Origin of the sequence: Lysinibacillus sp. FW12 (genome assembly GCF_050817245.1) — a bacterium.
GTDB lineage: Bacteria > Bacillota > Bacilli > Bacillales_A > Planococcaceae > Lysinibacillus > Lysinibacillus irui.
This window is the reverse complement of sequence record NZ_CP139094.1, coordinates 2,189,461-3,112,206: the sequence shown is the minus strand read 5'-3', so window position 1 is coordinate 3,112,206 and position 922,746 is coordinate 2,189,461. Positions and strand designations below refer to the sequence as shown.

The 922,746-nt window shown below is 38.0% G+C and carries 992 protein-coding genes, 1 other RNA gene, 22 pseudogenes, 9 riboswitches and 4 other annotated features (1 of these 1028 only partly in view); of the genes and pseudogenes, 698 read left to right on the top strand and 317 right to left on the bottom strand.

Going from position 1 to position 922,746, the window contains the following annotated elements:
- From asnS to SJW71_RS16225, 4 genes are all read left to right on the top strand, one after another.
- Positions 1 to 325 carry the end of an asparagine--tRNA ligase gene (asnS, locus tag SJW71_RS16240; protein ID WP_312505530.1) on the top strand. The gene continues 971 nt to the left of window position 1, outside the view, so only the last 325 of its 1,296 coding nucleotides appear in the window; its start codon lies beyond the left edge, outside the window; its stop codon occupies positions 323 to 325.
- A 77-nt stretch (positions 326 to 402) separates the two neighbouring features.
- Positions 403 to 1,134: a DnaD domain-containing protein gene (locus SJW71_RS16235; RefSeq protein ID WP_312505528.1), complete on the top strand. Its 732-nt coding sequence runs from the start codon at positions 403 to 405 to the stop codon at positions 1,132 to 1,134.
- A gap of 12 nt (positions 1,135 to 1,146) precedes the next feature.
- Complete coding sequence (nth, locus tag SJW71_RS16230; protein WP_274796458.1) at positions 1,147 to 1,809, top strand: endonuclease III; 663 nt, start codon at positions 1,147 to 1,149, stop codon at positions 1,807 to 1,809.
- Positions 1,806 to 2,120, top strand: a complete 315-nt coding sequence (locus SJW71_RS16225; protein ID WP_313470258.1) for a YpoC family protein — start codon at positions 1,806 to 1,808, stop codon at positions 2,118 to 2,120. The genes nth and SJW71_RS16225 overlap by 4 nt, the downstream gene beginning before the upstream one ends.
- Positions 2,121 to 2,274: 154 nt before the next feature.
- On the opposite strand, the gene SJW71_RS16220 is transcribed toward SJW71_RS16225, so the two are convergent.
- Positions 2,275 to 4,941 carry a PBP1A family penicillin-binding protein gene (locus SJW71_RS16220; protein WP_431811203.1) on the bottom strand — a complete coding sequence of 889 codons (2,667 nt, stop codon included), beginning with the start codon at positions 4,939 to 4,941 and terminating at the stop codon, positions 2,275 to 2,277.
- Positions 4,942 to 4,943: 2 nt separating this feature from the next.
- A pseudogene (gene recU / locus SJW71_RS16215) lies at positions 4,944 to 5,587 on the bottom strand (Holliday junction resolvase RecU).
- 380 nt (positions 5,588 to 5,967) lie between these two features.
- Between recU and SJW71_RS16210 the strand changes: the two are divergent.
- From SJW71_RS16210 to SJW71_RS16055, 32 genes are all read left to right on the top strand, one after another.
- Entirely contained in the window at positions 5,968 to 6,162 is a 195-nt protein-coding gene (locus SJW71_RS16210; RefSeq protein ID WP_274796463.1) for an endonuclease, read from the top strand.
- 213 nt (positions 6,163 to 6,375) lie between these two features.
- The gene (locus SJW71_RS16205; RefSeq protein ID WP_396631736.1) at positions 6,376 to 6,753 is read left to right on the top strand and encodes a YppE family protein; all 378 of its coding nucleotides are present in this window, start codon (positions 6,376 to 6,378) and stop codon (positions 6,751 to 6,753) included.
- Positions 6,728 to 8,998, top strand: a complete 2,271-nt coding sequence (locus tag SJW71_RS16200) for a DEAD/DEAH box helicase (protein ID WP_322606672.1) — start codon at positions 6,728 to 6,730, stop codon at positions 8,996 to 8,998. The genes SJW71_RS16205 and SJW71_RS16200 overlap by 26 nt, the downstream gene beginning before the upstream one ends.
- A 440-nt stretch (positions 8,999 to 9,438) precedes the next feature.
- On the top strand, positions 9,439 to 10,686 hold the full coding sequence (locus tag SJW71_RS16195; protein WP_341385881.1) for a ribonuclease H-like domain-containing protein: 1,248 nt from the start codon (positions 9,439 to 9,441) through the stop codon (positions 10,684 to 10,686).
- Between the two features lie 121 nt (positions 10,687 to 10,807).
- Positions 10,808 to 11,104, top strand: a complete 297-nt coding sequence (gpsB, locus tag SJW71_RS16190; protein WP_274796467.1) for a cell division regulator GpsB — start codon at positions 10,808 to 10,810, stop codon at positions 11,102 to 11,104.
- 60 nt (positions 11,105 to 11,164) lie between these two features.
- Positions 11,165 to 11,544, top strand: an RNA gene (rnpB, locus tag SJW71_RS16185) — RNase P RNA component class B.
- 464 nt (positions 11,545 to 12,008) lie between these two features.
- Positions 12,009 to 13,754: a putative bifunctional diguanylate cyclase/phosphodiesterase gene (locus tag SJW71_RS16180; protein ID WP_431811202.1), complete on the top strand. Its 1,746-nt coding sequence runs from the start codon at positions 12,009 to 12,011 to the stop codon at positions 13,752 to 13,754.
- Between the two features lie 3 nt (positions 13,755 to 13,757).
- Positions 13,758 to 14,894 carry a THUMP domain-containing class I SAM-dependent RNA methyltransferase gene (locus SJW71_RS16175; RefSeq protein ID WP_274796469.1) on the top strand — a complete coding sequence of 379 codons (1,137 nt, stop codon included), beginning with the start codon at positions 13,758 to 13,760 and terminating at the stop codon, positions 14,892 to 14,894.
- An 85-nt stretch (positions 14,895 to 14,979) separates the two neighbouring features.
- Positions 14,980 to 16,887 carry an ATP-dependent DNA helicase gene (locus SJW71_RS16170; RefSeq protein WP_274796470.1) on the top strand — a complete coding sequence of 636 codons (1,908 nt, stop codon included), beginning with the start codon at positions 14,980 to 14,982 and terminating at the stop codon, positions 16,885 to 16,887.
- Between the two features lie 254 nt (positions 16,888 to 17,141).
- On the top strand, positions 17,142 to 18,572 hold the full coding sequence (locus SJW71_RS16165; protein ID WP_274796471.1) for a sensor histidine kinase: 1,431 nt from the start codon (positions 17,142 to 17,144) through the stop codon (positions 18,570 to 18,572).
- Entirely contained in the window at positions 18,565 to 19,143 is a 579-nt protein-coding gene (locus tag SJW71_RS16160; RefSeq protein ID WP_274796473.1) for an ANTAR domain-containing response regulator, read from the top strand. Before SJW71_RS16165 ends, SJW71_RS16160 begins: the two co-directional genes overlap by 8 nt.
- Before the next feature lie 80 nt (positions 19,144 to 19,223).
- Positions 19,224 to 20,468, top strand: a complete 1,245-nt coding sequence (gene eutH, locus SJW71_RS16155) for an ethanolamine utilization protein EutH (protein ID WP_274796474.1) — start codon at positions 19,224 to 19,226, stop codon at positions 20,466 to 20,468.
- Positions 20,469 to 20,495: 27 nt separating this feature from the next.
- Positions 20,496 to 20,837, top strand: coding sequence for a BMC domain-containing protein (locus SJW71_RS16150; protein WP_274796475.1), 342 nt, complete (start codon positions 20,496 to 20,498; stop codon positions 20,835 to 20,837).
- 10 nt (positions 20,838 to 20,847) lie between these two features.
- A complete protein-coding gene (locus SJW71_RS16145; RefSeq protein WP_312505516.1) occupies positions 20,848 to 21,348 on the top strand; it encodes a EutP/PduV family microcompartment system protein in 501 nt (166 codons plus the stop codon).
- A gap of 17 nt (positions 21,349 to 21,365) precedes the next feature.
- The gene (locus tag SJW71_RS16140; RefSeq protein WP_431811201.1) at positions 21,366 to 22,790 is read left to right on the top strand and encodes an ethanolamine ammonia-lyase reactivating factor EutA; all 1,425 of its coding nucleotides are present in this window, start codon (positions 21,366 to 21,368) and stop codon (positions 22,788 to 22,790) included.
- A gap of 5 nt (positions 22,791 to 22,795) precedes the next feature.
- A complete protein-coding gene (locus tag SJW71_RS16135) occupies positions 22,796 to 24,166 on the top strand; it encodes an ethanolamine ammonia-lyase subunit EutB (RefSeq protein ID WP_274796479.1) in 1,371 nt (456 codons plus the stop codon).
- Positions 24,167 to 24,175: 9 nt separating this feature from the next.
- Positions 24,176 to 25,183 (top strand): ethanolamine ammonia-lyase subunit EutC, encoded by a 1,008-nt coding sequence (gene eutC, locus SJW71_RS16130; protein ID WP_431811200.1) that lies wholly within the window; start codon positions 24,176 to 24,178, stop codon positions 25,181 to 25,183.
- 11 nt (positions 25,184 to 25,194) lie between these two features.
- On the top strand, positions 25,195 to 25,845 hold the full coding sequence (gene eutL / locus SJW71_RS16125) for an ethanolamine utilization microcompartment protein EutL (protein WP_312505513.1): 651 nt from the start codon (positions 25,195 to 25,197) through the stop codon (positions 25,843 to 25,845).
- A gap of 15 nt (positions 25,846 to 25,860) precedes the next feature.
- Positions 25,861 to 27,351 carry an aldehyde dehydrogenase family protein gene (locus SJW71_RS16120; RefSeq protein ID WP_322606677.1) on the top strand — a complete coding sequence of 497 codons (1,491 nt, stop codon included), beginning with the start codon at positions 25,861 to 25,863 and terminating at the stop codon, positions 27,349 to 27,351.
- A gap of 20 nt (positions 27,352 to 27,371) precedes the next feature.
- Complete coding sequence (locus SJW71_RS16115; RefSeq protein ID WP_004269321.1) at positions 27,372 to 27,650, top strand: BMC domain-containing protein; 279 nt, start codon at positions 27,372 to 27,374, stop codon at positions 27,648 to 27,650.
- Positions 27,651 to 27,828: 178 nt separating this feature from the next.
- Positions 27,829 to 28,419, top strand: coding sequence for a phosphate propanoyltransferase (locus SJW71_RS16110; protein ID WP_274796484.1), 591 nt, complete (start codon positions 27,829 to 27,831; stop codon positions 28,417 to 28,419).
- Between the two features lie 12 nt (positions 28,420 to 28,431).
- A complete protein-coding gene (locus SJW71_RS16105; protein ID WP_431811199.1) occupies positions 28,432 to 29,304 on the top strand; it encodes a phosphate propanoyltransferase in 873 nt (290 codons plus the stop codon).
- 36 nt (positions 29,305 to 29,340) lie between these two features.
- A complete protein-coding gene (locus SJW71_RS16100; protein WP_008176433.1) occupies positions 29,341 to 29,625 on the top strand; it encodes a EutN/CcmL family microcompartment protein in 285 nt (94 codons plus the stop codon).
- On the top strand, positions 29,618 to 29,986 hold the full coding sequence (locus SJW71_RS16095; protein WP_274796486.1) for a BMC domain-containing protein: 369 nt from the start codon (positions 29,618 to 29,620) through the stop codon (positions 29,984 to 29,986). The genes SJW71_RS16100 and SJW71_RS16095 overlap by 8 nt, the downstream gene beginning before the upstream one ends.
- Positions 29,986 to 30,933 carry a malate dehydrogenase gene (mdh, locus tag SJW71_RS16090; protein WP_274796487.1) on the top strand — a complete coding sequence of 316 codons (948 nt, stop codon included), beginning with the start codon at positions 29,986 to 29,988 and terminating at the stop codon, positions 30,931 to 30,933. The genes SJW71_RS16095 and mdh overlap by 1 nt, the downstream gene beginning before the upstream one ends.
- A gap of 269 nt (positions 30,934 to 31,202) precedes the next feature.
- Positions 31,203 to 32,285: a helix-turn-helix domain-containing protein gene (locus tag SJW71_RS16085; RefSeq protein WP_431811198.1), complete on the top strand. Its 1,083-nt coding sequence runs from the start codon at positions 31,203 to 31,205 to the stop codon at positions 32,283 to 32,285.
- Between the two features lie 89 nt (positions 32,286 to 32,374).
- Positions 32,375 to 33,871, top strand: a complete 1,497-nt coding sequence (locus tag SJW71_RS16080; protein ID WP_431811197.1) for a carboxypeptidase M32 — start codon at positions 32,375 to 32,377, stop codon at positions 33,869 to 33,871.
- A gap of 349 nt (positions 33,872 to 34,220) precedes the next feature.
- Complete coding sequence (locus tag SJW71_RS16075; protein ID WP_274796490.1) at positions 34,221 to 35,252, top strand: S66 family peptidase; 1,032 nt, start codon at positions 34,221 to 34,223, stop codon at positions 35,250 to 35,252.
- Positions 35,253 to 35,443: 191 nt separating this feature from the next.
- Positions 35,444 to 35,785, top strand: coding sequence for a PadR family transcriptional regulator (locus SJW71_RS16070; protein WP_274796491.1), 342 nt, complete (start codon positions 35,444 to 35,446; stop codon positions 35,783 to 35,785).
- Positions 35,778 to 36,260, top strand: a complete 483-nt coding sequence (locus SJW71_RS16065) for a hypothetical protein (RefSeq protein WP_431811196.1) — start codon at positions 35,778 to 35,780, stop codon at positions 36,258 to 36,260. Before SJW71_RS16070 ends, SJW71_RS16065 begins: the two co-directional genes overlap by 8 nt.
- A complete protein-coding gene (locus SJW71_RS16060; RefSeq protein ID WP_274796493.1) occupies positions 36,257 to 36,784 on the top strand; it encodes a permease in 528 nt (175 codons plus the stop codon). Before SJW71_RS16065 ends, SJW71_RS16060 begins: the two co-directional genes overlap by 4 nt.
- A 609-nt stretch (positions 36,785 to 37,393) precedes the next feature.
- Entirely contained in the window at positions 37,394 to 37,840 is a 447-nt protein-coding gene (locus tag SJW71_RS16055; protein ID WP_274796494.1) for a GNAT family N-acetyltransferase, read from the top strand.
- A 411-nt stretch (positions 37,841 to 38,251) separates the two neighbouring features.
- Here SJW71_RS16055 and SJW71_RS16050 read toward each other — a convergent pair whose 3' ends face one another.
- Positions 38,252 to 39,661 (bottom strand): VanZ family protein, encoded by a 1,410-nt coding sequence (locus tag SJW71_RS16050; RefSeq protein ID WP_312505497.1) that lies wholly within the window; start codon positions 39,659 to 39,661, stop codon positions 38,252 to 38,254.
- Between the two features lie 235 nt (positions 39,662 to 39,896).
- On the opposite strand from SJW71_RS16050, the pseudogene SJW71_RS16045 reads away from it, so the two are divergent.
- From SJW71_RS16045 to SJW71_RS16030, 4 genes and pseudogenes are all read left to right on the top strand, one after another.
- Positions 39,897 to 40,582: pseudogene (locus SJW71_RS16045) on the top strand (tyrosine-type recombinase/integrase).
- A 153-nt stretch (positions 40,583 to 40,735) separates the two neighbouring features.
- Positions 40,736 to 41,017 carry a hypothetical protein gene (locus tag SJW71_RS16040; RefSeq protein ID WP_312507635.1) on the top strand — a complete coding sequence of 94 codons (282 nt, stop codon included), beginning with the start codon at positions 40,736 to 40,738 and terminating at the stop codon, positions 41,015 to 41,017.
- Positions 41,018 to 41,316: 299 nt separating this feature from the next.
- Positions 41,317 to 41,691 (top strand): hypothetical protein, encoded by a 375-nt coding sequence (locus tag SJW71_RS16035; RefSeq protein ID WP_431811195.1) that lies wholly within the window; start codon positions 41,317 to 41,319, stop codon positions 41,689 to 41,691.
- Positions 41,692 to 42,456: 765 nt separating this feature from the next.
- Positions 42,457 to 42,735 (top strand): hypothetical protein, encoded by a 279-nt coding sequence (locus tag SJW71_RS16030; protein WP_431811194.1) that lies wholly within the window; start codon positions 42,457 to 42,459, stop codon positions 42,733 to 42,735.
- A gap of 222 nt (positions 42,736 to 42,957) precedes the next feature.
- On the opposite strand, the gene SJW71_RS16025 is transcribed toward SJW71_RS16030, so the two are convergent.
- From SJW71_RS16025 to SJW71_RS16010, 4 genes are all read right to left on the bottom strand, one after another.
- A complete protein-coding gene (locus SJW71_RS16025) occupies positions 42,958 to 44,619 on the bottom strand; it encodes a b(o/a)3-type cytochrome-c oxidase subunit 1 (RefSeq protein WP_274796502.1) in 1,662 nt (553 codons plus the stop codon).
- Positions 44,606 to 45,097, bottom strand: coding sequence for a cytochrome b5 (locus SJW71_RS16020; RefSeq protein WP_036118325.1), 492 nt, complete (start codon positions 45,095 to 45,097; stop codon positions 44,606 to 44,608). Before SJW71_RS16020 ends, SJW71_RS16025 begins: the two co-directional genes overlap by 14 nt.
- A 24-nt stretch (positions 45,098 to 45,121) precedes the next feature.
- The gene (locus SJW71_RS16015) at positions 45,122 to 45,244 is read right to left on the bottom strand and encodes a hypothetical protein (protein WP_009370491.1); all 123 of its coding nucleotides are present in this window, start codon (positions 45,242 to 45,244) and stop codon (positions 45,122 to 45,124) included.
- A gap of 326 nt (positions 45,245 to 45,570) precedes the next feature.
- Entirely contained in the window at positions 45,571 to 46,029 is a 459-nt protein-coding gene (locus SJW71_RS16010; protein ID WP_274797293.1) for a chemotaxis protein CheX, read from the bottom strand.
- A gap of 551 nt (positions 46,030 to 46,580) precedes the next feature.
- Between SJW71_RS16010 and SJW71_RS16005 the strand changes: the two genes are divergently transcribed.
- From SJW71_RS16005 to SJW71_RS15955, 11 genes are all read left to right on the top strand, one after another.
- Positions 46,581 to 47,594 carry an ABC transporter ATP-binding protein gene (locus tag SJW71_RS16005; RefSeq protein ID WP_322606307.1) on the top strand — a complete coding sequence of 338 codons (1,014 nt, stop codon included), beginning with the start codon at positions 46,581 to 46,583 and terminating at the stop codon, positions 47,592 to 47,594.
- On the top strand, positions 47,569 to 48,546 hold the full coding sequence (locus SJW71_RS16000) for an ABC transporter ATP-binding protein (RefSeq protein WP_312507642.1): 978 nt from the start codon (positions 47,569 to 47,571) through the stop codon (positions 48,544 to 48,546). The genes SJW71_RS16005 and SJW71_RS16000 overlap by 26 nt, the downstream gene beginning before the upstream one ends.
- Positions 48,543 to 49,334, top strand: a complete 792-nt coding sequence (locus SJW71_RS15995; RefSeq protein ID WP_431811193.1) for an IclR family transcriptional regulator — start codon at positions 48,543 to 48,545, stop codon at positions 49,332 to 49,334. Before SJW71_RS16000 ends, SJW71_RS15995 begins: the two co-directional genes overlap by 4 nt.
- Before the next feature lie 32 nt (positions 49,335 to 49,366).
- The gene (locus SJW71_RS15990) at positions 49,367 to 50,947 is read left to right on the top strand and encodes an ABC transporter substrate-binding protein (protein ID WP_312507644.1); all 1,581 of its coding nucleotides are present in this window, start codon (positions 49,367 to 49,369) and stop codon (positions 50,945 to 50,947) included.
- A 65-nt stretch (positions 50,948 to 51,012) separates the two neighbouring features.
- The gene (gene nikB / locus SJW71_RS15985) at positions 51,013 to 51,945 is read left to right on the top strand and encodes a nickel ABC transporter permease (RefSeq protein WP_312507645.1); all 933 of its coding nucleotides are present in this window, start codon (positions 51,013 to 51,015) and stop codon (positions 51,943 to 51,945) included.
- Positions 51,945 to 52,847, top strand: a complete 903-nt coding sequence (locus tag SJW71_RS15980) for an ABC transporter permease (protein WP_322606305.1) — start codon at positions 51,945 to 51,947, stop codon at positions 52,845 to 52,847. The genes nikB and SJW71_RS15980 overlap by 1 nt, the downstream gene beginning before the upstream one ends.
- Before the next feature lie 5 nt (positions 52,848 to 52,852).
- The gene (locus tag SJW71_RS15975) at positions 52,853 to 55,681 is read left to right on the top strand and encodes a M14 family metallopeptidase (protein ID WP_431811192.1); all 2,829 of its coding nucleotides are present in this window, start codon (positions 52,853 to 52,855) and stop codon (positions 55,679 to 55,681) included.
- 6 nt (positions 55,682 to 55,687) lie between these two features.
- Entirely contained in the window at positions 55,688 to 56,302 is a 615-nt protein-coding gene (locus SJW71_RS15970; protein WP_312507648.1) for a pyroglutamyl-peptidase I, read from the top strand.
- Positions 56,286 to 56,981, top strand: a complete 696-nt coding sequence (gene pxpB, locus SJW71_RS15965; RefSeq protein ID WP_274796505.1) for a 5-oxoprolinase subunit PxpB — start codon at positions 56,286 to 56,288, stop codon at positions 56,979 to 56,981. Before SJW71_RS15970 ends, pxpB begins: the two co-directional genes overlap by 17 nt.
- Before the next feature lie 3 nt (positions 56,982 to 56,984).
- A complete protein-coding gene (locus SJW71_RS15960; protein ID WP_322606302.1) occupies positions 56,985 to 57,845 on the top strand; it encodes a biotin-dependent carboxyltransferase family protein in 861 nt (286 codons plus the stop codon).
- Positions 57,842 to 58,585 carry a 5-oxoprolinase subunit PxpA gene (locus SJW71_RS15955; RefSeq protein ID WP_274796507.1) on the top strand — a complete coding sequence of 248 codons (744 nt, stop codon included), beginning with the start codon at positions 57,842 to 57,844 and terminating at the stop codon, positions 58,583 to 58,585. Before SJW71_RS15960 ends, SJW71_RS15955 begins: the two co-directional genes overlap by 4 nt.
- A gap of 40 nt (positions 58,586 to 58,625) precedes the next feature.
- On the opposite strand, the gene SJW71_RS15950 is transcribed toward SJW71_RS15955, so the two are convergent.
- Together SJW71_RS15950 and SJW71_RS15945 are read right to left on the bottom strand one after the other, a co-directional pair.
- Positions 58,626 to 58,946 (bottom strand): DUF4183 domain-containing protein, encoded by a 321-nt coding sequence (locus tag SJW71_RS15950; RefSeq protein ID WP_312507650.1) that lies wholly within the window; start codon positions 58,944 to 58,946, stop codon positions 58,626 to 58,628.
- A gap of 24 nt (positions 58,947 to 58,970) precedes the next feature.
- Positions 58,971 to 59,396, bottom strand: coding sequence for a DUF4183 domain-containing protein (locus tag SJW71_RS15945; RefSeq protein WP_274796509.1), 426 nt, complete (start codon positions 59,394 to 59,396; stop codon positions 58,971 to 58,973).
- A gap of 251 nt (positions 59,397 to 59,647) precedes the next feature.
- Between SJW71_RS15945 and SJW71_RS15940 the strand changes: the two genes are divergently transcribed.
- From SJW71_RS15940 to SJW71_RS15895, 10 genes are all read left to right on the top strand, one after another.
- Positions 59,648 to 63,259 (top strand): dynamin family protein, encoded by a 3,612-nt coding sequence (locus tag SJW71_RS15940; protein ID WP_431811191.1) that lies wholly within the window; start codon positions 59,648 to 59,650, stop codon positions 63,257 to 63,259.
- Positions 63,260 to 63,269: 10 nt separating this feature from the next.
- Complete coding sequence (locus SJW71_RS15935) at positions 63,270 to 64,079, top strand: sulfurtransferase (RefSeq protein WP_322606300.1); 810 nt, start codon at positions 63,270 to 63,272, stop codon at positions 64,077 to 64,079.
- Positions 64,080 to 64,216: 137 nt separating this feature from the next.
- Positions 64,217 to 64,369 carry a hypothetical protein gene (locus SJW71_RS15930; RefSeq protein WP_431811190.1) on the top strand — a complete coding sequence of 51 codons (153 nt, stop codon included), beginning with the start codon at positions 64,217 to 64,219 and terminating at the stop codon, positions 64,367 to 64,369.
- Positions 64,370 to 64,608: 239 nt separating this feature from the next.
- On the top strand, positions 64,609 to 64,740 hold the full coding sequence (locus SJW71_RS15925) for a hypothetical protein (RefSeq protein WP_431811189.1): 132 nt from the start codon (positions 64,609 to 64,611) through the stop codon (positions 64,738 to 64,740).
- Entirely contained in the window at positions 64,733 to 64,906 is a 174-nt protein-coding gene (locus tag SJW71_RS15920; RefSeq protein WP_431811188.1) for a hypothetical protein, read from the top strand. Before SJW71_RS15925 ends, SJW71_RS15920 begins: the two co-directional genes overlap by 8 nt.
- 152 nt (positions 64,907 to 65,058) lie before the next feature.
- Positions 65,059 to 65,946: a hypothetical protein gene (locus SJW71_RS15915; protein WP_431811187.1), complete on the top strand. Its 888-nt coding sequence runs from the start codon at positions 65,059 to 65,061 to the stop codon at positions 65,944 to 65,946.
- Positions 65,930 to 66,490, top strand: a complete 561-nt coding sequence (locus SJW71_RS15910; RefSeq protein WP_431811186.1) for a hypothetical protein — start codon at positions 65,930 to 65,932, stop codon at positions 66,488 to 66,490. Before SJW71_RS15915 ends, SJW71_RS15910 begins: the two co-directional genes overlap by 17 nt.
- A gap of 45 nt (positions 66,491 to 66,535) precedes the next feature.
- Positions 66,536 to 67,366 carry an MBL fold metallo-hydrolase gene (locus SJW71_RS15905; protein WP_431811185.1) on the top strand — a complete coding sequence of 277 codons (831 nt, stop codon included), beginning with the start codon at positions 66,536 to 66,538 and terminating at the stop codon, positions 67,364 to 67,366.
- 398 nt (positions 67,367 to 67,764) lie between these two features.
- Positions 67,765 to 68,967: an NAD(P)-dependent malic enzyme gene (locus tag SJW71_RS15900; RefSeq protein WP_431811184.1), complete on the top strand. Its 1,203-nt coding sequence runs from the start codon at positions 67,765 to 67,767 to the stop codon at positions 68,965 to 68,967.
- 237 nt (positions 68,968 to 69,204) lie between these two features.
- Positions 69,205 to 70,953, top strand: a complete 1,749-nt coding sequence (locus SJW71_RS15895) for a methyl-accepting chemotaxis protein (protein ID WP_312507122.1) — start codon at positions 69,205 to 69,207, stop codon at positions 70,951 to 70,953.
- 40 nt (positions 70,954 to 70,993) lie between these two features.
- On the opposite strand, the gene SJW71_RS15890 is transcribed toward SJW71_RS15895, so the two are convergent.
- The 3 genes from SJW71_RS15890 to gdhA form a co-directional block, all read right to left on the bottom strand.
- On the bottom strand, positions 70,994 to 71,647 hold the full coding sequence (locus tag SJW71_RS15890; protein ID WP_312507121.1) for a Yip1 family protein: 654 nt from the start codon (positions 71,645 to 71,647) through the stop codon (positions 70,994 to 70,996).
- Between the two features lie 143 nt (positions 71,648 to 71,790).
- Positions 71,791 to 72,477 (bottom strand): phosphoribosylaminoimidazolesuccinocarboxamide synthase, encoded by a 687-nt coding sequence (locus SJW71_RS15885; RefSeq protein WP_431811183.1) that lies wholly within the window; start codon positions 72,475 to 72,477, stop codon positions 71,791 to 71,793.
- Between the two features lie 216 nt (positions 72,478 to 72,693).
- Positions 72,694 to 74,067: an NADP-specific glutamate dehydrogenase gene (gene gdhA, locus SJW71_RS15880; RefSeq protein ID WP_274796524.1), complete on the bottom strand. Its 1,374-nt coding sequence runs from the start codon at positions 74,065 to 74,067 to the stop codon at positions 72,694 to 72,696.
- Between the two features lie 175 nt (positions 74,068 to 74,242).
- Here gdhA and SJW71_RS15875 point away from each other — a divergent pair, with 175 nt between their 5' ends.
- Positions 74,243 to 74,716, top strand: coding sequence for a YaiI/YqxD family protein (locus tag SJW71_RS15875; protein ID WP_431811182.1), 474 nt, complete (start codon positions 74,243 to 74,245; stop codon positions 74,714 to 74,716).
- A complete protein-coding gene (locus SJW71_RS15870) occupies positions 74,706 to 76,028 on the top strand; it encodes a D-serine ammonia-lyase (RefSeq protein ID WP_431811181.1) in 1,323 nt (440 codons plus the stop codon). The genes SJW71_RS15875 and SJW71_RS15870 overlap by 11 nt, the downstream gene beginning before the upstream one ends.
- A 292-nt stretch (positions 76,029 to 76,320) precedes the next feature.
- Here the strand turns inward: SJW71_RS15870 and SJW71_RS15865 are convergent, their stop codons facing one another.
- Positions 76,321 to 77,490, bottom strand: a complete 1,170-nt coding sequence (locus SJW71_RS15865) for a pyridoxal-phosphate-dependent aminotransferase family protein (RefSeq protein ID WP_431811180.1) — start codon at positions 77,488 to 77,490, stop codon at positions 76,321 to 76,323.
- A gap of 140 nt (positions 77,491 to 77,630) precedes the next feature.
- On the opposite strand from SJW71_RS15865, the gene SJW71_RS15860 reads away from it, so the two are divergent.
- A complete protein-coding gene (locus tag SJW71_RS15860; RefSeq protein ID WP_322606290.1) occupies positions 77,631 to 78,692 on the top strand; it encodes a DUF1835 domain-containing protein in 1,062 nt (353 codons plus the stop codon).
- A gap of 27 nt (positions 78,693 to 78,719) precedes the next feature.
- Here SJW71_RS15860 and SJW71_RS15855 read toward each other — a convergent pair whose 3' ends face one another.
- Together SJW71_RS15855 and SJW71_RS15850 are read right to left on the bottom strand one after the other, a co-directional pair.
- Positions 78,720 to 79,211, bottom strand: coding sequence for a hypothetical protein (locus tag SJW71_RS15855; RefSeq protein WP_322606289.1), 492 nt, complete (start codon positions 79,209 to 79,211; stop codon positions 78,720 to 78,722).
- A 340-nt stretch (positions 79,212 to 79,551) separates the two neighbouring features.
- The gene (locus tag SJW71_RS15850) at positions 79,552 to 80,178 is read right to left on the bottom strand and encodes a nitroreductase family protein (protein WP_322606288.1); all 627 of its coding nucleotides are present in this window, start codon (positions 80,176 to 80,178) and stop codon (positions 79,552 to 79,554) included.
- Between the two features lie 245 nt (positions 80,179 to 80,423).
- Between SJW71_RS15850 and SJW71_RS15845 the strand changes: the two genes are divergently transcribed.
- The gene (locus tag SJW71_RS15845) at positions 80,424 to 80,912 is read left to right on the top strand and encodes a metal-dependent hydrolase (RefSeq protein WP_312507116.1); all 489 of its coding nucleotides are present in this window, start codon (positions 80,424 to 80,426) and stop codon (positions 80,910 to 80,912) included.
- 42 nt (positions 80,913 to 80,954) lie between these two features.
- Here the strand turns inward: SJW71_RS15845 and SJW71_RS15840 are convergent, their stop codons facing one another.
- The gene (locus SJW71_RS15840) at positions 80,955 to 81,776 is read right to left on the bottom strand and encodes a squalene/phytoene synthase family protein (protein ID WP_431811179.1); all 822 of its coding nucleotides are present in this window, start codon (positions 81,774 to 81,776) and stop codon (positions 80,955 to 80,957) included.
- Between the two features lie 224 nt (positions 81,777 to 82,000).
- On the opposite strand from SJW71_RS15840, the gene SJW71_RS15835 reads away from it, so the two are divergent.
- The 5 genes from SJW71_RS15835 to SJW71_RS15815 all read left to right on the top strand — a co-directional run bounded on the left by SJW71_RS15835 (position 82,001) and on the right by SJW71_RS15815 (position 84,877).
- Positions 82,001 to 82,735, top strand: coding sequence for an SDR family NAD(P)-dependent oxidoreductase (locus tag SJW71_RS15835; RefSeq protein ID WP_429979888.1), 735 nt, complete (start codon positions 82,001 to 82,003; stop codon positions 82,733 to 82,735).
- A gap of 405 nt (positions 82,736 to 83,140) precedes the next feature.
- Positions 83,141 to 83,977: a type II pantothenate kinase gene (gene coaW / locus SJW71_RS15830; RefSeq protein ID WP_274796538.1), complete on the top strand. Its 837-nt coding sequence runs from the start codon at positions 83,141 to 83,143 to the stop codon at positions 83,975 to 83,977.
- A gap of 126 nt (positions 83,978 to 84,103) precedes the next feature.
- Positions 84,104 to 84,328, top strand: coding sequence for a hypothetical protein (locus tag SJW71_RS15825; protein ID WP_274796539.1), 225 nt, complete (start codon positions 84,104 to 84,106; stop codon positions 84,326 to 84,328).
- Positions 84,329 to 84,342: 14 nt separating this feature from the next.
- Positions 84,343 to 84,474, top strand: coding sequence for a hypothetical protein (locus SJW71_RS15820; protein WP_274796540.1), 132 nt, complete (start codon positions 84,343 to 84,345; stop codon positions 84,472 to 84,474).
- A gap of 76 nt (positions 84,475 to 84,550) precedes the next feature.
- The gene (locus SJW71_RS15815; RefSeq protein ID WP_312507114.1) at positions 84,551 to 84,877 is read left to right on the top strand and encodes a DUF3889 domain-containing protein; all 327 of its coding nucleotides are present in this window, start codon (positions 84,551 to 84,553) and stop codon (positions 84,875 to 84,877) included.
- Between the two features lie 34 nt (positions 84,878 to 84,911).
- On the opposite strand, the gene SJW71_RS15810 is transcribed toward SJW71_RS15815, so the two are convergent.
- On the bottom strand, positions 84,912 to 85,466 hold the full coding sequence (locus tag SJW71_RS15810; protein WP_274796542.1) for a DJ-1/PfpI family protein: 555 nt from the start codon (positions 85,464 to 85,466) through the stop codon (positions 84,912 to 84,914).
- A gap of 155 nt (positions 85,467 to 85,621) precedes the next feature.
- On the opposite strand from SJW71_RS15810, the gene SJW71_RS15805 reads away from it, so the two are divergent.
- Both SJW71_RS15805 and SJW71_RS15800 read left to right on the top strand, forming a co-directional pair.
- Positions 85,622 to 86,020: a MarR family winged helix-turn-helix transcriptional regulator gene (locus tag SJW71_RS15805; RefSeq protein ID WP_274796544.1), complete on the top strand. Its 399-nt coding sequence runs from the start codon at positions 85,622 to 85,624 to the stop codon at positions 86,018 to 86,020.
- Positions 86,021 to 86,025: 5 nt separating this feature from the next.
- Positions 86,026 to 87,216: an MFS transporter gene (locus SJW71_RS15800; RefSeq protein ID WP_313471437.1), complete on the top strand. Its 1,191-nt coding sequence runs from the start codon at positions 86,026 to 86,028 to the stop codon at positions 87,214 to 87,216.
- Positions 87,217 to 87,520: 304 nt separating this feature from the next.
- Here SJW71_RS15800 and SJW71_RS15795 read toward each other — a convergent pair whose 3' ends face one another.
- Positions 87,521 to 88,138, bottom strand: coding sequence for an NlpC/P60 family protein (locus tag SJW71_RS15795; RefSeq protein ID WP_431811178.1), 618 nt, complete (start codon positions 88,136 to 88,138; stop codon positions 87,521 to 87,523).
- Between the two features lie 345 nt (positions 88,139 to 88,483).
- Here SJW71_RS15795 and SJW71_RS15790 point away from each other — a divergent pair, with 345 nt between their 5' ends.
- Positions 88,484 to 88,585 (top strand): putative holin-like toxin, encoded by a 102-nt coding sequence (locus tag SJW71_RS15790; protein ID WP_396631770.1) that lies wholly within the window; start codon positions 88,484 to 88,486, stop codon positions 88,583 to 88,585.
- A gap of 298 nt (positions 88,586 to 88,883) precedes the next feature.
- Here the strand turns inward: SJW71_RS15790 and SJW71_RS15785 are convergent, their stop codons facing one another.
- The 4 genes from SJW71_RS15785 to SJW71_RS15770 all read right to left on the bottom strand — a co-directional run bounded on the left by SJW71_RS15785 (position 88,884) and on the right by SJW71_RS15770 (position 91,799).
- On the bottom strand, positions 88,884 to 89,630 hold the full coding sequence (locus SJW71_RS15785) for an amino acid ABC transporter ATP-binding protein (protein WP_274796550.1): 747 nt from the start codon (positions 89,628 to 89,630) through the stop codon (positions 88,884 to 88,886).
- An 11-nt stretch (positions 89,631 to 89,641) separates the two neighbouring features.
- Positions 89,642 to 90,298, bottom strand: coding sequence for an amino acid ABC transporter permease (locus tag SJW71_RS15780; protein ID WP_431811177.1), 657 nt, complete (start codon positions 90,296 to 90,298; stop codon positions 89,642 to 89,644).
- 67 nt (positions 90,299 to 90,365) lie between these two features.
- Positions 90,366 to 91,163, bottom strand: coding sequence for a transporter substrate-binding domain-containing protein (locus SJW71_RS15775; protein WP_431811176.1), 798 nt, complete (start codon positions 91,161 to 91,163; stop codon positions 90,366 to 90,368).
- A 243-nt stretch (positions 91,164 to 91,406) separates the two neighbouring features.
- The gene (locus SJW71_RS15770; RefSeq protein ID WP_274796553.1) at positions 91,407 to 91,799 is read right to left on the bottom strand and encodes a ribonuclease HI family protein; all 393 of its coding nucleotides are present in this window, start codon (positions 91,797 to 91,799) and stop codon (positions 91,407 to 91,409) included.
- A gap of 160 nt (positions 91,800 to 91,959) precedes the next feature.
- On the opposite strand from SJW71_RS15770, the gene SJW71_RS15765 reads away from it, so the two are divergent.
- The gene (locus SJW71_RS15765) at positions 91,960 to 92,151 is read left to right on the top strand and encodes a zinc-finger domain-containing protein (RefSeq protein WP_274796554.1); all 192 of its coding nucleotides are present in this window, start codon (positions 91,960 to 91,962) and stop codon (positions 92,149 to 92,151) included.
- Between the two features lie 72 nt (positions 92,152 to 92,223).
- On the opposite strand, the gene SJW71_RS15760 is transcribed toward SJW71_RS15765, so the two are convergent.
- Together SJW71_RS15760 and pepF are read right to left on the bottom strand one after the other, a co-directional pair.
- A complete protein-coding gene (locus SJW71_RS15760; RefSeq protein WP_431811175.1) occupies positions 92,224 to 93,207 on the bottom strand; it encodes an SEC-C domain-containing protein in 984 nt (327 codons plus the stop codon).
- Between the two features lie 226 nt (positions 93,208 to 93,433).
- Positions 93,434 to 95,251, bottom strand: coding sequence for an oligoendopeptidase F (gene pepF, locus SJW71_RS15755; protein WP_313470644.1), 1,818 nt, complete (start codon positions 95,249 to 95,251; stop codon positions 93,434 to 93,436).
- A 219-nt stretch (positions 95,252 to 95,470) separates the two neighbouring features.
- On the opposite strand from pepF, the gene SJW71_RS15750 reads away from it, so the two are divergent.
- Entirely contained in the window at positions 95,471 to 95,911 is a 441-nt protein-coding gene (locus tag SJW71_RS15750; RefSeq protein ID WP_274796558.1) for a Dps family protein, read from the top strand.
- A gap of 191 nt (positions 95,912 to 96,102) precedes the next feature.
- Positions 96,103 to 96,540: a general stress protein gene (locus SJW71_RS15745; RefSeq protein WP_274796559.1), complete on the top strand. Its 438-nt coding sequence runs from the start codon at positions 96,103 to 96,105 to the stop codon at positions 96,538 to 96,540.
- A gap of 205 nt (positions 96,541 to 96,745) precedes the next feature.
- Here the strand turns inward: SJW71_RS15745 and SJW71_RS15740 are convergent, their stop codons facing one another.
- The gene (locus SJW71_RS15740) at positions 96,746 to 97,645 is read right to left on the bottom strand and encodes a DMT family transporter (protein WP_274796560.1); all 900 of its coding nucleotides are present in this window, start codon (positions 97,643 to 97,645) and stop codon (positions 96,746 to 96,748) included.
- 134 nt (positions 97,646 to 97,779) lie between these two features.
- Here SJW71_RS15740 and SJW71_RS15735 point away from each other — a divergent pair, with 134 nt between their 5' ends.
- The 5 genes from SJW71_RS15735 to SJW71_RS15715 all read left to right on the top strand — a co-directional run bounded on the left by SJW71_RS15735 (position 97,780) and on the right by SJW71_RS15715 (position 101,684).
- Positions 97,780 to 98,664: a LysR family transcriptional regulator gene (locus SJW71_RS15735; RefSeq protein WP_274796561.1), complete on the top strand. Its 885-nt coding sequence runs from the start codon at positions 97,780 to 97,782 to the stop codon at positions 98,662 to 98,664.
- 68 nt (positions 98,665 to 98,732) lie between these two features.
- A complete protein-coding gene (locus SJW71_RS15730; RefSeq protein ID WP_431811174.1) occupies positions 98,733 to 99,407 on the top strand; it encodes a phosphopantothenoylcysteine decarboxylase in 675 nt (224 codons plus the stop codon).
- 104 nt (positions 99,408 to 99,511) lie between these two features.
- A complete protein-coding gene (locus SJW71_RS15725) occupies positions 99,512 to 100,105 on the top strand; it encodes a TetR/AcrR family transcriptional regulator (protein WP_431811173.1) in 594 nt (197 codons plus the stop codon).
- A complete protein-coding gene (locus SJW71_RS15720; RefSeq protein ID WP_322605704.1) occupies positions 100,098 to 101,192 on the top strand; it encodes a DUF418 domain-containing protein in 1,095 nt (364 codons plus the stop codon). The genes SJW71_RS15725 and SJW71_RS15720 overlap by 8 nt, the downstream gene beginning before the upstream one ends.
- A gap of 170 nt (positions 101,193 to 101,362) precedes the next feature.
- A riboswitch (SAM riboswitch) is annotated at positions 101,363 to 101,459 on the top strand.
- A gap of 69 nt (positions 101,460 to 101,528) precedes the next feature.
- Positions 101,529 to 101,684 (top strand): YezD family protein, encoded by a 156-nt coding sequence (locus SJW71_RS15715; RefSeq protein WP_004269393.1) that lies wholly within the window; start codon positions 101,529 to 101,531, stop codon positions 101,682 to 101,684.
- 90 nt (positions 101,685 to 101,774) lie between these two features.
- Here the strand turns inward: SJW71_RS15715 and SJW71_RS15710 are convergent, their stop codons facing one another.
- On the bottom strand, positions 101,775 to 102,260 hold the full coding sequence (locus SJW71_RS15710) for a flavin reductase family protein (RefSeq protein ID WP_274796565.1): 486 nt from the start codon (positions 102,258 to 102,260) through the stop codon (positions 101,775 to 101,777).
- Between the two features lie 157 nt (positions 102,261 to 102,417).
- Between SJW71_RS15710 and SJW71_RS15705 the strand changes: the two genes are divergently transcribed.
- A complete protein-coding gene (locus tag SJW71_RS15705) occupies positions 102,418 to 103,203 on the top strand; it encodes a VOC family protein (RefSeq protein WP_322605705.1) in 786 nt (261 codons plus the stop codon).
- Between the two features lie 411 nt (positions 103,204 to 103,614).
- Here the strand turns inward: SJW71_RS15705 and SJW71_RS15700 are convergent, their stop codons facing one another.
- Entirely contained in the window at positions 103,615 to 103,815 is a 201-nt protein-coding gene (locus SJW71_RS15700) for a cold-shock protein (RefSeq protein ID WP_004269397.1), read from the bottom strand.
- A 213-nt stretch (positions 103,816 to 104,028) separates the two neighbouring features.
- Between SJW71_RS15700 and SJW71_RS15695 the strand changes: the two genes are divergently transcribed.
- From SJW71_RS15695 to SJW71_RS15585, 23 genes are all read left to right on the top strand, one after another.
- Positions 104,029 to 105,708 (top strand): formate--tetrahydrofolate ligase, encoded by a 1,680-nt coding sequence (locus SJW71_RS15695; RefSeq protein ID WP_322610496.1) that lies wholly within the window; start codon positions 104,029 to 104,031, stop codon positions 105,706 to 105,708.
- Between the two features lie 162 nt (positions 105,709 to 105,870).
- Positions 105,871 to 107,886 carry an McrB family protein gene (locus SJW71_RS15690; protein ID WP_312507106.1) on the top strand — a complete coding sequence of 672 codons (2,016 nt, stop codon included), beginning with the start codon at positions 105,871 to 105,873 and terminating at the stop codon, positions 107,884 to 107,886.
- 2 nt (positions 107,887 to 107,888) lie between these two features.
- A complete protein-coding gene (locus SJW71_RS15685) occupies positions 107,889 to 109,160 on the top strand; it encodes an McrC family protein (protein WP_312507105.1) in 1,272 nt (423 codons plus the stop codon).
- 342 nt (positions 109,161 to 109,502) lie between these two features.
- Entirely contained in the window at positions 109,503 to 111,539 is a 2,037-nt protein-coding gene (locus SJW71_RS15680; protein WP_274796568.1) for a hydantoinase/oxoprolinase family protein, read from the top strand.
- A 3-nt stretch (positions 111,540 to 111,542) separates the two neighbouring features.
- Positions 111,543 to 113,222, top strand: coding sequence for a hydantoinase B/oxoprolinase family protein (locus SJW71_RS15675; RefSeq protein WP_274796569.1), 1,680 nt, complete (start codon positions 111,543 to 111,545; stop codon positions 113,220 to 113,222).
- Between the two features lie 12 nt (positions 113,223 to 113,234).
- Positions 113,235 to 113,987: an IclR family transcriptional regulator gene (locus SJW71_RS15670; protein ID WP_274796570.1), complete on the top strand. Its 753-nt coding sequence runs from the start codon at positions 113,235 to 113,237 to the stop codon at positions 113,985 to 113,987.
- 22 nt (positions 113,988 to 114,009) lie between these two features.
- Positions 114,010 to 115,584, top strand: coding sequence for an OPT/YSL family transporter (locus tag SJW71_RS15665; protein WP_274796571.1), 1,575 nt, complete (start codon positions 114,010 to 114,012; stop codon positions 115,582 to 115,584).
- A gap of 16 nt (positions 115,585 to 115,600) precedes the next feature.
- Entirely contained in the window at positions 115,601 to 116,644 is a 1,044-nt protein-coding gene (locus SJW71_RS15660) for a DUF917 family protein (protein WP_431811172.1), read from the top strand.
- A 681-nt stretch (positions 116,645 to 117,325) separates the two neighbouring features.
- Positions 117,326 to 117,940 carry an HD domain-containing protein gene (locus tag SJW71_RS15655; RefSeq protein ID WP_312507126.1) on the top strand — a complete coding sequence of 205 codons (615 nt, stop codon included), beginning with the start codon at positions 117,326 to 117,328 and terminating at the stop codon, positions 117,938 to 117,940.
- Positions 117,941 to 118,868: 928 nt separating this feature from the next.
- Positions 118,869 to 120,749: an ABC-F family ATP-binding cassette domain-containing protein gene (locus SJW71_RS15650; RefSeq protein WP_431811171.1), complete on the top strand. Its 1,881-nt coding sequence runs from the start codon at positions 118,869 to 118,871 to the stop codon at positions 120,747 to 120,749.
- A gap of 12 nt (positions 120,750 to 120,761) precedes the next feature.
- Positions 120,762 to 121,889, top strand: a complete 1,128-nt coding sequence (locus tag SJW71_RS15645; RefSeq protein WP_312507102.1) for a conserved virulence factor C family protein — start codon at positions 120,762 to 120,764, stop codon at positions 121,887 to 121,889.
- Between the two features lie 166 nt (positions 121,890 to 122,055).
- Positions 122,056 to 122,349, top strand: coding sequence for a hypothetical protein (locus tag SJW71_RS15640; RefSeq protein WP_431811170.1), 294 nt, complete (start codon positions 122,056 to 122,058; stop codon positions 122,347 to 122,349).
- 534 nt (positions 122,350 to 122,883) lie between these two features.
- The gene (locus tag SJW71_RS15635; RefSeq protein WP_431811169.1) at positions 122,884 to 123,627 is read left to right on the top strand and encodes a hypothetical protein; all 744 of its coding nucleotides are present in this window, start codon (positions 122,884 to 122,886) and stop codon (positions 123,625 to 123,627) included.
- A 212-nt stretch (positions 123,628 to 123,839) separates the two neighbouring features.
- Complete coding sequence (locus SJW71_RS15630; protein ID WP_431811168.1) at positions 123,840 to 125,072, top strand: M20 family metallopeptidase; 1,233 nt, start codon at positions 123,840 to 123,842, stop codon at positions 125,070 to 125,072.
- Positions 125,069 to 126,157, top strand: coding sequence for a tartrate dehydrogenase (locus SJW71_RS15625; protein WP_313471237.1), 1,089 nt, complete (start codon positions 125,069 to 125,071; stop codon positions 126,155 to 126,157). Before SJW71_RS15630 ends, SJW71_RS15625 begins: the two co-directional genes overlap by 4 nt.
- Before the next feature lies 1 nt (position 126,158).
- Entirely contained in the window at positions 126,159 to 126,905 is a 747-nt protein-coding gene (locus tag SJW71_RS15620; RefSeq protein ID WP_431811167.1) for an SDR family NAD(P)-dependent oxidoreductase, read from the top strand.
- 10 nt (positions 126,906 to 126,915) lie between these two features.
- Positions 126,916 to 128,364 (top strand): aldehyde dehydrogenase family protein, encoded by a 1,449-nt coding sequence (locus tag SJW71_RS15615; RefSeq protein WP_274796579.1) that lies wholly within the window; start codon positions 126,916 to 126,918, stop codon positions 128,362 to 128,364.
- 15 nt (positions 128,365 to 128,379) lie between these two features.
- Complete coding sequence (locus SJW71_RS15610) at positions 128,380 to 129,414, top strand: ABC transporter ATP-binding protein (RefSeq protein ID WP_274796580.1); 1,035 nt, start codon at positions 128,380 to 128,382, stop codon at positions 129,412 to 129,414.
- The gene (locus SJW71_RS15605) at positions 129,383 to 130,360 is read left to right on the top strand and encodes an ABC transporter ATP-binding protein (RefSeq protein ID WP_312507095.1); all 978 of its coding nucleotides are present in this window, start codon (positions 129,383 to 129,385) and stop codon (positions 130,358 to 130,360) included. The genes SJW71_RS15610 and SJW71_RS15605 overlap by 32 nt, the downstream gene beginning before the upstream one ends.
- Before the next feature lie 38 nt (positions 130,361 to 130,398).
- The gene (locus SJW71_RS15600; protein ID WP_431811166.1) at positions 130,399 to 131,370 is read left to right on the top strand and encodes a P1 family peptidase; all 972 of its coding nucleotides are present in this window, start codon (positions 130,399 to 130,401) and stop codon (positions 131,368 to 131,370) included.
- Between the two features lie 17 nt (positions 131,371 to 131,387).
- On the top strand, positions 131,388 to 132,944 hold the full coding sequence (locus SJW71_RS15595) for an ABC transporter substrate-binding protein (RefSeq protein WP_431811165.1): 1,557 nt from the start codon (positions 131,388 to 131,390) through the stop codon (positions 132,942 to 132,944).
- Between the two features lie 16 nt (positions 132,945 to 132,960).
- Positions 132,961 to 133,902, top strand: a complete 942-nt coding sequence (locus SJW71_RS15590) for an ABC transporter permease (protein ID WP_312507094.1) — start codon at positions 132,961 to 132,963, stop codon at positions 133,900 to 133,902.
- 12 nt (positions 133,903 to 133,914) lie between these two features.
- Positions 133,915 to 134,742 (top strand): ABC transporter permease, encoded by an 828-nt coding sequence (locus SJW71_RS15585; RefSeq protein ID WP_274796585.1) that lies wholly within the window; start codon positions 133,915 to 133,917, stop codon positions 134,740 to 134,742.
- Here SJW71_RS15585 and SJW71_RS15580 read toward each other — a convergent pair.
- On the bottom strand, positions 134,731 to 136,368 hold the full coding sequence (locus tag SJW71_RS15580) for a PucR family transcriptional regulator (protein WP_274796586.1): 1,638 nt from the start codon (positions 136,366 to 136,368) through the stop codon (positions 134,731 to 134,733). The genes SJW71_RS15585 and SJW71_RS15580 overlap by 12 nt on opposite strands.
- A 140-nt stretch (positions 136,369 to 136,508) precedes the next feature.
- On the opposite strand from SJW71_RS15580, the gene SJW71_RS15575 reads away from it, so the two are divergent.
- The gene (locus tag SJW71_RS15575; protein WP_274796587.1) at positions 136,509 to 137,864 is read left to right on the top strand and encodes an aspartate aminotransferase family protein; all 1,356 of its coding nucleotides are present in this window, start codon (positions 136,509 to 136,511) and stop codon (positions 137,862 to 137,864) included.
- Positions 137,865 to 137,906: 42 nt separating this feature from the next.
- On the opposite strand, the gene SJW71_RS15570 is transcribed toward SJW71_RS15575, so the two are convergent.
- Positions 137,907 to 138,359 (bottom strand): MarR family winged helix-turn-helix transcriptional regulator, encoded by a 453-nt coding sequence (locus tag SJW71_RS15570; protein ID WP_274796588.1) that lies wholly within the window; start codon positions 138,357 to 138,359, stop codon positions 137,907 to 137,909.
- Between the two features lie 126 nt (positions 138,360 to 138,485).
- Here SJW71_RS15570 and SJW71_RS15565 point away from each other — a divergent pair, with 126 nt between their 5' ends.
- From SJW71_RS15565 to SJW71_RS15555, 3 genes and pseudogenes are all read left to right on the top strand, one after another.
- Positions 138,486 to 138,917: a GNAT family N-acetyltransferase gene (locus SJW71_RS15565; RefSeq protein WP_274796589.1), complete on the top strand. Its 432-nt coding sequence runs from the start codon at positions 138,486 to 138,488 to the stop codon at positions 138,915 to 138,917.
- 374 nt (positions 138,918 to 139,291) lie between these two features.
- Positions 139,292 to 139,522, top strand: a pseudogene (locus tag SJW71_RS15560) (IS5/IS1182 family transposase); the annotation flags it as partial.
- Positions 139,510 to 139,635: pseudogene (locus SJW71_RS15555) on the top strand (transposase); the annotation flags it as partial. The pseudogenes SJW71_RS15560 and SJW71_RS15555, both read left to right, overlap by 13 nt.
- A 143-nt stretch (positions 139,636 to 139,778) precedes the next feature.
- Here SJW71_RS15555 and SJW71_RS15550 read toward each other — a convergent pair.
- The 6 genes from SJW71_RS15550 to SJW71_RS15525 all read right to left on the bottom strand — a co-directional run bounded on the left by SJW71_RS15550 (position 139,779) and on the right by SJW71_RS15525 (position 145,295).
- Positions 139,779 to 140,168, bottom strand: coding sequence for an RDD family protein (locus SJW71_RS15550; protein ID WP_312507092.1), 390 nt, complete (start codon positions 140,166 to 140,168; stop codon positions 139,779 to 139,781).
- 63 nt (positions 140,169 to 140,231) lie between these two features.
- Positions 140,232 to 141,194 carry a carbohydrate kinase family protein gene (locus SJW71_RS15545; protein WP_431811164.1) on the bottom strand — a complete coding sequence of 321 codons (963 nt, stop codon included), beginning with the start codon at positions 141,192 to 141,194 and terminating at the stop codon, positions 140,232 to 140,234.
- Positions 141,194 to 142,078, bottom strand: coding sequence for a DMT family transporter (locus SJW71_RS15540; protein WP_274796592.1), 885 nt, complete (start codon positions 142,076 to 142,078; stop codon positions 141,194 to 141,196). The genes SJW71_RS15545 and SJW71_RS15540 overlap by 1 nt, the downstream gene beginning before the upstream one ends.
- A 54-nt stretch (positions 142,079 to 142,132) precedes the next feature.
- Entirely contained in the window at positions 142,133 to 143,383 is a 1,251-nt protein-coding gene (locus tag SJW71_RS15535) for a glutamate-5-semialdehyde dehydrogenase (protein ID WP_431811163.1), read from the bottom strand.
- Positions 143,384 to 143,396: 13 nt separating this feature from the next.
- Positions 143,397 to 144,491: a glutamate 5-kinase gene (proB, locus tag SJW71_RS15530; protein ID WP_312507090.1), complete on the bottom strand. Its 1,095-nt coding sequence runs from the start codon at positions 144,489 to 144,491 to the stop codon at positions 143,397 to 143,399.
- A gap of 420 nt (positions 144,492 to 144,911) precedes the next feature.
- Positions 144,912 to 145,295: a sodium:proton antiporter gene (locus tag SJW71_RS15525; protein WP_274796595.1), complete on the bottom strand. Its 384-nt coding sequence runs from the start codon at positions 145,293 to 145,295 to the stop codon at positions 144,912 to 144,914.
- Between the two features lie 212 nt (positions 145,296 to 145,507).
- Here SJW71_RS15525 and SJW71_RS15520 point away from each other — a divergent pair, with 212 nt between their 5' ends.
- The 3 genes from SJW71_RS15520 to SJW71_RS15510 are packed head-to-tail and all read left to right on the top strand — an operon-like array spanning position 145,508 to position 146,931.
- Positions 145,508 to 146,131 carry a LysE family translocator gene (locus tag SJW71_RS15520; protein ID WP_274796596.1) on the top strand — a complete coding sequence of 208 codons (624 nt, stop codon included), beginning with the start codon at positions 145,508 to 145,510 and terminating at the stop codon, positions 146,129 to 146,131.
- Between the two features lie 12 nt (positions 146,132 to 146,143).
- Positions 146,144 to 146,698 (top strand): DUF1835 domain-containing protein, encoded by a 555-nt coding sequence (locus SJW71_RS15515; protein ID WP_431811162.1) that lies wholly within the window; start codon positions 146,144 to 146,146, stop codon positions 146,696 to 146,698.
- The gene (locus SJW71_RS15510; RefSeq protein WP_431811161.1) at positions 146,674 to 146,931 is read left to right on the top strand and encodes a DUF3658 domain-containing protein; all 258 of its coding nucleotides are present in this window, start codon (positions 146,674 to 146,676) and stop codon (positions 146,929 to 146,931) included. The genes SJW71_RS15515 and SJW71_RS15510 overlap by 25 nt, the downstream gene beginning before the upstream one ends.
- Positions 146,932 to 146,965: 34 nt before the next feature.
- On the opposite strand, the gene SJW71_RS15505 is transcribed toward SJW71_RS15510, so the two are convergent.
- Positions 146,966 to 147,847, bottom strand: coding sequence for a LysR family transcriptional regulator (locus tag SJW71_RS15505; protein ID WP_274796598.1), 882 nt, complete (start codon positions 147,845 to 147,847; stop codon positions 146,966 to 146,968).
- A gap of 285 nt (positions 147,848 to 148,132) precedes the next feature.
- Between SJW71_RS15505 and SJW71_RS15500 the strand changes: the two genes are divergently transcribed.
- Both SJW71_RS15500 and brnQ read left to right on the top strand, forming a co-directional pair.
- Positions 148,133 to 148,885 carry an alpha/beta hydrolase gene (locus SJW71_RS15500; RefSeq protein WP_274796599.1) on the top strand — a complete coding sequence of 251 codons (753 nt, stop codon included), beginning with the start codon at positions 148,133 to 148,135 and terminating at the stop codon, positions 148,883 to 148,885.
- 186 nt (positions 148,886 to 149,071) lie between these two features.
- Positions 149,072 to 150,412 (top strand): branched-chain amino acid transport system II carrier protein, encoded by a 1,341-nt coding sequence (brnQ, locus tag SJW71_RS15495; protein WP_274796600.1) that lies wholly within the window; start codon positions 149,072 to 149,074, stop codon positions 150,410 to 150,412.
- A gap of 53 nt (positions 150,413 to 150,465) precedes the next feature.
- Here brnQ and SJW71_RS15490 read toward each other — a convergent pair whose 3' ends face one another.
- Positions 150,466 to 151,224 (bottom strand): SDR family oxidoreductase, encoded by a 759-nt coding sequence (locus tag SJW71_RS15490; RefSeq protein WP_274796601.1) that lies wholly within the window; start codon positions 151,222 to 151,224, stop codon positions 150,466 to 150,468.
- 152 nt (positions 151,225 to 151,376) lie between these two features.
- Between SJW71_RS15490 and SJW71_RS15485 the strand changes: the two genes are divergently transcribed.
- Positions 151,377 to 151,958 carry a TetR/AcrR family transcriptional regulator gene (locus tag SJW71_RS15485; protein WP_431811160.1) on the top strand — a complete coding sequence of 194 codons (582 nt, stop codon included), beginning with the start codon at positions 151,377 to 151,379 and terminating at the stop codon, positions 151,956 to 151,958.
- A 505-nt stretch (positions 151,959 to 152,463) separates the two neighbouring features.
- Here the strand turns inward: SJW71_RS15485 and SJW71_RS15480 are convergent.
- Together SJW71_RS15480 and SJW71_RS15475 are read right to left on the bottom strand one after the other, a co-directional pair.
- Positions 152,464 to 153,639, bottom strand: coding sequence for a YhgE/Pip domain-containing protein (locus SJW71_RS15480; RefSeq protein ID WP_431811159.1), 1,176 nt, complete (start codon positions 153,637 to 153,639; stop codon positions 152,464 to 152,466).
- A gap of 57 nt (positions 153,640 to 153,696) precedes the next feature.
- Complete coding sequence (locus SJW71_RS15475) at positions 153,697 to 154,284, bottom strand: TetR/AcrR family transcriptional regulator (RefSeq protein WP_312507125.1); 588 nt, start codon at positions 154,282 to 154,284, stop codon at positions 153,697 to 153,699.
- 177 nt (positions 154,285 to 154,461) lie between these two features.
- Here SJW71_RS15475 and SJW71_RS15470 point away from each other — a divergent pair, with 177 nt between their 5' ends.
- The 8 genes from SJW71_RS15470 (at position 154,462) to rarD (ending at position 161,227) form a co-directional block, all read left to right on the top strand.
- A complete protein-coding gene (locus tag SJW71_RS15470) occupies positions 154,462 to 154,776 on the top strand; it encodes a PadR family transcriptional regulator (RefSeq protein WP_274796606.1) in 315 nt (104 codons plus the stop codon).
- Position 154,777: 1 nt separating this feature from the next.
- Positions 154,778 to 155,314 carry a DUF2812 domain-containing protein gene (locus SJW71_RS15465; RefSeq protein WP_322605721.1) on the top strand — a complete coding sequence of 179 codons (537 nt, stop codon included), beginning with the start codon at positions 154,778 to 154,780 and terminating at the stop codon, positions 155,312 to 155,314.
- Positions 155,315 to 155,386: 72 nt separating this feature from the next.
- Entirely contained in the window at positions 155,387 to 155,899 is a 513-nt protein-coding gene (locus SJW71_RS15460) for a DUF2812 domain-containing protein (protein ID WP_312507084.1), read from the top strand.
- 14 nt (positions 155,900 to 155,913) lie between these two features.
- Positions 155,914 to 156,819, top strand: coding sequence for an ABC transporter ATP-binding protein (locus SJW71_RS15455; protein WP_274796609.1), 906 nt, complete (start codon positions 155,914 to 155,916; stop codon positions 156,817 to 156,819).
- Complete coding sequence (locus SJW71_RS15450) at positions 156,797 to 158,047, top strand: ABC transporter permease (RefSeq protein WP_322610511.1); 1,251 nt, start codon at positions 156,797 to 156,799, stop codon at positions 158,045 to 158,047. Before SJW71_RS15455 ends, SJW71_RS15450 begins: the two co-directional genes overlap by 23 nt.
- A gap of 223 nt (positions 158,048 to 158,270) precedes the next feature.
- Entirely contained in the window at positions 158,271 to 159,440 is a 1,170-nt protein-coding gene (locus tag SJW71_RS15445; protein WP_274796611.1) for a toxic anion resistance protein, read from the top strand.
- Between the two features lie 203 nt (positions 159,441 to 159,643).
- Positions 159,644 to 160,186, top strand: coding sequence for a hypothetical protein (locus tag SJW71_RS15440; RefSeq protein WP_274796612.1), 543 nt, complete (start codon positions 159,644 to 159,646; stop codon positions 160,184 to 160,186).
- Positions 160,187 to 160,315: 129 nt separating this feature from the next.
- Positions 160,316 to 161,227: an EamA family transporter RarD gene (rarD, locus tag SJW71_RS15435; RefSeq protein ID WP_274796613.1), complete on the top strand. Its 912-nt coding sequence runs from the start codon at positions 160,316 to 160,318 to the stop codon at positions 161,225 to 161,227.
- A 65-nt stretch (positions 161,228 to 161,292) separates the two neighbouring features.
- On the opposite strand, the gene SJW71_RS15430 is transcribed toward rarD, so the two are convergent.
- Complete coding sequence (locus SJW71_RS15430) at positions 161,293 to 161,763, bottom strand: hypothetical protein (protein ID WP_274796614.1); 471 nt, start codon at positions 161,761 to 161,763, stop codon at positions 161,293 to 161,295.
- 469 nt (positions 161,764 to 162,232) lie between these two features.
- Here SJW71_RS15430 and SJW71_RS15425 point away from each other — a divergent pair, with 469 nt between their 5' ends.
- Both SJW71_RS15425 and SJW71_RS15420 read left to right on the top strand, forming a co-directional pair.
- Positions 162,233 to 164,137, top strand: coding sequence for an endonuclease MutS2 (locus tag SJW71_RS15425; protein WP_312507080.1), 1,905 nt, complete (start codon positions 162,233 to 162,235; stop codon positions 164,135 to 164,137).
- Positions 164,138 to 164,237: 100 nt separating this feature from the next.
- On the top strand, positions 164,238 to 164,978 hold the full coding sequence (locus SJW71_RS15420) for a hypothetical protein (RefSeq protein ID WP_431811158.1): 741 nt from the start codon (positions 164,238 to 164,240) through the stop codon (positions 164,976 to 164,978).
- A gap of 63 nt (positions 164,979 to 165,041) precedes the next feature.
- On the opposite strand, the gene SJW71_RS15415 is transcribed toward SJW71_RS15420, so the two are convergent.
- Positions 165,042 to 166,295 carry a helix-turn-helix domain-containing protein gene (locus SJW71_RS15415; RefSeq protein ID WP_274796619.1) on the bottom strand — a complete coding sequence of 418 codons (1,254 nt, stop codon included), beginning with the start codon at positions 166,293 to 166,295 and terminating at the stop codon, positions 165,042 to 165,044.
- 123 nt (positions 166,296 to 166,418) lie between these two features.
- Between SJW71_RS15415 and SJW71_RS15410 the strand changes: the two genes are divergently transcribed.
- On the top strand, positions 166,419 to 167,714 hold the full coding sequence (locus SJW71_RS15410; protein ID WP_274796620.1) for an MFS transporter: 1,296 nt from the start codon (positions 166,419 to 166,421) through the stop codon (positions 167,712 to 167,714).
- Positions 167,715 to 167,751: 37 nt separating this feature from the next.
- Here the strand turns inward: SJW71_RS15410 and SJW71_RS15405 are convergent, their stop codons facing one another.
- The 4 genes from SJW71_RS15405 to SJW71_RS15390 form a co-directional block, all read right to left on the bottom strand.
- Positions 167,752 to 168,468 carry a LutC/YkgG family protein gene (locus SJW71_RS15405; RefSeq protein WP_312507076.1) on the bottom strand — a complete coding sequence of 239 codons (717 nt, stop codon included), beginning with the start codon at positions 168,466 to 168,468 and terminating at the stop codon, positions 167,752 to 167,754.
- The gene (locus SJW71_RS15400; RefSeq protein ID WP_431811157.1) at positions 168,465 to 169,895 is read right to left on the bottom strand and encodes a LutB/LldF family L-lactate oxidation iron-sulfur protein; all 1,431 of its coding nucleotides are present in this window, start codon (positions 169,893 to 169,895) and stop codon (positions 168,465 to 168,467) included. The genes SJW71_RS15405 and SJW71_RS15400 overlap by 4 nt, the downstream gene beginning before the upstream one ends.
- Positions 169,896 to 169,911: 16 nt before the next feature.
- Positions 169,912 to 170,628 (bottom strand): (Fe-S)-binding protein, encoded by a 717-nt coding sequence (locus SJW71_RS15395; RefSeq protein WP_431811156.1) that lies wholly within the window; start codon positions 170,626 to 170,628, stop codon positions 169,912 to 169,914.
- Between the two features lie 140 nt (positions 170,629 to 170,768).
- Entirely contained in the window at positions 170,769 to 171,500 is a 732-nt protein-coding gene (locus SJW71_RS15390) for a FadR/GntR family transcriptional regulator (protein ID WP_274796628.1), read from the bottom strand.
- A 509-nt stretch (positions 171,501 to 172,009) separates the two neighbouring features.
- Between SJW71_RS15390 and SJW71_RS15385 the strand changes: the two genes are divergently transcribed.
- The 4 genes from SJW71_RS15385 to SJW71_RS15370 all read left to right on the top strand — a co-directional run bounded on the left by SJW71_RS15385 (position 172,010) and on the right by SJW71_RS15370 (position 173,893).
- Positions 172,010 to 172,720: a cytochrome c biogenesis CcdA family protein gene (locus SJW71_RS15385; protein ID WP_274796629.1), complete on the top strand. Its 711-nt coding sequence runs from the start codon at positions 172,010 to 172,012 to the stop codon at positions 172,718 to 172,720.
- A 52-nt stretch (positions 172,721 to 172,772) separates the two neighbouring features.
- On the top strand, positions 172,773 to 173,141 hold the full coding sequence (locus SJW71_RS15380; protein ID WP_274796630.1) for a response regulator: 369 nt from the start codon (positions 172,773 to 172,775) through the stop codon (positions 173,139 to 173,141).
- A 24-nt stretch (positions 173,142 to 173,165) separates the two neighbouring features.
- The gene (locus SJW71_RS15375) at positions 173,166 to 173,660 is read left to right on the top strand and encodes a CcdC family protein (protein ID WP_274796631.1); all 495 of its coding nucleotides are present in this window, start codon (positions 173,166 to 173,168) and stop codon (positions 173,658 to 173,660) included.
- A 62-nt stretch (positions 173,661 to 173,722) separates the two neighbouring features.
- Positions 173,723 to 173,893: a hypothetical protein gene (locus SJW71_RS15370; RefSeq protein ID WP_431811155.1), complete on the top strand. Its 171-nt coding sequence runs from the start codon at positions 173,723 to 173,725 to the stop codon at positions 173,891 to 173,893.
- A gap of 383 nt (positions 173,894 to 174,276) precedes the next feature.
- Here the strand turns inward: SJW71_RS15370 and SJW71_RS15365 are convergent, their stop codons facing one another.
- Positions 174,277 to 174,705, bottom strand: a complete 429-nt coding sequence (locus SJW71_RS15365; RefSeq protein WP_274797296.1) for a DUF2621 domain-containing protein — start codon at positions 174,703 to 174,705, stop codon at positions 174,277 to 174,279.
- Positions 174,706 to 174,828: 123 nt separating this feature from the next.
- On the opposite strand from SJW71_RS15365, the gene SJW71_RS15360 reads away from it, so the two are divergent.
- The 7 genes from SJW71_RS15360 to SJW71_RS15330 all read left to right on the top strand — a co-directional run bounded on the left by SJW71_RS15360 (position 174,829) and on the right by SJW71_RS15330 (position 178,276).
- Complete coding sequence (locus SJW71_RS15360) at positions 174,829 to 175,044, top strand: DUF1659 domain-containing protein (protein ID WP_431811154.1); 216 nt, start codon at positions 174,829 to 174,831, stop codon at positions 175,042 to 175,044.
- A gap of 14 nt (positions 175,045 to 175,058) precedes the next feature.
- Positions 175,059 to 175,283, top strand: a complete 225-nt coding sequence (locus SJW71_RS15355) for a DUF2922 domain-containing protein (protein WP_274796635.1) — start codon at positions 175,059 to 175,061, stop codon at positions 175,281 to 175,283.
- Between the two features lie 71 nt (positions 175,284 to 175,354).
- Positions 175,355 to 175,477: a YvrJ family protein gene (locus SJW71_RS15350; protein ID WP_004229459.1), complete on the top strand. Its 123-nt coding sequence runs from the start codon at positions 175,355 to 175,357 to the stop codon at positions 175,475 to 175,477.
- A 106-nt stretch (positions 175,478 to 175,583) separates the two neighbouring features.
- Positions 175,584 to 176,192: an SCO family protein gene (locus tag SJW71_RS15345; protein ID WP_274796636.1), complete on the top strand. Its 609-nt coding sequence runs from the start codon at positions 175,584 to 175,586 to the stop codon at positions 176,190 to 176,192.
- A gap of 102 nt (positions 176,193 to 176,294) precedes the next feature.
- Positions 176,295 to 176,810: a sigma-70 family RNA polymerase sigma factor gene (locus SJW71_RS15340; RefSeq protein WP_431811153.1), complete on the top strand. Its 516-nt coding sequence runs from the start codon at positions 176,295 to 176,297 to the stop codon at positions 176,808 to 176,810.
- Positions 176,803 to 177,693 carry a hypothetical protein gene (locus SJW71_RS15335; RefSeq protein WP_341385936.1) on the top strand — a complete coding sequence of 297 codons (891 nt, stop codon included), beginning with the start codon at positions 176,803 to 176,805 and terminating at the stop codon, positions 177,691 to 177,693. The genes SJW71_RS15340 and SJW71_RS15335 overlap by 8 nt, the downstream gene beginning before the upstream one ends.
- A gap of 43 nt (positions 177,694 to 177,736) precedes the next feature.
- Positions 177,737 to 178,276 (top strand): DUF1572 family protein, encoded by a 540-nt coding sequence (locus SJW71_RS15330; protein ID WP_274796640.1) that lies wholly within the window; start codon positions 177,737 to 177,739, stop codon positions 178,274 to 178,276.
- Between the two features lie 39 nt (positions 178,277 to 178,315).
- On the opposite strand, the gene SJW71_RS15325 is transcribed toward SJW71_RS15330, so the two are convergent.
- A complete protein-coding gene (locus SJW71_RS15325) occupies positions 178,316 to 178,873 on the bottom strand; it encodes a delta-aminolevulinic acid dehydratase (RefSeq protein WP_274796641.1) in 558 nt (185 codons plus the stop codon).
- 315 nt (positions 178,874 to 179,188) lie between these two features.
- Here SJW71_RS15325 and SJW71_RS15320 point away from each other — a divergent pair, with 315 nt between their 5' ends.
- Entirely contained in the window at positions 179,189 to 181,150 is a 1,962-nt protein-coding gene (locus SJW71_RS15320; RefSeq protein WP_312507017.1) for a methyl-accepting chemotaxis protein, read from the top strand.
- Between the two features lie 44 nt (positions 181,151 to 181,194).
- Here SJW71_RS15320 and SJW71_RS15315 read toward each other — a convergent pair whose 3' ends face one another.
- The gene (locus tag SJW71_RS15315) at positions 181,195 to 182,589 is read right to left on the bottom strand and encodes an alanine/glycine:cation symporter family protein (RefSeq protein WP_274796644.1); all 1,395 of its coding nucleotides are present in this window, start codon (positions 182,587 to 182,589) and stop codon (positions 181,195 to 181,197) included.
- 249 nt (positions 182,590 to 182,838) lie between these two features.
- Between SJW71_RS15315 and SJW71_RS15310 the strand changes: the two genes are divergently transcribed.
- The 4 genes from SJW71_RS15310 to SJW71_RS15295 all read left to right on the top strand — a co-directional run bounded on the left by SJW71_RS15310 (position 182,839) and on the right by SJW71_RS15295 (position 186,384).
- Positions 182,839 to 183,570 carry an aspartate/glutamate racemase family protein gene (locus SJW71_RS15310; protein WP_431811152.1) on the top strand — a complete coding sequence of 244 codons (732 nt, stop codon included), beginning with the start codon at positions 182,839 to 182,841 and terminating at the stop codon, positions 183,568 to 183,570.
- Complete coding sequence (locus SJW71_RS15305) at positions 183,539 to 184,606, top strand: P1 family peptidase (protein WP_431811151.1); 1,068 nt, start codon at positions 183,539 to 183,541, stop codon at positions 184,604 to 184,606. The genes SJW71_RS15310 and SJW71_RS15305 overlap by 32 nt, the downstream gene beginning before the upstream one ends.
- Before the next feature lie 285 nt (positions 184,607 to 184,891).
- Positions 184,892 to 185,593 (top strand): M15 family metallopeptidase, encoded by a 702-nt coding sequence (locus SJW71_RS15300; RefSeq protein WP_341385940.1) that lies wholly within the window; start codon positions 184,892 to 184,894, stop codon positions 185,591 to 185,593.
- Positions 185,590 to 186,384 (top strand): M55 family metallopeptidase, encoded by a 795-nt coding sequence (locus SJW71_RS15295; RefSeq protein ID WP_431811150.1) that lies wholly within the window; start codon positions 185,590 to 185,592, stop codon positions 186,382 to 186,384. The genes SJW71_RS15300 and SJW71_RS15295 overlap by 4 nt, the downstream gene beginning before the upstream one ends.
- A 55-nt stretch (positions 186,385 to 186,439) precedes the next feature.
- Here the strand turns inward: SJW71_RS15295 and SJW71_RS15290 are convergent, their stop codons facing one another.
- On the bottom strand, positions 186,440 to 186,820 hold the full coding sequence (locus SJW71_RS15290; protein ID WP_431811149.1) for a hypothetical protein: 381 nt from the start codon (positions 186,818 to 186,820) through the stop codon (positions 186,440 to 186,442).
- A gap of 380 nt (positions 186,821 to 187,200) precedes the next feature.
- On the opposite strand from SJW71_RS15290, the gene SJW71_RS15285 reads away from it, so the two are divergent.
- From SJW71_RS15285 to SJW71_RS15250, 8 genes are all read left to right on the top strand, one after another.
- Complete coding sequence (locus tag SJW71_RS15285) at positions 187,201 to 189,024, top strand: peptide ABC transporter substrate-binding protein (RefSeq protein WP_312507022.1); 1,824 nt, start codon at positions 187,201 to 187,203, stop codon at positions 189,022 to 189,024.
- A gap of 83 nt (positions 189,025 to 189,107) precedes the next feature.
- A complete protein-coding gene (locus SJW71_RS15280; RefSeq protein ID WP_274796653.1) occupies positions 189,108 to 190,052 on the top strand; it encodes an ABC transporter permease in 945 nt (314 codons plus the stop codon).
- Positions 190,052 to 191,026 (top strand): ABC transporter permease, encoded by a 975-nt coding sequence (locus SJW71_RS15275; RefSeq protein ID WP_274796654.1) that lies wholly within the window; start codon positions 190,052 to 190,054, stop codon positions 191,024 to 191,026. Before SJW71_RS15280 ends, SJW71_RS15275 begins: the two co-directional genes overlap by 1 nt.
- Positions 191,019 to 192,092 carry an ABC transporter ATP-binding protein gene (locus SJW71_RS15270; RefSeq protein WP_284702028.1) on the top strand — a complete coding sequence of 358 codons (1,074 nt, stop codon included), beginning with the start codon at positions 191,019 to 191,021 and terminating at the stop codon, positions 192,090 to 192,092. Before SJW71_RS15275 ends, SJW71_RS15270 begins: the two co-directional genes overlap by 8 nt.
- The gene (locus SJW71_RS15265; protein ID WP_274796656.1) at positions 192,085 to 193,032 is read left to right on the top strand and encodes an ATP-binding cassette domain-containing protein; all 948 of its coding nucleotides are present in this window, start codon (positions 192,085 to 192,087) and stop codon (positions 193,030 to 193,032) included. The genes SJW71_RS15270 and SJW71_RS15265 overlap by 8 nt, the downstream gene beginning before the upstream one ends.
- Positions 193,029 to 193,961: a S66 peptidase family protein gene (locus SJW71_RS15260; RefSeq protein ID WP_431811148.1), complete on the top strand. Its 933-nt coding sequence runs from the start codon at positions 193,029 to 193,031 to the stop codon at positions 193,959 to 193,961. The genes SJW71_RS15265 and SJW71_RS15260 overlap by 4 nt, the downstream gene beginning before the upstream one ends.
- Before the next feature lie 7 nt (positions 193,962 to 193,968).
- Positions 193,969 to 194,751, top strand: a complete 783-nt coding sequence (locus SJW71_RS15255) for a serine hydrolase (RefSeq protein ID WP_431811147.1) — start codon at positions 193,969 to 193,971, stop codon at positions 194,749 to 194,751.
- Positions 194,751 to 195,581: a C40 family peptidase gene (locus SJW71_RS15250; RefSeq protein ID WP_312507024.1), complete on the top strand. Its 831-nt coding sequence runs from the start codon at positions 194,751 to 194,753 to the stop codon at positions 195,579 to 195,581. The genes SJW71_RS15255 and SJW71_RS15250 overlap by 1 nt, the downstream gene beginning before the upstream one ends.
- A 124-nt stretch (positions 195,582 to 195,705) precedes the next feature.
- Here the strand turns inward: SJW71_RS15250 and SJW71_RS15245 are convergent, their stop codons facing one another.
- Both SJW71_RS15245 and SJW71_RS15240 read right to left on the bottom strand, forming a co-directional pair.
- Positions 195,706 to 196,131, bottom strand: a complete 426-nt coding sequence (locus SJW71_RS15245; RefSeq protein ID WP_431811146.1) for a hypothetical protein — start codon at positions 196,129 to 196,131, stop codon at positions 195,706 to 195,708.
- Between the two features lie 104 nt (positions 196,132 to 196,235).
- Positions 196,236 to 197,018 carry a glucosaminidase domain-containing protein gene (locus SJW71_RS15240; protein WP_274796661.1) on the bottom strand — a complete coding sequence of 261 codons (783 nt, stop codon included), beginning with the start codon at positions 197,016 to 197,018 and terminating at the stop codon, positions 196,236 to 196,238.
- A gap of 236 nt (positions 197,019 to 197,254) precedes the next feature.
- Here SJW71_RS15240 and SJW71_RS15235 point away from each other — a divergent pair, with 236 nt between their 5' ends.
- The 8 genes and pseudogenes from SJW71_RS15235 (at position 197,255) to SJW71_RS15200 (ending at position 205,318) form a co-directional block, all read left to right on the top strand.
- Positions 197,255 to 198,313, top strand: coding sequence for an AAA family ATPase (locus SJW71_RS15235; RefSeq protein ID WP_431811145.1), 1,059 nt, complete (start codon positions 197,255 to 197,257; stop codon positions 198,311 to 198,313).
- A 71-nt stretch (positions 198,314 to 198,384) separates the two neighbouring features.
- Positions 198,385 to 200,115: a DUF2201 family putative metallopeptidase gene (locus SJW71_RS15230; protein WP_431811144.1), complete on the top strand. Its 1,731-nt coding sequence runs from the start codon at positions 198,385 to 198,387 to the stop codon at positions 200,113 to 200,115.
- A 340-nt stretch (positions 200,116 to 200,455) separates the two neighbouring features.
- A pseudogene (locus tag SJW71_RS15225) lies at positions 200,456 to 200,569 on the top strand (helix-turn-helix domain-containing protein); the annotation flags it as partial.
- Positions 200,570 to 200,591: 22 nt separating this feature from the next.
- Entirely contained in the window at positions 200,592 to 200,915 is a 324-nt protein-coding gene (locus SJW71_RS15220; protein ID WP_322606235.1) for a DMT family transporter, read from the top strand.
- 13 nt (positions 200,916 to 200,928) lie between these two features.
- The gene (locus SJW71_RS15215; RefSeq protein ID WP_431811143.1) at positions 200,929 to 201,318 is read left to right on the top strand and encodes a DMT family transporter; all 390 of its coding nucleotides are present in this window, start codon (positions 200,929 to 200,931) and stop codon (positions 201,316 to 201,318) included.
- 487 nt (positions 201,319 to 201,805) lie between these two features.
- The gene (locus tag SJW71_RS15210) at positions 201,806 to 202,465 is read left to right on the top strand and encodes an HAD family hydrolase (protein WP_322606233.1); all 660 of its coding nucleotides are present in this window, start codon (positions 201,806 to 201,808) and stop codon (positions 202,463 to 202,465) included.
- Positions 202,466 to 202,615: 150 nt separating this feature from the next.
- Positions 202,616 to 203,047 (top strand): hypothetical protein, encoded by a 432-nt coding sequence (locus SJW71_RS15205; protein WP_431811142.1) that lies wholly within the window; start codon positions 202,616 to 202,618, stop codon positions 203,045 to 203,047.
- Between the two features lie 78 nt (positions 203,048 to 203,125).
- Positions 203,126 to 205,318 carry a YheC/YheD family protein gene (locus SJW71_RS15200; protein ID WP_322606232.1) on the top strand — a complete coding sequence of 731 codons (2,193 nt, stop codon included), beginning with the start codon at positions 203,126 to 203,128 and terminating at the stop codon, positions 205,316 to 205,318.
- Positions 205,319 to 205,387: 69 nt separating this feature from the next.
- On the opposite strand, the gene SJW71_RS15195 is transcribed toward SJW71_RS15200, so the two are convergent.
- Complete coding sequence (locus tag SJW71_RS15195) at positions 205,388 to 206,599, bottom strand: ATP-grasp domain-containing protein (protein ID WP_274796670.1); 1,212 nt, start codon at positions 206,597 to 206,599, stop codon at positions 205,388 to 205,390.
- Between the two features lie 140 nt (positions 206,600 to 206,739).
- On the opposite strand from SJW71_RS15195, the gene SJW71_RS15190 reads away from it, so the two are divergent.
- Complete coding sequence (locus SJW71_RS15190; RefSeq protein WP_322612035.1) at positions 206,740 to 208,134, top strand: UDP-N-acetylmuramoyl-tripeptide--D-alanyl-D-alanine ligase; 1,395 nt, start codon at positions 206,740 to 206,742, stop codon at positions 208,132 to 208,134.
- Positions 208,135 to 208,280: 146 nt separating this feature from the next.
- Positions 208,281 to 209,669, top strand: a complete 1,389-nt coding sequence (locus SJW71_RS15185) for a UDP-N-acetylmuramoyl-tripeptide--D-alanyl-D-alanine ligase (RefSeq protein ID WP_431811141.1) — start codon at positions 208,281 to 208,283, stop codon at positions 209,667 to 209,669.
- A gap of 244 nt (positions 209,670 to 209,913) precedes the next feature.
- On the opposite strand, the gene SJW71_RS15180 is transcribed toward SJW71_RS15185, so the two are convergent.
- Both SJW71_RS15180 and SJW71_RS15175 read right to left on the bottom strand, forming a co-directional pair.
- Entirely contained in the window at positions 209,914 to 210,855 is a 942-nt protein-coding gene (locus tag SJW71_RS15180) for a C40 family peptidase (protein WP_322606229.1), read from the bottom strand.
- Between the two features lie 242 nt (positions 210,856 to 211,097).
- Positions 211,098 to 211,463: a VOC family protein gene (locus tag SJW71_RS15175; protein ID WP_274796674.1), complete on the bottom strand. Its 366-nt coding sequence runs from the start codon at positions 211,461 to 211,463 to the stop codon at positions 211,098 to 211,100.
- A 228-nt stretch (positions 211,464 to 211,691) separates the two neighbouring features.
- On the opposite strand from SJW71_RS15175, the gene SJW71_RS15170 reads away from it, so the two are divergent.
- The 9 genes from SJW71_RS15170 (at position 211,692) to SJW71_RS15130 (ending at position 219,569) form a co-directional block, all read left to right on the top strand.
- Positions 211,692 to 211,820, top strand: a complete 129-nt coding sequence (locus SJW71_RS15170; protein ID WP_431811140.1) for a hypothetical protein — start codon at positions 211,692 to 211,694, stop codon at positions 211,818 to 211,820.
- 681 nt (positions 211,821 to 212,501) lie between these two features.
- Positions 212,502 to 212,693, top strand: a riboswitch (cobalamin riboswitch).
- A gap of 29 nt (positions 212,694 to 212,722) precedes the next feature.
- On the top strand, positions 212,723 to 212,848 hold the full coding sequence (locus tag SJW71_RS15165) for a hypothetical protein (RefSeq protein WP_274796675.1): 126 nt from the start codon (positions 212,723 to 212,725) through the stop codon (positions 212,846 to 212,848).
- A 59-nt stretch (positions 212,849 to 212,907) separates the two neighbouring features.
- A complete protein-coding gene (locus SJW71_RS15160) occupies positions 212,908 to 213,084 on the top strand; it encodes a hypothetical protein (protein ID WP_274796676.1) in 177 nt (58 codons plus the stop codon).
- Positions 213,085 to 213,185: 101 nt separating this feature from the next.
- A complete protein-coding gene (locus SJW71_RS15155; protein ID WP_274796677.1) occupies positions 213,186 to 213,818 on the top strand; it encodes a TetR/AcrR family transcriptional regulator in 633 nt (210 codons plus the stop codon).
- A 17-nt stretch (positions 213,819 to 213,835) separates the two neighbouring features.
- Positions 213,836 to 214,855 carry a 2,3-butanediol dehydrogenase gene (locus SJW71_RS15150; RefSeq protein WP_322606227.1) on the top strand — a complete coding sequence of 340 codons (1,020 nt, stop codon included), beginning with the start codon at positions 213,836 to 213,838 and terminating at the stop codon, positions 214,853 to 214,855.
- Between the two features lie 187 nt (positions 214,856 to 215,042).
- The gene (locus SJW71_RS15145; RefSeq protein ID WP_341385953.1) at positions 215,043 to 216,404 is read left to right on the top strand and encodes a PepSY-associated TM helix domain-containing protein; all 1,362 of its coding nucleotides are present in this window, start codon (positions 215,043 to 215,045) and stop codon (positions 216,402 to 216,404) included.
- 170 nt (positions 216,405 to 216,574) lie between these two features.
- Entirely contained in the window at positions 216,575 to 218,053 is a 1,479-nt protein-coding gene (locus SJW71_RS15140) for a sensor histidine kinase (protein ID WP_431811139.1), read from the top strand.
- Positions 218,031 to 218,717 (top strand): response regulator transcription factor, encoded by a 687-nt coding sequence (locus SJW71_RS15135; RefSeq protein ID WP_322606225.1) that lies wholly within the window; start codon positions 218,031 to 218,033, stop codon positions 218,715 to 218,717. Before SJW71_RS15140 ends, SJW71_RS15135 begins: the two co-directional genes overlap by 23 nt.
- A 162-nt stretch (positions 218,718 to 218,879) precedes the next feature.
- Complete coding sequence (locus tag SJW71_RS15130) at positions 218,880 to 219,569, top strand: ankyrin repeat domain-containing protein (protein WP_409264303.1); 690 nt, start codon at positions 218,880 to 218,882, stop codon at positions 219,567 to 219,569.
- Between the two features lie 125 nt (positions 219,570 to 219,694).
- On the opposite strand, the gene SJW71_RS15125 is transcribed toward SJW71_RS15130, so the two are convergent.
- Positions 219,695 to 220,471, bottom strand: coding sequence for a CPBP family intramembrane glutamic endopeptidase (locus SJW71_RS15125; RefSeq protein WP_431811138.1), 777 nt, complete (start codon positions 220,469 to 220,471; stop codon positions 219,695 to 219,697).
- A 392-nt stretch (positions 220,472 to 220,863) separates the two neighbouring features.
- On the opposite strand from SJW71_RS15125, the gene SJW71_RS15120 reads away from it, so the two are divergent.
- The gene (locus tag SJW71_RS15120) at positions 220,864 to 221,949 is read left to right on the top strand and encodes a hypothetical protein (RefSeq protein WP_431811137.1); all 1,086 of its coding nucleotides are present in this window, start codon (positions 220,864 to 220,866) and stop codon (positions 221,947 to 221,949) included.
- A gap of 122 nt (positions 221,950 to 222,071) precedes the next feature.
- Here the strand turns inward: SJW71_RS15120 and SJW71_RS15115 are convergent, their stop codons facing one another.
- The 4 genes from SJW71_RS15115 to SJW71_RS15100 all read right to left on the bottom strand — a co-directional run bounded on the left by SJW71_RS15115 (position 222,072) and on the right by SJW71_RS15100 (position 225,791).
- Positions 222,072 to 222,677, bottom strand: coding sequence for a response regulator transcription factor (locus SJW71_RS15115; RefSeq protein WP_274796685.1), 606 nt, complete (start codon positions 222,675 to 222,677; stop codon positions 222,072 to 222,074).
- Positions 222,674 to 223,789, bottom strand: coding sequence for a sensor histidine kinase (locus SJW71_RS15110; RefSeq protein WP_274796686.1), 1,116 nt, complete (start codon positions 223,787 to 223,789; stop codon positions 222,674 to 222,676). The genes SJW71_RS15115 and SJW71_RS15110 overlap by 4 nt, the downstream gene beginning before the upstream one ends.
- A gap of 13 nt (positions 223,790 to 223,802) precedes the next feature.
- On the bottom strand, positions 223,803 to 224,930 hold the full coding sequence (locus SJW71_RS15105) for a DUF418 domain-containing protein (RefSeq protein WP_274796687.1): 1,128 nt from the start codon (positions 224,928 to 224,930) through the stop codon (positions 223,803 to 223,805).
- Between the two features lie 153 nt (positions 224,931 to 225,083).
- A complete protein-coding gene (locus tag SJW71_RS15100) occupies positions 225,084 to 225,791 on the bottom strand; it encodes a class I SAM-dependent methyltransferase (RefSeq protein ID WP_341385958.1) in 708 nt (235 codons plus the stop codon).
- A gap of 159 nt (positions 225,792 to 225,950) precedes the next feature.
- On the opposite strand from SJW71_RS15100, the gene SJW71_RS15095 reads away from it, so the two are divergent.
- Positions 225,951 to 226,196 (top strand): hypothetical protein, encoded by a 246-nt coding sequence (locus SJW71_RS15095; protein WP_274796689.1) that lies wholly within the window; start codon positions 225,951 to 225,953, stop codon positions 226,194 to 226,196.
- Between the two features lie 51 nt (positions 226,197 to 226,247).
- On the opposite strand, the gene SJW71_RS15090 is transcribed toward SJW71_RS15095, so the two are convergent.
- The gene (locus SJW71_RS15090) at positions 226,248 to 227,297 is read right to left on the bottom strand and encodes an NAD(P)/FAD-dependent oxidoreductase (protein WP_274796690.1); all 1,050 of its coding nucleotides are present in this window, start codon (positions 227,295 to 227,297) and stop codon (positions 226,248 to 226,250) included.
- A 147-nt stretch (positions 227,298 to 227,444) separates the two neighbouring features.
- Here SJW71_RS15090 and SJW71_RS15085 point away from each other — a divergent pair, with 147 nt between their 5' ends.
- The 12 genes from SJW71_RS15085 (at position 227,445) to SJW71_RS15030 (ending at position 239,368) form a co-directional block, all read left to right on the top strand.
- On the top strand, positions 227,445 to 228,233 hold the full coding sequence (locus SJW71_RS15085; protein ID WP_431811136.1) for an ABC transporter ATP-binding protein: 789 nt from the start codon (positions 227,445 to 227,447) through the stop codon (positions 228,231 to 228,233).
- Between the two features lie 13 nt (positions 228,234 to 228,246).
- Positions 228,247 to 229,173 carry an iron-hydroxamate ABC transporter substrate-binding protein gene (locus tag SJW71_RS15080; protein WP_274796694.1) on the top strand — a complete coding sequence of 309 codons (927 nt, stop codon included), beginning with the start codon at positions 228,247 to 228,249 and terminating at the stop codon, positions 229,171 to 229,173.
- 24 nt (positions 229,174 to 229,197) lie between these two features.
- Positions 229,198 to 230,199: a FecCD family ABC transporter permease gene (locus SJW71_RS15075; RefSeq protein ID WP_274796695.1), complete on the top strand. Its 1,002-nt coding sequence runs from the start codon at positions 229,198 to 229,200 to the stop codon at positions 230,197 to 230,199.
- Positions 230,192 to 231,199 carry a FecCD family ABC transporter permease gene (locus tag SJW71_RS15070; RefSeq protein WP_274796696.1) on the top strand — a complete coding sequence of 336 codons (1,008 nt, stop codon included), beginning with the start codon at positions 230,192 to 230,194 and terminating at the stop codon, positions 231,197 to 231,199. The genes SJW71_RS15075 and SJW71_RS15070 overlap by 8 nt, the downstream gene beginning before the upstream one ends.
- Positions 231,200 to 231,356: 157 nt before the next feature.
- Positions 231,357 to 232,298 (top strand): NERD domain-containing protein, encoded by a 942-nt coding sequence (locus tag SJW71_RS15065; RefSeq protein ID WP_431811135.1) that lies wholly within the window; start codon positions 231,357 to 231,359, stop codon positions 232,296 to 232,298.
- Positions 232,299 to 232,919: 621 nt separating this feature from the next.
- Positions 232,920 to 233,060, top strand: a complete 141-nt coding sequence (locus SJW71_RS15060; RefSeq protein ID WP_431811134.1) for a hypothetical protein — start codon at positions 232,920 to 232,922, stop codon at positions 233,058 to 233,060.
- A gap of 185 nt (positions 233,061 to 233,245) precedes the next feature.
- The gene (locus SJW71_RS15055; protein ID WP_431811133.1) at positions 233,246 to 233,380 is read left to right on the top strand and encodes a hypothetical protein; all 135 of its coding nucleotides are present in this window, start codon (positions 233,246 to 233,248) and stop codon (positions 233,378 to 233,380) included.
- Between the two features lie 370 nt (positions 233,381 to 233,750).
- Positions 233,751 to 234,170, top strand: a complete 420-nt coding sequence (locus SJW71_RS15050; RefSeq protein ID WP_322611777.1) for a MarR family winged helix-turn-helix transcriptional regulator — start codon at positions 233,751 to 233,753, stop codon at positions 234,168 to 234,170.
- An 11-nt stretch (positions 234,171 to 234,181) separates the two neighbouring features.
- Positions 234,182 to 235,381, top strand: a complete 1,200-nt coding sequence (locus tag SJW71_RS15045) for an MFS transporter (RefSeq protein WP_274796702.1) — start codon at positions 234,182 to 234,184, stop codon at positions 235,379 to 235,381.
- A gap of 161 nt (positions 235,382 to 235,542) precedes the next feature.
- Positions 235,543 to 236,412 carry an iron uptake system protein EfeO gene (gene efeO, locus SJW71_RS15040; RefSeq protein WP_322611775.1) on the top strand — a complete coding sequence of 290 codons (870 nt, stop codon included), beginning with the start codon at positions 235,543 to 235,545 and terminating at the stop codon, positions 236,410 to 236,412.
- Positions 236,413 to 236,418: 6 nt separating this feature from the next.
- A complete protein-coding gene (efeB, locus tag SJW71_RS15035; RefSeq protein WP_274796705.1) occupies positions 236,419 to 237,678 on the top strand; it encodes an iron uptake transporter deferrochelatase/peroxidase subunit in 1,260 nt (419 codons plus the stop codon).
- Positions 237,653 to 239,368: an FTR1 family protein gene (locus SJW71_RS15030; protein ID WP_431811132.1), complete on the top strand. Its 1,716-nt coding sequence runs from the start codon at positions 237,653 to 237,655 to the stop codon at positions 239,366 to 239,368. The genes efeB and SJW71_RS15030 overlap by 26 nt, the downstream gene beginning before the upstream one ends.
- Before the next feature lie 38 nt (positions 239,369 to 239,406).
- On the opposite strand, the gene SJW71_RS15025 is transcribed toward SJW71_RS15030, so the two are convergent.
- Positions 239,407 to 240,261, bottom strand: coding sequence for a pentapeptide repeat-containing protein (locus SJW71_RS15025; RefSeq protein WP_312507036.1), 855 nt, complete (start codon positions 240,259 to 240,261; stop codon positions 239,407 to 239,409).
- A gap of 151 nt (positions 240,262 to 240,412) precedes the next feature.
- Here SJW71_RS15025 and SJW71_RS15020 point away from each other — a divergent pair, with 151 nt between their 5' ends.
- The 4 genes from SJW71_RS15020 to SJW71_RS15005 all read left to right on the top strand — a co-directional run bounded on the left by SJW71_RS15020 (position 240,413) and on the right by SJW71_RS15005 (position 246,049).
- The gene (locus tag SJW71_RS15020; protein ID WP_312507037.1) at positions 240,413 to 242,005 is read left to right on the top strand and encodes a PucR family transcriptional regulator; all 1,593 of its coding nucleotides are present in this window, start codon (positions 240,413 to 240,415) and stop codon (positions 242,003 to 242,005) included.
- Positions 242,006 to 242,137: 132 nt separating this feature from the next.
- Complete coding sequence (locus SJW71_RS15015) at positions 242,138 to 243,406, top strand: cytosine permease (protein WP_431811131.1); 1,269 nt, start codon at positions 242,138 to 242,140, stop codon at positions 243,404 to 243,406.
- Positions 243,403 to 244,506 carry a DUF917 domain-containing protein gene (locus SJW71_RS15010; protein ID WP_274796710.1) on the top strand — a complete coding sequence of 368 codons (1,104 nt, stop codon included), beginning with the start codon at positions 243,403 to 243,405 and terminating at the stop codon, positions 244,504 to 244,506. Before SJW71_RS15015 ends, SJW71_RS15010 begins: the two co-directional genes overlap by 4 nt.
- The gene (locus SJW71_RS15005; protein ID WP_431811130.1) at positions 244,499 to 246,049 is read left to right on the top strand and encodes a hydantoinase/oxoprolinase N-terminal domain-containing protein; all 1,551 of its coding nucleotides are present in this window, start codon (positions 244,499 to 244,501) and stop codon (positions 246,047 to 246,049) included. The genes SJW71_RS15010 and SJW71_RS15005 overlap by 8 nt, the downstream gene beginning before the upstream one ends.
- A 114-nt stretch (positions 246,050 to 246,163) precedes the next feature.
- Here the strand turns inward: SJW71_RS15005 and SJW71_RS15000 are convergent, their stop codons facing one another.
- Together SJW71_RS15000 and SJW71_RS14995 are read right to left on the bottom strand one after the other, a co-directional pair.
- A complete protein-coding gene (locus SJW71_RS15000; protein ID WP_431812216.1) occupies positions 246,164 to 246,814 on the bottom strand; it encodes an HAD family hydrolase in 651 nt (216 codons plus the stop codon).
- A gap of 42 nt (positions 246,815 to 246,856) precedes the next feature.
- A complete protein-coding gene (locus SJW71_RS14995; RefSeq protein ID WP_274797299.1) occupies positions 246,857 to 247,417 on the bottom strand; it encodes an AAA family ATPase in 561 nt (186 codons plus the stop codon).
- A 224-nt stretch (positions 247,418 to 247,641) separates the two neighbouring features.
- On the opposite strand from SJW71_RS14995, the gene SJW71_RS14990 reads away from it, so the two are divergent.
- From SJW71_RS14990 to ptsP, 12 genes are all read left to right on the top strand, one after another.
- Complete coding sequence (locus SJW71_RS14990) at positions 247,642 to 247,866, top strand: hypothetical protein (protein WP_431811129.1); 225 nt, start codon at positions 247,642 to 247,644, stop codon at positions 247,864 to 247,866.
- A gap of 392 nt (positions 247,867 to 248,258) precedes the next feature.
- Entirely contained in the window at positions 248,259 to 249,035 is a 777-nt protein-coding gene (locus SJW71_RS14985; RefSeq protein WP_431811128.1) for a hypothetical protein, read from the top strand.
- Positions 249,032 to 249,388 carry a GntR family transcriptional regulator gene (locus SJW71_RS14980; protein WP_274796714.1) on the top strand — a complete coding sequence of 119 codons (357 nt, stop codon included), beginning with the start codon at positions 249,032 to 249,034 and terminating at the stop codon, positions 249,386 to 249,388. Before SJW71_RS14985 ends, SJW71_RS14980 begins: the two co-directional genes overlap by 4 nt.
- A 10-nt stretch (positions 249,389 to 249,398) precedes the next feature.
- The gene (locus tag SJW71_RS14975; protein ID WP_274796715.1) at positions 249,399 to 250,100 is read left to right on the top strand and encodes an ATP-binding cassette domain-containing protein; all 702 of its coding nucleotides are present in this window, start codon (positions 249,399 to 249,401) and stop codon (positions 250,098 to 250,100) included.
- A 70-nt stretch (positions 250,101 to 250,170) separates the two neighbouring features.
- Complete coding sequence (locus tag SJW71_RS14970) at positions 250,171 to 251,091, top strand: ABC transporter ATP-binding protein (protein WP_274796716.1); 921 nt, start codon at positions 250,171 to 250,173, stop codon at positions 251,089 to 251,091.
- The gene (locus tag SJW71_RS14965; RefSeq protein WP_431811127.1) at positions 251,069 to 252,010 is read left to right on the top strand and encodes an ABC transporter permease; all 942 of its coding nucleotides are present in this window, start codon (positions 251,069 to 251,071) and stop codon (positions 252,008 to 252,010) included. The genes SJW71_RS14970 and SJW71_RS14965 overlap by 23 nt, the downstream gene beginning before the upstream one ends.
- Positions 252,011 to 252,187: 177 nt before the next feature.
- Positions 252,188 to 254,134, top strand: a complete 1,947-nt coding sequence (nagE, locus tag SJW71_RS14960) for an N-acetylglucosamine-specific PTS transporter subunit IIBC (RefSeq protein WP_431811126.1) — start codon at positions 252,188 to 252,190, stop codon at positions 254,132 to 254,134.
- Between the two features lie 98 nt (positions 254,135 to 254,232).
- The gene (gene nagA, locus SJW71_RS14955; RefSeq protein ID WP_407133609.1) at positions 254,233 to 255,399 is read left to right on the top strand and encodes an N-acetylglucosamine-6-phosphate deacetylase; all 1,167 of its coding nucleotides are present in this window, start codon (positions 254,233 to 254,235) and stop codon (positions 255,397 to 255,399) included.
- Positions 255,400 to 255,458: 59 nt separating this feature from the next.
- Complete coding sequence (locus SJW71_RS14950) at positions 255,459 to 256,169, top strand: SIS domain-containing protein (protein ID WP_274796720.1); 711 nt, start codon at positions 255,459 to 255,461, stop codon at positions 256,167 to 256,169.
- A gap of 20 nt (positions 256,170 to 256,189) precedes the next feature.
- Entirely contained in the window at positions 256,190 to 256,894 is a 705-nt protein-coding gene (locus SJW71_RS14945) for a glucosamine-6-phosphate deaminase (RefSeq protein WP_274796722.1), read from the top strand.
- On the top strand, positions 256,891 to 257,157 hold the full coding sequence (locus tag SJW71_RS14940) for an HPr family phosphocarrier protein (RefSeq protein ID WP_274796723.1): 267 nt from the start codon (positions 256,891 to 256,893) through the stop codon (positions 257,155 to 257,157). The genes SJW71_RS14945 and SJW71_RS14940 overlap by 4 nt, the downstream gene beginning before the upstream one ends.
- Positions 257,154 to 258,866, top strand: coding sequence for a phosphoenolpyruvate--protein phosphotransferase (gene ptsP, locus SJW71_RS14935; RefSeq protein WP_313470625.1), 1,713 nt, complete (start codon positions 257,154 to 257,156; stop codon positions 258,864 to 258,866). The genes SJW71_RS14940 and ptsP overlap by 4 nt, the downstream gene beginning before the upstream one ends.
- Before the next feature lie 52 nt (positions 258,867 to 258,918).
- Here the strand turns inward: ptsP and SJW71_RS14930 are convergent, their stop codons facing one another.
- Both SJW71_RS14930 and SJW71_RS14925 read right to left on the bottom strand, forming a co-directional pair.
- Positions 258,919 to 259,596: an HAD family hydrolase gene (locus SJW71_RS14930; protein WP_322606208.1), complete on the bottom strand. Its 678-nt coding sequence runs from the start codon at positions 259,594 to 259,596 to the stop codon at positions 258,919 to 258,921.
- Positions 259,597 to 259,658: 62 nt separating this feature from the next.
- On the bottom strand, positions 259,659 to 260,426 hold the full coding sequence (locus SJW71_RS14925; protein WP_431811125.1) for a sporulation protein: 768 nt from the start codon (positions 260,424 to 260,426) through the stop codon (positions 259,659 to 259,661).
- Positions 260,427 to 260,655: 229 nt separating this feature from the next.
- Here SJW71_RS14925 and SJW71_RS14920 point away from each other — a divergent pair, with 229 nt between their 5' ends.
- Positions 260,656 to 261,390: a sulfite exporter TauE/SafE family protein gene (locus SJW71_RS14920; RefSeq protein ID WP_431811124.1), complete on the top strand. Its 735-nt coding sequence runs from the start codon at positions 260,656 to 260,658 to the stop codon at positions 261,388 to 261,390.
- A gap of 70 nt (positions 261,391 to 261,460) precedes the next feature.
- Here the strand turns inward: SJW71_RS14920 and SJW71_RS14915 are convergent, their stop codons facing one another.
- The 3 genes from SJW71_RS14915 to nhaC all read right to left on the bottom strand — a co-directional run bounded on the left by SJW71_RS14915 (position 261,461) and on the right by nhaC (position 264,130).
- Positions 261,461 to 261,988, bottom strand: coding sequence for a GNAT family N-acetyltransferase (locus SJW71_RS14915; RefSeq protein WP_431811123.1), 528 nt, complete (start codon positions 261,986 to 261,988; stop codon positions 261,461 to 261,463).
- 34 nt (positions 261,989 to 262,022) lie between these two features.
- Positions 262,023 to 262,445, bottom strand: coding sequence for a hypothetical protein (locus SJW71_RS14910; protein ID WP_274796730.1), 423 nt, complete (start codon positions 262,443 to 262,445; stop codon positions 262,023 to 262,025).
- Positions 262,446 to 262,750: 305 nt separating this feature from the next.
- Positions 262,751 to 264,130: a Na+/H+ antiporter NhaC gene (gene nhaC / locus SJW71_RS14905; protein ID WP_312507052.1), complete on the bottom strand. Its 1,380-nt coding sequence runs from the start codon at positions 264,128 to 264,130 to the stop codon at positions 262,751 to 262,753.
- Between the two features lie 532 nt (positions 264,131 to 264,662).
- On the opposite strand from nhaC, the gene SJW71_RS14900 reads away from it, so the two are divergent.
- The 9 genes from SJW71_RS14900 (at position 264,663) to SJW71_RS14860 (ending at position 274,055) form a co-directional block, all read left to right on the top strand.
- The gene (locus tag SJW71_RS14900; protein ID WP_274796733.1) at positions 264,663 to 265,286 is read left to right on the top strand and encodes a DUF47 domain-containing protein; all 624 of its coding nucleotides are present in this window, start codon (positions 264,663 to 264,665) and stop codon (positions 265,284 to 265,286) included.
- 15 nt (positions 265,287 to 265,301) lie between these two features.
- Positions 265,302 to 266,318, top strand: coding sequence for an inorganic phosphate transporter (locus SJW71_RS14895; protein WP_274796734.1), 1,017 nt, complete (start codon positions 265,302 to 265,304; stop codon positions 266,316 to 266,318).
- An 807-nt stretch (positions 266,319 to 267,125) separates the two neighbouring features.
- Positions 267,126 to 267,254: a hypothetical protein gene (locus SJW71_RS14890; RefSeq protein WP_431811122.1), complete on the top strand. Its 129-nt coding sequence runs from the start codon at positions 267,126 to 267,128 to the stop codon at positions 267,252 to 267,254.
- Positions 267,255 to 267,472: 218 nt separating this feature from the next.
- A complete protein-coding gene (locus SJW71_RS14885) occupies positions 267,473 to 268,171 on the top strand; it encodes a response regulator transcription factor (protein WP_431812215.1) in 699 nt (232 codons plus the stop codon).
- A complete protein-coding gene (locus SJW71_RS14880) occupies positions 268,168 to 269,616 on the top strand; it encodes a HAMP domain-containing sensor histidine kinase (protein ID WP_274796736.1) in 1,449 nt (482 codons plus the stop codon). The genes SJW71_RS14885 and SJW71_RS14880 overlap by 4 nt, the downstream gene beginning before the upstream one ends.
- Complete coding sequence (locus SJW71_RS14875) at positions 269,613 to 270,686, top strand: LolA family protein (RefSeq protein ID WP_431811121.1); 1,074 nt, start codon at positions 269,613 to 269,615, stop codon at positions 270,684 to 270,686. The genes SJW71_RS14880 and SJW71_RS14875 overlap by 4 nt, the downstream gene beginning before the upstream one ends.
- 14 nt (positions 270,687 to 270,700) lie before the next feature.
- The gene (locus tag SJW71_RS14870; protein WP_274796738.1) at positions 270,701 to 270,922 is read left to right on the top strand and encodes a hypothetical protein; all 222 of its coding nucleotides are present in this window, start codon (positions 270,701 to 270,703) and stop codon (positions 270,920 to 270,922) included.
- 382 nt (positions 270,923 to 271,304) lie between these two features.
- Positions 271,305 to 273,080, top strand: coding sequence for a cation:proton antiporter (locus tag SJW71_RS14865; protein WP_341385981.1), 1,776 nt, complete (start codon positions 271,305 to 271,307; stop codon positions 273,078 to 273,080).
- A gap of 78 nt (positions 273,081 to 273,158) precedes the next feature.
- The gene (locus SJW71_RS14860) at positions 273,159 to 274,055 is read left to right on the top strand and encodes an RCC1 domain-containing protein (protein ID WP_431811120.1); all 897 of its coding nucleotides are present in this window, start codon (positions 273,159 to 273,161) and stop codon (positions 274,053 to 274,055) included.
- Positions 274,056 to 274,126: 71 nt separating this feature from the next.
- Here SJW71_RS14860 and SJW71_RS14855 read toward each other — a convergent pair whose 3' ends face one another.
- Entirely contained in the window at positions 274,127 to 274,483 is a 357-nt protein-coding gene (locus tag SJW71_RS14855) for a DUF4260 domain-containing protein (protein WP_431811119.1), read from the bottom strand.
- Positions 274,480 to 274,905 (bottom strand): MerR family transcriptional regulator, encoded by a 426-nt coding sequence (locus SJW71_RS14850; RefSeq protein WP_431811118.1) that lies wholly within the window; start codon positions 274,903 to 274,905, stop codon positions 274,480 to 274,482. Before SJW71_RS14850 ends, SJW71_RS14855 begins: the two co-directional genes overlap by 4 nt.
- A 124-nt stretch (positions 274,906 to 275,029) precedes the next feature.
- Between SJW71_RS14850 and SJW71_RS14845 the strand changes: the two genes are divergently transcribed.
- The 3 genes from SJW71_RS14845 (at position 275,030) to SJW71_RS14835 (ending at position 278,392) form a co-directional block, all read left to right on the top strand.
- Positions 275,030 to 275,536 (top strand): sigma-70 family RNA polymerase sigma factor, encoded by a 507-nt coding sequence (locus SJW71_RS14845; protein WP_431811117.1) that lies wholly within the window; start codon positions 275,030 to 275,032, stop codon positions 275,534 to 275,536.
- On the top strand, positions 275,529 to 276,722 hold the full coding sequence (locus tag SJW71_RS14840) for a hypothetical protein (protein ID WP_431811116.1): 1,194 nt from the start codon (positions 275,529 to 275,531) through the stop codon (positions 276,720 to 276,722). The genes SJW71_RS14845 and SJW71_RS14840 overlap by 8 nt, the downstream gene beginning before the upstream one ends.
- A 221-nt stretch (positions 276,723 to 276,943) precedes the next feature.
- Positions 276,944 to 278,392: a tetratricopeptide repeat-containing diguanylate cyclase gene (locus SJW71_RS14835; RefSeq protein ID WP_431811115.1), complete on the top strand. Its 1,449-nt coding sequence runs from the start codon at positions 276,944 to 276,946 to the stop codon at positions 278,390 to 278,392.
- Positions 278,393 to 278,443: 51 nt separating this feature from the next.
- Here the strand turns inward: SJW71_RS14835 and SJW71_RS14830 are convergent, their stop codons facing one another.
- Positions 278,444 to 278,992: a GNAT family N-acetyltransferase gene (locus SJW71_RS14830; RefSeq protein WP_431811114.1), complete on the bottom strand. Its 549-nt coding sequence runs from the start codon at positions 278,990 to 278,992 to the stop codon at positions 278,444 to 278,446.
- Between the two features lie 171 nt (positions 278,993 to 279,163).
- Between SJW71_RS14830 and SJW71_RS14825 the strand changes: the two genes are divergently transcribed.
- The 9 genes from SJW71_RS14825 to SJW71_RS14785 all read left to right on the top strand — a co-directional run bounded on the left by SJW71_RS14825 (position 279,164) and on the right by SJW71_RS14785 (position 287,349).
- Positions 279,164 to 279,634 (top strand): DUF2975 domain-containing protein, encoded by a 471-nt coding sequence (locus SJW71_RS14825; protein ID WP_274796747.1) that lies wholly within the window; start codon positions 279,164 to 279,166, stop codon positions 279,632 to 279,634.
- 10 nt (positions 279,635 to 279,644) lie between these two features.
- On the top strand, positions 279,645 to 279,866 hold the full coding sequence (locus SJW71_RS14820) for a helix-turn-helix domain-containing protein (RefSeq protein ID WP_274796748.1): 222 nt from the start codon (positions 279,645 to 279,647) through the stop codon (positions 279,864 to 279,866).
- A 119-nt stretch (positions 279,867 to 279,985) separates the two neighbouring features.
- Complete coding sequence (locus SJW71_RS14815; RefSeq protein ID WP_341385988.1) at positions 279,986 to 280,636, top strand: TetR/AcrR family transcriptional regulator; 651 nt, start codon at positions 279,986 to 279,988, stop codon at positions 280,634 to 280,636.
- A 59-nt stretch (positions 280,637 to 280,695) separates the two neighbouring features.
- Entirely contained in the window at positions 280,696 to 283,008 is a 2,313-nt protein-coding gene (locus SJW71_RS14810) for an ABC transporter permease (protein ID WP_431811113.1), read from the top strand.
- A gap of 6 nt (positions 283,009 to 283,014) precedes the next feature.
- On the top strand, positions 283,015 to 283,773 hold the full coding sequence (locus SJW71_RS14805) for an ABC transporter ATP-binding protein (protein ID WP_322611746.1): 759 nt from the start codon (positions 283,015 to 283,017) through the stop codon (positions 283,771 to 283,773).
- A gap of 122 nt (positions 283,774 to 283,895) precedes the next feature.
- Entirely contained in the window at positions 283,896 to 284,414 is a 519-nt protein-coding gene (locus SJW71_RS14800; RefSeq protein WP_312507064.1) for a sigma-70 family RNA polymerase sigma factor, read from the top strand.
- Entirely contained in the window at positions 284,401 to 285,063 is a 663-nt protein-coding gene (locus tag SJW71_RS14795; RefSeq protein ID WP_431811112.1) for a TIGR04104 family putative zinc finger protein, read from the top strand. The genes SJW71_RS14800 and SJW71_RS14795 overlap by 14 nt, the downstream gene beginning before the upstream one ends.
- Before the next feature lie 141 nt (positions 285,064 to 285,204).
- A complete protein-coding gene (locus tag SJW71_RS14790) occupies positions 285,205 to 285,756 on the top strand; it encodes a biotin transporter BioY (protein WP_274796754.1) in 552 nt (183 codons plus the stop codon).
- An 18-nt stretch (positions 285,757 to 285,774) separates the two neighbouring features.
- Positions 285,775 to 287,349 carry an amidohydrolase gene (locus SJW71_RS14785; RefSeq protein ID WP_431811111.1) on the top strand — a complete coding sequence of 525 codons (1,575 nt, stop codon included), beginning with the start codon at positions 285,775 to 285,777 and terminating at the stop codon, positions 287,347 to 287,349.
- Between the two features lie 24 nt (positions 287,350 to 287,373).
- Here SJW71_RS14785 and SJW71_RS14780 read toward each other — a convergent pair whose 3' ends face one another.
- The gene (locus tag SJW71_RS14780) at positions 287,374 to 287,583 is read right to left on the bottom strand and encodes a hypothetical protein (RefSeq protein WP_431811110.1); all 210 of its coding nucleotides are present in this window, start codon (positions 287,581 to 287,583) and stop codon (positions 287,374 to 287,376) included.
- A 267-nt stretch (positions 287,584 to 287,850) separates the two neighbouring features.
- Between SJW71_RS14780 and SJW71_RS14775 the strand changes: the two genes are divergently transcribed.
- From SJW71_RS14775 to SJW71_RS14730, 10 genes and pseudogenes are all read left to right on the top strand, one after another.
- Complete coding sequence (locus SJW71_RS14775) at positions 287,851 to 289,620, top strand: glycerophosphoryl diester phosphodiesterase membrane domain-containing protein (protein ID WP_431811109.1); 1,770 nt, start codon at positions 287,851 to 287,853, stop codon at positions 289,618 to 289,620.
- A gap of 770 nt (positions 289,621 to 290,390) precedes the next feature.
- Entirely contained in the window at positions 290,391 to 291,341 is a 951-nt protein-coding gene (locus tag SJW71_RS14770; protein WP_431811108.1) for a stalk domain-containing protein, read from the top strand.
- Between the two features lie 177 nt (positions 291,342 to 291,518).
- Positions 291,519 to 292,055: a cysteine hydrolase family protein gene (locus SJW71_RS14765; protein WP_431811107.1), complete on the top strand. Its 537-nt coding sequence runs from the start codon at positions 291,519 to 291,521 to the stop codon at positions 292,053 to 292,055.
- Positions 292,045 to 292,591 (top strand): annotated as a pseudogene (locus SJW71_RS14760) (N-acetyltransferase family protein). The gene SJW71_RS14765 and the pseudogene SJW71_RS14760 overlap by 11 nt, the downstream one beginning before the upstream one ends.
- 17 nt (positions 292,592 to 292,608) lie before the next feature.
- A pseudogene (locus tag SJW71_RS14755) lies at positions 292,609 to 293,489 on the top strand (DMT family transporter).
- Positions 293,490 to 294,659: 1,170 nt separating this feature from the next.
- Positions 294,660 to 295,277, top strand: coding sequence for a hypothetical protein (locus SJW71_RS14750; protein WP_322606192.1), 618 nt, complete (start codon positions 294,660 to 294,662; stop codon positions 295,275 to 295,277).
- 529 nt (positions 295,278 to 295,806) lie between these two features.
- Entirely contained in the window at positions 295,807 to 296,199 is a 393-nt protein-coding gene (locus tag SJW71_RS14745; protein WP_274797301.1) for a DUF1259 domain-containing protein, read from the top strand.
- A gap of 38 nt (positions 296,200 to 296,237) precedes the next feature.
- Positions 296,238 to 296,366, top strand: a complete 129-nt coding sequence (locus SJW71_RS14740) for a hypothetical protein (RefSeq protein WP_274796762.1) — start codon at positions 296,238 to 296,240, stop codon at positions 296,364 to 296,366.
- 26 nt (positions 296,367 to 296,392) lie between these two features.
- Complete coding sequence (locus SJW71_RS14735) at positions 296,393 to 296,620, top strand: hypothetical protein (protein ID WP_274796763.1); 228 nt, start codon at positions 296,393 to 296,395, stop codon at positions 296,618 to 296,620.
- A 155-nt stretch (positions 296,621 to 296,775) separates the two neighbouring features.
- Complete coding sequence (locus tag SJW71_RS14730; RefSeq protein WP_431812214.1) at positions 296,776 to 297,084, top strand: DUF2268 domain-containing putative Zn-dependent protease; 309 nt, start codon at positions 296,776 to 296,778, stop codon at positions 297,082 to 297,084.
- 258 nt (positions 297,085 to 297,342) lie between these two features.
- Here the strand turns inward: SJW71_RS14730 and SJW71_RS14725 are convergent, their stop codons facing one another.
- The 3 genes from SJW71_RS14725 to SJW71_RS14715 all read right to left on the bottom strand — a co-directional run bounded on the left by SJW71_RS14725 (position 297,343) and on the right by SJW71_RS14715 (position 300,461).
- Entirely contained in the window at positions 297,343 to 297,957 is a 615-nt protein-coding gene (locus tag SJW71_RS14725) for a hypothetical protein (RefSeq protein ID WP_431811106.1), read from the bottom strand.
- 617 nt (positions 297,958 to 298,574) lie between these two features.
- Positions 298,575 to 299,966: a class II fumarate hydratase gene (gene fumC / locus SJW71_RS14720; protein WP_431811105.1), complete on the bottom strand. Its 1,392-nt coding sequence runs from the start codon at positions 299,964 to 299,966 to the stop codon at positions 298,575 to 298,577.
- Between the two features lie 279 nt (positions 299,967 to 300,245).
- The gene (locus tag SJW71_RS14715; protein WP_274796765.1) at positions 300,246 to 300,461 is read right to left on the bottom strand and encodes a hypothetical protein; all 216 of its coding nucleotides are present in this window, start codon (positions 300,459 to 300,461) and stop codon (positions 300,246 to 300,248) included.
- Between the two features lie 248 nt (positions 300,462 to 300,709).
- Here SJW71_RS14715 and SJW71_RS14710 point away from each other — a divergent pair, with 248 nt between their 5' ends.
- The 6 genes from SJW71_RS14710 (at position 300,710) to SJW71_RS14685 (ending at position 304,899) form a co-directional block, all read left to right on the top strand.
- On the top strand, positions 300,710 to 301,033 hold the full coding sequence (locus SJW71_RS14710; RefSeq protein ID WP_431811104.1) for a hypothetical protein: 324 nt from the start codon (positions 300,710 to 300,712) through the stop codon (positions 301,031 to 301,033).
- Positions 301,034 to 301,045: 12 nt separating this feature from the next.
- Positions 301,046 to 301,342: a hypothetical protein gene (locus SJW71_RS14705; protein ID WP_431811103.1), complete on the top strand. Its 297-nt coding sequence runs from the start codon at positions 301,046 to 301,048 to the stop codon at positions 301,340 to 301,342.
- A 234-nt stretch (positions 301,343 to 301,576) separates the two neighbouring features.
- Entirely contained in the window at positions 301,577 to 301,789 is a 213-nt protein-coding gene (locus tag SJW71_RS14700) for a helix-turn-helix transcriptional regulator (RefSeq protein WP_322606285.1), read from the top strand.
- Positions 301,786 to 302,184, top strand: a complete 399-nt coding sequence (locus SJW71_RS14695) for a hypothetical protein (protein WP_322606188.1) — start codon at positions 301,786 to 301,788, stop codon at positions 302,182 to 302,184. Before SJW71_RS14700 ends, SJW71_RS14695 begins: the two co-directional genes overlap by 4 nt.
- A 763-nt stretch (positions 302,185 to 302,947) precedes the next feature.
- Positions 302,948 to 303,679, top strand: a complete 732-nt coding sequence (locus SJW71_RS14690; protein WP_431811102.1) for an AAA family ATPase — start codon at positions 302,948 to 302,950, stop codon at positions 303,677 to 303,679.
- Positions 303,676 to 304,899, top strand: a complete 1,224-nt coding sequence (locus tag SJW71_RS14685) for a GNAT family N-acetyltransferase (RefSeq protein WP_312506315.1) — start codon at positions 303,676 to 303,678, stop codon at positions 304,897 to 304,899. Before SJW71_RS14690 ends, SJW71_RS14685 begins: the two co-directional genes overlap by 4 nt.
- A gap of 39 nt (positions 304,900 to 304,938) precedes the next feature.
- Here the strand turns inward: SJW71_RS14685 and SJW71_RS14680 are convergent, their stop codons facing one another.
- Positions 304,939 to 306,321: a PLP-dependent aminotransferase family protein gene (locus SJW71_RS14680; protein WP_431811101.1), complete on the bottom strand. Its 1,383-nt coding sequence runs from the start codon at positions 306,319 to 306,321 to the stop codon at positions 304,939 to 304,941.
- Between the two features lie 112 nt (positions 306,322 to 306,433).
- On the opposite strand from SJW71_RS14680, the gene SJW71_RS14675 reads away from it, so the two are divergent.
- Genes SJW71_RS14675 through SJW71_RS14660 form a run of 4 tightly spaced genes read left to right on the top strand, consistent with a single transcriptional unit; the run spans position 306,434 to position 308,101 of the window.
- Entirely contained in the window at positions 306,434 to 306,874 is a 441-nt protein-coding gene (locus tag SJW71_RS14675) for a GNAT family N-acetyltransferase (protein ID WP_431811100.1), read from the top strand.
- Positions 306,875 to 306,913: 39 nt separating this feature from the next.
- Positions 306,914 to 307,222, top strand: a complete 309-nt coding sequence (locus SJW71_RS14670) for a hypothetical protein (RefSeq protein ID WP_431811099.1) — start codon at positions 306,914 to 306,916, stop codon at positions 307,220 to 307,222.
- A 39-nt stretch (positions 307,223 to 307,261) separates the two neighbouring features.
- On the top strand, positions 307,262 to 307,516 hold the full coding sequence (locus tag SJW71_RS14665; RefSeq protein ID WP_431811098.1) for a hypothetical protein: 255 nt from the start codon (positions 307,262 to 307,264) through the stop codon (positions 307,514 to 307,516).
- A gap of 39 nt (positions 307,517 to 307,555) precedes the next feature.
- Positions 307,556 to 308,101, top strand: coding sequence for a hypothetical protein (locus SJW71_RS14660; protein WP_431811097.1), 546 nt, complete (start codon positions 307,556 to 307,558; stop codon positions 308,099 to 308,101).
- A 133-nt stretch (positions 308,102 to 308,234) separates the two neighbouring features.
- Here SJW71_RS14660 and SJW71_RS14655 read toward each other — a convergent pair whose 3' ends face one another.
- The gene (locus SJW71_RS14655) at positions 308,235 to 308,927 is read right to left on the bottom strand and encodes a class I SAM-dependent methyltransferase (RefSeq protein WP_407133689.1); all 693 of its coding nucleotides are present in this window, start codon (positions 308,925 to 308,927) and stop codon (positions 308,235 to 308,237) included.
- Positions 308,928 to 309,110: 183 nt separating this feature from the next.
- Between SJW71_RS14655 and SJW71_RS14650 the strand changes: the two genes are divergently transcribed.
- The 6 genes from SJW71_RS14650 (at position 309,111) to SJW71_RS14625 (ending at position 312,536) form a co-directional block, all read left to right on the top strand.
- Positions 309,111 to 309,716, top strand: a complete 606-nt coding sequence (locus tag SJW71_RS14650) for a CPBP family intramembrane glutamic endopeptidase (RefSeq protein ID WP_431811096.1) — start codon at positions 309,111 to 309,113, stop codon at positions 309,714 to 309,716.
- Between the two features lie 71 nt (positions 309,717 to 309,787).
- On the top strand, positions 309,788 to 309,973 hold the full coding sequence (locus SJW71_RS14645; protein ID WP_431811095.1) for a hypothetical protein: 186 nt from the start codon (positions 309,788 to 309,790) through the stop codon (positions 309,971 to 309,973).
- Positions 309,966 to 310,133: a hypothetical protein gene (locus tag SJW71_RS14640; RefSeq protein WP_274796777.1), complete on the top strand. Its 168-nt coding sequence runs from the start codon at positions 309,966 to 309,968 to the stop codon at positions 310,131 to 310,133. The genes SJW71_RS14645 and SJW71_RS14640 overlap by 8 nt, the downstream gene beginning before the upstream one ends.
- A gap of 8 nt (positions 310,134 to 310,141) precedes the next feature.
- Complete coding sequence (locus SJW71_RS14635; RefSeq protein ID WP_431811094.1) at positions 310,142 to 310,795, top strand: hypothetical protein; 654 nt, start codon at positions 310,142 to 310,144, stop codon at positions 310,793 to 310,795.
- A 74-nt stretch (positions 310,796 to 310,869) separates the two neighbouring features.
- On the top strand, positions 310,870 to 311,856 hold the full coding sequence (locus tag SJW71_RS14630) for a helix-turn-helix transcriptional regulator (RefSeq protein ID WP_274796779.1): 987 nt from the start codon (positions 310,870 to 310,872) through the stop codon (positions 311,854 to 311,856).
- 50 nt (positions 311,857 to 311,906) lie between these two features.
- A complete protein-coding gene (locus tag SJW71_RS14625) occupies positions 311,907 to 312,536 on the top strand; it encodes a type 1 glutamine amidotransferase family protein (protein WP_431811093.1) in 630 nt (209 codons plus the stop codon).
- Positions 312,537 to 312,580: 44 nt separating this feature from the next.
- Here SJW71_RS14625 and SJW71_RS14620 read toward each other — a convergent pair whose 3' ends face one another.
- Entirely contained in the window at positions 312,581 to 313,072 is a 492-nt protein-coding gene (locus SJW71_RS14620) for a DUF1648 domain-containing protein (RefSeq protein ID WP_431811092.1), read from the bottom strand.
- A gap of 92 nt (positions 313,073 to 313,164) precedes the next feature.
- Here SJW71_RS14620 and SJW71_RS14615 point away from each other — a divergent pair, with 92 nt between their 5' ends.
- From SJW71_RS14615 to SJW71_RS14605, 3 genes are all read left to right on the top strand, one after another.
- Positions 313,165 to 313,905: a sulfite exporter TauE/SafE family protein gene (locus SJW71_RS14615; RefSeq protein ID WP_407133693.1), complete on the top strand. Its 741-nt coding sequence runs from the start codon at positions 313,165 to 313,167 to the stop codon at positions 313,903 to 313,905.
- A gap of 12 nt (positions 313,906 to 313,917) precedes the next feature.
- Positions 313,918 to 314,853, top strand: coding sequence for a PD-(D/E)XK nuclease family protein (locus SJW71_RS14610; protein ID WP_431811091.1), 936 nt, complete (start codon positions 313,918 to 313,920; stop codon positions 314,851 to 314,853).
- Between the two features lie 116 nt (positions 314,854 to 314,969).
- Positions 314,970 to 315,092 (top strand): hypothetical protein, encoded by a 123-nt coding sequence (locus SJW71_RS14605; protein WP_431811090.1) that lies wholly within the window; start codon positions 314,970 to 314,972, stop codon positions 315,090 to 315,092.
- A gap of 448 nt (positions 315,093 to 315,540) precedes the next feature.
- On the opposite strand, the gene SJW71_RS14600 is transcribed toward SJW71_RS14605, so the two are convergent.
- A complete protein-coding gene (locus SJW71_RS14600; protein WP_274796786.1) occupies positions 315,541 to 315,723 on the bottom strand; it encodes a hypothetical protein in 183 nt (60 codons plus the stop codon).
- 316 nt (positions 315,724 to 316,039) lie between these two features.
- A complete protein-coding gene (locus SJW71_RS14595) occupies positions 316,040 to 316,522 on the bottom strand; it encodes an Ltp family lipoprotein (RefSeq protein WP_396631742.1) in 483 nt (160 codons plus the stop codon).
- 529 nt (positions 316,523 to 317,051) lie between these two features.
- Between SJW71_RS14595 and SJW71_RS14590 the strand changes: the two genes are divergently transcribed.
- From SJW71_RS14590 to SJW71_RS14570, 5 genes are all read left to right on the top strand, one after another.
- Entirely contained in the window at positions 317,052 to 317,705 is a 654-nt protein-coding gene (locus SJW71_RS14590; RefSeq protein WP_322604880.1) for a hypothetical protein, read from the top strand.
- 191 nt (positions 317,706 to 317,896) lie between these two features.
- Positions 317,897 to 318,049: a hypothetical protein gene (locus SJW71_RS14585; protein ID WP_274796788.1), complete on the top strand. Its 153-nt coding sequence runs from the start codon at positions 317,897 to 317,899 to the stop codon at positions 318,047 to 318,049.
- A 72-nt stretch (positions 318,050 to 318,121) separates the two neighbouring features.
- Positions 318,122 to 318,274: a hypothetical protein gene (locus SJW71_RS14580; protein WP_274797401.1), complete on the top strand. Its 153-nt coding sequence runs from the start codon at positions 318,122 to 318,124 to the stop codon at positions 318,272 to 318,274.
- 190 nt (positions 318,275 to 318,464) lie between these two features.
- Positions 318,465 to 319,619, top strand: coding sequence for an MFS transporter (locus SJW71_RS14575; protein ID WP_322604882.1), 1,155 nt, complete (start codon positions 318,465 to 318,467; stop codon positions 319,617 to 319,619).
- Between the two features lie 143 nt (positions 319,620 to 319,762).
- Positions 319,763 to 320,422, top strand: a complete 660-nt coding sequence (locus SJW71_RS14570) for an MBL fold metallo-hydrolase (RefSeq protein ID WP_322604883.1) — start codon at positions 319,763 to 319,765, stop codon at positions 320,420 to 320,422.
- A 44-nt stretch (positions 320,423 to 320,466) separates the two neighbouring features.
- On the opposite strand, the gene SJW71_RS14565 is transcribed toward SJW71_RS14570, so the two are convergent.
- The 3 genes from SJW71_RS14565 to SJW71_RS14555 all read right to left on the bottom strand — a co-directional run bounded on the left by SJW71_RS14565 (position 320,467) and on the right by SJW71_RS14555 (position 323,104).
- Positions 320,467 to 321,633, bottom strand: a complete 1,167-nt coding sequence (locus tag SJW71_RS14565) for a Ger(x)C family spore germination protein (RefSeq protein WP_274796791.1) — start codon at positions 321,631 to 321,633, stop codon at positions 320,467 to 320,469.
- A 142-nt stretch (positions 321,634 to 321,775) separates the two neighbouring features.
- Positions 321,776 to 322,021, bottom strand: a complete 246-nt coding sequence (locus SJW71_RS14560) for a YkuS family protein (RefSeq protein ID WP_274796792.1) — start codon at positions 322,019 to 322,021, stop codon at positions 321,776 to 321,778.
- A 105-nt stretch (positions 322,022 to 322,126) separates the two neighbouring features.
- Positions 322,127 to 323,104 carry a dimethylarginine dimethylaminohydrolase family protein gene (locus SJW71_RS14555; protein ID WP_431811089.1) on the bottom strand — a complete coding sequence of 326 codons (978 nt, stop codon included), beginning with the start codon at positions 323,102 to 323,104 and terminating at the stop codon, positions 322,127 to 322,129.
- A 116-nt stretch (positions 323,105 to 323,220) separates the two neighbouring features.
- Between SJW71_RS14555 and SJW71_RS14550 the strand changes: the two genes are divergently transcribed.
- Positions 323,221 to 323,418 carry a transmembrane Fragile-X-F protein gene (locus tag SJW71_RS14550; RefSeq protein WP_274796795.1) on the top strand — a complete coding sequence of 66 codons (198 nt, stop codon included), beginning with the start codon at positions 323,221 to 323,223 and terminating at the stop codon, positions 323,416 to 323,418.
- Between the two features lie 75 nt (positions 323,419 to 323,493).
- Here the strand turns inward: SJW71_RS14550 and SJW71_RS14545 are convergent, their stop codons facing one another.
- Positions 323,494 to 324,069 (bottom strand): TIGR00730 family Rossman fold protein, encoded by a 576-nt coding sequence (locus SJW71_RS14545; RefSeq protein WP_322604885.1) that lies wholly within the window; start codon positions 324,067 to 324,069, stop codon positions 323,494 to 323,496.
- A 241-nt stretch (positions 324,070 to 324,310) separates the two neighbouring features.
- Between SJW71_RS14545 and SJW71_RS14540 the strand changes: the two genes are divergently transcribed.
- Together SJW71_RS14540 and SJW71_RS14535 are read left to right on the top strand one after the other, a co-directional pair.
- A complete protein-coding gene (locus SJW71_RS14540) occupies positions 324,311 to 324,628 on the top strand; it encodes a MazG-like family protein (RefSeq protein ID WP_274796797.1) in 318 nt (105 codons plus the stop codon).
- 10 nt (positions 324,629 to 324,638) lie between these two features.
- Positions 324,639 to 325,082 carry a GNAT family N-acetyltransferase gene (locus SJW71_RS14535; RefSeq protein ID WP_274796798.1) on the top strand — a complete coding sequence of 148 codons (444 nt, stop codon included), beginning with the start codon at positions 324,639 to 324,641 and terminating at the stop codon, positions 325,080 to 325,082.
- Positions 325,083 to 325,113: 31 nt separating this feature from the next.
- Here SJW71_RS14535 and SJW71_RS14530 read toward each other — a convergent pair whose 3' ends face one another.
- Positions 325,114 to 325,566, bottom strand: a complete 453-nt coding sequence (locus tag SJW71_RS14530; RefSeq protein WP_322604886.1) for an NUDIX domain-containing protein — start codon at positions 325,564 to 325,566, stop codon at positions 325,114 to 325,116.
- A gap of 96 nt (positions 325,567 to 325,662) precedes the next feature.
- On the opposite strand from SJW71_RS14530, the gene SJW71_RS14525 reads away from it, so the two are divergent.
- Positions 325,663 to 326,160 carry a hypothetical protein gene (locus SJW71_RS14525; RefSeq protein ID WP_312506357.1) on the top strand — a complete coding sequence of 166 codons (498 nt, stop codon included), beginning with the start codon at positions 325,663 to 325,665 and terminating at the stop codon, positions 326,158 to 326,160.
- 97 nt (positions 326,161 to 326,257) lie between these two features.
- Here SJW71_RS14525 and SJW71_RS14520 read toward each other — a convergent pair whose 3' ends face one another.
- On the bottom strand, positions 326,258 to 327,430 hold the full coding sequence (locus tag SJW71_RS14520; protein WP_313470968.1) for a multidrug effflux MFS transporter: 1,173 nt from the start codon (positions 327,428 to 327,430) through the stop codon (positions 326,258 to 326,260).
- A gap of 280 nt (positions 327,431 to 327,710) precedes the next feature.
- Between SJW71_RS14520 and SJW71_RS14515 the strand changes: the two genes are divergently transcribed.
- The 3 genes from SJW71_RS14515 (at position 327,711) to SJW71_RS14505 (ending at position 329,594) form a co-directional block, all read left to right on the top strand.
- Positions 327,711 to 328,580 (top strand): GNAT family N-acetyltransferase, encoded by an 870-nt coding sequence (locus SJW71_RS14515; protein ID WP_322604887.1) that lies wholly within the window; start codon positions 327,711 to 327,713, stop codon positions 328,578 to 328,580.
- 106 nt (positions 328,581 to 328,686) lie between these two features.
- Positions 328,687 to 329,220, top strand: coding sequence for a GNAT family N-acetyltransferase (locus tag SJW71_RS14510; RefSeq protein ID WP_322605196.1), 534 nt, complete (start codon positions 328,687 to 328,689; stop codon positions 329,218 to 329,220).
- A 65-nt stretch (positions 329,221 to 329,285) separates the two neighbouring features.
- Positions 329,286 to 329,594: a hypothetical protein gene (locus SJW71_RS14505; RefSeq protein ID WP_274796801.1), complete on the top strand. Its 309-nt coding sequence runs from the start codon at positions 329,286 to 329,288 to the stop codon at positions 329,592 to 329,594.
- 61 nt (positions 329,595 to 329,655) lie between these two features.
- On the opposite strand, the gene SJW71_RS14500 is transcribed toward SJW71_RS14505, so the two are convergent.
- Together SJW71_RS14500 and SJW71_RS14495 are read right to left on the bottom strand one after the other, a co-directional pair.
- Positions 329,656 to 330,189: a hypothetical protein gene (locus SJW71_RS14500; protein WP_431811088.1), complete on the bottom strand. Its 534-nt coding sequence runs from the start codon at positions 330,187 to 330,189 to the stop codon at positions 329,656 to 329,658.
- Between the two features lie 949 nt (positions 330,190 to 331,138).
- Positions 331,139 to 331,534 carry a glucosamine 6-phosphate synthetase gene (locus SJW71_RS14495; RefSeq protein ID WP_274796802.1) on the bottom strand — a complete coding sequence of 132 codons (396 nt, stop codon included), beginning with the start codon at positions 331,532 to 331,534 and terminating at the stop codon, positions 331,139 to 331,141.
- Positions 331,535 to 331,726: 192 nt separating this feature from the next.
- Here SJW71_RS14495 and nagZ point away from each other — a divergent pair, with 192 nt between their 5' ends.
- The 4 genes from nagZ to SJW71_RS14475 all read left to right on the top strand — a co-directional run bounded on the left by nagZ (position 331,727) and on the right by SJW71_RS14475 (position 337,119).
- On the top strand, positions 331,727 to 333,400 hold the full coding sequence (gene nagZ / locus SJW71_RS14490; protein WP_407133716.1) for a beta-N-acetylhexosaminidase: 1,674 nt from the start codon (positions 331,727 to 331,729) through the stop codon (positions 333,398 to 333,400).
- Between the two features lie 67 nt (positions 333,401 to 333,467).
- On the top strand, positions 333,468 to 334,907 hold the full coding sequence (locus SJW71_RS14485; RefSeq protein ID WP_431811087.1) for a helix-turn-helix domain-containing protein: 1,440 nt from the start codon (positions 333,468 to 333,470) through the stop codon (positions 334,905 to 334,907).
- Between the two features lie 205 nt (positions 334,908 to 335,112).
- Positions 335,113 to 335,823 carry a purine-nucleoside phosphorylase gene (deoD, locus tag SJW71_RS14480; RefSeq protein ID WP_431811086.1) on the top strand — a complete coding sequence of 237 codons (711 nt, stop codon included), beginning with the start codon at positions 335,113 to 335,115 and terminating at the stop codon, positions 335,821 to 335,823.
- A 114-nt stretch (positions 335,824 to 335,937) separates the two neighbouring features.
- Positions 335,938 to 337,119: a NupC/NupG family nucleoside CNT transporter gene (locus SJW71_RS14475; RefSeq protein ID WP_322611705.1), complete on the top strand. Its 1,182-nt coding sequence runs from the start codon at positions 335,938 to 335,940 to the stop codon at positions 337,117 to 337,119.
- Between the two features lie 192 nt (positions 337,120 to 337,311).
- Here SJW71_RS14475 and SJW71_RS14470 read toward each other — a convergent pair.
- Positions 337,312 to 337,454 (bottom strand): annotated as a pseudogene (locus SJW71_RS14470) (IS3-like element ISBsp3 family transposase); the annotation flags it as partial.
- Between the two features lie 378 nt (positions 337,455 to 337,832).
- Between SJW71_RS14470 and SJW71_RS14465 the strand changes: the two are divergent.
- The 6 genes and pseudogenes from SJW71_RS14465 to SJW71_RS14440 all read left to right on the top strand — a co-directional run bounded on the left by SJW71_RS14465 (position 337,833) and on the right by SJW71_RS14440 (position 346,765).
- Positions 337,833 to 338,513 (top strand): response regulator transcription factor, encoded by a 681-nt coding sequence (locus tag SJW71_RS14465; protein WP_322604891.1) that lies wholly within the window; start codon positions 337,833 to 337,835, stop codon positions 338,511 to 338,513.
- Positions 338,510 to 340,330: a sensor histidine kinase gene (locus SJW71_RS14460; protein WP_431811085.1), complete on the top strand. Its 1,821-nt coding sequence runs from the start codon at positions 338,510 to 338,512 to the stop codon at positions 340,328 to 340,330. Before SJW71_RS14465 ends, SJW71_RS14460 begins: the two co-directional genes overlap by 4 nt.
- 244 nt (positions 340,331 to 340,574) lie before the next feature.
- Positions 340,575 to 341,066 carry a hypothetical protein gene (locus SJW71_RS14455; protein ID WP_431811084.1) on the top strand — a complete coding sequence of 164 codons (492 nt, stop codon included), beginning with the start codon at positions 340,575 to 340,577 and terminating at the stop codon, positions 341,064 to 341,066.
- Between the two features lie 270 nt (positions 341,067 to 341,336).
- On the top strand, positions 341,337 to 343,424 hold the full coding sequence (locus tag SJW71_RS14450; RefSeq protein ID WP_431811083.1) for a serine hydrolase domain-containing protein: 2,088 nt from the start codon (positions 341,337 to 341,339) through the stop codon (positions 343,422 to 343,424).
- A gap of 280 nt (positions 343,425 to 343,704) precedes the next feature.
- Entirely contained in the window at positions 343,705 to 345,834 is a 2,130-nt protein-coding gene (gene topB, locus SJW71_RS14445; protein ID WP_431811082.1) for a DNA topoisomerase III, read from the top strand.
- A 139-nt stretch (positions 345,835 to 345,973) separates the two neighbouring features.
- Positions 345,974 to 346,765 (top strand): annotated as a pseudogene (locus SJW71_RS14440) (nucleotidyltransferase).
- A 120-nt stretch (positions 346,766 to 346,885) separates the two neighbouring features.
- On the opposite strand, the gene SJW71_RS14435 reads toward SJW71_RS14440, so the two are convergent.
- Positions 346,886 to 347,497 (bottom strand): TetR/AcrR family transcriptional regulator, encoded by a 612-nt coding sequence (locus SJW71_RS14435; RefSeq protein WP_274796808.1) that lies wholly within the window; start codon positions 347,495 to 347,497, stop codon positions 346,886 to 346,888.
- Between the two features lie 204 nt (positions 347,498 to 347,701).
- Here SJW71_RS14435 and SJW71_RS14430 point away from each other — a divergent pair, with 204 nt between their 5' ends.
- The 25 genes from SJW71_RS14430 to SJW71_RS14310 all read left to right on the top strand — a co-directional run bounded on the left by SJW71_RS14430 (position 347,702) and on the right by SJW71_RS14310 (position 370,846).
- Positions 347,702 to 348,454 carry a glucose 1-dehydrogenase gene (locus SJW71_RS14430; RefSeq protein WP_274796809.1) on the top strand — a complete coding sequence of 251 codons (753 nt, stop codon included), beginning with the start codon at positions 347,702 to 347,704 and terminating at the stop codon, positions 348,452 to 348,454.
- A 657-nt stretch (positions 348,455 to 349,111) separates the two neighbouring features.
- Complete coding sequence (locus tag SJW71_RS14425; RefSeq protein ID WP_274796810.1) at positions 349,112 to 350,470, top strand: aspartate kinase; 1,359 nt, start codon at positions 349,112 to 349,114, stop codon at positions 350,468 to 350,470.
- Positions 350,471 to 350,574: 104 nt separating this feature from the next.
- Complete coding sequence (locus SJW71_RS14420) at positions 350,575 to 350,760, top strand: hypothetical protein (RefSeq protein ID WP_016994978.1); 186 nt, start codon at positions 350,575 to 350,577, stop codon at positions 350,758 to 350,760.
- A 204-nt stretch (positions 350,761 to 350,964) separates the two neighbouring features.
- Positions 350,965 to 351,648, top strand: a complete 684-nt coding sequence (locus SJW71_RS14415) for an adenosylcobinamide amidohydrolase (RefSeq protein WP_274796811.1) — start codon at positions 350,965 to 350,967, stop codon at positions 351,646 to 351,648.
- The gene (gene cbiB, locus SJW71_RS14410) at positions 351,645 to 352,601 is read left to right on the top strand and encodes an adenosylcobinamide-phosphate synthase CbiB (protein WP_312506259.1); all 957 of its coding nucleotides are present in this window, start codon (positions 351,645 to 351,647) and stop codon (positions 352,599 to 352,601) included. The genes SJW71_RS14415 and cbiB overlap by 4 nt, the downstream gene beginning before the upstream one ends.
- Complete coding sequence (locus SJW71_RS14405) at positions 352,588 to 353,682, top strand: pyridoxal phosphate-dependent aminotransferase (RefSeq protein ID WP_431811081.1); 1,095 nt, start codon at positions 352,588 to 352,590, stop codon at positions 353,680 to 353,682. The genes cbiB and SJW71_RS14405 overlap by 14 nt, the downstream gene beginning before the upstream one ends.
- Positions 353,679 to 354,287: a histidine phosphatase family protein gene (locus SJW71_RS14400; RefSeq protein WP_274796814.1), complete on the top strand. Its 609-nt coding sequence runs from the start codon at positions 353,679 to 353,681 to the stop codon at positions 354,285 to 354,287. Before SJW71_RS14405 ends, SJW71_RS14400 begins: the two co-directional genes overlap by 4 nt.
- Positions 354,288 to 354,298: 11 nt before the next feature.
- Positions 354,299 to 354,874: a bifunctional adenosylcobinamide kinase/adenosylcobinamide-phosphate guanylyltransferase gene (locus tag SJW71_RS14395; protein ID WP_431811080.1), complete on the top strand. Its 576-nt coding sequence runs from the start codon at positions 354,299 to 354,301 to the stop codon at positions 354,872 to 354,874.
- Between the two features lie 20 nt (positions 354,875 to 354,894).
- Positions 354,895 to 355,671, top strand: a complete 777-nt coding sequence (gene cobS, locus SJW71_RS14390) for an adenosylcobinamide-GDP ribazoletransferase (protein WP_431811079.1) — start codon at positions 354,895 to 354,897, stop codon at positions 355,669 to 355,671.
- On the top strand, positions 355,644 to 356,240 hold the full coding sequence (locus tag SJW71_RS14385) for a histidine phosphatase family protein (RefSeq protein ID WP_431811078.1): 597 nt from the start codon (positions 355,644 to 355,646) through the stop codon (positions 356,238 to 356,240). Before cobS ends, SJW71_RS14385 begins: the two co-directional genes overlap by 28 nt.
- Positions 356,192 to 356,584 carry a bifunctional adenosylcobinamide kinase/adenosylcobinamide-phosphate guanylyltransferase gene (locus tag SJW71_RS14380; protein WP_274796818.1) on the top strand — a complete coding sequence of 131 codons (393 nt, stop codon included), beginning with the start codon at positions 356,192 to 356,194 and terminating at the stop codon, positions 356,582 to 356,584. The genes SJW71_RS14385 and SJW71_RS14380 overlap by 49 nt, the downstream gene beginning before the upstream one ends.
- A 31-nt stretch (positions 356,585 to 356,615) precedes the next feature.
- On the top strand, positions 356,616 to 357,110 hold the full coding sequence (locus SJW71_RS14375) for an ECF transporter S component (RefSeq protein WP_313471548.1): 495 nt from the start codon (positions 356,616 to 356,618) through the stop codon (positions 357,108 to 357,110).
- Entirely contained in the window at positions 357,107 to 357,790 is a 684-nt protein-coding gene (locus SJW71_RS14370) for a hypothetical protein (RefSeq protein WP_431811077.1), read from the top strand. The genes SJW71_RS14375 and SJW71_RS14370 overlap by 4 nt, the downstream gene beginning before the upstream one ends.
- Positions 357,791 to 357,899: 109 nt before the next feature.
- A riboswitch (cobalamin riboswitch) is annotated at positions 357,900 to 358,089 on the top strand.
- A 163-nt stretch (positions 358,090 to 358,252) separates the two neighbouring features.
- The gene (locus tag SJW71_RS14365) at positions 358,253 to 360,466 is read left to right on the top strand and encodes a ribonucleoside-diphosphate reductase subunit alpha (RefSeq protein ID WP_431811076.1); all 2,214 of its coding nucleotides are present in this window, start codon (positions 358,253 to 358,255) and stop codon (positions 360,464 to 360,466) included.
- Positions 360,467 to 360,478: 12 nt separating this feature from the next.
- Positions 360,479 to 361,519, top strand: a complete 1,041-nt coding sequence (locus SJW71_RS14360; protein WP_431811075.1) for a ribonucleotide-diphosphate reductase subunit beta — start codon at positions 360,479 to 360,481, stop codon at positions 361,517 to 361,519.
- 151 nt (positions 361,520 to 361,670) lie between these two features.
- Positions 361,671 to 361,979: a hypothetical protein gene (locus SJW71_RS14355; RefSeq protein WP_431811074.1), complete on the top strand. Its 309-nt coding sequence runs from the start codon at positions 361,671 to 361,673 to the stop codon at positions 361,977 to 361,979.
- Positions 361,966 to 362,364: a hypothetical protein gene (locus SJW71_RS14350; protein WP_431811073.1), complete on the top strand. Its 399-nt coding sequence runs from the start codon at positions 361,966 to 361,968 to the stop codon at positions 362,362 to 362,364. Before SJW71_RS14355 ends, SJW71_RS14350 begins: the two co-directional genes overlap by 14 nt.
- Positions 362,361 to 363,416 (top strand): hypothetical protein, encoded by a 1,056-nt coding sequence (locus SJW71_RS14345; RefSeq protein WP_431811072.1) that lies wholly within the window; start codon positions 362,361 to 362,363, stop codon positions 363,414 to 363,416. The genes SJW71_RS14350 and SJW71_RS14345 overlap by 4 nt, the downstream gene beginning before the upstream one ends.
- 161 nt (positions 363,417 to 363,577) lie before the next feature.
- Entirely contained in the window at positions 363,578 to 365,311 is a 1,734-nt protein-coding gene (locus SJW71_RS14340; RefSeq protein ID WP_431812213.1) for an ABC transporter ATP-binding protein, read from the top strand.
- Positions 365,308 to 367,119: an ABC transporter ATP-binding protein gene (locus SJW71_RS14335; RefSeq protein WP_312506239.1), complete on the top strand. Its 1,812-nt coding sequence runs from the start codon at positions 365,308 to 365,310 to the stop codon at positions 367,117 to 367,119. Before SJW71_RS14340 ends, SJW71_RS14335 begins: the two co-directional genes overlap by 4 nt.
- A 40-nt stretch (positions 367,120 to 367,159) precedes the next feature.
- The gene (locus SJW71_RS14330; protein ID WP_274796826.1) at positions 367,160 to 367,582 is read left to right on the top strand and encodes a DUF1801 domain-containing protein; all 423 of its coding nucleotides are present in this window, start codon (positions 367,160 to 367,162) and stop codon (positions 367,580 to 367,582) included.
- A 113-nt stretch (positions 367,583 to 367,695) separates the two neighbouring features.
- On the top strand, positions 367,696 to 368,073 hold the full coding sequence (locus tag SJW71_RS14325; protein WP_274796827.1) for a DUF3221 domain-containing protein: 378 nt from the start codon (positions 367,696 to 367,698) through the stop codon (positions 368,071 to 368,073).
- Between the two features lie 130 nt (positions 368,074 to 368,203).
- Positions 368,204 to 369,187, top strand: coding sequence for an alpha/beta hydrolase (locus tag SJW71_RS14320; RefSeq protein ID WP_274796828.1), 984 nt, complete (start codon positions 368,204 to 368,206; stop codon positions 369,185 to 369,187).
- A 1-nt stretch (position 369,188) separates the two neighbouring features.
- Positions 369,189 to 369,860 (top strand): response regulator transcription factor, encoded by a 672-nt coding sequence (locus SJW71_RS14315; protein WP_274796829.1) that lies wholly within the window; start codon positions 369,189 to 369,191, stop codon positions 369,858 to 369,860.
- Positions 369,857 to 370,846, top strand: a complete 990-nt coding sequence (locus SJW71_RS14310) for a sensor histidine kinase (RefSeq protein ID WP_274796830.1) — start codon at positions 369,857 to 369,859, stop codon at positions 370,844 to 370,846. The genes SJW71_RS14315 and SJW71_RS14310 overlap by 4 nt, the downstream gene beginning before the upstream one ends.
- Before the next feature lie 34 nt (positions 370,847 to 370,880).
- On the opposite strand, the gene SJW71_RS14305 is transcribed toward SJW71_RS14310, so the two are convergent.
- Entirely contained in the window at positions 370,881 to 371,750 is an 870-nt protein-coding gene (locus SJW71_RS14305) for a DMT family transporter (RefSeq protein WP_312506231.1), read from the bottom strand.
- Positions 371,751 to 371,859: 109 nt separating this feature from the next.
- Positions 371,860 to 372,717 carry a LysR family transcriptional regulator gene (locus SJW71_RS14300; RefSeq protein WP_431811071.1) on the bottom strand — a complete coding sequence of 286 codons (858 nt, stop codon included), beginning with the start codon at positions 372,715 to 372,717 and terminating at the stop codon, positions 371,860 to 371,862.
- A gap of 144 nt (positions 372,718 to 372,861) precedes the next feature.
- On the opposite strand from SJW71_RS14300, the gene SJW71_RS14295 reads away from it, so the two are divergent.
- The 8 genes from SJW71_RS14295 (at position 372,862) to SJW71_RS14260 (ending at position 379,554) form a co-directional block, all read left to right on the top strand.
- Positions 372,862 to 374,070, top strand: coding sequence for an MFS transporter (locus SJW71_RS14295; protein ID WP_431811070.1), 1,209 nt, complete (start codon positions 372,862 to 372,864; stop codon positions 374,068 to 374,070).
- 28 nt (positions 374,071 to 374,098) lie between these two features.
- Positions 374,099 to 374,479 (top strand): SRPBCC domain-containing protein, encoded by a 381-nt coding sequence (locus SJW71_RS14290; RefSeq protein WP_322611681.1) that lies wholly within the window; start codon positions 374,099 to 374,101, stop codon positions 374,477 to 374,479.
- Between the two features lie 109 nt (positions 374,480 to 374,588).
- The gene (locus SJW71_RS14285) at positions 374,589 to 375,308 is read left to right on the top strand and encodes a toast rack family protein (protein ID WP_431811069.1); all 720 of its coding nucleotides are present in this window, start codon (positions 374,589 to 374,591) and stop codon (positions 375,306 to 375,308) included.
- A 114-nt stretch (positions 375,309 to 375,422) separates the two neighbouring features.
- Positions 375,423 to 375,947, top strand: coding sequence for a tubby C-terminal domain-like protein (locus SJW71_RS14280; protein ID WP_274796837.1), 525 nt, complete (start codon positions 375,423 to 375,425; stop codon positions 375,945 to 375,947).
- A 225-nt stretch (positions 375,948 to 376,172) separates the two neighbouring features.
- Positions 376,173 to 376,925, top strand: a complete 753-nt coding sequence (locus SJW71_RS14275; protein WP_322604909.1) for an alpha/beta hydrolase — start codon at positions 376,173 to 376,175, stop codon at positions 376,923 to 376,925.
- Positions 376,926 to 377,095: 170 nt separating this feature from the next.
- Positions 377,096 to 378,037, top strand: a complete 942-nt coding sequence (locus SJW71_RS14270; protein ID WP_322604910.1) for a VOC family protein — start codon at positions 377,096 to 377,098, stop codon at positions 378,035 to 378,037.
- 305 nt (positions 378,038 to 378,342) lie between these two features.
- Positions 378,343 to 378,834 carry a GNAT family N-acetyltransferase gene (locus SJW71_RS14265; RefSeq protein WP_396631740.1) on the top strand — a complete coding sequence of 164 codons (492 nt, stop codon included), beginning with the start codon at positions 378,343 to 378,345 and terminating at the stop codon, positions 378,832 to 378,834.
- Positions 378,835 to 379,191: 357 nt separating this feature from the next.
- A complete protein-coding gene (locus SJW71_RS14260; RefSeq protein WP_431811068.1) occupies positions 379,192 to 379,554 on the top strand; it encodes a hypothetical protein in 363 nt (120 codons plus the stop codon).
- A gap of 76 nt (positions 379,555 to 379,630) precedes the next feature.
- On the opposite strand, the gene SJW71_RS14255 is transcribed toward SJW71_RS14260, so the two are convergent.
- From SJW71_RS14255 to SJW71_RS14245, 3 genes are read right to left on the bottom strand one after another with little or no spacing between them, the layout of a single operon-like run.
- A complete protein-coding gene (locus SJW71_RS14255; protein WP_431811067.1) occupies positions 379,631 to 382,102 on the bottom strand; it encodes an ABC transporter permease in 2,472 nt (823 codons plus the stop codon).
- The gene (locus SJW71_RS14250; RefSeq protein WP_431812212.1) at positions 382,102 to 382,830 is read right to left on the bottom strand and encodes an ABC transporter ATP-binding protein; all 729 of its coding nucleotides are present in this window, start codon (positions 382,828 to 382,830) and stop codon (positions 382,102 to 382,104) included. Before SJW71_RS14250 ends, SJW71_RS14255 begins: the two co-directional genes overlap by 1 nt.
- Positions 382,831 to 382,882: 52 nt before the next feature.
- A complete protein-coding gene (locus SJW71_RS14245) occupies positions 382,883 to 383,497 on the bottom strand; it encodes a sigma-70 family RNA polymerase sigma factor (protein ID WP_431811066.1) in 615 nt (204 codons plus the stop codon).
- A gap of 115 nt (positions 383,498 to 383,612) precedes the next feature.
- On the opposite strand from SJW71_RS14245, the gene SJW71_RS14240 reads away from it, so the two are divergent.
- The 8 genes from SJW71_RS14240 (at position 383,613) to SJW71_RS14205 (ending at position 392,437) form a co-directional block, all read left to right on the top strand.
- Positions 383,613 to 384,506, top strand: coding sequence for a DoxX-like family protein (locus SJW71_RS14240; RefSeq protein ID WP_431811065.1), 894 nt, complete (start codon positions 383,613 to 383,615; stop codon positions 384,504 to 384,506).
- A gap of 5 nt (positions 384,507 to 384,511) precedes the next feature.
- On the top strand, positions 384,512 to 385,123 hold the full coding sequence (locus SJW71_RS14235) for a DUF4166 domain-containing protein (protein WP_431811064.1): 612 nt from the start codon (positions 384,512 to 384,514) through the stop codon (positions 385,121 to 385,123).
- Positions 385,092 to 386,711: a YndJ family protein gene (locus SJW71_RS14230; protein WP_431811063.1), complete on the top strand. Its 1,620-nt coding sequence runs from the start codon at positions 385,092 to 385,094 to the stop codon at positions 386,709 to 386,711. The genes SJW71_RS14235 and SJW71_RS14230 overlap by 32 nt, the downstream gene beginning before the upstream one ends.
- 4 nt (positions 386,712 to 386,715) lie before the next feature.
- Positions 386,716 to 387,153 (top strand): hypothetical protein, encoded by a 438-nt coding sequence (locus SJW71_RS14225; protein WP_274796847.1) that lies wholly within the window; start codon positions 386,716 to 386,718, stop codon positions 387,151 to 387,153.
- Positions 387,154 to 387,314: 161 nt separating this feature from the next.
- Positions 387,315 to 388,997 (top strand): methyl-accepting chemotaxis protein, encoded by a 1,683-nt coding sequence (locus tag SJW71_RS14220; protein WP_407133749.1) that lies wholly within the window; start codon positions 387,315 to 387,317, stop codon positions 388,995 to 388,997.
- 71 nt (positions 388,998 to 389,068) lie between these two features.
- Positions 389,069 to 390,022 (top strand): hypothetical protein, encoded by a 954-nt coding sequence (locus SJW71_RS14215; protein ID WP_431811062.1) that lies wholly within the window; start codon positions 389,069 to 389,071, stop codon positions 390,020 to 390,022.
- A 210-nt stretch (positions 390,023 to 390,232) separates the two neighbouring features.
- Positions 390,233 to 391,789: a right-handed parallel beta-helix repeat-containing protein gene (locus SJW71_RS14210; protein ID WP_431811061.1), complete on the top strand. Its 1,557-nt coding sequence runs from the start codon at positions 390,233 to 390,235 to the stop codon at positions 391,787 to 391,789.
- Positions 391,790 to 392,245: 456 nt separating this feature from the next.
- Complete coding sequence (locus SJW71_RS14205) at positions 392,246 to 392,437, top strand: hypothetical protein (protein ID WP_274796851.1); 192 nt, start codon at positions 392,246 to 392,248, stop codon at positions 392,435 to 392,437.
- A 51-nt stretch (positions 392,438 to 392,488) separates the two neighbouring features.
- Here SJW71_RS14205 and aac(6') read toward each other — a convergent pair whose 3' ends face one another.
- Positions 392,489 to 392,923, bottom strand: coding sequence for an aminoglycoside 6'-N-acetyltransferase (gene aac(6'), locus SJW71_RS14200; RefSeq protein WP_312506202.1), 435 nt, complete (start codon positions 392,921 to 392,923; stop codon positions 392,489 to 392,491).
- Between the two features lie 128 nt (positions 392,924 to 393,051).
- Between aac(6') and SJW71_RS14195 the strand changes: the two genes are divergently transcribed.
- Genes SJW71_RS14195 through SJW71_RS14185 form a run of 3 tightly spaced genes read left to right on the top strand, consistent with a single transcriptional unit; the run spans position 393,052 to position 394,925 of the window.
- Positions 393,052 to 393,648 (top strand): class I SAM-dependent methyltransferase, encoded by a 597-nt coding sequence (locus tag SJW71_RS14195; protein ID WP_341386057.1) that lies wholly within the window; start codon positions 393,052 to 393,054, stop codon positions 393,646 to 393,648.
- Between the two features lie 28 nt (positions 393,649 to 393,676).
- Positions 393,677 to 394,252: a DNA-3-methyladenine glycosylase I gene (locus SJW71_RS14190; protein WP_431811060.1), complete on the top strand. Its 576-nt coding sequence runs from the start codon at positions 393,677 to 393,679 to the stop codon at positions 394,250 to 394,252.
- Entirely contained in the window at positions 394,242 to 394,925 is a 684-nt protein-coding gene (locus SJW71_RS14185; RefSeq protein ID WP_274796855.1) for a DUF1963 domain-containing protein, read from the top strand. Before SJW71_RS14190 ends, SJW71_RS14185 begins: the two co-directional genes overlap by 11 nt.
- A 3-nt stretch (positions 394,926 to 394,928) precedes the next feature.
- Here SJW71_RS14185 and SJW71_RS14180 read toward each other — a convergent pair whose 3' ends face one another.
- Positions 394,929 to 395,201, bottom strand: a complete 273-nt coding sequence (locus SJW71_RS14180; protein ID WP_312506198.1) for a transposase — start codon at positions 395,199 to 395,201, stop codon at positions 394,929 to 394,931.
- Positions 395,202 to 395,278: 77 nt separating this feature from the next.
- Here SJW71_RS14180 and SJW71_RS14175 point away from each other — a divergent pair, with 77 nt between their 5' ends.
- Both SJW71_RS14175 and SJW71_RS14170 read left to right on the top strand, forming a co-directional pair.
- Positions 395,279 to 395,479, top strand: coding sequence for a hypothetical protein (locus tag SJW71_RS14175; RefSeq protein ID WP_274796857.1), 201 nt, complete (start codon positions 395,279 to 395,281; stop codon positions 395,477 to 395,479).
- A 154-nt stretch (positions 395,480 to 395,633) separates the two neighbouring features.
- Complete coding sequence (locus tag SJW71_RS14170; RefSeq protein ID WP_274796858.1) at positions 395,634 to 395,933, top strand: hypothetical protein; 300 nt, start codon at positions 395,634 to 395,636, stop codon at positions 395,931 to 395,933.
- Positions 395,934 to 396,041: 108 nt separating this feature from the next.
- Here the strand turns inward: SJW71_RS14170 and SJW71_RS14165 are convergent, their stop codons facing one another.
- Positions 396,042 to 396,506 carry a hypothetical protein gene (locus SJW71_RS14165; RefSeq protein ID WP_274796859.1) on the bottom strand — a complete coding sequence of 155 codons (465 nt, stop codon included), beginning with the start codon at positions 396,504 to 396,506 and terminating at the stop codon, positions 396,042 to 396,044.
- Positions 396,507 to 396,741: 235 nt separating this feature from the next.
- Here SJW71_RS14165 and SJW71_RS14160 point away from each other — a divergent pair, with 235 nt between their 5' ends.
- The 4 genes from SJW71_RS14160 to SJW71_RS14145 all read left to right on the top strand — a co-directional run bounded on the left by SJW71_RS14160 (position 396,742) and on the right by SJW71_RS14145 (position 398,349).
- Positions 396,742 to 397,125, top strand: coding sequence for a hypothetical protein (locus tag SJW71_RS14160; protein WP_274796860.1), 384 nt, complete (start codon positions 396,742 to 396,744; stop codon positions 397,123 to 397,125).
- Between the two features lie 93 nt (positions 397,126 to 397,218).
- Positions 397,219 to 397,839 carry an NAD(P)-dependent oxidoreductase gene (locus SJW71_RS14155; protein ID WP_322611672.1) on the top strand — a complete coding sequence of 207 codons (621 nt, stop codon included), beginning with the start codon at positions 397,219 to 397,221 and terminating at the stop codon, positions 397,837 to 397,839.
- A 14-nt stretch (positions 397,840 to 397,853) separates the two neighbouring features.
- Complete coding sequence (locus SJW71_RS14150) at positions 397,854 to 398,030, top strand: hypothetical protein (RefSeq protein WP_274796862.1); 177 nt, start codon at positions 397,854 to 397,856, stop codon at positions 398,028 to 398,030.
- A gap of 163 nt (positions 398,031 to 398,193) precedes the next feature.
- Complete coding sequence (locus tag SJW71_RS14145; protein ID WP_274796863.1) at positions 398,194 to 398,349, top strand: hypothetical protein; 156 nt, start codon at positions 398,194 to 398,196, stop codon at positions 398,347 to 398,349.
- A 210-nt stretch (positions 398,350 to 398,559) separates the two neighbouring features.
- Here SJW71_RS14145 and SJW71_RS14140 read toward each other — a convergent pair whose 3' ends face one another.
- Positions 398,560 to 398,760, bottom strand: a complete 201-nt coding sequence (locus tag SJW71_RS14140; protein WP_274796864.1) for a hypothetical protein — start codon at positions 398,758 to 398,760, stop codon at positions 398,560 to 398,562.
- Positions 398,761 to 398,912: 152 nt separating this feature from the next.
- Here SJW71_RS14140 and SJW71_RS14135 point away from each other — a divergent pair, with 152 nt between their 5' ends.
- The 3 genes from SJW71_RS14135 (at position 398,913) to SJW71_RS14125 (ending at position 400,500) form a co-directional block, all read left to right on the top strand.
- Positions 398,913 to 399,257: a hypothetical protein gene (locus SJW71_RS14135; RefSeq protein ID WP_274796865.1), complete on the top strand. Its 345-nt coding sequence runs from the start codon at positions 398,913 to 398,915 to the stop codon at positions 399,255 to 399,257.
- Positions 399,241 to 399,879, top strand: a complete 639-nt coding sequence (locus SJW71_RS14130) for an O-methyltransferase (protein WP_431811059.1) — start codon at positions 399,241 to 399,243, stop codon at positions 399,877 to 399,879. The genes SJW71_RS14135 and SJW71_RS14130 overlap by 17 nt, the downstream gene beginning before the upstream one ends.
- A 63-nt stretch (positions 399,880 to 399,942) precedes the next feature.
- A complete protein-coding gene (locus tag SJW71_RS14125; RefSeq protein ID WP_312506192.1) occupies positions 399,943 to 400,500 on the top strand; it encodes a cysteine hydrolase family protein in 558 nt (185 codons plus the stop codon).
- A 46-nt stretch (positions 400,501 to 400,546) separates the two neighbouring features.
- Here the strand turns inward: SJW71_RS14125 and SJW71_RS14120 are convergent, their stop codons facing one another.
- Positions 400,547 to 400,768, bottom strand: coding sequence for a hypothetical protein (locus SJW71_RS14120; RefSeq protein ID WP_312506191.1), 222 nt, complete (start codon positions 400,766 to 400,768; stop codon positions 400,547 to 400,549).
- A gap of 460 nt (positions 400,769 to 401,228) precedes the next feature.
- On the opposite strand from SJW71_RS14120, the gene SJW71_RS14115 reads away from it, so the two are divergent.
- The gene (locus SJW71_RS14115; RefSeq protein ID WP_274796868.1) at positions 401,229 to 402,113 is read left to right on the top strand and encodes an AraC family transcriptional regulator; all 885 of its coding nucleotides are present in this window, start codon (positions 401,229 to 401,231) and stop codon (positions 402,111 to 402,113) included.
- 11 nt (positions 402,114 to 402,124) lie between these two features.
- On the opposite strand, the gene csaA is transcribed toward SJW71_RS14115, so the two are convergent.
- The 4 genes from csaA to SJW71_RS14095 form a co-directional block, all read right to left on the bottom strand.
- Positions 402,125 to 402,457, bottom strand: coding sequence for a chaperone CsaA (gene csaA / locus SJW71_RS14110; protein WP_274796869.1), 333 nt, complete (start codon positions 402,455 to 402,457; stop codon positions 402,125 to 402,127).
- Between the two features lie 83 nt (positions 402,458 to 402,540).
- Positions 402,541 to 402,717 (bottom strand): hypothetical protein, encoded by a 177-nt coding sequence (locus SJW71_RS14105; protein WP_036128914.1) that lies wholly within the window; start codon positions 402,715 to 402,717, stop codon positions 402,541 to 402,543.
- Positions 402,718 to 402,794: 77 nt separating this feature from the next.
- The gene (locus SJW71_RS14100) at positions 402,795 to 403,151 is read right to left on the bottom strand and encodes a DUF7668 domain-containing protein (protein ID WP_431811058.1); all 357 of its coding nucleotides are present in this window, start codon (positions 403,149 to 403,151) and stop codon (positions 402,795 to 402,797) included.
- Complete coding sequence (locus SJW71_RS14095; protein WP_431811057.1) at positions 403,151 to 403,636, bottom strand: NUDIX hydrolase; 486 nt, start codon at positions 403,634 to 403,636, stop codon at positions 403,151 to 403,153. Before SJW71_RS14095 ends, SJW71_RS14100 begins: the two co-directional genes overlap by 1 nt.
- 121 nt (positions 403,637 to 403,757) lie before the next feature.
- On the opposite strand from SJW71_RS14095, the gene SJW71_RS14090 reads away from it, so the two are divergent.
- The 4 genes from SJW71_RS14090 to SJW71_RS14075 all read left to right on the top strand — a co-directional run bounded on the left by SJW71_RS14090 (position 403,758) and on the right by SJW71_RS14075 (position 406,689).
- On the top strand, positions 403,758 to 404,042 hold the full coding sequence (locus tag SJW71_RS14090) for a DUF5316 domain-containing protein (RefSeq protein WP_431811056.1): 285 nt from the start codon (positions 403,758 to 403,760) through the stop codon (positions 404,040 to 404,042).
- Positions 404,043 to 405,540: 1,498 nt separating this feature from the next.
- Positions 405,541 to 405,750 (top strand): hypothetical protein, encoded by a 210-nt coding sequence (locus SJW71_RS14085; protein ID WP_274796873.1) that lies wholly within the window; start codon positions 405,541 to 405,543, stop codon positions 405,748 to 405,750.
- Between the two features lie 103 nt (positions 405,751 to 405,853).
- On the top strand, positions 405,854 to 406,162 hold the full coding sequence (locus SJW71_RS14080; RefSeq protein WP_274796874.1) for a hypothetical protein: 309 nt from the start codon (positions 405,854 to 405,856) through the stop codon (positions 406,160 to 406,162).
- A 107-nt stretch (positions 406,163 to 406,269) separates the two neighbouring features.
- Positions 406,270 to 406,689, top strand: a complete 420-nt coding sequence (locus SJW71_RS14075) for a hypothetical protein (RefSeq protein ID WP_274796875.1) — start codon at positions 406,270 to 406,272, stop codon at positions 406,687 to 406,689.
- Positions 406,690 to 406,726: 37 nt separating this feature from the next.
- Here SJW71_RS14075 and SJW71_RS14070 read toward each other — a convergent pair whose 3' ends face one another.
- On the bottom strand, positions 406,727 to 407,110 hold the full coding sequence (locus tag SJW71_RS14070) for a VOC family protein (protein ID WP_431811055.1): 384 nt from the start codon (positions 407,108 to 407,110) through the stop codon (positions 406,727 to 406,729).
- Positions 407,111 to 407,281: 171 nt separating this feature from the next.
- On the opposite strand from SJW71_RS14070, the gene SJW71_RS14065 reads away from it, so the two are divergent.
- Complete coding sequence (locus SJW71_RS14065) at positions 407,282 to 408,106, top strand: DnaD domain protein (RefSeq protein ID WP_407133771.1); 825 nt, start codon at positions 407,282 to 407,284, stop codon at positions 408,104 to 408,106.
- On the opposite strand, the gene SJW71_RS14060 is transcribed toward SJW71_RS14065, so the two are convergent.
- On the bottom strand, positions 408,073 to 409,011 hold the full coding sequence (locus tag SJW71_RS14060; protein ID WP_407133773.1) for an aminoglycoside phosphotransferase family protein: 939 nt from the start codon (positions 409,009 to 409,011) through the stop codon (positions 408,073 to 408,075). The genes SJW71_RS14065 and SJW71_RS14060 overlap by 34 nt on opposite strands.
- Positions 409,012 to 409,320: 309 nt before the next feature.
- On the opposite strand from SJW71_RS14060, the gene SJW71_RS14055 reads away from it, so the two are divergent.
- Both SJW71_RS14055 and SJW71_RS14050 read left to right on the top strand, forming a co-directional pair.
- On the top strand, positions 409,321 to 410,100 hold the full coding sequence (locus SJW71_RS14055; protein ID WP_312506179.1) for an N-acetylmuramoyl-L-alanine amidase: 780 nt from the start codon (positions 409,321 to 409,323) through the stop codon (positions 410,098 to 410,100).
- Positions 410,101 to 410,214: 114 nt separating this feature from the next.
- Positions 410,215 to 410,499 carry a hypothetical protein gene (locus SJW71_RS14050; protein WP_274796881.1) on the top strand — a complete coding sequence of 95 codons (285 nt, stop codon included), beginning with the start codon at positions 410,215 to 410,217 and terminating at the stop codon, positions 410,497 to 410,499.
- A 43-nt stretch (positions 410,500 to 410,542) separates the two neighbouring features.
- Here the strand turns inward: SJW71_RS14050 and SJW71_RS14045 are convergent, their stop codons facing one another.
- From SJW71_RS14045 to SJW71_RS14035, 3 genes are all read right to left on the bottom strand, one after another.
- Positions 410,543 to 411,151 (bottom strand): copper amine oxidase N-terminal domain-containing protein, encoded by a 609-nt coding sequence (locus SJW71_RS14045; protein WP_274796882.1) that lies wholly within the window; start codon positions 411,149 to 411,151, stop codon positions 410,543 to 410,545.
- Between the two features lie 216 nt (positions 411,152 to 411,367).
- Positions 411,368 to 412,075 (bottom strand): DNA alkylation repair protein, encoded by a 708-nt coding sequence (locus SJW71_RS14040; RefSeq protein ID WP_274796883.1) that lies wholly within the window; start codon positions 412,073 to 412,075, stop codon positions 411,368 to 411,370.
- Positions 412,076 to 412,169: 94 nt separating this feature from the next.
- A complete protein-coding gene (locus tag SJW71_RS14035; RefSeq protein ID WP_274796884.1) occupies positions 412,170 to 412,790 on the bottom strand; it encodes a hypothetical protein in 621 nt (206 codons plus the stop codon).
- Positions 412,791 to 413,002: 212 nt separating this feature from the next.
- Between SJW71_RS14035 and SJW71_RS14030 the strand changes: the two genes are divergently transcribed.
- From SJW71_RS14030 to SJW71_RS14010, 5 genes are all read left to right on the top strand, one after another.
- Complete coding sequence (locus SJW71_RS14030) at positions 413,003 to 413,386, top strand: KGG domain-containing protein (protein ID WP_396631739.1); 384 nt, start codon at positions 413,003 to 413,005, stop codon at positions 413,384 to 413,386.
- Between the two features lie 193 nt (positions 413,387 to 413,579).
- Positions 413,580 to 414,137 (top strand): integrase, encoded by a 558-nt coding sequence (locus SJW71_RS14025; protein WP_431811054.1) that lies wholly within the window; start codon positions 413,580 to 413,582, stop codon positions 414,135 to 414,137.
- Between the two features lie 80 nt (positions 414,138 to 414,217).
- Entirely contained in the window at positions 414,218 to 414,385 is a 168-nt protein-coding gene (locus SJW71_RS14020) for a hypothetical protein (protein ID WP_274797402.1), read from the top strand.
- Between the two features lie 1,196 nt (positions 414,386 to 415,581).
- On the top strand, positions 415,582 to 415,725 hold the full coding sequence (locus SJW71_RS14015; protein WP_431811053.1) for a hypothetical protein: 144 nt from the start codon (positions 415,582 to 415,584) through the stop codon (positions 415,723 to 415,725).
- Between the two features lie 234 nt (positions 415,726 to 415,959).
- Positions 415,960 to 416,097 carry a hypothetical protein gene (locus SJW71_RS14010; RefSeq protein ID WP_431811052.1) on the top strand — a complete coding sequence of 46 codons (138 nt, stop codon included), beginning with the start codon at positions 415,960 to 415,962 and terminating at the stop codon, positions 416,095 to 416,097.
- 499 nt (positions 416,098 to 416,596) lie between these two features.
- On the opposite strand, the gene SJW71_RS14005 is transcribed toward SJW71_RS14010, so the two are convergent.
- The gene (locus SJW71_RS14005; protein WP_322611006.1) at positions 416,597 to 416,827 is read right to left on the bottom strand and encodes a hypothetical protein; all 231 of its coding nucleotides are present in this window, start codon (positions 416,825 to 416,827) and stop codon (positions 416,597 to 416,599) included.
- A 413-nt stretch (positions 416,828 to 417,240) separates the two neighbouring features.
- On the opposite strand from SJW71_RS14005, the gene SJW71_RS14000 reads away from it, so the two are divergent.
- The 4 genes from SJW71_RS14000 (at position 417,241) to SJW71_RS13985 (ending at position 419,643) form a co-directional block, all read left to right on the top strand.
- Positions 417,241 to 417,690: an NUDIX hydrolase gene (locus tag SJW71_RS14000; RefSeq protein ID WP_407133781.1), complete on the top strand. Its 450-nt coding sequence runs from the start codon at positions 417,241 to 417,243 to the stop codon at positions 417,688 to 417,690.
- A gap of 35 nt (positions 417,691 to 417,725) precedes the next feature.
- Positions 417,726 to 418,763 (top strand): threonine aldolase family protein, encoded by a 1,038-nt coding sequence (locus SJW71_RS13995; RefSeq protein ID WP_312506169.1) that lies wholly within the window; start codon positions 417,726 to 417,728, stop codon positions 418,761 to 418,763.
- Positions 418,764 to 418,853: 90 nt separating this feature from the next.
- On the top strand, positions 418,854 to 419,405 hold the full coding sequence (locus tag SJW71_RS13990; protein ID WP_312506167.1) for a DUF1697 domain-containing protein: 552 nt from the start codon (positions 418,854 to 418,856) through the stop codon (positions 419,403 to 419,405).
- A gap of 28 nt (positions 419,406 to 419,433) precedes the next feature.
- Positions 419,434 to 419,643, top strand: a complete 210-nt coding sequence (locus SJW71_RS13985) for a hypothetical protein (protein WP_274796890.1) — start codon at positions 419,434 to 419,436, stop codon at positions 419,641 to 419,643.
- 189 nt (positions 419,644 to 419,832) lie between these two features.
- Here SJW71_RS13985 and SJW71_RS13980 read toward each other — a convergent pair whose 3' ends face one another.
- The 4 genes from SJW71_RS13980 to SJW71_RS13965 all read right to left on the bottom strand — a co-directional run bounded on the left by SJW71_RS13980 (position 419,833) and on the right by SJW71_RS13965 (position 422,682).
- The gene (locus SJW71_RS13980; protein WP_431811051.1) at positions 419,833 to 420,672 is read right to left on the bottom strand and encodes a hypothetical protein; all 840 of its coding nucleotides are present in this window, start codon (positions 420,670 to 420,672) and stop codon (positions 419,833 to 419,835) included.
- A gap of 158 nt (positions 420,673 to 420,830) precedes the next feature.
- Positions 420,831 to 421,361: a hypothetical protein gene (locus SJW71_RS13975; RefSeq protein WP_407133787.1), complete on the bottom strand. Its 531-nt coding sequence runs from the start codon at positions 421,359 to 421,361 to the stop codon at positions 420,831 to 420,833.
- Between the two features lie 727 nt (positions 421,362 to 422,088).
- The gene (locus SJW71_RS13970; RefSeq protein ID WP_431811050.1) at positions 422,089 to 422,442 is read right to left on the bottom strand and encodes a hypothetical protein; all 354 of its coding nucleotides are present in this window, start codon (positions 422,440 to 422,442) and stop codon (positions 422,089 to 422,091) included.
- A gap of 48 nt (positions 422,443 to 422,490) precedes the next feature.
- The gene (locus SJW71_RS13965; RefSeq protein WP_274796894.1) at positions 422,491 to 422,682 is read right to left on the bottom strand and encodes a hypothetical protein; all 192 of its coding nucleotides are present in this window, start codon (positions 422,680 to 422,682) and stop codon (positions 422,491 to 422,493) included.
- Positions 422,683 to 422,819: 137 nt separating this feature from the next.
- On the opposite strand from SJW71_RS13965, the gene SJW71_RS13960 reads away from it, so the two are divergent.
- Entirely contained in the window at positions 422,820 to 423,620 is an 801-nt protein-coding gene (locus tag SJW71_RS13960) for an SDR family NAD(P)-dependent oxidoreductase (RefSeq protein ID WP_274796895.1), read from the top strand.
- A 45-nt stretch (positions 423,621 to 423,665) separates the two neighbouring features.
- Here the strand turns inward: SJW71_RS13960 and SJW71_RS13955 are convergent, their stop codons facing one another.
- The 6 genes from SJW71_RS13955 to SJW71_RS13930 all read right to left on the bottom strand — a co-directional run bounded on the left by SJW71_RS13955 (position 423,666) and on the right by SJW71_RS13930 (position 427,574).
- Positions 423,666 to 424,169: a DinB family protein gene (locus SJW71_RS13955; protein WP_274796896.1), complete on the bottom strand. Its 504-nt coding sequence runs from the start codon at positions 424,167 to 424,169 to the stop codon at positions 423,666 to 423,668.
- A gap of 41 nt (positions 424,170 to 424,210) precedes the next feature.
- A complete protein-coding gene (locus tag SJW71_RS13950; RefSeq protein WP_274796897.1) occupies positions 424,211 to 424,408 on the bottom strand; it encodes a hypothetical protein in 198 nt (65 codons plus the stop codon).
- Positions 424,409 to 424,529: 121 nt separating this feature from the next.
- Positions 424,530 to 425,402: a DMT family transporter gene (locus SJW71_RS13945; protein WP_312506158.1), complete on the bottom strand. Its 873-nt coding sequence runs from the start codon at positions 425,400 to 425,402 to the stop codon at positions 424,530 to 424,532.
- Between the two features lie 209 nt (positions 425,403 to 425,611).
- Positions 425,612 to 426,061: a DinB family protein gene (locus SJW71_RS13940; RefSeq protein WP_431811049.1), complete on the bottom strand. Its 450-nt coding sequence runs from the start codon at positions 426,059 to 426,061 to the stop codon at positions 425,612 to 425,614.
- Between the two features lie 59 nt (positions 426,062 to 426,120).
- The gene (locus tag SJW71_RS13935; protein WP_322611002.1) at positions 426,121 to 426,666 is read right to left on the bottom strand and encodes a DUF7010 family protein; all 546 of its coding nucleotides are present in this window, start codon (positions 426,664 to 426,666) and stop codon (positions 426,121 to 426,123) included.
- Positions 426,667 to 427,250: 584 nt separating this feature from the next.
- On the bottom strand, positions 427,251 to 427,574 hold the full coding sequence (locus tag SJW71_RS13930; RefSeq protein ID WP_431812211.1) for a cupin domain-containing protein: 324 nt from the start codon (positions 427,572 to 427,574) through the stop codon (positions 427,251 to 427,253).
- A 603-nt stretch (positions 427,575 to 428,177) separates the two neighbouring features.
- On the opposite strand from SJW71_RS13930, the gene SJW71_RS13925 reads away from it, so the two are divergent.
- From SJW71_RS13925 to SJW71_RS13915, 3 genes are read left to right on the top strand one after another with little or no spacing between them, the layout of a single operon-like run.
- Positions 428,178 to 428,654: a sigma-70 family RNA polymerase sigma factor gene (locus SJW71_RS13925; protein WP_431811048.1), complete on the top strand. Its 477-nt coding sequence runs from the start codon at positions 428,178 to 428,180 to the stop codon at positions 428,652 to 428,654.
- A 2-nt stretch (positions 428,655 to 428,656) separates the two neighbouring features.
- Positions 428,657 to 429,634 carry an anti sigma factor C-terminal domain-containing protein gene (locus SJW71_RS13920; protein WP_431811047.1) on the top strand — a complete coding sequence of 326 codons (978 nt, stop codon included), beginning with the start codon at positions 428,657 to 428,659 and terminating at the stop codon, positions 429,632 to 429,634.
- Positions 429,616 to 429,906: a hypothetical protein gene (locus SJW71_RS13915; protein WP_431811046.1), complete on the top strand. Its 291-nt coding sequence runs from the start codon at positions 429,616 to 429,618 to the stop codon at positions 429,904 to 429,906. The genes SJW71_RS13920 and SJW71_RS13915 overlap by 19 nt, the downstream gene beginning before the upstream one ends.
- Before the next feature lie 106 nt (positions 429,907 to 430,012).
- On the opposite strand, the gene SJW71_RS13910 is transcribed toward SJW71_RS13915, so the two are convergent.
- Positions 430,013 to 430,474, bottom strand: a complete 462-nt coding sequence (locus SJW71_RS13910) for a DinB family protein (protein WP_274796901.1) — start codon at positions 430,472 to 430,474, stop codon at positions 430,013 to 430,015.
- 150 nt (positions 430,475 to 430,624) lie between these two features.
- Here SJW71_RS13910 and SJW71_RS13905 point away from each other — a divergent pair, with 150 nt between their 5' ends.
- Positions 430,625 to 431,488: a PhzF family phenazine biosynthesis protein gene (locus SJW71_RS13905; RefSeq protein WP_431811045.1), complete on the top strand. Its 864-nt coding sequence runs from the start codon at positions 430,625 to 430,627 to the stop codon at positions 431,486 to 431,488.
- Positions 431,489 to 431,595: 107 nt separating this feature from the next.
- On the opposite strand, the gene SJW71_RS13900 is transcribed toward SJW71_RS13905, so the two are convergent.
- Positions 431,596 to 433,035 (bottom strand): PLP-dependent aminotransferase family protein, encoded by a 1,440-nt coding sequence (locus SJW71_RS13900; RefSeq protein ID WP_431811044.1) that lies wholly within the window; start codon positions 433,033 to 433,035, stop codon positions 431,596 to 431,598.
- Positions 433,036 to 433,148: 113 nt separating this feature from the next.
- Here SJW71_RS13900 and SJW71_RS13895 point away from each other — a divergent pair, with 113 nt between their 5' ends.
- From SJW71_RS13895 to SJW71_RS13860, 8 genes and pseudogenes are all read left to right on the top strand, one after another.
- Positions 433,149 to 434,075: a DMT family transporter gene (locus tag SJW71_RS13895; protein WP_312506138.1), complete on the top strand. Its 927-nt coding sequence runs from the start codon at positions 433,149 to 433,151 to the stop codon at positions 434,073 to 434,075.
- 471 nt (positions 434,076 to 434,546) lie between these two features.
- On the top strand, positions 434,547 to 435,404 hold the full coding sequence (locus SJW71_RS13890) for a hypothetical protein (RefSeq protein WP_274796905.1): 858 nt from the start codon (positions 434,547 to 434,549) through the stop codon (positions 435,402 to 435,404).
- Between the two features lie 1,553 nt (positions 435,405 to 436,957).
- Positions 436,958 to 437,467 (top strand): RNA polymerase sigma factor, encoded by a 510-nt coding sequence (locus SJW71_RS13885; protein ID WP_431811043.1) that lies wholly within the window; start codon positions 436,958 to 436,960, stop codon positions 437,465 to 437,467.
- Positions 437,457 to 438,068 carry a zf-HC2 domain-containing protein gene (locus SJW71_RS13880; RefSeq protein ID WP_274796907.1) on the top strand — a complete coding sequence of 204 codons (612 nt, stop codon included), beginning with the start codon at positions 437,457 to 437,459 and terminating at the stop codon, positions 438,066 to 438,068. Before SJW71_RS13885 ends, SJW71_RS13880 begins: the two co-directional genes overlap by 11 nt.
- 833 nt (positions 438,069 to 438,901) lie before the next feature.
- Positions 438,902 to 439,087, top strand: coding sequence for a hypothetical protein (locus SJW71_RS13875; RefSeq protein WP_274796908.1), 186 nt, complete (start codon positions 438,902 to 438,904; stop codon positions 439,085 to 439,087).
- 631 nt (positions 439,088 to 439,718) lie between these two features.
- Entirely contained in the window at positions 439,719 to 443,843 is a 4,125-nt protein-coding gene (locus SJW71_RS13870) for a chitobiase/beta-hexosaminidase C-terminal domain-containing protein (protein WP_431811042.1), read from the top strand.
- Between the two features lie 297 nt (positions 443,844 to 444,140).
- The gene (locus tag SJW71_RS13865; RefSeq protein ID WP_431811041.1) at positions 444,141 to 445,100 is read left to right on the top strand and encodes a phosphotransferase enzyme family protein; all 960 of its coding nucleotides are present in this window, start codon (positions 444,141 to 444,143) and stop codon (positions 445,098 to 445,100) included.
- 46 nt (positions 445,101 to 445,146) lie between these two features.
- Positions 445,147 to 445,296, top strand: a pseudogene (locus SJW71_RS13860) (cupin); the annotation flags it as partial.
- Between the two features lie 347 nt (positions 445,297 to 445,643).
- On the opposite strand, the gene SJW71_RS13855 reads toward SJW71_RS13860, so the two are convergent.
- Entirely contained in the window at positions 445,644 to 446,081 is a 438-nt protein-coding gene (locus SJW71_RS13855; RefSeq protein WP_431811040.1) for a general stress protein, read from the bottom strand.
- A 250-nt stretch (positions 446,082 to 446,331) separates the two neighbouring features.
- On the opposite strand from SJW71_RS13855, the gene SJW71_RS13850 reads away from it, so the two are divergent.
- Positions 446,332 to 447,273: a hypothetical protein gene (locus SJW71_RS13850; RefSeq protein WP_431811039.1), complete on the top strand. Its 942-nt coding sequence runs from the start codon at positions 446,332 to 446,334 to the stop codon at positions 447,271 to 447,273.
- A gap of 207 nt (positions 447,274 to 447,480) precedes the next feature.
- On the opposite strand, the gene SJW71_RS13845 is transcribed toward SJW71_RS13850, so the two are convergent.
- From SJW71_RS13845 to SJW71_RS13835, 3 genes are all read right to left on the bottom strand, one after another.
- On the bottom strand, positions 447,481 to 448,713 hold the full coding sequence (locus SJW71_RS13845) for an MFS transporter (protein WP_312506123.1): 1,233 nt from the start codon (positions 448,711 to 448,713) through the stop codon (positions 447,481 to 447,483).
- A gap of 73 nt (positions 448,714 to 448,786) precedes the next feature.
- Complete coding sequence (locus SJW71_RS13840) at positions 448,787 to 449,416, bottom strand: LysE family translocator (protein WP_274796913.1); 630 nt, start codon at positions 449,414 to 449,416, stop codon at positions 448,787 to 448,789.
- Between the two features lie 515 nt (positions 449,417 to 449,931).
- On the bottom strand, positions 449,932 to 450,183 hold the full coding sequence (locus SJW71_RS13835; RefSeq protein ID WP_274796914.1) for a GlsB/YeaQ/YmgE family stress response membrane protein: 252 nt from the start codon (positions 450,181 to 450,183) through the stop codon (positions 449,932 to 449,934).
- Positions 450,184 to 450,541: 358 nt separating this feature from the next.
- On the opposite strand from SJW71_RS13835, the gene SJW71_RS13830 reads away from it, so the two are divergent.
- From SJW71_RS13830 to SJW71_RS13795, 8 genes and pseudogenes are all read left to right on the top strand, one after another.
- A complete protein-coding gene (locus SJW71_RS13830) occupies positions 450,542 to 451,000 on the top strand; it encodes a GNAT family N-acetyltransferase (protein ID WP_274796915.1) in 459 nt (152 codons plus the stop codon).
- 333 nt (positions 451,001 to 451,333) lie between these two features.
- Entirely contained in the window at positions 451,334 to 452,098 is a 765-nt protein-coding gene (locus tag SJW71_RS13825) for a class I SAM-dependent methyltransferase (protein WP_431811038.1), read from the top strand.
- 100 nt (positions 452,099 to 452,198) lie between these two features.
- On the top strand, positions 452,199 to 452,741 hold the full coding sequence (locus SJW71_RS13820; RefSeq protein ID WP_431811037.1) for a GNAT family N-acetyltransferase: 543 nt from the start codon (positions 452,199 to 452,201) through the stop codon (positions 452,739 to 452,741).
- Positions 452,742 to 453,251: 510 nt separating this feature from the next.
- Complete coding sequence (locus tag SJW71_RS13815) at positions 453,252 to 454,199, top strand: rhodanese-related sulfurtransferase (protein WP_431811036.1); 948 nt, start codon at positions 453,252 to 453,254, stop codon at positions 454,197 to 454,199.
- A 338-nt stretch (positions 454,200 to 454,537) separates the two neighbouring features.
- Positions 454,538 to 455,431, top strand: coding sequence for an SDR family oxidoreductase (locus SJW71_RS13810; protein WP_431811035.1), 894 nt, complete (start codon positions 454,538 to 454,540; stop codon positions 455,429 to 455,431).
- Positions 455,432 to 455,659: 228 nt separating this feature from the next.
- Positions 455,660 to 455,998, top strand: coding sequence for a cupin domain-containing protein (locus tag SJW71_RS13805; protein ID WP_431812210.1), 339 nt, complete (start codon positions 455,660 to 455,662; stop codon positions 455,996 to 455,998).
- A 169-nt stretch (positions 455,999 to 456,167) separates the two neighbouring features.
- Entirely contained in the window at positions 456,168 to 456,665 is a 498-nt protein-coding gene (locus SJW71_RS13800; protein WP_431811034.1) for an AAA family ATPase, read from the top strand.
- A 5-nt stretch (positions 456,666 to 456,670) separates the two neighbouring features.
- A pseudogene (locus SJW71_RS13795) lies at positions 456,671 to 456,775 on the top strand (GNAT family N-acetyltransferase); the annotation flags it as partial.
- Between the two features lie 86 nt (positions 456,776 to 456,861).
- Here the strand turns inward: SJW71_RS13795 and SJW71_RS13790 are convergent.
- Positions 456,862 to 457,257 carry a DUF3224 domain-containing protein gene (locus SJW71_RS13790; RefSeq protein ID WP_431811033.1) on the bottom strand — a complete coding sequence of 132 codons (396 nt, stop codon included), beginning with the start codon at positions 457,255 to 457,257 and terminating at the stop codon, positions 456,862 to 456,864.
- Positions 457,258 to 457,629: 372 nt separating this feature from the next.
- Here SJW71_RS13790 and SJW71_RS13785 point away from each other — a divergent pair, with 372 nt between their 5' ends.
- Positions 457,630 to 458,196, top strand: a complete 567-nt coding sequence (locus tag SJW71_RS13785; RefSeq protein WP_431811032.1) for a GNAT family N-acetyltransferase — start codon at positions 457,630 to 457,632, stop codon at positions 458,194 to 458,196.
- 155 nt (positions 458,197 to 458,351) lie between these two features.
- Here SJW71_RS13785 and SJW71_RS13780 read toward each other — a convergent pair whose 3' ends face one another.
- Positions 458,352 to 458,822: a DUF2975 domain-containing protein gene (locus SJW71_RS13780; RefSeq protein WP_274796924.1), complete on the bottom strand. Its 471-nt coding sequence runs from the start codon at positions 458,820 to 458,822 to the stop codon at positions 458,352 to 458,354.
- A 326-nt stretch (positions 458,823 to 459,148) separates the two neighbouring features.
- On the opposite strand from SJW71_RS13780, the gene SJW71_RS13775 reads away from it, so the two are divergent.
- The 20 genes from SJW71_RS13775 (at position 459,149) to SJW71_RS13680 (ending at position 476,260) form a co-directional block, all read left to right on the top strand.
- Complete coding sequence (locus SJW71_RS13775; protein ID WP_274796925.1) at positions 459,149 to 459,451, top strand: ArsR/SmtB family transcription factor; 303 nt, start codon at positions 459,149 to 459,151, stop codon at positions 459,449 to 459,451.
- Positions 459,452 to 459,603: 152 nt separating this feature from the next.
- Positions 459,604 to 460,779: an MFS transporter gene (locus SJW71_RS13770; RefSeq protein WP_274796926.1), complete on the top strand. Its 1,176-nt coding sequence runs from the start codon at positions 459,604 to 459,606 to the stop codon at positions 460,777 to 460,779.
- Positions 460,780 to 461,035: 256 nt separating this feature from the next.
- A complete protein-coding gene (locus SJW71_RS13765) occupies positions 461,036 to 461,635 on the top strand; it encodes a nitroreductase family protein (RefSeq protein WP_322604964.1) in 600 nt (199 codons plus the stop codon).
- A 531-nt stretch (positions 461,636 to 462,166) separates the two neighbouring features.
- A complete protein-coding gene (locus SJW71_RS13760) occupies positions 462,167 to 463,024 on the top strand; it encodes a RhaT/GlcU family sugar-proton symporter (RefSeq protein WP_274796928.1) in 858 nt (285 codons plus the stop codon).
- A 15-nt stretch (positions 463,025 to 463,039) separates the two neighbouring features.
- A complete protein-coding gene (gdh, locus tag SJW71_RS13755) occupies positions 463,040 to 463,825 on the top strand; it encodes a glucose 1-dehydrogenase (protein ID WP_274796929.1) in 786 nt (261 codons plus the stop codon).
- A gap of 165 nt (positions 463,826 to 463,990) precedes the next feature.
- Complete coding sequence (locus SJW71_RS13750; protein WP_341386098.1) at positions 463,991 to 464,950, top strand: serine hydrolase domain-containing protein; 960 nt, start codon at positions 463,991 to 463,993, stop codon at positions 464,948 to 464,950.
- A gap of 385 nt (positions 464,951 to 465,335) precedes the next feature.
- Complete coding sequence (locus SJW71_RS13745; protein ID WP_341386099.1) at positions 465,336 to 465,764, top strand: hypothetical protein; 429 nt, start codon at positions 465,336 to 465,338, stop codon at positions 465,762 to 465,764.
- A 192-nt stretch (positions 465,765 to 465,956) separates the two neighbouring features.
- Positions 465,957 to 466,412 carry a hypothetical protein gene (locus tag SJW71_RS13740; RefSeq protein WP_322604967.1) on the top strand — a complete coding sequence of 152 codons (456 nt, stop codon included), beginning with the start codon at positions 465,957 to 465,959 and terminating at the stop codon, positions 466,410 to 466,412.
- Between the two features lie 338 nt (positions 466,413 to 466,750).
- Positions 466,751 to 466,972, top strand: coding sequence for a phosphoglycerate mutase (locus SJW71_RS13735; protein ID WP_431811031.1), 222 nt, complete (start codon positions 466,751 to 466,753; stop codon positions 466,970 to 466,972).
- A gap of 153 nt (positions 466,973 to 467,125) precedes the next feature.
- Entirely contained in the window at positions 467,126 to 467,356 is a 231-nt protein-coding gene (locus SJW71_RS13730; RefSeq protein WP_431811030.1) for a hypothetical protein, read from the top strand.
- A gap of 189 nt (positions 467,357 to 467,545) precedes the next feature.
- A complete protein-coding gene (locus tag SJW71_RS13725) occupies positions 467,546 to 468,226 on the top strand; it encodes a TraR/DksA C4-type zinc finger protein (RefSeq protein ID WP_322604970.1) in 681 nt (226 codons plus the stop codon).
- Positions 468,227 to 468,507: 281 nt separating this feature from the next.
- Positions 468,508 to 469,413 (top strand): NAD(P)/FAD-dependent oxidoreductase, encoded by a 906-nt coding sequence (locus SJW71_RS13720; protein ID WP_431811029.1) that lies wholly within the window; start codon positions 468,508 to 468,510, stop codon positions 469,411 to 469,413.
- A 363-nt stretch (positions 469,414 to 469,776) separates the two neighbouring features.
- Positions 469,777 to 469,980 (top strand): helix-turn-helix transcriptional regulator, encoded by a 204-nt coding sequence (locus tag SJW71_RS13715; RefSeq protein WP_312506099.1) that lies wholly within the window; start codon positions 469,777 to 469,779, stop codon positions 469,978 to 469,980.
- Positions 469,980 to 470,474, top strand: coding sequence for a hypothetical protein (locus tag SJW71_RS13710; protein ID WP_274796938.1), 495 nt, complete (start codon positions 469,980 to 469,982; stop codon positions 470,472 to 470,474). The genes SJW71_RS13715 and SJW71_RS13710 overlap by 1 nt, the downstream gene beginning before the upstream one ends.
- Before the next feature lie 359 nt (positions 470,475 to 470,833).
- Positions 470,834 to 471,292 carry a GNAT family N-acetyltransferase gene (locus SJW71_RS13705; RefSeq protein WP_341386103.1) on the top strand — a complete coding sequence of 153 codons (459 nt, stop codon included), beginning with the start codon at positions 470,834 to 470,836 and terminating at the stop codon, positions 471,290 to 471,292.
- A gap of 357 nt (positions 471,293 to 471,649) precedes the next feature.
- Entirely contained in the window at positions 471,650 to 472,771 is a 1,122-nt protein-coding gene (locus SJW71_RS13700; protein WP_274796939.1) for an S-layer homology domain-containing protein, read from the top strand.
- A 257-nt stretch (positions 472,772 to 473,028) separates the two neighbouring features.
- Positions 473,029 to 474,255: a TolB family protein gene (locus SJW71_RS13695; protein ID WP_274796940.1), complete on the top strand. Its 1,227-nt coding sequence runs from the start codon at positions 473,029 to 473,031 to the stop codon at positions 474,253 to 474,255.
- Between the two features lie 157 nt (positions 474,256 to 474,412).
- Positions 474,413 to 474,826, top strand: a complete 414-nt coding sequence (locus tag SJW71_RS13690) for a hypothetical protein (protein WP_431811028.1) — start codon at positions 474,413 to 474,415, stop codon at positions 474,824 to 474,826.
- 317 nt (positions 474,827 to 475,143) lie between these two features.
- Entirely contained in the window at positions 475,144 to 475,389 is a 246-nt protein-coding gene (locus SJW71_RS13685; RefSeq protein ID WP_341386105.1) for a cold-shock protein, read from the top strand.
- Positions 475,390 to 475,690: 301 nt separating this feature from the next.
- Positions 475,691 to 476,260, top strand: coding sequence for a GNAT family N-acetyltransferase (locus SJW71_RS13680; protein WP_431811027.1), 570 nt, complete (start codon positions 475,691 to 475,693; stop codon positions 476,258 to 476,260).
- 73 nt (positions 476,261 to 476,333) lie between these two features.
- Here the strand turns inward: SJW71_RS13680 and aspS are convergent, their stop codons facing one another.
- Both aspS and SJW71_RS13670 read right to left on the bottom strand, forming a co-directional pair.
- Positions 476,334 to 477,626: an aspartate--tRNA(Asn) ligase gene (gene aspS / locus SJW71_RS13675; protein WP_431812209.1), complete on the bottom strand. Its 1,293-nt coding sequence runs from the start codon at positions 477,624 to 477,626 to the stop codon at positions 476,334 to 476,336.
- Positions 477,627 to 477,732: 106 nt separating this feature from the next.
- Positions 477,733 to 477,946 (bottom strand) — a binding site (T-box leader).
- Positions 477,947 to 478,093: 147 nt separating this feature from the next.
- The gene (locus tag SJW71_RS13670; protein WP_312506091.1) at positions 478,094 to 479,107 is read right to left on the bottom strand and encodes a DUF1835 domain-containing protein; all 1,014 of its coding nucleotides are present in this window, start codon (positions 479,105 to 479,107) and stop codon (positions 478,094 to 478,096) included.
- 869 nt (positions 479,108 to 479,976) lie between these two features.
- On the opposite strand from SJW71_RS13670, the gene SJW71_RS13665 reads away from it, so the two are divergent.
- The 3 genes from SJW71_RS13665 to SJW71_RS13655 all read left to right on the top strand — a co-directional run bounded on the left by SJW71_RS13665 (position 479,977) and on the right by SJW71_RS13655 (position 482,000).
- Positions 479,977 to 480,150 (top strand): hypothetical protein, encoded by a 174-nt coding sequence (locus SJW71_RS13665; RefSeq protein ID WP_322610970.1) that lies wholly within the window; start codon positions 479,977 to 479,979, stop codon positions 480,148 to 480,150.
- A gap of 403 nt (positions 480,151 to 480,553) precedes the next feature.
- A complete protein-coding gene (locus SJW71_RS13660; RefSeq protein WP_431811026.1) occupies positions 480,554 to 481,426 on the top strand; it encodes an SDR family oxidoreductase in 873 nt (290 codons plus the stop codon).
- Positions 481,427 to 481,550: 124 nt separating this feature from the next.
- The gene (locus SJW71_RS13655; protein WP_431811025.1) at positions 481,551 to 482,000 is read left to right on the top strand and encodes a DUF1569 domain-containing protein; all 450 of its coding nucleotides are present in this window, start codon (positions 481,551 to 481,553) and stop codon (positions 481,998 to 482,000) included.
- A 90-nt stretch (positions 482,001 to 482,090) separates the two neighbouring features.
- Here SJW71_RS13655 and SJW71_RS13650 read toward each other — a convergent pair whose 3' ends face one another.
- The 5 genes from SJW71_RS13650 to SJW71_RS13630 all read right to left on the bottom strand — a co-directional run bounded on the left by SJW71_RS13650 (position 482,091) and on the right by SJW71_RS13630 (position 485,311).
- Positions 482,091 to 482,582 (bottom strand): DUF2798 domain-containing protein, encoded by a 492-nt coding sequence (locus SJW71_RS13650; RefSeq protein ID WP_274796947.1) that lies wholly within the window; start codon positions 482,580 to 482,582, stop codon positions 482,091 to 482,093.
- Positions 482,583 to 482,726: 144 nt separating this feature from the next.
- On the bottom strand, positions 482,727 to 483,374 hold the full coding sequence (locus tag SJW71_RS13645) for a pentapeptide repeat-containing protein (RefSeq protein WP_274796948.1): 648 nt from the start codon (positions 483,372 to 483,374) through the stop codon (positions 482,727 to 482,729).
- A 96-nt stretch (positions 483,375 to 483,470) separates the two neighbouring features.
- Positions 483,471 to 484,418, bottom strand: coding sequence for a bile acid:sodium symporter family protein (locus SJW71_RS13640; protein ID WP_431811024.1), 948 nt, complete (start codon positions 484,416 to 484,418; stop codon positions 483,471 to 483,473).
- 127 nt (positions 484,419 to 484,545) lie between these two features.
- On the bottom strand, positions 484,546 to 484,737 hold the full coding sequence (locus tag SJW71_RS13635; RefSeq protein ID WP_274796950.1) for a hypothetical protein: 192 nt from the start codon (positions 484,735 to 484,737) through the stop codon (positions 484,546 to 484,548).
- 40 nt (positions 484,738 to 484,777) lie between these two features.
- Positions 484,778 to 485,311 (bottom strand): HXXEE domain-containing protein, encoded by a 534-nt coding sequence (locus SJW71_RS13630; RefSeq protein ID WP_341386111.1) that lies wholly within the window; start codon positions 485,309 to 485,311, stop codon positions 484,778 to 484,780.
- 660 nt (positions 485,312 to 485,971) lie between these two features.
- Between SJW71_RS13630 and SJW71_RS13625 the strand changes: the two genes are divergently transcribed.
- Positions 485,972 to 487,744 carry an oleate hydratase gene (locus SJW71_RS13625; protein WP_341386112.1) on the top strand — a complete coding sequence of 591 codons (1,773 nt, stop codon included), beginning with the start codon at positions 485,972 to 485,974 and terminating at the stop codon, positions 487,742 to 487,744.
- Between the two features lie 200 nt (positions 487,745 to 487,944).
- Here the strand turns inward: SJW71_RS13625 and SJW71_RS13620 are convergent, their stop codons facing one another.
- Complete coding sequence (locus SJW71_RS13620) at positions 487,945 to 488,406, bottom strand: GNAT family N-acetyltransferase (protein WP_274796954.1); 462 nt, start codon at positions 488,404 to 488,406, stop codon at positions 487,945 to 487,947.
- A 78-nt stretch (positions 488,407 to 488,484) separates the two neighbouring features.
- On the opposite strand from SJW71_RS13620, the gene SJW71_RS13615 reads away from it, so the two are divergent.
- Both SJW71_RS13615 and SJW71_RS13610 read left to right on the top strand, forming a co-directional pair.
- Positions 488,485 to 488,880: a pyrimidine dimer DNA glycosylase/endonuclease V gene (locus SJW71_RS13615; protein ID WP_431811023.1), complete on the top strand. Its 396-nt coding sequence runs from the start codon at positions 488,485 to 488,487 to the stop codon at positions 488,878 to 488,880.
- 15 nt (positions 488,881 to 488,895) lie between these two features.
- On the top strand, positions 488,896 to 489,513 hold the full coding sequence (locus SJW71_RS13610; RefSeq protein WP_274796956.1) for an HAD family hydrolase: 618 nt from the start codon (positions 488,896 to 488,898) through the stop codon (positions 489,511 to 489,513).
- Positions 489,514 to 489,579: 66 nt separating this feature from the next.
- On the opposite strand, the gene SJW71_RS13605 is transcribed toward SJW71_RS13610, so the two are convergent.
- The 5 genes from SJW71_RS13605 to SJW71_RS13585 all read right to left on the bottom strand — a co-directional run bounded on the left by SJW71_RS13605 (position 489,580) and on the right by SJW71_RS13585 (position 492,622).
- Complete coding sequence (locus SJW71_RS13605; RefSeq protein ID WP_431811022.1) at positions 489,580 to 490,161, bottom strand: CPBP family intramembrane glutamic endopeptidase; 582 nt, start codon at positions 490,159 to 490,161, stop codon at positions 489,580 to 489,582.
- Positions 490,162 to 490,258: 97 nt separating this feature from the next.
- Positions 490,259 to 490,855, bottom strand: coding sequence for a TetR/AcrR family transcriptional regulator (locus SJW71_RS13600; RefSeq protein WP_274796958.1), 597 nt, complete (start codon positions 490,853 to 490,855; stop codon positions 490,259 to 490,261).
- Between the two features lie 192 nt (positions 490,856 to 491,047).
- A complete protein-coding gene (locus SJW71_RS13595) occupies positions 491,048 to 491,518 on the bottom strand; it encodes a DinB family protein (protein ID WP_274797312.1) in 471 nt (156 codons plus the stop codon).
- A gap of 70 nt (positions 491,519 to 491,588) precedes the next feature.
- Positions 491,589 to 491,873, bottom strand: a complete 285-nt coding sequence (locus tag SJW71_RS13590; RefSeq protein ID WP_313469572.1) for a hypothetical protein — start codon at positions 491,871 to 491,873, stop codon at positions 491,589 to 491,591.
- A gap of 305 nt (positions 491,874 to 492,178) precedes the next feature.
- Positions 492,179 to 492,622, bottom strand: a complete 444-nt coding sequence (locus tag SJW71_RS13585; protein WP_431811021.1) for an NlpC/P60 family protein — start codon at positions 492,620 to 492,622, stop codon at positions 492,179 to 492,181.
- Between the two features lie 199 nt (positions 492,623 to 492,821).
- Between SJW71_RS13585 and SJW71_RS13580 the strand changes: the two genes are divergently transcribed.
- The gene (locus tag SJW71_RS13580; RefSeq protein WP_431811020.1) at positions 492,822 to 493,694 is read left to right on the top strand and encodes a hypothetical protein; all 873 of its coding nucleotides are present in this window, start codon (positions 492,822 to 492,824) and stop codon (positions 493,692 to 493,694) included.
- 258 nt (positions 493,695 to 493,952) lie between these two features.
- Here the strand turns inward: SJW71_RS13580 and SJW71_RS13575 are convergent, their stop codons facing one another.
- On the bottom strand, positions 493,953 to 494,102 hold the full coding sequence (locus tag SJW71_RS13575) for a YjcZ family sporulation protein (RefSeq protein WP_274796962.1): 150 nt from the start codon (positions 494,100 to 494,102) through the stop codon (positions 493,953 to 493,955).
- 201 nt (positions 494,103 to 494,303) lie between these two features.
- Between SJW71_RS13575 and SJW71_RS13570 the strand changes: the two genes are divergently transcribed.
- The 4 genes from SJW71_RS13570 to SJW71_RS13555 all read left to right on the top strand — a co-directional run bounded on the left by SJW71_RS13570 (position 494,304) and on the right by SJW71_RS13555 (position 496,059).
- A complete protein-coding gene (locus SJW71_RS13570) occupies positions 494,304 to 494,639 on the top strand; it encodes a hypothetical protein (RefSeq protein WP_274796963.1) in 336 nt (111 codons plus the stop codon).
- A 16-nt stretch (positions 494,640 to 494,655) separates the two neighbouring features.
- A complete protein-coding gene (locus SJW71_RS13565; RefSeq protein WP_431811019.1) occupies positions 494,656 to 495,066 on the top strand; it encodes a hypothetical protein in 411 nt (136 codons plus the stop codon).
- A 125-nt stretch (positions 495,067 to 495,191) separates the two neighbouring features.
- Positions 495,192 to 495,482 (top strand): RNA polymerase alpha subunit C-terminal domain-containing protein, encoded by a 291-nt coding sequence (locus tag SJW71_RS13560; protein ID WP_274796965.1) that lies wholly within the window; start codon positions 495,192 to 495,194, stop codon positions 495,480 to 495,482.
- Between the two features lie 16 nt (positions 495,483 to 495,498).
- Positions 495,499 to 496,059 (top strand): DUF4256 domain-containing protein, encoded by a 561-nt coding sequence (locus SJW71_RS13555; RefSeq protein WP_313469577.1) that lies wholly within the window; start codon positions 495,499 to 495,501, stop codon positions 496,057 to 496,059.
- A gap of 65 nt (positions 496,060 to 496,124) precedes the next feature.
- Here SJW71_RS13555 and SJW71_RS13550 read toward each other — a convergent pair whose 3' ends face one another.
- A complete protein-coding gene (locus tag SJW71_RS13550) occupies positions 496,125 to 496,601 on the bottom strand; it encodes a hypothetical protein (RefSeq protein ID WP_431811018.1) in 477 nt (158 codons plus the stop codon).
- 109 nt (positions 496,602 to 496,710) lie between these two features.
- Positions 496,711 to 497,076, bottom strand: coding sequence for a hypothetical protein (locus SJW71_RS13545; protein ID WP_274796968.1), 366 nt, complete (start codon positions 497,074 to 497,076; stop codon positions 496,711 to 496,713).
- Positions 497,077 to 497,313: 237 nt separating this feature from the next.
- On the opposite strand from SJW71_RS13545, the gene SJW71_RS13540 reads away from it, so the two are divergent.
- The 11 genes from SJW71_RS13540 (at position 497,314) to SJW71_RS13490 (ending at position 504,964) form a co-directional block, all read left to right on the top strand.
- On the top strand, positions 497,314 to 497,547 hold the full coding sequence (locus SJW71_RS13540; RefSeq protein ID WP_313469580.1) for a DUF3953 domain-containing protein: 234 nt from the start codon (positions 497,314 to 497,316) through the stop codon (positions 497,545 to 497,547).
- Positions 497,548 to 497,582: 35 nt separating this feature from the next.
- Entirely contained in the window at positions 497,583 to 498,014 is a 432-nt protein-coding gene (locus tag SJW71_RS13535; RefSeq protein ID WP_407135960.1) for a hypothetical protein, read from the top strand.
- A 101-nt stretch (positions 498,015 to 498,115) separates the two neighbouring features.
- Positions 498,116 to 498,547, top strand: a complete 432-nt coding sequence (locus SJW71_RS13530) for a BrxA/BrxB family bacilliredoxin (protein ID WP_312506059.1) — start codon at positions 498,116 to 498,118, stop codon at positions 498,545 to 498,547.
- The gene (locus tag SJW71_RS13525; protein WP_431811017.1) at positions 498,535 to 499,323 is read left to right on the top strand and encodes a class I SAM-dependent methyltransferase; all 789 of its coding nucleotides are present in this window, start codon (positions 498,535 to 498,537) and stop codon (positions 499,321 to 499,323) included. The genes SJW71_RS13530 and SJW71_RS13525 overlap by 13 nt, the downstream gene beginning before the upstream one ends.
- A 62-nt stretch (positions 499,324 to 499,385) precedes the next feature.
- The gene (locus SJW71_RS13520) at positions 499,386 to 499,946 is read left to right on the top strand and encodes a hypothetical protein (RefSeq protein WP_431811016.1); all 561 of its coding nucleotides are present in this window, start codon (positions 499,386 to 499,388) and stop codon (positions 499,944 to 499,946) included.
- Between the two features lie 4 nt (positions 499,947 to 499,950).
- Positions 499,951 to 500,442, top strand: coding sequence for an immunity 22 family protein (locus SJW71_RS13515; RefSeq protein ID WP_431811015.1), 492 nt, complete (start codon positions 499,951 to 499,953; stop codon positions 500,440 to 500,442).
- A gap of 531 nt (positions 500,443 to 500,973) precedes the next feature.
- Complete coding sequence (locus SJW71_RS13510; protein WP_431811014.1) at positions 500,974 to 501,774, top strand: nucleotidyl transferase AbiEii/AbiGii toxin family protein; 801 nt, start codon at positions 500,974 to 500,976, stop codon at positions 501,772 to 501,774.
- A 134-nt stretch (positions 501,775 to 501,908) separates the two neighbouring features.
- Positions 501,909 to 502,388 (top strand): RNA polymerase sigma factor, encoded by a 480-nt coding sequence (locus SJW71_RS13505; RefSeq protein ID WP_274797313.1) that lies wholly within the window; start codon positions 501,909 to 501,911, stop codon positions 502,386 to 502,388.
- Positions 502,385 to 502,903, top strand: coding sequence for a hypothetical protein (locus tag SJW71_RS13500; RefSeq protein WP_274796976.1), 519 nt, complete (start codon positions 502,385 to 502,387; stop codon positions 502,901 to 502,903). The genes SJW71_RS13505 and SJW71_RS13500 overlap by 4 nt, the downstream gene beginning before the upstream one ends.
- Positions 502,904 to 503,140: 237 nt before the next feature.
- Positions 503,141 to 503,917 carry a basic amino acid ABC transporter substrate-binding protein gene (locus tag SJW71_RS13495; RefSeq protein WP_313469593.1) on the top strand — a complete coding sequence of 259 codons (777 nt, stop codon included), beginning with the start codon at positions 503,141 to 503,143 and terminating at the stop codon, positions 503,915 to 503,917.
- Positions 503,918 to 504,355: 438 nt separating this feature from the next.
- A complete protein-coding gene (locus tag SJW71_RS13490) occupies positions 504,356 to 504,964 on the top strand; it encodes a YpjP family protein (protein ID WP_274796979.1) in 609 nt (202 codons plus the stop codon).
- 591 nt (positions 504,965 to 505,555) lie between these two features.
- On the opposite strand, the gene SJW71_RS13485 is transcribed toward SJW71_RS13490, so the two are convergent.
- Genes SJW71_RS13485 through SJW71_RS13475 form a run of 3 tightly spaced genes read right to left on the bottom strand, consistent with a single transcriptional unit; the run spans position 505,556 to position 506,830 of the window.
- Positions 505,556 to 506,140, bottom strand: a complete 585-nt coding sequence (locus SJW71_RS13485) for a TetR/AcrR family transcriptional regulator (protein WP_322604988.1) — start codon at positions 506,138 to 506,140, stop codon at positions 505,556 to 505,558.
- Between the two features lie 30 nt (positions 506,141 to 506,170).
- Positions 506,171 to 506,485 carry a DMT family transporter gene (locus tag SJW71_RS13480; protein WP_274796982.1) on the bottom strand — a complete coding sequence of 105 codons (315 nt, stop codon included), beginning with the start codon at positions 506,483 to 506,485 and terminating at the stop codon, positions 506,171 to 506,173.
- A gap of 3 nt (positions 506,486 to 506,488) precedes the next feature.
- Complete coding sequence (locus SJW71_RS13475) at positions 506,489 to 506,830, bottom strand: DMT family transporter (RefSeq protein ID WP_313469595.1); 342 nt, start codon at positions 506,828 to 506,830, stop codon at positions 506,489 to 506,491.
- 564 nt (positions 506,831 to 507,394) lie between these two features.
- Between SJW71_RS13475 and SJW71_RS13470 the strand changes: the two are divergent.
- Both SJW71_RS13470 and SJW71_RS13465 read left to right on the top strand, forming a co-directional pair.
- Positions 507,395 to 507,796: pseudogene (locus SJW71_RS13470) on the top strand (PAS domain-containing protein); the annotation flags it as partial.
- A gap of 60 nt (positions 507,797 to 507,856) precedes the next feature.
- Complete coding sequence (locus tag SJW71_RS13465) at positions 507,857 to 508,213, top strand: methyl-accepting chemotaxis protein (RefSeq protein WP_396631774.1); 357 nt, start codon at positions 507,857 to 507,859, stop codon at positions 508,211 to 508,213.
- 126 nt (positions 508,214 to 508,339) lie between these two features.
- Here SJW71_RS13465 and SJW71_RS13460 read toward each other — a convergent pair whose 3' ends face one another.
- Positions 508,340 to 508,885: a CBO0543 family protein gene (locus tag SJW71_RS13460; protein ID WP_431811013.1), complete on the bottom strand. Its 546-nt coding sequence runs from the start codon at positions 508,883 to 508,885 to the stop codon at positions 508,340 to 508,342.
- 908 nt (positions 508,886 to 509,793) lie between these two features.
- Between SJW71_RS13460 and SJW71_RS13455 the strand changes: the two genes are divergently transcribed.
- The 6 genes from SJW71_RS13455 to SJW71_RS13430 all read left to right on the top strand — a co-directional run bounded on the left by SJW71_RS13455 (position 509,794) and on the right by SJW71_RS13430 (position 515,010).
- Positions 509,794 to 510,036 carry a DUF2992 family protein gene (locus tag SJW71_RS13455; protein ID WP_431811012.1) on the top strand — a complete coding sequence of 81 codons (243 nt, stop codon included), beginning with the start codon at positions 509,794 to 509,796 and terminating at the stop codon, positions 510,034 to 510,036.
- Positions 510,002 to 510,208: a DUF2992 family protein gene (locus tag SJW71_RS13450; RefSeq protein WP_431812208.1), complete on the top strand. Its 207-nt coding sequence runs from the start codon at positions 510,002 to 510,004 to the stop codon at positions 510,206 to 510,208. Before SJW71_RS13455 ends, SJW71_RS13450 begins: the two co-directional genes overlap by 35 nt.
- 244 nt (positions 510,209 to 510,452) lie before the next feature.
- Positions 510,453 to 510,953: a hypothetical protein gene (locus SJW71_RS13445; RefSeq protein WP_274796987.1), complete on the top strand. Its 501-nt coding sequence runs from the start codon at positions 510,453 to 510,455 to the stop codon at positions 510,951 to 510,953.
- Positions 510,954 to 511,255: 302 nt separating this feature from the next.
- Positions 511,256 to 511,522 (top strand): DUF4190 domain-containing protein, encoded by a 267-nt coding sequence (locus tag SJW71_RS13440; RefSeq protein WP_274796988.1) that lies wholly within the window; start codon positions 511,256 to 511,258, stop codon positions 511,520 to 511,522.
- Between the two features lie 177 nt (positions 511,523 to 511,699).
- Positions 511,700 to 511,951: a binding site (T-box leader), on the top strand.
- A gap of 80 nt (positions 511,952 to 512,031) precedes the next feature.
- On the top strand, positions 512,032 to 513,393 hold the full coding sequence (locus tag SJW71_RS13435; RefSeq protein ID WP_431811011.1) for an amino acid permease: 1,362 nt from the start codon (positions 512,032 to 512,034) through the stop codon (positions 513,391 to 513,393).
- Between the two features lie 1,020 nt (positions 513,394 to 514,413).
- On the top strand, positions 514,414 to 515,010 hold the full coding sequence (locus SJW71_RS13430) for a protein kinase (RefSeq protein ID WP_431811010.1): 597 nt from the start codon (positions 514,414 to 514,416) through the stop codon (positions 515,008 to 515,010).
- Between the two features lie 190 nt (positions 515,011 to 515,200).
- Here the strand turns inward: SJW71_RS13430 and SJW71_RS13425 are convergent, their stop codons facing one another.
- From SJW71_RS13425 to SJW71_RS13415, 3 genes are all read right to left on the bottom strand, one after another.
- Complete coding sequence (locus SJW71_RS13425) at positions 515,201 to 516,124, bottom strand: GNAT family N-acetyltransferase (RefSeq protein ID WP_431811009.1); 924 nt, start codon at positions 516,122 to 516,124, stop codon at positions 515,201 to 515,203.
- 566 nt (positions 516,125 to 516,690) lie between these two features.
- Complete coding sequence (locus SJW71_RS13420) at positions 516,691 to 517,446, bottom strand: glycosyltransferase (RefSeq protein ID WP_431811008.1); 756 nt, start codon at positions 517,444 to 517,446, stop codon at positions 516,691 to 516,693.
- Positions 517,447 to 518,051: 605 nt separating this feature from the next.
- Positions 518,052 to 518,489, bottom strand: coding sequence for a carboxymuconolactone decarboxylase family protein (locus SJW71_RS13415; protein WP_431811007.1), 438 nt, complete (start codon positions 518,487 to 518,489; stop codon positions 518,052 to 518,054).
- A 364-nt stretch (positions 518,490 to 518,853) separates the two neighbouring features.
- Between SJW71_RS13415 and SJW71_RS13410 the strand changes: the two genes are divergently transcribed.
- Together SJW71_RS13410 and SJW71_RS13405 are read left to right on the top strand one after the other, a co-directional pair.
- The gene (locus SJW71_RS13410; RefSeq protein ID WP_322604994.1) at positions 518,854 to 519,357 is read left to right on the top strand and encodes an Rrf2 family transcriptional regulator; all 504 of its coding nucleotides are present in this window, start codon (positions 518,854 to 518,856) and stop codon (positions 519,355 to 519,357) included.
- 542 nt (positions 519,358 to 519,899) lie between these two features.
- Positions 519,900 to 520,571 (top strand): serine/threonine protein kinase, encoded by a 672-nt coding sequence (locus tag SJW71_RS13405; RefSeq protein ID WP_431811006.1) that lies wholly within the window; start codon positions 519,900 to 519,902, stop codon positions 520,569 to 520,571.
- Positions 520,572 to 520,945: 374 nt separating this feature from the next.
- On the opposite strand, the gene SJW71_RS13400 is transcribed toward SJW71_RS13405, so the two are convergent.
- Entirely contained in the window at positions 520,946 to 521,335 is a 390-nt protein-coding gene (locus tag SJW71_RS13400; protein WP_274796996.1) for a spore coat protein, read from the bottom strand.
- A 760-nt stretch (positions 521,336 to 522,095) separates the two neighbouring features.
- Between SJW71_RS13400 and SJW71_RS13395 the strand changes: the two genes are divergently transcribed.
- Complete coding sequence (locus SJW71_RS13395) at positions 522,096 to 522,437, top strand: hypothetical protein (protein ID WP_431811005.1); 342 nt, start codon at positions 522,096 to 522,098, stop codon at positions 522,435 to 522,437.
- A 174-nt stretch (positions 522,438 to 522,611) separates the two neighbouring features.
- Here the strand turns inward: SJW71_RS13395 and SJW71_RS13390 are convergent, their stop codons facing one another.
- On the bottom strand, positions 522,612 to 523,145 hold the full coding sequence (locus tag SJW71_RS13390; protein ID WP_431811004.1) for a gamma-type small acid-soluble spore protein: 534 nt from the start codon (positions 523,143 to 523,145) through the stop codon (positions 522,612 to 522,614).
- A gap of 457 nt (positions 523,146 to 523,602) precedes the next feature.
- Here SJW71_RS13390 and SJW71_RS13385 point away from each other — a divergent pair, with 457 nt between their 5' ends.
- Entirely contained in the window at positions 523,603 to 524,499 is an 897-nt protein-coding gene (locus SJW71_RS13385) for a TetR/AcrR family transcriptional regulator (RefSeq protein ID WP_431811003.1), read from the top strand.
- Between the two features lie 40 nt (positions 524,500 to 524,539).
- Positions 524,540 to 524,818 carry a hypothetical protein gene (locus SJW71_RS13380; RefSeq protein WP_431811002.1) on the top strand — a complete coding sequence of 93 codons (279 nt, stop codon included), beginning with the start codon at positions 524,540 to 524,542 and terminating at the stop codon, positions 524,816 to 524,818.
- Positions 524,819 to 524,822: 4 nt separating this feature from the next.
- On the opposite strand, the gene SJW71_RS13375 is transcribed toward SJW71_RS13380, so the two are convergent.
- Positions 524,823 to 525,476: a FusB/FusC family EF-G-binding protein gene (locus tag SJW71_RS13375; RefSeq protein ID WP_274796999.1), complete on the bottom strand. Its 654-nt coding sequence runs from the start codon at positions 525,474 to 525,476 to the stop codon at positions 524,823 to 524,825.
- Between the two features lie 591 nt (positions 525,477 to 526,067).
- On the opposite strand from SJW71_RS13375, the gene SJW71_RS13370 reads away from it, so the two are divergent.
- The 7 genes from SJW71_RS13370 (at position 526,068) to SJW71_RS13340 (ending at position 532,628) form a co-directional block, all read left to right on the top strand.
- A complete protein-coding gene (locus SJW71_RS13370; protein WP_274797002.1) occupies positions 526,068 to 526,601 on the top strand; it encodes a hypothetical protein in 534 nt (177 codons plus the stop codon).
- Positions 526,602 to 526,644: 43 nt separating this feature from the next.
- A complete protein-coding gene (locus SJW71_RS13365) occupies positions 526,645 to 526,794 on the top strand; it encodes a hypothetical protein (RefSeq protein ID WP_312507285.1) in 150 nt (49 codons plus the stop codon).
- Positions 526,787 to 528,136 carry an arsenic transporter gene (locus tag SJW71_RS13360; protein WP_274797315.1) on the top strand — a complete coding sequence of 450 codons (1,350 nt, stop codon included), beginning with the start codon at positions 526,787 to 526,789 and terminating at the stop codon, positions 528,134 to 528,136. The genes SJW71_RS13365 and SJW71_RS13360 overlap by 8 nt, the downstream gene beginning before the upstream one ends.
- Before the next feature lie 13 nt (positions 528,137 to 528,149).
- Entirely contained in the window at positions 528,150 to 528,827 is a 678-nt protein-coding gene (locus tag SJW71_RS13355) for a DUF2642 domain-containing protein (RefSeq protein WP_274797003.1), read from the top strand.
- Positions 528,828 to 529,213: 386 nt separating this feature from the next.
- Complete coding sequence (locus SJW71_RS13350; protein WP_274797004.1) at positions 529,214 to 530,479, top strand: S-adenosylmethionine decarboxylase related protein; 1,266 nt, start codon at positions 529,214 to 529,216, stop codon at positions 530,477 to 530,479.
- Positions 530,480 to 530,928: 449 nt separating this feature from the next.
- Positions 530,929 to 531,576 (top strand): class I SAM-dependent methyltransferase, encoded by a 648-nt coding sequence (locus SJW71_RS13345; RefSeq protein ID WP_431811001.1) that lies wholly within the window; start codon positions 530,929 to 530,931, stop codon positions 531,574 to 531,576.
- Positions 531,577 to 531,593: 17 nt separating this feature from the next.
- Positions 531,594 to 532,628: an HD domain-containing protein gene (locus tag SJW71_RS13340; RefSeq protein WP_431811000.1), complete on the top strand. Its 1,035-nt coding sequence runs from the start codon at positions 531,594 to 531,596 to the stop codon at positions 532,626 to 532,628.
- On the opposite strand, the gene SJW71_RS13335 is transcribed toward SJW71_RS13340, so the two are convergent.
- Positions 532,611 to 532,946: a hypothetical protein gene (locus SJW71_RS13335; RefSeq protein ID WP_274797006.1), complete on the bottom strand. Its 336-nt coding sequence runs from the start codon at positions 532,944 to 532,946 to the stop codon at positions 532,611 to 532,613. The genes SJW71_RS13340 and SJW71_RS13335 overlap by 18 nt on opposite strands.
- 242 nt (positions 532,947 to 533,188) lie before the next feature.
- Here SJW71_RS13335 and SJW71_RS13330 point away from each other — a divergent pair, with 242 nt between their 5' ends.
- The 6 genes from SJW71_RS13330 to SJW71_RS13305 all read left to right on the top strand — a co-directional run bounded on the left by SJW71_RS13330 (position 533,189) and on the right by SJW71_RS13305 (position 536,347).
- Positions 533,189 to 533,587: a MarR family winged helix-turn-helix transcriptional regulator gene (locus tag SJW71_RS13330; protein ID WP_274797007.1), complete on the top strand. Its 399-nt coding sequence runs from the start codon at positions 533,189 to 533,191 to the stop codon at positions 533,585 to 533,587.
- On the top strand, positions 533,587 to 533,934 hold the full coding sequence (locus tag SJW71_RS13325; RefSeq protein WP_205443261.1) for a DUF3147 family protein: 348 nt from the start codon (positions 533,587 to 533,589) through the stop codon (positions 533,932 to 533,934). The genes SJW71_RS13330 and SJW71_RS13325 overlap by 1 nt, the downstream gene beginning before the upstream one ends.
- A gap of 16 nt (positions 533,935 to 533,950) precedes the next feature.
- Positions 533,951 to 534,436, top strand: coding sequence for a GNAT family N-acetyltransferase (locus tag SJW71_RS13320; protein WP_274797008.1), 486 nt, complete (start codon positions 533,951 to 533,953; stop codon positions 534,434 to 534,436).
- 47 nt (positions 534,437 to 534,483) lie between these two features.
- Entirely contained in the window at positions 534,484 to 534,948 is a 465-nt protein-coding gene (locus SJW71_RS13315; RefSeq protein ID WP_274797009.1) for a hypothetical protein, read from the top strand.
- 134 nt (positions 534,949 to 535,082) lie between these two features.
- The gene (locus tag SJW71_RS13310; protein ID WP_429979096.1) at positions 535,083 to 535,589 is read left to right on the top strand and encodes a hypothetical protein; all 507 of its coding nucleotides are present in this window, start codon (positions 535,083 to 535,085) and stop codon (positions 535,587 to 535,589) included.
- A 314-nt stretch (positions 535,590 to 535,903) separates the two neighbouring features.
- The gene (locus SJW71_RS13305) at positions 535,904 to 536,347 is read left to right on the top strand and encodes a DUF6241 domain-containing protein (protein WP_431810999.1); all 444 of its coding nucleotides are present in this window, start codon (positions 535,904 to 535,906) and stop codon (positions 536,345 to 536,347) included.
- 65 nt (positions 536,348 to 536,412) lie between these two features.
- On the opposite strand, the gene SJW71_RS13300 is transcribed toward SJW71_RS13305, so the two are convergent.
- Positions 536,413 to 536,895, bottom strand: coding sequence for a hypothetical protein (locus SJW71_RS13300; RefSeq protein WP_431810998.1), 483 nt, complete (start codon positions 536,893 to 536,895; stop codon positions 536,413 to 536,415).
- Between the two features lie 134 nt (positions 536,896 to 537,029).
- Between SJW71_RS13300 and SJW71_RS13295 the strand changes: the two genes are divergently transcribed.
- The 3 genes from SJW71_RS13295 to thrS all read left to right on the top strand — a co-directional run bounded on the left by SJW71_RS13295 (position 537,030) and on the right by thrS (position 540,638).
- Positions 537,030 to 537,629 carry a hypothetical protein gene (locus SJW71_RS13295; RefSeq protein WP_431810997.1) on the top strand — a complete coding sequence of 200 codons (600 nt, stop codon included), beginning with the start codon at positions 537,030 to 537,032 and terminating at the stop codon, positions 537,627 to 537,629.
- A 12-nt stretch (positions 537,630 to 537,641) separates the two neighbouring features.
- Complete coding sequence (locus tag SJW71_RS13290) at positions 537,642 to 537,998, top strand: hypothetical protein (RefSeq protein WP_274797014.1); 357 nt, start codon at positions 537,642 to 537,644, stop codon at positions 537,996 to 537,998.
- A gap of 723 nt (positions 537,999 to 538,721) precedes the next feature.
- Positions 538,722 to 540,638, top strand: coding sequence for a threonine--tRNA ligase (thrS, locus tag SJW71_RS13285; protein ID WP_431810996.1), 1,917 nt, complete (start codon positions 538,722 to 538,724; stop codon positions 540,636 to 540,638).
- A 127-nt stretch (positions 540,639 to 540,765) separates the two neighbouring features.
- Here the strand turns inward: thrS and SJW71_RS13280 are convergent, their stop codons facing one another.
- Together SJW71_RS13280 and SJW71_RS13275 are read right to left on the bottom strand one after the other, a co-directional pair.
- Positions 540,766 to 541,239, bottom strand: coding sequence for a hypothetical protein (locus SJW71_RS13280; RefSeq protein WP_431810995.1), 474 nt, complete (start codon positions 541,237 to 541,239; stop codon positions 540,766 to 540,768).
- 162 nt (positions 541,240 to 541,401) lie between these two features.
- Entirely contained in the window at positions 541,402 to 541,572 is a 171-nt protein-coding gene (locus SJW71_RS13275) for an aspartyl-phosphate phosphatase Spo0E family protein (RefSeq protein WP_004230265.1), read from the bottom strand.
- A 521-nt stretch (positions 541,573 to 542,093) separates the two neighbouring features.
- Between SJW71_RS13275 and SJW71_RS13270 the strand changes: the two genes are divergently transcribed.
- Together SJW71_RS13270 and SJW71_RS13265 are read left to right on the top strand one after the other, a co-directional pair.
- Positions 542,094 to 542,618, top strand: a complete 525-nt coding sequence (locus tag SJW71_RS13270; RefSeq protein ID WP_312507288.1) for a hypothetical protein — start codon at positions 542,094 to 542,096, stop codon at positions 542,616 to 542,618.
- A 25-nt stretch (positions 542,619 to 542,643) separates the two neighbouring features.
- Positions 542,644 to 543,201, top strand: a complete 558-nt coding sequence (locus SJW71_RS13265) for a histidine phosphatase family protein (RefSeq protein ID WP_431810994.1) — start codon at positions 542,644 to 542,646, stop codon at positions 543,199 to 543,201.
- Positions 543,202 to 543,250: 49 nt separating this feature from the next.
- On the opposite strand, the gene SJW71_RS13260 is transcribed toward SJW71_RS13265, so the two are convergent.
- Positions 543,251 to 543,802: a GNAT family N-acetyltransferase gene (locus SJW71_RS13260; protein WP_341386146.1), complete on the bottom strand. Its 552-nt coding sequence runs from the start codon at positions 543,800 to 543,802 to the stop codon at positions 543,251 to 543,253.
- A 192-nt stretch (positions 543,803 to 543,994) separates the two neighbouring features.
- Here SJW71_RS13260 and SJW71_RS13255 point away from each other — a divergent pair, with 192 nt between their 5' ends.
- From SJW71_RS13255 to SJW71_RS13245, 3 genes are read left to right on the top strand one after another with little or no spacing between them, the layout of a single operon-like run.
- Positions 543,995 to 544,579 (top strand): SMI1/KNR4 family protein, encoded by a 585-nt coding sequence (locus SJW71_RS13255; protein ID WP_274797022.1) that lies wholly within the window; start codon positions 543,995 to 543,997, stop codon positions 544,577 to 544,579.
- A complete protein-coding gene (locus SJW71_RS13250) occupies positions 544,580 to 545,077 on the top strand; it encodes a GNAT family N-acetyltransferase (RefSeq protein ID WP_274797023.1) in 498 nt (165 codons plus the stop codon).
- Complete coding sequence (locus SJW71_RS13245) at positions 545,065 to 545,496, top strand: GNAT family N-acetyltransferase (protein ID WP_274797024.1); 432 nt, start codon at positions 545,065 to 545,067, stop codon at positions 545,494 to 545,496. The genes SJW71_RS13250 and SJW71_RS13245 overlap by 13 nt, the downstream gene beginning before the upstream one ends.
- 14 nt (positions 545,497 to 545,510) lie before the next feature.
- On the opposite strand, the gene SJW71_RS13240 is transcribed toward SJW71_RS13245, so the two are convergent.
- A complete protein-coding gene (locus SJW71_RS13240; protein ID WP_407136013.1) occupies positions 545,511 to 546,248 on the bottom strand; it encodes a class I SAM-dependent methyltransferase in 738 nt (245 codons plus the stop codon).
- A gap of 310 nt (positions 546,249 to 546,558) precedes the next feature.
- Here SJW71_RS13240 and ccsB point away from each other — a divergent pair, with 310 nt between their 5' ends.
- The 5 genes from ccsB to SJW71_RS13215 all read left to right on the top strand — a co-directional run bounded on the left by ccsB (position 546,559) and on the right by SJW71_RS13215 (position 548,841).
- Positions 546,559 to 547,743: a c-type cytochrome biogenesis protein CcsB gene (ccsB, locus tag SJW71_RS13235; RefSeq protein WP_274797316.1), complete on the top strand. Its 1,185-nt coding sequence runs from the start codon at positions 546,559 to 546,561 to the stop codon at positions 547,741 to 547,743.
- Positions 547,744 to 547,807: 64 nt separating this feature from the next.
- The gene (locus SJW71_RS13230; RefSeq protein WP_431810993.1) at positions 547,808 to 548,098 is read left to right on the top strand and encodes a hypothetical protein; all 291 of its coding nucleotides are present in this window, start codon (positions 547,808 to 547,810) and stop codon (positions 548,096 to 548,098) included.
- Positions 548,099 to 548,184: 86 nt separating this feature from the next.
- Positions 548,185 to 548,391, top strand: a complete 207-nt coding sequence (locus SJW71_RS13225; RefSeq protein WP_431810992.1) for a hypothetical protein — start codon at positions 548,185 to 548,187, stop codon at positions 548,389 to 548,391.
- A gap of 87 nt (positions 548,392 to 548,478) precedes the next feature.
- Positions 548,479 to 548,673 (top strand): hypothetical protein, encoded by a 195-nt coding sequence (locus tag SJW71_RS13220; protein ID WP_431810991.1) that lies wholly within the window; start codon positions 548,479 to 548,481, stop codon positions 548,671 to 548,673.
- A 3-nt stretch (positions 548,674 to 548,676) separates the two neighbouring features.
- A complete protein-coding gene (locus tag SJW71_RS13215) occupies positions 548,677 to 548,841 on the top strand; it encodes a hypothetical protein (RefSeq protein WP_431810990.1) in 165 nt (54 codons plus the stop codon).
- Positions 548,842 to 548,994: 153 nt separating this feature from the next.
- On the opposite strand, the gene SJW71_RS13210 is transcribed toward SJW71_RS13215, so the two are convergent.
- Complete coding sequence (locus SJW71_RS13210) at positions 548,995 to 550,185, bottom strand: amidohydrolase (protein ID WP_431810989.1); 1,191 nt, start codon at positions 550,183 to 550,185, stop codon at positions 548,995 to 548,997.
- 12 nt (positions 550,186 to 550,197) lie between these two features.
- The gene (locus SJW71_RS13205; protein ID WP_431810988.1) at positions 550,198 to 551,727 is read right to left on the bottom strand and encodes an AbgT family transporter; all 1,530 of its coding nucleotides are present in this window, start codon (positions 551,725 to 551,727) and stop codon (positions 550,198 to 550,200) included.
- A gap of 150 nt (positions 551,728 to 551,877) precedes the next feature.
- Here SJW71_RS13205 and SJW71_RS13200 point away from each other — a divergent pair, with 150 nt between their 5' ends.
- Positions 551,878 to 553,191 carry a hypothetical protein gene (locus SJW71_RS13200; RefSeq protein ID WP_322605016.1) on the top strand — a complete coding sequence of 438 codons (1,314 nt, stop codon included), beginning with the start codon at positions 551,878 to 551,880 and terminating at the stop codon, positions 553,189 to 553,191.
- A gap of 126 nt (positions 553,192 to 553,317) precedes the next feature.
- Here SJW71_RS13200 and SJW71_RS13195 read toward each other — a convergent pair whose 3' ends face one another.
- The 3 genes from SJW71_RS13195 to SJW71_RS13185 form a co-directional block, all read right to left on the bottom strand.
- Positions 553,318 to 553,518 (bottom strand): cold-shock protein, encoded by a 201-nt coding sequence (locus tag SJW71_RS13195; protein WP_274797030.1) that lies wholly within the window; start codon positions 553,516 to 553,518, stop codon positions 553,318 to 553,320.
- Positions 553,519 to 553,734: 216 nt separating this feature from the next.
- Positions 553,735 to 554,361, bottom strand: coding sequence for a response regulator transcription factor (locus tag SJW71_RS13190; protein WP_274797032.1), 627 nt, complete (start codon positions 554,359 to 554,361; stop codon positions 553,735 to 553,737).
- Positions 554,336 to 556,528, bottom strand: coding sequence for an ATP-binding protein (locus SJW71_RS13185; RefSeq protein ID WP_431810987.1), 2,193 nt, complete (start codon positions 556,526 to 556,528; stop codon positions 554,336 to 554,338). The genes SJW71_RS13190 and SJW71_RS13185 overlap by 26 nt, the downstream gene beginning before the upstream one ends.
- 189 nt (positions 556,529 to 556,717) lie before the next feature.
- Here SJW71_RS13185 and SJW71_RS13180 point away from each other — a divergent pair, with 189 nt between their 5' ends.
- The 22 genes and pseudogenes from SJW71_RS13180 to SJW71_RS13075 all read left to right on the top strand — a co-directional run bounded on the left by SJW71_RS13180 (position 556,718) and on the right by SJW71_RS13075 (position 575,741).
- The gene (locus SJW71_RS13180) at positions 556,718 to 557,638 is read left to right on the top strand and encodes a hypothetical protein (protein WP_312507300.1); all 921 of its coding nucleotides are present in this window, start codon (positions 556,718 to 556,720) and stop codon (positions 557,636 to 557,638) included.
- A gap of 75 nt (positions 557,639 to 557,713) precedes the next feature.
- Positions 557,714 to 558,691: a thymidylate synthase gene (locus SJW71_RS13175; RefSeq protein ID WP_431812207.1), complete on the top strand. Its 978-nt coding sequence runs from the start codon at positions 557,714 to 557,716 to the stop codon at positions 558,689 to 558,691.
- A gap of 105 nt (positions 558,692 to 558,796) precedes the next feature.
- Positions 558,797 to 559,060 carry a hypothetical protein gene (locus tag SJW71_RS13170; protein WP_274797038.1) on the top strand — a complete coding sequence of 88 codons (264 nt, stop codon included), beginning with the start codon at positions 558,797 to 558,799 and terminating at the stop codon, positions 559,058 to 559,060.
- A gap of 44 nt (positions 559,061 to 559,104) precedes the next feature.
- Entirely contained in the window at positions 559,105 to 559,311 is a 207-nt protein-coding gene (locus tag SJW71_RS13165; protein ID WP_274797039.1) for a thymidylate synthase, read from the top strand.
- Between the two features lie 104 nt (positions 559,312 to 559,415).
- Positions 559,416 to 559,829, top strand: a complete 414-nt coding sequence (locus SJW71_RS13160) for an Rrf2 family transcriptional regulator (RefSeq protein ID WP_274797040.1) — start codon at positions 559,416 to 559,418, stop codon at positions 559,827 to 559,829.
- 69 nt (positions 559,830 to 559,898) lie between these two features.
- On the top strand, positions 559,899 to 560,528 hold the full coding sequence (locus SJW71_RS13155) for an NAD(P)-dependent oxidoreductase (protein ID WP_431810986.1): 630 nt from the start codon (positions 559,899 to 559,901) through the stop codon (positions 560,526 to 560,528).
- A 277-nt stretch (positions 560,529 to 560,805) separates the two neighbouring features.
- Positions 560,806 to 562,224, top strand: coding sequence for an aspartate ammonia-lyase (gene aspA / locus SJW71_RS13150; RefSeq protein WP_274797042.1), 1,419 nt, complete (start codon positions 560,806 to 560,808; stop codon positions 562,222 to 562,224).
- A 189-nt stretch (positions 562,225 to 562,413) separates the two neighbouring features.
- Entirely contained in the window at positions 562,414 to 563,664 is a 1,251-nt protein-coding gene (locus tag SJW71_RS13145) for a methyl-accepting chemotaxis protein (protein WP_322605019.1), read from the top strand.
- 447 nt (positions 563,665 to 564,111) lie between these two features.
- The gene (ureA, locus tag SJW71_RS13140; protein ID WP_012294325.1) at positions 564,112 to 564,414 is read left to right on the top strand and encodes an urease subunit gamma; all 303 of its coding nucleotides are present in this window, start codon (positions 564,112 to 564,114) and stop codon (positions 564,412 to 564,414) included.
- A gap of 14 nt (positions 564,415 to 564,428) precedes the next feature.
- Entirely contained in the window at positions 564,429 to 564,797 is a 369-nt protein-coding gene (locus SJW71_RS13135; protein WP_274797045.1) for an urease subunit beta, read from the top strand.
- The gene (gene ureC / locus SJW71_RS13130; protein ID WP_274797046.1) at positions 564,794 to 566,509 is read left to right on the top strand and encodes an urease subunit alpha; all 1,716 of its coding nucleotides are present in this window, start codon (positions 564,794 to 564,796) and stop codon (positions 566,507 to 566,509) included. The genes SJW71_RS13135 and ureC overlap by 4 nt, the downstream gene beginning before the upstream one ends.
- Positions 566,510 to 566,560: 51 nt before the next feature.
- Complete coding sequence (locus SJW71_RS13125) at positions 566,561 to 567,007, top strand: urease accessory protein UreE (protein WP_274797047.1); 447 nt, start codon at positions 566,561 to 566,563, stop codon at positions 567,005 to 567,007.
- Entirely contained in the window at positions 566,949 to 567,689 is a 741-nt protein-coding gene (locus SJW71_RS13120; protein WP_274797048.1) for an urease accessory protein UreF, read from the top strand. The genes SJW71_RS13125 and SJW71_RS13120 overlap by 59 nt, the downstream gene beginning before the upstream one ends.
- A 17-nt stretch (positions 567,690 to 567,706) precedes the next feature.
- Complete coding sequence (ureG, locus tag SJW71_RS13115) at positions 567,707 to 568,336, top strand: urease accessory protein UreG (RefSeq protein WP_341386153.1); 630 nt, start codon at positions 567,707 to 567,709, stop codon at positions 568,334 to 568,336.
- A complete protein-coding gene (locus tag SJW71_RS13110) occupies positions 568,329 to 569,135 on the top strand; it encodes an urease accessory protein UreD (RefSeq protein WP_274797317.1) in 807 nt (268 codons plus the stop codon). The genes ureG and SJW71_RS13110 overlap by 8 nt, the downstream gene beginning before the upstream one ends.
- Positions 569,136 to 569,162: 27 nt before the next feature.
- A complete protein-coding gene (locus SJW71_RS13105) occupies positions 569,163 to 570,749 on the top strand; it encodes an ABC transporter substrate-binding protein (protein WP_431810985.1) in 1,587 nt (528 codons plus the stop codon).
- Positions 570,739 to 571,707, top strand: a complete 969-nt coding sequence (locus SJW71_RS13100; RefSeq protein WP_322610906.1) for an ABC transporter permease — start codon at positions 570,739 to 570,741, stop codon at positions 571,705 to 571,707. Before SJW71_RS13105 ends, SJW71_RS13100 begins: the two co-directional genes overlap by 11 nt.
- A complete protein-coding gene (locus tag SJW71_RS13095; RefSeq protein ID WP_274797052.1) occupies positions 571,704 to 572,522 on the top strand; it encodes an ABC transporter permease in 819 nt (272 codons plus the stop codon). Before SJW71_RS13100 ends, SJW71_RS13095 begins: the two co-directional genes overlap by 4 nt.
- Entirely contained in the window at positions 572,515 to 573,294 is a 780-nt protein-coding gene (locus SJW71_RS13090) for an ATP-binding cassette domain-containing protein (protein ID WP_431810984.1), read from the top strand. The genes SJW71_RS13095 and SJW71_RS13090 overlap by 8 nt, the downstream gene beginning before the upstream one ends.
- Positions 573,278 to 574,006 (top strand): ABC transporter ATP-binding protein, encoded by a 729-nt coding sequence (locus tag SJW71_RS13085; protein ID WP_322605025.1) that lies wholly within the window; start codon positions 573,278 to 573,280, stop codon positions 574,004 to 574,006. Before SJW71_RS13090 ends, SJW71_RS13085 begins: the two co-directional genes overlap by 17 nt.
- Positions 574,007 to 574,184: 178 nt before the next feature.
- Positions 574,185 to 574,361, top strand: a pseudogene (locus SJW71_RS13080) (amidase); the annotation flags it as partial.
- Between the two features lie 231 nt (positions 574,362 to 574,592).
- Positions 574,593 to 575,741: a copper amine oxidase N-terminal domain-containing protein gene (locus SJW71_RS13075; RefSeq protein WP_431810983.1), complete on the top strand. Its 1,149-nt coding sequence runs from the start codon at positions 574,593 to 574,595 to the stop codon at positions 575,739 to 575,741.
- 72 nt (positions 575,742 to 575,813) lie between these two features.
- Here the strand turns inward: SJW71_RS13075 and SJW71_RS13070 are convergent, their stop codons facing one another.
- Complete coding sequence (locus SJW71_RS13070; protein ID WP_431812206.1) at positions 575,814 to 576,200, bottom strand: hypothetical protein; 387 nt, start codon at positions 576,198 to 576,200, stop codon at positions 575,814 to 575,816.
- Positions 576,201 to 576,307: 107 nt separating this feature from the next.
- Between SJW71_RS13070 and SJW71_RS13065 the strand changes: the two genes are divergently transcribed.
- Positions 576,308 to 576,688: a PH domain-containing protein gene (locus SJW71_RS13065; protein ID WP_312506847.1), complete on the top strand. Its 381-nt coding sequence runs from the start codon at positions 576,308 to 576,310 to the stop codon at positions 576,686 to 576,688.
- A gap of 96 nt (positions 576,689 to 576,784) precedes the next feature.
- Positions 576,785 to 577,135 (top strand): YkgJ family cysteine cluster protein, encoded by a 351-nt coding sequence (locus tag SJW71_RS13060; protein WP_431810982.1) that lies wholly within the window; start codon positions 576,785 to 576,787, stop codon positions 577,133 to 577,135.
- 44 nt (positions 577,136 to 577,179) lie between these two features.
- Here the strand turns inward: SJW71_RS13060 and dnaN are convergent, their stop codons facing one another.
- Positions 577,180 to 578,313 carry a DNA polymerase III subunit beta gene (gene dnaN, locus SJW71_RS13055; RefSeq protein WP_431810981.1) on the bottom strand — a complete coding sequence of 378 codons (1,134 nt, stop codon included), beginning with the start codon at positions 578,311 to 578,313 and terminating at the stop codon, positions 577,180 to 577,182.
- 170 nt (positions 578,314 to 578,483) lie between these two features.
- Here dnaN and SJW71_RS13050 point away from each other — a divergent pair, with 170 nt between their 5' ends.
- From SJW71_RS13050 to SJW71_RS13040, 3 genes are all read left to right on the top strand, one after another.
- The gene (locus SJW71_RS13050) at positions 578,484 to 578,705 is read left to right on the top strand and encodes a hypothetical protein (RefSeq protein ID WP_274797062.1); all 222 of its coding nucleotides are present in this window, start codon (positions 578,484 to 578,486) and stop codon (positions 578,703 to 578,705) included.
- A gap of 358 nt (positions 578,706 to 579,063) precedes the next feature.
- Complete coding sequence (locus SJW71_RS13045) at positions 579,064 to 579,675, top strand: C39 family peptidase (protein WP_274797063.1); 612 nt, start codon at positions 579,064 to 579,066, stop codon at positions 579,673 to 579,675.
- Between the two features lie 160 nt (positions 579,676 to 579,835).
- Positions 579,836 to 580,019: riboswitch (cobalamin riboswitch) on the top strand.
- Positions 580,020 to 580,196: 177 nt separating this feature from the next.
- Complete coding sequence (locus tag SJW71_RS13040) at positions 580,197 to 581,111, top strand: tyrosine-type recombinase/integrase (protein WP_322605031.1); 915 nt, start codon at positions 580,197 to 580,199, stop codon at positions 581,109 to 581,111.
- A 605-nt stretch (positions 581,112 to 581,716) separates the two neighbouring features.
- Here the strand turns inward: SJW71_RS13040 and SJW71_RS13035 are convergent.
- From SJW71_RS13035 to SJW71_RS13025, 3 genes are all read right to left on the bottom strand, one after another.
- Positions 581,717 to 582,016, bottom strand: a complete 300-nt coding sequence (locus tag SJW71_RS13035) for a YjcQ family protein (protein WP_431810980.1) — start codon at positions 582,014 to 582,016, stop codon at positions 581,717 to 581,719.
- A 189-nt stretch (positions 582,017 to 582,205) separates the two neighbouring features.
- Complete coding sequence (locus tag SJW71_RS13030; RefSeq protein ID WP_431810979.1) at positions 582,206 to 582,466, bottom strand: glycosyltransferase; 261 nt, start codon at positions 582,464 to 582,466, stop codon at positions 582,206 to 582,208.
- 298 nt (positions 582,467 to 582,764) lie between these two features.
- Positions 582,765 to 582,989 (bottom strand): helix-turn-helix domain-containing protein, encoded by a 225-nt coding sequence (locus SJW71_RS13025; protein WP_431810978.1) that lies wholly within the window; start codon positions 582,987 to 582,989, stop codon positions 582,765 to 582,767.
- A gap of 184 nt (positions 582,990 to 583,173) precedes the next feature.
- Between SJW71_RS13025 and SJW71_RS13020 the strand changes: the two genes are divergently transcribed.
- Both SJW71_RS13020 and SJW71_RS13015 read left to right on the top strand, forming a co-directional pair.
- A complete protein-coding gene (locus tag SJW71_RS13020; protein ID WP_431810977.1) occupies positions 583,174 to 583,422 on the top strand; it encodes a hypothetical protein in 249 nt (82 codons plus the stop codon).
- 71 nt (positions 583,423 to 583,493) lie between these two features.
- On the top strand, positions 583,494 to 583,856 hold the full coding sequence (locus SJW71_RS13015) for a hypothetical protein (RefSeq protein WP_431810976.1): 363 nt from the start codon (positions 583,494 to 583,496) through the stop codon (positions 583,854 to 583,856).
- Positions 583,857 to 583,975: 119 nt separating this feature from the next.
- Here the strand turns inward: SJW71_RS13015 and SJW71_RS13010 are convergent, their stop codons facing one another.
- The gene (locus tag SJW71_RS13010) at positions 583,976 to 584,302 is read right to left on the bottom strand and encodes a hypothetical protein (RefSeq protein WP_431810975.1); all 327 of its coding nucleotides are present in this window, start codon (positions 584,300 to 584,302) and stop codon (positions 583,976 to 583,978) included.
- A 349-nt stretch (positions 584,303 to 584,651) separates the two neighbouring features.
- On the opposite strand from SJW71_RS13010, the gene SJW71_RS13005 reads away from it, so the two are divergent.
- The 16 genes from SJW71_RS13005 to SJW71_RS12930 all read left to right on the top strand — a co-directional run bounded on the left by SJW71_RS13005 (position 584,652) and on the right by SJW71_RS12930 (position 596,568).
- Entirely contained in the window at positions 584,652 to 584,834 is a 183-nt protein-coding gene (locus tag SJW71_RS13005) for a hypothetical protein (RefSeq protein WP_431810974.1), read from the top strand.
- 280 nt (positions 584,835 to 585,114) lie between these two features.
- Positions 585,115 to 585,336 carry a hypothetical protein gene (locus SJW71_RS13000; protein ID WP_431810973.1) on the top strand — a complete coding sequence of 74 codons (222 nt, stop codon included), beginning with the start codon at positions 585,115 to 585,117 and terminating at the stop codon, positions 585,334 to 585,336.
- Between the two features lie 376 nt (positions 585,337 to 585,712).
- A complete protein-coding gene (locus tag SJW71_RS12995) occupies positions 585,713 to 586,915 on the top strand; it encodes a DEAD/DEAH box helicase family protein (RefSeq protein WP_431810972.1) in 1,203 nt (400 codons plus the stop codon).
- 44 nt (positions 586,916 to 586,959) lie between these two features.
- On the top strand, positions 586,960 to 587,700 hold the full coding sequence (locus SJW71_RS12990; RefSeq protein ID WP_431810971.1) for a hypothetical protein: 741 nt from the start codon (positions 586,960 to 586,962) through the stop codon (positions 587,698 to 587,700).
- Positions 587,701 to 587,805: 105 nt separating this feature from the next.
- Positions 587,806 to 588,024 carry a helix-turn-helix domain-containing protein gene (locus SJW71_RS12985; RefSeq protein WP_216485988.1) on the top strand — a complete coding sequence of 73 codons (219 nt, stop codon included), beginning with the start codon at positions 587,806 to 587,808 and terminating at the stop codon, positions 588,022 to 588,024.
- A gap of 1 nt (position 588,025) precedes the next feature.
- Positions 588,026 to 588,568: a hypothetical protein gene (locus tag SJW71_RS12980; RefSeq protein ID WP_431810970.1), complete on the top strand. Its 543-nt coding sequence runs from the start codon at positions 588,026 to 588,028 to the stop codon at positions 588,566 to 588,568.
- Positions 588,569 to 588,710: 142 nt separating this feature from the next.
- Entirely contained in the window at positions 588,711 to 589,127 is a 417-nt protein-coding gene (locus SJW71_RS12975; RefSeq protein ID WP_101966998.1) for a hypothetical protein, read from the top strand.
- Positions 589,114 to 589,803: a hypothetical protein gene (locus SJW71_RS12970; RefSeq protein ID WP_431810969.1), complete on the top strand. Its 690-nt coding sequence runs from the start codon at positions 589,114 to 589,116 to the stop codon at positions 589,801 to 589,803. Before SJW71_RS12975 ends, SJW71_RS12970 begins: the two co-directional genes overlap by 14 nt.
- 2 nt (positions 589,804 to 589,805) lie before the next feature.
- Positions 589,806 to 590,009, top strand: coding sequence for a hypothetical protein (locus tag SJW71_RS12965; protein WP_431810968.1), 204 nt, complete (start codon positions 589,806 to 589,808; stop codon positions 590,007 to 590,009).
- An 80-nt stretch (positions 590,010 to 590,089) separates the two neighbouring features.
- Positions 590,090 to 590,404, top strand: a complete 315-nt coding sequence (locus SJW71_RS12960) for a hypothetical protein (RefSeq protein ID WP_431810967.1) — start codon at positions 590,090 to 590,092, stop codon at positions 590,402 to 590,404.
- Positions 590,405 to 590,407: 3 nt separating this feature from the next.
- Entirely contained in the window at positions 590,408 to 592,630 is a 2,223-nt protein-coding gene (locus SJW71_RS12955; RefSeq protein ID WP_431810966.1) for a phage tail protein, read from the top strand.
- A 74-nt stretch (positions 592,631 to 592,704) separates the two neighbouring features.
- Positions 592,705 to 593,184: a hypothetical protein gene (locus SJW71_RS12950; protein WP_431810965.1), complete on the top strand. Its 480-nt coding sequence runs from the start codon at positions 592,705 to 592,707 to the stop codon at positions 593,182 to 593,184.
- A gap of 98 nt (positions 593,185 to 593,282) precedes the next feature.
- Entirely contained in the window at positions 593,283 to 593,795 is a 513-nt protein-coding gene (locus SJW71_RS12945; RefSeq protein WP_431810964.1) for a hypothetical protein, read from the top strand.
- Positions 593,780 to 594,184, top strand: coding sequence for a phBC6A51 family helix-turn-helix protein (locus SJW71_RS12940; protein WP_337976382.1), 405 nt, complete (start codon positions 593,780 to 593,782; stop codon positions 594,182 to 594,184). The genes SJW71_RS12945 and SJW71_RS12940 overlap by 16 nt, the downstream gene beginning before the upstream one ends.
- Before the next feature lie 832 nt (positions 594,185 to 595,016).
- Positions 595,017 to 595,328, top strand: coding sequence for a hypothetical protein (locus tag SJW71_RS12935; protein ID WP_322605053.1), 312 nt, complete (start codon positions 595,017 to 595,019; stop codon positions 595,326 to 595,328).
- Between the two features lie 105 nt (positions 595,329 to 595,433).
- Positions 595,434 to 595,617: riboswitch (cobalamin riboswitch) on the top strand.
- Positions 595,618 to 595,845: 228 nt separating this feature from the next.
- Entirely contained in the window at positions 595,846 to 596,568 is a 723-nt protein-coding gene (locus SJW71_RS12930) for a hypothetical protein (RefSeq protein ID WP_431810963.1), read from the top strand.
- A gap of 461 nt (positions 596,569 to 597,029) precedes the next feature.
- Here the strand turns inward: SJW71_RS12930 and SJW71_RS12925 are convergent, their stop codons facing one another.
- Entirely contained in the window at positions 597,030 to 598,967 is a 1,938-nt protein-coding gene (locus tag SJW71_RS12925) for a GTP-binding protein (protein ID WP_431810962.1), read from the bottom strand.
- Between the two features lie 182 nt (positions 598,968 to 599,149).
- A riboswitch (cobalamin riboswitch) is annotated at positions 599,150 to 599,336 on the top strand.
- A 126-nt stretch (positions 599,337 to 599,462) separates the two neighbouring features.
- On the opposite strand from SJW71_RS12925, the gene SJW71_RS12920 reads away from it, so the two are divergent.
- From SJW71_RS12920 to SJW71_RS12910, 3 genes are all read left to right on the top strand, one after another.
- A complete protein-coding gene (locus SJW71_RS12920; protein WP_312506850.1) occupies positions 599,463 to 600,458 on the top strand; it encodes an ABC transporter substrate-binding protein in 996 nt (331 codons plus the stop codon).
- Between the two features lie 59 nt (positions 600,459 to 600,517).
- Positions 600,518 to 601,195, top strand: coding sequence for a precorrin-3B methylase (locus SJW71_RS12915; RefSeq protein WP_412926623.1), 678 nt, complete (start codon positions 600,518 to 600,520; stop codon positions 601,193 to 601,195).
- A gap of 72 nt (positions 601,196 to 601,267) precedes the next feature.
- On the top strand, positions 601,268 to 603,256 hold the full coding sequence (locus SJW71_RS12910; protein WP_431810961.1) for a S9 family peptidase: 1,989 nt from the start codon (positions 601,268 to 601,270) through the stop codon (positions 603,254 to 603,256).
- Positions 603,257 to 603,339: 83 nt separating this feature from the next.
- On the opposite strand, the gene SJW71_RS12905 is transcribed toward SJW71_RS12910, so the two are convergent.
- Positions 603,340 to 604,536 (bottom strand): class I SAM-dependent rRNA methyltransferase, encoded by a 1,197-nt coding sequence (locus SJW71_RS12905; protein ID WP_431810960.1) that lies wholly within the window; start codon positions 604,534 to 604,536, stop codon positions 603,340 to 603,342.
- A gap of 61 nt (positions 604,537 to 604,597) precedes the next feature.
- The gene (locus tag SJW71_RS12900; RefSeq protein ID WP_312506854.1) at positions 604,598 to 605,515 is read right to left on the bottom strand and encodes an alpha/beta hydrolase; all 918 of its coding nucleotides are present in this window, start codon (positions 605,513 to 605,515) and stop codon (positions 604,598 to 604,600) included.
- A 161-nt stretch (positions 605,516 to 605,676) separates the two neighbouring features.
- Between SJW71_RS12900 and folA the strand changes: the two genes are divergently transcribed.
- Entirely contained in the window at positions 605,677 to 606,153 is a 477-nt protein-coding gene (folA, locus tag SJW71_RS12895) for a type 3 dihydrofolate reductase (RefSeq protein WP_407136067.1), read from the top strand.
- 43 nt (positions 606,154 to 606,196) lie between these two features.
- On the opposite strand, the gene trhA is transcribed toward folA, so the two are convergent.
- On the bottom strand, positions 606,197 to 606,832 hold the full coding sequence (trhA, locus tag SJW71_RS12890) for a PAQR family membrane homeostasis protein TrhA (RefSeq protein ID WP_274797077.1): 636 nt from the start codon (positions 606,830 to 606,832) through the stop codon (positions 606,197 to 606,199).
- A 275-nt stretch (positions 606,833 to 607,107) separates the two neighbouring features.
- Here trhA and SJW71_RS12885 point away from each other — a divergent pair, with 275 nt between their 5' ends.
- From SJW71_RS12885 to msrB, 6 genes are all read left to right on the top strand, one after another.
- Positions 607,108 to 607,950: a DegV family protein gene (locus SJW71_RS12885; RefSeq protein ID WP_274797078.1), complete on the top strand. Its 843-nt coding sequence runs from the start codon at positions 607,108 to 607,110 to the stop codon at positions 607,948 to 607,950.
- A gap of 103 nt (positions 607,951 to 608,053) precedes the next feature.
- Complete coding sequence (locus SJW71_RS12880) at positions 608,054 to 608,599, top strand: hypothetical protein (protein WP_431810959.1); 546 nt, start codon at positions 608,054 to 608,056, stop codon at positions 608,597 to 608,599.
- A gap of 45 nt (positions 608,600 to 608,644) precedes the next feature.
- On the top strand, positions 608,645 to 609,574 hold the full coding sequence (locus tag SJW71_RS12875) for a GDSL-type esterase/lipase family protein (protein WP_407136068.1): 930 nt from the start codon (positions 608,645 to 608,647) through the stop codon (positions 609,572 to 609,574).
- 4 nt (positions 609,575 to 609,578) lie between these two features.
- On the top strand, positions 609,579 to 610,160 hold the full coding sequence (locus tag SJW71_RS12870; protein WP_274797080.1) for a YpmS family protein: 582 nt from the start codon (positions 609,579 to 609,581) through the stop codon (positions 610,158 to 610,160).
- Positions 610,161 to 610,172: 12 nt separating this feature from the next.
- Positions 610,173 to 610,706: a peptide-methionine (S)-S-oxide reductase MsrA gene (gene msrA / locus SJW71_RS12865; protein WP_274797081.1), complete on the top strand. Its 534-nt coding sequence runs from the start codon at positions 610,173 to 610,175 to the stop codon at positions 610,704 to 610,706.
- A complete protein-coding gene (gene msrB, locus SJW71_RS12860) occupies positions 610,699 to 611,127 on the top strand; it encodes a peptide-methionine (R)-S-oxide reductase MsrB (protein ID WP_312506856.1) in 429 nt (142 codons plus the stop codon). The genes msrA (SJW71_RS12865) and msrB overlap by 8 nt, the downstream gene beginning before the upstream one ends.
- A 1,013-nt stretch (positions 611,128 to 612,140) precedes the next feature.
- On the opposite strand, the gene SJW71_RS12855 is transcribed toward msrB, so the two are convergent.
- Positions 612,141 to 613,967, bottom strand: a complete 1,827-nt coding sequence (locus tag SJW71_RS12855) for a methyl-accepting chemotaxis protein (protein ID WP_412926619.1) — start codon at positions 613,965 to 613,967, stop codon at positions 612,141 to 612,143.
- A gap of 247 nt (positions 613,968 to 614,214) precedes the next feature.
- On the opposite strand from SJW71_RS12855, the gene SJW71_RS12850 reads away from it, so the two are divergent.
- The 3 genes from SJW71_RS12850 (at position 614,215) to SJW71_RS12840 (ending at position 615,844) form a co-directional block, all read left to right on the top strand.
- Complete coding sequence (locus tag SJW71_RS12850) at positions 614,215 to 614,433, top strand: YozE family protein (protein ID WP_274797084.1); 219 nt, start codon at positions 614,215 to 614,217, stop codon at positions 614,431 to 614,433.
- 111 nt (positions 614,434 to 614,544) lie between these two features.
- Positions 614,545 to 615,252 carry a purine-nucleoside phosphorylase gene (deoD, locus tag SJW71_RS12845; RefSeq protein WP_274797086.1) on the top strand — a complete coding sequence of 236 codons (708 nt, stop codon included), beginning with the start codon at positions 614,545 to 614,547 and terminating at the stop codon, positions 615,250 to 615,252.
- 148 nt (positions 615,253 to 615,400) lie between these two features.
- Complete coding sequence (locus SJW71_RS12840) at positions 615,401 to 615,844, top strand: GyrI-like domain-containing protein (RefSeq protein ID WP_312506858.1); 444 nt, start codon at positions 615,401 to 615,403, stop codon at positions 615,842 to 615,844.
- Between the two features lie 114 nt (positions 615,845 to 615,958).
- Here the strand turns inward: SJW71_RS12840 and SJW71_RS12835 are convergent, their stop codons facing one another.
- Both SJW71_RS12835 and SJW71_RS12830 read right to left on the bottom strand, forming a co-directional pair.
- Positions 615,959 to 616,150, bottom strand: coding sequence for a hypothetical protein (locus SJW71_RS12835; protein WP_431810958.1), 192 nt, complete (start codon positions 616,148 to 616,150; stop codon positions 615,959 to 615,961).
- A gap of 231 nt (positions 616,151 to 616,381) precedes the next feature.
- The gene (locus SJW71_RS12830) at positions 616,382 to 616,909 is read right to left on the bottom strand and encodes a GNAT family N-acetyltransferase (protein ID WP_274797089.1); all 528 of its coding nucleotides are present in this window, start codon (positions 616,907 to 616,909) and stop codon (positions 616,382 to 616,384) included.
- 135 nt (positions 616,910 to 617,044) lie between these two features.
- On the opposite strand from SJW71_RS12830, the gene SJW71_RS12825 reads away from it, so the two are divergent.
- A complete protein-coding gene (locus SJW71_RS12825) occupies positions 617,045 to 617,221 on the top strand; it encodes a hypothetical protein (RefSeq protein WP_274797091.1) in 177 nt (58 codons plus the stop codon).
- A gap of 8 nt (positions 617,222 to 617,229) precedes the next feature.
- On the opposite strand, the gene SJW71_RS12820 is transcribed toward SJW71_RS12825, so the two are convergent.
- A complete protein-coding gene (locus SJW71_RS12820) occupies positions 617,230 to 617,451 on the bottom strand; it encodes a DUF3923 family protein (protein WP_274797318.1) in 222 nt (73 codons plus the stop codon).
- Between the two features lie 106 nt (positions 617,452 to 617,557).
- Here SJW71_RS12820 and SJW71_RS12815 point away from each other — a divergent pair, with 106 nt between their 5' ends.
- Positions 617,558 to 617,941 carry a hypothetical protein gene (locus SJW71_RS12815; RefSeq protein ID WP_274797093.1) on the top strand — a complete coding sequence of 128 codons (384 nt, stop codon included), beginning with the start codon at positions 617,558 to 617,560 and terminating at the stop codon, positions 617,939 to 617,941.
- 26 nt (positions 617,942 to 617,967) lie between these two features.
- Positions 617,968 to 618,510 (top strand): hypothetical protein, encoded by a 543-nt coding sequence (locus SJW71_RS12810; RefSeq protein WP_431810957.1) that lies wholly within the window; start codon positions 617,968 to 617,970, stop codon positions 618,508 to 618,510.
- A gap of 9 nt (positions 618,511 to 618,519) precedes the next feature.
- On the opposite strand, the gene SJW71_RS12805 is transcribed toward SJW71_RS12810, so the two are convergent.
- Positions 618,520 to 618,681, bottom strand: coding sequence for a hypothetical protein (locus SJW71_RS12805; protein ID WP_274797095.1), 162 nt, complete (start codon positions 618,679 to 618,681; stop codon positions 618,520 to 618,522).
- Between the two features lie 89 nt (positions 618,682 to 618,770).
- Here SJW71_RS12805 and SJW71_RS12800 point away from each other — a divergent pair, with 89 nt between their 5' ends.
- The gene (locus tag SJW71_RS12800) at positions 618,771 to 619,337 is read left to right on the top strand and encodes a group-specific protein (protein ID WP_431810956.1); all 567 of its coding nucleotides are present in this window, start codon (positions 618,771 to 618,773) and stop codon (positions 619,335 to 619,337) included.
- Between the two features lie 17 nt (positions 619,338 to 619,354).
- On the opposite strand, the gene SJW71_RS12795 is transcribed toward SJW71_RS12800, so the two are convergent.
- Positions 619,355 to 619,603 (bottom strand): hypothetical protein, encoded by a 249-nt coding sequence (locus SJW71_RS12795; protein WP_341386174.1) that lies wholly within the window; start codon positions 619,601 to 619,603, stop codon positions 619,355 to 619,357.
- Between the two features lie 78 nt (positions 619,604 to 619,681).
- Between SJW71_RS12795 and SJW71_RS12790 the strand changes: the two genes are divergently transcribed.
- Both SJW71_RS12790 and SJW71_RS12785 read left to right on the top strand, forming a co-directional pair.
- Positions 619,682 to 620,089 (top strand): GNAT family N-acetyltransferase, encoded by a 408-nt coding sequence (locus SJW71_RS12790; RefSeq protein WP_312506862.1) that lies wholly within the window; start codon positions 619,682 to 619,684, stop codon positions 620,087 to 620,089.
- A gap of 108 nt (positions 620,090 to 620,197) precedes the next feature.
- Positions 620,198 to 620,836, top strand: a complete 639-nt coding sequence (locus tag SJW71_RS12785) for a DUF2306 domain-containing protein (protein WP_431810955.1) — start codon at positions 620,198 to 620,200, stop codon at positions 620,834 to 620,836.
- Here SJW71_RS12785 and SJW71_RS12780 read toward each other — a convergent pair.
- Positions 620,833 to 621,534 carry a DUF421 domain-containing protein gene (locus SJW71_RS12780; protein WP_341386177.1) on the bottom strand — a complete coding sequence of 234 codons (702 nt, stop codon included), beginning with the start codon at positions 621,532 to 621,534 and terminating at the stop codon, positions 620,833 to 620,835. The two genes, SJW71_RS12785 and SJW71_RS12780, sit on opposite strands and share 4 nt — an antisense overlap.
- Positions 621,535 to 621,702: 168 nt before the next feature.
- Between SJW71_RS12780 and SJW71_RS12775 the strand changes: the two genes are divergently transcribed.
- Positions 621,703 to 622,740: a serine hydrolase domain-containing protein gene (locus tag SJW71_RS12775; protein ID WP_431810954.1), complete on the top strand. Its 1,038-nt coding sequence runs from the start codon at positions 621,703 to 621,705 to the stop codon at positions 622,738 to 622,740.
- A 145-nt stretch (positions 622,741 to 622,885) separates the two neighbouring features.
- Here the strand turns inward: SJW71_RS12775 and SJW71_RS12770 are convergent, their stop codons facing one another.
- On the bottom strand, positions 622,886 to 623,086 hold the full coding sequence (locus SJW71_RS12770; RefSeq protein WP_322610878.1) for a hypothetical protein: 201 nt from the start codon (positions 623,084 to 623,086) through the stop codon (positions 622,886 to 622,888).
- A gap of 200 nt (positions 623,087 to 623,286) precedes the next feature.
- Positions 623,287 to 624,444 carry a Ger(x)C family spore germination protein gene (locus SJW71_RS12765; RefSeq protein ID WP_322610877.1) on the bottom strand — a complete coding sequence of 386 codons (1,158 nt, stop codon included), beginning with the start codon at positions 624,442 to 624,444 and terminating at the stop codon, positions 623,287 to 623,289.
- Positions 624,445 to 624,621: 177 nt separating this feature from the next.
- Between SJW71_RS12765 and SJW71_RS12760 the strand changes: the two genes are divergently transcribed.
- Positions 624,622 to 625,101: a hypothetical protein gene (locus tag SJW71_RS12760; protein ID WP_274797105.1), complete on the top strand. Its 480-nt coding sequence runs from the start codon at positions 624,622 to 624,624 to the stop codon at positions 625,099 to 625,101.
- Positions 625,102 to 625,259: 158 nt separating this feature from the next.
- Here SJW71_RS12760 and SJW71_RS12755 read toward each other — a convergent pair whose 3' ends face one another.
- Together SJW71_RS12755 and SJW71_RS12750 are read right to left on the bottom strand one after the other, a co-directional pair.
- Positions 625,260 to 626,636 carry an MATE family efflux transporter gene (locus tag SJW71_RS12755; RefSeq protein WP_312506868.1) on the bottom strand — a complete coding sequence of 459 codons (1,377 nt, stop codon included), beginning with the start codon at positions 626,634 to 626,636 and terminating at the stop codon, positions 625,260 to 625,262.
- A 20-nt stretch (positions 626,637 to 626,656) separates the two neighbouring features.
- Positions 626,657 to 627,136, bottom strand: a complete 480-nt coding sequence (locus SJW71_RS12750; RefSeq protein ID WP_274797107.1) for a DUF6530 family protein — start codon at positions 627,134 to 627,136, stop codon at positions 626,657 to 626,659.
- Between the two features lie 152 nt (positions 627,137 to 627,288).
- Between SJW71_RS12750 and SJW71_RS12745 the strand changes: the two genes are divergently transcribed.
- The 3 genes from SJW71_RS12745 to SJW71_RS12735 all read left to right on the top strand — a co-directional run bounded on the left by SJW71_RS12745 (position 627,289) and on the right by SJW71_RS12735 (position 630,248).
- Positions 627,289 to 627,720, top strand: coding sequence for a hypothetical protein (locus SJW71_RS12745; protein ID WP_431810953.1), 432 nt, complete (start codon positions 627,289 to 627,291; stop codon positions 627,718 to 627,720).
- A 474-nt stretch (positions 627,721 to 628,194) separates the two neighbouring features.
- Positions 628,195 to 629,391, top strand: coding sequence for an MFS transporter (locus tag SJW71_RS12740; protein WP_431810952.1), 1,197 nt, complete (start codon positions 628,195 to 628,197; stop codon positions 629,389 to 629,391).
- 518 nt (positions 629,392 to 629,909) lie between these two features.
- Complete coding sequence (locus SJW71_RS12735; RefSeq protein WP_431810951.1) at positions 629,910 to 630,248, top strand: hypothetical protein; 339 nt, start codon at positions 629,910 to 629,912, stop codon at positions 630,246 to 630,248.
- Between the two features lie 320 nt (positions 630,249 to 630,568).
- On the opposite strand, the gene SJW71_RS12730 is transcribed toward SJW71_RS12735, so the two are convergent.
- On the bottom strand, positions 630,569 to 631,447 hold the full coding sequence (locus tag SJW71_RS12730; protein WP_274797319.1) for a DMT family transporter: 879 nt from the start codon (positions 631,445 to 631,447) through the stop codon (positions 630,569 to 630,571).
- Between the two features lie 204 nt (positions 631,448 to 631,651).
- On the opposite strand from SJW71_RS12730, the gene SJW71_RS12725 reads away from it, so the two are divergent.
- Positions 631,652 to 632,122: an Lrp/AsnC family transcriptional regulator gene (locus SJW71_RS12725; protein WP_312506872.1), complete on the top strand. Its 471-nt coding sequence runs from the start codon at positions 631,652 to 631,654 to the stop codon at positions 632,120 to 632,122.
- 42 nt (positions 632,123 to 632,164) lie between these two features.
- On the opposite strand, the gene SJW71_RS12720 is transcribed toward SJW71_RS12725, so the two are convergent.
- Entirely contained in the window at positions 632,165 to 632,725 is a 561-nt protein-coding gene (locus tag SJW71_RS12720; protein WP_431810950.1) for a recombinase family protein, read from the bottom strand.
- A 115-nt stretch (positions 632,726 to 632,840) separates the two neighbouring features.
- Between SJW71_RS12720 and SJW71_RS12715 the strand changes: the two genes are divergently transcribed.
- The 10 genes from SJW71_RS12715 (at position 632,841) to SJW71_RS12670 (ending at position 638,333) form a co-directional block, all read left to right on the top strand.
- Positions 632,841 to 634,268: a SulP family inorganic anion transporter gene (locus SJW71_RS12715; RefSeq protein WP_312506874.1), complete on the top strand. Its 1,428-nt coding sequence runs from the start codon at positions 632,841 to 632,843 to the stop codon at positions 634,266 to 634,268.
- Positions 634,269 to 634,277: 9 nt separating this feature from the next.
- A complete protein-coding gene (locus SJW71_RS12710) occupies positions 634,278 to 634,697 on the top strand; it encodes a universal stress protein (protein ID WP_274797116.1) in 420 nt (139 codons plus the stop codon).
- Positions 634,698 to 634,850: 153 nt separating this feature from the next.
- A complete protein-coding gene (locus SJW71_RS12705; protein WP_431810949.1) occupies positions 634,851 to 635,138 on the top strand; it encodes a hypothetical protein in 288 nt (95 codons plus the stop codon).
- Entirely contained in the window at positions 635,135 to 635,287 is a 153-nt protein-coding gene (locus tag SJW71_RS12700) for a hypothetical protein (protein ID WP_431810948.1), read from the top strand. The genes SJW71_RS12705 and SJW71_RS12700 overlap by 4 nt, the downstream gene beginning before the upstream one ends.
- Positions 635,288 to 635,472: 185 nt before the next feature.
- Positions 635,473 to 635,910: a hypothetical protein gene (locus SJW71_RS12695; protein WP_322605081.1), complete on the top strand. Its 438-nt coding sequence runs from the start codon at positions 635,473 to 635,475 to the stop codon at positions 635,908 to 635,910.
- 79 nt (positions 635,911 to 635,989) lie between these two features.
- On the top strand, positions 635,990 to 636,283 hold the full coding sequence (locus SJW71_RS12690) for a 3-isopropylmalate dehydrogenase (protein ID WP_313470511.1): 294 nt from the start codon (positions 635,990 to 635,992) through the stop codon (positions 636,281 to 636,283).
- 127 nt (positions 636,284 to 636,410) lie between these two features.
- Positions 636,411 to 636,908 carry a DUF5412 family protein gene (locus tag SJW71_RS12685; RefSeq protein WP_274797120.1) on the top strand — a complete coding sequence of 166 codons (498 nt, stop codon included), beginning with the start codon at positions 636,411 to 636,413 and terminating at the stop codon, positions 636,906 to 636,908.
- 189 nt (positions 636,909 to 637,097) lie between these two features.
- Complete coding sequence (locus SJW71_RS12680) at positions 637,098 to 637,439, top strand: hypothetical protein (RefSeq protein WP_431810947.1); 342 nt, start codon at positions 637,098 to 637,100, stop codon at positions 637,437 to 637,439.
- 181 nt (positions 637,440 to 637,620) lie between these two features.
- A complete protein-coding gene (locus SJW71_RS12675; RefSeq protein WP_313470507.1) occupies positions 637,621 to 637,899 on the top strand; it encodes an ArsR/SmtB family transcription factor in 279 nt (92 codons plus the stop codon).
- Between the two features lie 50 nt (positions 637,900 to 637,949).
- Positions 637,950 to 638,333 carry a VOC family protein gene (locus SJW71_RS12670; RefSeq protein WP_322610869.1) on the top strand — a complete coding sequence of 128 codons (384 nt, stop codon included), beginning with the start codon at positions 637,950 to 637,952 and terminating at the stop codon, positions 638,331 to 638,333.
- Between the two features lie 52 nt (positions 638,334 to 638,385).
- Here SJW71_RS12670 and SJW71_RS12665 read toward each other — a convergent pair whose 3' ends face one another.
- On the bottom strand, positions 638,386 to 638,538 hold the full coding sequence (locus tag SJW71_RS12665; RefSeq protein ID WP_313470503.1) for a hypothetical protein: 153 nt from the start codon (positions 638,536 to 638,538) through the stop codon (positions 638,386 to 638,388).
- Between the two features lie 78 nt (positions 638,539 to 638,616).
- Positions 638,617 to 639,462, bottom strand: coding sequence for a copper amine oxidase N-terminal domain-containing protein (locus SJW71_RS12660; protein WP_429979054.1), 846 nt, complete (start codon positions 639,460 to 639,462; stop codon positions 638,617 to 638,619).
- 146 nt (positions 639,463 to 639,608) lie between these two features.
- On the opposite strand from SJW71_RS12660, the gene SJW71_RS12655 reads away from it, so the two are divergent.
- Positions 639,609 to 639,773 (top strand): hypothetical protein, encoded by a 165-nt coding sequence (locus SJW71_RS12655; RefSeq protein WP_274797126.1) that lies wholly within the window; start codon positions 639,609 to 639,611, stop codon positions 639,771 to 639,773.
- Between the two features lie 401 nt (positions 639,774 to 640,174).
- On the opposite strand, the gene SJW71_RS12650 is transcribed toward SJW71_RS12655, so the two are convergent.
- Together SJW71_RS12650 and SJW71_RS12645 are read right to left on the bottom strand one after the other, a co-directional pair.
- Positions 640,175 to 640,636, bottom strand: a complete 462-nt coding sequence (locus tag SJW71_RS12650) for a DinB family protein (protein ID WP_431810946.1) — start codon at positions 640,634 to 640,636, stop codon at positions 640,175 to 640,177.
- 87 nt (positions 640,637 to 640,723) lie between these two features.
- On the bottom strand, positions 640,724 to 641,341 hold the full coding sequence (locus tag SJW71_RS12645) for a LysE family translocator (protein WP_274797127.1): 618 nt from the start codon (positions 641,339 to 641,341) through the stop codon (positions 640,724 to 640,726).
- Positions 641,342 to 641,490: 149 nt separating this feature from the next.
- On the opposite strand from SJW71_RS12645, the gene SJW71_RS12640 reads away from it, so the two are divergent.
- The 6 genes from SJW71_RS12640 to SJW71_RS12615 all read left to right on the top strand — a co-directional run bounded on the left by SJW71_RS12640 (position 641,491) and on the right by SJW71_RS12615 (position 644,258).
- A complete protein-coding gene (locus SJW71_RS12640) occupies positions 641,491 to 641,730 on the top strand; it encodes a DUF3953 domain-containing protein (RefSeq protein ID WP_313470498.1) in 240 nt (79 codons plus the stop codon).
- Between the two features lie 73 nt (positions 641,731 to 641,803).
- A complete protein-coding gene (gene fabZ / locus SJW71_RS12635; RefSeq protein WP_322605085.1) occupies positions 641,804 to 642,229 on the top strand; it encodes a 3-hydroxyacyl-ACP dehydratase FabZ in 426 nt (141 codons plus the stop codon).
- A 27-nt stretch (positions 642,230 to 642,256) separates the two neighbouring features.
- Positions 642,257 to 642,436: a hypothetical protein gene (locus SJW71_RS12630; protein WP_274797130.1), complete on the top strand. Its 180-nt coding sequence runs from the start codon at positions 642,257 to 642,259 to the stop codon at positions 642,434 to 642,436.
- 169 nt (positions 642,437 to 642,605) lie between these two features.
- Positions 642,606 to 643,019 carry a hydroxymyristoyl-ACP dehydratase gene (locus SJW71_RS12625; RefSeq protein WP_431810945.1) on the top strand — a complete coding sequence of 138 codons (414 nt, stop codon included), beginning with the start codon at positions 642,606 to 642,608 and terminating at the stop codon, positions 643,017 to 643,019.
- Positions 643,003 to 643,449: a DinB family protein gene (locus SJW71_RS12620; RefSeq protein ID WP_431810944.1), complete on the top strand. Its 447-nt coding sequence runs from the start codon at positions 643,003 to 643,005 to the stop codon at positions 643,447 to 643,449. Before SJW71_RS12625 ends, SJW71_RS12620 begins: the two co-directional genes overlap by 17 nt.
- 62 nt (positions 643,450 to 643,511) lie before the next feature.
- Complete coding sequence (locus SJW71_RS12615; RefSeq protein ID WP_322605088.1) at positions 643,512 to 644,258, top strand: polysaccharide deacetylase family protein; 747 nt, start codon at positions 643,512 to 643,514, stop codon at positions 644,256 to 644,258.
- A 44-nt stretch (positions 644,259 to 644,302) separates the two neighbouring features.
- On the opposite strand, the gene SJW71_RS12610 is transcribed toward SJW71_RS12615, so the two are convergent.
- A complete protein-coding gene (locus SJW71_RS12610; protein WP_274797135.1) occupies positions 644,303 to 644,581 on the bottom strand; it encodes a translation initiation factor 2 in 279 nt (92 codons plus the stop codon).
- Positions 644,582 to 644,721: 140 nt separating this feature from the next.
- Between SJW71_RS12610 and SJW71_RS12605 the strand changes: the two genes are divergently transcribed.
- The 7 genes from SJW71_RS12605 (at position 644,722) to SJW71_RS12575 (ending at position 653,730) form a co-directional block, all read left to right on the top strand.
- The gene (locus SJW71_RS12605; protein ID WP_322610867.1) at positions 644,722 to 645,489 is read left to right on the top strand and encodes a GNAT family N-acetyltransferase; all 768 of its coding nucleotides are present in this window, start codon (positions 644,722 to 644,724) and stop codon (positions 645,487 to 645,489) included.
- Between the two features lie 289 nt (positions 645,490 to 645,778).
- Complete coding sequence (locus SJW71_RS12600) at positions 645,779 to 647,293, top strand: S41 family peptidase (protein WP_274797137.1); 1,515 nt, start codon at positions 645,779 to 645,781, stop codon at positions 647,291 to 647,293.
- A gap of 70 nt (positions 647,294 to 647,363) precedes the next feature.
- Complete coding sequence (locus SJW71_RS12595) at positions 647,364 to 648,266, top strand: CobW family GTP-binding protein (RefSeq protein WP_431810943.1); 903 nt, start codon at positions 647,364 to 647,366, stop codon at positions 648,264 to 648,266.
- 444 nt (positions 648,267 to 648,710) lie between these two features.
- Positions 648,711 to 649,397 carry a CAP domain-containing protein gene (locus SJW71_RS12590; RefSeq protein WP_274797140.1) on the top strand — a complete coding sequence of 229 codons (687 nt, stop codon included), beginning with the start codon at positions 648,711 to 648,713 and terminating at the stop codon, positions 649,395 to 649,397.
- Positions 649,398 to 650,208: 811 nt separating this feature from the next.
- Positions 650,209 to 651,642 (top strand): spore germination protein, encoded by a 1,434-nt coding sequence (locus tag SJW71_RS12585; protein WP_429979047.1) that lies wholly within the window; start codon positions 650,209 to 650,211, stop codon positions 651,640 to 651,642.
- A complete protein-coding gene (locus SJW71_RS12580; RefSeq protein WP_274797142.1) occupies positions 651,639 to 652,664 on the top strand; it encodes a GerAB/ArcD/ProY family transporter in 1,026 nt (341 codons plus the stop codon). Before SJW71_RS12585 ends, SJW71_RS12580 begins: the two co-directional genes overlap by 4 nt.
- A complete protein-coding gene (locus SJW71_RS12575; protein WP_431810942.1) occupies positions 652,654 to 653,730 on the top strand; it encodes a Ger(x)C family spore germination protein in 1,077 nt (358 codons plus the stop codon). The genes SJW71_RS12580 and SJW71_RS12575 overlap by 11 nt, the downstream gene beginning before the upstream one ends.
- 39 nt (positions 653,731 to 653,769) lie before the next feature.
- On the opposite strand, the gene SJW71_RS12570 is transcribed toward SJW71_RS12575, so the two are convergent.
- On the bottom strand, positions 653,770 to 655,116 hold the full coding sequence (locus SJW71_RS12570) for an MATE family efflux transporter (RefSeq protein ID WP_274797144.1): 1,347 nt from the start codon (positions 655,114 to 655,116) through the stop codon (positions 653,770 to 653,772).
- Between the two features lie 171 nt (positions 655,117 to 655,287).
- Between SJW71_RS12570 and SJW71_RS12565 the strand changes: the two genes are divergently transcribed.
- Positions 655,288 to 656,364: an undecaprenyldiphospho-muramoylpentapeptide beta-N-acetylglucosaminyltransferase gene (locus tag SJW71_RS12565; RefSeq protein ID WP_274797145.1), complete on the top strand. Its 1,077-nt coding sequence runs from the start codon at positions 655,288 to 655,290 to the stop codon at positions 656,362 to 656,364.
- A 68-nt stretch (positions 656,365 to 656,432) separates the two neighbouring features.
- Here the strand turns inward: SJW71_RS12565 and SJW71_RS12560 are convergent, their stop codons facing one another.
- Positions 656,433 to 656,981, bottom strand: a complete 549-nt coding sequence (locus tag SJW71_RS12560; protein ID WP_274797147.1) for a GNAT family N-acetyltransferase — start codon at positions 656,979 to 656,981, stop codon at positions 656,433 to 656,435.
- A gap of 540 nt (positions 656,982 to 657,521) precedes the next feature.
- Between SJW71_RS12560 and SJW71_RS12555 the strand changes: the two genes are divergently transcribed.
- From SJW71_RS12555 to SJW71_RS12515, 9 genes are all read left to right on the top strand, one after another.
- Positions 657,522 to 659,549: a diguanylate cyclase domain-containing protein gene (locus tag SJW71_RS12555; protein ID WP_274797149.1), complete on the top strand. Its 2,028-nt coding sequence runs from the start codon at positions 657,522 to 657,524 to the stop codon at positions 659,547 to 659,549.
- Positions 659,550 to 659,662: 113 nt separating this feature from the next.
- Positions 659,663 to 660,337 (top strand): response regulator transcription factor, encoded by a 675-nt coding sequence (locus SJW71_RS12550; protein ID WP_431810941.1) that lies wholly within the window; start codon positions 659,663 to 659,665, stop codon positions 660,335 to 660,337.
- Positions 660,334 to 661,719: a sensor histidine kinase gene (locus tag SJW71_RS12545; protein ID WP_431810940.1), complete on the top strand. Its 1,386-nt coding sequence runs from the start codon at positions 660,334 to 660,336 to the stop codon at positions 661,717 to 661,719. Before SJW71_RS12550 ends, SJW71_RS12545 begins: the two co-directional genes overlap by 4 nt.
- 232 nt (positions 661,720 to 661,951) lie before the next feature.
- Entirely contained in the window at positions 661,952 to 664,777 is a 2,826-nt protein-coding gene (locus SJW71_RS12540) for a 2-oxoglutarate dehydrogenase E1 component (RefSeq protein WP_274797152.1), read from the top strand.
- 89 nt (positions 664,778 to 664,866) lie between these two features.
- The gene (odhB, locus tag SJW71_RS12535) at positions 664,867 to 666,120 is read left to right on the top strand and encodes a 2-oxoglutarate dehydrogenase complex dihydrolipoyllysine-residue succinyltransferase (RefSeq protein ID WP_322605095.1); all 1,254 of its coding nucleotides are present in this window, start codon (positions 664,867 to 664,869) and stop codon (positions 666,118 to 666,120) included.
- 341 nt (positions 666,121 to 666,461) lie between these two features.
- Positions 666,462 to 666,648: riboswitch (Lysine riboswitch) on the top strand.
- A 119-nt stretch (positions 666,649 to 666,767) separates the two neighbouring features.
- Positions 666,768 to 667,625, top strand: a complete 858-nt coding sequence (locus tag SJW71_RS12530) for a transporter substrate-binding domain-containing protein (RefSeq protein WP_274797155.1) — start codon at positions 666,768 to 666,770, stop codon at positions 667,623 to 667,625.
- 170 nt (positions 667,626 to 667,795) lie between these two features.
- Positions 667,796 to 668,521: an amino acid ABC transporter permease gene (locus SJW71_RS12525; protein WP_274797156.1), complete on the top strand. Its 726-nt coding sequence runs from the start codon at positions 667,796 to 667,798 to the stop codon at positions 668,519 to 668,521.
- A gap of 12 nt (positions 668,522 to 668,533) precedes the next feature.
- Entirely contained in the window at positions 668,534 to 669,265 is a 732-nt protein-coding gene (locus tag SJW71_RS12520; RefSeq protein WP_274797158.1) for an amino acid ABC transporter ATP-binding protein, read from the top strand.
- Positions 669,266 to 669,528: 263 nt separating this feature from the next.
- Complete coding sequence (locus SJW71_RS12515) at positions 669,529 to 669,726, top strand: DUF6501 family protein (RefSeq protein ID WP_016994029.1); 198 nt, start codon at positions 669,529 to 669,531, stop codon at positions 669,724 to 669,726.
- Positions 669,727 to 669,770: 44 nt separating this feature from the next.
- Here SJW71_RS12515 and SJW71_RS12510 read toward each other — a convergent pair whose 3' ends face one another.
- On the bottom strand, positions 669,771 to 670,838 hold the full coding sequence (locus SJW71_RS12510; protein ID WP_431810939.1) for a toxic anion resistance protein: 1,068 nt from the start codon (positions 670,836 to 670,838) through the stop codon (positions 669,771 to 669,773).
- Positions 670,835 to 671,485 (bottom strand): 5-bromo-4-chloroindolyl phosphate hydrolysis family protein, encoded by a 651-nt coding sequence (locus SJW71_RS12505; RefSeq protein ID WP_274797160.1) that lies wholly within the window; start codon positions 671,483 to 671,485, stop codon positions 670,835 to 670,837. Before SJW71_RS12505 ends, SJW71_RS12510 begins: the two co-directional genes overlap by 4 nt.
- A gap of 612 nt (positions 671,486 to 672,097) precedes the next feature.
- Here SJW71_RS12505 and SJW71_RS12500 point away from each other — a divergent pair.
- Positions 672,098 to 672,268, top strand: a complete 171-nt coding sequence (locus tag SJW71_RS12500; RefSeq protein WP_322605097.1) for a hypothetical protein — start codon at positions 672,098 to 672,100, stop codon at positions 672,266 to 672,268.
- 458 nt (positions 672,269 to 672,726) lie between these two features.
- Here the strand turns inward: SJW71_RS12500 and SJW71_RS12495 are convergent, their stop codons facing one another.
- Both SJW71_RS12495 and SJW71_RS12490 read right to left on the bottom strand, forming a co-directional pair.
- The gene (locus SJW71_RS12495) at positions 672,727 to 673,008 is read right to left on the bottom strand and encodes an acylphosphatase (protein WP_274797163.1); all 282 of its coding nucleotides are present in this window, start codon (positions 673,006 to 673,008) and stop codon (positions 672,727 to 672,729) included.
- Positions 673,009 to 673,050: 42 nt separating this feature from the next.
- The gene (locus tag SJW71_RS12490; protein WP_322605098.1) at positions 673,051 to 674,778 is read right to left on the bottom strand and encodes a methyl-accepting chemotaxis protein; all 1,728 of its coding nucleotides are present in this window, start codon (positions 674,776 to 674,778) and stop codon (positions 673,051 to 673,053) included.
- Between the two features lie 88 nt (positions 674,779 to 674,866).
- Here SJW71_RS12490 and SJW71_RS12485 point away from each other — a divergent pair, with 88 nt between their 5' ends.
- From SJW71_RS12485 to SJW71_RS12475, 3 genes are all read left to right on the top strand, one after another.
- The gene (locus SJW71_RS12485) at positions 674,867 to 675,187 is read left to right on the top strand and encodes a DUF1033 family protein (RefSeq protein ID WP_274797165.1); all 321 of its coding nucleotides are present in this window, start codon (positions 674,867 to 674,869) and stop codon (positions 675,185 to 675,187) included.
- Positions 675,188 to 675,409: 222 nt separating this feature from the next.
- Positions 675,410 to 675,610: a cold-shock protein gene (locus SJW71_RS12480; protein ID WP_004230088.1), complete on the top strand. Its 201-nt coding sequence runs from the start codon at positions 675,410 to 675,412 to the stop codon at positions 675,608 to 675,610.
- Between the two features lie 410 nt (positions 675,611 to 676,020).
- The gene (locus SJW71_RS12475) at positions 676,021 to 676,506 is read left to right on the top strand and encodes a YkvA family protein (RefSeq protein WP_322605101.1); all 486 of its coding nucleotides are present in this window, start codon (positions 676,021 to 676,023) and stop codon (positions 676,504 to 676,506) included.
- Positions 676,507 to 676,552: 46 nt separating this feature from the next.
- Here SJW71_RS12475 and SJW71_RS12470 read toward each other — a convergent pair whose 3' ends face one another.
- Positions 676,553 to 677,374 (bottom strand): S1C family serine protease, encoded by an 822-nt coding sequence (locus tag SJW71_RS12470; protein WP_341386202.1) that lies wholly within the window; start codon positions 677,372 to 677,374, stop codon positions 676,553 to 676,555.
- Positions 677,375 to 677,431: 57 nt separating this feature from the next.
- On the bottom strand, positions 677,432 to 678,067 hold the full coding sequence (locus tag SJW71_RS12465; RefSeq protein WP_322610863.1) for a hypothetical protein: 636 nt from the start codon (positions 678,065 to 678,067) through the stop codon (positions 677,432 to 677,434).
- A gap of 168 nt (positions 678,068 to 678,235) precedes the next feature.
- Here SJW71_RS12465 and SJW71_RS12460 point away from each other — a divergent pair, with 168 nt between their 5' ends.
- The 5 genes and pseudogenes from SJW71_RS12460 to SJW71_RS12440 all read left to right on the top strand — a co-directional run bounded on the left by SJW71_RS12460 (position 678,236) and on the right by SJW71_RS12440 (position 682,333).
- Positions 678,236 to 678,706 carry a DinB family protein gene (locus SJW71_RS12460; protein ID WP_274797170.1) on the top strand — a complete coding sequence of 157 codons (471 nt, stop codon included), beginning with the start codon at positions 678,236 to 678,238 and terminating at the stop codon, positions 678,704 to 678,706.
- Positions 678,707 to 678,786: 80 nt separating this feature from the next.
- A complete protein-coding gene (locus SJW71_RS12455; protein ID WP_431810938.1) occupies positions 678,787 to 679,350 on the top strand; it encodes a TetR/AcrR family transcriptional regulator in 564 nt (187 codons plus the stop codon).
- Between the two features lie 19 nt (positions 679,351 to 679,369).
- Positions 679,370 to 680,605, top strand: a pseudogene (gene fabF / locus SJW71_RS12450) (beta-ketoacyl-ACP synthase II).
- 108 nt (positions 680,606 to 680,713) lie between these two features.
- A complete protein-coding gene (locus SJW71_RS12445) occupies positions 680,714 to 681,460 on the top strand; it encodes an alpha/beta fold hydrolase (protein ID WP_431810937.1) in 747 nt (248 codons plus the stop codon).
- A 129-nt stretch (positions 681,461 to 681,589) separates the two neighbouring features.
- The gene (locus SJW71_RS12440; protein ID WP_322605206.1) at positions 681,590 to 682,333 is read left to right on the top strand and encodes an amidohydrolase family protein; all 744 of its coding nucleotides are present in this window, start codon (positions 681,590 to 681,592) and stop codon (positions 682,331 to 682,333) included.
- 48 nt (positions 682,334 to 682,381) lie between these two features.
- Here the strand turns inward: SJW71_RS12440 and SJW71_RS12435 are convergent, their stop codons facing one another.
- Positions 682,382 to 683,986: an ABC-F family ATP-binding cassette domain-containing protein gene (locus SJW71_RS12435; RefSeq protein WP_274797175.1), complete on the bottom strand. Its 1,605-nt coding sequence runs from the start codon at positions 683,984 to 683,986 to the stop codon at positions 682,382 to 682,384.
- A gap of 636 nt (positions 683,987 to 684,622) precedes the next feature.
- Here SJW71_RS12435 and SJW71_RS12430 point away from each other — a divergent pair.
- From SJW71_RS12430 to SJW71_RS12420, 3 genes are all read left to right on the top strand, one after another.
- Positions 684,623 to 686,506, top strand: a complete 1,884-nt coding sequence (locus SJW71_RS12430; RefSeq protein ID WP_274797176.1) for an FAD-dependent oxidoreductase — start codon at positions 684,623 to 684,625, stop codon at positions 686,504 to 686,506.
- Between the two features lie 81 nt (positions 686,507 to 686,587).
- Positions 686,588 to 686,806, top strand: a binding site (T-box leader).
- Positions 686,807 to 686,850: 44 nt separating this feature from the next.
- Positions 686,851 to 688,524, top strand: coding sequence for an arginine--tRNA ligase (gene argS, locus SJW71_RS12425; protein ID WP_322605105.1), 1,674 nt, complete (start codon positions 686,851 to 686,853; stop codon positions 688,522 to 688,524).
- Between the two features lie 56 nt (positions 688,525 to 688,580).
- A complete protein-coding gene (locus tag SJW71_RS12420; protein ID WP_322605106.1) occupies positions 688,581 to 689,753 on the top strand; it encodes an MFS transporter in 1,173 nt (390 codons plus the stop codon).
- A 227-nt stretch (positions 689,754 to 689,980) separates the two neighbouring features.
- Here SJW71_RS12420 and SJW71_RS12415 read toward each other — a convergent pair whose 3' ends face one another.
- Positions 689,981 to 690,370, bottom strand: coding sequence for a hypothetical protein (locus SJW71_RS12415; RefSeq protein WP_274797179.1), 390 nt, complete (start codon positions 690,368 to 690,370; stop codon positions 689,981 to 689,983).
- Between the two features lie 485 nt (positions 690,371 to 690,855).
- On the opposite strand from SJW71_RS12415, the gene SJW71_RS12410 reads away from it, so the two are divergent.
- Together SJW71_RS12410 and recQ are read left to right on the top strand one after the other, a co-directional pair.
- A complete protein-coding gene (locus SJW71_RS12410) occupies positions 690,856 to 691,959 on the top strand; it encodes a TcaA NTF2-like domain-containing protein (RefSeq protein WP_431810936.1) in 1,104 nt (367 codons plus the stop codon).
- 7 nt (positions 691,960 to 691,966) lie between these two features.
- Positions 691,967 to 693,739, top strand: a complete 1,773-nt coding sequence (gene recQ, locus SJW71_RS12405) for a DNA helicase RecQ (protein ID WP_312507343.1) — start codon at positions 691,967 to 691,969, stop codon at positions 693,737 to 693,739.
- 62 nt (positions 693,740 to 693,801) lie between these two features.
- Here recQ and msrA (SJW71_RS12400) read toward each other — a convergent pair whose 3' ends face one another.
- A complete protein-coding gene (gene msrA / locus SJW71_RS12400; RefSeq protein WP_312507342.1) occupies positions 693,802 to 694,323 on the bottom strand; it encodes a peptide-methionine (S)-S-oxide reductase MsrA in 522 nt (173 codons plus the stop codon).
- Positions 694,324 to 694,497: 174 nt separating this feature from the next.
- Between msrA (SJW71_RS12400) and SJW71_RS12395 the strand changes: the two genes are divergently transcribed.
- The 3 genes from SJW71_RS12395 to SJW71_RS12385 all read left to right on the top strand — a co-directional run bounded on the left by SJW71_RS12395 (position 694,498) and on the right by SJW71_RS12385 (position 697,180).
- Complete coding sequence (locus tag SJW71_RS12395; RefSeq protein ID WP_312507341.1) at positions 694,498 to 695,448, top strand: LCP family protein; 951 nt, start codon at positions 694,498 to 694,500, stop codon at positions 695,446 to 695,448.
- Positions 695,449 to 695,511: 63 nt separating this feature from the next.
- Positions 695,512 to 696,711, top strand: a complete 1,200-nt coding sequence (locus SJW71_RS12390; RefSeq protein ID WP_431810935.1) for an AI-2E family transporter — start codon at positions 695,512 to 695,514, stop codon at positions 696,709 to 696,711.
- A 103-nt stretch (positions 696,712 to 696,814) separates the two neighbouring features.
- Positions 696,815 to 697,180 carry a cupin domain-containing protein gene (locus SJW71_RS12385; RefSeq protein WP_341386216.1) on the top strand — a complete coding sequence of 122 codons (366 nt, stop codon included), beginning with the start codon at positions 696,815 to 696,817 and terminating at the stop codon, positions 697,178 to 697,180.
- A gap of 67 nt (positions 697,181 to 697,247) precedes the next feature.
- Here SJW71_RS12385 and SJW71_RS12380 read toward each other — a convergent pair whose 3' ends face one another.
- Positions 697,248 to 698,423 (bottom strand): aminotransferase class I/II-fold pyridoxal phosphate-dependent enzyme, encoded by a 1,176-nt coding sequence (locus SJW71_RS12380; RefSeq protein ID WP_431810934.1) that lies wholly within the window; start codon positions 698,421 to 698,423, stop codon positions 697,248 to 697,250.
- 342 nt (positions 698,424 to 698,765) lie between these two features.
- Between SJW71_RS12380 and SJW71_RS12375 the strand changes: the two genes are divergently transcribed.
- On the top strand, positions 698,766 to 699,647 hold the full coding sequence (locus SJW71_RS12375; protein WP_431810933.1) for an aminoglycoside 6-adenylyltransferase: 882 nt from the start codon (positions 698,766 to 698,768) through the stop codon (positions 699,645 to 699,647).
- A 17-nt stretch (positions 699,648 to 699,664) separates the two neighbouring features.
- The gene (locus tag SJW71_RS12370) at positions 699,665 to 700,480 is read left to right on the top strand and encodes an ATP-binding protein (RefSeq protein ID WP_431810932.1); all 816 of its coding nucleotides are present in this window, start codon (positions 699,665 to 699,667) and stop codon (positions 700,478 to 700,480) included.
- 47 nt (positions 700,481 to 700,527) lie between these two features.
- Here the strand turns inward: SJW71_RS12370 and SJW71_RS12365 are convergent, their stop codons facing one another.
- A complete protein-coding gene (locus SJW71_RS12365) occupies positions 700,528 to 701,322 on the bottom strand; it encodes an enoyl-CoA hydratase/isomerase family protein (RefSeq protein WP_274797193.1) in 795 nt (264 codons plus the stop codon).
- 364 nt (positions 701,323 to 701,686) lie between these two features.
- On the opposite strand from SJW71_RS12365, the gene SJW71_RS12360 reads away from it, so the two are divergent.
- The gene (locus SJW71_RS12360; protein WP_431810931.1) at positions 701,687 to 702,562 is read left to right on the top strand and encodes a tyrosine-type recombinase/integrase; all 876 of its coding nucleotides are present in this window, start codon (positions 701,687 to 701,689) and stop codon (positions 702,560 to 702,562) included.
- A gap of 78 nt (positions 702,563 to 702,640) precedes the next feature.
- On the opposite strand, the gene SJW71_RS12355 is transcribed toward SJW71_RS12360, so the two are convergent.
- The 3 genes from SJW71_RS12355 to SJW71_RS12345 all read right to left on the bottom strand — a co-directional run bounded on the left by SJW71_RS12355 (position 702,641) and on the right by SJW71_RS12345 (position 705,966).
- Positions 702,641 to 703,495: a transglutaminase family protein gene (locus SJW71_RS12355; RefSeq protein ID WP_274797196.1), complete on the bottom strand. Its 855-nt coding sequence runs from the start codon at positions 703,493 to 703,495 to the stop codon at positions 702,641 to 702,643.
- Positions 703,496 to 703,556: 61 nt separating this feature from the next.
- On the bottom strand, positions 703,557 to 704,522 hold the full coding sequence (locus SJW71_RS12350) for an alpha-E domain-containing protein (RefSeq protein ID WP_274797197.1): 966 nt from the start codon (positions 704,520 to 704,522) through the stop codon (positions 703,557 to 703,559).
- Positions 704,476 to 705,966 carry a circularly permuted type 2 ATP-grasp protein gene (locus SJW71_RS12345; protein WP_322605207.1) on the bottom strand — a complete coding sequence of 497 codons (1,491 nt, stop codon included), beginning with the start codon at positions 705,964 to 705,966 and terminating at the stop codon, positions 704,476 to 704,478. Before SJW71_RS12345 ends, SJW71_RS12350 begins: the two co-directional genes overlap by 47 nt.
- Before the next feature lie 80 nt (positions 705,967 to 706,046).
- Between SJW71_RS12345 and SJW71_RS12340 the strand changes: the two genes are divergently transcribed.
- The 15 genes from SJW71_RS12340 to SJW71_RS12270 all read left to right on the top strand — a co-directional run bounded on the left by SJW71_RS12340 (position 706,047) and on the right by SJW71_RS12270 (position 720,863).
- Entirely contained in the window at positions 706,047 to 706,460 is a 414-nt protein-coding gene (locus SJW71_RS12340) for a hypothetical protein (protein WP_274797198.1), read from the top strand.
- A gap of 432 nt (positions 706,461 to 706,892) precedes the next feature.
- Positions 706,893 to 707,855: a tyrosine recombinase XerC gene (locus SJW71_RS12335; protein ID WP_431810930.1), complete on the top strand. Its 963-nt coding sequence runs from the start codon at positions 706,893 to 706,895 to the stop codon at positions 707,853 to 707,855.
- Positions 707,856 to 707,910: 55 nt separating this feature from the next.
- On the top strand, positions 707,911 to 708,411 hold the full coding sequence (locus tag SJW71_RS12330) for a DinB family protein (RefSeq protein WP_274797200.1): 501 nt from the start codon (positions 707,911 to 707,913) through the stop codon (positions 708,409 to 708,411).
- 163 nt (positions 708,412 to 708,574) lie between these two features.
- A complete protein-coding gene (locus SJW71_RS12325; RefSeq protein WP_274797201.1) occupies positions 708,575 to 708,724 on the top strand; it encodes a transcriptional regulator in 150 nt (49 codons plus the stop codon).
- Positions 708,725 to 708,950: 226 nt separating this feature from the next.
- Positions 708,951 to 709,121 carry a transcriptional regulator gene (locus SJW71_RS12320; RefSeq protein ID WP_274797202.1) on the top strand — a complete coding sequence of 57 codons (171 nt, stop codon included), beginning with the start codon at positions 708,951 to 708,953 and terminating at the stop codon, positions 709,119 to 709,121.
- A 355-nt stretch (positions 709,122 to 709,476) separates the two neighbouring features.
- Complete coding sequence (locus tag SJW71_RS12315; RefSeq protein ID WP_431810929.1) at positions 709,477 to 711,183, top strand: putative bifunctional diguanylate cyclase/phosphodiesterase; 1,707 nt, start codon at positions 709,477 to 709,479, stop codon at positions 711,181 to 711,183.
- A 339-nt stretch (positions 711,184 to 711,522) separates the two neighbouring features.
- Positions 711,523 to 712,959, top strand: a complete 1,437-nt coding sequence (gene proS / locus SJW71_RS12310; protein WP_429979027.1) for a proline--tRNA ligase — start codon at positions 711,523 to 711,525, stop codon at positions 712,957 to 712,959.
- 140 nt (positions 712,960 to 713,099) lie between these two features.
- Positions 713,100 to 714,179: a hypothetical protein gene (locus SJW71_RS12305; protein ID WP_431810928.1), complete on the top strand. Its 1,080-nt coding sequence runs from the start codon at positions 713,100 to 713,102 to the stop codon at positions 714,177 to 714,179.
- A gap of 21 nt (positions 714,180 to 714,200) precedes the next feature.
- Positions 714,201 to 714,887 (top strand): diphthine--ammonia ligase, encoded by a 687-nt coding sequence (locus SJW71_RS12300; RefSeq protein WP_431810927.1) that lies wholly within the window; start codon positions 714,201 to 714,203, stop codon positions 714,885 to 714,887.
- 102 nt (positions 714,888 to 714,989) lie between these two features.
- Positions 714,990 to 715,313, top strand: a complete 324-nt coding sequence (locus SJW71_RS12295) for an ArsR/SmtB family transcription factor (RefSeq protein ID WP_322605118.1) — start codon at positions 714,990 to 714,992, stop codon at positions 715,311 to 715,313.
- Positions 715,314 to 715,339: 26 nt separating this feature from the next.
- Positions 715,340 to 715,585 carry a hypothetical protein gene (locus SJW71_RS12290; RefSeq protein ID WP_274797210.1) on the top strand — a complete coding sequence of 82 codons (246 nt, stop codon included), beginning with the start codon at positions 715,340 to 715,342 and terminating at the stop codon, positions 715,583 to 715,585.
- 159 nt (positions 715,586 to 715,744) lie between these two features.
- On the top strand, positions 715,745 to 716,071 hold the full coding sequence (locus SJW71_RS12285; protein ID WP_431810926.1) for an ArsR/SmtB family transcription factor: 327 nt from the start codon (positions 715,745 to 715,747) through the stop codon (positions 716,069 to 716,071).
- Positions 716,068 to 716,478, top strand: coding sequence for an SRPBCC family protein (locus SJW71_RS12280; RefSeq protein WP_274797213.1), 411 nt, complete (start codon positions 716,068 to 716,070; stop codon positions 716,476 to 716,478). Before SJW71_RS12285 ends, SJW71_RS12280 begins: the two co-directional genes overlap by 4 nt.
- 103 nt (positions 716,479 to 716,581) lie before the next feature.
- Positions 716,582 to 719,752 (top strand): ATP-binding cassette domain-containing protein, encoded by a 3,171-nt coding sequence (locus SJW71_RS12275; protein WP_431810925.1) that lies wholly within the window; start codon positions 716,582 to 716,584, stop codon positions 719,750 to 719,752.
- Positions 719,753 to 719,912: 160 nt separating this feature from the next.
- The gene (locus tag SJW71_RS12270) at positions 719,913 to 720,863 is read left to right on the top strand and encodes a nucleoside hydrolase (protein ID WP_274797215.1); all 951 of its coding nucleotides are present in this window, start codon (positions 719,913 to 719,915) and stop codon (positions 720,861 to 720,863) included.
- A gap of 2 nt (positions 720,864 to 720,865) precedes the next feature.
- Here the strand turns inward: SJW71_RS12270 and SJW71_RS12265 are convergent, their stop codons facing one another.
- Genes SJW71_RS12265 through SJW71_RS12255 form a run of 3 tightly spaced genes read right to left on the bottom strand, consistent with a single transcriptional unit; the run spans position 720,866 to position 724,636 of the window.
- The gene (locus tag SJW71_RS12265; protein ID WP_312507337.1) at positions 720,866 to 721,990 is read right to left on the bottom strand and encodes a Ger(x)C family spore germination protein; all 1,125 of its coding nucleotides are present in this window, start codon (positions 721,988 to 721,990) and stop codon (positions 720,866 to 720,868) included.
- Positions 721,977 to 723,098 (bottom strand): GerAB/ArcD/ProY family transporter, encoded by a 1,122-nt coding sequence (locus SJW71_RS12260; protein ID WP_274797217.1) that lies wholly within the window; start codon positions 723,096 to 723,098, stop codon positions 721,977 to 721,979. Before SJW71_RS12260 ends, SJW71_RS12265 begins: the two co-directional genes overlap by 14 nt.
- A gap of 17 nt (positions 723,099 to 723,115) precedes the next feature.
- A complete protein-coding gene (locus SJW71_RS12255; protein WP_312507336.1) occupies positions 723,116 to 724,636 on the bottom strand; it encodes a spore germination protein in 1,521 nt (506 codons plus the stop codon).
- A 445-nt stretch (positions 724,637 to 725,081) separates the two neighbouring features.
- Here SJW71_RS12255 and SJW71_RS12250 point away from each other — a divergent pair, with 445 nt between their 5' ends.
- A complete protein-coding gene (locus SJW71_RS12250) occupies positions 725,082 to 725,963 on the top strand; it encodes a GNAT family N-acetyltransferase (protein WP_431810924.1) in 882 nt (293 codons plus the stop codon).
- Positions 725,964 to 726,070: 107 nt separating this feature from the next.
- A complete protein-coding gene (locus SJW71_RS12245) occupies positions 726,071 to 726,391 on the top strand; it encodes a hypothetical protein (protein ID WP_431810923.1) in 321 nt (106 codons plus the stop codon).
- 117 nt (positions 726,392 to 726,508) lie between these two features.
- On the opposite strand, the gene SJW71_RS12240 is transcribed toward SJW71_RS12245, so the two are convergent.
- Together SJW71_RS12240 and SJW71_RS12235 are read right to left on the bottom strand one after the other, a co-directional pair.
- Positions 726,509 to 727,021 (bottom strand): hypothetical protein, encoded by a 513-nt coding sequence (locus SJW71_RS12240; protein ID WP_431810922.1) that lies wholly within the window; start codon positions 727,019 to 727,021, stop codon positions 726,509 to 726,511.
- 63 nt (positions 727,022 to 727,084) lie between these two features.
- Positions 727,085 to 728,287, bottom strand: coding sequence for an MFS transporter (locus tag SJW71_RS12235; protein WP_322605123.1), 1,203 nt, complete (start codon positions 728,285 to 728,287; stop codon positions 727,085 to 727,087).
- A gap of 143 nt (positions 728,288 to 728,430) precedes the next feature.
- Here SJW71_RS12235 and SJW71_RS12230 point away from each other — a divergent pair, with 143 nt between their 5' ends.
- The 3 genes and pseudogenes from SJW71_RS12230 to SJW71_RS12220 all read left to right on the top strand — a co-directional run.
- Positions 728,431 to 728,985 (top strand): helix-turn-helix domain-containing protein, encoded by a 555-nt coding sequence (locus tag SJW71_RS12230; protein WP_431812205.1) that lies wholly within the window; start codon positions 728,431 to 728,433, stop codon positions 728,983 to 728,985.
- Between the two features lie 438 nt (positions 728,986 to 729,423).
- A complete protein-coding gene (locus tag SJW71_RS12225; RefSeq protein ID WP_322605124.1) occupies positions 729,424 to 730,953 on the top strand; it encodes a DHA2 family efflux MFS transporter permease subunit in 1,530 nt (509 codons plus the stop codon).
- A 58-nt stretch (positions 730,954 to 731,011) separates the two neighbouring features.
- Positions 731,012 to 731,191, top strand: a pseudogene (locus SJW71_RS12220) (MFS transporter); the annotation flags it as partial.
- Positions 731,192 to 731,281: 90 nt separating this feature from the next.
- On the opposite strand, the gene SJW71_RS12215 reads toward SJW71_RS12220, so the two are convergent.
- Entirely contained in the window at positions 731,282 to 732,196 is a 915-nt protein-coding gene (locus SJW71_RS12215; protein ID WP_274797226.1) for a C40 family peptidase, read from the bottom strand.
- Between the two features lie 295 nt (positions 732,197 to 732,491).
- On the opposite strand from SJW71_RS12215, the gene SJW71_RS12210 reads away from it, so the two are divergent.
- On the top strand, positions 732,492 to 733,034 hold the full coding sequence (locus SJW71_RS12210; RefSeq protein ID WP_431810921.1) for a GNAT family N-acetyltransferase: 543 nt from the start codon (positions 732,492 to 732,494) through the stop codon (positions 733,032 to 733,034).
- Positions 733,007 to 733,618, top strand: coding sequence for a DUF4304 domain-containing protein (locus SJW71_RS12205; protein WP_274797228.1), 612 nt, complete (start codon positions 733,007 to 733,009; stop codon positions 733,616 to 733,618). The genes SJW71_RS12210 and SJW71_RS12205 overlap by 28 nt, the downstream gene beginning before the upstream one ends.
- Before the next feature lie 48 nt (positions 733,619 to 733,666).
- Here the strand turns inward: SJW71_RS12205 and SJW71_RS12200 are convergent, their stop codons facing one another.
- Complete coding sequence (locus SJW71_RS12200) at positions 733,667 to 734,290, bottom strand: YczE/YyaS/YitT family protein (protein ID WP_431810920.1); 624 nt, start codon at positions 734,288 to 734,290, stop codon at positions 733,667 to 733,669.
- Positions 734,291 to 734,412: 122 nt separating this feature from the next.
- Between SJW71_RS12200 and SJW71_RS12195 the strand changes: the two genes are divergently transcribed.
- A complete protein-coding gene (locus SJW71_RS12195; RefSeq protein WP_274797230.1) occupies positions 734,413 to 734,931 on the top strand; it encodes a GNAT family N-acetyltransferase in 519 nt (172 codons plus the stop codon).
- A 48-nt stretch (positions 734,932 to 734,979) separates the two neighbouring features.
- Here the strand turns inward: SJW71_RS12195 and SJW71_RS12190 are convergent, their stop codons facing one another.
- Positions 734,980 to 735,597 carry an FMN-binding negative transcriptional regulator gene (locus SJW71_RS12190; protein WP_431810919.1) on the bottom strand — a complete coding sequence of 206 codons (618 nt, stop codon included), beginning with the start codon at positions 735,595 to 735,597 and terminating at the stop codon, positions 734,980 to 734,982.
- 169 nt (positions 735,598 to 735,766) lie between these two features.
- On the opposite strand from SJW71_RS12190, the gene SJW71_RS12185 reads away from it, so the two are divergent.
- The 14 genes from SJW71_RS12185 to SJW71_RS12120 all read left to right on the top strand — a co-directional run bounded on the left by SJW71_RS12185 (position 735,767) and on the right by SJW71_RS12120 (position 750,838).
- Positions 735,767 to 737,173 carry a PLP-dependent aminotransferase family protein gene (locus SJW71_RS12185; protein WP_431810918.1) on the top strand — a complete coding sequence of 469 codons (1,407 nt, stop codon included), beginning with the start codon at positions 735,767 to 735,769 and terminating at the stop codon, positions 737,171 to 737,173.
- Between the two features lie 83 nt (positions 737,174 to 737,256).
- The gene (locus tag SJW71_RS12180) at positions 737,257 to 737,688 is read left to right on the top strand and encodes a DUF2935 domain-containing protein (protein WP_274797234.1); all 432 of its coding nucleotides are present in this window, start codon (positions 737,257 to 737,259) and stop codon (positions 737,686 to 737,688) included.
- A gap of 113 nt (positions 737,689 to 737,801) precedes the next feature.
- A complete protein-coding gene (locus SJW71_RS12175; protein WP_274797236.1) occupies positions 737,802 to 738,305 on the top strand; it encodes a GNAT family N-acetyltransferase in 504 nt (167 codons plus the stop codon).
- 158 nt (positions 738,306 to 738,463) lie between these two features.
- On the top strand, positions 738,464 to 740,518 hold the full coding sequence (locus tag SJW71_RS12170) for a helix-turn-helix domain-containing protein (protein WP_341386240.1): 2,055 nt from the start codon (positions 738,464 to 738,466) through the stop codon (positions 740,516 to 740,518).
- A gap of 318 nt (positions 740,519 to 740,836) precedes the next feature.
- Positions 740,837 to 743,005 (top strand): acetate--CoA ligase family protein, encoded by a 2,169-nt coding sequence (locus tag SJW71_RS12165; protein WP_431810917.1) that lies wholly within the window; start codon positions 740,837 to 740,839, stop codon positions 743,003 to 743,005.
- 4 nt (positions 743,006 to 743,009) lie between these two features.
- Positions 743,010 to 743,465, top strand: coding sequence for a MaoC family dehydratase N-terminal domain-containing protein (locus SJW71_RS12160; RefSeq protein WP_431810916.1), 456 nt, complete (start codon positions 743,010 to 743,012; stop codon positions 743,463 to 743,465).
- 70 nt (positions 743,466 to 743,535) lie between these two features.
- On the top strand, positions 743,536 to 743,952 hold the full coding sequence (locus SJW71_RS12155) for a MaoC/PaaZ C-terminal domain-containing protein (RefSeq protein ID WP_412926572.1): 417 nt from the start codon (positions 743,536 to 743,538) through the stop codon (positions 743,950 to 743,952).
- Positions 743,953 to 743,972: 20 nt separating this feature from the next.
- Positions 743,973 to 745,136, top strand: coding sequence for a thiolase C-terminal domain-containing protein (locus tag SJW71_RS12150; protein ID WP_312507617.1), 1,164 nt, complete (start codon positions 743,973 to 743,975; stop codon positions 745,134 to 745,136).
- An 11-nt stretch (positions 745,137 to 745,147) separates the two neighbouring features.
- Positions 745,148 to 745,564 carry a Zn-ribbon domain-containing OB-fold protein gene (locus tag SJW71_RS12145; protein WP_341386245.1) on the top strand — a complete coding sequence of 139 codons (417 nt, stop codon included), beginning with the start codon at positions 745,148 to 745,150 and terminating at the stop codon, positions 745,562 to 745,564.
- Between the two features lie 29 nt (positions 745,565 to 745,593).
- Positions 745,594 to 746,790: an acyl-CoA dehydrogenase family protein gene (locus tag SJW71_RS12140; protein ID WP_312507619.1), complete on the top strand. Its 1,197-nt coding sequence runs from the start codon at positions 745,594 to 745,596 to the stop codon at positions 746,788 to 746,790.
- A gap of 18 nt (positions 746,791 to 746,808) precedes the next feature.
- A complete protein-coding gene (locus tag SJW71_RS12135; RefSeq protein WP_312507620.1) occupies positions 746,809 to 747,945 on the top strand; it encodes an acyl-CoA dehydrogenase family protein in 1,137 nt (378 codons plus the stop codon).
- 80 nt (positions 747,946 to 748,025) lie between these two features.
- Complete coding sequence (locus tag SJW71_RS12130) at positions 748,026 to 749,504, top strand: aldehyde dehydrogenase family protein (protein WP_322605131.1); 1,479 nt, start codon at positions 748,026 to 748,028, stop codon at positions 749,502 to 749,504.
- 54 nt (positions 749,505 to 749,558) lie between these two features.
- A complete protein-coding gene (locus SJW71_RS12125; protein WP_431810915.1) occupies positions 749,559 to 749,900 on the top strand; it encodes an MFS transporter in 342 nt (113 codons plus the stop codon).
- Positions 749,810 to 750,838 carry an MFS transporter gene (locus SJW71_RS12120; protein WP_431810914.1) on the top strand — a complete coding sequence of 343 codons (1,029 nt, stop codon included), beginning with the start codon at positions 749,810 to 749,812 and terminating at the stop codon, positions 750,836 to 750,838. The genes SJW71_RS12125 and SJW71_RS12120 overlap by 91 nt, the downstream gene beginning before the upstream one ends.
- 67 nt (positions 750,839 to 750,905) lie before the next feature.
- Here the strand turns inward: SJW71_RS12120 and SJW71_RS12115 are convergent, their stop codons facing one another.
- The gene (locus tag SJW71_RS12115) at positions 750,906 to 751,763 is read right to left on the bottom strand and encodes a manganese catalase family protein (protein ID WP_274797237.1); all 858 of its coding nucleotides are present in this window, start codon (positions 751,761 to 751,763) and stop codon (positions 750,906 to 750,908) included.
- Positions 751,764 to 751,792: 29 nt separating this feature from the next.
- On the bottom strand, positions 751,793 to 752,302 hold the full coding sequence (locus tag SJW71_RS12110; protein ID WP_274797238.1) for a DUF3231 family protein: 510 nt from the start codon (positions 752,300 to 752,302) through the stop codon (positions 751,793 to 751,795).
- A 294-nt stretch (positions 752,303 to 752,596) separates the two neighbouring features.
- Here SJW71_RS12110 and SJW71_RS12105 point away from each other — a divergent pair, with 294 nt between their 5' ends.
- Together SJW71_RS12105 and SJW71_RS12100 are read left to right on the top strand one after the other, a co-directional pair.
- Positions 752,597 to 752,731, top strand: coding sequence for a hypothetical protein (locus tag SJW71_RS12105; RefSeq protein ID WP_274797240.1), 135 nt, complete (start codon positions 752,597 to 752,599; stop codon positions 752,729 to 752,731).
- Positions 752,732 to 752,900: 169 nt separating this feature from the next.
- Positions 752,901 to 753,371, top strand: a complete 471-nt coding sequence (locus tag SJW71_RS12100; protein ID WP_274797241.1) for a DinB family protein — start codon at positions 752,901 to 752,903, stop codon at positions 753,369 to 753,371.
- Between the two features lie 46 nt (positions 753,372 to 753,417).
- On the opposite strand, the gene SJW71_RS12095 is transcribed toward SJW71_RS12100, so the two are convergent.
- Positions 753,418 to 754,896 carry an Lsa family ABC-F type ribosomal protection protein gene (locus SJW71_RS12095; protein ID WP_274797243.1) on the bottom strand — a complete coding sequence of 493 codons (1,479 nt, stop codon included), beginning with the start codon at positions 754,894 to 754,896 and terminating at the stop codon, positions 753,418 to 753,420.
- Positions 754,897 to 755,561: 665 nt separating this feature from the next.
- Between SJW71_RS12095 and SJW71_RS12090 the strand changes: the two genes are divergently transcribed.
- The 4 genes from SJW71_RS12090 (at position 755,562) to SJW71_RS12075 (ending at position 758,466) form a co-directional block, all read left to right on the top strand.
- Positions 755,562 to 756,032, top strand: coding sequence for a heme-degrading domain-containing protein (locus tag SJW71_RS12090; RefSeq protein ID WP_274797244.1), 471 nt, complete (start codon positions 755,562 to 755,564; stop codon positions 756,030 to 756,032).
- Between the two features lie 12 nt (positions 756,033 to 756,044).
- Positions 756,045 to 756,518 carry a tautomerase family protein gene (locus SJW71_RS12085; RefSeq protein ID WP_431810913.1) on the top strand — a complete coding sequence of 158 codons (474 nt, stop codon included), beginning with the start codon at positions 756,045 to 756,047 and terminating at the stop codon, positions 756,516 to 756,518.
- A 59-nt stretch (positions 756,519 to 756,577) separates the two neighbouring features.
- Positions 756,578 to 757,543 carry an LLM class oxidoreductase gene (locus SJW71_RS12080; protein ID WP_322605135.1) on the top strand — a complete coding sequence of 322 codons (966 nt, stop codon included), beginning with the start codon at positions 756,578 to 756,580 and terminating at the stop codon, positions 757,541 to 757,543.
- A gap of 128 nt (positions 757,544 to 757,671) precedes the next feature.
- Positions 757,672 to 758,466, top strand: coding sequence for an SDR family NAD(P)-dependent oxidoreductase (locus tag SJW71_RS12075; RefSeq protein ID WP_322605136.1), 795 nt, complete (start codon positions 757,672 to 757,674; stop codon positions 758,464 to 758,466).
- A 60-nt stretch (positions 758,467 to 758,526) separates the two neighbouring features.
- Here the strand turns inward: SJW71_RS12075 and SJW71_RS12070 are convergent, their stop codons facing one another.
- The gene (locus tag SJW71_RS12070) at positions 758,527 to 758,862 is read right to left on the bottom strand and encodes a 2Fe-2S iron-sulfur cluster-binding protein (RefSeq protein WP_274797323.1); all 336 of its coding nucleotides are present in this window, start codon (positions 758,860 to 758,862) and stop codon (positions 758,527 to 758,529) included.
- 251 nt (positions 758,863 to 759,113) lie between these two features.
- Here SJW71_RS12070 and SJW71_RS12065 point away from each other — a divergent pair, with 251 nt between their 5' ends.
- The 8 genes from SJW71_RS12065 to SJW71_RS12030 all read left to right on the top strand — a co-directional run bounded on the left by SJW71_RS12065 (position 759,114) and on the right by SJW71_RS12030 (position 763,835).
- Positions 759,114 to 759,479, top strand: coding sequence for a DUF2089 domain-containing protein (locus SJW71_RS12065; protein WP_322605137.1), 366 nt, complete (start codon positions 759,114 to 759,116; stop codon positions 759,477 to 759,479).
- A 13-nt stretch (positions 759,480 to 759,492) separates the two neighbouring features.
- Complete coding sequence (locus tag SJW71_RS12060) at positions 759,493 to 759,882, top strand: SHOCT-like domain-containing protein (RefSeq protein ID WP_322605138.1); 390 nt, start codon at positions 759,493 to 759,495, stop codon at positions 759,880 to 759,882.
- Positions 759,883 to 759,891: 9 nt separating this feature from the next.
- Entirely contained in the window at positions 759,892 to 760,173 is a 282-nt protein-coding gene (locus SJW71_RS12055) for a hypothetical protein (RefSeq protein WP_274793127.1), read from the top strand.
- A 138-nt stretch (positions 760,174 to 760,311) separates the two neighbouring features.
- Entirely contained in the window at positions 760,312 to 761,160 is an 849-nt protein-coding gene (locus SJW71_RS12050; RefSeq protein WP_431810912.1) for a copper amine oxidase N-terminal domain-containing protein, read from the top strand.
- Between the two features lie 372 nt (positions 761,161 to 761,532).
- Positions 761,533 to 762,543: an aldo/keto reductase gene (locus SJW71_RS12045; protein ID WP_274793129.1), complete on the top strand. Its 1,011-nt coding sequence runs from the start codon at positions 761,533 to 761,535 to the stop codon at positions 762,541 to 762,543.
- Positions 762,544 to 762,560: 17 nt separating this feature from the next.
- Complete coding sequence (locus SJW71_RS12040; RefSeq protein ID WP_407134593.1) at positions 762,561 to 762,971, top strand: SRPBCC family protein; 411 nt, start codon at positions 762,561 to 762,563, stop codon at positions 762,969 to 762,971.
- A 231-nt stretch (positions 762,972 to 763,202) separates the two neighbouring features.
- Positions 763,203 to 763,511, top strand: coding sequence for a MerR family transcriptional regulator (locus tag SJW71_RS12035; RefSeq protein ID WP_431810911.1), 309 nt, complete (start codon positions 763,203 to 763,205; stop codon positions 763,509 to 763,511).
- A gap of 81 nt (positions 763,512 to 763,592) precedes the next feature.
- On the top strand, positions 763,593 to 763,835 hold the full coding sequence (locus SJW71_RS12030) for an SDR family NAD(P)-dependent oxidoreductase (RefSeq protein WP_412926566.1): 243 nt from the start codon (positions 763,593 to 763,595) through the stop codon (positions 763,833 to 763,835).
- 278 nt (positions 763,836 to 764,113) lie between these two features.
- Here the strand turns inward: SJW71_RS12030 and SJW71_RS12025 are convergent, their stop codons facing one another.
- On the bottom strand, positions 764,114 to 765,112 hold the full coding sequence (locus SJW71_RS12025; RefSeq protein WP_431810910.1) for a zinc-dependent alcohol dehydrogenase family protein: 999 nt from the start codon (positions 765,110 to 765,112) through the stop codon (positions 764,114 to 764,116).
- A gap of 278 nt (positions 765,113 to 765,390) precedes the next feature.
- Here SJW71_RS12025 and SJW71_RS12020 point away from each other — a divergent pair, with 278 nt between their 5' ends.
- The 3 genes from SJW71_RS12020 (at position 765,391) to SJW71_RS12010 (ending at position 768,639) form a co-directional block, all read left to right on the top strand.
- Positions 765,391 to 766,314, top strand: a complete 924-nt coding sequence (locus SJW71_RS12020; RefSeq protein WP_274793132.1) for a LysR family transcriptional regulator — start codon at positions 765,391 to 765,393, stop codon at positions 766,312 to 766,314.
- A gap of 190 nt (positions 766,315 to 766,504) precedes the next feature.
- Positions 766,505 to 768,025, top strand: a complete 1,521-nt coding sequence (locus tag SJW71_RS12015) for a succinate CoA transferase (RefSeq protein ID WP_312506654.1) — start codon at positions 766,505 to 766,507, stop codon at positions 768,023 to 768,025.
- 104 nt (positions 768,026 to 768,129) lie between these two features.
- A complete protein-coding gene (locus SJW71_RS12010) occupies positions 768,130 to 768,639 on the top strand; it encodes a YfiT family bacillithiol transferase (protein ID WP_407134600.1) in 510 nt (169 codons plus the stop codon).
- A gap of 32 nt (positions 768,640 to 768,671) precedes the next feature.
- Here SJW71_RS12010 and SJW71_RS12005 read toward each other — a convergent pair whose 3' ends face one another.
- Positions 768,672 to 769,628, bottom strand: a complete 957-nt coding sequence (locus SJW71_RS12005) for an arsenic resistance protein (protein WP_431810909.1) — start codon at positions 769,626 to 769,628, stop codon at positions 768,672 to 768,674.
- A gap of 342 nt (positions 769,629 to 769,970) precedes the next feature.
- On the opposite strand from SJW71_RS12005, the gene SJW71_RS12000 reads away from it, so the two are divergent.
- From SJW71_RS12000 to SJW71_RS11985, 4 genes are all read left to right on the top strand, one after another.
- Positions 769,971 to 770,711, top strand: coding sequence for a glycosyltransferase (locus tag SJW71_RS12000; protein ID WP_274793136.1), 741 nt, complete (start codon positions 769,971 to 769,973; stop codon positions 770,709 to 770,711).
- Between the two features lie 188 nt (positions 770,712 to 770,899).
- On the top strand, positions 770,900 to 771,862 hold the full coding sequence (locus SJW71_RS11995) for a serine hydrolase domain-containing protein (protein ID WP_431810908.1): 963 nt from the start codon (positions 770,900 to 770,902) through the stop codon (positions 771,860 to 771,862).
- Positions 771,863 to 772,118: 256 nt separating this feature from the next.
- The gene (locus SJW71_RS11990; RefSeq protein ID WP_312506657.1) at positions 772,119 to 773,630 is read left to right on the top strand and encodes an MFS transporter; all 1,512 of its coding nucleotides are present in this window, start codon (positions 772,119 to 772,121) and stop codon (positions 773,628 to 773,630) included.
- Positions 773,631 to 773,787: 157 nt separating this feature from the next.
- Positions 773,788 to 774,285, top strand: a complete 498-nt coding sequence (locus SJW71_RS11985; RefSeq protein WP_312506719.1) for a DinB family protein — start codon at positions 773,788 to 773,790, stop codon at positions 774,283 to 774,285.
- Between the two features lie 165 nt (positions 774,286 to 774,450).
- Here the strand turns inward: SJW71_RS11985 and SJW71_RS11980 are convergent, their stop codons facing one another.
- Entirely contained in the window at positions 774,451 to 775,218 is a 768-nt protein-coding gene (locus SJW71_RS11980; protein ID WP_431810907.1) for a sulfite exporter TauE/SafE family protein, read from the bottom strand.
- A 105-nt stretch (positions 775,219 to 775,323) separates the two neighbouring features.
- Here SJW71_RS11980 and SJW71_RS11975 point away from each other — a divergent pair, with 105 nt between their 5' ends.
- Complete coding sequence (locus tag SJW71_RS11975; protein WP_431810906.1) at positions 775,324 to 776,208, top strand: LysR family transcriptional regulator; 885 nt, start codon at positions 775,324 to 775,326, stop codon at positions 776,206 to 776,208.
- Between the two features lie 152 nt (positions 776,209 to 776,360).
- Here SJW71_RS11975 and SJW71_RS11970 read toward each other — a convergent pair whose 3' ends face one another.
- Positions 776,361 to 776,870: a helix-turn-helix domain-containing protein gene (locus SJW71_RS11970; RefSeq protein WP_319023455.1), complete on the bottom strand. Its 510-nt coding sequence runs from the start codon at positions 776,868 to 776,870 to the stop codon at positions 776,361 to 776,363.
- A 164-nt stretch (positions 776,871 to 777,034) separates the two neighbouring features.
- On the opposite strand from SJW71_RS11970, the gene SJW71_RS11965 reads away from it, so the two are divergent.
- From SJW71_RS11965 to SJW71_RS11940, 6 genes are all read left to right on the top strand, one after another.
- A complete protein-coding gene (locus SJW71_RS11965) occupies positions 777,035 to 778,375 on the top strand; it encodes an MFS transporter (RefSeq protein WP_274793141.1) in 1,341 nt (446 codons plus the stop codon).
- Positions 778,376 to 778,405: 30 nt separating this feature from the next.
- A complete protein-coding gene (locus tag SJW71_RS11960; protein ID WP_431812204.1) occupies positions 778,406 to 779,389 on the top strand; it encodes an ornithine cyclodeaminase family protein in 984 nt (327 codons plus the stop codon).
- An 84-nt stretch (positions 779,390 to 779,473) separates the two neighbouring features.
- Positions 779,474 to 779,965: a DinB family protein gene (locus tag SJW71_RS11955; RefSeq protein ID WP_431810905.1), complete on the top strand. Its 492-nt coding sequence runs from the start codon at positions 779,474 to 779,476 to the stop codon at positions 779,963 to 779,965.
- Between the two features lie 157 nt (positions 779,966 to 780,122).
- On the top strand, positions 780,123 to 780,596 hold the full coding sequence (locus SJW71_RS11950; protein WP_322605150.1) for a DUF3291 domain-containing protein: 474 nt from the start codon (positions 780,123 to 780,125) through the stop codon (positions 780,594 to 780,596).
- 124 nt (positions 780,597 to 780,720) lie between these two features.
- Entirely contained in the window at positions 780,721 to 781,569 is an 849-nt protein-coding gene (locus SJW71_RS11945) for a hypothetical protein (RefSeq protein ID WP_431810904.1), read from the top strand.
- 128 nt (positions 781,570 to 781,697) lie between these two features.
- Complete coding sequence (locus tag SJW71_RS11940) at positions 781,698 to 782,453, top strand: class I SAM-dependent methyltransferase (RefSeq protein ID WP_322610819.1); 756 nt, start codon at positions 781,698 to 781,700, stop codon at positions 782,451 to 782,453.
- 70 nt (positions 782,454 to 782,523) lie between these two features.
- Here the strand turns inward: SJW71_RS11940 and SJW71_RS11935 are convergent, their stop codons facing one another.
- The gene (locus tag SJW71_RS11935; RefSeq protein WP_197278953.1) at positions 782,524 to 782,673 is read right to left on the bottom strand and encodes a hypothetical protein; all 150 of its coding nucleotides are present in this window, start codon (positions 782,671 to 782,673) and stop codon (positions 782,524 to 782,526) included.
- Between the two features lie 139 nt (positions 782,674 to 782,812).
- On the opposite strand from SJW71_RS11935, the gene SJW71_RS11930 reads away from it, so the two are divergent.
- The 6 genes from SJW71_RS11930 to SJW71_RS11905 all read left to right on the top strand — a co-directional run bounded on the left by SJW71_RS11930 (position 782,813) and on the right by SJW71_RS11905 (position 788,265).
- The gene (locus tag SJW71_RS11930; RefSeq protein WP_431810903.1) at positions 782,813 to 783,442 is read left to right on the top strand and encodes a DUF3885 domain-containing protein; all 630 of its coding nucleotides are present in this window, start codon (positions 782,813 to 782,815) and stop codon (positions 783,440 to 783,442) included.
- Positions 783,443 to 783,606: 164 nt separating this feature from the next.
- Entirely contained in the window at positions 783,607 to 784,122 is a 516-nt protein-coding gene (locus tag SJW71_RS11925) for a hypothetical protein (RefSeq protein ID WP_429979000.1), read from the top strand.
- A gap of 425 nt (positions 784,123 to 784,547) precedes the next feature.
- Positions 784,548 to 785,048: a sigma-70 family RNA polymerase sigma factor gene (locus SJW71_RS11920; RefSeq protein ID WP_274793152.1), complete on the top strand. Its 501-nt coding sequence runs from the start codon at positions 784,548 to 784,550 to the stop codon at positions 785,046 to 785,048.
- Positions 785,045 to 786,301 carry a DUF4179 domain-containing protein gene (locus SJW71_RS11915; RefSeq protein WP_322605152.1) on the top strand — a complete coding sequence of 419 codons (1,257 nt, stop codon included), beginning with the start codon at positions 785,045 to 785,047 and terminating at the stop codon, positions 786,299 to 786,301. The genes SJW71_RS11920 and SJW71_RS11915 overlap by 4 nt, the downstream gene beginning before the upstream one ends.
- A 268-nt stretch (positions 786,302 to 786,569) precedes the next feature.
- Positions 786,570 to 787,112: an RNA polymerase sigma factor gene (locus SJW71_RS11910; protein WP_312506667.1), complete on the top strand. Its 543-nt coding sequence runs from the start codon at positions 786,570 to 786,572 to the stop codon at positions 787,110 to 787,112.
- Positions 787,102 to 788,265 carry an anti-sigma factor gene (locus SJW71_RS11905; protein ID WP_431810902.1) on the top strand — a complete coding sequence of 388 codons (1,164 nt, stop codon included), beginning with the start codon at positions 787,102 to 787,104 and terminating at the stop codon, positions 788,263 to 788,265. Before SJW71_RS11910 ends, SJW71_RS11905 begins: the two co-directional genes overlap by 11 nt.
- Before the next feature lie 68 nt (positions 788,266 to 788,333).
- Here SJW71_RS11905 and SJW71_RS11900 read toward each other — a convergent pair whose 3' ends face one another.
- Complete coding sequence (locus SJW71_RS11900) at positions 788,334 to 788,825, bottom strand: PaaI family thioesterase (protein WP_274793156.1); 492 nt, start codon at positions 788,823 to 788,825, stop codon at positions 788,334 to 788,336.
- 260 nt (positions 788,826 to 789,085) lie between these two features.
- On the opposite strand from SJW71_RS11900, the gene SJW71_RS11895 reads away from it, so the two are divergent.
- Positions 789,086 to 789,571, top strand: a complete 486-nt coding sequence (locus SJW71_RS11895; RefSeq protein ID WP_274793157.1) for a GyrI-like domain-containing protein — start codon at positions 789,086 to 789,088, stop codon at positions 789,569 to 789,571.
- An 80-nt stretch (positions 789,572 to 789,651) separates the two neighbouring features.
- Here SJW71_RS11895 and SJW71_RS11890 read toward each other — a convergent pair whose 3' ends face one another.
- The gene (locus tag SJW71_RS11890; RefSeq protein WP_431810901.1) at positions 789,652 to 790,563 is read right to left on the bottom strand and encodes a DNA-3-methyladenine glycosylase family protein; all 912 of its coding nucleotides are present in this window, start codon (positions 790,561 to 790,563) and stop codon (positions 789,652 to 789,654) included.
- Positions 790,564 to 790,722: 159 nt separating this feature from the next.
- Between SJW71_RS11890 and SJW71_RS11885 the strand changes: the two genes are divergently transcribed.
- The 6 genes from SJW71_RS11885 to SJW71_RS11860 all read left to right on the top strand — a co-directional run bounded on the left by SJW71_RS11885 (position 790,723) and on the right by SJW71_RS11860 (position 794,861).
- Entirely contained in the window at positions 790,723 to 791,436 is a 714-nt protein-coding gene (locus tag SJW71_RS11885; RefSeq protein WP_431810900.1) for a 2OG-Fe(II) oxygenase, read from the top strand.
- A gap of 89 nt (positions 791,437 to 791,525) precedes the next feature.
- Positions 791,526 to 792,149 carry a bifunctional transcriptional activator/DNA repair enzyme AdaA gene (locus SJW71_RS11880; RefSeq protein ID WP_431810899.1) on the top strand — a complete coding sequence of 208 codons (624 nt, stop codon included), beginning with the start codon at positions 791,526 to 791,528 and terminating at the stop codon, positions 792,147 to 792,149.
- Positions 792,133 to 792,666, top strand: coding sequence for a methylated-DNA--[protein]-cysteine S-methyltransferase (gene adaB / locus SJW71_RS11875; RefSeq protein WP_312506672.1), 534 nt, complete (start codon positions 792,133 to 792,135; stop codon positions 792,664 to 792,666). Before SJW71_RS11880 ends, adaB begins: the two co-directional genes overlap by 17 nt.
- A 22-nt stretch (positions 792,667 to 792,688) precedes the next feature.
- Positions 792,689 to 793,507, top strand: coding sequence for an SPL family radical SAM protein (locus SJW71_RS11870; RefSeq protein WP_322610810.1), 819 nt, complete (start codon positions 792,689 to 792,691; stop codon positions 793,505 to 793,507).
- Positions 793,508 to 793,930: 423 nt separating this feature from the next.
- A complete protein-coding gene (locus SJW71_RS11865) occupies positions 793,931 to 794,257 on the top strand; it encodes a hypothetical protein (RefSeq protein ID WP_274793163.1) in 327 nt (108 codons plus the stop codon).
- A 298-nt stretch (positions 794,258 to 794,555) separates the two neighbouring features.
- Positions 794,556 to 794,861 carry a monooxygenase gene (locus SJW71_RS11860; RefSeq protein WP_274793164.1) on the top strand — a complete coding sequence of 102 codons (306 nt, stop codon included), beginning with the start codon at positions 794,556 to 794,558 and terminating at the stop codon, positions 794,859 to 794,861.
- A 650-nt stretch (positions 794,862 to 795,511) separates the two neighbouring features.
- Here SJW71_RS11860 and SJW71_RS11855 read toward each other — a convergent pair.
- From SJW71_RS11855 to SJW71_RS11845, 3 genes are all read right to left on the bottom strand, one after another.
- Positions 795,512 to 795,787: a YqhV family protein gene (locus SJW71_RS11855; protein WP_274793165.1), complete on the bottom strand. Its 276-nt coding sequence runs from the start codon at positions 795,785 to 795,787 to the stop codon at positions 795,512 to 795,514.
- 679 nt (positions 795,788 to 796,466) lie between these two features.
- Entirely contained in the window at positions 796,467 to 797,858 is a 1,392-nt protein-coding gene (locus tag SJW71_RS11850; protein WP_312506675.1) for a sensor histidine kinase, read from the bottom strand.
- The gene (locus tag SJW71_RS11845; protein WP_312506676.1) at positions 797,858 to 798,571 is read right to left on the bottom strand and encodes a response regulator transcription factor; all 714 of its coding nucleotides are present in this window, start codon (positions 798,569 to 798,571) and stop codon (positions 797,858 to 797,860) included. Before SJW71_RS11845 ends, SJW71_RS11850 begins: the two co-directional genes overlap by 1 nt.
- Before the next feature lie 165 nt (positions 798,572 to 798,736).
- Between SJW71_RS11845 and SJW71_RS11840 the strand changes: the two genes are divergently transcribed.
- The 8 genes and pseudogenes from SJW71_RS11840 to SJW71_RS11805 all read left to right on the top strand — a co-directional run bounded on the left by SJW71_RS11840 (position 798,737) and on the right by SJW71_RS11805 (position 806,610).
- Positions 798,737 to 799,648: an ABC transporter ATP-binding protein gene (locus SJW71_RS11840; protein WP_312506677.1), complete on the top strand. Its 912-nt coding sequence runs from the start codon at positions 798,737 to 798,739 to the stop codon at positions 799,646 to 799,648.
- The gene (locus tag SJW71_RS11835; RefSeq protein WP_312506678.1) at positions 799,648 to 800,403 is read left to right on the top strand and encodes an ABC transporter permease; all 756 of its coding nucleotides are present in this window, start codon (positions 799,648 to 799,650) and stop codon (positions 800,401 to 800,403) included. Before SJW71_RS11840 ends, SJW71_RS11835 begins: the two co-directional genes overlap by 1 nt.
- Positions 800,404 to 800,415: 12 nt before the next feature.
- Positions 800,416 to 801,150, top strand: a complete 735-nt coding sequence (locus tag SJW71_RS11830) for an ABC transporter permease (RefSeq protein ID WP_312506679.1) — start codon at positions 800,416 to 800,418, stop codon at positions 801,148 to 801,150.
- Complete coding sequence (locus tag SJW71_RS11825) at positions 801,143 to 801,532, top strand: YxeA family protein (protein WP_312506680.1); 390 nt, start codon at positions 801,143 to 801,145, stop codon at positions 801,530 to 801,532. Before SJW71_RS11830 ends, SJW71_RS11825 begins: the two co-directional genes overlap by 8 nt.
- Before the next feature lie 53 nt (positions 801,533 to 801,585).
- Positions 801,586 to 801,887 (top strand): annotated as a pseudogene (locus tag SJW71_RS11820) (flavoprotein); the annotation flags it as partial.
- A gap of 41 nt (positions 801,888 to 801,928) precedes the next feature.
- Positions 801,929 to 802,495 carry a TetR/AcrR family transcriptional regulator gene (locus SJW71_RS11815; RefSeq protein ID WP_048392738.1) on the top strand — a complete coding sequence of 189 codons (567 nt, stop codon included), beginning with the start codon at positions 801,929 to 801,931 and terminating at the stop codon, positions 802,493 to 802,495.
- 57 nt (positions 802,496 to 802,552) lie between these two features.
- Positions 802,553 to 804,438, top strand: a pseudogene (locus tag SJW71_RS11810) (alpha/beta fold hydrolase).
- A gap of 1,551 nt (positions 804,439 to 805,989) precedes the next feature.
- A complete protein-coding gene (locus tag SJW71_RS11805; protein WP_274793173.1) occupies positions 805,990 to 806,610 on the top strand; it encodes a class I SAM-dependent methyltransferase in 621 nt (206 codons plus the stop codon).
- 83 nt (positions 806,611 to 806,693) lie between these two features.
- Here SJW71_RS11805 and SJW71_RS11800 read toward each other — a convergent pair whose 3' ends face one another.
- The 12 genes from SJW71_RS11800 to SJW71_RS11745 form a co-directional block, all read right to left on the bottom strand.
- Positions 806,694 to 807,419: a metallophosphoesterase family protein gene (locus SJW71_RS11800; protein WP_431810898.1), complete on the bottom strand. Its 726-nt coding sequence runs from the start codon at positions 807,417 to 807,419 to the stop codon at positions 806,694 to 806,696.
- Between the two features lie 97 nt (positions 807,420 to 807,516).
- Complete coding sequence (locus tag SJW71_RS11795) at positions 807,517 to 807,990, bottom strand: flavin reductase family protein (RefSeq protein ID WP_274797328.1); 474 nt, start codon at positions 807,988 to 807,990, stop codon at positions 807,517 to 807,519.
- 81 nt (positions 807,991 to 808,071) lie between these two features.
- A complete protein-coding gene (locus SJW71_RS11790) occupies positions 808,072 to 809,400 on the bottom strand; it encodes an MFS transporter (RefSeq protein WP_431810897.1) in 1,329 nt (442 codons plus the stop codon).
- 52 nt (positions 809,401 to 809,452) lie between these two features.
- Positions 809,453 to 810,319: an adenylyltransferase/cytidyltransferase family protein gene (locus tag SJW71_RS11785; protein WP_431810896.1), complete on the bottom strand. Its 867-nt coding sequence runs from the start codon at positions 810,317 to 810,319 to the stop codon at positions 809,453 to 809,455.
- 139 nt (positions 810,320 to 810,458) lie between these two features.
- Positions 810,459 to 811,175 carry a hypothetical protein gene (locus SJW71_RS11780; protein WP_322605167.1) on the bottom strand — a complete coding sequence of 239 codons (717 nt, stop codon included), beginning with the start codon at positions 811,173 to 811,175 and terminating at the stop codon, positions 810,459 to 810,461.
- A gap of 1 nt (position 811,176) precedes the next feature.
- A complete protein-coding gene (locus tag SJW71_RS11775) occupies positions 811,177 to 811,851 on the bottom strand; it encodes a DUF2848 family protein (protein ID WP_274797329.1) in 675 nt (224 codons plus the stop codon).
- A 94-nt stretch (positions 811,852 to 811,945) separates the two neighbouring features.
- The gene (locus tag SJW71_RS11770) at positions 811,946 to 812,635 is read right to left on the bottom strand and encodes a carbon-nitrogen family hydrolase (protein ID WP_431812186.1); all 690 of its coding nucleotides are present in this window, start codon (positions 812,633 to 812,635) and stop codon (positions 811,946 to 811,948) included.
- Between the two features lie 28 nt (positions 812,636 to 812,663).
- The gene (locus SJW71_RS11765) at positions 812,664 to 814,130 is read right to left on the bottom strand and encodes a 4-hydroxyphenylacetate 3-hydroxylase family protein (RefSeq protein WP_274793179.1); all 1,467 of its coding nucleotides are present in this window, start codon (positions 814,128 to 814,130) and stop codon (positions 812,664 to 812,666) included.
- 272 nt (positions 814,131 to 814,402) lie between these two features.
- Entirely contained in the window at positions 814,403 to 815,074 is a 672-nt protein-coding gene (locus SJW71_RS11760; protein WP_274793180.1) for a GntR family transcriptional regulator, read from the bottom strand.
- A gap of 275 nt (positions 815,075 to 815,349) precedes the next feature.
- Positions 815,350 to 816,348 carry an NADP-dependent oxidoreductase gene (locus tag SJW71_RS11755; protein WP_274793181.1) on the bottom strand — a complete coding sequence of 333 codons (999 nt, stop codon included), beginning with the start codon at positions 816,346 to 816,348 and terminating at the stop codon, positions 815,350 to 815,352.
- A gap of 26 nt (positions 816,349 to 816,374) precedes the next feature.
- Entirely contained in the window at positions 816,375 to 816,710 is a 336-nt protein-coding gene (locus tag SJW71_RS11750) for an ArsR/SmtB family transcription factor (protein WP_431812185.1), read from the bottom strand.
- 197 nt (positions 816,711 to 816,907) lie between these two features.
- Positions 816,908 to 817,504, bottom strand: coding sequence for an SCO family protein (locus SJW71_RS11745; RefSeq protein WP_431812184.1), 597 nt, complete (start codon positions 817,502 to 817,504; stop codon positions 816,908 to 816,910).
- Positions 817,505 to 818,088: 584 nt separating this feature from the next.
- On the opposite strand from SJW71_RS11745, the gene SJW71_RS11740 reads away from it, so the two are divergent.
- From SJW71_RS11740 to SJW71_RS11720, 5 genes are all read left to right on the top strand, one after another.
- The gene (locus SJW71_RS11740) at positions 818,089 to 818,427 is read left to right on the top strand and encodes a DUF485 domain-containing protein (protein ID WP_274793184.1); all 339 of its coding nucleotides are present in this window, start codon (positions 818,089 to 818,091) and stop codon (positions 818,425 to 818,427) included.
- Positions 818,424 to 819,977 (top strand): solute symporter family protein, encoded by a 1,554-nt coding sequence (locus tag SJW71_RS11735; protein ID WP_322605170.1) that lies wholly within the window; start codon positions 818,424 to 818,426, stop codon positions 819,975 to 819,977. The genes SJW71_RS11740 and SJW71_RS11735 overlap by 4 nt, the downstream gene beginning before the upstream one ends.
- Positions 819,978 to 820,458: 481 nt before the next feature.
- Entirely contained in the window at positions 820,459 to 820,797 is a 339-nt protein-coding gene (locus SJW71_RS11730; protein ID WP_274793186.1) for a DUF485 domain-containing protein, read from the top strand.
- Between the two features lie 8 nt (positions 820,798 to 820,805).
- Positions 820,806 to 822,350, top strand: a complete 1,545-nt coding sequence (locus SJW71_RS11725; RefSeq protein ID WP_274797330.1) for a solute symporter family protein — start codon at positions 820,806 to 820,808, stop codon at positions 822,348 to 822,350.
- 95 nt (positions 822,351 to 822,445) lie between these two features.
- Complete coding sequence (locus tag SJW71_RS11720) at positions 822,446 to 822,622, top strand: hypothetical protein (protein ID WP_274793187.1); 177 nt, start codon at positions 822,446 to 822,448, stop codon at positions 822,620 to 822,622.
- Positions 822,623 to 822,669: 47 nt separating this feature from the next.
- Here the strand turns inward: SJW71_RS11720 and SJW71_RS11715 are convergent, their stop codons facing one another.
- The 7 genes from SJW71_RS11715 to parE all read right to left on the bottom strand — a co-directional run bounded on the left by SJW71_RS11715 (position 822,670) and on the right by parE (position 830,991).
- Positions 822,670 to 823,419: a TatD family hydrolase gene (locus tag SJW71_RS11715; RefSeq protein ID WP_431812183.1), complete on the bottom strand. Its 750-nt coding sequence runs from the start codon at positions 823,417 to 823,419 to the stop codon at positions 822,670 to 822,672.
- Positions 823,409 to 824,158: an ABC transporter ATP-binding protein gene (locus SJW71_RS11710; protein WP_274793189.1), complete on the bottom strand. Its 750-nt coding sequence runs from the start codon at positions 824,156 to 824,158 to the stop codon at positions 823,409 to 823,411. Before SJW71_RS11710 ends, SJW71_RS11715 begins: the two co-directional genes overlap by 11 nt.
- Positions 824,133 to 824,906, bottom strand: coding sequence for an ABC transporter permease (locus tag SJW71_RS11705; RefSeq protein WP_274793190.1), 774 nt, complete (start codon positions 824,904 to 824,906; stop codon positions 824,133 to 824,135). Before SJW71_RS11705 ends, SJW71_RS11710 begins: the two co-directional genes overlap by 26 nt.
- Positions 824,906 to 825,196, bottom strand: coding sequence for a thiamine-binding protein (locus SJW71_RS11700; protein WP_274793191.1), 291 nt, complete (start codon positions 825,194 to 825,196; stop codon positions 824,906 to 824,908). Before SJW71_RS11700 ends, SJW71_RS11705 begins: the two co-directional genes overlap by 1 nt.
- Complete coding sequence (locus tag SJW71_RS11695) at positions 825,197 to 826,192, bottom strand: ABC transporter substrate-binding protein (RefSeq protein WP_312506690.1); 996 nt, start codon at positions 826,190 to 826,192, stop codon at positions 825,197 to 825,199.
- A gap of 157 nt (positions 826,193 to 826,349) precedes the next feature.
- Positions 826,350 to 826,460, bottom strand: a riboswitch (TPP riboswitch).
- A gap of 128 nt (positions 826,461 to 826,588) precedes the next feature.
- The gene (parC, locus tag SJW71_RS11690; protein WP_322605173.1) at positions 826,589 to 829,018 is read right to left on the bottom strand and encodes a DNA topoisomerase IV subunit A; all 2,430 of its coding nucleotides are present in this window, start codon (positions 829,016 to 829,018) and stop codon (positions 826,589 to 826,591) included.
- Positions 829,015 to 830,991, bottom strand: a complete 1,977-nt coding sequence (gene parE, locus SJW71_RS11685; protein ID WP_274793194.1) for a DNA topoisomerase IV subunit B — start codon at positions 830,989 to 830,991, stop codon at positions 829,015 to 829,017. Before parE ends, parC begins: the two co-directional genes overlap by 4 nt.
- A gap of 548 nt (positions 830,992 to 831,539) precedes the next feature.
- Here parE and plsY point away from each other — a divergent pair.
- The 6 genes from plsY (at position 831,540) to SJW71_RS11655 (ending at position 836,852) form a co-directional block, all read left to right on the top strand.
- Positions 831,540 to 832,142, top strand: coding sequence for a glycerol-3-phosphate 1-O-acyltransferase PlsY (gene plsY / locus SJW71_RS11680; protein ID WP_274793195.1), 603 nt, complete (start codon positions 831,540 to 831,542; stop codon positions 832,140 to 832,142).
- A 19-nt stretch (positions 832,143 to 832,161) separates the two neighbouring features.
- Positions 832,162 to 832,452: a HesB/YadR/YfhF family protein gene (locus tag SJW71_RS11675; RefSeq protein WP_274793196.1), complete on the top strand. Its 291-nt coding sequence runs from the start codon at positions 832,162 to 832,164 to the stop codon at positions 832,450 to 832,452.
- A 213-nt stretch (positions 832,453 to 832,665) separates the two neighbouring features.
- Positions 832,666 to 834,207: a spore germination protein gene (locus tag SJW71_RS11670; RefSeq protein WP_274793197.1), complete on the top strand. Its 1,542-nt coding sequence runs from the start codon at positions 832,666 to 832,668 to the stop codon at positions 834,205 to 834,207.
- Positions 834,208 to 834,236: 29 nt separating this feature from the next.
- Positions 834,237 to 835,436, top strand: a complete 1,200-nt coding sequence (locus SJW71_RS11665) for a Ger(x)C family spore germination protein (protein ID WP_431812182.1) — start codon at positions 834,237 to 834,239, stop codon at positions 835,434 to 835,436.
- A gap of 4 nt (positions 835,437 to 835,440) precedes the next feature.
- Positions 835,441 to 835,674 carry a hypothetical protein gene (locus SJW71_RS11660; protein WP_274793199.1) on the top strand — a complete coding sequence of 78 codons (234 nt, stop codon included), beginning with the start codon at positions 835,441 to 835,443 and terminating at the stop codon, positions 835,672 to 835,674.
- Positions 835,675 to 835,703: 29 nt separating this feature from the next.
- Entirely contained in the window at positions 835,704 to 836,852 is a 1,149-nt protein-coding gene (locus SJW71_RS11655) for a GerAB/ArcD/ProY family transporter (protein WP_274793200.1), read from the top strand.
- Between the two features lie 40 nt (positions 836,853 to 836,892).
- On the opposite strand, the gene metA is transcribed toward SJW71_RS11655, so the two are convergent.
- Entirely contained in the window at positions 836,893 to 837,828 is a 936-nt protein-coding gene (metA, locus tag SJW71_RS11650) for a homoserine O-acetyltransferase MetA (protein ID WP_322610786.1), read from the bottom strand.
- Between the two features lie 99 nt (positions 837,829 to 837,927).
- Positions 837,928 to 838,037, bottom strand: a riboswitch (SAM riboswitch).
- Between the two features lie 204 nt (positions 838,038 to 838,241).
- Here metA and SJW71_RS11645 point away from each other — a divergent pair.
- Entirely contained in the window at positions 838,242 to 838,613 is a 372-nt protein-coding gene (locus tag SJW71_RS11645) for a nucleotide excision repair endonuclease (RefSeq protein ID WP_274797331.1), read from the top strand.
- 53 nt (positions 838,614 to 838,666) lie between these two features.
- Here the strand turns inward: SJW71_RS11645 and SJW71_RS11640 are convergent, their stop codons facing one another.
- Both SJW71_RS11640 and SJW71_RS11635 read right to left on the bottom strand, forming a co-directional pair.
- Positions 838,667 to 839,011 (bottom strand): hypothetical protein, encoded by a 345-nt coding sequence (locus tag SJW71_RS11640; RefSeq protein WP_322605179.1) that lies wholly within the window; start codon positions 839,009 to 839,011, stop codon positions 838,667 to 838,669.
- A 60-nt stretch (positions 839,012 to 839,071) separates the two neighbouring features.
- On the bottom strand, positions 839,072 to 839,854 hold the full coding sequence (locus SJW71_RS11635) for a TrmB family transcriptional regulator (protein WP_431812181.1): 783 nt from the start codon (positions 839,852 to 839,854) through the stop codon (positions 839,072 to 839,074).
- 127 nt (positions 839,855 to 839,981) lie between these two features.
- Here SJW71_RS11635 and SJW71_RS11630 point away from each other — a divergent pair, with 127 nt between their 5' ends.
- Positions 839,982 to 840,752, top strand: a complete 771-nt coding sequence (locus tag SJW71_RS11630; protein WP_274793204.1) for a TSUP family transporter — start codon at positions 839,982 to 839,984, stop codon at positions 840,750 to 840,752.
- Positions 840,753 to 840,795: 43 nt separating this feature from the next.
- On the opposite strand, the gene panF is transcribed toward SJW71_RS11630, so the two are convergent.
- From panF to SJW71_RS11570, 12 genes are all read right to left on the bottom strand, one after another.
- Positions 840,796 to 842,241, bottom strand: coding sequence for a sodium/pantothenate symporter (gene panF / locus SJW71_RS11625; RefSeq protein WP_274793205.1), 1,446 nt, complete (start codon positions 842,239 to 842,241; stop codon positions 840,796 to 840,798).
- Positions 842,241 to 842,504, bottom strand: a complete 264-nt coding sequence (locus tag SJW71_RS11620) for a YhdT family protein (protein ID WP_431812180.1) — start codon at positions 842,502 to 842,504, stop codon at positions 842,241 to 842,243. The genes panF and SJW71_RS11620 overlap by 1 nt, the downstream gene beginning before the upstream one ends.
- Positions 842,505 to 842,725: 221 nt before the next feature.
- Positions 842,726 to 843,280: a short-chain dehydrogenase gene (locus tag SJW71_RS11615; RefSeq protein ID WP_429978981.1), complete on the bottom strand. Its 555-nt coding sequence runs from the start codon at positions 843,278 to 843,280 to the stop codon at positions 842,726 to 842,728.
- Between the two features lie 59 nt (positions 843,281 to 843,339).
- Positions 843,340 to 844,818: a class I adenylate-forming enzyme family protein gene (locus SJW71_RS11610; RefSeq protein ID WP_431812179.1), complete on the bottom strand. Its 1,479-nt coding sequence runs from the start codon at positions 844,816 to 844,818 to the stop codon at positions 843,340 to 843,342.
- Between the two features lie 14 nt (positions 844,819 to 844,832).
- Complete coding sequence (gene fabG / locus SJW71_RS11605; protein ID WP_322605185.1) at positions 844,833 to 845,564, bottom strand: 3-oxoacyl-ACP reductase FabG; 732 nt, start codon at positions 845,562 to 845,564, stop codon at positions 844,833 to 844,835.
- Complete coding sequence (phaZ, locus tag SJW71_RS11600; protein ID WP_431812178.1) at positions 845,548 to 846,459, bottom strand: intracellular short-chain-length polyhydroxyalkanoate depolymerase; 912 nt, start codon at positions 846,457 to 846,459, stop codon at positions 845,548 to 845,550. The genes fabG and phaZ overlap by 17 nt, the downstream gene beginning before the upstream one ends.
- Before the next feature lie 12 nt (positions 846,460 to 846,471).
- Positions 846,472 to 847,476 (bottom strand): 3-oxoacyl-ACP synthase, encoded by a 1,005-nt coding sequence (locus SJW71_RS11595; RefSeq protein WP_431812177.1) that lies wholly within the window; start codon positions 847,474 to 847,476, stop codon positions 846,472 to 846,474.
- Positions 847,473 to 848,489, bottom strand: coding sequence for a branched-chain amino acid ABC transporter permease (locus SJW71_RS11590; protein WP_431812176.1), 1,017 nt, complete (start codon positions 848,487 to 848,489; stop codon positions 847,473 to 847,475). The genes SJW71_RS11595 and SJW71_RS11590 overlap by 4 nt, the downstream gene beginning before the upstream one ends.
- Positions 848,486 to 849,358 carry a branched-chain amino acid ABC transporter permease gene (locus SJW71_RS11585; RefSeq protein ID WP_274793213.1) on the bottom strand — a complete coding sequence of 291 codons (873 nt, stop codon included), beginning with the start codon at positions 849,356 to 849,358 and terminating at the stop codon, positions 848,486 to 848,488. The genes SJW71_RS11590 and SJW71_RS11585 overlap by 4 nt, the downstream gene beginning before the upstream one ends.
- Positions 849,359 to 849,373: 15 nt before the next feature.
- On the bottom strand, positions 849,374 to 850,081 hold the full coding sequence (locus SJW71_RS11580) for an ABC transporter ATP-binding protein (protein ID WP_322610778.1): 708 nt from the start codon (positions 850,079 to 850,081) through the stop codon (positions 849,374 to 849,376).
- On the bottom strand, positions 850,056 to 850,832 hold the full coding sequence (locus SJW71_RS11575; protein ID WP_431812175.1) for an ABC transporter ATP-binding protein: 777 nt from the start codon (positions 850,830 to 850,832) through the stop codon (positions 850,056 to 850,058). Before SJW71_RS11575 ends, SJW71_RS11580 begins: the two co-directional genes overlap by 26 nt.
- 63 nt (positions 850,833 to 850,895) lie before the next feature.
- Positions 850,896 to 852,134, bottom strand: a complete 1,239-nt coding sequence (locus tag SJW71_RS11570; protein ID WP_322605192.1) for a substrate-binding domain-containing protein — start codon at positions 852,132 to 852,134, stop codon at positions 850,896 to 850,898.
- Positions 852,135 to 852,726: 592 nt separating this feature from the next.
- Here SJW71_RS11570 and SJW71_RS11565 point away from each other — a divergent pair.
- The gene (locus SJW71_RS11565) at positions 852,727 to 853,647 is read left to right on the top strand and encodes an MBL fold metallo-hydrolase (RefSeq protein WP_429978975.1); all 921 of its coding nucleotides are present in this window, start codon (positions 852,727 to 852,729) and stop codon (positions 853,645 to 853,647) included.
- 62 nt (positions 853,648 to 853,709) lie between these two features.
- Here SJW71_RS11565 and SJW71_RS11560 read toward each other — a convergent pair whose 3' ends face one another.
- The 4 genes from SJW71_RS11560 to SJW71_RS11545 all read right to left on the bottom strand — a co-directional run bounded on the left by SJW71_RS11560 (position 853,710) and on the right by SJW71_RS11545 (position 860,183).
- Positions 853,710 to 854,123, bottom strand: coding sequence for a GNAT family N-acetyltransferase (locus SJW71_RS11560; protein WP_431812174.1), 414 nt, complete (start codon positions 854,121 to 854,123; stop codon positions 853,710 to 853,712).
- A gap of 75 nt (positions 854,124 to 854,198) precedes the next feature.
- Complete coding sequence (locus SJW71_RS11555) at positions 854,199 to 855,017, bottom strand: alpha/beta fold hydrolase (RefSeq protein WP_431812173.1); 819 nt, start codon at positions 855,015 to 855,017, stop codon at positions 854,199 to 854,201.
- 839 nt (positions 855,018 to 855,856) lie between these two features.
- Positions 855,857 to 859,045 (bottom strand): BTAD domain-containing putative transcriptional regulator, encoded by a 3,189-nt coding sequence (locus SJW71_RS11550; RefSeq protein ID WP_431812172.1) that lies wholly within the window; start codon positions 859,043 to 859,045, stop codon positions 855,857 to 855,859.
- A gap of 157 nt (positions 859,046 to 859,202) precedes the next feature.
- Positions 859,203 to 860,183, bottom strand: coding sequence for a diaminopimelate dehydrogenase (locus tag SJW71_RS11545; protein ID WP_274793221.1), 981 nt, complete (start codon positions 860,181 to 860,183; stop codon positions 859,203 to 859,205).
- A gap of 283 nt (positions 860,184 to 860,466) precedes the next feature.
- On the opposite strand from SJW71_RS11545, the gene SJW71_RS11540 reads away from it, so the two are divergent.
- A complete protein-coding gene (locus SJW71_RS11540) occupies positions 860,467 to 860,772 on the top strand; it encodes a hypothetical protein (RefSeq protein ID WP_429978390.1) in 306 nt (101 codons plus the stop codon).
- Between the two features lie 183 nt (positions 860,773 to 860,955).
- Here SJW71_RS11540 and yeiL read toward each other — a convergent pair whose 3' ends face one another.
- On the bottom strand, positions 860,956 to 861,618 hold the full coding sequence (gene yeiL / locus SJW71_RS11535) for a transcriptional regulator YeiL (protein WP_274793223.1): 663 nt from the start codon (positions 861,616 to 861,618) through the stop codon (positions 860,956 to 860,958).
- A 96-nt stretch (positions 861,619 to 861,714) separates the two neighbouring features.
- On the opposite strand from yeiL, the gene SJW71_RS11530 reads away from it, so the two are divergent.
- Positions 861,715 to 862,866: an MFS transporter gene (locus SJW71_RS11530; RefSeq protein WP_274793224.1), complete on the top strand. Its 1,152-nt coding sequence runs from the start codon at positions 861,715 to 861,717 to the stop codon at positions 862,864 to 862,866.
- 35 nt (positions 862,867 to 862,901) lie between these two features.
- Here SJW71_RS11530 and SJW71_RS11525 read toward each other — a convergent pair whose 3' ends face one another.
- From SJW71_RS11525 to SJW71_RS11505, 5 genes are all read right to left on the bottom strand, one after another.
- Positions 862,902 to 864,086 (bottom strand): oxalate decarboxylase family bicupin, encoded by a 1,185-nt coding sequence (locus SJW71_RS11525; protein ID WP_312506700.1) that lies wholly within the window; start codon positions 864,084 to 864,086, stop codon positions 862,902 to 862,904.
- Positions 864,087 to 864,384: 298 nt separating this feature from the next.
- On the bottom strand, positions 864,385 to 864,633 hold the full coding sequence (locus SJW71_RS11520) for a hypothetical protein (protein ID WP_431812171.1): 249 nt from the start codon (positions 864,631 to 864,633) through the stop codon (positions 864,385 to 864,387).
- 258 nt (positions 864,634 to 864,891) lie between these two features.
- Positions 864,892 to 865,095, bottom strand: coding sequence for a hypothetical protein (locus tag SJW71_RS11515; protein WP_431812170.1), 204 nt, complete (start codon positions 865,093 to 865,095; stop codon positions 864,892 to 864,894).
- 3 nt (positions 865,096 to 865,098) lie between these two features.
- Entirely contained in the window at positions 865,099 to 865,221 is a 123-nt protein-coding gene (locus tag SJW71_RS11510; protein ID WP_431812169.1) for a hypothetical protein, read from the bottom strand.
- A gap of 56 nt (positions 865,222 to 865,277) precedes the next feature.
- Positions 865,278 to 866,711, bottom strand: coding sequence for a PLP-dependent aminotransferase family protein (locus SJW71_RS11505; RefSeq protein ID WP_431812168.1), 1,434 nt, complete (start codon positions 866,709 to 866,711; stop codon positions 865,278 to 865,280).
- A gap of 110 nt (positions 866,712 to 866,821) precedes the next feature.
- On the opposite strand from SJW71_RS11505, the gene SJW71_RS11500 reads away from it, so the two are divergent.
- Positions 866,822 to 867,424, top strand: coding sequence for a LysE/ArgO family amino acid transporter (locus SJW71_RS11500; RefSeq protein ID WP_431812167.1), 603 nt, complete (start codon positions 866,822 to 866,824; stop codon positions 867,422 to 867,424).
- Between the two features lie 41 nt (positions 867,425 to 867,465).
- Here SJW71_RS11500 and ileS read toward each other — a convergent pair whose 3' ends face one another.
- The 6 genes from ileS to SJW71_RS11470 form a co-directional block, all read right to left on the bottom strand.
- Positions 867,466 to 870,558, bottom strand: coding sequence for an isoleucine--tRNA ligase (gene ileS / locus SJW71_RS11495; RefSeq protein WP_431812166.1), 3,093 nt, complete (start codon positions 870,556 to 870,558; stop codon positions 867,466 to 867,468).
- Positions 870,559 to 870,618: 60 nt separating this feature from the next.
- Positions 870,619 to 870,857: a binding site (T-box leader), on the bottom strand.
- Between the two features lie 58 nt (positions 870,858 to 870,915).
- The gene (locus tag SJW71_RS11490) at positions 870,916 to 871,137 is read right to left on the bottom strand and encodes a hypothetical protein (protein WP_274793229.1); all 222 of its coding nucleotides are present in this window, start codon (positions 871,135 to 871,137) and stop codon (positions 870,916 to 870,918) included.
- A gap of 78 nt (positions 871,138 to 871,215) precedes the next feature.
- Complete coding sequence (locus tag SJW71_RS11485; protein ID WP_431812165.1) at positions 871,216 to 871,863, bottom strand: hypothetical protein; 648 nt, start codon at positions 871,861 to 871,863, stop codon at positions 871,216 to 871,218.
- Between the two features lie 104 nt (positions 871,864 to 871,967).
- A complete protein-coding gene (locus SJW71_RS11480) occupies positions 871,968 to 872,918 on the bottom strand; it encodes a DUF3221 domain-containing protein (RefSeq protein WP_431812164.1) in 951 nt (316 codons plus the stop codon).
- Positions 872,911 to 873,429, bottom strand: a complete 519-nt coding sequence (locus SJW71_RS11475) for a sigma-70 family RNA polymerase sigma factor (RefSeq protein ID WP_274793232.1) — start codon at positions 873,427 to 873,429, stop codon at positions 872,911 to 872,913. The genes SJW71_RS11480 and SJW71_RS11475 overlap by 8 nt, the downstream gene beginning before the upstream one ends.
- A 61-nt stretch (positions 873,430 to 873,490) precedes the next feature.
- Complete coding sequence (locus tag SJW71_RS11470) at positions 873,491 to 873,934, bottom strand: Lrp/AsnC family transcriptional regulator (RefSeq protein ID WP_407134718.1); 444 nt, start codon at positions 873,932 to 873,934, stop codon at positions 873,491 to 873,493.
- A 141-nt stretch (positions 873,935 to 874,075) separates the two neighbouring features.
- Between SJW71_RS11470 and SJW71_RS11465 the strand changes: the two genes are divergently transcribed.
- Positions 874,076 to 874,660 (top strand): DJ-1/PfpI family protein, encoded by a 585-nt coding sequence (locus tag SJW71_RS11465; RefSeq protein WP_274793234.1) that lies wholly within the window; start codon positions 874,076 to 874,078, stop codon positions 874,658 to 874,660.
- A gap of 49 nt (positions 874,661 to 874,709) precedes the next feature.
- On the opposite strand, the gene SJW71_RS11460 is transcribed toward SJW71_RS11465, so the two are convergent.
- The 4 genes from SJW71_RS11460 to SJW71_RS11445 form a co-directional block, all read right to left on the bottom strand.
- Positions 874,710 to 876,200: a DUF6612 family protein gene (locus SJW71_RS11460; protein WP_431812163.1), complete on the bottom strand. Its 1,491-nt coding sequence runs from the start codon at positions 876,198 to 876,200 to the stop codon at positions 874,710 to 874,712.
- Positions 876,201 to 876,373: 173 nt separating this feature from the next.
- Positions 876,374 to 879,079 carry an aconitate hydratase AcnA gene (gene acnA / locus SJW71_RS11455; protein WP_274793236.1) on the bottom strand — a complete coding sequence of 902 codons (2,706 nt, stop codon included), beginning with the start codon at positions 879,077 to 879,079 and terminating at the stop codon, positions 876,374 to 876,376.
- A gap of 513 nt (positions 879,080 to 879,592) precedes the next feature.
- Positions 879,593 to 879,817 (bottom strand): hypothetical protein, encoded by a 225-nt coding sequence (locus tag SJW71_RS11450; protein WP_312506707.1) that lies wholly within the window; start codon positions 879,815 to 879,817, stop codon positions 879,593 to 879,595.
- A 270-nt stretch (positions 879,818 to 880,087) separates the two neighbouring features.
- Positions 880,088 to 880,618: a hypothetical protein gene (locus tag SJW71_RS11445; RefSeq protein ID WP_431812162.1), complete on the bottom strand. Its 531-nt coding sequence runs from the start codon at positions 880,616 to 880,618 to the stop codon at positions 880,088 to 880,090.
- Positions 880,619 to 881,460: 842 nt separating this feature from the next.
- Here SJW71_RS11445 and SJW71_RS11440 point away from each other — a divergent pair.
- The 4 genes and pseudogenes from SJW71_RS11440 to SJW71_RS11425 form a co-directional block, all read left to right on the top strand.
- Entirely contained in the window at positions 881,461 to 882,585 is a 1,125-nt protein-coding gene (locus SJW71_RS11440) for a hypothetical protein (protein ID WP_274793239.1), read from the top strand.
- Positions 882,542 to 882,931 (top strand): hypothetical protein, encoded by a 390-nt coding sequence (locus tag SJW71_RS11435; protein WP_274793240.1) that lies wholly within the window; start codon positions 882,542 to 882,544, stop codon positions 882,929 to 882,931. The genes SJW71_RS11440 and SJW71_RS11435 overlap by 44 nt, the downstream gene beginning before the upstream one ends.
- Positions 882,913 to 883,389, top strand: coding sequence for a hypothetical protein (locus tag SJW71_RS11430; RefSeq protein ID WP_322606503.1), 477 nt, complete (start codon positions 882,913 to 882,915; stop codon positions 883,387 to 883,389). The genes SJW71_RS11435 and SJW71_RS11430 overlap by 19 nt, the downstream gene beginning before the upstream one ends.
- A 318-nt stretch (positions 883,390 to 883,707) precedes the next feature.
- Positions 883,708 to 884,016: pseudogene (locus SJW71_RS11425) on the top strand (IS5/IS1182 family transposase); the annotation flags it as partial.
- An 82-nt stretch (positions 884,017 to 884,098) separates the two neighbouring features.
- On the opposite strand, the gene SJW71_RS11420 reads toward SJW71_RS11425, so the two are convergent.
- The 7 genes from SJW71_RS11420 to SJW71_RS11390 all read right to left on the bottom strand — a co-directional run bounded on the left by SJW71_RS11420 (position 884,099) and on the right by SJW71_RS11390 (position 889,602).
- Positions 884,099 to 884,548 carry a hypothetical protein gene (locus SJW71_RS11420; RefSeq protein WP_274793242.1) on the bottom strand — a complete coding sequence of 150 codons (450 nt, stop codon included), beginning with the start codon at positions 884,546 to 884,548 and terminating at the stop codon, positions 884,099 to 884,101.
- Positions 884,549 to 884,621: 73 nt separating this feature from the next.
- Positions 884,622 to 885,653, bottom strand: a complete 1,032-nt coding sequence (locus tag SJW71_RS11415; RefSeq protein ID WP_431812161.1) for a serine hydrolase domain-containing protein — start codon at positions 885,651 to 885,653, stop codon at positions 884,622 to 884,624.
- A 91-nt stretch (positions 885,654 to 885,744) separates the two neighbouring features.
- A complete protein-coding gene (locus SJW71_RS11410; RefSeq protein ID WP_274793244.1) occupies positions 885,745 to 886,494 on the bottom strand; it encodes an SDR family oxidoreductase in 750 nt (249 codons plus the stop codon).
- A gap of 108 nt (positions 886,495 to 886,602) precedes the next feature.
- Positions 886,603 to 887,256, bottom strand: coding sequence for a hypothetical protein (locus SJW71_RS11405; RefSeq protein ID WP_322606506.1), 654 nt, complete (start codon positions 887,254 to 887,256; stop codon positions 886,603 to 886,605).
- A gap of 46 nt (positions 887,257 to 887,302) precedes the next feature.
- Positions 887,303 to 887,776: a GNAT family N-acetyltransferase gene (locus SJW71_RS11400; RefSeq protein ID WP_274793247.1), complete on the bottom strand. Its 474-nt coding sequence runs from the start codon at positions 887,774 to 887,776 to the stop codon at positions 887,303 to 887,305.
- A gap of 40 nt (positions 887,777 to 887,816) precedes the next feature.
- On the bottom strand, positions 887,817 to 888,050 hold the full coding sequence (locus SJW71_RS11395; protein ID WP_322606507.1) for a hypothetical protein: 234 nt from the start codon (positions 888,048 to 888,050) through the stop codon (positions 887,817 to 887,819).
- Between the two features lie 76 nt (positions 888,051 to 888,126).
- Positions 888,127 to 889,602, bottom strand: coding sequence for a methyl-accepting chemotaxis protein (locus tag SJW71_RS11390; RefSeq protein WP_322606508.1), 1,476 nt, complete (start codon positions 889,600 to 889,602; stop codon positions 888,127 to 888,129).
- A 137-nt stretch (positions 889,603 to 889,739) separates the two neighbouring features.
- On the opposite strand from SJW71_RS11390, the gene SJW71_RS11385 reads away from it, so the two are divergent.
- Entirely contained in the window at positions 889,740 to 890,702 is a 963-nt protein-coding gene (locus SJW71_RS11385; protein WP_274793250.1) for an MBL fold metallo-hydrolase, read from the top strand.
- Between the two features lie 1,076 nt (positions 890,703 to 891,778).
- Here the strand turns inward: SJW71_RS11385 and SJW71_RS11380 are convergent.
- On the bottom strand, positions 891,779 to 893,596 hold the full coding sequence (locus SJW71_RS11380) for a DNA ligase D (RefSeq protein WP_431812160.1): 1,818 nt from the start codon (positions 893,594 to 893,596) through the stop codon (positions 891,779 to 891,781).
- Positions 893,597 to 893,702: 106 nt separating this feature from the next.
- Between SJW71_RS11380 and SJW71_RS11375 the strand changes: the two genes are divergently transcribed.
- Positions 893,703 to 894,524: a Ku protein gene (locus SJW71_RS11375; RefSeq protein ID WP_274793252.1), complete on the top strand. Its 822-nt coding sequence runs from the start codon at positions 893,703 to 893,705 to the stop codon at positions 894,522 to 894,524.
- 18 nt (positions 894,525 to 894,542) lie between these two features.
- On the opposite strand, the gene SJW71_RS11370 is transcribed toward SJW71_RS11375, so the two are convergent.
- Positions 894,543 to 895,061, bottom strand: coding sequence for an AAA family ATPase (locus SJW71_RS11370; protein WP_431812159.1), 519 nt, complete (start codon positions 895,059 to 895,061; stop codon positions 894,543 to 894,545).
- Positions 895,062 to 895,153: 92 nt separating this feature from the next.
- On the opposite strand from SJW71_RS11370, the gene SJW71_RS11365 reads away from it, so the two are divergent.
- Positions 895,154 to 895,906 carry a class I SAM-dependent methyltransferase gene (locus SJW71_RS11365; RefSeq protein WP_274793254.1) on the top strand — a complete coding sequence of 251 codons (753 nt, stop codon included), beginning with the start codon at positions 895,154 to 895,156 and terminating at the stop codon, positions 895,904 to 895,906.
- Between the two features lie 42 nt (positions 895,907 to 895,948).
- On the opposite strand, the gene SJW71_RS11360 is transcribed toward SJW71_RS11365, so the two are convergent.
- Positions 895,949 to 896,479, bottom strand: coding sequence for a dihydrofolate reductase family protein (locus tag SJW71_RS11360; RefSeq protein WP_322606512.1), 531 nt, complete (start codon positions 896,477 to 896,479; stop codon positions 895,949 to 895,951).
- Positions 896,480 to 896,580: 101 nt separating this feature from the next.
- Here SJW71_RS11360 and SJW71_RS11355 point away from each other — a divergent pair, with 101 nt between their 5' ends.
- From SJW71_RS11355 to SJW71_RS11345, 3 genes are all read left to right on the top strand, one after another.
- A complete protein-coding gene (locus SJW71_RS11355) occupies positions 896,581 to 897,531 on the top strand; it encodes a helix-turn-helix transcriptional regulator (protein WP_431812158.1) in 951 nt (316 codons plus the stop codon).
- A gap of 96 nt (positions 897,532 to 897,627) precedes the next feature.
- Positions 897,628 to 898,668, top strand: a complete 1,041-nt coding sequence (locus SJW71_RS11350; protein ID WP_274793256.1) for a DUF418 domain-containing protein — start codon at positions 897,628 to 897,630, stop codon at positions 898,666 to 898,668.
- Positions 898,669 to 898,907: 239 nt separating this feature from the next.
- The gene (locus tag SJW71_RS11345; RefSeq protein WP_274793257.1) at positions 898,908 to 899,153 is read left to right on the top strand and encodes a hypothetical protein; all 246 of its coding nucleotides are present in this window, start codon (positions 898,908 to 898,910) and stop codon (positions 899,151 to 899,153) included.
- Between the two features lie 58 nt (positions 899,154 to 899,211).
- On the opposite strand, the gene SJW71_RS11340 is transcribed toward SJW71_RS11345, so the two are convergent.
- The 3 genes and pseudogenes from SJW71_RS11340 to SJW71_RS11330 all read right to left on the bottom strand — a co-directional run bounded on the left by SJW71_RS11340 (position 899,212) and on the right by SJW71_RS11330 (position 901,450).
- Positions 899,212 to 899,604, bottom strand: coding sequence for a RidA family protein (locus SJW71_RS11340; RefSeq protein WP_274793258.1), 393 nt, complete (start codon positions 899,602 to 899,604; stop codon positions 899,212 to 899,214).
- A gap of 511 nt (positions 899,605 to 900,115) precedes the next feature.
- Positions 900,116 to 901,113 (bottom strand): annotated as a pseudogene (locus SJW71_RS11335) (HAAS signaling domain-containing protein).
- Positions 901,100 to 901,450 carry a PadR family transcriptional regulator gene (locus SJW71_RS11330; protein ID WP_274793260.1) on the bottom strand — a complete coding sequence of 117 codons (351 nt, stop codon included), beginning with the start codon at positions 901,448 to 901,450 and terminating at the stop codon, positions 901,100 to 901,102. The pseudogene SJW71_RS11335 and the gene SJW71_RS11330 overlap by 14 nt, the downstream one beginning before the upstream one ends.
- Positions 901,451 to 901,867: 417 nt before the next feature.
- On the opposite strand from SJW71_RS11330, the gene SJW71_RS11325 reads away from it, so the two are divergent.
- Positions 901,868 to 902,026, top strand: a complete 159-nt coding sequence (locus SJW71_RS11325; RefSeq protein ID WP_431812157.1) for a hypothetical protein — start codon at positions 901,868 to 901,870, stop codon at positions 902,024 to 902,026.
- A 257-nt stretch (positions 902,027 to 902,283) separates the two neighbouring features.
- On the opposite strand, the gene SJW71_RS11320 is transcribed toward SJW71_RS11325, so the two are convergent.
- From SJW71_RS11320 to SJW71_RS11310, 3 genes are all read right to left on the bottom strand, one after another.
- Complete coding sequence (locus SJW71_RS11320) at positions 902,284 to 903,219, bottom strand: EamA family transporter (RefSeq protein WP_322606640.1); 936 nt, start codon at positions 903,217 to 903,219, stop codon at positions 902,284 to 902,286.
- 373 nt (positions 903,220 to 903,592) lie between these two features.
- A complete protein-coding gene (locus tag SJW71_RS11315) occupies positions 903,593 to 903,769 on the bottom strand; it encodes a hypothetical protein (protein ID WP_322610687.1) in 177 nt (58 codons plus the stop codon).
- A 36-nt stretch (positions 903,770 to 903,805) separates the two neighbouring features.
- Positions 903,806 to 904,171, bottom strand: a complete 366-nt coding sequence (locus SJW71_RS11310) for a hypothetical protein (protein WP_274793263.1) — start codon at positions 904,169 to 904,171, stop codon at positions 903,806 to 903,808.
- Between the two features lie 493 nt (positions 904,172 to 904,664).
- On the opposite strand from SJW71_RS11310, the gene SJW71_RS11305 reads away from it, so the two are divergent.
- The 6 genes from SJW71_RS11305 to SJW71_RS11280 all read left to right on the top strand — a co-directional run bounded on the left by SJW71_RS11305 (position 904,665) and on the right by SJW71_RS11280 (position 908,628).
- Positions 904,665 to 905,255 (top strand): hypothetical protein, encoded by a 591-nt coding sequence (locus tag SJW71_RS11305; RefSeq protein ID WP_431812156.1) that lies wholly within the window; start codon positions 904,665 to 904,667, stop codon positions 905,253 to 905,255.
- 250 nt (positions 905,256 to 905,505) lie between these two features.
- Positions 905,506 to 906,048, top strand: coding sequence for a DUF402 domain-containing protein (locus SJW71_RS11300; RefSeq protein WP_431812155.1), 543 nt, complete (start codon positions 905,506 to 905,508; stop codon positions 906,046 to 906,048).
- Between the two features lie 271 nt (positions 906,049 to 906,319).
- Positions 906,320 to 906,829: a hypothetical protein gene (locus SJW71_RS11295; protein WP_431812154.1), complete on the top strand. Its 510-nt coding sequence runs from the start codon at positions 906,320 to 906,322 to the stop codon at positions 906,827 to 906,829.
- A 490-nt stretch (positions 906,830 to 907,319) separates the two neighbouring features.
- Positions 907,320 to 907,520: a hypothetical protein gene (locus tag SJW71_RS11290; protein ID WP_322606521.1), complete on the top strand. Its 201-nt coding sequence runs from the start codon at positions 907,320 to 907,322 to the stop codon at positions 907,518 to 907,520.
- Between the two features lie 181 nt (positions 907,521 to 907,701).
- Complete coding sequence (locus tag SJW71_RS11285) at positions 907,702 to 908,118, top strand: DUF3888 domain-containing protein (protein WP_341386391.1); 417 nt, start codon at positions 907,702 to 907,704, stop codon at positions 908,116 to 908,118.
- A gap of 75 nt (positions 908,119 to 908,193) precedes the next feature.
- Positions 908,194 to 908,628 carry a hypothetical protein gene (locus SJW71_RS11280; protein WP_274793269.1) on the top strand — a complete coding sequence of 145 codons (435 nt, stop codon included), beginning with the start codon at positions 908,194 to 908,196 and terminating at the stop codon, positions 908,626 to 908,628.
- A gap of 403 nt (positions 908,629 to 909,031) precedes the next feature.
- Here the strand turns inward: SJW71_RS11280 and SJW71_RS11275 are convergent, their stop codons facing one another.
- Positions 909,032 to 909,208, bottom strand: a complete 177-nt coding sequence (locus tag SJW71_RS11275; RefSeq protein ID WP_322610685.1) for a DUF1064 domain-containing protein — start codon at positions 909,206 to 909,208, stop codon at positions 909,032 to 909,034.
- Positions 909,150 to 909,350 (bottom strand): DUF1064 domain-containing protein, encoded by a 201-nt coding sequence (locus tag SJW71_RS11270; protein WP_312506715.1) that lies wholly within the window; start codon positions 909,348 to 909,350, stop codon positions 909,150 to 909,152. Before SJW71_RS11270 ends, SJW71_RS11275 begins: the two co-directional genes overlap by 59 nt.
- Between SJW71_RS11270 and SJW71_RS11265 the strand changes: the two genes are divergently transcribed.
- Together SJW71_RS11265 and SJW71_RS11260 are read left to right on the top strand one after the other, a co-directional pair.
- Positions 909,312 to 909,494, top strand: coding sequence for a tyrosine-type recombinase/integrase (locus SJW71_RS11265; protein ID WP_396631755.1), 183 nt, complete (start codon positions 909,312 to 909,314; stop codon positions 909,492 to 909,494). The genes SJW71_RS11270 and SJW71_RS11265 overlap by 39 nt on opposite strands.
- Positions 909,467 to 909,766 carry a tyrosine-type recombinase/integrase gene (locus SJW71_RS11260; protein WP_431812203.1) on the top strand — a complete coding sequence of 100 codons (300 nt, stop codon included), beginning with the start codon at positions 909,467 to 909,469 and terminating at the stop codon, positions 909,764 to 909,766. Before SJW71_RS11265 ends, SJW71_RS11260 begins: the two co-directional genes overlap by 28 nt.
- 87 nt (positions 909,767 to 909,853) lie before the next feature.
- Here SJW71_RS11260 and SJW71_RS11255 read toward each other — a convergent pair whose 3' ends face one another.
- The 10 genes and pseudogenes from SJW71_RS11255 to SJW71_RS11210 all read right to left on the bottom strand — a co-directional run bounded on the left by SJW71_RS11255 (position 909,854) and on the right by SJW71_RS11210 (position 917,569).
- Positions 909,854 to 911,059, bottom strand: coding sequence for an EAL domain-containing protein (locus SJW71_RS11255; protein ID WP_341386932.1), 1,206 nt, complete (start codon positions 911,057 to 911,059; stop codon positions 909,854 to 909,856).
- A gap of 523 nt (positions 911,060 to 911,582) precedes the next feature.
- The gene (locus SJW71_RS11250; protein WP_322606526.1) at positions 911,583 to 912,686 is read right to left on the bottom strand and encodes a hypothetical protein; all 1,104 of its coding nucleotides are present in this window, start codon (positions 912,684 to 912,686) and stop codon (positions 911,583 to 911,585) included.
- Positions 912,687 to 912,700: 14 nt separating this feature from the next.
- Positions 912,701 to 914,032, bottom strand: coding sequence for an SPFH domain-containing protein (locus tag SJW71_RS11245; RefSeq protein WP_431812153.1), 1,332 nt, complete (start codon positions 914,030 to 914,032; stop codon positions 912,701 to 912,703).
- 164 nt (positions 914,033 to 914,196) lie between these two features.
- The gene (locus tag SJW71_RS11240) at positions 914,197 to 914,571 is read right to left on the bottom strand and encodes a DUF423 domain-containing protein (protein ID WP_274793273.1); all 375 of its coding nucleotides are present in this window, start codon (positions 914,569 to 914,571) and stop codon (positions 914,197 to 914,199) included.
- 11 nt (positions 914,572 to 914,582) lie between these two features.
- Positions 914,583 to 915,008 carry an acyl-CoA thioesterase gene (locus SJW71_RS11235; RefSeq protein ID WP_004225136.1) on the bottom strand — a complete coding sequence of 142 codons (426 nt, stop codon included), beginning with the start codon at positions 915,006 to 915,008 and terminating at the stop codon, positions 914,583 to 914,585.
- Positions 915,009 to 915,757: 749 nt separating this feature from the next.
- Positions 915,758 to 916,264 (bottom strand): hypothetical protein, encoded by a 507-nt coding sequence (locus SJW71_RS11230; RefSeq protein ID WP_431812152.1) that lies wholly within the window; start codon positions 916,262 to 916,264, stop codon positions 915,758 to 915,760.
- Positions 916,265 to 916,269: 5 nt separating this feature from the next.
- Positions 916,270 to 916,377, bottom strand: a pseudogene (locus SJW71_RS11225) (excalibur calcium-binding domain-containing protein); the annotation flags it as partial.
- Positions 916,378 to 916,463: 86 nt separating this feature from the next.
- A pseudogene (locus tag SJW71_RS11220) lies at positions 916,464 to 916,661 on the bottom strand (excalibur calcium-binding domain-containing protein); the annotation flags it as partial.
- On the bottom strand, positions 916,636 to 917,109 hold the full coding sequence (locus tag SJW71_RS11215; RefSeq protein ID WP_431812151.1) for a ComEC/Rec2 family competence protein: 474 nt from the start codon (positions 917,107 to 917,109) through the stop codon (positions 916,636 to 916,638). The gene SJW71_RS11215 and the pseudogene SJW71_RS11220, both read right to left, overlap by 26 nt.
- A gap of 40 nt (positions 917,110 to 917,149) precedes the next feature.
- Positions 917,150 to 917,569 carry an MBL fold metallo-hydrolase gene (locus SJW71_RS11210; protein WP_431812150.1) on the bottom strand — a complete coding sequence of 140 codons (420 nt, stop codon included), beginning with the start codon at positions 917,567 to 917,569 and terminating at the stop codon, positions 917,150 to 917,152.
- A gap of 419 nt (positions 917,570 to 917,988) precedes the next feature.
- On the opposite strand from SJW71_RS11210, the gene SJW71_RS11205 reads away from it, so the two are divergent.
- On the top strand, positions 917,989 to 918,573 hold the full coding sequence (locus SJW71_RS11205) for an excalibur calcium-binding domain-containing protein (RefSeq protein WP_322606531.1): 585 nt from the start codon (positions 917,989 to 917,991) through the stop codon (positions 918,571 to 918,573).
- Between the two features lie 37 nt (positions 918,574 to 918,610).
- Here the strand turns inward: SJW71_RS11205 and SJW71_RS11200 are convergent, their stop codons facing one another.
- The gene (locus SJW71_RS11200) at positions 918,611 to 918,871 is read right to left on the bottom strand and encodes a DUF1827 family protein (RefSeq protein ID WP_322606532.1); all 261 of its coding nucleotides are present in this window, start codon (positions 918,869 to 918,871) and stop codon (positions 918,611 to 918,613) included.
- A 146-nt stretch (positions 918,872 to 919,017) separates the two neighbouring features.
- Between SJW71_RS11200 and SJW71_RS11195 the strand changes: the two genes are divergently transcribed.
- Both SJW71_RS11195 and SJW71_RS11190 read left to right on the top strand, forming a co-directional pair.
- Entirely contained in the window at positions 919,018 to 919,752 is a 735-nt protein-coding gene (locus SJW71_RS11195; protein ID WP_431812149.1) for a YpjP family protein, read from the top strand.
- Positions 919,749 to 920,285 carry a hypothetical protein gene (locus SJW71_RS11190; RefSeq protein ID WP_341386399.1) on the top strand — a complete coding sequence of 179 codons (537 nt, stop codon included), beginning with the start codon at positions 919,749 to 919,751 and terminating at the stop codon, positions 920,283 to 920,285. Before SJW71_RS11195 ends, SJW71_RS11190 begins: the two co-directional genes overlap by 4 nt.
- Before the next feature lie 100 nt (positions 920,286 to 920,385).
- Here SJW71_RS11190 and SJW71_RS11185 read toward each other — a convergent pair whose 3' ends face one another.
- Positions 920,386 to 921,102 carry a peptidoglycan recognition protein family protein gene (locus SJW71_RS11185; RefSeq protein ID WP_341386400.1) on the bottom strand — a complete coding sequence of 239 codons (717 nt, stop codon included), beginning with the start codon at positions 921,100 to 921,102 and terminating at the stop codon, positions 920,386 to 920,388.
- Positions 921,103 to 921,139: 37 nt separating this feature from the next.
- Between SJW71_RS11185 and SJW71_RS11180 the strand changes: the two are divergent.
- Positions 921,140 to 921,382: pseudogene (locus tag SJW71_RS11180) on the top strand (helix-turn-helix domain-containing protein); the annotation flags it as partial.
- 2 nt (positions 921,383 to 921,384) lie between these two features.
- Here SJW71_RS11180 and SJW71_RS11175 read toward each other — a convergent pair.
- Positions 921,385 to 921,699 carry a hypothetical protein gene (locus SJW71_RS11175; protein ID WP_341386401.1) on the bottom strand — a complete coding sequence of 105 codons (315 nt, stop codon included), beginning with the start codon at positions 921,697 to 921,699 and terminating at the stop codon, positions 921,385 to 921,387.
- Between the two features lie 441 nt (positions 921,700 to 922,140).
- Positions 922,141 to 922,701, bottom strand: coding sequence for a hypothetical protein (locus SJW71_RS11170; protein ID WP_274793299.1), 561 nt, complete (start codon positions 922,699 to 922,701; stop codon positions 922,141 to 922,143).
- Between the last annotated feature and the right edge of the window lie 45 nt (positions 922,702 to 922,746).

Sequence of the window (922,746 nt, the reverse complement as noted above, 5' to 3'; positions counted from 1 at the left end):
AGGTATTAAACCATTCTATATGCAACCACACCCAGACCGTGATGATGTTGTATTATGTGCTGATTTAATTGCACCAGAGGGTTACGGTGAAATTATTGGTGGTTCTGAGCGTATCCATGACTATGATTTATTAAAATCTCGCCTAGAGGAACATAACCTATCATTAGATGCCTATGCATGGTATTTAGAACTTCGTAAACAAGGTTCTGTTCCGCATTCAGGCTTTGGACTTGGATTAGAGCGAACTGTAGCATGGATTTCTGGCACAGAGCATATTCGTGAAACAATTCCATTCCCACGTTTACTGAACCGCTTATATCCATAAGCTAATCAATTTAAAAGTCGCGTAGTGAACTATCTACGCGGCTTTTCTACTTACTTAAAGAAGGAGTCTGGAGAAACATGAACGTAAATAATCATCGACTCCGTACATGGACTGAGCAGAGAATGATTCCAATTCCTCAGCTTTTTTTTCAGTTTTATAAGGAGTTAAATATGGAGGATGAGGAGGCGCTCCTTGTCATGCACTTACTAGCCTTTCATATGGAAGGGAATGATTTCCCAACACCTAATGATCTAAAGAATCGTCTCACGATGCCTGACAATGATATTACGAAGCATTTACAACGATTAATGCAAAAAGGCTTCCTCGAAATTACGAGAGATGTGGATACGAGTGGTCGATTATATGAAAAATATTCTGTATATCCACTTTGGGAGCGAATTGTGCAGATAATCGATATGAAAGAGCAGCAAACGTCTGCAGCGACACTTCGTCAGGAAGAAGGAGAGATTTTTCGTCTATTTGAAGAGGAAATGGGACGCCTTTTATCTCCTTTAGAGCTTGAAAAAATAGGATGTTGGCTTGATGAGGACAAGCATAGTCCAGCACTCATTAAAGAGGCCCTAAAGGAGGCTGTTTTTGCTGGGAAGCTGAGTATTCGTTATATTGATCGCATTTTATTAGAGTGGAAAAAGAAAAATATAACGACACCTCAAGCTGCTCAAAAGCAAAGTGAGCAGTTCCGTGAGAAGCAGACATTTAACAGAGCACCAGCTCGAACAGTACAACAAGAATCAACACAATCGACCAATAAAGTACCATTTTACAATTGGTTAGAAGAAAGAGAATAGGGGGCATCCGGTTTGTTAACGAAAAAACAGTGGGAGCATTGTCTAGATGAAATGGATCGAATGTTTCCCGATGCACATTGTGAGCTTGTACATGACAATGCCTTTGAGCTGACTATTGCGACATTATTATCTGCCCAATGTACAGATGTACTAGTCAATAAGGTGACAAAAACATTATTTCAAAAATATAAAACGCCAGAAGATTACTTAGCTGTATCGTTAGAGGAATTGCAGCAGGATATTCGCTCTATTGGTCTCTATCGCAATAAGGCGAAGAATATTCAGGCTTTATGCCAACGTTTGTTGGATGAGTATGGTGGTGAAATACCTGCAACACGAGAAGCACTGGTAACATTGCCTGGTGTAGGACGAAAAACCGCCAATGTGGTGCTTTCAGTGGCCTTTGATATTCCAGCACTTGCAGTGGATACCCATGTCGAGCGTGTGTCCAAACGTCTTGGCCTATGTCGATGGAAAGATTCAGTACTAGAAGTAGAAGAAACGATTATGAAAAAAACGCCAATGGATAAATGGTCCAAAACACATCACCAGTTAATTTTCTTTGGGCGTTACCATTGTAAGGCTCAAAATCCAGGATGCCATACCTGTCCTTTACTCAGTGATTGTCGGGAAGGGCAAAAACGTTTGAAGAAGGGCTTGGTGAAGGAAGCATGAATAGTGAGGCTATCGCAAAAGATAAAGTAGATGCATGGTTTACCAAGTGGACAACTCTGCAAACGACGATCCATACAGCTCATGATACAAGAAGCGGCATGGCTAAGCAGTTAATGGAGGAAGCAATTGAGTTGTTTGAACAACTTGTACATGCTGCAGGGGATGAAGTGTTACCGATTAATGGCGTTGAACGACTAGCCTTTATCAAAGCGAAGCCTGGTCAATATGCATGTTATCGTCAGCTAGATGAGTTATTTAAGGAGACAAAAAAGCGGACAGCACGCTTGCGAATTCAAGCTAGTAAAAGCTAGGGTTATTGATAAGTGCAGGAAGTGGATAAAAGACATGAAGTGAAGGATAGAGCGAAAAAAGTGAAGGATAGCGCGTTAAATCTGACAGATAGCCTCTATATCCGCTCATATAAAAAACCGAGAAGCAGCATCATGTGCTTCTCGGTTTTTTCGTTTATTCTGTGCTTTGATCTTCTTCAGTTGGGTTGGTAGGTTCGGTTGGAGTCGTCGGCTGTAGATTGCCATCATTATTATTGCCAGGGTCTCCTCCGTTGCCATTATTACCTTGCCCATTACCATTATTATTATGGTTATTGCCATTACCATTATTGCCATTTTCACCATTGCCATTGTTATTACCATTGTCTTCTTGCCCAGGATCTATTGGTAAATCAATTTCTGGCTCATCTGGTTCTTCCGTTTCTAAATCTTCTTCAGACGTGCTTGTGATTTGGAAAGTAGTTGTACCAGGTTCACTACGTGTGCCGTCCATAATGGCTACGACAGAGATTGTGTAATTTCCATCCTCTAGCGTATTGCCAACGGTTAACCCTTTGCTCTCAGTTGTGCCTAGAGCAAACGTTTGACCGTCATCACGTGTAGCAGTGACTTCAAATGAAGTTGGTAATGGTTCGTCCGTTTCTGGATCTACGATAGCATCATGTTCCCAAGAAATATTAATGGACTGTGCTTCTAAATCTAAGCTTGCCGAAACATTATAAGGTGTTGATAATTCTGGTGCTTCATAGACAGTCGACACCTCTTTTGGTTCAGTTCCACGTACAAATAGCTCTGTTTGACGCAATTCACTAGGAGTGTAATCACTTGCTAATTTTAGTGGTTTAGAGCCTACTTCAATCGTTGCTTCTACAACCGAATTAGGTTTTTTAAAGCTTGCTGTTTCAACATTAGCTGAAATTTCTTGCATTATCGACTTAAATAAATTTTGTGGTAATCGACGTTCTTCCCATGTTGTAATTGGATCAAAATGTTTTTCATACCCACTCCATATCGCAATGGAATAGTTTGTTGTATAACCAGCAAACCATGAATCAGGCACACTTGTATTCGGTAAATTATATTTATTGAAATCTTCTGCAGAGTAGTTTGTTGTACCTGTTTTACCTGCAATATCTAAGCCAGGTACATTGGCAGCAGTACCAGATGCATCTGGTTTATTGCCCACTACATCACGCAGCATATCCGTTACCATATAAGCAGTATAATCGCTCATAGCAACTTTAGATTCAGGTGTGTAGTTTTTAGATGTTTTGCCATCACGATAGACAATTTTTGAAATCGCATGTGGATCCGTGTAGACCCCGTTATTACCGAAAGCTGCATAAGAAGCTGCCATTTGGATAGGGGAGATTGTAATAGCTCCTCCACCAATTGCATCCGATTCATAAAGATCATCTGTTTTAATGCCTAAATTTCCTACAAATTCCTTGGCCTTTTCAGTGCCAACCTCTTGTAATGCTTTGACAGCAGGAACGTTTCGTGAAGCATATAAAGCTTTACGAGCAGTCATGGCACCCATATATCGGCCATCCCAGTTTGTGATCGTTTGTTTTGTACCTGTGTAATTCATTGGCTCATCGACAAGTGTTTGACCTGTAGACCAATTTAAATATTCGATAGCTGGACCATAGTCAACTAATGGTTTCATTGTAGAACCTGGTTGATTTTTTTTCAGGTCGTCTGCGTAGTTCCAGCCACGTTCAGCTCCGTAATGGCGACCACCACCAACGGCTTGAATCGCACCCGTTTTTGTATCGATAACCGCAACACCAGACTGAATTTCTTCAGTAGGGAAATTACTGTCATCGTTCATGACATTTTCTACAACCTTTTGGGCATCTGGATCAAGTGTTGTGTAAACTTTAATCCCTTCTGCCATCGCCGTTCCATCGCCGTTTTCTTCCAATTCATTAATCACGACATCTAGGAAGGCATCATATTTGGAACCAGCAAATGATTGACGTGTTGCATCATCAGCAAGACCTGCTTGAACTTCCACTTTCTTTGCTTCTTCCATTTCAGCTTTAGTTATTTTTCCATGTTGATACATTAATCCTAAAACTGTGTTACGACGTTTTTTTGCAAGCTCAGGATTTTTTAATGGATTATAAGCATTAGGTCGTTGTACTAACCCTGCTAATAAGGCTTCTTCATCTAATGTTAAATCTTTTAATTCTTTCCCATAGAAATATTGTGCTGCTGTTCCGAAGCCATAAATACGACCTGACATGAGCATTTTATTGAAGTACATTTCAAAAATTTCTTCTTTTGAATATTTACGCTCTAACTGAAAGGCTAGCCATGCTTCCTGTGCTTTACGCTTTAATTTTTTCTCATTTTGTAAAAAAGAGTTTTTCACAACTTGCTGTGTTAGGGTAGATGCACCTTGAGCACCGAAGCCATCACGGAAGTTGGCAAGAATAGCACCACCTAAACGATAAAAATCCATCCCGTGATGCTCGAAAAAGCGTACATCTTCCGTTGCTAGAATAGCGTTAACCATATCTTCTGGTATATCTTCATATTTTATATATTTACGGTTTTCTGCACCGATTGTTGCGAATAGTTCACCGTTTTTATCGTAGAACTCTGAAGAAACAGGGTCCTTTAATAATTCCTCATCAAGCTCTGGTGCTGTGCTAGCATAGTAGGCAAATAACCCAGCTCCTCCTATGAAGCCTGCCACACCGATAGCTAAGATCGCTAAGAAAATACGTTTAAACCATGTCTTAGCGGATGAAGTTGGTTTATTCTTTTTCTTTTTATTTTTTTCAGCGAGAGCTTTTTGATGCTCTCCACGTGTTCGACGACGTTCAGTCATTCTTATTTCTCCTCACTTTCAAACCCGCAGCATTTCGCATCGATCAATCGTTGGATGATGGGCAAATAATCGATACGTGGATAATAAGTCGTTGGAATTTCATATGCCTCTTCTTCAATCATTGAAAAGGGTATCGATTTCCGACTGCCATTCTCCATTGCTTGCCAGGCCTTTTGTAAAACTTCATATGGCACAATAAAATAACGTTCAAAAGCAGAAAAGCGAACGATTATAAAAGCCACACCATTTTGTTCCGTCACTTGCTGCATATGGGTCATTTGATGCTCATGAATATTTTTTAAGGGGAAACTCGTTTTGGAAGCAGTTTCCTTTGCATCAAAATCAATATAATGCCCATTCCAAACACCATTGTAGTCGGTTGTGGAAGGTGTTCGAAAGTATGCTTCTCGAATAACAGCAGCACTTCTCGAAGGATACTCTACTTTGACGATTTGCACAGGAACAGGTTTCTTATGAATGATAGCAAGTCGCCTTTTTATATAATAGTCGTTTGCTTCATTAATTTCATCTTCTAGCGTCTTTCCACGATTACTAAAAGACAAATCTTTGTTTCTACTTTTTTTTCTGTTTTCTGTACAGAAGCATTGGGGGTATACAATTTCCCGTTTGGATAACGAATTGTCATTAAGCTCACCCTTTACCATACTGCATTTCTAATCATTAGTTTACCATGTTTTTATAGCTATTCTCTACTTCCATTTATTATGTTACCGCTACTAGAATAGTAGATAACGAAAGATAATGAAGAACAAATTGCGTCGAAAATTCGCCAGCTCCTTTATTACTCGAATCGTCAAAATAACTGATAAAATGAAACACGAAATCGGGTTGAAATCTTTTCACATTCAGACCCTTCATTCATGACGCTTTTTTAGGTTGAAGGTTCACTATTAAAAATTTATCGAAAATCTTCTTCTTTCAGCTAACTTACGCTTATTTTGTCACCCTTGAAGGTAATTCTATACATTCGAGGAATACTAAAGTTAAAGCAAAGGAGGCGTTATTTTGAACAAGTTAAAACAATTAGTTGCGCAGTTAGATCTGGTCAATCAATTACTTTTCACAAGAGTGTCCCTGGAAAACAATGCACAGAGTTTGCACTTTTTTATGCAGCTTAAAGCGGTTAGCCAGAAAGTAAGCTTAGCAGAAAAGAACTGGCAAGTAAAGAATGCTTGTTCGCCTACTAGTAGTGAAAAATGATAGACTTTGGTACACTTATCTCATAAGCAATTGAACTATCGCTATAGCATTAAAATTGATACAATTTTTACCACAAAAGTACGGTGAATGGTGTCAATGCAGTGATATTTCCGTAGTTGATTTGATGGACAAGACATACTCACCATATATATGCAATGACTACGAAATATATTTGCTTACGTGATTGATGAGAGATGAGGTGCAAAATTGTTAGTGATTCAGCAAACAGCCCAATTAATAGATGAATGTGAACATTGTGTATCAAGGTTCTGGCAAATGCGTGAAGAAGACCGGACGCCAGATTTTTTTCAAGAGGTGAAACCACACGCTGATAAAATTCACCAGCTGTTGAAGGAATGGCAGCAAGAAGCAAATAAATGGATTGAACAAAATCGACCGAAATATATGCATACTCAACAAATTGCTTCAGCGGTAGAATCGATGGAGCAATTTGTTGTGCAGTCTTTTTATAAAGAAACAAGTAAAAAACGTTTTTTAGATGCGATTCATTCTACCTCCTATACATTAAAAATCTTTGAACGATTGGTAAGGGAGGGAGAAACGGATGCTAACGAAGAAACGAACGATTAGTGAGCTTTTACAAGAGTGGAGATATGATGAAGAATTAAAAGAGCGTATTCTTCATTGGCAAACATTGGAGGGCCGACCTGCCAAATATGCACCTTTCCCGGAAAATTTACACCCTTCATTAGTGAAGGCATTGCAGGCAAGAGGCATTGAGCAACTTTACACCCATCAAAGAGAGGCTTTTGATTTGGCGCAGTGTGGTACATCGTTTACTGCGGTTACACCAACTGCATCTGGTAAATCGTATTGCTATCATCTACCAGTGTTGCAAAAAATATTGGAAGATCCAAACGCGCGTGCCATTTATTTATTTCCGACAAAGGCATTAGCGCAAGATCAAAAAAATGACCTAAATGACCTTATCGAGCTAAGTGGTGAGGAGATATTGAGTTATACGTATGATGGAGATACGGCTCCAGGCATTCGTCAAAAGGTTCGCAAGGCAGGGCACATTGTTATGACAAACCCTGATATGCTTCATTCAGGTATATTGCCACACCATACGAAATGGGTATCCCTCTTTGAAAATTTACAATATATCGTAATTGATGAGCTGCATACCTACAAAGGGGTATTTGGTTCACATGTGGCACATGTTATTCGTAGATTAAAGCGTATTTGTGAATTTTATGGCAGTAACCCTGTGTTCATTTGTACGTCTGCTACTATAAAAAATCCTAAGGAGCTTGCAGAGCTGCTGACGAATGAACCACATACGCTCATTGCTGATTCGGGTGCACCAGTTGGCAAAAAAACCTTCCTTTTTTACAACCCACCTATTATTCATAAAACGTTTGGGGTGCGTAGGAGTGCCGTTTTAGAGGTCAGTGATTTAGCTAAAAGACTTTATGTTGCTGGCATTCAATCGATCATTTTTGCTAAAAGTCGGGTGCGTGTTGAGATGATTGTTACCTATTTAAAGGAACTTACACGAAACAAGCTGCTTGATGAATCTGTGCGTGGCTATCGAGGGGGATACTTGCCATCTGAGCGCCGCGTCATTGAAAAAGGCCTGCGTGATGGCACAATCCAAACGGTAGTTAGCACTAATGCATTAGAATTAGGCGTGGATATCGGCCAATTACAAGCGTGTATTATGACCGGATACCCGGGAAATATTGCGAGTGCTTGGCAACAAGCAGGACGTGCAGGAAGACGTCAGGATGAGGCATTGATTATTTATGTTGCCCAATCTTCCGCATTAGACCAGTATGTGGTGAATCATCCGTTGTTTTTACTAGGGAGTACGCCAGAGGAAGCGCGAATCTATCCAGAAAATATGTTGATTTTAATGGATCATTTAAAATGTGCGGCTTTCGAGCTACCTTTTTCAACAGGCGATATGTATGGAGAATATGACATCCAGGATTTATTGGATTATTTAGCGGAAGAAGGGGTTGTCTTTAAGACGAGTGATAAGTGGCATTGGATGAGTGACCGTTTCCCCGCGCACGATATAAGCTTGCGCTCAGCGTCCCAGGAAAATGTGGTCATAATTGATCTGTCCATTCCTGCCCAAACAAAGGTGATTGGTGAAATGGATCGTCATAGTGCGATGACCCTGTTACACGAAGAAGCTATATACCTGCATCAAGGTATTCAATTTCAAGTAGAGAAACTTGATTGGGAAGAAAAGAAAGCCTATGTCCGTGAAGTAGATGTAGATTATTATACAGATGCTAATTTAGCAGTTGAGATGAAGGTGCTAGAGGAGGATCGTAGTCGTCATTATGGAGGTGGTACGATTGGTTTTGGCGATGTTGGCTTAGTGGCACAGGCAACGATTTTCAAGAAAATCCGCTTCGGCACACATGACAATATTGGGTCTGGACCTATTCATCTACCGCCAGATGAAATGCATACAAGCTCGTCTTGGTTATCGTTCAGCAAAGTAGATCAATGGTCCGAAGCAGAATTAACGGACGCGATGACGGGAGCAGCCTATGCGATGAATGCCTTTATTCCAATATTTATTCAGTGCGACAGTAGCGATGTAGCTGTCGTACCACAAGTAAAAGCTTCACATAATGAATTGCCAACATTTTTCATTTATGATAAGTATCCTGGTGGTATTGGTTTAAGTGAAAAGGTTTATGACTTATGGGAAGATCTTATAATCAAAACATTAGAGCATGTTTCAAGTTGTCCTTGTGAGTCTGGCTGTCCATCGTGCATTGGTGCACAGGACAGTTTGCAAGAAGGGAAGAAGAGGGTAGTAGTACTACTTCGGCTATTAACTCAAAAGTAAAATATAGAAGGCTTAAGGGATAACAGTGTTAGTTCCCTAAGCCTTCTTCCATTTTTTTGCCGCCATGCTACGGGTTTTACTGGAGGAAAGAGTAAGAGAGGATGAGCAGAGCATATGAAAAAGGATCAGTTACATTATTTCTTTTACCCCATCATTTATTTTCTACTTAGAACAGGTTTTCAATATATTTCAAATGACGAATTGAAATGAAAGGAAAGCTTATCCATAATGATTATTAGTATGATCGTGCTGCTCTTTGCCCTATTACTTTTTAATTGGTCTAAAACTCCCTATGATTGGAAAAAGGATAAGGATGTTTAGAATCACGAGCTAACTCCTACATATGTGTTTAGAGCAAAGAATATTTTGAATGAGCTAATGAATCGTGTTACTCTTGCTAGAGAGATGTCTTAACTATAAGCAGAAAATGAGTGAAATACATGTCTTACGAAAATAAAATACTCCAAATGAAAAAAATGCTTGGTAAAAAACCAGCGGCTCAACAAAAGGTGGAAGAACCCGCTTTTCAAAAGCCTGCAAAGCCAAGCTATACAGAGCAATGGCAAAAAGCAGGACTAACGGTTGTTGAAAATGACTTTGGCATTGTGTTTAAGCGTCAAGTACACTATCCATTTTCTTATCAGCATGGCCATTATCAGCTACGGTCATTTTTTGATGCCTTGAAAAAATGGCAAGGTGCCGATTTTCATCACCCTTATGCGCTTGATATAAATGAACCTGTATTATTTTTTGATACAGAAACAACCGGCTTAAAGGGTGTGGGAACGCATATTTTTCTGCTCGGTTTTTTAGAAATGGCAGAGGAAGGTTTTGAGTTGACCCAATATATTCTTGCTGACCCTGCACACGAGGCAGCTTTTTTGTTTGAATCTAAGCTATGGCAAAAAACAGCGACCGTTATTACCTATAATGGAAAAAGCTTTGATTGGCCACAGCTTGAAACACGTTGGACGCTTCACCAAAAAACGTTACCGAAATTACGATCACAACGACAAATAGATTTGTTGCATAGTTCGAAGCGTTTATGGAAAAATGATATGGAGCGCTTAAAATTAAAATCTGTGGAGGAAGAGAAACTTGGTTTTTCTCGAAAAGGAGATATTCCAGGTCATCTCGCACCTATTATTTATTTAGATGCTGTGAAAAGCGGCATACCAGATGCCCTTATGAAGGTTTTGCTTCATAACGAGTGGGATTTACTGTCCCTTATCACACTTTATAGTCATTCTACACATTTATTGTTTGAGGAAGACCATGAAGAATCCGCAAAAACCTTCACTAATATTGGGAAATGGTATGGTGATTTAAAAGAAAGCACCCAAAGTGTTAGGGTATTAGAAAAGGTGACAACTCAATTTGATGCACTAGAAGCAGGCCATGCTCAATATTATTTAGCCTTACAGCATAAAAAGAGTAAACGCTATAGTGAAGCCATTGACTCATTTGTGGCCTCTCTCCATTTTGTAGAAGCAAGAACAAAGTTACATGTCCTTGAGCAGCTAGCCATACTTTATGAGCATCAAATAAAAGATTATGAGCAGGCCCTTTACTATACGCATGAGGGCATACGTCTAATTCGAAATAATGAGCAATGGAGAGCAGAACAAAAACAAAAATGGGAAATTTCATGGGAAAAGCGATTGCACAGACTAGGAAATAAGAAATAATTTCCTGGGTAAGCGCAAGAATCGACAACTTTATCCTTACAATTGGTGTTTTCAGACGATATAATGTGATGAAGTGTGCTATAATGTATTCGTGTATGTAGTGTGAGGAAGGGCGATGTGAATGGACATTAAATTAACGTCAAAAATGATCCTTGAAAAGGAATTTAAAAAGAATTTTAAAGGCTATAATGTAGAAGATGTAGATTCTTTTCTTGATGAAATTATTCAAGACTATGAAACGTTTGAAAAAGTGGTGGCCCAACTACGTGAAGAAAATAGACAATTAAAAGAGGAAATTGATAGTACACCAAAGAGACAACCAGTTGCTTCAGCAACAGCTGGTACAACTAACTTTGATATTTTAAAACGTCTATCTAATTTAGAAAAACATGTATTTGGTAGCAAGCTATACGAATAAATTTAGTCATTTATATTGTATTTAACATAAAACTCTAGTATAATCTTTCGTATCATCATGAAATTCTGGTAATCGCTGCGGCGCTAGACGTCGTAGAGGAAAGTCCATGCTCACACGGTTCTGAGATGGCCGTAGTGTTCGTGCTTACTGAAAAAATAAGGTAAGGCAGCTGTTCAGGCTGACGGCGGAAGGAAAACCTACGTCTTTGGATATGGTTGACACTTCCTGAAAGTGCCACAGTGACGAAGCTTGCTTGGAAACTTGCAAGGTGGAACGAGGTAAACCCCACGAGTGAGAAACCCAAATTATGGTAGGGGCACTCTCTAGAAGGAATTGAACGGATAGAGGGACAGAGTTTGCTCTGTAGATAGATGATTACCACCTGATCGTACGAGGCGCAAGCTGTTTGAGTACTCGGGAACAAAACATGGCTTATGGAATTTTTTGATGCTTATCTATGAATAACAAGCGCTCTCCAACTCGGTGGAGAGCTTTTATTTTGAGTTCATGAGGAAAAAGTAACCTTGTTAATCAAGTCTTGGTATGCGCGATACGTTTGAGAATAGCTAAATCAGTGCTCTCTCTATCGCTACCGCTTCTAAGTCACAATATCTAAACGGTTATCGTAACAATATAATGTATGTAGATCTTGAGTAGATAAATAAGTCGAGCCTCAGGTATCAATCCTAAAGGTGATAAGAATACGTACATCTTCTTTCCATTTCAGCCGGTGTCCTAAAATTTTGGAGTGGCGCTTTTCAAGGAAGCTTGAAAATCTAGATGCATTTTTATCTACGCGAAAGCGAAGCGTCAGCGAAAATTTACGCTGAGGCGTAATGGATTACATACCGATTGACGAAATGCCCTTCTTAGGGAGTATAGAGAGATAGGATGGAGCGGAAACATGAACGGAGTGAATAATTGGGAAAGTATGGATAAGTTGAATTTGATTTCAAAATATCCAACGACCTTAGTACTTAAAATCTTCGAAAATGTATCTGAAGGTATCATGATTACGGATGAATACAAAAAAATAGTAATGGTGAATCCCGCCTTTGAATTTGTGACAGGCTATACACGAGATGAAGTGGTTGGAAAAACGCCCGCCGTTTTGCAATCGGGTGTACATGAATTGCCTTTCTATTTAGAGATGTGGGAACAGATACGACAAGAAGGCATTTGGCAAGGTGAGATATGGAATCGACGTAAAACAGGAGATGTATATCCTGAATGGTTAACGATTGTAAGTGTAACCAACGATGAGGGGAAGGTTACAAATTACTGTGGTATTTTCACAGATTTGTCTGAAAGAAAAATAGTAGAACATGAATTGGAAAAGCGTTTACTTACGGATTCATTAACAGATGTATCCAATCGTTTTGCCTATATTGAAAGAATGGATAATCTCTTAGAATCGACTTCTGCTATTTCTCATTCAGTGCAGCACGCGGTTTATTTTTTAGATTTGGATCGCTTCAAACAAATTAATGATACATTAGGCCATGCTGTAGGAGATTCAATTTTAATAGAAGTAGCAAATCGTTTAAAAAAATTACTGAAAAACAAAGATATTATTGCAAGATATGGTGGGGATGAATTTGTCATCACCTTAACCAATGTGAAAAATGTCAAAGAAGCAGCAAAATTTGCTGAGCAAATCATTAGTAGTATAGAACAACCGATGATGTTAAATGGGCAGGAAGTATTTATTTCTACAAGTGTTGGGATTAGTGTTTATCCAGTAGACGGAAAAAACACAGAAGAACTGATTAATTGTGCAGATCGAGCCATGACTTATTCAAAAAAACATGAATTGAATGGCTATTCCTTTTATTTTGATGAACTACAAACTGATGCAAAACGAGTTTTATTGCTTGATTCAGAGTTAAGAAGAGCCGTAGAAAATCGCGAATTTGAGCTGTATTTTCAACCAAAAATTTCGGTGGAAAATGAGGGGATTCAAGGTTTAGAGGCACTGGTACGTTGGAATAGTGAAAGGCTTGGCTTTGTATCACCAGCGGAGTTTATACCTTATGCTGAGGATACGGGATTAATCATTCCGTTAAGTGAGGTTATTTTAGAAAAAGCATGTGAAGCAGTTATTCAAATGCAACAACAAGGTTGGAAAACACCTGTAGCCATTAATATATCGAGCATTCACTTTAAACAGCAGAATTTTTTAGATTCAATACAAACAATATTAGAACGCTATAATATGCCAGCAAACAATTTTGAAATAGAAGTAACGGAACGAACAGTTATGAATAATGCAAACGAAACTGTCAGTAAGTTAGTGCGCTTGAAACAATTAGGCTTTAAAATCTCGATCGACGATTTTGGGACGGGCTATTCGTCTTTAAGCTATTTAGTTCGTTTTCCATTAGATTGTTTAAAAATTGATCGTAGCTTTATTCAACATATTGGATCACTAGATGAGAAACAGGCAGTTGTAGATGCGATTATTCAAATGTCACATCGATTAAAAATGAAAGTTGTTGCTGAAGGTGTTGAACAGGCACAACAAGTGGATATACTACGTAAAATGAACTGTGATATTATTCAAGGCTATTATTACAGCAAACCATTACCATTAAATGAGCTCATTGAGTTTATGGAGTATTGGGAAATTGAGCATCAAGGAAGGAAATAATCTATGGCAAACTATCAATTAGTAGCTACTTCAGCAATGGGCTTAGAGGCAATAGTTGCCCAAGAAGTGAAAGCACTCGGCTATGAAACAACTGTTGACAATGGCAAAGTATATTTTGAGGGCGACGAAACAGCTATTGCACGTACCAATTTATGGCTGCGTGTAGCGGATCGAGTAAAAATTGTTGTTGGACAATTCCCAGCAAAATCGTTTGAACAATTATTTGAAAGTGTAAAAGCATTACCATGGGAGAAGTATTTACCGGTGGATGCTGCTTTTCCGGTTTCAGGGAAGTCGGTTAAATCGAAATTATTTAGTGTGCCAGATTGCCAAGCGATTACAAAAAAAGCGATTGTCGAACGCATGAAACAGCATTATAAACGACTTGGCTTTTTAGATGAATCAGGGGCGACCTACAAAATTGAGGTTTCAATTTTAAAAGATGTGGCGACACTAACGATTGATACGTCTGGCGCAGGCTTGCATAAGCGTGGCTATCGTCAGGCTCAAGGTGAGGCACCGTTAAAAGAAACATTAGCTGCAGCACTTGTACAAATTTCGAAGTGGAATCCAAATCGTCCGTTTGTTGACCCATTCTGTGGCTCGGGTACCATTGCATTAGAAGCGGCAATGTTTGGACAAAATATAGCACCGGGATATAACCGTGAATTTATTTCAGAGGATTGGCCGTGGATGAAAGCTGCCATCTGGGATACGGTTCGTGATGAAGCAGAAAGCTTAGCGAATTATGATCAGCCACTAGAAATTATTGGTTCAGATATTGATCATCGCATGGTCAGCATTGCGCAAGAAAACGCGATGGAAGCAGGTTTTGGTGAGTTAATCGCGTTTAAGCAAATGCAAGCACGTGATTTTACAACACAATTAACGGATGGTGTCATGATTGGTAACCCACCATACGGAGAACGTATCGGTGATGTGGAAGTCGTAGAGCAAGTAATCCGTGATTTAGGAAAAGTGATGAAGAATTATCCAACTTGGTCTGTATATATGCTTTCCTCCATGAAAAATTTTGAAGAATTATATGGACGCCAAGCGACGAAGAAGCGTAAGTTATTTAATGGCTTTATAGAAACAAATTATTATCAATTCTGGGGTCAAAAGTCTAAAAGAGATTAACGAATAGTAACGGAAGATAAGTTGTTTTCTTATCTTCCGTTTCGTCGCGTATAATAGCACCAGAGAGTTAGAGGGGGAACATTAATTGCGTAAATCTTTACCATTTGCATTATCAAAGGACCGTTCATTTTTTGATTCATTAGGTGATTGGATGGGTGATGTCCTTTATGATGAATTACCTGAAAAAGGCTTTGAATGCCGTGATGAGCAAATTTTTATGGCTTATCAAATAGAACAAGCACTAAAAGAAAAAAATGTTCTCTTTGCAGAGGCAGGAGTGGGAACTGGCAAAACCATTGCTTATTTACTACCAGCCATTTCCTATGCGCGTTACACTGGGAAACCAGCGCTCATTGCTTGCGCAGATGAAACATTAATCGACCAGCTCGTAAAAGAGGGGGGCGATATTTATAAGCTTCAAAAAACATTAGGACTTGAAATTGATGTTCGCTTAGCAAAATCGCGAGATCAGTATTTATGCTTAAAACGTTTTGAAGAAACGGAAAAGGTAGTAACGGATGAATGGATTGATGATATTGCCTTTTCTATTCCAGATGGTGTGTATGCACAAGGCTCAATGATCGCTGTCCATCCGTATGGTGAGCGTAGTGATTATCCGACTGTTAGTGACGAAGATTGGCAAAAGGTCAATTATAATGCCATTATGCAATGTTCGGTTTGTGAGCTTCGTAATCGCTGTGGGCAAACGTTACATCGCTCACATTATCGTAAATCAACAGATCTTGTTATCTGTTCACAGGATTTTTTAATGGAGCATTTGGCCACTAAGGAATCGCGTGAGCGTGAAGGCCAGCTAGCATTATTGCCAGAGGTATCGATGATTGTGTTGGATGAAGGACATCTATTGGAATATGCTGCTCAAAAAGCAATGACATACAAAGTACAGGCAACAACCATTGTTAAACTACTTGAGCGATTGATGGTAGATGGCGTACGTGAGCGTACACTGTACGCAATGGAAAAATTACAGGATGATCATGAGCTATTCTTTGATCAGCTTCGTGATGATATCGTTGCTTCAAATGAGGATCGTAAACGTATAAACAAATCAAAAACACTGCTTGCTTACGGGAAGCAGTTAATAAAAGATGTAGAAACGTTGATGGAAGAATTCGTCTTTGAATCAGAAATGTATATGATTCCCGAATATGAATTAAATATGGCAGAAGAATACTTAGAACAATATGAGGCTTCTTTGCGTATTTTCATAGCACAGGGCGATGCAGTAGATTGGTTAGAGGAGACAGATGGCGAAGAAACGCTTGTTATTATGCCTCGTTTAATTACAGAGGTTTTAGCTGAAAAATTATTCTCTAAAAAGCTTCCAATCGTCTTTTCTTCTGCAACCTTATCTGTTAATAAAGACTTTTCATATATTGCCTATAGTTTAGGAATTCGAGATTATCAATCATTTTCAGTACCTTCTCCATTCGACTATGAAGAAGTGATGAAAATCTATTTACATGAGCTTAGTCAAGGTGATAAAACAGCGCGAGTTCAGCAATTGCTACGTGATGGCGAGCAAACATTAATATTATTTAAATCCAAGCAAGCGATGCTAAACTTTAAAGCAGAATTACCACTAATGGAACGAATGTATGTGGCTTTCGAAGGAGATCGAGAGCTTTCAGCAATCGTCCGAGACTTCCAGCAGGGATCGGTTAAAACATTATGCTCATATCATTTATGGGAAGGCTTAGATTTACCAGAGGAAGCATTAACACGTGTTATTATTTATGATTTACCGTTTCCTCCACAAGATCCACTATTTGATGCGAAGCGCACATTTGCTGAAAACCCATTTGAAGAGGTGGAGCTACCTTTCATGCAATTACGCTTGCAGCAAGGGATGGGACGCTTAATTCGGACATCAAATGATCATGGAGACATCCACATTTTGCTGAATGAGGAAGAACAAAAACAGCGTGCAGCCTTTGAAAACATATTAGCTGTTGTCCCAGAAATAAAATAATGAAAAACGAGTTTGCCATAGAGGTAAGCTCGTTTTTTAATATATTGAAATAATATTTTTCTCGATGTTAAATAATTCAATTTTAAAAAACTGTTGAATATTTCTCTTTTAAGCTATATAGTTCTTTGTAATGCAACAATATCTGGTGAAAGAAAATATTTTTTTTATTGAAAATAATTTCACAAAAGGTTTATAATAATGACAAGAATTTTTAAGAATAATCAAATTGATTGTTGATTATTTTAGATAGGGGGTTGAACCTGTCGAACATTCAATCATTATGTAGAAAATATACAAACCTTTCGGCAACGGATATTGACAAGTTAACAGAAATAGAGGCTACACTAAAGTATTATGCTGAGTTGACTGATTGTTATATGTTCATAGATTGCATGTTGGAAAATTTACCACATGCGATTGTTGTGGCAGAGGCTTTCCCGAACAAGGAAATTGGGTTATATGAGAAATCAGTTATCGGAAAATTCGTATTTGAAAGTTTTGAACCAGCCGTATTCGCTGCGTTTAAACATAAAGAAAAATCATCCATCTCAAGAGCAATTACGCAGGAAGGTGTTACGGTAGAGCAACATGTCATTCCTATTTTTAATGAGCAACAGCAAGTAATAGCAGTGTTGATTCAGGAAAAAATGGTGAAGATGCAAACGACACCGAAAGATGATTTTCAAAATATGCCTTTCGCATTAATTGAGCATATTGTAGAACCAAACTCTCAGCCAATACCAGTTGTGTCAGATTTACTTGTAGAATCGATCATTCTGACAAATCACGAGAACAAAGTGATTTACAGTAATCCTGCTGGCTACCATTTTATTTCTGAGCTATCAGGGTTAGAAAACTTTGACAATGTTGCATTAGATAAAATATTACCGTTTTTACAGGAAGTCTATGATAAAGGCGATGATGTCTTTTTCTTAGAAATTACGATTGATCGTAAATCCTTTATTGTGAAGAAAATTCCGATTCGTAGTCATAACGAGAAAGTGACGCTACTCATTATTCATGATCTAACAGAGCTTAAACTGAAAGAAAATGAGCTAATGATGAAAACATTTGCGATACGGGAAATTCACCATCGTGTGAAAAATAATCTTCAGACAGTAACGAGCCTTCTACGTTTGCAAATGCGCAATGATTTGTCGGCTGCGAATGCAAGTGCTTTTCAGGAGGCATTAAATCGAATATATAGTATTTCATCGGTTTATGAGCTTATTTTAGAAAACGAGGATAACGCTGAGGAAAGAGTAGACGTTATCGCATTAGCTAAAAAAATAGGTCATAAAATGATTGGCACGTCCAATACAGCGACTATTCAATTAGCCTTTCATCATGATAATTTGCAACTATTTTGCCATTCAAAAAAAGCAGTATCCCTTGCACTCATTATTTGCGAGCTACTGCAAAATGCATTAAAGTATGCTTTTATCGGACGTGATGAGGGAACCATCGATATTCTATTCATGCAGGAAGATTCAACGATTTCACTTCATATTTCTGACAACGGCGTTGGAATGCAAGAGGTGAAGGCATCTTTTGGTATGGAGATTATCACAAGGCTCGTCGAATATGATTTAGCTGGCTCATTTTCAATTATCCCTAGTGAAGAAGGTACACATACTCAAGTTCAGTTCCCTGTAAGTGAGGAGGTATTTATCGTAAATGACTAGGAAAGTTATGATTGTCGAAGATGAATCACTGATTGCGATTGATTTGAAGTTTATGTTAGAAGATAATGGCTATGAAGTAGTGGCGCAGGCGAACAATGGGGAAACAGCCATTGAATTAGCCTTTTTACATAAACCACAGTTAATCTTAATGGACATCAAAATGCCTAAACTAGATGGTTTAAAGGCAAGTAAAATTATTGAACAACAGCTTGGTATACCAGTTCTTTTCATCTCGGCTTACAGTGAAAAAGAATTGTTGCTATACATGAAGCAGGATAATATATTAGGGTATGTAATGAAACCGTTTTCTGAAAAAAATGTGTTGCCTGTGTTAGAGGTTGCCTTTCATCAAATTGATAAGTTCAACCGTCTCAATGGGGAGATTTTACATAAGCAAACACAATTAGATAAGCGGAAAGTCATTGAACGAGCAAAGGGCTTGCTAATGCAGGCCGAAAATATAAGCGAGGACGAGGCTTACCGTAGGATTCGCAATGAAAGTATGCAAACCCAACAGGAAATGGTGCATATCGCCCAGCAAATTATTAATACTTTACAAGTCAATAGTTGAAGCAAAGGCGCTTTAAAGAGATTTCTTCTTTAAAGCGCCTTTTTTTCTATAAATTTATTAAAAAAGGGGTGATGAGTAAGATGGCAATGATAGGAACGATTATCGTTTATATTATTATGATTTGTGCTGTTTTAGGGGCAATCGGGGCAATCCGAGATGCTGAGTATGGAATTGGAAAAGAATTTATGAATGGTATCCATACCGTTGGACATATTTTTGTCCCAGCAGCAGGGATCATGGCAGCTATTCCTTACTTAACATGGTTTATTAGTCATTTTATTAGTCCGATTTTTGAGTTAATTGGTGCAGATCCTGCGATAGCAGCGACGACAATATTAGCTTCGGACATGGGTGGTTACCAATTAGCCAATGCATTAAAAGAGTCTTATGAAGGATGGGTCATGGCTCTAGTTGTTGGATTTATGTCTGGTGCTACTATCGTATTCTCTATTCCAATGGGGCTTGCAATGTTAGATAAGCGTGATCATAAGTATATGGCGCTAGGTATTATGGCCGGCGTATTAACGATTCCGATTGGTGCATTTATTTCTTCAATCATGATTGTGCTATTCAATACAGAAGTCCGTGAAGTCATTAGTACAACAGAGGCACCTACATATGTGTTTGCCATTTCTGTTTTACAAATATTAATTAACTTACTACCTTTATTTATTTTCGTTATTTTAATCGCACTTGGCTTAAAGCTTATTCCGAACGGTATGATTAAAGGATTTATGCTATTCGGACGTGTGATGGATGCCGGGATTAAATTAGTATTAGTGTTCTCGATTGTTGAGATTTTTACAGGTATTTTTACAAAGATTTTTGGTGCGTGGGGCTTCGATCCAATCATGGCAGATGAGATCGATCAATTCCGAGCATTAGAGACAGCCGGTTATATCGGTATTATGCTAGCGGGTGCCTTCCCAATGGTGTATTTAATTCGAAAATATGCTTCCAAGCCACTTGAAGCGGCTGGTAAAAAATTAGGCTTATCCTCTGTAGGAAGTGCGGGGATTTTAGCAACGATTGCTAATATTTTGGCGATGTTTACACTGATTCGCCATATGCCACCAAAAGATAAAGTTATTAACATTGCATTTGGTGTGTGTTCTGCATTCCTATTAGGCGATCACTTATCATTTACAGCTAATTTCCAGCCTACTATTATCTTGCCTGTTATCGCTGGTAAGTTTTTAGCGGGTGTCATTGCCATTATTTTAGCTTATAAGCTTTCCGTACCAACTGCATTAAGGTTGGAAATTGAGGATCGCAAGGCTGGCATTATCAAAGAAGGCGAATATGTAACAGAGCAAAAATCTTAATTGATTAAAAAAGTGAGGTGATGACGTGTGAGTGAAGAAAAGAAACGATTTATTCAGGAGTTTGTGCCGGGTAAACAGCTAACATTGAGTCACCTTATTGCCAATCCTGATCCAGATATGTTTCAAAAGCTAGGAATCCAAGAAGCAGGTGCGCTGGGCATCATGACTTGTACTCCGAGTGAAACAGTGATTATTGCAGGGGATTTAGCGACAAAGGCTGCCAATGTCAAACTCGGATTTTTAGATCGTTTTACAGGTAGTCTCGTTATTGTGGGAAGTGTTTCTGAAGTGGAAATGGCGATGTTAGAAATTAATCGTTTTTTATCCGAGGTATTAGGGTACACCCCATCAAAAATAACGAAATCATAGGATGTGTCATATGAAAAATCGAGTAATGATAATAGGCGGTGTGCAAGCAGGAAAGTCAACATTGATGAATACTTTGTTAGGCAAAGAAAGTACGGCTAACAAAACACAGGCACTCGTTTATGATGACTGGATTGTTGATACACCAGGTGAATATGTTGAAAATCCCATGTATTACAGAAATATTATGGCAACGTCGCTGGAAGTAACTCATGTGATTTATTTGCAGGATGCTACATCAGCAAGAAGTGTGTTCCCTCCGCAATTTAGCTTAGGGATTCCAAAAATACAAATTGGTGTTATTACAAAGATTGATGCTCCTAATGCAGATGTAGAAAGGGCTACAGCTTTATTAAAAAATGTTATGACGCATGGGCCCATCGTGAAAACCTCTTCATGGAAAAAGCTAGGAATCGAGTTTATTGAACCATTGATTCAGCTGAAGACATATGAAGACATTCAACAATTTGTTAAGGATCGCGATAGTCCGTATCTCATGTATTGCTCACAGTAGCGAGAGGGAGGTGTAGGGTGAAAACTGAAAAAATATTTAGTGCAGGCATTGATATTGGGACAAGTACCACAAAAATGGTCGTCAGTAGTTTTTTGTTAAAAAATGTGGCTGGTGTGACCCATGTGCCAAGGATTGAAATTATTGAGAAAACGGTATTGCATCAAAGTCCAATTATTAAAACACCTTTTATCAATAAAGACATCATTGATATGAAAAAGATTGAGGAATTTATTTTTCAGCAGTATCAATTGGCACAAATTGCGCCAACAGACATTTCAACGGGCGCCATTATTATAACAGGCGAATCCGCCACGAAAGAAAATGCAAGAGAGGTTGTCCATACCATTGCAGATGGCGCTGGTCATTTTTTAGTTGCTACCGCTGGTCCTGATTTAGAGGGCATCATCGCCGCCAAGGGGGCAGGTACTTTACAGCAATCAAAGAATTCATCCAAAGTAATAGCCAATATTGATATTGGTGGTGGGACAGCGAATATTGCTGTAATGCAGTTTGGGGAAGTCATTGGTACATGTACCTTACATGTTGGTGGTAGATTGATTGAATTTAAGGAAGGCAAGATTCAATCAATTTCTCCGCCACTCATGCGACTGATGGAAAACTGGTCTAATCCGTTAGCTGTCGGTGATGGGGCAGAGGATGTTCGCGTCTCACAATGTATTGAAGAGATGGTTGGAACACTTGCCATGATTCTTCATGGACAATGTACCAATAAAGAGCATCCATTATTACTAGGACATTTACCCAACTGGCATAAACCAGTTGATGCCATTGTCTTTTCAGGTGGTGTAGCCTCCTGTATTTATGAAAATGACTGTACGCAGCGTCAGTATGATGATATTGGCGAAAAACTAGCAAAAACGCTACTTAAGCATGAGCAGCTTCAATCATTTTTATGGCTGCGACCAGAGGAAACAGCACGAGCAACAGTCACGGGGGCAGGTACACAGACCACTGAAATAAGTGGCGCAACTATTCAAGTAGATGCCGACGTGTTACCACTAAAAAATGTGCCTGTCTTCAACTGCCATATGAACGATGCAATAACAGACTTTAACACTGTAGTAAAGACAGCTGTTGAGCGAGCGGATGATCTATTTTCCATACAGGATAATCGTTCACCATTTGCCCTCTATTTTAGTGAATTGCCGTATTTAAGCTTTCAGGATGTACATGCATTGTGTGAGGCTGTTTTGCAGCATTTGGCGACAAGATGCTCCAAGGACATACCAATTATCATAGTCATTCAATCAGATTATGCAAAGATTATTGGACAAACCATACAAGCAATTAATTCTACAGTACCAATTATTTGCATCGATCAAATTAAAGTGGAGACGGGTGATTATATCGACATAGGAGAGGTTCTGCCATCTGGCGTTGTTCCTGTTGTTGTAAAAACTCTTGCCTTTCACTCAAAGTAAGGAGGATGAATGTGAATTTATCGGTGATATTTGGTGGAGAAAAATATAATTTTAAATCATTAAAAGATGTCATGGCGAAGGCCAATGAAGAAAAATCAGGCGATCAGCTAGCGGGGATTGCAGCTGAAACGGTTCAACAACGAATCGCAGCAAAGGCTGTATTAAGTGAGCTGTTAGTGAAAGATATTCGAGAAAATCCATTAGTGCCACAAGAAAATGATGAAGTTTCACGCATTATTGAGGGTGACATTAATGAGCAAATATATGGAGAAATCAAAAACTGGAGCATCGAACAGCTACGCGAATACATTTTATCAAATGATACGGGTGACCGTGAGCTAAAGCGTTTAAGCAAAGGGATGAATTCCGAGATTATTGCCGCTGTTACAAAACTAATGTCCAATTTAGATCTTGTACATGCAGCCAATAAAGTTGAAATACTTTCAACGTGTAATATTACGATTGGTCAAAAAGGGACGCTGTCATCTCGTCTACAGCCAAATCATCCGACAGATAATATTGATGGCATCATCGCCTCTCTAAAAGAAGGACTGTCCTATGGTATTGGGGATGCTGTTATCGGCATTAATCCTGTAGATGATTCAGTTGAAAGTGTCAAAAAAGTGCTTACGGCTACAAAGGAATTCATCAATGATTGGTCCATTCCTACACAAAACTGTGTATTAGCTCATATTACAACACAGATGAAGGCAATTAAACAAGGTGCCCCAGCAGATATGATTTTCCAAAGTATCGCAGGGACAGAAATTGCTAACCGTTCGTTCGGTATTTCTGCTGATTTAATACGAGAAGCAGAGGAGCTCATTAAAAAACAAGGAACAGGTACTGGTCCAAATTTATTCTACTTTGAAACAGGTCAAGGCTCAGAGCTATCGGCAGAGGCACATATGGGCATTGACCAAGTAACACTGGAATCGCGAAATTATGGCTTTGCTAGACATTTTAATCCTTATATTGTCAACACAGTAGTTGGCTTTATCGGTCCAGAGTATTTATACAACAATAAACAGGTTATTCGTGCTGGTCTAGAAGATCATTTCATGGGCAAAATGCATGGAATCCCTATGGGTGTAGATATTTGTTATACGAACCATATTAAAGCGGATCAAAATGATATTGAAGATTTAAGTGTACTACTGACAGCGGCAGGCGTTAACTTTATTATCGCTGCGCCAATGGGTGATGATGTAATGCTTAACTATCAATCGATGAGCTTCCATGATGTAGCTACATTACTCCAAACATTTGGTAAAAAACCAGCACCAGCATTTTTAGCATGGTTAGAAAAAATGGGCATTTATGAAAATGGTCGACTTTCAGCAAGAGCTGGCGATTTATCCATTTTTGAAAGGTAGGTGAATCGAGTGAATGATCAATTAGTCTCTATAATTACACAGCTTGTCATGGAAAAGATGGAGAAAAATACAGGAAACCAAGCACCTGAAGTTGTAGCTCCTCCAGCAGAACAATCACTTATTAAAATATTTGATACAGTCGACAATCGTCCGACAGAAATAACAGAGTCTCAAACGACATCACAGGGACCGTTAATAAAGCTGTATCAGCACGGAGCGCCTCAGTCGGAACCGATAGCTCCTGCTACTTTAGAACAACCTTTTAATACGGCTGTGCCGATTAAGCCATTTCAGTTTGAAGCAGAATCATTAACAGAAAGTGTGCAGGCTGCAAAAAAACATACACCTGCTCGAATTGGCGTTGGTAGAGCAGGGACAAGACCAAAAACGAAAACATGGTTAAAGTTCCGACTTGATCATGCTGCTGCGGTAGATGCCGTATATGGTGAAGTTTCCGAAGAGCTTTTACAAAAACTAGATGTTTTTCAAGTAACAACGAAAGTAACTGATAAGGAAGAATACATTACAAGACCTGATTTAGGTCGTCGTTTATCAGAGGAATCAAAGGCACTGATTCAACAAAAATGTAAGCAACAGCCTAAAGTGCAGATTATTATTTCGAATGGCCTAAGTGCCAGTGCCATTGAAGAAAATGTGCAGGATGTGTACTTGGCACTTCAACAAAGTCTTAGCAATTTAAATATTGACATCGGTACTACATTTTATATTGATAAAGGCCGTGTCGCTTTGATGGATGAAATTGGAGAGCTGTTACAGGCAGAGGTAATTGTTTACTTAATTGGTGAGCGTCCTGGTCTTGTCTCCGCAGAATCGATGAGTGCGTATTTATGCTACAAGCCAAGAATCGGTACAGTCGAAGCGGAGCGTATGGTGATATCCAATATCCACAAAGGTGGTATTCCACCATTAGAAGCGGGTGCTTATTTAGGAACAGTCGTACAAAAAATCTTGCATTACCAGGCAAGTGGCGTTGAGCTTGTCGCAAAAGAAGGTTAGGGGGCTGAAACATGAATCCTCAAAAAATTATGGCGCAAATTTTGGCGATGCAAACCATTCCAAGAGTCAACAGTGAATTAGCAGAGCAGCTAGATTTAAAGCCATATCACAATAGCATTGGGCTTGTCACATTGACCATTGATGATGTTGGATATGTTGCTATTGATGAAGCAACGAAAAAGGCAGATGTTGACGTTATCTATGCGAAAAGCTTCTATGCGGGAGCAGCTCATGCATCGGGCCCATTATCAGGTGAAATGATTGGCATCATTGCAGGAAGCTCGCCTGATGAAATTCGTAGCGGACTTGATGCCATTCAACAAAAAATTGAGTTTGATACGTACTTCGAGGCGATTAATAACAATGAAAACCATGCTTTGTTTGCCCATACAGTGGCAAGCTGTGGAACGTATCTCGCCGAGCTGGCAAATGTAAACGTCGGCACACCACTTGCCTATTTAATCGCACCGCCACTAGAGGCAGTAGTTGGATTAGATGCAGCATTAAAGGCGGCAGATGTAGAGTTAAAGGTTTTCTTTGGCCCTCCGTCTGAAACCAATTTTGGTGGCGGCCTATTAAGTGGTAGTCAATCATCTTGCGAGGCTGCGGCAAATGCTTTCAGAGAAGCTATTGAAAATATAGCTAGAAATCCAGTGATCTAGAAAGGAGGCGGCTTTATGGCCACATTAGACAAAGATTTATTAGCAATTCAAGAAATGAGAGATGCCGTTAAACAGGCTAATACAGCACAGGCTGCCTACATGCAATTTTCACAGCAGCAAGTAGACAACATAGTGAAGGCTGTTGCGGATGCTGCCTTTAAGGAAGCAGACCGTTTAGCAAAAATGGCTGTGCAAGAAACAGGGATGGGTATCCCTAATCATAAAAAAATGAAAAATGAAGTGGCTTCACGAGATGTCTATGAAGATATTAAAGACTTAAAAACGGTTGGTATTGTAGGCTATGATCGGATGAAGAAAGTGGCAGAGATTGCGAGTCCTTTTGGGGTCATCGCAGGTATAGTGCCAACGACGAATCCAACATCTACAGCCATTTTTAAAACACTTATTTCTTTAAAAACAAGAAATGCATTAGTGCTAAGTCCACACCCATATGCGGTGAAATGTACAAAAGAGGCGTTAGATGTTTGTCGAGTAGCGGCGGAACAAGCTGGTGCACCTGAAGGGCTACTGCAATGCTTAACGATGTCTTCTATGGAAGCTACGCAACAGCTCATGAAGCATCCTGATATTCATTTAATTTTAGCAACAGGCGGCGGTGCTTTAGTGAAGGCAGCCTATAGCTCTGGAAAGCCAGCTTATGGTGTAGGGCCGGGGAATGTCCCAGCTTATATCGAAAAATCAGCTAATATCCAAAAGTCTGTCCGTCAACTGGTTCACAGTAAGTCGTTCGATAATGGCACCATCTGTGCAACAGAACAAGCCATCATTGTAGATAAGGCGATTGCTGAACAGGTACAGACGGAATTAAAGAAAAACGGTGCCTATCTATTAAATGCTGAAGAAAAAGCAAAAATGGAGAAATTAATTTCACCTGTTCCTGGAAAGGTAAATCCACAAATTGTCGGGAAATCAGCTACTTGCTTAGCAGATTCTGTTGGCATCACAGTCCCAGAAGATACAAAAGTTCTTGTTGGGTTAGAAACGATGATTGGTAAAAATATTCCGTTTTCGCTTGAAAAACTTTCACCAATCTTTGCCCTCTATATAGTAGAAAACAGTACAGAAGCAAAGCAAGTCATGATTGACCTATTAAATATTGGTGGTCGTGGACATACATGCTCGATTCACACTGAAAATGCAGCATTAGCTGAGCAATTCTCTGTTGAATTACCTGTCTCACGTATTGTAGTCAATACATTATCATCTATCGGTGCAGTAGGTGGAACAACAGGATTAGCACCATCCTTTACATTAGGCTGTGGTACATTTGGCGGTAATATTACGTCAGATAACATTACAGCAAGACACCTATTAAATATTAAACGTATGGCTTATGGCATTAAAGATGTCGAAGTACCAAAACCAGTATTTGAAGTACAATCCGTTGTTGAGTCGGTTGTCTCACAGGAGCCTGCTCTTGACACGACGATGGTTCAACAAATTGTTGATCAAGTATTAAAACAAATCACATTACAAAATAAATAAATTATTTGGAGGAATGACAAATGAGTACAGCATTAGGAATGGTAGAAACAAAAGGTTTAGTAGGAGCAATTGAAGCAGCAGACGCAATGGTAAAGGCAGCAAGCGTTAATTTAGTAGGAAAAGTACATGTAGGTGGCGGTATCGTAACAGTGCTTGTACGTGGCGATGTAGGTGCAGTAAAAGCAGCAACAGATGCAGGTGCAGCAGCAGCTCAACGTGTAGGAGAACTTCTATCAGTACATGTAATCCCACGTCCACATCACGAATTAGAAATGATTTTACCAAAAGCAGAAGCATAATTTTAGCTTTATTTAGGACAAGACGCCCATCTCAATTGTTGGTGAATTAAACTGTGGATACAACACCACCACAATTACGCTAGGGCATAAAGGATTAGGATGAGAGTTAATCCTACCAGAGGACAGCTCTCATCTTGTCTAATAGGTAAACAATTAATGAGATAAAGAGGTGGCTAACGTGACAACAGCTACAAAAACATTTCCAGTGGCCATTTCGGCTCGTCATATTCATCTTAGTGAAGAGGATTTGCAAGCACTTTTTGGTCCAAATGCAACGCTGACAAAGGATTTTGACTTATCACAGCCTGGGCAATTTGCTGCCAAGGAGCGTGTCTCTATCGAGGGTCCAAAAGGCATTATCCATAATGTTCGTGTACTTGGACCAGTGAGACCAGCAACACAGGTGGAAGTCAGCCGAACAGATGCCATGAAGCTTGGTGTGAAACCTCCGTTAAGACAGTCGGGTGATATTGACCATTCTGCAGGCATTAAAATCCTTCACCAAAATAAAGAATTGCATATCGAGCAGGGTGTTATCATTGCACAGGCACATATTCATATGACAGAAGAAGATGCCAAAGCATTGGAAGTGCATAATAACGAATTGGTTTCTGTGGAAGTTGAAAGTGATCGACCTGTTACTTTCCGTGGCGTAGTCGTCCGTGTTTCCAATGACTTTAGTCTGGAAATGCATATCGATACGGATGAAGCCAATGCAGGTTTTATTGAACAGCAAGCACAGGGTAAATTAGTAAAAATCTCATCGTAAGGAGGAGGCAAGATGCAAGAAAATCTGGTTCAAAAAATTGTGGAAGAAGTTCTGCAGCAAGTCTTAAAAAATCAATCTTCCCCTCCACATGACGGTAAAATTCCTATTGGTGTATCTGCCCGCCATGTCCATCTTGCACAAGCAGAGGTGGAGCAGCTTTTCGGTGAGAATTATCAGCTTACACCGAAGTTTGAGCTTTCACAGCCAGGGCAATTTGCTGCAGAGGAAACCGTAGTAATTGCTGGTCCAAAAGGATCAATTGAGAGAGTACGTATTCTTGGCCCAGCTCGATCGTTGTCTCAAGTGGAAGTAAGCTGGACAGATGCTATGAAATTAGGGTTGAAACCTCCATTAAGAATTTCCGGTGATATTCAAGGTTCTAGTCCTGTTACATTAATCGGTCCAAAGGGGAGTGTCGTGTTAAATGAAGGACTTATTATTGCACAGGCACATATTCATATGTCCCCTGCGGATAGTGCGAGATTTAATGTAGTAGATGGACAGTCTGTTCAAATCAAGTTAGAAGGAATTCGCCCGATTATTTTATCGAATGTGGTCATCCGTGTATCAGAGCGTTATCGATTAGAAATGCATATCGATACAGATGAAGCCAATGCAGGATTAATTCAGCAGGGAACACTTGCTGAAATTGTACATCACCAAGGAAGTGAACCTTCTTCTATACCAGTGAAAGTGCAGTCGCCAGTCGTAGAGAAAGTAGAGAAACCATCTGTCTATCATTATGATAAAAAGCTACTTTCACAAATAGAAGTGCTAGAAATAGAAGCACAAGAAATTGTAGTACCAAAGAAAACGATTGTGACAGCATTGGCTTATGATAAGCTACGAGAGCTAAATAAAACATTAACGGTCCGAGCTGAGTAGTAAGACAATTTGTGTCGCATAAAGAGGGTGAAGTTCATGCAAATGGGTAGAGTAATAGGCAGTGTATGGGCAACACGTAAGGAGGAAGGGCTGAATGGATTAAAGCTATTAATCATTCAACCCATTGACTCCAATCAACAGCCGATTCGCACAGAAATTGTTGCAGCTGATCGTATAGGTGCGGGGATTGGTGATGATGTACTCATTACAAGCGGTGGGTCATCACGCTATATTATGAAAGAAAATCCATTACCAATCGATGCAGTTGTTATAGGTATTATTGATTCTACTGAAGTGATGAGAGGTGAAGACAATGAGTAGCGCAATTGGAATGATTGAAACAAAAGGCTTAGTTGGTTCGTATGAAGCAGCGGATGCCATGATTAAGGCGTCAGACGTCACAATCGTTAAACAGGAATTCGTTGATGGTGGAATTGTGACGGTCGTCGTGAAGGGTGACGTAGGTTCAGTACAAGCAGCGGTAGAAGCTGGAAAGGCTGCTGCCATGCGTGTTGGTGAACTATTAGGCGCTCATGTCATTCCGAGACCTGATGAAGATGTATTCCAAATGATTAAAGGCCCAGAGGCACCAAAGAAAAAGCCTGCCTCTACACCAGCATCAGCACGTGCTAAAAAAACAACCGAAGCAACACCGACGACAGATAATCGAGGTGAAGAATAATGGCCTTTCGTAAAAATAAAATCGCTGTTATTGGAGCTGGTCACACTGGTTCTACATTGAGTTTATTTTTAGCACAAAAAGAATTAGGTGATGTGGTGCTTGTCGATATTCCAGAGGCTGAGAACCCGACAAAAGGGAAGGCATTGGATTTACTACAGACAGGCCCAATTGAAAAGTTTAATGTCTCCATTAAAGGGACGAGTGATTACGAAGATATAGCTGGTGCCGATATTGTCGTTATTACAGCTGGTATCCCTCGTAAGCCAGGCATGAGTCGTGATGATTTAGTTACTACAAATGCCAAAATTATTCAACAGGTTTCAAGACAAATTAAACACTATGCTCCAAATAGTATCGTCCTTGTGTTGAGTAATCCAGTTGATGCTATGACCTATGTGTGTCATAAGGAAACAGGCTTTGCTAAAAATCGGATTATCGGTCAGTCTGGTGTGTTAGATACAGCTCGCTTCAATACTTTTGTAGCCCAGGAGCTACAAATTGCACCAGAAGATGTCTCTGGCTTCGTGCTAGGGGGACATGGTGATGAAATGGTGCCATTAATCCGTTATTCCTATGCTGGAGGTATTCCATTAGAAAAGCTAATTCCCCAGGAACGACTTCAGCAAATCGTCGAGCGTACACGTAAAGGTGGCGGTGAAATTGTCGGTTTACTAGGAAACGGAAGTGCCTATTATGCCCCAGCTGCGGCATGTGCACAGATGGTTGAAATCATTATCAAAGATCAACGAAAAATCATACCTTCTATAGCCCTATTAGAAGGTGAATATGGATACCACAATCTGTTTTTAGGGGTACCAACTATTTTAGGTGGCAATGGGATTGAATCTGTGATTGAATTGCACCTAACCAATGAAGAACAAGCAGCCCTCCAGCATTCAGCAGAGGCTGTTAAACAAGTGATTGCCATATGCCAAAACATTGAATAGTGAAAACACAATCTATTTTTTAAATTGAAAGATAGGATCCCCAACTTTCTTTCGATCAAAACTTCATAATAGCTCTTAAAAATGTTTGATTGGAAACCGAACATAACTGAAAGCTAGTTAATATTCCCCTTATTATATATAACACTCTCATTTATGGGAGATCTGACTGTAGCAAGCTTAAATGTTTGCTACAGTTTTTTGTTATGTTCACAACCTATATCATAAAAACGATTAACACTTCTACTATAATCAAATAAGGAGGGATGTGGATGAACAACATCGTACAGGAGATGGTTGAATGGATTGAAAGTCATCTATTAGAGGGATTCTCATTAGAGCATTTAGGGAAGGATATGGGGTACTCCCCTTATTACTGTTCCTTTAAATTCCACCAGATAACTGGAATAACAATCAAAAAATATAGATCACTTCGAAAAATGTATCTTGCTTCAATGGCCTTAAAAGATCCACAAAAGAAAATCATCGACATTGCTTTTTATCATGGTTTTTCATCTCAGGAATCCTTTTCTAGAGCTTTTAAAAATACATTTGGTATAAGTCCAAACGATTACAGAAGGTCCCCACAACCTTTACAAACATTCGTGAAGCTGAATTTACTGGGGGAGAGAGGATGGTTTACGATGGATATTTCACAAAAATTAAAAATTGAGGCGTTACAAGAGAAAATCAATGCCCAATATGATCAAAAGTTATTGAATGTATTGAATGGACAAATAATGTATGAAGAGTTTGCTAAACAGCAATTAATGGGGAACTCTGATTACGTACCTTTTAATGAAGCGATGTGTACAAATCCAACGACTAGTGTGATTTTCAGTGAAGAATTTAATAAAATTCGTGCTACGGGGCATCAGGTGTCATTAGAGGATTATGAGCTGATAACAGTGAATCCGTTGAAACCATTGTTGACAAATGACTATCAATGTATTGTTTTATGGTTTGGAGACGATATGTTTTGTCAGCTGAATCTACTGACAGTTCTTGCTTTCTTAGAACAACAAGGGTATCAAGGCAAGGTCTATTATCATATGGTCAAGGAAATGACCTATGATGTGGAAGAAACGGAGATAGTACTAGGCGATTATATGGAGATCTATGAACAGGTGTTGATACAGCATCGTCTTCCAAAGGCTACAGTTTTACCAGTCATGTACCAGGGCGTTCAATTATATTTCAACTATTTAAAGGAGGAGAACGAGATTACCACGTACATAAAAAAACATCTCGATATGCCTCAAAATGATCTGATAAAGCAACTATTCTACTTATTTCCTCACTATGGATTAGGGGATCGTCAATATAGTAAACTTATCGAGAAAAGTAAAGAATGAATAGTCAGATTCATTTTACCAAAAGGTCCACAATATACAAAATTTTCGAAAATATGATAAACTTATAACGGGAAAAGGAGGATAAAAGCATGACAGTTCAACAATTTATAGACTATGTGAAGAAGATGCAACATTATGAGGAAGCACTCAATGTGATTTATTGGGATATGCGGACAGGTGCACCCAAAAAAGGGCTAGCGCAACGTTCAGAGGTTATTGGCACATTGTCAGCCTCTTTATTTGATATGCAGACAAGTGAAGAATTAGGCGAGCTTTTATCTGCTTTAGAAACACAAAAAGCGGATCTTGACTATGTAACACTTCGTTTAGTGCAAGAAGTAAGAAAGAATTACGATCAAAACAAAAAAATCCCAGCAGATGAATATAAAGAATACGTGATTCTTCAATCAAAATCGGAAACGGCTTGGGAAGAAGCAAAGGCAACTAATAATTTCGCCCTTTTCTTACCATATTTAGAAGAAATCATTCAATGGCAGAAAAGATTCATTCACTATTGGGGCATAAAAAACGGATCTCCGTACAATACATTACTCGATTTATATGAACCAGATATGACGACAGATGTCTTAGATCAAGTGTTTGGCGACTTACGTCAATCAATTGTGACACTTGTCCAGAAAATTGCCGATTCATCGAATAAGCCAAATACAGATATGTTATTTAAGCATTTCCCAAGGGAAGCACAGCGTGAGCTATCATTAGAAATGCTAACGCAGCTTGGGTACGATTTTGAGGCAGGACGCTTGGATGAAAGTGTGCACCCTTTCATGATTGGCCTTAATCATGGTGATGCTCGTATTACAACGAAATATGATGAAAATGACTTCCGTTCAGCTATTTTTGGCACTATTCATGAGTGCGGTCACGCGATGTACGAGCAAAACATTGATGAAAAACTTGCAGGTCTGCCATTAGCTACTGGGACATCGATGGGTATTCATGAATCACAATCATTATTTTATGAAAACTTTGTCGGCAGAAATGAAAAGTTCTGGGAGCATAACTACGAGCGCCTTCAACACTTCTCACCAGCCCAATTTGGCGATGTTGCATTAGACGAATTTTTACGTGCCATCAATATGGTAGAACCATCATTTATTCGCATTGAAGCAGATGAACTAACATATCCATTACATATCATGATTCGCTATGAAATTGAACGTGACTTATTCAATGGGGATTTACAGGCGAAAGATCTGCCGCAAGTGTGGAATGATAAATATGAGGAGTATTTAGGCATTCGCCCTGAGACGGATGCACAGGGTGTGCTACAAGATATGCATTGGTCAGGCGGCATGTTTGGCTATTTCCCATCCTACGCATTAGGGATGATTTATGCGGCGCAGTGGAAGCATGCGATGGACAAGGATATTCCTAATTTTGATGAATTACTAGAAAAAGGAGAGCTACTGCCAATTCGAGAGTGGCTAACTGATAAAGTTCATCAATATGGAGCATTGAAAAAGCCATTTGAATTGCTGAAAGAAGCGACAGGGGAAGGCTTAAATGCTAAGTACCTTGCAAACTATTTACAAGAAAAATATACAAAGCTATATCAGTTATAAAAAAGCAAGCGATTTCTCTACAATGAGAAATCGCTTATTGCTTTAAAAAAGCCTTTTGAGTCAGATGGGGAATTGGAAATAATTCATAAGATTGGCATTTTGCAAGCGGATGGGGTAATTCACATGTTTCATTATTATTCTTTATAAAATATGCAACATTATAACGAATTATTTTTAAGCTGAACTATTTTGTTCAACATTCGGGCCAGATTGTGGAATAAAATCATTTTGTGCAATGTTACCAAACAAGGATTTAGTAGCTTATTTCACATAAATGATAGACTGTTTAAAAAATTTCCATTAATATGTTATTTTTAATGAAATTAAATCTAATTTGAGGTGAATTTATATGTTATTAAAGCCAAATAAACTCCAGCAAGGAGATTATATCGCCACAATAAGTCCTTCTTGGGGAGGTGCTGGAGAACCAGAATTAAAATGGCGTTATGAACAAGGCGTAAAAAGACTTGAAGAGGTTTTTGGACTGAAAGTTATAGCAATGCCAAATAGCTTGAAAGGTGCAGATTATCTAGACAAAAATCCAAAAGCACGTGCAGAGGACTTAATGATGGCTTTTAAGGACCCCAAGATTAAAGCTATTATTGCAAATATTGGTGGAGATGATAGTGTTCGTTTACTCCATTACATTGATTTTGAGGTTATAACTAAAAATCCTAAAATTTTAATGGGTTACTCAGATGTAACGATTGTTCATTTATTTTGTTTGAAGGCGGGTATATCTTCATTTTATGGACCAGCAATTTTAACCGATTTTGCTGAAAACGTTGAAATGCACTCATATACCGTTCAATCTATTCAGAAAACGCTATTTTCTAATGAAGTAATAGGTGAAATTGTTCCTTCTGTAGAATGGACAAGTGAGCATTTAGAATGGATAGAATCAAATAAAAATCAAAAACGCACAATGCAGCCTAATAAAGGATACGAATTGCTGCAAGGTAAAGGTATAGTGCAGGGACGTTTAATAGGAGGGTGCATTGAAGTACTAGAGTTTGCTAAAGGTACCGTGCTATGGCCTGAAGAAAAATACTGGGAAAATTGCATCCTTTTCTTTGAAACATCTGAAGATCAACCAGAGCCTAACCTACTTAGATATTGGTTGAGAAACTACGGTGTACAAGGTATTTTACAAAAAGCAAACGGAATTATATTTGGTAAACCACAAGATGAAAAGTATTGCGAAGAATATAAAGAAGAGATTTTAAAAGTGATGAAAGAATTTAACTTGGAGGATACACCAATTCTATACAATATGAACTTTGGACATACCGAACCAAAATTCATTTTACCTCTTGGTGCATTAGCAGAAATTAATTGTAATACAAGCTCTTTTACTATTTTAGAAAACGCTGTACTGTAAGATGTTAGCGGCTTTTTGGGACAAATAAGGATATTCAATAATCGGGCGCTTTTCTTGTATAAGGAAAGTGCTTTTTCAATTTAAGGGCAAGGTTAGAACAAAGAAAAAATATTGACTTGTTACTGTTAATGACAGTATACTGTCATTAACAGTTATTTTGTATCATTAAAAAAATGAGGGGTGTATCTTTTATGAAGCATACAGGGAGACATACAGGAGCATTTCTTTTGCTGTTTTTAACAGAGGGAGATAACTATGGAGGAAAACTTCTACAAAAATGTGAGGAGGAGCTTCCCATCAACCCAATTGATAGTGCGATATTATATCGCACGCTAAAAAAATTAGAGGAAGAAGGCGCTGTTGAATCTTATTTGAATATATCTGAGCAAGACAAACCGATAAGGATGTACAAAATTACTACTATTGGTAAAAGAAAATTAGAAGAATTTCATCTAGATATTGAAGAAAAATTGAAAAATTTAGCTTTTTTCCTAGATAAATTTGAGAAATGGAAGGTTCAAGATAATGGTTAGTGGCTTAGTTCTCTATTCGATAGCCTCTATATATTTGGGAATTTCCTTCATAAAAGACAAATACAAAACAAAAACAGCATTATTTAAATCATGGACAATGTTTCGAAATGTTTTGCCAGATTTATTAGTGATTATGCTATTTATTGGTCTAGCATTATCTTTATTGACACCATCCCTTATTTCTTCCATTATTGGGGGGAATTCAGGTTTCCTAGGTATCATCTATTCCACGATTATTGGCTCAATTGCTTTAGTTCCAAGCTTTATTGTCTTTCCTCTCGGACATACATTAGTTCAGAATGGAGCTGCCCTTCCGCAAGTTGCCGTATTAATGTCGACATTGATGTCTGTAGGACTTGTTACTTTAACTATGGAGCAAAAGATTTTTGGAAGAAGTTTTGCTTATGCTCGAAATATTTCTTCCATAATAATGTCTCTTCTATTTGCATTAATTATTTGGGTAGTGATGACATGATGAAGCTAAAAAGATATCGTTTCTTTTTCATTTTATTATTAGGATTATTTCTTCTTACATTTATGAATCAAGCAATTGCTATAAAAACCGTTCAGTTAACTGGTAAAAGTATTTTGGATATGTTATTTCTGCTACCTCCTATATTTATATTAGTTGGATTATTAGATCAATGGGTAACGAAAGAAACACTTATTAGTTATATGGGTGAAAAATCAGGTATATATGGAGTCCTCTTCACTCTATTATTAGCAACGGTAGCAGCTGGCCCTCTTTATATAGCCTTTCCAATAGCAATATTATTATTGAAAAAAGGAGCTAGTGTGCGCTATATAGTATTTTTCTTAGGGGCTTGGTCGACAGTGAAATTGCCGGTTCTGTTGTATGAATTCACATCATTTGGTCTTAAATTCACACTTATTCATATTTGTTTTGGTCTCGTGTTTTACTATTTAACAGGAATTCTTTTTGAAAAATTATACAGCCAAGAAAAATTACTAAAGGATAATGCAACCATGGAGATATAGATTTAAGTCATTAAAACTTTTAACCCCTCAATTTCTAATTTATAATGTTATGAATACGTTATTCAACAATCGGGCGCTTTTATGAATCATGTTGCGAGGTGATATTTGGATTGGGGATTAATATTTTGATGTATACAGTGGTCTTTTTAGGACAATTAATTAGCGTCAGTTTAATATTAGCTATTTTTACTTCTGTTTTTGTTAAGAGCAGGAAGCAAGGTCTTGTATTTTTAACAATCTATATATTACTAAATATATACTCTCTAATTATTGGATTTAAATTTTCGTTAGTAATGGGGAGTGGTATGTTGATTATATATATTTGCTTAGGTATATTAACTTACTTTGTTATTAAAAAGAAACTTTCAAACCTCTTTTTGGATTAATCAAATATAGAGGTCTATTTTGACAGCAGGAGACAAGATAACTGTCTTGATATTCAACAATCGGGCGCGTTTCTCTAAGAAATGCGCCTTTTTTCATCAGAAACAGCATTAGCAAGATCAACTTGTTTTTCCTTTAAGTTTCGAGGTATAGTTATATTATGGGAATTTAACCCAAATTTCCTAAGTTGAATGATGAGAAAATAATTAGTTCAGGGGGAATATAATGTTCATTAGGAGAGCAAAAATAGAAGATTGCAATTTTTTAACCAACTTGGCTTATAAATCAAAAGCCTACTGGGGATATACAGAAGATTTTCTACAACAATGTAAAGATGATTTGACTGTAACTAAAGAATACATAGAAGAAAATCCCGTTTATTTAATGGAGAGTGATAACAAGATAGTAGCTTTTTATAGCTTTACAATTAGTGAACGGAAATTAGATGCATTGTTCATAGATCCTAATTATATCGGTAAAGGATTAGGGAGAATGATTTGGGACCATTTACTAAACAAAGCAGAAGAGTTAGGAATAAACGAATTTACTCTTGATAGCGAACCTAATGCCGAAGGTTTTTATTTAAAAATGGGAGCAGAGTGCATTGGCTCTACTCCTTCTTCGGTGTTCCCAAATCGTCATCTTCCTCTAATGAAAGTTAAAGTGTTTTAAAATGCATTAATTAGATTAATTACGGAATTTAAACAAGAAGTGTGTTAGATGACTATATTTATTTTTAATCATTATCACTAAATGTGTAAACGGCTTGAGTCCTTTAGAATTATGGGTACAAGCCGTTTTTTATTTCGACTGTCAACTTGATGGGGTGCAATTGTGAAATGATGATTTTAGTCCTTCAAAATCACAGGTTGAAAGTTTTCTTGAACTAAATGGGTGCTTTAGTTTAACAAGTAAAAAACAATGAACACTAACTTGATCTTCAACAATCGGGCGCGATTCTGTCTAAGGATTAGCGCTCGATCTCATTATAGGGCCATTTTAATTGAATAAGAGATGTTGAACAAAAAACCCGAATAGCTACACTTTTTTAGTGTCCACTATTTGGGCAAGTTCTTTTTTTATTTACTGAATAGCTGAGATTAAAACTTCAATTATGTAGTCTGAATCATTTACATTGCATGTAAATACATATACGGGCTGATAATAACCTTTTGTATCATAAGTATATGTTAGACGAACATTCGTTATCGTTAATGTATCACCTTTTTGTAAAGGATTGTATGTGCTAAACTCTCCGTTTTCCATTACATTATATGCTTGCTGTTGTGAAATTAATTGCTTTTTCGCAACCATTTCATTGTCACTGATGTCAAATAATATGTCGGGTACTTGCTGATTAAAAAGACTAATCATAACCAGACCTTTAGAGAAATCTTCACATGTGGATTGTAAATTCTCTGGTTCAGCTAAATCCCAACGAATTGTACGTTCATCTTGCTGCTGATAGATAGCGTTATTAGGTAATAATCCTTCACTTTTTAACCAATTTTCTAAAAGTTGCTTTTTCTGTTTAATATCAACTTTTAGGGGGTCATCATTTATATTATCGAATGATAAGGACCAAGAACCATTTGACATGAAATAAGTTAAATAATAGTTACTGCCTTCATCGTCTTGAAATGTAAATATACGATTATCCACTTCAATCCGTATGCCACCTTGTTGTTTCAAATTAAATTGTTTAGCAATGGATTGGGCGATTAATTTTCCTTTTTTTATATCATTCACATCTTTATTGTAATAAACACATGCGTTAGGTGATTTATTGGAAAGTTCAGTTTCCAGTTGCATCTGTATGTGTTCCATATTTTGTTTTTGTGCAGGTTTGAATGGCAGATTCCCAAATTCTTGAGCGTTATATACCACATTTGCTACGCCAAATAACGTAATAAAAACTACTGGAATAGAAATAGCTTTCACAATCGGTATAAATGTTAATTTTCGTTGTTCGGTCCATAAAATGAATACCATCACGATAAAGTACCCTGCTAAACTCCCAATGGTATTATGCAAAAGGTCGTCTAATTCAAAAATCCCTTTACCTGTAATCAATTGGGAAATTTCAATACAAGACGTGAAAGCAATTGATATGACGAGTACACGCCAAAATGATTTGTTTTTATGATGAATCAACGGTAATAGTACGCCTAACGGTACAAACATTAACATATTAAAGATGATTAATTGATATTCAGTCAGTGACCACTTGTTCCATGCATTTACATAACTAGTGAATAGACTGAAATTAATCTGATCTGTATATTTTGCCCCTCTACTGAGAGTAGTGATTCCAAATACTACAATGAACCAACAAATAAGTAAAGTGATGAGAACAAATTTAGAAAGACGTATTGGATATTTCCCCTGATAAAATTTTCTATATATAAAGTATCCAATTATCAAGATTGTGATGATAAAAATAGAATATTTTACATACGGTAAAAGACCCGATACTATACTAATCAAATCCATTGTAACGTAACCTCCTTAATAATTTGCCTTGTTCATTGTAGCAAGAAAATCTTAAGGTTCTTTAAGTATAAAACTTAAGATTTTATGAAGTATGTAAGTATGTTTAGTTATTAAGTATTTAATAATGACTGTTTTCAATAAGATGGTTGTTATTCGGCTAACGGGTGCTTATCTTCAATAAGGTACTCAACAATCGGGCGCTTTCCTGGAAACAAGGAAAGTACCTTTTTGATTAATTAGAGTTCGGAACTATCAATATTTTTTTAGTTTGTTGAATATCCTTGTATGTCAATACAATCTATTATTGCGATTTTTGGGGGATATTGATATGAACGAATTTAATACAGATAGATTAAAAGAATATTTAATACGATCAGGAGACCACTTAAAGCCTTCTAGTTTAGGAAAGAATTAGAGATAGAACATCTAAGGGAATCTTGTCAAACAACGATGGAGAAAGCACTATTTGAGTTTATGTATTCAACCGGCTGCCGTATTGGTGAAGTTGTAATATTAAATCGAGAAGAGATCGATTTTCAATCGAATTCAGTAATTGTACAAGGGAAAGGTGATAAAGAAAGGGGAAGTGTACTTTAATACCCGCTGTTCTATTTGGTTAAAAAGGTATTTAGATGAAAGAGAGGATAAGGAACCTCGTTTGTTTATTACGGACAGACGGCCGAAAAGGCGAATGAGCATTGATAATTTAAGATATATTATCAAGCGCATATCAAATCGTGCTAGTATAAAAGAGTATACATCCGCATCAATTACGACACAGCTATGCAACGCATATGATTAATAACGGTGCGCCAATTGATGTCATTCAAAGTTTACTAGGTCATGAAAAGAGTGAGACTACAAAGATACGCTCAGCTAAGCGGAAAGCTAAGACAGGATTTATACAGTAAATACTTTTAAAAAACTTTCATTCAATTAAGACACTCATGTAGAAATGGGTGTTTTTTTATTATAGGGCCAGGAATAACAACTTTTTATGAAAGATTACCAAACGAAGGTTTGGGAACAATTTAATTACAATTTATGTCTATATTGAAAAAGGGAGGTGTCATTATGTGGTTAATATTAGGTCTTATTGCTATAGTAGCTACTTGTATAAATCTTTTTATGTATGGGACAGGTAAAGATTATAAATTAGCAATGGCAATGGGGTTATCATTTACAGCATTGACACTCTGTGCAGAACATAGCCTTGTATCTAATTGGATAAAAGTTGAAGATTGGTCGGCTTTAAGGGAAATACCTAATATGAATAAGGCGTTTTGGTTTCTGACAATTGTTTCTATCTTACTAAATATAGCACCTATACTTTTAGAACTAAAAAATAAAAAATAATTACTTATTGAAGTTTTTACAGGCTTACAACGTTAAGTACAAACATCCCCAAGCCACGCTTTGGGAAGGTTATACTTTAACTAACTTGGCAGTTTAGTGGAATAAGGATCTGTTAAAATAACTTGTATTTTGATATGGTTGAAACAAAACAATATGCATTTGAACTTAAAGGCAAACAAGGATTTATAAGAATTGAGTTAAAGGAAATAATATCAAAATTGATGAGAGGTTTTGGTTATGTATTTTAAATTGTTCAAAAAAATCTTGCTATTATAATTGCTTTTTTGCTGCTTTTGTTAATGGGCTGTGAAATCCCCAAAAAATATGTAGAAGAAAATGTTGAAAATCATTTGGAAAACTACGGAATAAATAACTACAACATACTAAGTGCTAAAAATGATGGTGAGCGTGGTGAAAGTAAGTATGGTTATGTAGAAATCTATAAACCTTATCATGTAAATCTCACATTAGCCTTTAATCGAGAAACAAATCAATTTATTCCTAACGAAAGTGACGATGTTTATTCACAACTATTTAAAGAAGCATATATTCAACAACATCCCGAACTTATCGAGGCATCCAATCAGATTATCAAAAAATACCATTTAATGGATGAACCTTCAAAAAATTATTATCTTGATTTTAATATTGAAAATGGTCAAAAAAAAGGCTAATTGAGGACCTTAGAAAGAAAGAAAAAATAGACACCAATTCATTATTATCATCACTAACAAACGATGAAAATGAATCGTTGTATCCTTTGAACAATGAGTCAGTTATTAATTTTCATTATAAGTTCAATGTTTACGAAAATAACAATACAATCCCGAAAGCCATTGATATTTTAAACGATTTTAAAGAAAGTAAAGTGTTGTATGAAGGGAAGTATTTTATAAATATACAGGTGGTATCTTACGAACAAAATTCAGTGACTTCTTTAGATGAAGATTATCCTGAAAACAATATTCTTTTTGTAGTCGGAAAGGATGGGGAAGTTAGAGATACAAGGACATTAAAACGTACCGGATGGCTAAAGTAAACCGTAGTTCCATTCCCCTAGTATTGTAATGGCAACAGCCTCCCCGACCAGCACTATAAATAATTTTTGGACAGGATTTCTCTTCATTCAGGGAATACCACTTTTAATACTAATACTTGGAATCTTAAAATGGTTTATCATTGACAGAAGAAAAAATAAATAAGCATATAAATAGTATTAATTAATTAGTGTTAATAAAGACAAGTTTGTGAAGAAATCTCTACTTAAACTATATGTGTGCTTTTCTTGAAGATTATTGAGTTGCATAGGAGCAGCTCTTTTTTTCTTGAACTAACGAAGCCGGATAGTTAAATAACAATGTAGATATATACGGTGAATAACTATTAAATAAAAGTTTGGAGAGTGATTGTAAATGAGGATACTATTGGAGTTCATAAGAATGTTTTTTTTACTCATAATTTTTTATTTTATTTCAGGCAATATTATTGTTCGTACCTACCAAAAATTAGGGATGAAATATTCGAATACTTATGGAATAATGATGACAATCTCAATTTTAATTATATTTACTATTTTATATCGAAATAAACTACAATTTAGTGGATGGTATAAAGGTGATGTAAAAGACAAACTCTCAAAAACATTAACAAAATGGCTGATTACATTTGCACTACTATTATTGTTATCACCTCCTATCCTAAGCTTCTTATTCCACTAACGGGGTGCTTTAGTTCAATAACGATATTCAACAACTTAAACTAAAGGAACAGGTAATTTCAATAAGGGTTTGCGGATCAAAACAATAGGAAGCGACAGTGGAAGGCTTAAATGCTAAGTACCTAGCAGGCTATTTACAAGAAAAGTATACAAATTTATCTGCTTTAAGATATAAAAAGGCGATTTCTCGTTGCAGAGAAATCGCCTTTTTCATGAAAGATGTTTACCACAATTGATAGCCTTTAGAGCCAGCTGGTGAGTTTGAAATAATATCGATAATTGGTACTGTGTAAGCAAATAAAATTAAGGCTACTAAAATAACAAGCCATACTTTGAAATTTTCTAAAATGGCTGGTGTTGGACCGCTAAGTGCATGTACATCCCCTACAGGGAATTCTTCTTCACCTTTAGGCGCAAACCAAGCCAATTTCACCACAATGTATAGGATGACTAGAATGGCGATAAAGAGAATTGTTCCACCAACAGCTTGTGCGATTTGATATGGAATCCAATCATATGCCTGTGAAGCACCACCATATTCTGAGTAATCTGAGCGACGAGGCGCACCGATTAGTCCGGCAATATGCATAGCAGAAGACATAATGGTCATACCTGTAGCCCATAGGATACCAGCGAAATTACTAAGATTATTTAAAGATTTCGTTAACGTACGGCCAGTTAAATGTGGAATTAACCAGAAGGCCGCACCGAAGTAAGTTAAAACGACTGCTGTAGCAATGGTTAAATGGAAATGGCCCGTTACCCAAATGGTATTATGGATTAATTGGTTCATTTGATAGGAGGCATTGACGATCCCGCCAGCACCACCAGGAATAAACGCCACCATACCGATAAATGGCACGAAGAAACGAGCATCTTTCCACGGTAATTTTTTAAACCAGCCGAACAGTCCTTTACCACCTAATTCACGACCACGTAATTCGAACATCGCAAACATCGAGAAGGCGGTCATAAGAGAAGGAACAATGACAGCGAATGTTAAAACAACTTGAATGAATTTCCAAGTCCCATCAATACCAGGCTCTGTTAACTGATGGTGAATCCCAACAGGTACAGAGAAAATTAAGAACAGCATAAAGGAAAGTCTTGCTAGAGAATCCGAGAAAATTTTCCCGCCAATTACTTTTGGAATAACGACGTACCAAACCATATACGCTGGTAGTAGCCAGAAGTATACAAGTGCATGACCGAAATACCAGAAAAGGGTACGGGATAATGCAACATCGACACGTTCAACTAAACCTAATGACCATGGCAACAGCTGAATTAAGACAGAAGCTGCTACACCAAGCGTTGCGACAAACCACATTAAATTATTGACAACCACCATAAACGATAATAAAGGACTGCGTTGTCCACTACCTTTATTTTCTTTGCGCCACTGTGCATAACGTAAAATTTGACCCGCGCCGCCAACCCAAGAACCAACCACGACTAATGTCAGGCCTAAATAGAAAATCCAATGCGCTTTTAGTGGTGCATAGAATGTATAAAGAACCGTTGCTTTATTCAATAAAACCATTGTTGCAGCAGCAGCTGTACCGATTGTCATTAACCAGAAACCGATCCATCCAAGTCTGCGCTGTCCATTTGTGAAAGTACCAGAAGTACGACTAACACTAGCGATTTGGAAGCCATAAATAAAGAATGTAGTTAAAATAAGACCAAGTAATACGCCGTGTACTGTTAATACTTGATAATAGCCAATGCCAGCTGGTAATGTAAATTGTCCAGAACGTACAAATACTTGTAATAAACCTGCTAGACCACCTAATAATAAAGCGATGAATGCCACGTAAATATGTGCCATGGCTAGCTTTGCATCGCGTCGATCTACTTTTGTCATTGAATTAGTGTGACTCATTTGAATCCACCACCTTTAGCATAGAGTGCATCATCGTATGTCCTGTACCACAATACTCATTACATACGATTAAAAACTCGCCTACCTTATTTACTTCTGTTACATATTCCGAAATATAGCCAGGCTCAAGCATCATGTTGATATTTGTACCTGCCACCTCAAAACCGTGCATAACATCCTCACTTGTTGCAATGAATTTCACCTTAGCACCAAGTGGTACCTCAATTTGTGGAGGATTATAATTAAATGCTGAGGCTACGACTACTACCTCATAATCCCAATCCTTTCCCTCTACTTTATGGACACCTGGATTATCAAAAGGTGCTGTCTCTTTTACTTTCTCGTAATCTAGTGTTTTTTTTCCATTGTTCGGATGGGAGCCTTGGTGAAATGCCCCGATACCGAGAATGATGAGGAATGCAACTAAAGTAGCAACTCCGAACACAAGCCAATACTTCTCATACTTATGTATGTGCATATGTTTCTGTCCCTTCTTCGTAAATTAAAACCGTCCAATGAATAAATCGAAGCAGTACACCCAAAGTAAAATGATGATAATGCCTACTCCAAAAACTGCATAGAGTGAACCTTTTAAATTCTCATCTGACTTCTTTTTGTTTGCCATTTTTGCTCCTCCTACGCTTTTTATTGTGGTGTTTCTTACTGACATCATATAAAAATCCATTTGATTTTGATGTGAAAAAAATCACACATCTAGAGGGTTTATGTGAAGAAAGTGTGAAGAATTGGGAAGAGAAAAAGACAAGCCATCTCAAAAGTCATTGAGATGGCTTGTCCGTTTATTGTATTTTGCTTAATTTTAGTAAAAACTATAGATTGGAAGGATAGTGGGGGATTCCACAGACAAAAAACTAACTTGCAAATAACGAATATACATAAATGCAATAGGCTTCTGCATACAATGTCTTATTTGAAATAGATTCTAAGTTTCTATTCTTCTTCCTCAATCGTTAGTAGAACTGTTAGTGCACCAACACTTGGAACCGAGACTGGGAGAGCAAATGCTTTTTCAAAGCCGTATAATTTTGTGTTGCCCACCATCACCGTTGGCGGAGTGATATCAATTTCTAAGCTTTCTTGCCCAACAGCTGTACATAAATTTCCTGCAATCATGTTACCAAATTCCCCAGTAAAGGATTCTAGCATTTCTCCCTCCAAAGGCATACCGAACATAGTACTACCAATACCGCTAAAGACTTCAGGAGAGGAATCAATAATCACACGCCCCTTTACATCCCCAATTAAGCCAATTAAAACGCCCATTTGTTGCTGTTGAAAGGGTTCAGAAATAATACTAGGCGACTTTACTTCTATGTCCATAGGAAGAATGGATTTTAAAGCGTGAATTGTCCCATTTAAAATAGTTTGAAAGTACTTCGAATTACTCATCATTACCGCATCCTTTTTCCGACTTTTCTACATCTTACCATGTAGAAAGGGTAAGATGAAAGTATGTCTTGACGAATTAACAGGAAATTTATAATATATTATTGAGAATGATTTTCAAATTCAGTGTAATGGTCTGAAAGCCTAATGAAAAAGATATTATTTAATATGAAAAGGAGCGGTCAGCAATGACATTCGTATTGATAGGAGCAGCTGTAGTGATTTATATTGGAGTTGGAAAATACGTCATGAAACAGGCGACTGCGCATTTAAAATAAGATTTAATACTATAACAATTTTTAGCATGGTTCGAGTAATCGGAACCATGCTTTTTTATGTTTAACTAAATTTTAAGATTAGGAAACACCCTATATTTCGTAGTAATACATCATCTAGTAAAGCAAAGAACACTTTTAAACAATTTATTTTATAAGAATAATTTTACTATATCGAATTTTTAATTTTTTCTGAAAACTATTGAAATACTCTTTTATTTTCTGATAAGATTTTAAAAAATGGAATTGCGTTTCATATTTTGGAACGGAGGGGTAAAAATGGATTTAAATATTTTAGAAGTAAAAGAGTTAAAAGTAGGTATTCAACAAAATAAAAAAGATATAGCTATTGTTAATGGTATTTCTTTCCGATTGGAAAAAGGAGAAACGTTGGGTATTGTGGGGGAATCTGGTTGTGGAAAGAGTATGACATCCCTATCTTTAATGGGATTGCTACCTAATGGGGTGGATTGGCAAAGTGGAGAAATTTACATAGATCATAAACAAATTAATAAAAGATCGAAGAAGGAATGGCGAAAGATTCGTGGGAAAAAAATTTCCATGATATTTCAGGAACCGATGAGCTCTCTAAATCCAGTGTATAAAGTTGGTTCACAAATTGTTGAAATGATTCTTAGTCATGAAAATATTTCAAAGAAAGAAGCACATGAACGCGCGGTAGATATGCTTCGTCTCGTGGGTATTCCTCGTCCTGATAAAGTTGTCAATGAGTATCCACACCAATTATCAGGAGGAATGCGCCAGCGGGTTATGATCGCCATGGCATTAGCATGTGGACCAGAAATATTAATAGCAGATGAACCTACTACTGCATTAGATGTGACGATTCAAGCTCAGATTTTAGATTTGATGAAAGATATTCAAGAAAAACTTGATATGTCAATTATTTTAATAACCCATGATCTGGGGGTAGTGGCGGAAATATGTGAGAGAGTAATTGTCATGTACGCTGGTGAAATTGTGGAAGAAGCGAATGTGTTGGATTTATTTGATCATCCTCTCCACCCGTATACTAAAGGATTATTGAACTCTTTACCAGATATTGAATCGGAGCAAGAGTATCTTCCTTCTATTGTAGGTGTTGTGCCATCACCATCTGATATGCCATCCGGTTGTAGATTTTTCGATCGATGTGAATTTGCAACTGAAAAATGCAAAAAGAAACCGGGATTATTCACAACATCTATTGGTAGTACAGTTAGATGTTGGCTATATGAAAAGGATGAAGTGGAAGGAGGAAATGTCAATGAGCAGCCCGCTATTAGAAGTTAAACACTTAAAGAAGTATTTTCCAGTAAAAGGATCTCGCTCGGCAAATTTAAAAGCGGTAGATGATGTTTCTTTTTATGTTAATGAAGGAGAGGTTTTGGGGATTGTTGGTGAATCAGGATGTGGAAAGTCAACGATGGGGAAAACAATAATCCAACTTCTTTCCCCGACTGATGGAGAAATTTTGTTGAACGGTGAAAATATTTCTACTCTAAGTCCAAAAGAGGTACGTCAAAAACGCCGTGATATGCAAATAATTTTCCAAGATCCTTTTTCGTCACTTAATCCTCGAATGAAGGTTTTTAAAATAATTGAAGAACCTTTAGTTAATTTTGGGATAGGTACTAAGGAAGAGCGGAAGCAACGAGTTTATGAGGTAGCCAATCAGGTCGGACTAACAAAAAAACAATTAGAGCGTTTTCCACATGAATTTTCAGGCGGTCAAAGACAACGAATTGGAATTGCAAGAGCATTAGTATCCAATCCAAAATTAATTGTGGCAGATGAACCTGTATCAGCTCTAGATGTATCGATTCAATCACAAGTTTTGAATATAATGAAAGACTTAAAAAAAGAAATGAACCTTACCTATATCTTTATTTCCCATGATTTAAGTGTAGTGCATCATTTTTGTGATCGTATAGGAGTGATGTACTTAGGAAAGTTGGTGGAAATGGCAGACAAACATGAGTTATTTAATAATCCTAAACATCCATACACAAAAGCATTGCTTTCAGCTTTACCAAAATCACATCCTTCAAAAATAAAGGAGCGTATTGTGCTTAGTGGAGATGTTCCTAATCCTGCTAATCCACCATCGGGATGCACGTTTCATACACGATGCCCAAATTGCATGGAAATATGTAAAGTGACATCTCCAAAATTAGAAAAAGTCGGCGATAAGCATGAAGTTTCATGCTTACTTTATGAAGAACAAATGGAGCGATTATTATGAGCAAAACATTAGAAAAAGGTATCAACATTTTAACATTATTCACTGAGGAAAAACCTTCATGGCGATTAGACGAGCTAGCAATTGAAACAGATATTCCTAAACCGACTTTACATAGATTTTTAAAAACTTTTACAGATTTAGGCGTATTAAAGCGTCCCTATGTTCAGAGTGGTGGACAGTTAGTATTGAGTGATTATTATCTACTTGGTAATAAACTAATTGAATTAGGAGCGATTGCTGCAAATTCAATTGAGATTCGTTCATTGGCCATACCATATATGAAGAGGTTGCAACAAAAGTTTGACTTGGCTGTTCAACTAATCGTACTGGACGAAACAGATGGTCTATATATTGAAAAAATTGAAAGCTTAAAACCTGTTCTACTTTATACACGAGTGGGTAGAAGAGCACCACTTTATGCAGGTGCCTGCTCACGAATACTGTTATCGTTTCAATCAGAAGAAAAAATTAATGAGGTACTTCAAAAACCTCGTAAAAAATATGCTAGTGGAACACCAGTTACTGACAAAGAAATAAATGAATTAATTGAATTTGGGCAAAACAACGGCTATGCCTATAGTGTTTCAGAATTGGAAGAAGGCACTGTATCAATCGCAGTACCAATTTTCAATAGTGATAGAAAAGTAGAATACTCGATTAGTATAGCTGGTATCGAATCACTATTACCGCAAGAAAAAATTAATACATTTTTAGAAGGACTATGGGAAACTGCTGCATTAATTTCTACTGAACTAGGTTATTCGATGCCATATCCTTATGGTGTGTAAATAGCACAAAAACAGAAGGGGATGAACAAAATATGAAGAAACAAAAATGGATAGCACTAATACTTGTATGCATGATGATCTTCTTATCTGCATGTAGTGGTAGTAATTCAACTAAGGACGAAAATAAAAGTAATGGTAAATCTTCTGGTGATAACCCAGCAGTATCACGTGGTAATGAATTAGTTATTCGCGTGGCAGGAGATCCACAAAACTGGGATCCAATTGATACGTTTTTACTTAATTGGAGTACAGTCGCAACATCGGTATTTGAAGGATTAGTAAGTCGTTCTTTAGATTTAGAAATACAACCAGGGTTAGCGGAATCTTGGGAGTATAAAGATGATAAGACAATTGTATTTACACTAAGACAAGGTGTTTCCTTCCATAATGGGGAACCATTTAACGCTGAAGCAGTTAAATTTACCTTTGATCGTTTGCTAGGAGAAGAAGGTCAAAAAGGTCCACAATATTCAAACTATACTTCGATTGACAATGTTGAAGTTACTGGTGAATATGAAGTAACTATGCACTTAAATTCAATAGACCCAGTATTATTAACAAAATTATCAGGATACGGTGCTGTTATCGTACCACCTAAATATATCCAAGAACAGGGAGCTGAGAATTTTGATATGAACCCTGTAGGTACTGGTCCGTTTAAAATGACGGATTATCAGCGTGATAAACAAGTGGTGATTGAACGTTATGATGATTATTGGAATAAAGATGCTATAAAGCTAGATAAGGTTACATTCAAGGTGATCCCAGAAACAGCAACAGCACTGGCAGAATTACAAACAGGAAATATTGATATTATGACACGTTTAGAAGTATCGCAAGCTGCGACAGCAGAAGGAACTGATTTTATAGAATTAATGGATGTTTCTACTCCTACTGCTTATTCAATTCGTTTTGATACAGCACAAAAGCCAGTAGACGATGTACGTGTTCGACAAGCTATTAACTATGCTATTGATAAGGAAACAATCGTGAAGGAAATTTTAGGTGGGTATGGTAACCTAATTAGTTCTTTCCAAAGTAATCTATCCTTTGGGTATAACAAAGATTTAGAGCCTTATCCTTATGATCCTGAAAAAGCAAAAAAATTACTGGCTGATGCGAATATTCCTGAAGGCACTACATTAGAATTCTTTATCCCTGGGACTGATGGAACATTTAAAGAAATTGCGCAAGCAGTAGCGTTTTACTTGGAAGAGGTTGGATTAAAAGTTTCAATTAATAGCGTGGAAAATACTACATTCCAATCTGAATTAATACCACAAGGAAAAGCTGGCCACATGTATAAAAATGGCTGGGGTGGTTGGACTTTAGACTTTGATAATACAGCTTACTTAATGTATCACGAAGGAGAATTCTGGAACCCATCTTATAAAAATGAAAAAGTTGAACAATTATTAGCGGCTGAGCGTGCAACTATTAATAACGAGGAAAGACAAAACATCTTTAAAGAGCTAACAGAAGTTTTATATGAAGATGCAACGGAAGTAAATCTATATTCAGAGGTTGAAATATACGCAGTGAATAAACGAATAAAAGGTTTCCAACCACCACATGATGGCCGCTTTAGATTTGAAGGTGTCACTGTCGAGTAAGTAAAAATTATGAGATAGTATGCTAGCATACTATCTCTTTCATTTCACATTAGGAGGATGGAATTATGCTTTCCTATATTCTACGACGTTTGTCGCATACCGTGCTGGTAATCATTGCGGTTTCATTAATTATATTTTTCTCCATTCGTTTAACAGGTGACCCAGTAAGTATAATGTTTGGGGCTGGGGAACCTTCACAGCAGGCTGTAGAAGAACTAACAGCAAAACTCGGTTTAGATAAGCCTGTTTGGGAACAATACTTCATATTTATGAAGGATTTAGTAACACTTGATTTTGGTACTTCCTATCGTTCCAATAGCCCAGTTTTAGAGATGTTACTCGAACGAGCATGGCCGACAATTGCACTTGCTTTAGGTGGAATGGCAGTGGCATTGTTAATTGCTGTTCCGCTAGGTATTCTATCAGCCATTTATAAAGGAAAAACTATTGATGTATTTAGTCGTATTTTTTCTTTGTTAGGTATTTCTTTCCCCAATTTTTGGTTGGCGTTCATGCTAATTCTAATTTTTGCTGTTCAACTAAAATGGTTGCCAGTATCCGGATTTGATGGGGTTAGCTCATTAATTTTGCCATCGGTTGCCTTAGGGCTTATTCTATCTGGTATTCTAGTTCGATTAATTCGTACGTCTATGCTGGAAGTACTTAAAATGCAATACGTCACAACTGCACGGGCGAAAGGAATAAGAGAATGGTTAGTTATCATTCGACATGCTTTCCGCAATGCTTTATTGCCTACAGTAACATATGTTGGTTTACAGTTTGGTGGGCTATTAGGAGGTGCGGTTATTGTCGAGCAAGTCTTTTCTTGGCCTGGAATTGGAAGGCTAATTGTTGATTCAATTAATCAACGAGACTATCCAGTGGTCCAGGGAGGAATCATACTTTTAGCACTTATTATGATCATAGTAAATCTAATCGTCGATTTATGCTACTCATTGATTAACCCGAAAATTAGGACTGGAAGAGGTGAGCAATAATGACTCAAATAATGGAAACAGAAGCAATCGAAATAAAAAAAGCCAATAAAATAGTAACCGTTCTGAAATTCATGAAGAATAATTCAACAGGCATCATAGGCTTTTTATTGGTTGTCGCTACGATACTGTGTGCTATATTCGCGCCTTATATTGCTCCCTATGATCCGGGTGCGGCTAGCTTAGGACATCGGCTTGATCTACCCAAATTGCTTGATGATACTGGAAAATCGCAATACTTACTCGGAGGAGATCAAGTTGGGCGTGATTTGCTAAGCAGAATTATTTACGGAGCACGTATATCTCTATTAGTCGGCATTTGTGGCGTAATCATTTCATTAGTGCTTGGTACATTTCTAGGCATTATTTCAGGTTACTTTGGGAAATGGATGGATGATTTAATAATGCGATTAGCCGAAGTTCAAATGGGGTTACCGTTTATTTTACTAGCCATCGTAATCATGAGTGTTTTTGGAACAGGTATTGAAAAAATTATTATTATCCTAGGACTTACATATTGGGTTAGTTTTGCGAGATTAATTCGAGGAGAGATTTTGGCTTTAAAGGAACAAGAGTATATTCAAGCAGCAAAGGCAATTGGTGGGACACACTTCAAAATAATCATTAAGCATATACTTCCTAATGTTGCTTCCTCCATTTTAGTGTTAGCAACGATGTGTATTGCAGAGTTTATTTTATTGGAGGCCTCTTTAACATTTTTAGGGTTAGGTGTGGAGCCTACAGTACCTTCGTGGGGAGGAATGTTAGCGGATAGCAGAAATTACATGACCTCTGCTTGGTGGATATCTGTTTTCCCAGGGATTGCCATTATGTTAACTGTTTTAGGGTTTAATTTATTGGGAGATTGGTTGCGAGATCGCTTAGATCCAAATATGAAAGTTTAGGTGATATGATGAACTCTATAATTTTTTCTAGTTTATTTCAAAAGAACGAAACGAAAAAAAAGCCTTCTTTATTTATAGATTTACCTAAAGATTTAGTTCCATTAGGATTAATTGATTTTTGTTTACGCTTAGGCTTTGAATCAAATGAAACTGACTTTGATTTATTTCAGCCAGCCAATCAGTCCTATACAATGAAGTTTTTACAATATACTAGAACATTTATTTCACAAGATGACTCTACATTTATCATTTATTATGAGAGTGAATCAGCACTTTCTACATTGTTAAGTGCAATAGCCAGTGAAGGAATGGTCGACACCAAAACGGACAGCCCATTAACGTATTATGAGAATTTAAGTCATCTTTGGTCAGCCTATGGCACGGGTGAAAAGGATGAGGCACATCCCCAGCAACATATAAGTGTAAAAATGGATATACAAGAAGACCTAAAGACAAATGCTCTGTTAAAAGAGGTTTGCTATCTTGCATTGCGTTTAGGCTTGTATGCCACATCTATTTCATTACCAGCTATAACAACAGAAGAGCGACATGTAACCATTTCATTCAAGAACGAAAACGAAAGTTATATGAAGTTGACCGCCAAAAACGCCATTCAAATCTCTGGTATGAAAGATATCCTACCAGCCGTTGTCCATTCCATTGCAACAGCAAAGCACGTGTCGGAGGGTGGACTGCTTGGAGTTTGGGAGTTCAACGAAAAACAAGTGAATGAAGCGGCTATTTTATTGGAAGAACAATGGAGCGATAAATCTGAGGCTTCGTACATGATAAAAGCATTAGAAGAAGAAATAGATAAAGCGTTAGAGGCTGAAATTTATATGACGGCCAATAAAAAAAATCGTGATCAATTCAAGCTAGATTTATATGAAAAATTTTCAAATTTGACAACAATTAAAGTTCGCTCTGCCTTTAAAACAGGTTTATACTGGATATTAGAGGAAGTACTTCCATCTGTCGAAAGCCGCTTTCAAAAGGTAAAAATAGTTTGTAAGGATGGGGTAAGTGTAGACGGCTTAGAGCAACATAATCGCTGGATTATGGAGCTTTATCCAGTGGATGAAATGATTGAAATGCAATATGGGATACCTAAAGAGCATGTGCAATTTGAGCTTTCAAGCACTCAACAACATGTTTATAGAGTATTTGTAGATGATCAGTTAATAGCTGAGCTCAATCCACTTATTAGTGAAGTAGATTATGTTGATGGTCAGAAAAAAGCTTATCCAACTACTGCTGGGTATAGGTTATTCAACAAAACAGAGCAAGTGCAAGAGAACATCATATTTTCTGATCGTGAACGTTTCTATAAATACTATGTGAAAGAGTTATTGCCCCGAATGGTGAAAAAGTTAAAAATAGATACGAATAATATTAATCAAGGACAACTATTTCCATTATTCGATCGAATCGAAATTGACTTTACTTCTTCTGGAATCGAAGAAGAAATCGGTGTTCAGCAAGAAGCGAACTCATCGTTTGAGGCGTTATACGAGGATTTATACTTTAATACTTTAGACTATTTTCATGAGCTTGGCCGCCAGTTAGTTAATCAGCCATACAAAGCTCCAGGTGGTGTAATTCCTTATATTCATATAGAACAAGATCTGTATAAGCCTATCAAAAGTGACATAAAGGTTTACCAGTGGAATGACAAACCGATGACGGAACCCGTTACAAAGCGAATCTTGTTTAATCAAGAAGGACAGTTTGAAACTGTAGAAATGTCTATAGGTAATGAACTGAAGGTAACTGAGGCAAGAACCTTTTTAAAACACAACATGAAAAATCTAGTTTCCTTAGTAGAGCGTTTTAAACAATACTCGGAGGTCAAATTGAATTATGGAGATATATCTTATAAAGGTACTGTCATTCCATTTTTCGAAGTGACGGAACCTATTACGAGTGAATATTATTCAGGGCTAAAAAAATCAGATGAAAAACATACGATTGTTTTTGAAGCTGGCCATCATCCAAATGAAGTATCTAGCACTCCTGCTATATTAGAATTAATGGAGGATATTGTTTGCCATTATCCAGAAATCTTAAAGAAAATAAATATAATTATTATTCCATTATCCAACCCAGATGGGTATGAAATTATGGAGAGTTTGACAAAAGAACATCCTAAATGGAAGCATCATGCAGCGAGGTTTAATGCGGTTGGTTTAGAATTTGCGCATGTTAAATTCAAAAAAAGTGTTTTTGGTGAGGCAAATGTTTTACCACTCATTTTAAAAAAGTGGGCTCCTGATGTAATAATAGATGACCATGGCATACCAGCTCGTGAGTGGGTTCAACCGTTTGCAGGTTATGCATGCCCACCGATTTTCCCAGTTTCTTACACTATCCCGAGTGCCAAAATATATGGAATTGGACGTTATGCAAATAATGAAACGAAGGAAGTACAGGCTAGAAATCTTGAGCTGGTAGCTGAAAGGGTAAATAAGATATTTGAAGGATCAACATTTGCCCAAGAAAATGCATACTGGCGTAATCGATACTATAAATATGGTACAAAGTGGGACCCGGAAAAATACCCAATTGAGGAAATGGGAAATATAAATTTTTATCGTAGTATGGAAGTAACCCCAGCATATTCCTCTGTAAGTATTTTACGCTATCCGCAGTGGGTAGCTTTAGATATAATTTCTGAAGTTGCTGATGAAATTGTTTACGATGAAGAATTAATCTCGTGCGTGAAAGCACATAAATTATTTAATCAGGCGATTATAGAAGCCACACTATCTACTCCAGTAGATAAAAACAATCAATCTGGACGCTACATAAAAAAACGTCCTATAGAAATCAGGTGACGAAACATGACAAAACTATTAGTAACAGGGTTTGAGCCATTTCTTGATTATAAGATCAACCCAACAATGCAAATTGTAGAAAATTTAGATGGAGAGAAGATAGGTGACTATACGATTGTTGGACGTATTTTGTCAGTAGATTTTCAGCAATCGGCACAACAATTCAAGCAATATATAGACGAGGTAAAGCCTCAAATTATTATTTCATTAGGTTTAGCGGGGGGCAGGTTTAAAATCACGCCAGAGCGCATTGCTATTAATGTGAAAGATGGGGAGCCTGATAATAACGGCTACACACCCGTTGACGAGAGTATTCAGGAAGAGGGCGCTGATGCTTTTTTAACAAATTTACCGATTCGTAATATGGTAAATCGATTACAAGCAGAGGGATATCCAGCCGAAATCTCCAATACAGCAGGTACATATTTATGCAATAACATAATGTATGAAGGGCTTGTTTATGCAAAGTATCATCAAGGTGTTCGCGCTGGCTTTATTCATATTCCTGCCTCCTTTGATTTGGCTATACAACATGGTAAAATTCCGGGGTGGAATAGCCAGGATTTACTTGATGCTGTGAAGCTTTGTATAGAGGAGACTGTACGTGCAGACGATCATTGATTTTCCACATTCGATGTGGATTAGTCAGCAGACCATACGTTTTGCATTCCATGAGGAAATATCACACGCCAACTTTCATGCTGTACAAGCATTCAATCGTTTTCTAACTAAACAATTACGGCACAATCTAATAGAAAGCGTAGCAAGTTATCATACAGTTACAGCCTATGTCAAACAGCAAGTAGATGTGGACCTTTTAAGAAGGCAATGGCTTGAGATGCAAGTGTCCACAGCTATTGCTGATGGGACGAATAGGCTTTTAAAAATACCCGTTTGCTATGATGAGGAATTTGCCTTAGATAGACAGCGCGTTATGGATTATACAGGCTTATCATTTGAGGACATTAAACGGCTACACATGTCCAAAAGCTATTATGTTTATTTAATTGGTTTTTTGCCTGGTTTTCCTTACCTAGGAGAGCTTGATGCAAAACTGTTTGTGCCACGCTTAAAGAATCCAAGGGCATCTGTTTCTGCGAGTTCCGTTGGCGTGGGAGGTGGACAAACAGGAATCTATCCCGTTGATTCACCGGGTGGCTGGAATATTATCGGTAAAACGCCGTTCGATCTATTTGATGCGAATGGGAAGGAACCGTTTCTATTCGAACTAGGTGATGAAGTTCAATTTTATGAAATTACCAAACAACAATTTTGGGAAATGAAAAGCAAAGGAGTGTAGCGATTGAAGCCACTTCTGCTCGTAACAAAACAAGGTGTTTATGGTAGCTTACAAGACAAGGGACGGTATGGCTATCGGGCATTTGGTATTCCGTTATCTGGACCGATGGATAACGTTTCATTTCATGCAGCCCAGTTAATCTTACATCATTTTCATGACCAAACATCTTTTGAAATGTTTGTAGGTGGATTTGAATTTGAGGCACTGGCAGATAGCATCTATGTTTTAACTGGTGGATGTTGCACATGTTTGGTCAATAGTGCGCCAATCGAAATGTGGAAGACATTCCATTTAACAAAGGGTGATCGACTTGCGATTAAGAATGTGAGTCAAGGTTCCATTGTTTACCTGACACCACTCGGAGGATTTCATTCAGAATATGAGCTTGGTAGTAGCTCATACCTACCACTTGGCAACCTAGGTACAGCGATTTCGAAAGGGAGTATTTTGTATGGGCAAGTCGCATCTCCATTAAAAATGAATAGAGGCCTTTATGCCCCATATCGTCCGACTTTTGCCAGCTCCATTACAGTGAGAATGTTTAAAGGACCCCATTTCGAGTTATTTACCGAGGAGAGTCAACGCCTTTTTCTTCAAAATCCTTTTCAATTTATCGGTGGTAATCGTATGGGCTATTACATAAAGGGGCCTACCCTGCAACTTCAAAATATGCAAGATATCCTTTCAGAAGCCACCCAGTTTGGCACCATCCAAGTGCCCCAAAGTGGTAATCCCATTATTTTAATGGCAGATGCTCAAACGGTAGGAGGCTATCCTATTATTGCGACGATCCATGAAGATGATTTACATAAAGTGGCTCAAATGCGTATGTTTAACACAATCAAGTTTGTACTGGAGGAATGATGCCAATGGATTTTAATTGCGATATAGGCGAAAGTTTCGAAGCTTTTATATCAGGAAAAGATGAAGAAATAATTGACTATGTAACCTCTATCAATATTGCATGTGGCTATCATGCAGGAGATCATACAATTATGCATCAAATGATTCGCAGTGCTCTTCGTAAAAATGTCCATATTGGTGCACATCCGGGCTACCCTGATCGTGAGGGATTTGGACGCCGAAATATGGATTTAAGTCCAGCTGAAATATACGATTTGACGGTCTATCAAATTGGCGCATTGCAAGCATTTGTGCAAATTGAAAAAGGGATACTTCATCATGTGAAGCCGCATGGAGCACTTTATAATCAATGTGCAAATGATCGGGAAAAAGCAATAGCCGTTATCGATGCCGTGTACGATTTCAATCCACAACTTATTTTATATTGTTTATCTGGTAGCCAAATGGCGAAAATCGCAAGGGAAAAGGGACTATCAGTATATGAGGAAGTCTTTTCTGATCGTCGTTATAATGATGATGGTACATTAGTAAACAGACAAGAACCAAATGCCTTAATTCAAACAGAAGAAGAAATGCTGGTACATGTAAAAGGTATTTTGACGGCAAATGAAGTTTTATCAGTACAATCAAAAAAAATACAAGTGGCTGCGAATACCTTATGTATTCATGGAGATGGCCCACATGCCCTGAGCTATGCTAAAAAAATTGCTGCGCTCAGAAGGCAATTAGAACAAATGTGAAAAAAGGATGCCTTAATGTTGTTTAAGGCATCCTTTTTATTTAAATCGTTGTTACTAATTCGACTGCTTCAAGCACAATTGGTGTTCCAGCAGAAAGCGAAGCCGTAACAGTATTGAATGTTATTTCAGTTGCAGAAACTGTATACGCATCACCTTCCTGTAGAACGCCATTGATATATAAATTATAGTAACCATTCGCGACTACAGGAAATGTAGTTGCAGCTGTGCCGCTATCATCTAAAAATGTTGTAGCAGCGACTGTTGTGCCGTCTGTAATAGCTAGAGGTGCAGCTAAGACGTTAAAAAATCTTGTAGAAGTACCAGTTACATTGACATGAATATTAATGATGGAAAGTGCCACCTGATTCACCTCCTTTCGTGTTGCTTATTTTGTTGTGAAGCCTAGTGATTCAATGATGATGGGCGTTCCTCTATACAATGTAGCATTGTAGGGATCAATCGTAAGTGAGGCAGGAGTTACCGTATAAATGCCGCCTTCTTGCATAACGGCATTAATATAAAGATTGATATAACCGTTGGGCGAAAAAATTGTAAATTCAGTAATGGGGTCGGCATTGTCATTCCAAAAGAGTGTCGCTGGAAGTGTAGCCCCATTTGTTAAATCAAGATCCGCTGTGACAATATAAAAATATCGATGGATGGTCGGAATAATGGCTCCTTCTGGGACTACTTCAGAAGGAGGAACAACGGGCACTCCGTTTGTTGCTTTTATACGGGGCCAGATAAATCGATTCTCGCAGTTACAAGGACAATCTTTTTCAACGTGCTGATGATTCTTAGGATTCACCATGTGCTATCACACTCTTTTCTAAAAAATAGTCTTGCCCCGAATAGGTTCACTATAAAATATGAAGAAAATATCATTCTATCTAGTTGAGCATCTTTCATTTAACGAGTATTATTTCAGACAATCGAAGCGTACTAGCTAGGAGGAAGCGTTGGCATACATGCCTTTTACCGTAAATTAGTGTTATACTTTGCTAGTTGAATAAGGTAGAATACTAATTATGAATAATTAACGAAAAAGGGGTTACTGGTTTCATGAAAGATTTTGAACAACAATTGGAGGGGCTTTTAAAGCAAGCTTCTTTGCAATACATAATCTATCAGCATAATGGTGATACGGAGCGTATGGATAAAACATCACTTTTTGCTCGGAAGATTCAACAAAAAGAGTATGTGATTGGCTTTGCAGGCCATTTCTCTGCAGGGAAGTCAAGTATGATTAATGCGCTGTCTGGCGAAAATTTACTAGCTTCTAGTCCGATTCCTACAAGTGCTAACATCGTAAAAGTGCATAAATCTGAGGAAGACTATGCAATCGTCTATATGCGCAATGAAAAGCCTGTTAAATTTGAGGCTGGCTATGATTTTAAAACGGTAAAAGAGCTAAGTAAAAATGGAGACTTAGTGTCACAAATTGAAATTGGCCACAGTACTTCTACACTCCCTGAAGGTGTAACCGTGATGGATACGCCAGGGGTAGACTCAACAGATGATGCACACCGTATGTCAACTGAATCAGCACTCCATATTGCCGATATCGTATTTTATACAATGGACTATAACCATGTGCAGTCAGAGCTGAATTTCCAATTTACAAAGCAGTTAATGAAATATAATCCAAACGTTTATTTAATTGTCAATATGATTGATAAGCATAAAGACAATGAATTAAGCTTTGAGGACTTTAAAGCTACTGTTCATAATTCCTTTACTGCATGGGGAGTTGTACCGAAAGGTGTATTCTTCACTTCTTTAAGAGAGCCAGAACATCCACATAATGATTTTGAGGCGGTCAAGAAAATTGTTATGGATAGTATGAATGATTGGCAGGAGCAGCTTGTACAAACAGCAACGAATACATTGCGTTTATTGCAAAGTGAGCATGACAATTATTTAATGGAAGAAAAAGAGGATCGTTTAGCTATTGATGAAGACATCTTAAGTGCAGATGACTGGGCACACCATCAAGATATTTTAGAGCAATACAATAAATTAAATCGTCAGGTTGAATTATTCTCAGTAGAAGCTTGGAATGAAACGTTTGAAGAGCAGCGTAAGGAATTACTTGCGAATGCTGCTATTATGCCAGCTGATTTACGTGACCGTTTACGTCTGTATTTAGAAAGTATGCAGGAGGGCTTTAAAGTAGGGGGACTCTTTACTGCCAAGAAAAAAACAGAGGAAGAGCGTAATCGTCGTAAAGAGGATGCTTATAGTGCCTATCAAAATGTTGTTCATGCCCAAATCACAGGGCATCTAAAAGGGCTTATGAAAAAGGCCTTGAAGGATGTTGGCGCTTTAAATGAAGAACGGGCTTCAGCGATCGATGGCTATGAATTTGACTTACCTTTCTCATTGATCGAGCAGCAAGTTCAAACAGGCGCACTATTAACAGGTGATGCTGTATTAAACTTTGCTAACCGTGTCGCAGAGGCAACGAAGCGCTATTTCATCCAAGAAACAGATAGCTGGAAAAATGCCCAAGCGACAACGCTTGAAGCAGTGGCAACAGAAACGGCAGCACCTTCAAAACTAAAAATGGCTGCTATGCAGGATAAAGTGGATGCGATTAATGCTGTACTTGAAATCGAAGGCTATCAGCAATATAGTGCAAGCATTATGCATCAAGCAAGCAATGAAATCCGTAAAATTGCGAATCAACAGCTAACAAATTGGGAACATTCTTTTAAGCAAGATTTAGCCGATATTCGCTTGTTTGATGAGTCTATGCTGAAGCCGAAAGAAGTAGTGATCCAACAAGAAGAAGTTCAGCAGGCTGTTAGTGCAACGACTTTACCAATTGATGGTGTTATTCATCGTGCCCTTCATACGGCCAATGCTGTCAAAGAGGTACAAGGCTTTGCAGAAGTTGCGCACTATCTTGAAAATAAAGTGGAACGATTACAGAAAAAAGATTTTACCATTGCTTTGTTTGGGGCATTTAGTGCGGGGAAATCTTCCTTCTCGAATGCATTAATGGGCGCGAAGGTCTTACCAGTATCGCCAAACCCTACAACAGCAGCTATTAATAAAATTCGCCCTGTAACGCCTGAGCATCCACATGAAACGGCAGACGTACAGCTTAAAACAGCCGAGCAAATGTTAGAGGATATTCAAGGCTCTTATAAAGCAATCGGCTTGACAGTATCTTCATTGGAAGAAGCATTTAACCGTGCGGATGAAGGACTTGCCGTACAGTTATCGGATGAGCGTTTAAATGTTCATAAATCATTTATTCGTGCTTACAAGGAAGGCTATCCAACTTTTAAATCTGAACTGGGAACAATTATCCGTGTGGACCGTGAAGAATTTGAAAAGTTTGTTGCGCAAGAAAATAAATCTTGCTTTGTTGACAATATTGATTTCTATTATGATAGCCCACTAACACGTATGGGTGTGACGCTAGTAGACACACCAGGAGCAGACTCTATTAACGCGCGTCATACAGGGGTAGCCTTTGAATATATACGTAATGCAGATGCCATCCTATTTATTACGTATTATAACCATGCCTTTGCCAAAGCTGATCGTGAGTTTTTAATTCAGCTTGGTCGTGTAAAGGATGCATTTGAGCTTGATAAAATGTTCTTTATTGTCAATGCGATTGATTTAGCAACAACTGAAGAAGAGCAAGAAGATGTAAAAGGCTATGTTCGTTCAGAGTTACAACGCTTTGGTATTCGTTTCCCTCGCTTGTACGGGGTTTCCAGCCTATTAGCGTTAAAAGAAAAAGTAGAAGATGCTGATTTAGCATCAGGGATGCCACCGTTTGAAAACGACTTCCATACATTCTTAAATGATGAGTTGAGTGCGCTAGCCGTACAGGCACTTGCAGAGGAAGTTGATAAAACAGAGCAGCGCCTGGCAGATTTAATTGCCCAAACGGAGGAAAACTTAAAACGTAAAGATGAGCGTTTAGAGGAACTAACAACACTTGAACAACATATTCAAACGAAGTTCAGTGCGCTTAATACAAGTATGTTAGAAAGTGAAACGAAGCAAGAGCTTGATGAGCTTTTGTATTATGTTCTACAACGTGTCTATTATCGTTATCCAGAATTCTTTAAGGAAGGATACAATCCGTCGACATTTGCAGCGATGCCAGCACAGCAAGCATTGGAGCATGCATTGAAGGAAGTCATGCAAAGTTTACGTTTTGATTTCACACAGGAAATGCGTGTTACTAATTTCCGTTTATCACAGTTTATTAGTAAAAAAATGCAACAACGCTTTAAAGATGAAGTACGCGAGCTCAAAGAATTAAATCGAAGCTTCTCGTTCTTATCATTCGAATCTTCAGAGCCGAATTTATTGGATTTTGAAGGACCATTCTCGGATATCTCAAAATATGCGAGCGTAAAATCTCACTTCCGCAATCAAAAAGCATTCTTTGAAAAGAATGAAAAAATGAAGTTAAGTGAAGCGCTTGAAACATTAACAAAGCCAGATGCACAAGATTATTTAGATGCACAGAAAGTTTCCCTCATGACATGGGCGATTACGTTTATTGCAGAGGAAGCAGAAAAATTACGTTTATATATTTATCATCAAGCGCTTGAACAAATTGAAACAGAAAGATTGGCACTACAGGAAGAGAGCCGTTTAGCTTCCTGGAAAGCAATTTACGCACAATTACAATACGCATGAGGTGATTGATATGGGAAAAGTATTCAAATCAGTGGATGAAATTCAGTTTGATGGGGTTCGCTTTATAGATGCTCGTTTCGATCTTCAGAATAAAGAGGCAGGGAAAAAAGCATTTGAAGAAGGCCATGCAACAGGGGCGGTTCATATTGATTTAGAACAACAGCTATCAGATATGGACAGTATTGAAGGCCGACACCCAATGCCGAGCAAGGAAAAATTAGCGTCCGTCTTTCAAGAATTAGGCTTAAGCTATGATGATCAAATTGTTGTCTATGATCAAGGAGCAGCTCCATTTGCTCCACGTGCATGGTGGATGCTAACTTATGCAGGTTTCCCAAATGTTGTGATTGTAAACGGCGGTGCACCTGCACTCGAGTCGAAAATTCCGTTCACCAAGGATATTATTAAATACCCACCAACGATCATCGATTTTGTTTGGAAGGATGAGCTTTATGCACCACGCCAAGCCGTAAAGGCTATAGTTGATGGTGAAGTGCAGGCTACTTTGCTCGATGCACGTGCAGCGGAGCGCTACCGAGGAGAAATAGAGCCATTAGATCAAGTAGCAGGACATATTCCCACAGCCAAAAACTTCGATTGGGAGCAGCTGAAGGTAGATGGTCAATTAAAAGCGAACGACGCATTACGTCAAAAAGTTGCGCGTGACGAACAAGTGGTTGTCTACTGTGGCAGCGGTGTAACAGCATCCCCACTCTATGCTGTTTTGGCAGATGAAGGTTATGAAAACATCCAATTATACGTAGGCAGCTTTAGTGACTGGATTACACAATACGATGTGGAAAAAGGTACGAATGAATAAAAGGAAACGCTCACCTCGGTGGGCGTTTTTTTTTTATGGATAGAGAAGCTTTTGGTGAATAGCACACTCCAATTGAAGGATAAAACAGAAAAAGTGGAGGAAAGGGCGTCTGGATTAATGGGGGAAGAATAACGGAAGTGGTGGATAGAGCAGAAAAAGTGGAGGATAAGGCACCTGGAGTAATAGGAAAGAATAGAGAAATGGATAGAACATTCAAATTGAAGGATAGAAAAGAAAAAGTGGAGGATAGGGCCCTTGGAGTAATAGGAAAGAATAGAGGAAGTGGATAGAACGCTCAAGATTGAAGGATAAAAAAGAAAAAGTAGTGGATAGGATGCCCGAAGTGATGGATAGAACAGAAAAAGTGGAGGATAGGGCACCTGGAGTAATAGGAAAGAATAGAGGAAATGGATAGCCAGCACAAATTGAAGGATAGAAAAGAAAAAGTAGTGGATAGGATGCCGGAAGTGGTGGATAGAAAAGAAAAAGTGGAGGAAAGGGCACCTGGAGTAATAGGAAGAATAGAGAAATGGATAGAACATTCAAATTGAAGGATAGAAAAGAAAAAGTAGTGGATAGGATGCCGGAAGTGGTGGATAGAGAAGAAAAAGTGGAGGATAGGGCACCAGGAGTAATAGGAAAGAATAGAGGAAATGGATAGAAAGCTCAAATTGAAGGATAGAAAAGAAAAAGTAGTGGATAGCCAGCACAAATTGAAGGATAAAAAAGAAAAAGTAGTGGATAGAATGCCCGAAGTGATGGATAGAGAAGAAAAAGTGGAGGATAGTGCACCTGGAGTAATAGGAAAGAATAGAGGAAGTGGATAGAAAACTCAAATTGAAGGATAGAAAAGAAAAGTAGTGAATCACACCGCACTGAAATGAGGAATAGCAGAGAGTATTTTGTTACTAAATAAAGTAATTTTTACTATTTTAGGGTTTGATGGTATTATATAGAGTATTTCAGAGGGGGGCAATGAATGGGCTTAAATAGTATGTATTATTGCATTGCTATGCTACTTATAGCCATCACGATTTCAATGATGATAATAGCAATTCGTAAAGGTGTCAGTAAGCTAAGTGTAATAATGTTTGGCTTGATTATGGTTCTGCTGCTTAGTAATAGTGCGGTATATGTGAATAAGCAGTTGGCTAACCCTATGATTGTTCCGCTTGTTTACGATTTTTATAGTGATAATGACACGCATGATTTTGCAATACATTATATAACAAATAAAAGCGATTATCGTAAAGTTGAATATTTACAGGCTGGCGATGTTACATTATGGACAACGAGTACTGGAGACAAGAGAAAGGGTGGCTACTTTTATTATTCTAGTGATGTGGTGAATGAAACTGCCCATCAATTTATGCGTGCCGCTTATTTTAGTGCCAATACAACGGAAATCCAAAAGCTACTTCAAACGAAGAAGGTATACTTAGTCCTAAACGATGGTGAAAAATTAGCTACTTCCTTATCTTTAAAATGGGATGATTCTAATCAAAGAACGGTTCGTTCAATTCGTGTATCTGGTAGTAGCAATGGGGAACATTCGACATCATTTGAATCTCCGCAGGATACGCAAATTGATGCAGTCAATATACCTGCATGCCTAAAGAGGCATACTAAATTGCTAGAATTGAGAGTGAATGAAGTGGCCTATACAGAGAAGGATTTCCCTATTTCCGTGAAGAAAGGGCAAATTGTCTATGTTTCCTTTCAAACCGAAGATTCTGGATTAGATATTCATGCCAAAGTAAGTGTAAGTGGATCGGATGCGATATGGCCAGTATGGATCGATAAAAAAGCTGTATTAGATATTCAAAAAATAAAAGAGGAGCGCCAGCGTTATGATTGTGATGGATGAAAAGTACCGACATTTAGAGTTCTTAAAATGGCTTTCGATTGCCCTTTGCTTGAAACTGGTGCTATTGAATATCGTTCCCTTTGCTTTTTACATTCAACAATTTTTGTTTTATAGTGCGTTATTTAAAAGTTTATCTTATTTTAAAGGAAAAACATTGGCGAAAAATTTGATCTTCATCGATATCGGATTACTCTTTGTTAATCTCTTGCCAATAAATATCGTTTTAAGTACCTGGCAGTTAGTGATAATAATGATCGTTGAATTATTTATTATTTTAGAGATTGGTAAGATAGTAGCGGAAATTGAACGACAATATAAAGCACTTCAAACTACATCTCGTATTTTGACGATGTATCAGTGGCTTGTTTTAGGGGTAGCTGCAGGATGGACTTTTATCATGAATGTGGATTACTTCTCCATGATTATATTTGTAAGTATTGGTGCGATCTTGTTATTTATTGCCAATGTACGTTTACTGTTTCATATTCAACGAATCAGAAAATCCATTAAATTTATCATGAAATCTAGAATTCCCTTAAAATGACTCACCATTCATTTTATGCTACACTCTTGAAAAGGGGGAAAATGGATGTTTACACGTGAGACGAGCATTGAGATTCATCACAATGGTCATGTGCAAAGTGCGCAGGGGAAAGTAGCTATACAAGGGTTCGGGATGAGTGTTTACAGTTTTTTTGTGGATGGATTACTCATTGATACAGGCTCTAATTCATTGGCACAGGAGTTTCAATCTTTTTTTAGTCCTCTATCAATCGAGCAAATCGCATTGACACATTCTCATGAAGATCATGCGGGAAATGTTGCTTGGCTTCAGCAGCAAAAAGATGTACCAATCTATCTTCACCGTGATTCTCTTACTCGTTGTGAAACAGTGGGAGATTATCCTATGTATCGTCAAGCATTATGGGGGGAGCGTCCAGCATTTGTTGCTCAGCCGCTTGGTGCTACATTGCAAACAATGACAACAGTTTGGGATGTCATTGAAACACCTGGTCACACAACGGATCATGTAGCCTTTTATAATCGTGAAACGGGTGCAATGTTTACGGGTGATTTATATGTTCAAAGCAAAACAAAGGTTGTACTTGACGAGGAAAATATTGTACATACCTTAGCGTCCTTAAAAAAATTATTAAACTATGATTTTAAAGAGGTATTTTGCTGTCATGCAGGGTATCTGCCGAATGGTCGAGAAAAAATAATGGAGAAAATTGCGTATATTGAACAACTAGAAGATAAAGTACGACAACTTTATAAGCAAGGATATTCCGTAGAAGACATGACGAGAAGTATCTTCCCACGAGATTATCCAATTACCAAAGTATCTGGTGAGCAATGGTCGTCCAAGCATATAATCACAGCTTTTATCAATCAATTCATGCATGAGTCCTTACTATAGGGGCTCTTTTTTTGTTGCTTTATATAAAAGAATTGAAGTTATAATAAATAACATTGTGAAAAAATGTGAATAAATTGTGACAAAACCAATTGTAATGATGGATACGCTTACATAAGTTTGTGAAAAACTTCTCTTTTACACAAGAAAAATACTATGTGAAAAGTTGAACAGGCAAAAAGGCTACAGTTGTACATTCTTCAGCGATTACTCTCTAGCTATTATTATTTAAAAATAATTGATTGTGAAATGTGTAATTTGACATAAAAATGTATTCTAAGTAGATAAAACAGCATTTATTAAAGATGAAATTAAATTGACAGAAAATTCGTTGACTATATTTTCACAAAGTATTATGATACTGAAATACAATAAAAACAAAGGGAAAAGGATGGGATGGAATGGACGTAATGAAAAAGGCATTAGAAATGCATGCACATTATAGTGGGAAATTAGAGGTGACTTCAAAGGTTCCAGTACAAGATTCGTATGATCTGAGTTTGGCCTATTCACCTGGGGTGGCAGCGCCTTGTGTGGAAATTGAGAAAAATCCATCACTCGTGTATGACTATACAATGAAAGGGAATATGGTGGCAGTCGTGTCGGACGGTACGGCAGTTTTAGGGTTGGGGGATATCGGACCAAAAGCGGCATTACCAGTTATGGAAGGGAAGGCGATTTTACTAAAGCGTTTTGCCAATGTTGATGCTTTTCCAATATGTTTAGATACGAAGAATACGGATGAAATCGTCAGCATTGTGAAGGCGCTTGCTCCGACATTTGGTGCCGTGAACTTAGAGGATATCTCGGCTCCAAGATGCTTTGAAATTGAAGATCGCCTACGTCAGGAATGCGATATCCCCGTATTTCATGATGATCAGCATGGAACAGCAATCGTGGTAGGCGCAGCGATGATAAATGCGAATCGCATTGTGCAAAAGGATGTAGAAACGATGAAGGTTGTTATTAATGGAGCGGGTGCGGCAGGAATTGCTATTTTACGTATCCTTGTGCAAATGGGCTATAAAAATATTTATATGTGTGACACAAAAGGTATTATTTATGAGGGACGTACGGAAGGCATGAATCCGATAAAAGAAGCGGTTGCACATTTAACGAATCCAGATAAGCTTCATGGTACATTGGATGATGCGCTAATTGGTGCGGATGTCTTTATTGGTGTCTCTGTTGCGAATCTATTAACAGAGGCACATATTGTGTCCATGAATGCAAATCCAGTTGTTTTTGCCTTAGCTAATCCAAATCCTGAAATTACCTATGAAAATGCCAAAGCATGGGGTGTACGTGTTATGGGGACGGGACGTTCGGATTATCCGAATCAAATTAACAATGTGCTTGCATTCCCAGGTATATTCCGTGGTGCCTTAGATGTGCGAGCAACGGATATTAATGAAGCCATGAAGCTTGCGGCTGTGGAAGCAATCGCATCTCTTGTCAGTGACGAGGAGTTAACAGAGGAATACATTGTACCAAAGTCACTAGATGAACGTATTGTGGCAATCGTCTCGAGGGCTGTGAGCGGTGCAGCTGTAGAATCTGGCGTTTCGGAGCTATTCCAACAAAGTGCAGCATTATCTGTTTAATAAAATAGAATAGGGAAATAGAGCAGATAGGGAAAAGTGAAGTGCTTTTCTCTATCTGTTTTTTATCAAATATGCTCGAAATTTGTTGTTATTTGGTGTTTTATGTAATAAAATGATTAAGTAAAATGGAATGTTTTACATAGTTGATTGAAGAAGAAGAAATACTTATTGATGACAGATTTAGATTGAAAAATAAGTCTTAAGTCCATTTAAAATTGAAAGAAGTGATGAAGGAAAATGAAATCAATCGTACAATTTCGATCTATTAAAACGAAGCTAATCGCTTTTTCATTGCTACTTTTAATGATTCCGTTACTTATCTTAGGTTTTATAAGCTATCAGCAAAGTAAATCAAACCTAGAGACGGTAGGGAAAGAAAATCTAAAAAATAGTGTGGAAATGACGATAGCCATGATTGAGCAATTCAATCAAGAGGTAGAAGAAGGCAATTTATCATTAGAGGAAGCTCAGGAAAAAGTAAAGATTGCTATTTTAGGAGAAAAGGATAGTGAAGGAAAGCGACCGATTAATAAGGACATTAAACTTGGCGACAATGGTTATATTTTTGTCGTTGACCAAAAAGGGATGTCAGTTGCCCATCCAAATATAGAGGGTACGAATGTCTGGGATGAAGAGGATGATAATGGCGTTAAGTACATACAAGGAATCATTGCCAAAGGGAATGAAGGTGGTGGATTTGTTTCTTATTCGTGGCCATTACCTAATTCAGGTCAGTTAGAGGACAAAGGGGTTTATGCGGAAACGGATCCATATTGGGGTTGGGTCATTGGTGCGAGCACTTATTTAATGGACTTCAATAAACCAGCACAAAGTATTCTTAAAATAACACTTATAGTAATTGGCTTGGCCATTATTGTTGGGATATTGATCATTTGGCAATATGCGAGTAGTATGACGAAGCCTATAAACCAAGCGGCTCAAGCGATGGAGCGTTTTGCAGAGGGAGATTTATCTCAAGAAAGTATGGCTATACGTTCAAAAGATGAAATTGGTAAACTGGCAAGCGCCATGAATCAAATGCAAATAAGGTTGAAAGATATGATTCATAATATTGCTCAAGCATCTGACTTAATTAACACTTCTAGTAAAGAGCTAACGCATTCAGCAAATGAAGTTAATATGGGAGCGGAGCAAGTCGCAATTACGATGCATGAATTAGCATCAGGTGCTGAGGGACAAGCCCACCATTCTAGTGAATTAACTTCATTAATGGAGCGCTTTACAGCAGATTTACAGGAAACGAATCAGCATGGTGCACATATTCATCAATCTTCAGTAGAAGTTTTAGCATTAACGAATGAAGGAAGTCAGCTTATGACATCCTCTAATTCTCAAATGGAAAAGATTGATAGCATCGTGCAAAATGCCGTTGAGAAAGTGAAAAAATTAGATGCTCAAGCACAGGAAATTTCTAAATTGGTCGTGGTCATTAAGGATATCGCAGATCAAACGAACCTGTTAGCTTTAAATGCTGCGATTGAAGCGGCAAGAGCAGGAGAGCATGGCAAAGGATTTGCTGTTGTTGCAGATGAAGTACGTAAGCTTGCAGAACAAGTAGCCTTTTCAGTAAACGATATTACATCCATCGTCACGAATATTCAGCAAGATTTTGATGTGGTCACGAACTCTTTAGAGGATGGTTACCAAGAAGTAAAAGAAGGAACGAATCAAATAAAAGCTACTACTGAAACATTTAACACGATTAGCCACTCCATTAATGATGTAGTGGAGAGTGTCCAATTAATTTCAACGAATTTATCGAAAGTTACAGAAGATGGTCATAAAATGAACAACTCTATTCAAGAAATTGCTGCGGTAGCAGAGGAATCTGCTGCAGGTGTCGAGCAAACAACAGCTACGACAGAAGAGACAAGTAGCTCAATGGAGGATATGGCTGGAAAGTCTGCTCAACTATCGGAATTAGCATTACAATTGAAAGCACTCATTGCTCAATTCAAACTATAAAAAAAATCTCCCACTCTCTGAAATGAGAGGGGAGATTTTTTTACATCATGCCAACACCAATAATACCGATGAGGATGATAAAGAAAAGAACAAAGAACACGATGAATAAAATAACAGCTGGAATAAAGATAGTGAAGAAGGCCATCCAGTTAGAAATTTCATGTGCTTCTGCAACGGCGCCAACAGAAATAACAAAAGACCATACACTAACAACAATAGTTGCTAAAACAGTTGGCCAAAAGATCCATGGCACATCTCCGATAAAGTTCGGATCTAATAATGAATCTGGTGATGTAACTAACCAAATAATATAAAGCGGAATGAGGACAATATAAGGTACTGCTGTTAAACTTAATCCTTTAAATAAGTCAGAGTAAGTACCGGTACCTTTAAATAACTTACCAAATAACCAAGTGACCAATGCAGAAATAGCTGTCCCGATAATACCAACGATTGGAGCGAAAATGATACATAATAATGCTAAAATCCATGGTGATAAATCGGGAAATAACTCCGAATCAATTAGTCCAGACATAAGAGAGCCGATATAGCCAATAGACAAAATCAAAATTGCAAAGCCAATAGATTTTTCATTAATCATATAACGAGTCGTTTGCTTTGGATGTAGCCAAGCTGATAAAAATGGATTTAGTCTTGGCCTTTCTTCTTGCGATGTCTCATTATAGTTTTCCATCAAACTACCTCCAAAATAATAGTATAATTGCTTATTCCATATGTTAATATACGAGTGAAGTGAAGAAAAGTTTCGTAGAAAATTAAAATAACGCCCTAAATAAAAAAGAGTCGTAATGATCGACTCTTTTTTGCAATGGATTTTTATTCAGCTAACATCAATTTTTCTAGCTCAAGCGGTTCGATGTATTGCTCACCTTTGTAAGCACGCATATTACCACCAGAGATTTCATCGATTAATAAAATCTCATTTGTATTTGCATCGCGGCCAAACTCTAGTTTAATGTCATAAAGTGTTAAACCTTTTTTAGCAAGCTCGGCTGCAACAAATTTAGAAATTTCAATTGTACGTTGTTTTAAAATAGCATATTCTTCGTGAGTTAACAGGTTTAACATAGCTAAAGAATCTTCTGAAATAGGAGGATCTAGTCGATCATCATCTTTAATGGTTACTTCTACGAAGGAGTCTAAATCTTGTCCTTCTTTAACATAGGCACCGTAGCGACGTAGGAATGAACCAACAGCTTTGAAGCGGCAAATAACTTCCAAACCGTTCCCGAAAACTGTTGCAGGTTTTACTGTCATCGTTGCATCTTCAAAGTTTGCGTCTACATAATGCGTAGGAACACCTTGTTCATTTAATTTGGAATAGAAATAGGAAGTTAGGCGTAAACCTGCTAAACCAGCGCCATCAATCGTTAATCCAACAGTATTAGCACCTGGGTCAAAAACACCGTTTTCTCCTGTCACATCGTCTTTAAATTTTAATAAATAATGACCATCTTCTAGTTTGAACACATTTTTTGTTTTCCCTGTATACAATAATTCCACAAAAATACCCTCCAATATTTCATAGTACTCTAAAATTATAACACGAATGTTTTAAATATTTAATAATAAAAATGTTCGTTTTAAATGTTTATTTACATGTTTTGTAACGGAATACTTAATGAAAAATAAGGTGATAACGAATATTCGTTATCACCTTATATGAAATTAAGAATATTTTGAATTTGGATTATAGGAAACTATGACAAAGAAATACTATTAATAAACACCTTCCATAAGCATTCCATCAGCTACTTTGATAAAGCCCGCGATGTTTGCGCCCATTACTAAATTACCTGGGAAGCCATATTTTTCAGCTGCTGCTTTGCTGTCCATATAAATATTTTTCATAATTTGATGAAGTTTCGCATCTACTTCTTCAAATGACCAAAATACGCGGCTTGAATCTTGTGCCATTTCAAGAGCAGATACAGCAACACCGCCAGCATTCGCTGCTTTAGCAGGACCGAATAATACACCTGCATTTAGGAATTCATTGATTGCTTCCAGGTCTGATGGCATATTGGCACCTTCACCGATAGCTTTCACACCATTTGAAATTAATGTACGAGCCGATTCACCATTAATTTCGTTTTGAGTAGCACATGGTAGGGCAATATCACAAGGAATTGTCCAGATACCTGTACAACCTTCTGTAAAAGTAGCATTTGGTCGGTAATTAACGTAAGTTGAAATACGGTCACCTTTTACTTCTTTAATTTCTTTAATAGCTGCTAAATCTAAGCCTTCTGGGTCATAAATATAGCCTGAAGAGTCAGAGCAAGCAACCACTTTTGCACCATATTGTTGTGCTTTTTCAATGGCATAAGTAGAAACGTTACCAGAACCAGAAACAACTACTGTTTTTCCTTCGAATGAATCATTTGCATCTTTTAACATTTCGTTGACAAAATAAACTGTACCGTAGCCAGTTGCCTCTTTACGTGCTAAAGAGCCACCATAACCAGGAGTCTTACCAGTTAGTACACCAGATTCATTTGCCTTTGTTAAACGTTTGTATTGGCCCCATAAATAGCCAACTTCACGAGCACCTACACCAATATCACCAGCAGGAACATCGACATCTGGACCAATATGACGGTATAATTCAGTCATGAATGCTTGGCAGAATCGCATGATTTCTGAGTCTGACTTACCTTTCGGATCAAAGTTCGAACCACCTTTACCACCACCGATTGGTTGCCCAGTCAACGCATTTTTAAAGATTTGCTCAAAGCCTAGGAACTTAATGATGGATTCGTTCACGGAAGGGTGAAAGCGAAGGCCGCCTTTATAAGGCCCCATCACATTGCTGTATTGAACACGATAACCGCGATTTACTTGCACTTGATTGTTATCATCTTGCCAAGCTACACGGAAGGAAATAATACGATCAGGCTCAACGATTCGAGATAAAATATTGGCCTGAATATATTCAGGATGTTGTGCGAATACAGGCACTAATGAGATGAAAATTTCTTCAGCCGCTTGTAAAAATTCCGCTTGATGACAGTTCTGTTGTTTTAGCTGCTCAAATACGCCATCAACGTATTCTTTTGCTAATTGTTCATTGCTAACAGTTGTAATTGTCATAATTAAAACCCCCATTTAGTTGATAGGTGTATCGTATATCTATTTTTCAAACTATTCAATAAAATACTTTGTAAGTTTGTGAAGAAATGAGCAAGAGAGGTCTGAAAAATATTATATTAAAATAATTATGTACTAAGTAATTAATCTAATTTCGAGAAAGGAATGATGCTTTATTGTGAAGGTTCTAATAGACGCTGATGCCTGTCCAGTAGTGGATTTGGCGCTATCTATATCATCTGAATATGAGATAGAAACTATCTTATTTTGCGATACATCTCACCGTGTTGAACGTGATAATGTAATAACAATTACTGTTCCGAAAGGTCCGGATTCGGTTGATTTTACGCTTGTGAACGCGCTTTCAAAACATGATATTGTCATTACACAGGATTACGGGTTAGCAGCAATGGTTTTAGCAAGAGGTGGATATCCGATCGATCAAAATGGACGAGAAATGTCTGATGAAAATATCGAACGTTTGCTCGATATGCGTCATGTTGGTCAAAAAATTAGAAGGGCAGGTGGGCGAACAAAGGGACCTAAAAAAAGAACACAAGAAAACAATATTTCGTTTGAAAGGAAATTTCGACAAATTTGTGAACGAGCAATTTTAGCTACTAAAATGGAGGAATCTACAGGTGAAAAATGAACGTAATCACGAACTATTGGAGCAATATCCACAGCTGAAGGAACTAGCAAAGAAGGATACTGTTTTCTGGGAAAATACAAATCGGATGAAAAAACCAAAGACAATGCACTTTACTATGTCTGAAGTAGAGGATGCGGAAGAAACATTGCAGCGTTTTTCATCATATTTAAAAGTAGTCTTTCCTGAGCTTGTAAAAAGTGATGGTCTGATTGAATCCACTATTGAGGAAATGGCAGAGATGAAAAATGCCCTTGAACAACGGTATGATGTCTCAATACCTGGCCAATTACTGTTAAAATGTGATCATAATTTACCGATTTCTGGATCAATCAAAGCACGTGGAGGAATTTATGAAGTATTAAAACACGCAGAAAGGCTTGCTTTGGCAAGTGGAAAGCTTAAAGTAGAGGATGATTATGCAGTCTTAGCTACAGAGGCATTTCAATCATTTTTCCGACACTATACAATTGCAGTAGGCTCTACAGGAAATTTAGGTTTAAGTATCGGCATTATGGGCAAGAAGCTCGGCTTTAATGTCGTAGTACATATGTCGAGCGACGCCAAGAAATGGAAAAAAGACTTGCTACGAGAAAAGGGAGCGACAGTGATTGAATATGAGGCTGATTACAGTGTGGCGGTAGAACAGGGCCGACAAGAAGCTATACAAGATCCAATGTGCCATTTCATTGATGATGAAAACTCAAAGGATTTATTCGCAGGCTATGCAGTAGCCGCAAAGCGTTTAAAAGGTCAATTAGAAAAGGCTAATATAACAGTCAATTCAGCGCATCCTTTGTTTGTTTATTTACCATGTGGTGTAGGTGGAGGGCCAGGTGGGGTTGCCTATGGACTGCGAGAACTATTCGGCGAGCATGTGCATATTTTCTTTGCAGAACCCGTCGCATCTCCTTGTATGACGCTAGGCTTAATGACAGGTTTACATGATGAAATAAGTGTAGAGGATATTGGCTTAGACAATAAGACGGAAGCAGACGGTCTAGCAGTCGGCCGTGCCTCTAAATTCGTTGGAAAAGTAATGGACACGTATATTAGCGGATGTTATACGGTAAAAGATGAGGAATTATTTACTTCACTAGCATTAGCAATGGAGTCTGAGGAGCTATTTTTAGAGCCATCCGCACATGCAGGAATGTTTGGACCGATCCAGTTAATGAAAAACGGGCAAAAATATTTAGAAAAGCATCATGTAACCGACAAAATGGTGCAAGCTACTCATATTGTATGGGCGACAGGTGGAAGTATGGTGCCGAAGGAAATGCGTGAGGACTATTTAAAACAGACAACATTATAACCATTAACTATTTATAGGCATTAAAAAAGCCTAGAAATTTCTTTCTAGGCTTGATTCTCACTTACTTTAAATGCTCCATGACACACTGCCTCGCTTTCGCATTGTATCTTAAAAATAAGACAACCGTGCTTTAGCTACATTCAGTTTTGTTGGACCTTCAGAGTTTGCAATCCATCCCACTCATCGGGTTAACCCTCCTAGTCATTGGATTTGAAGTGAAATCGTTAATAGTATGGGTCAATACTTATTTTTTATACACATTTTTTTAACTTATGTGTAGAAACCTTAATAATTATCGCTGTAGCTGTTTTCGCTGAGCACTTAAAAATACTTCATGAGCTGCTCGCACACCAGCACCTGGCTCAAAATCATAGGAAAAGTCTTGAAGTGCTGCTTCCATTAATGAAACTGCCTGTAATACATCGCTAGGGAAACAATAGCCCATATGACCAAATCTGAAAATTTTCCCTTGTAAATGACCAAGCCCTCCAGCGAAATCTAAATGATAATGCTGTTTTAAATGTGTTAAGAAATCATTGAGATCAATCCCTTTTGGAGCCATGATCGCTGTAATTGTCGGGGATGCATACTCATCGTCAGTTAAAAGGTCAATGTTCAGTGCTTTCATCGCATTACGGACCATGTTTTTCATTAATTCATGTCGGGCAACAGTTGTATCAAAGCCACCTTCCTGCTCGATTAGCTTACAAACCTCATGAAGTCCATAGATAAGTGTGATAGTAGGCGTATTTGGCGTCATCCCTTTTTCTGCCCAGCTCCGATAGCTCAATAAATTTAAATAATAGGATGGGGTTTTATTTTCTTCTATGATTTGCCAAGCTCTTTCACTTATGCTAACAAGAGAAAGCCCTGGTGGCAACATCATCGCCTTTTGAGAGCCTGTAACAAGAATATCGACTCCCCAAGCATCCATCTCAGCAGTAGCACCACCAATGCAACTTACACCATCGACGATACATAATGCAGCTGTTTCTTCACGAACGACCTTTGCTAATTCAGCGATCGGGTTTAAAATACCAGTGGAAGTTTCATTGTATGTGATAAAAACAGCCTTAATATCCTTTAATGGCTGTAAGAAATCCCGTAACTCATTAGCCGTGCAAGCTTGACCCCATTCTTTTTCAAGCTTATGTACGTTGAAGCCGTATTTTTCACAAATCGAAACAAAATAGTCACCAAAAGCTCCAACTGTAACAACGACCACATGTTCACCAGCTGAAACCGTATTCACCGCAGCTGCCTCTAGAGCAGCTGTGCCACCTGATGGGAGTAGTAAAATATCTTGCTTTGTCCCAAAAATAGGTTTTACTAATTCGACTGTTTCTCGATATAATTCCACAAATTCAGCGCTTCGATGACTAAAAATATCACGATTCATCGCAAGCTGAACCTTTTTTGGAATAGGTGTTGGCCCAGGATGTCTTAAAATATTTTCATACACAAATATCAGTCCCCTTTGAAAGAAATTCTAAATTTTCTAACTATAATCATAACATAATTATTATATCTGCTAGCTATATTTTTGAAAAATGATGGAAGAGATTGTCATTATGATACAATTTCCTAAAAGGAGTCAAAGCTATGGAGACAATGAGGCATTATCCATTTATCTACTTTTTGTACGAAGCAAATCAGGTCTTGGTTTATAAAATTCAAACATTAAATTATATCACGATAGATGATGTGGTGGAGAGAGGGAAATGGGAGGCATATGAACTTCAACCATTTGAATCATTTGCTGCTTTTCGACATGAACGAAGCAGTCCAAAGGAGGGATGGACTTTGATGGTAGAGCAAGATCATCTAAATCTTTTTGTAGACATTATTAATGATACCATTCAACAACAGAAAGTTTTGACAACAACGACAGCCCCAATGGTACATATTGTCTGTTCCGAATCCGTAGCAGGCTCACTACGAGTAGCACTTGCACCGCCGAAATATGTAATTGGGTTTCCAGATGATTTGTCTATAGGTCCGTTATGGAAGCTTGATGAAAAAAGAGGACAGGCATTTCGCCATGAATGGTTAATGGAAAATATAAATGATGGTATGGATGATTTTGTGAATTATCATCATTTCATGAATACGATAAGAGAAATACAGGATATTCCGCGTCATTTACCAATTTACATATGGTATGGAGACAATATAGAAGAACAATGTGGACTTAGATTTTTCCTTTATTTATTACGTGAAAAAACGAATGAAATCTATCTTATCAATACTGGGGAAGAGCGTGTTAGCAATCGGCATTGGAATGTAGAACAGTATGACAAAATAAGCTTGTCTGCTAATGCACATCTATTATTTCAGCAGCAATGGGAACGTTTAGCGAGGACAAAAGAGGTGTTACGCCTCTGGTTGCATCAACAAATTCAGGCGGTTCCAGTGAACGCCTATGATTCATTGATAATAACAAGGCTAGAACAACTTCATCAGCAGCAAGGAACCATCGATTATATTCAAACAGGGGCACTCATTTCAGAGCTTTTAACTAAAATGGAGGCTCCTCCAAATATCTTCTTTCTTGAATATAGAATTCGTTATTTAGTGTACAGTGGTGTATTTGAATTAAAAGGCATCCCTAAATCTATGCACCATTATCAAGTAAAAATGCGCCAAAAACCTCTTCAGCATTAAGGCATGAAGAGGTTTTTGAACGGTTTATTAGGCAACAAATGGTCTGTTCATACGCATTAAACCATAAATAGCAAAGAATAAGCCGCCTGTTATAATCATTAGAATTGTATAAAGCACGGCTTTCCCTGATTCTCCACACCAACGATAAAATAATCGGTAGGAGAAGTATAATGTAAAGCCTGCTGCACCTAAAGAAGCAAGTATGCCAATAATAGGTATAAACGAAACGATGATCAAGCCCGCATAAATGAGCGTATTTTTTAAAGCTGTGGCACGTACTGTTTCTCGGCTATCGCCACTAGCTGTCAGCAGGAAAAGACTGTATACATTAATAATAGGAATCCAAGCGATATAGGCTACATCTGCAAAACCATTTGTTTTAGACGTCATAAAATAAATTAGTGCACTAATAATATAGGCGATTAAACCTAAAGCAAGAGCTGCTAAAATAAATATAATAAATAAACCACCCATGGCTGCATCAAAATCATTGTAATAATACGAATCATTATAGTTCATCAGTAAAACCTCCTTTCATAAAAAAATACCTCCTAATAATAACAATCCTAAAGTGGTAAATCTACAACAATTTTTATAAGATACTTAGTGAAAATCGCACAAATGTACTAGGACATTCGCTTTTTCTAAAATGTTGATGATGATTTTTTGAGTAGTAAATGCAAAAATGCAAAAAATATCCTTTATGGAAAGAGTATGCTAGTTTTGGAGAATTATTTTTAGCGAATTGTGTTTTTCAATGTTTCCCCTATAGAAAACATTACTATCCTATGATGGAGGGGGTTCATAAAATGCAAAAAAAATCACCTTACGTTAAAGTGAGGTGATTTTTTCGACTGAATTAAATAAATTTAGCAATATGCTCTAGCTCGATACGAGAAGAATTGTAAGCAGGAGCGGAAGCCTTGCCAATGGCGATTAAAATAATAGGTACAATATGATCGGCTAATTCAAAGCGTTTTGCGAAGGCTTCTTTATTAAATCCACCCATCGGAACGGTATCATAACCCATATCTTTTGCTAATAGCATGATTTGCATGGAAATCAGACCTGCATCGAATGTCACGATATTTTTTAAAACTTCTTGTGGAAGCTGAGAATACAAGTTTATAGAGTTATTGATCATTAAATCCCTTGTTGCTTCATTGATATAGCCTAGATCAAAATTTTTTGTATAGATAGCCTCTGCATTCTCGTACATTTTTGTATCACCTAAAACGGCAATAATAGCGGAGGAAGTTTCAACCTGTTCTTGATTGTTGGCAATAGCACGTAGCTCTTTTTTTGTTGCCTCGTCTTGAATGACTAAAAAGCGCCAAGGCTGCATGTTACTAGAGGATGGAGCAGACGTTGCTTCTGTAAGCAATTGTTCTAATTGTTCTTGAGGAATTTTATAATTTTCATCGTATTTGCGAACAGATTTACGGTCATGCATAATTTTATTTAGATAACTTTTAGTCACTGTCATAATTCCAATCTCCTTCGTTCGTGTAATGCATTTTTTACTATACGATAAAGGGATTGATTTTCCAAGTGAATTGCTTGAATTTGAGAATCTTGAATTCAATAACTCTGTGATTTCTTCCCATTGCTATAATTAGCGCTAAGGTTTAAAGTTCTCGATCGTATGTTCGGAATATATGTTCCCTTTTACGAGATAATGTGTTACATTAATAAGGAAAAATAGAGAGAGAGAAGGAGTGGAAGTAATTTATGCAAGGGAATACCCATATTGTTGGGGGCATCACTGCAAGTCTTGCCTTTGCACAGTTTTCAAATGATAACCCACTTATCTTAGTAGGTGCAGGTGTTATCGGAGCATTACTTCCAGATATATGTCATAGAGGTAGTAAAATTGGTCGAACTTTTCCTATCATAGCGAAACTTGTCAATACTGTGTTTGGGCATCGTTCCTTTACACATAGCTTACTTTTTCTATTGTTAGTGATGTTGATATTACATACGTTGATTCCTTATAGAGCCATTTCTATTGGAGTTATTGTTGGGATGGCAAGTCATATTGTGCTTGATATGTGCACTAAGAAGGGAGTTAAACTATTTTTCCCCGCGTCTGTATCCATTCGTTTTCCACTGACGACGAAAACTGGTAGTAAGGTGGAGGGGATTGTGCTTATGTTATTGTCAATGCTGTCCATCTATTTGAGCTATGAATTGATTGCAAGATTTATTTATTCTATATAAATAAGGAGAGCCCCAGTATAAATTTACTGGGGCTTCATCATATTAGTCAGCTTGAACCTCTTCCACTGTTTGCTCTACCTCGGCACGTGTCATTTTTTCACGACCTTCTTGCATAGCCTTTAAAGTTTTATGAGCTAGGGCAAGTGGTAAACGACAGAACAATAGAATTGTACGTTTATTAATATCTTTCATATATAGATCTGCTTTAGCTAAATTTTCTTCAGCATAGGCAAATAAATCCTCACGTGTCCAACCTTCGGGAACAAAGCTAACCCCACGTTCATCTAAATCCTCATGTTGATTTCGTAAGATGTTGACGGCCTGAAGCCCTCGACCATAGCCAATCGCTAACTCACGATCCGTTTGAACGTCTGCACCCCACGCCCAAAGCTCAGACAACATCGTCCCTACAAGCCCTGCCACGTAGTATGTATAGTCATCTAAATCCTCACGTGTACGTACTTGCCAATTGGCCTTAGCCCATTTCGCCATACCAAAAGCCATTTCACTTGTGGAAGCTTGGACAATTTTGCGTGATTCTTCCGGGCAAAACGTTAGCCAATCTGCTAAACGCAGTGTTACTTCAGGAAGCTGATCAGCATATGGAGCTAATAATGCTTGATAAGCCTCTTCATTAAATGAATCTTTTAATAATTCACTCGTTGTTGTTAGTAAATCAAATTTCACATCATTTGAAAGCTCTTCATGATCTTCAATTTCATCAATGGCACGCATAGCTAAATAGGCAGCAGCTACTGATACTTTTAAATCATTTTTTAAAAAAGTAATCGGTATATAAAACGTGCGGCTTGTATCTTTTAAAACCTGCATCGCTTCTTTGTAAAGTCTTTTTTGATCTTTCACTCGTATTCCTCCGTTCAAATGGTTCCACATCTATAGTATATCGTATCGTAAAAATAGGGAAAGATAAAACAGATTGTTCATTTTTAAAGCGATATTCTTTGAAAACGTTTACTAAAAATGATATAGTTTAATAGTAAACTATTTAAATCTATACCTTTTATGTGGTCAGAAAGTATAGATTTATGTTAGTACAACCACATGTCAAAGAGAGGAAGTTGAAAGAAATGGGACGTTTAAATAATAAAATTGCTATGATTACTGGTGGAGCTTCTGGTATGGGCGCAGCGATGGCTAAATTGTTTGCACAAGAGGGCGCTACAGTAATTGCAGCTGATATTAATGAAGAAAACCTAGCAAAAATTTCTGAGGTAGACAATGTAGAGGGAATGAAGTTAGATGTTTCTTCTGACGAAAACTGGGCAAAAGTAACAAAAGCGATTGTCGACAAATATGGTCGTATTGATATTTTAATTAACAATGCTGGTATTTCATCTGAAAAGGGACCCGATCAAATTACACAATCCGATTGGTCACTTATGCATAATATCAACGCTTTTGGTCCATTCCTCGGTATTAAACATGCTTCTAATTATATGAAGGAAGCGGGAAAAGGCTCCATTGTAAATACATCGTCTTACACAGCGATTATAGGCGCAGGATTCAATGCTTACACAGCTTCTAAAGGATCTTTACGTGCTATTGCTCGTGCAGCTGCGTCAGAACTAGGTGCGTTCAATGTTCGTGTCAATACTGTTTTCCCAGGCGTTATTGAGACACCAATGACGGCTAAATTATCAGAAGCAAAAGAAGCGATGGACATGCTAGTAAGAGCGACACCAATGGGTCGTTTAGGTCAACCTGAAGAAGTGGCGAATGCTATCTTATTTTTAGCATCAGATGAGGCTTCTTATATCACAGGTGCGGAGCTTGTTATTGATGGTGGTTATTCAGCTCGTTAATAAAACATGTATGATGAAAGTGGAAATGCCTGCTCAAGCAGTGCATTTTCACTTTTTTTGTTTTTCTAGTAGAATGATGATAAAGCTATAGAAATTCGTCAAAAAACAGCTGTCCATTAGAAATATTTTGATATTTTTCGTGATTTTTTCATGAAAGTTTACGAAGTTATTGCACAATCATTTCAACAGCGTTAAAGTTTAGAAAGGGCGAAAATGTCATAACACGATTTTGGGGGATTGTACTAAGCATTTAGCTTTTGAATGAACGAATGTATTGGTCAGGATTTTGGCACAAAAAACTCCTTGCAAAATCCATGACACCAAAGAGGCATTATGGTCGTAATTGCCTGAATCATCGCGTAAACCGTCATAGGAAGTTACGTAATAAACACAAAGGAGAATTGTATGCCAAAGGCTATAGGTATTGATGCAGGTGGCACATTAACGAAGGTTGCCTATTTAGATCAAAACAATGAACTTGTTTTAACAACCTTTCCGTCTAATGATTTGCAATCTGTGAAATCTTGGATTATTGATCATCCAGATATTGAGGATATTGGTGTTACGGGGGGACGTACAGAACAATTACTTGATGTCATTAAAACAATGAAATCGATTCATTATATAGTGGAATTTGAAGCAACATTAAAGGGTGTCCGATTTTTATTAAATAAAGAAGGGTACTTTTTTGAGCGTAGTATGATTACGAATATTGGAACAGGTACCTCCATTCATTACATGGAAGACAATACCCATATTCGCGTTGGAGGGACAGGCGTTGGTGGTGGGACATTAATAGGTTTGTCAGCGCTTACAACAGGCATTACAGATTATAATGAAATACGAGAAATGGCTGCCAATGGCAATCGTGAAAGTATTGATTTATTGGTGAAGGATATATATCAAGGGATGGATACACCAATTGATGGTCATTTAACTGCTAGTAATTTTGGAAAAGTGGGTATAACTCAGTCAATGAAGCATCCCGCTGAAGATATTATTGCGACCGTACAGGGACTTGTTGGTGAAGTCATCACAACACTCAGTATTCAATATGCAGAAGAGAAAAATGTTCAGCATATTGTTTATATTGGTTCAACACTTAGTAATAATGATCATCTTGCCCGAGTAATTGCCAATTATACACGCACAAAGAAACATACACCTGTCTTTATTAACGATCATGGCTTTTCAGGAGCAGTCGGAGCATTGCTTAATATAACGGAATATACAATTGTCTAGAGACAGATGAGAATGAACATGACTAACGTAGATTAGTCATGTTCATTTTTTTTACAATTAGCGAAGAAACTTACCTACATTAAAACGTCTCTAGCTGAACAAATTACATGTAGGAGGTGAAGTTACGTGGGCAAGCGTAATAATCGAAACAACAGTAAAACAATGAATATGAGAACGCATAATCCATTTGGTACCTACAAAAGCAAAGACCTCGATCGCAGTAATAGCAATAATAACAATCCGAATGACAACTTGAACGAAGAGTTTGCAGCAGAATTTGATGCGAAGGCCAAAAATAAAGATAATAAAACGAATCATGATAAAAACCAACAGTCTAATAAAACAAAATAGCGGGGGTATGGATCATGGCAAAAAAGAGTAAAACAAGCTTTAAAAAGAAAAAGAAGGAAGATACACATAAAAAGAATGATCGTGAGGAATATTCAGCAGAATTTAACCAAGTCATTCATAATAATCCTCAACAGCCAAAACAATAAATCAAGTTGCTCCAAATCATTTGGAGCACTTATTTTTTGCATTATTAGCCTCTTCATACAGTAAGGAGAGATGGAAGTGAAAAAATTTATTGTCATGCTTGGACTTCTTTTTGTAAGTCATTCTCTACCGCTTCCTATGTCGACTGCACATGCACAACAAGAAGTGCCTGCCTATGCAAAATGGGGACAACTAGCCATCAAAGAGGTAAAGTCGAAATATCCTACTGCTCAAATTGTAGATTATTTGCATGAAGGCAAAGAAGTACATGGATTGTCAACAATTGAGAAATTTAAGCTTTGGCTCAAGCAACCTGACAAGGAATTTGGTGTCCATGTAAAAATTAGCTATTTAACCGCAACGCAAGAAGTGGAGAAAATTGAATTTCAAGAAAGTTCTTCATAAAAAGAGGATGCCTAATTTTAGGCATCCTTGTACTTTATCCTTCTAGCTTATGAATAAACTCACGCATTAATCCTGGTAAATCTGGCCATGCATGCCCACTTACTAAATTGCCATCTGTATGGAGGTTGGCATCAATATAAGTTGCTCCTGCTACTTGCACCTCTGGCTTGCAGGCAATATAGGCAGTAAGCTCTCGTCCTTTTAACACTTCAGGAATGGTCGCGAAAATTTGTGCTGCGTGACAAACTGCTGCAATCGGTTTGTTCGTTTCAAAGAAGTGGCTCACTAATGCTGGCACATGCTCATTTAAGCGAATATATTCTGGCGCACGCCCACCTGGAAGTATGAGTCCATCAAATTGTGTTGGATCAACATCTGCAAAAGAAGTATGTGCCTCTAAACCATAGGCAGGACGCTCGATGTATGTATCGACGCCTTCGACGAAATCGTGTAATACAGTTTGTAATTTTTTTGCTGAAGGTGCTGCAATTGTGACATCATAGCCTGCTTCTAGACAACGATAATAAGGATAAAAAACCTCTAAAGCCTCTACTGCATCTCCTGCTAATATTAAAACTTTTTTCCCCATCATTCCATCTCCTTTACATAGTGAATCTACTAGCTTTATTCGACATATGCAAAAAATTTCCTGCTAACCTTTCGAAATGACAGACTTTACAAAGAAAAAAAGGAAGCGTATAGTATTTATTTAGCTAGGTAAATAATTTTTTAGGAGGTAGAATCATGAATCCCATATTCCATGCTTTATTTCAAAAAAGCCGGTATTTAACCAACTGCTTAAATGAAGTGTTGAAGCAGCATCAATTATATAGCTCACAATGGACTATTTTATATTGCCTACATAAAAACGGCCCTATGACGTTAACGCAAATTTGGAAATATTTAAATGTAGAAGCGCCAAGTATCACAAGAGCTATTACACGACTTGAGGCGTTAGGCTGGGTCCAACGATTAGATGGAGTGGATAAGCGAGAAAAAATTGTGACCTTAACTGCACAAGCTGTGGAACGTTTACCAGCAATCACAGCAACCATTTTAGCATTTGAGGAAGAAATGGTGGGCTCACTAACTGCCGAGGAACAGCAACAATTTATTAAGTTACTGGAAAAAATGAAAGGTTGATTAACATGCAGCAAGAAGAAAATACACAAATATGGACGAAGCGTTTCATCAGTCTCTTTTTAACAAATATCTCGGTATTTTTTGTTTTTTATGGACTGGTAACGACTTTGCCACTTTATGCCATAGGTGAGCTCCACCAGACAGATAAGGAAGCGGGACTATTATTGTCAGGCTTTTTATTATCAGCCATTATTGTACGTCCGTTTTCAGGGAAACTACTAGATGTATTTGGTAAGAAGAAATTGCTAGTCCTATCGATCGTGGGCTATTTTATTTGTACTGTCTTATATTTATTCGTACATCCATTTGGACTTTTACTAGGTCTTCGCTTTATTCAAGGGATTTTCTTTAGTATTATTACTACAGCTGCAGGGTCATTAGCAGCAGATATTGTTCCCGCTAAACGAAAAGGTGCAGGCTTAGGCTATTTTACAATGTCTACAAATCTAGCTGTCGTAATAGGGCCATTTATTGGCTTACTATTAATACAATACAGCACGTTTAATGTATTATTCATTGTCATGAGTATTTGTATTTTAGCAGGAGGTATTTTAGCATTAACGGTCAATACCGATGATTTACCGAAACCTGACCATGAAGGGAAATTAACCTTTAAATTTAATGATCTATTTGAACGGAAGGCACTCCCGGTAGCAGCAATTGCTAGCTTAGTGGCATTTTCTTATGCAAGTGTCTTATCTTTTTTATCGGTCTATGCACAGCAAAAGGATTTAATGGCTGTAGCTAGTCTCTTTTATGCTGTGTTTGCGGCAGCCATGCTTATTACACGACCATTTACAGGAAAACTCTATGATACAAAGGGACCGCAATTTGTGATTATTCCAGGTATCATTTCTTTTGCCATCGGACTGGTCATGCTCGCATTTGTAGAAGGTCCCGTGTTATTTTTATGTGCAGCCATTTTTGTAGGCTTTGGCTACGGCTCTGTGACGACAAGCTTGCAGGCATTAGCCGTGCAATCAACAGCTATTCAGCGTAGTGGATACGCAACCGCTACTTACTTTACAATGTTTGACCTTGGTATTGCCCTAGGCTCGTATATTTTAGGAATGGTAGCCGTACAAGCAGGCTATGCATCTGTCTATTTATCAGGCGCATGCTTACTTGGCGTTGTCTTTATTATTTATTTAATCCGTTTAGCTAAAATAAAACCAAAAAAAGTGATCAATCTATAAAAAAACAGTTGGGGGAGTCCCAACTGTTTTTTCATGTTGTTGCAATAAGAAATGTTACTAGCAGTAAAAGAACGTTTAGCAAGGCGAGGGGTAGATTTCCGTTCCGCCAGCGTCCTTTCCAGGGGGCGTCCGATGAGCCGCTTCACTCACTTGCGTTCGCTCCAGGGTCTCATCTGTGACGCTAATCCCCTAGGAGTGGCGCTGGCTCCACTCCAATCAACATGCAGCACAAATGTCAATTATTCTAGAAGAGTGGGCACATTTATTTTAACTGTACAACCTTTGCTAAAATTTTGACTTTTTATTATTTCAAACGTCCATATCCTACGAAATGCTTCTTCCAATACGTGCTATTAATGTTGGCTACACTCACACCACTATTACTCGCATTAATCATTTGATTATTACCAATATAAATGCCTGCGTGTGAGATGCCTGCCTTATATGTATTTGCAAAAAACACGATATCTCCGATTTGAGGGGTACTTACTTTTTTAGCTGTCTGATAAAAACCGGCAGCCGTTTTGCGTGGAGTTGAAATACCAGCCTGATTAAAGACATAGGTAATATATCCAGAACAGTCAAAGCCTGTACTTGGCTTTGCTCCACCGAAAGTATATTTAACACCGAGTTGCTGTTTAGCTACCTGTAGTACCTTGGATGTCGTGTTCGATACTGAGGATAGTTGTTTATTGATTGTTAACTTTTGTCCAACATAAATCGTGGAAGACGATAAATGGTTGGCGTTCATTAATGTTTGATAGGAAATACCGTGTTGCGTGGCAATCTTCCATAAAGAATTGCCGGACTGAACGGTATAGGTTGCAGCTGATGCTGATTCTACTGTTGAAAAAAGTACGGATGAGCTTAATGCCAATGCCGCTAACTTCATGCCCCATCTATACTTTTTAATGCTCTTCATGCTTTAATTCCTCCTACAAAGTTACAATTTGATACGAATTTGATTATAACATTGTAGTATTACAGATGGATGTCAATTAAATAACAATGTAGAGTCGTTTTTAGAGTGAGATACTGTTTTTTCTAATTCTCTAGGGCATTCGTAGGGTAGAATTATCAATTGCATGTATGTTCTATCTTGGCAATTTGAAAAATATGCTATCATCAGATGGAACATTTTTGTTGGTATGAAAAGGGAATTGGTGGTCAAATATGGTATAATAGAGAGGTAACTAGATAGAGGTTTCATGGGCGGTTGGCACAATTTTAACCTATCTCATTCAACTTATTGAAGAGAAAGGAGTTGATGCCAATGACTATTTTTGAAGCAATAATGGTTTCTATAAGTTTCTCAACACTTATAGTTTCGGTCATTGCATTGTCATTTACTTTTACACAAAAAAAGTAAACCGCCCCGGCCTCGCAAGCTGTGAGTAGGTTTACTTCTTTTCTCATTGCAAATCGCCTTTGAAGCGATTCATCTTGTTACAAAGGCCATTTGGTGCTGACACACCGAATGGTCTTATTAAATTTATATACTTCTTCACTAAGAATTATAACATGGGTATATGGTGTTTTTCAAATAGTGTAAAATTTAATTCGTTTGGACTTACATAACAAAATGTATTCTTAGACCAATAACCTAGATAGCGGAATGTTAATAGTGAGAGAAAAGGAGAGCTGCATATACAAGCTCTCCATTCAATTTAATGAAGATTCTTCTGTAAAAACGCTTTTGTGCGGTCGTTTTGTGGGTTGGTAAAGAAGTTGTCTGGGTGACCGGTTTCGATAATGTCTCCACCATCCATAAAGACAACCTTGTTGGCTACTTCTTTGGCAAAGCCCATTTCATGAGTAACGACAATCATTGTCATTTGGTCTTCTGCCAAGCTTTTCATGACTTTTAAGACTTCGCCCGTTAGTTCAGGATCTAAGGCTGAAGTTGGTTCATCAAATAATAGTAATTGAGGATTCAACATCAAGGCACGGGCAATTGCAACACGTTGTTTTTGACCACCGGAAAGATTGGCAGGGTAGGCGTTTGCTTTGTCGGAAAGCCCAATTTTTTTCAGCAAATCTAGACAACGGCTCGTAATGGCTTCAGACGACTCAGTTTTTAATAAGCGCGGGGCCATTTCGAGATTTTGCTGAACTGTTAGATGGGGGAATAGGTTAAAGTGTTGAAAGACCATGCCCATTTTAGCTGTTATCGTTTTAATGTCCTGTGGTTTAGCATATTTTCCATTTCGCACAAGATAATCACCATCAACTAAAATACTCCCTCCCTCAATTTCTTCCAAATAAATTAAGCTCCGAAGCATTGTGCTTTTCCCAGATCCCGATGGACCAATGACAGCAATGACATCGTTTTTCTCAACTGTAAATGTAATTTGTTTTAAAACCTCCACCTGATCGAAGGATTTTTTCAAGTTTGTTACTTCCATCAATGCCATTTGTGTCACCTCTATTCAAATTTAAAGCGTTTTTCTAGCCCTTTAAAGAACATTGTTAAGACAAGAGTCATAACTAAGTAAATAGTGCCAGCGATAAAGAAAGGCATAATTGTGAAATCACGATTCACGGCGGTTTGTGCAAAATGCAGTAATTCTGGAACTGCTACTGCATAGAGCAGGGCTGTATCCTTTATGAGTGTAACTGATTCGTTGGATAAAGCTGGTAAAGCAACGCGGAACATTTGTGGCAAAATGACACGTGTTGTTGTGTGCCATTTAGATAAGCCGAGTACCTGTGCTGCCTCATATTGTCCTTTATCAATAGCTAGAAGACCACCACGGAATATTTCTGCGAAGTAGGCAGCATAATTTAAAATAAAGCCGAGACAAGCGGCTACAAATCGATCGAGCACTAAATATTCACCGATTACTGGTAGCATAGGTAAACCGAAACAAATTAATAATAATTGTAGTAAAAGTGGTGTACCACGCATGATATATATATACGTATGTGCAAGCCATGCGAGTGGTTTAATGCGACTTTTTACCGCAAGAGTTAGTAAAAAGCCTAATGGAATCGATACCACAATAGCGATAATAAACAGTAAAACCGTCATTTTCGCACCTTCTAGCATCGGCCATATCATAGTTTGCCAGTAATCCGCCATAACGATGTCCCTCCAAAAAGAGTAAGAGTTTCACTAAGGAAACTCTTACAGATGTTGTATCATGTCCTTACTTTAATACTTTATCTTCACCAAACCATTTTGTTGAAATGTCAGCTGACGTACCGTCCTCATTCATTTTGTCTAATGCGGCCTGTAGTTTTTCCAACAATGCTTCATTGCCAGGCTTCACACCAATTCCGTATTGTTCAGGTGCCAGTGATTCTTCTAATAATTTGAATGTATCAGGCTCCTGTGTCATGTAATATTCTGCAACAACAGCATCAATGACAACGGCATCAATACGGCCTGTTTTTAAATCGGATAAAGCTAAAACGTTATCTGCAAACTCTGTAATTTGTTTTACTTCTTTGTGAATTGGGTGACCGTTTAATGCATCGGATGCAGAAGAAAGGGATTGAATTCCGACTTCTTGTCCAGCTAGATCACTTAGTTTAGAAATCTTTGAATCTGCTTTTGTCATAACAACTTGAGCGTTTTCGAGATAAGGCTTTGTAAATAATACTTTTTCTTTGCGCTCATCTGTAATGGTATAACCGTTCCAAATTAAATCAATACGTCCACTGAGTAATTCAGCCTCTTTTGTTTTCCAATCGATTGGTTGGAATTCTGCTTCGACACCCATATGATCAGCCGCTGCTCGTGCTAAATCAATATCGAACCCAACGATGTTATTTTTATCATCTCGGAAGCCCATAGGTGCAAATTTATCGTCAATACCAATAATAATCTTTTCTTGATCAGCAGTTGTTTCGTCTTTTCCTGCTTTGTTATCTTTCGATGAACCACATGCTGCTAAAACAATGACTGCTGTTAGCATCATGAATAAAGTTATTATACGTTTCATTCGTGTTTCCCCCTATAATCTATCACTTTCACTTGCTAAACTACTAATGTGTTAAAGGATATCACCGTGTTTAATCAATGTCAATATCGTTTTGGATTAATCAGAAAATTAGCTGCATGTTCTAGCATTTTTTATAAAAAAGTTGACATTCATAAAAAATGTGAATTGGGGGATAGTAATTATTTGAGTAAACGGGAAAAAGAAAAGGGGACTGTTCATGAAGGACAGTCCCCTGAAATGGTGTTAGCTATTTTTGCTTTGGATCGCTTTTCGTGCTAATGCATCAGCTGCTTTGTTTTGTGAATCAGGCACCCATTTGATAAAGAATAAATCAAAGTTTGTGGAGAGTGCTAAAGCTTTTTCTAAATAAGGTTTAAATTCCTCATTTTTGACATATTCTTTTTCCATAGAAGCAACTACAATTTTGGAATCGGAGCGTACGGATACAAGGGAAGAGCCTAGTTTTTGCGCTTCTTCAAGTCCGCGTACTAATGCTGTAAATTCGGCGATATGGTTGTTCGTTTCACCGATATATTCACTAATTTGGATATGATGGCCTTCCCCTTTAATAAAAAGTCCAATACCACTTGGACCAGGATTTCCTGCACTGGCAGCATCGATATAAACTTCTAACATAACATCCCTACTTTGCAATGTGTCTTCCCTCTAATTGTACAACAAGGAGGGGAATCATTGCCCGTAAAAAATGGAACAAACAAAATAGTTGCTTGTTCAAATCGAACGCTTCATAATAGTAGGAAGTGAATTTTGGACGTGGAAGGAGCGAGAGTTCAACATGGATAAAGTGACGGTTATGAAGGATATTGACGAACTGCATGATACGTATTGTGCGGATTGCTTAGTCATCAAGCAATTGCGTAAAGAACGTGGTAAACCAGGGGCTCATCGTTTCTGTATTGAGGCCTGTTCAGTTGGAGAAAAGCTACAGTTTTTAGGAGAAGAGCTTCTGAAAGTTTATAGTAAATAAGATTACATGCACATTAGAAAAAGCTACATGTTTTAGCAATACGCTAAACATGTAGCTTCTTTAATTGTACGTTTATTTCGTTTCAGCATAGCTGCTTAAATCTTGGTAATACTTTGTCAGAGAAGAAGCAGAAATATCAAATGTCGCGGCGATTTCTTTAACTGTCATCGAAAGGGACTCGAACAGCTCCTTTTCCTGACCATAGCGAATGGCACCAGCTGCAATAGCTGCTTCTTTGCGTGCAGTTGGTTGACCTTCAATTAGATAGTCCTCTAATAGCTCAAGTATCGGTGCTGTTTCACGATCATTTTGCTCTAAGAAGTCCTTCACTTGTGTTAGGACATTGCTCTCAAAGTTTGTGAATTCCTCACCTTTATAGCCATTGGATACAAGTAACTCCCAGAAGGCAAGATGCTCTTCTTTTAAGAATGTACCAACCTTCTTGTCTGATGCTTCAAATTTTTTCTTGAATTCTTCAAATACTTTCGCATGATCTTCAGGGAAGAAAATCAATGTAGACACAGCTAAATAATGTGTCGATTTATTTGTTCCGTCTGGTAAGATAAAGGCAAATACATGCATACCTTCAGGAATTGGTTTGTCATTTTCACGACGAATATATAGCTCTTCATTTGTAAGGGAATGATTAGCTTTGAAATATTTTTCTTCAACAACAGATACTGTACCGATAAATAAAGTCGGCTGAGACCAGTTTTCAAGTACTTTAACTGTAGAAGGTCTTACAGCTTTTTTCTTTGTTTTCTTTAAGTAGCTTTTCCAAATAGATGGCTCTTGATGGAAGAAAAAGTCGTCTAACGCGATAGCTTCAATCAGCTCACGCTGTAAAACGCACTCTAATTTAGGCTGCCATGTGCCCACATGCTCGATATAAGCACGAACATCTTTACGATCAGGATATTCTAAGTAAAATGTTTGTAGCACACGCTCTAGTTCTTCGATTTGTACTGTTTCCACTGTTACTTGCTGTTTGCCTTCACAACATTTTTTATATTTTTTGCCGCTACCGCATGGGCATGGATCATTACGTTTTACCATAATTAGAACACTTCCTTTAATCATTGTTAATCGTATATTGCTAAATAATTTGCGTACTATTAATAATAACGGTACTTTTGTATGAAGAAAAATGATTGTCTATTTTGAAATATCTAAAAAATGTAGAGGGACGCCCTGATTCTAGTATATGTATGGATTTTTCTACTTAGAACTAAAAAAGAAAACGATCTGCACTTTTAAAGCGCAGTATCGTTTTCTATTGAATCTATTGCTGTTGTACCGCTTCTATTTCTAGTGTGAGGCGTTCAAGCTCATCAATTAAATGACCAATATAGGCAATGGTATCACGAAGCGGTTGGTCCGTTGTGATATCAACACCTGCCATTTGTGCCAACTCTACGGGAGATTTTGTTCCACCGGCCTGTAACACAGCTAGCCATTCTTGGACTGCTGTATCTCCCTCTTTTAAAATACGTTGAGATACTTGTGTAGATATCGTTAAACCAGCACTATATGTGTATGGGTAAAGGCCCATATAATAGTGAGGCTGACGCATCCATGTAAGTTCAGCACCTTCAGTAATATCGACTGTGTCACCCCAGAAGTCTTCTAAAACTGAGCGTTTTAAGTTATTTAAAATGGTTGCATTGACAGCTTCACCAGCATCCACTAATTCATACACTTTACGTTGATATGCGGCTTCTAGTAAATGTGTAACAAAGTTATGATAATACGTTTTTGAAACAATGTTTGAAATCACCCAGCGCTTAAAGCGTAGATCATCATTATGTGTGAGTAAATAATTGGCTAACAGCATTTCATTCATAGTCGACGGTGCTTCAATAAAATAAAGGGAAGGTCGGCTGTTAAGATAAGATTGGTGTTCATACGTATTTGCGAAATGGCCAGCATGCCCTAGCTCATGAACAAGCGTAAAGACTTCGTTCATGCGTTCATTCCATGACATTAAAATATAGGGGTGGCTACCATACGGACTTGAACAGAATGCTCCTGTTGATTTTCCTTTGTTGGGCGCATAGTCAATCCAGCGCTCATTAAAGGCTCTATCCATTAATTGATTATAATCATCACCCATCACTGCTAATGCTTTATCAACATATTCTTTGGCCTCAGCCATTGATAATTTTGGGTCATAATCTGGATCAAGCGCAATTTTTAAATCCGCAAAGGTCATATGGTCGATGCCACTGGCTTTTTGAATTAATGTGGCATAACGACGCATATGCGGAGCAAGCTCTTTCGTAATCAAATCGATTTGACGATTATAAAGTGAACGGTCCACATCTTGGTCAAATAGTAAATAATCAATGACAGAGTCAAAGCCTCGCAGGTCAGCCATTGTTTTTTCTTGTTGAATATGCGTGTTATACACTTGTGCTGTTGTATGCTGGTAATCACGGAGCTTACTTGAAAAGGCCTTAAAGGCAGCACGGCGTAAATCTGTATTGGCTTCAAATTCCCAGTCATTTTCGTATAAGACAAAACTTAGTGGATGTTTTTCGCCATTTGCTTCAAATTCGCCAAAGTTCATATCCACTAATTTTGTCGTATTGTATGTTTCGTATGGAGCATCAAATGTGGCACTAAATGCTGCAAGTGCTTTTTCGACCTCTGGATGAAGCTGGTGAGGTTTATGCTTTAACAGTTCCTCTAGATAACGTTTGTAAAGAGGGCTTGATGCAGCTGCTTCCTGTAAAATTGCTTCATCCAACGCCAGTAATTCTGAGCGTACGAACGATAGGGCACTGCTGACTTTCCCGATAGCAGTACTAAATTTCGCAGCACGCATTTGTGCTACATCATTTGTACGATCTGTTTCGAGGCTTAAGCTTGCATATGTGCCAATCGGAACAAACCTCTTTTGTAGCTCTTCAAAAGCAGATAACACGTCAATTACTTTTTGTGCATCTGTAATGGTACCTTTATACTGCTGCTCAAAGTGAAGTGCATCGTCAACCAGTTGCGCTAAAGTAGGTTCAAAATCAGCATCATTTTTTAGTAAATGTGTTAAATCCCATGTTTCTTCTACTGCAACATCTTTTCTTAATGGTAAAACTTCCATTTATGAACACCCCTTTACATGTAAGTGATTTCATTATAACGAAACTATTTCGGAAAGTGAAATAATTTAATAGAATAGTTGAAATATTCTTGCGGAAGGTCAATTCTTATGAAGAATGTTTGAAATATTGTTGGGCGGGAACAATGTGTGTATAGCCAACATAAGTTGTAACGCATACTAAGGGCTAGAACAATTGACACATTGGAGGAGAAATACATTATGACACAAAACTTAAACAAACAATTAAATAAGCTAGTGGCTACATGGTCTGTCCTTTATACGAAGCTGCACAATTATCATTGGTATGTTAAAGGGCACGCGTTCTTTACACTGCATGCAAAATTTGAAGAATTGTATAATGAAACAACGCTGAATTTAGATGAAATAGCAGAACGTATTCTTTCAAAGGATGGCAAGCCTGTGGCAACATTAAAAGAACATCTAGAGCTATCCTATGTGGAGGAAGCGACAGGAAATGAGACAACAGAGGAAATGGTAGCAACGACAATTTCGGATTTCCAAAAGCTAATGAAAGCATTAAATTCCGCTATGGAGCTAGCAGCTGAAGAAGGGGACGATCGTACAGAGGATTTACTTAATGCGATGTATCAATCCCTTGAAAAGCATACTTGGATGTTAAAAGCCTTCCTAGACAAATAAATAACGTAGTAAGAAAGAGCATGTTGGAGAATTACTCTCCAGCATGCTTTTTTTGTTTTGAGCCACCACATGACAAATAAATAACAGGGTTTAAAGCATCATAACAATTATTACAGTTTGGTAAAACGTGTTTGTTTGTGTTCTGTACGGGTATTTACTTAGTAAGCCATATAAATTAGGAGGAATTGAACATGATGAATGAACAAAACCCAAAAATTGAGGTGGCCCATACGAGAAATGAAATGCTTCACATTTTAGAAAGTATGCGGTTAGAAGGTTACCAACAAGAGGATATCCATATTATTGCGAAAGATCCGCAACAGTTTGAGGACGTAAAATGGGACGCTGATGTCCAAACGCATGAAGCGGGTAATTGGGTAGACCAATTCAAATCTTGGTTTACAGGTGACTCAGCTGTTACAGAGGGCTTAAAACGATTTAATCTATCCGAGGGACAAATCGCTTATTATTCGCATCTTGTTGAGCAAGGGAGTATTGTCTTGTATGCGGAACATGATGATGATCTGGATACACTACAAACACATCCAGAGACAGCTGCTGAACAAGAGGAGCGCTTAAGAAATCAAGAGCGTATGATCGAGGCCGAGCAATATAGAAGATTTTTATAAAGTGAAAAACAGAGTGATTTCAATTGATCACTCTGTTTTTTTGTTATAGAAAAAAGAACGAAAAGAGGCGTTGATTTCCATTCGCCTGCTTTCTTTCAAGGGAGCTGATGAGCTACTATCCACTTTCCTTACATACTAGCGGTTGTAAGCAAAAATAGCTGAATGTTCTCCAAAGAAAAAAGAGTGATCACGGGGACCACTCTTTCTATTGTATAACTTTTTCTTGTGCATCCTTTTTGATATAACGCAATACGTGAAAATGCTCTAATTGGGCAACTAAATTACCGATTAGAATAAAGCTACCACCAATGACTAATTTCATCGTTAGGCCCTCACCAATAAACATCATGGCGAACATGGCTGCAAAAATAGGCTCTAAAGAAAAAATGAGACCTGTATGTGTAGCAGATGTGTACTGTTGTGCAACAGTTTGGCCGACAAAACAGAACGCACTACAAATGATTCCAAGACCTAAAATCGCAATCCAAGATGTCGTTGAATCTGGCAACGTTGGTGTTTCTAATATGAATGTTAAAATTAGTGCATAAAGTCCAGCGAAACCTAGTTGGTAAATACCATATGAAATCGATTCGACATTTCGTGTAAAGGAGCTATTTAAAAGTAAATAAATTGAATAACATAATGCTGCAATTGCTACTAATAGGTCACCCTTTTGAAAGGTGAACGAGCCATGTGCTGTTAATACTGTAATACCAATCATCGTGCAAATAACGGCAAAGCTAACCGCTCTCGATGGTAATTTTTTTTCAATGAAACTACTGAAAATCGGCACTAATACAACAGTTAGGCTTAAAATAAAGCCAGCATTTGAAGCGGAGGTAGACTGTAGACCAAATAAACTTAACGCGAACACAATGAATAATAAAAATCCTTGAATAGCCGCATATTTTAATGTTTTACCATTTACTTTGATCATCCGTTTATAAAAAATAAGTCCTGCTACGAAGAATGCGATGATACAACGTAATGCCACCACATTATAAACTGCCAATGTTTCAAGCCCCATGACCATAAAGGTATAAGATAGTCCCCAAAACATTGTGACAATAACCATCAATACATTTGCTTTTCCTTGGATACTCATTATGTTCACCTACCATCTGTGTACTAAAACAGTTTTTATACTAAAAATTACTATATATCTTGTATTGTGATTAGTAAAACGAATGTTTATAATGAATAGGATTAAAAAATTTCATGTACATAGAGGGATGGCGAATGAGCTTAGTAAAATATGAGATTTTAACAAAGGTAGCAGAAGTAGCAAGTTTTACAAAAGCAGCGGATGCACTAGGGTTAACACAGTCTGCAGTGAGTCATGCCGTATCGAGTTTAGAAAAAGAATTTGGCTTTGCCCTTATTCACCGTAGTCGTGTAGGTGTCACACTAACAAGTGAAGGACAGACAATGCTTAGGGCGATGCGACAGGTCTTGGACGCACAGGAGTTATTGCAGCAGGAAGCAGCGCATATTCTCGGCGTTACACGAGGTAAGGTACGTATTGGTGTTATTTCAAGTATTTCTTCGAATTGGATGCCTGAAATTATTCAGATTATGGATCATCAATTTCCTGGGATACAAGTGGAGTTACGTGAAGGGGATTATTACGAAATTGAACAATGGCTTCTAAGTGGTGAAGTCGAGGCAGGATTCCTGAATGGGCAAAAGTCGGAACAGTATCAATTTATGGAATTACAGCAAGACCCTTTATTATGTATTGTTTCTCATAAAAGTCCATTATTTCATAAGACAGAAATTGATATTGTGGACCTAGAGGATATGCCTTTTATCATGACTTCTTACAAAGGGACAAATGATGTAAAAGTGCTGTTAGAACAATATCATGTAAAGCCCAATATACGCTTTGAGCTTTCTGAGGAAGTAGGAATTCTATCTATGATTTCACACCATTTAGGGATTAGTATTTTACCCCAGTTGGTCATTCAAAATTTACCGCCAACATTGAAAGCGATTCCATTAAAGCAAGGTGGCTACCGAACGATTGGTATTGCCATGAAACACCATGCTTCACCCGTGACAAAGAAATTTGCTGAAATATTAAGTGCATGGTTAAAAGAGCAAAACAGCTCCCTTCCATCGTAGCTATTGAAGCAAATCGTACCATTACGTTAAAATAGTATTTGTATATATTTTAGAAACTAGGTGAGTGTATGGGGACATTACTAGGCAAAACCGTACTCATTACAAGTGGGGGAACACTTGAAAAATGGGATCGTGTACGAGGGCACACGAATTTATCGAAGGGGACAATGGGCTGTTATTTAGCAGAGGCAGCACTGGCTGCTGGTGCGTCTGTCATATACATGCATGGTTACTTTGCTCAGCTCCCAGAAAACGAAGATAAAATGACATTGGTTAAATTTGAAGGCATTGAGGATTTAGGAGAAAAAGTTCGTCATGCTGTCCAACAACAACAAGTCGATATCGTCATTATGGCTGCTGCTGGCTCCGATTGGGTCATAGACAAAGTGTATGATCAATCAGGGAATTTAATGGAGGAAGCGGGCAAAATGCCTTCTGACGAACCACCGGTTATTCATTTTAAAAAGGCACCAAAAGTTTTAGGTCAAATCAAAGGCTGGCAACCAAATGTAACGTTAGTAGGCTTTAAGCTGGAAGCGACGAATGATGAGGAATTTTTGCTTGCTCGTGCAAAACTACGCATGGAAACAGCCAATGCACAATTTATGGTAGCTAACAGCTCACAATCTTTATATGGTGGGGACGAGCCTCATTGGATTGTGCCTGCTGAAGGGCAGCCGATCAAGGTGATGGGTAAGCAACAGACAGCTCAAGCTCTAATGGACTGTTTACAGGGGGATTAAAAGGAGAACTGTGGAGAGGGTTTACTTCTGCACAGTTTTTTTGTTGTGAAAAATTGGATCTTCGTATATTATTTACTTAACGGTCGGTAAAAAAGGAGGCCCTTATGGGAAATAGAGAACAAACCTTTCAAAAAATTTTAGAAGTTGCCTATGTGATGTTTGCAGAAAAAGGATTTGAGAAAACGAGCTTAGCTATGATTGCAGCAGAGGTCGGCATATCAAAACCAGCTATTTATTACTATTTTCAATCAAAGGATCAATTAATTTCTTTTTTGTTTGAGGAACTTTATAAAGAAATTCAATATGATATCGTTGTTGATTACAAGGAGCTATCTCCAAGCAATTTCATTGAGAAATTACTGAAGATTGGCTATAAGTCAATTGATGAACAGGACAAAGATCCTTATTTTAATAAAATATTTAGTCAGTATTTGTTATTAGCCGCTCGCGACGACCACTACATGCAACAGTTATTAGTGCTTCAATCAGATTATTTAGCAAGATTTTATGATATTTTACAATACGCAGTGCAACTAGAAGTGCTAGATGAAAGTGCCAACATAGAAGCGAAAGCCCATATGTTAGCCATGCTCTATGATAATATTGGCAATTTTATGTTAACTGGTAGTCAATTGAACTATAAGGCTATTTGGAGGGAGGCAGTACATAGCGTCATTCAAGGGGGAAAAGATGAATAAGCAACTTGGTCATCGTCGTATTGAGGGCTTAGATTTTGCAAGAGCATTAGCAATGTTAGGTATGTTTATTGTAAACTTTGGCGTTATTTCAGGTTCAACTGCCAATGGTTCACAATGGCTCATTCAATTGCAAAGTCTTTTTGAGGGGCGCGCCTCTGCACTATTTGTCATTCTAGCAGGAATAGGGACTGCGCTGATGACGCGGAAAGCAAGGGAAGCAAAGGACCCAATTCTTATTCGCCAAAGTAAGTTAACTTTATGGAAGCGAGCTCTTTTTTTGTTTGTTGTTGGGATGGTTTTATATGTGGTCGGATGGACGGGAGATATTTTACATTATTACGGTGTTTATATGTTTCTTGCAGCTTTGTTGATAGCAACTTCAAAGAAAACCATGCTTTTTACAATTAGTGCGGTGATAATCGTTTCCCAATGGCTACAAATCCAATTCAATTATCTAGTTGGGTGGCATCCAAAATATATTTTATTAGAGTATATAGATTTTTGGACGGTAGAAGGTTTTATGAGAAATTTACTGTTTAATGGCTACCATCCCGTTTTTCCATGGATATCTTTTTTTCTCATTGGGATGATTGTAGGTACCTTAGATTTAACCAATAGGGCATTAAGAAAGAAATTAGTTACGGTAGGTATCTTGTTAGGAGTGATTATAGAAATTTTTTCAAAGGTGATTATTCACTTCTCGACAAAATATTTCTTAGATCATGATAGTGCGTTGTATTTATTTGATACAGGACCAATTCCACCAAATATAATGTATGTTCTATCAAATTCGGCTTCGGCTATTGTGATAATAGTAGGTTGTATGTATTTTGTAGAAACTTTCAAAAATAAAGTAATAGAAGCAATCATTAAAACGGGTCAATTGTCCTTAACACACTATGTTGGCCATGTCTTTATTGGCATCACTGTGTTAGAAGTTTTCGATTTATCGAATAATCTAACAGTCGTTTTTTCAATGCTCTATGCATGTTGTTATTTTTTAGGCTGTGTGTTTTTTTCGATATGGTGGAGGACTATCCATCAACGTGGTCCAATTGAACTCATTTTGAGAAAATGGTCCAATTAAAAAGTTTGAGAGTAGTCATCTATTTACTACTGATTTGGCATAAAATACATTCATATCGACTCATACAAACGTAGAAGATTGATATTACAGAGTATTCAGCTAGGTTTTCTAATATTTTATATTGACATTCGTATAGTAGAATTATAGAATTATTGTCAAGAAACGCAGTACTCTTATCAAGAGAGGTGGAGGGACTTGGCCCAACGAAGCCTCGGCAACCGAAAAGTTAGGTGCCAAATCCAACAGATGGTATCTGAGAGATAGGAGGGGCTATCAATCAGTTTGATGCGTTGGCCTCTTTTGTACAACAAGAATGAAAAAGAAGGGGTGTATCGTATGGCTCAATCAGTAAAGGTAGATGATAAAAAATTAGAGGCAATTGCCAAGGCAATTCAAAATCTTGAATTTGGTGAAGTGCATATTACGATCCAAGATGGTGTTATTGTGCAAATTAATAGGCTTGAAAAACAGAGATTTCCGCAGAAAAAATAACATTGATTTCAGTTGAACGATGTCAAAAGGCCACCAATAAGCATGAAGGATTTCCTTTGCTTACAAGTGGCCCTTTTTTTGTCTAAAAAATTAACTATAAAAGCTTTTTGGTATTTGCCCAATATGACGGCGATGGTATAGTAACGGTTCTTTTTGCCCGTTTGTAATGTCTTGCACATGCCCAATAAAAATGGTATGGTCGCCAGCATCTATTTGCTGAAACGTTTTACATTGTAAAATAGCTGCTGTATCATGTAAAATCGGTAGACCTAAAGATGAAGTGGACCACTGTGCCTGTGCAAAACGATCAGGGATTTTACTGGCAAATAGTGTACATAAATGTTCTTGGTCGCTTGCTAAAATATTGACCGCGAAATGAGAAGCATTCGTAAAATAAGAATGAAGCTGAGAATTTTTATCGAGTGACCACAAAATAAGGAGCGGGTCGATTGAAACAGATGCAAAGGAATTGACGGTTAAGCCTATAGGTTTTGTTTCATGACTTGTTGTGACAACTGTAACGCCTGTAGGGTAATTACCTAATGCCAATTTAAAAGCAGCTACTTGATCTGTCATTCAAATATCACCTCTTTATTAATATAAATTAGTTCACGGAGTAAGTAGGTAAAATGAACTTTTTTTTCATATCCTACTAGTAACTCCTTTTCTTGAGTAAATTTTAAACCAATTAAACATACAGGTAAAGGTAATGGGGAAAGAAAGGGGAATTGCCATGACTTTATATTTTGATCACCTGGTTCACCAAGTGGAATCACCAGAAAATATAAAGGTTTTCTTCAATAAACGAAATGTCCACACAGTGAATGGTGGGCAGCACACGATGTGGGGGACTTATAATACGTTAAGCTACTTTGGCTTAAGCTATATTGAACAAATTGCTATCTATGATCGTGATTTATTTGAGCAGGCGGCACAATACCCATATTCCTTACATTATACGTTTAAACGTGATCAAGAGCGCCAAGGATTTTCACGAATAGCCTTGCGTACCAAAAAAATTGAGGAAGAGGGTCAACGCTTACGAGCATTAGGTTATGATGTATATGGGCCGGATGCTTGCAGTCGAACAAGACCGGATGGCACTGTTGTGAAGTGGAAGCTTCTCCATTTTGGCAAACCAGATCTTCTCATTGATTTTCCATTTTTAATTGAATGGGCAGAGGAAGATGAGGAACGTCTGTCACAATTAGTGACAAGCGGTGCTATTGATACAAAACAAGCGATTACAATGGAATCAATCCAATTGTATGTCAAGGATATACGAAGAACAGTTCGTTTATGGCAGGAGGTATTGCAGCTACCAGAGCCTGTGCAACATGAGCAGTTCATCTCGTTACAGCTCCCGAATATCCGATTGGATTTTTATGAGGAAGAGGTTGCAGTAGCTATGACACTTGGTCATATAAAAGAAGGGCCATTTGGTGTGACATTAAAAGATCCTCATCGAACAAAGGAAACATTAGTATGTCCTGGCGCTTTTTATTGGATTAATCGATAATTACAATATCCACTTCATATGCTGAAATGGATTCAGACTGTAGACAAACTCGATGAATTTTGAGTTTGCCTACAGTCTTTTTTCTTTTACAATGAAATAAAGCTAAGCTATTGATTTCCACAATGGACGGACGCTTTCCGCGGGTGAGGTCGAGCTGCTTCCCTCGCTTCGCTCAGTCCAGGATCTCGACTTTTCCGCTTTTCCCGCAGGAGTGCCGCCCTTCGTTCCGCAGTTTTCTTATAGCTTTTTTGAAATTATTTCAAGTGTAATTCCCTTTTGTCATGCTATATGCTTCACATACTTAGTATCAAATTTGCAAAGGGCCACCATTGGTAATAAAAAAAGCGGATGAAGGAATATTTCATTCCTGCTCCGCTGTCCATTTGGAACTAAGCTAATAGTCCATTACCGTTATAATTTCACAACATTTGATGCTTGAGGTCCACGATTACCCTCTACCACATCAAATGATACCTTTTGACCTTCTTCAAGTGTACGGAAGCCTTCCTCCTGGATGCCCGTAAAATGTACAAATACATCTTCTCCATCATCACATTCAATAAAGCCATAACCCTTTTCATTATTGAACCACTTTACGATCCCCTGTTGCATAAGCATTCGCCTCCAATGCGCTTGAATGTAAAATAAAGTTAAATAAGTTGTGCTCTCATTGAGAAAATGTGAAAAAATTGCATTTTCTCTTAGAACATACATGAATTGAACAAAGATGTCAATTGATTGTCGAAATGCTTGCATATCTGGCTTTCTTTTTTTTCACAATTAAGACTATAATGGAAATGAACAACAAAGAAAGTAGGATGCCAAATGACAACGAAAAATCAACCATTATCAGATTTAGAAATCGCTAGTCAAGCAGTGATCAAACCTATTACGGAAATTGCCAAAGCTGCGGGTATTCCAGAGGATGCTCTTGAGCAGTATGGACGCTACAAAGCAAAGATTGACCCATTAAAAATTACAGCTCAGGGCGAGGATGCAAAAGTAGTATTAGTGTCTGCTATTAGTCCGACCCCAGCAGGTGAAGGAAAGTCGACAGTGACTGTAGGACTAGCAGATGCCCTTCATCAATTAGATAAGAAGGTGATGGTCGCTTTACGAGAACCATCATTAGGTCCAGTAATGGGCGTAAAAGGTGGCGCAACTGGCGGAGGTTACGCACAAGTAATACCAATGGAGGATATTAATTTACATTTCACTGGTGACCTTCATGCGATTACAACAGCCAACAATGCTTTATCCGCATTTATTGATAATCATATCCATCAAGGAAATGCATTAAACATTGATCCACGACGCATTATTTGGAAACGTGTAATGGACTTAAATGATCGTGCTCTACGTAAAGTAGTCGTTGGTTTAGGGGGACCAGTTCAAGGCATGCCTCGTGAGGACGGCTTTGATATTACGGTAGCCTCTGAAATCATGGCAGTGTTCTGTTTAGCAACAAGTATTGAGGATCTACGTGAACGCATCGCTAGTATCGTGATTGGCTACACATTCGAGCGTGAGCCAGTCTTTGTACGAGATTTACAGGTAGAAGGTGCTCTTACTTTATTATTAAAGGATGCCTTCAAGCCAAACTTAGTACAAACATTAGAAGGAACACCTGCCATTATTCATGGTGGTCCATTTGCCAATATCGCTCACGGCTGTAATTCCATTATGGCGACACAAACAGCTCGTAAGCTAGCGGATATCGTGGTGACAGAGGCAGGCTTCGGCTCTGATTTAGGTGCTGAAAAATTCATGAATATTAAAGCACGGAAAGCTGGCTTTAAGCCAAGTGCCGTTGTTATCGTAGCTACGATTCGTGCCTTAAAAATGCATGGTGGGGTTCCGAAAACAGCGCTTGTTGGCGAAAATGTCGAAGCCCTTTTACAAGGTATTGAAAACTTAGCTAAACATGTGGAGACAGTTCGCACATTTGGCGTTGAACCAATTATTGCATTAAATCGTTTTATTACGGACACAGAGGCTGAATTAGAAGCCGTTCTTAACTGGTGTCAAGAAAATGATGTTCGTATCGCACGTACAAATGTCTGGGAAGAAGGCGGTAAAGGTGGTCTAGCTCTAGCTGAACAAGTACTAGCTGTGCTAGAAGAAGATAACAACTTCTCTCCTTTATATGATGTAACAGAGTCTATTGAAGAAAAAGTTCGTACAATCGTGCAAAAAGTTTATGGTGGGAAAGATGTGCAATTTACTGATCAAGCCAAAAAACAAATTGCCCAAATCGAAAAATTTGGCTGGGACTCTCTTCCGATTTGTATGGCAAAAACACAGTATTCCCTAACTGACCAACCAAGTTTACTCGGTCGTCCAGAAGGCTTTACCATTACGATTCGTGAAGTTATTCCAAAGCTTGGTGCTGGCTTCTTAGTTTGTCTAACAGGCGATATTATGACAATGCCAGGTTTACCAAAAACACCGGCTGCGCTACGTATGAATGTTGATAGCGAAGGACATGCGGTGGGATTGTTCTAACATCAATAAAATAATGATAGACCTTAAAGCTACCCTTTAAAAAAAGGGTAGCTTTCCATTTCGAAATTATAAATTCCAAAAATTTAAAAGCAAAAGGAACTGAGATTTTGCCCATACAATAAATCGCGAAAATTGTTATTTATTTAATGAGGAGGTACATATATGGATAAGATAATCACACAAATTCATGAATTTGCCACTGAAGAAAGAAAAGAATATGTTCGAAAGGCAAAAGAGTTACACCGAGAATTTTTGCTCAAGTTCCCACTAGAGCGTTTGCATGAGATGGAGCTTGAAGAATATGCACTAGGATTGCAGCCTCAAGGTTCCTTTAGCTGGTGGTTAGAATATAATACGGTTTCCTTAGGGAGTATCAAGGGAGGATCAGCTAATAAACATATAATTTATTATAAAAAGAAGGAAGGTACTTGGTTTTACCCAGAACAATTTAAAAATGAGCAAGAGGCATGGCAACAACTTAGAGAAGATATTATTAAAACGATAGAAGTAATGGGGAAAGAACCCTATGTATCAATAGATAATGATAATTTACTAAATCGGGGTTCAATGCTAAGAGGAAAAATATCATATATGTACCATGCAGATAAATTAATGCCGATTTATCAAGAATCTCATCTGAAAAAATTTTTAAAGGAATTTGGGGTGGATGAGAATCTGTTGAAAACAAGAGATACGCTTTATTTAAATCAACTCTTACGGAATGAACTATACAAACATAAGTCTTTACAACAATATGATGTGCTGTTGCTCTCAAATTTTCTATATACACATTTTATGCAAGCTGAATTTGTTTATAAAATTGCTCCAGGTGATAATGCTAGTAACTTTCAAAACTGTGTAGATAATAGTTTTATTTCCTTAGGTTGGGGTGATCTTGGTAACCTCGAACAATACAATGATTTTAACGAGTTAAAAAATGCTTTTGTTAAAAAAGGCTATTATAATCAACATAAATCAGTTATTACGAGAAAAGCAAATGAGGTATGGGACTTTTATAATTTACAGCCAGGTGACCTAGTGATTGCCAATAATGGAACGTCGAAAATAGTTGGCATTGGAGTAGTAAATGAAGAGGGTTACAAATATAACGAAGATTTTGGACGATATCCCCATACTGTAGGAGTGAATTGGTCGCAAATTTTTGAAAAAGGGTTAGTTATTCCACCTCAAAATGCTTGGAAAACTGTAACGGTAGCGAAAGTACCTAAGAAACAGATGGAAGAATGGCTACAAAGTAATGGAACACAGTCTATTACTAAGCCCACTTTAGAAGAATCACCTCTTTTTGGAAAAATAAATAGGGCTCTTAACCGAAAAGGCCAAATTATTTTATACGGTCCGCCAGGTACAGGTAAAACATACTCTGTAATGCAGTTTTTAAAGTGGAAAAAACATTCAAATGTGAAAATCCATATAGAAATGTGTACATTTCATCCTTCTTTTCAGTATGAAGATTTTATTGAGGGATATAAACCTACTGCTGAAAAAGATGGTACTGTATCATTTACTTTACAAGATGGCGTTTTTAAAAGATTTATTAATCAGGCAAAAAAAGAACCAGGAAAAAAGTTTTATTTCATTATAGATGAGTTAAATCGAGGGAACGTACCCAAAATTTTTGGGGAGTTAATCACATTGTTAGAAAAAGACAAGCGTGGGGTGGAAGTAATTTTACCCCAAAGTAAAGAGCTCTTTACGATTCCAGAAAACGTGGCGATTATTGCAACGATGAATACTTCAGATCGAAGTATTAAAATGCTAGATGCTGCTATTAAACGTCGTTTTGCTTTTGTAGAATGTATGCCAAATTACGAGATTTTAGAATGTTCAGTCGATAAATTAAGTATTTCTCCTTCTACAATTTTAAAGTCATTGAATAAAAAACTTATCCAAATGCAAGGTCGTGATATGCAAATTGGCCATGCTTATATGATAGAAGATGGTGACGTAATTTCTTCTGTTGGCCAATTAAAAGATATTTTCCAATATGATATTATCCCTCTTTTACAAGAATATTGCTTTGATAATTTCAGTGTACTTGCAGATATTTTAGGAGATAGTTTTGTAGATATTGATTTACAAGAAGTGAATCATACTTTATTTAACGATGATGATGAAGCTTTTATAGCGGCGCTTGAAAGTCATTTAGGTGATTGATAATGAAGAATGAAATAATTTTACAGGAATTCACGGAGCAAGTTATTCCAGCATATTACTTAACGAATCAAGAACGCTGTTATTTAAAAGAAATTGCTTCAATTCATAATAATAAACCTTGGGAGCAGCGGTTTTATTTCGATGAATTAAGAGAAGGTTTACGTATCAGGACTACTAGTTTTGTTGGTATCATTGAGTTAGAACATTTACGCATTATTATTCAACCAAAGTTTGATCCTACATTTACAGAAGTAGTAGATATGATGTTGTTTGCCAAAGGAAATGCAAAATGGTCAGAGCGACAGTCTATAGGACAAGCAGGGCATAATGATTTATTTACTCTCTTAGTAGACCTTTTTATTGAAGAAACAGAATTGTTGTTACTTAAGGGGCTAAAAAAGGATTATATCGAAGAGTATGGTAATTTACTACAGGCTCGAGGGCGTATTTCCATACGAGAAAACATGGTGAAAAACTTTAATTTACCAACAAAAATTTATTGTGTTTATGATGAACTTATCTACGATATTATAGAAAACCAAGTAATACTAAGAGTTCTTGAAATGTTAACAATAGTTAAATTGCCAAAGCATTTAAAGCTTCATGTTCATAAGCTACGAACACAGTTTGAAATGTTGACAAACACTTTTTATGGAAATAAGTGGCCTCATATTGTAATAAATCGTTTAAACGAAAATTATAAGATGAGCCATTTCTTTGGCAGAATGCTCTTTGAAAAGCTATTTTTACAAGATTATATGAAAAAGGAAACAAATTATTTTGCATTCCTTGTAAATATGAATGAAGTGTTTGAACGGTTTGTAGGAGAAATTCTGAAGAAATATTTAGCTCATAAAGCATTTAAAGTTGTATCTAATAAACGTATTACGAATGCTATGTTGCTAGAAGGTGAAAGATACCGTGATATTATCCCGGATATAGTTGTGTATGATTTAAATAAGAATACAGTTACAGTAATTGATACTAAATATAAAGGATATGATTTCAAACGAGTATCAACCGAAGACATATTTCAGTTATCATTTTATGCTCAGCACTTCCAAACTGGTGAAAGTTACACTGCAACTATTGTTTATCCTGTATTTAAAGGTATAGATTATCAGACAAGGCGTGTAATTGAAACGAATAAATTTTCTAAGAACTGTGGAAAAATATATTTACAGAGTATTAACATTCATCAAACTCTTGAATGGATTAAAAAGAATGAAGAAGTTTTATTGAAATCATTAGCAAAAAATTTAATAGGCTATTAACAAAGGAAAAATAAAAATGTTGGTTGGAAAAGTTGATCAATTAAACTACAGATTCCGAAATATAATAATTTCTTTAATTGAAAAAAGATTCTAGTAAAAAACTAGGATCTTTTTTTTTGCATAAAAAAACAAGAGAAGTTTCCTTATATAAATGTGTTTGGTAGTTTTTATCAATAGTTCTCTGTTATTGGAAAGAAAGAGCGGATTTTTACAATAGAAGATAATTGTCAAATGAATTTTTATTTAAAAAATACATTGAATTTTCTTTTTCTTTTAAATATAATTTACTTAATTCTAATTCGGAACACTGTTCCGATTATAGGAACACGGAGGGATGAAGTCTTGAAAATCGCAACAGATATTGGCGGTACTTTTACCGACCTAGTTTTCACAGATGAAAAAGGTAATCTTCATTTTGATAAGGGACATACAACACCTGGTCACTTTGAGGATGGCATATTAAATGTATTAGGACGTCATGTTACGGAGGATTCTCTAATTGAATCTTTTATTCATGGTTCAACTGTTATTATTAATACACTGACGGAAAGAAAAGGGGGCGTAGTCGGGTTAATTACAACAAAAGGCTTCCGTGACGTAATAGAAATTGCCCGTGGTAATCGACCAGACTTATATAACTTTAAATATAAAAAGCCAGAACCATTTGTAGAGCGTTACTTACGACAAGAAATAGATGAGCGAATTGATTTTAAAGGAAATGTTATGAAAGCGCTTAATACCGAGGAAGTCGGTGAAATCGTTCGTAAATTTAAGGAATTGGGTGTAGAGGCGATAGCCATTTCATTGATTCATGGCTATAAAAATCCGATTCATGAGCAACAGCTAAAAGAAGAAATCTTAAAAATTTGGCCAGATGTGTATATCACTCTTTCAAGTGAAACGATTAAAGAATACCGTGAGTATGAAAGAACAAATACAACTGTATTAAATTCTTATGTTAAGCCAATTGCACATGCGTATTTAAAAAGCTTAAAGGAGAAATTAAGCACGATTGGTATTACAGATCATTTAAAAATTATGCAATCGAATGGTGGTACAACAAGCTTTGATAAAGCGATGGAGCTACCAATTAACCTAGTTGAATCAGGTCCTGTAGCAGGTATGTTTGGGGCAGCGAAATTAGGCCAACTTTTAAATGAATCGAATATCATCGCTTTTGATGTTGGTGGGACGACAGCTAAATGCTCCCTTATTACAAATGGCAAAGTGAATGTCACAACAGATTACTATATTGAAAGAAATGAAAAATTTGCTGGCTATCCAATTAAAACGCCAGTTGTGGATATTGTAGAAATCGGCAACGGGGGCGGCTCAATTGCCCGTGTAGACCAATTCGGTTCATTAAAAGTTGGTCCAGATTCTGCAGGTGCCAATCCAGGACCAGTGGCATACGGCTTAGGAAATACACAGCCGACCATTACAGATGCGAATGTGTACTTAGGAAGATTGTCATTAGAAAACTTTGATAATCCTGTTTCCATTGACAAAGTGGAGGAAGCTCTTGTTGAAGCAATTGCGAAACCATTTAATGTATCAGCGGAGGAAGCAGCGCAAGGCATTTTAGATATTGCAAATTCTAATATGCTTAATGCACTAAAGTTGATTTCGATTCGTAAAGGCTATGACCCTGAAGATTTTACAATGGTAGCCTTTGGTGGTGGTGGACCACTTCATGCGATTAACTTAGCTGAAGAGCTGGGCATGAAAAAAGTCATTATCCCATATGGTTCTTCTGTCTTTTCTGCCTTAGGAATGATGATGACCGAGTACCGACAAGATTATATTCAAACAAGTTTAATGAACTTTGACAAAAACCATCTTGCGGCTATTCAAGAAAACATTGATCAAGCGATTGCCAATGCGTATGCAGATGCACCTTTAGCTAAGGATCATTATTATTTCGAGATTAATTATGATTTACGCTACAAAGGTCAAGAGCATACGGTTAAATTAAACGCATCGACTATTACAATTAATGAAGAAGGGCTTGAAAAATTAGCAGAGGCTTTCCACATTAAACATAAGCAAGAATTTTCATTTGATTTACCAGCTACACCAATTGAGCTAGTGAACTTACATCTTACAATTTACGGAAAAGATGAGGCGGTTCAGTTTAAAGAATTAGACTTCTCTCATATTGACGCTTCGACTTGTATTAAAACAAAGCGCAATTTATACGTGAAAGGAACAGGTTGGGTAGAGGTCAATGTTTATGATCAACAAAAATTAGTACCTGGCTATGTTATTGCTGGTCCTGCCATTGTGGAAAATCCAACATCTACAGTCGTGATTAATGACAAGCAATCCATTGAAATTGATCAATACGGCAATCTGATTGTAGAGATGGAGGGAAAATAAAACATGAAAAAAGACGTTTTTGCAGTAGAAATTATTCAAGATTCATTGCTAGCAATAGGAGATGAGATGTTTATTGCGCTAGCACGCTCTTCTATGAGTCCCGTGATTTATGAAGTATTAGACTATGCTTGTGGTTTAACAGATGCCAAGGGTAATTTAATTAGCCAAGGAAATGGTGTAACGAGCTTTATTGGGATGCTAAGTCCAATGGTGCAGCGTGTTATTGAAAAATTTGATAATGGGAAACAGTTACACGAAGGGGATGTCATTATTATTAATGACCCATATGTTGGTGGTGGATCTCATTTATCGGATGTAGGGTTAGTCCTACCAATTTTCTATAATGGTGAAATTATCGCGTATTCAGCCAATAAAGCGCACTGGACAGAAGTAGGGGGCATGGACCCTGGTTCATTCACAAGTAATTCTAATGAAATCTATCAAGAAGGTTTACAGCTTCCAGGTGTTAAACTTTATCATCAAGGTGAGCTGAACGAAGCAGTCTATGAAATCATTTCGACGAATGTCCGTTTACCAGAGCTTTCGATCGGAGATATGTTTGCACAAGTAGCAGCTCTAAAAACAGGAGAAAAACGAATTGCAGAGCTTTGCCAGAAGTTTGGTGCTGAGTCTGTGAAATTGTCCATTCAAAAACTATTGGACAAGGGAGAGAAAATTGTTGAGCTGGAGCTACAACATTTACCAAAAGGTGAGTTTTATGCGGAAGACTTTATTGAAGGTGACCCATTAAAAGGTGGCCCATATCCAATTAAAGTGAAAGTAACAATTAGTGATGAAGCGTTTATTTGTGACTTTAGAGGCTCCCATCCTGCAGTCAATGTGCCAATGAACTGCTCACAATTTGGTTTAATGGCTAGTGTGCGGGTTATGTTCTTAGCATTACTTGGTGATATTGATGTAATCAACGAAGGTGTCTTTAAACGCTTAACGATTATTACAGATGAAAACTCCATTGTCTCAGCTAAACGTCCTCATCCTGTGTCCATGAACTTCGAGGCACGTATAGGGGCAGCGGATTTAATTTGGAAGGCTCTTGCACCTCATTTACCAGAACGATTATCTGCAGGGCATTTGCAGTCCGTTTGTACGTTTATCTTAACAGGTAAAAACCCTGAAAACGATGAGTCATTCTTAATCGTTGAACCATCCGTTGGTGGTTGGGGAGCGTCCAATGATGAAGATGGTCAAAGCGGACAATACTGTATGGGAGATGGTGAAACATATAATCTCCCGGTTGAAATTGCCGAAACAAAATATGGTATTCACATTGATGAATATAGCTTAAATTGTGACGGGGCAGGTGCTGGTCAATTTAGAGGCGGCTTAGGTGTACGTCGCGTTTATACAGTGAATCATGATGGTCAAAAGGTTTCTGTTAACTTAGGAAGACATCAATTTGCGCCTTTCGGTTTAAATGGCGGAGGAGAGGGCTCTCACAACTATCTGATCATTCATAAAAACGATGGAACGAAGGTTGGACCCGTTGGAGTGCTGGCCAATTATGAATTGCAAAAGGGTGACCGCATTGAGCTTGTGACAGCAACAGGTGGTGGTTATGGTAATCCACTTGAAAGAAGTGCCGAGGCCATTGAACGTGATTTATTAAATGAATATATTTCTATAGAAGTAGCGCAGAAGAAATACGGTTATCAAAACGCTTAAAGGGAGAAATAAATGACTGTCAAGACATTAAAAAACTCATTGGATATACTAGAGTGTTTTGCCACGACAGAAAACGCATTAGGTGTTCGTGAAATTTCACGCATGATGAACTTGCCGACAAGTGTCGTGCAAAGAACCATTAATACATTTACAGAAGCGGGTTATTTAATACAGGATGACAACACAAGAAAATATAAATTAGGTTACAAGATGTTCCTTTTTTATGATGTGCTCTCCAATTCTAAAGACCCACACTCGACCATTTATGAATTGATGCAAAATCTTGCGAATGAAATTAATGAATCAGTATTTCTTACTTATATGGATAATGAATACGGTGTTACCACGAAAATTGCCGAGAGTAATAAAAATGTAAAGTATGCGGTGTCTTTAGGAACGAAGACACCCCTTTACATCGGTGCTTCCTGCAAAGTGATGTTTGCCTATTTAGAAGAGGACAGGCAGCTTGAATTAATCGCTTTTTTTCATAATAAACAATCGAAAGAAGAGCATCTTAAACTGCTTAAGTCATTGAAGGAAGAGCTACAGCAAATTAGACAAAACAACTGGTGTGTTACAGTTGGGGAGTATAATGAACATGCTTTTGGCATTAGCGTACCGTTATTTAACTATAAGAGGGAAATTATCGCATCTCTTACCATTTCTGGACTAGTATATGATTTAGATGATCAAAGGGAGAAATATATGCTTGAACAGTTAGTGAAAGTAGCTCATCAAATACAATCACATATTTCAAAACTATAACAGCAATAGGGGAGCTGACACTATGAATAATAAAGTATTACATCCAAGGGCTTTAGAGCCTGTAACTCTACTAATGATCGTCTTAACATCTGTCGTAGGGGCAATTATCGGGATACAGTTGATTACGACTTTAGGGATTTCTGCTAATACATCAATCGTCGGGGCAATATTTGCGATGATTCTAGGAAGAATTCCAATCGGCAAGCTCATTGAATTTAAATCTGTGCATAGACAAAATATTATCCAAACGGCCATTTCAGCAGCAACGTTCAGTGCTGCAAGTAGTTTAATGTTGCCAATTGGTATTCCATATGTATTAGGCTATGAAAACTTAGTATTACCATTGTTTATCGGTGTTATTTTAGCGATGTTTGTTGATGCTTTATTATTGTATAAATTTTTTGATACAAAGATTTTCCCAGCTGCAGGTACTTGGCCACCAGGGATTGCGACTGCTGAAGCCATTAAAGCGGGCGATAAAGGCGGTAAAAATGCCAAGGTATTAATCGGTGGTGTGTTAATAGGTATTGTGGGGTCTGTTCTTAAAATTCCAATGTCAGCTTTTGGGGTAGCGTTCATAGGAAATATTTGGGCACTAACGATGTTTGGGATTGGGCTTCTTCTAAGAGGATATTCTGTTCAATTGTTTAATGTCGATTTAAATGCATATTATATTCCGCATGGCGTGATGATTGGTGCCGGTATTGTGGCACTTTTCCAGGTCGCTTTTGCCTTATTAAATAAAAAGTCGGCTAAAAAGTCAGAAGAGTTGAGCTATTCAAAAGATGCCAAAGAAATTCGCCAAGCCTTTGGTGTAGGGTTTATTGCTTATTTAGCCATTGCCTTATTAATTGCCATTTTAGGTGGTATTATCACGCATATGTCTTTCGGTATGTTAATAGGATTCATCGTCTTTGCAACAATTGCTGCATTTGTTCATGAGCTGATTGTTGGTATTGCGGCGATGCACGCAGGTTGGTTCCCAGCATTTGCTGTCGCATTTATTACGCTGATTGTTGGTATTTTAATCGGTTTCCCAGCACCAGCACTTGCCTTATTAGCAGGTTATAGTGCAGCTACAGGGGTAGCGTTTGCAGATATGGGCTATGACTTAAAAACAGGATTTATTTTACGTGGTAATGGTAGTGATGCTGCGTTAGAAAAAGAAGGCCGTAAGCAACAATTAATAGCAGGAATGTTAGCCTTTGCGATTTCGGCTGTTGTCGTTTTACTATCTTATAAATCTTATTTTGCACAAGATTTAGTAGCACCTGTAAACCATGTGTATGCAGCCACAATCCAATCAGGTGTAACAGGAGATGTAGCAAAACAATTAATGATTTGGGCTATTCCAGGTGCATTGATTCAGCTAATCGGTGGTTCAAAACGTCAAATGGGTATTTTATTTGCAACAGGTTTATTACTTGTTAATCCGATCGCTGGTTGGGCTGTTTTAGTCGGTATCTTACTTCGTGTTATTTTCACATATGTAACGAAAGGTAAGAGAGAATCTGAAATGACGGTCTTTGCAGCAGGTGTTATTGCTGGAGATGCGTTATATAGCTTCTTCTCTTCTATTCTGAAAATAGGAAAATAGAAAGGGGTATGAATGAATGGTAAAAGTATTATCGTATGAGGATGGGATTGCAGCCGTTTATGGAGGGGCAATCCTTGGCGGCGGCGGAGGTGGTCTTCTAGAGGAAGGACTCAAGCTAGTGGAGGAAATCTTTGCTGCGGGAGAACCTCAATTAGTCGATATCACAGAATTGAATCAAGAAGACTTAGTGGCATGCGTTGCCTTGGTAGGTGCACCATCAGCAGTTGATCAATATATTTCTGGTGAGCAGCTTTGTTGGAGCTATCGTCAGATGAATAAGCATTACGAGCAGCGTCTAAAAGGCATCATTACGAATGAAAATGGTGCCAGTACGACGATCAATGGCTGGCTACAGTCAGTACTATTAAATGTACCAGTCGTTGACGCTCCTTGTAATGGACGAGCACATCCAACGGGGATCATGGGCTCTTTAAATCTCCATGAGCAACAAGATTATCAATCCGTGCAATTTTATGCAGGGGGAAAAGATGATTTTGCCGTGCAAGGGTTTGTCGAAGGGAATTTACAAAACACAGCCAAAACAGCTCGACAAGCATCCATTTTAGCAGGTGGGCTAGTGGGGGTTACTCGAAATCCTGTGACGATTGACTATTTACAGAAGCATGGTGCCCCTAATGCAATCACGATGGCTATTGAGCTTGGCTATCGATTCTTAAAGGGACAAACATTTGAAGAGAAATTAGGCAATGTTGTACAGCATTTGAATGGTACACACATTGTATCGGGGAAAGTTACGAATTATTCTTTAACGAAGGAAAATGGCTTTGATGTTGGAAAATTATCCGTTGGCGAATATCATCTTACTTTCTGGAATGAATATATGACATTATCGAAAGAAGGACAATTACAATCGAAATTCCCAGATTTAATCATGACATTTGATATAGAGAAAATGATTCCTGTACCAAGTGCAAGCATTCAGGAAGGGATGCATGTAGCCGTGATCCATGTAGACCAATCACTTTTGACATTAAGTTCGACGATGCAAAATGAAGCACTTTTGCAGGAAATTGATGAAGTTATTAAAAACGTGTTATAAGTAAATAAAACAGTAAAAGCTGCCATCATCTACTTGAATGTAAGATGGGCAGCTTTTATTTGTCCTTCAGCGGGAGGGTAATACATTTTATCACAATCGTACCTACTTCCTTTATCACACTTAATACATTGGCTTACATGATTTTTCTTCTGATTGCACGACTCATCGAACGTGGTATTCACAAGCTGGAGACAACAATAGTGTATGATTTTCATTAAAGGGAGGAGCTACGTTCATACATAGTAGAAGAAGGTAACAACCAGTAATGAAAAACAATGACACAAATGCAACTTCAAGTGAAAGCCTTTAGGTCATGCAACAAACTAACTTGTTGTTCACATTTTCGGCATGTACATAGGGCTATGCGGGTTAAACAAAGAATTTCTAAGGGAAAGTGTTCACTTTTATTTGTTTAGATGATTGGTTTTCAATACGTACGTCATCTTCTAAACAGGTTATTCAATTGTAAGCCCGCTGAAGTTAATGCTAAATCTGTCCTACACATAGCTGTTGTACATTACTGAAAAATATGAGGTACAGAACAAATGGATTGTTCTGTATGTTTATCATACAATATTCAGAAAAGTTAGTCAATTGAAACGTTATCAATTTTTAATTTCTAGATTACCTTTTGCAGGAATAAATACAGTATAATTTTGTAGGAAAGGAATGAGATTAACGATGAATAATTTATTGGATAAGGTTCGAGACGTATATGCACAATTTGATGCTAGTCATGATTTTCAGCATATTGAACGCGTCTATCAAAATGCGCTAGCTATCCTACAAAGTGAGCCAACAGCAGATGCTGAGGTGGTTAAAATAGCGGTGCTTTTACATGATGTCAGCGACAAAAAATATACTGATAGCAAGGAACAGGAAGAACAACTGATTGCAGAACTACCACTGAGTGAAGATAAAAAGCAACATATCCGAGACTGTATTGCTCAAGTATCGTTTAATGGAGGAAATGAGCTAGAAGCAACATCATTGGAAGCGAAAATCGTACGTGATGCAGATCGTTTAGATGCGATTGGTGCCATTGGCATTGCCCGAACATTTGCTTATGGTGGAGCTAAAGGTCGAAAGCTTTATGATAAAGACGAGGAAGCACGGGCAAACATGTCAGAATCAGAATACCGTCAAAAAAATACCTCATCTGTTACTCATTTTTATGAGAAATTATTACTGCTAAAAGATTTAATGGTGACAGAGAAGGGCAAAAAAATGGCACTGGAACGTCATCAATTTATGGAGAGCTTTTTACAGCAATTACAGCACGAAATCGGTCAATAGGACAACACAAAAAGAACCGCCTTTCATTGGAATGGCGGTTTTTGTGCTTCATTGGGTATTTCTTTCGTAGCACCAAGATTGTGAGAAGTACGTTCAGTATAATAAAATAAAGGACGCCTATCGCAAGTAGAATATTCCTTTTCATATGGATTCTCTCAACAATGTCTTTAGCAAATTGCATTAAGAATTTCCACAAGCCAATGATAGAAGATTGAGCAAAGTAAATATAATATTACCTGTTAGTATTCGATAATGAACGATATTTTTATCTAAAATGAACATAAGGTTGGCTATATATAATATGAAATTAATGACGTCTGCTAACTCCATAAAAAATCACCCTTTATATCGTTACTATTTTATTCGAAATTTTTTGATGAAATCGGCTGTGCATATTGGGCGATTACTTGCTCTGTAAATCGTATCGAATCATCTGAACTCTCTTCTATAAAACTATATTCAATAGTAGCTTTTAGTAGTAGTATTTTTCTGAATAATGTAAAAATATTGTTGAACTCTTCTTCTACATAGCTATTTGTTTGTGTTAAGCTATGGTCCTTAAAATAAATTAAGAGAAATATATTCGTGCATTCGCCCTTATGGTTCGTTTCTCTACAATTGAACCATTTATCACTATGAGGAAGAATCAAAAATAAAACGGTTATTTTCCACTTTTCTTTTTCAGATTCCCATTTTTTATTTTAATCCACGGGGCCCCATAAAATCGGAAGCGCGGCATATAGAATAACAGATTATCTAGCTCTGATAGCATTTGCGAATGTATTATTGAACAACAAGCTGTGATAGTTTGTTGTTCTTTGTTTACATGTCAATTGGTGTTATGATGAATAATGGATATCAATAATCGTCTACATACAAATCGTGTGGGCATGAACAATACCTAACATGAAAGAGATGGAATAGTGGAATGAGTCATTTAATCGTACAAAATTTAACAAAAACAGTGGGCGATAAAACGCTTTTTCAAGATATTGAATTTACCATTTATGAAGGAGAGCGAGCAGGTTTAATCGGTATTAATGGAACAGGGAAGTCGACGCTGCTATCTATTTTAGCTGGAGACGTTGAAGCAGACTCGATGACTGTGGACCGTCCGAATAAGTACCGTATCGCCTATTTACCACAGGAGCCGACATTTGAAGCTGGTGAAACAGTTTTACAGGCTGTCTTTGCTGGCGATTCACCTATTTTACAGCTGAATCGTCAGTATGAGGAAACCGTTGCTGCTTTAGCAGTTAATCCAACATCTGATAGTTTACAAAAAACGTTGTTTAGCTTACAACAGCGTATGGATGAAGAGCAGGCATGGGATGTCAATGCGTTAGCAAAGACATCATTAACAAAGCTAGGTATTGAAACATTTGAGAAAGAGGTTCTAACACTTTCAGGAGGTCAGCAGAAACGCGTCGCTTTAGCCAAAGTGTTAATTGAACCAGCAGATCTTTACCTACTAGACGAGCCTACCAACCATTTAGATGTGCAATCAACAGAGTGGCTTCAGGAAATGGTGCTACGACTAAAGGGTGCCGTAATTTTCATCACCCATGATCGTTACTTCTTAGATGAATTATCGACACATATTTACGAGCTAGCAGATCAAACGCTATATCGACATACAGGGAATTATGGCGATTATATAGAGGCGCGTGCCATTCGTGAGGAAATGAAAGCAGCCTCTGCTCAAAAGGACCGCAACCGTTATCGTTCAGAGTTAAAATGGATTCGTCGCGGTGCGAAGGCGCGCTCAACTAAGCAGAAGGCTCGTATTCAACGCTTTGAAAAGCTAGAGGAAAACTTAGAGCGAAAATCAGAGGACGTTTCTTTAGAAATGGGACTGGCTACAACACGTCTTGGTCGTAAAGTTCTGGAGGCCGAAAATATTTCGAAAGCTTTTGGACAGCAAAAAATTCTAGAAAACTTCTCATTTTTACTACAGCAGGGTGATCGCATAGGTATTATCGGTGCAAATGGTGTAGGAAAATCAACTTTATTGAACATGCTAGCAGGGGAGCTGACACCCGATCAAGGTGAAATTCTTGTTGGCTCAACAGTAAAGCTAGCGCATTTCAAGCAAACATTGCCGAAAATGAATGAAAATGAGCGTATGATTGAATATATACGTGAGGCTTCTAATGATATTACAGATGCAGAAGGCGTACGCTACTCGGCGGCTCAAATGCTTGAACGCTTTTTATTCCCATTGCATGCGCATGGTACACCGATTGGGAAATTATCAGGCGGTGAGCGCAAGCGTCTCCATTTATTACGTTTATTAATGGAGCAGCCAAACGTCTTATTATTGGACGAACCAACGAATGATTTAGATATTGAAACATTAGGTGTGCTAGAGGATTTCATTGAGCATTTCCCTGGTGTTGTAATTACGATTTCCCATGATCGTTTCTTCTTAGACCGAATTGCTAAAAAGCTTTGGATTTTGGATGGACAGGGGCAAGTAGAGGAATCACTTGATCTTTACAGTGAGTACTTGGAGAAGCGCGAGCAAGCAGCGACTGCTAAAGTAGAGACACCAAAAGTTGCAAAGACTGAAAAGCCCAAATCAGATAAGAAGAAGCTATCGTTTAAAGAGCAAAAAGAATGGGAAACGATTGCAGATGATATTGAAAAAACAGAAACAGCCATCATGGAGACGGAAGAAGGAATTGCTCAAGCTGGTTCAGACTTCACGAAACTACAGGAATTAACGGCTAAGCTTGATGAGCTAAATGCACACTACGAGCACCTGATTGAAAGATGGTCTTATTTAGATGAAATTGTTAACGGATAAGGAGCGATAGACATGAAGATTATTACAATTGAACCGACACCAAGTCCCAATTCTATGAAGATTGTTGTTGATACAGAGCTACCGTTCGGGAAAAGCTATAATTTTACAAAAGATAATAAGGATGAGGCAACTGGCGAAGCTGCAGCCATTTTAGCTATTGAAGGAGTAAAGGGCGTTTACCATGTAGCGGATTTCTTTGCGGTGGAGCGCAATGCTAAGTATGCATGGGAAGGCATTCTAGCAAGCATTCGTCAAGTGCTAGGAGAAGATGTACAAACACAGGATGAAACGGTTGTGGCCAATGAGTTTTACGGTGAGGTTTACGTGCATGTACAGTTTTACAAGCAGGTACCACTGCAAGTAAAAGTGTTTGATAATCAACGTGAACATCGTGTAAGCTGTGGTGACCGTTTTGTAGAGGCCTTTAATCAAATCATTGAATCAGCAGTAGACGAGAACTATATCTTCCAACGCAAGTGGATTGATTATGGGGTGCGGTACGGCGAGCTTGAGGAAATTGCTGAAGCAGTCAAACAGGAGATCGATGTCACGTATTCTCCAGAACGCTTAGCAGAAATTGTAGCTGCCATCAATAATGATGACGAAAAAGCTATTGTAAAAACAGACAAGCTAAAAATAACAGTGGAGCAGTTCAATCAACCAGAATGGGAGAAACGCTTCCAATTGCTTGACCAAATGGCCGATCCAGAGCTAGATGATCTACCATTACTTGATTTAGCCTTACGAGATGAACAAATGTCCATTCGCCGACTTGCTACTGTGTACTTAGGCATGATTGAGGATGTGGCTGTTGTTCCTTATTTAGAAAGAGCCCTTCAAGATAAAAGTGCAGCCGTGCGCCGAACTGCAGGTGACTGCATGAGTGACCTTGGCTTTGTTGAATTTGAAGGAGCCATGCAACAAGCCTTACAAGATAAAAACAAACTGGTTCGCTGGCGTGCAGCAATGTATTTATATGAGGTCGGCACGGAGCAATCTTTACCAGCATTACAAGCTGCCGAAAACGATAAAGAATTCGAAGTAAAATTACAAGTCAAAATGGCCATCGCCCGTATCGAACAAGGCGAGGAAGCAAAAGGCTCGGTCTGGAAGCAAATGACCGAATCCCGTCAACAATAAAAAGGAAAAACCAGCTGATGCTGGTTTTTTTCATTGTATGGGGTGGGCTTCGCTCTGGGGATGATAGTTGTTGCTCATAAGTGTTGATAAACGGCTTAATATGGGAGACTTCGCTCGTAAATGGTATGACTCCGCTCATCTGTGTGAGGAACCGCTCGAAGGAGGAGTGAAAACGCTCGAAAATGTGAGGAAACCGCTCGTAAAATTGAAGAAACCGCTCAAAGGATGTGTGAACCCGCTCCTAAAGTTGAGGAAACCGCTCAAAGGAAGGATGACTCCGCTCATAAGTGTGAGAAAACTGCTCAAAGGAAGGGAGAACCCGCTCCTAAAGTTGAGGAAACCGCTCAAAGGAAGGATGACTCCGCTCATAAGTGTGAGAAAACCGCTCAAAGGAAGGGAGAACCCGCTCCTAAAGTTGAGGAAACCGCTCAAAGGAAGGATGAACCCGCTCATAAATTGAGGAAACCGCTCAAAGGAGGTGTGAATCCGCTCCTAAAGTTGAGGAAACCGCTCAAAGGAAAGATGACTCCGCTCATAAGTGTGAGGAAACCGCTCAAAGGAAGGATGAACCCGCTCATAAATTGAGGAAACCGCTCAAAGGAAGGATGAACCCGCTCATAAATTGAGAAAACCGCTCAAAGGAGGGGAGAACTCGCTCCTAAAGTTGAGGAAACCGCTCGAAGGAAGGATGAACCCGCTCATAAATTGAGGAAACCGCTCAAAGGAGGTGTGAATCCGCTCCTAAAGTTGAGGAAACCGCTCAAAGGAAAGATGACTCCGCTCATAAGTGTGAGGAAACCGCTCAAAGGAAGGATGAACCCGCTCATAAATTGAGGAAACCGCTCAAAGGAGGTGTGAATCCGCTCCTAAAGTTGAGAAAACCGCTCAAAGGAAGGATGACTCCGCTCATAAGTGTGAGGAAACCGCTCAAAGGAAGGATGAACCCGCTCATAAGTGTGAGGAAACCGCTCAAAGGAGGAGAACCCGCTCGCAAGTGGTGACAAACGCTCAAAGAAAGAGAAAACCCGCTCCTAAAGTTGAGGAAGCCGCTCAAAGGAAGGATGAACCCGCTCATAAATTGAGAAAACCGCTCAAAGGAGGGGAGAACCCGCTCATAAGTGTGAGGAAACCGCTCAAAGGAGGGGAGAACCCGCTCCTAAAGTTGAGGAAACCGCTCGAAGGAAGGATGAACCCGCTCCTAAAGTTGAGGAAACCGCTCAAAGGAAGGGAGAACCCGCAACCCGCTCCTAAAGTTGAGAAAACCGCTCAAAGGATGTGTGAATCCGCTCCTAAAGTTGAGAAAACCGCTCAAAGGATGTGTGAATCCGCTCCTAAAGTTGAGGAAACCGCTCAAAGGAAGGATGACTCCGCTCATAAGTGTGAGAAAACCGCTCAAAGGAAGGATGAACCCGCTCATAAGTGTGAGGAAACCGCTCAAAGGAGGAGAACCCGCTCGCAAGTGGTGACAAACGCTCAAAGAAAGAGAAAACCCGCTCCTAAAGTTGAGAAAACCGCTCAAAGGAAGGATGAACCCGCTCAAAGGAGGGGAGAACCCGCTCATAAGTGTGAGGAAACCGCTCAAAGGAGGGGAGAACCCGCTCGAAAATGTGAGAAAACCGCTCAAAGAAGGTGCCACCCCACTCATAAAGTTGAGGAAACCGCTCAAAGGAAGAAACCCGCTCAAAGTCAACCTCCAATCGGTGGGATAATCCACTTATTGGTAATATCAATCCCCTAATATCAATTCATGTTCAGGGTAGCTGATAATTTGCGAGAAAACTATAAAATGCGTTTAAAACAGCGGAAAATGTAGTTTTTTAGCGTTTTTTTGCTAAACAAAAAGTTAAGGTCATTCTATGATTCGTTAACATATTGTCTAGTTTCATAGAGAAGGGACAATGTTAAAATAACATAAATTCAGAATATTCCCTAAAATAGGAGGTCCTTTGCATGACAGTAACTAGTTTAAAGACAACGACATCGTATGTGCGCGATCGTGAGGCAGTTATAGCTTTAACACAGAAGCTCGTACGAATTGAAAGCGTTTACCGTGAGAATGATCCGAACGGTAATGAACAAGAGGTTGCGAATTTTGTTGCGGCATATTTACGAGATATTGGTATTGAAACGCATATCGAGGAGGTTGTGCCTGGGCGACCAAATGTTATTGGGATTATTGATTCGGGGAAGCCGGGGAAAACATTGCTTTTTGAGGGGCATACAGATGTAGTTACGGAAGGTAATCGAGAAGCATGGACCTATGATCCATTCGGGGCAGAGATTGTGGATGGGCGCATGTATGGTAGAGGGACGAATGATACAAAGGGAAATCTTGCTTGTATGATTACAGCTTGTCAGTCATTGTTACTGGATCAGGAGGAGTTTACGGGCAAGATTATTTTATGTATTCCTTGTGATGAAGAAGGGTTGATGCTGGGCATTAAACATTTTATTAAAAATGGCTGGGCTGATGGTGTGGATGGAGCGATTATCTGTGAGCCACAGGAAAATAATGTCTGTATTGCACAGCGTGGGGCTATTCGTTTACAGGTAGATATTTTCGGTAAAATGGCGCATGGAGCGATTTCGTGGAGCGGCATAAATCCAAACTGGCGGATGGCACGTTTGATCGTAGAGCTTGAAAAACTGGAAAAAGAGGAGCAAGCGAGGTTAGGACGTGATCCAATGTTGAATTGGCCGTCGATTACGCCAACGATTTTACGTGCGCCTGTAAAGGGGGATGCACAGATCAATGTTATTCCGGATCATTGTATGACGACACTTGATATTCGTACGGTTCCAGCGCAAGACCATAATGAACTGCTTGGTAAAATTGAAGCGATCATTAAACGTTTACAAACGGATGATCCTGATTTTAAAGTCGAGCTAACGGTCCTTGATAATCGACCAGCAACAGCAACAGCAAAGGAAGATCCTGTTGTACAGGCTATTTATGAGGCAGTGGCAGAGGTGACAGAGAAGGAGCCAAAATACAATGGTGTTCCTGGAGCAACAGATGGTACGTTTCTTCATGTGCATGGAATTCCGATTGTGACAGTTGGCGCAGGAGATCGTGAAATTCCACATCAAATCAATGAATATGTAGATATTGAAGAATTGGCAGAAACAACTGCTATTTATCGTTTAGCAGCATTAAAATTTTTGGCTGGTGATGCACAATGACAGTGATCAAAATAGCGGTAATACCTGGAGATGGCATAGGGAAAGAAGTAATGCAGGAAGCGTTAAAAGTGTTAAATTGCTTGCAAGAACAAGATAGCTCCTTACAAATTGAAACAACGATCTTTCCTTGGAGCTCTGATTACTACGTGCAGCATGGCTGTATGATGCCTGATCATGCACTTGAAACACTTCAAGCGTATGATGCGATTTTATTTGGTGCAATTGGCGATGCCCGTGTGCCTGATGATGTAACGGTGTGGGAATTGATTATGCCGATTCGGAAACAGTTCCAGCAATATGTGAATTTCCGTCCTATTAAATCACTGCCTGGGATTACGTCCCCTTTGGCTCGTGGCAATGACATAGATTTTGTCATCTTCCGTGAAAATGCAGAGGGCGAGTATTCAGATAGTGGTGGGCGATTGTATCAACAGCAGCCACAGGAAATGACCATTCAAAATACGATTATGACGCGCATTGGCATCGAAAAAATTGTCCAAGCTGCCTGTGATTATGCGAAGCAACACGGGAAAACCAAACTAACAAGTGCCACAAAATCGAATGCGATTATTCATTCCATGAAATTTTGGGATGAGCATACAAGAAAAACGGTGGCAGAAAGCGCTCCAGCACTACAGCTCGAATCCATTTACATCGATGCATTAGTTGCTTATTTTGTCGAACGACCACAGGACTTTGAGGTGGTTGTAGCATCCAATTTATTCGGTGATATTTTATCTGATTTAGGCTCTGCGATTGTTGGAGGTCTTGGTTTATCTCCGTCGGCCAATCTGAATCCCGAGAAGGATTTTCCTTCCATGTTTGAGCCTGTACATGGTTCGGCACCTGATATTGCTGGAAAGGGCATTGCTAATCCAATCGCTCAAATTTGGTCGCTTGCCTTACTTCTTGGGCATCAAGGGAGAACGGATTTAGAGCAGCTTATAGTCAATGCTATTACAACGGTACTACAACAGGGTCTTGTGAAAACAGCAGATATTGGTGGACAAGCGACAACTGAACAAATGGGCGACGCTATTTGTCAGGAAATCATAAATAGGACGATAACAGCTGGAGGTGTTTAGGATGACAGTTGAGCAACAGGTCATTGTTGTAACAGGCGCAGGTGGCGGTATGGGAAAAGCCATTATTGAAGAACAGCTAAAGCAAGGCAATATTGTGGTAGCGCTCGATTTATCAGTAGAGCCTCTAAAAGAAATTGCACATGATTCTTTGCAATGCTTTGAAGTCAATGTTTTGCATGAGGAGCGTGTCCATGCCATCTGCCAGCAGGTTTTTGATAACTATGGTAGGATTGATGGCCTTGTCAATGCGCTTGGGGTTGCACAATCAGCCACACCAATTGAACAGGTAACGATGGATGAGTGGGATCGTTTAATGGATGTCAACGTGAAAAGCTTATTTATCACGACAAAAGCTATTGTCCCTTTTATGAAACAGCAGCAAAAGGGTTCCATTATTACGATTGCCTCTATTTCTGCAGTACGTCCGAGACCGGGCCTCCAGGCTTATATTGCGTCAAAGGGCGCAGCGGAAAGCTTTACGAGAGGGCTTGCTATTGAACTAGCATCAAGTCAAATTCGTGTTAATACGATTCATCCAGGACCAGCTGACACACAAATGCTTGGTCAATTTGCTGCACAGGGAGCAGATATAGAGCAAACAAAGCAAAGTGTATTTGTACAATCTGTCCCACTAGGTCGATTAGTGAAGCCTTCTGATATTGCAGGAGCTGTTAGTTATTTACTATCAGATGCAGCAAGCATGGTTACAGGGACGACACTACATGTAGATGGTGGTCGTGGATTATAGGAGGGGTACAATGAAAAAAATTCCTATGTTAATCAATGGGGAGTGGGTTCATGGTGCGGCATTAGTGGATGTTCGAAATCCATCAACTGGAGAAGTGATTGCGCAAATTAGCAATGCTAGTAAAGCGCAGGTTGATGAAGCAGTACGTGCAGCCCGTGTAGCATTTGAAAGTGACGATTGGCGTCAATGGAAGGCGTATGAACGAGGGCAGTTATTGATTGAACTTGCCCATTATATTCGCATGCATGCAGAGGAATGGAGTTTACTAGAATGTCGCGATGTAGGAAAACCTTTATCACAGGCAAGAGCAGATATTGAAGCCGCCGCTCGCTATTTTGAATTTTACGGCGGGGCTGCAGATAAAGTGATGGGGGATACCATTCCGATTGAGGATGGACTATTAAATGCGGTAGTGCTAGAGCCAGTCGGCATTACGGTACATATTGTGCCATGGAATTATCCGATTCAAATTACAGCGAGAAGTGTTGCAGCGGCTATTGCTACAGGCAATGCCGTTATAGTGAAGAGTGCCGAGGATACACCGCTTACAACGCATGCGATCGCTGAATGGTTGGCCGATAAATTGCCTAAGGGGATTTTTCAGCATATTACCGGTCTGGGACGAGATGTTGGTCCGTATTTAACATCACATCCTGATATTAACCATATTACGTTTACGGGCTCAGTTCCTACTGGTATCGCAGTGATGAAGGCTGCTGCGGAAAATATTATTCCTGTGACATTAGAGCTTGGAGGGAAATCGCCTAATATTGTTTTTGCCGATGCGAATATAGAGCAAGCACTGGAAGGTGTTATGCGTGCCATTATTCAAAATGCAGGTCAAACTTGTTCTGCAGGGGCCCGTTTAATCATTGAAGAAACGGTCAAAGATTCATTCGTTTCGCAATTAGTGGAAAAATTCCAAGCGCTACAAGTAGGACCTGGTGAGGCAGATTTGGATATGGGCCCACTATTAAATGAACGGCAATTTACGAAAATTACTGGATTACTACAGCAAGCAAAGGCAGATGGCTATGTCATCACGGGTGGGGAGCCATTACTAATAGAAGGCTATGACAAAGGGTACTATATACAGCCAACTATACTGGATGGTGTCGATTCAAAGGATCCATTAGCACAGGAAGAAATTTTTGGTCCCGTGTTGACGGTTTTGACATTTTCAAGTGTGGAGGAAGCCATTGCCTTAGCCAATAGCACCGACTATGGCCTAGTGGCTGGCGTTTGGTCACAAAATATTGATACTGCTCATTTTGTGGCAAGCCGCGTGCAGGCTGGACAAGTATTTATCAATAATTACGGGGCAGCCGGTGGGATTCAAATGCCATTTGGAGGCTATAAAAAAAGTGGGATTGGTCGAGAAAAGGGCTTTGTTGCACTGCGAAACTATACGCAAATGAAAAATATCGCTATACGCTATGCACCACCTAATCAACGCTGAGATGGAGGGACGCATATGGAACAGCCAAAAGAAAAAGAAGTCCTTTTAGAGGTCAAGCAATTATCGATTAAATTCCATTTGAAAAATGGTAAAGAGGCTAAAGTTGTTGAAGATGTAAACTTTACTATTCATAAAGGCGAAACGGTTGCACTTGTAGGCGAATCAGGAAGTGGCAAAAGTATTACATCGTTAGCGATTATGCGTTTACTTCCTATACCGCCAGGTGAAATTACAGCAGGTTCCATCGCCTTAAACGGGAGGAATCTACTAGATTATAAAAATAAAGAAATGAGCCGTATTCGTGGCAATGAAATTAGTATGATTTTCCAAGAGCCAATGACCTCTTTAGATCCTGTCTTTACCATTGGAAATCAAATGATAGAAGGCATTCGCAGGCATCAAAAGGTATCCAAAAAAGAAGCGTGGAATCAAGCGTTACATTTATTAAAGGAAGTTGGGATTGCGAATGCAGAAAAGGTGATTGCAGAATACCCCCACCAATTATCAGGGGGGATGCGGCAACGTGTGATGATTGCCATCGCCATGTCCAATCATCCGCAGCTCTTGATTGCGGATGAGCCAACCACTGCACTGGATGTTACAGTGCAGGCACAAATTTTAAAGCTGATGATGAAAATGAAGGAAGAGCATCAATCAGCAATTTTATTTATTACCCATGATATGAGTGTTGTGGCTGAAACGGCTGACCGTGTTATGGTGATGTATGCAGGGCAAATTGTCGAGGAAGCCCCTGTGAGAGAGCTATTTTTAAATCCGCAGCATCCTTATACAACAGCTCTCTTAAAAACGATGCCTAGTCTTGAAACAGATGTGAAAAGGCTACCTTCGATTCCAGGTAGCGTGCCACCTGCATATGCATTACCGAATGGTTGTCGTTTTGCCCCTCGTTGTCCGCATGTAATGGCACATTGTCATCAGGAGCAACCAGCCATCCATCATATTCAGGAGGCACATAAAGTACGCTGTCATTTATTCACAGAGAAAGGAGAGCTGGCTCATGACGGAGAAAGAAGTTTTGCTGGAAATTAACCATTTAAAAGCCTACTTTCCTGTGAAGCGCAAGTCCATGAAGGAGGAAAAAAAGGTCATTAAAGCAGTGGATGATATTTCGATTGAGATTTATAGAGGAGAAACACTTGGGATTGTGGGCGAATCAGGCTCTGGAAAATCAACATTTGGGCGAACGATTTTAAAGCTTGTTGAACCAACTGGTGGAGAAGTTTTGTATAAGGGACAACCGATCCAGCATTTAAAGGGCAACAAGCTGCAAAGCTATCGCAATCAAATGCAAATGATTTTTCAGGATCCCTTCGCTTCCCTTAATCCTCGCAAGCGGATTGGCTCTATTATTGAAGAACCGATGAAGCTGCAATTAACGTTGACAAAGGAACAACGAAAAGAGCGTGTTAAGGAGCTATTGCAAAAGGTAGGTCTACCAGAGGATGCCATGCATAAGTTTCCGCATGAATTTTCTGGTGGTCAGCGCCAACGTATTGGTATTGCAAGGGCACTAGCCATCCATCCAGAGTTTATTATTGCGGATGAGCCTGTGTCGGCACTCGATGTATCGGTTCAGTCACAAGTACTAAACTTAATGATGGATTTACAGGATGAATTTCATTTAACCTATTTATTTATCTCCCATGATTTAAGCGTTGTGAAGCATATTAGTGACCGGGTGGCGGTGTTGTATTTAGGTAGAGTGGTGGAAATAGGCACAAAAAAAGAGCTTTATGCCAATCCATTGCATCCATACACTCAAGCATTGCTCTCTGCCATTCCTGTTGTTAATTTTGATGAGCCAAAACAGGAAATACTTTTACAAGGTGAATTACCAAGTCCAATGAATCCGCCTGTTGGCTGTGTCTTTCATACACGTTGTCCGTTTGTTATGGAAAAGTGTCATCAGGAAAGACCGATGCTTCAGCATGAAAATGCCAATCAGCGAGTTGCCTGCTTTTTATATGATAAATAATCTGAATATTAAAACTATTTAAGGTTGAGGTGTTGGTGATGTTTGGCAATATAACTGATGTTCCTGGAATTAAGGTGGGACATAGGGAAAACAAGGAAGGAATTACTGGCTGCACGGCACTTTTAGTGGAGCACGGAGCAGTATGTGGGGTGGATGTCCGAGGCTCTGCACCAGGTACTCGTGAAACGGATGCATTAGACCCAATCAATGAGATTGACAGTGTACATGGTATTTGTTTATCTGGGGGGAGTGCTTTTGGTTTAGATGCGGCGACAGGAGTTATGCAGTTTCTAGAGGAGCAAGGGATTGGAGTAGATGCAGGTGTGGCGAAAATTCCTATTGTTCCAAGTGCTGTATTGTTTGATTTATTTATTGGAGATCCTCAAGCTCGACCAACTGCACTTATGGGCTATGAAGCAGCAAAAGCAGCACAAGTTGGATCATTTCCAAACGGCAATGTCGGCGCTGGCTATGGCGCAACGGTTGGAAAACTAGCAGGACCTGACTTTGCGATGAAGGGTGGACTTGGTAGTGCTTCCTATGCTGGTAAAGATGGTCTAGTAGCGGGTGCTATCGTAGCTGTCAATGCAGTAGGTGATATCAAGGATCCTGCTACAAGGGAAATTTTAGCAGGAGCAAGAGATGCTCAATCAGGACAGTGGCTAGACTGCTGTACCTATTTAGAGCAGCATGCTCAATCGGAGGCATTAGCTGGCACGAATACAACCATTGGCGTTGTGGCAGTGAATGCGAAGCTTACGAAAGCGGAGGCTAAAAAGATTGCCCAGCTTACACAAAATGCTTTAGCACGAACGATTTATCCTGTCCACACGATGCTCGATGGCGATACAATTTTTGTGCTCGGTACAGGAGATCAATGCTATGCGCTTGATTATTTAGGGCATTTAGCAATAAAGGTCATGGAGGAAGCCATTCTCGCTGGTATTAAAGCTGCAGAAAAATTGGCAGATGTTGAAAGCTATACGAGCATTCAAAATAGAAGCACTTAGGAAAAGGGGGAACGACCATGAAATTGAAAAACAGAGGGTTTATGCTAATAACTTTCATCATGGCATTGGTGATGAGTGCGTGTTCAAGTGATGGAGAGAAAAATGCTGCAAGCACAGGGACTTCAGATGGTCAAACGACTACAGATGTTCCGCAGGAAATCGTTGTACGTGTCAATGATGATCCTGATTTTTTAGATCCACATAAAGCAACAGCGTCCATTTCCTATCAAATGATTTTGAATATTTTTGAAGGACTGATGGCACCCGAAACGGATGGCTCGCTAAAAGAAGGGCTGGCAGAGAGCTACGAAATTTCTGAGGATGGTTTAACGTATACGTTTAAAATTCGTCAAGGCGTGAAGTTTCATAATGGCGAGGATGTAACGATGGAGGATATTCAATATTCCTTTGACCGTTTAATGGGGAAAAACGGAGGGGAAAAAATGTCCAATAACTTTGATAATGTAGCATCTACAGAGGCACCAGATGCCAATACATTTGTTATAAAGCTAAAAGAGCCAAATTCAAATTTCCTGTATTCATTAACAGCAAGACAGTCAGCCATTATTCCTAAAAGTAATGATGGGAAGCATAATGAAAAACCAATCGGCACAGGTCCATTTGCCTTTGTGAAATACGCACCTGGTACTAACTTAGAGCTCAAGAAAAATGAGCACTACTGGCAGGAAGGATTGCCTTACCTAAATAAAGTTACCTTTGCCTTTCAATCGGATGATCAGGCTGCGATTATGAGCTTGATGGCCAATGAAGTAGATTTAACGAGCGTACCTTGGCACCGGGTTAGCGAGGTGGAGGCTAGCTATAATTTATCACATCAAAATAATAACTCCTCCTTAATCGTTACGTTTAATGAAACAAAGGCACCATTTGATAATGTCAAGGTACGTCAAGCAATCAACTACGCGATTAGTAAAGCCGATATCATTGATTCTGTATTTGCAGGCTATGCTGTACCACTTGGCTCTAATATGAGTCCAGCAATGGGCGATTTCCAAAAAAAGGGCTTAGAAAGTATGTATGAACGAGACGTGGAAAAAGCGAAAGCATTATTAGCAGAAGCTGGTTATCCGGATGGCTTTAAAACAAAGATTACGGTATCTTCGCATAATGATATTTACTCAAATATTGCACAAATTGTCGTGGCGAATTTACAAGAAATCGGCATTGATGTCGAAATTGAAGTAGTGGAATGGGGCATTTGGCTAGATCGCGTTTACTTTGGTCGCGATTATGAAATGACAACGATTGATTTAACAGGTCGTGCATCTGCCTACGAAATTTTGAATGATTACATTTCTACCAATGATAGCGAAAACTTCTTCTTATTTAAAAATGAGGAATACGACAAAATTATGGCTGATGTGTTAAAGGAAACAGATCAGGCAAAACAAATAGACTATTATCATCGAGCACAGGAAATTTTAGCAGAGCAAGCCACAGCAGTTTATATTGCTGATTACCAAATCGTTTGGGGTTCTGACAAACAAGTGACGGGGCTTAAGAGCTATCCATTCTGGTTCCATGATATGTCAGAGGTTAAGTTTTCAAACTAGAAAGGGATGAATGCTGATGATGTATATCCTACGTCGAATCATCCTGTTAATAACAACCATCCTTCTAGTATCCATTATTACATTTGGTGTTTTTCAAATATTACCTGGTGATCCGGTTCGAACAATGTTGGGAACTGAGGCGGATTCCACACAAATTGAAAATTTACGATCTGAGCTTGGCTTGGATCGTCCTCTTTATGAACAATATGTGGATTGGATGAAGGGCTTATTGACAGGGCAATTAGGGGATTCCATTCGATTTTCCATGCCTGTAAAAGAGTTATTATTTGATCGGCTTCCTGTCACCATGTCTTTAGCAGGGCTCACGCTCATCATTGTCTTAATCATTTCCTTACCTTTAGGAATGTTTGCTGCAAGAAGACAAAATAAATTAAGTGATGTGTCATTATCGACGGTTACACAAATTGGTATGGCCGTACCATCCTTTTGGCTAGGGATGATGCTTATTCTTTACATTGGCCTACAGTTCAGCTTCTTTAAAATTAGTGGCTATATTCCTTGGACGCAAAGTGTAACAGGGGCGCTAAGTACACTAATCCTGCCAGCTTTAACGATAGCGATCCCACAAATTGCTGTTAATTTCCGTTATGTCCGAACAGCTATTTTGGAGCAGGTCCAGCTCGATTATGTCCGCACCATTCGCAGTAAGGGTATGTCTGAACAAAATGTGATGTATAAGCATGTATTGAAAAATTCAATGATACCGATTTTAACGGTTTTTGGTTTGATAATGGCAGAGGTTGTAGCGGGCACAATTATCGTGGAGCAAGTGTTTTCATTACCAGGAATCGGTCAGCTTCTTATTACGGCTATTAGTAATCGTGATTTCCCTCTTGTACAGGGAATTGTCATGTATATTACAGTAGCTGTCGTTATGATTAATTTTATCGTTGATGTTTTATATTCTGTGTTGGACCCTAGAATTCGATTACGTTAAGAGGTGGCTACAATGAAACAACTACAGCGCTATACTAAAAAAATCAATTTAGTCATTGGTCTCCTCGTGATTGTTGGCTTTCTACTCATCATGATTGTTAGCTTTTTTTATACACCCCATGATGTCAACGCGATGAATATACCAGAAAAATTGCGTGGGCCTGGTGGTGCATATATGTTTGGCACAGATGAGTTCGGGCGTGATATTTTTAGCCGCATTATGAAGGGGACACAAACAGCCTTTGCAGTGGGTCTATTAACCGTAGCAATTGGCACGGTGTTTGGCATCCTGATCGGAGGGATTGCAGGCTATGTTGGGGGCTGGATCGATGAAATTTTTATGCGGACGATGGATGCGTTAATGGCCTTTCCAGGCATTATATTAGCATTAATGCTTGTGGCAGTATTTGGTCCAGGTATTACGAATACCGCCATAGCACTTGGCATTATCGCAATACCTGCTATTGCGAGGATTGCACGAAGTGGCTTTGTGCAGCAACGGGATTCGGAATATGTGCTAGCAGCAAAATTAATTGGTGTTAAGCCTCATAGCATTATGTTCCGTCATATTTTGCCGAACATTTCGTCGCAAATTATTGTTGCAGCAACTGTGACATTTGCAACTGCGATGCTAGCTGAGGCAGCCCTAAGCTATTTAGGGCTTGGGGTACAGCCACCAAACCCTAGCTGGGGCAGAATGTTAAAAGATTCACAAGCTTATCTAATAGGTGCCCCTTGGTATACGTATGCCCCTGGAGGAGCCATTACAATTCTTGTTCTCGGTTTATATATGCTTAGTAACGCTTTACGAGATTTTATGGACCCACGTTCAAAATCGTAATAAATCAGGTGCTGTTTTTTGCAAGAGCGCATATGCCTTAACGGCCATTTCAATATTTAGGCGGTGCGGAGCTTGTAAAAAATCAGCACCTAATATACCTTCTAGCCGTTCAATTCGTTTATAAAGAGTTTGACGAACGATATACAGTTGTTCCGCCGTATCATTTTTAGCCCCATTACATGTTAAATATACTGCTAATGTTTGAAATAAATCATGGCTACTTTTCTGATCTAGCAGCAAAATCTCTTGTAAATAATCTTTCACATATTGCAGGAGGGTAGTTTGATCCTGCTGTAATAATAATCGATAAACACCTAAATCCTTATAATAGATAGAGCTTGTCAATTGATGATGCTGCATTTGGATGACCGATTTAGCCTCCTTATAGCCAAGATGAACACTCTCGATTGCTTGATAGACATGACTTATGCCACAGCTGAGGGTGAGCTGCTCAAAAAACTGTGCAGCTCGTCTAGCAGTAATCTGTGAAATTGCTTGATCGAAGGCATCCCGATTGTCTTTCATATAATCTGCGGCAATGTAAAAGGCTAAAATAATAATTTCATGCTGTCTTACCGATACGGTAGGGAAAAATCCTAGTTTTTTTAAAATAGAACGAACATACATGGCATTTTGCAATTGGATTTCCTGCCACTCTTCTTCAGGTACAACGTTAGCTACATCATGTAGATTGAACACGATGACTCGGTAAAATAAATTACGACTTTCGATAGGTAAATAGCTTTGATAGTACTGAATATCTACTGGCTGACCTTGAATTAAGGCAAGAATAAACTCATCCTCTCGGCTTTGCTGGCGCTCCTGAAGCATGCGGTTGCGCATTAAAATATGGGCAATCGACATCGTTGCGCGTTCAAGGTTTAATAGAGTGTAATCACTCGGCTTTGGCAGTCCAGAATGCATACATAAATAGCCCCATACTTGTCCAAGTCCATTGACAGGAATAATGACAAAATGATCCCCGTCAATCGATAAAAGGTGCAAGGGCTTTTGTAGTTCTAACTGCTGACAATGCTCCTCCATAACACGTAAGAATTTTTTAGCCTCGACAGGGTAGTAAAAGCTTTTAGTATCTTCCGAGACAAATAAAAAGGATGCCTCTGTATCTTGATAGAGGACTTGTAAAATTTTTAAAATACCATTCGGCATTAATGATAATTCCATAAAAGTTTTGGATAAGGTATCTAGCTGTGTAAGTGCCTGCTGGTGTTGATTAATTATGTACGTGTGTAAATCTTGCGTAATATCGATAAATCGTACAATTTCTTCAAAGATGATAATAGGGAAATGATGGGCATTCGCCATGGCAATCAATTCTGCGGGGACATGGTCAAAATAGTCTCCAATTTCAATACAAAGACCTGCAGCTTCATTGCGTATCAGATTTTGTAAGTAGGCAATTTGTGTTTCACGTTCTAATTGTAAACCGACACCAGTGGTTAAAATCAGTTCACCACCATTGATTAAAGTGTCAACATTTTTTATTTCTAAAATATGTGTCCATAGAACTTGACGATCAAGACCCTGCTGTCCTGCAATGAGCTTCGCTGATTCAAAATGCTTACGCTTGAGGACATCACGTACGAGTAGAGGATGTTTGGACATAATTTAGCACCTGCCCTTCGAATGTACAATGTCTATTTTATTATGTTAGATAAATCAGAAAATTTCAATATTAACTCGATTAATAGGGAAAATGGTGATAGATCAAAAGACATCAATGATACATGATTGGAGGTCATGATATGGAGCGAAACGATCAGTTCACACATACCTTACAACAAAAGGATCATGAAAACGTTTGGCATCACATGTCTATGCATAATGACAGGGCGCCCATAATCATTGAACAGGGAGAAGGCGCATGGATTACCGATAGTTTAGGCAATCGCTTTTTAGATGGCATGTCAGGCTTATGGGCCGTTAATGTGGGCTATGGACGTGAGCGTCTTGCCAAGGTTGCCTATGAGCAGTTGAAAAAGCTTTGCTATGCTCCTTTAACACAAAGTCATGAACCTGCCATCCGACTTGCTGAAAAAATTAATAGCTTATTAGAAGATGACTATATGATGTTTTATTCCAATAGCGGCTCTGATGCCAATGAGGTGGCCTTTAAAATAATACGCCAATACCATCAACAAAATGGGGAGGGGACCCGCTATAAAATCATCGCTCGCTATCGGGGCTATCATGGTAGCTCACTTGGGGCATTAGCTGCCACAGGGCAGGCATTACGAAAATATAAGTATGAGCCGTTTACACCTGGTTTCTTGCATGTTGCCCCACCAGATCATTATCGGCGTCCAAAAGGGCAATCGGTTGAGGCCTACAATATAGCGTGTGCCCGTGAAATGGAGGAAAAGATTATTTGGGAGCAAAAAGAAACGATTGCCGCTGTCATCATGGAGCCACTGATAACAGGTGGTGGTGTTCTTATCCCACACCCTACATATGTCAAGGAAGTCGAGCGCATTTGTAGAAAACATGGCGTATTACTTATTATCGATGAAGTAATATGTGGCTTCGGGCGAACAGGGAAGCTCTTTGGTCATCAACATTTCGATATTCGACCTGATGTCATTACTATGGCAAAAGGATTAACGAGTGCCTATCTACCGTTATCCATTACAGCAGTACGCAAAGATATTTACGAAAAATTTAAAGAGATGGATGGCTATAGCCATTTTCGACATATTAATACGTTCGGAGGTAATCCAGCAGCCTGTGCAGTAGCTTTAGAAAACATTAAAATTTTGGAGGAAGAGGGCCTTGTACAACGAGCAAGAGATTTGGGTATTCAATTCCTACATGATTTGCAAGACTTATTGGAGCTACCTTTTGTTGGAGATGTTCGTGGCCTAGGCTTACTTATTGGCATCGAACTAGTGGAAGATAAACAATCCCAAACACCGGCAAAGCCAGAACTAATCGCAAAAATTATAGCTGATTGTCAAGCAAATGGGTTAATTGTTGGGAAAAATGGCGATACAGTGGAGGGCTTCAATAATATCATTACGTTAAGTCCACCACTTTGCTGTACCGATGAAGATGTTGACTTTATGGTGGCGGTATTAAAAAGAGTATTTGCAGCTAATGCATAGCAGGAGGCGATTCCCGACGTGTGGAAGCACGGGGAATCGCCTTTAGTATTGTCGTTTATGACCTTTTTTCACTTCTTCCCAATCTATTTCTACATTATGCAAAACACGCGTCAAAAGACTGTGGATGCTGTCGATTTCCTCTGACGAGAACCCTTCGAGTGCACGCGCATTAGAGTATTCACCTTCCCGTTTTAAAAAGGGATAAATGTCCAAGCTTTTTGCAGTTGGAAAGAGTAATTTATTTTTCTTATTCCCCTGCTCAATACGTTTTTCAATAAAGCCCTTTGTCTCTAATTTTTTAATAGCCCGTGAAGCAGTAGTACGATCCACCTTCAAAAGCTCCGCGACCTTTTCCTGAATGATGCCAGGGTTTTCACAAATTCGAATCACATATAAATATTGTCCCTTCGTTAAATCTAACTCCTTAAATTCAATGTTACTAATTGAATCTAATGCTCGTGCAATCGCGCCTATTTCACGTAAGATTTCCTTCATTTTTTAATCCTCCTGAGATTTTTGTTGTATTTGCAATAAAAATCGTTCTATACTAATAGTATCATCTTCAACGTGAAATTGCATCTAAGGAAGATGGTGATGCAGAAGAAGCTAGGAGGAATAGTCATGAGTATAAAAAAAGTAACAACTGAAGCAGAATTACAAACAGCGTTTGATTTTCGACGTAACGTTTTTATCGAAGAGCAACAAGTCCCAGAGGAAGAAGAATATGATGAATTTGATGCGCTTGATGCACCATGTGATCATATTCTTGTCTATTACAACGAGCAACCTGTTGGAACAGGTAGACTTCGAGTAGTGGAGGGCTATGGCAAATTAGAGCGTATTTGCGTTTTGGAGGAATACCGCAAATATGGTCTTGGCAAAGAAATTATCGTTGGTTTAGAACAAATCGCACGAGATAAAGGCCTAACAAAAGCAAAGCTAAATGCCCAATCCTATGCAGAGGGCTTTTATGAAAAATTAGGCTATCAGCGTGAAGGTGAAGAATTCATGGATTGTGGCATCCCTCATATTCTAATGAAAAAATACTGGTAGTCATTTTTCAGTAATTTTCCAGACTTAGCGGGGACTAGGTAACCTTTTTTTGCTGTTTAGTTAAAAGGGGAGAAGGCATGGAATAAATGGATATTGCAGTAGTTGGATAGCCCAGACTGTAGACAAATTCAATGGATTTTGAGTTTGTCTACAGTCTTTTTTCTTTTCCAATGAAATAAAGTAAGCCGTTGATTTCTACTACGGGCGGACGCTTTCTGCGGGCGGGGTCGAGCTACTTCCCTCTTCGCTCAGTCCAGGATCTCGACTTTCCAGCTATTCCCGCAGGAGTCGCCGCCCTTCGTTCCAATCAACTTATACATAAAGCACTCCTTATTTACCTATTGATAAAAAGTAAACTATTGAAATGATCAACCATGATGACGAAAAATCAAACCAATGAACGTGAACAATTAGAAATGTTAACAATTGATCAATTAGTTCTCACCAATCATTTAGTGCGAAAACTAGAGGCTGCTATTGATTTTTTCATTTATCTATCCTTTAGTAGAAAACTTCTACTCTGTTTATGGGCGTCCTAGTATTGATCCTGTTGTTCTCTTTAAGTTTTTGGTATTCGGTCCATGCGTCAAACCATCAAAAGCATGGTATGCGATGGACAACCTTAAGAGGTCTTAAAATATTGTCCATGCAGGCGATGCTTACTTTCGCTGCTATGAATTTGAAAAAGCTGGCTACTTGGACATGGCAACAAGCTTAAGAGAGCAAATATGCTCGAAGAGTATGTGTGGTTTGGAAGTAAAAATGAAATAGGAAGAAAAATGACAAAAGCCATCGATAGTGAGCTTCTCGATGGCTTTTGTCTACAGTCTGAGTTATCCAAAGCAGTTGGGCAGTCTTCCTTTAAATTTCTTTCACAATCGTATGGGCAAAGCTATCATGTGGCAGACACTGTCCATGTTGTTGCTCAAAGGCTTGACGATCTTTTAAATAAGCAAACGTACTGATTGTGTCTCGATAAGCCATTCGTTTAATAATTTGAGCGCAAGATAATGGACGACCATCTTCATTTTCAAGTGCTAGTCCCATTGCTTTGTAGCCAATAGTTTGTCCGTTTTTTCGGAGCTGTGCATATTCGAGTGCCCACAACACGACTGTTGGTGTAACTAGTGCATGAACAGCCTCATTTTTAACCTTTTTTCGTAGGAAATATTCAATACCGAACGTAGCAGCCGTTGAAATAGCTGTATCAATTAAAAAAGCTGCTGCTCGTTTTTTTGTCACCGATTCCATGAAAGACCTCCTTAGATTGACTTGTCTCTAATACATACGAAAAAGGGGATGTAAAGTTTCGAGTTAATCTACTTTTAATTCCAGTGGTAGTGCCGGATAAGACGGTATTGCCCCGTGCTTCGTAGTTGATAAGCCTGCATAGCGGTTTGCGAAAGATAGCAGGGACGTCGCCTGCCGTTCACAGTAAGCCACTAACCCCTCTACCTCTAGTTGATGTTGAAGGAATTGACTTAGAATAGCGCCAATAAAAGCATCACCTGCTCCCGTTGTATCAATGGCTTGCACCTTGTCAGCGGGAACTTTAACATGAAGATTTTTCGTATATAATGTGGCCCCGGCAGCACCATGTGTAATAATGATGACAGCTATATATCCATTGAATAATTGAAGGACCGCCCTCTGTTCATCCTCTATGGCGGTTAGAAATAAAAGCTCCTCCGCTGAAAGCTTCACCAGATGCGCTTGAGGTAAGAAGGCTAAAATGGTTTCACGACAAGCTGATTCATCCTGCCATAAAGGTAGGCGCACATTCGGGTCAAAGGAAACGAGGCTACCCACTTGATGTGCCTGTTCAAGAAAAGCAAGGTGGGCTTTCTTCATAGGACTTTCCACAAGATTCACAGAACAAAAATGCACAATATCCTTCGCAGTTAAAAGCTGTGAGGGGAGGTATTCTTGTTTGTATAATAAGTCCGCAGCATGTCGGCGATAAAATTGAAAGTCACGATCCCCTTGTTCATTTAAAGATACAAAAGCAAGGCTTGTTTCTCCCTCCGTTGTTTGACGAATAAATTGAGTATCTACACCTGCTTGCTGCAATGTGTTGATGAGGAAGTCACCAAAGGCATCTTGACCCACCTGTGTTAGCAGAGCAGCCTGCAGACCCAGTTTGGCACAAACCGCCGCTACATTTGCAGGAGCTCCACCGGCATGTTTCGTAAAGTGCTCGATATCGGTAAGAGAGCCTCGCTGCTGTGTTGGTGTAAAATCAATTAATAATTCTCCTATCGTGAAGAGTTTGCCCATTATGAGACCTCCTGTGGCAGTCGCTTTTTCTTTGGAACATAAATTGTATAAAAAATACCACCGAAAATTAATAAAATGCCCATCGTTTGCACAATGCTTGGCATAAAATCAAGCAGTAGCATATCAAGTAAAATCGCGACAACAGGGTCGACGAATACTAATACAGATACAAGAATGGTAGAAAGACTACGAATACTATCAAAAAATAAATAATAAACAAATCCAGTATGAATAAAGCCTGTGCCTAAAATATAAAACCAATTCGTTGAGGTTAAGCCATCAAAGAGTGCAAAATCAATGAAAGGCAGCAGCATGACGATTCCAACCGTTGTTTGAATATAAGTTAATGCATAGGAGCTTAGCTTGGTAATCGTTTTGCTTGTTAACATGGTGAGGGCATAAAAGACAGCTGAAAGTAAGGCCCACACAAAGCCCGATTGCATAAACTCCGAGAACGACACAAAATTCTGTAAGCCAATAATAAAAATACTACCAATAAAGCAAGTGATGGTTGCCACTAGCGCTTGAATAGTCATCTTTTCCTTTAAAAAAATCGCGCCTAATATTAAAACAAAAATAGGAGCTAAATTATAAATCGAAATTGCAATCGAAATTGACATTTCTTCAAAGGCTTTAAATAAAAATACCCAGTTTAAAACAATAAAGACACCGCAAATAATCGTTTGAAGAATTTCTTTTTTATCCCACACCTCTGATTTATGTCCACCTGTGATCAGCCACATACCTCCTAGAAAGAGGGTTGCGCAAATGCATCTAACAAAGACAAGCTCTGTAGCCGGAACACCAGTATGAACGGTAAAAAAGCCAATGGAGCCAAAAAGAGCCATCGATACAGTTAATTTAATGATTGCTGAAATGTTCATACGAAACCTTCTTTCTATTTTTTATCAATCTATAACTAGGGAAGAGAGTTATAGCTATTCTCGAATTTGACCGTTGCCATGAATAAAATATTTTGTTGATGTTAAGGCAGGTAAGCCCATTGGTCCACGAGCATGTAGCTTTTGCGTACTGATACCAATTTCTGCGCCATAGCCAAATTCAAAGCCGTCTGTGAAGCGGGTAGAGGCATTGTGATAAACCGCTGCTGCATCGACATTGTTTAAAAATGTTTCTGCGACCAATGAATCTTCCGTAATAATAGCTTCAGAATGATTCGTTCCAAATTGATGGATATGCTCAATCGCTTCATAGACGTTTTCGACTAATTTAACACTTATTTTTAAATCAAGGTACTCTGTCGCATAGTCATCTGTCGTAGCTGGAAGAGCGTCCTTAAATGACTGACACACTTGTTCATCACCGATGATTGTCACACCTGCTTCGTACAGAGACGATAAAAGCTGAACACCGTGTGCCTTAAACCAAGTAGGGTGGATCAGTAAGCTTTCGGCTGCATTACAGACAGAGGGCCGCTGTGTTTTAGCATTCAGACAAATGGTTTCTGCTTTTATGTAATCTGCCATTTGATCCACATAAATGTGACAATTACCTGCACCTGTTTCAAGGACAGGGACAGACGCTTCATTAACAACTAAATCAATAAGCGCTTTGCCGCCACGAGGAATGAGTACATCTAAGTACTCTTTTAAATGAAATAGTTCTTTAGCTGTTTCCCGACGCGTATCCTCAATTAATTGCACCGCATCCGTTGGCATGGCTGTTTTGGCAAGTGCACGATGGATACTTGCGACAAGAGCCATATTTGAACTTTTAGCGGTGGAGCTCCCGCGCAATATGACAGCATTACCCGTTTTCAAAGAAAGTGTTGCTGCATCGACTGTGACATTTGGGCGAGCCTCATAAATCATGCCAATAACACCGAGTGGCACAATTCGCTTTTCAATGCGTAGCCCATTATCTTTCTCAATACGTTCCACAATGGTACCTACTGGATCGTTTAAGGAGACGAGCAAATGAATGGCATCTGCCATTGCCGCTATGCGCTCCTCATTAAGCATAATACGGTCCAAAGTAGAAGCGGGCATGCCTTGTTGCTCACCGAGTGCCAAATCCTTAGCATTTTCAGCTAGGATAATAGGCTGATCGATAAGAAGCTGTTCGGCAATTTTTGTCAAAGCCTCATTTTTTTCGCAGGTAGTTTTACTATTTAACGTGTAACTAGCGGCCTTTGCAAGACGACCTTTTTCTTGAATTTCACTTGTCATTTTTCATTCCTCCTTAATTCGTTTGAATTTTCAGCCATTTATCTCTGTGAATGACCTCGTTAGGACAATTCACCAATGTATCTGTCCGTTTTCCCATAGCAACAGCTAGCTCTTGAGATGAGTACAACACCTCACCACGTCCTAATAAACCATTTTCACTATAGACTTCGACCACGTCACCATTGATAAAATCTCCTTCTACACGGTACACCCCGGCAGGTAAAAGGCTTTTGCCATTGTCCATTAACGCTCGCTCAGCACCATTATCTATAAAAATTTTACCAGAAACTTCCGTAAGTGCAATCCACTGTTTATGATTCGTTAGCACTGCAAGCTCATCATGACCGACATAGGTTCCATCGCCATGGCCAGCTAAAATATCCACAAGTTTTTGAACACCATGACCGGTTCCAATAAACACCCTAACACCTGCACGTAAAGCAGTTCGAGCTGCTAATAGCTTGGAAGCCATGCCACCCGTGCCAACCTTTGATCCTGTACCATCTGCAAAGCGAAGCAAATCATCTGTAATTGCTGTTAACTTATCAATGCGCTCAGCCTGTGGATTTTTAGCGGGATTGGCGTTATATAAGCCATTAATATCGGTTAAAATAATGAGTTGATCTGCATGGACCAGACCACTTACTAAAGCGGATAGCATATCATTATCACCAAAAGTTAATTCGCTAATAGATACGGTATCGTTTTCATTAATGATAGGTAACATTGAGCGTTCTAATAATTCCTCGAACGTCGCGTAAGCATTTTTATAGCATTCTTTTTTAGAAAAGTCTGTGCGAGTCAGTAAAATCTGTGCAGGCATAATATCATAGATACTAAATAAAGCACTGTACGTTTGAATAAGTAGACTTTGCCCTACCGCTGCCGCTGCCTGCTTACCTTTCACCGTCACAGGACGAGCTGGGTAGCCAAGTTGTTTAAAACCCGCAGCGACGGCACCCGATGAGACAAGTAAAACTTCATGTCCCTGTTTCTTTAATTCGGCGATTGCCTGTACGTGATCCATTAAGCGAACTTTATCGATTTCACCTTTTGTGTTCGTTAAAGAGCTACTGCCAATTTTAACAACAATTCTTTTTCTCTCCATCACACAACCTCCAGTTGAATACGTTCGTTCCTGCATATTACATCAAGATAAAAAAAGCCTTTTCATCCTAAAAATTAGGACGAAAAGACTTGCCTTCCGTGGTACCACCTACATTGAATATCATGCGACATTCCACTTTTCTCATAACGCTAGAGACTGCGCCTAGTTTGGCTAGGACGTTTCACGAAGTAGGTTCATCAGTCTTTCTTGTACAATGCCTTGCAGCCAATGGGCATTGCTCTCTTCACAAGAGTTACTAACTACTAGTCTTCATTCGTTTTGTCATCATACTGTTTTCAACTATTGACTAAAGGATGCACTACTTGCAAAGGTCTGTCAAGTTGAATTGACAAATTACTTGAAAGTTTTGAAAAGTTAAGAGGGTGAAGAGCAAAAGTGATAAAAAAGGAACCTAATCGATTATTTAAACCACCAAATAGCGATGAAAAGTGGCAGCATGGCCAAAACAATCACAAAGAAACTCCATACGATTTGTTTCCCGGAGGACATATTTTTTGGCTTGATGCTCATTTGTTCATAGAGCTGGTTAATGGCATACTGCTCCTTCGAATAAAGCATTGCTTGAAATTCTTCGTAATCTTGTATATAGCTAGATGGGGGACGTGGACTGAAACGCAAATTTCGTATGGAATCCGTTATGTCTTTTTCTCCCATCCAATAGGTAATAATGGGAGCTAGTCCTGAGTTTTGTGTAGCCTTAACCTCAATGTCATGTGATGTCATTTTATAATAAACCTGCCCGTGCTCATCCTCGTATTGCGTAACAATATCACTTACTGCCATACAATCACCTCTTATGAAAATTATCTGTAAAATCATGAGTTTCTACTATTATAATGTATTAGGAGAGAAAAGTATTGTCTGAACGAGCATAATTTGTGAAGCTAAAGTTCGTGAAAAAATTTAAATAAAGACATAAACTTATATCTAGTGAAAATAATGTCGTGTAGTATAATGTAAATAGTTTTTCAAAGAAGTTGAAGGAAGTGAAAGTAGTGGAAATTTCAACGTTATTCGCATTTTTAGGTGCAGCGATTATTTTAACGATAATGCCAGGGCCAGATAATTTGTTTGTGCTTGCGCAAAGTATTACACAAGATAAAAAAGCTGGTATTGCCACATCACTTGGATTATGTACGGGACTTCTTGTTCATATTAGTGCAGCGGTACTCGGTATCTCTGCGATTATTTATCAATCGACTATTATTTTCTCTATTGTAAAATTTGCAGGAGCAGCATATTTATTATATCTAGCTTGGCAATCATTTCGTGCAAAAGGAGATCCATTTTCTTTGCAGCAGCAAAATGTACAAGCCTATGTTAAGTTGTATAAAAAAGGGATTTTAATGAATATTTTAAATCCAAAAGTATCGCTATTTTTCCTAGCGCTCCTACCTCAGTTTGTTCATCCTTCACAAGGACATGTTGCGTTGCAAATGCTTATTTTGGGTATAGTATTTTTAGTTCAAGCATTGGTATTATTTATCTTATTTAGTTTGTTTGCAGGGAAGGTTAGAAATGTGATTATTGGTCAGCCTGTGATTGCAAAACGATTAAATATGATTCAAGGTATTCTCTTCACTTTTATTGGGATACAAATAGCTATTAGTAAACAATAGGGAGGAATGATCATGGCTATTTTACATATTACCTTTAGCTTAGCAACTCAGGGTTCCTTGAAGCTTGCCATACGCCAACATCGTTTGCAGCGTGATGAATCAGTTCTAAGTGTCCATGATGATTTCTCGATTGGACCTCTTCAGAGCTTTGAAGAACGCAAACATTGGTTAGATACGCATATGTTGGACGATGATGACCAACAATTATACAATGATATCTATGAAAATTGGAAGGGGAAAATCGAAACGTTACCAAGTGATGTGGATGTTTGGGTTTGGTATAGCCATAATGCCCATGAACAAATTGGACTGCGCTATGTGATGAGTGAGTTTAATCATAAAAGTAGTATGGTCTATGGAATTGATGCCACAGAGGGCATGCAACGTATTCAACCAAATATTACTATTCGTCAGACAGGTGAGCTTTCCTCAGACATGCTTATGAAGCTTCGCACTGTTGCAAAACGATTTTCTACTCAAGAATGTCAACAACTTGCCAAAGAATGGGAAGACATAAAAGGACAGCCAAGTACACTACGACTATGGAAAATAAACTGGAGCATGTAGAGGAAGAGGCACTGGACGCATACATTATCGCCAGTGCAAAGAATCTGCAGTTACAGCACAAGGAAGAATGGCTGATGCCGACGCAAATTTTAGCTCAGACAGCTGGAACAGTTAATCATTATATAGGGAATGATTTTCTAATGTATCGCTTACGAACACTCGTCGAACAAGGATTATTTGAGATGCAAGGTGATACAACGGATATTTTTTCATATCAGGTAAAATTACGCTAATAAAAAGATCAGGGCAGCCAAAGCCCTGCTCTTTTTATTTTTTTTCATAAAAATCGAAGACAAACTGTTTAAATTGGCGTGCTGATGGAGGCAAATAGCGATTGTCAATCCAAGCCATGCCAATAATACGTTCACATACCATATCCTCAACATGGATTTTAACGATCTTCTTCGGATTTAAATCCTCATCATCTGGTAGTAAGGAAACGCCGAGACCAGCCCCAACAAAACCTGCAATGGTAGATACTTCATCGCCTTCATAAGAAATTTTAGGCTTTATGCCAGCCGCGTTTAATAAGCGGTCAGCAGAACGGCGAAGAGCATAGCCCTTTTTCATGAGCACAAAATTTTCATGCTCCAGTTCCTTCATTTTAATGCTTTTGCGATGAGCTAGTGGATGGTCAATAGGCACCATAATAAAGAGCTCATCACGCCACAGCTCTTTCCAGCAAACGGGAGGCTCTGTATCTATGGCAGCCAATAAGCAAAGATCTAACTCACCAGCCAGCAATTGCTTTAATTGTGAATGGGAATAGTTTTGCGTGAAATGAAAACGGATATGGGGGTGTTTCTGACGAAAAGCGCGAATCAAATCTGGTACGATACTCGTTCCTAGCGTATGTAAAAAACCAAGTGATACGTCCCCAAGCTCTGGATTATTCAGCTCTTGTAATTCTAAAACAGCCTTTTCATATTCTTTACGCATGCGTTGTACGCGATATAAAAATAGTTCACCATATCGGTTTAGCATGATTGAGCGCCCTTGTCTGTCGAAAAGCGGTACACCTAATTCTTCTTCCAGCTTTGATATAGAACGACTAAGTGCTGGCTGTGAAATCGCTAATGCCTCGGCAGCTCGTGTCATATGCTCTAACTTTGCAACCGTTACAAAATATTCTAATTGTTGCCACTCCATTTTTTTCACCTCTTTTCTCGTTATTTTTAAGTTATCTGCATTATAACGGGAAACAGTCTGGAAGTATAGGGTTCAAAAAATTTTTAAAAGGACATTGCCTTTAAATAGAAGAATCGGAAAGTTAAATAGTAGAAAGTGTGATAGTACAGCCATTAACCTGACATCATTCATGCACAATACACATTGATTTGATAAAAACTATAAATTGTACATTATGAATAAAGGGTGATAAGATAGACACATAAAATACACAATTATAAATTTCCGTGAAGGGGATATCATAAAATGAAGTTAACAAAGCCACAACCTCTAACAATTGAGGGAGGCAAAAAAGCCGTACTATTACTGCATGGATTCACAGGTAGCACAAAAGATGTGAAAAAACTAGGAGAATTCTTATCTCAACGTGGTTATACCGTTCATGCACCAATCTATAGTGGGCATGGCGTAGAACCAGAAGCTTTATTAGAAACTAAACCAGAAGACTGGTGGAACGATGTCGTGGAAGGTTATAACTTCCTACAAAAGAAAGGCTATGAAGAAATCGCAGTTGTTGGAATTTCACTTGGTGGCGTCTTCTCACTAAAAGTTGCAGAGACATTCCCAGTGAAGGCATGTGTTGCGATGTGTGCACCAATAACACGTGATAACTCAAAAGGCTTATTTACACGTTTGTACCACTATGCTCGATTATATAAACACTTTGAAAATAAATCAAAAGATCAAATTATTTCAGAATTACATGAGTTACGTATTACCCCAAAAGATTCTTTAGATGGCGTAACACGTTTAACGACTGAAACTCGTGAGGAATTATCCACTATTAAAGCACCAACACTAGTACTACAAGGTTCATTAGACGATGAGCTTTACCAAGAAAGTGCACCATTCATTTTAAATACCGTAGAAACAGATGATAAAGAAATCATTTGGTATGAAAATTCAGGTCATATTATTACGTTAGATAAAGAACGTGAAAAAGTTTATGAAGATGTCTATAAATTTTTAGATCATATTGAATGGTCAGTTGCAAATTAAGGAGAAGGGCTGTCAGCAGGCAGCTCTTTTTTTGTGGAATTAACTAATTAATGAAGCTTTCATCTAGATCATGAAAAAACTATTGTAATTATAATAAATGCTTGATAACATGATGGAATTGTAGTGAAAAATCATTCGATTAAAATAATTTGCTATAGTCTAAAACATCTAAGGAGTACATCAATTATGCAACAAAAAATACCTTTCTCAACCTATGCAGTCATTGGAACTATGTTATTTGGACTGTATTTCGGTGCAGGGAACCTTATTTTCCCAATTCAAATGGGGCAATTAGCAGGGACCAATTTTTGGTTTGGATTAATCGGGTTTTTAGTCACTGCCATCGGGCTGCCATTCCTCGGAATTTTAGCCATTGGTTTATCAGGAAGTAATGGCTTACGGGATTTAGCGAGCCGTGTTCATCCTGTTTTTGGTATCGTATTTTCTTTGGCGCTCTATTTAACCATTGGGCCATTTTTTGCGATACCACGTACAGCAACCGTACCATTTGTGGTAGGCTTTGAGCCATATATTGAAGCTCAGCATGCAACATTGCTATTAGCCGTATTTAGCTTTCTATTTTTTGCTGTTGTTTACTATTTTTCTTTAAATCCAGCGAAAATTATGGATTATATTGGGAAATATTTAACACCTGCTTTTTTAGTTGTCTTATTTATTTTGATTATTACAAGCATTGTGAAACCGATGGGGCACTTCCAGCAGCCAATCGGTGATTATATAGATAATGCCTTTATGACAGGCTTTAAAGAGGGCTATAATACAATGGATGCCTTAGCATCATTAGCCTTTGGGATTGTTGTCATCAATGCGATTAAAAGTGCAGGAATTACGGATCGAAAGCAGATAGCGAAGGCTACCTGGACTTCAGGAATATTTGCGATGGCTTTAATGATGCTAATTTACGGATTAATCACATTTATGGGCGCTTCCAGCATTGGAGCAGTAGGCACTTTTGAGAATGGCGGTTTAATTTTTGCCGCAGTAGCGGATCACTATTTCGGCTCATTTGGGGCCATTTTATTAGCTGTTATCATTGTTCTTGCATGTTTAAAAACGAGTATTGGTTTAATTACTTCATGTAGTGAATTTTTCCATCAAGTGTTTCCAAAAATCAGCTATAAATGGTTTGTATTTTTATTATGTGTTGTGTCCTTTACGATTGCAAACTTTGGCTTAAACAATATTATTCAATTTGCTATCCCCGTTTTAATGTTCCTGTACCCATTAGCGATTGTCTTAATTTTGCTGGCACTTAGCTCATCATTCTTTAAAAATAAGCAAACGGTATATGCCATTGCGATGATTTTTACATTTTTCATTAGTTTGATTGATGGTTATAAAGCATTAATTGAAAGTGTACCAGGCGCAAAGTTAGGTGTCTTAGATGCTGTAGAAAAGGCCTATTCAACGATTCTACCTTTTTATGATATTGGCTTAGGGTGGATACTACCAGCGATTATTGGTGCTATAATTGGAAGTCTGTTTCCATCAAGAAAAGTACTATAATGAATAAAAGCACGCACAGAAAATAATTTTTACTGTGCGTGCTTTTTGCTTGTTTAGTAAGCTGTCCAGCCACCATCTACTGCAATGACTTGTCCATTCACAAAGCTTGCCTCGTCTGATCCAAGGAAAATAGCTAATTGAGCAATTTCTTCTGGTTGACCAGCACGCGGATTAATCGATAGACCAAGTGCTTGGCGTGCTGCACCAGTTTGGCTCATATTGGTCATTGAAGAGGCGATATTCGTCATGACTGCTCCAGGCGCAATACCATTGCAGCGAATATTTTTATCAGCATACATAAACGCTGTGTTTTTTGTTAATCCAACAACGGCATGTTTTGAAGCTGTATAGGCAGCACCTGCACGTGCCCCATATAAGCCACCCGCAGAAATATTATTGACAAAGACACCGTGTCCTTGCGCAAGGAAAATGTCTGTCGCCATACGCATCGAGCGCATCACAGCTGTTGTATTTACCGCAAATACTTTATCCCATCGTTCATCGGAAATTTCACCAACAGGCTCCATCCCATCCATGATCCCTGCATTGTTTACTAAAATATCTAATTGACCATAGTTTTGTTTCGTTTCATCAAATAAACGCTGTAAGTCTTCTGTTGATGCGACATTTGTTTGAATGGCAAATGCTGTACCTCCAGCCGCTTGAATACCATCCACAACCGCTTGGGCACCGTCTAAATTTAAGTCTGAAACAACAACCTTAGCTCCTTCTTTTGCATACCCTTCAGCGATGGCTTTCCCCATACCTGAAGCTGCACCTGTTACTATAGCTACTTTACCTTCTAATCTCATCTCAAAAACCTCCTCATTGTCTTCATTAGATATTGAACATTTGTTCATTAAAATCATATAATAAACTTGAAAGCGATTTCAATATGCAAAAAATCATGATGTGTTGAGTAATCAACACTTTTGTAAAAACTGTTTAGTAAGGAGCTGAAAAAATGAGCACAACGGATTTACGAATTATAAAAACAAAGCAAGCCTTGCATGAAGCCTTATTAACATTGCTCAGTCAAAAACCGTTGGAACAAATTTCTATCGCTGAAATATGTAGAGAGGCTAAGGTGAATAGAGGCACCTTCTATTTACATTACGAGCAAAAAGAAGGACTCTTTGAAGAATACTTTCAGGAGATCATGGAGGACTTATATCAATCCTATGAAGAACCATATCGGGCAGTAACCACCTTGGATACCGATCAACTCGATCCAAATACCATTCGAATCTTTCATCATATTGAACGCTTTAAAATGTTTTATCGCATTGTGTTTTCTAAAAATGTCCCGTTAACATACTATTACATGCTTTTTGACGGCATATATTCTCTGCTCAAGCGGGATATTACACATCATCATGAACATCAAATGGCCGATCATATTTCCATTGATTATTATAGCGCCTATCAAGCAAATGCAATCATCGGCCTAATCATCCAGTGGTACCGAGGCGATTTTACAGATAGTGTGACCATGTTAAATCAGCAGCTTGCGGCAATCTTAAGGAATGTGAGAAGTAATGGGTAGACCGCGCCAATTGAAGGATAGAGAGGAAAGAAGTGGATAGGAAAGGGAAAGCGGCGGATAAATCTTGCAAAGTGACGGATAGAGAAGGAAAATGGCGGATAAATCTTACAAAGTGACGGATAGAGAAGGAAAAGTGGAGGATAGAGAAGGAAAGCGGAGAATAGACCACGCCAAGTGATAGATAAGAGGGAAGAAGCGGATAGGACAGAGAAAGTGGTGGATAAACCGCACAAAGTGACGGATAGACCAGGAAAAGTGACGAATAGACCATGCAAAGTGACGGTTAGAGCCAGAAAAGTAGTGGATAGACCGCGCCAAGTGACGGATAGACCATGCAAAGTGACGGTTAGAGCAGGAAAAGTAGTGGGTAAACCGCAACAAGCGACGGATAAACCTTGCATAGTGCTGGATAGGCACCTCAAAGAGCAGCGTAGAACCCCGAAATCAATAGGCCCGCCATAATAAAACGCTGAACCACAGAGTATCTGGTCCAGCGTGTATTAATTTATTGAGCTGGTGGCGTGGGCTTTAAGGCGACTACTACTGTTGCAAGGGTCATTGTCACAAGGATGATGATGCCTAAGGAGCTGCTGTTTTGTAGTAAATTGTCGGCACTTCCGCCAAATATAATGGTATAGTAGCCATCAGCTCCGTAAGTAGCGGGTAGCATGGCGGCGACATTGTTGTACCAGTCAGAGAGCATATTTTTGGGGACGAGTACGCCTGATGTTACGAGTTGGAGGGAGAGGGCACAAATATTAAAGACCATCCCAACGTTACCAAAGAGAATAACAAAAACTTGTGCTAGACAAAGGAAAGCTAAATACATGATAGATTGAAAGAAGTAGATAGAGAGAAAGCTTTCGTTGCTAGTAATATCAAAGACCTGCATTAAGGCAATTGTTAGCAATGGTAGGGTAAAGGCTACGGTCACATTGAGTAGCTGTCTTGCTAAAAATAATTGCCATTTGGATAGACTTTCTCGAACAATTTGGGCAGCTTGCTGGTGTTGCATAATCATCACCATAGCACCGACAAAGGATGAAATGATCACCATAAGTGGTACAAAGTTTGCCGCAAAGCCTTTCGCGTTATTGGTTTTAACAATAGTACTCTCGATTGCATGGTCTTTGACAGTCATAACGGTTGTCTTGACGGACGCGGTAATTTGCTGTGCAGTATTTTGCTCAAAAGGAAGCTTTGCAAATTGTTGAGAAAAGACCTCGATTGCCTGATTTTGTTGCATTGGATAAAGGGCTTGATTCATTTCTTCAGTCATTTGCTTTGCTACACCCTCCATCATGTTTTTCGCCACGCTTGCATTGGCTTGATTAATAGCGTAAATAATTTCCGCTTCTTTTCCTGCTTCAAGTTGCTTCGTAAAATCTACTGGAATGTGCAGTATCATATTAATTTGTCGTTCGTTTAATGCTTGCTCAGCATGCTCCATTGACGGATAGTCCTCTATGGCAAAAGGACTAGACTCTTTGATATTCTGTGCTAGCTGTTGCCCCAAGGCGGTATCCTCTGAGACAATGCCGATGGATAATTGCTCGGCTCTTTCATTGACACCATCATACGCTGTCATCCAAATAGTAAAGAAAATTAATTGAAAGGCAATGGTAGCGACAATGCCTATATAGGTTTCACGAACGCGCAATAATGTTTGTAAACCTTTCATTTTATATACCCCCTGAATTAAGTAAGTACTTACTTGCATTGATAGGAAAAATTTTTTCTAGGAAACGAGTCCCCTAGAAAAAATCGAAACACTTGTCTGTAAAAGTTCTTCGGTTGGTATGTCAGACACAATAGTGCCAAGTCGAGCACGTGACATAAAATGACCAAAATTTAGGGCAATGAGCGATAATGCAGCTGCTTCAAAATCCACTTCTCTTATTTTCCCTCGCTGATGCATTTCTTGAAAGTAGTGAATAAGCTCCTTCTTAATCAGAAGGGGAATATTCGCAATTTCCTCACTAATTTCAGGGAACTGAATGGACTCCTTAAAGCCAATCATTACAAAGTCTTTAATCGACATTAAAAACTGGAAATGTTTCAGTGAGAAGTTGAATAAATCTTTTTCTAATTCCCATGTGACATTTTGATTAATCTCCTGTTGTAAAAGTGGATAATAAGAAAATTGTTCAATAATGGCTTTTAATAAACCACGCTTGTTGCCGAAATGGCGGAAAAGAGTGACTTCGTTGACACCTGCTAATTCTGCAATGGTTTTGGTAGTTGCAGCTGTATAGCCCTTTTCACTAATCAATTGTAGTGCAGCTTCGATTATTCGTTCTGCCGTTCCCTTCGTTGTCAAAAACATACTTCCTTTCATGCAAGTAATCACTTACATACTAACATAGCGTATGATGTTCTGCAACAAAATGGTTGGACTATAGGAAATAACAGGTAATATAAGCATTGACAATTATATCGACTGCTGATATATTTTTTATATCGACTGGCGATATATTGATGGGCGATATAGAGGGGGATTTGTATGACACAGGAGCATCCGCCATTAACAGAAGGCGTTTATTATATTTTATTAGCTTTATATGAGGTTAGACATGGTTATGGCATTATGCAATTAGTGGAAGAATTGAGCAATGGGCGTGTGCGTTTAGGCGCTGGAACTATTTATGGAGCGATTAAAACATTGCTGGAACGAGGCTGGATAGAGGCTCTTGATGAGGATGGTAGAAAGAAGGAGTATATCATTACTGAAACTGGGAAATCGGTTGTTGACTATGAAATTTTGAGATTAAGGGAACTTTTTGACAATGGTATCCGTATAACGAGAGGAGTTGAATAATATGCATAAATATCGATTGATGATTAATCCCTATGCAATTGAGAAATGGGTCAATGATATGGCTTGTAAGGGCTGGCATTTGAAAAAATTCACATGGATTCGTTTTACGTTTGAACGTGGAGAGTCAGGTAGCTATATTTATCGCCATGATGAATTAGAAAGATTTGGCACTCACTATGAAGAGGATTATCTCGAATTTCTGAAATCCTCTGGCATTGAGCAAGTAGATCGCTCTGGCAATTTTGTATTTTTTAGAAAAGCGGCACAGGAGGGTCCATTTGAGCTGTATACAGATAAAAAAACGAAACTAGGCACTCTGTCAAAAAAGATGACTGTCTTGCTTTCTCTTATTCTACTTAATTTACTCATCGGCATAACTGGTTTGACTGGGGATTTTTCCGAACGCACAATAGATTGGGTTGGTTTCACGATGAATATGCTAAATCTAATTGTCGTTGTGTTATTCTCTTTTCCATTAATTAAGCTAATACGTGTACGCAATCGATTAAAGAGAGAATTAAATGTGTTTTCGGATTAATGGATTGATCATTATTTTCTGGGAAATCAGAAAATATAGAAAAAGGAAACTTTATTGTAAGGGTGAGGCTAGATGAAAAAAAGAGTGTACCGTTTTTTTATTGATTACGAAAAGGAAGAACGATGGGTTAATGATATGGCAGATCGGGGGTGGAATTTAAAGAAAACAATGGTAGGCTACTTTGTGTTTGAAAAAGGAACGCCAGGTCAATATTTTTATCGAAATGAATTCGTTAATAGGAAATCAAAGGATTATTTTGAGTTTCTAAACATGATGAATATTGAATGTGTAAGCAAATTCGGTGGTTGGGCCTATTATCGAAAGCTACAATCAGAGGGACCCTTTGAAATATTTACTGATGCAACTTCGAAAATTAACTATATCAAATCGATGAATCGTATTTTTATACTATTGTTGCTGTTTAATGTACTGGCGGGGATGTATAATCTTTCGATCGGAAGCGTAATCAACTCTAGTGTAGGTTGCCTGAATGTGATCGTCTCTATAATGGTACTTATATCCGTATCGAAAAATGAAAAACGTAAAAAGGGTTTGAAACAAAACTTACATATATTTGAAGGATAAGGAGGATTTACAACATGACTTTACAGTTACAGCATGTCACGAAGAAATACAAAGAGTTTACTGCTGTGGATGATTTAAATTTTACCATTGAAAAGGGTGAAATTTTTGGTCTTATTGGTCAAAACGGCGCAGGGAAGACGACAACATTCCGAATGATTTTAGATTTACAGGAAACAACGGCAGGGACAATTACTTGGAACGGCAAGCCAGTTAATGCCATTAACCGCGATGTCCTTGGTTATTTACCTGAGGAGCGGGGTATTTTCCCAACGATGAAGGTAGAGGAACAGCTTTACTTTTTTGGTGAGTTACGAGGCATGAAAAGAGCAGAGCTAAAAAAGGAAATTGATTTTTGGATTCAACGCTTTGAGCTCGGTGAAAAACGCAAAGATAAGGCAGAAACCTTGTCAAAGGGGAATCAACAAAAGGTTCAGCTTATTGCAAGTTTTATCCATAAACCTGAGTTTTTAATTTTAGATGAACCGTTCAGTGGTCTAGATCCAGTCAATAAGGATTTACTAAAGGATGCTATTTTATTATTAAAAGAGCAGGGTACGACCATTCTGTTCTCCAGTCACCAAATGGATAATGTGGAGGAGCTTTGCGATCATTTGTGCTTATTAAAACGAGGTGTGTCTTTATTTTCTGGTAGCTTACTAGATTTAAAGAAACAATATGGAAAAACAAAGCTTGCTGTTCGCACGGATTGGTCAACGACACAGTTATTGGCACTCGATGGGGTCAAGGATGTACGTGTTGAGAAGGAACAAACAGTCCTAACACTAGTAGACGAAAGCTTTGCCCAAAGTATTTTTGAGCAGTTGTCAGATGGGAAATATATTGAAAAGTTCAGCTTAGATTATTTATCGTTAGATGAAATATTTAAAGATAAAGTAGGTGGCCATATTGTCGAAGTTTAATTTGTTAATGAAGCAATTATACAAATCAAAAATTAAATCAAAATCATTTATTTTAATGACTTGCTTATATGTTGTTGTCATGTCTGTAGCTGTATTTTGGTCTGATATTAAGGAGCTATTTACAGGTGATGATGAAGCCCAGCAAATTGCCATTGTTAATGAGACATCCGCTGATTTAAGTGGAATCTTTGTTTCCAATGGAGATATGGCCTTTATTCAGGATGAAAAAGATGTATCAGCACTAGAAAAAAGGGTTAAAGATGGTAAGCTAGATGCCATTGTGACAATTAACGATCAAGGTGGCCAACTACATGCAGAAATCGCTACGTTTACACCACTAAAATTAAACGATCAGTCAGCATTATCTTCTTTATTGCAGTATGCTGGTCAGCATTTTGCCGTTCAGCAATTATCTTTATCACCAGAACAAGCGGCACAAATTATGGGTGCACAAACGGCTATTACTACCAAAAATTTAAATGAAGAATCAGCTGGTGGTAAAAGTGAAGAAGAGAAGCAATCTGGGTTAGTAGTTTCCTATGCAGTGGGTATATTAATCTATTTCTTTATTTCTACATTCCTTTCGATGATTACGACGGAAATTGCTTCTGAAAAAGGTTCACGAGCAATGGAAATGCTTTTAGTTAGTGTGAAGCCAGCCACACATTTTAAGGCAAAAATTGCAGGGGTATTATTACTTGCGTTAACGCAAATGGGGATTATTGCAGTAGTGTTTCTGATCTATTCGAAGTTTGTCAAAGACGGAATGGTTTGGGATGCGGCTGCTAGCATCATCAAAGAATTATCTGTTGGCTATGTTATCTATGCCATCGTATTTTTACTGTTAACGGTTATTCTGTATCTAATCATTGGCGCATTATTTGGTTCACTAGTATCGAAGGTAGAGGAAGCGGGTCAAGTGTTAATGCCTGCTATGATTATTACGATGATCGGCTTCTACGTTATGCTTACAGGAATGGGTAATCCAGATACGTTAATTATTAAAATTTTCTCCTATATTCCATTAACTTCTGGAATGATCATGCCGATGCGAATTGGTGCTACAGATATCGGCAGTATTGTACCGCTACTATCATTAGGGATTTTAATTGTAACGATAATTGTCGTGTATCTATTTAGTTTATCCTTCTATAAACGAAGTGTGCTGACATATAGCTCAGGTGGAGTAATTCAAAAAATTAAAACGGTTCTAAAGGTAACAACATAAGTTCAAAGCAGCTACGTGATAGATGTAGCTGCTTTTTTGGTTGTTTGATGCCATTGTTAGTAAACAATGTAAAGGAATTTACGGAATCAGTCGAATTTTGGATCGAAAGAAGCTATAATTTAAAAAAGAGCACGAAAATGAGTTTGTCATGAACCGGAAATGAAACTTTTTTAGATGGTAATCGTAAATAATTAGTAGAGATAAATTGCAGGGGGTAAAACGTATGTCTGAATTTAACAACGATCTTTTAAAATCCAAGGACCCATTCGCTTCAGAAAATCCTTTATTACAACCAAATCCACTTTTGCAACAAGAGCCTGAACAAAAGCCAGTGCTTGTGTCGGAGCAGGAGTTATCGCAAATTGCACAAAATCAGCTGATGCTAAAGAAAGATCCAGAGATTCATGCACTTGCACAAAAAATTGATGTTAAAGATCAAATTGCTATGCTTGAGCTTGGTAAAGAAACAGCCAATGGCATTTCTACTTTTTCAGATAAAATGCTAGCGACGATGAAATCCAGTAAGCTTGAGGAATCAAGTGTACTATTAAATAATCTTAATAAAATTATGGATAAATTTGATCCACAAGATTTTGCTGATGAGAAAAAGGGTGGCTTTATCTCAAAGCTCTTTAATAAAGGGAAAGAGCAATTGGAAAAGTTTTTATCTAAATATGACAGCATGAACAAAGAAGTGGATGTCATTTACCGCGAAATTCAAAAATACGAGGGAGAAATGAAGCGCAATACGATCGACCTTGAAAATTTGTATGAACAAAACTTAAATTACTTCCAATCATTAAGTAAATTTGTTGCAGCGATTGAGGTAAAAATTGAAGAGGTTCGTGCAGCATTACCAGCACTTGAACAAAAAGCTCAAACGGGTGATCAATTAGCAGCGATGGAATACGAAACAATGCTACGTGCTGTGGAATTATTAGAGCAACGTCGCTATGATTTAGAAATGGCACAACAAGTGTCATTCCAATCTGCACCTCAAATTCGTTTAATGCAGCAAGGTAATAACCATTTAATTGCCAAAATTAACTCTGCCTTCGTGACGACAATTCCAATTTTTAAACAGGGCTTGATTCACGCAGTCACATTAAAACGACAAAAGCTAATTTCTGACTCCATGAGTGAGCTAGACCGTCGTACGAACGAAATGCTTGTTCGTAATGCTGAAAATATTAGTAAAAACAGTGTAAATATCGCGCGTCAAGCAGGTAGCCCAAGCATTAAAATCGAAACTATCGAAACAACATGGCAAACGATTATGTCTGGTATTCAAGAAACGAAGCAAATCCAAGCAGAAACGGCAAGAAATCGTGAAGAGGGTCGTAAACGTATTGAGCGTTTGCAATTAGAATATGAAAAACTGAAAAAAATGTAAAATCAAAAGCTTCTTGCTCAAGTTGTTGCAAGAAGCTTTTGATTTGGAAAAAAGAGCTCTTGGTAATTGTTCTTTGACAAAAACAGAAATACTGATTATCATAAAAATAAATGAGAATGATTATCAAGTGAAAAAGGAAGCGGATAGATGATACACAAAGCAATACGAATAGATAAATTTGTTCGTGGGGGAGTGAAGAAGTAATGGGGAATAAAATAAAGTCCTCTGCATTTTCGTATGAGCCTAATCAAGATGGAACACTAGCTCTCTACACGACTGAGAATTTAATGATTGTGCCGCAAAGCCGTTATCTGGAGCTGTTGCATATGGAAGAGCTGTACAATGCTATGCATACAGATTTGGATCATAAACAGCATAGTTTAGAACGAGAACGAAAAATGTTAAAAAAACAAAATGCACAGCTTACAGAAGAAATGCAAAAGGTCAAGCAGCAAAACATGGTCCTCCAAAAAAAGGTGACGGAATACAATTGCGTGGTAGAAGAGATGAAGGTGCTCCGTCAACAAAATACAGAGCTGCTAATAGAATTAAGTAAGTATACAGCGCTGTCAAGAGAATCACTGACAGGTCCTCTTAAGTCGATGATTCGAGATATGCGTGAGCAAGGGGTAGGGATTAAAGAAATCCATATTCGCATCAAGCGTCAAATCAATCCAGATATTAGCTATAGTACAGTGCGTAAATACATTTCTGAGCTCGAAGCGGAACAGCAAGGTGAACGGTGATAGCAAGTCACTAGAAATTTGGCATTTACAGTTGCTACTCAAAGTCCTATAATGAGTCTATTCTTTAACTAGTTTAATATTATGTGAGGTCGTCTATCGATTTCAAAAAGAGTAGGAGCGTTAGTGGTCATGTCAAATGAGAAAAAAGGGGTACTGGCAGCCTTTTTAGCCTATGCCTTTTGGGGAGCTTTCCCTCTATATTGGAAACTACTTGAACACGTACCGAGTATGGAGATTTTATTATCACGTGTTATTTGGTCTTTTGTCTTTACGGTACTAGCTGTTATCGTATTTCGAATGCGTAAGGATCTCCTTGCAGATTTAAAATATTTATGGTCCCATCAAAAGCTTTTCTGGCAGCTTGCAGGTGCATCCTTTGTCATCTCAATGAACTGGTATTTGTATATTTGGGCAGTAACCCATAATCATTTAATTGAAACAAGCTTAGGTTATTATATTAATCCACTGTTATCGGTTATTTTTGGGGTAATATTCTTTAAAGAATCGCTAAGTCGTGCACAATGGATAGCGACGGGGATTGCTTTTATTGCTGTCATTATTTTAACAATCAATTACGGATCTGTGCCATGGGTAGCATTGCTGATCGCACTGTCCTTTGCTATTTACGGTGTACTAAAAAAGAAAATCAAATTAGATGCCACAAGGGGCTTAGCCATTGAAACATTGTTGATTTTACCCTTTGCATTAGGCTATTATGTTTATCTGTTTACAACACATCAAGCTTCATTTTTACATGTCGATGTAAAAACAGATATTTTAATGATTTTCAGTGGGTTAGTTACAGCAATACCGCTTATTTTATTTGCCAAGGGTGCACAAAATATACCTTTATATTTACTAGGCTTTATTCAATATGTATCGCCAACCATTGTCTTGGTTTTAGGCATTGTGCTATACAAAGAGCCATTCAGTCAGGTAGAGCTTTTAGCATTTAGTATTATTTGGGCGGCTTTACTGCTATTCTCTGGTTCTAAAATTATTGAAACAAGAAAAGCCCATCATAAATCACTAGACTTGTAGAATTTTCTACAGGTCTTTTTATTTTAGAATAAGGATATCAAGTAATTAATTTTAAAATATTAGTTTTAACTAGGAATGCTGTCAAAAATATATGTGGCTTCTTGAATGGCTAGGTGAAGACCATGTGTTTGGTTGAAAACGATCACTATCGCTATGACGAATAGAATCGCAAATATGAAAGATGCAGGATTTCTCAGCTCATGCTTTTGCCTTCTAAAGAATTGCAAACAAATAACGGCAGCGATAATGATAATAATGAGCGAAATAATCAGGGTGATCAATGTTGAATGTATGTCGTTTACCGCTTCCCTAAACTGTCCTAATATCCCCATATTGTTAGGGCTCTCCACAATGGTTTTTTGACTGTCTTTGTTGGTAATCTCCCACCTAAAGTGATCGTTTTCTTGCAATACCGTATAATGAAAGCCTATTGTGTTTCTTTCTCCAATTAATGATGAAGAGGCAAAGGCTGTAGGAATCCATAAACTGAAGATGAGCATAAAGCTAAAAATGGTATGAATGGTTTTTTTGCGCATTTGGTCACTCCTTCATAGTGATATTCGACAAAAATTAGAAGAATCCCTTTCCTATATGAACACCTTTACTTTTTTGACAACATGTAGTAAGATAATGTCAATAATTAGATAACAATGAAAACTAATGCGAGGTGCTTTTTGTGAGTGCGGTAGGTTCTAACTAGGTAAAATTGAATGAAATAAGGCTATGGCGACAGGGGATTTATGTCATGCACACACCCCTTTTTTAGTCATGGATTTATTTCAAAACCTATGTAGATACCTACAATACTTTATCAAGCGTGGCGTACTATCGATGAACCTTCAAGTAACAAGAGGTTTTATTTGTGGTGCCGTAAAAGCTCGCCTTTTAAAGATTAAGCTGTGGGGATTCCTCACGGCTTTTTATTTTATTAACACATCATTGCTATCTAATATTGGGTAGGTATCTTCATGTATGATCAAACATTACAATGAGGAGCATGAAAAAATGAATTTTACTACTCTAGAAAAGTTACAATACCATGAATTAAAGGATATCGTTAAATCCTACTGTGTTAGCGGTTTAGGAAAACAGCTATTAGATAAATTAATGCCAAGCTCAAGCCTAGCAGTTGTGAAAACTCGTTTGAATGAAACGACAGAGGCGCGCGCAATTTTAGATGCAGAAGGCCATGTACCTTTTTTAGGTGTCTCCAATATTGAGCATATCATGACCAAACTTGCGAAAGGGATGATATTAGATCCAAGTGAGCTAGTTAGTATGTCAGACTTTTTAAGAGGCTGTCGCAATATCAAAAAATTCATGTTGGATAAGGAATTTTTTGCACCAGTTCTTTCATCTTACGCCCATTCAATGGCAGAGTTTAAAAGTGTGGAGGAGGAAATTAATTTTGCGATAAAAGCCAATCGTGTGGATTCAGCTGCTAGTCGAGAATTAAAGCGTATTCGTCATCATATGGACACGACCGAAGAAAAAATTAAAGAACGCTTAACAAAATTTTTGAATAACAGTGCTAACAAACCCTATATTCAGGAATTCTTTATTAGCCAAAAGGATGATCGATATACGATTCCAATAAAGGCTTCCTACAAAAATCATGTACAGGGTACAGTAGTAGAGATTTCCTCAAAAGGTGCAACTGTTTTTATGGAGCCGAGTGTAGTTGCTAAATTGAATGTAGAATTGGCTACCTTAAAGGCAGAGGAAGCGGTGGAGGAGTATCAGATTTTAGCCACTTTATCAGGACTTTTAATGGAACATCTTCATGCCATTCAGATTAACATGGAGTTGATTAGTCAATATGATATGGTCTTTGCCAAAGCAAAATTCAGCAGACAAATTGGTGGTATGGAGCCACGTTTAAATGATTATGGTTATATTAACATAGTAAATGGCAAGCATCCGTTATTACCAGCTAATGCCGTGCCCCTACAGTTTACCATCGGTCAAGATTATCGTAGCTTAATTATTACGGGGCCAAATGCTGGTGGGAAAACCGTTGTCTTGAAAACAATTGGCTTATTAACGTTAGCGACCATGTCAGGCTTTCATATCGTAGCAGAGAAGGGAACCGAGATGGCGCTATTCGATCATATCTTTGTGGATATTGGTGATAATCAAAGCTTAGAAAATGCTCTTAGTACGTTTTCTTCCCATATGAAAAACCTTTCCGATATTATGAGGGCGGCGAATAATCATACACTTTTACTGTTCGATGAAATTGGCAGTGGTACAGAGCCAAATGAAGGAGCAGCGTTAGCAATAGCTATTTTAGAAGAGTTTTATCAGATGGGCTGTATGACCGTTGCAACAACACATTATGGCGAAATTAAACGATTTTCAGAAATGCACCCTGATTTTATGAATGCAGCGATGCGCTTTAATAGTGAAACACTAGAGCCTTTGTATCAATTAATGATTGGCACATCAGGAGAAAGTAATGCCCTTTGGATTTCTAAAAAAATGAATGTCCGTGAAACAGTTTTACAAAGAGCAAAGGATTATATGAATAACAAGGATTATCAGCTAACACTTGTTCAAGACAGTAAAATCCGTAAGCCAAAGATAGAGAAAGCGAAAGCGACAACAGTATATGCCTATGCAAAAGGGGACCGCGTGAAATTACTGGATTATGATGATATAGGGCTCGTATACGAAGAAATGGATCCTTACAATAATGTCAGCGTCTTCTATAAGGGGCAAATACTAGAGGTAAATGTTAAGCGACTTGCCTTAGAACTACCTGCAACAGAATTATACCCCGAGGGATATGATTTAGAGACATTATTTGTTGATTATCAAGCACGTAAGCTTCAGCACGATATCGAGCGAGGGTCCAAAAAAGCATTACGTAAAATACAAAAGGATATTAGAAAAGATAAATTGAACTAAGAACTTAGTTGAGAGACTGGGGCATAAGTGAACTTTCCAATTAGAAAAATGAGAGTCAACGTTATGTCCCAGTTTTTTTAGAATGGGGAGGACAAATAGGTTGAAAAAGGAATTTGGTATGTTGGTATTGTCTAGTATTTTATTGCTTGTGGGTTGTAGTGTTCATCAAGAAAGTTCTCAGAAGGATGAGAACTCTTCAACCGAACAATTATCAATGCAGCCGAAACAAGAGGCGAAGGAAAGTATTATTTGGTTTTCAGAGAACAATGAAGTACAGCTCACACCAAAAACAAAAGTTTCAGATGGTTTCAGTGGTGTAACTGTTGCAGTAAATAATATGGAGAAAGAGTTTAATTGGCGTTTTACGACCATTACAGAGCCTCAAGTTTATTATACAGATATTACAGGGGACGGGAAAAAAGAAGCAGTAGTAATTATAAATACAGGAAGAGGGACTGGTTTAACGATTGATGAAGTACATGTGCTGAATAGTGAGAACCTCTCCGAAATAAACGTACAGCCTTTTGAAGAAATTATTTCGGATCACTTCGAATCGAAAATTACTAAAAAAGGAGAGAATCTAAATATTCAAGTAGTAATGCAAGGTACTGAACAGCATGTGAATGTTGTCGCTCTAGATCCACACGTAGAGCAAGAGCATCTTAATTTTGGAGGGGTCGTTTATTATAAATTAGACAATCAAAAATTAACTGTAGTGCTAGGTGCTAGTGTTGGAGTATCTCCGCAATATGTAGGTGATGTCTATATTACATATCAATTTGATGAGGCTAAAAATGAATTCCTGGCACATCAAATGAAATTTGTTCCTCTAAACAGCTAAATAAAATAATTAAAAATGAGTTCGATATGGGGCAGTAGCACCTTGCATCGAACCCATAATGTTTTATTCTACAGAATTAATTTGTGCTTTAATCGAATGATAGACTTCCTCAATTTTTCGTTTGTAAGGTAAATCCACTAAATTTAATGAATCTGTGTAGGCCATTTTTGCAATGTCGTAGGCTGTTGTTAGCTCCCCAAAATGTGCATAGCACAGGGCTTTATAGGAAAAACACTCATGTAAGCTTAAAATATCATATGGGTGACTAATATAAATCGGTATGTTTTTATATTGTTCAAATGCAGCCTTCGCTTCGTCATAACGACCAAGTAAATAGAGGGATTTTCCTTTTTCAGCATAATAAAAATTAGGATCCAGCTTGTCTATATACTCATGCTTCCTAAGCTCATTAAAACGTTCTATTTCAATCAGAGCTTGCTCATAATTATGGATGTAACTATTATAATAATGTGCCTTCAATACAAAAATAAAGGCGTCCACCTCAACACGTTCCGCAAATGCCTGATATTGCGCTAGCTTCATAAACATATGATCTGTTTGTTCAAAATCATGATCGATCATAGCACAATAGGCACCAATCCTGTACATATTATCAATTTGATAGAACAGTTGGTTTTTATGGGCATTAGTAATTGACTCTTGAATTAATTTTTTCCCTTCCTCATGCTCACCAATTGCGAGCTGGAATATACTCGTATAATAAGTCATTAATAAGGCATCGCGGGAATCGAGCTGATAGTCTTCTTGTTCAATAATTTCCTTTGCCTGTAAGATACGAGCGTAAGCCGATGTATATTGACGCTTTGCTGCTAAAATTGAAATCTCTAGGACAAATGTTTTGAACCAATGGCTGCGTAAATTAATTTCCTTAAAAATAGTACGAGCTTGCTGAAGCGGGGATTCCCAAGTTGTTAATCCAGCTTCATACTGAGCGTATGCGTAAATATACAATAACCGTCCAGCTTCGTAGCTAAGTGGAAGATTCTCTACAGATGGCTTAATGAGATTAACAATTTCTTGATGATGGTCGGCATCACCCCGTTTTACTTCTGCAAATAAAATTTCAACCTGCTCTAAAAGCGGGCGAAGTGAGGATGACGTTACTTCTTCCAGTAATTCACTAGCTTTCACCCCTAAACGTTCAGCAATATAATCAAGGCTTTCCATGGAAGGCTTGGCCTTATCATTTTCTATTTGGCTTAACATGCCCTTTGTTAGACGCTCACCGGCTAGTGCCTCTAATGTTAATTTTTGTTCTTTCCTTAATTTACGAATGCGTGTGCCTAAAGAATCCACTGCCTCGCCTCCTTTTGTTTAATTATATTAAACTTTTTCTTGCATGAAAAGGGGGAGCTGTGGTATATTTTGTTTAACATGATTAAACTTTTTAATTTAGTTAAAAAACGGAGGGGTTTTGAGATGAATGAAGCGGAGAAATTAAAGAAGGCTACCTATCATTTATGGACATTTACAGCGAGTAAAATGATTGCCATGCTAGGGGCACATGTGATGGCATTTGGTTTTAGCTTATATATATTAGCCATGACAGGGTCGGCCATGAGCTTTGCAACGAATATGATTTGTTCTGTGTTACCTCGTGCTCTTGTGGCACCTATAGCAGGGTATGTTGCGGATAATTATTCGAAAAAACGAACAATTTTACTAGCGCAGGCAGGGACTATTGTGACCGTTGGGGGGTTACTGTTATATACAGAAACGGTAGGGATGTCAGTTTACGCTATTTACATTGCTACTGTGTTTAACACGATCTGCTCTGCCTTTTCCGGTGTTACATTTTCATCAGCTATTGCTACCCTTGTTAATCCAGAGCGCTTACAGCGTGCGATGTCATTTAATCAAATGTCCATGTCCGTGGCTGCCATTGGGGGGCCAGTCATTGGCGGGATGATGTACGGATTTTTTAATATCGACGTTTTTTTAATGGTCAATATGGTGGCGTACGCTATTGCCTTTTGTTTAGAGGCAACAATGGATTTTAACCTCTATAGTACAAGAGGAAAAGATGTGAAGAAGGAAAAGGTTTGGGAAAGTCTTAAAGGTGGGTTCCATTACATCAAGCAGCGTAAAGTCATAAAAACAATTATGTGGGTAGCATTATGGATTAATTTATTCTTTTCTGCCATATCTGTCGGAGGAACATTCATTATCATTGAATTACTGAAAGTAGAATCTACGCATTTCGGCTTTATTCAGGCTTCAGGAGCAGCGGGTATGCTGGGAGCTTCCGTATACTTTGCATCAAGATCAGAGGTTAAAGTGCCATTACGTTTCTCAAAAATAAGCTTATTGCTATTGTCAGGGAGTGTAGCTTTAGCCGTCATTCCATTAGTTACAGATTTCTCCTACTTAGCAGTCGTTATCTTTTATCTAATCATTTACTTTATTTTTGCTATATTCGAGATGGGCATTAATATGCCAATTGGGGTGTATATGCAAAAAATCATCTCAGAGGAATACCGTGGACGCGTTTTAGGCTTATTAGAGACCATGGCAATGTCCATGATGCCAATAGGTATGGTTATTTACGGTATATTATATGATACTGTACCAGCAACAATTATTTTACCTGTTACAAGCGTCATTATAATTTCAATTTCACTTGTAATGTTGCGACCATCCATCTTAAGAGAAGCACATCCAGAGTATTATGATCAAAAAGCTATAGCAGAAAGTATTCCTAATTCAACAACATAACCAAAAGGCATGCATAAACTTTGCATGCCTTTGTTAATTATTGGTCCTCAATAACAATATACGTTGCTTGAATGGGGCCATGTACCCCAACGATTAAAATCATTTCGATATCTGCTGAGTTACTTGGACCCGTTATAAAGTTGATGCATGAGGCAATTTTTTCACCACGACGGATTTTTTCACTAATCCAACGTGCTGCCTGTGTCATACGAGGAACAATCGTACTTTTCGGAATTAAAATAATCGATTTTTCTGGTAAAAAACTAACACTACGTCCCTTATCCTTGCTACTAAAAAGTACAGCAGTTCCTGATTCTGCCAAGGTCATTTCACTGATTGTAATACCAATATTCGCTTTTTCAGCTTGTCGGATGTTTTCCTCCTGGTGCTGTGCATTCCATTCATAATGCTGAATATTAGCTTGTGGCCATTGTTCGGTCATTAATTGTGATAGTCCATACTCTTGGAATCGTTTATCATGCCATGTAATGATGGACTGACCCCCATAATGGTCAACAACGGATTGTAAATCTTCAGATAGCTTTGCGGTAGTGGAAATGACAATATCAGTATGAATATTAGCACACTGCTTTATTAATACCTCTACTAATTCGTCCTTTGTGGCATCTTTGAGAATGCGGTCTTGTGGCTGATATTGCCACGTTGGGCGTGAAAGTTCTATTTTTGGTGAACGTCCAAGCTGCTTTGCGATGTTGGCTAAGAAGGATTCTCGATTGTGAATGGTACCTGTCACTGGTGTTCGCCTCCTTTTGAACGGTTTTTCAACCAATCTCTAAAGCTATCTTTTGTTGGTGCAGGAAAATCCCTCGCTTCAGTCCATGCTTTTAATGGACCTGGTCCTTTCGAAATGGTGTTGTCTTTCGTAAACGGGGACATTGCTGGTGCCGCCATTTTGGTTGCCATCTTATATAAAGTAGGGGAGGAAGCACCTAAGCCAAATGCCTTCATTAATAGCTTTTCAGAAACAGGTGCTTTGCCTTCATTTTCAACGATGACTTGGCGATGGCGATGAATCAGCTGATGTAAAGGGATTTTGACAGGACATGCGTCTGTGCAAGCCCCACACAATGTAGAAGCATATGGCAATTCTTTATAATCATCATAGCCTCCTAAAAGAGGTGAAAGGACAACGCCAACAGGCCCAGAGTAGATGGAACCATACGTATGGCCACCAACATGACGGTACACAGGGCAAGCATTTACACAAGCAGCACAGCGGATACATTGTAAAATGGGCTGGAATTCACTACCTAAAATAGCCGAGCGTCCATTATCTACAATAACTAGGTGAAATTCCTCTGGTCCATCCGTATCACCCTCTTCTTTGATTCCGGTTAATGTCGTAATATAGCTAGTTAGCTTTTGACCCACCGCACTCCTTGTTAATAGGCTCACAAGAACCTCCATTTCTTCAAAGGTAGGGACAATTCTTTCCATTCCCATAACCGTAATTTGCGTTTTCGGTAAAGCCGTGACTAAATCAGCATTACCTTCATTTGTGACAAGCGTAATGGAGCCACTTTCTGCAATGGCAAAGTTACAGCCTGTTATCCCAATATCTGCGGTTAAATAGTCATTTCGTAATTTTTGTCGCACATAGAGAGCAAGCTCCTCTGGCTTTTCTGTTTGCGTGTAGCCTTGTTTTTCCTTAAAAATATCTCGAATCTGCTCTTTGTTTTTATGGAGGGCTGGCGCCACAATATGTGAGGGTGGCTCATGATCCGCGACCTGCAAAATGTATTCGCCAAGGTCTGTCTCAATCACTTCACAGCCAAGTTTCTCTAAAGCTGCATTTAGGTTAATTTCTTCTGTCACCATCGATTTCGACTTGACAATTTTCGAAGCATCCTTCTTTTTGGCAATGCCTTGAATGTAATCGGTTGCTTCTTTTGCCGTATGAGCAAAAAACACATGTCCGCCTCTTTTGGCAACATTGTCACTTAATTGATATAAGTAATAATCAAGGTTAGCTAAAACATGCTTGCGAATTTCCTCTCCATGCGAGCGCCATTCTTCCCAATGACCGAGCTCGTCAGCTTGTTGTAAGCGGCGAGTTTGAAAGCGTTCTTGCGCACTTGAGACAGCCCGACGCATAAAGTGATTGTTAAGTTCTTTTGTTACACGCTGATGGAATGGCTCATTACTTGTCTTCATTGCCATGATTTATTTCCCCCTTTTATCGGCAGTTTAAAATTTCAGCAATATGCATCACTTGAATTGGTTTCCCTTGGCGCTGAATGCGACCACCGATATTCATTAAACAGCCGGCATCGGCCCCAATTAAAATGTCAGCGCCTGTTTCTTCCACATTTTGTACTTTTTCATTGACCATTTCTCCAGAGATATCGCCCATTTTGACGGAGAAAGTGCCGCCAAATCCACAGCACCGATCTTTACCTGGGAGATCCGTGTAGTGTAGTCCTTTGACATGGCTTAATAATTTTAACGGAGCATCCGTTACACCGAGCAGACGAGTCATATGGCAGGATGTATGGTATGTAGCTTTGCCTTCGAAATGAGCACCAACATCTTCTATTTTTAAGACATGGACAATAAATTCAGTAAATTCATATGTTTTATCCGCTAAAGCCTGTGCTTTTAATGCCCATTGTGGATCGTCCTTCAGTATTTCAGGATATTCTTTCAGCATATAAGCACAGGAACCAGAAGGGGAGACCACATATTCAGCTTCCTCAAAAGCATTGATCATTTTTTTTATAGCACTTTTGGATTCTTTCACATAGCCGCTATTGTACGCAGGCTGCCCACAACAAATTTGATTTTCAGGAAAGTCTATTTCACAGCCGAGTCGTTCCAACACTTCAACAACTGCCTTTCCGACATTTCCTTGAAACATATCTACTAGGCAAGTGGCAAATAGTGATACTCTCATTTTCATCGCTCCTTTTCTAAACAACAGGTCATCTGATGACTTTTGATGGTTATATCATACAACAATTTGTTAAAAGAATAAAAGTGTTTTCAGAGAATTTTCTGAAAAAATAAAACTACCTAGTGAAGGGGTAGGTAGTTTTACTCGGAGTTGGATTCCGTTAATTCGAAATACTGTAGGAGCACCTTTTCAACATTGCTTAAATGAGAAGCCATCGCATGTTTGGCCAACTCCTCATTTTGCTGTTTAATCGCGAGGAAAATTTGCATATGTTCATCATATAATTGTTCGCTCGTTGTTTTTTTGGAATACAACCAAATTCGGCGAGTTTCTTTCATTGTTTCAATCATAAGGCCAGAAATTTGATCTAGGATGGTAACGAGTAGGGGGTTTTGAGAGGCAGTAGAAATGGCCGCATGAAATTGATAATCTACTTTTTCACCAAGCTCGCCATCACCGTTGGCTTGCTTCATATCCTCTAAAATTTGTAGCATGGCTTGTATATCCTGTTCCGTACGATGGATAGCTGCACTAGCTGCTGCTCCTACCTCAATAATCTTGCGCACCTCTAATAAATGAGCAATATCCTGTCTATTCGTTAACATCGCAGTGGACAATGGAAAATCAAGTTGATTGGATGACACACTTTTAACAAATGTCCCAGAGCCTTGTTTAATCTCAATCAATCCCATCGCTTTTAAAGCGGAGAGCGCCTCACGTACAGCAGATCGGCTAACTTGTAATTGTTCTGCGAGCTGTTCAACAGAGTCAAGACGATCACCTGGTTTTAGGACACCAGCTCTTATTTTTTCATGTAGAATTTCGGACACTTCTTCATAAATTTTTTTAGGTTTAATTTTTCTTAGTTCCAAGGAGCTACACCTCATTTTCTCGATCAAATGCTCATTTGTTATCATCATTATACATGAAAATAAGTCATTTACTCACGGATTCAAATAAACATCTTATGTAAAGAGAGATTTTGTCGAAATGTAAAGGGGGATAATAATATTATCAACTTATAATAAGGTCATCAGATGATTCGATTTTCTGATATCTTTGTCTTTGTAAATGATTTCTTACAATAGCATTTGGTCAATAGTGTCTATCGAATACAGAAGCCTATTTCAACAGTAACGCCAACTAATCGACAATGTCAAGACTGTGGGAATAAGGGGAGTGATTGCTGCTACGAAAGGGTAGAATATTGGCGCAATTTGTTGACAGAATAATAACGGGAGAGCATAATGCAAAAGTAGCGAAGTGGCACTTCTCAAAAATCTCATACTTTTGCCATGAAACGTTCACAAACTGGAAGGGCGCATTTTATTCTGTTTTTTGGTACGATGGATGCAGTAACTGTAAGGAGCGATTATAAAATATGGGATCTGATATTAACGTATTTTTAGCTTTTGGTGCAGGGTTTTTAAGTTTTATTTCACCATGTACTCTCCCACTGTATCCAGCATTTTTATCGTACATAACGGGTATGACATTAGATGAGCTAAAATCGGAAAAAGGTATGCTACAAAAACGTGCCATTTTCCACACATTATTCTTTTTACTAGGTTTTTCAATTATCTTTATTATTATTGGGCTAAGTGCTTCATTAGCGGCAGAATTTTTCCTAAATTATCAAACATTATTACGACAGGTTGGGGCTATTTTAATCGTAGTATTTGGTTTAATGATTGTAGGATTATTGCAAATAGACTTTTTAATGAAGGATCGTAAGTTTCAATTTAAAAATAGACCATCTGGCTATTTGGGGTCCGTCTTAATAGGGATTGCCTTTGCGGCAGGTTGGACACCCTGTACTGGACCCATCCTAGCGTCCATTATCATGTTAGCTGGTACAAACCCAGGTGCGGGCTTCAGCTATATGTTCGCGTATTATTTAGGATTTGCGATTCCATTCTTCGTGCTTTCGTTCTTCATTTCACGTATGACATGGATTCGTACTCATAGCCAAAAAATTGTGAAAATCGGCGGTTATGTAATGATTGCCGTTGGGATCTTATTATTCTTTGATGGATTAACGTATATTACACGCCTTTTACAGCCAATTTTCGGTGGATTTACAGGCTTTTAATTTGTTAAACTAAAGAAGCATACCGAACTTTAACGTAGAGGGAGATGAACATGTGCCGACAGTTTTAGTAGTGGATGATACGCTTTTTATGCGTGTTGCAATCAGTAATATGTTTACAGAATGGGGTTATGAGGTAGTCGGTAAGGCAGCAAATGGTAAAGAAGCTGTGGCGATGTATCGTGAGTTACAACCAGACTTAGTTACAATGGATGTAACGATGCCCGTTATGACAGGTATTGCAGCAGTAAAAAAAATTATTCCAGAATTTCCACATGCAAAAATTATTATGGTGACAGCTTTAGGCCAGCAAAAGTTAATCGTAGAAGCGATCGAAAGTGGGGCAAAGGATTTTATTACCAAGCCCTTTGAGCCAGAACGATTAAAGGCTGTAGCTGATCAATTACTTGGACAAAATTGCTAATTAGACATTAGAGGAGGATTTTTTATGTTGAGCAGTATCCCTTCTCACTATTATGTTATAGGGTCGACCATCATGGCCATTCTTATGGGAAGCTTTGTCATGGTCATTCGAATGAGAGCTTCCAAAAAGCCGACAAATGAGAAGAAAATTATTATTCCACCAATAGCGATGTCTTCGGGTGCACTGATGTTTCTATTCGAACAATTCCGCGTACCACCGATGCAAATTTTAGAGGCAGCTGCTGTCGGAATGGTGTTCTCGACGATTTTAATCGCTACTTCAAAATTTGAAGTCAAAGGTCGAGATATTTATTTAAAACGGTCAAAAGCATTCGTTTTCATCTTAATCGGCTTGTTAGTTTTCCGAGTTGTTGCGAAAATGATATTAAGTAGCTCCATCGATGTCGGTGAATTAGCAGGAATGTTCTGGATACTAGCCTTTGCCATGCTATTACCTTGGCGAATTGCTATGCTCATCCAGTTTAAAAGAGTCAAAAAAACAATTCCACAACTACACTAGTGCAGAAGCTAGTGTAGTTTTTTTATGCTCATAAGCGTGAAGAGGTGTTGGATCGCATTCTTATGGGGTGGATTGAAGCGTGGGATAGTAAGGCGAAGGTGGTGGTTAGAACTCCAAATGTGGTGGATAGCAACGGGAAAGTGACGGATAGAAGTGAGAAAGTAGTGGATAAAACAGCAAAAGTAGCGGATAAAACCTGCAAAGAGAAGGATAGCGCCAAGAGAAGGGGATAGAATCGCAAAAGTGGAGGATAAAACAGCAAAAGTGATGGATAAAACAGCAAAAGTGATGGATAAAACAGCAAAAGTAGCGTATAAAACCTGCAAAGAGAAGGATAGCGCCAAGAGAAGGGGATAGAATCGCAAAAGTGGAGGATATAACAGCAAAAGTGATGGATAAAACAGCAAAAGTAGCGGATAAAACCCGCAAAGTGAAGGATAGAGCCAAGAAGCGTGGATAGAACAGCGAAAGTGATGGATAGAATCGCTAAAGTGATGGATAGAACAGCAAAAGTAGCGGATAAAACCCTCAGAAGGAAGGATACAACTCGATAGCCAGCAAGCATGCCATAACAAAAGGAAACGCTGCACAAAATGGATGTGCAGCGTTTTCATAATCATTCAAATAAGTGTTCGTATGGGGCGATGTCAATTTGCATTTGTTCTAATTTTTTGCGTAAAAATTTGTGATCGCGCTTGGGTGTTGCTTGGATATAGCCACGAATAATGAGGTCATTGTTAATGGCAGCTGCTTTTTCCTCTAAAGCGAGCTCACCGATTTTGCCTGCGATTTTTTCCTTTGCTACTTGTCTAAAGAGCTCAGGTACTGGACTTACTAGCTCATAGAGTAAGTCCTTTTCAGCTTGTCCCCATAAGTGAATTGTTTTATCTAAATAATATTCCTGCCAATCTAAGTCAGATTTTCCATCCTGCTTAGGTAATGCTTTTAAGAATTTACGGAACATAAAGAATCCGCCAATAGCCATCAATGAAATGAGGACGACAACCCAAAATAAAATAAACCATAAAAACCAACCTTGTAACAAATCGTTCACCTCTTTGCCTTCTCTCACTCTATTATAAGAGCTTCTGAAAAAAAATTCATCCTATAATGTCCCTTTTTTAGCAATTCATCTTTATATAGTGTGCAAGAAGGGAGGTGACGTTAGATGGCAAACGTTAACTTTATTAGTGCAACTCTGCGTCTCAGGTATGAAGATGGCTATGATGAGCAAAATGAACCGAAATTCACAACAAAATCGTATCGTAATCTTAACAACACACATAGTGCGGATGATTTACTAGCTGTGGCGCATGCTATTGCAAGTCTTTCATCACAGACTTTGTCTAGCATTGCAAAGCAAGAAACAAGCGATATATCTTAAGGGGGGATTACAGCATGGCACAAGTATTAGAGTTACAATTTGCAACAGTGGATGGTAAAACGACAACACTAACGATTGATGCTCCAAAGCCCAATGTCTCAGTGGCTGAAATTCAGCAGGCAATGGAAACGATTGTGGCGAAAAATGTATTTGCCGGACAGGTAGGGGCTTTGTCTGCCATTAAGGGGGCACGCCTTGTAGATCGTCAAGTAACGGAATTTGATGTAGCAACAGAATAATTCATCGATGGCCTTTGCAATTGGAACTGCAAAGGCCATTTTTTACCGTAGGAGAGAGGAGAGGAGACCTAATGGAACAGTGGTTAAACATGATATCCGATATCGGTTTTCCGATTTTAGTGTCATTTTATTTGTTGCACCGCGTCGAAGTAAAGCTGGATGCGATTCATGCTGCACTCGTTTCGTTAAAATGAAATCCATTTCACAAAGATGTACGAAAGCTGTCACTTAGTAGTTCTTGTCAACGCTTACAACCTACGTTAGGATGAGGATAGTGTAAGGTTAGGGAGAGTGTTGACCATGAAACGTAAATTACTAGGGCTAGTTCTACTGCTGACTTGTGCATCCGTGCTAGGAGCATGTGGAAATTCAAAATTTAAAGCAGATTATAGCCTGGAAATACCCGAATTTGAACATGTAAATCAACGTGGTGAAACGATTTCACTAGAAAGTTTGAAAGGCAAGCCTTGGATCGGCATGTATATATTTACGAACTGTGTGTCGATTTGTCCGCCCATGTCATTGAATATGGCACAAGTGCAAGAAAAGCTCCAGAAAAAAGGAGTAGAGGATTATCATATTGTTGCCTTTTCAGTAGATCCAGATGTGGATAAACCAGAGGTGTTAGCCGATTATCTTAGTAAATACAATGTACCAGATGAATCAAAATGGAACCTTCTAACAGGATATTCACAAAAATATATTGAACAATTTGCTGTGAAAAATACCAAAATTTTAGTGAAAAACGACCCTAACAGTGATCAAGTCATACATGGTAATCAATTTTTCTTAGTCGATAAAGATGGTGTTATCGTCAAAATGTATAATGGCTATGCTGAAAATATTGAAGATGTCCCAATTGATACGATAGCTTCTGATATCGAAACATATATTGATGAAAATTTATAAAAAGCAATAAACCGTCTCGGACTTAAGAGACGGTTTTTTTGTTCTGGAAAAATAATCTTTTTCTAGTTGAGCATCGTTTATAGTGTAGAAGGAGGGACAAGCATGTCTAATAACGAAAAATTAGAGCAACTAATGGCTATACATACGGAGCAATTATTTCGAATTCCTTATTACTATACAAAGGATTTACAACTAGCCGAGGATATTGTGCAGGATGTTTTTATTAAATTCTACCATCAAAAACATTATGAAGAACGAGGAGAAATGAAGGCTTACTTGGCACGCATGACGATTAATAAATGTAAGGATTACTTAAAAAGCTGGGCATATCGAAAAATTACATTTCAGCATAAATTTTTTACCAAACAAAAGTCGGGCTTACAGGATACACTTATTCTTCAGGATGAACAAGATTTATTAGATGAAGCAATTTTACGGTTACCCATTAAGCCACGAGAAGCGATTGTCTATTATTACTTAGAGGAAATGACAATTAAAGAAATTGCTGAATTACTTGAGATTCCTGAAGGTACGGTGAAATCACGTTTAAAAAAAGGGAAAGAGCTTTTAAAAGTAGATTTACAAAATATCGAATGGGAGGTACTTTTCCATGGATAAGCATACAATGCATATTTTGAAGGATGTCACAGCTCATAAAGAGGCGATCATTCAAAACGTTCGACAACAAATCCAACAGCAAACACATCCATCCAAGACAAAGTGGACATATCGTGCAGTCACAATGTTGATCACTTGTTCGCTCTTACTATTTATTGCGTGGCAAGCAACACAACCAATGAATCAATTGGCGACTGAGGTAACGGATGAAGGGGAAGTACCTACATTCACTGAATTATTTCAGACAGAGGTAGATGGAACTGCTACAACATACAGTCAGTATTTTCAAATTGCCGATTCACTCAATCACCGTGAAAATATCAAGTATTATGCTCCGCTTCAAGGTTTCGGGGCTATGCAAGAAGTAGCATCTACAATGGGGGATGCAGTCCATCTAATTGAGCCTAAAGATCTGCCGTTTCAAGCAAATATTCAGGAGGTCTATGCGGTAACTTCAGATATGAAAGATGGTAGCCTACAAACGCAATTTCAATTTAGCTTTAAAGAAAAATCTCTTGCAGGTGTAGATTTGCAGTATATTCATTTTACAATTACGAACGTAGAGCGTAACCCATTAGCTAACCGTAAACTTACAGAAAATATTGAGAACATTGAGGGGAGTAACCTCAAGAATGTAGGCTTTAATTTTTTGAACCCTTTGTATTATCGAGAGATGACTCCAGACCGAGGTTTTGCATATATATACTATGATTATGATGAGGCAGATAAGCGAGTCTTTCGAATGACTACAACCAGTGCTAATGAATTTTATACGTATGATAACGGATATGTTTATCATATTGGTTATCGAATAAATGGTGATCAAGAAGAAGTCCAAGAAAAAATGGTAGCCATCGTAAGAAAATTTATTTCTGGCAATTAGCTCATCCTATTGTAAAATGATAGAAAAGAAGGGATGGGGGTCAATGACAACGATTGCGCAAACCTATTTACAGGTTGTTCAAAAGAGATTCCAAAATGTGAAAGAGTTAGGGGATAAGGCTCTTGCCCAATTAGAAGAGGAACAGCTGCACTGGGCGTATAATGAAGAATCTAATAATATAGCTGTCATTGTGAAGCATGTTAGTGGCAATATGATTTCACGTTGGACGAATTTTTTAACGACAGATGGTGAGAAGGCTACAAGAAATCGGGATGATGAGTTTATGGATAGTCTTCATACAAAAGAATCTATTATCGCAGTTTGGGAAAAGGGCTGGCAAGTCTTTTTAGATACTTTGGCGAGTTTAAGCGAATCTGATTTGGAGAGGCATGTTACCATTAGAGGAGAGCAGCTAGCTGTGATCGATGCCATTGAGAGACAAATGGCTCATTATGCACAGCATGTTGGTCAAATTATTTATATTGCGAAACAAGTAAAGGGCTCTGAATGGCAAACATTAAGTATAGCAAAAGGGGAGTCTCAAGCTTTTACAGAGGCCATGCTAGAAAGAAACCAATCATAAATACACAAGATCGTAGCAATCATCTGTTGCTACGATCCTTTAATTTGCTACATAAAGCTTGTACATGGCTGTTTCAGAGTCAATGGCTTGCGCAAGGTCAAACGCCTCCTGCTGACTTTTTTGATTAGTGATGATTTCATAAAAATAACGAATAACAAACATAAGATTCGCATTGCCGTCAATATAATCATCAGGTGCTAAATAGGATTGACAGCCACTCGCTAAAAAGGCTGTTGCTAGCTGCTGCCAACCTAATGTACAGCCTGTTGCTAGAACTTTGACATTTTGTAGCCGGCAATAGGACTCAATATGCCTTGGTCCAAAGTATAGATCTTGAGGTTCATCGTTCTCATACACTTCTTCGCCTAACTCGGGTAAACAAAAGCGCCCTTCATTGCCGTGGAAATTTAAAATAAGATAGTCCATTCTGCCATAAAGGTCCTCTCCAGATAAGACATCAATCAAATCATTGGGTCTTCCAATCAAATGCAGTGTGACCCTGGCGCCAAATGATTCAAGTGCCGCTCTAATGGCCATGGATTCGAAATCACAATCTGGTCCAACTACTAAATTTACATATAACTCTGGTTTACTCAAAGTCTCTTCACCTCCATTATTAGTATAAATGAAAAGTTAATATTACAGGATACATTGTCAATTGCTGATGTTCAGCAGGCTATTTATTTACTAGAATAAGCGAAATTACTCCTATATTGTCATCATAATAATGGCGAATATAGGGGATTTTTATTTTTCGGGAAAGACTGAATAGTAGGAAAATCATAAAATTGTTTGAAAAAATTTTTTTCGTCCGATAAAAGTAAGGGGAGAAATGTTATGCAGATAAAGAAAGGGAAAGATGGTGGAAAAATAGAGTATTTTTTCACGTGTAAATTAAAAGGAGACTGATATATGAAGAAACTATTTAGCAGTTTTAAAGGCAAGCTTTATACGCTATTTGCGCTTGTATTACTTATCCCTGTGATATCTGTGGGGAGTTTATCCTACTTATCTGCAAAAGATTCCATTAAAGAAGAAATTTTATTTAGTGCCAATGAAAGTGTAGGCATTTTAAATAAGCTTATTGATAAAACCATTAGCGAAAAAATGGATGAAATTAACGTCTTTAGTAGTGAAGTAGATGCTCAACAGTATGAGCAAGCACAAGCATCGATTGTGTCAAAATTACAGCAATATACTAAGCTGAATCCAGATGTTTTGAGTGTTTATATTGGCATGAATAACGGTGACTTTACACAGGAGCCTCGATTAAATGATGCGGACTACAATCCATTAGATCGAGATTGGTATAAAGAGGCAACAGCTCTTAAAGGAGAAACCCTAATCACTAACCCTTATAAGGATGCAGGAACCGGCGATATGGTGGTGACAGTTGCCAAACAGATTAAGGATCACTCTGGTGTTGTGGCAATTGATATCAAGCTAACAGACCTGCAAAAAGTTGCCGATTCGATTCGGATTGGGAGAAATGGCTATTCCTCTATTTTTGGGGAAAATAACTTAGTCATTTCACATCCGACCCTAGAAGCAGGCGGAGAGCTGAAAGAAAGCTTCCTTGATAAAATGTACGAAAATTCATCGGGCACTTATGACTATGTCTTTGACGGTGATGATCGAATCCTGTTCTATACAACAAATGAATTAACAAATTGGAAAATTACCGGAACAATTTTTGCTGAAGAAATTGATGAGTCCGCTTCCTCCATTTTGTATCATACAATTCTTGTATTAGTGGCAGCTATTATTATTAGTTCCATCGTCTTTTATTTTGTAATGAAGGCCATTATTAAACCAATTAAAGCATTAAAGGACAGCGCCGTTACAATTAGTAAAGGTGATCTCACAGAGACGGTGACGGTTTCTTCAAATGATGAGATTGGTCAATTAGGGCAGGCCTTTAATGACATGCAAGAAAGCTTACGGACACTAATTCAAAAGATTGAACAAAACGCAGAGGAAGTCGCTTCGTCAGCAGAAGAGCTAACAGCCAATGCGAATCAGACAAGCATTGCGACTGAAAAAGTAGCGATTTCGATTCAGGATGTCGCAACAAGTGCTGATTCTCAAACGATTAGCGCCAATAAAAATGCAGAGTCACTGCATGAGCTTTCAACAGCTATTCTTCACATAGCGGAAATCTCCTCTGCTGTAACCGATCTTTCACAGCATGCAACATTGCAAGCAGATGAGGGTGGACAAGCCGTTCAAAATACAAAGGATCAAATGCAGTCCATCCATTTATCCGTAGCGGATTCCAATGCGAAAATCCAAACTTTACATGAACGATCACAGCAAATTACATCTATTTTAGATGTCATTACAAGCATCGCAGATCAAACTAATTTACTGGCACTAAACGCAGCAATAGAGGCAGCACGAGCGGGTGAACATGGAAAAGGCTTTGCGGTTGTGGCAGATGAAGTGCGCAAGCTAGCCGAGCAGTCACAGGAATCGGCAAAGCAAATTTTTGAGCTGATTCGAGGAATTCAACAAGAAACAGAGCAATCTGTTACCATTATGGCGAAGGTGACGGAGGATGTGCAAAGTGGATTGCATATTTCAGATGAAGCTATTACAAAATTCCAAGTTATTATGGCAAGTATGAATGAAATTACGCCTAAAATGGAGGAAGTATCCTCAGCCTCAGAGCAAATGTCTGCAGGTGTTCAAGAGGTTGCAGCAGTGACGGAAGATCTGGCATTCTCAGCAAAAGGTAATGCAGCTGCGTCAGAGGATGTAGCGGCATCGACAGAGGAACAATTAGCTTCAATGGAAGAAATTAATGCCTCTGCTCAAGCACTAGCACATATGGCAGATGAATTAAAGCAACTCATTAGTCAGTTTAAATATTAAAGCAAAACGCCACTCCTGTTTATTTAGGAGTGGCGTTCGTTGTTTTATCGATCTTCTTCCCAACAATCTGTATTTTTTAACGTTGGAATCGATTTTGCATAAAAGACAGGGTTTTTACCAGCTTTACGTTGTAGGGTAAAGTCGTCTAATACAAGGAAGGCAATTTTTCCAAGAAGCATAATAATAGCAATATTGATGAGAGCCATGAGACCCATAAATAGGTCAGCTAAGTTCCACACAAGCTGTACCTGTGCTAACGAGCCAAACATTACCATAACTAACACTAAAATACGATAGCTAAACATCCAACCTTTATGGGCATTCATAAATTCAATATTGGATTCACCATAATAATAGTTACCGATAATCGAGCTAAAAGCAAAGAAGATGATGGAAATGGCAATGAAATATGGAGCCCAGCCCCCAACATGCACAGCTAAAGAATCTTGCGTCAAAATAATGCCGTTGCTTTCACCTGTATCATATAAACCAGCTAAAATAATGATAAAGGCTGTCGCCGTACAAATCATAATCGTATCAAAAAAGACACCTAAGCTTTGTACAAGCCCTTGCTTCGCGGGATGTGAGGTATTGGCAGTAGCTGCTGCATTAGGCACACTACCCATACCAGCTTCATTGGAAAATAAACCACGACGTACCCCTTGCATGATAGCCGCACCGATTGCTCCACCAGCCGCTTCTTGAAGACCAAATGCGTGCGTGAAAATTAGTTTGAATACATTCGGTATTTCAGATAAATTTGTCACCACAACAAAAAGGGCTACAAGTAAATAAAAGATCGCCATGACAGGTACAAGAATTTGTGTTACTTTTACAATTCTATGTACACCACCAAAAATAATTAATGCTGTTAACACTACTAGCATAACCCCGATGGCCTTTGGACTTATGTCAAATGCATCTCCAACTGAAGTTGCGATAGTATTCGATTGTACAGCGTTAAAAATAAATCCAAAGCTTAATGTTAATAGAATACTAAAGATAATACCTAGCTTTCTTTGACCTAATGCCTTCTCCATATAGTAGGCAGGTCCACCTCGGAACGTATCGCCATCCTTGACTTTGTACACCTGCGCTAAAGTACTTTCGATGAAGGCGGTTGCCATCCCTAAAATAGCGATAATCCACATCCAAAATACAGCACCAGGGCCCCCGACACCAATGGCTAAGGCAACACCTGTGATATTCCCAGTGCCAACACGTGAAGCGGCACTAATCGTAAAGGCTTGAAACGGTGACACACCCGATTCGCCATCTCTTTTTTCAACAATCAGACGAAACATTTCAGGAAAAAGACGAATTTGTACAAACTTTGTACCAATTGAAAAATATAATCCTGCTGCTAAAAGTAAAATAATCAGGATATATGTCCATAAAATATTATTTCCGCTATCTACAATAGATGAAATCCATTCCATAAGTTGTCCTCCTTTCATACAATACGTTTAAGTCTACACTGTTTTTTTATAAAAAATCAACTTTTCTAAAATAAAGAATTATATTAAAATTTTGCGATTTCAAAATAGTAAGTTAGAAATTGTATTTTTAATTATTGTTTCATAGTAAACTACAATAATTATTTTATAGAAAATTATAGGTATTTGGAAAATTCTCTTATTTCTGCGCATGTTCCGCGTATAATAATAGAAAAAAGGAGAGTGATTTTGATGAAAACAATCGGCTTAATTGGTGGCATGAGCTGGGAATCGTCTGCACAATATTACAGACTTATCAATGAACAAATCAAACAACAGCTCGGAGGCTTACACTCTGCGAAATGTATCCTATATAGTGTTGATTTCCAGCAAATTGAGCATTTTCAGGCTAGAGGAGAGTGGGACAAGGCGGGCGAGGTCCTTGCTCAAGCAGCACAATCACTTGAGCGAGCAGGTGCAGATTTTATCGTTATTTGTACGAATACGATGCATAAGGTCATTGATATTATTGATGCATCTATCACCATTCCTATTTTACATATTGCGGATGCAACAGCTCGGCAAATTAAAGAAGCAGGCCTACAGAAAATTGCCCTTCTTGGCACGAAATATACAATGGAGCAAGCTTTTTATAAAGCAAGAATAGAGGACTTTGGTATTGAAGTCATTGTGCCAAACGAACATGAGCGAATAGAAGTAAATCGTATTATTTATGAAGAACTATGCTTAGGCAATATTGTGCCAGCCTCTAAGTCATACTATGTCCACGTTATCGCCGAGCTTGTGAAAGCTGGTGTAGAAGGGGTCATTTTAGGCTGTACAGAGATTGGTCTGCTGATTCAACAGGAGAATGTTACGATTCCAGTATTTGATACAACAGCCATCCATGCACAGACTGCTGTAGCGATGGCTATTCAGGAGGGAGCAAATTATGCAGGGGAAAGTAAGACAATTAGGCATTAAAATTGGCACCTTACCAGTCGGCAAAAAAAACTGTATTACCGACGTAGCTGGAGTCCGAGTGGGTCATGTCACACTGGATGAGCCATTAGATCAGCATGGAGGCTATGCGTGCACGGGCGTCACAGCCATTTTACCGCATAGCGGCAATGTATTTCAGGACAAGGTGACGGCTGCAAGTTATGTGCTGAATGGCTTTGGAAAAACGACAGGGCTTGTACAGGTCAATGAACTAGGGGTTATTGAGTCACCCATTATGCTAACCAATACTTTCGGTGTGCCAGCAGTTACGCAAGGCACGATGCGTTATATGCTAGACATGAATGAAGACATTGGCCTCACAACGGGAACCATTAATCTCGTTGTAGGCGAATGTAATGATAGTTATTTAAACTCCATCAGAGCCTGTGCTGTGACACCAGAGCATGCCATCAAAGCGATTCATCAAGCCTCCAACGATACCGCACAGGAGGGAGCCATTGGTGCAGGAAAAGGCATGATGTGTTTCGGCTATAAAGGAGGGATTGGTTCATCTTCTCGTCTTGTTAAAATTGAACAACCTGATGTTAGCTATACAGTTGGCTGCTTAGTTCTTAGTAATTTTGGACAAAGTACAGACTTTTTAGCCGAGCATTATGTAGCTTCACTTACTCAAAGCAAATCGACCTTATCACCAACAGATGGCTCCATTATTATTGTCCTTGCGACAGATGCTCCACTAAGTAGCCGACAATTGACCCGCGTCATTAAACGTTGTGGCATCGGTCTAGGACGGACAGGCAGTCATTTTTCGCATGGTAGTGGCGATATTGTCATTGGCTTTACAACTGCCCATCGTATTCCTCATAGCACTGACCAGCTAGTGGAAACAAGAGCACAGCTACGTGAGGACCATCCTATCATGAATCAATTATTTGCTGCTGCTGCTGAAGCAACAGAGGAAGCCATTTTGAACTCACTTTCACAGGCACAGACAACGGTTGGTCGTAATGGACATACGGTAGAAGCATACTCATTTCAAAAAGCTATTAAAACATAGACCATGTTTCAATAGCTTTTTTTGTGCACTAACAGAGGATTCGTCATTTTTTTAGCATGAGTGAGCCATACATTGAATAAAATCCTTAAATAGAGGTTTTTCGACGGTATGCTGCTGGAATATGTGTCATTATCAGAGAATGACCATTATTTTGTAATTATTCTTTTTTTATCTAGTCAATGCTAGAGAGTTGTGATAATATTCATTTTAAAAAACTGAATTATCCAAAAATTCTAAGGGTGGTGTTCCAGGATCGTCAAACTATTTCAACCAATAGCAGCTGTAATGGAAAGGAACCATCCTAATACGCCGTCTGTATGTGAAAGCAATGAGCCGCTTATTCAGATCCCTGCTGCCCATCCGAGATTATTCATTGAGCCTATCTATTATCAGCAACAAATCCCTGATAGTTTACGAACAATTTATGTACGTAAAGGGGTTTTTGAGCGTTTGCAGCAGGCGTTAACATTATTACCACAGGAATATAGTCTAGTACTCTATGATGGCTATCGTCCTTTTCAGGTGCAACACTATTTGTTTAGTCATTTTTCGAGGCAATTAGCTCAACAAATGCCGCAGGCGACTTCTCAAGAGATCATGCAAGCAACAAAAAGGTATGTAGCCTTTCCAAGTGAACAGTCTGCTCATCTAGCACCTCATTTAACAGGAGGTGCCATTGATGTAACGCTTGCTGATGTAACTGGGAAAGCTTTGGATCTTGGAACAGCTTTTGATGAAATGAATGAAAAATCAGCTACACGGTATTTTGAACAGCATACAGCAGAAAATCCTCTGGCCTGTCGGCATCGGCGCTTACTGTATAACTGTATGACGCTTGCAGGGTTTACCAATTATGCAGAGGAATGGTGGCATTATGATTATCACAATGTGGCATGGGCCAGACGTGTTCAAGCGCAAGTAGCCTATTACGGAGCAGTACACGCAACAATTCAAAATCATACTGTAAAGGAGTTTCGATTTCTATGAAAGTATATATTAGCGCAGATATTGAAGGCATTACTGGCACAACCTCATGGAGTGAAACTGAGTTAAATGCGCCAGATTATCAATTTTTCCAAAGACAAATGACGCGAGAGGTAGAAGCAGCAATTGAAGGTGCGATCGCAGGAGGGGCCACAGAAATTTTATTAAAAGATGCACATGATTCAGCTCGAAATCTGGATATTTCCAATTTGCCAATCAATTGTAAAGTCATCCGTGGCTGGACATACGATCCTATGTGCATGGTAGCAGGTCTTGATCAAAGCTTCGATCGTGCTATTTTTATTGGCTACCATAGTAAAGGAGGAAGTGAACGTAATCCCTTAGCCCATACGCTTTGCACATATGCCGATGTCAAAATTAATGGTGAATATGCAAGTGAATTTTTAATCAATACGTACGCAGCAGCCTTGCACGGTGTTCCAGTATCCTTCGTTAGCGGTGACGTGGGGCTCACAGAAGAAATACAGGCGTTAAATGACCACATTGTAACGTTTGCGACAAAAGAAGGCGTAGGAAATGCAACGATTAGTGTCAGCCCACAGCTAACCATTAGGGAAACGAAAAGACTGGTAGAATCTTCAATGAAGGTGCCCCGTACTGCTTTGCAGGTGAAGTTGCCAGATCGCTTCGTGGTAGACATTATTTACCGTGATCATACAAGAGCCTACCGCAATTCTTTCTATCCAAATGCCACATTCAAGCCACATAATACGGTGAAGTTTATAACCGACGATTACTATGAGGTTCTACGACTATTGCAATTTTTAACGTGAAGAGAGTTTTTCTTTGAGTTGATGAAGGAGTGAGTGGGTTCGCTCGATAGTGGGGCTACCTATCGAAGAATTCGCTCATAAAAGTGAGAGAAGCGCTCCATCTGGTGATGACTCCGCTCATAGCAAGGTGAGAAGCGCTCATCCAGGTGAGGACTCCGCTCATAGCAAGGTGAGAAGCGCTCATCTTGATGATGACTCCGCTCATAAAAGTGAGAGAAGCGCTCATCCAGGTGATGACCCCGCTCATAAAAGTGAGAGAAGCGCTCATCTTGGTGATGACTCCGCTCATAGCAAGGTGAGAAGCGCTCATCCAGGTGATGACTCCGCTCATAAAAGTGAGAGAAGCGCTCATCTTGGTGATGACTCCGCTCATAGCAAGGTGAGAAGCGCTCATCCAGGTGATGACTCCGCTCAAAAAAGTGAGAGAAGCGCTCATCCAGGTGATGACTCCGCTCATAGAAGTGAGAGAAGCGCTCACTCAAGCGAAGACCCCGCTCCAATCAGTGTGAGAAGCGCTCCACCGAGCGAAGACCTCGCTCACAAAAGCAAGAAACCGGCTCGAACGTATGTCAAACCTGATCCATTCCATTCAATGGTAGGAGCTGCTCGAAAATTTATCCATGTAGGACACGCTGTTGCCATTGTGTCATATATCTCAAATCAAGCCGAGGCAAACGACATGGTGTCGTTGGCTGTTTCATCGATAGAGGGTCAATTAAGAGGGACCTAGCTTTATGTTTGAATGATCCTATTGAAAGGTACAATCCGTCCTGGCAATAGGATTTTCATTATAAAAAGATGACTAGGGGGATGCTTGTGAGGAAGTATTGGTTGTTGTTGATATGTCTGGTTGTATTGTTTTGTGTAGCTTGTAATGACGAATCATCGAGTGAGAAAGCATCGGAATATCGTGTTGTGTATTCAGGGGAAATTAAAACGTTAAATTATTTAAAGACGTCTGAAACAAATGAGTTTGCGGTGGCAGCGAATATGGTGGATGGGCTCATTGAATATGATCAATACGGGGTTGTCCAGCCAGGGCTAGCCAAAGAGTGGTCTGCAAATGAGGATGCTACCGTGTGGACGTTCAAATTGCGAGATGATGCTAAATGGGTTACACATGAGGGCAAGGAATATGCAGATGTCGTAGCGCAGGATTTTGTGGATGGCTTACACTATGTCCTGGATGCGAAAAATGAATCATCAACTGCGTGGATTGCGACAGTAGTAAAAAATGGGGAAGCATTCTATAACGGTGAGATGACTGACTTTAAGGAAGTTGGCATAAAGGCGCTAGATGAACATACAGTAGAATATACTTTAGAGGCACCAACACCTTATTTCCTTTCTATGTTGAACTATGTTTGTTTCTTCCCGGTAAATGGCCAATTCATTGCGGAAAAAGGGGAGGATTTTGGTACAACGCGTGAAAACTTCCTTTATAACGGCGCCTATATTTTAGATAAATTTGAGCCGCAAAATGAGCGGGTCCTTGTTAAAAATGAGACGTATTGGGATAAAGACAACGTATTAATTGACCGCATCCGCTATAAATACAATAAAGAAGCGGCAACGGTAGCGCCAGAGCTATTTTTACGTGGAGAAATCGATTCAGCAAGTATACCAACTTCAATTATTGACGAATGGTTTAAAGACGATAAGAAAAAATCACAGGTTCGTCAAACACAAAATAACTTCTATACCTACTTCTATGCTCTCAACTTTAATCCACAATTTGACGCACAATATGAACCAGATAACTGGAAGGTCGCAGTCAACAATAAAGAATTCCGAAAATCATTATTCCATGCCCTTGATCGTGTGTCTGCCATGTTAACAGTTGAGCCTTATAATCCGGCAGATTTGCTAAGCAATACCATTACGCCGAAGAATTTTGTTGATGTTGAAGGGGTGGATTATACACAGTTAGCGCCACTAACGGCGATTTCCAATGAGGATTCCTTCAACAAGGAGCTTGCACTTGAGTACAAAGAAAAAGCGAAAACAGCCTTGGCGGGTAAAGCGACTTTCCCTGTCAAAGTATTAATGCCTTATAATGCTGGAATTCCAGATTGGGCGAATCGTTCTCAAGTAGTCGAGCAGCAAATGGAAAAATTACTAGGGACAGATTATATCGACATTATCGTAGAGGCTGGTCCATCGACAGGCTTCTTATCAGAGGTGCGTCGTCCAGGTAAGTTTGCGCTGTTAGAAGCAAACTGGGGCCCTGATTATGCAGATCCATCTACGTATACAGATCCATTCACAGTTGATGGTACTTACAATAAACCTGAATTAGCAGAAGGTTATAAAGAGGCTAATGGCAAAACGACTTATCAAAATCTCGTGGATCAGGCGAAAGAAACGATTGATACAGCCAAACGTTATGAGCTATTTGCCAAGGCAGAGGCCTTTTTAATTGAAGAAGCTTTTGTCATTCCATACTCAGTAGGTGGTAGTGGCTATGTGGCTTCCAAATTAAATCCGTTTGAGGCTCAGTACTCACCATTTGGTGTAACAGCGGAGAAATTTAAAGGACAAAAAGTGCTGGAAAAACCAATGAGCAATGAAGAATTTAAGAAAGCCCTTGCACAGTGGGAGCAAGAACGTGCTGAAGCTTTAGCCAATGCTGAAAAGTAGATGTTTTTTGTAGATGAACAAGGAGATACCGAAGCGTATAGTCGGCATCTCCTTTAGTCTTTTGGACAAAGGAGGATGGCGCGATGTTGCAGTATATAGGAAAACGACTCTTACAATCCGTATTAACCCTTTTTATTATCATCACCATTGTCTTTTCTTTATTACGGTTAATGCCAGAGGAAGGGTATTTAGGAGCGGCAGCGGATAAAATGTCACCCGCACAGCAAGAAGTTTACTTAACAAATCTTGGCTTGCGTGATCCATTGCTAGTTCAGCTAGGGAACTTTTATAAGAATTTGTTGCAAGGGGATTTAGGAAAATCGGTCACTTATCGCACGGATGTCCCAGTCGTTACGATTATTGGTGATAAAATTTCGTATTCTCTGCTCTTTGGCTTAGGCGCAGTGGCTTTATCGCTACTGATTGGGGTGCCATTAGGGATATTAATGGCCTATCGCAAGGGGCGTTGGCTGGATCGGCTTGGGACAGGCTATATCGTTTTTGTCGTTGCTGTCCCAGCAGCCGTGTATTACTTGGTTATTCAAATGTATATTACAGAACTTTTCCAGTTACCGATGTTGTTTGATGAGTACAGACCGATTACATGGATACTTCCACTAACATCAATGGCACTAGCACCAACAGCCTCCTATGCGATGTGGATGCGACGCTACATGGTGGATGAACTGAACAAGGACTATATTAAGCTAGCGAGGGCGAAGGGTGTAAAGGAGCGTACATTAATGTTTAAGCATGTGTTACGTAATGCCTTTATTCCGATGGCACAATATTTACCTGCCACGATATTGTTTACAATTACAGGCTCTATTTATATCGAATCGCTTTATTCCATTCCAGGAATGGGAGGCTTACTCGTGGATGCCATTCAGCGACAGGACAATACGATTGTGCAAGGTTTAGTGCTAGTATTCTCTTCTCTTGGCATTATTGGCCTTATATTAGGGGATATTGCCATGGCCCTTGTTGATCCACGCATTAAATTAGGCAAGGGAGGGGGAGTGCGTTAATGGGCATGTATTCAAATGAAATCAATAATATTTCGAATAAATCCCGTGAAACCTTGTTTGACTTTGCGGAAGTCGATGCACGTCAAGCAGAGGAAACTGGTTATTCAAATTACTCTTATTGGCGCTCTACATGGCAATCCTTTTTGAAAAATCGACTGGCTGTCTTTTTATTAGTCGGTGTGCTCATTATTGTCGGCTTTACCATTCTCCAGCCCTATTTACCAGCGCAAAAATCACCGACTGAAATATACCTAGATGAGCAAACAGGGATGCAGGCACGTAATATAGCCCCGAATGCAGAATTTTGGTTCGGCACAAATTCCATAGGACAGGATTTATGGTCACGTATTTGGGCGGGCACACGGACATCCCTCTTTATCGGCTGTGTTGTGGCTTTAGTGGAGGCAGTAGTGGGGATTACAATCGGTACGCTGTGGGGCTTTTCAAGGAAATTAGAAGCACCAATTACACAGCTTTATAATGTTGTGGATAATATACCTACAACGATTGTCCTTATTTTAATGTCTTATATATTACGGCCAAGTATTTCGACTATCATTATCGCCATGTGTATAACGGGGTGGGTGGAAATGGCTAGATTTATTCGCAATCAAATTGTGATTTTACGAGATCGCGAATACAACCTTGCCTCTAAATGTTTAGGCACACCGGATTATCGGATTATCCTTAAAAATCTATTACCCTATTTAATTTCTGTCATTATGTTACGCATGAGTCTAGCAATTCCCTTTGCGATAGGGGCCGAAGTATTTTTAACGTATATTGGGCTGGGGCTACCAATTAGTGAGCCTTCCTTAGGAAATTTAATCAATGAAGGGCGCGTACTTATGATGTCACCAGATTTACGCTATCAGCTTATTTTCCCGAGTATTGTGTTAAGTGTCATTACTATCGCATTTTATATTATTGGTAATTCCTTTGCAGATGCAGCAGATCCAAAAAACCATGTGTAAGGAGATGAAGCAAGTGACCTCGAAAAAATCGCGCATTTTAGTTATCCAAAATTTAGTGATTCAGTTTACATTACGTGGTCGTGTATTAACAGCTATTCGGGATATTTCCCTCGATCTTTACAAGGGAGAAAGCTTAGCTATCGTGGGGGAGTCAGGGTCAGGAAAGTCCGTGCTAATGAAATCTATTATGGGCTTGCTTGACAAAAACGGCAGCATTAAGCAGGGAAGAATCATTTACAATGCACAGGATTTAGGCCAGTTTACGACAGAGCAAGAATGGCTACGTATTCGAGGAAAGGAAATTGCGATGGTCACACAGGACCCGATGACATCGTTGAATCCGCTCAAAACTATTGGCAAACAAATTGAGGAATGTGTCGTCCTCCATCAAGGCTTAAGGGGCAAGGAAGCGTATGAGGAAACATTAAAACTTCTTACGGATGTAGGAATCAATGATGTAAAAAAACGCTACAAGCAATATCCGCACGAATTTTCTGGAGGGATGCGCCAACGTATTGTTATTGCCATCGCGATTGCCTGTAAGCCCAATATTTTAATATGTGATGAGCCTACGACGGCTTTAGATGTAACCATTCAGGCACAAATTTTACAGCTCTTAAAGAATCTTCAGCAAAAGTATGGCTTAACAATCGTCTATATTACACATGATTTAGGGGTTGTGGCGAAGGTTGCTGACCGTATTGCGGTGATGTATGCGGGCGATGTCATTGAGGTTGGGGAGACCCATGAAATTTTCTTTCATAGCAGGCATCCATATACATGGGCGCTCATTTCCTCCTTACCTCAGCTTGGCTCCAAGGGGGAACAATTGTATTCCATTAAGGGCACGCCCCCCAACCTTTTTCAAGAAATAAAAGGTGATGCCTTTGCGCCACGCAATCCATATGCCTTAAAAATTGACTTTCTGGAGCGGCCTCCTTTTTTCCAGATCAGTGACACTCATTATGCGCGAACATGGTTGTTGGACCCATTGGCCCCAAAGGTAGAGCCCCCTGCAGCCTTACAAGCATTTTTTGCAGAGGGGAGGCAGTATGCTAATGATTGAGAAAGAAGTGCTAGTAGAGGTAAAAAATTTGAAAGTTGTTTTTGGTAAAGGGAAAAATAAATTTACAGCCATTGATGATGTCAGCTTTCAAATTTTTAAAGGTGAAACCTTTGGCATTGTAGGTGAATCAGGCTCAGGGAAAACAACTATTGGTCGGGCAATTATGCGCATCAATGAGGTGACAGAGGGACAGATTTTGTATCATGGCAAAAGTATTCAAGGAAAAATCCCTAAAGAATGGGATAGAGAAATTACGCAAAAAATCCAAATGATTTTCCAGGACCCCATGGCATCTCTGAATGAACGAGCAAAGGTAGATTATATTGTTTCAGAGGGGTTATATCCTTCAAAAAAATATAAAGATGAGGCAGAACGGCAGCAAAAAGTGCGCGATGCATTATTGAATGTAGGGTTACTGCCAGAGTTCTCAAGCCGCTTTCCACATGAGTTTTCAGGAGGACAACGCCAACGTATCGGTATTGCTCGTGCATTAGTGATGGAGCCTGAGTTTATCATTGCAGATGAGCCAATATCCGCCTTAGATGTCTCCATTCGAGCGCAAGTATTAAATTTATTAGCAAGTCTGCAACAGCAAAATCATTTAACCTATTTATTTATTGCCCATGATTTATCGATTGTCCGTTTTATTACGGATCGTACAGCGGTGATTTACAAAGGGAAAATTGTCGAGCTAGCGGAAACGGAAAAGCTTTTTGCTCATCCGCTTCATCCTTATACGAGGGCATTGCTATCAGCCGTGCCGGAGCCCAATCCATATAAGGAGCGAGAGAAAGTAGTGGAGGTCTATGACCCGTCACAGCATCGTTATGATCAACATCCCCCCTCCTTCATTGAAATTGAGGATGGCCATTTTATCTTGGCTAATGAAGAGGAGCTAGCTGATTATCGCATTTTACTGAAAATGGAGGGAACGAAATGATTCGTCCGAAAGCATTGAAAAAGGGTGACACAATTGGTCTTATAAGTGCTTCAGGGGCCACACCACCAGAAAAGCTGCAGCCAGCTATTGCCAGTATTGAAAAGCTTGGACTAAAGGTTGTCGTTGGAGAGACCTGTCATGCGAGGCACGGTTATTTAGCAGGTACTGATGATTTACGTGCGGCAGATGTCCATCGAATGTTTAGTGATCCAACGATTGACGGTATTTTTTGTATACGTGGGGGATATGGGGCCACGAAAATTTTATCCCAATTGGATTTTGACATGATTAGGGCAAATCCTAAAGTATTTGCAGGCTATAGTGATGTGACAGCCTTACATATAGCGTTTAATCAGCTATGTGGCTTTGTCACCTATCATACGCCGATGCCCTCGACTGAATTTATTCGACAAGAAATGGATGACTTTACATGGCAATCCTTTATGCAACAAGTAATGGACAATGAACCAAATGAGTTCTACTTAGCAAACCCTGCAGCGCAACCAATGACCACGCTCGTTGCTGGAAAAGCTTCAGGTCAGCTTATCGGTGGAAACCTAACATTAGTCACTGCCTCACTCGGTACACCTTATGAAATAGATACAAGAGGTAAAATTCTGTTCTTAGAAGATATTGATGAAACGGAGCAACGAGTTGATCGCATGCTAACCCAATTACAGCTAGCAGGGAAACTAGATGACGTGGCAGGCATTTTATTGGGAGCCTGGACAGAGTGCGGACCTGAAAATCCTGAAAAGCCTGACCATAGTTTATCATTACAAATGATTTTCGAGGAAATACTTGTGCCAGTAGGTAAACCTATTCTGGCCGATATAGCTTGTGGCCATTGTTTACCAACGATGTCGTTACCTTTAGGAAGAACGATTACAATGGATGCGGACAATCAACGAGTCCAGGTTATGAGGTAGGTGTCCTATGGAACGAAAGATTCACGAGATGATTCAAGCATCACCTTATGAGGTACATCTATTTGTAAAAAATCTAGCAACCAATCAATTTCTAATTGGTCATCAGCTTGAGCATTCATTTTCAAGTGCTAGTTTAATAAAAGTTCCTATTCTTCTAGCTTTCTTATCGTCTATGGATGACAACCATCTTGCGCTTGATTCTACGCTTTCCATTGCGCCGAACGATTGGGTGGATTTCAGTGTAGTGAGCGAACAACGTCTGACGCAAAGCACTGTATATGAGCTGCTTGTATGGATGATTATTACTAGTGACAATACAGCCACGAACGTCCTAATTGATGTAGTAGGAATGGATTTTTTAAATGAATATTTCCACAGGTTGGGTCTACAGGACACCTTGCTACAGCGTAAAATGATGGATGTTGAGCGCCTCGCAAAGGGCATAGACAATTGCACGTCAGCTCGGGATATGGCTCATCTCTTTACACGTATTTACCAGCAAGATGTGTTGTCCCCCGCATACAGTAAATTGGTCATTGATATTTTAAGTCGGCAGCGTATACACGAGTCCTTAAGGCGCTATCTCGTGGATGATATCAAACTTGCACATAAAACAGGAGGACTTGATACCGTCGATCATGATGTGGGGATTGTTTATAGTAGTGCTATCGATTATAGTATCGGTGTTTTTATCACCAATGTGACGAATAATGAGCAGGCACGCCAATTAATTGGTCGTCTATCAAAGGTTGTTTATGAAGAGCTAGTGGAGCGGAAGGAGGGAATGTAATGAAGGCTATCGTAACAGCAATGATTGCTAGTTTACACGCTATGCCAACTTCAACGTCTGAAGTTGTCGATGAAGTGCTTTATGGGATGACAGTAAAGAGGATCAGGGATGTCAATGAAGGTTGGGTATATATCCAAACGGCCTATCGCTATGAAGGCTATTGTCAGAAGGCAGACTTACTAGTAGACGAAGTACTAGTCTCTAAGTGGGAAAGGGAAGCACAGCATATCATTTTTCAAAGTTTTGCGGATGTATTACAGCAACCACGTATTCAAAGTTCGAAACTAGTAACACTTGTAAGAGGCTCTTCCATCTGTGTTGTGTCAGAAGAAAATTTACCGGAAGAATGGTCAGCTGTACAGTTAGTGACAGGGCAAAGGGGCTATGTTCGCACAAAATGGCTACAGGCAAAAATGACAGAACGTTCGGTTTCCGAGCAGCAATTTCGAGAGAATGTGGTGGCAACTGCGTTAAGTTATTTAGGAGCACCTTATCGTTGGGGTGGCAAATCACCATTGGGGATTGATTGCTCTGGTTTGTGCTCGATGGCTTATTTGCTAAATGGTGTGACGATCTATCGAGATGCCAAAATTGTAGAGGGCTTTTCGATTGTGAAAATAGCTAGAGACCAAATGCAAAAGGGCGACTTAATTTATTTTCCAGGTCATATTGCTTTATATATGGGGGATCAACTTTATGTTCATTCTTCAATTGGAGGGAATGAAGTGTCAATTAATAGTTTAGAAGAAAATCACCCTCTCTATCGGCATGATCTAGCTACGACCATTTTAGAGGTAGGTTCATTATTTCAGGAGAAGCTGTGTAACTAGGCTTCTCTTTTATTGGGTGAAATGATAGTGTCGGAAGAAGCATAGTCAACAGTCAATCACCGATTAGAGTTCTAGGAGGGGGGAAGGACAGAAAAGACACGAGTCTTCACCGTATAATACATCATTAAATTTTAGGTACATTTTTTAAGGACATCCATATTTTGCTCATAATGAATGTCAGGACATTGACAAGAAATAAAGCGACTAGCTGCCATAGTCCGAGTACAAACGTTCTCATGTATAATTCAAAGGTCGCCTCACCTGGGGGCATGTGTGGATAGGGGATTAGTTGACTGTAGTGCCAAACAAAATAACAGGCTAAGGAAGTACCTGCTCCTACATAGATAAAGGTCCAATGAATATAGGATGTTATACGAAGACGACAGCTCCATAGTAGAACATTTATCAATAATATTAGTAGTGGAAACAGCCAAAGTTGAAACATGCCTTCGGGTATATCTACGGCATAAAATTGATTGTAGCTTAGCTGAATGATTGGCAATAGTACAAGATTGACGATGATTAGACTGACTAGCTGCATGCGCTTCATTGGATTCAAACCCTTTCGTCATTTTACATTTAGACGTGGTGAATAAGATTTGGTTGCCAACAAGAAAACCTCCATACACCCGCAGGCGAGATGGAGGTCTTGAGTTAATAATGATAAATATTTAATTGTTGACCTGCTTCAAGGCGGTCTGTTCGAAGCTGATTCCATTGTTTAATAGAGGTTACTTTCACATTATAAACCTCTGCAATCTTCATCAACGAGTCCCCGTCAGCTACGGTAATGGTTTTCTTATCTTTGACAGGGCTATCATATTGTTGTAGATCATATTTTGCGATAAGTGTATTTAATTTTTCATTGTATGACGAATCGGTAGCATAAGAGCCTGTTAAAAACTTCGTTGCATCTGTATAGGCAGTTGTGTTGCTTTTAAAAACGCCCGCATAGAAATCTTTGTTCCACGAAACCCCATTACGCATTAATTTGACATAATCCTGCATCGATGCCTCATAGGAAGGGTATTTGCGGAAGGCAGCCATGATTGTGGATAGATTACCTGAACCATCATCCTCTGTTGTTTCAAGAGTTACGGAATTATTTTGGTAGCTGCCTTTCATCCCGAATAGATTATAGTTTGGAGCAGAGCCAAGTCCACTTTGTCCATGCTCACTTTCTAGAATCGCTTGTGCAATCATGACGGAAGCATATAGGTCATTTTCAGCACCAAGATCTCGTGCTGTTTCAGCGATCTCTCCAATAAACTCCTCCACACTTGGACGATCATCGACAACAGGCTCTTCTCTTTCAGTCGTATTAAATAACTGTGTCACCATATAAAACGAAATACAAATAACGACAACGGTAATCATGAGTCCTTTTAAAAAATTAAGCATATATTTCATCGTATGCTTGATGTTGGTCGTGACCACATCTCCCTCCCTTCTATCAAAGTTTAGCTATCTCTCATTATTACAGAGAGTGAAAGAGAAATAAAGAGATGTCTTGATTAATAGATTCCATCATTAATAGAACGTCCCTCAACATAATTAGTTCCTCATTTTTTATCTTCCCGCATGACATAATAGATTGGTAGAGACAAGCATAATGTAATAGAAAATGGTAGTATTATTTGTAAAACAATGACCAGCTTGAAAGGAAGTTTTGATTGAATACTATTTTTTCTGTGACACAAAAACAACTATATGATTTTCTTTTAAATTTAGCGCCTATACGACCAGTATTTATTTGGGGAGCACCTGGCATTGGGAAGTCGGCAATCGTAGAAAGCTTTGCGAGTGAATTAGGAATGCCATGTGTGTCTTTATTAGGCAGTCAGCTAGCACCCGAGGATATCATCGGGGTTCCACAAATAAAGGATGGCTACAGTGTGTTCTGTCCACCAAAAATGATTGCTCGAGATGAACCCTATTGCTTATTTTTAGATGAATTAAATGCTTGCTCACAGGAGGTACAAAAAGCTTTTTATAGTCTTATACATGAAAGAAGAATTGGGGAATTTCTATTACCAGAGGGCACGATTGTGATTGGAGCAGGGAATAGAGCGCAGGATAGTGCGATCGTGAAGCCGATGTCCTCGGCATTAATTAATCGTATGGTCCATGTTCAACTTAGAGCCTCTCATAAAGATTGGCTCGAATGGGCCTATGAACATGAAATACACCCATATGTGATTGAGTATGTTCAAATGCGTCCCGATCATTTATGGAGTGAACCACCAAAAACTGAAGAACCCTTTTCCACTCCAAGGTCTTGGCATATGCTAAGTGATTGCCTGTATGCCTATGGTAACAGTCTAGATGAACAAGCTATCGATATTTTAGCGAGTAGCTGCCTATCTTCGCATATTGCAAGTCAATTTAAAGCCTTTATTAAACAAGTGCAAAGCAAATATGATTTAGCCAAAATCATCAATGGTGAATTACGCTGGCCAGATCGACCTGATGAAAGAGACTTACTCTATTTCATGGCGCAGTCCTTCCGCGCGCAACTAATCAAAGAGCTACCGAGCGAGCATACGACTTTGAAGGGAAATCAACAACAATTAGCATTCCGTGCCAAGGATTTGATCAAGGATTTAGCTTCGATTAGCTTAGAAATTGCACAAATGGTCGTGTCTGAGCAAAAGGGTGAAGCCTTACCAGCCTGGTTTATGCTTGAAGTGATTAGAGATTTACCACGTTTAGTAGCTAAGAAGGATGGATAAATTATGGCTAAAAAAAGAAAACATCAAAGCAGGAGCATAAAAATGAGACATCAATCGCTCGAGGACATGAAATGATCGCCACCCATCCATTATTTGAAGTGTTATGTAATGCCGTTTACATGCAATATGAAAATATGGCACAAAAAGATTGGGCTTATGTGTCGAGTACAGGGGTAATCTACGTCAATCAAGATAAAAAAGGGCAGCCAAATGAATGGGCCTATGTCATTGCCCATTGCTTATTACACCTTGGCTTACAGCATCACCAACCCAAAAAAGAGCAGCAGGATCTATGGAATATTGCTTGTGACTGTTATATCACGAAATTTTTAGCAGAACTCAAATTTGGTCAAGCACCAAAAGAAATGAATGAACAACTTGTTGAAGCCTTTACCTCTGAGGAAAAATTGTATGATCGATTTCTACGAGAGGGTGTACCTGCTCATTTTAAAGGCTATAGCACAATGCCAGGACAAATGGATTTTCTAATTTCACAAAATAAAACACAGTACATGTTTAGCGGCTATCGCAACTATGGCGAATTATTTGCAGAGGGATTAGCTAAAGCTGTGCAAAGCGCCATTCGTGTAGCGGGAGGTATAGACAACACACTCGCAGGCTCGACGAATTTGACACAAGCACAACGGGCAAAAGCTTGGTTTATGAGCTCCTATCCATTATTTGGCGCATTAGCTGCCGATTTTACGATTATCGAAGATCCACTTGTTTGTACAAGGATGGACATCTCGATAGCAGCCATCTCGGTTGAAACAAAGGAGATTTACCTAAATACGGCGATGGGGATGACAGATGAAGAAATGCGATTTTTAATAGCACACGAATTGCTTCATGCTGGATTAAGTCATACTACACGGAGACAAGGGCGTGATTCCTATCTCTGGAATGTTGCTTGCGATTATGTCATAAATGGCTGGTTAATCGACATGAAAATAGGGGAGATGCCAGCATTTGGTGGACTATATGACCCTGCATTAAAAGGGTTATCTGCAGAAGCTATTTATGATCGTATTGTTACGGATATGAGGTTGTATCGTAAATTAAGAACCTTTCGGGGGCAAGGAATGGTGGATATTATAGAAACGAAACCGCCAGACTTTTGGGAAGGAAAAGTAGGCGTTGATTTGGACGCATTTTATAGAAGAGCATTGAGTCAAGGGCTAAGCTATCATATGGCGCAAGATAGGGGGTACTTGCCACAAGGACTAATCGAGGAAATTCGAAGTCTGTCACAGCCGCCTATTGCCTGGGACGTGGAATTAGCAAAATGGTTTGATCGCATGTTTCAACCATTAGAGAAGGTCAGAACCTATGCACGCCCCAGTAGAAGGCAAGCATCAACACCTGATATTGCAAGACCAAGATGGTTTCACCAAAGTGGGGAGGAAGATGGGCGTACATTCGGAGTTATTATCGATACTTCTGGCTCTATGGATCGTGCCTTACTTGGCAAAGCACTCGGGACAATAGCAAGCTATAGTATTGCAAGAGAAGTTCCACTTGTACGTGTCATCTTTTGTGATGCCATTGCCTATGATGCAGGCTATATGGCACCAGAAGAGCTATTAACAAAAGTAAAAATACGGGGCAGAGGAGGCACAGTGTTACAACCTGGGGTCCGCTTACTGGAAGAAGCATCCGATTTCCCTAAAAATGGCCCTATCCTTATTATTACGGATGGACATTGCGACCGTTTAACGATTAAAAGAGAACATGCCTACGTGCTACCCCAAGGAGCTAAGTTACCATTTGTACCAAAAGGTGAGGTATTTAGAATGAAATAATGTTCATAAAAAGTAGAACTCTCTAGCATTAGAGGGTTTTATTATTTAATAATAAAGGAAGGGACTGCTGGCATGGAACAAATTATATAGTAAAGAATTTTAATTATTGATTAAGGGGCTTGTTACTATTTTTACGAACATGCTAATGACGATTCAATTTGTACGGGGTAGGGTCGTTACAGAACAGGAAGTGAATCAGTACTTGACTAAGGGCAGTGCACGGCTTCCATTCATTCTGAAGGTGAAGGTGTGACATTATTGTTGTCCGATCAGCTAGCCAAGAAAATCTAAAAAGATTCGTGAAATGTTTATTTACTGCTACACTATACATAGCGATTGTGTGCGTACGGGCAAGGTAAGTGCCTTACGTTTTTCTACTTTCAATGCAATTCTGTATGAGTTGAACTGTCAGCCAGGAGATAGACTGGAGTATGTAGAGGAAGAGGAACCATAGCAATAAAGAAGGGATTTTAACAATGTTGGCTTTTATTTTTTTATTACTCGCTATTATAGCAGAGGTTTTTGCAAGCTCCATGCTAAAGCGCACGGAGGGTTTCACTCGGATTTGGCCATCGATCGGTGTGGTGGTGGGCTATGGAACGGCGTTTTATTGTTTAGCCTTAACATTAAAAGTCATTCCAATTGGTACGGCCTATGCGATATGGGCCGGTTTAGGGACAGCCTTAACAGCTATTGTGGGGGTTGTCCTTTATAAGGAAATATTCAATCGCAAGAAGGTACTAGGGATTCTCTGTATTATTATGGGTGTCGTAGTACTCAATCTTGCAGGCGGTCATTAGGAGGCACCTTAGAATGAAAGGCTATTTATTTTTAACACTCTCAATCATAAGTGAGGTCTTTGCCACAACGATGCTCAAGCTTTCCGATGGTTTCACTGTGTTGGTCCCATCATTAGCAGTGGCACTTGGCTATGGCATATCATTTTATAGCCTATCCTTATGCTTAAAAACAATGCCATTAAGCTTAGCCTACGCCATCTGGTCTGGAGTTGGCACAGCTTTAACCGTCATGGTCGGCATTATAATTTGGAACGATATTTTTAATCTCTACTCTGCGATTGGCATTGCTCTAATTATTGGAGGGGTTATCTTGTTAAATCAAGGGGATAAAAGGGAAAAAGTGGCGGATAGCCGGCTGAAATCGAAGGATAGCCCCGCAAAAAAGCAGGAATCTAGCGTGTAGACGGATAGGAATGGAAAAGTGATGGATAGCCGTCCAAAAGCGGTGGATAGGAATGGAAAAGTGGCGGATAGCCGGCTGAAATCGAAGGATAGCCCCGCAAAAAAGCAGGAATCTAGCGTGTAGACGGATAGCGATAGAAAAGTGATGGATAGCCGTCCAAAAGCGGTGGATAGGAATAGAAAGGTGGCGGATAGCCGACTGAAATCGAAGGATAGCCCCGCAAAAAAGCAGGAATCTAGCGTGTAGACGGATAGAAATGGAAAAGTGGTGGATAGCCGTCCAAAAGTGGTGGATAGCCGTCCAAAAGCGGTGGATAGGAATAGAAAAGTGGCGGATAGCCGGCTGAAATCGAAGGATAGCCCCGCAAAAAAGCAGGAGTCTAGCGTGATAGATGAATAGCCATCGAAAATCGAATTATAGCTGGCCAGAATCAATGGATAGCACCACAAGAAGCAGGATACACAGATACGGAATAGGGGGATATGTGATGATTAAAGCCATTATTTTTGATTTTGACGGTACAATTATTGATACGGAAACGGCGTGGTATACTGTTTTTAGAGATGCCTATGCCCAATATGGGGTTGACTTATCGTTGGCAACATATGCAAAATGCCTTGGGACCAATCTTCAAGAGTTTAATCCTTATACATATCTTGTCACACATCATCACATTGAATTGGATGTGGAGGCATTTCAAACATCGATTCAACAAAGCCATGCGCAGCTAATGGCCAAGGAAACAGTAAGACCTGGTATTTTAACGTGGCTACAGCAAGCAAGGGAAGCGGGTTTACAAATTGGGTTAGCTAGTAGCTCTAGCCGCCAGTGGATCGATCAATATGTTGATACGCTTGGCATTCGAGATTTTTTTGATTGTTATTGTACTGCTGACACTGTGACCAATGTTAAGCCGGATCCAGAGCTTTACTTGCAGGCCCTTGAACAGTTAGGGATAAAGGCTAATGAGGCTATAGCAATTGAGGATTCACCGAATGGCGCACAAGCAGCAGTAGCAGCGGGGCTGTATACATTAGTCATTCCTAACGCAATCACTAAGCAATTACCTTTTGGTACAGGACATCAGACCCTGGAGACAATAGCACAGTATGATCTACAAGATCTTCTAGCAGTCTTCATCTCCTAATCTCATAACAACAGCCTCTCCATTTCAATGGGAGAGGTTTTTTTGTTTCTTTGTGAATTAGTCGTCATATTTTTTATTGCTACATATTATAACGAGAGGGCAATTTACATGGATATATACACTTATTCAGACTAGGGAGGGGGCTATTATTTGAATAGTGAGAAGAAAAGAAATCATTTTTTATGCGAAGCTTTAAGTGATTTGAAGGATCTTCAGGATATTATGATGAACTTTCAATCTAAATATTTCGGTCAGTTACTTGTCAAAATCGTTGGGAGTGATACGATTCCCTTTTTTTTAATTACAAACAGTGGCGCTCATTTAAGGTTAATGGATACAGTGAAACAGTTTGAAACGGAGTTTTTTCGTATTGAGGCAGTCGATAAGGAGCGTTGTCGTGGCACCGTGTCATTGTTACGTGCCTTCGATTATGAAGGCAATGATACCAATTCCGTGGCGGATGTAGTGAGGTTAGAAAAAACAAGTACGGAAAAATCCATTGAACTTAGTGGCATTTCTGCGATTCAGCTATTAAAGCCAGACATGCTGAAAGGGAAATTTATCATTGAGCCTAAATGGTAGCGCCAGATTATACTACTAAGCTAGAGCATCTGTCTCGATGTAAGGGATAGAAAGTGAATGTAATAGAGAGAGACTCTAATGAAAGGAAGTTTAGCTATGACGATTATTGGTATGCTGCATCATCGACTTGATCCAACCACAGTCCTCAAGTCGTATGCCTATGCAGCAGTTGCAAAGGCAGAAGGGGCACAGTTTTTTTACTTCACACCTAAAAGTGTTGATTTTGCCAAACGTTCCATTCGCGCTAAAGTTTATGAGGATGGACAATGGCATGAAAAAACGATGCCCTTTCCAGATGTGATCTATAATGCAGGGAGTCCAGAGAAATTATCTGTGTCCAAAGAGATTATTGATCGTTTAAAAGAAGAAATTCCATTTACGACTCATTCAATCGGGAATAAATGGAATGTGATGAAGCGATTGAAGGAAGCAAAGGAATTTGAACAGTATTTGATTCCATCAGAAATTGTGAAGGATGTCGATGTATTTCACAAGTTTATCAATTATTATAAAAAGGTTGTGTTTAAGCCAATTGATGGACGCAAGGGTAAAGGTATCTATTTTATTACGAAGGCAGGAACAAAGCATTTTGATGTGAGAAAGGATAGTACGAATACAACCTATTCAAAGCCTCAATTAGATGCATTACTAAAGGAGCAGCTTGCGGCTGGCACCTTTATTATGCAGCCCTATATTCAATCAATCACTAAATCGGGTCAAGTCTATGATTTCCGGCTACATGTACAAAAAAATGGTGAAGGTAAATGGGTAGTGACGACAGTATACCCAAGGATCGCGCCTAATGGCTCTATTATACCGAATATTAATAATGGTGGCTTTACCAATTACTTAGATCCTTTTTTGGAGCAGGAGTTCAAGGAAGAAGCTTATAATATTCGTCGAATGCTAGAGCATTTTTCATTAGCGTTGGCCCATCATCTGGATGAGATTCAAATGGAGAAGTTTGGGGAAGTCATTGATGAAATTGGCATTGACGTAGGTTTAGATCAGCAGCAAAAAATTTGGATGTATGAGGTCAATTGGCGACCAGGCTGTCCTCCTGCTTTTTACTTGGAATTAGATGTTGTCATCCATTCTATTCGTTATGCTATGTATTTAGCGAAAAATCATAAAAAAATGCAGAAGGAGATCGTTCAACAACAAAATCAGCAGCCTGCAGAAAAGAAAAGCATACCGATTATTGCAATTACCGGAAGTGCTGGGAAAACAACGACAAAGGCATTTGTTGGGTCGATTTTATCGAAAAAATGGAATGTTTTTGAGTCGAAGGATTATTGGAATACGACAGAGCATACGAAAAAGCATAAGGAAGAAATCAATGATTCACACCAGGCGGTCGTATTAGAATATGGTATGGCCTACCCTGGTATTATTACGAACCACTGTAGCATTATCCAGCCGAATATTAGTATTGTTACAAATATCGGTTTAGCGCATGTCGGTAATTTTGATGGCGATGTAAGAGGCGTAGCGAAGGCGAAGTCGGAATTGATTCATGGCATGGATCAACAAGGTTTACTCATTGTCAATCAGGATGATGATAATTCAAGGTATTTAGAGACACAGCAATTTAAAGGGAAAATCATCACGGTGGGCATTAAAAAGGAAGCGGACTATCGTGCCTATGATTTACAGTATAAGGATATCGGCATGTCCTTTAAAATGAAGCTACATGGTCAAGAGATAGAAATGTATATTCCTATTTTAGGAGAACATCATGTTTACAATGCTCTGAATGCAGTTGCAGTGGCTGATCTTTTAGGGTTCAGTGCACTCGATATTCAGGCTGGACTCAACTTTAAAAAACCACCAAGACGCTTAACTATCTATAACTGCCGCGATGATATTACAGTTATTGATGACACAGTACACTCCCATCCACAAGGGGTTCGTGCAGCGATTGATGTGCTAACCAATATTGCTAAAAATCGGAAGGTAGCCATTATTGGGCAAATGCGTGAGCTTGGTGTTTTAAGGGAAGAAGAATATAAAAAGGTTGGGGAATATGTATATGATGTTGGCATTGATGAATTCATTACCTATGGATTTAGGACAGATGAAATGAGCAATGCCGCCATCGCCAAGGGCATGGACCCATCCAGGGTACATCATTTTATTAATAAGGACCAATTACATGCCCTCCTAGAAAAGCTCATTAAGCCTCATGATACCATTCTCGTGAAAGGTGCTAGTAAAACGAATATGTTTGAAACCGTGAAATTTTTAGATCAAACATTTAGAGAAGAATAAACCATTAATAAAAATAAAAAAACCCGAGTAACTGTCCACTGCAAGCGGCAATTATTCGGGATATTTTTTTCAAACTCTCAATATAAATTTGATTTCCTTTGCTGCGTTGATAGCATGATTTCTAGCTTCCTTCAATGTGGCTCCTTGTGCAATAACATAGGCATAGCGGTGACCCATTGATAAAGGTGGCGTTAGGAGCGTTCCTTTTCTAGGTTTCACATATACTTCTACGACGCCTGTGGATCTGGATGCTCTCGCCTTACCAATCACCTTCTCTAAAACCCCTTTACTTTCTACAATGACATATTTTGTATAGACAAATTTTTTATGCCTTGGCTGAAAATTAGGCTGTTGACCAAGCAATAGTTTCAGTGTTTCTTCTACTAAACTAAAGCCAAGAGCAGCCTGGAGCATATTGTTCATGGCGCCCCCAGATATTCGCGGATTAATTTCGATGAGTTTCCAACCGTTTTGGGTTAATCGAAGCTCTAAATGGAGCGCCCCATTTTCTAAATCAAAGGCCTTTACAATGGAGTGGAGTACTTCCTCGATTCCCGCGCGAATGTCTTGAGGCGCTTTCACCAATACACCATAGCCTGTAATGATAAAGCGTTTCCCTTGGGTAATTTCCTGCTCAATTATGCCAATCACATGTGGCTGCCGTTGATACACAACAGCCTCCACTAAGTATTGAGGGCCCTCCAAATACTCTTCAATCATGATCGATTCATAGGGGTTTTTACTACGTAATGATTTGAGGTGGTTATTAAGTTGATCAGCATCCGTTGCTAATAATACATCTTTTGAGCCTGTTGATTTTGGTGATTTCACGATTAATGGAAAAGTCCAATTGTTAGCAATAGGTTCATTGGGCTTCATGAGCGAAAACTTTGGTGAGTATGGCTGGTCTTTTAAATAATTTCTCGTTTTTTCTTTATCCTCCATGATTTCAATTGCGGAGGAGGAGGTGTAGTTATGACAAAATTCATCACATAGCATAGAGGCAACATGGACAAATGGATCCACAAAACTAACGATACTTTTAATGTCTAATCCGGTTTTCCCTAGTTTATCAATTTCCTCTTTCATTCTTTCAATATTCAAAGTATCAATGAGTATCATTTTATGAATGTCAGGGTAGGCTCGTCGCTGCTGAAGTTGTTTTTCATTATTAGTAAAAAGTACTGTGAAGTAGCCTAATTTTTCTGCTGCTCTCGTCGCTTCACGGCTAGACCCGGATTTGTTTGTACCGATAAATACAATTGCTTTCAGGTATATCACTCCTTCTATTGGTACTTAGATACTTAATCACCTTTATATATATGCAACGAAATAGATTTCTCCTAGTTATGTATCTTGACTTCATCCAAGCAACTTTTAGGAGGTTACATATACTAGAAAAGAAAGGAGGGAGAAAAGATATGAAGCCTCTTTCGGTGAAAAATTTAGCAATGATTACGGCAGGCTATATAGTGCAAGGGTCAGAGGATTTACTGATTCAGCATGGTGCTTATCGATTAAAACAAGTAAAAAAACCTAATACGGCCCTTTTTACTAGTAAACGCATTGTCAATTGGAAAAATCTTGAGCCATTTTCTCCTCTAGTGCTAGTGACCGATAGAGCTTATCGGCCAAATGACATTCCAAACCAAGTTAATATGATACAGGTAGCGAATGCAAATGAGGCCTATTGGAAGTTTGTCGATTTTTATCGCAATCAGTTCCAGATCCCCATTGTAGCGATTACAGGAACTTCGGGGAAAACAACAACAAAAGAGATGATTAAACATATTCTTTCAGCAGAGCATAAAGTGACCGCTACTACATTGAGCAGTAATTCAAGAACGGCATCATTGCAATATTTACTAAGTATTGAGGAAGATACAGAGGCAGCCGTATTTGAAACGGCTGTTGGCTCACCAGGTGATGTTACAAATGCTGGGAAATACTTCAAACCGACGATCGGGATTATTACTAATATCGGAGCCCATCATTTAAATTATTGCAAAACATTAGAGGGCTATATTCAAGCAAAGGGAGAAATGCTAGACATTATTCATCCTAAAGGTACGTTAATTATTAATGCGGAGGATATCAATACTAAAAAACTAGATGTTTCTAGATTTAGTGGGCGCTTGATAAAGGTGGGAAAGCATGAATCCTGTGATTTTCGAGCGAGTCATATTCAGTATTATCAAAAGGGTATGAAATTTGTTCTTCAGCATGACAGACAAAGCTATGACATTCTTGTACCAGGATTTGGTGAACATCAGGTTTATAATGCCCTTGCTGCCATCGCAGCAGTCTATGACATGGGGGTACCTATTCCAGTTGCAGCAAAACAACTTCAGTCATTCCGCCAATTGAAAAAACAACTCCAGCTCTTTGAGGGCATCAATCATTCGATGTTATTGGATGATACTTGGAGTATTACAACCACCTCCTTAGAGGCTGCTTTAAAAGTATTAAATGAGCTAGGGGATGGCAAGAAGAAAATTGCTGTGATAGGGACGATTACGGATTTAGGTTCATGGGGCTATGTTATTCACGAGCAAGCGGGTGAATTAATCCATCGTATTGGTGTGGATGTTTTGATAACTATTGGGGAGCATGCCAAGATTATGGCGGATTATGCAGTAATGCTAGGGTTTAGCAAGCCTGTTTATTCATTTAAAAATAGCACGCTCGTTTATCCGTTATTGCAGGGGATTGTGGATGAGAATACGATTGTTCTCATAAAAGGTGATATGTATAGTAAACAGGTGTCAAAACTAGCAACGGAGCTAAAGCTTAAACCTACACCACCCGCAGATTAACTTGCTTCTGACAATATAGGATATTGACTGTGCCACATAGAAAGAAGCGCTAATAAGGTATAGTAATTGATCAGAAAACAACACTCTGAATCAAGAGAAGGAACAAATCATCTATAAGATTGATAAAGAGAGGAGGCGTAGTACACTTGCAACCGATTAGTGTGCAAAAACTTAGGAATGTACTACAGGGAAAGCTCATTCATGGATCAGATCAATGGTCTGTTCAGCATGCAATCTACTATAATCGGCATGATTTAACGAAAAGTCATACGCTTCTGTTTGTAAGTCGAAGTGATCAAATTAACTGGCAAGAGATTGATCGAAAAGGTCCGTCCCTCATCATATCCGATAAGCCGTCTACAGAGTTAAAAAACGCCTTAGACAACACAACCGTTTTACAAGTCAAAAGCGTTACGCAGGCCTATTGGACTTTTATCGAATATTATCGGAGTCTGTTTGACATTCCGGTTGTTGCTTTGACAGGAACCTGTGGTAAAACAACAACAAAAGAGATGTTAAAGCATATCGCGAGTAAGCATTGGCAAGTGCAAGCATCCGTCAGCAGTAAAAATGAGCCGAGACAATCATTACCCTATTTGACGGGTATTGAAGAGAAAACACAAGCGGCTATATTTGAATTAGGCTTAGGCAACACAGGGAATATTAAACATCAGTGTATGATCTATCAGCCAACAATCGGTATTATTACGAATATTGGTGTACATCATTTAGACGGCTGTCTCAACCTTGAAGGTTATATTAAGGCCAAGGCTGAAATTGTAGAGGGAATTAAAGAAGATGGCACGTTAATCATCAATGCGGATGATGATAACATTAAAACAATATCTTTGAAACGATTTAAAGGGAAGATTATTAAATTTGGTTTACAGGATTCGGCGGATTACAAGGCTTCGAAAATACAATTTGCCAATACAGGTATGAAATTTGTACTTGAATTTGCAGAGACAAAGTATAACGTATTTGTCCCTGGCTATGGGGAACACCAAGTTTACAATGCGTTAGCCGCAATTGCCGCCTGTCATGAAATGGGGCTGACCATTCGTCAGGCTATTTCAGGATTAAGGAATTTTAAACCAATGGCAAGACATTTAGAATTTACGACAGGACTAGGAGATAGTACGATTATCGATGATACATGGACTAATAATCCAACATCGGTAGAGGCAGCCTTAAAAGTATTAGATACAGTAGGAAAAGAGAAAAAGGTTATTCTTATTTTAGGTGATATTAAGAGATTGGGTAATTTTGAGGAAAAATATCATCGAGAAATTGGCTCGATGGTTGCTGAGAGAAAGATTGATACATTAATTACCATCGGCAAAAGGGCAGAGAAAATTGCCGACCAGGCTCAAAAAGATGGAACCAACGCAGAAGTTCATACGTTTAAAGAGGTAGCAGGCGTTTTAGAACTATTGAAACCAAAGCTTGATGCGGACACGATTGTCTTAATAAAAGGGCCGATGTCGAGTAGATCCATGATTGAATTTGCCAATACACTTAAAAACTCTTTATAGAGCAAAAGGGTGTCTCAAAATTAAATGAGACACCCAATTATCTTACTTATTTTAAAACACGTCGAGCTGTTACAAAATTCTTTTGTGCCCATGTCGTTGTCATACTAATATATTGATTACTCCCTAAATAGATCCCCGTTTGTGTGATTTCTATTGGTAGAGAAGAATACTAAATCAACTTTTTCAAGCTGAGATTTTTGAATAAGTGTACTAACTAAAGCTTGCTATACTTCTGGGCGTAGAGTTATTTAGTAGAGATAACGCGCTTCGCAGTAATATAATGTTTAGCATAATAATCAACAAATAATACTCTTGTCATGACACCATCGGAATTAGGGATGATGATGCGGTGATCGCCTGCATAAATCCCTACAAGAGAAGGGTTTTTTGAACCTTTCACACTATTAAAGAAGACTAAATCACCCTTTTTCAAATTAGCACGCGCTACAGTTGATCCTTTGCTCATTAAACCACTTAAAGAAGTTGATCCGAGTGTAACGCCACTTTTACGATAGATGAAATCGACAAAAGCTGGAGCGGTAAATCGTAGACTTGACTCATTTGTTGTCGAGCTAATCGATACTTTATTTTTATAAGTCAGCGCATTCTCAACAATTTTATCGCCTTTTGTTGCAGGGTTGGCTGATAGTAGGGTAGGTAATACTCTACGTGCAGATACATAATTTTCTTTGTAATAAGGCTTACTATTTAAATCAGAGATGATGATATTTTGTTTTGGATCAGCCATGTGAATGATTTTATTGTCGCCAATATACATGCCGACATGGTCGGGATCTGTCCCTGTTTTTTTACTTTTAAAGAAGACTAAATCCCCTTTTTGTAATTGGTTTCTCGCTACATATGTCCCTTGCTGAATCATATAATTTTCATTGTACGTACCAAGATCTACACCATTTTTCTCGAAAATGTACATTAAAAATGAAGCACAAGAAAATTTATATGGGTATGTAGGCTTGTATACCGTATTGCTGTATGTTGCTTGCCCCATTAAGCTTTTACCAGTTTTAATTAATTGATCTGCTTTCGCAGCAACAGCCTGTGCGTTGTTCTGTGTATTTGTTGTAGCAGCCTCTACTTGGATAGGTTGGAATGCTGTTTGCACCATTCCGAATGAACTCAATCCAATCGTTAAGGCAAGTGTTGTGGATAAAAATCGTTTATTCATGTTATTAAATAACCTCCTTAGCATCTAGTAGGATTTCTCCTGTATAGCTTTGCCATGGAAATAATCGTAGCATGAAAATCTAGGGCTTCTACGCGGTAAATGTTACCAGGGCAACAAAGGAGAGCCCCTTAACACTTGTTATAAAAGGCTTTATCAAGGGAATTTACAGTTTTATTACAAATGTTTCAGTACGTTGTCATATGGAACATTCTCATGAAAAAAACTGCCCAAAAGTGGACAGTTTACGAGATTTTCTGAATCATTTCAACACGATTGCCAAAAGGATCTCTGAACTCAAAACGTTCATAATGAGGGATTGGCACGGACTCTATTATGTCGATCTGATGTTGTGCTAGTTTCTCCCGCCACTCGTTAATATCCTCTACCTGATAAGCAATATGCGCCTTTGTCGTCAAACGATCGAAGCCTTCCTCTGTACCTACATGCACCTCTTGATGCCCTAGCTGCAACCAAAATCCCCCACGCCCTTTGAGAGAATCAGGTTTTTCAATTTCCTCAAGACCTAAGACATGACAATAAAATTCTCTTCCCTGCCCCTCTGTCCCCTTTGGAATCGTAATTTGCACATGATGTAAACCGATAATCATAGAAATGAAGCCTCCTTTTCTACCTTAATTATAGTATATTTTCAAAATATTTGAAATGGTGACAGGAGGCAGAGCGCAATGGCGGCTTTAGTAGTGGGAGGAAAGCTCTTATTGCGTTGGCTAGTAACTTCGAATTGAGAGATAGCACTCTGGAATTGAAGGATAGGGCTTAAAGTGGCGGATAGAACCCCAAAATTAAAGGATAACCCTCAAAAAGGGGTGGATAAAATGCTCAAAGTGAAGGATAGAATGCGCGAATTGAAGGATAGGCTTAAAGCGGTGGATAGAACCTTAGAATTGAAGGATAACCATCGAAAAGTGGTGGATAAAATGCTCAAAGTGAAGGATAGTGCTTAAGCCGGTGGATAGAACCCCGAAATTGAAGGATAGCCGACAAAAAGTGGTGGATAGAATGCTCAAAGTGAAGGATAGAATCCTGAAAGTGAAGGATAGCGCTTAAAGCGGTGGATAGAACCCCGAAATTGAAGGATAGCCGACAAAAAGTGGCGGATAGAATGCTTAAAGTGAAGGATAGGCTTAAAGCGGTGGATAGGATCTTAGAATTGAAGGAAAACCATCGAAAAGTGGTGGATAAAATGCTCAAAGTGAAGGATAGCGCTTAAAGCGATGGATAGAACCTCGAAATTGAAGGATAGCCGACAAAAAGTGGCGGATAGAATGCTTAAAGTGAAGGATAGAACCCTGAAAGTGAAGGATAGCGCTTAAAGCGGTGGATAGAACCTCGAAATTGAAGGATAGCCGACAAAAAGTGGCGGATAGAATGCTTAAAGTGAAGGATAGAACCCTGAAAGTGAAGGATAGCGCTTAAAGCGGCGGACAGAACCCCAAAATTGAAGGATAGCGCTTAAGCCGGTGGATAGAACCCAAACATTGAAGGATAGCCAACAAAAAGCGGCGGATAGAATGCTCGAATTGAAGGTTAGCACCCTAGGATTGAGTGATAGACCCCAAAAAAGTAAAGGATAGCCCACGATATCTAATCTATTATGATATTAGTACTATGGTATAATAATAAAAACGGAATAATAGGATAGAGGTACAAATTAGATTTTTTAATTTGTTTAAAAGGGAAGATCGGTGAAAATCCGACGCTGTCCCGCAACTGTAAATGGGAGCACATTTCAAAGGGCCACTGTTACGAGTCGTAATGGGAAGGTGGAAGGTGCGATGAACATAAGCCAGGAGACCTGCCTTTATCTAGTACAGCCAAAAACCTACGAGGATAGGGGGTGTTGAGTGTGACTAGAGAAATTCTCCTGCATGCTCATAGTACGATGATTGCTAAAAAGGTAGCTTCTATGTTTAATAGCAAGCTTTTTTTCAACTGGCCATCATCGTATTATGTCGTGTATTTGTCATTGTAGACATCTTTCTAATGAGGGAAAGATGTTTTTTTATGTAAAACAATAAAGGAGCGGTTCACATGAATCCACAAGTGATTGAATACTATGAAAGTCTATTTAAATTAGAAATTATGCAAGAGCCTTACGCGGCTAGACCATTGAAGGAGCTTGTTGAACAGTATGTTGGGCATGATGCCGCACATGAGCAGTCGATTTTAGCGGCATATGCGAATGTTATGAAAGAATTAATTGGATAAAATTCATGTTGGCTACTTCATTTTTGGAAGTAGCCATTATTAATGAGCGCATCCATTGACAATAGTAAATTGTAGGCGTAAGATTTTTTTGAACAATCGTTTTGAACACTTGTTCAAAAAAAGAGGTGAGAGAAGTCGATAAGAAAGAAGTAGCACAAAAAGAGAAAAATAAAGAGGTAAAAGAACAAATTTTGCAGGCAGCGAAATCCTTGTTTTCGTCAAGAGGCTATGATGGAACGACAGTGAGACAAATTTGTGATGAGGCAAATGTGTCGCTCGCGCTTGTTTCCTATCATTTTGGTGGGAAAGAAAATGTCTTCAATGCATTATTTGAACCGCTACGCGACACCTTTATGAATGCCCATTATGATGTTAGCGATTCACTAGGTGCGCTCAGAAGCTTTTGTCGTAATTTTGTCCTTTATCGTATTCATGAGCATGAATTAATTGATATTTTACAGCAAGAGATTGTCATGAATAGTCCAAGACTAGAGATGCTAAAGGATGTTTTTTTACCTTCCTGGGAGCAGCTTCGAACAATTTTACAAGCGTGTCAAGAGCAACAGACCATACACTATGAGTCCATTGATGTCGCGTTGAACTTTATTATGGGGACGTTAATGTATTCCTTGAATAACCCATTTTTAAATCGTTCTTCTTTACAATCAACACCCGAGCAAATTGCAGAGCTTGCAGTTCATTTCGTGTTCAATGGTCTTCACACAAAACAATAAAAAAGAAGGTAATCACAATGAAAGCAGCAAAATTTTACGGTATTAAAGATATTCGAGTAGAGGAGGCACAACTGCCAGCACTAGAGCCTGGGATGGTGAAAGTGAAAGTTGCATTTGCCGGAATTTGTGGTAGTGATTTACATGAATATGTAGGCGGGGCCTATGCATTCCGTACACAACCAGTATTAGGGCATGAATTTGCCGGAGTTGTTGTAGAAGTAGCAGAAGGAGTTACACAAACAAAAGTAGGGGATCGCGTAGCAGTGGAGCCGCCAATACCATGTGGCAAATGTGATAACTGTAGACGTGGCTATTCAAACTTATGTAAACGTGGACAATCTTATGGTTATACCATTTCAGGTGGATTCGCTGAATATGCGGTTGTGCAAGAAGAAAATATTTACCAGCTTCCTGATGGTATGAGTTTAGAGCTAGGTGCTCTGGTTGAACCTACAGCGGTAGCCGTGCATGCTGTTCGACAAAGTCAATTAAAGCTTGGCGATACTGCCGCTATTTTTGGCGCAGGTCCCATTGGCTTATTAGTCTTGCAGGCTGTGAAAGCGGCTGGAGCAAGTGAAATCTTTGTAGTGGAGGTTTCCGATGAACGTCGCCAAAAAGCGCTTGATTTGGGTGCAACCTATGTTATCAATCCAATCGACACAGATGCCGTAGCCTATATTCGCGAAAAAACAAATGGTGGAGTAGATGTTGCCTATGATGCAGCAGGTGTTCAAGCAACGTTTACAAGTGGCGTAAGTGCTGTTCGCCCTGGCGGCGAATTTAAAATTGTCAGTGTCTGGGAAAGACCCGTTGAATTTAATCCAAATGCGGTAGTTTCACCAGAGGTAACAATTAGCGGTTCATTTGCCTATGTTAACATTTTCCCTGAAGTCATTCGATTACTAGCACGAGGCGTTATTGATGGACAAGCCGTGATTACAAGTGAAATTGCTTTAGAGGATATTGTGGAAAAAGGCTTTGAGGCTTTAACAAAAGATCGTAGTCAGTGTAAAATTTTGGTGAATATGAGTTTGTAAATCTTGACCTAATCATAGTCAAACTTGAGTCAAAACAGGTTTGGCTATGATTATTTTTGTTCTTAAATATCATAATACCAATGGGAATACATTTGTTTGTCATAAAACTGCCTTTAGGACTTCATTCATATTTCACTTTTACTTTATATAATAAATTTGCTATATATAAAAAGAACGGAGATTAAATATGAAAAATTTGCTTTATTCAAGGTTTTGGCGGCTACATTTTTTCGCAGCACTTTTTATAACGCCATTATTGTTATCTCTTACTTTAAGTGGGATTGGCTATTTATTTTTTACAGATGTAGAAAACAAATTATATGATGATTACTTCTTTGGAGAAAGCCATAAAGAAGAGGTCTTAACGATTGATGAAGCCGTAGAAAAAGCGGAAGCGGCATTTGCGGGGTACTCCACAACTAAAGTCATTATGCTGGAAGAACCATATAATACCCGTTTAACATTATCCAATGGGAAAGAAGAAAAATATGTATTTTTAGATGATCACAATCAAATGGTAGGTAGTCAGGATGCTAACTATACATTCTCTAATATTATGAGAAATACGCATAGCTCCCTATTTATTGGCGGTACATTTGTCAATTATTTAGTAGAACTAGCAGCATGCTGGACTATCTTTTTATTACTGTCAGGTCTTTATATGACATTTAAAGGGAATGCTCTGAAAAAGCACAAGTCGGAAAATAAACGCCAAAAAAGTAAGAGATACCATGCGCTTGTTGGGACCATTATTACGATTCCAATGGTAATGTTCATTTCTACAGGGCTATTATGGTCTGCTTTTCAAGGGTCAATCCTTTCCAATATTGCTTCAGAGAGTCCAACGTTTGGTTACCCAATATTACAGCAAAAGCCACCAACATCGGATGTCTCGGAAATACCATGGGCGACTCGCCAATTAGAAGCACCATCGTCTGAAGGCGAACATGCACAGCATCATGGAGGCGGCGCTGTCCGTTATACAAACGACAACCAAATCTCGATTGCTAACCTTGAAAAAGAAATCGATGCAATGAATATCACTAAGCCTTATTCAATTATTTACCCTTCAAATAGTGAAGGCGTATATACAGTGGCAAAGGCTAGTAACTCTGGAGTAACGGGTCTAGATGTCAAACCTACAGAAGAAGCGACAATGTATTTTGATCAATATAGTGGCAAATTTATCGATCAAGTCAACTATGAGGATTACGGTATGTTAGCCAAGTTCTTTTCATGGGGCATTCCTTTACATGAAGGCCACTTATTTGGCTGGCCTAATAAGCTGCTAAACTTAGTGATTTGTCTCGCCTTTTTAGCTGTCATTGTCTGGGGAATTCGCATGTGGATTTTACGTAGGAAAAAAGGCGAGCTGTCGGCACCACCTCAAATTTCTCATAAAATTTCATTGCCTTTTGTGATCTTCCTTATTATTTTAGGTGTATTAATGCCATTGTTTGGCGCTTCCTTGATCGCTGTAGTGTTGATTGAACTTATCATTATTGGCTGGCAAACAAAAAAGAAATTAAGAGCAGAAGAAACAAAATAAATGACTGGATACGGCACAGCATTAAGGTGCCGTATCTTTTTTTGTGTTGTTTACTTCAATAGCATAAGCGCAATACTGTAATTGTTTATAGATTTTTCAGCCGAATTTTATAAAGTTTTAAGATTTGTATGGTACATTGCTAGTAGCTTCAGCTTATTGGGGGAATGTAGATGTCAATTAAAACGAGGTTTTTACTATCTTATATTGGTGTTATTTTTATTGCCATCGCTCTATTACTAGCAGCAGTTTTTCTTTTTTCCTTTGCTATTACAGGTGATGTTAAAGCGATTGAGCATTTTTTTAAAAAATCCTATGTCCAAAAACCTTTGACAACGGTAGAGGAAAATGCTTTTTTGGATTTAAAATTACTAGCTAAAACTGATCCCAAGCAGCTTTTAGATGTCAAGCAGCTAGAAAAAATAAATGCCCCTGCGATTGAGATTGTTGTACGAAAAGATCATCAAATTGTCTATTCTACGCAGAAAAACCATAAGCAATTGTTGCTGAAAAGTTTACCTGGTTTTGAGGCAACGAATATAAATTCTCGTGACACCATCATGATTAATCAAGCATTTTATACGTATGTAAAATTCGATTTTTATTTTCCGGATGAAACAGAGGGAAGTATTTTCGTTTTACGAGAGGTTAGTTCCCGTGCAGAAGTAACACGAGAGCTATTACCTATTCTTTTAGGTATTTTATTTGTCTTATTTATGATGATTATTGGCATATTAAATTATTTAGTTTCGAGAAGTATTATTAATCCAATTTCTGCTTTAAAGGAAGGGGCAGAACGCATAAAATCGGGTGATTTGGATTTTGAAATTACGTCCCGTTCGAATGATGAAATAGGACAGCTTAATCGATCGTTTGAGGAAATGAGGATTAAGCTGAAAGAATCGATCCAGCTGCAGCTTCAATATGAGGAAAATCGAAAAGAATTACTATCAAATATCTCACATGATTTAAAAACGCCAATGACCTCGATTATTGGCTATGTAGAGGGCATCAAAGATGGTGTGGCGAATACAGAGGAGAAGATGGATAAATATTTAACAACTATCTATACGAAAGCAAAGGATATGGATGTATTAATTGATGAGCTGTTCTTATTTTCAAAGTTGGACTTAAAAAAGATTCCATTCCAAATGGAAAACGTCAATTTACAGCAATATATGCATGATTATGTAGAGGATGCGAGCTTTGATTTTATTGATCGAGACATTCACTTACAATATATATCAGCGGACTCACCACTTTTTGTTATGGCTGACCGTGATAAATTAAGAAGGGTCCTGTCAAACTTATTAAGCAATAGTGAAAAATATATGGATAAACCATATAAGCAAATTATTATTTCCTTACATGAGCGAGTAGATGACGCGATTATTCAAGTAACAGATAATGGTACGGGTATTGATCCTGTCGCATTACCTCACATATTTGATCGCTTTTACCGTGCAGAGCTCTCACGTAATTCGCAAACAGGTGGGAGTGGCTTAGGCTTAGCCATTGCGAAACAAATTGTGCTTGAAATGGGCGGCGACATTTGGGCGAACAGTGAGCTAACAAAGGGGACGAGCATTTTCATTTCATTGAAAAAGGCGGAGGAGAAGGTGAAAGAACATGAAAAAAATACTGCTAATTGAAGATGAAGTGAGCATAGCAGAGCTCCAACGAGATTATTTAGAAATTAATGGGTTTGCAGTGGATATTCAGCATCAAGGAGATGATGGACTGAAACAGGCACTTGAAGGTGATTATGATTTAATCATTTTGGATATTATGCTGCCTGGGATGAATGGCTTCGAAATTTGTAAACAGATTCGTGCAGTGAACAATATTCCAATACTGTTTGTGTCGGCTAAAAAAGAAGATATTGATAAAATTCGAGGTCTTGGACTAGGAGCAGATGATTATATTACAAAGCCCTTTAGTCCAAGTGAGCTAGTGGCAAGGGTCAAGGCTCATTTATCGAGATATGAGCGTCTTGCAACAAATCAGCAAACCAACCATTTGATGTCCATCCATGGCATTACTATTGATACATCAGCCAGAAAGGTTTTTGTGAATGGAGATGAAATTGCCTTTACGACAAAGGAATTTGATTTGTTGGTATTTTTTGTGAAACACCCCAATCAGGTATTAAGTAAAGAACAATTATATGAGCGTAACTGGGGTTATGAATCAGCTGCGGATGTTTCGACTGTTACTGTCCATATTCGAAAGCTACGTGAAAAAATTGAACGTGATCCCGCACAGCCCAAATTTTTAGAAACCGTTTGGGGAGCAGGCTATCGCTTCAATGTATAAGAAAAGATATCTCGTCTTGTTGGCGAGGTATTTTTTTGTACAAGATTTTAGACTTTTTTAAGAAATGGTTAATAGGCAATTTAGCATTACCACGTACACTAAAGAAAGTACGACATCAAATTAGAAAGGGGTGTATGACAGGTGAAGGAGATACAGGCAGTTATGATAGCATTATCATTTTTACTGCAAGGGTGTTCCTCCAACGATACAGAGGCTATCCAGCTTGATAGAGGGGGAAGTGAAGAGGTGAAAACAGATTTGACAGGCGAGCTTTTGAAAGCAGCAGAAAAAGGAGATATAGAGGTGCTTCGAAAGGTTCTGGAGCAAAAAGTAGATATCAATGCTCAGGATGCAAACAAGCGAACGGCCTTAATGATTGCTACATATAATCAGGATGTGGAGGCAGCCAAGCTATTAATTGAGGCGGGGGCAGATGTTAATATTCAAGATAGCATGCAAAACACACCGTTCCTCTATGCAGGAGCAGAAGGCTATCTCGATATTTTAAAGCTTACAATTCAGGCGGGAGCAGATCCTACGATTTTGAATCGATATGGCGGAACAGCATTAATTCCAGCAGCAGAGCATGGTCATGTGGAGGTCATCGAGGAGTTATTAACGAATACAGACATTAACGTCAATCATGTCAATCATTTAGGATGGACAGCCCTAATGGAGGCGATTGTCTTAAATAACGGCAATCCTACACAGCAGACCGTGATTCAATTATTAATTGAGCATGGTGCAGATGTGACTATACCCGATCAAAATAATGTTACACCATTGCAACACGCGAAACAGCGAGGCTTTCAAGAGATTGAACAAATCCTAATTGCCGCGGGAGCAAAATAATCCACATTATAGACAAAAGGAATCTAGAGGTCACGCTCTCGATTCCTTTTGTTGTACGATATATTTAAAACCTCCACATGCGAACCTTTAGAGTTTTTATTGAAGAAAATAAGAGATATAGAAAATTATTGTAAAACGTTGTTTTTATAATTATTTTTTCTTTTATCAATTAGCAACAAAACTGACAGCACGACTACACTCAATATCACTATAAACAAAAAAGACAAGTAGAGCGTCATAAATCCTCCAAATGTCTCATCAAACTCTAAAAGAGCGACATCTGGGTTATACATGCCTCCCATGGAAATATATCTAGCCACTTCAAGATAAACAATATGAAAGAGAATACTCATCCATAGTGTACCTGTATATCTTCTATATAGCTGTAGAGCAATGCCAAAAATGAAGAGTAAAATAAAGTAGTCTATAGTTACTGTAAATGGTTCACTAAAGAATATGGATGCCATGGCCATCACCATAATCGGCACACATATGAAAATTAACGGTTGCAAAATTAATGAGATGATAAACCGATATTTCTTATGCAACTCTTCAAAAATTAGTCCCCGGATAAAAACTTCTTCTGGAAATGCCTCATACATAAATGCTGTTAATGAATTGATTAAAATAGCGATAATGACATTTGTTGTCAAGTTCAACCTGACATTTTCTATGCCACCAAATAAATAAGCTGTTAAAATGCCTGATACGAGTAAAATAAAAGGCAACGCAATACCGAACATCAACTTAGATAATGAATTAACACCCTTCAATCCAATATTTTTTAAAAAATCTGGATTTTCTCTTTTAAGTACAAAAAGGACAACAAGCGTTAACCCAGTAAAAATCATTCCTTGTAAAAGCATGGCTATTTTTTTATCCATACCTTGTGTTTCTATCAAATATTGTCCAACATTTCCCGAAACAAAGAGAAATAGTGATACGAGTACAAAGTACAAAAGCAACCGGCTAATCCTGAATGTCGAAGAACTTATTTGAAATCCCCCTCTTTTTAATGTGGTGTCGTTATAGATTACGTATCAACAAGTGTATAGTTTCAATTTTCTTAATGTGAATTATGGAAAATTATAGAATATTACCAATGTGTATTCCAGTTAATGGTCTGTTTGTTATTGTTACATACCAGATGTTTTGAAAATTTCTTTCTAGTTGTTCTTAAATTATTTTTCTTATTTTTTTATTTTTTTTTAATAGTTTATTTATTGGCAGTTTAGATATGGGCTTTATGATAAATCTTGTAAACCAAATGACACCAAAAAGGAGAGTTTTATAGATGAAATTAAGAAAACGTATGGTTCCAGCAGCATTAGCTTTATCCGTTTTATCAGCAGGTCTTGTTACATTTAACGAGCCTTTGAATGCAGAGGCAGCAAGTAAGAAAGTGGTAGCAGCTGCCGAAAATGAGCAAGTAGCAAAGATTACAAATATTAAGCCATTAAATACAATGACACTTCAAATTACATTTAACCAGCCGTTAGCAGCAGCTGATGTAGATCTGAATAATCTAGATGCAATTAAAAAGCATTTTACGTTTAATGGAGATTTAGAGATTGTCAATGTGCCACGCTTAATGACAGGATCTAAGAGTACATATATTGTACCGACGACATTCCAAGAAGATGACTTCATCTATACATTGAGCTATAAAGAACAGCGGAATAAAGTTTTTGAAGGAACAGATGAAAAAGTATTTGTGCGCAATGTGGAGCAAGTAACAAACGATACATTTACACTGGAATCATTCCAAGAGGATGGCGTTGTGGACTATGCCAATATTATTGAAGCATATCGCGCTGGTCGTGGAGATTTAGCATTTAGCTTAGATCATCATAATCGAGATGCGAGTGGCAAACGTTTTGATGTTATATCTTCATTACGTGACCGCTATGTGACAGTGAAAACAAGTGAAGGAGAAGAGTTTGTAGCAAACTATGTACCATTCACGCAAGCAGCAGATGGCAGACAAGCTCCTCAATTTAGATTACCTGCTGGACAAATATTAAAACCAGGTGTCACATATCGCGTGTACTCACAATGGGCGGAAATGGATGTAAAGAGCTTTGTAGCACAAGAAATCGCACCATTTACACTACAATCAGCAAAAGCTATTGATGAAAAATCATTCGAATTACAATTAACAAATGATCCTCAATCTGATTTACTAGCAGGAAGAAGTGTTGAGCTACGTGGAAATGATGGGAGCACATTACAAGCACAGTATCGCTATTCATCACGTAAAGGTGCTGTAGGTATCTTTGATGTTGCGAACGGTGGCACGTTAAAAGCCAATGTAAGTTATAAAGTTATGCCATTAAACAACTGGGCCACAGCAACAAATGTAGTTCTACAAGGAAAATAATTTTTAATAGAATAATGAATCTGTCATTTGAAACCTAAAACCTGAAACCTAAAAACTAAAACCTAATAGATGTAAAGTATCCAAATAAAAATCTCGTCACATGCTGTGGCGAGATTTTTTAGCTATAGCCAGCCTTTTTCACGTGCTACCTGAGCGGCCTGCTGTCTAGATTCGACCTGTAGCTTTTGAATAGAGGTTGATAAATAATTGCGAATGGTGCCTTTTGTTAAAAATAATCGTTTACTAATTTCATTTGTCGTTAAGCCTTCTTGAACAAGTTGTAGTACGGCAATTTCGCGTTCATTTAAAGGGTTATGCTCTTTCATAAATAAGGTAGCGGCTAAATCCTTGCTGACTACCTTTTCTCCTTGCATGATTTTCCGAATTGTAGCGATTAAATAATCAATGGGTTCATCTTTTAGTAGATAGCCGTGAACCTCACAGTCCATCGCTTTTTGTAAATAGCCCGGGCGTGCAAAAGTTGTGACAATCATGACTTTGCAGGGGAGGTTAGCCTGTTTAATTTTTTCTGCAAGCTCCAATCCTGACAAATGAGGCATTTCTATATCTACGACACAAACATCAGGTAGCTCCTGTTGAATGTAGTCCCATGCTTTTTGACCATCTGACACTTCTGCTATTACTTCAATATCTGGTTCAAAAGATAAGAGCGATGTTAAGGCACCCCGTAGCATTTGTTGGTCCTCAGCTAGTAATACACGTATCATGTTAGAGGCTCCTTTCCATCTTGAATGGGTATGGTTAGTACCACACTTGTACCTGTAGGTGTGTTATTTTCAACCGTGGCCGAGCCCTGAAGAACTTGCATTCTTTCTTTCATTGAATGGATGCCATTGCCAAGCCCTTTCTGCGATAATCCAATTCCATCGTCTTTCATCTCTAGCGTATACAGTCCATTGTGACAATGGATTGTCATGTGGCATTTTTTTGCCTCACTATGCTTGAGGAGGTTTGTCGTAGCCTCTCGTACACATAAAGCAAGCATCGTTTCCTCCACGCTAGAAAGGACGATTGTAGGGCATTGATTGTGTAGCGTTGTTGTAATATTCGCGCTTTGTAATAGTTGCTGGCAGTGTATTAACTCGGTCTGTAATGATACAAAATTCATATCAGATACGAGCTCTCGTACTTGTTTTAGGGCGGTACGAGTAGTGGCTAGTATCTCATTTAATTCTTGTTTGACACTTGAAGGATCTCGGTCGATTAGTTTAGTCGTTAGCTCTGTTTTGATTTTAATCATCGTCAGCGTATGACCAATCGTGTCATGGAGATCTCTAGCAATTCGCTGTCGTTCCTCTTGTTGAACGAGCTGCGTATTGACATCAGCCAATTCAGATTGTAGGTTTTTCGACTTTTCTACAAAATAAATAAGGACAGGAAACACCATTTGAATAATCATCATTGGTGCTAGTACCTGTGATTCAACTGTTACTAGCGAATCTGTAGTAAGTTTCATGACGCCTAAAAACATGACAGCTATACCAAGCATCCCAATCGCGATATGCCATTTCGATTTGGCTCTTCCTAATAAATCGGCAAAGGTAAATCCGAAAATCAGCATAAAGATGTCCTCATATATACCGAGGATAGTAATAAGGAGGAAGGCTACAAGTGAAGCTACAAGCAACCTCCAATCTCGATGCCATAAAGCTATATAGAAGGCACCGAGATATAAGCCTAAAATCGATATTCGAGCTGCCAAAGGGAGAGCTGAATGAGACCATAACACCATCGTTATTAAAACAATCAAGGACATCACATCGATGATTAAATAATGCTTTATTTGTTCTCTAGGATAAATTTTTATTTCATACACCATCCTTTGTTGCGTATTACTGTGTCATCGCTTGAATGGTTTTTTTACGAATCCACTCCATCGGGCCCATATGAAAGCGCTGCTGCCAAAATGACGCTAACATGAGCTGTAGGCAAGATAGGGCTAGCCAAATACTGATAATAACAATGCTATTTAATTGACCTCCTAAGCCAAGCCCCCAGCCATAAAAAATGATAGAAGCCAGCACGTTTTGGAGGACATAACAGCTCAAAGACATCTTGCCAACTTGTGCAAAACATTGCCACAGCCAATCCAGTCTCTTATATTCTACCAGTTTACCTAAAATACCAATATAGCCAATTGATAGAATAGGAGCACATAAATAGCGAACAGGTAAATCAAACAGTCCACCAGGAACAAATAACAGTAAATTTAACGGTAGGCCAATATATATACCGATTTTAAAGAGCTTTTGACGAGCTTGACGTCCTTTGTCATGTTGCGAAAATACCTCATTGCGCATGAATTTCACACCAAGTAAAAATAAAAAGACATTCATTGGGATAATAAAAATGGCTTCTGTTCGATAAAATAAAAAATTCGTCAGACGATGTTGAACTTGTGCAAGCCATGTGCCCTGTTCATATAGAGCAGCCACAGTTTCCATACCATTGAAGGAAATAATTGTACCCTGTAGGCTACTAATGAAAATCAATAGAATCATAAGGACATGAAAGCTACCAAACAGATAGAAAGCCCATGTCATCACTTTGTCACCTAATCGGATTAGGAAGGCAACTATGAAAGCTGTCACTGCGTAGCTCATTAAAATATCGTATTCCATGACAAGTGTATAATGCAGCAATCCTTCCAAACCTAAAAAGACAATTGTCCAAAGATAGACGCCCGGCCAAGCATTTCCTCTTCGTAGAGCTTGTTGGTATTTTAATTGTAAGCCTACCCCAAACATAATGGTTAACAGCCCAAGGAGCTTCCCATTGACGAAAAATAGGACGACCATTCGTAAAAAGTCATTGAAGGACCACCAACCAGAATAATTACTCGTTGTGATATACGATAAATCTCCTAGATAAGCAAAAATCCAAATATTTGTGCCAAGTGTTCCTAAGACAGCAAAGCCTCTTAACATATCGATAAAGGGGAGTCGTTGTTGTGTTTGCATAAGTTTAATCACTCTTTCTTTTGTTTTCTTATGTTTTAAGAATAAGAAATTATAAAGAGAAAACCTATTCACAGCAGTCAAAGAATCTAGATGACAGGTGTCATAAAATTGCTGTAACGGCAAAAAAACCAGCAACATTAGAAGCTGGCTCATTTATTTTGTACATGAATAAATACGATAGTCCAAATATTTTCCGTATTTTTCGTTCATCGTCATATGCTCATCCATTACATCTAGTAATTCGGGTTCAATATGTTGGGAAAAATGAAATTCGTGCTGAGACGAGATGGATTTATTTTTTTGTATTCGAATATTGTGAAACCCAGCTTGCTGCAATAATGTGACCCAATCCTTTTTCGTAAGAAGAGATTCAAATCCATAAAACTGCTGGATTTCTTGAGCTAGTTGGGAGGGAAGTGTTGCAGGAAGGGTGAATTCAATGGCAATAAAGCGGCCCCCTTTTTTTAATAAACGATAAATCTCTTGTAAAGCCCGTTGTTGATTGACAAAGGCCAGAACCGATTCGGCAAGAATGAAGTCAAAAGACTCTTTTTCAATTGAGGTTTGCTCAATCGAGCCTTCTATAAGGTTGACAGCTAAATGAGTTTTTTGCATTCGTTGTCTAGCTTTTTCGATCATAAGAGGATGAACATCGATGCCCGTGACATTTGCCTGATAGAAGGAAGCTAAATAAGCAGCAGTTTGCCCTGTGCCACACCCCACATCTAAAATGTCTACACCTCGCTGGATATTCTCATGTTCAAAAAGTGCTTTTGATAGATTAATGCCCCCAGGATGTGCACCTCCGATACCAAATTTAGCTAAAAATTGGAGATAATTGGAGCTTTGAATAATAAACACCTTCTTTTTTCTTATAGTATGACAAGAAAACTAGTAAGGTGACGTCCATATAGTAGTGTCTTACGAAATATATTATTTTTAACACTTCTTCAAATGTCTAATTCATCCTTAAAATTCGCACATATACTATCTTGAAGCTTTCAGATAGGGGGTGTATAAATGCCATATTTCCATCCAAATGCTAGAAGGGGATCATATCCGCCGAGCAATAGACAATATTTTGGCCCACCTTTTCGAGGTAGATCCATACAACAACCTTACTATTCTCCTAACCAACAATCACAAGGTTTAAGATTAGGGAATTTGCCTGATCATTTAAATACGATTATGGGGCACGCTGGGACGATTACGAATGGAGTCAATATGTTAAGGCAGATGGGGTCATTACTAAGTTTATTTAAATAAAAGCTAAAAACCCTCTTAAGAGAAGGATCTTAAGAGGGTACATAAAAGTGTTTAATTGACTTGGACAAGTTGCTTTTCAATAATAGAACGATTTTTTTCTTTAAATAGCTCATTATGAGAGGAGACCATACCATGACGATAGGCTGATGGCTCTAAATAAGTCTTAATCGAGTTAACGGCATTAGCCGCATCCTGGAATGTCCCAAGTAGTAAATTAATTTTTCCTTCAAACGATAAAATATCTCCTGCTGCAAAAATGCCAGGCTGTGCCGTCTCTCCAGTTGCTCTTCCTTCTACATAATAATCATCCTTTTTAGGAACAGCAATGGCCTCATCAAATGTGAGGGATGCTTCACAATTATAGCCGTGGCTTACGATCACCTCATCGATTTGACGAATATAGCTTTGTTTAGTTGTCGTGTTTTCACATGTCACTAATTGAATAGCCGTTTTATTAGCATTGGCAGTAAGCTTTGTAATAGTTGTATTACACTCAATGTGTACACCAGCATCCAGTGCTTCCTGTACAGTTGCTTCATGTGCAGATAACTTCTCTTTACGGTAAACAACGGTCACACTTTTGGCAATCGGGCTTAATTCAACAGCCCAATCAATGGCCGCATTGCCACCACCTGAAATCAAGATATCCTTATCAACAAAGCGTTTATAGGATTGTACAGTATAATGTAAATTCGCCATTTCGTATTTTTCAGCACCTTCAAGTGTTAGCTTTTGTGGATTGATAATGCCACCTCCTACAGCTAACAGCACTGTTCTCGAATAATGCTTTTCACCCGTCGCTGTATGTATGATAAATAGATCATCCTGGCGTTCAATAAAGTCTACCTTTGTGTTAGTCAAAATCGTAGGATCAAACGTTTTTGCTTGCTCGATTAACTGTTTAGCAAACTGCTCGCCTAACACAGGAGGGTGTCCGCCAATATCCCAAATCAACTTTTCAGGATACAGTAATACTTTTCCACCTAACTGTGGTTGGCTTTCCAATAATTTTGTTTTTAATCCACGTAAACCACTATAAAAGGCACTATATAAGCCAGCAGGGCCTCCGCCAATAATTGTCACATCGTATATAGGTTGCATTTTTATTGCCACATCCTTAATGAATAGTAAAAAAGTAATTGACAAAATCTTATCGGAAAACTAGACTAATTCTAGTGATAATGATTATCATTTTTAACTATGAATATCATAGCATGGAAATAAGTAAAAAGAAAGTGAGGGTCCGTTTTGCGTTTAGAAGTTGACTCGATACGTGTTGGTTATGAGAGCAAAACCATTGTGCATGACTTATCATTGCAAATTCCAGATGGCAAAATTACGACGATTATTGGTTCAAATGGTTGTGGAAAATCAACGTTATTAAAGGCCATTACGCGTATTTTAAAGCATGAGAGTGGGCAGGTCATATTAGATGGTCAAACGATTTCCAAGATGAAAACGAAAGAATTGGCTAAAGAGCTGGCAATTCTACCACAGAGTCCAGAAAGTGCACATGGTTTAACAGTGGAAGAGCTAGTATCCTACGGTCGATTTCCTTATCAAAAGGGCTTTGGGAATTTATCTCAAAAGGATAAAGAGGTAATCGATTGGGCTCTACAGGTGACCAAAACAAAAGACTTCCGTTTACAATCTGTGGATGCTCTATCTGGTGGACAGCGTCAGCGTGTGTGGATTGCGATGGCATTAGCTCAGGAGACTGACATTATTTTTTTAGATGAACCCACAACCTATTTAGATATGGCGCATCAGCTTGAGGTTTTAGAGCTGCTATATAAGCTCAATGAAGAACAAGGACGTACCATTGTCATGGTCCTCCATGATTTAAATCAAGCGGCACGTTTTTCAGATTATATTGTAGCGCTTTCACAAGGTGAGCTGGTGAAATTCGGAACTGCAGAAGAAGTGATGGTTCCAGAAGTATTGAAAAAAGTATTTAATATTGATGCGGTCATTGGCAAGGATCCACGAACAAATAAACCAATGTGCATTACATATGACTTATTACAAACGGTATAAAAGGAGAAGGACAATGAAAAAGTGGCTATTACCTATGTTCATGATGCTTGTATTAGTACTTGCAGCGTGTGGCAATAAAGAAGAGAAAACAGAGAAGGCAGATGAAGGCTCAAAAGAAGCAACGTCAGCAGAAACAATTACCTATCAATCAGAGACAGGTCCTGTGGAAGTACCAGCAAATCCTAAACGAGTAGTGGTATTATCGTCATTTGTAGGGGATTTATTACAGCTTGATGTAAATGTTGTAGGTGTGGATGCTTGGGCAGCGAAAAATCCAAACTTCGAAGATGCTATTAAAGATGCAGTGGTTGTTGAAAATACAGATATAGAAAAAATTCTTGAGCTAGAGCCTGATTTAATTATTGGCTTAAGTGGAATTGAAAATGCTGATAAACTATCAGAAATTGCGCCGACAGTGTTATTTACGTATGGCAAAGTAGATTATCTTCAACAGTTTATTGAAATAGGGAAAGTTGTAAATAAAGAAAAAGAAGCAACGGCATGGGTAGAAGATTTTAAAGCACGTGCGTCTGAAACTGGTAAAAAAATTAAAGAAAAAATCGGTGAAGATGCAACTGTCACAGTGGCAGAAAACTTTAATAAACAGTTTTATATTTACGGTGATAATTGGGGTCGTGGAACAGAAATCCTTTATCAAGAAATGGGCTTAAAGATGCCTGAAAAAGTAAAAGAAACTGCTCTAGAGCCAGGCTACTATGCGATTTCTCAAGAAGTATTAGGGGACTATGCAGGGGACTATGTCATCTTTAGTATGTTCCAAGATCAAGATAATTCCTTCACTGATGCTGCGTGGTTTAAAGATTTAGAAGCAGTGAAAAATGGTCAATTATTTGAAGTGAATGCCAATGCCTTTTACTTCAATGATCCTATTACATTAGAGTATCAGTTAAAGTTCTTTGAAGAGAAATTTTTACAATAATTGAGTAGAGAGTAGCGAAGGCAAATGACAAAGTTTCGAAAGCTTCCATTTTGGCTTCAGGTATTGCTTGCTTTGACCGTATTATTTGGTACGGCCGGTATCTCGTTGTGCTTAGGGGCAGCGAATACGAGTATTCAAGATGTCTTTCAAGCAATTGTCGGACAAAGTGGTGGTAAACATTACACGATTTTACGAGAAATTCGCTTTCCTCGTATCATTGCAGCTATTTTTGTTGGTAGTGCACTCGCTGTCGCTGGAGCAATTATGCAAGGGGTTACACGAAATCCATTAGCTGATCCAGGGCTGCTTGGTTTAACGGCAGGGGCCAATGCTGCCCTTGCCTTAACGATGGCATTTATTCCGAAATTCTCATATTATACGTTAATTTTAGCCTGCTTTGTTGGAGCTGGAATTGGCATGATGATAGTTTATGGGGTGGGTGCTTCTACTAAAAAAGGCTTTTCACCATTGAAGCTTGTGCTAGCGGGCGCGGCTGTAACGGCATTATTACAAGCAATCGCTGAAGGGACAGGCATTTTATTTCAAATTTCCAAGGATGTATCCATGTGGACAAGTGGCGGATTCATTGGCACAACGTGGCAGGCATTATTAATCGTACCTGTCATTGTGATTGGTTTACTGCTAGCGTTTGCTTTTAGTCGCCAATTAACGATTTTAAGTTTAAATGAAGAGGTAGCAGTGGGCGTTGGGCAAAATACAACGATGATTAAAGGTATAATGATGTTTGTAGTGGTCATACTTGCAGGCTCAGCCGTGGCACTCGTTGGGAATCTAGCATTTGTTGGCTTAATGGTGCCGCATATGGTTCGTGCATTTGTAGGAACCGACTATCGTTTTGTCTTACCGATGAGCGCAATTGTTGGCGGCTGGTTTATGGTGACAGCTGATTTTGCAGGGCGTATGATTAACGCACCATATGAAACACCAGTTGTGGCGATTATTTCAATTATTGGTCTACCATTCTTCCTACTTTTAGTGCGGAAGGGAGGACGCCAATTTGTTTAAAGACGGTCGTAAAAAACAGCGCAAATGGTTGATCCTTTGGCTGATTGTTACTCTGTTTATTTTTGTTATGGGCATATCATTAGGTGCTGCTTCTGTATCCATTGATCGTATTATTCCAACCTTGCTCGGCGATGGAAGTTTTAAAGAGTCCTTCGTGCTATTTTCGGTCCGCTTACCAAGAATGTTTGTGCTAGCTGCTGCAGGCATGGCGTTAGCTTTAGCAGGCGCTGTGTTGCAGGGCGTTACTCGCAATGATTTAGCGGATCCAGGAATGATTGGGATTAGTGCGGGTGCAGGAGTTGGGATTACTATATTTTATTTATTAGTGAAGGGGGATCTCCCTCACTTTGCTTATGTCTTACCTGCTGTAGGCTTTTGCAGTGCCTTATTAACAGCCCTATCGATTTACTTTTTCTCCTATCAGCGCAATAAGGGTGTGCATCCCGTGCAGTTTATTTTAGTGGGGGTAGGGGTCGCTTCAGCTCTATCAGGAGTCATGATGGTATTAATCTCCTCAGCCGAGCGTAGTGATGTACAATTTATTGCACAATGGCTAGCCGGTAATGTATGGGGCACGGATTGGCCATTTTTCTGGGCATTAGTACCTTGGCTTGTGCTAGGTATTCCTTATATTTTTTACAAGGCCAATGTCTTGAATGTCTTGGCTATGACAGAGCAAACAGCGGTAGGCCTCGGCATGAATATAGGGCGAGAACGTTTGCGATTATTAATTGTCGCGGTTGCGTTAGCGGCTGCTGCGGTATCGATAACAGGTGGTGTAGCCTTCATTGGTTTGATGGCCCCCCATATTGCCAAACAACTCGTTGGCCCACGCTATCAATTCTTTTTACCACTAACATTACTTATTGGAGCGAGCTTGCTTATGCTAGCTGATACGATTGGACGTGTTGCCATCGCCAGCGCAACTGTCCCTGCTGGTATTGTCGTGGCATTTATTGGTGCACCTTATTTCTTATATTTATTGCGGAAGAATGTCTAGAAAAGTATGAATCAAAATTAAGTAATGCTCGAAAGAAAAGACTTTTGTTCTAGCGAAAATAGGGAAATATTTATTTTAAACATTCTATATAACAAGTTTTTAGGAACCTCATTCGTTGAGGTTCTTTTTTTATATAATCATGGCAGGAGGTGATTAGATGATTTTATTAGCACGTCAAACATCAGAGACGCAAAAGATGCTAGAGGCACTTATACAAAGACTTCCTGTATCCCATAGTGAATTTACATTTTATTGTGAGCATTTAAGGCGTCTACAGGCAGGATTCGCTGGTGAACAGCTCGTTGATGCAAAATGGCTGGAACTAGACTTACCATCCCCCCACTATTTTCTCCATGACTTTCAAACAATGAATGACTTTGGTTCTACCCATCAAATGGACACCATCTTTCTCTGTCCTCACTTTGTCCTCATCCTAGAAATCAAAAATATTACAGGCAAACTTTCATACGATGCTTCATTCGCTCAATTAACACGTACGACCGCAGATGGTACAGTCGAAGGCATGACGGATCCATTTCTTCAGCTGGAACGGCATGTAGTATGGATGAAAAAACTAGTACAGAAGGAACGGATTGATTTACCAGTTTTGCATGCGGTGGTATTGGCAACGAGAAATGGTATTTTGACAAAGGGATTTGAGGGGCTGCCTATCTTTCATGTGGCAGGGTTACGATTTAATTTACAAAAATGGATGGAGCGGCATCAACCTAGAGTAAGAGTAGACCTTTTGCGATTCGCCAACCTTTTATTATCCCTGCAAACAAAGTTGAAAAAAGAGGTAGAGGTACCGCTCAAGGAAATGACGAAAGGTGTGTTATGTCCACAATGTGTTAATGGTCAGCGATTATCGTATCACTATAAAAAATGGACGTGCCCACGCTGTGGATTGGTGGACGATGATGCATTGGTTCGAACATTAGAGGACTACAGGTTACTAGTCGGGCAGCAGCTGACCAATCGAAGTTTTCGAGAATTCTTTGCCATTGCATCCCCAAACCTTGCATACAAGTTGTTGCAACAACTCCCATTGAAAGCGGAGGGTGTCAAAAAGCATCGAAAATATTGGATTATGGAATAGAGAGCTAAGAGCTACAATTCAAGCGGTCTGAATTGTAGCTTTTGGTGTTGTAGAGGGGAATGGCGCTTGAAATAGGTTGCTAGAGAGCGGAGAAAGTGGGGGATACGCTTGAAGCAGGTGGATAGAATGCTCAAAGTGACGGATAAGGTTGAGAAAGTAGCGGATAGAACGCGCGAAGTGGTGGATAGAGCGGAGAAAGTGGGGGATACGCATGAAGTGGGTGGATAGAAAGCTGAAAGTGACGGATAAGGTTGAGAAAGTGGCGGATAGAACGCGCGAAGTGAAGGATAGAGCGGAGAAAGTGGCGGATACGCATGAAGTGGGTGGATAGAAAGCTGAAAGTGACGGATAAGGTTGAGAAAGTAGCGGATAGAACGCGCGAAGTGAAGGATAGAGCGGAGAAAGTGGGGAATACGCGTGAAGTGGGTGGATAGAAAGCTGAAAGTGACGGATAAGGTTGAGAAAGTAGCGGATAGAACGCGCGAAGTGAAGGATAGAGCGGGGGAAGTGAAGGATACGATTGAGTAGGTGGATAGAATGCTGAAAGTGACGGATAAGAGGAGAAAGTAGCGGATAGAACGGGCGAAGTGATGGATAAAGCGGAGAAAGTGGAGGATACGCGTGAAGTGGGTGGATAGAATGCTGAAAGTGACGGATAAGGTTGAGAAAGTAGCGGATAGAACACGCGAAGTGAAGGATAGAGCGGGGGAAGTGGAGGATACGCGTGAAGCAGGTGGATACGATGCTCAAAGTGACGGATAAGAAGGAGAAAGTAGCGGATAGACCGCGCGAAGTGGTGGATAGAGCGGGGAAAGTGTAGGATACGCATGAAGCAGGTGGATAGAATGCTGAAAGTGACGGATAAGAGGAGAAAGTAGCGGATAGACCGCGCGAAGTGGTGGATAGAGCGGGGAAAGTGGAGGATACGCATGAAGTAGGTGGATAGAATGCTGAAAGTGACGGATAAGGTTGAGAAAGTAGCGGATAGAACGCGCGAAGTGAAGGATAGAGCGGAGAAAGTGAAGGATAGACCGCGCGAAGTGAAGGATAGAGCGGGGGAAGTGAAGGATACGATTGAGTAGGTGGATAGAATGCTGAAAGTGACGGATAAGAAGGAGAAAGTGGCGGATAGAACGGGCGAAGTGAAGGATAGAGCGGGGGAAGTGGAGGATACGCTTGAAGTGGGTGGATAGAAAGCTGAAAGTGACGGATAAGAAGGAGAAAGTAGCGGATAGAACGGGCGAAGTGATGGATAGAGCGGAGAAAGTGGAGGATAGGATGCTGAAAGTGAAGGATAGAGCAATAAAAGTGAAGGAGACCTCTCTCAAAACCACACATCCCAGGCTAATAGCACATACCCCAAGAGCGGCGTTTCGCTTATTTCCTACTAGACAAATAGAGTTTTTAGGTATATAGTTAGCTAGGCTAACTAATTTAAAAGGAAGTGGTGTTGTGACGATTGAGCAGGAGTTTTTTAATCAGTATCGTTTAATGTATAGGCCTTTTATTAATCAGCTGAATGTGCAGCTTGAGCCTTATCAGTTATATAGTTCGCAGTGGGCTGTACTGCGTTTTTTGAAAGATAGAGGTCCACATTCATTTGTAGATATCGCTACTTTTATGTCGATCGAGAAGCCGAGTGTGACGAAGCTTGTGCATAAGCTTGTGGAGTTAGGCTATGTGGAGACAGTAGCGGGCAAGGATAAGCGTGAGAAGCTTGTCCATTTATCGGCGCATGGTGATGAGCTGGTGCAGGAGATTAAGTTGCATTTGAGTCCGTTTTTTGAGCAGGCCCTAGCAGGTGTGCCAGAGCAAGAGATTGAAATTGCGACCAAGGTTTTAGCAAGAATTTGTATGAATATCAATCAATAGGAGAGAGTAACGTGGAAGCAACCAGAAAGAAACTATGGACAAAGGATTTTTTAATTGTCTCACTTATTAATTTTACCATTACGTTAATCTTTTATTTATTAATGGTTACGATTGCGGCATATGCTGTGGAGCATTTTAATGCTTCGACAAGTACAGCAGGGCTTGTTTCGAGTATTTTTATTATCGGGACACTGATAGGACGTCTTGGTACAGGACGTATTATTGGTGATTGGGGTAGTAAAAAAACATTATTTTGTGGATTACTATTATTTATGTTGTCCACGATGTCTTACTTTATAGCAGGTAATTTGCCATTGCTGATGTTAAATCGTCTAGTGCAGGGGATTGCCCTTGGTATCGCTAGTACAGCAACAGGGACGATTATTGCGCAAATTTTACCACCTGAGCGACGTGGTGAAGGGATTGGTTATTATAGCTTAAGTGCGATTTTAGCTACAGCTATTGGACCATTTATTGGTATTTTATTAACACAGCTTTTTGAAGATTATCGTATGATTTTTGCCGTGGATTCCGTTTTAGCTATTATTTGCTTTTTTATGTATTTTATCGTGACAGTGCCAGATGCACCGAAGAAAGCGAAGGATTCAGCTGTGAAGGCTGGCTTTAAGGTGACAAACTTTATTGAGATGCGTGCTGTGCCTATCGCCTTTGTTGCACTTGTGATTGGCTTTGCCTATTCAGGTGTTATGTCCTTTATGACCTTTTATGCTAAAGAGTTAAATCTTGTATCAGCCGGTAGTTATTTCTTTATTATTTATGCCATTGTGATTTTGGCTACACGTCCATTTACAGGAAAACTACTTGATACAAGAGGAGCCAATATCATTATTTACCCATGCTTAGTTATTTTTGCTATCGGTATGTATGCTTTTAGCTCAGCGACGACTACGATGGCTCTTTTAATTGCTGCTGCATGTATTGGTATTGGTTATGGTAACTTCAACTCCGTTGCACAGGCCATTGCGATCAAAGTAACACCTAATGAGCGTTTAGGACTTGCTACTTCGACTTATTTTATATTTTACGATTTCGGTTTAGGCGTCGGGCCTTATTTCTTAGGATTATTTGTTCCCTCTATGGGCTATAGCGCCATTTTCTTTTCAATGGTATTTGTCATTTTAGTATCGATTGTGCTTTATTATTTCTTACATGGGAAACATGAGAAAATCAAACAAGCGAATATTTCGTAGATTAGAATCATTATATTGTAGAAAAAACGTCTTTTTTCTAGTTGGTTGTGTAGATCAACTGAAAAATGACGTTTTTTTCTTTTTCAAAAAAATATATTGCAATGGAGGATGATAATCATTATCATCACAATATAAAACTAATTCGGAAGTAGGAACGAAGGATGAAAAATAAATCATTATTGTCAGTTTTAGTAGCAGGAGGCATTCTAATGGCTGGCTGTGGCGATACAGAAGAAGTAAAAAAAGAGGACAAGCCGGCAACAGAGCAGTCAGAGCAAGCGACACAAGCAGTCGATTTAACTAATGAACTAACTGCCTATCAACAATTTGCGTTAGAGCAAATGGATCAATTTTTACTAGAAACAGAGAAATTTGTGAACTTATTCAAGGCAGGCGATATTGAAGGCGCAAAAGCAGCGTATGCACCAGCACGTATGTACTTTGAGCGCTCTGAGCCAATCGCAGAAAGCTTTGGAGACCTAGATCCACGTATTGATGGACGTTTAGCAGATATCAAAGACGAAGGCAAGGGCGAGGAAGAATGGTCTGGCTACCATAAGCTTGAGTATGCATTATGGGAAGAAAATACAACAAAAGGCTATGAAGCTGTAGCAGATCAGCTACTTGCAGATGCGAAGGAATTGCACGCTCTTGTGCAAACAGTTGAAGTGACGCCGGATTTAATGATAACAGGTGCAGTAGACTTATTAAATGAAGTATCGACATCTAAAATTACAGGTGAGGAAGAAATTTATTCCCATACAGACCTTTATGATTTTAAAGCGAATATTGAAGGGGCAGAAAAAATCTTTGATATTCTACGCTCAAAATTAGAAGCAAAAGATGAAAAATTAGTGGCCACACTTGATGAAAAATTTAAGGCAGTGGACGATTTATTAGCACAGCATGCAACGGCTAATGGTGGCTATGTGTCATTCGAGGAATTAACAGAGGACAACACAAAAGCACTTGCGGCAGCTGTTAATCAGCTTGGAGAACCATTAAGTCAAATGGGGATCATTTTGGAGTGAACATAAATGACAACATCAAACGATGAAAAATGGATCAATAAGAAAATTTCTAGACGTGATATGCTGAAGCTGACAGGCATTGGGGTTGCAGGTGTTGCCATCGGTGCTTCTGGCTTAGGCGGTGTCATGAAAGCAATGGGCTATAATGTCTTTGAAACGGTAGAAGATAGTACGACAGCTAGCAATAAGGTCAATTTTTATGGCAAGCATCAGTCAGGTATTGTGACACCTGTGCAAAAGAATATTTATTTTGCTTCTTTGGATGTTTTAGTGACAACGAAGAAAGAGCTACAAGAGTTGTTCCAGCAGTGGACACCTCTTGTTGTTCGTTTAATGAACGGTGAATTAATGGTGGATGTATCGACGAATACAAGAGTGCCAACTGGTGATACAGGAGAGGCAGAGGGCTTAGATGCGGCTAATTTATCTATTACGATTGGTGTTGGTCCATCGCTCTTCGATAAGCTTGGCATGCAGCATTTAAAACCGGCAGAACTTAAAGATTTACCACATTTCCCGAAAGATCAGCTACAGAAAGAATATACAGGCGGTGATTTGTGTATTCAAGCATGTGCAGATGATCCGCAGGTGGCTTTCCATGCTGTACGAAATTTAGTGCGAGCTGCATCTGGTAAAGTAGAAATTAAATGGTCTCAGGCTGGCTTTAACTCGTTTCCTGCTGGTGGAGGAACACCGCGAAATCTCTTTGCCTTCAAGGACGGCACCGTGAATCCAGCAATTACGGATGAGAAAGATTTAAATAAGGTTGTATGGGTGGATAAAGGCTGGCTGAAAGGCGGCTCTTATTTAATTGCGCGTAAAGTTCAAATGCATCTTGAAACATGGGATCGCACATCATTGAAAGATCAAGAAGCAACCTTTGGACGTTACCGTGACAGTGGGGCACCCTTTGGCAAAACAAAGGAATTTGATGATTTTGATGTAGAGGCTAAGGATGAGAAAGGGAACTATATTATGCCTGATACATCACATGTCCATTTGGCACGGAAATCAGGTGCGCGTATTTTACGTCGTTCCTATTCATATGCATCAGGTGTTATGTCAAATACAGGAACCCATGATGCAGGGCTTATTTTTATCTCCTTTCAAAAGGACCCAGCCCAATTTACAACAATCCAAAATAGCTTAGGACGAATGGATAAAATGAATGAGTACATTACCCATCGAGGCAGTGCCGTGTTTGCTTGCTTCCCTGGTGTACAAAAGGGGAGTTATTTAGGTGAAGCACTTTTTAATGCGCTGTAGTATGGTCATCGCCTTCATCCTGATTTTAGCTTTGCCTGTGCAAGCTGCGCAATCTTATAGTCATTTATATATTGCGATCAGTGATGCATTGATGAATACAAAGCAGGATAAAGAGACGGAGGCCAAGCAAGCTCTTGAACAATTTGCTACGGACTGGGCTAACGTTTCTTCAGAACAAACAGAGGCAAAAGCCAAAGTCGATAAAATTCTTCAACAGGCCACGGATGCCACTTCCAAGGAACAACGTTTACAGGCGCTGTCGGCTCTATCGAATGCGTTACGTGACTTAGAAAAGCTTGAAAATCCTGTTGATGAAGCGGCACAGCGAACAGAGTTTGGACAAAAATTTAAGCCAATTATGGCAGACTTTGAACAGGCTTTGGCAAGCGGAGATCGTCAGGCCATTGACGAAGCTTATAAAGATTTTAATAATAAATGGAATAAAAATGAACGACCTGTGCGGGAGCAAAGTATTGCGATGTATGGGCAAATCGAAACACAAATGGCATTTCTTCGTATTTCTATTTCCGCTGAGGAACCAGATATAGCGCTAATGAAAACTCAATTTGCCGATTTACAAAAAACGATTGAGGATTTTGTGGCAGGAAAGGAAACAGCTGAAGTAGTAGAAGGTGACTATTCTTTAGCTACATTGATTGCCTATATTGACGAGGCTCAAGATTTCATTGATGCTGGTGATTATCAGTCGGCTTCAAATAAAGTGCGTGAGTTTATTACGATATGGCCAAGTGTAGAAATTGAAATCTCCACACGAAATGGCAGTCTTTATACGAAAATTGAAAGTGATATGCCTATTATTGCGAGTGATTTATTAAAATCTACTGTAAATCAAGAAGCACTGACAAAGCAATTAGATACATTCCGTACTGAAATCGAGCTCATCCAAGGTGATTCCGATTATACAATATGGGACGCCGCATTAATTTTGCTACGTGAAGGACTAGAGGCATTACTTATTATTTTAGCCTTAGTATCATTTCTTGAAAAATCAGGTCAGAAGAAGATGCGAAAATGGATTTATGTTGGTGCATTTGTCGGTGTGTTTTTATCAGCCGTCGCAGCTATTCTTATGTCGACCATTTTAAATTCAGCTACGATTGATACGAATCGAGAATTAATGGAAGGCTATGTCGGCTTATTAGCGGCTGCTATGATGATTGGTGTCGGCATTTGGCTGCATAGTAAATCCAATGTGGTCAGTTGGAATCGCTATATTTCGAAGCAAATGGGTCAGGCTATTTCCAGTGGCTCTATTGTGGCAATGGCTGCAATCAGCTTCTTGTCAGTCTTTCGTGAAGGGGCGGAAACACTTGTCTTTTATGCGGGTATTGCCCCGAAAATGGAGACCTCACAATTTATCCTCGGGATTGTCGTAGCACTGCTGATTCTTGCAGTACTTGCCATTGTCTTGTTTAAAGCAAGTGGCAAAATTCCAGTTCATAAATTCTTTGCGGTAGCGACCATTTTAATTTACGTACTAGCCTTTAAAATTATTGGTGTCAGCCTGCATACATTGCAGCTCACTGATCATTTGTCTTCAACAATTGTCGATCGCTTCCCGGTTATGAGCTTGATTGGCTTCTATCCAACTGTGGAAACAATGATTGGTCAAGCTATTTTACTAGTGTTAGTGGCAGCTACTGTCATCTATAAAAAGAAACAAGCTTAAAGAGAAAGGTAGATGACTGAAAACGTCATCTACCTTTTTTATTGCCAATGGGCAGGTCGCTTTATATAGGAAGGTAATTTCGTGTAGCGATCACCCTGTGCTGCATTGATTTGCATTTGGGTTAAAAACATACTTGTCGACAGGTCTGCACCGCGCAAATTGGCATCCCGCAAATCAGCTCCGATGAAATCTACCTCTCGTAAATTAGCATCTTGTAAATTGGCCGCAATTAAATAGCCACCTCGAAGGTCCGTTCCACGTAAATCTTTGCCCTTTAAATTTTTGCCCATCCAATCAGCCCCACGCTGATTCAATTGTTTAGAAGCTTTCCCCTTTAGGCTATGTAGACGAATTTGTTCGCTTGTTTTGAGCAATAGTGCATTGACAGGCACACGTATTGCTACCATATCCAGTGCTAATAAGGCATCTGCATCTAATTCTGTTGTTTGTTGGAGCAATTCCAATTGAGCTAGAAGCTGCTCGTAAAGGTCGTTATTCACTGGATAGGATAATGCCTCTGCCACATACGCAATCATTTCGTAAAGCTGTTCCATCATTGGAAATACTCGAAACATCTTGTCAGCATGCTCACGGGATTGTCGCCAATCTTGCCCCTGAAATGTGACTTGTGAAACCTGCTGTCCTGCACCTAAGCAATCAAAAACCGTACAGCCTTTGAAGCCTGTTTCTCTTAGTTCGCTATGAATGTGACAGCTATAATTATCCTGCAAATTGGGGCATGGTGAGCCTGCTGGTTTATTGATCGCAAAGTCACTTGAAGCAACAATATTTAAAGCCGTACAGCATAAGCCAAAACAGCTTTGACAATCAGCCTGTAAGCTCTCGCGGATGTTTATGCCCACTGATGAATCTCTATTTGTCAGATTTGACATGGTTAAATTCCTCTCTTACCTTCTAAACTTAGTTTTTATTTTATCACTTACTCACTTGAAGTTGAACAAGAGAGAAAATGGTTTTTGAAAGATCATAGGGGATATGGTATTCTTCTTCAAAAGATGTTGTAGAGAAAAGTGGTGGTTGAACATGGGGGTAACGGTCAATGAATTATTACATTTGCCATCCTTTCGAGGGGCAGAGGTTTTAACGGGTCGAGATAATCTTCATCGTACTGTATCTTCTTTATCCGTGTTAGAAGTATCGAATGTTGATTTTTATTCCAGAATTATTAACCGTGTACAAGAGGAATGGTATGCAGAGGAGCTTGTTATTAGCTCATTTTATTCCATTCGAGATAGTGTGGAACAGCAATGTGAAACGATTCAGCATTTACATGATTTAGGCGAGCTAGGTCTTATTTTATATTATGTAGGGATTGTGTTGCCTGATATTCCAGAGGAGGTCCTGACTCTAGCAGAATCACAGGGCTTTATTATCATTTGTATGCCAAGAAATGATTATTCCCTGCGCTATAATGAGGTTATTTATGAGGTTATGGAAGCCATTATTAGTCATCAAGGAGTCAATGATCATTTTGTCAAAGAGACGTTAGAAAAGGTATCCTTACTGCCAGAGCATTTAAGAAGTGTAGAAATTACGTTAAAAATGCTTTCGGATCGTTTGAAAGCCAATATTCTGCTAACGAATAGTCATTTTGATATTGTGAACCAAGTGATGTGGCCACGAAATTCAACATTAGATGTGGCGAAGGTCATTGCGGAATGTAGCCAATCGAATTTCCATCGAGAAGCAGGAACATTCGAGTTCCAACGAAGTACTGTCTCCTGTGTTGTTGAATATAAAAAAGTACACCAAAAAAATGGCGAGCCTCTTTATCTATTTCTGATAAAAGAAAATACAAAACTGCCAACTAAAACGATTGATAAAGTAAGTGAAGTGGTGCAAGTTGCGATTAATTTATGGGGGGATAAGCATGATGAGGTAAGTGAATATGCCTTAGTCAAAGCTATTATCAATGATGAAAGTGAGAAAATGAGAAGATTAGCAAATCTCCTTCATATTGATGTTTCTGCCATTCAGATGATGTGGTTAGTGTACATGCATGATCTTGCCGATGAAAAAAGAATTCGAGATGAATTAGATGAGCAACTGTCAACATATTACCAAACAAGAGTAATACAGTGCATGGATCAATGTGTTATTGTGCTGTTAGGGAATTGTCTTTATAAGCACCATGAGTTTGACATTGCAGTCGAATATTGTGAAACCACCAATTTTGATGATCAAATTGCGGAAATCGTTTATGCACCTAAAATGAAAAATACAAAGTCTGTGCGCCAAATGTATCAATTGGTTAATCAGGTAGGGGCTAAGGCGCATACCATTTATCCCATGCGAACGTTGTTTACAGCAGCAGAGGTACGTTCGATGAAAAGGGCTATAGATGTTAGTAGGCAGGGAGAAGAAATCATTGAAGAACATCTGTCTGTCATAGAACCCATTTTGCGGGAGCGTGATTCCCTGCAAACATTGATTACCTTTTTATTGGATGCGAATGCTAGTGTGGAGCGCTGTGCGGAGCTCCTTTATATTCATAAAAATACAGTGAAATATCGTATTAAAAAAATTAGTGAGCAGATTGGCACAGATGTGACAGTGTACTCAGAATTTTACGATGTGTATATGGCTTGTATGCTGTATCGCTTGATTAATGATTAGAATAATCTGAAATTTTGTCAATTTGAACAAAATTTCAGATTATTTTTTTCATTTACGCAAAAGACGTGACGCCTACCTTTCTTTTATAATAAAAAACATTAATCCACCACCTAAGTAGAAGGAGGGAGTCACATGCAAAATAATAATAAAAGTCAGTCTTGGTATAGCTTGGGTATTATTTGGGCTGGCGCCATGATTTGTATTCCCAGTTTATTAGTAGGTAACGCACTCATTACCAATATGAGTTTATCAAAGGCACTTGCGGTTGCTTTTGTAGGCTACGCAATTGTCGTGTTCATTATGGTTTTACAAGGAATGCAAAGCAGTGATTTAGGAAAACCAACTGTCCATGTTGCTGGGCACGTGTTTGGTAAAAAAGGCTCTCGAACAATCTTGTCCATCATTTTAGCCATTGCCTGCTTAGGATGGTTTGGTATTCAGGCCAATGTTTGTGGGGTCGCCTTAGCCAATTTGTTAGCCATTTATCATGTGAATATACCGATTCCGCTTGCTTCATTCATAAGTGGAATGGTGATGGTTGTTTCAGCGCTTTATGGAATGAAAGTGTTGCGTATTTTAAGCTATATTGCAGTACCTTTACTCGTAATCATTTGTCTTTACGGTTTAGGTCAAACATTATCAGGCGATCAGCTTCAGCTCATACGCGATTATCAGCCACAAGGCAATATGAGCTTTATGGATGGTTTAGCCGTTACCATTGGATCGTTTGCCTTAGGGGCCGTCATAGCGGGTGATTATTCACAATTTTCCAAAAAACGTTCAGATGTTGTCAAAGCAGCTACATTGGGGATTATTCCAGCAGGTGTGCTGATGATTGCGGTTGGGGCTATTTTAACCATTGCCTACCAAACAAGTGATATTACAGCTGTCTTTCTGCATATCGCTACACCGTTTATTGGTGGGGTTGGTTTAATTTTAGCGACATGGAAAACCAACTTGGTAAATGCGATTTCAGGCGGTATTGCTTTAATAAATGTATTCGATATTGCTAAAAACAAAGAACGATTAGCGATTGGTGTCGCGGGAACAATTGGTACGGTACTGGCCGTGGTAGGAATTTTAAATTATTTTACACCCATCATGTCCATCTTATCAGCTATGATTCCACCTGTTGCAGGTGTGATGATTGCTTCTTATTGGGTCATTCATCGAGGGAAGATAGATAGCTGGCATGAGATTGAAGGTGTGAATCGATTAGGGGTGTTTTCTTGGCTTGTTGGCGCAGTGATTGCCTGTATGCCAGTAGTCTTCTCCTTATTCCCTGAATTGCCACCATTACCAAACCAACCGATGATCGGCATCCTTATTTCTTTCCTTATTTATTATATTGGCTATCGAGTATCCGTACAAAAAACTGTCATACTGGAGGAACATAGATGAGATATTTAGATCAAGCAGCAATTGAACATATTGCCATTGGGGCAGCATTTCTAGGAACAGGTGGAGGAGGAGATCCTTATATTGGGAAGCTAATGGCCCTTTCTGCCATCGAAAAAAATGGGCCTGTAAAATTGTATTCAGTGGATGAAATTGCAGACGATGACTTTTTCATTCCAGCAGCTATGATGGGTGCACCATCTGTGTTAGTAGAGAAATTTCCACGTGGTGATGAATTTGTAAAAGTTTTCCAAAAGCTTGCGCAGTATTTGGGTAAAGAAAAAATTGCTGGAACATACCCGATGGAAGCGGGTGGGGTCAACTCGATGATTCCGATTGTAGTTGCTGCACAGCTAGGGTTACCGTTAATTGATTGTGATGGAATGGGTCGTGCATTTCCTGAGTTACAAATGGTGACATTTAACCTTGATGGAATTTCGGCAACACCTATGGCCATTACAGATGAAAAAGGGAATATTGGTATTTTTGAAACGATTGATAATAAATGGACAGAGCGTATCGCACGGTCGGCAACTGTCGAAATGGGAGCTAGCTCATTAGTAAGCTTGTATCCAACAACGGGTGCGCAAATCAAGCAAAGCGGTGTGCATCATATCGTGACACTTTCAGAAAAAATCGGTGAAATTATTGCCTCGAAAAATCAAGAGGTAAACGATAAGCTGCAACATCTTTTAGAGCTTGTGAAGGGCTTTGAGCTATTCCAAGGGAAAATTGTAGATGTTATTCGTGAAACAAAGGGTGGCTTTAACCTAGGTAAAATGAATCTTGAAGGCATTGCTCATTATAAAAATGATCAAATGAAAGTTCATTTCCAAAATGAAAATCTATTAGCAGAGAAGAATGATAAAGTGGTAGCGATGACGCCAGATCTTATCTGTCTGGTTGATTATGAAACATTGCTGCCTGTGACAACAGAAAGTCTAAAATACGGCAAACGAGTGCGCGTAATTGGCCTACCAGCTCATGAAAAGTGGCGTACCGCTAAAGGGATTGAAACGGCTGGACCAAAATACTTTGGCTATGATTACGATTACGTGCCAATTGAAGAAATGGTGAAAAAGGAGGTTGCAGAACATGTATAAAATTGGAATTGATGTAGGTGGAACAAACACAGATGCGATTCTTTTAGACCATAATAGTCAGCTAATTTATAGTGTGAAATCACCAACAAGTTTAGATATTAAAACCGGTATTGAAAAGTCCTTGCAACAATTACTACAAGGTGCCAACATTGATAAAACAAAAATTACCCATGCGATGTTAGGGACAACGCAATGTACAAATGCCATCGTGGAACGTAAAAAGCTCGCGAAGGTCGGCGTCATTCGATTAGGCTATCCAGCAACAGCCTCAGTGTTACCTTACACAGCTTGGCCAACAGATATGATTGATAAATTATCAGGTAATTATGCGATTGCTCATGGTGGCTATGAATACGATGGCCAATTACTAAGTGCACTTGATCAGGAAGAAATTAAGAAGCTATTAAAAGAATGGCAGGATGAAGTAGAATCGATTGCGATTGTAGGTGTCTTTTCTTCAATTAAAAATGACCAAGAATTACAGGTTCGTCAATGGATTCAAGAAGCCTATGGAGAGGATTTCCCCATTTCCTGCTCATCCCTAATTGGTTCGGTTGGATTAATTGAACGTGAAAATGCAACGATTCTCAATGCTGCTTTATGTAAGGTCATCGAAACGACAACCCAGGGCTTTATTCAGGCACTTCAAGCGGAAGGTATTTTTAACGTGGATGTTTACTTATGTCAGAATGATGGGACGTTAATGTCGATAGATTACGCGAAGCAATTCCCAATCCTGACGATTGCATGTGGGCCAACAAACAGTATTCGAGGCGCTTCGTATCTATCCCAAATTCAAAATACAATGGTGTTGGACGTGGGTGGAACAACTTCCGATATAGGTGTGTTACAGGATGGATTCCCGCGTGAATCGTCCGTTGCCGTGGAAGTAGGGGACATCCGTACGAACTTTAGAATGCCAGATATTATTTCGGTCGGACTCGGTGGTGGTAGTATTGTTCGGGTGAAGGACGACAAAATTACTGTAGGACCAGATAGTGTAGGCTATAAAATTAGTGAAGAAGCACTCGTATTTGGAGGCTCCACTTTGACAACAACCGATATTGCTGTACGACTTGGTTTAGCCAATGTAGGCGATCGTAATCTAGTGGCTCATATTGATGAGGCATTTGCTAAAGCTGTTCAAGAAGAAATTTCTTTGTTATTGGAGCAAGCCATTGATAAAATGAAAACCTCATCTGAGGATGTATCACTAATCTTAGTCGGTGGTGGCAGTATCATTGTACCTGACAGCATTCGCGGTGTTTCCAAAATTGTAAAAAATGAAAATGGTGGTGTTGCGAATGCCATTGGTGCCTCCATCGCACAAATTAGTGGCCAATATGAGCAAATTTATATTTATTCCAAAGAGCCTCGTGAGGAATCACTGAGGGACGCCGAAAATAAAGCAGTAAAACAAGCCGTGTTAGCAGGGGCCCTTGCAGATACGATTGAGCTAGTAGAAGTGGAAGAAACGCCACTAGCCTACCATCCAGAAAATGCAACAAGACTAAAAGTAAAAGTAGTAGGGAAAATGGTATAACGTTAAAAGGAAGAGTCTTAGGTAAATAAGGCTCTTCCTTTCATCGTGTTGAAATAAAATAATGCTCTGAAATGGACGTTGGAGTGATCCTCTTGCCTTACCTATTGTTATTTTTTATCTCATCAGTAATTGGTCCAACGATTGAATCTCAGCATATGGTTTGATGTCCGTTTCATTTGTGAATTCATGGGGATTGAACCAAATACCCTTGATGTTAGCCCGTTGACAACCTCCAATATCCTTTTCTATATCATCTCCAACGAATAATGTAACTTCAGGCTGAACATGAAGCTGATGTAAGGCGTAGTCAAATATTCGTTTGTCGGGCTTGCTGTAACCCACTTCTTCAGAAATGATGATGTCATCAAAGCAACTATTTAATTGTGTATTTATGATTTTAGCTTTTTGTCTTTGAACTGTGCCATTTGTGATAATACCAACTTTTACATGCATTTTAATTGTTTGAATGATTTTCAACGTTTGTGGGTTGATCGAAAAACAATGAGGAAAATGATCATTCCAAAAATCTTGCATGTCATGATGGGGCAGTCGAAAGCTTGGTGGAAATTCATCAAAAAACGATTGTAAAACAGTTGTTTTATCAGAAATGCCATAGTCATTTTTATCGTATGCTTTAAATTTTTCTAACATGTCGTTTTTTACAGAATGCTGAAGATCCTGATAAAATCTATCTAAAATCAAGAAAAATAGATGATCGACGGCCTGATCTCGATTCAGTAAGGTATCATCTAAATCAAATAGCATCGCTTGAAAGCCTCTCAACTGTTTTCACACCCTTAAACTTTACTAGAAATGAAACGTTTGTTTGATGATTTTGGCTACTTCTTGTGCATCTAACTTTGTATTGTTTATTTTAATATAGTTCGAATACTGAATTTCACCATCTAATGAATTCAACCTGTATGAATCCATTGAATTTTTTAAGTCAGCTTCAGACCATTCAATATCTCTTTTAGATGGCTTATGCTTCAGTCGATTATCGCTTTTATTTCGTTCAAGTCGTTCTTCAAGATCAGCCTCAAGCTCCACATAGTAGACAGTACCACCTCGGGATTCAAACAACTGGGAAACTTGATTTACATAATCCCAGTCATCTTGTAGATTAAATGCCCAAACATACGTAAAAATCATGCCATACATATCGCTTTTTGAGGCTTCTTCAAATATCTCCTGACGAAACAAATGGACTAATCTTTTTCCTTCTTTCGTGCTGTAATCAAAAAAATGACCAACTAAATCAATCGTCATATGATTATGAAAAAGCTTCAAATCAGTAATTTTTGCCAATTCCTGCCCAACAGTCATCTTTCCCACTGCTTGGGGTCCAAAGATAAGAATAAGTTTCATCACTACCTCCAGTAAACGGTTTTCATAAGTTATTTTTTTACGTATGTTTATATTAACATAAATATCCAATCTTTGGATTGAGAATAAATAGATAAATGACGTTGAAAGAGTATATGTCTCTAGGGAATCAATAGAAGGTAGCATCCTGCTAAACTATATGTTGTATATTAAACTCATAGCTAGTGAACGAAAACAGGTCATTAAATAATGAAAGGAGGGGAGGAATGCTAGTACTGTGGAGTGCATCCTTGGTGATCGCGATTTTTGCCTTTGTTTTAGCAGTAGTTAAGCTTTCATGGATGTATATGATGGTTAGTACCATTACGTCCATACCCGCTACAAGTTATTTTATCGGAGCAACTAATGCTTGGAAGTATACTGGTTTAACCCCTCTTATCTTATTCATGTTGACAGTCGTTTTTGGGTTTTTAGAAAAACGGCAAGAATAGGAGAAGTGCTTTTTTCGAGGAGCCCCAACAGTTAGACATGTTGGGGTTTATTAAGTCCAATGATTAAAATTCCTTTATTCTATCTCTACATCAAAAATAAAAGATTGTTTTCCTTGCTTCACGTTGCTTTGACCTCATACAGATAATAATCCTCTTTCGTTGGCATGGATCATCTTCCATTTCTACAATTTCATTTGAATCGTCCTCATTTCATTTAATAACAGTAATAGAGACAGTGGATTTTGGTTAAGGTCAAATTTTAAAATTTTCTCTTTTTCTACTTCTAACGTTGCAAATTAATCTAATTTTCCTTTTTCTTGTAGTTGGCACTTGCGAAGAAAAATGTCATAGTGTAATATCTAACTAGTACACTATGACACGAGGTGTTGAGGTTGAAGAGTTTTGCAGGACTTTTGAAAAAAGAATGGGTACTTTATCGATCATGGTTTCTAGTGGCAGTTTTTACTGGCATCATGCTCACTTGGATTGTTCCCTATGTATTACATCAATTCGTTGATATTTTTGCCCATGCGCATCAGCTCGCATTTGCTTTTACGCTTATCGTACTATTCGTTGGTGGATTTTATTCCATATGGCAATTTTTAGCGAGTGTGCGGTTGGATATTAAAGCTAGGGAGAGCTGGCTTCATTCCACTAGTTCCATCACGAAGTTAATCGGGGCAAAGATGGTCTGTTCGCTTATAGGCTATTCATTGTTTAATACGATCTTTGTGAGTATCGCCATCTTTAATATAAAAGAAGAGCTTATTGCAAATATTGGACAAATTTTGTTTGTATTAGTATTAATTGTTATTGTATTGACTTTATTCCAATTAATGCTATTTATTCTTCTCTTATTCTTCTTAGCTTTTTATTTGCAAATGAAGCATGTGATTGGCCGTTTTTCCATCGTGTTGACCATGCTTGCGTTTTATTTAACATCCACTGCCTGGGTTCATATAACGGAAAGCTCATTGTACCAAACGATTTTCCAGCATGGAGCTATTCCTTTACGTAAGATAGAACCTTTTTTACCACAATTAAAAGTTTCGACAATGGAATGGAAGCTCGGTTCATTGTATGCCGTAGAAGAAATAGCCTTTACCTTGTTGATGGTAGTGCTCTTTATAGTGGCATCCAGATGGCTTGAAAAGGTGGTTTTACGATGACGATAGATTTTTCGCGTGATAAACCTATTTATAGCCAGCTTGTCGATCGAATTTGTGGAGATATTTTAAAAGGGAAGCTAGAGCTTGGGGATCGGCTTCCTTCTGTTCGAGAATACGCGGTTGAAGCAGGGGTCAATGTCAATACGGTGCAACGTGTTTATAAGGAGTTAGAGGCAATGAATATTACGGAAACCAAACGAGGACAGGGTACATTTATTACCACGAATGAGAAACGTATTGAGTTGTTACGGGAAGATATGAAGAATCAGTTAGCTGAACATTTTTTACTGTCGATAGAAGCATTAGGATTTTCTAAGGAAGAAATGCTCATTGTTTTGAAAAATAAAGGGTGAGGTGAAGGGTATGCTACAGCTATCTAATGTGTCTTTTCAATATAAGAATAAGCCAATTTTACAGGATATTACCTTTTCTTTCCCTATTGGACAAATCATCGGACTTGTGGGGGAAAATGGTAGTGGGAAATCCACATTAATGAAAGTATTAGCTGGTTTACTACGACCTTCTGCAGGTGAAGTGACACTCAATGCAGAGCCCGTCACGCGTAGAAGTGCGGACCGAATTGCTTATTTACCAGATACGGATTTGTTTTTTGAGTACTTTACAGGTGAGCAGCTATTTCAGCATTATGCCTCACAGTTCGAGGATTTTTCCTATGACAAAGCCTGTATAGTAGCGGAATTTTTACAGGTTGATAAACAGGCTAAGCTACGCCAATTATCAAAGGGCAATCGTGGTCGGATGAAAATGGCTGCAACGCTTGGGCGAGAGGTTCCTTATTATGTAATGGATGAACCCTTTGCAGGGCTAGACCCTATCGTTCGAGAGCAACTGATTAAAGGCTTATTGCAATTTACTGATATCGAGAATCAAACCATCTTGTTGTCAACACATGAATTATATGAGGTAGAGCCGATTTTAGATCAAATTATATTGTTGCAAGCAGGGTCTATCACGGCTTATGAAGATGTCGAAACATTACGTGATGTGACCAATAAGGATGCGGTCGAGTGGATGAAAGGCTTTTATCGACCTTTCAACAAATGAAACTACTGCTAAAGATGAAAATTGACACTTTTTATGCTCAGGTGAAATGGATTAGAAAGGGTGAAAAAATATGACAGAACCAATTGTACAATTGCAAAATTTATCGAAGACCATTCGTGGGAAGCAATTAATACAGCAGTTAAATATTGATTTATATCCAGGACAAATTACAGGGTTTTTAGGACCAAATGGTGCGGGGAAAACAACAACCATTCGAATGATGACGGGCCTTATGAAGCCAACAGAGGGCAAGGTATTGATTGATGGGCTTTCCTTACAGGAGCATTATGAGGAAGCGATTAGTAAGGTTGGCGTTATTGTCGAAAACCCCGAAATGTATAAATTTATGTCAGGCTATAAAAATTTACTACATTTTGCACGTATGCATAAAAATGTAACGAAGGAACGAATTCAAGAGGTCGTTCAACAAGTCGGGCTCGAACATCGTATACATGAAAAGGTATCCACGTATTCTCTTGGTATGCGTCAACGACTAGGTTTAGCACAGGCACTATTGCATCGACCAAAGTTTTTAATCTTAGATGAACCAACGAATGGCTTAGATCCTGCTGGAATTCGAGAGTTTCGCATGTATCTTCGCAAGATTGCCTCAGAAGAGGGCGTTTCTGTATTTGTATCTAGTCACTTATTATCTGAAATTGAGCTAATGTGTGACCGCGTAGCAGTCATTCAAAATGGTAAGCTCATTGATCTACGTGATATCCATAATGAAAGCTCATCCTTTTATTATGTGGAGGCACAGCCAAAAGAACAGGTATCTGCTTATCTTAAAGAGCATGATTACCAATTCGCTGCTGAAAATGGTGGCTATGTAGTGGAAATGACGAAGGAAAATGTTCCAGCCTTAATTACACAACTAGTGCAAGAAGGTATTCAACTATTTGCAATACAGCCACATCAAAAAACATTAGAGGATCAATTCTTAGAAATGACTGGAGGCGGACAAATTGCTGAAGCTAATTCAAAATGAGTGGATGAAATTATGGCATAAAAAAGGAACATGGGCAATGGTTGCGATGCTAATTCTTGTCATTCTCGTTCCAGCAGGGATCACTAAATATTATGAAGTAAAATCGACAGATGAAGGCTCATGGCAGGATATGGAGCAGCAGGCCATTCAATCAAATAAAGAGATGCTTGCCAATGAGGAATTAACGGCGGAAGATAAGGTATATTTTGAGGAGCAGATTGCTCTTTCAGAATATCGCTTAGCCCATGATGCACCGAGCCAAACGGATAGTAGCCTTGCCAGCTTTATGTCCTTTACAAGCAATATGATTATACTTGTCACTTTATTTACAGTCATTACAGCCGCAAGTATTGTGTCGAGCGAATTTTCAACAGGTACCATTAAAATGCTGTTAACACGACCGATGTCTCGTGCAAAGGTGCTAACGTCTAAATTACTGACGACCTTCCTATTTGGTTTTTTATTATTTGTAGTCAACGTAGTGGTAAGTGCCATTGTTGGCTTGGTATTGTTCGGCATAGGAACAGGTGTCGAATTAGAAATCGTCAATGGGCAAGTAGCCGAGAAGGCCGTATGGAGTGATTTAGCGTATCATTATCTACTGTCTGGTGGAGATTTTGTGATGTCTACATTGTTTGCCTTTTTAGTAGGCTCTGTGTTCCGTTCAAGTTCATTAGCGATTGGTTTAACGATGTTCCTTTCCTTCACAGGTGGCATGATTGTGATGTTCTTAAGCCGCTACGACATTGTCAAATACATTTGGCTAACACATTCTGACTTAACACAGTATGAAAATGGTGGTGGCTCGATGATTGCTGATGTGACGATGCCATTCTCTTTAACCGTACTTGCTATTTATGCAGTCATTTTCCTTATTATTAGTTATACATCCTTTATGAAGCGTGATGTCACTGCATAAGTTAAATAAGAACTGTGCCCTAATTCTCATTGGGGTGCGGTTTTTTTTTTGCACAACACGAAATATTAAAAAAGTATTTATTTTTTTTCGAATTGCGCCTATAATAATAGCAACTTAGTGAAAACGCTTTTTTTTTACTAAAGTGGTCTAGACAACTATACCAAAGGGGGATAATGAATGTTTGCTTTCTTACAAAAAATCGGTAAGTCACTCATGTTTCCAATCGCTACTTTACCAGCAGCGGCCTTATTATTACGTTTAGGGTCAGGGGATATGCTTGGGGCAGTACCGAATGAAGCGATCCAGTACATTGCTAGTATTATGGCTGCTTCGGGGAATGCTATACTTGGCAATTTACCTATTATTTTTGCTATCGGTATTGCCATGGGATTAGCTCATGATAGCAGTGGGGGCGCAGCTCTTGCAGGGGCGATTGCTCATCTTGTGTTAATAGCCGTTTTAGGAACAGTTAATGAAGATTTAAATATGGGTGTGTTTGGTGGAATTATTGCCGGTATTACGGCAGGCTTATTATATAACAAATATTATAATGTGAAATTTCCAGAATGGTTATCATTCTTTGGCGGACGGCGCTTTGTACCGATTATCACATCGATAACGATGGCGATTTTAGGTAGTATTTTAGCAATCGTTTGGGGACCTATTCAAGGTGGTATTGATGCGGTCGGCAATTGGATGATTGGCGCTGGATCACTTGGTGTTGGGATGTACGGGTTCTTTAACCGACTTTTAATTCCAGTTGGTCTACACCACGTTATCAATACAATTATTTGGTTTGACTTCGGTGAATTTACCAATGCTGCAGGCGAAATAGTGAAAGGGGATATCAACCGCTTCTTAGCAGGGGATACATCAGCTGGACATTTCCAAGCTGGCTTCTTCCCAATCATGATGTTTGGTTTACCAGCAGCCTGTCTTGCGATGTACTTTACAGCGAAAAAAGAAAAACGTCCTATAGTAGGTGGGATGTTCGTTTCTATCGCTTTAACAGCCTTTTTAACAGGTGTGACAGAGCCGATTGAATTTTCATTTATGTTCTTATCACCAGTTCTTTATGGTATTCATGCTGTATTAACAGGTATTTCTCTTGCGGTTGCCTATATCGTTGGTTTCCGTGACGGTTTTGGATTCTCAGCAGGTTTAATTGATTACTTGCTGAACCTTGGTCTGGCAGATAAACCATTACTATTAATTCCTTTAGGCTTAGGCTTTGGTGCCATTTACTTTGTTGTATTCTATTTCTTAATCAAAAAATTAGACTTAAAAACACCTGGACGTGAAGACGATGATGAAGAGGAAGTGGAAGTCGATGCTTCTATTTCCGACGATGTCGATGTACGTGCATACTATACAATTGAAGCCTTAGGTGGAAAAGAAAATATTAAACAAATTGACTACTGTACGACACGCTTACGTATGTCTGTGCAGGATGCCAATATGGTGGATGAAAAAACATTAAAGCAGACTGGTGCACGAGGTGTTATGCGTATCAGTAAAACGAATGTTCAAGTAATCATTGGTACATCTGTTGAGTTTTTAGCTGAGGCCATGAAAGAACGTCTGAAAAAAGGCAACCCAGCACCTAAAAATGCAAAACTGCCAACAGCACAGCCTGTAGTGGAAAAAACAGCACATAATGAAACAACGACATTCAATGATTTTGAGATGCCGATGACAGGTGATTTGCTACCATTATCAGAAGTACCAGATGAGGCATTTTCTGCAGGCTTGATGGTACCTGGCTTTGGGATTCGTCCAACTGACGGGACAGTTTATGCACCATTTGATGGTCAAGTGGTCATGATCTTCCCAACAAAACACGCCATTGGTTTGAAATCAGATACAGGCGTTGAAGTATTAATCCATGTTGGATTAGATACAGTCAAGCTGAATGGTGAAGGCTTTGAACTGTTTGTAACAGATGGTCAAACAATTAAACGAGGAGAGGCGCTGTTAAAAGCAGACATTGCTCACATTAAAGATCAAGTACCTTCCGTGATTACACCAGTTGTATTCACAAGTTTAATGGGGCAAGAGATTACACTTGGAAAATCGGGCTACCAGCGAGCAGGCTCAACAAATATTATTGCAATGAAAAAGTAACAATAAATGGGGCTGTTTGCTAAGGTACACATAAGCAATGTGAAAATTGTGAATGGACGCCTTTTCAACAGCCTTTGTTCAAGAAGGAGATGCTATTCTTGAGTTTATTAATTCGTAACATCACAGTGGTTAACGCAAATGGTCGAGATGAGCAAATGGATGTGTGGATGAAGGATGGCAAAATCGCTCAAATCGCCCAGCACATTGAAGTCAGTGGTGGGGATCGGTTAGATGGTTCAGGGAAATTTTTATTGCCAGGATTTATTGATATGCATATCCATGGCTCTGCTCGAATGGATGCAATGGATGCATCTGATGAAGGACTCCACACTATGGCGCAATCGCTTTTAAAAGAAGGTACGACCAGCTTTTTAGCTACAACGATGACACAAAGCTATGACAATATTGAGCGTGCTATTGCCAATATCGCACAGTTCCAGCCACAGCCCGATGAAGCGGAAGTGTTGGGCATTCATATTGAAGGACCATTTGTTTCGAAACAGCGTGCTGGTGCTCAACCTCTTGATTTTATTGTGCAGCCAGATCTAAATGTATTCACCAAATGGCAGGAACTAAGTGGTAATAAAATTAAGCAAATTACGCTGGCACCCGAAGAGCCTAATGGTATGTCAGCTGTGCAGAGTATTGCTGCTAGTGGTGTGATTGTATCGATTGGTCACTCGGATGCAACCTTTGAGCAAATGCAAGAGGCGGCGCAATTGGGTGCAACACAGGGGACACATTTATACAATCAAATGCGTCCATTCCACCACCGAGACCCAGGTGTTGTTGGCGGTGTTTTATTGCTAGAAGGCATAAAGGCCGAGATGATTGTTGATTTTATTCATATGCACAAGGGTGCAGTGGAAATGGCCTACCGCGTGAAAGGCGCAGATGGCATTATTTTAATTACTGATGCCATGCGTGCGAAGGGTATGCCATTTGGTGAATATGACTTAGGTGGTCAAATCGTTCATGTGACTGAGGCAGGAGCCCATCTAGCAAACGGTTCCTTAGCAGGTAGTATTTTGAAAATGGATCAAGCTGTACGAAACATGCACCTCGTAACAAATTGTACGCTTGAGGAGCTTGTGAAAATGTCGAGCTTTAATGCTGCTCAACAATTGAAATTAAGCACGAAGGGACAGCTTGTGCAAGGCTATGATGCAGATGCAGTCATTATAGATGCGCATTTAAATCTTCAGCAAACAATTAAGGGTGGCCACATTTTATTTGATGTGATGAAAGATAGCGAAGGTCGTTAATGTCTCTTTGACATACAAACATCCAGCATGAAACGATGGAAATGAAAAGGTGATAGATCATGAATACCTATTTTCAACAAGTTAATCGATATTTAACAATGGTGGCTCAACAGGAAAGTGAGCAAGTCATGCATGTAGCCAAGCAAATTGTTAAACGTCTCACACAGGGGGGTATTATCCAGCTGTTTGGCTCTGGGCATTCCATGTTATTAGCGCAGGAATGTTACTACAGAGCAGGTGGCCTAGTGCCTGTCAAACCGATACACATTGAATCGTTAATGCTGCATCAGGGTGCACGGCAATCCTCGCAAAATGAAAAAAAGCAGGCTTTTTTAGCCTCCTATAAGGATCAGCTCCAGTTTGATGACCAAGATGTTTGTATTATCATTTCAACATCCGCTAATAATCCAGCGCCCATTGATATGGCCATCTATGCCAAGGAAGCGGGCGCTTTGACCATATCATTGCAATCGCTGGAATATCAACAGCAGCCATCACGCCATCCTTCAGGCAAGCGTTTAGAGCACATTGTAGATGAAATTTTAAATACACATGTTCCATTAGGAGATGGTGTTTTAACAGTGGATCAGTTGCAGTATGCACCTGTATCAACGATCTTAGGTGCAACTTTATTAAATGCTTTATTTGCTGAAATTATTGAGCTTTTGCATGAACAGGGTGCAAATCTACCCGTGTTTGGTAGCAGCAATATTGGGAAAAACAATAACGATGCGCTCATTGATCAATATGGTCAACGTATTCATTTCTAAGGCAAAAAGGAGGATATTTGGTGATAATAAAAAGGTTTTCCTCAGTTGATGAGTTATACGCTCAGGCAGTAGCGACAATCGTGGAAGCGAAACAAAATGGAGCGACAACGTTCGGGTTAGCTACTGGTGGAACAATGGAACCGTTGTATGCTAAAATCTGTAAAACGGATATTGATTTTTCAGATTGCACGAGCTTTAATTTGGATGAATATGTTGGACTTGAGGCAACGCACGAGCAAAGCTATGCCTATTACATGAACAAGCATTTATTTCACCAAAAACCATTTCAAGCATCCTATTTACCGAATGGTTTAGCAGCCGATCCTTTAGAGGAAGCAGCACGCTATGAAGCATTGTTGCAACAGCATTCCTTAGATTTCCAATTGCTTGGTATTGGTCAAAATGGTCATATCGGCTTCAATGAGCCAGGTACACCCTTTGATTCCTTGACACATTTAGTGACACTGGAGGAATCTACTCGCCAAGCCAATGCACGCTTCTTTTCATCGATAGATGAGGTGCCCACACATGCATACACAATGGGGATTCAGTCCATTATGCGAGCAAAGTGCATTTTGTTAATTGCAGTGGGAGAAACTAAGCGAGACGTTTTACAGCGTGTGCTGGCATTAGATTATACAGAGGATGTACCAGCGAGTGCTTTGTCCAAACATCCAAATGTTATCATTTTAACAGACTTACAAGAAGAGGAGAATAAATTATGAAAACACAACAATTTACAGTAGTCGATCCTTTAGGAATTCATGCACGTCCGGCAAGTCAGCTTGTAGCAAAAGCTACACCGTTTGCTTCTTCAATTGAAGTACGTACAGAAGAAAAAGCAGCTAATTTAAAATCCATTTTAGGTGTTATGGGGTTAGCCCTAAAACAAGGTTCACAATTTACACTTGTTGTAGAGGGGGAAGATGAAGAGCAAGCATTTGCAGCATTAGCGACACTCATGACAGAAATGGGGCTTGCACAATGACACAACTCTCTGGTATTGCCGCTTCAGACGGCATTGCCATTGCGAAAGCATATCGTTTTGTCCAACCAGATTTAACCTTCACGAAAACAACTGTTCAGGATATCGAGGCAGAGCAGCAACGTTTAGCAGCCGCTCTTGCCAAATCAGAGCAAGAATTAGTGGCGATTCAACAGCAAACAATAGAAAAATTTAGTGCAGAAGAAGCGGCCATTTTTGAAGCCCATTTATTAGTGCTGAAAGATCCAGAATTAATTGGGCCAATCAAACAAAAAATGGCAGATGAAGCGGTAAACGCAGAATATGCGTTACATGACGTTTCAACGATGTTTGTAACATTATTTGAAAGTATGGATGACGAATACATGAGTGCGCGTGCATCAGATATTAAAGATGTGACAAACCGTATTTTAGCGCATTTACTCGGTGTACATATTCCAAATCCAAGTCATATTAATGAACAGGTTATTATTGTCGCCAATGATTTGACACCTTCAGAGACTGCCCAATTGGACCGAAACTTTGTCCTTGGCTTTATTACAGATATTGGTGGCCGTACTTCTCATTCTGCAATCATGGCACGTTCATTAGAAATTCCGGCAGTAGTAGGGGCAGGGACAGCAACATCAACGATTCAAGATGGTGATCTATTAATTGTGGATGGTTTATCAGGTCAAGTGATTGTCAACCCAACGGCAGATGTTATGGCTGAATACGAAGAAAAGGCACAAAACTATCGTACGCAGCAAGCGGAGTGGTCAACATTAGTGAACGAGCAAACGCTGTCCAAAGACGGTGTACATGTAGAACTGGCAGCCAACATCGGATCGCCGAGTGATTTAGATAGTGTGTTACGCCATGGGGCAGAAGGAATTGGCCTATATCGTACAGAGTTTTTATATATGGGCCGAGAAAACCTGCCATCAGAGGAAGAACAATTTAGCGCTTATAAAACGGTCATTGAAGGAATGAACGGTAGACCAGTTGTTATTCGAACACTGGATATCGGTGGAGATAAACATTTACCGTACTTACCTTTACAAGAAGAAATGAATCCATTCCTAGGTCATCGTGCCATTCGACTTTGTTTAGATCAACAAGAGCTATTCCGTACACAATTGCGTGCATTACTTCGTGCATCTGTATATGGCAGCTTAAAAATCATGTTTCCGATGATTGCAACTATTCGAGAGTTCCGTGATGCTAAAGCGATTTTATTAGAAGAACAAGAAAAGCTTGTATCATCAGGAATTGCGGTCAGCTCGGACATTGAAATTGGGATGATGGTGGAAATTCCAGCGACAGCCGTGATGGCCGATATCTTTGCGAAAGAAGTGGACTTCTTCTCCATCGGCACCAATGATTTAATTCAATATACGATGGCGGCAGATCGCATGAATGAAAAAGTTGCGTATTTATATCAACCATATAATCCAGCCATTTTACGCTTGATTCAAATGGTCATTGAGGCAGCACATAAAGAGCAAAAATGGGTAGGGATGTGTGGTGAAATGGCAGGCGATGAGCTTGCTGTTCCATTGTTACTCGGCTTAGGCTTAGATGAATTCTCAATGAGTGCAACCTCCATTTTAAAAACACGCTCCTTGCTAAAGCAATTATCTGTTTCAGAGATGCAAGCTTTAGCGGCAGAGGCTTTACAGCTAGCGACAGCCGAAGAGGTTATCGAGAAAGTTAAGCAAGCTGTGAAATAAATGATCTTAAAAACCATCTACCGAAATGAATTGTGGTAGATGGTTTTTGGCTTTACTTCAACGATTTATTTAAACTGTTGATGATTAAAGGTACCTCTAACAAGTCATCGATGATGGCATCGGCTTTTACATGATCCCATTGAGAATCCCTTTTCCAAATGCCTTTCATTCCAACACGCTGTGCACCTTTCACATCATTTTCAGGATGATCTCCAATAAAAATACATTCATTTGGGAGCACATGTAGCTTTTCTAATGCTCTATTAAATATCTCGGGGTTTGGTTTTTTAATCCCTTCCCACTCGGATACTAATATGACATCAACATACTTGTCTATTCCTAACGCTTTCATATTATCCATTTGGAATTGCCCATAGCCATTGGTAATGATGCCCAAGGCGATATGGTCGCTTTTCAATTTTTCTAACATATGAAGAAGATGAGGAAAAGGAACACAGTGATTGTTGAAATTATTAATGTAATCTTGAAGAAGTTCTTCCCATGATAGTGTGTCTAGATTAAATTCAGCAACAAGTTGCTGATAGACTGTATCCTTCCATACATATCCCCGCTGATCTAATTGGATAAAACGAGACATATAGCGCTCTTTTGGAATATGTTTTACTAATTCGCCTAGGCGGTCATATTGCTTCGCTATGAATTTTTTTACGGAGGCATCTCTATTTAATAACGTTCCATCTAAATCAAATAATGCTGCTTTTATTCCCATAAATACACTCCTTTTTATATAAAAAAATAGTTGAAGATTTCCTCAACTATTTTTTCTAGGATCTAGATATATTTGGAGATGATTTGCTGAAGCTTCGCCTGGAGTGCAGGTACGTCATGCATAGTAATGGTTGTTCGAACATAGCTTTCATCCATATCTAATGCCTCCGCAAAGAAGCTACCAATGCCTCTTACTTTACGATCAATTTGCATGTAAATTTCTGCTGAGTGGTTGGATTGCGAAAGGAAGACGATTTCAAGCTCATCTAAATGTCCTCTAAATGGACCTGTTGGCACAAATTCAAACTCCTGAACAAATGGGTAATAGCCTCGGAAGCGGGTAGGGGCTTGTTGGCATTCCGCTTCACGTAAACGAAAACCTAACCCACGAATAGCATCTAGGATGTGGTCTGCCAGCATTGTTGGCTCCACTCGAATATAATCCTTATCACTTGGATCGACAGCGTTCTTTATATCAAGACCTGTTTGAATCCAGACCTGTGTTTTACCTGCAGTAATGGGTGTTTCAAATGGCAGTGTGAGCGAAATTGGAAAGATCTTTTCCTCACCAGCACCTAGTAAGAACGGCTCTGACACTTTCAATTTTTGCAGTGTGGCAACCTCTGTATGTTTATGGTCATTCGACTCTCGAATATAAGTTGTATTAACTGATAGATAGATCGTATCGACTTGCTGCTCAACTTGACCACCACGCACGATAATTTCGCCTTGCATGACCTCACCAGCGCGATAAGTATCCTTTTCTAATCGAGTATCCACTGTTGCTGAACCGATTCCAATACTTGCTAATGCTTTATGAAAAAAAGACATCTTTCATTCCTCCTACTGACATGTTTAGCTATACATACGCACAGATGGAAAAAAGGTTTCAAGGCTAGCCAATTTTTCGCTATACTATTTGAAAAGCGAAAGAGGGAAAGGAATGGAAAGTAGCAGTCAAAGACGGAGAACTTTAGGTTTTTTTGTTCATGGCTGCACCATTTATTCACATTTTCATTTTATAATGGTAAAAGTAGTACTAGATAGAAGGTGTGTTTGTATGTATCGTATGATGTCAGCTGTCAGTCAGTTTATAAGCGACCCTATTTCACAATTTTTAAATGGCTATGAGCATTCTGCATTTGCTATGACCGTTCTTCTGGGCCTTCTTGGTGCACTTGCTCCGTGTCAGTTAACGGGTAATATGAGTGCAATAACGTATTATGGCAATCGAACATTGCAACTGAAAAGTAACTGGCAGGAGATTGTGCTCTTTATGCTTGGGAAAGTGCTTGTATTTAGCGGTCTTGGACTCTTCGCTTGGCTTTTTGGTCAATCCTTTGAAACAAAGATGACTCAATACTTTCCCATCTTTCGTCAAGCTATTGGACCAATCATGCTGATAACAGGCCTCGTGCTAATAGGTCTATTCAAATTAAAGTTTTTATATCGCCTATCCTCTCTATTACCGCCAGTTGTAAAAGCAGGGAAATTGGGCTCCTTCCTCATGGGCGCTAGTTTTGCCATTGCCTTTTGTCCAACCATGTTTGTGCTATTTTTTGGGTGGTTAATGCCAATTGTTGCAAGCACCCCCTATGGCTTAATTTTGCCCAGTGTATTTGGGGTGGCAACTTCTATACCACTCATTTTGCTACTCTTCTTTATTTATCTATTTGATGCAAAGCGTCTTATAATGCGGACAAGTATAAAGCTAGGGAGGGGAATACAAATAGTGGCAGGAATATTGTTAGTATTCATTGGTATGACAGATACGATCACCTATTGGGGGATGTAAAATCCAAAACCACTTACCAAGCAGATTGATAAGTGGTTTTTATCAAAATAAATAGAAAAAGAATAGCTAATCATTCAACATTTGCCTCTGAATCGCTCCATTTATAGTAAACAAATTTTTGGCTTTGTCCATTCATGTCAAATTCATCATCACTCGTGCCAATGTATTTAAATCCATTTTTCTCTAATATTTTTTGAGAGGCAATATTATTCGTCGTTGTTTTCGCTGCAATATGTTTGATTCCTAGATTGCTTACCGTTGCCAATAATAACTTTAACGCCTTATTCGCCAATCCTTTACCTATATGCTCTTCGCCAACTCTATAACCAACATGGCCAAGCTGTTGACTTTTATCAATATCAACTAAATTTATTCTTCCAACAATTTGTCCATTGTCATTTTTTATTAAATAAAAATAAGATATGTCTTGGGCTTGTTCTTCTATTAATAGTTCATTTTTCTCTTTAAAAATTTTATACTCATAATAATCATGTCCACGACTAGGTACCATTTTTTCGAAATATGTCCTATTTTTAAGCTCAAATTCATATAAACGCTCAAGATCAACGTGTTCTAATTTTTCTAGTATAATATTCATATAATCCCCTTTTTCTATTTAAGTAAAATATTGTTTAGTTTGAGATAAAGCTGTCAGCATGGAGATGCTCACAATACTCTCTGATTAAAGTCCAGTCATTTTGCTCTTTGCGGAATCGTTGAATAAATAATTTGACAACATCAAGTAGTTTTCCTTCGATTTCAAACGTGACCCAAAACGTTGCAATCACTTCATTTTCAGTTGCAGGGGTGATATGCAGTACTTTAAAATGCCATTTTGGTTGACGACCTTCATATTGTTGATACGCTTGTTCCCAGCCCATTTTTGCCTCCTCGTAGCCCCAATCCGAAATATTGGCTTCTGGTCCCGCCCAGCGTATGGCGATTTCCTTTGACAAAAAGGCATTCATTTCTTCGGCATTACAGCCATTCCAAACATCTTGATAGTGTTGGAAAAAGTGTTCAAACTCTTTGAGTAATGTATCTGTAGCTGGCATGAAAATACCTCCCGTAGAATTGTCATTATTTTATGGTTCTAATAAAAGATTCCGTTCCTGAGAGTGGTTATATATATAATAACATAAATTCCAATATTATGAATTATCTAATAACAAAAAGGTAGATGATGTTTGCTTTTATTAAAAGTAAGTTATAATTATCCACATTTTAGTTTTACCGAGGAGATGTATCGATAGTAGAGCTGCTAACAATATGTAATGTGATCGTACTGTAAGTGTTTCAATAAGCGATGCAATAATGAGGAAAAAAGGTAGCTGATGTTTGAATCAGCTACCTTTTGTTATTAATCAAGCCTTGTTAACGTTTTGCCACTCCAACCAAAAATGACGGTTAGAATAGGCCCTAGTAGACAGAAGAAGGTAAAGGGAAGATAAGCTAACGTAGATATATCAAGAACACTTGCTATGAAAATACCACAAACACTCCAAGGGACAAGAGGATTGACTACCGTACCTGCATCCTCCATCACGCGAGAAAGATTTTTTGGGGCCAAGCCGACCTTCGCAAATTGTGCTTTAAATGCCTCACCCGTTAATAAAATGGATAGGTACTGCTCACCGATCAATGTATTGACACCGATGCCCGTAATCGCTGCACCTGTAATAACAGAGCCAGCACTTTTAAACAAGCTTTCAACTTTCGTTAAGATGCTTTGAATAATGCCTAGTGTAAATAGTAAGCCACCCATTGTTAAGGCAAGTAAAACAAGAGCAATGGTAAATAGCATACTATTCATTCCACCACGAGTTAGCAGAGCATCTATTTCTTTATTACCAGTTTGAGAGACATAGCCATCAAAAAGCATCTTGAAGACATCTGCAGCTGGCAATGGGTCATGAATATAGGCAAGTCCTACTCCCAGAATAGACACGACTGCCAGTGTAATGATAGCTGGTGCTTTATAAAAAGTCATAATAACGAGTACGGCAATAGGTAATAATGTATACCAATGAATAAGTCCTGTAGAGAGTAATCCTTCTTTAAATTGCTCCACTGTATCAAACGAAGTAGCTGCTCCTGTTGGTGATAAAATAGCGTACAGCACAAAGGAAATCAGGAAAGCAGGAATCGTAGTCCAACCCATATTTTTAATATGCTCAAATAAATCTACTCCAACCGTACCAGAGGCAAGATTAGTTGTATCTGATAAAGGTGACATTTTATCACCAAAGAAGGCACCAGAAACAATTGCTCCAGCTGTGATAGTTAACGAGATGTCCATAGCACCTGCAATGCCCATAAAGGCTACACCGACAGTGGCTACTGTTGTTAAGGAGCTACCGACAGACACACCGACAATGCTACAAATTAAAAAGACAATAGCAAAGAAAAAGTTAGGTGAAACGGTTAAAAAACCATAATAGATAAGGGTAGGAATCGTTCCTCCCATAATCCAGCTCGAAATCAAGATGCCAATAAAGAAAAAAATAAATACAGCGCCAAGTCCAGCACTAGCACCTGCAATCATACCGCCTTCAAGATCACGAAAGGGTACTTTTTTCAGTAGTCCATAGGCTAGTAAAAGTGAAATGACTAGAAAAATGGGAATGTGGGGTGTTGCTTTTAAATAGCCGATACTAAAAGCCATTGTGGCTATAATGATAAGTATAATAAAGCCTGCCTCAATAAATCGAGGGTTACTCTTAGCTTCTATTCGAAACATGTGAATCCTCCTAATAAACTTTTACGCTTCAATGCGGTGAAGCCCAAAAGTATTATAGCACGCTAATAATTTTTGTCAATTGACAGAAATTTGGAGGTCTTATCATCTCGATATTTGCAGCGATTGTGTATAAGCAGTTAGAACGTCGAGCATAACAAGCATAAGAGCGAATAATACTCTCGATAAAAGACAAAAAATAACAATGAAATTCCATCATTTTCATGTAAATTTCGTTTACAATTCCTTAACATTTCACATCATAAACAAAAAAGCAGAAAAAAGTTCATTTCAAGTGTTTTTGTAAAAACAAAAGAAAAAATGGTCATATTTAAAGAAAAAACACTGATTTTTATTAACAGATTTCCAGCGTTTTCAACTTGAAAAACAGCTTAAAAATAAATGTGGCAAATTTTATATTACATTTTTGTAAAATCAATATCTTTGTGTTTAAAATTTTGTAGAATTGTGTAAATGTTTTGTTATGATGATTCAGAAATCCACAAATTAATTTTTACTTAACAGGAGGAACAGGATGTTCAACTCAAATAAGCAAGATCCATTTTTTCAGTCTTTATTAAAAATCGCAAAAAATGTGAATGAAGGTATTTATTATGCACACAATGCCCGCATTCAAGATGATATAGATTCTTTAAAAGAAATTGCAGATACAATGAAGCAGTATGAAACAAGTGGAGATAAATTAATTCATGAACTCATTGTGATGCTAAATAAATCTTTTATGACGCCAATCGAGCGTGAGGATATTTTAGCATTAGCGAATAAACTTGATGATGTCATTGATGGAATGGAAGGCTGTATTGCTCATTTCAATATGTATAACTTAACAGAAGTAACAGAGCCTATGCGCCAATTCCTTTCATATATTGCCAAGAGTACAGATGAAATGGTACAAGCCATGGAACTTTTAAATAGTAAAAAGCTTGTAGAAATGCGTAAACATGCTATTCAAATTAAGGATAATGAGCGTGAATGTGATGAAATTTTCCGTTCTTCGATGAAGCAGTTATTTATCCAGGAAAAAGATCCAATGCGCTTAATTGTCTTCAAAGATATTTACGAGCAATTTGAGGATATTGCGGATAGCTGCCAAACAGTAGCAAACACAATTGAAACAATAATTATGCGTAATGCGTAAGATGGAGTGTACGAAATGGATACGATCTTATTAATCACCATACTAGTCGTTATATTCGCGCTTGTATTCGACTTTATTAACGGCTTCCATGATACAGCAAATGCCATTGCCACTTCTGTATCAACACGTGCATTAAAGCCACGTACAGCCGTATACATGGCTGCGGTAATGAACTTCGTCGGAGCGATTACATTCGTTGGGGTAGCAAAAGCGTTAACAAAAGATATTGTAGACCCATTTACCTTAAATGCTTATGATGGCGATATTACGGGGTCGGTCGTTATTTTAGCGGCCTTATTATCAGCCATAACATGGAATTTACTTACATGGTATTTTGGGATTCCATCAAGTTCTTCTCATACGTTAATTGGTTCTGTTGCAGGTGCAGCCATTGCGGCAGCCGGATTTGATATTTTGAACTATGCTGGGTTTATTAAAATTATCCAAGCATTAATTTTTTCACCACTACTAGCTTTTGCAGCTGGTTTCCTGATGATGACAATATTGAAGGTCATCTTTAAGGATATGAATTTATACCGTACGAATAAAGGCTTCCGAACAATGCAAATCGGGACGGCAGCCTTACAATCATTCACACACGGAACAAACGATGCGCAAAAAGCCATGGGGATTATCACACTCGCTTTAATTGCGGGTGGTCTACACCAAGGAGATGATATTCCATTCTGGGTACGTTTTGCAGCGGCCACAGCAATGGGTCTTGGTACATCTGTAGGTGGTTATAAAATCATCAAAACCGTTGGAGGTAAGATTATGAAAATTCGCCCAGTGAATGGGGTAGCGGCTGACTTAGCTTCTGCTTCGATCATCTTCGGTGCGACATTAATTCACTTACCAGTTTCCACAACACATGTTATTTCTTCTTCTATCATGGGTGTAGGTACCGCACACCGTGTCAAAGGCGTTAAATGGGGAATGGCACGTAAAATCGTCACAACATGGGTCATCACCATGCCAATATCAGCTGTCATGGCCGCGTTAATTTACTATATTTTAAGTCTATTTTTCTAGTTCGCTAAGGAATGCACAATCACTGTGCATTCCTTTTTTGTTTAGTGCTAGGAGCGTCAAAATGAGGATAACGAGGGCAAAGTAGCGGATAGAACGGCAAAAGTGGAGGATAGCCCGGACAAAGTAGCGGATAGAACCGGCAAAATGGAGGATAGCCCGGACAAAGTAGTGGATAGAACAGCAAAAGTGAAGGATAGCGAGGGCAAAGTAGCGGATAGAACCGGCAAAATAAAGGAAAGCCGGACAAGTAGCGGATAGAACCGGCAAAATGAAGGAAAGTCGGACAAGTAGCGGATAGCACGGCAAAAGTGGCGGATAGCGAGGGCAAAGTAGCGGATAGAACGGCAAAAGTGAAGGATAGCGAGGGCGAAGTAGTGGATAGAACGGCAAAAGTGGAGGAAAGCCGGACAAGTAGCGGATAGAACCGGCAAAAGTGAAGGAAAGCCGGACAAGTAGCGGATAGAACGCCAAAAGTGAAGGATAGCCCGGACAAAGTAGTGGATAGAACCGGCAAAAGTGAAGGATAGCGAGGTAAAAGTAGCGGATAGACCCGGCAAATGGAGGATAGCCCGGACAAAGTAGTGGATAGAACCGGCAAAAGTGAAGGATAGCGAGGGAAAAGTAGCGGATAAAACCAGCAAAGTGAAGAAAAGCCGGACAAGTAGCGGATAGAACCGGCAAAATGGAGGATAGCCCGGACAAAGTAGTGGATAGAACCGGCAAAAGTGAAGGATAGCGAGGGAAAAGTAGCGGATAAAACCTGCAAAGTGAAGAAAAGCCGGACAAGTAGCGGGTAGAACCGGCAAAATGGAGGATAGCCCGGACAAAGTAGCGGATAGAACGGCAAAAGTGGCGGATAGCCCGGACAAAGTAGTGGATAGAACGGCAAAAGTGAAGGATAGCGATGGCAAAGTAGCGGATAGAACGGCAAAATAAAGGAAAGCCGGACAAGTAGCGGATAGAACGGCAAAAGTGAAGGATAGCCCCACAAAACTAGCGGAATGCCCGCGCAGAAAGAAAAACAGCTTCGACGAAATCGGTAGTCTCTGCCCCCTTGTGTAAAGTGCGGATAGGCTCTAAGGTAATTATAAAGAAAGTGTAAAGTTCGGAGAAAAATGATTTTTCCGTAGTAAGGTTAATGCAGGAGGAGAATGATGAAGGAAAAGTTATTACTGATAGAGGATGATGCAGCTATTGGTCACATTGTGAAGGATACGTTGGAGCAGGAGGGCTATTGTGTGACATGGGCTACTACAGGCCTTGAGGGATTAGCAGATTTTCAAGCGCAACCTTTTGATTTAGTGTTGGTGGATTGGATGTTGCCAGAAATGGATGGTCTGACGGTTTGTCAAAATATTCGCTGGGAGAGTGATGTGCCCATCCTTATGATGAGTGCGCGTAAGGAAGAGGAGGATAAAGTGGAGGGCTTGCAGGGGGCAGATGATTATATTGCAAAGCCATTTAGTTTAGAGGAGTTAAAGGCACGGGTTGCCTCCCATCTTAGGCGCTGGCGACGCTATCATAAGCAAGAGCCGTTAGAGGAGCAAACTGCCTATGCGAATGGCTTAACAATAGATTGGCAACGGGAAATTGTCAGGGTTAATCAGCAAGAAATTGCGTTAACTCAAAAAGAATTTGCTCTTGTCAGGCTGCTAGCAAAAAATCCGAGTCAAACTTTCACGAAAGAGGAACTGTATCAGCATATTTGGCAGCAAGCGACTTTAGAGGACACTCATACTGTCACCGTACATATAAAGGCACTGCGAGAAAAGCTCAAGGATTCAGTGAAAAATCCAAATTTCATTCAAACCGTGTGGGGGAAGGGCTACCGCTTTATTGGTGAACCATTATGAAAATAAAAGCGTGGTTACTGATCATGTTTTTTATTGTAATGGTCTTACCCATAGCAGGTGCTTATAGCCTTTATGTGTGGATTAATGCTTATTATCAAGATAAAAATGTGGCGGAGTTCTTTGACAAGTGGACTGAGCTGAATCAGGTAAAAGATGTCGTTGACAATCCAGTACTTTATCGAAAAAATGCCAATTTTGAGGAGGTAGAGGATCTTACCAATGAGCAACTGGCGATTACCCTCTATACAAAATCTGGCTATGTTTTATATTCCTCCAACCCTTTGCTAACGGGCTATGTAGGGAAAGAGCGTATGTTGAAAGGCTTATATGATTTACAGCAATCCTACAACGCTTTTACCTATAAGGAGCCTGTTTATCAAAAAGGTGATTTGTTGGGCATCTATGAAATTCAATTAATACGAACAGATTGGGTAAAGGGTGTAGAGAAGCGTTCTTGGCTTGTTATGACAAGCACGATTCTGCTGTTTCTTATCATTTATTTAACTGTCATCTTGTTGCTACATCGGAAACTAAATCGGCCATTACGTGAACTGATGCAGCAAATGCGTAATTTTGCGAAAGGTCAGCATGGTAAATCAACTCTCGGTGTCAGAAAAGATGAGATTGGGGCACTCGCCCAAACGTTTGAGGCAATGCAGGATGAAATAGAACAAACTCGGGCTTCGTTAAAAGTGGAGCAACAGCAAAAAGAAATGATGATTGCAAGCATTTCCCATGATTTGAAAACGCCCCTTACAGCCATTCAAGCCTATGCTGAATCTTTACAAAACAAAGGCTTATCAGAACAGCAACAGGTGGAATATCAGCAGGTCATCGTCACGAAGGCAGATCGAATGAAGCATATGCTAGAGGATTTATTGATGTTTACATTACTTCAATCTACGGACTACGAATTAGAGCTGATAGCTGTGGATGGGGAAGAATTTTTTGACATGGCCTTATCTGATTATGAACCGTTATGTGTGGAAGAAGGATTTACATTAGAAGTCTTCTGTGCTGTGGATGGGCTCTATGCTGTGCATCCTAAACAACTTCAGCGTGTCATTGATAATTTATTGAGCAACGCATGGCGTTATGGGGAAAAGGGGACAACAATCGGCTTAGCAGCAGTCAATGCTGGGAACAATCCGCAATGGGGTTTTGATTTCTTGAAGTCTGCTTTAACCGAGCAAGAAGGTATGTATATCATCGTGCAAAATGTTGGATTAGGCATACCACAACAGGACATTGCAAAATTATTTGAGCCCATGTATCAAGCTGATCGTGCAAGATCAAAGGCTGGAGAACGAGGAACAGGGCTTGGCTTAAATATTACGAAACAAATTATTGAAAAACATGGTGGAACTGTCGAGCTACTTTCAAGGGAGAGCGTTGGAACAGCAGTTATTTGCTGGCTACCACCTTATAAAGGAGTAAATACATGATGAAGTGGAAACAATCATGCCGAGCAGCAGGCTTAATTGCTGTAATGACATTTAGTTTAGTAGGCTGTAATACGGAAGCATCGTATACACCACAGGAAATAATAGAGCAGGCTCTTCACGAATCGAAGGAGCCACTTACGTATTATGGCGAATATACGTTAGATATGGGAGAGCTAGGTGGCAAAGCTTATGTGAAGGAATGGGTAAAGGATCGAAATAGACGGATAGAGATGACAGGTGACAATGGTGAGCATGTGATTACGGTCACAAAGGATGCTAAAGTGATTAGCTATGATGTTACTGAACATACAGCCTATACAATGGCTTATTCGCAGGATGAACTTTACGGCCTACAATCACCGAAAGATCAGGTACAGCTTATTTTTAATATGGTTAAAGATACGCATGATATTAAGATAGCTGGAGAAGAGAAGGTTGCTGGTAGAGATACGTATAAAATTGTAGCGAAAACGAAGAAAACGGAATCATTATTTGGGGATATGGAAGCATGGATTGACAAAAAAACTTGGTTGACGTTAAAAATGAAGTCAGATAATGCAGGAAATAAAATGATTACCGAATATTCAAAGATCAATTTTGCTGAAAAAATCGAAGATCAACAATTTACACTAGATCTACCAAAGGATGTAACGATTCAAGAAATTAGCGGAGAAGATCCTTCTGAATCCATTTCATTGGAAGACGCCAAGCAGCAGCTAGAAACGTTTTTAATGGTTCCAGAAGGAAATGGTCTTACGTTAGATAAAATTTCAGTTGTTAAAGGGATAGAAGATCGATCAGAATATTCTTTTGATTATGGATTAGACGGAGAGCTCGCATTTTTTGTCACGGTATTTAAAGCTGATGCTAGTATGGAAGATATTGGTCCCATCCTAAACGAAAAAGAGATGGATATTCGAGGACAAAAAGGAACCGTTATGGATGATCAACATTTCCGTTCGATTGCTTGGCAAGAAAACGGCTACCAATATAGTATTGTTGGGCAAAATCCAGAGTTAACGGCTGAGGATCTTGTAAGCTATGCACAAAAAATGATAGTTGTACAATGAGGTGAGGTGATGCTATGAAAAAAGCACACGGATTAAAATGTCTAGCATTGTTTTTATTTACCACTATTTTCTTCTATGGGGTAGGAGAAACATATGATGTGTCTTGGCTCCAATTTCACTTGACAGGCCAATATAATGATGTCGGTTTTTATTTTAGCTTTACTTCCCTAATTCCAATCTTGATTGGACTAGTAATGGTGGGGCTATATGAATCACTATTAAAACGATTTATCTAAATAATTTAGAGGCAGGATCACTTAAGGATGGTCCTGCTTTTTTTATGGTAGGTATCTATTACTATAAAAAGGATTTTTAAAGGATATTTTAATACGGCTACTTTTTTCTATAGCTTCGCCCTACAATTGTTTGTCCCCATTGTTATTGGTCCTTTGCTTTTACTTTACATTAACTTATTTACATCATTTAAAAATGGATGATGATAGGGGATTAAGAAAACAAAGTGGGCAGCGGTCCGGTCTTTAGGACTCGCTTTGGTTGTCCCAGCTCTTTATAATGTAATGAATTTACAAGCAATTTGTACATAATGAAGGGTAACGGGTTTAGTCATGCTAAAAATGGGGAATATACATTTATCCTAAGCAAACGTAGGTGATACATATGTTTGATCAATTATTATTCCAGTTACCTTTTATCATTTTTATTGGTTTATTTTCGCAATGGTTAGCTTGGCGTTTTCGCATGCCAGCCATTGTAATTATGAGTATAGCTGGACTGATGATTGGTCCTTTTACAGGCCTAGTATCTCCAAAAGAGACATTTGGCCCTATTTTTCATACAATTATTTCTTTGGCAGTTGCCGTTATTTTATTTGAAGGAAGTTTAAGTCTTGATTTTCGAGAAATACGTGGCTTTCGTAAATCAATTTTACGCATTTCCACCGTAGGGGCAGCCATCGCTTGGCTAGCAGGCTCGACTGCTGCTCATTATGTAGCAGGTCTATCATGGCCAGTCGCCTTTGTGATTGGTGGCTTGTTTATTGTAACAGGCCCAACCGTCATTTTACCTTTATTAAGACAGGCAAAATTGAAGGAGCGACCAGCGGCGATCTTAAAATGGGAAGGAATTGTTGTCGATCCCTTTGGAGCCTTATTAGCGCTTTTTGCGTATCAAGTGGTTTTAGGTTTGTATCAGTTAGAAGGTGGGACATCTCTTCCTGTCTTCTTTATTTCAGCATTTTTAGCTGCCCTTTTAGGAGGAATTGTAGGCTATTTAATGGGTCAATGCTTGGAGCGAGGATTGATTCCTGAATTTTTAAAATCCCCTTTGCTGCTCGCAACGATTTTACTCGTTTTTGCCTTAAGTGATGCCATTATGCATGAAACAGGCTTGCTAGCGGTGACGGTTATGGGGCTAGTCATGGCAAATATGCATTTAACAAGTCATCATGAACTGCTTCATTTTAAAGAAAATATTTCGGTAATTTTAATTTCCAGTGTTTTTATAATGCTAACCGCCTCCCTTACAGTTGAAACTTTATGGCAGATTGTTGATTGGCGTATGCTATTATTCGTGCTGGCAATGATGTTTATCGTTCGACCGTTATCGATTTGGATTGCGACGATAAATACAGGCTTAACGTTGGAAGAACGGGCATTAATCGGGTGGATTGCACCGCGAGGCATTGTTGCGTTAACTGTATCGGGTTACTTTACAACGGCACTGCAGGATGTAGGGTTTCAAAGTGCACAGTTATTAACAGCGCTGACATTAGCACTTGTTTTTGCGACAGTAGTTGCCCATGGTTTTAGTATTGGCTGGCTTGCCAAAAAGCTTCATTTACAGGCTTCCACTGGTAAAGGTATCGTCATTGTAGGCGCATCACCATTCACAACTCAATTAGCGACATCACTTCAAAGTAATGGAATTGATGTATTAGTGATGGATCGCTCATGGGAAGATTTATCTGCTGCTCGCCACAATGGCTTGAAGACGGAAACGGGTGATATTTTAAGCGAGCATACCGAGTTCTATGTCGACCTAACCCCTTATGATCAGCTAATTGTCGCTACAAAGCAGGATGCCTATAATGTTCTTGTTTGTGCTGACTTTGTGCCAGAGCTCGGGCGTCTCAATATTTATCAGACAGCCCTACATTCTACTGACCCTAAAAATTATTCTCGAAAATACGGGGGACAGTTATTAGTCGATGCAGAGCACGATATTCATCAATTAAATGCGCTTATTGAACAAGGTGCGCAACTACGGCAAACGAAAATTACTGAAGTATTTACAGTGAAAGATTATCTAGAACAAAACCCAAATGCCATCATGATCTATGCCATGACCTCAGATGGAGATATCGTGTTAGATATGGTCAATAAATATGACGATATAAAAAATGAACCACATACCATTATTAGTTTAATTGGCTAACTATATGTTGGAGAGCGTTAATCAAAAAAGGATTAACGCTTTTTAAGTTGAAGTTATTGCTACTCAAGGAGGTAAAACATGAATTATATTACACCGAACCAAGCCATGTTAAAGATGAACAGATGGCCTCGACAGACGATAGCAGCGGGTCGGCGACATTCCGTTGGGCTTCAAGCTGATGGAACTGTGGTGGCTACAGGAGATAATAAATATGGGCAATGTCATGTAAGCGGTTGGCGTGATATAGTAGCGGTGGCGGCTGGTAATGTTCATATGGCGAGGAATACAGGAAATACGCATACAATTGGTCTTCACTCAAACGGTACGGTGGAAGCTGTTGGTTGGAATAAGCATAATCAATGTCATGTAAACGAGTGGTGTGATATAGTCTCGGTTGCAGCCGGCTGGTGTCATACCATTGGCCTTCAATCGAATGGTATGGTGCTCGCAGTGGGCCGAAATCATGAAGGAGAGTGCCAAGTAAACGACTGGCGTAACATTGTAGCAATCGCTGCAGGTGACTGGCACACTATTGGTCTTCAATCGGACGGCTCGGTAACCGCTGCAGGGAATAATCGCTACCACCAAGGTAACGTCCATGATTGGCGCAATATGGTGTCGGTTGCTGCAGGTTATCTTCATACAATTGGTCTTCATTCAGACGGCACTGTATCAGCCGTGGGGTCGAATAAACATAAGCAATGCGATGTAATGGGCTGGCAAGGGATGGTGTCGGTAGCAGCTGGTAGTTACCATACCATTGGACTTCAAGCTGATGGCACGGTAATAGCTGTTGGTTTGAATAAACATGGTCAATGTAATGTAAATGACTGGCATGATATTGTGGCAGTTGCGGCGGGCTGCGCACATACTGTTGGACTTCGAGCAGATGGCACAGTGGTTGCAGTAGGGGATAATGAGTATGGCCAATGCGATGTAAGTGGCTGGCAGGGCATACAAGTACATGGCGATTAGATATTGGACACTAGAATTTCAAAAAGGAGCTTGGATTCCCAAACTCCCTTTTTGATTTGACTCCTTGCTAGTTACGCAATTTGCTGTAAATGTGTTTTCGTAAAAGCTTCCTCATATTTGAGCCCATAACCGAGAGCTCGATCTAAAAAAATATGTGAGAGCCATATCAGAGCAGCTGCAAGAAGTGATGGGGATGCCACCATAAAGCCAATAATAAGAAGCACTGCAGGTAACGCAAAGCTATGCCCAATATTATAAAAGAGAGCACCTATTTTTGTATTCAAGACATAGCCGATCATTGTAATGTCAGGCAGTAGTAAAAAAACGATAAAATAAAGCCATGAAAAATTTAAGTGCCAATAGAAAAAGACCGTGATCATAAAAGCAATAACATATTCTAAAGAAATAATTTTACGTAATTTCATCATCCATCACCTTCCAATAAATTTTGATACATATCCTCTATGAGAGAGGCAATTTTTTCTTGATTTTTTTCATATTGTCCATCAGCCATTAATGTTTTCGTCAACTGTAAGGATTGAAGTGCATGTTGATAGAAATGAAGTTGTTGTTCAATACGGGTGATTTTTGTAGAAAACAGCTGTACCGTTTCTTCATTGCACGTTGGTGATACAGGCTTTTGTTCTAATGTTAGTAAGTGCTTAATTTCTTGGAGTGTAAAGCCTAGCTGGCGTAAGACGATAATAAATTTCATGGTCTGTTCACATGAGGCATCATACATACGGTAGCCATTTTCCTGTTTTTGGGGATGTAGTAATCCCTCTTTTTCGTAGTAGCGAATTGTATCAGTTGTTAAATGAAATGTCTCAGCGAATTGTTTTATTTTCATGTAAGTACCTCCTAAAATCATCCTAACATTGGAGTATGCTCCAAGGTCAAGGTTCTTAATGAAAATAATTAAAATAAATGAAACGGTCATCCAGTGGCAGTCGTTTATAGTGTAAGAAGGGGAGGTGGACGGCATACTTGAACAAATAATTGATGAGCATGCAGATCATTTATTACGTCTCGCCTATTTTTACGTCAAAAACCGGCAAACAGCAGAGGATATTGTGCAAGAGGTCTTCATTAAATTTTCACAGCGTGGCTATGAGGAAAGAGGGCAGCTCCGTGCGTATTTATCCACGTTAACAATTAATCAAAGCAAGGATTATTTGAAAAGCTGGCATTATAAAAAAATACTGATACAAGAAAAATTATTTCCTATGCAGGGCGGTAAACAGCGGGATGAACTCGTGGCAGCAGAAGAACGATCCCAAATTGGGGCGGCTATCTTAAAACTATCATTAACCTATCGAGAGCCCATCATTTTATATTATTTTGAAGAAATGAAGATTCGTGATATTGCCCAGCTGCTAGGTGTGGCAGAAAATACGGTCAAGACAAGGCTGAAACGGGCAAGAGAGGCATTAAAGCCCCATCTGAAGCAGGGGGAATGGGAGGTGTTAAGGCATGAGTGAAATACACAATGAATTAGTCAAAGTAGCGGGTGATTTGACAGCGAGCAAAGAGCGAGTCAAAAAACAAGTACTAAAGCAGGCGCATATTAATAGAAGGAAGCCTTTTCGATTCACCCTGTTAACAGTAGTACTGACACTTTGTGTGGCGGGATTTGTTATGGTGCAGCTTCTTACGAATGAAACAAATCAAACGTCCTCACTATTTCATGAAAGGCAGCTACAGCACTTCGAACGTATTAGTCAAAATATGTGGCCAGGGAAAGAGCGGGAATTTTATAAGGAGGAGGCCTATCTTTCTTATGAGAAACTTATTGCCTCCTACTATTTTGCAGAGTCTCTAGGTATTGACTATTCAAAGAATGACCTAGAAGTCGAGAGAAAGAAGCAAGTGGACCAATTGGAAATGCTTCATCAATCACCTGGATATGAAGATTTTTTTCAAGGATTAACATCTAAACAGTATGTTGCAACTTATCTCGAACCCCTTCTGCCAATGTATACTGTTCGGGCGAAGCTGTATGACAAGTATAAGGAAAAATATCCAACCTTTTATGCCTATCAGGAAGTAGCCACTATTGACGCCAAACGGTATTTCCAAGCGAATTTTGCTGAGCAAGCAAAAACCTTTCAAAAGGAGCATAACATTAAAATTCGTTCCAGCTCATATGGTTCTTCCAAGGTTGGGACCGTTGCAAAAGTTGAATCAAATGTTTTCTTATTTGTAGAAGGGGTGATTCCTGATGATCTTAATCACATGACGAAGGAACAGCTTGCTGAAAAATATGAACAAGCCGATTGGTATCCGGTGTTGGATGATTTTCCTGTCAAGCAGGGGGATTATATTACATTAACATCAATAGGTACAGGGAGCATTGAGGAAAACGGAGTCGTAAGAAAATATGGGTTATTAAATAAATTGGAGGTACTAGAACCAGCCATTACAAAGAAGCTTGAGCTAGACAATGAGCAAGAGGTCGCTCAGTTTTTACGGGATATCCCGTGGCAACCTGCAGATGTGATGAAAAGACCACCTGAATATTCTTTTCAAGTAGAAGGTGTACGGATTGAAATATGGAATGGCTATGGTGGGTCCCTCTACATTCAAAAAGTAGGGAGCGGAGAAATTCAGCTGAGTGCCAATAGAGCAAAGCAGTTAAAAGTCCTTTTAGGTATAGATGAATCTTAACAAGTCTCTTTAAAAGAGGCTTGTTTTTTATTTGGAGGAAAATTATAGTAAAAATACCATGTTAAAATAACCTTTCTTTAAAATTTAGGATAAAATACACAGTATTTTTTATCGCTAGGATGAATTGCTTAATAACGGAAAAATAAATGAGACCAAAGAATTGTAATATTTTGTGTGTAAATGTAGTATTAAAGAAGTAAGGGAAGATAAGGGGGGGCCGTATGAATACACAAGATTTTGAAGAATTATGGATTACGCTCAATGAATTATATAATGCTGATCGCTTTTTAGAATATATAGAAATAAGTAGTACAGCAATTGAAAGTGCTATTGAGCTTGGTATGTATGATAAGGCTATCCTGCTACTGCGCTATAGTTGTGCCAGCTATTTTCAAACGGGTGATCTACAGCTTTCCATAAGTATCCTTGAACAATATCGTGAGTTAACTTTTCAATATGGCACTGATATTGATTTAATTCAATATTACAATATAGCCGCCATTTATTGGGGAACATTTGGGCATTTAAAAAAATCCGAGGAGTTAATGCTGAAGGGGCTAAAGATTGCTGAATCGATTCAGCATGTGGAGAGCATGGGTAAAATTTACAATAACCTAAGCGATTTAGAAATATCTATGGGGAGTTATAGGAAAGCAAAGGAATTTGCTTTAAAAAGTCTGTATTATTCGAATGCTTTTGAAGTGCAGCATAAAGAGCCGTATACAACTATGATTTATCCGAAAACAAATCTAGCTGTAGCGCTTATTTGGCTTGAGGAATTTGAGGAAGCGAATACGATATTACAAGAATTGTTGGCAACAATTCACCATCCACCATACTCAAAAGTGCAGCTGGAGGTTTTTAATGCATATGCATTTTTATGCGAAAAGCAGGGACGGATAAGTGAAGCCATTGATTTATACCAAAAGACAAAACACTATGCTTTGCAAAACAATGATCTATCCTTGCTTCAGCTTATTTATAATTCTTTAGTGAAGCTCATTGAGGACCAAGGCAATAAAGTGGTGCTATGTGCCGTTCAAAAAGAATATATTAATATATTGTTAGAAATACAACGTGAAAACTACTCACATGTATTATTTGAAATGGAATACAACGATCATAAGAAGCAATTTGAAAAAAATGCCTATATCGATCCGCTAACGAATATCTACAACCGTCGTTATTTTGATGAACAGGCAGCAAAAATGGTTGAAAAAGCAGCCGAAAGAAATCAGCAATTAGCATTAATGATGGTGGATTTAGACCATTTTAAGGAAATCAATGATATGAATGGTCATTTATTTGGAGATGATGCATTAACAAGTACTGCTAAAACATTACAGGATTATTTTAAGCCCTTCGAATCCATTGTCGCACGCTTTGGCGGGGATGAATTTATTGTACTAAGTCAAGTAAAGGAAGGCGAATCGGTTCAAGAATTGGCAGATAACCTTTATCAAACACTAGCCTCGCTATCTCTTACGGTGGAGCATAAAACGGTTCAATTAGAGTTTAGTATTGGCGTGAGTACGAACCAGCATGGTGAAATTCAGAAGGTGGACGAACTAATTAAACATGCGGATGAAGCGCTTTATAAGTCAAAGCGTAATGGTCGCAACCAAATTACACACTATAACCAATATTATGATGTTGGAAATGGTATTTAAATGAGAGAGAGGCATATCTACAGTGGAAGTGCCTCTTTCGTGAAAGGTTTGTTAATGTTGTGGATTGATTAGGCCGTAAAAAACAATATCTTCGAATGTACCATTTTTATTAACATGATTCTTCAACGTTCCCTCATAGCTCATGCCACATTTCTCCATGATTTTTCCTGAAGCGGGATTGGATAAAAAATATTGGGCATAGACACGATGATAGTTTTTCTCTTGAAAGGCAAACTCGATGATAGCTTGCGTTGCCTCTGTTCCATAGCCATTTCCCCAATACGGCTCCCCAATCCAATAAGCCATTTCTCCATTTTGATGTTGTGAACGATTTGACAAGCCAATTGCCCCATATAATTGTCCACTAATTTTGTTTGTTATAGCAAATTCGTATAGTCGATTATCCTCAAAGTTTTGTGGATGTGTGGAAATCCATGACAATGCACAATCTAATGTATAGGGATAAGGTAAATTCAGGGTGCTTTTATAAAGAGCATAATTGTTACATAATAGACTGACTTCAGGTGCATCTGCCTCTGTAAAAAGTCGGAGCATAAGACGTTCTGTTTCTATTGTTTTTTCTGCTGCTCTGTAAATCATTGAAATACCCCCTTCATAAATGGATAAAACCGATTATAGCACAAAGGCAAGAAAAACAAACCAAATAATGGATATTTGATAAAAACATCTTGATATGAGATAAAAATTTATTGAAAAACGATAAATTTTATGATAAATTGAACAGGACAATAAATAAAAGAGGTGCGTAAGATGAAACGAGAAACGCTCTTTTTAAAGATCGCTGTTTTTCTTATGGGATTGCCCGTTCTCGCCTTATGTATATGGGTGGTACCACGTGTTGCTTTGAATACAGGGGAGCATTCTCCAGTTTTAACCATTTTTGCTTTACTTGGGGTCTATGCAACGGCAATCGCATATTTTGTTGCTCTTTATACGACGATTAAACTGCTAAGCTATATTGACCAAAACATTGCATTTTCAGAGCTATCAGTGAAGGCTTTAATTAAGATTAAATATTGTGCAATTATCATTAGTAGTGTTTACGTGGTTGGCATGCCACTGATATACTATGCTGCGGAAGTAGATGATGCCCCTGGTCTTATACTTATCGGAATGGTCATTGTTTTTGCTTCCTTTGTCGTTGCAGTTTTTGCTGCTGTGCTTCAAAAGCTTCTAAAAAATGCCATCGATATCAAATCAGAAAATGATTTAACGGTTTGAGGTGAATATTATGGCGATGATCATCAATATTGATGTAATGCTGGCGAAACGGAAAATGAGTGTAACAGAGCTATCAGAAAAAGTTGGCATCACAATGGCAAACCTATCTATTTTAAAAAATGGCAAGGCCAAAGCCATTCGCTTTTCAACATTAGAGGCAATTTGTGAGGCGTTAGATTGTCAGCCCGGTGATATTTTGGAATATCGAAAAAATGAAGAAATACAAAAATAAGAGTCTGCATGATGCAGATTCTTTTTTTGTTGAAATTATTGCCAATAGGAGTTGTCCTATGCTACGATGTAAAAAAGATATATCGACAGGCAGTCGGTCAAATGAGGGGGGTTATCTTGATGAGGGAAATGAAGAAAGCAGAAGAACGCAGAAATGAAATTTTAGATGCAGCAGATGAATTATTTGCCCAGAAGGGTTTTGACGGCACAAGCACGAGTGCAATTCTTGAAAAAGTGGGCATTGCACGAGGCACATTATATTATCACTTTAAGTCGAAGGAAGATATTATGGACGCCCTTATTGAGCGCTATACAAGTACGATGCTAGCAAAGGCAAAAACCATTGCAGGAGACAAGAATATAGCTGTAAATGAGCGCATACTGCGTGTGGTGATGGCACTGAATGTGCAAAATGAACACAGTGGTCAGCAGATCATGGAGCATGTTCATAAACCACAAAATGCATTGATGCATCGAAAAATACAGCAAGTGATTCTTAATCAAGTACCACCTATTCTTACGTCCATAATCCGTGAAGGTATTGAGCAGGGTATTTATCACACACCGTATCCGTATGAATGTATGGAAATGATTATCGCTTATACCAATACGGTATTTGATGATGATCTGGTGGTAATGTCGGAAGAAGAACGGGCTACCCGTATCCCAGCATTTATTTTTAATGTGGAACGAATGCTTGGTGTTGAAAGTGGTAGCTTGCTGTACATGATGCAAATGTTTGGCAATGAAGGCGAAAGCGGTACGAAATAATACTATTCTTGGGTCTTGTTAGGTTGAATGAAAGTAAAAAACTTACTAAGAGGTGACCTATGTATTATAAAATTGTGCGAAATGATATGGCAAATAGCAAGCTAATTACAGGTATGACCACGCTATTTGTGGTAGCTGCAGCAATGCTTGTCACGCTATCGGCTGTGCTCATCGTCCACTTATCTAGTGCTATTGATTCTCTAATGAAACAGGCAGAAACAGCTCATTTTTTACAGATGCATGCAGGAGAAATCGATACGGAAAGGCTTGCTCTTTTTGCGGAACAGGATAAACGTGTAGAAGAATTTCAAATCAATAAATTTCTGAATGTAGATGGTTCTAACATTAACATAGCTGGTAAAACACTAGCACAAAGCGTACAGGACCATGGGTTTAGTATACAAAGTGAGCATTTCGATTATTTACTGGACCTTGATGGCCGTGTAATTGAAGTAGCAAATGGTGATATTTATCTTCCGGTTAGCTACTGGAAGGATGGCACAGCCAAAGTGGGGGATACCGTAACAGTACATGATCAGTCGTTGACGGTTGCAGGGTTTTTACGGGATTCACAAATGAATTCTATGTTAGCATCTTCTAAACGTTTTCTTGTCAGTGAGCAGGATTTCGCGGCGATCCAAAGGGCAGGTACGATGGAATATTTAATTGAATTTCGGCTTAACCATTTAGCTGATTTAAAAGACTTTGAAGAAGCCTATGCGTATGCAGGACTAGAAGCGAACGGTCCGACCATTACGTTTCCCCTTTTCAAAATGCTAAATGCCCTAACGGACGGGTTGATGATTGCGGTCATTCTACTAATTAGTATCCTCGTTGTAGCGATTGCATTTATGTGTATTCGTTTTACATTACTAGCTAAAATTGAAGAGGATTATCGTGAAATTGGTGTGATGAAAGCGATTGGCATACAAGTTTCGGATATTCAAAGAATGTATCTAGCTAAATATGCCGCCATTGCGGGACTTGGCTGTATGCTTGGCTTTGCCTGCTCTTTCATGCTACGGGATACACTGCTTGAAAATATCCGTTTGTATATGGGAGAAACAAACAATACCTCTTTCGTATGGTTGTTTACAATCATAGGATTACTGCTCGTGTTTCTTGCCATCATAGGTTATGTACAATCCGTTCTTAGACAATTTCACAAGCTATCTGCCACGCAAGCTATTCGCTTCGGTACAATGCAAGGAAAAGTTGGTCATGCATCTTATTTGAACCTCAGCTCTAACAAAAGGCTTCCTATTAATCTCTTTTTAGGCATAAATGACGTGCTCTCACGCAAAAGGTTGTATGCCACTATGCTTGCCGTCCTACTGTTGGCGACATTTATGATCATTGTTCCTCAAAATGTATCGAACACAATTTCTAGCAAAAGCTTTATAACACATATGGGGATTGGCGATAGTGACTTTAGAATAGATATCCCACAAGGTCACCAAAAGGCTGTAGCTACCATCATGAAAACGCTAGAAAAGGATACAGCCATCAAGGAATATACCGTTTTGACGACAAAAAAATTGAAAGCCATTACAGATGATGGGACGGAAGAAAATCTAAAAATTGAGCTTGGCGACCATACAATCTTTCCTCTAACGTATGCCCAAGGTAGGGCGCCTGTTGCACAAAATGAAATGGCGCTTTCAGTATTGAATGCAGAGGAGCTTCATAAAAAGGTTGGTGATGTTATGTCACTAGTCATCAATGGTGAAAAGAAAAACCTAGTAGTGAGTGGTATTTATTCAGATATAACTAATGGTGGCAAAACAGCTAAGGCTGCCTTCTCTGACCATTCAACAGAAAGCGTATGGCGTGTCATTTATGGAACGATGTCAAATCCGTCACAGGTCGAAGAAAAGGTGAAGGAATATACGGATGCATTTTATTTTGCCAAGGTATCAGGCATTGATGATTATATTAACCAAACATTTGGGGCAACGATCCACTCCATAGAAAAAGCTTCTAACGCATCACTCGTCATTGCCCTACTGCTGTCTGTGCTCGTGACATGCTTATTTATGAAGATGTTGATGACGAAGGATCGATCATCTATCGCTATTATGAAATCATTGGGCTTTACAAATGGAGATGTCGCCACACAATATGTCGCACGTTCGATGCTTGTTGTATTAGTAGCTGTTTTAATAGGGAACTTACTCGCAAATACGCTAGGAGAATTTCTCACAAGCAAGGTCATTGCCTCATTTGGTGCAGCTTCATTTAATTTTACGATTAATTCACTAGCTATTTATGTTTTTTGCCCATTAGTACTCATAAGCGTCGTTTTACTTGCAACGATTATTGGTACATCAAGGGCGGGGCAAATAAAAATAATGGATCATATAAGGGGGTAGAATGAGATGAAGACCTTAGTGAGTGGTGAGCACATCGTAAAATCATTTCTAATAGGCAATGAACAGCACCCCGTTTTATTAGACGTATCCGTGGCAATAGCTGAAGGGGAGTTCGTTTCCATTATGGGACCGTCAGGCTGTGGAAAGTCCACTCTCTTGTATGCACTAAGTGGGATGGATAGCATTGATCATGGCCGTGTTATTTTTGATGGTCTAGATGTAACCTCCTTAGATGACAAGGAACTTGCCAATCTGCGTAGAACAAGGATGGGCTTTGTGTTCCAGCAGCCAACCTTTCTAAAAAGCTTAAATATCCTGGATAATATCCTGCTACCAGCCATGCGTGATCAGCGGAAAAATGTGAAGGCCTTGACAGAAAGGGCGCTACAGCTCATGAACAAAATGGAGATTGAAGACTTGGCAAAGCGAGATATCACCCAGGTTTCCGGTGGTCAGCTTCAGCGGGCGGGCATTTGTCGGGCTTTAATCAACAATCCACAAATGATTTTTGGGGATGAGCCAACAGGTGCTTTAAATTCAACATCTGCCCAGGCAATTATGGATATACTAGCCTCTATAAATAGGGAAGGTACAACGATTATGCTTGTCACACATGATCCTAAAATTGCTGCGAGAACGGAGCGTATCCTCTTTATGTGTGATGGCGCAATCGTCAGTGAAATGCGCTTGCCAAAATTCGTTGGCTCGAATGTAGCCGATAGATTGGCCAAAGTGGTAGCAACAATGCGAGAAATAGGTATTTAATAGATGGGTTGAATCCGTAATTGCTTAAAAAGCGGCCATTACGGATTTTTTATTTTTTTTGTAAAAAAATGAATCGTAATGATAGTGGCGTCCGTCAGTAGTGTAGAAAGAAGGTGAGAGCAATGATGGATATTGAGCAGATCATCGAGGAGCATGGTGATTACTTACTAAAGGTCGCCTATCTATATGTGAAAAATATAACAACGGCGGAGGACATCGTCCAAGATGTGTTCATTGCTTTTTATCAAAAGCAGGAACAATTTCGACAGGAAGCATCATTGCGTACATATTTAGTGAAAATGACGGTCAATCGCAGTCATGATTATTTACGGAGCTGGAAAAGCAAACGGCTGACATTATTTGAAAAGATCACGGGTCGCACAACAACTGTTACACCTGAAAAGGAGATACTTGAAAAATCCGTTAAAAAAGAGCTAACAGAAGCGTTGTTTACCTTATCCGTTTCCTATCGAGAGGTTTTGATATTGTATTATTTTGAGGAGATGTCGACAGTGGAGATCGCACAGCTTGTTAAATGTCCAGAAGCAACGATTCGCACAAGATTACAGCGAGCTCGCAAACAATTGGCAATAGCAATGGGTGACTTTGATTGGGAGGTGCTACACAATGAATCGATTTAAAGAAAATCTAGTAAAAGAGCTACAAGATGTCAAGCTTTCAAAGAACTGGAAACAAATAATCGCGGGTCAAGCACAACGAAAAGTTCAACGCAAAGCAGGTGGTCAATGGACATATCGTATTGTGTTAGCGACCTTTACTATTTTCGTCATTGGTTTTAGCTATTTACTAACGCAGCAGAAGGAACAGCATACAACAGGTCATCAGGCAGCGAGATTACAAGAGGATACGTCGAGCTGGTGGTCATTATTTGAATCAGATTATGTAAGAGGCATTCTTTTACTAGGCATATTTATAGGTGCAACCTATATTGTCAAACGTTTTTTAGTGAAAAAAGGCTATGGTTTACCGGTTTGTATTGAATGTGGGGAGAGCTGGTCAGAGAAAGAAGCACGTAAATTGTACCGCAAAAATAGTGAAATTGTGTGCCCTCATTGTGGACAAAAACAGTATCGTACGAAAAAATCGATACAAATAGGGGGCGTTCTCACGATGCCAATCCCATTATTTATTATGCTGCAGCATGTTTTCCATCATTATTTTATCGGTATTATTTTCTTTTTAGTAGGGATGCTCATTTTTTATCATCAATTAGTGCCCTATGTGTTTAAGCTACAAGAAAAAGATCCAATGAATGAACCTCTATGGTAATAATTTTGCAAGGAAATTGCTATGCTTATCTAGCAATTTCTTTTTTTATTCTAAAATAGATTGACAACCGTTTTCATTTGCATTATCTTTGTGTTAACTTATTTTTATAATTAGTTAACGCACAAGGGGAGGCTTTTTACATTGAAAAAAGGAAGTACATATCAATACGTGTTAGCGGCATTTGGTGCAGCCATTATTGCAGTTCTTGCACAGGTGACGATCCCGCTACCACTCATTCCGATTACAGGACAAACGTTAGCGGTTGGCATCGTGGTGACGATATTAGGGACAAGACTTGGGACATTATCTGTGCTGCTTTATATGCTATTAGGAGCAGTAGGGTTACCTGTATTTAGCGGTATGTCAGGTGGGCTGGCAATTTTAGTTGGTCCAACTGGTGGATATATCGTTGGTTTCCTTGCTACAGCGATTATTATGGGCTTATACTTAGATAAATTTGGTATTTCATTCGTACAAGCAATTATTGCAAATATTATTGGGATGTGTGTAACATTGGCATTCGGTACTGTATGGTTAAAAATTGTAGCGGACTATACATGGACAGCAGCCTTTATGGGCGGTGTTGCTCCATTTATCGTAGTAGGAATCGTTAAAGCGGTGCTTGCAGCGTGGATTGGTGTCATTGTTCGCCGCCGCTTAGCAAGTGCACACTTAATTGAAGCAACAGCATAGGACATAGGAGGAATTGTTTTGGCAACATTATGGACAGGTGGAAAGATTTACACGATGGCTCAAGTTGGTGAAACAGTGGAAGCAGTCCTTGAAGAAGATGGAAAAATTGTGGCGACAGGCTCAGTAGAGAGCTTGTCGCCACTAGCTGCTTCTATCCAACATTTACAAGGCAGTGTGATGTACCCAGGCTTTGTTGATAGCCATTTACATATTATCGGTTACGGTGAAAAACTAAAGCATATTGATGTCTCCATGGTGACAAGTAAGGATATGCTACTCGAGAAGCTACAAGAGCGAATGTCCCATGCTTCCGCACAGGAATGGGTCATTGCAATTGGATTAAATGAAAACCAATTTGATGAACCCATTTTTCCGACATTAGCGGAGCTAGATGCACTAGGAGAAGCCCATTTAATTGTAAAACGTAGCTGCCATCATTTAATTTTAGCCAATTCCAAGGCACTTGCATTTGCAGGGATTACTAGCGCTACTCCATCACCAGAGGGCGGTGTCATTGACAAAGTTGATGGTCAGCTTACTGGTGTGCTAAAGGATGCGGCCTTGTATTTAATTGTTAATCATATGCCCCACATTACACCAGCTTATATTGAGGATGCTCTGGCAAAAGCGATTGCCTCACTCCAATCCTATGGTTTAGTAGGTGGTCATTCTGAGGACTTAAGCTATTACGGGCCACCAAGTCAGCCTATTCAGGCCTATCGCAAAATAGTGGAGGCACAGCAATCCTTTAAAGTGCATTTACTACAGCATCATACGGTCTTTGAAGAAGTCGTGAAAATGGATCTACTTTCTTCACCATACTTGGAGTTTGGCGCCATGAAAATTTTTATCGATGGAGCCTTTGGAGGTCGCACAGCTGCGCTACGTCAACCATATTGCGATGATCCAAGCAATGCAGGGATGCTGATTCATTCTACGGAGCAATTAACGAAGTATGTTCAATTGGCTCGTCACTACGGACAAACTGTTGCAGTGCATGCCATCGGTGATTTAGCTATAGAGACGATTTTAGCAATCTTTGCAGCAAACCCACCACAAGAAGGTCAGCTTGATCGAGTCATTCATTGTAGTTTAGTGGATGATGACATTTTATCCAAGCTAGCTGACTTACCAGTTGCCGTTGATATGCAGCCGCAGTTTGTGCAAGGGGAATATCAAGCAGAACTGTCTAGACTCGGGACGAAACGAGCGCAGGGCTTACATCCTTTAAAGTCACTGCTTGACCGAGGGCTTATTGTAGCAGGGGGCAGTGACGCTCCGATTGAAGTACCGAATCCGTTAGTCGGAATCTATGCTGCTGTCACAAGGAGAAATGTTGGGGAAACTCATGATGGCTATAATTCACAGGAAAAAGTCTCTCGTTTTGAGGCAGTTCGACTCTATACAGTAGGGGCTGCAGAAATTATTGGTCAGCAAAATACTAGGGGCAAAATTGCAGCGGGCTATGCAGCTGACTTTACGATTTTACAAGAGGACCTTTTTCATGTGGGGATCGAGCACCTCCCTCAAATTCAAGTAGCCTGTACGGTTGTGGATGGCAAAATTGTCTATGAAAATCGCTGTAAAGGATAACCTTTGCAGCGATTTTTTGATGTGCTATTTTCTGTCGGCTAATTGTTTAACTTGTTGTTCTAGGTTTGCGACACGAATTGTTAAGTCCTCTACTTGCTGTTGTGTGGTTGGGGGAGGAGGCACAGGGGTAGTTGATTTCATTTTTTTAATCATATGAATCATCACGAAAAAGATTGCGAGAAACATACATAACAGAACGATCGTACTAATGTCATCGCCAAGGTTGAATTTCATGTTTGCGCTCCTTTCTCTAGTGGGTATCTAGTTATATACTGGATAGCCTTCGAAAAAGTTTCAAGAAAATAGAAAAGGACGAGCCATGAAATGGGGTTTCAGATTATTTGTTGCATGATAATCAAGAGAACAACACAATTCTTCTCCTACTTTGGCGCATAGAATACTTGAACAAATAGCTATTTTCCATGCTTTGAGTAATGGGCCATAGCAGTATGAACATACGTTAGTAGAGAGCTATTTTAACAGCATGACAGGGGTGAGTATGTGCACAAGGCAGGACAAGTAATGCGACAGGCTGTCTACAATATTTATGCTTATCGTTTAGATTATGTACAGGTTTTCGCATTGATTAGAATCTTTCAATTTTTATTGATAATCCCTGTTACCTCTATCGTCTTTAAGCTCACGCTACGAGTAACGGGATTTACACATATTACAGAGCAAAATTGGCAAAGTTTTGTGGCGCATCCCTTTGTCATCATGATGATTTGTCTATTAATGTTACTGTTTTTATTATTTGTCTATTATGAAATGGGCTTTTTGTTCTTAATGGCTTTTCATCAGCAAAGAGGAATGCGCTATCGATTTTTTCCTTTATGGCAGCAGTTGAATCGTAAGGTTGTTTATTTTTTTAGTGTCCAAATCTTATTTTTAATCGTCTATCTTGCCCTATTATTGCCACTCGCTTCTTTTATGCTACCACTCACCTTAACCCAATCCATCTCACTTCCACATTTTTTAACCGAAGAAATAATGAGTACTCGAGCAGGTAGACTAGCATATGCTGCAGTGGCAAGCATTTTAGTAATGATCGGTATCCGAAGTATTTTGACCTTACCTATTTTTACAATCCAACCGAACATCTCTATTTTACGCTCATTCAAGCAAAGCTGGCGATTTTCGAAGCGAGGTTTATTTGAATTGTTAGTGTTACTGGCAATGCTTTTAACAGGTCATTTGCTAATGATGCTAGGTATAACGGTCATTAGTACGTTTCCACTTTATATTATAGAACGGTTAATGCCAAGTGCTGCACTCGTCACTGCCGGATTGACACTCGCTTTTCTAGAAATGGTCTTTGTGGTGCTTTTTAGTTTATTACAGGCCATGTTTTCACAAGTCATGGTTGCCATCACCTATAATACGTCTGTGCTAGGCAAATTTAACGTTGCTTCATATAGGAAGCGACGCTATAAACCATTGCTATTCATTAGTTTCATCGTGTTTATCGTATTAAGTATGATGAACATGAATTCTTTAGAGAAAAGTGTTTATGCGCCTGATACCAAAATTATTGCCCATCGAGGCTATGTAGCAGGCAATGTAGAAAATACGATTAGTGGGTTGGTGAGCGCAGCCAATGCAGGGGCTGATTTGATAGAAATCGATATTCAGCAAACCGTCGATGGTGAATTTGTCGTTTTTCATGATCGAACTTTACGACGATTAGCTGGTAAAAACGGCGTGATAGCGAATATGACCTTGAATGAACTAAAATCGTTAACCATTCATCAAAATGGCTTTAGCGATAAAATTTCCTCGCTAGATGATTGTATCGAAATTGCCAAAGCTTTAGATGTGTCGCTATTAATTGAATTAAAGGTCCATGGCAAAGAAACAGAAGATGTTCTTCCTAAATTGGTAGAAAAGCTTCGAAACTATAAGGTGCTTGATTCCTATTATGTGCAATCTGCGGACGGGCAGAAAATGATGCAATTAAAAAAAATAGTACCCAATCTACGTGTCGGCATTGTCTATGCCCTCAATATCGGACCGATGGAAGAAAATGTTGATTTCATCGCATTAGAGGAATCCTGGGTAACCGAGCAGCTCATCGAGGAGTTAAAGCAGCATCCAACCGATTTATTTGTCTGGACCCTCAATGACGATCGTTCACTACAAACTTTTATCGAGAAAAATGTCAGTGGCGTCATCACCGACCACCCCGACGTCGCCCGCGAGCTAAGAACACAGCAAAGCGAACATCAATACTTCCTCCAACGAGTCCTCAATCGCCTCCGCTTTATCTTTTAAAGCGGGGCGAATACCCGCGAAGTGGAGGTGAATCCCTGTGAGCGAAGGTGAATACCCGCGGAAGAGAAGTGAATACCTGCGAAGCAGAGGTGAATCCCCGCGGAAGGGAAGTGGATACCCGCGAAGCAGAGGCGAATACCCGCGGAAGGGAAGTGAATACCCGCGGAACGAAGTGAATCCCTGTGAGCGAAGGCGAATACCCGCGGAAGGAAATTGAATCCCTGTGAGCGAAGGTGAATACCCGCGTAAAAGGAGCGAATACCCGCGGAGCAGAAGCGAATACCCACGGAAGGGAAGTGGATACCCGCGAAGCAGAGGCGAATACCCGCGAAGCAAGGGTGAATACCCGCGGAAGGGAAGCGAATACCCGCGGAACAGAGGTGAATACCCGCGGAAGGGAAGCGAATACCCGCGGAAGGAAGTGAATCCCTGTGAGCGAAGGCGAATAGCCGCGAAGCATGAGTGAATACCCGCGGAACGAAGTGAATCCCTGTGAGCGAAGGCGAATAGCCGCGAAGCAGGGGTGGATATCCGCAGAAGGAAAGTGAATCCCTTTGAGCGAAGGCGAATACCCCGAAGCAGAGGTGAATACCCGCGGAGCAGAAGTGAATACCCGCGAAGCAGAGGTGAATACCCGCGAAAAAGAACCCAATAACAAGAAGACATCTCTGAAAATATTAGACTTCATAATAATTTTGGCCAAATTGTAACCTTTTTCATGGAAACACGACTACTTTTATGAATCGTGATATGAAGGAGATGCTTTTTGTATGAAAATGACGAAAGTCGTACCATTTGCTATGTCAGCATTATTATTAGGGGGCGCGTTTGGAGCTCCAACTGCATCAGCGAGCGAAGTGGAGGCAGTTGTAACGAACACGGACAATTCGGAGCAACAAGTACAGCCGGTCTTTATTAAAGTGACAGGGACAATTGACAAAGTAGAAGTACGTGAAAATGGCACTTACTATACAGTGATTGATGGTGACAATACGAATATTATGATCGCCAATAAGGATTCACTTGTTTTCGATAATACGGGGAAAGAAGTGAAGCTACAAAAGGGGGATAAAGTGTCGGCGTATTCTTATGCGAAAAAGCCTATGCTAGCTATTTATCCGCCGCAATACAACCCGGAAGTAATTATTGTCGAAACAGAAGAAATGGGTAGCGTGGAAGTTGATTTCTTTAACAAAGATTTAGTTGATACTGAAAACAACTTAAAATTAAATGTTGGGGAAGACATGAAACTAGCGAGTGCTTCCGGTAGAGATGTGAAAATGGATGATTTAAAAGAGCAGCATTTAGTAGTATTCTACACGATTGCCACTATGAGCATTCCTGCTCAAACACCACCTTCAAAAGTGATCGTGTTAGACACAATCGAGAAAGAAGAGCCAGTGGAAGTGGACCCAGAGCCAACACCGGAACCAGCACCAAATAAATCAGCTGTTGAAGACATCATCAATAAGGACTTTTATGAAGTAGAAGGAACGAAAATGGTACCTCTACGATTAATTGCAGAAGAACTTGGTTTTAAAGTAGAAGTAACATCAAAAGGTGCCATCATTTCTAAAGGCGCACTATCTTATACAATTACTCGAGGACAAAAAGAATATGGCTACAATAAAGCGCTTCGCCAATTTAAAGTAGCCCCAGCTCTATTAGAATCAGGCAAAACATATGTACCTGTTGAATTCGTAGAAGAATTAATGAAATAAGCACATCATCCCCCCTTTGTGGTTTTTACCATGAAGGGGGTTTTTGTGAGTGTTTTAGATGTAGTTAAACCTCAACATTTTATCTTATTGAGGTGCTTTTTTATCAAAACTTTCTTTTAATAGAAGTTATTTTTCTGTACAATAAATAAGTTAATATGGAAGCAAAAGGAGAATTCTATGAAACAAGCATTGATCATTATCGATATACAAGAGGCTTTCTTTTTAGAAGGACAACCACATCTTTGGAATAATGAAGTCCTTATCAAACATATCAATACACTGATTACATGGGCACGTCATAACGCTGTACCTATAATTTTTATACAGCACACGGATGCCAATAAAGACGATGATTTCGCCTTCGGTCAGCCAGGGTGGGAGCTGTATCATGGACTTTCTAGACAAGCAGAGGATAAAGTGATTCAAAAAACAACGTGGGATGCTTTTTATCAAACTGAGCTTGGCACCTATTTACAGCAACAGTCCATTGAGCAATTGATTTTTGCTGGTGCTCAAACAGAGTTCTGTCTTGATACAACGATCCGCAGTGCATTTAGTCATGGCTATCATCGTAATCTTTTAATAGCGGATGCCCATAGCACTTTAGACGGTTCGGTATTAACAGCACCACAAATCATCCAGCATCATGAATCCATTTGGCATCATCGCTTTGTAGAAATTCAGCCGATTATCGAGTTCCAAAATGCTGATTGATGACAAGGAGTTTCATAGAAAAGAGTTGTCCTATACTATCCGCAGTGCTCGATTTAAAGGATGCACAAGCCTTATCTGAGCTACGCTGGCAATTAGACGGTGAAACAGAAAATTTTGACCGAGAACAAGGTGAGGCGTTTATCGATCAGGCTGGCTTTGAGCGGCTCATTAAAGAGGATACAGAAAGTCCCAAAAATCTATGCTTAGTAGCGATCGTTGGTGACCGAATTGTAGGGTTCTCCAGATGTCAGGGCTCTAGTCTAAAGAGACTTGCTCATAAAGTAACATTTGGGGTAGGAGTCAGTAAGGTATTTTGGGGCTATGGCATTGGAAAAGCCCTGCTTCAATTATCCATTGATTGGGCAGATGCCAATGGAATAAAGAAGATGGCACTTGAGGTGTTAGAAACAAATAACAAAGCCATTCAGCTCTATCAACAAGTAGGCTTTTCAGTGGAAGGTATTTTGAAAAATGATAAGTGTCTTGCTGATGATCAGTACTATCACACGATCATGATGGGAAGATGGCAACTGTAACGAAGAAGGAAACATGTATGACGAATTTTATGTATATTTTTTGTTTAATTGTCTGGGGACTGAATTTTATTGCAGTCAAAATTCAAGGAACGCCAGTCAGTTTAGAATTATCTTTAACGTATCGTTTAGTGATAACAGCACTGTTATTTTTAATGCTTGCTTGGTTCATGAAACCACAGGGTAAGCCTCAACAGCAAGATATCCCTTATATCATCGTTTTTGGTGTTTGTAATTTTGATTTAGTTATTTAGCACTTTACTATGCTACAATGTGGAGCTCAGCTGCAATCGTAACGTTAATATTTTCATTAAAAGTCATCTTAACGCCCATTGCCCTACGGATTTTTCTGAAAGAACCATTACATCGACGTGTTTTAATTGGTGGTATTTTAGGGGTCATGGGTGTTGGGGTTTTAATCTATCCAACTCTACATAGTTTTTCAGGCTTGGCAGATCTAAAAGGGATCCTGATTGCTTTATTAGGTACGGTACTGACAGCTATTGGGGATGCTAGCTCTGCAAGAAATGCTAAGCAGCATATAAACCCTATTTACGCCAATGCCATTGGTTTCGCTGTTGGAAGTGCCGTGATGTGTGGCATTGTCTGGATGCAGGGGAAAACCATCATGATACCAACATCCATCACCTATTTATCGGCTCTACTGTATTTAACCATCATCGCATCCTTTCTGGCCTGGTTATTTTATTTAAAACTGGTGGAAAGAATTGGCGGGGCAAAGAGTGGCTATATGGTTGCTTTATTTCCCGTGATTGGCGGTATTGCCTCTGTGGTCATTGGGGAATCAACGGTTAGTATGTATTTAGTGATAGGCTGTCTCTCTAGCTGTATCGGTGCTGCGATTGCCTTAGGTTTTAAATTAAAACCAATCTTACGATGAACGAAAACCCATCATCTTTCATAAACTAGATAAGAACGTGTGAAAAGGGTGAGGGACAATATGTCATTCGTTCAATCGAGTGCATTAGCAAGAAACAGAGAAAAAGATGAGGACCATTGGGACATTGATCGTTGGGAAAATGACGGTGGAAGAAGTCTAGAGGCATAAGGGAGGCAAAAATTTGTCTCCCTTCAAAAATAATGAAACCTTTTTTTATGTTGGTCGTATGATAAGTAGACAAGTTTTATTTAAAAAAGGGAGAAATGATTTTTTGAACTATTGAACAAAACGATTACTATTCATTATTTACTTGATTGTTATTGCGGACGCGTATTACACAACGCTCTATATTGAACCAAAAAATCCGCCGCAATACCAAACGATTAAAGCATCAGCCATTACAGTGGACCAACTGCGGTAGCAAGCCTTATAAAAGGAAGCGGACAACCCGTCGCTTGAAGCCCCGTTCCATTCCGCATTTTTTGCTGAAGGTGTTCAATGAAATGGTGAAGCCAGCAAGTGAAGTAGACATTTCATTACATATGCGTCTCTTTTTACGCTATCAACAGCTACGTTGCTGACGCCCTGTACATTTACAGGGTGTTTTTTTATTTAGGAGGATCAAGAAAATGAGCATGGTAACCTATATAGGACTCAATTGACGACTATACAGAAGAAGACGTTAACATTACTTATGTTTTCTCTGAAAGTGAAGATCGCCAAATAGTAAAGAATCAACATTTTACAACACTATTTGTCTATGAACTGCAAACAAAAGGAGATTTCATTTGGGACATGCATAACGATAATAAAATCCATTCCCCTCATAACTTTCCAAAAGGCGATTATTGCGAAATCTATATTTGCTGGAACGGGGAAGAGGCGGAGGATAGTAAGAAAAAATTAGATCTTAAGTTAGAGCAAATTCCTATAGAACAGATTGAAATATATGAGAAGTGTTTGATTACATTGAAAAACTAAGGCCTAATGAAAGTAAAAGATTGATGCGATAAGCCTCAATCTTTTTTATGATTGTTAGGTAGCTGATTTCTAATGGAGTTTTACATTCATTTCAGAGGTTATTTTTATTCTTGGAGATTCTAATATTTTTATCAAAAATGGTTTTTATGGTAAAATATATAAAATATTTTTGGGTATAGGGGTCATATAATGAAACAAATTAAAATAGTTTTAACAGGACTAATGCTTAGTGGCTTATTAATGGGGTGTACGGAAGAAGAAAAGAAAGTTGAGCAAGTAAAAGCAAAAGAAGCTGAAAATGAAGTTGTAACAATTGAGACTAAAACTGAAGTCAACTCCTCAAAGGTTTGGAAGGACGTTTCAAAACCCGATGGATTTAACGATTATGGAATCGAACCAACATTGAAGGCATGGATTGCCTATCATGCCGAAGATATTACTAAAACAACCGATGTGAACGAATATTATTCAAGGGCAAATCGTCTTACTAAGGAATTGTCATATTTTCGAGTACAAGGGGAAGATCTTGAAAAGGATTTTGAAAATTTAAATGTACTTCAAACTTTCATGGGCCATCTTGATTATGTGATATCGGTAGAAGAAGAGCAAGGAATTGACACGGCTGAAGCATATGAAGAATTAAAAGTCAGTTTCAAGTATTTCACTGAATTACTTCAAGACCTCAATAGTATTATAAATGACAATAGCCAAGGTGAAACATTCGGGCTCACACACCAATTAGACGGAAATAGGGTTGACGAACTCGAAAAGTTCCTTTATTCAGAGGCAGTAGAAATTGGAAAGTAAATATTACGAATAAGAATAAACAGTAATCATTGTTTAAAGGAAAGTTAGGCATATTAAAGCTTCTACTATCTGAGTTCACTGGACTCAGATATTTTAATTTTGGAGATTCTAGCCTTGTTATGAATGGCGGTGTCTAAGCAGTAATTCCTCACTATGCGCATTCAAACGTTAATATAAAACAATTAATTAAATTTACCGTAATCTTCCTGTCTATCCTTTATAGGATGGATATTTTTTTCGGTCGTATTTGGCAAATATTATAAAATCATCTAGTACCTATTTTTCTAGTTTAGCTACTTTCATAATAGGAGGGGTTATATAGACAATTGGCTTAAATGCTAGGTAGATGAATACAGATTGATAGAAAAATTTATGATTAAAAGGCGCTAGTCCTTCAATTTCCCAGTCAAGTCGCTTCCTTAAGAATATATTATTACTAGAAAATAAAAAGGAGGTGAATAGATTGGAACAGCATAATCATGCTCATCAACAAAAACAAACAGAAAAATTTTGTGGTTGTGTAGGTCCGATAAAATGTCAAGAACTTGCAAATATTATTGGTGGGGTAGTTATAACTGCAACACCAGTTTGTGTTGTTCAGCGCCTTCGTGACATTAAAGCTACTATTCTTGGACGAACTACTCGATCTCCACTTGCCCTACCATTTGCACTTTCGTTTGAAGGAATTGGCGCTAACACACTAAACCTTGGTGAATCGGTAGTGCTTCAAGAGGAAATTAATCCATTTTTAACAGAACTTCGTAAGAGAGGACTTACTGTTACGGCGGTGCACAACCATTGGCTATTCGATAATCCTAGATTAATGTATATGCATTGGGAGAATGTCGGGAATCCAACCCAATTTGCAAAAAATAGTTTCGATGCAGCAGTTGCAGCAGGCTTGTTCAAAAAAGGTAAGTAAAGATAATCATATAACGTGATTTAAATAGGAGCCATCTATTGTTGCAATCGTCTCAGATGGCTAATTCAAAGATGAATCATCATGAAAATGCACAGAACGAGGCACAACTAACAAACTGTGGCTTTTTATTATCCTTCATGATTACTTCCATCCCATTTGTCCCATGATAGGGATAGATGGGGGGTGTTGGTTAATGGATTATGAATATACGGTGAAATTTTACTTTGGCGAAAGTCGAGAAGAGGAATATAAAATCAAGACGAATATTGGACAAGAATCATTTGCCGAAGAAATTACTAATGGGTTCAATGAGAAGTCATGGTATTCATTTACTGAAACGGAACATTATCAGACGATATTACTCAATACGAAAGATGTTTATAAGGTATCGGTAGTGCAAAAAATTGTGGAATTTGATTAAAAAGATATGTTAAGTTTCATCTAATTTAGTGAACCCCAAAGGTTAGAATTTCGATCTAACATTTGGGGTTCTGTGTATTTATGTAACTTAGTTGGAGTAGGCAAAATTATCATTCCGTATTCTCTAGGTAATTCAATGAATACTTAAAGGGAACCATTGCCCATGAATACCATCATAGCGTTTGGGCGGAGAAGTATGCGAATAAAGTTGACACGTTTTCGATTTTGGATAATATAGTCTTCGAAGGAAAAGCTGTCATGTTCCAAAAGTCTGTATATCCCGACATCGACATGATCTCAGTGGATTTGACCTACGATAAGGAATTATGGTCTCAAATTGAGCCAGATTTAAACAAGTCTAACTTGAAACGTTCCTTAGAGATTGTACATGGTGGCAAAGAATTACCGTATACTTATGGCTACAGTGAAGGCTATAAAATGATTAAATCCTATCTTGATTTATAACCTGATAAAACACCAGAGGATTGGACGGCCTTAAGTGCACAAGAAATTTTTGAAGAAGGAAAATACATGGAACACTATAAATAATGCATTTTATGATCACATTTACTTAAACATCGATACAATTCAGACTGGAAGAAGGTATTTTTTTAAAATGTCCTGTTTTATTTGAGATGCCCCCTTTGTTCAACTTGTAATGCCTGTTTAATAATTAAATGGGAACAAGCTGATCTCCTTAGAGTCAGCCTGTATAATTGTTTGTCAATCAGCAATCTTTGTAACGACCAATGATGGGTATCTATAAAAGGCCTGTGTAGTGGCCAATATGACCCTAATACTAAGTCTATCATCTTTGTTTAAACGTAGTTGTATTGTATTTCCTATAGTGTTAGCCATTCTTAAGGTTACAACTGATTCGGCACCACCTACCATATTTAAATCATTTAAGGATAGAAAATTACTTTCATTCACTACGACTGTATCATTGATAAACAATCCAAATCGTACTTCCGTTTCTATAAGATCACTAGTTAAGTTCAATAATTCAACTGAAATATTCATATTAACTTCATATATACCACCGACGGCAACTTGAAGATCGGTAGTATTATTAGGAAAAGGAGCAGGACTTACATTTAATGATGGGCCAGGTGTCGTAAAAACAATTTTCTGTCCAGGAACAGGTGGTGTAGCTGGAGAAATAAGGACAGGGTTTCCAGATGGATCGTAAAATGATCCAAAAGCTAAAGTCCCCTCTACTGTTGGTTGGGAATTAGGTTGTATGCAATCAATATCAATGGCTCTAAACGGTCTAACCCCAGTACAATTGAATTTTTCATTACAGCAATGTTGACAACCATTATTATTTTTATTCAAATTTACACCTCCTTTATTTATTATTTTATTCAAGCATGTAATTAAACGAATGTGTCACCTGACCATTCTATAACCAGTAAAAGACCACTTCACATGATGAGTGGTCTATTTTTGTATCAGTTATTAGGGGTGATATGGAAGCTAAATAGTGAAATAACATTTAACAGAGGTGGCCCTTCATGAACGAACGTTTTGATATTGCAGCGGAGCTAAAAACTAAAATGTACAAGAAACAAATTTTATGAATTGATTAGTAGTGGAGAAATTGCTGGATAAAAACTGGGAGGATGAAAGTATCAACCATAGTACTTGAAATAAAAACACAAAATTTAACGGAATATTGGACTATGAGGTATCTAGAACATCGAAAGAATAAATAAAGGGGGGAATTAATTGAAACAATACCATTTATTGATATTAGTAATAGAACAAAACGTTTAGAAAAATTGTAAAGATCAGAAATAATTTAAAAACTTGCTAGGCAAAATAAAAAAAGGACTGGGGATTTAACCCCAATCCTACTCACAACCTCACCTTATTTATTAGAAAAAGACGCTTCATTTAACAATTGTCCTATTAACGTCTAATTGGCCTTATATGTTCATATTGCATTGTTTCTATTTCACATTTGGATAAATCATTGTTGCTGGGTCTACATATTCATCGAATTGTTCTTCTGTTAGTAGACCACTGGCGATGGCTGCTTCTTTTAAGGTTGTGCCTTCTTTGTGAGCTTTTTTCGCTATTTTTGCTGCGTTTTCGTAGCCGATATATGGATTTAATGCCGTTACAAGCATTAAAGAATTTCTTAAATTATGATCGAGCACTTCTTTATTCGGTTCAATCCCTACAGCACAATGGTCGTTAAATGATTGCATTGTATCAGCTAATAAGCGAGTTGATTGTAAGAAGTTGTAAATAATTACTGGTTTAAAGACGTTCAGCTCAAAGTTACCTTGAGAAGCGGCGAACGCAATGGTTGCATCATTTCCAACTACTTGTGTGACAACCATTGTCATAGCTTCACTTTGTGTAGGGTTTACTTTACCAGGCATAATCGATGAGCCTGGCTCGTTTTCTGGGATGGTGATTTCACCAATACCAGAACGAGGGCCACTAGCAAGCCAGCGAACGTCATTGGCAATTTTCATTAAATCGGCCGCTAATGCTTTTAGTGCACCGTGTGCGACAACGGCTTCATCATGGCTTGTTAAAGCGTGGAATTTATTCGCTGCTGAAGTGAATTGTTTACCTGTTAGTTCACTTATTTCCGCAGCAACACGATCACCAAATTCAGGGTGAGCGTTAATACCAGTACCTACCGCTGTTCCACCAATCGCAAGTTCCTTCATATAATCAATATTTTGGATAATCATCCGCTCCGATTTTGCCAGCATAGCTGCCCAGCCGCTAATTTCTTGACCTAATGTTAGAGGTGTTGCATCCTGTAAATGTGTACGTCCAATTTTTATAATATCTTTAAATTGAGCTGCTTTATCTTCTAGTGTTGACTTTAATAATCGTAGACGTGGTAATAAATAATCTTCCACTTTTAACACAGCTGCAATATGCAATGCCGTTGGGAAGGTATCATTTGAGCTTTGTGATTTATTGACATCATCATTCGGATGAATGCGATCAGTCTCACCAGCATCCTGTAATAGTTGGTTCGCGCGGTGAGCAATTACTTCGTTAACGTTCATGTTTGATTGTGTACCACTACCTGTTTGCCATACAACGAGTGGGAATTGATCGTCCCATTGCCCATTTAAAATTTCATCAGCTGCCTGTACAATCACATTCGTCTTAAGATCAGAAAGCTTGCCTAGTTTGTTGTTGGCAATTGCTGCACTTTTCTTTAAGATAGCCATGGCCTGCACAAGCTCAATTGGCATTTGCTCCGTACCAATTTGGAAATTCTCTTTACTGCGCTGTGTTTGCGCACCCCAAATTTTATCAGCAGGTACTTTAATTTCACCCATAGTGTCTTTTTCAATACGGTACTCCATGTTAAAACAGCTCCTTTATTATGTAAATTTCTCCATTTATATAGATAAAAACGGATACTCTTAGTCTGATGTAAGAATATCCGTTTGATACATGCTTATTCAAAAAAGAGGGGGATTCTGAATAAAGCAATTTGGAGAAAGAAATAATCTAGTGATAATGATAATTGTTATCAATTAAAAAGTCAATATTTTTGCTTAAGGAATTTTAAAGGTGAGAATCATTCGCAATCGTATTATTGATATTCCCGATTGTAAAGGAAATAAACCTATTGTGAAGTATTATCTCTTTTTCTTTCCAAGTTCTTTAACAGGTTGCTTTTTAGGAATTTTTTCGAAAATAATCTTAACATGAAAATTGTTATCATCAACCTGAAGCACCTCAACTACCTTTGCCTTGCGCCCTTTAATCCGAATATCCTCTTCCGCAGCAGGGAGTTTGACGAGCAACTGACTTAAAACGGACGTCTTGTTTTCATAAAAATGAGTCACAAACATCACGATTCTCCTTCTAACATTTGATTGTTACTCACTTTATGAACGACGGAGTCGATATAGAACTTTTGTTAAGGTGGTCAAATGAGATCACCGCTCGAATAGTGGGTCAGGTGGATCATAAACTGAGGGAATCCGTTTGCAATGGAGGCCACGGAGATCAAAAAGTGAGGGAACCCGCTCGAAAAGGAGGTTGAAATGATCCTAAAGTGAAGGAACCCGCTCAAAAAGGAAGTTGAAGTGATCCTAAAGTGAAGGTAACCGCTCGAACAGGGAGTCAAAGTGCTCCTAAAGTGAAGGTAACCGCTCGAACAGAGGGCCAGGGTGATCATAAAGAGAGGGACCCCACTCGAACAGGAGGTCAAAGTGCTCCTAAAGTGAAGGTAACCGCTCGAACAGGAGGCCAAGGTGCTCATAAAATGAGAGAACCTGCTCGAACAGGAGGCCAAGGTGCTCCTAAAGTGAAGGTACCCGCTCGAACAGAAGGCCAAGGTGATCACAAAGTGAAGGTAACCGCTCGCACAGGGAGTCAAAGTGATCATAAAGAGAGGGAACCCGCTCGAACAGGAGTTTGAAGTGATCCTAAAGTGAAGGTAACCGCTCGAACAGGGAGTCAAAGTGATCCTAAAGTGAGGGAACCAGCTCGAACAGAGAGCCAAGGTGATCCTAAAGTGAAGGTACCCGCTCGAACAGGGAGTCAAAGTGATCATAAAGTGGGAGAACCCGCTCGAACAGGAGGTCAAAGTGATCCTAAAGTGGGAGAACCCGCTCGAACAGGAGGTCAAAGTGATCCTAAAGTGAAGGTAACCGCTCGAACAGGAGGCCAAGGTGATCCTAAAGTGAAGGACCCGCTCGAACAGAAGGTTGAAGTGATCGTAAAGTGAAGGTAACCGCTCGAACAGGAGGCCAAGGTGATCATAGCATGAGAGTCCTTACTCAAATGCACTCATGGGACAATTTTAGAAAACTCCATTTAATATAAAAATTTATAGATAAAACAAAAGACAACTACTTATGAGGTAAACAAGATGTCAAATACATTTGACACCTTGTTTGTCTTATTTTATGATCAAGATGTAAAAGATCTTTTACACCCCCGAACTGGAGTGATTGTTAAATTGGAAAATAAAATAAAGATATATAGAGAAGAAAAAAGTCTTTCACAGGGCAAACTAGCGGATCTTTGTAACGTGACAAGGCAGACAATCAATGCCATTGAAAATAATAAATATGACCCGAGTTTAGAGTTAGCTTTTACATTGTCATATATATTAGATGCTTCTATTGAGGAATTGTTTATATTTTCATACGAAAGGAATGAGAAAAAGTGACGACTATTAAAAAGGTAAGTTTAATTGGTTCTTTAGTTATTATTACTTCGGTTGGGGGATACGGGGGTTATCAATGGATCAACGAAAAAATCATTAATCCCACAACCATTATTTTTGTATTTTTAGGAATTGGTCTCTTATTCCAATCTATTACTTGGGGAGATATGAATGGAAAAGAAGAAAGGAAAAAAGATGAGTTAGAAAAACATATCACACTAGTTAGTTCAAAAATAAGTTATTACCTTCTACTGTTATTAATGATTATTGTTTTAGTGATTTCAGAAAGAGTAACTGCAATGAATGACATAAAAAATATCCCATTAGTCGTTGTAATAGGTCTTGCTTGGATAACGATGCCAATTACTGAGTATGTTGTTTCAAAAAAATATAGTTAACCGAGTTAAATATTTTGGACATCATGATTTCGAAACTAGGAAATATGCGATAGCCGCATTTACTTGTATGTTGGGGACTTGGGAAACGGGTTACTGTCAAGTTTTTCAGCCAGTAAAAGAGTGAGAGGAAAATAAAAAATGGAGTGCGAATCCCTTCGATCAAAAGCGTTATTATCGCTTTAAAGATTATCTTTATGCCCTATTAGAACATCACGAACAGATAGAAAAAGAATTTCCTTATATGTTTGAAGATATTGTTTTATTTTTAACAACCATTGAGCTCAATAAGGGGATCAGCTATGAGGAATGGTTTCCTGAACATAATCCGACTATTTTTCAGCGCTTACGAGAGGAAGTTTTGATTCCCAAACAGCTCCTTCTAGGTAAACGTAGCCATCGAAAATATTTATTAATAGAAATTAGGTATTGAACCTTTTTTTGAATAAGATCATCCTTGCCGGGTAATCAAGTCAAAGAAGGTTAGCCGTAAATTAATTTATATGAAAATCAAAAATATGACATGTTTTTACGTTTTGCAATTGCAACTTTCGACATATTTTTTATTTATTTCTCGGGAAATATCTCTTACGGAATGGTCAAAATAGAGCACCTTTGTTACCGCAACTTCTGAGGGGCATCTATATGAAAAATAGTGACTTTATGATTTGTTTAACTATTCTTACTTCTTTTTTATCAAAGAGGCAGCGTGATGACGTTTCAGCTTTGATATTGTTCGTTATAATAAGAGAAAGGAGGAAATAAGATGTATTTAAAATCATGTAAGGTGTTACAGGATACCATTCCGAATAAACAGATGTATCCTTTTAACATTCCAAGCTTGCAGGATTTACAAGAGCTGGAGTTTCCGACAAATGTGACGTTCTTTGTTGGGGAAAATGGGTCGGGGAAATCAACATTATTGGAGGCTATTGCGGATCGCTGTGATTTTAATACGGCGGGTGGTGGTCGTCAAAATTTATATGAAGTACATAAGGCAGATTCCTCACTGGGGGACTATATTCGTTTGTCGTGGTTGCCGAAGATTTCGAATGGTTTTTTTCTTCGATCGGAAACATTTTATCAATTTGCCAGTCATATTGATTTGTTAGAATACCATCCGAATAAATATGCCGCTTTTGGGGGCAAATCCCTACACCACCAATCCCATGGTGAATCTTTTCTGGCATTATTTATGAATCGGTTTAAGGGGAAAGCGATCTATTTATTGGATGAGCCTGAGGCAGCCTTATCTCCAACAAGACAATTAAGCCTGCTGAAAATTATGAAGGACTTAGAGCATGAGGCACAATTTATTATCGCTACGCACTCACCAATTTTACTGGGCTATCCGAATGCGACGATTTATAGTTTTGATGATGAGGCAATTGAACCGATACGCTATGAAGATACCATTCATTACATTGTTACCAAACGTTTTTTAGATGCACCACAAACCATTTTAAGTGAGTTATTTGATGAGGAGAGGGAATCATGAATCAACGAAAAGGCTTAGTCATGCGAGAAATTCGATTAGACGAAATGGCACAGTCCATTGATTTACTGAATTATGTCTTTCAAATGTCTATGTCCATTCACAAGGATCGCCGTTTTGTAAATGCTAAGAGTAAGCAGTTTAATGAGGGGCATGCCATCGGATGGTTTGATGGGTCCCACTTGGTTTCGCAAATTTTAAGTTTGCCTTTTGAGGTTAATGTACATGGCAAGATTTACGAAATGGGTGGCATCACAGCAGTTGGGACATACCCAGAATACTCAGGTCATGGCTTAATGGAGAGCTTAATTATTGAAAGTTTACAAAGAATGCGTAATGAAGGTCAATGTATATCCTATTTATTTCCATATTCTATCCCGTATTACCGTAAAAAGGGGTGGGAAATTATGAGTGATATTGTGGAATTTCAGGTGAAGGATACGCAGCTTCCTCATTATGCTGGGCTTAACGGGAAAATTCGTCGTGTGGATCCGAAGCATGAGGATGTTGTGGATATCTATGCACGCTATGCCCAGAAAACGCATGGGGTGATGGTGCGCAATAGTATTGCCTGGAATGAGAAATTTCAGGAGGATTTCTGGGAGGAGAAATTCATTGACAGTGATGTCAATCTTCAGGCAGCTGTCTATTATGATGAAGACGATGTAGCACAAGGCTACATGTTTTATCGTATTATGGAAGAAAACTATTACATTGATGAAATCGTTTATTTGCAGGAAGAGGCTCGTAAAGGCTTATGGAATTTCGTCTCGGCTCATAGTTCGATGGTTTATAATGTCTACGGGAAAACAACGGGAAATGAAGCGGTTGCCTTTTTATTAGAGGACAGTGAAATTATTCAAAAGGTCTCTCCTTATTTCATGGCGAGAATTGTCGATGTCAAAGAGTTTTTATTGCGTTATCCATTTGTCGGTCATGATTTTGAGCTTCAGCTTGCGGTCACTGATCGCATTGTGGCTTGGAATAATGGAACATACATCATTAAAATGGCAGATGGTAAGGTTTCTGTCCAAAAAGTGAGTGAGACTTTGAATGATAGTGCTGTTCATTTAACAGTGCAAACGTTGGCTACTATGCTGTTAGGCTATAAACGTCCACGTTATTTAGAGAAAATCGAACGTTTACAAGGACGTCCCGAGGAAATTGACCTACTAGAGGCCGTATTACCTGTTGGTATTCCGACATTTATTGATTATTTTTAAGCCGTATCATGTGTAGAGGAGGAGCCATAACGTGGATTGTTATGGCTGCCAGGCCTCTTTCAACAGTTCAACACCAAGCTTGATTTCTTCCATCGTTAACTTACTAAAACCTAATTGCAGCATCGGTGTCTCCTTTGCTTGTTGATGAAAAAACGGACTGGTTGGGTATACTTTAACACCGCAGGATTCTGCTTGTTCGATGAGCTGTTGCTCCGAAAGTGCAGACTTTATTTTCACCAAAACATAGAGCCCTGATTGCTCGCCTATTATCGTGACTTGCTCACCCAATTGTTGTTGTAGCTCCTGAACAAGGCGCTGCATTTTTTGTTTGTAGGTCAGGCGCATCCTTTTAATATGGCGTGTCCATTCCCCTTGTGCCATAAAATGTGCCATTGTGCGTTGATGGAGGGACGAAGCATTTTGTTCAAAATGAGCAAAGCGTTCTTTAAATGGCTGAACAAGCATATTCGGTAGCACCATATAGCTTAATCGAACTCCTGGCAGAAACGATTTGGAGAAAGTGCCTAAATAAATTACCCGAGAAGGGTCGATCGATGCCAGTGCAGGAAATGGCTGTTGCGCATAACGAAATTCACCATCATAATCGTCCTCTAGAATAAAGCCATCGACTTGTTGGGCCCACTGTATTAGAGTCTGTCGCTGTTGAATATTCATAGAAACACCGTACGGGAAATGATGTGACGGGGTGACATAGAGTAGATGGGATGGACTGTCAGCTAATAGGTTGAGCTGTGCACCAGACTCTGTTACCGGCAATGCCTCTATATGAAAATTATGTAATTGGAAAGCCTCTCGTGCCCCGTTGTAGCCTGGGTCCTCCAGAAGGATACTTGGGAAATGGTCTTTTAATAAAAAGCCAAGATGCAGGAGCATTTGCTGCGTGCTACTGCCAATAATGATATTTTCAATCGTTGTCGAAACGCCCCTTGCTTGTAGGAGGTATTGAACAAGCTGCTCCTTTAACAATGAATCTCCAAACAATTCCCCATATTGATAGCATGATGAATCCAATAATACTTGATTGGCTATTTGACGCCATGTTTTCAAAGGAAAATGTTGCTGATCAACAGCTCCTGCTCGAAAATCTACAACGATGGAGGGGAGATGGTATTTGGTCTGTGAAATAATCGGGTCTATCTGCTCCTGTAAGAAAACCTGCTCCAACGCATTCACAAAATAGCCCTTCCGCCCCTCGCCGCGAATATAGCCTTCTGCCACAAGCTGTTCATATGCAGTTAGCGTGGTATTACGACTAACGTGTAAAGTTTCTGCTAGTTTACGAATGGATGGTAGAGAGTCGTTTGTTTTCAGTGCCCCTTGTGTAATAAGTGCTTTAATTTGCTGATAAACCTGTTTATACTTTGCCTCATTCTCTGTTAATAAAAAGATAAAGTCGTCCAATTGTGCACCGCCTTGACATGTTGAAATTTTAGAAACTGTTTCTTTTGAAATGTCAGATTTTTTATTACTATCATACAAGAACGTCAATGAAAAAGAAATGGGGAATAGAAGCATGAAAATTAGTATCGTATCAAAATCAACAATAGGGGAAGTTGTACCATTATTTAATGCCTATCGAGAATTTTATGGCCAGCCATCTGATATAACGAAGGCCGAGCAATTTATTCAGGAACGTGTGGAAAATGGGGAGTCCATTATTTTTCTCGCGTACCAGGAGCAGGAGCCAGTAGGGTTTGCGCAATTATTCCCTATTTTTTCATCTGTAGCTATGAAAAGAGCATTTATACTAAATGATTTATTTGTGGCGCAACATGCCAGGAAGCAAGGAGTCGCTCAAGCTTTAATGGAACAATGCTCCGCCTATTGCCAACAGGAAGCTGCCCGATACATGATGCTCGAAACAGCGAAAGATAATGTCAATGCCCAGAAACTCTATGAAAAACTAGGCATGGCGATTGATGAAAGTGTTTATTATTACAGTATTTACTGGTGATATAGGGGTTGTTCAATTAGTGTGGGGTATTCCTTATAAATGTTGGGGAAGTATTCAAAAAATGCGAGGACTCCGCTCCAAAGTGAGAGAGAAGTGATCAAAGAAGCGAGGCTACCGCTCCAAAGTGAGTCGGAAGTGATCAAAGAAGCGAGGGGTCCGCTCATAAATGAGTCGGAAGTGATCAAAGAAGCGAAGGGTCCGCTCATAAATGAGTCGGAAGTGATCCAAAATGGGAGGCTACCGATCCAAAGTGAGTCGGAAGTGATCAAAGAAGCGAGGAGTCCGCTCATAAATGAATCGGAAGTGATCAAAATGGGAGGCTACCGCTCCAAAGTGAGTCGGAAGTGATCAAAGAGGCGGGGAGTCCGCTCATAAATTGATTCAGAAGTGATCATAAAAGCGAGGAACCCGCTCCAAAGTGAGTCGGAAGTGATCAAAGAAGCGAGGGGTCCGCTCATAAATGAGTCGGAAGTGATCAAAGAAGCGAAGGGTCCGCTCATAAATGAGTCGGAAGTGATCCAAAATGGGAGGCTACCGATCCAAAGTGAGTCGGAAGTGATCAAAGAAGCGAGGAGTCCGCTCATAAATGAATCGGAAGTGATCAAAATGGGAGGCTACCGCTCCAAAGTGAGTCGGAAGTGATCAAAGAGGCGGGGAGTCCGCTCATAAATTGATTCAGAAGTGATCATAAAAGCGAGGAACCCGCTCCAAAGTGAGTCGGAAGTGATCAAAGAAGCGAGGAACCCGCTCCAAAGTGAGTCGGAAGTGATCATAAAAGCGGGGAGTCCGCTCGTAAGTGAGTCGGAAGTGATCAAAGAAGCGAAGGGTTCGCTCGTAAGTGAGTCGGAAGTGATCCAAAATGGGAGGCTACCGCTCCAAAGTGAGTCGGAAGTGATCAAAGAAGCGTGGAACCCACTCATAAGTGATTCAGAAGTGATCATAAAAGCGAGGAACCCGCTCCAAAGTGAGTCGGAAGTGATCAAAGAAGCGAGGAACCCGCTCCAAAGTGAGTCGGAAGTGATCATAAAAGCGAGGAGTCCGCTCGTTAGTGAGTCGGAAGTGATCAAAGAAGCGAGGAGTCCGCTCATAAATGAGTCAGAAGTGATCATAAAAGCGAGGAACCCGCTCCAAAGTGAGTCGGAAGTGATCAAAGAAGCGAGGAACCCGCTCGTAAATGATTCAGAAGTGACCATAGAAGTGAGGTACCCGCTCCAAAGAGAGAAGTGATCATAAAAGTAAGGCCACCGCTCACAAACCTAGCAAAGCGACCCATCCAACACAATTCAAAGGAAATCCCTCCACAATAAAGTTTACTTCGGCATCCCAAAAAAGAACCCGCTATAAAAGCGGGTTCTTTTGTTTAGGCTTGGCTCATCCATCCTGCGAAAAGGCCGGAGGAGAAAAAGCGGGTAATATGTGTGAATCCGGCTTCTTGTAGTAGTTGCTCGATTTCTTGAGCGGAAATGAAGGAAATATTCATAATGATTTTGCCCATACTTTCTACCTTTTCTTTTTTGTAACCTGCCTCTAAAAAGAAGCTTTGCCATATTTTGATGCGATCTTGTAGTTCTTCACTTTCACGTTCACCGTAGGCACAGGCGAGGACAAAGGGTTTTCCTGGTTTTAATCGGGTGTGTATGTTTTTTAGTAGGTTCAGTTTTTCCTGTCGATCTTCTATAAAATGAAGGACGAGGATACAACTGGCCGCATCGAATTTCGGCGTATTGGATGGCAGGTTGTCAATGGTTCCTTGTAATAATTGGACACGGTCTTCTAGTCCGAGTTGTGCGGCTTTATGTTGCGCGATTTGAAGCATTTCCTCAGCTGGATCAATCCCTGTAAATGTCCAATGAGGGTTTGTAGGTCCCCAAGCTGAAAGCTCATTGCCACCGCCAGCTCCTATGACAAGCAGGGATGCTTCTTGTTCACCTAGCTGAGCACGGAAGTAGGCTTGTGTTACGGCAAATAATGTGTCATAGGCAGGTACCGAAATACGAGTGCTTTGCTCATAGGTTTGTGCCTTCTCCAATAAATGTGTCGATAATTTATTCATCGTTATGGTCTCCAATGTTTATTGTATATATTATAGATCTTTATTATCCGTAATTGAGTATAACTGAAAATGAGCAAAAGAACAAAAGGGAAGGCTTCTTTAATGAATAACTTTATGAGTAATATTAGATTGAAAATAATGGAATTTTATCCTATCCTTGTAGTAGACAGGGGGAGAAATCATATGATTTTCGAAAACTTGATTAGTGCAATTCTACAAGTGATGTTGTTTTCCATTATTCCATTTATTTGGTGGTTTTGCACAGCGAAAAAGAAACAGTCCTTTCTTACGTGGCTAGGATTGCGAAAGCCTATTATTGAGAATAAGAGAAGGTACGCCATGTTCTTTGTCCTATCCATTGTTGTGTTACTAGTGCCTAACTCTGCGCTCGTCTATTTTTATATTGATAGCTCTTTGCTAGCGCCCAATCAATTTGCTGGACTTGGATTTGCAGCGGTCATACCAGCACTTTTATACGCCGTAATTCAAACTGCTCTGTCAGAGGAGCTATTGTTCCGTGGCTTTTTATTAAAAAGGCTAGCTAATTCGTTTGGTTTTCATGCTGGGAATATAGTTCAAAGCATCGTTTTTGGTAGTGTTCATGGGGCTTTGCTTTGGTCGGTGCTTCCTGTCCATATTATTCTGCTAGTAGTAGGATGTACAGGACTCGCGGGCTATGTGATGGGGTGGATGAATGAACGGCTAGCTGGAGGCTCCATCGTAGCTAGCTGGACGATTCATGCTATTGGGAATCTATTAGCGGCAGGCTTCTTTATGTTCCTATTTTGACTTATTTGCATTTCTTGGCTGTCACTTGCATAATAGGCAGAGAAGAAAATGTCGTGAAGGGACGTGCAAATATGACAGAGTGGCCGAAGGGTGTTGCAAAACCAGCAATTCGTGCCTTACAAGCAGCAGGCTATACAGAATGGCAGCAGCTAGATAAAGTCGACCTTTCAACGTTAACTCATTTACATGGGATGGGGCCGAAAGCATTAGCTGCGATTGAGGCGGCACTAAAGGAAAGTAGGGGATCGCGTGAATAAGCTAACGTTATTTTTGTTGGCAATGGTGGTCTATTATGTAGTCGTTGTATTCCTTATTAGCAAGCTGTTTATTATTCCTATCATGAAAGTGATGGCTCTTATCTTTTTTGTGGGGGCTGGCTTTATTTTTTCTCGGAAAATGCGCAAGAAATTACAGTAGGAGGTCTTATGAAAATAGCTAAACTAACATTGTTTTATCTAGCGATTATTGTTTTAGCGATCACTTTGTCATTAGCTGGTGTGCGCTTATCTATCTCACTTGGGCTATTTGCTGTGATTGCAATGGCAATGATTTACCGTCATATACATATTTTATATCGAACAAATAATATGGAGCAGGTGGATAAATGGGTGAAAAATCATAGAAAGGAACCTATCTTTGCTGCGCTCTATACATCTGCTTATGGGACGAAACAGGAACAGCTTGATGCCATCGATGTCATCATCCATCATTATAAGCAACCAGCTATTAAATATAATTATCTATTTATTAAGGCGATCATGGAGGACAATTTGGGTGCCGCAAAAGTAGCAGCAGCGAAAATAGAGAAGGAGCCTTTAACAAGCTATGCCCAATGCTATATTGCTGCTCTTGAAGGGCGAACAGCCGATATGAGAAGTGATCAATTAACACAGCCTTGGATGCAACCTGCTGTGGAAGCGGTCTATGCCTACACAATAAATGATCGTGCAAAGTTTCGCCAATTGGCCGATGCTAGTATTGATCAGGCACGTGGCATACAGAAATATGGCTTACTACATAATTTTAAACATATGGAAGAAGAATGGGTGAATGAAGGCATAATCCCAAGGGCTACTTGATGACGGTATCGGGTAGCCTGTTTTTGTGTCAGGAACCACCATGAATAATAAATAATTCGATGAGGTGAAAATGTTTGTCTAAAATGGATCATATGATGCAGATTTTATGGATGTTGAATTCAGGCAGGAAAATAACCGCGAAAGAAATAGCTGAAAAATTAGAGATGAATATCAGATCCGTTTACCGCTATATTAATTCACTTTCTGCCAGTGGTGTGCCGATTATAGCTGAAACAGGTCATCATGGGGGATATACCCTGTTGAATAATTTTATTAAAAGCCCTCTTATTTTTGATGTTGATGAGAAAGCGGCATTACTTCATGCTGCTATCTTTGCAAAAGAAGCTGGCTACTTTTTAGAGGAAGCGTTAAATAGTGCAACAACAAAACTTACGATGCATTCAAATCAAGAGCAGGAAAAAATGATTCAGCAACATTTACAAGGTTTCGAGATAATTGGTCCCGTTGAATCTTCATTGGAGCCGCTATTAAAAAAATTAGAAGACAGTATAGTGAACGAAACATCGATTAAAATGGAATACCATACAAATAATGAAAAACAACCTAAACATAGGATGATTAATCCATATGGTTTGGTTTATTGGAATCAAAACTGGTATGTTGTTGCATTTTGTCATGTAAGAAATGAAATTCGTAATTTTAAAGTTGGCCGAATTACTAGTCTGCATCAAACAGTCATACCCTTTCAACGACCACAAGCGTTCTCGGCCAGTGATTTTTTTATGAAAAGTCTTCTTCCACAAGCAGAAGACAAACGGAACCATGTGTCTTTCATCATTTGTGGAAAGACAAGTGCGGTGGATGCTATCTGTCAGCATTGGTTTTTAAGGTATCACCTCGAAGAACGCACCTCGAAGAAAGCGATATTTTTATTAGATGAAGAAGCGTTACATACATATGTACCTAATTTACTATTCCCTTATGGAAAATCGATCCAAGTAATAGAACCGATAAGTCTAAAGCAAAAAATGATTGACGTTCTAAAGGAGCTGATAGATTTTTATGAAAACGAAAACTTTACTGACGGAGAATGTCAGTAAAGTTTTTTTATACTAAGCATAGTTTCATTCAATAGAAGGAGTGTTTAGTTATGCAAACAAGAAAAGTATATCTTTATGTTTTTGATACGATGGCAGATTGGGAGATCGGGTATTTGATGGCGGAATTAAATTCAGGTAGGTATTTTAAAAAGGGGTTAGAGCCTTTAGAGGTGATGACGATAGGAATTGATAGAAGTCCTGTTACGACAATGGGAGGCATCACGATACTCCCGACTATTACTATTGCTGAATGTCACTTGAATCGCATGGATCTCTTGATTCTTCCTGGAGGTAATACATGGCTAGAGTCTATTCATGATCCTATGTTGCACATGGTTTCAAAAGCGTTGAATGAGGAAGTTTTTGTAGCTGCAATTTGTGGTGCAACGATCGGTCTCGCAAAGGCTGGTTTGCTTGATACAAGACAACATACGAGTAACGATCTCGAATACTTGAAGATGCTTTGTCCACAATATATCGGGGATGAACATTTTAACCAGGAGCCAGCCGTAGCGGAAAGGAACTTAGTAACGGCATCGGGGATTGCTCCGTTGGAATTTGCCTACCATGTTTTGAGGCAACTTGATGTTTTTACAACGGAAACCTTACACGCTTGGTATAAGCTTTATGAAACGCGGGAGAAAACATACTTTTATGAACTAATGACATCCATTGAATAACGACTAGTTGAAGAGGAGCATGTTATTTTTTGAAAACATGCTCTCTATTTATCTAGCAAAAAGCCTCGTAAGATCCCTGCAATAAAGATCCCGCTTAATAACAATAAAAATAGGTAAGCATGCCACTGCTGTAAAATTCGTTCGTGTCCCAATGCCACCATTAGGTCATTGAAAAGGGAATAGGTAAAATACAATAAAATACTATTTTTTATGAGACAAAAAGTGATGATACCATTTTGCCGTTGTTGATGTGACAGCGGCGCTTTCTTTTTCCGCATAACGGGATAAGCAGCTTTCATTTCTAAATAATGTAAAAGTAAAAACAGCATCAGTGCGATAAAGGGTAAATAAAAAATAGCAATTTTTGGTCCGAACTGGGCTTGCTCACTTGTAAAGCTTTGTAATACAGGGATTGTTGCAGGAAGCTGATGATATTGGATCAATGTAGCCGTAATCCCCGCTATAAAAATAGTAGTCACCATGATTGTCAGCTGGTGACAAAAGCGTGGTGTTGGTGTTTTTTGTTGTGTGTGCATCCGTGCCCCCCATTTCCAACGTCATTCAAAATAACAATCTGTTATACTGTATCATAGAATGATTGCTTATGGGTTAGAGAAAGAAGGATACTATGGAATACTTGTTGTTTTTACTAATTGGCATCATCGGGAATATCATTGGAACATTAGTTGGTGGCGGCGGTTTAATTACATTACCAACGATGATGCTCATGGGAGTTCCCGTTCATTCAGCAATTGGCGCTAATAAAGTGTCCAATATGGTGAGTGCCTTTTCAAGTTTTTATTCAATTTACAAACGAAAAGAATTGGCTTGGATAGAAATGCGTTCGGTCTTACTTGTATCCCTAGTAGGAGGTACACTTGGCGGACTTTTTGCTTCGTTAATGAGTAGTCAAACTTTAACGCTCATCGCCATTATTTTATTAGGCTTTGCTCTGATTGTGTCCTTTATGGGTGGTGCTGATTTTGGTGAAAAAGAGCGCTTTACAATGAATCGAAAAAATGGTCCAATTCTTCTTGGAGTTGGTTTTTATGATGGGATGTTTGGCCCAGGGAGTAGCACATTGGCACTTTATACATATGCACATGAGAAGATTTCCTATATCAAAGCGGTAGGTCTTTCACGGGTGGGCGTTTTTGCCATGTGTTCTGGAGCAGCGATTACGTATATTGCTACAGGAAAAATAGAGTGGCCGTTAACACTTATTTTAATGGTCGGCTCTACAATAGGTGCACAAATTGGGATTGTCCTTGCAAGAAAAGTTAAAGCCAATCAAGTGAAGCTTTTATTGCGTATCGTTACGATTGTGCTGATCGTCCAGCTTGTCTATGATTTTATCCACCAGCTATAGGAGGCGATAGTCATGTTTGAAATTACACCGTACCCAACCTTTTCATGGTCGTTATCGCGTCATAAAACGCTCACAAGCTGTGCACGCAAGTATGGCTATGAATATTATTTTTCCCATAATGGATGGCTTAGCTATCAAGTTGAGCCCTCTCATCAGTATGTTTATCGTTTAAAAAAGCTACAGTCCATGCCTATTTTATTTGGGCAAATTGTCCACCGATTTATTGAGCAGGCCATTAATGATTATCTACAAACAGGCAGAGCTCCCACGGTAGAGGAGCTGATCCAATCCGGACGAGAGCAGCTCAATGCGGCCTTTATTGATTCTACACGCCATCTAGAGTGGTGGCGGCAAAAGCCCAATAAATATTATATGATGCAGGAAATTTACTATCATGGCACACTTCCTCCTGAACTAATACAGGACTATAAAGAACGTTTACAAATTGTCTTTGACCATTTTTTGAGGAGTGAAACATTCCAGCAAATTACGGCACAAAAAGGTTCTCTCCGAATCGGTGAACCAGAGCAATTCCGCTCCATGAAAATCAACGACATCCAAGTATTCGTCGTAATGGACTTTCATTATTATGATGAGTTGAGGGATAAATGGGTTATTGTTGACTGGAAGACGGGTGGGGAATCTGATGATGATCGTCAGCAATTAGCGCTCTATGCCTACTATGTTCAGGAAAAATACCGTGTATCACTTGAACAAATCGAGGTCTATAACGAATATTTATTATCAGGAAAACGAAAGAAATATAGTTTTACAGACGTCGATATGGAGAATATTTTGTATACCTTCCAGCGCAGTGTTTTAGAAATGAAAAAGTATCAGGCCGATATTTTCTCCAATGAGCCCGTAGACATCGAGGATTTTGAACAAACACAAGATAAATGGCATTGTCGAGGCTGTAATTTTAGAGAGTTATGTGCGGAGAAATGAAGCAAGTGACTAAAATAGTATTGGAATACTTCAAACTGCAAGAAAACGTGTAGAAGCTCCAAAATGAAAGGAAACGCTCAGATAAAGTGTGAAACCCGCTCCTAATAAGGTGCGAGGTGATCCAAACAGCAGGTGTGGCGCTCCAAATTCGATTGAAGGCGCTCCATAAAGTGAGGAACCCGCTCCATCTAGGGAGCAAGGTGATCCAAACAGCAGGTGTGGCGCTCCAAAATGAATGAAAAGCGCTCCATGGAGTGTGAAACCCGCTCTAACTAGAGCGTGGGGTGATTCAAATAGAAGGTGAACCACTCCAAATTCGATAGAAGGCGCTCCATAAAGTGAGGAACCCGCTCCAACTAGTGAGCAAGGTGATCCAAACAGCAGCTGACCCGCTCCAAAAAGGCAGAAAGGCGCTCCATAAAGTGTGAAACCCGCTCCAACTAGAGCGTGGGGTGATCCAAATAGAAGTTGAACCACTCCAAATTCGATAGAAGGCGCTCCAAAAAGTGAGGAACTCGCTCCAAATAAAAATATAGATATCATTTCGAGATTTTCATTTCCGTACAATAATCTTTTAGTCAAAAAAGTTGATGCCAGGTCTTAATAAGCCAAGTAATACTCAGATAAAAAGAAAAAGACCACTCATGATGGGTGGTCAAAATAGATAAAACGCGAATTAATCTTAGATTATAATGAAGTTGATTTGCCCTTTTTCTCGTTAATAATAAGGTCTTCATGTGGGTGAGCAGTGTCAGATTGTCCTTCACGCTCATTACGTTTTTTACTAGTACCTGGGTCTGCATCTCTTGAAAATGTTTGTTTTGTTGGCTCGTCTGTTGCAAATTCTGTATTTTTTTTATCTCTTTTCATTTCGACACCTCCTACAGATAGTATTTAACTTATCCAATAAAATATCCCTGTTTATTTCAACTAAACACGTCAATTTCATTTTCGACCACTCCATGATCGATGGTTTTTTTACATAAAGTATGCCAATAGCTTACTAAAGCCAGTATGATAAAAAATACTAGTAAAGCAAGGTCTTAAAAATGGTGAAAGTCAGATTAATACTACAATAAAAAGTAATCTTGGATGTGTATTGAATAAAAGAAAAAACCAGAATGGAAAATTCCATTCTGGTTAAAGTCTCACTTTTTAGGTTCACTACATATTATAAAGTTTGTATTTATTTTAAATTATCTATTGCATACTGCGCTTCTTCAGGAGTGAATTTTTCTCCATATTCAGAAATCAACTGCTCGTAAATTGCCGAATTTGACATACTCATCATTTTTGCGTATGTTTGGGCTTTTTTCAATGCGTTTTCTTTCCAATCAAAAACAATGTTATCAATAGCATATTGAGCGGCTTCTGCTGGGAATTTCTCCCCGTATTCCGATGTTAATTGGTCATAAATACCTGCCTTTGACATTTGCATATTTTTCGCATATTGTTCTGCTTTCTTTAAGGCAGATTTATATTCTCGTGGGACACTTTCCTCTTTAGCCTTAGCTTCTGCTTTAGCTTTGGCTTCTGCATCTGCTTTAGCCTTTGCCTCCGCATTCTCTTTAGCTTTCTGTTCAGCTACTACTTTTTCTTCAGCTTCTTTGGCTTCTCGTGTAGCTTTTTCTTCAGGTGTTTCTTCCTTAGGTTTTGCTGTAGTTTCAATTGTTTCATTACCCTTATCTTTGGAAGTTTCAGTTGAATCAGTTGTTGAGACAAACCCAATAAATGAAGCAATCATGACGGCTACTGAAATACCAGCAAATTTGATTTGTTTTTTACCTTTTATACTATCTTTTTTGGCAAATTTAACAATTGATAAAATCACGAAAATAAAAATTGCCACAAAACTCATTATCGAGATTATCAAAAATAAATCATCCATCTTTATCATCCTCCCCTTATTTTACATTTTAGGTAATTCGATGGTAAAAGTACATACAAATTTAGTAAAAATTCCACTTATCGAAAAAAATTTCTGGACAGTGTTATCTTTCAACCTTAAGACTAAAGCTACGCTCAACATATTAGGCATGATTTATTATTAAGGATATATATGGTAAAATAGGTATGTATGTGTATAAAAGGGAGCGAGAAAATGGTCTATATGAAATCACCTAGTCATCTGGTGATAGGTGGAAATTGTGCAGAATCAACAAACAAATTCTCTATCTTATTGGTCGAGGAGATAGAGAATGATTAAAAATAAAATAGCGTTCATTAGCGGGATTGTTATTTTAGGTATATGTATGTGTCTGTTTTTCCCATATCCTAACAGCGAAATGATCTATGCTCAATCTTCATTCATGTCTTTTCCAATCCAAACGAAAGATGGATTTAGGATGCTTGGTATCATCGGTTCGGTTTTGTTTATAGTTGCTATCATTTTAATTGGTAGGAGCATAACCAAATATTTTTTTCGAACAATTGGTTTGGTCGTGATCCTCTATGCATGTTTACCTTATTTACTCATTACTGCCTATCAAGAAACCTTTGCTAGTGGCATAATGGCCATATCCTACAATGGAGATGGTACCTGTGATTTTGAAATGTTGGGTAAAGACTTAATGATGGGTGAATGTGAGCTTGCATTACATAATCGAAGCAATGAAGCTGTATCATTTGATTTAGAGTTTTTAGAATCTAGTTACTTGGAAGATGACATGCGTATGACGACACTTATGAATATAGCGGGTCCCTATCATCTAACAATCGAGGCAAATAGGATAAAGTCAATTCACCTGAAAGAAATACTTGATGTAACAGATGTTTCAAACCATATGGAGGGTGGAGCTTCGTATGAAGTTCACATTAAATTATGGAACGGGGAAACTGAACGAAATTTATAGATGATCGTAAATAATGTACTAATAAGTAAGTAACCAAAAGCGGGTGATGAACAATGTCACTCGCTTTATGTTTGACTAAACTTATGCAACAACAAATTTCCTAGTATAAATTCAGCTTGTTCCACATATATATGATAAGCAGCAAATTGCGAACGTTCAGTACCTTTTAAGTTCATAGAGGGGGGATGTCTATGAGTAAACAAATGTCGATGTTTGAGCTTTTGGAAACACCCGTGAAAAAGTCTGTAGAGGGTGAAATAAAAAATGTTGAAAAGAAAAATGTAGTAGCACCTCGTAAGGTGGGATATATTGTACCGCAATCATATGCAACCGTTGTGCATTAAAGTTAAATTTGCTTTTATGCTAAACTTGTATTAAATTATAAGGAATGTGAATTTTAAGAGAGGAGGCAAAAAGTGATGGAAATGGTGTACAGAACAATGGCAATTGAAGTAAAGACATTTTTACAATTAGATGATTTTTTGTCAAAGGGACCAGTCTGTGGTTTTTTAAGTAAATGCCATATTAAACATAGTAACCGGAAGCTTTTTGCCTGTCTATTATCATAGATGAAAAAAGTAAAAAAATGGATGATCGATAGAAATTCCTAGACGCCGGTTTTTATGGCGTCTTTTTTTGTTGGGATTAACGTTTAGAAAGGGTGAGTTGATTGCTGAAAAAACTAAGGCAATTTAGGAATGTTTCAGTGTTCCAAACGCTTCTAATTTAGCAAAATAATTAGAAGCGAGGAATTTAAAAATGAATAAACAACAAATTTTTACACTGTCATTTCTTTTTCTATTTATAAGTAATTTTTTGATTTTTATAGGATTTGAAATGTTACTGCCAATTTTACCGGCCTATTTAGTAAGTTTAAACGCCAACCCGATGCAAGTAGGGTTGGTAACGACTGTGTTTACAATAGGCGCAATTATTATCAGACCTTTTATCGGTTACTATTTAATCGATCATCAGCGAAAAAATCTAGCGATAGGTGCATGTATATCGTTATTAATCATTACGATGTTGTATCCTTTTCTTAATAATATTTGGCTTTTCCTTCTGTTACGGCTAGTCCATGGAACGGCTTGGGGGGTTTCCACTACAACTAATAGTACAATGGCTGTCGATAGTATTCCTAAAGCTAAATTAGGAGAAGGTATGGGGTATTTCTCCATTTCAACAACAGTCGGAGCAATTGTTGCACCGAGTCTTGGGATTCTTATCTACCATTCTTTTTCCTTCCATACACTCATTTGGTCTTCTGCCTTACTTTGTGTATTAGCTGTCATCGTACTTCCATTTGTTCAATCAGCGACACCTATTCAACATGAAAAGCAGCCATTTCGTTTTATGGAAGCGATTTTTGAAAAAGATGTATGGTTTCAAGCATTACTAACTATAGTGACGACACTTGGATTTGGCGCGATCATTACCTTTTTAGTGCTGTACGGAGAACAAAAAGGATTAAATCATATCTTTTTATTCTTTCTCATCAATGCAATTGTTTCCACTTTACTACGCCCATTTACAGGAAAATGGTTTGATCGGAACGGACCATGGTCGATCATCATTGTGTCAGCAACGCTAGGATTTTTATCATTGATTGTGCTGTCTTATACAACAAATAATGGAAGTCTTATGATCGCGGCAATTTTATTTGGTGCAGGTTATGGAACCGTTATGCCGTGTTTACAAACATGGACTGTTCAAAAAGTAAGTGAAGCAAAAAGCGGAGCAGCCAATGCTACTTTTCTTTCAAGCTTCGATGTTGGAGTTGGCATGAGTGCCTTTGTACTAGGGATTCTAGCAGAATGGATGAGTTTAGAAACGATTTTCCGTCTTGTTAGCTTAAGTTTCCTTTTAGTCGTCTTATTAGTATATAGAGATTATAAAAGAAACAAGAACATGTAATCATAAGGACCAGCCACATTGAAAAGAGTGTCTGGTCCTTTTATTACATAAACGACATATGAGGCAGGAAATTGAGTGTAGAACACAGAACACTAGCTATGTAACATTTTAAATTAAATGACAAGGCGAGGTAGGTGGTAGCTATGCTAATTGCAAAGGGTGTCAAAATGCTAGAGCTGAACTATCAAGGGTTCATCATTCATCCGATGTTGGTGTGGGATCAGAATATGGCTGTGTTAATGGATGCAGGCTTTCCAGGGCAAATGGATGCGTTACGTGAGGCAATGGCACAGGTGGGCGTGTCTTTGGATCAACTGAAAGCGGTTATTTTAACACATCAGGATGTGGATCATATCGGTTGTCTTCCTGATATTTTGCAGGAGTGTGGACAGCATATACATGTTTATGCTCATGCCCTTGATAAGCCTTATATTCAAGGGGAGTTGCCACTATTGAAAGATGGTCAACTAGTAAATCCCCCAAAGGGTAGGGTCGATGTAGAGTTGAGTGATGGGGAAGAATTACCGTTTTGCGGTGGAATTCGCGTTATTCATACACCAGGACATACGCCTGGTCATATTAGCCTCTATTTAACACAAAGTAAAACATTAGTTGCAGGGGATTCAATGTATAGTGTAGATGGCCACCTTGAGGGTATACACGAGCCAACTGTGTTACATTTAGAGGAAGCGCGTCTTTCTTTACAGAAATATGTAGATCTAGATATTGAAACGGTTGTTTGCTATCACGGTGGAGCTAGTAGGGGAGATATTGACCATCAGCTGAAAAAGATCCTGATATAGTATAAAGACCAGCCTTAAATTTTCAAAAGGCTGGTCATTTTTGATTATTCTGTAATGGTCTCTTGGAATGTTTTACGGCCAGGGCTTACTTTATTGATATGAATATCGATTTTACTAATGGAATCTTTGTTTAATGGAATTTTGCCATTCTTCTCTAGTTTTTTCCATGCTTTCACGTTATCACGGTATAAATATTCCGATAAACGAAAGACATCTGCATCCATTTTTAGGCCTTCCTCAAAGGTACCCATAATTTCTTTTTTGACTTCCTCTGAAACCTTTTTTCTTACCTGATCTGGATCTAGCTTGCCTTTAAAGCCATTTAAGACTGTATCAAATTTTAAAACGACTTCAAACCGTACTTGGCTATTAGTGACGATTGGTTTAACTCTGACATCTAATTTTTTTATATCAACAGTTAGGTAATCATCTTTTTCGTTATTTGCTAATTCAAAGGTAATTTCGCCTTGTTTTGTTGCATCATTCATCCATTCGATCCCTCGAGCAGATGTCCCTTTTAAATAGCCTTTGAAGCTGTCCTTTGAGAGAATACCCACACCTGCAAAATAGGTTTCTTTTTCTTGCCCATCTATTGTTTCCCAGCTTTCATTAATGGTAATGTAAGGAACCTTCATTTCATGGTTTGGCTCATTTAAACCGATAACTAGCTGCCTTAAATTGACAGGCTCTACAAATGACTCTTGCTTCGCTGTATTTTTAGGGTTACTTAGTTTAGCAGAGGTTGGTGATTTCTCTAATAATGGAGAAACTAATAACACATCCTCAATCGAGTCATCTGTACAGTAGACCCAAATATGATATCGGGTTTCTCGAAAACGCAAAAATGTGTCGATAACAGAAATGGCATGCTCATCACGCATAGCATTATCTGAGAAAAGAAGAAAGGTCATATGCCCCCAAAACACTTCTTGGTCCATCGAACGATATAATTTATAAATAGCCTCTTCAATAGTTTTGCCCGTAGCTTTCCCTATCTCGGTAGGCGCTGCTTGAGGATTTGCTGTTTCTGTTTTAGCTACAGTGGCAAAGTTAATAATTTGTAAGTATACAGTATATTCATTGTCCTTATAATCTACTCCAACACCTTGCACATAGTACATTCGTTGTGGCTCTGTGACATCCCAACAGCCTGATAACAGGAGTGTAATAGTAAATATGAACATAGCCACTACTATATTTTTTTGACTCATATGTCTCCCTACTTTTTAAAGGTCGTGTACATTAGTTTGGACAAAAAATGAGTATATTATAAGTAAGATAGTATGTAGGAGAATGGAATAGAAAAGTGCTGCCTACAGTCAAAAGACGCTGTGGCAGCACTGACTTACTCAGTTAATGAAAGTATTTCTCAACGCGTTGAACAACTTCGTTTGCTGAAAGCCCATCCGCGTCGATGACTGGACCAGCCATGACTGGATCACTAATTCCCATCACGTCTCGATCCTGACCTGTAATGATACAGGCATCACATTTTTTGGCATCCTCTTCATTGCGAAGCTGGATCACTTCATAGCCTTTTGCTTTTAAAGCATCCTCAATATTAGATAATGATTGTTCCACACCAATAATTCTAGACATTTTTCGTCCACCTCCTATAAATAATGTGCCATTTCAGGTTGCTCATTATTCATATTATTTTTTAAAGGAAGATGGATAATTTCCTGCTTTCTTCACAACATGAGTTTAGCGCTCTGTTCTTAATAGTGGCTGTGTACTACATCTAAAAGAACCTCCGAAGCTTCGTGAAATTTTAAAATCAACATATTCGACTGTGATCCCTTTTTGTTCTAATTGTTCACCAATCCATGTAAATTCTTTATCTGTAATATAAACCTGTTCATTAACAGGTAAACCATTGGTAGCAAGTCGTGCCGCATCTTCTAAGGAAACGTGAATTTTATCCCAATCCTTTAGCTGTTCAGGAATACCATCTAAAAAGGCTTCCTCACAAACAATCATAAGTCCGTTTCTTACCAAGCTAAGAGCACAGTCTAAATGAAGAATAGTTGGATGAAGCGGAACTTCAACTACCGTATAATCGAAGTTACTCGCTAAATTACGTAGCCATTGAACGCCATTTTGATTGGAAGCTAGTCCTGAATTTCCAACGAAAATTATTTTATCTAAAACTAAGACATCGCCTCCCTCTAAAAAGGGACCCGCTTCTGACGCTTGTCCTTCTGCCATATCTGGCTTTGGAATAGAGACATAGTAACATTGATTTTCATTTGCCTCCTGTGCTAAAAGATGACGCACAGGCAAAATTTCATTGCGTCTATGGGGAAATCGAAGTGAGCCTTCGATTAACAATGGACCAATGGTGAAAAACGGATCTCGGACAAAGAAATTGCTATAGCCATCCTCTTTTCCTAATTCCTTTTCATAGTCTGTTAAAAGTCTTGGAGAATGGACTTCAACCCCATACTTTTCTAAAACTTTCTTTAAATTAAGACGTTCCAATTCCCATTGCTGCTGTCTTTCTGGAAAAACATCTTTATAATTTTTACCCTTCGTATCGACACCAGCATAGAGTGCTAACGTTTCTTCAGTTAAAAATTCATCATCTGTTAACTCGTCTTTTGAGGGAAAAGCAAATTCTGATTGAGCCATTACCACTCTCTTTAAAGGAGCAAACTCACTTTTTACAAAAATATTCGTCATCGTACTTCCTCCTGTTGTATGATGGAGAAAAAGAGTGAACTATATTCTCCGTTGTGTCCTTATCCTAAGCTATATAGTAACTACATAGTCAAGAAAGGTAGTAAGGTGGTGAAAAGATGGGCATTGCAGAAGTGTTGACCATCGTTTTGGTTGTATTAAAATGGACAGATGTCATAGCATGGTCATGGTGGCTAGTCTTATTACCTGCCATTATCTCAATTAGTTTGTATGTACTATTATTGGTGGTGAAGCTCGTCGCTGTGTTGATTGGTGTAGTAGCAGTGAAAAAACGACAAAAGAGGGCAGGTCTTTAACCTATTGGGATGCTTAATCGGGAACTAAAAAGTGGTAAGCTCCGTCCAAAAGGAACGAATCTTACCACTTCGTAATTATTTGCTAAGTTCATAGGTTTTTATAGCTGTTGGAACAAAGCTTTCACATTTATCTAATAGTGCTGCCACGTCCTCGTCAACAATAAGTGCCTCTCGATATTGCGCTTTTAAAAATTGTTCCTGTTGCATATGGTCAAAAAATGAAATTAATAAATCGAAATAGCCCTCGATATTGAAAATAGCACAAGGCTTTTGATGCAAGCCGATTTGATTCCAAGTAAACACTTCAAAAAATTCCTCTAATGTTCCTGGGCCTCCAGGTAGGGCGATAAAACCATCTGCTAGTTCCATCATTTTACTCTTTCGTTCATGCATCGTATTGACAACGATTAACTCGGATAGCTGCTGATGAGCAATCTCACGTGCCTCTAATAATGTCGGAATCACCCCAATAACCTTTCCACCTTCTTGTAGAACCGTATTTGCTACTGTAGCCATAATTCCGACACTAGCACCTCCATATACGAGAGTAATGTGGCGCTTTGCTAATTCTTTACCTAGGCGGATAGCCCCTTCACGATAGGCATCAGAAGCGCCGATACTGGACCCACAAAATACTGCGATACTTTTCATAGTTGATTCCTCCATATCTAATCATTCGATTATCTTGGTTCAGCACGGTTTTTCGAGCGAAAGCGAAGCATCCTTGATCTGCTCAATGAAAAAACTACTGAAATAAGATAGGTCTCAGGCGGATGTCACAGATTTAGTAGAGGAGCTTTGAGCAAGCTTGAAAAATCTGGACAATCATTACGCCGAGCCGCAATTAATAGTATAATTTATTTTGAAGTGGAAAGGAATGGAGGAAAAGAACATGCAATTAAATGAGTTTCAACGTTGGGTGAAGGATTATTATGAAGAACGGGGTTGGTCTGAGCTCAATATTTTTACACGTATTGGGTTTTTGGCAGAAGAAACAGGCGAAGTTGCAAGAGCTATTCGAGCATTAGAAATTGGTAGAGACCGACCAGATGAAAAAATAGCATCCTATGAGGAAAATAAACAAGAGCTAAAGGAAGAGCTTGGCGATGTGATAGGGAATATTATTGTCATTGCAAATCAATATGATATTCCCCTAGAGGACATATTTGCTGCTCATCAAGACAAGCTGTTAAAACGCTATCAGGATTAGGAGGAGAGCAATGGAGTATCAAGTGGAAATTCTACGTGAAGAGCATGATGAGTTTACAAACTTTTTAGCAGAAAAGATTCGAACATTTAACAATGAGCATTCCTCTTATCACCGAGAAAGTAGGCAGAAGGGTGCAGTTCAGCCTTTACACCTGATCGTCACTGATGACCAGCAACAATGGATTGGTGGGATAACAGCTGAGGTCTACTGGGGTTGGCTGGAAATACATAAATTTTGGTTTTGTGAAGAATATCGAGGGAAAGGTTTGGGCAAAAAGCTACTGGCACAGGCTGAGGGAATTGCTAAGGATATGGGAGCAACGAAAGCACTGTTGACAACCTTTGAATTCCAAGCGCGAACATTTTATGAGACACAAGGCTATCGTGTTGTAGGAGAAATTAAAGATTATCCGCCAGGTAGCAGCTATTATACGATGGTAAAGCTACTGACATAAGAAAGGGCTGTCTATTTCAAAGGCAGCCTATTTAATTGATGTCACCCAAGTAAATTGTTGTTTTTTGTCCACGGATAAATTGTTGTAATGGTTGGATGAATGCTTTTGGATAAAGTCTCTTCGTATGTAGCATTTCGATGGGTAGCCATTCTGTTCCGATTTGATGGCTATCGGGATTCGTTGGCTGACAGGAGACCCCATTTAACTGGCATAAAAAATAGTATTCTACTTGGTGTGCATCAGCATCAAAGGCAGCATGTTCATGGTTTTTTCCGATATATTCTCGGATAAATAGAAGCTCTCCAATCTGAACAGAGGAGCCAATTTCTTCAAGACATTCTCTTTGCAGTGCTTCATGAAAGGTCTCTCCATGCTCTTGTCCGCCTCCCGGGAAAAGATAAAAAAAGCCCTCCGGATCTTGATTTTTTGTTAGTAAGATTTCCCCATTCACAATAATGATGGCTTTAACCGAATTTCTTATCATAGGATTCTCCTTTTAATGTTATTTTTACATGGATCATGACTAAAACGCTTCATGAATGTCTACCTTAGTAAAAAGGGGAGATAAAGCGTGTATTCAATGTCCAATTTTAAAATTCTTGTAGACAAACAGGCTGAAATCGATACAATTTATCAGAAATGCGATGACTTAATTCAATCAACTGTTAGACCGAAGCTTGATGCAGAGGTAGAACAGTTTTTAAGTCTCGTTGAACAGCATTTAACGCAGCAAGGCTTTACGATTAAAAAAACGTCAACAGGCTTAATTGCTAATTTTCAAGAAGCTGTTATTAATGTGGATAAACATTCAAAGCATTTGGAAGAGTGCTTTTTTATCAATTTAAATAGCTATGCAGAGGATCAAGTATCCATTGTTTTGGACATTTCACCAATAATGCTACCTAAAATATCCAATCAGCTCGATGGCTATACCGATATTATTGAGCAAATGACCGATAAACTAAAGCAAGCAAAAAGCCTCGAGAAAGCCTGTAATCAACCAACATTTCTCTATAAAACGCAAAGCAATAAAGTTTTCCATTCCGCACAACAAGTAGTGGATTATTATTTTCAGTAATGCGATCGAAGGAGAAGCCACCTTAAAATAATTTAAGGTGGCTCATTTGTGTTATCGTCATTGGATGCCCGCTATCATCCATTATGGATTGAAGTTACTATTGAATATATTTTCTCCCACAAAGCCACATCGTCAGGGATAGACCCAAGAAGTAAAGTGGCATTGTCAGTAAAGAACCGTTGTGTAGTAAACTCATGCCCGATGTAATGGCACTGACTAATAGGTAATAGCCAAGACTAAAAATAGCGCCGGCTGTACCGATAACATCCTGAAAGTCTACTAATGCAAGACTTAGACAATTAGGAAGTGCAATGCCAGCACCGAGTAGCATTAGAAAAACGGTTAGCATTATGCCTATCGCCAGTATTGTTACGTGCATTGGTACACTACAGATAATTGTTAAAAGAAGTGCACCTATTAGCATCACCAAACAACCAACGTGAATGATCGATTGTGGTGGATGATTTTTGACAAGTCGCTTTGAGATCATGGCTCCAATGATCGAAGCCAGTGCAACGATGATGCCAAGAAACCCATATAGGCCAGGTGTTATCTTGAAATGCTCGATGAAGATAAAAGGTGCTTCAGCATAGTAGCTAAATAGCACACCATTGATGCCTCCGATGAGTAATCCATAAACAAGAACGGTTGGTGAAGCGCAAAGGCGTTTGACGACAGGCCAAATCGCTATTCTTTGTCTTGCTGCAGGATTTGTTGTTTCAGGTAGCCTGCAATAAGCATAGAAGAACAACAACATACTCATCACAACAAGAACAAAAAACACAGCCCGAAAGCCTAATGCTTGATCCACCCATCCACCAATCAGTGGCCCTACCGCAGGGGTAAAGGCTATGACGGCTGAAATTTGTGCAAACATGGCGTGTCGTTGACTACCCGTTACACTTTCACGCAAAATGGTCTGCGTAATAATAGAGCCAGTAGCAGCCCCGAACGCTTGAATAAATCGACTTCCTATTAGAAAGGGAAGTGTCTCTGCATAAAAACAAAGTAAGCTCCCAATTCCATAAAAAAGGAGACCGCCTAACATGGCAGGGCGGCGACCAATGATATCAGAAATCCATCCCCAGCCAAAAACTCCTAATGCAAAGCCAATAAAATAGATGCTTAAGGTGAATTGGATAGCGCTATTGGAGACACCAAGTGCAGCTGCAATATCCGGTAGAGATGGTGTATAAATAGTTTCACTAATTTGTGGAAAAGCCACAAGAACAATCATTAACAATAAAGATGGTACTGCCTGTTTTTTCAACATATTGCCCTCCTACAAGCAAATTCTACTTTGTGCTATTACAAGTAGATTGCGTAGCTAGGGAAACGGCGGGACCATTATCAGTATACGTTCATAGGATGTCATGTTGAAATCACCTTTATATGCTTGAAGTAGGAGTGCATAGTCTGGTCCCTATTATAAGCCATTTTACAATATTTAAATAGGAATAATTGCTAAACCTAAAAGAAATTGCTTGTACATGGAAGGGGAATTATGTAAAATAGAACAAACGTTCTTTAAATGTAGAGGAGGAACAAAATTGACATTACAAAGTGAAGATGTATTTCAGCTCACAGAATTGACGGCTAAGGATATTCAAGGATTAATCGAGCTATCGGCTTCTGTCGGGTGGGACTATGATGCCCACGAAATTAAGACAATCATGGCAGCTGGTCGAATAGTCGGTCATAAAAATAAGGAAGGAAAAATTGTTTCATGTGCAGCTATAACGAACTATGATACAAATGTAGCTTCCATTGGCATGGTAATTGTGCATGAGCAATGCAGAGGTTTTGGCTTAGGTAGAGTTGTTACACAAGCTTGTATCGATCATGTTTCAAAGGAAACAACCATTATCCTTGTAGCAACAAAAGAGGGAGAGCCTTTATATGAAAAAATGGGCTTTAGGACGGTTGAGCATGTACATAAATATTTAGCAGACAACTTTGTAGAGACGACAAGGGACGTTGATTCTTTTGTCATGATTAAAGAATTTCAAGAAGCGGAATTTGAACAGCTGGTCAAGCTTGATGCAGGAGCATTTGGGGATCGTAGAGAACTCTTTTTGCGGGAAAGAATTCGGCAGTCCCAGCGCTGTGTTGTTGTGAAAAATGAGCACAACCAATTGATTGGGTACGGTCTAACGATTCAAGGACCCATTTATCTTCTATTAGGACCCATCGTAGCGCCAAATAAGGCAATAGCGCAGAATATTATTAAAGAATTGGCTAAGGCTCATAACGGGAAATTACGTATCGACTGTCCGTCTATCCAAAAGGAGCTTTGGCCATTTTTACAACAAAGTGGTTTTACATTGGCTGCAACACCACCTGTCATGATCCGCAATGCCAAAAAAATGCCTACTCGCAATCAAACATTATTTGCTCTTGCAGCACAAGCATTCGGTTAATAAAAAGTGCGAGCCTAATTGCAGGCTGCGCTTTTTTTGTTGTCAATAAAGGATTTTAAAGGAATGGTAGAGAATGGTATGGAGGGTAGAGGAGGGGGAGGACATGATGTTTCCAATTTTAGAAACAGACAGACTTAGATTAAGAGAACTCAAAGAGGACGATGTAGGTGCGATTTTTCGTTGCTTTTCAAATCAGGAGGTCACACGCTATTATGGGCAGGAGCCATTTGTCGATAAGCAACAGGCTGATGAATTAATTAAGCATTTTGCCAAAAACTTTGAAGAAAAACGTGGGATTCGTTGGGGCATTGAACATAAGGATTCAAATGAAATTATTGGGACAATTGGGTTTCATTTATGGTCGGCGGCGCATCAACGAGCAGAAATAGGCTATGAAATTCATCCTGATTACTGGCGACAAGGCTATACAAAAGAAGCTGTGCAAAAAGTAATTACCTATGGCTTTGAGACGATGAATTTGAATCGCATCGGAGCTGTTGTCTTTTTAGCAAATGAAGCATCCAATCAGCTACTCAGGAAACTAGGGTTTCAGGAAGAAGGTATATTGAGGGATTATATATATCAAAACGGACAAGCTTATGATACGTTTATCTATTCTTTGTTAAAAAAAGATGAATAGTTTAGCTTTGATAAAGTGAAAGAATACTTTTTTACTGAATTGTGGATAATAAATAATGAATTAGGGTGAGTTTTGAGGTTGAGATTTTCGGTTATAGTGCTTATATGAACAATAATTCATTCGTTCTTGAAAATGTAACAGAAGAGGAGCTAGGTGTTATGGAGCAATACAGCACAGCTTATTTTCAGAAGCTAGATTTACTAGCAAGCTTATACGCAGGGCAGGCCGCTTTAAAAGAGACAATACCAACCGAGAAGATCAACCAAATGGAGCGCTATCAACAAATTGAAGCGGCGATTGCGAAGCTAAATAACGAAATAAGACTAATTGAACGGACTATTTTAAAGTCCTCCTATTCCACAGAAAATTGTTAATAGCAGCTCAACCCATGTATGTTCAATACATGGGTTTTTATTTTGAGAAGAAGACTTCTTTTTATGCGCTATCCAGTAATCTGAGCATGCTATCCGTCACATTAAGCATTCTATCCGCAACATTCGCTGAGCTATCGATTAAATTGAGCGCTCTATCCGCTACTTTCAGGATTCTATCCACTAATTCGCTTACCTTCTTCGGTTCCTTAGCGCAATCTATCGTTCTGCCCGAGCTATCGATTAAATTGGACGCTTTATCCGCCACTTTAAGCGTTTTATCCGCCTCATTCGCCGAGCTATCCGTCACATTGAGTGTTCTATCCGCTACTTTCGCCGATCTATCCGCCACATTGAGTGTTCTATCCGCTATTTTCAGGATTCTATCCACTAATTCGCTTACCTTCTCCGGTTCCTTAGCGCAATCTATCGTTCTGCCCGAGCTATCGATTAAATTGGACGCTTTATCCGCCACTTTAAGCGTTTTATCCGCCTCATTCGCCGAGCTATCCGTCACATTAAGTGTTCTATCCGCTACTTTCGCCGAGCTATCCGCCACATTGAGCGCTCTATCCGCTACTTTCAGGATTCTATCCACTAATTCGCTTACCTTCTCCGGTTCCTTAGCGCAATCTATCGTTCTGCCCAAGCTATCGATTAAATTGGACGCTCTATCCGCTAGATTCCCCAAGCTAACCGTCACATGAAGCATTCTATCCGCCACATTCGCCGAGCTATCCGCCACATTAAGCATTCTATCCATCACTTTCCTTGAGCTAACCGTCACTTTCAGGATTCTATCCGCCACATTGCGTGTTTTATCGCGATTGCGCAGGGTTATCCATCACATTGAGTGTTCTATCGATCACTTTCCTTGAGCTAACCGTCACTTTCAGCATTCTATCCATCACTTTGCATGTTTGATCGCGCTTGCGCAGGGTTATCCATCACATTGAGTGTTCTATCGATCACTTTCCTTGAGCTAACCGTCACATGAAGCATTCTATCCGTCACTTTGCATGTTTGATCGCGATTGCGCAGGGTTATCCATCACATTGAGTGTTCTATCGATCACTTTCCTTGAGCTATCCGTCACTTTCAGCATTCTATCCGTCACTTTGCATGTTTGATCGCGATTGCGCAGGGTTATCCATCACATTGAGTGTTCTATCGATCACTTTCCTTGAGCTAACCGTCACTTTCAGCATTCTATCCATCACTTTGCATGTTTGATCGCGATTGCGCAGGGTTATCCATCACATTGAGTGTTCTATCGATCACTTTCCTTGAGCTAACCGTCACTTTCAGCATTCTATCCATCACTTTGCATGTTTGATCGCGATTGCGCAGGGTTATCCATCACATTGAGTGTTCTATCGATCACTTTCCTTGAGCTAACCGTCACATTAAGCATTCTATCCGTCACTTTCAGGATTCTATCCACCACTTTGCCCGTTCTATCCGCCACATTTCCTGAGCTATCCATCACTTGCCATCCTCGTTACACAAAAAGACCCTTATAGTCTCACTATAAGGGCGTCTATCTTTTATTGAACAAGGGCTAGCAGAAATTGATCGCGATCTGTTTCCTCTTGCATTTTACTATCGACCAGCATTGCACCTGATTGGACGTTGGTGATGGCGTTGTCTACAAGAAATTGCATATTCACTTTGGCTACTTCATTGTTAACGGGGCAATTTCCCTCGAACTCTACCACGTCTTGGCCCTTTTGGGTTTCGAAATAAACCCAATATGGATTGTCGCAGGCAGAGGCAAAGGCGCTCTCTAATGTTTTTGTACTATTTTCATATGAATAGTTTTTTACATATGTAATATATTCATTGTCAGTAATATCCTTTTGTGGACCATAAAAGTACCAGAATACCCCTAAAATACCAATAGGCACAATCCACAATATATTTCTTTTGCTTAATTTCCCCATGCGTTGCATCCCCCTTTATGAGAATATTTTAACATCTTCCTTTGTATTTTTGCTAGCTTACGATAATATTTTCTAATGGGGGTAACAATTTTGTTGATTTCACATGTTTTGAATTCATAGAGTGGTTATGTTAACGTTAGCTAGTAGATTTGTTTCGAGATAGTCATTTTGGATGAGTGAAGGAGGTTTTTTATGCATAAAAGAAGACGCGGTCTGCTCCTAGTTCTCGTGCTCATGTTAATAGGTCTGTTCCTTTTTTTCGGCATGAAATTAAGGCCAGGCACACAAACAACGACAAGAAATTCTGAGTCCAGCGCAGTCCAAGAGGATGTGTCTGAGAATGTGGGGGACATCGTGCAGGATATAGCCCGTTTAGCGCAAGAGGGAAGAGTGCCAGAAGTCCCCTTTGCTGCGGGAGAAGCCGATCAACAGACGGTTCATGCGCAATGGGGAAAACCTCTGCAAGTAACGGAGTCAGCGAATGGACAATACGAAGAGTATCAGGATGTGACCATCGGCTATCAAGGTTCAAAGGCCTTTGATATTCGTTCATTCAAAGAAGATATGAAGAAAATTCATCTTACAGATATTAAAAACAAGTTAGGGGAACCGGATGAGGTTCGCTACTATCAGGACCCAACGACCAATCAAATTATTTTTGTCTATCAAGTGAATGACAAGTATCAGTTAAAATGGATCTTACCAAAACCGACTGACAGCGATGCTAATCCTGTCGTGCATCATATTTCGGTCTATACAGAACTAACTGAACAAGTAACAGATACAGTAGAACAAATGACATTGGATGAAAAAATCGGGCAAATGATGTTTGCAGGCGTTTCAGGTACGACGCTCCAGCAGGAGACGACAAGTCTCATTCACGACTACAAAGTGGGCGGTTTGATACTGTATGGCAATAATCTTGACACACCACAGCAAACTGTCACACTCATGAATGCCTTAATGGCTACAAATGTAAATAATCAGCTACCACTTTTTCTAGGAACAGATCAAGAGGGTGGAAAGGTTGTCCGTTTACCTGGACCTTTAAAAAATTTCCCAACGAACCAAAGAATTGGTGACATCAATCAATCATCATTGTCATTTGCGGTGGGTCAATTACTAGGGGAACAACTAAAGGCGTTCGGCTTTAACCTTGATTTTGCCCCTGTACTGGACATCAATAGCAATCCGAACAACCCCATTATCGGTGATCGCTCGTTTTCCAATGATCCTGATATCGTCAGCAAATTAGGCATAGAAACCATGAAAGGGCTAGAATCCAAGCAGGTCATTCCTGTTGTCAAGCATTTTCCCGGTCATGGGGATACGGCGGTAGATTCCCATTTAGAATTGCCTAAGGTCACAAAAAGTTTGGACGATTTGAATCAACTAGAACTTGTGCCATTTAAAGCAGCCATTGATAACGGTGCTGATGTCGTGATGGTTGCTCATATCTTATTACCTAAGATTGATCCACAGTATCCTTCATCGATGTCGAAGGACGTTATTACAGGTATGTTAAGAGAGCAGCTCGACTTTGACGGTGTAGTAATGACGGATGATATGACCATGAAAGCCATTACCAACCATTTTGATATCGGACAGGCAGCCGTAGATTCTGTGAAGGCGGGTAGTGATGTTATTTTAATTGCCCATGAGTATGCAAATGTGACAGCAGCAATCCAAGCTGTGAAGGCAGCCGTCAACAAGGGAGAGATAACAGAGGATCGCATTGATGACAGCGTCCGAAGAATCATAGCGCTGAAGCAAAAGTATCAGCTTGCCAATCAACCTGTGAAAGCTGTTGATATTAACAGGCTCAATACAGACATTGAAAAAGTATTGAATATGTATATGAAATAAAGATAGGGAGGGACATACAGTTTGCCATGTATGTTCCTTTTTGTGAGTGCAGGATAGGGGTGAAAACATGGATAAGGATTTCAAATTAGCTAGTACATTATTAACTTTGCTGGATTCTGAACAAAGATGGTTTACCTTAGCGGAGGTTGAAAAAAGCCTCCATATTTCAGATAAAACCATCCGAAAGTTAGTTGAGGAAATCAATGGGCAATTGCCGACAGCGATGACGATTGAGGTTTCTAGAGGGAAGGGAATTTTTCTACAACGAGATGGGCGAAGTAGTACAACCGTTAGTGAAGTGGTTTCTAGCATGTACAGGCAAACCATCTTTTATCGACTAATGAATGTATTGTTTACAAATGGGGATCAGTGGTCAATGGAGGAGCTCGCGGAAGCTATGTTTATGAGCACCTCCTCTTTGAAAAAACTCATTATGCAGTTAAATAATCATGATCTGAAGCCATATAAAATACGCATTACATACTCGACACCAGCCATTAAGGGAAATGAATTAAATATCCGATATTTTTATTGGAAGCTATATGGTGATGCCTATGAATTTACAGGATGGCCATTTACGAATAGTGACTATGATGTGATCCATCAATTAATTACGAAAATTGAGCATGAACAAAACATCGTTTATTTTATCAATGCTAAAAGGAAATTATCTTTTTTAGTTGCGATTGTCCTTGAAAGAGTGAAAACAGGGAACTATGTAAAAGTGACAGAGAGTAATTATCATTGGGAACAGGCATTTTTCTATTTGCCAATAAAAGCCCTTGCGAAGACACTGGAAGATAGATATTCAATTGAATTACCAAAAAGTGAAATGTTTTTTCTGCAGTCTCTCTTTAGTATTAGCCAGTATCATTATTATGAAGAGTCAGACATGACGCCGAGGAAAGAAATCGAATTATATAAAAATAAAGAAGTCGATCAAATGGGCCAACAGTTGTTCACATTGTTGGCAAAGGCTTATCCCCATCTTGAGATGAATGAGCGGTTTATCTTAGAGGTCTATGAGTTCCTTGCCAAGCTGTTAATCGATAATGCCATTCCTGAATGGATGGCGATTTCAAAAAGTAATTTAACAAACTATGTTCAAATCGAGTGTCAACAGATTTATCAAACTATGCAGAACTGTATGCAAAAGTGGCAAAAAGCATACCCCTCTGTGCTTTATAATGACTTTCATTTAACCAAACTCACCTTACTTGTTCGTTCGGGACTTCGCTATAAAAGTAAAAGAGCATTTTTGGTTATCGGAGAGGAATTTTCAATCCGCCATTACATTGCCAACTTGATCAAGAATGAAATTGGGGACCAATTAATCATTATCACTTCCATTATGAAGGGGCTAACCGACGAAATGATACAGCTGCACGACATTGATTTTGTTATAAGTAATTTCCCTGTTGTCTTATCAACAGTGCCAGTTGTTATTATTTCAACAATCCCTTCCAAAAGAGATTTAGACAATATTCGGAAAGAATTGCTTCAGTAATTTGGTCAATTATTTCCCGTACACTCCGTAACATTCTGGTCTAGTTTGTCGAGATAAAAAAATCTTATACTCATAGTAGTTTTTGAACGGATTTCTATTTAGGGGAAATTTGTTTGGAAATGGCTATGAGTATTTTTTTATCGGTAAATGAAAACGGTTACCTAATTATATTTGAGATACATTGACAGGACTTGGAGGGTTAAAGATGAGTAGACATTTAGGTGCAAAAAAGGGAGAAATAGCTGAGCGAGTATTGCTGCCTGGAGATCCTTTACGCGCAAGATTTGTTGCGGAGCATTTTTTAGAGAAGGCTTATTGTTATAACGAAGTAAGAGGGATGTATGGTTATACAGGCATGTACAAAGGTGTGCCAATTTCTGTTCAGGGGACAGGAATTGGCAATCCATCGATGAGTATATACGGGACGGAATTGGTCAATGATTATGGCGTGAAAAAATTGATTCGAATCGGTACATGTGGGGCGATGCAAAAGGACATTAATATCCGTGATATTATTTTAGCCCAGGCAGTGTCCTCAGATAGTAATTTGACGGAAAAAATATTCTACGGAAATAATTATGCACCAACAGCCGATTTTTCCCTGTTAATGAAGGCCTATCAACAAGCGCAAGGTAAAAAAGGTAATGTCTTTGTGGGCAACATTTATAATTCTGATGAATTTTATCGTGAAACATTAGACAGGCTTCACAAGTTTATGGAATTCGGTGTATTGGGTGTAGAAATGGAAAGCACGGCCCTCTATACACTAGCTGCTAAATACGGGGTACAGGCATTATCGATTTTGACGGTAGGTAGTCAATTATTAACAAATGAATGCTTAACCCACGAAGAAAGTGAAAAATCCTTTTATGAAATGGTTGACGTTGCACTTAATACAATCATCGATGAATCGTAAGGAAAGCGGTAGATTTGTGGAAGTCCTTTAGCAATTATTCTAGAACTAGGATTAATATGGAAGGAAAAACATTCACATTACGTTATAAAGATTGTTAGTTACGGAGGGGACAAGATGCATTTTTTAATTTCTATAGTAGGTCTAATTCTAGTTCTATTCTTAGCATGGGTTGCAAGTAATAATAAGAAAAAGATTAAATATCGCCCCATCATGGTGATGATTGTAATCCAATTTGTGCTGGGCTTTCTTTTACTTAAAACGGGAATTGGTGAATTTTTAATTAAAGGTTTTGCGGATAGTTTTGCCAAATTACTGGAGTATGCGAATGAAGGCACTAATTTTGTATTCGGTGGGATGGCTAATGAAGGCGCTCATACATTTTTCCTTTTTGTTTTAATGCCGATTGTTTTTATGTCCGCTATCATCGGAATATTGCAACATTATAAAATTCTGCCGTTTATTATCAAGTATATTGGGTTAGTCCTAAGTAAAATTAATGGCATGGGAAAACTAGAATCCTATAATGCGGTGGCAGCTGCAATAGTAGGCCAAAATGAAGTATTTATTTCGGTGAAAAACCAAATTGGATTTTTACCGAAACATCGTCTGTATACTTTATGTGCTTCAGCTATGTCAACCGTTTCGATGTCCATTGTTGGCTCCTATATGACGATGCTAGAGCCCAAGTATGTCGTGGCAGCACTCTTATTAAATTTATTTGGTGGTTTCATCATTGCCTCCATCATTAACCCGTATGAAGTGCAAGCGGAGGAAGATATAATTGAAGTGCAGGAAGGCGAAAAGCAAACGTTTTTTGAAATGCTAGGCGAATATATTATGGATGGTTTTAAAGTAGCCATCATCGTTGGGGTCATGTTGGTAGGATTTGTTGGCTTAATTGCCTTGATTAATGGCCTATTTAACGGGATTTTCGGCATCTCATTCCAGGGCATTCTAGGCTATGTTTTCGCACCGGTTGCCTTTGTTATGGGTGTACCATGGCATGAGGCTGTTAATGCTGGTAGTATTATGGCGACAAAGCTGGTGGCCAATGAATTTGTTGCCATGCTTGACTTCGTTAAAATCCAAGATAGCTTAAGTGAGCGTACAGCAGCCATTGTCTCTGTTTTCCTTATATCCTTTGCTAACTTTGGTTCCATTGGTACGATTGTAGGTGCAGTAAAAGGGTTAAACGAAAAGCAAGGCAATGTAGTGGCTCGTTTTGGATTAAAATTGCTCTACGGTGCCTCCCTTGTAAGCGTTCTCTCGGCGATCATTATCGGCATTGTATTTTAAGGAGATTCATAATTATAGGCACCAATGAAAATTGGACAATTCATTGAATTGGAAATTCAGAAAATAAAGGATAAGATTCTACCAAGTGAACTGCATTCTATTTTGTAGACAGTTTAATAAAAAGGGATGTAGTTGTTCATACGCTGCGATCAGATGACTTCGGTAAGTTGCTGGGGTCATCTTTTTTAATGTCTAATGCTTTTTTGTGTGGTTGTAATGATTCATATAATCCATCACAAGTGTATGTAATTCTGATAAACTTTCTGCTTCTTAATAATCTATTTCAAATGCCCAAAGAGTGATTCCAACAGTGCGTTGTCTAAAGTTCGCGGACGACCTGTGTTTCCTTTTCCACCATAGGTTTGAAACGGCACGATTAGATACTAAAGCGACATTCGGATTCGCTTCAATTTGTCTGCGTTGATGTTCGCTAAAAATTATTTTATTCATAGTGTTCTCCAGTTCCTAAATCGTATGGTTAGTAAAATAGGAATTTCTAGTGATGAAAATAGAAAAACTCTGAATAGGAACACTTTATTTAAAGTGTCCACTATTGGGTGTTCTGTTCTGTAAATATGTATGTCTCTTTTTTTTTTCGATAATCCCGATGTGAAGATTAAATAAAGATCCTAGCAATGTCGTTGATTCTAATTACTCACTCGCTTAATATGAATATGTAAATAGAACATTTAATAATTAAGCAGGGGATAAAAATGGTTGATCCGATATTAATTATAGAAGATGAGGATATTTTAAGAGAGATTCTTAAAGATTATTTCTTGAATGCAGGTTATGCAGTGTTAGAAGCTAAAGATGGTGAAGAGGCACTGCAGGTTTTTCAAGAAAATGAGCTGAGTTTAATTATTTTAGATATTATGCTACCAAAATTGGATGGATGGACGATATGCCGTCGCATACGGAAAACTTCAAATATCCCGATTATCATGTTGACTGCTCGTGCAGATGAAGATGACACATTACTAGGCTTTGAATTGGGAGCCGATGATTATGTGACGAAACCATACAATCCACTCGTTTTATTGGCACGTTCTAAAAGACTGTTACATCATCGGGAGCAAAAAAATGATGTAGCAGGTGACTGTATGGAAAGTGGTGGCATCAAAATTCATATACCTTCTAGGACTGTACAAGTGAATAATAAAGAGATTTCTTTGACGCATACAGAATATGAAATGCTTTTATATTTAATGGAAAATAAAGGGATTGTTATAACGAGAGATCAGATTATAACCAAAATATGGGGCTATGAATATTTTGGAGATGACCGAACACTTAATAGTCACATGCGAAATTTGCGAAACAAATTAGGAGACCATTCTACTTGTATAAAAACGATCGTTCGAACAGGATATAAATTCGAGGATATACAATGAAGCGAGGAATTGTATATAAGTTGTTTTTACTAACCACTATGCTGTGTGTACTTATCTTGGCTACCATTTTTGTAGGGCAAACTATATTCTTCAAACAATTTTATATCAATAAAAAAGTAGGAGATTTAGAATCCAATTTAACTGTATTTGAAAAAGAGTATCAAAAAAATAGTCATGACATGACGAAAATTCAACAGCTAGTGAGGGATTTTACTGATGAAAATAATGCTTGGATTACAATATTGGATCAGTCCGGTCATTTAAAGCATGAGGATGATTTCTATATTGAAGTGCAATTGCATGAGGATTATCAAACTATGGTTGGATTGAAAACAATAAAAGTTCCTTTATATGTCATTGATGGAGAAAATCCGGTCCAGTTATCGGAATCATTGTTGAAGAATAGTCAAGTAAATTTAATCGGAATACTAAAAGAGTCGCAATTAACTCCAATTGAAATGATAATAGAAAATGAAACATATACAAACCCTAATCTATTGGAAAAATCTTTAACCTACAGGAATAACTTACTTTATAAAAAAATAGGGAGACCGAGGGAAAAGCTAAAGGAGTTATATGCCTCTAATGAAAATTCTGATATGGTTCATCTGGAGGGTAAAATTATTCATTTTCAATTTCCACAGAGTAATAATTTATCCAATATTATTTATTCTAATTCACTATTTTTAGAGCAAATTAAAGATTTTCAAAATAAGATATTATTAAATGAACTGGATTTTCATAATTTTACTACTCAACAAAGTAATTATGTACAAAACGACATTAAATACAAAATTTTAATAACAAAATCTGATGAAACAAACTCCTATATATTTTCAATGGCTTCACTTCAGCCAGTGGATGAAGCTGTTCAAATGATTGAGGAATATTATATTTACATTGTTGCTTTTGTTTTTATATTGATATTATTGGCATCTTTTTACTATTCAGTGAAAATAGCCAAGCCGTTATTGAGAATCAACCGTACTACAGAGAAAATAGCAAATTTAGATTTTTCTGAGACAATTGCTGTTCATTCACAGGATGAGATTGGAGATTTATCAAGGAATATCAATGTACTTTCGAACAGATTAAGTATGTATATTGACCAGCTACAGCAAGATATTGAAAAGGAAAAAAAGCTAGAGAATACGCGAAAAGAATTTATTTCTGGTGTATCACATGAGTTAAAAACACCCTTAAGTATTATGAAAAGCTGCATAACAATATTGAGAGGAAATGTTGCAAATCATAAGAAAGAATATTACTTCGATGCATTGGAACAAGAAGTGGATAAGATGGATTTATTGATTATCGATATGCTTGAATTAGCAAAGTATGAATCGGGTACGTATAAAATGCAAATGGATGCTTTTTATATCCATTCGCTGTTAGAAGAAATTTGCCAAAAACTTATGCCTGAAATTGAGCAAAAACAATTACGAGTTGAGACCCACTTATTACAGATTGAAGTAGTTGCTAACCAACGCCGTATCGAGCAGGTTCTTATGAATTTTTTGACGAATGCTATTCGGTACTCGCCTGCGCAAGAAAGTATAATTGTGGCGATTGAGGCAGAAGGGAAACAGGTAAGAATTAGTGTTGAGAATAAGGGGGCTCAAATTGAAAAAGATCATTTAGAGAAAATTTGGGAGCGCTTTTACCGAATTGATGCTTCTAGAAAAAGATCTGAAGGTGGAACTGGCTTGGGACTGGCAATTTCAAAAAATATATTAATGCTCCATGGAGTTGAATACGGTGTTTGCAATACATCCGATGGAGTAGAATTTTATTTTTATTTACCAATAAAAGAGTGAGACAAGCTCATACAAACGGTTTTATAAACCTTTTGTATGAGCTTTTTTAATTGTAGCAAAGGCATTACATTGAAAATTAATTGTGTGAAATTTTCTACTTATGGTCACTTTTCCATCAGCTGGCCAAAAGTAACTTCAATTTAAATGAATTTTCATTTCGAATCCACCTCATCTTGATTTTATCTTTACATAGTTCAGCAATAATAGTTTATGTAATACAAAATAACTGAAAAGAGGGAATAAGATGAGTAAAAAAAATTTAATCATGGCTTTTGTTATTTCAGCATTTTTATTAGGTAGTGGGCATACTTACGCTAAACAAATTCAGAAAGATGCAGATGCATCAGTAAAATCCGCTCAAATAGTTAGCACACAAACCGACGAAACAATAAAACAAAAAAGTAACGAGCAACCAACGCAATTTAGTTTTTCTGATGAGGCTTTCTTTACAACAAATAGTCAGCCTGATTTCTTTGCTAATGATTTTTTAAATAATTCAGACCTATTTTCTTTATTAGATATGACTCCAGGAGAATTGAAACAAAATTTGGATACTGGTAAATCGGTTGTAGAAATCGCAGCATCTAAGAACATATCTACACAAGATGTAATAGAAGTTATAGCAAAAGAACAATTAAAACGACAGTTTGAAGGAGAAGAAAAAGAAGCAACAGAAGAAATGATAGAAGATTTAAAAGTAAAAGTGTTACATGTAATTGAATACAAAAGTAATTGATCCATACAAGGAGGTAATAATTATTTGTAGCATTTTAGAAAAAAGTTAAACTTTGATTAGTAGGAATACAGATTATACAAACGTTTGTTTGTATAATCTGTTGTTTTTTTATAGATTGTGAATTTATCTTTGATATAAAATTTTACCTTCTGTTTACTTTATTTTTTCCTGTAATTGGTTTTAGTTACATATAATGATTAATAAGGGCGACAAAGAGTTTTCGTTGTTCCTAATAATCTTAAGCAAACCTAACAAGGAGGCAATTCTGTCATGAAAAGAAAACTATCTGGGGTGTTAGCGGCTTCATTAGCGCTAACGATATTCCTCCCAACTAACGCGATGGCGTTTTCTAGTAGCAGTCAGACTACCATTGTAGCTAGTCAAGAAGTAGTGGCTAGCCAAGAATTGAAAAAGATTGCAGCAGAGAAGGCTGCATTACTCATGAAATCCTATGAGACAATTAGTTTGCAGTATGCGCTAATTGATAATGGCAAAATCGTTTTGTCGGGTCAAACCGGCAAGAACGAAATAAAAGGGAAGCAGCCGTTAACCAAAGATACGCTATATGGGATTGGCTCAGTTAGTAAAGTATATACAGCGGCAGCTGTAATGAAATTGGTTGACGAAGGAAAAGTCGATTTGGATACGCCTGTTTTCCACTATGTCCCAGATTTCAAGATGAAGGATGAGCGGTATAAGCTTATTACGCCGCGTATGTTATTGAACCACTCTTCCGGCATACAAGGTACTATGTTTACTAATGCATTTTTATTTGAAGATAATGATACCTATGCCCATGATAACTTGTTGCGACAATTATCCGACAAGACCTTAAAAGCAGATCCTGGTGCATTTTCAGTATACTGTAATGATGGCTTTACGTTGGCCGAAATTTTAGTTGAAAGAGTTAGCGGTTTAAGCTTTACAGAATTTCTACACGAGCAGTTTACAGAACCATTAAAGCTCCATCATACAAAAACGCCACAGGATAATTGGGAAGATGCAAAATGGGCTGGCCTTTATTTTCCAACATACAAGGGGCAGCTTCCTGCTGAATCCGTAAATGTAATTGGCACAGGAGGGATTTCTTCAACTGCGGAGGATGTGGTGCGATTCTCACAATTATTTATGGGGCAGGGAAAAGGAATCCTCTCTGATAAAGCAGTCAAAGCGATGGAGCAAGAGGAATATAAAAAAGGTATGTGGCCAGGCGATGGAGATAATAGCATCAACTATGGACTTGGATGGGATAGTGTGAAGCTTTATCCATTCAGTGAATATGGGATAAAGGGCTTGGCTAAAGGCGGCGACACGGGATTACAACATGCTTCACTAGTGGTGCTTCCAGAACAGAAAATGGCGGTGGCTGTATTATCATCAGGTGGCAGCAGCGTGACAAATCAAATGATGGCTAATGATTTATTGCTCGCAGCCCTAAAAGAGAAGGGTACAATTAACGAGATTAAGCCAAACAAATCCTTTGGCAAGCCGAACAAGGCAAAGATGCCTCAAGATGTAGCAAAGAAAGCGGGCTTATATGGTAATAGTTACGGTCATTTCAAAATAGAAATTACGAAGAATGGGGAACTATTATTACCAAATTATACAGAAGAAAAATTTGTATATACCGCAGATGGTAGCTTTATGAATGAGGAGGGTACCTCCAAGCTTAACTTTATCAGTGAGAAGAATGGAAGAACTTATTTGAAAGAGAGTACCTATCAAACAACGCCAGGTTTTGGGGAAGTTGCGGTGACTCACTATTTAGCTGAGAAACTAGAAGACAATGTACTGTCGAAGGAAACAGCTGCTGCATGGGCAAAGCGAGAGGGCGTTAAGTTTTATCTAGTGAATGAGAAATTCAGTTCTGCTCAATATCTTCTACCAATGATGCTTATCAAACAAATTAATCGCGATGACAATTTTGAAGGTTATTGGGAGAGCAGAAAAATTACTGGCCCAAACTCTGCGGGACATCAACTCCAGATTCCTGTGATGAATGGTCGTGATATGACAGAAGCTCGTTTCTATACTGAAGACGGTGTTGAATATATGGAGATGGCCGGATTGTTATACGTTAGTGGGTCAAATTTAAAACCACTTGATTCAGGTCAATCATCCAAAGTTACACTGCATGCAAATGGTCAAGCTAAATGGTTTACAATACCACAAGCGGCAGCAGGAAAAACGATGACTGTGTCGTTGCCTTCCAAAAGTTCATTCGCGGTATATGATGAGGCAGGAGTATGTGTCAATTTTACCGTTGTGAGTGGCAAAAACAAAGTAAAACTGCCGAAGAACGGAACGGTTGTATTTGCCGGCGCACCTAACTCGGAATTTACCATCTCGCTAAACTAGCTACCATACTAAACAAAACCAGTTATTACAGAAAAAAGTGTTTAGCTGGTTTTGTTTAATCCTTTCAGATTGATTTCTTGGCGAAGCATATTTCTCCCCCGATTGGAAATTAAAAATTTTGAAGGGTCTTCGTCCAAAGATTTTAGTAAGTGATATTTTATATTGTTTACAGTAAAATAATAGTAGAGTATTTCACTTTAAACTCAACTAATCTGATTAGTTGGGTTTTGTGTTTTTCTAGAAAAATATACTAAACTTTTAAAAGAAGATGTGATGATCAATGGGGAAAATCGCCATTTTGGCAGAGAAACCTTCTCAAGCAAGAGCCTATGCTGATGCATTTAAAATTAAACAAAAAGAGAAAGTATTTATTGAATTGGAACCGTGTTCTACTTTTCCTGAAGGAGCCATCATTACCTGGGCAGTTGGTCATCTTGTTGAGTTAAAGGAACCGAAAGAATATCAAAAGGAATGGGAGAAATGGTCGCTGTCCTCATTACCGATCATTCCGCAGAAATTTGAAGATAAAGTCGTTTCTAAAATGTATACACAGTTCAATGCTGTAAAAAAAATCTTTCATGATCCGCAAGTGACGATGATCTATAACTGCTGTGATAGTGAGCGTGAGGGTTCAAATATCTTTTACTCCCTTTTAAAAATGACGAAAGTAAATAAGCCTGTGAAACGATTATGGATCAATTCATTAGAGGTGGAGGAAATTCGGAAAGGCTTTAATAATATGCAGAGTAATGAGCGTGATTTGCTGATGTATCAAGAAGCAAAAACGCGTCAAATTAGCGATTGGCTCGTAGGGATGAACTGTAGTCGCCTCTATACACTACTTTTACAGAAGAAAGGCTTTAAGGGGAGTATCTCCATTGGACGTGTGCAATCGCCAACCGTCTATCTAATTTATAAAAGACAGCAGGAAATTGAACAGTTCAAGCCTGAACATTTTTATGAAATTGAAGGGGTTTTTAAAGCGCAGAATGGTGTGTACAAGGGGAAGGCCAAGTTAAAAACAAAAGAGCGTGCAGAGGCCGTGCAATTCCTGCAACAACATGGGATTGAACCAATGGATATAGGTCAAATTACGAGTGTCACGAACAAAACGAAACGGATTGCACCGCCCAAACTACATGCACTATCCACATTACAAGCAGCTGCCAATAAACGTTGGAAATATAGTCCGTCCTATGTGTTGAAACTTACGCAATCACTTTATGAGAAAAAGCTTGTTTCTTACCCACGTACCGATTCACAGCTCATTACGCAAAATGAGTTTGCCTATTTAAATGAATCTCTGGGTAACTATCAAAAGCTTGTAGGGAAGTCCTTTCATACGATCAATCGAGGGTCAAACAAACGTTACGTCGACAATGCCAACGTTGGGGAGCATTATGCCATAATTCCAACGAGAAAGGTACCGACAGAAAAAGCGCTACAATCGATGAATACGGATGAACGCAATGTTTATTTCGAAATCATCAATACGACACTGGCCATGTTTCACCAAGATTATGAATACGATGAAAAAACGATTATCACAAATGTCAAAAATGTAGAATTTAAAACGGTAGGGAAAACGGAGCTTGTAAAAGGCTGGAAAGAGTTGTTTTCAAGTGATAAAGACGTGCAGGCTCGTGACGAGTCATTACCTGTCGTAAGCAAAGATGAAATGGTACAATGTCAGGTCGCTATTTTAGAAGGCACAACAACCCCTCCTAAGCCCTATACAGAAGGGCAACTCATTACGATGATGAAAACATGTGGTAAATCCGTGGAGAATGAAGAAGAAATCGAGGTACTCAAATCGATTGAAGGTATTGGGACAGAAGCAACTCGGAGCGGCATAATTGAGACGATTAAAAAGCATGGATTTATTGAAGTACGAAAAAACATTGTGAGCATAATGCCAAAAGGAGAGCTTTTATGTCGGGCCATTGAAGGAACATTGCTGTCCAGTCCATCGATGACAGCAAAATGGGAAATTTACTTACATAAAATTGGACGTGGCGAAGGCTCTGCAAAGCATTTTATTGATAGTATTGGCAAGTTTATTAATCAATTAATACAGGATGTGCCTCAACAGCTAGAGTCACTTACAATTGAAGCTGAGCACTTTAAACCAGCTGCTGCGAAAGAGATTGTGACGTGTCCAACATGTAAAGTAGGAAAAATAGGTTTGCGCAAAAGCTTTTATGGCTGTTCGAATTATAAAAATGGCTGTAAGCAAACGTTCCCAGAAAGGCTACTAGGAAAAAAACTAACGGAAAAGAACATACATGATTTATGCAAGATGGGTAAAACTGCCGTGATGAAAGGCTTTAAATCAAAAAATGGTAAACCATTTAATGCGGCACTCCGCTTGGTAGAAGGAAAGATTGAATTTGAGTTTAATGAAAAATAAACGCTGATGTTTGCTTTGAAGAATGAGTTTGCTGAAGGGTAGTTTTTGAAGGTTATCTCAATTTTGAAAGTAGGATAGCTCGTTCACTATAGAACATGCTATCCTATTTTTATGTGATATGGAAAAAAGGAGTAATGTGATGACTACAATTAAAGAGATTGGAAGCTTCTGTGTTACGGATAGTGATGGACACATTATTAATCATTCAGATTGGAATAAAATCAACCCAATTTTTCATCCTGTAATAAACGATGTGGTTCATACGTATTGCACCCTTCTTCAAGATGACTTACATAGCGTATATAAGGGGATCGATTCCAAAAGGGATAGGTATTGAAGGAGTAGCTGACTTAGACACGATAGCGGTTACGAAGCAAAAACCTAATAAACTGCAGTTAAAGCGGATAAAAGAAGTGGAAGATGCATTAACTCAGAACCATACTTGTGTCGATGGGATTGAACTAAGTGTTTACTGCAAAGAAGATATTTTAAATACGACATCTTTTTCAATCATTAGTTTCATACTCCAAACCCATAGTATATGTGTGTTTGGAGAGGATTTAATACCTCTATTACCAAGATATAAAGCGAACGAAGCTTTAGCGAATGACCACACAATTCTGATGTAGAGGATATTAAAGATTGTTGTAAATGGATTATGAAAATTATTGTAAGAGCAGGACTTGCACTTACCATAACTAAGGAAAACACATATACAAGGGATTTATACCCCGCTTACAAATTGTTTTCGGAATGTTTCCCTGAAAAGGAAAGTGACATGAGAAAGGCACTTGAATATGCGATAACACCCATCAAAGATACAAACGAATTGTTATTGTTTTTAAATGAATTTGGGTCGTGGATGGTCAGTGAAGCTGACAAATGGTTACAATGCCATAACCCTAATAGAGAATTAAAGCTGAAATGGTAATAGTTTGGTTGAATAACAAAAAGGTAATCACATGCACGCTTGTGATTACCTTTTATTTTAACATTCTTAGTAATGCTCATGGCATTATCGAAGACCCATTCGGAAGTTAAATACAATATTTTACTTTTCAAAGGGATTGTTGATGTAAGGGCCTTTAATAGTAATACGCATTAACTGCGTTGCCATAAATTTGGGCGTATACGGCATGTCATTTTCTAACCACCAAACAATCACCTCGAGAAAGGCAGCAGCATAAAAACGTTCAGCCATCTCACGGGGCACTGTCAGCTTTTGATCGTCAGGCTCCATAAATTGAATACCACTTGAGACAAAATTAATAATAATGTCTTTTAGGCCATCAGAAAAATAAGGGATATTTTTTTCCGTAAGATACACTTTATAAAGCTTACTATTTGATGCAATTTGCTCAAACAAACGCATAAATGTGTCGTGTGGCTGATCGTAATTAGGTAATAAATCAAACTCCTTTTTCTCTTCAAAATTTGGGTGAATACAACGAACTAATTGCTGTAAAGTTTCCATAGAGCTTTGATAAAGAAGGTCTAATTTATCGCGAAAATGTAAATAAAAAGTAGCTCGGTTTAAAGTGGCTCGTTTTGTAATATCTTGTACTGTAATTTTCTCATAGCCTTGTTCATCGATTAATTCCACCAGTGCATCTCTCAATAATTGGCGTGTTCTTATTACGCGTGGATCCATTTTTTTCGACATTTTTAAGCTCCTTGTATTAAATGATCGATTTAATCAACGTTTTAAATTAAGTTGTTGCGAAAGCGTCACATTCGCGTTCGCTGTTGTTTGCCCTTTTCAAATAGCAGGTTATAATTATATTAACGACACGGTGTCGATAATACAACTAGTTGTTAACATGTTCACGAATTGTTCATTTATAGATAAAGGAAAGGAAGTTTTAATATGGGTCGTTTAAATGGGAAAGTAGCAATTATTACAGGAGCGGCAATGGGAATGGGCGCATCAGAGGCAAAATTATTTGCTCAAGAAGGGGCAAAGGTGATTGCAACAGATGTACAAATCGAGCCATTGAACAACTTAGTTAAAGAAATTAAAGAAAACGGCGGAGAGATTATTGGTCTTCAACATAATGTGACTTCTGAAGATGAGTGGAAGGCAGTAATCGCAGAGGCTGTGAAGGCTTATGGTAAGGTGGATGTTCTTGTAAACAATGCAGGCGTTTCATCACCAAAAACAATTGCTAATATGGAAATGGATGAATGGAATAAAGTCATGGACATTAACCTTAATGGCTGTATCATCGGTATGAAATATGTCATTCCTGAAATGCAAAAAGCTGGTGGCGGCTCCATCATCAATATTTCTTCGATCGGTGGTATCGTAGGAATGGCTGGGACAAGCCCCTATACCGCAGCAAAAGGCGCACTACGCGTTCTTTCTAAATCGGCTGCGATCGAATACGGCAAAGATAAAATTCGCGTAAATTCTGTGCACCCAGGTATTATCGTTACACCAATGGTAGCACCTACCATGGAAGAGGGCGGTGCACTGCCATTCTATCAAACTTACACACAACTACCATACTTCGGTGAACCTGAAGATGTAGCGTATGGCGTAGTCTTCCTAGCATCTGACGAATCCCGCTTCATGACAGGCGCAGAGCTAGTCATCGATGGCGGCTGGACAGCAATTTAATAGAGTACAAGAAAAACTAGGCGACACGCAACGTGAGCCTAGTTTTTTTGTTGAATTAAGTGAATACCCGCGGAAGAGAGGCTAATACCCGCGGAAGCGAAGTGAATCCCCGCGGAAGAGAAGTGAATCCCCGCGGAAGCGAAGCGAATACCCGCGGAAGGGAAGTGAATACCCGCGGAAGGGAAGTGAATACCCGCGGAAGCGAGGCGAATACCCGCGGAAGGGAAGTGAATACTAGCGGAAGCGAAGTGAATCCCCGCGGGAGTAAAGCGAATACCCACGAAATCAGATCCACACGCTAGAAGTAAAATCCCATTCAAATCAACGTTGTGAACAGGCAAAAGAGCACAAACATAGTGGATAATTGTGCATATCATAGGGGGAGAAAGCGTTTTCTTCATTTATATAGAAGAAAGTCAGAACGGAAAATTTCACGATTATGTGAACGTCACGAAAAAAAATTCACAAAAACCTTAACTATTTCATATGAAATCCGTATAATAAATCAAACAGTACGAAAAATGTCCATATTTCTCGATAAATTGCGTGAATTTTTTAAATTGTATTGACGTAGGAAACGATAATTTGTACACTGTGTACATTCAATTGTTTTTTGAAGGCATACAATTAATTTGAAAAAGTTAGGATTTGATAGATATGATCGTGTGTAAATTTGGTGGAACATCTGTAGCAAGCGCAGAACAAATTCAAAAAGTGGCAAACATTGTGAAATCTAATCCGGCACGTAAGATCGTTGCCGTTTCAGCACCAGGGAAACGTTCTGGTGACGATATAAAAGTAACAGACCTATTAATACAATTAGCAAATGCAGCGTTACAACAAGAGAATACGGAAGAAAAATTGCAGACTGTTGTGGATCGATTTAGAGCGATTGCGGATGGTTTGGGGATAGATTATGCCATTTGTGACGTGATTGCGGAAGATTTACGTGAACGTGTACAAGGTGACAAAACGAACGTGGAATTATTCATCGATAGCATTAAAGCGGCAGGTGAAGATAATAACGCCAAGCTCATTGCTGCCTATTTTAACGCGATTGGTATGCCCGCACGCTATGTCAGTCCTAAAGATGGGCTAGTGGTAAATGATTTACCTGAACGAACATTTGCTTTACCAGAAGCGTATGCTAATTTAGCCCCTTTAAAAGATACAAAAGAAATTATTGTTTTCCCAGGTTTCTTCGGTTACACTAGAGCGGGCGTATTGCGAACATTTGACCGCGGTGGCTCTGATATTACAGGCTCCATCTTAGCAGCAGCTGTTGAAGCGGAGCTCTATGAAAACTTTACGGATGTGGATTGTGTGTTCTCTGCGAATCCGAAAGTCGTCAATGATCCAGTGGAAATTAAAGAAATTACGTATCGCGAAATGCGCGAATTATCATATGCAGGCTTTTCAGTGTTCCATGATGAAGCGTTAATGCCTGTCTACAAGATTGGGGTGCCAGTTAACATAAAAAATACAAATAATCCATCAGCCCCAGGTACACGTATTGTACCAAGCCGTCCTGCAACAGGTCGTCCAGTTACAGGTATCTCGGCAGACAGTGGCTTTTCAACTTTATATGTCTCTAAATATTTGATGAATCGCGAAGTAGGCTTTGGACGAAAGCTACTCCAAATTTTAGAAGATGAAAATATTTCTTATGAACACACACCATCTGGTTTAGACGATATTTCTGTCATCATGCGTTCAAATCAACTAACACCAGAAAATGAAGCACGTATTATTAGTCGTGTAAAAGAAGAGCTGCATGCAGAGTATGTAGAAATGCGTCACGGTTTTTCAATGATCGTGATTGTTGGCGAAGGGATGCGTCATAATACAGGATTAGCTGCCCGTGCTGCCACAGCGATTTCAAGAACTGGCGCAAATATTGAAATGATCAATCAAGGTTCTTCTGAAGTGAGCCTCGTGTTCGGTGTCCTTCAGGAATATGAAAACCGCATTTTACAAGCGCTTTATGAAGAATTTTTTGCGCATGCGAATGCATAATGACACAATCATCACTAATCCAAGACTTTCTAGCTTGGATTAGTGTTTTCTTTTTGCTGAGAATACGGTAAAATCGAGGGCGTACATAGTTGGGAGGGTTTTTCGTGAAGAATTTAACAATTGGTATGCTTTTTTCGATTATTGGGATACTTTTTGTCTGTTTAACGATTATGGATATTTTACCGTCGTCGACAAAAACAATGAAAATTGTTTACATAGGCATTGGTTGGGTCTTTATTATTATTGGCTCTGTGATCCGCTTTAAAAATCTGAAACAGAAGCAACAATAACGCTTTGAAAATGGAATTGTGGCAATAGGCAAAGTTATGATACAATTTCAAAGAAAATAAATAATTTGAGTATTATGAAGTTGTTATTCTGTACAAACGTTCAGAAGGTTCAAATTTTAATAAAGAATCGACAGTACAAATTCTTCTTTGTAAGAATTTGTTTTTTTATGTTCTATTCCATATTTATCGCGAGGAGGCGATCGATTGCCTATACTGACAAAGGATTGCATTCAAATTTTTGACCAATATGTGGCCCTACAAACCGATTCACCCATGAAGGTTGTATCCTCAGCCATGCATAATCCTGGCTTTGGTCATTATACCCATTTACTGAATCGAACGGTGCCTATTACCTATGATGAGCGACAGCCACATCTTGAATTACAGCAGTATTTGCAGGCACAACACTTTCCGTTAGACAACACGGTGGCGATGATGACGGCAGTCCAGGCCAAGTTTGCGACCATTCGTGACTTTACATATGAAGGTATTCAGCTTGTCGTTATGATTACTGCGGGATTAGGAAATGCGGTGGATATTACGCGGGCTTTTCATCGGGAGGAGCAGTACCATGCAGGCACCATTAATACATGGCTAGTCATTAATGGAAAACTATCTGATGAAGCGTTATTTCAAGCCATGATTTCAACAACGGAAGCCAAGGTCAAAGCGTTAATGGATGAAGGGATTACAGACCCAACAACAGGCACACAAGCTACAGGTACTTCTACTGATAGCTTGTTGATCGCTTCAACAGAAGAGGGAGACTTTCATCAATATGCTGGTCCTATTACCATGCTTGGTAAGGTCATCGGTTACGGTGTCTATGAGACAATGCGTGAGGCGATCAGCAAATACAAAAAAGATAAAGAGGAGAGGGCTTTATGATGGCTATCGTAATTGCCTGTATCATTGGGCTTTTGTTGGATTTACTCGTAGGAGACCCTCCTAAACTCCCTCATCCTGTACGCTGGATTGGACACTTGATTCAATCGCAAACGGCGCTCTGGAATAAGGGCAAATGGCGAAAGCTGCGTGGCATGGTGATGGCTCTTGCAGTCGTAGGCACGACCATGTTTGTGGTGACATTGATTTTGCTTCTTAGCTATCAGGTAAGTATTATTTTTGGCATCCTTGTAGAGGGACTTCTCATTGGGATTGGCCTCGCTCAGCGGAGCTTGAAGGAGGCTGCGATGGCTGTATATGAGCCACTTGTTAAAGGTGACTTTGCAGAGGCACGTGTCAAGCTGTCGTGGATTGTCGGTCGTGACACCGATAAGCTGGGAGAAGATGAGATTGTGCGTGGTGTAGTAGAAACGGTGTCTGAAAATACAAGCGATGGTGTGACAGCTCCACTTTTTTATGCCTTCTTATTTGGTGCAATTGGTTTATGGGGCTATAAGGCTGTCAATACATTAGATTCAATGGTTGGCTATAAAAATGACAAATACAAAGACTTTGGAATGTTCTCGGCAAAGCTCGATGATGTATTGAATTTTATTCCAAGTCGAATGACAGGCTTCCTTATTGTCCTTGGCACGAAAAATGAAACTGATCGAACGCTTGGCAAGCGGCTAAAGATTTGGGCACAGGACGCTAAAAAGCATCCAAGTCCAAACAGTGGCTATTTAGAGGCAGCGACGGCCGTTCAGCTAGGTGTGCAGCTTGGTGGGAAAAATACGTATCAGGGGGTTGTCTCTCATAGGGCTATTATGGGAGAAAAATTAGTCCCTTTGACGAAGGAACATATTGCAACATCTATTATTCATATGCGTATTGCCACAATACTCTTTACGCTTGTGATGTTAGCTGTGGAGGTGCTTATTTATGCCATTACCTAATCACGGAGCAAATCCGCACAATGTCTATCAGCAATTAGGCTTAACGATGCCAGAAGTAGTTTATGATTTTAGCGAAAATGTCAATGCTGAGGGACCACCAGCCTTTGTAGAGGCTCGTTGGCGAACACTTTATTCGCTTATTCAGCGCTACCCAGATCCTGATGGCGAGCCTTTTTTAACGAAGGTTGCTGCTTTTCATCAGGTCGCAAAGGAGACGATTTTACTAGGCAATGGGGCATCAGAGCTCTTTAGTGTAGTAGCAAGACGCTATGCGGGCAAACGTGTCATTATCGTACATCCAACTTTTTCTGAATATGAGCGAACTTTGCGGGCTGCAGGTGCGGATATTGTGCCTATTTTGGTGACTGATTTTATTCATTACACATTGCCAATGGATGTGCTCAAGCAGGAAATGGAGAAGGCGGACGCTCTTTATATTTGTACGCCAAATAATCCAACAGGGGTATTACCGAAAAAAGAAGATTTACTCGCTTTAGTGGAGCACGGAAGAAGTGTTAGCTGTGAGCTTGTGATCGACGAGGCCTTTATGGATTGGGTGGGTGAAGCGTATTCTATGATTCATCATTGCGCGCAAAATCCACATGTGATAGTGGTGCGTTCGATGACCAAAATGTATGCGATTCCAGGTTTACGACTTGGTTATTTAGTCGCGCATTCTTCCATTGTAAGCACTTTAAAGGACATGCTGCCTCATTGGAATTTAAATGCCTTTGCACTTGTGATTGGTGCAGGCTGTTTAGATGAACAGCAGTATTGTCAGCAGGCGATTGCCTATGCGACAACACAAAGAGGGCGATTACATCAGTATTTACAAGAAAACGGCTGTCAAGTAACGAACAGTGTGACGAATTATGTGTGCTTCACGTTACCACAAGGACAGCAGGCCGATCCCTTTTTCACGTATTGCCTTGGACAAGGGGTTGTCTTACGTCATACAAAAAACTTTCAAGGGTTACAGGGTGAATGGTTCCGTATAGGGATAAAAGATATTGCGGCCATGACTTCTTTACATAATTGTCTGCAAGCTTGGTTTAACGCAAATAAGGGGAGAGAAAAGTGACAACTTTTTATCTAGTAAGACATGGGGAAACACAATGGAATCAAGAGCAACGACTACAGGGCTGGCTGGACTCTCCATTAACGGAAAATGGTAGAGCAGCAGCACAAAGACTTCACAAGCAACTCCAGCCTATTCAGTTTGCAGCTGCTTATTGTAGCTCAAGTGGACGTGCAAGGGAGACGATGGACATTTTGACCACTAAGCGCAAGCTTCCGATTATTTATGAGGATGATTTACGTGAAATCTATTTAGGGGATTGGCAAGGCCAAACAATTGAAGACATTCTCGCCAATCATAAGCTTGATTATGAGCTCTATACTAATTACCCAGCACAGTTTGTTGCAACACATACGGAAAGCTTTGGTGCTGTGACAGAAAGAGCCATGTTTACATTAAAGAAAATAGCGGATCAACATCCCGATGAAACGGTTCTCATTGTCTCTCATGCAGTAACCATTAAATGTATCGTTAACGCTATTTTACAGAGAAGTATAAGTGAGCTATGGACAGCCCCATACATTCATGGAACAAGTGTGACAGTGATTGAACGACAAGAGCAACAATGGGCTGTGAAAGAAATTGGCAATCTTCATCATTTACAATAGGAGGTGTCCTGATGCCACTCATTTTTATTACAGGTGGTGTTCGTAGTGGGAAATCCCATTTTGCTGAGCGAACAGCGATTCAGCATTACCAAGCACAGCTAGGTCCCACAAAACGTTTAATTTATCTGGCTTCTGGCATCGCCTTAGATCGTGAAATGGCTAAGCGGATTGACCGACATCAGGCAGATCGGCAGGCACAACCTGTGCAGTGGCTAACGGTGGAGGCACCCTATGACATGGCAGAGGTTTTAGCAACACTCCAAGATGGGGATGTGGTGCTGTGGGACTGCGTGACAACGTGGCTAACAAATGCTTTTTATGAGGGCTTTGACAGTGGTACGCCATGTATAGAACAGCCAGGCTGTTTAGAAAACAAGCTAGTGAACATCAAACAGGCCATCCTTTCATTACTAAATAAGGATGTGACTTTTTTAGTTGTCTCCAATGAACTATTTGATGAGCCACCATATGATAGTGATGAAGTAGAGTTATACCGACGAACACTCGGCCAATGGCATCAATGGTTCGTTGCCATTGCACAGGAGGCCTATGAAATGAATTATGGTATTGTAAAGAGATGGAAATAATCAAGAAAGAAGGCAAGACGATGAAAACTGTTTGGCATAGCCTACAATTGGCATTTCAATTTTTTACGGTTTTGCCAGTACATAAAGAGCTACCGTTAACTAGGCCAACGATTACAGGGATGTTTGCCTGTTTACCTTGGATAGGAGCGTTAATGGGAACAACTGTGGCAGCAGTACTCTACGGTCTCACACAGTGGACAGCGAGCAGTGAGGTCATGCTAGCTTTTATAATCATAGCGCTTTTTGCCTTATGGACTGGTGGTTTGCATTTAGATGGCTTTATTGATATGGGTGATGCTTATTTTTCCTACCGAGATCGGGACAAGCGGGTAGAAATTTTAGACGACCCACGTGTTGGCGCTTTCGGTGTATTGTCTGTGCTGTTTTTACTAATGGGGAAATTTGTTGTCCTCCATGAGCTTTTCGTCCAACACAAATTCGCCTTATGGATGGTGCTGTTTGTACCTTTTCTCACTAGAGTTGGGATGAGCTTTTATTTTCTGTCCCTCGACTGTTCGAAAGAAAAAGGTCTCGCGTATTTTTTTAAATCCCATATTCACGCAAGTCTCTTAAAAGTGTTCATGCTGTTATCACTGGGCATAGCTCTGGCGGTTGTTGTCATTTTTACTCAATTCTCTCTGCTGCCCATTGTATTAGTTATTGTTTTAGCATTCGCACTGTTGATTTTTAGACAATTTACGCTACGTAATTTTGGTGGTGTATCAGGGGATTTACTTGGTGCATCTATTGAAGGGATGGAGGTTGTGCTATGGGTGACATTGTTACTGTGCGCTTGATTCGGCATGCGCCAACAAAGGAGAATCTAGAAAAACGCTATCTTGGTTGGACAGATGCCCCATTAGCTGATCCAACCACGCTTTCTATGGTGGATGATGCTGTAACAAACGTATATGGTAGTGATTTACGGCGCTGTCGAGAAACCGCTGCTCATTATTTTCCGAACGCAAGCTATCAAGCAGATGCTCGCTTTCGTGAGACGAACTTTGGTGCATTTGAAGGGAAAACATATGATGAATTAAAATCGAATGCTCACTATCGTGCATGGCTAGATGATCCGATTAAGACGCCACCACCACAAGGAGAGGCTTTTCATGACTTTGTGGCACGTGCTGTGGAAGGCTTTAGCCATTTACCGAAGGATGAGGATCAGTATGCTTTAGTGGTGCATGGCGGGGTCATTCGTGCCTTACTCGTGGCCTATGCCCCAACAGAACAGCCTTTTTGGTCGTATGATGTACCACATGACAAACAATTTATTTTAACGTTTACAAGAAAGGCTTGGGAGGAGGGAGCAAGATGCACGTCTTTATTGGAGGAGCCTATAACGGTAAAACCGACTATGTGATGGGCTTGTATAAAGAGCGACAGGTCGCCCTTGTCGATGGCAATCTACCAGAGATCGCACCAGCCTGTGAAGTGCTAGTGATTAGAAATTTAGAAAACTGGTTGATGACTCAAAATCTAGAGGACGATGACCAAGTGGTTCAAGCGGTACTTGCAACCTTCAGGAGGCTTGAACAGCACTGTATGCTAGCGCTCATTGTTAACGATATGGGGCGCGGTGTTGTGCCAATAGACAAACAAGCGCGACTCTTACGCGATACATGTGGTCGTTTATATCAGGCTTTATTCATTGAAGCCGAGCAAGTTGTACGTATTTGGTACGGACTTGCCGAACAGCTGAAGTGAGGTAAACATACTACAGAAAAGAGGACATGGAATGGATCGACAAAGATTAAGGAATTGGATATTGACAGCAATGGTAGCAGCCATTTGTGCAGTAGGGGCAGTTATTAAGGTGCCGGCATTTATTTCGACTGCTGCACTCGACTCGGCTCCTGCCTTTTTGGGCGTAGTCTTTTTATCCCCATTTTTTGCAGGTCTTGCTGGATTTATCGGTCATTTTATTACAGCGTTGACTGCTGGATTTCCATTAGGACCACTACATCTTATCATCGCGATCGAAATGTTCATAGTCGTGTGGATCTTTGGCGTAATGCATAGAAAAGGTCTACATGTTTGGAAATGGCCAGTGGCACTCGTATTGAATGGCATTGTGGCACCATTACCTTTTTATTTTTTAATAAGCCCCGCCTTTTTCTGGGGTGCATTAGGTAGCATTCTTATGGCAACTGTTATTAACCTAGTCATTGTTGCAGTAGTGATGCCTGTTTTATCAAAGGTCTTTTTGCGTAAGGAAGGTCGCGTTCAATGAGAAATGCTATGAAAGTGGGCACGTTTATTGTGACAATGGATAATGCGGCAGCCATTGGGGAAAAGCCACAAGATGTAGTGTCAGCATCTGACCAACTAACAGCTTACATGACAGCACGTGTGACATTTTTAGAGCAGCTTGCGGCACAGGCATTACCTTGCCAAGTTTTACTCGCTAATTTCTCTGGTGATACGGCATGGACACGTTATGAAAGAGGTATTCAACAGGTGTTTGAGGAAACTGGTATAGCCTGTCCTGCAATCGCAGGAAGTACGGAATCGAATATGCCCACGCTACAGTCAGGTGTAGCCATTACGATGCTTGGGGAAATACAACAACGTCAACCATTTGACCATGAACAGCTCAGCTGGTACACTTATGGCTTGCCGCTTGTAGGGGAAGAAGTGTTAGCGCATCCAGAAGACGTTGCACAGCTTCAGCCCATTTTTCAGGCATGGCAGGCGGAGATCGTGCAGCAAGTTTGGCCAGTCGGGTCAAAGGGGCTACAAGGCGAATTAGCGCGTCTTTTTGGACAGCAACTAGTTGAAAGTTCGCTTGATCTGACCAAATCAGCAGGTCCTTGTTCGGTCATTTTGCTTGGCATCGATCCTAAAAAAGAGCAGCAGGCACAAAATTTTTTCCAAAGAAATTTTGAAAAACTACGCAAAACTGCACCGTAATAGGGCTTGTTTCGAGCAAAAGGGCTGCCTTAAAAATCGCAAGGTACGAAACACCTATTGCAACACGAAACACAATATGTTAGATTTGTTTAGGAGTTAAAACACAATATATAGTATTTGGACAAGCGGTACCAATATGGTTTAAAAGGGAATTCGGAACAAGAGTCATCTTAAGCCGAAGCTGTCCCCGCAACTGTAAGTGCTGACAAATAATCAAGAGACCACTGTTGAAAAAACGGGAAGGTGATTATTTGGAGGAAGCATGAGCCAGGAGACCTGCCGAGATGTTCAAGACAGCAACACATTCTTCGGGGATTGAGAAGTGGAGGCGAGAGATTTGTTCACTTCTTTGTGTGCACGTCCTTCATTTCCATTTCCGATTTTACAGCGATCACGTAACCGATAGATGTTGCGTGATCGCTTTTTGTGTTGCTTGGAGAAAGAAAGGGAGCGAATGTGTACATGACAATTCAAATCGAACAGCAACTAGCTAAGTTAAAAAATAGTTATACGGAGGATGAGCTTGAAAGCTTTGTAAGGTTATCGGATCGTTGGCTACGAAAAAACGACAATGCCACATTTGAAGCATGGGCGGATGCGATGATTTTACAAACACTTAGCCTAATTGATGAGGAAGAGCCCTATTGGACATTTGTGGCTGCACACATTTATTTAGAAAAATTATACGATCAATTTGCAACGCGACGTGGGGTTTCACCAAAGGATGTTTATCAGGAATTTCCAGCTCATCTTGCGCACTACACGGAAGCGGGCTTATATCATGAAAGCTTAACAACGAAATATAGTGAGCAGGAGCTTCAACAATTAGCCAGCTATTTAGAGCCTAGTCGTGACGAGTTATTCACGTATATTGGCTTGAAGACATTAATGGATCGTTATGTTGTGCGTGATTATACAAAAACACCTGTAGAGCTCCCACAAGAGCGTTGGATGGTCATTGCCCTGACATTAATGCAAGATGAAACAGAAAATCGTCTAGAAAAAGTGCGAGAAGCTTACTGGGCGATGAGTAATTTATATATGACTGTTGCAACACCGACACTATCAAATGCTGGTAAGACACATGGTCAGCTTTCAAGTTGCTTCATCGATACAGTGGATGACAGCCTACAAAGCATTTACGATACGAATACGGATGTCGCAACATTGTCTAAATATGGTGGTGGTATAGGCGTTTACATGGGCAAAATTCGTAGCCGTGGCTCGTCCATTAAAGGCTTCAAAGGTGCATCAAGTGGTGTGCTACCGTGGATTAAGCAGCTCAATAATACGGCTGTCTCTGTCGATCAGCTAGGGCAACGTCAAGGAGCCATCGCGGTTTATCTTGATGTGTGGCATAAGGATGTCTTTACGTTTTTAGATTTACGCTTAAACAATGGTGATGAACGACTACGTGCCCATGATATTTTCACAGGGCTATGCTTACCAGATCTATTTATGGAAACAGTAGAAGCCCGTGGAGAATGGCACTTATTTGATCCACATGAAGTACGTGAAGTGATGGGCTTCTCTTTAGAGGATTTCTACGATGAAACAAAGGGCAATGGCTCCTTCCGCACGAAATATGCAGCATGTATTGCTAATCCATTATTAAGCCGTGAAGTAGTACCAGCCATCGATATTATGAAGCGTATTATGCGCTCACAACTCGAAACTGGCGTTCCATTCATGTTTTACCGAGATGAAGTGAACCGCATGAATCCGAATAAGCATGAAGGAATGATTTATAGTTCGAATTTGTGTACAGAAATATTCCAGAATATGTCTGCTACAGAGTTTGAATCCATTACATTAGAAGACGATGTTATCGTGACTCGTCGCAAGCCTGGAGATTTTGTGGTTTGTAACTTGTCCTCTATTAATCTAGGAAGAGCCGTGCCTGCTAATGTCTTAGAGCGGTTAATTCCGATTCAGGTACGTATGCTTGATAATGTTATTGCGTTAAATACTATCCCTGTGAAACAAGCAGAGCGTACGAACCTACGCTACCGTGGTATTGGACTTGGCACATTTGGCTGGCATCATTTATTAGCCTTAAAGGAAATTCAGTGGGAATCAGATGAAGCTGTAGAATTTGCGGACAAGCTTTATGAGGACATCGCCTACCTAACAATTCGTGCCTCTAACGCTTTAGCAAGCGAAAAAGGAGCGTATCCATTATTCGAGGGCTCTGATTGGCAAACAGGTGCCTATTTTGAAAAGCGCGGCTATGACAGCGACAAATGGAATGCTTTACGTGAGGCAGTGGCGAAAGAGGGAATGCGAAATGGCTATGTTATGGCAGTAGCCCCTAACTCATCGACATCGATTCTAGCAGGAAGTACGGCGTCAATTGATCCGATTTTCCAAAAGAGCTACTCAGAAGAGAAGAAGGATTACAAAATTCCTGTAACGGTACCAGATTTATCACCCGTAACGACTTGGTACTATAAATCAGCTTATTTCATCGATCAAAATTGGACAATCAAACAAAATGCAGCCCGTGCTCGCCACATTGACCAAGGCATTTCACTGAATTTATATGTTCAAAATACGATTAAAGCGAAGGATTTACTGGCACTGCATATGAATGCTTGGGCAAGTGGTGTGAAAACGACCTATTATGTACGCTCCACATCAGTAGAATTATTAGAATGTGAGTCTTGTGCAAGCTAGGAGGAAAAAACAATGACAACGATTACGAAACGACAAATTATGGATAAGGAAGCACCTAACCGTTCTACAGGTATCGTTAATGGGCGCTCCTCCAATATTTTAAACTGGGATGATGTCCGCTTTAGCTGGGCGTACCCTAAATATAAAAAAATGCTAGGAAACTTCTGGACACCATTTGAAATTAATATGAGCAATGATGTTAAGCATTTCCCTGAGCTGACGAAAGATGAACAAGAATCATTTTTAAAAATTATCGGTTTATTAGCGCTATTAGATAGTGTGCAAACTGATTTTGCAGGCAAGGTAGCCGATTATTTAACAGATTCTAGTTTAAATGCGTTAATGATTATCTTAGCGCAGCAAGAGGTTATTCATAATCATTCCTATTCGTATGTGCTTTCCAGTATCGTCAACAAGGATGAGCAGGATCGTACCTTTGATTTTTGGCGTACAGAGCCCGTTCTAGAACGACGCAATGATTTTGTTATAAAAGGCTACCAGGCTTTCTCAGAGGAGCCGACTGTCGAAAATATGCTTGAGGCCATTATTTATGATGTCATTTTAGAGGGCTTATTCTTCTATTCGGGCTTTGCCTTCTTCTATCATTTAGCACGCAATCAAAAAATGGTCGCTACGTCTACAATGATCAATTATATTAATCGTGACGAGCAGCTCCATGTCGATTTATTTGTGAAAATTTATCAAGAACTATTAGAGGAATATCCAGAATACGATACACCTGAACGTCAGGCTCGTGTTCAGGAAATCTTCCGCGAAGCCGTTCAACTAGAAATCGATTGGGCCAATGAAGTCATCGGCGATAAAATTGAAGGCCTTGATGTTGAGGACGTCCATAATTATGTCCACTTCTATGCCAATGTTCGCTGTAATCAGCTTGGCGTAGACCGTCCATTCGAGGGCTATCGTAAAAACCCATTAAAATGGATTAAAGCCTATGAAGATGTAGACCTTGGCAAAACCGACTTCTTCGAGCAACGCTCCCGCCAATATGTCAAAGTCAACGTCGAAGATAACGGCTTTGATGATTTGTAATCATCGTGTCACACCACCCCCATGCCCACTTGCATGGGGGTGTTTTACTTGGGTGGAATCGCTACGAGGTTGAGAAGTGTTCGCTCGATATTGGTTGATTGGCTCGGTGGAAGGGTGGCCTCCTCTTTGAAGAGAGTAGCCTACATGAAAGGTGGGGACTCCGCTCGAAAGTGTGAAGCAACCGCTCAAAGGAAAAGTGAATCCGCTCGAAAATAGTGTAAACCCGCTCAAAGGAAGGGTGAACCCGCTCGAAAGAGAGAGCAACCCGCTCAAAGGAAGGGTAAACCCGCTCGAAAGAGAGAGGAAGCCGCTCAAAGAAAGGGTGAATCCGCTCATAAGTGAGAGGAAACCGCTCAAAGGAAGGGTAAATCCGCTCGAAAGAGAGAGGCCACCGCTCAAAGGAAGGGTAAATCCGCTCGAAAGAGAGGGAAGCGCTCAAAGGAAGGGTGAACCCGCTTGAAAGTGAGAAGCAACCGCTCAAAAAAGGGTTGTCCCCGCTCGAAAATGAGAGGAAACCGCTCAAAGGAAGGATGAACCCGCTCGAAAGTGAGAAGCAACCGCTCATAAAAGGGTTGTCCCCGCTCGAAAATGAGAGGAAACTGCTCAAAGGAAGGGTGAACCCGCTCATAAGTGAGAGGAAACCGCTCAAAGGAAGGGTAAACCCGCTCGAAAGTGAAAGGCCCCCGCTCAAAGAAAGGGTGACTCCGCTCATAAGTGAGAAGCAACCGCTCAAAGGAAGGGTGAACCCGCTCATAAGAGAGAAGAAACTGCTCAAAGAAAGGGTAACCCCGCTCATAAGTGAGAAGCAACCGCTCAAAGGAAGGGTAACCCCGCTCAAAATGTGAAGCAACCGCTCATAAAAGGGTTGTCCCCGCTCGAAAATGAGAGGAAACCGCTCAAAGAAAGGATGAACCCGCTCGAAAGAGAGAGGAAACCGCTCAAAGGAAGGGTAACCCCGCTCAAAAAAGGGTTGTCCCCGCTCGAAAATGAGAGGAAGCCGCTCAAAGGAAGGGTGAATCTGATCAAAGGAAGGGTGAATCTGCTCAAAGGAAGGGTAACCCCGCTCAAAAATGTGAAGCAACCGCTCATAAAAGGGTTGTCCCCGCTCGAAAATGAGAGGAAACCGCTCAAAGAAAGGATGAACCCGCTCGAAAGAGAGAGGAAACCGCTCAAAGGAAGGGTAACCCCGCTCAAAAAAGGGTTGTCCCCGCTCGAAAATGAGAGGAAGCCGCTCAAAGGAAGGGTGAATCTGCTCAAAGGAAGGGTAACCCCGCTCAAAAATGAGAAGCAACCGCTCAAAAAAGGGTTGTCCCCGCTCGAAAATGAGAAGCAACCGCTCAAAGGAAGGGTGAACCAGCTCGAAAGTGTGAAGCAACCGCTCAAAGAAAGGGTGACTCCGCTCGAAAGAAAGAGGAAACCGCTCAAAGAAAGGGTAACCCCGCTCGAAAATGAGAGGAAGCCGCTCAAAGAAAGGGTGAACCCGCTCGAAAGAAAGAGGAAACCGCTCAAAGGAAGGGTGAATCTGCTCAAAGGAAGGGTAACCCCGCTCAAAAATGTGAAGCAACCGCTCAAAAAAGGGTTGTCCCCGCTCGAAAATGAGAAGCAACCGCTCAAAGGAAGGGTGAACCAGCTCGAAAGTGTGAAGCAACCGCTCAAAAAAGGGTTGTCCCCGCTCGAAAATGAGAGGAAACCGCTCAAAGAAAGGATGAACCCGCTCGAAAGAAAGAGGAAACCGCTCGAAAGAAAGAGGAAACCGCTCAAAGAAAGGGTGACTCCGCTCATAAGTGAGAGGTCCGCGCTCAAAGGAAGGGTAACCCCGCTCAAAAATGTGAAGCAGCCGCTCAAAGAAAGGAGGAATCCGCTCAAAGCGAGAGAACCCCGCTCATCAAAGGCTTGACTCCGCCCGAAAGTGAATGGCCCCAGCTCAAAAGTCAGAACCCACTCATCCATTCCGACGAGTCCAGAATATTACGTGACTCGAAAAATTATTGCCAAATGGGAATGATTTTCAGTTATAATGAGGAACGAATGGGATTTAAAAAGAACGGAGACGAAGGTATGCAGGCAGTTAAACAGTTAGGGCAGTATTTGGGGCCCTATAAATTTTTCACGTTGATTGCACCTCTTTTGATGGTGTTGGAGGTGACGATGGATTTAATTCAGCCGACCATTATGCAGCATATGATTGATACGGGGATTGTCCAAGGTGATCATCAGTATGTATTGAATATGTTTGTGTTAATGCTCGGCAGTGCAGTATTTGGGCTTGTTGGTGGGGTTGGTTGCTCCTACTATAGCTCGAAGGCGGCGATTCATTTTGCGTCGGATGTTCGGCAGGCTCTGTATGAGAAGATGATGACGTATTCGGCTAAGGAGCGAGATGCGTTTACGACAGGGAAGCTTATCACTATTTTAACGAGTGATGTGGAAAGTATGCAGCGGGCGTTTATGATGACGCTGCGTATTTTTGTGCGAGGGCCGCTGTTGTTTATTGGGGCAGTCATTATTGTGTTTGTAACTGCGCGGGAGCTTTTTTCCATCCTCCTTATTATTGTGCCATTGCTGATTATTGCCATGTATTTTTTCACAAAGTATTCGGGCGTGCTATATCGTCGTGTGCAGGAGGCTATTGATGCGGTCAATACAAAGCTGCAGGAAAATTTGGCTGGTATCCGGGTGGTCAAAGCCTTTCGCCGTGAGACGCAACAGGTGGCGCAGTTTGGTGATTTAAATCATACGCTAACGAAACGATTTATTACCGCTGAGCAAATTGTTGGGGTACTGGTGCCCTTTACGATGTTCGTTGTCAATCTGGGAATCGTTGCAGCGCTTTGGCTTGGCGCAATCAAGGTAGAAGCAGGTACTGTACAAGTTGGGGTTATTCTCGCTTTTATTAACTATTTAACGATTATTTTAAATGGGCTGATGTCCTCAAGTATGGTACTCATGCAAATTGCGCGAGCATTGCCATCTGGAGAACGGATTGTCGATGTGTTAAACAAAGACATTGCTGTTAAGGAAGCACAACAGCCGCTGACAGACCCCATTAAAGGAGCGATTGACTTTGATCATGTAAGCTATCGTTACTATGAGACAGCAGAGGATGTCCTTAAAAACATTTCGTTTTCTGTTAAGCCGGGGCAAACGGTAGGAATTATTGGGAAAACAGGTAGTGGTAAATCAACACTGGTAAAGCTGTTGCCTCGCTTGTTTGATCCAACAGCTGGGGAAATTCGCTTAGATGGTAAACCACTAAAAGCCTACTCCTTATCAACGCTACGAGAGCATATTGGCTTTACCTCACAAAAAGCCCTGCTGTTTTCAGGTTCGATTGAGAAAAATATACGACTCGGCAAGGACGATGCGACTGCGGAGGAGATTCAACAGGCCTTAGAGGCGGCGTGTGCCAGTGAGTTTGTGGAGCGTCTTGATCAAGGCTTAGCCCATGAATTGTCACAGGGGGCTACGAATTTATCAGGGGGGCAAAAGCAGCGCCTTGCTTTAAGTCGTGCGTTCATTCGCAAGCCTGCCATTTTAGTGCTTGATGATACAACCTCTGCGCTCGATAGTGCTTCAGAGCAACATGTTCAGCAGGCAATTGCCACACAGTATCAAGATACAACGACGATCATTGTGGCTTCGAAAATTGCCTCTATTCAGCAAGCAGATGTCATTTTGGTTCTAGAGGATGGCGGCATTGTTGGGCAAGGAACCCATCAGCAACTACTACAATCAAATACACATTATCAAGCAATTTACGCGTCACAGCAAAAGGCTGGTGAACAAGGATGAGTCAAAGTCAACCAAAGCAAATGAATTTTGGACGTGGTCCACGCATGGGAGCGCCAGCTGAGAAAGCAAAAAATCAAAAAGCAACACTAGCACGAGTATGGCACTATGTAAAACAGCAAAAATTAGGGCTGTTTTTATCCATCTTCTTTGTCATGGCTTCTACATTTTTAAGTCTTGCAGGACCTTACATGATTGGCCATATTATTGATGACTATATTATAAAAAAGGATATTGATGGAACGATTCGTCTTGGCATCGTGTTGGCTGTCATATTTACGGTTGCGTCTATTCTGACATGGCTACAAACGTATGTCATGATTCAAGTGGCCATGAAAACCATTCGGACATTACGTCTGGACCTATTTCAAAAGCTTCAAACGCTGACATTACGATTTTTTGATCAACGTGCGCTTGGCGACTTAATGAGCCGTGTCACAAATGATATTGATAATTTAAACACGGCACTGGCTCAAAGTGTGACACAAATCGTATCATCCATCTTAACGGTGATTGGTGTGAGTATCGCTATGTTCACATTAAGCTGGCAATTAGCGATCGTGACATTAATTATTATTCCGCTAATTGTTTTCACGACCAAGCAGATTATTAAACGCAGTAGTAAAAACTATGCAGCACGTCAGCGAGATCTTGGTAAGCTCAACGGCTATATCGAGGAAATGATTACAGGAGCAGAGGTGCTCACGCTTTTTGGTAAGGAGCAGCAAACAATTGACACCTTCCATCAGCAAAATGAAAACCTACGAAACTCAGCCCAGCGAGCAGAAATTACCTCGGGCTTACTTGGACCTATTAATAACTTTATGAATAATTTAGGCTTAGCTGTCGTCATTGGAACAGGAGCCTTCTTAGCTGTAAAAGGTGTTGTGACGGTTGGCATCATTGCAGCGTTTGTTACTTATACAAGGCAATTTTTCCGTCCGCTGAATCAGTTATCCAATCTATTAAATACTTTTCAATCTGCCATTGCTGGAGCAGAGCGTGTCTTTGAGATTATGGATGAACCATCAGAAGTAAGTGATGTACCAAATGCTATCGAGGCGTCGTCGTTAAAAGGAGATGTTGTTTTCAAGCAAGTGTCATTTAGCTACGTGCCAGATAAGCCTGTTCTAAAAAACATTCACTTCCATGCGAAGGCAGGGGAGACGATCGCGCTTGTTGGTCCAACAGGCTCTGGAAAAACAACGATTATCAACTTACTGACGCGTTTTTATGACGTGGATCAAGGTGAAATTCTGATTGATGGGCACAATATCGAGCACTATCAAATGGCGGGCATTCGTCAAAGAGTCGGTGTCGTCTTACAGGACACATATTTGTTCTCCGGCACCATCCGAGAAAACATTCGCTTTGGGAAGCTCGATGCGACAGATGAAGAAGTCGTCGAAGCGGCGAAAATCGCCAATGCCCATCATTTTATTAAATATTTACCAGCACAGTACGATACTCCAGTCCAGGCAGGCGGTGCTAATTTAAGTCAGGGACAACGACAGTTAATTGCGATCGCTCGGGCTATTTTAGAAAATGCTGATATTTTAATTTTGGATGAAGCGACATCGAGTGTGGATACACAAACGGAGGTCGATATTCAAAAGGGCTTACAGCATTTAATGCGGGGCCGCACAAGCTTTGTTATAGCGCACCGTTTAAAAACAATCGAGAATGCGGATCAAATACTCGTAATTCAGCAGGGTGAAATTGTCGAGCAAGGCAGTCACCATGAGCTCATGCAACAACAGGGGATTTATCGTCATCTACAGCAAAAGCTATTGTTAGAGCAGGTAGAATAGGGAATAATAGAGATATTCTTTCTGAAAGCGAGGGATTAGGATGTACGAATTAAAGACGAAAGAAACGGATGCAAGTGTCATTGAATTTATCGAGAGTGTAGACCACCCGAAAAAGCGGGAGGATGCCTTTCGACTATTAGATATTTTTACAGAGGTCACAGGCTACGATGCTAAAATGTGGGGACCGAGTATTATCGGGTTTGGTCATTATCACTACAAATATCAAACAGGCCATGAAGGCGATGCACCACTTGTTGGATACTCTCCTCGCAAAGCAAAAATTAGTCTATATTTTGCTCCAGGTGATTCTGAGCGAGAGCAGCTATTGCAGCAATTTGGTAAGCATACAACGGGAAAAGCCTGTGTTTATATTAATAAACTTGCTGACGTGGATGAAGCTATCTTAAAAGCACTCATACAACAATCCATCGCTTTTTTACGAAAAACCTATCCAGAAGCCTAGCACAAAGAAAGCTGCCTATCACTATGTAGGCAGCTTTTTTGTATCAATATGTGTAACGATACTAAATTGAGTACGTCTAAAAGGATAGAGAGTAGAAAGCGGGTGAAATTCATTTGCGTAAACTAAGTTCTATGATCCTTTTGTTATTCTTATCCTTAAGTTTATGGGGTTGTGCAGGGAAAAATAATGAACCTAATATAGTAGATGAAGCATCATCAAATGATAGGGAAAGGGTTGCAGATATAGAAGGAATTATAATCGACAAAACAGAGAAGTCTATTACAGTTGTTTGGAATGTTGCGGAAAAAGACCTTGCATTAAGTAAACGCGAAATTTTAGAATTGGCCATGCCAAATGCTTTTATTGTGTCTTATTCAGATACGAGTGATTTTACCATTGGTGATCGAGTAGCCATTTGGACTACTGGTACTTATCTTGAGTCATACCCAGCGCAGGGTACTGCAACTACGATCCAATTAATCGAAAAGTAAAAATAACAGCTCAATCATTTGGTGAAGAAGTGCCAAAGGGTTGAGTTTTTTTACGGATTTCCCGCAAAAATTAATTAGAAATTTATTTTTAACGTGTATCCTTGCAAGTATCAACGGAAAGGAGAAGCGTATGAAAAAGAAAGTAAAGAAATGGTTTGTTTACTTTGGGGCATTGCTCGTGCTTGGCATCGCGATCGTATGCATTTACCACTATACTTTAGTACAGAAGGAATCTGCCATATTACAACCTAACGGCACACTAGTGAACGTCGATGGGCAAAACATCCATGTTTATCAGGAGGGTTCAGGCGAGGATACGTATGTCTTTATGGCTGGATCAGGCATTGCAGCACCTGTTTATGAATTCAAAGGGCTTTATCGCAAGTTTTCACAGCACAATCAAATTGCTGTTGTGGATCGTGCAGGGTATGGCTATAGCGATATAGCCCATGATGAAAGAGACATTGATACGATTCTAGCGCAAACAAGAGAAGCCCTCCTGCAAAGTGGTCTTCAGCCTCCTTATACACTCGTCCCTCATTCGATCTCTGGGCTTGAAGCTATTTACTGGGCACAAAAATATCCAGAGGAAGTAAAGGGCATCATCGCACTTGATATTAGCTTACCTAGTCAATATATCAAGCATCAAATGGGGACTGTCGATAGATGGATGATAAAGGGCATGCACCTAGCCACTAAAATTGGCTTCCATCGACTTATGCCCTCACAGGTGTATAATCCACAAGTGCTGAACATGTCTTTTTTAACTGCCGAGGAAAAGAAAATATATCAGGCATTGTCCTTTAAGCAATTTTTTAATGAAGCTATGAAAAATGAGCTGTTACAGGTCTATGAAAATAGTTTACAATCAGAACAGCTTCCAAAGCCGAAAAATACGCCGGTATTACTAATTGATGCCATTGCGGAAGAAAAGAAAGATTCAATATATACGAAGCAAAATAGGCAGGATTATACTGATTTTGCGAAGCAATTCACTCATGCAGAGGTAAAAGAGGTAAGTGGTACACATAGCATTTATCTTTATCAGCCTGATGAAATCTATCAACTAACGATGGAATTTATGACAACGAATGCTAACAGGAAAGGTCGATAAGATGCAAGGATTTAGGATTTTAATTGTGGAAGACGATGCGATGATTGGTGATTTACTACAAAAAATAGTGCAGCGTGAGGGCTATGAAGCTGTCTGGAAAACAGATGGCAAAGATGTAATGGCGCTGATTCAGCAAGTAGATTTAGTCATTATGGATATTATGCTGCCAGGAGAGGATGGCTATCAAATAAGCAAAACTATTAAACGATTAGGCTTAAACATTCCTATCATTTTTCTCTCGGCACGGAATGATATTGAAAGTAAGCTAGAGGGCTTAACGGTTGGAGAGGATTATATGACAAAGCCGTTTGACCCAAGAGAGCTTTTGCTAAGGATGAAAAAAATGCTGACTCAGCATTATGGTACATTTACACATATTCAGCATTTATTTATTGATGGGGAACGGCGGAAAGTGTTTTATCAGAGTCTCCATGAGGAGATCGCCTTGACAGCAATTGAGCGCAAAATTTTCTTTTATTTATTTGATCACCGCGATAGAGTATTAACAAAGGACCATTTTTTCGACTATTTGTGGCCACTAGATGAACGCAATCATAATCTTCTCAATGTCCATATTAAAAAAATACGAACAAAGCTACACGATCCAGCAGGTACTATCTTACAAAATATTTATGGGGAAGGGTATCGGCTGAATACCTACATCAAAAAATGACCTTAAAAAACAAATACCGTACTTTATTATTTTTAGCAATTGTAAGTGTACCGTTGGTGATACTAGGTATTAGTGTGACAATGTCTATTCTTTACGATAAAGCTTTTAAAATGAAAAATGATGGGACTCCCTTTCATGAGTCATTTGCCTATCCGCTTATGCTATTTGCGTTTGTCATTTCTTTTGCCTTATTAGCTTTGTTGTTTTCAACATCGATACATTCCTTACTGAAAAAAATCACCATGCTCAACAACACAATCCGGGAGCTGGCAAGTAATGAGCGCATTCCAGAAACGTTAGCTGTCACAAGTGAAGATGAGATCGGCCAGCTGATTCAATCAGTTAATCTCCTAATTGAGCGTACAACATACCGAGAATTAGAGCTAGCACAACAGCAGGAGCTGCAAAAAGAGCTACTACAAAAATTACGACATGACATCCATACACCACTAACAGCTATTCGTTTGCAATTGTTTTATCTAGAAGATCAATTGCAGGAGCAGCCTAAATTGGTGGAATCGTTAACTGAACAAATTCACTATATAACAAATTTAACGAATGAATTTCAGCTTCAGTCCTTTGACACAAGCGAAAATGCCTATGTTATGCAGGAAGAAGTACAGCTTGCACAGCTATTAACAACGATGATAAAGAAATGGCGTTATTTATATCGCATGCAAAATATTGCCCTTCATTTTCATCCTGAAGATGCGCATGTAATCTGGATAAGCAATGAATTATGGCTCCAGCGTTTATTTGATAATGTTTTTCAAAATACGTTAAAGCATGCTCAAGCATCCAAGCTAGAGGTAATTATAAAAGATGGGCAAGTCATCATGTCTGATGATGGCATCGGCTTTACGCCTAACGATGCGCATGACGGACTTGGACTGAAAATCATTCAAGATATTGCCAAGACGTTACATATTGAAGCATTCTTACAATCAAACAAGGATGGTACTACCTTCCGCTTCACACACGAATAAAAAACAACGGCAGCCTTCGCCGTTGTTTTTCCATTTAAGCTGATTTACGTTGTTGCAATAAAAAGAGGGCGAGGCCTAGTAAAATGACTAGAATACCAACACCTTGTTGCACCGAAATCATCTCATCTAATATGAAATAGGCTAGTATACATGTGCCAATCGTTTCTCCTAAAATACTCATGGAGATGACCGTGGTACTTAACCATTTTAATAGCCAATTAAAAATAGTTTGGCCGAAAATCGTGGCAATGACGGCTAATCCTACAAGGGCCCACCATGTCGAAGCTGAATAATCGAAAAACGATTCCTTCATAAAGAGTGCATAAATGGCTAAGAAAATGGAGCTACTGCCATAGCCGATAACTGAATAGGGAATGAGTGATAAATCTTTGCGCACAGATTGCCCAATAAAAAAGTAGGCGGTAATAATGCCCGCTGCAATAAAGGCCAGAATATCGCCATAGAGGGCTTGTCCACTAATTTGGAAATCCTGCCAGCCGATAATGAAACAGCCGATGATGGCAACGAAACAGCCAACAATGGCCCCTTTTGAAAAACGCTCCTTAAATAAAAAATAGCTTCCTACTAAAGAGAATAATGGCTGTAATGTCACAATAACCGTTGAACTTGCCACGGATGTGTAGTTCAATGATTCAAACCATAAGACATAATGGCACGATAAAAATAAACCTGATAGAATGCCAAGCCCCCACTGCTTTTTGGAGAGGCTCGTAAGTTCCTGACGCAAGCCCTTTTGCGCTAATAAAAAGGGAAGTAACACGAGCATCGCAAAGAATAGTCGATAAAAGGCCGTAATGGCAGGGGGTGCATCAGCTAATTTAACAAAAATAGCTGAGGTCGATAACGCAAATACTGCAAAAAACAACGAGATGTAATAAAACATGATGTACTCCTATGCTTTTACTAGAATAATAAAGACAAACCTATTATAGAGCAGTCACAGCATGAATAATATATTTTTTTAGAATAGTAGCACAAAATAAGGCTCAACGTTAGTTCCTCTCAAGCAATGACTCAATCACCTGTTTTAATTGCATAATAGGGGCTAGCTTACTGTCGTTTTTTTTATAAATAAAGACGGTTTCAATGACATTGTGAAGATTGTCCAAGTGATAATGATGCAAATCAGGGCAAGGATAGAGTGCGAGTAATTTTGTGTTTAACACCGCCAACGTATGCTCGATTTCAAGAAAATCAAGAATGCTACTCACGGATTTTATTTCTTTCATCGTAAAGGGTATTTGCTTGTTTGTAAGCCACTGTGCTAATGCCTTCGAATACATACACCCTTTACTTAGCACGAGTAAGGTAACAGGCGTTCGCTGTTCAAAATCAATAACATGAGTAGGGCTTGAGATTACTTCAAATGTTTCAGTAGCGATCAAATCATAGTGCAAATCGGCATAGTGCTTCAGTGGATTGCTGGTCAAGGCACAATCCAGCTCGGCATGGTGTACTCTATGATTTAACGATGTACTAGACTCTACTGTGAAATCCACATCAATCGGACTATGACTCGTTTGGAGCGCATTCATAATCGCTGCCCCATATATTTTAATGGTTGTATGAGAAGTACCAAAATGGATACTCGTTTGAGTCGATCCAATCCTATGTAAAAATTCCTCATAGTCGTGAGCGACCTTTTTTAGAAATTGTAAGTAGTGATCGCCTACCTCCGTTAGCTTTAAGCCTTGGGGCGTTCGTTTAAAAACCTCTTGTCCAATCTCACTTTCCATTTTTTTAACCTTGGATGTGAGGGCTGATTGTGTATAATTGGTGATTTCAGCGGATTTACTCAAGTTTTGCCTTTCTAAAAGCTCCATTTTTAAGGCGATTTCTTCAATGTTCATGTTGTTTGTCACACACCTATTAAATTTTTTGATAGTCGCTATCATTTTCCTCCATTTTACGTAGTGGATCGGTCAACGTAAACTCTAGATAACGAACATTATACTGCACAAATAAAGCAGTATAGCACTTATGGAGGGGAACATATGCATACATATTATAAATGGATTATTTTGCTTGTGGCTACACTTTCGCAGACAGCAGCAACCTTTGTCACATACGGCATGGGGCCCGTTGCTTCGTTTTATCAAATAGAATGGGGTCTATCTTCATTTCAAACTGGTCTGATTGTCTCAGCTGTTAATATAGGGCCGATTTTCTCCATGCTTGTATTCGGCTATTTCATGGATAAAAAAGGAGAAAAACAACTAATCGGATGGGGCTCCATTTTACTTGGACTTTTTAGCTTATTATTAATTCCTGTGCACCATTATACGACATTGCTACTCGTATTAATAGTTGTTGGGATTTGGTATGGCAGTGCACAAACTGGTGGTAGTTCAGCTATCGTCAAGTGGTTTCCAGATAAGCATCGAGGGCTTGCTATCGGTATTCGTCAGACAGGAATTCCAATCGGCGGTGCGTTGGCCTCAAGCATTCTAACCTATCTGTACCAACACATCCACCTAACCTCTGTGCATATAACACAGGGCTTGGTAGCAATTGCGGGAGGACTGTTATTTTTACTGCTGTATCAGGAACCTAAACAGCGTGTAACCGTTGCAGCAAATCCTGTCACCTTTAAAGAGAAGGTGCATGCCATTAAGAACAATCGCGCGCTCTATCCTATTTATTTTGTAGGCATTGTCATGATGTCCTTACAAATGGTGATCATTGCCCATTTGATGAGCTATTTGCATCAAGAAGGTGGTTATTCATTAACGGAGGCTGGAAAGTATTTAAGTATCATTTTGCTTGGTGGAATGGTAGGAAGAATTGTGCTTGCGTGGATAAGTGACTGTTATTTCTCTCAAAAACGTGAATCATTATTAGTGCTCGTCATGGTAGCCACCTTTATTATGATAGGCTGTCTGCCTTTTGTCATGTCTGCGAAGAGCTTGATGATCATCTTTTGTTCGATCCTTGGATTTTTTGCTCTTGGCTGGTATTCCTTATATATCGCTTGTGTAACAGAGCAATCAGATTCTCAATCAGTAGGACTGACTGTTAGCACGGCGCTAACGATCAATCAATTCTTTATTGTCTTAGCACCAACATGCTATGGGTTATTGGTTGCCCTTTTCTCCAGTCATCAACTGGCCATGGATTTAATAGCGGTGATGGTCATCATTGGAGCGTTTAATTTATATAGAACAACCAACAGTAGTCTTACACCTGAAAATTCGGTAAAATAATGGAAAATAGAAATTGGAGGGTGTTGGAATGACAAGTTCAATTTGGATTAATGCGGGGATTGATGACGTCTGGCAGGCCATTACAGAGGAGCAATCCCTCTCCAAATGGTATGCGCCAGGCTCGACATGGGACATCCCAAAATTGGCAGCGGGGGAGAAGATGACGTTTACGTTAATGCCGAATGCCCATAACCAATTATCTGAACAACTACCTATGGAGCTAACCATTCAACAGGTAAAAAAGAATGAGACATTTTCATTTTACTTAGAGGTTCCTGAAACGTTAATAGCCATTACGTTAGCAAAACAACACAGTGGCACTAACGTTAGCTTCAATTCACCAGGCTATGATGCCTCACTCGCTAATTTGAAAGCTTTGCTGGAGGGGCGCGCCATCCCTTATCCATAGCAGTTTCTAAGTCTCAGGTCGTAGGAAAATTTCAAGCGTAAGGTCGTATTTTAAATTATTTACTCCTATATAATGAAATTATTGGCAGATTATATAGCGGGAGGAAATAATGTTGAAAAAATTAGTTGGGTTAGGTGTCGTGATGGGCACATCTGCATTGCTATTATCAGGGTGCTTTTCCGTTTTTCCAAGCAAAATGCGTGAGGAAACGATTTTGGTGGAAAAGGATAAAGCGAAAGCATTAGAGGTAGACATCGAATTAGGTGTTGGTGAAATGAATGTATCAAGTGGCGCCAAGGAATGGGTTGAAGGCAAGGCTGACTATAATATTAAAAAGCTTGCCCCTCACGTAAGCTATGATAAACATGGTGATACAGGGGAAATCGAAATCAAGCATAAAGGCTCTACAAAGCTAGGTCTTTCTAAAATTAAGAACACATGGGCGATTCAGCTAAATGACGATATTCCAATGGATTTATCTGTGGAAACAGGTGCAGCCATTGCTAATCTCGACTTACAGGGGCTCCAGCTTGAACAATTAGATATTGAAGCAGGTGTCGGGGATCTGACAGTGAATTTAGGTGGCGATTGGAAAAAAAGCTTTACCACAAACATTGAAACGGGAGTAGGTCAAACAACTGTTATTTTACCTTCAAAGGTTGGAGTCAAATTAACAACAGAAAAGGGCATTGGTTCTTCAAATGTGGAAGGTCTTGTGTCCAAGGGTAATGGTGTTTATGTCAATGACGCCTATGATAAATCGAATGTCGTGCTAGAAATCAATTCAGAATTAGGCGTTGGAGACATTACGTTTAAACTAGATAAATAAACAGTTCGTAGGCTACTTTATGAAGTAGTCTACTTTTTTGTGTCAAAGGTCAATTGTATTTGATGCTGATTGTATGGTAGCTTTAAGAAAGCAATTGTTGAAGGAGCGAACGTAGTGAAAACTTATACATACAAGCAACCAGCAGCCATCGAATCAACAGAGGTCATTAACATTTTCAATGAAGCGGGAGAGGTGTCGTCCACTGTGCAACGTGTGTATACCAATGCGCTAAAGAAGGCCTTTGATCGAACAATGGACTATCGTTATTTTGTCCGTTTTGATGTCCATGATACAAAGGAGCAGCCTCTTTTTACATGTAAAAAAGTATCTCGACGTGGTCGTGTGCATTTTCGAGGCAAGGATTTAGTAACAGGAAAAGACTATATGATTGCATACGATGGCTGGCAAATCATGATACCTGATCTTCTAATTACGGATGGAGAACAACAAATCAAGCTCAGCAAAGAAATGGAGGACTGGTCTGTTTTTACTGTGAATGAGCAGCCCATTGCACGCTGGCAAGCTACTTTCTGTGACACTCATTTTGACATCACGTTGCAGGTGGAAGACAGTAGTCCGATTCAGCATGAAGCCTTCTTCATTGCCATTGGACAGGCTGTGTTGTTTGTTGGGGCATAAATGCAAATGAGATCAGCTTTCAGGCTGGTTTCATTTGCCTGTTCAGTGGGGAAAGAAAGTACCAATAAATGAGTGGTCGTCACCTCCTTTATTAATTGACGTATGTGCAACGCGATGCTACAATTATCTCGAATTCGAGATAATATAATTTGCTGCAAGGACAAATCAAAAAGGTGAGACATGTCATTCAATATTTTTAATCGATCAAGGAAAGGTGCTTAGACTATGGTAAACATACTTCCAGCTAAAGAAATTTACTTACAAGGAAATGAGCATGCCCTATTGCTATTACATTCCTTTACAAGTCATACAAGAGATATGAAGAAGGTTGCTGCTAAGCTACATGAAGAGGGTTATACATGCTATGCCCCGCTATACCGTGGACATGGCAATGCACCAGAACAATTATTACAATATAATGTAAACGACTGGTGGCAAGATGTCATGAATGCCTATCAGTTTTTACTCGATGAAGGCTATCAAAAGATTTCTGTTATCGGTATCTCCATTGGAGGTATTTTCACGTTGAAGCTTGCACAATTAGAACAGCTCGAACAAATCATCGTTTTATCTGTACCGGTTGAGAAGGAACCCGAACAACTAAAGCAAAGAATCATGGACTATGCTTATAATTATAAAAATATAGAGGGCAAATCAGCACTTCAAATTTCTAACGAAATCGAGCCATTTACGAACATGCCGTTAGATTCTTTTATTGCATTCCAACATTTTATCAAAGATACAATGCTACATCTCAATAAAATTACAATCCCAATCGCTATCTTCTATGGTGAACGAGATGAAGATGTATACGCCCAAAGCGCTGAAACAATTTATCAGCAAGTCCATTCCTCTAAAAAGAAACTAAAGGGCTTTGCAAACTCCAAACATTTAATGACTTTAGGTCGAGACCAAGAGGACATTATGAAGGAAATGATGGAATTTTTACGGTTGAATAATGGGGATCTTACCCAATAGAGAGTATTGACTACCACTCAAAATCATGATATTATTATCTCGAATTAAAGATATTTTAATTCGAGATAATTTTAAAGTATATCTCGAATTCGAGGTAAATAACAAGAATGGTTTTGACGTTTTGACAAACCCTATAGGGAATCAACATGAAGTACAGGGAGAGATTTTACATGCTAACAATCACAGGACACCATCATATCTCAATGATTACAAAAAATGCACAGGAAAATCATCAATTTTATCATCAAATTTTAGGGCTTCGTCGAGTGAAGAAGACCGTCAATCAAGACGACCCAAGTATGTATCATCTATTTTACGGTGATTTAACAGGTAGCCCAGGGACAGGCCTCACATTTTTTGAATTATCGCACGCAGGTCGTACACATCGTGGGACAGATGCCATTACGAGAATTGGTTTACTTGTTCCTTCTTACGATAGCTTACTCTATTGGGAAAATCGCTTAAATGAATTTGCGATTGAGCACAGTGGCTTAACAAAATACGGTGAAACGGACGCGATTCACTTTGAAGATCCGGATGGTCTACGCCTTGTATTTTTAAATAATCAAGATAAGCAAATTCCACAAGAATGGACAAAGTGGGGAGATTCACCTGTTGAGATGGCGCATCAAATTTTAGGAATGGGGCCAGTGGAATTAACAGTTAGCTCATTAGCAGAGGCTGAACAAACTTTGGTCCAACTGTTTGGCTATACAGAGCTAACACGATCAACATCCCAAGCTGTTTTTCAGGCTGAAGAAGGTCAATTACAAGGTCAAATTGTCGTCGTAGAACAGGATGGTCCTAAAGAAAAGCCTGGAAGAGGAAGTGTTCACCATTTAGCCATTCGTGTGAAAAATAAGGAAGAGCTAGACCAATGGGAACAAAAAATTAAAGATTTTGGCTTTAGCATCATAAAAAAAGCGGATCGCTATTATTTCTCTAGTATTTATATGAAGGAATCACACGGAATTATATTTGAACTTGCAACAGATGGACCAGGCTTTACAGTGGATACGACTGTTGAAGATTTGGGCAAAGACTTAGATTTACCACCATTTTTGGAAGGCCGCCGACGTGAAATTGAAGAGAAATTAACACCGATTGACTAACAAGTATATGGTAGAGATGGATGGGCAGCTGCTGGAACTAGTTTTGAACAATACGAATAATACCATTTTTACAATTGGCTATGATTATTGCGACTCCATGTTAAATTGAAAGAGTCTTATCCAATTAGCCACTATGAATGGTGAGTTATTACAAATATTAGGATTTCTACTTTTCCGAAAGACGAAGATAATGTGAAAACTTTGATTCAAGCATTATATACAGCTAAAAAAAGAGATAGTTATGCACTTTACAAATAGATTATAATAGAGTTGCAACTAAGAAGATAAAACGAGGGGGCATACATATGGGGTATCGTGCATATGAAGGAGAAAAAATAACTGTTTATTTTGATAAAGATATGTGTCAGCATGCAGCTGAATGTGTAAAAGGCTTACCAGAGGTATTCAATGTCAAAGCGAAACCTTGGATCAAAGCAGATCAAGCAGAAGTCGCAAAAGTAGAAGAAGTTATCAATCGCTGTCCAAGCGGTGCACTAAAATATAAACGAAAAGAGGGAGAACACGTTTTGGAAATTAAACAAGGTAGCCAATCATTCTATATTGGGAACGAAGAAGATAGCGAAGCAGAGGTTCATTTTGTGCGTGTCGGAGAGAGTCGAATCATTCTCGATCATACACATGTTTCCGAACATCTAAGAGGACAAAATGTCGGCCAGCAATTAGTCAAAGCCGCAGTCGACTATGCGAAAAAAGAAAACTTACAAGTCATCCCTCTATGTCCTTTCGCCAAAGCCGAATTCGAAAAACATCCTGAATATCAAGAATTATTAGGATAATAGATTGTTTTGCACTCCAAAGATACTCTGGAGTGCATTTTTTTATGGGAGAATGCGTTCGATTTGGAGATGAAAATGCCACAGTGAGAGAGGACGCTCAATATATGAAGAAAATGTCGCTCGAGAGTGAGTAAAAGTGATCAAAGAAGGTGCAACGCCGCTCAAAAGTGGACTGAAAGCGCTCAATCCCGGGTCATTTCCGCTCGAAAGTAGAGTAAAGCCGCTCAATCCAGTGGAGAATCCGCTCCAAAGTGGAGTAAAAGGGCTCCATCCGAGAGTAAAACCGCTCGAAAGTGGAGTAAAAGCGCTCAATCCCGGGTCACTCCGCTTGAAAGTGAAGTAAAAGCGCTCAATCCAGTGGAGAACCCGCTCCAAAGTGGAGTAAAAGGGCTCCATCCGAGAGTAAAACCGCTCCAAAGTGGACGGAAAGCGCTCAATCTAGTGGAGAATCCGCTCCAAAGTGGACGGAAAGCGCTCAATCTAGTGGAGAATCCGCTCCAAAGTGGACGGAAAGCGCTCAATCCAGTGGAGAATCCGCTCCAAAGTGGACGGAAAGCGCTCAATCTATGGTCAACACCGCTCGAAAGGAGAGTAAAACCGCTCGAAAGTGGACGGAAAGCGCTCAATCCGGGGTCATTTCCGCTCGAAAGTAGAGTAAAGCCGCTCCAAAGTGGACTGAAACCGCTCAATCCATGGTCACTCCGCTCGCAAGTAGAGTAAAACCGCTCAACCCGTGGCCACCTCCGCTCCAAAGCGAACAACAGCCTCCTCAAATTAAAGAGGGGGCTGTTGTTTCTTATATGTCTACTATTTCATTGGCTAGTTTTTGGCGGCTAATCCAATAGCCTTGTAGAGCAAACACTATGAGTGTGGCACTTAATAGAGTGATGCTGGTGATGCCTATTGTTAAGAGGTCATAGGACATCGGGGAGCCGTCGTCGATAAAGGCTAGCATTCTTGTTAGAATTAAGCCTATAAACGTGCCAATAGTTAGACCATATAGCAAGAATGATAGGACTTGTGTCAAGATGAGCTTCATTAATCCGTTGGGTGATAAGCCAATGAGTCGTTGAATCGCATAATCTCCACGTTTTGAATAAATGGTATGAAGCAGTGTTTGAATCACGCCGAGGCAGGTAGCGACAATTAAAATAATAAAGACGCCTACAAATAGGCTCCAGCGTTGCATGAACATTTCGTTGGATTGCTCAATCATCGTTGCTTTGTCCGTAAATTTTAAGGCAGGCCAGCGTTCTTCTAAAAAGGCGAGGTCCGCTATGGTTTGTTGCGGATGAGCAGTTTCAACCATGATGTCTTCGATGATTGTTTGATCTTGAGTTGTAAGGAACGATGACCAATCAACGATTAAATCAGCATGGTGAATAGGTGCATCGACAATTCCGATGATCTGTAATTCACCTGTAGGCATATCCTGCTGTGCCTCAAAATTATAGGTTCCAACCGTGACATGATCGCCAAGCATTAGCTTGTGACGTTGGGCAAAGCTCTTTGTTACGAGGAGACCATCCTGCAAATTGCCCTCGATTTTTGGTAGCTTTTCTATTTGTACATATTTCTTTATATCAATCGTTGTATAGTTTTCTGGTAGCCACTCTTGACCGAGCTTCAGGGCAATGTATGCATTATTACTTTGTGCATAGGCATATTGCACGCTAGGCAATGCTTCCATTTCCTCTATAACTGCTGGTGTAAGAGAGGGATCGTTTAATTCGTTATGAATTTTGACTGCTGTTTCGTATTGTGTTTCTGTGAAGGCAAGGTCATTGTGCTGCAAGGTTTTCATTAACGAACTGCCGAAAGTTAAAATGACCATTAAGCCTATAATACTGAGCACAATCGGCATATTTTTGCGCACTTGTGGCATGAGCTGCTGACAGGCTAAAAAGGCTTCCTTGCCAAGTACCTTCCGAATAGGCTTTAGGGCCATTTGGAGAACAGCGGTAAACAGGTAAGGGATTACTAAAAGGATTATCCCACAAACAAGTAGCGTACCCATTAAAATAAATAAAGCACCTTGATTGCTTCCTGTTCCAGTTAAATTGGCTTGTAGTAACAATAAACTAGCAATCACAGCTAAAACACTGACCATAATCGTTTTCCACTTTGTCCATTGAAGTCCCAAATCTTCGTTGTCTGTGGCGATTTGTAATGGCAGTAATCTGGAACTTTTAGCTACCTGCCATTGTGTCATGATCTGCAGGATGAAGAAGCTTACAACTGCAATTAATAGGACAAATACAATCGGAAGCTCTGTTCTTGCCTCCGGTAAATGTAAGACGTGAATTAATTGTGGTAGCCAGATTTTAATCACGAGTAAGCTCATCGTTGTCCCCAGCAAAACGCCAAAGCTAATAATCAGTGATAATTGGAGCTTAACAATACGCCTAACTTGTTTCACAGATGCCCCGAGCGCGCGCAAAATCATCAGCTGTTCCTTGATTTTATAGAATAATAGCTGGAATGTGGACAGCAACAAGACGCTTGAAATAAGTAAAATAAAGACGGATAGCACAACCATAAAAACCATTAGGCTCTGAAAATTTTGTTTAAACAGATCATCATCACTCATGATATCAACCCGCAATGTTGTATCAAGTTGCTTCAACTCTGTACCAATTGCCTTAGCAAGGTCATCTTTTGTTTTAATAAGGGCAAACATTCCAACAGTTTGCGGCTGACTATTGTTCATCCAAGTTTTTACAATAGTATTTGGCAGCAAAATAATATTTGGGCTATCAGTGCCCTTCATCGTTGGTAAAATTTCTTGGACCACAAAATTTTTCGATTGAATTTCAATGGAGTCCCCAACGCTCTTCTTGAAAATACGCGCAACATTTTCAGAAAGTACGGCATCGTTCAGACCAAGATTTACGGCAAACTGGTAGCGACTTTTGACTAAGTCGTCATTTTCAACGCCAACCGTATAAAAAGTGGTGTTCTTTTCTTGCTCAACCGTTGTCTGAGCTATCGATACGCTGGATATTTGCGTGACGCCTGGGAGTGCTGAAAAATCCTCGATTTGCTGTGTCGTTAACAGTTGTTGTTGATCGGGGTTATAGCCGACCATTAAATCCATATCTCCGTAGAGTGCTTGTATGTCTGCCTTCATTTGGCTGTTGGCATTCCAAATGTAAACGCTCATTGTCATCAAAAGGCAAATCGAGATCGTAATAATACTAATACTCGTTAGAACATTCGCCCATGCAGCACGAAAAAGCTTCAGGGCAATGGTACGCATCGTAAACATTATCGATCACCCCTAGTAATTTGCTTGAATTTCGTTAAAATACAATCTAAATCCTCTTCACTTTGCTGATTTTGGTAGGAATCTACAATAGCTCCATCATGGAAGAACAGCACACGATTGGCATACGTAGCGACATATGGGTCATGCGTAACAAGTAAAATCGTTTGTTGGCTATTTTTTTGTAAATCAACGAGCAGCTCTAAGATTTCATCTGTTGTGTTCACATCCAACGCCCCTGTAGGTTCATCTGCCAATAAAATAGGAGGATTCGCGATAATTGCCCGAGCAATGGCAACACGCTGCTTTTGTCCACCCGAGAGCTCATGTGGTCGATGCTTTGCCCATGCGGCAATATGTAATTTTTCCATCATTTGCTGGACACGCACCCTGATCTCTTTACTCGGAACATCATTTAAAATGAGCGGGAGTGCGATATTATCCTCCACTGATAAATCTTTTAATAGGTGAAACGATTGGAAGATAAAGCCGATGTTTTCTTTACGGAATTGAGAAGCTTTTGGCTCCTGGTAAATATCACGTGCTTCCTTACCAAATAAAAATAATGCCCCGTCTGTCGGTTCATCAATGGCACTGATCATATTCAGTAGGGTACTTTTACCAGAGCCGCTAGTGCCCATAATCGCCACCATTTCTCCTTGATAAATCGTACAATGGATATTTTTTAAAGCATCGACAGTATGATGCTTTTGCTGATAAATTTTAGACATCCCTTCCACACGTAAGACCTCTGTTAAACGGCCTTCTGGGATGGGGATCGCATTAATGACTTCCTTCAACGGATTGAACCCATTCATCAAGATATGCCCCCTTTAATTGTTGTCGTATTGCCTGTAAACCACGGCGAATATGTGTTTTCACAGTGCCTTCAGGACATTGCAATATCGCCGCAATATCCTTGACCGAGTAGTCTTGATAAAATCGTAGTAATAACACCGTTTTATACTTTTCTTCAAGCTGGCAAAGGGCCTGCCATAAATCCAGCTCTTCCTCGATATATGTAGGGGAGGTACTGTTCAAATCCTCTAATGTATGTGGTTCGACAAGCTCCATTGTTTTTTTCTTAGTAATATAGGTTTTACAGCAATTAATCATAATGCGAGTTAGCCAAGTGGCAAAATAGTGAGACTCCTTTAATTGCGGTAAACCTTCATAGGCTCGGATAATCGTCTGCTGAAAAACTTCTACGGCGTCGTTTTCATTTTGTACGTAGACATAGGCCATACGATAAAGCTTGTGCTGCTCTCGCTCAATCAGCTGATAAAATGCTTGTTCATCGCCATTTTGCGCTAGGACTACAAGTGAATGTTGCGTTGTTGTAATGAAAATCGCCTCCTTTTCGACTATTAGACTCAGCAAGTCGACATTTCGATTCAAGTTTTTTTCTTTTCTTTAAAAAATATTGACATCGTACGAATCATACCCAATTTATAGTAGACTATCAATTTACTGCTATAATAACATTAGCTTGATAAAGAGAAGGAGTGAACGTATGAAGCGGAAGCCTATTTATGTTGAAGTCGAAATCCAAGCTTCTATAGAGGATGCGTGGACCTATACGCAAAACCCGACATTGCATGAACAGTGGGATTTACGTTTTACCTCGATTACATATATACCTAAAAAAGCCCCAGAGGAACCACAGCGTTTTACCTATGTAACGAAGCTCATGCCAGGCTTACAAGTAAGTGGCTGGGGAGAAAGTAAAGGGGAGCATCAGAAGGAAAATGGCACGAAAACATCCTCCCTCCATTTTGGTACACCACAAAAAATTTCACCTATCGCAGAGGGGAAAGGCTTTTGGCAGTATATTCCGAATGATTGTGGGCTAACGTTTTTAACGCAGTATGATTATGTGACGCGCTATGGCAAGCTTGGCGTCTTCGTGGATCTATTTTTTCGACCATTAATAGGATGGGCTACTGCTCTTAGCTTTGATGTTTTAAAAAGATGGCTAGAAACAGGAGAAAATGCTACTGCTCAGTATAGACGATTTTTTTTAACAATGCTGATGAGCGTTCTTTTTAGTTTTATATGGATCTATCACGGACTTGTACCAAAAATTTTAGCTGTACATCCTCAGGAAATTATGATGACGGCTCCCTTTATGAAAAGTGCAGAGCAAATGGTCGTGTGGATAGGCGTAGCTGAAATCCTCTTGGGTCTGTGTTGGCTTTATCCACGAGGAAAGCGTCGATTATTTGGCTTACAAATCATCTTTTTTCCGATATTGACGCTAACTGCCATCGTTGCCGATCCAACAAGTATCATAGCACCATTTAATCCCGTGACCTTTAATCTCTCCTTATGGATATTGTCCATTATTGGATTTGTCTTAAGTAAGAATTTACCGAGTGCAAAAAACTGTAAGAGAAAGCGAGGGTGATAGGTATGACCATTTATCAGACTTTATTAGGAGATGATTTTGCTAGACTTCATCCGATGCTACAGCAACGCTATGCATTACAAGTAAATGAGCCATTTTTGGCACAAGGAGTAATGTACCAAATAAAATCAGGTGCCAAATGGCTGCGTCCATTTTATACCGTAGCAGCGAACACTCGATTTTTGTTTCCAGAATCAGGGGAGCAAATACCATTCACCATCGCCAATACCTGTCATGCTTTGCCAAATGGCGAATTAGAAGTGTTGTGGGAGCGTACCTTTTATTTTCCACATAAAACAAGACATTTTGATGCAAGGATGACTATTGATCCTACTCGAACAATCGTTAGAGATTATTTAGGTAATCCAGCCCTTTTTTATTCAGACTTGCACTTTACCGTGACGAAAGAGGGAACATTAGTTATTCGCTCAGGCAAGCAGCGCTTTGTTTTATCCAAACTCGAATGTCCGATACCGCAACTACTAGAAGGTCGTGTCATTGTGGAGGAGGGCTATGATGAAGCGAAAAATATCTTTACCATTTATGTTTCGATCCATAATCCATTAATAGGGAGGCTCATGATGTATGCTGGTGAATTTACGCAACAATCAATGTAGCCTTATTTTATTACTTGGGATTACCCTAACGGCGATTTGCTTGTCGTTTGGTGAGCAACCACAATATTCATGGTTATTGACAGTGGCCCAGCTTATTTTTGTACCTGCAATGGTCATGATGGTCGTTGACTTTCAATCTGTAGGGAAGATTATCATCGTCGGGATGATGCTAGTCGTCACGCTGTTACATTTTTGGACAGATGGTCTATATGCTATCGCGCTGGCCTTTTTATATTTACTGTATACCTTTTATATTGCGATAAAGGGCGTGAAACGGTTCTTGCAACGAGGGTTCACCAATTGTGCTGAGTTTTCAATTGATATGGGGCTAATATATCTTGCTCTGGGTGGCTTCTGGTTTTTTGCCTTTACGGCAAATATAAATACCGGCTTTTCATCCTTAATAACATGGTTAACAGCCATCCATTTTCATTATTCAGCCTGTTTATTACCCCTTTCTGTCGGGCTTTTTGGACGCTTACATGATAGTAGCTGGTATCGTGTCATTGTGTTTATTTTGCAGGCTGGTCCGCTCCTTGTGGCGATTGGCATTACCTTTTCAATCATCATTGAAATTATAGCCGTAGTCCTTTATATCCTTGCCATCTATGGTTTGTTTGTCCTGACGTTCAAAACAAAGCTGCTGCTAGGACAAGGTATATTGCTACGGATTTCTTACGGGGCGCTGTGTCTAACGATTATAGGTTCCTGTTTGTATGTTTACAGCCGTTTAAGCGGGACTTATTATGTCGGAATACCAGAGATGCTACGCTTTCACGGTGTCATGAATGGTCTTTTCTTTGGGGGAATAGGGGTAGTCGCATGGGCAATCGCTGTGCCAGCAACAAATCAGCGCACCTTCAATTTTCCGGTGAGCCAAATTCGCGGCAAACTACGTCATGAACATCAACCACACCCCGGCTTGGTTGATGCTCTACAAGATTTTGTAGATACAACGAAGCTACACCCGGTCATTTCTGATTTCTATGAGCAAACGACTAGCTATCGTTTGTTGGCAACTGTCCAGTGGAAAACATGGTTTAAGCCTTTTGCCTTTCTTTATCAAGGTATGAGTCGTTTGCTACAACAACTCAATTTGCCTTTTTCCAATCAACAAATAGAGATGACGGGAAGAATTGTTAAGGTCGATGAAGAACAAGATAGCCGTCAATCTCCGCGTGCATGGATTCGGACAATCAAGCAGCAAACTGTTTTTGTCGCGATTTATTCGAGGCACACAAGTAATCAAATAACCTATATGAATATAGCGTTACCACTACCATTTTCAACAATGGTCGGCATCCTGTATGCCTACGAAGAACAAGGTCAGCTACACCTAACAAGTCAACAGGGAGAAGATGCGGGGATTTTTTTGGCGATAGGGGACTATGTGATGAAGCTACCATTACAGGAGCAGTTTCGAATTGCTGCAGTAAATGATCAGACACTTACAGCAGTACATAAGATGACACTATTTGGTATACCTTTTTTACATATTGACTACCATATCCAAAAAAATCAGCAGACTAGGCAGGGGATTTCCGGTTACAAAGAGAAGGTCCTTATAGGAACATATCAAAAGGAGTGATTGGGTGCGTTTAACGAAAGGTATTTCAGGCTTTGATGCAGAGCATTTAATCGAGCAGGATATGCGCATGTTTCAGTCAATGGTGTATCATTTAGCTACGAGTGAAAAACAGGTGAAGGTATCGGAATTTATTGATCAACCGCACTTAGTTTATATGCAGGCAGTTGTAGAAATAGATAGGGAGATGCTGACAATTCTTCATCATCGCTTCATGCCGTATATTGCCTTTGCAATGCATGATGAGGAGCTTAGCTTTACTTTTCTTTCAAAGGCCGGGCTACACAAATATTTTCCCATGCGCAAATGCTTGGAAGCGGCTACCCTCAATACATTACTTTCAAAGGATCAAGCATTGCATCACTTATCTGCTACCGAATGGAAATACATTTCTTACTTCAATAGCCAAACGATTGGAGACGTTATGTTTAATGCTTGGGATTAATGCAGTACACCCTAGATAAGAAAAAAGTAGCTATAAAAAACATGATATTGACGAAGTTATATCTGGATATCTAGTAAAAATTCCTAAAGACACCAATCTTTTTTATTAAGTGGTAAATTACTACTTATGGAATAGATTTGGAAAATAAGGAGTTTTTGCAGATGAAGTTCAAAACAATCAGTAGACGCATTGTTTTTTCCTTTAGTGCGGTAATCGCCATCATGATCGGCTACATTGTGTACAATTACTATGCCATCACACAAAGCAACAATGCAACAGAACAAATCGTTCAAAATGAATTACAATTATTAATGATCGACTACGAGCAAGCACAAACCATCGATTTAAGAATAGCTGCGGCAAGAGGCTATGTATTGTCTGGTAATGAAAAATATAAAACGATTTTCCGTGACAATGTAGCACGAGAAGCTAAAAATGAGGAAAAACGATTAGCCTTAACAACCACCGGTGATTTCGGTAAGTTTATGGAGATGGCCAAAGAGTGGAATCGTTATATTGAACAAGAAGTATTTGCCATATATGACCAAGGGAATACCGAACTCGCCATTGAAAACTTAACGAAAATGGATGAGACAGCAACGACTATTCGTGAGGGCTATGAAGGCTTAGCAGAGCAACGGAAGCAAGCCATTAATGAGGTAAGCACCGATATCGTTTCCGCTGGTGAAAATGAACAACTAATCGCTATTATCGTAGGTATTGTTATTGTCCTTCTAGCAGTGATGATTGAACTCTTAAGTGCTCGTGGTATTTCGAGACCCATTATTACATTAACCGAGCGTATGCGACGAATAACAAATGGAGATTTGAGTCACCCTCCTTTAACAATTCAATCAAAGGATGAGGTTGGACAGCTAATGGAAGCAACGAATACGATGTCTGATATTTTGAATCGTCTATTGAAGCATATTCAAACGGTCTCCCATGATGTGGCTGCACATAGTGAGGAGCTATTGCAATCAACGTCAGAGGTAAAGACAGGCACAGAACAAATTGTTGATACTGTTACAGAAATTGCGAGTGGGACAGAGCTACAGGCAAGTAATGCTTCAGATGTCGCTTCCTCCATGAACGATTTTATTGGCAAAGTATCAACTGTTCATGCCAGCAGTAAAGACGTTCAACAGTATTCACAGAACGTTAAAACTTTATCAACAGAAGGTAGAGACTTAATGTCGACTTCCACAAAGCAAATGGAAGAAATCCAACATATGGTGAAGGGTGCGGTAAAACAAGTAGAAGGTTTAAGTAATCAAGCACAAGAAATCTCTCAACTTGTAGCAATCATTCAAAATATTGCAGCCCAAACGAATTTACTAGCACTGAACGCAGCGATTGAGGCGGCCAGAGCTGGGGAGCATGGCAAAGGCTTTGCTGTGGTGGCCGATGAGGTTCGAAAATTGGCCGAGCAGGTAGCTTTTTCAGTAGATGATATTACAGCTATTGTAAGAAAAATTCAGGAAGAATCACATACAGTAACTTTCTCGCTAGAGCAAGGCTATGAGGAAGTTGAAAAAGGGGCAACGCAAATTGCTAAAACGAATACCACATTTTCTCGAATTGCAGACGCAATCGATGCTATTGCGTTAAACATTGATGACATGTCATCTAGCTTAGAAGAGGTTGTTCACAATACTGCCACGATTAATAAATCGGTGGATGAAATTGCTGCCGTCTCTGAACAATCAGCAGCAGGTATTCAGGAAACATCGGCTACAATTGAACAAACCGCAAGCTCCATGGACGAAATTAAACATAGTGCGGAGCATTTAGCGGAAATGGCCGAACAATTAAATGCCCTGATTCGTCAATTTAAGCTATAAAAATTAACGTTGAATTTCAAACTTCCATCACATTTCATCTGTATACTATGGAATTGGAAGGTGGAATCATATTGAGAAAATATTTACTTTTATTACTCATGAGTACTTTATTCATGGCACCTGTTGCCTACGCCCATACGATGGATAAAAGTACACTATTTACAGACGTGCCTGAAACAGCAGAAAATATTCAGGACATTATGGTATTACATAGTATTGGGCTACTTGGGTACAATGGCAAAGATATGGCCTTAAACCCAACAGACAACTTATCACGCAAGGATTTTGCAGGCTGGGTAGGTGGCTTCTTTGGATTAGAGGGAGCAACAGTGGATGAGCTGGCACAAGCAGCACAACAAGAGGATTACGTGTCTTCGTTAGAAGGAGACATTACGTACAAGGAAATCAATACAGCACTTTTTCATCATAAATTAGAGCTAGCAAATCCTGATGCAACGATGACGAAAGATGAGTACATTGCGTTTTTAACAGAGCATCTTACATTTGACATGGGTGGGCATACGCTCATTCAAATGGGCGGCTTTGCAGAAGGTCCAACTGGTACCATTGAAGATGTCTTAACAGGGGACGAAACTGGGATCACGATTGACGGTAAAACATATATGCTGTCAGGACATCCTCGTATCTATGCTGATTCAACAGATGTCAAAAGCTGGGTAGGTCAGCAACTTGAACGCTCTATCTTTACAACAGCTGGCGATCACCATCATGGTCACGACGGTGGACAGGAGGAAGGGCATGGTGAGCATGCGGATGGTCACGGAGACAGCCAAGAGCACGAAGCAGCCCCAACCAATACAGCCACACTTCAATATGTGCAAATCAGCTCCTCACAAGTAGCAAATGAAGACGCAAAAGAAGTAAAGTCAGCAGACGCAACACCAAGGGAACAACAAACTGCTACAGATGACACAACATCCAAAGCAAGCACGATGTGGATGGTTGCGATCCTAGTAGTCATAGCAGCCATTTTTGCCTTTGTTTTTGTAAAGCGAAAAAAATAAAATAATTTCATGCAACCAGCAATGATCTGAAAAAGAATCATTGTTGGTTTTTTTATAGAGACCTTCTAAACACACACCCATTCATAAAATCTTCAAACATTTCACTGTAAACTCATGCATATTCCAGCAATTTTACTCAAAATTGAATAACCTTAAGCCTGTTCGGTATATAAATAGGGTACGATCATTTTTTTGTTGAGGAGTGTGTAAATGGCAGTACTTGTGGTGAAGCGGAGTATTATGCATCGTTATCAAAGTATCGGGCAGGCCATTGAAGAGGCTGCGCCGGGGGATATGATTGAAATACGGGATGGTATTTATGAGGAGAGCTTGGATATTGGCAAGCGCCTGACGCTATATGGGGTTGGCAATGTGACGATCAAGGGTGGCGTGTTTATTCGCTATCAAACCCATGTGGATATGCGAAATTTAAGGTTTCGACAAGGCCAGGGGCTGTATGTGAAGGGTGATCTACAGCTAGAAAACTGTATTATTGAGGAGCAGTTAATTCGGACACAGATTATGGTGAGCTATGGTAGTTTATTGATGAAAAATTGTGCTGTTCTTGCTACACCGCTTAATCATTTCGGTTTGCGTGTGGCGAATGGTTCAAGTGTTATTCTTGTTGACACGACCTTTGAGCATCATGTGAAGGCACAGGTGATTGCGCAAAACTGTGAGCTTACCTTGGCTAATTGTATGTTGCTAGAAGGGAAGAAGCATGGGATTTTTGCGATTCGACATGTCAAGATGACGCTGGAGGATTGTGAAATTCATGGGCATGAAAAGGCACAACTGATTGCAGCGTCTAGTGAGATTTCGATGACCAATTGCCTCGTTCATCAGGGGCAGGGGGTAGGTGTTCAACTATTTGATAGCACGACTTTTAGGATGGATGGCTGTGAAATTAAGGAACACCTCGACTCGAACATGGTCGTACACCGCAGTGAGTTAATGGTATCTGATTCAATATTTTCAGACGGTCAAGGTCATGGGGTTTTTCTTGGCGAGAAGACGGAAGCTAAGTTTTATGATTGCCAATTTTCTAGACATGTGAAGGCACAGGTTTTCATCGAAAATAGCAAGGTGGAGCTTCGCAAATGTCAGGTGAGAAATGGCATGGCTGTTGGTGTCACAATTGTGGACGAAGCGGATGTTTCGATGGTTGAATGTCAAATTCAAAACCATCAGCAATTTCATATTATTGTCGATGCCAGTGGACTTCAGCTCCAGCAATCCACTATTCAATTTGGCCAATCGGGTGGCATCTATGGTAATGACCATGCCAAAATTATGATGCAGCATACCATCATTCGAGAGCTGACAAGTCACCATGTCTACATTAATAATGCTCGTTTGTTTACACAGCATTGCACGTTTGAACAAATGATAGGAAATGGGATTACTTGCATTGATGCTATTTTCGAAGTAGCAAACAGCTATTTTAAAGATGGTCAAGAAAGTCCCTATGCTATGATTTGGTCGGATCAATCGATGGGGCGTATTGAACATTGTACGGTGGATGGGGCAGCTCGTCCGTTTTTAGCCTTGTCCAATAAATCATTAATGGAGATGTGCCATACAGATATTAGTACCGTTAAAGCACCAGCTGTAGTACAGGAGAATAGTCAATTATTTATTCAAGGGCATGTGCATTGCGCGTCATGGCAGAAGGATACAGCATCCAAGGTCACTCGTATTGAGAGCATGTCGTTAAATGGGGAGATGAAAGAAATACTGAAACATGATATTAAGAAAATAATTTAAAAGCCGATTATACACATAAGATAAGTAGTTTCAATTTTGAAATTACTTTTTTTATGCATAAATGAGTATAAGTTTCATTCTCACAAAAAGTGGGTATAGGAATATGTTTGCGCAATTATATCTCCTTTTAAATTTACTAAATAGTGCTAAGATTCGACAAAATGACAGTTTGTTTTTATAATGGTATAGATGTCTTTACAGCAGTTAAGGCAATCTTTTGAAATATCATTCGAAAAATGCTACAGTCCCGTATGTAAGTTATGAATAAAATAATAAAATTTATATTTAATGTAAAAAAATTATTAAGTAAATATGGAGAATAGATTGATTATTTTCCCTGGATTAGCCTATAATTAGTAAAAATGGTTCATAGGTTAAGATAATAATACGTTAATTGCGAAATGTGTGTCATGATTTTACAATAATAAATTGAGAGAGATATTGGGGTGAGATGAGATGTTTGGGCTGACAAAAGAAGAAATTATGTTACTGTTAGAGGAGATTGAATTAGCAGAAAAGCAAAAAAATGTGATTGCTGATATCTTACATCTAAACAATATGCGAATCGAACAACAACTGGTATTAATGATTCAATTAATTATAGAAGAGCGCGAACGAACTATTTCCAACAATACATATCTAAATTAAATAATGTGTAAAAAACACAAGTGCCACGTAAGACACTTGTGTTTTTTTATTTTATAATTTTTTCGTGAAACAAATGATACGATTAGCTTCCGTAAAGCCTAGCTGCAGATGGACCTGTAAACTTTCTTCGTTGTGCATTTCACAGTCGCTGGCAAATTCTAAACAGCCTTTCTCCTTGGCCCACTGTTCACAACGTTCGACCAGTTGTCTTGCATAGCCTTGCTGTCGATACCCCTCCTTAACGAAAAGTCCTTCAAGATAGCCAACTGGACTAGAATCGGTACCCTCTACATAATCCGTTCGTAATTGACATTGGGCAAATCCAATTGCGTTGTCATAGTCGTATGCGAGAAAAATAGCTGCGCTATCTTCCGTTAGTAGCTTTTCCATTTCTTCTGTAAATTCCTCGATCGTATGATTCGGCCAAAGCAATAAGGCCAATGTAGCTGCTGCTAGCGCGTCCTGTTGTTTCGCTTGTTGTATCATCTGGAACCTCTCCTTGTTGTTTTATGGTAAAAAATGAAACGAAATGAATTTTAGCACGTACAAAGTAATAAGAGCTCTTGATGTTATGCTTATTGTAACATCAGGATCTACAGAGGGGGTACCTATGAATGTCACTCTTACAAAGGTTGATTGAACAGGCGAAAACACCAAATGGATGGATCGGCTCCTGGATGCTACGGATTATGAATATCACGCATCGAGGTATGAATGCATGGTTTATTAGACAAGGGGCTATTAATGATGGAGATCGTGTGTTGGATATAGGGTGTGGTGGAGGAAAAACACTCCAAATTTTATCAAAATTGAATCCAAATGGTATAATCTATGGTATCGATATCTCCTCACAAGCCGTAAAGGAATCGATTAAAATGAATGTAGCACAAGTCAAAAATGGCACGGTTATTGTCAAGGAGGCAAGTGTATCGAGTATTCCATACGAGGACCAATTTTTTGATGCCATCACTGCCTTTCAAACACATTATTTTTGGCCATCGTTAGAGCAGGACGTTACGGAAGTATGGCGTGTGCTAAAAAGCGGAGGGAAATTGATTATCATCGCAGAGCTTTACAAAATGAACTACCATATGGAAGCTTATCAAACACCAGCTACCATGAAGGAATTATTAGAACGTACCGGTTTTCAAACAGTCTATGTTACGGAAAAATCGAGTAAAGGATGGCTCTGTATTACAGCCATTAAGTAATCTATACATAAAAATGGAGGATCAAAAAATGAAAAGATGTGATTGGGTCAAGCTTGATGAGCCGTTGTATGTGGAATACCATGACAAGGAATGGGGTGTACCAGTCTATGATGATCGGCATTTATTTGAGATGCTTTGTTTAGAGGGGGCACAGGCAGGGCTAAGCTGGTGGACAATTTTACAAAAGCGTGAAGGCTACCGCGAGGCGTTTGATGGATTTGATGTGGAAAAAATTATCCTTTATACAGAGGACAAGCTGCAGGACTTACAGCAAGATACGCGAATTGTGCGCAATAAATTAAAAATAGCGAGCGTTGTAACGAATGCCAAGGCATATTTGCAAATTCAAGAAAAACATGGTTCATTCTCTAATTATATTTGGGGATTTGTTGATCATAAGCCAATCATCAATGAATGGGCTTCTATTTCAGAAGTCCCCGTGACGACAGATAGTAGTGATCGTATGAGCAAGCAATTGAAGAAGGATGGGTTCAAATTTGTTGGTAGTACCATTTGTTATTCCTTTATGCAGGCTGTGGGTATGGTGAATGATCATATAATGGATTGCTGCTGCCGACAACAGGAGTTAGCACATGACAATTGAAGAAATTAGGGCTCAACTGGCAAGGCCCGCTACGGTTTTTCAAACGGGTGGCGTTCGACCTACACATCATTTGATGGAAAGCTGGATAGGGTATGTAGGTTGGTCTTTCCCAGAGGAGCAGCAACCATCCGGCTATCAGCCACTTGCTACATTCTTTCTTCAAGACCTACCATATGTACCTACAGCACTCAAATCCTTTCAATTACTAACTATATTTGTCCATGACCACGTATACGACCATTTAAATGAGGATGATCTTCGTCCTTATTTTGATATTAGAGCGTACACAACATTGGAAGGCTTGGTAAAACGTGAATGGCAGCATGATCAACTACGAGCCTTCCCGCTAATGCCAAAGCTTATCACGAATGACTATCCACTATGGGATGGTGGGGGTATGCCTGCTCAATTGGAGGAGAAGATTTTGACCTTGGAGCAGGAAGGAACGCTGGATTATTTTGATGATATCGTGGAAGAACTGTATCCGCTTCATAAAATCGGTGGCTACCCAACCTTTTGCCAAAGTGGCATTGATTTTGGAGAGGGTTCTCCATTTGTCCTTCAAATTGCCTCAGATGCCAAGGCACAGCTGAACATTGTGGATAACGGCAATTTTTATTTTTTCTATCATGAAACAACACGGTCTTGGCACGTTTATTGCGATTTCTACTAAAAGTTAGGGTCTCACTCTTTCTTGAATTGTAAAATTGATTAGTTGATAAATAACATATAACCCGAGATAAGCACCTGTGATGAGGAAAATGGGGTGTAAGAAAACAGCGTGAATTGTTGTCATAAAGAACGCATCCTCAAGAATAATTTGCGTAATAGAGGTAGCGGCAATAACCGCTAAAATGTTGAGAGGATGGCGAAAGCTAGTCCATTTTTGCTGAAGATAAACCATGAAGCACGGTATTACAATAAGGACAGCCAGCATGGAGATGGTCACCCTATCACATCCTTTTCTTGTAGGTTGCCCTTGTTTGCTTGTGCATAAACAAAAGATCACGTTAGGAGGGAAAAGCGTTGAGGTGGCAAGATGGAGGGGTGAAAAGAGTAAAGAGGGTGAAAAAAGTGGAGCATAAAACGGTCGTTAAAAATGGTATTGGCTTTGGTTCGGTTTTGGCGATTACGATTTCATGGAGTGTCAATCATTCTATTATTTGGGCAATCATCCATGGCTGCTTTAGCTGGTTGTATGTCATTTATTATGCCATTATTCGCTAAGCTTGCATGTCAAACTATCAACTTGTTTGAATAAAAATAACTTTGGGTACATAAAAACTAACCAATCATAAATGATGATTAGTTCGCATAAATAACAAAGTGCTCTTTTTCCAAAGAACAAACAGATCGGTATGAACGAAGAAAGGTTGATAGAATGACACATCAAGTAACGGCTTTAAGTAATGTTAATGGGAAAGCTACAGGAGTAGAAAGTATTTTACAAAATGTAGCCTTTATTTTATCGACGTTTACGATCCCTTGTCCGCTTCGAGAATATGTGACAAGGTCTGATATTCGTAAACCCTTCCAACGTATGAAGAAAATAAACACAAAACGCCTCATAGAATGTATCCAACGATTTGAGCCACGAGCTGTCGTAGTGGACGTTGATTATCTTGGCGATGTGAATATAGGGAAACTAGAGCCTATTGTTAAAGTGATTGTGAATGAATAAAAATCAAAATCTAATTCTGCCAGGTGCGATGACTAGAACCTGGCAGAAGATAAAATGTGCGAGTAGTTATACGATTTATAGTATATGAACTGGTATCAAAAGCTTCTATTACGCAGGATTTGCGCTTCTAATCGCAACAATTTGTTGGCAATCAATAATGAGTGGGGACGCTGCAGCATTCTCTACCTCAAAGAACGTAGCACAGCAAGTTTTAGGATCTAAGCTAACGAAATAAACACCAGTGAAGCTACCCCCACCTGCTAAAATAACGTCAACAAAAGCGCCAGTAGATAAGCATCTTAATTGATGACAGATACAGCCTTTACAGCGGTGATCTTGCTCTTCTTCGCAACAACATTTCTCCTCTTTTTTACAAGGGCATTTATCTTCCTTATGTTCCCACTCACATTTACATTTTTCATGTTTTCGTTCCCACTTATGCTCACACTTACATTTGTCCTGCTTTTCTTCACATTTCTTTTCTACATGACAATTGCATTTTACATTGTGTTCGCAGGATTTTTCTTTCTTTTTATTCCAATTCATATAATGATTAAATCTACTATCTTGCATCTTTTAATCTCCCTTTTTGTAAGTTTTAGTAAGGGTAGCGCTAACCTTTACATTCATAATCTATGAAGGAATAAACATTACACCTTAGTAATTTGCCCCCTGAAACAGATTAAAATTATTTTTTGAAAAACAATGAGAGAACTAACTATTTAAATGAGTAATAAAAATAACAGCTTCAGGGCTACAATTTACTAGAATTCCGCCTTTTAATTTCGTGGAGAAATGGAGTGAATGAATGAAGAGCTTACTTCAAATCTTCTGTTTATTTATATGTCTGATGGTGGTAATCCCGTTTCTAATAGAAGAAAAGAAGCCTGTAACTTCAACCACGAGCCCCGTTAACTCATCTCCTTATGCAGTAGAATTTGGCGAAAAATTACAGGCTACTAATTTTACAAAAAAGGTGTTACAAGCAATACGAGAGGCAGGTTATTCTCCTGATAGTACAGTTGGTTATTTAATAGATTCTCCTGATCATCAAGTCATTACGATTCAATTACATGATGGGGAAGAGATTGATATCAGTACAGAGAGTGAAATTCAATCCATTATCGACGAGCTGGCTAAAAAGAATAATTTGCATCTATTTATTGTCAATGTGGAGTTGCTAGAGAAATAAGAATTAGGACGGTGTAGTTTGTCCAACCTCCTGTGAAGGTCAAAACCCTTTTAACATATAATGGCGTGCTATAATGACAGGGAGGTGAGACAAATGAATATGTTAGTTTTAGGTGCTAGTGGGCGTGTAGGTCGTCATATTGTTGCACGAGCCATACAGGATCAACATACTGTGACAGCATTGGTTCGTGATCCTAATAAATTACAGCTGGACGATCAACATCTGCATGTCATCCAAGGAAATGTTTTACACAAGCAGGATGTGGAGCGAGCGATGGCCAATGTGGATGTCGTTGTGAGCGCGTTAAACACGGATGGAAGCGATACATTATCTACTAGTTTACCGTTGATTTTAGAGGTTATGACACAGCAACATGTCAAACGAATCATTACGATAGGAACTGCAGGAATCTTACAAAGTCGAGTAACCCCGTCTATTTATCGTTATCAATCGACGGAATCAAAACGAAAATCTACCTTTGCGGCTCAGGAGCATCAACGTGTTTTTGAACAATTACAGCAATCGGAATTGGATTGGACCATCGTTTGTCCTACCTATTTGCCTGATGGCGCTTTGACCGGGAGCTATCGGGTAGAGCGAGATTTTTTGCCTGAAGAGGGCACACAAATTTCGGTTGCAGATACAGCGGACTTTGCCTACAAGCAAATTTTTAGTCAGGAATTTCTAAAAACGCGCGTTGGGATTGCATACTAAGAGGGGAGAAGGAAATGAAAGTGATTCATTCTATTATTGGGATGATGATTACTCTTGTTGGACTTGCCTTTCTCTGTACAACCATTGATGATGCACCTATTAGAAATATCATGCTAAAAGTCTATGGAATAGTGATTGTGTTCGTTGGTACATTTTATCTCAAAAAAATCGCGAAATTTGGTAAACAATAGCCTTTTTACTTTGATATAGGTCGAATGATTTAATGTGATGACAGTGTTCTGAAATTTAGATTGCCAAAGTGGACGAAAAGTATGAAAAAATATATGTATATTTTCCTTTTTATAGAAGGTTTGCTATACTTTATATTGAATATATCTTATAAGAGGTGATTGTTTGGACAATGAGATATCAAATAACTGTCAATATCCTAAACACCTAACAAACCAAGATGGAATCGAAACGACAGAATTATATGTCATCAAGATAACAAAGGAACAAGTGGATAGGTTGATAGAGGATATCGATCAAACATTAAAGGCGTCTATATGACGTCTTTTTTTATTCACTAAAATGAAAAAAGTCACCTTCCTAGGGAAAGTGACCTCAAAAACAGGAGAGGAAAGGTTAGAAATGCTTTACACTACTATACATATGTGAAAGTAGAGTCGTTTGCTAGCCATTTGCCCCAGTGGTAGATTAAAATTTCTTATATTTCTAGCATAAGCATTTGCCCCATCCCCATATACATTATGTACAACCTCAGTCCTTTTGACAGGAAAAAGAATAATTCAATGCCAAATAATCTCGTACGATTTTTGGCTGTCCTCCATTTTCAAGACATAGCTTACTAGCGATTTTAATTTCCTTTTGATTATAGTGGGATTGCACACCAATTAAAAATATGCCCGACAATATGACTAAAGTACCGACCGCCAAAACATATTTTATAATTCTTTTCAATCATCTTACCCCCATCTTCTTACGTCATTGCTCTTCTTTAGCATATGTTCAATCAACAAAGGATTATGTTTAATTGACACTACGTATACATTTGTATACAATATGATCTAATTAATTGTATACAAATGTATACAAAGGAGGGCTTTTACGAGATGAGAGGTACAGGATTTAGAGAACATATGAGAGAAGGACATCACCGTGGGGGGCGTCACAGAGGCATGGATGGTACAGCACAGCGAGGAGCTAAAACATTCCGACGTGGAAAAGCAGTATCCTTTTTAGAAATGCTACAGGTCAAACGGGCAACAATTAAACAGCAATTGGAGCAGCCAGAGTTTCAATCGATTCAACAAATATTAATTGGCGAATTAAAGGCTATTGATATGGTCATTCAGGAATTTAGTCAGCTCTTTGACATTCATGAAAGCGAAACGACGGATACATCTGATGGCTCACAGGAGCAAGAGGGAGAAAACGTACATGAAACAACTGAATAACTATATGGATGAGGTATATTATCAGCAAGATAGTATATTGGAGGATGTTCTTGCCTCCATTGCGGCTAATGGCATGCCCGCCATTTCAGTATCACCTTCCTCTGGAAAGTTACTGACGATGCTCGTATCGATTACAGGGGCTAAGGCTATTTTAGAAATTGGTGCACTAGGTGGGTATAGTGGCATCTGTTTAGCAAGAGGAATCGAGGGGGAGGGCTCATTGACCTCTCTAGAGTTAGAGGAAAAATATGCACAGCTAGCCGCTAAAAATCTTGCTAAGGCAGGCTTTGCTGAGCGTGTTACGTATATAACGGGTCCCGCACTTGCTAGTTTGGATAGGCTAGTGGCAGAGGAGCGATGTTTTGATTTCTTCTTTATTGATGCAGATAAGGATAACTACGAAAATTATTTAGCTTATTGCATTAAGCTGGCAAACTCTGGAGCATTAATCGTGACAGATAATGTCCTCGCTGCAGGCAGTGTAGCAGATCCTACAATCGCACCAAAGCGTTATACAGCCATCATGAAACAATTCAATGTGACAGTGGCTAATCATTCACAGCTTGAATCCATTCTTCTCCCAATTGGAGATGGCATGACCGTTTCCAAGGTCAAAAAATAGTTAATGTTTGTGGCAACTAGTAATGGTAAAATATTGTTAGAAAACCATAAGGGAGAGATGCTTTTGAAGCAAGCACTAGTCGTGATCGATGCGCAGCAGGAATTGATAGAAGGAAATGACAAGGAACAAGCCGTCTATCGCAAAGATGAATTACTGGAAACAATCAATGCCGTTATTGAAAAGGCTAAAGAGGCAAATGCACCTATTATTTTTGTCCGAGATAAAGATGTAGCTGATGGGGAAGGGGATGGCTTTCAAGTACATCAAGCAATCCAAATACCCGAGACAGCAAGCTATTTTGATAAATATGCAACAAATGCTTTTTACAACACAGGCCTACTCGAGTACTTACAGGCAAATGATATCCAGCATGTAGTTATAATGGGCTGTAAAACGGAGCATTGTATCGATACAGCAGTAAGAACCGCTACAATCCATGGGCTTGATGTCACCTTAGTTGCTGATGGGCATTCAACGAACGGTTCAGATTACTTATCACCAGAGGATACAGTAGCACATCATAATAATATTCTGCATGGCCATTATAATGTCGATCATTTCTCACTTGTGCGAAGTGCTGACGAAGCATTATTTGAACCGACTCATAATAGATACCGCTAATTCAAAATGACCAAGAATGCTCTGTTCTTGGTCATTTATCATCCATTTACATATAGAGAAAATTGAGTATCCAGCCTCCTATAGTGCATACAATGCCAAATATGATTAAAAGTAGCCCATGTCTAGCTGCATCATAATCCTTTCGAAGCACGACCCCCATACATATAGCCATAAGCCCGCAAAAAGCTTGGAATAAAAGAAGGGCGAACGCCACATTGACCCAACCGATCAAGAGGAGTAATCGCTTACTATTATGTTCTTGTACCATTTATTGTTCTCCTTTATCTTGTATATGTAAATAAAGTGCATAGCTAATTGCGACTAGTAGTAATAGTTTTCCTATTAATAGTGTACAATTCCTGTACAATAGTACAAGCGGTGATTTCAAAAATGAAGACATGTAGAGGTATGTATGTTATCCCATTAAAAGTAAGGGAAGATCTTGTCCAATTATTTTATTTACAAATATTGTAATATAAGCTATTTTTATACACAAAGGTTGTTCATCTTCATAGGGCCACTGAGTGAGCAGTGACCCTACGTATCAAGTCAGGAGGTGTAAGGCTAAAATTAGCTTTACACTATTATATGTGTGAAAAAGTAGCTTTTAATGCTAGTTATTGGCCTGTGTAATAGATTATTTTTTGTCGGACGACTAAATAGTGCACCAATTGTCGGATGAGGTGCTACGTTTCCTGCTATTGTTGTGACTAAGGGAGGTAATGGATGTGGATTCATTAACAAGATTGAATGAGGCTATTGCTTATATCGAGAACAATTTAACAGAGGACATTAACCTAAAGGAGGCTGCTAGAATTGCCTATTGTTCAGAATATCATTTTAAACGCATGTTTTCTTTTTTAGCAGGAGTCTCGTTGTCCGAGTATATTCGTCGTAGGCGTTTAACTCTCGCTGCGCTGGAACTATCGAACTCCTCTATGAGAATTCTCGATATTGCGGTGCGTTATGGCTATCGCTCTGCAGACGCTTTTACAAGAGCCTTTCAGCAAATGCATGGAGTCACACCATCCGAGGCAAGACGAAGTGGTCAAAACTTTAAAGCTTTTCCAAGGATGACCTTCCAACTAACAATAAAAGGAGGTAGTGAAATGAATTATCGACTCGAGCACAAAGAAGCATTTCACATCATTGGTATTATGAAAAGAGTACCAATTGTCTTTCATGGAGAAAATCAAGCCATTACAGAAATGGCACGCACTTTAACTATGGAGGACATTGAACAACTTAAAAAGCTGTCCAATGTAGAGCCAAAGGGAATCATCCAAGCATCTGCTAATTTTTCAGAGGGGAGAATGGAGGAAAAGGGTGAGCTTGATCATTACATTGGTGTAGCCACAACAAAAACCGTTTCTACCCATTTTACACAGTTGGATGTACCTGCTTGTACGTGGGCTGTCTTTGAAGCGATCGGGCCTTTCCCGCAAACCCTTCAAGAAACATGGGGACGCATTTATGCCGAATGGTTCCCGTCATCTGGCTATGAGCAAATAGCAGGGCCTGAAATTGTCCGTCATGCAAGCACTGAATTCTCTTCGCCAACCTTTACAAGTGAAATTTGGATACCTATTCAAAAAATGAAGCCTCTTGTATAAAGCGAGGCTCTCTACCGTATTTTCGTTCCATTAGGTACGGCTTGGTCAGGAGTTAACAGAATGACATCGCCTTCAACTGGCACCCCACCAATCACTAACACCTCTGACTTAAAACCAGCGACTCGACGCGGAGGGAAATTGACAATCGCCACGACTTGCTTACCAATCATTTTTTCGGGTGAATAGCGCTTAGTAATTTGGGCAGAAGACTGTTTAACACCAAGCTCTTCACCAAAATCGATCGTCATTTTAATAGCGGGTACTCGTGCTTTTGGCAGTTCTTCAGCTTCCAACACCGTGCCAATTCGTATATCAAGTGCTGCAAAATCTTCTATTGTCGCCATAAATAGACTCCTTTTTATAGCAATGTTATCATTATCTAGAAAAATATTCAAAAAAGAAGAGCACGCATAGTGCTCTTCCTTTTTTAACGACGGTGCTCTACCAGGTCAATGGCTCCTAACACAATGTGTGCTAAGCCAAAGCCAAAAAGGGTATTAGCTACCATTTTGTTGGAACCATGTTTTTGCTTCATGGCATACCCTGCTGCAGTAACTGCTGACCCTAAAATAGTGGGGATTAAACCTTCACGAATACCATTCATAAATAGATCCCTCCGTCGTCTAATTTGGCATGATTTTCACACCATTCTTACTATGAACGATTCGCAACCATACTATACTAAGCATCTACCGTATCGATAATAAAAGCAGTAATTGCTGTTTTTTCTGCATTCGTAAAGGCTTTGCAAAATAGAACAATAGCACTTTCTTCATGGTCAAACCATAAATAGCGTATCTCTGTTACAAAGTAACTTTGATCGTTCATTTCATACACATCAATGTCCAGCAATGCTTCATCAAGTGGCCATGTCAAATTGCCCTGTAACTCGAAAACCTCCTGCAAAAAGGTAGCCGTTTTCTCCGTTAGTGTTTGCTCTCGTATAAGTTTTTCATATCTTTTATGTACTAAATCTTCCAATGTCTTTTTTGTTAATGCGATTAATTGCTCCTCCATTTGCATCGTATTCCACCCCATTATATAGTCAATGCCTCCTGCAAAATAACATGTGCTAACTTATGATCGTTGATTAAATCAGGCACTCCCTCAGGCTCCACCCAAATCCGGTCAATTGTTTCATGCTCACCCCAAAACGGTAGACACTCTTCAATGGTCATTTTGTAAAAAAGCTGATAGCCAATCATTGGATATTTACCGCCTTCAATAAAAAATGGGTTTTCTTCGTGACTTACTTCAATCGCACCGATATATTGAATAGAACCTTTCACATAACCTTCTTCTAAAGCCTCGCGATGCAGCGCCTCCTCTGGGGTTTCCCCAAATTCAACATGGCCACCAGGATAATTAAATCCACGATTTTTAACGTACACGAGTAAAACACGACCATGGTGAAAACAAATACCATGTACACTGGTCACTTTACTACTTTCTTGTACGATTTGTTGAGGAAGCCATGTCAGCTTAATAGACTGTCCGCTCCAATTGACATACTGTTGTATCATCCATGTTACCTCCTATCGTAACTATTGTAGTGAATTTTAAAAAGTTTGTATATGTACATTTTGGGATAATTTTGAAACGAAAGGCACAATTAATCGTATACTAGAATAAGGGGGACTGCATATGAAGTATGTAAGTATTGGAACAGTATTGTCAATTGTAGGTGTGCTCTGTTCAATCTTTTTCTGGGGCACGGAGAAAGCCCATTTACTTCCAGGGCTGTTAGGAGGAATCTTCATCTTCGTCTCGATGCTACTGTCAGGAGCCTTGGCGAACGGAGATAGAATACGTGCCAATTTCGCCACAGAAACGCAACAAGATCGAAACGACCGCAATCGCATCATGAAAAACGCCTTACTACTAGCATTACCAAATATGATTGTAGCCATTTTCGCCTATTACATGTGAGGACTTGTAAAAAAGGGTGACCATCTGTCATGGAATGGCTATCGATCAAACTAGGAGCGCTAACCACCAGAAAGTCCGTTGTATCCATCACATATAGATTTTTATCCGCCAGTTTGAGCAGCCAATCCGTCTTGAGCGGGGCTATCAATCAAAAAAGGCGTGCTATCCACCAGATTGTCCGTTGTATCCATCACATATGGAATCCTATCCATCAGAAAGCCCATTTTATCCATCACATTTAGATTACTATCCGCCAGTTTAGGTACCTAAACCATTTGGAGCGGGGCTATCAATCAAAAAAGGCGTGCTATCCACCAGATTGTCCGTTGTATCCATCACATATGGAATCCTATCCATCAGAAAGCCCATTTTATCCATCACATTTAGATTACTATCCGCCAGTTTAGGTACCTAAACCATTTGGAGCAGAGCTATCAATCAAAAAAGGCGTGCTATCCACCGGTTTGTCCGTTGTATCCATCACATATGGAATCCTATCCATCAGAAAGCCCATTTTATCCATCACATTTAGATTACTATCCGCCAGTTTAGGTACCTAAACCATTTGGAGCGGGGCTATCAATCAAAAAAGGCGTGCTATCCATCGGTTTGTCCGTTGTATCGATCACATATAGATTTTTATCCGCCAGTTTGAGCAGCCAATCCGTCTGGAGCGGGGCAATCAATCAAAAAAGGCGTGCTATCCACCAGATTGTCCGTTGTATCCGTCACATATAGATTTTTATCCGCCATTTTAGGGACCCAAACCATCTGGAGCGGGGCTATCGATCAAACTAGGAGCTCTATCCACCAGATAGCACGTTGTATCCGTCACATATAGATTTCTATCCGCCAGTTTGAGCAGCCAATCCGTCTGGAGCGGGGCTATCGATCAAACTAGGAGCGCTATCCACCAGATAGCACGTTGTATCCGTCACATATAGATTTTTATCCGCCAGTTTGAGCAGCCAATCCGTCTTGAGCGGGGCTATCAATCAAAAAAGGCGTGCTATCCACCAGATTGTCCGTTGTATCGATCACATTTAGATTTTTATCCGCCATTTTAGGGACCCAAACCATCTTGAGCGGGGCTATCGATCAAACTAGGAGCTCTATCCACCAGATAGCACGTTGTATCCATCACATATAGATTTTTATCCGCCAGTTTGAGCAGCCAATCCGTCTGGAGCGGGGCAATCAATCAAAAAAGGCGTGCTATCCACCAGATTGTCCGTTGTATCGATCACATTTAATGTTTTATCCGCCAGTTTGAGCAGCCAATCCGTCTGGAGCGGGGCAATCAATCAAAAAAGGCGTGCTATCCACCAGATTGTCCGTTGTATCCGTCACATATAGATTTTTATCGCCAGTTTAGGCACCTAAACCATTTGGAGAAATGCTATCGATCAAAAAAGAAGGATACATTATTCATCACCTCCAGTAACCCAACCGTTTTCAAAAAATCCAATCCATCTAACCAGAAAGGATGTTGTGCCCTATGGAAGAAGAAAAAGATTATTATCCAGAAGCCTCCAGATATACGTTGGCTGTTGTACTTTTTACGCTTATTGTTTGGGGTATTTATGATTGGCGAAATGCCCATGTCTATAGTTTTCAGTTCCTATTAATTAATGAAATTGTTATTACGCTTAGCATCGTGCGCTATATTTTGAAGAAGAGAGATCAGAAACGTATGCGCTCTTCATAGTCGTTACATATAAAATCATAAAAAGTGTCACATCTACCCTAGGTGTGGCTTTTTTTGTTGCATTTAATAGGGATGAGTACATTTGCAATAGAGAGGTGGTACTATGCAATTAACAGATGGCACACGGACATTTGAAACGGACATGATTGATGAGGCTGCCATTAAAAAGGATCGTGATGAGCAGGAGCGGGAAATGCTCAATGCCTTTGCACGTTATGCTTACTTACGATACAAGCAAATACGCGACAAAGTAAATCCTCGTAAATGCAGATATATGTATATCCATCAAGTTCGCCAGCAACTAACATCTCCCGCTAGGCTCCAACGTGTTTGCAAGTTGTTATCGATGACGGAAGAAGAAGTTCTATACATTGTGGAATTTGTGCGAAAGTATCTGAAATACGTGAAGTAAACCTCATCTCAATAGATGGGGTTTTTTTACATAATTTCTAGAGAGAATTGTTTCTCAACCACCCACTGGATATAGTATGATGAACGTGGATAAAGGAGTGAGAGTAGTTGAGATTTATTAAATTTCTAGTGGTCATCGTAATTTTCCTTGGCTTGGTTGGATACGGTGTATTACATTTCGGTACAAAATTTGCCTCAGAAAAGATTGTTGATACATTATCAACAGAATTAGAAAACAGTGGGCAAATGGACGAAATTAAAAACACGATTGAAAATGATCCGCAATTAAAGGCCTATATGGAGGAAGCCCAAACGGTAGATAGAAGTACATTGCCATTTACGACAAAAGAAGAGGCGACTAAAGTGTTGATTCAAAAAGTGGGGATCACAGAGCTGAATGATATTCGAGTAAAATTACAAGATGGCTCGATGACACAAGAAGAAGCCCTGCAAAAGGTTGAAGGGAAACTGTCAGATGAGGAAATCGCCGCTTTAAAAGTCATCGTTTATGAAGAGCTATATCAATAAAATGAAGCAGAAGCAAACGTTTGCTTCTGCTTGCTCATTAACCATCACAAATCATTAAAATATTCCCATCTAAATCTTGAATGTTGAAGTAAGCAAAGTCATCAAAACGTTCTATTTCACGAACAATTGGAATGCCTTTGTCTTTGATATATTGATAGGCATCGTCAATATTATTGGTGTAGAAGTTAAATAACACATGTTTTGATGGCTGAAGCTTAAAGCCCGGATCAAATGTGTGATCATCTAGGGTAATACCTGTTTCTGAGGTAACGGGTAGATTGTAAACAGGAGATACTACCTTTTCTTGATAATAGGGCAGACCGAGAAGCTGACTATACCACTCTGCTGATTGATGTAAATCTCGGACATGAATAAAAACATTATTTACTTTTTTAGTAAGAGGGGACGCTGCAATTTTCATTTATTTACCACCTTTCTATTGTTTTAGTATAATTTCGCTAAAAATTTGATTTCACCTGCTTGTAAAGGCGTGCTCTTATGGCATGTCTTTTTTTTATGAATGTCCCTTTTTCTCGGAATTTCTTTATATAAGTATTGAAGATAGACACAACAGCGAGAAAGAGGGATGGGAATGATTTATCGCGTAGCGAAAAAGGGGAATTTTGTTGTATTGGACAAAGAATTTTTAAATGATGACCAATTAAGCTGGAAAGCAAAGGGGTTACTTGCCTATATGCTGTCTTTGCCAGATGATTGGTCTTTTAGCCTTTCAGATTTAGCGACACGAAGTAAATGTGGGCGAGAAGCGACAGCGAGTATTATGGATGAACTGATAGAGGCGGGCTATTTACAAAAAGCACAAAAAAGAACAAAGGATGGTAAGTTTGGCAAGGTGGAATTTTTCGTCTTTGAAGCGCCAACATGTGCTGCCATGCCGTCAACGGGATATCCGTCAACGGTAACACCGCAAACGGAAAAGCCGACACTACTAAAGAATAAGTTACTAAATAACCAATTACTAAAAAATAAAGATCATGATGATAAGAAACCTATGTCCACTGCCTCTCACTTTTATGAGCAACAAGGCTTTGGCTCTCAATGCGCCTATATCACGAGTAAAATTCATTATTGGCTCACTATTTTTTCGGAGGAAATGGTTGTTCATGCGATGAAGCTAGCTGTGGAACACAATGTTTTACGCTGGAGTTATGTAGAAAAAATCCTGCAAAATTGGTTTAATAACAAAATAAAAAGTCTGGCAGATATCGCAATCGATCAACAGCATTTTCAAGCACGTAAGCAACAGGTGCAGCCGAAGAAAGCTAAAAGACGTCGAGAAATCATTCCAAAGTGGTTTCATCAGCGTCATGAAGAAGACCCTCCAAGTAATCAGCAGCCAGCTATTGATTTTGAAGCAGAACGTCAAAAAATATTAGCATTATTAGGGAGCGGATAATCATCCGTATACCATATTGGCTTCGTCCATGAAAAGTGATCATGATCCTGTAAAATTAGCTGAATTCTCTCTAAGGCGTCGTCAAAGGATGGTGGGTCATATTGACGTGTCCACACAATGGTTGAAAAAACAGTCATTGCAGCATATAAGGCATAGAGTTGCCAAAAAGTCTCGTCTGGAGCAGAGGGGAAGTAGCCATTGATTTGCCCTATACAAAAGGGGATGCTATGTCGTCTACTAAATAAGGCGAGGTTATAAAAATCATGATAGGGATCGCCCACATCAAAGCCATTAAAATCGATAATCCCATTGAACGTCTGGTCTTTACAAATGATGTGACCAAGATGGAAATCATCATGAAGTAGAGTAATGGGACGGTGCTTTAAAAGTGGCAAATGGGCATCAATAAAGCTCACAAGTTTAGTTTCCTGTGGAAGATGATAGGAGTCCTGTTGGTATGCCTTAAAATAAGTAAAGAATTTCTTTCGCTGTGATGCCTCCCAATTCATGTTTTGAGGGGGATTCACTCGATGAATAGCGCTTAATTGTTTCCCAGCAGCTAGCCCAAGCTGATATTGCTCGGAGTCAGAGAGTTGATGGATAGTCTCATCTGCAGGGGAGCCTTCCAAAAAACTGACGACCATTGCGGATAAATTGGCCTCACGAAGCACCGTATAGTCAATCGCTTTATGCGTATGAACACCTTGTTTTGCTAGGTCTTGTAGCAATGCAAATTCCTTTTGGCGTTTTTCGTGATGCACAAGGTCTGATAATCGTACGAAATAACGCGTTTCCCCAACGGTTATGAGATATTTGTCATCAGGTGAATAGCCTTTGTTGACTTTTGTCATGTGCGTAAAACCGTGTAAGCTTGGTAATTGATTCATAATATCTACTAAACGCATATTTTTCTCCCTCTCTTTCAATATTTTAGAAGATACAAAATACTACAGGAGACATTGCTTTGTCAATATCTTGGAGAGAAGGAAGGGGTAAAAAATTCATATTGAAAACATAGTAAAAGAGCACAACTAACTAGAAATCACATAAGTGCGAGCATTTACTAACAATAAGGGAATGTCTTTGCTTTCAAGGGTCCTTCCCTCTCTAGCAGTAAGCCCCATGAGTACGATCCTCTTAGCAACAAACATTTCCCTAGAACTGTAGATAAAAAGTATGATTTGTAAAAAATTGATAGGAAAGGACGGTGCACTATGAGTTATGTTATTGAGAAACAAATGATGTCAGGGTTACCTAATCAGGCGCTTGTAGCAGTAAAATACGTTGTGGCGCATGAATCAGGGAATAGCAGTAATACAGGGCCATACGCATTGGAAAACGAGATTGCCTATATGAATAAAAATAAAGCCAATGCCTTCGTATCCCACTGGGTAGGCGGTGGTGGACGAATCGTACAAGTAGCCCCAGTGAATCGGGTGCAATATGGCTGCGGTCCGAAAGGCAATCCGTATAGCTATGCCCAGGTCGAGCTGGCGCGGACGTCTGACAAGGAACAATTTAAAAAGGATTATGCGGCATATATATGGCTGTTACGTAAACTAGCCATCGAGGCAGGGGTTCCTACTGTATTAGATGGAAGTGGTAATGGCATTAAGTCCCATCGTTGGATTGCCGACAATTTGGGTGGAACCACACATTCAGATCCTTTTGACTATTTAAAAAGCATGGGGATTACAGAAGCACAGTTCCAGCAAGACATTAAAAATGGACTTGAGGAGGGATTAACCGTGTCACAATATAATGAGCTGAAACAGGAAATCGAAGCGCTAAAAAGCTTGTTGGCTGAAAAAGCGAGTTTACAATCAAGCAGGGATGTAGGCGCAGCCCATAAAGAGGCGTGGGAATGGGCTGTTAATGAGGGCATCATCCGTGGGGATGGCAGTAAGAATATGAACCCAGCCGGCGTCCTCACGCGTGAGCAAATGGCGACCATGCTCAAGCGGTATTACGATAAATTTATAGCAACCAATTAACTTGGGGATACTGAAGGATAAAGCTCATTAGCAATCAAGAGCTTTATCCTTTTTCTTAGAATAGAGGTATTCTCAAACTTTTGTCGAATGTAGTAGAAGAGAGGAGGGGTTTGGATGATAACAAAAATAAGAAAAGTGAAATTTGAACAAGAAAGGAAAAATCCATTATATCAAGTAATTATGGAGTGTCCGGATGGAAAACAATTATATGTAAAGTTTGATTATACCTATAAAACGAAAAATTTTTGGCCACTAGAAGTAAATTATAATAAAAAGAACTACGGAGCGAAATTAGCATGGTATACCAATAAAGTCGAGAAAATGACAGTCGCTTTATTTTTAGAGACGATTGCTAAAAAAATCAACAAGAAATACGACTTTGACTTAAAGCAACAATAAAAAAGCAGCACCCTAACAAGAGTACTGCTGAAAAGCCTGTTCTTTATTTTGTCGAGATATAAACAATCAATGCTGCCTCATCAAATGTTACGTTTGCGCCAAGAGCCTGACTAACAAATCGTAAAGGCACCATTGTTGTTCCTTGATAAATTTCAGCAGGATGGCTAAGCGTGATTGTTGATGAAGTACCATTTGCATCAACATAAGCTTTTTTATTCCCCACACCAATCACAATTTTTTTACTGTCCTTTACTGCCGTCACTTTTTTTGTGGCACTATCATAGGAAACCGTTGCCCCAAGCGATTCAAAAATAGCCTTCATTGGCACGAGGGTTGTACCATTTTTCATATAAGCACCTGGCGTATAATTTTGTTTTTCATTATTCAAATAAACCGCCACTTTTGTCAATGCAGGAGCAACAGTTACTACAGGTGTCTGCGTATAGTTGCTTTGTCCACCTGAAGACGATCCACCTTGATTGCTGCCATTGCCATTATGATAATGGTAGCCTGAACAAAGACCCTTTGCCTTTGATTTTTCTGAACAGTTGTGACCGCCATTACTATCTAGACGTCCAGGATGAGCGTCCGCAATAGAGGTTGTAGCGAAAAACAATGTCAGCATCGCTAAAAATAATACTAATTTTTTCATATAAATCCTCCTAAAATTGAAATACATGGTTATTATACTATTAAAAAGTAAATTTTGACATGTTTTTATAGGATTTTAGATTGAGAACAATGTTAAATGAATACAAAAGTGGCACTAACAGACAATGAAATGCGTGTCTTGTTAGTGCCTTTTTTATACCTAAGTTTATCCAAAAAAGAGCATCAACCCTTTTTTGGATCAATGCCCTGCAACGAATTAACATCTTACATATTTACGTTTAAATCCAACTCGTCCTCGTTCTACTTCCTTTTGGATATTTTCATATGCGTGGAGTGTCGTGCTTTTTTTGTTATCTCGCTTCATTTCTACTGGACCAATAGCCTGTGCCGTTTCAACAGCCAGGTCGTGAAGTGGCACATAGGAAATGGCCACAGTGTAGAGAAAATTATTCATCGCAGATTTAGTCCGTTCTGGCGCATTATGAATGGTCGTTTTCACCACTTCGAGCATGTTGGCCAACTTGCTTTCTGAAAATTCGTTATCCTTGCGATTTCCTAATAACCAGCAATAGCAGCTCCAACCTGCTGACATTTTCAGCTCCTCACCGCTCGCAATCCATGCATCCGCCACTTCTTGGGCAATCGGCGCTTCCGCTAAAGTGACCGCTACGACATAATCAGACAGCATATAAAAATAAGCGGAATCCATCCAGCGATCAAAATCTTCTGCGGTCATTGCCTTTGGATCGGCAATAACCCCAGCAAAATACATCGCATCATAATTGCCTGTAGCATAGAGCTCCTCCGCTAAAGCCTGATCAATTTTTATTTTCTTCGCTATAGGCTTCATAGCACCTGTTGCTACGCCAAACAGTGGCTCATGCGCACCATTCGACATATACATTTTTTTCGTACGTTCCTTGCCTAGAGCCTCTAGCTCCTGCATCACCATTTCTGCATCCATACTAGCACTTCCTTCTTCGCTTTTTTCTACGTCATTCTTATTATCCTATAGTGGATGTCCTTTTGTCATGGTCGATGCTGTTTCACGAAGCGTGTTAAAGTCTATTCCAAATAAACATAAATTGTGCGGCATCAGACTCGAGGGCAATTTGGTGATAGTCAGTAGAATCATCATCTATAATCAAGCGACCTTTTTGCACATTTAAAATGGCATGTTTCACTGATTCTGGATGTTCCGTTGAGTAGTGGGAATCCTTTAGGAGGGTCAGGGCAGATCGACATTTATGTTTATCAATTCGCTCATTTTTTCCTTTGAAATATAGCTTTATTAGATAGGGGGTATCATCGATAATTAAACCGAGTTCAGGATTTGATCTTACTGTTAATTCCTCACAATACCAATTAGCCTTACCAGGTTCAAACCATTTTACATCTTTATTTTTAAAGAATTTCACATAGGCTTTTACAGCTTCTTGATAATTTTTCTGTCGGGCTGGGAGGGCATTGTCCACAATGTCGAGTAAATAGGAGTCATTCAAGCGCTGTTCATGGTATTTTTTTAAACCGTCGCGTAAGGCCTTCCAATAATCTTTAATCGGATGATAATCTCCCTGATATTTTATATCTTTCACAAACTTTGTCTTAGCTGCACTTCCTTTCATCGTAAAGTCTGTAAATTGAGTTAAACCAATTGATGGCTTTGTTATAATCGTCACGCTCACATCACCCTTCTTTCATCTTCCATAGATTAGTATTATATTGGAAAGCGTAAAATTATATGATTTTATCGAGATTTTGAACGGGGTAGAAAGAGTTCTATTAAGATAGAAAAATAAGTTTTTTAAGAAAATATGTTTAGATGTGTTTGAGCTGGGAATATAAATAGCGAGCTAGTCAAAGCTCAAAAAAATATTTAGGAGGAATAGAAATGGCTAACAAGCAAAACAATCGCAACAGAAACAACAATGAAAACATGACTGTCGAAGAAGCGGGACGTAAAGGCGGAGAAGCTACCTCCAGAAATCATGATCGTGATTTTTATGAAGAGATTGGACGTAAAGGCGGAGAAGCTACGTCTAAAAATCACGGTCAAGAATTTTATCAGGAAATTGGACGCAAGGGTGGGGAAGCTACGGCTGAAAACCACGGCGAAGAATTTTATGAAGAAATTGGACGCAAAGGCGGAGAAGCTACCTCAAAAAATCACGACGACGATTTTTATGAGGAAATAGGCCGTAAAGGTGGAGAAGCTCGCAGTAAGCAGCGTAGTGATAACTCCAACGGTAACCGTCGTAATAACGATAACAACTAAATTATTCACGTATAATATAACCATTCACACAAAAGGCGTTTGTAGTTGATTAACTACAAACGCTTTTTTATTGTGCATTTCCTCTAAAGCGCAGGATAAATTTGTTGAATTTCTCCTAATTGTAGTATATATTTAATCCGCTTCTATTATAGTATCAATAGCTTGTGTTTTAGAGGAAATGAGGATAGAGATCATGACAAAACAACATAAAGAAAAAGAACTATATGATGTAATCTACACCGTCATACAGGCTGTAGGCATGACGGTGACGATAAAACAAGACCATTCGGGTATTAATATGAGTTACAATTTCATTGGGGATTATGTAGGATTCGATGCAAAACGATTAATAGAAGCGAGAAATGAGCTAAAGCTGCCAATTTCACTTGAGGTGTATGTAAAAACAATGACCTTACATGAACTAGGGCATGCGATGGATCGTGATGCATTACAAGCATCACTACCACGCACAATTGAAATTTATACGATGAAAAAACAATATTCCTTAAAGGAGATTTATCGTCAGGAGCATCTATTAACGATGATGCTTGAAGAACACGAAATGAATATTCAATTTGAGCAAACAGCATGGGATAACGCAAGAGCTCTTAACCATATACACCAGTTCGTATCAGAAACAGACTTTGACAATATAATGCAGCATAGCCTTGCAACATATAAGACATTATATGAGCACGATGTGCAAGCCTATCACCATCTTTTGAACCAGCAGGTTGTTCAATTAGCATAGCTAGAAATCATTATTTCATACCTTGCTGGGAATAGATCATACCAAATAGGGCAATGTAATACTACTTGGAGGTGATTATTTTGACAAAAGGTAAGCAATATAAACGCCAGTCAGAATTGGCGGAATTAGCGACAGATTTAAGTCCAGATGATTTAGATGTGCGTGAAGATAATCCTTTAACACAGGAACAAAAGAAAAATTCGAACGAAAGTAATCGTTCAAACAAAGCACGCAAATCTCAATCATAACCTCTACACCACAATCACTTTGATTGTGGTGTTATTTTAATTTGGTAATTTTTGGACCAATGTCGAGGATACTTCGCTTTGAGGGGCGTATCCTGTAGCTTACAGTGTTCTATCCATCACTTAGCGCGTGCTATCCGCAACTTTCCTGATTTTATCCGTCACTTAACACGTGCTATCCACCACTTTCCTGATTTTATCCGTCAAATTGAGCGATCTATCCACCAGAATAAAACGTATCTTCCACTTTGATTGCTTTATCCGTTACATTGAGCGAGCTATCCGCTATTTTTCTGAATTTATCCGTCAAATTGAGCAATCTATCCACCAGAATAAAACGTATCCTCCACTTTGATTGCTTTATCCGTTACAATGAGCGAGCTATCCACTACTTTTCTGATTTTATCCGTTACATTGAGCAATCTATCCACCAACATAAAGCGTATCCTCCACTTTGATTGCTCTATCCGTCACTTAGCGCGAGCTATCCGCTACTTTTCTGATTTTATCCGTCAAATTGAGCGATCTATCCACCAGAATAAAACGTATCCTCCACTTTGATTGCTTTATCCGTTACAATGAGCGAGCTATCCACCAACATAAAGCGTATCCTCCACTTTGATTGCTCTATCCGTCACTAAGCGCGAACTATCCGCTACTTTTCTAATTTTATCCGTCAAATTGAGCAATCTATCCACCAGAATAAAACGTATCCTCCACTATTGGTCAACAGGTAGAGAGAGGCAACAGATATATTTACAAATATCATCAATGCCTACTTTAAACAGAGGAATATATGTTAGAATTTATATAACTAATGAGAGGAGTTGGAAAAATTGTCTTTATTTATTGTATTTTTAGGGATCATCGTTATTGTTGGTATCGTCAGTAATGTAAGTAAACAACACAATAAATCGAACGATCAATCACATCATATTCACTCAACAAACGATTTTCTAACCCATAATACACAGATTTCCTCACAAGACAGCCATCATTGTGCTGATTCAAGTTCACCGACCAGTGATTCGTCCTGTGGCTCATCCGCTGACTGAGTAGAAAATGGAAGATGATTCTTTAAAAGTGTTGGATACTAGCTCGAAATAGTGACTGGAGTGATCAAGTTGGAGTAGAATGCGCTCCAAAGTGAGGTCAAAGTGATCCAAAGTAGTTAGGACCCGCTCCAAAGCGAGGTCAAGGTGATCCAAAAGAGTATGAAGCCGCTCCAAAGCGAGGTCAAAGTGATCCAAAAGAGAGTGAACCCGCTCCAAAGTGAGTTCAAGGTGATCCAAAAGGGGTCTGACCCGCTCCAAAGCGAAGTCAAGGTGATCCAAAGTAGTTAGGCCCCGCTCCAAAGCGAAGTCAAGGTGATCCAAAGTAGTTAGGCCCCGCTCCAAAGCGAAGTCAAGGTGATCCAAGGTAGTTAGGACCCGCTCCAAAGCGAGGTCAAGGTGATCCAAAGTAGTTAGGCCCCGCTCCAAAGTGAGGTCAAAGTGATCCAAAAGAGTTAGGACCCGATCAAAGAAGTGTCCAAGGTGAACCAAAATAGTTAGGCCCCGCTCCAAAGTGAGTTCAAGGTGATCCAAAAAAGTGTGGACCCGCTCAAAAGAGTGACCAAAGTGATCCAAAAGAGTATGAAGCCGCTCCAAAGTGAGGTCAAGGTGATCCAAAAGAATGGGAACCCGCTCAAAGGAGTGACCAAAGTGATCAAATAAAGTGTCAAACTGCTCCAAAGCGTCATCTAAAGTGATCCCAAAAAGTTACCCACCGCTCAAAAGCGAGTCAACAGTTAAAAGCATATATTTCAGAATGCCCAAGACCTCCGTAGAACCTCCATTATCAATAAAGCTGGAACCTAATATACAGGTCTCCAGCTTTGGTTATATGTACGACTTATTTTAATTGACTTGTTTTTGCATCTAGCATGTACTTAGGCAGATTGACAATAGGGGGAATTGTACTTGCAGTTACTTGCCATTCAACGAGGGTATTCTTAACTGTGTTAATCCTTTGTTTTCAGGAGCAGGTAATAAATATCTGGGACTGGTTTCTCTACAATTTCTATTTATTGCGCTGATTCATCGGTGATATGTTTGGCAATAAAGTAAGAATGGCTACGCATGGCTTGTAAAATGACAATTTACTTGGATGAAACAAAAGAAAACCGCTATGAGCAACATACTTCCTATGATATAGCGGCGCTTTTTCATAGAACTAAAAGAGTTGCAAGAGAACATAATTGATGATCCACCCTCCAATAAAACCAATTACCCCGGCGAACATTAACACACGTCCATGTGTTGTTGCTTCATAGTCTCTTTTCAGAACAACACCCATACAACATGCGACAATTCCTAAAAATAGGGGGAAAAAGCCAAGAGCTAGCACAGCCGATAGCCAGCCAATGGTTATTAGTATTTTTTTGCCGTTCTTGTCGTTATTCATATCGCACCTCCATTTCCTATCATATCCATTATATATAATTTGTGGTCTTCGTATGTATGAAAAATATGTGTCCAGACATAGCGAAGTGGGTAATGGATTGTGCCAAAAATACCCCGGATAAAGATGGATAATTACAATCACCAATCATAAGCGGGCATTCTATCTACCCTTTGAAAAACGGCATCCCTTTTTCCTACAAATGGTTAACTAATTATTCTCCCTAATAGGACAATAACGTCAAGTCCTACGATAATCGATGGAATCCGTTTGATGGAAAAAATTTGTGGTTTGTGATACAAGACTCCATTATGTGGGGGCTATAAGTTGTTTTGAAGATAAACAAATAGCGCAAAGGGAACAAAATACCGTAATATAATAATAGGAACTGAAAAAAATAGATTTGGAGGGGAACTATGGGCTACATCATGGATTTACGTCGGGAGGTCGGCACGAAGCCATTGATCATGGTAGGCGCAAGTGTCCTCATTTTCAATGAAAACAACGAGCTACTTCTACAGCATCGTAAGGATAATGCGTGCTGGGGACTAATTGGTGGTTCGATGGAATTGGGAGAAACACTTGAAGAGGTGGCCATCCGGGAAATGTATGAAGAGAGTGGACTCATTCCTACTGACTTAGAGCTCTTAAACGTATTTTCTGGTCAGGAATTTTATTATCAATATCCACATGGGGATGAAGTTTTTAATGTCATTGCGGCGTATGAATGTCGTAGCTTTTCAGGTGAATTAAAGTATGATGAAGAAGAAGCAATAGCGATAGCATTCTTTCCACTGGATCAGCTGCCTAAGAAGATGAGCCCGCCAGATCAACAAGTCATAAATGATTATCTTCATAAAAAATAAGCAATAGATAGAGAGAATTTGGAGGGACTAAAGATATGATACGATTTGAAAACGATTATGCGGAAGGCGCACATCCAAAAATTTTACAGCAATTAGTAGCAACGAATGAAGAGCAATCACCAGGCTATGGGATGGATGAGCATTCGGAAAAAGCACGTGCCTATATTAAAAAAGCCATTGCAGACGAGCAGGCAGACATCCACTTTTTAGTTGGAGGAACGCAAACGAATACCACTGTGATCGCCTCTATCCTGCGTCCACATCAAGGGGTAATTGCAGCAACAACGGGTCATATTGCGGTACATGAAACAGGGGCAATCGAAGCGACTGGTCATAAAGTTTTGACTTTGCCAAGTGATGATGGCAAGTTAACGGCTACACAGGTGAAAGCATGCATCGAAGGACATTGGCAAGACAGCACACATGAGCATATGGTGCAGCCAGGCATCGTGTACATATCACATCCTACGGAAAATGGCACGACATATAGTAAAGCAGAATTAACGGCTTTAAGCGACGTTTGTCGAGAGTATGGTCTGCCGTTGTTCTTAGATGGAGCCCGTTTAGGCTATGGACTTGTGGCGCAAGATAGCGATTTATCTTTAGCAGAGATCGCCAAGCTTTGTGATGTATTTTATATTGGTGGCACGAAAATGGGGGCATTGTTTGGCGAAGCCGTGGTGATTGTCAATCCCGCATACCAAAAGGATTTCCGCTACATGATCAAACAAAGGGGAGGGCTGCTTGCCAAAGGTCGCTTATTAGGCATTCAGTTTGAAACTTTATTTGAAGATCAACTTTATATGGATATTTCCCATCATGCTGTTGACATGGCGATGCTAATTCGCCAGGCATTTATCGACAAAGGTTTTGACCTGCGCTATGATTCAAAAACTAATCAGCAATTTCCGATTTTACCGAACAGCTTGCTCGCAACACTAGGCGAAAAATACTCCTTCTCCATTTGGGAAGCATTCGATGATCAACACACCGTTGTTCGCTTTTGCACAAGCTGGGCTACTAAAAAGGAGAATGTGGATCGCTTGATCGAGGACATTCAACAATTAGCCTAATCATCCACTGCACCTATTTGTTGGGTGCAGTTTTTTTCTAATATTCCCTCATGATTGCTATAATAGTAATGAAAGGAAAGGTGGTCATCCATGACGCAGTATGTAGCACTTTTAAGAGGCATTAATGTAGGTGGGCACAATAAATTGAAAATGGCTGAATTAAGAGAAGCTCTTATACCACTAGGCCTGCAAAATATACGGACTTATATTCAAAGTGGCAATATATTATTTGAATCAAGTGAATCGGAAGTACGCTTACAGCAGCAAATTCAAGAAACCATCCAAACAGCTTTCAATATCTCAAGTATCGTGATGATTAGAACTGCCGAAGAACTGCTAGCCATCGTAAACAACTGTCCGTTTTCACCGCAAGACATAGCGGATGCAAGTGCTACAGCAACAGGGGAAAGTCTCCATGTCGCCTTACTGCCAATGGCACCTACGGAAGAGAATGGTGCTAAATTAGTAGCATATGAAAGTGAAAAAGAGCGTTGTATCATCAATGGCAGAGATGTCTATCTGTTATTTTACGATAGCATCCGTAATGCCAAGCTTAGTCAACAGCTGCCTAAACTGGAAGTACCAGCAACTGTTCGCAATTGGAAAACGATGATGAAGCTCGCTGCTATGGTGGATCAGTAAGAATAATAAACAGTATTGGAGGGATAGGATGAGACGAGATCAATTAAGTTATTTCATTTATCCAATTATCTATTTCATTGTAAGAACATTTAATCAATGGAGAAAAGATCAATCTATCACGTGGGCAGAAAATACGGTGACACTGATTGGAACAATGGTCATCATGTATGCTTTTATTTGGTTGTGGAATTGGTCAAAAAAGCCGTATCAATGGGGAAAGAACAAAAAGGAAACATAATACAGGAGAGCAAATTTCTACGCCCCTTGAAATGTTGCTCTTTGTAGCTGCTCAAAAAGTTACTTATCATTAATACATAAAAAAACTGCAGTGAAATGAATCACTGCAGCATAGAATTGGTTGATACCCTTTGAGGTTTTCATTAGTATTATAGCAAACTTCTTTTTTTCTGTATAGAAAACATTCCCTTTACATCATTTTTTCTAATGTTTGCATCATTATCTTATGGAAGTTTTCTTTATCCCACAATAGGAAGGTTCGCTGTTCACCCAATTCGTCTACTAATTGTTTTACAAGACAATAACCTACATAATAGGCTAGCCGAGTTGCTTGAAAATGCTGACCGCCATTGATGGAGAACCACTCTTTCCACACATAGGCTGCGTCATGTGTAGTTAAATCTATGAAAAATTGTTGAGCAATGGTCGATTGGTTCGTTTCAGCAAACTCCAGCCATTTTGGATCTTCTTCAAATGCAAAGTATTCATCTAATCTTGCCTGTACAACTTTCGATAGATAAGTAGCGACCCCCTCCTGTAAAAGCCACGTAATAGGATGTACCCAATCAATTTTATCCCATTCAATCCCGTGCTTGTCGCTATACAAACAGTGTGCTACATGACCAAATTCATGACCGATAATAATGTTTAGATGTCGCTCATGCTTAGGCATTTTCTCTAAGCAAAAAGCAACATCAGGGTTATATTGACGGTAAGTAAAAGCATTACTTCCATATAAGCCAACAAGTAAATGTACATCACTAGTAAAATGAATTGTATACATTTTTTCATATTGGGCTGCGATGGTCGGAATGAACTTTTGAAGCTTATCTCTTAATCGCAATAAATCAGGCAAAATGACCGCATGTTTTTCTATTGCAGCCTGCTTTTTTTCCTCAACATGATGACAATGATAGTAAAAATACTCCTCATAATGTTTTTTATTAGAAGCATAGTAATCCGTCAAATATTTCGCAGTAGGTTGATAGTGTTGCACAAACTCAGTTACCGTATCGAAAATAATCATCATATGCTCCTGACCTAATTAAATTTTTCTGGCTTGGTCACTTTGATGGATGTGACTTCTCCGCATTTTTTACAAAACGTTAAAATGAGCTGAAAAAGATGCTCTATATGTTGTCGCTGCTTTGCTCAATTAGAAAATTTAAAACAGTCGTTAAGTGTACATTATGGTTTTTGACACGCGAAATTATATCCTCCAATTTTTCTAGCTTCTGTTGCATTAGTTTGTCCATTTAAACCTGCGTCATCTCTTGAATCAATTATTGGGTTTCCACCCTGATCAAAACATCGATTCATGTAGTTCATTTTTTCTTTATGTGTAAGATATCGATCCCAGAAAAAATATCCAATGAAAGAAACCAAACCAATTCCTGCAAGCCATGCTACAACGGCGTATGGTGTTATTTCTCCATCTTCATTTTCTTTATAGATGATGTCGCCATCGTAATTTTCCATGTCTATCCCTAATGTTAAAAGTGTATTATTAACCTCTTTAGAAGTTAGTGACTCTAGAGATTCATAATAATTTAATTCTTCATCTGTGAAATGATATTTTTCTTTAGCTGTCTCTTCATCAAACTCTAGTTTCTTTGTATTAAAATTATATAATACTGATTCGGCTAAAGCACTTTCTTTACTTGCTAGTTCATTGGCATGCGCAAAATTTGATAAAACCGTAGATAACTGTATAAACATTTAACTTTTCATTACAACGATTCTCTATATATTTTGTTAAAATAATACATTTATGTGTTATAATATGTATTATTTGTATTATTATACATGATGACCGTGGAAATGTATAATATAATAAAGAATGTGAGGTGTGCCTAATTGTATTTCTCAAATATCCAATTTTTAATGTTGGTATTTGCTTTTATTATTGTAGTTTTCAGTGCTATTAAGGTTTATCAAATAAGAAAGGAATATTTGATTAAGCAGAGGGAACTAGAGGCTGAATTCGAGAGAATCGAATTGGAGAGACAAAAAATAAAGGCAAATATAAGCGAACCTGAGAAAGCCAATAAATAAAATAACTTGCTTGTTTATACGCTATTTTATACATGCTTAAGCTAGTAATTTAACTAAGTGCTGTTAAATCAACAATGTATAAAAATAACCTGTAATCTAACTGAAAAGGCAGTAACACGAAGGGTTGGCCCTTTGTCGTTACTGCCTTTTTAAAATGTTATGTAAAGTTAAAATGTATGAACGTGAATAAAACTTTTTTTGCAATGTTCTTAAAAAGTCCGAATAAAAACCAGTTACAATCCGTTTTAAACGATTGTGCGAAGCGTAATGGTACTCACATTTTAACAACTACAGACTTAGTGGATTATGTAGGTGCGAGTGGTAACAATATTACCTACTCAACACAAACAAAATATTCGTACCATTCATTTTGAAAAACAAGCAAAAGGTATTAATCCTTTTGCTTGTTTTTTTTGTTTAGCTTAATTGTTACATATAATGAAAAACTGAACGTAATAAACATTATTACAGAAAAAGCAATTGAGAATGTGGCTTTATAGTAGATAGATGTAATAGCCAAGACAATTAAACTGATGAGGATAGCTACACGTAATAATAGATCTGTTTTTTTACTTGGATTAAAAAAATCTTGAAGAATTGCAAATAAATAAGCTAATCCGAAAAATATAATGTACTCATAAACCAACACAGGCTTCACAGAATCGGGAATTCCTAAATACAGTAATTGAAATACGACAAGAAGCAATGCTACATATTTTAAATATTTATAGGAGTTTTTTGACAAATTATCACCCTTTTTTATAATAGATTAACATTATTAAACAAGTGTTAGTTATTTGTATAGGAGTTGATTTTTTGGTTTAAAATCGTCTATTAAAATCTTTTTTAGAAGATGAAATGTAAGTAAGCCTGTAGCCATTATAGAGCCGATTGGGCGAACATTTCCTTCACTCGTTATACTGCCAACTTGTCCCGTTGCAAATATGTCATTGCCGTATACTTGGCAAATTTGTTTATTTTCCATCTTATCACCTCGTTATGTAAATTTTAACATAAAAGTCATCTGGTTCGCTTAAAACTTCAAGGATATTAGTTTAAAAATAAATAGTTTAATGTTAAACTATTTTACGTTACTAATGAGAGTAAATGGAGGAATGAAAGATGGATCGAGTAAAAAATAAAGTCGCCTTAGTGACAGGGGGTGCGTCTGGAATTGGTTTATCAGCAGCTACACTATTAGCTAAGGAGGGCGCAAAAGTGGTCATTGCTGATTTCAATCTAGAGGGTGCTAAAGAAGCAGCTGATGCTCTAGTAAAAGAAGGGTTTGAGGCGTCAGCGATTTTCCTTGATGCTGGGGATGCTTCATCGATAGAAGGAGCGGTGAATTTTACTGTTGAACAATATGAAACTTTAACAGTCCTATTTAACAATGTCGGTCTAACCAATTTAAAGAAAGATTTAGATGTGGTGAATATTGATTTAGATGAATGGGACCGCTTAGTCAATGTGAACTTAAAATCAATCTTACTTGGCAGTCGTTTTGCGATTCCGTATATGCAAAAAGCGGGTGGGGGCTCAATTATTAATACCGCTTCCATGGCAGCATTCGCAAGTGATCAAATACGTACAGCCTATGGCGCTACAAAAGCAGGTGTAGTGAATATGACGAAAAACATTGCCACACAATATGGCAAAGATCATATTCGTTGTAATGCGGTTGCACCAGGTCTTATTTTAACACCAGCTGCCAAAAATAATATGCCAGAAGAAATGCTAGCGATCTATTCCAAATTTAATGCGCTCCCATATCATGGGGAGGCCGATGATATCGGTCATGCAGTTGTATTTTTAGCTTCGGATGAATCAAAGTTCATGACGGGCCAAACATTACAAATCGAAGGTGGGCATTATCTCGCTAATCCAACAATAGCCGATACAAATAACTGGTTAGCCACGTTATAAGCTAGCTAAAAGAGGTTGTCTCCTAATGGACAACCTCTTTTTCAACTACATTTGCGGAGCTTCCAATCCATACTGTGCCCATTCCTCTTTTGCTGGACCGTAAATGCCTGGAACCGTTAAACCAGCCTGGCGCATTAAAACGGTCATTTGTCCACGGTGATGGCTTTGGTGCTGTAACAAAAATAACAGCAGGGAGCCGTTGGGCATTTGCTGGCCGATAAATTCAATCTTTTCCTTCATTGTCTCATCAGTCCATTGTGTTTGGATCGCGTCTACGAAGGCTTGACTGGCTTGAAGATAGCGATCTGCAATTAATTGTGCAGAAGTTGGAACAGGAAAATCTTGCGCAGGTGCTTCAAATGATAAATTCGTATTCGAAGTAATTATCCGAATAGCAGCGACGGTATGCCATGCTATACGTCCTAACGTCCAATTATCAGCAGTAATGACTTGATTAAGTGATTCATCCGTAAGTTGATTGAGTAGTTTGTGTGTAGCAGCCGCTTCAAAAGACCATGATTGTAAAAAATCCTCTACTGTTTGAAACATTAAAATACCTCCCAAAATATAGTAGTCTCATTTCTATTTTGCTATGTGTCCAAAAGAAAAACAAGATAATATATTGCATAAAAAGGTAGTGCAATTGAAAGCATGATATACATCGTCCATTCACCGACGGTTAGTTTTCTTTGCCATCTCGTTAATTTAAGCTGTCGACGATAGATCATACTAGCCAATAAAATTGTTATTAAAGAAAGATCCTTTACATTACCTAAAAAGGTTATCACAGTATCAGCTCCTTTAGGCTGTTGCAATATATGTGATGAGTTAAGTGAACATACCAATCTGTGACAGTTTTCATTGAACAAAAAAGTGCGTCTCTATCTAACATAGAAACGCACTAACCATTTATTCATCTCGAATAACAATAAATACTCCACTAAAAATAAAGAGGGAGCCTAACCAGAAGGACAGCCCAATAGTTTCTCCTAATAACAACCAGCCTAAAAAAGTGCCGACTATGGGTTGAAAGAAGAAAAATAAGCCGCCGCTAGAAGCATTCATTAACTGAAGCCCTTTATTCCACAATAAAAATCCACCAGCTGTTGACACAATGCCCAGATAAAGCAAGCCCCCTGTAATCGTTGGCTGCAATACAGTTGTTAAATCTAACTCTTGTAACCTAGGAAGGACAAAAGGTGTTAATAGAATAACAGCAATCATCGATGAATAGGTTGTCACAACCATTTGAGAATACTCGCTCGGTACTTTTTTCACTAACACAGACATCAATGCCCAGGTTAAGGCAGCAATTAGTAAGTAGAGTCCACCTAATTGCTGCGTGACGTCGATTTGCCCATTGCCCACGATAATCCCGACACCAATCGTTGCGAGGACAATAGATATACATTTTTTGAGCGTTATACGTTCCTTCAACATCAAACGTGCAAAGACAACCATAAAAGCAGGTGTTGTCGCTGTAATAATCGCGCCCATCTGAGCAGTAGATAGCAAGGTACCCATTTCTTGCGTAACAATTGAAATGGTATTGCCAATGAGGCCCACAAGAAAAATGACTAGCCAATCTTTTTTAGCAATTTTCCACGATTGCTTCATCATGATGCCAATAATGCCTAGTGCCACCACCGCAATTAAATAACGAATCCAAACAAGCTCCAATGGTGGCACAACATCCACCACTACTTTAACTACTACATACATGGCGCCCCATATACTCGCTGCTAGCGATAAAAAGCTAGCGCCGATCACTTTATTTCTCATGTTTTTTCCTCCGTTTTCATAGATCCCTATGCCCTTAACGGAGAAAAAGCTCTTCTACCGTTAAGGAAGAAGAAGTCCTGGTACGTCCTGTTCAAATAATGGAGCAAACATCATATCAATTACACCATCCTATTTTTCATTTTTTACTTAGTATAATGGAATACGTCTTGTTTTCATAGTGTTCGGGAAAATGCACCTTTGTAACTTTATTAAAATAATGGCTTTGGAAATCCATTCAGGTGAGCAATAATTGAGATTTGTCCAACATGGTATGCCTCATGTGTGTAAACATGATGAAACAACCACTGAAATGTTGGGACTGAAGGTGGCGTCCAGCCATCAGAAAACCTTGGTACTTCTACTAATACATTAAGTTCTGATTGGTCCAATGTATGGAGAATGTCATCCGTATAATTTCTAATTTGAATATAGCTATCTAGTAGTTCTTTAGGCGAGCAATCCTCATGAAGATGTAATATACAACTCTTCTTAAGGCCAATTTCATTTACCCAATAGTCCTCGCTACTTGCTATATGAGAAATAATCCAAGCTAGATTATTGGGATAGCCATCTGATGTCTTAAACCAAAATGCCTCATCAAGTTTAGTTAGGTAAGGTATTAACGTTTTTCTAAGATCATTCCGATATGGAAACGGCAAAAAAATCAATCCTTTCAAATATTGATAGTAGAATAAAAAAATCACCTACTAACAGGTGATTAATTACGACTGCCTTTAAGTTCTCTTCCAATGAATAGAACACCCATTCCATACACAATAGAAATGGCTAAAGGTACAAGAGTGAAAGCATGTTCTACAAAGAACCCACCAAAGATGAGAGCAGAAAAACAAGCTCCTAACGTAATGAATAAATAAGCTTTACTTTTATAAATCCATAAGTAAGGAAGAAAATGAGAACCTGCAAGTAAACCAATTGTGAAAGGAAGGTAGTCAGGTATTTTCATATACACAAGAATAAAGACAGGTAGATAAAATGCTTGAGGAGCGGCAACGATCCCACCTAAAGTACCTAAAGGATTACCAGGAACGTTTAAATTAACGCCAAGGATTTTACTAATGAAAAACCCAATAGGAAAAATTGCACCTAAGCCAAATATCCAAATTAAACGAACAACTTCTATTGGAAAAACAAAGGGCATGAGGGTGAAAAGTAAAAAAACAAAGGCACCAGCAAGCAAAATCGGAAATCCTTTTTTCGCTTCAACGATCATTTCATGTTGTAAATGTCCAAGTGTTCTATTCATTAAACGACCACCTTTCGTATCAATAAAAATACTACTATAATATACCAGTATTACACTATTATTACCATAGATGATTTATGAATGGGAATTTTGTGATTACTTTATTGAAAGAAAATATGCACTGTTTATCTCTCTGATATGTAAAAATAAACTGCTAGGAGATAAATGCAGATATAAAAGACCACAATTAATTTATAAATTAATGAAGAATAGTATTTATCAATACTAGAGGGAATCAATACCACGATTGAGAGTATTACAATCAAGATATACAAAGGACTATATGTTAGTTGTGAAAGTAAAGTAGTTATAGGTTGTTCTGTTATATCAGTCATATTGCCTCCAAATAAAGAAACGAACTCCATTCATTTTAACAGTATTTGATTTAAGTAGTATTGGTAAATGCAGGGGATGAATTAGAAAATTTTACTGAACAAAAATAGGAAAGAAACTATTTAAGGGTCACCTTGGATAGTGGTGACCCTAATTAACAATTGAGGAGGCTATGACGTTCAACCAACGCCATCACCAAATTAGTGCGTACGATACACTCGGTATAAAAATGAAAAGGAACAAATTAAAACTTACGAATTTCCTGTAATATCGTTTTCTTTTGTTTCAAAGCATAGATTAACTGTTCTACAAGTTGAACGTGTTCTATGCTGGGTGAAAGCTGGCACTTTAAATATTTCACCTGGAAGTAGAGAAATAGTTTCGTTATTTTTTAAATCAATTAATAACTCTCCCTCAAGAACCATAAATAATTCATCAGTGTCATGTTCATGCCAATGATACTCTCCATCTATAACGGCTATTCTTACCACATGATCATTTACTTCAGAGACTATAAAATTTGTATACTCTGAGATATCAGAAACTGTTTGTAGTAGATTTATTTTTCCAGGCATTGGGTGCATAGTATTAGCTCCTATCAATAATAGTTATTATTGGAATTTTACAAGATTAATACTAAAAGCACAATAATACCCTAACATTTTTCTTATAGAGGTACGTTATGGGCTTTGATTTGTGATTTCGCTTGAGTTTATTTGTAATGGTGGGGGTGCAAATGCTTGCCTGGTTATGCAGAATTATATAGGGATAGATACTGGAAAGATTGTTTTTTAGTCTATTCCAATCAGCCTCTGTTTTTAAGCTTTTTTTCCGATTCCATACCTATACTGAATACAGAGAGGATCATACCGAAGAAAAGTATAATTTGAACGAATTTGTCTGCAGACCAATGTCCCAAAAAATTCATGAAAATAAAGATAATAATCAAAATGGTGGAAACAAACTGTAGATAGAAACGTATATTGCCAAGCATTTTCCAACCTCCAATTTATGTAAATTAACTTCATTTTAAGATTAACATAAATTGATCAATTTCAATAGCCCTCTGCCATTATTTAGTGCCTCATAAACTTCATTAAGGTAATATTTATAATTATTTTTATTTTTTGCAACCTTTTTTTGCCTTTGAACGAGGATAGGTTGAAAGGTGGGAAGAGATGGAACTTGAAACAATATATATCACCTATATGAATGATATATATCGCTATTTATATTCACTTACCAAAAATCATAATGTAGCTGAGGATTTGCTGCAGGATACATTTACAAAAGCGCATATTACTCTTCTTGGACAAGAAATTCAAGACATTAAACCTTGGCTTTTTAAAGTTGCTTATTATACATATATCGATCGTACTCGAAAAGAAAAGCGATATATTATGTCTGACAATGTTGATCAAATTTATTCAAATACACCGGAACAAATCATTGTTGAACAAGATGCCTATCAAAAATTACTAAAGCTACTAGAACAAATTAAACCAATCGAGAAGCAAGTTATCTTGTTATGTGATGTACATGACTGTACAAATGAGCAAGCTGCAAACATTTTACACTTAAATTTGAACACAGTGAAAAGTCATTTAGCGCGAGGACGTAAAAAAATGCGTGCACTGATTATGAAGGAGGAATAAAGTTGGATTCTTATAAACAATTATTACAACAAGTAAAAGATAGTAATGAGAGAGCGCCTTCTACAACTAGTATAAAAAAAGCCATTGCATCATCGAAGTGGAAACTAATTTTAACCACGCTGACAATTGCCCTGTTAATTGTCCCTACTTGTTATATGCTAACGTTTCTGTATTATGCTTTTGGGACAAAATCGACAACATTAATGGATGTGACAAGCCAAACGCTTTATGTAACAGAACCAAATACAACATTAGAAGAACTGGAATTCGATATGGATTTTTCACTTTTTTCGATGGGCTTATCATTTGAGCAATATAAGCAAATAGGTGATGAGGTTTATCCTATTAAACATTATGATACTCGCTTTATGCTGAATGATTTAGTAGAAAAGAAAATATCTTCTAAACTGGAAAAAACATATCCGAAAAACCCAACGGAAACGAATCAGTGGCTAGTTCATCCTCAAAATCGAGCAGAGTTTAATACAACGGAGGAACGACAAAAATTAAAAGGATTACCAAATGAGACCGTTGTGGAAGCATATATTTCTTTAAACGATTTATATACGGTGGATGAAGTGATAAAGCAAATGCCGGAAGTAGACGTTACATGGGCAGCAATTTATACCGGTGTAGAAGACACCATGCTTAGTGCTAATGGGAATGTTGTATCGCCGATTGGCTATCCAGTACAACCAGATCAGACAAATTGGTCGCCATTTAAAGGTTCTCCTTCTCATGAACAAACTTTTTTATCCATCTTACACTTTCTAGCTAACTATGAAGAGACTGCAACGGCTGTTTCTCCACATAAAAATCTGGACCTAAAAGAACGAATCAACTATTTAGAGCAACACGACATGAAAACGTATGCTGTTGTCATTACAGGCCCTAAAGCTGAAATCGAACAGTTACAAAATAATACAATGATTAAACATGTAAAACTTGGGGAGGTTAAACTATGGAATTGGATGCATTAACAAAACAGTCCATTTTTAATGTCTTTGGCTGGGCTAGTGTTAGCTTTGGCTTGTGGACACTTATTATGATAAATAGTTGGATTATCATTGGTTATCATACGCCATTTGCTAGTCAAAATTTTATTATCCTAACATTTATTTTTGGTATTCTTGCTATCCTATCAAAATCTAGCCGTTCACTTGGGAAGTGGGGTATCTTTCTCGGCTGCTATCTTGTCGTATTTATGACTGTCATATTTATGGTTGGCTGGGCGATTACTCCTTTTCCTTAAAGAGAGGAATTCTTTTTTAATGAAGCCCAGGTACTCAATTTTTTGAGCCTGGGCATTTTTCTGTCGTTTAATGAACTTAGTAGGCTATTGTGTCACAGTAAGATGGCTATTTTTTCATTTTACGTATATATACAAGTTGTCCGATATGGTATGCATTATGAGTCGCAGCATTCGAAATAATTGCCCACCATTCTGCCTTTACAGGATAGCCATTTACAATAGATAAAAGCTGCTCTTCCTCAATGAGCTCTTGCCATTGGAGTAGTATTTGTAACAGCTTTTCTTTTAATTCAGAGAAGGTCTTCTCATCTCTAATGGTAAAAGTGTCATCGTTATTCGTCTTTGCACTGGCATTAACTTGATTTTCTTTATACCGTAATTGCCATGTTTCATTCCAATAAATTAGATGTTGGACAATTTCTGCAATACTATGACTGGACTCATCAGGTTTCCAAAATGCTTCTTGTTCAGTTAGTCCGTCAACAGCTTCATCGAATGAGATATACCAACTACGATCATTCGCATTAGCTAGTAGCTGATCTAACAATATCGTCTTCGCATTCATAATTCACTTTTCATCTCCTTTATTTTTAATATATCATTCTTCTAAAGCAGAGGAAATAAGTACTAAATTCATAGGGCTCTTATTATTTGATTGTAAAGTAATCATTCCTTCTATAAAGTTAAGGAATAAGCAATAGTACTAGTAAAGGAGAAAATGGATTTGTTATATTATGTTATTGATGCTTTTACAGATATACAGTTTGGTGGGAATCCTGCAGGTGTAGTAATTTATGAAGATTTAAACGAAGTGTTTATGCAGAAATTTGCTGCAGAAGTTCGTTTTTCAGAAACAGCATTTATTAAGAAAATAGATAATAAAAATTTTGATATCAAATTTTTTACACCGACAGCACAGGTTGACCTTTGTGGACATGCTACGATTGCATCCTTCAAAGCCCTATTGGACAGCCAACTGATTGAAGATAATCATACCTATTTTATGAAAACAAGGGCAGGTACCCTTTCGGTAGAAGTAAATCAATCCTTTATTAGGATGGAGCAAGCGGAACCTAAGCTAGGAAAAATATTTAATGATTATCATTCTTTATCGAACCTTTTCAATATCGATACAAATGAAATAGGAGATAAAACTTTTAATTTAGTACCTCAAGCTGCGAGCACAGGTCTTTGGGATATGATGCTGCCAATAAAAACAAAGGAAGCCCTGTATGCTTTAAATCCTGATTTTAAAGGACTTGCTGACTATGCAAAAATAAATAATATAGTTGGATTTCATGCCTTTACGCTAGACACAGAAGAAGGAATTGGAGAGAGTCGAAACTTTTGTCCACTCTATGGAATTGATGAGGAAGCTGCCACAGGTACTTCAAATGGGGCATTAACCTATTATCTTTTCAAGAACCATGTTTTAAATGATTTTAACAAAGAGTACACATTCCTGCAGGGATATAGTATGGGAAGACCTTCTACTATTATGACAAAATTAGTTAATGAAAATAATCCTAGAGTTATAGTCGGTGGGAATGCCGTTATTTTGACAAAAGGGAATATTTACTAATCACCAAAAAAGATGAATCAACAAAGCTACTTTATCTAGGAAACGTAGAAAGGGTCACTGGTTAAAGTGACCCAAAGTTAAATTAGAAAAGTATAAAAAGGTAGCCCCTACGATTGCTTTTCATCCAAACCCTCGCTTAGAGATTGTGCCACAGCCACAAACCTTTTTATCCCTTCACTTAATTGTTGTTCATTTACATAAGAATAGCTTAAACGTATCCAGGATGATTGTTGTTTTAATGGATCGCAAACTTGACCTGGCACAAAGGATATCGATTGTTCGATACTTTTTGTTAATAATAATTCAATTGGAAGATGATCTGGGAGCTGCACCCATAAATTAAGACCACCTTTTGGACTGACCCATTGCCAATCTGTTGCTGCTAGCTCTTTCTCCATGATTTCCTTTCGAATCTGTAGGGCGATTCGAATTTTCTCCAAGTGCTGCTGCAATCTTAGTGATGTAAAGTAATGAAGAAAAATTTTTTGATTGAGAAGCGGTGAACCATTATCAGCTAACGATTTGACTGTTTGTAGTGCATTCAGTAAGGATGATGGACAAATAACAGCTGCAATTCTCAAACCAGGTGAGATATATTTACAAAAGCTTCGGATATAAATGACGGTCCCACCAGTATCATATGTGTAAATCGGTGGTGGCGGGGCATGATCAAAAAAGATGTCGTGATAGGCATCGTCCTCAATGATTAGAAATCTGTATTGTTCAGCTAACTCAACGAGTTTTTTACGCTGTTCGATGGGAACAGTATAACCAGTTGGATTATGGAATGTTGGATTGAGATAAAATAGGAGCGGTTTATATTGTTTAATATAGGTTTCAACCTGCTCTAAATCGTATCCGTCCGGATGGATATCCACTGTCACAATTTGTGCGCCTTGTGCCCTAAAACTATCAATCGCTGCACTATAACTTGGACGTTCAAATAAAACCACGTCGCCTGGTTGAATAAAGGCTTGAGCGATTAAGTGAATGGCTTGCTGTGAGCCAGAGGTGATTAACAGATTTTCTGCATGGATGTAAGTTTTATATTGATTGATAAAATATTGTGCGAGTGTTTCACGTAACTCCAAATCACCTTGCACCGTAGAGTAGGTTGCAAGTACTTTTGGATAAAGGTCAAACACGTTTTTTACATATTCTGAAAAATAATGATTCGGCAAAAGATTGGGATCAATTAATGCCTGAGAAAACTGATAGGAAACGGGTGTTTGATGGATTTCAGATAAATGATTTTTTTGTATATAGGCAGAAACAATTGGATCGTCCAGGTTTAGGTACTCAAGATTTTTCTTCCCATTTGATTGGACAAAATAGCCTGACTTATCTTTGACATACACTTTGTCATGCTGTTTCAGTAATTGATATGCCTTTAAGACAGTTAATCGATGCACATTCATTTCACATGCTAATTGCCGTACGGAGGGAATCTTTTCATGTTCTTTCCATTCTTTACGTTCTATTCTGTGAAGGACATAATCGTATACTTTCTTAAAAAGATAGTCTTCATTTCGAATTGCTTTCCTCACATCGATTCCTCCTTTTCAAAACGATTGTACCACGCCCCACTCGAATCTGTTCTATCTTATTCAATCTGTTCTATCCTCTGTCTTTTATGATAGAAAAAGAGGAGGAGTTTTATATGGTTATGATTAATTATTTTTTTATGTGTTTGATTTTTGGAACAACATTTTTAGCGATTAAAATTGGTGTTGATGCAGGCGTGCCTCCATTTTTATCAGCTGGACTTCGTTTTTTCTTTGCTGGTTTGCTACTATTTAGTTTTATGAAGTGGAGAAAAAAAACGGCAATAGGGTTATTATTTCGGAAAGAAGTGTTTTTTACAGGACTAGGTTTAACTTTTGGGACGTTCGCCACATTGTACTGGGCAGAACAGTATGTGACATCAGGGATTGCAGCGGTCTTATCTGCTACTGGGCCAATGATGATTATCATTATTCAGACATTCCTATTAAAGCAAAAAGGAAATCGGCTATCCTTCATTGGTTGTATCGTCGGAGTCCTTGGTGTCATACTCTTAATCTTACCTAGTTTTTCAATTGAGATTAGTCAATTCTGGATGATAGGTTGTTTTGCCATTATACTGGGTGAAACTTTTTACGCATCTGGCACGATTTATACGAAGCATGTCATCCAAACGTTTGAAACGACATCACCGATTGCTTTAAATGCAGCGCAAATGATGCATGGTGGGATCTTATTAATCTTGTTGTCATTGTTTACAGAGAACATACAGCTTCATTATCTTATAAGCCCAGCTTCCATCGGCTCACTTCTTTACTTAACGATTGTCGGTTCTATGATCGGTCATAGCATCTATTATTGGCTTGTCTCAAGAACAAATCCTGTGTTTCCTTCTACATGGCTGTACATTTCACCATTAATTGCCGTAATGCTTGGTGTTATCTTCTATCAAGAATATATTTCTTGGCTAACAGGCATCGGAACGTTAACGATTATTGTAGGAACGATTTTAGTTAATTTTGAAACATTACAGAAGCTGCATTGGAAGAAGAGAGCTGTTATTCAGGATATAAGTCGAAGTTAATCGTATGTGCAAGAGTTTTTTTAAATTTCCTTTGCCAAATGGAAGACAGAAGTTGCTGTATATTTTTGATTGAAGTTGGCATAGATGTTGCCTTTTATCTTGTCCCGTTACAGTGAGCAAAGGGCGTTCCGAGAAATCAATAGCCGAGACAAAATATTTTAGCTAAAGGAAACCGAACAAATTGCTAATAATTATGTCCCAGCCTTGTGATCCAGTTATGGCAGATACCTAAGTCTATTTTGATGAAAATAAATATGTCTTTTTGGGATTGAAATGACCAATACCTTTTAGTGGATAGTCAAAAAATTCTAATAACTCTTTTGGTTTTTGTTACCTAAATACACAAATATTTTATATTTTAGTAAAAATATTCACAATTAGGAAAATTAATGCAATAATGAATATGTAATATTTGGGATTATTACCGTAATATTCAATCTAATACTCACACTATACAAAAAGGAGAATTTTATGTTGAAAAGAAAAGATTTATTCTCATTTATAATGCTATTATTTTTTGCATTTGGATTTAATAGTATAGCCAATGCAGAAGAAAATAATGAGTTATCATCAACTCAAAAAGAACATATGAGACAATTAGGTTTCTCAGAACAAATTATTGAGTCAATGACACTAGATGAATACTCTCACTATGAGAACTCTATTCCAGTAGAGCCTTTCGTTCAAACGGAAACAATATATAAAATTACATCTGATCAAGATGGCGAAGTAAAAAAAGTTGAACAATTTAATGAAGTTGATGGTTTACAAAAAATGAATTTGGAAAACTATTCGTTTCCAGCAGCTACAGCAGCAAGTTGTTCAGGTACGATTTGTACAGAAACAACAAGTTGGATGTCCATGACTACTACTGCTACAAAACTTGGCAACGGAAGAACAATGCTTCATAATAATTTTACTTGGTTAAAAAATCCTAATGTTACTCTTACTGATATGGTTGGACTAACTTATAATGATAGTGCAGTAATTGAGCCATCTACTATAAAATTTTCATATAAATGGAAAGATGGTGTAGGAGACCATTCAAGAAGTTATAAAGATATGAAGAAAAGTCCTCAAGGTTTAGCAGCTACATTTGATATTCAAGGAATAGGTACAAATGCTGGGGCAAGTAATCACCATGGCTATATTTCTGTTGAGGTATCTAAAGGAAATAAAAATGACGTAAGTGCAAATGCTTTTGGGCATTACACACATACAACATTTTCATTTAATATCACAGTAACTATAAAAACAGGTGATATTGGATTAGGTGCGACGACTGCAGAAACTAAAATGACTTCTACCGCTATCAAGTTTAATTTCTAAAAAAAAATTACAGGTGTGATTAAATGATTGATTTTATTGTTGCTACATCGGTTTTGATGAATCCAATACTTACCCTAGTTTTATCTTTAAATGTATGTCTTTTTATAATCAAAATTTCCAAAAATGATTATCAAAGAATTAAAACAAACATAGTATGGATATGTATTTCTAGTACGTATATCATCTTTACTTTAACAATGTTGTTCGCCAACATAGGTAATATATCCTGAATATTCACCTATATTTTATAACAACTATATAGGTAGAAAATTTTACCATTATGAATAGGTTGGTCTATTTATAGTAAGTATTGGAATTTTAGGAGAGTTAATCAAGAATTGACGCTAAGTCATTTTACTCAAATAACAAGTGAAAGTATTACTTTAGAGAGCACCCCTAATATATGGATATATCCTTTATTAGGAGGTGATCTCTTTTAATGATGTAATTCCGAAAAAAGGAAGTGAATAACTATAACTGTTGTATAAACGCACTCTTAACTTTCTCAAATTCATGTTGAGAAGTCTTCTTTAACTTGGGGAATTATGAGGCTGAAATACATTATAGCACCTTCTATTGCTTGAGGATTAATTTTAATTAACTTTATAAGTTATTTCATTAACATACCCCAAAGCCAAATTAGTACTAGTATCTTTTATTTTACAAAGATTTGTGAAATAGTCTTCAAGTACCTCATTACTACACCCTAATTTTTCATGAATTATTGTGTCAGCTCTTAGAGGTGAATAAATGGATAGCAATTTTGATACGCATTTTCTTTTCACTTATTTCATTGGGAGAATATAAAATAAATCCCATTAGTGCACTTAAAAATGAAAACGCAATAATGATATAAATTGACTTTAAATCAAAAGCCATATTGGGATAATATCTTTGTCTTAAAATAGCTATAATAAAGAGTATAGGTGCAAAGATAATCAAAAAATTCCAAATGATGCTTTGTACAAATTCGGAAAATTTTATATATGTATACCCCTTTACAATCCAAGCATTTTTTAAGGACAGGCACATACTGCCCTGATGTAACTGCACGTTCCCCATTAATCTAACTCATAAAGCTTATGTTTTACCTAAAAAACGTTATCCTCGCAATAAAGAAAAACCTTTCCGTCAACTGTCTCAAAATAATAGACATCTTTAAGATTAATCCGTTGAACCCTTCTATTGAAATTTTCAAATTATCACCTTCGAAATTCAAACTATTTCAGGTTAGATGTCCGTGATTTTACTAGTACCATAATGATTTGGAAATAACAACCTTCAGACCATTAGAGCATAATCAACTTTAATTCTTATTTTTTAATAAAACTTTATGTGGATATGTTATGGTGAAGCGTATTAAAAATTTTATATGAGATTATAGAAAAACCCTTTTCTTCAACAATCAGGTGTATTTCTTTTATAAAAGGTTACTAAAGGGTGCTTCGGGTAGGATAAAGATATATTATAAACAATACAATTTCTTGTAACGAAAAGCATTTTAATTCTATTTATAAGTATCCCAGTTAATAGTTTAGAAAAGGAGGGGGCAGGTGGAGGATTTAAGTGGAATCTATCAATCTTATGCAGACGAAGTAAAACGGTTTCTTATTTGTTTAACGTCGGATGTAGATTTAGCGGAAGAGTTAACACAAGAAACGTTTTATCAAGCGGTTAAGTCAATCCATCGTTATAACGGTGATTGCAAAATATCTGTCTGGCTATGCCAGATTGCTAAACACACTTATTATAACTACTTAAAAAAGGAGAAGAACCATCATAATGCCAGTGTAGAAAATATGATGCAATTGGGTTTAGAAATCCCTTCAAACAAGGATTTACCAGAGGTCGTGGTCATAAAGCGCAGTACACTGATTTCTATACATAAAGAAATTCATCGTTTACAGGAGCCATATCGGGAAATCTTTTTACTCAGAACATCGATTCAACTTAGTTTTAAAGAAATTGGTGAGATACTTGATAAAAGTGAAAACTGGGCAAGAGTGACCTATTATCGTGCGAAATTAAAACTATCAGAAAGGATTGATCCGCATGAATTGTAATATTATTAAAGATTTAATGCCATCTTATATGGATGAAATTTGTAGTGAAGAGACTGCAAAAGCTGTCGAAGAACATATAGAACACTGTGAAAAGTGTCAGCGAAACTTACAGATGATGAAGCAACCAACCAATAACATTCAAGTGATGTCAAAAGAAGTAACCGTAGCAAAAGAGCCTTTTAAACGAATTAATAAAAAACGACGTATTCAAGTGCTTATAGCAGTTATGATTACCTTTATGATGACAATAATAGGAGCATGGATCGTACAAGATGTTGGGGTTGTCAATGACATCTTTTTCCCAGATGAGTGGGGAATTGCAACTGTACCGGATGATAAGGAAGAATGGGAGGGTGTAAAGTTTAATGATCAAAACTATATCATATTTGATAGTATTTTTTGGAGAAAAGCAATCGTGAATCATGCGAATAATGAAAAGAACGTGTTAGTAAGAGTAAAAGATGATAACGACAATATAGTCATTGATGCAGTGCAAGTGCCGGCAGGAACAAGTGTGAAATTAGAGGGCTTGAAAAGACATGAAAAATATTATATTGAAATCAAAGCGCCACAAGGTAAATTTACTATTAATGCGATATGAGAAAAAACGATACTAGTCATATATATTGAATTATTTCTCAAGAAAAGGGCAGTAAGTTTGTTTTGGCATACATTCTATTTCAGTATAAAAAACGCTAACCGAATGATTAACGTTTTATACATGATTGAGGGAACACGCAAGTGTATTTGGTGTATACTATATTAGATTCAAAAAACGATTTCGAATAATGAAAGCCCTCAAGTTTCTAAAGTAAGAATGAACAATTGGATTATAAGGAGCCGTTTTCTAATATAGAGTTGGAGTCGGAGGAGAACAACGGAAGGAGTCGATGTCTCTTAAAGCAATTGAATATTGATTCCATCTTCCACCGAAAAACCTGTAACCATAAGCTCTTTCGTGACCCACAGTAGTCAAGAAGAACCAGAAATTGTCACCGTTTCTAAGCCACATATACGTGAAACGAAATAAACAATTTTCAAGCCCCCTTGGATTCTGGCCATAGAAAGGCATTTCTTCCATATTTCGCATATGTCAGATTCACTCCTTTTTAAAATTAGACTTATAACCAGTTTATGCCTAAGGTCAGAGCTTGGGTTGGATGTATGCCCTGCATAGTTTTGTAAGAGGAAGCAGCCACTGCTAAATCGACAAGCTAATATTCCTTGTTAAGTGTAACGGGCACATTTCTTTAGTATGGAAGGGTCTTTCTTCATGAAATGGGCTATATTGGAGAGGAATGGATTATTTTTAAATACACAAGTTTAAATTAATCACGGTGAACCGTATCATAAGTAAGAGAGATTGTCGTATATTCTATCATCAGATACCAGAGGATTTTGCATTTCCACAGATCAACAAAAAGGACGGATATAATGAAATATAATAAAACAACTATGCTAAAGCTTATCAATGAACATCGAACGTTGCATGATGAATTAAAAAAGCTAAAATCTGAAATGGGTTTAGAGAAAAATTTTGCAGTAAAGGCATTGTACCATTCCTATGTTGCAGAGGATGGTCCTTATATGAAAGAATACCAAGATTTAGAGCGATTATAATAAATAGATGTTGCCACTAACAAATAGTTGGAAGTAACACGAACCATTTTGAGCTGATGAGTAGATGATACTCATCAGCTTTTTTACGTCTCGCATTGTGATAACAGTAAGGAGAAAATGTTATCGCTGTCTAGTCAAATGGGCCGCCACTTCCATGTCAGTCCCTGTGGAAAGCGCCTTCCTATGCTACCGTTTTTCCTTCTGAGAAAATATAGTTACTAGAAATGAAATTCAACAGGATAAAAGGCCTGTTAATACGATTCTCATTAACTATGTAAAAGATTTATAATGTACTATTTTACATAAAATTTAGAATATTAATAGTAAATTACAATGTATTTATTATTTATCTGTTAAAATTAATATGTTAATCAAGATTTTGGTGACCAAAATTTTGTTAATTGAATTCTTAAAATAGGAATGAGGGAGGTAGTACTCTAAGTATGGGAATTTGGTGGAATTAAAAAATTGCGTTAACTATTTCACCGATAGTAGGAACTCTAATACCCAAATTACAATCGGTAACAGGTTTATCAGTTTCGTTAGGTTTACAGGTGAGGGGAACACAGTAATTGAATAACTTCACAGAAACTCTTTGATCATTAATAAAAAAATATAAGGAGCTAAACGAATGAAGAGATATAAAATTAATTTCGTTTCCAAAATTGCGTTATCATTTTTACTAGTCATTTCAATGATTTTGCCTTACTTTACAGTTGTAAAGGCTGATTCGACAGAGGCTATTGGAGTGGGGGAAGCGGTCAATCAATTTGATCCAACCACAGTGAAGAGTAATGTTACTGTAGAAGGATATATCGTAGGGTTTGCCAAAAGTGAAACTTCATATTCAGTGATAGCAGATAGTGACACAAATATTGCGATTGCCGATACACCGGGTGAAACAGATGTCACGAAAATGCTGTATATTCAATTACCAAGCTCCTATAGAGCCAATTTCGGTTTATATACTAACCCAAGTAATCTTGGGAAAAAAGTTAAAATAACAGGTTCACTAGAAAAATATTTTGGCAACCATGCAGGGCTAAAATCACCAACTTCAATTGAGTTTGTTGGGGATGATACAACTGAACCAAATCCTCCCGAGACAGCAACAATTGCCGAAGCTCGTGCAGCTGTTGGAACTGACCGCACAGTTCAAATTCAAGGGACGGTTACGACAACACCTGGTAGCTGGGGAGGCAAGGCCTTCTATGTACAGGATGAGACAGCAGGGGTATATGTCTTCTCTAGTTCTGCAGAAGCAGGGAGCTTAGCTGTCGGAGATATTGTCAAAATCACAGGGAAAACTAGTTTATATAGTGGAGAAGTTCAATTTAATTCACCGACAATTGAACGACTTTCTACAGGGACAGCACCTGCACCACAAACAGTGACTCTTCCGATTGATGACAGTTTACAAGGTGAATTAATTACAATTGAAAATGTGAAGATTAAAGATTTAGCGCCATCTGGTACGTATGGTACATTTGAATTTAAAGCGGTCGATGCTGCAAATAACGAGCTGTTAATTCGCCATGATAACCGTACAGGCTATCAGTTCTCTCAGTTTGAAGCAGATGGATTCAATAACAATGATGTCATCACCGTGACAGGGATTGCGTCAATTTTTAACGGGACATATCAATTAAAAACGTTAAGCGCGGAAAGCTTCCAATTAGTATCAAACTATGAGCCAACTCAAGTAGGGAGTGTTAAAGCTTTACCAGCAACAGGCGAAGTTTACGCAGGAACAAAAGTAACATTATCTACAGATACACCAAATGCAACAATCTATTACACGATAGATGGTACTGAACCAACAACAGCTAGTGAGATTTATGATGCAGCAGCGGGCATTGTTGTAAATAAAGCCATGACAATTAAAGCATTTGCTACTGCAACTGGTTTAGACGATAGTGAAGTTGCTTCCTTTAATTTTACAGTGAAAGAAGAGCCGACCGTTATTTCCATTACGGAAGCACGAAATAAAGAAATCGGACAAACTGTCATCATATCAGGTATTGTAACAGCAAAATTAGAAACAGCTACAGCACATATTCAAGATGAAGATGGAGCGGCGATAGCCATTTATCCTGCAGATAGTCTTACTGCAAATGTCGGTGATCGGGTGACGGTGCAAGGTCAAGTAGCTGAATATAGCGGACTCAAGCAATTAATGAATATTTCGCTTGTTGGCGTGCCTGTTCCTTCGACATTACCAGAGCCACACATTATCAAGAGTAATGAGGTTGCAGAAGACAATGAATCGAAATTAGTAACAATTAAAAATGTGGCCATTACTGGTTCGGGTCAAAACTTTACAGGAACTGACGAAGTTGGTACATTTGCTATTTACGATAAAACACGAGACTCAGGTTTAGTGAGTGGAAAAACGTATGGGGAAATTACAGGGATTATTGGTCAATATACAAACCATCAACTGCTCCCGATTCGCATTATTGAAGATGTAACAAAGGTGCAGGATATCAAAGCTTCTCACGTTGGAGGCGTAACAGCTGGCACGAAAGTCTCGCTTTCTACAATGACAGAAGGTGCAACGATTTATTACACAATGGATGGCTCTACACCAACAACAGCAAGTACAAAGTATACAGAGGAAATCCTTGTTAATAAACCAATGACGATTAAAGCGATTGCGGTAAAAGAAGGTTTAACAAACAGTGCAATGGCTACATTTGTTTATGAAATTATTGATACTAAAAATGCCAAGATTAGTGATATTCAAGGGGCAAGTCATACATCACCATATGTTGATTTAACGGTAAATGATGTGGAGGGAATAGTAACATTCGTTATTAATTCATCGAGCTTCATTATGCAAGAAGTCGATTCGGCATTCGATGGCGTAAAATCAACTGCGATCAAGGTAAATAAGTCTGCACATAATGTAGCGGTAGGGGACATTATTAAAGTATCAGGAAAAGTAATGGAAGAGGGTGGCAACTCTCGATTGAAAGATACGCAAATTTCAGCAGCCAATATTACAAAAACAGGTACAGCAGTAATTCCAGAAGCGCTTGTGATAGGAGAGGACCTATTCCCACCAAATAAAATAATCGATAATGATGCCTTTAGCATTTTTGATCCACAAGAAGATGGTATTGATTTTTGGGAATCAATCGAGTATATGCGTGTATCATTCCCAGAAGCAAGAGTGATTGGACCAATATATAATAATGATTCTCCAATTGTTGTACCGAGCACAACCAATAATACATTTAATGTCAATGGCGGTTTAAATATTGCGGCCGATGATTATAACCCCGAAAAAATTATGCTTGAAGGGGTAGCAGGGAAAAACTATGATTCAGGTGATCGTTTTAATGAAGCCCTTATCGGTTTTGTAGAGAATTTTACAGATGGCTATCGACTGAACACGAATAAAGTATTCCCGGAAGTGACAAAGGCGAATATTCAACAAGAAGTGACGCATCTCGAACCAGTAGCGGACAAGTTAAATGTCGCTTCTTATAATATCGAAAACTTCTCGAATAATCCTGCCAACACATCAAATGAAAAAGTAGCCAGAATTGCATCGACATTTGTGAAAAATATGAAGTCACCAGATATTATTACATTAGTCGAGGTACAAGATAATGATGGGCAAATTGATTCAGGAAATGCTGATGCATCAGAAAGCTACATGCGATTAATTAATGCGATTAAAGCTGCTGGTGGCCCTGCTTATGATTGGATTGACGTCATGCCAATTAACAATACAGTAGGTGGTGCACCTGGTGGTAATATTCGTGTAGGTTACTTATATAACCCAACGCGTGTTTCGTTAGTGACAGGTACAAAGGGATTGGGTGACCAAGCGAATACGTGGACAGCAGATGGAAGCCTTGCTTTAAATCCTGGCTTTGTAGATCCATCAAAATTTGTAGATACACGTAAACCAATTGCAGCAGAATTTGAATTCCAGGAAGAACGAGTAGTTATTATCGGAGCTCACTTAAATTCTAAAGGTGGGGATGGCTCACTGTGGGGACCAACGCAGCCGCCGGTGTTAGAATCCGTAACGAAACGTATTCAGCTTGCTCAAGCCATCAATGATTTTATCGATGAAGGACTTGCCATAAATCCGGAATTAAATATCATTGTAGCAGGGGACATGAATGACTTTGAATTCACACCAGCTCTTGAAACGTTAAAAGGTGATATATTAACGAATATGGTAGATAAAGCTCCAGAGCAAGACCGATTTACGTACTTCTTCCAAGGGAACAATCAAGTGTTGGATCATATTTTAGTTTCGAATAATCTTGCTGATGATGCGAAAATTGACTTAATTCATATGAATGCGAACTTTACAGAAGCACAAGGGCGTGCATCGGATCATGACCCAGTCTTAGTTCAAATTGATTTGAAGGCAGGGAATGAGGAAGTCCCAACACCAATCATACCTGAAAATGTATACAACTTTGATAACTACAAAACAGGTAAGTTAATAATGAATCGCGAAAGTATTTCGCTAACGTTAGGGAAAAATACGAATATTAAAAATGGAATCGCGGTATTTAGTGAATATGCGGAATTCCACGGGGAAGGATTCGCAGACAAAACAGTAACAATTAGTCCGAAAAAAGGAAATGCTATTATTGATTTTAAAGGTACACAAATTGGAAAAATAATTATCGAAGGAAAAAATGTAAAAGAGATACGAAATTTACCTACTGAAGCGAACATCACCTATACGAAAGGGGCTTCAGAAGAGGAAATTGAGTTTAAGTAATAGCTCATTGCGGTAAGTTGGTTTATAAACATAGAGTTTAGTAGACAAAAAACCGAAAATGGAATGTTGTTTAACGTCATTAGGGAAAAATTCCTTAATGACGTTTTTATGTATTTTTGAGCATCATGTATTTAAATGAATTACCTTGAAAAACTAAGGTTTCAACTTTTAATTGACTATTACTTTAAATCATAAATTGGATAATCTATGTTATTATTTAAATGTAAGTTTTGATAAATTTTGTTATTAATTAGTTGATTTAAACTCTTACTTATTTAGACAGGAGGTAGCGATGACATGGAACAAAAATTACTAGAATTACTCAACGAAATATATCCAGTGGATTTTATAAAAGTTGAAGCAGTAACAAATGAAATGTTTCGCTGTACCGCAACACAAGGTGAATACTTTGCAAGAATAACAAACTACAAAGGTTATGATGAACAATTAGAAGAGGTTACATATACAAACTACCTACATAATGAAGGACTAGGTGTATCACCTGCAATTGTCTCAATAAAGGGTAGAGTGGTAGAAAAGATAACCTTAAACAAAAAGGAATTATTAACTGTTCTTTATGAATCCGCAGCTGGTAACCATTTACCAAGGAATGAATGGAATGCAAATGTTTTAAAAGAGTTAGGTAGACAAATAGGTAAATTACATCGCCTCTCTAGAAAATTTGAGGAGATACATCCGACTAGATATATCAATGATTGGTATGAAAATGAGGAGTATGCATTCTTGAAATACATTCCTGAGGAAGAGACTACGATTAGAGATGTGGCACAAGAAATATTAAGTACAATAAAAAACATGCCACAAGACAGTTCGAATTATGGATTGTTACACGGTGACTTATGGTTAGAGAATATATTAGTAGATCAAGATTTAAAGCTGTCAATGGTTGATTTTCAAGATTGTGAGAAAAATTATTATATCTTTGATTTAGCTGTTCCCATATATAGTGCGATCGAGTATTCATTTGTCGGTGGTGGGAACATCATTGAATATGGAAGAGGTATTACAAAAGCAATCATCGAAGGATACCAAGAGGAAAACAATCTCCCAAAGGAAATGTTAGATAAACTTCCTCTATTTATCAAACTAAAAGAAATCTTTGAGTATAGCTTGATGCATATGTATTGGAATAAAGAAAACTTAACGGAAGAACAGATAAGAATAATGAACCATTTTAGAATGAGAATTGAAAAAGATCATTCTTTCCTTGACACAAACGGTTTGTTGATAAACTAATCTTAATCTTGCGCAATTCGGATATGGATTTTTAGGAACTGGTCGAATAATTGGGTATCACCAGGCTGTTGTACCCCAACTGCTTTTAATTGTAAAAGGTGAAGGAAAGGTTATAGGTGAAAACGAGGAGTATATTAAAGTACAATGTGGAAATGCAGTGTTTTGGGTGAAGTATGAATGGCATGAGACCAAATCCGGGTGCCAAAACAAGGAATTATAATTAAATAAAATCATGCTTTAAACGAAGGATTATGGCAAGCAGGGGACTTCCTAAATGGAAGTCCTTTTAGGGGAACTTCTTATTTTGCGTGTTATCAACAATTGAAAAGCACTCAAATACAAAAGGTCCTATACAAAACTTTACAAGCTCACTAATTTTCTTACGCCCTCGGCAGGAATCAAACCTATATTTTAAGAAACGCAATCTCATGTGCTTTCCATAATAGAGTTAATTCCCGAGGGAAGCTAATACATCTAGCGATTTACAATTAAGCTAAAATCACTGCGTGTTATTTATGCGAACATTGAGCATTCATTTCGCCCTTACTCTTTAGGATGAAGAAATATCAGAATTTTACCATCCTCAACGTCGTTAGAATAACGTTCAGCTGCATCATCTGGGACTCCAATTTCCATAAGAGCATGTTTTAACCCGCCAGCACCAGAGTTAGCCCCTACGACTGCTCCCCCAATTGTTGTAATAATAGGACCTGCAGCCAACACAGCGCCAAATCCGGGAATCAAAACAGTGGATAATCCTGCTATCACGCCTGCTATGCCAATTGCAGCCCCAGTTGCAGCTCCAGCAAGGGCTCCATCTATAGTGGAGGGTTTTACTTCCTGTGTGTTTTCAGATAATTCTTTTGCTTTTTTAGTAATAACTGAAATTTCCTCAGTTGTATAGCCTTTCTCTTTTAAATTTTCAACAACTTCAGCCGCTCTATGTTCATTATCGTATACACCAATAACTTGATTCTTCATTAAAAATTACCTCCTGTTTGCTTCAGCTGTGTTTTCTTTACCCGTTTTTTTGTATTTCTAGACACATTTCACCTTCAAGCTTCATTTCTTTAAGAATTTCCTTCCTATTATTCTAGTTGTTGAATAATTTTCTTTTTTTGCTCTTTCTACATGAAAAGGGCTATATTAACCTCTTTTAATGACGACTCCGAATAGTTCAATAAAAGGGTGGATTAATTTGGTAAAATAGTTTCAGAGGGGAGGAAATGTAGTGAGAAATATTATTTCTGTTTTCATAATGATTGTTGTAGTCGTCTTAGTAATTAAAATTGACTTCGACAAAAATGATAGTTTCTCTAATAATAATGTTAATGTTGAGAAACAATGGGATCGTATTGCATCTGTCATTGAGAATGCGTGGGATCATTTTGGTTTATTAAGTTTTCAAGCAACCCCAGATTCAACAATTTTTATTGAAATGGATGAAACAAAAAGTGAATTACAATTGAGAAAATATTTAGAGGAAAATGTAAATAAAACAGATTTGAATCAATACAACATTGAAATTACTAAGAAAAGTTTACACGAAGTTGAGACAGAAAGTTTTATGATGAAGGCTTCTGATATTGTATATGATTATTTACAAAAAAATAATTATCACGATGTGGACATTTATGTCCCTTCAATTAAACCTACACCAATACTAAAAATATCGATTCCTAAGTCCAGTACACGTTCTGGCGAAAACATAAAAAAAGAGCTAGAAGATGTATTAACTTCCAAAAGCACTGAACTACCAAACAAAGATATTTCCTACGAAATCCAGGTGATAGAGCGTGTTGATGACAGTACTATTGAATCAGAAGCCTTAATCAGTGATGTTGTTGAAGATTTTCAAGGAACAGAAAACCATTTAATTATTTCTGATACAGATATTTTTAAAGGAAATGGTATCTATAAAATGACTTGGGCGCAACCATCTGATTCGAAGGACTATAAATTTCATGTTACAAACAATACAGGGACAAATGTAACCGTACAGATTCAACAGAGTAGTCAAACGCAAACTTATAATTTAGATGCTAATGATTCTACTACATGGGTCCAATCAGCGGCTTCTTCTGGTGACCATACAATAGTAGTCACCACATCTGATGGAAGGATTTTTAAAGGGGATGTTTTTGTCAGTAAATCTGATGTTCCATTAAACTAAAACCTAATAGTGTTCCTAAATGCAAGTTTGGAAACATGCTTAAAAAGCTACAAAATAAAGTTTTTTCAATAAAGGACGCTTTTCAGCAAGCGTCTTTCTTCATGAAAGGTCCATTTAATAGCAACTAGATAATGACAATAATAAATAATATGTCTTTGTGCTTTCAAAAAAGGACCTTCAGTCTCAATAGCTGAAGGTCCTTCTTTTTTATGCCATTTCATTTTTATTTTCAATATCTTCTATTTTGATAAATTTTAGGACAACGAACAGGAGAATGAATCCCAATACACCTGCCGTAATATAGCTGGCATTGAGATAATTTTTCATGACAAGTGACATAATAGGAGGGCCGGCTGCAACGCCTATAAATCGCGCTGAGCTGTAAAAAGAGGATACGGTTCCTCTTAACTCTTTTCTAATATTGTCAGTAATAATTGTGTCAAGTGCAGGCAAAAGTGCACCAATAGCAATCCCCACTATACTCGTTACGACTAATAAAAGTATCAGTTTTTTGCTTGTAAACCCAACGAAGACAATACTGACAGACATTGCTATCAAGGAGACAATGATTATTTTTTTAATCCTTCCCAGGTTTCCTTTAATTTTTCTACCGGATATATATGAAGCGATACAAAGTAATAAAAGGGGAATGGCCAGGACAAACCCTTTTTTAATCCCTTTTATATCATGAACTTTCTCGAGGTTTTCTGACAAAAAAAATAGCATACTAAATAATATGAGCATTACAAGGACTCCGTTAAGGAATACGGTATACAACCATTTTCCTTCCTCCTTGAAAACTTTTTTTGTATTACGTAAAAACTCTTTGAACTTCAATGGTTCATCATCATCTTTAGGAGCTTTAACGAAGAAGAAAATAAGTATAATTGAAATCAGACTAAGCGCTGAAATGGAAAAGAAGGGCAGGAACCATAAAAAAGCGGCAAATATTGAACCTAAAATGGGACTTAACACTTTCCCAAACGTGTTAGATGTTTCAATTATTCCTAATGTAGAACTTATTTTTTCGTCATCATCCTGATAAAGATCACCTACAAGAGGCAAAACGATCGGCATGGCACCAGCCGCCCCTATTCCCTGAATTATTCTGCCAACAATAATTATTGTGTACGGGTCATCCATTTTCCATGAAGCAAATCCGGCAATCAGACCACCGATTAAAGCTAAAATTAAGCTCGGTAATATGACGATTTTTCTACCGAAGCGGTCCGATAAATAGCCAGCTACTGGGATAAGAAAAATAGCTGCGACTGAATAGCTAGTTATGATCATGCTCGATTGAAATGAAGTGATCCCGACCTTATCTTCCAGTATCGGGAGCACGGGAATAAGCATCGAATTTCCCAGTGTCATGATGAGCGGAATAGAAGTCAAACTTACAATACACCAGACACTTACATTAACCTTCTCTTGGTCCATTACCACACCTCGACTAATATTCTTTTAAAGGTATGGTTTCCTTTCGTGTTCATTTAATGCGCTGTTGGTGAGATTATTGGAATAACACTTGGTAAGCCTGCTTGCCAAAGTAGATCCCGAAACCAATCATTAATAAGGCTGAGATAAAAGAGACCGTTTTCAAAAGTTTTGTAGACAATAATTTCCGAGCGACACTGGATAAAAAGGCATAAATAAAATCCACAAAAATAATGCCAATCAAGATGGCGATGCTTACCAAAATGATTTCATACCCTGTAGAGATACCAGCGTTTTTTGCAAGTATGGAGCCGTATATTCCCAGCCAGAAAAGGATGGTTAGCGGATTCAAAAAAGACATGAAAAATCCGGTCATGATGGATTGTCTCAGTCGAGTTCTTTTACCAGTTTTCGAATCCATCTCAATTTTATGTAGCGACAGTAAACTTTCGATACCGGTGTACAAAAGAACAAAACAGCCGAAAGACCATAGTATTGTTTTCAACCAAATGGAATTGACAAATTGGCCAATTCCAAAATATACGATAAACATATATATAATGTCCGTCGCTATGGCACCCAGACTAAAAAACCATGCATGAAAAAAGCCATTTTTTAAACCTGTATTTAATAGGACAGTCTTAACAGGTCCAATTGTTGCAGCCATTGATATGCCTAAAAAGATATAGGTAAACATAGAATCCATAAATTATCCTCCAATTATCAAATGTACTTGCATTTTATTCGAAGGCAATAACTTTTAGGACAATTTAAAAGGGCGATTCTAATAGGAATTTTGTAATTGTATTCGATATTTTTTTACATAATCATTTCAGTGTCAGCTTTTTTTATGTGATAAAAATAGATATGTGAAAACGAGTGTGCATTTCTTTGTAATTTTATGACAAAGGAACACCTCAATATAGTTAATTGAAACCAAAAGTAGCTTTTTGTACAAATTGCTGATAACTATAAAACTTGCTTAAAAGTAAGGTTACTACAACGAAATATAATGTAAAAGGAGCTAACGTTATTCAGTAATTTGGCGCTATTGTTGAATAAGTGAATTTACGGAGCTGAGGATTATTAAGTAAATAAGAGCAAAATAAAAGCGGCCTCCACGATTAGATTGTGGAAGGCCGCTTTTTTTATAAACACAGTCTACATTATTGTTGTTACAACGGACTCACTTGAAATAAACTAAAAGATCTTTTGAGTTTACTAAGCTTTTCGCAATGATTTCATAATTAAGCTCACTATGAAAACTAGAATAATTGCTCCAATGAGAGCAGGGAAGATATAGAAATCTGAAATTTTAGGACCCCAACTTCCAAGAAGCATACCGCCAATCCATGCACCGATTATACCTGCGATAATATTACCAATAATTCCTCCTGGGATATCTTTACCCAAAATTATACCTGCAAGCCAACCGATAATCCCGCCAATTATTAAAAACCAAATAAAACTCATACTGTCCAACTCCTATTTTTTATTTTAAATATTTCGCCATAGTGTTTTATAACCTTTATTAAACCTCTTCAAACATAAGGAGGAAAAAAATTTGTTTGAAGTTTCAAAGAAGATGGTGGACATTGTTATCTCTAATATGTTTTGTCATCAATGAAGTAAATAAAATAGTGCGTCTGTTATTATCTCCTTTTCTAATCGGGCGTGTTAGCTGTAATTGAAGCAGCAGGTTAACTTAAGGAGGGATTTTTAAAAAATAAGAGAATAACTATTGAAAGACCAAATTCTGGGATATAAGAATATAGCTAGTTTCATAAAGGAATAATGAAACTAAAAAATACTCGAGAGGAGAGAGATATTGATGGAGATAATTCAATTATCAAAGAAGGATGAATTATTTAATAAGGCTATAGATGTTTTTTGGAAAGAATGGGGTGTGGAAGGTGGTCGTGCTTTTTATGAAGATTGTATGATTCATGCCTTAACTAATCCAAATGACATACCGAGTTTTTACATTGCAAAAGTAGATGATAACATTATCGGAACTTATGCATTAATTCGTAATGATCTAAATAGCCGTCAGGATTTGAGCCCATGGCTAGCATGTTTGTTTATAGATGAAAAATTCAGAGGTAATTCTCTAGGAGCTAAATTGTTGAATCATGGACTGCAGGAAGCAGCAAAAAGAGGGTACGAATATCTCTATCTTACTTCAGATCTTAAAGACTACTATGAGAAATATGGTTGGGAAAAGATTGGGGTTGCTTACGGACTTAGTGGAGGGAGAATACCTTTGTTTAAAAAGAATACTGCTCTATAACTAATACAGCGATAGCTAATGGCAATGATTGTAAGTCTTAAAGTTGCTAAATCTCCTCTCTTTTAGGTGAAAACTTTAGCTAGTCTATTTAAGTCAGCAGAAGGTATCTTGATTATGGTTGAAAAACAAGGTCATATCGTGGGGCTAATGGCGAGATAGCAAGGCTTTTACAAAGAGAACTATTTTGCAGCTTTCGTGTTTTTAATTATTTAGCAATCGGGGGCTTTCCTGGAACAAGGGTAAGCCATTTTCTTTGTAGGTGCACGATAAACTAATACCATTACGATTATTAAAAGCTTATCTAAGTTCTATTGAGAAGGAGTCTTACTAAAGATGAATGAACAAAGTATCAAAAATAAAAAGGCTTGGGAATATCGAGCATATGAATTTTGGAGCAAAAGTAACGGTACTCCACAGGATTTAGCTACTCATATGGTAGAAAATCCCGGAGCATTTCTTAAAAAGCACAAACAATACTTTGAACGTATTGAAGGCAAGAAGATTGCAAATGTTTGTGGTTCAAATGGCAGAAAAGCAGTACCATTAGCATTATTGGGTGCTGGAGTAACAGTATTTGATATTTCAGCAGAAAACCAAAAATACGCCTTAGAATTAGTGGGATTTGCAAATACCTCTATTAATTATATTGTCACTGATATTTATGATATAGACTTAGAAATGTATAGCAATCATTTTGACATGATTTATTTAGAAGGTGGCATATTGCATTATTTTAATGATATTGATAAATTCATGTTTATTTTGTTTTCATTATTAAAAGATGGTGGAGAAATGATTCTAAGTGATTTTCATCCCTTAAGAAAATGTATAGTTAAAGGTCCTAACGCTGAAATCCAAAATCAAATCCAACAAGGTTATTTTGACAAGAAAATAAAAAATGGAGACTTAGCGTATAAGCATTTCTTTGATGAGCATGAACAAGAGGACTTTCCTGATGTGTCTATAAGATTATATACACTTAGCGAGATAATAAATTCTGTCATCACATCTGGTTTTAAATTAAAAAAATTTGATGAGCATCGTGGTTGGAACAATGAAAATATACCGTGGGAATTTACTATTTTGGCTTTTAAATAGCTAAATTAGTTTAATTAAAGATGCAGAAGAAAAATTGTTATTTTATTTAAATGTTATAAGACGTGTGTGGAAGTGATTGACCTTAGGAGAGGAGAAAAAGATGATTGAATTACGAAAAATAAACGGTGATAACATAGATGAAGTAATAGCACTTGAAGTTAATGAAAACCAGAAAGACTATATAGAAACGACTAACCTCAGAAGCTTTGCAGACGCTCATATGATGAACGCAGACGGAATACCAGCGACTCCATTTGCCATTTATGCCGATGAAATTGTGGTTGGATTCTTGATGTACATTTATGATACGTTAGATCATGAATCATTTGAAACTGAAGTTTTTTACGGGAAGAAGAGCTATTTTATTTGGCATATGATGATTGATAAGCATTACCAGGGGCAAGGATATGGCAAACTTGCTTTTGAAAAAATGCTGAAGGATATTGAAACTACGCCAGATGGAGAAGCAGAATATGTAACCCTCTTTTATCATACAAGTAATGTCAAAGCTAAAACATTATACGCTTCATTTGGTTTCATGGAGACTGGAATCATTCAGGATAGTTCGATGTTAGCCATTAAAAAACTAGATAGGAACATAACAGAATCCTTAGTGAATAGGATCTCTTCGAAAGAAATGTAGGCTACAACGTCTCGACTCATTATAAACCCAAATATCTATAAGGAAAAACCGATTTTGTTAGAACTGACTTAATAAGAAATAAATATTGTATACCGCGATCGGGCGCTTTCAGTAAAAGAAAGTGTCTTTTTTTGAAGCTCGCAAATAGTTCAGCAATATATTATTTTCAAAGATGTTTTATCATCTGGAAGGTCTACTAAACAGCAATAGCAATTTTAAAAAAGCAAAAGATCATATTTGATAAATACGGAGTACTGAATAGAACAGAATAAATAATTAAATCCAAATAAAGAAGCTTAATTTTTTTCAACACATAAGAAATGCGTCTACAATCAAGAACAGATTCACCTTTTATTTAAAAAGGTCTGTTGGCCATTTTACGAATTTTTTGAATACCGATTTCAGTCTAATTACCGATAGCATATTAAATGATTATCCTGTATTGTTAATAGGTCGTTAAAGACACTATCAGGTATATCCTGCAAATATATGAAATGATAGGTGGAAACAATGAATTATCAAGTATTATTATATTATCATTACACGAAGATTGAAGATCCAGCAGCGTTTTCAGCAATGCACTTAGCCATGTGTAAAGAAATCGGTTTAAAAGGTCGTATTTTAGTAGCTACTGAGGGCATTAACGGTACTGTTTCAGGTACGATTGAGCAAACAGAGCAATACATGGCAAACATGCAAGCAGACCCATTATTTGAAGGCATTGTCTTTAAAATTGATGGGGCAGAAGGGCATGCATTCAAAAAAATGCACGTACGCCCACGTCCTGAGTTAGTAAACTTAGGCTTAGAAGAAGATGTAAACCCACATGAATTAACAGGTCGCTACCTGTCACCAGAACAATTCCTTGCCGAAATGCAAGATGAAAATACAGTAGTATTAGATGTGCGCAACACGTATGAATACGATGTCGGCCATTTTCGTGGCGCGATTCGACCAGATGTAAAAAACTTCCGTGATACACCGGAATGGGTCCGTGCAAACCGCGAGCTATTCGAAGGGAAAAATGTTTTAACTTATTGCACGGGTGGGATTCGTTGTGAGAAGTTTTCGGGCTGGATGAAACGGGAAGGCTTTGGCAATGTCGGTCAATTACATGGCGGTGTTGCCACATACGGAAAAGACCCTGTTACAAAAGGTCAATTATGGGACGGTCAAATGTACGTATTTGATGAACGTTTAACGGTGCCAATCAATCAAGTAGAGCACGTAATTATCGGTCGTGATCACTATGACGGTGAACCTTGTGAACGGTACATTAACTGTGCAAACCCTGAATGTAACAAACAAATCATCGCATCTGAAGAAAATGAAGCTAAACATTTAGGTGGCTGTACAATCGAATGTACAAAGCATGCACGCAACCGCTACATCGTGCGTCACAATTTAACAGAAGAGCAAGTAGCGCAAGCGATTGAGGCGTTACAAGCAAAAGCGTAAAAAGCCGTATATCAATCATAAAAAAACGGCATAAAATATCTATCATAACCTCAACCAACGATATTGAAGTACTGAAAACACTCTATGTAAGTGTTCAAACTATCCATTCCAATAATGGACTAGTCTGTTCGCTTACACAGGGTGTTTTTTCTTTTGTAAGGAAAAAGTAAATGACTAATTAATAGGTGATGAGGCTAATAGAATTAAAGCTGTTTAAAGTAAATGATCACAGGGTATTCAAAAAAATGTAACTGGATGTAGCTAGTGCAAGCTCGCAAAATGTTGAAGAAGCCTTGCGGAACTTTTTAATTATTAAACAAGATCGGAGATGATTGCTGATGGGAAACCCACATCTAACTGACCCACGTACGAAATTTTATACGGAGAAATTCCCGGATCAAGAACAGAATACGCCAGCGCTACAAAATGAAATGAGTCCTAAACCTGATTGTGGAGAAGAATCATATAAAGGATACAATCGCCTGGAAGGGCGCAATGCCTTGATTACCGGAGGCGATTCTGGAATTGGCCGTGCCGCCGCCATTGCATATGCACGCGAGGGAGCAAATGTGGCCATTCAATTCTTCCCTGGCGAAGAGGAAGATGCCAATGAAGTCAAAGAATTAATTGAGAAAGCAGGCAGAAAAGCATTACTGCTACCGTATGACTTGCGAGAAGATGGCACAGCGACAGAAATTGTGACAAAAACAGTGGAAGCTTTTGGCGGATTAGACATACTAGTATTGAATGCTGCGCAACAAATCGCACAGCCATCCCTAAGTGACTTAACAATCAAACAAGTGCATGACACGTTCAAAGTAAACATCATCAGCATGTTTGAGACCGTCAAAGCTGCCGAAAAACATCTGGAACCAGGAAGTGCAATTGTCATGACCACATCGGTTCAATCGTTCGATCCGTCCTCATCTTTAATGGATTATGCCGCGACAAAAGGTGCCATAAGCAACTTTATGGTATCCCTGTCCTCGTATTTTGCTTCTAAGGGTGTGCGTGTCAATGGTGTTGCACCAGGACCAATTTGGACGCCGTTACAGCTGGATAATGGAAAATTGGAAGGAGAAATTCCGAAGTTTGGCCAAAATACTCCTCTCGGCCGTGCGGGACAACCAGTAGAGCTTGCACCGGTGTATGTTCTTTTGGCCTCCGATGAAGGAAGTTATATTACCGGTCAGATTTATGGAGTGACTGGTGGCAAGCCGATAGACTTGTAATCTTACGTATATATCAAATAGAAAAATCTGATGCGAAAATAACACTTTCATCTCAATTAAGACACTCATAGAATTTGGGTGTCTTTTTGTATAGGCCATTTTATTAAAAATGGATTGAGAGATTTTGAAGAAAAGTACAATAAAGTAACAGGGCACGCTCGTTAAATATAAAAAATTTGAAAGTTGGCTATATAATAGAAATTGATATTAAGATAAGGAGTGGTTGTAATAAAGATAAGTAAGCACAATGCTGAGTATTATTTATGGGGTGATAACTGTGATGGTTGGCATCTAGTAAAAAATACAGAATTAAGCATCATCCACGAACGAATGCCAGCAAATACAACGGAAGTTGTACATTATCATAATCAAGCACGTCAATTTTTCTTTATTTTGACAGGGATAGCAACTATTCAAATTCACGATGAAATTATTACATTAAATCCTCAAGAAGGGATAGAAATACCTCCTCTTATCAAACATCAAATGCGTAATGAATCTAATCAGGATGTTGAATTTTTAGTAATATCCCAACCAAATAGTAAAGGTGACAGAGTTAATTTGTAAAATGTTCATACATAATCTTGAATAAAGGTTTCAAATAATGTGTTTATATCCTACAACAATGAAAAGACCCCATTTAGATGGTGAATATGTAAAACTGAATATGCATACTTAAAAAAGACAGTTAGAATTTGGCACAATACCAATAAAATAAGCTCGGAGGAATAAAAATATGGAACGATTGGGGACTCTCTACTTTTTCTGTGGAAAAATGGGAGCAGGAAAATCAACGAAATCAAAACAAATGGCTATAGAAAAACATGCGGTCCTGTTATCTGAGGATGAATGGCTAGCATCTCTTTATCCCGATCAGATTACATCATTTGAGGACTATCTTAAATTTTCAGCGCAGCTTAAGCCGATGATGAAAAAGCATGTCCAAAATATTTTAAGTGTTGGTACTGATGTAGTGATGGATTTTCCAGGTAACACTCAAAAACAGCGAAAGTGGTTTTTGGATATAGCGTCCGAGGTCAATGCAAACCATCAACTAATTTTCCTTAATTTAAATAACGAGCAATGCTTACATCAAATAGCACAAAGGAGTATCGAACAGCCCGAAAGAGCAGCTTTTGACACGGAAGCTACGTTTATTCACGTTACTAAATTTTTTGAAGCCCCTGAAGCATCCGAGGGTTTAAATATTTTAGAGGTTAGTGGAAAAGAATAACAAAGGTTGGTTATCATCCAGAAAATCAGGAAGCACATCACTTATATGCCAGTTTAGGATTTATTGATAATGGTGATCAATTTAGAATGGAAATGGCTGTTATCAAATAAATAAACGAGATAAGGGAGAGCCTGTATTGTGTTCTCCCTTTTAAATTTATAAATACACTATTCAAGAAGCGGGAACTACTAATTTGTTAGAATGTAAAATCTAGAATCATTTTACTCGTGTCACCTGTAAACTTATAATTATAAGATCCTTCCAGGCTCTCTAAGTCACCGGTAGCTTTGATGATTGTTGCTGGAGAATCTAGATTTCCTTTATCAAATATCCCTTGCTCTAGAGCAGTAAACGTGCCCTGTTTTCCTTTATAAGTTCCTTCAAAATGCAAAAATCCGGAAATTTTAGAAGTGGCTAAATGACCATCATCTATAGAAGAGTCTATATAAAATAATAAATATTCAACAAAAGCTTTTCCTGTTAATTCACCCTCAATATCATACTCGACATGGGCAATATTTATAGGGAATTCATTTCTAGTGTTGTCCACTGGCTTTTCATCCCATTTGCTTACTGTAAATGTTACCTCCATAGTTAATCTCCCTTCATTACTATATGGTATTTCACCTCAAGTATAAATCCAAAAAGTACCATTATCAATAATAGAATAAGATTGCTTTTATTATTTTTTCATTACTAACTTTGGGTAATATTATACGGGCTAGATTGTCGAACAATAGTTGTTGACTAAACCAATTGATTTGAATACAATTCTTTAGAAATACAGATGTGAAGAGTAGATAAAGACTTGGAGCATCGTTCGGATCTAATGTTGTTATTCTTAGTGATGATGCAACGGGATTTCCCATTACAGAAATAGGATATTATCATTTTCATTACCATAATTAGAGAGAGTAATAAAATGACAGATTAATCTACAATAATTAGGAGAGGGGAAAATCGAATGAACCCTTTGTTATTAGATATTCCTTTACAATTAGAAACAGAAAGACTAATTCTTCGTGCACCACTTTTAACTGGAGACGGAGAAATTGTGCACCAAGCAATTAGATATTCCTTTTTTGAATTAAAAGAGTGGTTGTCACTTTTCCAACAAGTTCCGACCGTTGAAGAAACAGAAATCTTGTTAAAAAATGCTCATATTAATTTTTTAAAAAGAGATAGTTTTCGTTTCCTTATTTTTGATAAAGATGGAGGCAAGGACTTAATTGGAACTACTAGCCTTCATGCAATTGACTGGGACATTCCTAAAGGTGAGATTGGATACTGGATTAATACAAAATATAGTGGTAATGGATATATGACGGAAGCAGTAAAGGAGTTAGTAGACTTCGGATTAAATTATCTTAAATTTAAGAGAATTGGAATAAGATGTGAATCAACAAACGTTAAAAGTCGTTTTATACCGGAAAAACTTGGTTTTATATTAGAAGGTACTTTAAGGAATGAGGATCTAACCGCAGATGGCAGCAGGCTGACTGACATTTGTATTTATTCTAAAATAAATTAAAGGTAGCTAAAAAAAGAATTATCTAAATTGAAGTCTTAGAAAAAGGCGCTTTCCTGGAGCAAGGAAGTGCCTTTTTAAAATTAATTGAAAAAGGGCCCATTTTATATTTAAAGGTCATAATTCAGTAGTTAGTTATATACTTGCAAAATAAACCCCTACATTTTTTCTAGGCTATTTTTTATGGGCTTTTGAAGTACGTCTATAATGGCAGCGATGATAGCGGTTACTAACATCCCTATAAGACCAAGTGCTATCGGACCCGCTGCGTCATCACCCGTGAACATAGCCAAAACCCTTAGGTAAACTATTAAAAACAAAATGAATAAAATAGTGGTGAAAGCGCATTTTTTTATAACCTTCAAGCATTGAAGGGAAACCTCAGAAAAAGCATTATTTATATTGATAAAACTCAATAGTTTATATGCTTGATACAACGCAACAGAGAACGTGATGCATACTCCATATGCACCTATTAATAATGGATATATCGAATAATCTCCTGGACGCTCTTTTGCATCCCGTATAGCTGCTTGAGGTAACCAATATATACACACAGCAAGCACCGCAATTCCAATAAGAAAAGCAACGATCTTTAAGAAAAAAATTGAATTTAGTTTACCATTCATTTGAAGCACCTCATTGACTTAATGATAATATGATGTAATACGATATTAGTCTATTTTTTATCGTTTATCAATATATTTATTTCGATTTATAATATATTATTGCTGTTTTTCAATTGGTTATTTAATAATCATTTGGGAATCGTACTTCAGTTATTGTAAGTTTTTTCATGAAGTAACTGAACAAAAGAGCGCAATTCACACTTGACGTATCGATAATTCTCGATATAATGAAATGTGCAAGTTAGTTTTATTGAGGATGAAGCATATATGGCTTCGAAAAAGAGTGCGCACTTGACATTTCGATAATTCTCGATACAATGATTTGTATGAAACAAGTTGATATTTTTAAAGCATTATCCAATGAAGCAAGGTTGCAAATTTTAGAATGGCTCAAGGAACCGGATCTCCATTTTAAGCCCCATGAAGGGATTGATATGAACGAAACAGGGGTTTGCGTTAGTCAAATAACAGAAAAATTGAACATGACGCAATCGACAGCATCTCATTATCTTTCCATGCTCTTACAGGTTGGTCTTATAAAGGCTGACCGTATAGGAAAGTTTACTTATTATAAAAGAAATGAAGATGCCATCAATGGAATCGCTGAATTCTTGAAGCAAAAGAAATAACGAGTGAAACTGAATTCTTTGTGCGTTCTTTAAAGAGTTCAGTTTCATTTAGGCTAGCTAGAAAATTTTATATTTTTTTGAACTAACATATCGATAATTTGAGATATGTCTATATATCTATATATATAAATGATTTAAAGGAGTGACATCACTTGTCTAACACAATAAAGATCTATATTTTGGCTATCGTCAGTTTTTTAGTAGGAACTTCTGAATATATAATTTCAGGAATTTTAGATACGATAGCCGATTCACTTGGCATAACTTTAGCTGCTGCAGGTCAATTAATTACAATATTTTCGCTTGTATATGCAATATTTACACCTATTTCTATGGGAATAACGTCTAGTATGGATAGACGTAAGTTAATGATTTTTTCGCTAGGTTTGTTCGTAATAGGTAATATCTTAGCGTTCATCCTACCTGGTTACGGATTATTTGTGATGGCTCGTGTCATTATGGCACTTGGAGCAGGGATGGTCGTAGTTACTGCATTAACGATCGCTGCAAAAATTGCACCAGAAGGGAAGCAAGGCAGCTCAATTGCTACAGTGGTTATGGGCTTTACAGCTTCATTAATTATAGGGGTGCCCGTTGGCAGAATTATTTCTAGCGCATTTGGCTGGAAAGCGGTATTTGGCGGGATAGCACTACTAGGAATTATTGCAATCATTATAATAAGAGCGACGATCCCACTTATTGAGGGTGATAAATCTGTACCATTAGTTAAGCAGTTGGCACTTTTAAAGAAAAGAAAGGTGGCAATTGGATTAGCCATTACTTTTTTCTGGGTTGGTGGGTACTCAATTGCTTACACGTACCTTTCACCATACTTGTTACATGTATCAGGAATAGGGAAAAACTATCTAAGTGGCGTATTACTAATTTTCGGTATCGCAAGCTTGTTTGGTTCTAAATTTGGTGGATTTAGTACAGATCGTTGGGGAGTCCAAAAAACATTGATAGGTGGCATGCTGTTACATATTATCATGTTAGTATTATTATCTGTCGTAACAAACTCCTATATTAGTGTATTAATAGTGTTAATACTATGGTCATTTGCAGCATGGACATCGGGACCAACACAACAATATAACTTGGCTACCATCGAGCCAGAATCATCTGGTATCTTATTAGGCTTAAATCAATCCGTAATGCAACTGGCAATGGCTGCTGGAGCAGGAATTGGAGGTGTTTTTGTGGAGAAAATATCACTATCTTCAGTTACTTGGATAGGTGCATTAGGAGTTACGATAGCTATTGGCGCAACGATGGCGCTTTCTCGAGCCCAGTCAAGCACGACCTCCGTAGAGTATAAAAAAGCCTAACAGTTTAGCAGAAAAATTGGTTTTTAAAATTTATCTGCTGAGTTAGGAATGCCCATTATAAAAATTAATAACATTTTTCGATGCCATGGAAAATCTAAATAAGATATTTCCATGGTTTTCTTTTCTTACATCCACTAGTTAAATACGTTAATTTTTGTTTGGGCAATATATTTTTATGAATATAAAACAAATTAGTTAGTCATAATATCTAGCGACAGATACCATGTTAAAAAATATTTTCTGGAGGAACAAAATTATGGCTAAAGATTTCTATACGACACTTAAAGAAAGACGATCTTACTACGGAATTGGTAAAGAGGTAAAAATATCGGATGAAAGAATTAAAGAAATTGTAGAATTTGCTGTGAAATATACGCCATCAGCATTCAATTCTCAATCTGCACGTTTGATTGTATTATCAGGTGAAGCACATAATAAATTATGGGACATCACAACTGAAACATTAAGAAAAGTAGTTGGAGACCAAGACTTTTCAGCAACTCAACAAAAAATGGATTCCTTTAAGGCAGGGTATGGCACCGTATTATTCTTTGAAGATGAGGCTGTAGTTAAATCGCTTCAAGAGCAATTTGCTCCCTATGCTGAGAACTTTCCAATTTGGTCAAATCAAGCATCAGGTATGCACCAATTAGTAGTGTGGGCAGGATTGGAAGCAGAAGGATTAGGAGCTTCTTTACAACATTATAATCCACTAATTGATGATGAAGTAAAAAAAGAATGGTCTATACCTGAAAATTGGAAGCTTATTGCGCAAATGCCATTTGGAAATCCAACAGTCACACCTGGTGAAAAAGAATTCCGCCCACTTGAAGAACGAATTAAATTTTTTAAGTAATGAATATATATTTCTAACCAGTACCATTGCGGAACTGGTTTTTTTGTACGAAAGATACTTTAGTTTCTTAACATATAGTAGCATTCATTCAACGAACCAATAGATTTTTTATTGGTTTTCCAAATTTTGTTTTATTGACAAATCTGTGACGTGGGAATATGATTTTACTCGTAAATAATATCTCGAATTTGAGATATTGATTAATAACTATCTTGAATTCAAGATATGTTGAAAGGAGGTTTTTCTATATGAGTATCAATTGCTTAATATCAACAGGTTTGTAATGCAGATAGGTTGTTTTGACAATGAACTCTTTGATTTGGTTCTCATTTAGTTTTAAGTCCGTTTTTATATCAATGGTATAAAAGTTTTTGTTACGTTTCATATTACTATTGTGCTTCTCTCCTTAAAATGAGAAGAACTACTAATCGTAATAAACATGCAAAGAGCTGTCATATTGCAAGCGAAACGTACAGTACTGGGCAAAATGGCCAATCAATAAAAAATATATTATAGATAGGGGAGCAAAAGATGGATATCTTCCTAGCGATTTTACCAGCTCTGTTTTGGGGAAGTATTGTGCTCTTTAATGTCAAGCTTGGTGGTGGTCCCTATAGTCAAGTACTTGGAACAACAATTGGTGCACTGCTCTTCTCCATAGGGGTTTATTTTGTAGTTAAACCAGAACTGACACCTGTAGTTTTGGGGGTCGGCATTGTTTCAGGTCTTTTTTGGGCATTAGGACAAGCAAATCAATTAAAAAGTATTGATTTAATGGGTGTATCTAAAACCATGCCGATTTCAACAGGTTTACAGTTAGTAGCCACAACTTTATTTGGCGTTATTGTGTTTCATGAATGGTCAACAACAATGTCGGTTATATTAGGTGTTCTGGCGCTTATTAGTATTATTGTTGGGATTGTTCTTACATCTCTTCCGAATCCAGAAGAGAAAAAAGAGGACAATGGTGGCAATTTGAAAAAAGGGATATTAATTCTCCTTGTTTCAACATTCGGATATTTAGTCTATGTGGTTGTAGTTCGCTTGTTTGATGTCAATGGTTGGTCTGCTTTATTGCCACAAGCAATCGGGATGGTTATAGGTGGGATTTTATTAACCTTTAAGCATAAACCATTTAACAAATATGCAATCCGTAATATTATCCCCGGCTTAATTTGGGCTGCGGGGAATATGTTTTTATTTATTTCTCAGCCACGTGTCGGAGTAGCCACGAGTTTTTCACTTTCCCAAATGGGAATCGTGATTTCAACTTTAGGTGGAATATTTATCATTGGTGAGAAAAAAACAAAACGTCAAATGATAGCTATAGTAATTGGGATTATTTTTATTGTCGCCGCTGGAATTATGTTAGGGATGGCGAAAGGATAAGAAGGAGGATTTTACATGTATTCAGATTTAGAAGGAAAAGTTATTGTTATTACAGGTGCTTCAACAGGATTAGGAAAAGCAATGGCATTACGCTTTGGTGAGGAGAAAGCAAAAGTTATCGTTAATTTCCGCTCAGATGAAAATGAGGCCAATGCTGTTGTTGAGGGAGTAAAAAAAGCAGGTGGGGATGCCATAGCTGTAAAAGGTGATGTGACAGTTGAAGAGGATGTCATAAACCTAGTACAGACTGCTGTGAATAAATTTGGAACCCTCGATGTGATGATTAATAATGCAGGTATTGAAAATCCAGTAGCTTCACATGAAATGCCGTTAAGTGACTGGAATAGAGTCATCAATACCAATTTAACGGGTGCGTTTTTAGGAAGTCGAGAAGCAATTAAATACTTCGTGGAGAACGATATTAAAGGGTCTGTTATCAATATGTCTAGTGTTCACGAAATGATCCCATGGCCTTTGTTTGTGCACTACGCAGCAAGTAAAGGTGGAATTAAGCTGATGACACAAACATTAGCCTTAGAATATGCTCCTAAAGGAATCCGTATCAACAACATCGGGCCTGGAGCGATTAATACACCAATAAATGCGGAAAAATTTGCAGATCCAGCAAAACGTGCAGATGTAGAAAGCATGGTACCGATGGGGTATATCGGAAAACCTGAAGAAATTGCAGCCGTAGCGGCATGGCTTGCTTCTTCCCAAGCTAGCTATGTAACAGGAATCACTTTATTTGCAGATGGTGGAATGACTTTATATCCTGATTTCCAAGCTGGTCGTGGGTAAGTAACAGCACCGACAATTAATCATGCATTTGTCTTTAGGCATTGGAGGCTGGCGTTTGCCACTTCCAATGCCTTTTAATTTAATTAATGTATTATTTGGAGGAAAATCCCAAGATAAATAGAATACATATGAGTAGGATGTTTGTGAAAGGGGTGGATTTGAAGTTTGAGTAAATTATCGTTAAATGAGTTAGAAAAGAAACTTAAAGGCATTAGAATTGAAGCTTTTGTCATTCATAAAGGGGATACTCGAATCTACGAGTACTTGAAGAATAAAAAGGTAGTCGAGAAGCCTTTAAAGGTAAATTCCATTACAAAGAGCATTGTTTCTATTTTAATTGGAATTATGGTAGATAAAGGGTTAATTAAAAATATTCACGAATCCATTCAAAACTATTTTCCAGAGATATTAGAGTCTAATGATCCGCAAAAGAAAGAAATTACAATATTTCATTTGTTGACTATGACTTCGGGGTTACAAATAGGAAATTTCCAGGGGTCAAAAAACTGGGTTAAATACATACTAGAACAGCCAATTATACATAAACCTGGTTCAACCTTTCAGTATAATTCAGGAGACTCCCATTTACTAAGTGCAATCATACAAAAAATTTCTGGAATTTCCACTGCTTCATTTGCCGAAAAATATCTTTTTCATTCGCTGGGGATAAATAAATACACTTGGCTAAAGGATCCACAAGGAGTTAACGGGGGTGGTTTCAGTATTTCATTATATCTTGAGGATATGGTGAAGCTTGGATTGTTATTTTTAAACGAAGGGCAATTTAATTCAAGTCAGATCCTTTCATCCAACTGGCTCCATCAAGCAACAAGACCATATAATCAAGTGAAAAAAACAAATGAAGGAACTTATGGATATGGTTATCAGCTATGGACTTATGAAAATAATCATTCTAACACCCCGAATGATTATTATTATGCGAATGGTATATTTGGGCAATATATATTTATTGTTCCGAAATTAAATATTATGGCAGTGGTAAAAAGCCATCTCCAAGAACAGCAATCAGCACCAAGAATCTTTTTTGAAGAGCTATTAAAAAGTTGGCAGGATGAGAGAGATAGTGGAGCAAGTCAAACTGCGGTTCCTCCTTATGAGGATTGAGTAAAAAACTAAGTGATATAGTGAGAAGCTTGAATAACCATAGTGGAGGTGAATGTTTTATAGATGATAGTATTTACGTTCATTAGTATTTATGTAATGCCAATTTTAGCTATTACATTTTGTCTAAACCTTGTTGAAATAATAAAGAAAATAAAAAAAGAAGTTAACTATATCTTTTGTATTCATTGTCTGGAGCATTGCTGTTACAGCGGTAGGTGAATAATAGAGTTGCATTAACCAAAGCAATTAGCAGTTGAAAAGAAAATGCCGCAATCTTGATTGTTGACCAGTTAGTAGAAGATACATTGTAACTTTATTCCTCTAGTTTCGTTAAATTTGTTAAGAAGTGCATTAATAGTAAAATATCATAAGAGGAAGAATTAGAATGAAAACTATTTATCATTGTTTAATTATGTGGGTACCTTTTATCGTGCTGTTTGCCTTAGCTGGTGTGGGATTAGAAATTTTAGAAGGAAATAAAATCAGGACATCAGAATACATGACAGGACTTCGTGATTTTGGAATTGGTTATGTATTCCTAATGGGTTCCTATGCTTTCATTCTATACCCTCTTACATTTTGGCCATTAACATTTATTCTCAGAAAATTTATGAAAAATCAGATGTTTAAAATGGCTACCTTTACTTTATTTGGTGGGGGAATAGGGGCTTTTTCTTTAATAGTCATATATGGTTCTCGTTTTATTGTAGAATATCATTTAAATATTGTCAGCTCAATTATTTTATTTGGGATTGCAGGTTTATTTTATTCTATGGTAGAAATTTCTGTGAAGAAAAATATAAAATTTGTTTAACTAATGGGGACTTTTATTTTAATGATGATTTATCAGGCGCAGTTTCGAAGCAAAAATTGTGCCTTTTTTTATTTAGAGGAAGAGAAGAGGAGTGTGAATGGACGTGATTACTTTCAATTAATAGGAAAGGAGATATGATATACTTAGGAATATATTTACATATAGTTTATTAAATAGCAAGGAGCAGTCGAGATGCTATCGGAAAAAGTAATCAACTATTGCAAAAGTAAAAACTGGTGGTTTGAAGACATTGAAGAGGAGTATAAAGAAGCTTTAGTAAAGTTAGACATCGATTTGGGTTCTGATTTTGCTACTTTTTATTTGCATGCTGAGGATGGGCCGACTTTCTTTAGTAGACGACGTGAAATCTATCAGATTTGTTGGTTTATGATCAATACTTCTGATTATCTGTTAGGCATGAAGAGAACTCATGTCGTGTTAAACCTGCCTGAAGACTATATTCCATTGGATAATTTTGATGGGGAGTTCGGCTTTTTTTATAACAAGAATACTGACGAAGTGTTAGGCCTAGGTTTGGGCCAGCAGATGGAAGATTTTTTTGCGGGTAAATTGACTTCACAATGGAAAAGCTTTAACTCTTTCCTAGAGTGGTATTTTGAGCTGACAGATTTGTCTGTGACTCTATAGAAAAAGTCGTGAACATTTTTTTATCTATTGATTGATGCTGAGGAGAAGAATATAGTAAGAACGCCCTTTACTAATTAAGAGGGAATTTATAGGGCATCCTACCATATTAAGTCTTTTCAATCTTCAACAGCCGGGCGCTTTTCTAATAAGGAAAGCGTCTTTCTTCATGAAAAGGGCCATAGTATTCTTTAACGAATGGTCGAAATGACAGTTTGTGAAGCCTTTTTAATATTCTCTAAGGATTATTGTACTCTACCACTATTGAGTTTTCACACACCCACTATTTGGTAGAAAAGTAAATACAACTGACATATAATTCATAGTAAGGAGTGGTGCAAATGTATGGATTAGACACAAGTAAAGAAGCAATAAATATTGATTTAGCATTGATTAAATCTTGTTTGAGGCTAATTAATCAAACTGTGATTTTAAACAAACAAAGAGGTAAAACCTTTTCCGCTTTAGAAAATGAAGAGTTACATAAGTTAATTTCCAAAATTGATAAAGAGTTGAACAAAATTAAGATGAATATACACTATGATATAAATATAGATTGCTGAACCAATATATTAAATTCATATTCAGGAACACTTTAAATCAACATTTAGAAACAATTATTTCAAACTACGCTTTGGGAACTTTAAGTTTCAGCATTTAATGGAATAATTATTATTTTCACAGGGTACTTTATTTTGTATAAAGGGAGTGTAAAAGTGGACCTATTACTTTGGATAACAATTGGTTTCATTTTAATTGGATTTGTTGTTCTCATTTCAATGAAAAAAGGTATGGAAAATAAGGTCGCCTTGACAAAAGTAAATATGGAAGATGAGGTAAATTCATTAAAAGCTAAATCGGTAATTTGGTGGATATGGAGTACTACTGCATGGGGAATAGTAAGTATTTTTCTTGTTGTTTGGTGTTTTCATAATTACTTTGGATAATTGTTGCTTTTCATAATTGGGTGTATTGCTCTAAGAAATATTTATTTCATATTAGAGATACAATGTGTAATTTGTAGTAGGTTTAGTACTATTTTTATTTTTTGTCTTTTCGTTTTTGTATTTAAACTTATCCTTTAGCAAATAATTAAAATCATATTCGTTCATAATAATGAAAAGGACGTGATGACGATGCTAAGTGAGAAAAAAATATCAAAGTTAAAAAATATGTTAATTGAACAAAAACACTCGCTTCAACGAAGAATGGATACAGATGATGAATATTTAGAACGAGGAAGTTTACGGGATTCTGTTGATGAGTTGTCAACGATCGATAATCATCCAGCAGATTTAGGTACTGAATTATATGAACGTGAAAAAGATATGGCGTTAAAAGTCCATGACGATGATGAGTTAGCAAAAGTAAATGCCGCCTTACAAAAGATTGAGGACGGAACCTACGGCGTGTGTGAAGTTTGTCAACAAGATATCCCATATGATCGATTGGTAGCATTGCCTTATACCGCTTTTTGTATTGAACATACAGCAAAAGAAGTTCCAACCGATCGACCGGTTGAAGAGCAAGTGATGCTTCCTCCAGTTGACAATTCTTTTTCTGGCCGAGATGACAAGGATGATATTCATGATTATGAAGATGTGTTTCAGGTTGTAGCAAAATACGGAACTTCCGAATCTCCGTCCGATTTTGAGGGGGACTTTGAAAATTATGATGAATTATATGAAGACCCTGAAGAAATTGCCGTTAATGATGAATGGGATTCCTACCATATCTCCGAAACAGATGAATTAACACGCCAAGTTTCCATTCAAGAAGTAGAACATGCTAGAAAATTTGATTATTTAGAGGATTAAATCAAAAAAAAGTCTAACAAAATGCGTTATTGAAGTAACAGTTACTTTAGCTTAATAAACGATATTCCACAATAGTGGCGCAATTCTAGAAGATGAATTGTGCCTTTTTCAGTCATATTAACGCATGATCTATGGATTATTTCAGTTGAGCTAAATACATCGTTTCTCATATTCAATAGTAGTGTGTGTAAAGAATGGAAATCCATGATGTATGAAATAATCTAGTCCTCTAATGCAAATAACACTTCTATAGAAAACCAAATCAATACGGAGGTAAAAAAATGAATGTCCTTGATTGTATCATTATAGGTGGAGGTGCTTCTGGGTTAAGTGCTAGCTTAACTTTAGGAAGGGCAAGGAGAAACATTGCATTATTGGACGATGGAACGAATAGGAATAGAGTGACACAAGCTTCACATGGATTTATTACTCGTGATGGGATAGACCCACAAGCGTTTAAAGAAAAAGCGTTGAAAGAGCTGGAGATTTACCCGTCCGTATCATATTTTACTGCAACTGTTACGGAAATCATTAAGGATATAGGTAATGAGCGATTTACTGTTAAAACAGCTACTAGTCAGGAATTTGTTTCAGAAAAAATAATACTCGCCACAGGTATTCAGGAAATATTTACTATACCCAGTATGAGAGAGTTTTATGGCAAAAGCCTATTTAGTTGTCCGTATTGTGATGGCTGGGAGCAAAAAGATAAGCCATTAGTGGTTATTGCAGAAAAAGAAGAGCATGTACTGCATTTGACTAAGTTAATTTATAATTGGTCGCAGGATTTGGTTGTCTTAACGAACGGAGTTCAATTATCTGAAGAAGGCAAAACAGAGTTACAAAAACACCATATCAAAATTATATCGGAAAAGATAAAAGACTTATTAGGTAATGACGGTTATTTACAAAAAATAGAGTTTGAAACAGGAGCAACAATAAGTAGATCGGGTGGATTTGTTGCCCCATCTTATTATCGCCCAAATCAATTTGCTGAGAAGCTAGGCTGTGACATACAAGAAGATGGGAAAGTTATAACAGATGGTGTTGGTAGAACAACCCAAAAAAACGTATATATTGCAGGGGAGACCGAAAGATCAAAACCATCCTCTTTAATGATATCAGCTGCTAAAGGTAATAAAGCTGCGGTTTCAGTAAATACGGATCTAACGATGGAACGCTTTTAATTGTCAAAAACCTCTCCTTCATTTATATAAAAGCTTAGCTAGTATAACCCATCAGCGCCAATGGGTTGCCACATCATTGCATTAGAATTCATATAAGATCGAAAGAACGGATTTTGATTTTAGAATTCGTTTTTTTCTTGTTGTTTAAAAAGGATTGAAGGGCATAGCATCGTATAATCCAGCGCATTTCTTTAGTAAGGAATGCGTTTTTTATTTCATTAATTCTTTACTCTACACGTTTTGCTTTTTGTTTTTTTAACTAAAAATTAAATTGTAAAGCTTGCTTGACATATATAAATATGTAAAGTAAACTTTACTTATCGATAAATGTACAGTTTGCTTTACATTTATAAAGGAGGCTATATGAAAAACAGAATTCGAGAATTACGAAAATTGAAGAAGATTACTCAGGAAGAATTGTCGAGACAAGTAGGTGTCTCTCGGCAATCAATCATTGCTATTGAATCAGGAAAATTCAATCCATCCTTAGAGCTTGCTTACAACATTTCTAAAGCTTTCAATAGCACAATTGAAGAAGTGTTTATATTTGAAGAGGGGAGAATGTAATGATGGAGCTTAATATCTGGGGTATGATTGGATTGTATGGGGGAGTGATAGGTGGACTCCTTGGATGGTGGTTCGGACGAAAGAAAGCTAGAAAAAATAGAGGTTTAGACGAGCTGTACTACCATATTTGGCAAAAGGCGAGATCCTATTCATGGTATGTGACGTTAGGAGCGCTGTATGTTTTCTTTACGTTAATCATTTTTGGAATAGAATTAAGCACTGCTATGGTTTTAGGTATCCTTTTATTAACACACATAGCGAGTTGGGGAATCATTGGAATTATTTTGAGCATTAACATGTCCAGTACAGCCCCGTTGAAGCCCTCCCGCGTGAAAATTGGTATAATCGTCTTTGTTACATCAATTATCGTTTTTACAATAATTTCGATCCTGACGACAAACTGGCTGTTCTTAATATTTAGTATCCCACCTAATTTAATTGCACTTTTTATCGCATTTACACCAAAGCAAGAAGATTCCGAGGTAACCTACTAGATTTCCTTTAACGTTTTTCCCCTTTAGATTTTGTAATCTATAGGGGTGTTTTTTTCTAAATGAAAAGAACATTATTATTTGGCAATATCGATTTGGAACTGTTTCCATTCGAGGGCAATTGGTTGATTTAGGTCATAAGGAAAATTTATGAATTTTTATAATTAACCCCTATTATTATTTATAGACTGTATGTGATATGTTAAAGAAAAAGGGGGATTGGTACTGCTATTTGATGATCAAGCTGTTGATAATATTTTCTACAAAAATGCACTTAAATAGTGTTTCAAGTAATTAATTGCACAATTTGAACTTTCACGAAAGTGGATAATCAAAGACTGATTATTTAAGGAGGGATTTAATTGGAAACAGAATATAGAATAGCTACAGAGCAAGATTTAGAAAGTATTGTTGCAATGCTTGCAGATGATGTTTTGGGACGTACCCGAGAGCGGTATGAGCATCCACTTCCCGATAGTTATAAAAAAGCATTTGAGGCTATTACATCCGACCCTAATAACGAGTTAATAGTGGCATGTCACGGTAATGAAGTGATTGGCGTACAACAAATTACGTTTACTCCTTATCTAACACATACAGGTGGATGGCGAGCTACTATTGAGGGAGTTAGAATTTCTTCTACTGTAAGAGGAATGGGTGTAGGTACTGGACTTATAAAATGGGCAATTCAGCGTGCGAAAGAACGTGGATGTCATATTGTTCAACTTACAACTGATAAACAAAGGCCAGATGCGTTAAAGTTTTATGAGCGAATAGGTTTTAAAGCAACGCACGAAGGTTTAAAACTAAAGCTTGAATAATTTTTTTATTACTAGCGGATGTTTTAATTGAATAACAGACTTCCACCAGGACGCTTTTCAGAATAAGAATAGCGTCTTTCTAGAATTCAGCAATTCTTACTTTTCTTCCTAATCAAACTCCTTTGCCCCCTGGAAAATCCCTTCCCTGAAATACTTTCTTTTCGGTAGTAATGATCCTTTTAAAGGTAACCAATAACAATAGCTAAAAACCTCTACCAGATTACGGTAATTGTATAGGAATCGTCTTACTCGAAAACATATTATATTTCCATATTTTACAGTCTATTAAAATTTGTAGCAGTCATGTAAACTACGACTATTGGAAAAAATTTAATAGAAGAAAGTAGAGGCAAACCAATGAAAGCACTATATGTTTTATTATCTTCCCTTGTACTATTTGGGTTTATTACCGTTTCTCCAGCAGAAGCAGCAGAAAAATCCATTGATTTGTATTATATGGATGATGTCGATTATGATCATTGGGCATACAATGAATTGGAGCGTTTCTTGTATGCGGATATTATTGACGGATATGTGGAAACAGAATCGTTTGAGGAAGATGGAGAGAAATATGAATATACATACGTCTCAGTAAAACCAAAAAATTCGATTACTCGTGCTGAATTTACGAAAATTTTAGTGAATTCAATGAATCTACGTGCAGGTGAAACAGTAAAAACGTTCCCTGATGTAAAACCGGCAAATTGGTATTACGAGTATGTTAAGGTTGCCAGTAGCCAAGGCATTATCAATGGTAAACCAGACGGTGCTTTCCGACCGAATGATAAGATTACACGTAATGAAATGGCAGTCATGATTTACCGTGCATTCAAGACAAAGCTTGATTTTACAGCAACAGGAAAAGCATTCCCTGATGTACCACAGGGGAATTTTGCTTATGAAGCGGTTATGAAAACGGCAGCTTTAGGAATTATCAAAGGGTACGGAGATATCTTCAAACCTTACAATGATGCAACTCGTGCTGAAGCGATCGTGATGATTGACCGTGCCTTGCATCTAGTGCCAGGAACAGATGAAGATCAACTTGCAATCATTCAAACAGTTGATCGTAACATTAAAGATGAGATGAAATTCACTAAACAACAAGATGTAGAAGCATTAAAAGCCCTTTATCGTGATACGACAATTGGTTACCAACTGGCTTATTCACTGGATAGTTTGGATATGACAGGTATGATTGAAGAATCAGATATTAAATTCACAATGGAACAGATTGGTGAAAATGAGATCAATGCTGTTTCTGTAAGTAATCATTTTGCTCAAGTCCGCATTGATAACTTAGTATATAAAGTATCTTTGACAGCTCCAGATATGTCTTTTAACACGACAATTGACTTATCAGGAACTGCTTATCTTAAGAAAAATGATGATGGTAAATGGAAAATTTATAATGTTGTTCTTGATGAAGATGACGATGACCAAGATTGGAAAGAAACATTAGAAACTGAGATCAACTAAGTACAAAAAAAGCGGATTCATCTCAAATCCGCTTTTTTTTCTTATTGTCTAACAATTCAACATCGTTTGCCTCTTGTTAAGAAAGGGTAAAGTCATCAATTTGATATTCCAATCATTTATGATATTCAATGAAAGGGCACGATTCTATAGATAGAATCGTGCTTTTTCTTTAGTATAAGTGCAGATTATGGGAATAGGATAATTGTTAGCAATTTGGGCAAAGTAATTGTTAAATCATTATTGTAGGAGAGATGGATGTGGGAATTCGAATTTTAATACTACTCACTCTACTCTGTTTTCATGTTTCATCGATAGCAAATGCTGAAACCCCACTAACAGCTGTATTTATCCGTGATCATCAGCTATGGCTCAAAGAGGGGAGTCAAGAAATACAACTTACGAAGGACCGCTATATATATTCGCCGAAATGGTCATATGACGGTCGTTTCATTGGATATATTGATGGTGATGAAAAGGGAGAAAAATCGGATTTATTCATTTATGATAGGAAGGAAAAAGACAGCTACCAACCTTACGTAAGGGTCGTAACCTCTGACTTTAAATGGTCACCAAACAAAAATCAGCTGGCCTACACCGAGCAAGGTATATTAAATGTGACAAATATACAGAATGGCCGCCCACAAGGATTTGAAAATGTCTCATTAGGTGTTAGTGCTTTTGAATGGTTTCCAAACGGCAAAGAATTTATTGTTTCATCACAATCCAACCTACTTCCTACAGGATGGAGCCCAATCCCACTGTATAGAATTCCGGTAGATGCAAATCTTGCGAAGGATAAGATAAAGCCTTTTTTTACAATTCAAACGAAAGTACCTGACTTATTTGGGATTGATGCCGATTATTTTAAGTGGAGTTCTGACGGCAAGTGGGTTAGCTTTTTAGTTGTACCTACAGCTTCTTGGTCAATGGACAGTAATACATTAAGTGTTTTATCATCACAAGGAAAATATTTTCAAGCTGTGGGGAAAATGTTAGGGTTTAAAGATTGGTTTAAGTGGGCTCCATTCGCCAATGAATTAGCTTATATATCAGGAGAAGGAAGATTTTTCGTTGAAAACAAGCACATGACGATTGCCGAAATACCTACAATTAAACAACAAAAAGAATATACACCTGAAGGCTTTGTAGACCTTGATCTGGAATGGTACTCTAAAGATTTAGTCATTGTGGCTCGTGCAAAAGAAAACAAGGAGTGGAAAGTCGGTCCTGTACCAACTATGTTCACAGCTCTTTACGCTATCAACATAAGAACGGGAGAGCAAAAACAAATTACATCTCCAGGGGAGAATGAGCTTGATGAAGATCCTCAAGTTGTTGGACCCTATCTTACTTGGTTTCGAAAGAAGGCAGAGCAAATGAAAGGTGATGTATGGGTAAAAAATACTTTAACAGGTCAAGAGTATATTTGGCTCAAAAATGTAGATTATGCCCCAACATTTTTCACACCAAAGCAAAGCCCTTAAAAAATCTAACAACAAGCTGGCGCGATTCTTGAAAAAGAATGGTGCCTATTTCTATAGAGAGTGGTTATGTCCAATGCAATAGCCACCATCAATCTATTCAAAACGTATGAATAGCAATCCAACGGGAACAATAGTTGTAAAATGGAGGATTCGAAAGATGAGAAGACTTTTTGTATTAGTATTTATAGCTTTTATTACCTTGAATCTAACAGGTAATGTTGAAGGAGTTTTTGCAAATAGAGACAACGAAGAATTTAAAGATATTTATGAGAGAAAAGTTCCCCAAACATTTCATTTTACGTACGACTATGAGAATCTATACAAGTTCCTTGATATGAGTGAAAAAGAATACAGGTCTGAATGGGATAGCGGAAAAACGATAGCTGAAATGGCAGAAAAACATGAGATCTATCCTCAACAATTGATATCATACCTAGCAGAAAAACAATTTGAAGCATTAGATAAAGCACTAGAGAATGGAGAGATTGACCGTTACTTTTATTATGATTATGCGATATCTTATATGAGAAGCGATATTATTGAATTTATCAATCGAAATCCAAAAAAATAATATATTATCCAAATGTTGATGGAGAAAAAGCTTCCCAAAGCAAGGTTTAGGGTGTTGTTACCTGACTTTGATTTGGGAATGCTTTTGCTGCATAAAGCACCTGCTAAAAAAGAGCTGCCAAAGCAACTCCATAACTTAAATTAAATGCCCTTCGCAAGATCAGGTACTATGCCAAAGCTCAATTTCTTATTTATTATCGTTACTCAGGCACATTTCTACAATTCGATTGTGCCAAATATTATATAAAAAGAGTTGTAAATGTTTATGTTAAAATCTAGGTGATTTAAGTAGTTGTGTGAATAGGAGGACAAAAAGATATGAAAAGAGAGGGAATAGTTAAATGGTTTAAAGAAGAAAAGGGGAATGGTCGTATTATGCTTGACGGAGAGAATAAAAATGATGTTTTCGTTCATTTCTGTTCAATCTTACCTGATAACGAAAGGTTTTCAGATGGATTCAGGTTTCTTAAAGAAGGACAAAAAGTATCATTCGATTTAATAGAAAAGGCTAATTTTACTGAACAGAAACAAGTTGCGGAGAATGTAATAATTAATTCTGATTAAAGTATGATTAATCATCAAGGGCATTTCTTTAATAATATGAAATGTAGTTTCTATTTGCTAAAATCCATATTATGTATATTTAAATATCTGGATATTTATGTTAGAGTTTAAGCGAGAGAAGCAATGGGGTTAAATTTATCGGGGCAGGTAATAGGATAACTTAGAAGGTTTGAATAATCTTTATTTTGATCAGTTAATTATTATTGTTTATTCCTATTTTAATAAAGTGTTTCTTAAATTTGAATATGCTTTTTCACTTTACTAGTTATAAAAGATAAAAAAATAACTTTGAGGTGTTCTTTTGATAAAATTCAATTACTACATAGAAACAGATCGATTAGTTATTAGACCGCTTGAAAGAGAAGATTACACTCCTTGGATTACAGAGTTTGAAAATAGATTTCCTTCACAACACAAATATGATGAAGGTAAGATTGATATGAGTGTTTGTACGAAAGATTGGTTTGGGGATTTAGTCGATAATCATCAAAGAATGGCTTTAGATGATAAAGTGTATGTATTTGGGATATTCCGAAAAGAGGATAATACACATATTGGTTCAATCGATTTTTCGACAATAATGAGGGAGGATTTTCAATGGGCAAGATTTGGTTACAGCATTCATAATCAATTTTGGAGACAAGGATATGCAAAGGAAGCAGTAAAAGCAGCTATTATTCTTGCATTTGAAAAGCTAAATTTTCATCGTATAGAAGCACACATCAATCTGGATAATACCCCTTCTGTAAGATTGGCGGAAAGTGTTGGAATGCAATTTGAATGTATAAGAAAAGGGTTTATTTATGAATTTGACGAATGGACTGACCATCTAATTTACTATATTAATTCAAACAGTACTTTTGGAATTTAGGAAGTCGTGTAAATCCAAAAACAAGAAAACCCACTTATTTGAAGTGGGCTTAATAATTACCGAAATGATCAATTCAAGGGGTTAATCTATTGATGTCTCGCGGGAAAGCACTTGCCTCCCGAACGTTCGTTAATCCAAGGAGTTTTGCTGTTAAACGTTCCAGACCAATAGCAAAACCTCCATGCGGTGGCACTCCATATTTGAATGTGTTTAAATAATTTTGGAAGTTTTCCTCGTTAAGTCCTTGTTCTCTGAATGATGCTACAAGCATTTCATATTCGTGAATTCGTTCGCCACCAGATGTGATTTCAAGACCTTTAAATAAGAGGTCAAAAGATTTAGTTAATCCATTTTTTGCAGGCATTGTATACATTGGTCTATTTTCTTTCGGGTACTCTGTAATAAAGACAAATTCACTCCCCGTCGTTTCTTTTATATAGTTTGCAATCAGTTTTTCTCCTTCAGTATTGAGGTCACCTTCTGGCATTTCTTTTTTATAACGCTTCTTTAAAATTTCTATAGCTTCATATAATGTTAGTTTTGGAATATCAGTTATAGTGGGGACCTCAATTTTCAAAAGCTTTAACTCGTTTTCATTTTTTTCTTTTACTTTTTCAAACATAAATTTTATAACTTCAGTTTCTAGCACCATTAATTCTTCATAATCTTCTATAAAAGCCATTTCAAGATCCAGAGAGATATATTCATTTAAATGTCTTGAAGAGTTGTGCTCTTCCGCACGGAAAACAGGACCCATTTCAAATACACGCTCAAGACCTGAAGCCACCATCATTTGTTTATAAAATTGAGGGGATTGTGCAAGGAATGCTTCTTTCCCAAAATAATTTAATTTAAAAACATTGGCGCCACCCTCCGCACCTTGAGAAACAATTTTGGGTGTAAAAATTCTGATAAAACCCATATTTGTTAAATATTCACGAAATGCCTCTTCAAGAGTTGATTTTATTTTAAAAATTGAAGCTATTTTTTCATGACGGAGTGATAATACCCGATGATTTAAAAGGTTCTCAAGTCCTGTGTTTACTTCTTTTTTATTTACTTCAAAAGGAAGTAAACTATTTTTGTTAATCACTTTTACTGACTTTAGAAGCAGTTCAATGCCAAGTCCTGTTTTATTTGTTGAAACGACTTCTCCGATAGCTTCGATAACACTTTCTGTTTCGATAATGACGCCAGCAAGTTCTCCTTCTAAAACACATTGCAGTTCACCAGTTCGCTCTCTTATCACTAAAAAACTGATATTTCCAAGGTGCCTTACTTTTTTTACCCAGCCTTGGACTTTTACCGTTTCTCCCACTTTTTTCATACACTCGTTGGCAAGTGTACGTTTTAGATTTGTATGCATGATGGTTACCTCCCAAATTTTTAATCCTTTTATTTTTTTATCATCATCGTCATCATCCACGGACACTCACCTCCTTAAAATAAAAAAGCTCCCGCCCCTGACATTTGTCAGGGACGAGAGCCTATCTCGCGGTACCACCCTAATTGCTGCATATGTAGCCAACTCATTGCTTTTTAACGGTTGCAAACCGTCTATCCTTACTTATTTCAGGATAACACTCACAGATGTCTTTCAATCATTGTTTAACACAATCTTTTCAGCTACCGATTGCTCTCTTTCGTTAAAGGGAATGACATACTTATTCTGTTCTTCGTTTTTTAAATATTTGAAATTTATTATAGTCATACTTTTTTGTATTTTCAATAAAATTATTGGATTTTGCTAATAAATTTTTTAATGTGACCCCCAAATAGGGACCTTATTGTAGAAAAGTCCCTATAGTTCAAGTGGATTTTTTCACAAACTAGTCACCTTAGTTTCACACTATAATACCTCATTGCTTTAGGAATTCCCTTAATTTCAAAAACTCCTTTATAGATTAGGCTTCTCACTCTATATTCTATAAAAACATCGCCTAATTGATTGTGCTGTCCATAAACTTCCCCGATTAACCTTGCAGATTTCATAAAGTCTTTTTCACTTTGCTTAGCATGCAAATGTTGGGCCGTATTGACAATAAAATCATCTAAGTAATCTTCATTAACCGTGTTAATTTTGTTATTTTCCCAAATCCTCACCAAACCTTTTGATTCTGCTAATGCGATCCATTCTTTTTCAAATCGTGTTCTATCCTCATCAGTTATTGGTGCTGATAATTTTTCATGATAGATTTTGTTTAAGTGTTCACCGTTTACTTCGCCCGTATGGATATCTAAACACCCAAATTCAGGTGTGTTAAATAATTCCTGAAAAGCAAATGTAGTATTGATCACGAAAATCTTATTCTTTTTTTCTTTGAGCAAGTATAAAAGATAGCGTAAGCCAGTTTGCTCATTTGCATTTTCAGCAGTCCATATAACAATAGGGGTCTCATTGCTTAAACCATCTATTTCTACAAGTGTTTTTGAAAATCTATTTTCGTACTCTTCCTCAAGATAGTCATCGGAATAATTAAGATGGTCCTTCAACCATTCATGTCTGTACTTACGACCAACCTCTTGATGAAGTGCCCAAATAGGACCAACAGAAAAGAAATCGGGAAATCCGATTACTTTATTCTCACGCCCTAATCCTACTCGTAAAGAACCAGCAGGAGATTCGCCAAACACAATATGGACTGTTGAATAATCTCGCTCAACATGATTGCTATTTTGTACAACTTCAAAAAATAGATGGTATAAAGAATTTAATTGTTCTAACATTTCCTCTGGTGAATTCTTTGATTCCTGCATCACTTTTATTCGCAACATCATGCTTAATAAAAGGTTCTTTGCTTCGCTACCGCTTAAATCTTTTATTGATTTATGTATCTCTTCTAACACTAAAATTCACCTCGTTATTTATTGTTTCTTTGCGACCTACAAGATGCTCAACAGGCGGAGCAATAGGCACCGCTTCAACTAAAATATTAGCAATATTTTTAGCACCAGCTTTTGAAATAGTAAAGCATAGTTCATCTTCTTCTATCCACGGGTTTAAGTGCTATCCTTCGCTTTCAGGGTTCTATCCATCGCTTTGAGCATTTTATCCACCACTTTTTGATGGTTATCCCTCAATTCAGGGTTTCTATCCACTGGTTTAAGTGCTATCCTTCACTTTCAGGGTTCTATCCCTCGCTTTGAGCATTTTATCCACCACTTTTTGATGGTTATCCTTCAATTCAGGGTTTCTATCCACTGGTTTAAGGGCTATCCTTCACTTTCAGGGTTCTATCCATCGCTTTGAGCATTTTATCCACCACTTTTTGATGGTTATCCCTCAATTCAGGGTTTCTATCCACTGGTTTAAGGACTATCCTTCACTTTCAGGGTTCTATCCATCGCTTTGAGCATTTTATCCACCACTTTTTGATGGTTATCCTTCAATTCCAAGGTTCTATCCGCCAATAATAAGGTAGGGTACAATTGAACCCATTTCGCAACAGAGTGAGAACATAACTTTTTAAATGCACTTTTATATTTTACATGATTCTGGAATAAAAAAACAATTTTCCTAAACATGAGGCAGAGTTTCTCACCTTGAAAGCCTACGTTTAAGTCAAAAGTACATTAATTATAATTTATCTTAATTAAACGCCGCATTTCTTAGAAAGGATTTGTCCTTTTTTAGTTTTTTTTCAGAATTACATAATGAAATAATGGGATCTATTCCAGAACAAACGAATCTTAATAGCGAGTCAATAGGTGCAATAATGGTCGATGGTAATTTTAAAGATTTGACTGTATCCGTAAGTTTTCCGAAGGATGTAAAAGTTGCTGATACGTTAATTCAACAAATTGTGGAGGATTCTATAAAGAAAGTTTCGGAAAAAGAAAAGGTCACAATAAGCAAAGAACATATAACAATAAAAATTGAGAAATACTAACGGAGAATTTCTTAAATTAATCAAAATACTATTTTACATATCATGGTAAAGTGATATACTTGAATTAACTTTTATGAATGGAGGCTTCCGAATGATTGATATCCTATCTTTGAATCGTTAATTTTATACGTTCAAAGGCTCTGCTTATGCTCAGAGATAATAGGATAGATCTGTCTTTTTACGGAAACCCTTCATGATACGGTTATATACCAGGGGACATTGTCTCTGCTTTTTCTATTTTTTTTTAGAAAAAGTGTCATAAAGATGGATCCAATTGAATCATTCTATATGTTTGGAGCATGGGCAGATTGCCTATGCTTTTTATTTTTTCGATTTTGTTTTCTTATAATAATTGGAATTAATTGCTGCCTAACAAAATAGGATGAAGCGGAGGAGATTCTTAATGACAGGAAATCATATTAAAACGGCACGAGTTTGGTTTATTACCGGTGCTAGTAGTGGATTGGGATATGAATTTACGAAAAGAGCTTTAGAGTTAGGGGATAAGGTAGTTGGAGTTGCTCGAAATATTGAAAAACTGAAGGAGTTACAAAGCCAATTTGAAGGAAGGTTGTTGCCCTTAAGACTTGATGTTACGAATAGAAGCGATGTTTTTGCTACAGTAAAAGAAGCTATTAAACATTTTGGACAAATTGATATTGTCATAAACAATGCAGGTAATATGACTTTAGGAATGATTGAAGAATTTAAGGAAGAAGAAGTAAGAAGTCAAATGGAAACGAACTTTTTTGGAGCAGTTTGGGTTTGCCAAGCAGTCATGCCTTACTTAAGGGGGCAAGGTTCAGGTCATATTATTCAAATATCTAGTATCGGTGGACTCATTACGGGCCCTATGTCGGGAGTTTACAGTGCTAGTAAATTTGCTTTAGAGGGATTGAGCGAGGCTTTAGCACAGGAAGCTGCTCATTTTGGAATAAAAGTAACGATAGTAGAACCTGGGGGATACTGGACGAATCTTTATTTAAAAATGGGCTTCACTACACAGAAACTAGAATATGATTCATTACGTGAGAAATTGGCTAAACAAAATGCAATAGAATCCGTTGATAGTGCTCCTAAGTTGGCGGCCGAAGCTATTGTGAAACTAGTTAATTGTGAAAATCCGCCTCTTCGATTAATTCTAGGAAGCGTTGTCTACGATTTAGCTATTGAAAATGCGGAAAAACGGATTGCCATATGGCAGGGTTGGGAATCAGTCAGTCGATCTGCGGAACATGCTATACCTGCACCAGATGGCTATGGAATGATCCAATAGAAAATAACGATGGATGGGCGTAATTCTACAATAAGAATTACGTCTATTTTATATAAAAAGTGACAATAAATTGGATTGTTATATAAAATAGATAGTGATTATTGGTTAAAGGGGATACGCACTCATGAAAAATATTTTTAATTCTATACATTCAGTAGAAGTATTAAAGCGTATTGATCAATTAACTCCAAATGCGCAACCACAATGGGGAAAAATGAATGTTGCACAAATGCTAGCGCATTGTTCGGCTTTTCAAGATATTGCCATGGGAAATTCCTTTCCACCAAGGGGGTGGCTAGGAATAATAGTAGGAAGGTTTGCGAAGCCAATTTTGTACAATGACAAGACACTACCTCGTAATATGTCTACTATTCCAACGATTTTGATTGCAGATGTTAGAGATTTTGAACGAGAAAAAGAACAGCTTAAACAAAAAATAATCCTATTCCAAAATAACGGACCAGAGAAATGCACTACGCATCCTCATCCTTTTTTCGGTAAACTCACTTCTGAGCAATGGGGGATAGGAGTGTACAAGCACCTTGACCATCATCTTACACAGTTTGGGGTTTAAATAGGGGACAAATGGGCGAATGTTAATTCAAAAGTAGCCAAAAGAATAAATTCTAAATAGCTACTTCGAATGTCGTACTATGAATCCTTTTTAATTTTTTAATACTAAGTTATTCGGAGTTGTTTTAATAAACTTCGTGAATATAAAACGTACAAGTGGGCCCATAACGATAAGTTGCAATGGGTATGCTACAATGAAATTTTTACCAAACACTGAGAGGTAATCCTTGATTATCGAGTTGGAGGAAAAACCATTGTGAACATAACTTATGACTAAGCCGTATATGGACATGAAAAAGGCCATTCCAATAACCATACATGTGGAGATGGTTAAAACCTTAAAAAGCATATTATTCGTATTAGCTGTGAATCGAAAAGCTATTTTTTGTGCTACAGGTCCAACAAGGTACAAGTCAAGAATGATGGCAACCATAAACCCTAAAATAAAGTCAGTAATTCCTCCAAAGAAAGAAATTTGTCCAAATGTATCATTAAGGTAAAAATTATAAAGTGTCATAACAAGTACCATTCCAAAACACATTATTAAACCAAAATAGAGACTTTCTTTTCTAGTAGTGGGCATCTATTAACACTCCTTTCTGTTACTTAAGTTAGTATATAGATTTGAAAAATGCCTCGTAAGTGACATTTTTGTGACAGTTGAAAGGATGAATTAATTTTCTGCACCACTATACCTGCAATAATCTAGCACTGTAAAAAGGTTAAACTAGTATTTCACCTTCAATCCTAGTAATGAAGCAAAGCCTATCGCTTGTTCGGAAGAGACTTCACACCCGTTTAAACTTTCGGGCGTTACTTGCAGTCTTTTAAATGTACATGTACTTATGTCGATCCCTTTTAATGAAGTTTGAGAGAAATCGGCATCATTTAAATCACTTTCATGAAAGGCCACTTTATTGAGTAAACAATCATAAAAATTGGCACCTTGTAGCTTGGTGTTATCGAATAGTACTTGTTTGAAACGTACTTCAGGGAAATTGCATAAGTTGGCAATACAATGTTCAAAAGATACATTGCCGAGGTTAGCTTCAGTAAAATTCAACCCCAATAGTTTACAGTTTTTAAAAGCCACTCGATGGATGATACCTTCACTTAAGTTTGAGTTCGATAAATCACAGTTCTCAAAAATGACATCCGTTAAATCAATTTTTTTAAAGGTACAATTAATAAATGTGACATTTTTAAAGATAACTTTAGAGACGATTAATCGTTCAACATCTTCATGCTCAATGACAGTATCAGCGATCATGCAATTTGTTAAATAAGGTTCTTCCTCATAAAAAATATCCTGAAAATTTGCCTTTTCAAGATTTGTCGGTATTGTAGGTGATGTAATTTTGAAATTGTATGCCATATCAGCCCATCCTTTACATGAGATCTTAAACATTAGTATAAGGGCAAAGCGACAATAAAGACACCGTCTATATAACGGTGTCCTTATCGTACATTATTAAACTAGTTCATTAGAAACTCTGTTTTTCATTACAATCTTACTAAAAACAGAAGCTAGTACTTGTTGGAATAGCATGCCAAAAACGACAGGCATGGCTACTTTACCTGGAAAATATGTTGTGGCAACAATAACGCCAACAGCAATATTTCTCATCCCTCCCGTATAGACAAAGGTAGCCATTTGTGAATAGTCTTTTAACAGATAGCGACCAATGAGAAAGGCGAAGACATAGCCTGATACAGCAAGCATCAACACTAAAAGTATAACGAAAAATAGATGCACATTAATATCCTTTAAGTAGGGAGAAATGGCACTACTATTTATTAAAATGACTGCGAATAAACATAGCTTTGAAAAAGGAGCAAGCTTCTTGCCATATTTTTTAGGAATGTCTCCTTTTGAAAGTTCATTCACCACGATTCCTAAAATGGTAGGTAATACAATCATCCATAGTAAATTGAAGATCAGCGAGACTACATCCAATTCAATTTTTTCACCTGAAACGATATAGAGAATGAATGGCAGGATGAAAGGTGAAAGCAGCGTATCAATTAAAATAATAGACAAGCCTAATGGCATATTACCTTTGCAAATTGTAATCCAAATAACACTTGTGACGCCAGTTGGAAGGGCGACCGCTAAAACAAAGCCAACAGTCAGTAAATGGTCATCGAATAGAGTGGTGGATAAGAAATAAGCCCATAATGGCATGATTAGGTGAAGAAAAAGAATTGAAAGTAAAATGAGTACGGGATGCTTCATGAAAATTTTGACATCTTTGAATTTCATATTTAAGCTGCCAGAGAATGTCATGAACGCAAATAGCCAGGATACGAGGAATAATAATTGATGTCCAATGCTTTCTAGGAATACATCTAAAACTAAACTTAACGGTGTCAGGATTGCAATGTATTTTTGGAGAAATACATTTAGTTTTTCTAACATACAAAGACCTTCTTTTTTTATCTGATTTTATCACATTATTATAATATGAATCAGGACATAGTAGGAGTATTTACCGCAAAAAAGCAGAAGGTTTACTCCTACTTGTTGAAGGTCTAGATAAGACTCGCTAAGTATTTACATGTTTTTTATCCATTTCTTTAGTAAATGGAATCCATACAATGCCTACAATAAATAAAATATTACCTGTCCACCTTATCCATAAATAATAAGGATGGTCTTTTAACAAGTACAACGAGGTTAGGATAATAACCAACCCAATACCAATGAGCAATTTTAAAAAAATCGGAATTTTTGTCATTCTACTTCCTCCTTCCTTACTTTTCACGATAAAAATGTGTTTAGATAACTCTTTTTCCTAACCTATGAGCAGTAAAGACAATGGGGAAAAATAATAGGCCAAAAGGAAGGCTTATTAAAATTATATGCCACGTAATGATTCCGCTATTAAACAAAGATTTAAATAAAATAATACTATAGGGAATAATAATGATGGCTGATGTTATAGCTCCTGGGGTGATAGAGCGAAAGAATATCGATTGTCCAATATGGGTAAAAGCATGGATAAAGAAAACAAGTGTGACGGATGTGAAAAAATAGAAAGTAAGAGCTACCCCGTTTATGAAATATTGGTTAGCTAGAATGGTAGAGAGACTCACAAATAAAAAGATAAATAATACAGCAACAGCAAATTGAGCAGTGGTCATTGAAAATTGTTTTACCACTTTATCTGCTATTTTAGGGGGTAATCTTTCATACAGCTTATGACGATTATGATGTAACCATTTTTCTATCATAATAATTTCTTCAAAGTCATGGATAATAAATATAATAGGAAACAACCAAATAAGTGTTTGGACATTCAACCAATCCATATGAATACTCTCTCCTTATCTCTATGCTGGAAGCGACACTGAAAATACCATTTATATGTAATATGGGTTAATAATAACATACTGAAAACTGGAAAGTATAAAATATAAAATAGAGAGGTTGTTTGAATCTCAGAAATAAGGAATCGCAGGATGAAAATATGAGTGAAACAAACGAATAAACTAAACGAGGAACCCTTTACTTAGCAACTAGCAAAGAAGGGACGGTCGTTAATGATGTTCAAAGTACGCATGTTAAAATCGTGAAGAAGAAAGAGATAAAACGTCTAGTCACCAGGTGGAGGGGCAGATAGTCTTTGATAGCTAAGTTTACGGGTACATTAGGTAATAAGAAATGGGGTAAACAGACAAACAAGGATGAAGGTAAAATGATTTTTCGGTATAATAATTATACATATCGAGTAGAAATAGGTTGGGCTCGTTTTTCCTTTTTAAGGTAGAGGCTATGGGAATTATTTCGGAAATTTATTGAATTGTTTGCTTTAATAAAAATACAAACACTTGCTATGTCCAATAAGAAGAGTAAGTAAATTAACGAACAACTTTCAAATTTGAATTTTTTGTTAATGATTAGCTCATTTTACCATTTTCCCGTTCATTCGTGATATTCTATATTAGAATAATAAATCAGGAGGCGGTAATATGTATTATAGCAATGGTAACTATGAAGCTTTCGCACGACCTAAAAAACCTGAAGGGGTAGATGAAAAATCTGCGTATCTTATTGGTTCAGGACTAGCCTCCCTTTCAGCGGCATGCTTTTTAATTCGTGATGGCCAAATGAAAGGGGAAAATATTCATATTCTAGAGGAATTGGATATTTCGGGAGGTAGTCTTGATGGTACTCTTAATCCGACAAGAGGATTTATTATTCGCGGTGGTCGAGAAATGGAGGATCATTTTGAATGCTTGTGGGATTTATTCCGTTCCATTCCGTCCTTAGAAGTAGAAAATGCTTCGGTTTTAGATGAATTTTATTGGTTAAATAAAGAAGATCCTAATTATTCGAAATGTCGATTAATAAAGGATAGAGGGCAAAGACTGCAAGATGATGGGAAGTTCACCTTATCGGATCAATCATCTGAAGAAATGATTAAATTATTCTTTACCCCTGAGGAAAAATTAGAGGATAAAAAAATCACTGACGTTTTTTCAGAGGATTTTTTTGAATCGAATTTTTGGCTTTATTGGTCCACGATGTTTGCGTTTGAAAAATGGCATTCTGCTATGGAAATGCGTCGTTATATTATGCGTTTCATCCATCATATTGGGGGATTACCAGATTTATCAGCATTGAAATTTACAAAGTTTAATCAGTATGAATCTTTAGTACTGCCAATGATTAAATACTTAGAAAGCCATGATGTTGATTTCCAATATAATACGGTTGTCGAAAATGTCTTGGTTGATAAAGTGGGAGACAAAAAAGTAGCTCATACGCTCGTTTTAAGAAAAGATGGCGTGAAAAAGAATATTGAGCTGACAGAAAATGAATTAGTGTTTGTGACAAACGGTAGTATTACCGAGAGTACAACTTACGGTGATAATAATACACCAGCACCTAAAAGCACTGATTTAGGTGGCAGCTGGTCACTTTGGAAAAACATCGCTGCACAAGATAGTGAGTTTGGTCGTCCAGAAAAATTCTGCGACAATCTTCCAGAAGAAAGTTGGTTTGTGTCAGCAACACTTACGACATTGGATGATCGCGTAGCTCCATATATTGAAAAGATTAGTAAAAGAGATCCCTATGCTGGTAAGGTCGTAACAGGGGGTATTGTCACAGCGACAGATTCTAATTGGATGCTAAGCTATACATTGAACCGACAACCTCATTTTAAAAATCAACCAAAAGACCAATTAGTTGTTTGGATCTATGGTTTACTATCAAATAAGCCAGGTAATTTTATTAAAAAAAGCATTACGGAATGTACGGGAATAGAAATCGCACAAGAATGGCTTTACCATATGGGCGTACCGGTTGATGAAATTCCGGACCTAGCACAAAATTCTTGTAATACTATTCCATGTTATATGCCATATATCACCTCTTACTTTATGCCAAGAGCAATGGGAGATCGTCCGTTCGTTGTGCCGAAAGGATCTGCTAACTTAGCCTTTATTGGTAACTTTAGTGAAACAGCAAGAGACACCGTCTTTACAACGGAATATTCAGTAAGAACAGCGATGGAAGCGGTCTATCAATTATTAAATATTGACCGAGGCGTGCCAGAGGTATTTGCATCTGCTTTTGATATTCGTACCTTATTAGCTTCTACAGCTCGTTTGCTGGATGGTAAAAAATTAACGGATATTGATGCCCCATTCATTTTAAAACAAATTGGTAAATTGGGTATTCATAAAACAAAAGATACGATTATTTATGATCTACTGAAAGAAAGTAAATTAATCTAGTGATTTTGCAGAAAAATAGACAAAGCAGTTAATAAGGCTTTGTCTATTTTTTAATTTGCTTATAGCCAATCTTTGACATAGGCGAGCAATCCAATAAAGGCTCCTAATCCCATGCCAATAAAGACAGGGACTATGAGGTTTGCTTTCTTTTGTACTTTTTTCGTTTCTACCATGGATATCCCTTCTTTCTCATCGTATAACTAACATTCTAAGCGCATCGTATGGTTCATATCCTTGAACCCATGTTTTTCATATAAGGCTTTAGCACCTTTATTTTCAGTCAATACATTTAACTCCAAATAATCCAAGTGACGATAGGCTGCCCATTTTTTCGCTTCTTCTAATAAAGCAGATCCAATTCCTTGATTTTTGTATGATTTGCCAACTATCACATCAACAATAAAGGCATATTTGTGTTCAACCAAACAAGAATAGGGTGGGGTCGTTGTTTCTTTAATTAGCAAGAAGCCAACAACTTCCTTCTCTACTGTTGCGATTAATATATCAGAATCATCTTCAATGATCGTATATCTGATAAAGTTGGCATCCTGTTTTGCAGGTCTGATATATTTAGGTTGAAGAATAGACATTTCTAAAAAAAGCTCTTGGTATAAACGTTCAATTTGTGGAATTTCATCGAGAGTTGCCGTTTTTATTTCCATACTATCCCTCCGTCAGTTTTACTATCATAGTAAGTAATATTTTACATTAATGGTTGAATAATAGAAAGGGGAAGGCATATGAGATTATGGCATGTAGATTTACTAGCGTATTTACCTAAAGGCCAACTACTTTCGCAGTGGAGAGAACTTAATAGTATCTTTGCTAAAGAGGATCGGCATATTCTCATTAATTATATTTATGACTATCCGAAAGCTGACTTGTATTTGTATACAACAAAAGTGTTGGAGGAAATGAATAAACGTGGTTTTCAAATTAGAACCTATGAAAAAATGAATAACTACTTTGATGGATTAGGACCAGTAAAAGACAGGAAGCCTTTTTTGCATCATCATAATCAGGAATATCTAGAAATTTGTTTCTATAATTTAAAGGAGAAATTTATTCGTGGGCAGAAGGATTATGAAGAGGCATTGTATGAGCAATTATCTACGTATATTAAGGACGTGCTATAAATAGGAGGGGTATAGATGGTAAAAGCGATTATTTTTGATGTAGACGGGACGATTTTAGATACTGAGCAGGCGATTTTACAATCATTGCAAAGAACCTTACTGGAAGAGACAGATCAACAGTATTCGTTGGAGGATTTACGCTTTGCATTGGGGATACCTGGGAAGGATACGTTGATGAGGCTCAACATTGATAACATAGATGAAGTTCATCGGAAGTGGTCTGCAGCTGTTCTAGATTTTTCACATGAAGTGACTGTTTTCGAAAATCTAGAGGAAGTTATTCAACAATTAGCAGCAAAATCGCCTCTATTGGGCATCGTGACCTCTAAAACAGCTCAGGAGGTAACCGATGAATTTGATCCGTTTGGCTTAAGTCATTATTTCAAACACATTGTTAGTGCCAGTGATACGGAGAAGCATAAACCTCACCCTGAGCCTCTATTAAAATGTTTGGACGCATTACAGGTAGCTCCAGAGGATGCCATCTATATTGGTGATTCTATCTATGATTTCCAATGTGCAAAGCAGGCAGGAGCTAAATTCGCCCTTGCCCTCTGGGGTGCCAAAACGACAAATGGATTTGAAGAGGCTGATTACGTATTGTATGAAGCTCAGGATATTTTGAGCTTATAATAAGGGAGGAAGAAAGAATAAAAGATGGTGTCCATTGAAAGCACACCATCTTTCATGATTGTGTCATTACATTGTAGGTGGTATGTAGATATTTAAGAATGTTAATACAGTCAAATTCCCTATATCGACGATACAGTGGGATAAGATAATAGAACGTAAACTTTTTGTCTTTAAATACGTAATGGCCCACACGATACCTGTTACTGATAGATAGATATACAAATGATAGGATTGACTAGCATAAGAAAAGACTCCCCACATCAATGGATGACTTATGACAAAAAGGATAGTTGTATATAAAATAGCGAACCATGCTGGAAATTTTGTTAATAAACTATCAAATAAAACGCCTCGCCAGTAGTATTCTTCAAGCCAAGGGTTGATGATGGCGAATAAAAGCCAAGAGAGTATTAACCAAACAGAGTGAAACAGATGGTAGTTCATAATTAAGATTGTTAATGGAAAAAGGCCAATCAGCGTTGTGAAGGTTATCCAAAAAGGAGCCTTTTTTGACTTTTGAAACCAATCTCCTAGTTTTCTGTTACCTTTAAAATAGTAAATGCAAAATCCTAACAAGCTCCAATAAACAAGCGCTAGTGGAATCCAAGCCCAGCCCTCAATAATTTGATAAAAAAATGTAGCAGTCAAGAACCCTAGTATTATAATGAAAAATGGTTATATGAATAATAACCAAAATTTCGTATCTTGACTAAATTGTTTCATACAAAACCTCTCTTCCAAAAGATTATTTAAAAATTTTCATAATTATTTCAGCTTCTGGAACTGGACATTGTGTCCATTGTAGTTTATTAATCGCAAAACCTTGAATAAATGAATAGTAGCTAATTGCCAATTTAAGTGGATCTTCTTGAACAATTTCATTGCATTGTTGCCCCTCAGAAATTAAAGGGATGAGACCGTGAACAGGGGACTTGAATTCCTCCGAGGATAAAAATCTTTTTACTTCTTCGGGTACAGCATCAGACGTACTTGCTTGAATCATTATTAAGAATAATAAAATTTGTTGTCCCTCTGATAAACTATATAAAATCTGCTCCGTCATCCATTTCAGTTTTTCGAGTGCAGTTCCTTCTTGTAAATGCGCTTTTTCAATAATTTGCCCAGAGCTTTCAGCAGCTCTTTTAACTAAAAGTGTAAAGATTTCTTCTTTTGATTGAAAATAATGGTACACTAGTCCATGACTTAAATTCGCCTCTTTAGCTATATCACTAATCTTAGTTGCGACCATTCCTCTTCTTGAAAAGACGTTTAATGCAGCCTGTAGTATTTCTTCCCGTCTCAGCTCCCGTAATTCTATATTTTGAGCTTCAGTTCTTGGCATTATGACTGCTCCTTTTGATTGATTAACCAGTCAATATAAAAATAAAATGGAACTATTGTCAAATGTACTGTTTGTTGGAAATGTTCTGGTGGGGGAAATATAACTAGGGCAATGATCATCCAGGTTTTTAAGAGTTTGAACAAATGAAGATAAGAAAAAAGGTGTGTCACCTAAGTGCAACACCTTAAAATGTTAATCCCAAATCGTTGTTATAGGAACTTTTGCAGTACGTAAATAATCTAGTAATTGCCCAGTATGGACTGACTCATGATAGGCAATTCTAAGCAACATATCACCCAAATCTCTTATGTATCCAACGTCTGAGCGATCAATTTGTATGTTTGATAAATCTTCATTCGAAAAAGCTTGAACCGTGTTAATAAATTCATTTCTAAAAGGCTCTGCAAATAATAATTCTGCTTCTACAGTAGTGTAGGGCTGTTTTTCAAAGGGTGAATCAAATTCGCCTATACTGCCTTTATTAAGGATTGCTAGGTGGTAATAATGTTCACTTTCTAGAACATGTCTAACCATCTCGATGCACGACATGGCTTCATCATCTGGCCTCCAATGTAATTTTTCTTGGGGGATAGACCTCCAAAGCTTTATACTACGTCTTCGTACTTCATTGAAATTTAATATGATCAGATCTATGGCGTTCATCATTCATCAACCTCCATTCGCTAGTAGTAATTAAAGTATATAAGAATTTATGTTCGATTGGAAGTTTTCTCTAATTACTGCGGAAACGTTTATCCAAATGTTTATTTAAAAAAAGGATAAACCTTTCTTGAGCCTGCTTTTTCTTCAGCATTCTATTCACACGAACATTGCTTTGAAGGTAGTTTCTCACATGATAATTCGCAAAAAATAAGCTGCGATACTGATCTTGATGGTATATATTGTGAAACCATTCATACTGTTGCAGCCTTTCTATATTTCGATCGATTTTTCTTGTATGTAAAGCGGACTGACCACTAAAGGCACCTGATAAAAAATCAAATAAATTTTCTAGCATAGATTTACTCCTGTAATTTCGAATACAACCTATAGTAATAGCTAGGGATGACATATTCAATAGGGGCACTCGCAAAAGTGCCCCTTAGTAACAAATCGGGAGGTATCATGTTAAACGTATTTCGCTTAACACTACTATTTATATGATAAGATTACTCGGTTTTGTAGACCATCGTCTTTAAAAAGCTAAAATTCCTCCTTGTTTCGAAAAATTTCTAGAAATGAAAAGGACATGTTTTGTTGAAGAATGATCAAAACATGCCCTTACATGTGAAATGGTAAGGCTATATAATATTAATTTACTTTTTAATAAACTTTGCTTTGGAACCCTTCCATAATGCGTTCCAGTGGTACCCACCCAATGAACTTTGGTTTATCCCAACCTGGTGCGGTCGATAACTTTTCTACTTCAAGGAAATGATCAATCCTTACCTTATCCCAAGCATGAATGATCTCGCCATTGCCAACAGATAATCCTACATGACCCCAATTTTTTCGCTCATCTTTAATTACACCAAAGCAATCGTAAAAAACAAAGGTTCCTTTCGGAGGTATTCCTGTTTGCATACTTGCTTCATATAAAACTGCAGATTCTTTTGCCGTATCTCCACCGAAAATTTCAATGTTATTACTTCTTTCTAAAGCATCCTCTACAAAAGCTAAACAAATGAAACAATATTCTTCAGAGTTCAAATGACTTTTAGCCCAATCAATTGCATTATTAATATACTCTTCATAATTTTTCTCCATTTAATTACTCCTTTAACATGTCGTTAAGGTACTATATTCAACAAAAATGGCTTTAAAACCTTCCAAATATTACAAAATATTTTGTGGTATACCTAGAAAGGGCAATGACGAATAAATAAATTACAGGAATATTACCAAAAATGAAACTCCTGGATTTTTATCCTCGTATATACTAAAAATACTTTTTCTGGAGGTACATATGTTTAAATTAAGAGGCTCCTTCCTGCTAAGTCTATTGTTATTAACCGCTTGTACAGAGGAAACGATTTCTAAGGAACCAATTCAAGAAGAGAAAGATGATAATATTGTAGTGACAAACGATGGAAAAATAACCTTTGAGATTAAGAATAAGGTTGGTGTTCCACAGGAAAAAGTAGAGGCTATAAAGGATGAAATTGTGACGGCATATGACCATATAAAGGATTCCATTCATACTTCCTACACGCCATCCGAGCACATAAGCGTATGGCTTAAGGAAGACGGTCAATCATGGGGTTTAGCATCGAAAATCGAATTAGCTGGTGTGAAAGAAGATCTATACCCACTTGTCCATGAAATGACCCATTCTTTACTTGGCTATGGCAACAATTTTGACACAGATAACGGCTATTTTACGCAAGAGGGTTTTGCAAGTTATATGGAGTATCAATATGGAAAAAATAAATTATATTTTGATAAATACATGAAGCAATATATGGAGTCAGATAAGTTAATACCCATTAGTAGGTTAATTGATCCAAATCAAGATGATGTTTATTTTCGCCCTAAACTTTCAAATGTAAAAGAGAATCAAGTCCTTATGGAGGTGAGCTATACGCATGCGGCTTCATTTGTTATCTATTTAATTGATACATACGGACTCGAAAAGTATGAACAGATCTACGACAAGAAAGAACTAGCAAAAAAATTAGAGGAAGTTTACGGAAAGAATAGTAGTGAGCTAGAAAAGGACTGGTTAGCATTTATTCAAAATCAACAAGGATTCACTTATGAGGAAAAATTAAAGTGGGGATTTTATGATATGAATACAATTCTTCTTCAAATAGATCCAACATATTTTGCGAAGGACTAATATTGTTCTATAGCATTCAAGTAAACCCAAGTGCTCTTTATTTTGAGGACCTGGGTTTACTCTTGTATGAATTCGGATGAAATTGTTATGTACGAAATGAACGCCAAACACGGCTAATCCTCCATTCAATTATCGCATGCATGTTTGAATAGGAAAAGGGTCACTAGGCTGGTAAAGTGACCCTTATGAATTGGCTAGCATAACCTAACACGACTATTGATCGTGTAAAAGGGGATTTTAGGTGCTATTAGGGATGAATTAATACATGAAAGAAGCGCCGACAATAATTAAAAGAATGAATAATACTACGATTAAAACGAATGTTGAGCCGTAATATCCGCCGCCAGAGTCGCCGCCATAATAGCAGCTGTTGTTATTGTAGTTACCTACATTTCCACCGTATCCCATTGAAAATCCCTCCTTTCTACAACCTATCATATGTAAGGTTGCTGAAAGGAGAAATGTTATTAGACCCGATGCTTATTAAAAAAATTTAGTGATGAAGCAATTTTAGAAATAAATTGATGTGATTTATTTTACTTAATTTTTTATTTTTTACCTAATTAGAGTAGTGTGTCGTTAAAGAATGAAAAAGAAAGCGGGAGGAAAATGCTGCGTGACAAGCTAAAACAAAGAATAAGTAATGAACCAACAGAATGTATTTCTTATTTAAAAGAATTGGTGAAGTCAAACCGAGTTTATGATGGGGAAGCATTGGAAATCTTCATATACGTTATTAAAAATGGGCCAGAACAATTAACAAACATCCAATGGGATATTCTTTTAGATAAGGGCTTACTACCTGATTTTTATGTAGAATGCGATCGCTGTGAAGACACGATCCAGTGGTCAGATATGTATCAGGCGATTTTTATTAAGAAAGATCACTGTTGTCCTTTTTGCAGTTATTTAGTCCATAAAAAGGATGTGAGGTTATTAGACTAAGAGGGGAGATCCACTAATGAAAGGATTATTGGCAATAGGTGAAGGAATATTCTTTTTTTATGTGCTGATTTGTCTATTAGTGTTAAACATGATCCATTTTGGCAATATTTTATTTGTCGATATGCCATACGAAGAACCAATGACTGTAACTTCATCTTCACCTACAGCTTTCCTGTTCTTGTTTGGACTAGGTGGTGTTTGTTTCTTGTACATAAGGTATTTCTTGGGACGAAGCGGATATAGACGATTGAAGATTGTCTTGTGGGGGTCACTATTCGCTTTTAATACTTTTGGAAGTGGCTTTAGCCTCTTAATGAGCTATGGATTAATGCTCAATCACCGTGAAGCGATCTACCTCATATTGGCAACAGTAATGAGTTTGGTGCTCACTATACAGGCTATTATGAAATATTATGAATGGAAGTAAAAGAACAATTATAGGTTTAAGGAGCCTTACGAAGCAAAAAGCAATTTTTTATTTAATATGCCTAAGTCCTTCTACAATCCAATAGGAGAAATATGTTAAAATAAACAAAACACAAGTTTGGAGGGATGAGGTTGGTAGAAAAAAAGCGAAGGGTTTGTGAAAAGGGACATACGTTTTTTAAAAGCACGGATTGTCCAAGCTGCCCTACCTGTGATAAAGAAAATAAACCAAGTAGCGGCTTCCTTTCAAAACTTAGTTCACCTGCAAGAAATGCTTTAGTTCACGAAGGCATTGACACGTTACAAAAATTATCGCTCTATACAGAAAAAGAAATACTAAACATCCATGGTATTGGACCAGCCTCATTACCGATATTAAGATCTTCATTAGAGGAAGAAGGACTATCATTTAAATAAGTTAGGGGAGACAACGATGACCAATAAGGAATTGACACATGAACAACAAGAGGAACTCATCAAAACATTAAAAGCTCGTTTTGAGAAAAATATTGAACGCCATGAAGGCATTGATTGGGCAAGTGTACAAGCTAAACTTGACGCAAATCCAGAAAAATTGTGGTCACTTCATGAAATGGAAGCGACTGGTGGTGAACCAGATGTTGTTAGCTATGATGCAAAGACAGACGAATATATTTTCTATGATTGTTCAGCAGAAAGTCCTAAAGGTCGAAGAAGTGTATGCTACGACAGAGAAGCATGGGAAGCGAGAAAAAATCACAAACCAGAAAATACTGCAATGGACATGGCGAAGGACATGGGCATTGAACTGTTAACGGAAGAGCAATATCGCGAGTTACAACAGCTTGGGAAATTCGATTTGAAAACATCAAGCTGGGTACAAACACCAGAAAACATCAGAAAACTCGGTGGTGCCATTTTCTGTGACCGCCGCTATGACACGATTTTCATGTATCATAATGGAGCAGAATCCTACTATGCCGCAAGAGGTTTCCGTGGCTCCTTAAGAGTTTGACGTTCATAGTAAGGTAGGGAAACCTAATTTGTGAGGGTTTCCCTTTTGTTATTAAGTAACAAATTCTATAATTGAACCCTATTATTTTTAGATTGGATGATATAGTTGTTATTTGATTCACACTTGTAGTGTCCTATATAAAATTCGTTCAAGTTTAGTAAATCCTCGAAGTCTTTTGGAATAAGACAGTTCCAGTTTATATTGGGTATTTTCAGTGGAAAATTATCCTCATTAGGATTAGGCGTATGAATATAAATTGAATCCAAGCCAGCATCTTCATCAACTAACTCAATCCATGATTGATATGGTTTCTCAAGTGTTCCGAGCTTATCTAACAAACTTTGATATAAGGCAATTTGTGCTTTAATATGTTCTCTTCGAACCTTCACACTTTGATTCCCAAGCCCAAATAAATCAAGATGGATGTGCCACAAATCAAACCATCCTTCTTTGCCAAAGTCTATATCATATTGCTCTGCTGATGTTTCTCGCCATAAGTGACGGAAATAACGCTTTTTCCCTCGAAACTTTTTCAATATCATTTGCCTCCATCTTTAAAAGTTCTTTACGAATGCCCTGTGCTTACTTTTTAAAAAAGCTGATCTCCAAATTGAAAATCGGCATTTTCTAACAGTTCACCACTTCCTAATATCAACTATTCGGAATTTTCTCTTTATACTTTAAAGACAGAAGGTGTAGAGAATAGTTTGCAATTACTTCGGTATTAATTAACTCATTCAAGATGGTTTCAATTGCATGAATATGTTCATTAATAAGATTGATTTCTTTTATATACGTTGAATCAATCGCTACTTCTTTTAACGTCTTGAACACCACTTTTTGCTCATCAAATACATAAACCAATTCGAATTTGGAGTTGACTATTAAGGTGGTTATTTCAGGGAAAATGACTCGATCTTTTAAAATAGTAATAATACACTCTACTGATTTAACTCCTTCAATTAGTTGTAATGCTGAAAAAATCTCACATAATTGCTCTTCAAAATCGATGTTCATCAAAATCCCCCATTAATCAAAAATCCTTTTGATAATATCATTTTTTCAGAAAAATTTTAATCGTTAATATTTTCCTTTAACTATTGTGGGAGTAGGAGTAGAATAACGTTTTGAGAATCGTTCTTAATTATTTAAATAAAATAAAACCTGTCAGAAAATATAGTAACAAATAAAGGTAATTTAAATCATTTCCGTTCATGTTTGGTGTAAGATTAAGAAAAGAGGGGGTGGAAAGTTATGCTAAAAATATTACAAATTGTTTTTTCCATCATCGGCATTTCTCTCGCAGCTTACGGACTCATCGCACGAGATTTCCAGCTGAATTTTCTAATGTTCTTTTTCCTAGGCTTATACATGTTAACTTCAGGTATACAAGAATTCCAGAGAGGGAAAAAGGTTTATGGATGCTTCCTCACCGGGGTGTTTTTATTTTCAATGTATGCGTCTATTCAAAGCTTTTTATGGATGTAGTTACTATTTGAGTCCGATGGAAAGGGGCAGGTTGAGTGATTGAAATAATTTATGATTTAAGTGTACTTGAAGGTTCGTGTTATATAGAGATTTTACCTGATATATACAAAGGCGAATGCTGGAATAGTTCTTCTATTTTCTTTACCGAAGACAACTTTGGCTACATATTGCCTGCTATTGAGAAGTGCTACAAGAAGTTTGATTACTTTGCTTTCAATGAAATAGAGATTGAGATTTGGGGCCAGATTAATAAGGAACTAGAAAAAATGAAACAGGTCCTACAAAGTAATCCCAACCCTCAATCATTAAAAGATACAATCGGCTTTCTATATGACTATTCTGAGAAAGAGTTTAGAGAAAACTATGATATCAATATCAAACAACTTATTTCGATGATGACAGAATTTCAAATGTGGATTGAGCAAAAAAGTTCAACAACGAAGTTCATTTCTGTATTAGGGATATGATAGATTTCAAGTGCTTTTTAGCCAAAAAGCATGTTTTTGTACATTCACACAAAACCTTGCTATAATAAGCTTTGCGAATACATAGGAAAGAGGGTAAAAGCATGAATGCTTATGATGAATATATGAAGCAGGTAGTAAAGCCGATGCGTGAGGAGCTTGTGGAGGCTGGATTTACGGAGCTAACGACTGCTGATGCGGTGAATGAATTTATGGCAGAGACGAAGGGGACTTCGTTAGTGGTGATTAACTCAGTATGCGGTTGTGCAGCAGGACTTGCTCGTCCGGCAGCGCGTGAGGCTATTGCAGCGGTGAAGCCAGACAATTTAGTGACGGTGTTTGCAGGACAAGACCCAGAAGCAACTGCGGCAATGCGTGCTTATTTTGAAGATGTGCCACCAAGCTCACCTTCTATGGCGATTTTAAAGGATGGGCAATTGGCTTACTTTATTCCACGTGAACAAATTGAAGGCTTCCCTGTGGAGCAAATTGTTTCTCATTTAACTGGCGTGTTAGAGCAAACATGCGAGAACTAAAAACGATAGTGACGACAGCGGGCAGACCAGACGAGGTATCGATGGCGCTCGCTGCTTTTGCATGTCAAGAATTAGGCGCTACATTTGAGCCAAGAAAAAAGCGATCTATTCACAAGATGTCACAGGCATTGCAGGCCCATGTGATGGTGGCGGGGAAAAATCGTTATGACTATTATGCCTATGGGGCACAGGAGCCATTTTTCTTTCATCCCAATTCTGCGGCGTTTCGTTTAAAGCGCGTTGCACGTGGTGAGACAGAGCCTTTTTTGGAAGCGGCACAGCTCCAACAGGGTGATTCGGTGTTGGATTGTACGCTAGGGCTAGCGGCGGATGCCATGCTAGCAGCTTATACAGTGGGGGAAGCAGGTCGTGTAGTGGGACTAGAGGCGAATCCAAATGTAGCGTTTATTGTTAGACAAGGGATGCAAGCCTATGATACGGCTGAGTTACCATTAACTGCCTGCATGCGACAAATTGAGGTCATTCAGTCAGAGGCTATTCATTATTTAAAAACCTTACCAGACAATGCGTTTGACGTAGTCTATATGGACCCGATGTTTGAAGAGATTATTGAAGAGGCTAATAATTTCCAAGCACTACGGCAAGCAGGAGAACATGTCACATTAACAGATGAATGGGTCCATGAAGCCAAGCGTGTGGCGAAAAAGCGTGTCGTGTTAAAGGCGCATTTTCGTTCGGAATGGTTTGCGATCTATGGTTTTCAGCAATATGAACGGATCACCGCTAAATTTCATTATGGTGTTTTAAACGTATAGAGGCTTGTTCTTGAGACAGGCCTCTATTTATTATATCGTTAGAGAAAAGAGGGTGGGATAATATGGATAAAAATGAAATAAGAACCCCATTTGAATTAGATTTGCTGGCAAAAGCACAGGCTTTGAAAGGCACGAAACCTCCAAGTCCCTGGATACATGAAACCATCGTCCCAGCGAATGGTGTCCTGGCTTGTGGGTGGGATCCTGATGAAAACATCGTACTCATTAGTGGATCAGGCTATAGTGTCACAGAGCCTATAACAGGTCGTCGCCTTACTAGAGAACGAGATGCAGATCGTACAGACGACAGCATAAGTGATGACCGTTTAACGTTTCAGCTGCCAATATCTAAGCAACCGATACCTATTTTTGGCTTTGAAGCAGGAGATGGGATCCATATGACAACAGATGGCTGGCATGTGGAGGTCATTTATCCTTGGTGGCCCCGTGCTACGGTAGTGCTTGATCATCTTTATACGACACATTATGAATATTTAAAAAATGCAACGGCTATTGATGTACAGCGATTAGATGGTGTAATTAAATGTGGCTTCTCTCCATCCGGCAAACATTTACTAATCATGGGCTCAGGCGGTGCCTTGATTTATTCAAGAAAGGAATGAGACCATGAATTATGAAAACGAAGGCTATGTATCCATTTGGGCAGGTAATTTTACTAATGAAGAACAGCTAGCTACCTATCTTAATACAGTTTATCAAGGTGAAGAGGAAACGGACGAATCATTTTCACAAAAGCTAAAGCAGCTTTTTTTAGCAAAAAATGAGCACCGTCCCTGTGAAGAGGCTTTTAAGGCGCTATATGATGAGTTCTATAATCAATTTGAATATGATTTTGGTTTAACATTCGATGAGGATTTCTGTGAGGCATTATTTGATGAGGTTTCTTCTAATCAACTAGGGCAACTTATACGTGATGAATTCTCCTATGCTCAGCAGTTTAAACATCAATTAATAGAAAAAATAGGGAAGGAGTTACCCAAAGCCTATAATACAGTGGTTTTATTATATGATGTGAAGTATGAAGGACAGATTCAACATATGCATCATGAAGCATTTCACTTGGATTTTATTGGTTCTATCAAAATGCGGGAAATTTAATATTACCATTAAAAGTTTTTCGTCAATTACGTATTTACTTTTATGAAATTAGATGTTATAATAATACACGTGCTATTTTAGGTGGCATATTTCCGTAATCTGGCATTCTGCTTTTTGTTTTTGTAGATACTTATTCACACTGGCGCATGCTTTGGGGCTGCAAGGACGCAAAAGATGGTAGGGTTTGCGTTGCTTAAGTTAGAAAGCTCACAGTGGAATTTTACCGCGGTAATGAAACGAATACTGTTTCAAGATAATATTCCCCAGATGATTGGGTTGAGACTTTTACAATTTACGAAAATGTTACCTATAAATACTAAAGGGGTGGTTTCGCACAAGCGAGGCTGCCCCTTGTCTAATTGTATAGCCTGTCGTGCTTTTTAACGACAGGCTATTTTTTTATACATACTATATTGGTATACATTACCGTTTACTCCATTCAGAAAATAAGTAATAATAAAAGTATGAATTTTAGTAAAAATCTAAATTTCGAATAAGAAATCTGAAAAATCAAAAAGGTGAGGGATGTCTATGGAAAATATCAATACTCTTTCAACAAATGTAGCAGCTCAATTAATAAATTTAGCTGAATCACGGCAAGAAAATTTGGAGCAGCTCGTTTCACTTTATTGTCAAGAACGGCTACTATATCGCCTAGCTGGATCATCCTATGACGATCAATTTTATCTAGATGGAGATACATTATTATTTGCATTAACAGATGGGCTGGTAAAGCATTCAAACGTACTTACACTAACAGCTAGAAAAAGCATCCATCAGCATGACATTGTCAATCAGGCATTGAAGGAAATTTGTTTGATGACAGTTGAGGATGGGATTGAATGGTTTGCAGAAAAGATAGAGTCTATATTAACGGATAATAGTATTCACATAACAATACCAGTAGCATTGGCTCAGATGACCACATACATAGAAGTAAAAATTACCTTTAATGAAACCCCGCGATTGATGCCGAAAACAATTATTTTCCCAAGCTTACTAGATTGTAAGGCTGCGGTACTTTATACATATCCAACGGAGTTTGTGCTTGCACAAAAATTTATAGAAATATATCAATATCCAGCGTTAGAGAAGACTGCAAAGGCCATAGAAGATGTACTTTCACTGATCCAAACGCAAAACATTGAAGGGCGTGCTTTACAGGAATATATTGAGGAATTATTTGATCGACATCACTTTACCATCGAATTAAATCCTACGCTTGAAATATCAGGCGTACTGAAACACTTTTTTAATCCTGTTTATGAAGTCATTTTAGATGAGAATGAATTTTTTAAAGAGTGGCAGTTTGACAATCAGGCTTGGCAATAACGATAGACAACCCCGCGAACCTCATATTGTTCGCGGGGTTTTACATATTTTTGTCTCTTTTTTTATTTAAATGATCCGTTGCACGAATAAATGAAGTTGAATCGTATTATGACATGAAGGAGGTTAGGTGAAATATGATAACGTTTGCTGGCTTGTGTGTTCAAGAAATTGTTCAAACCTATAGTGACATGCTTATACGAATTGCTGTGCAACAGACAAAAAGTATGTCTGAGGCGGAGGATATTGTACAAGAGGTTTATATGACACTGATGAAACAGAAAAAGCCTTTCGCTAATGAATCGCATTTAAAGGCTTGGCTTATAAAAGTGACATTCAATAAATGCAAGGATTATTTTAAATCTTCTCGTGTGAAGAAAACGGTTCCAATTACAGAAGACATGTCCTTTATCGCAAAAGAGGAGCAAATCGTTCTTGCTGAAATTTTTGAGCTTCATCCTAAAGAGAGAGCCATTGTTTATTTACATTATTATGAAGGCTACACAACTGCAGAAATTGCCAATTTATTAGAGATAAATGTCAACACAGTAGGCTCCAAGCTACGAAGGGCACGAATGAAGCTGAAAACGATATTAGAAGAGGGGAGTAAAGTATGATGAATGCTTATAAGAATGTGATGAAGCAGATTCATGCTTCGGAGGAATTTAAGGATAAGATGCAGAAAGAGATGTTGGCATATGAAAAGAAAGAAAAGAGGGCCTTTATGAAAAAAGTAAGAATAAGTGTGGCAAGTTTAGTTGCCTGTGCAGTGATTGCAGTAGTTGCTATGGTTCATACAAACAATGATACAACAATTGATTTAACGGAAAGAATTGTAGCGGATCATTCTGCACCTGCAGCAAAAGCATTAGTAAATATCGAAGGAATTATTACAGCAGTTGGAGAGGATGGGCTGAGCTTTACACTAGATAATGGAATGGAAGTCGTCGTGACAGATGAAACTAGAATTGGAATCGATGGTCCAACAGCACCACCTAAGGAAGAACAATTATTTGAGCCTACCTTTAGAGTAGGTAATTTAATAAGTGGCTTTACAGAAAATACTTCCTCACAACCAGTTCAGGCAGCTGTCATTTATACAAATTGGAATTTTGAACAACCGATACGATGAAGAATCCCTTTAGAGGGATTCTTTTTATTATGTATAGGGATAGACTATACTATGTGTGCCTTGCCAATAAATCCTTTAAATACTAAAAACATGAATTAATATTAAGAAAATATTATGTTTATACAAAAAAGTATTGTCTAATGAGAATGATGTCTTTATAATTTACCTAATAGTCTTATATTTCCGAATTGCGAAAAATAATACGCATTATGGAAAAATAGAATAGGGGGATGGGCTATGAAAAGAAAGTTAATGGTGGTACTCACAATTGTGGCAGCTTTCACACTCGTTTTAGCGGGCTGTGGTGCAAAAGAAAATTCATCGTCAGGTGATGGAGAAGGTAAAAAAGTGTATAAGGTAGGAACAGAAGCTACATTTGCTCCTATTGTCTCACTCGACGATAAAGGAAATATTGTAGGAATTGATGTGGATGTTCTACAAGCTATCGCGGATGAAATGGATTTTGACGTGAAGTGGGAAAGTATTGGTTGGGAGCCAGTATTCCAAACAATTAAAAATGGTGAGACGGATATCGGTGGTGCAGGAATTACCATTACGGACGAGCGTAAAGAAACATTTGATTTTACAGAGCCGTATTATGAATCTCAATTATTAATCGTCGTGAAAGAAGATTCAAAAATTAAATCGTTGGATGAATTAAAAGATAAAAAGATTTCCGTCCAAATTAATGCTACTGGTCATATGGCTGCTAAAAAATTACAGGGTGAATCAAGTCCAAATATTTTTGCATTTGAAAATCAACCAATCGCTATACAGGAGATGCTGAATGGCAACGTAGATGCAGCAATTGGTGATAATTCAGTCGTTTACGAATATATCAAAGCACATCCAAATGACAAGCTAAAAGTAATTAAAGATGATTCCTTTGAAAAAGAATATTATGGCTTTATGGTTCAAAAGGGGAATAAAGAGCTTTTAGATAAATTAAACGAAGGTCTTAAAAAGATTAAAGAAAACGGGAAGCTGAAGGAAATTACGGGTTCAGATTTTTAATAGTAAAGGCTAGCATAAACAAACCGTAGAAGCTCACGATAGGTGATTGTCTACGGTTTATTTTGATATAAAACCAAAAAAAGATTGGAGCCACTGTATTAGCTCCAATCATTCTTACTCAAACATTCCTGTACACATGCCGCTTTTCACCATAGTATGAACTTAAAAATAATAGCAAAGCCTTGAACGCGTCATGTTACATTTGAATGATGCAAATTGACTAAATTAGTCCGTAAAGCATAAAGATGATAAATAACCTAACATTAATAAAAGTCCAATACCCATTACGATGTCCATGCTTTGTACCTCCTTTAAAAAAACGACACATTATTCATAAATATTGTACAATGAATTATAGAAATATGAAACCTTTTAATGGCCAGAACGTATATAATAATAGGAGAATTACCAATTTGTACATAAAGCGTAGGTGATAAAATGAAAACGTGGGTTAAAAAAAGTATAGTCATCATGGTTGCGTTTTTAACATTTGGTTTAATCACGCCTACCCATGAGATTTGGGATGCACTCGATCAAAATCCTTCGAACCGTGCATCCATTGGCCCTGCTGCTGGGACAAGCACAGCACTAGCTGCTGAACGTGAGGATAGCAGTGACGAGCAGCTACAGATACAAGAGGAAGAGATTGACTATAATGCCTTACTCATGGATGCAGCTAGAGAGCAATCGTACATAAAGTTTGGCACAAAAATTGGTCCAAAAATTAGTCATGAATTCGACAACATCATCTTCCCAAAAATGGAGGAAGCCATTGCGATGACAGTTGCTACTTTGGACGAGCAATCCCTAGCTTCATTAACTATCTCTGAAAAGCCAAGTGGTCATTATGGTGAGAAAATTTTCAATGTTATCAACAATGAAACTGGAACAGATCTAATTCGCTTCCATGTGCGTACAGAAAAAAGACCACAGGAAGGGTACTATTACAACTTCCATTACCACAGTGCAGAGGACAACTTCATGGCACACTACAACCTGGGCGATATCTATTGGGAAAAAAACACACCACCTAAGTGGTTGTCATAAAAGACTTGAAACACTCGTTTACATGGCGAGTGTTTTTTTGTGCGAAAACGCTGATAGCAGGTTTTATTCGAAGCACCGAGGGCAGAGGTGACGATTAAAAAGTAAGGAAAGTAGAGAGTAGATTAATGTTATTCATTGGGGAGGTTCATGAAATCGTTAAATTTGATATTACACAACACCAAAAGAAACGTTTATTACGCTTTGGAATCAAGGTTTAATACAAGTAAGGTAAGCTGGCTTTGATTGTGCTGGATCTTGAATGGCTGAACAAATAAAGCCAAGAGCTGGAGGAGTATTAGGTAGAGGAAAGTGGTTAGTTGAAAAGATATTGTTCAGAAAGGATGAATGAAATGGACTGGACTGTGAACAAAGGAAATTGTATTAGCCAATGCTATTGGAAAGAAATTAGATACAGGTGGTTATGCAGTAGACTTTCTCGTTAGTTGAACTTTAAGTAAAGATAGGGGAAGGTAAATCCTTCTCCCTAATCTAAGAAACATCTTCTCTGGACGGATATCAAAGTTTAGACAATAAATAAGAATTTTATGTAGCGAATCTTATTATACTCTGTCACCCAGAAGCAGTGGACATCTATTTCAATATTCCTTTCCAGAATACTTTCCAAGTAGATGTTAGTCTTCTTTCATATTCTTCAAATGAATAATTCATGAGATAGAACAACATTCCATCTAGGAGACAAATAAAAGATGTTGCAATGTTTTCTTTTTCGATAAACTGATGATCGTCTGATTTAACATCTAAAATCATATAAAGTAATTTTCTAATTTTATTTTCAACCATACTGTTTTTTTGAGTGATAATTTCTTTAAATCTTTCTGGTGGAAAAACCCCATACCGTTTAAGAAAAACCCCTCTGTCATTCATATAGTAGTATTCATTTAATTCTCCTAACAACTTATATAACTGATCTTTAATGGAAAGTGAACCTATAGTAGATGCTTGATCATCAATAAATTTTACATAGTCATCAATCACAAATTCTACTATTTTTTCAAAGAGTTCATCTTTACTTGAAAAATAAGCATATATGGAAGGTGTCTTAATGTTGACTTTAGTTGCGATATCTTTAAGAGAAGTTTCCTCATAACCTTTTGAGGAAAATAATCTTAATCCATGTTCTAGAATGTTTTGTTTCGTTTCTTCTCCCTTTTTCATTTCCTCACCTCATTTAGAAGTATATACAAATTAGGACACAAGCTTAAGGCCTACTATACTAATTATAATACCACCAACCAACATTAATTTTTTTATACTTTTCGGCTCATTGAAGATTAACATACCAAGTAACACACTACCGGCTGCCCCAATACCTGTCCACAGCCCATAGCCAATACTAATAGGAATTTCTTTTAATGATAGTGAAAGAAAGAAAAAGCTCAATCCCATGCACATGATCAACAATATTGTCGGTTTAAGTTTTGTAAATCCTTCAGTTAATTTAAGGCTAATAATGCCTCCAACTTCAAATATGCCTGCCATTACTATAAAAAGCCATCCCATATTTTAATCACCACTTTCTGTTTCTGTTTCATTGGATACTATTTTCAAACCGATAATGCAGCTGATTAATATTAATACTAAAACAACTTTTGTAAAGCTCACTGGATCACCTAACAAAGTCATACCTACTATAGCTGTTCCAAAGGCCCCTAGTCCTGTAAAGACCGCATAGGCAGTTGATACAGGAAGAACCACTAATGTTTTCGAAAAACACCAAAAACTTAACACCAGTAACAACAATGTAGGAATTAGAACACTTATATTCGTAAAGCCATCAGAGTACTTTAATCCAAGTGCCCAGCCGACTTCAAAGATACCTCCAAGAATCAGATAAAACCAAGCCATTAAAATCTCTCCTTCTTCAAAATTAATTTAGTTACATTAAATTAATTAACGTTCGTTAGATTTTTTGTGGAAAAAATATGACTTTAACACCTTCATTAAAGTCCTTCCTTCAAATAGCAAAATTATTACCTAACGTTAGTTAGATTTTATAATAAGAAACTTAAAGATACAACCCCTATATTTTAGGATCTGGCCGGTATGCTGAAATCATACCTTCATATCTTCATTAAGAGGAAAAGATAACTTTTCGTAAATCGCTAACAAATAGTAACTATATAGAAAGAGACATATGTGGTTAAAACCTAGAATGTGCTACAAAGTTCATTACTTAGAAAAAACTGCATCAGGTACTTTAAGAATTTGTATCATATATAGGTTCCGATTTTGATAAGGTTTCAGAAGTAAGTGAGTACCTGGACTTTTTTATGTTATTCAAATGCACATGTTAACAAACACATAAAAATATTAGTATTGTGCTCAAATTGAACTAAATAAAGAAATTTATAGAAAAAAAGAATTAAAAAAGGTATAATCAATTCAATTTAGAAAATTGGTTCATAAGTAATGGAGGTTAAATGTTTGAGCACTACTTTTATAGCAACTATACAAGTTTTGAATGAAAAAGCAGTTATATCTGCACTTGAATTAAATTTAGCAATGATAGAGTTTAATTTACAAGGCGAAATAATTTGGGTTAATAAAAACTTTTCTAGCACTTTAGGATATGAAGTGAATGAAATGAAAGATATGGAACATAAACAATTATGTACGCAAGAATTTAGAAACAGTAAAGAATACGTTTTATTATGGGATAACCTTCGCAGTGGAATCAAGTTCCAGCAAAAAATGCAGAGAGTCGGTAAAAGGGGGAATTTATTATGGCTTGAAGCTACCTATATACCAATTCTAAATGACAAGGGAAATGTAGGTCATGTTTTGAAGATTGCCACAGATATTACAGAACGTGAAAATAAAACAAGGGATGTTATAGCTCAATTAAATGATATATCTACAGAATTAGGAAATTTGGTTGTTTCTAAATCTAATGAAAACATTCAAGCACTTAATTCTCTAAAAGAAGAAACTAAATTAATAAGTGAAGTATCTAAAAAGATAAGGTATATCGCTTCTCAAACAAATTTATTAGCATTAAATGCAGCCATTGAAGCAGCACGTGCTGGGGAGCATGGGAAAGGATTTGCAGTGGTTGCCGATGAGGTCCGTAAATTAGCCAATAATTCAGATGAGGCTATCAAAGATGTCAGCTCTTATGTAGGGCACATTACTGATGAAGTAACAAAGGTTAGTGATATCACGGAAAACTTACAAAAGTTAGTTGAAAGCACTCAACTAAGGATTAATAAAATTATGAATGAATTTTAAAAAAGATTCTAGAAGTAGTAAACAAATACCAAGGCTAAAATACTTGGTATTTGTTATTTTCTTAATTTTTATCTTCCCTATATTCAAGCGCAAGATGTTTTTTTTGTAAATTAATGTACAACTTAACTACTGATAATTTTGGTCCATATGCTTAAATTTATTGATTAACCATTTCATTACAATAGCTATGACAAAATAGGCTATAAATGAATAGGTGTATTTCCAATGATAGGGTTCATATATTTGTAACCACACCAATAATGGTTCCAATAAAAAAGAGAATACAAAGGCATTTACTATTGCTGCAATTGTAAAAACTTTCCACGTTTTAAAATACTGGTAAAACAACATATAAATTATAGGCATTTGTAGTCTGTGGATTTCGATAGGTAAATGTAAAGGTGTTATTGTAATTGGATATTGCCATAATCCTAACCAAAAACCTGCTATGTCTGCCAATATTGCTATAGTTCCTACAAAAAATCCATATGTGATAATCTCCATTATTCTTTTTTTATCTAAAATAATGATCCATACGATTAATAAACATAAAGATGTAACTGAAAGAATCCACCAACTCAAGGTAAAAACGTTTTCACTTAACCAATACTCTGTTTTTATATTTCTAAATTGTTGTGTCAATTCTTGAACCTCTTGCCAAGTGGGGTGCATCACGATCCTCCTGATTAGGAATTAATCTCTCTTTACTGTTAAATAATTTGATGCCCATTTATGATGGATGTAGAACATAATAAATAAAATACAATCAGTGACATATGAGAATCCTAAGTTCCACCATAAGTCATATTCAATAAATCCTGTAGTCAAATAAAGCAGTTCAATTAAAATGACAAATATAGACCAATAAAATATATGTCGTGTAATAGATAAAAAATTTTCCTTTTTAGGTAATGACTGTAGAAAAAATAGATAACCACAAAGTATATCCCAAAGCCATTTAGAAGATTAATAAAAAATTGTTCGATCTTTGTTCCTGGATATTCCCATAAAGGGTAAACAAACATCATCAAATTCGCAATTAATGATAAAATAATACCAACGTAGCATGTGAACACATATAGTGGGAACTTCTTTTTATTAGAAAAAAATAAAAATGCAAGCCAACATATAAAAAAAGAGACTGTTCCAATCAGCACCGAATAAACACCTTCTATCACAATCTGTCTTGTGCTACTTCATAATAATATCTTTTGACAATATCTCAAATATATACTTATAGTGCTGAACTATGCCATAACATTTAGTCTTTAAACTGAAGTATGATTAATTCATTAAAATTTAAACTATAAAAAGTAATTTCAATGAACCCGAAATAGGGTGTTTTGTTCCCCGTTTAGATCTTTATCTTATGAGAGTTCCTTTTTTATCTAATTTAAGCCAAGTTATAATCAAAATATTTATTTTTTATTACAAAAAATACTAAATTATTTATAATATATAAATGAATGAAAAAACACGATTCGGTTGGTAGTCCGGATGCATCAAAATGACGATGTCAGTAGCCTTCCCCTCCTCGGGATGTCCATCATTCAAGATTAAATTATGAGGGGGGACCTACTATGAAACTAACCATTTATTATGATGGCCAATTTTATATAGGGCTAATAGAAAACATTTCTGAAAACAAATACAAAGCATATAGGTATGTTTTCGGCAATGAACCTAAGGACCACGAAGTCTTAGATTTTGTAAATAAAAACTTGTTTGATTTTATCAATAATGATAAACATGGTGGAATACCGATCAAACAAGATACAGTAAAAAAAAATCAATCCGAAAAGACTTCAAAGAAAAGTTGCTAAAGAACTTAAAAAACCTAGTATTTCAACTAAGGCTGAAGAAGCTCTTAAAGCAGAATTTGAACTCAGAAAAAAAGAAAAATCTGTTACCAGCAAACGACTGAAAGAAGAACGTAAAGAGTATATTAGGAATATCAAGGTTCAAAAGGCTAAAAATAAACATAAGGGTAGGTAACATCTTTTTTTACTGGCAACATTGGTTGTCAGTTTTTTAGATTATTATTAAACTTTCTCTTTCAAATTTTTCCTTGTGGTAATTTGTTTGTTGGATATTTATGTTAAAATTAATTTTAAAAGATTAACTCTTCACAAACTAAATATCGTAAAGCCATGAGGTATCAGAAACACAGTAACTATTAAGCTTAGTCTATTTGAAAAACAAGATGTAGCCTTTTAGCTTAGGAATGGAAGTGAGATATATGGATGAAAGAAATACAACAATGGAAACATACTTTCATACAAAGGATATTGCCAAACGAAACGCATTATTAAAGCAATTCGTATTTGACTTGCCTGAGAACGGAAAGGACTTTTTTCTAAAAGTGTATAAAAAAGAGCGATATTTGGATATGCGACTTACGGCCATTAGAGGATATGCTGCCTTTGCAAGCGAAGAAGAAGTTGCCATATTAATGAATAAGATGTTGGAAATCTTAAAAAAGCGTGCCGAAAGTACTCCATATAATTATCAGGAATATGAAATTTTACGATCATCTTTTCTGATGCCTTACTTGCTGGAAAACTATCCATATGACTGCTTCAAAAAATTTAATGAACAATTAAAAAAACAGTACGATGCCATGCCGGAAGTTTTCAAAGGAATTTTTACATGTGATGATAAAGGTGACCATATTCAACTAATTCCTCCCGCAATAGTGCGGAAAAAGATTGATGGTTTCCTTCGTGGAGAACAACAATAGTACTAATGGGTATCGTGCTGAAATGATTAAGCCATTTATTTTGAATGGCTTTTTATTTTTTACTTCATTCTCGCAGAGGCAACAATGAACAAATATCCTTTCTTAATAATCGTTTAGGGGAGAATTATGCAGATCGGAATACCAAGTCCAATGTGCCTTTTTCAGTGAGTAACACATTTAAAGAAAATCATTATTGGAGCAAAGAAATTGTGAGGATTTTCACTTAAACTAAAGGGGAATTTTACTGGAATAGTTTGCATGGTATATTGTGGTAATATAAGGTTGTAAAGGGGGAAATCTAAATGGTTAGAAATGCTCAAACAAATAGTAATTCGGTAATTTCTTTAACTCTTGGTATTCTTTCAATCTTAATACCATTTATCGGTTTGTTTTTGGGTTGTATAGGTGTTTTAGTGGCTAGAAAAGCGACAAAAGAAATTGTACAAAATAACCAAAGTGGTAGTGGATTAGCTATTTCCGGTTTAATTTGTAGCGTGGTGGGAATTTTCATTCAACTCTTTGCAGTACTTAGTATTCTCGTTTTCTATTCTGTAAGAAGTGTAGGATAGTATTTAAGGCTCTTATTAAACAAAAGAGTATGCTTAAAAGAAATTTTAAGTGGTAAGTTGTACTATAGTAAAATGTTATAGGTAATTTAAGCAGGTTATGAAGAAATTTTAAAAATTATATTGACAATATAATTTTTTGCTGTAAAATGAAAAACAATTCAAAAATATTTGTATAGAACAAAGGCAATGAAAAGAAATAGTATCAATTATTTTTACGAACAGAAAGTTACCGGTTGATGAGAGGTGCATGTAAAACGATTGAGAATTCATCTTGGAGCTGTGTACCGAAAAGATTATTCTTAGTAGGCTACGCCGGTGAGCACCCGTAATCATGTGCGAGAGTATCGTCAATTGACCGTACTTCTTAAGGTAAGTAATGTGAATTGCTTATAAATTAAAGGTGGTAACACGAGTTGAATCGTCCTTTTGGTTAATCCAAAAGGGCGTTTTTTTTTATTCCTTTTTTGAGCAAGTATTTGAAAATCTAAACGTAATAGGAGTTAGTCATTATGAAAGACAATCATCAAGATTCACAGCTAAAGCGCGGATTAAGTACTCGGCACATACAATTAATTGCACTTGGCGGATCCATTGGGGTCGGTTTATTTTATGGCTCTAGTTCAACCATTCAAATGGCTGGGCCATCTATTTTACTAGCTTATCTAATTGGCGGATTAGTTATTTTCACAATTATGAGAGCATTAGGCGAAATGGCAGTAGAGGAACCTGTGTCAGGCTCATTCAGTACGTACGCGAATAAATATTTAGGACGCTTTGCAGGGTTCTTATCTGGTTGGACGTATTGGTTCATGTGGATAGTCGTTGGTATGGCAGAATTAACAGTAGTCGGTGTATATATTAACTACTGGTTCCCTGATATCCCACAATGGGTAACTGCCCTTGTAGTACTTGTTATTATGACGCTTGTAAACTTAGCAAATGTAAAAGCTTACGGAGAATTCGAATTCTGGTTTGCGATGATTAAAGTTGTGGCGATTATCGGTATGATCGTTCTAGGATTAGCTATTATTTTCTTTGGTGTTGGTAACCACGGTGAAGCAATTGGCTTCGACAATTTATGGGCACACGGTGGCTTCATGCCAAACGGATTCCATGGTATTTTAATGTCACTAGTATTAGTTATGTTCTCATTCGGTGGGGTTGAGTTAGTTGGTATTTCCGCAGGAGAAGCCAAAAATCCTAGCAAGTCAATTCCTTCAGCTATTAACAATATCGTTTGGCGTATTTTAATTTTCTATATTGGTGCATTAGGCGTTATGATGGTTATTTATCCTTGGAACGAAGTTGGTTCAGAAGGTAGCCCATTCGTTCAAATTTTCGATTACGTTGGTATCCCTGCTGCGGCTCACATTATTAACTTTGTTGTCATTACAGCAGCAATGTCCGCATTTAATAGTGGTTTATATGGTTCAGGACGTATGCTACACAACTTATCAGTACAAAAAAATGGTCCAAAATATTTTAAAACAGTAAGTAAAAACGGTAGTCCGCGAAGAGGGATATTATTTTCTTCAGCGATGTTATTAATTGCGGTTGTCTTAAACTATGTAGTACCTGAAAAAGTGTTCATCTATATTTCTGCTGTTGCGACTGTTGCAGTCATAACGAGCTGGATGATTATTTTATTAGCCCAATTGAAATTTAGAAAGTCAAAAACGAAAGAGGAAGTAGCGGAACTGAAATTCAAAATTCCGCTCTATCCACTTTCTACGTATCTTGCCATTGGATTCTTATTAATGGTCATTGTGTTAATGGCATTTATTCCGGATATGCGTGTTGCCCTATATGTCGCACCAGTTTGGTTTATCATCTTATTTGTTGGATACAAAGTAGTAAATGTTAAAAGGTAGTTACATTTCATTTAACTGATATTTCTTTAACAAAGACAGATGTAAAAAAGTCATATTGGTTAACTCGTTTAGTTACACCTATATAAAGATTAATAATTTTTATACACTAGGAACTACCGTTAATAATGTTCCCAAATGTGTTGAAACCAGATTCCATATTCAATGGAATCTGGTTTTTTGTATTTTATTTATGCATGCAGAAATATTTCCTGAAGTTGCATTGTGTAATATTAACATATCCAGTATCATGTTCGATTACTGGCGAAGTTATCTCGCAGTATGTTATTTAGTAGAGGTTCGTGCTAATAATAATGTGAAGGCTGTCTTCGAGGATTACCACAATTGGCATAAAGAAGGTCGAAAAATACCTTTAACAAACTATTTTGGATTAAGTACCTTTTTTGATTAAAGTACTTAAAGTACTTATATTGAACTAAAAATACAATTTAAACAATCGGGCGCTTTTAGTAAGGAAAGCGTCTTTCTTCATCGAAAAGGGCATTTAATTGAATAATATACAATAAATAAATTAGACGTGGTAATTGGAGGAAAAATGCTTAATCAAATGGAACAGTTAGCTTGGGATGTTTGTAAATTTTAAATGGGTAATTAACTTAAATTTGGAACTTATATTCATTTCAGTCGTATTAAAGAAAAGGACTATGTAAGTTCAATGAGATACATATAATATGTAATGATAAAAGGGAGAAAATGAAATGACTATTTATTTAGTAATGTTACCAATGATTAGTATGTTGTTGGGTTTGTATTTCGTATGTCTGGGACTCTGGGAATTAAGAGTTGGTATAGATAGAAAAAGATTTATAGCCTTCTCGTTTACAGGGTTATTTTTGATCTTTATATTTCCGAAAATGTTTGGATTTTTTCAATTTAATTATTAATAGCTTTCAATAAAAAATTATTCGTTAACTAGACTAACGGAGTAGGTTAGTTAAAGAAGGCAAAAGTAAGAACGTATTTATATACTGTTAAGTTTTTGTTGTGTAAGGAGGGAAAACAATGCTTAAACAAATCATTCAAAATTGGAATCAGTATTGTAGAGATGAAAATTTTGTTGGTATAGGTTCTACAAGAAAATTATACAGAGTTTTCGATTATGTGATAAAAGTACATTTGCATCCGATCGGTTATAAACAATCAAAAAAAGAATTTGAAATTTACACTTCAATGGCTGATAAAGGTCTTGAAAAGTTACTAGCTCAGACATACTATGTTGATAAATTCATATCTATACAAAAATATTACAAACCATTAGAACTAAAAAATAATCAATCGTATGAGGTGAAAGTTGAAGAATATCGACACTTGATCCCTAATTTGTTTGAAGAGGTTTTAGAAGTATTAGATAAAAAGTTTGACTGCTTTGATTTAGTAGATAGTAGTAATTATGGTTTAAACAATGATGGTAAACTTGTTTTTACTGATTATGGTATGACAAAAAGTTTATATGAGAAAGAATGGGTTCCATTAGCCGAAGAGGGCATACTTCCGCAAATACATTATGATTTTTGCAGCGATTGTGGAATCGAAAAGGAACTTCGGATGTACGGAGACAATGACATAGACAAACGTTGTTATGTTTGTGGTAAAGAATAAGGATCATCCATTGCGGGAAAGATTGTAAAATAGTGTACTTATATTAGCGGGGGAGTTAGTTCTATATAAGCGATTATAGGAATTAACCCATATTTTAGTGGAGTAATGTTCAATGTGTTTCAGAAGGACAATTAAATCTGGATTGTATTAGCGGAAAAAAAGAGGGGCGGATTACCCCTCTTTTTTTAATCTAATTCAATGTTGTAAAGTACCTTATCTCTTCATTAGCCGTATAAAATCCAACAGATTCGTATAAAGATAAAGCGGACTTATTTGTAGTTAATACCATGAGGGTAGCGGAATGTATCTGATGAGATTTTAGATAACCCAAAGCTTGTGTAAGCAAAAACTTAGCGATGCCGCGCTTCCTCCATGGTTCACGGACAAAAACATCCTCTATTACACCATAGTCATTCTCTCGCCATACCATTAGTCCGCCCACAAGGGTATCTTCTTGACGTATGATCATCGATGTCCATAGTTTGTTTTTCTTGTATTCAGTTAATCTATTAAGTCCTAGTGGAGTGTCAGGCCAAATTTCAGCTTCTACATCTAGGTAATCTCTTTCCTCGCGAGATGTCTCCATCTTCCAATTCGAAAATTGAAAGCCTTCTTGGAGAAATAAATCAGGAATAGGTTTATTCAAGTCACGATTCATGCGAAACAAACTGTTCAGATGACGGAATCCTTTTTGGATAAAAAATTGATTGTTTGCTGTTTCTGTTGAATCGTTACCAACACAAAGTATTGTTCCATATTCTTTAGGTAAGTTATCCTTTAATTGATTGGCTCTAAAGAAAAGATACTGATAGACTTTATCGAGTAAATCAAAGTCACTTTCTCTTTCGGGAATAATTTTAAGATTAATGTATAGAGAGTGATTGTTTTCTTTTGAACGACCAGGGGGGACAACGTTAATTATGCTTACTTGCCCCTTAGCGACCATTTTTCCATTTTCAAATGCACAATAAACGTTACGCCAATTATCTTCATCACCGACCCACCAAAACGTTGCATTTTCTTTTGCAGTTACTAATTGATATAACTCGCCAAGTAAAGGCATATCTTCATGTTTGAAATGACGAATGGAAATCTCTGTTGATGATTCGCTCAAAATAATACCCCTTTCAAAAGTAGGGGGTTTCGCAGTTTAGAGGGCTAGCTATGCGTTTTCCCCTTTAAAAGTTTGCCCTTTACTAACAATTCCTTAATCACATAAAACGCCTCCTTTAACTATTATTACCATTTAAAGTAACACACTTTAATACGTGTATCAACATCATTTCATCTCTATGTATATTTATTCCACTTGCATATAGTCGCAGTTCAAATCATTTACATCCACAGATATTTTTTGTGCAACAAAAATGCTTAGAGAGGTACTAAGACTAGAGGTAGTAGCAGTAACCTGTCATCACTTATATTATTTTATTCAACAATAGTGTCTGAATGATGTTGAGCCTTAAATATAGGATTGTTCAACAATCGAGTGCTTTTCTTAGGTAACGGCGATAAAGGGTTTCATTTTGGTAAATTTCTAGAAGCAATAAACTAAAAACCAGGCGCTCGAATGAGAGCCTGGTTACGGTTAGGTTGAATACGCTTACTTCAAATGAAACAATTTTATCCTGCATCATTTGTTACCCTTTTAAAGGGTAATAAAATCATTGCGTTTATTCATCATCTTGCTTGATCATCATAATAGGCTTCATTTGCAGCCTTATGATTATTGCCTTTTAAGTAAGCTAAAATCAAAGTAGGTCGTTTAAGTAAAATCCAGTCCCCATAATGATCGAAACGCCTGCAAGAAGTGATCATACCATTCTTTATTGTTCCGTATTTTTTTCCATTTGTTTTTCCTAATTGTTTTAATCGTTTTGCAAAATCAGCATCTTCAGCCATAAGCATCTTCTCATTAAAACCTTTAATTGCTTGGAAATCCTTTCTATAGCACCAAAAAATCCCTACAGAAATAAATCCATATTTAAACAATAAGGGAACTATCAATAGCATGGTTGAAACAATGATTCCAAGCGACACTCTCTCGAAATTTCCGTTTACTCCTCCTCCAATGTATTGATTAGAAGCTAGATGCTTTTCAACTTCGGATAAAAAATGTTCAGTCATTCGAGTATCTGCATCGATTGTAATCAAGATTTCACCTTTTGCTAAAGCAGCTCCCGCATTTCTAATTTTGGATAAATTTTTATCTTCATTTACCAATGTTACACAATTGTATGACTTTGCAATTTCCTCTGTTCTATCTGTACAACGGTTAAGCACCACAATCACTTCAACTTGATTTTTATAAAGTTGTGCAGCTTTTGCAATTGAATCTAGGCATCCACCTATATACTTTTCTTCATTATGAGCGGGTATTATAACGGAAAATTTCACATCATTTTCATTAACAATAAATTGCTTGTTTTCGGACATAGCAAAATCCCTCTCCCTAGTTAAAATTGGTCCTTACAAATTTAGTATAACATTTACATAAATATCTTTTTGTGTAAAATTTATAACATTTTATTTAATTACTTCATCACAGCAAAGATTGTGTTTGAATAAAGGTTTCGATCTTGAAAAAGTTCCGGATTCAATAACTAAAAACCAGACTATCGAATAGGGTCTAAATTTAATCATTTTATTCTTCACGTCATACTATTAAAATCAAAATATGATAAGAAAATTTGAAAATAAAGCAGCCTAACAATTAATAACGATAAGATACTATCCAATTTGAACTCTGGGAAACCTAAGTGGTTGATAAAACACCGAAAATTCTCGTAGACATTTTTTATGCGAAATCGTTGTTATATCAGCGTTTAGGTCTTTTAATGAATACGATAATTTCCCATACGAAGCCTTCTAAAGAAGAAATAATGATTGAGCCAGAGCGAAGGATAATGAAGAAATCAGTCGCTTGTTGGTGGAATGTGGTACTGAACTTGTCATTTCTTGCGCTTACCCGGGAAATTTTTTTATTTCCTAACTGGAGCAACTAATAAAGAAAAATAGCTACCTGTTAAGGCAGCCATTCCTTATTCTGCTACATTGCCCATCGCTATAGAAATTCGATTCCAGCTATTAATTTGATTAATCAAGATAACTAGATCGACATACGCTTTTTCATCAAAATGCTTACGTACACGTTCATATAAAACATCAGGAACTCGTTTTTCTGGAATAAGTGTAATATGTTCCGTTAATTCTAATGCTACTTTTTCAGCTTCTGAATAAAATGTACATTCTCTCCAAGCACTAATACAGTATAAACGTTGTTCCGTTTCTCCCATCTTTTTAGCATCAGCAGTGTGCATGTTGATGCAATAGGCACAACCATTAATTTGAGAGGCTCTAATTTTAATGAGTTCACGAAGTTTTCTTTCGATAGCACTTTTCTTCGTGTATTTTTCCATTTCCATCATGATCTTCATAGCATCCGTTGCAATTTCATAGTAATTTATACGTTGTGTCATTGTGAATCCCTCCATTATTTATTAGCTAATTCAATTGACTTTGTTAACTACCTATCTAAAACAACCTCTCTATATAGATTAATTTAATTAACTACTTCATGGTCCTATTTATTTTTTTATCAGTTTGTAGAAATTGTCTCATAGAAGTCTTTGAATCCACTTTGGGGTGTGCTTGAGCAGAGTAGTTACTACATAAAAATCCTCCCATATAATAAAGATTGAATTAATCGTCGATTAAATTAATCGTTGATTAACTTTGTCTACAATATACGCTTTTAACTATCTTTTGTCAAACTGATTCATTTATGTATTTCTAAAATGTGTTACTATCATGGTAAGGATAATGTTTTAAGAAGGTGAAGTAATGAAATATAGTGTTATGGTTGAATATGCACTACATAGTCTTGTTTATTTAATCGATGTACCACCAAATGAAAGTATTGGCATAAAAGATTTATCTGAATTTCAAGGATTATCAGAGACCTATCTTTCAAAAGTTTTAGGGAAATTGTCCAAGGAAGGGATTGTAAGTTCCGTATCTGGAGTAAAAGGGGGGTATCGACTCAATAAAAAACCACAAGATATTTCATTTTGGGATGTTGTGCGTGCCGTAGAAGGTGAAGATCCGATATTTCAGTGTAAGAATATTAAAGCGAATTTTGCTTATCAAAAAACAAACGAACAGTGTGAATCCTGTACAGGTCAATCGAATTGCACGATTAATAGTGTAATGCTTGAAGCTGAAGAACAAATGCGTAATTATTTAAGAAGTAAAACAATAGCTTGGTTAGAAGAGGAACTACAACGGACATTACCGAGAAAGCAACTAGAAGAAGCAAAAAATTTCTTTAAAAAAGGGAATGAATAGCTTCAGAAGGAAAAAACACACCAGCTAAGTGGTAGTCAAGAAGAATGCGAAACACTCGTTTACATAGCGAGTGTTTTTTTGTTTAAGTTATTTTTAAAGAGAATAGTGAGATCTTTTGCATACAGAAATTTTCATTAAGCAAGCGACGATTTGACGGTTAAAAAGGGTCACTAGGTTTGAAGTGACATTAAACAGAAATACTAGATGAATTTTTTAGAGTTATCTACTTTGATTAAAGCAACCCCTCCACAGTTCTCGATAAATTGAGGGCAATCTAGAGCAACAATAGAAGTACATCAAATACTTTGAAAGTTTTTAATGAAGATGGTTAAGGGTAATTGTTACTGATAAAGAGGAAGAGGGGCATTGGTTCTTCTCTAGCCATTGAAGCAGTATACTTCCATAAGAAGAATGTATTTTGGAAGAATTTATCGTTTTCCTAATGTTTTGAAGTGGACGTGTAGGGAACTAAGGATATAGTGCGACATTTAGGAGATAGTATTCTATAATCCTTCTTCAATCCAAATGATGGGAGAGATAATATGGAAAACGACTGGAACAAAGCTATAGGTTCTCTTTCTCAAATAAACGTTTTTTCAAATCCAAATAACGAGCCAGTAACTATAAGTGGTGAAGCGGATGATTTGAGGTGTATCGGTGTTGGGACAGATGCGGCTGTTTTTCAATATCTTTCCGCTCCAGGTTATGCATTTAAATTATATGCCAAGGACAAAGTACACAAGGTAAAAGTTGAAGCAAATGTTTACCTAATATTAGGAGATTCACCTTTCTTTTCAACATATTTTGCATCATCCGACGAATACCTTGTTTTAAGTTATGAAAAAGGAAAAACGCTATTTGACTGCATTCTACAAGGTATTCATATTCCAGAACAGGTTGTAAATGAAGTGGAGGCTGCAAGAGAATATGTCCGGATGAAGGGCCTTAACCCTCGTGATATTCATTTAAAAAATATTTTATTACAAAATGGCAGAATTAAAATAATTGATGTCTCTGAATACACCCAACCAGGCAATGATTGTCGATGGGAGCATTTAAAAAAAGGATATGAGCAATACTATCATCTAATAGACGGAAATTCTGTGCCGTTCTGGTTAGTAGAAACGATTCGAAAGTGGTATAACCTGCGGGGAAAAAATACTTCATATGAAGAGTTTACAAAAAATATTTTAAAACTATTGTATAAAAAATAATTGACTACTAGATGGTTTCATTTTTGAAGCGCTACTCACACCGGGTAGCGTATTTCTATTAGGAAGAGAGACTAACAACATCAACAATTCATAAAACTGTAAATACATTATTGGCATTACCTTTTATATATTTTATACATATAATTAAAAGAAGCCGTAGCGTTTATAGACGCTACAGCTCTCGAAATTTCAAGCTTCTTGGTGGCAAGTTTGTATATAGAAAATGTAAAGCAAGGATGATGGACCCTTGCCTTACATCATTTTCACTATGATGAATAATAATAATTTTACTTAGGCAAGCAGCGAAGATTATAAGATAATTAATTTAAAGCCTTCCCACAGAAAATCGACTCCAACTTTATCTGGTGGAAATATTAATTAATGAAATTTTGAGGAATACATTCATGAACACCAGAATTTCTCAATGAGTTAAATAAAGCTGCACCGATTCTTAACATAACAAAGTTATCAGTGCCATTTTCTAATTCATATATCACAAAGTAAGAATTATCGACTGTAAAAATACATTTTCGTTCTAATTCAAATCCAGGTGGTACAGGAGGAAGATTAAAACGTGGTACAACTACAGGTGTATCTCCTTCATCTCTTATAAAATTGAAAGTTTGTTCGTCAATTTCATAGATATTAACTGGATCAATCTCCACACCTTTTTCTGGAATTGTGATTTCGTCTTCAACTAATAGGAAAAAGCGTTCGTTTCGAAAATTGAAAATGCCTCTCGCTCCAATTTCAAATGTTGCCATTTTATATTCACCTCCTCTCTTATAAATAAATTATTCATATCGAATACAGTTATATAGACAATAAGGAAGGTGGAGTGAAAAATATGTTCAATACAGATATTAGCCATTATAATACTAGACCGATGTCTATCCTATAAGACGTATATGAATAAAGTAACGATAAAAGGGTCACCCGGGATAGTGGTGACCCTAAGTAAAAATTCGGGAGGTCTCAAGTTAAACCAGTTTAGCTTAACACTATTATTTATATGCTAAGTACACTTGGGATTTATAGTTTATTGCCCTTTGATAATAAATGGTCAAGTAATCACACCTTTAAATGCATCTGATGTTCTTACTTTAAGAAATATTGATGACAGCCCAAAACCTTTATTCAATGGAAATGTAGGCATTCCGGCTGTTATCAGCACGTCTATTGTTATTTTGATTAGTGTAAGGGTTTTATAGTAGATCTAGAGTATGGGTCTAGAAGAGGTAAAGCTCAATTATTTTAGATTAAAACTTCTCGACGTATTTACCAAAATAAAAGAGGTATCTATTTTAATCCTCATTAGATATACCATGTAATTGTAAAGCTATTATAAGTTGCTTAAAGTTATTTAGGTTGATGTCGTTTCAGTAGGTGGTAAGCAAGATTATGTGATCAAAATACTTGATTTACGAGGAAATACAGAATAATATTGGAATATTTGGATAGGTATGAAACAAATGGACGGGAATATCGTTAATGTATTAAACGAGGTTATTTTGGGAGTGTGGAATGGATCATAAGTTAATGTCTAAATATTTATCGTACATAGTTTATTTTGTAATAGGACTTATTTTAACTTATTGTATGCAATGGGTAACAGTGCTTTTTATGGGCAGTGTAAGGTTTACAGCTGCAGATAGTTATCCAGGAGATTTGAGTACTCTTTCTTTAGTTGTATGGAGTTTTTTGTTTTCAATAAGTCATTTTGTAGTTTTGACAATATTTTCTTTATTATATAAATTTCTAGTATCTGTTTTTAAAATTAAGTTTCAAACCAAAATTGCGTTGATGTTTCATGCTTTTGTTACAGGCTGTTTAATAATGTATTTTATAAATGTTTTTTTACACTAAGTATCCTCTTTGGTGGATGCTTTTTAGTTGTGTCAAAAAGGATGTAAAGGACCAATATACGAATGGTATTCGATCATGAAGAAACGACGATACATGTACTTCAAAGGATTGTGCATACTTTTAATAGGAGTTCCTTGGAAACAAAAAAACCGGCAGTGGTTGCCGGTTGTGGAGCTATTGATTATTTGTATTATTTTCGTTTGCAAAACGACCAGAAGCAAATTTTTTGTTCGCTTCCGCTTGTTGGATTTGTTGTCTGATTTGATTTACATCAGTTTCTCTCCCAAATTCAACGTTCATGGAATTCATTGCATTTCTTGAACCAGAAGCTTGTTGTTTGTTCGCTTCTGCTTGTTGGATTTGTTGTCGAACCTGATTCACATCAGTTTCACTACCAAATTCAACGTTCATGGAATTCATTGCATTTCTTGAACCAGAAGCTTGTTGTTTGTTCGCTTCCGCTTGTTGGATTTGTTGTCGAACCTGATTCACATCAGTTTCACTACCAAATTCAACGTTCATGGAATTCATTGCATTTCTTGAACCAGAAGCTTGTTGTTTGTTCGCTTCCGCTTGTTGGATTTGTTGTCTAACTTGGTTCACATCAGTCTCATTCCCGAATTCAACATTCATTGAATTCATTGCATTTGGCGTTGCATTAGGAATTTTAGAGCTGAAGTTTTGGTTGTTGTTATTATTTTTTGCCATTGAAAATCACCTCCTGAAAATTAGTTTGACCAGAAGGTGCTTTAGTATCCGTAAATTTTAAAAAAACTTGGTCGAAGTAAATGGCAGGTAGATTTCTTCTAAATGACTACCTCATATGGAAAATTAACCAAAACTTACAGTGAGGAAGTGATTTTTATGAAATTTGGAAGGAAAATAGCTTCAAATTTGTTGATCATTTATTTTTTCGTTTTTTTAGCATATCGACTATCTTTTCATTCTCATCTACATTCAATTATATAGTTTGTGGCATAGGGATGATTATGGCAATTTTTCTACATATGTATTTTAAATGTACTAATCAAAATAATTAATTCCTAATTAAATGATGAAATGAGGGAAGGTATGATAGATCAATTAAAACTTACATACATAGAGGATGTTGAGAAATCCAGTTTTACTAGTATAATTGGAATAGGTTTGGAGATTGGAGAAATGTATGAAAGATCGTAAACAAGTAGTCATCGAATCAACAATACAGTTATTTACGGAAAAAGGTTATCAACATACCTCTGTGCAAGATATTTTAGATAGAGCCAATATTTCAAAAGGGACATTTTATAATTATTTTTCATCAAAGAATGAATGTTTGAAGGCCGTTTTAGAACAAAATCGGCGAGAGAGGGATGTTTTAAAAGAGGAAATTCTTGTTGGACAGAAAATGAATGATGTCGAAATTTTGGTTGATCAGTTAATGGCTTCATTAAGAATTAAGGAAAAATATAATTTAATGCCATTATTTCGTGAAATCTCTTTTTTACATGATGAAGAGTTACAAAAAATTCTTGCGGATCATCGTTTCCATGAAATCACATGGTTAAAAAATAGATTGTATGATATTTATGGCGAGGACGGAAAGCCTTATTACTATGAATGTGCCGTAATATTTTTCGGTACATTTCAATACTTGTCTTTTTACTGGAATTTAGCAACGAATACGACGATCGATATCAAAAAAGTAATCTGTAGATCATTAAGATATGTAGAAAATTTCCTTCCAGAGATGATAGCATGTGGTGAGGTATTTTTAGATCCAAGAGATATGTATTTGATCGAAAGTGAATTCGAAAACAAGATGGTAACGAAAGACATGATACTAGAGAAGTTGGGGAAGTTTGATAAAAACATGTCGACTGTCGAGCTTCCCCAACAATCCATCGAACTAACTTCTTTGCTTTTAGAAGAAATGGGTCGGGAAAAGCCTAGGATTAGTGTGTTAGAAATTATGCTAAAACCATTTCGTAATGCATTTACTGACACAATCTATACTGTCGAGGCTGAAGAGATAGCCAATATTTTTTGGCTCTATATAAAAATGCAAAAAAATAGATCGTGATGAAAGATGAATGCACTTAAAACAATTTAGGATGTCTAATGTGGGGAGTCATAAGGCTTCTTTTATTCAGTTGAGATTAAGTGTAGAGAATGGCTGGTTACCAGTGATAGCTATATATATGATCCTATTTGTGCTTTATCACAATAAATTACAATTTACAGGATTTTATGAAGGTCCAAACCAGCAAAAGCTACCACATTCAATATCAGTCACTTTCCTTATGACCTTTCCTGCATTATTTATCGCTACACGCATAGTTGAACCTATGACCATACAAAAGGCAGAAATGTTGCATACACAACATTTCTGCCTTTATTAATTCGCTATTTTTGTGTAATACGTTCGAAAAATTCGTGAGTTCTGTCCATATCTGTGACATGCTCATTACATGTTTTACTATCGGCGCAAATGTAATTACTATGGTTGGTAAATGTGCCTACCACTTGGCCTTTAATGGACGTTGTAAATAAGCCGACATCTGAATGACGATTACAGATGGCGCATATACCACGCACAGTGTTGTTGGCAAATATGCCCTTAATGCCTTTTAGCTGTCCATTTTGTTCAAGAACAACATATTTACGATGTGTTCCTGGATCATCCCAAGCAAGATAGCAAATTTGTTGAAAATCCAGTTCTTCTAAATTTGGTAACTTTAGCTTTTTTTCTTTTTTAAATAGAGCCTTGAGCGTGCTGGCTGTCACTGGCTTGAACGGGATGACATATGGTTTTAATTGTTCTAAAAATGCATCTCCCTGCGCACGATCTGTCACAGCAAATAGCTGTTCAATTAATTTTAATTCCTCGGCGGAAAGCTCTAATTTAGTTGTAATTTCAGTATCAACAAGCCCACGTACGGCAAGAATAACATTTTTATCCTTTGTTGTCGTAAGGGCATGTAAAATTTTATTTAACTGTTGTTCTAGTAAATGATAATTTGCGACCGTTAAAAACGGCTGAATTGTTTGGTTTTCCATTTGAAATCTCTCCTGATTCTTAGGCTATTTTGTTAATCTATGGCCTAAAGAGATCATTCAATTTTATGTTATTCGTATAACTTAAACTAGACCTCTTTGACCTAAAGAAGTCGTTCTAGAGCAAGCATTACAAGTGAATGCTATCATTTCGATCCCTCCTTTAAAGATAACATTGATTATATAAGGTTTATTTAAGATTACATAATAAATTGAATTTAACGAGGACCCATAAACTACCCATCTTTATTTTTAGCTCTTTCTTCAATCATTTGGATCTCATAAGTACCTCTCTTTATATATTACCATGTGTATGACTTATTTGCTTTTTAAAAATCTACTTCGCGCAAAGGAATGTCATATCCCTTTATTTATTTTAACAAATTTTAACCAGAAACTCGATAATGAAATTGCTTTTTTATTGAAGCAATTAAAGACAGCGTTGATAACTACACCATTGCCAAAATGGATGTGAGAAATATGAACTGGTAAGGGAGTTCAAAGTATATTTTTACCTACTTAGGCATTTCCAATAAGGTATTTATCGGAGCACACATATAGATAGCAAGACAATAAAAATAGGAGGCTAAAATAATGAACAGAAATCTGCTTATTTCATTAGTTGACAAAGTTGTTAGGGTTGATAGGGGAGGTCCAGAATCGCGTATTGGCAAGTTATTGACAGCAGGTGAGGATCATTTTGTTTTACTAACAGAAAAAGACGGTATTGTTTATTATAAAACGCAGCACATAAAAAGTATTACGGTCAATTCAAGAGATGGAATGGAATTTAAAGTTGAAGATCCAGAAGATGATTCCTACTTACTCCCAACTAATTTTAAAACAGTTGTTAGTAATTTTCTACATCAATGGGTTAAAGTAAATCGTGGTGGACCAGAAATGCTAGAGGGCATAATGGAAGAGGTCACTGATGATTATATTACCATTTTTTCAAAAGATGAAATTATCCGCCTTGCCATGTATCACGTTCGTAATATTAGTTTAGGTACTAGTAAAAAAGAAGAGGAAAATAAAAATGAAGGAAATAATGAAACAACAAACAATAATACTACCAACAATAATAGCGTAAACAATAAGGGAAGAAATGCAAGAAATCGAAAAAGATAATACTCTTTTGTACAAAGCCTAGCTAAAGAAAGGAGGAAGGAATGTGATTATGCTCCTTTACTTCTCTATCGTTGGTGGATTATTTTATAAATTATTTCTTAGGAAACCTGACGAACGTAGCAAAGAAATTACAATCAATCCTACCACATCAACCATTACTAAACATAAGGCGGCTGATGTGAATGTTGGATAGTTCAATTACTATCATGTTGGTTGTTTTTATTTTAACTATAATATTCATGCTGTGGAGACCATTTGGAATAAATGAAACTATTCCAACAACGATCGGTGCAGTGATTGTGTTGATGACAGGTATTGTATCTTGGAACGATGTCCTAGGGATATTGGGTATTGTCAGTGGTCCATCACTGACAATACTTTCAACGATCATGATGTCAATTGTACTTGAAAGTATAGGATTCTTTCGTTGGATTGCTTATAACATCGTCATTAAATCTAAGGAATCTGGTATTAGACTATACGTGTATATTATTTTGCTATGTTTTTTAATGACTATGCTTTTTAATAATGATGGAAGTATTCTCATTACAACGCCCATAATTATACACATAGTCAAGCTCCTTCGTTTTAAACCTCATCAAGCATTACCCTATTTAATTTCAGGTGCACTTATTGCCACAGCTGCTAGTGCACCTATTGCTGTAAGTAATATCTCTAATCTGATCGCATTAGAGATTGTTGGTCTTAGTTTAAATAGTTATGTGGAAATGGTATTTATTCCATCAATGATTGGTATCATAACTATTACGTTTTTATTATATTTCTATTTTAAACGATCTATCCCTAAAAGAACTAAGGCTCTACCAATCAATGTTAATACAAATGAACAGCTCTTGTATTCGCATCCGCTAGATATTCGTACAGACTATGTAACGATCGATTGGAAAATGTTTAGAATATGCTTAATTATCGTTGTAGCAACAAGGGCAAGTTTCTTTGCACTATCCCCATTAGGTATTCCAATAGAATGGATTGGTTTATTTGGTGCTGCCATTTTAATTACAGTTAGATGGCTTAGAATGAGAACAGGACTAACAGATATCATTAAAAATTCGCCATGGTATATTTTTTTATTCGCATTTAATATGTATGTGCTTGTGTATGGTCTTAAAAATGTGGGACTGAATGATATTATCATAAAAACTTTTAAGACATCAGTAGAACATGATATTTTAAACGCAGCCATGATTATGGGGCTATTATCTACATTCCTGTCAAATGTCTTTAACAATCTTCCTACAGTGATGATCGGTACATTGTCCATAATGGAGATGGGACTTGACCCTTTATACTTACAAGTAGCTTATTTAGCAAATGTGATAGGTAGTGATATTGGTGCATTATTAACCCCAATTGGTACATTAGCAACGCTCATTTGGATGTTTATTTTAAAAAGACATGGAATCCTTATTACTTGGGGAAATTATTTAAAAGTTACAATCCTTGTTGTTCCAATTGGGTTAATTGTAAGCTTATTTAGTCTATATTTATGGGTTGCCTTAATATTTGAATAGAGGAGGGGAGACTTTGAAGAATTTGATTCAAGATTTTGATAAAGAAATCGTTAAATTAGAAGTAACAGGGAAAAAAATACTCAAAGGAATCATAATTGATAGCAGTAGTGAATTAGTTGTTTTATTTAACGGTAAAGAATTTTTTTATATTCCTTTTAATCACATTCATGAGATAAAAATAGATGATGTTAATGAAGATGGACTTAAAATTCCTTCATCTATAACACAGGATAAAATATTTAACGATTCAAATGAAGAAATGACGTTTGCAAAAGTTCTAACAAAATCTTTAGGGACATTTTTAGAAATTCAGGTGTTAAATAATCAGCCATTCCATGGATATATCTCCAGTATTTTAAATGATTATATTGTATTTCAATCTCCCGTTTACAAAAAAATGTATATTCCCATTAAACATATAAAAACAATCGTACCTTATAGTCACCAACAGAAGCCGTATCAACTAACAGATGATGAATTTTTAATTACTGCATGTAACGAACATTTCCCAAGTACTTTTGAGGCTCAAATTGGAAATTTAAGAAATAAACTTATAGTATTAAACTTAAGTGAAAAAAACAATTTTACAGGGAAAATAACTGAAATAAAAGGTTCAATTATCCAATTTCAAACTGCTAAGGATATCGTCTATTATAATCTCCAACATATAAAAACTATTCATACTCCATGATGCTTCATTGTTTTTTGTAGGATAAATACAATAGTTTTTATGCAATTGAATTCAATCATATCAAAATAAGAATAATATAAGAGTAAAAAAACAAACGAGAGATAATTTTTCTTGGACTACACAAAATTTTGTATTCTGTGTGGTCTTTTGTATTTTATTTTATCAATACATTTGGTTTATACATTTAGATAATGTAACAGGTCAATAGACTCACAGCACTATAATGGGAAATTGATTAAGGTAATATGATGCGATAATTACATAGGCATGCATTAATTAAGCTATTTAACGAAAGTGAATGTTTTATTGAAATTAGTTGTTTCATACAAGCATACTCATTCGAAAATTCATAAGCTATGTTAATTATAAGAAAAGGATGTAATGCCGTGGAACAACTTAACCAATATTCTATCACTATCCTTGGAAGTAAGGGCGGTGTTGCTAAGTCAATACTATCTATTCTTAATCATTCCGCTATAGATAAAAACGATCCTATCCATCATGTTATTACAAGTTCGAAACTATTTCTAATAGATATCGAACAAAATCCATTAGATTATTATGATACTTTGTTTCCACATTTAAATGATAAAATTACCCTCTTACAATTTGACCTAAGTGACACAGCTAAGTTTACTGAACATCTACAATCAACAAATACAAAATTAGTTATTGATGTATCCTGGGCTGATACAATTGACATGCTACAATGCTGTAATAAACTGGGTGTTCATTATATTAACTCCGCTTTAGAAAATACTGCGGTAGATCTGGATGAGAGTTTATATGGTTTCCCCTTGACTGAACGCTATTATCGATTTGAAGATATAAAAGAAACACTTACTAATACAAGAGCGATTATTGGCTCAGGTATGAACCCGGGAGTCGTTCAATGGATGGCATTTAAGTTATTGGAAGATCATGCTGATAACAAACCATTAGCTTGTTACATTATTGAACATGACAGCTCTTTCTATAAAGACAAAACGCTTATTCAGCCTAAAACTATTTATTCTACTTGGTCTGTTGAATGTTTTCTGGATGAAGCAATTTTAAGCTATCCAATGTTTGTCCACCACCATTTACCATTATACTTATACGATGACGTCTATGCTTCTGAATTTAAGGTGAAATTGGGGGAAAAGGAATTTTACGGTTGTCTTATGCCTCATGAAGAAGTACTGACATTAGGTGAAATATATGATTTTGAAATAGGATTTATCTATCGAGTCAATGAATATACAACCGAATTAATTAGAAAAAATCTAGATAATGTAGATGATCTTTGGGATTGGAAGCAAAAACTGATTGACCCATCTGATGGAGAGGTGGAAGGAGAGGACCTTGTTGGTGTTCTATTAGTATACAGTGATAAGGAAATTTATATGTATAACTCGATGAAAAGTAGTGATATATTCCCAAAATATAAAACTAGCGCAACTTACTTTCAAGTAGCTTGTGGAATATATGCAGGGACTGCGAGTTTAATGTTAGATAATGTTCCTTTAGGTGTATACTATGTCGATGAATTATTATTAAATACACAAAGTGATTATGGAAAATACTTGAACTATTATATGCAGAATTTCGTCTATGGTGAAAATAACAGTTCGGATGGTTTATTACATCAAAGGATGAAGAGAATTGAATAATCACTAACATACAAATGATACGCTAGACAAGATAAATAATCTTGTCTAGCATATTTTATAAATTATTTAAAGTTTACCTTTTGGAGAATATAACATTGAATTTGAAAAAAATACTACATAAAAATGCAATTTTCTTCTACTTACTTTGTATGAAATTGCTCCAGATTAATAAGGCCAAGTTATGAACAAGGCTGCTCTTATTAAAGTGGTCAATAAAAAAATAGCGACCAAAAATGATGCAATATCCAATTACAAATTGAATGAACTCTAAAGGGCTACTTCAATCATTTGATAAATGATAAAGTTCGAATTATTTTCTGAATTGTTCGATATACAAAAAATTGGTATAATAGCATGAATTGGTTAAAGAAGGGAGCGTTTTTTATGAAACAGACTACAAATCGTACAATAACAAAGGCTTGGAGAATGTATCAATTGTAGGAGGCACTATGATATTAAATAAACAGGGATTCGATTTATGGGCGGATGATTATGATCAAACCGTTCAACTAAGTGAGGAAAACAATCAATATCCATTTGCAGGCTATAAGGCGATATTAAATAAAATTTTTAACGAAGTAATGGACGTTCCAGCTTCGACTGTTTTAGATATAGGCTTTGGAACAGGCATTTTAACTGCCAAGCTTTATGAGCATGGCCATAAGATCAATGGCTTCGATTTTTCTTCTAACATGATAGCTATTGCGAAAGAAAAAATGCCACAGGCTAATTTAATCGAGTGGGATTTAACGAAAGGGTTACCTACCGTGCTGTTCCAGCAGTCATATGATGCCATTATTAGTACCTATGCGCTCCATCATTTTACAGATGAGCAAAAGGTGTCGTATATTACCCAATTATTAGAGCATCTAAAGCCCAATGGTAAAATGTTAATTGGCGATGTTGCCTTTAACACAAGGGAACAGCTAGAACAATGTCGACTGGATAGCAAAGGCTATTGGGATGATGGTGAATTTTATTTTGTCCACGAGGAGCTACAAGCTTTATTGCAGGATAGTTGTCAGCTAACATTTGATCCGATATCACACTGTGGTGGAGTTTTTGTCATTACAAACCATGTTAAGGACAATGGTTAAATGCTGATTACAGATGCATGTATGGATCATTCGAAATTGATGGTGTGCTAGAAGAACTTATTTTAAGCGAGCGAGTGCAACGATTAAAAGGAATTCATCAGGCTGGAGCGAGCTTTCTAGTCAACAGCAATTGGAATATTTCGAGATTTGAGCATTCGATAGGTGTTATGCTACTGATCAAAAAGTTTGGGGGATCAGTGGAGGAGCAAATTGCGGGCCTATTACATGATGTCTCCCATACTGCATTTTCTCATGTCGTGGATGTTGTCCTTGATAATGAAGCGGAAGATTATCATGAAATGATATGGTTGGATGTCATCAAGCAATCGACAATCCCTGCAATAATTAAAAAACATGGCTACGATGCAGAGAATATTTTACTTAATCCATTAAGATGGCTAATACTAGAGCAACCAGCTCCAGCATTGTGTGCGGATCGTGTAGATTATACATTAAGAGATATGTATTTTTACGGCCAAGTCTCAATTCAAGATATCCACCAATTTTTACAGGATGTATTCATTTATCAAGGGAAAATGTGTGTGACAACAATTAGAAGTGCAGAGTGGTTTGTGAAAACTTATTATCAGGAAGTGTTAGACTTTTTCCTGCATCCTTTAAATATTTATGCTACTCGTAAGTTAGCACAAGTTATTAAATTATCGCTAGACAAACAAATTCTAACACTAGGGGATCTCCAAAAAACGGATGACGACGTATTGATGTATATGAAAGCTTTGCATGATCAAGCCGTTCAAGCTCTTTTACAGCAGCTCCATGAACATGTTGAAGTATGCGAGAATCAAGAGAGTTTTGATTTTCATTTTCGGAATAAGGTACGTTTAATTGATCCATTTGTTTATCACGAACAGCAATTATGGAAGGCAAGCGAACTATCAGACAATGTAAAATATATGAATACCCAAGCGATTGACAGGTTTAAGAAGGGTGTTTATGTGAAGATTATCAACAGGTTGACGAATTTTCGATCTACTAAAAAAGGGGCTGTCATATGGCAGCTCCTTTTTCAACTTTTAAGCGAACATCGATAGTATATATTTGCCAGATAGCATAAATACGGCATAGACAGCGAGTGCGCTCATGACCGAAATACTTGGCTTCAACCAATTCGTTAATAAAAAGACAAGTACGGTAAATAACAACATACCGACCGCGCCAAATACTGTATTTTGTAAGACGGTATGAAAGGTATCTTCTTTCATATTTTTCATTTGCATCCCCATATTGATGAGCGTCAGAATCGGTAATGCGGTAATAATGCCTGACAAAAATAAGTATTTTGATTGGCTTAGCAGCAGCGCCAGTACCATGATTGTGCCACCAACTAGAAAATAGAGAAAGTATAACATTGGATGTCCTCGATTAAATACAGAATAGGGTAATAATAATGTAGAAAGTTGATGATGACAAGTACCTATTTCACATCGTTAGCAAGATACGCAGAAAGATAGATGATTATGAAAAATAGATAGAAATTTTAAGAAGGTTGTTGGGGAACTGTCTGAAAATAAAAACTTTAAGGATGTCTCTTTTGTTATGTCGTATTATACGATATAATCGTGTGGAACGATATATTAAAGGAGTCTAGACGATGATTAAAGATATAAATGACTATTTTACAACGATTTTCTATCATCTACATACAACACATGAGGATGTCATTTCCCATCAAAGCGTCCGTATTTTACAGATGATTCAAAAGGAAGCGGAAGTAACAGTACGTGATATTGCTGGATTACTAAATATTTCTCCCAATACAGCGTCAGAGCATATTAAAAAGCTGGAGCGCCATGGCTGGGTGACAAAGGAGCGTGCGAGCGATGATCAACGGAAAGTTATTCTTCATTTAACCCCAGAAGGGCTACAGGTGCTGAAGAAAAACTCCGAATTAGATGAGGACAAGCTACAGCAGGCACTTCTTCAGCTAACTGAACAGGAACAGCAAGCTATCCTACAGGCATTTCGACGCCTAAGTGAGGTGGCGAAATAATGTATACATTTTTTAAAATTCTTAGCTCGGCGGCGATTATTGGTGTTGTAACCGAGGTAGCACGAAGATTTCCAACCTATGGTGGCATTATTGCCGCATTGCCGTTGGTGAGTATTTTAAGTATTATTTGGCTGACGGTGCAAAGTGAGTCGAGCGAGCATATTCAGCGTTTTACCGTAGGAGTCATCGTTGGCCTGCCAGCAACAATGTGCATGCTTTTTGTGATATACATGGCGATGAAATCCTCAATGCATATCGTCCTTGCTATTGGTCTAGGTGTGCTGTCATGGGCAGTGTTCCTAGGCATTCAAAAGGCGATTGCAGGTGTTTTTCATATTTCGATTTAAAAAAGGGGTTCTAAACATGACATTGACAAAAATTCACCAATTACCCCAACATGAGGTGCTTCATTTTTTTGAGGAGCATTGGGGCAGTACAGAAATGGTCATTTCCAGTGGGATCTATGACTGCAGTCAATTAGAAGGCTTTGCTTTTTTGGATGAGCAGCGAGCGATTATTGGATTGATTACCTATATTATGCGCGAAGAGGACTGTGAAATTATATCATTGGATAGTACAGTTGAGGGGAGAGGCATTGGTTCAGCGCTTGTAAAAGCTGTAGAGCAAGAAGCTGTTGGACAAGGTTGTACAAGCATTTCTCTTATCACAACGAACGATAACTTACATGCCTTGAAATTTTATCAAAAACGAGGCTATTATTTACTCGAAATATTGCGCAATGCAGTCGAACAGGCGAGAGCCTATAAGCCTTCTATCCCTTTCATTGGTAATGATGGTATCCCGATACGAGATGAAATACGTTTACAAAAACAACTTGACTATCAATAGGTCAGGTTGTTTTTGTTATACTGATGAAAGAGAAAGAGAGGGAAAGTATGAAAAAATTACTATTTATTTTTGTATTGAGTGTACTTGTGGTCGGTGCCGTTTTTATGATTTATCTCAAAAGTAATCCGCCACTTGTCATTCAAAGCTATACAAGCAAACAGGACAATGAGGCAGTCAAAATAATAGCGCTTGAAAATAAAGGGCTACGTGAAATTAAACTCAAACAACTTCTTGTGAACGATAAGCTTCCAGACAGCGTAGAGCTTGTCATTAGTAAGTCCGAACCATTTGAGGTAGAAACAAAACTAGAGGGAAATAGCCAAATGTCTTTTCATAAATTATCACAGCGCATAATTTTACCAAGTCGATACATAGATCAACAAGCGATTGGCAAGCAGCCCCAGCATTATGCTGTTCAAGTTCAAGCTTCTGACATTAAGAAAGTAACGATTCACTATGAGTATTTAAAAATACCTTTTACACTAACAGCCGAGCTTCAAGCGGGGAAATAAGGATAAGCGAAGCAAATTTTGTCTTATCCTTTATGCCCGTGTCTATTTCTAAGATTGTTTGATGAAAAGCACCTATCTCTCCTAAATCATGGTAATATTTTAGTAACAGCAATCTTGATACTAGGAGGGACCTAATGGCATTTATCATTTTTGGTATAGTACTATTTATCTGTATTATCACTGTGACGTTAGTGTTAATGAAAAAGCTTTCGAACAATGATATTATGCTTGACGTGACAGCCACTTGTAATGGGAGAAATGAAGACAATCAAACGATAATGAAAATATATTTTATGTATTCAATTGGTCGGGTTGCCAGTCGAAGACGAGAAATAATAGGTAGTATTGAATGGTCTGAAGGTTGGATGCCAGTTAGCTACAATTTAAAAGAGAACGGTGCTTATCATGAGGAGCGGCTTCTATTTGCAACAACTGAGCAATCCTATTGTACTTTTGACATCAATGCAGCAAAGGCAATTGATGAACAGGGGCGGGGAGAGGGCTATGTAGTTCTTGTGCTGGAAAGTCCGACCCATTCTAATATATCGAGAGCGGGGGTTGTTCTCGCAGTCACAGCCAATATGGTCACATATCAATTATCTGACTCAACGAGCTGGCACAATGATGTTGTAGTCAATTAGCTTAGCTATCCAATGTCTTAGGGCAATGGAAAATACGTTGACGTATCCTTAAAAAGGACAACTAGCAGAAGATCTGAGGCTACTCAGAACGAACCATCGCTTGAGCATTGTATGAAATTGGAGCCTTTATTCGAGTTATGGCAAAAATCTATGCTATTGCAAACTACCAAACTCTCATGCATACAAGCATCAACAAATGCTTTGCAGCGTGAATAGACAATTCATAATGTCTCCTACATATGTAGGGGACTTTTTGTGTTTCTATTGTTTGGCCGTAATAAATTTGCGATAATTTTTAAAGAGGTGGTTTAAAATTGAAAAAAAGTTATATTTGGGGTGTTCTTTTTGTAGCTGTAGTGTTGAGTATAGGTGTTGCGTTTTGGATAAATGATAAAGAAACAGAGTCCATTGTTGAAGATGATGGGGAAGAATCACTTAATGAAACGGATTTATCTTGGGTAGACGGTGTTCATGCCGCTATGCTTGATGATTGGCAAAGTGGAGATAAAACGTTTGATGAACGTTTAGTGCAAGAAGTGATGTTAGATATGACACACCAAAAGGTTGATACGCATGTAGAAGAAGGTACAATGGAGATAACAGCGGAACGAATTGATCATTTGATGCAGATAACAGAAGAAGAGGAAGCCGTCTTTTTTCATAATGAAACATATATTGATATATTAAAACGTTGGAAAGAAAATGATTTTTCAACAGTTGAGGGTGACCATCAACTACTCCATTCTCTTTATGATTGATGATTTAATACGCTTATACAGTTTTTGTCCTTATATAGAGGCACTTACATTTGAGTAAGTGCCTCTTATTTTGTTGTATTTACTAAAATACTAAAAAAATCACTATCGTTTACAATGGCATAATTTTCTCGATTATTAACAATATGCAGCGACTTTTTGTCTGAAATAAGATACATTGTATAACCTGTATTTAATGAAATCGTTATTCGGTAATCGTACTCAGTTGGGTCTATTGTTGATTTAGCAAATTTTGCATTCTGAAAAGCTTGTATAAGCTTTTTTTGCGTTTCTTCTGGAATTTCAATTCGTGTAAATATATCTTTTTTATCTGTATCAATGGTATGAACGGTTATAGTCTGCTTTTCCACATTAAAATCAGCGTTTGCTAATATATCCTTTGCGGAGTATTCAGTGTTCTCCAGTACGTCTGTTGTAGAGTTGTTATTTTTCATAACATCTGTTGTAGAATCGCTTTGGTCTTTTTTTACAATTAAAAAACCAACAGCGATAATGATAAGGAAAGACAAGATCATGATGATTTTTTTCATATAGACCCCCCTTTTTTAATTAACTGAATTATAGCAATTTTGGTACTTAAAAGTAAAATTAGGCTGTTTATGGAACCAAATGGTGGGAATATCGTATAGAAAGAAGAAGGATCGTAGGATGGAGGAGGAGTTGGATGTCTAAAATGCCAAGCAAGGGCTACGACGACCCAAGGCTAGAAGAAATAGACGAAGAAATTTGTGTACTGTTGCAACTACGGAAAGAGCAATTCAGTCATACCCCAGGTTTCCCCACTGATGAAACCATCTCGGAATGGGCGCAAAAGTATGGCCTTGATGACTTATTTTTAACCATGCTCTTTAGTTTAATAAGATCAGAAAAATACTATCAAGCAAAGGTAGAACCTACAGGCTTTCTTCAATATATTCCCGTATTACAGACAGTTGAAGCGGGGGAACGGTTATATACAGTTTCCTATATTCGCCAATACAAAAATGCAAGTGTGGTCCAGCTATTAATTGACTGGGATGCGCAACAAGACGCTACTCAGCGTATTCATGAAAAATTGGACTGCAAATATTTAAAGTTGTTTATAGATGATCATTACGAATGTCGAAATACGGGTGCGAGCGGCTCGGATGGGCATGAAAGCAATAAGTTTGTGGTGACACCACCCTTACCAGATGACATCCAAGGACTCGACTTCGTGTTTACAGAATATCATGATGTTTTTGAAGAAAAGCCAACAGGATTTACTGTCACTATGCATTGTTAGGGGGAAGGCTTGTTGAAAAAATGGATACTTCCACTGGTCCTGTTTATCCTTTTAGCAGGCTGTCAAAGTGAAGAACAAGAGATTCATTACATTGCTAAAAGTGAACATTGGAAAGCGATCTATCATAATAATACCGAGGAAGGCTTACGTTTATATTATCTGGGTGACTCCCATGATTTGGGGCCTTTACAAATTACAATTGAAGGAACAAAAATCACTCAATCGTTGGATGATGCACATTTAAATAAAGAGGGATATTATTCATTCACGAAAAAAGAGAGTGAGAAAATGTTTAAACGTGATGCGAAACCTATAATTCATATGAAATGGCAAACTAAAAGCGAGACTTTAGAAGTGAAAAATCATTAAGAGATAACAAAAATGTGCGAATTGAGCAACGGGGAAATGTAGTGGTCGTGAATAAAGATTAGCGGAACCAAAATACTCCACTTGTGAACGTTATGTCATTTATGATGATACCTTTGATAGTTTTATTTTTCACATACTGTAATGAGTTGAAAGAGGAAATATGTGATGATCTGCATTGCCGCTACTGTGTACAGCGGCCTGATTACACACTGCCTAGCAATCGTTAATTTTTTCAAATCAGTGTTTGACAAAAAATCCACTATTCGTTATAGTAATTAACAATTTCATGCAAGATGAAATGGGCAATGATAAGGACAAGAGATTTAATCAACCATTTTCAGAGAGGGAGGCAATCGCTGCAAGCTTCCTAATGTCGTGATTTCTTCTTACTACCTTGGAGCCGTGCTTGGAAACTTGCACCGTTTTTTGCAACGTTACAGCAAAATCAATGAGCCGCTAGCAAATAAACTAGTGGGAATTTGGGTGGAACCACGGGTAATAACACATACTCGTCCCTTTGTTGGGGCGAATATGTGTTTTTTTTATTTTGATTCAGCAATTGTTTTTATTTCGAAAACATAGCGACAACGGAATCAAGATAAACGCTCAGGCGGGTGTCATGGATGAATTTTGGAGAGAGCTTTTCGAGCAAACTCCAAAAATCTAGACAGAAACAATGCCGAGGCGCATATTATTACATTTTTACTAAAAGGAGTAGAGAACATGTCAAATCAAGTTATTCACATTCAATTTCCAGATAGTCAACAGCAAGTATTTACGAAAGGCGTGACACTAACCGATATTGCGCAGGCAATTCGTCCCGAGCTTCGTAAAAAGGCAGTGGCAGGAAGTGTTAATGGAACCATCGTTGATTTGACGCACCCGATTATGGAAGATGCTCAAGTTACATTGTACGATGCAAGCTCGAAGGAAGGGATCGAGGTTATTCGCCATTCTACGGCCCATTTATTAGCGAAAGCAATTAAGCGACTATACCCACATGCACAATTTGGGGTAGGACCAGTCATTGAAAACGGCTTTTATTATGATATAGATATTGCCAACACATTAACACCAAGTGATTTGCAGCAAATTGAGAAAAAGATGAAACAAATTGCGCAGGAAAATATCCAAATTCACAGGCGTGAAGTATCTCGGGAGGAAGCACAGCGGCTATTTGCACACGATGCGTTGAAGCTAGAGCTAATTGAGGCTATTCCGGTAGATGAAGCGGTAACGATTTATGAGCAGGGAGAGTTTTACGATTTATGTCGAGGCCCACATGTCCCAACTACAGGTAAATTGCAGCACTTTAAATTAATGCATGTGTCAGGAGCTTATTGGCGAGGTGACAGCAGTAAGCCAATGCTTCAGCGCATTTACGGTGTAGCCTTTGCTACAAAAGAAGAGCTGCACAACCATTTTGTCTTTTTAGAGGAAGCGGAAAAGCGTAATCATCGCAAGCTTGGTAAAGAGCTATCCTTATTTATGTTTTCAGAAGAAGCGCCTGGCATGCCATTTTATTTAGCAAACGGTCAAATTTTGCGCAATGAGCTGGAAACCTATTTGCGACATTTACAAGCGAAATATGATTATAGGGAAGTAAGGACACCACTAATGATGAATCAGCGCCTCTGGGAGCAGTCGGGCCATTGGGATCATTATAAGGATCAAATGTATTTTACACAGGTGGATGATCAAAGCTTTGCCTTAAAGCCAATGAACTGCCCAGGACATATGCTCATTTTTAAAAACAGCCTCCATTCCTATAGAGACTTACCAATTCGCATGGCTGAATTTGGGCAAGTACATCGACATGAATTTAGTGGAGCCTTAAATGGTTTATTACGTGTCCGATCATTTTGTCAGGATGATGCCCATATTTTTGTAACACCACAGCAAATTGAGGATGAAATTGCGCTGGCATTAAAGATTATTGACGAGGTGTACAACGTATTTGGTTTCCGCTATACAATAGAATTATCGACACGACCAGATGATTATATGGGCGATTTGGCACTATGGGATCAAGCAGAAGCGGCACTAGAGAACGTGCTAACAAATTTGGGTATTGCCTATACAATCAATGAGGGCGATGGCGCTTTTTATGGACCAAAAATTGACATTCATATTAAAGATGCAATTCAGCGCAGCCATCAATGTGCAACAGTACAGCTTGATTTCCAGCTGCCAGAGAAGTTTGATTTAACATATATTAATGAACACAATGAAAAAGTAAGACCTGTTGTTATCCATCGAGCGGTATTTGGCTCGATTGATCGCTTCTTAGGCATTCTTATTGAGCATTTTGGAGGAGCATTCCCAACTTGGCTAGCACCACAGCAAGTACAAGTTATTAATGTTGCAGAAGTGCATCATGACTATGCCAAACAAGTAGTAGAAGTATTACAAGAGCAAGAAATTCGTGTGCAATTAGATGACCGCCAAGAAAAGCTTGGGAAAAAGATACGTGAAGCACAGCTACAAAAAATTCCGTATATTCTTGTCATTGGAGATCGTGAGGTTGAGAACCAACGAGTGGCTGTTCGTAGACATGGTCAGCAAAATTCCGTTGAGCAATCACTACAGCAACTAATAGATGACATCACAGGAGCTATTCAAGAAAAAAGGTTATCTTAATTCCACTGTAGAAAAAAAGCTTGCTTTGAATGTACGTGTTCAAAGCAAGCTTTTCAATTTTTAGAAAAATTTTATTTCTATTTTTTTGAAATGACTACTAGAATCTACGTGATGTGCATACAATGAATTAAAGGTCCTTGGAACTTTCTAGAAAATGTGAATGTCCAAGTATTACTTCTTGTGTTTCAGCGTCGATGACAAGAAATTTTTGATAGGACTCATCGGTATTGTGCTGAAAGGATGCTAAAAAATAAACTTGTCGATTGGGATGAATAAAAGTATGTTGAGAGAGGTCGATTGTTTCCTGATTACTATTTGTTTGTAAATAAAAGTTTTGTGTCGCATTTTCTATATCTCTAAAAGCCATTTTTTGACGAATATTCAATGAAGCATTAGCATATTCCTCATAAATTGTACGATTAAGCTGCTGATAAAATTCGTCCTCATCACGAAACGATTGAAATTGGTTGTTTGGATATTGATATAGTGTATTGATTTCAGTTGGTGTGCAAAGTGTGGGTGTTGTTTTGTCTACTGAATGTTGAGGTGGCAATAATATTTTAGAAACAACCATAAAAGTTAAGATGAATACTTGCATCATTCAACCTCCAAATGTCTTCTTAAGAAAAACATCGCCTACTTTTACTGTATCTATACATTTCGGCTTGATGAATGAATGCATGCATGAAAGATAAAACCAGCCAAAAAACTTGTCTGGCTTTATCTCAATCTATTCTTTCTTCTATATAGATGCCTCGTTTGATTAGGAAGCTTGAGCTTGTTTTAAATATCTATTAAGTAGGACATCCAATTCTTGACTGTAATCTACTACAATAGGGTGGGTGAAACCAAGATCCTTTGCCTTTTTATACATAATTCTTCGTTTGATCTCAATTTCCGCCTTCAAGAATTGTTTAAGTAATAAGTTTACCAAGATATTTTCCTCCTAATTTTTTATCCATATTCCTGAAATTAATTTCTCATGACCTCGATTCAACTTTTTCATTGTATATCACTTATATTAAAAAAAATGTCATATTGTGTATCGTTTAGCAAATTCGTAATTTAGTCACATGTAGGGACCTTTATCCTGTTTAATAAAATGAAATGTTTTTTATAATGTTGAATAAAATGGTCTATTTAATTCCCTTTTTATAGAAAATTATACCATGCTTAAAACCCTATTCATTGACTTGATAGGGTTATTTGCTTGCTTTTATTTAGAAAAAATTAAGTGAAAAAAAAGAAGGTATTGATCCTTTTATACTATGAAAATAGTTGTGAATAGAAATTGAATTTTCCGATAATTTATCCTGTGATTTTTATCTTGTCACATTTTAGCAAATTCCCTTTTATGTTGTTTAGAATTGTGGACATTTCATTATGTATGGTGAAATGTTGAGAATTTTTGAAATTAATGGAATAATAAAAGATAGATTTGAGGTGATGAAGTGTATGGTGAAAAAGCTAGTTTATGTTGCAGTTATTGCAAGTTTACTAGCAGCATGTGAAGCGAAAGAACCCGCTCAACAACCTACCATTGATGCTGACATCGTCAAGACAGCTGCGACTGACTTTAGTTATGTAGCCAATTTACCATCAGAAAAAAAGGAGCACTATCAGACGTTCTTAAATGACGGCGATATAGCAGTTTTGCAAACCTTTTCGCCAGAGGAGATGGTACTGATAATGCTCGATTTAGTGCACGAAACACGAATAGATGCATTATATGCAATTACTTACCAAAATAGTGCAACTCCTACAAAAGAAAAGTTTGAACAGCAATATATGGATTTACGGGCATATGATTTGTTAGAAACCTATCTAATGTTTCGTTATTATGATCAAGTAGCTATTAATGAAGCGAGCACCCCAGATAGGCAGGTTGTTCAACTGGAAATTTCCGCGAGTAATCACAACTTCGCAAAAACCTTTGCTCTTCAAAGGCAAGATGGTATTTGGAAGATTCTTTTATTTTGAAAACAGGGGAGATGAAAAGAATAGGATGACTGTTATGTATTTTGTAAGACATGCTCATGCACATTATTCAGTGGATGAATATCACCGACCTCTCTCGACGCAAGGGATAAATGATGCGGAGCGTGTTACAAAATTATTTAAAGAGAAACAAATTGAAGCAATCTATGCTAGTCCATATCGTCGAGCAATTCAAACAGTGGAGGGCATTGCGCATGCTCATCATCTACCCATACAAACCGTGGATGCTTTAAAAGAACGGCAGCTTTCAAGTGGAGCGATGACGGATTTTCATGCAGCTATTCAGCGAGTGTGGCAGGAGCCAAGCTTTGCGTGGGAGGGTGGGGAGTCAAATGAACAGGCGACGGCACGTGCTGTCGAGAGCTTGCAATCCATCATTCTTACCCATCCACAGGAGAGCCTTGTTTTAGGGACACATGGCAATATCATGGTATTGATGATGCAATACTTTGATGCCCGCTATGATTACGCATTTTGGCAGCAGCTTACGATGCCGGATATTTATAAACTAACATTCCAAGGTTTAGCACTACAGCAAGTAACACGCATATGGCAAGAGGAATAAACAAAAAGAGATACTACAGCAACCATAGTATCTCTCTTGTAGTTATTGGTTAATTTTTCTCCCATTCCGAGCGTAGTAAGCCAAACAATAAGATGTCATGAAATGTACCGAAGCGAAAAATTTCTTGGCGTAAAGTACCTTCTTTTGTGAAGCCGCATTTTTCATAGGAGCGAATAGCTGCCTGATTAAAGCTAAAAACCTGAAGCTTGATTTTTTGTACAGCGATGTATTGAAAAATAAAATCTATGAGTGTTTTCATTGCATCAGTACCATATCCTTTGCCTTGCCACGCTTTTCCGATTGCAATGCCTACAGAGCAAGTGCTGTTTTGCCAGTTGACGGAAAAAACACCGCAGGAGCCAATCAGTTGATGGGAGTCCTTTTCATAAATGCCAAAAAAGAATTCCTCCTTTTTTCCACTTATACTATGAAAGAATGCAGTGTGATCCTCTTTCGTTTGAGGAAAGGGAATATCATCATTGGCAAGAAGCAATGTAGTTATTTCACTTTCGTTGGCTACGAAGCCTTCTAAATCAGTAGAAGCCATTTGCTGTAGCATAACTGATTGACCAGTTAGAAATGTGTTGACATAGTGTTCCATTTGTTATTCTCCCTTGTATCAGGGCTGCAAGTAGCGTTACAACCCTTTGATTGTTGATAAAAATTTAACGTCTACTGCATTGAACGAACTCATAGGCACAACTCCTTCTTCATGAATACTTCCATAGTAGCATGACGGAATAGTAAAAGTATATTAATGTAAAAAATAAGTTTAATAGAAAGAGGGATTAAAATGCGTACTAGCTATTTTCAACGTTTACTCCAACACTTACCTGAAGAGGAACAACGACAATTAGAGCGTGCAACTGGTGCAACAGATACACAAATTCAGGCATTGCTTGAAGTTTTTCCGGATTGTCCGCAGTCCTTACTAGCATTACTTCAGGATGTCAATGGTACCTATTATTGTAAGCATGGTCAAGAAACAATCTGTGTTCTTGTCCTAGGTTCCGATTTAGGTGACTACCCGTATTATCTGAAATCCGTTGAGCAAATCATTGAAGATTATCATGACAATCGAGAATCAATATATGAACGTTATCAAGAGTTTTTGGAGTATGTCGAAGTCGACGGAAAAATCAATATGCATGTGCCATTAAATGAACGATTATGCTTTGCCGATTGCATGAATAATGGTGGAACATCTAGCCTGTTTCTTGATTTTTCACCAAATGAAGCGGGACAAGTAGGGCAAGTGGTTCGTTATGTGCATGATCCAGATAGCTTTGAGGTCATTGCCTCCTCCTTTGATGATTACTTACAGCAGCTTCAAGAAGGGGACTACGAATTTACAGCTATTTACGAGGAGGAGTACTAAATGTCCATGAAGCTTATGTTCTATGAGGATAGTGCGCAATCTTTAATAGAAGAATATACAATAACAGATGAGCAGCTCCGCTATACAAAGTCACCACAGGAAAATATTGAACTCGCTAGGCAGGATCACAGTCGGCATGCTATTTTAGCCATGGATGGAGACAAGCTGGTAACCTTTTTTGTGCTACATGAAAAAGACGGGGTCAAGCCTTACACTTCTAATGATAAGGCATTGTTAATCCGTTCATTTTCTACTGATTATTACGAGCAGGGTAAAGGCTATGCCAAGAAGGCACTGCAATTGTTACCTGATTTTGTGCGGCAGCATTTCCCTCATATAAATGAGCTTGTGCTAGGTGTAAATGTACCAAATAAAGCGGCGCAAGCCCTTTATACAAAGTGCGGATTTGTGGATGAGGGAAGACGGGTCATGGGATTTCGAGATGAGATTAAGGTGATGAGCTATTCTATGAAGGATGATGATAAATGCAAAATATAATAGAAGCAGGAATGGAGCACTTACAGGTACTTTGTGCGATTGATCAAGAAGTAATTGGCGATCAATCAAGAAGTCATGAAATTCAACAAGCTATTAAAGAGCAACGCTGCCTTTTGTATCAAGCTAATAAGGATGCTGCGGGTTTTCTACTATTTAATAACGACTTTTTTGGTCATAGCTTTATTTCTTTAGTGATTGTCAAGCCTTCCGAGCGGAGAAAAGGGGTGGCGACTAGCTTAATGCGTGCATATTTGGAAGTCGCGAGGACACCAAAGGTATTTTCTTCTACTAATCAATCCAATACAAGCATGCAGCAAGTATTTCAAGCCTTAGGGTTTATTAAAAGTGGCTTTATTGACAACTTAGATGAAGGGGATCCAGAAATTATTTATGTAAAAAAAGCCTCACCACAGGAGTAGGGTGAGGCTTTTACTTATTTTTTAGCTTTTATAAATAAAAAGGACGGACGGCGTAGCTCCTTTTCAAGGGAAGGAAGCTGAAGGATAGCTTCTTTGCTAGGAAGAGGTTCGACTATTTTCTCAATGGTTAACCCGTGGGCAATCAATGTATTGATCATCGTCGCAATGGTACGATGATATTTGACAACCCCTTCCACGAGCCATGTCTGCTCACGCAAGCCCTCTTCATGATAATGATCGATTGCATAGTGAAGACGATTATGCTCGTCATCATAAATCCAATTATCCTCCATTGCTTGACGAGCTGTAGCAATCGGATGCTCGACAGAAAAAACAAAAACACCGTTAGGACGTAGCATTCGAGCTATTCGGTCAATAACCGCATCGAAGTCTTTAACATAATGAAGGGAAAGGGAGCTTGTTATACAATCAAAGCTATTGGAAGGCCCTTCATAATCCTCGATTGCTTGTAGCTGATAGTCAATTTGCGGATGGGCATGCTCTTGTTTCGCCATTGCCAACATATTACTAGAAACATCCAGTGCGGTCACATGCTTGGCCTGATGGTCGATACAATATTTGGCGAACTCACCCATACCACAGCCGATATCGAGAATGTCGCTATTCGTTAATGGCGGTAGTAAAGATTTCATTGTGGGCTGCTCCAACAGACGATTATAATTCAATTCCTTTTGCCTTAATGCTTTGTATTGATGGAAAAATATCGGATTATCATAAATATTTTGTTTCATGGAAAACCTCCAATTTGTGAAACATAACGTTATGTCAATTGTGCGCATCATTATTTTCCCATGGGAGGCGAAAAAGAAATAGACTTTTTTTGCAATTTTTTGTAGGATGTAGATAGAGGCATATCACTTTTTCTATTACCATCTATTTACAATTAGATGGTTTTTTGTTATGCTCTACGTCCTTCAATTCTCCTGCTATTTCACCAATTTGTAACAATTCGAAAAAATAAAAATATTTACAGGGAAAACATGGCACCTCTTGCAATCTTGTATCGTTCCTATTAGTTGGAAGCAAATTCCGAAAAAGAACATGGGAGGGATTCATGTGAATCAAGAAACCTTATTATCTATTAGCAGCAATTCTTTATTTGTTGCCTTTATCTTACTACTGATTGCAATTGTGCCATTAGGACTTGCGGTCAAATCAAAGGGCAAATTATTCGGCAAGCTAGGACTGTTTCTCACGTATGTAGCCTTTGCTTTACAGCTCGTCTATTTTGTGGTGAGATGGATGGCTGTAGATCATGCACCTGTGAGTAATATGTATGAATTTATGACATTCTTTGGCATTATGCTGACAGGAAGTTATTTAATTATTCATTTCCTCTATAAACAAATTGTAGTGGGCTTATTTACTATTCCTGTTTCATTAATCATCCTTGGATATGGAAGCGTTTTCGCGAAGGAAGTATCACCACTTGTTCCTTCACTGCAAAGCCACTGGTTAACTATTCATGTTATGACAGTTGCCTTTTCTAGTGCAATTTTATCAGTGTCCTTTGCTACAGGTTTGATTTATTTATTAAGAACGTTGGATGTCTCGAAGAAATCCATCAGTACATACGGTCTAGAGTTTGTTTTATATTGTTTAGTTGTGGTCATCGGCTTTATCGGTGTTTCCACGACATTTAGCTTTGCCTCAGACGATGTCAAAGTACAATTTGACAATGCGCAGGGACAGTCAGAACAAGCCGTTTACTCGATGATGCCACTTATTGTGACAAAAGGTGCGGTCACAGAAAATGGTGAAGCAGTCGGTATGATTGAAATCACGAACAAAATTGATGCCAAAAAGTTAAATTCCATTGTTTGGGCATTTATGGTCGGTACGATTTTATACGCTGTCATTCGATTAATTACAAGAAAATCTATTAGTGCTTTATTAAAGCCATGGACAAGCCGAGTGCAGCCCCAATTAATGGATGAAATATCCTACCGTGCTGTCGTCATCGGCTTCCCCTTATTCGCATTAGGCGGCCTATTGTTTGCTATGATCTGGGCACAAATTGCGTGGAGTCGCTATTGGGGCTGGGACCCAAAAGAGGTTTGGGCATTGATTACCTTTTTATTCTACGCTGCCTTTCTCCATTTCCGACTATCCAAAGGCTGGGAAGGTGAGAAAACAGCCTGGCTAGCCATCATCGGCTTCGGCATCATCGTATTCAACCAAGTCTTCGTCAATCTAGTAATTGCCGGCCTACATTCCTATGCTTAATTTAGAGTGCACTTGCTTGGAAGTAGACCAATCAGTGCGAGAACTGCTCCAAAGTGAGTGAGAAGTGATCCAAACAGTGAGGGAACCGCTCCATAGTGAGGGGAAAGTGATCCAAAAGGTGATAGAACCGCTCATTAGTGAGGGGAAAGTGATCCAAAAGGTGAGGGAACCGCTCATTAGTGAGGGGAAAGTGATCCAAAAGGTGAACGAACCGCTCCAAATTGGGTGGGAAGTGATCCAAAAGGTGAACGAACCGCTCCAAAGTGAGTTGGAAGTGATCCAAAAAGTGACCGAACCGCTCCAAAGTGAGTTGGAAGTGATCCAAAAGGTGATCGAACCGCTCCAAATTGGGTGAGAAGTGATCAAACAGTTAGGAAACCGCTCCAAGGTGAGTGAGAGGTGATCCAAAAGGTGAACGAACCGCTACAAAGTGAGTGAGAAGTGATCCAAAAGGTGATTGAACCTCTCCAAATTGGGTGGGAAGTGATCCAAAAGGTGATCGAACCGCTCCAAATCGGGTGGGAAGTGATCCAAACAGTGAGGGAACCGCTCCAAAGTGAGTTGGAAGTGATCAAAAAAGTGACCGAACCGCTCCAAAGTGAGTTGGAAGTGATCAAAAAAGTGACCGAACCGCTCCAAATCGGGTGAGTAGTGATCCAAAAGGTGATTGAACCGCTCATTAGTAAGGGGAAAGTGATCCAAAAGGTGATAGAACCTCTCCAAAGCGAGTGAGAGGTGACCGAACCGCTCCAAAGTGAGTGGGAAGTGATCCAAAAGGTGAACGAACCGCTCCAAAGTGAGTTGGAAGTGATCCAAAAAGTGACCGAACCGCTCCAAAGTGAGTTGGAAGTGATCCAAAAGGTGATAGAACCGCTCAATAGTGAGAGGAAAGTGATCCAAAAGGTGATAGAACCGCTCCAAAGCGAGTGAGAGGTGATCCAAAAGGTGATCGAACCGCTCCAAAGTGAGTTGGAAGTGATCCAAAAGGTGAGGGAACCGCTCCAAATTGGGTGGGAAGTGATCCAAAAGGTGATCGAACCGCTCCAAAGTGAGTTGGAAGTGAACCAAAAAGTGACCGAACCGCTCCAAAGTGAGTGAGAGGTGATCCAAAAAGTGATCGAACCGCTCCACCAAATCAGGAAATCACACCAAAGCAAGGCAGAACCGCTTCACCCCGAAGAGAACCTCTTAAATCCTCCGCTTCTCAACAAAAATAGGACGAGATGCTGCATGCATCTCGTCCTATTAATTTTAATTATGCTTTGCGAAGTAGTCTAATGTTGCTTGGCCTAGAACGTTGGCAGCAATTCGTAAGGAGCGTTCGTCGATATCGAATTTCGGGTGATGGTGAGGATATACTTCCTCCCAATTTGGATTTTTTGCGCCTGTAAAGAAGAAGGAACCTGGGATTTCCTCTAAGTAATAGGCAAAATCCTCACCACCCATATTAGGGTCAACCAGTTCAACAGCTGCTACATCTGCAATTTTCTCTGCGGATTCCATAATATGCTCTGTCTCTGCTTCATGGTTAACAACAGGTGGATAGCCTCGTACAAACTCATATTCGTAGTCTGCTTTTGTTAAATAGCATGTGGCCTTTAATAGTTCTTCAATTTCACGCTCTAGCAAACTGCGCTCTTCCTCGTGGAAAGTGCGTACAGTACCTTTCATATACACTTGATCAGCAATGACATTGAATGGATTGAGGGCCTCGATATGCCCAATCGACACTACTGCTGGACGTAATGGATTGACGCGACGTGCCACGAGCTGCTGTAAATTCGTAATAAACTGTGCCGCTAAAACAATGGAATCCTTGGTGTCACTTGGGTTGGAACCGTGGCCACCTTTGCCTTTGATTGTTATATAAATACCATCTGCTGCAGCCATTAATGGTCCCTTCGCTGTTTGTACTTTTCCAAGTTCAGTTGGAGCCCATAAATGTGTACCAAAAATAACATCGACACCTTCTAGGCAGCCGTCCTTAATCATTGAAATAGCTCCACCCGGGGCCAGCTCCTCTGCATGCTGATGAATAAAGACGATAGTTCCTGCTAGGTCATCCTTCATTTTGTTGAGTGCCTTCGCTAAAATTAACAGGGAGGCAGTGTGTCCATCATGTCCGCAAGCATGCATACGACCTTTAATTTTTGATTGGAAAGGTAAGCCTGTTTCTTCTGTAATGGCTAAGGCGTCAAAATCCGCGCGTAACGCTACGGTTTTCCCGGGTTTACCACCTACTAGCTTTGCCACAACACCATTGCCACCTACACCTTCATGAACCTCATGACCTAAGGCGCGATGAAAGGCTGCGATTGTTTTCGGCGTTTCTACTTCCTCGAAGGAAAGTTCGGGATTTTCATGGAAATGACGACGAAGCTGAATCATTTCTTCCTCATATTGCTTTAATAACTCTGCTAATTGTTGTTGTAATGCTGTCATGTAAAACACTCCTTATTTTAAGTAAATATAATCACCAGGTCCTAGCGGTAAACCGAATAGGAACCAAAGAGCAAATAAGATAATCCAGCCGATTGCAAAGAATACCGAGAACGGTAATAAAGAGGAAATAAGTGTTCCGATACCGATATTTTTATCGTAGCGCTTTGCAAACGACAGAAGAATCGCGAAATACGGTAACATCGGCGTTATTGGATTTGTAATCGAATCCCCTACACGATAGGCTATTTGTGTAATCGCTGGGGTATAACCTAAGTAGAGGAACATCGGAACAAAAATCGGTGCAAGCAAAGCCCATTTGGCTGATGCACTGGCGATTAATAAGTTAACAAATGCACAAATTAAAACAAAGCCAATCATCATTGGTAAACCTGTAAAATTTAATGCTTGTAACAGCTCAGCCCCTTTAATGGCTAAAATAGAACCAATATTACTCCAGTTGAAGAAGGCGATCATTTGTGAAGCGGCAAAAGCTAATACAATAAATGGTGCCATATCAGCGATGGATTTAAAAATTTTCTCCGCAACTTCTTTATCGTTTTTAACCTCCTTCGCTGCAATACCATAGGCAAGACCAGGTAATAGGAAGAAGAATAACATGATGGGTACAATGCCTGACATGAAAGGTGAATTTAAAAAGCCGCCTGTTTCAGGATCACGTAAAAGCCCATTCGATGGAATAACTGTAATAGCAATGACTAAAATATAAGCTAGCATTACGATTCCAGCCCATTTTAATCCTCGTTTTTCTAGGGCTGTCAATGGCTCTAGCTTTTCAACCTCTCCGTTAAACGTACCGAAGCGAGGCTCTGTAAACTTTTTCGCAACCCACGTGCCAATAATGACTAGTAAAAACGTCGAAGCAATTAAGAAGTAGTAGTTCATCGTTGCACGACCAGTATACGTAGGGTCTGCTATATGTGCTGCTGATTCGGTAATTCCTAGTAATAATACATCGAGAGAGCTAATCAAAATGTTGGCACTGAAGCCTCCAGCTACAGCTGCATATGTAATAATTAAACCAGCTAATGGATTACGACCAATACTCATAAAAATCATAGCTGCAATAGGTGGTAAAATGATAAATGCCGCGTCAGCAGCTAAGTTTCCAACTAAACCTGTAAAAATAATAAAAGGTACAATTAACTTTGTCGGTGCTGACATCACGATCTTCTTCATGACAGCCGAAATTAGCCCTGTTTGCTCAGCTAAACCAATACCAATCATCGTCACGATAACTAGCCCTAGAGGAGCAAAGCCTGTAAATGTCGATACCATTTGCGTTAAAATTAAGATGAGTCCTTCTTGACTTAGCAGGTTTTTGACTTCAATGACATCATCTGTACCGGGTTGAACTGCTGAAATACCTAGCATAGATAGAACCCATGATAAAACTAGTACTATACCTGCTAGAATAATAAATAACGTGATTGGGTCTGGTAATTTATTGCCTGCACGTTCGATTTTATCTAACATGTTGTCAATCCAAGATTTTTTCTTAATTGTTTGTGAATTCCCTTGCATAAATTTCATCTCCTTTTATACTTTATTAGACTTATTCTTTAAAAAATGAATGTCTGTAATTTAAGACATTAAAAATCTATGTCCTTTATACAAAGAAACCATATTTTCTGACTATTTTCAATATTTATTTTTCAATAAGGAGATATATGTATGTATAAAATTAATGTTTTTACCGCAAAACGTTCGCTTTCTTGGGTTCAGCAACTTGAAAAAATTAAACCCGCTTTTTGTAAATTTCATTACTATGCTTATAACGATAATGCACATTTACATGAGCTTTTAGAGAAGCATTTAGATGGGGGAGATGGAGCACTTTTTAGCGGGCAGATTCCTTATTTCTTTGCTAAAAGCTATTTTCAAGAAGTAACAGTACCCATGCATTATTTCGATATTTCAGAGCGTGATTTTTACCGTACCGTTACGGAGCTTTTTTATGAGAAAAAGATAGCTATGAATCGTATCGCCATCGATTTTTGTTATGAGGAAAACGGCTATCTTGGTATTCATGAATGGTCGATAGGTGAAAAACCGTTTCTTTTTAGCCAAACAATGAGCGAGTTCGCTAGTAGCGATATTATCGACAAAGCTGCAGAATGGCACATACAATTGCATAACGAAAACAAGGTTGAGCTAAGCTTTACACGCATTGCAGAAATACGTGAACGATTAGCGCTTCAAAACATACCGTTTATTGCTTTTTACCCATCTCTGTATGCCATGCAATTAACATTGGATCATTTTGTCAAACAGCTTCAAATTCGCCAGCTTAATCAAAACAAAGTCGTTGTTGTACATATTTTAATTCCGATAGACAAATCGAATCTAGATGACTTAGAATATCGGCAAATCGCCTTATATAAAGCGATTTTAGATTTCAAACAACTATATGCTTGTTCGTTTATCGTGCATCGAGAGGCTTCATTCCTTGCGATTATCACGACATATCAGCAATTCTTATCTACAACAGATCAATATACACATTGTCAGTTAGTTGATTTTTTAAATGATAAGCTATCCTTTCCTGTCAAAATAGGGTGGGGGATTGGTGACTCTCTTATTGAAAGTCAGGAGTTTGCTAAAAAAGCCGCAACCCTCTGCTCCTCAAAGGAAACACAGGGCTATATAATTGAAAATACGCGAGAAATCGGACCTTTATTATATGCAACAAAGCTACAGTTTGACGATGAAAAACAACAATACTTAAAAACGTTAAGCACTACCTATGACATTCCTTTATTACAATTACAAAAAATTGACGCTATGCTGGAAAAGCTAACGACCACTATCGTCAGTGGCGAATTGCTCAGCACTCATCTTGGCATAACAGTCCGCTCGGCAAACCGAATTTTAAAGCAGCTCCATGAAAAAAATTTAGCACACGAATTGCCAAGCAATACCTCTTCAACACGTGGGCGCCCAAAAAAGTATTATCAAATTACTTTAACGAACAAGGATATTAACTAAAATTACTATCAAACAGGGGCTTAGTGGACAGTTCCTTGGAGCTTGCATGATATAGCCTTGAAACATGAAAAAGAGACATCCATTGTAGGATGTCTCTTTTTGATGCACGTCTATGTTAAGTGAAGATTATAGTTTCACTACATTCGTTGCTTGAGGTCCACGGCTTCCTTCTTCTACGCCGAATTCTACTTTTTGGCCCTCTTCTAAAGTTTTGAAGCCATCTGCTTGGATCGCTGAGAAATGTACGAATACATCGTTGCCACCTTCAACTGCGATGAAGCCAAAACCTTTTTCTGCGTTAAACCATTTTACTGTTCCTTGTGTCATGTAAACACCCTCCCAAAAAAATTCAACAATCAATTGCTTCCATCACATATAAAAAACGTATTCAAAAGCTTGTATTCCTTGTGTATACGCGTTTTTAATCATCGCAACGAAGTAATGTAATTATTACCTTTATTATAGTACAGAATTGTTTGTATATCCAGTATATTCCGTTTTTAGTAAAAGAAATTTTACATTTGTCATCAAATGGTAATGAAATTAATCAATCCATGCTTTTTCCTTGGCCACAATGACGGCCTCTGCTCGTGATTCAACATTCAGTTTGACGAATAGCTTCGATAAATAATTTTCTACCGTGCGCTGAGTGACCCCTATAGCTGAGGCAATGGCTTTGTTCGTACAGCCTTGTGCAACGAGCTGTAATATTTCCTGTTCTTTATCACTTAATAATACCTCTTGTTGAACATTAGGTAGGTTGGTACGTTGCTGGACAAAGTCTAAGAAATCGGCTGCCAGCAAAATTTCGCCTCTTAGCGCTGCTTGGATCGTTTGAATCACCTGTTCCTTCGTTGCAAGCTTTGATAATAAGCCATCAATTTTTTTCTCAATGAGTAGCTCATAATAATCGGACAGCTCGTAGCCTGTATAAAGAATAATGAGTGCTTCAGGTTGTTTTTTCTTAATCATTTCTGATAATTGAATGCCATTGATTGGCTTCATATTAATATCAATTAGGAATAACTGAAAAGCTTCGGTATCCATTCTTGGTAAAACAGCTGCACTATCCTGTTCGGTTTCGATTTTGACATTGGCTAAATCCTGTAACAATGTTTTTGTACCATCTAAAACGACAGGATGGTCATCTATAATAAGTATGTTCATCATATGAATCCCCGTCCTCTTGTATTTGTATAAAAATATGCATGCCCTCATTGTGGCTAGATTGGATGGTAATATTACCATTAAAAGCACGGACACGTTCGCGAATGCCATTAATGCCCATGGATGCAGAGGACTGGATCAAATCGTCTATGTCACAGCCTATCCCATTATCGTCATATTGAAGGATAAAGCCATGAGGAACTGCTTGTAATTGGAGCGAGACCTCCGTTGCTTCGGAATGCTTGATTGCATTATTGAAAAGCTCCTGAACGAGACGATAGACCACGAGATGGAGGGTTACATCCTGGAATTGCACCTGATCTATTCGAGCATCTAATAAAAAGTCGGCACGTATCTTTACCTTTTGAATCAGTTTTTTTAAGGCTATTTGTAAGCCAAAGGTATCTAGTAGAGGGGGACTTAAGTTCTCGCAATATTCTCGTAAGTCCTTCGTCGCATTTAATAGTTGCTCACGAATATCCAGCACGGTTCCTTTGTTAATAGTAGGTGAGCCAGCAAGAACATCAAGCTCTCTAGCTAAATGCAGCTGCTCCTGCAAAATGGTATCGTGTAATTCCTGTGCTAAAATACTTTTTTCTTTCTCAATAATATTCCACAGCAATTTATCGAGCCAATGAAGCGGTGTATCACTGGTGTTTTTAATTTGCTGTATGTCACGAACTAAATCCTCAATTTGCTGTAAATTATTGATGGACATGGACACATACAGCGCGAGCAACTCTAACCAAAGCAGCTCTTCCTTTTGTAAGGCATGTTGTATCTCTAACATAATTTTTTCCTCACCAGCATCATGTAGCAGCAGCCGCGTATAGGAGCTGACAAGCTGTGGGGAATCTTCTGTTATCGTACAGATATGAAAGGCTGTCGTGCCTAGTTTTTCGGTAATTTCATATTTAAAACGGTCTAATAATTCTTGCTGGTTTTTTGCTTTCCCCATACGATGAACCGCCGCATATAAATTATGTACATAATTTCCAGTGGAAGAAAAGATAATTTTTCGATACTTAAAATCAATGCGTTCTTTTACATAAAAGCTAGCAATGATAACCAAAAACAGCAGTAAAAAAATACTTGTCATATGAACAATGGAAAGCTCGCCTAAAAATAATAGCGCAATCCCTGCTGTGGCTAGAAGGGCACTGAAAAAGGCCAGTGTTGAATAATAGCGTAAACGGGATAATTGGTATTCAATATCAAATAATCGTTCGTTCACCTGAATAAACAGAAATGAGAATGGAATAAATAATAAAAATAAAGCAGCTATTTCGGCGTGTAATAACGGCTTATGTCCTAAAATTTCAGGTGTCACGAAAAACAATAAAAATGGTAAAAATGGCACAATAAACGCAATGGCAATCAAACGGATTTTAGCTAGTTTCGTCCGTAAGTAACTCGTTAATAAAATATAAATAGCATAGAGCACAAGAATAGCAAATAAGCTCAAGTTTAAGAGAGGTGTCAACTCACGAACGGTTGGCAAAAATTCTCCTAGTAAATCACAGACCGGAATGATAAGTGGAAACAGATATAGCCATTTACTGTCGATATAGGTCCATTTAATTCGTAAGTAGTTGAAAAAATGCTGTAAAAAGTGAAGGAAGAGAACCATACATAAAATAATACATATGCCGATGACAAACTTGCCAATGACATTCCCTCTTGCAGAAGCGCCTGTGCTAATGTAGGCCAGGGAACAGGTTAATAAAAATAGAATCAATAAAAAAGTGGATAGATTATTTTTATTACGCTGACATAAATAAAGTGCAATAACGAAAGCTAAAAGAAAATAAAAGATAGGAAACAAAATTTGTAAATATAATTCTTCCGGCATATCTCGATGCTTTACAGCAATGGTTTGAATCGCCCCATCAGGTTTTTGAATCGTTAATGTATGGGCACTTCTAATGATGGAATATAGCTGAACAGAGCGGTCTTCCAAAGTCGGCTCTCCATCAATGGCTAGAACGATGTCCCCTTTATTAATATTTTTTTGCTGTGCCCATTGAGGATAGTAGCTATCGATGAAGACAGGTTGTCCATTTGTTATATCAACGCTCATACTAATAAAGGGCGACTTGATTGCAATGGCTAATACATAAATGCCAAGTATAAAATAGGTAAGAAAAATACTATATGTCCATTTTTTCATTATGAAACCTCAAGTTTGCTTATGATAATAATCTCCTATATATTATCGCTAATTATTGATAAATTTGGAATACCGAAATGACGCGTTTCGGAAAACCACTATTATTTTTTCGGAATAACGAAATAGTGTTTTCGGACATGGCTATGATAGGGTAAATTTAATCATTGTGACGAATAGGGGGGCTATTGCGTGAAAAAAGGCATTTTATCACTTATTGTGTTTTTCCTCATCGCTATGATCATGAGTCCGTTGACCACGAAAGCCAAAACGGTAGATCAAGAGAAAGTCGAAGTGGAAATTTGTCTCATCGGTAGTGATAATCATTTTGTTTATAAAATTCCGAAGCGTTTACATAAGGATATACCCTACACTGAAATGAGGAATGGCATTCAAGCTTCCTTAGCTAGTCATTGGAAAATTGAAGAAGCTCATTATGAGGCGAATAATTCAAATGTTGCTTACACCTTTTACATAGGGGATTTATTTCAAGAAAAGCAAGATGGGCAGCTGAAGGTATCGATTCCTTATCGTATTTTACTTGGGATGTTTGGGGAACAAGATCCTATTCAATTGCGTATTTTAGCGAGTAAGTTATCCCATTGGACTGTCAATACAAAGGATTGGACGGCACTTGGCTTTATGGAGCCTTTTACTTTTTTAAGTGAGCGCGAATATATATATGAGGGCGCAGTCGACGATTTATTGAACCAAAGGGTGGGTCATTTTAATGGTACGATTCAGAAAAATCAATTATTAGTATACAGTGTCATTTATTTTAGTTTTATTGGTATTCAATTGCTTGCTTGTCTCATTTTGTCGAGACGCTTAAAAAGAAAAATCATTCAAAATCCAGACAATATGCATCAGTTCCGTAAACTGAATTATCTGTATCAATTACTACCAATTTTAATTATTGTTGCCCAAATCATCTTTCTTGTGATGACTGGCCTTATTACAGCATTCGGGCTTTACTTCAGCCCTGGCATCGATTTATTAGTCATCGTTGGACCTATTTTACTCAATATTATTTTACTTCCTAGCTTTTTCGTCACGGCAGAGAGTGAAATCTCCCGGGAGCTTAACAACAAGAATTCCTACCATTCGAGCTAATAATAGACGTACGAAAATACGCTGTAAAATGGTATAATGGTCAACAGCAAACTTGAAGGAGCTGTTGAAGAAAAAATGACGCATCCAGAAATGGCGTACTTAAATTTACTACAACATATATTAGAACATGGCACGAAAAAAGAGGATCGTACAGGGACAGGTACATACAGTGTCTTTGGTTACCAAATGCGCTTCGATTTAAGCAAAGGCTTTCCACTATTAACAACAAAGCGTGTGCCTTTTAAGCTTGTAGCGAGTGAATTGCTATGGTTCATAAAAGGGGATACAAATATTCGTTATCTATTACAGCATAATAATCACATCTGGGATGAATGGGCATTTAAAAAATGGGTAGAATCAGACGATTATACTGGCCCTGATATGACGGATTTTGGTCGCCGTTGTTTAGTGGACGAATCGTTTAATGTCCTCTATCAAAAAGAGCTTGCCTCATTTTGTGAGCGTGTTTTAACAGACGATGATTTTGCACAACAGTACGGAGATCTTGGCAATGTTTATGGCAAACAATGGCGTCATTGGACAACCTCTAATGGAGAAAGCATTGACCAGTTACAGGATGTCATTGATCAAATTAAGCATAATCCTGACTCACGTCGTATCATTGTCAATGCATGGAATCCAGAGGATGTCATTAATGCGGGTGCAAAGGGCAGTAAAGCGGCATTACCTCCATGTCATGTCATGTACCAGTTTTATGTAGCTGATGGTAAATTAAGCTGTCAGTTAATGCAGAGAAGCTTAGATACATTATTAGGCTGTCCTTTCAATATTGCTTCTTACGCCTTATTAACTCATTTGATTGCCCATGAATGTGGACTCGAGGTTGGTGAATTTATTCATAGCATTGGGGATGCTCATATCTATGCAAACCATGTGGAGCAAGTTAAGGAACAGCTTTCACGTGAGCCAAGAGACCTACCAACATTACACATCAATCCGAATAAAACATCGATTTTTGATATTGAGCTTGAGGATTTATCTATTGAAGGATATGATCCGCATCCTACGATTAAAGCTCCTATTGCCGTATAATACTAGCAGCAGCCATTATGGTTGCTGTTTTTTCTTGCTTTCATCTAGTTCTTACTAATCATTTTAGTAAACGGGTAAATAGTTAGATGACTAGTTTAAGAGAAGTTGATTATATTAATTATGGGATTATTAGCATTATTTGGAACAATGGCGTTCGTCAACATAATGGTAGAGGTGAAAGTTGTGAAGAATACACTAGTACTTCAAGCAGAAGAAAGTGAACCACATCCAAGACATCTAGAACAAAAAATTGGTTTGGAGCAACAAATGTTTTCTGTTAATACTGCAAAATTGTCAGAGCAGCAAGTCCTAGAGATGATGCAAATCATTGAAGAGATTCGGCTGAAAGGCTATAAAGAAACACTATAAATGTAAGCGCCTTCTAAGCTATAATGGCTGTGGAGGTGTTTTTTATGAACGTAATTTTTATCGATTCATTTTCAGGGGAAGAATTATTACATATGGTCTCACAGGATGTAGCGGGTATTTTGGCAGCTGCTCAGGGAGAAAGTGTGACATTTCCAGTAGGTCACTTTAAATATGAATTTCACAATTTAGATTTTTATGAGGACAATGGACAAATCCGTCAAGAATTAGTGATTTATGTGAAAAAAATATAAGTCATGCATGGGAAATAGTTAAAGGGAAACAATATTTACAGGTGACAGTGCTTGACTTTTTTCTGCACCTGTAACTATAATGGTTACAACAGGTGGTGATTCATATGGTGAACAGTCGATTTTCGGTGGCGATCCATATACTTTCGCTCATTGCCACAACATCTGATAAAAGCCTATTAACGTCCGATTTTATTGCTGGCAGTGTGAATACAAATCCGGTTGTGGTGAGACGTATGATTGGTGTCCTAAAAAAAGCGGGCTTACTTTCATCACGATCTGGGATGGCCGGCTACGAGCTATTAGTTGAGCCAAAGGATTTAACATTGTTAGCCATTTATCAAGCAATGGATGGGCCAAAGCAGCTTTTTGCGATTCATGATGAGCCTAATCCAGCGTGTGCAGTGGGACGTAAAATCCAACATACATTGGAAGGGGTTTATACATCTGTTTGGCAGGCAATGGAGGAGCAATTACAAGCACAGACGCTTCAGGACGTGCTAGATCAACTTCGTATTTAGACGGAGATGATCTTTTGTATCCAACCTGTAACTAAAATAGTTACAACTATATTTGAGGAGGAAAATTGAATGAAAATAGCAGTGATTGGTGCAACAGGGAAAGCAGGACAAAAAATAGTAGAGGAAGCGTTACAACGTGGTCATGAAGTAACAGCCATCGTTCGTTCGGCAGCAAAGGTAACAGCCTCTATTTCAGTGATTGAAAAAGAGGTTTTTGAATTAACGCAAGAAGATGTGAAGGGCTTTGATGTGGTGGTAAATGCATTTGGTGCACCAGCAGGTCAAGAGGAGTTACATGTAAAAGCAGGTCGTCATTTGATTGCAATTTTCAACGGAATTGACACAAAATTATTTGTCGTAGGTGGGGCAGGCAGTCTATTTGTGGACCCAGAGAAAAAAGTGCGTGTTATGGATACACCTGATTTCCCAGAGATGTTTTTGGCAACAGCCCAAAATCAAGGTCAAAACCTAGTGGATTTACAACAATCCTCTATTCATTGGACATTTTTAAGTCCTTCCGCATTTTTTGATCCAGAAGGCCCGCGTACAGGACACTACACAACAGGTATTGACCACTTATTAGTAAATGACGCTGGTAACAGCTATGTAAGCTATGCCGATTATGCGGTGGCTGTATTGGATGAGCTAGAACAACCTCAACATGAAAACAGCCGTTTTACTGTGACATCAAATAAATAATAATGAAATGAAAACCAATAAAGTTGACGAAGAGAACAACTTTATTGGTTTTTTGACTTTTAATTCATGTTTCCAATCCATTTAAGTTAATTTTGACTTTACCTAAGAACAATATAACGGCTAATATTGCTCGACCATTAATAAAATATGCTCGGTTTTTAGCGGATTTTTTGCTTTTTTGAAGGATTTTTTTCGTTTACAGAAAAATGACTGTTTACAATACGACTTTTATTAGCTACTATCAAGTGTGAGTATTACATAAAAGGAGACGACAATAATGTCAACACAACGAATAGAAAAAGATTTTTTAGGTGAGCGCGTATTACCAGCAGAAGCGTATTATGGAATTCAAACACTGCGTGCTACGGAAAACTTCCCAATTACAGGCTACACAATTCACTCTTCACTAATTAAAGCAATGGGGATAGTGAAAAAAGCAGCTGCATTAAGTAATATGGAAGTACACCTATTATCAAAAGAAATTGGTGAGGCAATTGTCGAAGCTGCACAAGAAGTGATCGATGGCAAATGGGATGCAGAATTTATTGTAGACCCAATCCAAGGTGGCGCAGGTACATCCATCAATATGAATGCCAATGAAGTGATCGCGAACCGTGCCCTAGAAATTTTAGGGAAAGAAAAAGGGGACTATCACACAGTAAGTCCAAATAGTCATGTTAATATGTCACAATCAACAAACGATGCTTTCCCAACAGCGATCCATATCGCTGTGTTAAATTTAATAGATGAATTACTTGAAACGATGGATTATATGCAATCTGTCTTCCATCAAAAAGCGGAGCAATTTGCTCATGTTATTAAAATGGGCCGAACGCATTTACAAGATGCAGTGCCAATCCGTTTAGGACAAGAGTTTGAGGCTTATTGCCGTGTTATTAATCGTGATATCGTACGCATTCGTCAAACACGTCCAAATCTTTATGATGTGAACATGGGTGCAACGGCTGTAGGAACAGGCTTAAATGCTTTCCCAGATTACATTAAATCTGTTGATGAGCATCTTGCTGAAATTTCTGGTTTACCATTAAAAGGTGCGACACATTTAGTGGATGCAACACAAAATACAGATGCCTACACAGAAGTATCTGGTGCTTTAAAAATCTGTATGATTAATATGTCTAAAATCGCTAATGACTTACGTTTAATGGCTTCTGGTCCACGTGCAGGCTTAGGGGAAATCCTATTACCAGCTCGTCAACCAGGTTCTTCTATCATGCCAGGTAAAGTTAACCCTGTTATGCCAGAGGTACTGAACCAAGTTGCTTTCCAAGTAATTGGCAACGACCATACAATTTCTCTAGCTTCTGAAGCTGGACAATTAGAATTAAACGTAATGGAGCCTGTATTAGTATTCAACCTAATCCAATCGATTAGCATTATGAATAATGTTTTCCGTGCGTTTACGGAAAATTGCTTAAAAGATATTGAAGCAAATGAAGAGCGTATGAAAGAATATGTAGAGAAAAGTGTAGGGGTATTAACTGCTGTTAACCCTCATATCGGCTATGAAGTAGCTGCTCGCTTAGCGCGTGAAGCTATTCTGACAGGTCGTTCAATTCGTGAGCTTTGTATCGAAGAAGGCGTCTTAACAAAAGAGCAATTAGATTTAATCTTAGATCCATATGAAATGACACACCCAGGGATCGCTGGTTCTAGTATCATGAAATTAAAATAAATCTAGATTTCAAGACTGTAGACATGCTACTAAAGCTGTCTATAGTCTTTTTTTGTGAACAATTATCGGAGATTTAAGGAATACTTTGTGTCTTTATTCTTATAAAAATAGAGCTTTTCTTTATGATATTTAGGATTATTCAACTATAATGATGGTATAGAAGTAATATTTTAGTTGGGGGAATTTGTTATGAGTTTACGAAAAAAGAGTTTACTTGGCTTTTCTGTTTTAAATGTCTTAATGATTGCTATTTTATTTATTGATTTAGCCAATGTAACGTCATTAGAATGGCTTTCTACCATTTTAACCATCGTAGGAATCGCGATTACACTATCTTACACGGCGTATGTGCACTACAAAGTTATTCAGCCAATTAAACAGTTAACCGAGGCTGCACAAGGGATTACTGCAGGCCATTTAGATAATGTGAACATTGAGGTTCGAGACAATAGTGAAATTTCTCAGCTAGCACAATCCTTTTTAGAAATGAAGGAACAATTACAAACAATGTCACAAAAAATTGCACACAGCTCATCTGATTTATCAGCAAGCATTGAGGAGTTATCAGCAAGTACGAATGAAATTACTCTTGCTGTAGAAGAAGTAGATCAACAAATGGAAAAAACGTCTGAGGGCTTAAAACAGGCTGCCGAGTCGGCTTATTCTAGCGCAAATGCGATGCAGGAAACGGTCGCTGGAATCGAACGAATTACCGTTGCTACACAGGATGTTTTTGATCATGCGAAGGATGCCAATGATATTGCAGGAAATGGTGCAAAGATTTTACATGTTGCGAAGGAGCAAATGCAATTTATTTCCGCTTCAACTGAAAAAACAAGTGGTCTTATGCAACAATTATCAAGTAAAATGACAGATATAAAAGCGATGACTGATATGATTACGGCTATTACGGATCAAACAAATCTATTAGCATTAAATGCAGCCATTGAAGCTGCTCGTGCTGGGGAGCATGGGAAAGGCTTTGCGGTCGTGGCTGAGGAAGTGCGTCAGTTAGCTGAGCAATCAAAGCATTCTGCTACGCAAATTGTGGACTTAGTCGTGGGGATTGAAAGTGATACAAAACAAGTTGCGTCAGCAGTGGAAGATGATTTAAAAAATGTCCAACAGGGTGTTTATGTCATTGATGAAGCAACAACATCTTTTGGAACGATTTCACAGCATGTTCGCGAAATGACAGGTCAGCTTGAGGACATTTCAACGACAGCTGAACAGCTTGCTAGTAGCGCGAATGAAGTGGCATCCTCTGTCACAACGATTGCAGATGACATGGGCAAGCTATCTAATTACACAGAAGTTGTTTTACATTCAATGGATGAACAAACTGCCTCCATGCAAGCAGTCAATCATGTTACACAGGATTTAACCGTGCAAGCTGATAATTTACAGAAGCTAACCAATCGATTTGATTATGAAAAATAACGTTTTTAGTCCTGAAATAATTATTTTACATAAAATAAATTTACTAGTTTTTTAATATAATTTTTCATTCGCTTTAGCTAGCAAGACAAGAGGCTTTTTTGCAGATGACCAATTTTCTGTAAAATATGCCTCTTTTTTTATTAATTATTTAGCAAACTTGTAAATTCACAGATAAATAAAAATGTTGAATTTTTTAATGTAGTTTCTTATAATGGACTAGCTGTTACCTCTATTACTCACTTCAACTATTGCAACCCGCATTCGCCGGGTCAACAAGTCATTTCTATTTCTCTTCGCAAATCCCTTGCGAAATCATAATTTGTAAGACAACAACTAAATGCACGTACAACTAAATCGTTAGAACATTTCAAACTACTGAAAGGAAGTTATGTCCAGAGAAAATATTATTGAAAGATAATTCTGAATATAGGAAAGTGAGAGATTGGATTGAAGCTATCACCAGTTGAACAAGAAAAATTACTCCTCCATGTGGCAGGAGAACTTGCGCTGAAAAGAAAAGCTCGTGGCTTAAAGCTAAATTATCCGGAAGCAGTGGCACTAATTAGTAGTTTTATTATGGAAGGTGCTCGAGACGGCAAAACGGTAGCGCAGCTGATGAGTGAGGCTAAGCATGTACTTACAGCTGAAGATGTAATGGAAGGTGTCGGGGACATGATTTCAGATGTGCAGGTTGAGTGTACATTCCCAGATGGGACGAAGCTTGTTACGGTTCACCGTCCAATTCAATAAAGGAGTGTTGGAGAATGATTCCTGGAGAAATCCGACCGAAAAACGGTGTCATTGAAATCAATGTGGGTAGAGCGACGAAAAAGGTATTGGTAGCCAATACAGGTGACCGACCTATACAAGTAGGTTCCCATTTTCATTTTATCGAGGTTAATAGATTTCTAGAGTTTAATCGGCAAGATGCTATTGGTATGCATCTCAATATTCCATCAGGGACAGCGGTGCGCTTTGAACCTGGTGAGGAAAAAGAGGTGGAGCTTGTCGAGTTTGGTGGCAAACAGCATGTCTTTGGTTTAAATAGGCTAACAGAGGGCTCTACCCACCATAAGGAAGAAATTTTAGATAAGGCAATTGAAGGTGGCTTTAAAGGAGCGGAAGAAAAATGAAGGTAACACATGAAGCTTACGCGAAAATGTTTGGTCCCACTGTCGGAGATAAAGTTCGTTTAGCAGATACAGACCTGTGGATTGAAATTGAGAAGGATTATACATCCTATGGGGACGAAGGGGTCTTCGGTGGTGGTAAATCATTACGTGTCTCGATGGGGCAAAATGGTAAAAATACACGTGATGAAGGTGTGCTTGATACCGTCATTACCAATGTCATCATTATAGATTATACAGGGATTGTCAAAGCAGATATCGGTATAAAGGATGGACGTATTATTGGTATTGGGAAAGCTGGTAATCCGAACAGCATGGACGGAGTCGATCAGGACATGATTATCGGCGTTGGTACAGAGGTTTACGCAGGTGAAGGGCTAATTGCTACGGCAGGAGCCATTGATACACATATCCATTTCATCAGCCCTGATCAGGTGGAGACGGCCCTACTAGCAGGGACAACAACTTTTATTGGTGGTGGAACAGGCCCAGCAGCTGGCTCGAAGGCGACGAGCTTAACAGCGGGTGAATGGCATTTGCATCGCATGTTGCAAGCAGTTGAGGGCTTCCCAATTAATGTTGGCTTACTTGGAAAGGGAAGTGCATCTGAGCCAGCACCCATCATAGAACAAGTCCGTGCAGGTGCGATTGGTTTGAAAATTCATGAGGACTGGGGCGCAACACCAGCAGCGCTAGATCAAAGCTTATCTGTTGCAGATGACTATGATATTCAGGTTGCTCTTCATTCGGATACATTGAATGAAGCGGGTTTTGTGGAAGATACAATTAATGCGATTGATGGGCGAGTCATTCATATTTTCCATACGGAGGGGGCAGGTGGAGGACATGCGCCAGACCAGCTTGTCATGGCATCATTACCCAATATTTTGCCAGCATCTACAAATCCAACAAAACCGTTTACAACGAACACTATAGACGAGCATTTAGATATGCTAATGGTCTGCCACCATTTAAAACATGATGTACCAGAGGATGTGGCATTTGCGGATTCCCGCATTCGACCAGAAACGATTGCAGCTGAAGATATTATGCAAGATTTAGGGATTTTAAGTATTATGTCTTCGGACTCACAAGCGATGGGACGTGTTGGTGAGGTAACGCTACGAACGTTCCAAACAGCAGACAAAATGAAGAAGCAACGAGGTCCATTACCACAGGATGAAGGCAAGGATCATGATAATTATCGTGTTAAGCGCTATATGGCAAAGCTGAATATTAACCCGGCGATTGCCCACGGAATTAGCCATGAGGTAGGTTCGCTAGAGGAAGGGAAGCTAGCAGATATCGTCCTTTGGGAGCCAGCATTCTTTGGTGTTAAGGCAGAAGTAGTCATTAAGGCAGGGATTGCGGTCTATGGCATCACAGGTGATCCGAATGCGTCGATTCCTACGCCACAGCCAATGAAAGGACGTCAAACATTTGGCTTTTATGGTCAAGGTCCTCAAAATTGTGGCATGACGTTTTTACCGAAAATCGCTGTGGAGGAAGGCCTACCTGAAAAATTAGGCTTAAAACGAATGATTGGTACGGTTTCAAATTGCCGAAATATTCGTAAAGCTGACATGAAGCTCAACAATGCAACACCACAGATTGATGTGAATCCAGAAACCTATGAAGTAAAAATTGATGGGGAACTAGCAACATGTGAGCCTGTGGATATATTACCAATGGCCCAACGATATTTCCTATTCTAAGCCATCAAAGTGAGAGGAACAGCTAAAAATAGAGGATGAGGTGCAGAACTTATGTTAATTGAAAAAGTAATAGGCAATATTGCTAATGAAGAAGAACATCAACAGAAAACAACAGAATGGATTGAGCTAGAGTGGGAGGAATTAAGCAAACGAATTCTTCGTACGACAACGGATCAAGGTACAGATATTGCTTTGCGTTTAGAGGGAGAAGAACCATTACAATATGGCGACTTATTATTTGAGGATGCCGAACGTCGTATTGCAATTCGCACGAAGCTGGAGCCCGTTATCGTTATTACCCCAAAAGACATGTACGAAATGGGGAAATCAGCATTTGAATTAGGGAATCGCCATACACCTTGCTTAATTGAAAACAATGAAATCATCGTACGAGCAGATCATACGATTAATCCATTACTAGATGAAATAGGGGTGCATTATGAAACTACTGAAAGACGTTTCAAGCAGCCATTTAAATACCGTGGACACTCTCACTAATTTATCCTTATTGCATTTATTGCAAATCCATGATTCTGCCTTTCCAATCGGTTCCTATACCCACTCTTATGGTATGGAAACGTATATTCAAGAGGATCGCATTCGCACGAAGGAACATTTAGTTGAATTTTGTCAGGTGTATCTAGAGCAAAATTTAGTGTATGGGGATGCCATCCTAATTCAGGAGGCGTTCCATGCAGCACAAGCCCGAAATGTTACACGCCTTATTGAACTGGATGAACTGTGTGGCGCTATGAAGCTAGCGAAGGAGTCAAGAGATGCTAGTGTCAATGTAGGGAAGCAATTTATGCGAACAGTAGCCCCACTTATGGATAGCCCTTTTTTATTGCAATGGAAGGATCACATTGATCAGGAAGTCGTGAAAGGTCATTATGCAGTTTTATATGGGATTTATTGTGAAGCACTAGGTGTTAACGTTTTTCATGCTGTCATGACCTTTATGTATGCAACAATTAGTGGCCTCGTTCAAAATGCCGTACGAGCAGTGCCGTTTGGTCAAAACACAGGTGTCCAAGCCCTACATAAGCTCCTTGCCTCGGTGGAGGAAGCTGCCAAAACGGTGAAGACGTTAACGCTAGATGACCTTGCCAATAATGCGCTAGGTATAGAACTAGCCTCCATGAAGCATGAGTTTTTATTTTCGAGATTATTTATTTCATAGAAAGCGAGAGGATAGATATGAAACCAGTACGCATTGGTATCGGAGGGCCTGTTGGGTCAGGCAAAACATCTTTAGTCGATCAATTAACACGTGTGATGCATGAGCACTACAATGTGGCAGTAATCACGAATGATATTTATACAAGAGAAGATGCCCAATATTTAATCACAAACGGTGTTTTAGCCGAAGAGCGAATTATTGGGGTGGAAACAGGTGGCTGTCCACATACAGCCATTCGTGAGGATGCATCGATGAATTTTGCCGCGATTGATGATTTGAATAAACGCTTTGCCGATTTAGATATTATTTTTATCGAAAGCGGTGGCGATAATTTATCGGCTACATTTAGTCCAGAGCTTGTTCATGGCTATATTTATGTCATTGATGTAGCAGAAGGACAGGATATTCCGCGCAAAGGTGGCCCAGCGTTAACACGTTCTGATTTATTACTAATCAATAAAACGTCATTGGCCCCTCATGTTGGTGTTGATTTAGAGCTGATGGATCAGGACGTGAAAAAAATGCGTGGTGGACGACCATATATTTTTGCCGATGTTCGCTCACAAACAAATGTTGATAAGGTGGTTGAATGGATTCAGCACCATATGCTCCTTGAAGGTGCCGAAGCAGTTGAAGAAAATGCTTAATCAAGGAAGGGTCAATCATTTCGGTAAGTTGGAGATGGCTTTTGAGCCTAGACGGGGTTTTACACGGCTTGTTCATGTGTATCAGCAGCCGCCATTAAAGGCAAGTCGAGAGCTGTATGAGGGCAATCATCCAACTGCCACCGTTTTTATTATGGAGTCCTCTGGTGGTATGGTCGCGGGAGACCGCAATGAAATTTCAGTAAAGCTTGCGCCAGACAGTCAGGTAAGGTTAAAGCAACAATCAGCATTAAAAATTTACCCTTCCCACACTGGCGAGTTTTGTACACAAGCCATCACTGTGGAACTCGATGAACGAGCACGATTAGAATGGCTTCCTGAAGTGACCATTCCATTTGAACGAGCCAAATTTCAGGTAGATACAACGATTCATCTGAAAGAGAGCTCAACATTGATTTGGGGGGAGATTGTCGCCCCTGGAAGAGAAATGCGAGGAGAAATCTTTGATTATCAAGCATTCCAATCTAAGTACAAGCTCTATGTAGAGGATTCATTGATTGCTTTTGATTCCTTTCATTTCAAGCCACAGGACATGAATTTTTCAACGATTGGCTTGCTTGAAAAGGCGCTCTATATCGGCTCCTTATGGATTGTGGCGCCACAGGTTCAACATCTCAATATACGAGATTTACAGGATCGAATTCAATTGGAACCGTCCGTTCAGGCAAGTGTGACAAAACTAACCGATCAGGCCATTCATTGTAGATGGCTCGCCAAAGAGCAACGAACACTTCACAAAGAAATCAACAATATGTTTGAGTACATCTCAACATTGCTGTAATTTCTGTTGTGATAAAGGAGATAGTAAATGAAAAAGAGTTCCCTATTCATACTTTTGATGATAGTAGCAATAAGTCTTGTTGGCTGTGCCTCTAGTCAGGGGGAAAAGAAACAACCAGCTGCTGCATCATCGTCTAAGGCAAATGAGCTTATTTTTGCCTCGGAATCTGAGTTTGCGGGTTTAAATCCGCTGTTGGAGGAAACCAATCTAGATGCATTTTTATTTAGAGGTCTGATGCGCTTTGATGAGCATAATGTTCCGGTAAATGATATTGCTCAAAGCATTAAAATATCTGATGACCAGATGACTTATACAATTACCATTCAACAAGATGTGACGTTCCATGATGGGCAGGCATTAACAGTAGACGATATTATCTTTACCATTGACAGTATTTTAGATGATGAAAACGGCTCCTATTTAAAGTCTGATTTTAACCATGTAGCATCAATGAACAAGATCAATGACACAACAATGACCATTCAATTAGACGAGCCATTTACGCCGATGTTAGATAAATTAACGGTGCCAATTTTGCCAAAGCATGCCTTCGAAGGGCAAGAAATGCGAACGGCTTCGTTTAACCAACAACCAATTGGGGCTGGTCCGTACATGTTTGAGCAATGGGATAAAGGAACAAGCTTAACACTAAAAGCATACCCAGCCTTCTTTGGCACAAAGGCTTCAATTGAAAAAGTCATTTTTAAATTTATCCCTGATAGCAATGTGCGAGCTTTACAGCTAAAATCTGGTGAGGTAGATATTGCGCTTCTTGACCCGAATCAGGTGGAGGAGCTTTCAAAAGTAGAGCATTTAAAAATGTATGAAGTAGAATCAGCAGATTATCGCGGTCTCTTATTTAATATGAAGTTTCCTATTTGGCAAGATGTGACGATTCGTAAGGCCATTAGCTATGCAACTGATCGCGCTGGTATTGTAAAGGGCATTTTACATGGTTACGGTACGGAAGCATACTCACCATTACAAAAGCATGCCTTTGCCAATAGCACAATTGAACAGTATTCTTATGATGTCAAGAAAGCCAACGAGCTCCTAGAACAAGCGGGCTGGACATTAAAGGATGACGGTTTCCGCTATAAGGATGGTCAAAAATTAGCATTTACGATTACGGCTCCGATTACCGATACAGTGCGTGTCAATATGGCTAATTATGCAGCAGAAGGCTATAAAGCGGTGGGGGCAGATGTGAATGTAGCTGCCCTAGATTGGAGCAATATTGTCATTGAAGATTCAGAAGCTTTTATGGTGGGCTGGGGTAGTCCATATGATGCAGATCATCATACGTATAGCTTATTCCACTCGGGTGAATCAAGCGACACAAGTGCTGGCTATAATTACGGCAGCTATGCCAATGCTAAAGTAGATGCTTTGCTAGAGGAAGGACGAACAACCGTTGATCCTGAAAAACGTAAGGAAGTCTATATGGCATTACAAAAGGAACTAGCACAAGATCCACCTTTCGCTTACTTTGCCTACGTGGATGCAGTATATGGCATCAATGAACAGATTCATGGTGTCAAAGAGCGAATTTTAGGTCACCACGGGGCTGGCTTCCTATGGAATGTCGAGGAGTGGAAATGGAATGATCGCTAAATGGATCGGGAAGCGAGTGATAATGGGGACAATGGTCCTCATTATCGTGAGCTTCCTCTCTTTTTTCATGATGCATGCCGCTCCTGGTAATCCAGCTGCAGCTTATTATGGTGGCAATGCGCAAACATTATCCGCAGCTGAGAAGGAGCGTATTGAAAAAGCCTTTGATCTCGATCAACCAGTACTGTATCAATACGGTTCTTGGCTTCGTGGCGTACTACAAGGCAATTTAGGATACTCGGCAAAAGAGGGCAGACCAGTCGCAACAATTTTACAGGAACGTTTACCGAATACACTACAGCTCGTTGTTTTGACTTTAGTTATGGTAACGATTGCGTCCATTTGGCTCGGCTTACGGGCAGGGATGCTGGAAGGTTCATTACTAGATAGAGGACTATCCATTGTCAGTATTGCAAGTTCAGCTATCCCACCATTTTGGCTCGGTATAGTATTTATCATGGTGTTTTCCGTACAGCTAGGCTGGTTTCCTTCATCGGGGATGAATGATGTACGGGGGAATGGAGGGATGGTGGATCGACTATACCATATGGTCCTTCCTTTAACAGTCCTTGTTCTGTCACATGTCGGGGTATTCGCCCGCTTTTTACAGGAGAATGTGAAGGCTGAGAACCATAGCTATTATGTCCAAGTTGCACGTGCCAACGGAGTGCCAGAGCATGAAATTCGTAAGATGATATTACGCAATGCCATGATTCCCTATATCAATTATGTCGGTGTTACCATTCCTTCATTTTTCGGAGGCTCCATTGTCGTTGAAACCTTATTTGGCTGGTCAGGCTTAGGACAGCTTTTGGTGAAATCAGTCATGGTTAAGGATTTTCCTGTACTTATGGGGGCTATTTTACTCATTGGCGTTGTGGTTGTTATGTGTTTAATTCTCATTGATATCCTAATGATTTGCCTGAATCCTAGGTTAAGAAGAGGGGGGCTTGTATGAGAAAAGAAAAACAGCGGAAGATACCCATCTTTTGGTTAGTGCTTCTTGCTTTCATTTTTGGCTTGACCCTTTTCTCCTCTATCCTCGCTCCTTTTGAACCAAATGCGATGGATATGAACCATATTTATGAGGCGCCTACTACGACACATTTCCTCGGAACAGATCAATTAGGCCGAGATGTCCTATCCCGCTTGCTTATTGGTGGGAGGGTGACTCTTTTCATCGCCATTGTTTCCGTTGTTCTAGCCAGTATAATTGGCATTATTTATGGAGGCATAAGTGGTTATTTTGGCGGGGCTATTGATGCCGTGATGATGCGTATATTAGAGGCCTGTTTAACCATTCCTTCTTTAGTGATCGTCCTTGCCCTTCAAGCGATTATGCAGGGGAGCGTTTGGCGCATGGCGATTATTATGGGGGCTACGAGCTGGTTTGTCACAGCACGTATTGTGCGATCTGAATTTATCCGTTTAAAGGAAGCCGAATTTGTACAAATGGCTAAAATGTTCCGTACACCGTTGTGGAAAATTCTTTTTAGCCATTTATTACGTAATAGTTTTCCCGCCATCTTTGTCGTAACGATTTTTAACTTTGCTGGCGCTATATTTACGGAGGTGTCTTTAAGCTTTTTAGGGATTGGGGTCCCACCAGCCATTCCGTCCTGGGGGACCATGCTCTATACGGCACAAAATGATTTACTAGTTGGTGCTTGGTGGATGGGGCTGTTTCCAGGACTATTAATCTTTATAACTATTTTATGTGTACAAGCAATAGGAAGTACGTTCAAGAAGGGAGGGGAGCGGACACATGTTTAAGATGTACAATGTAGCGGTACGAATGAATGAAAAAACAATTCTCAAAGATCTGTCATTCATTGTGCCGAAAGGGCAGATTACCGTGATGATTGGTGAAAGTGGTAGTGGGAAAAGCACGACTATTTCAGCCTTGCTTGGCATGCTTCCTGCTCATGCAACAGTGGAAGGGTCAATTTATTTTAATGGTCAAAATATAATGGAGCTATCGAAACAGGAGCAACTGGCACTACGTCAAAAACATTTCTTTACGATTTTCCAGGATGCCATCAATAGTTTTTCACCGACTATAAAGATAAAGCAACAAATGTATGCGTTAAGTGCTTTACGGAAGGGTCATAAGAAGAAGGATTTTTTAGCTACCATCCAAGTCATGTTAAAGGACTTTCATTTACCAGAAAATGTGTTAGATTGCTATCCCTTTGAGCTTTCAGGGGGAATGCTCCAACGCTGTATGCTCGCCTGTGCCTTATACAATGAGCCAGACATCTTAATAGCGGATGAACCAACTTCCGCCTTAGATATGCTCCATCAGCAGGAATTTATTCAACTATTGAAAAAGCTTCATACCCGACTAGGAACGACAATACTATTGATTACCCATGATTTAGGTGTTGCTGCTGCCATCGCTGATTTTATTCTTGTAATGAAAAATGGAGAAATGGTGGAGCGAGGGCATGTGAAAGACATCTTTGAACAGCCGAAGCATCCATATACGAAGCAGCTTGTGGCTAATCATTTTTTAGGAGGCGTAAATTTTGTTGCTGCAGGTTGACCATGTTTTTAAAAGCTATCGAAGAGGACAGCAAGTATTAAAAGATATTAACCTTACTGTAGGAAATGGTGAATTAGTAGGTTTAGTGGGGGAAAGTGGCAGCGGCAAAAGTACATTGGCTAAAGTAATCATGCAGCTAGAAAAGCCGAACAAAGGAACAGTGCTCTTTCAAAACCAAGCTATTACCAAACATAATCGCACCTCTTTTTATGAAAGATGCCAGCTCATTTTTCAAAATGCTACAGCGGCATTAAACCCAACGTGGACGGTAAGGGAACTATTAAGAGAGCCATTACAGCATCAATTATCAGTAAATGATACGTATTTACAGACCATGCTAGAGAAAGTTAAGCTACCAGCAGATATCTTACTTGCCTTACCTACAGAGCTAAGTGGTGGTGAAAGACAACGTGTCAATTTACTAAGATCCATTTTAATTGAGCCGCAATTAATCGTCTGTGATGAAATTGTTTCGAGTCTAGATCGTTTAATACAACGGGAAATAATCGATTTATTAGTCACACTCAATAAAGAAAGAGACATGGCGATATTGTTTATTTCGCATGATCTAAAGGCCGTTTCTTATTTATGCGACCGCATTTATGTCATGAAGGCGGGAGAAATTGTGGACGAGAGCTACAAGGAACAAAATCGCTTTGCTTTCACAGACAGCTATGCCCAGAGGCTGTTTCAGGCGATCCATCATACATAAGCATTTTCCTGTAATTTCTTATGTAAGAAAAAGACTGGGAGCACGTAGATGGAGATAAAATGTAATAGGATTAAAGAGAGGAAATGACTATATATGCCATTCAAAGGAAGGGGGCTAACAGCCAAAGAACTAGTCATGTATTCATAGCCAGCTTTGATCAAAAAGGACCGTATAGGCTTCCACAATAAGTACCAAAGCAGGCGATCCAACAATTGCTGTCCCAGTAGGTAATATGGCAAGTAGGAGACCCTGTGGTATTGCATTTCCTGCTACTGCATTTAGTGAAGTCACTTTAATTAAGCTAGCCTATTTTGAACAAGCAATAAAATGGCAAAAGGCTCCTCAATGGCTCTAATTAATCGTTAGGGTTCTACATATTAGACCAATCTACTATGTAGAACCCTTTCTTCTTTTATTCGTTAGATTGCAATAGTTTAAAAGAGCTTCGCTAGTTAGAGAAAAAGTATGGACATTAGAGGTAGTAACACCTGACGGAAAAGTGGTACACTAAGGATAATACATATATTGGTAACAAAAACCTGTATGCTTTTTTAAAATATAACATTCATTATTGAGAGGTGTAAGAATGAACTTGAAATTTATCCTCATATTATTTACTTTTACATTGTTCCTAGCTTTTGGTTTCACAGCACACGCAGAAAATCTTTATGACTATTATGAAGATGTATCTGAACATGACTTGAAAAATAGTATGATTCTTTCTCCTGAAAGCTCCATGGCATTTATTAATGGGCAGAAAGTATCTGCTGTTCAGCCGATTATTAAAGATGGAAGAACATTAGTACCCCTTCGTTTTATTTCTGAAGGATTGGGTGCAAAGGTAGATTTTAATACAAAAAAACAGTCCATTACCATTACATACGCTACTAAAACCATTTCCCTAAAAATAGGAGATAATAATATTTCAATAAACAGTAAATTGAGCGAAATGGATGTGGCAGCAAGCATATACAACAGTTCAACGTATATTCCTTTAAGGTATATTGGTGAGGAATTTAATAAAAAAGTCATTTATTTAAAAAATGCAGAGATTCAACCATATCGTTTGATTATAATTAGGGACGTTCATGCCACAGCAATTGAAAACCTTAATCTTATCCATATTTTTAAATTACTCTATCAAGGAAAATCCATTGTCTACAGTGATCGATATATGGCAGTCATTAAAGAAAACGGTCACTTAGTATTTAGCAACACCTTTAGTGATTTCGAGCCCTTTGTTTATCAGGAATTAATTGAGGATAAAAACTCGGTTCGATATGGGGATATATGGTTTAATACGGACATGGGCCATTTTTATTTGAATTATTCCTATAACACAACGCAGGAATTTATTTTATATCGTGTGGATGGCGATGCAATTACAAGAGTTGCGATTGAGAAAGCACCAATAAAGTCGGTAAAAACATATCAAAACAATGTCTTTTACTTGACAAGATATGAGCGTGGAATACTCAATGCTGAGGATACAAGCAATTTAAAATCTGCAACATTTACCAATGGACAATGGTTTTCCGATTATTTAGGTAAGCCTGGATTTTATTATGGCTTTGACACATTAGGTAATGTCTATGATTGGACAATTAATGGGAACGGGATCACTACATTTGGCTTTCAACGCTCCGGTGATTTAAGCTCTGATGAAAGAAAAAAAACGTTCGGACATTATAGAATCGAGCTGAAGGGGAATCACCATGAGCTGATATCGCCATGAGTAAAAAGGGCCCTTTAGTCTAAATTAAACCATCATTTCTTGTCGTAGCCCTAAATAAACGGAAGTGTTTTTTTATTGCCGAACAAGGGCTATGAGTGCCTCGGTATAATCCTTTGAGATTGTGTAGATCGTATGTGTGTCTTTCGTATTCATGAGCACACTGCTTTGTCCATTCTCACCTAGCCAAAGATGATAGCCATATTTGTTGCCAGCAGTATCCACTACTTGCAAATCATATTCAGGTGAAGCCATATCCACAACGCCTTCGTTTTTGACGGCTGTAGAAATGGCTTGTTGGAATAAATCAAGTGATTCCTCATCCTCATATATAACCATAAAATCAGTATTTATTTGACCAAATTCAGCTCCAATTGAGAGGCTGACCTTAGTTAACTCGCCACCTGGTAGCCTCTCTTCATTACAGCCAAAGAGGAAAACGGCCAAAAAAGCAACCATCATTACACGCAACTCCTCACCTCCTATAAACTAAATAATACCATCATTTCTTGTCGTAGCCCTTGTATCTTTGTAATACATTAAATAAACGGAAGTGAGAGGGGAAGATCATGGGATTATTTGATGGGTTAATCGGCAATGCAAGTGAGGTCGATTTAGATAAATTACAGCAGGAAGTAAAGGATTTATTAATTCCACATGAAACAATCAAAAATGCCTATAAAATTATAAGAGATACGTTTATTTTTACCGATAAACGATTAATCCTCATTGATAAGCAGGGGGTGACGGGTAAAAAAACCGAGTACCATTCCATTCCCTATAAAAATATTGTGCATTTTTCAGTGGAAACAGCCGGCACATTTGATTTAGATGCAGAGCTCAAAATATGGGTATCAGGCAGTTCGTTACCGATTCAAAAAAACTTCAACAAGGCGACAAATATTTATAAAGTACAAAGTGTCTTAGCTCAGTATGTTCTAGGAACCTAATGTATGGTATAATAAGAGTAACATTTACAAAACACATCGTCTAAAGCCCGCATGTATGCGAGGCTTTTTTTGTTGTGCAATGAAAGGGGAATGAAGATGGAAAACTTACCATGTGAAGGGTGTAAGGGGTTATGCTGTGGTCCAGTTCCAATCACAGAGAAGGAATTAAAGAACATAAAAAAGAAGCTCAAATCGATGCCTAGTAAAATACGTTTAGAGCTTAAAAACCAACAACGATTTATGGGTACATGTATTTTTTACGATTTACAAAAGGATCGATGTGGCATCCATGCCGTACGACCTGAAATTTGTAGAATGTTTGGCTATTACAAGGAGCTAGTTTGTTTTCGAAAACCAGCAGTCGCAACTAAAACGATGGATACTTCGACAATAGCAAAGCATATCGGTATCTTATCGTTAGATTATACGTGGAAGGATTTTGAGTAGTTATCAATTTATAAGAGATACTAGGCGGGTAAACGCCTAGTCTTCTAATAATACGAACGTACTGGTGAAATAAGGTGAAGGGAAGAGGAATGATCAACCGGTTCAATGAAGATGGGTCTCATTGTACCACCAAAACTTACTTTAATCTCTTCATCTTTTATTACCTTTAAAGCATCCATTAAAAAACTGCCATCCAATGAAATACGTAGGTCACGATCACCGTTAATCGCTTTGATAGGTTGGGTTTCTTCTATTTTTCCTATTTCGGAGGAGTTGGAGGAAATTTTTATTTTACTCCCATCGATTATTTCTAAATTGACATTGTTATTTTTCCATTCGTTTGCAAAAAGGCAAGCTCTATCAATACCCTTTAATAGTTGTTTCCTGTTAAGCGTAATGATTGTCTTCGAATGATTTGGTAAGAGTTCAAAAACATTGGGATAAGTTCCAGCTATTAATCTTGTATAAAGTAAGGTAGTAGTAGATTTAAATATCATATAGTTGTCTATTACAAATAATTGTATTACACCCGATTCGTTATTTATGAGTTTCATCAGCTCACTTAGGCTTGTTCCTGGAACGGTAAATGAGCCATTTATGCTTGATTCTATTACATATTTTCTTAAAGCTAATCGTTGGGAATTCGTTGCAACACACGTCAATTGATTCTCTTTGAATATCATATTTACTCCTGTCAAAACAGGTCTCGACTCACTTTTTGCGACTGCAAACACAGTTTGTTCAATAATTTCCATTAGTACTACACTAGGGATTTCAATATAGTCGGTTTCATCAAATAGAGGAAGACTTGGGTACTCTTCAGAATAAAAGCCATTTAAATTTGTTACAATTTCGCCAGATTGAATAGTTACGAATTGTTTTTCATTCACGTTGATATGTATTTTATTAGGCAATTTCTTAACAAGCCCATTTAAAAATTTAGCAGAAATCACAACACTACCAGGTTGATAAATCTCCAGTACTTTTACTTCGTCAATCGTTAGAGGAATCACTCTCTCAATGATCATATCAGAATTGCTTCCGACGAGTACTAAACAATGATCATAAGCGATTATCTTAATACCTGCCAGAATGGGGAACGGTGTCTTTAAAGACACAGCTTTAGTAACGTCCGAAATAGCTTTGTTAAAACATTCATGATCTATGATAAATTCCATACACGAACACCTCATTTAATTGTCTATGAAACTATTTCGACAAAAAACAAGAATATCCTATCAAAATCAATAAGGAATTTTTCTGAATAATGGATGATTTCTGACTAAACTATGGTAAAATAAACCATAATAGTAAACAAAGATAATTCCTTTGATTGGAGGTTAACCAGATGGATGAAAAGAGGAAGCGCAAATTTCAGGTCATTGGTATAGTTTTAATGATAGTCCTATTAGCTGCGGCGTTTGTGTTATTTTTCTTAGGTCATTATATGGTGGCGTTTGCCTTATTCGGAATTTTTATGCTCGTTCTGAATTTTGTTAGCAATTGGAAGGGACTTGATAATGCTGATTACGTTTATAGAAAAGTTCATAAGCATAATGAGAAGTGGTAATGGGGTACGCAAAACTTTGGTAAGTTGAATAAGAAGCTATTACATAAAACCGCTAGAGGATATGACCGTCTCTAGCGGTTTCCAGTTTCATCGAGTTTAGTAACTCATTACATAAAAAAGCATCACCAAGGAGGAGGAGTCAATTGGAGTTATTATCATGAGGGAACTATATGGCTTTGGGTACGATGCTTACTTTATTACTAGATATAATGGTAGATGGATACCGTTTGGAATTAAAGAAGGTTGTAAATAAATGTACTTTAATGGGTTCGATTGTTTAATTATGCGCTAACGACGATGCAAGTAGAAGGGCTTTGAATATTGTTGTGATATGGCAGCAAAGCATTGGGGGAGTAGTATGTTTATAATTAGAACAGTTATTTTATGGATTATTATATCAACTATGATAAATGCATATTTAATGACATTTCCTGTTCCTGTTTTACGAAAAAGAGGATACCCGGCTAACTATCTAATTAAACGAAATAATAGAATCGACATACAAAATAACAGGGAATGTGCAGGATTTTCAACAGCGTATGTGTTGCGACATTTTGGAATAGAGGCCGATGGTGAAGCATTATATTCTAGTTTCCCTAGTAAAATGAGGTCAGGTAATGTGTATCCAAAGGGCATCCGGACGGTGTTAAGGAAAAAGGGATTGAAAACAAGCTATTTTAAAGGAACAATAGATACATTAAAGTATGAAGTAAGTAAAGGAACACCCGTAATTGTTTTCATTAAAGTACATAAGGATTTTAATAATTTGCATTTTGTCCCTGTTGTAGGATATGACGAGCAGTTTGTCTATCTTTCAGAATCATTAAGGCAACTGGTGAATTGTAATGATGCTAACAATAGCTATAATCGTAAAGTTACTATTAAGGAATTTAAAAAATTGTGGAATGTAAAAAATATTACTATGCCTCTTTATAGCAATACTTATATAACAGTAGAACCTTTATCTTAACACACCGGTGCGATTAGGGTTACAGGTATGTGAAATAGAGGTTTTGCAAGTAAATGATAGTTTGTAAAATGTTGTGAAAATTGACTTTTAATTCACAAAGATTTACAATTGAGTTAATAATTTATAAGGGATAAGGGTAATACTAAATTCCTTATCAACTAAATAGCGTGTAGTAATAGGTGTAAATTGCGTGCAATTTGCTTAAAAGGGAAGTCGGTGAGAATCCGACACTGTCCCGCAACTGTAAATGTGAGCGACTTTTCAGCATCCACTGTCTTTGGACGGGAAGGAGAAAAGAAGCGATGATCATGAGTCAGGATACCTGCCTGTTACGAGTACACACCATAAACCTACGAGGAATAGCTTTTTATTATGGGATGGTGATACGCTACAAACATTGTCATATCAATATTTTCGAGTCTACATAATTAAATTTAGGATAGTGGGGTCATGTAGCCACTTTTCTAATTAACGAAGACACTTTCTTTAGATTACTGAATCTAAATGGGGGTGTCTTTTTTGTGTTATTAAAATTTGCTATTCAGGATTTTTTGGATGAAAAGGAACTGCAAAATCTTAGTAAACATACTTTGCATAGTTACAAGGCCTTCTTTAGGGAGTTTAAAAGATGGCTATATGAAAAAGAGATAGTTGATGTAGATGACATTACACCTACTATTATCAAAAGTTATCTACTTTATTGTAAAAATGAACGTGGAAACTCAGCACCTACTATAAATACGAAATTGAAACATTTGAAAGCATTTTTTAATCATTTACAAGACAATGAGTTTTTGTTGAAGAATCCAATGATCAAAATAAGCAAGATGAAAGAAGATACACAAATTGAAGTATTTACGGATACACACATAAGAAAAATGTTGGCATATTACAGGAGAACAAAAGGCAAAGAAAAGCAATTTATAGCTTTTAGGAATAGTTGCATTATTACCACATTACTTGGCACAGGAATACGCATTGGAGAGTTGTTAAATTTGCAGTGGTCGGATATTGATACAGAAAACTACTTAATGACTATTTATGGCAAAAATCGTAGACAAGAAACTGTCCCGCTAACATCAAAGGTACTACAAGAATTACTGGAATATAAGCTGTTCTGTGAACGGCACTTTGGTACATTATCAAATTTTGTGTTTGTAAAGTATAACAATACACAATTGACCTATGATTCGATTAAAAACATGTTTATGAAGTTACAAGAAGTCATGAACTTTACTGATGTTCGACTTTCAGCACATACGTTTAGACATACTTTTAGTCACCGATTTTTGATGTCGGGCGGAGACGTTTTCACGCTTCAAAAAATTTTAAGACACAAAAATCTCAGTATGACAGAAAAGTACCTTGCACTATGGGGAACGGCTCTACATGAACAGAATGAGAAATACAATCCGTTGAACGATTTTGACTTATAGGTAAAAGAAAAAGCCGAGTGCGCTAACACTCGACCTCAACTGAATATGACTACCGCAAAGCAATAGCATACACACCAATGTAACGCTATTGTACAGCCTTTTCGAAAAAATTACAACGTCTAGGCTTATTTAGGTGCGCCTATTTTTCGGTAGTCCGACGAGGTAGCCCACTAATTCGTCGTTAATCTAACCTGGTCAGTGCCGTCCGTCACATCGCAAACTACGGAATATATCGCAGGTCAACCCGTTTCCTGTTACGGTTGCGACGAATTGGTGAGCGCCACCATTTAAGGGCGCGGCATGGTTTATCGGCTAGTTACGGCTAGGGTAAGCATGTACAAGCGGACAAATACTCTCAATTAAGGACTGCCGCACGTCTAGGACGATAAATAGACGAGTACATACGGATAGAAATATCCCAATCTAACAGGAGCATACGAGAAACCCAGGACGTCACTATGACGCTGAAATATGCGGTTGTTACTTATTGTTGCTATTCGCGTATTTCTACGTGTCTAGCGATAATAGGTAACCACTATGCCCGATTTCCCGGAGCGTGCAGCTACTCTGCTGAAAATGGGGAATAAAAAGTCAAGTGATTTATATTAAATAAGCCAACTTCTAAATTCCTTTAAGCCTTTATAAAGTTTAGATAAAGTTGAGTTTTCATTTAAATAATTTTCGCCTTTTTCGGTGATTTCAGATGTTAGAGAATATATAGAATCATCACCATAACGCGGTTTAGTTATATATCCCTCTCTATCTAGGAATCTAACTTGGTCTACAAAAGCATCCCAAGTTACTCCTAAATCCAATTCTAAGAATTTTTTTTCATCTAAAAATTTAAAATTTCCATCGTTTATTTCTTTAAGAATCATGTATCTAATTTTTTGTTTATTATCCATTTTTCTGCGTCCTCCAAATTCCATTATTTTACTATATTAATGATAAATCATCTTAAGTTTGAGGTCAAATTGCGCTGATGAAATAGTAAAACGCCTCACTGCGAGGGCAGCAAAGCGTCATGTTTTTTGGAAAAAGCTAATAGCACGTTGTTGCTATATAGCTTATGAAGCTGATATGTCGTTTTAGAACTAACTTTTGATGCTTTTTAAAAAGTCGCGAATCTCGACGGCATGAGCTGCTAATAAATATCCGCAACAACAAGCGATTAATAATTCTATAGCTTTACTGCGGTGACCTAACGCCCAAGAAGCGCCAGCAAATACGATAACCAATACGACACCTTGATCGAATAGAGTCATAACTGTATCGTAAATTTTAAAAAACGTGCTACTTCCGTCGTTTGCGTACGCAATTCCTGGTGTCACTAATAAAGGGATCGTTGAATACATAACTTTAAGGCTACTATTCAGAGTCTTTCTTTCCGAGACAGTTTCTTTTGGTTTACTGATTACTAACGGACTATAGCTGTCTCTTAAATCCCAAACACTTTCCAATGTTGCACCTCCGTATGTTTTTTGCGAATACGGGTTAAAGTAATAAAAAATATAGCGAGGTGTTTTAGATGCTATTTGTGGTAGGAATGGGTATCGGTGCAGGTGCTTATGTAGTGCTACATCACGTTATTCCGGCATTTTTTAATTAATAATTGCAAAATATTGAGCGCAGGCGAATACGGCCTGTGCTTTTTTACTTTTTATAAATAAAAATATCCTTTATATCGTAAGTGCGTGTCGTGTCTAATTCGTTCATGGCGTTTAGGATTTTACTTAATGTCTCAAAAGTGATTCCTTTGGTTTTATTGTTTACTAATTCATGAAGTGTCGCCGGTCTTATTCCTGCTTTAACTGCGATTGCATTTCGTGTTAATGATGTGTTTTCTAATGTCTCGTTCAGTGTAATTTTTATTGTCATAATATCACTCCTTGCTCGTAGTATAGCATGTTTTAAAACAATATAAAACTTTTCCCGTATTACGCTTGACGTATGATATGCAAGATGGTATCTTTATATTACGAATTAAGTAATACTTTTCAAGTAATAAAAACGACGAGTGTTGCTTATATTAAGAATTTTAAAATATGGGGAGGCTTTACAGATGAATCAAACTATTGAACACGTAACTTTAGATGACGACTACTCAGTAACGATGGTGACAACGGAATTAATGGAAGGTGTGCGGCTAATTACTTGCGCAGATGAATGTGAAGCTACATTAATGATTAATGACCAGGATATCAATCTAGTTTACACAGCGGAATTAGCAAATATCATAGGAAACCTAAGCAACTACACAGCGGAGCAACTACTCCTGGCATTAGCGCAAGTTGATCGATTAGTTTCTTAATACGTAATTTACCCAGTATGGCATTATCTGTGACGTCATATTTACTTAAATAAGAGATTGGGGGAGTTAATATGTGCGAGTATCATTCAAAATTTAATGGATTATTATCGGAATTAAACAATCAACGAGGCCTATTAACTAAAGAGTTGTCTCGCCTAGATAAGTATATTAGTAGTATGTATCACGACTTAGAGGGAATCGACCCAACGGAAGAATTTTCGTTAAGTTTTGTAACGCAATTACAAGACACACTTAAAAAGCGTCGAGTAGTGAAGGATGAAATGGCCAGGTTGGACGCTGTTTTAAATCCACTACGTAATATAGCCGGGGATATTGAAACTTCTGTAAACATTCGTAAGAAAGTCAGTAAACGCTGGAAAAGAGATTTTAAGATGACATTAACTATAGAGGAAGTAATTTCGGCTTCAAATTAATCCAGAACGATATTAAAGAGAAATGTTATGGGGAAGCTCACTTGCGCCAACGAGTTGAGCTGTCCGTTTTGCGCCAACAATGGTCGTTGAAAGCTAGGTGCGCTAACGCCTAGCTTTTATTAATATCCTCCGTTAGTTTTATGCAATTTTGAAACAGACTTGCAGTGTTCTTCTAACTCACTCAATGTAAATAGTCTTGTAATAGGAAATTCACTTGAAGTTTCTTTTGAATATGTTAAATGAACTACAGCATATTTATTAAGCTTTTGAATCCAAAAAATAACATCATCATTATCTTCTCTTCTAGCTACAGCTACAGCTACTTTTCCGTAGAGAATGTGTTTTGGTGAAACTTCTTTTTCTAACTCTTTAGTTAGTGATTCTGACATACTTGTTGAAATCAACCACCAAGGATCGTTCATAAAACTATTTAATATTTCATGCATTTTAATAACCACTTCCGATTTTTTTTTAACTTTCTAATCATAATTCAACACTATATTCTAAATTTCCTTTTTGCACTAACCTAACTAGATAGTAAAGAAATATCGCCATCGATCCGCCTTTATAAACGTGGCTAAGAACGGTTTTGCATCGTTAGTCGACTTATTTATCATACGAAGGTTAGCACGCCTTAAAATGTGCTATACAAAAGGAAGAACATCGCTTCATTGGCATAAGTATAACGCCTTTATTTAGCCTTTATAGCCGTTGCTAAAAACGGTTTTAAATCATAAGTTAGTGTAATTATTATTAAAAACACTTCGACGCTAAATTAATGGAGGAATGAACGGTATGAGTACCGCAAAAGGTATAGTAAATATCCAGCGGAAGCTATTCGAGCAAACTGGACGTAAAACTGACGCATATTATAGCGAAGGTAAAGGCGCTCTTTACGTATTCATGGGCGATAATTTAGAAGTCCAAAACGTAATTTACGCGGCGTCTGAAACGGAACTTATGATGCAAGCAATTTAACAAGGAGGAATGAATTTTTGTGAAAAATTGTACCTAAACTGAAAATTCAAGTGTGCATGTACAGTAGGAAGAAAATTATCAGATACATGTCCGAAACTGAGTTTTCGTTCGGGTATATGTAATAGAAGAAAAAAAGTTTAAAAAAAATGCAAAAAAGCACTTTACATTCCGCAAGTGCTGACGATATAATAAAAGTTGGTATGTCAGTTTTCGTGCAAACTATATCCATCATAACATTTTTTATTATTTATAATGTCATTATACAGGAGGATGAACAACAATGCAAGCGAAAATCAAAAAATTTATAGTAATCCATTCTCGCCAAGTAGCACAGGAAATTATCGATGCGGGACAAGCTTTAATCAAAATGGAGCCAAGTCGACATAGGCGAGGCAAACTTGTCTTTATATTTGAACGATCACATCTTATCGATGAAATTCTCGCCAAGAGTACTAGACGACCTCAACCGCAACACTTATCCGAAATAAAAAGTGCTTATTGACCGTTAGAAACCGCGTCATATCAACGTTTGTGAGGTGTCGTCCTTAAAGAGAGGTATATAAAAAGTGCTTATCATCGATGACAGTTTACTGGCAGCGATAGGCGAATGAAATGAGCCGTAGAGTTCTTTACGAAGCATTCGCTAACGCTCATACTTCTATTTTTGCTAATCGCAAAAATGATATCTGTTGATAAACACTTATATCGATATAAAAGTGCTTAACGCTAATTCTATGTAACTTATATTCTCGTAAATTCAGTTTTGTTGTCATTTCTTCGTGTATATCGTTTTGTCCCTTAAAGATAGGCATATAAAAAGTGCTGAGGCGGTGGGGTCGTCGTCTACAACAATAATTCTACAAATCGGAGGTTTTCAAATGGAAATGAAAAACGTAACGGTAATTGATTCGGTGATGGGAGCAGGTAAGACGACTTATGCTATTGACTACATTAACGGTGCGAGTCCATTGGAGCGTTTCATTTATGTTACGCCGTTCTTAGCTGAGGTCGACCGTGTGATTAGCTCGGTAACGGGTCGCGAGTTTGTGCAACCAACGAATAACGTAGAAGGCGGTAGTAAATTAACGAGCCTAAAGCGATTGATTGAGGACGGTAGAGACATCGTAGCGACGCATAGCCTTTTTGAAATGGCAGACGATGAACTGCGCTACTTGTTGCGTGAGAATAACTACACGTTGATTTTGGACGAGGTTATAAGCGTCATAGATAAGGCAGGCGTTTCACCGTCTGATATGCGACTACTACTCGATAAAGGCTTAGTAAAAATGGAGAACAACAAAGTCGTTTGGACTGCGAGCGAAGTTGAATATGAGTACGGGGTATTCGACCGCATCAAGTTATTAGCGCAAGCTGGGACGCTTTTTTATCACCGTGACAAATACTTAATTTATGCGTTTCCGCCTTCAATCTTCGAAACATTTACTAGTGTATACGTTTTGACATATCTATTTGAGGCGCAGTTAATGAAATATTATTTCGAGTTGTATTCGATTCCTTACGATTTAAAAGCAGTCAAAGACGGCCAATTAATCGAGTATGACAAGCGCCAGGAAGGACGAGAGTACCTTCGTTCATTAATTACTCTCTATGACGGACCCCACAACGATCATGGCAGTGTTCCGACCGCGTTTTCTAAAGGTTGGCTGAGCCGTCGAAGCGATGGAGAAATGGCTGCAATTCGTTCTAGTATGCAGTCGTATGTCCGAAATATCATCAAAGCAAAGACTGACGAAGTTTTATGGACGACGATTAAAAGTTATCAAACGGATTTAAAAGGTAAGGGCTATACAAAGGGATTTTTAGCGTGTAATGCCCGTGCGTCTAACGAATACGCAGACCGTTCAACCTTAATGTACTGCTACAACCGTTACATGCATCCTATCGAGAAGTCGTTCTTTCAAGATCACGATATAACTGTTAGTGAGGATAAGCTAGCGGTATCAGACTTGCTTCAATGGGTTTGGCGCTCACGCATCCGCAATGGCGAATCTATCAATCTATATATGCCTGCTAGACGTATGCGAGAACTACTCGAAAAATGGGCCCGATACGAAATCTAAAGTAAAAAATCTACCAAAAACTATTCTGCAAAGGGGAACTGGATATGACAACTGTAAATACGAGTATCACATTGAAAAAAGGCGATGTACTAAAACACACTTTCTTAAAGGTTGAGCCGGGAGCAGGAGCAATTAAGTTAGCTCGTAAATACTTTCCACCAAACGTCGAATATCATGACGCTTTAGAAATCGCAGCAGCATTAATTGATGGTCATTTTGAGGGCATTGATGACCAGAAAGTCCGCCGTTGTGCTCACTGTGGGTATTACTACCGCGATAAAACGAAAAACAATAGTTCAGTAATATGCAGTAAAGAGTGCGCCCGTGGAAAAGATATTGTATTGAAAGCATGGAGACGAGAAGTGCGTAAGGTTGGTAAGGTGCGCCGTCTGTCGTGGTTAGATTTACATTATGTGTCATCATATAAGGGAGAACCGCTAGAGTATCCGTTTTGGAGTTCTGATTGGCATATGTTTGAATATGACCGTAAACGAAAGGTGTATTCATTCGGAGACGACTTCGAGCAATATGTAGCACAACAAAAACGGAAGGCAGAAATGGGAGGTAAGCGAAAAACTGCGGAACAAATTGATTATGATGGATACAATGTACCACGTAATATTCACGTTAAGTTAGGCGGTCATGTAGGATATGGAAAAGTAACTGTAATAAAACAAAGTCGTGAGAAAATTGAGGCGGAATTGCTAGCACGTTATGGCGCTAAAAAGCTACAACAAGAACGTGTTCGCGCTCAAATGGCGGCATTAGGCAGTTATAAAATTTAGGTACGACCAACTCGGCTATATATGAGGAAGCCGATACGGAAAAGTCGGCTATTTTATTTACCCATTAGTTATAAAAACGTATAAAAAATGAAAGGATTGATAATCATGGACTTTTCAGAGTACCTACGATTTACTAGGCTTTTTCACGGGCTGACACAAAAGGAAATTGCAGCTCGGCTTGGCTATACACAAGCATTAATTTCGGAAGTAGAAAATAAAAGAAAACATCCGTCGACACGGCTAAAAGTAGCGCTCACTCGCGAGTTCCCACGAACAATCGAGTTTGAGCGTTTTTTAATTGAATTGAAAATGGAGATGGTGTGAAATGACACGTAAATGTCGTACTTGCAGAGAAATTAAGAATCTAACCGAATTTACTCGACGCCCAAAAGCTCCACAAGGACGAGAGTACCAATGTAAGGCATGTCGTAGTAAAGCTCGTTATGAAAATGGAGCTTACATACGGGAGCGATTCCGTAAACACCAATATCGTCATAGTAACACTGTGTTTTATACAAATGTGACTATTAACGCTGTATTAACCGCAGATAAATGCTGTTACTGTGGTGACGAACTTACACGGGAAAAGGAACATGCAAAACAAGCGACGCTCGATCACGTATATCTCGGACACAATATCGATGATAACGTGGTTGTTTGCTGCCGTAGCTGTAATACTTCAAAAGGACAATTACACATCTATGACTATTACCAGCGATCAACTAGTTTCACAGATGAGCTTTGGCATGAATTCGTTAAACAATTCGCAAGTCGATTATTAAGGCGTGAGCCAAACGAACAAGAAATCGAAGCCTGGAAACAAGGCTTTAAAGAAGAAAGCGAGGAAATGAAACGATATGGAGCGTAAAACGTATTCATCTAATTATCATGGCGATGGTAAGCGAGCAAAGCCGAAGCATCGTAAAAAGCAGTACAACAAAAATGGTATCGAAATCCACGGACAGCGACCGCCAAGGCCGCGAGTAATTAATGGCATGGTGTTTTATTAAATGAGATTCGGTTTTCTATCGCTACATGACGTTGAATCAACGCGTTTTATTACGTTACTTGTTTATCAGGACAATAATAGAGGAATATCGCACGAAATTGCTTCGATTTCGCGGCCTTTTGATACTGTAATTGACGTAATCGACTTAGTTATAGATTTACAGCTTGATAGCCTTGAAACGGACAGCCAACAGCTTTATCGTGATTTAATCGTATGTGATATGCCGATAATTTATCGACGCGAGCTTGATGAAACAAAAACGTATATTGACCGTGCATACGACGAATTAGTCGAGATTTATGAACTAAATACGGAAGCAGAGGCGCAACACTTAGCAAAGTGGCGTCTTTTTATTATCAAAAAATTAGAGCGCTTGATAGCGTGGTTAAAAAAGGAGACAGAATATGCAAATATTTAATTTTGAACTACTAGACCAATATAAAGAGGAACATAGAGAGCGATCAACTAAGCTTAGTGAGTATTTGAAAGCATGGGATGACGCTAAATCTCGATTGCGAGAACTCGAGAAGCAGTATGAACATACTTTTACAGAATCGGTAGGCAAGGGCGAGGATAAAACAGCGGAGCTAGCAAAGATTGACGACGATATTACATTGCAAAAAGAAGTCATTGCCCGGAGAGAACGAGATTATAAACTTGCAATGCAGGCTTTGCCGGTAGTCGAAATTTCGCCGGTACAGGTCGTTAATACCTATCGTAGCGAGTTTTGTCCGAAAGTTCAATCAGAGTACGTGCCTACTGTGCAAGCAAAATTAGATTTAGCGAGAGATTTACTGAAATCTGCATTAATCGATCATCATAAGATTTCAGATGAGTACGATCCTTTATATGCAGAAATGAAGGAAATGTCTCAGGCAAATAAAACTACTGGCAGAACTCGCTATATTGAAGGGGTTATTCATCCAACAAAGTATTTTGAATTCTTTGGTGGACAGGGTGTTCCGTCGGGAATAAGTAGACTTTTTGGAGAGCTTAGAGATTATTCCGGCAAGATTGATCAGATTAAACAAGATGCTGATGCGGATTTTTATATCGCGGTAGCACCAAAAACAACAAAAAAGGTAGGTAAATAAATATGACAATAGCTAAAAATCATCAAGTATTACGTTCAACATTAGATAAAAAAGTATTAAAAAGTGAACCAGTAACAATTGACGAACTCGTGCAATTTGCGACTGTAGCTCAAAGTTCAGGACGACTCGCAGACCGTGTATTGTTCGCAAAAGCGAAAAGGTTATTAGTTGATGAAGATGTAACGACAGACACAAATGCGGAATAACGCAATATTAACGAAAGGCATGACGTTTAACCGACGTTGTGCCTTTTTCTATTCATAGAAAGGCAAGGAGGATAAGGAAAATGAATAACACAGACAGAGAAATAGAGATTTTAACAAATGCCACACTTTTAGCAGGCGCTTTAATAGACGCAGATTCTAATAAGCGTGAGTCGATGTTGCCGAAGCTAAAAGTGATTGAGACCGAAGTAAAAGCGACTCAACTAGAGGTACACAAAAATTTAAAAAGGTTAGTAATTATGACGGTGAATGCGGCGATTAGATATTGTTCTAGCGGAAAGCAATCAGACGCAAAACTAACGCGTAGGAATGGAAATGAAGTTGCCAAAGAGTTAGGTCGTTTAAAAAGACTTGCACACCGCAAAGGATGTGATTAGTTTATGGCCATAAATTTAACCGCAGTATTCCGAGTTCGCGATCAAGGCACCTCGCGTCTACGCCGTATCACGCAGATGATGAATCAGATGAACCGTACGAGCCGCACTACTAGCGAAAGTATGTCGAGAGCACAATCGGCAACTAATCGTCTTGGAGGCGCCGTATCATCAACGTCAAATCGTATGAACGGCTTTTCTGCAAGTATTAGCCGACTTCACGTAGGTTCTAACGGATTAAGCGCATCATTCGGCGGACTCCAGAGCACGCTCATAGGGCTAGCTAGTGCTTACATTGGAGCTAATGGGGCAGCGAAATTACTTAATGCAACAATTGGTGAGGCTGCTAAGTTTGAACAATCAAAGGCGATCATCCAAGCCGCATTCCAGGACGATGGTGCAACTAAGCAGTATATGAAGATGGTCGATAAAATCGCTATTGATAGTCCGTTACTTAACTCAGGTGACATGTTTGCGGGATCAAAGGGACTTCTTACGCTAACTAAAGACATGAAACAACTTGGAACCGCATGGAAACTTGTTGAGCGTCTTATTGCCAGTGATCCAACGAAATCAATTGATGATGCCGTTCGTGGCCTTCGCGAGCTATCATCTGGTGATACGATTTCTTTACGTGAGGTATTTAATCTCGATAAGAACATCTTAAATGATGTTAAAGGTGGTACATTCGAGGAGCAACTTGCGGGGATAGATAAGGCTTTAAATAAAATGAATATCAGTCAAAAAACGGTTGAGGCGATGGGTTCGACAACCTTGGGCAGATTTAATTCCTTAAAGGAGCGCCTAGGTACGCTCTTCCGTGATGCTGGTGATAAATCAAATACAAAATTAGGCGACTTTTTAAAACGTATTAATGATTCAATCGATAAATTGGATGTAAAAAGCATTAGCGATAAACTAGGGGATTTTCTAGGGAATGTCACGGACAAGGCGATTTCCTTGTATGACGTATTCATGAAATGGCGCAAACCAATCGCTTATGCTGCAGGAGCATTCGCAACGTTTGTTGGCGCTTTGGCGGTCGTGGGTACAATCGCTGCGCTAGCGAATCCAATCGCGCTAATAGCAATGGGGATATCAGCTGCAGCCGTTGGATTTAAGGCTCTTTACGACAACAGTGAAACGTTTAGAGGAATCATTGACGGTATAGTCGGCAAGGTAAAAAGACTAGCTACAGCCTTTAATTTCGGAGGCACAAGCGGACTGATAAATGCGCTATTCCCGCCAGATATTGCTAAGCAAGTTAATTCTGTTGTAGACGGAATCAAGTCGAAAATGGCGGAATTGACAGGAGCATTTAAGACAGGTGGCATCGGCGGAGTTTTTGACAAGTTATTCGGAGAAGGTTCGTTCGAAACAATCAAAACGAAATTCGAAGAATTTAGAGCGTATGCTACCGAAAAGTTTGGCCAGCTTAAGGGCGTTTTTGGACGACTGAAAGAAACGTTCTCCCAAGCGTTTTCCACTATCGCTGACATCATCAAGAATGTTTGGACGATTATTGAGCCGTATTTAAGCGGATTCTGGAATATTCTACAGGTCATCGGAGATATTGCGATGATAGTTTTCAATAACGTAATCGCACCGGCAATCTCGTTCTTAGTTCAATTATTTTCAACGTTATGGGCAGTCGCGAAGCCTATCCTTGAATTACTAGGAATCGCATGGGAAGCGCTCTCTACAATCATTAAGTGGGCGTGGGACAACGTATTAGCACCGTTAGTTGACTTCATTTTAACAGGCGTTAAAAATGCGTTTGATAACTTTTCAGAAGCGTTATCTATCGTTCAAGGATGGTTCGAAACGCTTAGCGGATGGATTTCGACTGCAAAAGGTCACGTAAAGGACTTTATCGGATTTATCTCTAACGTTAAGTTGCCAAGCTGGATTAGTAACGGAATCAGCGCTGGCGTAAACTTCGTCGGTAACTTAATGGGTGCTGGCGACGGCAAAAAGGGCGGCAAGAAATCGCACTATAGCGGACTAGACTCCGTACCATATGACGGCTATTCTGCAAGGTTACACAAAGGCGAGCGAGTACTTACTGCACGTGAAAATCGGGATTATTCGGAAGGTAACGGCGGAGGTTCTAGTATACCAACAATTAACATTGCAAAGATGGAAGTTCGTAAGGAGTCGGACATTCAAGACATTGCATTTAGATTAGCGAAATTACTAGAAGAAGCTAGGTTTCAAAGAGGTTATTAATACGAATTACAAAAGCCAGAGAAAAATTTAACATAGGACTAGTAAAATTCATTGAAATGGAGAGGATGAAGAACATGGTTAAATATACACCAAATTATAATTTAGGAAAGCTGGAAGGTACGGATATGTATAGTGTACTTCCGCAAAACGCCAATATGGATATCATAGATACAACATTAAAGGGATTAGATACAAAAGTTACTGACCTTTTGGCTGATGTAGTTTGGCAAGAAGCTGAATTACTAAACGGTTGGGAATCTTATGGTGTAGGATATGAACCGAAATTTGCCTTAGATAAGCACAATAATCTAATTATGAAAGGCGCTATTAAAAATGGGGTGATGACTAGAGGGACAATTCTATTTATCTTGCCTGAAACCATGCGTCCTGTTGTATATCGAATCTTTGTAACATCTTGTAATAATCAAATCCATGATCCTTATGAATATAAGGCCATCGAATTAGTAATTGAACCAAATGGAGCTGTGGCTTTAGGTAGCTCTATACCTTATACAGAATTCGTAGGCTTGGACAACATATCTATAAAATTATAGCAACAATTATATGTATTATCGTTATCAAATGAATGACGAAGAAGGCAGGCGCTTAAATGTGCTTGTCTTTTTTATATTGAAGAAAGGAAGCTGATGAAATGAAACGATCACCAACTATGGAAGAAATAAAAGCGGACATTGAGCGTTTACAAAGTGAAATTGATGCAGCAGATATGGAGCGAGGTTATTGTAAAATACCGTTCCCACCTGTTAGTGACGTTTGGGCAGAACAGGCATATAAACGTAATTTAGCAGACATAAAGGCGTTTTTAGCAGATTACGCAGAATTATTACTAACGGCAAAGGAAATTGTAGCATTGGGTGAACTAGAACGTGTTAACGATTGGTTAGGGTTGCTAAAGGTTGCGAGAGAAGCAAAGGATTTAATACTGGGTTCTACGTGTACACTGATAGCCGATATCTTACGTATCGCTACAAATGGTAATAGTAGAATGCACTACGCAAATTTAGCGGATATGCTTGTAAGTATCATTGAAGAAACACCTTATTCCGTTTATTCCGAGGATGCTTATAAAGGTGACTATGACGGGAATTTCGACCAATACTACGCTGATAAACGAGAGGAGTTAGTTAAATGGCGAGCAAACTAGAAGGTATTTTAAAAGAACTGACAGCTGATCAGGCGAAGGCTGCCGAATTGATTTATGAAAACGATCTATTACCGAAGGGTAAGCGTCGTTCTTATGTTGAAATTGCAAAGGAAATTGGCGTATCTGATCGTACATTACGTAAATGGAGACAGTTACCCGCAATGTTAGAGTATAAGTCAGCAGTAACAGATACGTATTTAGCTGATAATCGTACACGGGTTATGCAGGCTCTTATTAACGAATGTGAGGCGGGTAATGCCTCGATGATGAAACTATACATGCAAACGATGGGTATGCTCGTTGACAAGGCGGAACTTGAGATTAAAGCGCCGACAGCCGATCCAGATGCAGTTGCAGCTAAGTTGGCGAGTATTAAAGCACGCTTATAAATAGCGATATATCAACGTTTTAGAGCGTTAAATTATTATAAATGCGGAGTTGGCTACGTGCTGGCTTCGCTCTTTTTTATGCGTTGGAATGGCGTTAGGACTTCCGTTTTATTCCGAAATACGAGGAAACATCGGGTAGAAGGCGCTGGCGCGTGTGGGTACTCGAAAACAAATCGTTATCTGACAATTTATCCGATATTTTATACAGCATTTTATGCAGTATTGTAACGTATGTGCAAGCAGAGATAGTCGAAAGAACTGTGGTATATCAACGATGTATAAGATTGTGTATATCATATTTTTGCGTAGAAGTTACAAAAGTCAGTTGTATCAACGTTTTATCGTTATTTTCAGTTTACATAATCAAGCTTATGGGAAGTTAAAGACGAATATTTATTCGTTTGATATTCATTGCGTCAATTAAACGTTGGATAACTCGAAAATCCCCCCAAGCCACCTACTTCCTACAAGTGCTTTCTGCTGTCCGATAATCGCAGACACTATTTTTAAAACAAGCCGGTTTTTTGCGATGTCAGAAGTAGCGAGAACCGTTAAATCGGATAGTTGATCGTTTCGAGTCTTCTAAGTGACGATAGTTATTAGTTTGAATATTCCTTAGATGGAAAATAAAGAATGTTATTATTCCGATTTAACTTGCGTCAGTTTTGCGTCAATACTATTTCTCCGTATTCTAACAATACCGCAAAGTTAAACCGAATAATATCGGACGACTTTCCTTTGTTTTTGTCCAATCTATTTCGGATAATTTAGCGGATATTTATAAAAGTATATTTGCGCTAGAATATCGAAATAGAAAGAGAGGTAATTAAAAATGTGGCATAGGGAAAACATTTTAACAGCAGACGTTAGAGCAGCGTTTAATTTAACCGAAGGGCAAGTGAGATCAATCGTAATGGCTATGAGAAAAAGAGTTGGAATTTTTACGACTAAAGTTGGCGGTGATTTACGTTATAATGCTCGAGAGGTAAGTGTTGTAGAGTTCGTTCGTACTAGGATGAACGAGAATTATTTACTTGATGATGCGTGTGATTTAGCAGTATTAACGCATTATGGGAAGGATGAAAACGATATAATAAAACAGTATCTACTATCTGAGTTACAAAGAATAGAAGGTAAAGAATGATAAGTTGGAAAATATTACGATATTTGACTTTAGAAAAACGCTACTTTACAATTGATTTTAGTAATCTAATAGGAATGTGGAGTACACTCGATTCCTATGACAACTAAATAGCGTGTAGTAATAGGTGTAAATTGCGTGCAATTTGCTTAAAAGGGAAGTCGGTGAGAATCCGACACTGTCCCGCAACTGTAAATGTGAGCGACTTTTCAGCATCCACTGTCTTTGGACGGGAAGGAGAAAAGAAGCGATGATCATGAGTCAGGATACCTGCCTGTTACGAGTACACACCATAAACCTACGAGGAATAGGAGGTGGCATGTTGACAAAACAGAATGCTCTGTTCGTCACAGTACGTCAAACGCCCAAAGTTCATGAAGGGGTTCATCATCGGGCTCATTCACATTTACTTCGGGTTTGTTTGGCATTGTGTGATGAAGAAAGTTAATGTAAAGGATTTCCTCAAAGAATAGGAAGTCCTTTTTTGTTTTGAAAAAATGTACGCAAAGGGGATGCACGTATGATGTATGTAGAAATGAACATTTGTAAGCAACCACGCACAGAAACAGCCAAGAAAGCGAAAACGAGAATGGCGGTTGAATCACTGATCGATCAATTATTAGCAACGAAGCTCATTCGCAATGATCGTTTCTTTGAGCAAATTTTATATAATAAAGATATTATTTGGATCCAAAATGGGGAGGTCAATGGTCATCTTTTTGCGAAGGCATCGGTAACTGATCAACTGAAAACGAAGACCAATAGCTTTATGATGTATATGCCGTCCAATCCAATTGTCTATGAGGTGAATGGGGAGCCGTACCATTTCATAACACGTATTGATTCAACACGGGCAAAGCCTAATCTTGAACGGCTGACATTCGAGCCAAAGCCTATTTTAAGTGCTGCACGAGTGAATGATTTACTATGCTCCATTGTGATGCGTTTTTATGAAACGTATATACAGGATTTAGCACCACAGCACGACAAACTCATCGCATTTGTACAGCAGGAATATGCCCAGTTTATTGAAGCGGTACAAGAATTAAATAATGATCATTTCAACTGGCATCCGCGCGGTAACGGCCATGAGCTTTTGCTGAAATTAATTGATCATTTACAACTTATCAAAAATCATCCAGGCAAAGTGTTAATTGATTTCACAAACTCGCATGACTATGTAATCGTCCAACCAGCATATTTCGTGCACAAGCCAACAAAAAAAGCAGTCGGTGCCCTATAAATATAAGCCCTCCAACCAACGGAGGGCTTATTTTAATTAAAGAATATCGCTGCTTGAGTGAAGACCCGCGAAAGGAGAGGAAACACCCGCGTTTGAGCGAAGAATACCCGCGGAAGGAGAGGAAACACCCGCGCAAGAGCGAAGAATACCCGCGAAAGAGGTAAACACCCGCGCAAGAGCGAAGAATACCCGCGGAAGGAGAGGAAATACCCGCGCAAGAGCGAGGAATACCCGCGAAAGAGGTAAACACCCGCACTAGAGCGAAGAATACCCGCGCAAGAGGTAAACACCCGCACTAGAGCGAGGAATACCCGCGGAAGGAGAGCAAATACCCGCGTTAGAGCGAGGAAAACCCGCGAAAGGAGCAAACACCCGCGCTAGAGCTAGGAATACCTGCGGAAGGAAGAATCCCTGCCGCCAAGAGCAAATCCCCACGCGAGCGGTGCCACCCAATCCCGATATTATTGGCAATGCATGGCGGCTTGTGCTTCTTGCCAAGGGACGGTGTAGCCTTTGCCTTTCGCGCAAAAGATGCTAGAGGAACTATATTCAGGGTCGGCATTTTTATCGTAGCCAATTTGTGCAATGACTTCCTCGGGGTTATGGCACACATCATAGCCGTCAAACTGTAGTGTTAGTGCGCCCTTTCCATTTGTATAGGCAGCAAAGGTTGTGCTATAGCTCATCAAAGTGGCAACGGGCGCACGTCCTGTTAGCACTACATCTGTTTCCGTCAAGATTGGGTCATCGAATGTACCCGCTGCTTGTTGAATGTCGGTCATCATGCGGCCAATAAAGTCATTAGAGGCTTTCATTTTAAAGCGATAGTATGGCTCCAGTAAGACATTCTGCGCTTGCTCAAGTCCTTGGCGTAACGCTCGGAAAGTAGCTTCTCGGAAATCACCGCCCGATGTGTGTTCATTGTGCCCGCGACCTGTCAACAGCGTAAAATGAACATCGGTTAGCGGGAAGCCTGTCAGTAGTCCATGATGCTCCCGTTCAAATAAGTGCTTTTCAACAAGTCGTTGGTTACCTACTGATAAATCATCCGCATGACAGGCATTGCTAAAAGTTATGCCTGTTCCACGTGGATTTGGCTCCAATAATACATGCACTTCCGCATAATGCTTGAGTGGCTCAAAATGGCCATAGCCTGTAACCGTTGTCGCAATTGTCTCCATGTATAAAATTTGTGGCTCTCCGAAAGAAACGACTAATGAAAAACGCTTCTGTAATACCTCAACAAGTACCTCTAGCTGAATAACGCCCATTATATGCACGTGGATTTCCTGGAATTTTTCCTGCCAGAGAACACGCAATGAAGGCTCTTCCGCTTCTAACAAACGAAAAATTTGTAGCACTTCTTTAATATGTTGGTCGCCTTCATATTGTACCTTTGCCTGTAAGGTTGGGACGAGCTCGTACGGCTGCGATTGTGTAGTACTGCCAATGCGGTCTCCAATAGTTGCCTGACTTAACCCTTTAACAGCAAATATCTCACCCGCTTCAACATGTTGAACGGTTTCAAAGCGATTGCCATTATAAAGGCGAATTTCTGTGATTTTTTCTGTTGTCTCGCCAAAGGTAAATTCATCCCGCACATGTAAGGACCCCTGCATGGCCTTCATAAAGGTTAAACGCTGGTGGCCGTCGTGTCGTATTTTAAAAACCTCTCCCTGAAACGGTGCATCCTGTTCAAAATGAGTATCGGTTAATAAAGGAAGCTGGGCAATAAATTCCTGAATGCCCTCATCCTTTAAGGCCGAGCCTGTAAAGCAAGGGAAAGCACATTCACTTGTAATCATGTCCTTTAGCTGTGCTAGACATTGTTCATGTTCCAACGATTCATTCAAAAAGGCATCGAGTAATTCTTCATCTCGCTCTGCCAGCCATTCCATCATACTACTAGAAAGATAATCTGCTCGAAGCGGTTCATCGATCAACAAGACATCTGGTGAGCAATCTTTACGTAGCTGCTTCATGACTGCCTCTACGTTGGCCCCTTCACGATCGATTTTATTGATAAAAAAGAAGGTTGGGACATGATATTTACGTAACAGCTGCCATACTGTTTCTGTATGACCTTGCACGCCCTCCACTGCACTGATAATAATAATGGCGTAATCCATGACTCGAATGGAACGCTCCATTTCAGGGGAGAAATCGACATGCCCTGGTGTATCAATTAACGTGTATGTATCATCGCCGATGTTCATGCGACCTTGCTCGGCAAATATGGTGATGCCACGCTTGCGCTCTAATTCATGATTATCGAGAAAGGTATCCTGGTGATCGACACGGCCTCGGGCTTGAATACTATTTGTATGAAAAAGTACTTGCTCAGAAAATGTTGTTTTCCCTGCATCGACATGGGCAAGTACACCAATTGTTTTGTACATAACCAATCCTCGTTTCTATCCAGTGCTATCTTCCCATTGTAACAGAATTCTCGTAGAAATATTTCTTGTAAAATAGTTCGTCTTTATGTCGAAATAGTGCTAATATAATGGGGATTATGGATGTCACGCCATGTTCCTCATTGCGTGATTAATCTTCTTCTGCTAGTCTATCAATAGTATTAACCATTATAAAATGTATTGGTGCAAATGGCATTTGTCATTTGCTTAAAAGGGAAATCGGTGTAATTCCGATGCTGTCCCGCAACTGTAAATGGGGAGTCTATACAACGTGCCACTGTAGTGTAGCTATGGGAAGGCGTATAGATGATGAACCTAAGCCAGGATACCTGCCAATATGAACAGTTAACTAAGAACCACGAGGATGGGGATAGTGATAAAGGTGACCATACCATTTTTTCACTATGCTTCTCTCTTGGCGACAAGAGGGTTTTTTTATGCCCTCAAAACTATATTCATAACAAAGGAGATTAGGACATGAAGAAATGGAATAGTTTATGGCTCATCATGGTCATTGCCTTAGTAGCTGTTTTAGGCGCTTGTAATGCAACGGACAACAAAGAGTCTGCAGAACAGGGTGAAAAGGTTGAGCCGTCCGAGACAGCAACAACAGAAGTAACGATCGAAAATAATGATACAACGCAAACATACAAGGAAGCACCAAAAAAAGCGATTAGTTTAAATCAGCATGTAACGGAAATCATGCTGGCATTAGGATTAGAGGATTCCATGGTAGGAACAGCTTACTTAGATGATACAATCTATGAGCCATTACAAGAAGCTTACGATAAGGTCCCTGTGCTTTCAGATCAATATCCAACGAAGGAGCAAGTAATTGATGCAGAGGCGGATTTCTTATATGCAGGCTGGAAAAGTGGCTTTGGTGAAAAGGGCGTAGGAACTCCGGAAGAGCTAGAGGCATTAGGGATTCATACGTATTTACATACAGCTTCCAATATGACAAAGCCGACATTAGAGGATATTTTCACTGATATTCGCAATATCGCGAAGATTTTCCGGGTGGAGGATCGTGGAGAAGCCTTAATTGAGCAAATGACGAAAGACGTAGAAAACGTACAGTCGAAATTACCGAAAGATGATGAAAATTTACGTGTGTTAGTGTTTGACAGCGGTGAAAAGGATATCTTTACAGCTGGTCAAAACTTTATGAATGAGCTAGTGACCATCGCTGGTGGTCAAAATATTTTTGGTGATGTGGAATCCGGCTGGACAACCGTATCAAAAGAAGATGCAGTAGACCGTAACCCAGAGGTGGTGGTTGTCATTGATTACGGTGAAACAACAGCAGAACAAAAGATTCAATTCTTAAAAAATGATCCCGCATTGAAGGAGATGGAAGCTGTTAAAAATGAGCGCTTTGTTATTCTTCCGCTATCAGGAGCATCTGAAGGAGTTCGAGCAGCAGAGGCGATTGAAATTTTAGCAAAAGGCTTCTATCCTGAAAATTTTTAATCTAACAACAATCCGAGCTAGCGTTTTTGCTAGCTCCTTTTTCATAAGGAGAGATATCCATGAATGCATTTCAAAAAAACGTACCAGATCAAACCTTCGAAACACTTAGCCAACAAGGCGAATTTACACGCTTAGCTGTCAGTCCTGGCATTATTAATAAGCATTACACGCCAGCACAATTTCAAAAAATAGCCGAGATTGTTGGAGAAAAGGGGGCAATTAAGTATTCGGCTTCTTATAGTATTTTAGTATCCGTCCCGACGAGTGCTGCCGCACAAGCTGTTCAAGCCTTACAGGAAGCGGGTCTACATATCGCACCAGCAGGACCTAGTATCGTCATGAAGGCATGTGATTTTTGTGATGGTGAAAAAATGGAGGCAGTGCATATTACAGAACAGCTCTATCATACGTTAGAGAGGATTCAGGTCCCTTCGAGAGTGCGTGTTAACGTGAATGGCTGTGCCTCTGCCTGCTATAACCCATCTTTTGATGATATAGGACTCGTTTATCAAAACGAAAGCTTTGATGTTTATTTAGGGGCTATACCGATGGGGGCAAAGGCACAGGCTGGCACATTATTCGCAAAAAGGGTAGGGGTAGAACAGATTGAAGGCTTTGTGCTACAAATTATAAGCCTTTATCAGGAGTATGCACGTCCTCATGAGCCCTTTTATAAATTTTATCGTAGAACAAAATCCACTGAATATTGGGAAATAGTAAAAGATTCTATTAAATAGCAGGAATATTACTTAGGGTGTCGAAGTATTGTAATAAGGCAATAAAAATTACAAATCCAAAGGAGTAAGAACATGACATCGAAACAAGGAATTCAACCAGAAGATCTTTATCACTTAAAATCGGTAGCAGATCCCCAGCTATCACCTGATGGCACTGAGGTAATATATGTAGAGACGCGTATTGATGAAAAGAAAAAAGACTATATATCCAATTTATTTTACATACACTTGAAGGATAGAACGCCAAAGCAATGGACATTTGGAGAGGATAGAACAAGTGCTCCTGTTTGGTCTCCGGATGGCAGTCAAATTGCCTTTTTGTCAACGAGAACGGGGCAGCCCCAAATTTATGTTTTGTCAAAAGCGGGGGGTGAGGCAAAACAAGTGACACATTGTAAAAATGGTGCGTCATCTCCTGTATGGTCACCGTGCGGAAAGAAAATTGCCTTTTCTGTTAAGCTAGGGAAGGATGAATCTATCTTAGACAAGGTGGAGGATGAAAAGAAAGAGGAGAAAGAAGTAAAGCCTCTCGAAATAGACAAGATGAAACATAAATCAGATGCAGGTGGGTTCTTGGATTTGGAGCAGTTTACCCACATTGCCATCGTCGATTTGGAATCGGGTGAGCTTGAGCAAGTGACGGAAGGAAATGAACATTTCCATCTTGATACATGGTCGCCAAATGGACAATATCTTACGTATTTAGCAGATAAAGCGGAGGATTTAGATTTCTCATTTAATATCGATATTTTCTTATTAAATGTAGAGACAAAAGAGACGCGCCAGCTTACGCAAGGAACAGGCATGTATTATCAAACTTCATGGTCACCGAATAGTCGCTTTATTTCCTATGTAGGAAGTGAAAGAGAATTTGAAAATGCTACGCAAGCTAAGCTATGGGTGTATGATTTGCAAGACAATGTGCTGACATGTATCACAGGTGAATTTGATGCACCGATTGGGGATTTTGCTATTGGAGATTTCCTACAAGGTGTAGTGACACCACGTGTTCAATGGCTGAACGATAACAAAAGCTTCTACTTCCAAGTAACAGATCATGGCAATGCGGCGATTTATTTCGGTAATATAGAGGGCGAAATCTACCCAGCTATTCACGATGATCAATATGTCTATGGTTTCTCACTTGATGCTCAACAGGATAAAGCAGTTGTTGCTATTAGCACAACAACAAATCCTGGCGATTTATTTTACATCAACTTGCAAACAGGTGACAGAGAACAGCTAACATCCATCAATGAAGAATTTTTAAAGACGAGAACCTTATCGGTACCAGAAGCCATTGAATTCGAAGGAGCAGAGGGCTGGAAGGTTAACGGCTGGATTATGAAGCCAGTTGGCTATGAAGCTGGGAATAAATATCCTCTCGTTCTTGAAATTCATGGTGGGCCACATGCCATGTATGCCAACACCTATTTTAATGAGTTCCAAATCTTAGCTGCTCAAGGCTTTGCTGTGCTTTATACGAACCCACGTGGTAGTCATGGCTATGGACAAACATTTGTCGATGCAGTACGAGGTGATTATGGTGGTAATGATTATCAGGATCTGATGGCTGCCGTAGACTACACGTTGGAGCACTATGATTTTATTGACCAAGACCGTCTTGGTGTAACAGGGGGAAGCTATGGAGGCTTTATGACCAACTGGATTGTTGGCCATACGAACCGCTTTAAAGCTGCCGTGACACAGCGTTCCATTTCGAACTGGATTAGCTTCTATGGTGTTAGTGATATTGGCTATTACTTTACAGACTGGCAAATTCAAGCGGGCTTTGACGATATAGAGAAGCTATGGCATCATTCTCCACTGAAATATGTAGATAATGTGGAGACACCTTTATTGATTTTACATGGTGAAAAAGATTATCGCTGTCCGATTGAGCAGGCAGAGCAATTATTTATTGCCTTAAAGCATCGTAAAAAAGAAACAAAATTCGTGCGTTTCCCTGAGGCTAATCATGAGCTATCTCGAAGCGGAAAACCAACGTTACGAATTAATCGACTCGAATATATTCGCGATTGGTTTGTGAAGTATTTATAAGGTTTTATTCGTGGCTTAAGAACTTTCTTAGGCCACTTTTTTACATAAAAAAAGAATCACAGCAAAGTGTGATTCCCTCCTAGTTAGTCGATCTTTTGAATGAATACGACCTTCAAGTAATTAAATTCAGGGTATTCCCGAGGCACACGGAAATCCTTCGGTAAACCGTATTCCTCGACAATTTTATAGCGTGTACGAGTCTCTTTAAAGGCTTGGTCAATAAAGCTTTTAAACTTTTTCATACCAAAGCTTGCATTATTGGTAGAAGCAACAATGATACCGTTTTTGGCCGTAATCGCAATCGTGTCCTTCAGTAATTTAGGGTAGTCCTTCGCCGTTGAAAACGTCATTTGCTTCGTACGTGCAAAGCTAGGTGGGTCTAATACGACAAGGTCGAACTGTAATGCATGACGCTGCGCATATTTAAAATAATGAAAGACATCCATCACTTTTATATCCTGTGCTTCATAATCAATGTCATTGACACTAAATTGCTCAATCGTTTTAGCTAGACTGCGTTTAGCTACGTCCACACTCGTTGTTTTATTAGCGCCTCCGAGGGCAGCTGCCACAGAAAATGCCCCTGTATAGGAGAACGTATTGAGCATGTTGGTGCTGTTTGCATAACGCTCACGTATAGCCAATCGTACCTCACGTTGATCAAGGAAAATCCCCGTCATCGCACCATCATTTAAATGAACCGCATAGGTCATGCCATTTTCCTTCACCATAAGGGGAAATTCGCCAGGCGTGCCCATGACAAAATCATCCTGTTCCATGTACTGCCCTTTACTATCAAAGCGTTTTTTCTCATAAATGGCTTGGTAGTTGACTGTTTCAGCAAGCGCCTCATAAACCATTTCTTTAAATGAATAAATGCCCTCACTATACCAACTCACCATATAGTACCCATTAAAAAAGTCAATTGTTAAACCACCAATGCCATCTCCTTCACCATTAAAAACTCGGAAGGCAGTCGTGTTGTCATTGTTAAAAAATGCTGCACGATTGTCGATCGCTTTTTTGAATTTTTTTATGAAAAAAGCTTTATCAATCGTTTCGTTGGCATCTGTTGTCAGCACCCAGCCAATCCCTTTATTTTGGATACCGTAGTATCCTGTGCCAATAAATCGATTATGGTGATCCATCAGCTTCAGGAGCGTTCCTTGCTCGGTAGGCAGCTGTTTTGCATTCACTGCATCCTTTGAAATAAGCGGGTAGCCTTTTCTTAATTGATCGGAAAATGGCTGTTGTATTTGTAGAGCAATTGTTTGTGTCATCGTGTCATCCTTTAAAAAACGTTTTGCTCTATTATCGCACTGTTTGAGTGGGATAGCCAACTTATTTTAGGAATTGGGCGATTTTTTCCACCGTTTCAATCGTTGCATCTTCAAAATAATTCATTTTACTAAAATAGCTATGAATTAAACCTGGCATTGTGACATGCTCTACGGCAACACCAGCGTCCATTAGTTTTTGTGCATAGCTTTGGCCTTCATCAAAGAGCACATCTGCCTCGGCCGCAATAATCATTGTTTTGGGCATACTACGAACATCCTCTAGCTGGAGCGGAGATACAAATGGGTTTGTAAAATTGGATTCATCTGTATAATGCTGTGAGAACCACTTCATGCCTTGGGTATCTAAGCCAAAATTTTCACCATATAAGTGATAAGAATCCGTAGTAAAATTCACATTTGTCACGGGATAAATAAGTACTTGGGCTTGTAGTTTTGGGCCTCTCATTGTAGAAGCTAAGTAAGCAACAACTGTCGCTAAATTACCGCCAGCACTATCCCCAGCAACAGTCAATTGACTAACATCTCCACCAAACGATTCCATATGGTCATGCACCCATAGTAAGCTATCATAGGCATCATGCAATGGAATAGGGAAGGGGAACTCAGGTGCTAAACGATAATCAACGGAAACGACAATAGCCTGTGCCCGATCTGCTAATAGCTGACAGCCTGCATCAGCCGAATCTAAATTGCCGTAAACCCAACCACCGCCGTGGTAATAAACAATTACAGGTAATGGTTGATCGTAGAAAGGAGTATAAATTCGAAGCGTAATTTTCGCTCCATCTCGCACAGATATTTCTTGATCCTTAATCGACGCAAGCTGTGGTTTCTTTGGTGATTGCCACGATGTCACCGTACGCGCTGCTCTTGCTTCCTGTGGCGTTACTTTGTAATAAGGCGTACCATGATGCTGATCTTCAATATAATGAACAGCTTCTTTTCGCAATGTAGTCATCTTTATCATTCCTTTATTGTGACATTTGTTAATTCTATTATAAACTATTCATATAATTTTACTAGGATTTAGGTGTGGAAAAAGAAAATTCTTTTAGAAATAAGGTGAAACAAGCGAAATGTGTTTATAATAAAAGAGATGAACGTATTTGGAGGGACAGTATGATTTCTTTAATTGTGGCACATGATGACAACCACGTCATCGGGTATAACAACGGCATGCCTTGGCATTTGCCAGGAGATTTGCAGTATTTTAAACAGAAAACAATGGGCAAGCCGATGATAATGGGACGAAAAACATTCGAATCCATTGGTCGACCGCTTCCTGGACGTCGCAATATTGTTATTACGCGTGATAAAAACTATCATGCCGATGGTATTGATGTCGTGACAAGCTTGGAGGAAGCATTAGCACTAGCTGGAGATGTACCTGAGATTATGATAATTGGTGGCGAACAAATTTTTCGTTTAGTCATGGAGAAGGCTGATCGTTTATACATTACAAAAATCAATCATTCCTTCCAGGGAGATACCTATTTCCCAAGCTATGAGCAGGATTTTGTTCAAGTATCTTCAGAAGAGCCAGAAACAGCACCAGAAGGCTATACATTCCAATATCAAATTTTTGAACGTAAATAAATGAATAAGCAATCGCTCATTGTGATCGGAGCGATTGCTTTTATTATAGATAAAAATATACACACGCATACATAGAGGCACAACCAGCTAATACAAAGAGATGCCAAATGGCGTGGTTGTAAGGCAGTGAGCGCCATGCATAAAAGATAGCACCAATTGTATAAAAAAGCCCACCTGCTAGCAATAAGGCAAAGCCATAAAATCCTAAGAAAAGATAAACAGGCTTAATGGCGAAAATAATTAACCAACCCATACCGATATAAAAAATCAGTGAAAGAACTTCAAAGCGATTAATAAAGAAACATTTAAAAAGTACACCTAGCACAGCCAGTGTCCAAATAATGCATAGTAAAGTCAAACCTAAAGTGCCACCAACGGCAATTAATAAAAACGGCGTATAAGTGCCAGCAATTAAAATATAAATGGACGAGTGGTCTAAAATAGCGAAAAAGTGTTTATATTTTTCTGGCATACTGTGTAGCAATGTAGACATTAAAAACAGGATGATAACAGACGCACCAAAAATACTAAAAGTGGTAATATGTAGGGCATTTCCTGTTTGAATGGCTGCTAACAGTAAGACAACTAGTGCCGGAATACTGGCAATGAAACCAATACCGTGTGTAATGGCATTCCACAGCTCTTCCTTCCACGATTTATAGTCAAATGAATCGATCATTTGAAACACTCCTTTCGTTTATATGTTTACTATACCCCAATAATTTATACATGAACATTTACATTTGTCATATATTTCATCTCTAAAATGTCATAAGGCTGTCATATTCTCTGAGGGGCATTGATAGACAAGAGGTAGGCGAAAACGCTATAGTATCCAAGGTAGCGTTTACATGCTAGAGAAGACAAGGTTTTGCCTAATGACAAATGTCATGTTTACATAATGATTCATTAGTCTATATAATAAATTTTAATGAAGTAAAAGGATGTGTCAAAGTGGGACGAATTCATATAGTAACGGACTCAACTTGTGATTTAACGAAAGAAGAAGTAGCACAACATGGTATACATATCGTGCCTTTAACGATTCAAATTGATGGTGCAACCTATACAGATGGTGTGGATTTAGAACCGCAGCCATTTTTAGGCTTAATGAAAAATGCGAAAAATTTACCAAAAAGCTCTCAGCCAGCTCCAGGGAAATTTAAAGAATTGTATGATGAGCTTGGTAAAGATGGAGATCAAATTATCTCTATCCATATGACAGGTGGCATGAGTGGAACGGTTGAATCAGCGCGACAAGCCGCACAAATGACAGATGCGGATGTAACGGTAATTGACTCGCGTTTTATTGCCATTGGTCTTGCCATTCAGCTTCGAGAGGCGATTAAAATGCGAGATGCAGGTGCTACAGTAGCGGACATAGTGGCTCGCCTTGAAAAAGTACGCGAAAACACACATTTGTATGTTATTGTAGATACACTTGAAAACCTCATTAAAGGAGGTCGAATCGGTAAAGGAACGGGCTTTATCGGTTCACTCTTAAACATCAAAGTCATTGCCAACCTAGAAGGCGGCGTTTACAATCCGGTTTCCAAGGTACGTAGCCATAAGCAGGTAGTCAATTTCTTATTTAAACAATTCCAAGCAGACACTGCCGGAAAAACAGTCAAGGCAGTTGGTATCTCTCATGCAGATGGCCTAGTCACAATGGGGAATCCATTAAAAGAATTAATCGAAGGCACAGGCTTTACCGATGTAGAAATTGCCTTTACATCCCCAATCATCTCGACACACACGGGTCCAGGCGCCATCGGCTTTATTTATTTTGCAGAATAATAGCAAGGAGCCACTACATAAGTAATTGTAGTGGCTTTTTTCATGCTTTGCTTATTTTGCCATGATCATTTTAGTGGTAAGGAAGAGCGGTTTCGAAGCGATAATGATCACTTTAGTGGTAAGAGAGATCGGTTTCGAAGCAAAGCTGTTCACTTTAGTGTCAAGAAAGAGTGGTTTCGAAGCAAAGCTGCTCACTTTAATGTCAAGAAAGAGCGGTTTCGAAGTCATGATAATCACTTTAATGCCAAGAATGATCGGTTTCGAAGCAAAGCTGATCACTTTAATGTCAAGAAAGATCGGTTTTAAAGCAAAGCTGATCACTTTAGTGTCAAAGAAGAGCGGCTTTAAAGCAAAGCTGATCACTTTAGTGTCAAGAAAGATCGGTTTCAAAGTCATGATGATCACTTTAGTGTCAAGAAAGATCGGTTTCAAAGTCATGATGATCACTTTAGTGGTAAGAGAGATCGGTTTCGAAGCAAAGCTGATCACTTTAGTGTCAAAGAAGAGCGGCTTTAAAGCAAAGCTGATCACTTTAGTGTCAAGAAAGAACAGTTTCGAAGCGATGTTGATTACTTCCTTAGTGAAGAAATTTGGCAAGAACACAAAATTATGGAGAACTGAGGGTAAGTCACTTTTCATTGCGGTATGAACTATTCTATAATAGAAGTAATAGAAAGGGATGGAAGGTGGTCAAATGGACATTTGGCGATTTATGTTGTCATGTTTGACCGTCTTAGTACTAAGTGGTTGTGCAATATCAATCGATGAACCGAATCCGCAAGCAGAGCCAGACGGTGAGCAAGCAGGAACGGAGCAAGATATGACGCAGGATGAGCAACAAACAGAAGATGAGGAAAAAGCCTCTAAGAATATGTTGACGCAAATTTTTGAACATTTTTTTGAGCCATCAGCAGAGGATTTATCGCAAATTGATGAAGAAAACGCAAAGCAACTACATTACTTGGCACTGGGAGATTCGTTAACAGATGGTGTCGGTGATGAGTATAGTCAAGACGGTTATGTTGGAAGATTAGCAGATTCATTGCTGGCGTGGCCCTCGATTTCGGACGTAGATGTCGATAATCGTGGAAAACGTGGTAGGCGCAGTGATCAACTTCTAAAATTAGTGAAAAAAGGGCATTATGATGAAGAGTTGCAACAAGCGCAGCTCATTTCATTAACAATGGGCGGCAACGATGTCATGAAAGTTGTCAAGCAGGATTTGTTTAATTTGAAGCGTGACGCATTCGACAAGGAATTGAAGGACTATAAGGAGCGCTACAGCAAAATCGTAGCAGGCATTCGCGCAAAAAATCCAACAGTGCCTATTCTACTCATTGGCTTCTATAATCCATTTTCGATTGTGACCAATGAGGCGAATGAATTTGATACAATTATTACAGAATGGAATAATGTAATCGAAGAAGTAGCGAGTGAAGATTCAAATGCTTGCTACGTTTCAGTAGAAGATTTATTCGATTCAAATGAAGAGCTCGTCTATCATACAGATTTTTTCCACCCGAATGCAAAGGGATATGAAAAAATGACCGAGCGAATACTAGCAGCAATGGAGCAGTGTGGCATGGAAAAGAAGATTAACAAGGCAATAGGCTTCGAGGAGTGACAAAATGAATAAATGGAAAGTCGCATTTTTCGCCTTAGCGGGCACAGTGCTTTTTGCAATCCTCCTCGTCGTTTTTTTAGCAACTAGACCAGTGGATGACGTCAATGTTGCGAAGAGTTCTGCAGGTGAAAGTGAAAGCAAAGGAAATGTACTCGTTGTGCAAACCACAACAAAGGAATTAGAATCGATATCGAAAAAATATTTAAAGGATGCAGCGAAGGGCTCTCCTTTACCGCTTGATTTTACAATCGGTGATGATATTCAATTAAGAAGCACATTAACCGTGTTTTATACGGAAATCCCAATTTCGATGAATTTTGATCCGATTGTGGATGAAAAGGGTAATATTATTTTAAAACAAACGGGCATGAATGTTGGACTATTGAATATTCCACCGGAGACGACAATGAAAATTATGCGTGATTCGGTGGAATTTCCCTCATGGATTACAGTGAATCCGAATAAAGCAGAAATCTATATTGATTTATCGCGTATTAACATCGCTTCAGGATCACGTGTTCGTGCCAAAGAGTTAGACTTACCAAAGGATAAAATATTATTAGAAATTATTGTTCCTGGTGAATAAGGAGTGAGATGAATGGCAAAGCAATATGCAACATTTGCGGGAGGCTGTTTTTGGTGTATGGTCAAGCCCTTTGACGAAACACCTGGTATTGACTCGGTGATTTCTGGCTATACGGGTGGACATGTTGTCAACCCCACATACGAACAAGTATGCTCAGAAACGACAGGACATGTAGAGGCTGTTCAAATCGTATTTGATGATGAATTATATAGCTACGAGCAATTACTTGCAATTTATTGGACATTGATCGATCCAACAGATGCAGGGGGTCAGTTTTATGACCGTGGAGAATCTTACACAACGGCCATTTTTTATCATAACGAAGAACAACGTGAATTAGCCGAACGTTCGAAGGCAGATTTAGAAGCATCTAAGAAGTTCGATAAGCCGATTATGGTCAAAATCTTACCAGCTAGCACGTTTTATCCAGCTGAAGATTATCATCAACAGTATTATAAGAAAAATCCAATGCACTATGAGCGCTATTCGATTGGCTCAGGTCGTCGAGCGTTCCAGGAGCATCACTGGGGGAATAAACATGAATAAAGAACAACGTTTAAAAGAACTAACAGATATGCAATATTATGTCACGCAGGAAAATGGCACAGAGCCACCATTCCGCAATGAATATGACGAGCATTTTGAGGAAGGCATCTATGTAGATATTGTTTCTGGAAAACCATTATTCAGCTCGTTGGACAAATACAACTCTGGCTGTGGTTGGCCAGCATTTACAAAACCGATTGAAAAAGAACAAGTCACAGAGCACTTCGATACATCTCACGGCATGCGTCGTGTAGAGGTTCGCAGTAAAGAAGCAGACTCTCATCTCGGACATGTCTTCCCAGATGGTCCAAGTGAATTAGGAGGCCTGCGCTACTGCATTAATTCAGCAGCCCTACGATTTGTCCCAAAAGAGGACCTAGAAAAAGAAGGCTACGGCGAATATCTTTCATTATTTAAATAACGACACCTAGCAGGAGCAATCTTGCTAGGTTTTTTTGTTGATCATCGGAATGGATATCCGGAGCGAAAGCTGCTATTGGAAGTGGAGGATAGCAATGTCAAAATTGAAGGAAAGCCGTACAAAGCGAGGAGTTTAAAACTCTTGTTGATGGATAAAATCAAGAAAGTGGTGGATAGAACGCGTAAAGTGAAGGATAGCGCATAAATCGGTGGATACAACGCGCAAAGTGAAGGATAGCCGCATAAAGCGGAGGATAGAACCCTCTAATCGAAGGATAAAGCCAGGAAAGTAGTGGATAGAACGCCCAAAGTGAAGGATAGCCGCATAAAGCGGTGGATAGAATCCTCTAATCGAAGGATAAAGCCAAGAAAGTAGTGGATAGAACGCCCAAAGTGAAGGATAGCCGCATAAAGCGGAGGATAGAATCCTCTAATCGAAGGATAAAGCCAGGAAAATAGTGGATAAAACGCCCAAAGTGAAGGATAGCCGCATAAAGCGATGGATAGAACTCTCTAATCGAAGGATAAAACCAAGAAAGTGGTGGATAGAACGCGTAAAGTGAAGGATAGCCGCATAAAGCGGAGGATAGAATTCTCTAATCGAAGGATAAAGCCAGGAAAGTAGTGGATAGAACGCCCAAAGTGAAGGATAGCCGCATAAAGCGGAGGATAGAATCCTCTAATCGAAGGATAAAGCCAGGAAAGTAGTGGATAGAACGCCCAAAGTGAAGGATAGCCGCATAAAAAGGTGGATAGAATCCTCTAATCGAAGGATAAAACCAAGAAAATGGTGGATAGAACGCCCAAAGTGAAGGATAGCAGCATAAAGCGGAGGATAGAATCCTCTAATCGAAGGATAAAACCAAGAAAGTGGTGGATAGAACGCCCAAAGTGAAGAATAGCCATCCATATTTGAAGAATAGCCACACAAAGCAATCAGCGAGTACTACTAGAAAACTCAAAAATAAGAGGGAATCCCAAAACGAAAGGATTCCCTGGAAAGCTAAAGTATATTTAAACTTTAAACTCACTCACTAAATTTCGGAGGCTGTCTGCTTGTTGGGCCAGTTCAGTGGCTGCTGCGTTGATTTCCTGCATGGATGCAGAGCCTTGTGTTGCTGCTGCAGCAGATGTTACGGTGTTGGCTGCGGATTGTTCTGCATAGGCATTGACGTGAACAAAGTCATTTGCCACGGCATTGCTAAAGTCTAGTGTCGTCGCAATTTTATCGACCATGGCTGCGATAATGGATGTTGTTTCTTCTGTATGCATTAAAATATTGGCTAATGATTGGTTCGTTTCATTGGTTACTTCCACGCCTCGGATGACAGTAGTGACGCCTTCATGATTTTGGGCGATGATTGACGTGACTTCATTTTGAATAGAAGTGACAATGGCAGTTACTTCTTTCGCTGCACTTTGTGATTGTTCAGCTAATTTGCGAACCTCATCAGCCACCACTGCGAAGCCTCGACCATGCTCGCCAGCTCGTGCTGCTTCTATGGCCGCATTTAAAGCGAGAAGATTGGTTTGCTCGGAAATGGCCGTGATGGTCCCAATGATGGAAGTAATGTCGGCAGATTTACGACCTAACGCCTCCACAGTTGATGTTGTGGAAGCCATTGTTTCTTCAATGGACTGCATAACGAGCGAGGATTGTTCCACTGAACGGCTCCCTTCATCGGCTGCTTGCTGCATGGCAACAGAGGCGCGATGGACGGCACTAGCTTGTTCTGTAAGCTGATGCATAGAATGCTCCAGATCACTCATTTTTTGCTGGGCACTATGCATACTGGAAATGGTATTATCACTATCACTCGCAATATCAGCTGTTGCATCCGCAATATCCTGAATCGTACGGGCATTTTCATCTGCTAGCGACATTAGCTCCTGGCTACTACTTGATACATGATCAGCTAATTCACTCACACGACGTATTAAATTGGAAATCGATTCGATTAATGTGTTCGTCGAAGCGGCAATAATCGAGAATTCATCATGATTACGAACTTTTACACGTCTCGTCAAATCGCCTCCTGCTTGTGCTATATCAAGGATAGAATCGTTAATTGTCTGGGTATTGCGTTTTAAAGATTTAAAGAGCATGAAGCCAAAAATGATAATAGCTAAAAAGCCTATGATAGATACGATAAAGAATGTAGTAATCGAAATATTGACCTGTTGATTAAGCTTGTCCAATTTGGTTTTATTGGCATCATCCATGACCACATTAATGGATTCAATATTATTATCAATATGTGTTTTCATCGTTTCCCCAGCAGCACCCATCATCAGCTTACGAGCCTGCTCAAGACCTAGCTCGTCGCGCATCGTCATCACTTTTTCTGAGTAATCAAGATAATTTTTATAATATTGTTCGATGGCCTGCATATGTCCAAGCTCTAATTGCCGATCTTTAAATTGTTCTTTTAATGCAGCTAGCTTTTTATTAATGGTATCAATTTTTAAATGATAAGAAGTAGAATAAATGCCATTACCTGTAATTAAATAGGATTGTTCTAAATTTGTCAGTCTAGCAATTTCATAGGCAAGTTGATTAACGGTTAGTTGTTCCTGGACATTTTTCTTAGTGAAATCCTCCATTTGCTGCTGCAAATTCTGTATATTGACATACGACAATATACCCATAACACCGTTAATCACAATAAGTAGTGCAAACATAATAAGCACTTTGCCCCGAATTAAATGATAAAAACGTTGTCGTTTCTCTTTAATAGGAGGGAGATCGTTCCCAAGTGTCTCTTGTATTGAAGCTTTCTTTCTTTTAAAGAGAGACGGGCGTTTTTTCACTGTATTTCGCGCTTTTTTAGTCTTTTTCATCGCCATCACCTTCCTATTTTTTCAATAGTCGATTTCAATTTTATCTTATTTTACTAGATATTTCTATTGTTATTTCTAAAAATTAAAATTTTTCAGATAAAAAGAGACTATGACAAAAGTCAGGATAGTCCAAGAATATAGTGCTAAAATGCTGGATAGGTAAAATATCTTAGTAGTAGAAGTTATGACGAATCCTTATTTTTTTGATACACTAGCAAAAGCTAATGTATAAAAGGGGAAATGTTTGATGAAAAAAAGTTTCTATTTGTATGTCCTCACATATCGTGGTGGTGATTGGACTGACCCTAAAGTACGCTTTGCAGAGGAAATGTTCCATGAGCATAATTTTCCAAAACAAAGCACAGACTTTCATGAGCTGTCCGACTATATTGAGTCCTATGCTACGGAAAACTTAACAATTGAAACATTTGATACTTTATGGGCACTCTATGAAGAGCATGCCTAATTGGATGAATACTATAAATAATTTTTCAGTTGCTAGACGTCTAGCATTGCGTAAATGACAGAAACACAGTATTATTTATAGTGATAACTGACAGAAAAGAGGGATTGCAGTATGAGTGTTCATATTAATGCAAAAAAAGGTGAAATTGCTGACACAATTTTACTTCCAGGAGATCCATTACGTGCAAAATACATCGCGGAAACATTTTTAGAAGATGTAACTTGCTACAATGAAGTACGAAATATGTTTGGTTATACAGGTACGTATAAAGGTAAACGTATTTCTGTACAAGGGACAGGTATGGGTGTGCCATCTATTTCCATCTATGTAACAGAATTAATGCAAGAATATGATGTTCAAAAATTAATCCGTGTAGGTACTTGTGGTGCAATTCAAAAAGATGTAAAAGTACGTGACGTTATTTTAGCGCAAGCAGCAACATCGGATACACGTATGAACCAAATCATTTGGGGCGGCGCTATTGATTTCGCACCAATCGCAGACTTTGATTTATTATTAAAAGCATACAATGCAGGAAAAGATGCTGGTCTTAACTTACAAGTAGGGAATATCTTCACAGCTGATATGTTCTACTCAGACGAGCATCAAAATGAAAAATTAGCACAATACGGTGTACTTGCTGTAGAAATGGAATCAGCAGCTCTTTACACATTAGCTGCAAAATTCGGCCGTAAAGCACTTTCTGTACTAACAGTAAGTGACCACATTTTAACTGGCGAAGTAACAACAGCAGAAGAACGTCAAACAACATTCAATGACATGATTGTTGTAGCGTTAGACGCAGCAATTCAAGACTAATCTAATAATTCATCAAAGCAACCGACCAACAGCCGACCATTTTTATGGAAAGGCTAGGTCGGTTGCTTTTTTTTCTGGAGAAATTAAAAGGACTTTTCATAATTCCAAGAGAATAGGTAATTATAAAAATCGTTAGGGGTGTATACAAGTGGCATACCAAATTCTTTCTAGAACGTTTAAAGTAGTTGGGTTAACTGGGAAAGGAGCATTTGAAAATTTTGATAAGGAAGTTCCTGCTCTTGCAAAACAATTATTAAAGCGATCTCAAGAAATAAAAAATCATACAGGAATTGAAATGGCTTTGTTTGAGCCTAAAAGAGATAAGAACCATCGCGTAGGGGAGTATTATGTAGGATTAATGGTGGATCAGGCATCTAGTGATGTGCCCCAAGGGATGGCGTTTATGGAAACAACTCATCAATATGTTACAACAAGAGGGAAAGTATCGAAAATCGGTACGCTCCATTTAGATTTATTACAGTGGGCTAATGAAAAAAATTATACAAGAAATCTAGATTCATATATTGTGGAGACGTATCACCCAATGGAGGATGGGGAAGAGGAGGTGCAAATTTATTTACCGATTCATTAAAGAAGAAGCGTGTTTTGTCAAACACGCAAGATTATAGATTTTTTTTGAATATTCCTATTAGAAGTGTAACCAGTCCGCTTAAAAATAGTATGGGAAACAAAATTATCAGTAGTCCTACTGCCGCAAACCCATCTCCTTCCGATATCCATAGGGTATAGCAATAAGCCATGACAGTAAAGGAGCTATGACAATCATAATTGTTATTCCCCAAATGATACATTTCGTTTTTTTAGATTTACCAAGCCCAATCATAAATACAATAGACATTACCAACAATAAAGTCACAATAACCATTCCAATTGCCAACTTAAACCCTCCTATTCTTTAAAAATAAAAGATAGTCGTGTTTTCAGTGTAACATATTCCCATGTAAACATAACGATGTAAAAAGGGACAATGGTTATTGTGGTATTATTTTCTATTGTTGTTTATAATCCTCAACAACAACCAACAAACAAATTTTAACTAAAAAGTGGTCTGAATCAGTATCTAAATAGTTGAGAAAAAGACTACTCCATAAGGGTAGTCTTCATCTAATTAATCAGAAAGTAATGCGACAACCTTATTTATATCATTCCACTCATAAACTAATTCTTCTAAAACTTTCCCACCAATAGTAACCTGCAGGGATGTATTGAGCGTTGCACCAAAATGTTCGTAGAAATATTTAGTATTATTTTCAGCGAGTACTTCTACAAATATAGTTTGATCATTTTTCAGACGGAAATAGACGAATAAATCTTTCAATAATTGCTTTCCAATTCCTTTTCCTTGGTACTCTTCTAATAGATAGAGCGTTTCTACATAATTTGAATTTGGAAGGGGATTGGTGTCTCTTTTACTCGCAGATGCAAAGCCAATGATGTCACCCAAGTCATTTTCTGCGACAACTATATACTTATTACTATCTGCAAGCTGTTGTGCCCATAATTCTGTTCTTTGTTCATAGGATAAATTATTTAAATAGTCATCTGGCACGATATGTTTATAGGTAGTCCGCCAACTATCCACATGGACTTTCCCAATGCCCGTTGCATCCTTCAAGGTAGCCTTTCGAATGATCATTTTATCACCCCATAGTAAATCTTATTAAACCAGATTATAACATAGTATACAGTTTATTTACTTAATAGGGTAAAATATGAAAAATGACTACGATTGTTGAGATTGATGTAGGATGATACTGGAGGAGGGTTCTAAATGCAATTAGGCAGTGCAAACTATCAACTAACAGATAGCTATTTTTTTATTATCGATCCATTGACAGTCATACTTTTAGGATTCCTTTTATTCTTTACTATGGTCGTTGGTTTTGTTTTATGGAAGAAAAGAAAAAAGCCCCGTTTGAACGATAGGTCTCACAAAGGGCTTATGTAGATAAGAGCTTATTGGATTCTTTTTTTATCCATAAAATGAATAATGGCCAGTTGCATGAGTTGGAAAAGTATAACAAACAGGAATACTACGGCTAAAATACCGAATGACAGCATTTTGATTTCAGGCGTTTGAACGGCTCCTGCTCCATCGACTTTCCTCACGCCAATAAAAACTGCGCCAGCAGCAAAAATAATGAGCCAAACGATATTTAGTAACCACCATATTTTCATCTTCAATTGAATCAGCTTCTTTCGCTAGAATTTACATTAATTACAATTATATCATATAATATGGAATTTTAATTAGTTTAGAATAACTTTTTGGGAAGGTGACAAGATGAAAAAGTTGGGTATACTGGTTGCGCTACTTTCAGTTGGTGCAATCATTATCTTTAGTAATAAGATCTATTATCCGTCACTGCCCATAGACTCTATTACACAGAAGGAAGCTATTCGAAAAATAAATACGTCATCGAATGATTTAGTAGAACTTTCTAAAGATCATAATGCTACTTGGTACATCACAGCGATTTCCACTATGGGCATACAAAAGGTTGATGCGGATATTCAACAACTGATGGAGAATGAGGGTTGGGTATTTCTTGAGAAGGAAGGGAGCGGGTTATTTTTCGAAAAAAATGAAGAACGGACGATTATCACGACAGAAATGTGGACGAAGCAATATGTGCTTATTCAAGTTCCTGCACGAATAAAACAATAGCGTATGAGGTGTCAAGAAACAGGCGTATGCTTATAGGACTACTGCTATTTGTTGGATGTCTGTATATTGCCACAGCGGACTACGTTTATGCCAATGAAAGTGATTCTCCACAACCTCTTGAAGAGTTTCTGCCTACAATCGGCTATAAAACGGTAGAGGCTGCTTTAAAAGAGTTCGAACAGTATAATAAAACAGAGCTGAAGCTACCTTTAAAGGTTCCACCAATTAGTTTTATACACCGCATTGGACGATTTAATCAAATGAATGGCCATACTAATCTGGAAATAGTAATGATGAATGATCAATTGCCACAAAATCATTTTAAAATTGATATTCGACCTGTTCAGGATAAAATGCCTTTTGAAAAGTATGTGACCGATGTCTTTCTTTTAAAGAATGGCAGGGAGGCAGCCTATATTGAAAATCCGCGAATTGGTTTTCATTTGTTGGTGTTTGAAAGAGATCATTGGCAGTATGTCTTCAGTATTGACAGTGATGTCGCAGATCAGGTATCAGTAGATGTGCTTCTTGATCTAGCTAATTCAATTAATGATCCAAAAAGTAATTAGTACGCAAGATCACTTTGCAGAAGTGGTCTTAATTTTTTTGCTTTCCTGTATCTCCTCCCGTAACCGTTTTATTTCTTCAGTTTGCGCCAAAATATTTTTATTAACTTGTCTAATGGAATCATAGATCGCAATAATTCCAGCAATGATAAGAATGACAAATAATAAACCCATGATGACACTCCTTTCTTTTTTACATTTTATTGTATCATATAGAGGATTTTCCAAATGTATGAAGAATTATAAGGTCGGAGGTGTTTTTTATGAAGAGATATTTATATCATATGGTTCCGCGAGAAATGGTCGGTCAAGAGCTGATACCATTACATCAGCTTAGAGAAATATCCCCGCATTTATATGAACGATACACAAGAGAGTATTCTGATCATCCCGAGCGAATGAAACTGTTAACGAGGAAAATCCCTCACTTAAACTGCTTGTGGAACGATGTTGTACATTTCTTACCAATCCACCCTTTTCACGTCTATAGCTTGTTAACTAAGCTAGAAATTGACATCAAAGAAAACTTAACGTTTTATCGAATTCCAATACAAAAACTAGCGCCTATTCAAAATGTCATATACCTATATTCAAAAGACAACTATCAAGGGCCAGCGGGAGAAATAGCGGCAGAGGATATAAAAATATTGATGACGGATGATTATAGAGAGCTGACACAACTGCCAACTGCAACCATTGACTATTTTATAACGGAGAAAGAAAAAGGCAAGAACTTTGGGCTGTTTGCATATATTCCACATATTTTAAGCTTAGGCAAAGTGCGCGTGGATGATGTGGAAATCATAACATGGAATCAGATGATAAACTAGGAGAGTCGTATAGGCTTTTATGTCTTGTTAAATACTTTTTGAAGCAAATACACAATCAGTCGGATAATAAGTACGTAAATAAATGCCTCAATTAAGCTTGTTACTAGTACCAGTACATATCGACCGAAATCCTCTAATTCATTAAATGAAAAATTTTGTATATGCCAATCAAAAAATAATGCTTTGTAACTTATCAGTAAAAAGGTTGGTATTAAAAGTAACCAGTAAAATAGCGGTAGCTTAAATTGATATCCTTTTACGAGCATACTACTTCCTCCTAAATTTTCCTTTAACATCTATAGTATAGGTCAAGTATTTGACAATCACAAGAAAGGAGAAATTCTATGAAAGTTATTCAATCAAAGACCATTCAACCAGAAGTAAAAACATTATTATTCTATGCCACAAAAAAAGTGGATAGCGAATATCGTCTTTATATCGAATGTCCCGAAAGAGTGCTATATGGCTATTTCATTGAAGAAAATATTGTTGGATGTATAGGAATAGCAAAAATAGACCAAAAACAATGTGAACTGAAACATATTGCCGTATCCCCAGCTTATCGTGACAAAGGAATTGGCCGTGAAATGGTCCAGTATATTAGAGATCGCTATTCATTTTCTTCAATTTGTGCTGAAACAGATCAAGATGCTGTGAATTTTTATAAAAATATAGGCTTTCAAATTACCAGCTTAGGAGAAAAATATCCAGGTGTCGAACGTTTTACCTGTCTAATGAATTGTTGTGAATAGCTCACATGTGAAAATTGCCCACTTGTTTACTTTGTACAACCACTTGTTTGTTTATGTAAAAAAGTCATTCATTTCAATGGTACGCTAGGAATGAAAGGAGCTACAAATATGAAAAAGAACATGTGGATGATCAGCATTCTGGCATTTTTTATAGCGGGCTATTCAATCATTCAATATTTTCTATTCGATGCACAACAAGCAGGCTTTGTTCAATTAAAGCGTATGTTCAATGCTTCTCTGAATTCAATGTGGTATATCATGCTATATATACATATTCTTTTTAGTGTATTCGCCTTAGTAATCGGCCCAATTACACTATCTTCAAAGATAAGAGAGAAAAATGTGCAGCGTCATAGAAGATGGGGGACGATTTATATCGTCAGTATTTTATTTGGTGGGGTTGCTGGCCTTTATCTAGCCTATTACGCCACAGGGGGATGGTTAGCGCAGCTAGGCTTTGCTATATTATCAATATCTTGGTTAATCACGGTATGTCTTGCACTGACAAAAATTAAACAAAGAAACATTCAGGAACATCAAAAATGGATGCTAAGAAATTATGCCTTAACTTTTGCAGCGGTGACATTACGAATATGGCTCCCTTTATTCACGGTAGTATTTGGCTTTGATCATTTTGAAACTAGCTATGCTATCATTGCCTGGCTATGTTGGGTGCCTAATTTAGTCGTAATAGAATGGTTCATCCAGCGGAATAGAAGGTGTAAAGCTTTACACAACGTATATTAATAAAGAAATACATGTAATTTATTATGTTGATCAATTGTAGCTAATAGGACATCCTTTAAATCAACTTGATAAGTTGACGTTAATTGATCTGTTAACCAATCTTCAGTAATTGTTGTTTGATCTAATTCATGGTAATCAATCTTTCCTTCTTTAATAAGGATTTTTGGTAGAAAAAAGGGTTCAGGTTGTAATTTCAAATCAGCTCGCGTGGGTGCTTGATATTGTGTGTTTAAAAAGCAAGAAATCGATCCATCTGGTTCCCATAATGCCAGCGCTACATTTTGAATCTCTTCGATTTTTTCCTTTCTTAATTCAGATAAAAGAAAATCAACAGAAATCCTAGCCTTCCGTAAGTTGTTATTAATAATTTCTCCATTTTTAATTAGTGCAATGGGAGGAGAGTCAATAAAATGTCGAAACGATATCCATTTTAGGCTCAAATAAACACCTATGAGGTATAAAAAAACTAAAACTGCCATGGTGATCATGGAACCCTTCATTCCTAATCCTTCATCAGATAAGGGATGGGCAATAATATTCCCAAGCGTAATGGCCATAGCAAAGTCCAATAATCTTAGCTGGGAAATAGAACGCTGCCCCATAACTTTTGTAGCAAAGAGTAAGAAGAAAAAGGCGACAATGGCACGAAGTATCCATTGAATGGCAGTAAGTGATTCTTGACTATGTAGGAAATCCACGATGACACATCCTCTTTTTTCTTATTGTTCCCTTACCTTACATGATTATGCGAATCTGCACGATAAATTAAGCTGTAGGAAACTAAATAGACTTGTGAAAATGCAAGTAAATGGCTATTGTTTTAATAGGGGTTGCTTTTTGAAATTTAAGGAATAAGGAGGAAATTTATGCAGACAAAATTACAAAACATCGTTATGGAAATTCACCAGAAGAATGAATTCTCGGGTACGGTACTGGTGGAAAATCAAGAGAAGGTTGCTTTGCTCAATCAAAGTTTTGGCTATGCTAATCGCTCAGAACAAATCAAAAATCACGCAAACACTCGTTTTGGGATTGCCTCTGGTTGTAAAATTTTTACGGCAATCGCTATTTGTCAGCTTATTGAAAAAGGAATGCTTTCTTTTGACACGAGATTAAGTGAATGTCTACATCATGATGTTAAAAATTTTGATGCAAAAGTTACCATTCATCATCTACTAACCCATACTTCGGGGATACCGGATTATTTTGATGAGGAAGAAATGGAGGATTTTGAAGCATTATGGGTTGAAAATCCAATGTATCAACTTCGAGAATTGAGTGATTTCCTACCTTTATTTCAGAATAAGCCTATGAAAAATGAAGTAGGTGAAAGATTTCATTACAACAATGCTGGATATATTTTATTAGGATTAATTGTTGAGCGTAGATCAGGAATGGTTTTCTCTGATTACATTCAACAAAATATATTTAATCAATTAAATATGACGGAATCTGGCTATTTCTCATTAGATTCTCTTCCAGCTAATACGGCATTAGGATACTTAGACAATCCAGACGGTTCGTGGAAAACAAATATTTACTCATTACCGGTAAAGGGAGGTTCTGATGGGGGAGCATTTGTAACAGCAACAGACATGGCGACATTTTGGCATGCGCTCATGAACTTTGAACTTTTAAGTGAAGATTTAACAAAGCTTTTACTTTCGCCTCATATTGAAATTAATGAAAGCGATTGTTATGGGTATGGTGTATGGATTAAGCGTAATAGTGAACGTGCTATTATAAAATATCATGTTATGGGGTACGATCCGGGAGTTTGCTTTCACTCAGCATTTTATCCAGACAGCTCAGTCAAGGTGGTTATTTGCTCAAATCAATCAAATGGGGCTTTTGACATCATGAAAGGAATAGAAGCGGAATTGTTTGCGAGCAAAATCTTGTAAAGGAAAGAGAGCTTGTGAGTACACAATGTTATACACAAGCTCTTCCTTAATTTCTCCTTATCGTCACAATGGAACAAATCCATGAGTTTGCCAATAGCTTGCATGCAGAAGTTATGAATTTGGAAGACGCCTAGTTAGAGGATAGTCATTCAGTCTCGGTTTCTATCACAATACTATGGGAAATATTGAGTCGATCACTGACCCAATTCTTAAATATATAATCAATTTGTTTTTTCATTTCAATGTCCGATAATTGTTCATCAATCCCTAATTGCTCAAACGTAAAAGTTTCTTGTATTGGATCGTTATATTTCGTATCAACTGCAAAAGTAATTGTTTTATACATGACAGTTACCTCCGATTTTAAAAGTGATTACTGCATAGGAATAATAGTGAATTTCCTACAAAAAAGGCATATTTTATACTAAAAATATTCGTATTTAGTATATGGTTATGTGGGAAAAGGTGCAAATTTAGAACTAGATCCTGTCTGCATGCACATATAAACTCACACACAAAAAGGACAGGGTCGCATGGCCTTGTCCTTTATTCTTGTATAGTCTCACTAAATGTTTTTCGACCCGGATTGATTTTTGCTACTTCCACATTAATTTTACTAATAGAATGCTCATCTAATGGAATTTTCCCATCCTTCTCAAGCCTTTTCCATGTCTTTACATTGTCTCGATACAGAAACTCAGACAAACGAAAGATATCAACATCCAATGTTAAGCCCTCATGAAAAGTTTGTTGGATTTCTTTTTTGATCTCTGTCGAAATTTGATGTTTCAGTTCTTGTTCGGATATTTTTCCTCTAAATCCATTGATTGTTGCATTGATTTTTAGTTCAACCTCAAATGTCACAATCTCTTTTTTGACAAGTGGTTTCACATCGATATGAATCTTTTCTATACTAGCTGTTAATGCTTCGTCACTATTTGCGTTTATTTGAACAGTGATTTCACCTCTTTTTGTTCTATTATGCATCCATTGATTGCCTCTTGCCGCATTGTCCTGCAAAAAGCCTTTAAAGCCGTCTTTCGAGAGAATTCCGACCCCTGAAAAATAAGTTTCCTCTAACTGTTCTTCAGCTGTTTGCCAATCTTCTTTAATGGACACATAGGGGATGGTTACTTCATGACTTGGTTCATTTAACCCGATGATAATATCTCTTAAATCTTTCGGCTCAATAAAGGTTTCCTGTTCAGTTGGATTGATGGGGTTACTTAATTTAGATGAGGATAGCGAATTTCTTAGGATGGGTGTGACAAGCAGCACTTCATTAACAGGATTTTTTGTACAGTACACCCAAATTTGGTATCTTGTATCCCGAAAACGGATAAATGTATCAATAACAGGAATAATATGTTCATTTTCCATAACCCGCTCTGAAAAAACTAAATAGCGCATATGACCCCAAAAAACCTCCTGATCCAACGAACGATACAATTTATAAATAGCTTCTTCTATTGTTTTTCCTGTGGCACGCCCCACTTCAGCAGGCGCTACATCTGTACTGGTTTGAATAGATTTTGCAACGTCAGCAAAATTAATGATTTGTAAATACACTACGTACTCATTATCTTCAAAATCTACGCCTACTGCATTGATATAGTACATTCTTTGTGGTTCGGTCATATCCAAGCACCCAGCGAGTAAGGTCGTCAATCCAATAATCGTTAACAATTTGATATATATTTTCATCGTTTCTCCACTCGAATAGCTTTGACATTGTATTTTATATTGATATTGTTAGCTTAGACAAAAGACGGCTTTTTTATAGTATTAGGTTTGTAGAAGATGGCAAAAAAATGAAGGGGGTCACTGGATAACTTTTTCTTCAAAATTCATTTCGGTATGTTTGGTACAGGGGGAGATGTATTGAAGGCTACAAAACTAGTTTTACTCGCTGTTCAGTTAATAGTATTGGTACTATTCATGGGCATTCATTTAATGACGGCAACACCAGGCAGTTCCTCTGGCAATGGGAATCCTGCCTTGCTGCTCCTTATGATCGTCGTTCCATTATTTATCATTATGGTTTTGTTATGGCAAAGGATTTTTCGCTATTATAAGCTAACAAAACAGGTGGTTATCATTGGGCTCCTTTTCACATCTCTTCATATTATTGCTGGCATTATGTATCAAAGAATGGAGCTTGCTAATTATCGAGGGGTAATAGAGAAGGCGTTGATAAAGCAATACGGGTATGCAGATCAACAATATTTATTGGATATCACGTCGGGGCTAACGATTCATGTTAACAATCAATATTTTAATCTTAACACCTTCTTCATGCTAGTCAGTTTTTCTGTTTTTATCGCCTTATTGTGGTTAGTAGTACTAGAAGAAAAAAACTAGAAAAATTTTTTTAGTTTTTTGTAACCTTTTGAAACATCAAGCGACTACTCTATTAGTAGAATACAAAAAACTAAAGCAATATAGTAACATTCACTTTTCACAAAATGACCAGGGCTCAATTGTTGAGTACCTGGTCATTTTGTTGGTTTAAAAAGATGTTATTCGCTTAGCATAGCTTTTAATGTTCGTTTTTGCCAGCCTAACTTGAAGTACGCATATTGCATGATGAAATGTACGCAGAAGGTAATTGGATAGGCTAACCAAACACCATTTAATGCCAGTGACGTATGGTGGGATAGTAGGAATGCTAAAGGCACTTGAACTACCCAAATCGTAATAACTAAAAAGATAGTTGGCCATAACACCACACCAGTAGCACGCATCGTAGCAGAAACAGTTTGTGTATGTCCGAAAATTAAGTAGCTCCAAAAGGCGATATATAAATAATCCTTGGCGATGAGCACCGTATCATGTGAATCAATAAAGAAAGCCAAAATCGGCTCTGCAAAGAGATACATCAAAATAATGATGGCGCCACCTAGAAGATAATTAATACGCACACCCATTTGACGAATTTTTTTGATCATTTCGGTAGAATTCGCACCTAATGCCTGTGCCACGAAGACAGAAGTAGCAATGGCAATACTCATTGCAGGTACTTGTGCATAGCTAGCTACCTGATTGACCACGCCATAAGCGGCAGTGGCATCAGAACCATAGACGTTGACAAACCCAATAACAGCAATTTCCGCAACAGAGATGGCAACCATACTAATGCTTGATGGAATCGCGAGCTTTAAGAGGGAAGCTAAAATATCTTTCTTTAATTTAAAATGCTGTAAGATCGATTTGTCTAAACGCAGTAAATGCTTTGTCTTATGCAAATAAGCCAGTAACAAGATCATCGTTACAAGGTTGGATAACACAGAAGCATAGGCAGCGCCATTTAAGCCGAATGCTGGCAAGCCAAACCATCCGAAAAGTAGCGGTGGAAGGAAGGCGATATTTAACACGACACTGATGACTAAAAATAAAAATGGTGTTTTCGAATCACCGACGCCACGCATAAAGGTTGTATACACCATATACCAAAACATAATTGGTAAAGTGAAGAATAAAATTTGTGCATAGCTTATACTCATGTCTAAAATATTAGCTGGTGTTTGCATAAAGCGTAATATCCATTCAATAAAGAAGCCACCAAAGATTGCCACGACAATGGATAAAATGGTTGTAAAGGCTAAGGTTACCCCAACGACTTCCTTCATTTTCTCTTGTTGGCCAGCGCCAAATGTTTGCCCAACTAAAATCGAGCTACCTGACCCAATACCTATCGCAAAAGCCATTAAAAAGAAGAAGAATGGGAAAAATGCAGAAATGGCAGCGAGCGCATCGACTCCTAAATTGCGACCAACTAAAAACATGGCAAAAACTTGACCAACCGACTGTAGCACATTCGCTAACATAACGGGAATTAAAAAATTAAAAAAAGCTTTTCTCAGTTTTGTATCATCCTGTAACATTTGTTCATTCATTTTAAAGTTCCTCTTGAGTTTTAATAACCCATTTCTTTTAAGATTCGGGATAGTGTGCGAAGGCGCTCACCAATCAGCTCACCATCATTATTTAATGCCTGTTGAAAAAGCTGTATATCCTCTTTAATTTGTTCATTTTCTGTACAAACCTCTACAGTCATAGCGTCTCCTTGTAAGCCTACACGATTAATAATAGGGTTTTCTTCATCATATAGATGCTCGTGACGATACGCCTCCTTAAAATAAAGTTGTGTTTCACATACTAAAATAGCCAGGTCAAGAACACGATGCAATGGAAGCTCCTCTGATTGACGCGACCATTTGCCACCAGTATGTCGCCAAACCTTCGCAGAAATATCAACCTTTCCTCGATCATTCCATTGCGCCAAGCCAAGAGAAAGCCCTTGAGCATCTGTTTGATAAGCCGTACGCCCGTCAATATTAGCGTAGTTTTCAGCAACGATAACAGGTTTATGTTTTAAATGTGTTGGGATTTTCATTTTCCGAACTCCTCGTCATGAAGATTTAGTAATTTAGTAAATTACTGCTTTAGTAAATTTAGCATCCAATGAAAAAGAAGTCAAATCAAAAAAATGTAACGTTTTCTTCAATTGTCAGTCTAATAAGTAAAATGATGGAAAGGGGGATATGCATGAAGCCTTATTTACGTATGGTTTCCTTCTGCTTATTAATAATGATAATAATACCTGCCAACGCTGTTGCAACAAGCTGGGTTTATCCCTTTGTTGTTTGGGATGGTTATATGTATGAAGTGACTGATGAAAAAGTAACAACGATTGAAAATAAAATTGGAACGGTCACGAAGTATTCAGATATGAAGGAATATGGAGGGAATTTTTCAAATGCTTATCCAAAAGGAACAAAATATTTTTCTATAAAGGGGATAGATAAGGAGATTGCCATTGCGGTACAGGTTGACAAAGGGACCTACCTGAAAGCCATTAGAGACGGAGAGTATACGTATCATCAATTCAACATTGCCCACAATTTATTTAAAGCTTTAGTAGTAATCGGCCTTTTTCTTATTCTTTTCCTATTGTTCAATGCTTTGCGTAAGAGGTAAGGAGTCTAGTTATACCTCCCGCTCTGCTGTATTTGTATTGATCAATTAGTGTTTGAACGGGCTAAACTTAAAACGGTACAACGTCTAACAGGAAAATGGTAAACAGGATGATTAACATTTTTTTAAATTCTTTCGAGAAACCTGTAACCTTTGCAAAGCTGGTACGACTAATGTAATAGTAGAATACAAAAAACTAAAGCAACCTAGTAAGTTTCACTTTTCACAAAAAGACCAGGACTCTAAATATTTGAAGAGCTCCTGGTCTTTTTGTGTTCTGGAATCAAATGGGAAGTGATGTTAAAATAAGATCAATACTTTCGAATTTTCTTGAAATGATATCAAGTCACCTATAAATGAAAAAATAACGTCCCCCATTATTTTTTCAAATAGGCATATAAAGGAGTTAGCCAATGCAAAACGGTCCAATTTAAACATCCCCATATAAAGCTAAAATTTTTTTATGGGGGATAAAAAGTGAATAAAAAAAACCGTTCTTTTTCAATTTTACTGACAGGTCAATCTCTTGCGGATATAGGAGATATCCTCTATATCGTAAGTGTTATTAGTATCATTTATCGTCTAACCAATTCCGCTATTTCAACGGCATTGGTGCCATTTATTATTACTTCCAGTATGTTGATTTCAAGCCTACTGACACCAATCTTTACTACGAAGTGTCCTTTGAATCGTTTGCTAACTATTTCTCAAGGCTGTAAAACAGCTGTCCTCGTTGGTCTTGCATCCTATGTAGAATGGGTAGGTGCTAAGCCAATCGTTGTCTATATTTATGTCATGATTGCGATAATTGCCTTACTGGATGGGTGTGCCAATCCCATTCGTCAATCCTTGTTACCTCATTATGTGGAGGAAAAGGATTTGTTGCGAGCAAATAGTATAGCTGAATCGGTTATTCAATCCATTCAAGTGGGTTCTTGGTTCGTTGGAAGTTCCTTGCTTATTCTTTTTACTCCATCTCAACTTTTATGGGTTGTTGTCATTCTTTTTTTCTTGGCAACAGTTCTTTTAAATCGTTTACCAGATGTCCCTTGGAAACAAAGTCAGCAGACAAAAAAGCGGCAATTACTAGTCGAAGGCTGGCAAACCATTCTGCAAAGCCCTGTGCTAAAAATAGCGGCACGTATGGATTTACTAGAATCTATTGCAGGTGCAGCGTGGGTCGCAGCTATTTTGCTTGTCTTTGTTGAGGAGGCTTTGCAGGTTTCCTCTCAATGGTGGGGTTATCTCAATGGCATTTTTTTCATTGGGATGATTATAGGGAGTATGATATGTCTAAAATGGACTTCAGTTGTCGATCGTAAAAAAGCAGTGTTCATTTGTGGAGGTGCTTTGTTATCAGCTATTTTCACATTGTTCTTTGCCTTTAGTCCGACAGCACTTTTGGCGTTACTTTGCTCGTTTATGATTGGCATTTGTGGACAATTAAAAAACATCCCACAACAGACCATCGTTCAAATAAGTGTCACCAAGGAAAAATTACCAACCGTTTATACCTCTTTAAATGTCATTGTTACTGGGGTATTTGGCATTTCTTCGTTCATTTTGGGCATCTTATCGGAATGGTATGGAGTAAGAATGGTTTTTGTCGTGTCTTCCATGATGCTACTTGTCGTTAGCCTCATAGCTTATAAAAATAAAAAGTTGTTCACGTAAATTAGTGGCCCCTCCTTTCACGGTTGGGGCTATTTTTATAATTTTTATTATGGTTATGAATCACTAGAGGATGGTACGAAATAAATTAATTATGAGACAGCTTTAACACAATTGGACCAATCATCGAAAATGGGGAAAATGTTAATTCTTGGGTATTGCGGTGTGGCCCATGTCAACAGGAGAGTACCTAATTTAGAGGTATTCTATCAACGCAATTAATGCCACAGCCTATGATAGTCTTGCGAAGGCCGTAGTATCCGATTTTTATAGACAAAGAGGGGATACTACAAAAAAAGCTCTGTAGTGATGAATTATCCAAGTACTTTTATTTTTGATGAAGAAGGAAAACTACAATTCAGCAAGAAGGTGAAATCATTCAACAGAAACGAATACAATTAGAGGATGGCATTTAAATATCGAAAAAGACCGATAGAAATGACAATAAATTCAGAAAAAACGAAACTTCCCCCATATATACGACGTAGATGTAGTAATTAAAGGGGAAGGGAGCCATTAGAATGCGTAGGAAACACGTCATTATTATGGTCATTGCATGGATTGTAGAAATAGTGTTGACGTATTGGATTGCCACTATGTTCTCGGTACGATTTATTGAAGTGATGTTTTTCACTGGTGTTGCCTTTACTCTAGGGATATTCTACTTTTCTAGCAGTGGTGGAGCTATGTCTAGACTTTTTGCATCCCAAGTGAGTGCACAAACAGGTATCATTCATGAGCGAGAACGGTTCCAGGTTCGACTTGGTCCGACCTTTTTGGCGTCTCTGCTATTTTTCCTTATTGGATTGGTTTTCTTTATCTTACTTGTAATGGGTATCATTCCACCACAAAATATGTAAAAACTACATAGGTTACGGTGGAGTGCTTGTTAAAGTCATTCAACCATAAAGAATCAGCTATTCTCAAGAAGGAATAGCTGGTTTTTTATGTTAAAAATGACTAATTTTTAATTGATAGAAGCTTACCTTTATTCAGCAGGAACGTTTTGGTGAACGTAGTTGATTTCTATCTCTTTCAAGATTGACACGGAAGAATTTGTTAGAATATGCAAAGTATTATTTTAACCTAGAAGATGCGACTGAATTTGAAAGTTGGTTGGATATATAATGATGATATCTTATTCAACTAACACCAGTTAGTTGAATAAGAGTTCTTTATGTTATACCGGAGAAGCCTGTGGTATTTTTGTTTTAAAATGAGTGAATAAATAGCAGCCGATAATAACGATCAGTCCTCCAGCCCCTTGCAACCAAGACAGCTTTTCTCCGATAAACAAAAAGGCAAGCAGGGCCGTGAAAATAGGATTAAAGTTTAAAAAAATACCAGAGGCTGTTGCCCCTAAATTCTGTACCCCAATATTCCAAAATACCATACACAAAACAGTAGAGATAATGCCTGTATAGAGGAGTGAAAGAATGAAAGCCGAATCCATATTAGAGATGGTAAAATCCATCCTTGTAAACGGTACAAGCATGAGCACACCGAATATACCTGCGTATAATGTCGCCATTAACGGAGAAGTAGTTTTCATAGCCCATTTACTACAAACCGAATAAAGTCCCCATACACAGACGGCTGCAACCATCCATAAGTCCCCAGTATTCAATTGGAAATCCAGTAATAGCTGCCATTCTCCTTTCGAAAGAACAAGAACCACACCGAATAAAGAGATTGTCATTGCCACAAGCTGCATGCTATTTATTTTTTCTTTTAGCAAAACAAACGAAAAGAGGGCAATTGAAATTGTATTCATCGTTGAAATTAGACCTGCATTAGTGGATGTTGTCCGTTCTAACGCTAAAAATTGAAAAATATTAAATAAGGCCACACCTGTTATGCCCATTAAGAATAAGGGCACAAGAGCTTGTTTTGCAGGCACTAATTTCTTTTCTTTCCACCAGACGAATGGTACAAGGACGACGACTGCTATTAACCATCTTGCTGTGGTTAATGTCATAGGAGAAGCGTGTGCGACAAGCGTTTTAGCCACGACAAAATTTCCTCCCCAAAGTAGACTCGTGATGAGCATTAAGCCCATATAAAACTTAATCAAGGCATGTAACACTCCTTTCAATAATATGTATACTAAGAATCATAGCATTATCGGATGTTTAGCTGTATAATATTTTGTTGAATTGAGTAAATTCAAAATAATTAAAAGTTATTGAAGTTTTTACAAAAAAATCTTCTGTAATTAAGCGTTATATGTCAGTTGTAAGAAATTATCGAAAGGGGGAAAATTGTGGAGGAGATTAAAAATAAGGCGTTAGATAGCGTGGACCTTCAATTATTAGATATTTTGCAGAGAGAGGTTCAACTCAGTAATGCAGAATTGGCTAGACGAGTCAATCTATCCCCGCCAGCAACACATACGAGGGTCAAACGTTTAGAAAATGAAGGATATATCGATCAGCAAGTCGCGATTTTAAATCAGGAGAAATTAGGTTTTGATTTACTTTGCTATGTTTTTATGAGTACAAATATTCATCAAGCAAAGGAACTAGAGGAATTGGAGAACAGCTTGAAAACAATGACCGAAATATTAGAATGTCATTGTTTAACAGGTGCCTATGATTATCTGTTGAAGGTTGTTATACGAGATCGCAAGGAATTGGATTTATTTATTCGAAAATTAAATAAGCTCGGGATTTCTAGAATTCAAACGAACTTATCCTTACGTGAAATTAAATCTTCTACGATATTACCAATATAAAAAAACAGCAAGTTTGAGCAGCGAACGCTCACTTGCTGTTTTTTAGTTATCATGATGACCTTTATTCACTTCATCTATATAGCGGTATAAGGTAGATTTACTTATACCTGTTTCATTTTTAATGTCCATAAGTGAATAATTTTTACTTTGATACATCGCAAATGCTTTTCGTAAATTATCATCTGATTTTTTGGGTCGTCCAATCGTTTTTCCCGCTTTTTTTGCTTCAACCAGACCAAATGTTGTGGCATGGCTCTTCAGCTGAGTTTGTAGATTAGTAAAGAGGGTGACGGACTCTAATAAATCTAGCTGGAGCAATGATGTATTGGAAATCTGCTCATCTAGGAACGTAATCTTGACACGATCTTTTGCTAGGACGTGAAGGACATCTAATAATTGATGAAAGGAGTCTGCTAGCACCACTAGGTTTTCAACAACAATTTCATCGCCTGGTTGGATTGTCATTAATAGATCCTCTAGGACATGCCTTTTTTTCGCAAAGGGATGTGCTTCTACAAATAATTGATCTACTTGTCTATCTACTAGCTGTTGTTCTCCTGATTCATCACCAATTATTGGCCGCTTATAGCCGTAAATCATCATTAATCCTCCCAAAATCATTCCTTTTCGGGAATGAGTATGTTATGCTACTTCTTGTTCGTCCCAAATAGGTATCTTTTGGTACGATTTATTCTACTATAACTAAGGGAGTTTATTTATGCAAACGTTAAAAGAACAATGGTTTGGCAATGTCCGTGCTGATCTATTATCAGGTATAGTTGTTGCCCTTGCACTTATTCCCGAAGCCATCGCATTTTCTATTATTGCAGGCGTTGACCCGATGGTAGGTTTGTATGCTTCATTTTGTATCGCGACCATCATCGCCTTTGTAGGGGGAAGACCGGCCATGATTTCCGCTGCTACAGGTGCGATGGCATTGGTGATGACGAGCCTTGTAAAAGATCATGGTCTTCAATATTTATTAGCAGCAACGATTTTAACAGGTATTTTCCAATTGTTATTTGGGGTACTAGGTATTGCTAAGCTAATGCGTTTTATACCTAATGCCGTTATGATTGGCTTTGTCAATGCGCTGGCTATCTTAATTTTTATGGCACAAGTCCCTCACTTTTTAAAAGAAGGGCTTTGGACATATGTATTTATTGGCATAACATTGTTGATCGTGTATATTGTACCTAGATTTTTCAAAGCAATCCCAGCACCATTAATTGCTATCGTTGTCTTAACAATTGTGGCCTTCTCAACAGGTGTGGAATTAAAAACGATTGGAGACTTAGGTTCCATTGAGCGTGCATTACCGTCATTCTTCATTCCAAACGTGCCATTTACAATGGAAACGCTAATAATTATTTTGCCTTATTCATTAGCTCTCTCTATCGTTGGATTACTAGAATCCCTGTTAACCTCGCAAATTGTCGATGATATGACAAGTACGAAAAGTGATAAAAACCGAGAAGCACGTGGGCAAGGTATTGCCAATATTGTCAATGGCTTTTTTGGTGGCATGGCCGGCTGTGCGATGATCGGTCAATCAGTCATTAATGTTAAATCTGGAGGGCGAGGACGTCTATCAACACTAGTGGCAGGGGTCTTTTTAATGTTCCTCATCATTGTCCTTGGCGATTTAGTGGTAGATATTCCAATGCCGGTTTTGGTTGGTATCATGATTATGGTAAGTATTGGTACATTTGACTGGGATTCATTCCGTTATATTGTGACAGCTCCTCGGGCAGATGCATTTGTCATGATTGCTACTGTGCTCATTGTTGTATATACCGATAACTTAGCTATTGGTGTTGTCATCGGTGTTATTTTAAGCGCCCTCTTCTTTGTAGCGAAGGTATCGAAGGTTTCCATCCAGCAAGCAGGTACGACCTTTATCATCGAAGGGCCCTTATTTTTTGCCTCAACGAAAAGCTTTATGCAGGCATTTGAACATATTAAAGCTTCCAGTATTACTATTGATTTATCAAGTAGTCATCTATGGGATGAATCGGCCGTTGGAGCACTCATGAAAGTCAAAGCCCGTCTAGAAGCACAACAAATTGATGTAAACCTAGTAGGCTTAAATCCTGCAAGCCAAGCGTTATATTATCAATTAAATGGCATCACAACCAACCATTAGGAGGTAAGCGTGTATCAGCGTATTTTATTAACAGTAGATGGCTCTGATAATGCGTTTCGAGCAGCACAGGAAGCTATAAAATTAGCCAAGCTGTCCGAAACCTCCACAATCGATATTGTGTATGTGGTGAATGTAGATAAAATAAAGAATGAACTGCTAATCGCTGGCACTATCGACAACGTGGAGCTAGCCCGTCAGCGCAAAATCGCCCCAGTTGAACAGGCATTACAAGAAGCAAACATTTCTTATCAAACAACATTTTTAAAAGGAGACTCTGGTCCCGAAATTGTACGCTATGCCAATGAACAACAAGTAGATCTTGTGGTCATCGGTAGCAGAGGATTAAATAGCTTACAGGAAATGGTCCTTGGCAGTGTTAGCCATAAAGTCATGAAACGTGTACAATGTCCAGCCTTAATCGTAAAATAAAACCAGCTGTCCCAACACCTTGTCAGAAACGATAACACGGTTGGGACAGCTTTTTTATTTTGAACTGCTCAATAAAATGTCGGACCCTTTTCCAAGAAGGTGAGGAGGAAGAGTCCAGGAAAAGTGATGGATCTCCTTTAAGTGATGAGATAAGTGTTCAAAAAAGTGAAGGATCCGCTCCAAACAATAAGGGAAGCGCTCAAAAAAGAGAGGAACCCGCTCCAAGTGATGAGAAAAGCGCTCGATAATGTAAGGACCCCGCTCCAAACGATGAGAAAATCGCTCAAAAAAGTAAGGAACCCGCTCCAAATGATGAGAAAATCGCTCAAAAAAGTAAGGGACCCGCTCCAAATGATGGGAGAAGCGCTCGATAAAGTAAGGAACCCGCTCCAAACGATGAGAAAAGCGCTCGATAAAGTAAGGAACCGCTCCAAACGATGAGAGAAGCGCTCGATAAAGTAAGGGACCCGCTCCAAATGATGGGAAAAGCGCTCGATAAAGTAAGGGGACCCGCTCCAAATGATGAGAAAAGCGCTCAAAAAAGAGAAGCTCCCGTTTCAAGCGGTGCGAGAATTAGCGGCTATTTATAATAATGTTTGAAAAAATCAACTCGTTAGTTAGTCTTGAGGTGATTATTTTATTGGATATTTATGTTAAAATTAATTTTAAGTAAATCATCGAATTCCCCTTTATGTTATGTTGATATGTATCATCGACAAGCGGTGTTTTCCTTATTGAGCTAGCTGCGCATTTTGGTAGAAAAGGGTGATGTGGAATGACTAAAGATAAAAAACAATCTAAGAAAAGAGGTAGTAAAGTAATATACGGTACGACGCCTGAAGAACGATTTAAAGAAGTACACGGAATGACAATAGAGGAATGGCAAGCAAAAGAAGAAGAAATGTTTAAAGCTAAAACAGGTATGAGTTCCGACGAATGGTATAGACAACAGGTTAATTCTTCAACACCAATTGATTATTTAATAAAAAGTAATGGCGGTGTTTCTCAGGATGATATCGAACTGGTGCGAGATTTACAAGAGTTGGGATTAAACGATAGCGTTATAAATGTATTGTTAGATTATGTAAAAATTGTTAATAGAATTGGTTTTATTCACCCGTTAGTAAGAGAAATGGGGGAATGTTGGCTCAAAAAAAATATCGTAACTATGGAAAGTGCAATAGCTTTTGTCAGAGAAGAATGGGATAAATAGGGTTCGTGGACCCTTATTAAACTAATGGTGCAAAATTGTCCACCTATAGTTTTTATAATAAAAATATAAGGAGAGCTAAATGGATTATTTCTTCATAATTCTAATGGGCTTTTTTATCGTTATTGCAAATATTATTGGGTTTATCTCATACAGAAAAAAGAAGAATCTCTATTTTTCTGCTTTTACAATATTACTACTAGCAATCTTTTTTGGTGCGCTCGGTGGAACATTAGCAATAATAATTATTCGAGATCCTTTCGCGCTGTTTTATGGCATGCAACTTGGGTATTATTTAATGATAAATAGTGCTATCGTTTTTATTATTGCCATTTTAGCAACTGTTGTAAAAAAATATAACAGCAAAAACATTTGATTCGCTACTTTACTTTAAAAAGAGTTTTGCGAAATGATATGTTAATGAAAAAAGAGGGATGACTATATTCATTTTTTTTGGATTATTTATTACGATTATTTTATTTCTGATGTTATGTGCGAACATAATGATTTCTACCATTACAAAGAAAGCTTTTCCTAAAAAAATGCTCATTGCAACATTGTTAGGCATTGTTCTGACATCTTCAATCTTTGTATATAAAATGTACTTTTTTTCATTCAGTAATATTGATAGAGAATTTATTCAAAAAGGACCTGGACCTGTAACATCCCCTACAGAAAAGTATGATGCTAATGCTTATTACGAACCATATGGTGGAGCTGCAGGTGGTGTAAATGTATGGGTTGAAATTACAAATAATATGGAGAAAAGTAAGGTCAAAACAGTTTATTATAGTGATGCTAAGAGTAATTTTGCGATGGAATGGCTGGATGAGGATACGCTGTACATAGTAAATGATGACCCCAGCTATCCAAATTCAAATAGAAGCATCCAATTAATAATTGATAAAGAGATTTATCATGAAAATGGATTGGCTTGTAAAAGTTTGTTAATGAAAGATGAATATGAAACTTGCTATCAAAACTTCAGGAAAGACCCTTGATTCTCAGTGTTGTAGGGTGGTTTTGCATTACCTATACTTAAATCAAAAAAATAATTCAATTTTGAACTTTTTTTAAAGTGGAGTTTTTTTGTTTGCTATAAATTATTTATTAATATTAGGTATTGATTTAAAGAGATAAGAACGTTTGGCAATGTGTAAACAGCTCAATAAGTATAGTACCCGTTCCAAATGATGGAGAAAGCGCTCAAGAAGCCTCCGCTCCAAATGAAGGGAGAAGCGCTCGAAAAAGAGAAGCCTCCGCTCCAAACTATGATAGAAGCGCTCGAAAAAGAGAAGAACCCGCTCCAAACAATGCGAGAAGCGCTTAAAAAAGTAAGGAACCCGCTCCAAATGATGGGAAAAGCGCTCAATAAAGTAAGGAACCCGCTCCAAACGATGAGAGAAGCGCTCGAAAAAGAGAAGCCTCCGCTCCAAACAATGAGAGAAGCGCTCGAAAAAGAGAAGCCCTCGCTCCAAACAATGAGAGAAGCGCTCAAAAAAGAGAAGCCCCCGCTCCAAACGAGGAGTTAAGCGCTCAAAAAAGAGTAATCCCCGCTCAAACTAATAAGGCAACCACTCAAAAAAACTAAAACCCGCTCCAAAATGTAAGAGCAATCCCCACAAAAACAAATCGTTCCATCCTATCCTATACATGCAACTGATTAGTTGCTTCTAATTGACGTGCAACCAAATAGTTGCATATAATCGATGTATGAATTGGGATAAAGACGCTATTTTTAAAGCACTTGGGGATTCGACACGGAGACTTATATTAGACGAACTAGCCGAACGTGACGAGATGACGTTGTATGAATTGACGGTTCGCCTTCTCATGAAGTATGAACTTTCTATTTCGAGACAGGGGATTGCCAAACATCTTTCAGTGTTAGAAAATGCAGGACTCGTCACATCACAACGTAAGGGAAAATATCGAGTGATGATCTTCAATAAAGAACCACTTCAAGATTTGCTGAAAGGATGGGTAGAGTAAAGTAAGAGACGGCACTGGCACTACACCACAAAGACAAGGAGGAAAATATATTGAATATCATAGTAAACAGTATATTTGTACAAGATCAGGCGAAGGCACTGGCATTTTATACGGAGAAGCTAGGGTTTGTAAAAAAGGAGGATGTTCCTGTAGGTAAATATAGATGGTTAACGCTTGTTGCGCCTAATGATCAAGAGGGTACCGAGCTTTTGCTCGAACCAGATGAGCATCCTGCAGCAAAAGATTATCAAAAGAGGATTTTCGCAGAAGGGATTCCCGCAACGATGTTTGGTGTTGCAGATATAGAAAAAGAGTACGCGAGTTTGCTGGAGAAGGGTGTAAAGTTTACTATTGCACCGACCAAAACAGGGGATGTCACAATAGCAGTTTTCGATGATACTTGTGGTAATCTTATACAGATTATACAAAGATAGTCCAAAATAGAAGCGTGTTTTGATGGTATTTCATCAAAACACGCTTTTCCAATTAGTCATCAAGTACCAAAACACTTTGATGTTCTTTTGGCTCTGCATTGACGGTCTGTTCTTTGGCTTCGGCTTCCTCACTAGGCGGAGCTTGTTCCGCGGAGCAGGCAGCCAGGAAAAGTAGCACAATACTTAGTAACAGTAATTTCTGCATGTGACAAACCTCCATCGAGCAAACGTTGATAGGAATAGTTTGCGCAAATTCATACAGAATATGTTAAGCATTAAAAATTTAAGCTACTGTATTACTAATAACGGTACTAAAGCCATTTTCTGATGCATTGTTGATAAGCTGTTGAATCGAATTCACGGCTTGCTCTGAGAAGATATACCAGCTATTTTCGGAAACATCATGTAGAAGTACCTTAGGATAGCCTTCTAGTAGTTCTTCTGGGAAAGGACCGTTTAATGAATAAATATCAAATTGCTTGATACTATTATTGTCATGAGTCATAAAATCATACTGGCCAAGCTTGTAGTAAGACCCAGGTTCATCTAAATTAAAGTGCCAATAATATTCCTTTGGAGCTTCTACTTTGTCGCCTTTCTCTTCTTGGAAAATTTTATAAATAGCGTTGTGATAGGCATTGCCCTTTATCTCCTGAATGATACCACCCATTGTCATATGGTATTCATATTGTAGGGCCTTTATTTTTTCATTTTCAATCAGCAATGGTTTAGTGGCAATAGACACTGTTCCTTGCTTGTAATCGACTTGGCTGCCAAATGTTTCGGCAATAAAGCGGAGCGGTACATAGGTACGGTTATTTTTAATGTAAGGTTTTACATCTAATTGCTCCTTTTTGCCATTTTTAATGACTGTTTGATTGTTGACATTTAAAGAAACCGTTGTTTGATTCATCGATAGGGTAATTTTCGAATCTTTCCAATCAACTTGGGCACCAAGGTTTTCGCTGATTACACGTAAAGGTACCATTGTTCGATTGTTTTTTTGCTCGGGTGCTGTATCCGTTTTTACTACAACATCGTCAATTTTAATTTGAGTCGTGGCAGCTTCAGCCGGTGAAGCCATCCATAACATTGATGTTATACATAGTCCTGTGAAAATTTTCTTCATGGTAATAAACCTCCTATATATAAAAAATTGCCACATATACAATTTTACCATAATATTCTTCTGTTTTTAATAAAATTTTTGTATAAATACCGTAGCGTATAATCCGATTATGTTATCTAATACTAAAACTGAAAGGAGGTTATTCTGTGAAATTTTTAACTTGGGGCATTGTAGGTGTGGCGCTTTTTGCAGCCATGAAAGGCTATGGGAAATCAAACCAAGGACAGAAGGAAAGCTTTCAGCAAACGACAACACCTGTTCAATTAGTTGCAAATGCTAATCCACTGACAGCCAATACGCCGAAACAATAACATGAAATATAGGCTTATAGATTGATTTTAATCTATAAGCTTACTGAATTTTACATAAATATCCTATCATTGGTATAATAGATTACGAGAAAATGGGTGTAGATGCTTGATTTTAAAAATTATCATGATGACGATTTAGAAGTAATCAATTATTTTATGTACATAATGTCAACGCTCAAGATTATTCAGAGGCACAATTGGGGGCTTGAGCACCTTCAGAAATGCAGCAACAAAGTTTATTGGTCAGAAGTTGAAGACGTTCGGACAAGAATATATCGAGCCTTAGAAATAAATAAAGGTGGAAATTGTCTACCACAACAAAATGGTTAAATTTATTTTGATTTGCATTTGATAAAGGTAACTTAAAAATTAGCTATGAATAAGGAAGCAAAAGACCCGAATTAGTTCAGGAATCGATGAATGGTTAAAATCGCTTGGAAATGCAACCCTTCATGAAAGATAGTGCGTAGCAGTACTTGTTCAATGGTTTGCATGCCCATGTCAATAGGGGGAAATTCTTCAGCCAATCGTTCACCATATCGTTCCTTGACTTGGTCAGGCTGCCGAGCCAAGTACTTTTTTAATTCCTCAAAGGTTGGCGTTTCTTTATCAAAATGATTCGGCGATGTGCCAAAACCAAACCATTTCATGAAAACGTTTAGCTCCGCGTCCTTTTCTTTTGTTAATGCTTCTATCCATAAATATTGATCGAGATAGAGATGGCCCAAATTCCAGCGAATATTATTATGAAAACCAGCTGGAATGATATTTGCCTCTTCTTCACACACATGCTCTAGGAAGTGGAGCAACTCGCTACGGTAATGAGCTAATTGCTCAAATAAATTTTCTTGACGTTGATTCAAGTTAAACCCTCCTTTTTAGTATGTATTGGCTAACATTCTTCATTTTCCTGCAAAAAAAGAAGAACACATATCGTGTTCTTCTTCAAATTATCTACTTTGTGTCTGTAACGCTAAACGGACACCGAGACCGATATAAACGAAGCCAACTGTCTTTTCAAGCCAACGTGAGCTACCACTCGTTTTCGTAAAGATTTTCTCACCGATGAAGCTTGTAATAATTGCTAGTAGGATAGTATACAAGGCACTCATTACGACAAATGTAATCCCCAGCGTTAGCAATTGGCTTGTGACAGATTGTTCATTGTGCTGAATAAATTGTGGTAGGAAGGCAAGGAAAAATAATGCCGTCTTCGGGTTTAAAATTTCTGCCAAAAACCCTTGGCGGAATGACGTACTAGCAGGGCTTTGTTCCACAGTTGGTTGTTCGATTTTCTTTGGTTTTGTGAGGAGCATTTGAATACCTAAATACACAAGGTAGGCTACCCCTATATATTTCACCACTTCAAAGGCAGTGGCTGATTTCATTAAAATAGCAGAAAGACCTAAAACAGCCGCTAATGTATGCACTAAATCTCCAAGACCAATGCCTAAAGCTGTATAGATTCCATTCTTTTTACCACTTTTTAATGTTTGTGTAATCGTGATAATGACAGCAGGACCTGGAATTAAAAATAATAAAAGAACTATTGCAATAAAAGATAACATGCTAAACCATCCTATTCTAATAAACTAATCATTCTAGGGTGAATGCATGGAATATTATATTCTAGCTACAGTGCGGCTGTCGATAAAGAAATATTGAAAAAGTAATGAAAAAATATTCAGAAAAGTAATTTAACGGGGGAGTGATTGCAATGAGCAGATCTTTAGGCTTACAACTACTATTTGCTGTGGTCATTATTATGATTAGCGTTTATGGTCTCGTAACAAAGGACTTTACGTTTTTACCTGTTACCTTCACCTTATTAGGCTTAACATTTATACTTATCGGGGTGAGAGAGTGGCGAAAGGAGAATAAATCGGCAATGAGCATCGTATCATTTGGCACAGCTTGTTTTCTATTTTTGGTTGTAGCACTGTCTTTTTTTCCTTAAACTCTATTTTTAATACCAACTACTAATAATTAGTGTTAGAATAAGGCTATAAAAAGCTGTGGAGGGATTACGTATGTTAACTGGTCAACAAATTCAAGAAATTTTACCACACCGTTATCCATTTCTTTTAGTAGATCGTGTGTTGGAATTAGAGGAAGGAAAGCGAGCAGTGGGGCTAAAAAATGTGACCATCAATGAGGAGTTCTTTAACGGTCATTTTTCACATTACCCTGTAATGCCTGGTGTGCTAATTGTAGAAGCACTAGCACAAGTCAGTGCAGTCATTATGCTAACAAAGGAGGGGAATGAGGGACGCTTAGGTTTATTGGCAGGTATTGATCATTGTCGCTTTAAAAAACAAGTAAAACCTGGTGATCAACTACGCCTTGAGGTGACCATTACACGAGTTAAGGGAGCAATAGGAAAAGGGACAGGAATAGCGACTGTAGATGGAGAAATCGTATGTGAAACGGATCTTGTTTTTGCGTTTGGTAATTAAAAAAATTTCGCAAATGGAGGTGCTAGTATGAAGTATACCATCATGCTGTATATCGCTATTTGTATGATGCAAATTATCATTTTAGCGAACATTACTATTGCTAAAGGTGCTTATAATGGACTGGCAATGTGGCTCTGTACGACGGTTTTTGTCTTTGCTTCTACCATGTTTGGGCTAAGCTGGCAACGGAAAAGCACTAAAAAATAGTAACTTTACTTTCTGACGTACTACTTCTCCATCTTTCTATCATATAGTATAAGGTCTAATTGTTTTTATCATGAGCGGATGAGGAGGTTTAAGGGTCGCCTTCATTGACATTAAAGATGAGCTATTAAAGCCTGAGAAAGCGCTGGCGAATGATTTTGGGGATCAATTTGTGCTTAAGTTTCATAAAAATATACTTCATAAAAAGCTAAACGATGAGGTATATAGGTCTTATTTTGTTATTTTTCAACAGCAATATACAATTCAAGAGGTTCAATATATCATCCGAATTTTAAAATTACAGGCGGATGAAATTATGCGTTATAAGCCTATTTTTATCACGTTAAGTGGGGTTATTCTGTCCGTATTGATGTTCATTGCTGCGACGATGAATAACATGTTCTTAGTGGGGCTGTCGCTTGTCCAGCTTGTGTCAATAACGGTATTAAGCTTTACGATCACTGTTTTAATGATTTCCTTTAAAATTGAAAAAGAGTATAAACGAGTGCAAGATGTCATTGCGTTGTTAGATTATTATGTTCAGATTAATCAGGTAGGGAGTGACCATCATGCAAAAGACGATTGATCAATTACATTATTGGATCATAAAAGTGCCCGAATTATTTCATGTGATGACAGCAGAAGAAATAGCGCATCGACCTGCGGAAAAAAAGTGGTCTAAAAAAGAAATAGTTGGTCATTTATGTGATTCGGCTATAGTTAATCTTGAAAGACTAATAAACATCCAGTATAAGGCTTCACCATACGTAGTGACTACATACGACCAAGTGCGATGGGTCGAGTTACAGGGTTATCAAGCAATGCCAATAGAAGCTATTTTACAGCTATGGACGAGCTTAAACAAAAAAATCATCTATGTGCTGGAAAACATACCTGAAAAATCGTTAGAACTACCGATTGTTATGAATCAGCAACATTTGACACTAGCATCGCTTATTCAAGATTATGTGCAACATTTGGAACATCATATACAACATCAAATTTGCGAAACGTAAGCATTTTTTTATGAAATCCTCAAATAATAAAGTACGAAAAAATTATTTGGGGACGTGAAAATGTGAAAAAGCTTTTACTGTTTTTACTACCACTTTGTCTAATTACCGTGTCATTTTTTTATATGAAAGTGAGTTCTTCTGAGAATAAAGGAAGAAAGTATTATGAAGAAGCGGGACAAATTCTTTGGGAAATCCAAACAGATGAAAAAATCATTGCCTTAACTTTTGATGATGGCCCGCATCGTAAATATACAGCAGAAATTCTCGATGTCTTGGAGCAATATAATGCGAAAGCTACCTTTTTTATTGTCGGTCAAAATGCAGAAAAAAATCCAGAACTCCTTTCAAGAATGTATGAAGAGGGGCATGAATTAGCCAATCACACATTTACGCACCCTTTAAAAACAAATGTGCCGAACTTAATGAAAGAAATTCAACAAACCGATGAAGTAATTGTTGGTATTACGGGCTATCAGCCAACATTATTCCGGCCGGTCGAGGGACAATATACCGATGCAATGATTGAAGCAATTGCCAAGGAAGGCTATAAAGTCGTGATGTGGTCCTGGCATTTGGATACGCTAGATTGGAAAAGCCCTGGAGTCCATCGTATCGTTAATACGGTACTGAAAGGTGTGAAGGCTGGTAATATTGTTCTCTTTCATGATGGTGGTGGAAACCGAGCCCAAACAGTCAAAGCACTGGAGCAGATTCTACCTGAGCTGGAAAAACAGGGTTATCAATTTGTAACAGTTTCTGAATTGATGGAAATACAGGGGACGCCGAAAAAAATGGAAAAAAAACAGTAGTGTTGAAGCAAAACGTCTTCAACACTTTTTCTTTATGTAAAGGGTTATTTTAACATTTTTTTAATTTGTTTAAGCTCAGTAATTAAATAATCAATTTGTTTCTGCATATTATCTATTTTCACTGTTTGATTGCCATTCCCGTTGCCATTATTATTTTGAGAAGAATCATTGTTCGCGTTTTGGAGCGCTTCTAGTACAAGACCAGCTGCAATGGTCTGTAAGCCATCCCCTAGTGTTGAAATGGCTGTACCAATATAAGATAGCTTAGCCGCGTAAATTTCTATCGATTCATTGCCTTGGTTTTGTTTATTATTTCTCCCCATTGTTTTTCCTCCTTACATGTGTCATTACTAGCATCATATGCGTAAGCTTAAGAAAAGGCGATTCACGTTCACGATAACGCTATTTGAATCATTCACCAATAATGGTAAAATTAGCAGAAATCATTATTGGAGGAAATGCCATGTCACAGGTAGAAATGCTTGAAATGAACGGAGAATGGTTAGAGGGAATGGGCAGTTTCTGTTTACGGAGCAAAAAGAATTCGCCAGGCTATCTAAACAAAAACAAATGGCTCAATCAACAATTTGAAAAAGGTTTACACTACATACAGCTACTTGAAAATGGTAAACAAGTAGGTTTTATTGAGTATGCAGATGCGGAGTACTCGTCGAGGGTCGTTTATGCTGATGGCTTTGTAGTTATTCATTGTCTCTGGGTGAGTGCAGTGGGCAAGGGTTACGGAACACAATTACTGAAAAAATGTTTAGAGGATGCCAAAAAGAGAGGGAAAAAAGGAGTAGTCGTCCTATCGAATGATCAAACATCCTGGACACCGAGCAAGGATTTATTTTTACAGCACCAATTTCAATGTATTGCAACAGCACCTTATGATTTCGAATTATTAATGTTTGCATTACAAGAAAATATTGATTTGCCCTACTTTCCTAATAACTGGAAGGAACGATTGGCGAAATTTCAAAACCTAACTATTTTGCGTTCGTTTCAATGCCCCTATGTTGAAGTAGCTACAGAAAACATTCAAGTAGCGGCGAATAAATTAGGATTGATACCAGATCTGATTGACCTTCAAAATAGAGAGGATCTGATGGAAAAATCGCCTACTCCATATGGCATTTTTTCTGTCGTTTATAAAGGGCAACTTATTACCTTTCATCGATTAACCGTCCATTCGGTCTATAAAAAACTGCAAAAATTAATGAATAGTTAATGAGGTGCAACTTTTTTGCTCTCTTGCACGTTATATTCTTATAGCATTTCTATGTTTCTTTTAGTTTTTTGTTGACTGCTACTAGGAAATGAGTAAAATTAAAAGGCAGTACCATTATATGTCTAAACTTAGGTGAATAGGTGCTAGGATACTAGATAGGATGAAGCATGATTGGACATGGTCTGTCATGAAATTTTGACAGTCTTTTTCTTTTCGTCTTCTGTATAACCTGTTAAGATGGTAGTAGTGTGACAACAAGTTAGTGTAAATGAGAGTGGTGACAATCAAGATGGATGAACAGAAAAAAGAAAGTACAGAACAGCAGCAGGAATCGACACCAGCTGAAATAAAGCCGGCAGGACAATTTATTCAACTGAAACCGTTTAAATTTATCATGCTCATGTTCTTTACTATTCTTATCACGGCAGGTTTAACGATTTTTGCGTTAACATTTGGTGATAAGAAAGTAGTGGAAGTGAAAGTTCCGGTTGAACGTGCGGAATTTACAAAATTATATGAAGCATTTGATTTACTGAAAAATAACTATTACCAAGATATTGATGATGAAAAAGTAGTCGACGGTGCGATCAATGGTATGTTTGATGCATTAGGAGATCCATATTCTGACTTTATGGTGAAGGAAGAGGCCGACCAATTTAATTCTGGCTTATCTTCTAGCTTCCAAGGAATTGGTGCTGAAATTCAAGAACGTAATGGTTATATTACAGTTGTGTCACCTATCAAAAATTCTCCTGCTGAAAAGGCAGGCTTATTACCAAAAGATATCATCTTAACGGTTGATGGGAAAAGCATTCAAGGCTTCAGTGCAACGGAAGCAGTGGCACTCATTCGCGGGGAAAAAGGAACACCTGTGAAATTAACAGTGAAACGCGGAGAAAATACGGAGCCTATTCACATGACAATTGTTCGTGATGATATACCAGTGGAAACAGTGTATGGCGAAATGCTTGATGGCAATATTGCCCATATTCAAATTACATCATTTAGTGAACAAACTGCCCAAGAGCTTGACAAAATCCTTGCTGAATACGAAGGTAAAGGCATGAAGGGCATTGTCTTAGATTTACGTCAAAATCCTGGTGGCTACTTAAAAGCTGCAGTAGATATTTCTAACTTCTTTGTACCAGAGGGCAAGGCGATTGTTCAGGTTCAAGAAAAAAATGCAGAGCCACAAATCACAAACGCTATTGCAGGGAAGAAATATAATCTACCAATCACAGTGCTTGTCGATAATGGTAGTGCTTCTGCTTCAGAGATTTTAGCAGGTGCTTTAAAAGAATCTGTTGGTGCCAAAGTTGTAGGTGAAACATCCTTCGGTAAAGGTACTGTTCAAAATGTGACACCATTAAAAGATGGTTCTAATCTGAAATTTACAACAGGCAAATGGTTAACGCCTAAAGGTAACTGGATTAATGAAAAAGGGATTGAGCCTGATGTCAAAGTGGCTTACCCATCTTATGCCTCTTTACCATACTTGAATGCCTCTATTGAAATGAAGGCAGGTTTACAATCTGACTCTGTGAAAGCAGCAGAGGAGATGCTTCAAGTATTAGGGTATGAGCCTGGTGAGGTCGATGGCATTTTTGATGACAATACAGAGCGTGCTGTAGAAGAACTACAAGCAGCGAATAATCTTGAACAAACAGGTATTTTAACTGGTAATACAACGTACGCATTAATGGATGCTTTACGTGCGAAAATGAAAGCGGATGATCCACAGTTGTTAAAAGCCAAAGAGCTTCTTTTAGGAACAGCTGAAAAAACTGAGGAATCAACAAACTAACAGTGTAGCTGTCGCAGCAGTCGTCTTTCACGGCATCTGCGACAGCTTTTTTTATAGGAGGACGAATAAGATGAAAGATGTATACCTTTTTAGTGGCTTTTTAGGGAGTGGCAAAACGTCAATGCTCACAGATGTCATTCGCCAACTAAAAGAAAAAAACTTAAAGCCAGCAGTCATTATGAATGAGCTTGGGAAGTTACCATTTGACTCACAGGCAGTAGAAAAAGATATTCCTCTTAAAGAGATGCTAGAAGGCTGTATTTGCTGTTCAGGTGCTGAAAAAACGGAGGCACAAATTCAATCTCTTCTATTAGATAGTGATTTTGATGTGTTAATTATTGAAACAACAGGTGCAGCACATCCCGTGGAAGCATTAGATGCTGTGTATTCACCCCTTTTTGCTGATAAGCTTAATGTCAAAGGCATTGTCACAGTAGCTGATTCTAAGCTTTGGCTCCATCGTGAAACGCTAACACCGCAAGTACGTTCTTTATTTATGGAACAAATTCGCCATGCACATCTCTTATTGTCAAATAAAACAGATTTATTAACAGAGGTGGAGCAAGGTCAGGTCGTCTACGAGCTCCAGGGCTTAAACCCACATGCCTTTATTTTGCAAACAACAAATGGGCGTGTACCACTACATTTATTAGAGGGATTAAAGGCAACGACACAGGTTGATAAAGCGGACATTGTCAAAGCACCTATTGCCTCCATGCAGCTTGGCTCACGTTTAGTAGAATTCACGGATGTGGAATTTTCTCAGGAGCAGTTTGAAGATTGGGTTCGAACATTACCTGAAACGATTTACCGTATGAAAGGCTATGTACCAATTGAGGGCATCAAAAATCCGATGCTGTTCCAATACGCTTATGGGATGGTACAATGGCTGCCTGAGTATATTAAAATGCCAGCAAAACTTGTCATCATTGGAGAGAATGTTGGTTCACTACCTGTTATTGGGATGAATTAAATAAAATGTTAACCTGCGCATTTTTACACATATAGGTCATGTGTAGTTTTACGCAGGTTCTTTTATTTTTATGTAAATGAAATGTAACGCCTTTGTAACATAACTGTAATATTAGAATGGCTATCAGCTATCAATGCTAGCCATCTCTAGCTCTATTCAACAATTGAAATGAAAAAATGAGGAATAGGATCGGTTGCATAAAACATACATTTTTTATTCATTTAAAATGCTGTTTTTCGAAAATATTTACTAGTTTAAGAGGAGTGTCAACCCTCTTTCGAACGTAAGTATTTCATAGATTGGAGAAACCTACTAAAAAGTAGGGTAAAAAAAACCCGATTTTTCGCGCATTTCTTTCCTTGTTGGCGTAGTTAGCAAATGATGGTAGGAATTTAAAGAAAATCATCCCTTACGATTAATGGCAGAGAAGGAGGAATTGCAAACATGAAAAAAACACTCACTGCAATTTGTGCAACATTTCTATTAGCAGCTCCAATTCAAATAGCTTCTGCTGCTACTAATACAACAGAAGGGAATTCCGTAAAGCAGTCAACGAACTGTAATGTTTATTATTATAAATGGTCAAACAATCATAAGTGGAACATTCAATTACCACAGGCATCTACACCATCTAAAGAGACGCCAACTACAAATGATAATACACAACCGACACCAAATAATAATCAACCATCACAAAATGAAAAACCAGCAACAACACCATCTACAACAACACCATCTACAACAACTTCAGATGTAAACGCATTTGAACAAGAAGTAGTTAAATTAACAAATGCAGAACGTACAAAAGCAGGTTTATCACCACTTCAAACTGATGCAAAATTAATGGCTGCAGCTCGTGAAAAATCACAAGATATGCAAAGTAAAAACTATTTCTCACATACAAGTCCAACATTCGGTTCACCATTTGATCGTATGAAAGCTTTAGGTATCACTTACAAAGCTGCTGGTGAGAACATTGCCCAAGGTCAACGTTCACCACAAGAGGTGGTACAAGCATGGATGGACTCACCAGGTCACCGTGCGAATATCTTAAACGGTAACTTTACACATATCGGGGTAGGTTACGTGAAATCAGGTAACTACTGGACACAACAATTTATCCAAAAATAATCAACCGTTTAAAGAAAGATGCTCTATAAGTCTGCCGAGGCTTATAGAGCATTTTTTTTGTTGATTTAATGGGGAGCTACCTTCTAGAAAAGTAGCATATGGCAAAGTAATTAGAACGGATTTCTTCAAATAGGAGCGGGTAGCAATGTAAAAGAAGCGCCTATCCTCTAAATAGGAGCGGGTATTAGGTTAATAAGAGCGCTTTTCGACCAAATAGGAGCGGGAACCACGGTAATAAGAGCGCCTTTCATCTAAATAGGAGCGGGTATTAGGTTAATAAGAGCACTTTTCGACCAAAAAGGAGCGGGTATCAGGTTAATAAGAGCGCTTTTAAGACAAAAAGGAGCGGGAACCAAGGAAATAAGAGCGGTATTCCCGCAAAAAGGAGCGGGTAGCAAAGTAAAAGGAGCACCTTTCATCAAAATAGGAGCGGGTAGCAAAGTAAAAGGAGCGCCTATCCTCTAAATAGGAGCGGGAACCAAGGTAATCGAGCACCTTTCAACTAAATAGGAGCTAATACTAACGTATTAAGAGCGCTTTTTCGTCCGAATAGGAGCGTATATCAAGGAAATAAGCGCGCTTCTCTTGACACAAGAGGGTGAGAAGAAATTAGCCTTGCATAACCAACATGAAAAAATGGAAGGGACGCCTTTTCTGTATGAGGATCTCGAGACTTATTTTAAAAAATAAAACACCATCAAGATGCTCCTTTTTCCTTAAGGGCATCTTTTTTTATGCCTCTGTTCTCCTATAAGAGTGGCGTTTGAAAACTGCTAAAAATGCTTATACTCTCCAATAGAGGAGGCGTTTTATGGATAAAGTGGAATATATGATGAAAAGCCTGCAAAAAGCATTCTACCATTCATCTGATTTGACAGTCAGACAGGTAGATTGGCATGAAGGAAACCAAGCTATTTTATGCTTTTACGCTTCTCTTGTTGATGCGAAGGAAGTACAAAAAGTATTAGATACGATTTATGCACGATTAGATACAGAAAAGCCTTTTTGGAGTGAAACCTTAATTACGACATTAGAAGATTTTGCCCTCCCTCTAGCGATTGAGCGGGTATGCCAGGGCGAAACAATTGTTATATTGCCTGAAATAGGGAAAATGCTGACACTTTCTATTATCAACGATGTCCACCGAAATCTTGAAGAACCTATTAATGAACATATTCTACGTGGCTCCCATGAAGGTTTTATTGAAAGAATCGATACGAATTTAGCCTTGTTACGCAAGCGGGTGAATAATCCAGCGCTTGTCGTTAAATCTTTTCTGGTTGGTAAAGAAACCAAAACAAAAGCGTATTATCTCTACATGGATGGGGTGATCCAACCGGAGACACTGCGTGAGATAGAGAAGCGTATTAGGTCTCTCGATATCGACTATTTTTATAGTATAGGTCAATTAAGTGATGCATTGGAGGATTCTGTGTTGTCTCCATTTCCTCAATTGCTAAATACAGAACATCCTGATCGGGTTGTTGCCAATTTAGTGGAGGGCAAGGTTGTCGTGATGACGAATATTTCACCAACCGCTTTTATTGCACCCGTCACGTTTTTCTCTTTCTATCAAACACCAGACGACTACAATGGTCGAGTAATCGTTGGATCCTTTTATAAAATTGTCCGATTGCTGTCGTTTATAACTGCTGTTTTTTTACCAGCTTTTTATATTGCCGTGATTAGCTTTCACTTTGAGGTATTGCCTTTGGAATTAAGTAATCAAGTGAAAAATGATGTAAAGGATATCCCTTATCGTCCATTAATCGAAGCCCTTATTCTTGAAATTATTATGGAATTAATTCGAGAATCGAGCATTCGTTTACCACAATCCGTAGGGCAAACCATCGGGATTGTTGGAGGCTTAGTTATAGGGGATGCAATTGTAAGTGCGGGCCTAGTATCCAATTTAATGGTCATCGTTGTCGCTCTAACGGCTATTTCCAGCTATGTGGTGCCATCCGTTGAATTGAATAGTACAATTCGTATGCTACGATTTCCGTTTATGGTACTAGCCTCTATGTTTGGTTTTTTAGGGATTGTTGTGGGGATTGTTATTTTACTCATTCATCTCCTCAATTTAACGTCCTTAAAACAGCCGTATTTTTCACCGATCATTCCATTTCAGCCAAAAGCGGTCTTTAAAATCTTTTTACGCTGGCCGTTTATTAAGCCATCCGTTCAAGTTACTAGCTTTCAGCCGCCAAAGGATGCACAGGCAAAAAATGAGGATACACCATGAATGTTTCTCTTTCAAAAGCTCAATTTTTTCTTTTATTATTTATCATACAGACAGGTGTTGTTTATATTGCCTTCCAAACACCATTAATCATTGGCAGTCAGACGAATGCTTGGTGGATCTTTATGGTAGGTAGTGTCATACATTATGGTCTACTCCTATTTTTCGAACGTAATTATCAATATTTCTATTTAAATGCATTCTTTCGATGGATCTATCAAATTTATTGGCTGCTGCTAACAGCTATTTTAATTGCCTATATGGGCTATGTATTAGCCTCATGGGTACTCCCGCAGACACCTGAATGGATTGTTGTAGTCATTATTGCTGCACTATCTCTTTATGCCAATGTGAGTAGACCTGAAACAGTCATTAATATGAGTGTCATGCTACTGCCGATTATTTTGCTATTTGTGATTTTTTTAATGCTAGCGCTACCTGACTTAACGTGGAGTAACCTTTTCCCAGTTGAGTGGAATAATAAACAAATCATAGCGGGGATCATTCATAGCACTTACGCTTATTTTGGAATTGAAATGTACCTCATCTATCGACCGTATGTACAGAAGGAATTACAGGTCAAAGGGAAACCATTGTTCATCTATCAACTGGTCATTTTTATTTTTTTCTTTATGTCGATTGTTTTTACGCAAATGTTTTTTGGTTTGGAGGAGATCAAGCTTATTCCAGAGCCAATTATGTATATTTTGAAATCACAGGAAGTCACATTCGTGAAGCGGCTTGATATTTTTTTCGTTTATATATGGCTTTCTTGGTCGATTGTTACGGTCATGATTTTCGGACTGTCTTTTCGTTTGCTGTATTTGAAGAAAAATAGGAAGAAACCGATTGGAAGTATAGTTGTCTATCACATATTGCTAGCTGTTCTTCCGCTTTTTGTTATTAAATTCCGAAGCATAGAAATAATCAAAAACTCTTTACATTATCTATTTTTAGTCTTTACGTTTTTGTTACCCATAGTCATTATCTATTGGAATAAATGGAGGGGAAAAGGTGTATCGTAAGGGGATTCTACTGATGTTGTCCGTCTTGCTGCTTGTCGCTTGTTGGGATGAACGCCTCTATAAAAATGCTTCCGTTGTGACGCTTGTTGGTGTGGAAGGGCGTGTGGGGGAATATAAAGGTTATTATGCCTATCCCAACAATACTGCTCAGCAAACAGAGATTATTATGGCTGAGGGAATTTCACCAAGGGATGTTCGTAGTAAAGCCAATTTGAATGTCGAGCAGACACTTGATTTATCAGAACTATCAACTATTCTTGTTTCGGATCAAACGGTAAAAGAGCCCCTTTATGATATTTTAGATATTTATTTTCGTGATCCCCATAACCCCATTTCCATTAAAATTGCATTAACAGATGGGGATGTTCAACCGTTTATTGACTTAACAAAAGATTTATCGGGTAGTGCAGGAGGCTATTATCAACGGTTTATTGAAAGTTCAGAAGAAAATACCTATTTTCCGAAGCTGGATTTACAGACCGTTGGCTCGATGTTATTTGAACAGACAATCGATATTGCTCTTCCATATATCAAGCTAAGTGAGGATAGAAAGCATGCGGTTGCAGCTGGTTTAGCCTTGTTTTCAGGTCAAACCTTTACGGGTACAGTCTTAACGCCAGATCAATCATTAATGATGCTGCTTTTAATGAATCAATCTAGTAAACAAGCACGAATGAGCTATATGTGGAAGCATGATGGAAAAGAAATGCCGATTACAGCAAATGTTATTCATGTGAAAAGGAAATGGACAGTGAATGAGGAATTACGAAGAATCACGATGGACTATCAAGTAGACATGGAAATTGAGGAATTTGCCCAAAATCATTTATATAAAGATTCCATTTTCAAAGATGTTCAACAATTGTTTCAAGATCGTGTGCAGGCTGAATTTGAGGAGGTTTTACGCATTCTTCAAAATCAAAAGTCAGATACATTAGGGATAGGTCGTCATATTCGGGCTTACCACCCAAACATGTTTCAAGAAAACTGGCGTGATGAATTTGCATCATTACAGCTTGTGCCGACAGTTCAAGTAAAAATCATTCGTACAGGAGTTATACGATAAAAATCGCCTTTCTCAACAGGAAAAGGCGATTTTTAATCGTTAGACGGTCACTCTTTTTTGTACGATAAGTAAGCGAATGAGAAGGGTAATAGCACCCATTGTAAGGCCTGCAACAAGTCCAATCCAATAGCCGAATGGGCCAAAATCAGTATGCGTAGCAAGGACATAGCCTACAGGCAAGCCGATTACCCAGTAAGAGATAATGGCCATTATAAATGTTATCATCACATCTTTATATCCTCTTAAAGCTCCCTGTACAGGTGCTTGGATCGCATCAGATAGCTGGAAAATCGCCGCATAGACTAAAAACTGTACGGCATATTCGAGCACCATGCTGTCTGCTGTATACATATGAGCTACTGGTTCACGTAAAATGAATAGGATACAAGCAGAAATAAAGCTAAACAAAATGGCTGTTCCTACACATAGATAACTATAAATGCGGGCATCACGCATGCGTCCAGCGCCAATTTCAAAGCCTACTAATATCGTAACGCCCATGGAAATACTAAGCGGTACCATATATAAAAGGGAAGTGAAATTTAAGGCAATCTGGTGGGCTGCAATTATTTCAGTGCTAAAGTTACTCATCATCATCGTCACGGCAGAGAAAATACTTGTTTCTGCAAATAAGGAAATGCCAATCGGTACACCAATGAGTAATATTTCCTTCCAGCGCAGCCATTCTAGTTTAGGCCATTGGTGAAACAGACGGAAACGTTCGAACGGTACTCGTTTCGCGATAATCCATACCGTAATCATGAAAATGAGCCAATATGTAATGGCTGTTGCGACACCAGCACCAATCCCACCAAGCTCAGGTGCGCCGAATTTACCGAAAATAAACATATAGTTAAGGGCAATATTAATCGGCGTTGTCATTAAAGTAATAATCATCGTGACACGTGTCTGTCCGAGTGCGTCAATAAAGCAACGCATAACAAAGAATAAGAATAGTGGTAATAGACCAGCACACATTGCATAAATGTAGCCCTTGGCAATATTATGTACAGCAGATTCTAAGCTCATCTTGCTAAGTATCCAGTCAATGCCAAAAAAGAGTCCTGAGAAAATAATAATAGCTAGCATGATGGCTACATAAATGCCTTGCTGGACAGCCTTTTTAGCATCCATCTCTTTTTTTGCACCGACAAGCTGTGAGACAATCGGTGTAATGGCAAGAAGAATCCCTGACAGGCCAGTATAAATTGGCATCCATATAGAGGAGCCAATCGATACACCTGCTAAATCTGCCGTCCCATAGCGACTGGACATTAAAATATCAAAAAATGAAATGAGATAAATAGCTACTTGTGTCACTAGTATAGGGACAATCATTTTTAAGAGTAATGCGTATTTTTCCTTGATTGTAGATGTTTGGTACATGTTTTATACTTCCTTCATGAACATAATGAACAAGTATAGCATATGTAAAGAGAGAAAAGCTGAATTTTTCATGCTTCATCTATATCTTTTCGTCAGCATATAGTAAAATAGAACACTGTAAACAAAAAGTAGTGCTGACTACAATGGTTTTTAAGGAATAGGAGAATTCATGTGAAACAACAAACAATCATTTTAACCGGTGGTGGGACAGCTGGCCATGTATCGTTAAACCAAGCGATACTCCCGTCTTTACTCGAACTTGGTTATGATGTCCACTATATTGGCTCAGAACAGGGTATTGAAAAAGAATTAATAGGCGAGGCATTTCCCAATGTTCCGTTTTATGGCATTGCGAGTGGTAAATTGCGTCGTTATTTTTCAATGAAAAATTTTACAGATCCATTTAAAGTGCTTGCTGGAATGATGCAGGCTTTTCGTATTATGAAAAAAGTGAAGCCTCAAGTTGTCTTTTCCAAAGGAGGTTTCGTTTCTGTCCCTGTTGTCATGGCAGCGAAACTCGCGGGTGTTCCTGTCGTTATTCATGAATCCGATGTGACGCCAGGTCTTGCTAATAAAATTGCGTTGCCTTTTGCCTCACATGTGTTCACGATTTTTGAAGAAACGCTGAAGCATTTACCACAAGAAAAGGCAACTTGCACGGGCTCTATTATCCGTCCAGAGCTGTTTCAAGGGGATAGAGCAAAAGGTTTATCTTTCTGTGGCTTTTCTACTTTAAAGCCAGTGTTACTTGTCATGGGAGGAAGTTTGGGCTCAGTGGTCCTCAATGAGGCCTTGCGTAAAAACTTGCCAGAGCTTTTAAAGCAATTTCATATTATCCATTTATGTGGTAAAGGGAATTACGATGAAGCGTTAGCAGAGATGCCAGGCTACAAGCAATTTGAATATGTGACTACTGAATTACCTGATTTATTGCATGCAGCTGATTTTATTGTGTCGCGAGCAGGCTCTAACTCCATCTTTGAATTTTTGGCGCTTCATAAGCCAATGCTTTTAGTGCCGCTTTCTGCACAAAAAAGCCGCGGAGATCAAATATTAAATGCCAATTTATTTAAAAAACAAGGCTATGCAGAAGTGTTACAGGAAGAAGAGCTAACAAAGGAATCATTTATGAAGTCTGTTCATACTCTAACAGAGCGTAAGGCAGAAATGGTGGAGACGATGGCGAAAACGCAAAAGCCAAAAACACCAGATGAAATGGCGTCATTAATTTTACAATATAAAAAATAAAGGCTATAAAAAGAAGCTATAGGGCATGTCATGTGACAAAACCTATAGCTTCTTTTTATATAAGAGCGTTACATTGCTTGCTCTTCGCCTTCTTGTATTTGATGTGCTGTTGTTAGATAGAATAAATCTTTTGGAATTTTAAATAAATTAAATTGTGCCTCGCCGCTATTGACCTGTGCTAGTAGAGTAGGATGGCTTTCGTTTGCACTCATCACATAAGGGAGCTTTAACGCAGCACGCTGTGATTTTATATTTTCAACCCGTATACGGAGAAAGACCGTATGGAAATTGTATTCAAAAAATAACTCGTTTAAAAATAACATTTTCGCTTTTTGATTATAACCTTTACCTTGGTAAGGGAGTCCAATCCACGTTCCTAAAAAGCCTGCACCGTCCTCAACATCGTGTATACTAATGGTGCCGATTGGTTGACCCCAGTCATCAGTAATGGTCCTCGAGATAGCGAGTCCTCTCGCCTCCTCCTCAATCAGTTGTTTTGTCATAAACCAATATTCATCAGCTGATGTGGCTTTCTGACGGACAAAAGGGAATACAGAAGGGTGTGATAATAGCTCATAAAGCTCTGTACATTCATGCAGGTCTCGATGTTTAAGCATACGAAACGCCTCCTTTACTAGGGTAGTTAAAACAATTCCGTTGAAGCATAAAGAAGAAAACTAAAATTCGTACTGGAATTAAAACCCAAAGAACTAGACGTTATAACTATGATATTCCATAATCTCCCGCTGTCTTACTGATTTCGACCATACCGAAAAAAGGCTAGTTTTTTAAATATAATATAACACAGAAACTGTTTGATGCAATCATTTTGCTCGTAAAAAACAAAATTCAAGTTTAATAGTCAGTAAATTCTGACAAATGAGATGGTAATATCAATTTTATTGTTGTTTTTTAACATTAAGTCTATCCTATCACTTTTAACTAATATTAATCATTTATCCATTTCTTTAGTAGGATTTAAGTTTTGCTAGAATAGGTAATATATCAAATATTACCCTAAAAAGGATATATTATTTCTGATTCTAGAAAGGTAATTATTTATTTTTATGTTATAATAGTAGTATTATTTTAATTCTACATACGGATACATACTAACATTTTTATCATGATTGCAAGGGTTTTCTGGAGGTGACAGCATGGAGTATCTTTTAAGCGAAGATTTTTTTAATCAATTGTTTATTGGCAAGGATTTTGTTTTTCTCATGAAAAAAATAGGAGACGATTATCAATATATTCGCTTAAACCAAGCAGCTCGAGATCTGTTATCCAATGAGGCGATTGGAAAAATGCTTTCGACTGTTACCTCAAAACGAAATTTCTCGATCATTCAGAAAAAGTATCATCAGGCAATTAGCGAGCATAATCTGGTTGACTATGTAGATTATGCATATGTTCAGTCGGAGGTGCGTAAATACGAAACGTCCGTCAGACCATTGACATATAATAATGAAGACTATATTTTGGCCATCACGAAGGAAATTCTTTATGACCGCAGTATTGAAGATAAATTTTTATTTATGCGGTCCATGTTTGATCATGCCTTTTTCTCTACTGTTATTTTATCTGCTGAAGGCATGATTTACGAAGTGAATGCAAGCTTTATGGAAGGTTTCCAACTAGATAATGACAGCGTCAAGCAAAAAAGGTTTGTTGATCTACCAATCGTTCCAAAAGAAGAAGTGGAAGAAATAAATTTATGCTTACAAATGGCGGCAAGAGGGGAAAACGTTGCAGAAAAGATCATTAGATTGTACACGCTGGACCAACAGGAACGAATGTATTTAGTATCATTATCACCTGTGATGCAGGATGATAATTCTTTTGCTATATTTCTTATCATGCAAGACTTTACCCAATTCACGGTTCAAAAAGCAGAACTACGTTCGAAATCTCACGGGCTTGATGTATTTAAATCTGCATTAAACTCTGCCACGGCCATTGCCGTATTAGATCATGAAGGCAATATTTCTGAAGTAAGTGAAATGTTTTTACAGGCTTGTGGCTATAGTGCAGAGGAGCTAATTGGCCAGCCGTATGCATTAATCGAACCACGGATCCATGGGCAGGATTTTTTGCAGAGCATAAATGACAAGCTTAATGCAGGGGAGATTTGGCAGGGGGAGCTATGCTATCGGACGAAATATCATGCCGATTATTGGGTTGAAGCCACGATTGTTCCATTAAAAAACGAGTTTGGTGACATCGAACAAATTTTAACCATTAACTATGATATTACGGACAAGAAAAGAATGTTCACGGAATTAAAAAATATCGAACGAACTTTCCGCCTCATTACGGAAAATACGAACGATTTAATTGTCATCACGAATGAGGATGGCATCATTATTTATACATCCCCATCCTATAATATGTATTTAGGCTATGACAATGTAGAGCTGCAAGGACAGTTTTACAGTGACATTATTGATGGAGAAAGTAAGAGTGAGTGGCAATCATTCATTAATAATTATTCTGGTCAGACTGATACACAGTTTGAGCTACTACTGAGGGCGAAAGATGGTACGCCGATTTGGACGGAGGGCAATGTCACAGTTGTCCATGACCCTGAACGGGAGAAGGTGTCACAAATCATGATGGTGTCTCGTGAAATTACCCATCGTAAAGAACGGGAAAATGATTTGCTGTATCTAGCTTATCATGATGCTTTAACTCAGCTACCTAATCGACGTTATTTACAAAAGGAGTTTCCGAATTTACTGGTGGAAGCAAACGACAATCAGACATGTGTAGCTATGCTTTATCTAGATGGTGACGATTTTAAAGAGGTAAATGATCGCTTTGGCCATGACACAGGTGATGCATTTATTCAACGATTTGGCGATGCCTTAAACAAGACGATTCGTAGTCATGATATGGTTATTCGTCTAGGTGGCGATGAATTTATTGTCATCTTAACGGGGTTAACGAGAGATATAGAAAAAAGACATAGCCAAATGATGCATATTATTCGTCGGATTCGAGATGAATTAGCATTAGGCTGGATCATTGAAGATCATCATTTTTCACCAACAGCCTCCATAGGAATTGCTTATTATCCCGATCATGGCCAAACACTAGATGAGTTATTGGATTTAGCTGACCAAGCTTTATATAAATCAAAAGAATTGGGGAAAAATAAGCTCTCTATTTCTGGCAGCCATTAAAAAAGTCTGTCCACAAGGTAAACTTGTGAGACAGACTTTTTAATTGGTGTTATGCTAGTACCGTAAATGGATTAAAATCCTTCATACGCTATTTTGGAATAGAAGGTGATACGATGCCTAAAAAGATATTATTAGTAGAAGATGAAAAGCATATTGCTCGTTTTGTCGAACTAGAATTACAGCATGAAGGCTACGAGGTGAAAGCTGCTTTCGATGGTCGAGAAGGACTTGCAATGGCAACAGCTGAAAATTTTGATGTCCTGTTACTGGATGTAATGCTACCTGGCATTAATGGGATAGAGATTTGTCGGCGTATACGGACACAGTCACAGGTTCCTATTATTTTATTAACGGCTAGAGATGCTGTCATGGATCGTGTAGCGGGCTTAGATGCAGGTGCGGATGACTATATCGTCAAACCGTTTGCGATTGAAGAGCTACTTGCGAGAATACGGACGATTTTACGTCGTGTCACGCCAGCGGCAGCAAACAGTGAATCCCTCTGTTTTCGCGATATCGAAATAGATGTAGCAGCCTATGAAGTTTTTGTGCAAGGGAATAAACTTGACTTAACAAAGACAGAATACGATTTACTGAAACTATTAATCGAGCACAAAAATAGAGTATGTACACGGGAACATATTTTAACGTCAGTTTGGGGATATGATACAGATATTGAGACCAATGTAGTAGATGTTTATATAAGACATTTACGCACAAAACTACCTGGTGATATGAATGCTTATATTGAAACCGTTCGAGGTGTTGGATACGTGATGCGTGAATGAACAAATTAAAAGGATATCTACGCCACCAATCTTTGCAAACAAAATGGATGTTAACGTCGAGTATCGTCATCTTTATTAGTTATACCATTATATGTGTTGTTGTTTATTTATTTCTTCATACATGGTTATTAAATGATGAAGAGAGTAAAGTAGTCCGAACTAGTAAGGATATCATCTCCTTTTTAGAATCTCAGGGTCCCAATATTACGATTCAGCAAATCCAACAAAATACAGGTTTACTGAAATCAATTACCGATCGTGATGAAACGGTCAGGTTGTTTAATGTAGATGGCATAGAAATCCTACGTATTAATCATACGTCAGAAGCCGTACCTCTTACTGCAATGCAAGAGGTTATCGAGACGACAATCGACAAGCAGGATGTATTAGTAATCAACGAGCCATTGCAACTAGGCTTTTTTCAGGGATATATTCAAGTCATACATCCGTTAACAAGCTTTCAATCACTGATGCATTATCTACTGACAGCGATGCTTATAGCAGGGATAGGCGCATTAGTGTTATCGGGTTCTATCGGCTATTATCTTGCCAATTATTTAATGAAGCCATTACGTGAATTGCGTGCATCGATGAAAAAGGTGATGGATCAGGGGTTTAATGAGCCTATCCAATTGACTTATACATCACATGATGAGATTGGCGATTTATTGAAAATGTACAATGCTATGATGAATGAGCTGCAAATTTCTTTTACTAAGCAGCAACAATTTGTGGCAGACGCTTCCCATGAGCTGCGAACACCCATACAAGCAATTGAAGGACATCTTTCACTTTTAAAAAGATGGGGCAAAAACGATCCTGCCATTTTAGAAGAATCTATAGATACCTCTTTATCGGAAATCGCACGTATGCGCAAAATGATAGAGGAATTATTAGAGCTTGCACGGCGTGAAGAAAAAGATCATGCGAGTGAGGCAAATGCACTGGTGGTACTCCAAGCGGTGATAGATGAACTGAAGCTCGTGCATCCACAAGCGCGAATTTTGCTGTCGAAGCATGGTGAAATAGGTCCGTTATTTATTACCGAAAATGCACTAAGTCAAATCGTTCGTAATATAATAGAGAATGCTATTCGTTATTGTGAAAAAATTCCTGAGATACAAATTTCTATTTCTGTTGCTGGAAATTATGCATGTTTAGAAATTGCTGATAATGGTATAGGAATAGCACAAGACAATATTCCGTTTATTTTTGATCGTTTTTATCGCGTGGATGAGGCAAGAAATCGTCAAATTGGTGGAACTGGCTTAGGGCTAAGTATTTCGAAGATGTTACTTGAAAAATACAATGCAACAGTAGAAGTCAAGAGTGAGGTTAATATTGGAACCGTTTTCTTCTTGAAAATCCCGCTAAAATATTAAGAAAAATGCACGCTTTATTTCATTATTCCATCCTTTGCGAAAAAAATTGCTTAATTTGCTAAAAAGAGTTGTATTTTTTGTGAAGAGTAGTAAGATTGAGATGGAAAAAACGTTCTTTAAAATATGGAAAAGTAGTGTGAAACATTCTTTTAAAGAACGGCTAAATATTATATAATTAATTGCAATTTAATTAATGGAACTGCCGAAAGGCAAAATTTGGAGGTCATTTTTCATGTCGAACAACGTTACAACTGTAAGTTCTCCATGGTCAGCTTTCTCTGGTCCTAACTTAGGATATGTGATGGAGCAATACGACTTATTCTTACAGTCTCCTGAAGAAGTAGAACCGGAGTTAGTATCTTTATTCCAACAATTTGGTGCACCAGTAGTAGTAGAAGGTGAAGTAGCTGTAGCTAGTCATACAGCAGCGGCTCCTGCTGGCGATTACAAAAAAGTGTTAGCCGCTGTAAAATTAGCAGACACAATCCGTACACGCGGTCATTTAGCGGCAGATATTTATCCACTGAAAAACCGTGAACTACAAACAGCTCAAATTGAAGAAAGCGCGTTCAACTTAAGCGCTGCAGATTTAGCTGAAATTCCTGCAGCAATCTTCTTCAAAGATGTGCCAGCAAACGTGAAAAATGGTAAGGATGCAATTGACTATTTAAAAGCTATTTATACAGATAAAGTAGCATTTGAATATGGTCACGTAGTAGCTACAGAAGAACGTGATTGGATTCAAGCGCAAATCGAATCAGGCTTATTTAAACAAGCATTATCTCCTGATGAGAAAAAAGCCTTATTAGATCGTTTAACTCGCGTTGAAAATTTCGAGAAATTTATTCATAAAACTTTTGTAGGACAAAAGCGTTTCTCTGGTGAGGGCTTAGATACGCAAATCGTTCTTTTTGATGAAATCATTAAAACAGCAGAAGCGAAAAACGTGGAAAACGTACGCATTGGTATGGCACACCGTGGTCGCTTAAATGTTTTAACTCACATTTTAAATAAACCGTATGACATGATGTTCTCTGACTTTGCACATGTTTCTAATGATTTATTTATGCCAGAGCATGGTCGCCTTGAAATCACAAAAGGTTGGACAGGTGATGTTAAATACCACATGGGTGCTTCTTACAACCGTGAATCTGGTATGAATGTGAAATTGGCTTACAACCCTTCTCACTTAGAAGTTGGAAATCCAGTGGTACTTGGTGCGACTCGTGCAACACAAGATGATACGTCTAAACCAGGTCAACCTGTTTTCGATCGTACAAAAGGCTTAGGCATTCTTGTACATGGTGACGCTGCATTCCCAGGTCAAGGGATTGTAACGGAAGTGTTAAACTTCGCTAAAACAGAAGGCTTTACAACAGGTGGTACAATCCACATTATCGCAAACAATATGATCGGGTTCACAACTGAACATTATGATTCTCGTTCTTCTGTGTACTCTTCTGACCCTGCTAAAGGCTATGAAGTACCAGTAATCCATGTGAACGCGGACAGCCCAGAGGCAGTGGCACAAGTGGGTCGCTTTGCAGCTAACTACCGTCAAACATTTGGCAAAGATATTATCGTAGACCTAGTAGGTTACCGTCGTCATGGTCATAATGAAACAGATGACCCAACTGTAACAAACCCAGAAACATATAAATTAGTTTCAAAACATGAAACAGTACGTGCATTATACGGTGCACAATTAGTGGCTGAAGGTCTTGTATCTACTGATGATGTAGCAGCTTTAGATACAGCTATCTATGCAGAAATGCAAGCAGCCTATGACCATGTAAAAGAAATGGCAGATAAAGATGATCATCATCAATTAGAAATGCCAGAAGAATTAAAAGTAGATTTCCCACAAATTGATACAGCGGTTGGTGCGGAACGTTTAGAAAAAATCAATGAAGAGCTCCTAGTGTTTGAAGAAAACTTTGAACCTCAGAAAAAGCTTGGTAAAATTTTAGAAAAACGTCGTGATGCTTATGCGTCAGCTAAAATCGACTGGGGTCATGCGGAAACTTTAGCATATGCAACAATTATCCAAGATGGCACACCAGTACGTTTTACAGGTCAAGATGCACAGCGTGGTACATTCTCTCAACGTCACTTAGTACTACATGATAAAAACAATGGCAATGTATTCACACCACTTCACCATATTTCTGGTGCGAACGCATCCTTTACAGTACACAACTCACCACTGACAGAAGCAGGGGTAGTAGGCTTTGAGTATGGTTACAACCTAGAAAACAGCCATGTATTAACTGTCTGGGAAGCACAATTCGGTGACTTTGCGAATATGGCGCAAGTGATGTTTGATAACTTTATTTCAGGGGCACGCTCTAAATGGGGTCAAAAATCTGGCTTAGTGATCCTTTTACCACATGGTTATGAAGGTCAAGGTCCAGAGCACTCTTCAAGCCGTATGGAACGTTATTTACAAATGTCAGCTGAAAATAACTGGTTTGTAGCAAACTGTTCAAACGCAGGCAACTACTACCACTTATTACGCCGTCAAGCAGCATTATTAGGTACTGAAGGGGTACGTCCACTTGTAGTCGTATCACCAAAATCATTATTACGTCATCCATTAGCAGCCGCTAATGCTGAGCAATTAGCAAATGGTTCATTCCAAGAAGTGATTGAACAACCAGGTTTAGGTGCTAAACCAGAAGCTGTAGAACGCATCGTTTTAGGTACAGGTAAAGTGATGATCGATTTAGCCGATCGCGTGAAAGACGGAGAAGGCTTCGATCACTTACACATTATTCGTGTAGAACAACTTTACCCATTCCCAAAAGAGCAAGTTGCTGGTATTATTGCTAAGTATCCTAATGTGAAAGAAATTGTTTGGGTACAAGAAGAACCTAAAAACCAAGGCTCATGGAATTATGCATTAGAAACATTATATGAACTTTCAGAAGGTAAAAAGCTTCGCTATGTAGGTCGTCCTGCAATGAGCTCAACTTCTGAAGGGGACGCAGATTCTCATAAAGCTGCACAATCGGCATTAATTGAAGAAGCAGTTGCTGAGCCAGTAAAGGTTAAATAATCACATATAAATATTGAAACCGGGCTACTTGCCCTTAAGCGGTAGCCCTTCTATGTGCGTAAGCACGTTAATCAAAGGAGGAAATGAAAGTGGCTGAAATTAAAGTCCCTGAATTAGCAGAATCGATTACAGAAGGTAGTATCGCACAGTGGGTTAAAAAAGTGGGCGATCGCGTTGAAAAAGGTGAATTCATCGTTGAACTTGAAACAGATAAAGTAAACGCTGAAATCATTTCTGAAGAAGCAGGTGTATTAACACAAATTTTAGCTGAAGAAGGCGATACTGTACTAGTTGGTCAAGTTATCGCAGTAGTAGAAGCAGGCGAAGGCGCAGCACCTGCACCAGCAGCGGCTCCAGCTGAAGCAGCTCCAGCTCCAGCAGCACCACAAGCAGCACCTGCACCAGCGGCAGCAGCTCCAGTAGTAGAAGAAACTTCTGGTGAGCGTGTTATCGCATCTCCAGCAGCACGTCGTCTTGCACGTGAAAAAGGTATTGACCTTGCAGCAGTATCTCCAGTAGATCCACAAGGTCGCGTACGTGTACAAGATGTAGCAGCACACGGAACTGCACCAGCGGCAGCAGTAGCACCTACACCAGTAGCAACTACAGGTGGCCCAGTTGTATTCACACCAGCAGCTAATTCTGATCGTGTAACAATTGAAAAAATGAGCCGTCGTCGTCAAACAATTGCAAAACGTTTATTAGAAGTTAAACAATCAACAGCTATGTTAACAACATTCAACGAAATTGACATGACAAACATCATGGCACTTCGTAAACGTAAACAAGAAGAGTTTGTGAAAGCAAACGACATCAAACTTGGTTTCATGTCATTCTTCACAAAAGCTGTTGTTGCAGCACTGAAAAAATACCCATACGTAAACGCTCAAATCGTTGGCGATGAAATTCATTTAAATAACTTCTTCGATATCGGTATCGCTGTATCAACTGAAGAAGGTTTAGTAGTACCAGTTGTACGTGATGCAAACAGCAAAAACTTCGCTGAAATCGAAAAAGATATCGCTAACTTAGCGACAAAAGCTCGTGATAAAAAATTAGGCTTAAATGATATGGCTGGTGGATCATTCACAATCACAAACGGTGGTGTATTCGGTTCATTAATGTCAACACCAATTATGAACGGTACTCAAGCTGGTATTTTAGGTATGCACTCTATTGTTAACCGTCCAGTTGCTGTAAATGGGGAAGTTCAAATCCGTCCAATGATGTATGTAGCACTTTCTTACGATCACCGTATCATCGATGGAAAAGATTCAGTAGGATTCTTAAAAACAGTTAAAGAATTAATTGAAAACCCAGAAGATTTATTATTAAATTCATAATACCATTAAACCCTGCGAACAATGTTCAGCAGGGTTTTTTTGTGCATAATGAAATCTTTCGACCGATTCTATTTTTGAAAGAGTACTAATGTTATATCGTATAGAGGAGCAAAAAAGAAATAAACACAACTTTTCTCACATAGAAAACATACTCTATAATAAAAATGTGTTGTAATTTTCAGAAATATTGACGAAAGCTCAATGATTTAAAATGGATAGAGAACGCATAATAACCTAATATTGTCATTAGTCAGAAAAATGTTAAAATCGTCTTGACGAACATATTAGTTTTATAGTAGTATCTAAATATCAATTAAATAAACAAACCTCACGAATGTTACCAGTGAGGTAGAGGCGCGGTATTTATTAGTTCATTGTTGAGTACAAGCAAGCGAAGACGCAATGAAGAAGGAAATATCGCCGAAGTATAAAAGGAGCTCGTACTTTTATGCTGGGTCTGCAGTGAATAAGTGCAGGACTGTCCTAGTAAATTGATTTCCAGGTTTACTAGGTTGTGCTATCTCGGAAATATGGAAATAATAGTGAGGATTTGGGCAACTGTCATAAAAGGTAAGACCTAAGTTCAATAAACTTAGGTCTTTTTTAGTACAGTTGTCTTATTTTTTTACAGAAAAGGGGAGTTTTTCATGAAAAGAAAATGGTTGTTAGTAATGATCTCTATCATGACAGCAATTGTGCTAGCTGCATGTGGCACTAGCGACAAAAAAGACGGCGGTTCAGGTGATGCTGGCGCGGACAAGGAAGAAGGCGGCGGTGAATTCCGCATTGGAATGGAGGCTGGCTACCCACCATTCAACTGGACACAGCAGGACGATGCTAATGGCGCGGTAAAAATTGCTGATAATGCAGAGTATGCAGGCGGCTATGATGTACAAATGGCGAAAAAAATCGCTGAAGGCTTAGGCAAAGAGCTAGTTATCGTAAAAATGGAATGGGACGGCTTAGTTCCAGCGCTACAATCAAACAAAATTGATGCAATCATTGCGGGTATGTCACCAACAGAAGAACGTAAGAAAACAATCGACTTTACTGAAAACTACTACACGTCGGATTTCGTAATGGTGATTAAAAAGGGTAGCAAATATGAAGGGGCAAAATCAATTCAAGATTTCTCTGGTGCAAAAATTACATCCCAATTAAATACATCGAACTACACAGTTATTGATCAAATTAAAGGTGTAGACAAACAAACTGCTATGGAAAGCTTCCCGGCAATGCGTGTCGCTTTAGAGGCTGGCAAAATTGATGGTTATGTAGCAGAACGTCCAGAAGGAATTTCCGCTGCAGCAGCGAACGATAAGTTCACATATGTTGCATTTGAAGAAGGCTTTGATACAGATCTTTCTAACACTTCAATTGCTGTAGGTTTACGCAAAGAAGATGCAAATCGTGAAAAAATTAACGAAATATTAAAAGGTATTACAGAGGACGATCGTCAAGCCATTATGGAAGAAGCGATTAAGAATCAACCAGCAGCACAATAATGACAAGGCACGGACTAGTTGCTGGTCCGTGCATGATCATTTCATCATTATCAAAATGAGAACCTCTCTACATAATGATAATGTCCTAGCGTGACAAATCATAGAATGGTAGAAAGAGCTAGGACACGAAAAAGATAAGCAAGCAACATGACATTGTAAGGAGGAACATCATGAGTCTTGAATGGATAATTTCAATTATTGAAAACAACTGGCAAATGTTTTTACGAGGTGCGTATTATACGTTACTGATTTCGATTATTAGTACAATTATTGGTGCATTCATCGGATTTTTCATCGGAATTATGCATACGATTCCAGTTCGTAAAAAAGGAATAAAATTTTATAGCCTGAAGCTTATTAATTTTATCCTAACATGCTATGTTGAATTTTTCCGTGGTACACCAATGATTGTACAGGCTATGGTTGTCTACTACGGATTAGATATCGCGTTTGGAATTGACATGCATTTTATCACAGCAGGTATTTTAGTCGTTTCTCTTAATACAGGGGCATACATGGCAGAGATTGTGCGTGGTGGGATTGTATCGATTGATAATGGTCAATACGAGGCAGCATCAGCGATTGGGATGAATCACTTCCAAATCATGCTTCACGTAGTCCTGCCGCAAGTAGCACGTAACGTTTTACCAGCAACAGGTAACCAACTAATTATGAATATTAAAGATACAGCCGTATTAAATGTCATCGGCGTAACAGAGTTATTCTTCCAAACAAAATCAATTTCAGGTAACAACTTCCGTTATTTTGAATCGTTCTTTGTCGCATGTGTTCTTTATTTCATTATGACATTTACCGCATCTCGCATCCTTCTATATGTTGAAAAACGTTTGGATGGACCGGATGCCTATCAAAAAGAACAAAAAGAAGCAGTATAGGGGGACGCACAAATGGCAGTCATTAAAATCGAACATTTAAGTAAATCATTTGGACGTAACCAAGTGTTAAAAGATGTGAATTTCCAAGTGGAAAAAGGCGAGGTTGTTTGTTTAATTGGTTCCTCTGGTTCTGGTAAGTCTACACTACTTCGTTGCATAAATTTATTAGAAACACCAAGTGGCGGGCAAATAATTTATCAGGGAGAAGACATCCTAGATGAAAAGCACAATATCCAAGAATATCGTACCCATCTAGGAATGGTATTCCAGCAGTTCAATTTATTTAATAATCATAATGTGTTAAGTAATTGCACAGTCGGCCAAATCAAAGTACTTAAGCGCTCGAAGAAAGAAGCGGAAGAAACAGCGCTGAAATATTTGAAGATCGTAGGTATGGATCAATATGTAAACGCTAAGCCACGTCAGCTTTCAGGCGGACAAAAGCAACGTGTAGCAATTGCTCGAGCACTGTCTATGAATCCCGAAGTAATGCTATTTGATGAACCGACATCAGCACTGGACCCGGAAATGGTAGGAGAGGTGCTGAAGGTTATGCGACAATTAGCAGACGCAGGGAATACAATGTTAATTGTGACACATGAAATGGAGTTTGCAAAAGAAGTGGCAGATCGTGTCGTCTTTATGGATAAAGGTGTGATTGTGGAAGAAGGCCCACCATCACAAGTATTAGTCAATCCACAACATGAACGTACGAAAGAGTTTTTAAAACGTACTTTAAAATAAGCACAAAAAAGTGAGTCCATTATTTTGGACTCACTTATTTTCTAGAATTCCATTCTGCATAGAGCACAAAGCAGATTGCGAATGCTACAGCAATGATAAAAAACCATTGCGGTACACCACCAAAACTCATGAGAACACCCCAAATTTCATTTTTTTTTGGATAGAATAGGTATAGTATTTCTTTTTTCTCCACAAAAGACCAAAAATATTATAAAATAAGCAATAGACATTAGCTTTTGCTAGTAAAGAGAGGTAGAGAGAATATGTTACATTTAAAATGGAAAGATGCGCCAACATTACGAACGGTTACCTGCAAACATACGAATGCATCGAAATACTTAGTGTCCAACGTCTTAACAGTAGGTAAAGAATATGAAGTAAAAAACGAAACAGAAGAATTCATTTTTATTATCGACAACACAGGTAATGTCGGCGGCTATTATAAGGATTATTTCGAATAAATAAAAACAGGGTGGTTCAGAGCATTTGCTGAGCCACCCATTTTTTAATGTCGCTGATAGCCTTGAGCACCCGCTACATCTTGCAGCTGTTGTTTCTCTTGTTCGGTTGCCGTATGCAAAGCAAAGACATCCTTAATTGCTGTTTGTAATTCATGCTGTGTTTCTTTAAATTTTGAAACTTGCTGTTCAAAAGATGGACTTGTAAAACGATCATGTGTCTTTGATAACCGTTCCTCTAGTCGGGCATAGTGCTGATCCATATGCATCGATAGCATCATTGCCAGTTGGTTTTTCCATAGCGGAATTAGCGTAACAATTGAGAACTCAATTTTTTCGGCTAACGTTTGATTAGCTTGTTGAATCATCCGTATCTGAGGAGCCGTTTGCAGGGCTACTTGCTGAGATACTTGTAAATCATAAATACGTTGGTCCAATCGTTCAATTTGCGCAGCAAAATCATTGAGCTGCTGAATAGCGAGCGGCTGTTTGCTTGCTTGGACACTCATTATTTGTGCTGGTAGCTCTACTTCAATAGCTTGTTGTTTTTTCATTTGACCTGCTGCAATGGCAGTAGCCAGTTCCTCAAAAAATCCTCGATTATGGTTATAAAGTGATTCTAAGTTTTCCACATCTTTAATCAGCTGGAGCTGTGCACGTTCTAGTTGAACACCAATACGTTCTACCTGAATACTAATACGCTCAAATTCTGTTAACGTTTGCTTGACCGAGGGCTCTGTTTTACCAAACATTTTTTTGAAGAACGTTTGCTTCTTTGGCTCTAAAGCTGTTGGGTCTACTCGATCTAGTGTCTGCATTAAGGAATCAAGCATTTGCCCAATTTTAGTAACGTCCTTTTGCTTCACCTGTGCAAGCATTCGATCCGCAAATTGAGATAAGGCTCGCTGCGAATCTTGCCCAAGAGATAGCAATGATTCAAAATCAGTTAAATCGATTTGACTGGCATATAGTAATGCACGACTTTGTGCAAGAGGCGATAGCGTTTCATATGTCGCCATCGCCTCATTTTGTGGAGTTGTTTCTAAGTAGGATTGGACTAGTGGAGAAAGTCCAGGTATGGTATTAAGTTGAAATGCGTGTTCATTAGCCGTCATTTATCATCGCCTCGCCAGTCCAATTGTTCTCTACGTCTTAAATTGGAGCGATTTGCGAACTCGATCTCCATTTGCAGATGATCGATATCATTAGCAAGCGCATCCTTTAAATCAATTTGTATTGTATCATTTAAATCGGTAAGAGTTTCACGTGTTTTGGATAACGTCAATTGAATTTCCTTATCCTTCACAGGCTGCCTTGAAAGCATTGTATATTTATCCGTTAATTCCACCGCAGAAGGTAAATGCGCATAGAAAAATGGTTCCACATTATAAAACTTTCGCGGGTCTGTCTTCACAATTTTAACAATATTTTTTGAGATACGTGTCATCTCAAGAAGTTGTTTAAAAGCAGATACAGAACGGACACGTAAATAGTTTTGACTTAATGTTTGAATATGCTTATTGGCTGTAGATAATTGTGTTTCAATATGCTTGAACTCTTCTTTTGTGATACCTGCTATTTGCATGACCTTCTTTTTTTGTCTATGTTTCAGCAACGTTGTACTCGTCGCATATGAACCCGCAAACAGTAAACCACCAAGGAAGAATCCAGGATTTGCCGCAATTGCTGCGATAGAAACAGTTGTAAGCGAAATAAGAAAGCTGGCACTATGTCTAGAGAAAAACTGTCCGACACTAAGCATTGTTTCATCCTCCTTGCTTTTCAATATGTCTATCTTCTTATACGAAATAATCGACATAAAGTTTCATTGAAAAATAAACCCTTACATAAATTTTACTGCTAATTGTTAACTTTCTCAATGATAATACATAGAATAAGTGAGATGTTTCGATGGAAAAATAGCGGGAGACCGCTTTTCGATAAAATGTGTGTGAGTCGATTTTCATCAAAGAGACCGATGAGCCGTTGGTTACTATGTTTTTTACTTGAATGAGTGGTTCTATACGGTATATGATCGATTTTGGTAGTAGTGAGAGCGGTTCTATACGAAATATGATCAGTTTCGGCAGTAATGAGAGCGGTTCAATACGGTATATGATCGGGTTTGCCATTAGTGTGAGCATTTTTAATCAACCCAAGAATACATCTAACAAGGTGTGGCTTTTTCTTTTGTCATTCTAAATTGATTATAGAAGGTACATCGAATTATCGTCTTTTCCCTTAGCATCTGGGCAAATTGCCTAGGTGTTTTTTAAAATAAAAATTTAAAAATTCTAAAAAATTAAAGGGATTTATAAAATAATGCAGAATATAACAATTGTAAACCAAATTATGAAATATATGGAGGATGGAAATGATGAAAAAGAAAAAATCGATGTTGTCTATTTTAGGTGTTCTATTTTTAAGCTTAGGATTAGCTAGTGGTGCAAGCGCGAGTGCTAGCAAACCACATTATGAAAATGACGGCGGTGGAGGTTCATCAAAGCCACCAAGTTGTGTCAAAGCACCTTGCCCAATGCAATAATTAATGAAGATAGAGCATCCATTTAATCGTGGATGCTCATTTTTTATGACAAAATTTTATGAAATACAATGATTTCCACTCATATCATGATTCATGTAAAGTAAGCTATAAAATAATGAAGCGATTTTCTGTTATATATGGTGAGGGGAAATGCAAAGTGCCATATAATGGAAGAATTCTTTCCGACAGACTTCATCAAAAATAAGAAGATGTATAATGAAACATCTCCCCAAATTTGAGGACTTCACCAGCCTCATGCGTAATTCTCGCTGCAGAGGTAATTGGTAGCTGAATTTTGACCGCAAGATACAATGTAGCAGATATACAAAATAAAAAGACTGGGGACTTTACCCCAATCTTAAGAAACTTGCCCCCGGAAACGTATTCAAGATAACATATTCAAACTATCAGTAAAGGTGCCATAAACCTTGATAAAATGTTAAAAGGCAAGAGCCAGACTAAACAATGTCTGACTCCATGCGTATATAGCCTTTTAAATCATCGTACATTTCTAATGAAAAGGAATTGGAATCAGCTTGTGGACTGACGCCTTTTTGGACAAAAAGGAGGAATTCATTGAGTGCTTTTTCAGAGCCTTCCACTTCGACCTCAATTTGCTCAGCATTATTTAGTCGACAGTATCCTTTTAATCCTAATTCAATAGCCTTTTGTTTGATAAAGAAACGATAACCTGTGCCGTATACATCACCAAAAAATTTGATACTTGCTCTTTTGTTCACGGGAATACCTCCTACTAGTGAAGAGGGGAATACCTCTTCTTTTTAATGCATAACACGTTCTTTTTCTAAATAGGCAATCAAGTTATTAATATAATAGAGAACATGCTTAGATGCTTCATCCACTTCTTTGAGGTGGACATCTGCTTTTTCGATATTACCTGCTTTATGAGCTTCTGCGGCAAGCTTTGCTGATTCATGGACACGTAAATGGTAGCCATCTAAATCATGATAGTCCTGAAGATGGCCGAAACGTTCTACTGTGCGAGGTGCTGTATACCATTTGCCAAGTCGACAGTCTCTATGAGAAGAAACATCATTTGGTTCAACACTTTCAAGGCCTAAGAACATGTTGTAAATACGCCACTTCCATAAAATGTGATCTGCTTTCGATAATTGAAGAAGGGCAATAGAGGAAAGCTGTACATTATTGTTGGCAATAATATCATTACGGAAACGATTAATTTCTTTCCCTAATAGATGAATATCACTAGATGTATTGTGACTATAATCACGAATATCTTCCTGCAAGCTTGAAATTTCAATCATTCGTGCGGAGACTTCATCAATCGCTGCCGCTTGTTGCTGAGAAATGGCTGCTGTATTTGTTACATCTACATTAATACCCTCAATTGCATGCACTATAGCATTTAAGAGTGGTAACGAATCTTTTGCCTCAACGGTTGCTTCCTTAATAATCGCTGTCGTTTCGGTAATTGAGTTGGATACATCATTAGAGTAGCTCTTTAAATGATGGACGTTTGTCGATACTTCACTAAGTGCAGAAACTGTATTTTCCGCAAGCTTTCGTACTTCTTGTGCAACGACCGCAAAGCCTTTGCCATGTTCACCTGCACGCGCCGCTTCTATGGAGGCATTGAGTGCCAGTAGGTTTGTTTGATCGGCGATTTGATTAATTAATGTTACAACCTGTTCAATATCATTTACCCGTTTTTGCAATTCTGAAAATGATTCGACAATGGACGTAAAGGTTTCTTCCGTTTTAAATATTTCCGCTAAGGCATGCTCAATGGCATTTTTTCCTTTCGTTGCATGATCAACCGATTCAGTCGTTTTCTCAGATATATGGGAAGACATACGCGCTACCTCATTAATAGAAGCGGCAATCTGTTCTGTTGCGGCAGTGGAAGATTGAATTTCTTCATTTTGCTTATCTAAGCTAAAGACTAAATCTTTCATGTACATAATTTTTGCATTGACATCCATTAACGAGGATACTTCGCCTACTACGTTTTCAACGATGCGTTCTGTTAATACTTCCACTAGCAATTCTTGATCGACATTGACAGCGGCTTGGAAAGATTTCATGTATTGAAAAGCTTTATTCGGCTTAATTCCGAAATTATGTAAAATATAGGTAGTGATATAGAAGGCAAATTGATTGAATACAACAATTAATTTACCAGGCTCGTATTGATGTTGACGAAATAGATTGAAAAATTTTACCGTTTCATCGACGTAATCATCGTCACGCGTTGCTAAGAAAAACTGTGTTAAGTATTGATTGATATTTTCTTCACTAATGGTTAATTGAGAGGTAGGGGAAATCTCGCTTAAATAATGATGAAAAATGGCATTCATAGAAGGGGTAATATCTTTTAGCTTTTGGTAGAGTGTTTTTAAATGCTCCTCGTCCTGTGAATTGAAGTGATTAAATGCCAATGTTTGATGAAATCGGCCTGTTGCATGTAAATCTGTACCACGTTGAAGTAGCTGTTCTAGCTCTGCTTTCGGTCGAATACTTGAAAACATAAAAATACCTCCCAAAAAGTATGTATAATAAGGTAATAATAGCATAATTCAGGTGGTTTTAATAGACATTTCAGATGTGTTTGATAAAATGAAAATATCTAATGACAGCAAGGAATGGGCAAATATGTATACAATTATTTACATGAAAGCGGACTATGAGCCTTGGTGGAAATTTGAAGGTTGGGAAGCTTTTATTCAAACAGAAGATACATTTGAAACAAAGGAGCTCTTTGAACGAGCTTTACAGCAAAAATTAGCACAATTTCGTTCCTCATATGACAATGAAGTGGCGAAGGAAGGGCAGTACTGGGCGTTTTGGTCTGAGGATGAAAGCTTTTATTGTGAGGCTTGTGATGACGATGCACAAGTATATCATGGGATAATTGCGTGTAAAATAGAAGAGAAGTAAAATAATTTTGAAATAAAATAAAAAAAGATTTTTTCTTTATTTGACAAAATTATGAATGGCGTTTATACTTAAGTTAACAATTTAATTGCTTCACCGGAAACATGAATTCACATATTACAAAAAGTGATCGCGTTAGTTCGGTACTCTTTGTAATATGTGAATTTTTTCAATCGCTGAAGAAATTACATATTGTTCACTTTTATTTTTTGGAGGTTTTCTTAAATGAAACAAGGTACAGTAAAATGGTTTAACTCAGAAAAAGGTTTTGGATTCATCGAAGTTGAAGGTGAAAACGACGTATTCGTACACTTCTCAGCTATCCAAGGCGAAGGTTTCAAAACTCTTGACGAAGGTCAAAAAGTGGAATTCGAAGTTGTAGATGGCAACCGCGGACCACAAGCTGCTAACGTAACTAAACTTTAATTCTCCATAATTAAAATTACTTTCGTTAAACCCAAGACATCCTATGCAAATAGGATGTCTTTTTTGTATCATTTGAAAGTTTATGGATTACAAATCTAAATTTAGGTTAAATATAAAGTAGGGGTAGATAGCTTTAGCAAAGTAGAGGATAGCATTGTAAAAGTGAAGGATAGCCTTGCCAAAGTAGCGGATAGTTCCTCAAAAGTGGCGGATAGCCTTGCCAAAGTGAAGGATAGCTTGGCCAAAGTGAAGGATAGCTCCCCCGAAAGTAGCGGATAACTGAGCCAAAATGAAGGATAAAGCTACCAAACTGAAGGGTAACGTCCCAAAAACAGAGGGATAACCCCTCAAAATGAAAGAAAAACCCCACAAGTATTCAAGATAGCTTGTAAGATAGGAGGCAGATCAATATGGATAACTTAGAGAAACTACCGGATGAGCAGGAGCAGCAAGATTTTTATCAGAAGCTACGTACGAAATTAGTAGCGTTTCTTGGATCGAAAAAGGGAAAAAGTAATAAGTTTACGCCGTATTTAATGTTTGTGCCTGATTTATTTCATTTATTAGTGAAGACATTAACGGATGCAGGGGTTGATAAAAAAAGCCGTACATTGATAGGGGCGTCCATTGCGTATTTTATATTGCCACTGGATTTGATGCCAGAAGGGTTGCTGGGCTTTGGTGGTTATTTAGATGATATTGTCTTAGCGACATTTGTGGTGAATACGATCATTAATAAATTGGGGCCAGATGTGGTGGAAAAGCATTGGACGGGTGATGACAAGCTGTTACATGTGCTGCAAAAAGTGGCGGAAGTCAGTGATGAGGTAGTGAGTAAAATTCCTGTTAAATCGCCTATTGCTCAGATTGTTAAGCAAGAGAGTAAAGATAAATAATATTATTATGTAAACTAAATTCCGGAATGAACCTGTGTAAGCAGGTTCATTTTTTATGTTGTTCCAGTACATGATGGAGCTGTTGAACTGGTACAAATAGGCCGACACGTCCAATAGGTTCATATTTCATCGTTGCAAAGATAATGCCAATGACCTCGCCATATTGATCAATTACTGGGCTACCACTATTTCCACGATAAACAGGTGCTTGTAACATCACCACTGGTTCTTGCCAATCCTCTAATTGGATTGGTTCGAGTAATGTCCCTTCATTGGCTATACCCGTGAAGGCAAGAGGGTTACCAATAAAATAGACATGTTCATCAGTTGAAAACGGTGGATCTTCAGCAAGAGGAAGATAGGGGAGTTGCTCAGCTTGCACTTGTATTAAAGCTAAGTCGATAGCTGGATAGCTCTCAATTAATGTAGCTTCCATCAGTCCCTCATCTGGAAATACAACAGATAATGTCGTTGCATGTTCTACTACGTGAGCATTGGTGACAATTAGACCATCAGAAGAGACGGCAAAACCTGTCCCTTTACTCGAGCCTGTCGAAATTTCAACGATAGCCTTTTTATACGTTTGGATATCTTCTTGTGCTGAGAGTCGTGTCGACACCTTCATAAATTCAATGGCAGGGATGGAGTAAATTTGAAAAATTAGCGCAAAAGTATTGAAAAACAGCATCAAAGCGATCCCCCATACGATCCAGCGTACAAAAGGTTTTTGTTTCTTGGGTTTCCTACCATGGAAGCGTTCTTCTCGTTCTTGTGCTAATGCTTTTTGCTGCTCCTCAAGTACGAGTTCAATAAATTCTTCTTCCGTCAATTCTTCTTCTTTCGTTGTTGCATTATGTATATCACTCATATAAGACCCCCTTAGCTAAAAAACAGACGCCCAAGCAGGACGCCTGTTAACAGCAAATTACTCTATTTTTTGCAAGGTAGATGTCACCACAAACGGTTCTTCTTGTTCGGTCTCCATCGTATCTTCTGAACGAATTAAGCCTATGCCATGCGCAAAATATTTGGTCGTCGTGACTTTATCATCGGTGCGTGATAGCTGGATGACATTTTGATAGACTGTTGTGCCTGTATGAACAGTGGCTGTCGTTGATTGGATGGTCCAGCCTTGAAAGCTTGTCCCCACTTTTAGGGGCTTTTGCAGAATTGTTTCTAGTACTGGGTAAGATGCAGCCTCTGTCGCACTTGGTAGGCTTGGCTTACTGTCAACAGGTTCACGATAGACTAGGTCAATACTTGAATCGGAAATGCGATAGATTTTTAAAAGAGTTACTCCACCATTATCCTCAATTTGTGCAATGTGTTGTGAATCGAGATAGGAAGTTTGCAGGGTATAGCTGGCAAATTCATTGCCTTCCCCTTGAAAATAGGCGGTTGAGCCATCAGGTGGAAAATAGGATAGAAGTGATGTTTGATCTTGTTCTACAGGTTGCTTGTCCTCCACAGGCAATGGTGATTGTTCTGATTCTTTGTTGACTTCTTCACTACAACCGAAGAATAAAAATGCAAGAGAAAGTACTAGGACATGATGTCTCATAGGCAAACTCCTTTGCTATTTTCTTTCATTATACGTGAATGGGGACGGTTATACGAATGAAAAGAGATAACAACTTATAATATTATTATGTAAACAAAACAAGAAACTTGTAACAAGGGAGAAAATTAACTATGATAGAAATGAAGTTAAAAAATGGGGGGCACACATATGTATAGACATGTAGATGATTTTTTACAGGAATGGTCGAATGCATCTAATGGAACATTAAATGTGTTACAAGCTTTAACAGATGATAAATTAGATCAAAGTATTGTGGAGGGTCACAGTACACTTGGCTGGTTGGGCTGGCATTTAGTCGGTTCAGCAGGTTATTTTAGTTATCTAGCAGGCTTAAACGTGCCATCGATTCGTCAAGAAGATCCAGTACCAACAACAGCTGCTGAAATCGTAGCTGCTTATGAAAAGGTTGCAAACGGTGTAAGTGAGGCAGTCGCAAAGCTTTCAAATGAGGACTTACTAGAAGTTGTCACTGGTTTTAAAGCTCCAATGCCAAAAGGCGCTCTATTACGAGTATTAATCGATCATCAAACACATCATCGTGGACAAATGACAGTCTTATTGCGTCAAGCAGGTTTACCAGTTCCAGGTGTTATGGGACCAACAAAAGAAATGCAATAAGCAATGATGCAGCAGATAAGTAAATAATCTGCTGCATTTTTTTATTTGACACTTACCTACTAGTAAGTTAGTATAAAGCCATGACAAATAGAAAATCACAAATAATTGAATTAACATTAAAGAATATTCAAGAAAAAGGTTTCACATCATTTAGTTATGATCATTTAGCAAAAAAGCTAGGCGTTACAAAGGCAAGTATTCACTATCATTTTGAAAAGAAAGGGGATTTAGGTGTTGCTGTTTGCGAAAGAATTCAGCATGGTTTAGAGGGGGCATATACATTCATTAAAGAGTCTTCTATGCCAGCTGTGGAAAAGCCTTTCGCTTTTATTTTGCGACGTGTACAATTTCTTGAGCAAGATGGAGTTTGCCCGATTTCTGCTCTACAGGCAGACTATCAAGAATTATCACCATCTATGCAAGAAAAGATTCAAGAGCTTAGTCAAATGGAAATCGATGTCTTTGTAGTGTTATTGAAAGAGGCAAAACAACATGGTGCACTGAAATCGACAAATGAGGAGGATTTAGCGTCATTGGCTATGCTACTCATTTCCAGTACAAAAGGTGCTTTACAATATAAACGTGTTTTAGGTGAAGATTTCTTTCAGAAAACGCTGGAGCAATTAAATGAACTATTAAAGTAAATGAAAAGGAGCGATGTCCATGGTACGTAGAGTCGTAGTCACAGGATATGGGGTGGTCTCCCCTTTAGGTAACACAGTATCAGCCTTATGGGAAAACATTAAAGAAGGAAAGTCAGGAATTGATAAAATTCATGCAGAGGAATTTAGCGGGATTAACACCCAAATTGCAGGTACCATCACGGATTTTGATGCAGCGCAATATATGGATAAAAAAGAACTGAGTAAGTATGATCGATTTGTTTAATATGCTATTGCCGCTTCACAGCAGGCTTTAGAGCAAGCAAATCTAAACATGGAACAGGTCGATAAGGAGCGACTAGGCGTATATATTGGCTCGGGTATTGGGGGCATAGATACCATTCTAGCGAATCATCAAGCGTTCATCGAAAACGGCCCAAGGAAGGTGTCACCATTTATGGTGCCGATGATGATTAGTAATATGGCTGCAGGGATACTAGCGATTAAAACAGGCTTTAAAGGGCCGAGCTTTTCACCTGTTTCAGCTTGTGCAACTGGTAACCAAGCCATTGGTGAAGCTTTTTTAGCTATTCGACATGGCTATGCTGATGGTATTTTGGCAGGTGGAGCAGAGGCACCCATTAATCCACTAAGCTTTGCAGGATTCTCACGTATGAAAGCTATGTCTACAAGAAATGAGGAGCCAACAAAAGCGAGTCGTCCATTTGATAGCGCACGAGATGGCTTTGTCATGTCAGAGGGGGCTGGAATCGTGTTCCTAGAGGAATATGAACATGCCAAACAAAGAGGTGCAACCATTCTTGGAGAGATAGTAGGCTATGGAGTTACGACAGATGCTTATCATATTACATCACCGGATTATACGGGAGCTGCCAATGCCATGAATTTAGCTTTAAAAATGGGCGAAATTGATGTATCAGCTGTCGATTATATCAATGCACATGGTACTGGTACGCCAGAGGGTGATAAATCCGAAACAAAGGCGATTAAAAGTGTCTTTGGCAACCATGCCTATCAATTAAAAGTAAGCTCTACAAAATCGATGACTGGACATCTTTTTGGAGCAGCCGGGGGTATCGAGGCGATCATTACCTTAAAAAGTATCATGGAGAATATCATTCCACCTACAATCAATTATGACACGCCAGATCCCGAGTGTGATTTAAATTATGTGCCAAACGAGGCGCTTCATCAAACGGTCAACATTGCTTTATCCAATGGCTTTGGCTTTGGTGGTCATAATGCGGTACTAGCCTTTAAAAAGTTTGAGGAATAAAATAATAGAAAGAGGATGACAAGGATGGTATGGAATTGGATGTTCATACCATCCTTTCTATTTTAATGTATAATTATGGATGAACGGTTTCAGAGAAAGGGGTTTTATATGAAGTACGAACTATATGGAGACCAACAAAGCAATATTACTATTCTTGCCATACCAGCATTAGGGGAACGAACAGAATTTTATCGTCCATTGGCCAAGCAATTAAATGAATTTCGTTGGATTGTTTGTGAACTACCAGGACATAATGGCTATGACACGAAGGATAGTTCGATTATTAGTTATATACATAAATTAAACCATTTATTAGACTCTTTAGCTGTAACAAAAGTTCATTTAGTTGGCGCATCAATTGGAGCGACAATCATACAAGCCTTTTATCAGCAGTACGCGGAGGTTGTTCAATCACTTCTTTTATTAGATGGCGGCTATTATTTTTTAGGTGATCGTCAAGGCTCTCATGAAGAAATAACTTTACAAACAATCGACAATTTTGAAGAGATCAAAACGGCAGTTCACGAATTCACCTATGGAATTGAAGGGCTAAACCCCAAGAATTACGAGCAATTTGAACAGTATTTTTTAGGGAACTATATTCTTGATAAAGGATTTTATAGACATCATTGTGATGTGGCTTCATATAATGCTCTCAGTCAGGAGGTAGAGACAATTAATTATTGTTTAACGAAGCAGCCTACTATCCCAGTAAATTTACTTCTTGCTGAAAATAGCATAGATGAGTTTAAGGGCAAAAAAATAGTGGAATATCAACAACGGCATCCCTTAGCAAATGTTCAAATCGTTCGTAATGGTCATCACTATTTACCTTTAACCCATACGAGGAAGTAACAAGTTTTCTACAAATTAATTTAGCAAGAAGTTTGTAATTATATAAGTTTTTCTTATGATGTATTAGCAGAAAAACAATATTCTTCTTATGACTGTTATGTGTTAAATTGAGGGAAAGGGGGTTGAAAGATGAAAATTTTTGATGCACATTTTCATATTATCGATTTAAACTTTCCGATTAATGAAAATCAAGGATACACACCACCGAGCTACATGGTAAATGATTACCTAAAGGCAACTAGTCATTTACATATAGGGGGAGGAGCCATTGTTTCAGGATCTTTCCAAGGTTTTGACCAAGCCTATCTAGTTAAAGCATTGACACAGCTAGGTCCCTCATTCTGTGGTGTGACGCAATTACCGTATACTGTGACGGATGAAGAAATAGTAGATTTACATAACAATGGGGTAAGAGCATTACGCTTTAATATTAAACGAGGTGGCTCAGAGGATGTATCTAAGCTAGATCGCTTTGCTAGAAGAGTGTATGATTTGGTAGGCTGGCATAGTGAATTGTATATCGATGCTAAATCGTTACCGGATATTGCTTCAACCATTGAAGCATTACCCGCTATATCTATCGACCATTTAGGGCTATCGGAGGAAGGGCTTCCTCATTTAGTCAAGCTAGTGGATAAAGGCGTACGGGTGAAAGCGACTGGTTTTGGACGTGTGGAACTCGATGTCAAAAAAGCTTTACAAACTATTTATAACGTCAATCCAGATGCGCTTATGTTTGGGACTGATCTGCCATCCACAAGAGCAAAACGTCCTTTTAATAATGCAGACATAGAATTGATTCAACAGCTTTTTGATGAACAGGCTGTTGCTAAAATTCTCTATCAGAATGCGATGCAATGGTATTTCAAATAAATAATAAAATCCTCTACCTAATGATCGGTAGAGGATTTTTTATAGAAATTAGCTTAAGCCTTGACTATCTTTCCATTCTAAAAATTCATCATATGTTAATTGCTTATCTAAAATAGAGCCGTCTTCACGGATTTCGATGACACGGTTCGCAATTGTTTGGATGAACTGATGGTCATGAGATGTGAAAATCATAGCGCCTTTGAAACGAATTAAGCCTTCATTTAAAGCTTGAATTGATTCAAGGTCAAGGTGGTTCGTTGGTTCATCTAGTAAAATAACGTTTGCTGTCGCAAGCATCATTTTTGATAGCATACAACGTACTTTTTCTCCCCCTGATAAAACAGAAGGTGATTTTTTTACTTCCTCGCCTGAGAATAGCATGCGTCCTAAGAAACCACGTAGGAAGCTTTCTGTTTCATCATCAGGTGAGTATTGACGTAGCCATTCAACTAATGATTTCTCAGAACCCTCGAAGTACTTATCATGATCGTTTTCGAAGTAGCTTTGAGATGTTGTGACACCCCATTTAAATGTACCAGCATCCGCTTCTCTTTCTTCCATTAAAATATCAAGAAGGGCTGTTTTTGCCATAGGGCTACCAAGTAAAACGATTTTATCTTCTTTGTTCATAGAAAAACGAATATCTTTAAATAACGTTTCGCCATCTTGAGTAGCTGTAAGGCCATCGACTGTTAAAACATCATTACCGATTTCACGGCCAATTTGGAAGTTGATGAATGGATATTTACGGCTTGATGGCTTAATATCATCTAGCTCGATTTTATCCAGCATTTTTTTACGAGATGTCGCTTGCTTCGATTTAGAAGCATTCGCAGAGAATCGTGCGATAAACGCCTGTAATTCTTTAATTTTTTCTTCTTTTTTAGCATTTTGGTCTTGTGCCATTTTTTGTGCTAATTGAGAAGATTCATACCAGAAATCATAGTTACCCACATATAATTGGATTTTAGAGAAGTCCAAGTCCGCAATATGTGTACATACTTTGTTTAAGAAGTGACGGTCATGGGATACAACAATAACTGTGTTCTCAAAGTTAATTAGGAATTCTTCTAACCATTGAATAGCCTTTAAGTCAAGGTGGTTGGTAGGCTCATCGAGTAAAAGAACATCAGGCTGACCGAATAATGCCTGTGCAAGTAATACTTTGACTTTGTCAGAGCCTTCAAGGTCACCCATCAGCATGTAGTGAAGGTCATCTGAAATACCTAAACCGTTTAATAATGTAGCTGCTTCTGAGTCAGCTTCCCAACCGTTTAGCTCTGCAAATTCACCTTCTAGCTCTGCTGCACGCATGCCATCTTCATCTGAGAAGTCTTCCTTAGCATAGATCGCGTCTTTTTCTGTTTTTACATCATAAAGGCGCTTATTCCCCATAATAACAGTATCAAGTACTGTATGCTCATCGTATTCAAAGTGGTTTTGCTTTAGGACGGATAAACGTTCGTCCTTGCCCATTGATACGTGACCTTCCTGTGCTTCAATTTCACCAGAAAGAATTTTTAAGAATGTTGATTTACCAGCACCGTTTGCTCCAATTAAACCGTAGCAATTTCCTGGTGTGAATTTTATATTTACGTCTTCAAATAGTTTACGATCGCCATAGCGAAGACCTACATTACTAACTTGAATCATGCAAGTTCCTCCTTTTTTCACAATGGCTCTAGTATATCATGAAATATGTTCCATAGTCTATAAACATTATTAAATCAAGGTTTTGCGTTCTTTCAGCCTATTTTGTTAAACATAAATTGAATAAAGATACAATTAAAAAGTTTTTCTTGATGTAACTTTCTGCAAAGTTGAGACGTCTATATTGTTGTACGATTAACTATTCTTGAAAAAGAATAGAGAAATGACATCATTTACCATGGGGATTTTGGTTGCTTCTTCACAAAGATATCGACTAAAATAATGCTGACTGTTATCAGGTGAACTTAGGTTTCTAATCACAACATGTGTATGTACATAACCCCGTTTGGAATGCCAGCTGATCGTTCCCTTCGATCATTCATACTATTTTTATGCGATTACTACAATTGTCCAATTGGTTGACAAAAAGCATCCAATCCTCATTAATCATTGTATTCATTGATATTAGTAAATCAATTCACATAGAAAAGTTCCGTAGATTAGGTGTGTTTTAATGTACGGTTAAGAGGCTTACATTTGTAGGCAAATGTAGAAATTAGGACATTCAGCTCTTTCAAGAGGTGGAAATGATGATAAAATAAACATGTTTATGGAAAAATTAACTATTGGAGGTACTTTATGGGTAAGGGCTTATTATGGACAGCCACTTGTGTAATAGTAGTTTTACTAGGGTTTGGAAGCTACTATTTTATTAAAGAAATAACAAACTCTATGGCATACAATAAATTAGTGGATGAGTATAAAAAGCCAGAACCAATAAACAATATAGAGGCAGACTATGATGTGATCGTTATTGGTGGAGAACCTGAGGGGGTAGCAGCTGCAGTAGCTGCGGCTCGCAATGGTGCGAAAACATTATTGGTAGAAAAACGACAAGAGCTTGGTGGTTTATTTACATACGGAATGCTGAATTTCCTCGATATCCCTCGTGATGGCCACAATAACTCGATCAGTAAAGGTATTTTCAAAGAGTGGCATGAGCTTGTCAAAGGGAATGACGCTTTTGGCATTGTCGGTGCGAAGGCAGCCTTTAAAAAACTAATTGATGAAGAGCCAAATTTAACCTTATCAGTGCAAACCGAGGTATTGAAAGCGAATGTGAATCAACAGCAAGTAACCTCAGTCGAATTAAAAAATGCGTACGGTACATATGTTGTGACGGGGAAATCTTTTATAGATGCCACACAAGATGCTGATTTTGCTGCAATGTCGAATGTTCCTTTCTTTGTAGGTGGAGAGGATATTGGCATAAAGGATAAACGTATGGCTGTGACTTTAATGCTGCATTTAAAAAATGTAGATTGGGATGAAGTGAAAAAAGCAGCGAAGTCTGACGTATTTGGCGGAGCCAACTTAAATCATACGGTTATGTGGGGCTTCACAAAGCTACATGATGAATACAAGCCTATACAAGAGGGCACGAGATTAAGAGGGTTAAATTTAGCGCGCGTCGATGATGAATATTTTATTAATGCCTTACAAATCTTTGGCATTGATGGCTTGAATGACAACTCCAAACAAGCGGCCATTGCGGCAGGTAAGAAAGAAACGTTACACATTCTTAAATATTTACAGGAAAATTTCCCTGGATTTGAAAAAGCGGAAATTGTCAGCTATCCAGAAGAGCTGTATGTGAGAGAAACAAGACATATTTGGGCCGAATATCAATTACCAATGGCTGATCTTTGGAAAAATAGTGATCAGTGGGATAGTATTGGAATTGCCTCATACCCAGTGGATGTGCAAGCACAGACACCTCATGACTATGGCTACGTCATTGCTGCACCAAAGCAATATGCCATTCCTTTCCGTTCATTAGTACCGAAGGATATTGATGGCTTGCTAGTGGTTGGACGCTCAGCCGGTTATTCGTCACTGGCAGCTGGTAGTGCGCGTATTGTGCCTACCGGAATGGTAACAGGTGAAGCGGCTGGTACTGCGGCTGCACTAGCTTTGAAAGAGAATATCAGCTTTAGAGACATGAGCAAGGATAAAAAGCTTATTGCCTCTTTAAGAAAGCAGCTCGAAAAACAGGGAGCTTATGTTGATTCATTTTCTGTTGAGTATCCGTATCAAGGAAAATGGTATGATGAAGCCATTCAAACACTCATTAATTACGGTCTTGTAGTGGGTGGCTACGAAAATGATTTAAAAGTCGATAGTAAGGCAACAAAAATTAAGTTTGCTAAAATGCTAAAAGAGAGTATGCTCCGTGCTGGTGGAGAGAGTGCCACAGCTAAGAAGGATCAGCTCGAAATTGTCATTAATAAAGTTTATAATAATGGTGATGAAGCCATTATGAGAGATGAAATGGCACAATATTTGGCTGACGTTCTTTTAGGCAAATCCGATGCTACTAGCTGGGATACGTTGATTGAAAAAGGAATCGTCACGGAAAAAGTGGCGAAGAAGGTCAAAGAGAATAAGAATTTAAAATTAAAAGAGATGTACGCCATCATGGCCGATGTCATTCACTATGTAGAAAAAGAACGTTCCTCCTGATGAGGAGCGTTTTTTCAAAAGGAAAATGAAAATCATATTGACGCCAACTAGAAAGTCCTGTAATATATGTCAAAATCATAAAAAAATTCGATGAAAAAGAGAGTAGTTGATGGGACAGCTGGCAAGCGAGTTAGGGATGGTGTGAGCCTAATACAGAAACCATGAATGAAGCGCACTTTGGAGAAGATTCTCGAACTAGTAGTAGAGAATAGCGGGGCGTCACCTCGTTAACAACGGAAAGTGGTCATAACAATGGCAACTAGAGTGGTACCACGGGATTACTATGCTCTCGTCTCTAATTTATAGAGACGGGGGCTTTTTTATTTGAACAGGAGGATGGGAAAATGAATAAACAAATTGCTAAAAGTATTGCAGAAGTTTTTAATCAACAGTTATCGGTGGATGAGATTGAACATTTATTAGAAAAACCAAGAACTTTAGAGCTTGGGGATGTGGCATTTCCGTGCTTTACGTTAGCTAAAACATGGAAGAAATCACCGCAAAGTATTGCCGCAGATATAGCGAATCAGTTAAAAAGTGATGACATCCAGCGTGTGGAGGCTGTGGGTGGCTATGTCAATATTTTTTTGAATCAACAGCAAGTGACGCAGCATGTGTTAAGCAATATCCTGCACGAGAAACATTTATATGGCACCAATCAAACTGCCATGGGACGCGTCGTGTTAGATTTTTCATCGCCCAATATTGCGAAGCCTTTCTCCATGGGACATTTACGTTCAACGGTCATCGGCAATGCATTAGCTAATATTGCTACGAAAAATGGCTATCAAGCGATTCGTATCAATCATCTAGGTGACTGGGGCACCCAATTTGGTAAACTCATCGTGGCGTATCATTATTGGGGTGACAAACAGGCCATTACAGCATCACCGATTGAGGAGTTATTAAAGATTTATGTGAAGTTTCATGAAAAAGCAGAGCAAGATCCAACACTAAACGAACAGGCACGTGCAGCCTTTAAAGCGTTAGAAGACGGCGATGAAGAGGCACTCGCATTATGGCAGTGGTTCAGAGATGTCTCCTTAGTAGAGTTTCAGACAATCTATCAGCTACTGGGCATTGATTTTGATGCCTTTACGGGAGAGGCCTTTTACAATGATAAAATGACAGCCGTTGTGACAGAGCTAAAAGATAAAGAACTCTTAGTAGAATCAGACGGGGCATATGTAGTTGAGTTAGACAATATGCCACCGTGCTTAATTACAAAAACGGATGGAGCTACGCTTTATGCAACGCGTGACTTAGCTGCAGCCTTCTATCGTCAACAGCACTACCAGCCAGAAAAGATTTTCTACGTGGTCGGTAATGAGCAATCACTACACTTTAAGCAACTATTTCAAGTCATCGACAAAATGGGCTATGCTTGGGCAAACCATCTACACCACGTACCATTTGGGATGATGCTTAAGGATGGTAAAAAAATGTCTACACGTAAAGGCAAAGTGGTGTTGCTTGCTGATGTGCTCAAAGAGGCTATTGCAACGGCCAAGCACAATATTGAAGAAAAGAACCCTCATTTACCAAATAAAGAACAAGTAGCACAGCAAGTAGGGGTAGGTGCGGTCATTTTCAATGATTTAAAATATCATCGCCAAAATGATATTGAATTCTCAATCGAACAAATGATGAATTTTGAAGGAGAAACAGGGCCATATGTGCAATACACCTATGCACGTCTGTGTTCCATTTTAGAAAAAGTCGAGGTACCATCACATGACGTGACTCTCGAAGCATTAGGTGAGCAGGCTTGGCCGATTATTTTATTATTAGAACAATTTCCTAACGTGGTGGTCACAGCTTTTGAACAGGCAGATCCGTCGCTAATAGCAAAGTTCGCGTTACAGCTTGCACGTTTATTGAATAAATATTATGCACAACATAAAATATTAGCCGATGATGCACAACAAACATCACGTATAGCACTATGTTATGGTGTCGCAATCATCTTAAAAGAATCGCTCACTTTATTGGGCATCGAGTCACCTGCAAATATGTGAGGTAGCACGATCATAGATTGTCTTGTCAAAGTAGCAGTAGAGAGGATATTGAACAAATGGTGAAAAAACAATGGACCGTTTCGCTCATACTGGTGGTAGTAAGTATATTTTTAATTGCGCTCAATATGAGACCAGTAGTAACAGCAATCGGACCACTATTTAACGTATTAGCATCAGCCTTGCATGTCTCCAATACGAGCATCAGTTTACTAACTTCGATTCCCGTTTTTTGTATGGGATTATTTGCTCCACTTGCTGTGCCTCTTCAGCGGAAGCTTGGGACGAAATCGTCTATCACACTGTTAGGCGTCATCCTTGTTGTAGCGAATGGATTGCGTTTTTTTAAAGAAAGCTATCAATTACTAGTGATCACCAGTTTTATGGCAGGTTTGGCTATCGCTATAATTGGTCCGATATTAAATGCGTATATTAAGAAAAAATTTCCGCAGCGTTTTACGGCAGTGATTGGTATCTATTCATTTGGCATTGGGGTAGGGGCTACCTTAAGTGCTGCGTTAACTGTTGCTTTTTATCATGCTTTTGCTAATAGTTGGACCATTGCACTTGGGCTATGGGTCCTACTAGCTATTGTCGCAGTTGTCTTTTGGTTATTGGCCATTCCAACAGAGCAGCCAGAGTTTGGGCAAAACGTGGAAACGTCTGAACAGAGTCGGAATCCGTGGACATCTAGACGTGCCTGGGTGATTTTACTGTACTTTGGTTTACAAACGTCGCTGTTTTTCTCCATCATGTCTTGGCTCACACCTCTTCTGCAGGATAAAGGCTCGACACTAGAGGCAGCTAGTACCATGCTCACATGTATGTCAATTGTGCAAATGATTGGAAATATGGCTGTGCCAGTATTCATGGAAAAATGGCCAAATCGAATGGCTTGGATTCGAGCATTAGGCTTAGTAGGCGTCATTGGATTTACACTATTGTGGCTCACATCAGGGACCCTTTTATGGTTAGCTGTTTTATTGATTGGCATAGTCTTAAGTGGTCTATTTCCGATTGGCTTGTTGTTACCACTTGATGAGGCTCAAAACGATCAAGAGGCCAATAGCTGGTCCTCGATGGTGCTATCAGGTGGCTTTATGCTGAGTGCCATAATCCCAATCATGATTGGGGTTGGCTATGACATAACAGGCAACCATATGTGGACATATGTCATCTTTCTTGTGTTGATGGTAGGCATTATCGCAACGACAGGACTGTTAAAAAAATAAGAGGATATGCGTTAACGGTAACCCGTTCAGTTCAGTGGTAAAAAAGTTCAAAATAACATTGGAAATTGCGACATATTTTACAATGAAATTATCACTACAATTAACATAGTAATTAGCATTGATTTTGACATAAAAAAGGACTTAATTCACTTAATGAACTAAGTCCTTTTAACATCGGCTATTTATAATGGAAAATAAGCCTCTGTTTGTTGAACAAGACGTTTTGTTTACCCTTCAACGATTGCAAGATACTTTTTGATTTCTCCCTCAGATTCAATAATTAAAATATCTTCTCTTTCTTTTGTAGAAAAAATCTTTGCACCAACAGGAAGTTTATTTGACATTTCATCTTTAAAATTCGTACCAGTATCATTTTTTGTTTTAATTTCACTGACTTGAACATCTTTTGTTAAAGATAATTTTTCTACCCAATCAATATTAGCTTTATAAATTACGCCCTTATATTGAAAGATATCAGCATTAGAATCCAAAGTTAATACTTCTTCGGCGTCGATACTATCATTCGTCACTGTTGTAGTTCCCCCTTGAATATTACAGCCTGTAATCATAAATAATGCTAATACAATTAAACCGTAGAAATATTTTTTTGATTTCATTTTAATCACCTCTATTACATAGACTTGAATTATCTGGAAAAGTTACAAATATTCCATAACACCAGTGAAATACAGGTGTTATTTGAAATTAAATAGTAACTGGACATTCATTCATCATTTATAGATAATATACTCCCAAGAATACACCTTAGAAGCCAAACAAAGTCGTTGTACAGGTGTTTCATCTTTTCCATTCGTTTAAAAATGCAGACAGAAGTTATAAAAATAGCCTGCTAATTACAATGAAATTAGCAGGCTATTTCTTTTTTTATGAAAATTATTTTCCGATTCAGTTATCCTCCAATTCTCACAACAAATGTTATGTTTCATAAAAAATAATAGGTAGAATGAAATAAATAGAGACAAGTTGCTGCATTTTTCTAATATCGAAATTTAAATAATAATATTATGTAAACTTGAAACATCACCATTCCTTGATTATGATAGACAATAGAGAATGATGAAAAGAAAGTTTTGGTGAAAGTATGTATAAAAAAGTGCTCGTGTTAGGAGCGACAGCTTTACTCATCACAGGCTGTGATAGTCAAATAGGAGCAGGCTGGTTTCAAAGTAAAAAGGCAGAAGTCCACAAAGAGAGATCGATTGTCGAGCAAGAAGAAAAAATTATTCCAGAAGTAAAAGTTATCGGAGAGCATGGTGTTGGGGCAGGCATTATAATTAAACAACAGGATGATCATCTGTTCATTTTAACGAGTGGAGCACTTGTCGCATCCAAACCAACGGCTCTTATCCAGTTCGGTCAAAATAAGTTAGTGGCAGCAGATGTTCATTTCATGTCAACAGCACATAATATGGCCCTTTTACAAGTTTCGTATCAAGCAAATGTCCAAGTGCCCAAAATCTATGAAGGGGAACTTAATCAGCTAGCAGTTTATGTCAATGGCATGCCCTATACCATTCAGAAATACCAAGATAAAGTAGCGGCTTATTATATTCAAGCAGAAGAAGCCCTACCTTTAGGAAGCCCTGTTATGGAGGCAAACAACGGGGCTATTGTTGGACTTTATTTTAATCGTCAGCAACAAGGTGAGTCCCAACCATACATACTGCCAATAAAGGAAGTCCAGTCCTTTGTGGAGGAGTGGATTGAAGATGGCATGACACCTAGTGTTCGTTTATCCCAATCTAAAAACCTATATCCTTATATTGAACAGGGTGATAAGGAAGCAGTACAGCAAGCTATCGACCAATATGGCGAAAATATCTTTGCCTATAATACGGATGAAATTAAGCTATTTTTAGATACGTTCCATAAGTATTTAAAGGGGGCAGTGGCCATTCAGGATGCAAGTGTCATGGAACCAATCGTTGGATCAGAAGATTTACAGGAAACCCTTACAAGTATGGTTGCCTATTATGCCTCCAAACAGGCGAAGATCCATTTCTCTGATACGAGCATACAGGATATTCAAGTGGAAGAATCCCATCTCCTTGTGAGAGCCAAAACGGAATATATACTAACGAATGCTGCTGGGCAGGAAGCGCTTGCCCACTCCATCATGCTGTATGAATTAGAAAAAAATGACCAGGGCGAGTACAAGCTACTTCGTCTAACAACCGAGGAGTGAATTGTACATGGAGCAAGCAAGACAAATGCTACAGCATCATTTTGGCTATGACGCCTTTCGTCAAGGACAAGCCCAAATTATTGAACAAACATTACAAGGGCAATCAAGCCTATGCGTAATGCCAACAGGTGGAGGGAAGTCCATTTGCTATCAAATTCCTGCCTTAATGCTAGAGGGCTTAACCATTGTTATTTCGCCGCTTATTTCCTTGATGCAAGATCAGGTCGAGGCGTTACGTGCGGCGAACATTCCTGCTGCTTATATTAATAGTACATTGACAGCACAGGAAGTGGATGAAACGATGCAGCTAGCTAGTGCTGGGTATTTAAAACTTCTATATATTGCACCGGAGCGACTAGAAAGTACTACGTTTCTTCAAGCCCTGTCTTCATTAACTGTACCCCTAATCGCTGTAGATGAGGCTCATTGTATTTCCCAATGGGGTCATGATTTTCGACCAAGCTATCGATCTATTCAAAAGCTCTTTACTTTGTGGCCGCAAAAACCAACTGTTTTAGCGTTGACTGCCACGGCAACGCCAGCAGTCTGTGAGGATATTCGTCAATTATTATCGATTGACGAGCAGGCAACGGTTATCACAGGCTTTGCTCGTGATAATTTGGCTCTCACTGTGTTAATTGGAGAAAATAAGGAACGTTATATTAAAAATTACTTAATGAAAAATAAACAGGAAGTAGGTATTATTTACGCTGCTACTCGAAAAGCAGTAGATGCGATTTATGATATGTTAAGTCGCTCCGGGGAAGCAGTTGCCAAATATCATGCGGGCTTATCAGAGGAATTGCGAATGGCAGAGCAGGAGCGATTTTTAAAGGATGAGGCACGTATTATGGTAGCCACCAATGCTTTTGGCATGGGGATTGATAAAAGTAATGTGCGCTTTGTCTTGCATTATCAAATGCCTCGCAATATGGAGAGCTATTATCAAGAAGCGGGTCGAGCTGGGCGAGATGGTCTACCAAGTGCCTGTCTCTTACTATATGCCTCTGGCGACGTCCAAACACAGCGTTTTTTAATTGAACAAACACAGGATGAAGCACGTATCACTCAGGAGTTAGCAAAGCTCCAAACAATGGTCGACTATTGCCATACAGAGGGTTGCTTACAAAATGCCATTTTATCGTATTTTGGTGAGGAACAGGAAGAGCCTTGTGGACGCTGCAGTAATTGTAATGATGGACGCGCTGTGACAGATGTGACCGAGGATGCGCAGAAGGTGCTCGCTTGTGTCGTGCGTATGGGACAAAAATTCGGTAAGACGATGGTTGCCCAAGTGTTAATTGGCTCCAAAAATCAAAAAATCGCTGAATTTGGTTTTGCTCGATTATCGACCTACGGCATTTTAAAAGGACAGTATTCCTCTAAGGATGTCTCCAACTTTATTGAGTTTTTAATTGCAGAAGGTTTATTGGCCGTGAAGCATGGGACATTCCCAACCATTTATGTATCAGCAGAGGGCAAGGAAGTACTACTTGGCAATCGTCAGGTTATGCGTAAGGAAGCTGTCACAGTGAAGAAGCTGGTGGACAATGATCCATTATTTGAACATTTACGGGTGTTACGAAAAGAGATTGCGGATGAAGAAAAGGTACCACCATTTGTTGTATTCTCCGATAAAACATTGCGTGATCTATGTGATAAAAGACCAGCTGTACTGGAGGATTTACGACAGGTAAGCGGTATTGGTGAGGTGAAATTTGACAAATACGGTAAGCGCTTTTTTGAGGCTCTGCAATCGTTTGTAGAAGCCTCATCATAAGAATTTACAGCTGTTTTCGTACAAAAGGTGTCTCCAACATGTGAGACACCTTTTATTATTGCTTATTTTTCCCAATGTTTTGTAATGAATTCATCTCGGCCAGAAATGGCACGATCTTGCTGATAGTGTTCTGCCTCTTTTTTATAATAGTCTTGGTGATAATCTTCTGCTGGATAGAAGCGTTCAGCATCGCGAATTTTGGTTACAATAGGTTTATCAAAGCGCCCACTGTTGGCAAGCTTTTCTTTGGAAGCCAAAGCGATTTGCTTTTGCTCATCTGTATAGGTAAAGATGGCTGTTGTATAGGATTCTCCACGATCATGGAACTGGCCAAAAGCATCTGTTGGGTCAATTTGCATCCAATAAATCTCAAGAAGCTGTTCATAACTAAAAATAGTAGGATCGAATTCAATTTCGACTACTTCCAAATGACCTGAAGTCCCTTTCTTGACATCTTCATAGGTTGGATTTTCTAAATGGCCGCCCATGTAGCCAGAAGTGACTTTATGTATACCGTCCCACTCGACGAATGGCTTCACCATGCACCAAAAACATCCGCCAGCAAATGTAGCTTTTTCTATCATATTGCATCATCCTTTCTTTTGTGAAATTATTATAGCATTGTTTTGCTCCAAACTGGGTAAATGGGTGTAAAATAACGAGTAGATAGAAAAACATGGAATCGATACTGTCAAAATGAAACTTTCTAGCTAATCAATCGTTACATTAACTATATCAAAATAGAGGAGTTAGTTGTTATGGAAGAGCAAGATTATACGAGACGCTCACAACGTCCGAAAAAACGGAGACTACGTAAAGGGAGAGCTTTTTTTACATTAGTACTACTCTGTATCATTGTCATCGCAGGTTACTCTATTATGCAATATCGTAGTGGGCTTGAACTGGCTAATGATACGAATGTAGCGCAGGAAGACTTTTCTGGTGATACGATCAAAGGGGATATCGAGAACTACTTGATTTTAGGTGTCGATACACGAGGTGAGGAAAAATCACGTACAGATACGATGATGGTATTATCGTGGAATAAAGCAAATAATGATTTAAAACTCGTATCCTTTATGCGGGATATTTATGCTGATATCCCAGGCTATCAATCCTACAAGTTGAATACAGCTTACTATTTAGATGGCGTCCAACTATTGAAGGATACATTGACGAATATGTTTGGCTTGCCGATTCATCATTATGCATTAATTGATTTTAAGAACTTTGAATCATTAGTTGATATTTTGGCGCCGAATGGTGTGGAAATGGAAGTAGAAAAGGATATGTCTGAGAATATTGGGGTAGAGTTAAAGCAAGGTGTCCATCGCCTAAATGGACAAGAGCTACTAGGCTATGCTCGTTTCCGCCATGATGCTGAAGGTGACTTCGGTCGTGTCGCACGTCAGCAAAAAGTCATTGAAGCTTTAAAAAATGAGCTATTAACACCTAAAAATGTTTTACATTTACCAAAATTTGTAGGAGCAGCTCAAGGGTACGTGACTACGGACTATTCATCAGCTGAGGAAATGCAACAAGTGCTTAAATTGCTATCTAAGGGCAAAGTAAACATTGAAAAAGCTACGATTCCTATTGAAGGAAGCTATCAATTCCAAAACTTTAGCCATGCGGGTGATTCTATTGTCATCGATGTAGAGCAAAATAAAGCCTTTTTAAGTGAATTTCTTGGCATTTCACTGGAGTGATATTTCGCAAAAACCAACATTATCCTGTAATATAAAGGTAGAGATTTGGATTGGGGTGGATATATGGAAAAAGACAGACCAAAAGAGCGTTCAAACCTGCTAGCAACCAAGTTTATACGTTTTTTAGGTGGTAGAAACCTATTATTTACACTAGTTATTTTATTATTAGTTGCATGTGTTATTTTTATGTTTAATCAAGTTTCCTTTATCTTTACCCCGCTACAAGTATTATTTAAAGTAGTGATTTTACCAGGGGTACTAGCCGTCATTGGCTACTATTTATTGCGGCCATTACTGGCGTTACTCGTTAGATGGCGCATCCCAAGAATTTGGGGTATTTTACTACTCTATATAGCGGTAATTGGTGTGATAACACTTCTTGTTGTGTTGGTTTATCCGTTTTTACGCGATCAATTTACCAATTTAGCACAGGAATTCCCTGAATACTTCATGACATTCACACAAAATATTGTTGGATTCCTAAATAATTCTCGTTTTAATGAGTATTTAGCGACACTTAATTTTGATTACAATGAAGTGGTGAAAAATTTCACAACCGATATGGTGAAAACGGTGAGGGAAACAGCTGCCAATGTAGCGCAAGGTGTTGCTACTGGTATTACGGGCTTCCTATCAACATTAACAGGCATTGTCCTATCCCTTGTGACAGTACCGTTTATTTTATTTTACCTACTTAAAGAGGGCGAAAAATTACCGAAATTTATGCTGAAAGTGTGCCCACCACGTATGCGTAAAGAAGTCACTGAAATTTTCCATGACATGGATAAGCAAATTAGTTCTTACATACAGGGACAAATTTTAGTATCCATGTGTATCGGGGCCATGGTAACGATTGGCTTTTTAATTATTGGAATGAAGTATGCGTTATTACTCGGCTTCCTAGCCATGATTACTAGTGTGGTGCCTTATTTAGGTCCTGTCATTGCCATCACACCAGCCGTTATTATCGCACTTGTTACTTCGCCATTTATGCTAGTTAAGCTAGCAATTGTTTGGACAATCGTTCAGTTAATCGAGGGGAAATTCATTTCGCCACAAATTATGGGGAAATCATTAAGTATCCACCCGATTACAATTATCTTTGTATTATTAACAGCAGGCTCGTTATTTGGTGTCCCAGGTGTCATTTTAGGGATTCCCGGCTATGCGATCTTTAAAGTGTTAATCACACATCTATTTAAGCTCTTTAAACAACGCTATAACCGTTACGAAGATGATGTCCATCAAAAATATGATATCTAATCAGCACACAGCTATTGCCATATGGCAGTAGCTGTTTTTGGATGAAAGGGATATTGATATGCTATCCTTTTATTAGATTCACCAAAGGATGGGGGAAAAGGGAATGACATACATACCGATCAATTTCCAAGAAAAATTGGCTAAATTTCAGGAGCATTGGTCTCCAAAAGTTATAGCGGAAATGAATGATTATCAATTTAAACTAGTGAAAGTACAAGGGGATTTTGTTTGGCATAAGCATGAGGATACGGATGAGGTATTTATCGTCATTGAAGGGAGTTTAATAATCGAGTTTCGAGATGGTCATGTGCAGTTAAATGAAGGTGAAATGTTTGTGGTCCCACGTAATGTTGAACATAAACCGTATGCAGCTTCCGAATGCAAAATTTTGCTTGTAGAACCGATTGGCGTAGTAAATACTGGCGAGGAACAATCGGCGCTAACCGCTGAAAATGACGTGTGGATTTAATAACCTTGATTTTCATGATAAAACCCTTCCAACATGATGTTAGAAGGGTCTTTTATTTTCACTATATCTAGCTTTTTGTCAGTAATTTTACTTGTGCTAAGCGATCTACAGCTTCTTGAAGAAGTTCCTTAGGCTGTACTAAAGCTAAACGTAAATAGCCTTGTCCAGCAGTACCAAACACGGTCCCTGGAACAGTCACAACGCCAACTTGTTCAATTAATTGGAAGGCTAGCTCCGTACAGTCGATATCGTACGGATATTTCGCCCATACAAACATCCCACCATCTGAAGGTGCCGCATCCCAACCTAATGCTTGTAAGCCATTCATTAATGTCTTATGGCGTTCAGAGAAAGTGGCACGTAAGCTTTCCGTGATTTCCTCTGCGTTGTCCAGCGCTACAACGGCTGCATCTTGAATCGGCTCAAAAATACCAAAATCTAAATTGGATTTTAATTGTTTGATAATGGCGATCATTTCTGCATTTCCAGCGATGTAGGCAATACGTGTCCCTGCAAGGCTAAAGCTTTTCGATAATGAATTAATTTCCATGCCGACTTCTTTTGCACCTGGTGTAGCAAGGAAGCTAATAGGACCATCACCTGTAAAATAAAACTCTGAATACGCCGCATCATGTAGAACAATAATATTATACTTTTTAGCAAAGGCAACCACTTTTTCAAAATACGCTAAAGAGGGCATTGCGGGTACAGGATTTCCTGGTAAGTTTAAAATCAATAGCTTGGCCTTCTGAGCAATGTCTTCAGGTACAGCGTCTAAGTCAGGAAGATAATTGTTATCAGCTGTTTGAGGCATATAATAAGGTGTTGCGCCCGCTAAGTGAATCCCTGCGTCATAGGCAACATAGGCAGGGTTAGTAGATAAAACGATGTCACCTGGATCACAAAAGGCAATTGGTAAATGAACTAAGCCTTCTTGAGAGCCAATTGTTTGAATGATTTCTGTAGCTGGATCTAAGTCAACGTTGCTACGACGTTTATAGTAGCGACTTACTGCTTCATAAAAACGTTGTGTACCTGTCAGTGTATAACCGTAAGACTCTGCTAAACCTGCTCGATAAGAAAGGTGCTCACGTATTTTATCATGTGGGGGAAGATCAGGACTCCCTAAGCTTAAATCAATTAACGTCATGCCCTTTGCTTGTTGTTCTCTAGCAAAATTTTTCAAATCTCCGAAAATTGCTGGTGTAAATAATGACATTTTTTTAGATGGTACGATTTTCAAAACTAGTACACTCCTTATTGTTGTATAAAGTGAAACGTCAATCGTAGGAGATGTCTTATCTCCCAATCGATTGGTTATGTTCACGAATCGGGCTTTTACAGGCCGTTGATCTTACTATGACCTGTTTATGCGAGATAACAGAATAGTAGTACACATTTTATCATACTAAAGCACATAAAGGGACAGATATTCTGAAAAAAGAAAATATTTATATAATGAAGAAGATGTGTGCATAGACTAGCGAAAATAGATTGTCTGTTGTTGGAATAAGCTACTATAAATTCCTTCATGGAGGGAAATGTATTATACTGAGTATAAAGTTTTTCAGGTAGGGGGAGTCTGATGAGAACCGAGCAAGAGATGTTTGACTTACTATTGACGACGGCACAATACGACGAAAGAATTCGAGCTGTCTATTTAAATGGCTCAAGAGCAAACCCACATGTTGCAAAAGATATGTTTCAAGATTTTGATATTGTCTATGTTGTCACGGAGACGGCCTCCTTTTTAGAGGATGACAAGTGGATTCATCTATTTGGCGACTTACTGATGGTGCAGGAGCCTGATCTACTGGATAAAGGACTTGGTTTGGACAAAGACTTTGCTTATAGCTATACATATTTAATGCTATTTACAGATGGCAATCGAATAGACCTTCGCTTATTATCAACTCAAGCAATGCTAGATGAGTATGGAAAGGATAAGCTAACAGTTCCTTTACTAGATAAGGATCAGCTTTTGCCACCTATCTCTCCAACCTCTGATTGTGATTATCATATTAGTCCACCTACTAAGGGGCAGTTTGACAGCTGTACGAATGATTTTTGGTGGTGCTTACAAAATGTTGCGAAGGGGATATGGCGGGACGAGCTGCCCTATGCTAAGCAAATGTTTGAGGACACAACGAGGCACGCTCTTCATCAAATGCTCAATTGGTGGATTGGTCAGCAGCACCATTTTGAATTATCTACAGGTAAGATGGGGAAGTATTTGAAAAATTATCTGCCAGAAAATTATTGGGCATTGTATAAAAAAACCTATGCAGATGCCGATTATGATCATATGTGGAATGCCATTTTTGCTACATGCACACTGTTTCGAAGCATCGCAAAAGACGTTGCGCATCACTTTCATTTCTCATACCCTCATAAAGATGATGCGAATATGACGGTCTATTTAAAGCATGTACAAATGCTACCACGGGATGCGAAAAGCATTTTGTAGAGTGGAGGGAGTTAGCAGTGAAGGTATATTCACTAAGCGGACCAAGCGGCACTGGCAAAAGTACTAGTGCACTTGCCTTTGCCCATAAATTAGGCGTAGAGGCCATCATTGATGATGGATTACTTATTATTAATGGCGTAAAAGTCGCTGGCGTTTCAGCTAAATTTGAAAAAAATACGATTACCGCTGTTCGGCGTGCTATTTTTACGGAGCGAGAACATCGAGAGGCAGTTAAAAAAGCGTTAGCTAGCTATAAGGTGGAGGCCATTTTGTTGATTGGGACCTCTACTAAAATGACGAAGAGCATTGCAAAGCAGCTGGAGCTTGGACCTATTGAGCACTATTATCAGGTGGAAGATGTTCGTTCCTTGAAGGAAATTCAAAAAGCTCGTTTTATCCGACAAACACAAGGTAAGCATGTTATGCCCATTCCATACCGACAAGTGGAGCAAAATTTCTTTAAACGGTTAGTGCAAAAGGGGATGGAGATTTTTTCATCAAAACGTGAAAAAATCGGGGAAACGACCATTGTGCGACCTGATTTTCAGCGAGAGTATATCGAGATTAGCAAGCATGTCTATGTTGATTTACTGACTTATTGCTGTAATCAACAAGCCATTGTCCAAAAGGTAGAGCACGCTCAATTTGTGCTAGGTGATCAGGCTGAAGCGATCCTCACTATTCAGGTGAAGCTGCCGATCGATTACCCATTAGCAGCGCATGTATTGGAACTTCAACAAGCGGTGCAGGAGTCGTTTTATCTGCATTTTGGCTATAAATTAGATGCGATCCATGTTCAGGTCAAAGTGGCTTTACAAAAGAAAAAATCATAAAAAACAGGTACTCCCCATCGCACCAGGGCGAAAAGAGTACCTGTTTTTTATTTCGGCTGTCGAGTGAAGTGCGGCTGGCGTTTTTCAACAAAGGCACGGCAACCCTCTGCAAAATCGCTGCCCACAAATGGTGTAGAGCCCTGCCATAATGTTGGCACACTATCAAGACATTCTTGCACGGATTGTTTAACAGCTAATAAGGATTCCGGCGACATCCCTGCAACGAGCTTGCCCATGCGGATCATATATTTATTTAAGTCTTTTTCAGCTACCAAATAGTTGAGCATTCCTAGCTTGAAGGCTTCTTCGGCTTTAAACATTCGACCGGTAAAGACCAAATCCTTTGTTGTGGCAGGACCTACTAGCTGTACTAAACGCTGCGCAAATTTATTATTTAAAGTAATGCCTAATTTTCCGACAGGGATACCAAGTTTCGCTTTGTCGGAGCCAATACGGATATCACAGGCTAAGGCTAATTCTAAGCCAGCGCCCATCGCAGGCCCATTAATGACGCCAATCGTAGGAATGGGTAAGCGCTCAATGGTGGAAATGGTTTTTTCCATATGTACAAACGCTTCTTCGGCTTTGTCGAGGGAGATGGCATTAAATTCTTTAATATCAGAGCCTGCGGTAAAGTTTTGGCCAGAGCCTCGTAAAATAAGGACTTTATTTTTAGGATTGTCTAATACTTGTAGAGCTATTTTCGCTAATTGATCCCACATGTTTGCGGTTAACGCATTTTTGGCTTGTGGTCGGTGAATCGTAATAATGGCTAGACCAGCTGTTTCTTGATAAATAATTTTTGCATCTTCTGCTTCCAATCGAGTCGTCTTTACTTGCATAGTAGAAAGCCCCCTACATGTTAGTTTCTGTCTTTATTATATAACACAATGAAAAATAATCACGGAATTATACGAATTTTCATATAAAGTTGCGTTGTTACACGAAAATAGAAGGAAAAGATAGCATTTGTACTACAACAGGGGGAAGAAATTTACTATTGTAAGAAAGTAAAAGATGTGAGAAACTAAATGTAAGAACATACGTTTCTTATTTACGTAAGGAGCACTTGCTGCAAGAAGCGGGTGTGTGTAATGATAATACAGATTATCCGACACTAAAGTAATTGTATTTAATTATGAACTGACGCACCCAATATATAGTAAAATATAAACATACTACGCACAGTAAACAAGGAGGGGCCATATGGTGACACTCAAGGAAGCATGGGATAGTTACTTTTTACTGCTGCAATCACTGAAAAAAAGTGCTGCAACAAAAAAGCAGTACAACATGGATGGACAGCAATTTTTAACGTTTGCCCATGAACAGAAATACTTGTATGTGGATCATCAATTAAAGAATTTACTTAAGCTATATAGTGACTATCTAAAGGAAACCTACAGCAATATCAATACATTTAATCATAAAATAGCGACTTTACGAGGCTTTGTTGACTTTATTTTTCTACGTGAATGGGTAAAGCCTTTTGATTATCAAGTTATATTACAGCCCAAAAAAAGACAAAAAGAGGCATTACAAGTACTGACAAATAAACAGATCATGCTCATTGCCAATGTTTGGCCAACTTATTTTCAATATGCCAAAACAGAGGAGCATGCCTGGCTGGCGAGACGTAATGGTACCATTGTTCAAATGTTGATGGAAACAGGTTGTAAGCCAGCGGAGCTTGTGCGCATGAAATGGTCGCACATCATCGAAGAACATGCGACTATTTTTATTGCCAATCGGAATGGGCGTCGAGAAATAAAATGCTCAGCCGTACTTATGGACATGCTAGCACAATATAAAAAAGAGACAGCACACTTACATGGACAAGAGGTTGGGGAATGGATTTGGGTAAGTGAGGCGAGTGTGGCAAAGCCAATTTCAACGAAGACAGTGGAGCGTATTTTCCAAACGATGTCTCAAGATATAGGTAAAAATGTAAGAGCAACAGATTTGCGTTATACCGTTATGCAACGGTCATTTCAACAAGACAAAACACTGGAACATATTCAACAAGAAATGGGCTATGTACGGAAATGGGTGCTGACAGAAAGACAGCAGCGCTTCGAATAAAATCCGTGAGACCGCATTATATGACTTAAACGCAAAATCAGTGGAGTTTTTTATGCTCCACTGACTCTTTCTTGTTCTTTATAAATGATTTAATGCTTTCACACTGACTTTTACCGTTAAATCATGCTTTCCTCCAGTATAAACTCCTTCTACAGGGCTTATATCACTATAGTCGCGACCAATACATAAAATAATATGGTTTTCTAAAACTTCCACATTATTTGTTGGATCAAGGCCAATCCAGCCTATACCTGGTATCATGACCTCTACCCATGCATGTGTCGCAATATCGCCAATAAGGGCCGAATTTTCATCTACATATAAGTAGCCACTGACATAACGAGCAGGGATTCCTTTTGCACGCAAAACAGCAAGCATTACATGGGTGAAATCCTGACAAACACCTCGTTTTAACGCAAAAGCCTCACTTGCTGTTGTTGTTACATCTGTTGCTGTTGGGTCATATTCAAAGCTTGCATATAAATATTGCATTAAATTAAGTGAAAAGAGCACAGGATTTTCAGCATGACCGATTGCATGATAGACTTCCTCTAATTGCTGATCCGTCATAAATGTAAAATGAGTTCCTTTTAAATACGGTAAATAATGCTCGTAAAATAGCTGTGAATGAAAGATTGTCTGCATTTCAGGCGAATACTGAATACGATGAATAAAGGGTGCACGCTGAATACTGACAATCGATGATGTATGAATTTCTAATGTTTGATGCTGCTCTGGTATATAAAAAGACCCAACTGTATTACCCCATATATCTGTATGCTCACGGGTAAGAGAGGATGGCGTTATGGCAATTCGATAGGATAATAATCGCTGACGCTCATCACTACGTGGCTTTAAACGGATCGTATTTAAACTTTGGTCGACTTCAGATTCATATTGAAAAACGTTTGTATGCTGAATTTCAAATTTCATCGTGTCCGCTTCCTTCTGCTTACTGACTTGCCTGTTGAAAGGGAGCTGTGGTGGATTCCTTTCAAGGTTGTACGCTGGGTTCATATAAATGATAAATTGTCGAAAAAGTATCACTAAAAGCAATACATTGAGACAATCTTTCCTCCATTATAGTAATGGTTTCTTCAATAGTCATTTGCCAAAAATCAATGTGATCGATAGCTAAGATAAGGCTTCTAATATTCCATTGAAGTGTTAAAAATCTTGAGGATAGTGCATCATGTTCAATAGCCATTATCGCATCTTCTATTTTCTTTAAACAGTACATGACAGAACTTGGGCAATGCTCATCTTGTACTAAATAGCGAATGACCGTCTGTAAATTTGTTTGGCGATGCTTGCGCATAAAAGACTCCCTTGCTGCCGCAAGCTCTAATAAAAATGCACCATCACGTTCTTCTAACGATAATCCCGCTTGCTTTTGCTGTTCTACAATAATGACTGTCATGCGAATTGTTTTTTCTGCGCGCTCAAGCCATTTCCCGACCTGCATGAAATAATAGGGGAGCGCACGATCCATTGTACTCTCTATCAATCCCGTTTCCATCCATAACGTTTTCCGCACTTCCTGTAAAAATGCCTGAAGCTCAATGAGTGGGATTGGCCGTTCTCTTGTCAGTATGGCCTGTCGCTTTGTTAAATAAAAGTCATTTTGAATTTCCCATAGTTCAGTTGGTAGACTATCACGCGTTACCCGTGCATTTTCTCGAATCGCACGTAATGTGGCGTGGAGGGCATTACTATTTTTTTCAGAAAATAGAAGATAGTCAATCAATGGGTTAACTCGTACTGTATTGTAATTGTCTAAATATTCCTCCTTGGAGGCGCAAATATTTAACACTGCCTCCCAATGATCAATATAGTCATGTTCTTGCCCAGATTGCTCCAACATATTCAACAGCTGTATCTGTAATATATGTGCATTTGTTTGTGAGCGTTCACTATACCGAGCCATCCAGTACAACGCGTCGGCTACTCGACTTAGCATGCTGCAACTCCTCCTTTAAAATCCACGTATCCTTCGCACCACCACCCTGTGATGAATTCACAACGAGTGAGCCTTCTTCAAGTGCCACTCGTGATAAACCACCAGGTAAAACATAACAATCCTCGCCCTTCATGACATACACACGCAAATCGACATGGCAAGGGTAGAATCGTCCATTTTGAAAGGCAGGTGCTCTGGATAGTTTAATCGTTGGTTGGGCAATGTATTGCAGTGGGTTCTTGCAGATTTTTTGCTTAAACAAAGCGATTTCTTCCTCACTTGCATGGGGACCAATTAGCATATCATAGCCCCCAGAGGCACTGACATTCTTAATGACTAGCTCCTGCATATGCTTAAGCACCCATTCACGCTGCTTGTCATCCCCTAGGTGATAGGTTTTCACATTCGGTAAAATCGGTTCTTCCTGTAAATAATAACGAATCATATCAGGTACATAGGCATACATCGCTTTATCATCGGCCACACCGTTTCCAACAGCATTTAGAATAGCAACATGACCAGCTTGATAGGCCGCCATTAAATGAGGAACACCTAGTAAAGAATCCTCACGAAAGACAGCAGGATCTAAAAAGTCATCATCGATACGACGATAAATGATATCTACTTGCTGTAGACCATAGATAGTTTTCATATAAACTTTCAAATCCTGTACAACTAAATCGCGGCCCTCGACTAGCTTGATATTTAAATGCTGGGCTAGAAAAACATGATCGTAGTAGGCTGAATTATAAATGCCAGCTGTAAGGAGCACGGCTTTAGGCTCACGATCCGCTTGCATGGAGGGAGGTCGATGTGCCAGAAGGGCCTTTTTCATATAACACATCTGTTTATCCAATGGTAGAATAGTATGTTTTGAGAAAAACTCTGGATATACTTCCTTCATGACATCTCGATTTTCGAACACATAGGAAATGCCAGACGGATTGCGTAAATTATCCTCTAACACATGATAAAGACCTTTTTCATCTCGAATTAAATCGATACCTGCTAAAAATATATGATTCTTGATTGGCACTTGAAGTCCTGTCATCATTTGCGTGAAATAGGGATTATTTTCTACAAGCTGTCGAGGAATGAGCCCATCTCGTAGTATGTTTTGCTGACCATAGACATCTTGTAAAAATAAATTTAAAGCTTCTACACGCTGTTTGACACCTGCCTCAATATGAGTCCATTGTCTTTGAGGAATAATAATCGGGACACAATCAAAAGGCATCGTGCGCTCAGTTCCATCCTGTGTTCCATACACCGTAAAGGTAATCCCTTGTCTGAGAAAGCTTGCCTGTGCTTGTCGGTATTTTTCTTCCAGTTGCTCCTGTGAAAAAAGGGATAGCTTATGATGAAAAGAACGGTAATGAGGCTTTGGCTTATTGCCGTCAAACATTTCATCGAAAAAAAGACTAGAATCATATAATTTCTTCATCATATGGATCGCCTCCGAATTTAAGTAGTAGTGAAAACATGTTACACTGTGAATAAATACATAAAAAGGAGCTAACAATCATGACCATCATTAATTTAATGCAAGCTTATGAATTAGATAAACTTTCCAAATTAGATTTAACAGACGAGGAGATTTTACGTGCCTTACGAGCGGGGGATGTATCAGCTTGGCAAGAACAAGTACCAAACTATGAATTTAGTGAGACAATGGCTCTTTATAAAGAAGGGGAACAACAATTCTTAGATGCACTACATGGCCATTATCGAATTAAGTATGTAACATTGCCAGGCATCCAACGTTTATTGCATCTACGCTTTCAATTAGAAGAAGGGAAGGATTACCAATTATTAGAAACGGGTATCCAGCACTTAACGTGTGATGAGGAAACAGTCACAAAAATTCAACAAATGTTATCGACAAACTGGTCACTAACAAAACAATCAGATGGAGCATACTCAGTATTTGTAAAATAACCGATTTATCCAAAAAATACCATACACATTGTGAGACGAATCGACATGGGTGGTTACCCATCTACTGTTTTTTCAAATCGTCTCACAGCGCAAACCATTTTTGTGAAAAATCCTGATTTTTTGCGTACGCTCGAAAAAAACTCCTCTCAAAATTCAAAATCCTCCCATAGTCTTTTTTCTTTAACGCAATCCAGATAAAGTCTACTAGATTTTAATATTCATATCCCGTGAACTTTATGCCTAAAATGTAGCAACTGTCACAAATCATTTATAACGAAATCCTCTTTTGAATTGAAAGGGGATTTTTTATTGCACATAAAAGAACATTTGTTCTATATACGCATAAAGAGCATTTTTTATGTAATAAAGTTCCCAAATATAAATTTGGGAACGTTTTTTATGGTAAAATAGAGCAAATAGAGGTGATTTTTGATGCAAAAAACGAAGCAACCAAAATTTATGAAGGATTTCCTTGTCTATTTAACAACCATCAAAGGAAAGTCACAGCGTACAAGAAAAGAATATGAATATGATTTGACTTTATTTTTCCGTTTTCATAAAGCAGTTCAAGAGGATTTGGGGATAGAGAATTTAGATGCTATAGATATTGCCACAATGACAATAGAAGAAATTCGTGCTATTACGTTAGAGGATCTTTATTACTTTATGGAGTACTGTGAAGTTCAACGAGGTAATTCTGCTGCGGCGAGAGCTCGAAAAGTCGCGACTTTAAAATCTTTTTTCAAATACTTAAAAGGAAAACGTCGACTCATTGAGGAAAATCCTGCAGATGAATTAGAAACACCGAAGATCGGCAGAAAAAGACCTATCTATATGAACCTTCAAGAAGCTACACAATTTATAGAAGGTATTCAGATCAATCAGGCATCACCGCGAAATTACTGTATGATGATGTTTTTCTTAAATTTAGGAATTCGTGTAACAGAGCTTTGCCAGCTTAATACAACCTCGATTCAAGGACGGTATTTAACGGTTATAGGGAAAGGCAATAAGGAACGAACGGTCTATTTAAATGATAGCTGCATGCAGGCACTTGCAGACTATGAAAATGGTGGCAAGACCCCTTATAAGGGAGACGGTGAGGAACCACTTTTCGTATCACAAAAAGGCACGCGCTTTACACGTCAAACGGTTGCTAAAATTGTCAAACGCATTAATCAGCAATCAGGACTGCAAAAGGAACGACTAACACCGCATAAACTACGCCATACTTCTGCAACGATGATGTATAAAGCTGGAGCAGATATACGTAGCCTACAGCATATTTTAGGGCATTCAAGTGTTGCAACAACGCAAATCTACACGCATATAGAAGATGAGCAGCTGCAGCATGTACTAGAAAACAATCCATTTAATATGGTACGGGAAAGATGATTTTCTACCATCAGTAGCGAATATATAAGAGAATACGAAATGAAATGGGGTGTTTATGATATCAATTGTAAAAGATCATCTTGATGAAACGCGAACGGCACTGCTTCAGACGATTCACACTTTAGATGATACGCTCTTTAATGTTAAACCGGATGCACAGAGCTGGAGTGTAGCACAAATTTGTCATCATCTTGTTTTAGTGGAGGAAGCAACGAAAAAAGCCATAGCATGGGGAGTAAAAGCACAAGAGCAAACATCGCCCGCACGAAAAGATGTACTGCTTATTTTGGATAGGTCAAGGAAATTTCAAGCACCAACTATCGTTGAACCTACGGAACAGCCTTTTACGATGGAAGCCATGTTGGATTTACTAGCGACAACAAGGAAGAATTTCCTAGCCTTTTTACAAACAATCGAAGAACCCGAACGATTAGCAAAGCATGCGGTGAAGCATCCTGCATTAGGAGAATTGCCACTGGATCAGTGGATTGAAATGGTCTATTTGCACGAACAGCGTCATATCGAGCAAATACAAGAAACAGTAAGAGCAATATGAAATGATTAAAGGAATTGGGGCACTCAACGTAGAGCTCGAATTCCTTTTCTTGTAATGAAATTTTTCTGTTATAAACTCTTGACGTGCTACATAATCTGTTATATATTAAATAAAAATAAAAACAACTGTTATAAAACAGTTTGAATTCAAGGAGGAATTTTAGATGTCAAAGTATCGTGATGGCTATGATTTTTATTGTGAAATGTGTGAACGTTATGGGTTAGAACCAATTTCTTTCCGCTATTATGTCTTGCAATTATCCCAGCAACAACTTTCTGCCTATAATATGCAGGCAAAACAATTAGGAATTTAAAAGGACGTGGTTATGACGGAAGCCGACGTGAATATTTTATGAAAAGCCCAGCCATACTAAACAAAATGGACTGGGCTTTCGTCATTCACAAGAAATTTCAGATCATTCATTGACAAGTTAATAACGCTGTTATATATTTTTAATAAAATAATATTTCTGTTATATAACAAAATATTAGTTATGAACAAATCAAGTATAGTCGCAAGAGTGAAAGGAAGTTAGAAGGATGACAGATTATCGAGAAGGGTATGAGTTTTATCGACAAGTATGTGAGGAGCATGGCTTAGAACCGATAAATTTTCACTATTATATGTTGAATTTATCCCAAGAGCAGTTAGATGCATACAATCAACATGCGAAAACTTCAGGAGGATCAATTGAATATGAGATCTCTTAGCGTGTAAAATACCTTACTGCCTACGGAGGACGGTAAGGTATTTTTGCATATTTACATAGTTATGTGCATTTTAAAGATAAATAGCCTAAAGTTAGTGCTTTTAATAGTACTAAAGTATTTAAAAACGCCATGATTAGACGATTTTCGGGAAAAATTAATCACTAATTTTTGTCTATTCTATTAAAAACTATCAAATGGAGCTTTGATTGTTTTTGATATTTGGGTTGAATTAACTGCTTTTCTAGGACTATAATATAATTACATAAATAAGGGCGATATACCACAACTTTATACCTCGCTGTAAGATAAAGCAAAAGTACCAAACCCTTCATATTTTAATGAATGGAGAATGAGAATGATGAATATCACGCCTAGTAGTATTAATCAAATGAACTACAGTCTAAAAGAATTACAAGATATCTTTTCTGCCATGAATAGTTCTATCATTGTAGCAATAACAGATCGCACCGGAAAAATCACTTTTGTGAACGATCATTTTTGCAAAATTTCGAAGTACACGCGTGAAGAATTATTAGGTCAAGATCACCGTTTACTAAATTCAGGTTTTCATCCAAAGTCTTTCTTTAGAGAGATGTGGAAAACAATTGGTAAAGGTGATATGTGGAATGGCGAGGTGTGCAATCGTGCGAAAGACGGCAGTTTATATTGGGTGAAGACAACCATTTTCCCATTCCTAGATGAAAGGGGAAAGCCTTATCAATATATCGCCATTCGAGTCGACATTACAGCACAAAAGGACATCAAAAAAATTACTCACATTGCCTATCACGATGAATTAACAGGGCTGCCAAATCGTCGTAAATTAGAACAGCGTTTAGAAAATGAATTTCATCAATCTCGACGTACAGGAGAAAAATTTGCGTTATTTTTCATTGATGTAAATCGCTTTAAACACATTAATGACGGGCTTGGGCATATTATCGGTGATATGTTTTTAGTGGAACTGTCCAATCGATTACGAAATATTGATTTTACCTCTAATTCTTTCTATCGCCATAATAGCGATGAATTTGTCATGATTTTAAATGATGTGGGTCGTATTGAAGAAATGGCCAAGGAAATTATTAACGTTTTCCATGAGAGCTTCATCGTAGATACCTATGAATTTTATGCAAGTATTAGTATCGGCATTAGTATCTTCCCAGATCACGCAAACTCCGTAGAAGAATTATTGAAAAATGCTGATATTGCTATGTATGCAGCAAAATCGACGCGAGGTAACCAATATCGCTTGTATCGTGAGAATATGGATGAAGCCAATGATAAATGGCTTTTATTAGAAACAAAATTACACCAAGCACTAAAACAGGATCGCTTAGAATTGCACTATCAGCCTAAAATAGATTTGAAAACAGATACGGTCATTGGTATGGAGGCATTGCTGCGCTGGTATGATCCTGAATTAGGGCATATTCCACCAGATCGCTTTATTCCGTTTGCTGAAGATTGTGGACTCATAAATGATATTGGTGTTTGGGTATTACGTAAGGCCTCCGCCCAAGCTTGTTTGTGGAATGAAACACATGATTTATCGTTACGCGTAGCTGTGAATATTTCTCCAATTCATATTAGTACAGATGGCTTTGTGGAAATGGTGCGGGAGGTTATTGCAGAAACTGGAATTGACCCTCATTTATTAGAAATTGAAATTACTGAAATGAGTATGCTCGATTATACGGAAGACTTAATTGATACTATTAAACAATTGCGAGCACTCGGCATTACCATATCACTAGATGATTTCGGTACAGGCTATTCATCGTTAAATTACCTAAAAAAATTCCCTGTAGATGTACTTAAAATTGATCGTGCTTTTGTGCGGGATATCGTGCCCGAAAAATCAGGAATCGCTATGATTTCGGCCATGATTTCTTTAGCCCACGCCTTAAATCTGCAAGTAGTTGCTGAAGGCGTTGAGGAGGAAGCTGAATTAAACGTTCTTCGCGAGCATGGCTGCGAATATGTTCAAGGCTATTATTTCAGTAAGCCTTTATCTGTTGGGGATTTTACGAATTTAATCGTTAACACCGTCACAAAATAAAATCAGTTATGAATTGCTATTCTTGAATGATTTTGCTAAAGTGGGATAAAGTAACTGTTAATAACCATACAATTTGATGATGTGGCCAAGTAAGTACGAATTGTGAGACAGAAAATATAGCAACTGCTGAGAGCTATATCACCGCTTCTGTACTGAACACCTACCACGGAGATGTTATGCAAACATAACCGAGTCGTTTTCGTTACCAAACGTGAGAGGGTTTTAAGTGAAAGCTTAAAGCTAAACCAAGGTGGTACCACGTCTATCCAGCACAAAGACGTCCTTATTTTAAGGACAGCTTTGTGCTTTTTTATTTCAAAAATATATGGAGGAATGCACATGTCAAAACAACAAGAAGATTTTTCAAAGTGGTATATTGAAACCATTCAAAAGGCGGATTTAATGGATTATACACCTGTTCGTGGCTGTATTGCCTTTAAACCAGATGGCTACGAAATTTGGGAACATATTCAGGAGGAGATGGATCGTCGCTTTAAAGAGACAGGGCATCGTAATGCCTATTTCCCAATGCTTATTCCTGAATCCTTCTTCCAAAAGGAAAAGGATCATATCGAAGGATTTTCACCTGAGCTTCCATGGGTAACAGAGGCAGCAGGAGAACAATTAGAGGAACGCTTAGCGCTTCGACCAACCTCTGAAACAATGATTGGACACCTGTACTCAAATTGGATCAAAAGCTACCGGGACTTACCAGTGCTTATCAATCAATGGGCAAATGTTTTCCGCTGGGAAAAGAAAACACTTCCTTTTATTCGCACATCCGAATTCCTATGGCAAGAAGGACATACAGCTCACGTCGATGAAGAGGATGCTCGAAAAGAAACGATGCAAATGCTCGACATTTATAAAGAAGTAGTGGAACAAGTGCTAGCAATTCCTGTCTACGATGGTCAAAAAACGCCTTCAGAACGTTTTGCAGGTGCTGTCGATACGTATTCCATTGAAGCCATGATGAAAAATGGGAAGGCTGTGCAAGCAGGAACATCGCATTATCTCGGGACAAAGTTTGCTGAAGCCTTTAACATCAAGTATTTGAATAAAGCGAATCAGCATGAATATGTTCATACGACATCTTGGGGTACGTCTACACGGTTAATTGGTTCCGTTATTATGGTCCATGGCGATGAGCAGGGTCTGATTTTACCTCCTCGTATTGCGCCAACACAGGTAGTATTAATTCCAGTTGGACCATGGAAGAAGAACCCTCAAATTATGGAACATTTAGACGAAATCTTTGCTTCCTTAAAAGCGAAAGGAATTCGAGTTCGTCTGGATGATTCAGACCAGTCACCAGGCTTTAAGTTTAATGAATGGGAGCTAAAAGGGGTGCCAGTTCGCGTTGAATTAGGACCACGTGACCTGGAGAACAACCAAGCACTAATGAAAGCGCGTGATGAAGAAGACAAACGAACAATCGATTTACCTACAATTGTCACAGCTATTGAAGAGGAGCTAACAACGATGCAAACGCGTTTACTGGAAAAAGCCCGTCAATTCCGTGAAGCAAATACACACACAACAATTGATACACTTCCACAACTTCAGCAGCATATCGAAACAGCGAAAGAAAACAGCTCAATTCCAGGCTGGGTACTTGCTGGATGGTGTGGCGAGGATGCATGTGAGGAAAAAGTGAAGGAAGAAACAAAATACACATCCCGCAACATCCCATTCAATCCACCAACAACAAAAACAACATGTATTGGCTGTGGAAACAAAGCAAAGCATACAGTTTGGTTTGCGCAAGCGTATTAATATCGTTTGAACACCCTCCTATTTTGTAGGAGGGTGTTGTTGTTAAGTGGAAATTCTACTCGAGCAGCTAAGTTTTCATCAAGATTATGTTAAAATAAAGGACGTTATGACTTGAATTTCCTAAAGAAATGAGGACATGCATGGCGAATGTACAAGCATTATTCAATAACTATCTTAATATCAAATTCAATCGAGAATTACCAGCTGTTCCAATGGAGGACTTTGAGTATGCAGTATTAGAAGATCAAAGTGCGGAGCTCTTTTTTAGTGCTCATGAGCATGAATCATTTTTGGCATGGGCAGAGGAGCTTCAACCTCCAGATCCACAGTATGGTGATCCATCAAATGGGAAACCTATACTCTCATCGTATTTCCATCAGCTCGATGTTTACGATGAGCAAGTATTTTACTATGTACACTATACCATTAATTCAACTACAAGGATTATTCCTCGTCATCCATATAATACAATGAATGACCGGATGAAAAATTATTGTTTCTTCCAACTAGCTCAACTATCGTATATGACAATGTTAAACGAAGAGCAAAAGCAACAATTAAAAGATTTCTTGTTCTTTTTCTTTTTGTATGCTCATCCAGTGAACGAGGAGACGCTTTACGCCTTTTCATTCCAAGACCAATCGATAGTACATGCAAAAACGAATATTCGTCTGGAGCAATATCTTTCTTTTTACCATGATTATTTTTTTGAGCACGCCCACAACTATCAGGATTCATTAGTGTTAGCGCCTGAGGAAATAAACGCTTGTAAGCATCTTACGTTAGAGCTCTTAAAAACATTAGAGGGGAAATCGCATAAGCTTGCGATGCCTCAAGAAGAAGGGCTTGAGGAAATCCTCCGGTTAATTAATGATGTGGACCACTTTTTACATATGTATAAGGAAAATAAATTAGCATTCTTTCAATTGCTAAACAACATGCTGTTAGAGGAGCTGTCCAATCCTTACCGAGAGCATTGTATGAGTATGTTATTACAAAATTACGCCATTTATATTTTGAATTTTCATTTTGATGAACTCCAAGCGTTAGTTGAGTATTTTCAAGACAACCCATTATTATGTAAATTTATACTCAATAAAATGTTTGCGGATACGATTTTTTTGCAGAAAATCATGAGGCAATCCAATATCGACATCAACAACTATCCGAAAATTACGCAGTTTTTCGACGAGGAAGCTAAAAGAATATATCTTGATTGATAGTAAAGGGAGAAAAGTAATATGACAGAAACAACAGGCTGGAAAAATAATGCGCAAGATCATCGATTTATTGCTTCATTTAGTGGTGGAAAGGATAGTGTCTTAGCTTTATATAAAGCATCGCAGGTAGGTCAAGCAATAGGTCTTATCGTGATGCTTGAGGAAGAAGGGCAACGCTCAAGGTCCCATGGGATGCCACCAGAGCTTATCCAGGCACAAGCAGACTTGATCGGATTACCTGTCTATACGGCTGCAGCAAGTTGGGCAGAATATGAGCATGTGTTCATTGGTCTTTTAGAAAATGCAAAAAATCAAGGGGCAGAGGTATTAGTGACAGGAGATTTAGACATGCCTGAACATGGCTGCTGGCATGATCAGGTGACAAAAAAGGCAGGATTAAAGCTTGGTATGCCTTTGTGGGAGATGAACCATCGTCAAGCTGTCGATGAATTTATTAACTTAGGATTTATCACGATGATTGTCACGGTCAACTTATCCTTAGGTATGACCGAAGAAGATTTAGGAAGAACCCTTACCTACGAATATGTACAGGAGCTTGAAGCCCGCGGCATTGACCCTTGTGGGGAGGGTGGAGAATTCCATACAACTGTCATCGATGGACCACTTTTTAAGCAGCCTATTCATGTTCGGAAATGCTCAATTGTACGAGACGGAGACTATGCATTTCTACCTTTAGAACTTGCGTAAAATCACTCAAGATAACCTTTAATGTGATGACCAATTCATTACATTAAAGGTTTTTTTACCTTAACTTGTCATTTTGTTTCATGTGTAATAAAATTATTACATATGAAAGATATATTAAAAGGTGATGAACTGTTAACAGTATTGGGTGCTCTGTCAAATCCTTATCGTTTAAAAATTATTGCTATTCTCCATCAAGAAAAGCGATATGTTAGTCAACTTGCAAGAGAGTTAGCAATCAGTAGACCATTACTATACTTACATTTACAAAAATTAGAGGAAGCTAACTTAATTAATGGCTATCACGAAGTTTCTGAAAGTGGCAAAGCGATGAAGTATTACACGCTAAACCCTTTTAGCATTACATTAAATGCCGATTTCATTGCCCAAGTTGCTAGCGGCATAACGGATAAAAAAAGAAAGGAATAACATTGTTTTTAGATGGTTTACTAATTATGAAGGGAGTTGATGAAATGTCGTCCATGTCCATTTCAATCTTTTCGGCATTCTTTGCTTTGCTGCCACTGATTGTTCTTGTTATTATTTTTGTCTTTGTAATAAGCGTTATCCGTCGTATGGAACGTCGTGCAGAGGAACGTTTAACATTAGATAAAGAAACAGCCCATTTGCAACAACTGCAAATTCAGGAAATTAATAACCGTTTAACAAATATTGAAAATATCTTAAAACAAATTGATTAAAGTACAAAGGTTATTACCTCTGTACTTTTTTAATTCAATTTTTCTTTTAAGAGGGTATAAAAACAATTCGATATTGTCTAAAATAACATTTGACTGGACACTAATTGGTGTCATATAATTAAGACACCAATCAGTGTCCTATTAGAAAGGGTGGTGGTTTTGAGTAACAATCATCAAGAGCGTGACGTCTATGTAGCCATTGCTGATCCGACAAGACGAAAATTAATTGGTTTGTTGGCAGAGGTAGATGAGTTACCACTTCACGAATTAACCGCTCAATTTGACATGGGGCGTACTGCCGTATCGAAACATTTGGCCATCCTCAAAGATGCAGGTCTTGTTACGGCTCGCAAGGAAGGTAGAGAGACCAGGTATCGGCTGAATGCAGCACCATTGAAAGAAATACAAGATTGGGTCTCGTTTTATGAAGGATTTTGGAAAGAAAGAATATCAAAACTACATCTTTTATTGGAGGAAAACAAATGAAACCAGATGTATCATTAGATTTTAAATTTACAAGTTCCATCGAAAAAGTGTGGCATGCGTTAACAGATCCAGAGACGCTTGCAAAATGGATTTGGAGCAATGATTTTCAGCCAATCGTCGGCCATCAATTTCAATTCCGTGCTGAGCCAAATGAATGGTGGGATGGTATTGTAAATTGTGAAGTACTTGCAGTTGAAGAGCCTCATAAATTATCATACACGTGGTCTAGTGCTGGCGAAACAACAACAGTAACTTGGACACTTACAGAACAATCTGATGGAACTACACAGCTTCACCTCGACCAAAGTGGATTTAGTGAAGAAACAAAAGCTCGTCAAGGAGCTATTGAAGGGGCTAAATATGCTTGGACAAATATGGGTTCACAGCTTGAAAAAGTATTAGCCTAATCATCGTCATTCAAATAACCTTACAATGAAGAACGCAATTCCTTAGCAAGAATTGTGTTCTTTCATTTTCTAACAAGCCTAATACACATGAAAGGATCACGACATGAAGATCAATCAACTCATTGCCAATAATATCAACCGTTTAGATGTAGTTTTACCAGAAGATCAATCACTAGGAATTGCAGGGTTGTCTGGCTCAGGGAAAACGACATTTTGTCAAACGATTGGGGAGGAATCCAAAAAACGTCTCGTTTCTTTATTACCTAAGTCTGAATATCAATATTTGTTTCCAAACATTATGGAAACGAACTTCAGTGCGATTCAAATGGAGGACATGCCATTAGTTCTTTTCCTAGGGAAATCATCTATCTCTACAAATCCTCGTTCAACAATTGGTACACATACAGGTGTTTTTAAAGAAATACGTGATCGTTTGGCAGAAGAATTTCAGCTGTCTCCAGAGGTTTTTTCCTTTAATAACGCTTTAGGCTGGTGTCCTGCATGTAAAGGACGAGGCACGACGAAAAATGTAGAGTGTAAAAAATGTCAGGGTAAACGCTATAGTCCAGAAGTGGAGCAACATCGACTAACTTTATGGAATGAACCCTATAGCATTTCTGATATTCATAATTTAAGCATCGAGGCTATCTATTCTTTATCAAATGAATTAACAATTAGCGAAGAAAAACAGCATATACTTCAAAATATCATTCAAATGAACATTGGCTACTTAACATTGAATCGTATTATGGGGACTTTATCAGGTGGGGAATTAACTCGACTTTACTTAGCAGAATTCATGGCAACGAGCGAAAATACAGTCATCATTGTCGATGAAATATCGGTTGGTTTGGACCATGATACGTTATTAAAAATATTGGAGCAAATTCAACAACTGGGCTATAAAAATCAAATTTGGCTTATCGATCATTCAGATACGGTGCTCGACACTGCAGACAAGCCTTTATTCTTCGGACCAGGTAGTGGGAAATACGGTGGGAAAATTGTAGACGAGTCCCCTCGACCACAGCCAATTTATTGGGAACGAAATCAGGTAATGCCCACTACCTACTACCAATTCCAAGACCTCCATTGTCGGAATATCCAAATGGACAGAATAGAAATTCCTAAAAATCGACTTGTTACTTTTACAGGGGAATCTGGTTGTGGAAAATCAACACTTGTCAATGAATGTATCGCGAAAGATTTTGTTAAACGCTATCCAAAGGATAAACTTGTGATGGTTGGACAAGATCGTAATCAATCCATTACAAGTCGATCTACTGTCGCAACATTCCTCGATATTAAAAGGAAATTAACAAAATATAGTGAGGAGATTGAAGATATTTTTCAACGTTCGATTGAGGATATCATTGATGAACTCCCTAATGAAGACATCGCCCATAAGCGGTTAAGCTTGCTGATAAAATTAGGACTTGGCTATTTAACATTGGAAAGAAAGACACAATCCCTTTCTACTGGTGAATTCCAATGTGTACATCTTGTCTCAGAGTTATTTGCGAATTCTCGAAACCCACATACACTATTTATTTTTGACGAGCCGTCTAAAGGGTTATCTCAAAATATTTTAAATCAGTTCATTGATAGTGTAAGGGACATCCTTGAAGATGAATCCATTTCCATCATCATGATTGAGCACAATGCCTATATGCTCGAAAGCTCGGATTTTATCATCGATTTTGGGAAAAGACAGCAGGAGCCTGTGACACATCTTGAGGTGGTCAGTCAAGAAGACTATTTTAATCAAGTGAAGCATTCACAAAACATAGCTCCTTTACACATTGCGTCAACACTTGATTCTAGAAATGGCATTCAATACTTAGAAGACCATCAGATTAGCTATTTTAAAAGGGCGGAAAATATTTATAAAGGGGGAATCTTAAAAAGCCTATCCTCTATGGCTCGACTTATATACAGTGATTACGAATCGAACAGGATTGCCCCAGTCATTGCTATTGATCTAGAGCGACATTTATATAGCCAATATAGTTTTCTCTATGAAATTGGGGGGCTTATCAACCATATTGTCGCTTCACATCCAACGAATAAGGATACAAGAAGCTTTGATTTCTTTAGCCAAGAAAATCACTGTCCAAGCTGTTCGGGGCGATTAGAAATAGAAAAATTCGATTTTGATATCGTAGTACAAAATAAAAATGTGCCATTTTGGGACGGTTTATTACATCCAGATGTGATGGATGTCTTAAAATACTACCAACATTCAAAATTAGAATTCCTCTTTGAAGAGATTAAAAATGAACTTGGCCAGGATATAAGTAAAAGCTACAATGAAATGACAGAAGAAGAAAAACATACATTTTTATATGGCTATTGGGATCAATCTTTTTATGATAAGACAACGAAATCCTCGAAAAAATGGGAGGGCTTTAATTTAATCATTGGCCGCTATATTGTCATTTCGAAATCTAAGATAAAAGAGCAAATGAAAGAAACAAGAAAAATGGTGCCTTGCCCAATCTGTCATGGCACAGTGCTTAATCATCAGAAGAAATTACGATTTGGGGACACCGATATCCGAGACTTAATCCATCAGTCACTGGATGAAGTCATTAAAATTGTAGGGAGCTTACCACAATTAGAAAAAATGAAAGCAATCGTTGGTGGAGATATGTCGTTACTCCAAGATGTCTCCTTGTTGCCAAGAGAAACGCAAGTAGCGTTGAAAATGCTGGAATTGGAGCTTGCAAGCTTTGTAGGGTATGAAATCGTTCTGCAAAACGCTTTACCATTCTGGGAAAAAATCGAAAGCAATTTAGACGTTATTAGCCGAAAAAATCAAGTAACAATCTGTGATTTTGCTAATATTTACGAGACGAGAGAAGCAATGATCGACCAGTATTTTACGAATGGCAAATACAAAAAACTTACCTATGTATATGAGGCGTTTGGCTACAAAAAAATCGTCACTCAAATCAACAAAGTTAAAGCAAATCATACTTGCCCATTCTGTAAAGGGAAAAAGGTTCTTTCAGAGGATGGTCTACATGATGGCGTCTACAAATTAACCGTCCCTTGTGTTAGCTGTGGTGCAAGTGGTATTAATGAAGAGGGGCGTCAGCAAATCGTCGATGGTATTGCTGTACAAACTTGGCTAACAGGAAAGGTAAGGGATGTGGTAAAAGAAGGCTCTCATCTTGAGGCTGTTGCTCATATTCCAATTTTCAATCGCATTCGTGAGTTAAATAAACAAGAAATGATGGCGGTCTATCAATACTTACAACATAATAACTAAGCTCAACTTGTTAGAAAACCCATTTGCGCACAGCAAGTGGGTTTACTTCATTTGGTTAATTACACTAATTTTTCCAAAAAAGTTAACATTCAGTGTCGTCTTTGCCATTTTAATCGTACTATAAAGGTAGCTGGATTGGCAGTAAAAGGGAGGTTATTCTTTGGTCAAAAAAGTACTGTTATTTGGAGATATTGGCATTGATGATACGGTTGCCTTAATTTATGCAAGGCTAAATAAAGAAATAGAAATTGTGGGCTTAGTTGCAGACTACGGAAATGTCTCGCGAGAAGATGCGGTGTCCAATATTTATTATGTGATGAAATTATTCGATTTCCCACAGGGTATTCCCGTTATTTTGGGAGCAGAGGTTCCTTTAACGGGGGAACAACCCACTTACTACCCAGAGATTCACGGACAACGAGGGCTGGGACCTATTGTACCAAATGACGATCACGAATTAAAAATTGAAAACTTTTTTGAAATTGTCAATATAATTGAAAGGTATAAGGATGAGGAGCTTATTATTGTCAATATTGGTCGGTTAACCTCACTAGCTACAATGTTTATCCTTTACAATGACCTAATGAAAAATATCAAGGAATACTATATTATGGGTGGTGCGTTTTGGGTTCCTGGAAATGTCACTACAGTGGCAGAAGCGAATTTTCATGGTGATCCGTTTGCTGTGAAAATTGTGCTAACCTACGCAACGAATGTAACAATCATTCCATTGAATGCCACACAAAAGGCAATTGTTACACCAGGGATGGTGGACTATATTGATTCATTTGGGCAAACAAAAATCCTTAAACCATTAATGGACTACTATACTCGTTTTTATCAAGAACGGGACCCTTCTTTATTAGGAAGCCCCGTCCATGATGCATTAACGTTGATGGCAACAATTTATCCTGACATGTTTATCTATGAGTCCTATCCGGTCATCATTGTGGATAAACTTGAAGGTCCGGCAAGAGGGCAAAGTATTGCCGAAACACGGCCATATGAAAATGGTAACAATGGAGCAAAAAGACATCGTATTGCCTTTGATATTCATTATGACAAGTTCTTTCATAACTTTTTGTCTATCATGACAGGTCAATTAGTTTGAGCCTATTCAAAAACCCCATCTCGTAGGATCACAAATTTAACATTGACATTCACTTTCATATCTTTATACATTTTATGCCATTTTTCTTTTGTCAGCTTAGAATGTCTCACAGAACTTCTATATTTCTCGCCAAAGCCAAAAATATCCGATTCGACTTCCTGACTATGCGCGATTACTCTTTCAATTTCCTTTGTTAGTTTCTTCTCGATTGCATCCTGTAGTATTTTTACATTCTTCGCGTCGCCTAAATTCATATCAGGATATACCTCTAAAACTCTTGACCGAATGTCGATGTTAAGATCAAACTCTGGTGTATCGGCATTCACTAATTTTATCTTTCTATTTGAATGGATGGCATCAAAGGCCACAGTTATTTTTTCTGCAGGTTTTTGAAGAACTTTAGATGGAATATCCTCTTTGTCTAAGATCGTTTCAAACAATCCAACTTTAAAGGTGTCTCGGACAATTTTAACGTAAAAGCTATCGTTTGCTGGAAGGGAACCCACCATTTTGCTCCCTTTAAAAAGAGCTACGCCACTTAATTCAACAAGCTCGCCATTTCTTTTAATAATTGGCATCGCTAAATCTTTCCCAAATGAATAGTAATCATGTGCGATTTGATGGAGTGTAGCCGAAATCATATATTCCTGTCTTACATTTTGTTCGATTAAACGAAATATATGTTGGCCAATATCCTCGATATCTTTGTATTCGTAGCTCAATAATGAGGATGTTTTACCCTCTACCACAGCCATATAGACACTATTACTAACACTAGCGTTTTCTAGGTTTGTATCTATATAATAGTGCAAACTTTCTTTTGCTAAATCGTCACCAAACAAGACAACCCTCATTTGACCGACCATGATTTTTTTTGAAAGCCTGCGATTCGCCTCCATACGATTTCCTTTACTTGTTTCATTTTCGGTTGTTAAAACTTCTACATTACTTTGAAATTCTGGATTTACTTCACGTATAACGGCTGTCGTCGCAATTTTTTCTTCAGTTCCTTTATCATAACCAATCAATGTAGTTAATCCTATTTTATCTAAAATATTTGTCTGCACACATCCATATAAAAAAATAAATGATATAAAAACAATAAAACAGCATTTAAGTTTGTTCATCTTTTTTCACCTTCTTTGATGTGAAGTTCTTTTTCAGCACGGCAAGCATCCATAGCAAAATAGGGTAAACAAAGATTACGTAAAATGCCACATGCCCAAAAATCGTATTAATCGTATTAATCTGAGTACGTGTTTGTATGATTAATGTACCGATAAACACAAAGAAAGAGAGTAACCAAACAAACTTTGTCCCGCTTATATTGACTAAACGAATAGCCCCTCGGTAAGCAGCCCATAAATAAAGACACATATTCGGCAAAATGATTAACATCCAATAACAAACGGCGATAAATTCAAAGCGCTCTATAAAAGGAAAGCTAATAAAACTAAATAATGTTAATGTGGCCCATATCGTTTTTAATAATTTACCTTCACTATAATAGGTAATTGACACCAGCATAACGGATAAATAGATAAAGGTTGTAAACAGCAAACCTAAATGAACATGTTTTTGAACATTTTTCTTTTCTTTTACAAAGGGATAAATAACGTTTAAGACCTCAAAGCCAATAATAGTGAAAGTCATTGAAAAGGTACCTTTTAAAATCGAACGAAAGTCATTTTCCAGAACCGGTAATAAACTTTCTGCTACTGAATACTTCAAAGGAAAAGCCAACATAGGAAAAATCCATAAGGAAAGTATAATACTAAAAAAGGCCAGACCTACAATTACGCGTAGCCCTCCAGTAAATGCATAAATAACGACAATGAGTAAAGTTGCTGACAGAAACCATGTCCCTATTCCAGGAAACAACCACACTTGGATTACTTCAATATAATTTCGTAAAACGGAAAAGAATGCTACCGAGCAATATAATACATACATGGCATTGAATAAATTGCCTATCCATTTGCCAAAGATATCTTGTTGAATGCCATATAAATCATTGGAGCCATAAATCTCTAATGTTTTAATCATAAAAAATGCGACGATATGAGAGGCAATCCCTGCTAGTAAAACTGAAATCCAGGCGTCTTGTCTTGCATCTTGATAGACAATTCGTTGAAATCCCTGTATACCAACCCCAACTTGTGCGCCATGTATGACAAAAAACAGTAAATAAGCGCTAATCATATCTTTAGGACTAAGTTGTATAGGTTTTGTCATTTTACTTCACCTTCATTTCAACTTTTTTCCGGTTTTACAGGTTGAGGCTCAAATTTATTTTCATCTTTTGGTCTAGTTAAAGCAGGTCTTTTCGCTGTTAAAGGTACAGGCATTCTGATGATGCTATCTCGAATTTCTTTCATTCTAGGTGGATAGAATGGAGACATATAAGGAGCACCCAAACTTGTCTGGCGTATTAGATGAATAAGAATAAAACAGAAAGCCAACATGATACCATAAAAGCCCCAGAATCCTGCTAGTATAATAATTGGGAAGCGAATAAGACGAATAACGTTCCCCATCATATAACTAGGTGACGTGAAAGAAGCCAGAGCACTTAAAGCAATAATGATCAGTAATATATTACTTGTAATCCCTGCTTGTACCGCTGCAGTACCAATTACAATACCGCCTACGATACCAATTGTTTGGCCGATTTTCGTGGGCAATCTTGCTCCCGCTTCTCTCAGCAACTCAATAATAAATTCCAGCAGCAATGCCTCAAATATCGGTGGGAAAGGTACTAACGCCCTTGATTCACTTAAAGGTACTAAAAAAGCTTGTGGTATGACTTCATAATGAAAGGTTACAGCTGCTACATAAAATGGTGTTAAATAGACGGATATAAAGAAAGCAGCTAAACGTAATAACCTAAGAAAAGTGGCAATTTGCCATCTTAAGTTTTGATCTTCCTGACTTTGGAAAAACTCTGTAAACGCTTGTGGACAAACAATAGCCATGGAGCTGCCATCTACAAGAACACCCACTTTGCCATCTAAAAGAGCATCGCATAATCTATCTGGCCTTTCAGTCATAAGCATTTGTGGGAAGACTGATAACGAATTATCATCAATCATTTCTGCCAAAACTGCGCTATCTAATAACTGATCAATATCAAGGTCTGATATTCGTTGACGCAATGTATTAACCATTTGATCGGAGGCAATACCACTCATATATAAAATGGAAACTGATGTATTCGTCCGCCTGCCAATTTTGAGCTTTTCATTACAAAGCTCAGGACTCACTATGTAGCGACGAATTAACGAAATATTTGTAGCTAGGCTTTCATTAAATCCAACCTGTGTACCAATTACCTGTGATTCATTTTCAGGCGCTGATAATGCTCTAGATTCCCTTGTAGCAATATCAACCAATAGAACGTTAGAGTAGCCATCGACATGAATCAAAACAGATCCATTGACCATGGATTTTACAGTTTCCCTAAGTAAACTGGTTTCATTCACTTCAGGAACAGAAAGAGAAATCTCAATATCCTCCGGTTTTTCATATGGATGATTCTGTAAAATTGCTATAATATCATTATTTAACGTTTGGTTATCGACTAAATTTTCAATATAAATAAGGGTAAGATTTGGTGGAATAGATTTTATAATTAAATCAGCTGGATTATTAGTAGCAGTTTTAATCGATTGAATAAAATGATCTGTCGCTTGAGCAACCCTTACTAGATTTTCTTTAGGCGCCTCTTTTGTTGGTGGTGGTTGTTTTTTATTGAAAGGTAGTTTAAATTTCATTTTAAATAAAAGGCTCCCTTCATGGTTAACTTCGTTTATAGAATAGGCTTTAAAAGGGGATTCTATACTTTTTTCTGCAAGTTTGCAGTGGACAGCATTTAACAAAAAGTGGTAGTATTATAGGTATCTTAAAAACAGAACGGAGTTTAGACCATTATGCTAAAACTGATTATCGCAAATTAAATTCCATGGAATTTAATAGTGGGGCATTTCTATAATTTTTAGGAAATTATAGGGTTTATTTGGTATTGCCCTTTTGCGATAACGAAGAGAAGCATGATCATGTCTAATCCACAGTAAAACTGTTAGCTACTTTTGGTAGCTAGCTTTATTTTCTGTGTAACCAAGGACTTTATGAGTGTGTGCTCATAAGGTCTTTTTCTGTTTTTAGGAGGTGATGATTCCCAACAAAAAGGACGTAGTGAAATAAAAGGAGGGAATTGAAGTGGAAAAATATGAACTAGTATTTGATTACCGTCATGATGAAAGGTTGAAGGCAAGTTATAATGATTTAGCAATCAAGACATTTGGTTTAGATTTTCGAGACTGGTATAACAAAGGATATTGGAATGACCAGTATATTCCATACTCATTTGTCAAGGAAGGAAAAGTCATTGCCAATGCCTCGATTAGTAAAATGTCGTTAGTAATCAATGGTGAGCGACTAAACGGCATTCAAATCGGTACAGTCATGACCGACGAAAACTATCGTAATCAGGGTTTATCTAAGCAGTTGATGCAGGAGATTCTCAATAAATACGAAGATATCTGTGATGTCATGTATCTTTTTGCCAATAACACTGTATTGGATTTTTATCCAAAGTTCGGCTTTACACGGATTCATGAAAGTGAATTTAGCTTAGATCTCACAAAAAAAACTATTCAACCGAACAATGCTACCTTACAGCGACTAACAATTGAACAGGATCTTGTCATTCTAGAAAACTATGCGAAAAATCGTAAAGTCAATTCTAGTATTATTGATGTCGAACAGAACGAAACCCTATTAATGTTTTATTTCACCATCGTATTTCATGATGCCATTTACTATCTAGAAGACTTAGAAACAATTGTGTTAATGGAAGAAGACGGTGGCGTTATAAATATTTACGATATCATCTCCATACGGCCATTCGATGCGGAGACTGTGTTAGCAAGCGTTGTTAAAGACACTACAAAAAAAGTAGTATTCTATTTCACCCCTGACTTCACCCTCGAGGGCATGACAGCAACCATCATACCAAATGATGACGATGCCCTATTTGTCCTCTCGAAAAAACCACTACTAGAAGGAAATTTTATGTTCCCTCTAACATCGCATAGTTAAGTGAGGGAGGGGGTAATCGCTACTGAAGGGGATTTTGATCACTTCAGTAGCGAGATGAGCGCTTTTGTAACAAATTGGAGCGCTTCGAGCGTGGATATGAGCGCTTTATGATGAAATTGGATCACTTCAAGCAGAGTTTCGAGCGCTTTGATATGAAAATGGAGCACTTCGGGCATAGATACGAGCGCTTTGACATGAAAAAGGAGCGCTTCGGGCATAGATATGAGCGCTTTGGCATGAAAAAGGAGCGCTTCAAGCAGAGTTTCGAGCGCTTTGACATGAAAAAGGAGCGCTTCAGGCAGCGATATGAGCGCTTTGTGATGAAATTGGATCACTTCAAGCAGAGTTTCGAGCGCTTTGGCATGAAAAAGGAGCGCTTCAAGCAGAGTTTCGAGCGCTTTGGCATCAAAATGGAGCACTTCAGGTGAAATTCGAGCGCTTTTGTAACAAATTGGATCACTTTGAGCGTAGTTTCGAGCGCTTTGTGATGAAAATGGAGCGCTTCAAGCAGAGTTTCGAGCGCTTTGACATGAAAATGGAGCGCTTCAAAGCAGAGTTTCGAGCGCTTTGTGATGAAATTGGATCACTTCAAGCAGAGTTTCGAGCGCTTTGGCATGAAAAAGGAGCGCTTCTAGCAGAGTTTCTAGCGCTTTGGCATGAAAAAGGAGCACTTCGGGCATAGATACGAGCGCTTTGGCATAAAAATGGAGCGCTTCTAGCAGAGTTTCGAGCGCTTTGGTATGAAAAAGGAGCACTTCGGGCATAGATACGAGCGCTTTGGCATAAAAATGGAGCGCTTCTAGCAGAGTTTCGAGCGCTTTGGCATGAAAAAGGAGCACTTCGGGCATAGATACGAGCGCTTTGGCATAAAAATGGAGCGCTTCTAGCAGAGTTTCGAGCGCTTTGCGATGAAAAAAGAGCGCTTCTAGCAGAGTTTCGAGCGCTTTGATATGAAAATGGAGCGCTTCGGGCATAGATATGAGCGCTTTTGTAACAAATTGGAGCACTTCCAGTAAAGATACGAGCACTTTGCAATAAAAAAGGATCACTTCTAACAAGAATCCAAGCTCCTCATTACTATAAAAAAGAGGGAGTCACAAACTTGACTCCCTCTTTATCTATTAGGAAAGGACCTGAATAGTTGATTCTTTTTTAGTTGTCACTTTTAATGTTAGCAGCATCAGAACTACCAAAGTAAATAATAATGCTATGAGGGCAACGTCAAAGGTGTTCGTTATATCTTTAATGACCCCCACGAGCATTGGAATAATACCACTTATAATATAGCCTCCGAATTGAATCATGGCTGTCCAATCGCTTGCTTCCTTTGGTGTAGATGTTGCATCTAAAGGGAGAATCATGGCTAATGGGAATAAGCCTCCAGCACCAATCCCAGCTAATGCGGCACAGAAAACAGGTGAGATTCCGCCAATGATTAACATGAAAATGCCGGTAAAAGAACTCAATGCACATAGCAGCATCCACGGTTTTCTCTTGGTACTATTATTAATAATGATTGGAATAATAAAGCTACAAATCATTTGCATAACGGAAAAAACCGTGACGGTTGTTGCCGCGTAGGCATCACTATAACCAACGTCCTGTACTTTCGGAGCGAGCCATGTTGCCAGGGAATAATAAACACCGGATTGCAAACCAAACATGATCATAAGGAGCCATACATATCGGTTTCCCCATGGTAATCGACTTTTTTGACTTCCAGATTCGTTTTTAGTTGGCTGTGATTGTTTTGATTTTTTAATAATGGGAATCCAAACTAGGACACCCGCAAGCGCAAACACAGACCATATCGCTAAAGCTGCGTTCCAAGATTGATGAAAAGCGTGCATGACAGGCACGACTAAACCAGCGCTGAGTGACGCCCCGATCCCCATTCCTGCAGAATAAACCCCAATCATAGAGGATGAAGATCTAGGGAAATGCTTTTTAATGTAACCAGAAATTAATGGCCCTGTTATGGCAATGCCTATACCACTTAGAATAGCAGTTACTAGTAAAAGCACAGGCGATGATGCGATTAGTCGCAATGCTGTTGACACACCAATTAATAAAACTGATAAAGCAATTGTCAGCTCGATGCCCCAGCGTTCACTTAACTTCCCGGCTAATGGTGCAAAAATGCCCATACAAAAAACGGGTAGGGCAGTTAATAAACTGACGACAGCACTAGACATGTGCAAGTCCATCTGAATATTTTTTAGCACAGGTGAGATAGAAGTGATGGAAGCTCTTAGATTCATCGATAGAATGAATAAAGAAAAAACGCTCCAAATCATATATAGATTTTTTGATTTTACTATCATAGAAGTACATCTCCTTGTATAATTAAGAATGCTTATTTGATATACTATAGTTAACTTTTCATCAACTAAAGTAAACTATAATTTATCAACTTGTATACTATAATATACTAATTATACAAAGTCAATGGGGAGGGTGCATCTTGATGAGTGAGGAAAATATTGACTTATCTGGTCAAGTTGGGGTTAATTTAAGGGAGATACGTAAAAATAAAAGAATGAGCCTTGAGGAGTTAGCAGCTATAAGTAATGTCAGTAAATTGACGTTAGGTAAAATCGAAAGAGGGGAAACCAATCCCACTGTCAATATTCTATGGAAAATATGTAGAGGGCTTAATATTCCACTTGTTTCGTTGTTAGCTTTTGAAGAAATTATCGAGGTTCATCGTTTTGGATCAGACTATCAATTTGCAGGGCATAATAACGATTGGTTTGTTGAACCACTTTTTAAAACTCATGGAACAGAATGGTATAGAGGCTGCCTTGAACCAAATAGCGAGTACAGTGAGTGCCACTTAGCTGGTTCTGAAGAAATTGTGCTCGTGTTAAATGGACAGTTGGAGCTGAAGGTAGGAGAGAAAAGCCATCAGTTAAATCAATGGGATGTCATCAAATTTAAAGGTGAAGAGCTTCACACATACATCAACCGCTCTAATGAAAAAGTCCATTTAATGCTGTCTTTAACGTATACAACTCCGTAGTTAGGCAAGTAAAAAATCGTCCTTACTTAACAAGTAATGGACGATTTTTATAATTCCTTGATTTTCATTCATATAGAAAAAAGTCGATTTCCTCAAGATTAGGAATCGACTTTTTTGTACAAAAAAATATGTAAAACACATTGAAATATGGTAAGTAGTATGGTAAATTTATATAGATAGACATTGTATAATTATTATACAACGCATTATCCCTATTCTAATTATACAATACACTCTATTCTTTCGTCAACACTTTTATTATTAATTTTTTGAGGGGTGGTTGCGATGAAAACAGCAGGAGCAAACGAGCAGATTGGAGGAAAAACCACACAGTAGATCTACAAGGCAATTTGAATGTGTAAATGAACTTAGAGGCGATGAAAGGCTTCATAAAGATGTGAATGAAATTTTAAAAAAGAAAGTAGGACTGATACTTACATGTCGGAGAAAAACATTTCTATTCAGACGAAAACGCCATACGGCATGATTGCCATTTTATTTATTGGGGCCTTTGTTGCTATTTTGAATGAAACACTACTAAATATTGCTCTTCCTGCTATTATGGAAGAATTCAAAGTCAATGCGACGGCAGTACAATGGCTTTCAACAGGATATATGTTGATAAACGGTATTTTAATCCCAGCGAGTGCCTTCTTTATTCAACGCTTTACCGATAAAAAATTATTTATGACAGCGATGGCCTTGTTTACGTTAGGTACATTTTTAGCTAGTATTGCCCCTGCATTTGGTGTGTTATTAGCGGCACGAATGATTCAAGCTGCAGGCTCAGCGATTATGATGCCATTATTAATGAATGTGATGCTAACTGCATTTCCAGTGGAAAAACGTGGGGCCGCAATGGGGATGTTTGGTCTCGTAATGATTACTGCTCCAGCGATTGGACCTACTCTTTCTGGCTGGATCATTGAACATTATAGCTGGAGAATGTTATTTGATATTGTGCTACCAATTGCTATTTTAACCTTAATTTTTGCAGCCTTTAAGTTAAAGGATGTTACACCACAACGTGCAATTAAGCTTGATATTATTTCACTTATTTTATCAAGTATAGGATTTGGTGGCTTGCTATATGGCTTTAGTTCCGCTGGGGAAAAAGGATGGGATCATGTCCTTGTATATGGCACGATTATAATTGGAACGCTTGCTTTAATTACCTTCACCCTTCGTCAGCTACGAATGGATGAGCCAATGCTTGAGTTTCGTATTTTCAAATATCCAATGTTCGCTTTATCGTCAGCCATTTCTATCGTTATTTCAGTGGCCATGTTTTCAGCCATGATTTTAATGCCAATTTACATCCAAACGATTCGTGGTATTTCACCAATGGATTCTGGTCTACTTATGCTACCTGGTGCGATTGTGATGGGGATTATGTCACCAATTACTGGAAAGCTCTTTGATAAATACGGTGCTAGAAGCTTGGCTGTCTTTGGCTTAATTATTACCATCGTGACAACGTATTACTTCAGCAAAATTAGCATGGATACGGCTTATTCAACACTAGTAATACTCTATACTTTACGTATGTTTGGCATGTCCATGGTTATGATGCCAGTTATGACAAATGGATTAAATCAGTTACCAGCCTATAATAATCCACACGGAACAGCGATGAACAATACATTACAGCAAGTTTCAGGTGCGATTGGTTCTGCCGTATTGATTACCATTATGAACAATAAAACTACAGCTAAGGCAGAGGAGCTAGCTGCGAGCGCAATGAACAATATGAGTGCCAATGCCGCTCAAGCAACAACACAGTCTGCTAGCGAATTAAAACAACAAATCTTAAATGAGGCTATGCTCCATGGTATTAATTTTACGTTCTTCTTATCAACATTGATTGCGACCATCGCACTCATTCTTGCTTTCTTTATTAAGCGAGTTAAACCAAGTCATGAAGCTTATACTGGTGGGGAAGTTGATGAAAAACAGTTAGCGGAGTAAATAGAAAACGGGTATTGCTTGAATAAAGCGATGCCCGTTTTTCTTATCGAACAATTCAATCATTCTATTAGCAATGAAATATTTAATTAATGTCTTTGAAACTACTAAAACAAAGTTAGATGTTGTGAGCGTAATTTTATCAACCGTTGGCTTTGGGATCATCAATATGATTGTCACGCTGATGATGTATGCTGATATAATTTTATTACCTATCAATCTACAAAACGGTAGGGGATTTTAAAGTCAGTACAAGGCAAGCTGGCTTTTTTAAAAGAGGAGAGTATGTAAAAAAGCGTCTCATCTTAAGATGAAACGCCATTTTTTGAGGTTATTGAGTTAATCGTTGGATGAAGGCATCTAATTGTGCCAATGTGACATTGTCGTTTACGCCAAATGTTCCGTCCCCTTTACCAACCGTAATTTTATTGGAGGCGAGAATGGCTACATATGTGTTAGCCCAGTGAGCGTTAGGAACATCCGCAAATTGTTCTGCAGTTCCTTGTTGTTTTAAATTAAAGGCTTCCACTAAAACTTTCGATAATTGACCACGAGTCATAGGTGACCCAGGATTGAATTTCCCATTTTCATCACCTGTGAAAACGCCGATTTTTTTCAGCGCTTCTGCAGCACCTGCATATTTGGACGATGGTTTGATATCTGGGAAACTTGTATTAGTGTTACTAGTATTTAACTGTAATTTATTCGCTAGTCGAAGAGCAACTTCACCGCGCGATGCATAAATGCTAAAGTCGATTTCTGCTTCTTTTACTTCACCAAAATCATTGTCAGTAAAGGTTGCCACGCGTTTTGCTCCTACATAACGAGATCCCCAGTAATAAGGGTCGTTAATTTTATCGATTTTAACGCCAGAGCTTGTCGTTGCCGAAATAAAGCTGTTGTCACCTATGTATATACCAACATGGGAAATTCCGCTTCCCGATGTATTAAAAAATACGAGATCACCAGTCTTTAAATTGTCTTTAGAGATTGCAGTACCTTGCTGATATTGAGCTTTTGATGTACGTTCAAGTGAAATGCCTAGCTTAGAAAAAACAATTTGTGTATAAGCTGAACAATCCACACCTGTTTGTATATTTGTTCCTCCATACTGATAAGGAACACCTAAATATGCTTTTGCTGTATTCGTTATATCTGCTATTGTCGCCGCTTTTGCATCATGAATACCTACACCTGTAAAGAACATAAACGATGCAAAAATCGGTAGTAACCATTTTTTCTTCAATTAAACCTTACCCCTTTCAAAAAGCTTTCGCCTTTGAATAATGTAAGGATAGCATGAATGAGACAAGAATTATTTTTCAATAATATTACCGATTACCCCTAAACACCAAAATTGAAACCTTATTTTTAACTCTGTAAAACTTCTGCAATAAACATGGGCAATTTTACTAAAAATATATGAAATATTTGTCTATACAGGGTTATTAGTGTTAATTTACATATAATAACCTACACAAAAAACGCACTGGTCGTAAATTTACCAGAAAAAAATGCAATAGAATACTGGAGGGCTTTCGATGTTTTTAAAATCTGATAGTGTCACTCTTAGAAAAACAAATAAGCAAGATGTAGATTTTGTTTGTAGCCTAGAAGCAATGGAAGAAAATTCGAAATATATTATTCTATGGTCAAAGGAAAAGCATGAAAAAGCATTGGCAAATACAGATGTTCTACATTTAATTGTGGAAGATCGAAAAAGAAGTCAACCTGTAGGCTATCTTATTATTGCTGGATTAGAAAATCCCGATTTAAGCATTGAGCTTGTAAGAATTACGATCAACGAAAAAGGAAAAGGGTATGGTAAGGAATCCTTTAACCTTATTAAAGATTGGGTATTTAGGAAATTTCAAGCTCATCGTCTATGGCTAGATGTGAAAGTAAATAATGTGCAAGCTTTTAAGCTTTACCAAAAACAGGGCTTTGTAGTAGAGGGAACATTAAGAGATTGTCTCAAAACAGAACATGGCTTTGAATCTTTACATATTATGTCTATTTTAAAAAATGAATATAAAGAATTAACAAAGGAGGGAACATGTTGCAGCACATCTTTAATGAGTTGATAAAACAGGACATAAAGCCGTTCTTAGCCACATTCGGCTTCAACAAGAAAGGTCTGAATTTCTATAAGAAAACGGACAACCTCATCTACCTAATCAATTTCCAAAAATCTGCTGGGAATACAGCTAATCAGGTTCTATTTTATGTGAATTGCGGGATTTACGCAGCTGAGTTGGCACAAATTCAATCGAAAGAAATTCTGACATCACCGAAAGAAGTAGAATGTCACTTCAGGGCAAGGATGAGAGAAATAGCTGACACTGCTCCAGATCGATTTTCTATCACAGCTACTACTAATATAGATAACGTAAGAAAAATGCTACTTCCTTGTTTAGAAGATGTCCTTCATTTCTTTGAAACGATGACCAGTGCCAGATCCATTGTTGATTATTATACGTCAGGCCCATTTTTACATTTAGGTGAAGAGAGCTTTCATTTGCTATTACAGGCCAATGATGTAACTGCAGCGAAACATTACTTTAATGCATTACGTAAAAAGCATGGAGCTGAACAGAGGTGGTCCATTTTCGAACAACAATACCATGCTATATTCAATCAATATGGAGTGAAACTTGAAATAATTTAAGATAAAACCAGCACTCATCTCAATTGAGTAGCTGGTTTTTGTTATTGTCTAACGATTAAGCTCTTCCTTTTGGCTTATGTTCATTTTGTTATCTAATATTCTCCCGATTATCGGCATAAAGAAATGCAGGATAAAGCCTCCTAAACAAACTGTTAATAACGTACCGACTCCAATTGGCCCTTTAAAAATCATGGCAAGTACTAAAAATAAGACATAAATAATTGTTCTTGAGAAAAATATCGATTTTTTCGTCATTTCTTTTATTAATATAGTTAGTCGATCTACAGGAATAGGTGCAAAATTTGTATGTAAATAGGTTGCGGTTCCTAACCCAGTCACTATCAATCCTATGCCAAAACAAATGGCTTGGCTATACCAAAAGTCTGGTGTTATGAAATCGCGTAATAGAAATAACCACATATCTATCCCTATACCAGTAATAAATGCTGTAATCAAGCCTACTATTTCGGGCTTTTGTTTGGCTATTAGGGCATTACTACCGATTAATAGGATGGCCAGAATGATTTCCCAGCTACCTACTGTCAAGCCCACATTTCTAGACAAGCCTACTAAAAGAGCATCAAAAGGAGAGGTGCCGAGATTGGATTGTATAGTGAAAGAAATACCAAGCGTTAAAATTAAAAGGCCTACTACATAAAAAGCATATCTCAAATTGCAGCCCCCTTTCCATTATTTTGTTGCAAATACAACAAAATTGCGTTACATTGACTATATACTCTTTTTATTGCATTTGCAATATAAAATCTAGAAAGAGCTTAGTAGGAGGGCAAGAAATGACAATTAAAATAAAAAAGTGTAACCGTGAAGATTTAAAAAAGCTACAAGAAGTTAGTATTGAAACATTCCATGATACATTTAAAGAGCAAAATTCACCTGAAAATATGAAAGCATATCTTGAAAAAGCCTTTAATGAAAAACAGCTGGCACAAGAATTAGAAAATGCTGCTTCACAATTCTATTTTATTTTGGACAATGAAGAAATTGCTGGCTATTTAAAGGTAAATGTTGATGAAGCCCAATCTGAAGAAATGGGGGATGAGTCACTTGAAATTGAAAGAATCTACATTCGCGACAAATTTCAAGGAAAAGGGTTTGGCAAACATTTGTTCAACAAAGCATTGGAAGTAGCTATGGCGCAAGACAAAAAAAGTATTTGGCTAGGTGTTTGGGAGAAGAATGATCATGCCATCGGTTTTTATCAAAAAATAGGCTTTGTCCAAACTGGAGCCCATTCATTCTATATGGGTGATGAAGAACAAATTGATCTTATCATGACCAAAACACTTGCCTAAATGTTTAATGGCAGAAACGTTGATATCACAACATTTCTGCCATCTATTTTATTCAGTTCTATTTTTCTTCATAGCCTCTGCCACAGCAGCCGCATGTGGATCTTCTTCTTTATAGAGCTCGCTAATAATATTAACATAGTCAGAAGCATTACGATTTTGACTTAATTTATAGGCAGCTTGCACCTCTTCTACCTTGATTTTAAATCCTTTAATTCCTTTGATTTCTTGCTGTAAAAGCTCTGGAGATAGTTTATCCCATAATACAGGATTTTCACGGAAACTTTCATATTTTTCAAGTAGACTCGTTAAGTCTTGTTCTAACTCCTTGCCATCTATTAGACTGGCTTTCCCGTAAATATGGACAGCTTGATAATTCCATGTTGGTACGTTTTCTTTCTCATACCAAGAGGATGATATGTAAGCATGAGGTCCATTAAATATGACAAGAATATCATTTACTTCCTCAAAGGTCTTCCATATAGGATTTCCATAGGCTAAGTGACCTGTTAGATAATAATCGTCCTCGATTTTATTCAGTAGTATCGGGATATGAACTGCTATTGGCTTACCTTTTATGGTTGAAACAAGTGTTGCAAAGGAATTCTCTCGAATAAATTGTGTGATTTCTTCTAAATCAGTTATTTTGTAATACTTAGGAATATACATGTCAATCTCTCCTTAGTTCTTCAAATTCATTGCGAGTATTTCGAATAAACAAACTATTACAGGTAGGCGTCTTTACATTTTCTCCTCAACAATGTAGATTTTATTATAAACAATCACTGGTACCCCTTAAAAGTGCCAACAATGCTATTTCGAAAGGAGCCAAGGAACGATGCTCGAAATAACGCCAAACTTGAATAATCAGGAACCACTTTATCTTCAATTGTACAATTATTTAAAAGCTGAAATTCAACATGGAAACATTGTGGCAAATACAAAATTGCCATCACAGCGCAGTTTAGCTAAGCATTTACATATTAGTCGAAATACAGTGGACGCAGCTTACCAACAGCTCCTTGCAGAGGGTTATGTTTGGAGTAAAGAACGGGAGGGGCTATATGTTGCTGCACTTGAAAAGGGCTATTTTCAAATGGGCCCTAGTCTTTTTGAATCACCTCCATTAGTGTCTCAGCCAGAACAAGAACTAATGACCATAAAGTATGATTTTAATTATGGGGATATCAATTTAAAAGACTTTCCCTATAAAATTTGGCGAAAGTTGACTATGCAAAGTCTTAATGAAGATAATGCCCATCTTTTTTTATATGGAGATCCACAAGGAGAGCTCGAATTAAGGAAACATATAGCAAGCTATCTTTACGAAGCTAGAGGAGTTCAATGCTCAGCAGACCAAATTGTTATTGGTGCAGGACTACAACATCTTATGGGAATCGTATGTAACTTAATTGGACGGAACGAGCTTTTTGCCATGGAGGATCCAGGTTATTACCGGGTGCGTTATCTTTTGAAGGATCATGGTATAAAGATGAAGCCCATACCTCTTGATGATCAAGGGATTCAGATTGACCATTTAAGAAACAGTAATATTAAAGCTGTTTATGTCACGCCATCTCATCAATTCCCAATTGGTACGGTTATGCCAATCACAAGAAGACTAGAGTTATTAGAATGGGCTAAGTCAGAAGATGCGTATATCATCGAGGATGATTATGATGGGGAGTTTCGATATTCGGGTAAACCAATACCAGCTCTACAAGGTTTAGATTCAAATGAACAGGTTATTTATATGGGCACCTTCTCAAAGTCATTAATTCCGTCCATTAAGCTAAGCTACATGGTTCTACCGAGAAAATTAATCGATCTTTTTAAACGGAACAGCTATTATGTTCAAACTGTATCAAGACACCATCAGCATACTTTACAATTATTTATAGAAAGTGGCCATTGGGAAAGGCACCTCAACAAATCAAGGAATGGCTATAAGCGAAGATATGAGGTATTAATAAAGGCCATTCATCAAATATTTGGAGACAAAGTAAAATTGTATGGGGCTAGCAGTGGCTTACATATTCTACTTGAACCAAATAATAAGATGTCGGAAGAGGAACTGATTGAAACTGCGAGGTTAAAAGAAGTAAAGGTTTATCCTACCTCTATTTTTTATGCGAGCCCTCCTGAGATAAAGTCTGCAAAGGTGCTGCTTGGATTTGCCAATCTAGAGGAAGCAGCAATTGAACGGGGGATTGAGCTGTTAAAAGCTGCTTGGTTTGGGAAATGAAGATTCATATTCGAACCTTCTAACGTTCTATTTTTACAGCTCTTGTATATACATATAAGAGATGAGTGAAATGGGGGAGAAGCATGCAGTTTTATTATGGCAATCAAATGCCGTTACGTGTTCTTGATGAAGCTGAATTTTGGAAACATCAAGAAGAGGAACATACGGTAGTGATAAGGGAGCTTGTCAAAGATTTAGAGCAGCAATACGTCGAGAGATTGAAAGAATGGGAAATAGCCTTTGCTCAGACACATCAGCAAGTAGTTAGATATATAGAAACTGTCAATCGCTCACAAGGACAAGTTTCCCAAGCATTTTTTCAAGATATTTTGCAGCTTACTTCTTTTTGTCTCCAACAGAGTGAACAATTTATTCAATTTTGTCGTATGCTTATTCAAGACAGTAAACCGATCAGCACCAATCCAACAGCCAAAGTTGTATTAAATCATATTATTGTAGAATCAGAATATTTTATCGGCATCGCACAAACCATTTTATATCAACAATCACTTTAAACATCCATTTCCTTCGATCAAGGTCTTTATCAGATCTTGATCTTTTGTTATGATCATACTAATTTTTAAAAAAGTGTTAGGATTCCAAAGTAATAGAAAATGGGGGAGAAAAAATGGAGCTAAAAAATATAAAAGATACAAAACAACTTAATGAAGAACTAGACGGGCTATCCGAGCTTTTGAAAACGGTCGTTGACGAAGGTGCATCACTAGGATTTTTACCTCCTCTAGCGCAAGAACAAGCACTAACATATTGGCAAACAGTCATAGCACCAGACGTCATTTTGTTTATTGCCAAAATCAATCAAACAGTGGCAGGCAGTATTCAATTGCATTTAATGACAAAGCCGAATGGACGTCATCGAGCTGAAATTTGCAAATTAATGACGCATCCAGACTTTAGACGTCACGGCATTGGGCGCGCTCTGATGCAAATAGCGGAAGAAAGAGCAAAGCAAGAAAACAGGTCTTTAATAGTATTAGATACAAGGGAAGGCGATCCTTCTAATCAATTGTACAAATCCTTAGACTATCAAGAAGTTGGTAAAATACCCGCCTATACTATTTCTTCAAAGGGTGAATTAGAGACAACAGTTATTTATTATAAATTGATTTAGTTTTTACACCGTTTGTATCTGTCAAACGGTGTTTTTTGTCTATTGATATGAAAACACCATCAATTAAATATAGAATATTCTGTTAATTGGTGCTAGAATTACACTTATCATTATATAGTACACATCATTATATTTTTATTTTTTGCTAGGAGGTATTCATGGTTAAGAATAATGATTACGAGAATGTTGCCTTTGACCAATTGGAAATGTTACGAAACGATTTTAGTAGTAACCGCATGACTAATCATTTTGTCGATAAAATTGATAATTATTATGTTCTTTGTATTTATGAACAAGTAACTTCTTCTCATAATAAAAAACCGAACATACCTCTTTCAGGTACATTACCCTTGCATCATCATGTTACTTCCAGCTCCTTCGTCATATGGGATCGTACTTATAAAGAGAGTGAAGATTTATTCATGAATTTAAGAATTTCCTCTAGAAATCGTGTGATAACTTGGATTGCTACAAAAATAATTATGTATTTATTTCAACAATATGAGGAACAGGTAAAAGCAACTAATAAACGAAAATCGAAACATGTCAACGCGCTTCATTTTGAGAAATATGTGCTCCGAATGGAACAAATCATTAAAGCGAATACGTTTCTTGGTGAAGATACTGCATGGGACGAGTTTTGCTCCTGGTTTCAAATGTATTTAACAGATTGGGTATTAGAGGAAATCGAATGTTCGATTGGCTTTGAAGGGATGAATCAATTAAGTACCCATGAATTAAATGATTTATTTTATCAACAAATAACAAAGAATCTTTCTTCAAACGACCGATTTATTTCAAAATATACGGACATTGTGAATAACTATACGACCGAATGGTTCAATAAAATTTTAGCTTCCATGAAGTTAGTCCATTTATCCTTAGAAGAGATAGAATCATTGCTCCGAATATCAGAACCATTGAATCAGAAAATACTTCCTCACAATCAAAATCTTATTTTAGCATTAGGGGTAGAGCATTATTTGCATGTTATGAATAACGCTCCTTATCAGTATGTTAGAGAAGCCCTTTATAAAAAAAGTTTCCAAAGCATGTACGAAACACTTTGGCCTACTACATCCTTATACAAAGGAAATGTAGAAGGAACTATTCAATTGATTCCTTTTCAAGCTAAAGAAAGGACCATCGCTTCACAAGCAATGATAGAAAAAGCGCAAGAACAAGCACAAAGCTTAACAGATTTAGACGTCGATATGTTCGATGCTTTATGTAGTATTTTTCTCTCAAAAGCACGGTATACGGAAGATATAATCGAAGTTCCTTTTCATGATTTATTAAAAATACGAGGCCTAAAACCGAAGCTAGGAGGCGAAGGGAGAAGAGGCGGTTATGAGCAAACTCAAAAGGACAAAGTTTTGCAATCGCTTACAAAGATTCAAAGTCTATGGTTAGAATTGAACAAAGCCACTGTATATGAAAAGGGTAAAGCTGTCCAAACACAGCTTCAGGGTAGAACTTTTCTTTTCGTTGATCATCATCGCAAAGAATATGATATAGCTTATATTAATCAACAAAAAACATTTACTTTTACAGTCGATAAAGTTTTTTCAAAGTATCTTTATGGGTCAGGCAGGCAAATTGCTCTTTTGCCAATCCAAACCCTATATTACAACCCATATAGTCAAAAGTGGGAGAAACGATTAGCGAGATATTTTAGTTGGAGATGGAGAACTCAAGCAAGAAAGGGAAACTTCTTGCAGCCTAATAAGATTCGAACATTATTAGACGCTATCGGAGAAAAAGTAAATGAACGTACACCATCTCGGACGAGAGACCGTTTAGAGAACGCATTGGATCAGTTGCTTGAGGATGGCGTGCTATCTGCATGGCATTATCATAAATGGGAGGAAAAGATCGTTAATCATAAAGGCTGGGTTCATATTTGGTTGGATTCTACCATTATAGTTGAACCACCTGACATCATAAAAGAACAGTATCGTTCTATTGAAAACACGAAAAATACGGCACAAAAATCAATTGATTTCCAAGACAACACATCTTCTAATGCAAAGGGAGCAGCATTGGGGCTTCAACTTAGAGCAATACGTAAGCAATGGAATTTATCCCTGCTACAAGTTTCGGAGGAAATTGAGATTTCAACTTCCTATATAAGTCATATTGAACGAGGGATTAAAACACCATCGATCAAAATTCAACGTAAAATAAAGAATTGGATCCAAAGGTTTACTTAACACTATAAAACTACCTAATATATCGTAAAAAACGGTATATTAGGTGGTTTTTTGTTTTTTATCTTCTATATCCCTGGCTATGATCCTTCCCATATGTCGTGGCTATCGAGTGTAATTGTCGTGGTTAGGATGTACAAAAAATAAATTGTGAACGTTTTAGCTCTTGCTATGCTTGTGTTTCTCCCTATTTTTCTTTTTTTTACTTCCTAATAATTAAATCATTTTACATGTACTTTTTTTCCTCGATTTTCAACTTCGTCAGATACAATGTTCACCATCATCAATTGTTTTTCTATTATTCGAAACCGAGGTGAAATAATGACGAAAGAATTGAAAGCTTATGAATCACTAGAACCTTTGTTTAACCCAAAGTCTATTGCAGTACTTGGTGCCTCTACCAATCCACATAAGATTGGATACATTCAATTGAAAGCACTATTAGATGGAGGGTTTGTTGGCGTCATTTATCCGATTAATCCTAAAGCTAGTGAGATAGAGGGAATTACCTGCTATCCTTCGATCACAGCTATCCCTGGTGAAGTAGATTTAGCTATCTTTTGTGTAGGGGCTGATCAAATTCAGGAGAGTCTTAAAGAATGTGCAAGCAAAAATGTCAAAGCAGCGATTATTTTTGCTTCTGGGTTCTCTGAAATTGGCGAAGAAGGTGTTAAATTACAGCAGGAGTTAGCAAACATAGCATTAGCAAATGGTATTCGAATCATTGGTCCTAACTGTGTGGGATTAGTCAATACAACGAATGGCATGATTGGCACATTTTCACCTGCTATCCTGGCAGTGCCCCTACATGAAGAAAAAGCAGTTGGATATGTTTCACAGAGTGGCGCATTTGGCGTTTTAACGTATATGGCCGCTGCCCAAAAAGGATTAAGCTTTAATTACTTTGTGAGTGTCGGTAATGAAATGGAAACTGAATTTGCCGATGTTGTGGAATATATGATTCATGATCCAAAAACGAAAATCATTACTGGTTATCTTGAAGGTGCAAAAGATAGTAAAAAACTTCGACATTTAGCACATGAAGCGTTAGATCGGCAAAAGCCCATCGTCTTGATGAAAACAGGGAGAAGTACTGCTGGAAGTAGAGCAGCCGCTTCACATACAGGCTCACTTGCTGGATCAGATCTCATCTATGAAGCGTTTTTCAGGCAAAGTGGTATCGTTAGAGTCGATGATTATGAAGATATTATTACCTTCTCAAAATTATTTTTATCCAATAAATTGCCAAAGGGGAAAAATACCGTATTAATTACAAGCTCTGGTGGCCGAGGAATTAATGAGGCTGATCGCTGTGAGGGGGTTGGATTATCGATTATTCCTCTATGTGAAAAGACGAAGAAAGAAATTAAAAAGCATATTCCTTCATTTGGTAGTGCTCTTAATCCAATTGACTTAACAGCAGCAGCATCAGTAACCAATCCTGAATTATTTATTGCTCCTCTTCGAGCACTTGTGGCCGATCCTGATGTTCATAATATTATCTTAACGGAATTTCCATTAGGCTGGGATGCTGATCATCCTTATCTTCAAGAATTTATAGATATCTGTAAGAATTCGGATAAATTTGTCTTTATAACAACATTCCCTTTAGAAGGCATGTCTGTCCCAAAAGGAAAAGACGAGCTTGAGAAAAATGGTATTCCGGTTATTCCTGGTGATTTAAATCCAATTAAAGGCTTAGCAAAACTAGTGGAATATAGTGAGAGATTAAGAAAACATCAACAAACAATTCATCAAGAAGACAAATCTCCTAAGAAAACTATAGCCATAGCACGTGAATCAGACTCGATATTAAGTGAATCACAAGCAGCAGACATACTAGATCTTTATGATATTCCAACAACGAAACGAGGCATTGCCACTACTGTAGAGGAAGCTGTTCATTTAGCAAATTCTATTGGTTATCCAGTTGTTTTAAAGATTGATTCAGCTGATATTCCTCATAAAACGGAGGCAGATGCAATTCGGCTTAATGTTCAAAATGCAAGCGAAGTAATGAAAGCGTTTACTGAAATTTATGAAAATGCTATGAAGTTTAAAAAGGATGCACAAATCAATGGCATATTAGTTCAAGAGATGCTGCCTGAAGGTACTGAGGTCATTATTGGCTCAACTAAGGATCCAAATTTCGGACCAGTTATCATGTTTGGATTAGGCGGTATATTTGTTGAAGTATTTAAAGATATTTCTTTTAGAGTGGCGCCGCTAACGAGAGCCGATGCTGAAGAAATGATTGAAGAAGTGAAGGGGAAGGCCCTTTTAAAGGGGGCACGTGGGAAAGTACATGCTGATATCGAAGCCATTATTAGCGTGATATTGAAAGTATCGAAGCTAGTTACTGAAAATGAAACGATGATTGAAGAATTAGATATTAATCCGTTAATCGTTTATGAGGATGGCATCAAAGCAGCTGACGCAATGATTGTAGTGAGTAAAAATCTGAAAGAAAAGTTAGTAGTAAGGGGGTGAGTACATGGAGCTAGATCAAAGCTTAGTTGGTTTAACTGGACCACAGTTCGTTTTTGAGGTGGAAAAAAGACATATTCGTCAATTTGCAGAGGCAATTGGAGATCCGAATCCACTTTATGTCGATGAGGCTTACGCAAAAACAACGATTTATGGGGGGATTATTGCACCGCCAAGCTTTCCAGTAGCAATAGGAACTGATAGTGGTCAAGAAATTGAGCTGCCCTTGGATTATAGTCGTATGCTACATGGTGAGCAAGAGTTTATTTATCGTCGACCTATTCGCCCTGGAGATCGCTTGCATTGTCAAATGAAAGTGACAGATGTTTATGAAAAGGAAGGTAAAAATGGTCCCATGCAGTTTTTAGTAATGGATACAGAAATGAAAGATGACGAGGGAGAGCTAGTTGTTATTAGTCGTACAAATATTATTTATCGTACATTAGCAAGTAATAAAGCGTAAATATTTGGTTGAACGAAGATTTTTGATGGCTTCGTTCAACCTCCAATACAAGTCAAAAGGGGGAAGAATCTTGCTTCAATTTAAAGATTTACAAGAAGGACAAAGACTTGAACCACTAGTGAAGCCACCAGTAACAAAGGTACAGCTTGTCAAATATGCAGGGGCCTCAGGTGATTTCAATCCTTTACATACGGATGATGCTTTCGCTCAAAGTATTGGGATGCCTGGTGTAATAGCCCATGGGATGCTTGTAATGGGTTTTCTTGGACAATACGTAATGGAACTAGCTGGTACATCTGCAACTCCGACTAATTTTAAAATGCGCTTCGGTTCAATGACAAGACCTGGTGATGAAATATCCTGTTCAGCTATCGTAAAAAAAGTCTATGAAGAGAAAGCAAGACAATTCGTTGATTTAGAACTATATGCCGAGAAAGCTCCAGGAAAAGTTGTGGGGGTTGGAACAGCGACTTTACAAATGATGTAACAAAAAAGGGGGATGGCCATATGACTACTATTAAAGATCGCTATGCCATTGTGGGCGTAGGAGAAAGTGAACGTTCTAAAAATTCGGGAACCACACCTTTACATTTAGCATTAGATGCTGCCCGTGCTGCTTTAAGGGATGCGGGATTAGAAGCAAAAGAAATTGATGGGTTCATGAGCTACTCTGAAAATGATTCTTGCACAGCTCATCAAGTAGCAACCTATCTAGGCGTAAGACCGAAATATGTAAAAGACATTATGGGAGGCGGAAGCAGTACAGAAATGTTAATTGCCGATGCAATTGGGTTAATTGAGACAGGTCAAGTCAGTACAGTTCTTATTTACCGTTCGATGAATGGCCGCTCTGGTGTTCGTATGGGTGGTGGTGGCTGGGATGTCAATATGCTTCAAGCAGCAATGGACGGCGGAAGTTTTTTTATTCCCTATGGAGCTGGTGGTCCTGGTCAATGGTTCGGCTTATTTGCAACACGTCACATGCACCAAACAGGAATTACTCAAGAACATTTAGGCCATGTGTGTGTCAGCTTTTACGAGCATGCTCAGCGTAATCCAAAAGCATTTTTTTACGGTAAACCATTAACGATGGAAGAGTATTTAAAGACACCACCTTTAAGCTATCCATTCAATCGACATGATTTTTGCTTAGAATCAGACGAAGCCAATGCGATTATTGTCACATCTGCTGAAAAAGCGAAGGATTGCAAATCAAAGCCTGTATATATTATGGGCATCGAAGCAAGACAAGCCGTATCACACGCACATTATTGGACGAATTTAGATGAAGTGGCATCAGATTACGTTGCACCTTCCCTTTATAAAAAAGCAGGAGTAACAGCACAGGATATCCAGGTCGCATCGATTTACGACTGCTTTAGTTGGGTAGTATTGCGTCAATTAGAGGCTTACGGCTTTGCCAAACGTGGAGAAGTCGGTGATTTTGTTGCAAACGGCCATCTAAAAATGGGTGGTAAGCTACCTACAAATACAGCTGGTGGGATGCTATCAGAAGGATATACACATGGCATGAACAATGTCCTTGAAATTGTCCGTCAAGTTCGTCATGACTATAAAGGAACTGGTCGACAAGTAGAAAATTGTGAAATAGGTATTTGTACTGGGTGGGCTGGTCCTGACATCGCAGGTGCAATGATTTTAAGAAACTAGGAGGGAAACTCATGACTTATCAAAAACCAATACCCGTGAAAACACAGGATAATGAACCCTATTGGGATGCGGCTGATCGGCATGAACTCATGCTCCAAAAATGTGAAATATGTCATGCGTATAATCATCCACCTGGCCCAGCCTGCGCAAAATGCGGTTCAACTGAACTAAGCTGGGAAAATCAAGGTACTACAATTATGGGAACGATCTATTCTTATGTTGTATCGTATCGTCCGTTCTTACCAGGGTTTCAGGATGAGCTACCAACGATTATCGTCGTTATTAAGTTAGACCATTTACAAGAAGTAAAGATAATTGGTAATTTGCTAGAGTGTTCACCTGAGGATATTAAGATTGGTATGCCAGTCAAAATGATTTGGCAGGCTATTACGGAAGATCGCGCACTTCCACAATGGATACTGGCATAGTATTGCTTTTAATTGAAAGGAATGATGAGATGGATTTTTCATTTACGGAAAAGGAAGAACAATTTCGCCAAGAGTTAAGAGCATGGCTAGAAACGAACTTACCAGCTGGATGGTTACAGGGGAAGGTCCAGCTAGATAAAGAATCGAAGGAGTATGAGCTATTTTTACGAGACTGGCAAAGGAAATTATATGAAGGTGGTTGGGCAGCAATTGCATGGCCGCAACAATACGGAGGCCGCAACGCCACGCTAATGGAGGAAATTGTCTATCAACAAGAAATGGTACGCATAAAAGCTCCAGCATTGATTAATTATGTGGGTCTTCATATGGTAGCTCCAACATTAATGCAAATTGGTACTGAAGAGCAAAAGGAAAAATATATCCAAAAGATTATTACCGGTGAAGAAGTCTGGTGCCAAGGCTATTCTGAGCCAAATGCAGGTTCAGATGTAGCAGCTATCCAAACGACAGCGGTGAAAAATGGAGATCGTTGGATTATTAATGGCCAGAAAGTTTGGACAAGTTTTGGTCATGTAGCTGATCGTTGCTTTTTGATTACAAGAACGAGCCGATTAGAGAAAAAACATAAAGGAATTACGGTATTCCTACTCGACATGCATCAGCCAGGAGTAGAAACTAGACCAATTGTTTCGATGGATGGTCAAAAAGATTTTAATGAAGTGTATTTAAATGATGCTATTGCTTATGATACGGAAATTATCGGAGAAGTAGATGAAGGTTGGAAAGTTATCATTGCACTTCTTATGCATGAAAGAACGGGCATTGGTGGCCAAGTATTTACGTTAGAGCAACAGTTCAATGATCTCGTTACTTTAGCGAAGGAATTGATTGATGATAATGAACCGATTATCAAAAATCCATTTGTTCGTAAAACAATGGTGGATTTATATACCCGTTCACGTGGATCACTATTAAACTATTATCGAAATTTAACGAAGCAATTGAAAAATGGCCACCCTGGCGCAGAAAGTTCGATGGATAAGCTCCTAGTTAGTGAATTAACAAAAGAGCTTTTTGCTCAGGCTATCTCAATGCAAGGTCATCGTGGTGTGTTGTGGAAAGAAGACGCCATGATGGATCGATCCTATTGGCAAGACAATTATTTGTATTCTTTTGGACAGACCATTGGAGGGGGCACAAGTGAGATCCAAAAGAATACTATTGCAGAAAGAATACTTGGATTACCAAAGGATATGGGTCGATAACTAGGAGGGGTGTTTAAAATGGATTTTTCTTTAAATCAAGAACAAGAAATGTTTCGAAGCTATGTACGTAAATATTTAGATGATATGGGGCAAACAAAAATAGCCCGTGAAATTATAGAAGGTAATATAAGCTCATTGAAAACACTACATTCTGGTTTGGCAGAGCTTGGCTGTATGGGTGTCAATGTGTCAGAAGAATATGGTGGGATGGGGCTAGGTCAGCTAGATTTAGTACCCATATTAGAAGAAACAGGTCGTGCATTACTCCCCGGTTTATATTTAGAAACAAATGCTTTAGCAGTCCCTTTGCTAGAGAAGTATGGAACAGACGAACAGAAAGCTAATTATTTACCGGCTATTGCAAATGGTGAACATACATTTACAGTTGCATGGTTAGAGCCAGATGGGAACTATAAACCAGCTCACGTTAGACTCAATGCTACATTACAAGGCGACGTTCTAACTTTAAATGGCGTAAAAACATTAGTGCCCGAAGCCGAGCTAGCAGATAGTATACTTACCCTAGTTCGTACCTCAGACGGAGAAAATAATCAAGGGATTTCATTAGTCATCATTGATAAGGACAAAGTGACTCTGCAATTAAAACAACAAAAAAACTTTGATCAAACACGTTTACTTACAAAAGTGATATTTGATGAAGTACAAGTATCGAGGCATCAAATTCTTGGCCCAATTGATCATGGATGGGACGTTCTACTGGAGGGTCTATTATCATTTAACGCAGCACTTTGCGCGACGATTGTGGGAAGTATGGACAAGATTGTAGAGACTGCAGTTGAATATGCTAATATTCGCGAGCAGTTTAATCAACCAATTGGTAGGTTTCAAGCAATTAAGCATCGATTAGTAGACATGAAAATGGATTTGGAAACAGCTCGTTCATTAGCTTACTATGCGAACTGGGCGATAACAAGCAAGCCAGACGATCAAGTAGAAGCCATTTTGAGTGCTAGATTATTTGCAACCGATGCCTTTATCAAAGTAGCATCCGATAGTATTCAAATTCATGGTGGTATTGGCTTTACAGAGGAACTTGATTGTCATCTGTATGTGAAAAGAGCTCGTTTTTATGAAAATTATTTAGGGAGCACCCAGCAATATTATGAGCAAACAGCAATTGCATTAGGATGGTAGTGTAGTAGAATGTCTTTCAATTTCTGTGTGGCTATGTAAGAAGGCAAGCAACCTCATATTACGAAAGGGTGGGAAAGTCAGTGAAAACAATTAGTGATTTGAAAGACTATAAAAATGTTATTAATGGTCAGTTAATGCCGTCTTCTTTAGGTAAAAAAATAGAGAGCTATAATCCTGCTACTGGTAAGGCTTGGGCGACAATTCCATGTAGTACAGTCGAAGATGTTGAAGCAACAGTGACTGCAGCTCAAAACGCACTTCCAAAATGGGCCACTCTTTCTGCTAGTGAACGAGCTAGTTATTTACGACGTATTGGGGATTTGATATCACAATTTGGAGACGAATTAGCTGAATTAGAAACAAAAGATAATGGTTGGGTTATTCGTGAAACAAAGTATGGTCTGATTCCAACATTAACAAATATTTGGTATGATGCAGCTGCAGTAGCCACAAATGTTGGCAGTAAAGGGGAAACCGTTCAACTAGGACCCAACACCGTAGGGTTTACAATCCGAGAACCATATGGGGTAGTGGTAGGAATAATTCCTTGGAATTCAGCATTATGGACATTCACCGTTAAAGCAGCATATGCACTTGCAGGTGGCAATACGGTCATCATTAAACCATCAGAGTTTGCCTCTGTTGCGCCTCTTCGCTATGGGGAAATTATACAAAGTGTCTTACCACCAGGCGTAATAAATGTTATCTCAGGTACAGGAGCTGAAGTGGGCGATGCACTTGTTCGTCATCCACATGTTAACAAAGTGAGCTTAACTGGTTCTGGAAACACAGCCAAAGCAATTGCTCAATCAACCGCACAAAGCCCTAAATCCATGGTACTTGAGCTTGGCGGTAAATCACCCAATATTGTTTTTGAAGATGCGGATTTAGCTAAAGCAGCAAGTGGAGTAACGCTAAATGGGATTTTTACTGGCAATGCAGGACAGCTTTGTGTAGGTGGCTCAAGAATTCTAATTCAACGATCCATCCTTTCTAACATGATTTCCCTTATGAAAAAAGAAATTTCTCAACATATTCATTTAGGTAACACATTCGATATGCAAACGTCTATGGGACCTGTAGCCAATGAAATGCAATTTAAAAAAGTAAGCTCGTATATCGAGTTAGGGAAACAAGAAGGAAGCGAAATTATTATTGGTGGTCAATATGGTGGAGCAAACTTGTTACCCGAACAAGAAGAATTAGCAGATGGTTACTGGATCGAACCGACTTTAATATTAGTAGACAATAATCATTTGCAAATATGCCAAGAAGAAATTTTTGGTCCAGTTGCTGTAATAATTCCATTTGATACGGAAGAGGATGCACTTGCCATAGCAAATGATACTGCATATGGATTAGGTGCTGGCGTTTGGACCTCCGATTTAAACCGAGCACATCGTATGATTCACGCAATTGAATCAGGAAACGTCTGGGTAAATACGTATCGCATTGTAGGAACTGAATTACCATTTGGTGGACGAAAAGGGAGTGGCTTTGGCGCAGATACGGTCCTCGATTATACACGTGAAAAAACATGTTATATTCAAATTGGCTAACAAGTAGCAGAAAAACATGATGTCCGATAAAGTAAAAATGAAATGGGGAATAATATGCCTCAAGCAAATAAAGGGATATTTTATGGATGGTACATTGTTATAACAAGCTTCTTGATTATGTTTTCTGCATTTTCCATTGTCAATTCTCTACACAGTTTATTTCTTGTACCTGTAACAGAGGAATTAGGCATGACTAGAACTACCTTTTCATTTGTACTTTCAGTTGGTGGTTTAGGTGTCGCGATTGCCTCCCCCTTTATGGGAAAGCTACTTGCAAAAAGAAATATGAAGCTCATTATGGCGGCTTGTGTCATTCTTGCAGGTTGCGGTTTTATGCTATACTCGCTCGCACAATCAGCAGTATATTTTGCTATCGTGCATTTTTTATCGGGATAAGCGTTGCAGGTTTTTCTAATATTCCTATTTCTATTATGCTTACGAATTGGTTTTATGAAAAAAAAGGACTGGCAATGGGATTGGCATTTGCGGGTTCAGGCGTCGGAACGGCTGCACTTAGTCCCATTTTAACAACGTTGATTGCCAATTATGGCTGGAGAACAACGTATGTGATTGCCGGTGTGCTTATTATCGCAATATCGCTACCTCTCATTTTATTCTTTACAAAGAAAAGCCCTGCTGAAAAAGGTATGATTGCACTTGGTAAAGATCAAGTAGAAATTAAGCAGGAAAGTAAAGATCAATCCGGTGTAACATTGGCAGATGCCAAGAAATCGGGCGTATTTTGGTTATTTATTTTCGGTGTTGTTTGCTTTGCACTTGTTGCAGGTGGAGTACAAATGCATATTCCAGCTTATTTAATGGATATTGGACACCCCGCGCTATTTGCAGGTACCATTTTCGGACTATTATCATTATCAAATACTGTTGGAAAGTTGATACTAGGCGCGATTTTCGATAAGTTTAGAACAACAGGCGGAATCTTGTTTGTCGGAAGTTGTATGACAATTGCAATGGTATCTTTACTGATGGCAGAAGCCAAAATCTTGGCGTTCGTGTTCGCCATTGCCTACGGTTTCAGTATTGTGATCGCTACAATTGGCCCACCATTCATGACAGATGATCTGTTTGGACAAAAAGATTTTGGTGCTATTTTTGGGTTTATTCAAATATTCTTCGTTGCTACAAGTTCATTTGGTGTGATTGTCTCTGGATTTATTTATGATGTTACACAAAGCTACAAAGTGGCATGGATTATTTTCCTAGGTTTATTTATCGTAAGTATGTTTAGTATTTTCATCGCCAATAGGAGGATGAAGAAAAAGAGAGCATATATTGAAGAGATACCAATGAATAACAGTTTTGAAGGTCTATAAAATTTTTAGCAAGAATTCATTATTTCATTTCTTTTACAAAAAAAAATCCCAGTATTAAACTGGGAAATTAATGATTCATATCCTTCAGACCAGGGCTGTGTTCATTTGGCATCTCTGGCATGAGTGGTACAGGGAACCCTTCAGGCGGGGGAGTTACATTAAGTTCTCCGCCATTTCTACTTGGCGTTTGTCCTTGGAAGATTTCACCGATACGTGTTGGATCTAATCTGAAGTTAAATTGGGCATTATGATAGCCCATTTCGACGAATTTCCTACATTCGGGATATTTGTTGATATCATAATTCGGCACTGGGAACAGTTTTCCCCAATCAACTCCTAACGTTTCTAATGCTTTGGCAAATGCGTTTTGATGGGCATTATCTCGAACGATTAGAAATGCAAGGGTTTCCCTAAATGTTTGATTTGAACTCATCTCATAAATACGTGTTTTTTGGAGTACACCTGTAGACTCAAGCACTAAATTATCTAATAAATCCGCAATCAAATTTCCATGCGCATACACCCAAGAACCATTCCAAGGATTACCTGCAGCATCTACAGGTAAAGAGGATTGAGCCCCCACAATATAATGATGAGGATTAGCATGTCTAACAGCTTCATCCAAAGGGGCTTGGTCGGCGCCGTTACTACCAGGAGCAGAAGATTCACCTGAATCGTTTAGCAATTGGTTTATTGTATTTTGTACGAGCTCGACGTGGGCAATTTCTTCTAGGAAAACGCCACGAAGTAAATCACGATATTGTGTTTCTTTCCCTCTAAAATTAGAGCTTTGGAAAAAATATTGCATCATGGTTCTCATTTCACCATAATGACCACCTAGTATTTCTTGCATAACACGTGCTGCTTGTGGATCCGGTTTGTCAGGCTTAATAATGTTAATTAATTCTTCTTTATAGTAATACATTTGCATTCCTCGATTCGGGGAAATTCACTTTACTTTTCAGGATAATTGACATGTAATGGCGGTGGTACAAGCCATCCTTTATTTTTGTTTAAACGTAAAAGCTTAGCACCAAGTTGAGCTTTAGCCATGTGGAATTGTCCATACATTAATGCGACATCCTCACGAGTAGACGTACCCATTGCTTGACTACATGCCACTAATCCAGCAGCAACATCAGCAGTAAGAGCTGCACTAATTTCAGGATCGTTAAACTTTGCACCTGGAGGAATATCTTCCAATCTTGCGACAGGTCTTTCAGGTGAAGCTGGTGGTAGAGCTATTCCATTCGTTTTTAGAATTTTTTCTAATTGTTTTACTTCTTCTCTACACGTTTCGATCAAATCTTCAATTATTTTTTTAAGATCTTCATCACCAGCATGATTATAGAACGTTTGATAGCCAGAAATCATACCATAATCTGCAATTAAACTTGACCAAACACTAAATACTTCACCATAATGCAATGGTTCATCTTTTGGATTTCCACCAAGAATACCCATATTCTACACTTCCTTTTCTGGTTTTCACCTTTTTTTCAAACAAAGATAGTATGGATGAATAAAGAATAAACATTCCTTTTAATCAAAAGAATTTAAAGACCTAGCATGATTTTTTGCACTTACGTATAAAAGAAGCCACAGAGAATAAATCTCTGCAGCTCTTTAAGTAGTGAGACACTACGCACTTTTATTGTGGTTGTATATTGTGGTTTTATACATGTGTATCATAATTTAAGCATGATAGTATAAATCACCGCAATAAGGACAATTTATACCTTATTGGAGGTGAGAGTTATGGCGAAAGAAAAGAAAAAGAATGAATTAGAGCAAGAAGAAGTAGCAATGGAATTTAATATTGAAGAACTAGAAGTGAAAGAACAAAAAGAACAAAAGAAAGAACAACAACAATTTAATAAAGAAAAAAAGTAAAACATTAAAAAATATCACAATCAATCAGTTGTGGTATTTTTTTCATTATAAGAAGGTGTATCCTAGTTATTTTAGCGATACATCTTTTTTTGTTTATTTAAGCCGATGAAAATAATTGGAATATTGTGTTAATATATACTTGAATAGCGTGTAGAAGGGGAGGAAGTAGATGAGTGAAAAGCAATTATTTGAACAAATGAAAATGTGGCGTAATTGGACTGTTGAATTTCTACGTACAATTCCCGAGGATATTGTGGACCAAATACCCGATGGCCATACGAACAATATCCGTTGGAACGCAGGTCATTTATTAGTGGGTTGGGATCATAGTATGTTTCCAGCTGTTCATCAAGAAAGACAATTACCTTTATCCTATCATTTAATGTTTCCGAGTGGGAGCAAGCCCGATAATTGGACTGAACAGCCTCCAACGATGGAACAAATAATTACGCTTCTAGAGGAACAACCGCTACTTATTGAACAAGCGTGTAGAGGCCATCTAAATGAACCTCTGAAAGAGCCTTTTTTAGGCATGAAAACCATAGGGGATATGGTCATTTTCCATATGAACCATGAAAGCCACCACATGGGCATCATCAAAAGCATGAAGCAAACGCTCTTGAAGGAAGTATCTTTATAAATAGAAAGGAATCCATTTTGATGTTTCAAAATGGATTCCTGTTTAACTACATCGATATCGTTTTAGTTGCCACAGCTTCTTGAAATGCCTCGTCATGCTCAACAAAAACCATTGTGGGATTAAAACTTTGAATGAGCTCTTCAATTTGCATGCGTGAATAAATATCTATAAAGTTTAAAGGTTCATCCCAAATATAGATATGTGCTTTTTCACACAAACTTTTAGCAATCAAGAGCTTTTTCTTTTGACCACCGGAATAATGAGAAATATCTTTTTCAAATTGAATTCGATCAAAATCCATCTTTCTTAGGATGGATTTAAATAGCGTCTCATCAATATTATGCTCTTCGATGAAGTCCGACAGCATGCCCTTTAAATGCGAAGTATCTTGTTGAACATAGGAAATGATAAGGCCCGATGCTAAATGTATGGAGCCTGTATACTGAATAGGGTCTCCTAGAATTAGTTTAAGGATGCTACTTTTTCCGCTGCCATTCTTTCCATCCAACACAATACGGTCGCCTTGCTCCACCTTGAAGCTAATTGGCTTATTGACAATGTGATCATCATAGTGAATAGATACATCAGCTAAAGTTATTAATTCCTTTGATTGAATGGCCAATGGTTCTAATTTTAGTGCCTCTGTTTTTTCTACATTTTTAAGTAGTTTTGACTTTTCCTCAATGGCTTTTTGTTGTCTAGATTCAATGTTCTTTGCCCGCTTCATCATCTTGGCGGCTTTATGTCCAACAAATCCTTTATCTAGCTTAGACCCGGAATTTGTTGTCCCATTTTTGGAAGCTTCCACTTGATTTGACCAGCCTGAAGTACGCTTCGAAGACTGTTTTAATCGATCTATATCTTTTTGTAGACGTTGATTAGTTGCTTCTTCGTGTTCCTGCTGTCTATCAAAATTCAGCTTCCATGAAGAATAGTTGCCACTTTGAACATCAATATTGGCTCTATTGATGGATAAGATATGGTCTACACAGCCATCTAAAAAGGCTCTATCATGAGAAATTAAAATGAATCCTTTTTTCTTCCGTAAATATTCTGAGACAATCTTTCGTGCATCTGTGTCAAGATGGTTGGTTGGCTCATCAATTAAAAGAAATTGGCCCTCAGTTAAAAATAATGCAGCAAGCAACACCTTCGTCTGCTCTCCGTTTGATAATGTTTTGAACGGTCGGTACATAACCTCAGCATCAACATCCAAATAGGATATTTCACGAAGGCATTCCCAATCTTCAGCCTGTGGGCAAATTTCCTCAAAAATTTCGTGAGTAAATTTGTTCTGATCCGAAACAGGATAGGGGAAGTAAGTAAATTCTACTGATGAAATGATTTTCCCACTATATTCATAATTCCCTAACAAAAGATTAAAGAATGTTGTTTTACCTCGGCCATTTCTACCGATAAACCCAAGTTTCCAATCCGTATCGATTTGGAAATTTACCTCTTCGAAAATATTGTCAAAGCTACTTGGATAAGAAAATGTTAAGTTTTGTACTTGTATCATGGACATGCTAGTTCCTCCTTTGTATAGCAACAGTTTTACTTTTCATACAAAGTCGGTATATCCATCTATTTTAATATTCCTCCGTATAGGCAGATGGATATTAACGACTTATACGGAGTGTTACATGCGTAATAATAGTGTCTGAATCAATCATTTTTTCCCTCTCCTTTTTAGTAGATGAAAGTTACAGAAAAAATTCTAACTATGAGAGCATAAAAAAACCTCCCAATATCAATTGGAAGGATTAGTCTTTTGCTTTAAAAAATTCGTCATCTTACTTGCCATGAACAGATTATGACAAATAAATGGAAACTGATTATTAAAAATGGACAGACTAACCCTATATTTTGTAGTTTGAAGTATTTCATTTCAAATAAAAATATAGATTAGTTCATCATTGTTCATTCATCAGTCCTCTCATAATTGTATTTCCATAGTAACAAATTTTTTCAACGAATACAATCCTGCTTCAACATCTCACAAACTTTTCCCTTCTATCATAATAGGAACAATTAAGTGACTATATCACTTTAAAGTGCGTACTTACCTTCGTCGAATACACTTCTTATAATACATTTATGGATCAGTAATACGTCCATGAGCATTAAAAATAACCGCATTTGATCAGAACTACATTTCCGATTAACTGAAGGATAGCTGGAGGTAGTGATATGAGTACTTTAAGTATAGATGAAATTTTAAAAGAAGAGGAAACACTTCAATTTTCCACTTTTACAAATGACGATGCCCTGCGCTTAGGCTTATTAATTATAGAAAAAGCGAAGCAAGAAGGGAAATCCATTGCTGTTGATATAACAAAGAATGGTGTCCAATTGTTTCATTATAAAATGACAGGAATGACTGAGGAAAATAGTCAGTGGATTGAACGAAAAAAGCGGGTTGTTTCGCTGCACAACCACAGCTCGTATTATTTACAGATGCAAAGTGAGTTAAGTGGAATTCCATATCATGAGAAATATTGCTTAGATGCCTCAAAATACGCTGCGTTTGGTGGAGCATATCCTATTCAAATAAAAAACGTTGGGGTTATCGGTATAATAACAGTTTCAGGATTAACCCCTGAGGAAGATCATGACTTAGTCATTAGAGGAATTAAAAATTTGTTAAATGATGAAGTTTAAAGGAGAATCATTATGCCATTAATTGAGGTAAATACATGGCCATCCATGTCAACGGAAGAAAAAAAGGAATTCATTTTTACACTTACTGAACTAACAACAAATTTACTAAAAATTGTTCCAGACAAAATCCAAATATTAATAAAAGAACTTGAGAAAGAAAACTGGGGAAAAGCTGGGGCAGTTGCATCTGATCTTAGCTTTGCCGATAAGAGTAGAGTCATGAATTGGAATACACAAGAGTCTTATCATACACAGGCAAATACAGTAGATGGAATGGCCATCATTACGATTGATATCTGGAATACATTTGATCAAGAAACAAAGGATAGATGGGTAAAGCAGCTAACACAAACTACATCTAAATTTACGCACGCACCTTTGGATAAAATACTTATTGTCATCAGAGAAATGATTCCAGGAAATTGGGGGCAAAGTGGAGTAACAGGGGCAGATCCAGATTTTCTTTCCAAAAGTCGAACATATTAAAATTCGTAGAAACAAGTTTCAGAAGGATTTAAAAAGGGGAAAGGAGCAAGAAATGCTTTATGAGTCAATTTTCCAATTATCATAGTTATAATCGAATGTATAAAGAAGGGGAGTTAACACTAGGTCTCCATATTCCATTAGAAAATTATCGTTTTGGTACGCCTACCATGGAAAAACAGGTGGAGTTATCACAATTAGCCGAGAATTATGGTTTTACTAGCCTATGGTTTCGAGATGTATTATTAGAAGATCCTTCTTTTGGTGATCCAGCAGTAGGTCAAATTTATGATATGTTGATTTATTTAACCTATTTAGCAAGCCAAACAAAGGAAATTGCTTTAGGAACATCAGCTATCGTACTTTCTTTACGTCATCCCTTACGAGTCGCTAAAGAAATAGCAACGATTGATCAGTTATTTCCCGAGCGCCTAATTTTGGGTGTTTCATCTGGAGATCGTAAAGCCGATTTTTATGGTTTAAATGTGAACCATGATGATCGAGGAGAACGTTTTATTGAAGCCTTTCAATATTTAAATCAAGTATTATATGAAGATTTTCCTTCTATTCGTTCTACTTTAGGTGCTATTCAAGGAAGTAATTTAGTTCCAAAACCAACGAAGCGCATTCCAACGATCATAACAGGTTTTGCGCAGCAATCAATGGAATGGTTTGCGAAGAACGGCGATGGTTGGATGTATTATCCACGAAGTCCACACCTTCAAGCAGAGGCTATTCGACAATGGAGAGAGCTTGTGGAACAGTACTGTCCGGGAGTTTTCAAACCATTCACACAGCCCATGCACTTAGATTTAACAGAAGATCCAAATGAAATGCCTACGCCGATTCGTTTAGGATTCCGAGTAGGGCGAAACCGGTTAATCGAACTACTAAATATTTATAAAGAAATTGGTGTCAACCATCTCTTCTTTGCATTATTTGACAGTAAAAGACCTGCAGAAGAAGTGATTCATGAGCTTGGACAAGAGGTATTACCTCATTTTCCGGCAATAAATAGCAACATCTAGAAATACAGAGGAGTGAAAGTGCTGAATTTTGCCTTGTCACTCCTTCTTTACATATTTACTGTTTAAAAGAAGTGGAGAATTCCATACTACTACTTATTCAAATAAAAACGTGCTTAGGAGTGATTACGATGTTTTTAAATTTGAAGGGGAAAACCGCGCTCGTTACAGGTTCTACAGCAGGGATTGGTAAGGCCATTGCAAAATCATTAGTATTAGAAGGCGTTACGGTCATTATTAACGGACGTCATGAAGATAAGGTTCTTCAAACAATAAAAGAACTACAGGAACAGTACCCAGAAGCTAGTCTTCAGCCTTTGATATCTGATTTAGGAACAGCAGAAGGATGCCAAAAGGCAACAGAAGAATACCCAAAAGTAGATATTTTGATCAACAACCTAGGGATTTTTGAGCCAAAAGAATACTTTAACATCTCGGATGAAGAATGGTTGAAGATGTTTGAAGTCAACATTATGAGTGGTGTTCGCCTTACACGATGGTACCTCAATCAAATGATTCAAAAGAGGGAAGGAAGGGTTATTTTTATTGCAAGTGAAGCAGCCATTATGCCATCGCAAGAAATGGCTCATTATAGCGCCACGAAGACGATGCAACTTTCCCTGTCGCGTAGTTTAGCTGAGCTGACGAAAGGAACAAATGTGACGGTCAACACCATTATGCCTGGTTCTACATTTACAGAAGGCGTCGAAGCGATGTTGAATACCTTGTATCCTAATGAGCATTTGACGATGGAAGAAGCTGAAATGCGATTTATGAAAGAAAATCGTCCAACCTCTATTATACAGCGACTGATTCGTCCAGAGGAAATTGCTCATTTTGTTACGTTTTTAAGTAGCCCACTGTCTTCTGCTATTAATGGGTCTGCATTGAGAATTGATGGGGGATTAGTACGTAGCGTCTTTTAAAAGTATAATAAATAAGGCATTAGGACTGGATTCCTATGCCTTTATTTATGTATCCCCTAATTAATCTGCAGGTCTTGGCCCTCTATTGTCCTGAGAACTTTCCGATATCAAAATTGGACGAACTGTAATGTCTCCAATAACACGTATTTGACAAGAAAGCCGCAAGCAATCATCATATAAGTTTTCATCTATATTTTTAATAGCAAAAGCGTTTTTCTCTATTTTCGAAGTATCTTTATACTCTCCAGCTAATACCTCTACTCGACAGGTAGTACATTTTGCTTTTCCTCCACATTGATGCAGAATATTGATACCATTATCTTCAAGAGCTAGAACTAATTTTTTTCCTTCCTCAACCTCAAAGGTTTTCCCTCCAAATACGGTGACAAATGGCATAAATTTTACTCCCTTTCTAATGTAAATCTTAATATAAGTTTGTATGTTATAGGCGAATCTCATACAAAAAATCGTCCATTTGCTAAATATAAACAAATTGGCTTCTTTTAATATTTCGGGAGCTGAATAATCAATAATGTTAAAGTTAAAATTAATATTATTGATTATTTTAATTAAAAAATTAAATTTCATTGTTTATTTATTCAATTATTTATTATATAATCAATTTAACTTAAAGGAAGGAGTACACTATGGCTTATCAAGTAATCACAAATTGTCCTGTCTGTAGTAAAACATTAAAAATTACAAAGTTACAGTGTTCTCATTGTCACACAACGATTGAAAATGAGTTTGAATTGTCTAAGCTAGCATCCTTATCTAAGGATCAACTTCATTTTGTGGAAGTATTTTTAACATGTCGAGGGAATATTAAAGAAGTTGAAAAGGAACTAGGGATTTCATATCCAACGGTTCGCGGTAAGTTAACAGAAATTATTTCATCACTTGGCTATGGACAAAAGAAGAAAAATGAAGTAAATGAGAAAAAAATTGTGGCCATGTTGGAAAATGGTGAAATCACAACGGAAGAGGCCATCAAGCTCTTAAAAGAAGAATAAGGAGGAATTGACCATGAAAGAAGAAATTACAAAAGTGTTAACGATGATCCAAGAAGGAAAGATTGATGCAGATAAGGGTTCAGAGCTCATTCAAGTATTACAAGAGAAAGAAGAATCCGGGAATAAATTCGCTGAAAAGCCAACTAAATATTTAGATAAGACTTTAAAAGTACGTGTTGTCTCAACGGAAAATGATAACGTCACGGTCAATTTACCAATCAAACTTGTTAAAGCAGTTTTAATGGCTGGACATAGTATCGCAGCGAGTATTCCACAATCGGAAAAATACGTGAAGGATATCGACATAAACCTTCTCCTTGAAGCAATCGAAAATGAATTAGATGGCCAAATTGTTGATATTAAATCCGCAAACGGGGATTCCGTTTCGGTCTTCATTGAATAGTGGTTAGTTATGATGCATGTAAAAGTGAAAGCAAAAGACGTTCGGCTTACTGTCCCCATTCCATATGCTTTGATAAACATCGCTCTTGCCATTTTGTCTTCTAAATTGATTCAGCAAAATGTAAACAAATGGACAAAAGAGTACTTCGAAAGGAAAAAAGTTGATTTTGTCTTTCCAATAATCGACAAAGAATCCTTAAAACCTATCGTCAACGAGATGAAAAATTATAAAGGACTTGTACTTGTAGATGTCAAAGCTAAAGATGGCACAGAGGTAAAGGTTAGACTATAATAATTAAACCACTTACTAGTCAAATAGTAGGTGGTTTTTTGTACAAAAGTTTCAAATCAATTATGAAGAAGGAGCTTATTAGCTTTCTATTGAATTAAGTACTATAGAAAATATTGTTTTCTAAAGGAGCTAATGAAGATGAAAAAGGGGTTTGCAGGGATATTCATTGCTTGGATTCTCATAATGGCAACGTCAACTACTAATGCCGCAACAAAAATTCAGCTAAAAGTGGATGATGTTGTAATTGTAACTGATGTAAACCCTGAAATGAAAAATAATCGTATGATGGTACCTTTACGTGTCATTAGTGAAAATTTGGGGGCCAAGGTAGACTGGACCAAATCGCAAGTGACGCTTACAAAAAGCACTATGAAGGTAATCTTAAAACAGAACAGTTGTACAGCTGTGGTAAACGGACAAACGATATTACTTGATACACAGCCTTATGTAAAGAATGGGCGTATCTTTGTTCCATTGCGCTTTCTAGCAGAAACCTTTGGCAGTAAGGTCCATTATAATAATTTAACTGTCAAAGTTGAAACGAAGCCGTTAATTATCGATGGGGTAGAAGTAAAGTCGATACTGCATGAATACCACATGACAATGGGCGGAATTGAGGAGCAATTAAAAGGCAATGCCTATATCGAAGAAATGTACCATCTTTTTGTAAAAAATAAAGGAAGTAAGGTCGAACCACCAGCAGATTTCACGTGGTCTTTTCACAGTGCTATACCTGGGAGCTATTATAAAATAGGACAATATGATTTTTTAAACGAAGAAGGCAACAATATCAAGCGTTTTGATCTCTATTCATTAATTCAAATTTCAGAACAACCATTTCTAGAGAAGCCAGATAGTTTGATTTACAATGCAGCTGAAGATCAATGGTATTTGTATAATAAAGCAGCCAGTCAATCTATTTACACGTTAATAGACACGGCTAAGAGAAACGGATTTGTGACTATTATTAGTAATACAGTTCCATGAGGCTATTTATTTGGTTTTAACCATCTCTCGATTTGTTTAAATAAATAAAGCGTACATGCTATTTGTAGCCACTCAAAGAGAGTGGTTTTTTTGCATCTCAAAAAGCTAATATCTCATTATGACAATCTTAGAGTACTTAAAATGAAATTCTATTTTATTGTGGGAATAAAGTATATAACTACTTTGTCTGCCGTCTTTACTAATTAATAGGCACTTTTTGGTGCTCATATTACTTTAAAGTGCGTACTTTTTTATTTTCTTTAGGTGCCTCATAATCAATATTGCAGATGAAGAAATGACTTTTGATAAGTAATCAGTCATTGATCATACTGGCAATCAACAAAAGAACTAATCTTAGGAGGATTTAATAATATGAGAAATCTATTACAAGGAAAATTAGGTTTTGGTACAGCGCCTCTTGGTAATATGTACCGTAATATCCCAGAAGAAGAAGCAATTGCAACTGTAGATGCTGCTTGGGAGAGTGGCATTCGTTACTTTGATACAGCTCCACTTTATGGCTCTGGTTTAGCTGAGATTCGTCTTGGTGAAGCCTTATCAAAAAGAAATCGTGACGAGTACGTTTTAAGCACAAAGGTAGGTCGAATTATTTCGGATGAGTTGGAAGATCCATCTGCACGAGATTTAGGAGAAAAAGGTGGTCTTTTCGAATTCGGACGTAAAAACAAAATTATTAATGATTACAGCGCAGACGCAACCCTTCGCTCAATTGAGGACAGCTTGAAACGTTTACAAACAGACCGTATAGATTTTGTTTATATTCATGATGTAGCGCAAGATTTTTATGGCGATGAGTGGATTTCACAATTTGAAACAGCTCGTACAGGAGCCTTCCGTGTGCTCACGCAATTACGTGAAGAAGGCGTTATTAAAGGGTGGGGACTTGGAGTAAACCGAGTAGAACCAATTGAATTACTACTGGATTTGGAGGAAGTAAAACCAGATGTATCCTTACTAGCTGGTCGTTATACATTATTAGACCACGAACGTGCGCTACAACGAGTAATGCCAACAGCTAAAAAAAATAATATGGACATCGTCGTTGGTGGCCCATATAGTTCAGGTGTTCTTGCAGGAGGCACTCACTTCGAATACCAAAAAGCGTCACCAGAAATTATGGCGAAAGTAGAAAAAATCAAAAGTATTGCAGATCGTCATCAAATCAGCATTAAGTCAGCTGCTTTACAATTTTCATTGGCGAACCCAGCAGTTGCTGCTGTCATTCCTGGCGCAAGTAAACCAGAGCGAATTGCAGAAGACCAAGCTGCATTGAAAACAATTATCCCAGCAGCATTCTGGGAAGAAATGCGCGAACAAAAATTGATCGCACCACATGCACCACTACCAATCGATTTTATATAAAAAGGAGAGTAAAGAAAATGGCAAATACTATTACATCTATTAGAATTTCAGCTTCACCTGAGGAAGTATGGCAATTAATTGGTGGCTTTGACTCGCTTCCAGACTGGTTACCCTATATTCCAAGCAGTAAAGTAACGGAAGGTGGACGTGTACGTCACCTTGCTAACCCTGATGGAGATGCTATTGTAGAGCGTTTAGAAAATTTCAATGACAAGGAACGTTACTACACGTATTCAATTATGAAGGCACCGTTTCCGGTTACTGATTATTTATCTACAATCCAAGTCAAAGAAGATACTGATGGCCAATCATCGTTGGTCGAGTGGTCTGGCAGTTTCACACCTGTGGGTGTAAGTGACCAAGAAGCTATTGAGCTATTCCATGGTATCTATCAAGATGGATTAGAAGCATTACAAAAAGCATTCTAAATTGAAGTTTTATAATGAATAAAGAGTGTCTTAAAGTTCAAATTTGACTTTAAGACACTCTTTTTTATTCTAAATCATAATGAATTTTTAAATCGCTAGAGTATAATCGTTTTGCATAAATTGTCGTAACGTGTGTGATGATAATAAATAGTAATGGAAATGTTTTTATAAAAGTTGTTGACATGGAGTTAACTCCAAGAACTACACTTCTTGTGAAAGGAGCATTCATAGATGAACGATATATTTACAATATCTGATGTAGCTAAAAAAACAGGATTAAGTCAAGATACAATCAGATATTACGAAAAAATTAAACTACTACCACCAGCAAAGAGAAATGAGCATAATAAAAGGCAGTATATTCAAATGGATATAGATCGAATTCTTTTTATAAATCATCTTAAAAGAACACAAATGCCTTTAAAACAAATCCGAGAATACGTAAAATTCTCACAAGCTAAAAATGATGAAGCTGGCCAAACAATACTTGAAGAGCATAAAAAGCAAATCACAACTCAAATTATTTACAAGCTACTTTAGATATTCTAAATTATAAAATTACCAATTATCAGCACATAAAAACAGGGAAGCTTAACCATTAATATTGAAGGTGACAATTACATGTTAAATAAAAAAACTATTCAAAAACCAATGCGTTCTGGCTTTGGTGCGAGAACAACAGCAAAAGAAGCTATGGGAGGCAAGAATTTATCTGGTAATGTAGCAATCGTAACAGGTGGATATTCAGGTTTAGGGCTCGAAATCACCCGAGTATTTGCAGAAGCTGGGGCAACTGTAATAGTACCTGCAAGAAGAATCGAAAAAGCCAAGGATAATCAATCGGAAAATATACTATTATTGTAATAGCATGTATTTTACCTTAATCCAATCTTAATAGAAGAATAAAAAAAGCTAACATGTAAGTGTAGAACAGTGGCAATAGCCGTTGTAGAATGAATTTGTCAATTTAGGGTTAAACAATGGTGTTTAATTATGTTGGCTTTGAATTTTTACTTTAGCTATTAAAGTTGAAGAACATCTATACTGTGTTACAAATTTCCTATAAGGAAAGAACATATTTGATGATGCTCACATGTTCTTTCCTTTAAATTACTTAGAGTAATATTAGTCCTCTAATCATTTTACCAGTTGTTCACCAAAACAATTTTCCCAACTGCTTGTCCTGACTCCATGTATTCATGGGCTTTTGAAACTTCATCAAATGTAAAAATACGTGGATCTAGTAGAGGTCGTAGCTTGTCTTCCTCCACCACACTTGCAACCTTCTTTAATATTTCTCCATAATGTTTATGCATGTCTTTATTCACTATTTTTAGTAGCATGAAGGTAACATGTAGAGAAAGGCCCTTCGAATGTACTGGTGTTAGGTCATGAGTTGAACGAGTCGCAATGGCTGTTACAGTTCCATGTACCGCTGCCGCTTCAAAAGAACGGTCAAGATTTTCACCCCCAACTGTGTCAAACACTAGGTCAAATCCTTTTCCGTCAGTATATTTTTCAACGTATTCCTGAACGGTTTCTTCTGTATAATTAATCGTGATATCTGCACCGAGGCGCTTAGCCATCTCTAACTTTTCTTGTGAAGAGGCAGTTGTATAGACGGTTGCTCCTCCCCACTTGGCGAGTTGAATGGCGATGTGTCCTACACCTCCAGTTGCTCCATGAATTAATACTTCTTGCCCTGGTGTAAGTCTAGCTCGGTTAAATAATGCCTCCCAGGCTGTTATAGAAACAAGTGGCAAAGCCGCAGCTTCTTCCATTGTTAAATTTTTTGGCTTATGAGCGAGTAAGTCAGCATCTGCTAGCATATATTCAGCAAGTGCACCGCCACTAGTCCCTTTAAAACCACCCGCACATCCAAACACCTCATCGCCAATGACAAACTTAGTGACTCCCTCGCCTACTGCACATACCAAACCAGCTACATCTCCATGTAATACTGCTGGGAACTCTGGAGCAACTGCTGGAACTGAACCGGCCCGAACCTTTGTATCAATAGGGTTAATACTAGTTGCTTTCACATGGATAAGTACTTGTCCCGGCTCTATTTCAGGCTGCTGAATCTCCTTATGTTGAAAGACGGATGGTTTACCAAAAGATTGAATAATTTGTGATTTCACTTTTGTCACTCCTTTAAATAAAGAAAACTAAATACGGTAGAGCTTATTGCATTTATAAGTCTATAAAAAAAAGAAAAGAAGGAATATTCTGTTTTTTCCTTGTAATATCTATGATACTTTATATAAAATAAATTTAAAAGCATGTGCACTTTTGTTAATCGCAATAGTGTAGATAAATTAAAAATAATTGCGAAAGGCAAGAAGCAAATTTAGTAGTCTATTTATATGGCTCACTAAAGTACAGATTCGAGTTATCAGACAGAAAGGATTGAAGCAATTTGGAATTACGGCATTTAGAATATTTTTTAATGCTTAGTAAAGAGCTCCATTTTACCAAAGCTGCTGAAAAACTAGGAATTTCTCAACCTACTTTAAGCCATCAAATTAAAATGCTGGAAAAGGAAATAGGGTATTCTTTATTTAACCGCGTTGGGAAGAAGGTTGAACTAACGAAGGTTGGAGAAATCGTCCAACAAGAAGCCCTGAATATTCAAGGCTCTATCTTAAGTATCTCTTCACAAATTACGGCATTATCAAATGTGGAGATTGGGGAATTGAAAATTGCTGTGTTGCCAGGGGAAATAACGGACTTGGTCTCAACTTTATGTATTCAATTTAATCAGCTGTACCCAAATATAAAAGTCATTATTGAAACGACAGATCAAGTAGAAAAAGCCGTTTTACAAAATCAGGCTGACTTTGGTATTGATTTTCATCTAACTCCCAATGACTTGTTACAAGTGACGAAACTATACGATGAAGATTTTTACCTCATTAGTAATCAAAGAAATAAAGAGCAAAACGTATCATTTTCTTCAGTTTTAGATTATCCTCTCATCTTATTTCCAAGTATGCATCAATGTAGAAAATTACTTAATAAGGCCAGCAATGAGGTTGGCAAACCATTAGAGCCAATCGTTGAAACATCAAGTATTCGATCGATCTTAAATTTAGTTCGTCATGGTGTTGGTCGCAGTATAGTCTCTCGAACTTTATACGATTTTTATGAAACGGAGGATTTATTTTTCCAACATATCGAAAAACCATCTTTATCTAGAGCCGTTTACCTCATCATGAAAAAGGACTGTTTTATTAATTATGCAGCACGTGAATATATTAAGCTACTTGTACGTGAAATCGAAAAGCTCCATTTTCACACAGAGAAAGATGCGATAAATTCTTTGAACAGCTATGTATTATAGTTTTTTTCTATCATTATCATAGAAATCATGAGATAGACTAAAGGCTGAGTTCTTTTTACAATATAGACAAGAAGCTCATATATTTGAATATATTGTAAGGTGAGTTTTGATTGGCAATAATGTTATGCATTTTTTATCCCAAATTTACAAAGTAAAAAAGTACTACAAATCTATTATGAGGTGATTGTTAATGCGAAAAGATTTAAGCCAATTTATTAGAAGTACAGCATTTTTGGACAAGGTTGTTTCAGCTGAAGAGGCTGCTTCATGGATTGAAGATGGAATGAACCTTGGAATGAGTGGATTTACTCTATTCGGTGAGCCAAAGGAATTTCCACTTGCACTTTCTAAGCGAGGAAAAAATGAAAACTTTAAAGTTAACTTATATACAGGTGCTTCACTAGGGCCAACTGCAGACCAATCAATGGCCGAGGCAGGTATCATTAACCTGCGTGTTCCTTACCAAGGAAACTCTGTAATGCGTGGTAAAGTTAATAAAGGTGAATTATATTACATTGACCAGCATTTATCACATACTGCGGAAGAAGTTAGAAAAGGAACATTAGGCAAAATTGATTATGCCATTATTGAAGCTGCTGGCATCACTGAAGATGGTTATATCATTCCAACTGGCTCAGTAGGAAATTCACCGATTTTTGTAGAAAAAGCTGAAAACGTTATCATTGAAATTAATACTACTGCGCCTCGAGCATACGAAGGTCTTCATGATATTTTTGTTCAAAAAGAGCAAGGTGAACGTAGAGAAATTCCTATTTATACAGTATCAGATCGGATTGGAGAAATTGGCATCAAGGTCGATCCAGATAAAGTAAAAGGCATTGTTTTATCAGAACAGCCTGATATTCCATCACCTTTATTTGAACCAAATGAAGAAACACAGCAAATTGCCAATCATCTACTAGACTTCTTAGCTAATGAAGTAGCTGAAGGAAAATTGCCAGAATCATTAGCTCCGTTACAATCTGGCGTAGGTTCAGTTGCGAATGCCGTTTTAAATGGCATGAAAAATTCTCAATTTAAAGATATTGAAGTGTTCTCTGAAGTACTGCAAGATGGTGTCTTTGATTTAATTGATGCTGGTATTGTTAAATTTGCAGCTGGTACAGCCTTCTCCCTTTCGAAGAAGCGTGTTGATTCATTAGCAGAGGATTTAGAAAAATATAAAGATAAAATTATGTTTAGGCCACAAGAAATTTCCAACAATCCAGAAGTTATTCGACGTTTAGGCGTGATTTCTTTTAACACTGCCATTGAAGTAGATATTTACGGTAACGTCAATTCAACACACATTAACGGCACTAAAATTATGAATGGTATTGGTGGATCAGGGGACTTTGCTCGAAACGCTAGAATTACCATCTTTGTAACGTCTTCACTAGCCAAAGACGGGGCGATTTCGACGATTGTACCTTTCGTATCGCATATTGACCATACAGAGCATGATGTAGATGTTATTGTGACAGAGCAAGGCTATGCTGATCTGCGTGGGCTTCCACCAGTGAAGAGGGCAGAAAAGTTAATCGAAATTGCCCATCCGAAATATCGACCACAATTACGTGCTTACTTTGAAGAAGCAAAAGAGAAAGTGGGGGGACAAACACCACACATTCTTGAAAAAGCTTTCTCATTCCATACACATTTAAAAGAAAATGGCACAATGCTATTTGAAGAGAATAAAGTAACGAATTAATGTGCGGACAAACACCTTAATGTGGTGAAATATATTTTCAAAGTTACCGTTATTATCAGTAGAAGATTTAATCAAGATAATAATAGGGAAAAGGGGGATGAAAAATGGATGTAAGATACCCAATTGGCAAACTACAGGTTCCTGAAAAAGTAACATTAGAAAATATAGAAGAATGGCTAAAGGAAATCGCAACTTACACGACTCGTTTAAGAGAAACAGTAGGCTCTTTAAATGAAGAGGAGTTAAGTAAAACTTATCGTGATGGTAGCTGGACAGTTCGTCAACTTGTTCATCACATTGCAGATTCTCAATTGAATATGTATCAACGTTTGAAGCTAGCTTTAACGGATGAGAATCCAACAGTTCCAGCTTTTGATGAAGAAAAGTGGGCCATTCTACCAGATACCAAGCTTCCTGTAGAAACTTCTATTAAGATGTTAGAAGGAATAAATGAGCGAATCCTATTTCTAGGAAGTACTTTATCTGAGGATCAATTAGATCGAAGATTTATGCACCAAAAAAACGGTAAAATAACAGTTGCCACTAAAGTGGCAAAATTAGCTTGGCATGAAGAGCATCACCTTGCCCATATACAAATCGCATTAGAAAAATAATAGAAGTGGCTTATCGAGATTCGGTAAGCCACTTATTTAATGAGAACCGGAACAACACGAATATAAATGATTTCTCCTATTATTTCTACCATAGTTTGCGTGACAATGATCGCTGCTACAAGAGTATTTATATTTTCTGGTAAAGCTAGTGCCAGTGGGAGGACAACCAGTGAGTTACGAGTTGAACCACTAAAAACTAATGCTCTACCTGATTTACTATCAAGTTTAAACGTTTTTCCAATGAATTTTGAAAGAATCGGCATAATCACCATAAATAGGATATATATTGGGATGACCTTTATGATCCACTCCAAGGAAGCCGATAATTTTCCAATTTGTGATGCGACAACAACAAAAAGAGTTAACGCCATAAAAGGGACGGGCAGCCAGGCGGATAGATGAATTAATTGATCCCCAACTTGCGATTTTTTAGCAAAAAGTTGGAGCGATATCGCAATGACTAAAGGTAGTACAATTAGCACTAAAAATGCCTCTAGGAAAGGTGACGCTTCAACAATTCTGGATGCTTCCTTTCCAAGAAATAACCACAAATATAAAGGTAATAAAAGCATTTGAGTGAAGAAGAGAATAGGTGTTGAGATCAGCATAGCTTTTTCATTCCCACGTCCAAGAGCTGTAAAGACAATCACATAATCAATACAAGGTGTAAGCAACACTAAATAAACCCCAAGCAATAAAGGTGGATGTTTAGGTAATAGCATTGTTAGTAGCCAAACAACGATAGGGACAGCAACATAGTTGACCGTTAGAAGTGCCCCAACAAAACGACGATTAGCAAATGATTCCTTCAACGCTGTAAATGGGATTTGAGAAAACATACTAAACATTAAAATAGCAATAACAAATGAAATGGTAACGTCAAGTTGTTCACCCACAAAAGGCGCTAATAATCCTACGCCAGCTGCGATTAACAACACAATTACATACAGGAAAACTTGATTGTTTTCTAATTTTTCTCTTGAAATCATGATAACTCCTATTTCAATCCCTACTTTTAACAAAGTAGAAAGAGCATTCTTTAGATTCAATTCTAATGTACCATATCATGTTTGTTCTAACTAGCTGAAAAAGGGTCGTTAACATCGGAATTGCTACCTAAAAGATACTCAATTTGAGTGTATGTGATAACGTATGGGGGGATTATTCATATGGGGAGTCACTATATTTATGGCGACTATGTCGTTCCAGCATCGGATTAAATTGAAACAATACAATACTTCCAGCTTTTCTCGAATAATGACCTATCATTAAAATTAATTAAGAGCATCTAAAACAGCTAGAAAAGGTTTTATGAAGGGGGATTAGAATATATGAATGTTATGGAAAAAGAGGATTTAAAAATTTCTATTATCATACCTGCCCATAATGAAGAAAAGTATATTGGAAAATGTTTAGAATCTGTTTCAAGAGCCTCTAAATTATGTAAAAATCAAGTTGAAATCATTGTTGTGTTAAATCGATGTACAGACCGAACGGAAGAAATTGCAAAATCGTATGATTGTATCATTGTAAAGAATAATGATAAAAACCTTTCGAAAATTAGAAACGCAGGTGTTGAAATAGCTAGCGGTGAAATAATCGTAACAATTGATGCAGATACCCAGATGAATGAACATGTGTTGTCTAAGGCACAGGAGAACTTAATTTCAGGGAAATACATTGGCGGCGGGGTTACAGGGAAATTTGAAAGAATGTCTTTAGGAATTTTTGTTTCCACTTTGTTATTAATTGGACCACTATTGTTTAAATATGGAGCCATTTCTGTGGGAATCTTTTGGTGCTATAAAAAGGATTTTCAATCAATCAACGGATTTAATGAAAATATGCTAATGGCAGAAGATGCAGATTTCGCTAAACGATTAAAAGTGTGGGGAAAAAAGAACGGGAAGAAATATGGGACAATTCAAAACGGGATGCTCACTTCTACAAGAAAGTTTGATAAACATGGAGACTGGGTTTTACTGAAACGGCCGAAAATGATCCTAGCCTATCTTAAAGGAACAGACCAGAAATATGCGGATGAAGCCTATTATGAAAATCAAGATAGATAAAAATAAAAGCGGTAATGACTTCATTAAGAAAAGAATTCATTTTGTCTTTCCAAAATTAAATCGAATAAAGAAAAGCATTGAAAAACATTTTATAGTAAATTATTCTAATTACATCAATATTGATCAATCATTTTGAAAGGAATGAATTGATATCTTTGACGTCAATGTATCAATACCAAAAGATAAAAATGAATAATAATCCTATTTCTAACTTTGAGGCTACCATAAAAAAGGAATATGCCAATATAGCAGGTATTGCGATTAGAAAAGATGGTCATTTGATTTATGAGACATATTTTGATGGATACACTAAAGATGATGTATTGCATATAGCCTCTGTAACAAAAAGTATTATATCTATTCTTATTGGTATGGCAATAGACAAAGGATATATTAACAATGTAGAGCAAAAGGTTTTAGAATTTTTTCCAGATTATACAGTGAAGCGTGGCGAAAAAACAATTCAAAAAGTCTCGATAAAAGACTTGCTGACTATGACTGCACCGTATAAATACAAGTCAGAGCCCTATACAAAAGTTTACTCAAGTGATGACTGGGTAAAAGCTACATTAGATTTACTTGGAGGCAGAGGACATATTGGGGAGTTTAAATACTCAACCGTTGGCGCACATATTTTATCGGGTGTTCTTACAAATGCTACTGGTCAATCTGTCAAGGACTTCGCTATAGAGAGCTTATTTAAACCTCTCGACATTACAGCTCCTCAACATACGTTTTTACGAAATAAAGAAGAACATTTCGCTTTTCTTAAAGATCAATATGTAACGGGTTGGGTAGTGGATCCTTCAGGTGTAAACACTGCTGGTTGGGGGCTTACTTTAACGCCACGCGATATGGCGAAAATAGGTCAGTTGTATTTAAATAGTGGTGTATGGGGCAACTCGCAAATCCTTTCTTCCAAATGGATAGAGGACAGTACAAAGGAAAAAAGTCGATTCGGAGAGTTGTCATATGGATACATGTGGTGGATAGTTGATGATGATTGCTATGCAGCACTGGGTGACGGAGGAAATGTCATTTTCAACAACCCCAATAAAAAAATGGTCGTTACGATTGCGTCTCGCTTTATACCACGTGCCAAAGATCGAATTGAATTGATTAGAAAGCATATTTTGCCATTGTTTGGTTAGAGCAAGTGATGGCGAAGGTTATAAGAAAAATAAGATATAGAGATCCATTTTTTATTAGCCATCTGAATTTGATCAGATGGCTTTATTTATTTCCCTATTGGTCGCAATAATTCTTAAAACTTGAATCATTGAAGAGTCTCAAGTTGATCATTGACTAAGCTTAACTTCCGGTAATTATTGAAAAGACAGATAAATAATAAATTATATTTTGGTTAGTTTAAGATTAGATCAATTAATCAACAAGGAGGGTTTTCGATTGGCTTCTAACAAAAATGATAATAGCCCAAAATTACAAAGAAAATCGAAACCAAAGTTGAAAAAAGAAGAAATTACCGTTGTTGACTCAAAATCTGCACGTAAAGCTGTTGTCGCGACGGCTGTTGGTAATGGAATGGAATGGTTTGATTTTGGGATATACTCTTATCTTGCAGCTACAATTGGACAAGTATTTTTCCCTGAAGTAAGTGGCCCTATGCAATTAGTTTATTCTTTTGCGACATTTGCTGTTGCCTTTATTGCTCGACCTATTGGTGGCATTTTCTTTGGTATGCTTGGGGACCGCCTAGGCCGTAAAAAAGTTTTAGCTATTACCTTAATCATGATGGCTCTAGCCACATTAAGTATTGGCTTGATCCCTAGCTATGCGTCTATTGGCTCTACTGCCACAATTATTTTACTCATTGCTCGCTTAATTCAAGGATTTTCGTCTGGTGGAGAATATTCAGGTGCTATGACGTTTATTGCTGAGTCTACTCCAGATAAAAAAAGAGGATTTATGTCAAGTGGTCTTGAGGTCGGCACCTTAGTTGGCTATATCGCAGGCGCAAGTCTTGTTACGTTACTTACGTTTATGTTAGGGGAGGAAACGATGCTAGCATGGGGTTGGCGAATTCCGTTTCTTTTATCTGCCCCTATTGGTTTAATCGGCTTTTATTTACGGAATAATTTAGAAGAAACGCCTGTTTTTGAAGCAATGCAGGAAAAAAAATCTGACGATGAAGATCATATATCTGTTAAGCACATTTTACAGTTCCACTGGAGAGCAATCCTTATAGGGATGTTTGTTGTATTCTTTTATATCGTTGTAAACTATACCATTTTATCTTATATGCCTTCACACTTAACCGTTGTACTTGGTTATGGAGAAGCAGAAGGACTATTATTAATTGTTATTGCCATGATTATTATGATTCCGATTGTTTTGTTAATGGGGTATTTTAGTGACCGGATTGGAGCAAAAAAGATCATTCAAGGCGGTTTAATTGGTTTGATTATTTTAAGTATCCCTTCGTTTAACTTAATTGGTAGTAATAACACATTACTTGTCTTTCTAGGATTAATGATTCTTGCGGTATTTTCCTCCTCTTTCCAAGGAACCATGCCTGCATTATTGCCCTCACTATTTTTTACCAAAGTTCGGAATGGGGCATTAGCCATTACATTTAATATTTCTGCCTCCTTATTTGGAGGTACGACACCTTTACTTGTATCATGGTTAATTAGTAAAACACAGAATGAAATGGTACCAGCCTACTATCTAATATTTGCATCTGTTATCGGTATTATTGTTGTAACCATCTTCGTAAAAGAAACTTCAGGAAAAGCTCTTCGAGGTTCACCGCCAGCAGTTGCAGAGAAAGCTGAAATCAAAGAGATTTTAGAAGAACCTGAGGAAGCATTATGGTGGCATGACGAGAGGAAAGAGATTGAAGAACGTATTGAAGATCGTTTGGACATAAAAATAAATGAAGAAGAAAAAAATAATTGACTTTAAAGATAAAAACCATCATAACCAACATTCTAAAAGATTCCGTGTAGTGTTAAAGCATGGAATCTTTTTATTTTATATATCCTCCAACTAAAATGCGCAATTGCCTCTTGAATGGAATTTATAGTATGCTTAACCAAAAAGGAGGAGATACATGATGGTTAGACAATTGATCATTGGTGACGCTATGTATGAACTAGCTACAACGCGTCGAATTTTAGAGCGTTTGCCCGATGAGCATATGGCATGGAGGCCTCATGATAAATCGATGACGCTCGGCGGACTGGCCACCCACTTAATCAACCTGCTGAACTGGCAAGTGGCAATTTTTCAGCACACCGAGTTTGATCTCTCAACGGTGCCGCTTCGTCGAGAGGCATTAGAAAGTCGCTCTGACATTCTAGATGAGTTTGATGCAAACGTCGGCAAAATAGACAAGCTACTAGCTGATAGTGACGAGAAAACGCTCGGTGAAGAATGGACTCTACGCCATGGCGAGCAAATCATCCGCCGTGAACCACGAGCGCTTGCCTTCCGTACCTTCGGCTTAAGCCATATGATCCATCACCGTGCGCAGCTGGGGGTATACTTACGACTTCTCAATATTCCAGTGCCAGGTATGTACGGCCCTTCTGCAGATGAGGAAGCTCAATAATCTAAAAACCTAAAGTGTGAGGACGTATATAAGGTAACTTGGACAAGTATCACGAGTAAACAAAAAATGTTCTAAAAATAAAGCTGTTTTAACTATCTTATTTTCTAGATCAGGTGCTCATTATAAGTGAGCATCTGTTTTTATACTGAATTGCTTACATGTTAGTTATTTTATTAAATCCGTTACAATCTGAACAATTAGCAAAAAAAAGATAATTGGTAATATAAGGTGAACCCACTTTATTTTAATATAAGGAATAATCTTTAAACCTAAGAAAGAGCCAACAATTGAGCCCATTGAAACAGGAATCGCTATGCCCCAATTAACAATGCCAGTAAAGTAATAAAAGAGAAAGCCACCTGTACAGCTTGAAAACGAGATAATTCTTGTTAATTCAACTGCTTTTACATAGTTATATTGTTTTTTCAAGAAATAGGTTATATTCATAAGAGCTGAGCCTGGTCCAAAACCACCGTCATAGATTGAAATCGCAAACGGAATGAGTTTATTAGTCACTTGTTCCTGTGTTTCTTTAATTTCTTTAACAATGAATGTACTACTGCGAATAACAATAATAAATCCCAAAATTAAGCTTATACAAGCTATCACATTCATAATTTGCTCCGATAATAGAAGGGCTAAAAACGCACCAAACACTCCTCCTAAACTCGAAAAAAATAATAAAGACCTGTATTGTTTTAAAGATACCTGTCCTTTTATGACAAACGTAACGACATTGGATAGAGCTGAAATTCCTGTCGCAAATTTATTAACAGCAATCGTGGTATGAATTGGAATGCCAATAAGTAACATCGAAGGCATTAAAATAAAGCCAGCAGCACCAAAAAGAACGCCAATTATTGCCGCAAGTAACCCAATTGTAAATAAAATAAAACCCTTTGCTGATACCCATTCTTGTAATAAAATTTCCACTTAAATCACCTCTATCCTTAAATTACTGTTAAACTATATATAAAACAAATATATAATAATTGTTTATTCATAAATTTTATTTATGAATAAGGAGGGGTGATTAAAATGAATTTGCATGCATTAAGAATATTTACGAATGTGGCAAAGCTTGGTGGAATTACTGCAGCAGCGAATAGTATGCTACTTAGTCAACCTGCTGTTACGATTCAAATTCGGAAATTAGAGAATGAAATTGGAACAAAATTAATTGAAGGCAAAGGACGGGGGATTCAGTTAACTCCAGAGGGGAGGTTTTTATACGAGCAGGGAATGCGTTTATTTTATTTAGAAGGACAAATCGATGAAAAACTCGCTAAATTTTTAGCAAAGGAAGACAAAATATATATAGCTTCTTCTTACATTCCAACTAATTATATACTGCCGCCTTTTATAGCACAGTATAAGCTTGCGAATCCTCACATTGAATGTATTGTATCGTTAGGTAATGTAAAATCTGTTGAGGAACAGGTTCTGAATTATGAGGTAGATATTGGTTTTGTCGTTCAAAGCAATATTGGTCATAATGATCTTCAATTTGAAAAGATTTTAGATATCCCGTTCTGGTTTATTGTCCACCCATCACATTCTTTAGCAAATCAAACCGTTGCCATTTCCGAACTATCGAACGAAGACTTTATTTATCGGGAGCGTGGTAGCTCGACATTAGATTTACTGGAGTCAGTATTTTACACGTTTAATGCCCCATTACCTAAGTTTGGACTTCAAATGCAGGGCTTGCATGAATCGATTAAAGTTGTGGAAGCAGGATACGGTATGACTTTAGCACCCTCCTATAGTGTGATAGACAATATAACAAATGGAAAACTGGCTCGAGTATTTGTTGAGCAGGTAAATATCCAACAAAGTTTATTTATCTGTACACGCAAATCAGAAATAGCAGAGCATCCATTTATTCAATATTTAAAAGCTCATTTAGACAGGATAAAGTAATCAACAATATAGAACTAGCATTTAGGGCATGCTAACTTCTCGATTATTGATTACTTCAGTTTAACAGTTCATAGGTGAGAGGAACTAGCTATTATTAATGGTTTAGAGCCATGCTACACATTACATGTAGCATGGCTCTTTATAAGTCATTTTTATTGTGAAGAAACAAGTAGGAACTTGACAGGTTTCTCTTGATAGTTGTACCAGTAATGCGTTTTTCTAGCATCAAACATTTTAGACTCGTTTTCTTGCAAAACAAATTTTTTCTCCTCAATAATAATGGTCAGTTCTCCTTCTACAACATAGATAAATTCATAACCGTCATGGGAAAGAGCGTTTCCTTCATTTTCTCCAGCCTTTAATGTCACAAGCATGGGGAGATAGGAAGCATCTATATTCCCATCTGATAAGTCTAAATAATGGAATTGGGAACGTATTTCATGTAATTCTTCATTGTTAGTAGGGAAAAAAATACTTGGATTTACACCTAAAGCATCTGCAATTTTCTTCAAAGAGTCTAATGTTACATTAGATTTTCCTCTTTCCACCTGTGATAAGAAGCTAATAGAAACTCCTGTTTGAGTGGCAAGCATTTTTAATGTATATTGTCTTTCTTTGCGTATTCTTTTCAATGTCTCTCCTAGAAAATCTGATGTCATCATATCAAACCCCTTTATTGATTATACTATTTTATTCTATACACGTTTTAATAGAAAGCATAATAAAAAAGTAATTTCTATTATTGACAGAGAATTCGGGTAATTGTAAAGTAATAACAAGAATAAATTGAAGTACCACTTCAATTTCAAACAAAGGGGGAAAATAGATGGATGGAAAACAAATGAGAAAGATTTGGATTGCTAGTTTGGTAGGGAGTTCCATTGAATGGTTCGATTATTTTTTGTATGGCACAGTTGCGGCACTCGTTTTTAATCAAGTTTTTTTTGTTAATGATGATCCTACAGTTGGTTTGTTACTTGCTTACGCATCCTTTGCTTTATCGTTCTTTATTAGACCGTTTGGTGGAGTTATTTTCAGTCATATTGGAGATAAGATTGGCCGTAAAAAAACACTCGTATTAACGCTGAGTTTGATGGGGATTGCTACCTTTGGGATGGGATTACTTCCTACATATCAAGCTATTGGCATTTGGGCTCCCATATTATTGATTACTTTACGATTAGTACAAGGATTAGGTATTGGTGGAGAATGGGGAGGAGCTCTTTTACTTGCTGTCGAATATGCTCCAAAGGAAAAGAGAGGATTATATGGAGCTATACCACAAATGGGTGTAACGATTGGTATGGTGTTAGGAACTGTTGCATTGTCTATAATGACTTTACTTCCTGAAGGATCCTTTATGTCATGGGGATGGCGTATACCATTTTTAATAAGTGCATTTTTAGTTTTATTTGGTTTATGGATTCGTAAAGGGATTGATGAGACACCATCATTTAAAAAGGTGCAAGAATCAGGTGACATTCCTAAACTACCTATTATAGAAACATTGAAAAACTATTGGCGTGAAGTCTTAATTGCAATTGGAGCGAAGGTTGTTGAAACAGCACCTTTCTATATTTTTGGAACATTTGTTGTATCCTATGCAACATCAAATTTAGGTTTCTCAAGAACTGTCACTCTAAATGCCGTCATGATTGCCACAATCATTACGACCATTTTAATTCCTATAATGGGAAGCTTGTCTGATAAATATGGACGCAAAAAGTTATACATTATTGGAACGGTTGGCATGATACTCTTTGCATTCCCTTATTTTTGGATGTTACAGCAACAATCCGCGATATTACTTGTAGTAGCCACAATCATCGGTCTAGGCATTATTTGGTCGCCAATTACGGCCGTGCTAGGGACAATGTTTTCAGAAATTTTCGACGCGAAAATTCGTTACACAGGGATTACACTTGGTTACCAAATTGGTGCAGCTGTAGCAGGGGGAACGGCTCCTTTAGTAGCAACAGCTCTATTAGTTCAATTTGATAATTCCTATATACCAATTGCTTTATATATTATTTTTACAGCAATCGTATCACTAATTGCCATTTGGGCTGTTAAAGATCGTAGTCAAGAGAATTTAGACAACGACATTCAAAAAGAATCGAAATTAAGTGATACGAAAAAAATCCCAGTTGGGACTATGAAGTCGTGATGACAGACGATTTAATGGAGGATATGGATGATGTTGATATTAAACGAAGAACAGATTATGAAGAGCTACAATATGAAAAATGCGATAGAGGATGTTAGGAAAGTATTAAAAGCAAAAGTAGAAAATAAAATTGCCGACGTGCATCGAACTGTCATAGATTTTCCAGATCATGATGCATCGGCACTCTATATGCCAAGTGCAGACTTAGTGAGTGAAGTTGCCGCTGTAAAAGTAGTGACCATTTTTCCTAAAAATTCTCCAAAGGGGATGCCCACAACGCAAGGAGTTTTATTACTTACAGATGCAGAGAATGGTTCCCATGTGGCTATGATGAATGCCTCTTATCTAACTCGACTAAGAACTGGAGCTTTAAGTGGGATTGCTACAGATTATTTATCAAAAAAGGATGCGACAATTCTAACAGTAATTGGTACAGGTGGGATGGCTTTTGAGCAAGTACTAGGCGTACTAGCTGTAAGATCTATCACTAAAATTCTACTTGTTAATAAAACAACCTCTAAAGCACATCGTTTTGGTGAGAAATTAAAAGAATATGGAGTGAAAATCCCTTTTGAGGTCATAGATGAAGTATCAGTGGCAGTCAAGCAAGCAGATATTATTTGCTGTGCTACAAGATCAACAAGTGCCGTTTTAGATGGAGAATATTTAAAGCCAGGAACTCATATTAATGGTATAGGATCCTATTTACCAACTATGCGTGAAATAGATGAGACCACTATTTTGAAAGCTAATAAAATTGTAGTAGATGATCATAATGGCGTAAAAAATGAAGCTGGTGAATTTATTCATGCAGCAGAAAAAGGTATTTGGTCTTTCGACAAGATATATTGTGACCTTGGTAAACTTGTCACAGAGACTAAGAATGGTAGAGAGGACGAAGAGGAGATTACCATTTTTAAATCGGTAGGTGCAGCTTACTATGATTTAGCAGTCGCGAAAGGCGTATATCAAAAAGCAAAGGAACTAGGAATTGGCATAGAAATTGATATGTAATACTAATGACAATATGAACATTAGCAGAAGAAATAAAAGGGCTGTATTTACAAAGGAGACAGGATCAAATAGGAGGAATTGAAAATGGTTGCCAAAACACTGCTGTTACGACAATGGACAAGCTGTTTAGATGAAGAAGACTGGTTTCCACCACTTGAAAAAGTGCTAGAGGATATTACTTTAGAACAGGCCATTTGGAAGCCTGCTGAAGGGGCAACGAATTCCATTTGGGAAATAGTTTGTCATCTACTTTTCTATAAAAAGAGATTTCTCGCGAGGATTTTTGGTGATAAAGCAAATGAACCACAGGCAGAAAATAATGTCGCTACCTTTCAATTACCAACTGTGACGTGGCAAAATTGGGAGGAAACCAAACAGGAATATTTGTATGTCCATCGGGAACTAGAAAAAATACTGGCAAAACCAGAATATGAAGCATTGTACAAAGAAATCCCTGAAGATCGATCATTAGTAATTGAACTGAAGAGTTTAGTAATGCACGACGCCTATCATATTGGGCAAATTGTATTTTTAAGTAAAATGCAAGGAGTTTGGCCAGAGAAGCGTAGCTTTTAAAAAATCTTATATAAAAAATGGGAACATCCAAATCGGTTGTTCCCATTTTTTATAGTTGAAACAGCAATAATATGAGACCAATGAGTTAGTAAAAAAAGGGATTTACAGACCTTTACTTGAATATATCTATAGAAAGACGATAGATGGAGGGCTATTTATGGCATTCGTTGCGATTTATACTATTGGAAGGTTAAATCATCCCTATGACCACCCTAGCTCTCGAGAATTTTTTCAAGTAGGCAATGAAGTATACCGACAGGCAACAAAATCAGGCCTGATAGAGTCATTTTCACCTGAAGGAGTCGCTTTCCCTGAAGAAACCGTGAAGGGAAAAGGTTCTCCCATACTTACGCTAACCGTATGGAGAAATCCTCAATCCTTATATCACTTCACCTATTCAGGACAGCATAAACAAGCGTTACAAGACAAAAGTAAATGGATCGAGCCTTATCCAGAAAAACACCTTTCCTATGTAGTTTGGTGGACAGAAACGGTGGATGATGTCTCTTGGATTGAGGCATTTAAGAGATACAACTATTATATCCAGCATGGTTCTACTGCGTTTGCCTTTGATTTTAAGCAACCCTTTGATGAAAAGGGAGATAGGTTCTCTTTAATGGAGGAATTTTAGGCTGGCTAAACATTTTAAAAACCTGTTTTCAATCATTCTTTGGCTAAGCGTGATTTCGGATGTATTAATTTTCTAAATACGTTCATAATGGAAGGACGATATATAGTGAAAAGAGGACAGATGATTGAAAAAAATAATACTTTTTACCTTACTGTCACTTCCATTCGTTAACTTTTGTTTGATATCTGTGTACGCGAATGAAAACGAGAACAATAACCTAATTAAAATTGTTCAGGCATTTAAGCCTTTAAACTCTGTACTAATAAGTCCCGAAAAACCTTTCTCTACTTACCCAATTCAACTTTATGATTTTAATAAAGATGGGCAAAAAGAGATCATTTTTACTTTTGAAATAAAAGCAATTGAACAACCTTCCCCTTCACAGTACGGAACAATGGTCTTAAAAAAGGACAACGGAATTTGGAGAAAAGTATGGGAAACCAAAGTTAAGGGAGTGGCTTTAAATTTTTCGGGATTGGTAGATATTACTGGTGATGGAACAAAAGAATATTTATTTGGTGTTACAAATGGTGCGGCCATAGGAAGTGAACTCGGAATTTTCAAATGGGCTGGAGAATCATTTGAGAAGATTACTAATATTCCTTATCATAAAATGGACATCATACATGTAAATCAAAAGGTTGGTATAGCAATTTGGCAAATGTATATAGGAGATAGTTATTTAGTGAATGTCCTAAATTGGAATGGTGAAAAGCTAGTTAATGATGAAGCTTTATTCAACCATTATTACCCGAAAATTGAAACGTTTTATCAAAATAAAATCACAAAAATGGACGCCTGGTTTTACTGGTATTGTCTTGCAGATGCCCAAATTAAAGCAAATAAATTAGAAGATGCCTCTACATCTATTCAAAAGGGGATATCACTTGCTAAAAAACTATCCATGTCAGAAGCAGTTCAAGACTTTATTAATTTAACTGAATGCTTAAAAGCAAAAGCAAATAAACAATAGCAACTTCTCAATCAAATCCTTGCTACATGCAAGAAGTGTAGGAGTGGAGGCTTTATTAACAATAAGTGGTATTTGGAATTAACTATTTTTCTCCTATTCCAAAATATCGACAGGAAGAAGGTAGTACGATGAAAACAACAGAAAATTTTACAGATAAGGCTGATATATATGCGAAATATCGCCCTAGTTACCCAAAAGAATATATAGATTATTTGATTGCAGTAAATGAACTAAATGAGGATCGAATTGTTGCCGATATTGGCTCAGGTACAGGTATATTTAGCAGTCTACTACTTGAAAGAGGTCTACATGTTATTGGAGTTGAGCCGAATGATGATATGAGAATGAAGGCAGAGCAATCATTAAAAAAATATCCTCGTTTCAAATCCATAAAAGCAACTGCTGAACACACTACTTTAACAGGAAATAGTGTGGATTTAGTAACTGTTGCGCAGGCTTTTCATTGGTTTGATAAAAAAGCATTTAAAATAGAATGTCAACGAATAGGAAAACAAAAGTCAAAAGTTGCTCTTGTGTGGAATAGCAGGGATTTAACTAATCCAATTATTAAAGAGAATGCCGCAATTTGCCAAAAGACTTGTTCAAATTTCAACGGATTTAGTGGTGGAATGGAAGAAACACCAGAGGTATTTACTAGCTTTTTTAAGGATGGACAATATGAGTTTAAAAAATATGAAAATGAATTGCTTTTTGATTATGAAGGTTTCTTAGGAAGGAATTTATCAGCGTCCTATGCTCCGAAAAAAAACGACGGGGAATATCAAACTTTTGTTTTTCTTCTAACAGAGTTATTTGAAAAATACAGTAAGAATGGTAAAATTGTTCTCCCAAACATTACACGAAGCTATCTAGGCAATGTCTAGACATCAAAAGAGTTGATTCAAAAGGAAACCCCCAATACTCATTTTAAGTGAATATTGGGGGGAAGTATCACTAACGTTTATTTTCATTTTGAATGCGGCTAAAGTCTACTTCCTCAGCGAACTCTTCTCTGTTCGCACGCTCTCTGTTAGCATTTTGATTTTGATTCTGCTGTTTTTTGTTATCTTGAGTCTTATTATTTTTATGTTTGTTATTACCCATTATCATCTCACCTCCACTATTAGTGTGAGTGGAAGATGATTTTTTATCCGCAAAACTTACAATTTAAATTATAGCTGAAGAATACTTTCCGCTATTTCCATCTAACTTGTAAAATTAAAGAAATAGGTGAGGACCAACTATGCTATTAAATGATTATATGAATGAACATTTTCCTCAATTAATACTTAGACCACCTTTGTTTTATAACGGGGAAATCGGCATACGGTTCGAGCTAGGATCAGACAACTATTATGAAGAAAATAATTATATGCAGGAGGTTTATCAAAGGGCCATCACGCTGTTTGAATCACTTCATTTCCAAGACGAGGAAATTTTCATTGTCGTAGATGTGAATGATTTTGGAGATAGCAAAACCTATAAGCACAAAGCAAGGATTTTTTCTCCATATATCCGTAGTCGATCACTCTTATATACTTTGAAGCATACAGAAATGTCTTATATTTTCCCTGAAGATAATGAGGAGGGAAAATGCAAAACAAATAGGTTTACTCTACAATGTAAAGTATCTGATGTGAAGTACATTCCTTTGTTAAAAGCACTATGTAATCAGGGTTTAGGAATCCAACCAAATATTATTCATAGGATTTATTTTATTAATATCAAAAGGAAAACCATCTTTCACATTTACGATGATCGAGGATGTGATTTGCTTGCTACGTCGTCTGAATCAATACGTGACATTTATTTTACATACAATGATTGGATATTGGATTACGACAGAGACGAAATAGATAAAGTGTTTAAATAATTCCTTATTGAAATATTCAAAGCAACACAGGAAATTGGCGTAATATCTCTTTAGAGGTGAAAAATGTATACCGATAATGAAATAAGGATATAAGATGTAGGAAGTTGTAGAAAGATGATGTTATTAATAAAGTGAAATTTACAATATATTTTTTGAGGTGAAAAATGGACTCTTTCGAATTAAACAAATCCAAATACATTGTCGCTGATATCAAAGACATTTTACATCATAAGCTTAATCTTGTTAAACCGTTAACTCACGATGAGATCAAACAAATAAATCTCGTTAATCCTCCTGTTTTCGATAGTGAGAAATATCTCATAAAGGAACAATGGTTATATCGTATGGATATTGGAGAATGGGAAGATGTGGAGATTATTATTCAAGGGAGCAATGAAAACCCTGATATGGCTTTAATCGAACTAGCAGAAAAAATTTTCGAGGAACTCCATCTACATATAAGCCGTTCATTAAACTATCTACAGAAATTTTTTCCTACTCAAGAAATGAAGCATTACTATCTATCCACAATAAGTTTTGGAAAGATGGTGAATGTTGACGATTATCTATTTACAGGGTTTAGTTTAGCTTTTATTTATGATGGTCATTTTGAGTTTCAGTATAAAGTGAAATGTAAAGAGGATGGATGGCCTATTGGTTTTGAAGGTGGGCCACTCTAATCATCAAAAACCATTTAACTTATTATTTTAATGATTTATAAGTTGTATTAAAAAGAGAAGTTATACTTAAAGAAAAGAGTTGCCTAGGCAGCTCTTTTTAATCTTTTATTAGGTATGTATGTTATTTACTTTAATGTCCTTTGATAGTCTCATATATACCAAAATTAGTAGCATTATGTTTCAAACTATTTTCTCTATTATTATTAGGACAACTATTATCGATACTTAGAAAACCCTTCACTGATTGGCCGAACATATCCATGAAAGACAGGATTATTAGAAATAAGTTCATTCCTGGGTCAATTCCGAACCAAGTAATCTGTGAAAATATCAGTTGCCACACAATGAAGTTCTCTAAAATAAATTCAAAATTTTTGAACGAATTGAAGAATTGCTCAGTCTAATGAAGGAAGGAGGCGAGAAGGATGAAATTTGAAATAGAACAACGTGCTATACAAGGTGATCATGAAGCGATACTTACGCTTATTGAAATGGATGAAGATATTTTATATCGCATGGCCATTACATATATGAAAAATGAGCAAGATGCTTTAGATGTGATGCAGGAGCTTGTATATAAGGCACTGAAAAAAATGCATACCGTTAAGCAGCACGAATATGCCAGAACATGGCTTGTTCGAGTCTTAATTAATTGTTGTAAAGACCATTTACGAAAACGCCAACCCACTGTTCCTATTGAGGAATACCATCTTTCTGAATGGGTCATCTATTCAGATATGGAGAGATTATTAGAACATCTATCTTTGTCGGAGCAGCAACTCGTCTATATGAAATATTTCCAGCAACTAAAAAATAAAGAAATTGCGGAGCTAAATCAAATACCTGAGGGTACTGTAAAGTCGAAGCTTCATCACATTTTAAAAAAGCTTAGACACTTTGCTAGAGAAAAGGAGGACTGGCTGTGAGTAAACCATTAATTGACGTTCCTAAGGAGAAGCTTCAACAAGTTCGAATAGACATGTTTCGTAAAGTTCAACGAGAAAAAAGAATAAAGAATCGCATTGTTTCGGTTACATTTATCTCCATGCTTTGCCTAAGCCTTATCTTTTCAATTCGCATTTCTCCAACGATTGCCAGCCAAGTTGCAAAAATACCTGGCTTTCAGGCAATTGTTTCAGCGATTGCAATAGATAAAGGAATAAGAGATATAGTGGATCATGAATATTTTGAAGAAATCAATGTGACGCAATCTAGAAAAGGTCTATCACTTACATTACAGGGCGTGATTGCTGATAAATCAGGATTGGTACTGTTTTATGACGCCGATGCCTCGTTTGATATGTCAAAATTAAACTTAGAGAAAGTTCAATTGTTTCAAGGGAATGAGGAGATTGAATGCGGCTGTACGTTTATTAGAAATGCAAGCAACCAAACATATATTTCGTCATCAGTGGAATATAATTTTTTAGAGCCTATTGCCTATACTTCAAAGGATTTTAAAGCAGTGTTTTACTTTAGTGATGAAGAGAAGGGAAACATTAAAATTACTTTACCATTTTCGCTGAAAAACGAGGTCGCAGAGGAGAAAATTTTTACTGCGAATCGTACGATAGATGTCAATGGACAGAAATTTACGATTACACAAATTCGCCGTTCTCCTTTAAAAGTGGCACTCGATATTGAGCTTGCCAAAGATAATACAATGCAAATATTAGCGCTGGATGATGTTGCCGTCATGACAGAAAGCGGTGAGCGCAGAGATAGTATTATAAATGGCATTTCAAAAGGCGGAAATATTCGCGATGGCAAATTTACGCTCTATTTGCAAAGTAACTATTTCGATGATCCTGCATCACTGAAGGTTATGATTGGAGCGGTTCATGCAGTGCCAAAGGGTGAGGATTTTGTTGAAGTTGATTTTAGCACAAAAGAAATACTCACAAAGCCTACGTATTTTAATGAAGACCTTTCCGCAGCGCAGCAAAGTGTATCAGTTAAGATTAATAAGGATAATAAAGGCAAATTTTTAATGTTCTCTGATGCCATAAAAGAAGATGGTACGCCGTTAGAAATTAAAGGTGTGACAATTTCAAGAGACGAACAGTACGTAATGGAGACGACCCAATTTGAAGACTATACTGGGAAGGCAAAAATATATTTAAACTATTACACCAATCCTATCGGGAACAATATTGAAGTAAACATTCCATTACAATAAAGTGCGGCTATTTAATAAGAAGAACATTTTAAACTTATGTCTTACTATAATCAGAGAAGTTTTTTTTGACCAATTACTCTCAATTATAATAATTTGTCTAAAGGTTCTTGTCCAAAAATAAAGACAAGAATCCTTTAGACATTTTTTATTTCTTCTATTGTTTTGTTTATAGAATAATCAATAGCTAAACTCAAAATCTGCAAAAATAAAGGGAAATTTTGAGAGGAAATGAAAATTTTTTCGTTATAGTAGTAGGGAGGTGATACAAATGGAGATGGATGAAGTCATTACACGAGTTAAAAATGGTGAAAGTCATCATTTTGCACATATTGTAAAACATTATGAGCAGAAAATTTTTACTACAGTCATCAGAATAGTAAAAAATCGTGCTGCAGCTGAAGATATCGTTCAAGATATTTTTATAAAAGTTTTTTATAGCCTACATAAATATAAAAAAATAGGCTCCTTTAATGCCTGGCTATACCGAATTGTAGTCAATAATTGTTTCGATTATTTACGGATTCAAAAGATACAAACGATGCAAATCGACAGTAATGTAATGGATAATCGTTATCCGGAAAAAGTATTGTTGCTACACGAAAGAAATGAGCAGTTAGAAAAGCTTTTACAACAATTGGATGAAACAGAGTACATGGTATTGTTACTGAAATATGTAAATGAGCTAAGCTATGATGAAATAAGTGAAGTGCTTCAGATTTCTTTAAATGATGTTCGTAACAAGCTACACAGAAGTAAGAGAAAACTTAGGTCCATCACAATGACAAAAGGAGGTTATTTTTATGAAATGTGAACCAATTTTGTTAGAAGATTATGTAGAAGGTTTTTTAGATGAGGATGAACAAAAGAAAATAGAAGATCATTTACAATTCTGTAAAAATTGTCAATGTGAATATGAGCAACTATTAAATGAGCAAAACATCTTATTTGCACAGCTTAATATACCTAAAATAACAAGTAGCAAAGAGGATGCTATTATGCACCATATTTACACTGATACAAAGCGGAAAAAATCCTGGTATACTTTAAAAATTTCTGTAATCAGTGTTGCCGTTATTATACTTAGTTTTACGTTTTATTATTGGCACCGTCCACCGATTGAAGTCACACAACAAGTGGATGAGCCAACACAATTAGTAGAAACGAGTAGTAGTGAGCAAGAAGAACATTTAGATAGTAAGCAAGTCTTAAATTACAATGAGCCATTCCTAGATGTTTCTATTGATAAAGTTGTCGAGAATGGGGAAAACATCGATATTCATTATCGAGTTAAATTTAAAGAACAGTATCAGAGAGATCAAGATAATGTATATAAGCAACTTTTAAATAAATATCAAGATATAGAAGTGGCCAACTCACATAAAGTGGATGAAGCACAAGACGACTTTTTCGGAAGTGTAAAATCAAATGTTCGATTTTCCATACGAGATAAAGAAGGGCAATTAATTATCACTACTAAACGAATAGATGGAGAACAACCAATGATTTCAAACTTTTCAGCTAGTGGTGGCGGCACAGCTATATTGGGTGAAATGATTTATACGACATCTGTCCCGAAGTATACTAACCCTGCTACGTTTGAAGTACTTCAAATGGAAGCATTTGTGTTCGATTTATTTGAGACAGAAGTAGATACTGCACATATACAGCCATTTCAATTTAATAATGCTACTTACACCATTGATTCATTAGAAATCAAACAACGTACACTTTATATAGCGATCTCTACAGAGGGAGAGCCTGAGATGCTGGCATCTGATTGGCATCTGGCGATTGATAATCGTTTAATTGGTTATAATTCTGCCTCTTCAGATTACATTAACAATCGTACGGTTTATAAATTACAGTTTGAGAATTTCGAACAAATCCCAGCTAATTTAAAGCTAGTGCCATCAACTGTAATAATCAAAAAACAAATTGATCCAATCGTATTTGATTTACACTAAAAAAGCCCACATAAATACAAGTTAACCTTCCATAGGTTAACTTGTTTAGCTAATCAGAATCATAACTGTTAATCATTCTTTTTTTGGAATGTACTAGGCATGACGACAAGAACTACTGTACCGCGAGCACAGAGCGTATCTTCAGCGTACACTTCGGTTTCAACCTTCCATCGTTTCGGATGAATTTCTTCAACAGTACCAATTGCTTTTAATGGGACGTGTTGCGGAGTCGGTTTTAGGAAATCTACATTCAGGTTAGCCGTTACAAATCTTGGTGGCTCTGCTCCATCACCAATTTCATGTCCATTTTTACGATGCAACGCAAGCGCAGCAGACCCTGATCCATGGCAATCAATTAAAGATGCAAGTAAACCACCATATAAAAAACCAGGAATACCCATGTATTTTGATTCAGGTGTAAAGATGGTAACTGTCTTATCTCCTTGCCAACCAGTTCGAAGGTGATGACCATCCTTATTCAGGCGACCACACCCATAACACCAAGCGAAATCGTCTGGATAAATATCTTGTATTGCTTTTTCTACTATGAATTCTTCCATTCTACTTCCTCCTCAATACTAGTAGTCTTCAACATAAGTTTTCTAAGGAGCGTTATTATAAAAGTAGTTTAAGTATAACGATAATATTTCAACTATTCAATTAATAAAAAGAAAGGATTTCAATTATTGGCACATCACGTTTTAAGAAAATTAAATATATCTGTCTTTGAAATAAATGCAATCACCAGCCATTTTATATTGTGTCATTTCGCTATTTTTGAAATAATTGTTATTACTTAGGGGAAAGGGAGGTAGATAACTTGAGTTATCAAATTATAACATTACCAGCCTATCGGGCAGTAGGATTAAAATGGGAGGGAACGTTCTCTGAAATTGTACCTCATTTAAAAAATATCATTCAACAAGTTCAAGACCGTGCCGATGAGCTAGAGAATAGGGTGAATCCTACTATTCAATTAGGTTTGTCTTATCATGTAATTGACAATGGATTCACACATTACGCGGTGTATGAAGTGAGTGAGGAGCAGGAAATTCCTGAGGGAATGATTGAAATATCGGTTCCTGAATGGACGTATGTGAAGACAACACATAACAAAGGAGAAGATATTCAAAAAACCTATACGGACTTACATCAATGGTTAGTTGATAGCGACTATACCGCATATAGAGAAGCTGGTGTAGATTACTCTGATCCTTACATGCCGATTAAGCATGAACATTATCCAGTTGATCAAGATCCGAACGATCCACATTTTGATATTTATATACCGATTGTAAAAAAATAGTGTTTTCTTAAATACAATCAGGCTCATAAAAAAGAATCCGTTTTGATTAATTTTCTATCAGAACGGATTCCTTTTATTATTTAATAAAGAACACGCCATAAATAAAAGGTAGCGTATGATTCCCAGTTTTTCCATGGACACGATAATTCTACTATTTCATCTTTCGTAGGTTTACGGTCCATATTCCGTATTAGTTTTATCGAATTAATAAGACCCACATCATCGATTGGAAAAGCTGTCTGGAACCTAAGGCAGCGCATTAGAACATAATTGGCTGTCCAAGGACCGATGCCTCGTAATTTAAGTAAGCTTTTTTCAGCATCCTTAAAGCTCATGTTCATTAGTTGTTCCCTCGATAATGCTCCATCTGCCATTAATTTAGCAATACCAATGATATATTCACTTTTTTTTACAGTCATTTTAATATCCGCTAAGTCGGTAGGTGTTAATTGTGCAATTTGTTCGTACGAAGGGAAAACCCAATACTTTTTACCATTCCATTCGACTGAATCCCCATATTTTTCTACGAATTGCCTCTTTAAGGAGTACGCAAAGGATAAATTAATTTGTTGCCCTAAAACTCCCCAGCATAAAGCTTCAAATAAATCAGGAATACCGATCACTCGCAATCCATAAAATTTTTGAGCAGGCATTTTAAGTAATGGGTCTGTTTTTGCCATTTCAAAAAATGAGGTTAAATCGTTATTTAGATCAAACCACTCATAAATATAGTTCACAACCTCTTCTCTTTTCCACTTTTCAATAGGTCTAGAATCATTTAATAAATGAACATTCATTTGTTTATTATTCATTACATTTATCTGAACTAAGGACCGAATTTCCGCGATAGCTATAACTTTTGTTATGACATCGTTCTCTATAGCATACATGCATTCATTTTTTTCCCTTGTTAGATAGCCTAGGTTTGCATCCTTATCAAAATCATCGGGTAATGTAATAACTATCACATCATTGACTTCATCCCATGTCACATTTCATTCTCCTCATCTTATTAAGAGTAATTTTACTTTACCACATCATAATCTTTCTTTATTTTGTTATCTTGCTATTACATTCTAAACACCTTATTTTTTTAGAATGATGGGGTTATAGTGTTATTTATCAAGAATGCTAACTAGGAGTGGATAAAGGTGGTCCAAGATATTAGAACACGCGTTGCAAACTTAAATTGGAAATTAATTCAAAATGAATTAGATGAGCAAGGATTTGCAAAGCTTCCAGTGATTTTAACAAAAGAGGAATGTGAGCACTTCATAGAATTGTATTGTCAGGAAGATCCATTCCGAACAACCATCAATATGAAGAGATACCGCTTCGGGAGTGGAGAGTACAAATATTTTACCTATCCATTACCTGAAATCATCCAAAGTTTAAGAGAGTCTTTTTATTTTGAATTGGCCAAAACAGCCAATCGATGGTTAGGTTATTTCAAGAAATCAAAACAGTTTCCAGATCATCTTCAAGATTTTTTAAACATCTGTGAAAAATATGACCAAATTAGACCGACACCTTTACTATTAAAGTATGAAACGGGTGGGTTTAATTGTTTGCATCAAGACTTATATGGTGACGTATTTTTCCCGTTTCAAGTCGTATTTGTGTTAAATCAACGCGATCATGACTTCTGCGGTGGAGAATCTCTATTAGTGGAACAAATTCCTCGTGCTCAGAGCAGGGGACATGTCATTACACTAGAACAAGGGAGTGCGCTAATTTTCCCTACTAACCATAGACCCGTTCTAGGTAAAAAAGGATATTACAAAAATACAGTTCGGCACGGAGTAAGCACAGTTACTTCTGGAGAACGATACGGTCTTGGAATCATTTTTCATGATTCTAAATAAAAATAAAACTTCAATATCTTGCTATTTAATCTCCGGAATTATACATTCTGGATGGATAGAGAGTAAAATTGGAAGGAGAGGTGAGATTAATGACGGATCGTATAAATAACGGACATAAACAGATTTTAATAGATGGAGAAATGATGACGGATGAGAAGTGGCAAGCCATTATTAATAATGATACAGCATACAATAATCAATTTTTTTATGCAGTAAAGTCGACAGGTACATTTTGCAAACCATCCTGTAAATCCCGTGTTCCGAAAAAAGAAAATGTATATATTTTTCAAAACGCAGAACAAGCTCTCCGTGCAAATTTTCGCCCTTGTAAACGCTGCAAGCCCACTAATGAAAATCTGCCTGATAGCGAGTGGGTTGATTTAATTACTGCATACATTGATCAACATTTCACAGAAAAATTAACCCTCGATTCGTTAGCAAGTATTTGTCATGGAAGTCCTTATCATATGCATCGGACATTTAAGAAGATTAAAGGCATTACGCCTGTTGAATATATACAACAAGTTAGAGTGCACACGGCTAAAAAGATTTTAATTCAGACAAATAAAGCAATTGGAGATATCGCCATAAGTGTGGGTATGACTAATACGCCTTATTTTATTACTTTATTTAAAAAGAAAACTGGACTGACTCCCGCACAATTTCGTCAAATGAGTAAAACGGAGGAAAAGTACAATGAAAACAAAAATTAAACCAACCCTATATATGTCTTTACTACAGTTTCGGAATTGGAAGCTTTATATTGCTGCAACTTCAAAGGGTCTAGTCTTTGTCGGTTCACAGAACAAGCCAAATGAGGAATTGTTCGAATGGGCTAAGAAACGCTTACCAGGAAGTCCTCTTGTCAAAGATGATGAAAAGCTTGAACCCTATGCGGTTGAAATCATTCAGTATTTAGAAGGAAAGCGGAAAACCTTTTCTGTTCCATTTGACTACATCGGTACGCCATTCCAGCTAGCAGTCTGGCAGGCACTTTGCGACATTCCTTATGGACAGACGAAATCCTATTCCGACATTGCCGATACTATAAATAAGCCTGCTGCTGTTCGTGCTGTAGGAGCGGCAATTGGGGCTAATCCGGTATTAATTACTGTACCGTGCCATCGCGTAATTGGGAAGAATGGCACGTTAACTGGCTATCGTGGTGGATTAGAAATGAAGACACAGCTCCTGGATTTGGAAAAGCGAGCTTCTTCTAGTAAGGTGTAACGCTATGAATGGAGGTACCCACATGAAACATGAATTATTTTATAAAAATCCGAAAACCATTCTGAATAAAGGGACTGGCTTTCTTTCTGGATATACACATTCACTAAATCCTTATACAGGCTGTTCTTTTGGATGCTCCTATTGTTATGTACGCGAAATGCCTGTCTCTCTTTTTCGAGAAGGAGAATGGGGGAATTGGGTCGATGTGAAAAACGGAGCAGCGAATGTATTGAAAAAAGAGCTCCATCGCGCCAAAACGAAAGGGAAAGTAACCATTTTTATGTCATCCAGTACAGACCCATACCAACCAATTGAGCATAAGGAAAAAGTGACGCGCTCTTTACTAGAAGTGATGCTAGAAGATCCCCCTGATTTTCTATTAGTACAGACGAGAAGCCCGCTTGTCAGTCGAGACATCGATTTGCTGCAACAATTTAAAGATAAAGTTCGAGTAAGTATGACGATTGAGACCGATTCAGAAACGATACGTAAGCATTTTACACCAAAAGCGCCCCCAATCCAGGCACGCTTTAAGACATTGGAAAAATTAGCGGCTTCGGGCATACCAACCCAAGTGGCTATCGCTCCCATCTTACCAAGTGGAGACTATTTCCCTGTGAAATTAAAGCCATTTGTCGATCGTATCTGTATCGATGACTACTTCATGGGCGACGGCAGTGGAGGAAAACGTACAAAGAGACTTGGTATAGAGAACAAATATACCCAACTTGGACTAGAAGAATGGTATGGACCACATGTAATAAAAAAAGTATACAACCGCTTTATTGAAGTCTTTCCAGAAAATCAAGTTTACGTGAGCCAGGCTGGGTTTGAGCCATAAAAAATACGAAATTCTTTCGGGCAGCCTTCATAACCATTCTTGATAATGATTGAAAAATTTATTCTTAGAGTATATTATGTCACACTTCCTTTTTACGAAAATTTTTATTTATTGATACAAAAATATTCGTATTTAATCCACTAAAATGCGATTTGTCCATCGTCTGGATACACCCCAAATTGAGTTAAACACGAACATTGAAATTGAAAGCAATGAAAAGTAATGATTCATTTGGAAATATTCAGAACTATTTGTCTAGCAAAAACGTCTAAATGCTAAATAAGCAGGGCTTTCGAATAATACCCTAGTAACCTCGAATTGGCATCCTCACCATATGAAAAGAATGTTGAAAAGAGATGTTCCATAGCAGCATAACGGGTGAATTATATAAGTTGAGATGCTTATTAGAACGAAGGAAGGGAAATGATGAAGATGAAAAGGGGTAATTTAAAGTGGATAACTTTTATTGGCCTAGGTGTGGCACTTCTAGCGATTGTAGGATTTAGTATATGGGACTCGGCAGAAAAGTCCAAGGAAGTTCAACAAATCGAGTTAGAATTAGGTTTTAAAGTTCAAGTAATGGATAGACAATCACACGGTCCATTGCGTGCGGCAACAAGAACATACCTAGTGAAACAAGTAGATGATAAGAAAAGCGATATAGAATACTTATTATATTTGAATGAAGAAGATAAGATCGAACATTGGGCTATGGTTAAAAACGGAAAGACCATCAAACCCTCTAACTGAAGAAGTTAGATCATTTTTAAATGGACATAAAAAACGCGAATCTAATGCATTACGGTTTTTACTTAGGAAAACGAGTTCTATTGATAAATAAGCTTCAGAGGATGCTAGAAGCGGAATTAAGCGCTGGTGAAGAGACATATAAATAAGGAGTTTTTGTGTTTGGTAGACATATTACTTTTCAGTGCAGGAATAATACATTATACTCATTCGCTTCAAAAAAATAATAATATACAAAAGAATGGGGTAAAATCTTTGATGTACGTTATCTTAAATGACAACTAAAACAGGAGTGTTTGAAATGGCATATTTATTACAAGTTGATTTTCCGTTTGAAGGACCTTTTGGTGAAGAAATGGCCAAAGGGTTTTGGGATGTAGCAAAAAGTATTAACGAAGAAGAAGGGTTCCATTGGAAAATATGGACAGAAAGTCAAGATACAAAAGAAGCTGGAGGTATCTATGTATTTGAGGAAAAACAAGATGCCGAAAAATATGCTGACATGCATAAAGCAAGACTTCAATCGTTTGGTATTAAAGATATTCGAGTAAGAATTTTTGACATAAATGAAAAGCTAACAACAATGAATCACGGTTATGTTAAGTAATGATGGAAAGGGTAAAGCATACTACTTTACCTGTGTAAACAACCGTCCGAGCTAAAAGGAAACTAGAAAAGATTAAACAGGGTTGAATAGTTAGGGAAGTAGGACTATCTTTTTTGATGGTCTTTTTTAATGAATTTATAAAACGAATTGAGCAGATCTATTAGAGTTGTTTAGAAAGCAGGTATTTCTACTCGTTTATCATTTTATAGTTTTGACTAGCATGAAGTAGGATCCATCCACCATCATCTGTTTTACAATAAGTCCATTCGTTTAATTGCTTAATGCCTGTGCTCTTGAATAAAGCAGAGAATTATTCATTAAAATATCAAGACGGTCAAATACATATCTAATAGGAAATTTAGCTCCAAAATCATAAAAAAGTTAACTGACATAGGTATGAACAATTTCTGTTGTAATACCATTGGGAAGTTCTAATTGCTAGGAAGACGTAAGTAGACGTAACCAATATATCCTCCACACCAAGTGAATTTAGTTTACATAATATAACTGACAAAAATCTAACTTAAGCAAAATTGATGCAGCAAGAAGAGAAGCGCTATTTAGGAATTAGGGGGTAATTTTACAAAAAAAAAGCAGCGTCGTCACACGCTACACCAAACTAATGAACATTATTAGGATGTATATCCATATTACTTAATATGTGAGCTAACAATAATAAGTGTTATTCCCGTAAATAAGCAAATGATTCTCGCCACAGGAATTTTATCAGCTAGTCCAAATAATGCAATTGCCGTCGTTACGATTAAAACTGTTGGGCCAACCAAAGCAAGCATTGTATTAATATAGAGTGCTTTTTCTAAATTATTCAACTTTAGCATCAACAATCCAGCACTTACTTCAATGCTTCCAGACAATACACGTAAAATAACCATTGCCAAAACCGATTTATCAATAATTGTCATCATCCTATCTTTATAGATAATTTTTGAATATATATTATAAATCCATATTAGGATAATTATAAACTTCTGTTTGAATGAAATACTAAAATCAATATATGTATGATTCGTATCGAATATTCTTGTTATATTATCCTTTATAGTATTAATTTAGATGTTTGTAGCAAACTAGAAAACGCTAGAAAAAGATATGGTAGACTATATAAATTTGAGATTCATATACATACATCTGCTTCTTCATATCAAATACACAAGATAATAAATAATAGTAAAAAACCTCTTTAGAATTTAGGTGGAAGAGCATTGATAATTTAAGATAAATGATCAAGCTTATATTAAATCGAGCGGGTATAAAAAGATTTTACATCCGCATCAATTACGAAAGCTATGCAATTTAATAACTGTGTGCCAATTGATGTCATTCAATGTTTACTGGGTCAGAAAAAGAGTGAGACTACAAAGATATATACGTTCAGCTAAGCTGAAAGCCGAGAGAAGGATTACAGTAGATACTTTAATTTAATTTGAATAGAATTAGGACACACATGTAAAAATGTGTGTCTTTTCATTCATTGATGTATATACTCAAGAGGGATTGTGATGTCATTTGATTGCATACAATCCCTTTTGCATTTACATATTGACCTTCCCGATCAGTATTTGCGCTTCATATAAAACATAACCTCTAGCAATTGACATAATCGAAGGGCAAAACAAGCTCTGCTTTTAACCCCTTGCCAATCTCACTTGATAGAATCAAGTATCCCTGATGTGCCTTTGTGATTCTTGCAACCATTGGTAGCCCTAAGCCATGTCCATTGTAGTTAGGACGTTTTCTTTTAGAAGAAAAGGGGAGTTCCAATAGATTAGGTATTTCATTTTGAGGTATACCATTACCATTATCCTCCACGATAAAACTACAGGTCCTATTACTTTCATTAAAGGATGTTTGTAAAATTATCACACAGCCGTCGGGATTATGGTTAATACTATTTTGTATCAGATTAAAAATGGCACGCTTTAGTAGCCGTTCATCACCATTGACTTGAATTCTTTCATCTGAAATTTTCACTTCTATTTTGAATCGTTCATCCAATTCGTTATTTAGAAATTCGGATGCAATTTGTCTTGCCAAAACGGAAAGGCGAATTTGCCTTTTGTTCAATGGCTGCATCTCATATTCTAGCATTGAAACAAGGTTTAAATCACTTACAAGCGATCGTAGATACTCTGCCTGTTTACGGATAACGCTAGCTTGCCTTCTTTGTTCTGAAGGAATATCTATATTTTCTTCCAAATCACTTGCATAGCCAAGTACCATTGAAAGTGGAGTTCGGATGTCGTGTGAAATGCCCGCAATCCAGTTGGCACGTGCTTCATCCCTTTCTTTTAAACTATCATTTTTTTCGCGAAGTAAAGCCGAAGCGCTGTTTACGTTTTGTGCGAGGTCGGCTAATATACCTTTTGGCTCTATAAATGCCTCTTTATCCTCACCTAGAGCTTGTATCCCTTGTGCTAGTGGACGGATAGAGCGAATCAGTCTATAGCCAATAAGAAGAGACAATAATAATGCCAAACCAATATTTATAATAAGTAGAGCAACCATCCTTAATGGTAATGAAGAGACCCAGCTTGTTGGAAGTATATACTGATATTTTGCAAAGCTGTCTTTCGGAAACCCGACAACTACCAACCCTTCAGCATGTTCCCATACAAAAACAGGATAATCCTTTAAATAGCTTTGGGTGAACTTGGCTACTTCGGTTAACGAATAGGTTTTCGGAATTTCGTCTGGGAGCATATAATTCCATGCTACTTGTCCTGAATCATTAATTAACATTGCCCATGCGTGACTTTCCCTTAGTAATTTTACTGTTGTGTTATCTGCAGAATAAGTATTGGACGAGCGATGCAAGCCCTCTGCCACATTTTGAACAATGGCGGCAGGAGAATCCCCTTTGTTCATACCATTGAATATCCAAACACCTAATAGGATAAAGTTAAAAACTAGTAAAAAAGCAGAAATCATCATAGTTGAACCGATAAAACGCTTTAAAATACGTAGTGTGCCTTCCATCACTCCTCTCCCTTTACCATCAGCTTATATCCGAGCCCTCGAATAGTCAGTAAGTATTCAGGTTTAGAAGGATTAGCTTCTATTTTTTCACGAATACGGCGAATATGTACCATTAATGTGTTTTCATAGCCATAATAATCATCTCCCCATGCAGCCTGACAAAGTGCATCGCTTGTGACGATGCGGTTTCGATTGTCATATAGCTTAAACAGCAATGCATGTTCTTTTGCTGTCAAATGATATTGGTTGCCTTCATTCTGAACAATCCCACTTTCAAAATCAATATGATAGTTTCCTAATTGGAATACTGGACGCTGTTCCTGTTTTGGAGGTGAATAAACACGTCTCAAAACTGACGATAGACGGAGAACTAGTTCCCTTGGTAAGAAAGGTTTAACAATGTAATCATCTGCACCTAGTCCAAGTCCTAGCAAACGATCTTCATCTTCACCTCTTGCCGTTAAAAAGAGGACAGGCATATTTGATGTTTGACGTAAGTTCGATAGAAGGGAAAACCCATCGCCATCAGGGAGCATTACATCTAAAATAGCTAGATCAGGTTTCACAGTATGACAAATTTCTAATGCTTCAGCACAACTAGAGGCTTGATAAATCCGTCCGAATCCTTCTTTGCGCAAGAATCCATCTACCATATTCCTTAACTCGTATTCATCATCTACAATAAGCAACTTCTTGTTTTTGATATCATCCATATAAAATCACCCACAATAATTATACAATACTCTTTTCTAAATTCCTTTTATTTTCCAGTAAGTATGATGATTTAAGGTTAGCGTAACCTTCATTTCAGGTTAACGAAAGGTTAAGTTTTTATCTTTGTGAAAAGAACATGGTTAAACAAATTGGAGGAAGATAAAATGAACCAAATAGTTACTACTCAAAATCTTTCTAAACGGTATGGCAGTAAATACTGTGTGAAGGATATAAACTTATCCGTAAGTGAAGGGGATATATTTGGATTTCTGGGGCCAAATGGTGCAGGGAAGTCTACCACACTGAAAATGATATTAGGGTTAATGCGACCTACCGATGGCAATGTAAAAGTTTTTGGAAAGGATTTTGAAGGAAATCGCCAGCTTATTTTGAGTCAAACTGGTTCTCTTATTGAATCCCCATCTTATTATGCACATCTATCAGGACTTGAAAATATGCGCATTGTACAGAGACTTAGGAATATTCCAGAAAAGAATGTATCGGAAGCATTGAAAATTGTTCGATTGGAGAATCAAAAGGATAAAAAGGTAGGACAGTATTCTCTCGGAATGAAGCAACGTTTAGGAATTGCAATGGCATTGTTATCTATTCCAAAGCTATTGATTTTGGATGAGCCAACAAATGGTCTTGATCCTGCTGGTATTGGTGAAATTCGAGAATTGATTAAATCTTTACCCAAACGCTATGGAATGACGGTACTTATCTCTAGTCACCTACTTTCAGAAATTGAGCAGATTGCAACATCAGTAGGGATTATCAACGATGGAAACATGATGTTTCAAGGTAACATGGATGAATTAAAAAACAAAAGCCATCCAAATATCATGATAAAAACACGTAACAATTTGTTAGCAAAAGAATTACTTTCTGATAAAGGCTTCTCTCCTTTTTATCGTGAAGATTCGTTAGTGTTTGGAAACTTAACAGATGAGCAGGTAATACAAATAAATAGAAGTTTAACTTCAGCTAATATCGACGTACTGCGTATTGAGGAAAATAAGAAGAATTTAGAGAGCATTTTCCTAGAAATTACAGGAAAGGGGAGGAGCCTATAATGAACGCGATTCGTCTCGAATTCTATAAATTGCGCCATAAGCATCTTTTTTTGATGATGACACTAATTTTACTTGTAGAAATAACGTGGGCGTTTATGGCAACAAGCATGTCGATTTCCCGTAATCCAGAGATAGCCAAATGGGAAACACTTATGTTGATGCTGTCCACTATGAATGGCCTCTTTTTACCTATTTTATCAGCAATATGCGTCTCCCGCATCTGTGATATGGAACATAAAGGAAAAACATGGAAATTGTTACTAACAATTTCTGTGAAGCGAGGGCACCTCTATGCTGCAAAATATATGTGTGCATGTCTTGTCATGTTGTGGATGTGTATTTTGCAAGTATTCTCTATCAGTGCATTTGGTATTATTAAAGGTTTTAATGACCCAGTACCATTTTTACTACTGGCTCAATTCCTTTCAGGAACAGTTTTGACCAACATGGTTATCATAGCACTCCAACAATGGGTATCAATGGCGGTAAAAAATCAAGCTTTTGCGTTAACTCTTGGTATGATCGGAGGCTTCATCGGCCTGGCAGCTGATTTATTCCCATTTGGAATCCGCAGACTTTTTGTTTGGTCCTATTACTCAGGTCTAAGCCCCATTAAGCAGAACTATGTTAATGAACAAATGCAATTTAGTACACAGGATATAAGTAATTCATTGCCATTGATGTCACTTCTAATCACGGCAGGAATTTTTATCTTTCTAGCTGGTAGTATCCACATATCGAGACAAGAGGTATAAGGAGGATTGACTATGTTAAAACGTTGCATTTCTGCTGAGTGGTTGAAATTACGCCATTCCCGTATATGGATAATACTAATGACTCTTCCAATAATAAGCGTATTGATTGGGAGTGCCAACTTTTATATGAATCAAGGTGTATTGGCGAAAGAATGGTATAGTTTGTGGTCACAGGTGGGTTTATTTTACGGAGAATTTTTCTTTCCCGTACTTATTTCTATTAGCTGTGCGTATATGTGGAGATTAGAGCATTTAAATAAAAACTGGAATATGATGATGACCGCTCCAGTATCGGCAGCTAGTATTTTTTTATCTAAGATGCTAGTTGTCGGTGTACAGCTAATTTTTATTCAAGTTTTGTTTTTTCTTTTGTACCTTATTGGAGGAAAACTGTTAGGGCTAACCTCTGCACTTCCTAGTGAATTATTTGAATGGTTCACTCAAGGCTTGATAGCTAGTCTTACAATTAGTGCTTTGCAATTGTCTCTTTCGATGCGCTTTCGTAGTTTCGCAGTTCCTATTGGTATTGGCTTATGCTTCACTTTTTTGGGCTTGGGCTTGTATGTATTGGATTTAGGAATGTTCTTTCCCTATTCTTTACTAACTATGGGGTTGGGAGTACTAAGTCAATCAGGTTTTTCTTCCCAGAGTGATTATGTTTTATTTTTAATTACTAATTTACTATACATTATTGTCATTAGTTTATTAGCAATCCAATGGATGCGAAAGAAGGATGTCGTTGCTTAAACAATTAAAAGGAAGTGGAAACATGAAAAAGTCTATATTAGGTATTAGCATTGGTCTAATAGTTATTGTTGCATTTTCTATCTTCTTCTATAATCCACATAAGCTTATTCCTGATAATCCTGAAGGGAAATCTCGTTTTTATACTATGATAGGCAATGACGATAACGGTGAAAAGTTAGGCGATAATCAAAGATATAAATACACGTTAGAAGCCTTTGATGAAAGTGGCAAAAAGAAGATTCTTACCTTTAACAGTAGCAAGCAATTACGAAAAGGTGCATATTTAGAATTGTATGTTGCATCATTTCGGGGTGTGACCTATTGGCAGGAGATACAGTTAAATGAATTACCTGAACCAATCAAAAGTAAATATTCTAAGTAAAAAACTGAAAAAGACACTTAGGAGGAATTCTGGAGGCTAGGCAATATAAGTGTGGTATCCCAGACATTAATACGAATACTTAAAGATATGCTAATAAGAAAATTGTAGTTATCGGTAGTGGCCATTCGGATATTAATACCTTATTGGCACTTGCAGAATTACAAACAGAAAATCCAGCAATAAAGCTAGTGTGGATATGCGTAAAAAAGCTGGAGAAGAAGCCTCTGGTGGCGAAGAAAAAGATGCATTAGTAGCACGTGGCGCACTCGGTGTTCGCATTTACGAATTAGTGGATACAGAACAGCTTTTTGATCGATTTTTTATTAAACTAACAAAAATAATTGACAACGCCTATTATAGTACTGTACAGTACTAATTATGACAAGGATAAAATTAATGAATCAAAAACGTGTGATTGAAGTAGCTGCAACATTATTTTTAGAAAAAGGGTTTGCTTATACAAGCATGGATGAATTAGTTCGTGTAAGCAAAGTTTCAAAGTCTAATGTGTATTATCACTTCTCTAATAAGGAAGAATTGTTGGAAGGGGTCGTTGATTATTGGATTGAAATGTATCAATCTGCAATAGATGACTTACTATCTCAAAACCAATTATTAGTTGAAGATCGTATCAAATTGTTTTTAAAGCAAATATCACAAGGAGTTCAGACGAGAGAATATAAGGGGAGCTGTCCATTTATTACCCTTTATATTCAAAGTCCTACAAATGCCACAAAAGTAAAAGAAAAAATAGGTCTTTTTTTTAAAGGCTTACAAACGAAAGTTTCTCTATTCCTTAAACAAGGGGTAGAGAATGGTGAATTTAGAAAGACAATAAATATTGACGAGGTTGCATCTCTTTTTATTACAAATCTTGAAGGAGCGCTATTTATTTCAGAAACACTGGAGGATGCAACTGTAATCATGAAAACAGCAGATCATTTGTTTAACTTGCTTCGGTAAAAGAAGCATTTTTTTTACACCAAATTAGTACTACGCAGTACTACTAGGAGGATTTTTATGAGAACAGTATTTTTAACGGGTGGAACAGGATTTATTGGAAAGCAATTAGTGAATGAATTAGTCAAAGAGGATGTGAACATTCTTCTTTTAGTGAGGTCGAAAAGTAAAGCAACACGCATTTTTCAAGAAAGAGGCATCTTAAAAGAGGCAGTTATGCACTTTATTGAAGGTGATTTGACGAAAATAGACTTAGGTCTAAGTGCTGAAGATAAGGAGAGGGTATTGAAAACGGATGTGATTATTCACGCAGGAGGCTCCATGGATATTCAAGCGACAACCAAAGAGGCAACTTCTGTATTTTTGAATGGCGCCAAACACATTAGTGAATTCGCTAAAAGTATTCATCAATTGAAGGGCTTGCAGCAATTTATTCATGTTGTAGGCTATATGAGTCCCTTTGATGATAAAAATAGCAAGATTGCGATAGATGTATTCAAAGAAGGAAACAAATTTTTAAAAATAAAAAATCCATATGAGAAAACAAAATTTTTAGCAGATCTTTATATCCGTCAACAGGCATCAGCAGTAGGTTATCCGCTGTCTGTCATTAATCCGCCAACTGTGGTTGGAAGTAGTAAAACAGGGAGTACAGAGCAGATAGCAGGATTAGGTTTGCTTGTGACAAGTATGCGAAGAGGGCTCATGCCAGTGATTCCTGGAGGTAAGGGATATAGGTTGCCACTGATTTCAAACGATGAGTTTGCGAAGTTTATTGTGCAGGTTTTCAAATTGGAGCAGCCGGCTATTCAAACATATACACTTGTTGATGACAAAGAGAACGATCCGAACATTGCTGAATTATTAAGTGTTATGTCGGAAAGTATGAATATGAGGGCACCAAAAATCTCTGTTCCAATGCCACTTATGAAAACAATAATGAAAAGTGGAGTAAGTAAAATAACAAACATTCCTTCTGATGGACTGAATTTTATCACAAAACGAACATTTTCAAATGGTTCGGTGAAAACCATGAGGGGGGAGATTGGTTTAAGAAGATGAGTGTCATGAACTTTTTCCCTGCCGTAGTAGCTGATCTGGATTATCGATTGATGTATCAAAATGGTGAGCATCATCATTTATTTGAGCGAACATTATGCGATAACAATACCCTTTACCAATTACACGGAGAGGGTAAACCGTTTATTTTATTACATGGTTTATTAAGTGATGGAGAGGATTTATTTCCTTTAGGGAAAGAGCTTCATGAAAAAACGGGTCGACCTGTATGGATCATGGACCTTCCAGGTTTGGGACGTTCTCCTTTTAAACGAGAAAAAAATCTTTTAAATATCTATTTGAATGTATTAAAAAAGTTATTGGAGAAAGCTACTAATGGTGCACATCTAATTGGCCATTCATTTGGTGCATATATTCTTTTGGAAGCAATAGTACAAAAGTACATAGATAAGAAGTATACAATAACTTTACTTCAGCCACCTGTTGCTAAAAAAAATGCTAAATCGATAAATCTTCCTCAATTTATAAACAAATGGACATTGAAGTTAGCAACTACTAATTTGATAGAGCGTTATTTATTAAGTAATGGATTATTTGAAAGTACGGAGAGTATCCCTGAACATTATATTGAAAAAATAAGTAAAAGTTTTACTTCTCCTAGAATTTTAAATACAACGGTTCAGCTTAATACAACGGTTCAGCTTAACAGTTTACTATCGAAAACCATTCAAGGTGATTTCAATGAAGTAACAAAGTATAATCTTCACATTATTTGGGGGGATTATGACAGAGGCTATTCTGCTCCTTCGCATCTTGGTAAGGTTGATTTTGTTCCATATGGTCATCATTTTCCTCTTAACCATCCGAGTGAAACGGCTAATTTGGTAATACAAAATAGTAGTAATAGCACAGAGAGTATGGGTTAAATACAAAGCGTGTAATATCTTACAGTCGAAAATGTATACACTTAACCAGTTGTCGAAATATATTTGACGACTGGTTATTTAGTATCGTTCTTCAGGATAAATTATAATGAACTTCCATGTTTTTTATTATAAGTAGTTAATCATACATATGCCTGGTATAAGAATTAATTAAATTGAATCTGAAAGTTATAGGTAAACTCAAATGTAATCAAAATTATCCTTTTAATTAAATTTGATATTTAAATCAAGTAAGTTGAAAGAGTTGGTGTTACTGCGTTGGAAATTATATCACTAAGTATTGGCAAAGATATGCTTAAAATCACAAAGAAGAAAGTAGCTTTTGATATAAAGTTTCAATTTATATTATACTTCGGGTATTTCCATCATGTATTTTAAAAAATGAGCTGTCTGTAGATTCTTGTCCATATACAAAAAGGGAATTATCATTCACATGACTTATCCAAACCCTCCTTCACGCCAAATAATTTTAGTTTACATAATATAAATTATAGGAAGTTATGTTTCATTGAAAAGTATACTGATAATAGTGAGACAGAATCTAAAAAAATCATCACTTATTTAATAATACCCCAAAATAATTTAAGTAACCGTTTATTAAATTTAATCACTAATAAACCATCGATATTTCAATTTACTGAGTCAAATCCAGAATTTAATTGCTTTTACTTGTTCTGCTTTTCCCCTTATTTAATATTCGCTAACCTTATCAAAATTACCTGTCGTATGTCTATCATAAAACCACCAAACTAAACACAGTTAATAATAAAAAACTGCAGTTATTCTTTCTGATTTTGGATAAATCTTATATTTATTTATCCATTATTAAGCACTCCTTCAAATATTTTTGATACTACCATATTTTTTATTCAGATAAATATTTCATTTTAAAACCATAATATAGCTCGTTCAACCGATAGTAATTTTATTTCAACCCAATAGAAAATCGTCTTCGATTGTCATATAATTATATAATTAGTTTATATTGGTTCTATTCATTTTAAAAATTAGGAGGCAATAGCATTCGAAAACAAAGAATAATTTGGGTTTCGTTAATAATCCTAGTTGTAATTTTGCTAATAATGTTGTTTACCGTAGACAGCCATTTTTTTAATGACGCTATATTTGAATTAAATCCTAGTGACATTATTGTTGTAATTACAGATACAAGAGAGCAATCGTATTATCTTGAACCAGAGGAAACAGAACGACTTAGCTCAATATTAGGTAGTCTCGAGATGAAAAAGAAGATAATTCCTAATAGACCTGCTTTTAATGAGGATGCTGTTATTATAGTCAGTTCAACTAATCCGGAAGAATCGTTTACAATCATGTTTGATTATGAAAGAAATATCATTGGAATTAACCAGTATCATAAGAATTTGAAACAATATATTTTAGAACATGATTCTGATTTATTTCTATTTGTACAGAGTTATTTAAAGGAATAATAAAGGCATAATTCCCTACCCTTTTTATGCCTTCCGAAAATGATTTTAGAACCCAATCACTGTTGAAAGATGGGATAGCATATTGAATAATACATGGAATAAGATTATTTACAAAATTGGCTCTACCTTCTACGATCAATTTTTTAATGCAGGTATGTTTTTAAAGACAAGAAAAAGGATTTTTCAAGAAGTACCTTTTCAAAGCAAACAAAAAATCTTGTATGTAGGTATTGGTACTGGTGCTGATTTAGAGTTAATCAATTATGAAAAATATGATATTACAGCAATTGATTATTCTCCTGACATGCTAGCTAAAGCAAAACGTAAATTCGAGCACTCTTCAATTAAGTTGTTAGAAATGGATGCTCAAAAAATGACTTTTGAAGATGAATCATTTGACTATATCGTAGCGAGTTTGATTCTTTCTGTCGTTCCAGATGATAATAAATGCATGCAAGAGATGATTCGAGTCTTGAAACAAGACGGGAGAATTTTAATTTTTGATAAGTTCGCACCTAAAAATCAAAAAATCTCATTTATAAAAAAACTAATTAGACCATTTATAAGCATCCTAGGAACCGATATTGGGCGTAGTTTTGAGGAATTGTTTAAGCAAAATGAACAAAGGCTCAAAATGATAAAGGATGACCCTGTTATGTTACGTGGCATGTACAGATATATTGAAGTAATTAAATGCAAATAACTACTTAAAGATACAAAAAACGTATTGAGTTATTTAACTCGATACGTTTTTATGAATGAATAAAAAAAGAGAAAAATCCCTGCTTAAATTCTTCCTGTTTTCAGTGCTCTAGCCCAATCTAAACGACCATTTTTCTGGCTTGCGCTAATGGCTTCATTAGCATTATATGGAATATGTAATTGCTCTATTAGCCAATCTTCATTTTGTTTTGTCACTATTGTATAATTAGCAAATGGTGAGCCTGATTCCATTTTGTGATAGATCGGTAATTCATCCTCGTAAGCTGGTAATCCAACACTTCCAGGATTAATAATGATTTTATTATTTGGAAGATAAACAACCCTTGGTATATGTGTGTGTGCACAAAAAATAAGCTTTTGTGGAATATCACTTACTAGATCCATAATCTTCTCCGGTTTTTTAAGGACTGATCCATTAGAGCTTATTTCCTCTAATAAATATATTTCATCATTTGTCGGTGTACCATGACAGAAATAGAAATTATCTGTTTGTAAATAAGTAGGTAAATTTGTGATCCACGTTCTAAGCTCCTCCGTTAATAAATTCTGTACATATTGCACTGTCGAATTAGACGTGTCCTGTTCTAATAAAATTCGATCACAATTCCCTTTAATACTCTGAATATTTGGTTTCCTTAAAAGATTATACGTTTCCAATGGGAATAACGGGCCATACAAGCTATCTCCTAAATTATAGATAGTTGTAATTCCTCGGTTCTGAATATCTGTTAGTACAGCTTGTAAAGCATCTTTATTTCCATGGACATCAGCTATTATAGCAATTTTCATTCCGAATACCTCTTTAGAATTGATAGTTTCATCTATTCTACCATAAAGAATAAAACCATCGTTTAAAGAAATATCCTCCAAACGATGGTTTCTAATATTATAAGCTTATTGGCTGACTAACTTTGCTGTATTTGCCTTCAAAGAATGCAAGAGGTGCGCCATCGTTCATCACAATATCCGTTACTTCCCCAATAAAGAGTGTATGATCTCCAGCTATTTGTTTGCTATGGACATTACATACGATGCTAGCTAATGCATTTTTAATAATAGGTAGTTCATTTACCCAATCAAAATCAATCGCACGCTCTTCTTTTATTTGTCCTGCAAAATGCATCGATAGATCTTTTTGTTCCTCTGATAAAATGTTAACTGTAAATTTTCCTGTAGTATTAATTTTATCTAGCATTTTTGCTTTTTCACCAATGGATATTAAGACCAGTTTAGGGTCAAGCGAAACGGACATAAATGCATTAGCCGTCATACCGTGTGCTTCCCCATCCATAACTGTTGTAATAACTGTCACCCCAGTAGCAAATTTCCCCATTGCATTTCTAAATGTTCTATCGTCCATCATATGATTTCCTCCTCAAAATTTTTCGTATTTTAACCTTCTTAAATAATTAAATATTCAGACTATAGATCGTGGATTCTGCTATTTAACAACTAGTTCTTTCTGTGGTAGTGATTGATCTACTAGGCTCTCCTCCATCACTGGCGTTTTGCGTAAAAATGTTACAGAGATAAAAGAAGCAACAGAAAGGATCGCAATAAATAGAGCGAGTGGCATCCAAGAGTTATGATAAGTACTTAGCAAAACTGTAGCAATCATAGGTGCAGTTCCACCAAACAATGCGGACCCTGCTTGATAACCAAGTGTAATGCCTGTATACCCAACATTTGTACTGAACATCTCTGTAAACATGGTGCCAATGATACTGGCAATAGAAGACCAGAGAATTCCTAAACCTATAATGGCAGCGGCATAAGCCCAAAATGTTGATTGTGTTGATAATAAATAATAGTAAGGGAAAGAAAAGACTGCGATTCCAGCTGCTCCCATCATGAAAAGGCGCTTACGCCCCAATACATCTGATATTTTCCCCATGATTGGAATACAAAATGTCGTCACAATGGTTGCAGCAGTTATAATGTTTAATGCGGTAGTCCTCGAAAAGCCTATGTGCTCTGTCGCATAGGAGATAAAAAAGGTTGTGAAAAGATAGAATGGACCTACTTCCACACATTTTGCCCCCAATGAAATGAAGACGGCTTTCCAATGGTAACGTATTGTTTCAAAAAGCGGAACCTTTACCACATTACCTTTTTGCTTTTCTTCACTGAATGCTGATGTTTCTTCTATGCCACGGCGTATCCAAAAACCAGTAATTACTAGAACTGCGCTTAGTAGAAAAGGCAGTCTCCAGCCCCACGAAAGGAATTGAGCCTCTGGTAGTAAACTGACGATTGAAATAGCCGTTGTACCAAGTAACATACCAAGAGGAATTCCCATCGCGGGGAAACTGCCATAGAAACCTCTCTTTTGTTTTGGTGCATTTTCTACTGCTAAGAGAACAGCTCCTCCCCATTCTCCACCAACTGCAATACCTTGAAGAAGTCTTAAAAACACAAGCAGAATAGGTGCAAAAATTCCAATTGTACTATAGGTTGGGAGCAAGCCTATACATACTGTGGATATGCCCATTAATAGTAATGAAACGACAAGGGTATTTTTCCTTCCGAACTTATCACCCATATGACTAAAAATCAGGCCGCCAAGAGGTCGAATAAAAAATGTGACACCAAAGGATGCATAAGCGAGTAACAAACTTACATACGGATCATGGCTTGGGAAAAACAATTTATTGAAAACAAGTGCTGCCACAGTACCATAAAGAAAGAAATCGTAAAATTCAATCGTACTGCCTACTAAACTAGCAAATAATACTTTTCGGGAACTTGCAGTTGATTTTTCATTTCCCATTCATCACATTCCCCCAACTATTTGATTTTTAATACCATTTTGTAGTTAAACTTTAATTCCAAATAGGGATACTATCCATATAAGCGACCTTGTTAAAAAATTGTACAGTCATTTCTTGATGATTTCCCTCTTTTAGCCTATCTAGTTTATTACTATTCAGTTCTACCCTGGAATCATTGGAGCCACTATGTTTTAAAAAGCCTTGAATGGTTCTATCTCCATAAGCTATTTCAACTTTATACAAGCCTGGTTTTGGCATCACATATTTCTCTTGAATATGAAACTCCATACTATTCAACTGCTGACAGATAAACAGATCTTTTGGGTAATGGGAGCTTCCCTTTATTTCATAATGCTTTCCTAAGTAATAGGGAACTAAGTGAACATCACCTTCACTTATTAATTCTCTAATCAACGTTGAGCTTATCTTGTTATCATTCGTAATTCTTTTGGGGATGACCGTTACATCAAAGGGATTGGATAAACTAGCCTTTCGTAAAAAATCTACATTTCCTTGCGCTTTACAACCAAAGGTAAAGTCAAAACCCGCGACAACATGTGTAGCATGGAGATTGATTATATATTGATTAATAAATTCACTTGCAGGAAGTGAAGCGAAAAGCAATGTGAATTCCATTACCAAAACTCTATCAACACCGAATTGAGACATTTCTTCAAGTTTAGAAGATAACGGGGTAATATATTTTCTATCTGTTTCACATTTAATAATTTCACTAGGATGAGGATGAAAAGTCATTACTGACAATTTTAACTTTTTTTTATTAGCTACTTTCTTTGCTTGCTGTAATAAATATTGGTGACCTAAATGAACGCCATCGAAAAAACCTAAAGCCATCACATGTGGTTCTTGAATGGCAACATGCCCGTTCAATGGATGTGTTAAATACAAAACTTCCACTTTGCTTCACCTTCCTTACAAGTTATATAAATGTATACTGTACTGTGTATACATTAAAGGACAATAAAAAGTGTAGGTGTTGACCAGAGGCATTTTAGATGAGATTCTTCACCCCATCTAATTAGCTTCTCTTCTATGCTTACTCTTTATTTGAGTAGTAGCGAACTTCAAAAATTTTGCAGCCATTTGGTGATTTCCAAGGTCCATGCTCCATGCCAGGAGGTCGACATGCTACCATACCAGCTGAAAATTCCTCATTCAGGCGTAAGTCGATTAAGGATCCTTCGATAATGTATAATTCTTCCCAGAAATCATGAACTTGTACACCATCTGGGGAAGTGTCTGCCCCTGCACCTAGTTCAAGAATACGTGTTGCTACTTCAGTACCTGGAATTTGTGCGATAATTCGTTGTGAGGAGCCTTCTACCGTTTTTGAAGGAATAGCCTCAAACGTTTTATAGTCAACAAATTCATGCTCTTCTTTCTCCTGATTCGCATAATAACGAACCTCGAAAATTTTACAGCCGTTTGGTGATTTCCACGGACCATGCTCCATTCCAGGTGGACGACATGCTACCATACCAGCTGAAAATTCCTTATTCAGGCGTAAATCAATTAACGACCCTTCCATAATATATAACTCTTCCCAGAAATCATGAACTTGTACGCCATCTGGGGACGTATCTACCCCTGCGCCTAATTCCAGAATACGTGTTGCCACTTCAGTACCCGGAATCTTTGCGATAATTCGTTGTGAGGAGCCTTCTACCGTTTTTGAAGCAACTGTCTCAAACGTTTTATAATTAACAAATTCATGCTCTGGTTTAATAAGCACATCAATATCTGGTTTTCCCATGTCAAACGACCTCCGCATCTGCTAAAATATGAACCTTGTAATCTAATTCGATTTTTCGGTCAGTTAAACGATCATATAATTCTGCTGAAAAACCGTCACCGTATATAAATTCTCCAGTAACAATTGGTAAGGTGCCACAAAATATCATCATATCCTCACAATAATATCCACGGTCTTCAATAATAGTTAGTAAATCTTTTGGATGTAGGAACTCACCAAGTGTTCCCGTTTGATATTCCTGTTTCACGCCATTCACCAGCATCCAACTTCTCATTTCAATGTCATCCCAGCGACTTGCAATGTCATCCAGTAACCAAAATTGTGATGAAATAGGCTTGCTGCAAACCTGTTTGGATTTTTGGATGGAGACTTTTTCAAGCTCACGATCCGTGTGATCACTGCCTAGTCCTACATACCATTGTCCTTTCACATTCATAATAACGACTTCAGCCTCACCACTACTCGTTTCTTTGACTACTGAAATAGCTGAGCTTGTCGTAATAAGATCTGTTGAAACATCGTAAATCATCGGCACTTGAGGTGGTGCTGGAACGCCAATCGCTTTTAATTCATCAATATGTTTTTTTACAGATGCCTGATCTTTTCCTGTATAGCCAGCAATAAGCAGGCGTTTAGGTGTAACCTCCATGCTCTTTCCTGAAACGATAATATTCATCAAATGTACTCCTCCTGTCTGTCTAAAACTCGATGCTTTAAATTAGGGAAAACATCACGAATGTGCGCAATTTGAGAAGGATCAATTTCTGTTTTTATTCTTCATCTCCTCCACTTGCCATTACAATTCCCCAAGGATCGACCACTTGACTATGTCCGCCTAAATGAACGCCATGCGTATTGCCTACACAATTACTCGAAATTAAGAAACATTGATTTTCTAATGCTCGAGCTGTATTAAATATTTTCCAATGCTCTAATCTAGCATGTGGCCAAGCGGATGTAACAAGAAGTAGCTCTGCTCCTAAATCTACCTGTGCACGATATAATTCAGGGAATCGTAAATCATAGCAAGTTGATAATCCAACCTTCCCAAAATCTGTATCAACTACAGTGATTTCATTACCTCTAGTAAGGATTTTCCCTTCATGGGAACCGTAGCGGAATAGGTGAATTTTTCTATACGTCCCTATTAGGTCCCCATCAGGAGAAAATAGAACACTTGTGTTATAAAATTTTCCATTATTTCTTTCTATGAAACTGCCCGCAAAAAGATAGGATTGAACTTCTTTTGCCTTTGAAGAGAATCGTTGGACAAAATCTCCATTTATTTCCTCTGATTCATCAACATATCGATCAAATGCAAAGTATCCCGTAGCCCATGTTTCAGGTAGCACAATTAAATCTTGACCTTTTAACTTATCAATCATGGATTCCACACGATCTATACGGGCGATTTTAGATTCATTCTCTTTAATCTCCATTTGGATGGAAGCAATCTTCATATTTTCAACCTCCTTTTCTCAATATTTCCTAAACTAGTTCCTCGACTTGAGTAGGAAGAGAATAACTTTCTAAAAATGTTTCCACCATTTTTACTGGCTCTTCATAGCCGTAATTTCTAAATGCGTAGCCTTTCGTTACAAATGGTGCTCCATTATAGAACAATTCGTATTGTTGATGTCTACCACCAAATTCTGAACCAATAATGTCCCATACTAACTTAAATAATTTGATTCTCTCTTCCGCACCAACCCCTGTTGAACGGATATATTGGTATATATCATCTTTCGTATCAGGATTGATCATTTCTTTATATGAGGAAGGCAATTGTAAAACACCTCCACCACAAAGCTCTCTTAAAATTCGAATAGTAGATGCATAAATAATATCCTGCTGACCAACTACACCATAAAGGAAACGTGGATCTGGTCGAGCTACCCCATTTTTATCAATCGTACAATTATATTCTGAAGCTAATAAATTACCTTCTACAGATGCTGCAATAGATGCTAATTCACCTAGCTTTTCTTGAACAGAAGGGATTTTATCAATACCATTCATTGCTGTCACTTTACGTGCTGCACCAATTAAAAACTTTAATTTGTTACTAAATCTAATTTGTGCTTGATTATTGCCTAAAACGTGAGCTGGTGTTTCATGGAACTGGGCCCTTACAATATCAATATTTTTGTAGACAAAAATATGTGACCATGGAATAAATACATCATCAAAAACAACTAACGAATCGCTTTCATCAAAGCGAGAAGACAAAGGATAATCAAATGTGCTTGGTGATTTTTCAGCGTAACTAGGTCTCGCATAAAATTTCAACCCTTTTGCATTAATCGGTAAGACAAAGGATAAAGCATAGTCTTCATCACCAGGACGTAGTGGCGTAAGACAGCTTACAAATAAGTAATCTGATACGGCTGAAGCTGTACCAAGCATTTGAGAGCCTCTTACTACAATTCCATCCTCTTTTTCTTCATAAACGCCTACAGGGAGGTATTTATCTTCTAGCTCATGAGCTGCTTTACTTCGGTCAATTTGTGGTGGAATGATAACATAGGTTACATATAAATCATGATCTCGAACATGTTTATAGAAATTTAACACATTTTCTCCAAAACCTTTTCCCCCACGTTCAAATACTTCTGGTGAACTGGCAAATGAAGCTAAAAAACTAGCGACATGGTCTGGACTTCTGCCAACAAATCCACAAGTTGCTTCAGACCATTTAGAAATGGCCAATCTACGTTCCTTTAATTCCTCACGACTTTTGGGGATCATATAGATTTTATTTGCTAGCGTTCCATCCTCAGTTTTATAAAGCATATTTTGTGATTCATCTAATGCTAAATCGTATAAACCAGCAATTGTATTTGTAATTCCTTTAAAAGCAGGATGAGTCGCTACATCTCTCACTCTTTCTCCATTTATGTAGATCGCTCTATCATCTTTCAATGCTTGTAAATACTCTTGACTTGTTCTAACCATCTTTCATTCCTCCCAATGTGTTAACTATATAGATGTTAAAGAGACAATCTTTCAGACAATCAATACCCCCATCAAGTATTTTGTATACTGTATTGTGTATACATTGATTCCTGAAATAATTCTAAAAATTACAATAATTTAATATAGACTTCACCGCAAGCGCTTTCAATAAAATAAAAAATAGGATTAGATATTCCCTAATTGAATAATTTGAAGTGACTCTAGTCAGTAGTAACTTCCTTTAACACCTCCCTTCAAAGCATTAATGGCTATTAGGAATTATCCATAACCATTAACGTTTCTTTCGTCTTTTCTAAATGATGTAAAATCATTTCAGAAGCTGCGTCAGGATTTTTTTCCTCTATAGCTTGAATAATTTGTTGGTGTTCCTCTAGCACACTTTTCATTCGTCCTGGCTGCCTAACAGCTCTTAAACCCATAAGCTGTGTTAGATTATGAAGATTCGTCAGCATTTGTTCCATAATAGTAAATTTAGCTAACTTTGTAAGTGATAGATGGAATTCATGGTCGAGTCCAATAAAACGAATCGCATCATCATTTTGCAGCGCCTCTTCCTGTTGCTCCACAATTAGCTTTAGTGATTTTAATTGATCAGGAGATGTAATGATCTGTATTAGTTTTTTTACTGCCTCTACTTCAATTGCACTTCTTAATAAAAAGACTTCCTTTTGTTCATCCTCGGTAAGTTTTTTCACAGTCATTCCTTTTCTTGGAACAGAAACAAGTAAGCCTTCCTTTATCAAGTCTTGAAGAGCAGCTCTTACCGGCGTTCTTGACGTATTTAATTTTTCGGCTAATTGAACTTCTGTAAAAATTTCATCACTAGTTATACCACCGTATAAAATAGCTTTTTTAATTTCTTTATACACTTTGTCCTGTGTTGTTTTTTCTTTTTCAATCGGCTTTAATTGTGCCCCTTCCATAATAATCCATCCTTTTTATTAAGTCTTTACCATACGAAATTAAAAAATTGAATTTATATGAATGGTTTAAACTCTTTATGTTTTATGTATACATAATACAAAATACGATTATCATAAGTCAACATCATTTTTTGTTTTTTCAGAAATTTCTGGGCAAGTGAAGCAATATCATAAAGAAAGCCCTTCTCCAGCCTACATATGTTCTAATAAACAATTAACAACGTAAACCGTGAAGGGCATGTTTGTACAAACGAAACATTTGCTAGAACATGATATTATTTAATTTTTACTATGATCTTCCCTTTAGCTCTACCAGATTCCGCATATTTCATAGCCTTTTCTGCTTCTTCAAATGAAAAAGTTCTATCAATAACTGGTTTGATGCTACCAGACTCAATCAAATCAGCAATAATACGCAATTGATCGCCACTTGGCTTCATAAATAAAAATGAGTATTGAGCATGATGTTTCTTTTCCAGTGCAGTCAACTTACGACTTGCTGCTGAAAATAACAAGGTTTTCCACCATCCTGAACCATATTCCTTGGCGAAGCGGGCATTTGGCCTGCCTGATACGGTTACAATATTTCCACCATTCTTAATAATTTTGAAAGACTTTTCTAGTGTCTTTCCTCCAAGCGTATCAAAGACAGCATCGTAATTTTTTAAAATAGCTTCAAAGTTTTCTTTCTTATAATTTATCACTTTATCTGCACCTAACGAGGTCACTAAATTGGCACCAGCTTCACTTGCCGTTGTAGCAACTGTGGCACCCATTGCTTTTGCCAGTTGAATTGCAAATGTTCCAACACCACCAGAGCCAGCATGAATTAATATCTTTTGACCTTTTTGTAATTGCATGATGTCATGTAAGGCTTGGTATGAGGTTAATCCTACTAGTGGAATCGAAGCAGCTTCTTCAAAGCTCAAATTTTTAGGCTTTAGGGCGATATCATCTTCATGAATGGAGATATATTCTGCAAAGGTACCAATTTTACTTTTCCTTGGGCGCGCATATATTTCATCCCCAACTTTAAAACGAGTTACTTTTTTGCCTACTTTTACAATAACACCGGAAAAATCATTGCCAAGGATAAGAGGCATTTTATATTGTATTAACAGCCTCACCTTTCCATCACGTATTTTGAAATCAATTGGATTAATACTAGCTGCATGAATTTCAGCGAGTACCTCAAATTCATTAATTTCAGGTGTAGGCATTTCTGCCAACCTCATTGGGGCTTTACCATATCGATCAATCACCATTGCTTTCATTGTTTATTCCTCCAAATCATCTATCGTCAATAATATTCCGTTAACAATGTCTCGATATCTAAGACAAGATTTTTTAATAACCCTAATTTTGTACGTATATCTATATAATAAAAATTTTTTGTACCTTCTTTTCGCATTAAAATAACACCAGCATCTCGTAAAATCTTTAAATGATGTGACACAGCCGGTCGAGAAAGATGTGTTTGTTCCGTGATTTCTCCTACACGCAATCCAATTTGACAATCTGTTCCCATTAAAACCAATAAAATTGATTGTCGGGTTTCATCACCAATCGCCAATAGAACCTTTTGACAATTCATAAAGTCGTCCTTAATCATGGAAAGCTGGTCCTGTTTATTCATGTATTTCGAAGCCTCCTTTATTTCATTAGTTCAATAGTTTAAGTTAATGAACGATAACTGAAAACAACAATATCGTAATGGTGTACTCTTTGCAATATTGAGAAAGAAAATCGAGACGAATCAAAGTGAGAAGGTCAATAACTTATACTCTTCCCTTATGACAATAAAAAAACACAGAAGTCACATGGACCTCTGCGTTATTTGCTTTCTTTTATAAGAGCTTTCATATCTCCAACAATAGTTTCTACTGGTACGTTTGTCGCGCCATCATAGTCTTTGACAACTGTGCCATCTGCGTTTACTAAATAATAGTTTGACATATGTATGACTTGGTCTGAGTTAGGATCATTTTTAACTAATGAATTGAATGATTTACGTGCGAATTGTTCAATGAATTTTTGTTGATAGCCTGTTAACAACTGCCATTTGCTGTCATCCACAACATTATACGTATTTAAGTAATTCGTTAATACTTCTGGCTTATCCACTTCTGGATCTACACTAAAGGCGACAATTTTATAATCCTCTAAACCCTCATCCTGAAGTGCCTGTTGGACCTCTGTCATATTAAATGTCATTGGCGGACAAATGGTCGTACAGTTTGTAAAAATAAACATGGCTAACCACGGTTTTCCCTTCAGATCATCGAGGCGTACTTGTTCATTTTTTTGATTGGTTACTGTAAAATCTTGAACCTCAAGATTTAACGTTGGCTCAAACTTGTAACCTCCGCAAGCAGCTAAAATACTACTTAAGGCTAAAACTAAAACTAGCAGTATACTTTTCTTTTTCATTTGAGTTGCCCCACTTCCCTTCATTTCATCACCTTATTTTATTCATAATACAAGCTAAATACAAGATAATGAACTTACTTACAGATCGCTTTTTGTGTAACCTGTGAACATTAACTTTTTTTGGTATATTATCATGTGAAATCTTTAAAACAAAACTTATTTTTAAAAAAATTTTTTAGAAGTTTTTTTATTATTTTTTGTTATTTCCCAAGGCATCAGATAATTGTTATATAACACAATTATCCACCTTTAGATCCTATGCAAAATTTAATCTTAAAATAATATAAAACACAATATTCTCTTTTAGGTTATTATTTTCTTCTACATTCACCTTTATTAACAACAAACTATTTTAATAATATTATTTCAATAAAAATTCATTCTCTCTTTTATACATTTTTTTCTAACAATTCCTTATTATTTCTACATTATTTCCTATGATTTAAAGTGACTAAAAATTATAAAAACTTAAAATTTAGTATTGCATTATAAGATTCTCCCTCATAAAATAAGTGAATATAACGACGAGCGAAAAAGAAATATGTCGTTTGAAACAGAAATATATAACCTTAGGGGGAATAATAATGGTGAACGTTTCAACAAAAAAACAGGCTCAGTCTATTGATTATCATGCAATAGAGGCAATGGAATCGTTTAATAGCTTTGTGAAAAAGAAAAATACGTTTCTTTTCTCGATTACTGCAGTGTTTCTAATCCTTTATATCTTGCTACCGATCCTTGCCTTCCAGCCTGTACTACAACAAAAATTCTTCGGAAATATTACGGGTGTATGGGTATATTCCGCAGGCTTATTTATCATGACCATTGTGCTTTGTACAGTATATGTAAAAAAAGCGGCTTCATTCGATAAAGCTGCAGCTGCTGTGCTCGAAGAATATCATGCGAAGGGAGAAAATAAATGAACATTGTATCTATCGGCTTCTTTCTAGCTATTGTCGGCTTAACACTTGTGGTTACTTATATTGCAGCAATGCGTACGTCCTCTGCAGCTGATTTCTATACAGCTGGTGGTGGTTTAAAGGGGTGGCAAAATGGCTTTGCGATTGCTGGTGACTATTTATCTGCCGCAGCTTTCCTTGGGGTGTCTGGTGCGATTGCCTTAACAGGTTTTGATGGTTTCTTCTTCTCTGTAGGCTATGTAGTGGCAAATTTAGTGCTACTTTATGTCATTGCTGAGCCTATGCGTAATTTAGGACGCTATACATTAGCAGATATGTTAACGGCTCGTTTTAATGAAAAACGTATCCGTGGTGTAGCTGCGTCAGGCACTATTATTATTGTCATTCTTTATATGATTGCACAGCTAGTAGGTGCCGGTGCATTAATTAAACTATTGTTTGGAATTGAGTACTGGATTGCTGTGTTAATTGTCGGCGTTATGATGACAACTTATGTTTTGTTTGGTGGAATGACTGCGACTTCTTGGGTACAAATCATTAAAGCTAGCTTATTATTATTTGGGACAGGTCTTTTAGCCGTATTAGTATTAGTGAAATTTGACTTCTCTCTTATGAAAATGTTTGACACAATTGCCGTAGATCATGGTGAGGAATTCCTTGTACCCGGAATAAAATACACAAGTACTATTGATTCTGTTTCTATGATGATGGCTTTAGTTTTAGGAACGTCTGGCTTACCTCATATTTTAATGCGTTTCTTTACAGTCAAGGATGCCAAGACAGCACGTGCATCAATTTCTTGGACAACTTGGATTACAGCTATTTTCTTCTCATTAACGATTTTCCTAGGGTTTGGTGCATTAAACTTTGTTGGGCTTGATCAAATTCTTGCTGAAAGTAAGGCTGGTAACACGGCTGCCCCACTACTTGCCCATTATTTAGGTGGCGATGTATTGATGGCATTTATCGGTGCCGTAGCGTTTGCGACTATTTTAGCCGTTGTTTCAGGTTTAGTGTTAACTGGGGCGTCTGCGATATCTCATGATATTTATGGAGAAATCATGAAAGGAGGTAAATTAACAGAAAAGCAACAAGTGGTAGCTGCCCGTACTGGCTCCATTTCGATTGCCATTGTATCTATAATTCTTGCATTATTCGCTCAAAGCTTAAATGTTTCATTCTTAGTGTCCTTTGCCTTTTGTATCGGTGCTTCAGCCAATCTACCTGTTATCCTTTATACAATCTATTGGAAGAAATTTAATTCTACAGGTGCTGTAACGGCAATGGTAACAGGATTAGTATCTTGTTTAATTTTAGGAGCGATGGGACCAAATGTGTGGAGCCCAGTTGAAGGTGCTGCAATCTTTGTAGGACAACCACTTGTCCCACTTGCGGTTCCAGCTATCATTACCATTCCTCTAGGCTTTGTTGCTGGATATCTAGGTACAGTTCTTTCTTCAAGTAAAGTACCACAGGAAGAGGCAGAACGTATTTATAAAGAAATTCGCGTGAAAGCGAATACGGGTGTGTCAGTATCGGACATTTCTCATTAATATTTATACACCTCTCTTATAATGAATCTCAATTCAAAAAGTGCAAAAAAATAGGCAAAAAATTCGATTTTTGGTCGAGTTTTTCGCCTTTTTTGTTATTCGATATCTACCAATTTATTTATCGAACAATACTATTCCTCTTCCAAAAAACAGAAAAAATCCAATTTCCACTAGGTGAATAGTGTTTATTTTTAGTAAAAAAAACGAGATTTTTTTGTAAATTTACCCTCCTTTTTTTATCAAGAATCTAGATTTCTCTTTACTTCATTTATTTATCTGAATTTTCTAAAACCCTTTATACCCTTGACTTTGTGCCATTTTTTCTCTCCTAGGACTATTTTCAGAAAAATTTTTTTTACATAATTTTTCTGAAATGTATTGCAATTTTGTGAACTGTTTCATAAAATGAAAATGTGAATTCACTAAACTAGCAAATTTTAGTCTTGAGGCAGAAAAAATATACACAAAATGGGGAATGTTAATGGCGAACAATCAAGCGAAAAAAGGTGTCGTGATTGACTATGATGCAATTGCTAACCAAGAATCATTTAAGGCTCTTGTACGAAGAAAGAACTCTTTTCTTTGGTCTATAACTGCCATATTTTTATTGGCCTACATGATGTTACCAATTCTGACATCATACACGGAAATTCTACACCAAAAGGCATTTGGGGAAATTACTTGGGTGTGGATCTATTCTGCAGGGCTATTCATCATGACATGGGGGTTATGTCATTTATATGTAGCGAAAGCAAACAGTTTTGATAAAGAAGCAAAAGCGATCATCGCTGAATATGAAAACGGAGGTGGCCGCCTATGAGTAATGGAATGAGCTTTACAGCCATATTCTTCTTCGTAGCCATTGTTGGTTTAACTTTAGTTATTACATGGTGGGCTTCTAAACGTACATCTTCAGCAAGTGATTTCTACACTGCTGGTGGTGGCTTAACAGGCTGGCAAAATGGACTAGCTATCGCTGGTGACTATCTATCAGCAGCCTCTTTCCTAGGTATCGCTGGTGCAGTAGCATTATTTGGATTTGACGGATTCTTCTTCTCTATTGGTTATTTAGTAGCTTACTTAGTGGTGTTATACATCGTAGCTGAGCCATTACGTAACTTAGGGAAATTTACATTAGCTGACATGATTACAGCGCGTTTCAATAACGCAAAAGTACGTGGAACAGCTGCTTTAAGCACTATTACAATTGTTTTATTCTACATGATTGCACAACTAGTTGGTGCAGGAGCACTTATTCAATTACTTTTAGGAATCGACTATTGGATCGCCGTATTAATCGTTGGTTTCATGATGACAACTTACGTACTATTCGGTGGTATGACTGCAACATCTTGGGTACAAATCATTAAAGCTTGTCTTTTAATGTTAGGTACAGTAATTATCTCGTTCTTAGTATTAAAAGAGTTCGGCTTCAGTATATCTACAATGTTCAAAGAAATGACAACAGCTACTGATAGTGGTGCTGCTTATTTAAACCCAGGTCTAAAATATACGGATGGACTTGATACTATCTCAATGCTTATTGCGTTAGTATTAGGGACTGCGGGGCTACCACATATCTTAATGCGTTTCTTCACAGTAAAAGACGCACAAACAGCTCGTTCTTCGGTTATTTGGGCAACTTGGATTGTAGGTATCTTCTATGTTCTAACTATTTTCTTAGGTTTCGGTGCAGCAGCATTCGTTGGGAAAGAAGACATTATCGCGGCAAACGCTGCTGGTAACATGGCTGCCCCACTTCTTGCAGAAGCACTTGGTGGCGATATTCTATTCTCATTTGTTTGTGCGGTAGCATTCGCAACAATTCTTGCAGTAGTAGCAGGTCTTGTACTGTCAGGTGCATCTGCCCTATCACATGATATTTATGGACAAATTATTAAAAAGGGTAAAATTACAGAAAAAGAGCAAGTTCTTGCAGCTCGTATTGGTTCGATTACAATTGCTGTTATTTCTATCCTATTAGCGCTTGGTGCACAAACATTAAACGTTGCATTCTTAGTATCTCTAGCATTCTGTATTGCAGGATCTGCTAACCTTCCAGTTATCATTTACACAATTTATTGGAAACGCTTTAATACAGCTGGTGCTGTAACAGCGATGTTAACAGGTTTAATTTCAGCATTAGTATTAGTAGCTATTTCACCAAACGTGTGGAATCCAGTTGAAGGTAAGGCAATTTTCGTTGGTGAACCATTAATCATGTTAACGAATCCTGCTTTAATTTCTGTACCACTTGGTTTCCTTGGTGGCTTTATTGGCACATTACTATCTAAAGAAAGTGATGAGTCGAAATATCGTGAAGTAGACGTGAAAGCTAACACAGGTATTTCTGTACAGGACGTATCTCACTAATACCATGAGAACCTCGTAAGTATCTTGCTTACGAGGTTTTACTTTTTCTCCCCTATTCGCTACTATAATGTTAGAAAGGATTGGAGGGTAAATGTATGTCACAATCTAAAGCTAAAAAGCAACGAATGCATGTTAAACGGACAGTAGGCAAGGATGTTGAAAAAAATCGACAATCGATCTCCTTTAGTACACATGAACGTGTAACAAAAACAAAGAATGAAAAATTAGAGCATGATTACTCAAAACATAAAAAGCAGTATAAGGACGACTAATTCGTACCCTATACTGCTTTTTTCTTAACTTTAATGCAGAAGAACTATTAAAGCTGATAGAAGTTCTTAGTATTTTCACTAATGATTTTAGCCGCTTCCTGTGTTGACAGCCCCTTAATATGCGCGATCACCTCAATCGTCGAATGCATCATCCACGGAGATGTTCGCTTATTCGTAAATGGACCTTCAAACGGCCAAGGACCGTCTGTTTCTACCATCATGAGTTCAATAGGGTACGTTTCAATCAACTGTTGAATTTCTTTTTCATACAAACAATCAGGGGTGATGGAAATAAAATAACCATGCTGAATCATGCGTTTCACTACAGTTTCATCCCCATTAAACCAATGAAAATGAGCTTGATGAAACTGATGCTTTTCAAGCAAATCACATACGATGGCAGCGTCCTCATAGACAGCATGTAAGATAATCGGCTTGTTAAGTTCCTTTGCCAAAACAATAAAACGCTCTAATAGCACCACGTAAGGACGGTCATCAATAGCATGTTCTTGCCTTAAATAATAAGGAAGGCCAACCTCTCCAACAGCGACCATTTCATCTGCATGACAACGAATCCAATCAAATAGTGCATCCTCTTCACATTGACTTGGTAAAGACTGTTCAGGATGAAAGCCAAAAGCTACCTTAACTTGAGGATAGCTGTTTGATAAATGCAACGTCCTTTGGCATGATGTCAAATGCATGCTAATCGCAATGACAAAATCGGCATCTTCTAGCAAAGTTGGAATCTCCTCATCTTTATACTGATCTAAATGAATATGAGCATCAATCAGCATGCATATCACCCTTTTCTTCTTGTAAATACATAAATAATTGTTGCTTTAAGGCTGTAAATGCAGCAGAATGACGAATTTCCTCTCGGCGAGGTCTAGCAAACGGTACGATCATTTCCTTTTTAACCGTTGCAGGCCTTTTCGTTAAGACTAATATTCGATCTGCCAAAAAGAGAGCCTCTTCTATACTATGCGTAACAAATAGAATAGATTTCCGGTACTCTTCCCAGATAGATAAAAGCCATGCCTGCATTTCCAATCTCGTAAATTCGTCTAGCGCCGAAAAGGGTTCATCTAAGCATAAAATGGGCTTATCACTGACTAAGGCACGTATGAAGGAGACTCGCTGCTGCATGCCGCCTGACAGTTCATTTGGATAGGCATCGATAAAGGACCCAAGACCAACCTTTTCTAGCCATTCCTTGGCACGTTCGACGTTTGGTTTACGCTGTAATTCCTCCACGATGGTAACGTTCTCTAAGATGGTACGCCAAGGCAATAGACAAGGCTGCTGGGGCATATAGCCAATCGTCCCTCTCTTTTGCTGTAAATCCTCTCCATTTAATAAAATGGCCCCATGATCGATTGAAGAGACACCACCTATTAATTGAAACAACGTACTTTTACCACTTCCTGAAGGACCCACAATAGCTACAAACTCGCCATCCTTAACCTCAAAGGACAGATCTTCAAGGACTTGCAGGGCATCAAAGGATTTACTGATGTTTTGAATGCTGAGCATGGTTGCCTCTCCCCTTCACCATGATTTTTTCTATAAATCGTATACTGCTAAACAACAGTAAGCTTAACAAAACAATGGCAAAAATCGCGACAAATACACGATCCGTGCGAAAGGAGGATTGAGCTAAGGTCATATATACGCCAATACCCTTTTTCGCACCAAGCCACTCTGCAATGACAGCACCCATGACACTGTATGTAGCAGCGATTTTAACGCCTGAAAATATAGCAGGATATGCATGCGGCCATTCCAATTTCCAAAAAGTTTGCGAAGTTGTCGCACCAATCATCGCAAAATAGTGCTTTAATTCAGGTGAAGTTTGACGAAATCCGTCCATGGCCGCAATGACTATCGGGAAAAAGCACACAAGGCAAATAATAATGAGCTTTGGTAATAAGCCAAAGCCAAACCATATTATGAGGAGCGGTGCTAAGACAAGTATTGGGATATTTTGCGACATGATCAAAATCGGATAAAACAACTCCCGAATAAACAAAAATCGATGCAACACAATAGCTACCGTTAATCCACAACCAATACCAATAGCAAGACCTAATATGGCCAATTGCACCGTAGCCAAAGCATGTGGTAAAAAGGTTGGATACGACTGAAAGCCTTCCATCAGAATACGACTTGGTGCAGGTAGAAGCCAATGGGGAACTTCAGCCACATGCACGACTAGTTCCCAGATGAATAAGAGGAAGGCGATAAAGATGATCGTCCTTCCCTTTTGAAACGCTTGTTTCATTACTGATATTTCTCCGTTAATGTATCCATGGTAATACCAGTTGGCTGATAGAGTATTTTCACTTGTGTAATCACATTAATAGCACCAAGCTCTATCATCTTGTCATTCATTTTCTCAATAAGTTGAAGCAATGTTGACAGCTCACCTTCCATCGTCGTTTCTAGCGGATGTACTTCATATTTCACACCAGATGCATCAATCACAGCAATGGCTGCATCCACATAAGGAATGACATCCTCATATTTCTCTGTTTTCGGGATAATTTGGACACTGATTAATGAATTTGCCATTTATTTGGCCTCCTTTTTAGGTAAGAAATCATTCGTAAAGGCTTGCTTTGCATCAAACTCGCCCTCTAATACCTTGTTGCTAGACATCCAATTAGCATAGTTTTCCCATACAGAAAGCTTTTGCTCTCCCCATTGCTTCGCATCGTCCTGATATTTATCAGCTAACCATTCTTGACTTTTATGCACTAAATCTTTATCTAAGTCAGGTGCCGCTTCTAGTAAAATATCTGCAGCCTCACTCGGATGCTCGATTGCGTATTCATAACCTTTAGAAGCAGCTGCAACAAAGGCTTTTACAACATCAGGATTGTCCTTTATCATTTTTTCATTAGTAGCCAATACAGGCGTATAATAATCCAACTGATCACTATAATCCGTTAAATACAACATATTAATCTTTTCCCCACGAAGCTCTGCCTCAATACCTGTCCATGCATAATAAATCCACGCAAAATCAATATCTTTTTCCATCATCGTGAAGAAATCTAAATCACCTGCATTGACAATATCTAATTGATTAATATCGGCATTTTCTGTTTGCATTAACGATTGGAGTACCGCTTGCTCTAGTGGGGCTCCCCAACCGCCATAAGTTTTACCTTCGAAATCCTTTGGTGAGGTAATCCCTTTAGAAGCAATCGAAGCAAAGCCCGATGTATTATGCTGAATGATGGCGGCAATCGAAACAAGTGGTACATCCTGGACACGTGCCTGTGTGATGCCTTCCTGATAGCTTACCCCAAATTCTGCCTTACCAGAAGCTACAAGCTGATCTGCTCCCGCTTCCCCTGGCATCATAATATCAACATCTAAGCCTTGTTCCTCAAAATAACCAAGCTTTTTCGCGACATACAGCCCTGTATGATTTGTATTCGGAGTCCAATCCAGTACTACTGACACCTTTTTTAGCTTATCAGTTGCCTGCTTGTCCTCCTTGTCACTACAGCCCACTAATGTTACAAGTGCAGCCAATAGAATAAATAACCATTTTTTCATGCTAGGTCCTCCCAGTTTGTAATATGAAAGTGTTCATAAAGGAATGCGTGTCACCAGAAAGAAAGCGTAAATACGATGGGCAAGAGGTGTTTGAAAATATAAAAAAACGCCTAGGATTCCTCCCAGACGTAAATTGCAATCAATCTTCAAAACTTTGCTTTTTTGAATAGATGTTCCCTACGCTGGTACGAGCCAAATCAGGTTCAAAGGGTCAGCGTCTATCGGACACAATCTCAGCTAGCAACTACTAGCCCCCCTACATTCTTTCGCTATGAACTTTTCGTTGATTATTATACCCATAGTTACTCTTAAAAGACAAGGTACTAATTTGGTTTAACCGTTTTACACCAAAAAAAGCCCAGCTCACAAAAGAGACTGGGCGTTAAAAAAGCTTGGTTATTGTTCCTTTTTGGTCGTTAGAACATGGGAAATAGCCCCATCTGTTGCGATATCCACTTTAAACGATCCATTGGAATGGCGATCAGCACGAGTCAATGCTTGGACATCTAACACCTCTTGCACGCCTTTTTCTGTTTCAATAACAATCTGCTCCTCATCTGTTGCTTGAATAACGGCCACAATGCGGTGCGGATTTGCTTTTAATTCTGTTAATACTTTTAGACCACGTTTTGCACGACTGGCTACTTCAACCTCTGCGACATTCATTTTCTTAACAGCCCCACGCTGTGTCACAATGACAACATATTGCGTTTGATCAGGTTGTAGCACATTCACACCGACTAAGGCTTCCCCATCTTTTAGCGTAATGCCCTTTACTCCGCCTGTTTTTACACCTGTTACTGGTAATTCCTCCATTGGGAAACGAATTGAATAAGCCGTATCTGTTGTTAACATCAATTCCACGTCATCCGTCACAAACGCTGCATAGATCATGGCATCGCCAGCCTTCACATTCATCGTTTTAATTGGTTTTGAATAACGTGTCACCGCGTAATCGGCAAGTGGAGAGCGTTTAATTTGACCATCCTTTGTCGCAGTGAAGATGTACGTATTTGGTTGATCAAATGTTTCAAAGCCATATACAGCGATAATTGACTCATCTTCACCCGTTGGCACGATACTTGAAATATGCTGACCAAGATCCTTCCAGCGAATATCTGGCAGCTCATGAACAGGCTGATAAATATAATTGCCTCGATTTGTAAATAGGAGTAAATGGTGCTGTGTATTTAAGGTTGCTTCATACAATAAGTAATCCGAATCCTTCATCGCAAAATCCTGACCATTCGAGGCGGCATGTGAACGTGTCGAAGTACGTTTAATATAGCCATCCTTCGTTACGGTTACGACAACCTCTTCACTTGGTACAAGAACATCTAAGGTAATTTTAATCTCTTCAATTTCTTGCTCAATTCTTGAGCGACGAGGCTCTGTAAAGCGTTTCTTAATATCAAGCAATTCTTGTTTAATGACACGTACAAGCTTTGCCTCACTTTGTAAAATCCCCTCTAGCTTAGCAATCAACCTATTTAGCTCGTCCTGTTCTTGTCGAAGCTCTGTAATGTCTGTATTGGTTAAACGGTATAATTGCAAGCTGACAATCGCCTCTGCCTGTACCTCTGTAAAATCAAACTTCGCCTGTAAATTAAGCTTGGCATCCTTTTTATCATTAGAAGAACGGATTGTTGCAATCACTTCATCTAAAATGGAAAGGGCTTTAATTAACCCATCCACGATATGGGAACGATCCTTCGCCTTTTGTAAATCGTAAATGGAACGGTTCGTGACTACTTCTTTTTGATGGGCAATATAGGCATCCAATAATAATGGTAAGGTCATCATTGTTGGACGACGATTATGAATGGCAATCATATTAAAATTATAAGCTACCTGTAAATCCGTTGTTTTAAATAAGTATTGGAGAATTCCTTGTCCTGGTACATCCTTTTTCAGTTCAATGACAACACGTAAGCCAGTTCTATCAGATTCATCACGAATTTCCGCAATCCCCTCAAGACGTTTATCTACGCGTTGCTCATCAATTTTTTTCACAAGATTCGCCTTATTGACATCGTATGGTAATTCTGTGATAACAATTTGCTCTTTACCACCCTTAATAGGCTCCACAACCGCTTGTGCACGGACAATAATTTTACCGCGACCCGTTTCATATGCTTTTTTAATGCCGTCAACGCCTTGGATAATACCACCTGTTGGGAAATCTGGCCCTTTAATGACCGTCATTAATTCATCCACTGTCGCAGTAGGCTTATCTAAGCGCATTAATACAGCATCTAGCACTTCATCTAAAGCATGTGGCGGAATATCTGTCGCATACCCCGCCGAAATCCCTGTAGACCCATTCACTAGTAAGTTAGGGAAACGTGCTGGTAAAACAGTTGGCTCCATATCCTGGTCATCAAAGTTCGGTACAAACTCAACTGTTTTCTTGCCGATATCTCGTAGCATTTCACCAGCAATCGCAGATAATCGTGCCTCCGTATAACGCATGGCAGCTGGTGGATCTCCATCGACCGAACCATTGTTCCCATGCATCTCAATAAGCATATGACGTGCTTTCCAGTCCTGACTCATACGCACCATCGCTTCATAGACAGAGCTATCTCCGTGTGGATGGTAATTACCGATTACATTACCGACTGTTTTCGCAGATTTTCGGAACGGCTTATCATGGGTATTTCCTTCTGTAAACATCGCATATAAAATACGGCGCTGTACTGGTTTAAGACCGTCACGTGCATCAGGCAACGCGCGGTCTTGAATAATATATTTACTATAGCGACCAAAGCGGTCACCCATTACTTCTTCTAAAGGTAAATCTTGAAACTTTTCCGTACTACTCATGCTTGGTCCTCCTCTTGTTGGATGAATTCATTCTCTAAAATATTGGCATCATCCTCCATACCGAAGTCTACATTGGCTTCGATCCATTTACGACGGGGTTCTACCTTATCACCCATTAACGTCGTGACACGTCTCTCTGCACGTGCACCATCCTCGATTGTGACACGAATTAATGTCCGTGTCTCAGGGTTCATCGTTGTATCCCAAAGCTGGTCTGCATTCATCTCTCCAAGACCTTTATAACGCTGTAATATGTAACCCTTTCCAACTTTTTTGATGGCCTTTTGTAGATCGCTTTCTGTCCAAGCATATTCAATGACTTCTTTTTTTCCAGTACCCTTAGAAACTTTATAAAGTGGTGGTAGCGCGATATAGACTTTTCCTGCTTCAATAAGTGGGCGCATATATCGATAGAAGAACGTTAATAGCAATACTTGAATATGAGCTCCGTCCGTATCAGCATCGGTCATGATTACTACTTTATTATAAGCGGAATCTTCTACAGCAAAGTCTGTACCAACACCTGCGCCAATCGCATGGATAATCGTTGAGATTTCTTCATTTTTCATAATATCCTGTAGCTTGGCTTTTTCCGTGTTAATGACTTTCCCGCGCAGTGGCAGAATCGCTTGGAATGTACGGTCGCGCCCTTGTTTCGCAGAGCCCCCAGCAGAATCACCTTCGACTAAGTATAATTCATTTTTTGCGGCATTCCGAGACTGTGCAGGCGTTAGTTTACCAGACAGAATGGTACTACCTTTTTTGTTTTTCTTGCCGTTTCGTGCATCTTCACGCGCTTTACGAGCAGCTTCACGTACTTGCTGCGCACGAATGGCTTTACGCACAAGAGAAGCTGATAACTCCGCATTTTCCTCTAGTACATACAAAATTTGCTCAGACACTACACTATCTACTGCAGAACGAGCCTCACTTGTCCCAAGCTTGCCCTTTGTTTGTCCTTCAAATTGCAATAAATGCTCTGGAATACGAACAGAGACGATGGCCGCTAAGCCTTCACGAATATCAGTCCCCTCAAGGTTTTTATCCTTATCCTTTAACAAGCCAATTTTTCGTGCATATTCATTAAATACACGCGTTAATGCTGCTTTCGCACCTGTTTCATGTGTTCCACCGTCACGTGTACGAACATTATTAACAAAGGATAAAATCGTTTCCGAATAACCATCATTATATTGGAAGGCGAACTCTACCTCGATTTCATCCTGGATACCTTCTACATACTTCACCGGATGAAGGACGTCTTTTTCCTCATTCAAATACGCAACGAAAGCTTCAATGCCATTCTCATAAAAGAACACATCACTTTTGCCTTCCTCGCGCTCATCAATTAATTCAATTTTTAACCCTTTTAGTAAAAAGGCTGACTCACGTAAACGCTCTGCTAACGTATCATAATTGAATTTTGTGACAGAGAAAATACTGTCATCCGGTAGGAAATGAACAAGAGTACCTGTTTGCTTTGTTTGTCCTATTTCTTCTAGCGTTGTAACAGGATGTCCACCGTTCTCAAAACGCTGACGATATTTTTTACCGTCACGATGAATGGTAACCTCTAAAAACGTTGAGAGTGCATTGACTACAGAAGAACCTACACCATGTAAGCCACCACTTGTTTTATAGCCCCCTTGTCCAAATTTACCGCCTGCATGCAGCACAGTAAAAATAATTTCAGGGGTTGGTTTGCCCATTTTATGCATACCTGTTGGCATACCACGGCCAAAGTCTCGCACGCTGATACTCTGATCCTGATGAATCTTGACAATAATATGAGATCCAAAGCCAGCCAGTGCTTCATCTACCGCATTATCTACGATTTCATACACAAGGTGATGAAGTCCACGGCCATCCGTCGAACCGATATACATGCCGGGTCGTTTGCGTACCGCTTCTAATCCTTCTAATACTTGTATAGCGTCATCATTATAGACGCTAGGTGACTGTTTATTCGTCAAAAAAATTCCCCTCCAAAAAACAAACACATGTTCTATTTATGTTCTCATCCTAATAATAATAGCATTTCCTGTCAATAGCTAGCGACAGGTCCAATAAAATTTTAAAAATTGCTCACAGTTTTGATTCTTTTTATAGTAAACATCTTCAACAGTTGCTTAAATTTGGAATTTAAGCAAGACAGACTGCTACTACTATCCATTATCGTTTGACGCATAGTAGCCTATTTAGTTTCACTTCCATTTGTTTGGCTTCTCATCACGAGCGATGAAAGTGCTACGATGTATCTCGCGATTAACTGGATAAAGTTAGACTTCTATTCTACCAAAGGAATGAACGATTGACAAAATTGCCTTTATGCCTATATTTTTAAAAAGGCTTTTTTCCACAACTGATCCTCTCATGTCTAAAAGACTACCCTATGGTAATTGAATTCAAGACCCATAATGAAATCTCCTTCATAACATTGTAGATTAGCAAGAAAAAGTGTAAAATACTTGTTACAAACTATTAGTACCAAGTATTGACTATGAATGAAAGGAGTCCAGCTATGATCAATGGACTTATTATTTTATGTGCTTATCTAATTGGCTCTATACCTTCTGGATTATGGATAGGCAAAATTTTTTATAACACAGATATTCGTGAACACGGGAGCGGTAATCTAGGTGCAACCAATACCTTCCGCACGTTAGGAAAAAAAGCGGGTATCGTGGTGACCGTGATGGATGTTTTAAAAGGAACTGCCGCAGTGTTACTCGTGACACTTCCTATTTTCTCTGACAGTATGCTCCATCCGTTACTACTCGGCCTAGTTGCCGTAATCGGCCATATGTTTCCAATCTTCGCCAACTTCCGTGGTGGGAAGGCAGTGGCAACCTCTGCGGGTGTTTTATTAGGCTATTCATGGCCACTGTTTGTCCTATTATTTATTGCCTTTATTGTGACATTAAAAATTACTAAAATCGTTAGTTTAACATCTATGATAGCCGCTTTAGTAGCACTTATTTATGCAATCGTTTATTATTTTGTTACAGGTGACTTTGCATTAGGCATTTTGGTAGCCTTTTTATTCACTTTTATTATTTATCGTCACCGTGCCAATATTTCACGGATTAAAAACGGCACCGAGCCAAAGGTAAAATGGCTGTAGGAAGAGAGGAGCATTCGAAATGAACATTGCATTAACAGATGAAGCCCTACAATGGTTCAAGCAGGAAATGGAAGTAGAATCAGGTGATACCATTCGCTTTTATGCACGCTATGGTGGTTCTAGTCCTTTTCACGAAGGCTTTTCACTTGGCATGACTCGTGAAGAACCGATCGCTATAGGTGTTCAAACAGAAATTGATGGTGTAACCTATTACATTGAAGAGAAAGACCTCTGGTTCTTTAACGATCACAATCTACATGTTGACGTTGATGCAAGTAAAGATGAATTACAATATGATTATCGTACATAAAGCAGTGTTTCCTTTCAGCATATGAAAGGAAACATTGTTTTTTATTTCGCTTCATGGTCCAAGGTTGTTACGTTGAAGTAATCTTTAGCGGTACCCGAAGCTGAGAAGACATCCAGTAGAAATCCATGGCAGATTTTCATGCCTTCTTCGTTTATCTGGTAAAAAATTTGTCCACTCTAATGGTAATGAACGTCCATTTGAGGAGGAAAACACATGTCCACGTCTAACAATATTGATACCTCCCCATCCCATACTATGAACGATTTGTTATACACGTCCCTTGCTAAAAATTTAAAAATCATTCAGAACTCACTCGGTCATAGCAATGACATCATTATACGAAAAATTACTATTGGTGAAACTGAACCTCATCACCTAGCCATTATATCGATTGATGGTTTATCAGATAAAACAACCATTTCCGATTCTGTTATTGATAAACTGATGGCTAACATTGAGGAAGAACAAGATATTGAAATTACAACCATTAATGAATATGTCCGAAATTCCTATTTAACAGTTGGTGATGTAAAAAATATTGAGCACTTTAAAACGCTCTACCAAGCTATTCTCAATGGTGAAACGGTTATATTATTAGATGGCTTTGCTGAAGGGATAGTGACCAGCACAAGAAGTGCGAAAGATCGAGCAGTAACAGAACCATCGACGGAATCGGTTATACGAGGACCTAGGGAATCCTTTACGGAAACACTTCGTACCAATACAGCCCTAATCCGTCGTAAAATAAAAAGTCCAAACCTCTGGATTAAATCACGTATTATCGGTGATGTCACACAAACAGATGTAGCAGTCATGTATATTAATGGCATCGCGAACGACAAAATTGTCGCAGAGGTATTAGCTCGTTTAGACCGCATCAATATTGATGGCATATTGGAAAGTGGTTATATTGAGGATTTCATTCAGGATTCTAAAAATACCATGTTTCCAACTATCTACAACTCCGAACGTCCCGATGTCATTGCTGGTGAATTATTAGATGGGAAAGTAGCGATTTTAGTAGATGGAACACCCTTTGTCTTAGTGGTGCCAGCGTTATTTACATCTTTTTTACAGTCAGCAGAAGATTATTATCAGCATTGGATGATAAGCTCCCTGATCCGCATATTGCGCTTTTTTGGTATTAGTCTAGCATTAGTAGCACCATCACTGTATGTAGCCATTACAACCTTTCACCAAGAAATGCTGCCAACACCAATGTTAATCAGTATTGCATCGCAAAGGGAGGGCGTCCCCTTCCCAGCTGTAGTAGAGGCACTCATAATGGAGATTGCCTTTGAGGTTTTGAGGGAAGCTGGACTTCGTATGCCAAGAACAATCGGTCCTGCTGTGTCGATTGTAGGTACCTTAGTTATTGGTCAAGCAGCGGTTGAAGCAGGCATTGTTTCTGCTGTAATGGTCATCATTGTCGCCTTAACAGCCATTTGTAGTTTCCTCTTCCCTGCTTATGGCCTATCGAATACTATTCGTGTGCTACGGTTTCCATTAATGATTTGTGCTGCGATGTTTGGTTTATTTGGTGTAATGTTTGGCATTATGTTGATTATTCTACATTTATGTAGTATTCGATCATTTGGTGTACCTTATTTAAGCCCTTTTGCACCGTTAGTCCTGAAGGATCAAAAAGATGCCTTTCTATTATTCCCACGTAGAAAGTTACTAACACGACCTCGTTTAGTTAACCAGAAAAACATTGTCAGAGGCCATCAATATAAAGATGTAAAAAAGAGGTAATCACTACTGAATAAATGAGGAAATTAAATATGGCGAAAATAAAAGTGATCGGCTTACTTTGCATCCTCACTTTATTATTAAGTGGTTGCTGGAGTAAGCGTGAATTAAATGAATTAGCCATTGTCGTTGCACTTGGAATAGATAAAATAGACGATGCATATGAGGTCACTGTGCAGATTGTCGATCCTAGTGAAGTGTCGATGAAACAAGCCTCCACACAACGCTCCCCTGTTATTAGCTATCATGCGAGGGGTGAGACTATCTTTGAGGCTATTCGCAAAATGACAACACTTGCAGCACGGAAACCCTATTTTGCTCATCTGCAAGTAGTCGTCTTAGGAGAAGAGCTCGCAAAAGAAGGAATCAGTGAATCACTTGATTTAATTTCGAGGGATCATGAATTTCGAAAAGATTTCGATGTCATTATGTCTTATGAGGCTGCAGCAAAGGATGTGTTAAATGTACTAACACCCATCGAAAAGGTGCCTGCTAATAAAATGTTAAATTCACTTGAGGTTTCTGAAAAGGCTTGGGGCTCCACAATCGCTATTAATATAGATGAATTAGTTAACACATTAAGTAGTAAGGATAAAGGAGCATTAATTTCTGCGATTGAAATTCACGGCGATAAAAAATTAGGCGTCGATCAAGCCAATGTTCAGCGCGTCAAAACACCCGTTTTATTACAATACGCAGGTCTAGCTGTCTTTAAAAAGGATAAATTCATCGGATTACTGTCAGAGGAAGAAAGTAAAAGTGTTAGTTTTCTCAGTGACAAAATTAAAAGTACCATTGAAATCATCGCTTGTCCGAAGAAAGGTACTTTATCTACAGAAATCACACATTCCAAAACAAAAGTAAAAGGCTCCTTTCAACATGGAGAGCCAGCAATCGATGTTCAAATAGAAGTGGAGCAGAACGTGGGAGAAGTAGAATGTGATATCGACCTTTCAAAACCTAAATCTATTGATTATGTGAATCAAAAAACAGCTCAAGGTATCAAAGGGCGAATCGAAGAAGCATTAGAGAAAATACAACAACAATATGAAGTTGATGTTCTAGGATTTGGTGATACACTCCATCGGGCAGATGCAAAACAGTGGAAAAAAATCAAAAATGATTGGCCAACTATCTTTCCAGAATTGCCGATTCATGTTCATGTGAAGGTGAAAACGCAAGGTTTAGGTACAATGCAAAACTCATTACTAAACAAACCAAAGGAGGAGTAACGAAGTGGTTCTAGCCGTTGCGATCTTGATCATCTCGGTCATCGTAGGCATTATTTTTATTCCAAAACTAAAAAAACAACAGGATACAAAGGGCATTGTTGTGTTCTCCATTTTGTTACTTATTGGTACGGCTTTAAATATGGCAATTGCCCTTAAAATCCATATTCCGAGCCCATTAGATTTAATAACATTTATATTTACACCGATTAGAGATTATATTTTGTCATTAAGCAAATAGAGAGAATGACTAAAAAAGGAAGGGATTCGATGGAAAAGGAAATCATTAGCTCAAGACAGTTTACAATTATTACCCTCCTTTATTCAATCGGTACAGCTATTTTAATAATTCCCGCTAGCATCACAAGTGCCGCTAAGCAAGATTCGTGGATTGCTGCCAGCATTGGGGTCATCCTCAGTTTACTGGTTATTAAATTATTTATGACGCTAGCCAACCAAACACCTTCTCTTAATTTTATTGAGGCAAACGAAAAAATACTCGGTCCCTTTTTGGGGAAATTCACAGCCATTTGTTTCCTGATTCTAACCTTTCTTTCCGCTGGTGAATTACTCTATTTTATCGGGATATTCATGAAAACAGAAGTGATGCCGGAAACACCGACCATGGCGATTGCCTTGCTGTTTATTATTATCATTATGTATGCTGCCTATTTAGGCATTGAAACTTTTGCGCGGTCTGCAGAAATCCTCTTTCCGTTATTTGTCTTTATTTTTATTTTTTTTGTTGTCTGTATTACCCCTCAGATTACGTTTGAAAATATTCAACCTGTACTCGAGGCAACAAAATCATCAATGTTTTATAGTATTATTCGTTTTATGAGTATTTTTTCCTTTCCATTAATTGTGTTATTAATGCTTTACCCTGCTGCGGTTAATGTACAGCAATCCGCGCAGAAAGGGTTTTATATTGGGACCATCTTAGGTGGATTTGTTTTAGTGACATTGATTGTGCTATCAATTCTTGTACTAGGTCCTGAAAATACGGCTTCTAGAACCTTTCCAAGCTATGCCTTAGCACAAAGAATATCGATAGGGAATTTTTTGCAGCGGATTGAGATTATAATGGCCTTTATGTGGATCTCATCCATTTATATTCGAACTTTTATGTATTTCTATACGACCGTTGTCGGCCTTGCCCAGATTTTAAAAATCAAGGATCATCGGCCTCTCATTATACCGATGGGGCTAATTGTTATTGGGCTTTCTCAAATAGTTCACCCAAACATTGTCCATTCGAACAAATATAATAATGAAATTTGGCCAATCTTTTCTTTTTTCATCACCATTCTATTACCGATCCTTTTACTGATTGTGGCGATTATTCGCAATCGCAAAGCGAAAGCTGAAACGAGCGAAATGCCCAAAGCAGAAACAAGCAATGACAATCAAAAAGTCTAATTTCTTTTAAATTAGCAAGAAATTAGACTTTTTATTTGAATTAAATATGATACTCAATTTCGTCAACAAAATCCCATTCATATGGTGTTTCTTGGTATACATAGTAGTTCAACCAGTTCGAGAATAATAAATGGGTGTGGGCACGCCATGTATTAATAGGCTCTTTAGTTGGATCATCGTTTGGAAAGTAGTTTACGGGAACGGCGATATCAAGGCCCTTAGCCACATCACGACTGTATTCATCGGCTAGTGTTGTTGCATCATATTCCAGGTGACCTGTAATCATAATGTTTTTATTATCTTTTGATTGTACGATAAATACCCCTGCATCCTCCGAATAAGATAATAAGCGTAAGTCTGGATGATTGCGTACATCGTCAATTGACACAGAAGTATGACGAGAATGAGGAGCGGTAAATAAATCACTAAAGCCCCGCACTAAATCTACCGTTAAATCGGTAATGACATGGGAATAGACACCAGAACATTTAGCTGAAAGCTCTATCTTTCCAATTCCATAGTGGTGATACAAAGCAGCCTGTGCTCCCCAACAAATATGTAATACGGATGTCACATTCTCTTTGGACCAATCCATAATTTCTGAAATTTCTTGCCAATAGTTGACCTCTTCAAAAGCCAATTTTTCTACTGGCGCCCCTGTAATAATCATGCCATCATAGCGTCGATGACGAATTTGGTTGAATGTCGTATAAAATAGCTGTAAATGAGATTTACTAACATTTTTTGATTCATGTGTGGCAGTGTTTAAAAACGTAATATTGACCTGTAACGGTGTATTCCCTAATAACCGTAATAATTGGAGTTCTGTTTTTTCTTTTTCCGGCATTAAATTTAAAATTAATATATTTAACGGACGAATTTGCTGTGTTTTCGCACGATCCTCTTCCATCACGAAGATTTTTTCCTCACGTAAATGTTCTCCAGCTGGTAAATTTTTCGGAATATTAATTGGCATCTTGCGTTCCCCTCTCTGTTTTCGCTCTCTTTTTCTAAAAATTAAAAAATCCCCCTCATTCCATACGAGATAGAATGAGAAGGATTTTTTTCACGTCCACTCTTATCTCTCAAAGGAATATCCTTTGTTGGAATTAGCACCTTTCTAACACATGTTAGAGGTTGCTGAAGCGTCATAGGGCCATATCCCTCAGCTTCTCTTGATAAGATTATTTAATTACCTTGAATTGTAACATGAACTAGTTAGAATATCAATAATTCATAGAATATTTTGTGATTCGCTATGCATGTTCTTTGTCCATTTGAAGTACACTAAGCTTGCTGTTAGTGGCTTTTCGATATTTAAAATTTATGGTAAACATGCCGTATTTATGTTACCATATAGCTTTAGTAAGAGAGAGGAACGTGAATAGTTTGATTAAAATTGAATTTCCAAAACCAGATGTAGTTATCCGTCAACGTGAACAAGAAGTAAAACCAGGTGATGTGCCAATCACACCTTATTTTGGCTTTATTGATTTCCATAAAATCACACGTGATAAAGGCGGCATTTTCTTATTCTATAATGACAAGAATGAGCTATTATTCGTTGGGAAAGCTCGTAAAATCCGTCAACGTATTAAAAAGCACTTTGAGGATAATGTATCACCGATGAAAAACCACCGTGATGAAGTGTTCAAAATTGAAGTCTATGAAGTAGAAGATCCAATGGAACGTGAAATTTACGAAACATATGCCATTAATACTTTCCGCTCCAAATACAATGTTGATAAAGTCTTTTATTAAGACAAATTACAAAAAGCCGAAATCTCATCATAGTGAGATTTCGGTTTCTTTTTTCACAGGATGGTCATACGATCGATGGGTGTGTTTTGCTTGTTGATGAAGACCTCAATAAGGTTCTGTTCAGGGCTTTTCGATATTTTAAAAACATATGGTTGGGCCTCTTTTCGTTGCTCGCTGCCTTCATTAAGATGAATGATAAGTCTATTTTCCTCTACTTCCATACTTGCTAGTACATTCCCCTTTGAATAATAGACGAGATAATACGTCGCGTCATCTTCATACAATAATTGAATATTGTCCTGAGAAACGATGTTTTTCTGCACATGTTCTGGGACGATAGGTAGTTCACGAATGCTGAGTGGAGTGGTAGGTGGCGTAGCATTACACGCTGCTAACATTAGTAGACACCCTAAACCTAGCAACACTAATTTATTCAGAATGCTCCCCTTTTCTCATCTTTATTCTAAGAAAAAACCTTTTCGCTCTTTCGCAATCCAATCCTCAAGCTCCTGATCATCGCGTTTTACTAGTCTATTGATAAGGACATCATGCCAAATATAATCCTCTAACAAATAGATATGGACAGGGTCATTAGTGATAAAGGCCGTTTCTTGCGCGGAAGGGGAGTGACCATAAATCATTTCCTGACCATCTACCGATAAAATAAACCAATGTGGAGTAGACGTTTTTTTCGTATAGTGTGTGGCCCTATGGCGGTCAATAGTCGCTAAGTGTTCGTCTACATACAGTGTAATGCCATGCACAGGAATACGCTGTGACACTTCTTGAAGGTCTTGCCGTAGCGCATCGTACATATCTTCCCACATCGACAGAATCACTTTTTTCTTTGCATTTCTTAAAAGTGACTGACAGTAATTGAGGATGGACTCCTTACCCTTTAGCATCACGACTTTATGCTCCACTTCCTGAACATTTTCCTCTAGCTTTTCTAATTTCATACTTATCGACGAAAAATTTGTTTGCCAGCGCTGCTCTATTTGCTGTAAAAATACGGACACGGGCATGGCTGAATAGGTCGTTTGTTCTGCGGTCTCTTCTTTCAACACGATCCCTTTTTCTACAAGGATATTTAAAATATCATACACTCTTGCACGCGGTATGCCAGAATTTTTGCTGACCTGATAGGCACTAACATGACTTTGTTGAACGAGTGCCGTATAGGCTTTTGCTTCATATTCTGTAAAACCCATATCTTTCAACTGGGTGATTAATTCCTCCATGTAATCCCTCCATTATCTTTATTATAGGCTACTGTTGTGAAGATTTGCCAATAAAAAAGTTAGGGTTTACAGCAGTAAATAAATTAGTTACTATTTCAGTAGTAACTAATTTAGAAGAGGTGTAATCATGGTTTTTGATGTCGATGTACATATTATCATTCTATTAATATCATTTGGATTTCTGGCAGCTTTTGTCGACTCGGTAGTTGGAGGAGGAGGATTAATTTCATTGCCGGCTCTACTGTTTGTTGGTCTTAACCCAGCGGCTGCTGTTGCCACTAATAAACTAGCAGGGGCAATGGGCTCACTAACATCCTCTATTTCCTTCTACCGTTCTGGTCAGCTGGAAATTCGCTCTGTCCTTAAATATTTTCCTCTAGCATTTATCGGATCATTATGTGGTGCATGGACTGTCCATCTCATCAACCCAGCATTACTAAAGCCACTAATGTTAGTCATGCTGGCAGCAGTGGGGATTTATACAATCTTTAAAAAGGATTGGGGTGCTGTCTCTACTGTAAAAAATTTATCTAAAACTCATTTATTTTTATTTATGCTGCTGTTATTTGCTATTGGTTTTTATGATGGCTTTCTTGGTCCTGGAACAGGCTCCTTTTTAATCTTTAGCTTCCTGCTGATAGGCTTTGATTTTTTAAAGGCAGCAGGCAATGCGAAATTTTTAAATTTAGCGAGTAATGTAGCTGGTGTATGTATGTTTGCTTACTTAGGGCAAATTCATTATGTATATGGTTTAGTCATGGGGATCGCTCAAATTGGTGGAGCAATGCTCGGCTCAAAAATGGCGATTCAAAAAGGAAGCGGCTTTGTTCGTACGCTTTTTATCGTGGTGACGATGACATTATTAGCGAAAAACGCCTATGATTTTATGATGCATTAAAATTAAAACACGCCACAGAATTGTAATCTGTGGCGTGTTTACTTTAAATCATTAATTGTTCATTTTTAAATTTATGACTAGTGGCAAGACTCACCATAACAAAAATAATGAAGGATGCCACAATTGGCAGCGTGACTGTATGCATACCAAAGATGGAAGGATAGAAGCGATCAATGACAATGTACAGGGACATGCCTGTAATCATCGAAGCAATTGCACCATATTTGTTCGCCTTCTTCCAATACAATCCTAGGACCACGGTCCAAATAAAGACTGCCTCCAGCCCACCAAAGGCAAATAAATTCAACCATACTAATAAGTCTGGTGGATTTAGGGCAAAGATAATGACCGCTAATCCAATGACCGTTGTGACAATAAAGCTTGCACGCTTAATTTCTGCATCACTTGCTTTTGGCTTCATGTAATTTAAATAGATGTCTTTCACAACTGTGGAGCTAACAAGCATGAGCAGTGCATTAACAGTAGACATCGTAGCGGCCATTGGTGCAGCTAATACAATCCCTGCTAAAAATGGCGGTAATACCTTCAACGTTAGAAGTGGCATCACTTTATCTCCAATATCAATACCAGGTAGGACAGGTCGAGCTAATACACCAATTAAATGCATACCAAACATGATTGTCCCAATCGCAATCGTACCGATAATGATGGCTAAATGCATACTTTTTGAATCTTTATAGCTCATCGCACGAACTGCAATTTGTGGGAGTCCTACGACACCCACACCGATTAAAATCCAAAATGTCGAGACATAAAGTGGTGTTAAATCTCCCTGTGCGCCAAAGGGTGATACAAAATCCGGATTTTCAGCGACTAGTGAGGTCATAATATTATCGATACCACCACCTGCAATAATTGTGCCAATTAATAAAATAACTGTACCAATAACCATAATCGTGCCCTGGACTGTATCCGTTAAAGCTACTGCTCGGAAGCCTCCAATAATAACATACACTAACACCGAAATAGCAAAAATAAACAGTGCCGTTGTGTAGCTTAAGCCTGTCAAAGATTCAATTAAACGTGCGCCCCCGACCCATTGTGCCATCATCGCAGAAAATAAAAAAACAATAATACTGATGGCAGATAAAATCACAATGACATGGCTTTTGTAGCGCTCTCGTAAAAAGTCAATTAATGTGATGGCCTGGTAACGACGAGCAATGATAGCGAATTTTTTACCTAAAATCATGAGGACAAAATAACCCGCCGGAAGCTGTGCCATCGCGAGTAATACCCAGCCAAGGCCTTTTGTATAGGCTACACCTGGCCCACCGATAAAACTACTTGCACTACCATATGTAGCAATCATCGTCATCGCCAGAATGAAGCCACCCATTTCACGACCACCAAGGAAATACTCCTGAAGGAACGAATTAGAGGAACGGATATGCTTATTAGCCCAAATACCAATCCCAAAAATAATAATTAGAAATAATAGCAAAGGAAATACAACTTGCCAATGCATTAGCGATCCCCCTCCTCATCATCAAATGGTACCTCTTTGAAAAAGAGTTTCATGACAATCCAGATGAGCAGGATCATAAAGCCTGTCCCCGCGATACAGCTATAGAAAAACCAAGCAGGAAAACCGAATACATACGAATAATTAGCTGGATCTCCTCCGCCTAATCCATAGGCAAAGCCAAACCAAATCGCAAAGTTGACAATGACTAGTCCAATCCCAATAAGCGCCTCTCGATGCGCTATTTTAAAGCGTTGATCTTTCACATGACAATCCCCCTAACCTACTCTATTTTACTGATATGTTGGTCTGATGGGAAGTGTAAGAAACGTTTTTTATCCTATGTAGTCTCGAAGCTATCAATACTTTTGGATTTTTCAATAGGGTTCCAGCAAACACCCAATCGTCAATAACGAAATTCAACCGCTCTATAAATAAAAACCCTCGTCTATTGAATGAGACGAAGGTTTTTAGGAATGGTATTTGCTTATGACGGACGTTTTTCCCAAGGCTCCATCGTTCCCACAGTATGGAGTAACCGATCATGCTGAATGGAATCAATGACACCTTGTGATATTTCCTCATTTGTAAGCCACCGTGAATGACTATCTTCAATTTTAAAGCCAAGTTGAACTTGATGGTATTGTAGGGCATCAAGTTTATCGATTTGCCCTTTAACTTCAATAAGATTTGCACGACTCCCCAAGACATGAAACAGTTTCCATGATCCGCCTTGCCATTGTGAAATTTCACTTGCTATGCGCTCTAATGTACTATCAGCATATGAATGAATCCAAGCAATTACTAATTCAATAGGTCCATTTTGCTGCATCGTTTCTCGTATTTTCTTTAATAATAAGGATTCATCACGATAATCTACTAACAAAGGGGTTATCATGGATGAGTTAGTAGCCTTGTTTAGTAAACGTTCCATCCGATCGGCATTCCGTCCAATGACTGAAACATGATAACCATTATTCACTAACCATAGGGATGTGTTAGCTAACATCCCTGTTCCACCAATAACTAATGCATGTGTCATCCATTTATCCCTCACTTCATTAAGATTTAAAGAAATGTGAGAGTCGCTAAGCTACTTATTTACTTACAGTTCGGTGTATCGACAAGTAGTTGCAATGCCTTTTTATCAATTTTGCCAACACTTGTTTTAGGTAATTCATCTAGGAAAATGATTTGTTTTGGAATTTTATACCGTCCTAATTGCTGGTGGCATAGCTCATTGAGTTCATCTAAAACAGCCGTGGCTTGATTTTGACAGACAATAAAAGCTGTTACAATCTCACCCCAATAGTCATCCTCTACTCCAATCACGGCAACCTCCTGTACATGCGGATGCTGTAATAGGCATTGCTCCACTTCCTGCGGATAAATATTTTCGCCGCCCGAAATGATCATTTCCTTTCTACGTCCCACGATATAGAAGTCACCATCTTCATCCATCATGGCTAAATCGCCTGTTTTTAACCAGCCATCTTGCAGGATATTGGCAGTTTCTTGCTTGTTATTCCAGTAAAATCGAAACATATGCTTTCCTTTTACGAAAAGCTCTCCGACTTCACGAGGTGCACAGCTTTGCCCTGCGGGGTTGATGATTTTAGCCTCGTTAAATTGCATGCTCTTTCCGACAGCCCCTTTTTTCGCGTAAGCATGCTCTCTAGCTATATAAAAATTATTAGGTCCTGCTTCGGTTAAACCGTAGCCTTCTTTAAAAAATAGCCCCTTCTTGTAAAAGGCATCATAAATAGGATGAGGACATGGTGCACCGCCTGATAAAAATACTTTCATCGAAGGAAATTGATTTTCCTGAAAGTACTTCGTAGCAATCATCGCTTGATACATCGTTGGCACAAAAAGGGAAATGGTCGTTTTGTATTGATTCGTTGCTTGCAGCGCTGTTTCTGCTTCAAATTTATCGCCAATGATGACCGTCCCACCAGCCATGAGTAATGGTATACATAATGCATTTAAACCACCTGTATGAAACATCGGCATATAATTTAATGTACGGTCTTGAGCATGTAAACCCCAGCTAATAATTGTATTCATGGCGTTCCAATTCACCGATTGAAAGGAAAGCACAACCCCTTTTGGTCGCCCTGTAGTACCTCCCGTATAAATCATTAACCATGGATCGTCCATGTCCACTGCTTGCCTATTTGGTACCGTATCCTTCTCTTGCTCGATGCTCTGAAGAGGAAACATCTTTTCTAGTGTCAAGGGACAAGAACCTTCCTCGTCATACAACAGAATAGAAGGGGTAGCATCCTTCAAAATTTGTGTTAATTCCTCTTTACTCAAACGCCAATTTAACGGCACATAGATAAGTCCACGTAGCCCACAAGCAAATAAAACAGCAAACAATTGAATGTGATTTTTTGCAAAAACAGCGACTCTACTTCCTTTTTGTAGCTGCTGACGCTCAAAAAAATGACTCCATTTACCAATTTCCTCAGATAATTGCTGATAGGTCCACTGCTCTTCTGTTGCTAAATTAATTAACGCGATGTGATGAGGCGTTAAGGAGGCACGTTTTAAAATCCAAGCTTGCTCGACAAACATCTTAACACCCCCGATCACATCATGATGGCTCCATCCACATGTAGCGTATGACCGTGGACGTAGGAAGCCTCATCAGATGCTAAAAACAAGTAGGCATTGGCAATATCCCGTGGTGTCCCTAATCGTTGTAAGGGAACGATTGAGCGCATTTGAGCCACAATATTTTCAGGCATCTTTTTGACCATATCCGTTTCTGTAAACCCGGGTGCCACTGCATTGACGTTGATTCCCTTACGCCCTAATTCCTTTGCCCACGTTTTCGTCATTCCTACAATGGCTGCTTTTGTAGCTGCGTAATTCGTTTGACCAACATTACCGTAAACCCCACTTACCGATGATGTATTAATTATTTTGCCACCACCAGCTGCCACCATATGGGGGATAACCTCCTGAGTACAATGAAAAACCCCAGTCAGATTAACATCGATAACCTGCTGAAATTGGTCCTCTGTCATCTTCGTCAGCATTGCATCTCTTGTAATCCCTGCATTATTCACTAGGATATCAATGCGACCTTTCTGTTCGATTACTGCTGCTACTAGTTGTTGAACGCTCTCTCTACTTGCTACATCTACTTGTATAAAGGCCACGTTGTCCCCTAGTTGTTCGGCAGCGTGAATCCCTGCCTGTTCATCAAAATCGGCGATAAACACAAATGCACCTTCTTCAATAAAACGTTCGGTAGCCGCATAACCAATCCCATTTGCAGCGCCAGTGATAATCGCAACCTTATTGTTTAATCGCATGATTTCTCCCCCCAATTTCTAAAAAAGCCTCGATTTCGGCTGTTAGCTGTGCTAAATCATCGATCAGTGGGGAATGCCCACAATTTTTTAAACTAACGAACTGTGTCTCCTTGCCTAAATCATGTAGCAATTCTGCATTCATTTCCTCTGTAATGACCAAATCCCGATCCCCTCGCAATACTAAAATCGGAATATGGAGTAAGAGGGATTCTTGAGAGCCTTTTGCAATCTCATTGTCAATAGCACTCATATTAAACGTATTGAGTGCGTGGTACACTTCTGCTAAATTCCGTTGTGTCAGCATATCCTCTATATATTCTTGATATTTTTCTGCGTTCGGCTGTTGATGGGTATAAATTAATGCATTCCATATAGATTGTAAGCCTTCACCATTTTTTGTATCATAGAAGCCTTGCACAAGCTTTGTTTTGGATGTATCAATCAACACTTCTTCATAGCTATAGGCTCTTTTAAAGGATGCTGGATTGCCTGTTCCTAAATCCGTGTAGAATGGATAACCACGTGTTGAAGCGGAAGCTAGTAAAATCAGTCGTTGACAATGCCCTGGATAATTAGCGGCAAACTGCATACAGACGGCTCCTCCTGTTGACCAGCCAATCATATCGAAGGTTTGCAACTGCATAGCATCGATAAATAGCTTGACATCATCGCTAAAATCTTTAATGGCAGAGATAGGCTTATGATACGATGATCCACCAAAACCTCGTAAATCGATAGCATAAATTGTATATTTGTCATCTAAAGCATCCATCAGAATATCCCAATGCTTAGAAGATGTCATATTACCATGAACCAATAGTAAAAGTTGAGCTCCCCCTGAGCGCTTACGATAAGCCATCGTTTCACCATTTGCGAGCTGAATTGTTTTTAACATTCCATTTCCCCCTTATCCCCAACGTATTGTGATAGCCCCCCATACATAGCCAATACCTGCACTAACCAATGTAACAATATTACCTTCTTGAATACGCTTTTGCTCCAATGCTAGCTGTAACGACAATAGTTGATCAATCTGCCCGATATGCCCATATTCTTGCAAATAAATCGATTGCTCCTGCTGTAAACCAAGGTCTGCTAAAATATAATCATGGGCAGACCTCTTCATATGCAGCATCGCTAAATAGTCAAGCTGTGCTTCACTGTATCCACTTTTCGCTAAAGAGCTACGAATGACCTTCAAAAAATTCCTTAAAGATTTCTGTTCTAAGCGCTCTTTCATACCAATTGGGTCTAATACGTCAAGCTTATATAAGTTTTCAGTTAAATGGGATGGGGTTAACGGTGTTTTCGTTCCCCCAACTGGAACGACAACATCCTCCGAGAAAGAGCCATCCGTCATAATATCAGCCTCTAAAAGCTGGTTTTTATCCTCATTTTTCCGTAATACTATGGCCCCTCCACCAGCAGCCAAATTGTACATAAAACGTGTCCTAGGGTTGCTATAATCGATAAAATCAACATTCCGATATCCGCCCGCTAGAAGAATAGTTTGAATACTTTCATCTGAGGCCATTAAGCTTTTTGCTACCTTCAATGCCATAATCGTTGTGCCACAGCGCAATTGCACATCAAAGGCCCAAGCATTGACCGCACCAAGCTCCTCCTGCATTTTGATGGAGGCTGTCCAGAGTGGATATTCCTTATGCTCCTCCCCTATATAAATAACAACATCAATATCTTTTGGATCTATATTTGCCTTTTGAATCGCTTCCTGTGCAGCCCATATCCCCATTTGCACTGTATGATCATGTGCGCCAGGAATTGGCTTTTCATGAATGCCCATTTTTTGACGAATAATATCCTCAGGAATATTCGAAAGAGCAGCTATTTCTTGCGCTGTCATTTTATTTTGAGGTAGATAAATACCTGTACTAACAATACCGATTGTCATTCAAATCGCTCCTTTTCCTGTGGCAGGGCAACCGTCGCTTTCTTTTGTTTTAGCTTTCTTCGCCATTTCCAAAACAGTAGTTTTAGTGAGCCAATAATGCCCTTTGGGAAAAAGATGACAGCTAAAATATAAAGAATGCCAAAGAAGATAATCCAGCGTTCAAAAATTGGATAATCTCGTGCCAAGCCGGATAGAGCGTGCTGAGCATATTCAATGACTGTCGCTCCTAATAATGGCCCGACTAACGTGCCGACCCCACCAATTATCGTCATTAAGAGGGCATCGAGTGTAATATCCATTGCCATCACACTTGTATTGACGAAACGCAATGACACTGCATATAAGGAGCCTGCAAAGCTTGCCACTATGCCCGCAACAACGGAGGCTATAACTTTATAGTGCAACGTATTAAAGCCTAATGATTTCGTCCGTTGTTCATTTTCTCGTACAGCAATTAAAATGCGACCTGTCGGCGAGTTCACAAAACGATAAAGTGCTAAGAAGATGAGCACTAGGCTTGCTAGCACAAAGAAATAAAATGTCATCCGATCTCTAAACATATCGGGTGCTCGAAAAGTAAAGCCATCATTGCCATACGTGACAGAGCGCCACTTTTCAGCTAATACTAAAAATAATCCTGAAAAAGCAAGCGTAAGCATCGCAAAGAAATGACTTTTCAGACGCAAGGTCAATAACCCTACTAAAAAACTAATGAACCCTGCCAGAACCATGCCCATCACTATGGACAGCACAAAGATTAACAGTGTGTTATCGATTTGCTTGAGCATGACTGCTGTCGTATAGGCACCGATGCCAAAAAACATAGCGTGCCCAAATGAGACAATTCCTGTATAGCCTAGTAAAATATCATAGCTCATTGCTAATATCCCAAAAATAAAGATTTGCGTTAGTAAAATGAGCAAAGTTCTCGAATCATTGACAAAAGGAAGAACAATAAAAATTGCTAGTAAAAGGAAAAAGGCTATATAACGCAAGGATATTTTATTGTTCATGATGTTCGCTCCCTTCGCATCGCAAACAGCCCCTGTGGACGGAAAATTAACACGATGGCCATGAGAATCATATTGACTGCTAGTGACAAGACAGGCACATAATAAGCCATAAAGCTACCCGCAAGCCCTACTAAAATAGCTGCAAGCAAAGAGCCCGAAAAACTACCCATACCGCCAATGACCACTACAATAAAGCCTAAAATGGCATACTCCATGCCCATTTCTGCGTAAATAACTCCAGAATAGGGCGCCATCAACATCCCACTAAGTGCCGCCAACGCTGCGCCCACCATAAAAACATATAAAAATACACGCTTAATATGAATACCAAGGGCCTGTGCCATTTCCTTATCCTGTACACCTGCACGAACGATTAATCCAATCTTTGTACGCTTCAGCATGTATTGGAAAATACCAAAAATAACGAAACCTATCACAATGATAAATAAACGATATTTAATAATAATAACATCACCAATTTCCCAGCTACCCGCTAAATAACTAGGTGTTTTTACCGCAACACCATTTGGGCCAAAGACCACTTTAATGAGTTCCTGTAGCACAAGCATTAGCCCCAGGGTAATTAAAATTTGCTGAATATGATTGCCATAAACGGGCGTAATAATAATTTTCTCTGTGATTAATCCAAGTAACGCACCCGTCACAATCGCCCCAAGAATTCCAATAAGGAAACTTTCCGTAAACATATAAATAAAAATTCCCGCATAGGCGCCCCAAACAAATAACCCACCATGCGCAAAGTTCAACACATCCATTAAGCCAAAAATTAACGTCAAGCCTGCTGCTAGTAAAAAAATCAGCATCCCCGTTGCCAAGCCATTAATGATTAAATTGACGAAAAGCTCCAAAGATGGTCACCCCCTTCATCCAATTCCAAGATATTTCCGCTTTAGTTCTTCATTATGAATGAGATCCTTCATATGGCCCGAATGCACGGTCCTGCCATCATCTATTAAGGTGTAGGTATCACCAATCCGACTAGCCATGATAAAGTTTTGCTCCACGAGGACAATGGACGTTTTCTTTTTCATTTCCACAATGGCTTCCATTACCTTCTCCACTACAATGGGAGCAAGTCCCTTAGACGGCTCATCAATCAAAATTAATTGACTATCATTGATAAAGGCTCTTGCCATGGACAGCATTTGCTTTTGACCACCAGACAAATGCCCTCCTGCCTTTTTCCAAAACTTCTTTAAGTCCGGAAATAGCTCAAGCACATACTGCTGCCGCTCTAATGTCGCAGAATCCTCCTTACGCATTGCTACTTTCATATTTTCCTCAACTGTTAAATCCGCAAAGATTCCTTGATTTTCTGGCACATAGCCAATCCCTAATTTGGCTACTTTATAGGTTGGGCTTTTTTTAATTGAATGAGAGCGAAAAGCAATGTCTCCCTTTGTCGCCGGCGTTAATCCCATTATCGTTTTCAGCGTGGTCGTTTTACCTGCCCCATTGCGTCCCAACAGTACGGTAACCTGCCCCTCCTTCGCTTCAAAATTAACGCCCTGCAAAATATGATATTGACCGATATGTGTATGAACCTCATTTAATGTCAGTAAGGTGGTCATCGTACAGCCCTCCTAAATATGCATGTTGCACGGTATCATTATTCATGATTTCCTCTGGTGAACCGTCTGCTAGTAGCTGGCCATTAAACAACACCATAATGGAATCGGATACATCTAAAATCATATCCATTTTGTGTTCAATGAGCAGAATCGTTTTATCCCCTTGTTGTTTTATCGTCCGAATGACTTCTAAAATCGTAGGTACTTCCTCTAATGACATACCTGCTGTAGGTTCATCTAGCAGTAAAATTTCCGTATCTAACGCCAATAGCATGGCAATTTCAAGCTTTCTTTTTTCCCCGTGCGATAACATCGTTGTGAGGGCATTACGTTTATTGTCGAGTAAAACGAGAGATAATAATTCCTCTGCTTTAGCAGTAATCGCCTTATAGCTTTTGTAATGTCGGAATAGCTGATAACGAATTTTCTCCTTGGATTGGACGGCTAAACGTACATTTTCGAGGACCGTTAAGTTTGGAAATACATTCGTAATTTGAAAGGAACGACCCAACCCCATACGAGTTCTTTCAATGGCTGACTTATCGGCCAGCGATTGTCCTTTAAAATAAACATCGCCTGTTGTTGGCTTTAGCTCTCCGCTTATCAAATTAAAAAAGGTTGTTTTACCAGCTCCATTCGGCCCAATGATCGATTTCAAATGCTTTTCTGGCATTTGAAAATTGACGCGGTCTACAGCGGTGTGTCCGCCAAAACGAATCGTTAAATTTTCGGTGTAAAGTATCGGCTCCATCTTCTACTCCCTTCATCTCTAGTGATTATGTAGAGAGACAGCGTGACGCCGCCTCTCAAATATCTAATTCATAACAGGAGGTGCTGTTTCCTCAGGACTTAATTCACGAATAAGTACTGGTACAGGGTAATCCACACCATCTTGCTGCTCTAAGCGAATTGAATACATTGACTGAAGTGCCTGATGGTCCTCTTCGCGGAACGTCATCGTGCCTTTTGGTGTCTCAAATGACATCCCTTCCATAATGTCAATCAGCTTGTTAGCATCCGCATCCCCATCCGATTGTTTCAATGCCTCCACAATGGCAATCGCTGCAGACATACCACCAGGTGTAAATAAATCTGGTACTTCATTGAAGCGTTTTTGATGCTCATCAACTAACCATTTATTGACATCATTTTGTGGAAGCGTATGGTAATACACCGAGAAGCCTTCCATGCCAATCAACGGATTCATAAATTGCAGTGCAATAATATCAGGCGCCCCAGTTGAAATTTTTATGCCCTTTTCTTGAATTTTAAGATCTGCAATTTGATTCCAAGGTGAATTAGCCCCCGCCCAAACCACAAATAAATAATCAGGCTTCGCATCAATTACCTTTTGTAAATTGGACGTAAAATCAGTTGCTGCTGGATCGGCATATTCCTCTAAGACAATCTCAGCCCCCAATTTCTCCGCTGCTGTTTTAAAGGCATTTACACCATCCCAGCCAAACGAATAATCCGGTGCAAACGTAGCAATCTTCACACCCTCTCCAGCAATGGCCGCTGCTGCTGCATAGGCATCCTGTGAGGAATTCCGACCCGTACGGAAAATATACTCATTAAATTCTGAACCCGTAATACTATCAGCCACCGCAGGCTCTACCACCATAATTTTTTCATACTCCTCAGCAAGTGGTAGGACAGCCAGCGTATCACCAGAGCTGGAAGAACCTACTAAAAAATCAACCTGATCATCTTCTAATAGCTTTGTAGCCTTCTGCACAGCCACCTCAGGCTTCGTTTCGGTATCTTCATAAACAACCTCTATTTTCTTCCCATTGACCTCCATCGTACCGCCGGTTGCATACTCAATCCCTAAATCAAATCCCCGCTGTGTTTGCTTCCCATAAGACTCAAGCGCCCCAGTTAACGAAGCAAGCACCCCAATCTTGATCGTGCCCCCTTCTGCCGTCACCGCCTTCGTCTCACCATCAGAAGTATCCGCACCCGCTCCTTCATCCTTTGCCTCTTCCCCATTACATGCCACCAACAATACAGCTACTATCACAAAAAGAAACCAATACCAATGCCTCTTCATCCCAAATCCCCCTTTAAGATAAGCTCAATAGAAAGCGCTTTCTTGCTATGACAACAATATATAAAAGTCCAGTTACAAATTAGTTACAAAAACAAATCTGCCGAAATGGCAGATTTGTTTTCTGTCCCGAAAGTGGAGTGCAACGCAACGGCAGGGACAAGTCTAGCTCTGTCCCGAAAGTGCAGTGCAACGCAACGGCAGGGACAAAAAGCTCTTTTATAATCTGCCGAAATGGCAGATTTGTTTTCTGTCCCGAAAGTGCAGGAAGCGCAACGGCAGGGACAAGTCTAGCTCTATCCCGAAAGTGGAGTGCAACGCTACGGCAGGGACAAAAAGCTCTTTTATGATCTACCGAAATGGCAGATCTGTTTTCTGTCCCGAAAGTGCAGTGCAACGCTACGGCAGGAACAATGGCTCTTTTATTATGTGCCCACTAAGACAATCACTTGCCTGTGACAACAATTTGTAAATGGGTATTTATGGTATTATAGTTTTGCGAATTAATAAAAGAAGAATGAATAGTGCAGGTTTTTTTATTTAGTAACACGAATTATCTATACTAAACACCATATAAAAAAGAGAGGGAAATTTAATGAGTAATTACTATTCCAGTCATTTTAATCTTGAAAAAGTAAGTGAAGGCATTTATGCTGCTATTGCGAAAGATGGTGGTGGCGCGTTTGGCAATGCTGGTTTCATTGATTTAGGCGATAAAACGATTATTTTTGATACATTTAACACTCAGCAAGCCGCTGAAGATCTAAGGAATCTAGCTGAAAGTATTACGAGCAAACCCGTCTCTTGGGTAATTAATAGTCATTTCCATAGCGATCATACGAGAGGAAACCAAGTATTTAAAGATTGTCATATATTATCTAGTCAAACAACACTTCAACAAATGAAGGAAAACCATCCAGCAAAAATAGCCGAACAGAAAGCCGATTTGAAAGGGTTAAAAAAGTACATTGCCTCACTTGAACAAAATGCTCATCCAACTGATACACAGAAATTGAATGAAATAAGTTTTTTAAAGGAGATGGAAATCTCAATCCCTCGCCTGGAATTAGTTTTGCCGCAATATACTTTTACGCACGAGTTTACTATTTTCGGAACCAAACGTACTGCAAGAATAATGACACTGGGAGGTGGTCATTCTCCCTGTGATTCGTTTCTTTATATTCCTGAAGATGAAATCATTTTTATGGCTGATCTTCTATTTGTCGGTATGCATCCATCATTCTTCCCATATTCCAATCCAACACAATGGGAAAATATTTTAGAAAAAGTAAATAACTTAGCCATTCAAAAGGCCATCCCTGGTCACGGATCCATAGGGACTAAAAAAGATATCATCAAGCTAAAAAACTATATTAATGAAATGAAATTGTTATCGAAAAAGGTAAGTAACATGGAAGACGTTTCAATTCCCCCCGCATATCAAGATTGGACAACGATCAATATTGATGTGATGGAGTTGTTTATTAAAAATTTAAACATACTAAAAGAATTGTAAACAGCTAAAAAGAAAGACAAAAACGTTGAATGAGCAACATTTTTGTCTTTTATAGTATTAAACTATTCATTCGGTATTCCTGATTGCATTTTGTAATTTCTCATGAGCATCCCATTGGATCTGATCATCCCAAATTTTTCATATAGAGGAATTAAATCATCGTCACAACATAAATCAATCATATAAATATTACTCAGCTCATCCAGCATTCGCTTGATTAATTCCTTGCCAATGCCTCTATTTTTATATGCTGGAAGTACTTCAAGGAATGGAATATAAGCCGATAAAACTTCATCACTAATTGCTGTTATAAATCCTACTACCTGCTTAGACTGTTCATCAACCGCAATGACGACGTTACTGCTATTTTCCAATAGTTTTAAGTGTGTTTGCGGGCTAGGTGGATTGGGCCAATCTACAAAAAAGCCTCTCAACATATCCGATGAAATGTCATCTAGATTGTATTTATACTGCACTAACAATCAACTCCTTTCAATGAAATAGTAATCTACGTAATACCTCGCCAAACTGTTTCATTGGCAAGTATCATTTTATCCCATCTCTCCCTCTACTCGGTCCAACCACTCACTCATTAGATTTTTAAATAAATCAGCTTGTTCAATTTGTAAATTATGACCAGCAATATCTAAAATTGCAAAGGTTGCTCTTGGATACATCTCTAGAATCGAAAACGCGTCCTTATAGCCAACTACTGAATCTTGTTTTCCCAGTAAGAAGAGGCTAGGCATGCCAAAGGACTGTTGATCAACGGCAAAGGAAAAATGATAGCTTTGCTGAATTTTTTCTAAAAAATCTTGATCTGCTCTATTACATCCTGCTAGCACCTCTGTCGTGTAGCGTTGCCAGTTATAGGCATCCAGTACAACTTGATGCGCCTTAAAATCGTCTTTCTCCTGCTGGCTTAATGTTGAGAAAAATATAGGATCTTCTCTCATCACAAGATGCTCTGGCACTGTTCGATGTTGTTTCTCAGGAATAATTAGAGGACAGATAAAGGCTGCCCCCAATAGTTGTTCCATAGAGTTTCTCATAATGCCACGCGCTAAATAGCCACCATACGATTCCCCCACCAACAAGTAGGGTTCATTAGGGATAATTTCGTCTATAAATTCAATGACCGCATCTAGCATTTCATCTGAATTCTCAATAGTTAAATAATCTGTCGTTCTGCCCATTCCAGGAAGATCTAAATAAATACGTTTCCACCCCTCACGCCCATCAAAAATAGGCTCCATGCATCCTTTCATCAATCGATGATCAGGAGAAAATCCATGTAGCATGATAATCGGTGTTCCTGTTCCAATTACTTCATAATAAATATTCGCTTTCTTAATCTGACAAAATGGCATTGTTGTTCCCCCGGATACATTACTTTTTATATTATTTTAGAAATGGATTATGTTTGGCTCCCTTGTTTGAGCGGTTTGACTCACGTTACGAGCGGCTCACCCTATTTACGAGCGGTTCTTGCCTTGTTATGAGCGCTTTTTCACTTTTTTGGAGCGGTTCCACCCTATTTATGAGCGACTTCTACCTACTTTGGAGCGGTTCCACCCTATTTATGAGCGACTTCTCCTTACTTTCGAGCGGTTTCACCCTATTTAGGAGCGTCTTCTCCTTACTTTGGAGCGGTTCCACCCTATTTATGAGCGACTTCTCCTTACTTTCAAGCGGTTCCACCCTATTTATGAGCGCTTTCTCACTTTTTTGGAGCGGCTTCACCCTATTTATGAGCGACTTCTCCTTACCTTCGAGCGGTTCCACCCTATTTATGAGCGCTTTCTCACTTTTTTGGAGCGGCTTCACCCTATTTAGGAGCGACTTCTCCTTACTTTCGAGCGGCTCACCCTATTTATGAGCGACTTCTACCTACTTTCGAGCGGTTTCACCCTATTTATGAGAACTACTACCCACTTTGGAGCGGTTCCACACTATTTATGAGCGACTTCTCCTTAATTTCGAGCGGTTCCACCCTATTTATGAGCGACTTCTACCCACTTTGGAGCGGTTCCACCCTATTTATGAGCGACTTCTACCTACTTTGGAGCGACTTCTACCTACTTTGGAGCGGCTCACCCTATTTAGGAGCGACTTCTCCTTACTTTCGAGCGGTTTTGCTTATTTTTAGCTTACTTTGCTCCTACCATTAAGAGATAGTGTAGGATTGCTCCCGTCTTCGACCATCTGGCTACCCCATAATCAAATCATAGACAGCCATGGTGGATTCCATCGGCGTTGTGTTTAATTCTTGCTGCAATTGATGGACACATTTTTCATACCATTTTAATGCAAGGGAACGATTTTGCAGTTGATAGTGACTGTACATGAGCAAGCGATACCCTTCCTCCCAAAGGGCATCCTCTCGTAGAATCTTCTCTGCGTAGTTGATAGCTTTTTTAAATTGCTGTTGTCGCGTTGCATTTTGTGCTAACCGTTCAAGCACTTCAATATATAAAAATTGTAGCTTTTCGCGATCCTGGACAAGCCAGTCAATTTGCTTTTTTTCAGCGTACAAGGTATCCGTATAACTCGCTTCTGCTAATTGTAGCCATTCATTGGACAGCTCTGGATCAAATTCCTCCATACCTAACTGGTAATAATAGAGGAACCGCTCCACATCAATGTGGAGAAAAGAGATATGCTGTAGCTGATACATATTTTTTTTTCGCTGAATAAAAAAACTATCCTGTCTTGCATTCCGCTGTGGTTCCAACACTTTTAATAATGTATTTAACACTACCTTAAAATCTCGGTCCAAGGACTCGATACTGCGTTCAGGCCATAATGCCTGGGCAATTTCCTCCTTTGGTGTAAAGCGATGACGGTGACAATACAGATAGACAAATAATTCCTTTGATTTATCGCGTTGCCATTCTTTATCTTCCAGCTTTCGTTGCCCTCTAATTAAACTTAAACTCCCAAAAAGTTTGATTTGAACTTCATCATGCGGATAACTGATGCTACCCTCCACTTGAAAATTATGTCGTAATGCTTGAATGGCTGGATGTTCCTCCTCACCATTTTGACTAAATTGCAATAGTTCGTAGAAAATCATGCGATTACTTGGACCAAGAATCATCTTCTTTTGCAAAAAATATTCATAGCTATTTGCCAAACATAATTGCGCAAATTGTTGAAAATATGGTTGAAATTGCTCAACATTCTGTTCTTGAAAAGCAATGACTGCTTGATAAAACAAAACATGCATCAAGCCATTACGATCACCGCATTCGTGAAATAAATGCTGAGCTTTTTTTAATAATTGCTTTGCTCGTTCTGTTTCTTGCTCAGAAAGAATGATTTTCACTTCTGCTATAAGAATAAGGGCCGTCATCCATGCATCTTGTACCTGCTCTGTTTCCTGTAAACCAAGCGCTAAGTATTTTTTCGCTGCGACCATATCCCCTAACGTATGTTTGACAATGGCTAACCCCATATAAGGCTCAGCTTTAACCCGTGAGATATTGATCGTATTCATTAAAGATAAGGCTTTTTCATAGGCCTTACATGCACCTTGATGATCAGGATAATCCATTAACAGCAATGCATGCGCCTTTCTGATATAGCCAACAGCCTCAATGAATATGGACTTTTCTCTTAACCCCCGCCGAATGCCGTGCTGTGCAGCATACCAAGCATCCTTCCCTTGACCTAACAATGCATAGACAAAAGATGCAAGTAGTTCACTTTCACGATGTGTCGCCACAAGCTGGGGTGGTAATTCAAGCCGTTGCGTTAATAATTCCTTCGCCTCTTGTAATTGTCCTGTACGTAATAAAACACGTACATCAACATTGGCTCGTTGAACGACATCCTCAGGCAATGCCACATCCTCGATAAAAAGTTGAGCACCTTTCGCCTTTCCTAAATTCACTAGATTTTCTGCGTATTGTCGTTGTAGTTCTAATAATTCCTCTTTTAATAATGGTGTATGTTGAGCTAGCTCTAATGCCCGTTCTAAATAGGGCTCCGCTAAGGCAGGTTGAATGGTGTCTAAATATATATGCGCTAAGCCTGCTTGGGACTTGGTCATAAATAAATGATCCTGCTGTTGCTCGGCAATTTCTGCGCATTTCTCATATGATTGCTTTGCTTTTTCATAAAAAGCACGATAGCGATGACATTCACCTTCAAAATAATATAGCTTATAAAAATTGGTTTTTTCCTGTGCTGTAAACCGATTGATTTTTTCCAACAACCATTCAAACTGACCAGCACGTACTAATGGTTCTGCATGTTGCTGTAATAGCTCCCCACAAAAATCATGGTCATTTGTTTTAAAGGCATGATAGAGGACAGCCTGAATATTTTGATGCTCCACATAATACAAAGCAGCTTGTTTATGTAGCGCCTTATACTGGCTTGGAAATTGTCTCCACTTCATTTCTAAAAATCGGCTAAATAATGCATGGAACCGATATAAACCATCAGTTGTTACTGGTTGAATAAATAAATGGCGCTGTGTTAATGGATGTAGCATTTGTGCGGTGTCAAGGCCATAAAATTGCTCCAATAGCTCCACTGAAAAGGTAGGAAAAATCGCTAACTTCAAAATCATCTCCTGCTCAGTCGAAGTCATCGTACTATACACTTCCTCGGACAAATATGTGAAAAGGTCGTTTGTTGAAATTGTTAACCAATGTTCTAAAGACGCATGGTGCCATTGCTCAGCTAATAAAGAAATACTAATAGCCCAGCCTTCGGTAATCTCTAGCACCTTCTCCATTTCAGTAGCTGTTAAATGCACATCCACATATTCTTCAAAAAAAACGGCAATTTCCTCGGTTGAAAATGCTAGTTCTTTCTCTTTGATGATGAGCAATTTTTTTTGCAGCTTTAATTTCCTTGTAATATCCCAATTAGGTAATGTTCTAGAAGCAATAATAAAACGAACCGTGGGCGGCGCAAATTCAATCATTTTTTCCATTATATAATTAATGTGAAAAACATGATCTACATGATGAAAATCATCAATAACAATTAGTAGAGGCTCATCCATATCACATAAGCAGTTCACAAAAAGTTTGTACCAGCGATTAATTTCCTCCATTTTTGGAAAGCGAGATAATTGGTTCCACGCAGCAAATGAATGCCCAAAATTCGGTACTACTCGCTGTATACTAAAAAAAAGGTGCCTTAAGAAAGGTAATAGATTATCATCTTCATCGGAGACACTATACCAAGAAAATTTACTAGTTTCGTTATGAAGGAATTGAGTAAGGGTGGTCGTTTTACCATACCCTGCACCACTATGAAGAATTGTGCAAGTATGCTGATGACTTTGTTTTAGTGTTTTCATCAGTGCTGCTCTATTAATGCAATGATTAGACGGGCTTGGAGCTATACATTTGGATTGAATAATAATATCTGTTGTCACGTTAAATAACCTCCATACTTTGTAAGGTTACTAAAATCTTCTCGAAAATTCAGATTTTTAAATTATTGACAGTTTACCATATTTTTAGAGAAATAATGGCTTAAAATAAAAAATCCCGATTATCATATCAATGATAACCGGGAAACTGCCGTTATGATTATAGTAATTCTTTACGTAAATCTGCAGCTGATTTTGGTGAAAGTAGACCGAATGGGATATCAAATACTGTTTTCGCGCCTTTTTCACCTGCTTGGCTAAGACGATGTGCAGCACGCGCATAAGCTACTAATACACTTGACGTGAAGTTTGGATTACTTTCAAGCTTTAATGAGAATTCAAGAATTTGTTTGTCGTTTGCACCACTGTCACCACTGCGAATGACAAAACCACCATGTGGCATACCTGTATGGTTTGCTTTAAATTCTTCTTCAGAAATAAAGTTAACTGTTGTGTTATATTCATCGAAATAGTTAGGCATTGTGACAATTTCTTGTTCCACTTTTGCTGCATCTGCCCCCTCTTCTAACACAACCCAACATTCGCGTGCGTGCTTTTCACGAGTTGTGAGTTCAGGGTTTTCCCCATTACGTACACGTTCTACAGCTTCTTTAATTGGTAAAGTGTATTGAACCGCATTTTTAACACCTTCGATACGACGAACAGCATCTGAGTGACCTTGACTTAGACCATCTCCCCAGAATGTGTATGTTGTACCAACCGGTAAAACGGATTCCCCTAATAGGCGATTTAATGAGAATAAACCTGGGTCCCAGCCAACTGAGATAACCGATACTTTACCAGATTTTTGGGCAGCAGCGTCTACAGCATCAAAAAATTCAGGAATTTTCGCATGTGTATCAAAGCTATCGATTGTATTAAACCATTGTGCAAAGTGAGGACCTTGCTCTGGTAAATCCGTTGCAGAACCACCACATAAAATCATGACATCAATGTCGTTTTGGAATTTTTCAGCGTCATCTACTAAGTATACGCTAGCATTGCTTGCTACGTTTACCGTTGAAGGATCACGGCGTGTGAACACCGCTACTAATTCCATATCTGGATTTTGTGAAATGGCATACTCCACACCACGTCCTAAATTTCCATATCCTACAATACCTACTCGAATTGCACTCATCAAAATTCCTCCTAACGATTACGTGACTTTGTGAAAACTTTCACGTTAAATCTAACTTCAATAATACTTTGTGTTAGAAAAATTCACAATAGTTTGAGTATGAGTTTTTTTAAAAGAATTTATATCAGTTTTCTATGGTTTTTATCCCATAATGGTATGAATACGGTTACAAATTACTAATTATTCCATGAACCTTAAAGTTATTGTAAAAGCCTTGTAAATGACGGCTATTTTCCCAATGAGTCTTGTACAATAAATGTAACGACAAAAGGGGGCATGTTGAATGAAAAGTATTGGTTACTCATCAAGCACAACATTGGCACAAGGAGAACTACTTGCATTCCATATGACACAACATTTAATGAACGATGAAGCATTGCAAACTGGTAGTAAGGATGAAAAGTTTGTACCTAATCAACATTTATGTATCGGCGTTTTACCTTTTGACGTTATGGTAGATACATTAGACATTTCCATCCAAAAAAACAAGGTGCATGAGGTTGACTTTTACCATAGTGGCAAGGAAATCGCACGCTGGCTCATTAAAAAAAGTGAATACAACAAGCCATGTCCAGACTTCTATGTGTGAAGTCTAAATAATCATTGTGTCGGACTGTTTAGGTTGAGCACATTAATGAAAATTATGTGCGAGCGTTTTCTCCGGCTAAAGATTATCTTACTCCTCATTTTAAGCGTTTCCCTTCAATTATAGATCGCTTTCTCCTCTTTCTAAGCACGACTTTTTAAAGAATGATCAACAATTTTCATCATACTATTGAATTTCCTGTGCTAGCTGTGCAAGGCGCTCCTCATCAATTATATGGTAACCTGTCTTGCTCTTTTCTAGAATTTTCTCTTCGCAAAACTGTGCCAATACATATAATAAATGGCGATAGGAAACCCCTAAATACTCACAGATTTCCGTATGTTTCTCCTTATAGACACCTTGGTCGGCAGATAATTGGATAAAGGCTGCTAAACGATTTTCAAAGGGATATGCCTGATTTTGTGTATATTTAGACGTCATTTTTGTGGCTTTTTCCCCTAAAAACACACAAAGTCTGCGTAAAAATAAAGCATCCGCGAGTAACTTTTCCTTACACGACTGTGTAATCGAATAACAAATGGTTTTTGTTACGGTTTGGATCCCCTTCGTATACCTTGCCTCATTTAGTAATTCAATTTCCCCCATAAAACGTGGTGCTTCCAAATATTCAATAAGTGAAACCTTGCCGTTTTTATGCGTCATATAGAGCTTCGCCTTTCCTTCGATCATGTAATACAATGTATCTGGAAAGGAGCCCTCCTGAAAAATCCATTCTCCTTTGTCAAATTGACAGACTTCCAGATAGGGATCAATTTCAAATGAGAAAAAATCATTGATCGGATAGTTTTCAAGATAATGGTTCCGCGCTTCAGCTGTTAGTATATGCATTTTTTTACTCTCCTATAAAAAATATGAGATATCTCACATTATTGTAGCGGTGAACGTGCTATTATTCAACATAGTTAATGGAGGTACGGTAAATATATGAACAATCAACGATGGCTTTCTCAAAATTTCTTTACATTTTTCATTACTTGGGGCATTTTCTTACCCTATTGGACAGGATGGCTTGTTGATGCAAAACATCTGACAGTATCACAGGCGAGTGTTGTCATGGGCTGTGGTCTACTTGCTCGTGCAACATCCAATCTTTTCTTCTTCCCAACACTTGCAAAATATGTAAACAACAAACGACTCATTACGATATTAGCAGTAGGAGCTCTTCTGACGGCATTACTCTACATACCAAGTACAGGATTTATCGCATTATTAATCGTGACGATTTTATTTAGTATTTTTTATCCGGCACTGTTACCTGCTGTCGAAAGTAGTGCAGCAACACTTGTCCAGCACGGCAATATTCACTATGGCAAAAGCCGCTCCTACGGTTCCTTTGGTTTTGTCATTGCTGTATTGATCATTAGTATGCTGACTGGGGTTTTCGGTAAAAACGTGATCTTTTGGAGCATGATTATTGGTCTTATTGGCATGTTGCTCATGCAGCAATTAGCAACACCAAAGGAATTACTCGTTGTGCCAACAAAAGATCAACGCGCAAAATCTTTATCAATGAAAATGTTATGGAGTATCAAAGGCTTCCCTGTAGTATTATTCATCGTTATTTTGCTACAGGGCGCCCATGCCTCCTATTATAGCTATGGCTATATTTATTTAGAGGATTTACATGTAGACCCATTTTATATGGGGATGATTATTAACATTGCTGTTATTTGCGAAATCCTCTATTTTATGAAAGCTGATACGTTTTTGACAAAGTGGCGCTCTTCGTCTTTATTACTTTTAGCAGCAAGCGGTTCTTCCCTACGTTGGTTACTCATCTTTATGTTCCCAAATGTATGGGTATTTATTGCCTCACAAACCTTGCATGCATTATCTTTTGCTTTAGCGCATTATGCATTTATTCGTTATCTAACACAAACCTTACCAAAGGAACAAATTCCAAATGCACAGGGTCTATACTCTGCATTAGCCATGGGCTTAAGTACGGCCATCCTGACGTTTTTAGGAGGCTATTTATATGAACTATCGCCTGGACTATCCTTCGCAGCCATGCTCATATGTACAGTGCCCGCTATCGCCATTTTGCTGTTAACACGCACAAAATATCAATATTAATCAAAAAGCAGGTGAGAATTTTTTCACCTGCTTTGCTATTTCGGATAATAGGAAAAACCAGGATATTTCACCACCGGCCATTTTTCCTTTCTTAAGGCATGTAACAACTCAGGGCCGACCCGTAAATTACTTTGCACCAATTCAGTTGGCGTGAGAGCCATCCATTGATTTAAAGATACATCCTGGAACCGGTCACTTTTAAACATTTCTAAAAACCATAATGGTTCTGTGCCTGTATTTTCAATATAATGACCCGTAGCAAATGGAACATACCCAACATCTCCCGCTCGATAATCGAATGTTCGAGCTGTACCATTCCCTGTAAAAACAGTCATCCGTCCTTTTCCTTGTAAGTAATATTGCCATTCATCGTTATTAGGATGCCAATGTAATTCCCTCATCGCACCAGGCTCAATTTCTACCAGTGCAGCCGCAATATTTTTTGAAATGGGAAAATTAGTCGAATCAACTATGCGCACACTGCCTCCCGGTGTTTTCAATGGAGGCTGAGCTAACAAACGATGTTTAAAAGATTGTGGAACCTTGCCATAGGGAGATTGTACTTTTTGTGAATCTATGGGTCCTGGAACCTTATCTTGATATATATACACTTGTTCGTTCGGAATATGTTGGAAGGCACTCAGAGGAACACCAAAATTAGCCGACAATACTTCTTTTGGCGTATGGGCAAACCAATCCGAAATCGAGAGTGTATTGAGATCGGAGAAATTCCCATCATCAAACACTAATAAAAATTCACAACCGCCCTCTAGTCCCTGAATAGAATGAGGGATTCCTGGCGGGAAATACCATAAATCACCTGGTCCCACATCAGCAATAAAGTTACAGCCATTTTGATCGACTGCGGTAATGCGTGCATAACCAAGGAGCATATAAGACCATTCTGCCTGCTGATGCCAATGCAGCTCACGCACGCCTCCAGGTGTCAAACTCATATTAACACCCGCTAATGTCGTAGCAATCGGCAATTCACGAACCGTAATTTCCCGAGACCATCCCCCCTGATTTAAGGTCATATGCGTATCCGAAAACGAAAAGCGCAAATTAGGAATCAACCCCGCATCAGTCGTTGGCGGTACCAGCATATCAGGATTTTCTAAATCCCGCATAATATCTCGTGGCCCCTTATCCACCCCTCCTGCTCCATCACTCCTAACAGGCTGTGGCACCTGAAAATAACCTGGTGGCAAATTCTCCAAACGTTCACCTCTTTCCGCTATGATTCTTCTAAAATGTATGGGTGCAATGCTTTGATTATTCACTTTTCTTTATGTTGGTGAAGTGACTCAGGTTGGAATTATTAAAAGGAATTGTAGATTAATTCGTTGTTCAGAAGCTAGTTACTTCGTGCTACTCAATTTGGAGTGGTTTCCCCGTGGTTTGGAACACCTTTCACTCTATTTGGAGCGCTTTCCATCTATTTTGGAGCGGTTCTCCCGCGGTTTGGATCACCTTGCATCCTATTTGGAGCGGTTTCCCCGTTTTTTGGAGCGCTTTCTATCGATTTTGGAGCGGTTCTCTCGCTTTTTGGATCACCTTGCGCTCTAGTTGGAGCGGTTTCCTCGCTTTTTGGAGCGCTTCTCTTCTATTTTGGAGCAGTTCTCTCGCTTTTTGGATCACCTTGCATCCTTGTTGGAGCGGTTCTCCCGCTTTTTGGATCACCTTGCATCCTATTTGGAGCGGTTTCCTCGCTTTTTGGAGCGGTTCTCTCGCTTTTTGGAGCGGTTCTCTCGCTTTTTGGATCACCTTTCACTCTAGTTGGAGCGGTTTCCTCTCATTGTGGAGCGCTTTCCATCTATTTTGGAGCGGTTCTCCCGCGGTTTGGATCACCTTGCATCTTATTTGGAGCGGTTCTCCCGCTTTTTGGATCACCTTTCACTCTAGTTGGAGCGGTTTCCTCGCTTTTTGGAGCGCTTCTCTTCCATTTTGGAGCGGTTCTCTCGCTTTTTGGATCACCTTTCACTCTAGTTGGAGCGCTTTCCCCTATTGTGGAGCGCTTTCCATCTATTTTGGTGCGGTTCTCCCGCTTTTTGGATCACCTTGCGCTCTACTTGGAGCGGTTTCCTCGCTTTTTGGATCACCTTGCATCCTTGTTGGAGCGGTTCTCCCGCTTTTTGGATCACCTTTCACTCTAGGTTGGAGCGGTTTCCTCGCTTTTTGGAGCGCTTCTCTTCCATTTTGGAGCGGTTCTCTCGCTTTTTGGATCACCTTTCACTCTATTTGGAGCGGTTTCCCCTCTTTGTGGAGGGCTTTCCATCTATTTTGGAGCGGTTCTCCCGCAGTTTGGATCACCTTGCATCCTACTTGGAGCGGTTCTCCCGCTTTTTGGATCACCTTGCACCCTAATTGGAGCGAATCCCCCTAAAATAATACCTATTTCACTCAATATCTCACTTTCCCATCCCGTCGACGACACAGTCATGCAAGATTTGTAGGCCTTCCTGTAATTCCTCATAGGATGCATATGAGTAAGATAATCGAATATGGTGATGGTCTTGAGGATCATAAATATAGCCTGGGTTAATTAATACTTGTTGTTGCAATAGCTTTAGAAAGAATTCTTTATCTACAAGAGGCTCATGAAACTTGAGCCAAATATAGAAGCCTCCCTTTGGTTTATCCCAACTTGCGATATCCTTAAATTTTTCCTGCAAAATACGTTCTGTAAAATCGGCTCGATCTTGTAATTGTTGGCGTAAACCTACGATATGTTTGTCATATTTCCCTGATTGCAACCAATGTAATACTATTTCCTGTGAGATGGCACTTGAGCCATAGTCTGTTTGCATTTTAATATCTGCCAGTCGTTCGATGACGGTTGTTGGGCCGATAAGCCAGCCGATGCGGAGCCCAGGACTTAAGGTTTTAGAGACGCTCCCCATATAAAGGACTTGCCCGCTTCGATCCATTGCTTTAATTGGTGGAGATGTAGCTTCAAAAAGCAAATCTTGATAGACATCGTCCTCGATTATCGGAATTCGCGTTGCTTGACAGGCTTCATACAGTAGCTTTTTTTCCTGTGCTGTCCAAACATATCCAGTTGGATTATGTAAAGTAGGAATAGCGTAAAAGACGGCTTGTTTTTTTCGTTTCCGTTGAGCTAATGTTTGGGCAAGCAGATTATCACGGTGAACGCCAATCATCTGCATACCGACCGATTGAAATGGATGGACAGAGTTTAGATAGGAGGTTGGTTCCTGAAATACGATCGACCCTTGTTCTAATAAACCAACGGCAATTAACTGCAATGCCTGCAGCGCACCCGAAACAATACAGACATGTTGGGGCTCAGCATCGATTCCTCTTTTTTTAACATAGTGACAGATTGCTGCACGAAGTTGATCATTGCCCTGTGGTGAAGAATAACCTAAGCTTTTCGGCTGAAATGATAGTTCTCTAAGTGAAGATTCCATTTCCTCAGTTGGTAACAAGTCAGGAGCAAGCTCACCCGTTCCTAATCGAATGACATCATCACGCTGCTCGTATTCATTTATCAATTGGATGGTGTGGTAATTTGGCTTATGAATACTTGTTTCGATATAGGTTTGCCAATTCGGCTGTGTTTGCTGAAGTAATGCATGCCAGGAATTGTCAGTAACATAAACACCAGAGCCTATCTTTGCCTCAAGAATGCCCATAGCTTTTAATTCCTCCAAAGCCTGTTGAACTGTACTTCGATTTACTTCAAACTGCATAGCCAATTGTCGTTGGGTAGGAAGTTTTGTCCCTGCCACCCAGTCCCCTCGTTCCACTTGAGCGATTACCCAGTGAACAATTTGTTGCTGTAACGTGGAGTCACTTTGTCTATTTGGCTGCCAGCTCATGATTCATCCCCTTCCATTCTAGAAAATTGGGTGGATAAAAAACCATCCAATTGGTCGTTTTCTTTTAGTTATACCATAACTAAAATGAAGAGTGAAAGGAGGGATTGTCGTTGGAAGCTTTTCTTCATGGTATCATTTTAGCATTTGGTCTTATATTGCCATTAGGTGTACAAAATGTTTTTGTTTTTTCGCAAGGTGCTTCACAACCAAATGTATTCAAAGCATTGCCTGCAAGTGTGACAGCAGCTATCTGTGATACAATGTTGATTTTACTAGCGGTATTCGGTTTATCATTAATTGTCCTACAATTTGAGTGGTTACGAATTACGTTAATGACGGTTGGTATCGTGTTCTTACTTTATATGGGCTATAGTATTTGGCGTTCAAATCCGTCATCTACCACTAATAGCGAAGCACTGCCTGTAAAAAAACAAATATTCTTTGCACTCTCTGTGTCGCTCCTCAATCCACATGCGATATTAGATACAATCGGTGTTATTGGGACGAGCGCATTAAAATATAGTGGTACAGAGCAAATCATTTTTACCCTCGCCTGTGTCTTAATTTCCTGGCTGTGGTTTTTCGGACTTACTTTGACGGGAGCCTCGTTCAAAAAACTGGATCGCTCTGGAAAACTAATGCGATTATTTAATAAATGCTCTGCCATCTTTATATGGGCAACAGCCTGTTATCTTGCAAGTGGCTTCCTGTAGCATACATAGAAAATGCTCAGGCGGTAACCTGAGCATTTTTCTTATAGCGCAACAAAAATTGTAAGCTTTTCATTAAACAGTGCTGTATCTATCGATGTTTCTTCGTGCCATTCCACACCATAATGCAGAGCTTTGACCAACACATTTGCTTGTAATAAAGTTTCGTGCTGCTGGATGATAGATAAGACTTCCGAACTCCCATTAAAGGCAATCGACACATATTGCTCCACTGGTAGCTGCCATTTTTTACGTGCATCTTGAATTGTACGGATCAATTCTCGCATTTGCCCCTCTTGTAATAAGCTCTCCGTTAGTTGTACATTGAGCAAGACACGACAAGTGCTATCCTCTGCTTTTATATAATGCTCCTTCACGACGGATTCTGCGACCACATGCGTTGACAGCAATGTAAGCTGTTGATCTTCAATTACGATATCTAATGCCCCTTGTTGCTGTAACTTAATTTTCTCTTCATTTGTTAATGTCGTTACATAGTCTTTTACCTGATTCACCTTTGAACCAAATGCAGCTCCTGCTGTTTTAAAGTTCAGCTTATAATAGACACGTTCATAGGCTGAAAAGTCATGCGTCCATCTACAGAACTTGATATTTAACTCATCTTGAATGAGCTCATTATAGACTTGGTAATCTGCCAACTCACCATTTACTGCAACAATGAGTTCACTTAAAGGTTGCTTAACCTTCATCCCCTGGCTATTGCGTATACTACGTCCTAGTTCCACTACTGTTAACACCATTGCCATTTCTTGTTCTAGCCTCACATCCATTAGCTGCTCGTTACATATTGGATAGTTTTCAAGATGGACACTTTTCCCACATAATTGTCGGTAAATATCTTCTGCTATAAATGGAGTAAACGGAGCTAGTAATTGACAAATAGATGTTAGAAGCTCGTAAAGTGTACTAAATGCTCCTCGTTTATCTACAGTCAGCCCATTTGCCCAAAATCTGGCGCGAGAACGGCGAATATACCAATTGCTTAACTCCTCCACCAATTGGGCAATTTCCCTAGTCGCCTGCGTAAATTGGTAATCATCCATGGCAGCTGTCACAACTTGGATAGTGTGATGTAAGCGAGACAAAATCCAATGATCTAAATGTGACCGTGTACCAGTATTTGAGGCATCATACGTAAACCCATCGATTGTGGCATACATTTCATAAAATTTAAACGTATGATCAAGTGTATCTACTAGCTTTGATTTCGCATCCAATACAATTTTCTTGGAAAAGCGCTTCGGATTCCAAGGGGAGCTATCTACTAGAAAGGCCCAGCGTAAAGCATCCGCTCCATACTGCTCGATTAATTCAACTGGTTCTAAAGCATTGCCTTTACTTTTAGACATCTTCTGCCCATGCTCATCTAACACATGCCCTAACGATAGGACATTTTTATAAGGTGGCTTCCCTGTAAACAAGGTCGATACGGCTAATAAACTATAGAAAAAGCCTCGTGTTTGGTCAATCCCTTCAATAACGACATTTGCTGGAAATTGATTGTGAAAAGTCGCCACATCTTCAAAAGGATAGTGCTGCTGCGCAAATGGCATCGAGCCACTATCAAACCAAACATCAATTACTTCAGGTGTACGCTTCATGTCTCCCTGACACTGAGGACAAGTGCAGACAATGTCATCGATAAATGGTTTATGAAGCTCTATTTGCTCATCAACAGCCCCTTTGGCTAATTTTATTAATGCTGCGATACTGTTTGGAGCCTCCTCATGACCGCAACCCTGACAAACCCATACATTGAGCGGTGTCCCCCAGTAGCGGTTTCGGCTGATGTTCCAATCCACTAAATTTTCTAGGAAGTTGCCAAATCGACCATCCTTAATATGACCTGGATACCATGTCACTTGTTGATTATTTTGTAAAAGCTGCTCCTTTAAGGATGACATCTTGATAAACCAGCTATCTGTTGCGTAATACAACAATGGTGAATCACAGCGCCAGCAATGTGGATAGCTATGCTCATATTTTTCTTTTGCAAATAACAGCTCTTTTTTTGCAAGCATTTTTATAATATCGACATCACAATCTTTCACGAATCGCCCGACAAGCTCTGGTACTTCATCTGTATAGCACCCTTTCAAGTCCACTACATTAATAAAGGATAAACCATGGTGCTGAACTGTTTTATAATCGTCCTCGCCATAGGCAGGTGCGATATGCACAATCCCTGTACCACTGTGCTCTGTCACATAATCTGCCATGACAACAACATGCCCTTTATCGACCTTTACATAAGAAAATGGTGGGTGATAGGAAACACCCGCAAACTCATGCCCATCATGCTCACTTACTATTTCTACAGGCTCTGAAAATACCTTTGCTACAAGTGATTTAGCCAGGATGTATACGTTATTTGCATGCTTTACACGTACATATTTAAGTGCAGGATTCATTGCCAAAGCAACATTGGCAGGTAAAGTCCACGGTGTCGTCGTCCAGCCTAAAAAATATTCGTCGTGATCCTGTCGCTTAAACATGGCTGTCACAGATAAATCTTTGATATCCTTGTAGCCCTGTGCCACTTCATGAGAGCTTAAGGACGTTTGACAGCTAGGGCAATATGGTGACACCCGATGCCCTTTATATAAACGATTTTCCTTGTGAACATGACTTAAAATATGCCAGACGGACTCGATGTAATCATTACTTAGTGTAAGATAAGGATCATCCATATCGAGCCAGTAACCTAGCTGTTCTGTAAAGGATCGCCACTTCTGTTCGTAAGTAAAAACGCTATTTTTACATGCTTGGATAAAACGCTCTACCCCGTAATTTTCAATCTCTTGTTTTCCAGAGATACCTAATGTCTTTTCTACCCCTAACTCCACAGGCAATCCATGTGTATCCCAGCCTGCTTTTCGTTCAACGAAAAAGCCTTGCATTGTTTTATAGCGAGCTACAACATCTTTAATTGTTCTGCCAAATGCATGGCCGACGTGTGGTAAACCATTTGCTGTCGGTGGTCCTTCGTAAAATACAAATGGCTGCTGTCCAGCTCGATTGGTTACGGATTTTGCAAAGGTAGCCTCTTGTTCCCACAAAGCTCGAATCCGTGTTTCTCGTTCAACCGTTGTTTCTTTCTTTTGTTCTACCTGCATATTAGTTCCTCCTATACAATCAAATTTGTATAAAAGGCATACAAAAAACCCCGTCCCAAGAAAAGGGACGGGGTTAACCGCGAATACCACCCTAATTCTATTAACACAATGGTCAATAGCACTCAGCAACGTACAAACATACGTGTTCTTTTTAACGGTAGACACCCGGGTTAGCTTACTTTCTTCAGCTAACCTTCTCAGAGAGGATTTTCATGTAACATCTGCACACCGACTTCCACCAACTGCCGGCTCTCTGTAGAACAAAATGAAACACTACTCTTTCTCATCAACGAATTTGTATGCTTTTATTGCATGTCATCGTATCAAATTAGCCAATGTTTGTCAATCATGTTTCGCCTATGATAACTCGTTAAGACAAGTGGCGATTTGTTGATGAAGGGTCGCATATTTTGATTGATTATATGTTTGGATAAAAAAGCTTTTTAGCAATGTTTTGTAATTGAATACTGCGTTTCTGTAATGCTCTTCAGCTAATTGACTCTTTAATGTAACTACTGTTGATGGCATTTTCTGCACTAATTGAATTACCTCATCTTGCTCTAATCCTTGCTCCAGCATCGCAAAAAAATGCCATTAATTTATTCTTTAACTCATCTTCCTTCAAACGTATTGTAGCAACTGATTGACTCCCCTTACTTAATCTTTTTGATTCTCCCAATTACTTTCTTGGTATAGCCCATCTAGCCTCCAACCATTATAAAAACGAACATATGTAAATTCCTTTTGCCAATTATCCTGATGCACAACAACCTTGCTTCGCCAAGGTAAAGTAGATGCATAAACCGGTCCCTTTCGAACCTCAGCTATATGATCAGCTACATCGAGCAGTGTGGAAGGTGCATTCGTATTCTTTATCAAATAAAGCTGCCGATCTGGGCTGGCCTCGAGCTCTTGCATTAACTGCTGGTGAAAAGCAACTACCTGTTGATTTGCCAGAAAAAGTGAATACACAGGAGAGCTCGCAAATAGCGCCATTAATACTGCCACAAAAACAACATGCTTTTTCTTCAAACCTATGTAAAACGACCAATTCTTTTCCTTTTTGTATAAATGAAGATATATTACTAGACTTATTGGCCATAAAAATAGTAGCTGCCAGCAAAGGACAACCCAAAATAGCTCTCCATCTGAAACGAAATATCGAATACTCAGGTAATTGAATAACCATAGAGGAAACGACCAACGCCAAGGAGTCTCTTGCTGCGACCTACTCTTAAAATAAATTAGTAGAAGAGGTAAGCTTAGGAAAAAGGCTGTTGTAAAATCTACTATAGCAAATAACAACCCAACACCTCCATTTAAGGAAAATATTACAACTATTGTAACGGAATTTAAATTAAAGGAAAAGGCTATGCATTCTATATTTTTGAATGGTAGCCTTTATTTTATTAATATTCTTCTACTATTCTCAAACCCACGATATCTTTAAAATCAATGAAAGGTTGAACTTCGTCGTTCCCAATTACTTGACTATATTGTACCTCCACGCGATCGCCAACTGATAGTGTTTCGGGGACATCCACTAGAGGGAACCACGTACCATTGCTATGCTTTTTCACTAATTCATCTACCGATAATTGACCAATCTCACTATCCAAGACACCCGAGACAACTAAAAATTCATGTTCCTTAATCGCTAAGACTGTTCCACTTCTTACTAGCTTCATTTGACTGTCATTTTCCGGTATCCCATATTTTTCTCGTAAGGTGTCAATGTCTTTATGATAATGCTTCTCTAAATAATTCATGGCCTTTTGCTCGACAAGCCATTTTCGAATTGGATCACTTACATCCTTATAATCTGCACGGCTTGCCTCCATTAAAAGGTTGGCTGATGCCATTTTATAGGCGAACGTCTTTGCATAACTAGCGATAAATTCATCCTTTGTACTTGGCAACATTTGTTCATTAAAAGTTAACAATGTTTCATACATTAGTTCCTTCATACTAATGAGCTCCTTATCTACTTGCTCTTGTGTAGGCACTAACTTCTTTTTTTGTGCATAAGCAAAGGACGATTCTATGGATAAAAACAGATCAAAGTCTGCCTTGTGTAATTGATTTTTTCCACTAAAGTTCGATCCAAGTAGTAAATATAGCTCTAAAATTCGTTCATCTAATACTGGTGGGATCATAGAGGTTTGTTTTTGATGATCATTGTATTGCAAATATACAAACAATCCTATACAGACGCTCAAAATCATGGCCAAAAGCCCATATTGCCAGCGTCTAGTAGATTTTTTAACAGGACGCTGTTCTAAATGCTGAATGACATTTGCCATCACACGCTTTTTGCTTTCTGATAAATCCCGTACGACACGAATATCCACTTTACTCATGCAGAAGCACCTCCCATTCAACATGCTGTAGCTGTAGCTTTAGTAACTCTCGCCCTCGACGTAGCCTTGTTTTTACTGTACTTTCAGGAATATTTATCAGCTGCGCAATGTCGACTACAGACAATTCTTCAAAATAAAAATGAATAATGACCTCACGCTGCTTGAATGGGAGAGCTAGGATTGCATTTTCAATCAAAGTTTGTTCATCTTGCCGGACAAGCATATCCCTTCTTGTGATCGTCTGCTTGGCAGCAATTTTTTGTTGTACTTGGATTCTCCGATAAGTCCAACTTCGTAAATAATCTTTACTTCGGTTACTAACTAATTTCGATAAATAAGCCTTAAGCTCACCACGTTCCTCATAGTTCTGCTGATTATCGTAGAACTTTATAAAGACATCCTGAACGATATCTTCTGCACTTTGTAAATCTCTTACATAGTAAAAGGCAAGACGGATAAGTCTCTCTGTATGCTGTTCCATTATTTTTTCCAGTTCATGAATTAGCAACATGATTCCCCCTCTCTACCCTTTAAACGGTGCTCACGTCTTTAAGGTTTGCTTTTTTTGTCATTTATTCAAAATTATTGTCATTAAATGGTGTAATCACCTTTTTTTCCATTGAAGATAATACGATATTGGTAGAGGGAGTACCATAAGGCATAGCCGCATCTATGAATTCCTCTAATGTTTCTACTGAATAGGTTGCTAGCTTGACGATATAGCTAATTTCCCCTGCCACTCGATAACATTCAAGAACATCGGGATGGGCATTACAAAATGCAGAGAGACTTTTACAATCAATAGATTTAAATAAAATAATCGCCTGAATAGTGCGCTCCATTTTTTTGATGTTTACTTTTGCATGATAACCTTCGATTACCCCATGTTCCTCCAGCTTTTTGACACGTTCAATAACAGCTGGAGAAGATAAATGGACAGTGGTCGCTAACTCCTTCATCGAAATTTTTGCATTATGCTGTAACTGCTTTAAAATTTGTGTATCAATTTGATCCATCAGACTTCACCTTTCATAATCAACTTTTTTTCACATAATACCTTTTCAAATAAAGCCATATGGCTAAAATACATTATACAACTTCTGTTATCAGTCCGTCCTATTGATTACAATAGAAGCTATAAAAGGAGGATTAATAACATGAAAAAAATATTATTACTATTAGCAAATGGCTTTGAAGCGGTAGAAGCAAGTGTTTTTACAGATGTTCTTGGCTGGAATAAATGGGAAGGTGATGGTACAACTGAGGTTGTGACTGTCGGTTTGCATGAACAGCTGCAATGCACATGGAATTTTAAAGTGACTCCTGAAAAATTGCTCCACGAAATTACATTAGAGGATTTTGATGCATTAGCGATCCCTGGTGGCTTTGAGGAAGCGGGCTTTTATGAGGATGCCTTTAGTGAGGAATTTCAAACGGTTGTACGGCATTTTGACGAACGTAAAAAACCGATTGCAACGATCTGTGTTGCGTCTCTTATATTAGGAAATTGTGGTATACTCCAACATCGTCAAGCAACGACCTATAATCACCCAACGAGTAAACGTTTAGCACAACTGGAAAACTTCGGTGCAACCATTGTTAATGAGCGCATTGTACAAACAGATCATTTAATCACCTCATCAAATCCAGGAACGGCCTTTGATGTTGCCTTCCGCTTACTAGAAACCTTAACGTCTAGCGAAAATACAATGAAAGTAAAAGACTTAATGGGCTTTCGTTAAACATAGAAAAAGTAGGCTTGCACTAAGCCTACTTTTTTAAGCGTTTTTATTATTTGCCTATAGGTGCTGTTTCTGTTGTGCTAAGATCTATTTCTTTTGCACTTTCTAGCACTTCTTTTGGAATGGTAATCGTTGTTACAGCATTGAAATCATGGTATTTGATCGTTGTTTGCTGTCTTGTTTTTATCGAATTACCTTCTACTTTCATACTTAACGTCATATCCATCGCAATTTCTTCTACATCAAATGTTTCTTTATTAATCAATAATTTGTATGTGAGATTGTCAAAAGACATATTGCCTAATTGTCCCTCTAAATCAGCGTCCATGCCTAAATCCATTACACCAAGCTGTTGCTTTACTAGCTCTGTGAATTTTTCACCTGAACCTTTTAGTGTTAATTCGTAGCGGCTTGCTGTTTCATTTAAAGTGAAGTCTTCAGCAAATGATTGCAGCATCTCTAATTGCTCCGCTGCATCTGGCTGCATGCCTGTTTGACTAAGTACATCATCAAATAGTTGTTTCGGGAATTTTACCCAAGCTTGTTGGTCTGCCTCATACATATACATACCATCTTTAGCTGTCATGTACATTTTAATTGGTAAATTAATTGCTTCACCACTTGTTGGATCTGTTAGGGACATTGTTCCATCCGCAAAGAACTGCATTGGCTCTGTAACAATTTCCATGTTCATATTGCCTTTAGAATCCATTTTCATGGTTTCCTTACCATCGTTAGCTTCTACTGACTGTGAAATGGTCATAGTAGCCTTCATGCTTTTTAGCTCTTTTTGCTTAGCTAATGTTTTGGTAAATAATTCCTCAAGTGCAGCACTATCCTTTGTTGTAGTAGGCTGTTCTTCACTCACCTGTTCCTCTTGAGGCTGCTCATCTTTTTCATCTGGTATAGGCATTGTATCTACCGGTAAGTCTAATGCGTTCACAATAAATGTCGCTAACTGACCACGAGTCACATTTTTATCTACACCAAATTCCGTTGCAGTAACGCCTTTTGCAATACCTGCCTCATATAATGCCGTTACGGCTTCTGCAAATGGGCTATCTTGTGGTACATCTGTAAATGGACTTTCTCCTTTAGCTGTTAAGCCTGTTGCCTGTGCCACCATTACTGCCATTTGACCACGTGTAATCGTTTCATCTGGGCGGAATGTATCATCCTCATAACCTTGTACTACGCCAAGATTAACTAATGTGACAATTGCGTTGTAATATGGGCTAGTTGCGTCTACATCCTTAAATTTCGGATTTTCAGCACTCTCTAAATTTGTTGCAAAATCAAAAGCACCTGCAATCATCTTCGCCGCTTGTCCACGTGTTACGTCTAGTGATGGCTTAAATGTGCCATCTGGAAAACCATTAATAATGCCTGCTTCATGTAGTGTTAAAATACTGTTAAAATGTGCATAATCTTTGCTTACATCTGAAAATGCACTAGCAGCTGAAACTGGTACTACTGATAAAGCTGTAATGGCTATTGCTGTTGTGGCCGCTGTGTAAAGTTTATGTTTTCTCTTTGTCATAATCATTATCCCCCATTTATGTAATTGTAAAAAGGCTTACATTCTAATTCTATATAAATAGTTAGGAAAATGCTAGGATACTTGGAAAATAAATTAGGAATATTTACATTTATCCAATTCATTATCATATAAAAAAACCGACCTCCTAAGAGATCGGTTTTTTAAGTTGATGATTACTCAGCAGCTTTTGCGCGAAGAACCATTTGTAGGATACCACCGTGACGGTAGTAGTCTACTTCTACTTCTGAATCGAAACGAGCTAAAGCTTGGAAAGTTTTAACTGTGCCGTCTTCAGATTTAGCAGTTACTGTTAAGATTTCACGTGGTTTTACGTTGTCAGTAATGTTAACAGAGATTTCTTCTTTACCAGTTAAGCCTAGTGTATCAGCAGATTCACCTGGCATGAATTGAAGTGGAAGAACACCCATCATTACTAAGTTAGAACGGTGGATACGCTCGTAAGATTGTGCGATAACAGTTTTCACGCCAAGTAGGAATGTACCTTTCGCAGCCCAGTCACGAGAAGAACCCATACCATAGTCGTTACCAGCAAGTACTACTAAGCCAGTACCTTGCTCTTGGTATTTCATACATGCGTCATAGATGTACTCTACTTCGCCTGTTGGCCAGTAAGTAGTGAATCCACCCTCTGTACCAGGAGCAACTTGGTTACGGATACGGATGTTTGCAAATGTACCACGCATCATTACTTCGTGGTTACCACGACGAGAACCGTAAGAGTTGAAGTCACGGATTGCAACACCGTTTTCAATTAAATATTTACCTGCAGGTGTATCTTTACCGATTGCACCAGCTGGAGAAATATGGTCAGTTGTGATTGAGTCACCGAACTTCGCCATAATGCGTAAGCCGTCTAAGCCTTTAATAGCTTCTGGCTCTTTTGCAAGACCTTGGAAGAATGGTGGGTTTTGGATGTAAGTTGATTTTTCATCAAATGTGTATAGAGACTCAGTTGATGTTTCAATTGCATTCCATTTTTCGTTCGCTGTGAATACAGTTTCGTATTCTTTTTGGAATAATTCACGGTTAACAACAGTACCTAATACTGCGTTAACTTCTTCAGTTGATGGCCAGATATCAGCGAAGAATACTTCGTTACCATCTTTGTCTTTACCGAATGAATCTTTTTGTAGATCGATATCCACTGTACCAGCAAGTGCATAAGCAACAACAAGTGGTGGAGAAGCTAAGTAGTTAGCTTTTACAAGTGGGTGTACACGACCTTCAAAGTTACGGTTACCAGAAAGAACTGAAGTTACGAATAAGTCATTTGCTTTAATTGCATCTTCGATTTCAGGTAATAATGGACCTGAGTTACCGATACATGTTGTACAACCGTAACCTACAGTGTTGAAACCGATTTGGTCAAGGTATGTTTGTAAACCTGAATCTTCAAGGTAACCAGTTACAACTTTAGAACCTGGTGCTAAAGAAGTTTTTACCCATTTAGGCACTGTTAGACCTTTTTCTACAGCTTTTTTCGCTACTAAGCCCGCAGCAATTAATACGTATGGGTTAGATGTATTTGTACAAGAAGTGATAGCAGCAATTGCAACAGCACCTGTTGGAATTTCTACATCGCCTTCAGCGAATTTCGCTACAGAAGTTTTTGCGAATTCATCTTCTGTTAAACCGAAACCTTGTGTACCTTGTGGTGCCACTACTGCTTCTTTGTAACGAGAACGCATTTGAGATAGTGGAATTAAGTCTTGTGGACGTTTTGGACCAGAAAGGTTTGGTTCGATTTCAGCTAAGTTTACTTCTAATACGTCAGTGTAAACTGGCTCTAATGTTGGATCGAAGAACATGTGGTTTGCTTTTAAGTAAGCTTCAACAACCGCGATGTGCTCTTCGTCACGACCAGTTAAACGCATGTAGTTTAATGATTCTTCGTCAATTGCGAAGTAACCACATGTAGCACCATATTCAGGAGCCATGTTAGAGATTGTCGCACGGTCAGCTAGTGGTAATTTAGATACGCCAGGTCCGAAGAACTCAACGAATTTACCAACTACGCCACGTTGACGTAATACTTGTGTTACTTTTAATGCTAAGTCAGTAGCAGTTGTTCCGTTTGGAAGATCGCCAACTAATTTAACACCGATAACTTCTGGAATTGGGAAGTATGAAGGTTGACCAAGCATACCTGCTTCAGCTTCAATACCACCTACACCCCATCCAAGAACGCCGATACCGTTGATCATTGTTGTATGAGAGTCAGTACCAACTACTGAATCTGGGAATGTTTCGAATGTGCCATCAGCATTTTCGTTAACGTGTACAACTGGAGCTAAGTACTCTAAGTTTACTTGGTGAACGATACCTGTTGCTGGTGGTACAGCACGGAAGTTATTGTAAGCAGTTTGAGCCCATTTTAAGAAGTTATAACGCTCAGCGTTACGTTCGAATTCAAGGTCCATGTTTGCTTGTAATGCAGATGCATTACCATATTTGTCAACTTGTACAGAGTGGTCAATTACAAGGTCAACTGGAATAGCAGGGTTGATTTTGCTTGGGTCTCCACCCATTTCTTTCATTGCAGAACGAAGAGATGCAAGGTCAACAACTACTGGTACACCAGTAAAGTCTTGTAATACAACGCGAGAAGGTTTGAATGGTACTTCAGCTTCTGGATCAGCACCATTGCCCCATTTTGCTAATTCGTTTACGTGCTCTTCTTTAATTACATACGCATCATATTGACGTAAAACAGATTCTAATAATACTTTGATTGAGTAAGGAAGGTTTGAAACTTTTGCAACGCCAGCTTTTTCAATCGCAGCTAAGTCATAGTAATTGTAAGTTTTACCATTCACTTCGAATGATGCACGGCTATTGTGTAAATTACCTTGTGCCATTTGCGGATCCCCCTAATTTATCTTTTTGAAAAGGCTTTAAAAATGTGTAGCATCTTTTCTCCAATACCCATGATAGCGCATTTATATTCATAAGTAAATTACATTAATATTATCTTTTTTGATAAGCATAACTTATGACCTTGGTTTCTATCCTGATGTTTTTAATTTTTTGATGTGCATAATATCAAGGTTTTGTATTAATGAGGGTTTCTATACCTGTCTAACGATGTGTATTTAACAGTACAGATTGAAAAACAAACTGCGATACGCGTTTTTTTTGTAAAAGTGTACCTCATTAGAGAGGTATATAAATTATTATAGAAGAAACTACAAAAAATTAATGTTAAAATAATTTCCTTTCCACAGTTTAAAGACTTAGGTCTTGGCAAAGGAATATCAAATGACGCTTCAACTATATAATCCAATCTATATCATCAGTAAATTCTATAAAACCGATAAAATGATAATCTGCTTTAACATTTGTCTCTTCTGTTCCATCTGTTACACCTACTCTTATCCAACTAAATCGACCTTCACTGATAAAGCAATATCTGAAGGAGGATTTTCTTCTACAACTACATAAGATATTATGTAAGAGCTTTCTGGTAAATCATTTAATACATCTTCATAAGTCTCATTCGTATTTAATACTCCGGTCACTATTTTCTTTTTATCACTTACATTTCTAATACTAAATTGAAAGCTTTCCGTACCAGTATTTAGAATGTAAATTTTCACCTTTGAATCCCCTTTGTTATCAAAGTACGATTTAGGTTTCACCAATAGTGGATGCAATCTGTTCATCAATTATGCGAGCATGAATAATTCCAATTTGTTCTTGTCTACTTCATTATGTGATATCCGATACTACTGGTTTCTCTTTAAATACTTTCGAAACTTCATGGGAAGGTTGATTTTCTTGTATAGATGAACACACACTACTTCCTGTTAAAATAATACATATTGAACAAACTTAAACTAGTTTAAAAATCATTTTATTTAAGTTAATTATAGCAATATATATAACAACTTACTCAACTCTACCAAATCGACTTTCACTGATAAGGAAATTTCTATTGGAGGTTCTTCATCTTGAACAACAGTAGAAATGGTATAAAATCCTTTCGGTAATTGTTCAAATACCTGTTCATAGCTTTCATTTTGCATTAAAATTCCAGTAGCAATTTTTCTTCTATCTTCCATGTCACGTATACTATACACAAAACGCTCAGTACCGGTATTTACCAAATGTACTTTCACATTTATGTCGCCATAGCTTTCAAAATACGTTTTACTATCACCAATTGGAGATACTATTTGCTCGTCAATCATATAACCACGAATCACTTCGATTTTATTCTTGTTTTGGTTTAAATTTTCCCCTTTCATCTCTTCAGTACCAGATTCAGCTGGCTCACTTTTAATTACTTTCGACTCTTCTTGAGAAGAGGTTTCATCTGTTTGAGTTAAGGTCGTTGTGCATCCAGATAAAATTATGCAACAGGACCATATCAGTGCAAATTTATTAATTTTCATCATTTTCTCCCGCGGAACATTATTCTATTTATTGATAATTATACCAAATTTACAAAATAAAAAGAAGCAACCTTTTGGATACTCCACCATTAGAGCCAATGATATGTATTTTTCGAGGAAATTTATTGTTCAAATAAACCCTCCTATTCATTTTTTGTAGAATGATTATTTGTGGCTCACTACTAAAAATCAGGGATGACATTTTTTAAACATATGAAATGTATATAAGCTAAGCAATCCACAAAAATGTAGAAGAAAAAAGACTGAACAAAATTTAGTCCCACCGTCGTCGAATATAATAAACATCTGCACCCAATACCATGATCCAGATTAGGAAGGATCATTAAATCAAATTATATAGTGTTTACGAGTTAACAGCTTCAGGTGTTAATCATTACTAAACAAAGGTTTGTAAACTCAGAATTACACAGATTCTTTAATATTAGGAAAAATCATGATCTGATTTTCAATTAATGTATTGAAGTTAATTCAACGCTTCCCTTTATACCCACGCGAAATTTTTAAATATTATAGAAGAAAGTCACTCATTTTTTTCAAAAATGAGTGTCTTTTTATTGTTCTAGAATGATTTCTTTTCAACCTGCTTACTTATCTAAATATCCCCAATTGCTTAGATAATCTTGACGCTCAAGTCATTTCGTCTTTTTGTGAAAGTTCCACACTATATAATTTTTATTCATTTTGGCGTATACACGTTCCAAGTCATACCACTCCTTTCTATTAATACTATTTTGTAATTTTTTGGGTATTCAAAACATATAATATTAATTAATATATCCGGTATACATTCATCGAATAAAGAATATAATTCTGGAGGGTGTTAAATGAATACAATAAAATCTTTAATTTTCCCCCAAGACTTGAATAAATTGACCAAAACTCTACTTAAAGAGGTTTGTAGTGATATGACTTTAGAAGCGACAGGTAATGTAAATGAATTAGCAAGTAGAGTATGGGACGCTTTTGAACTTATTGAAGGAGATGTTCTTACAACGATTAGTAATAATATTTTTACTGGGCCCGTTTCTTTAGTTTGGTATCGAACTACAAATCCAACTGGTTTAACTGGACTTAAACAAAGTATTATTAATAAAATGCCATTCAACCCTTTCGAAACAGTAATTACACCAAATAGCGAAAATGTTCCCATTGAACCTACTATTATAGCTGCTTCTGAAATCGAAGGTTCACAAGCATATTATTTAAGGTTTATTCATAGAACAGGGGTTAATGTAGATTACTTTTTAACCAACCGTAGAGAATACATTAAACATGAAATTACTACAGTTTATATTGATGAAGTTAAGGGAATAATAGAAGTACGAGCAAGTTCAGCTGTTGCAAAGAAAATCATAGCTGGATTAGCTAAAATTGTAGATGAAGAATATGAATTCAAACAGTATGATTTCTTACAGAAGTATGGCGGAACTCTTGAGCCTTTAGCTGATGTTCTTCAAGGAAGGCTTATTGATGCTACAGGAAGACCAGCAGGAATAATAAATTCATTTGAAGAAACACAAGGTAAATCCATTGTGAGAATACTTTCTGCAATTGATGAATACTATACTAATGGTGAATTATCAGCTCTTGAGCAAAACTTAAATAGCGAAGATATTACCAGCATTTTAGAAACAACACCTTTTTCTTTGTTACTTTTAAGTGGTCTCGAAACAATTGGATTAGGTAGCATTAGAGAGTTAAGAGGCTTACCATTGTATAATTATTTAGAGCCTTATCTATCCAAACAAAAAGGATCAATACTATTTGAATATAGTGTTGGTGGAGTGGTACAAGAATATTCTATTCGAATTGGCGTAACTACAAAGACATTTAAGTTCAATGTATTTGCGTCTGAACATGTATTGGATTATATTAGAGAAAAATTGATTCTGCGAGGTAAAAGTTGTGAGCAATTTAAAACCATGGGAAATTTCTCAAAAAATAGATAATGCACTCGAGGCAATTGCTATAAGTAAAGTTGATAAATTTTACCATAGTTATATTGCAGAAATAACTGGCTTACCTCTTGGAGTAGTTATTGAGAAATTATCTGAATTAGAAAAACAAGAAGCGCTCGTTATAGAATTAGAATTCCACTGTGAGGAATGTAGTAGAAGTATTTTAACTGCCAATAAATATGAATTGGAAAATATGGATTCACTTACTTGTAAGTATTGTGGGGCCGAAAATTGTTTTGATCCTTTAAACGCTATTCCAATCATTAAATTAAGTGAAGATTTCAAACAAAGTTTTTCCAAAAAAAAAATAATAACAAAATGGCTAATGTGGGGTTAAGTAAACAAAATAAACCTGAGAGTTTAAGAGAAATTATAGATATTTTAGAAAAAGAAAATTCTGGTCAATTATTAGATACAGTATCGAAACTCGGGCAAGTAACTATTATTTTAGGAGATGGTTATATGGGTGAATCTAGTAAATATGGTGGTTTAACTTTTGGAGAAAATAAAGGTAATATCACGATTGAAAACAACGGTACACTGAATCAAGGGATCTCTAGCCGATCTGATGATATTAGCGGTGCGTTAAAACAACTTCACGAAGATATTCAACGCCTATCAGGTGAACAACATGAAATTGCAGAAGCGCATTTTGAACTACTTCAAACGCACATAAACAATGGAGATAAAGAGAAAGCTAAAAAACCATTAGAGAAATTAACTGCAATACTTGGTGTTATTACCTCTCTTGTAACTATTGCTTCTGCCTTAGGACTTGGAATCCCTTTAAAATAATTCAGGTGTGTTGAATAACCGTTTTTATCCACCCCTCAATTAAAATGCTCTCATATCCTATAGAATTATAAACCTGGCGAACCAGCACTTCCCCAGTATTAAACTGGGGTTTTTTGATCATTTCCCACTTTAAAATTTACCTTCAATCGTTGTCATTGATATTAAATCCCTTTATCTATTAGTTTCGGGATAGCTTCTTTAGCATCGCCCCAAACTGAAATCGTATTTGGCTATCCCACCACTATTATTATTTCCCTCAGAGTCTTCGGTAAAGATTTTTAAAAAACAACTACCCTTAATCCATTACTGAGCTGTAACATCGCTGCCACAATTTTCGAATCACGCGATGCGGCGAAACCTTCAAAGAAAAAAGTACCTGCATCACCACAAAAACGTGAACGAAAATCAAAAGAAGAATGGGAGGATTGGCTTACGAAACAAGCAGAAATCAAAGCCAATCAGTCGACTTATGAAAAAGAAATCATGCATCAACTCGATACTCCACTGAAGACACTGTGGCAAGATGCGCCAATCGAACCAAATTGGGGCATCAAAAAGAACAGTGACGGCAAAAATACGTTTTGGTTTGGCTTTAAAGGGCATCTCGCAGTGACAACCAAGAGCCAATAAGTTTAAGGCTATTTCTCAGTCTTTTATTGTACTATCTGAAAAAGCTATCTACCCCTAAATTTTATGGCCTGAAACAGCTTCAATCCTTCATTAAGGATCCTCCAGTAGTAAATAGATGTTCATCATCAACGGTTTCCATATAGCCTCTTAATTTAATTTCAGGATGATCTATACCAAACAAAGTTTTATCACCCAAGCCTTCAAATGGCATAAAAACAGTCAATGTAATTTTTTCCCCTGGTTGAATATTTAATTTATTTCCAGTCGCTTCAACATGATATTCATTCCCTTTATAGCCACTTTCACCGTGTTTAATAGGAAAAGAAACATACACATTATTTTGCTTTATAGTATAATCACTGCCATTCACCAATTGGATAGTATAGGATATTCCTTCTTGAAGGGTTTCCTTTTCTAGTAATTCTAGCTTTACTTTTTTTACATCATCTACAGTAAACTTTTTTTCGCTTGTGCATCCTGCTAATACGATCAATATTAGCAAAAAAGAAAATAATAATTTGAATTTCAAGTACTTTCCCCTCACTTACCATTATTGTTTAATATTAACACACATTTATTGTAAGTGAAGAGGCATTGTATATCTACAGCCTCGAGGTTTTTTGGATATTATTATTTAAATCTACCATAATAGAATCTCCAAAACTGCGAACATCTGCCAAGTAATCATACCCCTCTGGAGAGCCAAAACTATTAAAAACCCTAACTGCCACGATTTTTTCACTTGGAATGACAAGCAGTGTGACGGTAGTGTATCCCAAAATTTGAAATGCTCCATTTGGTACAAGTGCTCCTATTTCTGAACGCTTGGCCATCGACCCTTTTACATACCAGAAGAAGCCGTTTTCTGGAAGGTCAGGATTGGAGAATGCAGGACTATGTATCGTTGTGGCTAATTTTAAAATATCCGGAGGAATCATTTGTTTGCCATTCAAATTCCCTTCATTTAGGTGAAGTAACCCCCATTTTGCGAATTCTCTTGCGGAGGCATACATATTCATTTGACTGCCATCCAAATTTGAAGAAGCTGACCAAAAACGGTCATTCGGTTGCCGAATCACTTCAACAAAGGTGTCATCAAATGTATGATACCAATTCGTTTCGGAAAAATGTAAAGGTTTGAATACCTCTTCATTGACAATATCAGCAATCGTTCGCTTTGCGGAGAATTTTACAATGTCGGATAGTAACTCTATATTTCTACCCCGATAAGCCCAGCTCGTACCTGGAGCAAACGTCTGAACATCCTCCCCATCTATATATTCAAGACCATGTGAATGCGTTACTAAATGGCGTATCGTAATACCATTGTATACATCCTTTTGGCTGTCGGGTAATAAATACAAAGATATCTCATCATCCAATGACTGAATATACCCATGATAGATGGCATAGGCAACCGCAAACGCAATATAGCTTTTACGGCATGAGGCAAGATGAAATTTGGTATCTGCTTGGATAGAACGTGCATTTTCTTGATTTGAATGCTTCCCCCAATATTGCTCGACTTGTAATTCATTATTATGGAATAAAACGAGAGCTGCTCCTGTACAATGAAGTGTTTGAAAAGTATTTTCTACTGATTTTTTCACATGATCAAATGATTGAGCTAACACTGAAAACTCCTCCTTTTGTAGTTCGCAAGATTTCTATATGCCTTTTATACATCTTTTGCAAGGGCTCGCTCATCTTGTTCAATTCTCTCGTCTACCCTCGTAGAAAGCCTCCTTCTGAATGGATGATTTGTCCTGTCATCCATTGAGCTTCCTCACTCGCAAGAAAACTAATTACTCTTGCGACATCTTCAGGTGATCCAATACGTCCCATCGGAAACTTTGGTAACAGGTACTTTCTAATTTCATCATTCATCCACGTCGAGTCGGTTGGCCCTGGATTCACTGCATTGACCGTAATTCCTATTGGAGCTAACTCTTGCGCTAATGTTCGTGTGAAAGCTGATATGGCTCCTTTTGTTGCTGCATAGGCTAGCTCTCCCACCATAGGACCTAACTCTTGTCCTGATGTCATATTTATAATTCGACCAGACGTGAAATGGGCTTTTTGAAAAAGACGAGCAAATTCAACACAAAGAAGAAATGTTGATCGCATATTTACAGCGTAATGTTGGTCAAGCGTCTGGGCATCTAACTGTACATAGCCATCCTGTGTGGAATGGGCTGCATTATTAATTAAAATGGAAGGGACGCCTAGTTTTTCTTCGACCGTCTGAAGAATCGTTTGTGCTGCTTGGGTCTCTGATAAATCAATTGTCATTTCTTCACACATGATCCCCATACTGAGAAGTTCATCTTTAAATTCACCAATCCAATTATGATCAGCATGCCAGTGCGTGAAAAAAATATGTACACCATCAGCAGCTAACCTTCTACAAATGGCTGTTCCAATATCTCGTGGATGGCTCGCACCTGTAATGACTGCAATTTTGTTTTTACTCATATTTCCCCTCCATTTTTTAAGAATTATTTAACAATCACGTTTAAGCAAAAAAAGGAGCAAAACCACAATGGTCTGCTCAGCCTTTGAAAATAAGTGCTCGACTAATTGCTAATGAATAGCAATCTTATTTTGTACTTCAATTTGAAATGCCTGTACATCAAATCGATGCTGTCGAATTATATCTTCCGCTAACTGTTGAGCTTTCTTTTGCATCCCTGCATTTTTATCTTCCGTTAAATTAATCATTACTTGAATAGATTCTGAGGTAATGCTGTGCTCGACACTAAAGTCACCATAGTTTTGATCAATCATCGTTTCAAATAGATTAGCCATAACGTCATTATAGCTAAGTCGAGTCGATTCTGTTGCTGCCGGTTCATAAAGGTCCTTCAATGTCAGCTGAAAAGAGATTGGATTTAAATCATTTTTCTGGATACAATTTAACATAATCTCCTCCATTTTCTTCTTCGCCACTATGTCCATCTCTTCCGGTAAGGACACTAGCAGTTCAATCTTTCCGCTGGGCAGAACACCATAGTCTAATTGAAAGCTAAAAGATTCTTTACAAAGGGCATTAAAAATATCACTAATTAAAAAATGATATTGTTGAATATAACTTAATAATTCATTATTACTAGTTCGTGACATAGTAATAGTTGATTTTTCAACATATTGAATAGGTGCATTTGCTAACAAAACAAATGCACCACAAACAATAAATACAAGTAGAAACCATAAAGAAAATATTCTATTAATAAACATCTATAGCCCCCTTATTCGGGACTATATGCAAATTCTGTAAAGTTAATTACGGTAGGATCTTATAAAACAACACACGGTCTTGATTTTCACCGCCATAATTACTATGAATGGAGATAGCATCCACTGTCTTGTCACCTTTTTCCATTCTAAACCCCATATTAGTATGGAAGGCAATGGACACTTCATTAATAGGAGACGTTACACATTTGACAATATTTCGATGATATTGCTTTACCACATGAAAGAAAACATCATACAGTCTTTTGGCAATATTCTGTTTTCTGTAATCAGGATGGACTCCAACAAAGTGGATAAACGCTTCATTTGAATTGGATTGCGATAAAAAGCCGACTAGAAAACCAATAATTTCGCCATCCTTTTCCATAATGAGGCTCGTATTCGTAAAATGATCGAAAAATAATTTAGGTAGTTTATCTGACATATTCCTTCCGCCCCACCAGTCATTAATTAACGGGGATAAAGTATAGTAATCTGAACTTTGTAAGCTACGAATATTCATAGAAAACCTCCTTATTTTCAATTCTTACATGATATTTTGGCTATGGTTCTGAAGGGGCGAACGTTTGCACCGCTACCACAATTAAATAAATGGTGACAATCACCATACCAAACACACTACCAATGCGTATTAATTTAATTTGCAATTCGGAAACCTCTGGCGTCTCTTTGTAGCGCCAGCGCTCAAAAAATAAAAAGCTTTCCTCTGGATCATACAAACTCCATATACAGTAGCCATATACGGGTATGGATAAAACAATACTGATGAATAACAACTCTATACCCTCCATCTAGGATGTTTAATCCTATTATTATTTTACCCTACCATTTATTTCAATTTCAATAATTCGATCAAGCCTTAGCTATGACTAATGACTTTAACGTCTCACTTAACGTCTGAATGCGGTTTGTTGAATCTGTCATCGTCACTAATAGCTGATTTTCTTCTTCCACAGAATGCAATATGTCAACCGTAGACGTTGCATTTTGCTCGGTCATTTTATTTAGCTTTTCAATTTGCTTTTGAATTGACTCGAATTGTGTGATGGCATTGCTTAATTCATTCATTCCTCTAGTTAAATCTGTATTTGTTTGCGTAAATGAATCCTTTAAAACATTGAAGAAATGACTAACATCTCGTAACAGTTGTTCCCCGTACTGAAGCGCTTTTTCACCGTCTTCGGAACGCTGATGTGCCTCCGTTGATTTTTCAAACAAGGTTTTCGTTACATTGGTAATGCTTACAGTAATAGCGGCGCTTTCTTCTGCTAGCTTACGCACCTCATCTGCAACAATGGCAAATCCTTTCCCATGTTCCCCTGCTCTAGCCGCTTCAATGGCTGCATTAAGTGCCAATAAATTCGTCTGCTGAGCAATATGTGTGATGCCCTTTAACAAGCTATCCACTGTTTGCAAACTATGCTGAAGCTCGTTTACCGTTTCCGCCGTTGAGCTCATCGCGTGACTCATCACACTCATTTGTGTCATCGCATCCTGCATTTTGTCCCACCCAGCCAATACTTCTTGCTGAAGCTGAGTAGAGCTTGCCACTGTATCCTTCGAGATGGTCAATGTTTCATTAACAAAGTGAACCGAATCGCCCATGGTGCTATGAATCATTTGTAAACTAGATGACTCTTGCTGGATACTGGCAGAAATATCTTCTGTGGCGATTAATATTTGTTTACTTGAACCTGAAATCCTTTGCATTGTTTGTTGGAACTGTGTCACATGCTCGTCCAGAGCCTGACTACTTTTTTCAATTTCTTGAAAGGTCATTTGTAATTGATTGTAGGATGCTTGCATCTCATTTTGCTGAATTTCTGCATGTTCAATCAGCTCATTGCCCCATTTTGCAATTAAATAAAAGGCAATAATCACTCCATTCATAATCGCCAAAAGTGTCACAAAAACAACGATATCATCAAATGGCCCCAGTAAAGATGGTGAGTTAACCATATATAATATGAAAAAACTGATGTTTGTTAAGATCCCAAAGAATACGATTAATTCCTTTTTAAAATACAGGGCAATAATAGCCACCGTACAAAGCAAAATATAATGTTTGTTTAATGAAAAGCTATCAAGCAAAAATAAGGTAAAGACAACACTAGACGGAATTAAGCCAAAAATAAAGCCTTTGACATAGGTTTTGATTGGCAATAAATAGTTACATACTGCCAACGTGATGACGGCTAGCCCAACAAATAAAAATAATATGCCTTTCGATAGGATTAGAGGTCCACAAATTAAAATAGCTAAGATTGAAATAATAGCTAAATTTACACGGTGGACCTTTCGCGTGTCGTAACGAATTTTATGCTCCATTGTTATCCCCCTGAAAAATGAATGGACATTCAGTTTAATTTTCTATTATTATATAGTATAACTACTGCTTTTTGTAGCTAAATATTGTATATTGAAGCATATTTTATACATCTTTGAAATTAAAGGAGGAAAATGAATTGAGTAGAGTTCAACAAATTGCATCAAATTTTTATTGTATTGATACACATGATTTAAATCGGGAACAACGAACGAGCTCCTATTTATTAATCGACGAAAAAATTACTCTAATTGAAACTTCTGCAAGCCCATCCGTTCCTTACATAATGGAAGGATTAAAGGAGTTAAATATTGCATTAGAGGATATTCACTATGTCATCGTGACACATATTCATTTAGATCATGCAGGAGGAGCAGGGTTATTTTTGCAAAGCTGTCCTAATGCAAAATTAGTTGTCCATCCACGAGGGGCAGCTCACATGATTGACCCAAGCCGACTTATTTTCAGTGCAAAAGGAGTCTATGGAGCTGAATTTGATCGCCTCTTTGATCCGATTGTGCCAATTGATGCTGCACGAATTATTGAAGTAAGTCACGAGCAACGTCTAGATTTAGGCCAACACCATTTAACGTTCTATCATACAGAAGGCCATGCAAAACATCATGTATCTATGCTCTATTCCGCTACCAATGGTCTTTTTGTAGGGGATACAACCGGGGTTCGTTATCCTGAAATGGATGGAGAAGCAATTGATTTAATTATTCCATCCACTTCGCCTAACCAATACAACCCAGAAACAATGGAGCAATCCATTCAGTTGTACGAAAAACTTCAAGCAGCTGAGTTATATTTTGGCCATTATGGTGCCTATAAAAATCCAGCTGAAGCTTATCGCCAAGTACGCTATTGGACACCTCTCTTTTTAGCAGAAGGTAAAAAAGCCCAAGCCGCATCAAGCGACTTCCAGGAGCAAGTCCACTATTTAGATGCTCGCTTAAAGGAGCTTTTATTCAGCTATTTACAGGAAAACGGCATTCCAACAGATCATCCAGTCTATCAAACGATTCCTTTCGATACCATTGTGTCGTCAATGGGAATACTAGATTACTTAGAAAAAGTCAATGCACAAGTGCCTCTATAACAGTAAAAAGAGATGTCTCCATGATGAGGAGACACCTCTTTTTAAAAGGAACGTAAAGTTTCTCTTTTGAATGTTGATGCTTTTGACTTTGATGGATACGCTTCTATTTGGGACTGAGGTTGATCATCCTATTGATTGAAGCGCTCCTTCTTGAGTCAAAAGCGCTTGACATTGTGATTGGAGTATTCCCATTGCAGACTTAAGTGATCATCACTTTGCTAGAAACGCTCCTATTTTAGACAAATGTGATCATGACTCCGCTCGAAACGCTCCTATCTCGGTCAAAATGATCATAACTACGCTTGAAACGCTCATACCTAGGTCAAAATGATCGTAACTCTGCTCGAAACGCTCATACCTCGGTCAAATGTGATCATATCTCTCCCCGAAACGCTCATATCTCGGTCAAAATGATCATAACTACGCTTGAAACGCTCATACCTCGGTCAATAGTGATCATAACTACGCTTGAAACGCTCATACCTAGGTCAAATGTGATCGTAACTCTCCTCGAAACGCTCATATCTCGGTCAAAATGATCGTAACTCTGCTCAAACCGCTCGTATCTCGGTCAAATGTGATCGTAACTCCACTCGAAACCTCGTATCTTGGTCAAATGTGATCATATCTCTCCTCGAAACGCTCATACCTCGGTCAAATGTGATCGTAACTCTCCTCGAAACGCTCAAATCTCATCCCAAAGTGATCATCACCATTCTCAAACGACTCCTACTCTGCCTTTCTTTTCGCTCCTATAAATTGGTATTATAATTAACGAAAAAGGAGGTTACTTATTATGTGGCCAAAACTTGCTTAATTTTTCACTGTCATTGCTGTTTTACTGCTTAGTCCCGCCTATTTCCTTGCTCATGGGTTAGAGTGGCTAATGTTTGTTGGATTTGCTTGTTTATTATTGAGCTTTGTTATGAGTATTGGAGCCTTTTTAAAAAAGGAGCAAGGTTTTCTAAAGCTTATCCCGATCACTATGTTTTTTCCTTGTGAGTTTCATTCCTTCAGTAGCGGAGCCATTTCAAATTGTTCGTGTCCTAAGCTGGATAAAAAATTTATAAGGAAAATTATTGTTTTAATTGATCCAATACAGCTCGAAAATCCTGCTTCTCCCCTACCTCTCGAAATGTTTGAAAGGGATTCCCTATTTTTTTCATGCGCTCTATGACAGCGGGAATCGTGAAGAACTCTGGTTTTAAGTTTTCATTAACTTCATCCCAATTTAGAGGTGTTGCGACTAAACCCTTTGGATTGCCTCTCGTAGAATAGGGGGCAATGATGGTCTTCCCCTCTGCATGCTGCACGTAATCTAAATATAATTTTTCATGGCGATTCTTTTTTAATCGCTCAATTGTATACAAATTCGGCTTTTGCTCACATAAAAATCGACAAACAAATTCTGTAAACACCCGAACCTCCTCATAGGTAAAGGTGTTGGTTGGTAGCGGTATATAGAGCTGTAAGCCTTTTCCACCTGATGTTTTGACAAATGATTGTAGCTGAAAATAGTCAATGATATTTTTTAAATCCAGTGCACCAGTTACAGCTAATGAAAAATGTTCAGCTGAGGGTGGGTCTAAATCGAAAACTATTTCTGTCGGGTACATGGATTGGAAAGTTTGAAACGGAATATGCAGCTCCAATGCCAGTTGATTACCTAGCCACAGCAGAGTTTCTAAGTTGTTACATACAATATAATCAATCGTATCCATCACCGCCGTTGCCACAAAGTTAGGCATTTTATCTGGTTTACTTTTTTGATAAAAGCTTTCGCCTGGCACACCATGTGGAAAACGAATTAAAGTGAGAGGACGGTCTTTTAGAAAGGGTAATAAATATGGTGACATGCTTTGTAAATAGGACAAATAGTGATCCTTCGTTATGCCAATTTCTGGCCAAACAGGTTTGTCTGGGTGAGTAATAGGCACAGAATCGGGAATCGGAAAAAGCTGTCGTTGCATGTGCTGCCATTGACAATCCTCCGGTGTTTGTTCCAATCGAAAGACATGAAATCTAGGTTCCCGGAGCTTACTACCATCAAAATCAATACAAGCAACGTCGATACAAATAGATGGTTCTAGATGCCATAACTCTTTTTGGCGCTGTCCATTGGTCTGAAAAAATGTAACAAGTGTTTGGTGCTCTTCTTCTGTCATACCATGTTTAAACGTCACAACCTCGCGCAATTGACCATCCTTATAAATTGAGCCATGAAAAAAGCCATTGCTATGGTTATATTGTGTGACTACAACCGTCACATATCGCCAATTTTTAATTTTTAACCAATGATTTGAACGAGTGTTTTCCAGCCACTTACTTGTTTTCTTCTTTGCCACCATGCCCTCACCATTGTAAACCTTTATTGCCTGCCATAAATTCTCGCTCTCTTCCTCCCCCTCTACAATTTGAATCGAGCTTCTATCCTCAAAGTCGACGCTCGGTAATAGTACCTTTGAAGCAAACTTCGTCAATTGCTCCTTCCTTGTTTTTAAATAGCGATTGTGAAGGGACTCCCCCTTAAAAGTTAATACATCAAATACGAGATAACGAAAAGGAAAGGTCTTTGCATGTGCCTCTATGACGTTCTCATTTTGCATTCTCCCTCTTTTTTGAACAACTGCAAATTCACTTTTATAATGATTGCTTAAATAAACAATCTCTCCATCCAAGGTTAATGGCAAAAAAGCCTTTACAGATGCATATATTTGCTGACAGAAAGCTAAAATCTCAGGAAACAAGTAGTTTAAATTGCGACCATTTCGGCTCATGAGTATCGGCTGTTCATCCCATATTAACAGGCAACGAAAACCATCATATTTCGTTTCATATAACCACTCATCCCCATTTGGAATATCGTTTGATTCCGTTAAAAGCATTGGTTTCATTCAACACTACCTACTTTGTTTTTTATCTACAGTGTTTGACGATTTCAATTTACAATACATAAAAAGCTGCAAAATACATCATAGTAAGAAAAACGAGGTGACAAACATGCATACAGTGTGGAAAGGCAGTATTTCCTTTGGTTTAGTCAATATCCCAGTTAAACTACATGCCGCTACTGAAAATAAAGATATTAAATTGCGTCAGCTTCACAAAGAATGCCATACACCTATTAGCTACAAAAAGGTTTGTGAAGGCTGTAATCAGGAAGTAAAAGATGAGGATATTGTTAAGGCTTACGAATATACAAAAAATAAATTTGTAGTCTTGGATCAAGAGGATTTAGAAAACCTACGTAAGGAAAATGAAGAGAAGGCTGTAGAAATTATTGATTTTGTTCAATTAACCGAAATCGATCCGATATATTTTGAACGTACCTATTTCTTATCTCCTGATTCTACCGGTGCTAAAGCCTATTCCCTATTGCGTAAAACATTAGAGCAATCAGGAAAAATTGGTATCGCGAAAATTATTATTCGATCAAAAGAACAGCTTGCCGTTGTGCGAGTTTATCAAAATGCACTCGTCATGGAAACAATTCATTATCCAGATGAAGTGAGAAGTGTTGGCGACGTGCCCAATATACCTAGTGAGCAAGACGTGGTGCCTAAGGAGCTTGAAACAGCTCTCATGCTTGTAGATCAGCTAACCACTACCTTTAACCCTGAAAAATATACTGACGATTATCGCAACGCTCTACTAGAACTAATCGAAGAAAAGAAAGCTACGAATACAATCGCTGCAAGTGATAAACAACGACCAATTCCCGATAATGTCACAGATTTAATGACAGCACTGCAGGCTTCCTTAGATAAAACGAAGAAGCCCGCTCCAAGAAAACGCACCACCCGCACAAAGAAAAATGCTTAAAAAGAGAGCGTATCCTTTCTACAGGATACGCTCGAAATAGTTATCTACATCCTTTTTATGTTGTACCACTAACAGCTTATCCAATACATCCCCCTGTTGTTTGAAAAATTTAGTTTTACCCTTTAGCTCAAAACGTTTATTCCAACGAAACATTTTGAAGAAAATAGAAAAAGTTGGTTGGTAATGGGCTTTTTCAATACCGATTTTTTGTTTCACAAACCTTTTAATAATGCGAAAAATACGGATTTTATAGGGAGTATCAAGAAAGATGATGCAGTCTGCTTGCTGAAAGCTCTGGATTACCCACTCCTCTTGATGAATTCCTTCAATAATCCAAGAGTCTGTCTGGACAATACTTTGTAAATACGCCATTCTTTCTTGTTCCGTTCTCATACTATCCCCTGATTCTTTTCTAATCCAAACAACATTATCCAACTCATAATAGGGGATGTGATAGGTTTTAGCTAATTCCTTTGCTAATGTTGTTTTCCCACTGCCAACGGACCCAATGATATGTATTTTTTGCGGAATTGCCATTATCCCCGAACGCCCCTTTACCCTATGTATCTTTGTGGAAATATCCCCTTTATTATACAATGATTCTAGCAAAGGAAAATAGGAGGATAAAAATGTTCTACCATGAATTCGAGCACAATTTACAAAAATATAATGACCCAACCGAATATGATAATCTCTATGCTAATTATCAAGACGATCTTCATTATATTCAGGACTATATAGGTACGAAAAAAGAGCCCATTATCGAATTAGCATGCGGGACAGGACGTATAGCTATTCCATTAGCTGCACGGGGTATTCCTGTCTTTGGGGTAGATCTACATGAAGGAATGATCCAGCATGCGATCGAAAAAGCCAGTAAACGAGGTGTGCAAATCCAATTTAGCTTACAAGATTGTACACAACTACAATTACCTATAACGACTAATTTTATTTATATGACAGGCAATTCATTTCAGCACTTTTTAACAAATGAAAGTCAAAATGCTTTATTGCAATCTGTGAAGAAGCATTTACAACCAGGGGGTGAATTTCTTTTTGATACGAGAAATGCCATTTTAAATGAGTTATCCGCCATTGATGAATACAAAGAACAAACAATCACTAGCAACGGTGAAAATAGAAAGACGTTCCATCGTGAAGAATATAATCCTGTCACGCAAATATTAACGTGCCGTGCTGTTCATCAACAAGGGCAACAAACTTTCGAAGATGCCATATTACTGCGCTACACATATCCTATGGAAATGACTAGACTATTACAGCAAAACGGTTTTGAGTTGAAACATCTTTACGGTTCCTGGCAAAGAAGTGAATTTCATGCACTAAGTCCTTCCATGGTTGTCCATGCTCGTTTATTATAAAGTCTTTGATTTTTGCAAAAACCATGAAAAAAAGAGGCTACCTTAAGCCTCTTCCCTTACCTGATAATGCATTTGCACCATTTGACCATATCGTTTAGTTTCGAGTAGTTTTAACTCTTCAAAAGGACGTGGATATTTAAACAGTGGGATACCCGATCCCAGCAAATGTGGTGTAATCGTAACAATCCATTCATCAATTAACTGTTCCTGTAAAAAGGCATCTAGTATAGAGGCTCCACCAACCATCCAGATTTTTGCGCCTTGTTGTGCTTTTAACTGTTTAGTAAAAGTTACAACATCCTCTTGGACAAATTCAACGTGCTCATTTTTCTCCGTTTGAGTTGTAGTAAACACATAGCATTTCTTGTCTGTATATGGAAAAGGCTCGATATGCTCTACGATGTAATCATATGTTCGTTTGCCCATAATGACGGTATCAATGGTTTGATACATATCCGAATAGCCGTTATCTCCTTCTCCCTCTGTTTCTTCTAGCCACTGTAAATCATCATTTTCCTTAGCTATAAAGCCATCTAAACTCGCTGCGATAAATACCACTATTTCTCGTGACATCATGTCAACTCCTCTTCTTTTTGATAATCACTTGTACAACGTCTATACTAACTATAAAACATGACAACTACTGGCATGATTAAATCAAAAGGTGAAAAAATATGTCCAAAGCTAAACGTTTAATTGATATTTTGCTATATATCAGTGCTAAAAAGAAATTTACGGCGCAGGAAATTGCAGATGATTTTAATATTTCTGTGCGAACCGTGCATCGTTATCTGTTAGATTTAAGTGATATGGGCCTGCCTATTTACGCGGAACAAGGGAGAAACGGTGGCTACACAGTACTTTCGAGCACGCTTCTTCCTCCTATTCTATTTACAGAGGAAGAAGCGGTAGCCATATTTTTCGCTTTTCAATCTCTTCATTATTACCGGGATCTACCTTTTAATACGGAAATGAAATCTGTATCTCAAAAGCTGTATGACTCCTTGCAGCAAGAAGCGAAAAAAAAGGTAGATACGCTTCAATCCTATATTGCCTTTTGGAACCCTAAGCGAACAATAGAAACACCACTATTAACAGACGTGTTAGAAGCAATAATCAACCAGGAACAATTACATATCCAATATGAATCAAAATCTGGAATCACGACAAAGCATGTCCAGCCTATTGGTGTGTATGCTCATGATGGCTTATGGTATATGCCTGCCCTTCATGCACCATTTGAAAAAATTCTCTTATTTCGAATAGACCGTATTCATTCCATAGAAGTCAGCGATAAGAACCCTGATTCTACCATTAATTTGCAGCAATGGCTAGAGAGTGACTATGAGCCTCAACAGCCTATTCGTTTATATGTGGAATTAACTAGAGAGGGTGTGCGCCAATGTTTAAGTGAGCCGAACCTTGAAAAGGCAGTTGTTCGTTCAAGTGATGGGACGGGGTTTATTGAGATGATGATCGATAAAGGAGAGCTTCATTTTATTAGCTCCCTTTTCTTCCGTCTTGGCCAGCACGCCATTGTAAAAGAACCACAAGAACTAATCCAACTTATACGAAAACAGGCGCATGACCTATTAGCGATTTATCCAGAACAACGCGACATCTAAATTTCAAGTGACAATTTTGTCAGATTCACGTAACGTTCATCGTTATTACTTTTTAGTGACCTTCCTTATAATTGATCATGAAGGAGGAGATGACTGTTGCAACCAACCGACAACAACACACGTATTGATACGTTAGATTATTTAAGAGGGTTCGCCTTACTCGGTATTATTTTAGTGAATATCCCCTCATTAATGTGGATTGAACCACCTACACTAGCAAGCGATATTGCCTATAATCGCTTTTTAACACTTTTTATAGAAGGTAAATTTTTCATTATTTTTTCCTTTTTATTTGGAGTAGGATTCTACCTTTTTATTTCACGTGCTATGGCTAGAAACGAGAAAGCTTATGCCTTATTTAGCCGCAGACTTTTCATTTTATTACTTATGGGGCTTGTCCATTTCTATTTTCAACCTGGTGAAGCACTAACCATTTATGCCATTTTTGGTTTTATAGCCCTACCTTTTTATAAAATGCGTAAAGAAATCAATGTAATTATCGGTTTATTGCTATTGGCCCTTACAGCTTATTTTGGCATAAAAATTGCGATGCCATTTCCACTTATTCTACTAGGTCTAGCAGCTGGTCAATATCGTTTATTTGAAAATATTTCGATTCATCGTAATAAATTGATGCTTGCAACTATTGTAATGTTCTGTATCAGTATTGCTAGTTGGTTTTATCAATGGCAGTATGTGCCTGAAGCCAACGTCAACTTCGACCAATTGTCCAAGGATCAATTAGAAGAACATATCATAAATGTAGAGCAATTTACATTAATAGGTCTACAGATTAGTCCAATAGTGTCAGCATTTTATATGGGAGCAATCATCCTATTACTACAGAGCCCTCTATTCCAGCGCCTATTATCACCGTTAAAAGCCTATGGTCGGATGGCTTTAACTAATTATTTAGGGCAAACAGCACTTATTCTGGTCATTGGGCATGCATTCGATCTAATTGGTCAGCTTCGTTTCATCGAATCATTATGGATTTGTCTAGGGATTTATGTTTTCCAATTGCTCTTTAGTAAAGGATGGTTACACTTTTTCCGCTTCGGGCCAATGGAATGGCTCTGGCGAATGGGTACCTATTGGACAGTCCCTCCTCTACGACAAAGAAAAAACATCGATTAATTTTTTAGTCAATGATAAATACCTATCAGCATGGCGTTAAACGTCATATATTGGTAATGTACCCTACTCGCTTTCCATCTTTGCTCATATCTTCAGCAAGAAACACATCCCCATATTATTTGGTCACTTATCGCAACATAAGTGACCTTTTTTATTATATGCAGCAAGCATTATGCTTCACCTGCCACATACCCATTGCATACTATGCAAATAAAACCCTTTTTTGTAGGGAGGATTGTATGAAAAATAACAAGGGCTATCGAAATAGTGAGGCAAGTGATTCTGTGAGTCAGGCAGCTAAGCTGGCCGTGATTGCAGGAGCTATTACAACACTTGGTGATGCACTAGCAACCATTGCAGCTGGCCTTGCTTTAGAGGATGAATTGAAAGAAAATGAGAGTAATCGTGATGACATTGACAAACTACAAAAGCAAATTGACGAATTAAATTATGAAATGAAGCAATTAAAAAGAATGTTGCGTTAATATTAAAACTCATACCAAAAATCGACAATACCCAATTGGATATTGTCGATTTTTCATGTTATTTAGCTGCCCAAATTTCAATTTCTATTTTAATGGCCGGTAATCCTAGTGCCGATACGTAGGCTATAGTCATAGAGGGATAGGAATCATTAAACATCGCTTCCCATTGTTGATAGAAATAATCCCAATCTATCTCCTCTGTCGCCCAAATATTTACTTTCACTACATGCGTGGCATCCATTCCCTCCGCTGTTAAAATCATTTCAATATTTTTTAGCGTATTGGCAATTTGCTCATGCAATGTCTGTGGCAATTGATCGTCTTGTCCAACCCCTATCTGACCAGAAAATGCATACATCGTTGCATCTTTAGGAATAATGGTTACATGACTATACTTTCCAACAGGACTTGGCACTTGCATAGGATTTTTACGAGTTAGTTTTGATTTCATAGTTAGATCTCCTTTAGGTTATTATTTTTCTAAAAAAGGGCAGACTTCACCCTTGTTGATCAATTTTAGAAAAAAACAGCAGTAGAGAATCCAATACCCATGCGTAAAAAACGAATTGATCTTTTTTTCATGTGAATTCTCCTCCTTTTACCTAAAGTTATTTTCAACTTACCATTTCTATCCTTAATATTCAATAAAATTGCGCAAATATTTATAAGATATTTTTCATTATTTCTCAGGCAATTAACTATTTAACCATAACGAATACATCATATATATAATAGTGTAAAGCTAAATTAGCCTTACACCTCCGAAATTGTTACTAGGGTTACTCCATCCCAAGTGACCCTGTAAGCTAAAAAAACTAGGTACCTCTTATAGGAGGTACCTAGTTTTTTGTTAATATGCGTGTTCATTTATAGAATAACATAGTATTCTGAACATTTTCTGAACAATCTAACGTTTATAGAAAAAGATCAACTATACTTCAATCTTTCAAAATAAAATTGAATTAACGGATTCTAGCCTTACGGAAGCCATCGAATATACTGATTGCCGCATATACAACAAATATAATGATTACCCCGCCAACTATCCATATTTCAAATTGCTTCGTTGATGTGGTAAATAAATGACTCATGTACGAGATAAATTCTTCGTTCATTAAATTCGGATTGCTTAATAAAACAATGAAAACAACGGTTGCGAAAAGCTCAACAATAGTATTAAAGATGGCCATTTTTTTCGTCCATTGTCCTTTTAGCAATTTGTAGAGAGCTAACCCAATTTCAAGAGCAATGACAACGATAACAATTGGCCAATAATGAAGTAAAATATCCTGATTAAAAGCTGGAATTACGAATTTAAGTCCATTTCCCCCACCTTCATATACACCTAGAAGATGGTTTGCATAAAAATAAAGTGTTGCCCAAAACGCTGTCCACATTAAATAACCAAACACTTCAAGCTTTGTAATGGCTTTTTTCTTAGGAATATACGTGATGTTATTCAAATCATCAGGGGTCCATTTTTTTAAACTCGCTGACAATGGTTGCGGATCTTTTCCTTTATCTGTTCGTTCGATAATGGCAAAAACGACTGTTAGCCAAAAAAAGACGTGGATTCCTACTTCGATGATACTCCAAATTCCTTCACCAATACTAGTGAGGACAACATTAATGATCGCTTCTCCTTCATCAAAACCAATAAAGTATTCAGCAAACATCGAAATAACCGCAATCACAGCAGCAATTGGTAAAATCATTTTTAATAATGATAGATATACATCAAAATAGCGTGGGCCAATTAAATGCATTGGCTGATCTCGATAACCACTTGCTAATGCTGCTGGATTTCCTAACTTTTCAAGAACCCCTTTACATCATCCTTGCTGTAATCATCAGGCAACATATCCCCAATAGTTGACCGTAACTCTAGTGCGATGTCCTCCCGATTTTTTTCGGGCAACCTCCGAGTGACCTCTTGAATATAAATATCAATCAGATTCATCGTTATCATCATCCCCTTTTAATAACTCATATAGTTCTTTTGAATTGTTAATCCATTCTCGTTTTAATTGCAAAAAAATGTCTAAACCATATTCACTTAATACATAGTACTTACGCGGTCTACTTTCAGATGTATCCCAATTACTCGTTACTAACTCCTGTTTTTCTAAACGGCGAAGCAATGGATATAAGGTGCTTTGATCGATGGTAATGCCCGAATTCTCCAATAATTGAACAAGTGAATATCCATATTGTGGTGTTCGTAATTGACTTAATACCGCTAATGTCAGCGTCCCCCTCCTAAGTTCTGTCGTTAATGAATTCAATAAAGTGCTCATTCACCCACCTCAATTTTATATACTGTACGACATACACTGTATGACTTATAGTATGCATCTTACACTATTATGGTTCCAATAACAATCGAAATTAGATACTATTTAAAAAATAATTTAAAAATTAAAAAACCAGGCTCCAAATTTAATTGAGTACCTAGACTGCTAGATAAATGTTGCTTGTCATTAATCACACTACGGTCAAGTGCTAATCCACAATTTAAGTACCTTGGTCTTTTCACAGGGGATATTGAGCGTTCCTGAAAATTTAAACTACTTATATGGATACACACTTTCATACTTCATCAAGTATCATTAATACTGCAAGGGACATTGCTTTCCAAACGCCTAGCTTATGAAAAATTGAATCTAGTTAATTTCGCTTTTTTCAGAGACTAAAGAAAAAAGGGGTTTTATAAATTGCGAATTTACTTACCTTACTTCATATTACTAGTGCTAATTCTTACAACAATGGTAGTTACTTGGGGAGAAGCCAATAAGACGATTATGTATAGCATTACGCTTATAAGTGTTGCTGGTTTAACATTATTAAAATCAATTGAAAAAAGAAAAAAGTAGACATTTAATTTGATATTTAGGGGATCATTTTCACATTGATGAATGTATGCTAGGTAAGGTAAATTGCGATAGATCCTTTACTTCCCTCATAGCCATTTGTTATTAATAAAATAAGAAAACTCGTATTTTGATCAATCTTTCATCAAAATACGAGTTTTTTATTATCTTTGTTATCTAAACCTTGTCTTGTCCGATTCAATGTACATTTAATGTGACAACTGTACTTGTATAACGGGGTTGCCAACACGTGTAAATCTTTAAATAGAAGATTCTTTTGCTACTTCTTTGCTTGATTTTCTGTATTTTGCTTTACCGATTCTTAACAATCTATCTTTATCTAGAATTGTTGGTAAACTTATACCGATAACAATAGTGATGATACCTACTATTTGCAAAGTTGTAACCGTTTCGCTTAATAAGATAACGGATACCATGACCGCTATTGGCAATTCAACAGCACTCAATATTGATGACATACCTAATCCTACTTTAGGAACTGCAATTGTGAACAGGAAAACCGGTATAATCATGCCGAATAACCCTAATGCCAATCCATAAATCCACAGTCCCTCGTTAAACAAAGTACCATTCCAAATAATTTCTGGAGACTGGAAAACGGCAGTAATCATGAATGCAAAGAAGGAAACAAATACTAAGCGGTTAGAGGTTGTCATACTTTCAGTTGCTTTCCCGTTAACATACAAAAATAAGGAATAACAAAGTGCTGCTGCTAACCCCCATAACCACCCCTGGAAAGGTATTTGGGATAAATCAACATCAATTATACCAGCAGCTGGTATTGTTCCTACTACCAATATGATTAAAGATACGAATTCAATTCTACTTGGAAGTTGCCGTTTTGTTATACTAGAAATCAACATACCAATCCATGTAAATTGAAATAGTAAAACTACTGCCAATGATGCTGGCAAAAAGTTCAAAGAATGACCATATAAAATATTCGTTAGCCCTGTTAAAATCCCTGCATATATAAGGGTTTTAACACCGTTAAAGCTCAATTTTGATCTGTTTGTAACTAAGAAGATACATACTGCTATACAAAAGCCAATAAAAAACTGACTTGTAACTGCCTCAGAGACAGTAAAACCACTACGCATTGCCAGCTTTATAATCGTAGAAACGATACCAAAACTGCTTGCTGCAATCACTACTAATAGGGGATAAATATACATCTTCATCACTCACTTCCCTCCTATAATTTTTATATAAAATGAATTTTGTTTATGATTTTGAGATTTAGAAAAAAAATCATAATCTCCAATATAAATCACGAATTGTTATTTTACAATCTTTTTTTTCATTTAAATTGTCACAAAAATACTAATCCTTCTCATTTATCGTGGAGTATGCAGAGCCTAGCTAAAAAATTTCGTTGAACTAAAAAATTAGTCTTCTTTACCATTGATAAGAATTCAGCAGTTTAGTTCCCTGCACTCTTCTTAGCGCTTGGAAAATAAAGACAAAAATAAAAAGCCACTCAAAATGAATGACTTGTATACATTATATAAAGTTGGCTTTAACGATAAGTTGGAGCATATAAATAGGTTAGGAGAAACTTGTTATCCAGTAGGAAGTGGTGCTGTAAACTTGCATTAAAATCAACATAATAAGTCCATCGATTTCTGCTTTCGTGTTTGAAATAACCCTGTTTTCATCCCAATAATCATAACTATTTGGATATTCACGGCTAAGACTATCCTCTTCTAACAAACGGAACTTCATTATACCACCTCATACTTTTAACCTTTCCATGTCCTCTTAATTTTCTAAATATGAAATGGGATATGGAGAGTAAACTGCTGTATCTCCATCTTCATCACGTTTTAAAATTATGATAAAATCTGCACCATTACTATTATCCCCTCTAGGAATTGGTGTAATCATGGCAGGACATCTTAACTCATCACTATATCCTTTCAATTCCTCCCTAAAGTTATTTAAAGCAAACGTCACACGTTGATCTATAAGGGCAAACAATTTGTCCACTCCACCTGTTTTCATATCAAAATATTCAGGGTTGCTCTCTCTTTTCTCAATTATTTTCTCCTTGTATTCTGAAACTGTAAAAAAACAAAATTCCCAGTCAAGAGGAAAAAGCCCTGCACCTAACCAATAAATATTCATTTTTATACCCCCTCATCAATAGTTTAAATACCTTCAAAATCTTCAATATTAATTTTAACATAAATATCCAACAATAAAATCACCTGTAATAACTATTGATTCCACTTATATCTCGTTTAACTTAACTTCTTCCAAAGGTACACCACTTACTTTTTAGATTATTATTGTGGAATCTGAATTGCTATATTTGACCAGAAACACCTTAAACTCGCAAATAACGAAATTAAGTTCCCATGAAAGAACTTATCCATCTTTCATTTTCTGTGGTGACGTGCTAATTTTGCCCTTCGTGAATGGTTAACGGGTGCTTTAGTAAAACAAGGATTTATAAAGTATACATAAATAAGCTTAATAACGTTTCCAAATGCAAGTTTGTAAACACACTTAAAAGCCACAAAATGAAGTTTATATTCCATTAAAGGGCGTATTTCAGAGTATGAAATGTGCTCTTTCGTTGTAAATCGGGCATAATCAAATGAGAGGTGTTTTATACATGTTTTCTAACGAACAATTACAAGGCTTAATTGAAGGAAAGATCGGCGGGAACAAGTTCCCCTATAATACAAATAATGAACTAGAAATTGAAGCCCATATCCGACGGTTATTTCATCGAATAAACCGTATTCCTAATTTAGTATGTGAAGCAGAGTGGAGTCATTTTGGCAGTGGATACGCCTCCTCTGTTGAATTTTTTTGTTATCGAAAAGAGGATTTTATAGTCGTTGAAGAGAAGTACGGTCATCGAGAGATAAAGAAAGATGGGATTATTATTGATATTTGTCGTTTAGCACCTGTCGCAATCATGGGCGAAGATTACAGATATAAAACAATTCGTATCGAAACGAATGAAGTAGTTGGTGGGGCATATGGTTCTTTGCTTGCTAGTCCAAATTTATTAGATTTGAGCGAGAAATTCCAAACAATTGCAGAAAAATTGAAACGAGCCTTAAAAGAGTTTGATTATGAACTATTAGAAGCTGAAAAAATGAATCAACCTTTGTCTTTTCAAACAAAAATACCGACAATTTATCGTGAACCTAGAGAGTATTTAGTCATGGATGCTATTTTTTATTGGGAGGATTAGTTTAATGTATCATTAAGTCCAAAACGAGTAAGTCGGATGTATAAAAGTTGAGTAATAGGCTTTATTGAACTATTATGCGTTTAAAAAGTAAACAACTTGATTATCTTTACACTTATTCAACAATCGGGCCAAATTGTTGAATAACATTATTTTATGCAATGGTACAAAACTCTACGGATATGTTATATATATTTTAAACTCAATTAATGTTATAATTTACCAATAATATTATTTGAGGAGCGATTATCTTTTGAAAAAGCGTTTTTTACATAGAAATGATTGGACTAGAATTATACAACGCGACTATTCTATAGAGCAGATAAATGACAAAGATTTTAATGGATTTATTGCTCTTATAAAAATGAATGAAGTAAAAGAGCCATTAATAACAGAATATTTAATTAAAAAGGTTTGTATTGTTGATAACAATTACTTATGGTTACAACAACTACCACTCAATGAAAATTTCGCTATTACATCAATGTTTAATGAAAATAGAGAAATTATTCAGTGGTACATAGATATCACATATGGAAATGGCGTTGAGAATGGAGAACCCTATATGATGGACTTATTTTTAGATATTGTTGTATTACCAACTGGAGAAATCATTGAAAAAGATAAAGATGAATTAGAAGAGGCTCTACACAATAATTGGATTACAAAATCACAATACGATTTTGCCTATCGAGTTTTTAATCAAGTGTTGAAACAAATACACGAAGGTACTTTTAAATACTATGATTTAAGTTTTAAGCATCGAGACTATTTACTAGGTAAGATTCGTAAATAAATCATGCTTTAATATGTCATTACCAAATGAAAGTTTGAGTTTTACTTTAGGGGTAGTTAAAAAAGGATGTTCAACAATCGGGTTTGCATTTCTTTATTAAGGAATGCGTCTTTCTTCATCAAAAGGCCAGATTGTGGAAGAACATTTTCAATAAAATTCGATATTACTGTTGAAATATAGAGTAAGATTGGGAAGTTTCTCACTTAAACTAACGGAGCAGGATAGTTAAAGAACATTTAGGGTACGTTACTTCTAAAAAGGAGTAATTTAAATGAAAAATCCATTCTTAATTAGTTCGTTTGTGATTATATTTTTGTTCAGTTTTTCTATATTATTAGGAAGTCCTGTTCATTCTCAAACTAATCCTTCAGATAATAATGAATATTTATATCCTGCAAATAAGGAAAAAGTTGTTAATGAAACTGTAGATGAATTTTACCAGGCATTAAGGAACCTAAAGTATCCTATACATCAGGAGGTTTATCAAAGATATAAGCAGAAGCCAAAGCAACAACAATGGCATTTGGATACTGTTCTTTTTAAAGAAATGCCTGATGCATCTGTAAATGTTAGAAAAAAATTATTGTTCAATGAGGTAGAAAGATTAAATTATATAACTTTTGATGGAAATATTCTTAGTACCTACCCTTATATAGATATTAACTATCATCAGACCGTTAGTCCTGATAGACAAGTTTATTTTTTTATTCCTTTAAAGACACAGAAAAAGAATTTAGAGGTAATTATGCAATTTATGATGTTGAAACAAAAGAAATGGTAGCAGGCGGAAGTACTTATATGCCAAAGCTCAATCTTACAAGGAACACTTATGATTAAGAAAGATAAATTTAGGTAAAATAGCAACATGATTGTGTTCGTTGTTGAACTAGCTTAATATGGAAATTTATTCCTATTATAGTGTATACACTGGATCGCTTGTCCCACCACTTGCCTTTTGTAGAGTTGCCTCAATCCCATACATAGCGGTTTTCGCCCCAATGTAACTATTGTTATTTTCCTTCGCTACTTGTTACCTTGCTTCCTCGATTGTTTTTTACTATCCACCGATAATTCTCAATCCACTGTAACAAATTCTCTTACGTAACTGTTATTTGCCCTTTTAACATAGGATTGCCCTCCTAAGTTATGTTATAATGCTAATGACTAAGCCATTATTCAAAGGGCATAAACCAATTCGAGCTGTAGCGTGTGCAAACGCTGCAGCTTTTTCTATGTTATAATTTACACAAATTACATATTGAGGTGATATTATGGAAAGTGATAAATTGGTTTGTAAGGCTTGTGGTAGTGATTCCTTTACAACCGGTCAAGTTGGTGGTAGTAGTAGCCAGGGTAATATAAGACCAATCGGATCAGTAATGACTTTTGGTTCACCACTTCTTATGACTTTTTGTAAAAACTGTGGAGAGGTTGCTTCAATCAAAGTTGATAACCCAAAAAAATTTAAATGAAATATCTGTTTAGGGTCACTCCAAACTAGTGACCCTTTATAATTTCTTTACTCATATTGTGCAGTAAACTACTGTTGAATTATCTCAAGTATTTTTTACCTTCTCTTTTAACTACATACTTTTAAATGGATGGTTAATAATAAATTTATACAATATTTAAAAGAGGTGTATTATTTTATAAATGAAAAAAGGCTTATCTGCTTTTATAATATTAATTACTCTTGCTTTATTTTTCCTACCAAGGACAGGATTAGGGTTTTATGGACCCACTCATGATTCTAACGACCTTAGATTACAGGATATGCTCATGCTCATCCTTACTCCTTATATTGAAAAGGATTTGAGAAGCTATTATTATCCGAAGATTTTAAAGGATGTTTCACCCTTTGTTACTCCTTGGAAAATTGAATTAATTGAAACAAAAAGAAATCATTTCCGAGGCTTTGATCTGCAAATTACATTTGAAATTGAGCCTACAGATGGCGGACATAATATTTCATTAGGAAAAGATAGAATGACCTATGAAATAACTGTTGGTCCTGAGGTTAAATTGATAAATCACACTCACCTTAAGACTTATAAATATCCACCAGAATAATTCATTAAAATTTTTAACCTTTTATAGAATTTTGTATTTTTCATTGTTGAACAAATACTGAAAGGAATTTTTTCTATGAGAAAAATAATAATCATTTCGTTATTTTTAATAAGTTCCCTAGGGATAAATTCTACTTTTGCTAGATCAGATATACAGTATTTCCCTAAAAACCAACCCCCAAGTGTGATTGAGTTAGCCTTTCTACGTGAATTAGGTTTACCAATTCTTGAAACAATGTCTTCATATGGTGATAATCAATTATTCGATTATGCAAGAATTGAAAAAATTGAACAAAATAGACAAAACGACTACTATGATGTTAGTTTAAGGGTTATTTCCTTTGAAGGTGCACACGATCAACCATTTAAACTAATTAATATCACTTTTCGTATACCGCCTGGTGAATCTGCAGAAAAATATAAAGTGTTTTCAAATAAGGCAGTCATTTCATATAAAGTTAAAAATATTTCTCCTGAAGAAGTTGAGAAGTTATCTAAATTCACTAAGTAGCTCAAAATTTTTTTTGCACATTTTCTTTCAACTAACCACTTTTCCTCTTCCCTAACAACCCACCAGCCCTTGGCCCAATCCTTCCAGCCCATTTCAAGGTCCATAGCAATCAAAGCCACACTCACTTTACTTGCGTTAAGTTTCTGAGCAATCTCGTTAATTGGATATCCTTGATTCCACATAGCTATGAAGGTTCCAATCTGATTTATTGTGAAATCAACTTTAACTGATTCATGAACCTCGACAGTGAATAAGATGTATCAACTCTACTTCTTTCCTTGCCATTCAATATCACCTACCCATTAATTGCTTCTCTTTCAGGTCCTGCTTTCCTAGCCTTTTTAAGTTCATCATGTGTTATCCCCCAACCACCATCAATCATTGAATACGTCAGAAGCTTTAATTAGTGAGGAAAACGGTATTCGAACAACTTCTTCCTCAATTCGAATTGCTGTGTAACCATTCCCTTTATGTCACCCACTTCTGTATGACCATCAACATAATGAACTGTGAAATCAGCGTTATAACCAAATATCGCGATATTTCTTTCCGTTCTTTTCGAACTTCGGCAGTAACACAAACCTTGGCTGTAATTCAAAGGATGTCACAATACCTTGTGCTTGTAAGTGCTTCAAGTGAACATAATATTTTGCTTCTATCGCTGAATCGAATATAACTCCGTCGTGTATAACTTTCTTGTTCCCGTATTTTGCTTTACTCATGTTATATTGCTTACACTAGCAACTACAGGGATGCGTAAAGGTGAATTGGCTGGCCTTACGTGGAAAGATATAGATTTTATGCAAAACATCATATCTATAACAAAAACACGTGATGAATATGGGGTCAGATCAATGATTATGTAATTATTACTGCCAATTTAGAACCAATTAGCAGTAATTATATATCTAAAATGTTTAACGCTTTAAAAAAGAAGCATAATTTTGAGCGTTTCTCGTCCCATATACTTCGCCATACATTTGTAAGTATTCTTATTGCAGAGGGAACCGCTGTAACTACAGTTGCAAAAATCATTGGGGATACTCCTGAAATGGTGATGAGGGTATATGCTCATTCCCTCGCTGATGAGGTATTAAAGGCAACTCAAGTACTTTCATCTTTGATTAAAATCGAATAAATCATTTAAACATCAAATTTGGTGTACAAAGTGGGGTACAATCATAAGTTATACCCCACAACCATTGATATATTAGGATTTGTAAGCTTATCTAAAAATACTGTGCTCATAAAGATAATCATAAGAAAGGTCAACAAACAAATATTCATGTTCGTTGATGGCGATTGAAAATGTTCTCGTAATTTCTCCTGTTTCAATATCACGATATAATTCTGAGATCTCTCCACTTTGATCATTGCGCATTTTAATGATTGTTTGTAGGAAGTACGGTCGCCAACTCCAATTTTTATTAATTGCTCGTGGCTGCAATTCCCAATTGCCGTCAATTCTCATAACGTTAGGCGTTAACTGGAATCCATCTTCATTACAAATATATAGCCTAAAGGAGTAGTTATCCAGTAGTTCAGCTAAATACTCTAAATGCGAGATATTGTCACTCGTTGGTTTGACACGGTGAACAATCGCCTCTAGTTCATCCCTTAATTTTTTAAGCTGCAAAAATTGCGCCTCTAGCATTTTCTTTTCGGACGTAATAAATTGCTGGCATTCTTTTTTAAAGCGTTCCTTTAACATGTCTTTATCGACAAAGGTCATTGAAGGATTTGCTAAATATGGCCCTTGATAGTAGCGACCTCCATTTTTCCAAGCAAATTGTAGCTGATACACTGTTTCAATATCTTCAAATAAAAGATTGGCCCCTATTTTATAAGCAAGGCTGCCAATGGCAGAAATCATGTCCGATTGTGCTGACCAGGAATCATAATTTAAATCACGTGTATTGACCTTTAAAATATGTGGCGCCAATAACGCAATGTGCTCTAAATGACTTTCCGCTCCTACTTCTTGCACAGCAATTTTCACGCCGAACGTCGTAAAATAACGAAGGGCATGGTGTAATTTGTTTATATCCCCCATAAAACGATGCTCTGATACAACAATAACGATTCGATGTAAATCTTCTTCTCCTATATATTGCTGGATTATATTAAAATGACTTTCACCAAAATCTTGCATCAATAAATTAGGATTACTTGGAATGTAAATATCAATATCTGATGCAATTTCATCAATTTTGGCTAAGGCTGCATGTAAAATTTTATGCTCCATATCAATTCGATATTCTTCTGGAATATCTTCATTATTAACGAAGTCCTTTAAATTAATTTGTTGCCCTTCAATTTGTAGATGTCCGGAAATTTCGTAGGCAATCACCGTATGCGCATCTGCGCTAAATATCGGCTGATAATACCCATGTATTTGATCTAAATTTGTTAACACTTCAATTGCGTCCATCATCGAAACCTCCATTATGAATAACTTTTTATAGTTATTCAAAAATAACATTACACTTACTATTAATTTCTAAAAAAATGCTCTCTGTCTGTATAATAAGTGGTTTAAAGTAAATTCGCAACTTCACCTATCATAATTTTTGGCCAATCTAACCTAAATTTTTTAGATTGGCTTAGTTGTAGCCATTGTTCGATTTTCACCATTTCTTATGACTTTTAGACATAGGAGGCTGTATTTTTACTCTATCATTTCTATGCTCTCACACAAACCTACATGTCATTGTTTCAAGGCTGCTCTCTCACTATAATTTATGCGACATACTAATAAAACGGCCATGACAATGCAGGGGAATAGCCCGTTCATTCCACATAATTCAGTCATACACCTAGTATTTTAAGTCAATTTTATGTTGATTTTGCGGCTGAGTCCCTATCGTATTTAATGATCTTTGGCAAATGTCATCAATTTTGCAAAGATGGATCGATGAAAAAAGCAGCATTCCAAAAAGGAGTGCTGCTAGTCATTATTCCGACATAAAGAAATACCAAATCATTGCTATCACCATTAATGATATGATAACAGCTATCGTTACACGAAGTGGTGAAATAGGGGCATCTCCACCTACTCGCCCAGTTTGTCCATTGACCATAAAACGATAAACCTTTTCCTTATAACGAAAAGAAGACAGCCAAATCGGTAACATTAGATATTTGTATGTAATATCATCATGGTTGGTGGAAAAACGCAGATTTGATACAACATCCGCATTATTTTCCCAACGAATTTTGGAGGAAATTTGCGCGTGAAGATGATCATGAATTTCACTTTTAGCTTGATTCCACCCATCCTGCAAGCCAACACTATAACGCTCTGACAAAAATCCAGCTACATATTCTGGTTTATAAGCCTTATTATTTAAAAGATTAAATGGTTCAATTTTTCGCATCATATCACGATCGTAACGTGTTGTTGCACTTACTAAGTGGTCGTCGATAAATTCCTGATAAAAGCCACTAGTCGAATACCAATCTGTTTCAGTATGAGTTTTCCCATCTTTATCAGTAACTGTTCGATGTCGTCCATATCTTGCAGAATATCTAGAGCTTGTTTTGGAGTCGAATGTCCAATAAGGAAGATAAACCCCTTTAAAGGCATCAGGCTTTGCGCTAATTTTAGCAGCTTTCGGTGTAAACCATCTGCCTTTGATCCATTTTTGAAAATGTTCCCCTGCTTGCTTATCCGTTACTTCAAAAGCACATACACCATTTGGTGCTAACGTATTATCAGCAGTAGCCTCCATAACCTGATTGGAACCACAGTAAGGGCAACTGTCAGCAACCTGCAAGGCATCGTAAATCGTTTCGGCTGCACACGCTTTACAAATGACTGTTTTTTTCTCCACGCCCCAATTAAAATTCCCACGTTCCTCTGCTTTTAAGAAGTCCATTTCCTGGGCAACTTTTTCCTCTTCTTGCTCCGGCGTAGCAATTGCCGTTTCAAAGCCACAATAAGGACAAGTTAGCTTTCCTGTTGCAGGATTAAACTCAATCGATGCACTACAGGAAGGACATTCAGCATCAAAGTCAAGCTTCACTTGTTTGGCATTTTCAACCTCTTGCATTGACATAGGCCATCATCTCCTTACTTGACATCATTCTCATCAAAAACATCTCCACATTCCGGACAGAACTTCGGTGGATTTGAAGGATCTTCTGGTGTCCAACCACATTTATCACAAGCATAAAGTAAAGCACCTGCTGGTTTTTTCATCCCACATTCACTACAGAATTTCCCTTTATTGACCGCTCCACACGTACATGTCCAACCCTCATCAGCTGGTTTTGCTGCACCACATTCTGAACAGAACTTCCCTGTATTTTCATGACCGCATACACATGTCCATGCACTAGGTGCTTTCGCTGTCTGTTCTTGCATAGCAGCTTGAGCCATTTGGGCTTGCTTATTTTGTTCATTCATTTGATAGAGTTGACTAGCATTAACGCCACCAGCCTGTGTAGCCATGTTCATGCCCATAAATCCTGCCATAGCTCCCCCATCATTGTTAGCAGCCGCAATCATCGCATCTGCCTGTGCCCCTGTTAAATGAGCAGCAGCCATTCCTGGATCTCGCATCACAGCATTACGCTGAAGTTGTTTAATCATTGCTTCATCTTCTTCAGAAGCTTTCAGTGTACTAATCCCAAATGACACAACAGCTAAGCCACGTATGGCAAGCCATTTTTCAGATAACACTTTATTGAGTGCCTCTGCTAACGCAACAGTATGAGCCGGTATTTCACTATAACGAACACCACTTGCAGAGATTTGCGCAAAGGCTGGCTGTAATGCCGTCATTAATTCTGATTTTAACTGGCTATCAATCGTATCTCGTGTAAATTCACGTTCCACATTACCACAAACATTTGTATAGAATAATAATGGATCAATAATTTTATACGAATATTCCCCATGACAGCGAATTGCGATGTCAATATCTAAGCCAATATTGCGATCAATCACACGGAAGGGAATCGGTGCAGGGGTTCCATATTTATTTCCAACAATTTCTTTCTTATTAAAATAATAAACTCGCTGATCTTTCGCAGGCTCTCCTCCAAATGTGAAACGCTTACCTATCTGCTTGAACGTTTCCATTATTCCCTGAGATAAGTCTGTGCCATACATAATCGAAGGTTCTGTTGATGTGTCATAGACATATTCCCCTGCTTCTGAAGAAAATTCTACAACTTTCCCCTGCTCTACAATCATCATACACTGCCCTTCATTGATAGCAATAATCGAACCATTGCTTATAATATTGTCATTCCCTTTATTTGATCCACGTTTCGAATTACGCTTCATTCCTTTTGTTACAAGGATATCTGCGGATAATGCCTCACAATAAAAATATTCACGCCATTGATCCTCTAAAACACCTGTTAATGCGCCAACCCCAGCTTTTAATAAACCCATATAATTCCCACCTTCAACTTGATATTTAACTTATTTTATCATCTACAAACACTATGTAATACGCATTATCTGACAAATTGTTTCATTTATCGTATGAAAGAGTAAAAAAACGAGAAGCTCCTATGATATGAATCATAAAGAACTATCCCGTTTCATTACGTCTTTTAAGCCAATGCTGCTACCGCAACAAGCACCCAAGCTACGATAAATAACATCCCACCAATAGGTGTAATCGCACCAAGTTTTTTCACACCTGTCACTGCTAGCACATATAAGCTACCAGAGAAGAAAATAATCCCTGTAAACATAAGATATCCAGCCCAAGAAAGCAGGCTAGTACTTCCTAAAAGAGACTCATTAGATAGAATCCCTAGCCCAATAATCCCTAAAGCATGGTACATATGATATTGCACAGCCGTTTCCCAAATGGCAGCATAATGAGGTGATGCAAATTTATCCTTCAGTGCATGTGCACCAAAAGCACCTAAAACAACACCTAGACACGCTAAAATCGCGCCTAACGCTAAAAACATTTCCATTCGTTGCTCTCCTATTTTGCCTCAACAGCAATTTCTTTATATTTGGCATCCCAAGCAGGATCAATTTTACTTAATGATACCGGACGCAATGTATCCTTATGCGCTAGAATATGTACGGATTGAGCAGTGGCTGCTACCGTGCCATCCTCATGTAAAATTTCATAGCCATAGGTTGTACGTAAACGGTCATGCTTTTCCACCCAAGTGCGCACAGTTGCCACCTGTCCATAATGCATCGCTGCCTTATATGAAATAGATAAATCCATTACTGGTGATACATAGCCGTCTTTTTCTAAAGCGGCATACTCAAAGCCCGCATCACTTACAAGCTGTGTGCGTCCAATCTCCATCCAAATGATGTAGTTTGCATGGTACACCACACCCATTTGGTCGGTCTCTGCATACCTTATTTCAATCTGTTTCTCACTCACAAACATTTTCTTCACCTCGTCCTACATTATAGCGTAAAAATGTTGATTTGGTGGGGTTTTTGCTCTGAGGAAATTAGAACGGTGAAAAATAGAGCGTTGCTTTTCTTGGTATTTAAAATAAATATCGATTTTTCTAATATGAATTTTAAATCCATATAAACTCATATAAACACTTTAAGTGGGGTACTATCTGGGGTACCGTGGGGTACCACTTTATGATTAATAAATAAACATGCACGAGCAGTTACACTAATCTGTTTTTACACACAATGGATCACTCATTTTATTCATATGAGTGACCCACTTAATATATATTGCTTTGTGTTTCTTACAATTATCATTACGTGTTACGTTATAAAGAAAGAATACAAGCTACAAAATCTGTTTAACGATAAAGATCAGATAGGCTATTGATATCCAATTGTAGAAGACCATAAAAATTTTAATCTTAATGAACTACTATTAACCATTTATATATCAACTTTTTCACGTAAAAAACTCGCTATATAAACGAGTGTTTCGCGTGTTTTATGACAACCTAGGTGGTGTGTTTTTTCACAGAATTCAAGTGGCTATGTATTAATTGTTTTTCTAAAGAATAATTACCTTAACATCAAGCATTTTTAGTATATCGTGGTTTTTTGTTTTTAATAATCTTTATTGTGTACTGTTTTGGGGTAATGAGCAATTACTTATAATTGTCCCAATTAAATTCAAAACAAGACCACTCCTACGGCGTGGTCTCTAACAAATTTTTAATTTTCTTCTGTTTTATTTTTTTGTTTAATATCTATTAATTGTAAAAAGGCAATGAAAAACATCATTGCGAATGAACTTATAGCAATTAATACACTCCCATATGACAGCAATTCACTCGAACTTTTCCATCCTTCTATAACACAAAATAGACCCATGGCAAATGTAAACATACCTACATTAGCAAATACACTTGTTAACAGCTTTCCTACCCATTCTTCATTCTTTGCAAAGGTTGAATGTGCAGTGCGAGATGATATAATTAAAATAGCTATTAGAGTAACATAGGAAGGAAATCTAAAAATATCCAATTTATCTGATACGCTAAGTATTATGAACGTATTTATAAAAAGATTTATTAATATTTCTAAAAAATACTCATTTTCTCTTTTAAATTTTATTTTAAATTTTTTGAAATCCACTTTTGATATTGCACAGATTGCCAACCACACAATAACACAAAATAATACACCTGCTAAACTTCCCAAAATAAAATCATTGCTCATCTTACTTACCTTTCACAAGCCCATCCATCTCCATCCCGATCATGTTTCTTTTTATAAGCTGGATGTGATGAGCTAACTCCGTCTGGATATACTTTTCTAAGTTCAGTACAATTTTAAAGCTTTCTTTTGTTGGAGTAGTTGGTGTTGGCGTAGAAATTGGATCTTTCGTATTATTATCCTCTACAGGTTCACATGCCCAACCATCATTATCTGCATCATGTTGTAATTCATAAGCTGGGTGACCACTCATTACGCCTCCCGGATAAACAGCTCGCAATTCTGTACAGTTTTTATAGGATTCTTTGACTGGTTCTGTAGGTTTTGTTTCAGGCTTCTGCTGAGAAGGTTTTGACTCTGGGACGTTGAACTCCTTAGCAGCAACAATAAGTCTTACCATTAGTTGTAATTACGATTGTACCGTCTTGAGCTGTTGAATACACTTTACTTCCCGCGCTCTTTAGATTAGTTAAAACCTCATTATGTTTATGACCATAGCTATTATCCTTACCATAACTTAATATAGTAACTTCTGGTTTAACTGCTTTTAAAAATTTGGATGATGTACTGGTGTTTGAACCATGATGCCCGGCTTTCAAAATTTGGACCTTTAAAGTATCGTATGAATCAACTAGTAAATCTTCTAGATCAGTACTAGCGTCAGCCATTAATAAAAATTCTACATCTTTATACCCTACTTTGAGAACAATCGAAGCGTCGTTAGTATCTTTGGCGTACGGATCTGCATAAAGTACCTGTAGGTAAAAATCAGAAGTCCAGTTTCCAATTAAGAGTTGTTCAATTTCAGGCTCGATATAATTGATATTTTTTCTTTCAATAAACTTCAAAAGTTGACTATAAGTGTTTGTAGTGTGCTCTTTCCCGCTATTAACAATAGTGTTTCACGGAAATTGAATTAAGCACATCTACTAATCCGCCTATGTGGTCTGCATCAAGATGTGTTGATACAACATAGTCTAGCTTTTTAATTCCTAATGATTTTAGATACGAAACGACAGTCTTGCCTGCTGACTTTGGCCCTCCATCTACTAAAATATTTATTTTCCCATCAGGAGATTGGATAAGTGTAGAATCTCCTTGACCAACATCAATGAAATGAACTTTCATTTCACCTTTTTTAATTACTGTAGATGGTGATGTTGATATTGTATTTTTTCCTGAAACTAAGTCATTGATTGATTCAGCGTACTTTTTAAAGTCAACATCGCTCATATCGCCATTCATTTGTAATAAAATTAATGCATTTTGATGTGTATGAGAGTAGAATAAAGGCCCTATACTACTCAATCCATCATAATAGCCTTTAGCTTGAGCTAAGCTTTATTAGCGTCCTTGAAAATAAACAACCTTCCACCCGATTCTTCACCAAGTGAAGGAATTAAAATACGCTTGCCTTCTTTGCGACCATTTCCGAATTCCTTATTAGGCAAATCGGAGACTTCGCCGACTTCCAATCCATCTTTTTTAAATTGGTCAATGATACTTTCTGTAGTTATTGTTGCACTACCGTTTGCTGAATTCTTTTGTGAGGCTTCAGTTTCAACTGGTAAAGCTAAAGCAATTACTAGAATAAAAGTTAAAAATGATAATAATACTTTTTCATAAATCTACCTACTTCAAAATAATTATACATATTTGGTGATAAATTGGTATAATAGTATTAATAAATTTTTATTTATACATAATTACCCAGGAGGATTCTAGTAATGCATAGTAGGTTTTGGACTATTTTCTTTTTAATTATCTTCTTTCCATTAGGTTTATTTTTAATGTGGAAGAACGATCATTTTACTAAACAAATACGTGTCATTATTACTTTATTTTTTGTAATTATTGTTTTACTATCTTCGTGTTTTGGTGGAACAAATAGGGCAAAAGAAGAAGAGTTAATTAAAAAAGAAGAGCAATTGGAAGAGAAAGAAAGCAAATTGATTAAATTAGAAAATGATTTAAAAGCAAGAGAAAAGGATATTGATCAGAAAATTAAAGATTTCGAGCAAAAAATTGAAGAACAAAAGAAGTTGGAGGAACAAAGAAAATTAGAAGAACAAGAAAATGAACGTAAAAAACAAGAAGAGATAAAGCAACAAGAAGAGCAAAAAAAGCTTGAAGAAGCACAAAAACAAGAAGCTGCTCAACAGACACCTACAACAGACACCCCTCAACAAAATTTAAACTTCAGAAATTGTACAGAAGCTAAAGCAGCAGGTTATTCGAACATTAGAAGAGGAGAACCTGGTTACTCATCTAGACTAGATAGAGATGGTGATGGATTAGCTTGTGATAAATAATAAATGAAAGTCACTCATGTTTATGAGTGACTTTTCTTTAGTTTGTAAGTGTATTGACATCCACTTTATTACGAATATGGACAATACCAGTTCCGCTGACACGTATATTAACTTCTGTCACATTTCGTTTTAGAATTTGATCAATTGCATATCTAATTTCCCATTCTTTAACTTTGCCTTTCTCATTCGAAATACTTGCATGGCTAGATTTTTTATTTTCACTATGAATAATCACTGTTCCCTCACGTTCATAGACCTTTACCGAACCACCCATAAAACCAGATGCAATTGTTACCACATCTACTCTTTCTTTTGTTACAAAGAATATTGTTAATATTAGGAATTTTTCTTCTTTAAGGAAATTATTTAAAAATATTATTTAAAATGCGATAATTTCCTTAATATTCCGGAATATTAATAAAATTGAAATACAATGAGTCAAAAATGAAAAAAATATTTAACAAATTATCTATAATAATAATATTTACTTTAATTCTTCAATTAACTTTACCTTTAACTAGCACTGCCAACACTCGAAATGGGTTAGATTTAATTAGACAAGAAACAAATTTAACAGAAGATGATATACAATTAAGTTTAGATATTATTTCTGAACATAGCAGTTTATTTCTTGAAAATGCTGATATTACTGTCCTTAATTCATATGGTCTTGAAGATCAAAATATTGCATTACTAAAATATTTTTATGATATTAATTATCCATCGGTAACTTTAAATGCCTTTGCTGTTTCACAGAATGTAACTAACAATGATAACATTCAACCCCGTTTAGCAAATGTATTAATCAGAGTATTGATTAAAGATGCACTTAAAAAGAAAATGGGTGATAAAATAAAAAAAGAGATTGGTGAGGAAGTAAAAGATAAAATTGAGGATAAATGGATAGCTGCAGCTGAAAAAGAAATTGATAAACATGGCTATTCTAAATTCGTAGGACCAGAAGGTTCTGGGGCAAATGGAATTAGACAAGGTGAACACATTTTTGAAATTTACAGAAAAAATGGTAATTCTATTATGAGAGGACATGTAGGCCTTGAACAAAATAAAACTGTAACTAACTGGCACTACCACCTTAAATATGATGGTTTTGAATATCATCATGGACAAACACTTTTAAGACATAATAGCTTACCTGCATGGGGGACTCCGATTAAGTGAATGAACATGAAGAAGTTTTTATATTAAGCTATGGGTGTGATTTGGATCATAGTAATATTGATTATTTAGTAAAAGAACGGCTGTTACCTTTTTCTCATTGGACTAATAAGAAACGACCTAAGGGAACAGATATTTGTGTTAGATATGAGGTATTTGATATTAACCCAAAGAAACACAAACAACTCTATTACGGCCACAAATTTTATATTAATAAAATAAGATTAGAGGCTTTCATGTATTCACTCTCTAAACTTAAAGGAAATCATGTTTATGTTCACCCTAAGGTTAGAGGGCATGTTAATGTTTATATTGATGACCTAGAGTATACAGGCCGAGTATACCAAACATTAGTGAATGACCAAAAATTAATTTTTATAGACGAGGAATCTGAAAATAATTTCACTTTAAGAGAAAAATTGCCCAAACTACAAAAAGATTTACACTATCTAAAGATGCAAAGTAATATAGCTTTCGAAGAGAGAGATCGGTTAGTTACTAATTGGATAAATCGCATAATTAACGAAATAATTTAAAAAAGCAATAAAATTGTTCAAAGTCTATACTTTAATAGTTTACTGTAAATTGGACACACTAAGCCCAGGCTCAATTTAATGAGTACCTGGGCTTTTGCCATTAATTGCTACGTTGAGCAATGATAATTTCCAATCCTTTAAAATCACCACCAGTTAATGTCCCAGCATCGAATTTATCTAACCATGACTTATCAATTAACTTTTTATCCACGGCTTGTTTAATGTAATCACGTACCGCACCTTTTGTTGTTGAGTTAGTGAATTTCATAATATCCTCATCCTTTTCTGTTGGTTTTCCTATTTCCATCGGCTTCATTGTTTCTTCAATTCGTTTCAAGAAACTATTCCAGCGATTTTCTGCCAATATACGGTGCGGACAATATTTACCGTTCCAATCTTGATGCTTCTTAACTCGCTCAATGCCCCAACCAAATTGCTTTAATAGCTTAGAAATGTATTGAACTGCGTTTTCCTCTGCCACTCCATAGCGAACACCACCACTTTTGCTGTAACAAATTTCTACACCTATAGAAGTACGGTTGCTTTTCTTTAGTGCGTTCGGATCTTTGTCACCTCCACCATCACCACAATGCCAGGCACTTCGGTAAAATGGTATTGCCTGTATTACTTCTTTATCATCCACAGCAACATGATAAGACACCTGATTGTTGTTGTTAATCATGTATTCAATTTCCTTTGCTTCAGTAGCATCATTGGCTGTGTTGTGCACAGTTATAAATTGAGGCACAATGGTGTATGTTGCCTTAATTGAATACTTGCTTGCTGGCAAGAAGGTTTGTTTAAATGTGTAAGCCATTACTGCTCACCTTCTTTTTTAGCTGCCTTTAACAAAAAATTATATGAACGAGACAGGTACATCTTCAGTTGATACAGCTGCTCTCTTTAATATTTCATCTTCTGGCTTAATTCGGGGTTGGAAATTAAAGTTTGAAGTTGGTGGTTATGATGCTCTTGTTTCCAAGAAAAAGGGGCGTCCATCCATGAAAACAGACACAAAAAGAACAACGAAATCAATACCAGCTGAAGGGTCTGTTGAGGCGTTAACAGCACGTATTAAACAATTAGAAATGGAGAATGCCTAAATTAAGTTACCGTTTAAAACGTTTAACTTTTGATTACCTTCTGGTTGGAATAAAATATGTGCATATCCATCATTTCCATCATAGTAAAATTTGTAACGTTGTATAGGATATGTATTACTTGTTTGACTATTTAATTTGTAACCGTTTTTTAATTCAGGTGCATTATCATAAATGCTACTAGTAGTAATAGCTTGTACTTGAGCTTCAGCAGCTTGAGTATTAGAATTTAACTCTTGTGCAGACGCATCACTAGAAACTCCAGTGAAAATACCGATTGCTACAGCAGGGACAATAAATAAACTCTTCTTCATTAAAATTCCTCCTTTGATATGAATAATAAAATGTAAATTTTTATATATAATTGTAAAATATGCATTAATAACTATCGAAGGATAATGATAATTACAATTTTAAACCATTTTTAGTATAAAAAATAAAATCCATTATAATATCATGATATAAAAACCTTCATCTTTGTTCTGATGAAGGTTTAATTTATCTATGTTTTATTGTCGAGAGCTCTTTTCCGACTCGTGGTAGAGCGACACCACGTTATTTTGTAACGAATTGTGTTCTAGTTTTAGAGTGCATTTCCGTGCACTTTGTGGATGTAGTAAGTTTGACTGAAATGATGGAAAGTGGACGAAGTTCACATATAAACCACTCCTTTCAAAATTCGAAACTGTAAAAACAAAATTAATCTATAAATACAAAAAGCCACACCTTATTAGATGTGACTCGCAATAAAACCATTATGCTAATCTTAAAATGACAATAGATGCACTGATAACTTGTGTGCCCAAAGTAATGCTATTTAATAAAGTAACTGGGTTGACATTAATATTTCTTAATGTAAGAACATCTGATGCATTTAAAGTTGTTATTACTTGACCATTTTTCGTTGAGTTACCAGTAGAGTCTCCATAATTGGAACCAGCTATTTGGTTGTCGCCATTGAAAAGAGCAAATGCATTAGGGCCACCTCCAACATTCAACTCATAGGTAATAAGGTAAGTACCCGTTTGATTTATTATGATAGGTGCTGTTCCTGGTACATGTGTTACAAACCCTGCAGGTGTAATATTGCCATTTGTATTAAAAGTAACTTGGCCATTACTCGGGATAGTTAGTTGTAAAGTTGTATCATAAATATAAGCAGACCCTGGAAGCCCCATACCTACAGGTTGTTGTGGTACCTGTACTCCTTGATGGATATTTTTGTCATTACACCTTTCTTCGCAATCATCATGAATTCTGCTAATTCTTTTATTAGTTGGTTCCTTTTCACTTCTATTGAAACTGTCGAAACCCATTTTATCATCCTCCTTGTTTTATTACATTATTCAATGAAGGGACAA

Coding starts and splice junctions, on each gene's coding strand:
- SJW71_RS15630 (WP_431811168.1), top strand. CDS start 123,840: ATGACAGTAACTAGTTTAAAGACAACGACATCGTATGTGCGCGATCGT.
- SJW71_RS13980 (WP_431811051.1), bottom strand. CDS start 420,672: ATGATGATTATTTTCGATACGGTAACTGAGTTTGTGCAACACTATCAA.
- SJW71_RS13690 (WP_431811028.1), top strand. CDS start 474,413: ATGAGAAGACTTTTTGTATTAGTATTTATAGCTTTTATTACCTTGAAT.
- SJW71_RS12095 (WP_274797243.1), bottom strand. CDS start 754,896: ATGTCCATGATACAAGTACAAAACTTAACATTTTCTTATCCAAGTAGC.
- SJW71_RS15600 (WP_431811166.1), top strand. CDS start 130,399: ATGTTTGGCAATATAACTGATGTTCCTGGAATTAAGGTGGGACATAGG.
- SJW71_RS15065 (WP_431811135.1), top strand. CDS start 231,357: ATGATTTTATTAGCACGTCAAACATCAGAGACGCAAAAGATGCTAGAG.
- SJW71_RS16050 (WP_312505497.1), bottom strand. CDS start 39,661: ATGGATTTGATTAGTATAGTATCGGGTCTTTTACCGTATGTAAAATAT.
- SJW71_RS13480 (WP_274796982.1), bottom strand. CDS start 506,485: ATGGGATGGCTTTTTATAGTAATGGCAGGCATATTTGAAGTTGGAGGC.
- SJW71_RS12075 (WP_322605136.1), top strand. CDS start 757,672: ATGTTTTTAAATTTGAAGGGGAAAACCGCGCTCGTTACAGGTTCTACA.
- SJW71_RS14135 (WP_274796865.1), top strand. CDS start 398,913: ATGAGAGGTACAGGATTTAGAGAACATATGAGAGAAGGACATCACCGT.
- SJW71_RS14650 (WP_431811096.1), top strand. CDS start 309,111: ATGATTTTCGAAAACTTGATTAGTGCAATTCTACAAGTGATGTTGTTT.
- SJW71_RS11340 (WP_274793258.1), bottom strand. CDS start 899,604: ATGAAATCAAAACTAACTCGTAAAAATCCTATGCAAGTGCCAAGTCCT.
- SJW71_RS12315 (WP_431810929.1), top strand. CDS start 709,477: ATGATGAATATCACGCCTAGTAGTATTAATCAAATGAACTACAGTCTA.
- SJW71_RS14395 (WP_431811080.1), top strand. CDS start 354,299: ATGCCACTCATTTTTATTACAGGTGGTGTTCGTAGTGGGAAATCCCAT.
- SJW71_RS13195 (WP_274797030.1), bottom strand. CDS start 553,518: ATGACACAAGGAACAGTAAAATGGTTTAACGCAGAAAAAGGTTTTGGC.
- SJW71_RS13870 (WP_431811042.1), top strand. CDS start 439,719: ATGAAGAGATATAAAATTAATTTCGTTTCCAAAATTGCGTTATCATTT.
- SJW71_RS16030 (WP_431811194.1), top strand. CDS start 42,457: ATGTTTTTTTTACTCATAATTTTTTATTTTATTTCAGGCAATATTATT.
- SJW71_RS12510 (WP_431810939.1), bottom strand. CDS start 670,838: ATGACGGCTAATGAACACGCATTTCAACTTAATACCATACCTGGACTT.
- SJW71_RS14980 (WP_274796714.1), top strand. CDS start 249,032: ATGACGATAGATTTTTCGCGTGATAAACCTATTTATAGCCAGCTTGTC.
- SJW71_RS15480 (WP_431811159.1), bottom strand. CDS start 153,639: ATGAAAGGTTTACAAACATTATTGCGCGTTCGTGAAACCTATATAGGC.
- SJW71_RS15145 (WP_341385953.1), top strand. CDS start 215,043: ATGAAAAATTTGCTTTATTCAAGGTTTTGGCGGCTACATTTTTTCGCA.
- SJW71_RS12765 (WP_322610877.1), bottom strand. CDS start 624,444: ATGAAAATATATATCAAATTGTTAACGATTATTGGATTGACGACCTTA.
- SJW71_RS15510 (WP_431811161.1), top strand. CDS start 146,674: ATGGAAAATAAACTGGAGCATGTAGAGGAAGAGGCACTGGACGCATAC.
- SJW71_RS12165 (WP_431810917.1), top strand. CDS start 740,837: ATGACGAAAGAATTGAAAGCTTATGAATCACTAGAACCTTTGTTTAAC.
- SJW71_RS13725 (WP_322604970.1), top strand. CDS start 467,546: ATGCTAAGTGAGAAAAAAATATCAAAGTTAAAAAATATGTTAATTGAA.
- SJW71_RS11845 (WP_312506676.1), bottom strand. CDS start 798,571: ATGGATGATATCAAAAACAAGAAGTTGCTTATTGTAGATGATGAATAC.
- SJW71_RS15090 (WP_274796690.1), bottom strand. CDS start 227,297: ATGCAACCTATATACGATGTGACAATTATTGGCGGAGGCCCTGCTGGC.
- SJW71_RS16005 (WP_322606307.1), top strand. CDS start 46,581: ATGGATTTAAATATTTTAGAAGTAAAAGAGTTAAAAGTAGGTATTCAA.
- SJW71_RS16020 (WP_036118325.1), bottom strand. CDS start 45,097: ATGCACATACATAAGTATGAGAAGTATTGGCTTGTGTTCGGAGTTGCT.
- SJW71_RS16085 (WP_431811198.1), top strand. CDS start 31,203: ATGAACAACATCGTACAGGAGATGGTTGAATGGATTGAAAGTCATCTA.
- SJW71_RS14525 (WP_312506357.1), top strand. CDS start 325,663: ATGTCCAATTTTAAAATTCTTGTAGACAAACAGGCTGAAATCGATACA.
- SJW71_RS14995 (WP_274797299.1), bottom strand. CDS start 247,417: ATGAAACTTATTCTTATCTTTGGACCCCAAGCAGTGGGAAAGATGACT.
- SJW71_RS14055 (WP_312506179.1), top strand. CDS start 409,321: ATGAGTTATGTTATTGAGAAACAAATGATGTCAGGGTTACCTAATCAG.
- plsY (WP_274793195.1), top strand. CDS start 831,540: ATGATCAATGGACTTATTATTTTATGTGCTTATCTAATTGGCTCTATA.
- SJW71_RS13735 (WP_431811031.1), top strand. CDS start 466,751: ATGTATGGATTAGACACAAGTAAAGAAGCAATAAATATTGATTTAGCA.
- SJW71_RS15710 (WP_274796565.1), bottom strand. CDS start 102,260: ATGACAGATCAAGTAGCTGCTTTTAAATTGGCATTAGGTAATTACCCT.
- SJW71_RS14435 (WP_274796808.1), bottom strand. CDS start 347,497: ATGTCGAAAAAAATGGATCCACGCGTAATAAGAACACGCCAATTATTG.
- SJW71_RS15955 (WP_274796507.1), top strand. CDS start 57,842: ATGATGCCAATGGATTTTAATTGCGATATAGGCGAAAGTTTCGAAGCT.
- SJW71_RS12010 (WP_407134600.1), top strand. CDS start 768,130: ATGGATGTAAGATACCCAATTGGCAAACTACAGGTTCCTGAAAAAGTA.
- SJW71_RS12225 (WP_322605124.1), top strand. CDS start 729,424: ATGTCGGAGAAAAACATTTCTATTCAGACGAAAACGCCATACGGCATG.
- SJW71_RS14875 (WP_431811121.1), top strand. CDS start 269,613: ATGATGAAGTGGAAACAATCATGCCGAGCAGCAGGCTTAATTGCTGTA.
- SJW71_RS15820 (WP_274796540.1), top strand. CDS start 84,343: ATGGCAAAAAAGAGTAAAACAAGCTTTAAAAAGAAAAAGAAGGAAGAT.
- SJW71_RS12570 (WP_274797144.1), bottom strand. CDS start 655,116: ATGTACCAAACATCTACAATCAAGGAAAAATACGCATTACTCTTAAAA.
- SJW71_RS12555 (WP_274797149.1), top strand. CDS start 657,522: ATGGAGTATCTTTTAAGCGAAGATTTTTTTAATCAATTGTTTATTGGC.
- SJW71_RS11720 (WP_274793187.1), top strand. CDS start 822,446: ATGTCACAATCTAAAGCTAAAAAGCAACGAATGCATGTTAAACGGACA.
- aspS (WP_431812209.1), bottom strand. CDS start 477,626: ATGCATACAAATCTAAAACGTACACTTGCCAACGAGTGTATGAAAAAA.
- SJW71_RS15690 (WP_312507106.1), top strand. CDS start 105,871: ATGGATAAGATAATCACACAAATTCATGAATTTGCCACTGAAGAAAGA.
- SJW71_RS13610 (WP_274796956.1), top strand. CDS start 488,896: ATGGTAAAAGCGATTATTTTTGATGTAGACGGGACGATTTTAGATACT.
- SJW71_RS16175 (WP_274796469.1), top strand. CDS start 13,758: ATGGCAAACTATCAATTAGTAGCTACTTCAGCAATGGGCTTAGAGGCA.
- SJW71_RS15245 (WP_431811146.1), bottom strand. CDS start 196,131: ATGAAGCGCATGCAGCTAGTCAGTCTAATCATCGTCAATCTTGTACTA.
- SJW71_RS14360 (WP_431811075.1), top strand. CDS start 360,479: ATGACAACGATTACGAAACGACAAATTATGGATAAGGAAGCACCTAAC.
- fabG (WP_322605185.1), bottom strand. CDS start 845,564: ATGCGATTAAACAATAAGGTTGCGATTATCACTGGCGCTGCAAATGGG.
- SJW71_RS12320 (WP_274797202.1), top strand. CDS start 708,951: ATGACAGATTATCGAGAAGGGTATGAGTTTTATCGACAAGTATGTGAG.
- SJW71_RS12100 (WP_274797241.1), top strand. CDS start 752,901: ATGAGTGAAAAGCAATTATTTGAACAAATGAAAATGTGGCGTAATTGG.
- SJW71_RS13875 (WP_274796908.1), top strand. CDS start 438,902: ATGAAATATAATAAAACAACTATGCTAAAGCTTATCAATGAACATCGA.
- SJW71_RS12085 (WP_431810913.1), top strand. CDS start 756,045: ATGCCATTAATTGAGGTAAATACATGGCCATCCATGTCAACGGAAGAA.
- SJW71_RS13825 (WP_431811038.1), top strand. CDS start 451,334: ATGAATGAACAAAGTATCAAAAATAAAAAGGCTTGGGAATATCGAGCA.
- SJW71_RS13175 (WP_431812207.1), top strand. CDS start 557,714: ATGACGCATCCAGAAATGGCGTACTTAAATTTACTACAACATATATTA.
- SJW71_RS15935 (WP_322606300.1), top strand. CDS start 63,270: ATGGGAAAAGTATTCAAATCAGTGGATGAAATTCAGTTTGATGGGGTT.
- SJW71_RS14910 (WP_274796730.1), bottom strand. CDS start 262,445: ATGCCAGCTACAGATACATTACTCAAAGAGTTTGAACACTTTTTCCAA.
- SJW71_RS12595 (WP_431810943.1), top strand. CDS start 647,364: ATGAAAGATGTATACCTTTTTAGTGGCTTTTTAGGGAGTGGCAAAACG.
- SJW71_RS16035 (WP_431811195.1), top strand. CDS start 41,317: ATGGGCTGTGAAATCCCCAAAAAATATGTAGAAGAAAATGTTGAAAAT.
- SJW71_RS15610 (WP_274796580.1), top strand. CDS start 128,380: ATGGAACAGCCAAAAGAAAAAGAAGTCCTTTTAGAGGTCAAGCAATTA.
- SJW71_RS15345 (WP_274796636.1), top strand. CDS start 175,584: ATGAAACGTAAATTACTAGGGCTAGTTCTACTGCTGACTTGTGCATCC.
- SJW71_RS11760 (WP_274793180.1), bottom strand. CDS start 815,074: ATGGAAGGGGCACAATTAAAGCCGATTGAAAAAGAAAAAACAACACAG.
- SJW71_RS11700 (WP_274793191.1), bottom strand. CDS start 825,196: ATGGCAAATTCATTAATCAGTGTCCAAATTATCCCGAAAACAGAGAAA.
- SJW71_RS12080 (WP_322605135.1), top strand. CDS start 756,578: ATGAGTCAATTTTCCAATTATCATAGTTATAATCGAATGTATAAAGAA.
- SJW71_RS12105 (WP_274797240.1), top strand. CDS start 752,597: ATGGCGAAAGAAAAGAAAAAGAATGAATTAGAGCAAGAAGAAGTAGCA.
- SJW71_RS14060 (WP_407133773.1), bottom strand. CDS start 409,011: ATGCGTTTAGTAGATATTATGAATCAATTACCAAGCTTACACGGTTTT.
- SJW71_RS11995 (WP_431810908.1), top strand. CDS start 770,900: ATGAATAATAATCCTATTTCTAACTTTGAGGCTACCATAAAAAAGGAA.
- SJW71_RS15280 (WP_274796653.1), top strand. CDS start 189,108: ATGTTGCAGTATATAGGAAAACGACTCTTACAATCCGTATTAACCCTT.
- SJW71_RS15140 (WP_431811139.1), top strand. CDS start 216,575: ATGTCAATTAAAACGAGGTTTTTACTATCTTATATTGGTGTTATTTTT.
- SJW71_RS12135 (WP_312507620.1), top strand. CDS start 746,809: ATGGATTTTTCTTTAAATCAAGAACAAGAAATGTTTCGAAGCTATGTA.
- SJW71_RS11800 (WP_431810898.1), bottom strand. CDS start 807,419: ATGAAAATTGCTATAATAGCTGATGTCCATGGAAATAAAGATGCTTTA.
- SJW71_RS13510 (WP_431811014.1), top strand. CDS start 500,974: ATGGAAAATATCAATACTCTTTCAACAAATGTAGCAGCTCAATTAATA.
- SJW71_RS16220 (WP_431811203.1), bottom strand. CDS start 4,941: ATGACTGAACGTCGTCGAACACGTGGAGAGCATCAAAAAGCTCTCGCT.
- SJW71_RS13250 (WP_274797023.1), top strand. CDS start 544,580: ATGTCCATGAAGCTTATGTTCTATGAGGATAGTGCGCAATCTTTAATA.
- SJW71_RS12235 (WP_322605123.1), bottom strand. CDS start 728,287: ATGATAGTAAAATCAAAAAATCTATATATGATTTGGAGCGTTTTTTCT.
- SJW71_RS11835 (WP_312506678.1), top strand. CDS start 799,648: ATGAACGCGATTCGTCTCGAATTCTATAAATTGCGCCATAAGCATCTT.
- SJW71_RS11370 (WP_431812159.1), bottom strand. CDS start 895,061: ATGGCAATTCCGCAAAAAATACATATCATTGGGTCCGTTGGCAGTGGG.
- SJW71_RS12690 (WP_313470511.1), top strand. CDS start 635,990: ATGGATTATTTCTTCATAATTCTAATGGGCTTTTTTATCGTTATTGCA.
- SJW71_RS12550 (WP_431810941.1), top strand. CDS start 659,663: ATGCCTAAAAAGATATTATTAGTAGAAGATGAAAAGCATATTGCTCGT.
- SJW71_RS15295 (WP_431811150.1), top strand. CDS start 185,590: ATGAAAGTATATATTAGCGCAGATATTGAAGGCATTACTGGCACAACC.
- SJW71_RS14340 (WP_431812213.1), top strand. CDS start 363,578: ATGCAGGCAGTTAAACAGTTAGGGCAGTATTTGGGGCCCTATAAATTT.
- SJW71_RS13065 (WP_312506847.1), top strand. CDS start 576,308: ATGGGATTATTTGATGGGTTAATCGGCAATGCAAGTGAGGTCGATTTA.
- SJW71_RS13975 (WP_407133787.1), bottom strand. CDS start 421,361: ATGTTTATACAGTTATCTACGGTTTTATCAAATTTTGCGCATGCCAAT.
- SJW71_RS14050 (WP_274796881.1), top strand. CDS start 410,215: ATGATAACAAAAATAAGAAAAGTGAAATTTGAACAAGAAAGGAAAAAT.
- SJW71_RS13145 (WP_322605019.1), top strand. CDS start 562,414: ATGAGTTTACGAAAAAAGAGTTTACTTGGCTTTTCTGTTTTAAATGTC.
- SJW71_RS15425 (WP_312507080.1), top strand. CDS start 162,233: ATGAATTTTACTACTCTAGAAAAGTTACAATACCATGAATTAAAGGAT.
- nagZ (WP_407133716.1), top strand. CDS start 331,727: ATGCATAAAAGAAGACGCGGTCTGCTCCTAGTTCTCGTGCTCATGTTA.
- SJW71_RS13280 (WP_431810995.1), bottom strand. CDS start 541,239: ATGATGCAAGTATTCATCTTAACTTTTATGGTTGTTTCTAAAATATTA.
- SJW71_RS11475 (WP_274793232.1), bottom strand. CDS start 873,429: ATGTTGCTAATTCATGAACTGGAAAAAATAATGGAACAGCATACAGAG.
- SJW71_RS11965 (WP_274793141.1), top strand. CDS start 777,035: ATGGATGGAAAACAAATGAGAAAGATTTGGATTGCTAGTTTGGTAGGG.
- SJW71_RS14560 (WP_274796792.1), bottom strand. CDS start 322,021: ATGTCTAGAATTATTGGTGTGGAACAATCATTATCTAATATTGAGGAT.
- SJW71_RS15485 (WP_431811160.1), top strand. CDS start 151,377: ATGAGCACAACGGATTTACGAATTATAAAAACAAAGCAAGCCTTGCAT.
- SJW71_RS14885 (WP_431812215.1), top strand. CDS start 267,473: ATGAAGGAAAAGTTATTACTGATAGAGGATGATGCAGCTATTGGTCAC.
- nhaC (WP_312507052.1), bottom strand. CDS start 264,130: ATGTTTCGAATAGAAGCTAAGAGTAACCCTCGATTTATTGAGGCAGGC.
- SJW71_RS15670 (WP_274796570.1), top strand. CDS start 113,235: ATGACTGTCAAGACATTAAAAAACTCATTGGATATACTAGAGTGTTTT.
- SJW71_RS11375 (WP_274793252.1), top strand. CDS start 893,703: ATGCATACAGTGTGGAAAGGCAGTATTTCCTTTGGTTTAGTCAATATC.
- SJW71_RS11610 (WP_431812179.1), bottom strand. CDS start 844,818: ATGTTTGTCGAGCAAGCTTGGATTTTAAAACGTGCCTCCTTAACGCCT.
- SJW71_RS16000 (WP_312507642.1), top strand. CDS start 47,569: ATGAGCAGCCCGCTATTAGAAGTTAAACACTTAAAGAAGTATTTTCCA.
- SJW71_RS13330 (WP_274797007.1), top strand. CDS start 533,189: ATGATTAAAGATATAAATGACTATTTTACAACGATTTTCTATCATCTA.
- SJW71_RS12870 (WP_274797080.1), top strand. CDS start 609,579: ATGAATAAATGGAAAGTCGCATTTTTCGCCTTAGCGGGCACAGTGCTT.
- SJW71_RS14085 (WP_274796873.1), top strand. CDS start 405,541: ATGGAAGAAGAAAAAGATTATTATCCAGAAGCCTCCAGATATACGTTG.
- SJW71_RS15655 (WP_312507126.1), top strand. CDS start 117,326: ATGAATAATTTATTGGATAAGGTTCGAGACGTATATGCACAATTTGAT.
- SJW71_RS15175 (WP_274796674.1), bottom strand. CDS start 211,463: ATGATTATCGGTTTACATCATGTGCAAATTACGATTCCAAAGGGGACA.
- SJW71_RS12610 (WP_274797135.1), bottom strand. CDS start 644,581: ATGGGGAGAAATAATAAACAAAACCAAGGCAATGAATCGATAGAAATT.
- SJW71_RS11365 (WP_274793254.1), top strand. CDS start 895,154: ATGTTCTACCATGAATTCGAGCACAATTTACAAAAATATAATGACCCA.
- SJW71_RS13740 (WP_322604967.1), top strand. CDS start 465,957: ATGCTATCGGAAAAAGTAATCAACTATTGCAAAAGTAAAAACTGGTGG.
- SJW71_RS11575 (WP_431812175.1), bottom strand. CDS start 850,832: ATGGAGCCGATACTTTACACCGAAAATTTAACGATTCGTTTTGGCGGA.
- SJW71_RS13210 (WP_431810989.1), bottom strand. CDS start 550,185: ATGACAGCATTACAACAACAATTAGCAGAGTTATTAAAGCAATATGAG.
- SJW71_RS13785 (WP_431811032.1), top strand. CDS start 457,630: ATGAACCCTTTGTTATTAGATATTCCTTTACAATTAGAAACAGAAAGA.
- SJW71_RS14540 (WP_274796797.1), top strand. CDS start 324,311: ATGCAATTAAATGAGTTTCAACGTTGGGTGAAGGATTATTATGAAGAA.
- SJW71_RS12455 (WP_431810938.1), top strand. CDS start 678,787: ATGACAAATAGAAAATCACAAATAATTGAATTAACATTAAAGAATATT.
- SJW71_RS14770 (WP_431811108.1), top strand. CDS start 290,391: ATGAAAATGACGAAAGTCGTACCATTTGCTATGTCAGCATTATTATTA.
- SJW71_RS14290 (WP_322611681.1), top strand. CDS start 374,099: ATGACAAGTTCAATTTGGATTAATGCGGGGATTGATGACGTCTGGCAG.
- SJW71_RS11870 (WP_322610810.1), top strand. CDS start 792,689: ATGAAACATGAATTATTTTATAAAAATCCGAAAACCATTCTGAATAAA.
- SJW71_RS11205 (WP_322606531.1), top strand. CDS start 917,989: ATGCATAGTAGGTTTTGGACTATTTTCTTTTTAATTATCTTCTTTCCA.
- SJW71_RS14025 (WP_431811054.1), top strand. CDS start 413,580: ATGACAAAACAACATAAAGAAAAAGAACTATATGATGTAATCTACACC.
- SJW71_RS13590 (WP_313469572.1), bottom strand. CDS start 491,873: ATGCTAGAAAATTTATTTGATTTTTTATCAGGTGCCTTTAGTGGTCAG.
- SJW71_RS15980 (WP_322606305.1), top strand. CDS start 51,945: ATGACTCAAATAATGGAAACAGAAGCAATCGAAATAAAAAAAGCCAAT.
- SJW71_RS11935 (WP_197278953.1), bottom strand. CDS start 782,673: ATGGGTAATAACAAACATAAAAATAATAAGACTCAAGATAACAAAAAA.
- SJW71_RS13265 (WP_431810994.1), top strand. CDS start 542,644: ATGACTGTTATGTATTTTGTAAGACATGCTCATGCACATTATTCAGTG.
- SJW71_RS13320 (WP_274797008.1), top strand. CDS start 533,951: ATGACATTGACAAAAATTCACCAATTACCCCAACATGAGGTGCTTCAT.
- SJW71_RS13555 (WP_313469577.1), top strand. CDS start 495,499: ATGACCAATAAGGAATTGACACATGAACAACAAGAGGAACTCATCAAA.
- SJW71_RS15805 (WP_274796544.1), top strand. CDS start 85,622: ATGAATCCCATATTCCATGCTTTATTTCAAAAAAGCCGGTATTTAACC.
- SJW71_RS12925 (WP_431810962.1), bottom strand. CDS start 598,967: ATGTACAAAACAATTGGTGTACTTGCCCATGTCGATGCAGGGAAAACA.
- SJW71_RS12385 (WP_341386216.1), top strand. CDS start 696,815: ATGACATACATACCGATCAATTTCCAAGAAAAATTGGCTAAATTTCAG.
- SJW71_RS11615 (WP_429978981.1), bottom strand. CDS start 843,280: ATGACACATGCATTAGTTATTGGTGGAACAGGGATGTTAGCTAACACA.
- SJW71_RS14190 (WP_431811060.1), top strand. CDS start 393,677: ATGAAAAGATGTGATTGGGTCAAGCTTGATGAGCCGTTGTATGTGGAA.
- deoD (WP_431811086.1), top strand. CDS start 335,113: ATGAGTAGACATTTAGGTGCAAAAAAGGGAGAAATAGCTGAGCGAGTA.
- SJW71_RS15355 (WP_274796635.1), top strand. CDS start 175,059: ATGGCACAAGTATTAGAGTTACAATTTGCAACAGTGGATGGTAAAACG.
- SJW71_RS15990 (WP_312507644.1), top strand. CDS start 49,367: ATGAAGAAACAAAAATGGATAGCACTAATACTTGTATGCATGATGATC.
- SJW71_RS13110 (WP_274797317.1), top strand. CDS start 568,329: ATGCTTAATCAAGGAAGGGTCAATCATTTCGGTAAGTTGGAGATGGCT.
- SJW71_RS11230 (WP_431812152.1), bottom strand. CDS start 916,264: ATGAGCAATGATTTTATTTTGGGAAGTTTAGCAGGTGTATTATTTTGT.
- msrA (WP_274797081.1), top strand. CDS start 610,173: ATGGCAAAGCAATATGCAACATTTGCGGGAGGCTGTTTTTGGTGTATG.
- SJW71_RS11405 (WP_322606506.1), bottom strand. CDS start 887,256: ATGTTTATTAATAGAATATTTTCTTTATGGTTTCTACTTGTATTTATT.
- SJW71_RS11695 (WP_312506690.1), bottom strand. CDS start 826,192: ATGAAAAAATGGTTATTTATTCTATTGGCTGCACTTGTAACATTAGTG.
- SJW71_RS13095 (WP_274797052.1), top strand. CDS start 571,704: ATGAGAAAAGAAAAACAGCGGAAGATACCCATCTTTTGGTTAGTGCTT.
- SJW71_RS13375 (WP_274796999.1), bottom strand. CDS start 525,476: ATGGAAAACCAAACAATTCAGCCGTTTTTAACGGTCGCAAATTATCAT.
- SJW71_RS13925 (WP_431811048.1), top strand. CDS start 428,178: ATGGAACTTGAAACAATATATATCACCTATATGAATGATATATATCGC.
- SJW71_RS16135 (WP_274796479.1), top strand. CDS start 22,796: ATGAATGTGAATTTATCGGTGATATTTGGTGGAGAAAAATATAATTTT.
- SJW71_RS13845 (WP_312506123.1), bottom strand. CDS start 448,713: ATGGACCAAGAGAAGGTTAATGTAAGTGTCTGGTGTATTGTAAGTTTG.
- SJW71_RS15915 (WP_431811187.1), top strand. CDS start 65,059: ATGGGCTTAAATAGTATGTATTATTGCATTGCTATGCTACTTATAGCC.
- SJW71_RS14465 (WP_322604891.1), top strand. CDS start 337,833: ATGGTTGATCCGATATTAATTATAGAAGATGAGGATATTTTAAGAGAG.
- SJW71_RS12490 (WP_322605098.1), bottom strand. CDS start 674,778: ATGTTTTCAAGTATTCGACCGAAAGCAGAGCTAGAACAGCTACTTCAA.
- SJW71_RS13930 (WP_431812211.1), bottom strand. CDS start 427,574: ATGCCTGGAAAAATAAATCTACTACAAACAGTTTCTGATATCTCAGAG.
- SJW71_RS13075 (WP_431810983.1), top strand. CDS start 574,593: ATGAACTTGAAATTTATCCTCATATTATTTACTTTTACATTGTTCCTA.
- SJW71_RS15370 (WP_431811155.1), top strand. CDS start 173,723: ATGGGGTGGATTGAAGCGTGGGATAGTAAGGCGAAGGTGGTGGTTAGA.
- SJW71_RS14975 (WP_274796715.1), top strand. CDS start 249,399: ATGCTACAGCTATCTAATGTGTCTTTTCAATATAAGAATAAGCCAATT.
- SJW71_RS16065 (WP_431811196.1), top strand. CDS start 35,778: ATGGTTAGTGGCTTAGTTCTCTATTCGATAGCCTCTATATATTTGGGA.
- SJW71_RS12630 (WP_274797130.1), top strand. CDS start 642,257: ATGAAGTATACCATCATGCTGTATATCGCTATTTGTATGATGCAAATT.
- SJW71_RS13260 (WP_341386146.1), bottom strand. CDS start 543,802: ATGGAACACTATGTCAACACATTTCTAACTGGTCAATCAGTTATGCTA.
- SJW71_RS14315 (WP_274796829.1), top strand. CDS start 369,189: ATGCAAGGATTTAGGATTTTAATTGTGGAAGACGATGCGATGATTGGT.
- SJW71_RS14750 (WP_322606192.1), top strand. CDS start 294,660: ATGAAACAAATTAAAATAGTTTTAACAGGACTAATGCTTAGTGGCTTA.
- SJW71_RS13985 (WP_274796890.1), top strand. CDS start 419,434: ATGAGACGAGATCAATTAAGTTATTTCATTTATCCAATTATCTATTTC.
- SJW71_RS13810 (WP_431811035.1), top strand. CDS start 454,538: ATGGGAAACCCACATCTAACTGACCCACGTACGAAATTTTATACGGAG.
- SJW71_RS15440 (WP_274796612.1), top strand. CDS start 159,644: ATGGGGAATAAAATAAAGTCCTCTGCATTTTCGTATGAGCCTAATCAA.
- SJW71_RS11900 (WP_274793156.1), bottom strand. CDS start 788,825: ATGGAAGAATTCATAGTAGAAAAAGCAATACAAGATATTTATCCAGAC.
- SJW71_RS11465 (WP_274793234.1), top strand. CDS start 874,076: ATGAAAAAAATATTATTACTATTAGCAAATGGCTTTGAAGCGGTAGAA.
- SJW71_RS14915 (WP_431811123.1), bottom strand. CDS start 261,988: ATGAATATTATACTAGAAAAATTAGAACACGTTGATCTTGAGCGTTTA.
- SJW71_RS13460 (WP_431811013.1), bottom strand. CDS start 508,885: ATGCACCCCACTTGGCAAGAGGTTCAAGAATTGACACAACAATTTAGA.
- cobS (WP_431811079.1), top strand. CDS start 354,895: ATGAAAACTGTTTGGCATAGCCTACAATTGGCATTTCAATTTTTTACG.
- SJW71_RS11445 (WP_431812162.1), bottom strand. CDS start 880,618: ATGATGAAAATTAATAAATTTGCACTGATATGGTCCTGTTGCATAATT.
- SJW71_RS15920 (WP_431811188.1), top strand. CDS start 64,733: ATGGATAGAAAGCTCAAATTGAAGGATAGAAAAGAAAAAGTAGTGGAT.
- SJW71_RS14835 (WP_431811115.1), top strand. CDS start 276,944: ATGAATACACAAGATTTTGAAGAATTATGGATTACGCTCAATGAATTA.
- SJW71_RS11665 (WP_431812182.1), top strand. CDS start 834,237: ATGGCGAAAATAAAAGTGATCGGCTTACTTTGCATCCTCACTTTATTA.
- SJW71_RS12345 (WP_322605207.1), bottom strand. CDS start 705,966: ATGAAGAAATTATATGATTCTAGTCTTTTTTTCGATGAAATGTTTGAC.
- SJW71_RS13815 (WP_431811036.1), top strand. CDS start 453,252: ATGAATTATCAAGTATTATTATATTATCATTACACGAAGATTGAAGAT.
- SJW71_RS14590 (WP_322604880.1), top strand. CDS start 317,052: ATGATTAAAAATAAAATAGCGTTCATTAGCGGGATTGTTATTTTAGGT.
- SJW71_RS14240 (WP_431811065.1), top strand. CDS start 383,613: ATGAAGCGGAAGCCTATTTATGTTGAAGTCGAAATCCAAGCTTCTATA.
- SJW71_RS15585 (WP_274796585.1), top strand. CDS start 133,915: ATGAAACAACTACAGCGCTATACTAAAAAAATCAATTTAGTCATTGGT.
- SJW71_RS11855 (WP_274793165.1), bottom strand. CDS start 795,787: ATGATGACAATTATTGATAAATCGGTTTTGGCAATGGTTATTTTACGT.
- SJW71_RS14320 (WP_274796828.1), top strand. CDS start 368,204: ATGAAAAAGAAAGTAAAGAAATGGTTTGTTTACTTTGGGGCATTGCTC.
- SJW71_RS16100 (WP_008176433.1), top strand. CDS start 29,341: ATGCAAATGGGTAGAGTAATAGGCAGTGTATGGGCAACACGTAAGGAG.
- SJW71_RS11505 (WP_431812168.1), bottom strand. CDS start 866,711: ATGAGCTGGCAGCCAAATAGACAAAGTGACTCCACGTTACAGCAACAA.
- SJW71_RS11975 (WP_431810906.1), top strand. CDS start 775,324: ATGAATTTGCATGCATTAAGAATATTTACGAATGTGGCAAAGCTTGGT.
- SJW71_RS15540 (WP_274796592.1), bottom strand. CDS start 142,078: ATGAACATTTCAGCAATCATTAAATTAACTGTATCGATGGCTCTTTTT.
- SJW71_RS12290 (WP_274797210.1), top strand. CDS start 715,340: ATGAAGGGAGTTGATGAAATGTCGTCCATGTCCATTTCAATCTTTTCG.
- SJW71_RS13570 (WP_274796963.1), top strand. CDS start 494,304: ATGCTGCGTGACAAGCTAAAACAAAGAATAAGTAATGAACCAACAGAA.
- SJW71_RS13655 (WP_431811025.1), top strand. CDS start 481,551: ATGAAAAATATTTTTAATTCTATACATTCAGTAGAAGTATTAAAGCGT.
- SJW71_RS14795 (WP_431811112.1), top strand. CDS start 284,401: ATGAATCGATTTAAAGAAAATCTAGTAAAAGAGCTACAAGATGTCAAG.
- SJW71_RS15720 (WP_322605704.1), top strand. CDS start 100,098: ATGAATAAGCAACTTGGTCATCGTCGTATTGAGGGCTTAGATTTTGCA.
- SJW71_RS11655 (WP_274793200.1), top strand. CDS start 835,704: ATGGAAAAGGAAATCATTAGCTCAAGACAGTTTACAATTATTACCCTC.
- SJW71_RS12875 (WP_407136068.1), top strand. CDS start 608,645: ATGGACATTTGGCGATTTATGTTGTCATGTTTGACCGTCTTAGTACTA.
- SJW71_RS12180 (WP_274797234.1), top strand. CDS start 737,257: ATGCAGTTTTATTATGGCAATCAAATGCCGTTACGTGTTCTTGATGAA.
- SJW71_RS15275 (WP_274796654.1), top strand. CDS start 190,052: ATGGGCATGTATTCAAATGAAATCAATAATATTTCGAATAAATCCCGT.
- SJW71_RS12745 (WP_431810953.1), top strand. CDS start 627,289: ATGAAGCCTTATTTACGTATGGTTTCCTTCTGCTTATTAATAATGATA.
- SJW71_RS12460 (WP_274797170.1), top strand. CDS start 678,236: ATGTATAGACATGTAGATGATTTTTTACAGGAATGGTCGAATGCATCT.
- SJW71_RS14100 (WP_431811058.1), bottom strand. CDS start 403,151: ATGGGGTGGAATACGATGCAAATGGAGGAGCAATTAATCGCATTAACA.
- cbiB (WP_312506259.1), top strand. CDS start 351,645: ATGATGGCTATCGTAATTGCCTGTATCATTGGGCTTTTGTTGGATTTA.
- SJW71_RS13580 (WP_431811020.1), top strand. CDS start 492,822: ATGTTTAAATTAAGAGGCTCCTTCCTGCTAAGTCTATTGTTATTAACC.
- SJW71_RS14625 (WP_431811093.1), top strand. CDS start 311,907: ATGCAAACAAGAAAAGTATATCTTTATGTTTTTGATACGATGGCAGAT.
- SJW71_RS11775 (WP_274797329.1), bottom strand. CDS start 811,851: ATGAATATTATCGTTTCAGGAAAGAGCATGGAGGTTACACCTAAACGC.
- SJW71_RS11780 (WP_322605167.1), bottom strand. CDS start 811,175: ATGGGAAAACCAGATATTGATGTGCTTATTAAACCAGAGCATGAATTT.
- SJW71_RS15940 (WP_431811191.1), top strand. CDS start 59,648: ATGAAAGATTTTGAACAACAATTGGAGGGGCTTTTAAAGCAAGCTTCT.
- SJW71_RS11170 (WP_274793299.1), bottom strand. CDS start 922,701: ATGGGTTTCGACAGTTTCAATAGAAGTGAAAAGGAACCAACTAATAAA.
- SJW71_RS15330 (WP_274796640.1), top strand. CDS start 177,737: ATGACAACGATTGCGCAAACCTATTTACAGGTTGTTCAAAAGAGATTC.
- SJW71_RS12605 (WP_322610867.1), top strand. CDS start 644,722: ATGTCACAGGTAGAAATGCTTGAAATGAACGGAGAATGGTTAGAGGGA.
- SJW71_RS12785 (WP_431810955.1), top strand. CDS start 620,198: ATGAAAAAGAACATGTGGATGATCAGCATTCTGGCATTTTTTATAGCG.
- SJW71_RS11715 (WP_431812183.1), bottom strand. CDS start 823,419: ATGCTGATTGATGCTCATATTCATTTAGATCAGTATAAAGATGAGGAG.
- SJW71_RS15025 (WP_312507036.1), bottom strand. CDS start 240,261: ATGTCAAATCTGACAAATAGAGATTCATCAGTGGGCATAAACATCCGC.
- brnQ (WP_274796600.1), top strand. CDS start 149,072: ATGCAACAAAAAATACCTTTCTCAACCTATGCAGTCATTGGAACTATG.
- SJW71_RS13485 (WP_322604988.1), bottom strand. CDS start 506,140: ATGAAAAAGGGAGAAGAAACGAAACAAAACATTCTAGAACATGGATTA.
- SJW71_RS11795 (WP_274797328.1), bottom strand. CDS start 807,990: ATGGACGATAGAACATTTAGAAATGCAATGGGGAAATTTGCTACTGGG.
- SJW71_RS13935 (WP_322611002.1), bottom strand. CDS start 426,666: ATGAATAGAACACTTGGACATTTACAACATGAAATGATCGTTGAAGCG.
- ccsB (WP_274797316.1), top strand. CDS start 546,559: ATGGGAGGGATTCATGTGAATCAAGAAACCTTATTATCTATTAGCAGC.
- SJW71_RS14675 (WP_431811100.1), top strand. CDS start 306,434: ATGAAAATTAGTATCGTATCAAAATCAACAATAGGGGAAGTTGTACCA.
- SJW71_RS12045 (WP_274793129.1), top strand. CDS start 761,533: ATGAGAAATCTATTACAAGGAAAATTAGGTTTTGGTACAGCGCCTCTT.
- SJW71_RS11285 (WP_341386391.1), top strand. CDS start 907,702: ATGAAAAAAGGCTTATCTGCTTTTATAATATTAATTACTCTTGCTTTA.
- SJW71_RS12255 (WP_312507336.1), bottom strand. CDS start 724,636: ATGAAATTTAAACTACCTTTCAATAAAAAACAACCACCACCAACAAAA.
- efeO (WP_322611775.1), top strand. CDS start 235,543: ATGAAAAATAAATCATTATTGTCAGTTTTAGTAGCAGGAGGCATTCTA.
- SJW71_RS14385 (WP_431811078.1), top strand. CDS start 355,644: ATGGGTGACATTGTTACTGTGCGCTTGATTCGGCATGCGCCAACAAAG.
- SJW71_RS15375 (WP_274796631.1), top strand. CDS start 173,166: ATGTTGAGCAGTATCCCTTCTCACTATTATGTTATAGGGTCGACCATC.
- SJW71_RS15570 (WP_274796588.1), bottom strand. CDS start 138,359: ATGAAGGAAATCTTACGTGAAATAGGCGCGATTGCACGAGCATTAGAT.
- SJW71_RS12955 (WP_431810966.1), top strand. CDS start 590,408: ATGGCCATAAATTTAACCGCAGTATTCCGAGTTCGCGATCAAGGCACC.
- SJW71_RS14205 (WP_274796851.1), top strand. CDS start 392,246: ATGTTTGGGCTGACAAAAGAAGAAATTATGTTACTGTTAGAGGAGATT.
- SJW71_RS15080 (WP_274796694.1), top strand. CDS start 228,247: ATGAAAAAGTGGCTATTACCTATGTTCATGATGCTTGTATTAGTACTT.
- SJW71_RS16025 (WP_274796502.1), bottom strand. CDS start 44,619: ATGAGTCACACTAATTCAATGACAAAAGTAGATCGACGCGATGCAAAG.
- SJW71_RS15975 (WP_431811192.1), top strand. CDS start 52,853: ATGATGAACTCTATAATTTTTTCTAGTTTATTTCAAAAGAACGAAACG.
- SJW71_RS12295 (WP_322605118.1), top strand. CDS start 714,990: ATGAAAGATATATTAAAAGGTGATGAACTGTTAACAGTATTGGGTGCT.
- SJW71_RS14610 (WP_431811091.1), top strand. CDS start 313,918: ATGTTTGAAATTACACCGTACCCAACCTTTTCATGGTCGTTATCGCGT.
- SJW71_RS11730 (WP_274793186.1), top strand. CDS start 820,459: ATGGCGAACAATCAAGCGAAAAAAGGTGTCGTGATTGACTATGATGCA.
- SJW71_RS14635 (WP_431811094.1), top strand. CDS start 310,142: ATGAAAATAGCTAAACTAACATTGTTTTATCTAGCGATTATTGTTTTA.
- SJW71_RS11250 (WP_322606526.1), bottom strand. CDS start 912,686: ATGTCAATGCAAGAGGTTGAAAATGCCAAACAAGTGAAGCTTGACTTT.
- SJW71_RS13455 (WP_431811012.1), top strand. CDS start 509,794: ATGAAACTAACCATTTATTATGATGGCCAATTTTATATAGGGCTAATA.
- SJW71_RS12810 (WP_431810957.1), top strand. CDS start 617,968: ATGCTTATAGGACTACTGCTATTTGTTGGATGTCTGTATATTGCCACA.
- SJW71_RS13560 (WP_274796965.1), top strand. CDS start 495,192: ATGAGGTTGGTAGAAAAAAAGCGAAGGGTTTGTGAAAAGGGACATACG.
- SJW71_RS11400 (WP_274793247.1), bottom strand. CDS start 887,776: ATGAATATTCGTAGCTTACAAAGTTCAGATTACTATACTTTATCCCCG.
- SJW71_RS14565 (WP_274796791.1), bottom strand. CDS start 321,633: ATGAGTCAAAAAAATATAGTAGTGGCTATGTTCATATTTACTATTACA.
- SJW71_RS14330 (WP_274796826.1), top strand. CDS start 367,160: ATGTACGAATTAAAGACGAAAGAAACGGATGCAAGTGTCATTGAATTT.
- SJW71_RS13405 (WP_431811006.1), top strand. CDS start 519,900: ATGGAAAACGACTGGAACAAAGCTATAGGTTCTCTTTCTCAAATAAAC.
- SJW71_RS11330 (WP_274793260.1), bottom strand. CDS start 901,450: ATGAGCACTTTATTGAATTCATTAACGACAGAACTTAGGAGGGGGACG.
- SJW71_RS14925 (WP_431811125.1), bottom strand. CDS start 260,426: ATGTCTTTTTTTCATAAAGCATTAGCAAGTATTGGAATCGGTTCAGCA.
- SJW71_RS16070 (WP_274796491.1), top strand. CDS start 35,444: ATGAAGCATACAGGGAGACATACAGGAGCATTTCTTTTGCTGTTTTTA.
- SJW71_RS13710 (WP_274796938.1), top strand. CDS start 469,980: ATGATGGAGCTTAATATCTGGGGTATGATTGGATTGTATGGGGGAGTG.
- SJW71_RS15115 (WP_274796685.1), bottom strand. CDS start 222,677: ATGATACGTGTATTACTAGCTGAGGACCAACAAATGCTACGGGGTGCC.
- SJW71_RS11280 (WP_274793269.1), top strand. CDS start 908,194: ATGAGAAAAATAATAATCATTTCGTTATTTTTAATAAGTTCCCTAGGG.
- SJW71_RS15580 (WP_274796586.1), bottom strand. CDS start 136,368: ATGTCCAAACATCCTCTACTCGTACGTGATGTCCTCAAGCGTAAGCAT.
- SJW71_RS13915 (WP_431811046.1), top strand. CDS start 429,616: ATGGAATTGGATGCATTAACAAAACAGTCCATTTTTAATGTCTTTGGC.
- SJW71_RS15020 (WP_312507037.1), top strand. CDS start 240,413: ATGGGGGTAACGGTCAATGAATTATTACATTTGCCATCCTTTCGAGGG.
- SJW71_RS15490 (WP_274796601.1), bottom strand. CDS start 151,224: ATGAGATTAGAAGGTAAAGTAGCTATAGTAACAGGTGCAGCTTCAGGT.
- SJW71_RS14870 (WP_274796738.1), top strand. CDS start 270,701: ATGAAAAAAGCACACGGATTAAAATGTCTAGCATTGTTTTTATTTACC.
- SJW71_RS11705 (WP_274793190.1), bottom strand. CDS start 824,906: ATGAAACAAGCGTTTCAAAAGGGAAGGACGATCATCTTTATCGCCTTC.
- SJW71_RS15135 (WP_322606225.1), top strand. CDS start 218,031: ATGAAAAAAATACTGCTAATTGAAGATGAAGTGAGCATAGCAGAGCTC.
- SJW71_RS13820 (WP_431811037.1), top strand. CDS start 452,199: ATGATTGAATTACGAAAAATAAACGGTGATAACATAGATGAAGTAATA.
- SJW71_RS13490 (WP_274796979.1), top strand. CDS start 504,356: ATGAAAACGTGGGTTAAAAAAAGTATAGTCATCATGGTTGCGTTTTTA.
- SJW71_RS13960 (WP_274796895.1), top strand. CDS start 422,820: ATGGATCGAGTAAAAAATAAAGTCGCCTTAGTGACAGGGGGTGCGTCT.
- SJW71_RS15705 (WP_322605705.1), top strand. CDS start 102,418: ATGACTTTATATTTTGATCACCTGGTTCACCAAGTGGAATCACCAGAA.
- phaZ (WP_431812178.1), bottom strand. CDS start 846,459: ATGTTAAAAACAATTCAGCTCGCAAATGGTGAAACGATGGCTTATCGT.
- SJW71_RS13905 (WP_431811045.1), top strand. CDS start 430,625: ATGGATTTGTTATATTATGTTATTGATGCTTTTACAGATATACAGTTT.
- SJW71_RS14800 (WP_312507064.1), top strand. CDS start 283,896: ATGATGGATATTGAGCAGATCATCGAGGAGCATGGTGATTACTTACTA.
- SJW71_RS16060 (WP_274796493.1), top strand. CDS start 36,257: ATGATGAAGCTAAAAAGATATCGTTTCTTTTTCATTTTATTATTAGGA.
- SJW71_RS14450 (WP_431811083.1), top strand. CDS start 341,337: ATGAAAAGAAAACTATCTGGGGTGTTAGCGGCTTCATTAGCGCTAACG.
- SJW71_RS14920 (WP_431811124.1), top strand. CDS start 260,656: ATGTATCGTATGATGTCAGCTGTCAGTCAGTTTATAAGCGACCCTATT.
- SJW71_RS13120 (WP_274797048.1), top strand. CDS start 566,949: ATGAAACTACTGAAAGACGTTTCAAGCAGCCATTTAAATACCGTGGAC.
- SJW71_RS11380 (WP_431812160.1), bottom strand. CDS start 893,596: ATGAAACCAATGCTTTTAACGGAATCAAACGATATTCCAAATGGGGAT.
- SJW71_RS13010 (WP_431810975.1), bottom strand. CDS start 584,302: ATGCATGAAATATTAAATAGTTTTATGAACGATCCTTGGTGGTTGATT.
- SJW71_RS13835 (WP_274796914.1), bottom strand. CDS start 450,183: ATGAGTTTTATTTGGTTTTTAATAATTGGCGGGATTATCGGTTGGCTT.
- SJW71_RS15945 (WP_274796509.1), bottom strand. CDS start 59,396: ATGGTGAATCCTAAGAATCATCAGCACGTTGAAAAAGATTGTCCTTGT.
- SJW71_RS14555 (WP_431811089.1), bottom strand. CDS start 323,104: ATGACGAATATTTTTGTAAAAAGTGAGTTTGCTCCTTTAAAGAGAGTG.
- SJW71_RS12980 (WP_431810970.1), top strand. CDS start 588,026: ATGACACGTAAATGTCGTACTTGCAGAGAAATTAAGAATCTAACCGAA.
- SJW71_RS14455 (WP_431811084.1), top strand. CDS start 340,575: ATGAGTAAAAAAAATTTAATCATGGCTTTTGTTATTTCAGCATTTTTA.
- SJW71_RS12950 (WP_431810965.1), top strand. CDS start 592,705: ATGGTTAAATATACACCAAATTATAATTTAGGAAAGCTGGAAGGTACG.
- SJW71_RS13030 (WP_431810979.1), bottom strand. CDS start 582,466: ATGTATTCAACGATCCCTTTATTAGTGACACCAGGAATTGCGTACGCA.
- SJW71_RS12585 (WP_429979047.1), top strand. CDS start 650,209: ATGGATAAAGTGGAATATATGATGAAAAGCCTGCAAAAAGCATTCTAC.
- SJW71_RS11565 (WP_429978975.1), top strand. CDS start 852,727: ATGAGTAATTACTATTCCAGTCATTTTAATCTTGAAAAAGTAAGTGAA.
- SJW71_RS12675 (WP_313470507.1), top strand. CDS start 637,621: ATGAATTGGGATAAAGACGCTATTTTTAAAGCACTTGGGGATTCGACA.
- SJW71_RS15010 (WP_274796710.1), top strand. CDS start 243,403: ATGAGATATTTAGATCAAGCAGCAATTGAACATATTGCCATTGGGGCA.
- SJW71_RS13880 (WP_274796907.1), top strand. CDS start 437,457: ATGAATTGTAATATTATTAAAGATTTAATGCCATCTTATATGGATGAA.
- SJW71_RS12660 (WP_429979054.1), bottom strand. CDS start 639,462: ATGAAGAAAATTTTCACAGGACTATGTATAACATCAATGTTATGGATG.
- SJW71_RS11185 (WP_341386400.1), bottom strand. CDS start 921,102: ATGGCTTACACATTTAAACAAACCTTCTTGCCAGCAAGCAAGTATTCA.
- SJW71_RS11930 (WP_431810903.1), top strand. CDS start 782,813: ATGCTATTAAATGATTATATGAATGAACATTTTCCTCAATTAATACTT.
- SJW71_RS13965 (WP_274796894.1), bottom strand. CDS start 422,682: ATGGAAAATAAACAAATTTGCCAAGTATACGGCAATGACATATTTGCA.
- SJW71_RS12050 (WP_431810912.1), top strand. CDS start 760,312: ATGAAAAAGGGGTTTGCAGGGATATTCATTGCTTGGATTCTCATAATG.
- SJW71_RS13520 (WP_431811016.1), top strand. CDS start 499,386: ATGGATAAAAATGAAATAAGAACCCCATTTGAATTAGATTTGCTGGCA.
- SJW71_RS15505 (WP_274796598.1), bottom strand. CDS start 147,847: ATGGAGTGGCAACAATTAGAATATTTTGTAACGGTTGCAAAGTTAGAG.
- SJW71_RS15685 (WP_312507105.1), top strand. CDS start 107,889: ATGAAGAATGAAATAATTTTACAGGAATTCACGGAGCAAGTTATTCCA.
- SJW71_RS15385 (WP_274796629.1), top strand. CDS start 172,010: ATGGGATCTGATATTAACGTATTTTTAGCTTTTGGTGCAGGGTTTTTA.
- SJW71_RS14805 (WP_322611746.1), top strand. CDS start 283,015: ATGAAGACCTTAGTGAGTGGTGAGCACATCGTAAAATCATTTCTAATA.
- SJW71_RS15410 (WP_274796620.1), top strand. CDS start 166,419: ATGAATGAAGCGGAGAAATTAAAGAAGGCTACCTATCATTTATGGACA.
- SJW71_RS12995 (WP_431810972.1), top strand. CDS start 585,713: ATGGAAATGAAAAACGTAACGGTAATTGATTCGGTGATGGGAGCAGGT.
- SJW71_RS12305 (WP_431810928.1), top strand. CDS start 713,100: ATGGCGAATGTACAAGCATTATTCAATAACTATCTTAATATCAAATTC.
- SJW71_RS15890 (WP_312507121.1), bottom strand. CDS start 71,647: ATGGAAAACTATAATGAGACATCGCAAGAAGAAAGGCCAAGACTAAAT.
- SJW71_RS14810 (WP_431811113.1), top strand. CDS start 280,696: ATGTATTATAAAATTGTGCGAAATGATATGGCAAATAGCAAGCTAATT.
- SJW71_RS13630 (WP_341386111.1), bottom strand. CDS start 485,311: ATGGATTGGTTGAATGTCCAAACACTTATTTGGTTGTTTCCTATTATA.
- SJW71_RS14425 (WP_274796810.1), top strand. CDS start 349,112: ATGATCGTGTGTAAATTTGGTGGAACATCTGTAGCAAGCGCAGAACAA.
- fabZ (WP_322605085.1), top strand. CDS start 641,804: ATGTTAACTGGTCAACAAATTCAAGAAATTTTACCACACCGTTATCCA.
- SJW71_RS15565 (WP_274796589.1), top strand. CDS start 138,486: ATGAGTATAAAAAAAGTAACAACTGAAGCAGAATTACAAACAGCGTTT.
- SJW71_RS15220 (WP_322606235.1), top strand. CDS start 200,592: ATGTTGGCTTTTATTTTTTTATTACTCGCTATTATAGCAGAGGTTTTT.
- deoD (WP_274797086.1), top strand. CDS start 614,545: ATGAGTGTTCATATTAATGCAAAAAAAGGTGAAATTGCTGACACAATT.
- SJW71_RS13325 (WP_205443261.1), top strand. CDS start 533,587: ATGTATACATTTTTTAAAATTCTTAGCTCGGCGGCGATTATTGGTGTT.
- SJW71_RS13615 (WP_431811023.1), top strand. CDS start 488,485: ATGAGATTATGGCATGTAGATTTACTAGCGTATTTACCTAAAGGCCAA.
- ureG (WP_341386153.1), top strand. CDS start 567,707: ATGAAACCAGTACGCATTGGTATCGGAGGGCCTGTTGGGTCAGGCAAA.
- ureC (WP_274797046.1), top strand. CDS start 564,794: ATGAAGGTAACACATGAAGCTTACGCGAAAATGTTTGGTCCCACTGTC.
- SJW71_RS13185 (WP_431810987.1), bottom strand. CDS start 556,528: ATGAAAAAATGGACATATAGTATTTTTCTTACCTATTTTATACTTGGC.
- SJW71_RS12505 (WP_274797160.1), bottom strand. CDS start 671,485: ATGCTTAGTGTCGGACAGTTTTTCTCTAGACATAGTGCCAGCTTTCTT.
- SJW71_RS12900 (WP_312506854.1), bottom strand. CDS start 605,515: ATGACTACATTGCGAAAAGAAGCTGTTCATTATATTGAAGATCAGCAT.
- SJW71_RS14840 (WP_431811116.1), top strand. CDS start 275,529: ATGAGTGAAATACACAATGAATTAGTCAAAGTAGCGGGTGATTTGACA.
- SJW71_RS14305 (WP_312506231.1), bottom strand. CDS start 371,750: ATGTTTTATTACATCTCGTTGTTTTTTGCAGTATTTGCGTTATCGACC.
- SJW71_RS12375 (WP_431810933.1), top strand. CDS start 698,766: ATGAGAACCGAGCAAGAGATGTTTGACTTACTATTGACGACGGCACAA.
- SJW71_RS12060 (WP_322605138.1), top strand. CDS start 759,493: ATGAAAGAAGAAATTACAAAAGTGTTAACGATGATCCAAGAAGGAAAG.
- SJW71_RS14130 (WP_431811059.1), top strand. CDS start 399,241: ATGAAACAACTGAATAACTATATGGATGAGGTATATTATCAGCAAGAT.
- SJW71_RS13005 (WP_431810974.1), top strand. CDS start 584,652: ATGAGTACCGCAAAAGGTATAGTAAATATCCAGCGGAAGCTATTCGAG.
- SJW71_RS13525 (WP_431811017.1), top strand. CDS start 498,535: ATGCGAGAACTAAAAACGATAGTGACGACAGCGGGCAGACCAGACGAG.
- SJW71_RS15290 (WP_431811149.1), bottom strand. CDS start 186,820: ATGAGCGCTTCTCTCACTTTTTTGAGCGGAGTCATCACCTGGATGAGC.
- SJW71_RS12410 (WP_431810936.1), top strand. CDS start 690,856: ATGTATAAAAAAGTGCTCGTGTTAGGAGCGACAGCTTTACTCATCACA.
- SJW71_RS14865 (WP_341385981.1), top strand. CDS start 271,305: ATGTTTGATCAATTATTATTCCAGTTACCTTTTATCATTTTTATTGGT.
- SJW71_RS15970 (WP_312507648.1), top strand. CDS start 55,688: ATGACAAAACTATTAGTAACAGGGTTTGAGCCATTTCTTGATTATAAG.
- SJW71_RS13445 (WP_274796987.1), top strand. CDS start 510,453: ATGGATGAAAGAAATACAACAATGGAAACATACTTTCATACAAAGGAT.
- SJW71_RS16010 (WP_274797293.1), bottom strand. CDS start 46,029: ATGAGTAATTCGAAGTACTTTCAAACTATTTTAAATGGGACAATTCAC.
- SJW71_RS13625 (WP_341386112.1), top strand. CDS start 485,972: ATGTATTATAGCAATGGTAACTATGAAGCTTTCGCACGACCTAAAAAA.
- yeiL (WP_274793223.1), bottom strand. CDS start 861,618: ATGCATATACTAACAGCTGAAGCGCGGAACCATTATCTTGAAAACTAT.
- SJW71_RS15995 (WP_431811193.1), top strand. CDS start 48,543: ATGAGCAAAACATTAGAAAAAGGTATCAACATTTTAACATTATTCACT.
- SJW71_RS15625 (WP_313471237.1), top strand. CDS start 125,069: ATGACAGTGATCAAAATAGCGGTAATACCTGGAGATGGCATAGGGAAA.
- SJW71_RS12620 (WP_431810944.1), top strand. CDS start 643,003: ATGCAAAAGACGATTGATCAATTACATTATTGGATCATAAAAGTGCCC.
- proB (WP_312507090.1), bottom strand. CDS start 144,491: ATGGAGAGAAAAAGAATTGTTGTTAAAATTGGCAGTAGCTCTTTAACG.
- SJW71_RS12940 (WP_337976382.1), top strand. CDS start 593,780: ATGGCGAGCAAACTAGAAGGTATTTTAAAAGAACTGACAGCTGATCAG.
- SJW71_RS11270 (WP_312506715.1), bottom strand. CDS start 909,350: ATGAGTAAAGCAAAATACGGGAACAAGAAAGTTATACACGACGGAGTT.
- SJW71_RS15740 (WP_274796560.1), bottom strand. CDS start 97,645: ATGAGTATCCAAGGAAAAGCAAATGTATTGATGGTTATTGTCACAATG.
- SJW71_RS12850 (WP_274797084.1), top strand. CDS start 614,215: ATGAAAAAAAGTTTCTATTTGTATGTCCTCACATATCGTGGTGGTGAT.
- SJW71_RS16015 (WP_009370491.1), bottom strand. CDS start 45,244: ATGGCAAACAAAAAGAAGTCAGATGAGAATTTAAAAGGTTCACTCTAT.
- metA (WP_322610786.1), bottom strand. CDS start 837,828: ATGCCAATTAATATTCCGAAAAATTTACCAGCTGGAGAACATTTACGT.
- SJW71_RS12005 (WP_431810909.1), bottom strand. CDS start 769,628: ATGATTTCAAGAGAAAAATTAGAAAACAATCAAGTTTTCCTGTATGTA.
- SJW71_RS13395 (WP_431811005.1), top strand. CDS start 522,096: ATGGATCATAAGTTAATGTCTAAATATTTATCGTACATAGTTTATTTT.
- SJW71_RS11725 (WP_274797330.1), top strand. CDS start 820,806: ATGAGCTTTACAGCCATATTCTTCTTCGTAGCCATTGTTGGTTTAACT.
- SJW71_RS15110 (WP_274796686.1), bottom strand. CDS start 223,789: ATGGTGTATGAAATAAAAATTTATCCTAGAGAACAAATAAAGCATTAT.
- SJW71_RS12140 (WP_312507619.1), top strand. CDS start 745,594: ATGGATTTTTCATTTACGGAAAAGGAAGAACAATTTCGCCAAGAGTTA.
- SJW71_RS11490 (WP_274793229.1), bottom strand. CDS start 871,137: ATGCTGGAGCAAGGATTAGAGCAAGATGAGGTAATTCAATTAGTGCAG.
- SJW71_RS14575 (WP_322604882.1), top strand. CDS start 318,465: ATGAATAAACAACAAATTTTTACACTGTCATTTCTTTTTCTATTTATA.
- SJW71_RS12920 (WP_312506850.1), top strand. CDS start 599,463: ATGAAGAAATGGAATAGTTTATGGCTCATCATGGTCATTGCCTTAGTA.
- SJW71_RS15775 (WP_431811176.1), bottom strand. CDS start 91,163: ATGAAACGTATAATAACTTTATTCATGATGCTAACAGCAGTCATTGTT.
- SJW71_RS13945 (WP_312506158.1), bottom strand. CDS start 425,402: ATGAGAAATAAAGTGATCGGCGCTAGCTTTTTATCGCTAGCAGCGAGT.
- SJW71_RS15260 (WP_431811148.1), top strand. CDS start 193,029: ATGATTCGTCCGAAAGCATTGAAAAAGGGTGACACAATTGGTCTTATA.
- SJW71_RS12960 (WP_431810967.1), top strand. CDS start 590,090: ATGAATAACACAGACAGAGAAATAGAGATTTTAACAAATGCCACACTT.
- SJW71_RS13165 (WP_274797039.1), top strand. CDS start 559,105: ATGAACGTAATTTTTATCGATTCATTTTCAGGGGAAGAATTATTACAT.
- SJW71_RS15895 (WP_312507122.1), top strand. CDS start 69,205: ATGAAATCAATCGTACAATTTCGATCTATTAAAACGAAGCTAATCGCT.
- SJW71_RS14510 (WP_322605196.1), top strand. CDS start 328,687: ATGTTTCCAATTTTAGAAACAGACAGACTTAGATTAAGAGAACTCAAA.
- SJW71_RS12350 (WP_274797197.1), bottom strand. CDS start 704,522: ATGCTAAGTCGAGTAGCCGACGCGTTGTACTGGATGGCTCGGTATAGT.
- SJW71_RS11905 (WP_431810902.1), top strand. CDS start 787,102: ATGAAATGTGAACCAATTTTGTTAGAAGATTATGTAGAAGGTTTTTTA.
- SJW71_RS15810 (WP_274796542.1), bottom strand. CDS start 85,466: ATGGGGAAAAAAGTTTTAATATTAGCAGGAGATGCAGTAGAGGCTTTA.
- SJW71_RS15215 (WP_431811143.1), top strand. CDS start 200,929: ATGAAAGGCTATTTATTTTTAACACTCTCAATCATAAGTGAGGTCTTT.
- SJW71_RS11840 (WP_312506677.1), top strand. CDS start 798,737: ATGAACCAAATAGTTACTACTCAAAATCTTTCTAAACGGTATGGCAGT.
- SJW71_RS11545 (WP_274793221.1), bottom strand. CDS start 860,183: ATGAGTGCAATTCGAGTAGGTATTGTAGGATATGGAAATTTAGGACGT.
- SJW71_RS11970 (WP_319023455.1), bottom strand. CDS start 776,870: ATGATGACATCAGATTTTCTAGGAGAGACATTGAAAAGAATACGCAAA.
- SJW71_RS12245 (WP_431810923.1), top strand. CDS start 726,071: ATGATGAAATTGGATCACTTCAAGCAGAGTTTCGAGCGCTTTGATATG.
- SJW71_RS16235 (WP_312505528.1), top strand. CDS start 403: ATGAACGTAAATAATCATCGACTCCGTACATGGACTGAGCAGAGAATG.
- SJW71_RS12055 (WP_274793127.1), top strand. CDS start 759,892: ATGATGCATGTAAAAGTGAAAGCAAAAGACGTTCGGCTTACTGTCCCC.
- SJW71_RS15595 (WP_431811165.1), top strand. CDS start 131,388: ATGAAATTGAAAAACAGAGGGTTTATGCTAATAACTTTCATCATGGCA.
- SJW71_RS12335 (WP_431810930.1), top strand. CDS start 706,893: ATGCAAAAAACGAAGCAACCAAAATTTATGAAGGATTTCCTTGTCTAT.
- SJW71_RS12790 (WP_312506862.1), top strand. CDS start 619,682: ATGAAAGTTATTCAATCAAAGACCATTCAACCAGAAGTAAAAACATTA.
- SJW71_RS13765 (WP_322604964.1), top strand. CDS start 461,036: ATGGCTAAAGATTTCTATACGACACTTAAAGAAAGACGATCTTACTAC.
- SJW71_RS12300 (WP_431810927.1), top strand. CDS start 714,201: ATGACAGAAACAACAGGCTGGAAAAATAATGCGCAAGATCATCGATTT.
- SJW71_RS16200 (WP_322606672.1), top strand. CDS start 6,728: ATGCTAACGAAGAAACGAACGATTAGTGAGCTTTTACAAGAGTGGAGA.
- SJW71_RS11590 (WP_431812176.1), bottom strand. CDS start 848,489: ATGAACAATAAAATATCCTTGCGTTATATAGCCTTTTTCCTTTTACTA.
- SJW71_RS13620 (WP_274796954.1), bottom strand. CDS start 488,406: ATGGAAATAAAAACGGCAACTCTCGATGAAATTCCACAAATTGAACGT.
- SJW71_RS14185 (WP_274796855.1), top strand. CDS start 394,242: ATGACAATTGAAGAAATTAGGGCTCAACTGGCAAGGCCCGCTACGGTT.
- SJW71_RS12210 (WP_431810921.1), top strand. CDS start 732,492: ATGTTTTTAAAATCTGATAGTGTCACTCTTAGAAAAACAAATAAGCAA.
- SJW71_RS11750 (WP_431812185.1), bottom strand. CDS start 816,710: ATGAATAAACAGGACCAGCTTTCCATGATTAAGGACGACTTTATGAAT.
- SJW71_RS16040 (WP_312507635.1), top strand. CDS start 40,736: ATGTGGTTAATATTAGGTCTTATTGCTATAGTAGCTACTTGTATAAAT.
- SJW71_RS11570 (WP_322605192.1), bottom strand. CDS start 852,134: ATGAAGAGGCATTGGTATTGGTTTCTTTTTGTGATAGTAGCTGTATTG.
- SJW71_RS14655 (WP_407133689.1), bottom strand. CDS start 308,927: ATGAATAAATTATCGACACATTTATTGGAGAAGGCACAAACCTATGAG.
- SJW71_RS15470 (WP_274796606.1), top strand. CDS start 154,462: ATGACACAGGAGCATCCGCCATTAACAGAAGGCGTTTATTATATTTTA.
- SJW71_RS12260 (WP_274797217.1), bottom strand. CDS start 723,098: ATGACAAAACCTATACAACTTAGTCCTAAAGATATGATTAGCGCTTAT.
- msrB (WP_312506856.1), top strand. CDS start 610,699: ATGAATAAAGAACAACGTTTAAAAGAACTAACAGATATGCAATATTAT.
- SJW71_RS13790 (WP_431811033.1), bottom strand. CDS start 457,257: ATGGAGGTAACATTTACAGTAAGCAAATGGGATGAAAAGCCAGTGGAC.
- SJW71_RS15770 (WP_274796553.1), bottom strand. CDS start 91,799: ATGTTAGAAGTTTATATCGATGCTGCCAGTGCAGGAAATCCTGGTCCA.
- SJW71_RS13090 (WP_431810984.1), top strand. CDS start 572,515: ATGTTTAAGATGTACAATGTAGCGGTACGAATGAATGAAAAAACAATT.
- SJW71_RS12175 (WP_274797236.1), top strand. CDS start 737,802: ATGGAGCTAAAAAATATAAAAGATACAAAACAACTTAATGAAGAACTA.
- msrA (WP_312507342.1), bottom strand. CDS start 694,323: ATGATAGAAAAAGCTACATTTGCTGGCGGATGTTTTTGGTGCATGGTG.
- SJW71_RS14895 (WP_274796734.1), top strand. CDS start 265,302: ATGGATACGATCTTATTAATCACCATACTAGTCGTTATATTCGCGCTT.
- SJW71_RS11925 (WP_429979000.1), top strand. CDS start 783,607: ATGGACTCTTTCGAATTAAACAAATCCAAATACATTGTCGCTGATATC.
- SJW71_RS14375 (WP_313471548.1), top strand. CDS start 356,616: ATGGATCGACAAAGATTAAGGAATTGGATATTGACAGCAATGGTAGCA.
- SJW71_RS14230 (WP_431811063.1), top strand. CDS start 385,092: ATGCTGGTGAATTTACGCAACAATCAATGTAGCCTTATTTTATTACTT.
- SJW71_RS14645 (WP_431811095.1), top strand. CDS start 309,788: ATGACAGAGTGGCCGAAGGGTGTTGCAAAACCAGCAATTCGTGCCTTA.
- SJW71_RS16080 (WP_431811197.1), top strand. CDS start 32,375: ATGACAGTTCAACAATTTATAGACTATGTGAAGAAGATGCAACATTAT.
- SJW71_RS13545 (WP_274796968.1), bottom strand. CDS start 497,076: ATGAACATCGATTTTGAAGAGCAATTATGTGAGATTTTTTCAGCATTA.
- SJW71_RS14250 (WP_431812212.1), bottom strand. CDS start 382,830: ATGTCTAAAATTTATCAGCAAAAGCATCATACTGTCGATGCTTTAAAA.
- SJW71_RS11815 (WP_048392738.1), top strand. CDS start 801,929: ATGAATCAAAAACGTGTGATTGAAGTAGCTGCAACATTATTTTTAGAA.
- SJW71_RS13100 (WP_322610906.1), top strand. CDS start 570,739: ATGATCGCTAAATGGATCGGGAAGCGAGTGATAATGGGGACAATGGTC.
- SJW71_RS14000 (WP_407133781.1), top strand. CDS start 417,241: ATGGGCTACATCATGGATTTACGTCGGGAGGTCGGCACGAAGCCATTG.
- SJW71_RS13070 (WP_431812206.1), bottom strand. CDS start 576,200: ATGATGGTTGCTTTTTTGGCCGTTTTCCTCTTTGGCTGTAATGAAGAG.
- SJW71_RS13635 (WP_274796950.1), bottom strand. CDS start 484,737: ATGACAAAAATTCCGATTTTTTTAAAATTGCTCATTGGTATTGGGTTG.
- SJW71_RS12720 (WP_431810950.1), bottom strand. CDS start 632,725: ATGATGATTTACGGCTATAAGCGGCCAATAATTGGTGATGAATCAGGA.
- adaB (WP_312506672.1), top strand. CDS start 792,133: ATGAAAACAAAAATTAAACCAACCCTATATATGTCTTTACTACAGTTT.
- SJW71_RS13565 (WP_431811019.1), top strand. CDS start 494,656: ATGAAAGGATTATTGGCAATAGGTGAAGGAATATTCTTTTTTTATGTG.
- SJW71_RS12390 (WP_431810935.1), top strand. CDS start 695,512: ATGGAAAAAGACAGACCAAAAGAGCGTTCAAACCTGCTAGCAACCAAG.
- SJW71_RS12770 (WP_322610878.1), bottom strand. CDS start 623,086: ATGTATAAAACAATTACTTTTGCAGTTGATACGAAATATAACGATCCA.
- SJW71_RS13540 (WP_313469580.1), top strand. CDS start 497,314: ATGCTAAAAATATTACAAATTGTTTTTTCCATCATCGGCATTTCTCTC.
- SJW71_RS14265 (WP_396631740.1), top strand. CDS start 378,343: ATGGGGTATCGTGCATATGAAGGAGAAAAAATAACTGTTTATTTTGAT.
- SJW71_RS12715 (WP_312506874.1), top strand. CDS start 632,841: ATGCAAACGTTAAAAGAACAATGGTTTGGCAATGTCCGTGCTGATCTA.
- SJW71_RS13515 (WP_431811015.1), top strand. CDS start 499,951: ATGAATTATGAAAACGAAGGCTATGTATCCATTTGGGCAGGTAATTTT.
- SJW71_RS15725 (WP_431811173.1), top strand. CDS start 99,512: ATGGGAAATAGAGAACAAACCTTTCAAAAAATTTTAGAAGTTGCCTAT.
- eutL (WP_312505513.1), top strand. CDS start 25,195: ATGAATCCTCAAAAAATTATGGCGCAAATTTTGGCGATGCAAACCATT.
- SJW71_RS15460 (WP_312507084.1), top strand. CDS start 155,387: ATGAAAAAAAGAGTGTACCGTTTTTTTATTGATTACGAAAAGGAAGAA.
- proS (WP_429979027.1), top strand. CDS start 711,523: ATGTCAAAACAACAAGAAGATTTTTCAAAGTGGTATATTGAAACCATT.
- SJW71_RS15665 (WP_274796571.1), top strand. CDS start 114,010: ATGAATAATAAAGTATTACATCCAAGGGCTTTAGAGCCTGTAACTCTA.
- SJW71_RS15900 (WP_431811184.1), top strand. CDS start 67,765: ATGGACGTAATGAAAAAGGCATTAGAAATGCATGCACATTATAGTGGG.
- SJW71_RS11555 (WP_431812173.1), bottom strand. CDS start 855,017: ATGCCATTTTGTCAGATTAAGAAAGCGAATATTTATTATGAAGTAATT.
- SJW71_RS14485 (WP_431811087.1), top strand. CDS start 333,468: ATGGATAAGGATTTCAAATTAGCTAGTACATTATTAACTTTGCTGGAT.
- SJW71_RS16160 (WP_274796473.1), top strand. CDS start 18,565: ATGACTAGGAAAGTTATGATTGTCGAAGATGAATCACTGATTGCGATT.
- argS (WP_322605105.1), top strand. CDS start 686,851: ATGAATAAACAAATTGCTAAAAGTATTGCAGAAGTTTTTAATCAACAG.
- SJW71_RS12750 (WP_274797107.1), bottom strand. CDS start 627,136: ATGAAAATCCCAACACATTTAAAACATAAACCTGTTATCGTTGCTGAA.
- SJW71_RS14825 (WP_274796747.1), top strand. CDS start 279,164: ATGAAACGAGAAACGCTCTTTTTAAAGATCGCTGTTTTTCTTATGGGA.
- SJW71_RS13385 (WP_431811003.1), top strand. CDS start 523,603: ATGAAAGATCGTAAACAAGTAGTCATCGAATCAACAATACAGTTATTT.
- SJW71_RS11235 (WP_004225136.1), bottom strand. CDS start 915,008: ATGTTTGTGAGTGAGAAACAGATTGAAATAAGGTATGCAGAGACCGAC.
- SJW71_RS15515 (WP_431811162.1), top strand. CDS start 146,144: ATGGCTATTTTACATATTACCTTTAGCTTAGCAACTCAGGGTTCCTTG.
- SJW71_RS15055 (WP_431811133.1), top strand. CDS start 233,246: ATGCTGAAAGTGACGGATAAGGTTGAGAAAGTAGCGGATAGAACGCGC.
- SJW71_RS14585 (WP_274796788.1), top strand. CDS start 317,897: ATGAGTAAACAAATGTCGATGTTTGAGCTTTTGGAAACACCCGTGAAA.
- SJW71_RS15745 (WP_274796559.1), top strand. CDS start 96,103: ATGATGAATGAACAAAACCCAAAAATTGAGGTGGCCCATACGAGAAAT.
- ptsP (WP_313470625.1), top strand. CDS start 257,154: ATGACACAACTCTCTGGTATTGCCGCTTCAGACGGCATTGCCATTGCG.
- SJW71_RS13270 (WP_312507288.1), top strand. CDS start 542,094: ATGGTGAAAAAGCTAGTTTATGTTGCAGTTATTGCAAGTTTACTAGCA.
- SJW71_RS15360 (WP_431811154.1), top strand. CDS start 174,829: ATGGCAAACGTTAACTTTATTAGTGCAACTCTGCGTCTCAGGTATGAA.
- SJW71_RS11530 (WP_274793224.1), top strand. CDS start 861,715: ATGAACAATCAACGATGGCTTTCTCAAAATTTCTTTACATTTTTCATT.
- SJW71_RS13340 (WP_431811000.1), top strand. CDS start 531,594: ATGTATGGATCATTCGAAATTGATGGTGTGCTAGAAGAACTTATTTTA.
- SJW71_RS14475 (WP_322611705.1), top strand. CDS start 335,938: ATGCATTTTTTAATTTCTATAGTAGGTCTAATTCTAGTTCTATTCTTA.
- SJW71_RS13475 (WP_313469595.1), bottom strand. CDS start 506,830: ATGGCTTGGTTTTATCTGATTCTTGGAGGTATCTTTGAAGTCGGCTGG.
- SJW71_RS15925 (WP_431811189.1), top strand. CDS start 64,609: ATGGATAGAACATTCAAATTGAAGGATAGAAAAGAAAAAGTAGTGGAT.
- SJW71_RS14270 (WP_322604910.1), top strand. CDS start 377,096: ATGCTAACAATCACAGGACACCATCATATCTCAATGATTACAAAAAAT.
- SJW71_RS12190 (WP_431810919.1), bottom strand. CDS start 735,597: ATGTATATTCCTAAGTATTACAAAATAACTGATTTAGAAGAAATCACA.
- SJW71_RS14880 (WP_274796736.1), top strand. CDS start 268,168: ATGAAAATAAAAGCGTGGTTACTGATCATGTTTTTTATTGTAATGGTC.
- SJW71_RS11790 (WP_431810897.1), bottom strand. CDS start 809,400: ATGGGAAATGAAAAATCAACTGCAAGTTCCCGAAAAGTATTATTTGCT.
- SJW71_RS12665 (WP_313470503.1), bottom strand. CDS start 638,538: ATGCAGAAATTACTGTTACTAAGTATTGTGCTACTTTTCCTGGCTGCC.
- SJW71_RS13200 (WP_322605016.1), top strand. CDS start 551,878: ATGTATAAAATTAATGTTTTTACCGCAAAACGTTCGCTTTCTTGGGTT.
- SJW71_RS11345 (WP_274793257.1), top strand. CDS start 898,908: ATGAAAAATAACAAGGGCTATCGAAATAGTGAGGCAAGTGATTCTGTG.
- SJW71_RS13035 (WP_431810980.1), bottom strand. CDS start 582,016: ATGGATAATAAACAAAAAATTAGATACATGATTCTTAAAGAAATAAAC.
- dnaN (WP_431810981.1), bottom strand. CDS start 578,313: ATGGAATTTATCATAGATCATGAATGTTTTAACAAAGCTATTTCGGAC.
- SJW71_RS14715 (WP_274796765.1), bottom strand. CDS start 300,461: ATGTTTGTGACTCATTTTTATGAAAACAAGACGTCCGTTTTAAGTCAG.
- SJW71_RS12680 (WP_431810947.1), top strand. CDS start 637,098: ATGATGGAGAAAGCGCTCAAGAAGCCTCCGCTCCAAATGAAGGGAGAA.
- SJW71_RS14365 (WP_431811076.1), top strand. CDS start 358,253: ATGACAATTCAAATCGAACAGCAACTAGCTAAGTTAAAAAATAGTTAT.
- SJW71_RS11580 (WP_322610778.1), bottom strand. CDS start 850,081: ATGACCACCTTACTGACATTAAATGAGGTTCATACACATATCGGTCAA.
- SJW71_RS13205 (WP_431810988.1), bottom strand. CDS start 551,727: ATGCAAGGGAATTCACAAACAATTAAGAAAAAATCTTGGATTGACAAC.
- SJW71_RS12775 (WP_431810954.1), top strand. CDS start 621,703: ATGCAGACAAAATTACAAAACATCGTTATGGAAATTCACCAGAAGAAT.
- SJW71_RS13435 (WP_431811011.1), top strand. CDS start 512,032: ATGAAAGACAATCATCAAGATTCACAGCTAAAGCGCGGATTAAGTACT.
- SJW71_RS14890 (WP_431811122.1), top strand. CDS start 267,126: ATGGAGGATAGCCCGGACAAAGTAGCGGATAGAACGGCAAAAGTGGCG.
- SJW71_RS13890 (WP_274796905.1), top strand. CDS start 434,547: ATGTTGAAAAGAAAAGATTTATTCTCATTTATAATGCTATTATTTTTT.
- SJW71_RS12125 (WP_431810915.1), top strand. CDS start 749,559: ATGCCTCAAGCAAATAAAGGGATATTTTATGGATGGTACATTGTTATA.
- SJW71_RS13550 (WP_431811018.1), bottom strand. CDS start 496,601: ATGATATTGAAAAAGTTTCGAGGGAAAAAGCGTTATTTCCGTCACTTA.
- pepF (WP_313470644.1), bottom strand. CDS start 95,251: ATGGAAGTTTTACCATTAAGAAAAGATGTTGCAGTAGAAGAAACATGG.
- SJW71_RS13530 (WP_312506059.1), top strand. CDS start 498,116: ATGAATGCTTATGATGAATATATGAAGCAGGTAGTAAAGCCGATGCGT.
- SJW71_RS14620 (WP_431811092.1), bottom strand. CDS start 313,072: ATGCACACACAACAAAAAACACCAACACCACGCTTTTGTCACCAGCTG.
- SJW71_RS11985 (WP_312506719.1), top strand. CDS start 773,788: ATGGTTAGACAATTGATCATTGGTGACGCTATGTATGAACTAGCTACA.
- SJW71_RS12500 (WP_322605097.1), top strand. CDS start 672,098: ATGATGAAAAAGAAAAAATCGATGTTGTCTATTTTAGGTGTTCTATTT.
- SJW71_RS14210 (WP_431811061.1), top strand. CDS start 390,233: ATGGCAGTACTTGTGGTGAAGCGGAGTATTATGCATCGTTATCAAAGT.
- SJW71_RS11175 (WP_341386401.1), bottom strand. CDS start 921,699: ATGAAGAAGAGTTTATTTATTGTCCCTGCTGTAGCAATCGGTATTTTC.
- SJW71_RS12230 (WP_431812205.1), top strand. CDS start 728,431: ATGAGTGAGGAAAATATTGACTTATCTGGTCAAGTTGGGGTTAATTTA.
- SJW71_RS12170 (WP_341386240.1), top strand. CDS start 738,464: ATGGTTAAGAATAATGATTACGAGAATGTTGCCTTTGACCAATTGGAA.
- SJW71_RS15180 (WP_322606229.1), bottom strand. CDS start 210,855: ATGAATAAACGATTTTTATCCACAACACTTGCCTTAACGATTGGATTG.
- SJW71_RS12415 (WP_274797179.1), bottom strand. CDS start 690,370: ATGAAATCAAAAAAATATTTCTACGGTTTAATTGTATTAGCATTATTT.
- SJW71_RS12965 (WP_431810968.1), top strand. CDS start 589,806: ATGACAATAGCTAAAAATCATCAAGTATTACGTTCAACATTAGATAAA.
- SJW71_RS14220 (WP_407133749.1), top strand. CDS start 387,315: ATGAAGTTCAAAACAATCAGTAGACGCATTGTTTTTTCCTTTAGTGCG.
- SJW71_RS15845 (WP_312507116.1), top strand. CDS start 80,424: ATGCAAGGGAATACCCATATTGTTGGGGGCATCACTGCAAGTCTTGCC.
- SJW71_RS15700 (WP_004269397.1), bottom strand. CDS start 103,815: ATGCAACAGGGGATCGTAAAGTGGTTCAATAATGAAAAGGGTTATGGC.
- SJW71_RS14195 (WP_341386057.1), top strand. CDS start 393,052: ATGTCACTCTTACAAAGGTTGATTGAACAGGCGAAAACACCAAATGGA.
- SJW71_RS14830 (WP_431811114.1), bottom strand. CDS start 278,992: ATGATTTACAGAGCAGCAGAAAAAACAATAGAAACAGAACGTCTTATG.
- SJW71_RS15455 (WP_274796609.1), top strand. CDS start 155,914: ATGACTTTACAGTTACAGCATGTCACGAAGAAATACAAAGAGTTTACT.
- SJW71_RS11735 (WP_322605170.1), top strand. CDS start 818,424: ATGAACATTGTATCTATCGGCTTCTTTCTAGCTATTGTCGGCTTAACA.
- SJW71_RS11755 (WP_274793181.1), bottom strand. CDS start 816,348: ATGAAAGCAATGGTGATTGATCGATATGGTAAAGCCCCAATGAGGTTG.
- trhA (WP_274797077.1), bottom strand. CDS start 606,832: ATGATCGATTCATTTGACTATAAATCGTGGAAGGAAGAGCTGTGGAAT.
- SJW71_RS11830 (WP_312506679.1), top strand. CDS start 800,416: ATGTTAAAACGTTGCATTTCTGCTGAGTGGTTGAAATTACGCCATTCC.
- SJW71_RS15190 (WP_322612035.1), top strand. CDS start 206,740: ATGAAGCCTCTTTCGGTGAAAAATTTAGCAATGATTACGGCAGGCTAT.
- SJW71_RS13135 (WP_274797045.1), top strand. CDS start 564,429: ATGATTCCTGGAGAAATCCGACCGAAAAACGGTGTCATTGAAATCAAT.
- SJW71_RS13105 (WP_431810985.1), top strand. CDS start 569,163: ATGAAAAAGAGTTCCCTATTCATACTTTTGATGATAGTAGCAATAAGT.
- SJW71_RS12935 (WP_322605053.1), top strand. CDS start 595,017: ATGTGGCATAGGGAAAACATTTTAACAGCAGACGTTAGAGCAGCGTTT.
- coaW (WP_274796538.1), top strand. CDS start 83,141: ATGCCAAAGGCTATAGGTATTGATGCAGGTGGCACATTAACGAAGGTT.
- SJW71_RS16115 (WP_004269321.1), top strand. CDS start 27,372: ATGAGTACAGCATTAGGAATGGTAGAAACAAAAGGTTTAGTAGGAGCA.
- SJW71_RS12820 (WP_274797318.1), bottom strand. CDS start 617,451: ATGAAAATATGGTGGTTACTAAATATCGTTTGGCTCATTATTTTTGCT.
- SJW71_RS15790 (WP_396631770.1), top strand. CDS start 88,484: ATGCCAATGACTATTTTTGAAGCAATAATGGTTTCTATAAGTTTCTCA.
- SJW71_RS11880 (WP_431810899.1), top strand. CDS start 791,526: ATGACGGATCGTATAAATAACGGACATAAACAGATTTTAATAGATGGA.
- SJW71_RS13160 (WP_274797040.1), top strand. CDS start 559,416: ATGGTGAACAGTCGATTTTCGGTGGCGATCCATATACTTTCGCTCATT.
- gdh (WP_274796929.1), top strand. CDS start 463,040: ATGTATTCAGATTTAGAAGGAAAAGTTATTGTTATTACAGGTGCTTCA.
- SJW71_RS13500 (WP_274796976.1), top strand. CDS start 502,385: ATGATGAATGCTTATAAGAATGTGATGAAGCAGATTCATGCTTCGGAG.
- SJW71_RS15015 (WP_431811131.1), top strand. CDS start 242,138: ATGCAAAATAATAATAAAAGTCAGTCTTGGTATAGCTTGGGTATTATT.
- SJW71_RS14570 (WP_322604883.1), top strand. CDS start 319,763: ATGCTAATTGCAAAGGGTGTCAAAATGCTAGAGCTGAACTATCAAGGG.
- SJW71_RS14370 (WP_431811077.1), top strand. CDS start 357,107: ATGAGAAATGCTATGAAAGTGGGCACGTTTATTGTGACAATGGATAAT.
- SJW71_RS12545 (WP_431810940.1), top strand. CDS start 660,334: ATGAACAAATTAAAAGGATATCTACGCCACCAATCTTTGCAAACAAAA.
- SJW71_RS15660 (WP_431811172.1), top strand. CDS start 115,601: ATGGTAAAAGTATTATCGTATGAGGATGGGATTGCAGCCGTTTATGGA.
- SJW71_RS12040 (WP_407134593.1), top strand. CDS start 762,561: ATGGCAAATACTATTACATCTATTAGAATTTCAGCTTCACCTGAGGAA.
- SJW71_RS14990 (WP_431811129.1), top strand. CDS start 247,642: ATGCTAGTACTGTGGAGTGCATCCTTGGTGATCGCGATTTTTGCCTTT.
- SJW71_RS11195 (WP_431812149.1), top strand. CDS start 919,018: ATGAAAAAAATATTTAACAAATTATCTATAATAATAATATTTACTTTA.
- SJW71_RS12340 (WP_274797198.1), top strand. CDS start 706,047: ATGACCATCATTAATTTAATGCAAGCTTATGAATTAGATAAACTTTCC.
- SJW71_RS11850 (WP_312506675.1), bottom strand. CDS start 797,858: ATGGAAGGCACACTACGTATTTTAAAGCGTTTTATCGGTTCAACTATG.
- SJW71_RS13390 (WP_431811004.1), bottom strand. CDS start 523,145: ATGGCAAAAAATAATAACAACAACCAAAACTTCAGCTCTAAAATTCCT.
- SJW71_RS12515 (WP_016994029.1), top strand. CDS start 669,529: ATGTTACATTTAAAATGGAAAGATGCGCCAACATTACGAACGGTTACC.
- SJW71_RS13015 (WP_431810976.1), top strand. CDS start 583,494: ATGTGCGAGTATCATTCAAAATTTAATGGATTATTATCGGAATTAAAC.
- mdh (WP_274796487.1), top strand. CDS start 29,986: ATGGCCTTTCGTAAAAATAAAATCGCTGTTATTGGAGCTGGTCACACT.
- SJW71_RS11355 (WP_431812158.1), top strand. CDS start 896,581: ATGTCCAAAGCTAAACGTTTAATTGATATTTTGCTATATATCAGTGCT.
- SJW71_RS12070 (WP_274797323.1), bottom strand. CDS start 758,862: ATGCCATTTGTCACCGTATTTGGAGGGAAAACCTTTGAGGTTGAGGAA.
- SJW71_RS13895 (WP_312506138.1), top strand. CDS start 433,149: ATGGTTATGATTAATTATTTTTTTATGTGTTTGATTTTTGGAACAACA.
- SJW71_RS13060 (WP_431810982.1), top strand. CDS start 576,785: ATGGAAAACTTACCATGTGAAGGGTGTAAGGGGTTATGCTGTGGTCCA.
- SJW71_RS15860 (WP_322606290.1), top strand. CDS start 77,631: ATGGAGACAATGAGGCATTATCCATTTATCTACTTTTTGTACGAAGCA.
- SJW71_RS13430 (WP_431811010.1), top strand. CDS start 514,414: ATGCTTAAACAAATCATTCAAAATTGGAATCAGTATTGTAGAGATGAA.
- gdhA (WP_274796524.1), bottom strand. CDS start 74,067: ATGACAATTACAACTGTTAGCAATGAACAATTAGCAAAAGAATACGTT.
- SJW71_RS14165 (WP_274796859.1), bottom strand. CDS start 396,506: ATGCAAGATAGTAGATTTAATCATTATATGAATTGGAATAAAAAGAAA.
- SJW71_RS12735 (WP_431810951.1), top strand. CDS start 629,910: ATGCGTAGGAAACACGTCATTATTATGGTCATTGCATGGATTGTAGAA.
- SJW71_RS13830 (WP_274796915.1), top strand. CDS start 450,542: ATGGAGATAATTCAATTATCAAAGAAGGATGAATTATTTAATAAGGCT.
- SJW71_RS15150 (WP_322606227.1), top strand. CDS start 213,836: ATGAAAGCAGCAAAATTTTACGGTATTAAAGATATTCGAGTAGAGGAG.
- SJW71_RS14855 (WP_431811119.1), bottom strand. CDS start 274,483: ATGATGAAATTACGTAAAATTATTTCTTTAGAATATGTTATTGCTTTT.
- SJW71_RS13840 (WP_274796913.1), bottom strand. CDS start 449,416: ATGGATTCTATGTTTACCTATATCTTTTTAGGCATATCAATGGCTGCA.
- SJW71_RS12420 (WP_322605106.1), top strand. CDS start 688,581: ATGGTGAAAAAACAATGGACCGTTTCGCTCATACTGGTGGTAGTAAGT.
- SJW71_RS11910 (WP_312506667.1), top strand. CDS start 786,570: ATGGAGATGGATGAAGTCATTACACGAGTTAAAAATGGTGAAAGTCAT.
- SJW71_RS13245 (WP_274797024.1), top strand. CDS start 545,065: ATGCAAAATATAATAGAAGCAGGAATGGAGCACTTACAGGTACTTTGT.
- SJW71_RS15395 (WP_431811156.1), bottom strand. CDS start 170,628: ATGAGAGTATCACTATTTGCCACTTGCCTAGTAGATATGTTTCAAGGA.
- SJW71_RS12465 (WP_322610863.1), bottom strand. CDS start 678,067: ATGAGACATCATGTCCTAGTACTTTCTCTTGCATTTTTATTCTTCGGT.
- SJW71_RS12160 (WP_431810916.1), top strand. CDS start 743,010: ATGGAGCTAGATCAAAGCTTAGTTGGTTTAACTGGACCACAGTTCGTT.
- SJW71_RS12330 (WP_274797200.1), top strand. CDS start 707,911: ATGATATCAATTGTAAAAGATCATCTTGATGAAACGCGAACGGCACTG.
- SJW71_RS14255 (WP_431811067.1), bottom strand. CDS start 382,102: ATGTTTACGATGCGTACCATTGCCCTGAAGCTTTTTCGTGCTGCATGG.
- SJW71_RS12205 (WP_274797228.1), top strand. CDS start 733,007: ATGTTGCAGCACATCTTTAATGAGTTGATAAAACAGGACATAAAGCCG.
- SJW71_RS14495 (WP_274796802.1), bottom strand. CDS start 331,534: ATGGGGAAATTAAGCAAAAGAAATATATTGTGGATTGTGCCTATTGGT.
- SJW71_RS12265 (WP_312507337.1), bottom strand. CDS start 721,990: ATGAACAAACTTAAATGCTGTTTTATTGTTTTTATATCATTTATTTTT.
- acnA (WP_274793236.1), bottom strand. CDS start 879,079: ATGGCACAAGGTAATTTACACAATAGCCGTGCATCATTCGAAGTGAAT.
- SJW71_RS12905 (WP_431810960.1), bottom strand. CDS start 604,536: ATGACACAAACAATTGCTCTACAAATACAACAGCCATTTTCCGATCAA.
- SJW71_RS13800 (WP_431811034.1), top strand. CDS start 456,168: ATGGAACGATTGGGGACTCTCTACTTTTTCTGTGGAAAAATGGGAGCA.
- SJW71_RS15695 (WP_322610496.1), top strand. CDS start 104,029: ATGACAACGAAAAATCAACCATTATCAGATTTAGAAATCGCTAGTCAA.
- SJW71_RS12795 (WP_341386174.1), bottom strand. CDS start 619,603: ATGCTCGTAAAAGGATATCAATTTAAGCTACCGCTATTTTACTGGTTA.
- SJW71_RS11430 (WP_322606503.1), top strand. CDS start 882,913: ATGGCTAATGTGGGGTTAAGTAAACAAAATAAACCTGAGAGTTTAAGA.
- SJW71_RS13760 (WP_274796928.1), top strand. CDS start 462,167: ATGGATATCTTCCTAGCGATTTTACCAGCTCTGTTTTGGGGAAGTATT.
- SJW71_RS14030 (WP_396631739.1), top strand. CDS start 413,003: ATGGCTAACAAGCAAAACAATCGCAACAGAAACAACAATGAAAACATG.
- SJW71_RS14095 (WP_431811057.1), bottom strand. CDS start 403,636: ATGATACAACAGTATGTCAATTGGAGCGGACAGTCTATTAAGCTGACA.
- SJW71_RS13685 (WP_341386105.1), top strand. CDS start 475,144: ATGAAAAGAGAGGGAATAGTTAAATGGTTTAAAGAAGAAAAGGGGAAT.
- SJW71_RS15545 (WP_431811164.1), bottom strand. CDS start 141,194: ATGGGCAAACTCTTCACGATAGGAGAATTATTAATTGATTTTACACCA.
- SJW71_RS11540 (WP_429978390.1), top strand. CDS start 860,467: ATGAAAAGTATTGGTTACTCATCAAGCACAACATTGGCACAAGGAGAA.
- SJW71_RS14300 (WP_431811071.1), bottom strand. CDS start 372,717: ATGAACATTGAAGAAATCGCCTTAAAAATGGAGCTTTTAGAAAGGCAA.
- nikB (WP_312507645.1), top strand. CDS start 51,013: ATGCTTTCCTATATTCTACGACGTTTGTCGCATACCGTGCTGGTAATC.
- SJW71_RS13045 (WP_274797063.1), top strand. CDS start 579,064: ATGTTTATAATTAGAACAGTTATTTTATGGATTATTATATCAACTATG.
- SJW71_RS13855 (WP_431811040.1), bottom strand. CDS start 446,081: ATGAAGAATCAAGTTATTGGTGTATACGATAATGAACATAGAGCGGCT.
- SJW71_RS16225 (WP_313470258.1), top strand. CDS start 1,806: ATGAATAGTGAGGCTATCGCAAAAGATAAAGTAGATGCATGGTTTACC.
- SJW71_RS11860 (WP_274793164.1), top strand. CDS start 794,556: ATGGCATATTTATTACAAGTTGATTTTCCGTTTGAAGGACCTTTTGGT.
- SJW71_RS14850 (WP_431811118.1), bottom strand. CDS start 274,905: ATGAAAATAAAACAATTCGCTGAGACATTTCATTTAACAACTGATACA.
- SJW71_RS12430 (WP_274797176.1), top strand. CDS start 684,623: ATGGGTAAGGGCTTATTATGGACAGCCACTTGTGTAATAGTAGTTTTA.
- SJW71_RS12090 (WP_274797244.1), top strand. CDS start 755,562: ATGAGTACTTTAAGTATAGATGAAATTTTAAAAGAAGAGGAAACACTT.
- SJW71_RS15270 (WP_284702028.1), top strand. CDS start 191,019: ATGTGTAAGGAGATGAAGCAAGTGACCTCGAAAAAATCGCGCATTTTA.
- SJW71_RS15340 (WP_431811153.1), top strand. CDS start 176,295: ATGTCTAATAACGAAAAATTAGAGCAACTAATGGCTATACATACGGAG.
- SJW71_RS11865 (WP_274793163.1), top strand. CDS start 793,931: ATGATGAAGATGAAAAGGGGTAATTTAAAGTGGATAACTTTTATTGGC.
- SJW71_RS15005 (WP_431811130.1), top strand. CDS start 244,499: ATGTATAAAATTGGAATTGATGTAGGTGGAACAAACACAGATGCGATT.
- SJW71_RS12110 (WP_274797238.1), bottom strand. CDS start 752,302: ATGGGTATTCTTGGTGGAAATCCAAAAGATGAACCATTGCATTATGGT.
- SJW71_RS11710 (WP_274793189.1), bottom strand. CDS start 824,158: ATGCTCAGCATTCAAAACATCAGTAAATCCTTTGATGCCCTGCAAGTC.
- SJW71_RS12990 (WP_431810971.1), top strand. CDS start 586,960: ATGACAACTGTAAATACGAGTATCACATTGAAAAAAGGCGATGTACTA.
- SJW71_RS11305 (WP_431812156.1), top strand. CDS start 904,665: ATGTTTTCTAACGAACAATTACAAGGCTTAATTGAAGGAAAGATCGGC.
- SJW71_RS16180 (WP_431811202.1), top strand. CDS start 12,009: ATGAACGGAGTGAATAATTGGGAAAGTATGGATAAGTTGAATTTGATT.
- SJW71_RS13640 (WP_431811024.1), bottom strand. CDS start 484,418: ATGTTAGAAAAACTAAATGTATTTCTCCAAAAATACATTGCAATCCTG.
- SJW71_RS14530 (WP_322604886.1), bottom strand. CDS start 325,566: ATGATAAGAAATTCGGTTAAAGCCATCATTATTGTGAATGGGGAAATC.
- SJW71_RS15255 (WP_431811147.1), top strand. CDS start 193,969: ATGGAACGAAAGATTCACGAGATGATTCAAGCATCACCTTATGAGGTA.
- SJW71_RS12600 (WP_274797137.1), top strand. CDS start 645,779: ATGGATGAACAGAAAAAAGAAAGTACAGAACAGCAGCAGGAATCGACA.
- SJW71_RS14780 (WP_431811110.1), bottom strand. CDS start 287,583: ATGAAATTCAACCTTGGCGATGACATTAGTACGATCGTTCTGTTATGT.
- SJW71_RS15850 (WP_322606288.1), bottom strand. CDS start 80,178: ATGACAGTGACTAAAAGTTATCTAAATAAAATTATGCATGACCGTAAA.
- SJW71_RS14285 (WP_431811069.1), top strand. CDS start 374,589: ATGTTGAAAAAATTAGTTGGGTTAGGTGTCGTGATGGGCACATCTGCA.
- folA (WP_407136067.1), top strand. CDS start 605,677: ATGATTTCTTTAATTGTGGCACATGATGACAACCACGTCATCGGGTAT.
- SJW71_RS12685 (WP_274797120.1), top strand. CDS start 636,411: ATGATTTCTACCATTACAAAGAAAGCTTTTCCTAAAAAAATGCTCATT.
- SJW71_RS11320 (WP_322606640.1), bottom strand. CDS start 903,219: ATGTATATTTATCCCCTATTAGTAGTGATTGCAGCAAGCAGTTTTGGT.
- SJW71_RS12695 (WP_322605081.1), top strand. CDS start 635,473: ATGACTAAAGATAAAAAACAATCTAAGAAAAGAGGTAGTAAAGTAATA.
- SJW71_RS14090 (WP_431811056.1), top strand. CDS start 403,758: ATGAAGTATGTAAGTATTGGAACAGTATTGTCAATTGTAGGTGTGCTC.
- SJW71_RS12815 (WP_274797093.1), top strand. CDS start 617,558: ATGAAAAAGTTGGGTATACTGGTTGCGCTACTTTCAGTTGGTGCAATC.
- SJW71_RS13315 (WP_274797009.1), top strand. CDS start 534,484: ATGAAAAAATTACTATTTATTTTTGTATTGAGTGTACTTGTGGTCGGT.
- SJW71_RS13415 (WP_431811007.1), bottom strand. CDS start 518,489: ATGACACAACGTATAAATTACTATGAAATTGCAACGGATGCTATGAAG.
- SJW71_RS13255 (WP_274797022.1), top strand. CDS start 543,995: ATGCGTACTAGCTATTTTCAACGTTTACTCCAACACTTACCTGAAGAG.
- SJW71_RS12830 (WP_274797089.1), bottom strand. CDS start 616,909: ATGATCATTCGAAAGGCTACCTTGAAGGATGCAACGGGCATTGGGAAA.
- SJW71_RS12755 (WP_312506868.1), bottom strand. CDS start 626,636: ATGAATGAACAAATGTTACAGGATGATACAAAACTGAGAAAAGCTTTT.
- SJW71_RS13020 (WP_431810977.1), top strand. CDS start 583,174: ATGAATCAAACTATTGAACACGTAACTTTAGATGACGACTACTCAGTA.
- SJW71_RS11290 (WP_322606521.1), top strand. CDS start 907,320: ATGGAAAGTGATAAATTGGTTTGTAAGGCTTGTGGTAGTGATTCCTTT.
- SJW71_RS13780 (WP_274796924.1), bottom strand. CDS start 458,822: ATGAATGGTAAACTAAATTCAATTTTTTTCTTAAAGATCGTTGCTTTT.
- SJW71_RS12395 (WP_312507341.1), top strand. CDS start 694,498: ATGGAAGAGCAAGATTATACGAGACGCTCACAACGTCCGAAAAAACGG.
- SJW71_RS13505 (WP_274797313.1), top strand. CDS start 501,909: ATGATAACGTTTGCTGGCTTGTGTGTTCAAGAAATTGTTCAAACCTAT.
- nagE (WP_431811126.1), top strand. CDS start 252,188: ATGTTTGCTTTCTTACAAAAAATCGGTAAGTCACTCATGTTTCCAATC.
- SJW71_RS15445 (WP_274796611.1), top strand. CDS start 158,271: ATGTCTGAATTTAACAACGATCTTTTAAAATCCAAGGACCCATTCGCT.
- SJW71_RS15310 (WP_431811152.1), top strand. CDS start 182,839: ATGAAAACAATCGGCTTAATTGGTGGCATGAGCTGGGAATCGTCTGCA.
- SJW71_RS15910 (WP_431811186.1), top strand. CDS start 65,930: ATGATTGTGATGGATGAAAAGTACCGACATTTAGAGTTCTTAAAATGG.
- SJW71_RS12000 (WP_274793136.1), top strand. CDS start 769,971: ATGAATGTTATGGAAAAAGAGGATTTAAAAATTTCTATTATCATACCT.
- SJW71_RS11480 (WP_431812164.1), bottom strand. CDS start 872,918: ATGAGTAAAGTGGATATTCGTGTCGTACGGGATTTATCAGAAAGCAAA.
- SJW71_RS11245 (WP_431812153.1), bottom strand. CDS start 914,032: ATGGGTTTATTAAAAGCTGGGGTTGGCGCATTAACAGGTGTTTTAGAG.
- SJW71_RS13495 (WP_313469593.1), top strand. CDS start 503,141: ATGAAAAGAAAGTTAATGGTGGTACTCACAATTGTGGCAGCTTTCACA.
- SJW71_RS13645 (WP_274796948.1), bottom strand. CDS start 483,374: ATGGCATACAATTTCAAAATTACATCACCTACAATACCGACAAATCTT.
- SJW71_RS12540 (WP_274797152.1), top strand. CDS start 661,952: ATGTCGAACAACGTTACAACTGTAAGTTCTCCATGGTCAGCTTTCTCT.
- SJW71_RS12150 (WP_312507617.1), top strand. CDS start 743,973: ATGACTACTATTAAAGATCGCTATGCCATTGTGGGCGTAGGAGAAAGT.
- aspA (WP_274797042.1), top strand. CDS start 560,806: ATGTCAACACAACGAATAGAAAAAGATTTTTTAGGTGAGCGCGTATTA.
- SJW71_RS15305 (WP_431811151.1), top strand. CDS start 183,539: ATGCAGGGGAAAGTAAGACAATTAGGCATTAAAATTGGCACCTTACCA.
- SJW71_RS13295 (WP_431810997.1), top strand. CDS start 537,030: ATGTCTAAAATGCCAAGCAAGGGCTACGACGACCCAAGGCTAGAAGAA.
- SJW71_RS11255 (WP_341386932.1), bottom strand. CDS start 911,059: ATGGACGCAATTGAAGTGTTAACAAATTTAGATCAAATACATGGGTAT.
- SJW71_RS12530 (WP_274797155.1), top strand. CDS start 666,768: ATGAAAAGAAAATGGTTGTTAGTAATGATCTCTATCATGACAGCAATT.
- csaA (WP_274796869.1), bottom strand. CDS start 402,457: ATGGCGACAATAGAAGATTTTGCAGCACTTGATATACGAATTGGCACG.
- SJW71_RS12195 (WP_274797230.1), top strand. CDS start 734,413: ATGACAATTAAAATAAAAAAGTGTAACCGTGAAGATTTAAAAAAGCTA.
- SJW71_RS14170 (WP_274796858.1), top strand. CDS start 395,634: ATGACACATCAAGTAACGGCTTTAAGTAATGTTAATGGGAAAGCTACA.
- SJW71_RS15350 (WP_004229459.1), top strand. CDS start 175,355: ATGGAACAGTGGTTAAACATGATATCCGATATCGGTTTTCCGATTTTA.
- SJW71_RS12485 (WP_274797165.1), top strand. CDS start 674,867: ATGAAAATATCTAATGACAGCAAGGAATGGGCAAATATGTATACAATT.
- SJW71_RS15200 (WP_322606232.1), top strand. CDS start 203,126: ATGAAAGGAAGTTTAGCTATGACGATTATTGGTATGCTGCATCATCGA.
- rarD (WP_274796613.1), top strand. CDS start 160,316: ATGTCAAATGAGAAAAAAGGGGTACTGGCAGCCTTTTTAGCCTATGCC.
- SJW71_RS13720 (WP_431811029.1), top strand. CDS start 468,508: ATGAATGTCCTTGATTGTATCATTATAGGTGGAGGTGCTTCTGGGTTA.
- SJW71_RS13440 (WP_274796988.1), top strand. CDS start 511,256: ATGGTTAGAAATGCTCAAACAAATAGTAATTCGGTAATTTCTTTAACT.
- SJW71_RS15535 (WP_431811163.1), bottom strand. CDS start 143,383: ATGACAAGTGAAATTCAAGAAAAAGGTCGTCTTGCAAAGGCCGCTAGT.
- SJW71_RS13190 (WP_274797032.1), bottom strand. CDS start 554,361: ATGATGAACATACTTATTATAGATGACCATCCTGTCGTTTTAGATGGT.
- SJW71_RS16120 (WP_322606677.1), top strand. CDS start 25,861: ATGGCCACATTAGACAAAGATTTATTAGCAATTCAAGAAATGAGAGAT.
- SJW71_RS15615 (WP_274796579.1), top strand. CDS start 126,916: ATGAAAAAAATTCCTATGTTAATCAATGGGGAGTGGGTTCATGGTGCG.
- SJW71_RS13370 (WP_274797002.1), top strand. CDS start 526,068: ATGAACAGAAATCTGCTTATTTCATTAGTTGACAAAGTTGTTAGGGTT.
- SJW71_RS14615 (WP_407133693.1), top strand. CDS start 313,165: ATGGAATACTTGTTGTTTTTACTAATTGGCATCATCGGGAATATCATT.
- SJW71_RS13125 (WP_274797047.1), top strand. CDS start 566,561: ATGTTAATTGAAAAAGTAATAGGCAATATTGCTAATGAAGAAGAACAT.
- SJW71_RS15160 (WP_274796676.1), top strand. CDS start 212,908: ATGAATCCACAAGTGATTGAATACTATGAAAGTCTATTTAAATTAGAA.
- SJW71_RS13025 (WP_431810978.1), bottom strand. CDS start 582,989: ATGACAATAAAAATTACACTGAACGAGACATTAGAAAACACATCATTA.
- SJW71_RS12185 (WP_431810918.1), top strand. CDS start 735,767: ATGCTCGAAATAACGCCAAACTTGAATAATCAGGAACCACTTTATCTT.
- SJW71_RS14535 (WP_274796798.1), top strand. CDS start 324,639: ATGGAGTATCAAGTGGAAATTCTACGTGAAGAGCATGATGAGTTTACA.
- SJW71_RS12985 (WP_216485988.1), top strand. CDS start 587,806: ATGGACTTTTCAGAGTACCTACGATTTACTAGGCTTTTTCACGGGCTG.
- SJW71_RS14155 (WP_322611672.1), top strand. CDS start 397,219: ATGAATATGTTAGTTTTAGGTGCTAGTGGGCGTGTAGGTCGTCATATT.
- SJW71_RS13585 (WP_431811021.1), bottom strand. CDS start 492,622: ATGGAGAAAAATTATGAAGAGTATATTAATAATGCAATTGATTGGGCT.
- SJW71_RS13595 (WP_274797312.1), bottom strand. CDS start 491,518: ATGAACGCCATAGATCTGATCATATTAAATTTCAATGAAGTACGAAGA.
- SJW71_RS15095 (WP_274796689.1), top strand. CDS start 225,951: ATGCCATATTTCCATCCAAATGCTAGAAGGGGATCATATCCGCCGAGC.
- SJW71_RS16145 (WP_312505516.1), top strand. CDS start 20,848: ATGAAAAATCGAGTAATGATAATAGGCGGTGTGCAAGCAGGAAAGTCA.
- SJW71_RS12970 (WP_431810969.1), top strand. CDS start 589,114: ATGCAAATATTTAATTTTGAACTACTAGACCAATATAAAGAGGAACAT.
- SJW71_RS11295 (WP_431812154.1), top strand. CDS start 906,320: ATGAAAAATCCATTCTTAATTAGTTCGTTTGTGATTATATTTTTGTTC.
- SJW71_RS11955 (WP_431810905.1), top strand. CDS start 779,474: ATGGTTGCCAAAACACTGCTGTTACGACAATGGACAAGCTGTTTAGAT.
- SJW71_RS13995 (WP_312506169.1), top strand. CDS start 417,726: ATGATACGATTTGAAAACGATTATGCGGAAGGCGCACATCCAAAAATT.
- SJW71_RS13050 (WP_274797062.1), top strand. CDS start 578,484: ATGGATGAAAAGAGGAAGCGCAAATTTCAGGTCATTGGTATAGTTTTA.
- SJW71_RS12355 (WP_274797196.1), bottom strand. CDS start 703,495: ATGAAATTTGAAATTCAGCATACAAACGTTTTTCAATATGAATCTGAA.
- panF (WP_274793205.1), bottom strand. CDS start 842,241: ATGCATTGGCAAGTTGTATTTCCTTTGCTATTATTTCTAATTATTATT.
- SJW71_RS14930 (WP_322606208.1), bottom strand. CDS start 259,596: ATGGGAATAAAAGCAGCATTATTTGATTTAGATGGAACGTTATTAAAT.
- SJW71_RS15210 (WP_322606233.1), top strand. CDS start 201,806: ATGATTAAAGCCATTATTTTTGATTTTGACGGTACAATTATTGATACG.
- SJW71_RS14275 (WP_322604909.1), top strand. CDS start 376,173: ATGGTAAACATACTTCCAGCTAAAGAAATTTACTTACAAGGAAATGAG.
- SJW71_RS15650 (WP_431811171.1), top strand. CDS start 118,869: ATGAGTCATTTAATCGTACAAAATTTAACAAAAACAGTGGGCGATAAA.
- SJW71_RS15265 (WP_274796656.1), top strand. CDS start 192,085: ATGATTGAGAAAGAAGTGCTAGTAGAGGTAAAAAATTTGAAAGTTGTT.
- SJW71_RS15475 (WP_312507125.1), bottom strand. CDS start 154,284: ATGTTTTTGACAACGAAGGGAACGGCAGAACGAATAATCGAAGCTGCA.
- SJW71_RS15105 (WP_274796687.1), bottom strand. CDS start 224,930: ATGCAAACACAACAACGACTCCCCTTTATCGATATGTTAAGAGGCTTT.
- SJW71_RS12945 (WP_431810964.1), top strand. CDS start 593,283: ATGAAACGATCACCAACTATGGAAGAAATAAAAGCGGACATTGAGCGT.
- SJW71_RS13715 (WP_312506099.1), top strand. CDS start 469,777: ATGAAAAACAGAATTCGAGAATTACGAAAATTGAAGAAGATTACTCAG.
- SJW71_RS12475 (WP_322605101.1), top strand. CDS start 676,021: ATGGATAACTTAGAGAAACTACCGGATGAGCAGGAGCAGCAAGATTTT.
- SJW71_RS14815 (WP_341385988.1), top strand. CDS start 279,986: ATGAGGGAAATGAAGAAAGCAGAAGAACGCAGAAATGAAATTTTAGAT.
- SJW71_RS14295 (WP_431811070.1), top strand. CDS start 372,862: ATGCATACATATTATAAATGGATTATTTTGCTTGTGGCTACACTTTCG.
- SJW71_RS15335 (WP_341385936.1), top strand. CDS start 176,803: ATGGATAAGCATACAATGCATATTTTGAAGGATGTCACAGCTCATAAA.
- SJW71_RS12800 (WP_431810956.1), top strand. CDS start 618,771: ATGAAGAGATATTTATATCATATGGTTCCGCGAGAAATGGTCGGTCAA.
- SJW71_RS11960 (WP_431812204.1), top strand. CDS start 778,406: ATGTTGATATTAAACGAAGAACAGATTATGAAGAGCTACAATATGAAA.
- SJW71_RS15525 (WP_274796595.1), bottom strand. CDS start 145,295: ATGGCAGTAAGTGATATTGTTACGCAATACGAGGATGAGCACGGGCAG.
- SJW71_RS11595 (WP_431812177.1), bottom strand. CDS start 847,476: ATGACAATCGGTATTGTTAGTACAGGTATTTATCTACCTCAAAATAAA.
- SJW71_RS11745 (WP_431812184.1), bottom strand. CDS start 817,504: ATGAAAAAGAAAAGTATACTGCTAGTTTTAGTTTTAGCCTTAAGTAGT.
- SJW71_RS15760 (WP_431811175.1), bottom strand. CDS start 93,207: ATGGTAAAACGTAATGATCCATGCCCATGCGGTAGCGGCAAAAAATAT.
- SJW71_RS14820 (WP_274796748.1), top strand. CDS start 279,645: ATGGCGATGATCATCAATATTGATGTAATGCTGGCGAAACGGAAAATG.
- SJW71_RS12435 (WP_274797175.1), bottom strand. CDS start 683,986: ATGATTCAAGTTAGTAATGTAGGTCTTCGCTATGGCGATCGTAAACTA.
- SJW71_RS13000 (WP_431810973.1), top strand. CDS start 585,115: ATGCAAGCGAAAATCAAAAAATTTATAGTAATCCATTCTCGCCAAGTA.
- SJW71_RS12145 (WP_341386245.1), top strand. CDS start 745,148: ATGACTTATCAAAAACCAATACCCGTGAAAACACAGGATAATGAACCC.
- SJW71_RS12015 (WP_312506654.1), top strand. CDS start 766,505: ATGCGAAAAGATTTAAGCCAATTTATTAGAAGTACAGCATTTTTGGAC.
- SJW71_RS15735 (WP_274796561.1), top strand. CDS start 97,780: ATGAGCTTAGTAAAATATGAGATTTTAACAAAGGTAGCAGAAGTAGCA.
- SJW71_RS14040 (WP_274796883.1), bottom strand. CDS start 412,075: ATGGATGCAGAAATGGTGATGCAGGAGCTAGAGGCTCTAGGCAAGGAA.
- SJW71_RS12560 (WP_274797147.1), bottom strand. CDS start 656,981: ATGCTTAAACATCGAGACCTGCATGAATGTACAGAGCTTTATGAGCTA.
- SJW71_RS15300 (WP_341385940.1), top strand. CDS start 184,892: ATGGAAAGGAACCATCCTAATACGCCGTCTGTATGTGAAAGCAATGAG.
- SJW71_RS13650 (WP_274796947.1), bottom strand. CDS start 482,582: ATGCCCACTACTAGAAAAGAAAGTCTCTATTTTGGTTTAATAATGTGT.
- SJW71_RS11310 (WP_274793263.1), bottom strand. CDS start 904,171: ATGAATATTTATTGGTTAGGTGCAGGGCTTTTTCCTCTTGACTGGGAA.
- SJW71_RS13660 (WP_431811026.1), top strand. CDS start 480,554: ATGACAGGAAATCATATTAAAACGGCACGAGTTTGGTTTATTACCGGT.
- SJW71_RS13420 (WP_431811008.1), bottom strand. CDS start 517,446: ATGTCCGAAAACAAGCAATTTATTGTTAATGAAAATGATGTGAAATTT.
- SJW71_RS13665 (WP_322610970.1), top strand. CDS start 479,977: ATGGTCGATGGTAATTTTAAAGATTTGACTGTATCCGTAAGTTTTCCG.
- SJW71_RS14600 (WP_274796786.1), bottom strand. CDS start 315,723: ATGAAAAGAGATAAAAAAAATACAGAATTTGCAACAGACGAGCCAACA.
- SJW71_RS14045 (WP_274796882.1), bottom strand. CDS start 411,151: ATGAAAAAATTAGTATTATTTTTAGCGATGCTGACATTGTTTTTCGCT.
- SJW71_RS16095 (WP_274796486.1), top strand. CDS start 29,618: ATGAGTAGCGCAATTGGAATGATTGAAACAAAAGGCTTAGTTGGTTCG.
- SJW71_RS12365 (WP_274797193.1), bottom strand. CDS start 701,322: ATGCAAGTAAAGACGACTCGATTGGAAGCAGAAGATGCAAAAATTATT.
- SJW71_RS14160 (WP_274796860.1), top strand. CDS start 396,742: ATGAAGAGCTTACTTCAAATCTTCTGTTTATTTATATGTCTGATGGTG.
- SJW71_RS12065 (WP_322605137.1), top strand. CDS start 759,114: ATGGCTTATCAAGTAATCACAAATTGTCCTGTCTGTAGTAAAACATTA.
- SJW71_RS12480 (WP_004230088.1), top strand. CDS start 675,410: ATGAAACAAGGTACAGTAAAATGGTTTAACTCAGAAAAAGGTTTTGGA.
- SJW71_RS13745 (WP_341386099.1), top strand. CDS start 465,336: ATGAAAACTATTTATCATTGTTTAATTATGTGGGTACCTTTTATCGTG.
- SJW71_RS11390 (WP_322606508.1), bottom strand. CDS start 889,602: ATGGAGCATAAAATTCGTTACGACACGCGAAAGGTCCACCGTGTAAAT.
- SJW71_RS12440 (WP_322605206.1), top strand. CDS start 681,590: ATGAAAATTTTTGATGCACATTTTCATATTATCGATTTAAACTTTCCG.
- SJW71_RS12325 (WP_274797201.1), top strand. CDS start 708,575: ATGTCAAAGTATCGTGATGGCTATGATTTTTATTGTGAAATGTGTGAA.
- SJW71_RS14005 (WP_322611006.1), bottom strand. CDS start 416,827: ATGAATAACGACAAGAACGGCAAAAAAATACTAATAACCATTGGCTGG.
- SJW71_RS15400 (WP_431811157.1), bottom strand. CDS start 169,895: ATGGCAATGAAGACAAGTAATGAGCCATTCCATCAGCGTGTAACAAAA.
- SJW71_RS13700 (WP_274796939.1), top strand. CDS start 471,650: ATGAAAGCACTATATGTTTTATTATCTTCCCTTGTACTATTTGGGTTT.
- SJW71_RS11360 (WP_322606512.1), bottom strand. CDS start 896,479: ATGTCACGAGAAATAGTGGTATTTATCGCAGCGAGTTTAGATGGCTTT.
- SJW71_RS15550 (WP_312507092.1), bottom strand. CDS start 140,168: ATGGAATCGGTGACAAAAAAACGAGCAGCAGCTTTTTTAATTGATACA.
- SJW71_RS15855 (WP_322606289.1), bottom strand. CDS start 79,211: ATGAACTATAATGATTCGTATTATTACAATGATTTTGATGCAGCCATG.
- SJW71_RS14380 (WP_274796818.1), top strand. CDS start 356,192: ATGCACGTCTTTATTGGAGGAGCCTATAACGGTAAAACCGACTATGTG.
- SJW71_RS14335 (WP_312506239.1), top strand. CDS start 365,308: ATGAGTCAAAGTCAACCAAAGCAAATGAATTTTGGACGTGGTCCACGC.
- SJW71_RS12580 (WP_274797142.1), top strand. CDS start 651,639: ATGAATGTTTCTCTTTCAAAAGCTCAATTTTTTCTTTTATTATTTATC.
- SJW71_RS15675 (WP_274796569.1), top strand. CDS start 111,543: ATGAAAAAAGACGTTTTTGCAGTAGAAATTATTCAAGATTCATTGCTA.
- gpsB (WP_274796467.1), top strand. CDS start 10,808: ATGGACATTAAATTAACGTCAAAAATGATCCTTGAAAAGGAATTTAAA.
- SJW71_RS15715 (WP_004269393.1), top strand. CDS start 101,529: ATGGCTCAATCAGTAAAGGTAGATGATAAAAAATTAGAGGCAATTGCC.
- SJW71_RS13865 (WP_431811041.1), top strand. CDS start 444,141: ATGGAACAAAAATTACTAGAATTACTCAACGAAATATATCCAGTGGAT.
- SJW71_RS11740 (WP_274793184.1), top strand. CDS start 818,089: ATGGTGAACGTTTCAACAAAAAAACAGGCTCAGTCTATTGATTATCAT.
- SJW71_RS14460 (WP_431811085.1), top strand. CDS start 338,510: ATGAAGCGAGGAATTGTATATAAGTTGTTTTTACTAACCACTATGCTG.
- SJW71_RS14670 (WP_431811099.1), top strand. CDS start 306,914: ATGTTGGGGAAGTATTCAAAAAATGCGAGGACTCCGCTCCAAAGTGAG.
- SJW71_RS14860 (WP_431811120.1), top strand. CDS start 273,159: ATGAATTATATTACACCGAACCAAGCCATGTTAAAGATGAACAGATGG.
- SJW71_RS13600 (WP_274796958.1), bottom strand. CDS start 490,855: ATGCCAAGAACTGAAGCTCAAAATATAGAATTACGGGAGCTGAGACGG.
- SJW71_RS15130 (WP_409264303.1), top strand. CDS start 218,880: ATGATAGCATTATCATTTTTACTGCAAGGGTGTTCCTCCAACGATACA.
- SJW71_RS11675 (WP_274793196.1), top strand. CDS start 832,162: ATGAACATTGCATTAACAGATGAAGCCCTACAATGGTTCAAGCAGGAA.
- efeB (WP_274796705.1), top strand. CDS start 236,419: ATGACAACATCAAACGATGAAAAATGGATCAATAAGAAAATTTCTAGA.
- SJW71_RS14235 (WP_431811064.1), top strand. CDS start 384,512: ATGACCATTTATCAGACTTTATTAGGAGATGATTTTGCTAGACTTCAT.
- SJW71_RS14690 (WP_431811102.1), top strand. CDS start 302,948: ATGTATTTAAAATCATGTAAGGTGTTACAGGATACCATTCCGAATAAA.
- SJW71_RS14070 (WP_431811055.1), bottom strand. CDS start 407,110: ATGAAAATTGCAGCGTCCCCTCTTACTAAAAAAGTAAATAATGTTTTT.
- SJW71_RS15575 (WP_274796587.1), top strand. CDS start 136,509: ATGGAGCGAAACGATCAGTTCACACATACCTTACAACAAAAGGATCAT.
- SJW71_RS15320 (WP_312507017.1), top strand. CDS start 179,189: ATGAAGAAACTATTTAGCAGTTTTAAAGGCAAGCTTTATACGCTATTT.
- SJW71_RS13400 (WP_274796996.1), bottom strand. CDS start 521,335: ATGGCAACATTTGAAATTGGAGCGAGAGGCATTTTCAATTTTCGAAAC.
- SJW71_RS11630 (WP_274793204.1), top strand. CDS start 839,982: ATGGTTTTTGATGTCGATGTACATATTATCATTCTATTAATATCATTT.
- SJW71_RS12445 (WP_431810937.1), top strand. CDS start 680,714: ATGAAGTACGAACTATATGGAGACCAACAAAGCAATATTACTATTCTT.
- SJW71_RS12910 (WP_431810961.1), top strand. CDS start 601,268: ATGACATCGAAACAAGGAATTCAACCAGAAGATCTTTATCACTTAAAA.
- thrS (WP_431810996.1), top strand. CDS start 538,722: ATGTCAAATCAAGTTATTCACATTCAATTTCCAGATAGTCAACAGCAA.
- SJW71_RS15730 (WP_431811174.1), top strand. CDS start 98,733: ATGGGGACATTACTAGGCAAAACCGTACTCATTACAAGTGGGGGAACA.
- SJW71_RS11770 (WP_431812186.1), bottom strand. CDS start 812,635: ATGAAGATTGCTTCCATCCAAATGGAGATTAAAGAGAATGAATCTAAA.
- SJW71_RS12360 (WP_431810931.1), top strand. CDS start 701,687: ATGGTGACACTCAAGGAAGCATGGGATAGTTACTTTTTACTGCTGCAA.
- SJW71_RS15465 (WP_322605721.1), top strand. CDS start 154,778: ATGCATAAATATCGATTGATGATTAATCCCTATGCAATTGAGAAATGG.
- eutH (WP_274796474.1), top strand. CDS start 19,224: ATGGCAATGATAGGAACGATTATCGTTTATATTATTATGATTTGTGCT.
- SJW71_RS12035 (WP_431810911.1), top strand. CDS start 763,203: ATGAACGATATATTTACAATATCTGATGTAGCTAAAAAAACAGGATTA.
- SJW71_RS14065 (WP_407133771.1), top strand. CDS start 407,282: ATGATTTATCGCGTAGCGAAAAAGGGGAATTTTGTTGTATTGGACAAA.
- SJW71_RS15250 (WP_312507024.1), top strand. CDS start 194,751: ATGAAGGCTATCGTAACAGCAATGATTGCTAGTTTACACGCTATGCCA.
- SJW71_RS11240 (WP_274793273.1), bottom strand. CDS start 914,571: ATGGAAATGTTTTTAGCGTTAGGCGCGATTTTAGCGTGTCTAGGTGTT.
- SJW71_RS14545 (WP_322604885.1), bottom strand. CDS start 324,069: ATGAAAAGTATCGCAGTATTTTGTGGGTCCAGTATCGGCGCTTCTGAT.
- SJW71_RS12975 (WP_101966998.1), top strand. CDS start 588,711: ATGAGATTCGGTTTTCTATCGCTACATGACGTTGAATCAACGCGTTTT.
- SJW71_RS15230 (WP_431811144.1), top strand. CDS start 198,385: ATGATCGCCACCCATCCATTATTTGAAGTGTTATGTAATGCCGTTTAC.
- SJW71_RS15905 (WP_431811185.1), top strand. CDS start 66,536: ATGTTTACACGTGAGACGAGCATTGAGATTCATCACAATGGTCATGTG.
- SJW71_RS13410 (WP_322604994.1), top strand. CDS start 518,854: ATGAAATATAGTGTTATGGTTGAATATGCACTACATAGTCTTGTTTAT.
- SJW71_RS12525 (WP_274797156.1), top strand. CDS start 667,796: ATGAGTCTTGAATGGATAATTTCAATTATTGAAAACAACTGGCAAATG.
- SJW71_RS12730 (WP_274797319.1), bottom strand. CDS start 631,447: ATGGGCTTAATGCTCATCACGAGTCTACTTTGGGGAGGAAATTTTGTC.
- ileS (WP_431812166.1), bottom strand. CDS start 870,558: ATGCAGGTAGAACAAAAGAAAGAAACAACGGTTGAACGAGAAACACGG.
- SJW71_RS12520 (WP_274797158.1), top strand. CDS start 668,534: ATGGCAGTCATTAAAATCGAACATTTAAGTAAATCATTTGGACGTAAC.
- SJW71_RS14900 (WP_274796733.1), top strand. CDS start 264,663: ATGTTCAACTCAAATAAGCAAGATCCATTTTTTCAGTCTTTATTAAAA.
- SJW71_RS16195 (WP_341385881.1), top strand. CDS start 9,439: ATGTCTTACGAAAATAAAATACTCCAAATGAAAAAAATGCTTGGTAAA.
- SJW71_RS14120 (WP_312506191.1), bottom strand. CDS start 400,768: ATGGTACAAGAACATAATAGTAAGCGATTACTCCTCTTGATCGGTTGG.
- SJW71_RS12825 (WP_274797091.1), top strand. CDS start 617,045: ATGCAATTAGGCAGTGCAAACTATCAACTAACAGATAGCTATTTTTTT.
- SJW71_RS12280 (WP_274797213.1), top strand. CDS start 716,068: ATGAAACCAGATGTATCATTAGATTTTAAATTTACAAGTTCCATCGAA.
- SJW71_RS11470 (WP_407134718.1), bottom strand. CDS start 873,934: ATGGATCAAATTGATACACAAATTTTAAAGCAGTTACAGCATAATGCA.
- SJW71_RS14105 (WP_036128914.1), bottom strand. CDS start 402,717: ATGAATGGTATTCGTGAAGGTTTAATCCCCACTATTTTAGGGTCAGCA.
- SJW71_RS11765 (WP_274793179.1), bottom strand. CDS start 814,130: ATGGTTAGAACAAGTCAAGAGTATTTACAAGCATTGAAAGATGATAGA.
- SJW71_RS15780 (WP_431811177.1), bottom strand. CDS start 90,298: ATGGCGGATTACTGGCAAACTATGATATGGCCGATGCTAGAAGGTGCG.
- SJW71_RS12640 (WP_313470498.1), top strand. CDS start 641,491: ATGAGCAGATCTTTAGGCTTACAACTACTATTTGCTGTGGTCATTATT.
- SJW71_RS13990 (WP_312506167.1), top strand. CDS start 418,854: ATGACGCAGTATGTAGCACTTTTAAGAGGCATTAATGTAGGTGGGCAC.
- SJW71_RS12805 (WP_274797095.1), bottom strand. CDS start 618,681: ATGGGTTTATTATTTGTCATTCTTATCATTGCTGGAATTATTGCGATC.
- SJW71_RS16075 (WP_274796490.1), top strand. CDS start 34,221: ATGTTATTAAAGCCAAATAAACTCCAGCAAGGAGATTATATCGCCACA.
- SJW71_RS12930 (WP_431810963.1), top strand. CDS start 595,846: ATGATGTATGTAGAAATGAACATTTGTAAGCAACCACGCACAGAAACA.
- SJW71_RS12030 (WP_412926566.1), top strand. CDS start 763,593: ATGTTAAATAAAAAAACTATTCAAAAACCAATGCGTTCTGGCTTTGGT.
- SJW71_RS15500 (WP_274796599.1), top strand. CDS start 148,133: ATGAAGTTAACAAAGCCACAACCTCTAACAATTGAGGGAGGCAAAAAA.
- SJW71_RS12700 (WP_431810948.1), top strand. CDS start 635,135: ATGAGAGAAGCGCTCGATAAAGTAAGGGACCCGCTCCAAATGATGGGA.
- SJW71_RS14310 (WP_274796830.1), top strand. CDS start 369,857: ATGACCTTAAAAAACAAATACCGTACTTTATTATTTTTAGCAATTGTA.
- SJW71_RS14765 (WP_431811107.1), top strand. CDS start 291,519: ATGAAACAAGCATTGATCATTATCGATATACAAGAGGCTTTCTTTTTA.
- SJW71_RS14950 (WP_274796720.1), top strand. CDS start 255,459: ATGAATACCTATTTTCAACAAGTTAATCGATATTTAACAATGGTGGCT.
- SJW71_RS15835 (WP_429979888.1), top strand. CDS start 82,001: ATGGGACGTTTAAATAATAAAATTGCTATGATTACTGGTGGAGCTTCT.
- SJW71_RS16105 (WP_431811199.1), top strand. CDS start 28,432: ATGCAAGAAAATCTGGTTCAAAAAATTGTGGAAGAAGTTCTGCAGCAA.
- SJW71_RS11315 (WP_322610687.1), bottom strand. CDS start 903,769: ATGAAGTTCCGTTTGTTAGAAGAGGATAGTCTTAGCCGTGAATATCCA.
- SJW71_RS12915 (WP_412926623.1), top strand. CDS start 600,518: ATGAATGCATTTCAAAAAAACGTACCAGATCAAACCTTCGAAACACTT.
- SJW71_RS13310 (WP_429979096.1), top strand. CDS start 535,083: ATGGCATTTATCATTTTTGGTATAGTACTATTTATCTGTATTATCACT.
- SJW71_RS13155 (WP_431810986.1), top strand. CDS start 559,899: ATGAAAATAGCAGTGATTGGTGCAACAGGGAAAGCAGGACAAAAAATA.
- SJW71_RS13240 (WP_407136013.1), bottom strand. CDS start 546,248: ATGAAACAAAATATTTATGATAATCCGATATTTTTCCATCAATACAAA.
- SJW71_RS14940 (WP_274796723.1), top strand. CDS start 256,891: ATGAAAACACAACAATTTACAGTAGTCGATCCTTTAGGAATTCATGCA.
- SJW71_RS12880 (WP_431810959.1), top strand. CDS start 608,054: ATGATCACTTTAGTGGTAAGAGAGATCGGTTTCGAAGCAAAGCTGTTC.
- SJW71_RS15785 (WP_274796550.1), bottom strand. CDS start 89,630: ATGGCATTGATGGAAGTAACAAACTTGAAAAAATCCTTCGATCAGGTG.
- SJW71_RS13955 (WP_274796896.1), bottom strand. CDS start 424,169: ATGTTTCAAACAGTAGAGGATTTTTTACAATCATGGTCTTTTGAAGCG.
- SJW71_RS13335 (WP_274797006.1), bottom strand. CDS start 532,946: ATGTTATACTTTCTCTATTTTCTAGTTGGTGGCACAATCATGGTACTG.
- SJW71_RS12470 (WP_341386202.1), bottom strand. CDS start 677,374: ATGAGTGATATACATAATGCAACAACGAAAGAAGAAGAATTGACGGAA.
- SJW71_RS15750 (WP_274796558.1), top strand. CDS start 95,471: ATGACACAAAACTTAAACAAACAATTAAATAAGCTAGTGGCTACATGG.
- SJW71_RS14430 (WP_274796809.1), top strand. CDS start 347,702: ATGGGTCGTTTAAATGGGAAAGTAGCAATTATTACAGGAGCGGCAATG.
- SJW71_RS11635 (WP_431812181.1), bottom strand. CDS start 839,854: ATGGAGGAATTAATCACCCAGTTGAAAGATATGGGTTTTACAGAATAT.
- SJW71_RS13345 (WP_431811001.1), top strand. CDS start 530,929: ATGATATTAAATAAACAGGGATTCGATTTATGGGCGGATGATTATGAT.
- SJW71_RS11460 (WP_431812163.1), bottom strand. CDS start 876,200: ATGACAAAGAGAAAACATAAACTTTACACAGCGGCCACAACAGCAATA.
- SJW71_RS16055 (WP_274796494.1), top strand. CDS start 37,394: ATGTTCATTAGGAGAGCAAAAATAGAAGATTGCAATTTTTTAACCAAC.
- SJW71_RS12645 (WP_274797127.1), bottom strand. CDS start 641,341: ATGTTATCTTTTATTGCAATAGTTCTTTTATTATTTTTAATTCCAGGT.
- SJW71_RS15795 (WP_431811178.1), bottom strand. CDS start 88,138: ATGAAGAGCATTAAAAAGTATAGATGGGGCATGAAGTTAGCGGCATTG.
- parC (WP_322605173.1), bottom strand. CDS start 829,018: ATGAGTAGTACGGAAAAGTTTCAAGATTTACCTTTAGAAGAAGTAATG.
- SJW71_RS15430 (WP_274796614.1), bottom strand. CDS start 161,763: ATGCGCAAAAAAACCATTCATACCATTTTTAGCTTTATGCTCATCTTC.
- SJW71_RS15620 (WP_431811167.1), top strand. CDS start 126,159: ATGACAGTTGAGCAACAGGTCATTGTTGTAACAGGCGCAGGTGGCGGT.
- SJW71_RS11440 (WP_274793239.1), top strand. CDS start 881,461: ATGAATACAATAAAATCTTTAATTTTCCCCCAAGACTTGAATAAATTG.
- SJW71_RS11670 (WP_274793197.1), top strand. CDS start 832,666: ATGTCCACGTCTAACAATATTGATACCTCCCCATCCCATACTATGAAC.
- SJW71_RS15645 (WP_312507102.1), top strand. CDS start 120,762: ATGAAGATTATTACAATTGAACCGACACCAAGTCCCAATTCTATGAAG.
- SJW71_RS14550 (WP_274796795.1), top strand. CDS start 323,221: ATGGGCATTGCAGAAGTGTTGACCATCGTTTTGGTTGTATTAAAATGG.
- SJW71_RS14685 (WP_312506315.1), top strand. CDS start 303,676: ATGAATCAACGAAAAGGCTTAGTCATGCGAGAAATTCGATTAGACGAA.
- SJW71_RS11940 (WP_322610819.1), top strand. CDS start 781,698: ATGAAAACAACAGAAAATTTTACAGATAAGGCTGATATATATGCGAAA.
- SJW71_RS12855 (WP_412926619.1), bottom strand. CDS start 613,967: ATGAAAAAGACTAAAAAAGCGCGAAATACAGTGAAAAAACGCCCGTCT.
- SJW71_RS11950 (WP_322605150.1), top strand. CDS start 780,123: ATGGCATTCGTTGCGATTTATACTATTGGAAGGTTAAATCATCCCTAT.
- SJW71_RS12590 (WP_274797140.1), top strand. CDS start 648,711: ATGAAAAAAACACTCACTGCAATTTGTGCAACATTTCTATTAGCAGCT.
- SJW71_RS14080 (WP_274796874.1), top strand. CDS start 405,854: ATGCAATTAACAGATGGCACACGGACATTTGAAACGGACATGATTGAT.
- SJW71_RS13300 (WP_431810998.1), bottom strand. CDS start 536,895: ATGAAAAAAATCATCATGATCTTGTCTTTCCTTATCATTATCGCTGTT.
- SJW71_RS13775 (WP_274796925.1), top strand. CDS start 459,149: ATGAAACAAGTTGATATTTTTAAAGCATTATCCAATGAAGCAAGGTTG.
- SJW71_RS15590 (WP_312507094.1), top strand. CDS start 132,961: ATGATGTATATCCTACGTCGAATCATCCTGTTAATAACAACCATCCTT.
- fumC (WP_431811105.1), bottom strand. CDS start 299,966: ATGGAGTACCGTATTGAAAAAGACACTATGGGTGAAATTAAAGTACCT.
- SJW71_RS15605 (WP_312507095.1), top strand. CDS start 129,383: ATGACGGAGAAAGAAGTTTTGCTGGAAATTAACCATTTAAAAGCCTAC.
- SJW71_RS15765 (WP_274796554.1), top strand. CDS start 91,960: ATGGATAAAGTGACGGTTATGAAGGATATTGACGAACTGCATGATACG.
- SJW71_RS15000 (WP_431812216.1), bottom strand. CDS start 246,814: ATGCTATTTGATTTAGATGATACCTTACTGAATCGAGATCAGGCCGTC.
- recQ (WP_312507343.1), top strand. CDS start 691,967: ATGGAGCAAGCAAGACAAATGCTACAGCATCATTTTGGCTATGACGCC.
- SJW71_RS11920 (WP_274793152.1), top strand. CDS start 784,548: ATGAAATTTGAAATAGAACAACGTGCTATACAAGGTGATCATGAAGCG.
- SJW71_RS12115 (WP_274797237.1), bottom strand. CDS start 751,763: ATGTATTACTATAAAGAAGAATTAATTAACATTATTAAGCCTGACAAA.
- SJW71_RS13575 (WP_274796962.1), bottom strand. CDS start 494,102: ATGGGATACGGTGGAAATGTAGGTAACTACAATAACAACAGCTGCTAT.
- SJW71_RS15170 (WP_431811140.1), top strand. CDS start 211,692: ATGCTCAAAGTGAAGGATAGAATGCGCGAATTGAAGGATAGGCTTAAA.
- SJW71_RS14970 (WP_274796716.1), top strand. CDS start 250,171: ATGACAGAACCAATTGTACAATTGCAAAATTTATCGAAGACCATTCGT.
- SJW71_RS15800 (WP_313471437.1), top strand. CDS start 86,026: ATGCAGCAAGAAGAAAATACACAAATATGGACGAAGCGTTTCATCAGT.
- SJW71_RS15315 (WP_274796644.1), bottom strand. CDS start 182,589: ATGGAATGGATTTCATCTATTGTAGATAGCGGAAATAATATTTTATGG.
- SJW71_RS11640 (WP_322605179.1), bottom strand. CDS start 839,011: ATGTTAGCAGCGTGTAATGCTACGCCACCTACCACTCCACTCAGCATT.
- SJW71_RS15075 (WP_274796695.1), top strand. CDS start 229,198: ATGACAAAGTTTCGAAAGCTTCCATTTTGGCTTCAGGTATTGCTTGCT.
- SJW71_RS14735 (WP_274796763.1), top strand. CDS start 296,393: ATGGATTATGAATATACGGTGAAATTTTACTTTGGCGAAAGTCGAGAA.
- SJW71_RS14150 (WP_274796862.1), top strand. CDS start 397,854: ATGAAAGTGATTCATTCTATTATTGGGATGATGATTACTCTTGTTGGA.
- SJW71_RS11410 (WP_274793244.1), bottom strand. CDS start 886,494: ATGAGTAAAAACAAAATTGCAGTCATTACAGGTGCGAGCCATCCACGA.
- topB (WP_431811082.1), top strand. CDS start 343,705: ATGGGGAAAATCGCCATTTTGGCAGAGAAACCTTCTCAAGCAAGAGCC.
- SJW71_RS14405 (WP_431811081.1), top strand. CDS start 352,588: ATGCCATTACCTAATCACGGAGCAAATCCGCACAATGTCTATCAGCAA.
- SJW71_RS15120 (WP_431811137.1), top strand. CDS start 220,864: ATGAAATTAAGAAAACGTATGGTTCCAGCAGCATTAGCTTTATCCGTT.
- SJW71_RS12275 (WP_431810925.1), top strand. CDS start 716,582: ATGAAGATCAATCAACTCATTGCCAATAATATCAACCGTTTAGATGTA.